Annotated in this window: 798 protein-coding genes, 17 tRNA genes, 3 rRNA genes, 12 pseudogenes, 5 riboswitches and 1 other annotated feature (2 of these 836 running past the window's edge); of the genes and pseudogenes, 452 read left to right on the top strand and 378 right to left on the bottom strand. The window is 63.5% G+C overall.

Going from position 1 to position 922,746, the window contains the following annotated elements; translation table 11 throughout:
• Both CE_RS15660 and CE_RS10460 read right to left on the bottom strand, forming a co-directional pair.
• Window positions 1-981 carry the 5' portion of a PRC-barrel domain-containing protein gene (locus tag CE_RS15660; RefSeq protein ID WP_006768112.1) on the bottom strand. 159 nt of this gene lie to the left of the window's left edge, so 981 of the gene's 1,140 nt are visible here — the first part of the coding sequence; its start codon is at window positions 979-981; the stop codon falls past the left edge of the window.
• 293 nt (window positions 982-1,274) lie between these two features.
• Window positions 1,275-1,820, bottom strand: a complete 546-nt coding sequence (locus CE_RS10460) for a PRC-barrel domain-containing protein (RefSeq protein ID WP_006768111.1) — start codon at window positions 1,818-1,820, stop codon at window positions 1,275-1,277.
• 355 nt (window positions 1,821-2,175) lie between these two features.
• Between CE_RS10460 and CE_RS10455 the strand changes: the two genes are divergently transcribed.
• A complete protein-coding gene (locus tag CE_RS10455; RefSeq protein WP_006768110.1) occupies window positions 2,176-3,078 on the top strand; it encodes an SGNH/GDSL hydrolase family protein in 903 nt (300 codons plus the stop codon).
• Between the two features lie 45 nt (window positions 3,079-3,123).
• On the opposite strand, the gene CE_RS10450 is transcribed toward CE_RS10455, so the two are convergent.
• Window positions 3,124-3,948, bottom strand: coding sequence for a DUF1206 domain-containing protein (locus CE_RS10450; RefSeq protein WP_006768109.1), 825 nt, complete (start codon window positions 3,946-3,948; stop codon window positions 3,124-3,126).
• Window positions 3,949-4,098: 150 nt separating this feature from the next.
• Window positions 4,099-5,532: a type I glutamate--ammonia ligase gene (gene glnA, locus CE_RS10445; protein WP_006768107.1), complete on the bottom strand. Its 1,434-nt coding sequence runs from the start codon at window positions 5,530-5,532 to the stop codon at window positions 4,099-4,101.
• A gap of 301 nt (window positions 5,533-5,833) precedes the next feature.
• Between glnA and CE_RS10440 the strand changes: the two genes are divergently transcribed.
• Entirely contained in the window at window positions 5,834-6,307 is a 474-nt protein-coding gene (locus tag CE_RS10440; protein ID WP_006768106.1) for an RDD family protein, read from the top strand.
• A 52-nt stretch (window positions 6,308-6,359) separates the two neighbouring features.
• On the opposite strand, the gene CE_RS10435 is transcribed toward CE_RS10440, so the two are convergent.
• The 5 genes from CE_RS10435 to sucB all read right to left on the bottom strand — a co-directional run bounded on the left by CE_RS10435 (window position 6,360) and on the right by sucB (window position 12,835).
• Window positions 6,360-7,988 (bottom strand): aspartate:alanine exchanger family transporter, encoded by a 1,629-nt coding sequence (locus CE_RS10435; RefSeq protein WP_006768105.1) that lies wholly within the window; start codon window positions 7,986-7,988, stop codon window positions 6,360-6,362.
• A 121-nt stretch (window positions 7,989-8,109) separates the two neighbouring features.
• Window positions 8,110-8,892, bottom strand: coding sequence for a DUF4191 domain-containing protein (locus CE_RS10430; protein ID WP_006768104.1), 783 nt, complete (start codon window positions 8,890-8,892; stop codon window positions 8,110-8,112).
• Between the two features lie 181 nt (window positions 8,893-9,073).
• Window positions 9,074-10,120: a lipoyl synthase gene (locus tag CE_RS10425; protein ID WP_011075761.1), complete on the bottom strand. Its 1,047-nt coding sequence runs from the start codon at window positions 10,118-10,120 to the stop codon at window positions 9,074-9,076.
• A gap of 141 nt (window positions 10,121-10,261) precedes the next feature.
• Window positions 10,262-11,017, bottom strand: a complete 756-nt coding sequence (gene lipB, locus CE_RS10420; RefSeq protein WP_006768102.1) for a lipoyl(octanoyl) transferase LipB — start codon at window positions 11,015-11,017, stop codon at window positions 10,262-10,264.
• A gap of 114 nt (window positions 11,018-11,131) precedes the next feature.
• Complete coding sequence (gene sucB, locus CE_RS10415; RefSeq protein WP_011075759.1) at window positions 11,132-12,835, bottom strand: 2-oxoglutarate dehydrogenase, E2 component, dihydrolipoamide succinyltransferase; 1,704 nt, start codon at window positions 12,833-12,835, stop codon at window positions 11,132-11,134.
• Between the two features lie 127 nt (window positions 12,836-12,962).
• Between sucB and CE_RS10410 the strand changes: the two genes are divergently transcribed.
• Window positions 12,963-13,358, top strand: a complete 396-nt coding sequence (locus CE_RS10410) for a hypothetical protein (RefSeq protein ID WP_035108854.1) — start codon at window positions 12,963-12,965, stop codon at window positions 13,356-13,358.
• Window positions 13,359-13,364: 6 nt separating this feature from the next.
• On the opposite strand, the gene CE_RS10405 is transcribed toward CE_RS10410, so the two are convergent.
• Window positions 13,365-14,915 carry a leucyl aminopeptidase gene (locus CE_RS10405; protein ID WP_081447215.1) on the bottom strand — a complete coding sequence of 517 codons (1,551 nt, stop codon included), beginning with the start codon at window positions 14,913-14,915 and terminating at the stop codon, window positions 13,365-13,367.
• Between the two features lie 176 nt (window positions 14,916-15,091).
• Between CE_RS10405 and CE_RS10400 the strand changes: the two genes are divergently transcribed.
• The gene (locus tag CE_RS10400) at window positions 15,092-16,195 is read left to right on the top strand and encodes a branched-chain amino acid aminotransferase (RefSeq protein WP_006768097.1); all 1,104 of its coding nucleotides are present in this window, start codon (window positions 15,092-15,094) and stop codon (window positions 16,193-16,195) included.
• Window positions 16,196-16,330: 135 nt separating this feature from the next.
• Window positions 16,331-17,047 (top strand): SDR family NAD(P)-dependent oxidoreductase, encoded by a 717-nt coding sequence (locus CE_RS10395; RefSeq protein ID WP_173362575.1) that lies wholly within the window; start codon window positions 16,331-16,333, stop codon window positions 17,045-17,047.
• A 356-nt stretch (window positions 17,048-17,403) separates the two neighbouring features.
• Here the strand turns inward: CE_RS10395 and CE_RS10390 are convergent, their stop codons facing one another.
• From CE_RS10390 to CE_RS10375, 4 genes are read right to left on the bottom strand one after another with little or no spacing between them, the layout of a single operon-like run.
• Window positions 17,404-18,231: an adenosylcobinamide-GDP ribazoletransferase gene (locus tag CE_RS10390; protein ID WP_006768095.1), complete on the bottom strand. Its 828-nt coding sequence runs from the start codon at window positions 18,229-18,231 to the stop codon at window positions 17,404-17,406.
• On the bottom strand, window positions 18,232-19,335 hold the full coding sequence (cobT, locus tag CE_RS10385; RefSeq protein ID WP_006768094.1) for a nicotinate-nucleotide--dimethylbenzimidazole phosphoribosyltransferase: 1,104 nt from the start codon (window positions 19,333-19,335) through the stop codon (window positions 18,232-18,234).
• Between the two features lie 34 nt (window positions 19,336-19,369).
• On the bottom strand, window positions 19,370-19,900 hold the full coding sequence (locus CE_RS10380) for a bifunctional adenosylcobinamide kinase/adenosylcobinamide-phosphate guanylyltransferase (RefSeq protein ID WP_011075754.1): 531 nt from the start codon (window positions 19,898-19,900) through the stop codon (window positions 19,370-19,372).
• A 4-nt stretch (window positions 19,901-19,904) separates the two neighbouring features.
• Complete coding sequence (locus CE_RS10375; protein WP_006768092.1) at window positions 19,905-20,654, bottom strand: DUF3043 domain-containing protein; 750 nt, start codon at window positions 20,652-20,654, stop codon at window positions 19,905-19,907.
• Window positions 20,655-20,958: 304 nt separating this feature from the next.
• On the opposite strand from CE_RS10375, the gene CE_RS10370 reads away from it, so the two are divergent.
• Entirely contained in the window at window positions 20,959-21,303 is a 345-nt protein-coding gene (locus CE_RS10370; protein ID WP_035108853.1) for a HesB/IscA family protein, read from the top strand.
• Between the two features lie 159 nt (window positions 21,304-21,462).
• Here the strand turns inward: CE_RS10370 and asnB are convergent, their stop codons facing one another.
• A complete protein-coding gene (gene asnB, locus CE_RS10365; RefSeq protein ID WP_006768090.1) occupies window positions 21,463-23,385 on the bottom strand; it encodes an asparagine synthase (glutamine-hydrolyzing) in 1,923 nt (640 codons plus the stop codon).
• A gap of 562 nt (window positions 23,386-23,947) precedes the next feature.
• On the opposite strand from asnB, the gene CE_RS10360 reads away from it, so the two are divergent.
• The 12 genes from CE_RS10360 (at window position 23,948) to CE_RS10305 (ending at window position 38,530) form a co-directional block, all read left to right on the top strand.
• Entirely contained in the window at window positions 23,948-25,027 is a 1,080-nt protein-coding gene (locus CE_RS10360; protein ID WP_035108852.1) for an aa3-type cytochrome oxidase subunit II, read from the top strand.
• 17 nt (window positions 25,028-25,044) lie between these two features.
• Complete coding sequence (locus CE_RS10355; protein WP_006768088.1) at window positions 25,045-25,476, top strand: aa3-type cytochrome oxidase subunit IV; 432 nt, start codon at window positions 25,045-25,047, stop codon at window positions 25,474-25,476.
• A gap of 760 nt (window positions 25,477-26,236) precedes the next feature.
• A complete protein-coding gene (locus tag CE_RS10350; RefSeq protein ID WP_143758457.1) occupies window positions 26,237-26,854 on the top strand; it encodes an aa3-type cytochrome oxidase subunit III in 618 nt (205 codons plus the stop codon).
• 83 nt (window positions 26,855-26,937) lie between these two features.
• Window positions 26,938-27,828, top strand: a complete 891-nt coding sequence (locus tag CE_RS10345) for a cytochrome bc1 complex diheme cytochrome c subunit (protein WP_006768085.1) — start codon at window positions 26,938-26,940, stop codon at window positions 27,826-27,828.
• Window positions 27,825-29,051, top strand: a complete 1,227-nt coding sequence (locus tag CE_RS10340; protein WP_006768084.1) for a cytochrome bc1 complex Rieske iron-sulfur subunit — start codon at window positions 27,825-27,827, stop codon at window positions 29,049-29,051. The genes CE_RS10345 and CE_RS10340 overlap by 4 nt, the downstream gene beginning before the upstream one ends.
• Entirely contained in the window at window positions 29,048-30,673 is a 1,626-nt protein-coding gene (locus CE_RS10335; protein WP_011075748.1) for a cytochrome bc1 complex cytochrome b subunit, read from the top strand. The genes CE_RS10340 and CE_RS10335 overlap by 4 nt, the downstream gene beginning before the upstream one ends.
• A 1,245-nt stretch (window positions 30,674-31,918) precedes the next feature.
• Window positions 31,919-32,094: riboswitch (cyclic di-AMP (ydaO/yuaA leader) on the top strand.
• Window positions 32,095-32,106: 12 nt separating this feature from the next.
• Window positions 32,107-32,739 (top strand): C40 family peptidase, encoded by a 633-nt coding sequence (locus CE_RS10330; RefSeq protein WP_006768082.1) that lies wholly within the window; start codon window positions 32,107-32,109, stop codon window positions 32,737-32,739.
• 187 nt (window positions 32,740-32,926) lie between these two features.
• The gene (locus tag CE_RS10325) at window positions 32,927-33,937 is read left to right on the top strand and encodes an NlpC/P60 family protein (protein WP_006768081.1); all 1,011 of its coding nucleotides are present in this window, start codon (window positions 32,927-32,929) and stop codon (window positions 33,935-33,937) included.
• Window positions 33,938-33,984: 47 nt separating this feature from the next.
• Window positions 33,985-35,124, top strand: a complete 1,140-nt coding sequence (locus CE_RS10320) for a glycosyltransferase family 4 protein (protein WP_006768080.1) — start codon at window positions 33,985-33,987, stop codon at window positions 35,122-35,124.
• 96 nt (window positions 35,125-35,220) lie between these two features.
• A complete protein-coding gene (locus tag CE_RS10315; protein ID WP_006768079.1) occupies window positions 35,221-36,189 on the top strand; it encodes an ROK family protein in 969 nt (322 codons plus the stop codon).
• A gap of 162 nt (window positions 36,190-36,351) precedes the next feature.
• Entirely contained in the window at window positions 36,352-37,083 is a 732-nt protein-coding gene (locus tag CE_RS10310) for a lysophospholipid acyltransferase family protein (protein ID WP_006768078.1), read from the top strand.
• A 208-nt stretch (window positions 37,084-37,291) separates the two neighbouring features.
• Window positions 37,292-38,530, top strand: a complete 1,239-nt coding sequence (locus tag CE_RS10305; protein ID WP_011075744.1) for an acyltransferase family protein — start codon at window positions 37,292-37,294, stop codon at window positions 38,528-38,530.
• Window positions 38,531-38,634: 104 nt separating this feature from the next.
• Here the strand turns inward: CE_RS10305 and CE_RS10300 are convergent, their stop codons facing one another.
• Window positions 38,635-41,148 carry a glycosyltransferase 87 family protein gene (locus tag CE_RS10300; RefSeq protein ID WP_006768076.1) on the bottom strand — a complete coding sequence of 838 codons (2,514 nt, stop codon included), beginning with the start codon at window positions 41,146-41,148 and terminating at the stop codon, window positions 38,635-38,637.
• Between the two features lie 181 nt (window positions 41,149-41,329).
• Between CE_RS10300 and CE_RS10295 the strand changes: the two genes are divergently transcribed.
• Entirely contained in the window at window positions 41,330-41,839 is a 510-nt protein-coding gene (locus CE_RS10295; protein ID WP_006768075.1) for a polyadenylate-specific 3'-exoribonuclease AS, read from the top strand.
• Between the two features lie 90 nt (window positions 41,840-41,929).
• The gene (locus CE_RS10290) at window positions 41,930-43,318 is read left to right on the top strand and encodes a class II 3-deoxy-7-phosphoheptulonate synthase (protein ID WP_035108849.1); all 1,389 of its coding nucleotides are present in this window, start codon (window positions 41,930-41,932) and stop codon (window positions 43,316-43,318) included.
• A 119-nt stretch (window positions 43,319-43,437) separates the two neighbouring features.
• Here the strand turns inward: CE_RS10290 and CE_RS10285 are convergent, their stop codons facing one another.
• The 3 genes from CE_RS10285 to pknB form a co-directional block, all read right to left on the bottom strand.
• On the bottom strand, window positions 43,438-44,802 hold the full coding sequence (locus CE_RS10285) for a glycosyltransferase family 87 protein (RefSeq protein WP_006768073.1): 1,365 nt from the start codon (window positions 44,800-44,802) through the stop codon (window positions 43,438-43,440).
• A 123-nt stretch (window positions 44,803-44,925) separates the two neighbouring features.
• Entirely contained in the window at window positions 44,926-46,200 is a 1,275-nt protein-coding gene (locus tag CE_RS10280; RefSeq protein WP_011075741.1) for a glycosyltransferase 87 family protein, read from the bottom strand.
• The gene (pknB, locus tag CE_RS10275; protein ID WP_006768071.1) at window positions 46,201-48,426 is read right to left on the bottom strand and encodes a Stk1 family PASTA domain-containing Ser/Thr kinase; all 2,226 of its coding nucleotides are present in this window, start codon (window positions 48,424-48,426) and stop codon (window positions 46,201-46,203) included. It abuts the gene before it with no gap.
• Window positions 48,427-48,526: 100 nt separating this feature from the next.
• Between pknB and CE_RS10270 the strand changes: the two genes are divergently transcribed.
• Window positions 48,527-48,898 (top strand): Rv2175c family DNA-binding protein, encoded by a 372-nt coding sequence (locus CE_RS10270; protein ID WP_006768070.1) that lies wholly within the window; start codon window positions 48,527-48,529, stop codon window positions 48,896-48,898.
• Between the two features lie 111 nt (window positions 48,899-49,009).
• On the opposite strand, the gene CE_RS10265 is transcribed toward CE_RS10270, so the two are convergent.
• Both CE_RS10265 and CE_RS10260 read right to left on the bottom strand, forming a co-directional pair.
• Window positions 49,010-50,575, bottom strand: a complete 1,566-nt coding sequence (locus CE_RS10265) for an alpha-(1->6)-mannopyranosyltransferase A (protein WP_006768069.1) — start codon at window positions 50,573-50,575, stop codon at window positions 49,010-49,012.
• Between the two features lie 11 nt (window positions 50,576-50,586).
• Window positions 50,587-51,687 carry a polyprenyl synthetase family protein gene (locus CE_RS10260; RefSeq protein ID WP_006768068.1) on the bottom strand — a complete coding sequence of 367 codons (1,101 nt, stop codon included), beginning with the start codon at window positions 51,685-51,687 and terminating at the stop codon, window positions 50,587-50,589.
• 108 nt (window positions 51,688-51,795) lie between these two features.
• Here CE_RS10260 and metF point away from each other — a divergent pair, with 108 nt between their 5' ends.
• Window positions 51,796-52,776: a methylenetetrahydrofolate reductase [NAD(P)H] gene (gene metF, locus CE_RS10255; protein ID WP_006768067.1), complete on the top strand. Its 981-nt coding sequence runs from the start codon at window positions 51,796-51,798 to the stop codon at window positions 52,774-52,776.
• Window positions 52,777-52,792: 16 nt separating this feature from the next.
• Here the strand turns inward: metF and CE_RS10250 are convergent, their stop codons facing one another.
• Window positions 52,793-53,353 carry a GNAT family N-acetyltransferase gene (locus CE_RS10250; RefSeq protein ID WP_006768066.1) on the bottom strand — a complete coding sequence of 187 codons (561 nt, stop codon included), beginning with the start codon at window positions 53,351-53,353 and terminating at the stop codon, window positions 52,793-52,795.
• A gap of 261 nt (window positions 53,354-53,614) precedes the next feature.
• Between CE_RS10250 and CE_RS10245 the strand changes: the two genes are divergently transcribed.
• The 22 genes from CE_RS10245 to ileS all read left to right on the top strand — a co-directional run bounded on the left by CE_RS10245 (window position 53,615) and on the right by ileS (window position 80,293).
• On the top strand, window positions 53,615-54,040 hold the full coding sequence (locus tag CE_RS10245; protein WP_006768064.1) for an SAV_6107 family HEPN domain-containing protein: 426 nt from the start codon (window positions 53,615-53,617) through the stop codon (window positions 54,038-54,040).
• A 303-nt stretch (window positions 54,041-54,343) separates the two neighbouring features.
• Window positions 54,344-54,736, top strand: coding sequence for a DUF3040 domain-containing protein (locus CE_RS10240; protein WP_035108958.1), 393 nt, complete (start codon window positions 54,344-54,346; stop codon window positions 54,734-54,736).
• A gap of 554 nt (window positions 54,737-55,290) precedes the next feature.
• Window positions 55,291-55,722 carry a division/cell wall cluster transcriptional repressor MraZ gene (gene mraZ / locus CE_RS10235; RefSeq protein ID WP_035108956.1) on the top strand — a complete coding sequence of 144 codons (432 nt, stop codon included), beginning with the start codon at window positions 55,291-55,293 and terminating at the stop codon, window positions 55,720-55,722.
• A gap of 238 nt (window positions 55,723-55,960) precedes the next feature.
• On the top strand, window positions 55,961-56,977 hold the full coding sequence (gene rsmH / locus CE_RS10230; protein WP_006768061.1) for a 16S rRNA (cytosine(1402)-N(4))-methyltransferase RsmH: 1,017 nt from the start codon (window positions 55,961-55,963) through the stop codon (window positions 56,975-56,977).
• A 10-nt stretch (window positions 56,978-56,987) separates the two neighbouring features.
• Window positions 56,988-57,785: a hypothetical protein gene (locus tag CE_RS10225; protein ID WP_011075736.1), complete on the top strand. Its 798-nt coding sequence runs from the start codon at window positions 56,988-56,990 to the stop codon at window positions 57,783-57,785.
• Complete coding sequence (locus CE_RS10220; protein ID WP_011075735.1) at window positions 57,782-59,929, top strand: peptidoglycan D,D-transpeptidase FtsI family protein; 2,148 nt, start codon at window positions 57,782-57,784, stop codon at window positions 59,927-59,929. The genes CE_RS10225 and CE_RS10220 overlap by 4 nt, the downstream gene beginning before the upstream one ends.
• A gap of 125 nt (window positions 59,930-60,054) precedes the next feature.
• On the top strand, window positions 60,055-61,584 hold the full coding sequence (locus CE_RS10215; RefSeq protein WP_006768058.1) for a UDP-N-acetylmuramoyl-L-alanyl-D-glutamate--2,6-diaminopimelate ligase: 1,530 nt from the start codon (window positions 60,055-60,057) through the stop codon (window positions 61,582-61,584).
• 10 nt (window positions 61,585-61,594) lie between these two features.
• Entirely contained in the window at window positions 61,595-63,109 is a 1,515-nt protein-coding gene (gene murF / locus CE_RS10210; protein WP_006768057.1) for a UDP-N-acetylmuramoyl-tripeptide--D-alanyl-D-alanine ligase, read from the top strand.
• 6 nt (window positions 63,110-63,115) lie between these two features.
• Window positions 63,116-64,216 (top strand): phospho-N-acetylmuramoyl-pentapeptide-transferase, encoded by a 1,101-nt coding sequence (mraY, locus tag CE_RS10205; protein ID WP_006768056.1) that lies wholly within the window; start codon window positions 63,116-63,118, stop codon window positions 64,214-64,216.
• A 24-nt stretch (window positions 64,217-64,240) separates the two neighbouring features.
• Entirely contained in the window at window positions 64,241-65,668 is a 1,428-nt protein-coding gene (gene murD, locus CE_RS10200) for a UDP-N-acetylmuramoyl-L-alanine--D-glutamate ligase (protein WP_006768055.1), read from the top strand.
• 9 nt (window positions 65,669-65,677) lie between these two features.
• Window positions 65,678-67,360, top strand: coding sequence for a peptidoglycan glycosyltransferase FtsW (locus CE_RS10195; protein ID WP_011075732.1), 1,683 nt, complete (start codon window positions 65,678-65,680; stop codon window positions 67,358-67,360).
• Window positions 67,361-67,399: 39 nt separating this feature from the next.
• The gene (gene murG, locus CE_RS10190; protein ID WP_006768053.1) at window positions 67,400-68,482 is read left to right on the top strand and encodes an undecaprenyldiphospho-muramoylpentapeptide beta-N-acetylglucosaminyltransferase; all 1,083 of its coding nucleotides are present in this window, start codon (window positions 67,400-67,402) and stop codon (window positions 68,480-68,482) included.
• A gap of 35 nt (window positions 68,483-68,517) precedes the next feature.
• Window positions 68,518-69,987: a UDP-N-acetylmuramate--L-alanine ligase gene (gene murC, locus CE_RS10185; protein WP_006768052.1), complete on the top strand. Its 1,470-nt coding sequence runs from the start codon at window positions 68,518-68,520 to the stop codon at window positions 69,985-69,987.
• Window positions 69,988-69,993: 6 nt separating this feature from the next.
• Window positions 69,994-70,662, top strand: coding sequence for a cell division protein FtsQ/DivIB (locus CE_RS10180; protein ID WP_006768051.1), 669 nt, complete (start codon window positions 69,994-69,996; stop codon window positions 70,660-70,662).
• Between the two features lie 241 nt (window positions 70,663-70,903).
• Complete coding sequence (gene ftsZ / locus CE_RS10175; RefSeq protein WP_006768050.1) at window positions 70,904-72,196, top strand: cell division protein FtsZ; 1,293 nt, start codon at window positions 70,904-70,906, stop codon at window positions 72,194-72,196.
• A 25-nt stretch (window positions 72,197-72,221) separates the two neighbouring features.
• Complete coding sequence (pgeF, locus tag CE_RS10170; RefSeq protein ID WP_006768049.1) at window positions 72,222-72,962, top strand: peptidoglycan editing factor PgeF; 741 nt, start codon at window positions 72,222-72,224, stop codon at window positions 72,960-72,962.
• A complete protein-coding gene (locus tag CE_RS10165; protein WP_006768048.1) occupies window positions 72,963-73,667 on the top strand; it encodes a YggS family pyridoxal phosphate-dependent enzyme in 705 nt (234 codons plus the stop codon).
• Between the two features lie 76 nt (window positions 73,668-73,743).
• Window positions 73,744-74,211: a cell division protein SepF gene (locus CE_RS10160; RefSeq protein WP_011075730.1), complete on the top strand. Its 468-nt coding sequence runs from the start codon at window positions 73,744-73,746 to the stop codon at window positions 74,209-74,211.
• 289 nt (window positions 74,212-74,500) lie between these two features.
• Window positions 74,501-74,791 carry a YggT family protein gene (locus CE_RS10155; RefSeq protein ID WP_035108848.1) on the top strand — a complete coding sequence of 97 codons (291 nt, stop codon included), beginning with the start codon at window positions 74,501-74,503 and terminating at the stop codon, window positions 74,789-74,791.
• 498 nt (window positions 74,792-75,289) lie between these two features.
• A complete protein-coding gene (locus CE_RS10150; protein WP_006768045.1) occupies window positions 75,290-76,351 on the top strand; it encodes a DivIVA domain-containing protein in 1,062 nt (353 codons plus the stop codon).
• Window positions 76,352-76,550: 199 nt separating this feature from the next.
• Window positions 76,551-76,772 carry a hypothetical protein gene (locus tag CE_RS10145; RefSeq protein WP_006768044.1) on the top strand — a complete coding sequence of 74 codons (222 nt, stop codon included), beginning with the start codon at window positions 76,551-76,553 and terminating at the stop codon, window positions 76,770-76,772.
• A gap of 356 nt (window positions 76,773-77,128) precedes the next feature.
• Entirely contained in the window at window positions 77,129-80,293 is a 3,165-nt protein-coding gene (gene ileS / locus CE_RS10140) for an isoleucine--tRNA ligase (RefSeq protein WP_011075728.1), read from the top strand.
• A 101-nt stretch (window positions 80,294-80,394) separates the two neighbouring features.
• Here the strand turns inward: ileS and CE_RS10135 are convergent, their stop codons facing one another.
• Window positions 80,395-81,036 (bottom strand): hypothetical protein, encoded by a 642-nt coding sequence (locus CE_RS10135; RefSeq protein ID WP_006768042.1) that lies wholly within the window; start codon window positions 81,034-81,036, stop codon window positions 80,395-80,397.
• Window positions 81,037-81,329: 293 nt separating this feature from the next.
• Between CE_RS10135 and CE_RS10130 the strand changes: the two genes are divergently transcribed.
• On the top strand, window positions 81,330-82,139 hold the full coding sequence (locus tag CE_RS10130) for an EamA family transporter (RefSeq protein ID WP_173362613.1): 810 nt from the start codon (window positions 81,330-81,332) through the stop codon (window positions 82,137-82,139).
• 60 nt (window positions 82,140-82,199) lie between these two features.
• Complete coding sequence (locus CE_RS10125) at window positions 82,200-83,606, top strand: DNA polymerase IV (RefSeq protein WP_006768040.1); 1,407 nt, start codon at window positions 82,200-82,202, stop codon at window positions 83,604-83,606.
• Here the strand turns inward: CE_RS10125 and CE_RS10120 are convergent.
• The 3 genes from CE_RS10120 to CE_RS10110 all read right to left on the bottom strand — a co-directional run bounded on the left by CE_RS10120 (window position 83,603) and on the right by CE_RS10110 (window position 87,207).
• Window positions 83,603-84,556: an asparaginase gene (locus tag CE_RS10120; RefSeq protein WP_041628380.1), complete on the bottom strand. Its 954-nt coding sequence runs from the start codon at window positions 84,554-84,556 to the stop codon at window positions 83,603-83,605. The genes CE_RS10125 and CE_RS10120 overlap by 4 nt on opposite strands.
• 102 nt (window positions 84,557-84,658) lie before the next feature.
• Window positions 84,659-86,296 carry an ABC transporter permease gene (locus CE_RS10115; RefSeq protein ID WP_006768037.1) on the bottom strand — a complete coding sequence of 546 codons (1,638 nt, stop codon included), beginning with the start codon at window positions 86,294-86,296 and terminating at the stop codon, window positions 84,659-84,661.
• Window positions 86,293-87,207, bottom strand: a complete 915-nt coding sequence (locus CE_RS10110; RefSeq protein WP_006768036.1) for an ABC transporter ATP-binding protein — start codon at window positions 87,205-87,207, stop codon at window positions 86,293-86,295. The genes CE_RS10115 and CE_RS10110 overlap by 4 nt, the downstream gene beginning before the upstream one ends.
• Window positions 87,208-87,851: 644 nt before the next feature.
• On the opposite strand from CE_RS10110, the gene CE_RS10105 reads away from it, so the two are divergent.
• The gene (locus tag CE_RS10105) at window positions 87,852-88,445 is read left to right on the top strand and encodes a hypothetical protein (RefSeq protein WP_006768035.1); all 594 of its coding nucleotides are present in this window, start codon (window positions 87,852-87,854) and stop codon (window positions 88,443-88,445) included.
• 22 nt (window positions 88,446-88,467) lie between these two features.
• On the opposite strand, the gene CE_RS10100 is transcribed toward CE_RS10105, so the two are convergent.
• On the bottom strand, window positions 88,468-90,102 hold the full coding sequence (locus CE_RS10100; RefSeq protein WP_006768034.1) for an ABC-F family ATP-binding cassette domain-containing protein: 1,635 nt from the start codon (window positions 90,100-90,102) through the stop codon (window positions 88,468-88,470).
• A gap of 207 nt (window positions 90,103-90,309) precedes the next feature.
• Window positions 90,310-91,350, bottom strand: a complete 1,041-nt coding sequence (locus tag CE_RS10095; RefSeq protein ID WP_006768033.1) for a hypothetical protein — start codon at window positions 91,348-91,350, stop codon at window positions 90,310-90,312.
• A 227-nt stretch (window positions 91,351-91,577) separates the two neighbouring features.
• Between CE_RS10095 and lspA the strand changes: the two genes are divergently transcribed.
• From lspA to CE_RS10080, 3 genes are read left to right on the top strand one after another with little or no spacing between them, the layout of a single operon-like run.
• Entirely contained in the window at window positions 91,578-92,168 is a 591-nt protein-coding gene (gene lspA / locus CE_RS10090) for a signal peptidase II (protein ID WP_035108952.1), read from the top strand.
• Window positions 92,165-93,094, top strand: a complete 930-nt coding sequence (locus tag CE_RS10085) for an RluA family pseudouridine synthase (RefSeq protein ID WP_006768030.1) — start codon at window positions 92,165-92,167, stop codon at window positions 93,092-93,094. The genes lspA and CE_RS10085 overlap by 4 nt, the downstream gene beginning before the upstream one ends.
• Entirely contained in the window at window positions 93,091-93,708 is a 618-nt protein-coding gene (locus tag CE_RS10080; RefSeq protein WP_006768029.1) for a hypothetical protein, read from the top strand. The genes CE_RS10085 and CE_RS10080 overlap by 4 nt, the downstream gene beginning before the upstream one ends.
• Here CE_RS10080 and rarD read toward each other — a convergent pair.
• Entirely contained in the window at window positions 93,691-94,572 is an 882-nt protein-coding gene (gene rarD / locus CE_RS10075) for an EamA family transporter RarD (protein ID WP_006768028.1), read from the bottom strand. The two genes, CE_RS10080 and rarD, sit on opposite strands and share 18 nt — an antisense overlap.
• Window positions 94,573-94,679: 107 nt before the next feature.
• On the opposite strand from rarD, the gene dnaE reads away from it, so the two are divergent.
• Together dnaE and CE_RS10065 are read left to right on the top strand one after the other, a co-directional pair.
• Window positions 94,680-98,246: a DNA polymerase III subunit alpha gene (gene dnaE / locus CE_RS10070; protein WP_006768027.1), complete on the top strand. Its 3,567-nt coding sequence runs from the start codon at window positions 94,680-94,682 to the stop codon at window positions 98,244-98,246.
• A gap of 123 nt (window positions 98,247-98,369) precedes the next feature.
• Entirely contained in the window at window positions 98,370-99,575 is a 1,206-nt protein-coding gene (locus CE_RS10065; protein ID WP_006768026.1) for a cobalamin-independent methionine synthase II family protein, read from the top strand.
• 101 nt (window positions 99,576-99,676) lie between these two features.
• Here CE_RS10065 and CE_RS10060 read toward each other — a convergent pair whose 3' ends face one another.
• Window positions 99,677-100,150 carry a hypothetical protein gene (locus CE_RS10060; protein ID WP_006768025.1) on the bottom strand — a complete coding sequence of 158 codons (474 nt, stop codon included), beginning with the start codon at window positions 100,148-100,150 and terminating at the stop codon, window positions 99,677-99,679.
• A gap of 272 nt (window positions 100,151-100,422) precedes the next feature.
• On the opposite strand from CE_RS10060, the gene ilvA reads away from it, so the two are divergent.
• Window positions 100,423-101,733: a threonine ammonia-lyase IlvA gene (gene ilvA / locus CE_RS10055; RefSeq protein WP_006768024.1), complete on the top strand. Its 1,311-nt coding sequence runs from the start codon at window positions 100,423-100,425 to the stop codon at window positions 101,731-101,733.
• 42 nt (window positions 101,734-101,775) lie between these two features.
• On the opposite strand, the gene treZ is transcribed toward ilvA, so the two are convergent.
• Window positions 101,776-103,497 carry a malto-oligosyltrehalose trehalohydrolase gene (gene treZ / locus CE_RS10050; protein WP_006768023.1) on the bottom strand — a complete coding sequence of 574 codons (1,722 nt, stop codon included), beginning with the start codon at window positions 103,495-103,497 and terminating at the stop codon, window positions 101,776-101,778.
• Between the two features lie 56 nt (window positions 103,498-103,553).
• Between treZ and CE_RS10045 the strand changes: the two genes are divergently transcribed.
• The 3 genes from CE_RS10045 to CE_RS10035 are packed head-to-tail and all read left to right on the top strand — an operon-like array spanning window position 103,554 to window position 104,931.
• A complete protein-coding gene (locus tag CE_RS10045; RefSeq protein WP_011075719.1) occupies window positions 103,554-104,264 on the top strand; it encodes a YigZ family protein in 711 nt (236 codons plus the stop codon).
• Between the two features lie 30 nt (window positions 104,265-104,294).
• Complete coding sequence (locus CE_RS10040; protein ID WP_006768021.1) at window positions 104,295-104,528, top strand: hypothetical protein; 234 nt, start codon at window positions 104,295-104,297, stop codon at window positions 104,526-104,528.
• Between the two features lie 16 nt (window positions 104,529-104,544).
• Window positions 104,545-104,931, top strand: coding sequence for an RNA-binding S4 domain-containing protein (locus CE_RS10035; protein ID WP_006768020.1), 387 nt, complete (start codon window positions 104,545-104,547; stop codon window positions 104,929-104,931).
• A gap of 2 nt (window positions 104,932-104,933) precedes the next feature.
• Here the strand turns inward: CE_RS10035 and CE_RS10030 are convergent, their stop codons facing one another.
• From CE_RS10030 to CE_RS10010, 6 genes are all read right to left on the bottom strand, one after another.
• Entirely contained in the window at window positions 104,934-105,998 is a 1,065-nt protein-coding gene (locus CE_RS10030) for an LLM class flavin-dependent oxidoreductase (protein WP_006768019.1), read from the bottom strand.
• Window positions 105,999-106,209: 211 nt separating this feature from the next.
• The gene (locus CE_RS15740; protein ID WP_006768018.1) at window positions 106,210-106,341 is read right to left on the bottom strand and encodes a hypothetical protein; all 132 of its coding nucleotides are present in this window, start codon (window positions 106,339-106,341) and stop codon (window positions 106,210-106,212) included.
• Between the two features lie 98 nt (window positions 106,342-106,439).
• A complete protein-coding gene (locus tag CE_RS10025; protein ID WP_006768017.1) occupies window positions 106,440-107,528 on the bottom strand; it encodes a GTP pyrophosphokinase in 1,089 nt (362 codons plus the stop codon).
• 95 nt (window positions 107,529-107,623) lie between these two features.
• A complete protein-coding gene (gene treY / locus CE_RS10020) occupies window positions 107,624-110,065 on the bottom strand; it encodes a malto-oligosyltrehalose synthase (RefSeq protein WP_006768016.1) in 2,442 nt (813 codons plus the stop codon).
• A gap of 116 nt (window positions 110,066-110,181) precedes the next feature.
• The gene (locus CE_RS10015) at window positions 110,182-110,880 is read right to left on the bottom strand and encodes a hypothetical protein (RefSeq protein ID WP_006768015.1); all 699 of its coding nucleotides are present in this window, start codon (window positions 110,878-110,880) and stop codon (window positions 110,182-110,184) included.
• Window positions 110,881-110,984: 104 nt separating this feature from the next.
• Complete coding sequence (locus CE_RS10010) at window positions 110,985-112,436, bottom strand: exonuclease domain-containing protein (protein WP_035108947.1); 1,452 nt, start codon at window positions 112,434-112,436, stop codon at window positions 110,985-110,987.
• A gap of 356 nt (window positions 112,437-112,792) precedes the next feature.
• Here CE_RS10010 and CE_RS10005 point away from each other — a divergent pair, with 356 nt between their 5' ends.
• From CE_RS10005 to CE_RS09990, 4 genes are all read left to right on the top strand, one after another.
• Window positions 112,793-113,347 (top strand): winged helix-turn-helix transcriptional regulator, encoded by a 555-nt coding sequence (locus CE_RS10005; protein ID WP_006768013.1) that lies wholly within the window; start codon window positions 112,793-112,795, stop codon window positions 113,345-113,347.
• A gap of 208 nt (window positions 113,348-113,555) precedes the next feature.
• Window positions 113,556-114,587: an ABC transporter substrate-binding protein gene (locus CE_RS10000; RefSeq protein ID WP_011075711.1), complete on the top strand. Its 1,032-nt coding sequence runs from the start codon at window positions 113,556-113,558 to the stop codon at window positions 114,585-114,587.
• Window positions 114,588-114,704: 117 nt separating this feature from the next.
• Window positions 114,705-115,685, top strand: a complete 981-nt coding sequence (locus CE_RS09995; protein WP_407921257.1) for a FecCD family ABC transporter permease — start codon at window positions 114,705-114,707, stop codon at window positions 115,683-115,685.
• Window positions 115,682-116,497 carry an ABC transporter ATP-binding protein gene (locus CE_RS09990; RefSeq protein WP_006768009.1) on the top strand — a complete coding sequence of 272 codons (816 nt, stop codon included), beginning with the start codon at window positions 115,682-115,684 and terminating at the stop codon, window positions 116,495-116,497. Before CE_RS09995 ends, CE_RS09990 begins: the two co-directional genes overlap by 4 nt.
• A 12-nt stretch (window positions 116,498-116,509) precedes the next feature.
• Here the strand turns inward: CE_RS09990 and glgX are convergent, their stop codons facing one another.
• Both glgX and CE_RS09980 read right to left on the bottom strand, forming a co-directional pair.
• The gene (gene glgX / locus CE_RS09985) at window positions 116,510-119,164 is read right to left on the bottom strand and encodes a glycogen debranching protein GlgX (protein ID WP_006768008.1); all 2,655 of its coding nucleotides are present in this window, start codon (window positions 119,162-119,164) and stop codon (window positions 116,510-116,512) included.
• A gap of 6 nt (window positions 119,165-119,170) precedes the next feature.
• Window positions 119,171-119,731, bottom strand: coding sequence for a TetR family transcriptional regulator (locus CE_RS09980; RefSeq protein ID WP_231295020.1), 561 nt, complete (start codon window positions 119,729-119,731; stop codon window positions 119,171-119,173).
• 124 nt (window positions 119,732-119,855) lie between these two features.
• Between CE_RS09980 and CE_RS09975 the strand changes: the two genes are divergently transcribed.
• From CE_RS09975 to CE_RS09965, 3 genes are all read left to right on the top strand, one after another.
• The gene (locus CE_RS09975; protein ID WP_035108846.1) at window positions 119,856-120,545 is read left to right on the top strand and encodes a hypothetical protein; all 690 of its coding nucleotides are present in this window, start codon (window positions 119,856-119,858) and stop codon (window positions 120,543-120,545) included.
• Between the two features lie 113 nt (window positions 120,546-120,658).
• Window positions 120,659-121,432: a MerR family transcriptional regulator gene (locus tag CE_RS09970; RefSeq protein WP_173362611.1), complete on the top strand. Its 774-nt coding sequence runs from the start codon at window positions 120,659-120,661 to the stop codon at window positions 121,430-121,432.
• Between the two features lie 66 nt (window positions 121,433-121,498).
• Window positions 121,499-122,113: a hypothetical protein gene (locus CE_RS09965; RefSeq protein WP_011075708.1), complete on the top strand. Its 615-nt coding sequence runs from the start codon at window positions 121,499-121,501 to the stop codon at window positions 122,111-122,113.
• Here the strand turns inward: CE_RS09965 and CE_RS09960 are convergent.
• Window positions 122,081-123,526, bottom strand: a complete 1,446-nt coding sequence (locus CE_RS09960; protein ID WP_006768003.1) for a YbjN domain-containing protein — start codon at window positions 123,524-123,526, stop codon at window positions 122,081-122,083. The two genes, CE_RS09965 and CE_RS09960, sit on opposite strands and share 33 nt — an antisense overlap.
• Before the next feature lie 424 nt (window positions 123,527-123,950).
• Between CE_RS09960 and hisD the strand changes: the two genes are divergently transcribed.
• Genes hisD through CE_RS09935 form a run of 5 tightly spaced genes read left to right on the top strand, consistent with a single transcriptional unit; the run spans window position 123,951 to window position 128,762 of the window.
• The gene (gene hisD / locus CE_RS09955; protein WP_006768001.1) at window positions 123,951-125,306 is read left to right on the top strand and encodes a histidinol dehydrogenase; all 1,356 of its coding nucleotides are present in this window, start codon (window positions 123,951-123,953) and stop codon (window positions 125,304-125,306) included.
• Window positions 125,307-125,325: 19 nt separating this feature from the next.
• The gene (locus CE_RS09950; RefSeq protein WP_006768000.1) at window positions 125,326-126,444 is read left to right on the top strand and encodes a histidinol-phosphate transaminase; all 1,119 of its coding nucleotides are present in this window, start codon (window positions 125,326-125,328) and stop codon (window positions 126,442-126,444) included.
• 55 nt (window positions 126,445-126,499) lie between these two features.
• Complete coding sequence (gene hisB / locus CE_RS09945; RefSeq protein WP_006767999.1) at window positions 126,500-127,108, top strand: imidazoleglycerol-phosphate dehydratase HisB; 609 nt, start codon at window positions 126,500-126,502, stop codon at window positions 127,106-127,108.
• A 12-nt stretch (window positions 127,109-127,120) separates the two neighbouring features.
• The gene (locus tag CE_RS09940) at window positions 127,121-127,339 is read left to right on the top strand and encodes a hypothetical protein (protein ID WP_231295019.1); all 219 of its coding nucleotides are present in this window, start codon (window positions 127,121-127,123) and stop codon (window positions 127,337-127,339) included.
• A 49-nt stretch (window positions 127,340-127,388) separates the two neighbouring features.
• Entirely contained in the window at window positions 127,389-128,762 is a 1,374-nt protein-coding gene (locus CE_RS09935; protein WP_006767997.1) for an MFS transporter, read from the top strand.
• Window positions 128,763-128,801: 39 nt separating this feature from the next.
• On the opposite strand, the gene CE_RS09930 is transcribed toward CE_RS09935, so the two are convergent.
• Complete coding sequence (locus CE_RS09930) at window positions 128,802-129,986, bottom strand: MFS transporter (RefSeq protein WP_011075705.1); 1,185 nt, start codon at window positions 129,984-129,986, stop codon at window positions 128,802-128,804.
• A 120-nt stretch (window positions 129,987-130,106) separates the two neighbouring features.
• Here CE_RS09930 and hisH point away from each other — a divergent pair, with 120 nt between their 5' ends.
• The 11 genes and pseudogenes from hisH (at window position 130,107) to CE_RS09875 (ending at window position 141,786) form a co-directional block, all read left to right on the top strand.
• Window positions 130,107-130,742 (top strand): imidazole glycerol phosphate synthase subunit HisH, encoded by a 636-nt coding sequence (gene hisH / locus CE_RS09925; RefSeq protein ID WP_006767995.1) that lies wholly within the window; start codon window positions 130,107-130,109, stop codon window positions 130,740-130,742.
• A gap of 19 nt (window positions 130,743-130,761) precedes the next feature.
• On the top strand, window positions 130,762-131,502 hold the full coding sequence (gene priA / locus CE_RS09920) for a bifunctional 1-(5-phosphoribosyl)-5-((5-phosphoribosylamino)methylideneamino)imidazole-4-carboxamide isomerase/phosphoribosylanthranilate isomerase PriA (RefSeq protein ID WP_006767994.1): 741 nt from the start codon (window positions 130,762-130,764) through the stop codon (window positions 131,500-131,502).
• 4 nt (window positions 131,503-131,506) lie between these two features.
• Window positions 131,507-132,298, top strand: coding sequence for an inositol monophosphatase family protein (locus CE_RS09915; protein ID WP_006767993.1), 792 nt, complete (start codon window positions 131,507-131,509; stop codon window positions 132,296-132,298).
• Between the two features lie 102 nt (window positions 132,299-132,400).
• Window positions 132,401-133,177 carry an imidazole glycerol phosphate synthase subunit HisF gene (gene hisF, locus CE_RS09910; protein WP_006767992.1) on the top strand — a complete coding sequence of 259 codons (777 nt, stop codon included), beginning with the start codon at window positions 132,401-132,403 and terminating at the stop codon, window positions 133,175-133,177.
• Window positions 133,174-133,563 carry a phosphoribosyl-AMP cyclohydrolase gene (gene hisI, locus CE_RS09905; protein WP_006767991.1) on the top strand — a complete coding sequence of 130 codons (390 nt, stop codon included), beginning with the start codon at window positions 133,174-133,176 and terminating at the stop codon, window positions 133,561-133,563. The genes hisF and hisI overlap by 4 nt, the downstream gene beginning before the upstream one ends.
• Window positions 133,564-133,666: 103 nt before the next feature.
• Entirely contained in the window at window positions 133,667-134,332 is a 666-nt protein-coding gene (locus tag CE_RS09900) for a TIGR02234 family membrane protein (RefSeq protein WP_006767990.1), read from the top strand.
• 91 nt (window positions 134,333-134,423) lie between these two features.
• A complete protein-coding gene (locus CE_RS09895; protein ID WP_006767989.1) occupies window positions 134,424-135,209 on the top strand; it encodes an indole-3-glycerol-phosphate synthase in 786 nt (261 codons plus the stop codon).
• A 182-nt stretch (window positions 135,210-135,391) separates the two neighbouring features.
• A pseudogene (lgt, locus tag CE_RS09890) lies at window positions 135,392-136,244 on the top strand (prolipoprotein diacylglyceryl transferase); the annotation flags it as partial.
• 352 nt (window positions 136,245-136,596) lie between these two features.
• The gene (pyk, locus tag CE_RS09885; RefSeq protein ID WP_006767987.1) at window positions 136,597-138,021 is read left to right on the top strand and encodes a pyruvate kinase; all 1,425 of its coding nucleotides are present in this window, start codon (window positions 136,597-136,599) and stop codon (window positions 138,019-138,021) included.
• A 178-nt stretch (window positions 138,022-138,199) separates the two neighbouring features.
• Complete coding sequence (locus CE_RS09880; protein WP_006767986.1) at window positions 138,200-139,102, top strand: VOC family protein; 903 nt, start codon at window positions 138,200-138,202, stop codon at window positions 139,100-139,102.
• Window positions 139,103-139,212: 110 nt separating this feature from the next.
• Window positions 139,213-141,786, top strand: coding sequence for a glycosyltransferase family 1 protein (locus CE_RS09875; protein WP_035108845.1), 2,574 nt, complete (start codon window positions 139,213-139,215; stop codon window positions 141,784-141,786).
• Window positions 141,787-141,881: 95 nt separating this feature from the next.
• On the opposite strand, the gene CE_RS09870 is transcribed toward CE_RS09875, so the two are convergent.
• Both CE_RS09870 and CE_RS09865 read right to left on the bottom strand, forming a co-directional pair.
• Window positions 141,882-143,159: an amidohydrolase gene (locus CE_RS09870; RefSeq protein ID WP_006767984.1), complete on the bottom strand. Its 1,278-nt coding sequence runs from the start codon at window positions 143,157-143,159 to the stop codon at window positions 141,882-141,884.
• A gap of 65 nt (window positions 143,160-143,224) precedes the next feature.
• On the bottom strand, window positions 143,225-144,559 hold the full coding sequence (locus tag CE_RS09865; RefSeq protein ID WP_006767983.1) for a DUF4921 family protein: 1,335 nt from the start codon (window positions 144,557-144,559) through the stop codon (window positions 143,225-143,227).
• A gap of 30 nt (window positions 144,560-144,589) precedes the next feature.
• On the opposite strand from CE_RS09865, the gene CE_RS09860 reads away from it, so the two are divergent.
• Window positions 144,590-144,988, top strand: coding sequence for a hypothetical protein (locus CE_RS09860; protein WP_006767982.1), 399 nt, complete (start codon window positions 144,590-144,592; stop codon window positions 144,986-144,988).
• Here CE_RS09860 and CE_RS09855 read toward each other — a convergent pair.
• The gene (locus tag CE_RS09855) at window positions 144,985-146,097 is read right to left on the bottom strand and encodes a glycerate kinase family protein (protein WP_006767981.1); all 1,113 of its coding nucleotides are present in this window, start codon (window positions 146,095-146,097) and stop codon (window positions 144,985-144,987) included. The two genes, CE_RS09860 and CE_RS09855, sit on opposite strands and share 4 nt — an antisense overlap.
• A 525-nt stretch (window positions 146,098-146,622) precedes the next feature.
• Between CE_RS09855 and gdhA the strand changes: the two genes are divergently transcribed.
• Complete coding sequence (gene gdhA, locus CE_RS09850; protein ID WP_006767980.1) at window positions 146,623-147,966, top strand: NADP-specific glutamate dehydrogenase; 1,344 nt, start codon at window positions 146,623-146,625, stop codon at window positions 147,964-147,966.
• 129 nt (window positions 147,967-148,095) lie between these two features.
• On the opposite strand, the gene CE_RS09845 is transcribed toward gdhA, so the two are convergent.
• Both CE_RS09845 and CE_RS09840 read right to left on the bottom strand, forming a co-directional pair.
• Window positions 148,096-149,622 carry an ABC transporter ATP-binding protein gene (locus CE_RS09845; protein WP_011075699.1) on the bottom strand — a complete coding sequence of 509 codons (1,527 nt, stop codon included), beginning with the start codon at window positions 149,620-149,622 and terminating at the stop codon, window positions 148,096-148,098.
• Complete coding sequence (locus tag CE_RS09840; RefSeq protein WP_006767977.1) at window positions 149,619-151,265, bottom strand: ATP-binding cassette domain-containing protein; 1,647 nt, start codon at window positions 151,263-151,265, stop codon at window positions 149,619-149,621. The genes CE_RS09845 and CE_RS09840 overlap by 4 nt, the downstream gene beginning before the upstream one ends.
• A gap of 179 nt (window positions 151,266-151,444) precedes the next feature.
• Between CE_RS09840 and CE_RS09835 the strand changes: the two genes are divergently transcribed.
• The 16 genes from CE_RS09835 (at window position 151,445) to CE_RS09755 (ending at window position 174,854) form a co-directional block, all read left to right on the top strand.
• Window positions 151,445-152,227: a DivIVA domain-containing protein gene (locus tag CE_RS09835; RefSeq protein ID WP_006767975.1), complete on the top strand. Its 783-nt coding sequence runs from the start codon at window positions 151,445-151,447 to the stop codon at window positions 152,225-152,227.
• 198 nt (window positions 152,228-152,425) lie between these two features.
• Window positions 152,426-152,965, top strand: a complete 540-nt coding sequence (locus CE_RS09830; RefSeq protein ID WP_011075696.1) for a YceD family protein — start codon at window positions 152,426-152,428, stop codon at window positions 152,963-152,965.
• Window positions 152,962-153,705, top strand: coding sequence for a ribonuclease III (rnc, locus tag CE_RS09825; protein WP_006767973.1), 744 nt, complete (start codon window positions 152,962-152,964; stop codon window positions 153,703-153,705). Before CE_RS09830 ends, rnc begins: the two co-directional genes overlap by 4 nt.
• A complete protein-coding gene (gene mutM, locus CE_RS09820; protein WP_006767972.1) occupies window positions 153,698-154,555 on the top strand; it encodes a bifunctional DNA-formamidopyrimidine glycosylase/DNA-(apurinic or apyrimidinic site) lyase in 858 nt (285 codons plus the stop codon). The genes rnc and mutM overlap by 8 nt, the downstream gene beginning before the upstream one ends.
• A gap of 27 nt (window positions 154,556-154,582) precedes the next feature.
• The gene (locus tag CE_RS09815; protein ID WP_006767971.1) at window positions 154,583-156,055 is read left to right on the top strand and encodes an alanine/glycine:cation symporter family protein; all 1,473 of its coding nucleotides are present in this window, start codon (window positions 154,583-154,585) and stop codon (window positions 156,053-156,055) included.
• Window positions 156,036-156,335, top strand: a complete 300-nt coding sequence (locus tag CE_RS09810) for an acylphosphatase (protein WP_006767970.1) — start codon at window positions 156,036-156,038, stop codon at window positions 156,333-156,335. Before CE_RS09815 ends, CE_RS09810 begins: the two co-directional genes overlap by 20 nt.
• A 14-nt stretch (window positions 156,336-156,349) precedes the next feature.
• Window positions 156,350-159,859, top strand: coding sequence for a chromosome segregation protein SMC (gene smc / locus CE_RS09805; RefSeq protein WP_011075694.1), 3,510 nt, complete (start codon window positions 156,350-156,352; stop codon window positions 159,857-159,859).
• Window positions 159,860-160,067: 208 nt separating this feature from the next.
• Window positions 160,068-163,448 (top strand): hypothetical protein, encoded by a 3,381-nt coding sequence (locus tag CE_RS09800; RefSeq protein ID WP_006767967.1) that lies wholly within the window; start codon window positions 160,068-160,070, stop codon window positions 163,446-163,448.
• A gap of 182 nt (window positions 163,449-163,630) precedes the next feature.
• On the top strand, window positions 163,631-165,505 hold the full coding sequence (gene ftsY / locus CE_RS09795; RefSeq protein WP_006767966.1) for a signal recognition particle-docking protein FtsY: 1,875 nt from the start codon (window positions 163,631-163,633) through the stop codon (window positions 165,503-165,505).
• Between the two features lie 406 nt (window positions 165,506-165,911).
• On the top strand, window positions 165,912-167,228 hold the full coding sequence (locus CE_RS09785; protein WP_006767964.1) for an ammonium transporter: 1,317 nt from the start codon (window positions 165,912-165,914) through the stop codon (window positions 167,226-167,228).
• A gap of 83 nt (window positions 167,229-167,311) precedes the next feature.
• Window positions 167,312-167,650: a P-II family nitrogen regulator GlnK gene (gene glnK, locus CE_RS09780; RefSeq protein ID WP_006767963.1), complete on the top strand. Its 339-nt coding sequence runs from the start codon at window positions 167,312-167,314 to the stop codon at window positions 167,648-167,650.
• Window positions 167,651-167,689: 39 nt separating this feature from the next.
• Window positions 167,690-169,768, top strand: a complete 2,079-nt coding sequence (locus CE_RS09775; RefSeq protein ID WP_006767962.1) for a [protein-PII] uridylyltransferase — start codon at window positions 167,690-167,692, stop codon at window positions 169,766-169,768.
• A gap of 98 nt (window positions 169,769-169,866) precedes the next feature.
• Entirely contained in the window at window positions 169,867-171,489 is a 1,623-nt protein-coding gene (ffh, locus tag CE_RS09770) for a signal recognition particle protein (RefSeq protein WP_006767961.1), read from the top strand.
• Between the two features lie 98 nt (window positions 171,490-171,587).
• A complete protein-coding gene (locus CE_RS09765) occupies window positions 171,588-173,018 on the top strand; it encodes an MFS transporter (RefSeq protein ID WP_143758455.1) in 1,431 nt (476 codons plus the stop codon).
• Between the two features lie 61 nt (window positions 173,019-173,079).
• On the top strand, window positions 173,080-173,988 hold the full coding sequence (locus tag CE_RS09760; protein ID WP_006767959.1) for an ABC transporter ATP-binding protein: 909 nt from the start codon (window positions 173,080-173,082) through the stop codon (window positions 173,986-173,988).
• Window positions 173,985-174,854, top strand: a complete 870-nt coding sequence (locus CE_RS09755; protein ID WP_006767958.1) for an ABC transporter permease — start codon at window positions 173,985-173,987, stop codon at window positions 174,852-174,854. The genes CE_RS09760 and CE_RS09755 overlap by 4 nt, the downstream gene beginning before the upstream one ends.
• Window positions 174,855-174,934: 80 nt before the next feature.
• Here the strand turns inward: CE_RS09755 and CE_RS09750 are convergent, their stop codons facing one another.
• Window positions 174,935-175,411 (bottom strand): ankyrin repeat domain-containing protein, encoded by a 477-nt coding sequence (locus CE_RS09750; protein WP_006767957.1) that lies wholly within the window; start codon window positions 175,409-175,411, stop codon window positions 174,935-174,937.
• Window positions 175,412-175,705: 294 nt separating this feature from the next.
• Between CE_RS09750 and rpsP the strand changes: the two genes are divergently transcribed.
• Window positions 175,706-176,212, top strand: a complete 507-nt coding sequence (gene rpsP, locus CE_RS09745; RefSeq protein WP_006767956.1) for a 30S ribosomal protein S16 — start codon at window positions 175,706-175,708, stop codon at window positions 176,210-176,212.
• Window positions 176,213-176,309: 97 nt separating this feature from the next.
• Here the strand turns inward: rpsP and CE_RS09740 are convergent, their stop codons facing one another.
• Both CE_RS09740 and CE_RS14525 read right to left on the bottom strand, forming a co-directional pair.
• Complete coding sequence (locus CE_RS09740) at window positions 176,310-176,645, bottom strand: cupin domain-containing protein (protein WP_006767955.1); 336 nt, start codon at window positions 176,643-176,645, stop codon at window positions 176,310-176,312.
• Entirely contained in the window at window positions 176,646-177,008 is a 363-nt protein-coding gene (locus tag CE_RS14525) for a cupin domain-containing protein (RefSeq protein ID WP_006767954.1), read from the bottom strand.
• A gap of 112 nt (window positions 177,009-177,120) precedes the next feature.
• On the opposite strand from CE_RS14525, the gene rimM reads away from it, so the two are divergent.
• The 6 genes from rimM (at window position 177,121) to CE_RS09705 (ending at window position 180,862) form a co-directional block, all read left to right on the top strand.
• Window positions 177,121-177,630: a ribosome maturation factor RimM gene (gene rimM / locus CE_RS09730; protein ID WP_006767953.1), complete on the top strand. Its 510-nt coding sequence runs from the start codon at window positions 177,121-177,123 to the stop codon at window positions 177,628-177,630.
• Window positions 177,631-177,657: 27 nt separating this feature from the next.
• Entirely contained in the window at window positions 177,658-178,533 is an 876-nt protein-coding gene (gene trmD, locus CE_RS09725; protein ID WP_006767952.1) for a tRNA (guanosine(37)-N1)-methyltransferase TrmD, read from the top strand.
• Between the two features lie 41 nt (window positions 178,534-178,574).
• On the top strand, window positions 178,575-179,315 hold the full coding sequence (locus tag CE_RS09720) for a DedA family protein (protein ID WP_006767951.1): 741 nt from the start codon (window positions 178,575-178,577) through the stop codon (window positions 179,313-179,315).
• 72 nt (window positions 179,316-179,387) lie between these two features.
• The gene (locus CE_RS09715) at window positions 179,388-179,759 is read left to right on the top strand and encodes a hypothetical protein (protein WP_006767950.1); all 372 of its coding nucleotides are present in this window, start codon (window positions 179,388-179,390) and stop codon (window positions 179,757-179,759) included.
• Between the two features lie 200 nt (window positions 179,760-179,959).
• Window positions 179,960-180,313: a hypothetical protein gene (locus CE_RS09710; protein WP_231295018.1), complete on the top strand. Its 354-nt coding sequence runs from the start codon at window positions 179,960-179,962 to the stop codon at window positions 180,311-180,313.
• A gap of 9 nt (window positions 180,314-180,322) precedes the next feature.
• Window positions 180,323-180,862 (top strand): hypothetical protein, encoded by a 540-nt coding sequence (locus tag CE_RS09705; protein ID WP_006767948.1) that lies wholly within the window; start codon window positions 180,323-180,325, stop codon window positions 180,860-180,862.
• Window positions 180,863-180,984: 122 nt separating this feature from the next.
• Here the strand turns inward: CE_RS09705 and CE_RS09700 are convergent.
• Window positions 180,985-182,243: pseudogene (locus CE_RS09700) on the bottom strand (IS256 family transposase).
• Between the two features lie 241 nt (window positions 182,244-182,484).
• Between CE_RS09700 and CE_RS09690 the strand changes: the two are divergent.
• A protein-coding gene (locus CE_RS09690; protein WP_231295017.1) for an IS3 family transposase occupies window positions 182,485-183,734 on the top strand; the annotation gives its coding sequence in 2 pieces (ribosomal slippage) (window positions 182,485-182,821 and window positions 182,821-183,734; 1,251 coding nt in all).
• A 33-nt stretch (window positions 183,735-183,767) separates the two neighbouring features.
• Here CE_RS09690 and CE_RS09685 read toward each other — a convergent pair.
• Window positions 183,768-184,997, bottom strand: coding sequence for an IS110 family transposase (locus CE_RS09685; RefSeq protein ID WP_006770550.1), 1,230 nt, complete (start codon window positions 184,995-184,997; stop codon window positions 183,768-183,770).
• Between the two features lie 211 nt (window positions 184,998-185,208).
• On the opposite strand from CE_RS09685, the gene CE_RS15860 reads away from it, so the two are divergent.
• Window positions 185,209-185,673, top strand: a complete 465-nt coding sequence (locus CE_RS15860; protein WP_011075682.1) for an integrase core domain-containing protein — start codon at window positions 185,209-185,211, stop codon at window positions 185,671-185,673.
• A 50-nt stretch (window positions 185,674-185,723) separates the two neighbouring features.
• On the opposite strand, the gene CE_RS09680 is transcribed toward CE_RS15860, so the two are convergent.
• A complete protein-coding gene (locus tag CE_RS09680; protein ID WP_006767942.1) occupies window positions 185,724-186,815 on the bottom strand; it encodes a hypothetical protein in 1,092 nt (363 codons plus the stop codon).
• Window positions 186,816-187,430: 615 nt separating this feature from the next.
• On the opposite strand from CE_RS09680, the gene CE_RS15515 reads away from it, so the two are divergent.
• The 6 genes from CE_RS15515 to CE_RS09655 all read left to right on the top strand — a co-directional run bounded on the left by CE_RS15515 (window position 187,431) and on the right by CE_RS09655 (window position 194,978).
• A complete protein-coding gene (locus CE_RS15515) occupies window positions 187,431-187,586 on the top strand; it encodes a hypothetical protein (RefSeq protein WP_196794343.1) in 156 nt (51 codons plus the stop codon).
• Window positions 187,587-187,629: 43 nt separating this feature from the next.
• Entirely contained in the window at window positions 187,630-187,827 is a 198-nt protein-coding gene (locus CE_RS15855) for an Hsp20/alpha crystallin family protein (RefSeq protein WP_081447225.1), read from the top strand.
• A gap of 573 nt (window positions 187,828-188,400) precedes the next feature.
• Complete coding sequence (locus CE_RS09670) at window positions 188,401-189,291, top strand: FUSC family protein (RefSeq protein ID WP_006767940.1); 891 nt, start codon at window positions 188,401-188,403, stop codon at window positions 189,289-189,291.
• A gap of 185 nt (window positions 189,292-189,476) precedes the next feature.
• Window positions 189,477-191,381: a heavy metal translocating P-type ATPase gene (locus tag CE_RS09665; protein WP_081447213.1), complete on the top strand. Its 1,905-nt coding sequence runs from the start codon at window positions 189,477-189,479 to the stop codon at window positions 191,379-191,381.
• A 28-nt stretch (window positions 191,382-191,409) separates the two neighbouring features.
• Window positions 191,410-193,737, top strand: coding sequence for a Tex family protein (locus CE_RS09660; protein WP_006767938.1), 2,328 nt, complete (start codon window positions 191,410-191,412; stop codon window positions 193,735-193,737).
• Window positions 193,738-193,775: 38 nt separating this feature from the next.
• Window positions 193,776-194,978 carry a TIGR04053 family radical SAM/SPASM domain-containing protein gene (locus CE_RS09655; protein WP_006767937.1) on the top strand — a complete coding sequence of 401 codons (1,203 nt, stop codon included), beginning with the start codon at window positions 193,776-193,778 and terminating at the stop codon, window positions 194,976-194,978.
• A 52-nt stretch (window positions 194,979-195,030) separates the two neighbouring features.
• Here the strand turns inward: CE_RS09655 and CE_RS09650 are convergent, their stop codons facing one another.
• The 5 genes from CE_RS09650 to CE_RS09630 form a co-directional block, all read right to left on the bottom strand.
• Window positions 195,031-196,152, bottom strand: a complete 1,122-nt coding sequence (locus CE_RS09650) for a ThiF family adenylyltransferase (protein ID WP_006767936.1) — start codon at window positions 196,150-196,152, stop codon at window positions 195,031-195,033.
• Entirely contained in the window at window positions 196,153-196,932 is a 780-nt protein-coding gene (locus CE_RS09645; RefSeq protein ID WP_006767935.1) for a thiazole synthase, read from the bottom strand.
• Between the two features lie 3 nt (window positions 196,933-196,935).
• Window positions 196,936-197,136 (bottom strand): sulfur carrier protein ThiS, encoded by a 201-nt coding sequence (thiS, locus tag CE_RS09640; protein ID WP_006767934.1) that lies wholly within the window; start codon window positions 197,134-197,136, stop codon window positions 196,936-196,938.
• On the bottom strand, window positions 197,133-198,203 hold the full coding sequence (thiO, locus tag CE_RS09635; protein ID WP_006767933.1) for a glycine oxidase ThiO: 1,071 nt from the start codon (window positions 198,201-198,203) through the stop codon (window positions 197,133-197,135). Before thiO ends, thiS begins: the two co-directional genes overlap by 4 nt.
• The gene (locus tag CE_RS09630; protein WP_006767932.1) at window positions 198,200-198,850 is read right to left on the bottom strand and encodes a thiamine phosphate synthase; all 651 of its coding nucleotides are present in this window, start codon (window positions 198,848-198,850) and stop codon (window positions 198,200-198,202) included. Before CE_RS09630 ends, thiO begins: the two co-directional genes overlap by 4 nt.
• Window positions 198,850-198,964, bottom strand: a riboswitch (TPP riboswitch). It overlaps the preceding gene by 1 nt.
• 239 nt (window positions 198,965-199,203) lie before the next feature.
• On the opposite strand from CE_RS09630, the gene rplS reads away from it, so the two are divergent.
• Both rplS and CE_RS09620 read left to right on the top strand, forming a co-directional pair.
• Entirely contained in the window at window positions 199,204-199,545 is a 342-nt protein-coding gene (rplS, locus tag CE_RS09625; RefSeq protein ID WP_006767931.1) for a 50S ribosomal protein L19, read from the top strand.
• A 466-nt stretch (window positions 199,546-200,011) separates the two neighbouring features.
• On the top strand, window positions 200,012-201,415 hold the full coding sequence (locus CE_RS09620) for a S1C family serine protease (RefSeq protein WP_006767930.1): 1,404 nt from the start codon (window positions 200,012-200,014) through the stop codon (window positions 201,413-201,415).
• Window positions 201,416-201,565: 150 nt separating this feature from the next.
• Here CE_RS09620 and CE_RS09615 read toward each other — a convergent pair whose 3' ends face one another.
• Window positions 201,566-202,612: a CNNM domain-containing protein gene (locus CE_RS09615; protein ID WP_006767929.1), complete on the bottom strand. Its 1,047-nt coding sequence runs from the start codon at window positions 202,610-202,612 to the stop codon at window positions 201,566-201,568.
• Between the two features lie 3 nt (window positions 202,613-202,615).
• Window positions 202,616-204,025 (bottom strand): hemolysin family protein, encoded by a 1,410-nt coding sequence (locus CE_RS09610; protein ID WP_006767928.1) that lies wholly within the window; start codon window positions 204,023-204,025, stop codon window positions 202,616-202,618.
• A 224-nt stretch (window positions 204,026-204,249) separates the two neighbouring features.
• Between CE_RS09610 and CE_RS09605 the strand changes: the two genes are divergently transcribed.
• Window positions 204,250-204,846: a hypothetical protein gene (locus CE_RS09605; RefSeq protein WP_143758452.1), complete on the top strand. Its 597-nt coding sequence runs from the start codon at window positions 204,250-204,252 to the stop codon at window positions 204,844-204,846.
• Here CE_RS09605 and CE_RS09600 read toward each other — a convergent pair whose 3' ends face one another.
• Window positions 204,847-206,592 carry an ABC transporter ATP-binding protein gene (locus CE_RS09600; RefSeq protein WP_011075675.1) on the bottom strand — a complete coding sequence of 582 codons (1,746 nt, stop codon included), beginning with the start codon at window positions 206,590-206,592 and terminating at the stop codon, window positions 204,847-204,849.
• Window positions 206,593-206,689: 97 nt separating this feature from the next.
• On the opposite strand from CE_RS09600, the gene lepB reads away from it, so the two are divergent.
• The 3 genes from lepB (at window position 206,690) to CE_RS09585 (ending at window position 208,562) form a co-directional block, all read left to right on the top strand.
• Window positions 206,690-207,505 (top strand): signal peptidase I, encoded by an 816-nt coding sequence (gene lepB / locus CE_RS09595; protein ID WP_006767925.1) that lies wholly within the window; start codon window positions 206,690-206,692, stop codon window positions 207,503-207,505.
• 66 nt (window positions 207,506-207,571) lie between these two features.
• Window positions 207,572-208,267, top strand: coding sequence for a ribonuclease HII (locus CE_RS09590; RefSeq protein ID WP_006767924.1), 696 nt, complete (start codon window positions 207,572-207,574; stop codon window positions 208,265-208,267).
• Window positions 208,257-208,562 (top strand): DUF2469 domain-containing protein, encoded by a 306-nt coding sequence (locus CE_RS09585; RefSeq protein ID WP_006767923.1) that lies wholly within the window; start codon window positions 208,257-208,259, stop codon window positions 208,560-208,562. The genes CE_RS09590 and CE_RS09585 overlap by 11 nt, the downstream gene beginning before the upstream one ends.
• A 214-nt stretch (window positions 208,563-208,776) precedes the next feature.
• Here CE_RS09585 and CE_RS09580 read toward each other — a convergent pair whose 3' ends face one another.
• Entirely contained in the window at window positions 208,777-209,991 is a 1,215-nt protein-coding gene (locus CE_RS09580) for an IS4-like element ISCef4 family transposase (protein ID WP_011074783.1), read from the bottom strand.
• 120 nt (window positions 209,992-210,111) lie between these two features.
• Here CE_RS09580 and CE_RS09575 point away from each other — a divergent pair, with 120 nt between their 5' ends.
• The 5 genes from CE_RS09575 (at window position 210,112) to CE_RS09555 (ending at window position 215,182) form a co-directional block, all read left to right on the top strand.
• Window positions 210,112-210,729: an excalibur calcium-binding domain-containing protein gene (locus CE_RS09575; protein ID WP_041628379.1), complete on the top strand. Its 618-nt coding sequence runs from the start codon at window positions 210,112-210,114 to the stop codon at window positions 210,727-210,729.
• A 162-nt stretch (window positions 210,730-210,891) separates the two neighbouring features.
• On the top strand, window positions 210,892-211,260 hold the full coding sequence (locus tag CE_RS09570) for a YraN family protein (protein WP_006767921.1): 369 nt from the start codon (window positions 210,892-210,894) through the stop codon (window positions 211,258-211,260).
• Window positions 211,247-212,770 carry a YifB family Mg chelatase-like AAA ATPase gene (locus CE_RS09565; protein WP_006767920.1) on the top strand — a complete coding sequence of 508 codons (1,524 nt, stop codon included), beginning with the start codon at window positions 211,247-211,249 and terminating at the stop codon, window positions 212,768-212,770. Before CE_RS09570 ends, CE_RS09565 begins: the two co-directional genes overlap by 14 nt.
• Before the next feature lie 5 nt (window positions 212,771-212,775).
• Window positions 212,776-213,978 (top strand): DNA-processing protein DprA, encoded by a 1,203-nt coding sequence (gene dprA / locus CE_RS09560; protein WP_173362609.1) that lies wholly within the window; start codon window positions 212,776-212,778, stop codon window positions 213,976-213,978.
• 313 nt (window positions 213,979-214,291) lie between these two features.
• Window positions 214,292-215,182 (top strand): tyrosine recombinase XerC, encoded by an 891-nt coding sequence (locus CE_RS09555; RefSeq protein WP_006767918.1) that lies wholly within the window; start codon window positions 214,292-214,294, stop codon window positions 215,180-215,182.
• On the opposite strand, the gene CE_RS09550 is transcribed toward CE_RS09555, so the two are convergent.
• Window positions 215,130-215,627 carry a M23 family metallopeptidase gene (locus CE_RS09550; RefSeq protein WP_231295016.1) on the bottom strand — a complete coding sequence of 166 codons (498 nt, stop codon included), beginning with the start codon at window positions 215,625-215,627 and terminating at the stop codon, window positions 215,130-215,132. The two genes, CE_RS09555 and CE_RS09550, sit on opposite strands and share 53 nt — an antisense overlap.
• 481 nt (window positions 215,628-216,108) lie before the next feature.
• On the opposite strand from CE_RS09550, the gene rpsB reads away from it, so the two are divergent.
• The 5 genes from rpsB (at window position 216,109) to CE_RS09525 (ending at window position 220,682) form a co-directional block, all read left to right on the top strand.
• Window positions 216,109-216,939: a 30S ribosomal protein S2 gene (rpsB, locus tag CE_RS09545; RefSeq protein WP_006767916.1), complete on the top strand. Its 831-nt coding sequence runs from the start codon at window positions 216,109-216,111 to the stop codon at window positions 216,937-216,939.
• Window positions 216,940-217,149: 210 nt separating this feature from the next.
• Window positions 217,150-217,977 (top strand): translation elongation factor Ts, encoded by an 828-nt coding sequence (gene tsf, locus CE_RS09540; protein WP_006767915.1) that lies wholly within the window; start codon window positions 217,150-217,152, stop codon window positions 217,975-217,977.
• Between the two features lie 301 nt (window positions 217,978-218,278).
• A complete protein-coding gene (gene pyrH / locus CE_RS09535; protein WP_011075668.1) occupies window positions 218,279-219,010 on the top strand; it encodes a UMP kinase in 732 nt (243 codons plus the stop codon).
• A 67-nt stretch (window positions 219,011-219,077) separates the two neighbouring features.
• A complete protein-coding gene (frr, locus tag CE_RS09530; RefSeq protein ID WP_006767912.1) occupies window positions 219,078-219,635 on the top strand; it encodes a ribosome recycling factor in 558 nt (185 codons plus the stop codon).
• A 153-nt stretch (window positions 219,636-219,788) separates the two neighbouring features.
• Window positions 219,789-220,682, top strand: a complete 894-nt coding sequence (locus CE_RS09525; RefSeq protein WP_006767911.1) for a phosphatidate cytidylyltransferase — start codon at window positions 219,789-219,791, stop codon at window positions 220,680-220,682.
• Window positions 220,683-220,772: 90 nt separating this feature from the next.
• Here the strand turns inward: CE_RS09525 and CE_RS09520 are convergent, their stop codons facing one another.
• Window positions 220,773-221,204, bottom strand: coding sequence for a LapA family protein (locus CE_RS09520; protein ID WP_006767910.1), 432 nt, complete (start codon window positions 221,202-221,204; stop codon window positions 220,773-220,775).
• 193 nt (window positions 221,205-221,397) lie between these two features.
• Between CE_RS09520 and rlmN the strand changes: the two genes are divergently transcribed.
• On the top strand, window positions 221,398-222,507 hold the full coding sequence (gene rlmN / locus CE_RS09515; protein ID WP_011075666.1) for a 23S rRNA (adenine(2503)-C(2))-methyltransferase RlmN: 1,110 nt from the start codon (window positions 221,398-221,400) through the stop codon (window positions 222,505-222,507).
• 202 nt (window positions 222,508-222,709) lie between these two features.
• Here the strand turns inward: rlmN and CE_RS09510 are convergent, their stop codons facing one another.
• A complete protein-coding gene (locus CE_RS09510; protein ID WP_035108934.1) occupies window positions 222,710-223,141 on the bottom strand; it encodes a DUF2631 domain-containing protein in 432 nt (143 codons plus the stop codon).
• A gap of 385 nt (window positions 223,142-223,526) precedes the next feature.
• Between CE_RS09510 and dxr the strand changes: the two genes are divergently transcribed.
• The 6 genes from dxr (at window position 223,527) to CE_RS09480 (ending at window position 231,771) form a co-directional block, all read left to right on the top strand.
• Entirely contained in the window at window positions 223,527-224,711 is a 1,185-nt protein-coding gene (dxr, locus tag CE_RS09505) for a 1-deoxy-D-xylulose-5-phosphate reductoisomerase (protein WP_006767907.1), read from the top strand.
• 49 nt (window positions 224,712-224,760) lie between these two features.
• A complete protein-coding gene (locus tag CE_RS09500) occupies window positions 224,761-225,975 on the top strand; it encodes a M50 family metallopeptidase (RefSeq protein ID WP_006767906.1) in 1,215 nt (404 codons plus the stop codon).
• Window positions 225,976-226,137: 162 nt separating this feature from the next.
• Window positions 226,138-227,313, top strand: a complete 1,176-nt coding sequence (gene ispG / locus CE_RS09495) for a flavodoxin-dependent (E)-4-hydroxy-3-methylbut-2-enyl-diphosphate synthase (protein ID WP_081447212.1) — start codon at window positions 226,138-226,140, stop codon at window positions 227,311-227,313.
• A 140-nt stretch (window positions 227,314-227,453) separates the two neighbouring features.
• The gene (locus CE_RS09490; RefSeq protein ID WP_006767904.1) at window positions 227,454-229,310 is read left to right on the top strand and encodes a penicillin-binding transpeptidase domain-containing protein; all 1,857 of its coding nucleotides are present in this window, start codon (window positions 227,454-227,456) and stop codon (window positions 229,308-229,310) included.
• 98 nt (window positions 229,311-229,408) lie between these two features.
• On the top strand, window positions 229,409-230,284 hold the full coding sequence (gene map, locus CE_RS09485; protein WP_173362574.1) for a type I methionyl aminopeptidase: 876 nt from the start codon (window positions 229,409-229,411) through the stop codon (window positions 230,282-230,284).
• Between the two features lie 5 nt (window positions 230,285-230,289).
• Window positions 230,290-231,771 (top strand): cobyric acid synthase, encoded by a 1,482-nt coding sequence (locus tag CE_RS09480; RefSeq protein WP_006767902.1) that lies wholly within the window; start codon window positions 230,290-230,292, stop codon window positions 231,769-231,771.
• Here the strand turns inward: CE_RS09480 and CE_RS09475 are convergent.
• The 5 genes from CE_RS09475 to CE_RS09455 form a co-directional block, all read right to left on the bottom strand.
• Window positions 231,711-232,472 (bottom strand): hypothetical protein, encoded by a 762-nt coding sequence (locus CE_RS09475; protein ID WP_011075663.1) that lies wholly within the window; start codon window positions 232,470-232,472, stop codon window positions 231,711-231,713. The two genes, CE_RS09480 and CE_RS09475, sit on opposite strands and share 61 nt — an antisense overlap.
• A gap of 223 nt (window positions 232,473-232,695) precedes the next feature.
• Window positions 232,696-233,106: a hypothetical protein gene (locus CE_RS09470; RefSeq protein WP_006767900.1), complete on the bottom strand. Its 411-nt coding sequence runs from the start codon at window positions 233,104-233,106 to the stop codon at window positions 232,696-232,698.
• 42 nt (window positions 233,107-233,148) lie between these two features.
• Window positions 233,149-233,496 carry a hypothetical protein gene (locus tag CE_RS09465; RefSeq protein WP_006767899.1) on the bottom strand — a complete coding sequence of 116 codons (348 nt, stop codon included), beginning with the start codon at window positions 233,494-233,496 and terminating at the stop codon, window positions 233,149-233,151.
• A gap of 424 nt (window positions 233,497-233,920) precedes the next feature.
• The gene (gene mtr, locus CE_RS09460; protein ID WP_006767898.1) at window positions 233,921-235,306 is read right to left on the bottom strand and encodes a mycothione reductase; all 1,386 of its coding nucleotides are present in this window, start codon (window positions 235,304-235,306) and stop codon (window positions 233,921-233,923) included.
• Window positions 235,307-235,654: 348 nt separating this feature from the next.
• Window positions 235,655-236,692, bottom strand: a complete 1,038-nt coding sequence (locus CE_RS09455) for an alpha/beta hydrolase (protein ID WP_006767896.1) — start codon at window positions 236,690-236,692, stop codon at window positions 235,655-235,657.
• 405 nt (window positions 236,693-237,097) lie between these two features.
• Here CE_RS09455 and mqo point away from each other — a divergent pair, with 405 nt between their 5' ends.
• Window positions 237,098-238,600: a malate dehydrogenase (quinone) gene (gene mqo / locus CE_RS09450; protein ID WP_006767895.1), complete on the top strand. Its 1,503-nt coding sequence runs from the start codon at window positions 237,098-237,100 to the stop codon at window positions 238,598-238,600.
• Window positions 238,601-238,741: 141 nt separating this feature from the next.
• Here mqo and CE_RS09445 read toward each other — a convergent pair whose 3' ends face one another.
• On the bottom strand, window positions 238,742-240,220 hold the full coding sequence (locus CE_RS09445) for a protein adenylyltransferase SelO (protein ID WP_006767894.1): 1,479 nt from the start codon (window positions 240,218-240,220) through the stop codon (window positions 238,742-238,744).
• 41 nt (window positions 240,221-240,261) lie between these two features.
• On the opposite strand from CE_RS09445, the gene cobA reads away from it, so the two are divergent.
• The 3 genes from cobA to CE_RS09430 all read left to right on the top strand — a co-directional run bounded on the left by cobA (window position 240,262) and on the right by CE_RS09430 (window position 243,163).
• Window positions 240,262-241,056: a uroporphyrinogen-III C-methyltransferase gene (gene cobA / locus CE_RS09440; RefSeq protein WP_006767893.1), complete on the top strand. Its 795-nt coding sequence runs from the start codon at window positions 240,262-240,264 to the stop codon at window positions 241,054-241,056.
• A 234-nt stretch (window positions 241,057-241,290) separates the two neighbouring features.
• Window positions 241,291-242,397 carry an ATP-binding protein gene (locus CE_RS09435; RefSeq protein ID WP_006767892.1) on the top strand — a complete coding sequence of 369 codons (1,107 nt, stop codon included), beginning with the start codon at window positions 241,291-241,293 and terminating at the stop codon, window positions 242,395-242,397.
• A gap of 19 nt (window positions 242,398-242,416) precedes the next feature.
• Window positions 242,417-243,163: a vWA domain-containing protein gene (locus CE_RS09430; protein ID WP_006767891.1), complete on the top strand. Its 747-nt coding sequence runs from the start codon at window positions 242,417-242,419 to the stop codon at window positions 243,161-243,163.
• Window positions 243,164-243,184: 21 nt separating this feature from the next.
• Here the strand turns inward: CE_RS09430 and yaaA are convergent, their stop codons facing one another.
• Window positions 243,185-243,922 (bottom strand): peroxide stress protein YaaA, encoded by a 738-nt coding sequence (gene yaaA, locus CE_RS09425; protein ID WP_006767890.1) that lies wholly within the window; start codon window positions 243,920-243,922, stop codon window positions 243,185-243,187.
• A 313-nt stretch (window positions 243,923-244,235) separates the two neighbouring features.
• On the opposite strand from yaaA, the gene CE_RS09420 reads away from it, so the two are divergent.
• On the top strand, window positions 244,236-246,002 hold the full coding sequence (locus tag CE_RS09420) for a proline--tRNA ligase (RefSeq protein ID WP_006767889.1): 1,767 nt from the start codon (window positions 244,236-244,238) through the stop codon (window positions 246,000-246,002).
• Window positions 246,003-246,094: 92 nt separating this feature from the next.
• On the opposite strand, the gene CE_RS09415 is transcribed toward CE_RS09420, so the two are convergent.
• From CE_RS09415 to CE_RS09395, 5 genes are all read right to left on the bottom strand, one after another.
• Window positions 246,095-247,834 carry a dipeptide ABC transporter ATP-binding protein gene (locus CE_RS09415; protein ID WP_006767888.1) on the bottom strand — a complete coding sequence of 580 codons (1,740 nt, stop codon included), beginning with the start codon at window positions 247,832-247,834 and terminating at the stop codon, window positions 246,095-246,097.
• A complete protein-coding gene (locus CE_RS09410; protein ID WP_006767887.1) occupies window positions 247,831-248,868 on the bottom strand; it encodes an ABC transporter permease in 1,038 nt (345 codons plus the stop codon). The genes CE_RS09415 and CE_RS09410 overlap by 4 nt, the downstream gene beginning before the upstream one ends.
• On the bottom strand, window positions 248,861-249,787 hold the full coding sequence (locus CE_RS09405) for an ABC transporter permease (RefSeq protein WP_006767886.1): 927 nt from the start codon (window positions 249,785-249,787) through the stop codon (window positions 248,861-248,863). The genes CE_RS09410 and CE_RS09405 overlap by 8 nt, the downstream gene beginning before the upstream one ends.
• 138 nt (window positions 249,788-249,925) lie before the next feature.
• Entirely contained in the window at window positions 249,926-251,533 is a 1,608-nt protein-coding gene (locus CE_RS09400) for a peptide ABC transporter substrate-binding protein (protein ID WP_006767885.1), read from the bottom strand.
• A 400-nt stretch (window positions 251,534-251,933) separates the two neighbouring features.
• A complete protein-coding gene (locus CE_RS09395; protein ID WP_006767883.1) occupies window positions 251,934-252,770 on the bottom strand; it encodes a DUF4439 domain-containing protein in 837 nt (278 codons plus the stop codon).
• Window positions 252,771-252,853: 83 nt separating this feature from the next.
• Here CE_RS09395 and rimP point away from each other — a divergent pair, with 83 nt between their 5' ends.
• From rimP to CE_RS09350, 9 genes are all read left to right on the top strand, one after another.
• Complete coding sequence (rimP, locus tag CE_RS09390; protein WP_006767882.1) at window positions 252,854-253,402, top strand: ribosome maturation factor RimP; 549 nt, start codon at window positions 252,854-252,856, stop codon at window positions 253,400-253,402.
• Window positions 253,403-253,430: 28 nt separating this feature from the next.
• Complete coding sequence (gene nusA / locus CE_RS09385; protein WP_006767881.1) at window positions 253,431-254,429, top strand: transcription termination factor NusA; 999 nt, start codon at window positions 253,431-253,433, stop codon at window positions 254,427-254,429.
• Between the two features lie 280 nt (window positions 254,430-254,709).
• Complete coding sequence (locus CE_RS09380) at window positions 254,710-255,084, top strand: YlxR family protein (RefSeq protein ID WP_006767880.1); 375 nt, start codon at window positions 254,710-254,712, stop codon at window positions 255,082-255,084.
• Window positions 255,085-255,187: 103 nt separating this feature from the next.
• The gene (gene infB / locus CE_RS09375; protein WP_011075654.1) at window positions 255,188-258,082 is read left to right on the top strand and encodes a translation initiation factor IF-2; all 2,895 of its coding nucleotides are present in this window, start codon (window positions 255,188-255,190) and stop codon (window positions 258,080-258,082) included.
• A gap of 219 nt (window positions 258,083-258,301) precedes the next feature.
• The gene (gene rbfA / locus CE_RS09370; RefSeq protein WP_006767877.1) at window positions 258,302-258,751 is read left to right on the top strand and encodes a 30S ribosome-binding factor RbfA; all 450 of its coding nucleotides are present in this window, start codon (window positions 258,302-258,304) and stop codon (window positions 258,749-258,751) included.
• A gap of 5 nt (window positions 258,752-258,756) precedes the next feature.
• Window positions 258,757-259,755 carry a DHH family phosphoesterase gene (locus CE_RS09365; RefSeq protein WP_011075652.1) on the top strand — a complete coding sequence of 333 codons (999 nt, stop codon included), beginning with the start codon at window positions 258,757-258,759 and terminating at the stop codon, window positions 259,753-259,755.
• Between the two features lie 16 nt (window positions 259,756-259,771).
• Window positions 259,772-261,148 carry an MATE family efflux transporter gene (locus CE_RS09360; RefSeq protein WP_006767875.1) on the top strand — a complete coding sequence of 459 codons (1,377 nt, stop codon included), beginning with the start codon at window positions 259,772-259,774 and terminating at the stop codon, window positions 261,146-261,148.
• A 136-nt stretch (window positions 261,149-261,284) separates the two neighbouring features.
• Window positions 261,285-262,091, top strand: coding sequence for a metallophosphoesterase family protein (locus CE_RS09355; RefSeq protein ID WP_143758450.1), 807 nt, complete (start codon window positions 261,285-261,287; stop codon window positions 262,089-262,091).
• Window positions 262,081-262,737: a 4'-phosphopantetheinyl transferase family protein gene (locus CE_RS09350; RefSeq protein ID WP_006767873.1), complete on the top strand. Its 657-nt coding sequence runs from the start codon at window positions 262,081-262,083 to the stop codon at window positions 262,735-262,737. Before CE_RS09355 ends, CE_RS09350 begins: the two co-directional genes overlap by 11 nt.
• A 10-nt stretch (window positions 262,738-262,747) precedes the next feature.
• On the opposite strand, the gene truB is transcribed toward CE_RS09350, so the two are convergent.
• The gene (truB, locus tag CE_RS09345) at window positions 262,748-263,641 is read right to left on the bottom strand and encodes a tRNA pseudouridine(55) synthase TruB (RefSeq protein WP_006767872.1); all 894 of its coding nucleotides are present in this window, start codon (window positions 263,639-263,641) and stop codon (window positions 262,748-262,750) included.
• A gap of 31 nt (window positions 263,642-263,672) precedes the next feature.
• Between truB and CE_RS09340 the strand changes: the two genes are divergently transcribed.
• From CE_RS09340 to CE_RS09325, 4 genes are all read left to right on the top strand, one after another.
• Window positions 263,673-264,698, top strand: coding sequence for a bifunctional riboflavin kinase/FAD synthetase (locus CE_RS09340; protein ID WP_006767871.1), 1,026 nt, complete (start codon window positions 263,673-263,675; stop codon window positions 264,696-264,698).
• A gap of 73 nt (window positions 264,699-264,771) precedes the next feature.
• Entirely contained in the window at window positions 264,772-265,722 is a 951-nt protein-coding gene (locus CE_RS09335; RefSeq protein WP_006767870.1) for a nucleoside hydrolase, read from the top strand.
• A 153-nt stretch (window positions 265,723-265,875) separates the two neighbouring features.
• Window positions 265,876-266,145: a 30S ribosomal protein S15 gene (gene rpsO, locus CE_RS09330; protein ID WP_006767869.1), complete on the top strand. Its 270-nt coding sequence runs from the start codon at window positions 265,876-265,878 to the stop codon at window positions 266,143-266,145.
• Window positions 266,146-266,404: 259 nt separating this feature from the next.
• Window positions 266,405-268,663, top strand: a complete 2,259-nt coding sequence (locus tag CE_RS09325; protein ID WP_035108841.1) for a polyribonucleotide nucleotidyltransferase — start codon at window positions 266,405-266,407, stop codon at window positions 268,661-268,663.
• Between the two features lie 105 nt (window positions 268,664-268,768).
• On the opposite strand, the gene CE_RS15650 is transcribed toward CE_RS09325, so the two are convergent.
• The gene (locus tag CE_RS15650) at window positions 268,769-269,461 is read right to left on the bottom strand and encodes an AMIN-like domain-containing (lipo)protein (protein ID WP_011075649.1); all 693 of its coding nucleotides are present in this window, start codon (window positions 269,459-269,461) and stop codon (window positions 268,769-268,771) included.
• Between the two features lie 180 nt (window positions 269,462-269,641).
• On the opposite strand from CE_RS15650, the gene dapB reads away from it, so the two are divergent.
• The 7 genes from dapB (at window position 269,642) to CE_RS09285 (ending at window position 279,777) form a co-directional block, all read left to right on the top strand.
• A complete protein-coding gene (dapB, locus tag CE_RS09315; RefSeq protein ID WP_006767864.1) occupies window positions 269,642-270,388 on the top strand; it encodes a 4-hydroxy-tetrahydrodipicolinate reductase in 747 nt (248 codons plus the stop codon).
• A 59-nt stretch (window positions 270,389-270,447) separates the two neighbouring features.
• The gene (gene thyX, locus CE_RS09310; protein ID WP_006767863.1) at window positions 270,448-271,200 is read left to right on the top strand and encodes an FAD-dependent thymidylate synthase; all 753 of its coding nucleotides are present in this window, start codon (window positions 270,448-270,450) and stop codon (window positions 271,198-271,200) included.
• A gap of 164 nt (window positions 271,201-271,364) precedes the next feature.
• A complete protein-coding gene (gene dapA, locus CE_RS09305; protein ID WP_006767862.1) occupies window positions 271,365-272,270 on the top strand; it encodes a 4-hydroxy-tetrahydrodipicolinate synthase in 906 nt (301 codons plus the stop codon).
• Window positions 272,271-272,272: 2 nt separating this feature from the next.
• Window positions 272,273-274,375, top strand: a complete 2,103-nt coding sequence (locus tag CE_RS09300; protein WP_011075647.1) for a ribonuclease J — start codon at window positions 272,273-272,275, stop codon at window positions 274,373-274,375.
• 63 nt (window positions 274,376-274,438) lie between these two features.
• Window positions 274,439-275,074, top strand: coding sequence for a TIGR03085 family metal-binding protein (locus CE_RS09295; RefSeq protein ID WP_006767860.1), 636 nt, complete (start codon window positions 274,439-274,441; stop codon window positions 275,072-275,074).
• Between the two features lie 90 nt (window positions 275,075-275,164).
• Window positions 275,165-278,263 (top strand): FtsK/SpoIIIE family DNA translocase, encoded by a 3,099-nt coding sequence (locus CE_RS09290; protein ID WP_231295015.1) that lies wholly within the window; start codon window positions 275,165-275,167, stop codon window positions 278,261-278,263.
• A 356-nt stretch (window positions 278,264-278,619) separates the two neighbouring features.
• Window positions 278,620-279,777 carry a TerC family protein gene (locus CE_RS09285; RefSeq protein WP_006767858.1) on the top strand — a complete coding sequence of 386 codons (1,158 nt, stop codon included), beginning with the start codon at window positions 278,620-278,622 and terminating at the stop codon, window positions 279,775-279,777.
• Between the two features lie 122 nt (window positions 279,778-279,899).
• On the opposite strand, the gene CE_RS09280 is transcribed toward CE_RS09285, so the two are convergent.
• Complete coding sequence (locus CE_RS09280) at window positions 279,900-280,193, bottom strand: YciI family protein (protein ID WP_006767857.1); 294 nt, start codon at window positions 280,191-280,193, stop codon at window positions 279,900-279,902.
• Window positions 280,194-280,281: 88 nt separating this feature from the next.
• Between CE_RS09280 and pgsA (CE_RS09275) the strand changes: the two genes are divergently transcribed.
• From pgsA (CE_RS09275) to CE_RS09260, 4 genes are all read left to right on the top strand, one after another.
• Window positions 280,282-280,905 (top strand): CDP-diacylglycerol--glycerol-3-phosphate 3-phosphatidyltransferase, encoded by a 624-nt coding sequence (gene pgsA / locus CE_RS09275; protein ID WP_011075645.1) that lies wholly within the window; start codon window positions 280,282-280,284, stop codon window positions 280,903-280,905.
• Window positions 280,906-280,917: 12 nt separating this feature from the next.
• The gene (locus tag CE_RS09270; protein ID WP_006767855.1) at window positions 280,918-281,472 is read left to right on the top strand and encodes a CinA family protein; all 555 of its coding nucleotides are present in this window, start codon (window positions 280,918-280,920) and stop codon (window positions 281,470-281,472) included.
• Between the two features lie 57 nt (window positions 281,473-281,529).
• Window positions 281,530-281,853 carry a helix-turn-helix domain-containing protein gene (locus CE_RS09265; RefSeq protein WP_006767854.1) on the top strand — a complete coding sequence of 108 codons (324 nt, stop codon included), beginning with the start codon at window positions 281,530-281,532 and terminating at the stop codon, window positions 281,851-281,853.
• A 184-nt stretch (window positions 281,854-282,037) separates the two neighbouring features.
• Window positions 282,038-282,874 (top strand): PspA/IM30 family protein, encoded by an 837-nt coding sequence (locus CE_RS09260; protein WP_006767853.1) that lies wholly within the window; start codon window positions 282,038-282,040, stop codon window positions 282,872-282,874.
• Between the two features lie 110 nt (window positions 282,875-282,984).
• Here CE_RS09260 and CE_RS09255 read toward each other — a convergent pair whose 3' ends face one another.
• From CE_RS09255 to CE_RS09245, 3 genes are all read right to left on the bottom strand, one after another.
• Complete coding sequence (locus CE_RS09255; RefSeq protein WP_006767852.1) at window positions 282,985-283,596, bottom strand: energy-coupling factor transporter transmembrane component T family protein; 612 nt, start codon at window positions 283,594-283,596, stop codon at window positions 282,985-282,987.
• Window position 283,597: 1 nt separating this feature from the next.
• Complete coding sequence (locus CE_RS09250; protein WP_006767851.1) at window positions 283,598-284,287, bottom strand: energy-coupling factor ABC transporter ATP-binding protein; 690 nt, start codon at window positions 284,285-284,287, stop codon at window positions 283,598-283,600.
• A 134-nt stretch (window positions 284,288-284,421) separates the two neighbouring features.
• Window positions 284,422-285,039, bottom strand: coding sequence for a biotin transporter BioY (locus CE_RS09245; RefSeq protein ID WP_081447224.1), 618 nt, complete (start codon window positions 285,037-285,039; stop codon window positions 284,422-284,424).
• Window positions 285,040-285,136: 97 nt separating this feature from the next.
• On the opposite strand from CE_RS09245, the gene CE_RS09240 reads away from it, so the two are divergent.
• The 3 genes from CE_RS09240 to recX all read left to right on the top strand — a co-directional run bounded on the left by CE_RS09240 (window position 285,137) and on the right by recX (window position 287,424).
• Window positions 285,137-285,352: a DUF3046 domain-containing protein gene (locus CE_RS09240; protein WP_006767849.1), complete on the top strand. Its 216-nt coding sequence runs from the start codon at window positions 285,137-285,139 to the stop codon at window positions 285,350-285,352.
• Between the two features lie 245 nt (window positions 285,353-285,597).
• On the top strand, window positions 285,598-286,758 hold the full coding sequence (recA, locus tag CE_RS09235) for a recombinase RecA (protein WP_011075641.1): 1,161 nt from the start codon (window positions 285,598-285,600) through the stop codon (window positions 286,756-286,758).
• Between the two features lie 33 nt (window positions 286,759-286,791).
• On the top strand, window positions 286,792-287,424 hold the full coding sequence (gene recX / locus CE_RS09230) for a recombination regulator RecX (RefSeq protein ID WP_006767847.1): 633 nt from the start codon (window positions 286,792-286,794) through the stop codon (window positions 287,422-287,424).
• Window positions 287,425-287,517: 93 nt separating this feature from the next.
• Here the strand turns inward: recX and CE_RS09225 are convergent, their stop codons facing one another.
• The 4 genes from CE_RS09225 to gluA form a co-directional block, all read right to left on the bottom strand.
• Complete coding sequence (locus tag CE_RS09225) at window positions 287,518-288,468, bottom strand: amino acid ABC transporter permease (RefSeq protein ID WP_006767846.1); 951 nt, start codon at window positions 288,466-288,468, stop codon at window positions 287,518-287,520.
• A complete protein-coding gene (gluC, locus tag CE_RS09220; protein WP_035108928.1) occupies window positions 288,468-289,154 on the bottom strand; it encodes a glutamate ABC transporter permease GluC in 687 nt (228 codons plus the stop codon). Before gluC ends, CE_RS09225 begins: the two co-directional genes overlap by 1 nt.
• Window positions 289,155-289,267: 113 nt before the next feature.
• Entirely contained in the window at window positions 289,268-290,152 is an 885-nt protein-coding gene (gluB, locus tag CE_RS09215; RefSeq protein ID WP_011075640.1) for a glutamate ABC transporter substrate-binding protein GluB, read from the bottom strand.
• Window positions 290,153-290,220: 68 nt separating this feature from the next.
• Window positions 290,221-290,949, bottom strand: coding sequence for a glutamate ABC transporter ATP-binding protein GluA (gene gluA, locus CE_RS09210; protein WP_173362608.1), 729 nt, complete (start codon window positions 290,947-290,949; stop codon window positions 290,221-290,223).
• Between the two features lie 332 nt (window positions 290,950-291,281).
• Between gluA and miaB the strand changes: the two genes are divergently transcribed.
• Together miaB and CE_RS09200 are read left to right on the top strand one after the other, a co-directional pair.
• Complete coding sequence (gene miaB / locus CE_RS09205) at window positions 291,282-292,883, top strand: tRNA (N6-isopentenyl adenosine(37)-C2)-methylthiotransferase MiaB (protein WP_006767842.1); 1,602 nt, start codon at window positions 291,282-291,284, stop codon at window positions 292,881-292,883.
• A 96-nt stretch (window positions 292,884-292,979) separates the two neighbouring features.
• Window positions 292,980-293,681, top strand: coding sequence for an Rv2732c family membrane protein (locus CE_RS09200; RefSeq protein WP_006767841.1), 702 nt, complete (start codon window positions 292,980-292,982; stop codon window positions 293,679-293,681).
• Here CE_RS09200 and CE_RS09195 read toward each other — a convergent pair.
• Window positions 293,678-294,769 carry a GNAT family N-acetyltransferase gene (locus CE_RS09195; protein WP_006767840.1) on the bottom strand — a complete coding sequence of 364 codons (1,092 nt, stop codon included), beginning with the start codon at window positions 294,767-294,769 and terminating at the stop codon, window positions 293,678-293,680. The two genes, CE_RS09200 and CE_RS09195, sit on opposite strands and share 4 nt — an antisense overlap.
• Before the next feature lie 11 nt (window positions 294,770-294,780).
• Window positions 294,781-296,145, bottom strand: coding sequence for a DUF349 domain-containing protein (locus CE_RS09190; RefSeq protein WP_011075636.1), 1,365 nt, complete (start codon window positions 296,143-296,145; stop codon window positions 294,781-294,783).
• Between the two features lie 199 nt (window positions 296,146-296,344).
• On the opposite strand from CE_RS09190, the gene CE_RS09185 reads away from it, so the two are divergent.
• Genes CE_RS09185 through dapF form a run of 3 tightly spaced genes read left to right on the top strand, consistent with a single transcriptional unit; the run spans window position 296,345 to window position 298,757 of the window.
• A complete protein-coding gene (locus CE_RS09185) occupies window positions 296,345-296,971 on the top strand; it encodes a hypothetical protein (protein WP_006767838.1) in 627 nt (208 codons plus the stop codon).
• Window positions 296,968-297,873: a tRNA (adenosine(37)-N6)-dimethylallyltransferase MiaA gene (gene miaA / locus CE_RS09180; protein WP_006767837.1), complete on the top strand. Its 906-nt coding sequence runs from the start codon at window positions 296,968-296,970 to the stop codon at window positions 297,871-297,873. The genes CE_RS09185 and miaA overlap by 4 nt, the downstream gene beginning before the upstream one ends.
• A gap of 32 nt (window positions 297,874-297,905) precedes the next feature.
• Window positions 297,906-298,757 (top strand): diaminopimelate epimerase, encoded by an 852-nt coding sequence (gene dapF, locus CE_RS09175; protein WP_006767836.1) that lies wholly within the window; start codon window positions 297,906-297,908, stop codon window positions 298,755-298,757.
• Between the two features lie 41 nt (window positions 298,758-298,798).
• Here the strand turns inward: dapF and CE_RS09170 are convergent, their stop codons facing one another.
• Both CE_RS09170 and CE_RS09165 read right to left on the bottom strand, forming a co-directional pair.
• Window positions 298,799-299,374, bottom strand: coding sequence for a hypothetical protein (locus tag CE_RS09170; protein WP_006767835.1), 576 nt, complete (start codon window positions 299,372-299,374; stop codon window positions 298,799-298,801).
• 144 nt (window positions 299,375-299,518) lie between these two features.
• A complete protein-coding gene (locus CE_RS09165; protein ID WP_006767834.1) occupies window positions 299,519-300,277 on the bottom strand; it encodes a hypothetical protein in 759 nt (252 codons plus the stop codon).
• A 232-nt stretch (window positions 300,278-300,509) separates the two neighbouring features.
• On the opposite strand from CE_RS09165, the gene hflX reads away from it, so the two are divergent.
• The 3 genes from hflX to CE_RS09150 all read left to right on the top strand — a co-directional run bounded on the left by hflX (window position 300,510) and on the right by CE_RS09150 (window position 304,229).
• A complete protein-coding gene (gene hflX / locus CE_RS09160; RefSeq protein ID WP_006767832.1) occupies window positions 300,510-302,117 on the top strand; it encodes a GTPase HflX in 1,608 nt (535 codons plus the stop codon).
• Between the two features lie 97 nt (window positions 302,118-302,214).
• Window positions 302,215-303,510 (top strand): uracil-xanthine permease family protein, encoded by a 1,296-nt coding sequence (locus tag CE_RS09155; RefSeq protein ID WP_011075630.1) that lies wholly within the window; start codon window positions 302,215-302,217, stop codon window positions 303,508-303,510.
• Window positions 303,511-303,704: 194 nt separating this feature from the next.
• Window positions 303,705-304,229, top strand: a complete 525-nt coding sequence (locus CE_RS09150) for a GyrI-like domain-containing protein (RefSeq protein ID WP_035108840.1) — start codon at window positions 303,705-303,707, stop codon at window positions 304,227-304,229.
• 123 nt (window positions 304,230-304,352) lie between these two features.
• Here CE_RS09150 and CE_RS09145 read toward each other — a convergent pair whose 3' ends face one another.
• The 4 genes from CE_RS09145 to CE_RS09130 form a co-directional block, all read right to left on the bottom strand.
• Complete coding sequence (locus CE_RS09145; RefSeq protein WP_006767829.1) at window positions 304,353-304,622, bottom strand: HPr family phosphocarrier protein; 270 nt, start codon at window positions 304,620-304,622, stop codon at window positions 304,353-304,355.
• 153 nt (window positions 304,623-304,775) lie between these two features.
• Window positions 304,776-306,842, bottom strand: a complete 2,067-nt coding sequence (locus CE_RS09140; RefSeq protein WP_006767828.1) for a PTS fructose transporter subunit IIABC — start codon at window positions 306,840-306,842, stop codon at window positions 304,776-304,778.
• 11 nt (window positions 306,843-306,853) lie between these two features.
• On the bottom strand, window positions 306,854-307,828 hold the full coding sequence (locus CE_RS09135; RefSeq protein ID WP_006767827.1) for a 1-phosphofructokinase: 975 nt from the start codon (window positions 307,826-307,828) through the stop codon (window positions 306,854-306,856).
• The gene (locus CE_RS09130; protein ID WP_006767826.1) at window positions 307,825-308,592 is read right to left on the bottom strand and encodes a DeoR/GlpR family DNA-binding transcription regulator; all 768 of its coding nucleotides are present in this window, start codon (window positions 308,590-308,592) and stop codon (window positions 307,825-307,827) included. The genes CE_RS09135 and CE_RS09130 overlap by 4 nt, the downstream gene beginning before the upstream one ends.
• Before the next feature lie 377 nt (window positions 308,593-308,969).
• Between CE_RS09130 and ptsP the strand changes: the two genes are divergently transcribed.
• Window positions 308,970-310,673: a phosphoenolpyruvate--protein phosphotransferase gene (gene ptsP, locus CE_RS09125; RefSeq protein ID WP_407921256.1), complete on the top strand. Its 1,704-nt coding sequence runs from the start codon at window positions 308,970-308,972 to the stop codon at window positions 310,671-310,673.
• A gap of 89 nt (window positions 310,674-310,762) precedes the next feature.
• Here ptsP and CE_RS09120 read toward each other — a convergent pair whose 3' ends face one another.
• From CE_RS09120 to lexA, 3 genes are all read right to left on the bottom strand, one after another.
• Window positions 310,763-311,728 (bottom strand): 1-phosphofructokinase, encoded by a 966-nt coding sequence (locus CE_RS09120; RefSeq protein WP_006767823.1) that lies wholly within the window; start codon window positions 311,726-311,728, stop codon window positions 310,763-310,765.
• The gene (locus CE_RS09115; protein ID WP_006767822.1) at window positions 311,725-312,504 is read right to left on the bottom strand and encodes a DeoR/GlpR family DNA-binding transcription regulator; all 780 of its coding nucleotides are present in this window, start codon (window positions 312,502-312,504) and stop codon (window positions 311,725-311,727) included. The genes CE_RS09120 and CE_RS09115 overlap by 4 nt, the downstream gene beginning before the upstream one ends.
• Window positions 312,505-312,807: 303 nt before the next feature.
• On the bottom strand, window positions 312,808-313,563 hold the full coding sequence (gene lexA, locus CE_RS09110) for a transcriptional repressor LexA (protein WP_143758529.1): 756 nt from the start codon (window positions 313,561-313,563) through the stop codon (window positions 312,808-312,810).
• Between the two features lie 566 nt (window positions 313,564-314,129).
• On the opposite strand from lexA, the gene CE_RS09105 reads away from it, so the two are divergent.
• The 3 genes from CE_RS09105 to nrdR all read left to right on the top strand — a co-directional run bounded on the left by CE_RS09105 (window position 314,130) and on the right by nrdR (window position 315,904).
• Entirely contained in the window at window positions 314,130-314,339 is a 210-nt protein-coding gene (locus tag CE_RS09105; RefSeq protein WP_035108920.1) for a hypothetical protein, read from the top strand.
• 102 nt (window positions 314,340-314,441) lie between these two features.
• Window positions 314,442-315,347, top strand: coding sequence for an IS982-like element ISCef3 family transposase (locus CE_RS09100; protein ID WP_011075625.1), 906 nt, complete (start codon window positions 314,442-314,444; stop codon window positions 315,345-315,347).
• An 86-nt stretch (window positions 315,348-315,433) separates the two neighbouring features.
• Window positions 315,434-315,904, top strand: coding sequence for a transcriptional regulator NrdR (gene nrdR, locus CE_RS09095; RefSeq protein ID WP_011075624.1), 471 nt, complete (start codon window positions 315,434-315,436; stop codon window positions 315,902-315,904).
• Between the two features lies 1 nt (window position 315,905).
• Here the strand turns inward: nrdR and hrpA are convergent, their stop codons facing one another.
• A complete protein-coding gene (hrpA, locus tag CE_RS09090) occupies window positions 315,906-319,814 on the bottom strand; it encodes an ATP-dependent RNA helicase HrpA (RefSeq protein ID WP_006767818.1) in 3,909 nt (1,302 codons plus the stop codon).
• 168 nt (window positions 319,815-319,982) lie between these two features.
• Between hrpA and CE_RS09085 the strand changes: the two genes are divergently transcribed.
• Window positions 319,983-321,182 (top strand): hypothetical protein, encoded by a 1,200-nt coding sequence (locus CE_RS09085; protein WP_006767817.1) that lies wholly within the window; start codon window positions 319,983-319,985, stop codon window positions 321,180-321,182.
• Between the two features lie 189 nt (window positions 321,183-321,371).
• Here CE_RS09085 and CE_RS09080 read toward each other — a convergent pair whose 3' ends face one another.
• The 3 genes from CE_RS09080 to CE_RS09070 all read right to left on the bottom strand — a co-directional run bounded on the left by CE_RS09080 (window position 321,372) and on the right by CE_RS09070 (window position 326,161).
• A complete protein-coding gene (locus CE_RS09080) occupies window positions 321,372-322,364 on the bottom strand; it encodes a hydrogen peroxide-inducible genes activator (protein WP_035108839.1) in 993 nt (330 codons plus the stop codon).
• Between the two features lie 166 nt (window positions 322,365-322,530).
• The gene (locus tag CE_RS09075; protein WP_035108838.1) at window positions 322,531-325,071 is read right to left on the bottom strand and encodes a DEAD/DEAH box helicase; all 2,541 of its coding nucleotides are present in this window, start codon (window positions 325,069-325,071) and stop codon (window positions 322,531-322,533) included.
• A gap of 130 nt (window positions 325,072-325,201) precedes the next feature.
• Window positions 325,202-326,161, bottom strand: coding sequence for a PAC2 family protein (locus tag CE_RS09070; RefSeq protein WP_006767814.1), 960 nt, complete (start codon window positions 326,159-326,161; stop codon window positions 325,202-325,204).
• Window positions 326,162-326,472: 311 nt separating this feature from the next.
• Between CE_RS09070 and CE_RS09065 the strand changes: the two genes are divergently transcribed.
• Window positions 326,473-327,606 (top strand): DUF4192 domain-containing protein, encoded by a 1,134-nt coding sequence (locus CE_RS09065; RefSeq protein WP_006767813.1) that lies wholly within the window; start codon window positions 326,473-326,475, stop codon window positions 327,604-327,606.
• An 11-nt stretch (window positions 327,607-327,617) separates the two neighbouring features.
• Here CE_RS09065 and galE read toward each other — a convergent pair whose 3' ends face one another.
• The 6 genes from galE to CE_RS09035 form a co-directional block, all read right to left on the bottom strand.
• Window positions 327,618-328,604 (bottom strand): UDP-glucose 4-epimerase GalE, encoded by a 987-nt coding sequence (gene galE, locus CE_RS09060; RefSeq protein WP_006767812.1) that lies wholly within the window; start codon window positions 328,602-328,604, stop codon window positions 327,618-327,620.
• Window positions 328,604-329,296 carry an iron dependent repressor, metal binding and dimerization domain protein gene (locus CE_RS09055; RefSeq protein WP_006767811.1) on the bottom strand — a complete coding sequence of 231 codons (693 nt, stop codon included), beginning with the start codon at window positions 329,294-329,296 and terminating at the stop codon, window positions 328,604-328,606. The genes galE and CE_RS09055 overlap by 1 nt, the downstream gene beginning before the upstream one ends.
• Window positions 329,297-329,754: 458 nt before the next feature.
• Window positions 329,755-330,756 (bottom strand): sigma-70 family RNA polymerase sigma factor, encoded by a 1,002-nt coding sequence (locus CE_RS09050; RefSeq protein ID WP_006767810.1) that lies wholly within the window; start codon window positions 330,754-330,756, stop codon window positions 329,755-329,757.
• Window positions 330,757-330,970: 214 nt separating this feature from the next.
• Window positions 330,971-331,405, bottom strand: coding sequence for a D-aminoacyl-tRNA deacylase (gene dtd, locus CE_RS09045; RefSeq protein WP_006767809.1), 435 nt, complete (start codon window positions 331,403-331,405; stop codon window positions 330,971-330,973).
• 13 nt (window positions 331,406-331,418) lie between these two features.
• Complete coding sequence (locus tag CE_RS09040; protein ID WP_006767808.1) at window positions 331,419-332,966, bottom strand: methyltransferase; 1,548 nt, start codon at window positions 332,964-332,966, stop codon at window positions 331,419-331,421.
• The gene (locus CE_RS09035) at window positions 332,956-333,423 is read right to left on the bottom strand and encodes a DUF3099 domain-containing protein (protein ID WP_006767807.1); all 468 of its coding nucleotides are present in this window, start codon (window positions 333,421-333,423) and stop codon (window positions 332,956-332,958) included. The genes CE_RS09040 and CE_RS09035 overlap by 11 nt, the downstream gene beginning before the upstream one ends.
• 120 nt (window positions 333,424-333,543) lie before the next feature.
• Between CE_RS09035 and CE_RS09030 the strand changes: the two genes are divergently transcribed.
• The 4 genes from CE_RS09030 (at window position 333,544) to CE_RS09015 (ending at window position 337,673) form a co-directional block, all read left to right on the top strand.
• Window positions 333,544-333,783 carry a DUF3039 domain-containing protein gene (locus tag CE_RS09030; protein WP_081447223.1) on the top strand — a complete coding sequence of 80 codons (240 nt, stop codon included), beginning with the start codon at window positions 333,544-333,546 and terminating at the stop codon, window positions 333,781-333,783.
• Window positions 333,780-335,495 carry a DEAD/DEAH box helicase gene (locus CE_RS09025; RefSeq protein ID WP_006767805.1) on the top strand — a complete coding sequence of 572 codons (1,716 nt, stop codon included), beginning with the start codon at window positions 333,780-333,782 and terminating at the stop codon, window positions 335,493-335,495. The genes CE_RS09030 and CE_RS09025 overlap by 4 nt, the downstream gene beginning before the upstream one ends.
• A gap of 185 nt (window positions 335,496-335,680) precedes the next feature.
• Window positions 335,681-336,235, top strand: coding sequence for a hypothetical protein (locus tag CE_RS09020; protein WP_006767804.1), 555 nt, complete (start codon window positions 335,681-335,683; stop codon window positions 336,233-336,235).
• A gap of 91 nt (window positions 336,236-336,326) precedes the next feature.
• Window positions 336,327-337,673: a DUF418 domain-containing protein gene (locus CE_RS09015; RefSeq protein ID WP_006767803.1), complete on the top strand. Its 1,347-nt coding sequence runs from the start codon at window positions 336,327-336,329 to the stop codon at window positions 337,671-337,673.
• 65 nt (window positions 337,674-337,738) lie between these two features.
• On the opposite strand, the gene CE_RS09010 is transcribed toward CE_RS09015, so the two are convergent.
• Window positions 337,739-339,247: an RNA polymerase sigma factor gene (locus CE_RS09010; RefSeq protein ID WP_041628427.1), complete on the bottom strand. Its 1,509-nt coding sequence runs from the start codon at window positions 339,245-339,247 to the stop codon at window positions 337,739-337,741.
• A 485-nt stretch (window positions 339,248-339,732) separates the two neighbouring features.
• On the bottom strand, window positions 339,733-340,485 hold the full coding sequence (ppgK, locus tag CE_RS09005; RefSeq protein ID WP_006767800.1) for a polyphosphate--glucose phosphotransferase: 753 nt from the start codon (window positions 340,483-340,485) through the stop codon (window positions 339,733-339,735).
• 119 nt (window positions 340,486-340,604) lie between these two features.
• On the opposite strand from ppgK, the gene CE_RS09000 reads away from it, so the two are divergent.
• The gene (locus tag CE_RS09000; protein ID WP_006767799.1) at window positions 340,605-341,474 is read left to right on the top strand and encodes an inositol monophosphatase family protein; all 870 of its coding nucleotides are present in this window, start codon (window positions 340,605-340,607) and stop codon (window positions 341,472-341,474) included.
• 165 nt (window positions 341,475-341,639) lie between these two features.
• Window positions 341,640-341,930: a DUF4193 domain-containing protein gene (locus CE_RS08995; protein ID WP_006767798.1), complete on the top strand. Its 291-nt coding sequence runs from the start codon at window positions 341,640-341,642 to the stop codon at window positions 341,928-341,930.
• Between the two features lie 179 nt (window positions 341,931-342,109).
• Here CE_RS08995 and CE_RS08990 read toward each other — a convergent pair whose 3' ends face one another.
• Window positions 342,110-342,634, bottom strand: coding sequence for a DUF3093 domain-containing protein (locus CE_RS08990; protein WP_006767797.1), 525 nt, complete (start codon window positions 342,632-342,634; stop codon window positions 342,110-342,112).
• 122 nt (window positions 342,635-342,756) lie between these two features.
• On the opposite strand from CE_RS08990, the gene dut reads away from it, so the two are divergent.
• The 4 genes from dut (at window position 342,757) to dxs (ending at window position 347,788) form a co-directional block, all read left to right on the top strand.
• Window positions 342,757-343,212, top strand: coding sequence for a dUTP diphosphatase (dut, locus tag CE_RS08985; RefSeq protein WP_143758528.1), 456 nt, complete (start codon window positions 342,757-342,759; stop codon window positions 343,210-343,212).
• A 215-nt stretch (window positions 343,213-343,427) separates the two neighbouring features.
• A complete protein-coding gene (locus CE_RS08980; protein WP_006767795.1) occupies window positions 343,428-344,252 on the top strand; it encodes a DUF3710 domain-containing protein in 825 nt (274 codons plus the stop codon).
• A 149-nt stretch (window positions 344,253-344,401) separates the two neighbouring features.
• Window positions 344,402-345,667, top strand: a complete 1,266-nt coding sequence (locus CE_RS08975; protein WP_006767794.1) for a class I SAM-dependent RNA methyltransferase — start codon at window positions 344,402-344,404, stop codon at window positions 345,665-345,667.
• 210 nt (window positions 345,668-345,877) lie between these two features.
• Complete coding sequence (dxs, locus tag CE_RS08970; protein WP_006767793.1) at window positions 345,878-347,788, top strand: 1-deoxy-D-xylulose-5-phosphate synthase; 1,911 nt, start codon at window positions 345,878-345,880, stop codon at window positions 347,786-347,788.
• Here the strand turns inward: dxs and CE_RS08965 are convergent.
• Window positions 347,785-349,008: an HRDC domain-containing protein gene (locus CE_RS08965; RefSeq protein WP_006767792.1), complete on the bottom strand. Its 1,224-nt coding sequence runs from the start codon at window positions 349,006-349,008 to the stop codon at window positions 347,785-347,787. The two genes, dxs and CE_RS08965, sit on opposite strands and share 4 nt — an antisense overlap.
• Before the next feature lie 18 nt (window positions 349,009-349,026).
• Window positions 349,027-349,644 (bottom strand): DUF3000 domain-containing protein, encoded by a 618-nt coding sequence (locus tag CE_RS08960; protein ID WP_006767791.1) that lies wholly within the window; start codon window positions 349,642-349,644, stop codon window positions 349,027-349,029.
• Window positions 349,645-350,058: 414 nt separating this feature from the next.
• On the opposite strand from CE_RS08960, the gene hemQ reads away from it, so the two are divergent.
• Window positions 350,059-350,778, top strand: a complete 720-nt coding sequence (gene hemQ / locus CE_RS08955; RefSeq protein ID WP_006767790.1) for a hydrogen peroxide-dependent heme synthase — start codon at window positions 350,059-350,061, stop codon at window positions 350,776-350,778.
• A 102-nt stretch (window positions 350,779-350,880) separates the two neighbouring features.
• Here hemQ and msrB read toward each other — a convergent pair whose 3' ends face one another.
• The 4 genes from msrB to CE_RS08935 form a co-directional block, all read right to left on the bottom strand.
• Window positions 350,881-351,294 (bottom strand): peptide-methionine (R)-S-oxide reductase MsrB, encoded by a 414-nt coding sequence (gene msrB, locus CE_RS08950; RefSeq protein WP_006767789.1) that lies wholly within the window; start codon window positions 351,292-351,294, stop codon window positions 350,881-350,883.
• Between the two features lie 42 nt (window positions 351,295-351,336).
• On the bottom strand, window positions 351,337-352,710 hold the full coding sequence (locus CE_RS08945; RefSeq protein WP_193763635.1) for a glycosyltransferase family 87 protein: 1,374 nt from the start codon (window positions 352,708-352,710) through the stop codon (window positions 351,337-351,339).
• A gap of 86 nt (window positions 352,711-352,796) precedes the next feature.
• Window positions 352,797-353,504 carry a pyrimidine reductase family protein gene (locus tag CE_RS08940; protein ID WP_006767787.1) on the bottom strand — a complete coding sequence of 236 codons (708 nt, stop codon included), beginning with the start codon at window positions 353,502-353,504 and terminating at the stop codon, window positions 352,797-352,799.
• A gap of 77 nt (window positions 353,505-353,581) precedes the next feature.
• Window positions 353,582-353,653 (bottom strand) — tRNA-Val (locus CE_RS08935).
• 355 nt (window positions 353,654-354,008) lie between these two features.
• Here CE_RS08935 and CE_RS08930 point away from each other — a divergent pair.
• The 16 genes from CE_RS08930 to pdxS all read left to right on the top strand — a co-directional run bounded on the left by CE_RS08930 (window position 354,009) and on the right by pdxS (window position 364,766).
• Window positions 354,009-354,081, top strand: a tRNA-Gly gene (locus tag CE_RS08930).
• Between the two features lie 41 nt (window positions 354,082-354,122).
• Window positions 354,123-354,193 (top strand) — tRNA-Cys (locus tag CE_RS08925).
• 9 nt (window positions 354,194-354,202) lie between these two features.
• A tRNA-Val gene (locus tag CE_RS08920) sits at window positions 354,203-354,277 on the top strand.
• Window positions 354,278-354,309: 32 nt separating this feature from the next.
• Window positions 354,310-354,382, top strand: a tRNA-Gly gene (locus CE_RS08915).
• A gap of 36 nt (window positions 354,383-354,418) precedes the next feature.
• Window positions 354,419-354,493, top strand: a tRNA-Val gene (locus CE_RS08910).
• 32 nt (window positions 354,494-354,525) lie between these two features.
• Window positions 354,526-354,598, top strand: a tRNA-Gly gene (locus CE_RS08905).
• 488 nt (window positions 354,599-355,086) lie between these two features.
• Window positions 355,087-355,713, top strand: a complete 627-nt coding sequence (locus CE_RS08900; RefSeq protein ID WP_006767786.1) for a copper resistance CopC family protein — start codon at window positions 355,087-355,089, stop codon at window positions 355,711-355,713.
• 12 nt (window positions 355,714-355,725) lie between these two features.
• Window positions 355,726-356,343: a copper chaperone PCu(A)C gene (locus CE_RS08895; RefSeq protein ID WP_006767785.1), complete on the top strand. Its 618-nt coding sequence runs from the start codon at window positions 355,726-355,728 to the stop codon at window positions 356,341-356,343.
• 30 nt (window positions 356,344-356,373) lie between these two features.
• Window positions 356,374-357,609, top strand: coding sequence for a Dyp-type peroxidase (locus tag CE_RS08890; RefSeq protein ID WP_006767784.1), 1,236 nt, complete (start codon window positions 356,374-356,376; stop codon window positions 357,607-357,609).
• 167 nt (window positions 357,610-357,776) lie between these two features.
• On the top strand, window positions 357,777-359,861 hold the full coding sequence (gene thrS, locus CE_RS08885; protein WP_081447222.1) for a threonine--tRNA ligase: 2,085 nt from the start codon (window positions 357,777-357,779) through the stop codon (window positions 359,859-359,861).
• Window positions 359,862-359,979: 118 nt separating this feature from the next.
• On the top strand, window positions 359,980-360,540 hold the full coding sequence (locus CE_RS08880; RefSeq protein WP_231295043.1) for an HIT family protein: 561 nt from the start codon (window positions 359,980-359,982) through the stop codon (window positions 360,538-360,540).
• Window positions 360,540-361,226: a phosphatidylinositol phosphate synthase gene (gene pgsA, locus CE_RS08875; protein ID WP_006767780.1), complete on the top strand. Its 687-nt coding sequence runs from the start codon at window positions 360,540-360,542 to the stop codon at window positions 361,224-361,226. The genes CE_RS08880 and pgsA (CE_RS08875) overlap by 1 nt, the downstream gene beginning before the upstream one ends.
• 29 nt (window positions 361,227-361,255) lie before the next feature.
• Window positions 361,256-362,188 (top strand): phosphatidylinositol mannoside acyltransferase, encoded by a 933-nt coding sequence (locus CE_RS08870; RefSeq protein WP_006767779.1) that lies wholly within the window; start codon window positions 361,256-361,258, stop codon window positions 362,186-362,188.
• A gap of 4 nt (window positions 362,189-362,192) precedes the next feature.
• A complete protein-coding gene (locus CE_RS08865) occupies window positions 362,193-363,287 on the top strand; it encodes a glycosyltransferase family 4 protein (RefSeq protein WP_143758449.1) in 1,095 nt (364 codons plus the stop codon).
• Window positions 363,284-363,751 carry a hypothetical protein gene (locus CE_RS08860; protein ID WP_006767777.1) on the top strand — a complete coding sequence of 156 codons (468 nt, stop codon included), beginning with the start codon at window positions 363,284-363,286 and terminating at the stop codon, window positions 363,749-363,751. The genes CE_RS08865 and CE_RS08860 overlap by 4 nt, the downstream gene beginning before the upstream one ends.
• Window positions 363,752-363,872: 121 nt before the next feature.
• Window positions 363,873-364,766 (top strand): pyridoxal 5'-phosphate synthase lyase subunit PdxS, encoded by an 894-nt coding sequence (pdxS, locus tag CE_RS08855; protein WP_006767776.1) that lies wholly within the window; start codon window positions 363,873-363,875, stop codon window positions 364,764-364,766.
• A gap of 76 nt (window positions 364,767-364,842) precedes the next feature.
• On the opposite strand, the gene CE_RS08850 is transcribed toward pdxS, so the two are convergent.
• The gene (locus CE_RS08850; protein WP_035108832.1) at window positions 364,843-365,319 is read right to left on the bottom strand and encodes a DUF3817 domain-containing protein; all 477 of its coding nucleotides are present in this window, start codon (window positions 365,317-365,319) and stop codon (window positions 364,843-364,845) included.
• Window positions 365,320-365,450: 131 nt separating this feature from the next.
• On the opposite strand from CE_RS08850, the gene CE_RS08845 reads away from it, so the two are divergent.
• From CE_RS08845 to CE_RS08795, 11 genes are all read left to right on the top strand, one after another.
• Window positions 365,451-366,317, top strand: coding sequence for an acyl-CoA thioesterase (locus CE_RS08845; RefSeq protein WP_035108831.1), 867 nt, complete (start codon window positions 365,451-365,453; stop codon window positions 366,315-366,317).
• Window positions 366,318-366,574: 257 nt separating this feature from the next.
• On the top strand, window positions 366,575-367,333 hold the full coding sequence (locus CE_RS08840) for a YebC/PmpR family DNA-binding transcriptional regulator (protein WP_011075604.1): 759 nt from the start codon (window positions 366,575-366,577) through the stop codon (window positions 367,331-367,333).
• A gap of 111 nt (window positions 367,334-367,444) precedes the next feature.
• Window positions 367,445-368,116 carry a crossover junction endodeoxyribonuclease RuvC gene (gene ruvC / locus CE_RS08835; RefSeq protein ID WP_006767772.1) on the top strand — a complete coding sequence of 224 codons (672 nt, stop codon included), beginning with the start codon at window positions 367,445-367,447 and terminating at the stop codon, window positions 368,114-368,116.
• A 43-nt stretch (window positions 368,117-368,159) separates the two neighbouring features.
• Window positions 368,160-368,774: a Holliday junction branch migration protein RuvA gene (ruvA, locus tag CE_RS08830; protein ID WP_006767771.1), complete on the top strand. Its 615-nt coding sequence runs from the start codon at window positions 368,160-368,162 to the stop codon at window positions 368,772-368,774.
• A 21-nt stretch (window positions 368,775-368,795) separates the two neighbouring features.
• Complete coding sequence (ruvB, locus tag CE_RS08825) at window positions 368,796-369,887, top strand: Holliday junction branch migration DNA helicase RuvB (protein ID WP_006767770.1); 1,092 nt, start codon at window positions 368,796-368,798, stop codon at window positions 369,885-369,887.
• Window positions 369,888-369,937: 50 nt separating this feature from the next.
• Window positions 369,938-370,351, top strand: coding sequence for a preprotein translocase subunit YajC (gene yajC / locus CE_RS08820; RefSeq protein WP_006767769.1), 414 nt, complete (start codon window positions 369,938-369,940; stop codon window positions 370,349-370,351).
• A gap of 388 nt (window positions 370,352-370,739) precedes the next feature.
• Window positions 370,740-372,614, top strand: a complete 1,875-nt coding sequence (gene secD / locus CE_RS08815) for a protein translocase subunit SecD (protein WP_035108830.1) — start codon at window positions 370,740-370,742, stop codon at window positions 372,612-372,614.
• A gap of 3 nt (window positions 372,615-372,617) precedes the next feature.
• Window positions 372,618-373,754, top strand: a complete 1,137-nt coding sequence (secF, locus tag CE_RS08810) for a protein translocase subunit SecF (RefSeq protein ID WP_006767767.1) — start codon at window positions 372,618-372,620, stop codon at window positions 373,752-373,754.
• A 184-nt stretch (window positions 373,755-373,938) separates the two neighbouring features.
• A complete protein-coding gene (locus CE_RS08805; RefSeq protein ID WP_006767766.1) occupies window positions 373,939-375,486 on the top strand; it encodes an ABC transporter substrate-binding protein in 1,548 nt (515 codons plus the stop codon).
• Between the two features lie 18 nt (window positions 375,487-375,504).
• A complete protein-coding gene (locus CE_RS08800) occupies window positions 375,505-376,083 on the top strand; it encodes an adenine phosphoribosyltransferase (protein ID WP_006767765.1) in 579 nt (192 codons plus the stop codon).
• Window positions 376,084-376,107: 24 nt separating this feature from the next.
• Window positions 376,108-378,393, top strand: a complete 2,286-nt coding sequence (locus CE_RS08795; protein ID WP_006767764.1) for a RelA/SpoT family protein — start codon at window positions 376,108-376,110, stop codon at window positions 378,391-378,393.
• Window positions 378,394-378,556: 163 nt separating this feature from the next.
• Here the strand turns inward: CE_RS08795 and CE_RS08790 are convergent, their stop codons facing one another.
• Both CE_RS08790 and CE_RS08785 read right to left on the bottom strand, forming a co-directional pair.
• Window positions 378,557-378,898 carry a hypothetical protein gene (locus tag CE_RS08790; RefSeq protein ID WP_006767763.1) on the bottom strand — a complete coding sequence of 114 codons (342 nt, stop codon included), beginning with the start codon at window positions 378,896-378,898 and terminating at the stop codon, window positions 378,557-378,559.
• A gap of 439 nt (window positions 378,899-379,337) precedes the next feature.
• Window positions 379,338-380,186 carry a peptidylprolyl isomerase gene (locus tag CE_RS08785; RefSeq protein ID WP_006767762.1) on the bottom strand — a complete coding sequence of 283 codons (849 nt, stop codon included), beginning with the start codon at window positions 380,184-380,186 and terminating at the stop codon, window positions 379,338-379,340.
• 124 nt (window positions 380,187-380,310) lie between these two features.
• Here CE_RS08785 and CE_RS08780 point away from each other — a divergent pair, with 124 nt between their 5' ends.
• The 5 genes and pseudogenes from CE_RS08780 to CE_RS08760 form a co-directional block, all read left to right on the top strand.
• Complete coding sequence (locus tag CE_RS08780; RefSeq protein ID WP_006767761.1) at window positions 380,311-380,955, top strand: MBL fold metallo-hydrolase; 645 nt, start codon at window positions 380,311-380,313, stop codon at window positions 380,953-380,955.
• Between the two features lie 45 nt (window positions 380,956-381,000).
• Window positions 381,001-382,290, top strand: coding sequence for a histidine--tRNA ligase (gene hisS, locus CE_RS08775; protein ID WP_006767760.1), 1,290 nt, complete (start codon window positions 381,001-381,003; stop codon window positions 382,288-382,290).
• Between the two features lie 38 nt (window positions 382,291-382,328).
• Window positions 382,329-382,931, top strand: a pseudogene (locus tag CE_RS08770) (IS4-like element ISCef4 family transposase); the annotation flags it as partial.
• A gap of 121 nt (window positions 382,932-383,052) precedes the next feature.
• Window positions 383,053-384,306 carry an IS256 family transposase gene (locus CE_RS08765; protein WP_011075333.1) on the top strand — a complete coding sequence of 418 codons (1,254 nt, stop codon included), beginning with the start codon at window positions 383,053-383,055 and terminating at the stop codon, window positions 384,304-384,306.
• 94 nt (window positions 384,307-384,400) lie between these two features.
• A pseudogene (locus CE_RS08760) lies at window positions 384,401-385,021 on the top strand (IS4-like element ISCef4 family transposase); the annotation flags it as partial.
• 237 nt (window positions 385,022-385,258) lie between these two features.
• On the opposite strand, the gene CE_RS08755 reads toward CE_RS08760, so the two are convergent.
• The 5 genes from CE_RS08755 to CE_RS08735 all read right to left on the bottom strand — a co-directional run bounded on the left by CE_RS08755 (window position 385,259) and on the right by CE_RS08735 (window position 389,605).
• Window positions 385,259-385,936, bottom strand: coding sequence for an FMN reductase (locus tag CE_RS08755; protein WP_006767759.1), 678 nt, complete (start codon window positions 385,934-385,936; stop codon window positions 385,259-385,261).
• A 22-nt stretch (window positions 385,937-385,958) separates the two neighbouring features.
• Window positions 385,959-387,080 carry an LLM class flavin-dependent oxidoreductase gene (locus tag CE_RS08750; RefSeq protein ID WP_006767758.1) on the bottom strand — a complete coding sequence of 374 codons (1,122 nt, stop codon included), beginning with the start codon at window positions 387,078-387,080 and terminating at the stop codon, window positions 385,959-385,961.
• A gap of 70 nt (window positions 387,081-387,150) precedes the next feature.
• Entirely contained in the window at window positions 387,151-387,879 is a 729-nt protein-coding gene (locus CE_RS08745) for a CBS domain-containing protein (RefSeq protein WP_006767757.1), read from the bottom strand.
• A gap of 91 nt (window positions 387,880-387,970) precedes the next feature.
• The gene (locus CE_RS08740; RefSeq protein WP_006767756.1) at window positions 387,971-389,218 is read right to left on the bottom strand and encodes a tyrosinase family protein; all 1,248 of its coding nucleotides are present in this window, start codon (window positions 389,216-389,218) and stop codon (window positions 387,971-387,973) included.
• A 3-nt stretch (window positions 389,219-389,221) separates the two neighbouring features.
• Window positions 389,222-389,605 (bottom strand): hypothetical protein, encoded by a 384-nt coding sequence (locus CE_RS08735; RefSeq protein ID WP_011075594.1) that lies wholly within the window; start codon window positions 389,603-389,605, stop codon window positions 389,222-389,224.
• Between the two features lie 176 nt (window positions 389,606-389,781).
• On the opposite strand from CE_RS08735, the gene CE_RS08730 reads away from it, so the two are divergent.
• Window positions 389,782-392,442: a DEAD/DEAH box helicase gene (locus CE_RS08730; RefSeq protein WP_006767754.1), complete on the top strand. Its 2,661-nt coding sequence runs from the start codon at window positions 389,782-389,784 to the stop codon at window positions 392,440-392,442.
• On the opposite strand, the gene CE_RS08725 is transcribed toward CE_RS08730, so the two are convergent.
• Window positions 392,439-393,320 carry a KPN_02809 family neutral zinc metallopeptidase gene (locus CE_RS08725; RefSeq protein ID WP_011075593.1) on the bottom strand — a complete coding sequence of 294 codons (882 nt, stop codon included), beginning with the start codon at window positions 393,318-393,320 and terminating at the stop codon, window positions 392,439-392,441. The two genes, CE_RS08730 and CE_RS08725, sit on opposite strands and share 4 nt — an antisense overlap.
• A gap of 218 nt (window positions 393,321-393,538) precedes the next feature.
• On the opposite strand from CE_RS08725, the gene aspS reads away from it, so the two are divergent.
• The 15 genes from aspS to nusB all read left to right on the top strand — a co-directional run bounded on the left by aspS (window position 393,539) and on the right by nusB (window position 410,149).
• Window positions 393,539-395,341: an aspartate--tRNA ligase gene (gene aspS, locus CE_RS08720; RefSeq protein WP_035108829.1), complete on the top strand. Its 1,803-nt coding sequence runs from the start codon at window positions 393,539-393,541 to the stop codon at window positions 395,339-395,341.
• 280 nt (window positions 395,342-395,621) lie between these two features.
• The gene (locus CE_RS08715) at window positions 395,622-396,812 is read left to right on the top strand and encodes a phosphotransferase family protein (protein WP_006767750.1); all 1,191 of its coding nucleotides are present in this window, start codon (window positions 395,622-395,624) and stop codon (window positions 396,810-396,812) included.
• A gap of 19 nt (window positions 396,813-396,831) precedes the next feature.
• Window positions 396,832-398,181 (top strand): replication-associated recombination protein A, encoded by a 1,350-nt coding sequence (locus CE_RS08710; RefSeq protein ID WP_006767749.1) that lies wholly within the window; start codon window positions 396,832-396,834, stop codon window positions 398,179-398,181.
• A gap of 117 nt (window positions 398,182-398,298) precedes the next feature.
• Window positions 398,299-400,971: an alanine--tRNA ligase gene (gene alaS, locus CE_RS08705; RefSeq protein WP_035108828.1), complete on the top strand. Its 2,673-nt coding sequence runs from the start codon at window positions 398,299-398,301 to the stop codon at window positions 400,969-400,971.
• A gap of 197 nt (window positions 400,972-401,168) precedes the next feature.
• A complete protein-coding gene (gene ruvX, locus CE_RS08700) occupies window positions 401,169-401,714 on the top strand; it encodes a Holliday junction resolvase RuvX (RefSeq protein ID WP_035108826.1) in 546 nt (181 codons plus the stop codon).
• Complete coding sequence (mltG, locus tag CE_RS08695; RefSeq protein WP_011075588.1) at window positions 401,711-402,901, top strand: endolytic transglycosylase MltG; 1,191 nt, start codon at window positions 401,711-401,713, stop codon at window positions 402,899-402,901. Before ruvX ends, mltG begins: the two co-directional genes overlap by 4 nt.
• 8 nt (window positions 402,902-402,909) lie before the next feature.
• Window positions 402,910-403,740: a shikimate dehydrogenase gene (locus tag CE_RS08690; protein WP_006767745.1), complete on the top strand. Its 831-nt coding sequence runs from the start codon at window positions 402,910-402,912 to the stop codon at window positions 403,738-403,740.
• A gap of 54 nt (window positions 403,741-403,794) precedes the next feature.
• Window positions 403,795-404,235, top strand: coding sequence for a prepilin peptidase (locus tag CE_RS08685; protein ID WP_006767744.1), 441 nt, complete (start codon window positions 403,795-403,797; stop codon window positions 404,233-404,235).
• A 93-nt stretch (window positions 404,236-404,328) separates the two neighbouring features.
• Window positions 404,329-405,543, top strand: coding sequence for a chorismate synthase (gene aroC / locus CE_RS08680; protein ID WP_173362573.1), 1,215 nt, complete (start codon window positions 404,329-404,331; stop codon window positions 405,541-405,543).
• Window position 405,544: 1 nt separating this feature from the next.
• Entirely contained in the window at window positions 405,545-406,054 is a 510-nt protein-coding gene (locus tag CE_RS08675; RefSeq protein WP_011075585.1) for a shikimate kinase, read from the top strand.
• Window positions 406,055-406,077: 23 nt separating this feature from the next.
• The gene (aroB, locus tag CE_RS08670) at window positions 406,078-407,175 is read left to right on the top strand and encodes a 3-dehydroquinate synthase (protein ID WP_006767741.1); all 1,098 of its coding nucleotides are present in this window, start codon (window positions 406,078-406,080) and stop codon (window positions 407,173-407,175) included.
• Window positions 407,176-407,203: 28 nt separating this feature from the next.
• Window positions 407,204-407,641: a type II 3-dehydroquinate dehydratase gene (gene aroQ / locus CE_RS08665; protein ID WP_006767740.1), complete on the top strand. Its 438-nt coding sequence runs from the start codon at window positions 407,204-407,206 to the stop codon at window positions 407,639-407,641.
• A 126-nt stretch (window positions 407,642-407,767) separates the two neighbouring features.
• Complete coding sequence (locus tag CE_RS08660; protein ID WP_006767739.1) at window positions 407,768-408,859, top strand: aminopeptidase P family protein; 1,092 nt, start codon at window positions 407,768-407,770, stop codon at window positions 408,857-408,859.
• Between the two features lie 97 nt (window positions 408,860-408,956).
• Complete coding sequence (gene efp, locus CE_RS08655; RefSeq protein ID WP_011075583.1) at window positions 408,957-409,520, top strand: elongation factor P; 564 nt, start codon at window positions 408,957-408,959, stop codon at window positions 409,518-409,520.
• A 62-nt stretch (window positions 409,521-409,582) separates the two neighbouring features.
• Window positions 409,583-410,149, top strand: a complete 567-nt coding sequence (gene nusB / locus CE_RS08650; protein ID WP_011075582.1) for a transcription antitermination factor NusB — start codon at window positions 409,583-409,585, stop codon at window positions 410,147-410,149.
• A gap of 66 nt (window positions 410,150-410,215) precedes the next feature.
• On the opposite strand, the gene CE_RS08645 is transcribed toward nusB, so the two are convergent.
• The 3 genes from CE_RS08645 to CE_RS08635 form a co-directional block, all read right to left on the bottom strand.
• Window positions 410,216-410,677 (bottom strand): YbjN domain-containing protein, encoded by a 462-nt coding sequence (locus CE_RS08645; protein WP_006767736.1) that lies wholly within the window; start codon window positions 410,675-410,677, stop codon window positions 410,216-410,218.
• Window positions 410,655-411,128 carry a YbjN domain-containing protein gene (locus CE_RS08640; protein WP_006767735.1) on the bottom strand — a complete coding sequence of 158 codons (474 nt, stop codon included), beginning with the start codon at window positions 411,126-411,128 and terminating at the stop codon, window positions 410,655-410,657. Before CE_RS08640 ends, CE_RS08645 begins: the two co-directional genes overlap by 23 nt.
• A gap of 65 nt (window positions 411,129-411,193) precedes the next feature.
• Complete coding sequence (locus CE_RS08635) at window positions 411,194-412,717, bottom strand: TIGR01777 family oxidoreductase (protein ID WP_011075580.1); 1,524 nt, start codon at window positions 412,715-412,717, stop codon at window positions 411,194-411,196.
• Between the two features lie 219 nt (window positions 412,718-412,936).
• Here CE_RS08635 and pyrR point away from each other — a divergent pair, with 219 nt between their 5' ends.
• The 12 genes from pyrR to CE_RS08575 all read left to right on the top strand — a co-directional run bounded on the left by pyrR (window position 412,937) and on the right by CE_RS08575 (window position 427,662).
• Window positions 412,937-413,515 (top strand): bifunctional pyr operon transcriptional regulator/uracil phosphoribosyltransferase PyrR, encoded by a 579-nt coding sequence (gene pyrR, locus CE_RS08630; RefSeq protein ID WP_006767733.1) that lies wholly within the window; start codon window positions 412,937-412,939, stop codon window positions 413,513-413,515.
• The gene (locus CE_RS08625) at window positions 413,515-414,453 is read left to right on the top strand and encodes an aspartate carbamoyltransferase catalytic subunit (RefSeq protein ID WP_006767732.1); all 939 of its coding nucleotides are present in this window, start codon (window positions 413,515-413,517) and stop codon (window positions 414,451-414,453) included. The genes pyrR and CE_RS08625 overlap by 1 nt, the downstream gene beginning before the upstream one ends.
• 52 nt (window positions 414,454-414,505) lie before the next feature.
• Window positions 414,506-415,858 carry a dihydroorotase gene (locus tag CE_RS08620; protein WP_006767731.1) on the top strand — a complete coding sequence of 451 codons (1,353 nt, stop codon included), beginning with the start codon at window positions 414,506-414,508 and terminating at the stop codon, window positions 415,856-415,858.
• Between the two features lie 77 nt (window positions 415,859-415,935).
• Complete coding sequence (carA, locus tag CE_RS08615) at window positions 415,936-417,138, top strand: glutamine-hydrolyzing carbamoyl-phosphate synthase small subunit (protein WP_006767730.1); 1,203 nt, start codon at window positions 415,936-415,938, stop codon at window positions 417,136-417,138.
• 5 nt (window positions 417,139-417,143) lie between these two features.
• Entirely contained in the window at window positions 417,144-420,485 is a 3,342-nt protein-coding gene (gene carB, locus CE_RS08610) for a carbamoyl-phosphate synthase large subunit (protein ID WP_006767729.1), read from the top strand.
• 5 nt (window positions 420,486-420,490) lie between these two features.
• Window positions 420,491-421,333: an orotidine-5'-phosphate decarboxylase gene (pyrF, locus tag CE_RS08605; protein ID WP_006767728.1), complete on the top strand. Its 843-nt coding sequence runs from the start codon at window positions 420,491-420,493 to the stop codon at window positions 421,331-421,333.
• A gap of 205 nt (window positions 421,334-421,538) precedes the next feature.
• Window positions 421,539-421,859, top strand: coding sequence for an integration host factor, actinobacterial type (gene mihF / locus CE_RS08600; RefSeq protein WP_006767727.1), 321 nt, complete (start codon window positions 421,539-421,541; stop codon window positions 421,857-421,859).
• Window positions 421,860-421,865: 6 nt separating this feature from the next.
• On the top strand, window positions 421,866-422,438 hold the full coding sequence (gene gmk / locus CE_RS08595; protein WP_011075578.1) for a guanylate kinase: 573 nt from the start codon (window positions 421,866-421,868) through the stop codon (window positions 422,436-422,438).
• A 142-nt stretch (window positions 422,439-422,580) separates the two neighbouring features.
• Window positions 422,581-422,814: a DNA-directed RNA polymerase subunit omega gene (gene rpoZ / locus CE_RS08590; RefSeq protein WP_225213683.1), complete on the top strand. Its 234-nt coding sequence runs from the start codon at window positions 422,581-422,583 to the stop codon at window positions 422,812-422,814.
• A gap of 165 nt (window positions 422,815-422,979) precedes the next feature.
• Window positions 422,980-424,254 carry a bifunctional phosphopantothenoylcysteine decarboxylase/phosphopantothenate--cysteine ligase CoaBC gene (coaBC, locus tag CE_RS08585; RefSeq protein WP_006767724.1) on the top strand — a complete coding sequence of 425 codons (1,275 nt, stop codon included), beginning with the start codon at window positions 422,980-422,982 and terminating at the stop codon, window positions 424,252-424,254.
• A gap of 102 nt (window positions 424,255-424,356) precedes the next feature.
• On the top strand, window positions 424,357-425,580 hold the full coding sequence (gene metK, locus CE_RS08580; RefSeq protein WP_011075575.1) for a methionine adenosyltransferase: 1,224 nt from the start codon (window positions 424,357-424,359) through the stop codon (window positions 425,578-425,580).
• 24 nt (window positions 425,581-425,604) lie between these two features.
• Window positions 425,605-427,662, top strand: coding sequence for a primosomal protein N' (locus CE_RS08575; RefSeq protein WP_006767722.1), 2,058 nt, complete (start codon window positions 425,605-425,607; stop codon window positions 427,660-427,662).
• A gap of 21 nt (window positions 427,663-427,683) precedes the next feature.
• Here CE_RS08575 and CE_RS08570 read toward each other — a convergent pair whose 3' ends face one another.
• Window positions 427,684-428,943: an HNH endonuclease signature motif containing protein gene (locus tag CE_RS08570; RefSeq protein WP_006767721.1), complete on the bottom strand. Its 1,260-nt coding sequence runs from the start codon at window positions 428,941-428,943 to the stop codon at window positions 427,684-427,686.
• Between the two features lie 248 nt (window positions 428,944-429,191).
• On the opposite strand from CE_RS08570, the gene def reads away from it, so the two are divergent.
• From def to solA, 21 genes are all read left to right on the top strand, one after another.
• A complete protein-coding gene (def, locus tag CE_RS08565) occupies window positions 429,192-429,701 on the top strand; it encodes a peptide deformylase (protein ID WP_006767720.1) in 510 nt (169 codons plus the stop codon).
• Between the two features lie 12 nt (window positions 429,702-429,713).
• Window positions 429,714-430,661 carry a methionyl-tRNA formyltransferase gene (gene fmt / locus CE_RS08560; RefSeq protein ID WP_006767719.1) on the top strand — a complete coding sequence of 316 codons (948 nt, stop codon included), beginning with the start codon at window positions 429,714-429,716 and terminating at the stop codon, window positions 430,659-430,661.
• Window positions 430,658-432,130 carry an RsmB/NOP family class I SAM-dependent RNA methyltransferase gene (locus CE_RS08555; RefSeq protein ID WP_006767718.1) on the top strand — a complete coding sequence of 491 codons (1,473 nt, stop codon included), beginning with the start codon at window positions 430,658-430,660 and terminating at the stop codon, window positions 432,128-432,130. Before fmt ends, CE_RS08555 begins: the two co-directional genes overlap by 4 nt.
• Before the next feature lie 25 nt (window positions 432,131-432,155).
• The gene (rpe, locus tag CE_RS08550) at window positions 432,156-432,821 is read left to right on the top strand and encodes a ribulose-phosphate 3-epimerase (RefSeq protein WP_006767717.1); all 666 of its coding nucleotides are present in this window, start codon (window positions 432,156-432,158) and stop codon (window positions 432,819-432,821) included.
• 5 nt (window positions 432,822-432,826) lie between these two features.
• On the top strand, window positions 432,827-433,813 hold the full coding sequence (ribD, locus tag CE_RS08545; protein WP_011075574.1) for a bifunctional diaminohydroxyphosphoribosylaminopyrimidine deaminase/5-amino-6-(5-phosphoribosylamino)uracil reductase RibD: 987 nt from the start codon (window positions 432,827-432,829) through the stop codon (window positions 433,811-433,813).
• Entirely contained in the window at window positions 433,814-434,431 is a 618-nt protein-coding gene (locus tag CE_RS08540) for a riboflavin synthase (protein ID WP_006770538.1), read from the top strand.
• A 5-nt stretch (window positions 434,432-434,436) separates the two neighbouring features.
• Window positions 434,437-435,738, top strand: a complete 1,302-nt coding sequence (locus CE_RS08535) for a bifunctional 3,4-dihydroxy-2-butanone-4-phosphate synthase/GTP cyclohydrolase II (RefSeq protein ID WP_049783617.1) — start codon at window positions 434,437-434,439, stop codon at window positions 435,736-435,738.
• A 9-nt stretch (window positions 435,739-435,747) separates the two neighbouring features.
• Window positions 435,748-436,227 carry a 6,7-dimethyl-8-ribityllumazine synthase gene (ribH, locus tag CE_RS08530; protein WP_006767714.1) on the top strand — a complete coding sequence of 160 codons (480 nt, stop codon included), beginning with the start codon at window positions 435,748-435,750 and terminating at the stop codon, window positions 436,225-436,227.
• A 52-nt stretch (window positions 436,228-436,279) separates the two neighbouring features.
• Window positions 436,280-436,870 carry a PH domain-containing protein gene (locus tag CE_RS08525; RefSeq protein WP_006767713.1) on the top strand — a complete coding sequence of 197 codons (591 nt, stop codon included), beginning with the start codon at window positions 436,280-436,282 and terminating at the stop codon, window positions 436,868-436,870.
• Between the two features lie 8 nt (window positions 436,871-436,878).
• Window positions 436,879-438,924, top strand: coding sequence for an excinuclease ABC subunit UvrC (gene uvrC, locus CE_RS08520; protein WP_006767712.1), 2,046 nt, complete (start codon window positions 436,879-436,881; stop codon window positions 438,922-438,924).
• A gap of 36 nt (window positions 438,925-438,960) precedes the next feature.
• Window positions 438,961-439,905, top strand: a complete 945-nt coding sequence (rapZ, locus tag CE_RS08515; protein ID WP_011075572.1) for an RNase adapter RapZ — start codon at window positions 438,961-438,963, stop codon at window positions 439,903-439,905.
• A gap of 17 nt (window positions 439,906-439,922) precedes the next feature.
• Window positions 439,923-440,993, top strand: coding sequence for a gluconeogenesis factor YvcK family protein (gene yvcK / locus CE_RS08510; RefSeq protein ID WP_006767710.1), 1,071 nt, complete (start codon window positions 439,923-439,925; stop codon window positions 440,991-440,993).
• A gap of 99 nt (window positions 440,994-441,092) precedes the next feature.
• A complete protein-coding gene (whiA, locus tag CE_RS08505; protein WP_143758448.1) occupies window positions 441,093-442,076 on the top strand; it encodes a DNA-binding protein WhiA in 984 nt (327 codons plus the stop codon).
• Between the two features lie 477 nt (window positions 442,077-442,553).
• The gene (gap, locus tag CE_RS08500; RefSeq protein WP_011075570.1) at window positions 442,554-443,558 is read left to right on the top strand and encodes a type I glyceraldehyde-3-phosphate dehydrogenase; all 1,005 of its coding nucleotides are present in this window, start codon (window positions 442,554-442,556) and stop codon (window positions 443,556-443,558) included.
• A 228-nt stretch (window positions 443,559-443,786) separates the two neighbouring features.
• The gene (gene pgk, locus CE_RS08495) at window positions 443,787-445,004 is read left to right on the top strand and encodes a phosphoglycerate kinase (RefSeq protein ID WP_006767706.1); all 1,218 of its coding nucleotides are present in this window, start codon (window positions 443,787-443,789) and stop codon (window positions 445,002-445,004) included.
• 51 nt (window positions 445,005-445,055) lie between these two features.
• Window positions 445,056-445,835 carry a triose-phosphate isomerase gene (gene tpiA / locus CE_RS08490; protein WP_006767705.1) on the top strand — a complete coding sequence of 260 codons (780 nt, stop codon included), beginning with the start codon at window positions 445,056-445,058 and terminating at the stop codon, window positions 445,833-445,835.
• Window positions 445,836-445,928: 93 nt separating this feature from the next.
• The gene (gene ppc / locus CE_RS08485) at window positions 445,929-448,688 is read left to right on the top strand and encodes a phosphoenolpyruvate carboxylase (RefSeq protein ID WP_006767704.1); all 2,760 of its coding nucleotides are present in this window, start codon (window positions 445,929-445,931) and stop codon (window positions 448,686-448,688) included.
• A gap of 107 nt (window positions 448,689-448,795) precedes the next feature.
• A complete protein-coding gene (secG, locus tag CE_RS08480) occupies window positions 448,796-449,029 on the top strand; it encodes a preprotein translocase subunit SecG (protein ID WP_006767703.1) in 234 nt (77 codons plus the stop codon).
• Between the two features lie 176 nt (window positions 449,030-449,205).
• The gene (locus CE_RS08475) at window positions 449,206-450,525 is read left to right on the top strand and encodes an ammonium transporter (protein WP_006767702.1); all 1,320 of its coding nucleotides are present in this window, start codon (window positions 449,206-449,208) and stop codon (window positions 450,523-450,525) included.
• Window positions 450,522-451,643, top strand: a complete 1,122-nt coding sequence (locus CE_RS08470; RefSeq protein WP_006767701.1) for a tyramine oxidase subunit B — start codon at window positions 450,522-450,524, stop codon at window positions 451,641-451,643. The genes CE_RS08475 and CE_RS08470 overlap by 4 nt, the downstream gene beginning before the upstream one ends.
• Before the next feature lie 63 nt (window positions 451,644-451,706).
• Window positions 451,707-452,855: an N-methyl-L-tryptophan oxidase gene (gene solA / locus CE_RS08465; RefSeq protein ID WP_035108822.1), complete on the top strand. Its 1,149-nt coding sequence runs from the start codon at window positions 451,707-451,709 to the stop codon at window positions 452,853-452,855.
• Window positions 452,856-452,863: 8 nt separating this feature from the next.
• Here solA and pgl read toward each other — a convergent pair whose 3' ends face one another.
• From pgl to tkt, 5 genes are all read right to left on the bottom strand, one after another.
• Window positions 452,864-453,598 carry a 6-phosphogluconolactonase gene (gene pgl, locus CE_RS08460; RefSeq protein ID WP_006767699.1) on the bottom strand — a complete coding sequence of 245 codons (735 nt, stop codon included), beginning with the start codon at window positions 453,596-453,598 and terminating at the stop codon, window positions 452,864-452,866.
• Between the two features lie 8 nt (window positions 453,599-453,606).
• Window positions 453,607-454,572, bottom strand: a complete 966-nt coding sequence (locus CE_RS08455; protein WP_006767698.1) for a glucose-6-phosphate dehydrogenase assembly protein OpcA — start codon at window positions 454,570-454,572, stop codon at window positions 453,607-453,609.
• A gap of 16 nt (window positions 454,573-454,588) precedes the next feature.
• Window positions 454,589-456,133: a glucose-6-phosphate dehydrogenase gene (gene zwf, locus CE_RS08450; RefSeq protein WP_006767697.1), complete on the bottom strand. Its 1,545-nt coding sequence runs from the start codon at window positions 456,131-456,133 to the stop codon at window positions 454,589-454,591.
• Window positions 456,134-456,244: 111 nt separating this feature from the next.
• Window positions 456,245-457,327, bottom strand: a complete 1,083-nt coding sequence (gene tal / locus CE_RS08445) for a transaldolase (RefSeq protein ID WP_006767696.1) — start codon at window positions 457,325-457,327, stop codon at window positions 456,245-456,247.
• Window positions 457,328-457,452: 125 nt separating this feature from the next.
• A complete protein-coding gene (gene tkt / locus CE_RS08440; RefSeq protein ID WP_173362572.1) occupies window positions 457,453-459,546 on the bottom strand; it encodes a transketolase in 2,094 nt (697 codons plus the stop codon).
• 713 nt (window positions 459,547-460,259) lie between these two features.
• On the opposite strand from tkt, the gene CE_RS08435 reads away from it, so the two are divergent.
• Window positions 460,260-461,219 carry a heme o synthase gene (locus tag CE_RS08435; protein WP_407921255.1) on the top strand — a complete coding sequence of 320 codons (960 nt, stop codon included), beginning with the start codon at window positions 460,260-460,262 and terminating at the stop codon, window positions 461,217-461,219.
• Between the two features lie 76 nt (window positions 461,220-461,295).
• On the opposite strand, the gene CE_RS08430 is transcribed toward CE_RS08435, so the two are convergent.
• From CE_RS08430 to mptB, 5 genes are all read right to left on the bottom strand, one after another.
• The gene (locus CE_RS08430; protein ID WP_006767693.1) at window positions 461,296-462,264 is read right to left on the bottom strand and encodes a quinone oxidoreductase family protein; all 969 of its coding nucleotides are present in this window, start codon (window positions 462,262-462,264) and stop codon (window positions 461,296-461,298) included.
• Window positions 462,265-462,325: 61 nt separating this feature from the next.
• Complete coding sequence (locus CE_RS08425) at window positions 462,326-463,327, bottom strand: COX15/CtaA family protein (protein WP_006767692.1); 1,002 nt, start codon at window positions 463,325-463,327, stop codon at window positions 462,326-462,328.
• 172 nt (window positions 463,328-463,499) lie between these two features.
• The gene (locus tag CE_RS08420; RefSeq protein WP_006767691.1) at window positions 463,500-464,288 is read right to left on the bottom strand and encodes an ABC transporter permease; all 789 of its coding nucleotides are present in this window, start codon (window positions 464,286-464,288) and stop codon (window positions 463,500-463,502) included.
• A gap of 9 nt (window positions 464,289-464,297) precedes the next feature.
• Window positions 464,298-465,311, bottom strand: coding sequence for an ABC transporter ATP-binding protein (locus tag CE_RS08415; protein ID WP_011075564.1), 1,014 nt, complete (start codon window positions 465,309-465,311; stop codon window positions 464,298-464,300).
• Between the two features lie 6 nt (window positions 465,312-465,317).
• Window positions 465,318-467,078: a polyprenol phosphomannose-dependent alpha 1,6 mannosyltransferase MptB gene (mptB, locus tag CE_RS08410; RefSeq protein ID WP_006767689.1), complete on the bottom strand. Its 1,761-nt coding sequence runs from the start codon at window positions 467,076-467,078 to the stop codon at window positions 465,318-465,320.
• Window positions 467,079-467,476: 398 nt separating this feature from the next.
• On the opposite strand from mptB, the gene CE_RS08405 reads away from it, so the two are divergent.
• The 7 genes from CE_RS08405 (at window position 467,477) to CE_RS08375 (ending at window position 473,718) form a co-directional block, all read left to right on the top strand.
• On the top strand, window positions 467,477-468,121 hold the full coding sequence (locus tag CE_RS08405) for a helix-turn-helix transcriptional regulator (RefSeq protein ID WP_006767688.1): 645 nt from the start codon (window positions 467,477-467,479) through the stop codon (window positions 468,119-468,121).
• The gene (gene sufB, locus CE_RS08400) at window positions 468,118-469,563 is read left to right on the top strand and encodes a Fe-S cluster assembly protein SufB (protein ID WP_006767687.1); all 1,446 of its coding nucleotides are present in this window, start codon (window positions 468,118-468,120) and stop codon (window positions 469,561-469,563) included. Before CE_RS08405 ends, sufB begins: the two co-directional genes overlap by 4 nt.
• 5 nt (window positions 469,564-469,568) lie before the next feature.
• On the top strand, window positions 469,569-470,753 hold the full coding sequence (gene sufD, locus CE_RS08395; RefSeq protein WP_006767686.1) for a Fe-S cluster assembly protein SufD: 1,185 nt from the start codon (window positions 469,569-469,571) through the stop codon (window positions 470,751-470,753).
• Between the two features lie 85 nt (window positions 470,754-470,838).
• Window positions 470,839-471,597 carry a Fe-S cluster assembly ATPase SufC gene (sufC, locus tag CE_RS08390; protein ID WP_006767685.1) on the top strand — a complete coding sequence of 253 codons (759 nt, stop codon included), beginning with the start codon at window positions 470,839-470,841 and terminating at the stop codon, window positions 471,595-471,597.
• A gap of 2 nt (window positions 471,598-471,599) precedes the next feature.
• Complete coding sequence (locus tag CE_RS08385) at window positions 471,600-472,868, top strand: cysteine desulfurase (protein WP_006767684.1); 1,269 nt, start codon at window positions 471,600-471,602, stop codon at window positions 472,866-472,868.
• Window positions 472,865-473,311 carry a Fe-S cluster assembly sulfur transfer protein SufU gene (sufU, locus tag CE_RS08380; protein ID WP_006767683.1) on the top strand — a complete coding sequence of 149 codons (447 nt, stop codon included), beginning with the start codon at window positions 472,865-472,867 and terminating at the stop codon, window positions 473,309-473,311. The genes CE_RS08385 and sufU overlap by 4 nt, the downstream gene beginning before the upstream one ends.
• Window positions 473,308-473,718, top strand: coding sequence for a metal-sulfur cluster assembly factor (locus tag CE_RS08375; RefSeq protein ID WP_006767682.1), 411 nt, complete (start codon window positions 473,308-473,310; stop codon window positions 473,716-473,718). Before sufU ends, CE_RS08375 begins: the two co-directional genes overlap by 4 nt.
• 70 nt (window positions 473,719-473,788) lie before the next feature.
• On the opposite strand, the gene CE_RS08370 is transcribed toward CE_RS08375, so the two are convergent.
• Together CE_RS08370 and CE_RS08365 are read right to left on the bottom strand one after the other, a co-directional pair.
• The gene (locus CE_RS08370; protein ID WP_006767681.1) at window positions 473,789-475,078 is read right to left on the bottom strand and encodes a lycopene cyclase family protein; all 1,290 of its coding nucleotides are present in this window, start codon (window positions 475,076-475,078) and stop codon (window positions 473,789-473,791) included.
• Between the two features lie 17 nt (window positions 475,079-475,095).
• Entirely contained in the window at window positions 475,096-475,752 is a 657-nt protein-coding gene (locus tag CE_RS08365; protein ID WP_011075560.1) for a hypothetical protein, read from the bottom strand.
• A 101-nt stretch (window positions 475,753-475,853) separates the two neighbouring features.
• Here CE_RS08365 and CE_RS08360 point away from each other — a divergent pair, with 101 nt between their 5' ends.
• From CE_RS08360 to CE_RS08345, 4 genes are all read left to right on the top strand, one after another.
• Complete coding sequence (locus CE_RS08360; RefSeq protein ID WP_006767679.1) at window positions 475,854-477,485, top strand: ABC-F family ATP-binding cassette domain-containing protein; 1,632 nt, start codon at window positions 475,854-475,856, stop codon at window positions 477,483-477,485.
• 126 nt (window positions 477,486-477,611) lie between these two features.
• Window positions 477,612-478,037, top strand: a complete 426-nt coding sequence (locus tag CE_RS08355; protein ID WP_006767678.1) for a hypothetical protein — start codon at window positions 477,612-477,614, stop codon at window positions 478,035-478,037.
• Window positions 478,034-478,375, top strand: a complete 342-nt coding sequence (locus CE_RS08350; RefSeq protein ID WP_006767677.1) for a transcriptional regulator — start codon at window positions 478,034-478,036, stop codon at window positions 478,373-478,375. The genes CE_RS08355 and CE_RS08350 overlap by 4 nt, the downstream gene beginning before the upstream one ends.
• Window positions 478,372-478,935 carry a GNAT family N-acetyltransferase gene (locus tag CE_RS08345; RefSeq protein ID WP_006767676.1) on the top strand — a complete coding sequence of 188 codons (564 nt, stop codon included), beginning with the start codon at window positions 478,372-478,374 and terminating at the stop codon, window positions 478,933-478,935. The genes CE_RS08350 and CE_RS08345 overlap by 4 nt, the downstream gene beginning before the upstream one ends.
• Before the next feature lie 20 nt (window positions 478,936-478,955).
• Here the strand turns inward: CE_RS08345 and CE_RS15645 are convergent.
• Window positions 478,956-479,520: pseudogene (locus CE_RS15645) on the bottom strand (dihydrofolate reductase family protein).
• Window positions 479,521-479,732: 212 nt separating this feature from the next.
• Here CE_RS15645 and CE_RS14930 point away from each other — a divergent pair.
• Both CE_RS14930 and CE_RS08330 read left to right on the top strand, forming a co-directional pair.
• Window positions 479,733-479,909 (top strand): CsbD family protein, encoded by a 177-nt coding sequence (locus tag CE_RS14930; RefSeq protein WP_006767673.1) that lies wholly within the window; start codon window positions 479,733-479,735, stop codon window positions 479,907-479,909.
• Window positions 479,910-480,009: 100 nt separating this feature from the next.
• Window positions 480,010-480,516, top strand: a complete 507-nt coding sequence (locus CE_RS08330) for a DUF1990 domain-containing protein (RefSeq protein ID WP_231295011.1) — start codon at window positions 480,010-480,012, stop codon at window positions 480,514-480,516.
• Between the two features lie 3 nt (window positions 480,517-480,519).
• Here the strand turns inward: CE_RS08330 and CE_RS08325 are convergent, their stop codons facing one another.
• The 3 genes from CE_RS08325 to CE_RS08315 form a co-directional block, all read right to left on the bottom strand.
• Window positions 480,520-483,216: an HAD-IC family P-type ATPase gene (locus CE_RS08325; RefSeq protein ID WP_049783616.1), complete on the bottom strand. Its 2,697-nt coding sequence runs from the start codon at window positions 483,214-483,216 to the stop codon at window positions 480,520-480,522.
• Window positions 483,217-483,322: 106 nt separating this feature from the next.
• Entirely contained in the window at window positions 483,323-484,642 is a 1,320-nt protein-coding gene (locus CE_RS08320) for a PFL family protein (RefSeq protein ID WP_407921254.1), read from the bottom strand.
• Between the two features lie 184 nt (window positions 484,643-484,826).
• Window positions 484,827-485,096 (bottom strand): ACT domain-containing protein, encoded by a 270-nt coding sequence (locus tag CE_RS08315; RefSeq protein ID WP_006767669.1) that lies wholly within the window; start codon window positions 485,094-485,096, stop codon window positions 484,827-484,829.
• Window positions 485,097-485,151: 55 nt separating this feature from the next.
• Between CE_RS08315 and CE_RS08310 the strand changes: the two genes are divergently transcribed.
• On the top strand, window positions 485,152-485,415 hold the full coding sequence (locus tag CE_RS08310; protein ID WP_231295010.1) for a hypothetical protein: 264 nt from the start codon (window positions 485,152-485,154) through the stop codon (window positions 485,413-485,415).
• A gap of 13 nt (window positions 485,416-485,428) precedes the next feature.
• A complete protein-coding gene (locus CE_RS08305) occupies window positions 485,429-486,094 on the top strand; it encodes an NAD(P)H-binding protein (protein WP_011075557.1) in 666 nt (221 codons plus the stop codon).
• Window positions 486,095-486,115: 21 nt separating this feature from the next.
• On the opposite strand, the gene CE_RS08300 is transcribed toward CE_RS08305, so the two are convergent.
• From CE_RS08300 to can, 4 genes are all read right to left on the bottom strand, one after another.
• Window positions 486,116-487,021, bottom strand: coding sequence for an IS982-like element ISCef3 family transposase (locus CE_RS08300; protein ID WP_011074985.1), 906 nt, complete (start codon window positions 487,019-487,021; stop codon window positions 486,116-486,118).
• 68 nt (window positions 487,022-487,089) lie between these two features.
• A complete protein-coding gene (locus CE_RS08295) occupies window positions 487,090-487,872 on the bottom strand; it encodes a glutamine amidotransferase (protein WP_049783615.1) in 783 nt (260 codons plus the stop codon).
• Window positions 487,873-487,991: 119 nt separating this feature from the next.
• On the bottom strand, window positions 487,992-488,558 hold the full coding sequence (locus CE_RS08290; RefSeq protein ID WP_006767665.1) for a TetR/AcrR family transcriptional regulator: 567 nt from the start codon (window positions 488,556-488,558) through the stop codon (window positions 487,992-487,994).
• Between the two features lie 204 nt (window positions 488,559-488,762).
• Window positions 488,763-491,576, bottom strand: coding sequence for an aconitate hydratase (can, locus tag CE_RS08285; protein WP_173362571.1), 2,814 nt, complete (start codon window positions 491,574-491,576; stop codon window positions 488,763-488,765).
• 402 nt (window positions 491,577-491,978) lie between these two features.
• On the opposite strand from can, the gene CE_RS08280 reads away from it, so the two are divergent.
• The 3 genes from CE_RS08280 to CE_RS08270 all read left to right on the top strand — a co-directional run bounded on the left by CE_RS08280 (window position 491,979) and on the right by CE_RS08270 (window position 496,209).
• Complete coding sequence (locus tag CE_RS08280) at window positions 491,979-492,488, top strand: DUF6676 family protein (RefSeq protein ID WP_006767662.1); 510 nt, start codon at window positions 491,979-491,981, stop codon at window positions 492,486-492,488.
• 552 nt (window positions 492,489-493,040) lie between these two features.
• Window positions 493,041-495,002 carry a DIP1281 family NlpC/P60 protein gene (locus CE_RS08275; RefSeq protein ID WP_407921253.1) on the top strand — a complete coding sequence of 654 codons (1,962 nt, stop codon included), beginning with the start codon at window positions 493,041-493,043 and terminating at the stop codon, window positions 495,000-495,002.
• A gap of 73 nt (window positions 495,003-495,075) precedes the next feature.
• A complete protein-coding gene (locus CE_RS08270) occupies window positions 495,076-496,209 on the top strand; it encodes a ferrochelatase (protein ID WP_006767659.1) in 1,134 nt (377 codons plus the stop codon).
• A 13-nt stretch (window positions 496,210-496,222) separates the two neighbouring features.
• On the opposite strand, the gene CE_RS08265 is transcribed toward CE_RS08270, so the two are convergent.
• Window positions 496,223-496,999: a hypothetical protein gene (locus CE_RS08265; protein WP_006767658.1), complete on the bottom strand. Its 777-nt coding sequence runs from the start codon at window positions 496,997-496,999 to the stop codon at window positions 496,223-496,225.
• Window positions 497,000-497,044: 45 nt separating this feature from the next.
• Here CE_RS08265 and CE_RS08260 point away from each other — a divergent pair, with 45 nt between their 5' ends.
• The 3 genes from CE_RS08260 to CE_RS08250 all read left to right on the top strand — a co-directional run bounded on the left by CE_RS08260 (window position 497,045) and on the right by CE_RS08250 (window position 499,760).
• Window positions 497,045-497,890: a DUF3097 domain-containing protein gene (locus CE_RS08260; protein WP_006767657.1), complete on the top strand. Its 846-nt coding sequence runs from the start codon at window positions 497,045-497,047 to the stop codon at window positions 497,888-497,890.
• A 72-nt stretch (window positions 497,891-497,962) separates the two neighbouring features.
• Window positions 497,963-498,391: an NfeD family protein gene (locus tag CE_RS08255; RefSeq protein ID WP_173362570.1), complete on the top strand. Its 429-nt coding sequence runs from the start codon at window positions 497,963-497,965 to the stop codon at window positions 498,389-498,391.
• A gap of 82 nt (window positions 498,392-498,473) precedes the next feature.
• Window positions 498,474-499,760, top strand: coding sequence for an SPFH domain-containing protein (locus CE_RS08250; RefSeq protein WP_006767655.1), 1,287 nt, complete (start codon window positions 498,474-498,476; stop codon window positions 499,758-499,760).
• A 9-nt stretch (window positions 499,761-499,769) separates the two neighbouring features.
• Here CE_RS08250 and CE_RS08245 read toward each other — a convergent pair whose 3' ends face one another.
• Window positions 499,770-500,366, bottom strand: a complete 597-nt coding sequence (locus CE_RS08245) for a hypothetical protein (RefSeq protein ID WP_006767654.1) — start codon at window positions 500,364-500,366, stop codon at window positions 499,770-499,772.
• Between the two features lie 65 nt (window positions 500,367-500,431).
• Window positions 500,432-501,196, bottom strand: coding sequence for a TVP38/TMEM64 family protein (locus CE_RS08240; RefSeq protein WP_006767653.1), 765 nt, complete (start codon window positions 501,194-501,196; stop codon window positions 500,432-500,434).
• A 250-nt stretch (window positions 501,197-501,446) separates the two neighbouring features.
• Here CE_RS08240 and CE_RS08235 point away from each other — a divergent pair, with 250 nt between their 5' ends.
• The 3 genes from CE_RS08235 to meaB are packed head-to-tail and all read left to right on the top strand — an operon-like array spanning window position 501,447 to window position 506,615.
• Complete coding sequence (locus tag CE_RS08235) at window positions 501,447-503,303, top strand: methylmalonyl-CoA mutase family protein (protein ID WP_041628378.1); 1,857 nt, start codon at window positions 501,447-501,449, stop codon at window positions 503,301-503,303.
• Window positions 503,304-503,311: 8 nt separating this feature from the next.
• On the top strand, window positions 503,312-505,531 hold the full coding sequence (gene scpA / locus CE_RS08230) for a methylmalonyl-CoA mutase (RefSeq protein ID WP_006767650.1): 2,220 nt from the start codon (window positions 503,312-503,314) through the stop codon (window positions 505,529-505,531).
• The gene (gene meaB / locus CE_RS08225; protein WP_143758446.1) at window positions 505,524-506,615 is read left to right on the top strand and encodes a methylmalonyl Co-A mutase-associated GTPase MeaB; all 1,092 of its coding nucleotides are present in this window, start codon (window positions 505,524-505,526) and stop codon (window positions 506,613-506,615) included. Before scpA ends, meaB begins: the two co-directional genes overlap by 8 nt.
• A gap of 73 nt (window positions 506,616-506,688) precedes the next feature.
• Here meaB and CE_RS08220 read toward each other — a convergent pair whose 3' ends face one another.
• From CE_RS08220 to CE_RS08210, 3 genes are all read right to left on the bottom strand, one after another.
• Window positions 506,689-507,321: a GNAT family N-acetyltransferase gene (locus tag CE_RS08220; RefSeq protein WP_173362569.1), complete on the bottom strand. Its 633-nt coding sequence runs from the start codon at window positions 507,319-507,321 to the stop codon at window positions 506,689-506,691.
• A 107-nt stretch (window positions 507,322-507,428) separates the two neighbouring features.
• A tRNA-Leu gene (locus CE_RS08215) sits at window positions 507,429-507,514 on the bottom strand.
• A 102-nt stretch (window positions 507,515-507,616) separates the two neighbouring features.
• Window positions 507,617-507,702 (bottom strand) — tRNA-Leu (locus CE_RS08210).
• A 168-nt stretch (window positions 507,703-507,870) separates the two neighbouring features.
• Between CE_RS08210 and CE_RS15735 the strand changes: the two genes are divergently transcribed.
• The 5 genes and pseudogenes from CE_RS15735 to CE_RS08190 all read left to right on the top strand — a co-directional run bounded on the left by CE_RS15735 (window position 507,871) and on the right by CE_RS08190 (window position 512,384).
• On the top strand, window positions 507,871-509,529 hold the full coding sequence (locus CE_RS15735; RefSeq protein WP_006767647.1) for an ABC transporter transmembrane domain-containing protein: 1,659 nt from the start codon (window positions 507,871-507,873) through the stop codon (window positions 509,527-509,529).
• 80 nt (window positions 509,530-509,609) lie between these two features.
• Window positions 509,610-510,245: pseudogene (locus CE_RS15850) on the top strand (ABC transporter transmembrane domain-containing protein); the annotation flags it as partial.
• A gap of 416 nt (window positions 510,246-510,661) precedes the next feature.
• Window positions 510,662-511,364: pseudogene (locus CE_RS15845) on the top strand (ATP-binding cassette domain-containing protein); the annotation flags it as partial.
• A gap of 44 nt (window positions 511,365-511,408) precedes the next feature.
• Window positions 511,409-511,942, top strand: a complete 534-nt coding sequence (locus tag CE_RS08195) for a YbhB/YbcL family Raf kinase inhibitor-like protein (RefSeq protein ID WP_006767645.1) — start codon at window positions 511,409-511,411, stop codon at window positions 511,940-511,942.
• 16 nt (window positions 511,943-511,958) lie between these two features.
• Window positions 511,959-512,384, top strand: coding sequence for a hypothetical protein (locus tag CE_RS08190; RefSeq protein WP_011075548.1), 426 nt, complete (start codon window positions 511,959-511,961; stop codon window positions 512,382-512,384).
• An 83-nt stretch (window positions 512,385-512,467) separates the two neighbouring features.
• Here the strand turns inward: CE_RS08190 and CE_RS08185 are convergent, their stop codons facing one another.
• The 3 genes from CE_RS08185 to CE_RS08175 are packed head-to-tail and all read right to left on the bottom strand — an operon-like array spanning window position 512,468 to window position 515,646.
• On the bottom strand, window positions 512,468-513,601 hold the full coding sequence (locus tag CE_RS08185) for a quinone-dependent dihydroorotate dehydrogenase (protein WP_006767643.1): 1,134 nt from the start codon (window positions 513,599-513,601) through the stop codon (window positions 512,468-512,470).
• 46 nt (window positions 513,602-513,647) lie between these two features.
• Window positions 513,648-514,664 carry a hypothetical protein gene (locus CE_RS08180; RefSeq protein ID WP_006767642.1) on the bottom strand — a complete coding sequence of 339 codons (1,017 nt, stop codon included), beginning with the start codon at window positions 514,662-514,664 and terminating at the stop codon, window positions 513,648-513,650.
• 43 nt (window positions 514,665-514,707) lie between these two features.
• Complete coding sequence (locus CE_RS08175) at window positions 514,708-515,646, bottom strand: aldo/keto reductase (protein ID WP_035108813.1); 939 nt, start codon at window positions 515,644-515,646, stop codon at window positions 514,708-514,710.
• A 112-nt stretch (window positions 515,647-515,758) separates the two neighbouring features.
• Here CE_RS08175 and CE_RS08170 point away from each other — a divergent pair, with 112 nt between their 5' ends.
• The 8 genes from CE_RS08170 to aspA all read left to right on the top strand — a co-directional run bounded on the left by CE_RS08170 (window position 515,759) and on the right by aspA (window position 525,984).
• Complete coding sequence (locus tag CE_RS08170) at window positions 515,759-516,583, top strand: undecaprenyl-diphosphate phosphatase (protein WP_006767640.1); 825 nt, start codon at window positions 515,759-515,761, stop codon at window positions 516,581-516,583.
• 186 nt (window positions 516,584-516,769) lie between these two features.
• Window positions 516,770-518,062 (top strand): cysteine--1-D-myo-inosityl 2-amino-2-deoxy-alpha-D-glucopyranoside ligase, encoded by a 1,293-nt coding sequence (gene mshC / locus CE_RS08165; RefSeq protein ID WP_006767639.1) that lies wholly within the window; start codon window positions 516,770-516,772, stop codon window positions 518,060-518,062.
• A 23-nt stretch (window positions 518,063-518,085) separates the two neighbouring features.
• Entirely contained in the window at window positions 518,086-518,466 is a 381-nt protein-coding gene (locus CE_RS08160) for a hypothetical protein (RefSeq protein WP_006767638.1), read from the top strand.
• A 168-nt stretch (window positions 518,467-518,634) separates the two neighbouring features.
• Window positions 518,635-522,276 (top strand): methionine synthase, encoded by a 3,642-nt coding sequence (gene metH / locus CE_RS08155; RefSeq protein WP_006767637.1) that lies wholly within the window; start codon window positions 518,635-518,637, stop codon window positions 522,274-522,276.
• A gap of 45 nt (window positions 522,277-522,321) precedes the next feature.
• Entirely contained in the window at window positions 522,322-523,017 is a 696-nt protein-coding gene (locus CE_RS08150; RefSeq protein WP_006767636.1) for an HAD family hydrolase, read from the top strand.
• A 47-nt stretch (window positions 523,018-523,064) separates the two neighbouring features.
• The gene (locus CE_RS08145; RefSeq protein WP_006767635.1) at window positions 523,065-523,340 is read left to right on the top strand and encodes a phosphoribosyl-ATP diphosphatase; all 276 of its coding nucleotides are present in this window, start codon (window positions 523,065-523,067) and stop codon (window positions 523,338-523,340) included.
• A gap of 15 nt (window positions 523,341-523,355) precedes the next feature.
• Window positions 523,356-524,201: an ATP phosphoribosyltransferase gene (gene hisG, locus CE_RS08140; RefSeq protein ID WP_006767634.1), complete on the top strand. Its 846-nt coding sequence runs from the start codon at window positions 523,356-523,358 to the stop codon at window positions 524,199-524,201.
• A 166-nt stretch (window positions 524,202-524,367) separates the two neighbouring features.
• A complete protein-coding gene (gene aspA, locus CE_RS08135) occupies window positions 524,368-525,984 on the top strand; it encodes an aspartate ammonia-lyase (RefSeq protein WP_006767633.1) in 1,617 nt (538 codons plus the stop codon).
• Between the two features lies 1 nt (window position 525,985).
• Here the strand turns inward: aspA and CE_RS08130 are convergent, their stop codons facing one another.
• Window positions 525,986-526,471: a MarR family winged helix-turn-helix transcriptional regulator gene (locus CE_RS08130; protein WP_006767632.1), complete on the bottom strand. Its 486-nt coding sequence runs from the start codon at window positions 526,469-526,471 to the stop codon at window positions 525,986-525,988.
• 89 nt (window positions 526,472-526,560) lie between these two features.
• On the opposite strand from CE_RS08130, the gene CE_RS08125 reads away from it, so the two are divergent.
• Window positions 526,561-527,811, top strand: coding sequence for an MFS transporter (locus CE_RS08125; RefSeq protein ID WP_006767631.1), 1,251 nt, complete (start codon window positions 526,561-526,563; stop codon window positions 527,809-527,811).
• Between the two features lie 54 nt (window positions 527,812-527,865).
• On the opposite strand, the gene CE_RS08120 is transcribed toward CE_RS08125, so the two are convergent.
• Both CE_RS08120 and CE_RS08115 read right to left on the bottom strand, forming a co-directional pair.
• On the bottom strand, window positions 527,866-528,105 hold the full coding sequence (locus CE_RS08120; protein ID WP_006767630.1) for a HigA family addiction module antitoxin: 240 nt from the start codon (window positions 528,103-528,105) through the stop codon (window positions 527,866-527,868).
• Between the two features lie 221 nt (window positions 528,106-528,326).
• Window positions 528,327-529,190, bottom strand: coding sequence for a RecB family exonuclease (locus tag CE_RS08115; RefSeq protein ID WP_006767629.1), 864 nt, complete (start codon window positions 529,188-529,190; stop codon window positions 528,327-528,329).
• A 79-nt stretch (window positions 529,191-529,269) separates the two neighbouring features.
• Here CE_RS08115 and CE_RS08110 point away from each other — a divergent pair, with 79 nt between their 5' ends.
• From CE_RS08110 to CE_RS08060, 11 genes are all read left to right on the top strand, one after another.
• The gene (locus tag CE_RS08110) at window positions 529,270-530,532 is read left to right on the top strand and encodes a M18 family aminopeptidase (RefSeq protein ID WP_006767628.1); all 1,263 of its coding nucleotides are present in this window, start codon (window positions 529,270-529,272) and stop codon (window positions 530,530-530,532) included.
• Window positions 530,533-530,586: 54 nt separating this feature from the next.
• Window positions 530,587-531,423, top strand: coding sequence for a tRNA (adenine-N1)-methyltransferase (locus tag CE_RS08105; RefSeq protein ID WP_006767627.1), 837 nt, complete (start codon window positions 530,587-530,589; stop codon window positions 531,421-531,423).
• Between the two features lie 50 nt (window positions 531,424-531,473).
• The gene (gene arc, locus CE_RS08100; RefSeq protein ID WP_006767626.1) at window positions 531,474-533,045 is read left to right on the top strand and encodes a proteasome ATPase; all 1,572 of its coding nucleotides are present in this window, start codon (window positions 531,474-531,476) and stop codon (window positions 533,043-533,045) included.
• A gap of 275 nt (window positions 533,046-533,320) precedes the next feature.
• Window positions 533,321-534,865: a depupylase/deamidase Dop gene (gene dop / locus CE_RS08095; protein WP_006767625.1), complete on the top strand. Its 1,545-nt coding sequence runs from the start codon at window positions 533,321-533,323 to the stop codon at window positions 534,863-534,865.
• Window positions 534,866-534,970: 105 nt separating this feature from the next.
• A complete protein-coding gene (locus CE_RS08090) occupies window positions 534,971-535,162 on the top strand; it encodes a ubiquitin-like protein Pup (protein ID WP_006767624.1) in 192 nt (63 codons plus the stop codon).
• A 5-nt stretch (window positions 535,163-535,167) separates the two neighbouring features.
• On the top strand, window positions 535,168-536,637 hold the full coding sequence (gene pafA / locus CE_RS08085) for a Pup--protein ligase (RefSeq protein ID WP_006767623.1): 1,470 nt from the start codon (window positions 535,168-535,170) through the stop codon (window positions 536,635-536,637).
• 19 nt (window positions 536,638-536,656) lie between these two features.
• On the top strand, window positions 536,657-537,637 hold the full coding sequence (locus tag CE_RS08080; RefSeq protein ID WP_006767622.1) for a helix-turn-helix transcriptional regulator: 981 nt from the start codon (window positions 536,657-536,659) through the stop codon (window positions 537,635-537,637).
• 4 nt (window positions 537,638-537,641) lie between these two features.
• Window positions 537,642-538,634: a WYL domain-containing protein gene (locus CE_RS08075; protein WP_006767621.1), complete on the top strand. Its 993-nt coding sequence runs from the start codon at window positions 537,642-537,644 to the stop codon at window positions 538,632-538,634.
• Between the two features lie 119 nt (window positions 538,635-538,753).
• A complete protein-coding gene (gene tatA, locus CE_RS08070) occupies window positions 538,754-539,065 on the top strand; it encodes a Sec-independent protein translocase subunit TatA (RefSeq protein WP_006767620.1) in 312 nt (103 codons plus the stop codon).
• 206 nt (window positions 539,066-539,271) lie between these two features.
• Window positions 539,272-540,213, top strand: coding sequence for a twin-arginine translocase subunit TatC (tatC, locus tag CE_RS08065; protein WP_006767619.1), 942 nt, complete (start codon window positions 539,272-539,274; stop codon window positions 540,211-540,213).
• Window positions 540,214-540,237: 24 nt separating this feature from the next.
• On the top strand, window positions 540,238-543,060 hold the full coding sequence (locus CE_RS08060) for a DEAD/DEAH box helicase (RefSeq protein WP_006767618.1): 2,823 nt from the start codon (window positions 540,238-540,240) through the stop codon (window positions 543,058-543,060).
• 60 nt (window positions 543,061-543,120) lie between these two features.
• Here the strand turns inward: CE_RS08060 and CE_RS08055 are convergent, their stop codons facing one another.
• The 3 genes from CE_RS08055 to CE_RS08050 form a co-directional block, all read right to left on the bottom strand.
• Window positions 543,121-543,327, bottom strand: coding sequence for a hypothetical protein (locus tag CE_RS08055; RefSeq protein WP_006767617.1), 207 nt, complete (start codon window positions 543,325-543,327; stop codon window positions 543,121-543,123).
• 146 nt (window positions 543,328-543,473) lie between these two features.
• Window positions 543,474-543,632, bottom strand: a complete 159-nt coding sequence (locus CE_RS15465; protein WP_006767616.1) for a hypothetical protein — start codon at window positions 543,630-543,632, stop codon at window positions 543,474-543,476.
• A gap of 10 nt (window positions 543,633-543,642) precedes the next feature.
• A complete protein-coding gene (locus CE_RS08050; protein WP_006767615.1) occupies window positions 543,643-544,323 on the bottom strand; it encodes a trypsin-like peptidase domain-containing protein in 681 nt (226 codons plus the stop codon).
• Window positions 544,324-544,352: 29 nt separating this feature from the next.
• Between CE_RS08050 and CE_RS08045 the strand changes: the two genes are divergently transcribed.
• From CE_RS08045 to cbiE, 3 genes are read left to right on the top strand one after another with little or no spacing between them, the layout of a single operon-like run.
• Window positions 544,353-545,498 (top strand): M24 family metallopeptidase, encoded by a 1,146-nt coding sequence (locus tag CE_RS08045; protein ID WP_006767614.1) that lies wholly within the window; start codon window positions 544,353-544,355, stop codon window positions 545,496-545,498.
• Window positions 545,495-546,235 carry an SDR family oxidoreductase gene (locus CE_RS08040; protein WP_006767613.1) on the top strand — a complete coding sequence of 247 codons (741 nt, stop codon included), beginning with the start codon at window positions 545,495-545,497 and terminating at the stop codon, window positions 546,233-546,235. Before CE_RS08045 ends, CE_RS08040 begins: the two co-directional genes overlap by 4 nt.
• A gap of 46 nt (window positions 546,236-546,281) precedes the next feature.
• Complete coding sequence (cbiE, locus tag CE_RS08035) at window positions 546,282-547,661, top strand: precorrin-6y C5,15-methyltransferase (decarboxylating) subunit CbiE (protein ID WP_006767612.1); 1,380 nt, start codon at window positions 546,282-546,284, stop codon at window positions 547,659-547,661.
• Window positions 547,662-547,794: 133 nt separating this feature from the next.
• On the opposite strand, the gene CE_RS08030 is transcribed toward cbiE, so the two are convergent.
• A complete protein-coding gene (locus CE_RS08030) occupies window positions 547,795-548,592 on the bottom strand; it encodes a hypothetical protein (RefSeq protein ID WP_231295004.1) in 798 nt (265 codons plus the stop codon).
• Between the two features lie 56 nt (window positions 548,593-548,648).
• On the opposite strand from CE_RS08030, the gene CE_RS08025 reads away from it, so the two are divergent.
• Genes CE_RS08025 through CE_RS08010 form a run of 4 tightly spaced genes read left to right on the top strand, consistent with a single transcriptional unit; the run spans window position 548,649 to window position 553,171 of the window.
• Entirely contained in the window at window positions 548,649-549,992 is a 1,344-nt protein-coding gene (locus CE_RS08025) for a lipase family protein (RefSeq protein WP_006767610.1), read from the top strand.
• 44 nt (window positions 549,993-550,036) lie between these two features.
• Window positions 550,037-550,630 carry an FxsA family protein gene (locus CE_RS08020; protein WP_006767609.1) on the top strand — a complete coding sequence of 198 codons (594 nt, stop codon included), beginning with the start codon at window positions 550,037-550,039 and terminating at the stop codon, window positions 550,628-550,630.
• On the top strand, window positions 550,627-552,297 hold the full coding sequence (gene lnt, locus CE_RS08015; protein WP_006767608.1) for an apolipoprotein N-acyltransferase: 1,671 nt from the start codon (window positions 550,627-550,629) through the stop codon (window positions 552,295-552,297). The genes CE_RS08020 and lnt overlap by 4 nt, the downstream gene beginning before the upstream one ends.
• Window positions 552,298-552,352: 55 nt before the next feature.
• Window positions 552,353-553,171 (top strand): polyprenol monophosphomannose synthase, encoded by an 819-nt coding sequence (locus tag CE_RS08010; protein WP_006767607.1) that lies wholly within the window; start codon window positions 552,353-552,355, stop codon window positions 553,169-553,171.
• Window positions 553,172-553,270: 99 nt separating this feature from the next.
• Here CE_RS08010 and CE_RS08005 read toward each other — a convergent pair whose 3' ends face one another.
• The gene (locus tag CE_RS08005) at window positions 553,271-553,663 is read right to left on the bottom strand and encodes an RNA polymerase-binding protein RbpA (protein ID WP_035108805.1); all 393 of its coding nucleotides are present in this window, start codon (window positions 553,661-553,663) and stop codon (window positions 553,271-553,273) included.
• Between the two features lie 252 nt (window positions 553,664-553,915).
• Here CE_RS08005 and CE_RS14925 point away from each other — a divergent pair, with 252 nt between their 5' ends.
• From CE_RS14925 to CE_RS07990, 3 genes are read left to right on the top strand one after another with little or no spacing between them, the layout of a single operon-like run.
• On the top strand, window positions 553,916-554,266 hold the full coding sequence (locus tag CE_RS14925) for a hypothetical protein (RefSeq protein WP_011075532.1): 351 nt from the start codon (window positions 553,916-553,918) through the stop codon (window positions 554,264-554,266).
• Window positions 554,263-555,063 carry a YceI family protein gene (locus tag CE_RS07995; protein WP_006767604.1) on the top strand — a complete coding sequence of 267 codons (801 nt, stop codon included), beginning with the start codon at window positions 554,263-554,265 and terminating at the stop codon, window positions 555,061-555,063. Before CE_RS14925 ends, CE_RS07995 begins: the two co-directional genes overlap by 4 nt.
• 1 nt (window position 555,064) lies before the next feature.
• Complete coding sequence (locus CE_RS07990; RefSeq protein ID WP_006767603.1) at window positions 555,065-555,250, top strand: hypothetical protein; 186 nt, start codon at window positions 555,065-555,067, stop codon at window positions 555,248-555,250.
• An 866-nt stretch (window positions 555,251-556,116) separates the two neighbouring features.
• On the opposite strand, the gene CE_RS07985 is transcribed toward CE_RS07990, so the two are convergent.
• Window positions 556,117-556,794 carry a DNA alkylation repair protein gene (locus CE_RS07985; RefSeq protein ID WP_035108801.1) on the bottom strand — a complete coding sequence of 226 codons (678 nt, stop codon included), beginning with the start codon at window positions 556,792-556,794 and terminating at the stop codon, window positions 556,117-556,119.
• Between the two features lie 598 nt (window positions 556,795-557,392).
• Here CE_RS07985 and CE_RS07980 point away from each other — a divergent pair.
• A complete protein-coding gene (locus tag CE_RS07980) occupies window positions 557,393-559,123 on the top strand; it encodes a hypothetical protein (RefSeq protein WP_006767601.1) in 1,731 nt (576 codons plus the stop codon).
• A gap of 542 nt (window positions 559,124-559,665) precedes the next feature.
• The gene (locus CE_RS07975; RefSeq protein ID WP_006767599.1) at window positions 559,666-561,012 is read left to right on the top strand and encodes a hypothetical protein; all 1,347 of its coding nucleotides are present in this window, start codon (window positions 559,666-559,668) and stop codon (window positions 561,010-561,012) included.
• Here CE_RS07975 and CE_RS07970 read toward each other — a convergent pair.
• Together CE_RS07970 and CE_RS07965 are read right to left on the bottom strand one after the other, a co-directional pair.
• Complete coding sequence (locus tag CE_RS07970; protein ID WP_006767598.1) at window positions 560,993-561,952, bottom strand: arsenic resistance protein; 960 nt, start codon at window positions 561,950-561,952, stop codon at window positions 560,993-560,995. The genes CE_RS07975 and CE_RS07970 overlap by 20 nt on opposite strands.
• Before the next feature lie 13 nt (window positions 561,953-561,965).
• Window positions 561,966-562,538, bottom strand: coding sequence for a manganese efflux pump MntP (locus CE_RS07965; RefSeq protein WP_035108800.1), 573 nt, complete (start codon window positions 562,536-562,538; stop codon window positions 561,966-561,968).
• A gap of 268 nt (window positions 562,539-562,806) precedes the next feature.
• Between CE_RS07965 and CE_RS07960 the strand changes: the two genes are divergently transcribed.
• Entirely contained in the window at window positions 562,807-563,283 is a 477-nt protein-coding gene (locus tag CE_RS07960; protein ID WP_006767596.1) for a phosphoribosyltransferase, read from the top strand.
• 196 nt (window positions 563,284-563,479) lie between these two features.
• Window positions 563,480-564,886: an MFS transporter gene (locus CE_RS07955; RefSeq protein ID WP_006767595.1), complete on the top strand. Its 1,407-nt coding sequence runs from the start codon at window positions 563,480-563,482 to the stop codon at window positions 564,884-564,886.
• A gap of 11 nt (window positions 564,887-564,897) precedes the next feature.
• On the opposite strand, the gene CE_RS07950 is transcribed toward CE_RS07955, so the two are convergent.
• Complete coding sequence (locus CE_RS07950; protein ID WP_006767594.1) at window positions 564,898-566,214, bottom strand: class I SAM-dependent methyltransferase; 1,317 nt, start codon at window positions 566,212-566,214, stop codon at window positions 564,898-564,900.
• Window positions 566,215-566,589: 375 nt separating this feature from the next.
• Between CE_RS07950 and CE_RS07945 the strand changes: the two genes are divergently transcribed.
• From CE_RS07945 to CE_RS07935, 3 genes are all read left to right on the top strand, one after another.
• Window positions 566,590-568,005 carry an NAD(P)/FAD-dependent oxidoreductase gene (locus CE_RS07945; protein WP_006767593.1) on the top strand — a complete coding sequence of 472 codons (1,416 nt, stop codon included), beginning with the start codon at window positions 566,590-566,592 and terminating at the stop codon, window positions 568,003-568,005.
• Window positions 568,006-568,134: 129 nt separating this feature from the next.
• A riboswitch (TPP riboswitch) is annotated at window positions 568,135-568,235 on the top strand.
• Window positions 568,229-569,041 carry a hydroxyethylthiazole kinase gene (gene thiM, locus CE_RS07940; RefSeq protein WP_011075524.1) on the top strand — a complete coding sequence of 271 codons (813 nt, stop codon included), beginning with the start codon at window positions 568,229-568,231 and terminating at the stop codon, window positions 569,039-569,041. It overlaps the preceding riboswitch by 7 nt.
• On the top strand, window positions 569,038-571,257 hold the full coding sequence (locus CE_RS07935) for a bifunctional hydroxymethylpyrimidine kinase/phosphomethylpyrimidine kinase (protein WP_006767589.1): 2,220 nt from the start codon (window positions 569,038-569,040) through the stop codon (window positions 571,255-571,257). The genes thiM and CE_RS07935 overlap by 4 nt, the downstream gene beginning before the upstream one ends.
• Before the next feature lie 6 nt (window positions 571,258-571,263).
• Here CE_RS07935 and CE_RS07930 read toward each other — a convergent pair whose 3' ends face one another.
• On the bottom strand, window positions 571,264-571,863 hold the full coding sequence (locus CE_RS07930; protein WP_006767588.1) for a class I SAM-dependent methyltransferase: 600 nt from the start codon (window positions 571,861-571,863) through the stop codon (window positions 571,264-571,266).
• Between the two features lie 68 nt (window positions 571,864-571,931).
• Window positions 571,932-572,396 (bottom strand): PaaI family thioesterase, encoded by a 465-nt coding sequence (locus CE_RS07925; RefSeq protein WP_006767587.1) that lies wholly within the window; start codon window positions 572,394-572,396, stop codon window positions 571,932-571,934.
• 104 nt (window positions 572,397-572,500) lie between these two features.
• Here CE_RS07925 and gndA point away from each other — a divergent pair, with 104 nt between their 5' ends.
• The 11 genes and pseudogenes from gndA to CE_RS07870 all read left to right on the top strand — a co-directional run bounded on the left by gndA (window position 572,501) and on the right by CE_RS07870 (window position 587,392).
• Entirely contained in the window at window positions 572,501-573,955 is a 1,455-nt protein-coding gene (gndA, locus tag CE_RS07920) for an NADP-dependent phosphogluconate dehydrogenase (RefSeq protein WP_035108798.1), read from the top strand.
• Window positions 573,956-574,116: 161 nt separating this feature from the next.
• Entirely contained in the window at window positions 574,117-575,598 is a 1,482-nt protein-coding gene (locus tag CE_RS07915) for an NAD-dependent succinate-semialdehyde dehydrogenase (RefSeq protein ID WP_006767585.1), read from the top strand.
• A 74-nt stretch (window positions 575,599-575,672) separates the two neighbouring features.
• Window positions 575,673-577,055, top strand: coding sequence for a DEAD/DEAH box helicase (locus CE_RS07910; RefSeq protein WP_006767584.1), 1,383 nt, complete (start codon window positions 575,673-575,675; stop codon window positions 577,053-577,055).
• 63 nt (window positions 577,056-577,118) lie between these two features.
• On the top strand, window positions 577,119-578,501 hold the full coding sequence (locus tag CE_RS07905) for a hemolysin family protein (protein WP_006767583.1): 1,383 nt from the start codon (window positions 577,119-577,121) through the stop codon (window positions 578,499-578,501).
• A complete protein-coding gene (locus CE_RS07900) occupies window positions 578,498-579,559 on the top strand; it encodes a hemolysin family protein (protein WP_006767582.1) in 1,062 nt (353 codons plus the stop codon). Before CE_RS07905 ends, CE_RS07900 begins: the two co-directional genes overlap by 4 nt.
• A 50-nt stretch (window positions 579,560-579,609) precedes the next feature.
• Entirely contained in the window at window positions 579,610-580,455 is an 846-nt protein-coding gene (locus CE_RS07895) for a 3-methyladenine DNA glycosylase (protein ID WP_173362603.1), read from the top strand.
• Window positions 580,456-580,529: 74 nt separating this feature from the next.
• Complete coding sequence (locus CE_RS07890) at window positions 580,530-581,945, top strand: vWA domain-containing protein (RefSeq protein WP_006767580.1); 1,416 nt, start codon at window positions 580,530-580,532, stop codon at window positions 581,943-581,945.
• A gap of 475 nt (window positions 581,946-582,420) precedes the next feature.
• Complete coding sequence (locus CE_RS07885; protein WP_006770545.1) at window positions 582,421-583,869, top strand: IS1182-like element ISCef1 family transposase; 1,449 nt, start codon at window positions 582,421-582,423, stop codon at window positions 583,867-583,869.
• A gap of 161 nt (window positions 583,870-584,030) precedes the next feature.
• Window positions 584,031-584,773, top strand: a pseudogene (locus CE_RS07880) (glutamate ABC transporter substrate-binding protein); the annotation flags it as partial.
• A 26-nt stretch (window positions 584,774-584,799) separates the two neighbouring features.
• Window positions 584,800-586,188 (top strand): 2-oxoadipate dioxygenase/decarboxylase, encoded by a 1,389-nt coding sequence (locus CE_RS07875; protein WP_081447209.1) that lies wholly within the window; start codon window positions 584,800-584,802, stop codon window positions 586,186-586,188.
• 76 nt (window positions 586,189-586,264) lie between these two features.
• Complete coding sequence (locus CE_RS07870; RefSeq protein ID WP_035108883.1) at window positions 586,265-587,392, top strand: Glu/Leu/Phe/Val family dehydrogenase; 1,128 nt, start codon at window positions 586,265-586,267, stop codon at window positions 587,390-587,392.
• Window positions 587,393-587,482: 90 nt separating this feature from the next.
• Here CE_RS07870 and CE_RS07865 read toward each other — a convergent pair whose 3' ends face one another.
• The 5 genes from CE_RS07865 to secA2 all read right to left on the bottom strand — a co-directional run bounded on the left by CE_RS07865 (window position 587,483) and on the right by secA2 (window position 592,640).
• Complete coding sequence (locus CE_RS07865; RefSeq protein ID WP_006767575.1) at window positions 587,483-588,064, bottom strand: MerR family transcriptional regulator; 582 nt, start codon at window positions 588,062-588,064, stop codon at window positions 587,483-587,485.
• 164 nt (window positions 588,065-588,228) lie between these two features.
• Window positions 588,229-588,837 carry a bifunctional nuclease family protein gene (locus CE_RS07860; protein ID WP_006767574.1) on the bottom strand — a complete coding sequence of 203 codons (609 nt, stop codon included), beginning with the start codon at window positions 588,835-588,837 and terminating at the stop codon, window positions 588,229-588,231.
• A 1-nt stretch (window position 588,838) separates the two neighbouring features.
• Window positions 588,839-589,591 carry a transcriptional regulator FtsR gene (locus CE_RS07855; RefSeq protein ID WP_407921252.1) on the bottom strand — a complete coding sequence of 251 codons (753 nt, stop codon included), beginning with the start codon at window positions 589,589-589,591 and terminating at the stop codon, window positions 588,839-588,841.
• Between the two features lie 191 nt (window positions 589,592-589,782).
• Entirely contained in the window at window positions 589,783-590,211 is a 429-nt protein-coding gene (gene odhI, locus CE_RS07850) for an oxoglutarate dehydrogenase inhibitor Odhl (protein ID WP_006767572.1), read from the bottom strand.
• Window positions 590,212-590,348: 137 nt separating this feature from the next.
• Window positions 590,349-592,640 (bottom strand): accessory Sec system translocase SecA2, encoded by a 2,292-nt coding sequence (gene secA2, locus CE_RS07845; protein ID WP_035108882.1) that lies wholly within the window; start codon window positions 592,638-592,640, stop codon window positions 590,349-590,351.
• 210 nt (window positions 592,641-592,850) lie between these two features.
• Here secA2 and CE_RS07840 point away from each other — a divergent pair, with 210 nt between their 5' ends.
• The 3 genes from CE_RS07840 to CE_RS07830 all read left to right on the top strand — a co-directional run bounded on the left by CE_RS07840 (window position 592,851) and on the right by CE_RS07830 (window position 594,695).
• Entirely contained in the window at window positions 592,851-594,038 is a 1,188-nt protein-coding gene (locus CE_RS07840) for a bifunctional alpha/beta hydrolase/OsmC family protein (RefSeq protein WP_035108796.1), read from the top strand.
• 26 nt (window positions 594,039-594,064) lie between these two features.
• A complete protein-coding gene (locus CE_RS07835) occupies window positions 594,065-594,457 on the top strand; it encodes a YchJ family protein (RefSeq protein ID WP_006767569.1) in 393 nt (130 codons plus the stop codon).
• Between the two features lie 164 nt (window positions 594,458-594,621).
• Window positions 594,622-594,695, top strand: a tRNA-Pro gene (locus tag CE_RS07830).
• Window positions 594,696-594,767: 72 nt separating this feature from the next.
• Here the strand turns inward: CE_RS07830 and CE_RS07825 are convergent.
• The 6 genes from CE_RS07825 to CE_RS07800 all read right to left on the bottom strand — a co-directional run bounded on the left by CE_RS07825 (window position 594,768) and on the right by CE_RS07800 (window position 602,994).
• The gene (locus CE_RS07825) at window positions 594,768-595,772 is read right to left on the bottom strand and encodes a formylglycine-generating enzyme family protein (protein ID WP_011075512.1); all 1,005 of its coding nucleotides are present in this window, start codon (window positions 595,770-595,772) and stop codon (window positions 594,768-594,770) included.
• The gene (locus CE_RS07820) at window positions 595,733-597,520 is read right to left on the bottom strand and encodes an arylsulfatase (RefSeq protein WP_231295000.1); all 1,788 of its coding nucleotides are present in this window, start codon (window positions 597,518-597,520) and stop codon (window positions 595,733-595,735) included. The genes CE_RS07825 and CE_RS07820 overlap by 40 nt, the downstream gene beginning before the upstream one ends.
• 281 nt (window positions 597,521-597,801) lie before the next feature.
• Complete coding sequence (locus CE_RS07815; protein ID WP_011075450.1) at window positions 597,802-598,707, bottom strand: IS982-like element ISCef2 family transposase; 906 nt, start codon at window positions 598,705-598,707, stop codon at window positions 597,802-597,804.
• 75 nt (window positions 598,708-598,782) lie between these two features.
• Window positions 598,783-599,589 (bottom strand): zinc transporter ZupT, encoded by an 807-nt coding sequence (gene zupT / locus CE_RS07810; RefSeq protein ID WP_011075511.1) that lies wholly within the window; start codon window positions 599,587-599,589, stop codon window positions 598,783-598,785.
• Between the two features lie 50 nt (window positions 599,590-599,639).
• Window positions 599,640-601,400, bottom strand: a complete 1,761-nt coding sequence (locus CE_RS07805) for an ABC transporter ATP-binding protein (protein ID WP_011075510.1) — start codon at window positions 601,398-601,400, stop codon at window positions 599,640-599,642.
• Window positions 601,393-602,994 carry an ABC transporter transmembrane domain-containing protein gene (locus CE_RS07800; protein ID WP_006767562.1) on the bottom strand — a complete coding sequence of 534 codons (1,602 nt, stop codon included), beginning with the start codon at window positions 602,992-602,994 and terminating at the stop codon, window positions 601,393-601,395. The genes CE_RS07805 and CE_RS07800 overlap by 8 nt, the downstream gene beginning before the upstream one ends.
• A 95-nt stretch (window positions 602,995-603,089) precedes the next feature.
• Here CE_RS07800 and CE_RS07795 point away from each other — a divergent pair, with 95 nt between their 5' ends.
• The gene (locus tag CE_RS07795; protein WP_006767561.1) at window positions 603,090-603,896 is read left to right on the top strand and encodes a class I SAM-dependent methyltransferase; all 807 of its coding nucleotides are present in this window, start codon (window positions 603,090-603,092) and stop codon (window positions 603,894-603,896) included.
• Window positions 603,897-603,927: 31 nt separating this feature from the next.
• A complete protein-coding gene (locus CE_RS07790; protein WP_006767560.1) occupies window positions 603,928-604,446 on the top strand; it encodes a GyrI-like domain-containing protein in 519 nt (172 codons plus the stop codon).
• A 173-nt stretch (window positions 604,447-604,619) separates the two neighbouring features.
• Here CE_RS07790 and der read toward each other — a convergent pair whose 3' ends face one another.
• From der to CE_RS07765, 5 genes are all read right to left on the bottom strand, one after another.
• A complete protein-coding gene (der, locus tag CE_RS07785) occupies window positions 604,620-606,278 on the bottom strand; it encodes a ribosome biogenesis GTPase Der (protein ID WP_006767559.1) in 1,659 nt (552 codons plus the stop codon).
• A complete protein-coding gene (gene cmk, locus CE_RS07780; protein ID WP_006767558.1) occupies window positions 606,275-606,985 on the bottom strand; it encodes a (d)CMP kinase in 711 nt (236 codons plus the stop codon). Before cmk ends, der begins: the two co-directional genes overlap by 4 nt.
• Window positions 606,982-607,971, bottom strand: a complete 990-nt coding sequence (locus CE_RS07775; protein WP_006767557.1) for a pseudouridine synthase — start codon at window positions 607,969-607,971, stop codon at window positions 606,982-606,984. Before CE_RS07775 ends, cmk begins: the two co-directional genes overlap by 4 nt.
• 99 nt (window positions 607,972-608,070) lie before the next feature.
• A complete protein-coding gene (locus CE_RS07770) occupies window positions 608,071-608,634 on the bottom strand; it encodes an SMC-Scp complex subunit ScpB (protein WP_006767556.1) in 564 nt (187 codons plus the stop codon).
• Between the two features lie 32 nt (window positions 608,635-608,666).
• Window positions 608,667-609,524 carry a sulfurtransferase gene (locus CE_RS07765; RefSeq protein ID WP_006767555.1) on the bottom strand — a complete coding sequence of 286 codons (858 nt, stop codon included), beginning with the start codon at window positions 609,522-609,524 and terminating at the stop codon, window positions 608,667-608,669.
• A gap of 322 nt (window positions 609,525-609,846) precedes the next feature.
• Here CE_RS07765 and CE_RS07760 point away from each other — a divergent pair, with 322 nt between their 5' ends.
• Window positions 609,847-610,410, top strand: coding sequence for a GNAT family N-acetyltransferase (locus CE_RS07760; RefSeq protein ID WP_143758444.1), 564 nt, complete (start codon window positions 609,847-609,849; stop codon window positions 610,408-610,410).
• Window positions 610,411-610,460: 50 nt separating this feature from the next.
• Here the strand turns inward: CE_RS07760 and CE_RS07755 are convergent, their stop codons facing one another.
• The 22 genes from CE_RS07755 to CE_RS07650 form a co-directional block, all read right to left on the bottom strand.
• A complete protein-coding gene (locus CE_RS07755; protein ID WP_006767553.1) occupies window positions 610,461-611,285 on the bottom strand; it encodes a segregation and condensation protein A in 825 nt (274 codons plus the stop codon).
• Window positions 611,263-612,138, bottom strand: a complete 876-nt coding sequence (locus tag CE_RS07750; RefSeq protein WP_035108794.1) for a ParA family protein — start codon at window positions 612,136-612,138, stop codon at window positions 611,263-611,265. Before CE_RS07750 ends, CE_RS07755 begins: the two co-directional genes overlap by 23 nt.
• Window positions 612,139-612,467: 329 nt before the next feature.
• Window positions 612,468-613,382, bottom strand: a complete 915-nt coding sequence (gene xerD / locus CE_RS07745) for a site-specific tyrosine recombinase XerD (protein WP_006767551.1) — start codon at window positions 613,380-613,382, stop codon at window positions 612,468-612,470.
• The gene (locus CE_RS07740; protein WP_006767550.1) at window positions 613,379-614,038 is read right to left on the bottom strand and encodes an NUDIX domain-containing protein; all 660 of its coding nucleotides are present in this window, start codon (window positions 614,036-614,038) and stop codon (window positions 613,379-613,381) included. The genes xerD and CE_RS07740 overlap by 4 nt, the downstream gene beginning before the upstream one ends.
• A 39-nt stretch (window positions 614,039-614,077) precedes the next feature.
• Complete coding sequence (locus CE_RS07735) at window positions 614,078-615,757, bottom strand: CTP synthase (RefSeq protein ID WP_006767549.1); 1,680 nt, start codon at window positions 615,755-615,757, stop codon at window positions 614,078-614,080.
• Between the two features lie 303 nt (window positions 615,758-616,060).
• The gene (locus CE_RS07730; RefSeq protein WP_006767547.1) at window positions 616,061-617,044 is read right to left on the bottom strand and encodes a copper transporter; all 984 of its coding nucleotides are present in this window, start codon (window positions 617,042-617,044) and stop codon (window positions 616,061-616,063) included.
• A gap of 18 nt (window positions 617,045-617,062) precedes the next feature.
• Window positions 617,063-618,256, bottom strand: a complete 1,194-nt coding sequence (gene steA, locus CE_RS07725; protein WP_011075505.1) for a putative cytokinetic ring protein SteA — start codon at window positions 618,254-618,256, stop codon at window positions 617,063-617,065.
• 74 nt (window positions 618,257-618,330) lie between these two features.
• Entirely contained in the window at window positions 618,331-620,112 is a 1,782-nt protein-coding gene (gene recN, locus CE_RS07720; RefSeq protein WP_006767545.1) for a DNA repair protein RecN, read from the bottom strand.
• A gap of 155 nt (window positions 620,113-620,267) precedes the next feature.
• Window positions 620,268-621,224, bottom strand: a complete 957-nt coding sequence (locus tag CE_RS07715; protein WP_006767544.1) for an NAD kinase — start codon at window positions 621,222-621,224, stop codon at window positions 620,268-620,270.
• Window positions 621,221-622,045, bottom strand: coding sequence for a TlyA family RNA methyltransferase (locus CE_RS07710; RefSeq protein WP_011075503.1), 825 nt, complete (start codon window positions 622,043-622,045; stop codon window positions 621,221-621,223). The genes CE_RS07715 and CE_RS07710 overlap by 4 nt, the downstream gene beginning before the upstream one ends.
• 76 nt (window positions 622,046-622,121) lie before the next feature.
• The gene (locus tag CE_RS07705) at window positions 622,122-622,310 is read right to left on the bottom strand and encodes a hypothetical protein (RefSeq protein ID WP_143758443.1); all 189 of its coding nucleotides are present in this window, start codon (window positions 622,308-622,310) and stop codon (window positions 622,122-622,124) included.
• The gene (locus tag CE_RS07700; protein ID WP_006767541.1) at window positions 622,307-623,302 is read right to left on the bottom strand and encodes an HAD-IIA family hydrolase; all 996 of its coding nucleotides are present in this window, start codon (window positions 623,300-623,302) and stop codon (window positions 622,307-622,309) included. Before CE_RS07700 ends, CE_RS07705 begins: the two co-directional genes overlap by 4 nt.
• An 11-nt stretch (window positions 623,303-623,313) precedes the next feature.
• On the bottom strand, window positions 623,314-624,549 hold the full coding sequence (locus tag CE_RS07695) for a hypothetical protein (protein ID WP_011075502.1): 1,236 nt from the start codon (window positions 624,547-624,549) through the stop codon (window positions 623,314-623,316).
• Between the two features lie 130 nt (window positions 624,550-624,679).
• A 5S ribosomal RNA gene (rrf, locus tag CE_RS07690) occupies window positions 624,680-624,796 on the bottom strand.
• Between the two features lie 126 nt (window positions 624,797-624,922).
• Window positions 624,923-628,005, bottom strand: a 23S ribosomal RNA gene (locus tag CE_RS07685).
• A 366-nt stretch (window positions 628,006-628,371) separates the two neighbouring features.
• Window positions 628,372-629,892, bottom strand: a 16S ribosomal RNA gene (locus CE_RS07680).
• Together the 16S, 23S and 5S rRNA genes form the textbook arrangement of a ribosomal RNA operon.
• 671 nt (window positions 629,893-630,563) lie before the next feature.
• Window positions 630,564-631,829, bottom strand: a complete 1,266-nt coding sequence (gene tyrS, locus CE_RS07675; RefSeq protein WP_006770450.1) for a tyrosine--tRNA ligase — start codon at window positions 631,827-631,829, stop codon at window positions 630,564-630,566.
• A 36-nt stretch (window positions 631,830-631,865) separates the two neighbouring features.
• A complete protein-coding gene (locus CE_RS07670) occupies window positions 631,866-632,045 on the bottom strand; it encodes a Trm112 family protein (protein WP_035110088.1) in 180 nt (59 codons plus the stop codon).
• Window positions 632,046-632,055: 10 nt separating this feature from the next.
• Window positions 632,056-632,652 (bottom strand): hypothetical protein, encoded by a 597-nt coding sequence (locus tag CE_RS07665; RefSeq protein ID WP_006770448.1) that lies wholly within the window; start codon window positions 632,650-632,652, stop codon window positions 632,056-632,058.
• Between the two features lie 37 nt (window positions 632,653-632,689).
• The gene (locus tag CE_RS07660) at window positions 632,690-634,282 is read right to left on the bottom strand and encodes a substrate-binding domain-containing protein (protein ID WP_006770447.1); all 1,593 of its coding nucleotides are present in this window, start codon (window positions 634,280-634,282) and stop codon (window positions 632,690-632,692) included.
• Window positions 634,282-635,430, bottom strand: a complete 1,149-nt coding sequence (locus CE_RS07655) for a hypothetical protein (RefSeq protein ID WP_006770446.1) — start codon at window positions 635,428-635,430, stop codon at window positions 634,282-634,284. Before CE_RS07655 ends, CE_RS07660 begins: the two co-directional genes overlap by 1 nt.
• Window positions 635,431-635,581: 151 nt before the next feature.
• Window positions 635,582-636,205, bottom strand: coding sequence for an NAD(P)-dependent oxidoreductase (locus CE_RS07650; protein WP_006770445.1), 624 nt, complete (start codon window positions 636,203-636,205; stop codon window positions 635,582-635,584).
• 123 nt (window positions 636,206-636,328) lie between these two features.
• On the opposite strand from CE_RS07650, the gene CE_RS07645 reads away from it, so the two are divergent.
• Window positions 636,329-636,715, top strand: coding sequence for a winged helix-turn-helix transcriptional regulator (locus CE_RS07645; protein ID WP_006770444.1), 387 nt, complete (start codon window positions 636,329-636,331; stop codon window positions 636,713-636,715).
• Between the two features lie 301 nt (window positions 636,716-637,016).
• On the opposite strand, the gene argH is transcribed toward CE_RS07645, so the two are convergent.
• The 15 genes from argH to CE_RS07570 form a co-directional block, all read right to left on the bottom strand.
• Window positions 637,017-638,450 carry an argininosuccinate lyase gene (gene argH / locus CE_RS07640; protein ID WP_011075494.1) on the bottom strand — a complete coding sequence of 478 codons (1,434 nt, stop codon included), beginning with the start codon at window positions 638,448-638,450 and terminating at the stop codon, window positions 637,017-637,019.
• A gap of 80 nt (window positions 638,451-638,530) precedes the next feature.
• Window positions 638,531-639,736, bottom strand: coding sequence for an argininosuccinate synthase (locus tag CE_RS07635; RefSeq protein WP_006770442.1), 1,206 nt, complete (start codon window positions 639,734-639,736; stop codon window positions 638,531-638,533).
• 131 nt (window positions 639,737-639,867) lie between these two features.
• On the bottom strand, window positions 639,868-640,401 hold the full coding sequence (locus CE_RS07630) for an arginine repressor (protein WP_006770440.1): 534 nt from the start codon (window positions 640,399-640,401) through the stop codon (window positions 639,868-639,870).
• 11 nt (window positions 640,402-640,412) lie between these two features.
• Window positions 640,413-641,369, bottom strand: a complete 957-nt coding sequence (argF, locus tag CE_RS07625; protein WP_006770439.1) for an ornithine carbamoyltransferase — start codon at window positions 641,367-641,369, stop codon at window positions 640,413-640,415.
• Between the two features lie 16 nt (window positions 641,370-641,385).
• Window positions 641,386-642,594: an acetylornithine transaminase gene (locus CE_RS07620; RefSeq protein ID WP_006770437.1), complete on the bottom strand. Its 1,209-nt coding sequence runs from the start codon at window positions 642,592-642,594 to the stop codon at window positions 641,386-641,388.
• Entirely contained in the window at window positions 642,595-643,548 is a 954-nt protein-coding gene (gene argB, locus CE_RS07615; RefSeq protein ID WP_006770436.1) for an acetylglutamate kinase, read from the bottom strand.
• Between the two features lie 69 nt (window positions 643,549-643,617).
• On the bottom strand, window positions 643,618-644,784 hold the full coding sequence (argJ, locus tag CE_RS07610; RefSeq protein WP_006770435.1) for a bifunctional glutamate N-acetyltransferase/amino-acid acetyltransferase ArgJ: 1,167 nt from the start codon (window positions 644,782-644,784) through the stop codon (window positions 643,618-643,620).
• 38 nt (window positions 644,785-644,822) lie between these two features.
• On the bottom strand, window positions 644,823-645,866 hold the full coding sequence (gene argC / locus CE_RS07605) for an N-acetyl-gamma-glutamyl-phosphate reductase (protein WP_006770434.1): 1,044 nt from the start codon (window positions 645,864-645,866) through the stop codon (window positions 644,823-644,825).
• A gap of 144 nt (window positions 645,867-646,010) precedes the next feature.
• Window positions 646,011-646,751, bottom strand: coding sequence for a Crp/Fnr family transcriptional regulator (locus CE_RS07600; protein ID WP_011075491.1), 741 nt, complete (start codon window positions 646,749-646,751; stop codon window positions 646,011-646,013).
• A gap of 90 nt (window positions 646,752-646,841) precedes the next feature.
• The gene (locus CE_RS07595) at window positions 646,842-647,258 is read right to left on the bottom strand and encodes a hypothetical protein (RefSeq protein ID WP_011075490.1); all 417 of its coding nucleotides are present in this window, start codon (window positions 647,256-647,258) and stop codon (window positions 646,842-646,844) included.
• 40 nt (window positions 647,259-647,298) lie between these two features.
• Window positions 647,299-648,735: an acyltransferase family protein gene (locus CE_RS07590; RefSeq protein WP_006770430.1), complete on the bottom strand. Its 1,437-nt coding sequence runs from the start codon at window positions 648,733-648,735 to the stop codon at window positions 647,299-647,301.
• 3 nt (window positions 648,736-648,738) lie between these two features.
• Window positions 648,739-649,713 (bottom strand): SGNH/GDSL hydrolase family protein, encoded by a 975-nt coding sequence (locus CE_RS07585; protein ID WP_035110075.1) that lies wholly within the window; start codon window positions 649,711-649,713, stop codon window positions 648,739-648,741.
• Between the two features lie 234 nt (window positions 649,714-649,947).
• Window positions 649,948-652,455, bottom strand: a complete 2,508-nt coding sequence (gene pheT, locus CE_RS07580) for a phenylalanine--tRNA ligase subunit beta (RefSeq protein WP_006770428.1) — start codon at window positions 652,453-652,455, stop codon at window positions 649,948-649,950.
• A 44-nt stretch (window positions 652,456-652,499) separates the two neighbouring features.
• Window positions 652,500-653,537 carry a phenylalanine--tRNA ligase subunit alpha gene (gene pheS, locus CE_RS07575; RefSeq protein WP_006770427.1) on the bottom strand — a complete coding sequence of 346 codons (1,038 nt, stop codon included), beginning with the start codon at window positions 653,535-653,537 and terminating at the stop codon, window positions 652,500-652,502.
• 111 nt (window positions 653,538-653,648) lie between these two features.
• Complete coding sequence (locus CE_RS07570; RefSeq protein WP_006770426.1) at window positions 653,649-654,467, bottom strand: TrmH family RNA methyltransferase; 819 nt, start codon at window positions 654,465-654,467, stop codon at window positions 653,649-653,651.
• An 88-nt stretch (window positions 654,468-654,555) separates the two neighbouring features.
• On the opposite strand from CE_RS07570, the gene CE_RS07565 reads away from it, so the two are divergent.
• A complete protein-coding gene (locus tag CE_RS07565; RefSeq protein ID WP_006770425.1) occupies window positions 654,556-655,266 on the top strand; it encodes a glycerophosphodiester phosphodiesterase in 711 nt (236 codons plus the stop codon).
• A gap of 2 nt (window positions 655,267-655,268) precedes the next feature.
• Here CE_RS07565 and CE_RS07560 read toward each other — a convergent pair whose 3' ends face one another.
• From CE_RS07560 to CE_RS07545, 4 genes are all read right to left on the bottom strand, one after another.
• Window positions 655,269-656,477: an ABC transporter ATP-binding protein gene (locus CE_RS07560; protein WP_006770424.1), complete on the bottom strand. Its 1,209-nt coding sequence runs from the start codon at window positions 656,475-656,477 to the stop codon at window positions 655,269-655,271.
• 39 nt (window positions 656,478-656,516) lie between these two features.
• The gene (locus CE_RS07555; RefSeq protein WP_006770423.1) at window positions 656,517-657,842 is read right to left on the bottom strand and encodes an ABC transporter substrate-binding protein; all 1,326 of its coding nucleotides are present in this window, start codon (window positions 657,840-657,842) and stop codon (window positions 656,517-656,519) included.
• A 77-nt stretch (window positions 657,843-657,919) separates the two neighbouring features.
• Window positions 657,920-658,756, bottom strand: coding sequence for a carbohydrate ABC transporter permease (locus CE_RS07550; RefSeq protein ID WP_006770422.1), 837 nt, complete (start codon window positions 658,754-658,756; stop codon window positions 657,920-657,922).
• On the bottom strand, window positions 658,756-659,685 hold the full coding sequence (locus CE_RS07545; RefSeq protein ID WP_006770421.1) for a carbohydrate ABC transporter permease: 930 nt from the start codon (window positions 659,683-659,685) through the stop codon (window positions 658,756-658,758). Before CE_RS07545 ends, CE_RS07550 begins: the two co-directional genes overlap by 1 nt.
• 196 nt (window positions 659,686-659,881) lie before the next feature.
• Between CE_RS07545 and CE_RS07540 the strand changes: the two genes are divergently transcribed.
• On the top strand, window positions 659,882-660,289 hold the full coding sequence (locus CE_RS07540) for a four-helix bundle copper-binding protein (RefSeq protein ID WP_006770420.1): 408 nt from the start codon (window positions 659,882-659,884) through the stop codon (window positions 660,287-660,289).
• A 347-nt stretch (window positions 660,290-660,636) separates the two neighbouring features.
• A complete protein-coding gene (locus CE_RS07535) occupies window positions 660,637-661,851 on the top strand; it encodes a hypothetical protein (protein WP_006770419.1) in 1,215 nt (404 codons plus the stop codon).
• 224 nt (window positions 661,852-662,075) lie between these two features.
• On the opposite strand, the gene rplT is transcribed toward CE_RS07535, so the two are convergent.
• Genes rplT through infC form a run of 3 tightly spaced genes read right to left on the bottom strand, consistent with a single transcriptional unit; the run spans window position 662,076 to window position 663,356 of the window.
• Window positions 662,076-662,462 (bottom strand): 50S ribosomal protein L20, encoded by a 387-nt coding sequence (gene rplT, locus CE_RS07530; protein ID WP_006770418.1) that lies wholly within the window; start codon window positions 662,460-662,462, stop codon window positions 662,076-662,078.
• A 59-nt stretch (window positions 662,463-662,521) separates the two neighbouring features.
• Complete coding sequence (gene rpmI / locus CE_RS07525; RefSeq protein ID WP_006770417.1) at window positions 662,522-662,716, bottom strand: 50S ribosomal protein L35; 195 nt, start codon at window positions 662,714-662,716, stop codon at window positions 662,522-662,524.
• A 28-nt stretch (window positions 662,717-662,744) separates the two neighbouring features.
• Window positions 662,745-663,356 (bottom strand): translation initiation factor IF-3, encoded by a 612-nt coding sequence (gene infC / locus CE_RS07520; RefSeq protein WP_006770416.1) that lies wholly within the window; start codon window positions 663,354-663,356, stop codon window positions 662,745-662,747.
• Between the two features lie 304 nt (window positions 663,357-663,660).
• On the opposite strand from infC, the gene CE_RS07515 reads away from it, so the two are divergent.
• Window positions 663,661-665,859: a DUF2339 domain-containing protein gene (locus CE_RS07515; RefSeq protein ID WP_081462115.1), complete on the top strand. Its 2,199-nt coding sequence runs from the start codon at window positions 663,661-663,663 to the stop codon at window positions 665,857-665,859.
• Here CE_RS07515 and uvrA read toward each other — a convergent pair.
• Window positions 665,856-668,720 carry an excinuclease ABC subunit UvrA gene (gene uvrA / locus CE_RS07510; protein ID WP_006770412.1) on the bottom strand — a complete coding sequence of 955 codons (2,865 nt, stop codon included), beginning with the start codon at window positions 668,718-668,720 and terminating at the stop codon, window positions 665,856-665,858. The genes CE_RS07515 and uvrA overlap by 4 nt on opposite strands.
• Before the next feature lie 104 nt (window positions 668,721-668,824).
• Between uvrA and CE_RS07505 the strand changes: the two genes are divergently transcribed.
• The 4 genes from CE_RS07505 to CE_RS07490 all read left to right on the top strand — a co-directional run bounded on the left by CE_RS07505 (window position 668,825) and on the right by CE_RS07490 (window position 673,501).
• A complete protein-coding gene (locus CE_RS07505) occupies window positions 668,825-669,427 on the top strand; it encodes an MBL fold metallo-hydrolase (protein ID WP_006770411.1) in 603 nt (200 codons plus the stop codon).
• A gap of 240 nt (window positions 669,428-669,667) precedes the next feature.
• Window positions 669,668-670,477, top strand: a complete 810-nt coding sequence (locus tag CE_RS07500) for a DoxX family protein (protein ID WP_006770410.1) — start codon at window positions 669,668-669,670, stop codon at window positions 670,475-670,477.
• Window positions 670,478-670,690: 213 nt separating this feature from the next.
• Entirely contained in the window at window positions 670,691-672,994 is a 2,304-nt protein-coding gene (locus CE_RS07495; protein WP_006770408.1) for a HelD family protein, read from the top strand.
• Window positions 672,995-673,084: 90 nt separating this feature from the next.
• Window positions 673,085-673,501 carry a low molecular weight phosphatase family protein gene (locus tag CE_RS07490; RefSeq protein ID WP_006770407.1) on the top strand — a complete coding sequence of 139 codons (417 nt, stop codon included), beginning with the start codon at window positions 673,085-673,087 and terminating at the stop codon, window positions 673,499-673,501.
• A gap of 109 nt (window positions 673,502-673,610) precedes the next feature.
• Here the strand turns inward: CE_RS07490 and CE_RS07485 are convergent, their stop codons facing one another.
• The 3 genes from CE_RS07485 to CE_RS07475 form a co-directional block, all read right to left on the bottom strand.
• Entirely contained in the window at window positions 673,611-674,054 is a 444-nt protein-coding gene (locus CE_RS07485) for a universal stress protein (protein ID WP_006770406.1), read from the bottom strand.
• 266 nt (window positions 674,055-674,320) lie between these two features.
• Window positions 674,321-676,426 carry an excinuclease ABC subunit UvrB gene (uvrB, locus tag CE_RS07480; RefSeq protein WP_006770405.1) on the bottom strand — a complete coding sequence of 702 codons (2,106 nt, stop codon included), beginning with the start codon at window positions 676,424-676,426 and terminating at the stop codon, window positions 674,321-674,323.
• Between the two features lie 173 nt (window positions 676,427-676,599).
• Window positions 676,600-677,829: an IS110 family transposase gene (locus tag CE_RS07475; protein WP_006770404.1), complete on the bottom strand. Its 1,230-nt coding sequence runs from the start codon at window positions 677,827-677,829 to the stop codon at window positions 676,600-676,602.
• A 365-nt stretch (window positions 677,830-678,194) separates the two neighbouring features.
• On the opposite strand from CE_RS07475, the gene CE_RS07470 reads away from it, so the two are divergent.
• Together CE_RS07470 and CE_RS14920 are read left to right on the top strand one after the other, a co-directional pair.
• Window positions 678,195-679,508 carry an IS256 family transposase gene (locus CE_RS07470; RefSeq protein WP_041628377.1) on the top strand — a complete coding sequence of 438 codons (1,314 nt, stop codon included), beginning with the start codon at window positions 678,195-678,197 and terminating at the stop codon, window positions 679,506-679,508.
• A 483-nt stretch (window positions 679,509-679,991) separates the two neighbouring features.
• On the top strand, window positions 679,992-681,089 hold the full coding sequence (locus CE_RS14920) for a BstXI family restriction endonuclease (protein WP_006770403.1): 1,098 nt from the start codon (window positions 679,992-679,994) through the stop codon (window positions 681,087-681,089).
• Here CE_RS14920 and CE_RS07465 read toward each other — a convergent pair.
• Window positions 680,993-682,084, bottom strand: a complete 1,092-nt coding sequence (locus CE_RS07465) for a DNA-methyltransferase (RefSeq protein WP_006770402.1) — start codon at window positions 682,082-682,084, stop codon at window positions 680,993-680,995. The two genes, CE_RS14920 and CE_RS07465, sit on opposite strands and share 97 nt — an antisense overlap.
• Before the next feature lie 307 nt (window positions 682,085-682,391).
• Here CE_RS07465 and CE_RS14915 point away from each other — a divergent pair.
• The 7 genes and pseudogenes from CE_RS14915 to CE_RS07425 all read left to right on the top strand — a co-directional run bounded on the left by CE_RS14915 (window position 682,392) and on the right by CE_RS07425 (window position 691,580).
• Window positions 682,392-683,800: pseudogene (locus CE_RS14915) on the top strand (IS1380 family transposase).
• Between the two features lie 372 nt (window positions 683,801-684,172).
• The gene (locus CE_RS07450; protein ID WP_011075472.1) at window positions 684,173-685,345 is read left to right on the top strand and encodes an alpha/beta hydrolase; all 1,173 of its coding nucleotides are present in this window, start codon (window positions 684,173-684,175) and stop codon (window positions 685,343-685,345) included.
• Window positions 685,346-685,508: 163 nt separating this feature from the next.
• On the top strand, window positions 685,509-686,993 hold the full coding sequence (cycA, locus tag CE_RS07445; protein ID WP_081447270.1) for a D-serine/D-alanine/glycine transporter: 1,485 nt from the start codon (window positions 685,509-685,511) through the stop codon (window positions 686,991-686,993).
• A 176-nt stretch (window positions 686,994-687,169) separates the two neighbouring features.
• Window positions 687,170-688,183, top strand: a complete 1,014-nt coding sequence (locus CE_RS07440) for a LacI family DNA-binding transcriptional regulator (protein WP_006770397.1) — start codon at window positions 687,170-687,172, stop codon at window positions 688,181-688,183.
• Entirely contained in the window at window positions 688,180-689,109 is a 930-nt protein-coding gene (locus tag CE_RS07435; RefSeq protein WP_011075468.1) for a ribokinase, read from the top strand. Before CE_RS07440 ends, CE_RS07435 begins: the two co-directional genes overlap by 4 nt.
• A gap of 23 nt (window positions 689,110-689,132) precedes the next feature.
• Window positions 689,133-690,611 (top strand): MFS transporter, encoded by a 1,479-nt coding sequence (locus tag CE_RS07430; protein ID WP_006770395.1) that lies wholly within the window; start codon window positions 689,133-689,135, stop codon window positions 690,609-690,611.
• Window positions 690,612-690,641: 30 nt separating this feature from the next.
• Window positions 690,642-691,580 carry a nucleoside hydrolase gene (locus CE_RS07425; RefSeq protein ID WP_006770394.1) on the top strand — a complete coding sequence of 313 codons (939 nt, stop codon included), beginning with the start codon at window positions 690,642-690,644 and terminating at the stop codon, window positions 691,578-691,580.
• Between the two features lie 66 nt (window positions 691,581-691,646).
• Here CE_RS07425 and CE_RS07420 read toward each other — a convergent pair whose 3' ends face one another.
• Window positions 691,647-692,084, bottom strand: a complete 438-nt coding sequence (locus CE_RS07420) for a hypothetical protein (protein WP_006770393.1) — start codon at window positions 692,082-692,084, stop codon at window positions 691,647-691,649.
• Between the two features lie 116 nt (window positions 692,085-692,200).
• Between CE_RS07420 and CE_RS07415 the strand changes: the two genes are divergently transcribed.
• The 3 genes from CE_RS07415 to CE_RS07400 all read left to right on the top strand — a co-directional run bounded on the left by CE_RS07415 (window position 692,201) and on the right by CE_RS07400 (window position 694,095).
• Window positions 692,201-692,788: a DUF2202 domain-containing protein gene (locus tag CE_RS07415; protein WP_006770392.1), complete on the top strand. Its 588-nt coding sequence runs from the start codon at window positions 692,201-692,203 to the stop codon at window positions 692,786-692,788.
• A 96-nt stretch (window positions 692,789-692,884) separates the two neighbouring features.
• Window positions 692,885-693,562, top strand: coding sequence for a hypothetical protein (locus CE_RS15240; RefSeq protein ID WP_231295181.1), 678 nt, complete (start codon window positions 692,885-692,887; stop codon window positions 693,560-693,562).
• 80 nt (window positions 693,563-693,642) lie between these two features.
• Window positions 693,643-694,095, top strand: coding sequence for an SRPBCC family protein (locus CE_RS07400; protein WP_006770390.1), 453 nt, complete (start codon window positions 693,643-693,645; stop codon window positions 694,093-694,095).
• A gap of 74 nt (window positions 694,096-694,169) precedes the next feature.
• Here the strand turns inward: CE_RS07400 and CE_RS07395 are convergent, their stop codons facing one another.
• The 6 genes from CE_RS07395 to CE_RS07370 form a co-directional block, all read right to left on the bottom strand.
• Entirely contained in the window at window positions 694,170-695,051 is an 882-nt protein-coding gene (locus CE_RS07395) for a YwiC-like family protein (RefSeq protein ID WP_011075465.1), read from the bottom strand.
• A 113-nt stretch (window positions 695,052-695,164) separates the two neighbouring features.
• Window positions 695,165-695,647 carry an FABP family protein gene (locus CE_RS07390; RefSeq protein WP_006770388.1) on the bottom strand — a complete coding sequence of 161 codons (483 nt, stop codon included), beginning with the start codon at window positions 695,645-695,647 and terminating at the stop codon, window positions 695,165-695,167.
• Between the two features lie 53 nt (window positions 695,648-695,700).
• Window positions 695,701-696,429, bottom strand: a complete 729-nt coding sequence (locus tag CE_RS07385) for a glycosyltransferase family 2 protein (protein ID WP_006770387.1) — start codon at window positions 696,427-696,429, stop codon at window positions 695,701-695,703.
• A gap of 28 nt (window positions 696,430-696,457) precedes the next feature.
• On the bottom strand, window positions 696,458-697,423 hold the full coding sequence (locus CE_RS07380; RefSeq protein WP_006770386.1) for a glycosyltransferase: 966 nt from the start codon (window positions 697,421-697,423) through the stop codon (window positions 696,458-696,460).
• Complete coding sequence (locus tag CE_RS07375; RefSeq protein ID WP_006770385.1) at window positions 697,420-698,478, bottom strand: glycosyltransferase family 4 protein; 1,059 nt, start codon at window positions 698,476-698,478, stop codon at window positions 697,420-697,422. Before CE_RS07375 ends, CE_RS07380 begins: the two co-directional genes overlap by 4 nt.
• On the bottom strand, window positions 698,475-699,377 hold the full coding sequence (locus CE_RS07370; RefSeq protein WP_006770384.1) for a hypothetical protein: 903 nt from the start codon (window positions 699,375-699,377) through the stop codon (window positions 698,475-698,477). Before CE_RS07370 ends, CE_RS07375 begins: the two co-directional genes overlap by 4 nt.
• A 256-nt stretch (window positions 699,378-699,633) precedes the next feature.
• Here CE_RS07370 and CE_RS07365 point away from each other — a divergent pair, with 256 nt between their 5' ends.
• Both CE_RS07365 and CE_RS07360 read left to right on the top strand, forming a co-directional pair.
• Window positions 699,634-700,464, top strand: coding sequence for a WcbI family polysaccharide biosynthesis putative acetyltransferase (locus tag CE_RS07365; RefSeq protein WP_006770382.1), 831 nt, complete (start codon window positions 699,634-699,636; stop codon window positions 700,462-700,464).
• A gap of 214 nt (window positions 700,465-700,678) precedes the next feature.
• A complete protein-coding gene (locus CE_RS07360) occupies window positions 700,679-702,718 on the top strand; it encodes a glycosyltransferase (RefSeq protein WP_006770381.1) in 2,040 nt (679 codons plus the stop codon).
• Between the two features lie 237 nt (window positions 702,719-702,955).
• On the opposite strand, the gene CE_RS15360 is transcribed toward CE_RS07360, so the two are convergent.
• Window positions 702,956-703,120, bottom strand: coding sequence for a hypothetical protein (locus CE_RS15360; protein WP_156060063.1), 165 nt, complete (start codon window positions 703,118-703,120; stop codon window positions 702,956-702,958).
• Between the two features lie 140 nt (window positions 703,121-703,260).
• Here CE_RS15360 and istA point away from each other — a divergent pair, with 140 nt between their 5' ends.
• Complete coding sequence (gene istA, locus CE_RS07350) at window positions 703,261-704,598, top strand: IS21 family transposase (RefSeq protein ID WP_011075351.1); 1,338 nt, start codon at window positions 703,261-703,263, stop codon at window positions 704,596-704,598.
• A gap of 3 nt (window positions 704,599-704,601) precedes the next feature.
• Here istA and CE_RS07345 read toward each other — a convergent pair whose 3' ends face one another.
• The 3 genes from CE_RS07345 to CE_RS07335 form a co-directional block, all read right to left on the bottom strand.
• Complete coding sequence (locus CE_RS07345) at window positions 704,602-705,495, bottom strand: IS3 family transposase (RefSeq protein ID WP_231844070.1); 894 nt, start codon at window positions 705,493-705,495, stop codon at window positions 704,602-704,604.
• Window positions 705,418-705,546 (bottom strand) — a sequence feature (AL1L pseudoknot). Its footprint overlaps the gene before it by 78 nt.
• Entirely contained in the window at window positions 705,507-705,818 is a 312-nt protein-coding gene (locus tag CE_RS07340; RefSeq protein ID WP_006770565.1) for a transposase, read from the bottom strand. (Overlaps the previous feature by 40 nt.)
• A 59-nt stretch (window positions 705,819-705,877) precedes the next feature.
• Window positions 705,878-707,221, bottom strand: coding sequence for an IS256 family transposase (locus CE_RS07335; RefSeq protein ID WP_011074885.1), 1,344 nt, complete (start codon window positions 707,219-707,221; stop codon window positions 705,878-705,880).
• Window positions 707,222-707,325: 104 nt separating this feature from the next.
• Here CE_RS07335 and CE_RS07330 point away from each other — a divergent pair, with 104 nt between their 5' ends.
• Window positions 707,326-707,679, top strand: a complete 354-nt coding sequence (locus tag CE_RS07330) for a hypothetical protein (protein ID WP_011075458.1) — start codon at window positions 707,326-707,328, stop codon at window positions 707,677-707,679.
• Window positions 707,676-708,458 (top strand): ATP-binding protein, encoded by a 783-nt coding sequence (locus tag CE_RS07325; protein WP_011074950.1) that lies wholly within the window; start codon window positions 707,676-707,678, stop codon window positions 708,456-708,458. Before CE_RS07330 ends, CE_RS07325 begins: the two co-directional genes overlap by 4 nt.
• A gap of 71 nt (window positions 708,459-708,529) precedes the next feature.
• Here the strand turns inward: CE_RS07325 and CE_RS07320 are convergent, their stop codons facing one another.
• The 5 genes from CE_RS07320 to rpsA all read right to left on the bottom strand — a co-directional run bounded on the left by CE_RS07320 (window position 708,530) and on the right by rpsA (window position 715,243).
• Complete coding sequence (locus tag CE_RS07320) at window positions 708,530-709,837, bottom strand: SIR2 family NAD-dependent protein deacylase (protein WP_143758442.1); 1,308 nt, start codon at window positions 709,835-709,837, stop codon at window positions 708,530-708,532.
• Window positions 709,838-709,964: 127 nt separating this feature from the next.
• On the bottom strand, window positions 709,965-710,324 hold the full coding sequence (locus CE_RS07315; protein WP_006769421.1) for a DUF4259 domain-containing protein: 360 nt from the start codon (window positions 710,322-710,324) through the stop codon (window positions 709,965-709,967).
• 104 nt (window positions 710,325-710,428) lie between these two features.
• Window positions 710,429-711,031: a dephospho-CoA kinase gene (gene coaE, locus CE_RS07310; RefSeq protein ID WP_006769420.1), complete on the bottom strand. Its 603-nt coding sequence runs from the start codon at window positions 711,029-711,031 to the stop codon at window positions 710,429-710,431.
• Window positions 711,032-711,079: 48 nt separating this feature from the next.
• Window positions 711,080-713,143, bottom strand: a complete 2,064-nt coding sequence (locus CE_RS07305; protein WP_006769419.1) for a glucose PTS transporter subunit IIA — start codon at window positions 713,141-713,143, stop codon at window positions 711,080-711,082.
• A gap of 642 nt (window positions 713,144-713,785) precedes the next feature.
• On the bottom strand, window positions 713,786-715,243 hold the full coding sequence (gene rpsA / locus CE_RS07300; protein ID WP_006769418.1) for a 30S ribosomal protein S1: 1,458 nt from the start codon (window positions 715,241-715,243) through the stop codon (window positions 713,786-713,788).
• Window positions 715,244-715,628: 385 nt separating this feature from the next.
• Between rpsA and CE_RS07295 the strand changes: the two genes are divergently transcribed.
• Window positions 715,629-716,279: a class I SAM-dependent methyltransferase gene (locus CE_RS07295; protein WP_331270734.1), complete on the top strand. Its 651-nt coding sequence runs from the start codon at window positions 715,629-715,631 to the stop codon at window positions 716,277-716,279.
• Here CE_RS07295 and polA read toward each other — a convergent pair.
• Window positions 716,276-718,924 (bottom strand): DNA polymerase I, encoded by a 2,649-nt coding sequence (gene polA, locus CE_RS07290; RefSeq protein WP_035109569.1) that lies wholly within the window; start codon window positions 718,922-718,924, stop codon window positions 716,276-716,278. The two genes, CE_RS07295 and polA, sit on opposite strands and share 4 nt — an antisense overlap.
• Before the next feature lie 152 nt (window positions 718,925-719,076).
• Between polA and CE_RS07285 the strand changes: the two genes are divergently transcribed.
• From CE_RS07285 to CE_RS07265, 5 genes are all read left to right on the top strand, one after another.
• Window positions 719,077-719,153, top strand: a tRNA-Leu gene (locus CE_RS07285).
• A 106-nt stretch (window positions 719,154-719,259) separates the two neighbouring features.
• Window positions 719,260-719,727 (top strand): ArsR/SmtB family transcription factor, encoded by a 468-nt coding sequence (locus tag CE_RS07280; protein WP_006769415.1) that lies wholly within the window; start codon window positions 719,260-719,262, stop codon window positions 719,725-719,727.
• A 6-nt stretch (window positions 719,728-719,733) separates the two neighbouring features.
• Window positions 719,734-720,762, top strand: a complete 1,029-nt coding sequence (locus CE_RS07275) for a serine hydrolase domain-containing protein (RefSeq protein WP_006769414.1) — start codon at window positions 719,734-719,736, stop codon at window positions 720,760-720,762.
• The gene (locus CE_RS07270) at window positions 720,762-721,019 is read left to right on the top strand and encodes a hypothetical protein (protein ID WP_006769413.1); all 258 of its coding nucleotides are present in this window, start codon (window positions 720,762-720,764) and stop codon (window positions 721,017-721,019) included. The genes CE_RS07275 and CE_RS07270 overlap by 1 nt, the downstream gene beginning before the upstream one ends.
• Before the next feature lie 73 nt (window positions 721,020-721,092).
• Window positions 721,093-722,109, top strand: coding sequence for a DUF368 domain-containing protein (locus CE_RS07265; protein ID WP_006769412.1), 1,017 nt, complete (start codon window positions 721,093-721,095; stop codon window positions 722,107-722,109).
• An 11-nt stretch (window positions 722,110-722,120) separates the two neighbouring features.
• On the opposite strand, the gene CE_RS07260 is transcribed toward CE_RS07265, so the two are convergent.
• The 4 genes from CE_RS07260 to CE_RS07245 all read right to left on the bottom strand — a co-directional run bounded on the left by CE_RS07260 (window position 722,121) and on the right by CE_RS07245 (window position 725,802).
• The gene (locus CE_RS07260; RefSeq protein ID WP_035109539.1) at window positions 722,121-723,359 is read right to left on the bottom strand and encodes an ATP-dependent nuclease; all 1,239 of its coding nucleotides are present in this window, start codon (window positions 723,357-723,359) and stop codon (window positions 722,121-722,123) included.
• Between the two features lie 152 nt (window positions 723,360-723,511).
• Window positions 723,512-724,417: an IS982-like element ISCef2 family transposase gene (locus tag CE_RS07255; RefSeq protein WP_011075450.1), complete on the bottom strand. Its 906-nt coding sequence runs from the start codon at window positions 724,415-724,417 to the stop codon at window positions 723,512-723,514.
• Between the two features lie 67 nt (window positions 724,418-724,484).
• Window positions 724,485-724,805, bottom strand: a complete 321-nt coding sequence (locus CE_RS07250; protein WP_011075449.1) for an ATP-binding protein — start codon at window positions 724,803-724,805, stop codon at window positions 724,485-724,487.
• Window positions 724,806-724,977: 172 nt separating this feature from the next.
• Window positions 724,978-725,802, bottom strand: a complete 825-nt coding sequence (locus CE_RS07245; RefSeq protein WP_006769409.1) for a DUF1266 domain-containing protein — start codon at window positions 725,800-725,802, stop codon at window positions 724,978-724,980.
• Between the two features lie 189 nt (window positions 725,803-725,991).
• Between CE_RS07245 and CE_RS07240 the strand changes: the two genes are divergently transcribed.
• From CE_RS07240 to CE_RS07230, 3 genes are read left to right on the top strand one after another with little or no spacing between them, the layout of a single operon-like run.
• Complete coding sequence (locus CE_RS07240; RefSeq protein WP_006769408.1) at window positions 725,992-726,900, top strand: ABC transporter substrate-binding protein; 909 nt, start codon at window positions 725,992-725,994, stop codon at window positions 726,898-726,900.
• Window positions 726,901-726,955: 55 nt separating this feature from the next.
• Window positions 726,956-727,912 (top strand): amino acid ABC transporter permease, encoded by a 957-nt coding sequence (locus tag CE_RS07235; RefSeq protein ID WP_006769407.1) that lies wholly within the window; start codon window positions 726,956-726,958, stop codon window positions 727,910-727,912.
• Window positions 727,913-728,677, top strand: coding sequence for an amino acid ABC transporter ATP-binding protein (locus tag CE_RS07230; RefSeq protein ID WP_006769406.1), 765 nt, complete (start codon window positions 727,913-727,915; stop codon window positions 728,675-728,677). It begins immediately after the preceding gene.
• Window positions 728,678-728,873: 196 nt separating this feature from the next.
• Here the strand turns inward: CE_RS07230 and CE_RS07220 are convergent, their stop codons facing one another.
• Genes CE_RS07220 through CE_RS07185 form a run of 8 tightly spaced genes read right to left on the bottom strand, consistent with a single transcriptional unit; the run spans window position 728,874 to window position 736,526 of the window.
• On the bottom strand, window positions 728,874-729,617 hold the full coding sequence (locus tag CE_RS07220) for a sulfite exporter TauE/SafE family protein (protein WP_006769404.1): 744 nt from the start codon (window positions 729,615-729,617) through the stop codon (window positions 728,874-728,876).
• A 2-nt stretch (window positions 729,618-729,619) separates the two neighbouring features.
• Window positions 729,620-730,099, bottom strand: coding sequence for a pantetheine-phosphate adenylyltransferase (coaD, locus tag CE_RS07215; RefSeq protein WP_006769403.1), 480 nt, complete (start codon window positions 730,097-730,099; stop codon window positions 729,620-729,622).
• A complete protein-coding gene (locus CE_RS07210; RefSeq protein ID WP_006769402.1) occupies window positions 730,096-730,704 on the bottom strand; it encodes an RsmD family RNA methyltransferase in 609 nt (202 codons plus the stop codon). The genes coaD and CE_RS07210 overlap by 4 nt, the downstream gene beginning before the upstream one ends.
• A 2-nt stretch (window positions 730,705-730,706) precedes the next feature.
• Complete coding sequence (locus CE_RS07205; RefSeq protein WP_006769401.1) at window positions 730,707-730,919, bottom strand: acetyl-CoA carboxylase biotin carboxyl carrier protein subunit; 213 nt, start codon at window positions 730,917-730,919, stop codon at window positions 730,707-730,709.
• A 51-nt stretch (window positions 730,920-730,970) separates the two neighbouring features.
• Window positions 730,971-733,094 carry an ATP-dependent DNA helicase RecG gene (locus CE_RS07200; protein ID WP_006769400.1) on the bottom strand — a complete coding sequence of 708 codons (2,124 nt, stop codon included), beginning with the start codon at window positions 733,092-733,094 and terminating at the stop codon, window positions 730,971-730,973.
• Window positions 733,095-733,098: 4 nt separating this feature from the next.
• Window positions 733,099-734,802 (bottom strand): DAK2 domain-containing protein, encoded by a 1,704-nt coding sequence (locus CE_RS07195; protein ID WP_006769399.1) that lies wholly within the window; start codon window positions 734,800-734,802, stop codon window positions 733,099-733,101.
• Between the two features lie 11 nt (window positions 734,803-734,813).
• Window positions 734,814-735,530, bottom strand: a complete 717-nt coding sequence (locus CE_RS07190) for a uracil-DNA glycosylase (protein WP_006769398.1) — start codon at window positions 735,528-735,530, stop codon at window positions 734,814-734,816.
• Between the two features lie 9 nt (window positions 735,531-735,539).
• Window positions 735,540-736,526, bottom strand: coding sequence for a thiamine-phosphate kinase (locus CE_RS07185; RefSeq protein WP_006769397.1), 987 nt, complete (start codon window positions 736,524-736,526; stop codon window positions 735,540-735,542).
• 168 nt (window positions 736,527-736,694) lie between these two features.
• Here CE_RS07185 and CE_RS07180 point away from each other — a divergent pair, with 168 nt between their 5' ends.
• On the top strand, window positions 736,695-737,639 hold the full coding sequence (locus CE_RS07180) for a DUF3515 domain-containing protein (RefSeq protein ID WP_006769396.1): 945 nt from the start codon (window positions 736,695-736,697) through the stop codon (window positions 737,637-737,639).
• 74 nt (window positions 737,640-737,713) lie between these two features.
• A complete protein-coding gene (locus tag CE_RS07175; protein WP_006769395.1) occupies window positions 737,714-738,712 on the top strand; it encodes an LLM class flavin-dependent oxidoreductase in 999 nt (332 codons plus the stop codon).
• Between the two features lie 448 nt (window positions 738,713-739,160).
• On the opposite strand, the gene CE_RS07170 is transcribed toward CE_RS07175, so the two are convergent.
• Both CE_RS07170 and CE_RS07165 read right to left on the bottom strand, forming a co-directional pair.
• A complete protein-coding gene (locus tag CE_RS07170) occupies window positions 739,161-740,246 on the bottom strand; it encodes a D-alanine--D-alanine ligase family protein (RefSeq protein ID WP_011075442.1) in 1,086 nt (361 codons plus the stop codon).
• 24 nt (window positions 740,247-740,270) lie between these two features.
• Complete coding sequence (locus CE_RS07165) at window positions 740,271-741,290, bottom strand: NAD(P)H-dependent glycerol-3-phosphate dehydrogenase (RefSeq protein ID WP_006769393.1); 1,020 nt, start codon at window positions 741,288-741,290, stop codon at window positions 740,271-740,273.
• Window positions 741,291-741,550: 260 nt separating this feature from the next.
• On the opposite strand from CE_RS07165, the gene CE_RS07160 reads away from it, so the two are divergent.
• Window positions 741,551-742,564, top strand: coding sequence for an NUDIX hydrolase (locus tag CE_RS07160; protein WP_035109526.1), 1,014 nt, complete (start codon window positions 741,551-741,553; stop codon window positions 742,562-742,564).
• 73 nt (window positions 742,565-742,637) lie between these two features.
• Here CE_RS07160 and leuD read toward each other — a convergent pair whose 3' ends face one another.
• A complete protein-coding gene (gene leuD / locus CE_RS07155; RefSeq protein ID WP_006769391.1) occupies window positions 742,638-743,228 on the bottom strand; it encodes a 3-isopropylmalate dehydratase small subunit in 591 nt (196 codons plus the stop codon).
• 44 nt (window positions 743,229-743,272) lie between these two features.
• Window positions 743,273-744,718 carry a 3-isopropylmalate dehydratase large subunit gene (gene leuC / locus CE_RS07150; protein ID WP_006769390.1) on the bottom strand — a complete coding sequence of 482 codons (1,446 nt, stop codon included), beginning with the start codon at window positions 744,716-744,718 and terminating at the stop codon, window positions 743,273-743,275.
• A 319-nt stretch (window positions 744,719-745,037) separates the two neighbouring features.
• Between leuC and CE_RS07145 the strand changes: the two genes are divergently transcribed.
• Together CE_RS07145 and CE_RS07140 are read left to right on the top strand one after the other, a co-directional pair.
• Complete coding sequence (locus CE_RS07145) at window positions 745,038-745,745, top strand: IclR family transcriptional regulator (RefSeq protein ID WP_011075441.1); 708 nt, start codon at window positions 745,038-745,040, stop codon at window positions 745,743-745,745.
• A gap of 42 nt (window positions 745,746-745,787) precedes the next feature.
• Window positions 745,788-746,210, top strand: a complete 423-nt coding sequence (locus tag CE_RS07140) for a hypothetical protein (RefSeq protein WP_006769387.1) — start codon at window positions 745,788-745,790, stop codon at window positions 746,208-746,210.
• Between the two features lie 6 nt (window positions 746,211-746,216).
• Here the strand turns inward: CE_RS07140 and CE_RS07135 are convergent, their stop codons facing one another.
• Window positions 746,217-746,780, bottom strand: coding sequence for an HD domain-containing protein (locus CE_RS07135; protein WP_006769386.1), 564 nt, complete (start codon window positions 746,778-746,780; stop codon window positions 746,217-746,219).
• 24 nt (window positions 746,781-746,804) lie between these two features.
• On the bottom strand, window positions 746,805-748,283 hold the full coding sequence (locus CE_RS07130) for a peptide MFS transporter (RefSeq protein ID WP_035109523.1): 1,479 nt from the start codon (window positions 748,281-748,283) through the stop codon (window positions 746,805-746,807).
• 121 nt (window positions 748,284-748,404) lie between these two features.
• Here CE_RS07130 and CE_RS07125 point away from each other — a divergent pair, with 121 nt between their 5' ends.
• Together CE_RS07125 and bioD are read left to right on the top strand one after the other, a co-directional pair.
• On the top strand, window positions 748,405-749,703 hold the full coding sequence (locus tag CE_RS07125; RefSeq protein WP_006769384.1) for an adenosylmethionine--8-amino-7-oxononanoate transaminase: 1,299 nt from the start codon (window positions 748,405-748,407) through the stop codon (window positions 749,701-749,703).
• A complete protein-coding gene (bioD, locus tag CE_RS07120; protein WP_006769383.1) occupies window positions 749,700-750,362 on the top strand; it encodes a dethiobiotin synthase in 663 nt (220 codons plus the stop codon). Before CE_RS07125 ends, bioD begins: the two co-directional genes overlap by 4 nt.
• Here the strand turns inward: bioD and CE_RS07115 are convergent.
• The 3 genes from CE_RS07115 to CE_RS07105 all read right to left on the bottom strand — a co-directional run bounded on the left by CE_RS07115 (window position 750,309) and on the right by CE_RS07105 (window position 754,523).
• Window positions 750,309-752,975, bottom strand: coding sequence for an FAD/NAD(P)-binding protein (locus CE_RS07115; protein WP_006769382.1), 2,667 nt, complete (start codon window positions 752,973-752,975; stop codon window positions 750,309-750,311). The two genes, bioD and CE_RS07115, sit on opposite strands and share 54 nt — an antisense overlap.
• The gene (locus CE_RS07110; RefSeq protein WP_006769381.1) at window positions 752,972-753,949 is read right to left on the bottom strand and encodes a pyridoxal-phosphate dependent enzyme; all 978 of its coding nucleotides are present in this window, start codon (window positions 753,947-753,949) and stop codon (window positions 752,972-752,974) included. The genes CE_RS07115 and CE_RS07110 overlap by 4 nt, the downstream gene beginning before the upstream one ends.
• Before the next feature lie 106 nt (window positions 753,950-754,055).
• Window positions 754,056-754,523 carry a nucleoside deaminase gene (locus CE_RS07105; RefSeq protein WP_006769380.1) on the bottom strand — a complete coding sequence of 156 codons (468 nt, stop codon included), beginning with the start codon at window positions 754,521-754,523 and terminating at the stop codon, window positions 754,056-754,058.
• A 202-nt stretch (window positions 754,524-754,725) separates the two neighbouring features.
• Here CE_RS07105 and CE_RS07100 point away from each other — a divergent pair, with 202 nt between their 5' ends.
• From CE_RS07100 to CE_RS07080, 5 genes are all read left to right on the top strand, one after another.
• Window positions 754,726-756,027: an MFS transporter gene (locus CE_RS07100; protein WP_006769379.1), complete on the top strand. Its 1,302-nt coding sequence runs from the start codon at window positions 754,726-754,728 to the stop codon at window positions 756,025-756,027.
• Window positions 756,028-756,114: 87 nt separating this feature from the next.
• The gene (locus CE_RS07095; protein ID WP_006769378.1) at window positions 756,115-757,581 is read left to right on the top strand and encodes a DUF3375 domain-containing protein; all 1,467 of its coding nucleotides are present in this window, start codon (window positions 756,115-756,117) and stop codon (window positions 757,579-757,581) included.
• On the top strand, window positions 757,582-758,202 hold the full coding sequence (locus tag CE_RS07090) for a DUF4194 domain-containing protein (RefSeq protein WP_006769377.1): 621 nt from the start codon (window positions 757,582-757,584) through the stop codon (window positions 758,200-758,202). It abuts the gene before it with no gap.
• Window positions 758,199-761,561: an ATP-binding protein gene (locus CE_RS07085; RefSeq protein WP_006769376.1), complete on the top strand. Its 3,363-nt coding sequence runs from the start codon at window positions 758,199-758,201 to the stop codon at window positions 761,559-761,561. The genes CE_RS07090 and CE_RS07085 overlap by 4 nt, the downstream gene beginning before the upstream one ends.
• On the top strand, window positions 761,548-762,660 hold the full coding sequence (locus tag CE_RS07080) for a Wadjet anti-phage system protein JetD domain-containing protein (protein ID WP_006769375.1): 1,113 nt from the start codon (window positions 761,548-761,550) through the stop codon (window positions 762,658-762,660). Before CE_RS07085 ends, CE_RS07080 begins: the two co-directional genes overlap by 14 nt.
• Window positions 762,661-762,708: 48 nt before the next feature.
• Here the strand turns inward: CE_RS07080 and CE_RS07075 are convergent.
• The 3 genes from CE_RS07075 to CE_RS15355 form a co-directional block, all read right to left on the bottom strand.
• Window positions 762,709-762,781: transfer RNA gene (locus tag CE_RS07075), tRNA-Glu, on the bottom strand.
• A gap of 39 nt (window positions 762,782-762,820) precedes the next feature.
• Window positions 762,821-762,892: transfer RNA gene (locus tag CE_RS07070), tRNA-Gln, on the bottom strand.
• Between the two features lie 66 nt (window positions 762,893-762,958).
• On the bottom strand, window positions 762,959-763,105 hold the full coding sequence (locus tag CE_RS15355) for a hypothetical protein (protein WP_006769374.1): 147 nt from the start codon (window positions 763,103-763,105) through the stop codon (window positions 762,959-762,961).
• 156 nt (window positions 763,106-763,261) lie between these two features.
• Here CE_RS15355 and CE_RS07065 point away from each other — a divergent pair.
• Together CE_RS07065 and CE_RS07060 are read left to right on the top strand one after the other, a co-directional pair.
• Window positions 763,262-764,524, top strand: a pseudogene (locus tag CE_RS07065) (IS256 family transposase).
• Window positions 764,525-764,865: 341 nt separating this feature from the next.
• Window positions 764,866-766,098, top strand: coding sequence for an IS110 family transposase (locus CE_RS07060; RefSeq protein ID WP_006769372.1), 1,233 nt, complete (start codon window positions 764,866-764,868; stop codon window positions 766,096-766,098).
• Window positions 766,099-766,183: 85 nt separating this feature from the next.
• Here the strand turns inward: CE_RS07060 and CE_RS07055 are convergent, their stop codons facing one another.
• The gene (locus CE_RS07055; RefSeq protein WP_231295133.1) at window positions 766,184-766,543 is read right to left on the bottom strand and encodes a hypothetical protein; all 360 of its coding nucleotides are present in this window, start codon (window positions 766,541-766,543) and stop codon (window positions 766,184-766,186) included.
• A 14-nt stretch (window positions 766,544-766,557) separates the two neighbouring features.
• Window positions 766,558-766,675: riboswitch (SAM riboswitch) on the bottom strand.
• A 134-nt stretch (window positions 766,676-766,809) separates the two neighbouring features.
• Window positions 766,810-766,922, top strand: a riboswitch (TPP riboswitch).
• Here CE_RS07055 and thiC point away from each other — a divergent pair.
• Window positions 766,919-768,661 (top strand): phosphomethylpyrimidine synthase ThiC, encoded by a 1,743-nt coding sequence (thiC, locus tag CE_RS07050; protein WP_006769370.1) that lies wholly within the window; start codon window positions 766,919-766,921, stop codon window positions 768,659-768,661. Its footprint overlaps the riboswitch before it by 4 nt.
• A gap of 201 nt (window positions 768,662-768,862) precedes the next feature.
• Here the strand turns inward: thiC and CE_RS07045 are convergent, their stop codons facing one another.
• On the bottom strand, window positions 768,863-769,705 hold the full coding sequence (locus CE_RS07045; RefSeq protein ID WP_011075427.1) for an IS3 family transposase: 843 nt from the start codon (window positions 769,703-769,705) through the stop codon (window positions 768,863-768,865).
• A 235-nt stretch (window positions 769,706-769,940) separates the two neighbouring features.
• On the opposite strand from CE_RS07045, the gene CE_RS07040 reads away from it, so the two are divergent.
• A complete protein-coding gene (locus CE_RS07040) occupies window positions 769,941-771,155 on the top strand; it encodes an IS4-like element ISCef4 family transposase (protein ID WP_011074783.1) in 1,215 nt (404 codons plus the stop codon).
• A gap of 207 nt (window positions 771,156-771,362) precedes the next feature.
• Here CE_RS07040 and CE_RS07035 read toward each other — a convergent pair.
• The 4 genes and pseudogenes from CE_RS07035 to CE_RS07020 form a co-directional block, all read right to left on the bottom strand.
• Window positions 771,363-771,494 (bottom strand): annotated as a pseudogene (locus CE_RS07035) (transposase); the annotation flags it as partial.
• A 365-nt stretch (window positions 771,495-771,859) separates the two neighbouring features.
• Window positions 771,860-771,932: transfer RNA gene (locus CE_RS07030), tRNA-Glu, on the bottom strand.
• Between the two features lie 798 nt (window positions 771,933-772,730).
• Window positions 772,731-772,803, bottom strand: a tRNA-Glu gene (locus CE_RS07025).
• Window positions 772,804-772,842: 39 nt separating this feature from the next.
• A tRNA-Gln gene (locus CE_RS07020) sits at window positions 772,843-772,914 on the bottom strand.
• Between the two features lie 209 nt (window positions 772,915-773,123).
• Between CE_RS07020 and CE_RS07015 the strand changes: the two genes are divergently transcribed.
• The gene (locus tag CE_RS07015) at window positions 773,124-773,648 is read left to right on the top strand and encodes an SRPBCC domain-containing protein (protein ID WP_173362568.1); all 525 of its coding nucleotides are present in this window, start codon (window positions 773,124-773,126) and stop codon (window positions 773,646-773,648) included.
• Window positions 773,649-773,880: 232 nt separating this feature from the next.
• Here CE_RS07015 and CE_RS07010 read toward each other — a convergent pair whose 3' ends face one another.
• Genes CE_RS07010 through CE_RS06975 form a run of 8 tightly spaced genes read right to left on the bottom strand, consistent with a single transcriptional unit; the run spans window position 773,881 to window position 781,369 of the window.
• Entirely contained in the window at window positions 773,881-774,465 is a 585-nt protein-coding gene (locus tag CE_RS07010) for a Na+/H+ antiporter subunit E (protein WP_006769363.1), read from the bottom strand.
• A complete protein-coding gene (locus tag CE_RS07005) occupies window positions 774,465-776,276 on the bottom strand; it encodes a proton-conducting transporter membrane subunit (protein WP_006769362.1) in 1,812 nt (603 codons plus the stop codon). The genes CE_RS07010 and CE_RS07005 overlap by 1 nt, the downstream gene beginning before the upstream one ends.
• Entirely contained in the window at window positions 776,276-777,826 is a 1,551-nt protein-coding gene (locus CE_RS07000; RefSeq protein ID WP_006769361.1) for a complex I subunit 5 family protein, read from the bottom strand. Before CE_RS07000 ends, CE_RS07005 begins: the two co-directional genes overlap by 1 nt.
• Window positions 777,820-779,439 (bottom strand): complex I subunit 5 family protein, encoded by a 1,620-nt coding sequence (locus CE_RS06995; RefSeq protein ID WP_006769360.1) that lies wholly within the window; start codon window positions 779,437-779,439, stop codon window positions 777,820-777,822. Before CE_RS06995 ends, CE_RS07000 begins: the two co-directional genes overlap by 7 nt.
• A complete protein-coding gene (locus CE_RS06990) occupies window positions 779,439-779,789 on the bottom strand; it encodes an NADH-quinone oxidoreductase subunit K (RefSeq protein WP_006769359.1) in 351 nt (116 codons plus the stop codon). Before CE_RS06990 ends, CE_RS06995 begins: the two co-directional genes overlap by 1 nt.
• Entirely contained in the window at window positions 779,786-780,766 is a 981-nt protein-coding gene (locus CE_RS06985; RefSeq protein WP_006769358.1) for an MnhB domain-containing protein, read from the bottom strand. Before CE_RS06985 ends, CE_RS06990 begins: the two co-directional genes overlap by 4 nt.
• On the bottom strand, window positions 780,763-781,092 hold the full coding sequence (locus tag CE_RS06980; protein WP_035109552.1) for a monovalent cation/H(+) antiporter subunit G: 330 nt from the start codon (window positions 781,090-781,092) through the stop codon (window positions 780,763-780,765). Before CE_RS06980 ends, CE_RS06985 begins: the two co-directional genes overlap by 4 nt.
• The gene (locus tag CE_RS06975) at window positions 781,082-781,369 is read right to left on the bottom strand and encodes a hypothetical protein (RefSeq protein WP_143758440.1); all 288 of its coding nucleotides are present in this window, start codon (window positions 781,367-781,369) and stop codon (window positions 781,082-781,084) included. Before CE_RS06975 ends, CE_RS06980 begins: the two co-directional genes overlap by 11 nt.
• Window positions 781,370-782,000: 631 nt before the next feature.
• Here CE_RS06975 and CE_RS06970 point away from each other — a divergent pair.
• Together CE_RS06970 and CE_RS06965 are read left to right on the top strand one after the other, a co-directional pair.
• Window positions 782,001-782,474, top strand: coding sequence for a DUF2975 domain-containing protein (locus CE_RS06970; protein WP_011075419.1), 474 nt, complete (start codon window positions 782,001-782,003; stop codon window positions 782,472-782,474).
• Entirely contained in the window at window positions 782,474-782,677 is a 204-nt protein-coding gene (locus tag CE_RS06965; RefSeq protein ID WP_006769353.1) for a helix-turn-helix domain-containing protein, read from the top strand. Before CE_RS06970 ends, CE_RS06965 begins: the two co-directional genes overlap by 1 nt.
• A gap of 6 nt (window positions 782,678-782,683) precedes the next feature.
• Here CE_RS06965 and gltX read toward each other — a convergent pair whose 3' ends face one another.
• Entirely contained in the window at window positions 782,684-784,165 is a 1,482-nt protein-coding gene (gene gltX / locus CE_RS06960; RefSeq protein ID WP_035109516.1) for a glutamate--tRNA ligase, read from the bottom strand.
• Window positions 784,166-784,240: 75 nt separating this feature from the next.
• Between gltX and CE_RS06955 the strand changes: the two genes are divergently transcribed.
• Window positions 784,241-785,371 carry an isochorismate synthase gene (locus CE_RS06955; protein WP_006769351.1) on the top strand — a complete coding sequence of 377 codons (1,131 nt, stop codon included), beginning with the start codon at window positions 784,241-784,243 and terminating at the stop codon, window positions 785,369-785,371.
• 7 nt (window positions 785,372-785,378) lie between these two features.
• On the opposite strand, the gene CE_RS06950 is transcribed toward CE_RS06955, so the two are convergent.
• From CE_RS06950 to CE_RS15625, 16 genes and pseudogenes are all read right to left on the bottom strand, one after another.
• Window positions 785,379-786,017: a class I SAM-dependent methyltransferase gene (locus CE_RS06950; protein ID WP_006769350.1), complete on the bottom strand. Its 639-nt coding sequence runs from the start codon at window positions 786,015-786,017 to the stop codon at window positions 785,379-785,381.
• A complete protein-coding gene (locus tag CE_RS06945) occupies window positions 786,018-786,824 on the bottom strand; it encodes a fumarylacetoacetate hydrolase family protein (RefSeq protein WP_035109513.1) in 807 nt (268 codons plus the stop codon).
• An 85-nt stretch (window positions 786,825-786,909) separates the two neighbouring features.
• Window positions 786,910-787,593: an exonuclease domain-containing protein gene (locus CE_RS06940; RefSeq protein ID WP_006769348.1), complete on the bottom strand. Its 684-nt coding sequence runs from the start codon at window positions 787,591-787,593 to the stop codon at window positions 786,910-786,912.
• The gene (locus tag CE_RS06935) at window positions 787,593-789,449 is read right to left on the bottom strand and encodes a DUF294 nucleotidyltransferase-like domain-containing protein (RefSeq protein ID WP_006769347.1); all 1,857 of its coding nucleotides are present in this window, start codon (window positions 789,447-789,449) and stop codon (window positions 787,593-787,595) included. Before CE_RS06935 ends, CE_RS06940 begins: the two co-directional genes overlap by 1 nt.
• 50 nt (window positions 789,450-789,499) lie before the next feature.
• A complete protein-coding gene (locus CE_RS06930) occupies window positions 789,500-790,522 on the bottom strand; it encodes a 3-isopropylmalate dehydrogenase (protein ID WP_035109511.1) in 1,023 nt (340 codons plus the stop codon).
• 34 nt (window positions 790,523-790,556) lie between these two features.
• A complete protein-coding gene (locus CE_RS06925; protein ID WP_006769345.1) occupies window positions 790,557-791,495 on the bottom strand; it encodes a hypothetical protein in 939 nt (312 codons plus the stop codon).
• 89 nt (window positions 791,496-791,584) lie between these two features.
• On the bottom strand, window positions 791,585-792,061 hold the full coding sequence (locus tag CE_RS06920; RefSeq protein ID WP_035109507.1) for a pyridoxamine 5'-phosphate oxidase family protein: 477 nt from the start codon (window positions 792,059-792,061) through the stop codon (window positions 791,585-791,587).
• Between the two features lie 108 nt (window positions 792,062-792,169).
• A complete protein-coding gene (locus CE_RS06915; RefSeq protein WP_231295132.1) occupies window positions 792,170-792,769 on the bottom strand; it encodes a hypothetical protein in 600 nt (199 codons plus the stop codon).
• 227 nt (window positions 792,770-792,996) lie between these two features.
• Window positions 792,997-794,589: a phosphoglycerate dehydrogenase gene (serA, locus tag CE_RS06910; RefSeq protein WP_006769342.1), complete on the bottom strand. Its 1,593-nt coding sequence runs from the start codon at window positions 794,587-794,589 to the stop codon at window positions 792,997-792,999.
• Between the two features lie 393 nt (window positions 794,590-794,982).
• Window positions 794,983-796,716 (bottom strand): MBL fold metallo-hydrolase, encoded by a 1,734-nt coding sequence (locus CE_RS06905; RefSeq protein WP_035109505.1) that lies wholly within the window; start codon window positions 796,714-796,716, stop codon window positions 794,983-794,985.
• 74 nt (window positions 796,717-796,790) lie between these two features.
• Complete coding sequence (locus tag CE_RS06900; protein ID WP_006769339.1) at window positions 796,791-798,602, bottom strand: GmrSD restriction endonuclease domain-containing protein; 1,812 nt, start codon at window positions 798,600-798,602, stop codon at window positions 796,791-796,793.
• A gap of 15 nt (window positions 798,603-798,617) precedes the next feature.
• A complete protein-coding gene (locus tag CE_RS06895; protein WP_049783612.1) occupies window positions 798,618-799,586 on the bottom strand; it encodes a cation diffusion facilitator family transporter in 969 nt (322 codons plus the stop codon).
• 180 nt (window positions 799,587-799,766) lie between these two features.
• Entirely contained in the window at window positions 799,767-800,195 is a 429-nt protein-coding gene (locus CE_RS06890; protein ID WP_162096719.1) for a hypothetical protein, read from the bottom strand.
• Window positions 800,196-800,364: 169 nt separating this feature from the next.
• Window positions 800,365-800,865: a flavin reductase family protein gene (locus CE_RS06885; RefSeq protein ID WP_006769336.1), complete on the bottom strand. Its 501-nt coding sequence runs from the start codon at window positions 800,863-800,865 to the stop codon at window positions 800,365-800,367.
• A 4-nt stretch (window positions 800,866-800,869) separates the two neighbouring features.
• Window positions 800,870-801,898 carry an acyl-CoA dehydrogenase family protein gene (locus CE_RS06880; RefSeq protein WP_006769335.1) on the bottom strand — a complete coding sequence of 343 codons (1,029 nt, stop codon included), beginning with the start codon at window positions 801,896-801,898 and terminating at the stop codon, window positions 800,870-800,872.
• A 20-nt stretch (window positions 801,899-801,918) separates the two neighbouring features.
• Window positions 801,919-802,032, bottom strand: a pseudogene (locus CE_RS15625) (OsmC family peroxiredoxin); the annotation flags it as partial.
• Between the two features lie 393 nt (window positions 802,033-802,425).
• Between CE_RS15625 and CE_RS06875 the strand changes: the two are divergent.
• Genes CE_RS06875 through CE_RS06865 form a run of 3 tightly spaced genes read left to right on the top strand, consistent with a single transcriptional unit; the run spans window position 802,426 to window position 804,882 of the window.
• A complete protein-coding gene (locus tag CE_RS06875; RefSeq protein ID WP_006769334.1) occupies window positions 802,426-803,403 on the top strand; it encodes an ABC transporter substrate-binding protein in 978 nt (325 codons plus the stop codon).
• Complete coding sequence (locus tag CE_RS06870; protein ID WP_006769333.1) at window positions 803,400-804,173, top strand: ABC transporter permease; 774 nt, start codon at window positions 803,400-803,402, stop codon at window positions 804,171-804,173. The genes CE_RS06875 and CE_RS06870 overlap by 4 nt, the downstream gene beginning before the upstream one ends.
• On the top strand, window positions 804,166-804,882 hold the full coding sequence (locus CE_RS06865) for an ABC transporter ATP-binding protein (protein WP_006769332.1): 717 nt from the start codon (window positions 804,166-804,168) through the stop codon (window positions 804,880-804,882). Before CE_RS06870 ends, CE_RS06865 begins: the two co-directional genes overlap by 8 nt.
• Window positions 804,883-805,023: 141 nt before the next feature.
• On the opposite strand, the gene ilvC is transcribed toward CE_RS06865, so the two are convergent.
• The 3 genes from ilvC to CE_RS06850 form a co-directional block, all read right to left on the bottom strand.
• Entirely contained in the window at window positions 805,024-806,037 is a 1,014-nt protein-coding gene (ilvC, locus tag CE_RS06860; protein ID WP_006769331.1) for a ketol-acid reductoisomerase, read from the bottom strand.
• A 134-nt stretch (window positions 806,038-806,171) separates the two neighbouring features.
• On the bottom strand, window positions 806,172-806,690 hold the full coding sequence (ilvN, locus tag CE_RS06855) for an acetolactate synthase small subunit (RefSeq protein ID WP_006769330.1): 519 nt from the start codon (window positions 806,688-806,690) through the stop codon (window positions 806,172-806,174).
• Between the two features lie 12 nt (window positions 806,691-806,702).
• Window positions 806,703-808,556: an acetolactate synthase large subunit gene (locus CE_RS06850; RefSeq protein ID WP_035109499.1), complete on the bottom strand. Its 1,854-nt coding sequence runs from the start codon at window positions 808,554-808,556 to the stop codon at window positions 806,703-806,705.
• 438 nt (window positions 808,557-808,994) lie between these two features.
• On the opposite strand from CE_RS06850, the gene CE_RS06845 reads away from it, so the two are divergent.
• The 3 genes from CE_RS06845 (at window position 808,995) to ilvD (ending at window position 813,546) form a co-directional block, all read left to right on the top strand.
• Complete coding sequence (locus tag CE_RS06845; protein WP_006769328.1) at window positions 808,995-810,770, top strand: mechanosensitive ion channel family protein; 1,776 nt, start codon at window positions 808,995-808,997, stop codon at window positions 810,768-810,770.
• A gap of 53 nt (window positions 810,771-810,823) precedes the next feature.
• A complete protein-coding gene (locus tag CE_RS06840; protein ID WP_006769327.1) occupies window positions 810,824-811,510 on the top strand; it encodes a PH domain-containing protein in 687 nt (228 codons plus the stop codon).
• Window positions 811,511-811,704: 194 nt separating this feature from the next.
• Window positions 811,705-813,546: a dihydroxy-acid dehydratase gene (gene ilvD, locus CE_RS06835; RefSeq protein ID WP_006769326.1), complete on the top strand. Its 1,842-nt coding sequence runs from the start codon at window positions 811,705-811,707 to the stop codon at window positions 813,544-813,546.
• 108 nt (window positions 813,547-813,654) lie between these two features.
• Here the strand turns inward: ilvD and CE_RS06830 are convergent, their stop codons facing one another.
• Window positions 813,655-814,530: a DoxX family protein gene (locus tag CE_RS06830; protein WP_006769325.1), complete on the bottom strand. Its 876-nt coding sequence runs from the start codon at window positions 814,528-814,530 to the stop codon at window positions 813,655-813,657.
• A gap of 167 nt (window positions 814,531-814,697) precedes the next feature.
• On the bottom strand, window positions 814,698-815,426 hold the full coding sequence (locus CE_RS06825; RefSeq protein ID WP_006769324.1) for an HNH endonuclease family protein: 729 nt from the start codon (window positions 815,424-815,426) through the stop codon (window positions 814,698-814,700).
• Between the two features lie 129 nt (window positions 815,427-815,555).
• On the opposite strand from CE_RS06825, the gene CE_RS06820 reads away from it, so the two are divergent.
• On the top strand, window positions 815,556-816,635 hold the full coding sequence (locus tag CE_RS06820) for a glutathione S-transferase family protein (protein WP_143758439.1): 1,080 nt from the start codon (window positions 815,556-815,558) through the stop codon (window positions 816,633-816,635).
• Here CE_RS06820 and CE_RS06815 read toward each other — a convergent pair.
• Window positions 816,632-817,504, bottom strand: coding sequence for a LysR family transcriptional regulator ArgP (locus tag CE_RS06815; protein ID WP_006769322.1), 873 nt, complete (start codon window positions 817,502-817,504; stop codon window positions 816,632-816,634). The genes CE_RS06820 and CE_RS06815 overlap by 4 nt on opposite strands.
• A 70-nt stretch (window positions 817,505-817,574) precedes the next feature.
• On the opposite strand from CE_RS06815, the gene lysE reads away from it, so the two are divergent.
• Window positions 817,575-818,261 carry an L-lysine exporter gene (gene lysE / locus CE_RS06810; RefSeq protein WP_143758438.1) on the top strand — a complete coding sequence of 229 codons (687 nt, stop codon included), beginning with the start codon at window positions 817,575-817,577 and terminating at the stop codon, window positions 818,259-818,261.
• On the opposite strand, the gene CE_RS06805 is transcribed toward lysE, so the two are convergent.
• The 9 genes from CE_RS06805 to CE_RS06765 form a co-directional block, all read right to left on the bottom strand.
• A complete protein-coding gene (locus tag CE_RS06805) occupies window positions 818,258-818,923 on the bottom strand; it encodes a response regulator (protein WP_006769320.1) in 666 nt (221 codons plus the stop codon). The genes lysE and CE_RS06805 overlap by 4 nt on opposite strands.
• Window positions 818,924-818,932: 9 nt before the next feature.
• The gene (locus CE_RS06800; RefSeq protein WP_231295131.1) at window positions 818,933-820,093 is read right to left on the bottom strand and encodes a sensor histidine kinase; all 1,161 of its coding nucleotides are present in this window, start codon (window positions 820,091-820,093) and stop codon (window positions 818,933-818,935) included.
• 19 nt (window positions 820,094-820,112) lie between these two features.
• The gene (locus tag CE_RS06795) at window positions 820,113-820,940 is read right to left on the bottom strand and encodes an ABC transporter permease (protein ID WP_231295130.1); all 828 of its coding nucleotides are present in this window, start codon (window positions 820,938-820,940) and stop codon (window positions 820,113-820,115) included.
• A 2-nt stretch (window positions 820,941-820,942) separates the two neighbouring features.
• Window positions 820,943-821,851, bottom strand: a complete 909-nt coding sequence (locus CE_RS06790) for an ABC transporter ATP-binding protein (protein WP_006769317.1) — start codon at window positions 821,849-821,851, stop codon at window positions 820,943-820,945.
• Window positions 821,852-821,953: 102 nt separating this feature from the next.
• Window positions 821,954-823,048 (bottom strand): L-glyceraldehyde 3-phosphate reductase, encoded by a 1,095-nt coding sequence (gene mgrA, locus CE_RS06785; RefSeq protein ID WP_006769316.1) that lies wholly within the window; start codon window positions 823,046-823,048, stop codon window positions 821,954-821,956.
• A 39-nt stretch (window positions 823,049-823,087) separates the two neighbouring features.
• Window positions 823,088-824,593 (bottom strand): Asp-tRNA(Asn)/Glu-tRNA(Gln) amidotransferase subunit GatB, encoded by a 1,506-nt coding sequence (gene gatB, locus CE_RS06780; RefSeq protein WP_006769315.1) that lies wholly within the window; start codon window positions 824,591-824,593, stop codon window positions 823,088-823,090.
• 149 nt (window positions 824,594-824,742) lie between these two features.
• On the bottom strand, window positions 824,743-825,381 hold the full coding sequence (locus CE_RS06775) for a GNAT family N-acetyltransferase (protein WP_006769314.1): 639 nt from the start codon (window positions 825,379-825,381) through the stop codon (window positions 824,743-824,745).
• A gap of 117 nt (window positions 825,382-825,498) precedes the next feature.
• A complete protein-coding gene (locus CE_RS06770; protein WP_049783637.1) occupies window positions 825,499-826,542 on the bottom strand; it encodes a LacI family DNA-binding transcriptional regulator in 1,044 nt (347 codons plus the stop codon).
• A gap of 196 nt (window positions 826,543-826,738) precedes the next feature.
• The gene (locus tag CE_RS06765; RefSeq protein WP_035109488.1) at window positions 826,739-827,770 is read right to left on the bottom strand and encodes a 6-phosphofructokinase; all 1,032 of its coding nucleotides are present in this window, start codon (window positions 827,768-827,770) and stop codon (window positions 826,739-826,741) included.
• Between the two features lie 195 nt (window positions 827,771-827,965).
• On the opposite strand from CE_RS06765, the gene CE_RS06760 reads away from it, so the two are divergent.
• Window positions 827,966-828,286, top strand: coding sequence for a hypothetical protein (locus tag CE_RS06760; RefSeq protein WP_006769311.1), 321 nt, complete (start codon window positions 827,966-827,968; stop codon window positions 828,284-828,286).
• Here CE_RS06760 and CE_RS06755 read toward each other — a convergent pair whose 3' ends face one another.
• The 3 genes from CE_RS06755 to gatC all read right to left on the bottom strand — a co-directional run bounded on the left by CE_RS06755 (window position 828,287) and on the right by gatC (window position 831,040).
• Window positions 828,287-829,126: a siderophore-interacting protein gene (locus CE_RS06755; RefSeq protein WP_006769310.1), complete on the bottom strand. Its 840-nt coding sequence runs from the start codon at window positions 829,124-829,126 to the stop codon at window positions 828,287-828,289.
• Window positions 829,127-829,241: 115 nt separating this feature from the next.
• Window positions 829,242-830,735: an Asp-tRNA(Asn)/Glu-tRNA(Gln) amidotransferase subunit GatA gene (gene gatA / locus CE_RS06750; RefSeq protein ID WP_006769309.1), complete on the bottom strand. Its 1,494-nt coding sequence runs from the start codon at window positions 830,733-830,735 to the stop codon at window positions 829,242-829,244.
• Window positions 830,736-830,740: 5 nt separating this feature from the next.
• Entirely contained in the window at window positions 830,741-831,040 is a 300-nt protein-coding gene (gene gatC, locus CE_RS06745; RefSeq protein WP_006769308.1) for an Asp-tRNA(Asn)/Glu-tRNA(Gln) amidotransferase subunit GatC, read from the bottom strand.
• A 233-nt stretch (window positions 831,041-831,273) separates the two neighbouring features.
• Between gatC and CE_RS06740 the strand changes: the two genes are divergently transcribed.
• Window positions 831,274-831,936: a hypothetical protein gene (locus tag CE_RS06740; RefSeq protein WP_006769306.1), complete on the top strand. Its 663-nt coding sequence runs from the start codon at window positions 831,274-831,276 to the stop codon at window positions 831,934-831,936.
• Here the strand turns inward: CE_RS06740 and CE_RS06735 are convergent.
• From CE_RS06735 to ligA, 3 genes are all read right to left on the bottom strand, one after another.
• Window positions 831,933-832,379: a S41 family peptidase gene (locus CE_RS06735; RefSeq protein WP_006769305.1), complete on the bottom strand. Its 447-nt coding sequence runs from the start codon at window positions 832,377-832,379 to the stop codon at window positions 831,933-831,935. The two genes, CE_RS06740 and CE_RS06735, sit on opposite strands and share 4 nt — an antisense overlap.
• On the bottom strand, window positions 832,342-832,971 hold the full coding sequence (locus CE_RS06730; RefSeq protein WP_011075397.1) for a hypothetical protein: 630 nt from the start codon (window positions 832,969-832,971) through the stop codon (window positions 832,342-832,344). The genes CE_RS06735 and CE_RS06730 overlap by 38 nt, the downstream gene beginning before the upstream one ends.
• A gap of 119 nt (window positions 832,972-833,090) precedes the next feature.
• The gene (gene ligA, locus CE_RS06725) at window positions 833,091-835,127 is read right to left on the bottom strand and encodes an NAD-dependent DNA ligase LigA (protein ID WP_006769303.1); all 2,037 of its coding nucleotides are present in this window, start codon (window positions 835,125-835,127) and stop codon (window positions 833,091-833,093) included.
• A 78-nt stretch (window positions 835,128-835,205) separates the two neighbouring features.
• On the opposite strand from ligA, the gene CE_RS06720 reads away from it, so the two are divergent.
• Both CE_RS06720 and CE_RS06715 read left to right on the top strand, forming a co-directional pair.
• A complete protein-coding gene (locus CE_RS06720; RefSeq protein WP_035109484.1) occupies window positions 835,206-835,901 on the top strand; it encodes a 3'-5' exonuclease in 696 nt (231 codons plus the stop codon).
• A gap of 83 nt (window positions 835,902-835,984) precedes the next feature.
• Window positions 835,985-837,469 (top strand): DHA2 family efflux MFS transporter permease subunit, encoded by a 1,485-nt coding sequence (locus CE_RS06715; RefSeq protein WP_049783611.1) that lies wholly within the window; start codon window positions 835,985-835,987, stop codon window positions 837,467-837,469.
• Window positions 837,470-837,480: 11 nt separating this feature from the next.
• Here the strand turns inward: CE_RS06715 and CE_RS06710 are convergent, their stop codons facing one another.
• From CE_RS06710 to mnmA, 3 genes are all read right to left on the bottom strand, one after another.
• Entirely contained in the window at window positions 837,481-838,707 is a 1,227-nt protein-coding gene (locus CE_RS06710; RefSeq protein ID WP_231295129.1) for an HNH endonuclease signature motif containing protein, read from the bottom strand.
• 108 nt (window positions 838,708-838,815) lie between these two features.
• Window positions 838,816-839,823, bottom strand: coding sequence for a hypothetical protein (locus CE_RS06705; RefSeq protein ID WP_006769299.1), 1,008 nt, complete (start codon window positions 839,821-839,823; stop codon window positions 838,816-838,818).
• Between the two features lies 1 nt (window position 839,824).
• The gene (gene mnmA / locus CE_RS06700) at window positions 839,825-840,922 is read right to left on the bottom strand and encodes a tRNA 2-thiouridine(34) synthase MnmA (RefSeq protein ID WP_011075396.1); all 1,098 of its coding nucleotides are present in this window, start codon (window positions 840,920-840,922) and stop codon (window positions 839,825-839,827) included.
• Between the two features lie 195 nt (window positions 840,923-841,117).
• Between mnmA and CE_RS06695 the strand changes: the two genes are divergently transcribed.
• On the top strand, window positions 841,118-842,263 hold the full coding sequence (locus CE_RS06695) for an ATP-binding protein (protein ID WP_006769297.1): 1,146 nt from the start codon (window positions 841,118-841,120) through the stop codon (window positions 842,261-842,263).
• Window positions 842,264-842,297: 34 nt separating this feature from the next.
• Window positions 842,298-843,170, top strand: a complete 873-nt coding sequence (locus tag CE_RS06690) for a spermidine synthase (protein ID WP_006769296.1) — start codon at window positions 842,298-842,300, stop codon at window positions 843,168-843,170.
• Window positions 843,171-843,177: 7 nt separating this feature from the next.
• Here the strand turns inward: CE_RS06690 and CE_RS06685 are convergent, their stop codons facing one another.
• The 7 genes from CE_RS06685 to CE_RS06655 form a co-directional block, all read right to left on the bottom strand.
• On the bottom strand, window positions 843,178-844,194 hold the full coding sequence (locus tag CE_RS06685) for a hypothetical protein (RefSeq protein WP_011075395.1): 1,017 nt from the start codon (window positions 844,192-844,194) through the stop codon (window positions 843,178-843,180).
• Window positions 844,195-844,234: 40 nt separating this feature from the next.
• Window positions 844,235-845,356 (bottom strand): cysteine desulfurase family protein, encoded by a 1,122-nt coding sequence (locus tag CE_RS06680; RefSeq protein ID WP_006769294.1) that lies wholly within the window; start codon window positions 845,354-845,356, stop codon window positions 844,235-844,237.
• Between the two features lie 101 nt (window positions 845,357-845,457).
• Window positions 845,458-846,411 (bottom strand): electron transfer flavoprotein subunit alpha/FixB family protein, encoded by a 954-nt coding sequence (locus tag CE_RS06675; RefSeq protein WP_011075394.1) that lies wholly within the window; start codon window positions 846,409-846,411, stop codon window positions 845,458-845,460.
• Between the two features lie 58 nt (window positions 846,412-846,469).
• Complete coding sequence (locus CE_RS06670; protein ID WP_006769291.1) at window positions 846,470-847,252, bottom strand: electron transfer flavoprotein subunit beta/FixA family protein; 783 nt, start codon at window positions 847,250-847,252, stop codon at window positions 846,470-846,472.
• A gap of 171 nt (window positions 847,253-847,423) precedes the next feature.
• Window positions 847,424-848,602, bottom strand: a complete 1,179-nt coding sequence (locus CE_RS06665; RefSeq protein ID WP_011075392.1) for a class I SAM-dependent methyltransferase — start codon at window positions 848,600-848,602, stop codon at window positions 847,424-847,426.
• Between the two features lie 24 nt (window positions 848,603-848,626).
• A complete protein-coding gene (locus CE_RS06660) occupies window positions 848,627-849,436 on the bottom strand; it encodes an NUDIX hydrolase (protein WP_006769288.1) in 810 nt (269 codons plus the stop codon).
• Between the two features lie 65 nt (window positions 849,437-849,501).
• Window positions 849,502-850,365: an ABC transporter ATP-binding protein gene (locus CE_RS06655; protein WP_006769287.1), complete on the bottom strand. Its 864-nt coding sequence runs from the start codon at window positions 850,363-850,365 to the stop codon at window positions 849,502-849,504.
• A gap of 135 nt (window positions 850,366-850,500) precedes the next feature.
• Here CE_RS06655 and CE_RS06650 point away from each other — a divergent pair, with 135 nt between their 5' ends.
• Together CE_RS06650 and glgB are read left to right on the top strand one after the other, a co-directional pair.
• The gene (locus CE_RS06650) at window positions 850,501-852,528 is read left to right on the top strand and encodes an alpha-1,4-glucan--maltose-1-phosphate maltosyltransferase (RefSeq protein WP_006769286.1); all 2,028 of its coding nucleotides are present in this window, start codon (window positions 850,501-850,503) and stop codon (window positions 852,526-852,528) included.
• A gap of 90 nt (window positions 852,529-852,618) precedes the next feature.
• On the top strand, window positions 852,619-854,814 hold the full coding sequence (gene glgB, locus CE_RS06645; protein WP_006769285.1) for a 1,4-alpha-glucan branching protein GlgB: 2,196 nt from the start codon (window positions 852,619-852,621) through the stop codon (window positions 854,812-854,814).
• A gap of 74 nt (window positions 854,815-854,888) precedes the next feature.
• On the opposite strand, the gene CE_RS06640 is transcribed toward glgB, so the two are convergent.
• On the bottom strand, window positions 854,889-855,806 hold the full coding sequence (locus CE_RS06640; protein ID WP_041628374.1) for a tetratricopeptide repeat protein: 918 nt from the start codon (window positions 855,804-855,806) through the stop codon (window positions 854,889-854,891).
• A gap of 48 nt (window positions 855,807-855,854) precedes the next feature.
• Complete coding sequence (locus CE_RS06635; RefSeq protein ID WP_006769282.1) at window positions 855,855-856,163, bottom strand: thiamine-binding protein; 309 nt, start codon at window positions 856,161-856,163, stop codon at window positions 855,855-855,857.
• 76 nt (window positions 856,164-856,239) lie between these two features.
• Between CE_RS06635 and mce the strand changes: the two genes are divergently transcribed.
• A complete protein-coding gene (gene mce / locus CE_RS06630) occupies window positions 856,240-856,698 on the top strand; it encodes a methylmalonyl-CoA epimerase (RefSeq protein WP_006769281.1) in 459 nt (152 codons plus the stop codon).
• A 4-nt stretch (window positions 856,699-856,702) separates the two neighbouring features.
• On the opposite strand, the gene CE_RS06625 is transcribed toward mce, so the two are convergent.
• The 17 genes from CE_RS06625 to rho form a co-directional block, all read right to left on the bottom strand.
• Window positions 856,703-856,987: a hypothetical protein gene (locus tag CE_RS06625; protein ID WP_035109478.1), complete on the bottom strand. Its 285-nt coding sequence runs from the start codon at window positions 856,985-856,987 to the stop codon at window positions 856,703-856,705.
• An 11-nt stretch (window positions 856,988-856,998) separates the two neighbouring features.
• Window positions 856,999-857,691: an endonuclease NucS gene (gene nucS / locus CE_RS06620; protein ID WP_035109476.1), complete on the bottom strand. Its 693-nt coding sequence runs from the start codon at window positions 857,689-857,691 to the stop codon at window positions 856,999-857,001.
• A gap of 22 nt (window positions 857,692-857,713) precedes the next feature.
• Window positions 857,714-858,190 carry a DUF2550 domain-containing protein gene (locus CE_RS06615; protein WP_006769278.1) on the bottom strand — a complete coding sequence of 159 codons (477 nt, stop codon included), beginning with the start codon at window positions 858,188-858,190 and terminating at the stop codon, window positions 857,714-857,716.
• Window positions 858,191-858,425: 235 nt separating this feature from the next.
• Window positions 858,426-858,800 carry a F0F1 ATP synthase subunit epsilon gene (locus CE_RS06610; protein ID WP_006769277.1) on the bottom strand — a complete coding sequence of 125 codons (375 nt, stop codon included), beginning with the start codon at window positions 858,798-858,800 and terminating at the stop codon, window positions 858,426-858,428.
• 11 nt (window positions 858,801-858,811) lie between these two features.
• A complete protein-coding gene (gene atpD / locus CE_RS06605) occupies window positions 858,812-860,257 on the bottom strand; it encodes a F0F1 ATP synthase subunit beta (protein WP_006769276.1) in 1,446 nt (481 codons plus the stop codon).
• Window positions 860,258-860,260: 3 nt separating this feature from the next.
• Complete coding sequence (locus CE_RS06600) at window positions 860,261-861,241, bottom strand: F0F1 ATP synthase subunit gamma (RefSeq protein ID WP_006769275.1); 981 nt, start codon at window positions 861,239-861,241, stop codon at window positions 860,261-860,263.
• A gap of 61 nt (window positions 861,242-861,302) precedes the next feature.
• Window positions 861,303-862,943, bottom strand: a complete 1,641-nt coding sequence (gene atpA, locus CE_RS06595) for a F0F1 ATP synthase subunit alpha (RefSeq protein WP_011075387.1) — start codon at window positions 862,941-862,943, stop codon at window positions 861,303-861,305.
• Window positions 862,944-863,002: 59 nt separating this feature from the next.
• Window positions 863,003-863,818, bottom strand: coding sequence for a F0F1 ATP synthase subunit delta (locus CE_RS06590; RefSeq protein ID WP_006769273.1), 816 nt, complete (start codon window positions 863,816-863,818; stop codon window positions 863,003-863,005).
• A 5-nt stretch (window positions 863,819-863,823) separates the two neighbouring features.
• Window positions 863,824-864,396 carry a F0F1 ATP synthase subunit B gene (locus CE_RS06585; protein ID WP_006769272.1) on the bottom strand — a complete coding sequence of 191 codons (573 nt, stop codon included), beginning with the start codon at window positions 864,394-864,396 and terminating at the stop codon, window positions 863,824-863,826.
• Between the two features lie 29 nt (window positions 864,397-864,425).
• Entirely contained in the window at window positions 864,426-864,671 is a 246-nt protein-coding gene (locus CE_RS06580; protein WP_006769271.1) for an ATP synthase F0 subunit C, read from the bottom strand.
• A 131-nt stretch (window positions 864,672-864,802) separates the two neighbouring features.
• Window positions 864,803-865,615: a F0F1 ATP synthase subunit A gene (atpB, locus tag CE_RS06575; protein WP_006769270.1), complete on the bottom strand. Its 813-nt coding sequence runs from the start codon at window positions 865,613-865,615 to the stop codon at window positions 864,803-864,805.
• Window positions 865,616-866,256: 641 nt separating this feature from the next.
• The gene (locus CE_RS06570; RefSeq protein ID WP_407921246.1) at window positions 866,257-866,724 is read right to left on the bottom strand and encodes a hypothetical protein; all 468 of its coding nucleotides are present in this window, start codon (window positions 866,722-866,724) and stop codon (window positions 866,257-866,259) included.
• A 72-nt stretch (window positions 866,725-866,796) separates the two neighbouring features.
• Complete coding sequence (locus CE_RS06565; protein WP_006769268.1) at window positions 866,797-867,963, bottom strand: glycosyltransferase family 4 protein; 1,167 nt, start codon at window positions 867,961-867,963, stop codon at window positions 866,797-866,799.
• Window positions 867,964-867,965: 2 nt separating this feature from the next.
• A complete protein-coding gene (locus CE_RS06560) occupies window positions 867,966-868,616 on the bottom strand; it encodes an L-threonylcarbamoyladenylate synthase (RefSeq protein WP_006769267.1) in 651 nt (216 codons plus the stop codon).
• Between the two features lie 49 nt (window positions 868,617-868,665).
• On the bottom strand, window positions 868,666-869,508 hold the full coding sequence (gene prmC, locus CE_RS06555; RefSeq protein ID WP_006769266.1) for a peptide chain release factor N(5)-glutamine methyltransferase: 843 nt from the start codon (window positions 869,506-869,508) through the stop codon (window positions 868,666-868,668).
• Between the two features lie 2 nt (window positions 869,509-869,510).
• Window positions 869,511-870,587 carry a peptide chain release factor 1 gene (gene prfA / locus CE_RS06550; RefSeq protein WP_006769265.1) on the bottom strand — a complete coding sequence of 359 codons (1,077 nt, stop codon included), beginning with the start codon at window positions 870,585-870,587 and terminating at the stop codon, window positions 869,511-869,513.
• Window positions 870,587-872,749, bottom strand: coding sequence for a transcription termination factor Rho (rho, locus tag CE_RS06545; RefSeq protein WP_035109471.1), 2,163 nt, complete (start codon window positions 872,747-872,749; stop codon window positions 870,587-870,589). The genes prfA and rho overlap by 1 nt, the downstream gene beginning before the upstream one ends.
• 583 nt (window positions 872,750-873,332) lie before the next feature.
• Between rho and CE_RS06540 the strand changes: the two genes are divergently transcribed.
• The 4 genes from CE_RS06540 to CE_RS06525 all read left to right on the top strand — a co-directional run bounded on the left by CE_RS06540 (window position 873,333) and on the right by CE_RS06525 (window position 878,115).
• Window positions 873,333-875,048: a long-chain fatty-acid--CoA ligase gene (locus CE_RS06540; RefSeq protein WP_006769263.1), complete on the top strand. Its 1,716-nt coding sequence runs from the start codon at window positions 873,333-873,335 to the stop codon at window positions 875,046-875,048.
• A 91-nt stretch (window positions 875,049-875,139) separates the two neighbouring features.
• Window positions 875,140-876,285 (top strand): GTP 3',8-cyclase MoaA, encoded by a 1,146-nt coding sequence (gene moaA, locus CE_RS06535; protein ID WP_006769262.1) that lies wholly within the window; start codon window positions 875,140-875,142, stop codon window positions 876,283-876,285.
• 7 nt (window positions 876,286-876,292) lie between these two features.
• Window positions 876,293-877,522 carry a molybdopterin molybdotransferase MoeA gene (gene glp, locus CE_RS06530; protein WP_035109545.1) on the top strand — a complete coding sequence of 410 codons (1,230 nt, stop codon included), beginning with the start codon at window positions 876,293-876,295 and terminating at the stop codon, window positions 877,520-877,522.
• Window positions 877,519-878,115: a molybdenum cofactor guanylyltransferase gene (locus CE_RS06525; protein ID WP_006769260.1), complete on the top strand. Its 597-nt coding sequence runs from the start codon at window positions 877,519-877,521 to the stop codon at window positions 878,113-878,115. Before glp ends, CE_RS06525 begins: the two co-directional genes overlap by 4 nt.
• On the opposite strand, the gene CE_RS06520 is transcribed toward CE_RS06525, so the two are convergent.
• Entirely contained in the window at window positions 878,109-878,600 is a 492-nt protein-coding gene (locus CE_RS06520; protein ID WP_006769259.1) for a MogA/MoaB family molybdenum cofactor biosynthesis protein, read from the bottom strand. The genes CE_RS06525 and CE_RS06520 overlap by 7 nt on opposite strands.
• 251 nt (window positions 878,601-878,851) lie before the next feature.
• On the opposite strand from CE_RS06520, the gene CE_RS06515 reads away from it, so the two are divergent.
• The 7 genes from CE_RS06515 to CE_RS06485 all read left to right on the top strand — a co-directional run bounded on the left by CE_RS06515 (window position 878,852) and on the right by CE_RS06485 (window position 889,458).
• Window positions 878,852-880,189: a nitrate/nitrite transporter gene (locus tag CE_RS06515; RefSeq protein ID WP_035109468.1), complete on the top strand. Its 1,338-nt coding sequence runs from the start codon at window positions 878,852-878,854 to the stop codon at window positions 880,187-880,189.
• A gap of 18 nt (window positions 880,190-880,207) precedes the next feature.
• Window positions 880,208-883,957 (top strand): nitrate reductase subunit alpha, encoded by a 3,750-nt coding sequence (locus CE_RS06510; RefSeq protein WP_006769257.1) that lies wholly within the window; start codon window positions 880,208-880,210, stop codon window positions 883,955-883,957.
• Window positions 883,957-885,558 carry a nitrate reductase subunit beta gene (gene narH / locus CE_RS06505; RefSeq protein WP_006769256.1) on the top strand — a complete coding sequence of 534 codons (1,602 nt, stop codon included), beginning with the start codon at window positions 883,957-883,959 and terminating at the stop codon, window positions 885,556-885,558. The genes CE_RS06510 and narH overlap by 1 nt, the downstream gene beginning before the upstream one ends.
• Window positions 885,559-885,565: 7 nt before the next feature.
• Window positions 885,566-886,258 (top strand): nitrate reductase molybdenum cofactor assembly chaperone, encoded by a 693-nt coding sequence (gene narJ, locus CE_RS06500; RefSeq protein WP_006769255.1) that lies wholly within the window; start codon window positions 885,566-885,568, stop codon window positions 886,256-886,258.
• Between the two features lie 15 nt (window positions 886,259-886,273).
• Window positions 886,274-887,053: a respiratory nitrate reductase subunit gamma gene (gene narI, locus CE_RS06495; RefSeq protein WP_006769254.1), complete on the top strand. Its 780-nt coding sequence runs from the start codon at window positions 886,274-886,276 to the stop codon at window positions 887,051-887,053.
• A 167-nt stretch (window positions 887,054-887,220) separates the two neighbouring features.
• The gene (locus tag CE_RS06490; RefSeq protein ID WP_407921245.1) at window positions 887,221-887,967 is read left to right on the top strand and encodes a helix-turn-helix transcriptional regulator; all 747 of its coding nucleotides are present in this window, start codon (window positions 887,221-887,223) and stop codon (window positions 887,965-887,967) included.
• A 285-nt stretch (window positions 887,968-888,252) separates the two neighbouring features.
• A complete protein-coding gene (locus CE_RS06485) occupies window positions 888,253-889,458 on the top strand; it encodes an IS110 family transposase (RefSeq protein WP_006770548.1) in 1,206 nt (401 codons plus the stop codon).
• A 186-nt stretch (window positions 889,459-889,644) separates the two neighbouring features.
• Here CE_RS06485 and thrB read toward each other — a convergent pair whose 3' ends face one another.
• Window positions 889,645-890,574 (bottom strand): homoserine kinase, encoded by a 930-nt coding sequence (thrB, locus tag CE_RS06480; protein WP_006769252.1) that lies wholly within the window; start codon window positions 890,572-890,574, stop codon window positions 889,645-889,647.
• A 9-nt stretch (window positions 890,575-890,583) separates the two neighbouring features.
• Entirely contained in the window at window positions 890,584-891,921 is a 1,338-nt protein-coding gene (locus CE_RS06475; RefSeq protein ID WP_011075380.1) for a homoserine dehydrogenase, read from the bottom strand.
• Window positions 891,922-892,200: 279 nt separating this feature from the next.
• Between CE_RS06475 and CE_RS06470 the strand changes: the two genes are divergently transcribed.
• Window positions 892,201-892,989: a hypothetical protein gene (locus CE_RS06470; RefSeq protein ID WP_006769250.1), complete on the top strand. Its 789-nt coding sequence runs from the start codon at window positions 892,201-892,203 to the stop codon at window positions 892,987-892,989.
• A 192-nt stretch (window positions 892,990-893,181) separates the two neighbouring features.
• On the top strand, window positions 893,182-894,009 hold the full coding sequence (locus tag CE_RS06465) for a hypothetical protein (RefSeq protein ID WP_006769249.1): 828 nt from the start codon (window positions 893,182-893,184) through the stop codon (window positions 894,007-894,009).
• Window positions 894,010-894,263: 254 nt separating this feature from the next.
• Here CE_RS06465 and CE_RS06460 read toward each other — a convergent pair whose 3' ends face one another.
• The gene (locus tag CE_RS06460) at window positions 894,264-894,689 is read right to left on the bottom strand and encodes a hypothetical protein (protein ID WP_006769247.1); all 426 of its coding nucleotides are present in this window, start codon (window positions 894,687-894,689) and stop codon (window positions 894,264-894,266) included.
• Window positions 894,690-894,898: 209 nt separating this feature from the next.
• Here CE_RS06460 and CE_RS06455 point away from each other — a divergent pair, with 209 nt between their 5' ends.
• The 3 genes from CE_RS06455 to CE_RS06445 all read left to right on the top strand — a co-directional run bounded on the left by CE_RS06455 (window position 894,899) and on the right by CE_RS06445 (window position 896,972).
• Complete coding sequence (locus tag CE_RS06455; RefSeq protein ID WP_006769246.1) at window positions 894,899-895,219, top strand: hypothetical protein; 321 nt, start codon at window positions 894,899-894,901, stop codon at window positions 895,217-895,219.
• A gap of 116 nt (window positions 895,220-895,335) precedes the next feature.
• The gene (locus tag CE_RS06450; protein WP_006769245.1) at window positions 895,336-895,674 is read left to right on the top strand and encodes a hypothetical protein; all 339 of its coding nucleotides are present in this window, start codon (window positions 895,336-895,338) and stop codon (window positions 895,672-895,674) included.
• 332 nt (window positions 895,675-896,006) lie between these two features.
• Window positions 896,007-896,972: a PQQ-dependent sugar dehydrogenase gene (locus CE_RS06445; protein ID WP_006769243.1), complete on the top strand. Its 966-nt coding sequence runs from the start codon at window positions 896,007-896,009 to the stop codon at window positions 896,970-896,972.
• 5 nt (window positions 896,973-896,977) lie between these two features.
• On the opposite strand, the gene CE_RS06440 is transcribed toward CE_RS06445, so the two are convergent.
• A complete protein-coding gene (locus CE_RS06440; RefSeq protein ID WP_006769242.1) occupies window positions 896,978-899,236 on the bottom strand; it encodes a sensor histidine kinase in 2,259 nt (752 codons plus the stop codon).
• 3 nt (window positions 899,237-899,239) lie between these two features.
• On the bottom strand, window positions 899,240-899,902 hold the full coding sequence (locus CE_RS06435; protein ID WP_006769241.1) for a response regulator transcription factor: 663 nt from the start codon (window positions 899,900-899,902) through the stop codon (window positions 899,240-899,242).
• Window positions 899,903-900,113: 211 nt separating this feature from the next.
• Between CE_RS06435 and CE_RS06430 the strand changes: the two genes are divergently transcribed.
• Together CE_RS06430 and CE_RS06425 are read left to right on the top strand one after the other, a co-directional pair.
• On the top strand, window positions 900,114-900,641 hold the full coding sequence (locus CE_RS06430; RefSeq protein ID WP_006769240.1) for a hypothetical protein: 528 nt from the start codon (window positions 900,114-900,116) through the stop codon (window positions 900,639-900,641).
• 35 nt (window positions 900,642-900,676) lie between these two features.
• On the top strand, window positions 900,677-901,315 hold the full coding sequence (locus CE_RS06425; RefSeq protein WP_006769239.1) for a hypothetical protein: 639 nt from the start codon (window positions 900,677-900,679) through the stop codon (window positions 901,313-901,315).
• A gap of 64 nt (window positions 901,316-901,379) precedes the next feature.
• Here CE_RS06425 and lysA read toward each other — a convergent pair whose 3' ends face one another.
• Window positions 901,380-902,759, bottom strand: a complete 1,380-nt coding sequence (gene lysA, locus CE_RS06420; RefSeq protein ID WP_006769238.1) for a diaminopimelate decarboxylase — start codon at window positions 902,757-902,759, stop codon at window positions 901,380-901,382.
• Entirely contained in the window at window positions 902,760-904,412 is a 1,653-nt protein-coding gene (gene argS, locus CE_RS06415) for an arginine--tRNA ligase (RefSeq protein WP_006769237.1), read from the bottom strand. It lies immediately after the preceding gene.
• 146 nt (window positions 904,413-904,558) lie between these two features.
• On the opposite strand from argS, the gene CE_RS06410 reads away from it, so the two are divergent.
• From CE_RS06410 to CE_RS06400, 3 genes are all read left to right on the top strand, one after another.
• Window positions 904,559-906,160, top strand: a complete 1,602-nt coding sequence (locus CE_RS06410) for an alpha/beta hydrolase (protein ID WP_006769236.1) — start codon at window positions 904,559-904,561, stop codon at window positions 906,158-906,160.
• A gap of 83 nt (window positions 906,161-906,243) precedes the next feature.
• Window positions 906,244-906,316, top strand: a tRNA-Arg gene (locus tag CE_RS06405).
• A 387-nt stretch (window positions 906,317-906,703) separates the two neighbouring features.
• Window positions 906,704-907,144, top strand: coding sequence for a hypothetical protein (locus CE_RS06400; RefSeq protein ID WP_035109464.1), 441 nt, complete (start codon window positions 906,704-906,706; stop codon window positions 907,142-907,144).
• A gap of 86 nt (window positions 907,145-907,230) precedes the next feature.
• Here the strand turns inward: CE_RS06400 and CE_RS06395 are convergent, their stop codons facing one another.
• Window positions 907,231-907,479 carry a PspC domain-containing protein gene (locus tag CE_RS06395; RefSeq protein ID WP_035109462.1) on the bottom strand — a complete coding sequence of 83 codons (249 nt, stop codon included), beginning with the start codon at window positions 907,477-907,479 and terminating at the stop codon, window positions 907,231-907,233.
• A 121-nt stretch (window positions 907,480-907,600) separates the two neighbouring features.
• Window positions 907,601-908,089, bottom strand: coding sequence for a MarR family winged helix-turn-helix transcriptional regulator (locus CE_RS06390; protein WP_006769233.1), 489 nt, complete (start codon window positions 908,087-908,089; stop codon window positions 907,601-907,603).
• Window positions 908,090-908,379: 290 nt separating this feature from the next.
• Here CE_RS06390 and CE_RS06385 point away from each other — a divergent pair, with 290 nt between their 5' ends.
• Entirely contained in the window at window positions 908,380-908,919 is a 540-nt protein-coding gene (locus CE_RS06385; protein ID WP_006769232.1) for a YceI family protein, read from the top strand.
• 87 nt (window positions 908,920-909,006) lie between these two features.
• Here CE_RS06385 and CE_RS06380 read toward each other — a convergent pair whose 3' ends face one another.
• From CE_RS06380 to CE_RS06340, 9 genes are all read right to left on the bottom strand, one after another.
• Complete coding sequence (locus CE_RS06380) at window positions 909,007-909,222, bottom strand: OB-fold domain-containing protein (RefSeq protein ID WP_006769231.1); 216 nt, start codon at window positions 909,220-909,222, stop codon at window positions 909,007-909,009.
• Window positions 909,223-909,226: 4 nt separating this feature from the next.
• Window positions 909,227-910,303, bottom strand: a complete 1,077-nt coding sequence (locus tag CE_RS06375) for a thiolase C-terminal domain-containing protein (protein ID WP_269208245.1) — start codon at window positions 910,301-910,303, stop codon at window positions 909,227-909,229.
• A 5-nt stretch (window positions 910,304-910,308) separates the two neighbouring features.
• Window positions 910,309-910,962, bottom strand: a complete 654-nt coding sequence (locus tag CE_RS06370; protein WP_011075372.1) for a CoA transferase subunit B — start codon at window positions 910,960-910,962, stop codon at window positions 910,309-910,311.
• Window positions 910,963-910,965: 3 nt separating this feature from the next.
• Window positions 910,966-911,682, bottom strand: coding sequence for a CoA transferase subunit A (locus CE_RS06365; protein ID WP_011075371.1), 717 nt, complete (start codon window positions 911,680-911,682; stop codon window positions 910,966-910,968).
• A gap of 129 nt (window positions 911,683-911,811) precedes the next feature.
• Window positions 911,812-913,017 (bottom strand): PucR family transcriptional regulator, encoded by a 1,206-nt coding sequence (locus tag CE_RS06360; protein WP_006769227.1) that lies wholly within the window; start codon window positions 913,015-913,017, stop codon window positions 911,812-911,814.
• The gene (locus CE_RS06355; RefSeq protein WP_006769226.1) at window positions 913,014-915,650 is read right to left on the bottom strand and encodes an AAA family ATPase; all 2,637 of its coding nucleotides are present in this window, start codon (window positions 915,648-915,650) and stop codon (window positions 913,014-913,016) included. The genes CE_RS06360 and CE_RS06355 overlap by 4 nt, the downstream gene beginning before the upstream one ends.
• Window positions 915,651-915,652: 2 nt before the next feature.
• Window positions 915,653-916,807: a metallophosphoesterase family protein gene (locus CE_RS06350; RefSeq protein ID WP_006769225.1), complete on the bottom strand. Its 1,155-nt coding sequence runs from the start codon at window positions 916,805-916,807 to the stop codon at window positions 915,653-915,655.
• A 57-nt stretch (window positions 916,808-916,864) separates the two neighbouring features.
• Complete coding sequence (locus CE_RS06345) at window positions 916,865-917,737, bottom strand: 2-oxo acid dehydrogenase (protein WP_035109457.1); 873 nt, start codon at window positions 917,735-917,737, stop codon at window positions 916,865-916,867.
• Window positions 917,730-920,834 carry a DEAD/DEAH box helicase gene (locus CE_RS06340; protein WP_006769223.1) on the bottom strand — a complete coding sequence of 1,035 codons (3,105 nt, stop codon included), beginning with the start codon at window positions 920,832-920,834 and terminating at the stop codon, window positions 917,730-917,732. The genes CE_RS06345 and CE_RS06340 overlap by 8 nt, the downstream gene beginning before the upstream one ends.
• A gap of 362 nt (window positions 920,835-921,196) precedes the next feature.
• Between CE_RS06340 and putP the strand changes: the two genes are divergently transcribed.
• Window positions 921,197-922,746, top strand: the 5' portion of a protein-coding gene (gene putP, locus CE_RS06335; RefSeq protein ID WP_143758436.1) for a sodium/proline symporter PutP. 28 nt of this gene lie beyond the right edge of the window; only the first 1,550 of its 1,578 coding nucleotides appear in the window; it begins with the start codon at window positions 921,197-921,199; its stop codon lies beyond the right edge, outside the window.

The following is a 922,746-nucleotide window of genomic DNA, read 5'->3' as shown; positions in this document are numbered from 1 at the left end:
TGAGGCGTTGACATCGGTTTCCTCGGTGATGGTGGTATCCGTGTCGGACCGTACCGCGCCACCAGCTGCGCCGGCGCCCATGCCCGTGTTCGCGTAGTTGTCCACATCATCGGTGGTGTCGACGCGGGAGCCACGCAGGCGATCGACGAAGGTCTCATCCCGCGCACCCTCCGCGGTCACGGTGGTGTCAGCTGCGGCGCGCTCATCGTCAGGGGTGCGGTTGCGGGCCACGGTCTCCTCCTCGCGACGGACAAGCTCCTCATCCACCGGGGCGCTGACATCGGAGGGCAGCTTCGAAGCCCGTGGGGTGGTGGCATCATCGCGGGTGTCTGTCCCAGCGCGGTCCCTGAGGTGGTCATCCAGTGGTGCTCCCACATCACCTGGAACTGCGGAGACGCCCGGGGTGGCTGGGTCACCTGTGTTTCGGGCCTCCATGGGATCACGCCGTCCACCGTCCACCCCTGTTGCATCCCGGGTGCCGTCTGCGGGGATGACATAATCATCATGGTCGGTGGTGGTGACATGTCCGCTGTCATCGCTGACGGCCCCGCGGTCGGTGTGGGTATCCACATCCCGATCCGCCCCGGTCAGGTCGCTGCGGTTGCGGTCAGTGGAGGTGTTGGTGGTGTCTGCATGGAAATAGTCCACATCCCGGGCGTCGGTGAGCTGGTAGTGCTCGTAGATCCGGTTCTCCTCCTCCACTGACAGGCCGTTGTCGGCGTCGAGATCAGGGGCATCCTTGATCGCATCCTTGGAGAACCCGAGGTGGAGGGTATCGCCACTGAGTGAGGAGCCGCGGAGGGGGACCAGGCTGGAGGACATGCCGAAGAGCCCATGGCCGACCTCGACGAAGGTGGGCTGGCCTGTCCGGTCATCAACGAAGACCTCCTTGATGGAACCCAGTTTGTCACCGGATTTGTCGATGGCGGTGGCGTCGAAAAGTGCTCGGATCTCGCTCTTGTTTGGTGTTGCCTCAGTCATGTTCTTCCTTCCTCACGGGGATGGTGGAGTGGGTACCACCGTAGAGAATTCTGGGGTGTTATGGGGTTGTTATCGGCTCGTCCTGGGTGGATCCCGCCAGGTGGGGTATTCACGGGGGACTTTTGTGTCCAACAGCCGAGAATGAGTGCCCTGAGCGGTGGGAATGAGGTGGGCGGGGCTGTGTCGCCATGAGGGGGCGGCGGGCTCTGTGGTGCCCCGCGACCCCCGGCCCCGGTGAGCGGTGAATGAAATCCGGCTGTAATCAGCATCCCGTGCCCACCCCGTCGGGGAGGTCAGCGCCCGGAGTGTCTACGCAGTCGGATCCTCTCGGACTCGGCCATGCTGTCGGCAGCATCGCGCTCCCGGGTCTTGGCGTCCCTCGGCTGTTCTGCCTGCTGTCCCTGGAAGGCGAAATGATCACCGGGGAGTGATACACCGGTGGTCTCATCCCGGATGCCCACTTCGGCGCCATCCGGCAATTCGGGCAGCTCCGGGTGGAAGTAGGTGGCATCCGATGCGTCGGTGACGCCATAGTGGGCGAAGATCTCATCCTGCTCGAGGGTGCTCAGGCCACTCTCCGGATCGATATCGGGGGCGTCCTTGATGGCGTCCTTGCTGAAACCGAGGTGCAGCTTGTGGGCTTCCAATTTCGCACCACGGAGCGGGACGAGGCTGGAATGACGGCCGAAGAGCCCGTGGTGGACCTCAACGAAGGTGGGTAGTCCCGTGTCATCATTGAGGAACACGCCCTCCACCGCACCCAGCTTGTGGCCGGAGTTGTCGTAGGCGCTGGCATCCAGAAGGGAAACGATCTCATATTTGTCGGTGTGCTCAGACATGATCTTCCTTTGCTGTCGGTGTCTGGTACTACCACGGTAGGGCTGAATGCAACTGTTATTTTTCTGTTATTTTAGGAATTGGTCCATATCCCACAGGCTGGCTGTGGTCAAATCGTCATCAAGTAATCCCTGTCACACAAAATGGGTGGTGGGAGCCCTGGTCGCGGTTCCGTGGGAGGCGCCGTGCCCCGCAGGATCGTCGGCATCGGCGGATCTGGCCGGTACCCCGCGGTGAATAAAATCATTCTGTAACCTTCATCACGGTTGGTTTTAGGTATCCGCCCCTTTCGTCCTGACCCCGTCCCCGGCGCGCGGGAGCCCGCGGGTTGCGGTAGACAGGGGAGACGTGGACACCATGAGGACAACGGTCATCGCAGCAAGCGCATTACTCCTTCTCGCCGGATGCGCGGATGGGGCCCGGGAGGAGACCGCCGGTGCACCGCCGGGTGAGTCCTCCGGGGGCATCCGGGAGGAGGGGGCGGAGGCGTCGACAAGCATCACCGACGTCTACATCGCCCTCGGGGATTCCTATGCGGCGATGGGCGGGCGGGATCAGCCGTTACGGGGTGAGCCGTTCTGCCTGCGCTCGTCCGGTAATTACCCGGAACTCCTCCACGCAGAGGTCACCGATCTCACCTGCCAGGGGGCGGTGACCGGGGATCTGCTCGAACCCAGGACGCTGGGGGAGCGCACGCTGCCGGCGCAGGTGGATGCGCTGACGGAGGACACCACCCTGGTCACCCTCTCCATCGGGGGCAATGACCTCGGATTCGGGGAGGTGGCGGGATGCATCCGGGAACGGATCGCCGGGGAGAACGCTGATGATTGCGTGGACCTGCTGGGGGAAACCATCGGGGAGCAGCTCGATCAGCTTCCCCCGCAGCTGGACCGCGTGCACGAGGCTATCCGGGACCGCGCCGGGGACGCGCAGGTTGTGGTCACCGGTTACCTGCCGCTCGTGTCTGCCGGGGACTGCCCCGAACTGGGGGATGTCTCCGAGGCGGATCGTCGTTGGGCGGTTGAGCTGACCGGGCAGATCAACGAGACCGTGCGCGAGGCGGCCGAACGACACGATGCCCTCTTTGTCCTGCCCGACGATGCCGATGAGCACACCAGTTGTGCACCCCCACAGCAGCGCTGGGCGGATATCCAGGGCCAACAGACCGATGCCTATCCGCTGCACCCGACCTCCGCCGGCCATGAGGCGATGGCCGCCGCCGTCCGGGACGCGCTGGGCCTGGAACCGGTCCAGCCGTAGCGCCGGGCGCGCGCTTGTCGACGACCAACCCATGCCAGGCTGCAGTCACATCCGCACATAGCGCGCGCGGGCGATGGAGTACGCACCATAGAGGATGAGCCCGATGCCGACGATGATGAGCAGCACACTGCCGAAGGGTTGTTCCCCGAGGGTGCGCAGAGCCGAGTCCAGACCTGCGGCCTGCTCCGGATCATGGGCCCAACCGGCGATGACGATCAACACCCCCAGGATCCCGAAGGCGATACCACGGGCGACATAACCGGCTGTTCCGGTGATGATGATCGCGGTCCCGACCTGCCCTGACCCCGCACCCGCCTCCAGATCCTCCCGGAAATCCCGGGTGGCCCCCTTCCAGAGGTTGTAGACACCCGCCCCCAGTACCACCAGCCCGGCGACCACAACCAGCACCACACCCCAGGGTTGGGATAGGACGGTGGCGGTGACATCGGTGGCGGTCTCCCCATCGGAGGTGCTGCCGCCCCGGGCGAAGGTGGAGGTGGTCACCGCCAGGGAGAAGTAGACCATGGCCATGACCGCCCCCTTGGCCCTTTCCTTGAGGTCCTCGCCCGCCAGCAGCTGGCTCAATTGCCAGAGTCCCAGGGCCGCCAGGGCGATGACGGCAACCCACAGGAGGAACTGCCCACCCGGAGCCTCCGCGATGGTGGCCAGGGCACCTGAATTCGAGGCCTCATCACCCGAACCGCCGGATCCAGTGGCGATGCGCACCGCGATCCACCCGATGAGGATGTGCAGTATGCCCAGGACAATGAAACCACCTCTGGCCAGGGTGGTCAGCGCGGGGTGGTCCTCGGCCTGGTCGGCAGCCCGTTCGATCGTCCGTTTCGCGGATCTGGTGTCGCCCTTATCCATAGCTCCCATTGAACCGCCTTGAGGGGTGGGCGGCCACTGTCAGGGCGGATTGTGATCTGAACTGTGATGTTCCATCAACCCCGGGTGACAACAACACCCCCTGGTGTGGTGGACACCAGGGGGTGTGGCATGGGCTGTGACCTATCGGGTCTAGCAGTCGAAGTACAGCTCGAACTCCTGCGGGGTGGGGCGCAGGCGGACCGGGGTGATCTCGTTGTCGTACTTGTACTGGATGTAGGCCTCGATGAGGTCCTCGGTGAACACGTCGGACTCGGTGAGGAAGTCGGAGTCCTCCTGCAGGGCCTTCAGGGATGCCTCCAGGGAGGTCGGTGCCTGCGGGATGGAGGCGGCCTCCTCCGGTGGGAGCTCGTAGAGGTCCTTGTCCACCGGTGCGTGCGGCTCGATGCGGTTCTTCACACCGTCCAGGCCGGCCATCATCATGGCGGCGAAGCCCAGGTAGGGGTTGCCGGATGGGTCCGGTGCGCGGAACTCGATGCGCTTGGCCTTCGGGTTGGAACCGGTGATCGGGATACGCACGGCCGCGGAGCGGTTGCGCTGGGAGTAGACCAGGTTGATGGGGGCCTCGAAGCCCGGCACCAGGCGATGGTAGGAGTTCAGGGTCGGGTTGGTGAACGCCAGGACCGCACCGGCGTGGTGGAGGATGCCACCGATGTAGTAACGGGCGATGTCGGACAGGCCGGCGTAGCCGGACTCGTCGTGGAAGAGTGGCTTGCCGTCCTTCCACAGGGACTGGTGGGCGTGCATGCCGGAGCCGTTGTCACCGGCCAGCGGCTTGGGCATGAAGGTGGCAGCCTTGCCGTGCAGGGCTGCGGTGTTCTTCACGATGTACTTGAAGGTCTGAATGTCATCGGCTGCGTGCAGGAGGGTGTTGAAGCGGTAGTTGATCTCCTGCTGGCCGCCACCGACCTCGTGGTGGAAACGCTCCAGGTGGAAACCGGCGTCACGCAGGTTGCGGACCATCTCATCGCGGACGTCCACGGTCTGGTCGTAGGGTGCGACGGGGAAGTAACCGCCCTTGAGGCGGTTCTTGGAACCGGTGTTGGGGGTGCCATCGAGGTTGGTCTCACGGCCACGGTTCCACCAACCCTCGTTGGTGTCCACATGGTAGAAACCGGAGTTGATGTCGGTGGAGTAACGGACGGAGTCGAAGAGATAGAACTCGGCCTCGGCGCCGAAGTTGCAGGTGTCGGCGATGCCGGTGGAGGCCAGGAACTGCTCGGCCTTACGTGCCACATTGCGGGGGTCGCGGGAGAACGCCTCACGGGTGAAGGGGTCATGGACGAAGAACTTGATGTTCAGGGTCTTCGCCTTGCGGAACGGATCGATCTTCGCGGTGGCCAGATCCGGCAGCAGGTTCATGTCGGATTCATCAATGGTGGTGAAACCACGGATGGAGGAACCGTCGAAGGCGAGGCCCTCCTCGATGGCGTCCTCATCAAGAGCGGATGCGGGGATGCTGAAGTGCTGCTCGATTCCGGGAAGGTCGGTGAATCGGACATCGACGAACTCAACGTTTTCATCCTTGATGAACTTGGTTACTTCTTCCGGGGTGTTAAACGCCACGGTGACTCCTCATTGGCATGGGGTATAGGGTGTTTTCGCGCCGGGCAAGCTAACGGTCCTGAAACCTAGTGGGACTAGACTCAAGTGCAGATGTACACCTTGCGACACGGGCCAGTATACGGCATTATCTGTCGATCTATCAAAACTTTTCGTGGATTCCCCGCTGAGCAGCGGATACCAGCCCACAATAGTGCCACATCACCCCACCCGGCCAGCATGCCGACGGTGAGGTACGTCGCTATCACAGGAGATCTCCCCACGGCGTTTCCCGTTTGTCTATCCGTTGGCTAAGTTTAAGACCATGGCTAAACCGAGAAGATCCTGGCTCGATGGTCCGGAGATCCCCGCAGACTTTGATGATCCCGATGCCCCCGGCCGCTGGCCCGGTGAGAAACTGGGTCTCCCCGAAAGCGGTCCGGGGTCCCTGGTGTCTGTGGCCAGGCGCATCGGTGGTGTGTGCATCGACTGGATCATCTCCTGGATCATTGCCATCGTACTCACCAACTTCACCGACGCCCTCGGTGACGTGGCCACCTCCACGCTCATCATCTTCGTGCTCATGGGCTGGCTCACCGGGTGGATCTTCGCACGGACACCCGGACACGCCATGCTCGGCATGGGCCTTGCACGCATCGATGCCGAGGAACGGGTCGGCTGGTGGCGTGCACTGGTGCGCTCCCTGCTCACCATCCTCATCCTGCCCGCAGCCATGGTGGACTCCGACGGCCGCGGTCTCCACGACAAGGCGACCGGCACCGCGGTGATCCGCGGCTAGACCACGGAGCTTATCGACGGCTGGATACCCACCCCGGGTGCCAGCCGTTTTCCTATATCAGCAGGAACAACAGCACCTGTGCGGCGATGATCTTCGCCACCATGGCGAGGGGATAGACGGAGGTGTAACCCATCGCCGGCAGTTCATTGCGCGAGGCCTCCGATATGTAGCTCAACACCGCAGGATGGGTCTGGGTGCCGGCGAGGATGCCGGCGGTCTCGCCGAAGGGGATACGCATGACCTTGTGCCCGATGACAAGAACCAGCACGGAGATCACCAGGGTCAGCAGGGCACCCACCCCGATGATCAGCAGGGAGGCCGGATCGCTCAGCGCGGACCGGAACCCGGCACCCGCGGTCGTCCCGATGGCCGCCAGAAACATGGTGATGCCCAGCTGTCGGAGGGCGAGGTTGGCACTGTAGGGGATCTGCCAGACCACCTTGCCGGTGCGGCCCATCGCCCCCAGCAGCAGCGCGATCAACAGGGGCCCACCGGCATTGCCCAGGGACAGGGCGCTTCCACCGGGCAGGGGGAATTCCATCATGCCCACCAGCACCCCGAGGGAGAGACCGACCACCAGGGGAACCAGATTGAAATCAGCGAGGCGTTTGTAGGAGTCACCGAAGATGTGGGTGGCCTCCTTGATCCGCTCGGCGGGGGCAACCACGCGGACCAGATCACCCAGCTGGAGGGTCATATCCGGATGCGCAATCAGGTCGGTGTCACCCCGCCTGATCCGGGTGATCAACATGCCGGGAATACGGTTGCGCAGTTTCGCCAAGGGCACACCGACCATGGATTCATCAGAGACGAAGATCCTGCGGTAATCCAGATCGATATCGCTGTATGGATGGCCGTCGACGAATTCGCCGAGCAGACCCACCGCGCGCTCGAGCTCATCATCGGAGCCCACCACGGTGAGAATGTCACCCAACCGGGTGCGATCACCCTCCTCGGGGATGAACTGGTCATGCTGCCCCCGGCGCTCCACACGGGAGACGATGACCTCCAGGTCCAGCAGTTCCGGGATATTGCTGATGGCGGGCAGATCATCCCGGGTGACCCGGACACGGCGTCCCGTCAGCTCCTGAACGGCCACGCCGGCATTCTTCGCCTCCTTCTCATGGTTGACCTTGAACAGGCCCCCGCAGACCGCGATCGTGAGGATCACCACCAGGACACCGAGCGGGTAGGTGAGGGAATAGGCCACCACAGGCAGCTCCAGGATGCGTGCTGCGTCGGTGGGGTTGTCGTCGATAAGCGCCGGTAGGGCGTCGACCACCGCCGCCATCGCCGGGGTGTTGGTCAGCGCACCGGTCAACATGCCGGCACCCGTCGCGGGTGCCAGGCCCAGCGCCTTGATGACCACCCAGGCGATCGCGGTGGTGGCGATGATGGCACCGAGGGCCAGCCCGTTGTTACGCAGGCCGGTGGACCGCAGCGACCTGAAGAAGTCACGGCCGGCCTCCAGCCCGATGGTGTACACAAACAGGGCCAGGCCCACCACGTAGATCAGGGGAGGCACCGTGATGTCCGGTTCGATGGTGGAGAAGGCCAGACCCACGAACAACACCGCCGCCACCCCGAGCCGGAACCCGAAGAACCTGATCCGGCCGAGCAACAGACCGATACCCATGATGGCCACCAGGGCCAACAACTGATTTTCCACGAAAATGCTCACGCCCTACATCATCGCACCACGGCAGGTATTTTTCCCCGCATCAGGGAATGGAAAAAGGGGTGCACCCCCTTCACGGAGGTGCACCCCTCACATCACGGCGCGGACGCGGAGGCGACGAGCCTTACTGCTCGCCCTTACGTTCAGCCTGACGGCGCGCACGACGGTTCATACCGGACATCTTCGCGCCCTTGGGCAGCGGACCCTTGGGCAGGGCCGCACCCGGGCCGGAGCCGATGTGGTCCATGGCCTCGATGCGGGCGGCGAGGGCGGCCACCTCATTCTTCTTGTAGTTTCGCGGCAGCTTCACCAGCTCACGCTGCAGCTTGCCGATGGGCACCTCACCCTCACCGGTGCCCGTGATGATCTCATAGACCGGGACACCCGGTGCGACGCGGTTGAGTCGCTTGCGCTGCTGGGCCATCAGCGGCTTGAGGCGGTGCGCGGCACCCTCACCGACGAGGACAACACCGGACAACCCGACAACACGGTGCACAGCATCCATCTGGGTGGTCATCGCCACGGCGGTCTTGGTGCGCCAGGTCATGCCCACACCAGACCGGAGGTTCTCCACAGCCCAACCGGCGGCACCGGCCTGGCCCTCAGCACGTTTGAACACATCGCGCTCCACGCGACGGGTGAAGATGAACATCGCCGCCAGGACACCGGCGATGATGCCGATGGGGAGCATCCACCACTGCCCATCCCAGAGCATGCCCAGGAGGAACAGGATCAGGGGGATACCGAGGACAGCCAGCAGCATGAGGGGGATAAGAGCCTTATCCTGCTTGCGCTGCATATTGAAGACCTGCCACATCTGTGAGCGGGTCTCCTTGCGGCGCGCCCTCTTCGCTGCCGCCACTTCCTTCTTGGCGGCCTTCGCCGCCTGCTTCTTCGCGTCTGCCATGCCCTCAACAATAGGTGATCTAGCCGACCATTCGAAAATGACATGCGTATTACCACGAGCTGGCAAGGCGCTGGCAATGGCAGGGCGGGTACCCAGGTGAGTGGGCCCAGCGCACGAAAACTCCCCCGCGGGTGATCAGGTGGATCATCCACGGGGGAGGTGCACGGGGTGCAGGCGGTGACTAACCGCGGGGGATCACGGGCGCATCCTCGGAGGCACCGTAGCGCTCCAGCAGCGAGGAAGCCTCCTGCGTGGTCGGGCCCTCGGTGGTCTCAGCCAGGTGGGAGAGGTTGGCGGGCAGCTCCTCACCGCGGAACTTCAGTGCCTGGGCGTAGAGCTTGCCGGCACGGTAGGACGAGCGCACCAGGGGACCGGACATGACCGCTGCAAAACCGATCTCATAGGCCTCATCGGAGAGCTCGAGGAACTCCTCCGGCTTCACCCAACGCTCAATGGGGTGGAAGAGCGGTCCGGGACGCAGGTACTGGGTGATGGTGATGATGTCGGTGCCGGCGGAGTGCAGATCGCGGAGAGCCTCGGAGATCTCCTCACGGGTCTCACCCATGCCCAGGATCAGGTTGGACTTGGTGACCAGACCGAAGTCCCGGGCCTGACGGATGACATCCAGGGAACGGTCGTAGCGGAACGCCGGGCGGATCCGTTTGAAGATACGGGGGACGGTCTCCAGGTTGTGGGCGAAGACCTCCGGACGGGATTCGAAGACCTCCTGCAGGAGATCCCTCTTGCCGGAGAAATCCGGAACCAGATTCTCCACACCGGTGTTGGGGTTGAGCTCGTGGATCTTGCGGACCACCTCGGAATAGAGCCAGGCACCCTCATCCGGGAGATCATCACGGGTCACACCGGTGATGGTGGAGTAGTTCAGACGCATCTCGCGCACCGACTCCGCGACACGGAGGGGCTCACCACGATCGAGGGGTTCCGGACGAGCCGAGTTGATCATGCAGAAATCACAACGACGTGAGCAGTTGGCCCCACCGATGAGGAAGGTGGCCTCGCGGGATTCCCAGCACTCGTGGATGTTGGGGCAACCGGCCTCCTGACACACGGTGTGGAGGGAGGCACCTGCGACGCGCTCCTTCATGTCCTTGTACTCAGGGCCGTTCTTGACCTGGTTTCTGATCCACCGGGGCTTGGTCTCGATCGGGGTCTGGGAGTTCCGGGCCTCGACGCGGAGCATACGACGCCCCTCAGGTGCGATAGTCACAAAAGTAACCTAACTTCTCTCAAATGTCTGATGGGTGTTATGGGTTCTAAAAGTGATGGGCCCGGGGGACGCGGAACCGCGCTGGGGCCATCAGGGCTTAACCAATTCCAACGTCACCGTGTGGAATGGGCATTCCCGGGGCTACCCCCGTTTGGGAAGCGCCCTGGTGGGATCGGGCGCGCTGGCGAAACTGTGATCAGCCACGGTCAACCGGCCTGCGAATGCGTCATCCAGATCCGAGATGAGCGGATCCACCAGTTCCGTGGTGGGGACATCGCGCCCGAGCTCCCGGGACAGGGTGGTCAGACCGGCATCTTCAATGCCACATGCGATGATGTGGTCGTAGAATTCCAGTGTGTTATTACAGTTCAGGGCAAGACCGTGCATGGTCACCCCACGGGTGACACGGATCCCCAGTGCCGCGACCTTGGAATCCGGATAACCATCATGCGCCGGCACCCACACCCCGGACCGGCCATCCACCCGGCCGGCCTCCGGCACCCCGAAGGTACGCACGGTCTGAATCAGGGCCTCCTCGAGTCGACGGACATAGTCCACGACATCAATGGGCTCAGCCAGCTTGATGATGGGGTACATGACCAGCTGGCCGGGGCCGTGCCACGTGATCCGTCCACCCCTGTCCACCTCGATCACCGGCAGGCCATTGGTGGGCAGATCCTCCGGCTGGGTGCGTTTACCGGCGGTGTAGACCGACGGGTGCTCCAGCACGAGGATCTGATCGGCGATCTCATCCCGGGCACGTTGCTCCGCGAGGGAGGCCTGGAGGTCCCAGGAATCCCGGTAATCAACGGTGCCGAGGTGCTGGACCTCGATGGGGTCATCTGATGCCCGGATGGAGCGATCGGCCGGGAAGAAGGGGGCACGTGGTGCAGTCATGATGGATTCCACCCTACCCGGTGGGGATGGTGTGACATCAAAAAGCCGCCGACCCCAGGTGGGGCCAGCGGCTGTCTGAATCAGCTACTCACGGAACTGATGGGATGAAGCGGTTTAGAGCTCCAGATCGCCTTCGAAGTTGGCGGTCTCCAGGCGGTCCTTGATGGTGGTCATGAAGCGACCGGCATCGGCACCGTCCACGACCTGGTGGTCGTAGGTCAGTGGCAGGTGGACCATCTGACGGATGGCGATCGAATCGATGCCGTCCTCGGTGATGACCACCGGGCGCTTGACGATAGCACCGGTGCCCAGGATTCCGGCCTGCGGCGGAATCAGGATCGGGGTGTCGGACAGTGCACCCTCGGAACCGATGTTGGTGATGGTGAAGGTGCCACCCGACAGATCGTTCGGCTTCAGCTTGTTGTTGCGTGCACGATCAGCCAGATCCACGATCGCCTTGGCGATCTCCGGCAGGGACAGATCCTGCGCATTGTGGATGACCGGGGTGAGCAGACCAGCTGGGGTATCCACCGCGATGGACATGTTCACGGAGGCGTGGTAGGTCATCTCCTTGGTCTCGGCGTTGTAGGACGCGTTGACGTTCGGGTGGGCGACGAGTGCCTCAACCACAGCCTTGACGAAGAACGGCAGGTAGGTGAGGTTGACACCGTGCTTCTCCTGGAAGGCTGGCTTGTTGCTCTTACGCAGTTCAGCGACACGGGTCATGTCGACCTCGTGCAGCTGGGTCAGCTGAGCGGAGATCTGCAGGGCCTCAACGGTCTTGCGTGCGGTGATCTCACGGATGCGGTTGACCTTCTGGGTGGTGCCACGCAGCTTGGCCTTCTCCGGATCCACGGACTTGGTGGATGCGGCGGAGGCGGGGGCTGCAGATGCTGCCTCCTTCTCGGCTGGTGCGGACTCACCGGATGCGGCAGCCAGGACATCCTGCTTACGGATGCGACCACCGATACCGGTGCCCTTCACCGAGTTGAGGTCCACGCCGTGCTTCTCAGCCAGCTTGCGCACCAGCGGGGTGACGTACGGGACGTTGTCGGTGTTGGTCTTCTGCGGGGCGGCCTTCGGCTCAGACTTCTTCTCAGCCTTCTCCGCCTTCGGCTCGTCCTGCTCGACCTTCTTGGCTTCGTCCTTGGTCACGTCGGGAGTTTCCTCCACCGGAGCCTCGTTCTGCGCCGGGGCTTCCTCCTCGGCGGGTGCGTCCTCGGCGGGTGCTGCGTTGGCGTCGCCGATGCGGGCGATGACTGCTCCGACGTCGACGGTGTCGTCTTCCTCGGCGAGGATCTCAACGATGGTGCCGGCGACCGGGGAGGGGATCTCGGTGTCGACCTTGTCGGTGGAGACCTCCAGCAGTGGCTCGTCGACCTCGATGGTGTCGCCGACGGCCTTCAGCCACTGGGTGATGGTGCCTTCGGTGACGGATTCGCCGAGTTCCGGCATTTCCACATCGGTGGCGGCGCCGGAGGAGGCAGGTGCCTGCTTCTTCGGCTCCTCCTTGGGTGCTTCCTCGGCAGGAGCCTCCTCCTGCTCAGCAGGTGCCTCGGTGCTCTCTGCGCCCTCCTCACCCTCCTCGCCGATGATGGCGATGATTCCACCGACATCAACGGTGTCATCCTCTTCTGCCTTAATCTCAAGGATCACGCCGGCCACCGGGGAGGGGATCTCGGTGTCGACCTTGTCGGTGGAGACCTCGAGCAGTGGCTCGTCAACCTCGACAGTGTCGCCCACGGCCTTCAGCCACTGGGTAATCGTGCCTTCGGTTACTGATTCGCCCAGCTCGGGCATCTCTACGGAGAACGCCATTATTTAAGACTCCTCGCAAGTCATGTCGTTAAATCGGAAACTAATACCCAAAGAATACCGACTACTATTGCCGAGTGGGGACTTTGGGTCATTTGAGGCATTTGGGTTGCCCCCTACAATTGATTGTGTGTTCAACTTATTCGGCCGGAAAAAGCCTCGATCCAATCTGCGTCCCGCCCGTGGCCCCGGGGAAACGGTGCGCCCCGAGGACCTTGCATTCCTGAAGGAATGGGTCCGGGACAAGCCATTTGTTGAGGCTTTTATCGAACCGGAGACGCTGGTCAATGAGATGTCTGTGGTGCTTGTCGACGCCAGCGGCAACTTCGTCCGCCGTCGGATCGGGGGGCCGAAGGGCATCGATGTGATCATCAAGAAACTCGGTGTCCCGGTGTACGACGTGGAGGAAACCGGTTACCCCCAGCGGATGCGCGAGCGGATTGAATATGAACGCATCCTGCGCAAGCGTGAAGAGCAGAAAGCCCGCCGCGAGAAGTTCGAACGCGGCGAGCATCCCGGCTTCTGAGGCCGCCTAGCGCTCAGCGATATCCTGCAGAACCTGAATGAAGGTACGCACCGGCTGCCCGGTTGCCCGCTTGGGGGTGTAACCATACGGCGAGGCGGTGTTGTAGGCGGGGCCCGCGATATCCACGTGTGCCCATTCGATGCCCTCACCGACGAACTCCTGCAGGTAACGACCAGCCGCTGCCATTCCTGCGAAGCGGGAGTTGGTGACATTGCGCAGGTCGGCGACGGGGGATTTGATCTCCTCGTCGAGTTCCTCCGGCAGAGGCATCGCCCAGGCCTGCTCACCGACGGAGCGGCCGGTGGTGGCCACGGTGTCGCGGAACTCATCGGTGCCCATCACACCGGAGGTGCGCAGCCCCAGGGAGACCAGCTGCGCTCCGGTGAGGGTGGCGGCGTCGATGAGGTAATCGGGGTTATCCTTCGAGGCCAGTGCCATGGCGTCCGCCAGGATCAGACGACCCTCGGCATCGGTGTTGAGGATCTCCGAGGTCAGGCCACCGTAATGGGTGATCACATCACCCGGGCGGAACGCATCCCCGGAGGGCATGTTCTCCGCCATCGGGATGGTGGCGGTGATATTGACCTTCAGGTTGAGACGGGCCGCGGCGATGATCGTGGCGATCATGGCGGCGGAACCACCCATGTCGGAGATCATGTTGTCCATGTTCGCACCGGGCTTGAGGGAGATACCACCGGTGTCGAAGGTGACACCCTTGCCCACCAGCGCGACATGCTTCGAGGCCTTGCGGTGCTTCCAGGTCAGACGCAGCAGGCGCGGTTTGCGGGATGAACCGTTGCCCACGGCCAGGATGCCGCCGAACCCGTCGGTGGCCAGCTGATTCTCATCGAGGATCTCCGTCTTGAGCCCGTACCGGGAGGCCTCGTTGGCGGCGATGACCGCATAGGACTCGGGGTAGAGGTGCGAGGACGGGGTGTTGACCAGATCACGGGCCAGAACCACGGCATCAACGGTGATCTGGGCCGCGACGAACTCATCCTTGTCACCACCGATGAAGTGGACGGTCAGGGGCTTGTCGACGCCCTCCTCCGCAGCATCATCCCCCGCCCTGCGCAGTCCCTTGAAGGAGTAGGAACCCAGGCCGAAACCGGTCACAGCCGCCGACAGTCCGAGTTCGCCGATGGTGGTCGCGACATTCTCGAAGCCGGACAGTGACCTGGCGACGGTGCCGGTGGCGCGGCGGAGTTTTTCGTCGTCAAGCTCCTCGGCCGAGCCGAGACCCACGGCGACGACCGGCGCGACATCCTCGACGCCCGGCACGCGGGTGATCTCATTGGCCTTACCCTTCGCACCGACAGCCTCAAGCTGCCTGAGGATGGCCGACTGCTGCTTATTGGTGAAGATGGCATTGAGCTGGTTGCCGCCGGCGAGCTGCGGGGAATCCCCCTCGCCGGTGAACAGTGCCACGACCACCGCATCGATGTTCTTGGGGAGTTTCTTGTCCAGCTTGAGCTCAGCGACCCGACCACGGACCGGCAGGGTGGCATCCCTGGACACCTTGGTTGGCGCTGCGGTGCTGACGGCGTTCTTGGCCATAAACGTAACAATTCCTCTCATGGGGAGCGGGAGGGGACACATGGGTGGCGCCCCCGGATTTCTATGCTCCCAGCCTAGCCATAATCCCGTTACCTGAGACGACACCGCCTGTGAACCCGCCTGCATTGAGAGACCATCTGCTGAAGCTAGTCGGCAGCCGGTGTAACTTAAACAGCATGACGTCTATTGAGTTCACTGTGACCCGTACCGAAAACCCGACGTCACCCGATCGCCTGAAGGAAATTCTTACCGCCCCGAAATTCGGTAAGTTCTTCACCGACCACATGGTGACCATCGACTGGACTGAGGACGGCGGCTGGCACAACGCCCAGGTAGTTCCCTACGCCCCCATCCCGATGGATCCCGCAACCACGGTATTCCACTACGGACAGGCCATCTTCGAGGGCATCAAGGCCTACCGCCACGCAGACGGCACCATCAAAACCTTCCGCCCGGAGGAGAACGCCCTGCGTATGCAGCGTTCCGCCGCTCGCATGGCCATGCCGGAACTCCCCGTCGAGACGTTCATCAAATCCCTTGAACTGCTCGTCGACATCGACCAGGACTGGGTCCCGGCCGCCGGTGGGGAAGCATCCCTCTATCTGCGTCCCTTCATGATCTCCACCGAGGTGTCCCTGGGTGTCAGCCCCGCGAACGCCTACAAGTTCATCGTCATCGCCTCCCCGGTGGCCGCGTACTTCTCCGGTGGCATCAAGCCGGTGTCGGTCTGGCTCAGCGAGGATTATGTCCGCGCCGCCCCCGGTGGCACCGGAGCCGCGAAATTCGCCGGCAACTACGCCGCCTCCCTCCTCGCCCAGGCCCAGGCCCAGGAGAAGGGGTGCGACCAGGTGGTCTGGCTCGATGCGATCGAACACCGCTACATCGAGGAGATGGGCGGCATGAACCTCGGTTTCATCTACCGCAACGGTGACAACGTGAAGTTGGTGACCCCGGAACTGTCCGGATCGCTGCTGCCGGGCATCACCCGTGATTCACTCCTGCAGGTCGCCCGCGATCTCGGTTATGAGGTTGAGGAACGACGCATCAGCACCACCGAATGGGAGGAGGACGCCACCTCCGGTGCCATGGCCGAGGCATTCGCCTGCGGCACCGCAGCCGTGATCACCCCGGTGGGCACCGTCAAGTCCAACCACGGCGAATTCGTGGTCAACAACAACGAGGCCGGCGAGATCACCATGAAACTGCGTGAAACCCTCACCGGCATCCAGCAGGGCAAGGTCGACGACACCCACGACTGGTTGTACACGCTGGTGAAATAGGCTCGTTTCAGCTGCTACACCCCGCACGGAACTGGTCGCTGGACCGGATCCGCACGGGGTTTCTTTCATTCTGTGAAGTGGGATGACGGGGCGTTTGAGCATCTCGGGTGCCCTGTGCATGGCATCCTTGTGAACATGACTGACACCACACAGAAAATCGCACTTGTCACCGGAGCCTCCAGTGGAATCGGGGAGGCCTCCGCCCGCGCCCTGGCCGCCGACGGCTGGAAGGTCAACGTGGCCGCCCGCCGCGTTGAGCGTCTGGAGAAACTCGCCGAGGAGATCGGGGGAGTGGCGCACCATCTGGATGTCACCTCCGATGACTCCGTGGCGGCGCTCGCGGAGGCGGTGGGTCCGATCGATCTCCTGGTCAACAATGCCGGCGGGGCGAAGGGACTGGACAGCATCCGGGATGCGAAGCTGGAGGACTGGCAGTGGATGTATGACACCAACGTGCTGGGCACCCTCCGGGTTACCCGCGCCTTCATGGATTTCCTGTCTGAGCGTGACGGCCTGATCATCAACATCGGTTCCGTCGCCGGGCACATCCCCTATGCCGGTGGTGCGGGATACAACGCGGCCAAGCATGGTGTCGCCGCCATGAGCCGGGTGCTGCGCCTGGAAACCCATCAGCAGCCGCTGCGTGTCACCGAGATCGATCCGGGTCGTGTGGATACCGAGGAATTCTCACTGGTCCGTTTCAAGGGTGATGCGGAACGCGCACGGGCGGTCTATGAGGATGTGCTCAACCTCTCGGCGGGGGATATCGCCGAGGCCGTCCGGTGGGTGGCGAGCCTGCCGAGCCACGTCAATATCGACACCATGAGGGTCACCCCGCGCGATCAGGTTTAACTGCATGGCCGCAGTCGCGTTTCAAACGGTTGAACACGCCCGGATGGTCTGGTCTGTGGGGAAGTGCGTTTCAGGGGCGCAGATGCCAAACTGGGGCGATTGATTTCCTCAGGTTGCGCTGAGGTGTTCTCCCCGAATGTCGTGCCGTGCGACTATTCCACCACAGCACCGTACAACGGTGGGCGATGTGGGCGGATATTCACGTTTGGGTACCCGCTGGATGTGACTATCCGCCCTCAGCCCCCCGGCAGGCGCCTCGGTTGTGGGTGAATAATCGAACTACCGGCAGGACCCACCGTATTCGCCCATCATGAGCCTGGCAAAGGCATGGGAATCTGCCCTGGCCTGAGACCTGTTCAGCCGGTCATCCCCGCCACAGCAACCGCGCAGAACACCGCAACCACTGCCGCGCTGAGGTGGATGCCCGCTCCGATGCAGTCGCCGTTGACTCCACCGAAACGCCGCGAGACATGTCGTCCGGCGCTTTCAGACACCACGCAGGCAATGATTCCCGCCGCCGGAACGATCCACACCACTGCTGGACCGGCTGCCCACACGGCCACCCCGCCTGCCGTCACACCGAGCGCCACCAGCCATGCCGCCACCCACCACAGCCTCACCGTGCCCACCACCATCGCCCCGAACCCGGTGGGGGACAGTGGTGTGCGACCGACCCGGGCCATGATCTGCCCACCCAGTCGACTGAGCGCGGGAATGAAACAGACCAGCCATCCAGCCTTCCCCTCGACCAGTGCTGCCACCGCCGTGACCTGCACCAACAGGGAGAACAGCACAGCGCTGAAACCCATGAGTCCGGTGTGGGGGTCTGCCAGGATCTCCCGTGCGCGTTCCGGGGCCGCGTAGGAACCGAGGGCGTCGGCGACATCCGCCAGCCCGTCCAGATGCATCATGCGGTTGAGCAGTTCCCACATGATCACCACCAGCACCGCGGTCAACAGGGGCGTCACTCCGAGAACGCCGAGCAGTCCCAGGAGAACTGCTGTCAAGACCCCGAACACCACACCCACCACCGGCAGTGATGCCATCACCCGTGCACCGGTGATCCGGTCGAAGGTGGTCGCACCGCGGATGGGGAGCACGCTGAGCCAGTTCAGGGCGGTGGTGACCCCCTCGGTGAGTGCGGGGCCGTGGTCACCGTCGGTGACGTGGGCCTTGCCGGACATCTAGACGGTCGGGTCGGACGCGACGGTGCCCGCCGACGCCCCGCTATCAGCACTGTTATCCGCACCGTCCGCCCTGTCAACACCGGCATCATTCATGGTGCTCATGTCAATCATCAGATCCACGGCTGTTTTCACCAGGGGCAGGGCTGCGGCGGCACCGCTGCCCTCACCCAGGCGCATGCCCAGGTCCACCAGGGGGGTCAGACCGAGGGCATCCAGTGCGATGGGGTGGGCCGGTTCGGGGGAGCGGTGGCCGGCGATGAACCACCGGCGGGCACCGGGGGCCAGTTTGTTGGCCAGCAGGGCTGCGGCGGTGACCACGGCGCCGTCGAGGATGACCGGTGTGCGTCTCACCGCGGCCTGCGCGATGAAGGCTGCCATGGCGGTCAGGTCGGGGGAGGAGATCATCCGGGCGACGGTGATGGGGTCCTGGCGCAGCGTGCGGACGCGGAACATGGCATCCCGGACGGCTGTGACCTTGCGTTTCCAGCCCTCATCGTCAATGCCGGTGCCGCGTCCGACCACCACGACCGGTTCGGCGAGGGTGAAGGTGCCGATCAGTGCCGCCGCCGGGGTGGTGTTGCCGATGCCGAGGTCTCCCGGGATGAGGATGTCGGCGCCGGAGTCGATCTCCTGGTCCGCGATCCGGATGCCGATCTGTAGTGCCTGCAGCACCTCCTCCCCGGTCATGGCGTCCTCGATGTCAATGGACCCGCAGGAACGGCGCACCCGTTCCGGGCCTGTCGCCTCGTGGTCGAGGGAGATGTCAGCAACACGGACCGATGCTCCCGCCGCCCGGGCGAGCACGTTGATTGCGGCGCCACCGTCGAGCATGCTCTGCGCCATCTGCAGGCTCACCGACGCCGGATAGGCGGACACCCCCCGGGCTGCCACTCCGTGGTCACCGGCGAAGACAACGATGCGCGGACGATCCAGGCGCCTCGGGGGAACCTGGCCCTGACAGGCGGCGATGAAACAACCGACGTCCTCCAGTCGCGACAGGGAGCCAGCTGGTTTGACCAGGGTGTTCTGATACTCCCGGGCATCCGCCAGCACCTGCTGGTCGGGAAACTCCACACGCGCAAACAGTTCTGCCGGAACCATCACACCATCCTCAAAAATTATTGCCCACAGCCGATCACAACGGTTTCAACTCTAGTGGCAGCCCGGCGACCACGAGCACCACCCTCTCGCAAACCGTGGCCAGCCGCTGATTGAGGGTGCCGATCCGATCGCGGAACAACCGTCCGGAACGGTGCTCGGGGATCACCGCCATACCCACCTCAGGTGTGACGATCACGAGGTTTCCGCCGCTGTAGGTTGCCACCGCGTCGACAAGCGCGTCCATCTCCGCGGTGAGACCGGGGTGGTCGTGCTCCCACGCGGGTGTCCCGCAGGTGTCGGTGACGTGGGTGAGCCAGGTGCCGAGGTCGTCGACAAGCATCGTTGCGGACGTGGGTTCCCGCAGAAGCGTGACGACGTCGCGCCTGTCCTCAGTGGTCCAGCCCGCCGGGCGGCGTGCGACGTGCGCGGCGATCCGTGCCGCGAAATCCTCATCCCCGGGCCACGGACGTGCGGTGGCGACATACACAACGGGGCCAGGTCCGGCGATCTCCTCCGCGAAGACGGATTTGCCGGACCTGGCCCCACCGAGCACCAGTGTGCGCACGGTGCTAGACGTCGGCGCCGAGTTCGACGCGCGGGCGTGGGGTGCGCCACTTGCGCGGCTGCACCGCACGGGAATAGGAGTAGTAACCCAGGCCGAAACCGGTTTCGGTGGTCTCTGGGAAGCGGGCGCGGACCGCCTTGTTGACACGACGGCCGATGCTGATGCCCTCCACCAGGAAGACCAACATCAGCAGCATCGCAAACGTGGAGGCGGTGGCGGCGAACTCCGGGAAGAAATTACCCACCAGCATGATCACCAGCAGTGCGATAGCCACCGGCATCACGAAGTTGGAGACGAAGCGGCGCGCATCCACCCAGTCACGGGCGTAACGACGGACCTCACCCTTGTCGCGGTCCATGAGGAAGGCCTCCTCACCGCGGTCCATGGCGGCCTGCTGTTCGCGCTGACGCTTCAGGCGTTCCTCGCGTTCGCGCTGCTTGTAGGCCTTGTACTCCTCCTTGGACATGGAGGCCTTCATTTCCTTGCGCTTCTGCCGGGCCTGGCTGTAGGTATCCGACGGTGCCAGCGATTGGCCCCCGATGATGCCACGCTCCAACTCGACGTCCCGGCGCTTCGGCGTGGGGCGTCCCTTGGGTGGGGTGTAACCCTTGGGGAGCTTCTGCTCCACGGCCTCGGCGGGGGCGGACTCGCCTCGGTCGGCCGGTGCGGGGGAGGCAGTGTTCCCTGCATCCCCTGCATCCCCTGCGTCCCCTGCCCCGGATGACTGCTTGTTTTTATCCCACGGAAGTTTCACACACCATAGGCTACAAGGAAATGTGGTGAATCCGGGAATAGGGGTGTCCCGGGTGCTGTTGAACCATGGCAAGGACCGTTGTTGATGGCCCTGTCACTATCGCAGCAATAATTTAATACGGAAATGTTCTCATTTACTCCTCCCCGTATGGTGGGTATCCTGGGAGCATTCCAGCTTCCCTGGGGTGGGCTGCATATATCGAATGCGATGTACGGCAGTGTCCCAGGCCAGGGGAGTAGACTGCATGCCAACGAAGATGTTCCGACCCACCCGAGGGGTCGAAGAGTTTAAGGAGACTACAGCGATGACCGCTCCATCCACCAACACCGGCGTAATCCTGACCGACGCGGCCGCCGCCAAGGCCAAGGCGCTCATTGACCAGGAGGGTCGAGATGACCTTGCCCTGCGCATCGCAGTTCAGCCAGGCGGCTGTTCCGGTCTGCGTTACCAGCTCTACTTCGATGACCGCACCCTGGACGGTGATAAAGAGGATGTTGTCGGAGGTGTCCGTCTCGTCGTGGACAAGATGAGCACCCCGTACCTGCTCGGCGCCCAGATCGACTTCTCGGACACCATCGAGGCCCAGGGTTTCACCATCGACAACCCGAATGCCGGCTCCTCCTGTGCCTGCGGTGACTCTTTCAACTAGGGCATTGATGCCCTCCGGCCACCGGCATCTGTCGGTTGCCTGAGGGAGTGGGTACGCCAAAACACCGCCTCCACATCCCGGCGTCGAGCCCGGGTGGGGAGGCGGTGTTTTTCTGACCCCACCTGGTGGGATACGGGGGCTGTTCTGCAGCGTCCGGGATTAGAGCTCGACGGGGTAGTCGCGCTGCTCGATCTGCGGATCGATGCGGTTTTCCACGAAGATGCCGTGCCAGACCATGAACGCCAGGACGGTCCACAGGCGACGAGAATGATCCGAGACACCGGCGCGGTGCTCATTCAGCATCTCCAGAACAGCCTTCTTGTTGAAGATCTCATCCGTCTGGGATTCATTGATGGTGTCCTGTGCCCATCCGAAGAGCTCATCGCCGGCGAGCCAGTGGCGCATGGGCACCGGGAAGCCGAGCTTCTTGCGGTGCAGCACATGGGGCGGGACGATCTGTTCCATGGCCTTGCGCAGGGCGTACTTGGTGGTGCCATTGGCGATCTTGAGGTCATAGGGGATGGTCTCAGCGACTTTGAACACCTCCTTGTCCAGGAAGGGCACACGCAGTTCGAGTGAGTTGGCCATGTTGATCTTGTCCGCCTTGACCAGGATGTCACCACGCATCCAGGTGAACAGGTCCAGGTGCTGCATCCGGGCGACCGGATCCATATCACGGGACTGGGCGTAGATGGGGGCGGTGACCTCCCGGTGATCCCATTCGCGGCGGGCCCAGGGGATGACGCGCTGCATCTGCTCGAAGTTGAAGGAACGGGCATTGCCGTAATAGCGCTCCTCCATGGTCATGGATCCACGCTCGAGCAGGGATTTGCCCTTCATGCCCTCGGGGAGAACACGGCTGAGCCTGCCCAGACCCCGGCGCAGCGGAGTCGGGATCTTCTCGAACGGGGCGAGGGAGAGCGGTTCCCTGTAGATGGTGTAACCGCCGAACAGCTCGTCCGCACCCTCACCTGACAGCACCACCTTGACGTGTTTACGTGCCTCCGCGGCGACGAAGTAGAGGGGCACCAGGGACGGATCGGCGACCGGGTCGTCCAGGTACCACATGATCTTCGGGATGGCGTTGGCGTATTCCTCGGGGGAGACGATCTTGACGATGTGCTCCACACCGATCGCTGCGGCGGATTCCGCGGCAACATCCACCTCGGAGTACCCTTCGCGTTCGAATCCGGTGGTGAAGGTCAGCAGGTTCGGGTTGTGGCGCTTGGCCAGCGTGGCGATGGCGGTGGAGTCGATGCCTCCAGAGAGGAAGGAACCGACGGTGACGTCAGCGCGCATGTGCTTTTCGACGGAATCCTCCAGCACACGGGCGATCCGATCAAAGAGATCCTGCTCCCTGCCCTTGGGGACGGACTTCACCGGGAAGCGCGGGGTGAAATAACGCTTCTCGACGAGCTCCCCACCCGGAATGATGGTGGCGGTGCACCCGGACTCCAGCCTGCGGATCCCCGTGTGGAGTGTCTCCGGCTCCGGGACATACTGCAGGTCCACATAGTGCTCAATGGCGCGACGATCAAGGCTGAGGTCTAGATTCAGCTCCTCCGCCATCTCCAGGATGGCTTTCTTCTCGGAGGAGAACACGGTGCCCACCCCGGTGGTGGCGTAGAACAACGGCTTGATGCCGAACTGATCACGCGCCAGGAACAGCGAACGGTCCACCGTATCCCAGATGGCGATCGCGAACATACCCCGGAGGTGATTGACCACATCGGCACCCCAGTGGTGGAAACCGACCATGATCGGCTCGCCGTCGCCTTCTGTCTCGAATGCGTAACCGAGGGCGGTGAGCTCCTCCCGCAGCTCGATGTAGTTGTAGATCTCGCCATTGAATGTCATGGCATAACGTTCCGGTTCGCCCTCGGGTCCCCAGCGCAATGGCTGGTGGGAATGGGCGATGTCGATGATGGCCAGGCGGTTGAAACCGAACGCCAGATCCCCGTCCTGCCAGGTGCCGGCTTCATCGGGACCGCGGTGATGCAGACAGGGCAGAGCCCGTTGTAAGGCAGGGACGTAGTCAGCTGCATTCCCGTTGGCTGACAAGATGCCTAGAAGGCCGCACATGGGTAATTGTCCTCCTGAAGAAGAGTTTGCACCTTATTAATAGGGCCCGTCTCGGCGTGACGATCCGGACCGGTGCATGGTGATCAACCCACCCAACGATACGGGGGAGTCGACAAGGGTGTGAAACTGGCTCACCGAAAAAGCCTGTGAATTGAATGGCAACCCGGGCAGCAGGTTCCATGCTGAAGCCCACCCGGGGAAGGCCCAGCCGGATGAGGGGGTTCAGGCTTGAGCCTCGGGGAGAAACCGCACCAAAGATGCAGTACGGGAGGGGCACCCGCGAAGGAGGTGGGGGTAACGACAGGCGGATTTCAAGGGCAACCGAAAGATTGATGGTATGTGACGTAGGCTACAAGGTGTGAAGGTTGTTTGTGTGACCAACACGTAAAAACCATGGTGTCCCTGCAGTTGAACGTCATTTGGGGCCTGATAGGCCAGCGTTTCCGCGAATCGCACGCGGGAAACTGAAGATATGGAAACGGCTGGCAAATAGGCTATTCTGCGTAGATAGAAATGACCGTAAGGTCTCTGGTTTTTGTGTGGACAGGAAGGCAGAACACACGTGGAACAGCAAAACAAGCGTGGTTTGAAGCGCAAGGCTCTGCTCGGCGGTGTCTTGGGCTCAGGTGGCCTCGCCATGGCAGGGTGTGAGGTTTCCCCACCCGGTGGCATGATCGGCGATTTTCTTCGTATGGGTTGGCCATCAGGTATCACCCCTGAGGCAGTGTCCATGGGCAACTTCTGGTCATGGGTCTGGGTTGCTGCCTGGATCATCGGCATCATCATGTGGGGGCTCATGCTCACCGCAATCTTCTCCTGGAACGCCAAGAAGGCCGAGAAGCGCGGTGAGGGTGAATTCCCGAAGCAGCTGCAGTACAACGTCCCACTTGAGCTTGTGCTGACCATTGTTCCGATCATCATCGTCATGGTGCTGTTCTTCTTCACTGTTCAGACCCAGGACAGGGTCACCGCACTGGACAAGAACCCCGAGGTCACCGTCAACGTGACCGCCTACCAGTGGAACTGGAAGTTCGGTTATGGCGAGCTCGCACCTGAGTTCGCTCCGGCGGGCGGCGACTACGACGGTGTTGATGAGGCACGTCAGGCGAGCGCCGAGGCATCCAAGATCGACCCCTCCGGCAACAACCCGATCCACGGTAACTCCAAGAAGGATATGTCCTACCTTCACTTCAACCAGATCGAGACCCTCGGCACCACCGATGAGGTTCCGGTCCTGGTGCTCCCCACCAACACCCCGATCGAATTCAACCTGGCATCCGCTGACGTTGCGCACTCCTTCTGGGTCCCGGAATTCCTCTTCAAGCGTGACCTCTACGCCCACCCTGAGGCCAACAAGTCCCAGCGCGTCTTCCAGATCGATGAGATTTTCGAAGAGGGTGCATTCGTCGGCCGCTGTGCTGAGATGTGCGGTACCTACCACGCGATGATGAACTTCGAACTCCGCACCGTTGATCGTGAGACCTTCGCAGAGTACATCGCCTTCCGCGATGCCAACCCTGATGCAACCAACGCACAGGCTCTCGAGCACATCGGCGAAGCACCGTACGCCACCTCCACTGCACCATTCGTCTCCGATCGCACCGGAACCCGCGACGGCGAGAACTTCCAGACTCCCGCATAAGATAGGAAGAGCGAAAAATGAAGTCATCATCCAAGATCATGTATGGCCTGACCGTCTTCCTGGCGGCCATGGCTGTGATCTACATCTTCGGAACTATGTATGTCGATGACCGGGGATCGGTCATGGGTCTCGAATGGGTTGGCGCCACCGCACTGGTTCTCTCCACTGCCCTCACCCTGATGCTCGGTGTCTACATCCACATCACTGAGCGTCGCACCGATGTTCTTCCCGAGGACTGGGAAGAGGCGGAGGTTGCCGACAAGGCCGGCACCCTCGGATTCTTCTCCCCGGGTTCCATCTGGCCAGCCGCCATGTCCGGTGCTGTGGGTCTGCTCGGATTCGGTATCATCTTCATGCACTACTGGCTGATCCTGGTCGGTGCTCTCGCACTCACTTACACCATTGCGAAGCTCAACTTCCAGTACGGTGTGCCGAGGGAGAAGCACTAGCACCAGCCGCCTGAGCGAGGCCTCGCCACTCTGGCTTATGTCCAACAGCTATGGGCCCGGAATGAGTTATTCATTCCGGGCCCACAGCTGTTTCATTTTTAAGTCGGGGTTCCCCATGAAAGCTCACAAGGGGATGAACCAGCTGAGCCTACGTTTGATCACGCTGACGTAAATGGGATGGTGCGGTCATCAGTCGTGGATGGGGTGCAGATCCGGTCCGCTCTGGGGTTGGCGAGATTCGGGTCGATGATTCCCGGGGAATCAATGGAGTGGCGGGCGGCTGCGGAGTATTTCCGTAGTTGGGTACCGTGGCCCGGTGATCGGCATCCGGCAGGCGAAGACGTCGGGCATGCAGGGTGAGGGTGGGGGAGTGGACCTGGGTGTCTCAGGCGTTCACTGGCGATAAGCTGCTGAAACGCCCATAAACGGGGGTCAACCGAAAGTTGCAACCGGCCCGGATAAAGCGCTTTTTCGGCTGTGACTTGTCTCTCACGCATTTTCCTGCGAAACGGGGGATGGGTCGTCTCATGTCACGTAGCGGAGCCAAAAGTGGCCCTCCCGTCACGTTTCGGGGCGCATTGCGAACCAAATGACCTGCAATTATGTATTAGTCGTATCCGGGGGCCGTTTAGTTCCCGGGGGAGGTGAAAATTTTCGGGAACAACCGTGCTGAAAAGGCCAGAAAAACGGGGTTCAAACTTTCAATTGAAACGGGGGGCATGAAGTGACTTTGCCTTTTCGACCGGCCATACTAGAAGGCGTGACGAGCGCAGTTGGAAATACAGGTATGGCAGCACCACAACGTGTTGCGGCACTGAACCGTCCGAATATGGTCAGTGTCGGCACCATTGTGTTCCTGTCTCAGGAATTAATGTTCTTCGCCGGGCTTTTCGCGATGTACTTCGTGTCCCGGGCGAACGGATTGGCAAACGGCTCATGGGCTGAGCAGACGGATTACCTCAATGTGCCTTACGCACTCGCAATTACGGTAATCCTGGTCTCATCCTCCGTTACTTGCCAGTTCGGAGTCTTTGCGGCTGAAAGGGGTGACGTTTACGGTCTCCGCAAGTGGTTCTTGATCACGATCATCCTCGGCTCAATCTTCGTGATTGGTCAGGCTTACGAGTATTTCACTCTGGTTGGTCATGGTCTCTCCATCCAGAGCAGCGTCTATGGATCCGCGTTCTACATCACGACCGGCTTCCACGCCGCTCACGTGATCGCGGGTGTCATCGCATTCGTGGTTGTTCTGATGAGGATCCAGAAAGCGAAGTTCACGCCGGCTCAGGCAACCGCGGCAATGGTGGTGTCCTACTACTGGCACTTCGTTGACGTGGTCTGGATCGGCCTCTTCATCACGATCTATTTCATTCAGTAGGCCCCAGGGTCCCAGGTTAGAAGGATTCTCTGAAGCCTGATGACCCGAAGCCCTTCACTTCCACAGTCGAGATTCAAAGGGAAATGATGGAAACCAATCCGCAGACCTCCGAGGGAGCCGGCAAGGCTCAGTCCTCGGCCAAGAAGGTCAAGAATCGCCGTAAACTACGGCGCACAGTCGCTGGTGCGATGGCTCTGACCATCGGCCTGAGCGGTGCTGGAATCCTCGCGACAGCGATCACTCCAGATGCGCAGATCGCGACTGCCCAGCGAGATGATCAGGCACTGATCGCAGAGGGTAAAGACCTCTACGATGTCGCCTGCATCACCTGCCACGGCATGAACCTGCAGGGTGTTCAGGACCGCGGTCCTTCACTCATCGGTGTCGGCGAGGGCGCAGTGTACTTCCAGGTTCACTCCGGCCGCATGCCGATGCAGCGCAACGAAGCGCAGGCATCCCGTAAGACCCCTCGTTACACGGAGGCTCAGACCCTCGCCATCGCCGCATACGTCGCTGCCAATGGTGGCGGTCCCGGCCTCGTCTACAACGAGGACGGCACCCTCGCCATGGAGGAACTGCGTGGATCCAACTTCGACGGTCAGATCGACCCACTCGACGTTTCCCGCGGTGGCGACCTCTTCCGCCTCAACTGCGCTTCCTGCCATAACTTCACCGGCCGTGGTGGCGCACTGTCTTCCGGTAAGTACGCTCCGGTTCTGGACCCTGCCAACGAGCAGGAGATCTACCAGGCCATGCTGACCGGTCCGCAGAACATGCCTAAGTTCTCTGATCGTCAGCTCTCTGCGGATGAGAAGAAGGACATCATCGCCTTCATCAAGTCGACCAAGGAAACCCCAAGCCCGGGTGGTTACTCGCTCGGCGGCCTCGGCCCGGTTTCTGAAGGTCTGTTCATGTGGGGCATCGGCATCATGGTTCTTATCGCTGCCGCTATGTGGATTGGATCCCGTTCATGAGTAATAACACGAATAAGCAGTACACCACCCAGGAACTGAACTCCATGAGCAATGATGATCTTGCTCGCCTGGGCACTGAATTGGATGACGTCACCATTGCCTACCGCAAGGAGCGTTTCCCGGTAGCCAATGATCCGGCGGAGAAGCGCGCTGCACGTTCCGTGGGTATCTGGGCAGCTCTGGGTATCCTCGGTGGCATCGGCTTCCTGATCACCTACATCTTCTGGCCATGGGAGTACCAGGGCCACGGCGATGATGGCCTGATGTGGTACACCCTGTACACCCCGATGCTGGGTATCACCTCCGGTCTGTGCATCATCTCCCTGGGTATTGCCGGCGTTCTCTACGTCAAGAAGTTCATCCCCGAGGAGATCGCGGTTCAGCGTCGTCACGATGGTCCTTCCGAGGAAGTCGACCGTCGCACCCTCGTCGCTCTGCTCAATGATTCCTGGCAGACCTCCACCCTCGGTCGTCGTAAGGTCCTCCAGGGCCTGCTCGCCGGCGGTGCAGTGATGGCAGGTCTGACCATCGTGGCCCCGCTCGGTGGCATGATCAAGAACCCGTGGCGTCCACAGGATGGCCCGATGGATGTCATGGGTGACGGCACCCTCTGGACCTCCGGTTGGACCCTCCAGGAGCAGGGCGTCAAGCTCTACCTCGGTCGTGACACCGGAGCCATCGCCGAGTCCCACACCGGCGAGTCCGGTCAGCACTGGATCACCACCGGTGTGTCCCGTCTGGTTCGTATGCGTCCGGAGGATCTGGCCGCTGCGTCCATGGAGACCGTCTTCCCACTGCCTGCGGAAGATGTCAACGATGGCGATCTCTACGATCCCCAGCGCGACGTCTACACCAACCACATGCACTCGATCCACGGCCCACGTAACGCAGTCATGCTGATCCGTCTGCGCACCGCTGACGCGGAGAGGGTTATCGAGCGCGAAGGCCAGGAGTCCTTCCACTACGGCGATTACTACGCTTACTCCAAGATCTGCACGCACATCGGTTGCCCGACCTCACTGTATGAGGCCCAGACCAACCGCATTCTGTGCCCGTGCCACCAGTCGCAGTTCGACGCACTGCACTACGGCAAGCCGGTTTTCGGACCTGCTGCACGTGCGCTGCCACAGCTGCCGATCACTGTTGACGAAGAGGGCTATCTCATCGCCGACGGCAACTTCATCGAGCCACTCGGCCCGGCATTCTGGGAGCGTAAGTCATGAGTAACAAACTAGCTACAGTGGGAAACAATCTTGATTCTCGCTACACCATGGCCGGTGGTATCCGCCGCCAGATTAATAAGGTCTTCCCGACCCACTGGTCCTTCCTCCTGGGTGAGATCGCTCTCTACAGCTTCATCATCCTGATCCTGACCGGTGTCTACCTGACGCTGTTCTTCGATCCTTCGATCACCAAGGTCATCTACGACGGTGCCTACCTCCCCCTCAACGGTGTGGAGATGTCCCGTGCCTACATGACCGCTCTCGATATCTCCTTCGAGGTCCGTGGTGGACTGTTCGTACGTCAGATGCACCACTGGGCTGCGCTGATGTTCGTGGTCTCCATGATGGTCCACATGATGCGCATCTTCTTCACCGGTGCGTTCCGTCGCCCGCGTGAAGCCAACTGGGTCATTGGTGTCGTCCTCCTGATCCTGGGCATCGCTGAAGGCTTCATGGGTTACTCCCTGCCTGATGACCTGCTCTCCGGTGTCGGTCTGCGAATCATGTCCGCGATCATCGTGGGTCTGCCGATCATCGGTACCTGGATGCACTGGATGATCTTCGGTGGGGACTTCCCGTCGGACATCATGCTCGACCGTTTCTACATCGCGCACGTCCTGATCATCCCGGGCATCATCCTCGGCCTGATCGCCGCCCATCTAGCTCTGGTCTGGTACCAGAAGCACACCCAGTTCCCGGGTGCTGGCCGCACCGAGAACAACGTGATCGGCATCCGTATTATGCCGGTCTTCGCGGTCAAGTCCGTTGCCTTCGGAGCGATCACCCTCGGCTTCCTCTCCCTGCTTGCTGGTGTCACCACCATCAACGCGATCTGGAACCTGGGCCCGTACAACCCGTCTCAGGTCTCCGCTGGTTCCCAGCCGGATATCTACATGCTGTGGACAGATGGTGCGGCCCGTGTCATGCCGGCATGGGAGCTCTACTTCGGTAACTACACCGTTCCCGCTGTCTTCTGGGTTGCGATCATGCTGGGTATCCTCGTGGTCCTGCTCATCGCCTACCCGTGGATTGAGAAGAAGCTGACCGGTGACGATGCGCACCACAACCTGCTGCAGCGTCCTCGCGATGTGCCGGTCCGCACCTCCCTCGGTGTCATGGCACTGATCTTCTACATCCTCCTGACCATCTCGGGTGGTAACGATATCTGGGCATACCAGTTCGATGTGTCCCTGAATGCCATGACCTGGATCGGCCGTATCGGTCTGATCGTCTTCCCGGCCATCGGTTACTTTGTCACCTACCGTCTGTGCATCGGTCTGCAGCGCTCCGACCGTGAGGTTCTGGAGCATGGCATTGAGACCGGTGTGATCAAGCAGATGCCTAACGGCGCGTTCATTGAGGTCCACCAGCCACTCGGCCCGGTTGACGAGCACGGCCACCCAATCCCACTGCCATACAGTGGTGCGAAGGTGCCGAAGCAGCTCAACGAGCTCGGGTTCGCTGAAGTTGAGTCCCGTGGTGGATTCTTCGGACCAGATCCGGAGTCCGTCGCCACTAAGGCCAACGAAATCGCTCACGCCAATCACCTGGAGGAGGTAGCCACCCTGGCTGCCATCCAGGAGGAGAATCGTAAGCGTGACCAGGCGGAGGGACGGATTTAATTCCTTCCCCTCGTAGTTGAAGCCCCCGCAACAGCGGGGGCTTCTTGCGTTTGTGGGCAATGACAGGTCCACAGTGTGTGGGTGACCAATTCGGTGGGGCAGCGCTCCACACACCTACTCCCAGGCCCTCAGGTCGAGACCAAGACTGCCACAGCGTCATCGTCTGATGAGACCACCCTTGTTAGTCCTGGGCTGTATCTATGGTGGTCTGTTCGACGATGGGGTGGGACGGGGTGCGGCGGGGATGCGGCAGCAGGGTGCGGAAGCGTCCAGACCGCACTGGGGTGCCAGGATCGTGCTTCGGAACCGGTTGTATGCTCTGTCCCGGTGCAGTCGGTTCCGCACGCGTTCCCCAGAGTCGGTTCATCACCTTATATATAGGTCAGCCACCCGGTCGCGTTGAACGGACCTGCCGTCCGTGAGATCCCCCTCGCGCGGACGGGCCTGGGGTGTGAGCGGGGACCGGGTAGGGGGCGGGGTGGGGGATCAGTGCCGTGGGGCAGCTGACGACGCCTGACGCCCCCCACACAGGCAGTATCTGGCCGGGTCCACACCGTGCGTTACTAGATACCGCGGTGGGATGGTTGTGGACCCTGTAGGACGCGCTGAGCACTCTATCCGCCTGTCAGCTGTGGCATCATGGTCGACTGTCGTCGGCAAATTGGCCCTGCGTGCCCTCACCGGCTCCCCCTGTCGCTGTGGCTCAGCCCCGAGGTATCTGCCCCAGCCACTGTGCTGGATGTGCCTCTTCTCTGAGCCATCCCGGCGCCCGGGGTGGCTGGTCCGTGTGAGGTGGGAAGAACCCAGGGTTAGCGTGGGGGAGCTGTCTGGAAGCGGTGTCATTTTCGGAGCGATCCCTCTCTCCAGCCATCTTGTGACGAAGGTCATATCGCCTTCTTTGGCTCGGAACATGTTGAGGATTCTGACAATTCAGGAGCGGCTTATCGGTGAATTTAGGTGAAACCTAACAACCGTGGTCGCCTGAGGTTTTTGCCTATGGCCCAACCGGTCTGAAAAGTCCTACCTGTGTTTTGCCTGTCTGCGGGTTTCGGAACTGATACCCCTCAATAACAGTTCAATAACAAGTCGGCGCAACGGTTACGGCTAGACATTCCCCGATATGGTTTCGTAACCTGATTGAGACCTTGCGGGGTTGAGGAGAACGGAACTTGAAATCCGGCCTCGATCCCGAGCAAAAGAAACAATAGAAAATGTCTAATCGCGAATCCGTGAACTGAACAAGATCCCTCCCGGGGATCGGATGCAGAACACGATGCGAGCCGGGGAACCACAGTGTTCCTGGGGTGAATTCTCCATGAGGGTCCGATCAGTAGTCAACCGCGCTGATCCGGATGGAATGGGGATAGGGGCCTTCCGCTCCGAATCCGACAGCTAACCCGGCAGACCAACAGGAAGATTTGGAGTTTCATCACATGGGCAAGCACCGTCGCAGCAACCCGAGGGTTACCCGTAACGCCGCTGCAGTTTCCGCAGTCGCACTTGGCACCACCGCCGTTATCACCAACCCCGCTCAGGCTGCTGAGGTTGTCATTCCCAACACCGGTTTCTCCGTTGAGATCGCCGGCATCGAGAACACCCCGGGTCTGAACAACGTTCCCGGTATCGACCAGTGGATCCCCTCCCTGTCCAGCCAGGCTGCACCCGCCGCCTACGCTGCTGTCGTGGAGGCGCCCGCTGCCGTGCAGGCTGCTCCTGCACAGAGCACCGGCCAGGCCATCGTGGATGCTGCACGCTCCAAGATCGGTGCTCCCTACGGTTGGGGTGCCACCGGTCCAAACGCCTTCGACTGCTCCGGTCTGACCTCCTGGGCCTACAGCCAGGTGGGTAAGTCCATCCCCCGCACCTCACAGGCACAGGCTGCCCAGGGCACCCCGGTTGCCTACTCCGACCTGCAGGCCGGTGACATCGTCGCTTTCTACTCCGGTGCCACCCACGTGGGTATCTACTCCGGCCACGGCACCGTGATCCATGCTCTGAACAGCTCCACCCCGCTGTCCGAGCATTCCCTGGACTACATGCCGTTCCACTCCGCGGTGCGTTTCTAACTTTCTCGCGCAGGAAACCCACAGAAAACCCGGTCGATTCCGACCGGGTTTTCTGCTTTCCCCCGCAGTCGCGGATGTCAGCAGTGTCACCGGTCCGATTAACAATTCACCAGCATATTGCAGTAAAGTTATAGATCCGTAATGCTTTACCGGTGCGGGGGATATCGCATCATGAGGAGGTCATGACATGGTTGGACGTCGCTGGGTCACGTTGCTGCTGCCAGGGTTGTTTGTCGCGTCTCTCCTCACCACGCCCGGTGTCGTCCACGGGCAGGAGATGGATGATCTCATCGCGGAGATCGAGCAGGTCTCCCAGGAGGTCTCCGCCCGTAATGAAGAGGTCAAGGCCACGGAGCTGGACATCCAGCTGCGTGAGGACTCGATCAACCAGCTGCGGGATCAGCAGGAGGTTTATCGTCGTCAGGCTGAGGAGGCCACCGCCACCGCCGAGGCCCACCGCGGGGACCTCAAGCGCATTGCGCAGACGAGGTACCGGAGAACGGTCATTGATCCGCTCACCGTGGCCATCTCCGGGGAGAACCCGCAGCACGCCATCGACCGGGTCAGCTATCTCAACTCCCTGACCCGCAGTACCGCAGATGTCATCGATGATCTCACCACCGCCACGGACGAGGCCACGGAGAAACTCGGTGAGGTCAACCGGCTGAAGGCCGAGGCGGATTTCCAGCTCGGGGAGCTGCGGATGCAACTCGAGCAGCAGCTCCGGGAGCGGGAGGAACTGGATCGGAAGAAAGAGGAGATCCAACTGCGGGTGGACAACCTTACGGAGGAGTTGCGTCAGCAGTGGGTGGAGAAGAACGATCCTGTTGCCATTGATGTGGCGGATTTCGCAGCGGGCTCCGGTGGTGCGGTGCAGGCCGCCCTGTCCAAACTCGGTGCGCCCTATGGGTGGGGAGCCGTCGGTCCGGATCAGTTCGACTGCTCCGGGTTGATCTACTGGGCGTTCCAGCAGCAGGGGAAAACCCTGCCCCGTACCTCGCAGGCTCAGATGGAGGGTGGCACACCGGTTGCCCGCGACGAGCTCCAGCCCGGGGATGTCGTCGGCTACTATCCCGGTGCGACTCACGTCGGGCTCTATATCGGTGATGGCAAGATTGTGCATGCCTCGGACTACGGGATCCCGGTTCAGGTGGTATCTGTTGATTCGGCACCGTTTTACGGAGCCCGACGTTATTAACAGCTCCTAATAGCTACCCACAACCGACACCGGTCAGGAGGCCTGCCGTGAATGCCGGCAGCAGACGAAGAACCCTTGTTGTCACCAATGACTTTCCTCCCACGGTCGGCGGCATCCAGTCCTATGTCCGGGACTTCCTGGCCACCCAGGACCCGGATCTGATCACCGTGTTCGCCTCCACCCAGGATGCTCCGGCGGCCACCGCCTTCGATGCCTCCCTGGCCTATGAGGTGATCCGCTGGCCGCGCACGGTCATGCTGCCCACACCCACCACCGCGTATGCCATGGGGGAGATCATCCGTGCCCGGGGGATCGACAACGTCTGGTTCGGTGCCGCAGCACCCCTGGCGCTCATGGCACCCCAGGCGCGTGCGGCGGGTGCGACGAGAATCATCGCCTCCACCCACGGTCATGAGGTGGGGTGGTCGATGACCCCGGGGGCCCGCCAGATGCTGCGCCGCATCGGGGAGCAGGCCGACGTGCTCACCTACATCTCCGATTACACGTTGCGACGCTTCCGCCCCGCCTTCGGTTCCCACCCGCAGTTCGTGCACCTGCCCTCCGGTGTGGACACGGACGTCTACCGCCCGGCCACCGCGCAGGACCGGGTCACTACGAGAATCCGGTGGGGTCTCGCACCGGACACCCCCGTGATCACGTGCATCTCCCGCCTGGTGCCCAGGAAGGGCCAGGATAAGCTCATCCAGGCCATGCCCACGGTGCTCGGTGAACACCCGGATGCGGTCTTGATCATCGTCGGTGCGGGCAGGATCGAACAGCGGCTACGCTCCATGGCACACCCCCTCGGTGATGCCGTCCGCTTCGCCGGGCGCCTGGACCACGCGGAGATGGTAGCCGTCCTGGCGGCCTCCGATATCTTCGCCATGCCGGCCCGGACCCGCGGTGGGGGCCTTGATGTGGAGGGCCTCGGGATCGTCTACCTCGAGGCGCAGGCCTGTGGCGTGCCGGTCATCGCCGGGCAGTCCGGTGGAGCACCGGAGACGGTGACGCCGGCAACCGGGCTGGTGGTGGATGGCCGGGACGTCGACAAGCTCGCTGCGGCGGTGGCCGGGCTGCTGTCGGACGCCGAGGCACGCGCGAACATGGGGCAGGCCGGGCGCCGGCATGTGGAGGAGTCCTGGACCTGGGATGTCATGGGGGCGCGCCTGAGGGAAATACTCTCCTGAGAAACCGTCAGGCCTGCACAATGATGGGACCATGTGGGGCCCTGGCTATACTTTGAGGGTTATTTCCAGTTTTCCAGATGGTGAGGCGTAGAGCAGATGTCACAAGACCCTGACCGTTTCGCGGTCGGTTTCGACATTGGCGGAACCAACATGCGTGCTGGTCTGATCTCCCCGTCCGGTGAGATCATCCGCCAGTTGTCCGCGCCCACCCCCACGACCGCCGGGGAACTGGACTCCGGGATCGTGGAGCTGGTGCGTGCCCTGGGGGAGACCCATCCCATTGATGCGGTCGGTATGGCCGTGGCGGGTTTCCTCGACCCGGCCTGTGAGACTGTCCGCTTCGCCCCCCACCTGCCGTGGCGGGATGCGCCCGTGCGTGCCCACCTGCAGGAGCTGCTGGGTGTGCCGGTCCGCCTGGAGCACGATGCCAACTCCGCTGCGTGGGGCGAATACCGCTTCGGTGGTGCCCAGGGGGTGGACAACTGGGTGCTGCTCGCTATCGGCACCGGGATCGGGGCGGCGCTGATCGCCGACGGGGAGATCTACCGTGGTGCCCACGGCACCGCACCGGAGTTCGGTCATCTCCGCGTTGTACCGGATGGGCGGCCCTGCCCCTGCGGTAAGTCCGGGTGTCTGGAACGCTACTGTTCCGGTACTGCACTGGTGGATTCCGCCCTGGAGTTGTCCACCCGCGGCGGGTTCGGTGACAGCGCACTGTTGGAGGTGATCCGCCGTGACCCGACGGGGCTCAAGGGTGACATGATCACCCGGGCGGCCCGTGAGCGCGATCCGCTCGGTATCGCCGTGATGGAGGAGTTCAGCACCTGGTTGGGGGAGTGCCTGTCCATGGTGGCTGATGTGCTGGATCCGGAACTCATCGTCATCGGGGGTGGTGTGTCCCGGGATACCGACATCTATCTCGAGACCGCCGTCGCACATTTCGCCGGCCGCATCGTCGGGGCCGGTTACCGTCCCCTCGCGCGCGTCGGCACTGCCCAGCTGGGGGCGGATGCCGGGATGATCGGGGTCGCAGACCTCGCCCGCCAGGCGGTCGCGGCACCCTGACAAGCCTGCTTGTCGACGCAACCCCCGCTGGCCCACGACTCGCTGAACCATATCCACGGCAGAAACCGCCCCGTGCAGTAGTCTGAGAACTCGTTGGCAGGGGAGTGCGCTGTGTAGGTTCACAGACTCCCGGGAAAATTGCGGAAAGGTACGTCATACGCCGTGAAGAACAAATGGTACTGGATCTTCAAGAACATCCTCGTCGGCCCGTTTCTCCGCGTATACAACCGCCCCGAGATCGAGGGCCTGGAACACATCCCCGATTCGGGTCCCGCCATCCTGGCGTCCAATCACCAGGCGGTGATGGATTCCTTCTACTTCCCCCTGATGTGCCCACGTCAGATGGTGTTCCCCGCCAAGGCCGAGTATTTCACCACCCCCGGTCTGTCGGGTCGGATCCAGAAATGGTTCGTCACCTCGGTGGGGCAGGTGCCCCTGGACCGCACCGCGGGGGATGCACTGGATTCGCTCCGGTCCACCGCCAGGAAGGTTCTCGATGCAGGGGACCTCTTCGCCATCTACCCGGAGGGCACCCGCTCACCCGATGGACGGATCTACCGTGGCAAGGCCGGCATGGCCGTTGTCGCCCTGGAAACCGGTATCCAGATTATTCCGGTTGCCATGATCGGCAGCCGCAATGCCAACCCGATCGGAACCGTCTTCCCCCGCCCACGGAAGGTGCGCATGCGCGTCGGGGAACCCATTGACCCGGTCGCCTACGTCACCGCGCAGGGACTGGCCCCCGATGACCGCGATGCCGCCCGGGTGCTCACCGACCACGTCATGCAGGTGCTGTCGAAACTGACCGGGCAACCCTATGTCGATGTTTACGCCCAGGACGTCAAGAAATCACTGGCCGCGGGCAAGGGGTACCCGGAGGGGGCCCAGCCCTGATACCCGGCTGTGGAACCCGGCCTGGCTGCTGCCCGGGTTTTTCCTGACTTATTCTTTGATGCGCGTGGACGGTGGGGTACTCTGAGACCGTTGTGGAATCAGTGGAAGAAGCATGATTCCCGTGAGATGTGGCCCCAGCCCGCACCACAGTCGAGTTTTTCCAATAAATATTCTCGGTGGGGTTGAGCCTCCGAGGAGCGCACTTTAGTTGAATAATTCAGGGAACAACCAAAGAACCGTCGCCCGCCCGGCGATCACCGCACCCACCGGTAGGACACGGATGGATTGGCCGGATGTGGCCAAGGGGCTGTCGATCCTCGGTGTGGTCCTCCTGCATGTCACCCTGGCGGTTCCCGGCGCGAAGGACTCGTTCCTGGCGGAGCTCAACCACATTCTCGACCCCCTCCGTATGCCCCTGTTCTTCCTGGTGTCGGGGTTCTTCTCCGTGAAGGTTCTGACCATGACCTTCGAGCAGCTGTTCAAACGCCGACTGTGGTTCTTCCTGGTGCCCTACCTGGTGTGGACCCCCATCGAGTTGTACACCAGTCGTCTCCAGGGGATGGTCTTCCACGGTCATCAGCTGCCCGACTGGTTCTACTACGTGGCCAAGGTGGCCGACAGCACCAATATGTACTGGTTCCTCTACTTCCTGGTGTGGTTCAATCTGCTCCTGTGGGCCACACGGAAGCTGCCGGCGTGGATGATTGTCACCCTGGTCGCGGTGGTGCCCTGGTTGTTCATGCCCATGTTCGGTGACAGTGAGCTGCTGCGCAAGACCATCATCTATCTGCCAGCGTTCTTCATCGGTGTGTATTTCCGGCCCCTGATCACACGTTTCGCGGAGGTGGCCACCCGGCCCAAGGCCGTGGTGCTGGCCGTGGCCGCGTATGTGGCCGCCCTGGGTATCGCCGCGGTGGAGGATGTGTTGATCACCCGTGTTCCGGGCCCCACCCAGCTGTGGTTCATCGGGTTCAAGGACGAGATCGCCCTGCTGCTGGGTGGTGAACTCTCCGCCTTCGCACTCGGACACTTCTCCGGTACGCTCATCCGACTGCTGTCCCTGCCCGCGGGTGTGGCGCTGGCGGTCTGGTTGTCGCGGGCAACCCCGGTGGCCCGTGTGCTGATGTTCCTCGGTCGTCACACGCTGGTGATCTACATCGGGCACGCCCTGGGGTTGACCCTGTTGTTCGGGTTCACGGTGCGCGAGAGGTTCATGGTCATCGACAATGACTCCTCCAATCCGCTGTACTGGACCGGTACCTGGATGGCCATTGCCTTCGCACTGGCCATGGCGGGTGGGTACCTCCTCCACCTGCTCACCCGGGCCCCAGTCCTGAAATGGACCCTGGCCCCACCCAGGCTTCCGGAATCCCGTACCGGGCAGCGGGTGGACACCCCCGAATCCTCCCGCATCACGATAGATGAACACACCATTCCCCGGGCGTAGCAGCAGCACAGCAGTCCTGGTTCTCTCCCGCGCTGAGCACACTGCCCCGGACACCGACGGTGTCCGGGGCAGTGTGTTGTCCCAGGGGGAGCCTGCGCGGTGGCCTATGTGGTGGCCTGCGCGGCGGGCTGCCTGCTGCGGGCTGCTGTGATCACCAGCAGCAGACCAATGGCAGCCGGGGCGATGGTCAGGGGCTCCACCAGGAGATAGCTACCGGCGAGACCCACATGGTCAAACATGTCCCGGTGGTTGAGGGGGAAGTGGGTGTCATAGGACACCTGAACCGGCACCCAGTTGACCAGGGCGATAAAAGCCCAGAGGAAGGCCGAGAACACGCGGCCCCGTGTCAGCAGGAGCACCACCAGGGGGATGAACAGGACCCACATGTAGGCATACACCGTCGGCAGGGCGATGGCGGGCCAGGCGATGGCGATGGTGGCAGACAGGGTGACATCACCTGTGGCGTGGGTGTGGTACACGGCCCAGGCGCCCACCGCGAGGGCGATGACCACCCAGATTATCATGATGACGGGGGAGTCGCTGATCCAGCGGGCCAGGAAACCGGCGAGGGAGGCATTGTCCGCCCCATCGTGGACGGTGGTCTGGACGTCGAGAAGCGTGGACCGCCCGGATGGCGCGAGCAGCCAGCCCACCACCCACAGCACCACCGCGGTGAGGGCGGCGGTGACCGCGGCGCGCACCCGACGCTGCAGGAACAGCGCGACGATGATGAGCACCGGCCAACCCGTGATCCCGGCGGTCAGGCCCGTCAACAGACCACGGGGGAGGACGGAGCGGGGGGCGACCAGATCAGTGAGGATGAGGGCGAGGACCACCAGCGTCAGGGAACCCATCTGGAGCGCGGACTGCACCGGTTCGGAGAGCAGCGCGATGGTCAGGGCTACGGCGATGGTGAAGGCGGTGGGAACCCGGTTGGCCAGCCGCTGGACAATCACCACGGCACACCAGATGAGGGACACGATGTTGAGGGCACCGATCACCCACAACGCCACCAGGTTGTCGGTGCGCAGGGGTTCGGTGACCAGATAACCGAAACTGGTCAGGTCGAGGCCGTCGAGGACCGCCCGGGGATACTGGATGAGACGGACATTGCCATTCTCCCCCTTGTACCAGGCGTTGATGGCCAGGTAGGCGGACACCACCAGCAGGGTGACGGTGAGCGCCGGGTTGACACCCCGCGCGTCGGTGGTGGGGGCCTTGTCGACGGACGCCTTGTCGACGGCTGCGTGCCCCGGTACTGGCTGCCCCGGTACTGGCTGCCCCGTCCCCAAGACCCGCGGATTGACCAGACAGACGATGACGGTCGCGATGGCCACCACCACATACGAGCTGCCCGAGGGGTGCAGGAGCAGGGGCCACGCCGGGGCCGCCTCGGAATCAAAGGGCATGTTCCAGAAGGTGGGGATGAGCATCGGGACGGTGGTGACCAGCGCCATCGTCAATGAGGTCGCCGCGGTGCGTGGCGCGGAATCACGCTGGGACCACGCGCCCGCCGCGAAACCGAGGGTGATCGGGATCAGCCACACCCAGTGGTGGGACCAGGACACCGGAGAACACAACAGGGCGATCAGCGAGTTGAGCAGCACCGTGCCGTGCACCGAGCCGGCCCGGAGCACCCGGACCATCGCGATGGTGACACCGATGAGCACCAGGACGACCGAGGCCATCCAGATCAGTTCCACCACGTCCTGGCGCTCGTGCATGAGGCGACTGAACATGCCACGGATCGACTGGTTGGTGATATAGGACAGGTTGCCGATGCGGCTGGGATCGCTGAGCGTCTCGGTCCAGTACTGCACGGAACTGGACGGCAGCAGGGCGAAGGCGAGGAGGGTGAAACCCACACCCGAGGCGATCGAGGTGATGGCACCCTTCCAATCCCGTTTCACCAGGAAATACAGTCCGAAGACCGCCGGGGTGAGTTTGATGGCGGCGGCCAGTCCGATCCAGAAACCCCGTGGCAACCAGGGTTTGCGGGTGAAGGTGTCCATGAGCACCAGGGTCATGAGCAGGATGTTGATCTGACCGAATTGGAGGGTCTGGTTCACCGGCTCGGTGAACAGGGCCGCGGGGAGGATGAACAGCGCGAACAGGCGGGAATCGTAGGTGGAGATCCCCCGGATCACGCGCCGCAGCACGATGGCGATGCACCACCACATCAGCACCGCGGAGAGCAGCGTGAGCAGAACCCCCATGGTGCTGCTGGGAACGAGCAGGAGAGGGGTGAACACTACCGCGGCGATCGGCGGGTAGGTGAACGGAAGCTGGATGCCTCCCACCACATAGTCCTGTTCATAGAGATTGAGGCCGTCGAGAAAGGCCTGTGCACCCGCCCGGTAGACATCAGAATCGATGTGGTAGAAGAAGATGAAGGATTCGATCGCGCGGACATTGAACACGACCGGCCACAGGGCCGCTGCGGTGGCGATGGATGCCGCCCAGATCAATGCCAGACGCAGATGCAGGTTCCTGATCCAGGACGCGCCGGGGGAGGCACCCGGCGCGGTAGTGTCAGCCGGAGCGGAACCGGTGGGAGGGGGAGTGGGGAATCTGGTGATATCGGCTTTGTCGCCGTGGGAAACGTGATCGCCTTGCATTCTGAAGAATTCTAGTAGGTGGGGGACAGGTTGCCCTAAGCGTCGCGGAAGCAACCCACCCGTTTGTGGCCCTCACATCAGATGGGTCCGGTGGGAACGGACCGGGTTCCCACGCGGGGTGGTGTCGGGGTTACGATTGGGAGCAGAAAACACCATCGAGCAGTGAGGGGCCACGGTCACCGTGCGCTATTTTTATGACACCGAGTTCATCGAGGATGGACGCACGATTGAGCTGGTATCCATCGGTATCGTCGCGGAGGACGGTCGGGAATACTATGCGGTATCCACCGGTTTCGACGGATCCAGGGCCAACACCTGGGTGAGGAACAATGTGCTCAACCAGCTTCCCAACCCCTCGTCCGGGGTGTGGCGTTCCCGCGACATCATCCGGGATGAGGTCTTTGATTTCCTCACGGCCGGGGCCGGGAAGACTGAGCTCTGGGCCTGGGTGGGGGCTTATGATCACGTGCTGCTCGCGCAGCTGTGGGGCGATATGACCGCGCTTCCCCGTGAGCTTCCCCGTTACACCAGGGAGCTGAAGCAGTACTGGGAGATGGCGGGGCGACCGAGCCTGCCTGAGATTCCCAACGGCAATCACGACGCGCTTATCGACGCCCGCCACAACCTCGCCAAGTTCCGGGTCTGCATGCAGGCACTACCCCTGGGAGCGGACAACCGGGTGCAGGACTAACCCAACCTGACGCATTTCCCCGGAATAATAAGCCTGGTGCAGCACACTCCTTTTCATGTAAAAGGTCTCAGGCGTGCTATGAATAGGGGTGTGAGTTGGACAGTTGATATCCCCAAGGAAGTTCTCCCGGATCTGCCGCCCCTGCCCGAGGGCATGAACGAGCAGTTCCAGGACACCATCGCCCGTGACGCCAAGCAGCAGCCCACCTGGGACCGTGCCCAGGCCGACAACGTGCGCCGTATCCTCGAATCGGTTCCTCCGATCGTGGTGGCCCCTGAGGTCATCGAGCTGAAGAAGAAGCTCGCAGATGTGGCCAACGGCAAGGCATTCCTGCTCCAGGGTGGTGACTGCGCCGAGACCTTCGAGTCCAATACCGAGCCCCATATCCGGGCCAATATCAAGACTCTCCTCCAGATGGCCGTGGTGCTCACCTATGGTGCCTCCACACCCGTCATCAAGATGGCCCGTATCGCCGGCCAGTACGCCAAGCCACGGTCCGCCGATCTGGATGCCAACGGTCTGCCAAACTACCGCGGTGACATCGTCAACGGTGTGGAAGCCACACCGGAGGCACGCCGGCATGACCCCGCGCGCATGATCCGCGCCTACGCCAACTCCTCCGCCGCCATGAACCTGGTGCGTGCCCTGACCAGCTCCGGGACCGCCAACCTCTACCGCCTCAGTGACTGGAACCGCGAGTTCGTCGCCAACTCCCCCGCCGGTGCGCGCTATGAGGCGCTCGCCCGAGAGATCGACTCCGGTCTGCGCTTCATGGAGGCCTGTGGCGTGTCCGATGAATCCCTGCGCACCGCGGAGATCTACTGCTCCCACGAGGCTCTCCTCGTGGATTATGAGCGCTCCATGCTGCGCCTGGGTGAGGATGAAAACGGTGAGCAGGCCCTCTATGATCTCTCTGCACACCAGCTGTGGATCGGTGAGCGCACCCGTGGCATGGATGATTTCCACGTCAATTTCGCCGCCATGATCGCCAACCCGGTGGGCATCAAGATCGGCCCGGGCATCACACCCGAGGAAGCCGTGGCCTATGCCGATAAACTGGACCCCAACTTCGAACCGGGTCGCCTCACCATGGTTGCCCGCATGGGTCATGACAAGGTCCGTTCCGTGCTCCCCGGTGTCATCCAGGCTGTGGAGGCTTCCGGTCACAAGGTCATCTGGCAGTCCGACCCCATGCACGGCAACACCTTCACCGCCTCCAATGGTTACAAGACCCGTCACTTCGACAAGGTCATCGATGAGGTGCAGGGATTCTTCGAGGTCCACCGCGCACTGGGCACCCACCCGGGTGGTATCCACATTGAATTCACCGGTGAGGATGTCACCGAATGCCTTGGCGGTGCAGAGGACATCACCGACGTGGATCTGCCGGGCCGTTATGAGTCCGCCTGCGACCCCCGTCTGAACACCCAGCAGTCCCTTGAACTGTCCTTCCTCGTGGCGGAGATGCTGCGTAATTAGGCTCACGTCCTTCCCCCAGATCCAACTCTTCCCCCCTCGGTCCGCGCGGCCCGAGGGGTGACAAAAGGGGCGGGGTGGGGATTCCCATCATGGAATCCCCACCCCGCCCCTTTTGTGCGTCACCGCACGGCTGCCGCCGGGTCACGGGGAACAGGATGGACATCCGGGATGACAGCCAGGATGGTGGGCCTGGCCTCACCTGTGGGAACACGCTGGAAGAACCGCAGGCTCAGTGCCGTGGTGATCAACAGTGCCAGGGACACCCAGGTGTAGTCGGAGATGAGCAGCTTCTCGAATCCCCCGAGCGCATGAACGTCCACCCCGTCACGTCCGAACCACCACTTCGGGGGCAGGATCAACAGCAGCACCGTGAGGAACCCACCGCTGTAGAGCAGGACCTTCGGTCGGTGCGGGTGCAACCAGAAACGGAGGAGGAAGACCAGGGCCCACAACGGTAGCCAGATCCAGTGGTGGGACCAGGAGATCGGGGAGATCAACAACATGACCATCGCGTTGACCATGACAGCCTCCACCCGCAGACCACGGATGAACAGGTGGTGCATCAGCACGGCGGCGGCACCGATGGTGATCAGTGAGGTCAGGATCCACAGCACGCCCGGCAGGGCGGAGGCCTCGGCCGCCTCCGGGGACATCCACCAGCGGTAGATCATGGCCTGCAGGGAGCTGTTGGACTGGAACACCGTGCTCACCCCGGACTCCCCGGTGGCGTTGAGGTCGAGGAGGGTGTTGAGGAAGAACTCCCTGGTTTCCCGCCAGGAGATGAGCGCACCGATACCCGTGAACACCAGGGCGGAGCCCACCGCGGTGAGGATCCCCCGGACATCACGTTTGACCAGGAAGTAGAGCAGCATCGCCAGGGGTGTGAGTTTGATGGCAGCCGCCAGGCCGATGAACACACCCCGGGGGATCCTCCTCCGGATTGGGAGGAGGTCGTAGATCACCAGGGTGACAATGAGGATGTTGATCTGACCGAGGTCGGCATTCAACCAGACCGGTTCGGTGAAGAGGACAACCGGCCAGGCCACAGCCGCGATGGTGAAGGCAGCCAACTGATCCCGTCCACCCATGACCTCATTGGACACCATGTAGAGGCAGGCCAGCAGCAGCAGGGAGGATACCGCCACGATGAGGTTGCCGGCGAGTTCCACGGTGAGGAAGTCGAAATACCCGAACGGTGCGAACAGGGCTGCTCCGATGGGCGGGTAGATGAACGGCAGGGAGACATCACCCATGTCGAAGGGGGCGGCATACAACGGCTCACCGTTGACCAGGGCCTCACCGCCGAGGACGTAGACAGCGGTGTCGATACGCCAGTTCAGCTGTTCGATGAGGATCTTATTAGCCACCAGTCCGGCGGCAACCCCCAACACGGACACCAGCGTCAGGGCGTGACGGAGGCCGAACTCGAACGTGGCCTCCCCGGGCGCCGGGGTGGGGTGGTCGGGGTGGTCATCTGTACTCACCGGTGTTTGAGATCCTTCCCGTGGGAGGTGGTGTCCCCTGGGGAGACCACCACTATGAGCATCACCGGGGTCACCCCGGTGATGCATAACTTACTGATCATATTGGCCCTGCGGGGGGAGCATTTAATCGCCCCGGTCCTCCGGAGGTGTCACACCCCGGCACCTGTCCGGTCGCCGAGTCCCCCGCGCCGGGCCAGCAACTGGCGCATCACCCGGGCCGATGGTCGGGCGGATCATCAGATGCACCACCACGAGGAGGGAGAACCACAGATAATGGGTCGCCAGGAGGTGCGCGATCGGTGACCAGGAGAACTCGGTCCCCCCGGAACTGGGGAGGAACATGTGGAAGGCACCGATGGTCTGGGCGAACACCGCCCACCCGGCCAGGAACCGGTGGCCGGTGAACCAGAGACAGATCGCCAGGGGGCCGAGCCACACCCAGTGGTGGTGCCAACTCACCGGGGAGCACAACAGGGAGATCAGCGCGACCAGGGAGACGGCCAGCAGATGGTGGAGGCGGGTATCCCCGGAGTGCAGAACCCGGATCACCGCGACGGACACCATGGTGATCACGATGATGACGGACACTCCCCAGAGCACCGGGGTTATCTCCAGGTCGGGGAAGCGTGCCAGCAGTCCCCGGATGGAGACGTTCTTGGCGTACCAGGGTTCACCGATCCGGTCGGAGGAGAAGAGTGTCTGAGTCCAGTACGTGACCGAGACCCCCGGGTTGATCATCCAGGTGAGGCTGGTGGCACCGAGGAATCCGACCCCCATGCCGATCAACCCGGCTGGTTTCCTCCTCATGATCCACACGATGAGGAAATATAACCCGAACACCAGGGGGGTGAGTTTGATGGCGGCGGCCACACCGGTGAGCAACCCGAGGGGAACCCGGGGGAACAGCCTGCCCACATCGAGGATCACCAGGGCCAACAGGACGGTGTTGATCTGGCCGAGGTCGAGTGTGCTCAGCACGGGCAGGCTGCAGATCAACACCACCAGGATGACGGCCATCCGGGCAGGGCGTCCATCTGTGGGCACAGCCTGCGTGAGGGTGCGGGCGACCAGCCACACCATCGCCACCGAGACCAGGGTGAACACCCGTTCCGTGGCGGTCTGTCCGATCGCCTCGGTGAGCAACCACAACGGGGTGAACACCACCGCACCGAAAGGCGGGTAGGTGAAGGGCAGGCCCTCATTCCGGGTGGGGAAGAAGGTGCCGTAGAGATCGGTTCCCCTCCAGAAATGTTCGGCCCCCTGGATATAGACGTGCATATCCAGCAGGTACCGCCACCGCAGGTCCGTATCCAGGGACACACCAACCGTCACAGCGGCGATGACCATCCAGGACACCAGCACTGCCCACCGACCACCTGAGTTCACATCGACGGGCACTTAGAGAGCTCTCACTTCCACTTCGCTGCCGGCCGGAACCGCGGAGCGTGCACGCGGGGACTGGGTCAGGATCCGGTCATCGTCGTCATTGCCGTCGGCCACCAGGGTCAGCCCGATGTCCTCAAGGTAGTCGCGGGCATCGTCGACGCGGCGACCGAGCAGGCTCGGCACCTCCACTTGCCCGGCGAGCCCCAGTCTGACCTGGGGGTCGGCGGGGTTGATGAGTTCCCCGGCCTCGGGTGAGATGGCGACCACGGTGTCCGCGGTGCGCGCGGCCTCGTCTGGGACGGAGCTTGTCGACGCCACCGTCACCCCGGCCTCAGCCAGGGCCTCCAGTGCCTCATCCTCCCGCAGCCCCAGAACGTCGGGAACCTCGATGGCATTGGACACCCGCAGCACGATCTCGTCTCCCCGGCTGACCTCGGAGGCGATGTCGGGGGAGGTCGCAAACACCCGGCCACGGGGGGTTTCGGGATCGAAGGCCTCCTCCACCCGTTCGACGTTGATGCCGGCGTTCTCCAGTACGCGGGTGGCCTGATCCACCCCCATGCCCGAGACATCAGGGATGACCACGGGAGCGGGGCCACGGCTCAGGTGCACCTGCACATGGGAACCGATATCCAGGTCGGTGCCGGGCGGAGGGGTGGTGGATGCCACCTGCCCCTCCGGGATGTCATCGGAATATTCACCCGGTGCGTCCACCCACACGAAGGTGCGATCCTCCAGGGCGGAACGGACGGTTTCCACGGATCGGTCCTCGCCGAGATCCGGTACAACGGGACGCCCCTGGGAGACGAGGATGGTGACATCCTCGCCGCGAGGAAGGCGCTCACCAAAAGACGGATCGGTCCCGATGATCGATCCGGCGGGCACCTCGTTGTGATAGCGGGTGTCGGTCACGGGGATGAACCCGGCTTCCTCCACCACGGCCACCGCCTGGTATTCCTCCAGGCCGAGGACCTGGGGGATATCACCGTAGCGCCCGGAACCAAACCACCACCCGCCGATTGCCACACCGGCGATGAGAAGGGTGATCAGGGCTATCCACACCGCCAGTTTCGCCTTCGACCGGTTGGTCACCGGTTGGATGTCCAGCTGTTCAGATGCGGGGGCCGAGCCTCCCTCCGGTTGGAGGGCGGTCTCGGGCCGGGGCGCCGGCGGTGGGGGTTCCGGCACCGGTACCGGAATGCCTCCGGGGGGTTCCGGGTGGGCGGGCAGGATGGAGGTCTCATTGCTGTTGGGATCGGCCTGCAGGGGGATCACCGAGGTGTCGTCCGCGTGGTGGACCTGGGGTAGGTGGGTGGTGAACATGTCGGTGGGTTGGGCCTCCGGGACCGCGGCGTCGGCGCGGTTGGCCGCGGAGGACACCGGTGCGGGGACCTTGAAGCCGGGCAGGTTGAGTTCACGTGCGACATCCTCCATGGCGGTCAGGAACTCGGAGGCATCACTGAAACGGTCCTCGGGGTTGAGGGCTGTCGCCGTGGCCACCAGGGCGTCCACGAGTGAGGGGATGCCGTCGATAAGCGAACTCGGCGCGGGGACGACCTCGGTGAGGCGGGCATAGGCGTGGTCCATGTCATCGGCCCCGTCGAAGGGGGTTGTGCCGGTGAGCAGCTCGAAGAGCACGATGCCGGCGGAGTACACATCACTGGCGGGACCGATCTCAGTGCCCTCGACCTGTTCGGGGGAGAGGTAGGCGACGGTGCCCACGATCTTGTCATCCCTGGACTGCCCGGCGGAAGCGGCGCGCACCAGACCGAAATCCGAGAGTTTGACCCGGTGGTCACGGGTAATCAGCACATTGTCGGGTTTGATGTCGCGGTGGACCATACCGGCCCGGTGGGCTGCGGTCAGCCCGGTGAGCACCCCGCGCATCACCCCGATCGCGGCGTGGGGAGGCATGGGGCCACGCTCGGCCAGCAGTTCACGCAGGGTGCCACCCGTGATGAGCTCCATGACGATGAAAGCGTGGTCACCGGAGGAGGAGAAGTCGAACACATTGACCAGATTGGGGTGGGAGAGCTGAGCCATGGAGCGGGCCTCCCGGCGGAAACGCTGGCGGAACACCGGATCGTTGACATAGGCGGCGTCCATGACCTTCACGGCCACGGAACGGCCCAGGCGGAGGTCGATACAGCGGTACACCGTTGACATCCCACCCCGCGCAATGGGGGTTTCAATCCGGTACCTGTCCTCTAAAACGTCCCCGACCCTCAAATTCACCATGGCAACCAGTATGAATCAACGGGCGTGAAAAGTGGTAGTGACAACCCCTGACACCACCGCGCACTTCACTGATGGGGCACAGAGACGCTAGATTGAACCTGTGAGTTCAAAACACGTATCCCGAGATGTCCTGCCTGCCGATGAACCCCTGCTGACCCTGCCGGAGGTGGCTGACCGCCTGGGCATTGTGGTCACCAAGGTGATGGACCTGCTCAATGACCACAAGGTCATCGCCGTGCAGCGCGATGGTGTCCGTTATATTCCGGAGGCCTTCTTCAGCAGGAAGAAGGACAACACCAACCGTTTCATCCCCGGTGTCATCGCCCTGCTGGCCGATGGCGGTTACACCGACGAGGAGATCCTGACCTTCCTGTTCACCCCGGATGACACCCTGCCCGGTCGTCCCATTGACGCCCTGCACGGACACCTGGCCCGCGAGGTCATGCGTCGCGCACAGGCCATGGCTCTGTAACGGGCACTGCCGGCAGTTTCCCGACAGCACCGACGGCGCCCACCTCCTGTCCACGGCATCCCCGTGGAGCGGAGGTGGGCGCCACTGGTTTTGGGTCCCACTACGGGTGCCTTACCTGCTGTCCACAGGATCAGGTGCGGCTGCCCTGAGTGGTTTCTCCTCGAAGATCACCAGCACTGCGAGCCATCCCAGCACCAGACCGGTGATCACCATGGGGATATTGAACAGTTGGTGGTTGCCACTGCCGGTGAACATGATCGCGACGAATACCGACGCGCCGGCCGACAACCTGATCAACCACAGTGGCGGGCGGAACGTCCCCAGCAGGGAGATCAGACTGGCGTAGTACCACGGCAGGGTGACCGAATTGAACACGAATGCCACCGCATAGGCGGCCGTAGTGCCCATGACCGCGCGTCGGGCATTCTGACGGAACAGCCACCAGCACACCACCAGGCCGATGAGCATGATCACCATGGATATGGTGCGTAGAACACCCACGACGGCGTTGTAGTTGAAATCATCGGTGAAGACACCGGCCACCATGGACACCAGGCCCGCGATGAGGGAGGGGAACGCCAGTGGGTTGATCACCTTGGAATTGCCACTGATCTCACTGATCCAGCCCCAGGAAGCCCCGGAGGCCCAGGTGATGGTGCTGACCACCACGCCGGTGATGAACACACCCACCGCACCCGTGGCGAAGAACGCCAGCAGTTGCTGCCCGGGGGTGGGGGAGGAGGCTTCGGAGGAGGCCTCGGTAGCTGCGGGGGAGGTGGGGCCGGTGAGGCTGGTGTGGCGGTGGGCCAGCACCCCCGCCAGTTGGTGCATGCCGATCCAGACCACGAACGGCAGGGCGATGGCCGCCGTGGCCTTGAGTGAGACCGCCACGGCGATGAGCGCCACGCCGAGGACGAAGCGACGTTTGAGAGCCAGGAGCAGACCCACGCTGACCATGCCCACCATCATGGATTCGTTGTGCATCCCGCCGATCATGTGGATGATCATCACGGGGTTGGCCACGCCCAGCCAGAGGGCCACGGCACGGTCGGCACCGAAATGACCGGCGATCGCGGCAACCGCCCAGGCGATGGCCACGAAACCGGCGGTGGAGAGGATCTTGTAGGCGAACACGCCGGCGGTGACATTATCGCCGACGATCGTGGTGACCATCTCGCCGATCCACAGATGCAGCGGACCGTAGGGCGTGGTGGTGTTACGCCAGTCGTGGGAGACCTCCAGCAGCATGGGGCCGGGGTTGACGGCGGCCCCCTCGGTGTAGGGGTCGAACCCGTCGCGAAGCATCGCGCCCTGCATCAGGTAGGAATACACATCCCGCGACATCATCGGCGCGGCCAGCAGGAGCGGCCCCACGGTGACGTACAGCGTGCGTTTGACCAACGCGGTGCGCTTGTCGACGTCGATACGCCCCAGGAACAACACCCGACCGAGCACCACCCAGGACACGATCAGCAGCACGGTGCCCACAAACAGCACGGTGTTGGAGATACCCTGTCCGTGCCCGTAGGAGAAGAACCCCAGTCCCAGTGCCTCCAGGATCCCCCCGCGGTAACGGATGGCTCCGCCACCATAGGACCCGAGGGTGAGGGCGACGGCGGCGATCGCACCCAGAACCACCGGGTTGGTGAGCCTCCGGGTCAGTTTCGATGTTGTCATAGGGGTGGAGGTTACATCCTGCGTTCGGTAGCTCTGATAGCCAGGTGACGCAGCTGCTCGCGTACCTCATCCGGGATGCCTGCGATCTCCAGGTGTGCCAGCCCCGAGGCGGTGAGCCGGGAGATGTGCTCCTCCACCTCATCCTCGGCACCGGTGGCCCGGATGAGTCCGGCGATCCGGGTGATCTCCGCCGGGTCGGTGACCTTCCCGATGGCCGACCGGATGGCGGCTGCAGCCTCCGGATCTTCAGCATCGGCGCGCTGGAGTGCCAGGGCGAGCAGAACGGTGCGTTTGCCCTCACGGATGTCGTCGCCCGCGGGCTTCCCGGTGACCGCCGGGTCCCCGAACACACCGAGCAGATCATCCCGGAGCTGGAAGGCGATACCGATGTCGCGGCCGTAGTTGCGCAATGCGTCGATAAGCTCCGGGGCCCCACCCGCCAGAGATGCGCCCAGATGGAGGGGGCGTTCGATGGTGTATGCCGCGGTCTTGAAACGGTTGACGGAATTGGCCAGCTCGACGGACTCGCTGGCCTGGGCTTCGAGGTAGATATCCAACAGTTGACCGCCGATGACCTCCGTGCGCATCCCGCGCCAGGCATCGCGGGCGCGGGCCAGGGCTGCGGCGGACAATCCGGAATCCTGAAGCATGTCCTCGGCCCACACCAGCGCCATGTCACCAGCGAGAATCGCCACCGACTCACCGAAGTGCGCGGCATCACCCTCCAGGCCGACAGCTCCGTGCATTGACTCCACCGCACGGTGGACGGTGGGTGCTCCACGACGGGTGTCCGAGGAATCGATGATGTCATCGTGGATCAGGGCACAGGCCTGGATGAATTCCAGGCTGGCTGCTGCATCCAACACAGCGTTGATGTCCTCGGAACTCCTCCCCGGGCCCTGCGCCGCCACGAAACCCGCCCAGACATAGAGGGGACGGATCCGCTTGCCACCGTTGAGCACAAAGTCCCGTAGATAACTGAGGGCCTCAGTCACCGGCCCCCCGATCGCAACCACGTTAGCGGCCCGGTCATCCAGGAAACGGGTGAGTCGTTCACGTACAACATCCGGAATCTGATCGAGGTCGACATTGTGGTCATGTGCTGTGCTCAAAGGGAGTCCTTCCCCAAAATAGTGGTGGCAGCGGTGGCAGGTGCAGGGGGCATGAAAACCGGGGCGCGTTCACTCCCTGACCATCTACATAACATAAGATACCCAGGCATGTCCTCAACAAACATCTCAGCCTCGTCCCAATGGTCGATCAGCGAGGTGCTCAAGCGCCCGGTTCCGGGCCGGGTGCCCTTCTCCGTTGAATTCATGCCCCCGCGCGATGATGCCGCGGAGAACAGGCTCTACCGTGCCGCCGAGGTGTTCCATGACCTCGGGGCGTCGTTTGTCTCTGTCACCTACGGAGCCGGGGGTTCCACCCGGGAGCGTACCGCCCGCGTGGCCCGGCGTCTGTCCCGGCAGCCGCTGACCACCCTGGTCCACCTTACCCTGGTGGATCACACCATCGCGGAGCTCCAGGAGATCCTCCGTGGTTATGCGGAGCTCGGGCTGACCAACCTCCTGGCACTGCGGGGGGATCCGCCCGGTGACCCCCTCGGCGAGTGGGCTACCTCCGAGGGAGGCATGTCCTATGCCCTGGAGCTGATTGAGATGATTAAGAACAGTCCGGAATTCTCCCACTTCGATATCGGTATTGCGTCCTTCCCGGAGGGGCACTACAGGGCCGGATCACTGGAGAATGACACCCGGTACACCCTCGCCAAGCTGCGGGCGGGTGCGGAGTACTCCATCACCCAGATGTTCTTCGATGTGGAGGATTTCCTCCGGCTCCGGGACCGGTTGGTGGCAGCGGACCCCATCCATGGGGCCAAACCCATCATCCCGGGTCTGATGCCAATCACCAGTCTGCGCTCCGTCCGTCGCCAGGTTGAGCTCTCCGGCTCCACACTTCCGCGGGCACTGGAGGAGAAGCTCCTCCGGGCGGCCAATGGTGATGAGGAGGCCAACCGCAATGAGATCCGCAAGGTGGGCATTGAAACCACCTCGGAAATGGCGGAACGTCTGATTGCGGAGGGCGTGCCCGACCTGCACTTCATGACCCTGAACTTCACCCGCGCCACCCAGGAGGTTCTGCACAATCTCGGTATGGCACCCGCCTGGGGTGCTGAACACGGGCACGACGCGGTGCGTTAGCCCAACTCCATAGTGTTCAATCATCCAGGGGCAGATCGGCATGTAGAACTGCGAACTCCCTCTGGTCACCGTCGAAGCGGAAATGCCGCAACAGATCACGGAAACCCAGTGAGCGGTAGAGACCGAAGGCGTTGTTCGCCTCCTCATCGACCTCCGGGGTGGATAACACCGCGTGCTGCGCCGGGGTGCCCTCCAGCAGGGCATACATCATCTTCCGGCCAATCCCCCGACCCTGGTGTCCGGGCATGACGTGGACCTCCGCGACCTCAAAGTAATCCTGCAGAATCGCGATCTCCTCCGGGGATGGTCCACCCCGTTCCCGCAGACCACGCCGGAGCTGATGCTGCCACCAGTGGTCCTGATCGCCCCGGAATCCATAGGCGATGCCGATGACCCGTCCGTCCAGCAGCGCACATACGGCGGTGAACCCGAGATTCATCGAATTGCGCCGCCACACATTGATACGGGCATCCCGGATGGCGGGATCGTAGTTCATGGCGGTGATGTAGATGTCGACCAGTACGGGGACATTCACCGAGAATTCCTGGGGGTTTAATCTGCGGATCGTTAGAGACACATCACCATCCAACCATGAGTGCCCCGGGCTTGTGTCAGGTCCCGGAAACGAACACCCGCAGACACCGGCTGGGGCGGGAGGAGACCCAGGGAATGTCTCCGGAACTTCAGTGTGAACGCGATACCGGATGTGCGAACACCATTGACCACTTAGAAAGTGTGTTCTAAAATGGAATCATCATGTCCAGCCCGGCGCCTATGGTGCCAGGTATTCGAAACACAGTGGCAGAAAGTGGTGTCCCAACGGAAGGAAGTGGATTCGATGGGTGAGGTCATCTCCGCGACCACACGGTTTGCCCGCCAGGGTGGCAAGTCGGTGGAGTTCCTGGCCAAGGCGAGGGTTCTTCTCGCGGAGGCGCAGCAATGTCGCCGGGAGGGGGACCTTGTGCTGGCGCTGGAATACGCCTACCAGGCAGCCCTCCGTACGGCGGGTGCGGTGTTCGCCAACAGCGCTGAAGTGTCCAGGAAGCGCCCGCCCCGTGGTGCCTGGGAGCGTTTGCGTCTGGTCGGGGATGAGGCTGCCGCCTGGGCGGATGAGCTCTCCACCTACTCCCGCGTACGTTCCCGGGCCGCGAGTGGGCTGGACGTTGCACTCACCGACGCCATGGTGGATAAGTTCATGACGCGTGTGGGGGAGTTCCTCTCCGAGGCGGAGGAGGGGGCCGGATGGTTCCCTGCAGTTGCCTGATCATCCTCCCCTTGTCTGGGGGTGTTTATCAAGATCACTTCTCACCCGCGTTTCGGGAAATAGTTCACAGTGGGGTGGAAAAGCGACGGAGGTCGCAGGGAAATGGCGGTTTTCCGGGCCTTTACCTCGTCTTTTTGTGGTATCGGCTACCTGGGGGCGACCACCGCCACCGTTGGATGAGTGTGGGCCGTCGACGGGATTACGTACTGGTTCCGATGCATTGGCGCAACAGGGAACATTCCGGATAATCTGGACGTTAACAGGTCAGAAGGAAAAGATCTCTACAACCCCCGGGAGGACATCATGTCGCTTTCAGAGCAGGAGCAGAGGGCGCTGCGCGAAATTGAACAGGCTCTCATGGCGGATGATCCGAAATTCGGAAAGTCCGTGACGGGTGAAAATACACTGGCAGGTGGCGGTCTCACCCTCCGTGGAATTGCACTCTTTGTTGTAGGTCTAGTTTTGCTTGTGGCCGGCGTTGCACTGAGCCAGCAGACCCTGTGGTTCTCTGTGCTCGGTGTCGTGGGCTTCCTTGTCATGTTCGGTTCCGGCGTGTGGATGCTCCGCGGGGGCGGTGGGTCTGACAAGATCTCCCTCTCTCCACGGGGTGGTGGCGTGCCATCCGGTCCGTCCGGTGGATCCTCCCTCGGAGACAAGATGGAAGAGAATTTCCGTCGTCGTTTCGAGGGTAGGTAACATCTGATTCACCTCTCCTGACCCCAGGGGCAAGTTCCAAGCAGATCTGACTTCAGAGGCCCGGTTGACCAGAAATGGTCGGCCGGGTCTTTGCCGTGTGTCAGATTACGCGCCGACCCTCCACAGTTCCCACTTTCCCCCACATTCCCCACCACTTGACGGAGCCTGTTACTTCACTGGGAATTTACTGGCGAATTGAGGGGCATAACACCAGGTTGCTGCCAGTTTTCATAGGTGATGCCACCTCCGCTGGTCGAGTTTCACCGCTGTTATTAATGGGACTAAAGGGATTCAAGTTGCACTTGAGGGTTAGGGGCGGGCGTCGACACGAAGCGGGCCCCACTTTTCTTTTTAGGGGTTGACCAGGGGGTATGGAATCACGGTGGGGGAGGGGTATGGCAACACTTGATACGTGTGGGGGAAAGTGGGGTAATGTGGGGCGCATCGGTGGACTGTGGTCCGGGATGCCGGGCAGCAGAACACCGTAGAGACAAACTGATACGACTGATGTGGCTTCACCTTTGGTCGGAGAGTTCGCGGAGGGGGTGCGGAGGATGTTCCTCGGTACCTACACACCGAAGCTCGATGACAAAGGCAGATTGACCCTCCCGGCCAAGTTCCGCGACGAACTTACCGGGGGACTGGTGGTGACAAAAGGTCAGGATCACAGTCTCGCGGTCTACCCGAAGGAGGAGTTTGCAGCACGTGCCCGCAAGGCAGCTGCAGTCTCCCGGACTAGTCCCGAGGCACGTGCGTTCATCCGCAACCTTGCGGCAAGTGCAGATGAACAACGACCGGATGCCCAGGGCCGCATCACCCTGTCGGTCGGGCACCGTTCCTATGCGGGCCTGACCAGGGAATGTGTGGTCATCGGATCAGTAGATTTTCTCGAAATTTGGGACGCACAGGCTTGGGCCACGTACCAAGAGGAGACGGAAGCTGCATTCGCCGCGGCCGAGGATGATGTTCTCGACGGGTTCCTGTAGTGGAAAACCTCCGACCGCACGGGCATGGAGCGCGTGTAAGGACTCTGCTCGAGGAGTCAGCTCTGGTGTACTTCCCCGACATCAGATCGACACCTCGAGTGGGGCCCTGTACGCACTCCGTGATTGAGAAAGACGGACTGCGTGACTAACGGGTTAGACTGTCGCGCAGTTTTTTTGTCCACGAACGTGGGTACGAGTTGACAGTTCACGAGCCAGCCGGGAAAGGGGGACAGCCACCATGGATGACTACTCCATTGCGGGAAACCACGGGCACGTTCCAGTGATGCGGGACAGGATGGCCGCGCTCATCGCCGACCATGTCCGGGAGATGGGGGACCGGGCCGTCATCGTCGACGCCACCCTCGGCGCCGGGGGTCATGCCGAACATTTCCTCACCGTCTTCCCCGAGGCACATGTCATCGGCCTGGACAGGGACGAAAACGCACTCCGGGATGCCGGGGAGCGTCTGGCACGTTTCGGGGACCGCTTCCTCGGGGTGAAGACACGTTTCGACGGTCTGTCCCAGGTCCTGGCGACCGGGGAGGGGGACATCCTCGACCTGGCGCGGAAGGAGGGTATCTCCGGTGCCCTGTTCGATCTCGGTGTGTCCTCCATGCAGCTGGACCAGGTCGAGCGCGGTTTCGCCTACCGCACCGATGCGCCCCTGGACATGAGGATGGATCCCACCCAGGGCATCACCGCCGCCGACATCCTCAACACCTACTCCCACGGTGACATCGCCCGGGTGCTCAAGACCTACGGTGACGAGCGTTTCGCGGGCAAGATCGCCTCCGCGGTGCTCAAGGAACGCGAGAAGGAACCGTTCACCACCTCCGCGCGTCTGGTGGAACTGTTGTATGACACCATCCCGGCCGCGACCCGCCGTACCGGCGGACACCCGGCGAAACGAACCTTCCAGGCTCTGCGCGTGGAGGTCAACCGGGAATTGGAATCCCTGAGCAATGTCCTCCCCCAGATCACCGATGCCCTCAACGTCGGTGGCCGGGCGGTGTTCATGAGTTACCAGTCGCATGAGGACAAACTGGTCAAGAGATTCTTCACGGAACTGACCACCTCCAAGACACCACCGGGACTGCCGGTGGACCTGCCGGGGACGGCACCGCGTTTCCGCCAGGTCACCCGAGGGGCGGAAACCGCCTCCGAGGCCGAGATTGAAGAAAACCCCCGTGCTGCGCCGGTGAAGGTGCGCGCGATCGAACGGATCGCTGAGCACACCGAGAACACGGAGAACTAGGAGAACAACCATGACCATGACTCGTGGCTCCCGCACCGAACCGGGCAGAAACCGTTACTCCCGACAGTCGGGGAGCCGTGACTATTCCACGGCATCGACGGTGGTGAGGGACGCGTCGACAAGCACCGTCCCCCGCAGAACCCCCCTGCCACCGGAGCGTCGTCACACCACGCGCGGTCTGGTCAACCCCGGGGTGCAGCCGACCCGTCGGCGCCTGCAGCACAAGACCGGTTCCCAGCAGGTGCTGTCCGTCCGTGGCCGGAGGGTCGTCGCCCCGCGCGCCAACCCCCGGATGATTCAGCTGTTCACCGTGGTGGTTCTCCTGCTCTGCGTAGGTGTCGGTGCGTCCATGGGCCTGTCGGGTGTGTCCACCCAGCAGACCTATGACCTGCAGAACCTCAAATCGCAGGAAACCGAGCTGGCCAACCGTATTGAATCCCTGACCCGCGACGTCGAGGATGCGCGTTCCGCGGCGACCATCGCGGCGACCGCCGGGGAGATGGGCATGGTATCCCCGGTTGAACCGGGTGTCCTGGTGGTCCGGGACAACGGTGAGATCGTGGAGGAGCGTCCCGCCAGCCCGGAGACCCGTGCGATTGTTGATATCAACAACGGCACCCAGGTCCGACCCAACCGTGCGTCCAGCAACCCTGATGAGACCAGTGAGGTCACCGAGAGTCTGCAGGTGATCCCGCCCCAGCAGGGCGCGGCCACCCCGCCGTACCAGAACAACTCCCCCGCGGGCGCGGTCCCGTATGAGGCGACCCCCCGTGACACCGGTGGGCAAGCAGGTGGCATCGGGCAGTGAGTTTCCCTGGGGATCCACAGAGCCGGGCACAACGAGCGGGACGTGGCGACACGTCCCGCCGCTCGGCCTATCAGGATGAAAGCCGCCGGGCAGCCCGCGAACGCGAGCTGAAACGGCGCAACGGTAAGGCTGATGCCACCCGTGTCACCCCCGCGGCCGGTTCGACAGCAGCCACCGCGACCGCCACCGGGGCCAGCTTCCGGCCGGGTACACCGGAGGGTGGTGCCCGGAAACGACGGGTCAATGTGGTCACCGTCATCGCCTTGTGCCTGGCCTCGGTGCTGGTGTTCCGTCTGGGCTGGGTGCAACTGGTGTGGGGTCCGGACCTGGCGGTCTACGCCTCCGATCAGCGCACCCGTGTGTACACCGATCCCGCCCGCCGGGGTGAGATCCTCGACCGCGAAGGCAACCAGCTCGCCTACACCATGCAGGCACGGTCACTGACCGTCTCCCCGAATATCCTCCGCCCCGAGATGATGACCCAGACCGATCTGGCCCTGCGTCTGGCTGCCGAGCAGACCGACCCCGCCGAGGTGGAAAGCTACGTCACCATCGCCGAGGGCGAGGAGTACGTCCGGATGGACACCGCCCAGCGCCAGGAATTCCTGGAGAACAAGGTGGAGGAACGCCTGGAGTTCACCTCCGAACGGATCCCGGAGATCATCGACTCCCACGGCAAGGACATCTCCAACATCCGCGCCGAGGAGATCCTGGACAAACTCCACGCCGACAGCCAGTATGAGGTGCTGGTGCGCAACGTCGATCCCGATATCGCCGCGGAGATCACCGATGAACTCTTCGGCATCGCCGCCGACCACCAGGACATCCGGCAGTACCCCAACGGGGCTGTGGCCGAGAACATCATCGGACGCATCAGCATGGATGGTGAGGGCCAGTTCGGTTTCGAGGCATCCAACGACTCCCTGCTCGCCGGCATCAACGGGCGCAGCACCATGGATGTCTCCATTCAGGGACAGTCCATCCCCGGCACCCTGCGCGACCAGGTGCCCGCCGTGGACGGTGCCAGCGTGGAACTGACCATCGACCTCGACCTGCAGACCTATGTCCAGCAGCTGTTGGAGCAGGCCAAGGCCAACTCCGGTGCGGACGGGGCATCCGCGGTCGTGCTCGACGCCAAAACCGCCGAGGTGCTGGCCATGGCCAACTCCGACACCATCAACCCCAATGAGGACACCGCCAAGCAGATCGAGCGGGGAAAAAGCTTCGACAACCCCTCGATCACGCACCCGTTCGAACCTGGTTCCGTGGCCAAGATCATCACCGCCGCCGGGGTCATCCAGGAGGGACTGTCCACACCGGATGAGGTGCTCCAGGTTCCGGGCAGTATCCAGATGGCCGGTGTCACGGTCAAGGATGCCTGGGATCACGGGGTGGTGCCCTACACCACGGCCGGTGTGTTCGGTAAGTCCTCCAACGTGGGTACCCTCATGCTGGCCGAGCGGCTGGGTGAGGAGAAATTCGATGAGTACCTCCACCGCTTCGGTGTGGGACAACCCACCGGCATCGAGCTGCCCACCGAATCCCAGGGCCTGCTTCCCGCGCTGGAACAGTGGTCGGGTGGCACCTTCGCCAACCTCCCCATCGGGCAGGGCATGTCCCTGACCCTGCTGCAGATGGCCGGCATCTATCAGGCACTGGCCAACGACGGGGAACGGATTGAACCCCGCATCATCAAGAAGATCACCGACTCCGACGGCACCGTGCTGGAACAGTCCGAACCCGACCGCGTCCAGGTGGTCAGCCCGGAGGCGGCGCGCACCACCGTGGACATGTTCCGGTCGGTCATCCAGGATGATCCCACCGGCGTGCAGCGCGGTACCGCACCCGATGCCGCCATCGAGGGCTACCAGCTCTCCGGCAAGACCGGTACCGCCCAGAAGGTCGATGAGGAAACCGGTGCGTACTCCAACTCGAGGTACTGGATCACCTTCGCGGGCATCGCCCCGGCGGATGATCCGCGTTTCGTGGTGGCCATCATGCTCGATGAACCGGAACGTGGCGTTCATGGGGGCCCGGGTGGTACCGCCGCACCACTGTTTCGGGATATCTCCGCGTGGCTGCTCAACCGGGATAACATCCCGCTGTCCCCGCCGGCGGAGCCGATCCTCCTGGAGGCAGGGTAGGTCCCCTAGAATCACCTTGATCTGATCAAACCGACGAGCGGCCCCACACCGGGACCCACACCGGTGCACCACCCATGTGCGCCGACACCCCACACCATCCAACACCAGTACACACGGAGGAAGCCATGGCCATCACCCTGGGAGAACTCGCCCGCACGATCGGGGGCGAGCTGTTCAACGCCCCCGACCAGGACCTGGAGATCCACAACATCGGGCTGGATTCCTCCACCCTGGCGAAGAAGGCCCCCATTTTCGCAGCAGTGCCCGGTTCCAGGAAACACGGTGCCGAATTCGCCGACACCGACCGCGCCGCAGGTGCCCTGGCGGTACTGACCGACCGGGACGGCGCCACGATCCTGGACCGGAAGGGTGACACGCGCCCACGTCTCATTGTCGATGACGTGCGGGAGGTGTTGGGGGTGGCGTCGTCAAGCGTCTACGGTGATCCCTCCCGCGACCTGGTGCTCATCGGGGTCACCGGCACCTCCGGCAAGACCACCACGAGCTACCTGCTGGAACGCGGGCTCATGGAGGCCGGGTACAAGGTCGGTCTGATCGGCACTACCGGCACCCGCATCGACGGTGAACCGGTTCCCACCAAGCTGACCACCCCGGAAGCCCCGACGCTGCAGAAACTCTTCTACCGCATGCGTCAGCACGGGGTGACCCACGTGGTCATGGAGGTCTCCAGCCACGCCCTGTCCCTGGGCCGGGTGTCCGGTTCCCATTTCAACGTGGCGGCCTTCACCAACCTCTCCCAGGATCACCTCGACTTCCACGACACGATGGAGGAGTACTTCGACGCCAAGGCACTGTTCTTCCGTGCGGGGTCCCCGCTGGCCGCTGACCACCAGGTGGTGTGCATCGACGATGAGTGGGGCACCCGGATGGCGGAGGTGGCCGGTAATGCCCAGACCGTGGCCACCACAGGGAAACGTGCGGATTTCACCGCCGGCCTGGTCACCGTGAAGGAGACCGGTGAGCAGAGCTTCACCGTCACGGTGCCGGACCACGGGGAGGTGCCGGTGACCCTGGCGCTACCCGGTGCCTTCAACGTCGCCAACGCCACCCTGGCGCTGGCCGCCGCGGTGCGCGCAGGTGTTGACCCGGTTGCCTTCGCCCGTGGAATGGCGCAGGTCGCCGTCCCGGGTCGGATGGAGCGTATCGACGAAGGCCAGGACTTCCTCGCCGTGGTCGACTACGCCCACAAACCCGCCGCGGTGGCCGCCGTCCTGGACACCCTGCGCACCCAGATCGATGGCCGCCTCGGTGTGGTCATCGGCGCCGGCGGTGACCGTGATGCCACGAAACGCGCCCCGATGGGGGAGCTGTCCGCCCGGCGCGCCGACCTGGTGATCGTCACCGATGACAACCCACGTTCCGAGGTCCCCGCCACCATCCGGGCCGCGGTGATGGAGGGTGCCCGCCGGGGTGCCGCGGAGGCGGATCACGAGGTGGAGGTCCGCGAGATCGGCGACCGCGCCGAGGCGATCCGAGCCCTGATCGAGTGGGCCGGCCCCGGAGATGGCATTGTTGTAGCCGGAAAGGGCCATGAGGTGGGTCAGCTCATCGCAGGTGTGACCCATCATTTCGATGACCGTGAGCAGGTTCGTGAGGCACTGCGACACACGCAGTCCGACGGGGAAGGAAAGTAAGTCCACACCCATGATTGAACTGACACTTGGACAAATCGTCGAGATCGTCGGCGGTGAACTCGCCGGCGGCGCGCAGCCGGACACCACGGTGACCGGCACCGTCGAATTCGATTCCCGCCAGGTCACCGCCGGCGGGTTGTTCCTCGCCCTGCCCGGCGCGCGCGTGGACGGCCATGAATATGCGACCACCGCCATCGGCCAGGGTGCCGTCGCGGTGCTCGCCGCCCGGCCCGTCGACGTGCCCTCCATCATCGTGCCCCCGGTGACCCCCACTGACTCCAATGCCGACATCTATGCCCATGACCCCGAGGGGCACGGTGCCGCGGTCATCGAGGCACTGTCGAAACTGGCCCGCCACGTGGTGGACCTCGCTGTGGGTGCCCATGACCTCACCGTGGTCGCGCTGACCGGTTCCGCTGGTAAGACCTCCACCAAGGATTTCATCGCCACGGTGTTGTCCATGGCCGGTGACACCGTCGCACCCCCCGGCTCCTTCAACAACGAGGTGGGCCTGCCCCACACCGCACTGCGCTGCACCACCCACACCCGGTACCTCGTGGCGGAGATGTCCGCGCGCGGCATCGGACATATCGCCCATCTGGCGCGGATCACCCCACCGCGCATCGGTGCGGTGCTCAACGTTGGATCCGCCCACCTTGGTGAATTCGGCTCCCGGGCCAACATCGCCCAGGCCAAGGGGGAGCTCGTCGAGGCGCTGCCCGCTGCCGCCGACGGCGGGGTCGCCGTCCTCAACGCCGATGATCCCTTCGTCGCCGCGATGGCACCGCGCACCACCGCACGCGTCGTGACCTTCTCCACCGCCAACCCGCCGGCCCCCGGAGCACAGTACTGGGCCGGTGACCTGGAGCTCGATGATGTGGCCCGGGCCAGCTTCACCCTGCACACCCCCCGTGGCTCCTGGCCGGTGAGCCTCCAGGTCTTCGGTGAACACCAGGTGGCCAACGCCCTGGCCGCCGCAGCCGTGGCCATTGAGGCCGGGGTCGATGAGACCACCGTGGTGTCAGGACTGTCTTCGCATGCGGCGGCCTCAGCCCACCGCATGGATGTGCGCACCCGCCCGGATGGTGTCACCGTCATCAACGACTCCTACAATGCGAACCCGGACTCCATGCGTGCCGGTGTCGCTGCACTGGCCTACACCGCCAGCGCCCGTCGGGATGCGACCAGCTGGGCTGTCCTAGGCCAGATGGGTGAGCTCGGGGATGAAGCGGTGCAGGAGCACCGTGCACTGGGCGCTGAGCTGGCCAAGTATCATGTTGAAAGGCTCATCGCGGTAGGGGACAACCCCAACTGCCGTGCCCTGCGGGAGCAGGCCGCCGCCCTGGGAGTGAGAACCGATGCCGTCCCCGATGCCGCTTCAGCAGTCGACCTGCTGCGGCACCAGGTGCGCGACGGTGATGTGGTGCTGGTCAAGGCCTCCAATGCCGACCAGCTCTGGCGTGTGGCCGAGGAGTTGCACGCGATGTTTGACGGCGATTCGCGCCGTGATGTGGAAGGACTCTAACAACCCATGCAGCAGATCATCATCAGTGGATCGGTGGCTTTTCTCGTCTCGATCTTCCTGACCCCCATCCTGATCCGTTATTTCACGAACAGGCAGATGGGGCAGGAGATCCGGGAGGAGGGCCTTCAGTCCCACCTGCGCAAACGGGGAACACCCACGATGGGTGGTATCGCCATCATCGCGGGTATCACCATCGGGTACCTGGTCACCAACATCTATTCCTATTTCGCGGGATACGGCTCCTTCACCGCCTCGGGGCTGCTGGTCCTGGGACTCATGCTGGGGTTGGGCGCAACCGGTTTCGCCGATGACTTCATCAAGCTGTACAAGGAACGCAACCTGGGGTTGAACAAGACCGCCAAGCTGATCTCCCAGCTGGCCATCGCCCTCGTCTTCGGTCTGCTGGTCCTCCGGTTCCCGGATGAAAACGGTCTGACGCCGGCATCCACGCACCTGTCCTTCATCCGTGATATCGACACCATCGACATCGCCTTCGGTGGCGGTGTCCTGGGCACCATCGTCTTCCTCATCTTCATCTACGTCGTGGTCAGTGCCTGGTCGAACGCGGTCAACATCACCGACGGCCTCGATGGTCTGGCGGCCGGTGCCACCGCTTTCGTCATGGGTGCCTACACCCTGATCGCCTTCTGGCAGTTCCGTAACTCCTGTGACACCGCGGTGGAGGCCGGTTGCTACACCGTGCGTGATCCCCTCGACATCGCGGTCCTCGCCGCCGGTGGCCTGGGCGCCACCCTGGGTTTCCTGTGGTGGAATGCCGCGCCAGCCAAGATCTTCATGGGTGACACCGGTTCCCTCGCGCTGGGTGGTCTGGTCGCGGGTATCTCCGTGGTCAGCCGCACCGAACTGCTCATGGTGATCATCGGTGCGCTGTTTGTCATCGAGGTGGCGTCGGTGGCCATCCAGATCGCCGTGTTCAAGACCCGCGGCAAGCGTGTCTTCCGCATGGCTCCGATCCATCACCACTTCGAGGCCGTAGGCTGGGCGGAAACCACCGTGGTGGTCAGGTTCTGGCTGATCGCCATCATGGCCGTGATTGCGGGCATGGCGGTGTTCTACGGTGACTGGCTCACCCTGGCTGAAGTGTAGGAAGGCATAGGAGGATCATCGGACGTGGAGAGCACGACTGAAGTTGAACTGTCCAGGCTCCCGGATTCCCTCAGGGGCAGGATCCTGGTCACCGGTGCCGGTGTCTCCGGCACCGGTATCGCCGGGATGCTGCATGATCTGGGCCTGGATGTGGTGGTGGCTGAGGACAATGAGACCTCCCGCCACCGTCTGATCGAACTCCTCGACGTGGACGTGGTGGGTACGGAACACGCCCGTGCCTCGCTCGGGGACTACTCCATCGTGGTCACCTCCCCGGGGTGGCGCCCCGACAGCCCCGTGCTTGTCGACGCCGCCTCCCGCGGCCTCGAGGTCATCGGCGATGTCGAGCTGGCGTGGCGCCTCGACCGGGCCGGCGTGTTCGGTGTCTCGCGCACCTGGCTGGCGGTCACCGGCACCAACGGCAAGACCACCACCACGGCGATGCTCGCCGCGATGATGAAACAGGGCGGCTTCAACGCCGTGGCCGTGGGCAACATCGGCGTACCGGTGTCGGCGGCCCTGACCTCATGCGACCGTGTGGACGTCATGGTCGCGGAACTGTCGAGTTTCCAGCTGCACTGGGCCCCCACCCTGGTCCCCGATGCCGGGCTGGTCCTCAACCTGGCCGAGGACCACATCGACTGGCATGGGTCCTTCCGTGACTACGCGCTGGCCAAGACCAGGGTGCTCACCGCGCCGGTGGCCGTCATCGGTGCGGATGATTCCTACCTCGTCGAGCTCACCACCGAACTGGGTCTGTCCGGCCTTATCGGTTTCACCCTCGGTGAACCGGGTCCCCGGCAGCTGGGTGTGCTCAACGGCCACCTGGTGGACAATGCCTTCGCTGCACAGCTCCCACTCGCCCCGGCGGACGGCATCAACCCCTCCGGTCCCGCCGGTGTACTTGACGCGCTGGCCGCCGCGGCGGTGGCCCGCTCCCAGGGGGTGTCTGCCGAGGACATCGCCGGGGCACTGGCCACCTTCGAGGTCTCCGGCCACCGCGGTCAGGTGGTGGCGGAGGATCACGGGGTGCAGTTCATCGACAATTCCAAGGCCACCAACCCCCACGCCGCGGACACCGCCCTGGCGGGCAGGGAATCGGTGATCTGGATCGTCGGTGGTCAGCTCAAGGGAGCCGACATCTCCGAGCTGGTGGCCACCCATGCCCACCGCATCAAAGCCGCCCTGGTGCTGGGGGCCGACCGCGCCGAGATCGTCACCGCGGTTGAACAACATGCACCCGATGCCATGATCCGCGTCACCGATTCCACCGACCCGGTGGCGGCCATGCGGGAGCTGGTGGATCATGCGTTCCGGTTCGCCGAACCCGGGGACTGCGTCCTGTTGGCGCCGGCGGCGGCATCACTGGACATGTACAAGGGAATGGGACAACGCGGTGACATCTTCGCCGAGGCCGTGTTGTCCACCATCGAAGGACAGAAGGAAAAGTAGGTCGAGGTCATGACCAGCAGCACAGCAGGGAAGCCACGGGCCCCGAAGCGGGCTGCCGGCAGCACGCAACGAACATCCGGTTCCCGCACGGGACTGGGGTTCCGGGAGCGTGTCTCCAACGCCTGGAACGATATCCTCTCCCGTCCACTGACGGACTACATCATGATCCTGTTCACGGTGATCCTGTTGTCCAGTCTCGGCGTGGTGATGGTCTACTCCTCATCCATGACCTGGTCCCTGGCTGAGGGCGGGCGGGTATGGAGCACCGCCCTGCGTCAGGGCATGATGATCTTCGCCGGTTTCGTGGCGCTGTGGTTGGTGTTGAAATTCAAACCCCAGACGATCCGGAACCTGGCACCGGCTCTGCTGATCATCTCGATCCTCCTGCTGCTCGCGGTGCAGATCCCCGGCATCGGCACCGGCCGTGAGGAGGTGGGATCCCAGTCCTGGATCGTCCTGGGGCCCCTCCGGTTCCAGCCCTCCGAGATCGCCAAGGTCACCATCGTGATCTGGGGTGCGCACTACCTGGCGGGCAGGAAACCCGTGCAGCACGTGTTTTTCAACCACTACACCCGGTTCGCCGCCGTGGGTGGAGTCATGGCCGCGCTCATCTTCCTGGAGGGTGATGCTGGCATGGCCATGTCGTTTGCACTGGTGGTCATGTTCATGCTGCTGTTCGCCGGGGTTGCGCTGGGCTGGCTGGTCCTCGCCGCGGTGGTGGTGCTCGTGGCCCTGGTCGGCATGGCACTGGGTGGTGGTTTCCGCTCAAACCGGTTCAGCGTCTATTTCGATGCTCTCTTCGGCAACTTCCAGGACACCCGGGGCACCGCCTTCCAGTCCTATCAGGGTTTCCTGTCACTGGCGGACGGTTCCGCCACCGGTGTGGGCCTGGGCCAGTCACGTGCCAAATGGTTCTACCTGCCCGAGGCCAAGAATGACTTCATCTTCGCCATCATCGGCGAGGAACTCGGCCTGCTCGGTGGCGCACTGGTCATTGGCCTGTTCGCCACCCTGCTCTACTTCGGCCTGCGCACGGCCAAGCGCAGCAGGGATCCATTCCTCAGCCTGATGGCCGCCACGCTCACCGCCTCGGTGGTGTCGCAGGCATTCATCAACATCGGGTATGTTATCGGTCTGCTCCCGGTCACTGGTATCCAGCTGCCGATGATCTCCGCTGGTGGTACCTCGGCGATCATCACGCTGGCGGCCATGGGACTGCTGGCCAACTGTGCCCGACATGAACCCGAGGCTGTGTCCGCCATGGCCTCCTATGGGCGGCCCGTGGTGGACAGGATCCTCATGCTGCCCGAACCATCCAGCCGGATCACCACCCGGAACTCCTCCCGCAAACCCTCCGGGAAGTCAGCGGACGGCCCCCGTGAACAGGCCGCGGGTGGGGCGGGACGACGTGGCAGTGATACCCGCGAACGGTTCGGTGAACCGGTCACCGCGCGCCGTTCAGCACGGGCGGGTTCGAATCCTCCGTCCGGCGCGGCTGGTAGCGTCAGCAAGCGTAAGGGCAGTGGGCGTGCCCCGGGTACCCCAGCGGGTGCCCCGGGTGCTGAGCCACGCCGCGCCGCCGACCCGCGTCGGGGAACCAGTGGCAGGGGATCCGGTGGTCCGGCGTCCGGTGGTCGGGCATCCGGCACCCGGGACCCCCGACGCGGGGACACCGGCCGCTACCGCGGATAACCAGTTTCTACAGATCTACAGCGAGGAGAAAGTGCTCACATGAGCTCACCGAAGGAGCCGTTGTCCGTTGTGGTGGCAGGTGGTGGTACCGCCGGCCACATCGAGCCGGCACTTGCCGTGGCGGAAGCACTCCGGGATGGGTACGGGGCCACCGTCACAGCACTGGGTACCGCCCGCGGACTGGAGACCAGCCTTGTTCCGGACCGGGGTTTCGACCTCCGTCTGATCGAGCCCGTCCCGGTGCCCCGCACCCCGAACCTGGATCTGGTCAAGCTCCCGTTCCGGGTGGCCAAGTCCCTGCGTCAGGCACGCCAGGTGCTCCGCGACACCGGGGCGCACGCGGTGGTGGGTTTCGGTGGTTATGTCTCCGCCCCCGCCTATCTCGCGGCCCGCTCCCTGGGAATCCCCTTCTTTGTCCATGAGGCGAATGCCCGTGCCGGGATGGCGAACAAGCTGGGTGTCAGGCTCGGCGGTGTCGGGCTCAACGCCACGGAGAACTCGGGCATGCCCGGTCAGGTGGTGGGCATCCCCATCCGTCGGGAACTCGCCGGCGGAGAGGATGCCACGGCGGCTGAGCGGGGACGGACACAGTGGGGACTGGAGGCGGACCGCCCGACCGTCCTGGTTACCGGTGGGTCACAGGGGTCGGTGAGCATCAACTCCGCCGTGGCCGGTGCGCTGGATGATCTGCTCGGGGCTGGCATCCAGGTCCTCCACGCGGTGGGCAAACGCAACAGCCTCCCCACAGCCCGCCCGGGATACGTTCCGGTGCCGTTCATCGAGGATATGCAGGCCGCCTATGCGGTCGCCGATCTCATTGTGTGCCGTTCCGGTGCCATGACCGTGGCCGAGGTGACCGCCTCGGGGATCCCCGCCATCTATGTGCCGCTCCCGCATGGCAACGGGGAGCAGGCGCTCAACGCCAGCGCCGTCATCGCCGCCGGTGCCGCGAAGCTTGTCGACGACGCGGATCTCACCCCCCAGCGTCTTGTCAGCGAGGTCCGCGACATCGTCGGCAACCCGGCCACGCTCCACCGGATGTCCGCAGCTGCCCGCACCTCCACCGTCGGCGATGCCGCCGGGGTGATCGCCGGGCTCGTGGCCACCGCCGCCGGATACTAGAATCAAATCTCTACCAGACTGTTCATTGATGAAAGATGAGGACTGACCAGGTGCCCAACACCACTTCCGAACACCCAGCCATCGACCTGTCCAGGGTCCACCTCATCGGTATCGGTGGTGCGGGGATGTCCGGTGTCGCACGTATTCTCCTGGCGCGCGGGAAGACCGTCACCGGATCCGACGCCAAGGATTCACGCACCCTCCTGCCTCTGCGTGCGGTGGGGGCGAAGATTGCCGTCGGGCATGCTGCGGAGAATCTGGAGTTGGCCGGTGAACTCCCCACCGTGGTGGTCACCTCCTTCGCCGCCATCCCCCAGGACAACCCTGAGCTGGTCCGGGCCAGGGAGGAGAACATCCCCGTGATCCGCCGCTCCGATCTGCTCGGTGAACTGCTGGAGGGGCACCGCCAGGTACTCATCGCTGGCACCCACGGCAAGACCTCGACCACCTCCATGGCGGTCGTGGCGTTGCAGGCCGCCGGGATGGACCCGAGTTTCGCCATCGGTGGCCAGCTGAACAAGGCCGGAACCAATGCGCACCAGGGAACCGGTGAGGCCTTCGTGGCCGAGGCCGATGAATCCGATGCCTCGTTGCTGCGCTACACCCCGGAGATCGCCGTGGTCACCAACATCGAGCCTGATCACCTGGACTTCTTCAAAACCCCCGAGGCGTATTTCCAGGTTTTTGAAGATTTCGCCGACCGCCTCACCCCGGGTGGCACCCTCGTGGTGTGCCTTGATGATCCCGGCGCCGCGGCGCTGGGGGAGCGGGCGGTGGCCCGGGGGATCAACGCGGTGGGCTACGGCACCGTCGATGCGGTGGCTGCGCACCCGACGGTGCCGGTGAAGGCGACGATCCTCTCCTCCCGGGTGGTTGCCGAAGGCACCTATGCAGTGCTGGACATCGACGGTCGGGAGGTGGAGATCATTCTCCAGATCCCGGGTAACCACATGGTGCTCAACGGCGCGGCCGCCCTGCTCTCCGGGTACCTCCTGGGGGCGGACCTCGACAAGCTCGCGGCCGGCCTCAGCGACTTCTCGGGCGTGCGCCGCAGGTTCGAATACCACGGCACCGTCCGGGGTGGTCAATTCGACGGCGCAAGCGTCTACGATGACTACGCGCACCATCCCACCGAGGTGGAGGCCGTGTTGAAGGCGGCCCGCGAGCGGGTCGATGCGGCGGGGGAGGGACGCGTGATCGTGGCGTTCCAGCCCCACCTGTACTCCCGGACCCTCGAGTTCGCCCGAGAATTCGCCGGGGCACTCTCGCTTGCCGACGCCGCCGTGCTCCTGGAGATCTTCGGTGCCCGCGAAAAGCCGGTGGAGGGGGTCACCTCCAGGGTGATCACCGACGAGATGACCATCCCGGTGTCCTATGAACCCAACTTCAGTGCGGTACCCGACCGCATCGCGGAGATCGCCGGGCCGGCTGACATCGTGCTCACCATGGGGGCGGGATCCGTGACCATGCTCGCGCCGGAGATCCTCGACCGGCTCCGGGGATAGACCGCGATGTCGAAGAAAGCCATCGCCCTGGTGACCACCGTGGTGATCGCGCTGGTGGCTATCGCCGCTGCGGTGGCGTGGTTCGTTCCGGTGTTCAAGGTGGAATCCATCGAGATCAACGGTGCCGTGCGCACCGACACCGAGGTGGCCCGGGAGGTCTCCGGTATCACCGCCGGGGACAACCTCCTGCGCATCGATGCGACCGGGGCTGCCCACGCGATCGCGGAGATGCCGTGGGTATCCTCGGTCACCCTCAACCGCCGGTTGCCGTCCACCGTGGAGATCACCCTCACCGAACGCGAGGCGGCGGTATTCATCCGACGGCCGGACGGTGAGCACATCATCGACACCGAGGGCCAGCCCATTGTGGTCGGCACGCCACCTGTCGGGACGGTGGAGGTGACCGGCATCCGTGAGGATGATCCCGAGGTGCTCCCGGCGGTCATCGACATCATCCGTGCCATCGATGATTACGACCCTGAGTTGAGGAATATCATCGCCACGATCGAGGCCCCCGACCAGTTTGATGTCCTCCTGCGGCTGACCGACGGCCGGGAGGTGTACTGGGGTTCCTCGGAGAACAACCATGACAAGGCTGTTGCGTTGTCCACCGTCGTACAGCGCGAGGGGCAGCGGTGGAACATCAGCTCACCGTCGATGGTGACAGTCCGCTAAAGTGGCGGGGCGGGGTGTTTGCGCAGTACAACAACCCTAAAGTCAGACTTGAGGGTTCGACACGCCGCCCCGGATGTCCGACATTCCTGAGGGTTTTTCACTCATGATGGAGGATAGTCGGCATTCGCCCGGGGTTATCCCTGACCAGTAGGTCACCGGCCCAGGGGGCGAAGGCCAGTAGAAATCTAGCTATTAATGTGACATACGTGTACCAAATTCTTCGAAAGGCGAGACATAGACCATGACCTCACCGAACAACTACCTCGCCAAGATCAAGGTCGTCGGCGTGGGCGGCGGCGGAGTCAACGCCGTCAACCGCATGATTGAAGAGGGCCTCAAGGGCGTGGAGTTCATCGCGGTGAACACCGATTCGCAGGCCCTGATGTTCTCTGATGCGGACGTGAAGTTGGATATCGGACGTGAGGCCACCCGTGGTCTCGGCGCCGGCGCCAACCCCGAGGTGGGACGAACCTCCGCCGAGGATCATAAGAACGAGATCGAAGAGACCATCAAGGGCGCGGACATGGTCTTCGTCACCGCCGGTGAAGGCGGTGGCACCGGTACCGGTGCCGCCCCCGTTGTAGCGGGCATCGCCAAGAAGATGGGTGCACTGACCATCGGTGTGGTGACCAAGCCGTTCGAGTTCGAGGGTCGTCGCCGTACCCGCCAGGCGGAGGAGGGCATCGCAGCCCTCAAGGAAGTCTGTGACACCCTCATCGTCATCCCGAATGATCGTCTCCTGGAGCTCGGTGACGCAAACCTGTCCATGATGGAGGCCTTCCGTGCCGCTGATGAGGTGCTGCACAACGGTGTGCAGGGTATTACCAACCTCATCACCATCCCGGGTGTGATCAACGTGGACTTCGCCGATGTCCGCTCCGTCATGTCCGAGGCGGGTTCCGCCCTCATGGGTGTCGGGTCCTCCCGTGGTGACAACCGCGTCGTGGCCGCCACCGAGCAGGCCATCAACTCCCCGTTGCTGGAGGCCACCATGGACGGTGCCACCGGTGTGCTGCTGTCCTTCGCCGGTGGTTCCGACCTCGGCCTCATGGAGGTCAACCAGGCTGCCTCCATGGTCCGGGAACGCTCCGACGAGGACGTCAACCTCATCTTCGGTACCATCATCGACGACAACCTGGGCGACGAGGTCCGCGTGACCGTCATCGCCACCGGTTTCGATGCGGCCCGTGCGCATGCCTCCCAGGAACGCCGCACCGCCGATGCGGGAGCACCGGCCAATGAGACCAGCACCCCGGCTCCCGCCCCGGCCAGCGAGCCCGCAACCCCGGCACCGAGCAATGAATCCATCTTCGGTGGCACCCGCGAGGCTGATCCTTATGAGTCCCGTTCCGCAGGTGCCCGCCACCGCATCGATGACAGCCGCTCCGGGGGCCTGTTCACCCGCGGTGATGAGCGTGAGTTCCGTCGTGATGACCGCAGGGACGACCGCCGCGATGACCGCAGGGACGACCGTCGTGATGACCACCGCCGTGACAACGGCGATGATCTGGATGTCCCCAGCTTCCTCCGTTAGGAGAAAGGGGAATAGACTGGTGCCCATGGACAGTCTTGACCCACGCACACGCCCCGTCCGCAAGGTCTTCACGACCCGAGCGGGCGGGGTTTCCCCATCCCCGTATGACTCCTTCAACCTGGGCGACCACGTGGGTGATGATCCGGATCATGTGGCGGCCAACCGTGCGCGGTTGGCGGGCATCATCGGTCTGGACCCAAACCGGGTGGTCTACATGGAACAGATCCACTCCAACACCGTCACGGTGATCGACCAGCCCCCCGCCGACGGGGGTCCCGTCGAGGCCACCGATGCCCTGGTCACCACCCAGCGCGACCTGGCCCTGGCGGTCCTGGTCGCCGACTGTGTACCCGTCCTGTTATCCGACACCGACGCCGGTGTCATCGCCGCCGTCCAGGCCGGACGCATGGGTGCCCGCAACGGCATCATGGAGAAGACGGTGGAGACCATGGTCGGTCTCGGCGCCACCCCGGTGAACATCCACGCGCTCATGGGGGCCGCGGCCTCCGGCAAACACTATGAGGTGCCCGAGCAGATGGCCCGGGATGTCGAGGCGAAACTGCCCGGTTCCCTGACCCGCACCACCAGGGGCACCACGGGACTGGACATCCGGGCAGGTCTGTTGCGACAGCTGCTCGCCCTGGGCGTCCAGATGATCGACTCCGACCCGCGCTGCACCATCGAGGACGAGGATTTCTTCTCCTACCGCAGGCAGGGCACCACCGGGCGCCAGGCCGGTGTCATCTGGCTGCCGGAGATGGTCTAGGTGGAACGCCACAGCGAACTGCAGGCCAACCTCGACAGGGTGAAAAAGCGTATCGACGACGCGACCGTGGCTGCCGGTCGCCCTCCCGGGAGCGTGTCACTGCTGCCGGTGACCAAGTTCCACCCGGTGCGCGACATCCGGATTCTCCACGAACTGGGTATCACCGCGGTGGGGGAGAACCGGGAACAGGAGGCACGGGCCAAACACCAGGAATTCCCGGCCATGGAGTTCCACATGATCGGGCAGATCCAGACCAAGAAGGCGAACGCCGTCGCCCGGTGGGCTGCGGCCGTCCACTCGGTGGACAGCGTGCGCCTCGCGGAGGCGCTCGACCGCGGCGTGGGACTCGCGCTGGAACGGGGGGACCGCAGCGTCGACAAGCTCCCCTGTTTCATCCAGCTGAGCCTGGACGGTGACACCTCACGTGGCGGGGTGGCCGCGGATACCGCCATGGAGGTGGCGCAGGCCCTGGAGGAAGCGCCCCACCTGACGCTGACGGGGCTGATGTGTGTACCCCCACTCGGGTGGGATCCACTCACCGCCTTCTCCCAAGCCAGGGAGGTTTTGACAGGTATGGAACAACACTTTGACAGAGACATGGAATTTTCTGCCGGTATGTCTGGAGATCTTGCCGAAGCCATCCTGCATGGCTCTACAATCGTGCGTGTCGGAACAGAAATTCTGGGAAGCCGACCGATACCGTAAGAACACAAAGTTTCAAGGGTGTCCACGCACCCTGCTGCACATGACCACACGACATTCCAGGTGAAGGGAAACTGCCATGTCAATGATCAAGAAGACCAAGGAGTTCTTCGGGCTCACTCCATACGAGGCCGATGACGCCTACTACCAGGACGAGCCCCGCTACGACGGCAACGCCGCCTATGCCACGGACTACCGCGACCAGGAATACGGGTACTCCAGGCCACAGTCGGCGGTTCCGGTCGCACCGGCTCCGGCACCTGCGTCGGCACCGCGGGCCTACCAGCCCACCATCGTCACCGTCGGCCTGAACTCCTTCGAGGATGCCCAGGAAATCGGCGCGGCATTCCGTGACGGTGACGCGGTGGTGTTCGACATGTCCCGTCTCACCCGCGAGGAGGCACGCCGCATCGTCGATTTCGCCGCGGGCCTGTGCTTCGCCCTGCGTGGCAAGATGCAGAAACTCGACAGCGAGAACTTCGCCATCATCCCGGAAACCGCGGATATCTCCATCTCCGAGCTGGAACGCGCCGCGCGTATCCGCTAGAACCCCGCCTGGTCACATCCCACACCGGGTATCGGCACCAGTGGTTGACGGGTGGTCATGGGTGCGCGCCGGGGTGTGCTATCTGCGGGATCGAATCATGTGCAGCGTGATCGGTTATCTCACCCGGCCCATCCCTTCCTGCTTCCGGTGACCGTGCCCGTCACAGGGCCGTGCTGGGCGGTGCAGCTTGTGCCACCGCCGGGCCGTGGCCCCGGCGTGTGCATCATGCGTGGCGCCGGGGCGACAACCAGGTACCGTCATCGTCCAAGTTCAGTTAGACTGTTTCCCCGTGGGTACATTTGCAACTTTGATCGCCTGGATCATTAGTCTCTACATGTACGTGCTGATCGCACGCATTGTCATTGAGATGATCCAGTCATTTTCCCGGTCCTTCTCACCACCCAAGTGGTTCTATGTGATCGCCGAGCCTATTTTCATGGTGACTGATCCGCCGGTGAGGTTGCTGCGCCGGATCATCCCCCCTCTGCCCCTGGGCAATATCCGCCTGGATATCTCCGTGATCGTGCTCTTCTTCGGTCTGTCGATCCTCAGGGCCCTGGTCACCCTCATCCCCTTCTGATCCCGGAGCGCAGGTCGCGCCGGACAGGTTCGCCCCGTCTGTAGATGACACCACCGGTGGTGTCACCTGCAGGCGGGTTTTATGCGTAAATCACCCCCATTCTGCACACCCGACACACAGGACACCCCCATCCGCCTGCCACCACGGGCCTGAAGTCTCTATCCAGTGTTGATGCCGTCACATCTGCACGGTGGTTCCGTCACCGGGGCGCTAAGACATGAGGAAATAGCCATTCAAACGACCTTTCTGTGACCGGGGGGAGTAGGGTTGTGTGCGTTCGTGATTGTGTCCGTCGTGCGCGACCCCGTGCCCAGCTGTCCACCGGTTGCAGGGACACCAGTGGATTTCACCGGCGAGTGAACTGAGCAAAAGTGGGTTGCTGGCTACAATCACGTGAGAAGGTCAGTAAGATGAATGGAAGTTCCGGCCGTGGGAGATTCCCGCGGCCGAGTCCCGGCCCATGCCTGGGGCCACCGTTAAATCGAAGGGAATCCGCTAATGCCGTTGACTCCAGCTGATGTGCATAACGTCGCTTTCAGTAAGCCGCCTATCGGCAAGCGTGGCTACAACGAGGATGAGGTTGATCAGTTCCTGGATCTGGTGGAGGACACCCTCGCCCAGCTCCAGGAGGAAAATGATGACCTCACCCAGCGGGTTGAGGAGCTTGAGACTCAGCTGAAGGACGGGTCCCCCGCAGGAGCAGGCGGTGCAGGTTCCGGATCCCCACGTGTTGATGAGTCCGCTCTGCGCCGTGAAATCGAGGAGAAGCTCCGGGCTGAGTATAAGACCAAGCTTGATGAGGCGCAGAAGACCGCCACCAAGGCGCAGAATGATGCCAAGGCTGCCCAGGATCAGCTGCAGAAGGCCCAGGCTGATGCCAAGGCCGCACGCGAGGAAGCTGAAAAGGCCAAGGCCAACGCTGGTAGTGGCGGTAGAACCCCGGCAGCCGCAGCTGCGCCTGAGGCCAGCGGCGGTGCCACTGTGGACACCCACATGCAGGCCGCGAAGGTGCTCGGACTGGCGCAGGAGATGGCTGACCGCCTGACCTCCGATGCCCGCGCCGAGGCCAAGTCGATGCTCGATGATGCCCGGGAAGCTGCCGAGAAGCAGATCTCCGAGGCGAACACGAGCTCCAACCGGACCCTCGAGGATGCACGTCAGCGCGCCGAGAAGCAGATCGCCGATGCCGAGGCACGTGCCAAGAACCTCGTCGATGAGGCCGAGGCACGCGCCAAGAACCTAGTTGATGAAGCCGAGAAGAAATCCGCGGCCACCCTCGCGGATTCCACCGCACGCGCCGAGGCGCAGATCCGTCAGGCCGAGGACAAGGCCAACGCCCTGCAGGCTGATGCCGAGCGTAAGCACACCGAGACCATGGCAGCGGTCAAGGAGCAGCAGAACGCACTGGAGACCCGCATCGCTGAACTTCAGGTGTTCGAGCGTGAGTACCGCACCCGCCTGAAGTCCCTCCTCGAGGGCCAGCTGGAGGAACTCAACGCACGCGGTTCCTCCGCGCCGGCAGGCAACACCGGCAACAACCCCGGTGGTCAGAACTCCTGATCTGCACTGACCCCGGATAGGGGACATCCCACCGGATGACCCCGCATCCAGGCAGAAACACCCGGCTCCCGGGTCCGGTATCCACCGGGCCCGGGAGCCACTGGTTTTCCCTGCATGGTCTCCGCGGCCGTCACATCCCGTCGCCGTGCCTCCCGTGACCCCACCCAGTCCTTGCTGAAGCCCGTATCCCCAGGAAGACATGTTCATCGCTGCTCTCGTACTATCCGCCCTCGGTTTCGTCCTGCTGGTGGTGACGATCACGACCCCGTCGGAGATCTGGACCTGGTTGTTGATCATCACGGTGGTGGCAGGTCTGGTGTGTTTCCTCATCGCCGAATCATCGGCACGCAGGCAGCGGGGGCGGGCGCACCCGTCAGAGCTGGGGGACAGCACCCAGGCCCAGCACGGGGATGCGCGGTGACCGCATCCCGGGGGAGCGGGGGCCGCGACCACCACCGGAAAGGCATTGCGGTGATGGTGCGCTATACTGAGCGACAGTCGTTTTCCTGTTCCACACAGGGAGGCGAAGGCGATGATCCGGCCATCACCGGGGAGTCTTTCCGGAAGAACAGTCCATCCCCCCGGCACGTCGCTAAGGGGTGGGCCCAGTAGAACCGGACGGGTGGGACCGTGACAGACCCGTTCAATCAAGTGGGATCGGTGGCCTGTTGGTGGGCCGCAGGTTCAAGCAGGGTGGTACCGCGTCCGGATCAAGGGGCGTCCCCGCAAGTACATGACCATCATTGGCACTTGCGAAGGATTAAGGGACCGACTCACATGACTGAAGCCGTTGGCGGAGTTTACCCACTGGTCGACATGACCGGTGGATCATCACGTTTCCCCGAGATGGAGGAGAACGTACTCGACTTCTGGAAGAGGGACGACACCTTCCAGGCCAGCATCGACCAGCGTAATGACGCCGAGGACTACGTTTTCTACGACGGCCCCCCGTTTGCGAATGGTCTGCCCCACTACGGTCACCTCCTGACCGGGTATGTCAAGGACATCGTGCCCCGTTACCAGACCATGCGTGGTTACCGCGTGCCCCGCGTCTTCGGTTGGGACACCCACGGATTGCCCGCGGAGCTGGAGGCTGAGAAGCAGCTCGGCATCAAGGACAAGGGCGAGATCGAGTCCATGGGCCTGGCCCAGTTCAACGATTACTGCGCCAAGTCCGTCCTCCAGTACACCAAGGAGTGGGAGGAGTACGTCACCCGCCAGGCACGCTGGGTCGACTTCGAAAACGGCTACAAGACCATGGATCTGACCTATATGGAGTCCGTGATCTGGGCGTTCAAGGAACTCTACGACAAGGGCCTGATCTACCAGGGCTTCCGCGTTCTGCCGTACTCCTGGGCAGAGCACACCCCGCTGTCCAACCAGGAGACCCGCCTGGATGATTCCTACAAGATGCGCCAGGACCCGACCCTGACCGTCACCATGCCGATCACCGGCAAGATCGAGGGCACCGGGGCCAATGAGGCACTCATCGGCGCCAATGCGATCGCCTGGACCACCACCCCCTGGACCCTGCCGTCCAACCTGGCGCTCGCCGTGAACCCATCGGTGACCTACGCCCTCGTCGAGGTGGCCGGGGACGGTGAGGAGGGCTTCGTCGGACAGCAGCTGCTGCTGGCCCGTGACCTGGTGGGCGCCTACGCCAAGGAACTGGGCACGGATGCCCGGATCATCTCCGAGCACCCGGGAACCGAGCTCATCGGCCTGACCTACGAGCCGGTCTTCGATTTCTTCCGTGACCACCCCAACGCCTTCCAGATCCTCGGCGCGGACTATGTCACCACGGAGGATGGCACCGGCATCGTCCACCAGGCACCCGCCTTCGGTGAGGACGATATGAACGTCTGTAACGCCGCGGATATCGCCCCGGTCATCCCCGTGGACATGGACGGCAAGTTCACCTCCCTGACCCCGGAGTATGAGGGCCAGCTGGTCTTCGATGCCAACAAGGACATCATCCGTGATCTCAAGGCCAAGGGGCGGGTGTTCCGGCACCAGACCATCGAGCACTCCTACCCACACTCCTGGCGTTCCGGTGAGCCACTGATCTACATGGCGCTGCCGTCCTGGTTTGTCAATGTCACCAAGATCCGCGACCGCATGGTGGAAACCAACCAGGACATCGAGTGGATGCCGGCCCACATCCGGGACGGTCAGTTCGGCAAGTGGCTGGAGGGCGCCCGCGACTGGAACATCTCCCGTTCCCGCTACTGGGGGTCCCCGATCCCGGTGTGGGTCTCCGATGATGAGAACTACCCGCGCGTGGATGTCTATGGCTCCCTCGATGAGCTGGAGGCCGACTTCGGTGTCCGTCCGACCTCCCTGCACCGCCCGTACATCGATGAGCTGACCCGCCCGAACCCTGATGATCCCACCGGAAAGTCCACCATGCGACGGGTGCCGGATGTGTTGGACGTCTGGTTCGATTCCGGTTCCATGCCATTCGCCCAGGTACACTACCCGTTCGAGAACAAGGACTGGTTCGACACCCACGCGCCTGCCGACTTCATCGTGGAGTACATCGGTCAGACCCGCGGCTGGTTCTACCTGCTGCATGTGCTCTCGGTTGGCCTGTTCGACCGCCCCGCCTTCAAGAAGGTCGTCGCGCACGGCATCGTCCTCGGTGATGACGGACTGAAGATGTCCAAGTCCAAGGGCAACTACCCCAATGTCACTGAGGTCTTCGACCGTGACGGTTCCGATGCGATGCGCTGGTTCCTCATGAGTTCACCGATCCTGCGTGGCGGCAACCTCATCGTCACCGAGAAGGGCATCCGGGAGGGTGTACGTCAGGCCCAGCTGCCCATGTGGAATGCGTATTCCTTCCTGCAGCTCTACGCCTCGAAGAAGGCCACCTGGTCGGTGGACTCCACCGATGTGCTGGACCGCTACATCCTGGCCAAGCTGCATGACCTGGTTGCCGATGTCACCGCCGCGCTTGATGCCACCGACATCGCCCGCGCCTGTGACCAGGTGCGGTGGTTCTGTGATGCCCTGACCAACTGGTATGTCCGTCGTTCCCGTGACCGTTTCTGGGCCGGCGACGAGGCGCACCCGGAAGCCTTCAACACCCTCTACACCGTGCTGGAGACCCTCACCCGTGTGGCCGCCCCGCTGCTGCCGATGACCACCGAGGTCATCTGGCGCGGCCTGACCGGTGAGCGCTCCGTCCACCTCACCGACTTCCCCTCGGCGGACAGCTTCCCGGCCGATGCCGATCTGGTCCGCACCATGGATGAGATCCGTGGTGTGTGCTCGGCGGCGTCCTCGATCCGCAAGGCCCACAAGCTCCGCAACCGCCTGCCACTGCCGAACCTGACCGTGGCACTGCCGGATTCCGGACGCCTGGCTGATTTCCTGTCCATCATCCGTGATGAGGTCAATGTCAAGAATGTGGACCTGACCTCCGATGTCGATGCCGTGGGCACCTTTGAGGTGGTTGTCAACGCCAAGGTCGCCGGGCCGCGTCTGGGTAAGGATGTCCAGCGCGTGATCAAGGCGGTCAAGGCTGGCAACTACGAGCGCGTGGGCGAGACCGTGGTCGCTGACGGTATCGAGCTGCAGGACGGTGAGTACACCGAGCGTCTGGTGGCCGCGAACCCCGATTCCACCGCCCAGATCGACGATGTCGACGGCCTGGTCGTCCTGGACATGGAAGTCACCCCCGAGCTGGAGGCGGAGGGCTGGGCTGCGGATGTCATCCGTGGTCTGCAGGATGCTCGCAAGTCCTCCGGTTTCGAGGTCTCCGACCGCATCCAGGTCACCCTGTCCGTGCCTGGGGACAAGCAGGAGTGGGCCACCCGCCATGCCGATCACATCGCCGGTGAGGTGCTGGCCACCTCCTTCGAGGTCACCCAGGATGATCTCGGTGAGGATGCCCATGAGGTGCTCAAGGGCGTGACCGCCAGCGTCGCCAGGGTGTAACGATTGCCCACGACAACCCCGTCGGATCCGCCCTGTAGGAGGGAACCGGCGGGGTTGTTGTCTGCTCCGGGTCAGTGGCCTGGACCGGTGGACAAAAGGAATCAACTGCTCAGCGACGACCCGCCGCCATTTCCTCCACCACCGTTTCCTCCTCCGCCGCCACCGCCGGTGTTCAGCGTCAGTTCACCACCGCGGTAGACGTATTTCGGTGTCCAGTTCATCTCTGATGACGAACGCTTGGTTCCTGTGTTGTCGTAGAAGGTGCCATCACAGTTGTCGTCCATCACCCGCTTGGAGGGACCGACGTAGATGTAGTAGCGGTCACCGAACTGTTCTTCGGTGTTGAGGCGGATCTGGAAAGCCTCGAAGCGGATCTCACCGGTGTTGGCATCGTCCCGGGTGTGGTCTGATGGGAAGACAATCGCTTTGAAGCGCAGATGGTTGTCTTTCGCGAGGCCGCCTGCGGTGGGGTGGACCACCAACCCGGGGTCGATGACCGGGAAGAACCGTGAGGCCTGGGTGGAGGGTTGGGCGACGGGGATGGTTAATAACTCCTCTGTCACCGGGTAACCATTGTGGGAATTCTGATACGGACCGTCATAGATCCCGTCCGGTGCGAAACAGAAATGGGAGAATCCCTGCAGGTCCACCGCGTTGACAGCATGGGCGGTGGGGGTGAGGGGGGCCAGCAACAGGGCGGCGCTGCCGAGCGCTGCTGTGAGGGAACGGAGGAAAAGACGCATATCAACTCCTGGAACCGTGGATCAGAGAGGGGATTGGTATGTGATCCAGGTTACGATGAGCGCATCTGCTAGTCCATCCTCTCCCCCCTCTCTGCCTGTCCGGCGCGCGCCCACCTGCATTAATAGGCAATAAGGGGGTGATGTGGTAGGCATACTCAATCACCCCTGTAATTTACTGTCAGGTCGCTGGCAGATCCCTGTTCATGGCAAGGGAGCCTCCCTCCGGTACGATCCCCCTCGTGGACAACTCTGGTGGTATCAAAGTGGGGGGCCGTGCCCTGGCGCCGTTGTTGATGGTCATCAACGGGTTGTCGCTCTATGCCGGCGCGGCCATCGCCGTCGGCCTGTTCGACAACCTGCCACCGGTGTTGGTGGCCTGGCTGCGGATCTCCACCGCCGCGGCGTTGTTGCTCGTGCTCTTCCGCCCACGGGTGCGTGATTTTCTGGGGCGTGCCGGGTTCAATGCGGCGGTCTACGGCATCTCCACGCTGGCGATGAATATGACCTTCTATGAGGCGATTGCCCGTCTGCCGATGGGTACCGCGGTGGCGATTGAATTCCTCGGGCCCATCGCGGTGGCGGCGCTGGGCAGTCGCACCCTGCGGGACTGGGCGGCCCTGGCGCTGGCGGGGGTCGGGGTGGTGGTGATCTCCGGTGCGCAGTGGTCCTCCAACAGCGTCGGTGTCCTGTTCGCCCTGGGAGCCGCCGCGCTGTGGGCCCTCTACATTGTCGCCGGTAACCGCATCGCCGGGTCGGCATCGGACAGTCGCACCGGGATGACGGTCGGTTTTGTCTGGGCCGCGCTGCTGGCCGCGCCCGTGGCATGGTGGCTGTGGCCGGGGATGGCGTCGATGGCGCTCGAACCGGTGCAGCTGCTGGGCCTGGCCTTCGGCCTGGGGGTTCTCAGCGCGGTGATCCCCTACGGCCTGGATCTCATTGTCCTGCGGATGGCCGGGCGTGCCTATTTCGCCCTGCTGCTGGCGCTGCTGCCCCTGACCGCCGCGGTGATGGGTGCGGTCGCCCTGGGGCAGATGCTCACCCCGGCGGAGATGGCTGGCATCGCGCTGGTGATCGCCGCGGTTGCTTTACGACGACCTGCCTGACCCCCATCCCATTCGTTCACCCGTTCGGTTTGCCCCGGTTTGTGCCCTAGACTGGACCCCATGCAACGCTGGGTTCTGCACATCGATATGGATGCCTTCTTCGCATCCGTGGAGCAGTTGACCCGGCCCACCCTGCGGGGACGCCCCGTCCTGGTCGGGGGTGCATCGGGCAGGGGAGTGGTCGCCGGTGCCTCCTATGAGGCACGCAGGTTCGGGGCACGTTCGGCGATGCCCATGCATGAGGCACGCGCCCGGGTGGGGTTGGCCTCGGTGGTGGTCACCCCGCGGCATGTGGTCTATTCCGCCGCCTCGAAGCGGGTGTTCCAGATCATCGAGCAGCGCGCGGGGATGGTGGAGAGGCTCTCCATCGACGAGGGGTATATGGAGCCGGAGGAGCTGGTCGGGGCGTCACCCGGGGAGGTCCGTGCGTGGGCCGAAGCACTGCGCGCCGAGATCCGTGCCCAGACCGGACTGCCCGCCTCCGTCGGGGCGGGGTCGGGCAAACAGTTCGCCAAGATCGGATCCGGGAAGGCGAAACCGGACGGGGTGTTTGTCATTCCCGTGGAGAAACAGCAGGAACTCGTGGGCCCCATGCCCGTCAGTATGCTGTGGGGGGTCGGTCCGGTCACCCAGGCAAAACTGACCACGATGGGGGTGGCCACCATCGATGACCTCGCGGCCCTCAGCGCCAAGGAGGTCGAGATCAGCCTGGGGCCGACCATCGGACTCAGCCTGTGGAACCTGGCCCGTGGGGTGGATGACCGCCCCGTCGAACCCCGCGCCGAGGCCAAACAGATCTCCCAGGAACACACCTATGAACGCGACCTCACCTCACGTGCACAGGTGGACGCCGCCATCCGGCGTGCCACCAAGGGCGCCCACCGTCGACTGCTGCGGGATGGTCGGGGCGCGCGCACCGTCAGCGTGAAACTGCGGATGGATGATTTCCGGATCGAATCACGATCCCACACCCTGTCCTATGCCACCGATGACCTGGCGACCCTGGAGGCCACCGCCTTCCGTCTGGTGCGCTATCCCGAGGAGACCGGACCCATCCGGCTGGTGGGCGTGGGATTTTCCGGCCTGGAGGAAAACCGACAGGACATCCTCTTCCCCGAACTGGATCAGCAGATCGTGACCCCCGCCCCCGCGGACACGGATTATGAATCAGGGGTGCGGTCCAGCACCACCGCCATACCCACCGACTCCTCCCAGGTCAGCGATGAACCCCGCACCCGGATCTGGCGGGCAACCCAGGATGTCCGCCACCCGGAATTCGGCCACGGGTGGGTACAGGGGGCGGGGCACGGGGTGGTGTCGGTGAGGTTCGAGACCCGCACCACCACCCGGGGACTCACCCGGAACTTCGCCATGGATGATCCCCTATTGCAACCCGCCGACCCCCTCGACAGCCTGGACTGGGGTGACTGGCTGGCAGACAACCGCCGCGACCCGGACGGCGACTAGAACAGAGTGGCCGGGTGCTGCCCCGTGGCGATCGCCGCCGCGAGCAGGACGCGCGCCTGACCGGCACGGAAGTACCGGGACCCGATCGCACCCCGGGCGGCCAGGGTTGCGCCGCCCCCGGCGCCACCGTAGGTGCCGGAGACCTCACCGCGCGGCACACGCGTCGTCATGACCACGGGGATGCCGTCGTCAAGCGCCCGGCCCAGGGCCGCACCCATCGCGGTGCCCACATTGCCCGAACCCATCGCCTCGACGACCAGACCCTGTGCGCCTGCATCAAGGGCGGCCTGCACCGATGCGCCGGACGCACCGGGGTAGGCGGGGATGATCTCCACGGTGACATCCGCCAGGGGAGCGAGCTGCAGGGGATCCGGGCGTTCCGGCTCCTCGGGACCATTGGTGGCAAATGCCAGCTCATCGGTGGTGTGCCACTTGGTGCACCCACGCGCAGGAATCACGGCATGGCCGAAGACCACGAGCACACCGATGCCCCGGGCGGAGGCATCCGAGGCGATCAGGCAGGCCTCGAAGAGATTGCCCGGGCCGTCGGCCTCCGGATGGTCAGCGGGTTTCTGGGCACCGGTGAAGATCACGGGACGGTGGTCGGTGTGGAACGTGTCCACCGCGACGGCGGTTTCCTCCATCGAATCGGTGCCGTGGGTGACCACGACACCGACCACCTCCGGATCCTCCAACACCTGATGGATCCGGGTATTGAGTTCGTCGATGTCGGCGAAGGTCATGGAGGAGGAATCCAGGCGGTTGAGCTCATGGATCTCGAAGGTGAACTGGGAGGCGTCGAAACGCGCCGCGATGGGACGCAGGAGTTCCTCGCCGCTGACCGTGGGCAGGAGGTGGCCGTCGGCATCGGCGGTGCAGGCGATGGTGCCTCCGGTGGTGATCACGGCAATTTTGGACACAGAGGTGCTCTCTGGAGAGGTCTCGGACATGGGGTCAAGACTATCAACAGTGCCCTGACCCGTAGTGTCAGGCTGCACCTATCCGAACCGGTCCCGCAGTTTCACCCCCACGGGAAGACCACATCATGAGGGTCAGGCGGTGAGGTCGCGACGTCGGAAAGCACACGCGCCGAACACGGCCAGCAGGATGGCAGTACCAGCCAGCAGTAGGACACCGGTCCACCCCACATCGGTCGCCGGGTGCTGCCCGACGTGTTCAAAGGGGGAGAGATTCAGCCATGTCTGACTGAGCTGCAGCATCCGGCCGAACATGCTGAGAACACTTCCGGCGATGAACACCAACCACACCAGGCCCAGTAGGCGGGGCACCAGCCCGTAGAGCACCGTGGCCACACCGATCAACAACCACACCGGCGCGAACTGCACACCATGACCGAGGACGGTCGGCCAGAACAACGCCCCATCACCGGTGACCAGCACCGCCCCCGAGGCCTCCGCGACACCGGACAGCACACTCAACCACAGGGCACCGGCTGCGGTGACACCGACCCAGGACAGCACCCAACCCACCCTGCCGACCGCGGTGGCCAGGACAGGTTCTGTCCGGTGTCCGGTCTCCTCGGCGCGGAGAGACTGCACCGACAGGATGCCGTAGACACTGAGCATGACCGCGAAATAGATCCCCATGAACCCCAGATACCCCTCGGTGAGGGCCGTGGACCCACCCATGACGGCGAGGATCTCCGCGGGCATGTCATCGGCGGTATCCGCGATGGTCTGGGTGAAGGCACCGAATACCAGACCCGCGATGACAACCCCGACAGACCAACCGATTACCGTGCCCCGTTGCAACCGCCAGGCCACCGCGGGAGGGGATCCCAGCCAGGAGGGCGCCCGTTCCTTCCCCGTCCGGTCGGAGAGGACACCAGCACCCAGATCGCGCCGGGACCGGAGCTGGAACCCCAGGAAGGCCGTGAGGAGGGCGAGAATCAGGGGCAGCGCCAGCGGCCACCACCGGTTCAGGGTGTACGGGGCGGCCTGCTGAGCCCACCCGATGGGGGACAGCCACGACAGCCAGGCCAGTCCACCGTTCTGCACCCGGGACATGTCGCCTAGTCCGCGGATGATGAAGGACACCGCCAGGACCATGCCGGCGATGGCCGTACACGTTCTGGAGTAGGGGGACAGCTGTGCGGTGGCGGTGGATACCCCGGCAAAGGCGATGCCCACCGCCGCGATACTCGCGGTGAACAGCACCGTCGGCATCACCTCCGGCGTGGGCTCGATCGGGGAGGCCAGGACCACCCCGGTCATGAGGAAAGCCGTGAGGATATTCATCGCGACGGTGAGGATGAGGGCTGCCGTCGGTTGGGCATGATGGCCGACAGGGGCAGCCAGGACCAGCTCCGCGCGGCCATGTTGTTCCTCCGCGCGGGTGTGCCGGGAGATGGTGAGCATGGACATGAGTGCGGTGCCCAGCATGAGGTAGGTACCGTACAGCCCTGCGAGGAACCGTGGCACGGTGATCGCGTCGAAGCCGAATCCCGGGCCACCGACCAGTGCGGTGACGGGGCTCAACGCCAACTGCGCCATCCCCTGCAGACTCTCCTCGTCGAGGACCGTGCCCAGTGCGGTGCAGAAATACGCCATGAGCAGCGACAGCCCCAGCACCCATGCCGGCAGGCGCCAGCGGTCGCGGCGCAACATGAGACGCAGGGTGGCACCCGTGCCGGTGAAGGCCCCCACCTGTGCGGACACCTGCGCGGTCATTGGTCGGTCCCCTCAGGGGCATCGCCGTAGTGGCGCAGGAGCAGACGCTCCAGCGACGGCGGGGTAGCGGTGATGGCACGCACCCCCAGCGCAGCGAGCATGCTCATCACCTCCGGGAGGTGGGCGGCATCGACGTCGAAACGCACCTGCTCACCCTCCCGGTGGGCATTGTAGATACCCTCATGTGTGATCAGCTCCGCGGTGGGGCGGTCCGTCAGGACCGTGACCACCGTGTGGCTGAGGTGACGCATATCCAGAAGGGTGCCCGACTCCACGATCCTGCCCTTACGGATGATGGAGATCCGATCCGCCAGTGCTTCGACCTGCGCGAGGATATGACTGGATAGGAGGACGGTGTGGCCCCGTTCCTTCTCTTCACGGATGAGCTCCTGAAACTGGGCTTCCATGAGTGGGTCGAGACCGCTGGTCGGTTCGTCGAGAAGCAGCAGTTCCACATCCGACGCCAGCGCTGAGATCAGCGCCACCTTCTGACGGTTCCCCTTGGAATAGGTGCGACCCTTCTTGCTGGGATCGAGATCAAAACGCTCGATGAGTTCATCCCGGCGCTTCACATTCAACCGGCCCCGGAGTCGGGCGAACAGGTCAATGGCCTCGCCACCGGTGAGATTGGGCCACAATTCCACATCACCGGGAACATAGGCCAGGCGGTGATGCAGTTCCACGGCATCACGCCAGGGGTCTTTACCGAGCACCTTCACGGAACCGGCATCAGAACGCAGGATGCCGAGCAGGACCCGGATGGCGGTTGATTTCCCGGAACCGTTGGGCCCCAGGAAACCGTGCACCTCCCCGGCCTCCACCCGGAGGTTGAGCTCATCCAGAGCACGGACGGAACCGAAATTCTTCGACAGCCCGATCGTCTCTACAGCAGGTGTGTCCGAGTGCGCCATGGGGGATCCTTCCGCAGCAGGAGATGGCAGGAAATGATGCTGCCTCCCAGTCTATGAGACCGGGATGGTTCCCAGACGGGACTGAAGATCAGATTCACTGTCAAAGGGGCCTGGCACCAGCTACCCGCCGATATCACAGGATGAAGGGTGGGCCATGGTTGCTGTTCGGCCCCGTCCGGGGCAGTGGACGTGACTTCTTTCATGGCATGGCCCAACCCACGGCCAGCTGTGTCTCCGGTGATTGCCTCCGGTGATGAGGAACGGGGGACATCCTTCCGGTGCAGCGAACACACAGCACCGGCCATCGGCCCTGACACCCCGCTGGGGCCTGGGAGAGCTGGGGCCTGGGGAGGAAAACGTGTACCCTACTATTGGGAAAGTTGTCACCTTCTGTGACTTGCCGGGGTGACCGGGTACATGACCGGGCACAGGAGGGAATCACCGGACACAGGGATGCCACCTACCGCTCTGCGGGAACCATCCGGAACCGGGTTGTCCTGACCTTGCTGAATTCACATCATTTCGTGAGGTGTTTTATGGTGGGTAGAGTTCCCTCCGCCTTCGGTGGTGATGATGATAGAAACGGCGCCGGCAGTGCAGATGACCGCCGACCGCCTGACCAAGAAGCAAAGGAATCTTTAAACGTGAAGCTTTTCAAGGCAACCGCAGCAACGCTCTCCATCGTGGGCGCACTCGCACTGGGTGCGTGCTCCAGTGATGAGACGACTGACACCGAGACCACCACTTCGGCAGCTGAGGCCACCACCGCCGATGATGCGACCACCGGGGTCACCGAGTACCCGACCGCCGAGGAGCTGAACCAGATCCTGGCCGTCGCCACCGATCCGAACGCCAGCATCGAGGAGAAGGTCAACACCGTCCAGGGATCCGAGAACGCCCCCGAGCTGTTCGAGACCATGACCCAGGCGAAGGTGGAGTCCGGTGCGGAGTTCCAGGTCGTCGGTTCGGTCCTGCCGGGTTATGATCCACAATCCGAGGTGCTGACCACCGTCATGTTCACCCTCCCGGATCGTCCCGACCAGGAAGCGGAGGGCGTGGAGTTCGTCAACGTCGACGGTAACTGGCAGCTGTCCCAGGACTGGGCCTGCATCCTGATCACCAACACCGTGGCACCTGAGCAGGTTCCGGAGATGTGTGTCGGTGCGGACACCGGTGCCGTTACTCCCGCCGAGGGTGAGGTTGTGGCTCCTGCCGAGGAGCCCGCCCCGGCCCAGTAGCTTTCCGGGTTGGTTCCCCGGGTCAGCCCAGGCTGATCTTCTTCCCCGTCCACCGCTTCCTGATCCACCTGTCATGGCTGGCCAGGAGCACCCGGCCGGGGAATTTCTCTATCGCGGCCTCGAGTTCCTCGCTGAGGGCGAGGGAGAGGTGGTTGGTCGGTTCGTCGAGAAGCAACAGGTCCGGCGGGCTCGCCAGGATGAGCCCGAGGGAGACGCGTCGGCGCTGTCCCAGGGACAGCTGTGCCAACGGCATGCTTTGCGACGCTTCAGTGAGCAGCCCCATTTCCACCAGGTTGGGGGTATTCGCCGCCCCCAGCCGGTTGAAGACCTCCCCGGCGGACAGTGCCAGCTGCTCATCCGTCCAGTCATCGTCCTGTTTGAGCCGGGTGATGCGCAGGTCCTCCGGGATGATCAGCTCACCCTCGGTGGGATCGAGTGCCCCCTCCAGAACGGACAGCAACGTGGACTTCCCCGTCCCGTTGGGTCCCTCCACCAGGATGTGGTCGCCCGGATCGATGCGGAACTTCACCGGCTCCAACCGGCCGGCCACACCCACGGATCGGACCTCCACCGATTCACCGGCCGCATGGCGCAGATAATCCGGGATGCCCTGGAATTCCAGGGGTTTCGGCGGGGCGGGGATCGCGAACTTCTCCAGGATCTCCAGGCGGTTACGGGCTGAACGCACCCGGTTGCCCTGGGTCTTGGCGGCCCGGTCGGCATAGAACTTCTGGGAGATCCGGGATTCCGACTTCGGTGTTGCGCGGTGGAAGATATTCTCCTCCTCGATACCGGAGGTGGCCTCGAGTTTCTGCCTCTCTGACTCCTGCGCAACATAGAGCTGTGACCAGCGGGTTCTCCGGTGCTCACGTTCCTTCAGGTACTCGGTGAATCCACCGCCGAAGGTCGCTGCCTGCCTGACCTCCTCACCGGCACCACCCTCAGGACCGAGGGACGGGTCCAGGTCCACCAGTCCGGTGACCACCGCGTCGAGGAAGAAACGGTCATGGCTGGCAATCAACACCGGGCCCTTGAATGAGGTCAGCTCATTAATGAGGAAATCAACAGCGTTGTCATCCAGGTGGTTGGTGGGCTCATCCAGGATCAGGGCATCGTGGGGTTCGAGCAGCAGCACGGCAAGGGCGAAGCGGCGACGCTGACCGCCGGATAATGCACGGATGGGAACGGAACGGTCGACATCCGCCAGGCCCAGTCCAGCGACGATCTCCTCGATGCGGGCCTCCAGGTTCCACACACCGAGTTCCTCCGCCCGGCTGAGAGCCTCGTCGAATCTCTCCGCGATATCGGGAGGTGGGTTGTCATCACCCATGGCGACGGTGAGTTCCCCGATGGTGGTCTCCACAGCACGGACCGGGGCCACGGCCTCGTCGATCAGTGACTGGACGGGGAGATCAAAGGGCAGATCAGTCTCCTGGGCGAGGAAACCAGTGTGCTCAGGAAGATAAAGACGACCCTGGTCTGGCTCGAGCGTCCCGGCGATGAGTGCCAGAAGTGTGGATTTGCCGGAACCGTTCTCACCAATGAGACCGATGATCTCTCCCCGGTTCACGGTGAGGGAGATGTCACTGAGAACACGGCGGGCGGGGTAGGAGAAACTCAGGCCATCAACAGAGATATAGGAGGCGTGGGAGCGCATGATAATCCTTCGAAGTCGTTATGAAAACACGGCACATGGCATGGGCTGCCAGCGCCTGTGTGTTGTGCTACTGCGGGGGTGACTATCGAAGAAAGAACATGTCTCGATTATGCCTGCGCGACGGAAAAATGGCAACCATATTCGAATACCGCCACCGGGGTCAGCTGCGGCAGGGACGGTGGCAGCTGTCCGCTCAACTGCCCGGTGTCAGCTGCCGAAGGTGACCGATGCGGTGGAATCCTGAACCACCCTCATGTCCTCGGTCCCGCCACCGTAGACCACACGGGTGGTCCAGGATACGGTGCCCGCGGTGGGCAGTGGCTGGGTCAGATCGACAGTGATTGATCCAGCGGAGGCGGTATTGGAATTGAGAACGGTCAACTGCTCCGGGGTGTCCTCGGTGACCCCGGCGGTGCCGGGGGAGATCTCAAGAGCACCCAGGCTCGGACGCTGGGAGACGGAGACATCGAGATCGATCTGATTGCCCCGGATCGCGGTGATGGTGTAGGTCACCGTCTGCAACAGGGTGGATTCACCGGTGACCCTGGTGTCAACCGACCACCTGGCACCCGACCCGATGGCCTCCTCGGGGAAGATGACCGGCAGGGAGGTGTATTTGAGGAGGTACTGCTCCATCATCACCCGGCCGGTGTCGGTGGCATCCACCGGCGCGGCCAGGCTGAGGGTGGACTGACGGCCCTGGTCGTCGGCGCGGATACCCAGGGTGAAGCCCTCCGTGGACAGGATGTCCTCGGCGAGTTCGACATCGGTGAAGGCGGGTAGGCCCACCTGAATGGAGATCTCGCGGGAGGGATCGACCACATCGGTATCGACAGGCTCGGCCGGGGTGACCTCCGCGGTGACGGGCAGCCGCATCGTGGAGACATCACCCCCCTCGGGTGCGGTGGGATCAACATCGGCAGCGGGTACCACGGACTGCGCGAAACCATCCTCCACGGTCAGTGTCGTCGTCTGGCGGGTGGGGGAGTCGCTGGCATCGGGGTCGGGGACATCCGTGTACCTGATCTCCCTGAGCTCACCGGTTCCAGCATCCTCGAGGGTGATCCGGGGGGCATCCACGGCCAGTCCCACGGCCTGCTCCACCTCGGTGGTGGGCTCCTCCGGTGGCTCCTCAGCACATGAGGCCAGGAACACCGCGGTGGAACACGCGATGACCACCGTCAGGGCGCGTAGACCCCGCCGGGTGGTGGGGGATTTGCGGGACAGGCTGGAGGGCAGGTTATTCATACGCACGCATTCAAACCTAGCGGTTGCGGTGGTGTGGTGGAATTTCACAGGGGCACCGGTCCCGCGACAACTGCGCTCACGGCACGGTGGATCACCCGGTCCCAGGAGCGGCGGTATGAGCGGTGGTAGGACAGTCCGGCACCGGTCCAGTCCTGATTCGGGCACCGTTCCACCCAGAGGCGGTGGGGCAGGGGCCGGGTGGAAGTTTCCACCGCCGATGGGGAATGATGGTTCACGTGACCTCATACGATGCAGGGGCGGATACAGCGCCCACACCCCCAGGAGAGAAGAGGACAACCGCGAAACGAGTGACCTCGATGATGATTGTCATCATCGTGGTGATCGCAGCTGTGGACCAGGCCGTCAAACAGTTCATGCTGAACTGGTTGGAGCCCGGTGAGCCGGTTGCGGTGATCGGGGACTGGTTCCGCTTCCACCTCCTGTTCAATCCCGGTGCGGCATTTTCCATGGGGCAGGACAGCACCTGGCTGTTCACCACCATCCAGATCGTCTTCGTGGTGGGCATTCTCATCTACGCACCCCGGGTCCGACACAGGTGGGTCGGCGTGGGGCTCGCGCTGGTGGCCGGTGGTGCGCTCGGCAACCTCATCGACAGGTTGTTCCGGGAACCCTCGTTCTTCCTCGGTCACGTCGTGGATTACATCTCGGTGGGTAGTTTCGCGGTGTTCAACATTGCGGATGCCTCCATCACCACCGGTGTTGTGGTCTTTGTCATCGGGATATTCATGGAGGACCGTGACAGTTCCCACACGGAGCGGGCAGCACAGAAGGAAACAGCAGTGGAGGGGGAGAAATGAGCCGTCAGAGTAGGACCCTGCCGGTCCCGGAGGGGCTGGCAGGCATGCGTGTGGACGCCGCCCTGTCCAAACTCCTGGGTATCTCCCGCACCACCGCGGCGGAACTGGCTGAAGCCGGGGATGTGTCCGTCGACGGTTCGGCCGTGCGCAAGAGCGACCGGCTGGTCGCCGATTCCATGTTGGATGTGCTTCTGCCCGAACCCGCCCAGCCACTGGTGCCCCGGGAGGAGATCGTCCCGGGACTGGACATCCTCTACGCCGATGATGATCTCATCGCCGTGAACAAACCGGTAGGTGTGGCCGCGCACCCGACCGTCGGCTGGGAGGGCCCGACCGTGGTCGGGGGTCTGGCCGCCGCGGGATTCCGCATCTCCACCTCCGGTCCCCCGGAGCGCAAGGGCATTGTCCAGCGGCTCGATGTGGGGACCTCGGGCGTGATGGTGGTGGCTGCCTCGGAACGGGGATACACCGTGCTCAAGCGCGCGTTCCGGGATCGCACCGTGCAGAAGACCTACCACGCTTTGGTGCAGGGGCACCCCGACCCGACCGAGGGCACCATCGAGGCACCCATTGGACGTCACCCCTCCTCGGGCTGGCGGTTCGCTGTCACCACCGACGGCAAACACGCGGTGACCCACTATGAAACCATCGAGGCCTTCCAGGAGGCGACGCTGGTGAAGGTGCACCTGGAAACCGGTCGCACCCACCAGATCCGTGTGCATTTCTCCGCGCTGCACCACCCGTGTTGTGGGGATCCCATGTACGGTTCCGACCCGGCGCTGTCGGAACGCCTGGGGCTGATCCGTCAGTGGCTGCACGCCGTGTCCCTCGGTTTCCACCATCCCGCTGACGGCCGGTGGATGGAGATCACCTCCCCCTACCCGGATGATCTCCAACACGCCCTGGATGTGCTGCGCGATCAATGAGTGACCACCAAATCGACCGCACCCGCAAGATCCTGGCGGTGGTGGCACTGCTCCTACTGATCGGGATTATCGCTGCTCTCAGTTTCAGTGACCGCACCGCCAAACCGATGGCCATCAACGGGGATGTGGTGGGACGGGACTCCGGGGAACCCCTGGATGACTACATCGCACGGGCGGAGGTCTCATTGGAGGAAGCCCCCGGGGGGGAGAACGCCTTCGCCCTGGTGACCTTCACCACCGCATTGGGTTCGGCGGATGCCTCGGCAGTGCTGGAAGATATCGGCCGGGTCAATGCGATGATCCTGTTGTCGGCCGCCCCGATCTCCCTTCCTGAGCCTGTCGTGGGGGAGACCCGCGAGGATGTCTTCGACCGTCACCTCGACCGTCTGCAGCGCAGCGTCGAGGGCATCGGCGAGATCAGCACCCCCAGGGAGATCAACAGTGTCCTGGTCTGGGATGACGGTGATGCCCTGCGGGACCTTTCCACCGATCCGGCTGTGCTGGCCGTGGAGGTCCTGCCCCCGGACGCAGGCTGGGGGCATTTCGGTGTCCGCCCGGTGTTCACACTGGCGGATATGGCCAGCGGTGACATGGAGTCAGCCGCCCTGGGGTGACCGGGGTTTTCCCCGGGCGCTGCGCCGCTGGATGAGAATATCCGAGAGGTAGAGCGAGACCGCGACCCAGATGATGATGAACCCGATCCACCGCTCCGGTTCCATGTCCTCGTTGACCACGACCACCGCCCACAACATCTGCATGGTGGGGGTGACGTACTGGAGCATGCCGACGGTGGACAGGGGGATAGCCTTGGCGGCGTAGCCGAACAGCAGCAGGGGTAGTGCGGTGACCAACCCGGAACTGATCAGAAGTGCGGCGTGACCTGCGCCGTTGTCGGTGAAGGTGCCGACACCGGTCATCTCCAACCAGAGAATGTAGCCCAGGGCTACCGGCAGGAGAACCAGGGTCTCCGCAGTGAGGGAGGTGATGGCGCTGAGGTTCACCTTCTTCTTGATGGCCCCGTAGATCCCGAAGCTGAATGCCAGGGCCAGAGCCAGATACGGTGGCTGGCCGGCGAGGAACGCCAGGAACAGGACGGCGGCCACCGCGATACACACCGCCAGGACCTGCAGGCGTCGGAGCTGTTCCCGAAACAGGATGATGCCGAACACCACGCTGACCAGGGGGTTGATGAAATACCCCAGGGCAGCCTCGGTGACATGCCCGGAATTCACCGTGATCACATAGAGCAACCAGTTCAGGGCGATGAACAGGGCCGCGGCCACCACCCTGGCCCAGGTGACACGGTCCACCCCCCGGAATTCCCGCCACCCCCGGCGCACCGACACCACGATGATCATGATGACCGCGGTCCAGATGATGCGGTGCGCGAGGATCTCCAAGGGGCCTGCGGGGAGCAGCAGGGGGAAGAACGCCGGGAACAGTCCCCACAGCAGGTAGGCGAGAAAGCCGTAAATCATAAAGGATCACCTTATACCTCCGCGGTGCCCGGGGAGGCGCGGGCCGGAATATCCAGCTGGTGAGCAGCAGGTTTCTCCCCCCAAAATCCCCGGCTAGACTGTCTCGCATGGCCAAGCAATCCTCTTTTGTTCATCTTCACAACCACACCGAGTACTCGATGCTGGACGGCATGGCCAAGATCGACATGCTCGCCGATGAGGTCAACCGTCAGCAGATGCCCGCCGTCGGCATCACAGACCACGGCAACATGTACGGTTCCAACGCCTTCTACCGGAAGATGACGGAGGCGGGTGTCAAACCGATCATCGGCATCGAGGCCTACCTGGCACCTGAATCCCGTTTCAACAAGGAACGCGTCCGCTGGGGTGAACCCCACCAGAAATCAGATGATGTCTCCGCCTCGGGTGCCTACCTGCACCAGACGATGCTGGCGGAGAACGCCACCGGCCTGCGCAACCTCTTCTACCTGTCCTCCATGGCCTCCTACGAGGGGCAGCTGGGCAAATGGCCCCGCATGGATGCCGAGATCATCGCGGAACGCGCCGAGGGCATCATCGCCACCACCGGGTGCCCGTCCGGGGACGTGCAGACACGTCTGCGTCTGGGGCAGTTCAATGAGGCCCTGGAGGCCGCCGCGATGTGGCAGGACATCTATGGCAGGGACAACTACTTCCTGGAGCTCATGGATCACGGGCTCGACATCGAAAACCGTGTGCGCAGTGAACTCCTGGAGATCGGCCGCAAGCTCAACCTCCCGCCCCTGGTGACCAATGACTGTCACTATGTTTTGGAATCCCAGGCACAGGCGCATGAGGCCATGTTGTGTGTGCAGACCGGCAAGACGCTTCACGACGAGGACCGCTTCAAATTCGACGGCTCCGGGTATTACATCAAGACGGCTGAGCAGATGCGCAGCCTCTGGGATGACACGGTGCCGGATGGCTGCGACAACACCCTCTGGATCGCCGAGCGTGTCCAGGACTACGGGGAGATCTGGGAGGAGCACCCCCACGACCGCATGCCGGTCGCCGATGTCCCCGAGGGCCACACCCCGACCTCGTGGCTGCACCATGAGGTGATGGCCGGTCTGGAGGATCGTTTCCCCGGGCAGCAGGTCCCGCAGGAATACATCGAGCGCGCCGAGTATGAGATCTCCGTCATCGACATGAAGGGGTATCCCTCCTACTTCCTCATCGTCGCGGAGATCATCAAGCATGCCCGCTCCATCGGCATCTGGGTCGGTCCGGGTCGTGGTTCCGCCGCCGGTGCGCTGGTCGCCTACGCCCTGACCATCACCAACATCGACCCCATCGAACACGGTCTGCTCTTCGAGCGCTTCCTCAACCCGGAACGCCCGTCCGCACCCGATATCGATATCGACTTCGATGACCGCCGTCGTGGCGAGATGATCCGCTACGCAGCGGACCGCTGGGGCGAGGACAAGATCGCCCAGGTGATCACCTTCGGCACGGTGAAGACGAAGCAGGCCATCAAGGACTCCGCCCGCGTGCAGTTCGGCCAGCCCGGTTACCAGATCGCCGACCGGATCACCAAGGTTCTGCCACCACCGATCATGGCCAAGGACATCCCACTCAGCGGCATCACCGATCCGGAGCACGAGCGGTACAACGAGGCAGGCGAGGTCCGCGCACTCATCGAGACGGACCCGGATGTACGCAAGATCTACGACACCGCCCGGGGACTGGAGGGCGTGGTGAGGCAGGCAGGCGTGCATGCCTGTGCCGTGATCATGTCCTCCCAGCCACTGCTGGAGTGCATCCCGATGTGGAAACGTCCCGCCGACGGTGCCTACATCACCGGGTGGGACTATCCGGCCTGTGAGGCCATCGGCCTGCTCAAGATGGACTTCCTGGGTCTGCGTAACCTCACCGTCATCGGTGATGCCATCGAGAACATCAAGGCCAACCGCGACGGCAAGGTCGTCGATCTGGAGAACCTGAGCATCGAGGATGAGGAAACCTACAAGCTGCTGAGCCGCGGCGAGACCCTCGGTATCTTCCAGCTCGATGGTGGTGGCATGCAGGAGCTGCTCAAACGCATGCAACCAACGGGCTTCAATGACATTGTCGCCGCGCTCGCCCTGTACCGACCCGGACCGATGGGCGTGAACGCCCACTGGGATTACGCCGACCGTAAGAACGGGCGCAAACCGATCACCCCGATCCACCCCGAGCTGGAGGAACCCCTCGCGGAGATCCTCGGCGAGACCTATGGCCTGATCGTGTATCAGGAGCAGATCATGAAGATCTCCCAGAAGGTGGCCAACTACACCGCCGGTCAGGCCGATGGTTTCCGTAAGGCCATGGGTAAGAAGAAACCCGAGGTGCTGGCCAAGGAGTTCGCGGCCTTCGAGGCCGGCATGAAGGCCAATGGTTTCTCCGCCGATGCCATCAAGACGCTGTGGGACACCATCCTGCCGTTCGCCGGTTACGCGTTCAACAAGTCCCACGCCGCCGGGTACGGACTGGTGTCGTTCTGGACGGCATACCTCAAGGCGCATTACGCGCCGGAGTACATGGCCGCGCTGTTGACCTCGGTGGGTGACAACAAGGACAAGACCGCCATCTACCTGGCGGACTGCCGTCACCTGGGCATCCGGGTGCTCTCGCCGGACATCAACGAATCGGCCCTGAACTTCATGCCCGTGGGAACGGATATCCGTTATGGCCTCGGTGCCATCCGTAACGTGGGTTCGGAGGTGGTGGACTCCATCATCGAGACCCGCCAGAGCAAGGGCATGTTCCGGGATTTCTCCGACTACCTGGACAAGATCGACACCCTGCCGTGTAATAAGCGCATCACCGAGTCCCTCATCAAGGCCGGTGCCTTCGATTCCCTGGGACACACCCGCAAGGGCCTCATGCTGGTCTATGAGGATGCGGTTGATTCCGTCATTGCCACCAAGAAGGCCGCGGACAAGGGGCAGTTCGATCTCTTCGCCTCCTTCGGCGCGGAGGCGGAGGATGAGGTGGGGGGTTTCTTCCAGATCGCCGTTCCCGACGACAAGTGGGACCGCAAGCATGAGCTCGCACTGGAGCGGGAGATGCTCGGCCTGTACGTCTCGGGTCATCCCCTGGACGGGTATGAAGATGCCCTCGCCGCCCAGATCGACACCCCGCTGACCACCATCATCGCCGGTGAGCTCCGGCACGGTGCGGAGGTCACGGTCGGCGGCATCATCTCCGGTGTGGATCGACGTTTCTCCAAGAAGGACGGATCCCCCTGGGCGATTGTCACGATGGAGGATCACAACGGCGCCTCGGTGGAACTGTTGGTGTTCAACAAGGTCTACTCCATCGTGGGGTCCCTGATCGTGGAGGACAACATCATCCTGGCCAAGGCGCATGTGTCGATCAGGGATGACCGCATGAGCCTGTTCTGTGATGATCTGCGGGTGCCCGAACTGGGGCCGGGGAACGGCTCAGGCCTGCCACTGCGGTTGACCATGCGCACCGACCAGTGCACCATGACCAACATCTCCAAGCTCAAGCAGGTCCTGGTTGGTAACCGGGGCGAATCGGATGTCTACCTCAACCTGGTCGACGGCGACAGCTCGACGGTGATGATCCTCGGTGATCATCTCCGGGTCACCAGGTCCGCGAGCCTCATGGGTGACCTCAAGGCCACCATGGGACCGGGAATTCTCGGTTAGCCCATGAGTGGTTAATAGCCATCATGAATAAATATCCACCCACTACGGGTGGATATTATCGTTTCCGGGCTAGGATCGACCCACCAACCCCTCTTAGGTACTTTCAAAAGGAATGGAGTTTTCATGACCGTCGGCCACATCCGGACCACCCACGTGGGTTCGCTCCCACGCACCCCTGAGCTTCTCGACGCCAACCTCAAACGCGCCAGCGGCGACATCGATGACACCGAGTTCTTCCGCATCCTCGAGGATTCAGTGGATTCGGTGGTCCAGCGCCAGGTGGATATGGGCCTTGACATCATCAACGAGGGCGAATATGGCCATGTCACCTCGGGCGCAGTGGATTACGGTGCCTGGTGGAACTACTCCTTCACCCGCCTGGGTGGGCTGACCATGACCGATGAGGACCGCTGGGCCAATGCGGAGAAGATCCGTTCCACCCCGGGGAATATCCGCCTGACCAGTTTCGCGGACCGCCGTGACCGCCAGCTGTTCCGGGAGGCCTACGAGGATCCGGATTCCGGCATCTTCCAGGGGCGCGCCAGCGTGGGCAACCCGGTGTTCACCGGCCCGATCACCTACATCGGTCAGGATGAGACCACCACCGATGTCACCCTGCTGACCAACGCGATGCAGCGTGCAGGTGCCACCTCCGGTTTCGTGGCAGCCCTGTCCCCGGGGTCCGCGGCACGTCTGAAGAATGAGTACTACGCCACTGATGAGGAAGTGGTGGCTGCCTGTGCCGACGCAATGAGCCAGGAATACAAGATCATCACCGATGCGGGACTGACGGTTCAGCTCGACGCCCCTGACCTCGCGGAGGCGTGGGACCAGATCAACCCGGAGCCCTCGGTGGAGGATTACCGCAAGTGGATCCGTGTGCGTATCGACGCGATCAACTCGGCCGTCAAGGGACTGCCCCGGGAGCAGACCCGCCTGCACATCTGCTGGGGTTCCTGGCATGGACCCCACTCCACCGACATCCCCTTCGGTGACATCATTGAGGAGATCCTGCGCGCCGAGGTCGGTGGTTTCTCCTTCGAGGGTGCCTCGCCACGCCATGCACATGAATGGCGTGTGTGGGAGGACCACAAACTGCCGGAAGGCTCCGTCATCTACCCGGGTGTGGTGTCCCACGCCATGAACATGATCGAGCATCCCCGTCTGGTGGCTGACCGCATTGTGCAGTTCGCCAAGCTGGTGGGCCCGGAGAATGTCATCGCCTCCACAGACTGTGGTCTCGGTGGGCGTCTCCATCATCAGATCGCCTGGGCGAAGCTGGAGTCTCTTGTGGAGGGCGCCCGCATCGCCTCCAGGGAGCTGTTCTAGGCTGTAGGACGAGGGTTGCACACAGCAACGCAACAGGGGCGGTTGTCCCGGATCAGATCCGGGACAACCGCCCCTGCTGTGTCCCCGGAGGGAAGGTGTGTTTAGGCGTCGGGGTTGATACCGACGGAGATCAGCCACTCACGCAGGATCTCTGGTCCGTCCGGGACCACGGAGAGCACCATGTACGCGGCCTGGGCCATGAAACTGGTCACCGCGATGGTGACCTGGAGGATCCCGATGGGGATGGCCAGCCAACCGGGGAGACTGATGGAACCGATGACGGGAATCTCACCGTCCTCATTCACCAGGTTTCCGCCCTTGTCCTCTTCTTTTTCCTCCTCCTTCTGGGAGTCGCTTGATCCGAATGCGGAGGAGCCGAATTCCGGTGCCGGGGGGAGTTCACCGTCGAGAAGCATGGAGCTGCCCTCGACGCTGCCGGGCCAGGTGTCCACGGACTCGTCGGTGGTGGTGACGGCTGCCGGGGCGTCCTCCTGGGCGACGGCGGTGGTGGGGATGATGGAGAGGGCAACCGCCGTGGCGGTGACAAGAGCCAGTGAAGCGCGACGCAGTTTCAAAACAGGTACTCCTAGCGGAAAAACCGGGTGGGGGATCGGGGTGGGTGACGCACCTGGGAAACCTTGGAAGATCACAATGCGGTCACAGCTATCGTGTGAGTCTAATACGCCCACCCGTCTCTTGCCCAGAGTCGCGGTGCGACGGCCCTCCGCCGACGGGGCTGATGGCACCTTCCAGCCGGTGCACAACCGTCCCCCGGGCCGTCCCCCAATCGTGCCCGAGACCATGCTGAAGTCGATCGAGTGGAGCCGGGGGATTAAACTGATCCAACATGAGCGCAACACACGTGTCTGAGAAGAGCCCAGGAGTGATCGACAGCGGGATGGAGCCGATTCGTGCCGCCGACATTCAGATGGCGCAGGCACGAATTTCCTCCGTGATCGCGCCCACCCCCCTGGAGTACTGCCCGCGTCTGTCGGAGGAGACCGGCGTGGAGGTCTACCTCAAACGTGAGGACCTCCAGGATGTTCGTTCCTACAAGATCCGCGGTGCCCTCAACTCCGGTTCCCAGCTGAGCCGGGAGCAGCGTGATGCTGGCATTGTGGCGGCCTCCGCGGGAAACCACGCGCAGGGTGTGGCGTTTGTGTGCAAGTCACTGGGTGTTCAAGGGCGCATCTACGTGCCCGTGCAGACCCCGAAGCAGAAGCGCGACCGCATCCTGGTGCACGGTGGGGAATATGTCACCCTCGTAGTGACCGGCAACAACTTCGATGAGGCCTCCGCTGCCGCCCATGAGGATGCCGAACGCACCGGGGCCACCCTGATCGAACCGTTCGATGCCCGGGACACCATCATCGGCCAGGGCACTGTCGCAGCCGAGATCCTCTCCCAGCTGACCACACTGGGTAAATCCCCGGACCATGTCATGGTTCCCGTCGGCGGGGGCGGACTGCTCGCCGGGGTGGTCAGTTACATGGCAGATATGGCACCGCGCACCGCCATCGTCGGGGTGGAACCCGCGGGGGCAGCCTCCATGCAGGCGGCCCTGAAGGCCGGGGGGCCGGTGACCCTGGAGAACGCGGATCCCTTCGTTGATGGTGCCGCCGTCAAGCGCGTCGGGGACCTCAACTACCAGGTGGTGGAGAAGAACCTGGGCCGCGTCCACATGATGGATGTCAGCGAGGGTGCGGTGTGCACCGAGATGCTTGAGCTGTACCAGAACGAGGGCATCATCACCGAGCCTGCCGGCGCACTGTCGGTGGCGGGTCTGCGGGACATGAAATTCGCCAAGGGGTCCGTCGTAGTGTGCATCATCTCCGGTGGTAACAATGATGTGCTGCGCTATAACGAGATCGTGGAGCGGTCCCTGGTCCACCGTGGCCTCAAGCACTACTTCCTGGTGAACTTCCCGCAGAAACCGGGACAGCTGCGCAGCTTCCTGGAGGACATCCTCGGCCCCGAGGATGACATCACCCTCTTCGAGTACCTCAAGCGCAACAACCGTGAGACCGGCACCGCCCTGGTGGGTCTCCAGCTGGGTGAGGCCAGCGGCCTGGATTCCCTCCTGGCACGCATGGATGCCTCCGCGATCGACTGTCGCCGCCTCGAACCGGGCACCCCCGAGTACGACTTCCTGACCTAGGGTGCCCGACGGGGGTGCTTACCGACGTGCCTATCGACGTGCCTATCGACGCAGAACAGCGAACCCATAGGCATCCAGCACCGTCGAGTCCTCCCGCACCTCCGGTGAGGTGAAGCTGTAGATCAGCTCACCACCGAAGGGCACCTCGACGTCGGAGTCACTGAAGTTGGCCACGAGGATGCCGTCACCATTGGCCATCGAGATCCACCCGGGGCCGTTGGAGATCTCCATGGACAGCAGATCCGGCTGGGACATCCCCAGCTCACGGCGCAGACGCAGCAGGGTGCGGTAACCCTCCAGGATGTTCTCCTGCTCCGGGGTGAATGACCAGTCCAGCTTGGAGTCCGTGAACGTGGATTCCTCGGACGGGGTGGGGATGGTCTCCGGGTCCCACCCCAGACGGGCGAACTCCCGCTTACGGCCCTCCGAGGTCAGGCGGTTGAGTTCGTCGTCGGTATGCGAGCAGAAGAAGGCGAACGGGGTGGTGGCACCGTACTCCTCACCCATGAACAGCATCGGGGTGTACGGGCTGCAGTAGATCACCGCGGCCTTGAGCATCTGCTGGGCGGGGGTGAGGTTCATCGACGGGCGATCGCCCACCGCACGGTTGCCGGTCTGGTCGTGGGTGGTGGTGTAGGTGACGAACCGGGATGCCGGTGTCACATCACGCCGGATCTCGCGGCCGTGGCGGCGCCCGCGGAACGTGGAGACCTGTCCGGTGTGGTGGAAGACCTTCTCCAGGGTGGAGGCCAGGGTCGCGGTGTCCCCGAAGTCTGAGTAGTAGCCGTTGCGTTCACCGGAGACCAGGGTGTGCAGGGCGTGGTGGATGTCATCGACCCACTGGGCGTGCAGTCCGTAGCCGCCCGCCTCCCGTGAGGTGACCAGGCGGGGATCATTGAGGTCGGACTCGGCGATGAGGGAGCGTGGGATACCCGTGGCTGCCGCGATGGCCTCGGAGGCCACCGTCATCTGCTCCAGCAGGGGGAACGCCCCGTTGTCATCGAGGGAGTGGACGGCGTCCAAGCGCAGGCCGTCGATGTGGAACTCCTCAAACCACCGGGTCACAGCATCGAGGATATAGCGGCGCACCTCATCGGACTCGGGGCCGTTGATGTTGACCACCTCGCCCCAGCCGGTGGAGCCACCCGCGGTGTAGGGGGCGAACATACCGTTGTAGTTGCCGTCGGGGCCAAAGTGGTTGTAGACCACATCGAGGTAGACGGCGATGCCGGCGTTGTGGCAGGCGTCGACAAGCTTCTTCAGGCCCACGGGCCCACCGTAACCCGAGTGGACTGCGTGCCAGAGCACCCCGTCATAACCCCAGTTGCGGTTCCCGCCGAAGGGCTGGACCGGCATCAGTTCGACCGCGGTGACGCCGAGGTCCTTCAGGTAGTCCAGGCGCTCGATCACCCCGTCGAAGTCACCGGAGGGGCTGAAGGTGCCCACGTGGAGTTCGTAGATCACCGAACCGGGCAGGATCCGGCCGGTCCAGGCATCATCGGACCATGCGAAATCCGGCGAGATCACCTCACTGAGGCCGTGCACACCGTCGGGCTGGTACTGCGAGCGGGGATCGGGGACGGTTTTGGACCACTCGGTGCCGTCGAAAAGCTCAAAACCGTACCGGTCACCCACCGCAGGTTCGCGGTCGGCGACCCACCAGTCGCCGTCGGTTCTGGTCATCGGGAGGGTCTCACCGTTGAGGTGGAGTCGGACGTCTTCCGGGCGTGGAGCCCACACGCGGTATTTCAATGAGGTCAACATGGACACCAGGCTAACCAAAATGCGGTTTCCCGGTCGGGGTAGACTACACAGTCACCATGTCTGTCTGCCCTGCCGCCCCGAATCCGGGAAACACCCCGCCCTCCGTCCGCGTTCCGCTGGGCGGACTGGCCTATGAACTGCCGGTGGCTGACCGGGTTTTCGAGTCCGAGATGGAGATCAAACGCTCCCGCTTCCTCACCTACATCACTCGTGTGCAGTCGGAGGAGCAGGCCCGTGATTTCATCTCCCTGGTGCGCGAGATGTACCCGGATGCCCGTCACCACTGCAGCGCCTACATCTACCACGTGGATGATTCCAACGATGTGGAACGGTCCTCCGATGACGGGGAGCCGTCCGGAACCGCGGGAAAACCCATGCTCGAGGTGTTGCGCGGATCGGGGATGAAGGACATCGCGGCGGTGGTGGTCCGTTACTTCGGTGGTATCAAACTGGGCACCGGTGGTCTGGTCAACGCCTACACCAATGCCGTCTCCAGCACGCTTGTCGACGTTCCCCGCACCACCAGGTCACTGCGCGATCTGTTCACCGTCCACTTCTCCCACAACGACGCCGGCCGCATCGAGGCGAATCTGCGCGGACTGGGCGTGGTGATCACCGACACCGAGTACGGCTCGGATGTACGGTTCACCCTGGCGCTGCGGCCGGGGGAGAAGACAGCAACCGAATCCCAGCTGAGTTCCCTGGCGGGTGCGGAGGTCGAACTGGAGGAGTCCGGGACAATGTGGGTGGAATCCCCGAGTGACTGAGCACCGGGCGGGGCACTAGACTGGTTGACCATGAGCATGCAACAGTACCCACGCAACCCCATCGAGAAGCGCAAACAGGAAGTGCGCAAAAACTCCCGCAACGCCGCGGTCAGCGTCATCGGCGGTGTCGGTGGCGGTCTCCTCCTGTGGGTTCTCACCAGCTCCGCAACGTTCATGGTGCTGGGACTGATCCTGGCCGTGGTCGGTGGTTTCTACTTCTACAACCAGGTGAAGAAGACCATCAACCACCGGGACAACTTCTGACGGTTTCTCCAAAGATATGAGTGACCAGGACGGAAAACCGGTCCGCATCGATGCCTGGGTGTGGGCAGTGCGTCTGTACAAGACCCGCTCCGATGCGGCCACCGCATGCCGCGCCGGGCATGTGAAGCTCAACGGCCAGGCGGTCAAACCTGCCCAGCAGGTGGTGCCGGGTGACCGGGTGCGTGTGTGGGTCAACCACCGGGAATACGACGTCGAGGTGCTGCGCACCATTGCCAAGCGGGTGGGTGCACCCATCGCGCGGACCTGCTATATCGACCACACCCCACCGCCCCCGCCGATGGAGGTGTTCGCCTCCGTGCCCCGGCGGGACCGCGGTGCCGGGCGCCCCACCAAGAAGGAGCGCCGCGAGATGGACCGTTTCCGCGGGGGTGGCGCAGGGTAAGACTAGCGTTCCGCGAGGATCTCCCGAACCCGCGGGATCACCCGGGTGCCGTAGAGCTCGATGCAGCGCATCAGGTGTTCGTGTGGGGTCGGGCCGCTGACATATTTGAGCGTGAAACGGTCCAGGTCGAGTGTGGTGATAGTGTCCGCGATACGTTGTGCGACAGTCTCGGGGGAGCCGACGTACATGGATCCGTGGCTGACCTCGTGGTCGAACTGGCGGGCACTGGCCGGTGCCCAACCGCGTTCCTGTCCCAGGGTGTTCTGCAGCTGCAGCCAGTTGTCCACGGAGAGGTCATAGGCCTCCTGATCGGTCTCGGCGATGAAACCGGGGGAGTGGACACCGATGGGCAGCTGTGGCAGTCCCATCTGCTCGTTGGCCCGTTTGTACAGCTCCACATAGGGACGGAACCGGGAGGGTGCGCCACCGATGATGGCCAGCATCAGCGGGAAGCGGTACTTGGCAGCCCGGATGACTGATTCCGGGCTGCCACCGACGGCGACCCAGGCCTGGATGCCCTTTTCCGTGGCGGGGTAGAGGTGCTGATCCTGCAGGGCGGAGCGGGTCTTACCGGACCAGGTGACCCCCTTGCCCGCCCGGTCCGCATCCAGGATGGTGCGGAAGAGATCGAGGCGTTCGTTGAACAGCAGTTCATAGTCCTGGAGATCGAAACCGAACAGCGGGAAGGATTCGATGAAGGAGCCGCGACCCAGGGTGATCTCCGCGCGGTTGTTGGAGATCGCATTCATGGTGGACCAACGTTCGAAGATGCGCACCGGATCATCGGAGGACAGCACGGTCACCGCGGAGGTCACCTTCAGCCGTTCGGTCTTGGCCAGGACCGCGGTCATCATGATGTCCGGCGCGGAGATGGAGTAGTCGGCGCGGTGGTGTTCACCGAGACCGATGAAATCAACACCGACCTGCTCCGCGAGTACGGCCTGGTCGATGATGTCACGCAGGGTCTGGGCATGGGGGACCGGATTGCCCTGAAGATCCACGGCAGTGTCACCGAAGGTGTCGATGCCGAAGGTGATCTTCCTGGCGGTGGGGGCTTGTTGCGTCATGTGTCAGGGGGCCTTTCCTGGGCGTGCTCGGGATACTCTTGTGGATATATCAACAATATTAGGGGAAAGATGTTCCCCGGGCCATTTTCACCGCTCAGGGGGTGGGGGGGCAACAGGTCTCCATCATTCCGGGATGCGGGAAGACCGGAACAGAAAACGGGAACACCGGAGGACGGTGTTCCCGCTTTCAGGATGTGGGCATGGGGTGCGCCTAGATGGACCCGAGGCTCCAGTCAGCCGGTGGGAAATCGATGCCCATCGGGCGCAGGAAATTGGCCACACTCAGTCCCCACACGTGCAGGAAATCGGCGAGCATCGGAAAGTCCAGAATGGATGACCCCATTGTCAGTAGCTCCTTGGTTCAAGCGGTTTGTATTTGGTGTCCAGCGTACTCTGAGCAGTATCGCATGCCGCCCATCGACGCACGCGGGGTGGTGGGTTTCATAGCTGCTGTTCCCTCTCCGTATTCCTCTCGGCGGAAAGAGGGGAGGGTTGCTCTGCGATATGGGCCTGCTGCATCATCTCCAGTTTCCGCTTCATCTGGCGTCGACGTTTGGTCTGGGGTGGCTGCGCATCCTTCGGGGCGGTGGCGTCGATATGCGCCTGCCCGAACTTCTTCAGCAGCAGATCATCAATGATGCGGGTCTGGCCGGGGTGGAAACGATAGCGCATGACCTTCAACAACAACTCGATGTCGGTGACATCCAGCAGCTCCCGCAACGCACCCACCGAGGTGACACCGTGGACGGTGAGGATCTCCTCCAGGAACCGGTAGGTCTCGGATCTGGGCCGTGGGAACCGGTTGCCGATGAGCATCGCCAGGACCCCCGGCAGGGTCTCCGCGGTGATCTCCACCGTCTCATCGGTGGTTTGTCTGGTCTCCTTCAGCGCGGCGATCTGGTCGAACTGCTGATCCGCCAGTTCGATCAGCCCCGCAGCCAGGGTGAACATGCGGTCCACCTCCGGGTTGAGCTGGCCGTTGGTGCCATCCGCGGCACCGGTGGCGATCCCGCTGCGCTTGTAGCGGATATCATGCTCGAACTCCGCCCAGGCGTGCTGGAGCACGGTTCTCACCTGAACCTCGAACACCAGGCCCACGTAGTCCTGGAGATCCTCGTTGGTTTCATCCACCTCAAGGATGAGATGGTGGGACCCGTAGCCGAATCCGCCGGAGATACGGGTCTCCTTGGCCTTGTCCACCGACTTGTGCACGATGAAGGAATCCCGCAGTACCTTCAGCGCCACGGGGATCTCGGTGGAGTGGTAGGTGGTGATGCGCACCCCGATCATGTCGTGGATATCACGCCGTGGGTCGGGGTAGAGCAGGGCACCGTCCGGGCCCCTCTTCCGGGCCTTGGCCTTGAGACTCGACCACTCCTTCAGCCGGGTGCTCACCCGGTCGTAGGTGACACCACCATCGGTGAGTAACTCCTCGATGGCGGCGTGGAAATCCTCGGCCACCCCGGGGTGGGAGCGGCGGAACTCGTGGTAATAACTTCCGAACCTGGCCAGTGTCTTGTCGTGCGTCACGCCCACCCAGCGTAGTCGGACACCACCGGTGGGCGTCACTGGTCTGACCTCCCACAGATGGCGCAGGTACAGGAAGCCCCGCAGGGGATTCCCTGCTAGATCTCGGTTTCCGGCTGCAGCACCAGCAGAGCGGTCGGCAGATCCGCGAAAATCTCCTCGGCGGGGACCATGCCGCTGTAGGTACGGTCGGTGAGACGATCGCGCCAGCGTCCGGCCGGCAGGGTGACGGTGGTGTCGAACCAGCCACCGGTCTTCTCGAGGATCAACGGCCTGCGCACCGCCAGGCCGATGATGCTCAGGTGCTGGCGGTCCGTGCCACGGGCGATACCGACGATGTGTGCCTCCCCACGACCCTGGGCGAATACCGCCTGGTGGTCACCGCCGACGAAACAGGCGGGGTATTCCTGGCGTACCGCGTGGGCATGCTTGACCACGGCGATCTTGGCCAGGTTGAAATGCTCCTCCAGGTGGGCATAACCAGGCTGTGACACCTCGGACCAGTTCCAGTCCTCCAACTGGTCGAGGGCCTGGGAACGGGCGGTGTAATCGACGAACCGGCGGTTGTCGGGATCCACGAGGGAATCCTCGAAGAACTCGGCACCCTGATAGGTGTCCGGGATGCCCGCCCCGACCAGTTGCAGCATCTTCCTACCCAGGGATATCTGGACGGCACCGCGGTGCAGACGGGCGACGAACTCGGTGATCATGGAGGTGGCCGGGCCGTCGAACAAGGCATCAATCCAGTCCGCGAGGGCGGATTCGAACCCCTCATTCGGATCCACCCAGGTGGTCTTCACCGAGGCTTCACGCACGGCCTTCTGAGCGTAGTCGTGGAACCGGGTGCGCAACGATTCGGTGATCACCCCGTCCGTCGGCCAGACCCCCAGCAGGTTCTGGAAGAGGAAGAACCCGGTGGAACCATCCGGTGCCGGCAGGATGGCGCTGACCCGGTTGACCAGCTCGGAGAACTCCGAGGGGTCCTCGGTGAGCTCGATGATGCGGGCTCGGACATCCTCACCACGCTTGGTGTCATGGGTGGACAGCGTGGTCATGGCACGGGGCCACAGCATGCTGCGCTCCTCCTGCAGCAGATGGAACTCGGCCGCGGAGACACCGAAACGCCCCGGCGCTCCCCCCACCTCCTGCAGCGCCACCAGACGGGATGCCCGGTAGAAGGTGGTGTCCTCCACACCCTTGGCCATGACGGCACCACAGACCTGGGCGAACCGGATCTTCGCCTCACCGTTGCCCAGTAGGGCCGCGGCGATGAGGTCCAGGGCATCCCGACGGGAGGGGAAGCGCCGGGACATGTCCGCGATGATTGTCGCGGTGGTGCGTGACAGTGAGATGTAGTCCGCACGGTAGACGGGCATCTCGGCGATGAGTTCCTCGATGGTCTCGTGGAGTTTCTCCTCGGTCACATTGGTGCCCGCGGTGGAGAAGTTGTCGCGTCGCATGGCACGGGCCAGGCGGCGGATCTCGGCGTGCAGCTCGGTCTGGGCGATCTCCCTCTTCAGGGCGACCTCGGTGGAGTGCAGGGCCACCTCATCCCAGGTGGATCCGGTCTTCTGCAGGGCGAGCATGGAGAAGTTGTCCTCTGCCTCCCGGGAGATGAACACCCCGTCGAGTTCGCGTAGGGCGTCATATCCGGTGGTGCCGTCCACCGACAGGCGGGGGTCGAGGGGTTCCTCCACACCCAGGATCTTCTCGATGATCAGCCAGCGGTCCGGCCCCACCACCTCCCGCAGGCGGTGGAGATAACCGAAGGGGTCGGACAGGCCGTCAGGGTGGTCCACGCGGACACCGTCGATGAGATCCTCGGCGACCAGCTCACGCAGGACACGGTGGGTGTGCTCAAACACCATCGCATCCTCCTGGCGAACACCTGCGAGGGTGTTCACGGAGAAGAAGCGACGGTAGTTGATCACCCCGTCACGCCAGTAGTTCAGGCGGTAGTGCTGCCGTTCGTAGACCTCCTCGACGGTGCCGTCCCCGGTGCCGGGTGCGATGGGGAAGATGTGCTCGTAGTAACGCAGCACCTTCTCATCATTGACCTCATCCAGTTCCAGCTTGTCGGTGTCGCCCTCCGCACCCAGGATCGGGATGCCGAGCTTGCCCCCGGAACCGTTGTCCTCATGCCAGTCGATGTCGAAATAATATTCGAACTCGGACTCCTGCCCGTGTTTGAGCACATCCCACCACCATTTGTTACGGTAGGGCTCCGCGATACCCAGGTGGTTGGGCACGATGTCGATGATGATGCCCATGCCGTATTCGTGGGTGGCCTCCGCCAGTGCCCGGAACCCCTCCATTCCGCCGAGTTCCCCATTAATGGTGGTCGGGTCGATGACATCATAACCGTGATTGGAATCCGGCATGGAGGTCAGGATCGGGGAGAGGTACAGGTGGCTGACCCCGAGTTTCTTCAGATACGGCAGAATCGCCTTCGCCTCGGCGAAACCGAAGGACCGTCCTGATTCATCTGCCTGTGGTCCGCGGAGTTGAAGTCGGTAGGTGGCGCTGATCGGACGTGCCATGGGGTTCCTCCTGTAAACACACTGCTGGCTGTAAACACACTGCTGGTCGAATATCGTTACCCGATACTAATGACAACCCGGTCCCGGTGTCGGTTTGTCTGCGCCGGGGGACGGAATCAGCTCCCGGGCTCGGGACCGGAACCGCTGCCACCGACCACGGCAGGGAAACCGAGGCGGTAGATCAGGGCAGTTGCGCAGATATAGTGCTCCCCCGGGATCCGGGCCTCCGGTAACCTGCCGGCGATCAGCCTGGCGATCTCCTGCCCGGTGCCGGTGGGATCAGGGGTCACGCAGGCGATGAGCAGGTCGGGCAATGGGGCGAGATAGATGAGATCACGTCCCAGCCGGCTCTGCAGGTGCCGGTGGAGGATGGTGAAGGTCCGGGGATGCGCCAACCAGGAGGTCACCGGCGCGCCGGGCACCTTCACCTGCACAGCGGTCATCCCGGCACCACCGTCGGGGGTGGTCGGTGGGGCGTCGATAAGCCCGGTGTGGACCGCATCACGCAGGTAGAAGCGCGTGCCCTCGGGGCGGCGGGCGGCCCTCACGAGGTTGTCCGCGGCCAGATCCCATGCCTGGCGGATGCCCAGGCCGAGTTCGGCGAGCCCCCGGTAGCTGAGCGTGGTGTCCCCGGCCACCAGCCCCAGGGTCAGGGAACGGGAGAGGCTGATGCTGGCGGGGCTGTCGCAGAACCCGTCATTGCTGAACCTCACCCGTTCCCGCCACGCCCGGTGGTGGAGCCGCGGTTGGATGGTGGCGGCCATGGGCAGTGTGTGGGTCACCGGGTGCACCGGTGTCGTAGCGGTGGCGAGCATCTATCCCCCTGGGTGTCCTCGGGCCTTCAACCCGTGTGTGAACGTCTGTGTCAGGGTTTGACTGCTCTTGGACCCGGTTTGGTTCCCGAGGGGCGGGGTAGGGATTAGAAGGGGGGTTGTTCATCCAGCCCGAGGGCTGCGAAGAGCTGTTTGTCATCCCAGATCTGGATGTCCTGGCCCTTCTCCTTCAACTCCTCGGCGCGTTTCTGCTTACTGGTGATGGTGGCCCACGGGCCAGCGACCAGGATGGTGGTCTTCCTGGTCACATTCTTGCCCACCTGTCCGCCCTGGTCGGCGATGCGCTGCCACAGCGCACCCTTTTCATAGGGCTCAAAATCGCCGGTGAGGGTGACATTCTGACCGAACAGCAGGCCGTTCGGGTCGGCATCCGGATTGGGATCGGGAATGACCTCCGGTGTGGACACCTTGTCCCACGGCGCACGACCCCGCGGTTTCTCCCTGGCTGCCGGTTGCTGGGGGATGCTTTGCGACGCCTGACCGCCTTCCCTCCCGCCGGTGGCAACAGGGCCCGGGCTGGCCGGGCTGGCCGGGCTGGTTGGTGCGCCCGCCACCCGGGTGTCCAGGCCCAGTCGACGTCGCTGGACCGCCACGTTGGCGCCGGACCGGTCACGGAGGACGGGGTAGACGCGCTCGGTGTCCAGGGAACCGAGGGTGAAGCCCTGACTATGGATGAAGTCGATGAACCCGCCCTGGTGATTCTGACGGCGGGCCAGCTCGATGGTGATGCCGGCGCAGGCACGGGCATCCTCGGTGGCATCGTGGTGTTTGCGCAGCTCCACCCCGAGGGCCTGGGCGACGGTGGGCAGACGGTGGTTGTGGAACTTCAACCGGGAGGACCGTGACAACGCCAGCGAGCAGCCGAAATTGAACACGGGAGCCTCGATGCCGGCTGCGGCACAGGCCCGGGAGATCGCGGTGAAATCGAACTGGGCATTGTGGGCGACCAGGGGGAGGTCACCGACGAAGTCCACCATCTTCGGGAGCACCTCGGCGAAGGCGGGTTCGCCCGCCACCTGTTCGGCGGTGATGCCGTGGATGGCGATATTGGCCGGCTCGAAGAAGTTCAGTGGTTCGGGAGGGGTGCAGAACCAGGAGGTCGAATCCACCTCCACCCCGTTTTCATAGCGCACCAGGCCGATCTGGCAGATCGATCCCCAGTCATCGTTGGCGGTCTCCACATCAAAGGCGACGAAATCAAACCCGTCAACAGTGGCTGGTTCCGGGGTTGCTGGCCCACCACCGGCGAGAGCGGTGGGGGTCCCGCCGCGGAGAATGGTGGTGACATCGGTGGCCAGAGCCTGCGCCTGTTGTGTCTGATTGGGGGAGAAGGTGATCACGGTGGGGGTGTCACCGGTGAGTTCCACCGCACCGCAGGACAGGGCATCGGGTGGGGTGACCTCCACCCCGGTGACCGAGGTGAGATCAATGATCCGGGTGTGATCCCCGGACTGCGACAGGGCCGTCAACAGGGGCGAATAGGTGATGGTGAGGGTGGAGCCATCCAGGGCGATGGTTGCGCCGTGTGCCGCGATCACAGTGGTGTCCTTTCGGTGTGAATCAATGGTCACCACCCTACTAGGTGGGGTGGACACGATAGTTGACCACCGCTCGCCCAGGCCCGACAGACCTCCCCGTTGACCTCCTCTCCATGCACTCCCGGGGTGCCTGCCCCACAACCCGGCAGCAAGCACACAGCGAATTCTGCGAACTTTCCTAGCGGGGAGGCCGTAACGGTTCCGACCCATCCCACGACGCAGTAAGTAGAACATTGAGTCAGCCAACAGTCTGGTCACAGTGGCAGCACCCAGTGGTGCCCACGGGATCCCCTCGGGGTATCTCGGTACTCTGTGGTTAATTCGGACTGAACTTGAAGGTAAGGAAGAGTAAAGGGATGAGGAGTAAGACAATGCGGTTGCTCCACGAGGCACCGCAGTCGGCTGCCCCCACGCACGGCTCCGACCAGGTTCCGGCCGCCGCGCCGGTGAAGCTGGTTGTCACACCTGCCACAGATCCGGCCGTCACCAGGAAGTCGGCAGGGGCCGGGGACCTCGAACGGGTTGATGCCAACAACCGGATTCCCTCCTGGAATCCCTTCGACAGGTCCTGTCTCAGCCGGGATCTCTTCGACACCATCGGTGACAAATGGGCGATGCTCATCCTCCTCAGCATCCAGGACGGGCCCCTGCGCAACGGGGAGATCAAGGAGAAGGTGCAGGGCATCTCCCCCAAGGTGCTCACCCAGCGACTCGGTGTCCTCGTGGAGGATGGCCTGGTCACTCGCACCTCCCATCATCAGATCCCGCCCCGGGTGGACTATGAGCTCACAGAACTGGGGGAGTCGGTCATCGAACCGCTGCAGAGCGTTTACGAGTGGACAGTTTCCCACATGGATGAGGTCATGGATTTCCGCAGGAAAACGAGAAAAAGCCAGACCAGGGCCTCCTGAGAGTGCTTCCCGTGGGGTCTGTGGACAATGCCCCCGGATACACCGGGAGTGGCAGGGTTTAGAGTGGAGGTGATCTTCACCCGCCCATCCCAGGCCCCGGAGGTTGAGGTCACCGCCGTGTACACCCCGGTGTGTACGGCGGTGACCCGTTCCCCAGTGCCGGGAGGCGGACCGTCTCCACACGAGTATCCATAGGGAGTTTCAGCTCATGGCACCACACACCATCCCCGGCACCCGAATCCCACGATCCCGCAGACGTCGTTCCCTCCCGGCCCTGGTGGCCTCGGCGCTTCTGGCCGCCACCGCGCTGGTGGGATGTGGCAGTGAGCAGGAGACGGGGGAGTCCGCCGACGGCACCGATGCAACGACCACCACCGCCGAGGGGTTCCCGGTGACGATCACCGCCATCCCGAATGGGCCGGTGGTCATCGGGGACCAACCCGAACGCATCGTCAGCCTGTCACCCACCAGCACGGAGATGCTGTTCGCCATCGGTTCCGGCGACCAGGTCATCGCCGCCGACGAGTACTCCAACTACCCGGAGGAGGCACCCCGCGTGGATGGACTCTCGGGGTACACCCCGAACGTGGAGGCGGTCCTGGAGTATGACCCCGACCTTGTTGTGCTCACCCCCACCGGGGAGGGCATCATCGACGGACTCACCGCCGCGGGTGTTCCCACCCTCATGTTGGACGCCTCCGAGGTACTGGAGGACACCTATGAGCAGATTGAGCTCCTGGGTGAGGCCACCGGCAACCGGGAGAACGCCACCGAGCTTGTCGACGACATGCAGACCACCATCGACGAGGCCATCGCCACCGTCCCACAGGATCTCAAGGACGCGGGTCTGACCTATTATCATGAGCTGTCCAGCAGCTACCATTCCATCTCCGACCGGACCTACCTCGGGCAGATCTACGCCGCCTTCGGCCTCAGCTCGATTGCACCGGATACCGATGACTACCCCCAGCTGACCAGCGAAGCTGTGGTGGCAGCCAACCCGGACATCATCTTCCTGGCCAACACCAAGGCCGAGGGGATGGACCCGGAGACCGTCGCCTCCCGCCCCGGTTGGGAGACCATCGACGCCGTGCGCGAAGACCAGGTGATCAGCCTCGATGATGACCTGGCCTCACGCTGGGGACCCCGGGTGTCCGAGCTCGTGGAGGAGATCGCCCGCCAGCTCAATGAGCGGGTCGTTCCAGCCATGGGGAATGCCGCCGCACCGGCGGCGGCCTAACCCTCTTCAACCATCAGGAACAATCAGGAATAACCGGGTCCAGACACCATAGTGAACAAGATCAGAACAGCCGCCACCAATCCCTTCATCGCCACCGCGGCATCCCTCGTCGTCCTGATGGTGGTGGCCATCTACTCGGGATTCTCCGGCATCATCGACCTCAGCCCGGGTCAGGTCCTCGCGCACCTCACCGGAACCGAGACACTCAGCGACCGTGAGCAGGCGGTGTTCTTCAACATCCGCCTGCCCCGCATCGTCACCGCCATGGTGGTGGGGGCGACGTTGGCGCTCTCCGGTGCGGCCTATCAGGCGGTGTTCCGCAACCCGCTGGCCGATCCCTATCTCCTGGGGGTCTCCGCGGGCGCGGGACTCGGTGTCACACTGGTCATCGTCGGTGGCGTATCCCTGGGGTTGACGGCCGGCGGGTTCGGGATCATCGGGGCTGCTTTCATCGGTGGTATCACCGCCGTGGCCGCCACGGTACTGGTCAGCAGGGGAGTGGGATTCGGGTCCTCTGCCACCGTGGTGATCCTGGCGGGCGTGGCGGTCGCCGCGTTTGCCAGCTCCATCCAGACCTATATCCAACAGCGCAACATCGACACCGTGTCACGGATCTATGTGTGGATGCTCGGCAGCCTGAACGTCAGCCGGTGGGAATCAGTGGTCAGTGTCGCCATCCCCGCCGCGCTGTGTGCCGTGCTGATTCTCTCCTCGGCGCGGTTACTCGATGTGATGACCGTCGGTGATATTGAGGCCCGTACCCTCGGGATTGATCCCACGGTGGTCCGGATGTCCCTGGTGGCGGTGGCCACCCTGGGGACCGCCTCGGTGGTGGCCATTTCCGGTCTCATCGGTTTCGTGGGCATCATCGTCCCCCACGCCATCCGCCTGTTGTGCGGCCCGGGCCACCGCCTGCTGCTGCCCCTGACCCTGGTGTGGGGTGCGATCTTCCTGGTCACCGCGGACACCATCGGCCGTACCATCCTGGCCCCACAGGAACTTCCCGTCGGTGTGGTCACCGCCGCGGTGGGGTCCCCGTTCTTCCTGTTCATCCTGAGACGATCCAGCAGGCCCCGCCGGGAAGGCAGGACGGCATGAACATTGTTGACTGTGAGAATGTATCCGTGCGCTACCCGGGGGCGGGACGCACCGCGGTGGCTGGGATGACCACCCATGTCCAGCGTGGCCAGTGGGTCAACATCGTCGGTCCCAACGGGTGTGGCAAGACCTCCCTGTTGCATGCGCTCGCCCGGGTGCTCCCGGTGGAAGCCGGGAGGATCACGGTGGCCGACATCGACATCACCGCCTCGTCGACACGCAATCTCCTCAGCCCGGCTGCGGCGCGACACCGTCGGCACCTCGCGTGCACCGTTGCGCTGATGCCCCAGACCCCCACCATCCCGGAGGGTATGGACGTCTATGACTATGTTCTCCTCGGGCGCCATCCCCACAGCCGGGTTCCGGGAAAACACGACGCACGGGTGGTGCAGCGGTGCCTTGATGAGCTCAACCTGCATGACTACTCCGGCCGGTTTGTCTCGTCCCTGTCCGGGGGCGAACGCCAGCGCGTCAGTCTGGCCCGGGCACTCGCGCAGGAACCCGAGGTGCTGCTCCTGGATGAACCCACCTCCGCGCTGGATATCGGCCATGCGCAGGAGACACTGGAACTCATTGACTCCGTCCGCGCCCGCCGTGGTCTCACAGTTATTGCAGCCATGCATGATCTCACCCTCACCGCCCAGTACGGTGACCGGGTGCTCATGATGGCGGGTGGACGGAAGGTCGCCGAGGGGGCTGCTGAGGAGGTGCTCACCGTGTCGCGTATCCGTGAGATCTACGGGGCGAGTGTGGCAGTGACAACGCATGAGGGGCGCCCGGTGGTGATACCCAGGCGCCCCTCAGGGAACTGACGTCAGCGGATTCTAGTACTCATCCTCGGCTGAGTCGTAGTCATCCTCCTGTGCAGCAGCCTGACGTTTGCGCATCAGCTCCTCGTCCTCATCCAGAGTCTCCGTCTCCTCGGCAGGCTTGTCCGCGCGGGAGGCGTGGACGACCTTGTCATCGGCCCCGAGGTCCGTCGAGGTGTCAGACTCCGCGTCATCCTCGCTGTCGTCCTCGGCGTCTGCTTCCACAGCAACCTCCGGGGAAACCTTGTCCGCGTCGCCGGACTCTTCAGCGGTGTCTTCCCCGGTGTTCTCCTCCGGAAGTTCCCCAGGGATGGTATCCGCAGCCTCGGATTCCTCTCCCTCGGTACCGACACTGGCCTTGGTGCGCTCGGTGAAGTGCTGGACAGCCTCCTCCTCGGCTTTCAGGGCGGCACCTACGGAGGCACGCAGCGCAGCCTCGGCATCGGTGGATTCACGCTTGCGCGCCTCTTCCACTTCCCGGGCCTCACGTGCGATGCGCTCATCCAGCTTGGTGTAATCCGGTGCCTCGATCTGGCGCAGCAGCATGCTGGAGCGGGCGGGCACCGTGAGGGTTCCGCCAGCCTCGATGGTGAGCTCCTCCAGCGGATAACCGATCGCCTCGGTGGTGTCCACCAGCAGCTTCCATTTCATACCGAAATGCTCCGGGGGGAGGGTGAAGTCGATGGCCTCATGGTGGGCGTTGAACATGAGGATGAAGGAATCATCCTCGATCTTCTGACCCCGGTAATCCGGTTCGACGATGGCATCACCGTTGAGGAAGACCATGAGGGATTTACCGAAGGCGAAGTCCCAGTCGTCCTGGGTCATCAGCTGTCCGTCCGGCACCAACCAGGCGATGTCACGTTTGCGGACGTCGGAGCCCAGCGGGCCACCGGCGAGGAACCGGCGGCGACGGAACACCGGGTGCTCGGCCCGGATCCGCAGCAGACGTCGGGTGAAGCTCAGCAGGTCCTTGTGCTCAATGGCTTGATCCCAGTTGATCCACGCCAATTCGTTGTCCTGGCAGTAGACATTGTTGTTGCCGTTCTGGGTCCTGGCCATCTCATCACCGTGGGAGATCATCGGTGTGCCCTGGGAGAGTAACAGGGTGGTCAGGAAGTTGCGACGCTGCTGGGCGCGCAGCTGCAGGATCTCCGGATCATCGGTGGGGCCCTCGACACCACAGTTCCAGGAACGGTTGTGGGATTCACCGTCACGGTTGTCCTCACCGTTGGCCATGTTGTGCTTCTCGTTGTAGCTGACCAGGTCGTTGAGGGTGAAACCGTCGTGGGCGGTGACGAAGTTGATCGAGGCGGTGGGGCGGCGACCATTGTGGGCGTACAGGTCCGAGGAGCCGGTCAGGCGGGAGGCGAACTCACCGAGGGTGGCCGGCTCACCACGCCAGAAGTCACGGACGGTGTCGCGGTACTTGCCGTTCCACTCGGTCCACAGTGGTGGGAAGTTACCGACCTGGTAGCCGCCTTCGCCGATGTCCCATGGTTCGGCGATGAGTTTGACCTGGGAGACCACCGGGTCCTGTTGGACCAGGTCGAAGAAGGTCGCCAGGCGGTCCACATCGTGCAGCTCGCGGGCCAGGGTGGAGGCGAGATCGAAGCGGAAACCGTCGACATGCATCTCGGTGACCCAGTACCGCAGGGAGTCCATGATCAGCTGCAGGGAGTGCGGGTCGCGCACGTTGAGGGAGTTGCCGGTACCGGTGTAGTCCATGTAGTGACGTTCATCGCCGTCCACGAGGCGGTAGTAGGCCTCGTTGTCAATACCGCGGAAGGAGATGGTCGGGCCCATGTGGTTGCCCTCGGCGGTGTGGTTGTACACCACATCGAGGATGACCTCGATGCCCGCCTCGTGGAAGGATCGCACCATGGCCTTGAACTCGGCGACGGCCGCACCCGGGGTGCTCGCCGAGGAGTAGTCATTCTGGGGGGCGAAGAACCCGAAGGTGTTGTATCCCCAGTAGTTGCGCAGGCCGAGTTCACGCAGGCGGTCGTCCTGCATGAACTGGTGCACGGGCATGAGCTCGATGGCGGTGATGCCCAGATCCACCAGGTACTCGATGATCTTGGGGTGTGCCAGACCGGCATAGGTGCCCCGGAGGTTCTCGGGGATGTCCGGGTGGGTCATGGTCATACCCTTGACATGCGCCTCGTAGATCACGGTCTCGTGGTACGGGGTGCGCGGTGGCTGGTCATTGCCCCAGTCGAAGAACGGGCTGACAACCACGGACTTCATGGAGTGGGGGAGGCTGTCCTCGGTGTTGCGGCCGTGGGGGTTCTCCGGGTCCATGATGTCGTAGCTGAACAATGAGGGGTGGCCGTCATATTCGCCGACGAAGGCGCGGGCGTAGGGATCCACCAGGAACTTGCTGGCATCGCAGCGCTTGCCGTTGTCCGGGTCCCAGGGGCCGTGCACGCGGTAACCGTACCGCTGGCCGGGCAGGATGCCCGGAAGGTAGCAGTGCCAGACGTTGTTGTCTTTTTCCTCCAGCTTGATCCTGGTCTCATTGTCATTCTCATCGACGAGGCAGAGCTCGACGCTTTCGGCAACGTCTGAAAACAGTGCAAAGTTGGTGCCTGCACCGTCGTATTTCGAGCCGAGCGGGTAGGCATCACCCGGCCATACGGAGTAGCTGTGTTCACTGCTTGATGTCATGGAAAGCTATCTTATCCTGCCGAGCGCATCTAGTCCGGTAATGATGATTCTTATGCCGGTCAGGAACCGTTCTTCAAACGCCGGGTCTTCCCCGGCGGGCGTGGGGGTGTCGTCACCGGTCAATTCCCGGAGCTGGCGTTGCGTCTGTTCCGCCAGGACGGCACCGATGACGAAATGCAGCAGGGTGAAAGCACCGACACCCTCCTGGGTGGGCAGGGTGACAGCGATGAGGGCCTCCAGTTCATCGTGCAGGGTGGCGTCGCTGAGCGCCGCGCTGACCACCTCCGCGCCGTCCCGGTGGTTGATCATCAGCTCACGTAACTGCGCGCACGTGGTCACCGCGTCACGCTTTTCGACGTCCTCTTCATCCCGCTGTATCAACAACGGTTCCAGGATTCTCCGGGCGGTCGCGCCGATCAGTTCCTGTTTGTTCTTGAAATGCCAGTACAGGGCACCGGGGGCGACATCCAGCTGTTTGGCCACCCGGCGCATCGTCATGTCGGCCAGCCCGTAGGAGTTGAGGATGGAAAGGGCGGCATCGATGATGGTTCCACGGTTCAATTGCACAATTGCCAGCATAATGACAGCCGTTAAAACAGCGCCGACCCCCTCTGGCTTGATAGGGTGAGCGGAGCCAACTCGTGTCTCACCCGAGGGGCGCGTACGCGTTGATGAATTACAGGAGAAGAACTTGTCCATTCGTATTTCTGCGAAGAAGGCCGCCGTTGCCGCCATCATGGTGGCTCCGCTTGTGCTGGCAGCCTGCGGCAGTGATGATGAGGACACCACCGCATCATCGACCACCAAGCAGACCTCGTCCTCCACCACAACCACCACGAAGGTGACCGAGGAGGACATATCCGGGGAGGACACCCAGGGGGAAACCACCGAGGATGAGGCGACCGAGCAGGCACCGGAGCAGGACGCTCAGGAGCCGGCACCGACCTCCGAGCCGGTTGTGCAGCAACCCGCCCCGCAGCAGAATGTCCCGGTTGAGCCGGTCATCACCTACCAGAGCCTCGCGCCGGTCGAGGGTGGCCGTGCAGCCAGCCCGGAGGATGCGGCAGCCATTGAATCCCTCGTGCGGGGTTCACTGCAGCAGACCACCCTGCGGTCGATGTTGGAGTACGTCCCCCGCAACACCTGTAGCCGTGTGATCGAAGCCAATGGTGGTGCCGCAGCCCTGGACTTCAGCACCATCCCGGACGTGCCACTGAACCAGATCCCCGGTGCTGACCCGGGCACCGTGGACTCCATCACTGACATCCAGGTTGATGGCAACAGCGCCTCCGCCTGGGTGGTGGCCTCCGCCAATGGTCAGACCGATTCCGCAACCCAGCGCTTCCTCCGCGAGGGTGGCCAGTGGAAGTTCTGCGACTAGTTCCCCCATCGGTGATCAAACCCTGAAGTGGACGACAGCCCTTCAGGGTTTTTTCCTGCCTTTTTCGCCCATGGCCTTGACCTTGACGTCGCGTCATGGCGGAGACTGTAACCATGACCGACTACCAGATCGGCGAGGCAGCCGAGATTCTCCGCGTCAGCACGCGCACCCTGCGCTACTGGGACTCCATCGGACTGCTCGTGCCGAGCCACCGGACCCGGTCCGGTCACCGGATGTACACCGGGGAGGACCTTGAGATCGCACTACAGATACTGGTCTACCGCGAGGTCGGCCTCCCCCTGGATGAGATCGCAGGGTTGCTCGACGCCCCGGGGGATGCCTCCCGCGCGCTCAGGCGGCAACGGGAAATTCTGGTTGAACGTATCGGTCAGCTGCACCGGATGGTCCGGGCGGTTGATGACATCCTCAGGGAGGACACCATGAATGACAGGGACATGAGCATCGAGGAGAAGATTGAGCTCTTCGGTGGCACCTGGAAACCCGAATACCAGGACGAAGCTGAACTACGGTGGGGTGAGACCCCCGAATGGGAACAGTCCCGCAGAGCCCAGGAGCAGATGACCCGGGCGGACTGGCACCGGGTCAAGGAGGAGCAGGACACCTTCGTGGCGGACCTGGTGGATGCCGCGGAACGGGAGGTGACACCCGGGTCCGACGAGGCCGCTGAGCTGGTCGAACGCCACCGCGCCTCCATCGGTCAGTGGTATGAGGTCAGCAGATCCAAGCAGGTCCTCCTCGCCCGGATGTATGTCCAGGACGAACGGTTCAACGCCACCTACCAGGGCCGGGCTGAATATCTGCTCTCGCTGGTGGAGACCCAAGCGCAGCAGGAGGGGGTGGATCTGACCGACGTCCAGTGGGAGTGATCGTGGGGGAGGCGTCGACAAGCTCCTTTATGGCCGGGTACCCCGGTGACGGTAACCTGACACTCCATGAGCAACCCGTACCAGGGCTACACCGCCACACCCGAACCCCCGACACCCGCCGCGCGGCGGTCACGCCGGCCCAGTCCCAACACCGGCGTGTATGCGGGGGTCCTGGCGCTGTCCCTGGTGGTCTATGCGCTGTGCGGGATGGTGTGGGGGGTGCTGCGCCCCACCTACACCGCCTACGTCGAGGACGCGGAGACCGCCTCCATCGCGGTGGAGGCGAATGTGGCCTTCACCGGGTACATCTGGTTTGCGATCAGCACCGGGGTCATCGGGGCGGCCCTGGCCCTGGTGGTGTTCCTCCGGTCGGAATCCACCCGGGGCCTGCCCATGCTGATCTGGATCGGTCTGGTCAGCCTGCTAGGGGCGGCCACCTTCCTCGCCTTCGGTGACACCGTGGCCACCTGGCTGCACGGGGATCCGTCCGCGCATGCAGCCGGGGCGGGGGAGACCTTCCAGGTGGTTCCACCCATCGAGCCCGGCAGCGCCCTGTTCATGGCCCCGTTTCTGGCGGTGCTGATGTACTGGTGCGCCATCTTCGTCACACCGCTGGATACCCCGGATGATGAGGCCGCGGGCACCGGCCTAATTCTGGTCGGGCCAGTCGACGATCGATGAACCGGTGGCCTCGATACTGAGGGAATCAACCGCCTGCAGGATGTGATGGATCGACAGCGCGATATTGTGCCGCAGCTGACCGTCGGTCAGTCCCTCCGCGGTAGGCACCGCGAACTCCACCCGCACCTGCAACCCCTGGGTGTCCTTGTGACAGAACGCCTTGGTGGTCAATGAGCGTTCATTCCACTGGTTGCACATCATGAACAGTTTGATGAAGTCCCGGTCGGGATCCATGTCGGGATCCCAGTGCCCCTTGACCAGGAAGGTGGGTCCGTTATCGATGAAGAAGCCGATGAACACCTCATTGATCCAGGCGACCAGGAAGTCATCCTCGCCGCTGGTCTTGACCACCCCGATGTCTGCGAGGTGATCCCGGATCCGGTCGAGGGTGACCTCCCGGGGATATTCCGGGTGGGTGTCCTCCGGGTCATAGAGGTCCCTGTCCGCGATGTCATCCAGGTCGTCGGCATCGTCATCATCACCGTTGACAGGCAGCGTGACCGAGGAGTCCCCGATGGCGGGAATCCCCCCATCGGGGCCGGTGGTCTGCCCGTCGTGATCCCGCATCGAGGCGAGCAGGTCGAGCAGATCTCCGTCCTCATCACCCCGGTGCCGGCCGGTGGTGGGACCGGGGGAGTCAGCCGGACCCTCTGTCCCGTCGGTCAGGTCCGTCCCCGCGAACTCCGAGAAGATCGGCAGGAACGGCTCATCGGGAGTCTCCCGGACCGGCTCGGATCCCGTTTCACCGTCGGGGGAGCCGGGATCGTCCCCATCGGGGTGGTCATCATGGTGATCATCACCGTGGTGGTCGTTGTGGTCATGATGAGAGGAAGGGTGACGGGGCGTATCCATGTTCCTGCTTTCGGAACCGCGCTCGAAACCGTGGCGGTTGACTGACGGTGGGACCCACAGACCGACGATATCCGCGATGAGATCCTCCTCGTCCTGTTCGGCACGCAGTTCCTCACTGCCCGCGCCGGTGATGTCCAGCTCGGAGAACAACTCCAGGACAGTATCCACCGCCATCTCGACGGTGTTGATGGTCAGCTGGATGAACTGGAGGAGCTGATCGGTGGAGACACCCTCGTCGACGCTCAGCGAGGAACGGAACCGGATCTCGATCTCCCCGAGGTCACCCACATGCAGCATGGCGGCCGGGGCGATGCGCTCGGTGTTCCACCTGTTCAACGCATGGGCGACATCGTTGATCATGGACAGATCCAGGGACATCCGCATGCGGGCCACCATGGTCAGATGCACACCGGATTCATGACCGAAGTACATGGAGATGCGATGATTGGGCCACGGCAGGAGCAACCGGTCATCCGCAGCCAGGAACTGGTAACCCAGTGCATCCACAGCATCCTCCACCCGGTCCAGGTCAACCGGCCGGGGGAGGAGTGTGTCTGGCATGTTGAAATTACGATCAGTCAAAGTGTGAAGCCCGGTCCTTGTCTCTTATCTCGGTTGGTGCGGTCACGGTGTCGGTCAGGGCGTTGGTCAGGGTGTCGGTCGGGGGGAGGAACACCGCGCCGGGTATCGTCCTCCCCTCGGGTGCTGATTCTCACATGGCGGTTTGCCTGTTCCCCGCGGGCCGGGAGGGGGTCCCGCGGCCAGTGTCCGGTTACGGGGTCTGACTCATCAGTCTAAAGGAAACACCCGGTTCTGTACCCAAATCCGCTTTCCAACCGGTGGGGAATACAATAGATCACCGTGTGGTGTGAAGCAGCCCGACACAGGATCATCCGGAGGTATCGCAACCGGTGCATCCGGGGTCTTCTTGACACCACCGGCCTTTTGCAGAAGCCCCCACACTCTTTAGGGAGAAATTCTCGCCATGCTGAATGTCACTGACCTCCGTGGTCACACACCATCCAAGAGCGACATCCGACGTGCCCTGCCACGCGGTGGAACCGACGTTGTGTCCGTTCTGCCCATCGTTGAGCCGGTCGTCGATGACGTGCAGAACCGCGGTGCAGAGGCCGCGCTGGACTACGGCGAGAAATTCGACCATATCCGTCCCGCATCCGTGCGGGTTCCGGCTGAGGTGCTCAAGGCCGCCGAGGACACCCTCGACCCCAGGGTCCGCGAGGCCATCGAGGAATCCATCCGTCGTGTCCGGAAGGTCCACGCCGATCAGAAACCACGCGAACACACCACAGAGCTGGCACCGGGTGGCACCGTCACCGAGCGGTTCCTGCCGATTGACCGCGTGGGCCTGTACGTCCCCGGTGGTAACGCTGTCTATCCCTCCAGCGTGATCATGAATGCGGTCCCCGCACAGGAGGCCGGGGTGGGCACCCTCGTGGTGGCATCCCCACCGCAGGCCGACCATGGTGGCTGGCCACACCCGACGATCCTCGCCGCCTGCTCCATCCTCGGGGTGGACGAGGTGTGGGCCGTCGGTGGCGCCCAGGCCGTGGCCCTGCTGGCCTTCGGTGATGACAGCGCAGATCTGGAGCCGGTGGACATCATCACCGGCCCGGGCAACATCTTCGTCACCGCAGCCAAGCGGCTGGTCCGTGGTGTCGTGGGCACCGACTCCGAGGCCGGCCCCACCGAGATCGCCATCCTCGCCGACGACACCGCCAACCCGGTCAACGTCGCCTATGACCTCATCAGCCAGGCTGAACACGATGTCATGGCAGCCTCCGTCCTGATCACCGACTCCGAGCAGCTGGCCCGGGATGTCAACCGTGAAATCGAGGCACGCTATGCCATCACCCGCAACGCCGATCGCGTCGCGGAGGCCCTGCGCGGCAAGCAGAGCGGCATCGTGCTTGTCGACGACATCGAGGTCGGCATCGCCGTGGCCGACCAGTACGCGGCCGAGCACCTGGAGGTGCACACCGCCAACGCCCGTGAAGTCTCCGAACGGATCTCCAACGCCGGCGCGATCTTCGTCGGTGACTTCTCCCCGGTGCCGCTGGGTGACTATTCCGCCGGTTCCAACCACGTGCTGCCGACCTCCGGCACCGCACGGTTCTCCGCCGGGCTGTCCACCCACACCTTCCTGCGCCCGGTCAACCTCATCGAATACGATGAGGCCGCGCTGAAGGACATCTCCGAGGTGGTCATCAACTTCGCTGACGCCGAGGATCTGCCCGCCCACGGGGAGGCGATCCGCGCCCGGTTCGAGACCCTGCCCACCACCACCGCCGATACCACCGACACCCCTGACGCAACCGCGTAGAGCACGAGGCCCACACACCATGACTGACACGACCCTCGCCCCCGAGGTCACCCTGTCCGACCTGCCACTGCGCGAGGAACTGCGCGGTGAAAGCGCCTACGGAGCACCACAGCTCAACGTTTCCGTACGCCTGAACACCAACGAGAACCCCTACCCACCCTCCGAGGCCCTCATCGCGGACCTCGTCGAGACGGTCCGGGCCACCGCCACCGAGCTCAACCGGTACCCGGAGCGGGACTCCGTGGAGCTTCGCGACGCACTGGCCGACTACATCACCCACCAGACCGGGGTGCAGGTCACCCGGGAGAACCTGTGGGCCGCCAACGGCTCCAACGAGGTCCTCCAGCAGCTGCTCCAGGCCTTCGGCGGACCCGGACGCAAGGCCCTGGGGTTCCAGCCGAGCTACTCCATGCACCCGATCCTGTCCAAGGGCACCCAGACGGAGTTCATCGCCATCCCCCGCGGTGCCGATTTCCGCATCGACATGGACGCAGCCCTCGCCGCCATCGAGGAGCACGTCCCCGACATCATCTTCGTGACCACCCCGAACAACCCCACCGGTGATATCACCAGCCTGGCGGACATCGAGAAGATCATCAACGCCGCACCGGGCATCGTCATCGTTGATGAGGCCTATGCGGAGTTCTCACCGTCACCGTCGGCGACCACCCTGATCACCCGGTACCCGGCCAAGCTGGTGGTCTCACGCACCATGTCCAAGGCCTTCGACTTCGCCGGAGGGCGTCTCGGGTACTTCGTGGCAGCTCCGGCCTTCATCGAGGCGGTCATGCTGGTGCGGCTGCCGTACCACCTGTCCGCCCTGAGCCAGGCGGCCGCGACCGTGGCGCTGCGTCACCGAGATGACACGCTGGCCACCGTGGCCAAGCTCTCCTCCGAGCGCATCCGGGTGGCCGCCCGCCTGGAGGAACTGGGTTACACCCAGGTGCCCAGCGAATCCAACTTCATCTTCTTCGGGAAGTTCACCGACCAGCACACCGCATGGGAGGCCTTCCTGGATCGGGGAGTGCTCATCCGCGACGTCGGTGTGTCGGGCCACCTGCGCGTCACCATCGGGCTGCCGGAGGAGAACGACTCCTTCCTGGCCGCCGCCGCCGAGATCTCCGGCCTCAACCTCTAAGCGATCCGTCTCCACGCGATCCGACGACCACCACCCACCGAGGGAGAATCACCACATGACCACCGCACCACGTATCGGTCGTGCCACCCGCACCACCAGCGAATCCGACATCACCGTCGAGATCAACCTCGACGGCACCGGCACGGTCGACATCGACACCGGCCTGCCGTTCTTCGATCACATGCTCACCGCCTTCGGTGTCCACGGCAGCTTCGACCTCACGGTCCACGCCAAGGGTGACATCGAGATCGATGCCCACCACACCGTCGAGGACACCGCCATCGTCCTCGGTCAGGCACTGCTGGATGCCATCGGCGACAAGAAGGGCATCCGCCGTTTCGCCTCCTGCCAGCTGCCCATGGATGAGGCTCTGGTGGAGGCCGTGGTGGATATCTCCGGCCGCCCGTACTTCGTCATCAACGGTGAACCAGACCACATGATCAGCGCCGTCATCGGCGGGCACTACGCCACCGTGATCAATGAGCACTTCTTCGAGACCCTCGCGCTGAATTCACGGATCACCCTGCACGTGATCTGCCACTACGGGCGCGATCCCCACCACATCACCGAGGCCGAGTACAAGGCCGTTGCCCGCGCTCTGCGCGCCGCCGTGGAGATGGACCCGCGTCAGACCGGGATCCCCTCCACCAAGGGTGCGTTGTAGAAGATGAGCCTTATGGATTTTTCTGATACTGTCCTTGCGTCAACGACCACCCAGCCGGATGCCGGCAACCGGTGGATGATCTACGGTCTGTTCATCATCGCGGGTCTGTTCATCGGGGGTGCGTGGTCCGCATATAAGGCTGAGAACAAGATAGGCATGTTCGTCGCCGGGGCGATCGGTATCATCGCCGCGGTGGCCGGCATCCTGTGGACGATTGGAGAGATGACTTAATTTGGAGACCAGGACACTGACACGCGCTGAGATCGAACAGCTACCCAGCATGTGGAAGAGCCCTGGTTTTCTGGCGGTGCTCGTGGCGGTCGCCGCCGCCTTCGGCAGTTTCTCCCTCCTGCTGCCGGTTGTTCCCCTGGCGGTGATCAACGACGGTGGATCCAGTGCACTCGCCGGCGCCACCACGGGTGTGTTCATGGCCGCCACGGTGCTCACCCAGATCTTCACACCGATGGCCCTGCGCAGGATCGGGTACAACCCGGTGATGGTGTTCTCCGCCTTCATGCTGGGTGTTCCCGCCATCGGTTACATCATCGGCATGGAGCCCCTGCCGGTCCTGGTGGTCTCCGCGTTACGCGGCATCGGTTTCGGTGCGCTCACCGTGGCTGAATCCGCGCTCGTGGCGGAGCTGGTACCCGTGCGCTTCCTGGGTAAGGCCTCCGGCATGCTGGGGGTGTTCATCGGCCTGTCCCAGATGATCTTCCTGCCGGTGGGCCTGGCCATCGGGGACCGGTGGGGTTTCGACTATGTCTATATCCTCGGCGCGGTCATCGCCCTGGTGGCGGCCGTGATGTGTCTACGTATCCCGGCGATCAAGGCGGCACCGAAACAACAACCCAGTAAATATGACTACCCCGAGGAGACCAAGGCTCCGCCGGTGCCCGCCTGGAAGCTCGTGCTCATCCCGGCTCTGGCGGTGGCCACCATCTCGATGAGTTTCGGTGCCGTGTCCTCCTTCCTCCCCGCCGCGGTGATCCAGGTAGATCCGGTCCTCGGGGCGGTCTTCAGTGGTCTGATCCTCTCCCTGACCGGTGGTGCCGCGATGGTGTTCCGCTACCTCGCCGGTGTCATCGCCGATCGCCGGGGTGTACCGGGTGCCACCATGATCCCCGCGCAGGCGCTCGCGCTGCTCGGGGTCGGCGTCATCGCCCTGACCATCCACCAGGGGTGGTCGGTGTGGCTGCTGGTGCTGGGCGCGGCGCTGTTCGGTGGTGGTTTCGGCATGGTGCAGAACGAGGCCCTGCTGTCGATGTTCTTCCGGCTGCCCCGGTCCCGTGTCTCCGAGGCCTCCGCCGTGTGGAATATCTCCTATGACGCGGGCACCGGGCTGGGCAGTTTCTTCCTCGGCCTGGTTGCTGCGGCGTTCGCCTACCAGGGTGCCTTCGCCGCGGGGGCCGCGGTGATCGCGGTCGGTATCCTGCTCACCGGCGCCGACCGTCTCGTGGGCAGACACCGTCTCACCGAATACAACAACACCCGCGCCCGACTGCGCCAGATCCCCGTCGCCCGCCGTGCCGTGCAGACCGTCCGCTCGGTCCGGGGCCGGGTGGCCACCCGGCCGGTGCCTGTCGACGACCTGCTGACCCGCCCCACGGAGAAACCCGGTTGGAAGGATCCGGAGCAGGACACCCCCGGGACGTAGTCGGGAGTGGGGCGTTGGGGCGTCGACAAGCTCCCGTTGTCAGGTACGCGGTGATGTACGCAGCGCCGCTGCGCTGATGACCACGAGGAGACCCACCGCGATGAGCAGCCCGAGGGCCCACCGCAGGCCCGTGGCCGAGGAGATCAGCCCGATGACCGGGCTGGTGGCCAGGAACCCCAGCCGCATCAGCCAGCTGACCACCGTCACCCCGGCCCCCTCGCTGAGACCCGGCAGTCGGGCGGCGGCCGCGAAGGCACTGGGCACCAGGGTGGCGCACCCCAGGCCCAACAACGCCAGGCCGGTGTAGAGCGGCAGCGGGGTGGAGGAGGACACCACCACGACACCACCGAGGGCGATGAGCACACCCCCGGCGCGGGCTGTGGCGACCCGCCCGAAACGCTGGATGAACCAGTCGCCGGTGAACCGGCCGAGGGTCTGTGCCGCCAGCACCACCGTGAAGGCCACCCCGGCGGTCCCCACCGCCACCCCCGCCAGTTCCACCGAGGCCAACCCGGCCCAGTTGTTGGCCACATCCTCGACCACCGTGCCGGAGGTGGCCACGATGGCCACCGGCAGGGCCACCACCAGCACCCGCCCCAGCCCCGGGCCACGAGACCCGGCGGGGTTGGTGCCGGAGCCCGGATCAGGCGCGGGATCCGCCCCCCGCCCCACGGGACCGGTCAACCACGTGGCAAGTACCACCAGCAGGGCGACCCCGGTCATGACCGTCGCCAGGTGGACACGTACATCGACCCCGGCGGAGGCGGCGGCGGTGCCCACCACCCCGCCGAATACGGCACCCAGGCTCCAGCAGGCATGGACCGAGGACATGATCGAGATCCCGAGACTGTCCTGCACGCGGACAGCCGCGACGTTCTGGGAGACATCGATGATGGCATCGGTGACACCGATGAGCAGGAGCAGCGCCGCCAGCACAAGACCTGAGGGGGACCACCCCACGGCGGCGACCAACAGACACAGCAGGAGGGTGCCCCACACCACGACCCTACGGGGGCCGAAACGCGTGACCGCCAGGCTGGGTAACACCGTGGACAGCAGTGACCCCGCGGCAAAACACGCGACAATGATCCCGAATGCGGCATCGGAGAGCCCCCACTGCACCTTGAAGGTCGGATACCAGGGCAGGATCGAGGCGAAGGCCGCCCCGTTGGTGGCGAACATCAGTGCAACACCGGTGGGTCTGCGGAGAGGGAAGGCGGGCATGCGGCCAGGCTACCGCCAGCGGGTGGGCCTCGGACCCCCATCCCGGTTGCCTCCACCACCCACAGAAATAAAGTAGGTTGCGGTTATAGTCTGCGAAAGTGCATGTCCTAGACTATTCGCATGACCAAAACCGTCGCTCTACTCGACTATGGATCAGGCAACCTCCGCTCCGCCCAGCGTGCGCTCGAGCACGTCGGTGCGGAGGTCATCGTGACCAGTGACCCCGATATCTGCACCAACGCCGATGGGCTCCTCGTCCCCGGTGTCGGGGCCTTCGATGCCTGCATGAAGGGGCTGCGGGGGGTCTTCGGCCATCGCATCATCGGCACCCGCCTGGCGGGTGGGCGTCCGGTCATGGGTATCTGCGTGGGCATGCAGATCCTCTTCGACGAGGGCATCGAACACGGTATCCAGACACGGGGTTGCGGTGAGTGGTCCGGCCGGGTGGAACGCCTGCAGGCCCGTATCCTCCCGCACATGGGGTGGAACACCGTGGAGAAACAACCCGGTAGTGAGATGTTCGCCGGGTTGAGTGAGGATGAACGGTACTACTTCGTCCACACCTACGGTGTCCGTGACTGGACCCTGGTCACCGATGACCTGACCACCCCGCCGCTGGTCACCTGGGCCGTGCACGAAAATGACCGGTTCGTCGCCGCCGTGGAAAACGGTGCGCTGTGGGCCACCCAGTTCCACCCGGAGAAATCCGGGGACGCGGGCGCGCAGCTGCTGCGCAACTGGATCAACCACATCTAACAGTTAGGATCTACAGACCATGACCTTCACGATTCTTCCCGCTGTTGATGTTGTCAACGGCCAGGCTGTCCGACTTGACCAGGGTGAGGCCGGGACTGAGAAGTCCTACGGCACCCCGCTGGAATCCGCGCTGCGGTGGCAGGAACAGGGGGCGGAGTGGCTGCACTTCGTGGATCTGGATGCCGCCTTCAACCGTGGCTCCAACCACGAGCTCATGGCGGAGATCACGCGCCAGCTGGATATCAAGGTGGAATTAACCGGTGGAATCCGTGATGATGCCTCCCTGGAGCGTGCACTGGCCACCGGTGCCACCCGCGTCAACATCGGCACCGCCGCCCTGGAGAAGCCCGAGTGGATCGCCGATGTGATCAGGCGCCACGGGGAGAAGATCGCCGTGGATATCGCGGTCCGCCTCGAAAATGGTGAATGGCGCACCAAGGGCAACGGCTGGGTCTCCGACGGGGGTGACCTGTGGGAGGTGCTCGAGCGCCTGGACTCCCAGGGTTGTTCACGGTTCGTGGTCACCGATGTGTCCAAGGACGGCACCCTGACGGGCCCGAATGTGGATCTGCTGCGCGATGTCGCCGCGGCCACCGACGCACCGATCGTCGCCTCCGGTGGTATCTCCACGCTGGAGGATGTCCTGGGGCTGGCGAAGTACCAGGATGAGGGCATTGATTCCGTCATCATCGGCAAGGCACTCTACGAGCACCGGTTCACGCTGGCGGAGGCGTTGGAAGCCGTCGAAAAGCTCGGCTGATCCCGTGGACACCCGAGAGCTGCTCGCCATCGCCGAGGCCGTGGTGGATGATGCCGAGAACATCTTCATCGACGGTTTCGGTTCCGCACCCTCGACGATGAAATCCGCCGGGGATTTCGCCACTGAGGTGGACTTCGCCATCGAATCCCATATCCGTTCGATGCTGGGCACCCTCACCGGCATCCCGGTGGTGGGTGAGGAGGAGGGTGGCGTGGAATCCGGCACCAGGTGGGTGATCGACCCCATCGACGGCACCGCCAACTACGCCGCCAGCAACCCGATGTCCGCGATCCTGGTGTCCCTGCTCGATGATGATCAGCCCGTCCTGGGGATCACCTCCCTGCCGATGCTGGGCAAGCGACTGACCGCCTACGCCGGTTCCCCGCTCATGATCAACGGTCAGCCGGTACCGCCCCTGGAGGAGAAATCCCCCCTGGTCGCCCACGTCGGGTTCAGTTCCATGGCCACCCCGAAAAACACCCGGTTCCCCATGGAGATGCGCCGTGATCTGCTCTCGGAACTCGCGGAGTCCTACCTGCGACCCAGGATCACCGGCTCCATCGGGGTGGATCTCGCGTTCACCGCTGAGGGGATCTTCGGCACCTGCGTCTCCTTCAGCCCGCATGTGTGGGACAACGCCGCCGGTGTGATGCTGGTGCGTGCCGCCGGGGGAGTGGTCACCGACACCGAGGGCAATGAGTGGGCACCCGGCAAGGGGGTCATCGCGGGAACAGCGAAGGCCCATGCGGTGTTGATAGATAAGATTGACAAGGTTCGCACCGAACACGGATGGTGAGCCCGGTTCGCGGAGATCATCCCGGATCGACCGGGGGCACCCCTCGGTGGGGAACCCAAGGACAAACCTGGCGAGAAAAACTAATGAGAAAAGAGCAATGACATGGGTGTGGCAATCAGGGTGATCCCCTGCCTGGACGTGGACAACGGCCGGGTGGTCAAGGGCGTCAACTTTGAGAACCTCCGCGATGCCGGTGATCCGGTGGAACTGGCCAAGCGGTACGGCGAGGAGGGCGCGGATGAACTGACCTTCCTGGATGTCTCCGCCTCGAAGGATGGGCGTGGAACCATGCTCGATGTAGTGCGTCGCACCGCCGAGCAGATCTTCATCCCACTCACCGTCGGTGGTGGTGTGCGCAGCGTGGAGGATGTGGACCAGCTGCTGCGCGCCGGTGCGGACAAGGTCAGTGTGAACACCTCCGCGATCGCCCGCCCGGAGCTGCTGTCGGAGCTGTCCCAGCGTTTCGGTGCACAGTGCATCGTCCTGTCCGTCGACGCCCGTCGTGTACCCGCCGGGGAGGCACCGCAGCCCTCCGGCTTCGAGGTCACCACCCACGGTGGCACCCGCTCCGCGGGCCTGGATGCCGTGGAATGGGCGATCACGGGGGAGAAGCTCGGCGTCGGCGAGATCCTCCTGAACTCCATGGATGGTGACGGCACCAAGAACGGATTCGACCTGGAGCTGCTGGAGAAGGTCCGCGCCGCGGTGTCGATCCCGGTGATCGCCTCCGGTGGTGCCGGCACCGCCGAGCATTTCCCACCCGCGGTCCGCGCCGGTGCCAATGCCGTCCTGGCCGCCACCATCTTCCACTTCGGTGAGGTCACCATCACCGAGGTCAAGGACGCCATCGAGAAGGCCGGTTTCGAGGTCCGCCGGTGAGCCACGATCCCACACCGATCAGCGACAACCCGGCGGAGTTCACCCTCGACCCGGTCATCGCCGCCCGTCTGAAGCTCAATGATGCCGGTCTCATCCCGGCGGTGGTCCAGGCGGTGGACACCCGTGAGGTGCTCATGATGGCCTGGATGGACACCCATGCCCTGGCCTACACCCTGGCCACCCGCCGCGGTACCTACTATTCCCGCTCCAGGGATGAATACTGGATCAAGGGACTGACCTCCGGCAATGTCCAGGAGGTCACCGATGTCGCCCTCGACTGCGACGGCGACACCGTCCTGGTCACCGTCCACCAGACCGGTGGAGCCTGCCACACCGGCGCCCGCACCTGCTTTGATGCGGATCCGCTGCTGGGGCCGGGACAGTAGTGCGTCGATAAGCATCCCGGCCGACGACCCCGACGGACGACCCCGGCCAGTGACCCCGGCCGGCGAACCAGCCCCCGATTAGCCACAACCAGAAGGAAACACGATGAAACGCCACGTGCTGTCAGCCCTGTTGATCGGTGCGGGGGCTCTGGTGGTCTGGATCAGCTCACGCATGACCTGGATCACTGTTGAGGCCTTCGACGACAAATCCGGTGCCACCACCCAGTCGCTGGTGGGTGCCACCTGGTCGACGGAGATCATGGCGCTGGCCCTGGCGCTGGCCGCCGCCTGTGTCGCCGGGCTCGTGCTGCGCCGGACGGGGCGCAGGATCGTCGGTGGGCTTGCCGCAGTACTCGCCGTGGGTGCGAGCCTCTCCCCGCTGTCCCTGCTCACGGGGGAGGCCACCGCGGAGGATGCGGAACGGGCACGGTCCCTGCTCACCTCAGGTGTGGCCAGCCAGCGGGCCAGCGAGGGCACCCTGCTGTCGGAATGGGCGGAGATCACCGACCTCTCCACGCACCCGGCGGCGGCGGTTGTGGCGCTCCTCGGCTGCGCGCTAGCCCTGTTCGGGGGTGTGCTGCTGGCCATGCGGCCCGGTGCCGACGGTGTTCAGGCGAGCAGGTTCGAACGGCGCCAGGCACGGGCGGATAAGATCCACACCGACCTTGAGCAGGCACCGGATTCCGGTCGTGTGATGTGGGACGCACTCGATGAGGATATTGACCCAACCGACACCGGCGGGGGTAGGGGCAAAATCACAGGTCAATGATAGTGGTCGGGGGTTGACAAGCTGGTCTGATTTTTCTACTCCACCGTGTGCGGACTAACGTTGTTTCTGCACAGCACGGAGGAGGGCAAGCATGGTAACGGTGGAAAACCGTATTCTCCAGGATGTTGCAGCCGAGGTCGCGACACGGGAAGCACGGGTGACGTTCCAGGACGTCAAGGATCAGTCACGTTCACCCGGTCTGCCGGCGGCGCTTGATGTCCGTTCGGTATTCCTGGGTTCCGGTTGCAACCTGGTGGCCGGATTCGATCGTTTCGCATCAGACTGGTCGGATCACAAGGACCCCGTTGATTTCGCCACCCGCCTGGAGGAGTGTGGGGCCGCCGCGCTCAGCTATATGGTCCGCAGGGGACGGTTCGAGATCGCGGCGCAGGACATCAGGGATATCAAGGCTGCTGTCAATCTCCCGCTGCTTCTCGATGATCTCATCGTCGACCCCTATCAGATCCATGAGGCCCGCGTCCTCGGTGCGGATGCCCTGGCGCTGGCGGTCTGGACCATGGATCCGCACAAACTGGCCGCCCTGCTCGACCGCACGGAATCCCTGGGTATGACCGCGCTGGTGGAGGTGCGCAACCCGGCGGAGGCCGCCCGCGCCGCTGAGGTGGGGGCTTCCGTGGTGGCCATCGATATCACCGGTTACCAGGGGCCGAAAACACTCCCGGAGGCCTTCGCCGGGGTCTGTTCCCAGCTCCCGCAGGAAACCGCCCGCATCGTCCTCGGCGGGTGTTGGACACCGAAGGAACTCATGGCCTTCGCCCGGCAGTCCGCCGATGCTATCTACGTGCCCCACACCCCCCTCGCCTCAACCCGGTCGCTGATCTCGGCAGGCATGCATCCGGCCTGCCCATCGCGGTAGGCGGTATCGACCGGTGCCGGGTGGGGTCGCCGTCCACGCTTGTCGACGCTCGCCGCCGCGTGTCCACGCTTGTCGACGCAACCCGGACCCCGGGGTGGGGTTGTTGCTACATTAAGTGTCATTCCCCGTTGACACTTCTGCGCTTTCCAAGCGGTTAGGTTCTGAATAATCCTGTGGACGTCATGACACTGGCAGCAATCCCATCCCCTCCCCAGGGAGTGTGGTACCTCGGACCCCTCCCGATCCGCGCCTATGCGATGTGCATCATCGCCGGCATCATCGTGGCCATCTGGCTGACCAGGAAACGTTACGCCGCCCGGGGCGGCAACCCGGAGGTGGTCCTGGATGCCGCGATCGTGGCTGTTCCCGCCGGTATCATCGGCGGACGTATCTATCACGTGATCACCGACAACCAGAAGTACTTCTGCGAGACCTGTGACCCGGTGGATGCCTTGAAGATTACCAACGGGGGCCTGGGTATCTGGGGGGCGGTGATCCTCGGTGGCCTGGCGGTGTGGGCCTATTTCCGCTACAAGAAGATTCCCCTTGCTCCGTTTGCGGATGCCGTCGCCCCGGGCGTGATCCTCGCCCAGGCGATCGGACGTCTCGGCAACTGGTTCAACCAGGAGCTCTACGGGGCCGAGACCGATGTGCCCTGGGCGCTGGAGATCTACTACCGCGTGGATGAGAATGGCCGTTTCGCGCCGGTGACCGGTGTCTCCACGGGTGAGGTCATCGCCACCGTCCATCCCACCTTCCTCTATGAGATGCTGTGGAACCTGCTCATCTTCGGGCTGTTGATCTGGGCGGATCGACGTTTCCGTCTCGGCCATGGCAGGGTGTTCGCCCTGTACGTCGCCGGCTATACCCTCGGCAGGTTCTGGATCGAGCAGATGCGTACCGACGAGGCCACCATGGTGTTCGGCATGCGCATCAACACCCTCGTCTCCGCCGTGGTGTTCATCCTGGCGGTCATCGTATTCCTCCGGCTGGGGAAGGGGCGGGAGGCCCCTGCTGAGGTGGACCCGGCCTATCATGCGGCGCAGGCTGAACGCGATGACACGGAGACAGCCGGGCTTGATGCCACCACCGGAACGGTGCCCGGGGACAGCCCTGAAACGACCGGGAAGAAACGGAAATAGGCCAGACCCGCTAGGTGTGATGATTATCGCGCCGAGCGGGTCGTGTTGGATGAAAGGCAATCAGCTAATTCTGCTAATGTCCGTTTCTTCTGAAAATGTGGCCATATCACGCTATGTTCGGGCAGGATCGGTGAATCCTGTCATGGTCCGGGGGTGTTGGAACCGGGTGTGGGACAGGTGAACGGGGTCTTACTTTCCCGCAGCCATTGTCGCCGCCTCACCCTCAAAGGGTTAGGCTGGTCGATGTGGAAAGACGAACTAAGATTGTATGCACCCTCGGTCCGGCGGTCGCCAGCGCGGATGGGATCCTCCGACTGGTTCAGGACGGCATGGATGTGGCCCGCCTGAACTTCTCGCACGGCGATCACCCCGACCATGAACAGAACTACAAGTGGGTCCGTGAAGCCACTGACAAGACCGGTCGCGCGGTCGGCATCCTCGCCGACCTGCAGGGCCCCAAGATCCGTCTCGGACGGTTCAAGGAGGGCTCAACCGTATGGGAGACCGGTGAGACGGTCCGCATCACGGTGGATGATGTCGAAGGCACCCATGACCGTGTCTCCACCACCTACAAGAACCTGGCCAAGGATGCCCGTCCGGGGGACCGTCTGCTGGTCGATGACGGCAAGGTCGGCCTCGTCTGCGTCTCCGTCGAGGGCAACGATGTCATCTGTGAGGTCACCGAAGGTGGCCCCGTCTCCAACAACAAGGGTGTCTCCCTGCCCGGCATGGACATCTCCGTGCCAGCCCTATCCGAGAAAGACATCAAGGATCTTCGTTTCGCCCTGAAGCTCGGCGTTGACTTCATCGCCCTGTCCTTCGTCCGCTCCCCAGCGGACGTCGAACTCGTCCATGCCATCATGGATGAGGAGGGACGTCGCGTCCCGGTGATCGCCAAGCTGGAGAAGCCGGAGGCGGTCGCAGCACTCGAGTCCATCGTGCTGGCGTTCGACGCGATCATGGTCGCCCGTGGAGACCTCGGCGTGGAGGTCCCGCTCGAGGAGGTCCCGCTCGTGCAGAAGCGGGCGATCCAGATCGCCCGGGAGAACGCCAAGCCGGTCATCGTGGCCACCCAGATGCTCGATTCGATGATTGAGAATTCCCGTCCGACCCGTGCGGAGGCCTCCGATGTGGCCAACGCCGTTCTCGATGGTGCCGATGCCGTCATGCTCTCCGGTGAGACCTCCGTGGGTAAGGATCCCCACAATGTGGTCCGCACGATGTCCCGTATCGTCCGCTTCGCCGAGACCGACGGCCGGGTTCCGGATCTCACGCACATTCCGCGCACCAAGCGTGGCGTGATCTCCTATTCCGCCCGCGACATCGCCGAGCGACTCAATGCCCGCGCCCTGGTCGCCTTCACCACCTCGGGGGACACCGCCAAGCGTCTGGCCCGTCTGCACTCCCATCTGCCGCTGCTGGTCTTCACCCCTGATCCGAGCGTCCGCTCCCAGCTGGCGCTCACCTGGGGTGCCCAGACCTTCCTGTGCCCGAAGGTGGATGACACCGATGGCATGATGCGTGAGGTTGACCGTGCGCTGCTGGCCATGGACGAGTATCAGAAGGATGACATGATGGTGGTCGTCGCCGGTTCCCCTCCGGGGGTCACGGGAAACACCAACATGATCCACGTTCACCTGCTGGGTGAGGATACCCGGATTCCCAAGTAGGCGGGAAACCCGGATGGAGGGGCGCTGACGGTCACCGTCGGCGCCCTTTTTGTATCGGTGGGGAGGACGATTGGGGACAATGACAACAAAATGCTTGACACATCAACTAAATATGGCGTATAACTGAACACAACAGCACAACCACCCCGATCGACCCCCATCTGAAGTGAGGAACCCCATGGCCACCCCTGAGAAGACCATCAACACCGCCACCCACATGGACGCCGTCACCCTCCGCGTCGGTGACCTGGAGAACATGACCTCCTACTACGCCACCATCCTGGACATGGACCCCATTGAGGAGAAGTCCCGGGGCAGGGACGTCCACCGCGTGCTGGGGCGCAACGGCCTGCCCCTGATGCGACTGGTGTCCACCCCGGGCCTGCCGGGTGTGGATCCAGGGCAGGCGGGTCTCTACCACACGGCCTTCCTGTTCGAGGCCCCCGCTGCTCTCGCCGCCACCGTCTACCGCGCCGCCCGGGATCCCCGATCCAGTTTCGTCGGGTCCTCCGATCACCTGGTCTCCGAGGCGTTCTACTTCACCGACCCCGAGGGCAACGGCATCGAACTGTACGTGGACCGGCCACGCGAGGCCTGGACCTACACCGGTGGGGATGTGGACATGGACACCGTCTACCTGGATCCCAACGCCTACCTGCAGAAACACCTCAACCAGAAGGTGCTGGAATCCAACAGGTCCCAGCCTGCCACCATCGGACATGTCCACCTCCAGGTAGGTGACCTCAACCAGGCAGCCGCCTTCTACATCGACCGCATCGGTTTCGAACGCACCACCTCCATCCCCGGTGCCCTGTTCACCTCGGCCGGTGGATACCACCACCATGTGGCCATGAACACCTGGCATTCCGGTGGGGCCGGGCCCCGGGCCGCCACCCTCGGACTCGCAGAGGTGTCCATCCTCGTCCCCGAGCGGGAGGATCTGGACATGTTGGTCAGCCGTCTCGGTGATTGGGAGCATTCCGACAATGGAACCTCGGTGACCATGACCGACCCGTGGGGCACCCCGGTCACCGTGTCCCTCCCGGGGGTCACCACCGAGGAACTGCTCGAGCGTCGATAGGCATCACCACACCGGTGGTCGCAGCTTTGCTGACCCCGTGCTGAGCTCGGCACCGAACCCGATTCCCATTCCGGTGGCAGGGTCACCTGGTTCAGGCTAGGTTGGAGAGCGTGAAATCAGTAGGCACAGTCAAATTCAGCAATCAGCTCCCCACCCAGCTCGAACCGCTGGTTCAGCTCGCGCACAATCTGCGCTGGTCGTGGCGTGAGGAAACCAAGCAGCTGTTCCGGGACATCGATCCGGAACTGTGGTCGAAGCTGGGGGAGGACCCCAAGCAGATGTTGCATCAGGCACCCGCTTCCCGCCTGCGTGAGCTCGCCGGTGATGACGGGTACCTCGGCCGCATCAACAATGAATCCCAGAACCTCAGCGAGTACCTGACCGCCCCGCTGTGGTACCAGAAGACCTGCGCCACATCTGATCGCAGCAACAATCTCATCACCGCCTACTTCTCCATGGAGTTCGGCATCCACCCCAGCCTTCCGATCTACTCGGGTGGTCTCGGAGTCCTCGCCGGCGATCACATGAAATCCGCCTCCGATCTCGGTGTCCCCCTGATCGGTGTCGGTCTGCTCTACACTCATGGCTACTTCACCCAGTCACTGACCGCCGACGGTTGGCAGCAGGAGAAGTACGAGTACCACGACCCCGCCAACCTGCCCATTGTCGCCGTCACCGATGACAAGGGTGAGCAGCTCAAGGTCACCGTCGCCTTCCCCGAGGGCCGTCAGATCACCATCGCCCTGTGGGTCGCCAACGTCGGGCGTGTCCCGCTGCTGCTGCTCGACACCAATATCGATGAAAACCCGGAGGACATGCGTTCTGTCACCGACCGTCTCTACGGTGGTGACTCCGAGCACCGCATCAAGCAGGAGATCGTCCTCGGCGTCGGCGGTATCCGCGCCGTCGACGCCTACTGCGAGCAGAAGGGCATCCCACGTCCGGACGTCGCCCACCTCAACGAGGGACATGCCGGCTTCCTCACCCTCGAGCGCATCCGCCAGCGCATGGCGCAGGGCATGGACTACGCCGCCGCCTTCGAGCAGGTCCGCGCCTCCAACATCTTCACCACGCACACCCCGGTCCCGGCGGGCATCGACCGTTTCGACATGTCCATGGTGCGCCGTTACCTCGGTGACGGGCTGCCCGAGGACCAGCAGCTCTGCCCCGGTATCCCCCTGGACAAGGCCATCGAACTCGGTCGGGAGGATGACCCCTCCCTCTTCAACATGGCACACATGGGTCTGCGTGCCTCCCAGCGCGCCAACGGTGTGGCCAAGCTCCACGGTGAGGTCTCCCGTGAGATGTTCGCCGGTCTCTACCCGGGCTATGAGCCCGCAGAGGTTCCGATCGGCCATGTCACCAACGGTGTCCACCTCCCAACCTGGGTCAAGCCCGAGATGCTGGAACTGATCGAGCGTGTCTCCGGTGGGGCGGATCTCGCCGTCGCCGACACCTGGAGCAACCCGGATGCGGTGCCCAATGAGAAGATCTGGGAGGTCCGCAACAAGCTGCGCGCCGATCTCGTCGAGGTCGCCCGCGCGGCCACCTTCGAGTCCTGGGCCACCCGTGGACACGCCGAGGCCCAGCTCGGCTGGACCCGTCGCGTCCTGGACCCGGAGGTGCTGACCATCGGTTTCGCCCGTCGCGTGTCCACCTACAAGCGACTGACGCTGATGCTGCGCAATCCGGAGCGTCTGCGTTCCATCCTCCTCAACGAGGAGCGTCCGGTGCAGTTCGTCATCGCCGGCAAGGCCCACCCGCATGACATGGGTGGCAAGAAGCTCATGCAGGAGATCGTCCAGTTCGCAGACCAGGCCGGTGTGCGTGACCGCTTCCTGTTCCTGCCTGACTATGACATCAACCTGGCCAGCTACCTTGTCGCCGGCACAGATGTCTGGCTGAACAACCCGGTGCGCCCGCAGGAGGCCTCCGGCACCTCCGGTATGAAGGCCGTCATGAACGGTGGGCTCACCCTGTCGATCTCCGACGGCTGGTGGGATGAGATGCCCCAGGAGGAGACCGGTTGGACCATCCCGACCGTGGAGACCCCTGATTTCGAGTACCGTGACCACCTCGAGTCCCAGGCCCTCTACGACCTGCTGGAAAATGATGTCGCCCCACTGTTCTACGACCGTGATGACAACGGCATCCCGCAGGGTTGGCTGGAGATGATCCGCAGGTCCTGGACCACCCTGTCACCGATGGTGACCTCCACCCGCATGGTCCGGGACTACACGACCGACTACTACCGTCCGACCCAGCACCAGGCGATGCTCATCGCCAAGCCGGAGGACGCCAGTTCCTACGCCGCCTGGTTGGAGACCGTCAAGTCCGAATGGTCCACGGTGGCACTGTCCAACCTCCGCGTGGCTGACACCGCCCCCGGCGCAGAGGCCCACGCGGAGACCGAGACGGAGACCCTGATCACCGTGGATGTCGATCCCGGTTCACTGGAGCACGGGGACATCCGTGTCCAGGCCATCATCGGTGACCAGGATGACCACGGGCAGATCGTGGATCCGGTTGTCTACGACATGGACAAGACCGGCAAGTCCACCTACACCGTGGCGATCCACCGCGACCTCCCCGGCACCGTCGGATACACCGCCCGCGTGGTGCCCTGCCACGACATGCTGGTCAACGCCGCTGAAACCGGACTGATCACCTACTACCCGGCCTGATAACGGGCCTGCCACCAGGCGCGCCAGACAAGCACACGGCCTGCATCCCCCTGAACTGCTTCCCGGGGATGCGGGCCGTGTGGCGTACTGGGAGGTTAGGACTTCTGGTGGGAGGGGACACCCAGGTAGGTCAACACCGCAGCGGCGGCCGCGGTAGTTGCCGACGCCACCGTGGGTACAAAATCGGGCAGGAAATCACCCATGTGGTTGGCGGGGATGTCCTGGGCCACCCGGTCGGCGGCCACGGCACGCGCCCAGTCACCGGCGGGGGTGGCACCGATGGTCCAGTACAGATACGGGCTGTTGAGTGCCAGTGGGATATTGGGGAAGTCCTCCGATGCGGTCCACCTGTCGGAGGTCACCGACTGGGGTCCGAAGACCTCATCGAAGACCGGGCGGACCTTCGCGAAGACCTCCACGTCATTGTCGGTGAGTTCACCGTGGGCGAAGTACTCGATGACCGGTTCATGCTCGATTCCGGACGCCATGCACTCACCCTTCACCACCCGTTCAATGGCCCGGTAGACCCGTTTCTTCACCTTGTCGTTGTAGAACCGGCAGTTGAGCACCAGTCGGGCCTCACTGGGGATGGTGTTGTTGGAATTACCGGAGCTCAGGGTACCGACGGAGATCACCGCGAATTCCTCGGGGGAGACCTCGCGGCCGACGATGCCCTGCAGGCGCACCACGATCATCGCCGCCACATAGGTCGGATCGATGGAATTGTGGGGCATCGATCCGTGGGCGCTGCGCCCCCGGATGCGGATGTTGATGGAGTCGCAGGCCGCCAGGGCCGCACCGGGTCGGCTCATCACCGCGCCGGCCGGTCCCGGCACCACATGCTGGGAGAAACAGACATCGGGGCGGGGGATCTTCTGCGCCAGGCCGTCGGACACCATCGCGTTGGCCCCGCGGGCGTTTTCCTCCGAGGGTTGGAACAGGGCGATGAAGGTACCCTGCCAGGCGTCACGTCGTTCGTCGAGAAGCGCACAGGCCCCCAGCAGCGCGGTGGTGTGCATGTCGTGGCCACAGGCGTGCATGACCGGAACATTCGTGCCGTCGAGGGGACGCATCCGCGTCGAGGCCCACGGCACCCCGGTGGTCTCCTTGACGGGCAGGCCGTCGAAATCGGCGCGCATCAGTGCGACCGGGTACTTCTCATGGTCACCATTGCGGAAGATCGCGATGACACCGTACCCCCCGACCGGTGAGATGACCTCGCAGTCGAAGCGTTCCAGCTGGCTGAGGATGGTGCGCGAGGTCTCGGATTCGAAACCGGACAGCTCCGGGTGCTCGTGGAGATCCTGGTAGAGGCCCTCCTGCCAGGACAGGTCGACACCATGGTTGCGCAGCAGATCGGAGATATGGCTCATGGATACGATACTAGGGCAGGTCGCGCGCCAGACGCGGTCGGCCAGTGCTTATCGACGCATCCCTGTCACCGCTGCAGCAACGGGTTGTACCTCAGACTGTTGCGCTGCACGGAACACTCCGTGGCGATCCTCATCTCCTCGTCGATCCACCCCTCGTCCCGCAGACGGTACAGTTCCCGGACCACCCGGTCGCGGACATTCTGGGGTGAGAGGGTGTTGAGGTAGATCTTGGTGCCGCCCTCGAAACCGGCCAGGGTGGACACCCGCCACTTGATCGTGACCCGCCACGGCATCGGCATGTCCACATCCACCGGTTTGTGGTGCCACTCCTCATTGCAGGGCACATCGGGGCCGGTGGCGGCGTGACAGGCGTGGATGAGATCGCTCATGGCACGGACCTCCTCCCCGGACTGTAGCCACGGCTCCGACACCGGGGACCTGGAGTAGATCTCCAGGGTGGGGTAGCGGTGGCCAAAACCGGCGAAGGCCACGGCGTGATCATTCTCCGCGATGATGAGGTTGTGGTACCCGGCGTAATCCACACCCCACTCGTTGTACATGTTGGGGTTGTGCCGCAGCTGCGCCAGTTCCACATCATTCTGGTATCCGCGCTCGTCGATGGCCACGAGCTGTTTGTGCAGATGGTCGAAGGACGCACCGGCGGGTTTGAGCCAGTTCTGGAACGCCACCACATAGGGGGCATACCGGTTGCGGGCATACAGATCACGCATGCCGTCGAGGGTGAACCGGATGAAGGCGGCGTGCTCATCACTGGTCAGGGTGCCGGAGGAGGCCAGCTGGGAGTCGTCGGTGGCGTCGTCGGTGAAATGGCGCCGGGCGATGATGACATCGTGGCCCCCGGAGAAATAACTCGGGGCGCGTTCCAGCAGTTCCGCCTCCGTCAGGCTGGAACCATCCTCACCGGCGGCCTTCATCCTCGTGCGCACGATCGACAGAACATGTCGACGTCCCTCGGGGTCGGCGAGGTAGGTGGCCATGCGCATGGCGGTCTCGGGATCCATCTCGAAACCGAAGTTCTTGTTCCAGTACTCATAGGTGACGATCTCAAACAGGTTGGGCACCCGCCGGAATTCCGCGACCGTCTTGTCCAGGTCCCTGGGCAGCCCACCGGCCAGGACCTCGAAATCCCCCTTTCCGGTACGCACCATCCGGGACTTCTCCGGGGGAGTGGACAGCTGGTTGTCCGGGCAGAAGGCGCAGTAGGAGGTGTGATCCTCCGGGCTCAGAGGCACCGGGTCCGGGGCGGGACGTGACAGCGGCCGGTTCCCCCGTCCGGGCACCGTCCACACCTCCGTGCCGGTGAAGGGATGAACCTGCTTGATGGTGCCATCGGCCATGGTGCGGATGGGGGTGGGTTGGATACGGAAGGGACTGTTCATGCCATTCAGGTTATTGGCTACTGTGTTGTCATGCCGAAGATCCAGTTTGATGTACTTGTCCCGGACTCCGATTCCATCGACCTCGCGGGACGTTTCACCGCCGTATCCGACCTGCTGCGGGACAAGGGGCTGCTCAGCTCCGCCCTCGTGGTCCACGATCCGGAACCGGCCGTGGCCGACGGGGTGGAGGAGCAGCTGCGCCAGACCTACCGTGATGAACACGAGGACAACGACCTGGAGGATGCCTCCGTCAACCGCTACCTCATCGAGGTGGACGGGGTGAAGGGATCCGTCAACCAGATCACCATGATCCTCGCCCGCCTGCTCACCCCACCGGCTGAACTGCCCAAGGATGCCTTCCTGCTCGAGCAGGAACTGGCCTATGAGGTTCCTGCCACCTACCCGTGGAGCGTGGAGATCATCCGCTAGTGGTCCGTGGCGGATCCCGCAGCGAACCTCTCGGCGATCCGCCTGCCGGCGGCACGCAGCTGGGCCGCCACATCGTTACTCTTCTCCAATTCGACGGGGATGATCCCCTCCGGGACCTCCCCGTCGATTTCACCTGCGGCCACCGCGAGGGGGACACCGGCCGCCGAGGTCAGGGCATGGAGGGTGCCCACCACCTTGCCGGTGTGGGACTGGGCATCGAGACGCCCCTCACCGGTGATGACCAGATCCGCCCGGGGGATCAGCTCCTCCACACCGGTGGCTCGGGCGATCAGGGGCGCGCCGGGCAGGATGTGGATGTGGTCGGTGGTGCCGTGCATGAGGGTGGACAACCAGGTCAGCCCGATCCCGATGCCGCCGGCCGCACCCATGCCGGGGATGGTGCCGTCAACGTCGAGGACGTCGCACAGGTGGGACAGTCCAGCGTCGAGAAGCTCCACCTCCTCAGGTGTGGCACCCTTCTGGGGCCCGAAGACATGGGCCGCACCGTCCGGACCGGTGGCCGGTGCGGTGACATCCGTGAGCAGCACCCATTCCGCCACGGCCGCGGGGATGTTGAGCAGCGCGGTGTCGATGTTGTCCAGGTTGACCAGGTCCGCACCACCCTTGCGCAGGGCGTAGCCCTCCTTGTTGCGGGGTACCGCCCCGAGTGCGACGAGGATGCCGGTGCCGCCGTCGGTGGTGGCCGAACCGCCCAGGCCCAGCGTGATGCGGGTGGCTCCCCGGGTCACCGCGTCCGCGATGAGCACACCGGTGCCGTAGGTGTCACCGGTGGTGGGCACCGGGTTGTCCGCCACCGCGGGCAGGCCCGAGGCGGCGGCGACATCGATGTAGGCGGTGGCCGCGGCCTCATCGAAGATGTAGCTGGCCTCGGTGAGTCGCCCCGCCGCGTTGGTGGTGGGCAGGGTGATGACCTCCCCGCCGAAGATCTCCGCGGTGCCCTCACCGCCATCGGCCATGGGGGCCAGGGTGATCTCCGCGTCGGCCAGGATCTCCCGAACGCCCTCGGCCAGCCAGGTTGCCGCCTGGGTGGCGGTGGCGGTGCCCTTGTAGGAATCCGGCGCGATGATGATGGTGGGGGTGGAGGGCATGGGGGACCTTTCGCTTGCATGGGGTGCCGGAGGACACCCCGGGGGAGAAGGGTGGCACCGGGGTGCTCGTGGCGCTGGGCGCGCTGATGGCTCAGCGCAGAGGGGCGTTGTCCTAGAAACTCTATCGTCCGAGGGTGTGCGTTCGGCAACCGGCGGGCCCAGCGACGTTCGCGGGACAGTGGTATTAATACCAGTGGGGGCACCGGTTTTATCTCGATGAGCGGGATCTGTCAGCTCGGGAGTCGTTTCACAAGGAGGAGGGTTCGGGGTGTGAACCCGCTGGCTGGAAGTGTGAAATTTTCCACATTGTGGTCATATCGTCATGGGACTGACATAATCGGACGTGAGCATTGGCCTGCCGCTCTGGCCCTTGTGAGTCAACTCTCATGGTCGAGAGTTGCTCTTTAGGGCCCGCGTGGTTTAAAACTATTAACCGTTAGGTATAACAAGCCGCGCCCCTCGGTGTAGTTGAAATTTCATTGCAAATTCACCTGCCCGCGGTGCCGAGATGGGAACGTTGAATTCATGACTGTAGATGAGCAGGTCTCCAACTACTACGACATGCTGCTGAAGCGCAACGCCGGGGAACCTGAGTTCCACCAGGCTGTCGCGGAGGTTCTCGAATCTCTGAAGATCGTCCTGGAGAAGGACCCGCACTACGCCGACTACGGTCTGATCCAGCGTCTCTGCGAACCGGAACGCCAGCTGATCTTCCGTGTGCCCTGGGTGGATGACAACGGTCAGGTGCACGTCAACCGTGGTTTCCGTGTCCAGTTCAACTCCGCACTCGGCCCGTACAAGGGTGGTCTGCGTTTCCACCCCTCCGTCAACCTCGGCATCGTCAAGTTCCTCGGCTTCGAGCAGATCTTCAAGAACTCCCTCACCGGTCTGCCGATCGGTGGCGGCAAGGGTGGTTCCGACTTCGACCCGAAGGGCAAGTCCGAGCTGGAGATCATGCGCTTCTGCCAGTCCTTCATGACCGAGCTGCACCGCCACATCGGCGAGTACCGGGATGTCCCGGCCGGTGACATCGGAGTCGGTGGCCGCGAGATCGGTTACCTCTTCGGCCACTACCGCCGTCTGGCCAACCAGCACGAGTCCGGTGTGCTCACCGGCAAGGGCCTGACCTGGGGTGGTTCCCTGGTCCGCACCGAGGCCACCGGCTTCGGCACCGTCTACTTCGTCCAGGAGATGATCAAGGCGGAAGGGGAGACCCTCGAGGGCAAGAAGGTCATCGTCTCCGGTTCCGGCAACGTGGCCACCTACGCCATCCAGAAGGTGCAGGAACTGGGTGCGGTTGTGGTCGGCTTCTCCGACTCCAGCGGCTGGGTCTCCACCCCGAACGGTGTTGACGTGGCCAAGCTGCGTGAGATCAAGGAGGTCCGTCGTGCACGCGTGTCCTCCTACGCCGACGAGGTGGAGGGTGCGGAGTACCACACCGACGGCTCCATCTGGGATCTGACCGCCGACATCGCGCTGCCCTGCGCCACCCAGAACGAACTGGACGGCGACAACGCCCGCACCCTCGCGGACAACGGCTGCCGCTTCGTGGCGGAGGGCGCCAACATGCCCTCCACCCCCGAGGCCATCGACGTCTTCCGTGAGCGTGGTGTTCTCTTCGGGCCGGGCAAGGCTGCCAACGCCGGTGGCGTGGCCACCTCCGCCCTGGAGATGCAGCAGAACGCCTCCCGTGATTCCTGGAGCTTCGAGTACACCGATGAGCGTCTCCACCGCATCATGAAGAACATCTTCAAGTCCTGCGCCGATACCGCCAAGGAGTACGGCCACGAGAAGAACTACGTGGTCGGTGCGAACATCGCCGGATTCAAGAAGGTCGCTGACGCCATGCTCGCCCAGGGTGTCATCTAAACCCACGGTAGAAAACCCGCTGTAGCCGCAGCCATCGGCCCGACAACCGCCTGACCCCGGAAGATCACAGGAAGATCATCCCCGGGGGCAGGCGGTTTGCACGTTCCTGCGGGGTTCATACAGGCCGGTTCAGGCCAGTTCAACCACCCGGTCCACCCCGGACAGCGCCGCCCGGCGGTGGGCGATGATGATCACGGTGGTGTCCCGCAGGCCGGACAGGGTGCGGGACAACTCCGCCTGGTTGAGGGCATCCTGGTGGCTGGTCGCCTCATCCAACACCAGCACCCGTGGTCGACGTGCGAGTGCGCGGGCGAGGCAGACACGCTGTTTCTGCCCGCCGGACAGGGCGAGGGCGCTGGTGCCCAGGTCAATGTCGCCGATGGAGGCCGCCCGCATCGCCGCCATGGCCTCCTCCTCGCTGAGATCCGGGTTACCCACCCGGAGGTTGTCCAGGACGGAACCCCGGAAGAGGGTGGAGGTCTGTTCGACGAAGGCGACGGAGTCGCGCAGTTCCCCGAGGGGGATCTCGCGGACATCCACGCCGCCGAGGGTGACCCGGCCGGCCTGCACATCCTGGAGGCGCACCAGTGTGCTGGCCAGGGTGGATTTCCCCTTACCGCTGGGGCCGACCAGACCGATGTGCTCACCGGCATCGACGGTGATGGACACCCCGCTCAGGATCGGGCGCCCCTGGCCGATGGTGACATCCTCCCAGCGGATATCCAGGGGGCCGTCGGGCAGGCGGGCTGGCTCGGTGGTTTCCGGGATGGTCACGGGCGCGTCGATGAGCTGGTAGTAGCGTCGTGCGCTCTCCAGGGCGGTGGGCAGGGTACGGGCGAAGCCCTCGACCGCATCGAGGGCGGGTGCCACACCCAGCACGATGACAGCTGCCACCACGTCAGAGGTGGCCCAGATGATGAGGGCCGCCGCGATCCACGGCCAGGCCAGTGCCAGGCCCTGACGGAATCCGACACGCAGGCCCTGGGCGGTCACCGCGCGGTTCAGCCGGTCCTCGAGACCCGCCAGCTGCCGCAGACGGTTGGCTTCGGCGTGGTGGGACTGGAGCTCCAGGCGCCCTGCGGCATCCTCCGCCAGATGCTGGGAGATCAGGCTGCGGATCCCGGCCTCTCCCGGACCGGCGGTGGCGTGGCCGAACAGCGGGATCAGCCACCCGAGGATGATGCCCGCTACACCTATGATCCCGGCGACCGGGTCGAGGACGAACAGGGCAGCACCCGCGGTGAGACTGAGCAGCACCGCCGTGACGGTGGGGGCGATGGTGTGGGCGAAGAACACCTCGATGGAGTTGATGTCACGTGTGGCCACGGCGAGCACCGCACCGCTGCCGGCCCGGACACGGGGTGTGCCCTGGCGGACGAGGGCGTCGTAAAGCTCCACGCGCATCCGGGCGAGCAGGGTGAACGCGGCGCGGTGGCCACACACCTGCTCACCCCACCGGCTGATCGCCGCGGTCAGCGCGAGCAGCGCCATGACCACCCCGAGCATCCAGGGGGACAGGTCCGGGCCGGTGGTGAACACCCAGGCGGGGACGATGATGAGCCCCGCGGCCGTGAGCTGGCTGAGCAGACGCAGCAGGGTGGAGGCGATGAGTGTGCCCCGCACGGGGGCGGCGGTACGCAGCAGACGGTTGATCACTGTTCCTCCTGAAGAACACGGGTGAAGAATCCGCCGTGGGTGGCGATCTCCCCCGGGGGACCGAAGGCCTGGATACGACCATCGGCGAGGACCAGCACCAGGTCCGCATCCAGGGCCTCAGCGGGCCGGTGTGTGATCTCGATGAGTGTGGCGCCGGTGGCACGTGCCGTCTCACGCAACAGGGTCGCGTTGTCGGTGTCCAGGTTGGCGGTCGCCTCATCCAGCACGATCACCCCGGCACCCTTGACCAGGCCGCGGGCCGCGGAGATGCGGGCGGCCTGACCCCCGGAGACACCACGCCCGGTCTCCCCGATACGCAGATCCAGGGGCAACCTCGCCCGTTCCAGGATGTCCGCGGTGGTGGAGCTGTCCACACCCCGGCCGGCCAGATCGAGATTATCGGCCAGCGTTCCCGAGAACAGCGTCGCCGACTGCGGCACATACGCCACCGACCGCCGCAGATCCGGCGCCGTACAGTCCTCACCGCCGATGCGCACCGAACCGGTGAACCCCTGCAGACCCGCCAGGGCGAGCGCCAGGGTGGACTTGCCGGCACCACTGGGTCCGACGATGGCCAGGTGCGCCCCGTGGGGCAGGCGGAAGGAGACGTCGGTGACCACCGTGCGTGCCCCACGGGCGACCGTGAGCTTGTCGACGTCCACCGCCCCCGCACCCAACCGACCCTCCGGCAGCTCCCCGGGATCCGGGGCATCGCCCCGGCCGCCCAGGGCACGGCGGATGGTGCCCAGCGAGGCCTTGCCGGCGATACCGGTGTAGAAGGTCCGGCCCATGCGGTTGACCGGGTCTATGAGCAGGCGGGCCAGCAGCACCACCGCCACCGCCTCACCCACCCCCAGCTCCCCACGGGTGAAGCCGATCAGCGCCGCGACCGCCGCCACCGTCGTGGTGGCCAGGCCGAAGGCACCATCGGTGACCAGGATCATCAGCTGGTTGCGGTAGAGCAGCCTCATCACCTCGGTGCGCATCTTCTCCGCCATGCCACGGATCCGGGCGCGCCGGGAACCGGTGGCATTGAGGATCATGGTGGTGCCCAGGGTGCGCACCGATTCCAGGAACACCCCGGCCAGCTGTCCGGAGGCACGTCCGTACCCGGCACCGGCGCCCTTGAGGGAACGGGATGCCCAGCCCAGGATCACCGGGATCACCAGCATGCCCACGAGCAGGAGACCCGCGATCGGCCAGGACACCGCCGCACCGAGGATGATGAGCACCACCACCGGTGCGATCATCGCGGCGAGGTAGGGCCCGAGGAAGAGGATGGTGTAGGTTGATGCCTTCTCCGTGGCATCCGTGGCCTCGGTGATCACCTGGGCGTCATCGCGCGGTGTATCCGGCCCGAGCGACAGGCTGGTGCGCGAGAGCTGCTCACGCCACCGGGCCTCCTGACGGGCCCGCAACCGCCCCGGGAGGATATTCTCGACCACCAGCAGGACACCGGCCACCACCGCCGCCAGGATGGTCGCCACCAGGGCTGGTGTGGCAGCACCGGTTGTGCCACCCAGCTGGGTGTTGATCAGGTCCGCCAGGCCCAGGATCAGCACCGCCATCACCGCGGTACGAACGGTGATCAACAGGGTGATCAACCAGCCGACCCGGGGGACATCCTGAAGAAGCGAACGCACGATGTGTACTTCCTTTCACGAAAACACCGCCATCAGCAGTTCACATTAGCCGGTGGGGTGGACACCACCCAGCTGACAGCGGACATCCAGAAAACACCTCTGCATTCCCACTCGTATTCCCAGCCACAGTTTCGTGTGGTTGCCCTATCCCGCCTGTGAATCTGGGTACGCTTAGGGGCATGTACAAAGTCTTCGAGTCACTTGATGCACTGGTTCACAACGTCGAGCGTGCCTATGGCGTTCCCATGACCTCCAACTGTGTGGTTCCCCGTCAGGAGATGCTCGCGCTGCTGGATGACCTGCGTGATGCCCTGCCCGCCGAACTCGATGATGCCCAGGATGTGCTCGATCATCGTGATGACGTGCTTCGGGAGGCGGAGGAGCGGGCGCGGGTGCTCGTCGAGGATGCCGAGATCGAGGCCCGGGACATCCTGGAGCGTGCGACCCGGGAGGCCGACGCCATGATCGAGGATGCCACCAACCACGCCAACACCGTGGTGGCCAACGCCAATGACACCGCCGACCGCACCGTCACCGATGCCCGCCGGGAGGCCGACAGCCTCACCGAGCGCGCCCAGGCTGAGGCGGATCGTCTCATCGCCTCGGGCAATGACTCCTACCGTCGCGCCGTGGCGGAGGGCCAGGCCGAGCAGGAACGTCTGGTCAATGAGGCCGAGGTGGTCCGTCGCGCCAATGAGGAGGCGCACCGCATCGTCGATGCCGCCCATGCTGATTCCAACAAGCTGCGCAATGAGTGTGATGAGTTCGTGGACTCCAAACTCGCGGAGTTCGAGACGATGCTGTCGACCACCCTGCGCAGTGTCTCCTCCGACCGCACCGCGCTGCGTCGTGGTGCCGGTGTCACCGGCCGTGATTCCAGGGAACCGGTGGGCCTCGATTATGACCGGGACTATGACCGGGACATCGAACGCGAGCCACGCGGTTACGACCGCGACTACTGATACCGGCTGGTATCGGCTGGTATCGGCGCCTTCCGGTGTCTCCGGTGCTGATGCCGCGGGCGCCAGCGTCACCCATTCACACAACGAGCGCATCGTGTCTCCCACCGGTTCAGTCGGTGCCCACAGGGCTTATGTCCCCATGTTCACCGCACCGGGATGCAACAGGTGGGGCGGGATGCGGGTAGGATCTGGTAGGTCATGAAATCTCCATTTGTATTTGATGTCGCAGCACTGCTGCGCGGTAGCGGTCTCCCGGAAAATGTCCAGCAGTCAGGGCCCAGCCCGACCCGCATCGGTCCTGAGATGATCGCCATTCCCGAGGGTGGCCACGTCGACATCGACGCCCACCTCATTCCGCTCGGCGGGGGTATTTCCGTCCAGGCAACCATCCAGGCTCAGCTGCAGGGACAGTGTTCACGCTGCCTGCGCGAGCTGTCCTCCCAGACCACCCTGAACGTGTCCGAGGTGTTCGCCGTCGATGATGATTTCATCACCGGTGAGGCCGGGGACGATGAGGATGAACTGCCCCAGGTCCATCAGGACGCGGTGGATCTGTTGCAGTCCGTCATCGACGCAGCCGGCCTGAACCTGCCGTTCAACCCGCTGTGCACGGAACTCGGTTTCGACTCCTGTGATGACAGTGAGGTCCCCGCACCGGACGGCACCGTCGACGATGAGGACGATGACGGTGAAGGTCGCGTCGACCCGCGATGGGCGGGACTGGAGAAGTTCCTGTGAGCAGGAAGAAGACCCGGGTCACCGGGGTGGATGCCCTCGCTGAGGCATTCGATGCCGTGAACCATGCTGATCTCCTGGAACGCCTCGGGGTGGACATCGACCGGGACCTGCTGGTCCTGGCGCTGACCCACCGTTCCTTCGCCAATGAGAACGGGATGCTGCCGAACAATGAGCGACTGGAGTTCCTCGGTGATGCCGTGTTGGGCCTGGCTGTGGCCAACCGCTTGTACGAGCTCTATCCCAGCAGCCCGGAATCCGACATCTCCAAGATGAGGGCATCCATCGTCAGCCGGTACGGTCTGGCCGATATCGCCCGGGAGATCAACCTGGGTGAGTTCATTCTCCTGGGCAAGGGGGAGTTGCTCACCGAGGGCCGCAGCAAGGATTCCATCCTCGCCGACACCACGGAGGCATTGCTGGGCGCGATCTTCCGCCAGCACGGTTATGAGGTGGCACGGGATGTCGTGCTCACCTTGTTCCACCACAAGATCAACCACGCCTCGGCCAAGGGGATCCATCAGGACTGGAAGACCACCCTGCAGGAGGAACTCGCCCAGCGTAAAAAGCCGATGGTCGAGTACCAGACCACCTCCGTGGGGCCGGATCATGACCTGTTGTTCACCGCCGTGGTGTATCTCGGGGATGTGGAGATGGGTAGGGGTGAAGGCCCGAACAAGAAACTCGCCGAACAGGAGGCAGCCCGCCAGGCCTTCCTGAAACTCAGGGAGAAGCGTGCCTGAACTACCGGAAGTTGAGGTGGTCCGCCGCGGTCTGGAGGAGCACATGGTGGGACGCACCATCGTCTCCGCCGCGGTGGTGCATCCGCGTACAGCCCGCAACCAGGCCGGCGGGGGCGCCGAGATCGAGGCCAATCTCACCGGCCTGAGGGTCGGTGCCACCAACCGGCGCGGGAAATTCCTGTGGCTGGAACTCGATGATGTTGCGCAGCAGGCACCCTCCGGTCTGGGGCTGCTCGTCCATCTGGGTATGAGTGGGCAGATGCTGGTCAAGTCCCCCGACGCAACCCTCAACCCGCATCTGCGGGCACGGGCGGAGCTTGACGACGGCAACGAGGTCTGGTTCGTCGACCAGCGCACCTTCGGGTACTGGTGGCTGGGGGAGCTTGTCGACGGGGTCCCCGGACGTGTCTCTCACATCGCCCGTGATCTCCTCGATGACGCCCTTGACATCCCGGCGCTCGCCGCGGTGCTCAAGACGAAGAACACCGAGATCAAACGTCTCCTGCTCAATCAGGAGATCGTCTCCGGCATCGGCAACATCTACGCCGATGAGATGTTGTGGGAGGCGGGTATCCACCCCCGGCAGAAGGCCAGCAGGATCTCCCTCACCCGTCTGGTGGCGCTGCTGGAGGCCGGGCGTGAGGTCATGACCCGCGCCCTGGACCAGGGCGGGACCAGCTTCGATGCGCTCTACGTCAATGTGAATGGCGCGTCCGGGTACTTCTCACTCTCGCTCAATGCCTATGGGCAGGCGGGTAAACCGTGTGCGCGGTGTGGGACCCCGATCGCCCGGGAGACCTTCATGAACCGGGGCAGCCACTTCTGCAATCGTTGTCAGAAAGTGCGCTGACTCACTTTCATGCGGTAGGTTTCCCGTATGGAATCCATACTCAACGCTGTTGCCGCAGTTAACGATAAACTCTGGCTGCTGGTCATTGTCGTCCTGATCGGATCGGGTATCTGGTTCTGCATCACCACATTCCTGGTGCAGATCAGATACATCCCGGACATGTTCAGGGCCATCGTCGAAAAGCCCTCGGATATCTCAGAGGGGCAGAAAGGTATCTCGGCCTTCAAGGCCTTCACCATCTCAGCGGCCTCGAGGGTGGGCACCGGTAACGTCGCCGGCGTGGCCATCGCCGTGGCCGTCGGTGGTCCGGGTGCTGTGTTCTGGATGTGGACGATTGCCATCATCGGCGGTGCCACCAGCTTCGTCGAATCAACTCTCGCGCAGGTGTACAAGGTTCGGGATAAGGATTCCTACCGTGGTGGCCCCGCCTACTATATGACCAAGGCCCTCAACTGGAAGTGGCTGGCTGCCATTTTCGCCGTGTTGATCTCTGTGACCTACGGTTTCGTGTTCAACGCCGTGCAGGCCAACTCCATCTCCGCAGCTGTAACAAACTCCTTCAACGCTGACGGTATGGCGGGCAAGTGGATCGTCGGTGTGATTCTCGCCGTTCTCACTGCGGTGGTCGTCTTCGGTGGTGTGCAGCGCATCGCCAGTGTCACCCAGGTCATTGTCCCGGTCATGGCGGTTTCCTACATCGTCATCGGCCTCATCGTGGTGATCATCAACATTGCCGAGGTGCCGGCGATGGTTACCTCAATTGTGTCCCACGCCTTCGGCCTGCGTGAATTCGCCGGTGCCACCCTCGGTGCGGTGATCATGCAGGGTGTCCGTCGTGGCCTGTTCTCCAATGAAGCGGGTATGGGCTCTGTCCCCAACGCCGCTGCCACGGCTTCTGTGTCCCACCCCGCCAAGCAGGGCCTGATCCAGTCCCTGGGTGTGTATTTCGATACCCTGGTGGTCTGTAGCATCACCGCCTTCATCATCCTGCTGGCAGAACCTGATCTGTATGCCTCCGAGGGGGGTATGGAACTGACCCAGAATGCCCTGGCCAACTCGGTGGGTGAGTGGGGCATCCACTTCCTCACCGTGGTGATCATCTTCCTGGCCTTCTCCTCGGTCATCGGTAACTACTACTACGGCGAGTCCAATATCGAATTCCTCACCAACAACCGCTCCTACCTGCAGGCCTTCCGTGTCCTGGTGACCCTCTGTGTCCTGGGTGGGGCCATCGGTTCGGTACCGCTGGTCTGGGCACTGGCCGATGTGTTCTCCGGTCTCATGGCCATCACCAACCTCATCGCGGTGGTGCCGCTGACGGGTGTGGCCCTGGCAGTGCTGCGCAACTACGGTCGCCAGCGCCGGGCCGGCCTGGATCCCGTGTTCAGCCGCGACGATGAGGAGATCAGGGGCCTGCGTGGCTGGGATGGTATGGAATGCTGGGATGGGTCCGATCCGCTGACCGTCAGGAAGACCACCGATGAGCATGCAGCCAACTGATCACATCCGTCTCACCGCCTTTGTCCACGGCCATGTCCAGGGAGTGGGGTTCCGGTGGTGGACCAGATCCCAGGCCCTGGAACTGGGCCTCGCAGGATCCGCCACCAACCTCGATGACGGCCGGGTGTGTGTTGTCGCGGAGGGGCCGGAGGACCGCTGCCGGGAGCTGCTGACCCGACTCGGGGAACAGCCCAGCCGCCATCGGCGGGTGGGGACAGTGAGCACCGTAATCGAACAGTGGAGCGAGCCGCGGGGGGTGGAGGGCTTCACCGAACGCTAGACTCTGAAGCCGATATGTATCTGAAATCGTTGACGCTCAAGGGGTTCAAGTCCTTCGCCTCCGCGACGACCCTGAAATTCGAACCCGGTATCTGCGCCGTGGTGGGTCCGAACGGTTCCGGCAAGTCCAATGTCGTGGATGCCCTGGCCTGGGTCATGGGGGAGGGGTCGGCCAAGACCCTGCGCGGCGGCAAGATGGAGGATGTCATCTTCGCCGGTGCGGGTGACCGGAAACCGCTGGGTCGCGCAGAGGTCACCCTCACCATCGACAATTCCGATGGTGCCCTGCCCATCGATTACACCGAGGTTTCCGTCACCCGGCGGATGTTCCGGGACGGTGCCAGTGAATATGAGATCAACGGTGCCCGTGCCCGGCTCATGGACATCCAGGAACTGTTGTCGGATTCCGGTATCGGCCGGGAGATGCACATCATGGTCGGGCAGGGGAAACTGGCCGAGATCCTGGAATCCCGCCCGGAGGAACGACGGGCCTATATCGAGGAGGCCGCCGGTGTGCTCAAGCACCGGCGCCGCAAGGAGAAGGCCCAGCGCAAACTCCAGGGCATGCAGGTCAACCTCGACCGTCTCATGGATCTCACGGAGGAGCTGCGCAGACAGCTCAAACCCCTGGCACGTCAGGCTGAGGCCGCGCGCCGGGCAGCCACCGTCCAGGCGGATCTGCGTGATGCGCGGTTCCAGATTGCCGGGTTTGAGATCGTCAGGCTCTCGGAGAAACTCGAGACCTCCACCGACCGCGAGAAGATGATCCGCGACCAGGTGGAGACCGCCCGGGAGGCACTCGAGGAGGCCGCCGGCACCCAGGCGGAGCTGGAGCTGCAGCTCGCCGGGATCACCCCGCGGGCGGAACAGGCCCAGCAGCTGTGGTTCGACCTGTCCTCCCTGGCGGAGCGGGTCTCGGCGACCATGCGTATCGCTGCGGACCGGGCCAATTCCGGGGTGTTGGACACCGCCTACACCGGCCCTGACCCCGATGACCTGCTGCGCCGAGCGGAACAGGCAGACCAGGATCTGGAGGAATTGGAGATGCAGGTGGAGATGGCCGCCGAGCGGCTGGACTCCATCCGCCAGGAGGTTGAGGACCGGGCGGAGGCGGCCCGGGAGGCCGAGCGTGAACACCTCGCCCAGGTCCGTGCGATCGCCGACCGTCGGGAAGGTGTTGTCCGTCTGCTGGCCGCCGAGGAGTCCCTGCGCACCCGGCTGCAGGCCGCCGATGATGAGGTGGAGCGTCTCGGTGAGCAGCTCGCGGAGCTTGCCGGGCGTGTCCTCGAGGTGGAGGGGGAACGCCGACGCGCGGAGCAGCGACACGCGGAAATCCTCGCCGGGCGTGATCCGCTGGACACCGCGCACACCCGGGCCCGCACGGAGGCCGACATGGCCGAGGCCCGTCTCGAGGAACTGCGCGGCCGGCGTGGTGAGCTGGAGCGGGAGGTGTCCCGCCTGGAGTCACGCATCGACACCCTCGATCACAACCGCCCCCGCTCATCAGCGGAGCAGGTGCTTGATTATCCGCTTCTGGCCCAGCTTGTGCGTCCACAGGATGGCGTCGACAAGGCTCTGGCTGCCTCGCTCGGGGCGCACGCCGAGGCGCTCGCCGGTGTGGTGACCGGGGAGGTCGTCGACAAGCTTCTCGACGCACGCGTGTCCCGCACCGTTCTTGTCGCCGCCACCGATGAACAGGGTGCGTGGCGTCTCGACGCGGTCCTGCCGGCCGGGGCCACCTGGCTGCTCGACCATGTGTCCCTGGACGCCACCGTCACCGGCCCGGTCACCCGTCTGCTCGCCGACGTGGTGCTTGTCGACGACCTACCCACCGCCCACACCGTCATCCAGGATGATCCACGCCTGCGTGCGGTGACCCGGGAGGGCGTGATCGCCGGCTCCGGGTGGATCCAGCTCGGCACCGGCACCTCGACGGTGGAGATCACCGCCCAGATCGATGACGCCCGCCGGCAGCTGGCTGAGGTGTCCCGTGCCCTGGGTGATCTCGCCGGCACCGTCGAGGGGGCGCGGGTCGCCGCGGAGGACACCCGCATCGAGGCTGCCGCGCGGGCCGCCGCCCTCCGGGAATCCGACATGGCGCTGGAGACCATCACCCGTGACCTCGACCGCCTGGACCGGCAGCACCGGGCGGCCGGGGACGAGCGTGACCGCCACGCGGGCAGACTCACCGACGCGGAGCACCGCCGGGACCAGCTGCGCGCGGAGTTGGAGGAGATCGTCGACCGGCTGGCCCGCATCGAGGATGACACCGACACGACAGAACCCTCCACCCGGGACCGCGATGCGGCCAGCACAGCACTGGCCCAGGTCAGAGCCATGGAGATGGAGGCACGCCTGGCCCTGCGCACCGCGGAGGAACGTGCCGGGCAGGTCCGGGGCAGAGGGGATGGTCTGCGTCGGCAGGCCCAGCAGGAACGCCAGGCGAAGATGCGACATGAGCAGGCCGTGGCCCAACACCGACGACGCATCGACCTGGCGACCACCGTCCAGCGCGGTGCCCGCGATGTCGCTGAACGTGTCTCCGTGGCCCTGGCCCGGGCCACGGAGGACCGGGATGCCTGCAACCAGGAGAAGGCGGCGGTGACCGCGCAGCTGGCCCGGGCCCGTGATGCAGTAAGCGCCGCGCGGCACCAGCTGGACCGCCTGCATGACAACGCCCATGCCCTGGAACTGGCCCGCTCCCAGGCCCAGGTGCGCATGGAGGAGGCCGTTGCCAAGATCACCGAACAACTGGGTGTGCCGGTGGCGGAGCTGCTGCGGGACTACACCCCCGATGAGCACTTTGATGAAAACGCCCAGCGGGCACGACTGAAACAGGCGGAGAAGGACCTCGCATCCCTGGGCAAGGTCAATCCCCTGGCGCTGGAGGAGTTCAAGGCACTGGAGGAACGTTATGAGTTCCTGGCCACCCAGGTGCGTGACGTGGAACAGGCCCGGGCCGACCTGCGAGGGGTCATCGAGGAGGTGGACGCCAGGATCCTCCAGTTGTTCACCGATGCCTGGCACGATGTCGAACGCGAATTCCCGAAGGTGTTCGCCACCCTCTTCCCGGGTGGTGAGGGCCGACTGCTGCTCACCGACCCCGATGATCTGCTGACCACCGGCATCGAGGTGGAGGCCCGGCCACCGGGGAAGAAGGTCAAACGGCTGTCGCTGCTCTCCGGTGGTGAGAAGTCCCTGACCGCCCTGGCCATGCTCGTGGCCATCTTCCGTGCCCGCCCCAGCCCGTTCTATGTCATGGACGAGGTGGAGGCCGCACTCGATGATGTGAACCTGCGGCGACTGATCGCCCTGTTCGAGGAACTGCGCCATGATTCACAACTCATTGTGATCACCCACCAGAAACCCACCATGGATGTGGCCAATGTCCTCTACGGCGTGACCATGCGTGGCGACGGTGTGACCCGGGTGATCAGTCAGCGCATGGAACGCGCGGAGACCACCCCACCCCACACCACGGAGGTGGCCACCGGCCCGGACCCCGTTGCCGCCGTACCCGGGTAGCACCTGTGGGGCAGGGATGTATCCCCCGACCTGCCCAATCATGATTGTGGGCTTGGTTACTGCACCGGGTGTGTGACCGGCTGGAAAGGCATTCCCGGCGCGGGCGGGACGCCGGAGGTGGGGTAGGGTGAGAGGGCATTTCAATGACGCCTAACAGCTGTCATGCCGGTTTCAATGTGGAACGCGTTCACGCGGGGAGAGTGTATACATGCCTGGTGGCATCGCCGATTTCAATGATTCTTTACTCGGATGGGCATCCCAGACCGAGCTGGAACTTACCCAGCGACTGGCCGGGATGGAGTACTTCGCCCAGGCCCAGCTGCGCAGTGACGAACTGGAGCGCATCGACCGCTTCTACGGCACCTTCCTGTCCCGCCAGCTCGCTGCAGGCGCAGATATCACCGAACTGCTGGACATGACCCCCGGTCTCACCGTCGCGAGCCTGGTCTCCCGTGCCGCGCGCGTGGTGGACCCGCAGGACTTCTTCACCGAGTACTTCGGTGGTCTCGGCCTGGAACCCGACCACGGGGCGGTGCTGGCCAATGAGGTGGAGCGGCTGCTGGTGAAGGTCGGTCTGTCCGTCCCCGCCGGGGAGGCCGACCCAATTGAGATCCTCTCCCCGCACTGTGGTGTCACCGGCAGGGAGGTGGCGGCGGTGCTCACCGCGGTGGAAACCGGTTCGGAGGAGTTCCCCGCCATGTTCGACACCGTCCGCCGGCTCGCCCCACAGTGGGCGGATGCCCTGCTCGGCGGGGTGCGGGACCTGTGCGATTTCGCCCAGACCCATCCGACGTCCTGGCCCGACCGCGAGCGGGAGGTCACCCTGCCCGCCATGGTGGATGAACTCTTCGTGGCGGAACTGCGTGAACGCCCCGTGGGCACCCAGGACCGGGAGAACTCCGTGGGTGTTGCCCTGCGTGAGCTGCGTCCCCGCCTGGTCCTTGATGCCGAGCGGCGGAAGGTCTGCCTGCGTCTACCGGAGCAGCGTGTCAATGACGGTGAGGTCACCTGGCGGGTCAGCCTGGAGGGCACGACCCGTATCTACAGCACCGGCCGTGCCTGGGGGGACACCTCCGGGTACTCTGAGGCCCTGGATGTCACGCTGGAGCGTCAGGTCCGGGAAACCACCGTCACCGACACCACCAACCAGATCACCTGGGTGGTGCCGGTGGTTGACTTCAACGATCCGGTGCTGGTGTTCTCCGCCCGTGGGGAGAACCTCACCGACAAGTTCTCGCTGCACCACCAGGAGATCTATGTGCTCGCACCGACCGAATCCACTCTGGAGGATGTGGTCACCGGGGAAGCGATCCCGGTGCTCGACTCCTTCGAGGTGGAGGGGTGGACTTCCTGGACGTGTTCGCGTGTGGATGCCCGCGGACTGGCCTCACTGAAGGTGAACAAGGAGATCCGCTGTATCGATCCGCGTCGTCGCGTGGCCTTCCACCACCCACACCAGGCGCTGGTTCCGCATGTGCGCTCCACCACCGGGTTGGCTGTGCACGCTGAATCGCTCATCGCGGAATTCCCACCGACGCTGAGCGGGCGGGATGAGACCTGGATGCTGTCCATCTCCGCCTATGCCGGCGTGGGCAGCGCCGGTGATGAGATCGCGGACCCCGAACCGCTGGAGGTCCCGGCTGAGGGTGGCGTGTTCTACATCTTTGACCCGGAGGCCTATGACGCCCCCTGGGTGGGGGAGTACCTGGTCCGCCTGCGTGGGCCACGCAATGAGTCCTTCCGTCACGAGTACGCCATCGTCGAGGGCATGAACACCGAGCTGGAGATGGTTGGTGCGGAGAGTTCCTTCCGCATCCCCACCACCGCGGGTCTGTCCGAGGCCACCCTGCGGGTGCGCTCCGGTGAGAAGCACTTCACAGCGGAGCCCCGGCTGGTGGACGTCGGCGCAACCGACCCGAATGCCGGTTTTGTGGTCACCACCGACGAGGGTGACCAGATGCCGCTGCGGTTCGTCCCACCGCAGATCGCCATCGAGCTGCCGGTGACCACCGAACCACCGATGTGGCGTGTCACCCGCACGGTGTGCCGTCCCCGGGATCTGGACGGTTCCGGTGAGCTGCGCATCCGCACCGGGGTCCAGGTCGGTGATCCCCGCATCAGTGTGCGCAACCACCACGGTTCCCCCCTGCGCACCATCCGGATGACCACCCCGGACAACGGACGCACCCTGGTCGCCCCGATGAAGGAGATCGCGGCCAGCACACTGGTGGTGCCACGTGGTTCCATCGAATTCGAATGGACGGAACTGCGCGCCGACCGTCGACTCAGCGTGACCATCGCCGTCCTGGACAAGGTGGAGCACTGCACCGGGATCACCATCGACGGCACCGACCTGGTCTTCGAGGACCTGGCGGCCGGACGCAAGCTCGGTGCCTGGATCTGGCCGACCACCGCCCCCTGGGTCCGTGCGGTGGAGATCCCGGTGACCGGTGAACGCGTCGCCCTGCCGGAGGGTCTGGTGGGGGCCGGCCCCCTGCTGGTCCAGCTGCACACCGCAGATCCGTTCACCACCCTGCTGACCCCACTGTCCCCCGGTTCCACCGCGGTGACCGTGGATCAGGAGGGCTACTACGCCAGCCAGTCCGAGGACTTCGCACAGCTCTCCGCCTTCTTCGGTGGGGCGGTGGAGGAGCCACCGGTCTCCGAGGCTGTGGTGCCTGCGCTGTGGGATGTCTCGCATATCTGGTCGGAGCAGGGCAACACCGAGCACCTGCCGGTTGTGCACTCCGCGCTGCGTGCCCACCCGGCGGCGGCGCTGAAGGGTCTGTCCGCCTCGCTGGTGCCGGCGCATGCCCTGCCCGGCAAGGTGATCTCCTCCGGTCTGGCGGCCTCCCCGTTCACCACCGACACCCCGGCCACCGAGATCCACCGCACCGCGTGGATCGGCACCCTCCAGCTGCTGGGTGCCCTGCCCGGCGCGTTCCGCGAGGCCGAGGAACTGGGCAACCGCACCCCGCTGCTGCCGATCCTGAGCCAGTTGGAGGAGGTCGCGGGACGCAATATCCTGTCCACCCTGGCCACCGGACGTGATTCCACCCTGGATACCGCCTGCGTGGATCAGTCCACCGTCGCGATCGCCAGCATGAACGCCGCCCAGCAGGCGGCCCTGTTGGAGATGTTCTTCAGCAACGCCGACATCGTCCCCGGCCCGCTCATGGCGGACAACACCCGGCTCATGGCGGTGTTCGAGACCTTCAAGAAGCGCGAGGAGCTCAATGAGGTCCTCCAGTCCGAGGGGCTGATGAAGACGGCGGTGGATCTGCTGCGCGCCATGCGCGGTACCCAGCGTCAGCTGTACTCCTCGGCGCGCATCCGCTTCGACAAGCTCGATGGTGTGGACACCAACAAGGCCGAGAACATGTGGGCGCTGACCCCGGTGGTCTCCCTGGTGTTCGCCCTGTCCTCGCGTCTGCACGCCCATGACCTCATCGGCAAGACCCGTACCCTCGACCGCGCCGCCGGTGGGTGGAGCCGGATCGCCGATCTGGTTCCGGACCTGGTCACAGGTGACCTCATCTCCGCGGAGGCCATGGTGCTGGGCGTGACCAACCCCGGGTTGGTGGACTGACCTCACCTGAACCCCCGCCCCCACAACCTCCCCGGCCATGGCTGATGAAGCCACAGACGGGGAGGTTCTGTGTTCCGGCTGGGGTTCCGCCCGGGTGTTGTTGGTACTGACTGCGGTGAAAAAATACCGAAAAGACCGGCCTGCCGGTGTGCGCGACAAGGAAACCTGTCACTATAGAGGGCATGGATGCGACTTTTTGGATTGTAGGATTAGTACTCCTCGTCATACTGGCGATCATCATCGTGTTGATCGTGGGTAAGAAGCGGGGGGAATCAAAGACCGTTAGTTTTGAAAAACCGGCTGAGGAGGAGAAGAAACAGCTCACCCAGCAGGAGAAATCCGGTAACTACCAGGCGCAGGGCGGGTTCAACTTCGCCCCGGCGAAACCCGCTGAGCAGAAGGAGCCGGTGCTCCGCGATGATCAGAATCTGAACCAGCCCCAGGCCCAGCCAGCACCGAAGCCTGAACCGGAGACCCGGGACAAGCAGCTGTGGGAACCGGAGTCCACCGACCGGGCCCGGGAGAAGGATCCCACCGGTGTCACCCCGATCCTCCCGGAGCCTGTCCCCACGGCGGAGCCTGTCCGGGAAACCGACCCGGTGGACATTCCGGAAGCTCCGCAGGCACCTGAAGAGATCAGGGAAGAGGAGGTTCCCTCCGAGCCGGTGATCCACGGTGAGCCTGTCGCAGAACCCATTACGGAACCCGCCGCGGAGACCACCCCGGTGGCGGTACCTGAGCCGAGCGAACCTGAGCCGACCGAACCTGCAGCACCCGCGGAACCCACCCCGGCTGCCCCCACCGGAAAGTCGGTCAAGTGGGACGGGGGCGACGTCGACAAGCACGAGGTTGAGCCTGCCGCGCCAGCCGAACCGGAGGCGGTCCCCGAGGAGCTCTCCGTGGATGCCGCGGCTGCGCTGGCGGAGGCGCCCGAGGTGCCGGTGGAGGAACCGGTCGTGGAGGAGCCCGCTGCGCCGGAGGAGGAGACCCCGGCGGAGTCGAATCTGGTGCAGGATGAGGCCGTGGAGGCCGCCGAGGCTGCACAGGTCACCGCCGAGTTCGCCGAGGCTGCGCGTGAGCAGACCCCGGTCCCGGAGGTTGCCCCCGAGCCCGCGCCGGAACCACTGGATGAAATCGCACCGGCGGCCGGACGTATCGGCAAGCTGCGTGGCCGTCTGGCCCGCTCCCAGAATGTCTTCGGCAAGTCCGTGCTGGGTATTCTCACCGCCGGTGACCTGGATGAGGACGCGTGGGAGGACATCGAGGCCATGCTGATCAAGGCGGACCTCGGTGCCACTGTGACCATGCGGGTGGTTGAGGAACTGCGCGACAAGATCGCCACGCACGGTGTCTCCAGCGAGGCCGAGGCGCGTGCCATGCTGCGGGCCACGCTTATCGACGCCTGCCGCCCCGACCTCGACCGCTCCATCCGGGCCATGCCGTACGAGGGCAAGCCCGCGGTGGTCCTGGTCGTCGGCGTCAACGGCACCGGCAAGACCACCACCACCGGCAAGCTCGCCCGCGTCCTGGTGTCCATGGGACACAGGGTGCTGCTCGGTGCAGCCGATACCTTCCGTGCGGCCGCCGCCGACCAGCTCGAGACCTGGGGTCGCCGCGTCGGTGCCACCACCGTCCGTGGTGCCGAGGGTGCCGATCCGGCCTCCGTGGCCTTCGATGCCGTGGCCAAGGGTGTGGAACAGCAGGCCGATGTCGTGCTCATCGATACCGCCGGCCGTCTGCACACCTCCACCGGCCTCATGGACCAGCTGGGCAAGGTCAAGCGCGTTGTGGAGAAGAAGGCACCGGTGGATGAGGTGCTGCTGGTCCTCGATGCCACCGTCGGCCAGAACGGCATGCAGCAGGCCCGTATCTTCCGCGATGTCGTTGATATCACCGGCGTGGTGCTGACCAAGCTCGATGGCACCGCCAAGGGTGGCATCGTATTCCAGGTCCAGGAAGAGCTCGGTGTGCCGGTCAAGCTGGTCGGCCTCGGCGAGGGCGCGGATGATCTCGCCCCCTTCGAGGTGGAGGGTTTCGTGGACGCCCTGCTGGGATAACCCCCCGGCCACAGCCACCACACCCGGTGGGATTGTTCTCAGGAGTATGTGTACCCCTGAGAGCGCTTCCACCGGGTTTTCCCATGTCCGGGGGAGGGGTCGGGGAGGGGCTCTGGGAGGGATCGGGGATAACCCCGTATCACCCCGGTGTGCCGGAGATTACATCCCGAACAAATTACCTGTTGAGCTATTGGTTTTCGGGCGGGTGGGCCTGGGTGGTGCCGGCCCAGAATTCTATCGACCTATCGAAAGTGTTTCTGTAGGCTTATAGTTAGTGCGGGAGATGAGCTGCTGGCCAGCACAGGGCCATCCCGGCGGCATCACCGTCGCGATGGACAGGCGCATCCCCACCTGCAGGGTTTCCACCACAACCCACCGGCACCACAACCCAAGGAGGTTGCCCAGCATGACCGCTGATCAGATCGTGGCCACATCAGGCCACGCCGCCTGGATGCTCATATCCGCATCCCTCGTCCTGCTCATGACCCCGGCGCTCGCCCTGTTCTACGGAGGCATGTCCCGACAGAAATCCGTCCTCAACATGATGATGATGTCGTTCGGCACCCTCGGTGTCGTCTCCGTCATCTACGTGCTGTGGGGATGGTCGATGTCCTATGGCACCCAGTCCTGGGGTGGCATCGTGGCCAACCCACTGGAGTTCTTCGGCCTGCGCAACTCTATCACTGACGCCGGGGGAAACTACCTCGAGGGGGCCTCCGGATATGCGAACATCATCGACATCGGGTTCCAGCTCACCTTCGCGGTCATCTCCACCGCACTGATCTCGGGTGCGCTGGCAGAGCGCGTGAAGTTCTCCACCTGGCTCACCTTCACCGCCCTGTGGTCCACCTTCGTCTACTTCCCCCTGGCGCACATGGTCTGGGGTGGGGGACTGCTCGCCCACGGTGAGACAGGATTCGCCGCCTGGCTCTTCGGTGTCACCGACGGGGAGGCCACCATCGCGCCCATCGACTTCGCCGGTGGCACCGTGGTGCACATCTCCGCGGGTACCGCCGCACTGGTGCTGGCACTGATCATCGGTGCCCGCCGTACCTTCCCCATGGTGGCGGCACGTCCCCACAATCTCCCGCTGGTCATGCTCGGTGCCGCACTGCTGTGGTTCGGATGGTTCGGATTCAACGGCGGTTCCGCCTTCGCCGCCGATGGACTGGCCGGTCTGGCCTGGCTGAACACCACCGCCGCCACCGCGGCCGCGATACTCGGCTGGCTGGCCACCGAACGGCTGCGCGACGGACATGCCACCTCCCTCGGTGCCGCCTCCGGTGTGGTGGCAGGACTGGTCACCGTCACCCCGGCCGCAGGGGCCCTCACCCCGCTGACCGCGCTCATCCTCGGCGTGATCGGTGGCATCCTGGCCTGCCTGGGGGTGGGGCTGAAATACCGCTTCGGTTTCGATGACTCCCTCGATGTGGTCGGCGTGCACCTGGTCGCCGGCCTGTGGGGCACCGTCGGTGTGGGCCTGCTGGCCACAGATGCGGGCTGGTTCACCGGCGGGGGCATGGATGGTTTTAGACTCTTTATCATCCAGATCGTCATCGCGGTGGTGGCCATGATCTTCGCCGCCGTGATCACCGCGGTCATCGCCTACCTCCTCAAGGCGACCATGGGTTGGAGGATCGACGAGGACAAGGAGCAGCACGGGATCGACACCGCCGAACACGGTGAATCCGCCTACGACACCGCAGGGCCCGAGATTCGTTAGATTCGATAGCACACACAGCAATAAGCACACCGTCGGTGAACCGTCCCACATGAGCCGGTACACACCCACCTAGGAGCACTGAAATGAAACTCATCACCGCCATTGTCAAGCCTTTCACCCTGACCGATGTCAAGGAAGCCCTCGAGCAGGTGGGCGTGCAGGGCATGACCGTCACCGAGACCCAGGGCTTCGGCCAGCAGAAGGGACACACCGAGGTCTACCGCGGAGCGGAATACGCCGTTGATTTCGTCCCGAAGATCAAGATCGAGGTCGTGGTCTCCGACGCGCAGTTGGATGAGGTGGTCGAGGCGATCGTCACCACCGCCCGCACCGGCAAGATGGGCGACGGCAAGGTCTGGGTCACCCACGTCGAGGAGCTCATCCGCGTGCGCACCGGCGAGCGTGGCGACGAAGCCCTGTAACCCACCAGCCATCACGCCACCGAGGAACCCCACCCACCCATGAATGACCCCGCCCGGCTTCGTCGGGAAGCAGAAGAATCAGCCCTGGCTCTGCTGGGCGCGCTCGACCTCCCGGACGGAACCACCCTGGCCGCCACCGGTTCGCTGGCGCGGGGGGAGATGACACCGTACTCGGATATCGATCTCCTCCTCATCCACCCGCCCGGTGCCGTGCCGGCCGGGGTGGAGGATCTGTGGTACCCGATCTGGGACGCGAAGAAACGCCTGGACTACTCGGTGCGCACCCCGCAGGAATGTGCGGATATGATCTCCGCGGACTCCACGGCGGCACTGGCCATGCTGGACCTGCGGTTCATCAGCGGCGATGAACAACTCTTCGATGACACCCGCCACCGCATCCTGACCAAATGGCGCCGGGAACTCAACCGCAACTTCAATGCGGTGGTGGATACCGCCATCAGCAGGTGGCGCCGTTCCGGGCCGGTGGTGGCCATGACCCGACCGGATCTCAAACACGGCAGGGGAGGGCTGCGTGACTATGAACTGATCAAGGCCCTCGCTCTGGGCAACCTGTGTGATCTGCCCCGGCTGGACGACCACCACCGCCTGCTGTTGGATGTGCGCACCCTGCTGCACGTCCATGCCCGCCGGGCACGTGATGTCCTCGACCCGGAATTCGCCGTGGATGTCTCCCTCGATCTCGGTTTTGTCGACCGTTACCATCTGGGCCGTGAGATCGCCGATGCTGCCCGGGCCATCGATGACGCACTCACCGATGCCCTGGCCACCGCCCGTGGTGTCCTGCCCCGGCGTACCGGCCTGGGATTCCGTACCGCCCAGCGCCGCCCCCTCGATGTGGATGTGGTGGACATCTCCGGCACCATCGGCCTGGCCCGCAACGCCGACCTCACCGACCCGGCACTGCCCCTGCGTGTCGCGGCGGCCGCCGCCAAGACCGGTCTGCCCGTGTCGGCCTCCACCTGGAAACGCCTCACCGACTGCCCCGATCTACCTGATCCGTGGCCGGCGTCGCTGGCGGGGGACTTCTTCCGCGTGCTGTCCAGCCCGGTGCACTCGCGCCGGGTGATCAAGCAGATGGACAGGCATGGTCTCTGGGTGCGGTATGTGCCCGAATGGGACCGGATCCGGGGGCTGATGCCCCGTGAACCCAGTCATGTCTCCACCATTGATGAACACAGCCTCAACACGGTGGCCAACTGCGCGCTGGAAACCGTTACCGTGGCACGGCCCGACCTGCTGCTGCTGGGCGCGCTGTACCACGACATGGGCAAGGGCACCGACCGACCGCACGAGCAGGTCGGCGCGGAGATGGTCGCACGCACCGCCCGCCGCATGGGCCTGAACCTGCGTGACCGTGCCTGCGTACAGACCCTCGTCGCTGAGCACACCACCATCGCCCGTCTCGCCCGCCGCATGGACCCAGATTCCGAGGAGGCCGTGGACACCCTCCTGGACGCTGTGCGCTATGACATGGTAACCCTCAACCTGCTCGAGGTGCTCACCGAGGCCGACGCCAAGGCCACCGGCCCCGGCGTGTGGACCCCGACGCTCCAGCGTGCGCTCAGCGTGGTCTGCTCCCGGGCGCGCGCCCGGCTTGTCGACGTCCGACCCACCGCCCCCATGGTCGCCCGCAACAGGGACATCAGCCTGCAGATCCGCAACGAGATCCCCACCATCTTCTGGCACGGGGAGGACCTGCGTGAGGTCCTGGGGGTCATCGCCGCCAAGGGCTGGATGATCGATGCCGCCCGGATGATCCACAACGGGGTCTGGCACTGTGAATTCGATGTCCGCGCCAATGGGCCCCAGGATTTCGATCCCCAGTCCTTCCTGCAGGCCTATAAATCCGGTCTCTACTCGGAGGTGCCCACCCCGGCCCCCGGCATCACCGCCACCTTCTGGCATGGCGATACCGTCGAGGTACGCACCGAACTGCGTCGCGGGGCGATCTTCGCGCTCCTGCGCGTGCTCCCGGACTGCTCCTGGATCGCCACGGGAACACCCGGTGCCACGCTCGTCATGCAGGCAGCGCTCAAGCCGGGTTTTGACCGGTCGAGGGTGGAACGGGATATCAACCGGGTGCTCGCCGGGAGCTGAGACCGCTAAACCACCAGCTGACGTGACCTGACCGGGGGCGACCGGCTACCATTGGGGGATTAGAAACCCCGCACTCTAGAACCACTGGGAGTTCATTCGTGTTTGAGTCACTGTCCGATCGGTTGAACAATGCCCTCAAGGGCCTGCGTGGCAAAGGCAAGCTCACCGAGGCTGACATCAATGCAACAGCACGTGAGATCCGCCTCGCGCTGCTCGAGGCCGACGTGTCGCTCACCGTCGTGCGCTCCTTCATCAGCCGCATCAAGGAACGTGCCGCCGGTGCCGAGGTCTCCCAGGCACTGAACCCTGCGCAGCAGGTCATCAAGATCGTCAATGAGGAGCTCGTGCAGATCCTCGGTGGTGAGACCCGCCGCCTCCAGCTGGCGAAGACCCCGCCGACGGTGATCATGCTCGCCGGTCTGCAGGGTGCCGGTAAGACCACCCTCGCCGGTAAGCTGTCCAAGCACCTGGCCGCCCAGGGGCACACCCCGATGCTGGTCGCCTGTGACCTCCAGCGCCCGGGCGCGGTCCAGCAGCTGCAGATCGTCGGTGAGCGCGCCGGGGTCACCACCTTCGCCCCGGACCCCGGTACCAGCATCGATTCCTATGAGCATGAGATGGGCACCAGCCACGGTGATCCCGTCGCCGTGGCGCAGGCCGGTATCGAGGAGGCCAAACGCACCCAGCATGACATCGTCATCGTGGATACCGCCGGCCGCCTGGGTATCGATGAAACCCTGATGACCCAGGCCCGCAACATCCGTGACGCCATCAACCCCGATGAGGTCCTCTTCGTCATCGACTCGATGATCGGTCAGGATGCGGTCGATACCGCGGAGGCTTTCCGCGACGGTGTCGATTTCACCGGTGTCGTGCTCACCAAGCTCGATGGTGATGCCCGTGGCGGTGCCGCCCTGTCCATCCGTGAGGTCACCGGCAAGCCGATCATGTTCGCCTCCACCGGTGAGAAGCTCGAGGACTTCGATGTCTTCCACCCGGAGCGCATGGCCAGCCGTATCCTCGGCATGGGTGACGTGCTCTCGCTCATCGAGCAGGCCGAATCCGTCATGGACCAGGACAAGGCGGAGGCCGCGGCGAAGAAGCTGGGCTCCGGGGAGCTGACACTCGAGGACTTCCTCGACCAGATGCTCATGATCCGTCGCATGGGTCCGATCGGCAACATTCTCAAGATGCTGCCCGGTGGCAAGCAGATGTCGGATATGGCGGACATGGTCGATGAGAAGCACCTCGACCGAATTCAGGCCATCATCCGCGGTATGACCCCGGCGGAACGCGACGATCCCAAGATCCTCAACGCCTCCCGACGCAAGCGCATCGCCAACGGTTCCGGTGTGACCGTCTCCGAGGTCAACCAGCTGGTGGAACGCTTCTTCGAGGCGAAGAAGATGATGGGCAAGATGGCCGGCCAGTTCGGTATGGGCCCGGTAGGTCGCAGCGCCACCAAGAAGCAGCCCAAGGGCCGCAAGGGTAAGAACGGCAAGCGCAAACCAGCAAGGCGGGGCCCAACCCAGCCGAAGATGCCCATGGGCGGCATGCCGGGTATGCCCGGCATGGGTGGAGCGGGGATGCCTGATCTGGCGGAACTGCAGAAGCAGCTCGGTGCCGCCGGCGGTGGCATGCCGAAGATCCCGGGTATGCCGAAGCTGCCGAAGGGGATGGAGAACATCGACCTCGACAATCTGGACTTCGGGAAGAAATAGGCGTCGACAAGCTCTGACAAGCACCACCTGCAGGGCCCCGGGGAAGACCGCAACGGTCACCCCCGGGGCCCTGCACCCGTACAGTGAACAGGTCAACGATGAAACTCAAGGAGCTGCGCGTGTCCCGGACTCTCGCCGATCTCGATGCCCGGGGTAGGAGGATCCTGCTCTACACCTGCTGTCTCAGCGTGTTCATCGTCAGCATGGATGGCTATGCGGTCAGTGTCGCCCTACCTGACATCGGGGAATCACTGGGGGCGGATGTCTCCCAGCTGCAGTGGGTGATCAGTGCCTACGCACTGTCCACCGCCGGGTTCCTCATCTTGGCGGGGTCGGTGGCGGACCGGGTGGGACGCAGACGCGTCTTCCAGTTCGGCCTGTCCCTGTTCACCCTGGGCTCCCTGCTCAGCTCCCTGGCACCCACCGTGGAGATCCTCATCACCGCCCGGGTCCTGCAGGGTCTCGGCGGATCGATGCTGAACCCGGTGGCGTTGTCAATCATCTCCAACACCTTCACCGATGCCGGTGCACGTGCCCGGGCGCTCGGTATCTGGAGCAGCGTGATCGGTATTTCCATGGCGCTGGGGCCACCGATCGGGGGTCTGCTCGTGGATCTGGTCTCCTGGCGTGCGGTCTTCTGGCTCAACATCCCCATCGCCGTGGCCGCGATCATCCTCGCCGCCCGGTTCATCCCCGAATCCAGGGCCGCCACCCACCGGCGCCTTGACCCACCCGGTCAGGTCCTGATGATCCTCTTCCTCGCGGGCCTGAACATCGGCCTGATCCAGGGTGGGGCGCTGGGCTGGACGCATCCCTTCGTGCTCGGTGCCTTCCTCGTGGCCGCCACAGCCATCATGTCGTTCATCTGGTGGGAGAACCGGGCCACGGAACCACTGTTGGCACCGGCGTTCTTCCGGTCGAGGACCTTCAGCGTGGCGGTGATCTCCGCGGTGCTCGCGTTCATCTCCACCACGGGCATCCTGTTCAGCATCACCCTGTTCCTGCAGAACACCCGGGGGTTGACCCCCATGCAGGCCGGTCTCATGCTGCTGCCGCTGGCGGTGATGGTGGCGGTGTCCTCACCGGTGTCCGGCCGGCTGGTTGCCGCCTACGGTCCTGCGCCCTCACTGATGATCGCCGGTTCGGTCATGGCCACAGGTGGTCTGCTGCTCACCTTCCTCGGCCAGGACACACCCCTGTGGTATCTGGGTCTGGCCTTCGGTGTGTATGGAATCGGTTTTGGCATTGTCAACACCCCGATCACCAACGCCGCGGTGTCCGGCCTGCCCCGGGATCAGTCCGGTACCGCGGCGGCGGTGACCTCCACCGCACGGCAGGGTGGCAACTCGCTGGGGGCGGCGATCTTCGGGTCCATCCTCGTCTCCCGGATTGGTGAAACCGCTGGTGCCGACAGGTTTGATCCCACCGCCGCCTACACCCCGCTGTGGTGGATTGTCACCGCGATCGGGGTGGTGATCCTCCTCTGTGGATGGTCTGTCCGGAAATTTCGTGTGGACACCAGGGGGTAGTACCTTAAAGGCAGTGGGGAACTCATGTGTGACCTTCCCCGACAATTCTGTGGAAGGTATCATGACCGCGATTCTGAGAGTCAAGGACCTGGTGAAAAAATACGGCGACAATATCGCCGTCAACTCCCTGAGCTTTGACGTGGAAAAAGGCTCGATCTTTGCATTCCTGGGGGAAAATGGTGCGGGGAAAACCACCACCATCTCCTGCCTCACCGGCATCATCGAGCAGACCTCCGGTGAGATCGAGATCCTGGGGGACACCCCGGCATCCCAGTCCATCGGGGTGGTTTTCCAGCAGTCCGTGCTGGACCCGTTGCTGACCGCACAGGAGAATCTGGAGACCCGCGCCCGCCTGTACCCGGGGGTGACCCGCGAGCGTATCGACGAACTGATCACCCGCATCGGTCTCACCGAATTCCAGGACCGCAGATACGGACTGCTGTCGGGGGGTGAGAAACGCCGCACCGACATTGCCCGGGCCCTGCTGCACAACCCTGTCATCCTCTTCCTGGATGAACCCTCCGCCGGCCTGGACCCCCGGTCCCGTTACCAGGTGTGGGAGACCATCAACACCCTGCGTGATGATTCCGGCCTGACGGTGTTTCTCACCACCCACTACATGGAGGAAACTGAACTGGCCGACAATGTCCTCATCATCGAAGGTGGTGAGGAGGTGGCATCGGGCACACCGATGCAGCTGCGCGCCCGGTATTCCCCGACCCAGCTGGTGCTGCGCACCGACCACCCGGAACATCTCATCGCCCAGCTGCCCGGCCGTGATGTCACCATCGACGGTGACCGTGTCCGCGTGCTGGTCGCCGACGGCCTGGAGGCCACCCGGATCGCCATCGGACTGGAGGGTGTGCTGGATGTGGAGATCCGCCACGGCTCCATGGATGATGTCTTCCTCGCGGTGACCAACGCCCCCGGTGCACCCACCACACGACACACCCTGGGGGCCGTCTCATGATCTGGACACTCACCCGCCGCCATCTCCTGTGTTTCTTCCGGGACCGGTGGGCGGTGTTGTTCTCGGTGCTCGGCGCGCTGGTGCTGTTTGTGCTCTATGTGCTGTTCCTGGGCAAGATGCAGATCGATTCGCTCGCGGAGAGCGTCCCGCCGGAGGCCCGTGATGATGTCTCGACCTTCGTGCTCAACTGGGTCTTCTCCGGCATCCTGGTCACCTCCGCGATCACCGTGCCCCAGGCGGGGCTGGGGGTGTTGGTGGAGGACCGCACCCAGGGCAGGGTGAAGGACTTCCTGGTCTCCCCGGTGGGGCGCGGACAGCTCACCGGTTCCTATATCCTCGCCGCGATCATCATCACCCTGGTGATCCTCACCGTGGAGGTGGTGGTGGGAGCCACGGTCCTGGCGCTGCTGGGTCATGGTTCGCTCACCTGGGGTGGTCTGCTGGAGCTCTACGGTGTCCTGCTCCTGCTCACCGCCACCTTCTCCGGTATCGCGGCGTTCATGGTCACCCTGGTCACCTCCCAGGCCGCCATGTCGGGGCTGGCCAGTCTCGTGGGCACACTCGCGGGCTTCCTCGCCGGTGCCTATATCCCACCGGTGGCGCTGCCGGCGTTTGTGGTCAACATGATGAACCTGTTGCCGTTCGCCCCGGCGGCGATGCTGGTGCGTGGTCCGGTGGCGGAACCGGCGCTGATGGATGTCGGCTTCCCACCGGAGATGGTCGAGGAGCTGCAATTCGGCTACGGCACCCGCATTGAACTCTTCGGCACGGAGATCGGCCCGTGGATGATCGTGGGCATCGTCGCCGCCTGGGGTCTGATCTTCGGTGGCATTGCGATCTCCCGGATGCGCAGCGTCATCCGGTGACCTGAGACACCAACGGCCCCGGACACCATCCAGAGCGGATGGGGTCCGGGGCCGCTGCCGTGTGTCGAGGACCTACTCTGTTACATCAGGTCCTCCGGGCTGACACCGTTGCAGTCACGGAGTCGCTGATTCGCCCCGGCGCGCAGGAGCACCTCCACGACGGCGGAATCCGGGAGGTGATGGGCGGCGGCGTACCAGAGCGGGGTGCGGTTATGGCAGTCCACGGGATCCGCGGGGGCGCCGGCGTTGATGAGGATCTCCGCGATACCGTCATCACCTGCGACCGCGGCCAGGTGCAGGGCGGTGGTGCCACGGGGGTCGGTCAGGGTGGGGTCGGCCTGCAGATCGAGCAGGCGGGCGACCACCATGAGGTTGCCCGCCTCGGCGGCACGCATGAGCACCGTCCGGTCCCTGTCATCGCGGGCATTGGGGCCGGAGTTGCCGAGGAACCGGCCGATGCCGGTGAGATCCCCTGCGAGCATGATTTCATCGAAGCGACCACCGTCCACATGGGTGATCAGGTTATGGTCGTCATTACCAGAGGCAATTGGAAGCACACTAGAAGAATCTACTCCCTGAGCGGGAGCAATGCACCTATTCACGGGTCGATGACCAGCGGCCCACATGTCCCGTTGCCGGGGATTTCGGTTTTCTGAGGTGCACCCGCTAAAGTGGTTTAGGTTGTCTGCACCCGCACGGGTGTGGATTGCACACCAGACTTTCCTGCGTAATGCCGCCAACGACCCCGGTCGTCCGGTGCCGTCACACGCAGGTTAAACAAGAAGGGTTGAACCGGCTCACCAACAAGAGGTGGGTGTCTGTACTGCCCAGTGACCACGTGAGGAACACACATGGCTGTCAAGATCAAGCTCCAGCGTCTCGGTAAGATCCGTACCCCGCACTACCGCGTTGTCGTCGCTGACGCACGCACCAAGCGCGACGGTAAGGTCATCGAGAACATCGGCATCTACGAGCCGAAGCAGGACCCGTCCGTCATCAAGATCGACTCCGAGCGCGCCCAGTACTGGCTCTCCGTTGGCGCTCAGCCAACCGAGTCCGTTGCTGCACTGCTCAAGGTGACCGGTGACTGGCAGAAGTTCAAGGGCATCGAGGGCGCCGAGGGCACCCTGCGTGTCGCCGAGGAGAAGCCATCCAAGCTCGACCTGTTCAACCAGGCTCTCTCCGAGGCCAACAACGGTCCGACCGCTGAGGCCATCACCGAAAAGAAGAAGAAGGCCCGCGAGGAGAAGGAAGCCAAGGAGGCAGCTGAGAAGGCTGCTGCCGAGAAGGCTGCCGCTGCTGAGGCCGAGGCTTCCGAGGAAGCCCCAGCTGAAGAGGCTGCTTCCGAAGAGGCATAAAGCCCCCTTCCTTTAAGAGAACCGTTCCCCTCCGGGGGAGCGGTTCTTTTTTTGCTTGTCGACGCCCCCTAGAATCCAAACCCAGTCAGCCTCTTGGTCAGTGGCGTTCGCCGGTGAGCATGGTCAGCAACATGACCGCCTCACCCTCGGCATCAGCCGGGTAATCCACCCGGTGGGTGATGTGTTCACGCAGATGCACGACGGAACCGGGAGACAGGGTTACCGTCTCATCGCCGCAGCTGAACAGGATCTCTCCTTTGAGGGAGCACACCGTGATGGGGTGGGCCGCCCGGTGGTCGGGGAGGCAGTGGCCGGGGGAGAAGGTGAACACGATGAGGTTCGCGCCGTCGCCCTGCAGCAACCTCTTCACGGCCGGGCGTGGTTTATCCGGCTGGGCGGGTGGGGCCGCATCAATGATGTTGAAGAATTCCATCTACTTCACCTCCCGGTGTCCGGTGAGCAGACTGACCAGGATCGTGGCCGGTTCCGTGGCCTCCGGGGTGGCCTGGACGTGGTGGGTGATGCCCGCCTCGAGATGCAGCAGGGTGCCCTGCCGCAGGCGCACCGTGGTGTCCGCCAGGACGAGATCGATCTCCCCGTCAAGACACTGGATGGTGACGGGATGGGCCGTGTGGTGCTCCCCGAGGACCTGGCCGGGGGAGAAGGTGAAACTGATCAGATCCACCCCCTCGGCCTTGAGGATGCGCCTCGTGGCCGGGAGGGTGCGCCCCGGATCCGGGGTGGCCACGGTGTCGGGGAGTTCTACCACGCTCAGGCCCGGGATGTCGGTGTTCATGTCTTCGGTCTCCTCACTACGTTGATCCGGGTTCGTGACCTCCCACCGTAGTCCCAGACATGGAGGGCGCGGTGTACACCGACCCCCGCCCGGTGGCCTAGAATTTCTACCCATGACGACAGAGCTGCAGATCGGCAGAGTGATCAAGTCCCACGGCATCAGGGGGGAGGTCGTGGTCGAGGTGACCACCGATGATCCCGATATCCGTTACGCCCCGGGTGAGGTGCTGCACGGCAGGCAGACGGGCCGGGAACACACCCTCACCATCGACACCGCCCGCGCCCACCAGGGACGCCTGCTCATCAAGTTCGAGGAGATCCCGGACCGCACCGCGGCGGACTCCCTCCGGGGCACCCGCTTCTTCGCCCCACCCCTGGAACGCGAGGATGACGAGGAGGGATTCTACGACCATGAGCTGGAGGGCCTGCGCATCATCCACGACGGCGCGGATATCGGTGTGGTCACCGGCGTGATGCACGGCCCCGCCGGTGAGATCCTCGAGGTGGAACTGACCTCCGGCAAGGAGGTGCTCATCCCGTTCGTCCACGCCATTGTTCCCGAGGTGGACCTGGAAGCAGGGACCGCCACGATCACCCCACCGGACGGCCTGCTGGATCTCTAGTCGGGGGTCACGGCGGGCATTGGTAGATTGAATGCCGTGACTAGTGCCAACAACAACACCGATAATCGCCGTCTGCGTCTGGACGTGGTGTCCATCTTCCCGGAATACCTCGACCCGCTGCGCCACGCCCTGCTGGGCAAGGCCATTGAGGATGGGTATCTCGAGGTCGGTGTCCATGATCTGCGTGACTGGGCCACCGGTGGGCACAAGGCCGTCGATGACACCCCCTATGGTGGTGGGCCCGGCATGGTGATGAAACCGGAGGTGTGGGGACCGGCGCTGGATGACGTTGCCGCGGGCAGGGTCGCCGGCTGGGAACTGGAGTCCGCAACCCCGCACAGAAACGTCGCGCGTCACGACGAGCTGGCGGGCGTCGACAAGCACGCCTATGAGGGTGAGGATGCCGACCTGCCCCTGCTGCTCGTGCCCACCCCGGCCGGCAAGCCGTTCACGCAGGCCGATGCGCAGGCGTGGTCGAATGAGAACCACATCGTGTTCGCGTGTGGCCGCTATGAGGGCATTGACCAGCGCGTCATCGAGGATGCACGCAACCGTTACCGCGTGCGTGAGGTCTCCATCGGTGATTATGTGCTCATCGGAGGTGAGGTGGCGGTCCTGGTCATCGCCGAGGCCGTGGTCCGCCTGATCCCCGGTGTGCTGGGCAACCGCCGGTCCCACGAGGAGGACAGCTTCTCCGACGGGCTGCTCGAGGGCCCGTCGTACACCAAACCACGGACCTGGCGCGGTCTGGACGTGCCCGAGGTGCTGTTCTCCGGCAACCACGCCAGGGTGGACCGGTGGCGGCGTGACCAGGCGTTGTTGCGCACCCAGCGGGTGCGACCCGAGCTTCTCGACGCCGTGGAGCTCACCACCGAGGACCGCAAAGTACTCGGACTGGACTAACATCACTGCGGATACTCCCCTTCACACCCTAAGGATCATGCGTGACCGAGAAGCCCGATGACACCGCAGGACACGTCGATGAGCAACCTGTCGGCACACCTGCCCCGGCGACCAAGCCCGAGCCGGAGCTGCCGAAGTTCCTCTCCAACCCGGAGAAGATGGACATCGTCCTGTTCATCCTCCTCATGGCCATGGCGGTGTACTCCATCTGCATGATCCCCCTGCGTGCCTGGCTGCTCACCCACCCGCTGGCCTACACCCTGCTGGTCGGTGGTTACACCAGCGCCGTGGTCGGTGGTGCCAACGCCTCCGTGGGCAACGGGGTGTTCTGGGTCTACCTGCTGTGCACCGTGGTGGGGGCGGTGAAGTTCATGCCCGTCTACTGGCTCATGGGCAGGCGCTGGGGCATGGAGTTCATTGATATGTCCCTGCAGTACATGCCGCGTGCCCACCGAATGTTCCGCACAGCCGTGGAGAAGGAATCCTCCACCATGTACGCCTGGGTAATCGGCCTGGTGCCCCTGGGTTACCTGCCGGGACCGGTGCCGGGCACCATCCTCAATGCGGTCGCCGGCCTGCTCAAGATCAGGTTCAGCATCATGCTGGCCTGGAATGTGGTGTGCATCCTGGTGGTCAACGGCCTGATGATGTGGTTGGGTTACACCTTCGGTGAGCAGGTGCTCGACGTGGTCAATGTGATCAACCGGTACCTGCTGTGGATCACCCTGGCACTGGTGGGCGTGGCCATCTACCGGGCACGCAAACAGGTGGCCAAGAAGTAGGAGGGTCCCTGTTACGGATATGGACAGACGGGTAGCGTGGGCATCAACCAACGAAGTCTGAAGGAGGCTACCATGCGTACCGTATCCACCGACCTCAACATCCTCATCCGACCCACGGAACTAACCGAGGCCATCGACACCATGCCCGAGGGACTCACGCAGGCCGGATACCAGGTGTCGGAGATCCACGCCCAGGTTGTCGACCTCACCTGCGAACCCGACAACATGCTGGTCACCCAGTTCTCCCAGATGGCGGGATACCCACCGATCACGGAGGTACTCCACCGCGTGGTGGTCAACGGGGAGTCGGACGCAGCACTGAAGGACCTCACGAAGATGGTGGTGAAGAACCTGCCGGAGGGTGCCTACTGGTACGGCACCTCCCTCGAGGGTGCCACCGAGCCCGGAGTCAACGCCGCGTGCGCGTGGCAGCACGGTAACTGACGGCTTGATAATTAGTGGTAGTTGATCTGATACGGTGAAACTATCCGGCTTGAAGTGGTGAATGTTTCCGGGATAACTTGGGGAGATCCACGGTAACCAGCATCAAAGGTGCCCTGCCACAACAATCGGAGAGGTTTTAGGAGCTCTTCATCGCCCGGGGCGGTTTCACCGGCCCCACTATGCGGCCGGGGGAAACAGGTGTGGCCATTGAGGCCGCCGATGCGGTGATCCTAGATTTTCACGGAAGCGTTCTGGAGCGTTTGGGCAACCTCATCTACGCGGGCGCTCACCTGCGTCGGGATGCACTGCAGACCATGATCGGAAGACATGGGGCTTGCGGTGTTCGGCTGGCTCGCTCCGCTGATGGGCGCGATCACCCAGAGGTCATCGACATGGTGGACAACCTTGCCGCGGCCTGGGTGTCGCTTACCATGGATACACTCGTTATTCCCGAGGGGACAGGCTTGTTCGGGGAGATTCCGAGTCCACTCGGTAAGCCCGCCACGCACACAATAATTTTCTCTTCCCCCAAAAGGATCAACCTGGGCTGTTAGGTTTGAGGAATGAAACGTTCCCTCACTCATGCAGCTGGTGTGGCATTGACAGTATTGGCCACCGGAGTGGTGTCCTGCGGCAATCTCATCACCGCTGATGTTCGGGGTGACACTGCCTTTTCCCTGAATGAGCGCGGCGAGCTAATGGTTCACGTTGATACCTGCGATTATGCCGCCGTCGAGATCGACATCGTGGCGGGCAGAGAGAATCTACAGGGCAGTGAAGTTAATCCCACCCTGGGGACGGTGGTCACCGATCAACCGCAGCAGGGCAGATTTGCCGTGAACATGCTTGCCCCGAAATCACCCTGGCGGGTGGAACAACCTCTCGAACCCCGGGAGAGCCCAGATCTGCTCATCATCTCGTCAGTCATCACCGGTGGGTCCGTGGCGGGCAAGGATGAGGCCATTCCGCAGGTTTCGGCGACCATGAGTGAGATAGCAGCGCTCGCGCCGGGTGAGGTGCTGATCAATGAGTGGGTGGGTGGCGAGGAGCTAATTCGCAACGTCGCCATAGCCGAAGCTGATTTTTCCGCCTCCTGTGAGTGAAACCTATCCCTGTATGCACCTGCCACGGGGTCAAGTCCGCGCGAGTGGTGTATCTGCCCTTTCGATAAAACAAGCAGCGCAACGACCTCACGGACCATCACGAGCTAAATGCAGACACTGGTTCATGCCGCATCCCTCCGCGTAACCTCAGATGCAGCAGCCTCCGCATCGATGATGTTCGCCGTCATCATCGCCCTGGTCTGTTTCAAGCTCGTCAACGACATGTACCGCTTCTGCTTCGATCCAATCATCATGCTGTTCCGCGAGCACAGCACCGACCAGGCGCACGACAGCGTCACGGTTCGGGAAGATCCCCACAACATCGGTACGCCGGCGGATTTCACGATTGAGCCGTTCGGTGGGGTTATTCGACCAGACCTTGGTCCACACCGCCTTCGGTGCGTTCGTGAACGCCAGCAGCTCATCCAAGGCTTCCTCCAGGTAATCGGCCACATCCGGGAACTTCTGCTGACAGAACTCCACCACATCCCTGGCCTGAGCCCACACCGATGCCGCATCAGGCTGCTGGAAAATCGTGTGGAACATCGCCGATCATGAGTTGGCCACTGTGTTTTCGGCACCATCCCGTACAAGTTCTTGGAAAAGTGCGTGCGACACCGCTGCCAGGAGGCATTCGGCAGGACCTCCCCGATCGCATGCTGGATCCCCAGGTGAGCGTCACTGGTAACCAAATAGACCTCGTTGACCCCTCGGGCCTTGAGGTCCCGGAAGAACCCAAGTCCACGATGCCACGGACTCGGCTGTGGCGACTTGCATACCGAGTAATTCCCGATAGCCTTCGGCATTGACCCCGGTAGCCAGCAGGACAGAGGTTTTCACCACCCGTCCGCCTTCCCTCACCTTCATGGTCAGGGCGTCACAGGAAACGTAGAGGTAGGGGCCGGTATCAAGGGGTCTGGTTCTAAAATCTTCGACCATGACATCGAGATCCTTGGCCATGTCGGACACCTGGGATTTCGACAGGTTGTTGATGCCTAGGGTGGCGACCAAGTCGTTCATCCGCCGGGTGGACACACCCTTCAAATAACACGTGGCAATCACGGTGGTCAGCGCTCGTTCAGCCCTCGTGCGCCGTTCCAGCAACCAGTCGGGGAAGAACGATCCGGTGCGTAGTTTCGGGACGGCGACGTCAACGGTGCCGACTCGGGTGTCGAAGTCCCTATGGCGGTACCCGTTGCGGGTGTTCACCCGGTCCTGGGAGACGGTGGCGTAATCGCCCGCCACACACCTGGTCGGCCTGGGTCGAGAGAATCTGGTTGATGAAGCCTTGGAGCATCTCGCGCATGAGATCAGGGGATGCTTGGGCGAGCAGTTCGTCAAGGTAGGTGGTGGGGTCGATAGAATAAGGGCCAGCGGCCATCGTTGATGTCCCTTTCGAGGAGATGTGAGAGTTGAGTCGAAAGGTACCTGCGGTGGTCGCCTCATGTGTTCATGGGGTCGCCTACCGGCAGTTACAGATACACCACGCTATCGGACACGACCCGAAGCGACGGCGGTACTGCGATGACCAGTGTCGCGATCGCGCACGGAAGGGCCTGAACCCCGGGTGGTGGACACGCTGAGCCTGGCCCATACTGGGCCGGAGAATGCGAGTGACCACAATGCCTACGAACATGTATTCCGCTGAGTTCAAAGCAGACGCAGTAGCGCTGTACGAGTCGCGCCCGGAGCTGTCCTACTCGAGGACCGCGGCAGATCTGGGAATCTCTCGCGGCGCGCTGAAGACGTGGGTCCACAAGGCCCGCAAGGCGGCCGGAAGGGTGCCGACACATCCGGACGGTGCCAGTGGCGAGCCGGAGACGGCCGAGGAGGAGTTGGCACGCCTGCGCGTCGAGAACGCGGCATTGCGTGAGGAGAGAACTTCGCTGCGCGGAGACGTTGACCGGCTCACGGAAGAGCGGGCGATCCTGCAGAAGGCCACGAAATATTTCGCGGCAGAGACGACCTGGTGATCCGCTTCCAGTTCGTCGAGGACCACCATCACGCCCACAGGGTGAAGCGGATGTGCCAGCTGCTGGGCCTTCAACGATCCTCGTTCTACAAGTGGCGTGCCTCCCGCGCTGCGCGGCAGCGTCGAGAGGGGGCTGACGCGCAGCTGGTCGCCCGGATGCGCGAGGTCCATGTGGAGCGGGATCGCACGTACGGGTACCGGCGGATGACTGCGGAACTCGCGTGTGATCCGCGCGTCGTTGGTCCGGTGAACCACAAGCGAGTCGCTCGCCTGATGCGTGACCACAATCTGGTCGGTGTGCATCTGCGCAAGCCGTTCCGAACGACCGTCGGAGATCCCGCCGCCCAGGTGTTCCCGGACCTGCTCGAGCGGGACTTCACTGCCTCCGAGCCGGGTGCAAGATTCGTCGGCGATATCACGTATCTGCCGTACGGGACGGAGGGGAAGAATCTGTATCTGGCAACGGTCATCGATGTGTGCTCGAAGAGGATCGTGGGCTGGTCAATCGCCGATCACATGCGCACGAGTCTCGTGGAAGACGCGCTTCATCACGCATTCAACAACAGAGGAGATATATCCCGATCGATTATGCATACGGATCACGGTCGCCAGTACACGTCGTCGGCGTTCCAGGCGACGTGCCGCCAGCTGGGGGTGATCCAGTCGATGGGCCGGATCGGATCGAGCGCGGACAACGCGCTGGCCGAGGCTCTCAACGCCACGCTGAAGCGAGAGACGCTGCAAGGCGCGAAGCGGTGGTCGAGCGCGTCCGCATGCCGCCAGGACGTCTTCCGGTGGATCGTGCGCTATAACACCAGTCGGAGACACTCCGCACTCGCGTACCGATCCCCGCTTGACTACGAGACTGCCTGCGCCTCTACGCTGGACCTTGCCGCCTGATTGAACACACCGTCGTGATGCTCCTATGGTGTGTCAAGCAGTTTTAAGGAATTCTTCGTAGGTTAACTTCAACTCCGATAGTCGACGCTTGCCGGTTTCAATATCGCTAATTCTTGCTGGAGCGCATCCAAGTTTCTTGGCGACTTGGGTTTGTGAAAGCCCTTTTTTCGAGCGCAGAGCTCTGAATTCATCGCTACGCAACCCACTGGATTGTCTCACAGGTCGCCCCAGACACAGCACTTGATAGATCTCTCGGACGATGGCGCGTTTTAAGCACCGCATGATTTCTTTCTTCGACAACCCTTCTTTGATTCGACGTTGAACATAGTCCCTGGTGCGTTCATCGTGACGCATCCTGACCAGGACTATGCGGTGCAGTGCTGCGTTGGCTTGGCGATCACCCCCTCTATTTAACCGGTGTCGGTTCGTCCGCCCTGAGCTCGCCGGGATAGGTGCAACGCCCCACAGATGAGCCAACGCAGCCTGTGATCGGATCCGTTGTGGATTCTCACCGAGGCTCACCAGCAATTCTGCGGCAGTAACAGCCCTGCAGCCGAAAATTTGTGTCATCGCGGGATTGATGACCTCGACCAGATCGGTGATCTTGTTATCGAGTTCATCGCATTGCGCCCGCAGCATGTTGTAGGTGGTAGCCAAGCTCTTCAAACTGGTTAAGGTGCCATTGACGGGATCAGTGACATCTGCGGGTGGGCGGCACCGCGACAATGTCATAACCAGGGTGGTGGTCGTCATCGTCGCATAACGCTGCCGAACAGTCACGGGGGCCGTGACCAGCAGAGACTTGATGAGAGTCAATAGTTTTGCCGCCGTGGCGACCAGTTGATGGCGGGTAATCTGGAGCATGCGCAGTGACTCCACTGGCCCGGTGGTGTCTTTCGGGATGCTGAGTGCTTGACCGGTGAGCACCTGCCGGGCGGCGGCGAGTGCATCAACAGGGTCTGATTTGCCATCCCGGCGTCGAAGGGCACGGGTAGGACGCAAAACCTCGAAAACTACATGTCCATGGCCAATAAGATGCCGGGTCAGACCAGCTCCGTAGGAGTTAGTACCTTCTATCCCCGCAGCTACGACGCTGTAAGCTGAGAGGAACTCGGTGACCTGCTGGTATCCGTTGCTGGTGGTGGGAAAGGTATCGGTCGCCAGATGTTTACCAGTCTCGGTCACGATGGCCACGGTGTGGGTATCGGTGTGCGTATCGATGCCGGCTACGGGGCCAGCAAGGTCAATGGTTGGTGTGGGCATGATGTTCACGGGCTTTCTGAAGCGGTGGGACACGGGGGATCCACATATCCGGAGCTTCAGACAGACAAGACGCTGATGGGACTACTACCATGACACCTGCCAGGGTGGTCACGGAAACGGTCACGCTCCTATAAGGTCATGACCGAAACTCCGGATCGCGGTACGGGACCGGAACTACTCCGAAAGACAGATCACGAGCAAGGCACACAGTGTGGCCAGTCCACTTTGGGGTCATTTCGGATGGCTCCGATCCCGTACTCCCATTATCAGCGTCCACTACTCAGGGGTCAGCCCCTGGCGGAACCTCTTACTCATCCTCCACGGCCAGGCGCAGGTGGTCATCGCCCTACACGGATACCACAAGGCTTTGCCGCATGTTGGCAATGGCCAGGCGCCGGTAACCAGTCGCGAGAAGATCGTCGCTTCCCACGGCGGACAGCGCACTTTTAGACACCTCCTGCGTTCGTCAAACGAAGCGGTCCGGGATCATTCCCGGTTTCAGCCCGGACCGCCGCGATCCGTCGACGACGTCGAGTGCTTCACCCTGGCCTGGATCGACAGGTACAACAGCGCCCGCCCGCACACCGGCCTCGGCAACGCCCCACCCGCCGAGTACGAGGCAGCGCACTGCGCTGAGCCCACCAAGTCATCGCGACCGGCAATGACACCTGCATAGACGTGGCATCAACGCGTAGATGTTTCAGTTTCTTCTGTGCTGGGGCTGTGTCAGGTGCTGGACCGGGTGTAGGCAGCGGCGCGCACCACATCTTCGTCCTCCAGTCCAGCTCCTAGTGCTCCGCCCACGGTGGCCAGGCTGGCGGTGAGCCAGCTGATCTTCGCGTAGTCCAAAGCGTTCACTGGGTGACCGGCGACACCGGCCAGTACCTGCTCGTCGATGAGCAGCAGCGCGCCGACCCAGGACAGGATGAATAAGACGAGGTAGAACACCACAACCCCGATGGCCACGGTCGCGGTGGTGGCCAAATTGAACAGGATCACCTGCTCACGTTGGGCTCGCCGCCGTGGGCGCTCCCACAAGTCGGCTCCCAGGATCAGGGTGGCACTCACCGCCCCGATCGCCATCACCGCCAGCAGGACCAGGCGCACCGGCCCGTAGTCCATGGCCAGTACCCATAGGTCCGAGGCCACCAATGTCAGCATGCCGGTGGCCGCTGCCACGACCAGCGCCCGGGAGAGCCGGGCCACGAAGGCCCAAGGCTGGTTGGCGCGGATCATGCCCAGCAGCAACCGCACGTTGCCGCTCAGCACTCGGGCCGTGAACTGCACGACGTTGTCGTCCAGGCGTTCGTCGAGATCGGTGGCCAGCTGGTGGGCTCTTCGAGCAAGATCCCGCTGGGCGTTGAGGTCTTCGGCGTCGTAGCCCAGGAGCTGCCCGACCACGTGCACGGTGGTCTCTTGCACCTTCTGCCGCACGTGCACGGCTCCCAGGGCTGGGACGGAGACCAGTCCTACCCCGTGCACGGGGCTGAGCTGGGTGAGCACCGGACGTCGGCCGGTCTTCAGGGGGATCTCGGTGAGCACCACGGCCAAATCCCAGTTCTCCTCCAGCACGCGGTTTCGGGCCGCCTCCAGCAGGTCCAAGGTCTCGGTGGGTGGATCGACCAGCCGGTCTTCGGCCATCTTCAGTTGCCAGCGCACTCCCGGATACCGCTGCACCAAAATCTTACGCACCGAGGTGGTGACCTCGGGGCCGAGCACCGCTCTCAGGGATGGTGAGACCACCAGGCCGATGAGCAGCTCGGCATCGGAAAGGGGTTCGGCAGGATCGGCGGTGGATCGGCAACGCTTAGCAGTCACCGCTCCATTATGAGGCAACCACGGGCCGGATTGCCACTGGCTCGATGGAGCCCCCAAGGTTTCGTGCAGCACCGCGGGCCGGATTCGGTGGTCGCCTCGATCCCGGAAAGAGCGGTGCTGCTCACTGCGAAATCCTCTCCCCGCCGACGCCGCCAGCGCGAAGACATCACAGCCAGCGGGCCCGGGACCTGCCGGTGTCGAGGACGGCTTCTCGATGATGCTGCAGTGACGAATCGGTTGAAGTGCTTCGGCGGTGTGGGAGCAGTGATCAGCGTGGGGCCGGTCGATTCCGTTCGGACAGGTGATGCATCGACTGCCCAGCGGCAGGTGCGGTACTGATGCGGGGGTACCCGGTGCAGGGGTGTCAAGGCCCAGCTCCGAAGACGGCAAGCCGGGCACGTGAAAGGCGAATTATGGCCCGCCGCAACCCGAGCGGTAAGGCATGTGTGGCACGAGGCGCCGAAGACGGGCCGGGCGTTTACTGCAGAGATAAATATGCTTATCCTGGTAAGGTCCGCGACATCTTGTAAGGCCCTGAGAGCGGGCCCGTCGCTGGTCCACCACGGACCGACGGGCTCGGGGACGGGGCTGAGGACCCGGAGAGGAGCCACGGCCGTGGCCGAGCTGATGCGCAAGGACCTTGATGCGTTCGGGTCTTTCTGTTGTCTGCTGGAGGATGATCTGTACGCCTCCTGGCCGCAGGTAGAGCAGTTTCTGAACGTCACCATCCGGGAAGTCCGGGTGGAGCTGCCGGGCATCGACCCGGAGTAAGACATGGAACTGACCGGGCCAACGACACTCTGCGACTGCGGGCCTGGTCCGCGCGCAAGACCGGGGCAGCCACCGTTCGGAGTTCCGTTACGGGTCCTTCTCCCGCGTCCTTCCCCTGCCGGCCGGATGCAAGGAGGGCATCACCGCCACCTGCACCGACGGGGTGCTGGTGATTTCGGGCTCCGATGCCGGGTCGGAGCCAGTGGCAGAAGTCCACGAAGATCGCAGGAACCGCGGCTGAACGGCCGATACCGAGGGGGAGCAAGGGAGGCCGGGGCTGCTGATGTGCCCGGACTGTTCCGCGATTTCTCTTCCTAACTTTCCGTCCACTCCCGACCCAGGTGCCCGGCAACCCCGGGTGCAGGCCACCGTCCGGGTCGGATCGTCACTACGAACAGGAAACGATGAGCATGTCCCATCCCTCCCCTCTTCCACCCACTGCTTCGGCTCATTACCAGGTCCTGCGTCCATTGCCTAGCTGTGTGCCACGAGACGCCCAGTTTTGGCGCGACTGCCTGGCACGCTTGTTGCATCGAAAGGTTCTCGGCCAAGATACGATCTTCTACCAGGCGGACCACACGGTCCTTGGCTTCCTGGTCAAACTTCTTTGGCATGTACTAGATTTTCCCATCTACTCAGACGGAACAAAACCTGGGGACACTTCAGGGTGGTCAGTTGACCTAATTGCTATCGGGGCAGGTTGATCGACACCTTGGAGGTGACCACCAGTGGCCATTGTGACCCACGGGTTTCCCCTCGCATTGTCGCGTCACACCCTGCTCTACGCGGCATCGGTCGTGGCTGTGGGGCCCTGGTGCTCTTCGGCACCAGCTGGGCCTTCGGTGCTGCTGTCGCCCATTCCTTCTATGTCACCCTCATGCTCTTGCAGTCCCCGGCGCGGGCACTGCGTGGGAATACGCGGGTACTCGCCGCCGGCTGGGCCGTCGTGGTCTCGGTGGCGGGGTTTCTGATCGCCCCGTATGGTCTCTGGCCCATGCTGATCGGCCTATCGGCCGTTGCCCTGATCCAGGGTTTCTTCCGGTTCGGTGAGATAGTCTCGATGACCCGTTCACCGGCGAACTTCGTCGTCTTCGCCGGTCTGTCGGGTACCGGGATGGATGTGGTGGATGTAGTCCTGGGTTCCGTCCTGGGTGCGTTGTTCATCCTCATCGTGGCCCGGTTCCTCTTCAACGGGGAGAAGCCACCACCCCCGTCCTCTTCTGCATGGGATCGCCTGAGATACGGGAGCATGCTGGCGGTGGGCTCGGTTATCATCGTCCTGATCGCGCACTGGTTGGATTTCCCCTTCGCCAACTGGGCCCTGCTGTCATTTTGTCTCCTCCTGGCCGTTGGTGCGGATCATCGTCGACGCCGGGCTGGGGAACGGATGCTCGGCACGGTCATCGGGGTGGTGCTTGCGACGTGGGTGGCCCTGCTGCCTGATCCTCTGCCCCTGATCGTCGTGGGGCTCTCAGCGTTGCTGTGTGTGGCATATCTGCACGTCGGCAACTACACGCTGTTCGTCTCGTTCCTCACCCCGGCGATCCTGCTGACCATGCCGACGCAACTGCCACTCCTGGAGACCGGCATCGAGCACGTCGAAGCTGTGGTGGGTGCGATCATCATTGCACTCATGGTGAGCGTTGCAGCCGGAGTACTGTCCCGTCAGCGGTCATCGTCTCCTGTCACGGAGTCCGGTGACTGACGCGACTGACGCGACAGACCCGGGTGGCGCTGCCTCCGGTACGAAGAGGGCTGATGGACTGGAGGTGAACGCTTCATGTGCGTGGTAGCGCAGGAGATGAAACAATGAAGTAACACTACCCTAAGTTTCATAAGGGAACCCTATCCTGCCTGGTGAGAGCCTGTTTCTCGGGATATGGTGGGGGTATGAATACCGCGACCCATACCCCCATTGTGAAAACTCCCGCCACCATTCCGAAACAACCCAACAGAATGCGGGAATTCTTCAGTTCCCGTGACGGCGTGATCGCCACCGCAGCCCTGGTGGCCATCGCGCTGTATCTGATTCTGCGTTTTGCCGTGGGGATGGAGGGCTTCGCTGCCTCCTGGCCACTCGTCGCCATCGTCATCGGTGGTGGTGTCCCGCTGGGTATTGATGTGGTGAAATCGGCGATTGCCACCCGCGGTGGTGCTGACACCCTGGCTGCGGTCTCCATCCTCGCCTCCGTCCTACTGGGGGAGTGGCTGGTGGCCGCGATCGTGGTGCTCATGCTCTCCGGTGGTGAGGCACTGGAGGATGCCGCCTCCAAGAGGGCCTCGGCCACACTTGACGCACTGGCCAGACGTGCGCCGCAGATCGCCCACCGTAAAAACCCGGATGGCACCACCGAGGACATCGCCATCGATGATGTCCGCATCGGTGATGAGCTGGTGGTGTTACCGCATGAGCTGTGTCCGGTGGATGGTGAGGTGATCTCCGGGCACGGTGCCATGGATGAATCCTTCCTGACCGGTGAGCCCTATGTGGTGAGTAAATCTGAGGGGTCCGGGGTGATCTCGGGTGCGATCAACGCGGATGATGCACTGGTGATCCGGGCCACGGCCCTGGCGGAGGATTCCCGTTATGCCAGCATCGTGGGAGTGCTGCGTGAGGCGGAGACCAACCGCCCCGAGATGCGTCGGCTCGCCGACCGTCTTGGAGCCTGGTACACCGTGCTCGCCCTGGCCATGGGTGCGATCGGTTGGATCATCTCCGGGGATCCGACCCGCTTTCTGGCAGTGGTGGTCATCGCCACCCCGTGTCCGCTGCTGATCGGTGTCCCGGTGGCCATCATCGGTGCGATCAACCTGGCGGCGAAGCGGGGCATTGTCATCAAGAATCCGGGCATCCTGGAGGAGGTGTCCCAGGTGGACACCGTCATGTTCGACAAGACGGGAACCCTGACCTACGGGCGTCCCGTGATCACCCACTTCCAGACCGCCGACGGCCTCGATGAGGATTACGCCCTGGCGCTGGCAGCGGCCGTGGAACGCTATTCCCGCCATCCCCTGGCCACCGCCATCGTGGAGGAGGCGGATGCCCGTGGAGTGGACAAACTTACGGTGGATTCGATCTCCGAGAAACCCGGCCAGGGACTGACCGGTGTCGTCGACGGTCTTGAGGTCAAACTGACCAGCCGCAAGGCGTTGGCGGATTCCTCCTTCCTGCCCCAGGACCAGGCGGGAATGGAATCGGTGATGCTTCTCGACGGTGAATTCGCCGCCTTCATCCAGTTCCGTGATGAACCGCGCAGGTCTGCCGCTGATTTCATCGCCCACCTGGGCAAGAAACACGGCACCACCGAGACCATGATCATCTCCGGTGACCGCGCCTCCGAGGCGGAGTACCTGGCAGAGAAGGTCGGTATCAAGACCGTGCATGCCGGGGTGAGCCCGGAGGGCAAACTCGAACTGGTCCGTGAACACAACAAACGCGGCAAGACACTGTTTCTGGGCGACGGCATCAACGACGCCCCGGCGATGGCCACCGCGACCGTCGGTGTGGCCTTCGGCGCCGGTTCTGATGTGACCATGGAGGCTGCTGATGCGGTCGTCCTGGATTCCTCCCTGGAGCGTCTGGACAACCTCATCCACATCGGTGCCCGCATGCGAAAGATCGCACTGCAGACCGCAATCGGCGGCATGGCCCTGTCCTTCATCGGCATGGTGCTGGCGGTGTTCGGCCTGCTGACCCCGCTGATGGGTGCGATCGCCCAGGAGGTCATCGATGTGGCCGCCATCCTCAACGCCGCCCGCGTGCCGTTCACCAAGAAGAAGCTGAGCGACTTCTAGATCGGGCGTACCCGCTAGAATCGCGAGAATGTCAGTAATCTCGATTTCCAGCACGATCGCCCGCGAACTCGGTGTCCGCGAGGAGCAGGTGGTCGCGGCCATCACGCTTCTCGACGAGGGAAACACCGTCCCCTTCATCTCCCGCTACCGGAAGGAGATCACCGGGGGCCTTGATGACACCCAGCTGCGCCAACTGGAGGACCGCCTGGGTTACCTGCGTGAGTTGGAGGACCGCAAGAAGACCATCCTCGAGACCATCGGGGAGCAGGGCCAACTCACCGATGACCTCCGGGCACTGATCATGGGGTGTGAGACCAAGGCGCGCCTGGAGGATCTCTACCTGCCGTTCAAGAAGCGTCGCCGGACCAAGGCCGACATCGCCCGCGAAGCCGGGCTGGAGGAGCTCGTCGATACGCTTATCGACGCCCCCACCACCGACGCCACCGCTGAGGCGGCACGGTTCATCACCGACGGCTTCGGGGACACCAAGAAGGTCCTCGACGGTGCCCGTGCCATCCTCATCGACCGCTTCGCCCTGGATGCCGACCTGGTGGGCGAGGTCCGTGAACAGATGTACCGGACCGGTTCCCTCACCGCCTCCGTGGTGGCGGGCAAGGAGACCGAGGGCGCGAAATTCAAGGACTACTTCGAGTTCAGTGAATCCTTCGACTCCCTGCCCTCCCACCGCATCCTGGCGCTACTGCGCGGTGAGAACGAGGGGGTGCTCCAGCTGAACCTGGACGCCGGCGATGACACCATCTACGAGGGCATGATCGCCGACCGTTTCTCCCTGGACACCGGGGGTTCGAGCTGGTTGGCTGAGGCAGTGCGGTGGGGATGGCGCACCAAACTCTATGTCTCCTCCAGCCTGGATGTCCGCATGCGGCTGAAGGAGAAGGCCGAGGTCGGCGCCCTCGAGATCTTCGCCACCAACCTCCGGGATGTGCTGCTGGCCGCCCCCGCTGGTCAGCGCGCCACCATCGGTCTGGACCCGGGTTTCCGCAACGGCGTGAAGGTGGCCGTGGTGGATTCCACCGGCAAGGTGCTGGACACCACCATCGTCTACCCGCACCAGCCACAGAACCGGTGGGCGGACGCGGTGCAGGAGCTGGCGGGCCTGTGCGCCACCCACGGGGTGGAGCTGATGGCTGTGGGTAACGGTACCGCCTCCCGGGAGACGGAGAAACTCGCCGGTGAGGTCGCGGACCTCATCAAACAGGCCGGCGGTACCCGCCCGACCCCGGTGATGGTCTCGGAATCCGGGGCGTCGGTGTATTCCGCCTCCGAGATCGCGGCGGAGGAATTCCCGGACATGGATGTCTCCCTGCGTGGTGCGGTCTCCATCGCCAGGCGCCTGCAGGATCCCCTGGCGGAACTGGTCAAGATCGATCCCAAGGCCATCGGCGTGGGGCAGTATCAGCATGATGTGAACCAGGCAGCCCTTGCCAGAACACTGGATGCCGTGGTGGAGGACACCGTGAACGCCGTGGGCGTGAACCTCAATACCGCGTCTGCACCGCTGCTCACCCGGGTGGCAGGTGTCAGTTCCACGCTGGCGAACAACATCGTCGCCTACCGCGATGACAACGGTGGATTCTCATCCCGCAAGGAGCTGAACAAGGTGCCGCGTCTGGGGCCGAAGGCCTTCCAGCAGTGCGCCGGTTTCCTGCGTATCAACGGCGGGAAGGACCCGCTCGATGCCTCCGCGGTACACCCCGAGGCCTACCCGGTGGTCAAACGCATCGTCGAGGCCACCGGCGTGGGCATCGGCGACCTCATCGGCAACACCGCGGTGCTCTCCACCCTGCGCCCGGAGGATTTCGCTGATCAGCAGTTCGGTATTCCCACCGTCACCGACATCATCGCCGAGCTGGACAAACCCGGCCGTGATCCCCGCCCTGAATTCAAGACAGCCACCTTCAAGGAGGGTGTGGAGAAGATTTCCGACCTCAGCCCGGGGATGATCCTGGAGGGCACCGTGACCAATGTGGCGGCCTTCGGTGCCTTCGTGGATGTCGGTGTCCACCAGGATGGTCTGGTCCATGTCTCGGCAATGAGCGAGAAGTTCATCTCCGATCCCCATGAGGTGGTCCGTTCCGGCCAGGTGGTGAAGGTCAAGGTCATGGAGGTGGATGTGGACCGTAAACGCATCGGCCTGTCCCTGCGCCTGAATGATGAACCGGGCCAGCCTGCCAGGAAGCCACAGCGGAACAACCAGCGCACCAACCCACGTGGAGGCCGCAACGACGGCAGAACCCCGGCCCGTGGTGGGCAGGGGCAGCGTCGACAAGCACCGACCGCACCTGCGGGTGGCGCCATGTCCGATGCGCTCAGGCGGGCGGGCCTGGGACACTAGACTTTTCTACGGGACTATCCGGGTTTAATCTTGAGGGTATGACTCGCAGCCAGATGGTCCGACAGGTTCGCCATGACCTCAACGTCAAACCCTTCATCGCCATCTGGGAGGTGACACGCGCCTGCCAGCTGGTCTGCCGACACTGCCGGGCCGATGCCCAGCATGAGCCCGCACCCGGCCAGTTGAGCACTGAGGAGGGATTCGCCCTCCTGGACTCGCTGGCCACCTATGATCATCCACGTCCGCTGGTTGTTCTCACCGGCGGTGATCCCTTCGAACGTGGTGATCTCACGGAGCTGACCCGGTACGGAACCGGTCTCGGACTCAATATCTCGCTGTCCCCCTCGGTGACACCACGCCTGACCCGCGCCAGGCTCGTCGAACTGCGGGAGGCCGGCGGATCGGCGTTATCGCTCTCCCTCGACGGGGCCGTGGCGGAGACCCATGATCACTTCCGGGGTTTCGCCGGCACCTTTAAGCAGACGGTGGAGATGGCCCGGGTGGTCACCGACTTCGGTTACCGGCTGCAGATCAATTCCACGCTGACCGCGGGAAACGTGCATCAGGCACCGGCGCTGCTGGCCCGGGTCATCGACATGGGCGCGCGGCTGTGGAGCGTGTTCTTCCTCGTGCCCACCGGCCGTGGTGCGGGTCTGGGCGCCCTGGATGCCGACGAGCGCGAGGACGTCCTCCACTGGCTCCACGACGTCTCGGACCGTGTGGCCATCAAAACCACCGAGGCGCCCCAGTACCGGCGCGTTGTCCTGCAACGCACACAGGGGCAGAGCTATCAGGGAGGGGAACTGTACCGCTACCTGACGGACGCAACCACCCGGCTGCTCGGTGAAAGGCCCACCACACCCCGTCGGCCCCGGCCACCGATGGCGGTCAACGCGGGCAGCGGTTTCGTGTTCATCGACCACCTGGGTGATGTGTATCCCAACGGGTTCCTCCCTCTGCACTGCGGAAACGTCAGAGACACACCCCTGCCGGAGATCTACTCCGACTCCCCGGTCTTCCGGTCCCTGCGTGACCCCTCAACATGGCGGGGAAAATGTTCGGTCTGCGAGTTCGCCAGTGTGTGCGGTGGCTCCCGGTCCACGGCGTACGCGATCACCGGCGACCCCCTGGCCTCCGACCCGACCTGCTCCCACGTTCCTGCGGCGTGGACACCGGACGAGGGGGATCGGCGGGAGGAGCGTGGACACCGGGCGCTCCGGATATCAGCCCCGGGGTCCTGACCTTCCGTGGTCCCGCGGATTCCCCCGGAGCCTCATCGCCGATCCCGGCCGCTCACCCCAGCGCATTGATGCCGCCGGGGAGGTTGACCAGGTCATAACCCAGGTCGCCGTACTGCTCCACGAAGGTGGCACTGCGCACCCCGGAGGCGCAGTGCACGACCACGCGCCGGGTATCGCGTCGTGCGTCGCGCCGGGCCTCACCGAGGGCATGCCACACGGTATCCACACCGGTGATCTCCGACAGCGGCAGACGCACCGGATCCAGGTCGGCGAGTGAATCATTGAGCAGATACTCATGCGGTTCCCGGATATCCAGCAGCACCGCCGCACCGGCCCGGACCTGGTCGAGCAACTCCTCGGGGGAGGGGCCAACCGCACACACCGCATCGCTGTAGCTCGGCTGGAGCCCGGTGACGCGGTCACGCGCCGGGTCCGCACCCACGGTGAAGCTGCGGGTGGTGGTGGTCAGGGCGTCGTAGCTGAGCATGCGTCCCGGCTGGGTGGGTAGTCCTGCGAGGAACTTGATGGCCTCGGTGGCCATGAGCGCACCGATGGTGGCGGTGGTGGCCCCGAGCACACCGGCGGTGGCACAGTCGGGGATGGAATCACCGGTGGGTTGGACGGGGAAGAGATCACGCAGGCCCACACCATCGGCAAACAGGCAGACATCCCCGCGGAAACGCAGCACCGTGCCCCACACCAGGGGGGTACCGGTGATCTCGGCGGCATCAGCCACGAGGTATTTGGTGGCAAAGGAATCCGATCCGTCGAGAACCAGATCAACCCCACCGACCAGCTCCACCGCGTTGTCGACGGTCAGGCGCTCACGCAGGGCGGTCACCGTGATGTCGGGCTGGAGTTCACGCAGGCGTTCGGCGACCACCTCCACCTTGGGCCGGCCCACATCGGAGGCACCGAAGAGGATCTGCCGGTGGATGTTGGTGATGTCCACGGTGTCATCGTCGATGACGGTGATGTGTCCGATACCGGCGGATGCCAGCGACTGCATGGCCGGACATCCCAGGCCGCCACCACCGATGACCAGCACATGGCTGCGGTGGAGACGTTCCTGCTGTTCCATGCCCCAGCCGGAGAGGGCGAGCTGGCGGGCGGTGCGGCGCAGTTCGGTGTCGGGAAGTGCCATGTCGGGAAGGGACATCTCTGGAAGTGCCATCTACAACACCTGATCCGACCAGGACGCCAGTCCGTCGAAGGTGGAGGAGGCCACGGCGTGTTCGCGTTTCGGGATGCGCCCGGCCCCGCGGGCGAGACGGCCGGCATCCACGGCATAACGCATCGCGCGCGCCATCGCCACGGGGTCCTGACACCGGTTGACCGCAGACGCCAGCAGCACCCCGTCGCAACCGAGTTCCATCGCCAGGGCGGCGTCGGAGGCGGTGCCGACACCGGCGTCGAGAAGCACCGGTACACCTGCCCGCGAGCAGATCAACTCGATGTTGTGCGGGTTGAGGATGCCCAGGCCGGTGCCGATGGGCGAGCCCAGGGGCATGACCGCGGCGCACCCGACGTCCTCCAGGCGTCTGGCCACCACCGGGTCATCGGAGGTGTAGGCCAGCACCACGAAACCCTCGGCGACGAGCAGTTCGCAGGCGTCGATCAGTTCGACGACATCGGGCAGCAGGGTGTGTTCATCGGCGATGACCTCCACCTTCACCCAGTTGGTGCCCAGTGCCTCCCGGGCGAGTTTCGCGGTGATCACGGCATCCCGTGCGGTGCGGCAACCCGCGGTGTTCGGCAGGGGGGTAATGTCCAGGCGGCGCAGCAGGTCGAAGACGGATTCCCCGGTGGTCGTGGCTGCGTGACGACGCATCGCCACCGTGGTCAGTTCCGTCCCGGAGGCCACCAGTGACTCCTCCAGCATCGCCATGGAGGTGGCGCCACCGGTGCCCATGATCAGGTGGGAGTCGAAGGTGCGGTCGGCGATGGTGAGCATGGGTTAACCTCCCTGGACGGCGGTGAGAATGTCGATGTGCTGGCCGTCGGCAAGCGGGCGGTCCCACTGGGAGCGGGGCACCACCTCACCGTCCACGGCCACGGCGACCCCGGCGTCCGGCAGCTGCCCGAGGGTGTTCTCCACCAGGGCACTCAACGTGGTGGCGGTGGTGGTCACGGACTGGTTGTTGAGGGTGATGTTCATGGATGCTCCTTCTGGGTGGTGTGTCGGTGTGGGGCACAGGCGTGAAGATCGATCCCGGGATCGCGGTGTTCGACCATGGCCAGGGTCGCCTCGGCGGCCAGGGCGGTCAGCAGGATCCCGTGGCGGAAATACCCGGTGGAGATGATCAGGCGTTCATCCACCCGCCCGAGGTACGGCAGATCATCCGGGGTACCGGGGCGCGCGCCGGTGGTGGCCTCGAGGAAATCGCACTCCTTGATGCCGGGGGCCAGGCGGGTGGCATCGCGCAGCAGATCATGCACCGCGCCGGCGCGGGGGACAGGCCGCTCATCTTCGCGTGAGGTGGCCCCGATGGCGAGGGTGCCGTCGGTGCGGGGGATGAGGTAGACGGTGCGGTCCTCCACAAACCCGCGCACCACCCGGGTGAGCAGCGGGGCGAGATGATCCGGCACACCCAGGCGCAGGATGTCGCCGTAGACCGGACGCAGCTGCAACCCCGGGTGGAGCTGCCCTGCGCCCAGACCATTGGCCAGCACCACCTGTTCATCATCGGGGATCGCAGTGGCCCGTTCCCGGCGGACCTCCACCCCGAGATTATCCAGGGCGTCGAGCAGGGCCGCGGCGAACATCCTCGGGTTGATCTGGTGATCGCCCGGGATGTGCACGGCCCCGGCCAGCTGCGGGCTCAGGGCAGGTTCCAACCTCCGGGCTGCACGCAGTGTCAGACGTTCGACCTCCATGCCGTTGGCGGACTGGTAGTCCGACAACTGCGCCAGATGGGCAGCATCCGCCCGGTCCGCGGCCACCACCAGGGTGCCCTCGGTGCGGTACCCGGTGGGCAGATCGGTGTGCTTGTCGACGACCCGAAGCAACCCCGGATACAGCGCGGCCGAGCGCAGCATCAACGGGAACAGTGCCTCCTGCCGGTAGACCACCTCCGCGACCGGGGCCAACATCCCACCGGCGTGGTGGGTGGCACCGGAGGCGGGATCGGGATCCACCAGGGTCACCACATGACCTGCATCCGCCAGCCGTACCGCGGTGGCAAGACCGACCAGACCACCACCGACGACGGTGACGCTGCTCATTGGCGACCCTCCCCGAAACCGGTGATCAGACGCCGGGCGTAACCGGTCGGGTCAGCGGATTCCATGAGGCCACGCACCACCGCCAGACCGGCGACACCGGTGTCGGCGAGGGCCGGGGCGTCATCGGCGGTGACATCCCCGATGGCCACCACCGGAAGCCTGGAGAGCTCCACCAGCTCCCGGTAACCCTCCACACCGAGTGGTGGGCGACCGGAATCCTTGGTGGGGGTCGGGCGGAACGGCCCGGCACCGATGTAGTCGAGCACCTCCGCGTGCTCATTGGCGGCCTCCACCAGCTCCCTGGTGCCGGTGGTCAGACCGATGATGGCCTCCTCGCCCAGCAGGGCACGGACATCACGGACAGGAAGATCATCCTGCCCGACATGGACCCCGTGGACGGGCAGGCCGCGGTGGCGCAGAGCGAGGGCGATGTCGACGCGGTCGTCGACAAGCACATGGGCGGTCTCGCCCACGGCGAGCGCGACGGCCTCGGTGAGTGCGTAGAGCTCACGGGCGGTGATGGGTTTGCTGCGCACCTGCACCGTGCGGGCCCCACCTGCCACCGCGCGCCGGGCGACATCGACTATGTGTTCGTGGCTGCCGTGGCCGGTGATGAAATAACAACGCAGATCAGGGGTGGGACGCATGTCCTTGTAGGCCTCTCTTCCTTCGCTGGTGCTAACCAGACAGGTTCATACGGTCCTTGCGCGGCAAGGCAGCGCAATCTCAGCCCGGTGCCCCGGGCGCCCGTGGGGGTTGGGGCCTGAGTGTAGATGATGCGGACCACGCCGTGAAGGGCGGGGGCGGGATTTGGCATCAGCCGCGCAGACATGAAAGAATGCATGGGTTGACTGTGTGTCTCGTGGCACCTTCTGCACAGAAGGGGTTGCGGTGGTCCGCAGTGGCGCAAAATTGAAACGGATACGAACCGGCCGAGCGCCCCACCACAGGGGAAGTGCCGCCAGGGTCCTCTTTCCCTAACTGTCAAAGGACTGTCTACATGAACATTCTGGATAAGGTCGACTCCGCATACCTGCGCGACGACGTTCCTGCCTTCCGCCCCGGTGACACCCTCGACGTTCACGTCAAGGTCATCGAAGGCACCAACACCCGTACCCAGCTCTTCAAGGGTGTTGTCATCCGCCGCCAGGGCAGTGGCATCCGCGAGACCTTCACCGTGCGTAAGGTCTCCTTCGGCATCGGTGTTGAGCGTACCTTCCCGGTTCACTCCCCGAACCTGGAGAAGATCGAGGTCGTCCGTCGTGGTGACGTCCGTCGCGCCAAGCTGTACTACCTGCGCGAACTGCGCGGTAAGGCTGCCCGCATCAAGGAGAAGCGCTAAACCTGACGGTGTCCTGACACCATCCCGGGTTGCAACCCCCGTCGCCACCGGATCTCTCCGGTGGCGACGGGGTTTTTTCATGGGGGAATGAAGAAAGCCGTGGGTGAGATTCCTCCTGTTTTGCGGGGGAAAATAGTAAAATTATGATCAACGTTCAATATCCTTAAGAGTTTTGTGTTCTTGGCTCCTCAACCTCCTGTCAAAATCAGTGCAAAACCTTGGCTTGCTGTGTGCAGTTCTTGATTGGACCCATTAGTCGCCGACGGGTACCTCTGTGCCATGGGCGTTAACATAAGGAGCCCGTCATGGCTTTGAAGCACACAACCAGGCTGAGGAACAGATCACTGGTAGCAGTACTGGGCGTAGCCACACTACTGCTGGGGCATGTTCTTCCTCGGATGATTCTGATTCACCCGCCACCACCGCATCCAAAGGTGGTACCACCCATGCGGGCACCGTCAACGCGGTGACCTTCGATACCCTCGCCGATGCAACCGTCAAGATCGTCGGTCAGGGTACCTTCATTGAACCCGGCACTGTCGACCCATCGGAATCCGCGTGGGAGGGATCCGGATTCATCATCGACCCGTCGGGTATCGCCATCACCAACAACCACGTGGTGGTGGGTGCAGGTCGACTTGACGGAACCTACGGTGAGAACGGGGAAAGCAAGGCGAGTATGCGGGTGCTCGGGGCATCTGAGTGTCTGGATCTTGCCGTGGTACAGCTCAATGCCGATGATCTGCCCCACTACACCTGGTACGACGGTCAGATTACAACCGGCCTCGATGTGTACTCCGCGGGTTTCCCGGCAGGAGCCTCCGATGACTTCACCCTCACCCGTGGCATCGTCTCGAAGACGGATTTCGAGTTCGACACCCAGTGGGCGTCCCTTGAGCATGTGATTGAACACGATGCCCGTATCCGGGGTGGTAACTCCGGCGGTCCCCTGATCACCGGGGACGCCAAGGTTCTGGGCGTCAACTATGCCGGCGATGATTCCCTCGACTACAACTTCGCCATCCATCGTGATGTGGTTCGAAATGTCATCGACGACATGATCGACGGTAAGCGGATCTCATCGATCGGTGTCAACGCACAGGCCTGGGATAGTGGGGATCCGGAATTCTTCGGCGTGTGGGTGTCCTCGGTGGAACCGGGAGGCCCCGCCGACAAGGCAGGTATTGAACCCGGGGACCTCATCCTGAAACTCGGGGGAGTCAGCGTGGGGGATGAGGGTAATCTGGCGAGCTACTGCCAGGTACTGGATACCCACGGCAGTGACGGCACCATGGACGTTGAGGTTCTGCGCCCCCGCGACGACACCCTCCTCACCGGTCAGATCAATGGCCGTGAGCTGGAGGTCGAACAGGAGAACGTCTCCGGCGGGCAGGCCACGGAGCAGGCGGGCGAGTACAGCGGTGAGTCAGTGGAGATCACCGACGACAGCAATTCCCTCGCAGTGAGCGTCCCGGTCGAGTGGGCGGATGTGGATCCCACGCCGTGGAAGGACAATAACGGACGGGACTGGGTGTCCCTCGTGGCGGCTCCTGACCTGGACGCCTTCTGGGCGTCCTACAACGCCCCCGGACTGTGGATGCTCGGAACGGACCCCTCCTACACCCCTGAGCAGGTACTCGAACAATTCGACGCCTCAGGTACCTGTACAGAGACAGAGCGGGACACCTGGGATGACGGGTACTACCGGGGCCCGTATGTTGCCTATGACTGTTCAGGAACCACGGTGCTCCTCTTGGCCACCCAGGATTATGACCAGACCGGCCCCCTGGCTCTGCTCATCCAGCTCCAGACGGATTATGAGGTCAGTACCGTCCTGACGGAGATTGCATCCACCTTCAGGTTCATCTGATCTGTGGATCACCTGTTTCCGGACCTGCTGACCGGGGTCCGGCCGGGTGACCACCCCACACACCGTATCCGGTGTTCGTTGCCCGCCCCAGGTACCACTGAAGGTTGCCCGGGGCGGGTATGGGTGGATGGTCCGGTGTCGGTGTTCCGGTCAGCTGCGGGTGCGGCCGAGTTCCTCCTCGATGCTGGGCCAGAGCTGGTGGAGGATGTATTCCCAGGTGATGACACCGCGCACGGTGTAACCGTTGTTCACGGAGATCACCGCTGCCAGTTGTTCGTTTTCTCCCTGCATCCGTTCCAGCCCCTCCTGGATGGTGGCGGTCTCCGGCAGGGTCAGTACCGGGCGCGACCACTCCAGGGCCGGGGCGGATTTGTCCGCGAGCAGTGTGTCACGGGCGTGCACCACGCGGGGAACATCCCAGGTGGGATCCTCCAGGAGCACCCGCAGCTGACCGGATTCGGCGGCGGTGCGCTGGATATCCCGGACGGTGGCTGTGGAGGGCAGTGACCTCATCTGGTTGACGGGGGAGTCCACCGCCTCCCCCACGGTGGTCAGGTCCAGGGCGATGACCCCGGTGATCTGGGTGGCGGAGACATCATCGAGGGTGCCGGTGACACGCGAATGCTCCACGAGCATCCGCAGGGTATCGGCGTCGTATCCCCGGGCTGCGGCACGTTCCACCGGTTTCTCACCGGTGGCCTCCACCAGCCGGTTGGCCATCTTGTTGATCCAGGACAGCAGCGGGCGGAAGATGTTGATGAATCCGCGGGCCGGCAGGGCGATGAGTTTCACCGCTGATTCCGGGTGGGTGATGGCCCAGGACTTCGGGGCCATCTCACCGACCACCAGGTGGAGGAAGGTGACGATGAACAGCGCCAGGATGAACGCGATGACATCGGCGACCGCCAGGGGGATCCCCAGGGCCTCGAAGAGGGGCATCATCGAGTAGTGCACCCAGGGTTTGGTCACGGCACCCAGGGCGAAGGTACACCCTGTGATGCCCAACTGCGCGCCGGCGAGCATGAGGGTCAGCTCATTGAGGCTGCGCAGCGCAGCACGGGAGGACGCGGACGTCTCTGCGGTTTCCTCCAGACGGTTGCGGCGGACAGCCAGCAGGGCGAATTCGATGATGACGAAGAAACCGGACAACACGATCAGCAGGATCGTTGCCGGCAGGGCGATATACCATTCGGTCATGTTCTAGCGACCCTCCTCGGTGGTGTGATCGGTGGTGGCATCGGTGTGTGCGCCGGCCGGAGGGTCCTCGATGAGGGTCAGGTGCACGGTGGCGGGTACATTGCGTTCGATGGACTCGACCCGGATGCGCAGGATGCGGACCGGGGGTTCACTGCGTTCGACGAAATCCTCAGGTTCGGCGGCCAGCTGGATGTCGTGGACCTCACCGGCGTCGACAAGCCCACCGGCGTGGGAGAGCAGCAGCCCGGAGATGGTCTCGAAATCCCCCTCGGGGAGGTCGTGGCCGATGGCACGTTCCACCTCATCGAGCGGGGTGTCACCGTCGACGAGCCACTGATCCTCACGAGTTTCGGTGATGTCCTCGCTCTCCGGAAGGTCATGTTCGTCGCTGACATCACCGAGGATCTCCTCGGCGAGATCCTCGAGCGTGATGATGCCGATGAAGCCACCGTATTCATCGATGACACAGGCCATCTTCTCCTCCTGTCCGATCAGTTCATCCACGACATCAGGCAGGGTCATCAGTTCGGGTACCACCACGGCGGGGCGTGCCAGGGTGGTGGCCGGAGTGGTATCCGGCAGGTCCGTTGCCAGTACATCGACCAGGTGGAGAACCCCGGTGGGCACGTGGTCCTCGTCGATGACGGGGTAGCGACTGTGGGCGGTGGCCATCAGTGCGCGGGCCTCACCGAGTGTGGTCTCCGGGGACAGGACATCCGTGCGTGAGCGTGGGATCATCGCGTGCCCGACATTGCGGTCGGGGAAATCCAGCAGGCGGTCCAACACGAGGAAGGTGCTGTCATCGAGGTCACCGCTCAGACGTGAGGTGGAGACAATATGTTCCAGGTCCTCGGCGGTGGCGGAGGAGTCGATGTCCTCAACCGGTTCAATCCGCATGAGCTTCAGCAGCGCATTGGAGGAGGCGTCGAAGAACCTGATCAACCAACCGGTGACCTTGAGGTAGATGGAGGTGGACGGTGCCAGCGCGATGGAGGATTTCATCGGGGCGGCGATGGTGTAGTTCTTCGGGAACAGTTCACCGAAGATCATCTGGATCACGGTGGACAGTGCCAGGGCCAGGACGGTGCCCACACCAACGGAGACGGCGGTGGGCACCCCCACGCCGCCGAGGAGGACACCGAGGGATTCACCGACGAGAGGCTCGGCGATGAAGCCGACGAGCAGACCGGTGACGGTGATGCCCAGCTGTGCTCCGGAGAGCATGAAGGAGGTGCGGTTGGTGATGTTCAGGGCCTGGGCGGCCTTTTTGTCCCCGGCATCGGCACGGGCACGCAACTGTGTGCGGTCGACCGACATATAGGCGAATTCCTGCGCCACGAAGTAACCGTTGATCACGATGATCACGGCGATGATCACCAGGCCGAGCAGCAGAGTGAATGCAGCACCTATCATTTGTTCACCCGCCTCAACACGTCGAAGTCAGTGTGGGCGGGCCAGATAGATCGCGCGGGGGGCTCCATTAGGAGTCGATACCTCATTCATTCTCTCGGGGTCGCAGGGACCGGTCGGATGACCGGATCCTGTGGGAAATACCGACAGTGTACAGAAAAGTAGCCGACTGTGCGATGGGACGGAATCCCGGTGTGATGAGGTTCCTGTCCTCTACTGTGGAGTTCATGATCATCGCAGTGGAGGGGCCGAGCGCCGCCGGTAAGACCACCTTCTGTCGGGGGCTGGACCAGACCTTTGTCACGGAGTACCGGCCCACGGGCAGGGAACCCGACAGTGATGATATAGAGGTGCCGGCCCATTACTGGGCGAATGTGAGCACCTCCCGCTGGAATACCGCCCGGATTCTGGAGGGGGACACCGGCCTGGCGGTGTGTGATACCGATCCCATGAAACTGCACCACACCTGGTCCCTCGCCCGGATCGGAGCGGTACCGGCAGAGCGCTTCGAGCTCGAAAGTGAGCTGGTCCGGGAGGCGCTGGTGGAAAAACGCATCGGTTTCGTCGACACGGTGCTGGTGGAATTCCCCGCCCCCGAGGTCCTCCGGGAACGCCGGGACAAGGACACCTCGCGTGAACGCACCGACTTCGAGCTCCACCTCAAGCTCATCGAACCGATGCGGGAATGGTACCGGGCGCTGGATGTGGTGGATCCGGGTCGTGTGCTGGGGTGGGATGTGGATATCAACGCGCTGCGCCCCCGGGACCGCCGCTATGACGCGTCGCTTCTCGACGCCCTCCTCGCCGCCCTTCCACCCCTGTGACTATTTGTCCAGCAGCTGCCGGGAGGCCAGATCCCGGTAGATCGGACTGTTGGTGAGCAACTCTGTATGGGTGCCGGTGGCCACCACGCGTCCGACGTCGATGACGATGATCTGATCCGCGTCGGTGACTGTGGAGAGTCGGTGGGCGACCACCACGAGGGTGCGGTCCTCGGCGATGGCGTCGATGGAATCGAGGATGAGCTGTTCATTCTGGGAGTCCACCGCACTGGTGGGCTCATCGAGCAGGAGCACCGGGGTGTCCATGAGCAGCATGCGTGCAAGCGCCAGACGCTGGCGCTGACCACCGGACAGACTCAACCCCCGGTCACCCAGGACGGTGTCCAATCCATCGGCCTCCTCCATGCGGGCACGCAGATTCACCTGGTCCAGGGCCCACCAGCACCGCTCATCGCTGGCGTCGGCGGAACCGAGCAACAGGTTCTCCCGGACGGTTCCGGACAGCACCGCGGCCTCCTGCTCCACATAACCGATGATGCTGCGCACCGAGGCGCGGGACAACTCCGCGGTGTCCTGACTACCCAGCAGGATGCGACCGGAGTCAATGTCGTAGAACCGCTCGATCAGCGCCAGGATGGTGGATTTACCCGACCCGGAGGGACCCACGAACGCTGTTTTCTTCCCGGCCGGAATGTGGAAACTGACATCCTCCAGCACCGTGGTCTCCCCGTCATAGCTGAAGGTGACATTCTCGAAGGTGAGATCCCGGGCGGGTTGTGCCGGTGCACCGGTGGTGGGTTCCGGTTCCTCATCCATGATCTCCGAGATGCGTTCGATGGCACCCATGGCCTGACGCACGGTGGTGATCGCCCCGAAGATCTGACCCAGGGGCATCGACACCATGAACAGGTACAACACGAAGGAGACCAGGTCCGCCACGGTGATATCCCCGGTGGCCACCCGGGCACCACCGATGCCCAGGACCACCAGGAAACTGCCCTGCATGGCCAGGCCGGTGGCAGGACGCAGGGCGGCACCGATCTTGGCCACCACCACACCCATGTCGAAGGCCTCCTGCGCATCGGCATTGAGGCCCTCCTCCACGCGGGGTTCCGCACCGGTGGCGCGGATGGTGCGGATGGCCCCCAGCGCACGGTCCATGTCCGCACCCAGTTCACCCACGGCCGCCTGGGCCTTCTTGGTGTATTTCTGGATCAGGCGGGACACGCCGATCACCACGATCATGGTGAACACCACCACGGCGAGGACGATGGAGAGCATCAACACGTCGATAAGCGCCATGAGGATCACCGCACCGATCATCATCACGGTGCCACCGATGGCGTCGATAAGCCCCCCGGTGAACGCCGCGCGGATGAGGGTGGTGTCCGACCCCAGGCGGGTGACCAGATCACCGGCACGGTGGCGGTCATAGACGCGTACCGGCAGGCGCAGCATCCGCGCTGCCAGCTGCCTGCGGGTGGTCAGGACCGCTGATTCCGCGGTCCGGGTCATCACGTACAACTGCAGTGCGCTCACCACGGAGGAGATGATGAGCAGACCGACCAGACCCCAGACCAGCGGGGTCACCGACACCTCCCCGATCCGGGAGATGATGTTGTTGATCAAAAGTGGCTGCATCAGTGAGAGCACGGCGCCAGCCACCGACAGCACCAGTGCCAGCGTCAGGGCACCCTTGTGGTGGGCGAGCATGGTGAGCAACACCCGGAACGGCGGACGTGATGCGGTGATCACAGTGGGGGAGGGGGGTTTCTGGCTGACGGTCACAACACATCAGTCTACGGGGCGGTCCCGTGGGGCCAATCCATCCGTGGGCGCGGTGGTTGCAGGGGATCGGGGCCCGGCGCTGCTAGAGTGAACACCCGTGACTGATTCTGCTGGTGACTCGAATATCAACGACCCCTCCCGGACCCCGGGCGGGAAGGGTGCGCGTGGTAGCAGGCGTGCCGGGAAGGACGAGGCGGCCGGGGAATCGGCGAAGAGGCCCACCCCGTGGTACATCGAGATTCCCATCGTGGTGGTGCTCACCCTGGTGCTGATCTTCGTCCTGCAGACATTTGTGGGTCGCCCGTACATGATCCCCAGCGGTTCCATGGAACCCACCCTGCATGGGTGTGAGGGCTGCACCGGCGACCGCATCATGGTGGAGAAAGTCTCCTACTACTTCACCGACCCCGAGCCGGGTGATGTCGTGGTGTTCAAGGGCACTGATTCCTGGAATGTCGGGTTCACCACCCAGCGCTCGGACAACGCGGCTATCCGTGGTCTGCAGAACCTGGGATCCTATGTCGGTCTCGTCGCCCCTGATGAAAACGACCTGGTCAAGCGCATCATCGCCACCGGCGGGCAGACTGTATCCTGTCAGGAGGGTGACCCCGGGATCATGGTCGACGGTGCGAAGGTGGATGACAGCTACACCCTGCAGCCCCTGCAGTACCCGGTGGATCCCAACTCCGGGTCCGAGGCCTGCGGTGGCAACTACTTCGGTCCCATCACCGTGCCGGAGGGCAACTACTTCATGATGGGCGACAACCGCACCAACTCCCTGGATTCCCGCGCCCACATCGGCGATGAGTACCAGGGCACCATCCCGGAGGAGAACATCAAGGGCAAAGTCCAGTTCATCTTCCTGCCGTTCAGCCGCATCGGTGGCGTGGATGACCCGGACATCCAGGGTTAAACCCGCGCTTGTCGACGCCCCCTCCCGCACCACCTGCCACCCGCCCACCCGGGTAGGGGGTGACGCATGGCAACGATTCGTCGCCTGAAACAGCTGCGCACCTACGAGGTCGCACTCTCACGCCACGGGCTCGGCCCTGTCGCCGGTGTGGACGAGGCCGGCAGGGGAGCGTGCTGCGGCCCGATCAGCATCGCCGCCTGCATCCTGCCCGACCGGCCGATCGCGGACCTCGCGGTGCTCACCGACTCCAAACAGCTCTCACCCCCGGTACGGGCAAGGCTCATGCCCCTGGTGAAGAAACATGCGGTGGCCTGGTCGGTGATCCATATCTCCGCAGCCGATATTGACCGTTTCGGCATCCAGCACGCCAACATCTCCGGGATGCGCCGTGCGGTGGCCGCCCTGGAGGTGCGCCCCGGTTATGTGCTCACCGATGCCTTCCGCATCCCTGGCCTGCCGTGTCCCTCCCTGCCCATCCCCGGCGGTGATGCTTCCGCCCGGTGCATCGCCGCCGCCAGCGTGTTGGCCAAACAGACCCGTGATGAAATCATGACCGACATGGCGCAGCAGTTTCCCCAGTACGGACTCGCCGGGCACAAGGGGTACAGCACCAAGGTGCACATGGATGCGGTGCGCCGTCACGGTGCCAGCCCCCAGCACCGATATAGTTATGCCAACGTGGCGAAGGCACACCGGGAATGGGCACTGTCCCACTCGGACACCGAGGTTCAAAACACAGGGAAGGTGGAACATGAGCGCTGAGGAACTCGACAACTACGAGGCAGAGGTTGAGCTGTCGCTGTACCGCGAATACCGCGATGTGGTCAGCCAGTTCTCCTACGTTGTGGAAACTGAGCGACGCTTCTACCTGGCCAATGCCGTGCAGCTGATCCCGCACACCAACGGCAACGATGTCTACCACGAGGTCCGCATGTCGGACGCCTGGGTCTGGGACATGTACCGTTCCGCCCGTTTCGTGCGCTATGTCCGGGTGATCACTTACAAGGACGTCAACATCGAGGAACTGGACAAACCGGAGATGATCATCCCGGAGTAGGTGGGATTAGATCCAATACCGTTAAGTTAGTGGTGGGATGACGGTGACCACTGGGCCGAGTGGCCGACCACAATGATGGGATCGTTTCACCGGCCATTTCGACATCTTTCGTTTAATCACCCGCGGATTCTTCCGCCTTCGTCGCGGTGGGTTGAGGTACCTGGCCAGCCAAGACACTGCCCGATCCCATAAACTTCGGGCGGTGTGCGGGTCGTCAGGGGGGAAAAGAGCCCTGGATCACCGAACGACGGGTAAGCTTCAAGGCCTTAACAAATGACACCCGCACCGGAGGGTGCTCACTGGCAGTGGCCGCATCAGCCATCAGTGTCCTGATCGCGTAGTGGCAGCACAGATGCCCCCAGATCTCCTGACGCACCAACTCCGGGGACTTTGACCGCAACACCCTTTCTCGTCCACGCTGATGGGTTTTCAACTCATCGAAAGTGTTCTCGATCTCCCACCGGGCGTGATACGCCGCGATCAGATCCTCCACCGACACCTCATCAGGATCCAACAAGGTGGTCAACAACCGATGCTGCTGGTCGACAATGCCAGCCTCATCGTCACCGGTATCGATGTGGTAGTCCACCACCCGCACCATCCTTGGGGCAACCTGCCGCCACCCCGGCCCACTGCTCGGGGTAATCGTGGCCAACCATGTTCCATCCTCCAGGGTTCGCACATGGTGTGGTTTCACATTGTTCCGGATCCGCCACACCAGATCCGCACCACGGTCCTGGGCGGTAGCCCACCGGTGGAAACTATAAAACCCCCGATCAGCGACCAGTACTGAGCCTGGATCCAGCCGGTCGATCAGTTCATCAGCCAGGGTCGTTTCCCCGGTGCCCAGCCCGCCGATGACCGCGTCCAGGATCGCATGTGATCCACATTCCGCGATCGCCACGACACGGGCCTGCGGGTACCCGGCCTGACCACGTCCGGTGCCGGGACGCCCGAAATGCTCGACATTGGCTGGCGTATCCGGGACATCCAAGGTGGTGCCATCAACAGCCAACAGGCGTTTGCCCGCCAGCCAGGCCCCCTCCCACCCCGGCCGGGCCAATGGTTGGGCAACACGGGCAAACAACGCTGCCATCGGTTCATGTCCCAGCCTGACCCTGGCCTGGAAAATCGCGGAGCGTGACGGAGCAGGTACTGCCTGTTCCTCCCACCTGCAGGCCCAGGACAGTCCATCGGTGAGATCGGCGTAGATATCCTCATAGGATCCATCGGAGTTCAAAGCCATTGTGATGGTGTAATACACCATTACCCGGGAGGGCAGGATGCGGGATCGTTGCTGGGTACGACCGGCCTGCGCGACGACCTCGTCCACGACATCGGCCGGAAACACCCGGGTGAGCAGGCCCACCGAGATTAAATCCGATAACCGACGATCAGTATCAGGTTGTGTCCGTCCATGTCGAGGCATAGCACAACACTACACCCACTAACTTAACGGCATTGGGATTAGATCGTGTCACGCACCCGTCCGGGGTAGGTTCTGGCAGGGGATTCCAAGGTTCGACACAGCGTGTGTCAATATTTATCCATGCGTAGAATTCTCACTGGCCTCATCGCCGGCACAGTGGCGGTTGCCGCCACCATCTCCCCGGTTCAGGCATCCTCGGAGAGTGGGCTGTCCAGCCCGGGCTCCAGCGAGGGATACCTGTCTGCCGAACTGTCCTCCGGTCTGTCTTCCGGTTTGTCCTCTGATGCGGAAGCTGAAGACTCCGGTGAGGAGTTCGCCACCACTAGCAGCGGGGACGAGCTCACCATCGCGGTCGCTGTCCTGGCCACCGGAGGCATCATCGCTGCAGGTCTGACCTGGGCTGTTCAGCAGCGGCTGATCGCCAACCCACTGCCCGGGATCATCCCCAACCCGCCGGCTCTCCCAGCGCCCGCTCCGGCTCCAGCACCCGCACCTGCGCCCGCTCCGGCTCCCGCGCCAGCTCCAGCCCGGGTGCAGCGTCAGGCCGCACCGGCACCTGCCCCGGCCCCTGCTCCGACGGCACCTGCCCCGGCCCCTGCTCCGACGGCACGTTCCTACAAGAACTGCACCGCTGTGTGGAATGCCATCGGCCGATCCATCAAGAGAGGGGAGCCGGGTTACGCCAGCCACCTCGACCGGGACAACGACGGCGTCGGTTGCGAGCGGGATCCGCGCTAGAGTAACCGACCACTGACAACCCTTCTGTCAAGCCCCGCAGGGCAGAGCCTGTGGATGAATCACCGTCATCCCCGGCCGGCCTGTGGGGCTTTTGTCATGTCCTTGTCCGGGAGGTTCCTCTGAGGTCCAATCAGGGCACATGACCGATTGACAGGGGGACACATGAAAACCGAGAAACAGAAACTGGGTGCGGTGGGGGAGAACCTCGTGGCCACCCACTACGTCCGGCGCGGCTACGGGATCGTGGAACGCAATGTCCGCTATCCGTTCGGGGAGCTGGATCTGATCGTGGAGGACTCGGACGGCACTACCGTGTTCGTGGAGGTGAAAACCAGGCGCGGGACGGGTTTCGGTGCGGCCGAGTCGGTGACGGGACGCAAACTCACCCGGATGCGGCGCGCGGCCACCACCTGGCTGCAGGGCAGGCATTACCGCGAGATCCGCTTCGACGTGGTCACGGTGGTCATCGATCCCACCACCGGAGGGTATGTGCTGGATCATTTCGAGGGGGTTGACGATGGCGCTCGGTAGATCCCTGACCACCGCCCCGTCCGGGGTGAATGCCACCGTGGTGCAGGTGGAGGCCAATGTTGGTGCCGGACTTCCGGGCACTTACGTAGTGGGGCTCCCCGACGCCTCCATCACCGAAAGCCGCGACCGGATCAAGACGGCGGTGATGAACAGTTCTCTGGCCTGGCCCAAAACCAAGGTCATCATCAGCCTCTCGCCAGCCTCGGTGCGCAAGAGTGGTTCCCACATCGACCTGGCCATGGCCGTGGCGGTGTTGGCGGCACAGACCAAGGACCGGGATTTCCGGAGCAGGGCCGCCGCCACGATGTTCCTGGGGGAGGTGGCGCTCGACGGGTCACTGGTACCGGTCACCGGGGTGCTCCCGGCGCTGCTGGCCGCCCGTGACCACGGCGTGGGGGACGTGGTCATCCCCGCCGGAAACCTCGCCGAGGCGGGTCTCATGGAGCAACCCCGGGTCCACCTGGCCACCCACATGCGGGACATTGTCGCCTGGCTGGATGGGCTGATGGAGCTGGATCAGGCACCCCTCGGGCTGGATCTCGATGTGGGGGACCACCCGGACATGCGCGATGTGGTGGGACAACCGGAGGCGCGGTTCGCCGCCGAGGTGGCCGCCGCCGGGGGACACCACATGATGATGCTGGGTCCCCCGGGGTCGGGGAAATCCATGATCGCCCAGCGCCTGCCCGGACTCCTGCCTCCTTTGGATGAGCAACAGCGCATCGAGGCGACCGTCGTTCATTCGGTGGCGGGGCGGACCTTCAACGGGGCGGTGCTGCGCGCCCCGTTCGTGGCACCCCATCACAGCGTGAGCAGGGCCGCATTGCTGGGCGGGGGGTCGGGCAACCCCATGCCCGGCGCGGTCAGCCTGGCGCACCACGGGGTGTTGTTCCTGGATGAGGTCAGCGAAATTCCAGCGTCCACGCTTGATACCCTGCGCACGCCCTTGGAATGTGGCAGTGTCCGCATTGTGCGTTCGCGGCAGGACATCACCTTCCCCGCGCGGTTCCAACTGGTGATGGCGGCCAACCCGTGTCGGTGCGGGGCGGAGCAGCCCACCGAGTGCACCTGTACTGGCGCGGCCCGGGCGTCCTATCTCACCAACCTGTCCGGGCCGCTGCGGGACCGGTTGGACCTCGTGGTCCGGACACACGCGAAGGGGTCGGTGCTCGTCAACACCGGGGAGGAGGCTACCGCGCCGATCGCTGAGAGGGTGCGGGAGGCGCGGCGTCGACAAGCATCACGGTGGTCGCGGGCCGGGCTGCGTGACACGGTCAACGCCACCGTCGACCCGCACCGGATGCGCCGGGAGTTCCCCGCCTCCGAGGAGGCGATGGCCTACCTCGGGGTCTTCCTCGCCGACGGGGTGGTCTCACAGCGTGGGGTGGACCGCGCACTGAAACTGTCCTGGACCCTGTGTGACCTCGACGGTGGAACCAGGCCGGATCTGGACCACGTGGCGCGGGCCCTGGAACTGCGGGGCACCACCGGGGTGGAGGTGGCGGCATGAGCGCGATGATCACCGACCGGCTCCGGGCGTGGGCCTACCTCTCCCGCGTGGTGGAGGGCCCCAGCGTGCACCTGCAGACCCTGTTGAAGCAGGGACGTGATCCCGAGGCCATTGCGCATGCGGTGAAACACCGTGAACCGTGGATCGGGGACCTTCTCAGGGAGACGGCCTCCCGCTACGAGTGGGATGTGGCTCAGCAGGACCTGGAGCAGATCCTCGCGCTGGGTGGCCGACTCATTACACCGGAGGACCGGGAATGGCCAGCGACGGAACTCGACCATGCCTTCGGGTTCGCGGCCTCGGGCATGAGCGATCATGTCCGCACCTACCAGGACGATGCCGTCCCACCCCATGCACTGTGGGTGCGGGGTGGTGACCTGCGGTCCCTGACCGCCCAGGCGGTAGCCCTGGTGGGCACCCGGGCGGTCAGCCAATACGGACGGGAGGTCACCGCCATGATCGTCGACAACCTCGTGCCCCACCAGTGGACGATCATCTCCGGCGGGGCGCTGGGAGTGGACACCGTTGCCCACACCACCGCCCTGCGCGCCGGGGGAACCACCGTCGTGGTCGCGGCATGTGGTCTGGACCGTTCCTACCCGGCCCACAACCGGGGCCTGTTCGAGGAGGTCGTGAACAGGGGCGGGGCCATCGTGACGGAATATCCCCCGGGCACACCACCGCAGCGACACCGGTTTCTCACCCGCAACCGGCTGGTCGCGGCCCTGTCCCAGGGGACGGTGGTCACCGAGGCGGCCTGGCGTTCCGGGGCGCTGAACACCCTGAGCTGGTGTGCGGGCCTGGGGCGGGTGGCCATGGCGGTGCCGGGACCGGTCACCACCGCCGGGTCCCTCGGCTGCCATGAACGCATCCGCAACGGTCACGCCCAGATGGTGTGCAGTGGTGATGAGATCCGCTCGCTGCTGGGTGCGATCGGTGGCATGGATGCCCAGGCGCAGTATGAACTCAACTATGCGGCCAACCCGATCCAGGGACTCAGCCGAAATGAACTGCGGGTCTACGATGCGCTGGGCCGACACCCACGTGAGGCCGCGGAGGTGGCCACCGAGACCGGCCTGACCCTGGCCCTGGTGATCCATCTGCTTGTGGATCTGAACTCCCGCGGTCTGGTTGCCAGGGAAGGGGTGCGGTGGGCCAGGCTCGCTGAACAGGGGGCTGACGCGGGAGGTGACACCGGTGGTGGGTAGAGCAGAAAAGGGTGGGAAAAGGCTTGCGCGGCGGTTCACGCGCGGATAATGTGGGTGAGGCAAGCCTAAGTAAAGTGCTTCAGGGTTCGGGCTGGTTCCCTGAGCTCCCACCTGGAAACCGTGTGGCGGTGTCACTGTGGAAACGCACCACACCCCCACCCGGTTCCGGGAACGCTAGGGTTATGCATTATGGGTGAGTCAGAAGTGAAGGCGACACGTTCTCCGGTGGACGTGTCGCCTTCTTCTGCTTTCCGCAGCTGATGGGCAACTATTGGAGCCGGCAGGGGCCGGTAGGGAAGGGTGGGATGGCACGATGGGCGATGACCCCAGGCAGTCACAGATGCTGGAGGCGATTGAAGATTTCTGCGATTATCTCATCCTGGTGGTGGGGCGCTCCGATGCGACGGTCCGGGGGTACCGGTCGGATCTGCGCCACATGGCCGCCACCATCCCGGACCTGACGGAGTTCACCCTGCCCAACCTACGCGCCTGGCTGGGCCGGGCCGTGGAGGAGGGTAAGAGCCGGGCCACGCTGGCCCGACGCACGGCATCGGTGAAGTCGTTTTCCACCTGGGCCGTCAAGAACGGTCTCATCAGCGGTGATGAGGCCGCCCGCCTGGTATCGCCGAAGGTCACGCGCAACCTGCCGCGGGTGCTGGGAGAGGTCCAGGCGGGGGAGTTCATGGGCAGCGCCGCCGCCGACACCGAGGATGAGTTCCGCCGCGACAGCGCCATCCTGGAACTGCTGTATGCCACGGGGATGCGTGTCTCCGAACTGTGTGGCCTGGACCTCGGCGATGTGGACCATCACCGGCGGATGGTCCGGGTGCTCGGCAAGGGCGACAAGGAACGCATGATCCCCTTCGGCAAGGCTGCCGCAGATGCGCTGGAGCAGTGGCTTGAGGCGCGGGACCGGATGGCGAAGGTCGAGGATGCCATGTTCGTGGGTGTGCGCGGAGGGCGCATCGATGCCCGGCAGATCCGCAGAATCGTCGACCGGACGGCGCAGGTCGCCGGGGCGGACCATCTCTCACCCCACTCCCTGCGCCACACCGCCGCCACCCACCTCCTCGACGGAGGGGCGGACCTGCGTCAGGTCCAGGAGATGCTCGGGCATTCCTCCCTGCAGACCACCCAGATCTACACCCACGTCAGTTCCCAGCGTCTGCTGGAGGCCTTCCGGCAGGCGCATCCGCGGGCCTGAGCGGTTTCAACCGGATGGTGGGGGTGGGCAGCAGTCCGACGGGGTTGATGTAGTCATCCCCGATCCGTGCACCCCACTGCAGGCCGGGGTACGCCGTGGTCGGATGCCCCAGCGTGCCGATGGCCTGCTTGGCGACGACCGGATCCCCTGCGGAGACGTGGGCGTGCACCGGCTGGTAGGTGGTGCGCACCCCGTCGGCATGGTCGATGGAGATCGTCGGCGTCCCGGCGACCATCCCGGCGAAGACCACCACACCGTCACCGGCGCTGAGTACATCCGCGCCGATCGCCAGGGGCAGGTCAACCCCGCGGTGTCCCGACAACCAGTTGTGCTCCGGCTTGTCGAAAGCCCGCAGCACGGTACCTGCCCGGGGCAGTCCCGAGGCCGGATTGACATAGGTCTCTGCGGCCCCTGCGCCCGGCAGGAAGGAAAGCTGTACTGCCAATACAATAAGGACCGCAAACAGCGACTGGAGCAGATGTCGGAGGTGGTGTGTTACGCGCCGCTTGGCAGGGTGGATCAGATGATTCATGATTCTCATACCGCGATGGTCACCCATAACCTCACCACTGTCACCGGTGGCCGCACGCCCCTGTGGATGGTGAAACGGTTGTGACAGGTGGGGAAGGATCCGGGAAGAGGTTATCCACAGTCTCCTCCCACCGTTTGGAGGGGCAGGTCAGCCTGTGTAAACTGTTGCCAGCAGTGTGCCCGGATCTATCCCCGCCAACGCGGAAGGGAGTCCCGGGGTCATTGACTACGCGCGGTGGTATTTCGGGGATCTATTCGAATACCTAGCTCAACCAGGTCCCAGAACAGTCACTGTTGTGGGTGTTGGGCAGGTAACCCATCGCTAGGGTGCAGGATTAAAACCTGCACAACATTTTTCAAAACCGAAATCCAAAACTTAAAGAAAGGGGCTTACCATGGCAGTCGTAACCATGCGAGAGCTTCTCGATGCTGGTGTGCACTTCGGCCACCAGACCCGCCGCTGGAACCCGAAGATGCGTCGTTTCATCTTCACCGAGCGCAATGGCATCTACATCATCGACCTCCAGCAGACCCTGACCTACATCGATCAGGCCTTCGAGTTCGTCAAGGAGACCGTCGCCCACGGTGGCACCATCCTGTTCGTCGGCACCAAGAAGCAGGCACAGGAAGCTGTCCAGGTTGAGGCGGAGCGCGTCGGCATGCCGTACGTGAACCACCGCTGGCTCGGCGGCATGCTGACCAACTTCCAGACCGTGTCCAAGCGTCTGCACCGCATGAAGGAACTCCAGGCGATGGACGCTGCTGAGGACGGCTACGAGGGCCGCACCAAGCGCGAGACCCTCATGCTGACCCGCGAGCGCGTCAAGCTGGAGCGTGTCCTCAGCGGTATCGCTGACATGAGCCGCATCCCGTCCGCTCTGTGGATCATCGACACCAACAAGGAGCACATCGCTGTCGCCGAGGCGCACAAGCTGAACATCCCTGTGGTTGCCATCCTGGACACCAACTGCGACCCTGACGTTGTCGATTACCCGGTTCCGGGCAACGACGACGCCATCCGCGCCACCGCTCTGCTGTCCCGCGTCATCTCCACCGCTGTGGAAGAGGGCAAGAAGGCACGCGAGGAGCGTCAGCTGGCCGCCGCACGTGAAGCTGCCGGCGAGCCCAAGTCCGAGGACGCACCAGCCGAGGCTGCTGCTACCGAAGAGGCCCCCGCAACCGAGGCTCCTGCAGCCGAGGCACAGCAGGAGAACGCAGCTGAATAAGCTGTAAACAACAGCTGCACCCCACAAGCCCCCACGACGATGGAACTTTTCACCTAAAATTTCACGCGACGTGGGGGCTTTTCGGGCAGTCTCCCGCACCGGTCCGGGTGCTCCATGTACGATCACCTAGGACGGGCGGGCTGGGCAGATGTGCCCTAACCTAGGCTTGTAAAGCATTAATTATCCATACATAAGGAGGATCGCCCCCTAATGGCGAACTACACCGCTGCGGATGTTAAGAAGCTCCGCGAACTCACCGGTTCCGGCATGCTCGACTGCAAGAAGGCCCTGGAGGAGTCCGCTGGCGACTTCGACAAGGCTGTTGAGATCCTGCGCATCAAGGGTGCCAAGGACGTCGGCAAGCGCGCTGAGCGCAACGCCACCGAGGGCCTGGTTGCCGTCTCCGGCAACACCATGATCGAGGTCAACTCCGAGACCGACTTCGTGGCCAAGAACGATGAGTTCAAGAACTTCGCTGCCAAGATCGCCGAGGCTGCCGCTGCCGCCAAGGCAAACTCCCCCGAGGAGCTCGCAGCCGTGGACGTCGACGGCCAGTCCGCTCAGGATGCACTGCAGGAGTTCTCCGCCAAGATCGGTGAGAAGCTCGAGCTGCGTCGTGCCGTCACCCTCGAGGGTGACAACGTCGCCGTCTACCTCCACCACCGCTCCGCTGACCTGCCGCCGTCAGTCGGCGTTCTGGTCGCCTACACCGGTGAGGGCGAGGAGGCCGAGGCTGCTGCACGCCAGGCCGCCATGCAGATTGCTGCTCTGCGTGCCTCCTACCTGACCCGCGAGGATGTCCCCGCAGAGGTCATCGAGAAGGAGCGCTCCATCGCTGAGCAGATCACCCGCGAGGAGGGCAAGCCAGAGCAGGCTATCCCGAAGATCGTCGAGGGTCGCCTCAACGGTTTCTACAAGGAGAACGTGCTCCTGGAGCAGGCTTCCGTTGCCGACAGCAAGAAGACCGTCAAGGCTCTGCTGGACGAGGCCGGTGCCACCGTCACCGCCTTCGCCCGCTTCGAGGTTGGCCAGGCTTAAGGCCGTCTCCCGGGGATCATGATCCCCGGCCGTGGTGAACACCCGTTTCCCGGGAGTACACCGCACTCAGCCCCGCACATCGATATTTCTCTGATGTGCGGGGCTGAATCATGCGCGCAATCCCCACCCGCCGGTGGGTACCGCCGTGACATCCTCACCCATGTGCGCACCCTCCCCGCCGGTGCGTCCGTGACACTGTAAGATCAGATGCCAGTAACGGGAATGCCCCAGGGGCAGACCCATAAGACAGACGAAGACCCACAGAGGGGTCTGTCGACAACAACCGAAGGAGAACGCCCCGGTGACCACCTCGAGTATAGAACCCCGCAACAGCTACAAGCGCGTGATGTTGAAGCTCGGAGGTGAAATGTTCGGTGGTGGCAAGGTTGGCATCGACCCCGATGTGGTCGACAATGTCGCCCGCCAGATCGCCGAGGTGGCCAAGAGCGGTGCGGAGATCGCCGTGGTCATCGGCGGTGGCAACTTCTTCCGCGGTGCCGAGTTGCAGCAGCGCGGCATGGACCGCGCCCGCTCGGACTACATGGGCATGCTCGGCACCGTCATGAACTGCCTGGCGCTGCAGGACTTCCTCGGACAGCACGGTGTGGAATGCCGTGTCCAGACCGCCATCAACATGGCACAGGTCGCGGAGCCCTACCTGCCCCTCCGGGCGGAACGTCACCTGGAGAAGGGCCGTGTGGTCATCTTCGGTGCTGGCATGGGTATGCCGTACTTCTCCACCGACACCACCGCCGCTCAGCGTGCGCTGGAGATCGGGTGCGATGTCCTGCTCATGGCCAAGGCCGTCGACGGTGTCTACAGCGCTGATCCGCGAACCAACCCGGATGCCGAGCTGTTCACCGAGATCACCCCGAAGGAGGTCATCGAGAAATCCCTCAAGGTCGCCGATGCCACCGCCTTCAGCCTCTGCATGGACAACAACATGCCGATCCTGGTCTTCAACCTGCTGACCGACGGCAATATTGCCCGCGCCGTCAACGGCGAGCGTATCGGCACGCTCGTCCAATCCTGATAGATTTGTCTAGAGAACACGGCTTCCGCAAGAAGTCCTGAACTGCGAAAGCACAGGAGAAACTTTAATGATTGATGAGATCCTCTTCGATTCCGAAGAACGCATGTCCAACACCGTGGAGCACACCCGCGAGGACCTGATCACCATCCGCACCGGACGGGCCAACCCGGCGATGTTCAATGGTGTCCTGGCTGAGTACTATGGCGTGCCCACCCCGATCACCCAGATGTCCAGTATCTCCGTGCCGGAGCCACGCATGCTGATCATCAAGCCGTACGAGATGAGCTCTATGGGTGTTATTGAAAACGCCATCCGTAACTCTGATCTCGGGGTCAACCCCACCAACGATGGTCAGGTCCTCCGCGTGACCATTCCGCAGCTCACCGAGGAACGCCGCCGCGATATGGTCAAGATCGCCAAGGGCAAGGGCGAGGACGGCAAGATCGCCATCCGCAATGTCCGCCGCAAGGGCATGGAGCAGCTGAAGAAGCTTCAGAAGGACGGCGAGTTCGGTGAGGACGAGGTCGCTGCAGCCGAGAAGGAACTGGACAAGATCACCGCCCACTATGTCGAGCAGGTTGATGAGATTGTTGCCCGGAAGGAAGCCGAGTTGATGGAGGTCTAGAGCCCCCATCATCCAGGAGTCGTCGTTTCGTCGTCACAGTCAGTGCGGGGGAGCGGCGCTTTCTTCTGTTTCCCGTGTGCCCGGTGGTATCACCCCTGGGGATGCGGATGACGCGATCTGCGTTTCATCAGTTTAAACCCCGAGGAGAACCCCATGAGTGAGCCGGAGCACCATCACCGGACCGTGCGGATGCCCAAACCGAAAAATAGTGCGGGTCGTGATCTCAAGGCGGCCGTCGGCGTGGGTGTCGGTCTCGGACTCCTGGTCATCGTCGGCATCCTACTCAGCCCCTGGGGCTGGTACCTCGTTGTCGCCGGCGCTGTTGCCGTGGCGACCTGGGAGGTTTGTGGCCGCCTGAAGGAAGCCGGTTACCACCTGCCCATGCCGATCATGATCATCGGTGGGCAGGCCATGGTGTGGTGTTCCTGGCCGTTTGAGACCTCCGGGATCCTGGCCTCCTATGTGGCCACCGTCTTGGTGTTGATGTTCTTCCGGATCTTCTACAACGGCCCCGAGAAGGAGGCCAGGAACTACCTGCGGGATACCTCAGTGGGTATCTTCGTGCTCACCTGGATCCCACTGTTCGGCAGCTTCGCGGCGATGTTGTCGCTGATGGAGAACAACGACGTCCCGGGGACCTTCTTCATCCTCACCTTCATGTTGTGCGTGGTGGGGTCCGATGTGGGTGGTTATGCAGCTGGCGTGTTCTTCGGCGCCCACCCCATGGCGCCGGCGGTCAGCCCGAAGAAATCCTGGGAGGGTTTTGCCGGTTCCATCCTCCTGGGATCGCTCACCGGTGCCATCACGGTGCATTTCCTGCTGCACCACCACTGGTGGCTCGGTGTCATCCTGGGTATCTGTCTGGTTGTCTGCGCCACCCTCGGTGACCTGGTGGAATCCCAGTTCAAACGGGACCTCGGCATCAAGGACATGTCCAATCTGCTGCCCGGACACGGTGGGCTGATGGACCGTCTCGACGGGATGCTGCCCTCAGCGATGGTCACCTGGTTGATTCTCAGCGTGGTGAGCAGCTCCTACGCGGGGTGACACGCAGGTGTGACCATCAGGAGGGGCCCGTCCCCGGGGTAGTAGTTCAGCCCCGGTGCGGGCCCCTTCTTTGACTCCCTGGGAGGCTGATCAGGACAGGGCCTTCTGGATCTTCTTGATCTTACGACGGTACTCGAACATGCGGACCCCACCGACCATGGCCATGATCAACGCACCGGTGATCGCACTGAGCAGATAGGCGATACCCGCGGGGATCTCGAAGGTCCAGGTGAAGATGTTCATCTCCACCGGTGCCTGGTTCTGCAGGATGAAGATGAGCAGGGCCACCAGCAGCAGCGCCCCGACCACAAGTGCCACCCAGGTCCCACCGGCCAGGGTGCGGGTGGATGCCGGTGCTGCATCCTTGCGTGTGTCATCGGCATGGCCAATCGGGTCGGGATCCTCCCCCCGCAGCGCCGGCACCGGGGCAGTGGTGTCACCGGTGTCACCGGCCGCGGGAATCTCACCGGTGTGGGGGACGGTGTGGGGAACACCGTCGGGATGTGATCGGTCCTTGGTCATAACATCATTGAACTCGCGAACCCGGGTTTCCGCCACCTATCCACGCTATTGATATATAACTGATGGACTGCGTGGGGTGGGCGTCGATAAGCACCCGGCCGGTGGGCTGCCCGCATCACACCCGGGCACCCCGGGTGATCCCGCGCTCCGGAGTTAGACTGATCAGTCCCCGACGTGCAACAATGGGAATATTATGGCTACACCCTTACCCCTGGTATTTTCTGCCCCCAAACGCGGTATGCCACCGGCTCATTTCGCAGACCTCTCCGATGAACAACGGATCGAGGCGCTTTCTGAGCTCGGCCTGCCCAAGTTCCGACTCAATCAGATCGCCCGCCACTACTACGGCCGGCTCGAAGCCGATCCGATGACCATGACCGACCTACCCGAGGCTGCCCGCGCTAAGGTCAAGGACGCCCTCTTCCCGACGCTGATGGAACCCATCCGCGTCGTCGAGGCCGATGATGAGAACACCCAGAAGACCCTCTGGAAGCTCCATGACGGCACCCTCCTGGAGTCTGTGCTCATGCGCTACCCGGATCGCGCCACGCTGTGCATCTCCTCGCAGGCCGGTTGCGGCATGGCCTGCCCGTTCTGTGCGACCGGACAGGGTGGTCTTGACCGTAACCTGTCCGTCGGTGAGATCGTCGACCAGGTCCGCAACGCCGCCGCGACCATGCAGGCCGAGGGTGGGCGCCTGTCCAACATCGTGTTCATGGGTATGGGCGAGCCACTGGCCAACTACAAACGCGTGGTCTCTGCGGTGCGGCAGATCACCCAGCCGTCCCCGGAGGGTTTCGGCATCTCCCAGCGCAGCGTCACCGTGTCCACCGTCGGTCTGGCACCGGCGATCAGGAAGCTTGCCGACGAAGACATGTCCGTCACCCTCGCTGTCTCGCTGCACACCCCTGACGATGAACTCCGGGATGAGCTCGTGCCGGTGAACAACCGCTGGTCCGTCGCCGAGGTGCTCGACGCTGCCCGTTACTACGCCGACAAGTCCGGCCGCCGTGTCTCCATCGAGTACGCTCTCATCCGTGATGTCAATGACCAGGGTTGGCGTGCCGACATGCTGGGGCAGAAGCTGCACAAGGCGCTCGGCTCCCGCGTGCATGTCAACCTCATCCCCCTGAACCCGACCCCGGGTTCGAAGTGGGATGCCTCCCCGCGTGAACGTCAGGACGAGTTCGTCCGTCGTGTCATCGCCCAGGGGGTGCCGTGCACCGTGCGTGACACCAAGGGCCAGGAGATCGCAGCGGCCTGTGGTCAGCTCGCCGCGGAGGAGAACTCCGAGGAGAAGTAGTCTCTGGCATAACCGCACCCGGTTCGTTCCGGGTGAAGCGTCTGTGTGAGGCATCAGGGGGCGGGACCTATCCGACACCGGATAGGTCCCGCCCCTGATGTTGTTCCATGTTCACCGGGGGCGGGAAAGCCCCCGGGGGCAGGAGAGATGAAAAAAGGAGCCCGAAGAAATTCGGACTCCCGGGGGAAGAGTGGGGCAAACCCTACTTCTTCTTTTCCTCCAGACGCAGGTGACGGACACGCTCAGGATCGATGTTGACAGAACGCAGCTGGTTGTCGGTCAGCCCACCCCAGGTGCCGGACAGGGTGGCCTGGTCGTAGTTCCAGTCAGGCTCAACGTGGCCGAGCGGCTTGTTGCGGGCGGTGAGGGTGCGGACCTGGGAGAGCTTGGGCTCGAACAGGTGGATCAGCAGGCCGATGGCGATCAGTGCGGCGAGGACGAGCAGCCAGATCGTCTCGACATGACCCTTGTGGTTGCCGAAGTTGAAACCGAGCAGGAACAGCACGGAGATCCATCCGGAAATCTGGATCGCGTTACGTCCGATGTCATGCCAGCCCCATGCTGCCGACGGCTCATCAAGGGTGGAGACACCGTTGTAGATCTCGGGCTCAATCTTGTGGGAGGAACCAGCCACGTCATACTCCTTCATTCGCACACCGCTGATGGAGATCGGCGCGCACCTACAGAACTTGGTTTACTTCCGTTCATGTTCTCACATTTCCCCTGGCGACGCTAAAAAACCCCTGTGGCGTATGTCGCTCCATGCTGCTCTGAGCTGCAGGAACGGGCTTCGCCTGCCGGGTTTTCCCAGAACCCCATCCTTAGTATTGCCCCAAACGGGTGTACCCGGGCACCCGCCGCGACCAGTTCCACCTCACCGGGGGCCTGGATCGTCGGTAAGCATCGTCGGAATGTCCCGCCCCTCACCGTCCCGATCACCGTGGACGGTACACCGTGGACCGTACACCGTGCATCATGGTCCACCCGGGAATCCGCCAAACCCCGGGGTGGATGTAACAATGGTGTCCGTGACTACAAAGATTCTCATCCTCGGCAGCACCGGTTCGATTGGAACCCAGGCGTTGGAGGTCATCGCTGACAACCCCGATCTGTTCACCCTCGTGGGCATCGCCGCGGGCGGGTCCAATCCCGGCCTGGTCATTGAGCAGGCCCGGGCATTCAACCTCCGGCCGCATCAGGTGGCGGTGGCGGGGAAGCAGGCGGCCGGCGAGGTGGGGGAGGCTCTCGGCGGCACCGTCATCGACGGCCCCGATGCTGCACAGACACTGGTGGAATCGGTCCAGGCCACCGACCCGGCCGATGCGGTCCTCAATGCCCTGGTCGGTTCCATGGGGCTGGGTGCCACACTCGCGACGCTGCGTTCCGGTGCCCACCTGGCGCTGGCCAACAAGGAATCGCTGGTGGCCGGCGGTGAGTTCGTGATGGCCCAGGCACGACCCGGGCAGATCATCCCCGTTGACTCCGAGCACTCCGCCATGGCTCAGTGCCTGCGCAGCGGGACCGAGGGGGAGGTCGCGCGCATCGTGCTGACCGCCTCCGGTGGCCCATTCCGCGGCTGGACTCGGGAGCAGATGTGGGAGGTCACGCCGGAGCAGGCGGCCGCCCACCCGACCTGGTCCATGGGGCAGATGAACACCCTCAATTCCGCCACCCTGATCAACAAGGGCCTGGAACTGATCGAGGCGACCCTGCTCTTTGACACCGATGCCGACCTCATCGATGTCACGGTGCATCCCCAGTCGATCATCCACTCGATGATCACCTTCAGGGATGGCTGCACCATCGCTCAGGCATCCCCGCCGTCGATGAAGCTGCCGATCGCGCTGGCCATGAACTGGCCGCACCGCGTACCGGGTGCGCAGCCAGCCCTTGATTTCACGCAGGCCCACACCTGGACCTTCGAGCCTGTCGACGACGCCGCGTTCCCGGCCGTGCAGTTGGCACGCGACGTCGCAAAGCAGAAGGGCACCTTCCCCGCGGTGTACAACGCCGCCAACGAGGAGGCCGCCGCGGCCTTCCTCGCCGGGCGCATCCGTTTCCCACAGATCGTTGATGTGGTGTCGGAAATACTCCAGGGGGCTTCCCAGTTTGCTGGTGTATCCTCAGATGTCGATGACATTCTGGCCACCGAGTCCGAGGCCCGTGCGCGCGCGAATCAGCTCATTGACCGGCTGGCCCGTTAGCGTCATCCCCCTGAGGTTTTCATCAGCAGTTAGTTAGGAGCTCCACCGCGTGGCAGCCTATCTCGTCGGTGTGGTGCTGTTCTTTCTCGGCATCGCAGTAACAATCGCGCTTCACGAGTGGGGCCATTACATCACCGCCCGGGCCTTCGGGATGAAGGTCCGCCGGTTCTTCATCGGTTTCGGCCCCAGTGTATTCTCCGTCCGTCGCGGTGAGACGGTCTACGGCCTCAAAGCCGTCCCGGTCGGTGGTTTCTGCGACATCGCGGGGATGACCGCGCAGGATGAGCTTGAACCCGATGAGCAACACCGGGCGATGTACCTGAAACCCTGGTGGCAGCGCATCATCGTGCTCTCCGGTGGTGTGGCGATGAACATCATAGTCGGTTTCGTTGTGCTCTACGGGGTGGCGGTGACCTCCGGTATCCCGAACCCGGATGCCGACTTCAGTGCCCGCGTCGGTTCCGTGCAGTGTGTGCCCGATCGCCAGATCGACGCCACCACCCTCTCCGAGTGTCTCGGCACCGGGCCGGCCGGCGAGGCGGGGGTGCGCGTCGGGGACCGGATCCTGGCGGTGGGGGACCGAGAGGTGGAAACCTTCGAGGAGGTGCGCGACACCGTCCAGCAGCTGCCGGGTGAGACCGTCACCCTGCGCATCGAGCGCGACGGGGTGCTTGTCGACGTCCCCGTCATCGTCGAGGAGGCCACCCGCCTGGATGCGAGTGGCCGCGAGGTGACCGTCGGCGCCATCGGCGTGACCAGCCAGCCACCGACCGATGTGTATAAGAAATTCGGCCCGGTCGAGGGTGTGGGAGCAACTGCACGTTTCACCGGGGACATGATTGAGGCCACATTCGAGGGCCTGCTGGCCTTCCCCGGCAAGATCCCGGGCGTGGTGGCCTCCATCTTCGGAGCAGAACGCGAGATCGACGGCCCGATGAGTGTGGTCGGTGCCTCCCGCATCGGTGGGGAACTGGTGGAACGGTCCATGTGGGACATGTTCATGATGATGCTGGCCAGCCTGAACTTCTTCCTCGCCCTGTTCAACCTGGTCCCACTGCCCCCGCTCGACGGCGGACATATCGCCGTGGTGCTGTACGAACGCATCCGGGACTTCTTCCGGAAACTGCGTGGCAAGACCCCGGGCGGCCCGGCAGATTACACCCGGCTCATGCCGATCACCGTCGGTATGGCAGCCCTGCTGCTGTCCGTCGGTGCCACCGTCATCATCGCCGATGTGGTCAACCCGATCAGGTTGTTCGGTTAGGACCCCGGTGGGGACGTGGCCTGATCTATTTGCCGTCTCTGTTGAATCCACCCGCAGTGATAGACTTTCCTGACATAACTGACTTCAACCCGGAACGTTTCACGGCAGCCGGGGAACCCACCGGTTCTGACTCTGCCGCACCAAGGAGCATTTAACGTGTCTATGCCAATCGGTCTCGGTCTACCCCCAACCCCACCTCCAGTTCTGGCTCCGCGACGTAAAACCCGCCAGCTGATGGTCGGATCGGTCGGTGTCGGATCCGATCACCCGATCTCGGTGCAGTCGATGACCACCACCAAGACCCATGACATCAACGCCACCCTGCAGCAGATCGCCCAGCTGACCGCCAGTGGCTGCGACATCGTGCGCGTGGCGTGCCCGAAACCCGTCGATGCCGAGGCGCTGCCCATCATCGCCAAGAAGTCACCGATCCCCGTGATCGCCGACATCCACTTCCAGCCCAAGTACATCTTCTCCGCGATTGACGCAGGCTGTGCCGCTGTCCGTGTGAACCCCGGCAACATCAAGGAATTCGATGGCCGCGTCAAGGAGGTCGCCCAGGCCGCAGGTGATGCCGGCATCCCCATCCGCATCGGTGTCAACGGTGGCTCCCTGGACAAGCGCATCCTGGACAAGTACCACGGCAAGGCCACCCCGGAGGCACTCGTGGAGTCCGCCCTGTGGGAGGCCAGCCTCTTCGAGGAGCACGGCTACGGTGACATCGCCATCTCCGTCAAGCACTCCGACCCGGTCCTCATGGTGGAGGCCTACCGCCAGCTGGCGGAGAAGTGCGACTACCCGCTGCACCTCGGTGTGACCGAGGCCGGCCCGAAGTTCATGGGAACCATCAAGTCATCCGTGGCCTTCGGTGCACTGCTCTCCCAGGGCATCGGTGACACCATCCGCGTGTCCCTGTCCGCTGATCCGGTCGAGGAGATCAAGGTCGGCGATCAGATCCTGCAGTCACTGAACCTGCGGCCCCGCAAACTGGAGATCGTCTCCTGCCCGTCCTGTGGCCGTGCCCAGGTTGATGTGTACAAGCTGGCAGAGGAGGTCACCGAGGGACTCGACGGACTCGAGGTTCCCCTGCGCGTGGCCGTCATGGGCTGTGTGGTCAACGGCCCCGGTGAGGCCCGTGATGCCGATCTGGGTGTCGCCTCCGGAAACGGCAAGGGACAGATCTTCGTCAAGGGCGAGATCATCAAGACCGTGCCCGAGTCCCAGATCGTCCAGACCCTCATCGAGGAGGCGATGCGCATCGCCGAGACCATGGACCCCGAGGTCCTGGCTGCCGCCGAGGCCTCCGGCATGAAAGCCGAGGTCAAGGTCACGAGCTAGACCTTCCCGCCTTCCCGGCCGTCGATCACCTCCCGTGACCGACGGCCGGTTTTTCATGCGGGCGACCTGCGGGGGAAGATGTGAAAACACCCACGGTGTGGGAGGTGGGAGCGTGCGGTGAGCTTTGTTAATCTTCACGCATGAAGAAGGCGTGGCGCAGATCCGTGGTGGCAGTGGTCATGACGACGGTCATGGCATCCGGGGGTCTCATCGCCTGCACCCCACGTCCGGACACCGCCGACCCGGTCGCCGCTGATTTCCTGGAGGCCTGGGACAACCAGGACTACGAGGCCTTCACCGGGATCACGGACCAGGCGGATCTGGCCGCCACCACGATGCAGACCACCTACGAGGGGCTGCAGGCCGAGGATGTGGAACTGACCCTCGGCGATGTCCAGTCCCGGGAGTCCATCGCCACTGCCAACTACACCGTCACCTGGAAACTGCCCCGGGACCGTCAGCTCACCTATGACGCATCGATGACCCTGACCAAGATGGCTGATGAGTGGACTGTGCGCTGGCAGCCGTCCCTTGTCCATCCGCAGCTGGGGGCCAACCAGCACCTGGAACTGCGGGCCGTCAACGCCCAGCGCGCCAGTGTCATCTCCTCCGACGGTGTCCCCGTGCTGCAGCCGGGCACCACCTACCGCATCCTGGTCGACCCCGCGGAGTCCTCCGATGCCGCCGCAGCGGTGAAGAGGGTCGCCACCGCCCTGGAGGAGGCCCACACCCGTGACCCTCGGGTGCCGCGCATCGATGCCGATGAGGTGGTGTCCCAACTGGGTGACACCCCCTATTCCCTGGTCACCGTCGATGAGACCCTGGGGCGGGAGCTGGAGCAGGACCTGGCCGGGGTGCCGGGGATCGTCTTCAACGATGAGGCCGCCATGGTCTCCACCGACCCCTCCTTCGCACCTGACATCGTCTCCCGAGTTGCCCGCATCGTCGATGAGGAACTCGATGGTTCCAATGGGTGGCGGGTGTCCATCGTTACCGCCAACGGCGCCGTGATCGATGATGTGGTCTACCATGCCCCCGAGCTGGCTCCCAGTGTGCGCATCAGCCTCGATCACGATGTGCAGCGCGCGGCGCAGGAGGCGGTGGACATGCGGCAGGAGATGCAGGCCATGCTGGTAGCTGTGCGCCCCTCCAGTGGTGAGATCCTTGCCGTTGCCCAGACCAGGGAGGCGGACAAGGACGGCAACCTCGCACTGATGGGCATGTTCCCACCCGGCTCCACCTTCAAGATCATCACCGCGGCCGCCGGCATCCAGAATCAGGGGTTGACCCCCGGCACACCGGTACCGTGTCCCGGAACCATGAACATCTACGGGCGCATCGTGACCAACTACAACGGGTTCTCCCTCGGCACCACCTCCCTGGACCGCGCATTCGCCTCCTCGTGCAACACCACCTTCGCCGACATGTCCACCCGCCTCGCACCGGGGGAACTGCAGGACGTGGGCAAGCAGTTCGGTCTGGGAATCGATTACCGGATCCCGGGCCTGGACACCATCACCGGCAGTGTCCCCGAGGGGGAGACCGCCCTCGACCGCACCGAGGCCGGTTATGGCCAGGGACTCGACCTGGCCAGCCCGTTCGGCATGGCACTGGTGGCCGCAACCGCAGCCGCGGGACGGACCCCGACCCCGGTGCTCATCTCCGGGCATGAAACCACCGCCAGTGAGCAGCCACCGGCCCCCGACCCGGCCGCGATCTCCCAGCTGCAGACCATGATGGCCTCCGTGGTCAACGGTGGCACGGCCCGTGGCATGCAGCAGACCGGTGGCCAGGTCTACGCCAAGACCGGTGAGGCCGAGATCAACGAGGGTTCGCACTCCTGGTTGACGGGATACCGCGAGGACGACATCGCGTTCGCCACCCTGGTGGTGCTCGGCGGGGGATCGGAAACCGCCACAGCCATCACCGACCGGTTTTTCATCCGACTCGATGAGATGCGGGCCGAGCGACAGCCGACCACCACCGCGCAGGGGTGATGCCCAGGGGAGGGGCCCGCAGGAAGGCCCTACCGGTCCCCGACAGCCCCACCGCCCCGGTTCGGCTCCCCCGGGGCCGGGGTACTAGCATGGTGACCATGTCTACACTGCGCGCACCGCTTGTCCCAGGAGAACCAACCCCCATCCGGAAGGTCCCCGCCCACATTGAACGCCCTGAATATGTGTGGAAGGACGAGGTGCTGGAAGCCATCGGAGAGCCCTATGTGCAGACCCCTGAGGTCATCGAGGCGATGCGCAAGACCTCCCGCATCGCAGCCAACGCCCTCAAGGTTGCCGGCGCCGCTGTGGCCCCGGGCGTGACCACCGATGAGATCGACCGCATCGCCCATGAATACATGTGTGACCACGGCGCCTACCCCTCGGATCTGGGCTACCGGGGTTTCACCAAGTCCGTGTGCGTCTCCCTCAATGAGATTGTGTGCCACGGCATCCCGGATACCACCGTCATCCAGGACGGGGACATCGTCAATATCGATGTCACCGCCTACAAGCACGGTGTCCACGGCGATTGCAACGCCACGTTCCTGTCCGGGAATGTCTCCGAGGAACACCGCCTGCTGGTCGAGCGCACGGAGGAGGCGCTGATGCGCAGCATCCGCGCCGCCAAGCCCGGGCGGGAGATCAACATCATCGGACGCGTCATCGAGTCCTACGCCAAGCGCTTCGGCTACAACGTGGTGCGTGACTTCACCGGCCACGGCATTGGCCCGACCTTCCACAACGGTCTGATCGTGCTGCACTATGACAGCACCCAGTACCGGGATCTCCTCGTCCCGGGCATGACCCTGACCATCGAACCGATGATCAACCTGGGCTCCCTCGACTACGAGATCTGGGATGACGGCTGGACCGTCCAGAACAAGGACCGGAAGTTCACCGCCCAGTTCGAACACACCATCGTCATCACCGAGGACGGCAACGAGATCCTCACCCTCCCGGACGAGAATATCTGACCCCCATGGCCGCAGGTCCCGCGTTCCTGATCGCCGGCACCACCTCCGACGCCGGGAAATCGGTCATCACGGCCGGGCTGTGTCGCGCCTTCGCGCGCGCCGGGTTGCGGGTGGCGCCGTTCAAGGCGCAGAACATGTCCAACAATTCCGCCGTCACTTCAGACGGTGGGGAGATCGGCCGGGCCCAGGCGCTCCAGGCACTGGCCTGTGGTCTGGAACCGTCCGTCGAGTTCAATCCCATCCTGCTGAAACCCGGCCCGGACAACCGGGCACGGTTGGTGATCAGGGGTCGGGAGCAGGGGGATGTGGGCGCCGGGGATTATATCCGGCACCGCCATGATCTCAGGGGCATCGCGGCGGCGCAGCTGGAGAGTCTGCGGGAACGTTTCGACATCGTGGTGTGTGAAGGTGCGGGATCCCCGGCCGAGATCAATCTGCGGGCGACCGATGTGGCCAATTTCGGTCTGGCGCAGGCCGCGCAGCTTGCTGTCTATATTGTCGGTGACATCGACCGGGGTGGGGTGCTCGCCCATCTGTTCGGCACCCATGCGATCATCTCGGATGAGGATCGCGCGCTGATCCGTGGGTTTGTCATCAATAAGTTCCGCGGGCATCAGGAACTGCTGGAGCCGGGTCTGGTCCAGCTGGAGGAGCTGACCGGGGTGGAGACCAAGGCGGTGATCCCCTTCATCGATGACATCTGGATCGATGCGGAGGATTCACTGCAGTCCCCGGTGGGGCGCATGGTGGGCCCGGGCGGGCGACACCCCCTGGGCACCCAGCGTCTGAGCGTCGCCGCGATCCGTCTGCCACGCATGCTGGGTGTCACCGATGTGGAGGCCCTGGCGGTCGAACCCGGGGTCACGGTCACCTGGGTCGATGATGTGGACGCGGTCTGGGATTCGGACCTGGTCATCATCCCCGGTACGACCGCCACCGTGGCTGATCTGGCCTGGTTGCGACACCGGGGCCTGGACCGGGCACTGGGGGAGCGTGCAACCCGCGGGATGCCGATCCTCGGCATCGGTGGTGGGTATCAGATGATGGCCACCACGATCACCGATGAGGGTGACTCACCGTCGTCGGTGGCCGGCCTCGCGCTTTTCGACGTCCACATCGCCCTCACCCCACACAACATCATGGTCAACCACGGCGACGGTTCCTATGAGGTGCACCATGGGCAGGTCCGCCACCACGGTGAGCAGACGTGGATCGAGGGGGAGGGGGCGCGTCGAGAAGCACTCTTCGGCACCCACCGGCATGGGTACCTGCAGGATGACCCCGCCCGACGGCGGTTCCTCACCGAGGTGGCCACCCATGCCGGGAAACCCGGGTTCCTTGTCTCCCCCGACACCTCGTTCCACGGGGTCCGCCTCCAGCAACTCGACCGCATCGCCGATGTCCTGGAGGAACACTGGGACCTGGATCAACTCCTGGACGAGGTCAGCAGACCGGCGAACGCTGCCAACACACCAGAAACCAGGTAGGTCCAGGCCACGACCACCGGTGAGACCCACGGCCACGGGAACCCGGCGGGCAGGGCCGCCTGCCCGATCGTGTAGACCATGAGCAGAATCATCATGATGGCGGGCACAGGGATGATCCACCCGGGAATGGTCGTCGGTGGTTTCCTGACCGCCCGTACCAGCGGGAAGACGCACCCCGCGATGGACATCACCGCAGCCGCCACGATGAGAATCGTGGTGATGGTGGTGTCCTCCCCCAATGACAGCCACGCAACCACCCCTGCACCTCCGGTGGCCAGCAGCGTGGGGCCGGCCCATTTCAGGGGCAGCTGTCCAAGCCCACCGAGATAGCAGGCGAGCGCCGCGGCCGGCATGAGATAGAACGATGCGGTCATCCCCGCCGTGGTGAGGATCGGTGAGGACCCGATCCTCGCGATGCCGACGATCATTCCAATGCCGAGGATCACCAGTCCACCGAGGGCGGAGAGCCACTGGTAGAACCACGGTGCGTGACGGTGCCGCAGCTGCGTGATCACCGTGGTGGCACCAAGGGCAACCCCGGCGGCGGACACCAGCGCGTAGATCGGGCTTCCCGGCACCAGTGCCGCGGCGATGACTGCCAACAGCACCGCCCCCGCGGTGGCCAGACTCGCGGTACCTGCCCGGATATCGCGGTCCCGGGGACGTGGGGTGAGAGCACCGTACAGGGAGGGGGTCGACACGTTGAGTTTCAGTATTCTTCCGGGGGATGGGGACGGTGAGGGGCAGAAAAGCCACCATCCACTCTACCCAGTCGCCACCCCGACCACGACGCTGCCCCGTAAGCACCCTGTCCCAGAAGGCGGTGACCTGTCACGGGGCAGAAACAATGAAAGACACCCACCGGTGAGCGCTGTGCCACTGCTCCCGGGGGTGTCTGGTCAGATGCGGTCAGATGCCGTCTGTTTACTGGATGATGCCGTTGTACTTCAGGAAGTTGATGATCGGGAAGACAACCATGCCGAGGATGCTGCCGACGGTGAGGGTGTCAAAGAGATTCTCCCAGGCACGCAGCCAGCGGGGAACAGGCTCGCCGCTGTCATCACGGGAGGAACCGAAGGCATCGGTACCGACGCCCGGCTCGTCAGCGTTGAGGTCCTGACCCCACTTCCAGGCGGTGGAACCGTTGGAGGAGATCATCTCGATGAGACCCGGGTTCGAGTTGTCCTCGGACTCCGGAGCCTGGGTCTCCTGGTTCTGGGCGATTTCGGTGTTGCCCAGCTCGCTGGTGTCCTCGGCGGCGGCTGCGGTCATGCCACCGAGGGAGATGGCTGCGGCGGAGACAATGGCGATGGCAGAGTTGCGGAACTTACGCATGGGATGCGGACCTTTCAGATCAGGCGGTGGTGGGAGGGTGACTTACTTCAGAACGCCGGTGTAGACCAGGTAGTTGTAAGCGGGGAAGACAATGACACCCAGAACGGATGCGATGGCACCGATCCAGGTCAGGTCGTACATGTTCTGTACCCAGGCGGGGAGCTCGTCACGGCGGTGCTCCTCGCCGAAGGCATCCTCGCCGGTGACAGCCGTGCCAGCATCCCACTCCTCGCCGACGGCAGCGAAGCCACCGGAGGACAGGGCAGGGAAGACGGAGGAAAGGTTAGCGTTGGTGTTGGTGTCCTCCTGGGCGGTGGCGATGGAGGCGGTACCCAGGGACAGGGCGAGTGCAGTGATGCCAGCGACTGCAGCGGTGCGGAAAGAACGCATGAGATAGTCCTTTGTAATTGTTAGCCATTTCCCACCCTTACGGGAGGGACTGAACAGATTAGTCAGCAACCTCAGATGAAGCGCCAAGTGGGCGGATCGCTTAAGACGCAGTGTACCGAGAGTGACCGGGGAAGGTGGGAGATCGCTGGGAATAGTCCAGCAAAACGATCCCCGTCATATAACCCCGGTGTGCTGCCAAGATTGTCCCAACTGGTGGTTAGGCCATCTGACGCACACGAGTCTATAGAAAAATGCTGAGCATTCAAAGGAGAAGACCGATATAAGGCCATGTTTTTCCAAGCTGTCACGAAGGTGGCTGTTTTTGCACATCTGCACCGGACTTGTAAGCAGAAGTGATAATTATCATTTCCCCCCACATAGGGGGAGGGGAAATGCACTCAGGGGGGTGCGCTGTGACCGGAGCCTAGAATTCCAGGCCCAGGAGCGCGTTTTCGATGACCTCGGGCAGGGCCGGATGGATCCAGTACTGACGGGTGGCCACCTCGCGGACATCCAGGTCGAAAGCCATGACGGTGATGAGCTGCTGGATGAGGGTGGATGCCTGGGGGCCGATCAGGTGGGCGCCCAGCAGCCTGCCCGAATCACGGTCGGCGATCAGTTTGACGAATCCCGTGGTGTCCTCCATCGCCCAGCCATAGGCCACATCACCGTAGTTCTGCACCTTGATGGTCAGGTTGTGCCCGGCGGCGCGGGCCTCGGCCTCCGTCATGCCAACCTGGGCGATCTGGGGATTGGTGAACACCGCGGAGGGGACGTGGTCATGGGGCATGGTCTGCAGTGCATCGGGGTGGAGGAGGTTGTGGCGCACGGCGCGCATCTCCGCGTTGGCCACATGCTTCAACTTGAACGGGCTGGAGACATCACCCAGGGCCCACACTCCCGGAGCGGTGGTCCGGCCGTACTCATCCACCTTGATGCGACGGCCGTCCATCTCAATGCCTGCTGTGTCCAGATCCATCTGGTCACCGTTCGGGGTGCGTCCCGTTGCCACCAGCAGCACATCCGCCGTGATCGGGTCCTCGGAGTCCAGGCTGACGGTGACGGAGCCGTCGGCATTGTCGGTGACACCGGTGACGGAGGTGGACATGCGGACATCAACACGTTCCCGGGTGATCTTGGCGATGCGGGCGGAGATATCTGCGTCAGCGTCGCGCAGGAGAACCTCGGAGCGGTTGATCAGGGTGACCTTGGTGCCCAGGGATGAGAAGACATGGGCGAACTCCAGGGCGATGAAACCACCGCCGACGATGACCAGGGATGAGGGGAGCGTTGGCAGGCGCATGATGTCCTCATTGGTGTGGTACCGGGCACCGGACTCCTTGATCACCGGAGGGATGAAGGGACGGGAGCCGGTGGCGATCACGATCTGGTCACCGCTGATGACCTTCTCCTCCCCGGCCTGCCCTGTGGCGATGGTCTTCTCCCCGATGAACCGGGCGTGCATGTCATAGACATCGATATTGGGGGTTTCCGGGCCACGGCGGTACGCCTCCCCGCCCTCGGCGATGAGGTCAATGCGGCGGGTGAAGACGCGGTCGACGATGGAGGGCCAGTCGACACTGTTGTAGGTGGCATCGATGCCGTACTTCGAGGAGTCACTGATCTCGCGGGCGATGTCGGCAGTGTAGACGAACATCTTGGTGGGGATGCATCCGACGTTCAGGCAGGTGCCACCGAAGGTGCCCTTTTCCACGATGGCGATCGACTTGTCCTCGAATTCCGGACCTGGAATTGAGTTGCCGGAACCGGTGCCGATGATGATGAGGTCATAGTGCTTGGTCTCAGTCATGGAAATGGGGACTCCTGGGGTCTACGTGTGGGTGATCTACGTGTCAGCGAAATTGGATGGATGAACAGGTGGGCGAACAACCACGATCGGGTTGCCTTCCCGCTGCAGAGGAGCGGTGCTCATGTCCCTGTCCGGCCTGCCGTGGGAGATTCTGCCAGCGGAGGGCGGGTGGGGAGGCGCACCCGGTGGTGTCCGGCCCACCTTCTCACAACAAGGTGAACGGGGGGTTTTCTTCCCCGGTGTCCCACCGGTGCCCGGTGCACACCCGACCGGGTGGGGGAGATGACAGGGGAGCTGACTGCCCATGGGGGCCGTCGTCATCGGTGGCCCATGGGCGGGGCCGTCGAGTCACCGTGCACGGAGCCACTCCACGGTGACCTCGAGTGCCCGGGTGCGGACAGGTTCCCGGGAGAGGAAGACATCGTGCATCGCCCCCTCCAGCGGTGACACGGTCACCCGCGAGGATGGGCGGGCCAGCTGCGGGGCCCATTTCCTGATCTGGGTGACGTCGAGTACACCGTCGGAGGACATCAGGTCGGGACTGGGGATCTTCTTCAGCCATGATTTACCGGAACACAGGGTGAGCACATCGACCCCGACATCGATCTGGTTCTTCTGCACCGCTTGTTGCCCGAGGGTGACTGCGCGGAGCCAGCCGAAAGGCTTCCGGTGTCCACTCACGGGTTTCATCTCCGTGTCGAATTCCCATTCCCCGTGATAGTCGCGGTGGATGGAGCGTCCGTACAGGCCGAGCCCACCCCCGGGGGCGAACCGGGTGGGCCACCACCGACCCACCGTGCGAAACAGCAGCATGAGCAGGGAACGGAGTGGCTCAGGGTACATCATGTCCAACCAGGGACTGTTCATGACCACCGCCGGGATGGCGGCGTGCAGGTCAGGGGAGGAGGTGCGCAGGTGATCCAGCCACACAGCGACGATGAGTCCACCGGTGGAGTGGGCCAGCGGGATCATCGTGGGATACTGCCTGGTGATGAGCTGCGTGGCTCTGGTGAGGTCGGGGAAATAGTGGGCGAGATCGGTGGTGTAGTGCCAGTTCTGACCCTCGCGGTGGGAGCGGCCACACTTCCGCAGATCCAGGGCGTAAACCGCGAAACCATGGGCGTGGAGAAACTCCGCGACCCCGGTGTGGAAGAAGTAGTCGGACATGCCGTGGACCCACATGACCGCCGGCCGGTTCGCCGGGTCCTCGCCGTCCCCGGTGTCGGGGCGGTAGCGCACCAGGGTGCACACCACATCGGTTTCCCCATCCGGATCCGGACCCAGGGGGATGGTCAGGCTCTGGTACCCGGGACCCAGGATGTCCTGTTGCCAGGAACCATCCGGGGGCGGCGTATCACCTGCAGCATGATCGTTGTTTTTCGGCATGAATCAACGATAGGGCATGTCTTCCTGACAGGTGGTGATTATCACAGTGGTGCGGGCGGTTTCTCCCGGGCGCCCTCCACCGCCGTCACCTACGTGGCACCGTGGCTGCGGACCAGCCAGTTCCCGGGAGGTGACCGCGGTCTTTCTGGGGGTGGTCAACGGGGGAGATTATGGGCATACGGGCCGGGTTATGTCGAGGGTATTTACGTACCCCCGTATCAGCAGGCGTACACTACTGAGCTACGGACAACGTGCACCTGCACCCCCTCAAGGTCTAGACCGGGACAGGTGTTCACCACGTGTCGCAGCGCCATCCACCCCTGTGCAGGACCTCGGGTGGATAGTTGTGTGCAGCACGCAGGGTGTGTTCGGCAGACCACTCGCGGAGATAAAAGGAAGTTGAACATGTCAGATTCCCCGAAGAACGCACAGAAGGTCACTGATGAGGCGGATGTCGTCCTCGTCGGTGCTGGAATCATGAGCGCCACCCTCGGTGCGATGCTGCGCCAGCTGGAGCCCAGCTGGTCCCAGGTGATCTTTGAGCGTTTGGATGGTGCGGCACAGGAGTCGTCCTCCCCGTGGAACAACGCTGGTACCGGCCACTCGGCTCTGTGTGAGCTCAACTACACGCCGGAGAAGAACGGCAAGATCGACATCTCCAAGGCTGTCAACATCAACGAGAAGTTCCAGGTGTCACGCCAGTTCTGGGCGCACCAGGTTGAGGAGGGTATCCTCCCCGATCCGAAGGAATTCATCAACGCCGTCCCCCATGTGTCCTTCGGTCACGGCGCGGATCAGGTTGCCTACATCAAGAACCGCTACAACGCACTGAAGGATCACCCCCTCTTCCCGGGCATGCAGTACGCCGACGATGAGGAGACCTTCACCGAGAAGCTGCCCCTGATGGCCCAGGGCCGCGACTTCTCCGACCCGGTCGCCATCTCCTGGATCCAGGAGGGCACCGACATCAACTACGGTTCCCAGTCCAAGCAGTTCCTCAAGGCCGCCGAGGCCGGTGGCACCGAGATCCGCTACGGCCACGAGGTCAAGGACATCACCAAGGACGGTGCGAAGTGGAAGGTCACCGTCAAGAACGTCCACACCGGTGACACCCAGACCATCCGCGCCAACTTCGTCTTCGTCGGCGCCGGCGGCATGGCCCTGCCCCTGCTGCAGAAGTCCGGCATCGCCGAGATCCGTGGTTTCGGTGGCTTCCCGGTCTCCGGCCAGTGGCTGCGCTGCACCAACGAGGAGCTCATCGAGCAGCACGCCGCCAAGGTCTACGGCAAGGCATCCGTCGGTGCCCCACCGATGTCCGTCCCGCACCTGGACACCCGCGTGATCGACGGTGAGAAGGGCCTGCTGTTCGGCCCCTACGCCGGCTGGACCCCGAAGTTCCTCAAGGAGGGTTCCAACCTGGATCTGTTCTCCTCCCTGCGTCCGACCAACCTCGCATCCCTGCTGGGCGTCGGCGTCCAGGAGATGGGCCTGACCAAGTACCTGATCACCGAGGTGGTCAAGGACATGGAGGCACGCATGGAATCCCTGCGTGAGTACATGCCGAACGCCAAGAAAAGCGACTGGGAGCTGATCACCGCAGGTCAGCGTGTCCAGGTGATCAAGCCTGTCGGTGCACCACGCTTCGGTTCCCTCGAGTTCGGCACCACCCTGATCAGCAACTCCGAGGGCACCATCGCCGGCCTGCTCGGTGCCTCCCCGGGTGCTTCCATCGCACCGGCCGCCATGATCGAGCTGCTGGAGCGTTGCTTCGGCAAGCGCATGATCGAGTGGGGCGACAAGATCCAGGAGATGGTCCCGTCCTACGGCAAGAAGCTTGCCGATGAGCCGGAGATGTTCGCCGAGCTGTGGGAGTACACCCAGAAGACCCTGAAGCTGGAAAAGGCCTAGACACCTTATCCCGCCCGACCCCGGGCGACGCCAGGCATCTCCGGAGTCGTCCGGGGTTGTTGTTTTCACCGTTTGCTTATCGACACCCGCACCGCCCCGTCCACCCGTCGTGGGTGCGGCGGTGCGGCGTCGACAAGCAGTTTAGGTGCCGCAGAAGGTCATGTAGGTGTCCTCGAACCCGTCCGGACCGGGGCGTTCGTAGACTTCCATCCCGGCCTGGCGGGTGAAGGGGTCGGTCACCAGTCCCAGCAGGGTGGTGAAGGCCTCCCACCGGCCCTCGACAGCCTCGGCCAGAGCATCCTCAACCAGGTGGTTGCGGGGCACATAGACAGGATTGGTCTTCTGCATGTTAATCAGATCCGGCTGGGCGGCCAGCCACCGCGGGATCCACTCCTCGAACCCCGCCGGTGGGGTCGATTCCACCGACCATTCACTCAAGGTCCGGTTCAGGGTGGTCACATCGGGGGAGTGGGTGCGCATCAGCTCCAGATAGGACTCGATCAGGCCAGCGGTGTCCGGCGCATCCGCGTCCAACCCCAGCCCGGCGGCCAGTTCCGCGTGCAGGGCATCGTTGTAGCGGTCGGTGAAGGTGTTGATCATTTCCTGGGCCCGGTCCACCCCGGCATCGGGGGTGTCACCGAACAGGGGGATGAGGGTCTCCGCCAGGCGGGCGAGATTCCACCCCAGGATCAGCGGTTGATTGCTGAACTTGTACCGGCCGTGGGTGTCGATCGAACTGAAGACGGCGTCCTCCCGGTAGCGGTCCATGAAGGCACACGGGCCGTAGTCGATGGTCTCACCGGAAACCAGTGTGTTATCCGTGTTGAGCACACCGTGGACGAAACCAAGGCGCATCCACCGGGCCACTGTCTGCGCCTGCGCGTCCATGACCTGCCGGAAGAACCAGGCATAACGCTCCGGACCGGATTCGGGGAACCGTTCCACCAGCCGGGGATAATGCCGGGTGATCGCGTGATCGGCCAGCCGACGCGACAGGTCGATGCCACCGGTGATGTTGGCGTACTGGAAGGAACCGACACGGATGTGGCTGGTGGCCACCCGGACCACCACCGCGCCGGGCAGCACGCGATCACGTTGTATCTTCCGTCCCGTGGTCACCACCGCCAGTGCCCGGGTGGTGGGCACGCCCAGGGCATGCATGGCCTCGGAGACGAGGTATTCACGCAGTGCAGGCCCCAGCGCGGCCCGACCGTCGGCCCCACGGGAGTACCGTGTCCGCCCTGACCCCTTCAGGTGGATGTCGCGCAGTACTCCGTCAGTGCCCCGGATCTCGCCGAGCAGGAGTGCACGCCCATCCCCGAGACTGGGCACGAACTGCCCGAACTGGTGGCCCGCATACCCCTGGGCCACCATCTCCGTGGTCGGTTCCGGGTTGAGCCCGAGGAGGAACTCCACACCTGCAGGTGAACGCAACCAGTCCGGATCGATGCCGAGCAGCCGCGCGAGATCCTCATTCAATACCGCCAGCTCAGGATCCGGTTGGTCCTCACCGCGCCAGGGGGTGGTCATCTCGGGGAACTCCTCCGCGAAACGTGCCTCCAAGGTGAACGGGGCGGAAGGATGGTCGGTGGGCTGTTCCGGGTTCGTTGGGGTACTCATGGTGCCAGCCTAGTGATATCGACCGGCTAGGATGATGACTCATGAATTCCCCTGACTCCGCTTCTGCAACCCCTGCCGGTGAGGTGCCCGGCACCGTTCACAGCGTCACACTCATCGGTGGTGGACCGGGCGCATGGGACCTGATCACCGTGCGCGGGATGAACCGACTGCGGGAAGCTGACGTCATTCTCGCTGATCACCTCGGACCCACCAGTGAACTGGATAAACTATGTGATCTGTCCACCAAGGAGGTGGTGGATGTCTCCAAACTTCCATATGGACGTCAGGTGGCGCAGTCCCGCACCAATGAGCTGCTGGTCGAGTACGCCCTGGCGGGTAGGAGGGTGGTCCGGCTCAAGGGTGGGGATCCGTATGTGTTCGGGCGTGGCTTCGAGGAATTGGAATACCTGGCCCGCCACGGCATCGCCTGCGAGGTGATCCCGGGGGTGACCAGTGCGATCTCGGTGCCGGGGGCTGCCGGTGTACCCATCACCCAGCGTGGCATCGTCCACTGCTTCACAGTGATCTCCGGGCATCTGCCCCCGGGGCACCCGGACTCACTGCTGGACTGGGATGCTCTGGCGAGAACGGGCGGGACGCTGTCCATCATCATGGGTGTGAAGAATGCCGGGCGCATCGCCGATGCACTCATGCAGGGTGGCCTCTCCCCGCACACGCCGGTGGCCATCATCCAGGAGGGCACCACCCAGGCCCAACGGTCGGTGCGCTGCACCCTGGATTCCCTCGGTGAGGTGATGATCAGGGAGGAGATCCAACCCCCTGCTGTCTACGTCGTCGGTGAGGTCGCCGGGTTGGGGCAACCGGAGGTCCCCTGACCCGCGAATGTTCGATCAGCGAACATCACCCCTCACATCCGGGGGTGAACCAGACCTCACCGGGCCTGTTTCCGCCCGAGTGTGGGACGGATATCCAGAGGGTGTGTAGGGTAATTCTGATCCCACGCACGGTGTGGCCCCCACAGACAGTCGTGATGAGGGCCGGGGTGACAAGGGCAGGGCCCTGGGTCGCCGGTCACCGTGCCGGTTACCCGAAAGGCCAGCGATTACCCCATGTCCACCAATCAGGTGCTCCGATACCCGTTCTCCGCAGTGGTGGGGCAGGATGAACTCCGCCTCGCGCTGATTCTCACCGCCATCTCACCCCGCATCGGTGGCGTGGTGGTCCGTGGCGAGAAGGGAACAGCCAAGACCACCACCGTCCGTGCCTTTGCCGGGCTGCTTGGTGATGCGCCACTGATCAACCTCCCACTTGGTGCCACCGAGGACCGCGTTGTCGGTTCCCTCAACATGGAGACCGTCCTGACCACCGGCCGCGCCGAGTACAAGCCGGGTCTGTTGGCCCAGGCGGACGGTGGTGTCCTCTACGTCGATGAGGTCAACCTGCTCGCGGACCACCTCGTCGATGCGCTTCTCGACGCCGCCGCCAGCGGTCGCGTCTCTATCGAGCGCGATGGCATCTCCCATTCCTCACCCGCGAACTTCGTGCTGGTGGGCACCATGAACCCGGAGGAGGGCGAACTGCGCCCCCAGCTGCTTGACCGTTTCGGCCTGGCCGTGGACGTGGTGGCCTCCAACAACCCCGAGATCCGCGTGGAGATCATCCAGCGGCGTCTGGCCTATGAGGCCAATCCCGAGCAGTTCGTGCAGGACTGGGCCGCGCAGGATGAGGAGATCTCCCAGCGCATCCACACCGCCCGTCAGCTGCTGCCCAACGTTGAGCTGCCCAGCAAGATGCTCTCGCAGATCGCCTGGCTGTGCTCCCGCATCGAGGTGGACGGCATGCGCGCCGACCTCGTGATCACCCGCACCGCCCTGGCACATGCCGCCTGGCAGGGCCGCACCCAGATCACCGATGAGGATGTCGAGGTCGCCGCCCGCCTGGCGCTGCCACACCGTCGTCGTCGAAACCCCTTCGATGCCCCGGAGATGGAGGAACGCAAGCTGCAGGAGGTGCTGCAGGAGGCGCGCAACTTCTACAAGGACACCACCAAGCAGGGCCCGGCTGCCGAGGAGACGGACGAGGAGACCGGCGCGACCGCCCTGATCGACACCGAGAACCCCACCGACGAACAGGGATTAGAGGGCACTGCCCAGGCCAAGGCCCAGACGACCGGAAAGGTAGGTACTGCCGGACACGGCGAACCCTTTCGCTCCTAGGGTTTTCCGACTCACCACCATGGGCGATGAGGATTCCACCCCGGGTCGTCGCTCCAAGTCCTACACACGTCAGGGCGCGGATGTCCGGCCGAAGAAGGACGGGCACGGCATCAACCTGGTGGGCACCCTCATGGCTGCCGCCGACCGCGGCGCCGCCGTGGTGGACGGCATGGTGGATTTCCGCCCCGAGGATCTGCGGGGGTCCCTGCGCCGCGGACGCGAGGCCAACCTCATCGTGTTCGTGGTGGACACCTCCGGCTCGATGGCTGCCCGCTCCCGGGTGCGTGCCGTCACCGGCGCGATCATGTCCATGCTCACCGATGCCTACCAGCGTCGGGACAAGGTGGCGGTCATCGCGGTCAACGGCAACAAGCCAACCCTGGTGCTGGCACCGACCAGTTCCGTCGACATGGCGCAGAAATCACTCGATGCCATGCCCATGGGTGGGCGCACCCCGCTCGCCGAAGGCCTGATCATGGCCCGCGATCTCATGGAGAGGGAACACCGCAAGGAGCCTTCACGGCGTCCGCTGCTGGTGGTCATGACCGACGGTGAGGACACTTCCGATGCGGGTGAGACCGGTATCGCCACCGCTGCCCGCGCCGTGGTCAAGTCGGGTCTGTCCGGCAACCTCGTCATCGACTGCGAGGGGCGGATGAAGGTGCGCAAGGAACGCGCCGCCGTGCTTGCCCAGCTCCTGGGTGGGGTGTGTGTGCGCCTGTCGGAGATGAACGGCGACAACATCAAGACGGTCATCAACGCCTAGGGGGACGCATGACGCCGGGGATCAGACCACCAGCGTCAGCGTCTCTTTCCTCCCCTCGTTGATCTCCACGGTCATCCCCGCCCCGCGGGCGATGTCCGCGACTTCCCCCGCGGTGGTGGCCTCCCGCGGGGAGGTGGCCAGCACCCGGGCGAGCTCACCCTTGTAATGCTTGTTGAAGTGACTGACCACCTTCCGGGTCCCGTCCCCCAGTACTGATTCCACCCGCACCGTCACCGCGCCGGGTACCTTCCCGAGCTGCTGGTAGGTGCCGCTGCGCAGGTCGATGATGAGTTCATCGACCCCCGCCAGCGCATCCGTGATTGTCGTCCCCCAGCGGGCTTTCATGGTCGGTGTCGTCCCCTGGGCACCGGGGAGTTTCGTGCCCCCGGACAACCGGTAGTGGGGGATGTGGTCCCCGGCCCGCACCACGCCGAACAGGGCGGACCCGATGGCCAGGCGGTTGAGGGCAGCGGGGGTGAGGGTGTCGGCGGCGAGGGCGTCGTAAAGCACCCCGGAATACCGCAGCACCGCGGGCATGGTGGGGGCACTGCGCAACACGGTGTTGGCGACGGCCTCCGGCCGGAGTTTCTCCGAGATCCCCAGAACCGGCAGCGCGTCGTCGGGGGACAGGGCCCCGAGATCGGTGATGATCGACTCGCGGACGTCGGTGAGCTCTGGGAAGCTCAGGCTGGGCAGGTCGAGCGGAGCACCCGCACCACCGGGTGTCTTGGTTTCAGAAGGGGGCAGGAGGATGAGCATGGCTAACAGCGTACAAAAACACCCCGGTCCCACCCGGTGTGGGTCCTTCGGATCCCGTCCGCACGGTGGTCATAACGGGTAATGACGGCGCACCCGGGTGTGGGGGAGTATGGTGCGTTTATCCGCAGATGGCAACACCGGTTAGTCTGGCTCACGTCCCCTCCGATTCCCCGGCCGACCCGGCCTTCAGGGAATCAGGAACAGGCACTCTCACCAGGTACTTCACGGACACCCCAGTCGGTGTCCGCGGGTAATTTTCCAAAACACCGCCCAGCAGCGGGTCAACCCAGTTGAAGGGGTATATTTTACACTCATGATTACTCGTCTTTCCACGCTCTTCCTGCGCACCCTGCGCGAGGACCCGGCTGACGCCGAGGTGCCCAGCCACAAGCTGCTGGTCCGTGCCGGCTACATCCGTCGTGTCGCCCCCGGCGTCTACTCCTGGCTGCCCCTCGGTCTGCGGGCGTTGCGCAACATCGAACAGGTGGTGCGCGAGGAGATGGACGCCATCGGCGGGCAGGAGCTGCTGTTCCCCGGTCTGCTGCCGCGGGAGCCGTATGAGACCACCCAGCGGTGGACCGAATACGGTGATTCGCTGTTCCGCCTGAAGGACCGCAAGGGCGCTGACTACCTCCTGGGCCCCACCCATGAGGAGATGTTCGCCTCCACGGTGAAGGATCTCTACAGCTCCTACAAGGATTTCCCGGTCACCCTGTACCAGATCCAGACCAAGTACCGCGATGAGGAGCGTCCCCGTGCGGGCATCCTGCGTGGCCGTGAATTCGTGATGAAGGATTCCTACTCCTTCGACATGACCGACGCCGGCCTGGAGGAGTCCTACGCCCGCCACCGTGCCGCCTACCAGCGTATTTTCGATCGCCTCGGCATCGAATACGTCATCTGCAAGGCCACCTCCGGTGCCATGGGTGGTTCCGCCTCCGAGGAGTTCCTCGCGGTGTCCGCCAACGGTGAGGACACCTTCGTGCGTGCCACCGACGGTGACTTCGCCGCCAATGTGGAGGCCGTGGTCACCCAGCCGGGTCAGGAACGCCCCATCGAGGGTCTGCCGGAGGCCGTGGTCCATGAGACCCCGGTGTCCGAGACCATCGAGACGCTGGTGGCGTGGGCCAACTCCATCGGGGTCACCGTCGACGGCCGTGAGGTTCAGGCCTCCGACACCCTCAAGTGCATCGTGGTCAAGACCCGCGAGCCGGGTGCCGAGGAGTGGGAGCTGACCGGCGTCCTGGTTCCGGGCGACCGTGAGGTGGACATGAAGCGCCTCGAGGCCTCCCTGGAACCCGCCGAGGTGGAACTGGCTGTCGAGGCCGACTTCGCCAAGTACCCGTTCCTGGTCAAGGGCTATGTCGGTCCAGTCGGACTGGCCCGCAACGGTGTTCGCGTGCTGGCCGATCCCCGCGTGGTCACCGGCACCTCCTGGATCACCGGTGCCGATGAGAAGGAACGCCACGTCGTCGGCCTGGTGGCCGGCCGTGACTTCACCCCGGATGGTTTCATCGAGGCCGCCGAGATCAGGGAGGGTGACCCGGCGCCGGAGGGACAGGGCACCCTGACCCTGGCCCGCGGCATCGAGATCGGTCACATCTTCCAGCTCGGCCGCAAGTACACCGAGGCCTTCGACGTCCAGATCCTCGACGAGAACGGCAAACGCGCCATCCCGACCATGGGTTCCTACGGCATCGGTGTCTCCCGTCTGCTCGCCGTCCTTGCGGAGCAGCGCCATGATGAGGCCGGCCTCAACTGGTCGCCCGCCGTCGCCCCGTACCAGGTGCACGTGGTGGCAGCGAACAAGGACGCCGCCGCCATCGAGGCAGCCGAGCGGTACGCCACCGAGCTGTCCCAGGCGGGTATCGACGTGCTTTTCGACGACCGCCCCAAGGTCAGCCCCGGCGTCAAGTTCAAGGATGCCGAACTCCTCGGCATGCCCTTCGCCCTGATCCTGGGCCGTGGTTATGCCGACGGCACCGTGGAACTGCGTGTCCGCGGTGGCGAGAAGACCGAACTGCCGGTCGATGAGGCAGTGGAGACCATCGTCCGCCTCGTCAACGAGGCACGGGGCTAGTTTTCCTGCGCAACGATAAAGCACCCGCCCTTCCCCACCTTTACATAGGTGGGGGAGCGCGGGTGTTGTCGTGTGTTGGTGTCGCCTGGCCCCTACTCGGTCACCCCGGTGCCCAGCTCAATACCCAGGCCCGGAACCGAGTTGATGAGGTTGCGGGTGTAATCCTGCTGGGGATCGTTGAAGATGTCATCGGTGGGGCCAGCTTCCACCACCTGCCCCTTCTTCATCACCACCACGTCATCGGCGGTCTGGCGGACCACCGCGAGGTCATGGGTGATGAACAGGTAGGTCAGGGACAGTTCATGCTGCAACTCCGCCAACAGACGCAGGATCTGGTTCTGCACCAGCACATCCAGGGCGGACACCGCCTCATCGAGCACGATGACCTCGGGGTTGAGGGCGAGTGCGCGGGCGATGGCGATGCGCTGGCGCTGCCCGCCGGAGAGCTCATTTGGGTAGCGGCGCATCGCCGAACGCGGCATGGACACCATGTCCAGCAGCTCCGCGACCCGCTTCTCGCGTGCCTTGCGGTCCCCACCGACTTTATGGATGACCAGTGGTTCCTCGATGCAGCGGTAGATGGAGTACATCGGATCCAGCGATCCATAGGGGTTCTGGAACACCACCTGCAGTTTGCGGCGCATGTTGAACAGATCCCTGCGGCTCAACGTGGACAGGTCCGTGCCGTTGTACAGCACCTGCCCACTGGTGGGTTCCAACAGGCTCAGCACCATGTTGGCCACGGTGGACTTACCGGAACCCGATTCACCGACCAGCGCCGTGGTGGTGCCCTTTCGGACATAGAACGACACATCATCCACGGCCCGGAGGGTTTTCTTATCCCCACGTGAACCCCGGATGTTGAACTCCCTGGTGAGGTTCCTGACTTCGATGACACGTTCCTCCGTCGTCAGGTCCACCGTGTCTGCAGTGGCACCGGCGGTGAGCAGCTCAGCGGACTCCATGCCCTTGGCCTGGGCGCTCTGGATGCGGGCGGATGCCAGGGACGGCGCCGCCTGGACCAGGCGCTGGGTGTAGGGATGCCGGGGGTTGCGCAGGATCTGCAGGGACGGGCCGGATTCGACGATGCGCCCACGGTGCATCACCACCAGGTGCTCGGCGCGTTCCGCCGCCAGACCCAGGTCATGGGTGATGAACAGCACCGCGGTGCCCAGGTCCCGGGTCAGTCCCTCCAGGTGGTCGAGGATCTGGCGCTGGACGGTGACATCCAGGGCGGAGGTGGGTTCATCGGCGATGAGCAGTTTCGGGCGGGCTGCCAGACCGATGGCGATCAGGGCACGCTGGCGCATGCCGCCGGAGAACTCATGGGGATACTGTTTGGCACGACGCTCCGCGTCGGGCAGGCCCGCCTCCTCCAGGACTTCAGTGACGCGGGCATCCATCTCCGAACCCGGGACCACGTTGTTGGCCTTGAGGGACTCCTTGACCTGGGATCCGATCTTCCACACCGGGTTCAGGTTGGTCATGGGGTCCTGGGGAACCAGACCGATCTCCGAACCGCGGTATTTCTCCATCTGTTTGTTGGACAGACCGGTGATGTCCTCGCCGTTGAAGATGATCTTGCCGCCGGTGACCTTTCCGGTACCAGGCAGCAGGCCGATGATGGACATGGCGGTGGTGGATTTTCCGGAACCGGATTCACCCACGATGGCCACGGACTGACCGGGATAGATGGTCAGGTTGGCGCCGCGCACGGCGTTGACCACACCGGTAGAGCTGGTGAAGGAGATCTCCAGGTCGCGGAGTTCCAGCAGGGGCTGGTCACCGGGGTGATCAGGGGTGTTCGGGGTGGTGGTGCGTGGATCGGTCATCGCTTCCTCGCCTTCGGATCGAGAGCGTCACGGACGACATCGCCCATCATGATGAAGCTCAAAACGGTCAGTGCCAGTGCCATGGCGGGGTAGAACAGCACCATCGGCTGGGTACGCAGGGAGGTCTGCGCCTTGGCGATGTCCGCACCCCAGGACACGATGCTCGGGGGTAGGCCGATACCCAGGAACGACAGGGTGGCCTCAGCCACGATGAAGGTGCCCAGCGCCACGGTGGCGTACACGATGATCGGTGCCGCGGCATTCGGCATGATGTGGGAGAGCAGCTGTTTGACCTTGGATGCCCCCAGGGCGCGCGCCGAGGTGACATACTCCTCATTCTTCACGGACAGGACAGCACCGCGGGTGATACGCGCGATATTGGTCCAGCCGAACAACCCGAGGACGAGCACCACGGTGACGATGGTGCGGTGTTCCTTGAACATCTGCATGACCACGATGGCGGCCAGCACCAGCGGGATGGCGAAGAACATATCGGTCACGCGGGACAGGATGGTGTCGACCCAACCGCCGAAGAAGCCAGCGAGCGCGCCGAAGACGGTGCCGATCACCACCACCAGCAGCGTGGTGAGGACACCGACGGCGACAGATGCGCGGGCACCGTAGACGGTGCGGGCGAAGATGTCACAACCCTGGCGGTCGAAACCGAAGGGGTGACCCGATCGGGGGCCGTCCAGGGAATTGGCGAGCACACAGTACTGCGGGTCGGTGGAGGTGAACAGCTGCGGGACCAGCGCCAGCGCCAGGGCCAGCAGGATCAACACGGAGGAGACCCAGAACAGGGGACGACAACGCAGGTAGTTCCACGCCTCACCCCACATGGAGGTCGGGGCGGAATCATCGGCGACGGCATCGACAGCACCGAGACCGGTTTCATCATCCTCGGCGATGAAGTGGTTCTGACCCGGGCGGATCAATGCCCCGTGCCGTGAGCTGGACGGGAAGAAGTGGGCATTCTCGGGAGTCTGGTCATCCTGACCGAATGCCTTGTTGGTGTGGAGTTCATTGTTAGGCATAGCGGATCCTCGGGTCGAGCACGGCGTAGATCAGGTCCACGACGAGGTTGGCGATGATGTACACAATCACCAGGACAGTGACGATGGAGACCACCGTGGTGGGTTCACCCCTGAGAATGGCCTGGTAGAGGGTGCCACCGACGCCGTTGATGCCGAAGATGCCTTCGGTGACAATCGCGCCACCCATGAGCGCACCCAGGTCGGCGCCGAGGAAGGTGGCCACCGGGATGAGTGAGTTGCGGAGTACGTGGCGGTTCATCACGGTGAAATTGGACAGGCCCTTGGCCCGGGCGGTGCGCACATAGTCTGCACGCAGGTTCTCACTCACCGACTGACGGGTCAGTCGCAGGACATAGGCGAAGGAGACGGCTCCCAGCACGAATGCCGGCATGAGCAGTGCGGTGAAGGACTCATTGGAACCCACCGTGACGGGAAGCAGTCCCCATTCAACGCCCACCAGGAACTGCAGGACGAAACCGATGACGAAGGTCGGTACCGCGATGACCACCAGCGAGAGCACCAGGACGGTGGAGTCGAAGATGCCACCGCGGCGCATACCGGCATAGACACCGAAGGCGATGCCGAAGATCGCCTCGAACGCCAGGGCCATGAGGGCCAGTTTGATGGTGACCGGGAAGGCATTGGCCATCACATCGAGAACCGGTTGGCCGGAGAAGGTCGTTCCGAAATCGAGGACGAAGATGCCCTGGATGTAGAGCAGATACTGGATCAGGAACGGTCGATCCAGGTTGTACTCCTCGCGGATTCTCTGGGCCGCGGCCTCGGTCAGGCCACGGTCACCACCGAGGGCCTGGACGGGGTCACCAGGCATGAGGAACACAAGGGCGTAGATCAGCAGAGTTGCACCGAAGAAGACCGGAATCATCTGGAGCAATCGCCGCCCGACGTAACGAAGCATGAGCGTGGGTGTCCTTGCTTGTTGTGGGGTGGATGATGGGTGGTGACAACCGAAAGGCCCAGGAATCTCTTCGGGGTCCTGGGCCATTCGGGGGTCTGCTGACCGGGAGCGAACCCGGTCAGCAACGGGTGTCAGATCCTAGCTCTTGGTGATCTGGTAGTACGCCGGCTGGGAGTTCCACATGAACTCGACGTTGTCGACGTTGTTGGAGTAGCCACCGACCGCGTTGGAGTACCAGGTCGGGATCGCAGGAAGGTCCTGCAGGAGGATCTCCTGTGCCTCGTTGTAGGCGGCGACAGCCTGCTCGGCATCCTCAGCACCTGCGGCCTCGGAGAGTTTGGTGTCGAACTCCGGGTTAGAGTAGTCACCGTCGTTGGAACCTGCCCCGGTGCCATAGAGTGGGCCGAGGAAGTTACCCAGCGACGGGTAATCCGCCTGCCAACCGGTACGGAAGGCACCATCGATGGTGCGGTTGGTCACGTCATCGCGCAGGGACTTGAAGTCCGGGTAGGGGTTACCGATGGCGTCGATCCCCAGGGTGTTGCGGATGGAGTTGGCGACAGCATCGACCCATGCCTGGTGGCCACCGTCGGCGTTGTAGGAGATGGTGAACTCACCGGTGAACGGTGCGATGGCATCGGCCTCGGCCCACAGCTCCTGGGCGCGCTCCGGGTTGTATTCGAGGACCTCGGAACCGGTGAGGGAATCGGAGTGACCGTCGATGACCGGGGAGGTGAAATCGGTTGCCGGGGTGCGGGTGCCCTCGAAGATGGTCTCGGTGATCTCATCGCGGTTGATGGCCATGGAGATCGCCTGGCGGCGCAGTGCACCCTCCTCACCGGAGAAGTGCTCGAGGCGCTCCGGGATGGTGAAGGACTGGAACACGGCTGAAGGCTGGTTGATGGACCGGCCCTGGAGTTCATCCTCGAAGGTTGCGAAGGCGAAATCCGGGATGGAGTCCAGGACATCGAGGTTGTCGGACAGCAGGTCGGCGTAGGCGGCATCGAAGGTCGGGTAGAACACGAACTTCACGCCATCGTTCTGGGGTGTACGGCCACCGTCGTAGTCCTCATTCGGGACGATGAGGGCATCCTGGTTGTGGTTCCACTCGGCCAGCTTGTAGGGACCGTTGCCCACCGGGTTCTCGCCGAAGGCCTCCATGTCCTCGAAGGCGGATTCAGGCAGTGGGTAGAACGCGGAGTAACCCAGACGCAGCGGGAAGTCGGACTCGGGCTGGTTCAGCTCGATGGTGAAGGTGGTGTCATCGACGACCTGGAGGCCCTCCATCTCCTCCACGCCCTCCTCATAACCCAGGATGGGTTCGAAGAAATAGGCGGAGAGCTGGTCATTGGCTACCGCGTAGTTCCATGCGTTGACGAAGCTCTCGGAGGTCACTGGGGTGCCGTCGGTGAAGGTGGCACCCTCCTTGAGGGTGACGCGGTAGGTCTTGTCGCCCTCGAGTTCGATGGATTCGGCGAGATCATTCTCCACGGAACCGTCCACGTTGTAGTAGACCAACCCGGCGAAGATGGAGTCGACGATGCGGCCACCACCGACCTCATTGGTATTGGCGGGAACCAGTGGGTTCTGTGGCTCGGTGCCGTTGACGAGCACATAGTTGTCACCACCGGATGCGGAATCACCGGTGCCCCCGGCGGAATCGGACTCGGAATCCGAGGCGCAGGCGGCGAGGCTGAGTGCCAGTGTCGCTGCCGCGGTGACGGCAAGAGACTTCTTTAAAGTCATTTGAGACCTCCGTGTGTTTTAGGTTGATTCCACCGGTGTGATTTCAGTGAAACCCCGTGCCTGAATCCTAAATGTGACTCAGCTCGCAGCCAAACCCGAAAGAGATGTGGATTTCATGTTTTTGTCAGTAAAAATTAATCCAGCACGGAGGAAATTCGCTTCTAGCTGGACATTGTCGGAAAGGTCCGGAATTCCGGGCGGGCAGTCAGTGACTGATTTGTTATCGTTTTCACCCCCGTAGGTGGGGCGGTGATGTGGTCAATCGTGGGATCGATTGCGCATGGGGGTGTCGAAAGGTCACCCGGCCCGTCGCCATACCGTCAACCCGGTGGGGCGTCGGGGACGGGCATGCGTCGGGCGGGCGTCGAAAAGCAGGGGGCGGGACCCGGTGGGGCGGGGGTCAGTCGAAGGTGACCGTGTCGCGGGCGGTGGCACCGGCGATCCGGCTGGCCAGTATGCGCCAACCGGGGTCCGTGGCCACTGAGGCGGCATTGTGCCAGGAGGTGACCGCATTGTCCTGCACCTCACGGATCAGTGTGAGTGCGCTGTCCGGGTCGGTCGGCTCCGTCAATCCGGCCAGGTCATAACCGGGTTCTGAGGGGGCGGTGTCGGCGAAGGGGGTGATGGTGGTGCGCAGTACCGCGGCATATTCCCGGTGGCGGTCGATGGCATCCTGGGTGGCATCCGTGAGGTCGGGGGAGACGTAGGCCAGCGCAACGCCGAGGGCCCATGTGGCAGCGTACTCGCCGGCAAGCAGATCCTGCGCCCGGGTCAGGTCCTCACCCTTGAGTGAGAGGTCTTCCGGGATGGTGATCTCCTCGGGGGGTGGTGCCAGACGGGCCTGTTCAATGTACTGGCCGATGATGAGGGGGACCGACTCGGTGGGGATCTCCCCGAGGTGATCCAGGATCTGCTCCTGGCTGGCCATCATGTGGGAGGCACCATCCGACGCGGGGGCGGCTGCGATATCCGGGGTCTCGAAGGTGCAGGACTCCGGAAGGATGCCGTCATCGGTGAACCCGCACAACCGCTCGATCTCGGCAGTGATCTCCTCTGCATGTTCCGAGCGCAGCGCCGAGGCATCCGGTGTGGACACTGCCAGCGCCTGGGCGTCATGCAGTGCCTCCTGATGCATCCCCACCAGGGCCTCGTCGGGGGTGGGCGACGGGGTGCACGCGGCCAGGGTGGTTGCGAGTGCGGCTGTGGTGGTGAGGATCAGGTGCTTCGTGAAGCGCATGCGGTGAAGTGTAGCGGGTGGGGTGGACACGGTTGGGCACCCGCCGGTGATCCGTGTGTCCGCAGGGCAGTAAGGTGAGGGCCATGGCTTTCCCCACCGCTGAAGAACTCACCGCCCTGATCGCACCCGTCGTCGCCACCCGCCATCTCGACGTGGAGGGGCTGCGCGTGACCAAGGCCGGGCCGAAATCAACCGTGGCCATCAAACTCGACTCCGATTCCCGCCCCGACCTCGACCTCCTCGAGGTGGTCAGCCAGGAGATCGGTGAGCTTTTCGACGCCGCCGAGGCCCGCGGTGAGCTCAGCTTCGGTGCGGGCTACCTGCTCGAGGTATCCACCCCCGGAGTGGACATGCCACTCACGCAGCCACGGCACTGGCGCCGCAACCGTACCCGCCTGGTCAGCCTCGATGTGGACGGCAAGAAGCGTATCGCCCGCATCGGGGCGCTCAATGCCGAGGAAACCGCTGTCATCCTCATCGAACGCAATAAAAAGGCCCTCTCCGTCACCGTCCTGGAATTGGCTAATTCCCCTCGCGCAGTGGTAGAAATTGAATTCGCGAAACCCGCGCAGGATGAACTTGATCTCGCGGGACGCACATTCGACGAAGCCGTGGAAGAAACAGACCACTAGGATCCACGGAACCCTGAGAGGAAGACAAGTGAATATTGATGTCCAGGCTCTGAGAGCCATTGAGAAGGAAAAAGGCATCCGGGTTGAGGACATGATCCGCACCATTGCGAATGCCCTGCTCCATTCCTATCTGGACAACCGGGAGTCAGACGTCCCGGAGAGCTCCAAGGCCCGCGTGGACATTGATGTCTCCACCGGTGCTGTTGCCGTGATCGTCACCGAGTTCGACGATGAGGGCACCATCTCCTCCGAATACGATGACACCCCCTCCAACTTCGGTCGTGTCTCCGCTCGCGCTGTGCGCGATGCCATCGTCCGTCGTCTGCGTGAGGCTGAGGCGGAGCGCGCCTTCGATGCCTACGCCGAATACGAGGGCACCGTCATGTCCGGCCTTGTCCAGGCCGATTCTCGTGCTGCGGAGCGTGGCATCGTCGTGGTCCAGCTCGGTACCGAAACTGACAGCCAGGACGGCATCCTGCTGCCCGCCGAGCAGATCCCCGGTGAGAAACTCAAGCACGGTGACCGCGTCAAGAGCTATGTGGTCGGCGTGGGCAAGGGTCCGGTCGGCATCCAGATCAACCTCTCCCGTACCCACCCGGAACTCGTGCGCCGTCTGTTCGAGCTGGAGATCCCCGAGGTGGCTGATGGGTCCGTCGAGATCGTGGCGATCTCACGCGAGGCCGGTCACCGCTCCAAGGTGGCTGTCCGGGCGACGGTGAAGAACCTCAACGCCAAGGGTGCGTGCATCGGACCGCGCGGTCAGCGTGTGTCGAATATCATGCGCGAGCTCGGTGGAGAGAAGATCGACATCATTGACTACTCTGATGATCCGGCCACCTTTGTCGGCAATGCCCTGGCACCGTCGAAGGTTGTCAGCGTCGAGATCGTCGATGCGGAGCAGCAGGTCGCCAAGGTGGTTGTGCCCGACTACCAGCTGTCTCTCGCGATCGGCAAGGAGGGGCAGAATGCCCGCCTGGCAGCGCGTCTGACCGGATGGAAGATCGACATCCACTCCGATATGGGTTAATCCACGGGCTGAGAGCCTCCCCGGGGGATCCCCTCCCGGTGAAATGTTGGCCGGGAGATTACCCTGGTGTCCCTCCGGTTACCGGTAGATGAAGATTGGAATCGGTGATTATTCAATCACAGGTTCCAATTTCTGCTCTCAATAGCGTAATATTGGAAAAGGCCCACATGCGGCCTGTGGATTCTGTGCCGAACCCCGGATTCTATTTCCGACCGGAACGGATCAGAAGACAGTCACGGTAAACCAACGTGGTGAACCAAGGTAGTGAGAAAGGGATTGAATGCAGCTGGCCCCCGACACCGGTGTGGACGACGTGAACAACGTAAGTGCACCTGTCATTGAGGCGAACGCTGCTGAAAAAACAATCCGGATCCGTACCTGTATCGCCACGAAGCGACGGCTCGATGATATCGACCTCCTTCGTGTAGTCGAACACCCGGGGCGACCAGGTGTGATCCTCCCTGATCCGAAGCGTCGGATGCCGGGCAGGGGAGCATGGCTGACACCCACCATCGCCGCATTGGAGCTTGCTGAGCAGCGTCGTGCCTTTGGCCGTGCGCTGAGGGTGTCCACCACGGTGGATACAGGTCACGTACGCACGTACCTGGTGGAACAGACCACCGGACCCGACATTGTAAGGAAGACCGAACACTGATGAGCACACGATGAAGCATCAGCGATGAACGTCAATAATCACTGCTAGAGTTCGAGGTCCCTCACCGGGCCTTTGACCTCTAGCGAAACTCTAGAGGAGAAAAGTGCCCGGAAAGCTACGTGTACACGAGCTCGCGAAGAAGCTCGGTATTACCAGCAAGGAACTGCTCGCCACGCTCAAGGAGCAGGGTGAGTTCGTCAAAACCGCATCGTCCACCATCGAACCGCCGGTGGTGAAGAAGATGCAGGAGCATTATCAGGCAACCGGTGGGGCCAAGCCCGACACCGATAACAAGCCAACCCCGGCCAAGCCTGCCGCCAAGCCCGGTGCCCCAGCCCCGAAGCCGGGTACCGCACAGAAGCCGACAGCCCCGACCCCGGGTGCCGTCGCGGCCCCGAAGCCGGGTACCGCAGCCGCCAAGCCGACCCCGGCCAAGCCTGCAGCCCCCAAGCCAACCGCAGCGAAGCCGGCCCCGGCGAAGCCTACAGCCCCCAAGCCAGCTACCCCGGCATTCTCGGGTCCCACCCCGGGAGATGCCGCGAAGAAGGCTGCCGAGGACAAGGCAACCCCGAAGCCGGGTGGCGAGGCACCACGTCCGAACGCCATGCCACGTCCGATGGCCAAGCCCGGCCCGAAGCCGGGGGCACGCGCACCCCGCGTGGCCAACAACCCATTTTCCACCGGTGCGGCAGACCGTCCGGGACCACGTCCCGGCGGCGGTGGACCCCGCCCGGGTGGCGGACCCCGTCCCGGTGGTGCACCACGCCCACAGGGCGGACAGCGTTCCGGCGCACCGCGCGACGGTCAGGGTGGCCCACGTGGCCAGCGCCCGGGACCGGGTTCCGGTGGCCCACGTCCGCAGGGAGGTAACGCCGCAGGCGCTGCATCCCAGGAGCGTCAGGGTGGCGGACGTCGTCCATCACCAGCCATGATGCCCCCGACCCCCGGCCAGATGCCGGCCAAGGCACCCGGTAAGGGTGGCCGTGGCGGTGGCCAGGGTGGTCCTGGTGGTGGCTCCGGCGGTTTCAACCGCGGTGGCGGCGGTGGCGCAGGCCGCGGTGGACGTCGCGGTGGTACCGCAGGTGCGTTCGGACGTCCGGGTGGTGCACCACGTCGTGGTCGCAAGTCCAAGCGTCAGAAGCGCAATGAGTACGAGTCGATGCAGGCACCGAACGTCATCGGTGGCGTTCGTCTGCCCGACGGCCGTGGCCAGACCCTGCGTCTCGCCCGCGGTGCCTCCCTGTCCGACTTCGCCGACAAGATCGGCGCGGATGCGGCAGCACTCGTGCAGGCACTGTTCAACCTCGGTGAAATGGTCACCGCGACCGCATCGGTCTCCGATGAGACCCTGATGCTCCTCGGTGACGAGATGAACTTCAAGGTCGAGGTCGTCTCCCCTGAGGATGAAGACCGCGAGCTCCTCGAGAGCTTCGACCTGCAGTTCGGTGAGGACATCGGCGACGAGCAGGACCTGGCCAAGCGTCCCCCGGTGGTCACCGTCATGGGTCACGTCGACCACGGTAAGACCCGACTCCTGGACACCATCCGTAAGGCCAACGTCGGTTCCGGCGAGGCCGGTGGCATCACCCAGGGCATCGGCGCCTACCAGGTCAAGGTCGAGGTCGAAGATGACCTGCGCACCATCACCTTCCTGGATACCCCGGGTCACGAGGCCTTCACCGCCATGCGTGCCCGTGGTGCCAAGTCCACCGATATCGCTGTTCTGGTTGTGGCCGCCGATGACGGCGTCATGCCACAGACCATCGAGGCCATCAACCACGCGAAGGCCGCTGATGTGCCGATCGTGGTTGCGGTGAACAAGATCGATAAGCCGGATGCCTCCCCGGAGAAGATCCGTGGTCAGCTCACCGAGTACGGTCTGGTTCCGGAGGAGTACGGCGGAGACACCATCTTCGTCGACATCTCCGCGAAGCAGGGCACCAACATCGATGAGCTGTTGGCCTCCGTCTGCCTGACCGCGGACGCCGAGTTGGATCTGGTGGCCAACCCGGACATGGACGCACAGGGTGTCGCGATTGAAGCACACCTCGACCGTGGTCGTGGCCCGGTGGCCACGGTCATCGTCCAGCGCGGTACCCTCCGCGTCGGTGACTCCATCGTCGTCGGTGACACCTACGGTCGTGTTCGTCGCATGGTCGACGAATACGGTCGCGATGTCGACGAGGCCGGTCCCTCCCGTCCGGTCCAGGTGCAGGGTCTCAACGGTGTCCCCGGTGCCGGCGACAACCTGCTGGTGGTCGAGGACGACCGCATCGCCCGTCAGATCGCCAACCAACGCAATGCTCGTAAGCGCAATGCCCTGGCAGCACGTTCCCGCAAGCGTGTCTCCCTCGAGGATCTGGATTCAGTTCTCAAGGAGACCTCGGTCCTCAACCTCATCCTCAAGGGTGACAACGCAGGTTCCGTGGAAGCACTTGAGGAAGCCCTGCTCAAGATCGAGATGGATGATGAGGTCGAGCTCAACATCATCGACCGTGGTGTCGGTGCGGTCACCCAGACCAACGTCACCCTTGCGGCGGCCTCCAACGCCGTGATCATCGCCTTCAACGTCCGCGCTGAGGGCAAGGCCACCGAGGAAGCCAACGCCGAGGGCGTGGACATCCGCTACTACACCATCATCTACCGCGCCATCGAAGAGGTGGAGGCAGCCCTCAAGGGTATGCTCAAGCCGATCTACGAGGAGCGCGAGGTGGGCAAGGCCGAGATCCGTGCGATCTTCAAGGCCTCCGCCATCGGTCTCATCGCCGGTTGCATGGTGGAGGAGGGCAAGGTCCGTCGCAACGCAACGGCCCGCATCATCCGCGATGGCAATGTCATCGCCTCCAATGCCAAGATCGAGTCCCTGCGTCGTGAGAAGGACGATGTCACCGAGGTCTCCGCAGGTTATGAGTGCGGTATGGTCCTGTCCTACCCGGACATCGCCGTCGGCGACAAGATCGAGGTCTTCGAGATGGTCGAGGTCCCACGCGATTCCTAGGATCCCCTGTTGATCCGGCCCCACCAACCGGTTGGGCCCGTCGCATAAGCAGCCTGAAGGCCCGGCCCCCTGGAACATCTCTCCCGGGGACCGGGCCTTTTGGTCTCTGGTCCCGGCATACCGGGGGGAATCCCCACCGGTGTGCGGAGAGCATATGCGGACAGGGTAGAATCTGCGGATAATCAGTACAACTGTCAAACCTTCGAAGGAGTGGTCCTCATGGTGGATAACGCCCGTGCGGCCAGAATGGCCAAACGCATTCAGACCATCGTCGCCAGCGCAATCGAACGCGAGATCAAGGACCGTCGCCTCGAGTACATCACCATCACCGATGTCACCATGACCGGCGATCTCCATGATGCCACCGTCTTCTACACCGTTCGCGGTGAGAATGTGGGGGATGAACCGGACCTGGAGGCTGCGGCCGAGGCCCTGCACCGTGCCCGCGGACAGCTCCGGAAGATTGTCGGCGAGCAGCTGGGTGTCCGGTTCACCCCGACCCTGACCTACCGTGTGGATACAGTACCTGAGGCTTCCGCCCACATGGAGGCGTTGCTAGAGCGTGCCCGCCAGCGGGATGCCGAACTGGCGAAACTCAAGGAGAACGCCGTCCCCGCAGGTGATCCCAACCCGTACAAGTCGGATACCCGTGAAGAGGATGAGGCGTAACCTCTGTGACCACCCATTCTGATTTCCGTGCAGCAGCGGAATTGGTATCTGCTGCCCACACGGTCAGTGTGGTGGGGCATCTGCGCCCCGATGCGGATGCCATCGGCAGTGTCACCGCCACGGTCGAGGTGCTGCGGCAGCTGGGTAAGGACGCCCGGGGTTATATCGGCCAGCGGGATCCGATGCCCACCAATCTGAATTCCATCCCAGGTTCGGAGGACATCGTCTTCACCTCCGTCCTGCCGGCCTCCGATCTCATCATCGTGGTGGACTGCGGTTCGCAGGAACGCACCGGTGACTTCGAGGAGACCATCACCGGTGCCCGGGAGCGCACGATCGTGGTGGACCATCATGCAACCAACCCGGGTTTCGGTCGGGTGAACCTCATCAACACGGAGGCGGAATCCACCACGACGATTCTCCTCGACTGGTTCGATGTGCTCGGGGTGCAGATCACCCGCACCATCGCCCACGGCCTGTATGCCGGCCTGGTCACCGACACCGGTTGTTTCCGTTGGGGTCGTCCTGTCATGCACACCATGGCGCGTCGTCTCATGGAGCACGGCCTCAATATCCGTGAGATTTCCGCTGAGCTCATCGATAAGACCTCCCTGGAGGATCTCCAACTGGTGGGTCGCATCATGTCGCGGATTGAGATGCACCGCGCAGGCCCCTACAGTCTTGCGGTGCTGGTGGCCGATCACGCCACGATCAACGGTCACTCCAAGGCTGCGGTGGAGGGACTCATCGAAACCGTCCGCGCGGTTGACGGTGCTGATTTCGGCGCGGTGTTCAAGGAGTACGAACCGGGTGTGTTCACGGTCTCCCTGCGCTCCTCCCAGTTGAGTGTGGGGTCCCTGGCGGTGCATCTCGGTGGGGGTGGGCACGTTCCGGCGGCCGGGTACACCGCCCGCGGTACCGAGCTGGAGGCCCTGGATACCCTCATCGCCGCAGCCGTGGAACTCGGGGAGTCCCTGGATACCTCCCACATGGCCCGCGGTTAGGGGTCTTTGATCATCCATGACCCCTGATCTGCCCAGTGAGAAACCCGGCCCCCGCAGTGGTACCACGCCGGGTGATCCGACCACGGTGGATGAGCTGGGGCAGGTCACCGCACGGCAGATCTTCACCCTGGCCCTGCCGGCGCTGGGTGTCCTGGCCGCGATGCCGCTGTATCTGCTCCTGGATACCGCCGTCGTGGGCCGTCTCGGTGGGTTTGAGCTGGCGGCCCTGGGCGCTGCAGTGACCATCCAGTCCCAGGTGACCACCCAGCTGACCTTTCTGTCCTACGGCACCACGGCGCGGTCGTCCCGTCTCTTCGGAGCAGGGGACAGGCGCGGGGCCATCGCCGAGGGGGTGCAGGCCACGTGGGTGGCCGTGGCGGTCGGCGTGGCCATCGCCACCATCATGATCCTGTTCGCCCCGTGGTTCACCTGGTGGCTCTCCGGGGATCGTGAGGTGGCCGAGGCCGCGGCGCAGTGGCTGCGGGCAGCTGCCTTCGCCGTGCCGCTGGTGTTGATCATCATGGCAGGTAACGGGTGGTTACGTGGCATTCAGAATACGCGTCTGCCCCTCTATTTCACCCTGGCCGGGGTGATACCCGGCGCGGTCCTCATCCCCATCATGGTCAACCGGTACGGCTTGGTGGGGTCGGCCTATGCCAATGTCATCGCCGAGGGGATCACGGCCGCGCTCTTCCTCATCGCGTTGGTCCGACACCATGACGGGCAGTGGCGCCCGCGCTGGGATGTGATCAAACGTCAGCTCTTCCTGGGCCGTGATCTGATCATGAGATCGCTGAGTTTCCAGGTGGCCTTCCTGTCCGCAGCGGCGGTGGCGGCCAGGTTCGGAACGGCGTCGCTGGCCGCCCACCAGGTGATGTTGCAGCTGTGGAACTTCATAACGCTGGTGTTGGATTCCCTGGCGATCGCGGCACAGACACTGGCAGGTGCTGCGCTGGGGGCCGGGTCGGCGGCGGTGGCACGCCGGGTGGGGATCCGGGTCATCGGGTATTCGGTGGCGTTCGCCGGGCTCCTGGGCATCGTCTTCGCCGTCCTGCACGGTGCCATCCCGCGGTTGTTCACCCGGGATGCGGAGGTCCTGGAGGCCATCGGCAACCCGTGGTGGATCATGATCGTGATGATCATCCTGGGTGGTGTGGTCTTCGCCATCGACGGTGTCCTGCTCGGTGCCTCGGATGCGGTGTTCCTGCGTAATGCATCCATCCTGGCGGTGCTGTTGGGTTTCCTGCCCGGGGTGTGGATCTCCTACCTCGTCGGTGGTGGACTCACCGGTGTGTGGGTGGGACTGTTGGCGTTCATCGTCATCCGTCTCATCGCGGTGGTATGGCGTTTCCGGTCGATGCGGTGGGCGCGTGAGGGGGTCGCGCTGTCGTAACAGCTGTCGTAACAGCTGCCGGCCTTCCTGCTGGTTGATGCCAACGGCATCTTCTTCTTCGCGTAAACTATCAAAACCAGACGGGGCCGGATGCGGCCATCGGGATCAGTGACGATCAATGAAGGCAGAGGTGAACGTGACCACAACACTCTGGGCGGTTGCAGACCTCCACGCGGCGGTGAAGGCCAATGCCGATCCGATCGAGAAGATCCAGCCGAAAGACCCCTCTGACTGGTTGATCGTCGCGGGCGATGTGGCTGAACGCACCGAGTTGGTGTTATCCGTGCTCGCCCGCCTCCGTAAACGTTTCGCCAAGGTCATCTGGGTGCCGGGCAATCATGAATTGTTCTCCCGGTCCCAGGACCGGTGCCAGGGGATGGACAAATACACCGAGTTGGTGGAGGGGTGCCGCAGGATTGATGTGCTCACCCCGGAGGATCCGTATCCCGTCTTCGCCGGGGTCACCATCGTTCCGTTGTTCACCCTGTACGACTATTCCTTCCGCCGCCCTGGTTTCACCGTGGAGCAGGCTGTCCAGGCGGCCCGTGACCGTCAGGTGATGATGACCGATGAGTTCTCCATCGCCCCGTTCGTGGATATCCGGGCGTGGTGCTGGGACCGCCTGGCGTACTCCATCAAGCGCCTGTCCAAGATCACGGGGCCGACCATCCTGATCAACCACTGGCCCCTGGTGGTGGAACCGACCCAGCGGATGCGGTGGCAGGAACTCGCGCTGTGGTGCGGGACGAGACATACCCGGGGGTGGGCGGAGCGGTACAACGCACAGGCGGTGGTCTACGGCCACCTGCACATACCCGGGGTCCAGATGATCAACGGAATCAGACATATCGAGGTCTCCCTCGGATATCCGAGGGAGTGGGAGCAGTGGGGTCCAGGCCATGTGTGGCCGTACCCGGTGATGGAGGTGGAGCATGCTGGATGAGTCCCTCTTTCCGGGATCCGCGAAGTTCTCATTCATCAGAACCGATGATGGGGACCTGAACCTGGACAATTTCCACCGTCTCCATCCCCTGGAGAAGGCCCTGGTGGCGCATGCGGTCGATATCCGCAAGGCTGAGTTCGGGGACGCCCGGTGGTGTGCCCACCAGGCGTTACGTGAACTGGGGCGGGACAGCGGGGATCCCATCCTCCGCGGTGAGCGGGGTATGCCCCTGTGGCCGTCGTCGGTGTCGGGTTCCCTGACCCACACCGATGGTTTCCGGGCGGCCGTGGTGGCACCGCGCCTGCTGGTGCGCTCGATGGGCCTGGATGCCGAACCGGCTGAGCCCCTGCCCAAGGATGTCCTGGGATCCATCGCCAGGGTGGGGGAGGTGCCCCAGCTCAAACGTCTGGAGGACAAGGGCATCCACTGCGCCGACCGGCTGCTGTTCTGCGCGAAGGAGGCCACCTACAAGGCGTGGTTCCCGCTGACCCACCGGTGGCTGGGTTTCGAGCAGGCGGAGATCGACCTGCGTGACGACGGCACCTTCGTGTCCTACCTGCTCGTGCGCCCCACCCCGGTGCCGTTCATCTCCGGGCGCTGGGTGCTTCGCGACGGTTATGTCATCGCCGCCACCGCCGTGACCTGAAGGGATACGGTCACAGGGTGTTGGGACGCGCTACGAACACGGTGGCCAGGCGTTTCCCCTTCTCCTCGACCAGGGCGATCGACCGGCCCGACGGGGTGACCGCCGCGTGCACACCCTTCAGTCCACGCGGTTCCAGCCACTTGCCCATCGACAGTGCCTCACCCTCGGCCTCGGTGATCTCCAGGACAGGATAGGAACGGGCCAGTGCCTCATCCAGGCTCAGGGATAACCGGGCGTTGTCCTGGAGGTCAGCCAGGGGGATCGCATCCTCCAGGGTGAAGGGCCCCACCTCGGTGCGACGCAGCGCGGTCAGGTGTCCACCCACCCCCAGGGCGGCCCCCAGGTCACGCGCCAGGGAACGGATATAGGTGCCGGAGGAACAGTGCACCCGCACATCCAGATCCACGAAGCCACCCTCGCGTCGCTGCTCCAGCACGTCGAACACGCTCACGGTTACCGGGCGCGCCGGAATATCCACCACCTCACCGTCGCGGACCCGTTCATGGGCCCGCTTCCCGTCGATCTTGATGGCGGACACACTCGCGGGTTTCTGCATGATCTCCCCGGTCAGCGAGGTGACGGCGGTGGTGATCTGTTCGTCGTCAAGCGTCGAGGCGTCAGCCGAGAATACAACGTCCCCCTCCCGGTCATCGGTGGTGGTGGAGGCGCCGAGCCGGATGGTGGCATCGTAGGCCTTGGTGGTGGCCACCAGGTGCGCGAGGAAACGTGTACCACGCTCGATGCCGACCACCAGCACACCGGTGGCCATGGGATCAAGGGTGCCGGCGTGCCCCACCTTGCGGGTGGAGAAGGCACGGCGCAGTTTTGATACCACATCGTGTGATGTCATTCCGGCGGGTTTGTCCACCACGACGAGACCTGAGTTCTGGACGGGATCATTCATGCCTGAGAAGTCTATGCCGTAACCTGTAGCCGTGGATATTTGGCGCGGTTTAAAGGAAGTTCCGGCGGACCTTGAGGGTTCGGTGGTCACAATCGGCGTGTTCGACGGTGTACACCGTGGACATCAGACACTCATGCGGGAGGCCTCCCGGCAGGCGCGTGAACTGGGGGTGCCGTGCGTGATGGTCACCTTCGACCCGCACCCGATCTCGGTGTTCCTCCCGGGACGCCAGCCCACCCGTCTGGCCCCGTTGGACTACCGCATCACACTCGCGGCGGAGCAGGGGGTGGAGGCGGTGCTGATCATCGATTTCACCCGGGAACTCGCCGGGTTGTCCCCCGAGGAGTACTTCCGTGTGATGATCGTCGACGCCCTGCGCGCCCGGAGTGTGGTGGTGGGGGAGAACTTCACCTTCGGCACCGACGGCGCCGGCACCGAGGCCACCATGCGTGAACTGGGTGCACAGCACGACGTGGACATCACCATCATGCCCCTGCTCCACGACGATGACCTCTGCATCTGCTCCACCCTGGTGCGTGAGTTCCTCGTCGAGGGCGATGTGGCCCGCGCCAACTGGGCACTGGGGCGTCGCTACTCCGTGCGCGGTGAGGTGGTCCGCGGAGCCGGCCGCGGAGGCAAGGAACTCGGGTACCCGACCGCCAATCTCTACCTGCCTGAGTCCGTGGCACTGCCTGCCGACGGTGTGTACGCCGGCTGGTTCACCATCACCGACGACCGAGCGATCGACAGGGAGATCTCTCGCGATATCGACGGCGACATGGTCCCCGGGGTCCGTTATCCCACCGCGGTGTCCGTGGGCACCAACCCCACCTTCGGTGATGAACGGCGCAGTGTGGAGGCCTTCGTCCTGGACCGGGAGGCCGACCTGTACGGTCACCACGTCATGGTGGAGTTCGTCGACCGCCTGCGCCCCATGGTGAAATTCCACGGTGTGGAGGAACTCCTCGAGGCGATGGCCAATGACGTCACGCAGACGAGGGAGATCCTCGCCCGGGACAGGGAGCTTCTCGACGCCCCACCCACCCCCGCTGATTAAGGCCCCGCCCACGGGCCTAGGATGGTCTCCCGAGAAGTGTTTCACCACCACCTGACGGAAAGGCAAGCCCCACATGACCAAGAAGGCCATCCTGGACCTGGACACCGGCATCGATGATGCTCTCGCACTGGCCTACGCCCTGGGCTCCCCGGAGCTGGAGGTCATCGGCGTGACCTGCACCTACGGCAACGTCCTGCTGGACACCGGCGCTGCGAACAACCTCGCGCTGCTGGAACTGTTCGGGGCCCCCGATGTTCCGGTTTACCTCGGTGAGCCCCATGCCCTCATGCGCGACGGGTTCGAGGTCCTGGACATCTCCGCCTTCATCCACGGTGCCAACGGTATCGGCGAGGTCGCCCTGGAGAAGGCCCGCGCCGAGGCCCGCGAAGGTGGTGTGGATTTCCTCATCGATTCCGTGCGTGAACACGGCGACGATCTGGTCATCATCGCCACCGGTCCGCTGACCAACATCGCGGCGGCCGCCGCGAAGGATGCGGCCTTCGCGGACAACGCCCACATCGTCATCATGGGCGGTGCGCTCACCGTCCCGGGCAATGTCAGCCCCTGGGCCGAAGCCAACATCAACCAGGACCCGGATGCCGCCAACAATGTCTTCCGTGCGGCGGCCGATGTGACCATGATCGGCCTGGATGTCACCCTGCAGACCCTGCTGACCTCCAGGCACACCGCGCAGTGGCGTGAGCTGGGCACCCCGGCTGCCATCGCCCTGGCGGACATGACCGACTACTACATCAAGGCCTATGAGACCACCGCCCCGCACCTGGGTGGCTGTGGTCTCCATGACCCGTTGGCCGTGGGTGTGGCCGTCGACCCGTCCCTGGTCACCCTGTTGCCGATCAACCTCAAGGTCGATGTGGAGGGTGAGACCCGGGGCCGCACCATCGGTGATGAGGTCCGCCTCAACGATCCCGTGCGCACCGCTCGTGCGGCCGTGGCAGTCGATGTGGACCGGTTCCTGTCCGAGTTCATGACCCGCGTGGGTCGGGTGGCCGCAAACAACTAGCCATTTGGGTGGTTCAGCCTGCCGGTGTTAAGCTGACGGACGGTTTTGTGACTGTGGTCCGCAACAGTTGCAGAAAGTACATCACCCGCCTGCTTGTCAGGGGTGCGTGGTGAAAACACTTCATGCGGACTGAAATAACTAGGAGATATCCTCATGGCTCTTACTTCCGAGCAGAAGAAGTCCATCCTCGCCGAGTACGGTCTGCACGAGACCGACACCGGTTCCCCAGAGGCACAGATCGCGATGCTGACCAACCGCATCAACACCCTGACCGAGCACCTGAAGTTCCACAAGCACGATCACCACTCCCGTCGTGGTCTGCTGCTGCTCGTCGGTCGTCGTCGCGGCCTGCTGAAGTACCTGGCCGACAACAACGTCGACCGTTACCGTGACCTGATCGCACGCCTCGGCCTGCGTCGCTAATTCCCTCCTGTTCCCGGCCCAAGCGCCAGGATATGGAAGGCGCACCGCCCCGTTTCCCCGCCGTTATGGCAGGGAGGCGGGGCGGTTTCGGCGTTCCTGCAGCCCGTTTCGGTGAATATAACACCATTGTCCACAGTGAAAACCGGTACTGGGGTTATCCTGCATGAGCTGGTAGAATTTCCAACGTTGTATGAAGACAGCATTAACGGTGGCACCGATGATCACCGAAAGAACTAAACATGAGGAGAACAACTCGCATATGAGCGAAGTTAAGTATTTCGAAGACACCGACTATGGCGTTATTGAAGCCATCGCCACCATTGACAACGGTGACTTCGGAACCCGCACCATCCGTTTCGAGACCGGCCAGCTGGCCCGCCAGGCAGATGGTGCTGTGACCACTTACCTCGACGATGAGACGATGCTGCTGGCCACCACCACCGCATCCAACCAGCCCCGCGAAGGCCTCGATTTCTTCCCGCTGACCGTGGACGTGGAAGAACGTATGTACGCCGCCGGCCGTATCCCCGGTTCCTTCTTCCGCCGTGAGGGCCGCCCCTCCACGGAGGCCATCCTGGCCTGTCGTCTGATCGACCGTCCGCTGCGCCCCACCTTCGTCAAGGGGCTGCGCAACGAGGTCCAGGTGATCATCACCGTCATGTCCGTCAGCCCCGAGGACAGCTACGATGTCGTGGCCATCAACGGTGCCTCCGCCGCCACCCGCATCTCCGGTCTGCCGGTCTCCGGTGCCGTCGGCGGTGTCCGCATGGCACTGATCGCCGATGAGAACCACCCCGAGGGGCAGTGGGTGGCATTCCCCACCGCTGAGCAGCAGAAGGCCTCCGTCTTCGAGCTCGTTGTCGCCGGCCGTCTCGTTGAGCGCAAGCGTGGAAACAAGACCTTCTCCGATGTCGCCGTGATGATGGTGGAGGCCGGTGCCTCCGAGAACGTCGTCGAGCGCATCAAGGAGGGAGCACCCGCCCCGACAGAGAAGACCGTCGCCGAGGGCCTGGAGGCCGCGAAGCCGTTCATTGATCTGCTGTGCCGTGCTCAGGAGGGTCTGGCCCAGCGCGTGGCCAAGGAGACCCGTGAGTTCCCGCTGTTCCCCGCCTACTCCGATGAGGTGTACGCAGCGGTGGAGAAGCAGGCCTCCAAGAAGCTGACCCAGCTGATGACCATCAAGGGCAAGAACGAGCGCGAGAACGCCACCAATGACTTCATGGTTGAGGTCGAGGAGAAGCTGATCGGCCGTTTCGAGGATGACCTCGGTGCCGCTGTTGCCTCCAAGGAGATCCGTGCAGCCTACAACTCGCTCATGAAGAAGATCGTGCGCGGCAAGATCCTCTCCGAGGGGTTCCGCATCGACGGTCGCGGAGTCTCCGATATCCGTGATCTCGGCGTGGAGGTCGAACTGATCCCACGTGCACACGGTTCCTCCCTCTTCGAGCGCGGCGAGACCCAGATCCTCGGTGTCACCACCCTGGACATGCTCAAGATGGAGCAGCATATCGATTCCCTGGCGCCGGTGGACACCAAGCGTTACATGCACCACTATAACTTCCCGCCGTACTCCACCGGTGAGACGGGTCGTGTGGGTTCCCCCAAGCGTCGTGAGATCGGCCATGGTGCGCTCGCCGAGCGTGCCGTGCTGCCGGTGATCCCGTCCCGCGAGGATTTCCCGTACGCCATCCGTCAGGTCTCCGAGGCGCTGGGGTCCAACGGTTCCACCTCCATGGGTTCCGTCTGTGCTTCCACGCTGTCGCTGTACAACGCCGGTGTGCCCCTGAAGGCACCGGTGGCCGGTATCGCCATGGGCCTGGTCTCCGATGAGGTCGACGGCAAGACCGAATACGTCGCCCTCACCGATATCCTCGGTGCCGAGGATGCCTTCGGTGATATGGACTTCAAGGTCGCAGGCACCGCCGAGTTCATCACCGCACTGCAGCTGGACACCAAGCTCGACGGCATCCCCTCCAAGGTTCTTGCCGATGCCCTGGAGCAGGCACGCGATGCCCGTCTCGCCATCCTCGAGACCATGGCCGAGGTCATCGACGGACCCGATGAGATGAGCCAGTTCGCCCCGCGCATCACCACCATCCAGATCCCGGTTTCCAAGATCGGTGAGCTGATCGGACCGAAGGGCAAGAACATCAACGCCCTGACCGAGGAGACCGGTGCGAACATCTCCATTGAGGATGACGGCACCGTGTTCATCTCCGCCGCCAGCGGTGAGGCTGCCGAGGCCGCGATCGAGAAGATCAACGCCCTGGCCAACCCACAGCTGCCGAAGGTCGGCGAGCGTTTCCTGGGCACTGTGGTCAAGGCCACCGCCTTCGGCGCGTTCGTGTCCCTGCTGCCGGGCCGTGACGGCCTGGTCCACATCTCCAAGCTGGGCAACGGCAAGCGTGTAGAGAAGGTCGAGGACGTGGTCACCGTCGGTGAGAAGCTCCAGGTGGAGATCGCCGACATCGACAACCGCGGCAAGATCTCGCTCGTTCCGGTGGTCGAGGAGGATTAATCCCCTCCCCGAACGGAACTGACGGCGGCCCCCCGGGATGGGTTTTCCCGGTGGGGCCGTCGTTGTTGTGTTGTCACCCGCTTGTACCAGGGGGCGTCAGCTGCGTCAGTGCATGAGGTCCACCACCACACGGGTCGGTTCCTGCAACAGCGTGACGGAGTAGTTGCGGGGTGGTCCCGACATGCCGATGAAGAACTGGGCACGGGCCTCGAAGATGGTGGTGAGGACAACCTCGTCGACGATGCCGGCACCACCGAAGGAACCGAACTCGACCCCGGGGACCGCGGCCTCCGGTGGGAGGGCGATGCCGTCGAGACTGATCTCGAGGAAGGAGTCCCCGCCTACCTCAACGGGGAGGCCGGAGGCCTGTTGTGTCGGCTGGGCGGTGTAGTTTGTCCACCAACCGGGCATGCCGGTACCGCCGAAGTCGAAGACCACGCGGGTGAAGGTGTCATGTTCTGCCATGCGCACATTGGTGACAGACAGGTCGTAGGCACCCTCTGGGTACCGGATCTTTCGTTCCATGTCCGGATTTCCCAGCGGTTGGGTGGCAGGTGTGGTCGGGTCGGGCTTATCGACGCTCGTCCCCGGCGTCTGTGATGCCGTCACCACGCTGGTGGTCGTCGTCATCGACGGGGTATCGGATGGAGTGGTCGGCGAGGGGGCCGCCACAGTGCTGGTGGGAGCCGTGGTGGTGATCGTCGTGGGCCCGGTTGAGCCACCATCACCGTTGCAGCCGGCCACGCCGGCCAGCAGGGCGGTGGTGAACAGTGCAAGGGTTATGGTTTTTGCATTCATAACCTAACCTTATGCTTTTTATCCGTCGGTAAGAAGGGTTAGGTCTCAACTGTTGGGGAATTGTTAGCTGGACACGGCAGTGGGTTCACCGTCATGGCCGGATGCCGTGGCGCACGCCGGGGTGTTTGGGCCATCCGTCTAGACTGGTGGGGATCAACCACACAACGAGAAGGAGTTTTCATGGCAATCAAGGTTGGCGTCCTGGGTGCGAAGGGGCGCGTGGGTCAGACCATCGTCGCTGCGGTGAATGACACCGATGATCTCGAACTGGTGGCGGAGGTCGATCACGATGATGATCTCTCCCTGCTGGTGGACAGCGGTGCCGAGGTGGTGGTGGATTTCACCACACCGAATGCGGTCATGGGCAACCTTGAATTCTGCATCAACAACGGCATCTCCGCCGTCGTGGGAACCACCGGTTTTGATGAGGACCGCCTGGCGCAGGTCCGTTCCTGGTGTGCATCGAATGAGGGTGTCGGTGTGCTCATCGCCCCCAATTTCGCCATCTCAGCCGTGCTAACCATGGTTTTCGCGCGGCAGGCCGCCCGTTTCTTCGAATCCGCCGAGGTCATCGAGCTTCACCACCCGAACAAGCTGGATGCACCCTCCGGTACCGCCATCCACACCGCCCAGGGCATTGCCGAGGCGCGTCGTGAAGCCGGCATGGCTGCACAGCCGGACGCCACGGAACAGGCCCTGGACGGTTCCCGTGGTGCTGATGTCGACGGCATCCCCGTTCACGCCGTGCGCATGAGTGGCATGGTCGCCCACGAGGCCGTCATCTTCGGCACCCAGGGACAGACCCTGACCATCAAGCAGGACTCCTACGATCGCAACTCCTTCGCACCCGGTGTGCTGGTGGGCATCCGCAACATCGCCCAGCACCCGGGCCTGACCGTCGGTCTGGAACACTACCTGGACCTCTAGACCGGTCCGCCCATCACCGCACACTGGATTTTCCCGAGAATTTAAGGAGCCGAACAAGCGTGACCGAACCGGTCGAACTGTCAGTTGAGCTCATCGCCTGCTCATCGTTCACCCCACCCGCGTCCGTGGCGTGGGACACGGATGCACACGGGGCGGAGGCGCTCGTTGAATTCGCGGGCAGGGCCTGCTATGAGACCTTCGACAAGCCCAACCCCCGGACCGCCACCAATGCGGCCTACCTCCGGCACATCATGGAGGTCGGTCACACCGCACTGCTGGAGCATGCCAGTGCGACGATGTACATCCGGGGGATCTCCCGCTCCGCCACCCACGAGCTCGTGCGGCACCGCCATTTCTCCTTCTCCCAGCTCTCCCAGCGCTTCGTGCACGAGGGGGAGCAGGAGGTCATCATCCCGGAGCTCATCAACGAAGACCCGCAGCTGCGTTCCCTGTTCCTCCGCGCCATGGATGACAACCGGTTCGTCTACAACGAGCTGCTCAACGCCCTTGAGGAGAAACTCGAGGGTGAACCCAATGCGCTGCTGCGCAAGAAACAGGCACGGCAGGCCGCCCGCGCGGTTTTGCCGAATGCCACCGAGTCACGCATCGTGGTCACCGGGAATTTCCGGTCCTGGCGTCATTTCCTGGGTATGCGCGCCAGCGAGCACGCCGACGTGGAGATCCGCGCGGTGGCTGTGGCCTGCCTGGAGAAACTGAAGCAGCAGGCCCCGACCGTGTTCGGGGATTTCCAGGTGGAAACGCTTGCCGACGGTACACAGATGGCCACCAGCCCCTATGTGACCGATTTCTAGATCCCCGTTCCTCCGCGACGGGCGGGTATCATTCCAGGTAACGCAGCCCGGCCGGAGTTGGGGAGTGCCCCCGGTTGTCCGTGGGGGACGGTATTTTGCAAACAGTACAGAAATTACGGGGTTGGTGAACCCCGACCTAAGAGAAGAAGGTAACCTTGGTGTCCATGAGCACAGGTTTAACAGCGAAGACCGGAGTTGAGCATTTCGGTACGGTCGGAGTGGCCATGGTCACCCCGTTCACTGAATCCGGCGACCTTGATGTCGCCGCGGGCCGCGAGATCGCGGCACACCTGGTGGACAACGGGGTGGATGCCCTGATCCTGGCCGGAACCACCGGCGAATCCCCGACCGTCACCACCGCTGAGAAACTTACCCTGCTCAAGGCCGTCCGCGAGGAAGTTGGTGACCGTGCCAAGCTCATCGCGGGTGCCGGCACTAACAACACACGTTCATCTGTTGAGCTCGCTGAGGCCTTCGCCGAGGTTGGCGCAGACGGCCTTCTGGTGGTCACACCCTACTACTCCAAGCCGAGTCAGGAGGGACTGGTCCGCCATTTCACGGAGATCGCACAGGCCACCGACCTGCCGATCTGTCTCTACGATATTCCGGGACGTTCAGGTATTCCCATTGAGTCTGATACCATCAGACGTCTCAGCGAATTACCCACGATCCTCGCGATGAAAGATGCGAAGGGTGATGTCGTTGCAGCTGCACCGCTGATTGAGGAGACCGGTCTCGCCTGGTACTCGGGTGACGACCCGCTCAATCTCGTGTGGCTTGCCCTGGGAGGGTCAGGCTTCATCTCCGTCATCGGACATGCCGCCCCCAATGCTCTGCGTGAGCTGTACACAAGCTTCGAGGAAGGCGACCTCGCCCGTGCGCGGGAAATCAACGCCACACTATCCCCGCTGGTCGCGGCCCAGGGTCGCCTGGGTGGTGTCAGCATGGCAAAAGCCGCCCTGCGTCTGCAGGGCATCAACGTAGGAGATCCCCGCCTTCCGATTGTCGCTCCCAATGAGCAGGAACTTGAGGATCTCCGTGCAGATATGAAAAAAGCTGGAGTTCTATAAATATGAATGAATCCCGAAACCGCCCCCGGAAGGTCACCCGCAAGGCGGGCCCACCGGAGGCTGGCCAGGATGCTGTTGTGGAAACGCCTGTCTTCCAGGCTCCTGAAGCATCAAACAGCCAGACCACCCAGAAGGACAAGACCACCGGGAACGAGAACCGGGAATCCACCGGGTCCGACTCGTCGAACAAGGGTGGTAACAACTCCGGACGTGGCCGTTCCTCCTCCAACAGCCGGGGTGGTCGCAGCCGCCGCGGTGGTAGCCAGAGCCAGGATGGTCAGGGTAACCGCGGCAACCAGGGTGGCCGTGGTCAGCGCAACCAGGGTGGTCGCCGTAACGTGGTCAAGTCCATGCAGGGCGCTGACCTGACGCAGCGACTGCCTGAACCCCCGAAGGCACCCGCCAACGGCCTGCGCATCTATGCGCTGGGCGGCATCTCCGAAATCGGTCGCAACATGACCGTGTTCGAGTACAACAACCGCCTGCTCATCGTTGACTGTGGTGTGCTGTTCCCCTCCTCCGGTGAACCCGGCGTCGACCTGATCCTGCCTGACTTCGGTCCGATTGAAAACCACCTCAACCGCGTCGAGGCGCTCGTGGTCACCCACGGCCATGAAGACCACATCGGTGCCATCCCGTGGCTGCTCAAGCTGCGCCACGACATCCCGATAATCGGTTCCCGCTTCACGCTGGCGCTCATCGCCGCGAAGTGCAAGGAGCACCGTCTGCGCCCGAAGCTCATCGAGGTGAACGAGCAGTCCAACGAGAACCGCGGACCATTCAATATCCGTTTCTGGGCTGTCAACCACTCCATCCCGGACTGCCTGGGCCTGGCCATCAAGACCCCTGCCGGTCTGGTCATCCACACCGGTGACATCAAACTGGATCAGACCCCGACCGATGGTCGTCCCACCGACCTGCCGGCACTGTCCCGCTTCGGTGACGAGGGTGTCGATCTCATGCTCTGCGATTCCACGAACGCCACCACCCCGGGCGTGTCCGGTTCCGAGGCGGAGATCGCCCCGACGCTGAAGCGGCTGGTCAGTGAGGCCAAGCAGCGGGTTATCCTCGCCTCCTTCGCCTCCAACGTCTACCGTGTCCAGGCGGCTGTCGACGCCGCGGTCGCCGCGAACCGCAAGGTCGCCTTCAACGGCCGGTCCATGATCCGCAACATGGAGATCGCGGAGAAGATGGGCTACCTCAAGGCACCCCGCGGAACGATCATCTCCATGGATGACGCCTCCCGCATGGCGCCGCACAAGGTCATGCTCATCACCACCGGTACCCAGGGTGAGCCGATGGCGGCGCTGTCGCGTATGGCACGTCGTGAACACCGTCAGATCACCGTCCGTGACGGAGACCTGATCATCCTGTCCTCCTCGCTCGTCCCGGGTAATGAGGAAGCGGTTTTCGGTGTGATCAACATGCTGGCTCAGATCGGTGCCACCGTGATCACCGGACGTGATGCCAAGGTGCACACCTCCGGCCACGGTTACTCCGGTGAGCTGCTCTTCCTGTACAACGCAGCGCGTCCGAAGAACGCCATGCCGGTCCACGGTGAGTGGCGCCACCTGCGGGCCAACAAGGAACTGGCCATCTCCACCGGTGTCCAGCGCGAGAATGTCGTGTTGGCGCAGAACGGTGTTGTCGTGGATCTGGTCAATGGTCAGGCCCGCGTGGTCGGTCAGATTCCAGTCGGTAACCTTTACGTCGACGGTGTCACCATGGGTGACATCGATGCTGACATCCTCGCCGACCGTACCTCCCTCGGGGAAGGTGGACTGATCTCGATCACATGTGTCATCGATAACCGCACCGGTCGTCTGCTGGAGCGTCCGAAGGTGGAGACCACCGGTTTCTCCGAGGATTCCAAGGCCATGATGCCCGAGGTCGCTGAGCTCGCCGAGACCACCATGAATGACCTGGCTGCCGAGGGGGAGAACGATCCCTACCGCATGGTCCAGCAGATGCGTCGCAGGCTCTCGCGTTTCGTGGAGCAGAAGTGGAAGCGCCAGCCGGTCATCATGCCGACTGTCATCCCGATGACCTCGGATAACGTGGTCGTCGATGACAGTGATGTCCTCGCCTCACGCGAATCCCTCTGATCTACTGTCTAAAATAACGATATGACCTCAGCCTGGTGTCTCAAAAGCACCTAGGCTGGGGTCATGACTTTTTCCAGCAGCGAACGTTCGGCTCTTGCACAGACTCTCCTCGATAAGGGCCCTGATGCGCCTACCCTCTGCGGGGACTGGACGACCAGGGACCTCGCGGTACACCTGTGGATTCGGGAGAATAAGTCCCTCGCGCAGTTGAAATCCATGCTGCCGGGTGACGGTGATGCCGTCGGCGCGGAAACCGAGAAGGCCCTGGAGCGACCCTATGAGGAAATCGTCCGGAAATGGGCCGAGGGGCCCCGCGGGCTGAGTCCATGGAAGATCCTTGACCCGGTGGCCAATGGGGTGGAACACTTTGTCCACCATGAAGATGTAGTGCGTGGTCATCTGGAGCCGGGTGATCCGGTGGACGAGCGCGAACTGGCGCCTGAACACCGCCAGTATCTCTACCGTGCGATCAAACTGACTGCCGGGCGTGCGATCAAATCTGATCGACCTGTGATCATCGATCCTGATGGATTCAGTCGGCTAGTAGTCAATGACAAACCGGGGGTGTCACCCGATGGGGAGGCCGTGGTCCGGATCTCCGGTGGGGTGGGGGAGATCCTCATGTGGATCTTCGGCAGGGACGTGGTCAACCTGGACATCTCCGGTGATGATTCCTCGGTGGAACGTCTCAATCTGTAACCATGGCTGAGACGGGGATTCGCAGATTTTCGCCGACGAGGGTGTGGTGCAGCTGTGATACGTGTGGTTGGTGCGACTACTCTTAGGGCCATGACTGTCAGAAACGGCGCACCCAAGCGGGGCAGCTCACGCTCATCGGGAAAGTCGACGGGGCCGAAGACCACCACGACGACCCGGAGAAGTAAGCCAGCCCAGAGAACGGACAGGGCGGACACCACAGCCCTCACGACCTCGATGACCGCTCGTCGCGCTGCCGAGACCTCTGACGAGAGGACCGGCAGCGCATTTCGTGCTGTGGGCACCGGCATCGGCAGCCTGTTCTCCGCCACGGCGAACGGCCTGGGGAAGATGACCCGGTCCCTCGGTGATCTGGCCCGTGGCCGGGGTGATGATGCCGACGACTTTGATGATTTCGATGATTTTGAGGAGGAGATCTCTACGAAGCCCAAGGCTCGTGCGACCACCAGAAGGAGCACCAGGGCGAGCACTGAGGATGTGTATGAGGAGGACGGGACGGATTCCCCGCCCCGCACCTCATCCTGGGGACGTGCCGGGACATTCATGGATGAACACGCCGACGGCATTGCTCTCACCCTGGTCGGCATCGCGATAGTTCTCGGCGCCGCAGTCTGGCTGGGTGTCGGTGGGCCCGTGGGCACCTTCATCGCCGATATAGTCCACCTGACCATCGGTGCCGGCGCGTGGGTACTCCCGGTCGCGCTCATCGCTGCCGCGGTGGCGCTCATGCTGAACTACACCCCCGATCCGCAGTCCCGCACCCGGGTCGGGATCGGTGGCAGCATCATCCTGCTCTGCATGCTGGGCCTGATCCATCTGTTCGCCGGCAACCCTGCGGAATGGGCAGGGAGGAAAAATGCCGGTGGGGCCATCGGTGCCTGGGTGGGAACTCCACTGGAACTGGGGTTCAGCGTCTATCTGGCCGTACCGATCCTCTTTCTCATTCTGTTCTACGGGGCACTGAAGACCACAGGCATCACCATTCGTGAATTCGGTGGTTTCGTCACCGGATTCTTCGGTTTCGGCGCCGGCGCGGAGGATGATGACGAGGAGGGTGACGATCTCTACGGTCACGTGGACCGGGAGATCGAGACCAGGGCCTCCGGACGGGCGCTGCCAGCAGCTGAGCCCCGCCCCACCCGTGTCACACCCCGGCGGACCACCTCCTCGACACCCCGTCGTGCCGCGGCGTCGTTGGACAGGTACCCGGCGGATGAGCCCGGCACCCCGCCGGGACCCCCGCCCAGCGTCGCGCCCACCGGATCCCGCGAGAGGAAGCAGACGGAGGCGTCGACAAGCATCGAGCCCGCCCTGTTCCCCGAACCGGAACGCCGTAAACCGTCGGTGAGCGAAACCGATGAGTTTCCTGCGGTCAAGGCCCCGGAGACACCGGCGGCCGAAGCTCCGGCCCCGGCGAAGGACTCCGCCAGGGATGCCGTGGCGGCATCGCGGGAGAATCTACGCCAGGCCATGATTCAACGATCCGGCATGGATCCACAGGGCCCACCAAAGGAGGAACCCGAGGACAATCCCGGGGTGGTGGTCAGCGACGGCGACAGCACCTATGTGCTGCCGAGCGCGGATCTCCTGATCCCGGGGGCCCCGGCCAAGACACATTCTGAAACCAATGACCGCATCATCGAGGCGATCACCGATGTCTTCCGGGAGTTCAATGTCGACGCCGCGGTGACGGGCTTTTCCCGTGGCCCCACGGTCACCCGTTATGAGATTGAGCTGGGACCCGGCGTCAAGGTCTCCAAGATCACCAACCTGCAGTCCAACATCGCCTACGCGGTGGCCACCGAGAACGTCCGCCTGCTGACCCCGATCCCCGGTAAATCCGCCGTGGGTATCGAGGTACCCAACGCCGACCGTGAGATGGTCCGCCTCGGTGATGTGCTCAACGCGCCGGCCACCGTGGACAACCTCGATCCGATGCTGGTCGGCCTGGGCAAGGACATCGAGGGCGACTTCGTGTCCTACTCCGTGCAGAAGATGCCCCACCTGCTCGTGGCGGGATCCACCGGTTCGGGTAAATCCGCCTTCGTCAACTCCCTGCTGGTGTCCCTGCTGACCCGTGCGACCCCAGAGGAGGTGCGCCTGATCCTCGTTGACCCGAAGATGGTGGAGCTGACCCCCTACGAGGGCATCCCGCACCTGATCACCCCGATCATCACCCAGCCGAAGAAGGCCGCCGCGGCACTGCAGTGGCTCGTGGAGGAGATGGAACAGCGTTACATGGACATGAAGCAGACCCGTGTGCGCCACATCAAGGACTTCAACCGCAAGATCAAGTCCGGGGAGATCGAGACCCCACTGGGGTCCAAGCGTGAGTACCGTGCCTACCCGTACATCATCTGTGTGGTCGACGAGCTCGCCGATCTCATGATGACCGCGCCGAAGGAGATCGAGGAATCGATCGTGCGCATCACCCAGAAGGCACGTGCCGCCGGAATCCACCTGGTGCTGGCCACCCAGCGTCCATCCGTTGACGTGGTCACCGGACTGATCAAGACCAATGTGCCGTCCAGACTGGCGTTCGCGACCTCCTCACTGACCGACTCCCGCGTCATCCTCGACCAGGGCGGTGCCGAGAAACTCATCGGTATGGGCGATGCACTGTTCATCCCGCAGGGTGCCGGCAAGCCGCAGCGCATCCAGGGTGCCTTCGTCACCGACGAGGAGATCCAGGCGGTTGTCGAGGCGGCGAAGGTCCAGGCCGAACCCGACTACACCGACGGTGTCACCGAGGACAAGGGTGGGGACTCCAAGAAGATCGACGCCGACATCGGTGATGATCTCGATGACCTGCTCGAGGCCGTGGAGCTGGTGGTCACCTCCCAGATCGGTTCCACCTCCATGCTGCAGCGTAAACTCCGCATCGGCTTCGCCAAGGCCGGTCGCCTCATGGACCTGATGGAGACCCGCGGGGTGGTTGGCCCCTCCGAGGGATCCAAGGCCCGTGAGGTGCTGGTCAAGCCTGAGGAACTCGACACCATCCTGTGGATGCTCAAGGGCGCTGACCCCGCCGATGCCCCTAAGGAGGAACAGTGGGGTGATGACGGTTATGCCGAGCCGGTGGGCGAGGGACCCGGGGACGGAAGTGATGACTCCTCCAGTTCGGACGGGACCACCGTTGTCCGCGCCAACCCTGCCGGTGGGGTGTTCTGACCGGGCCGCTCTGACCGGTGTACTGCGCACCGTAACCGGAATGAAATGGGGCTGAAAACCACCGCTATGTGTGGTTTTCAGCCCCTTGAATTTTTGAAACGGGGATAACCAGAAGTATTTTGCTAGGATTTCGCCAGCGTGGAGGCTGGCGGTCAGGAAAGGATTAGGTTATAGTTTCCTTTCGTAATGGAGGGGAGTACCCCGTTCACGGCATTGATCGTCAACACGGCAATCAACATCTGGTTCACCTGTAGTGGCCGGATGGATGATTCCCGGTCATGTCGGCCCACCGGAAACGCGGGTGGGGGAGACCTCCGGTTCTTAAACGACAATCAAGAACCGGAGGTTCTTTTTCTATGGAAGTAAATCTGACAGTGTGGTTGATCACCGGTGCGGTGATCCTGGGCTTCTTCATCTTTGACTTCTACTCCCACGTGCGCACCCCGCATGAACCGAGCATGAAGGAATCAGCGTGGTGGAGTCTGTTCTACGTGGCGCTGGCCTGTGTATTCGGTGTGTTCCTCTGGTTCACCTGGGGGGAGCCAGGCAACCCGCACCAGCACGGTATTGAGTTCTTCACCGGTTATGTCACCGAGAAGGCTCTCAGCGTGGATAACCTGTTCATCTTCGCCCTGATCATGAGCTCCTTCAAGATCCCGAGGAAGTACCAGCAGAAGGTGCTGCTCATCGGTATCGCCATGGCGCTGATCTTCCGCCTGGTGTTCATCCTCCTGGGTGCCGCAGTCATCGAGGCCTGGTCCGATGTCTTCTACATCTTCTCCATCTGGTTGATCTACACCGCGGTTAAGCTGCTGTGGGACGAGATCCGGGAGACCCCGGACACCGACCCGAACGACATGCTCATCATCAAGATGCTGCGCAAGGTCATTCCGGTCACCTCCGGGTACCACGGTGACAAGCTCACCCACCGCGTCGGCGGCAAACTCAGTCTGACCCCGCTGTTCGTGGCGATCGTCTCCATCGGCATGGTTGACCTGATGTTCGCCCTGGACTCGATCCCGGCGATCTACGGTATTACCACCGAGCCATACATCGTCTTCACCACCAACGCCTTCGCGCTGTTGGGCCTGCGACAGATGTACTTCCTACTTGACGGCCTGCTCGATCGCCTGGTCTACCTGCCCTACGGTCTGGGACTCATCCTGGCCTTCATCGGCGTCAAGCTGGGTCTGCACGCTCTCCACGAGAACAACCTGCCGTTCATCAACGGCGGTGAGAACGTTGCCGTGCCTGAGGTGGCGACCACCTTCTCCCTGGTGTTCATCATGGGTGTCCTGGTGATCACCGTCGTCGCCTCCATCATCAAGAACAAGCGCGACGAGAACATGGGTGGTGTGCCACCGAAGTGGAACACCGCCAAGTACCTCGGTGATACCTGGCCGACCGGCGAGAACGGCGATGATTACTCCACCGGCGGTGAGACCTCCACCGGGACCAGGACCGGCACCTCCACCCGTGCTGATCTCTCCGGAGAAAAGAACGACAAGTCCTAGTTCTACAGTCCCGGGATCCTGGCTGAGAAAGTAGCCGTCCAGGATTGGCAAGGGCGTCTGCTCCCCTCATTGGGGAGCAGACGCCCTCTTGTATTTTCCAGCTGGAACGTTGGTCGGGGTTGCTATCTGCCGAATGTGCTGATGACGGGGTTCCACTGGCGGATTGTGCGACCATCCAGGGCACCCCCGGTATGGAACGGATCCCGGTTCATGATCTGTTCGGCATCGGCGATGGTGGAGCCATCCTCCAATTCGATGACGATCAGTGCGCCGCCCTCGCCGTCGGTGAAGGGGCCGGAGCCGACGATCTGGCCCTTGTCCTTCAGGGAACCGATGAATTCACGGTGCACCGGGCGCAGATTGACGATCTCCTCGCTGTCCGGGCTGTAGGTGTAGGTTACTGCGAAGTAGGTCATGGGTACTTATTGTAGGCAACCAGCCACCGGTACGGCTTCGGGTGGTCTGAGATTGTCGAAACTGCGGCGGAGGGTAGGGTAGACAACCGTGAGTGATGTTTCAGCAGGCGCAATGGGCGCACCAGAAGGTCGGCCGGGCGCCGCGGTTTCCGATGGGGTGTCCCCGAAACCATCGAATTGGAATCTGCCCAATTTCCTGACCAGTCTGCGCATCATCGTGATTCCGTTGTTCGCCTGGCTGACACTGGAGGGGCAGGCAGAGAACAACGCCCATGCCTGGTGGGCTCTGGTGGTCTTCGTGTTGTTGATGATCACCGACAAGCTGGACGGTGATATCGCGCGTGCCCGGGGCCTGGTCACCGACTTCGGTAAGATCGCGGACCCAATCGCGGACAAGGCCCTGATGACCACGGCCTTCGTCTGTTTCAACATCATTGGCATCCTCCCGTGGTGGGCCACCGCCCTCATCGTCATCAGGGAATTCGGGATCACCATCTGGCGTTTCTTCCAGCTGCGTCGGGGCACCGTGGTGCCGGCGAGCAAGGGTGGCAAGATGAAGACTGCCCTGCAGACCCTGGCTGTCGCGCTCTACCTCGCGCCTCTACCCGGGTGGATGGATATCCCGAGCCAGGTCGTCATGTACGCCGCGGTGGCGGTCACGGTGTTCACCGGAATCCAGTACATTGTGGATTCCCGGAAGTCCTCAAGCTAGGACGTATCAGTCATGTCAGCCCCGTCAGCCACCCCGGTGCCCCCGGCCAGGTTGTTGCTTGAGTTGCTCACCGGTGCAGGTCAGACCCTGTCCTTCTGTGAATCCCTCACCGCCGGACTGGCCGCCGCAACCTTCGCGGGTGTGCCGGGTGCGTCGACGGTGCTGCGGGGAGGTCTTGTCACCTATGCCACGGAATTGAAGATCGAACTGGCTGGGGTGCCACGGGAGGTCGTCGACAAGCGCGGGGTGGTCTCACCCGAGTGCGCCGCGGCGATGGCAACCGGTGCCCGGGATCGTTGTTCATCGGACTGGGCGCTGTCGCTGACCGGGGTCGCCGGTCCCGACAGTCAGGACGGTCATCCTGTCGGTGAGGTGTGGATCGGTCTGGCCGGCCCCGGGGGGCGTGTTGAATCCATCGCGGCGTTCAGTTCGCGGGAGCAGGTACGCTTGGCTGAACTCGCCCGTCGTTCACCGCTGGAGGGTCGGCAGAGAATCAGGGAAACTGCCGTTCACCGGTGCTTTGAGATTCTGATCGACCGTCTAACCGGCACCTTTGAGTCCCGCTGACTCAGGTCCCGAGGTAAACTGGGAACAAATTCGAGGGAAAGAGAGTTAAACCTAGTGATGGTTACTTACACAGCCCTTCTCGATAAACCACTTACCGAGGCAACCAAGCGGACCGCACCGGAACCGCTACTTCGTGAGGCCCTCGGCGCAGCCCTTCGTTCCTTCCGTGCTGACAAGGGAATCACCCTGCGTGAACTGGCGGAGGCATCCCGTGTTTCCCCCGGATACCTGTCCGAACTTGAGCGTGGCCGCAAGGAGGTCTCCTCGGAGCTTCTCGCCTCTGTCTGTCATGCGCTGGGCGCGAGTGTTGCCGATGTGCTGATCGAAGCCGCTGGTTCCATGGCACTGCAGGCGGCGAGGGAAGACCTGGCACGCGTCTAGGATCTGACTGGCGCCCTGAGAATAACCCCGGGGGCAGAGACACCGTGGCTCCGCGCACGGGACTCCATGCAGCTACTATGGTGGCAAAGTGTACATAGGACAGCTGTCGGGCCCGGTGCCGCATGCTAGAAATGTAGACAGCGATAATATCTGTTAAAGAGATTTAGGAAGGCTCGACTTCATCATGGCTAACCCATTTACAAAGGCATGGAAGTACCTGATGGCTCTGTTCGACTCCAAGATTGAGGAGAACGCAGACCCGAAGGTACAGATCCAGCAGGCCATTGAAGATGCTCAGCGTCAGCACCAGGAGCTGTCCCAGCAGGCGGCCGCGGTGATCGGCAACCAGCGTCAGCTGGAGATGCAGCTAAACCGTCGACTCGCTGAGATCGAGAAGCTGCAGAGCAACACCCGTCAGGCGCTTCAGCTGGCCGATAAGGCCCGCGCCGAGGGGGATGTACAGAAGGCTACCGAGTATGAAAACGCCGCGGAAGCCTTCGCGGCGCAGCTGGTGACCGCCGAACAGAGCGTCGAGGACACCAAGCAGCTCCACGACCAGGCCCTGCAGCAGGCGGATCAGGCCAAGAAGGCTGTTGAGCGTAACTCCATGGCACTGCAGCAGAAGGTGGCAGAGCGTACCAAGCTGCTCAGCCAGCTGGAGCAGGCCAAGATGCAGGAGAAGGTCTCCGAGTCCCTGAAGTCCATGAACTCCCTGACCGCCTCCGGCAGCACCCCGAACCTGGATCAGGTCCGGGAGAAGATCGAGCGTCGTTATGCCAACGCACTCGGCCAGGCGGAACTCGCCCAGAACTCCGTCGAAGGCCGTATGGCCGAGGTGGAACAGGCAGGTATCCAGCTCGCCGGTCATTCCCGCCTCGAGCAGATCCGTGCGGAGATGGCCGGCGGTGGCCAGCTGACCGGTGGACAGCAGCAGGGCTCCATCGAATCCGGAAATACCTCCTCCAATGTCACCGATGATGCGGTGGCGCAGCGCATGCGTGAGCTGCGCGGCGAGGCTTAGAGCACTGAAGCTATGGTCCCGGTGCCCTCCTGGTTGGGAGGGCACCGGGGCCATAGCTGTGTCACGGTGGGCAACGGTGCTTTACGACGGCTGATACGCCCCGCCGGTAGTTAGTCTCCCGCCCCCCGGGCATGCAGGGCATCGCCGATATTGCGTGCCCTGCGGATCGAACGTATCAATACCGGGGTGCCGAAGGCCACCACGGAGAAACCCGCTCCCCGGGCCTTGCGGGCATCCAGCACCTCGGTGACGGTGGCGAGCTGGAGCGGGATGAGACGGATTGTCAGTGAGATCGCAAGCGTGATGGTCTCCACCGGAAGGCCGAAGCGTGCCCAGGGCCGCAGCATCTTCTCCACGGCGTCCATGAGTGCCTCAAGCCTGGTGGTGAGTGTGAGCAGCATCGCGGCCATGACCGCCGAAAAGATCACGGCCACCGTGGTCACCGCCAGATCAAGACCACGCTGCCACCACTGGAAGACACCCAGGACGAGTAACACGGGCAGCACCGGCCACCACTGGTTCCATGCGGTGCGCGCCGGGATCCGCGCGATGATGTACACGACGAGGACGAGGACGACCAACCCCACCGCAACCAGTGGGGTCCGCGCCACCAGGGGGCCACTGATGATGAAGACCAGTAACAGCGGGAATTTCCAGATGGCGGGCAGCCGGTGGACCGGTGAGTCGGTGTCGACATAGACACCCAGCGGAATTGAACGCATCTCAGACCGACTCCATCATCAGACTGACATAGTGGGGGATCACATCGGTGGGGGGACCATCGGCGACCACGCGATGATCATCGATGCAGATCACCCGGTCGAAATCCGAGAGAAAGTCGAGATCGTGACTGACCACAATCAACTGCTGTGGAAGCGATCTGAACACCTCCCTGATCAGGATGCGATTGCGGAGATCCAGCAGGGTGGTGGGCTCATCCGCAATGACCACCTCCGGTTCGATGATGAGAACAGCGGCCAACGCGAGCAGCTGTTTCTGCCCACCGGAGAGGGTGTGCGGTGACTGGTCGGCATGAGCCGTGAGATGGAAGCGGTCCATCATCTCCTCAACCCGGCGATGCTTCTCCGCCCGTGGCATCTTGTGGCGACGCAGGGAAAAGGCGATGTCCTCCCTAACAGTGGGCATCACGATCTGATTCTCGGCGTCGGAGAAGACGAAACCCACCTTCTTCCTGATGAGCCGGCCATTGGCCGCAACATCCAGGCCATCGACGAGGACGCGCCCCGAACTGGGCTCACCCAGTCCGTTGATCATCCTGATGAGCGTGGATTTACCACCACCATTGGCCCCGATGACACCGATGCGCTGTTCGCGCAGGGTGAGGGACAGTGGTTCGAGTACTGGCGTGCCTTCGTAGGACACCGCCGCGGAGTCGAAGATGATCTCGGGCATGGTTATCAATTCTATGGGTCAGAGCCTCCCGGGGACATCTGCCCTGGGCGCGACGTATAAATGGAAAGAAACCAACCCCTCTCGTACTGGAGGGGTGGTTTCGGGATTTGCTGGGTGCTGCTGCGTGATGCGTGTCAGTGCCCGCGACGCCGCAGATCCGGAATGGCTGCATGGACGCCTGCTGCGATGGCCACCATGAGGGCGAATTTGCCCAGGTCCGGGAGGATGAAGGGGACCTGTGCAAGAGTGGCCTCGGCGAAGCTGAGACCGCCGCGCAGCACCATGCCGACAATTCCGGACAGGTACTGCGTGGCAAGACCCGCCAGGGCTGCAAGCCCGAAGACCGCGAACATCCCGATACCCCGCTTGCGCGGTGCGCGGTAGGCGATGAGCCCGGTGATGAACGCCGAGATGAGATATCCGACGATATAACCGACGGTGATTCCGGCGAGGGCTGCGATCGTGGTGCGGCCACCTGCGAGCACCGGCAACCCGATCATGCCCAGAGCCAGGAAGAGTAGGACAGCGAGGAAACCACGTCGGGGGCCGAGGACCAGGCCAGCCAGCACGACCGCGGCGTTCTGCAGAACGATCGGCACACCCGCGGTGCCCACGGGGATCTGAACGAAGGCCAGGACGATGATCAATGCCGCGAAAACCGCGATGAGGGCAAGATCCTGGAGACGGTTCCTGCTGGATCCACGAGAGGACTGCTCGGGCCGGGCCGGCGCCGGCGAGGTGTCAGTGTGCATGGACATAGTATATAACTGAACACCGTTCAACACGCAAGCGGGGGATTTTGAACGGTGTTAAACCGGGGGCGGATGCGGTGCCTGTAAGATCGGCACCATGCGTTTATCGGAGTTCCGGCAGTTGATCGAAGATGAATTCGGAGAGGTGAGGGGGGAGTGGATAGCCCATTCCCACACCCTCTCAAGCTTCGGGATGACCGCTGATGAGGCCGTGGAATCCGGTGTGGACCTCAGGGATGTATGGATCCAGCTCTGCACTGACTTTGATGTCCCCGAGGAGCGTCGTCTGGGGCGCGACGACCCCCGTTCCTGACCGTTTCCGGAAAGGGGTTCGAAAATTCGATTTCGAACAGTTGTGCGTGTAAGGTGTGGAAGATAGATATTCGGATCCGGGGTATGTCTTAGACTTTCTCCACAGACAGACAATCTTGGTGCGGATAGGGATCCTAATCCCGGTTTGCGGGGTCTAACTACACTGGATCCCCTCAACATCCCTCCTCCACAACATCGGCGGTGGGATTCCACCACCTTCAAGACCTCAACGGACAGGACACGATAATGGCTACGAAAAAGACCACCAAGGCGGCCCCCAAGGGTGATGATCGCCAGAAGGCGCTCGACGCGGCCCTCGCTCTCATTGAGAAGGACTTCGGTAAGGGCGCTGTCATGCGTCTGGGTGATGAAAACCGTCCACCGATCCAGGTGATCTCCTCCGGCAACACCGCACTTGATATCGCCCTGGGCATCGGAGGTTTCCCCCGTGGCCGCATCGTCGAGGTCTATGGTCCGGAATCCTCCGGTAAGACCACCGTGGCGCTGCACGCCATCGCGCAGGCGCAGAAAGCCGGCGGTATCGCCGCGTTCATCGATGCTGAGCATGCATTGGATCCGGATTACGCCCGCAAACTCGGTGTGGACACCGATGCGCTGCTGGTATCCCAGCCGGATACCGGTGAGCAGGCTCTTGAGATTGCCGATATGCTTGTGCGCTCCGGTGCCATCGATATCCTCGTCATCGACTCTGTGGCGGCCCTGACCCCGAAGGCCGAGATCGAGGGCGAGATGGGTGACAGCCACGTCGGCCTGCAGGCGCGCCTGATGTCCCAGGCCCTGCGTAAGATGACCGGCGCGTTGTACAACTCCGGTACCACCGCGATCTTCATCAACCAGCTGCGTGAGAAGATCGGCGTGATGTTCGGTTCCCCGGAGACCACCACGGGTGGTAAGGCACTGAAGTTCTACGCCTCCGTCCGCATTGATGTCCGTCGCATTCAGACCCTCAAGGACGGTCAGGATGCCATCGGTAACCGCACCCGCGCCAAGATCGTCAAGAACAAGGTGTCACCACCGTTCAAGATCGCCGAGTTCGACATCATCTACGGGGAGGGCATCTCCCGTGAATCCTCGATCATCGACCTGGCGGTTGATAACGGCATTGTGAAGAAGTCCGGATCGTGGTTTACCTATGAGGGTGACCAGCTGGGTCAGGGTAAGGAGAAGGCACGCCTGTTCCTCAAGGAGACCCCGGAGCTCGCCGACGAAATCGAGGAGAAGATCTTCCGCAAACTCGGTGTCGGGAAGTTCGCCCAGACGGCCGATGAACTGACCGATGACCCGGTTGAGCTCATTCCGAATGTTGATTTCGACGACGAGGATGATGACTTCGACGCCTCCACCGCCCCGGCAGGGACCTTCACCGAGGTCACCACCGAGAACTAGATGATGTGCAGTACCGGAGTTCGCCCATAGCCCATGACTGATCCGATCACACCCCACCCTGGTGAGAACCAGGCCGCGAAACTGGAGAAGCTTCGCACCGCATTGGAGGAGTTCAGCAGACGTCAGGAAGAGGGTGCCGCCAGCAGCCTCTTCGACAGGGAGGCGGAGGAGAAGAAGGCAGAGGTCCGCCGACGCGCCCTGCTGCTTCTTGACCAACGCGCCCGTTCCCGCTCCGAACTGCAGGGGCGGCTGGGTGCCCTCGACTTCGACCACGACATCATCGAGGAGGTCCTTGATGACCTCACCCGGGCCAACCTCATCAATGATGAATCCTTCGCGCAGGAATGGGTCCGTCAACGAGCCCAGCGCCGCGGGAAATCAACCCGGGTGTTGGACCGTGAACTCCGGGACAAGGGCGTCGATGCAGGCATCCGGGCCCGTGCACTTGAACAGATCGATCCAGAAGACGAACGGGACACCGCGCGTGCTGTTGCTGTGAAGAAGGCACGCAGCGAATCACGGATACCCGCGGATCGCAGCGACTACGACAAGGCGTTGCGACGGGTGGTCGGAGCACTTGCCCGTCGTGGATTCCCCGCGGGTATGTCGATGGACCTGGCCCGGGAGGCTCTCGATGAGCGCATCGAGGACCTCAGACAGCATTGATCTGCCACAAAGTCCGGCTGCCCCAGACATCTGGGGCAGCCGGACTTCATTGTTGCACCCGCCTCCTGACCGCAGCGGGGATCCAGGGACCTGTCAGAATGACGGTCCCGGGTGTTTGACTTCCTTGTAATCGGGATCGTGCCAATCCACGTTCACATTGTCCTTGGTATCCAGGCCCTGATCGGGTTCCTCGGGCACCTTTGCCACAATGTTCCTGCGGGCACGTCCGGCACGCAGCTGACGCTGGATACGCTCTGCCAGTGCGGTCAGTGCGAAGTTGATCAGGATCATGATGACCGCGACCACCGCGAGGGCAGCCAGGTAGTTCCGGTTGACGGATGCGGACTGGATACCGGAGCGTACCACCTCGATATAACCGATCTGGTAACCGAGGGCGGAGTCCTTCAGCGCGATGACCATCTGCGCGATCAGGGCGGGCAGCATCGCTGCCACCGCCTGGGGGAGCAGGATCGACCAGGTGGTCTGGCGGGTTGACATGCCCAGGGCGATCGCCGCCTCACGCTGTCCCTTCGGCAGGGAGGCGATACCCGATCTAAGGATCTCGGCGATGACGGAGCCGTTGTACATGGTGAGACCGAAGACCACCGCGGCGAAGGCCAGCTGGCGTGATGGAACGAGCTGGTAACGGGCGAACAACTGATAGGCGAAGATCATGAGGATCAGCACCGGGATGGCACGGAAGGTCTCGATGATGATCCCGCAGAACCAGCGCAGGAGCCGGATTTCGGAGATGCGTCCGAGCCCGAGCAGGGTGCCCATGATCAGCGCGAGAAGGATGGAGGCCACCGCTGCCTTCAGGGTTCCCCACAGGCCGGGCAGAAGATAGGTGGTCCAGGTCTGGGGATCGAGGAACGGGGTCCATTTGTCGCCGTCCAACTGGCCGTTTTCCTGGAGAACACTGCCCACCCAGAACAGGACGGCCACTGCCACCAGGGTGGTGGCGATGGTGATGATGGTGTTGGACCTGCGTCCCCGGGGGCCGGGGGCGTCGTAGAGGACTGTTGCGCGTACGGAGGAGGACATTATTTCTTCACCGCCATTTTCTCAGCGAGTTTTCCAAGCCCCAGGCCCATGGGGAGGGTGAGGATCATGAAGCCGACGGCGAAGATGGCGAACACGACGAAGAGCATGTTGGCATGATTTTCAATCGTGGACTTCATCAGCAGCGAGGCCTCACCGACGCCGATCACGGACGCGATCGTGGTGTTCTTGGTCAGGGCGATGAGGGTGTTGCCCAGCGGGATGATGGCGGCACGCACCGCCTGGGGGAAGATGATGGACCGGAAGATGTCACTGAAACCGAGTCCCAGCGACCGGGCGGCCTCCGCCTGCCCGAAGTGCACGGTGTTGATGCCTGACCGGAGTGATTCCGCAACGAAGGCGGAGGTGTACAGGATGAATCCGAGCACCGCGAGCCGGAAGTTGTTATCGGCCAGAAAGGTGGAACTGTCGCGACCGGCGAGGGTGAGACCGAGATTCTGATACAGGCCGAAGGAACAGAACAGGATCACCAGGGTCAGTGGGGTGTTACGGACCGTGTTGATGTAGGCGGTGGATATGCTGCGCAGGATCTTCACCGGGGACACCCTCATGGCGGTGAGGATGGTACCGAGGATCATGGATCCGATGGCGGAATAGACGGTGAGTTGGATTGTCACCCAGAATGCGGGTAGGAGTGACGGACCCAGATCCGCCCATAATGTACTCATGGGGAATTTCTCCTCGGTAAGGAACGGTAGGGGATCAGTGGTGAAAGTGATGATGCGTGGCACCCCGGGATGCGGGGGCCACGCATGCTCATCGGGCGTTCGGCCCCGTCAGGTCACTCGTCCAGGAAGGAGAGGTCACCCGGGGTGCCCTCCTGGACAACCTGGGAATCCTCGCCGAGGTTCTCGGTGAGGAAACGCTGGAAGGAACCGTCGGCGTACATACGCTCCAACGCTGCGTTGATCGCATCGGTGGCTTCGGTGTCATCCTTGGTGATACCGATGCCGTAGTACTCATTGGTGAACGGCTCGCCGTCCTGTTCCATCTCCACGACGCGGAATTCACCTTCGCGCTGCTGCGCGTAGCCGAAGAGGATGGTGGCGTCGGTGGTCATTGCATCGACGTTGCCCTGGCTCAGTGCCTCCACACAGGAGGAGTAGGTGTCGTATTCCTGCAGCTGGACGCCGGGGAGGACATCCTTGACCTTCTGGGCGGGGGTGGATCCGGTAACGGAACACAGGATCAGGCCGTCATCGAGGTCCTCGAGGGTCTGGATGCGGTCATCGTCCTCGCGGACCAGGAGGGCCTGGTGGGTGAGGAGGTATGGTCCACCGAAGTTCACCGATTCGGAGCGTCCGGGGTTGATGGAGTAGGTTGCGGCGATCATATCCACCTCACCGTTCTGGATGAGGGTCTCGCGCTGGGCGGAGGGGGTCTCGCGCCATTCCACGGTGGGGTGATCCCAACCGTTGTCATCGGCGATGGAGTTGACCACGTACTGCGCGACGTCGACATCCAGTCCGCTCATGGAATTGTCCGGGTTACGCAGTCCCAGACCCGGCTGATCGTACTTGGTGCCGATGGTGACATTGCCATTTTCGATGGCGGCGAGCAGACCGTCACCACCCTCGGAATCACCACAGGCGGTGAGGGTGATGCCGGCGAGAACAGCTGCGCTGGTGGCTGCGGCGAGACGGGTGAACATGCGTTTGTGCGACATTGATGCTCCTGTTGGTCATGGTCGCTGATTTTGGCCAGCGGGGGAGTTGGACACAGAGTGAGGGGAGGTCAGTGGGCGAGGATCTTGCCCAGGAAATCCTTCGCCCGGTCGGTTTGTGGATTGGTGAAGAAGGTCTCCGGGTCGGAGTCCTCGACGATGGCGCCGTCAGACATGAACAGCACACGGTCTGCGGCCCTGCGTGCGAAACCCATCTCGTGGGTGACACACACCATGGTCATGCCTTCCTTGGCCAGACTCGCCATGACGTCCAGAACCTCGTTGACCATCTCGGGGTCGAGGGCGGAGGTTGGTTCGTCGAAAAGCATGATCTTGGGGTTCATCGCCAGTGCGCGGGCGATGGCCACGCGCTGCTGCTGCCCGCCCGAGAGCTGTGCCGGGTATTTCTCGGCCTGGTTGGCGATGCCGACGCGTTCCAACAGCTTCATGGCCACCTCATTGGCCTCGGACTTCTTCATCTTCCGGACCTTCATCGGGCCGAGGGTGACATTGTCCTTGATGGTGAGGTGGGGGAAGAGGTTGAAAGACTGGAACACCATGCCCACGTCGGCACGGATCTTGGCCAGGTCCTTGCCCTCCTCCGGAAGCAGTTTTCCATCGATCTCGATGGTTCCCTCCTCGATGGTTTCGAGGCGGTTGATGGTGCGGCACAGCGTCGACTTTCCGGAACCGGACGGGCCGAGAACAACAACGACCTGTCCCGCGGGGACCTCAAGATTGATATCGGTCAGGGCCTGGAAGTCATCGAAGAACTTCTGCACCCCCGTCATCTTGATCATCGGGTGATTTGTGGTCTGCGTCATGGGGATAGCATAAAGGAATGTTGGGTCATGTGGGGTAAATCCTGTGATTGAGTCCATTTTGAAATGAATTTCCCTGGATTTCTCGCCCTTTCCACAGGTCAGTTGGGGTGATTTGTGGGGGTGATTTCCATTTCCGCCCGGATTTTATCAATAGCTCAATAGGTAAAGAATGTGAAGTCAATCCTACCACTCTGCTAGGTTCCGTTACGGTGTTGCCCAACCTGCATGGCTGCGACACTCCACGGGGTTGCGTTCCTCTGGATCGGACGTTTATGTCAGGGTGCCCGCGGCCGATACAATTACCTCCCGTGACGCAGCAGATTGATACCCACCAGATGAACACCCATCCATCCCACCCGGACCACCCCGCCGACACCCTCCCGGCGCGGGGGAACCGGGAGGGCACCACTGCCCGCACCTATGAGGTGCGTACCTTCGGCTGCCAGATGAACGTCCACGATTCCGAGCGTCTCTCCGGTCTGCTCGAGGAGGCCGGTTACACCGCGGCGGGGGAGGGTGACACCCCTGATCTCATCGTCTTCAACACCTGCGCGGTGCGTGAGAATGCCGATCAGCGTCTCTACGGCACACTGGGTAATCTGCGCGCCGTGAAGGAGAACCACCCCGGCATGCAGATCGCCGTGGGAGGCTGCCTCGCACAGAAGGACAAGGACACTGTGGTGAAGAAGGCCCCATGGGTGGATGTGGTCTTCGGTACCCACAACATCGCCTCGCTGCCGACCCTGCTCAACCGTGCGGAGCACAACCAGAAGGCTGAGGTGGAGATCGTCGATTCACTCGAGCAGTTCCCCTCCGTCCTCCCGGCCAAACGTGAATCCGCCTACGCCGGGTGGGTATCGGTCTCGGTGGGCTGCAACAACACCTGCACCTTCTGTATTGTGCCGAGCCTGCGTGGTAAGGAACAGGACCGCCGGCCTGGTGACATCCTCGCCGAGGTGCAGGCCCTGGTCGATCAGGGTGTCTCCGAGGTGACCCTGCTCGGTCAGAACGTCAATGCCTATGGCGTGAACTTCGTCGACCCCGAACTTGAGCGGGACCGTTCGGCCTTCTCCAAACTCCTGCGCGCCTGTGGTGACATCGAGGGCCTGGAGCGGGTCCGCTTCACCAGCCCACACCCGGCTGAATTCACCTCCGATGTCATTGATGCGATGGCGGAGACCCCGAACATCTGCCCGCAGCTGCATATGCCCCTGCAGTCCGGGTCGGACAGGGTGCTCAAGGAGATGCGCCGTTCCTACCGGTCGGCGAAGTTCCTCGCCATCCTGGATGAGGTCCGGGCGAAGATCCCGCATGCCTCGATCACCACCGACATCATCGTCGGTTTCCCGGGGGAGACGGAGGAGGATTTCCAGGCGACCCTGGATGTCGTCGAAAAGGCGCGCTTCACCTCCGCCTACACCTTCCAGTACAGCCCCAGGCCTGGAACCCCGGCGGCGGACTATGAGAACCAGGTGCCCAAGAAGGTTGTCCAGGAACGCTATGAGCGTCTCATGGCACTCCAGGAACGCATCTGCGAGGAGGAGAATCAGAAGTTCATCGGGCAGACGGTGGAGCTGCTCGTCCAGGCCGGTGGTGGTCGCAAGAACGATGCCACCAAGCGCATGTCTGGTCGCGCCCGCGATGGCCGTCTCGTCCACTTCACACCTGTGGGAACTATCGACGGGGAGATCCGCCCGGGTGATGTGGTCACGGTGGAGGTCACCGAGGCCAAACCGTTCTTCCTCATCGCCGATGCCGGTGTGCTCACCCACCGCCGTACCCGGGCGGGCGATAATTCCGCCGTGGGACAGGTCCCCACCACCGCGCCGATCGGTGTCGGTCTCGGACTGCCCCGGATCGGTGCGCCGGTCCCGGCCCCCGCAACCCCGGACAATGCCTGCGGTTGCTGATCCACACCCCGTGAAGTCCCCGTCCATCCGCCCGCCGGGCACTTGGGGAAACGTCCTCCCGACCGGCTACGATTGGTTACTGAACCCAACAAGGAGATGAACAGTCAAGTGAGTGAACAGAAGCTGAGCGGTCGGGAACTGGCGGCGCTGGAGAAGGATGCGGCGAAAACACTGGAACTGGGCGACAAGAAGGGCTTCCTCATCGCGGCGGTGGTCCTGTATGCCATCGGCCTCGTGTTGCCGCATATCCGCGGGGTGGCAGGCTGGCAGGTGCTGTTCTTCACCGACACCGCCTCCGATGCCGGCATCCGACTCGCCGAGTATGTCTTCTACATCCTGGGTGCCATCGGGGTGTTCCTGTTTACCCTGGGCACACTGACGCTCAGGCGGACCTGGATGGCCTGGGTGGCCTGGATCTTCTCCTGTGTGACCCTGGTGTACTCCGTGTTCGCGGCGTGGATGCGCCAGACCTCCACAGGGACGGATGACACCATCGTGCACATCGGCATGATCGTGAGCACGGTGGCGGCCGGCGCTGCGGTGTGGGGACTGTCCAGTATCATCCTCGCCCGCAGTGACCGCCAGCGTGACATCGCGCAGATGCGTGCTGAGGCCGGGGACCTGGATGCGGTGTCCGCCGCCCAGGGGGAGCTGCTGCGTCAGCAGCAGAGCAACCCCGAGAACAACCCCCTGCTTGTCGACGACCGCCGCGCCCGCGTCAAGCGCCGCCGTGCCGCGGCGTCCGGTGAGCAGGAGACCACCGGAGACACGGACAAGGACACCGGGGATCCGTCCTAGAGCACCTTCTCCCACAGTGTGGTCCGGGAAACCTCCCGGGCACCGAGAGCGCGGTTGATGGCCAGCATTGCCTGGTTGTCAACCGCGTTTGATGTTGCCACCCTTCTCACACGCGGATGGGTTTCGTGCAGCAGGTCCAGGCAGGCCAGTTTCACCGTGTGGCCCAGGCGCTGGCCACGGGCACGGGGATGGACGATGGTCAGACCCTGTTCCGCCGCCTCGGGGTTCGCGCCGGGCGGCAGGGAGATGGTGCTGAAGGCCACAACCCCGTCCGTATCGGTGATGATCACGGTGACCAGCTGCGTGCCCGTCCTGTTGATGCGGTCTGACTGCTGCGCCAATCGCCGTGGTGACCACCGCGCGGGGTCGGTGGTGAGGCTGCCGTGGGGGACATCTGTTGCGGCGATGTCCTGGAGTTCGACGATGCCCGCGATGAGAGACTCGGGGAAGGAGGTGCCGGTGACCCGGTGGATGTTGAACCCGCTCATCTCCAGAGTCTCCCGCCCGGTGGGGAGGTTAACAAGGTCGAGGACCTGCTGGATCTCCTCGTGAGCGCACCGGTACCCGGCGCGCTCCAACACCGCGCAGTGGTCGCATCCGGCGGTGGGTACGGGCGGGTGCATGTGGGCGGTTTGCAAAATACGACGTGACCACGGTGCGGCACCCGCGGTGGTCTCCGCGTGGGTGAGGAGGGCGTCGACAAGCGTGGTGGCCTCAGGGGTCAGATCCTCGCCCGGTAGGGGCTGGTGGCCGGCGTCGAGCACGATCTCGATGGCGGCGGAATCGGGATCGTCGATGAGGGGGAGGTTGATCTTCACCCAGCCCTCCGCCTCCACCCAGGGTTCCTCCTCCCCGTCTGCCGGGACCGTGGCACCCAGCTCCACCGGATCATCATGCGTGGCCACGAACAGTCGGGACACCAGTTCCGGGGATCCGGCGAGATCGGTGATGATCCGTTCGACGGACACGGACATGTCCGGATCCCCGGAGGCCTCCTGGGCGGCCAGGTTGGACATGAACACAAAGGAACGGACCTGGTCACCGGGCTCTTCACCGGCAACCGGGTCCGCGATCTGGATAATCTGCACCCGTGTGGACCTTAGAGCTTGTCCACTGCCTCATGGGCGGTCTTGGCCCACTCGGCCCACTGCTGTGCCTGCGCACGCAGCTTCTCTGCCTTCTTGGTGTTGCCCTTGGCCTCGGCGGCGTCGGCCTGGGCGTTGAACTCCTCGGCCTTGGCGGTGAACTGGTCGGCCCGCGCCTGGGCCTCCGGGTCGGTGCGACGCCACTGGGTTTCCTCGGCCTCGGAGACGCGCTTTTCCAGGGCGGCGATCTTATCCTCGAATTCCCGTACCCGGCCACGTGGCACGAACCCGACCTCCTCCCACTTCTCCTGCAGCTCACGAAGCTTGGCGCGGGCGCCCTCGAGGCTCTTGGCGGGATCGATCTGGGCATCGTATTCGGCCAGCAGGGCGTTCTTGGCCTCGGCGTTGGCCTCGAATTCCTGGTCGCGTTCCTTCGCCACGGCATTGCGCTTGTCGAAGAAGTAGTCCTGCGCCCCCTTGAAGGCGGCCCACAGCTTGTCGTCGACCTCGCGCGGTGCACGGCCGGCGGCCTTCCACTCCTGCATCAGGTCACGGAAGGCACGCGCGGTGTCATTCCACTCGGTGGATTCCTTCAGTGCCTCAGCGCGTTCGACGAGGGCCTCCTTGAGCTTGCGTGCGGTGGCACGGCCACGGTCCAGCTCGGCGAAGTGCGCCCCACGACGGCGATTGAAGGCATCACGGGCGCGGGAGTACCGCTTCCACAGCTCATCATCTGTTTTGCGTTCGATGCCGTGGATGGTCTTCCACTCATCCAGGATCGTGCGGATGCGGTCGCCGGCGACCTTCCAGTCGGTGGAGTTCTCCGCGATGTCCTCGGCCTCGGTGGCCAGTGCCTCCTTGCGGGCGATGGCCTCCTCTCGGCGCTTCGCCTTCTCCTCGCGGGCGCGCTGGTTGGCCTCCTCGGAGGAGTCAACGATGGCGCGCAGGCGGGTTTCCAGGGCATCCAGGTCACCGATGGCGGCCACGGTGGCCAGGGAAGCACGCAGCTCCTCGGCCTTGGCGCGGATGGAGTTGGCATCATCGGGGTGGGAGACCAGACGCTGTTCCAGCAGTTCCACCTCGGTGGCCAGGTCATCGAAGCGGGCCGCGTAATGGGCGAGCCCCTCCTCCGGGGTGCCGGCCTGCCAGGAACCGATGAGGCGCTCCCCGGCGGAGGTGGTCACGTAGGCGGAACCGTCGGCTTCCACACGACCGAACCTGGAGGGGTCACTGACCCGGGGCACCGGTGCGGGTGTGACCACAGCACCAGGGGTGGCACCCTTGGCCGCCTGAGCACCCGGGCGCGGTCCGGGACGGGGACCCGGGCGGGGACCCGGCTTCGGTGCGGTCGGGGAGCTGGGGGTCTGGTTCTCAGTCATGGACGGTCCTTAATCACTTGCATCGTCGTAGCCGCGCGACACGGCTGCCGAAAGTCGAATTACGTTCTACAAACATACCGCGCACACCCAGGGGTGTCAGGTAGATAGGGTGGGCTATCCGCCAAAACACCACCTTAATGCTGATTCCCCCCTGCCCACCCGACAGGCATGTCCGTGGCGCACGGGGCGGCAGGATAGGGTGGAAGCCGTGAAAACCACGCTCATCATCATGCCGGGCAGTCCCGCCCTGGTCGGCGAACTCGCGCCGTTGGACACCGCGGGTGCCCATCTCCTGGGGCGGATGCGCGACCTGTTCGACGATCATCTGGATACCACCGACACCCCGGTGGATCTGGTGGGTTCCCGGGCAGCCGGGTGGCACACCGCCCACACGGGGAGTTTCCGGGCCTGGGGAGCGCCGCAGGTGCAGGTGGGTGGGGGCAACCACCTGCCTGAGCTGGTGCAGCGCTACGCCCTCGGACGGTTCGCGGACCGGGTGCGTGGGGTACGCGACAACCTGGCGTCGATAAGCACCGATGCCCTCACCGTCGTGGCGGTCGACGGGGCGACCGGCCTGACCCAGCGTGCCCCCTCCTCCCTCGTCGACGGCGCTGCGGAGATCGATGGCTGGTGTCGCGCACTGCTGGGTGGGCAGCGCCCCGGGGCCAGGACGGAACAGGAGCTTGTCGACGCCGCCGTGCGCGAACCACAGCTGTGGCTGGAGCTGGCCGACCTCGCCGACCGGGTGGACACCGCCGACCTCATCGCGGCCGACACCTCCCACGGCGTGGGCAGGTATGTGGCGGTCTGGACGGTCACCAGATGATCACACCGATCGCCGTCGTCGGTCCCACCGCCTCGGGGAAATCAGCGCTCGGCATCGAACTGGCGCTGCGCCTGGACGGTGAAGTGGTCAACGTCGACTCCATGCAGCTCTACCGGGGCATGGACATCGGAACCGCGAAACTCACCCCCGAGGAGAGACAGGGCATCCCACACCACCAGCTCGATGTCCTCGACGTCACGGAAACCGCCTCGGTGGCCCGCTACCAGCAGGAGGCCGTCGCAGACGTGGAGGAGATCATGTCCCGCGGCAAGACACCGATCCTGGTCGGCGGATCGATGCTGTACGTCCAGTCACTCGTGGATGACTGGCAGTTCCCCCCGACCGACCCGGCGGTGCGGGCCCGGTGGGAGGCACGCCTGGCGGAGATCGGGGTGACGCGTCTGCATGAGGAGCTGCGCGCCCGGGACCCGGAGGCCGCGGCGATCATTGAAAACAACGACCCACGGCGCACCGTCCGCGCGCTGGAGGTGATCGAACTGACCGGTCAGCCCTTCAAGGCCAGCCAGCCCCCGAAGGATGCACCCCCGCGCTGGGGGACCACCATCCTGGGGTTGAGGACCACCGCCGACTGGCTCAACCCACGCATCGAACTGCGCACCCACCTGATGTTCGAACGTGGTTTCCTTGAGGAGGTGGAGGGCCTGGTCAGGGATCACGGCCTGATTGCCGAGTCCACCGCCGGACGGGCCATCGGCTACGCCCAGGTGCTCGACGCTCTGGCCGGGGAACTGACCCTGGATGAGGCCGTGGAGCGCACCATCACCGGCACCCGTCGCTATGTGCGCCGGCAGCGCGCCTGGTTCAACCGCGATCACCGCATCCGGTGGATCGACGCGGACGGGGACACCACCGCCAGGGCACTGGACATTCTCGGCCGCTGACAAGTGGTGGGCTCAGGTCTAGACTGATCCGGGTGAAAAAAGAGATCGCCTTCGCCAAGGGGCATGCCACCGAGAACGACTTCATCATCATCCACGACCCGGATGGGACAATCGACCTGACCGCGGATGAGGTCACGCGACTGTGCGATCGCCGCGCCGGGCTGGGGGCGGACGGGGTGCTGCGCGTGGTGCGTGCCGGCGAACTCGGTGTGCAGACACCCGGTGTGGATCCCGGGTGGTGGTTCATGGATTACCGCAACGCAGACGGCTCCCTGGCCGAGATGTGCGGCAACGGGGTGCGGGTGTTCGCCCACTGGCTGGCCGCACACCAACTGGTGGACACCACTGACTTCACCATCGGCACCCGCGCCGGGGCCCGGTCGGTGACGGTGCTCTCCGCCGACCGCGATGATGCGGTGGTGCGGGTGGATATGGGGCCAGCTGCGGTGACGGGGATCTCCACCTGCATGATCGCGGATCAGCCCTTCGCCGGGATGGGGGTGGATCTGGGCAACCCGCACCTGGCGTGCGTGGTGCCGGGCCTGACCCCTGCGGCGCTGAAGAACATCGCATTGGAGGCACCTGTGTTCGACACCGCCTTCTTCCCCCGGGGCGTCAACGTTGAACTGGTGACGGAGCTTGCCGACGGGCTCGATGACCCCGCCATCCACATGCGGGTCTGGGAACGGGGGGTGGGGGAGACCCGCTCATGCGGCACCGGCACCGTAGCCGCTGCCCGCGCCGCCCTGGCTGATGCCGGACAGGCCGTGGGCACGGTGACGGTGTATGTACCCGGTGGCGCCGTGGAGGTGGGGATCCGGGAAGAAACGTCCACCCTGACCGGACCGAGCCGGATCATCGCCACGGGGACAGTGAGGATCTGACGAGGATCTGACACGGTGCGGACCTGTCGACCCCCGGGAGATCAGTGGCCGGTGTCGCTGTGGGGGTTGCTGTCGGGGTCGCTGTCGGGGTCGTAGTCCGTCCCGAGCAGGTGGGCGGCACGCCGTGCGGCAAGCCAGGATTCCCGGAGATCCAGGGCACGGGCATCGGTAACCTTGAGGATCCCCTCCAGCTGCGGCACCGTCAACTCACCCTGCAGGCGGGCCTCGAGCCGGCGGATGAATCGCCGGGCACTGTTGAGGACGAAGTGGAACCGTTGGATATCCGGGTCGGCACAGTCGGGATCAGCAAGTGCAGGCCGGAACAGGGTGCGGTCCGCCAGGGCGTTCGCGGAGGGGTCATTGAGGAATGTCTCCCACTCCTCCTGCACATCCCTGATCTCATCAGCGGACAGCTGTATGGAGGTGACCAGGGAGGAGATCTCCGGGGAGTGGGTCCGCATCTGCCGGATGCTGAAGACGGTGGCGATGATGAGGCCCGCCAGAATCAGTCCCGGGAGTTTCAACCAGACGACCAACACCAGACAGCACAACCCGATGACCACGAAAGGCCACCGGGGCGTCTGGGGCCCTTGTTCATAGGGTGCTAGATCCGGCATGAGGGAGGTTCGTCCTGGTTGTTGTGTGATGGGAGGAATGGGGCACCGGGGAAACATATGGTGCTATTTCCCACATCACACTAGTGATGATCGGCCCGGGGTGCAGGAAGCACCCCGACCGGTGGCTGGTTCACCGTGTGGGAGCTAGTGTCCGCCGCAACCACAGGAACCGGAACCGCATCCGCCACCGTCACTGCCGCAGCCACCGCCGGCCTGGGGGATCACGGAGGCGGCCAGCAGCACCTTTCCTGACACGATGGAATCACGTGGGGGAAGCTCAGGGGCGTCCGGCAGGCACAGATCGAAGGCGAAATAACCGTCGACGGTGGCGTGGATGAACCGCTGGCCGGTCAGGGCGTTGGTGCGGTACTCGGAGGAGAGCACACGGGCGGAGAACTCCGCGGAGGCATCCGGGACGGTGGCACCGCTGCCACTTGCCACCTGCAGGGCGCCTTCGGAGGTGAGCATGCCCACCACCTCACCACCGTTGAGCAGATACTCATCGGCATTGGCGTGCACCTGGACATCCACACCCAGGGCGGTCACGGCGAGCATCTGCCACCGCTGGACGGGTTCATCGACCAGCAGGGGGCCCTGAGCGAGGTTGGCGGTGACGGTGGTGACGTTATTACCGAAGGGGTCAATGATGTCGATGAGCGCCAACACATCATTGATCATGCTCACATGGCCGTAGGCCACCGTGGAGGAGGAGAAACCCACAAAGGTGGCAAACGGCTCCACCGCCAGAATATTGATCTGGGCACCGGACTCATCCGAGAACCGGATGAGCTGCCCGCCACGCACCTCACCGGTCACCTCCAGGCGCTCGGAGGCGATGGCCGCCTCCACCGCATCCTGCCAGCGGGCGAAGTCCATGCCGATACTCTTCAGGTCACTAATCATGCGCAACAGTCTATCCCGCGCACCGGGCGTGAGTCACGTTGCGGGTACGTGATCTGTCACCACTGCTTTCTCGGGAATATCGACGACCCGCGGGATGTTCAGGGGCCAGAGCCACAGGCCGCAACCCCACCCCGGCGGTGGGGTGCCGGGCAGATGTGGATGCCCTGTGTTCGCTACCAGCGTTGGGAAAGGTCTGGCCACGCAGGTCAGATACATGGAACAATGGTGAACAATGGATGAAAAGAACAAGATCAATCACGAGGACCTCCTCGCCCAGGCTTTCCACGACCATGTCAAGCGTGAGCCACTCACCGAAACCACCGGTTTCGACCTCTCGGGTCTGATTCCCGCCGACACCACCAGGCGCCCGGCCGAGTCCCGATCCACCCATGACGGTGACACCCCCTCGGTCGGTGAACTCGACCTCGAGGACCGCGAGGCCATCAGACGTCGCGAGACCACCATCCACTCCGATGATGCCGCGGACATCTACGAGGTGGAGTACCGGAAGCTCCGCCTGGAGCGCGTCATCCTCGTCGGGGTGTGGACCGAAGGCACCACCGCCGAGATCGACGCCAGCCTCGCCGAACTCGCCGCACTGGCGGACACCGCCGGGGCCGAGGTGATCGAATCGCTCTACCAGAAGCGTGACAAGCCGGATCCCGGCACCTATATCGGTTCCGGCAAGGTCCGTGAACTCAAGGAGATCATCGAGGCCACCGGTGCGGACACCGTGGTCTGCGACGGTGAACTGAGCCCCTCCCAGCTGGTCGCGCTGGAACGCGAACTCAACATCAAGGTCATTGACCGCACGATGCTGGTGTTGGACATCTTCGCCCAGCACGCCAAATCCCGTGAGGGTAAGGCTCAGGTGGCGCTGGCGCAGATGGAATACCTGATCACCCGTGTCCGTGGCTGGGGCGGCAACCTCTCGCGTCAGGCCGGCGGTCGCGCCGGTTCCAATGGCGGTGTGGGCCTGCGTGGTCCCGGTGAGACGAAGATCGAGGCGGACCGCCGTCGTCTGCGCTCCGACATGGCGCGGCTGCGCCGGGAACTCTCGGGCATGGACACCGCCCGTGGGATCAAACGCTCACAGCGTTCGGAATCACTGGTCCCACAGATCGCCATCGCGGGGTACACCAATGCCGGCAAGTCCTCCCTCATCAACGCCATGACGGGGGCGGGCGTGCTCGTCGAGGACGCACTCTTCGCCACCCTGGACCCCACCACCCGCAAGGCGGAACTCGCCGATGGCCGCCATGTTGTCTTCACCGACACCGTCGGATTCATCCGGCACCTGCCGACCTCCCTGGTGGAGGCGTTCAAATCCACCCTCGAGGAGGTGCTGGAGGCTGATCTCATGCTGCATGTGGTGGACGGCTCCGACCCGTTCCCGCTCAAGCAGATCGAGGCGGTCAACAGTGTCATCAGCGATATCATCCGCACCACCGGGGAGACCCCACCCCCGGAGATCATCGTGGTGAACAAGATCGACCAGGCCGATCCACTCACCCTGGCCGAGCTGCGTCACGCACTCGATGATGTGGTGTTCGTCTCCGCCCTGACGGGTGAGGGCATCAAGGAGCTGGAGGCGCGCATCGAGTTGTTCCTCAACTCCCGGGACACCCGCCTGACGGTGTTGATCCCCTTCACCCGGGGCGATATTGTCTCCCGCATTCACCAGTACGGAACCGTGCTGTCCGAGGAGTACTCAGCTGACGGCACCCTCATGGAAGTCCGCATCCCGGCCCAGCTGGCTGCAGAATTGAAGCAGTACGCGGTGGATGCCGGCACCGGGGACGCCCCACACAATGAGGACGATGAGGCAGCGGCCAGTTAAACCTCCGAACTGACCCATCGGGCGTTCTCGGCAGGTAACGATCCTCCAACGATCGCACCTCCCGATTTCCCCGGAGGCCCCGCGTAGCAGATAATGAGTGCTCGTGACTTCTACTTGGGGATGGACCGTCCATGGAGACGGCAGAAAAATTGAGCCCGGCGCAGTTGTCGCTCCTCGTGAGCGCCTGAGCTGGGGTCGCACCATCGGCATCGGGATGCAGCATGTGGTTGCCATGTTCGGCGCCACTCTGCTGGTTCCGACACTGACCGGGTTCCCGGTCAACACCACCCTGCTCTTCTCCGGTCTGGGAACGATCTTCTTCCTGCTGATCACCAGAAACCGCCTTCCCTCCTACCTCGGCAGCTCCTTCGCCTTCATCGCGCCGTTGACCGCCACCCAGGCCCAGGGCATCAGCGTCCAGATCGGTGGGGTGCTGGTGAGCGGCCTGGTCCTCATGGGCATCGGTTTCCTGGTGAAGGCAGCGGGTCGTCGGGTCATTGACGCTGTCATGCCACCGACCGTCACCGGCGCGATCGTCGCGCTGATCGGCCTGAATCTCGCGCCCACAGCGGCGAGCAACTACCAGGCACAGCCATTCGTGGCCACGGTGACCCTGATGGTGATCCTGCTGGCCACGGTCGCGGGCCGCGGCATGGTCGCGCGCCTGGGCATCCTCATCGGTGTCGTGGTCGGCTGGGTGTTCGCGGCCCTCACCGACAACCTGGCGGAGGGTTCCGTCGAGGCGATCAGCTCCGCCTCCTGGATTGGTCTGCCCCAGTTCCATACCCCGGAGTTCCAGCTTTCGGCGATCCTGGTGACCCTGCCCGTGGTCATCGTCCTGGTGGCCGAGAACATCGGACACGTCAAGGCGGTATCCGAGATGACGGGGGAGAACCTTGACGACCTGGCCGGAAATGCCCTCATCGCCGATGGTCTGGCCACCTCCGTGGCTGGTGGTTTCGGCGGTTCCGGTACCACCACCTACGCGGAGAACATCGGTGTCATGGCCGCCACCCGTGTCTACTCCACCGCGGCCTACTGGGTCGCGGCCTTCACCGCGATCGCCCTGGCATTCATCCCCAAATTCGGTGCCCTGATCTTCACCATCCCCGTCGGTGTGCTGGGAGGAGCAACGCTGGTGCTCTACGGTCTCATCGGCATGCTGGGTATCCGCATCTGGCAGGATAACCGGGTCAACTTCAACAATCCCGTGAATCTGACCATGGCTGCTGTTGCCCTGGTCGCCGGTATCGGCAACCTCACCCTGACCATCTTCGGTGTCACCCTGGAGGGTATCGCCTGGGGCTCGGTCGGCATCATCGTGCTGTACCCGCTGATGAAGAAGCTGTATGTCACCCTGGGGGAGGGCAAGGGCGCAAAGTTCTACAACTGACCCACCCGGCCCTGGGGCTTCTCACACAAACACCCTGTTCATGACCGGGGTATGAGATTTCCGTCCCGGGGTGGTTTTGTCCGGGGCCAAAGGGGTGTACTCTACTTTTCCATCACCCGATCGGATCACCTGATCGGCCCCTGCACACCACCGAGGTGGCGGGGACGGCACGAGTCAACTTAGGAATGCCCACATTGCTCACTGATACCCGGTTTGAGAAGATCCCCGCCCATGATGTGGTGGGTATCCGAGTGATCATCTCCTCCGATGAGATCACCGATCTCTTTGATCGTGGTTTCGCGGAGATCCGCAAAATGCTCACCATTGAAGGCATTGAGCCGGCCGGGCCCGGCCGCGCCTACTACTTCGGTGAGGTCTCCGACACGGTAGACATCCTCGTCGGTTTCCCCGTATCCCCGGTGCAGGCGGACACCCTGCGTCGAGGTGCGCTCAGCCAGTCCGGCGGGGACATCGATGATATCGTCCTCCATCATTTCCGCGATATGAAAACCTTCCACAGTCGCCACACCGGCGCCTACGATGGCCTGCAGGAGACCTGGAACCAGGCGTTCACCGAGATCGAGGAGCTCGGGTGCAGGTTGCCCGCGGTCACCGTCGGCTGGGAGGAGTATGTCACCACGCCGTGCTCCACGCAGAATCCGGAGACCATGATCACCGATGTCTTCGTGCAGGTCTGCCAGGTGCCGGCCCACGTCTGACGGACACCACCGCAGCCCCCCTCATGAAACGATCCCGGGCGGGATCCGGATAGCCCACCATCAACGGTGGGCCGTCCCGGATCCCGCCCGGGATCATTGTTGGTGCAGGAGGCTGGTCCGATACTACTCGGCGTCCAGATCCTGCTCGATCATGGAGGCGATCTTCTCCACGGCCTCGGGGTTGTCGGAGGTGACGGTGACCTGATCACCGTGTTCCGCGCCCAGTGCCATGATCATGAGGGAGGAGGAAGCATCGGTTTCCTCGTCATCGTCGGAACCAACGAGGGTCAGCAGGATCTCATCATCGAATTCTGCGGCGGCCTCGGCGATCAGCGAGGCGGGGCGTGCATGCAGGCCGACGGAGGAACCAACGGTAACGGTTTTGGAAGCCATGGGAAATCCTTTCTCTGCACCTCGGGGAACCGGAGGACATCCGGTGGAAAGGTGCGGTTGGGGGCCCACCCCGGTTGGGGCGTGGGGCCCGGTATGTTGTGTTTCAAGTCTAGTGATGCCCGAACAGGGGCGCCACGACTGCCCGGGTAGGAATCAGGCCGTCGCGGGGGTTGACCCGGGTGCACCGGTCTGCGTTGCAGCAGCCGCCGCGGCAGCTTCAACTGCCTTGTTGGGCCAGAACTGTTTGAGGGCCACCACCGCGATGGTGGACACCGCGGTGCCTGCAATCAGGGCGATGAGCCAACCCCACCACGGTTCAATAGCCCAGATCACGAAGATACCACCGTGTGGCGCGCGGGAGCCGACACCCAGGGCCATGGAGATGGCACCGGTGGTGGCTCCACCGAGCATCATCGACGGGATCACACGCAGGGGATCGGCCGCGGCGAACGGGATTGCACCCTCGGAGATGAAGGCCAGACCCAGTAGCCACGAGGACTTGCCGTTCTCCTGTTCAGCGGGGGTGAACAGGCGGGCGCGCAGGATGGTGGCCAGCGACATCGCGATAGGCGGAACCATACCCGCGGCCATCACAGTGGCCATGATCTGGAGGGAGGCCTCGTCACCGGTGGACAGGCCTGCGGTGGCGAAGAGGTAGGCGGCCTTGTTGACCGGGCCACCGAGATCGAAGCACATCATCAGGCCCAGGATGATACCGAGAACCACTGCGGAGGATCCGGACATGGAACCCAGCCAGTCCTGCAGCGAGGTCATGATCCACGCCAGCGGACGACCGAGAAGCAGGTACATCACCAGACCCACCACCAGTGAGGTCAGCAGTGGGATGATCACCACCGGCATCAGCGACTGCACCACGCGCGGCACCTTCCAGGAACCGATCCATGCGGCGATGAGACCGGCGAGGATACCGGTGACCAGGCCACCGATGAAGCCTGCGCCGATGGCCACGGAGATCGCGCCACCGACAAAACCCGGTGCGATGCCGGGGCGACCGGCCAGGGCATAGGCGGTGTAGCCGGACAGCGCGGCGACGATGAAGCCCATGGCTCCTTGACCGGTGGCGAAGAGTACGGCGCCCAGGTAGAGCAGGAATCCGGAACGGGCGAACTCCATCATCTCCCCGTCGACCTCAACGGTATTACCCGGGAGGTTGGTCAGGGAATGATTCGTGGCGATGGCCGACCAGCCATTGGCCATGTCATAACCACCGAAGAGGAATCCCAGGGCCAGCAGCAGACCACCGGCGGCGACAAACGGCACCATATAGGACACACCGGTCATCACCGCCTGCTGGATGCGCTTGCCCCAGCCGAGCTGGGCACCGGTTTCCTCACCCGGGGTGGTGGCGGTCTTCGCGCCGGAGACGCGCCGGGCGTTCGGGTTGCGTGCGGCGGTGATGGCCTCGTCGATCATCACAGCGGGTTCGTTGATGGCGCGTTTGACACCCGATTCGATGACCGGTTTGCCGGCGAAACGTTCGCGGTCCTTGACCCCGACATCGGTGGCGAAGATGACGGCGTCAGCAGCTTCGATGATGGCGGGATCCAGTGGGGTCACCGCGGATGATCCCTGGGTTTCCACGTGCAAGTCCACATCATCGCGACCGTCGGCGTGCTGCTTCAGTGCATCGGCGGCCATGTAGGTGTGGGCGATACCGGTCGGGCAGGCGGTCACCGCGACGATGCGGGTGATGCTTGTCGACGCCTCCGTGGCCACCGATTCCCGCACCGGTGCGGTCTCCTTCGGGGCGGGGTTGAGGACGGCGTCGACAAGCTCGACGATCTCCTCCTCGGTCCGGGCGGTGTTGAGCGCATCGATGAAATCCTTCTTCACCAGGTTCCTGGCGAGTTTGGACAGGATCTTCAGATGTTCCTTGCCACCACCGGCGGGCGCGGCGATGAGGAAGACGATGTTGGCATCACCATCGGGGCCGCTGAAATCAACCGGTCGGCTCAGGCGGGCAAACGCCAGGGTGGCGGTCTCCACGGACTCGGAACGGCAGTGGGGGATGGCCACACCACCGGGGACACCGGTTCCGGATTTCGCCTCCCGCTCCAGGGCATCCGCCGCCAGGGCCTCCGCGGAACCGGCACGGCCGGCGGAGTGGACGACGGAGGCGAGATTATTGATGACCTCGGTGGCCGTGGCACCGAAATCGACATCCAGCCTCACCAGTGAGGTGTTAATGACGTTATTCATAGGTATTTTTCCTAAACAGCTTTCTTGACCTCGGCACCCTTGGTGGTGATCTGATCGGGACGTGGAATGGTGGTGCCCGGCAGGGCGGTGGCTGCCGAGCCGTAGGCGACCGCATGGAGAACGGAATCGGGGATGGACAGGCCACGGGTCCTGGCGAGGACGAAACCCGCCAGGGCGCAGTCACCCGCACCCACGGTGGAGACCGCGGTGATCTCCGGGGTGGAGGACACCCAGGCACCCTCGGTATTGACCAGCACCGCCCCCGCCTCACCGAGAGTGACCAGTACCTGTTCGATGCCGCGTTCAACCAGCACGGTCGCACAGTCGATGATGGGGGCGTAGTCACCCCCGCGGGCCCTGTCCTCAAGTTCCTGACCATCCACACCGACCAGCTGACCCAGCTCCCGGCCATTCGGTTTGATCAGGTTCGGCGCGGCACCGGGCTCATCCAGGTGCCTGCCCAGTTCCTGCAGCGGTGCATCGGAGGTGTCCACCGCCACGCGGGCACCGGGGCAGGCGCGGTGAACCAGGGCGGTCAGGCGCGAATACCAGTCGAGGGGAGCGCCCGGAGGGAGTGAACCGGCCAGCACGACCCAGGTGACATCCGCGCTGAGGGCGTCGACAAGCGTTCTCTCCAACCGGGTGACATGCGCCTGGCTCAGGGGGGCACCCGGCCCGTTGAGTTTGGTGGTCGTGCCATCCGGTTCCGTGATGGTGGTGTTGGTGCGGACATTGGTGGGGATGAGGACGGTCTCGATGGGGAAACCGATCTCCCGGACCAGGGGGACGAAGGGATCAAGACGTCCCGCGGGGAAGAGCGCCACGGTATCCACGCCGGCCAGGAAGACCGCGTGCGCGACATTGATGCCCTTGCCACCGGCCACCGCGGTGACGGACTCCAGGCGCTGCACCTCACCGCGGGTCAGTTCGCCACCGAGGGCGAGGGTTGAGTCGATGCTGGGATTGGGTGTCAGTGTGACAATCAAGGGGTAACCACCTGAGTATTGCTAGCGGACGGGAATATGAGTGGGGAAGTGGCGGGATCGGCATCCGTGACCACCACATCAGCCTCGGAGAGAGCACCGAAGGCGATACCCCGGGGTTGCCTCAGTGAGGTCGCGGGGAGAACCATCACGGTGAACGAGGAATTGGTGATCATGGCGCGCCGGGTCGCCCCGGCAGCCGGATCAAGGGCGGTGACACTGTGGGCATCCACCAGACCATCGGGACAGATGAAGGAGATCTCGGCGCGGAGGGCCGTGATCATCTCCACCGCTGTCCTGCCGGTGAGGGATTGACTCCCCCGGGACATCCGCCCACCGGTCATGGTGATTCGGGGCATGCCTGCCCGGGCGAGGATCATGCCGGCGGCCGGGGAGGTGGTGACCACCGTCCACCTGCCGTCGCCGTGGATCTCCCCGAGAACGGCGGCGAGGGCCAGGGCCACCGGGCCGGAGTCCAGGAAGATGCCCCGGGTGTCCGGTTGGATGAAATCGACGGCCAACCGGGCCAGTGCGATGACATCCGTGGTGGAGTCGGGCTGGGGGGTTGTGATGTGGACCCCCTTCCCGGGTGGGATGGCACCCCCGTGGACCCGCTGGAGCTGGCCACGGTCCTCCAGCACCCGCAGATCACGCCGGATGGTTTCGGAGGTCACCCCGAAGTGCTCGGCGAGCATGCCGACCCCGACCCGGCCCGTGTGCGCCAGGATCGCGAGGATCCCAGTCTGTCGCCCGCGAACGGAGACCATACCCACCTCCGGGGTTGATGAGTTGTTCGGACCTGTTGTGCCTGTAGAGGCCTGTAGGGGCCTGTTGGCGCCTGGAATGGGGAAACCCGGTTTTCCGCAGGATTCCCGTTGGGGACCATGTCGCCCAACCCACGGCATCAGGTGGTCCTGCGTGACCGGACATGCTCCCGCTCACCGGTGCCCACCAATGCCAAACATAGACGGGTATGCAATGTGTTACAGATCTCAATAATTGAAGAAGTGTGACCCATTAACTGTTAATTTATGTTGATGCATGTTTGTTTGTCAATATGGGCGTGTTGGATTTGTTGCGAAATTGTGGATTTTGTGGTGATCTTGAAGAAAAGATATCTCTATCGTGAGGGCAGGTGGCTAACGTGGCCGATGTGAGTCATGACACTTCATTCAAGGGCACTGGTGTGGTCGGGGGCGTCCGGTATGCCCGTGCCGTGTGGATCACTCCACGACCCGCGCTGCCAACCGCGGGGGCGGAGATCCCGGAGGATGGCCGGGAAAATGAACAGAGCCGTTTTACCGTGGCAGCGGACACTGTCTCGTCCCGTCTGCTCGCGCGGTCCGAATCCGTGACCGGTGCGGCCTCCGAGGTGTTGAAAGCCACGGCGGGCATGGTCGACGACCGCGGTTGGCGCCGGGCCGTGGCCAAGAACATCAAGGGTGGTCACCCGGCTGAATACGCCACGGTGCTGGCCACCGATAAGTTCATCGAGATGTTCGAGAAAGCCGGCGGTATCATCGCGGAGCGCATCACGGACCTCCGTGATATCCGGGACCGCGTCATCGCGGAGCTGCGTGGTGAGCCCGAGCCAGGCCTTCCCGCCGTGGACGGCCAGGTGATCCTATTCGCCGAGGATCTCTCCCCGGCGGACACCGCGGCGCTGGACACTGACCTCTTCATCGGCCTGGTCACCGAACTCGGGGGACCCACCAGCCACACCGCCATCATCGCCCGCCAGCTCAACGTCCCCTGCATCGTGGCCGCCGGTGCCGGCATCAAACGGATCAGCTCCGGAACGAAGGTGCTTATCGACGGTTCCCTGGGCACCGTCCTGGTTAATCCCGATGAGGACATGGCACTGGCACAGGTGGAGGAGTCCCGGGCGCGGGCGGCCAAGATAGCGCAGTGGACAGGGCCCGCCCAGACCCGCGACGGGCACCGTGTCCAGCTGCTGGCCAATGTCCAGGATGGTGCCACCGCACGGACCGCCTCCACCACCGTGGCCGAGGGCATCGGCCTCTTCCGCACCGAACTGTGCTTCCTGTCCTCCACCGAGGAACCCTCGGTGGAGGAACAGGCGGATATCTACGCACGGGTGTTGGAGGCATTCCCGGAGTCCAAGGTGGTTGTCCGCACCCTGGATGCAGGCTCCGACAAACCCGTTCCCTTCACCTCCATGCCCGAGGAGATGAACCCGTCCCTCGGCGTCCGTGGTCTGCGCATCGCCTTTGACAACGAGGGTCTGCTGACCCGACAGCTCGACGCGATCGCCCGGGCTGCCACGGAGCTCGGCCGGGATGACACAGCCCCCACCTGGGTGATGGCACCGATGGTCGCCACCGTCGGGGAGGCGAAGTGGTTTGCCCGCTTATGCCGTGAACGCGGGTTGATCCCCGGCGCGATGATCGAGGTTCCCGCCGCCGCACTGATGGCCGATAAGATCATGCCCCACCTGGACTTCGTCTCCATCGGCACCAATGACCTGACCCAGTATGCGATGGCGGCCGACCGCATGGCCCCCAGCCTGGCCTCCCTGACCGATCCGTGGCAACCCGCGGTCCTTCGTCTGATCAAGATGACCTGTGATGAAGGCCAACGCCAGGATGTGCCCGTGGGTATCTGTGGTGAGGCTGCGGCTGATCCGCTGCTGGCTGTGGTCCTCACCGGACTGGGGGTGAACTCCCTGTCGGCAGCCTCCACCGCTCTCGCGGGGGTGGGAGCTCAGCTGGCTGAGGTGGATCTCGCCACCTGCCGTCAGGCGGCAGTGGCGGCACTTGATGCCGAGGATGCCCTACGGGCACGCGAGGCTGTGCGGGCAGCCATTGCTGCCGGACAGCCGGGGTAGAACCCACCGGCTACAAGGCTGATCCCAGCACCCCATGCAACGAGGTGGTGCTGGGATCATGCGAGTTCTGCACCCTGTTGGATGACGGCTCACCGGTGTCGGACCACGGTCACCTCTCTGGGGCTGACACGGTCCGGGGTGGGGATGAAATTGTCCCATTCGCTACCCGTGGCATTGGCATATGCCACAGCATAGGACAGCTGCTCCTCGGGGGAGCGCTCCTGCTTGGCTGCCGAGAGGAAACCCGCCACGAAGGACTCCCGCCACGACACTCCCTGTTTCCCCGGGGTCCCTGTGAACGAGGCGACATAGACATCATCACCGGTGATGTGGATGGCTTCACCCCGGTTGACCGTGATGAGCAGCTCCGAAATGCCCCTGTCGATGAGCCCGCGCGCAACATCAACCACCGTGGTGATGTCCCCGGCGCTCCACGCCGCCTTGAGCTCGCCTGGTTCTTTGCCACAGCTGATCTCCAGATCCTCACCGGTGAGCACCAGCAGGTGGGGCTGCGAGGCTGCCAGCTGTCGGATCACCGCCCTGAGCGGAGCTCCGGTGGTGGAGATGGCTACCCTGACCTGCGGGTGGTACAGGGTCAGCGATCTGACCACATCGACGAACCATGCAGCGGGTGCGATCGATGGGAGTTCACCCCCCAGGAGAACCCAGTCAGCATCCTCGGCTTTTCTCACCACCAGATCCCGCAGCATGGCCAGCTGTGATACGTCCAGCGGCATGGGCGAGTTCTTGAACTCAGTCTCCGCGCCCTCCTGATCACGCATGGTCAGATGCATCGGGATGGGGCCGGCGACGGGGATGATCTCGTAGGGGAGACCGGACATCTTCACCAGACGCAGATAATGGGAGATCTCCGGTGCGGGGAAGATACTGAGTGTCTCCATACCGCCGAGGAACAGGGTGTTGGCCACCCCGGCTCCGAATCCCCCGGCGACGGTTGCCGCCTGGGACATGGCGTTGACCCCACCGATCTCGATGGGGCCGGAGAGGTCATTGGTGCTCAGCAGATAGGGGCTGGCGGTGACGGTGAGGATCATTCCGCGATCACCACCTCAACATCGCGTTCGCGCAACTGTTGCACGAAGGACTCCGGTGCGCCGGAGTCGGTGACCACCACATCGATATCATCGATGGAGCCGAAACTGACCAGGTAATCCGTGCCCATCTTCGTGGAGTCACAGAGCACCACCACTTTGTGAGCATTGGTGATCATCGCTGATTTCATGGCGGCCTCCTGGGAGTCCGCGGTGGAGAGTCCGTGATCCAGCGTGAGGGCATTGGTACCGATGAACACAACATCCGCCCGCATGAGGGCGAGTGTCCTCAGCGCGGTGTCACCCACCACCGCCTGGGTGATCGCACGCACGCTGCCCCCCAACAGCTGAACCTCATCGAGGCCGGCGTTAGCCAGGCTGAGGGCGATAGGCAGACAGTTGGTGACAATCGACCAGTGTTTGGCGTTAGGGTGTTCAGCAATCAGGTCCGCCAGAGCGGTGACGGTGGTTCCGGCATCGAGGAACATGCCACCATTCGCCGGGGGCAGAAACTGCATTGCAGCCTTCGCGATGGAGTATTTGGCGGATGAGGCGGACCGGAAGCGGGTGTCCAGGCTGAGCTCCGTGGTCTGGAAGGACTGGGTTGCGACAGCGCCTCCGTGTACGCGGTGGACGATGCCCTCCCTATCCAACACCGCGAGATCCCTGCGGATGGTCTCAGCTGTCACGTCGAACCGCCCCGCCAGCTCAGTGACATTCACCCGACCCTCAACCGCCGTCAATGAGGCGATTTGACGACGTCGTTCCTCTGCGTACATGCCACTCCTTAAAGCAAAAAGACATTTTGAGATATATGCCCGTTATTGTTTTCCATTATCGCACTATCCAACGCCCGAATCCTATGAAAAGTTGTCATGTGGGGCGTGATAAGAAGGGGAAATCTCACTAGATCGGGCAGGAAGAATGTGGAAAATGGTCTAAGAGCACGCCAAATCCACACTAAAACCACTATTGGATTCACGGGGTTGACTTCTTCCATCCACCCCCGAATGTGGTCAGAAAAGCAAAAACCCCGTTCGCACCGAGAGGGATCAGGCGAACAGGGTAGTCCACGGGTGGAGCTAGAGTTTGCGCATCACCGAGACAACCTTGCCCATGATCTCCGCGTTCTCCGCCGGGATCGGGGCGAAGGAATCATTATGGGGCAGCAGCCAGATGCCGGAGGCGTCCTTGTGGAACTCCTTGACTGTTGCCTCCCCCTCGATCATGGCGGCGACGAATTCCCCCTGCTCTGCAACCGGCTGGGAACGTACCACAACCCAGTCACCGTCGAGGATGCCCGCGTCCCGCATGGACTCGCCGACTACCTGCAGCATGTAGAGTTCACCGTCTCCGACGATGTCGGCGGGGAGGGGATAGTACTCCTCGATGTTCTGCTCAGCCAGGATGGGGCTGCCCGCGGCGATCTTGCCCACGACGGGGATGAATGAGGTGCTGCTGGCAAGCTCTGGCTGCGGGGAGGCGCCGGCGGTGGGGCGGGCCTTGGCTTTCGGTCCGGCCTTGGTGCGGTTGTCGGTCTCCGGGAGATGCCGGACGTCAACAGCGCGGGGCTTATTCGGGTCCCTGCGGAGAAAGCCCTTCTTCTCCAGTTCTTTCAGCTGGTAGGCCACGGATGAGGTGGACTGCAGACCTGCCGCATCACCAATTTCGCGGATGCTCGGTGGGTAACCCCGGAGCACGACGGCATCCCGGATAACTTCGAGGATCCTGCGCTGACGGTCGGAGAGGCTGGCGGGATCGGGTTTACCGTTGGGCAGCATCGTCACCGTGCGGCTGCCCCGACTGCCTCGGGCCTTGGGGGTCTTCTCGGTGGCCATGGGGTAGAGGTCCTTCCAGTTGATGGTTATCGGTGTCCGGGTGGTTTCGACCATTGGTCCGATCCCGGGATGCGGCCGGGTCGGTGGGTAGCTGGTGCGAAGCGGGGGACTGTTCGAACCGTTCTTATGGGTTCCGTTGTCTCAACCATACATGTTCGCCTGGGGAAATGGTACGAGTGTTCGACTTTTTCGGCCCGGATGTAGACATCATTCTTTCCAGCTGCTATAAATCGAGAGGAGAATTTAGTCGAACATGTGAACGATAACGGTGTTCGATGGTGGTGGGCCGGGTTTGTAGAATATCTCCAGGCGAAAGGGGCAGGATCATGGCTATTTCCATAACAGCTGGTCAGGGTGGTCGAGGCGGTAAAGGGCGAGGTGGTGTGGTCGTGCCACCCGCTGCGGTATGGGGTGGTGGGCGCGCGCAGATTTTCCAGTCAAATCCAGTGCATGTTCGAACGCTTAGAAATTCGAATAGGAAGGATTATTACGGAAATGAGCACCGTCACCCGGCACGCGGGATCCATTCGAACACCCCGCTGCGCTCCGTGGGGGAGGCACCCCGCGTGGATGTGACCCTCCGGACTGACAATCACCTATCGCGTTCGATTAGTGACAACCTCAAACAGTGGGCGGGTGGGGCCTTCTTCGGGCTGGTGATCGTCGCCGGGATCCTCCTGTCCCAAACCGGGCAGGAGGAAGCCCTGCCCACCTACAGCGAAACCCAGATGGTTGGACTGGACATTGACCCCCATTCCCTGGGTGGTCAGCGATGAGTGTGGGGAACGGGTGGCCCGGTGACCTAGATGAGTAAGTCCTATTAGGACTCTCGCGCGCAGGTCTGTTCAACGAGGGCGGAGAGTGCTTGAGTTTTTGGTGTGAACAACAAACTAAACACTCTCCTGACCACACTCTACGTCACCCTGGTCGACCGTGTCCTGCCCGATCTGGACTACGACCGGACTCACCGCCCAGGGCGCCGACCAGCCCTCGATGACGCCGAACTGCTGTGCCTGGCCGTCGCCCAACACCTGCTGCACGGATCCTCCTCAGAATCCCGATGGGTGCGCTACGCCCGGGCACACCTGACCGGAATGTTCCCGGCGATGCCCCAACAATCGGGCTACAACAAGCGCATCCGGGCCGCCGGCCCGTTGATCAGCGCGGTGATCACCGCCCTGGCCAAAGACACCGCCTCCTGGCACGAGATCCTGCGACTACTCGACTCCACCCCGGTACCCTGCGGCACCTCAAGAGAGACAGTCAAACGCTCTGACCTGGTCGGGCATGCCGGCTACGGCTACTGCGCTTCGCATTCGAGGTTCTTCTGGGGTTTTCGCCTGTATCTGGTCTGCACCCCGGACGGGATGCCGGTGATCTGGGGGCTGGCCAACCCGAAGATCGGCGAGCGGGAAACCACCCAGGTCCTGCTTGATCATGACTGTCATCTGGTGCGCGACGGGCAGGTCATCCTGGCGGACAAGGGCTTCGCCGGGAAAGAGTTCGAGGCGTTTGTCACCGACGAGCTTGGCGCCCACCTCGTCCGTCCCGACCGCAAGGATGAAAAGCCCCGGTTCGGGGCCCTCGGTGGTATCCGCCAGTGGGTCGAGTCCGTCTTCGACACGCTTAAAGGCCAACTCGGCCTCGAGCAGCACGGCGGGCGCACCGTCGAAGGCGTCTACGCCCGAGTCGCCGCGAAACTTTTGGCCCTGGCCGCCGGGATCTGGCACAACTGGCTCATCGACGCCCCCAACAAACGCTCCCTGATCGCCTACGACCACTAAAAATCAATAGGACTTAATCATCTAGACTGACTGTGAGCGTCCCCCTCCACCGGGGTGTGGGAGATGCTGAGGGAAGGATCACACGCATGTACTGCCCGTTTTGTCAGCACGGTCATTCCAGGGTCATTGATTCCCGCGTCATCGAGGCGGGAAGTGCGATTCGTCGCCGACGGGAATGTAGTCAGTGCCAGGGACGGTTCACCACCATTGAAAAAGCCGTCCTGCTGGTGCTCAAACGCAATGGAGTGACAGAACCATTCAGCAGGGAGAAGGTGGTCACCGGTGTACGCCGGGCCTGTCAGGGGCGGGATGTCTCCGATGATTCCCTCAAACGCCTCGCCCAGCAGGTCGAGGAAACAGTCCGAAGCAGCGGTAGTTCCCAGGTTCGTGCCAATGACATCGGTCTGGCCATCCTCGACCCCCTCCGTGAGCTGGATGAGGTGGCCTACCTCCGTTTCGCCTCTGTGTATAAGTCGTTCGAGAGTGCCGATGACTTCGAGAAGGAGATCCGGTTGATGCGACGTCAGAGCAGGGAAAAACAGGTCCAACAGGGGTAGATCAGCGCAGTTTGTCGACCATCTTCCTCACGCGCTGAGCCGACACCGGTTTGGGGGTGCCCAGGCGCTGGGCGAACAGACTCACCCGCAGCTCCTGGATCTGCCACCTGATGTCCCTGACCTCACGGGTGTTACGGCGATTGCTCGGCAGCTTGGCCAGGCGGTCCTCCAGATACTTCTCCACCCCCTGGATCTCGTCCTGTCGGTCAGCGTCCCGGTCCGGATCCCGGTTCATCTCCTCCAGGCGTATGGCCATGGCATGGAGATAACGGGGGAGGTGACGCAGGCGCTGGGCCCCGTGGATACTGATGGCATGTGCGGGCAGGAGGAACTCCAGCTGGGCGGTCATGTCATCGATGGCCGGTCCTGTCCATCCCTCCAGCTCCGCAGTGATGTTGGCGAAGCGCACCAGGGCCGGAGCCAGCTCCACAATTGTTCGCCGCACCTCCCCCGCCACGGCAGGCTTGACCGTCGCCAACAGCTTCTCAAATTCCTCCGGGGTACGCACTGCACCGCCATGAGCGAACATGAGGTCACGGATGGCCGCGACGCGTGCATCAGCGACCAGGCCCTCGGAACCGCCGTGCGGATAGTTGTCCACCGCAACTCTCTGTTGCAGGGGAAGTCCCTTGAGCATCTGCTTCGGGTTGACCTCGATCTCCCGCATCAACAGCGTGAGCGTGGAGGTGACCATGGAGGCATCGGCGGCGGCCCGGGTGGGGAACACCTTGACCGACACCCCTGTCGGGGTCACCACCAGGGCGGGGAAGGCGGTGACCTTCTGACCGTCCACCGTGGTGTCGATCTCCTCATCGATCGTGCCCAGGGTCTCCCTGGTCCAGGATGGAACCTCGTCCTGCTCCGAGGTGCGCGCCACCCGGGACACCGACGCACGGATCTGTGATGCGCGTCGTTCCTTCAACGCGGTCAGATCCTTGTCCCGGTCGATGATCTTCCCCCGCTTGTCCACCGCGGCGTAGGTGATCCGTAGATGGTCGGGTAGCTTTCCCGGGGAGAAATCGGACGCATTGATGCCACTGCCACCGAGTGACCGCAGTGCGTCAGCCAGCTGGGAGGTCAGGGGGGAGGCATAGGGGTGCAGTAGGGGCAGCGCCCGGCGGGCGAAATCCGGGGCGGGGACAACCGTGCGTCGTAAAGCCTTGGGCAGGGTGCGGATGAGCTCGGTGACCAGGTCGAGACGGACGCCGGGGACGAGCCAGTCGAACCCCTCGTTGTCCAACCCGCCGAGAACCGGCACCGGAATGAGGACGGTGACACCATCGTCGCGGTGGCCCGGTTCGAAGTGGTAGCTCAGGTCGAAGATCAGGCCGCCCTTTTCCCACCTGTCGGGGAATGCCTCCTCGGGGATGACCCCCGCATCCGCATTGACCAGTTTCTCCGGATCGAAATCCAGCAGGTCCGGCTGGTTTCTGGAGGTCTTCTTCCACCAGGAATCGAAGTGCCGGGAGGTGGTGATGGTCTCCGGGAGACGGGAATCGTAGAAGTCGAAGAGGGTGTCCTCGTCGACGATGATGTCACGGCGCCGGGCCTTGGCCTCCAACTCGGCGATGTCCTCCAGTTTGGCCGCGTTGTCATGGAAGAAGCGGTGATGGGTGGTCCACTCACCCTGGACGAGGGCATGACGGATGAACATGTCGCGGGCTGCCGCCGGATCCACCCGGTGATAGGGCACCACCTTGTCGGCGATGATCGTGACACCGTAGAGCGTGGACTTCTGATGGGCCATCGCCGCGCCGCGCTTGGTGGACCAGTGCGGTTCGGAATACTGGTGTTTCAACAGGGGGCCGGCGATCTTCTCGACCCACTCGGGTTCGATCTTCGCCACATCACGGGCCCACAGGCGCGAGGTCTCCACCAGTTGTCCCGCCATGATGAACTGGGGTGGCTTCTTCGACAACGGTGAGCCGGGGAAGATCATGAACTTCGTGCCCCGCGAACCGGAAAACTCCCTGCTGTCACCGTCGCGGGCGCCGATCTGTGACAACAGACCCGACAGGAGGGACTGGTGGATGATATCGGGGCTGGCGGTGCCGGCGACATTCTCCTTGGCCGACCACCCCAGCTGCAGGCCGACCTGCTCCAGCTGGCGGACCAGATCCCACCACTCGCGGATACGCATGTAGTGGAGGAATTCCTTCTTCATCTGCTTCCGGAAGGCGTTTCCGCTGGTGTTGTCACGTTGGTCGCTGATGTACTCCCACAGCTTGAGGTAGCTGAGGAAATCACTGGTGATCTCCTTGAATCGCGCGTGGGCCTGATCCGCCTGCGCCTGGAACTCCAGGGGGCGTTCCCGGACATCCTGGATGGTCATGGCGGCCACGATGATCATGACCGGATGCAGCGCCCCGAGGCGGTGGGCCTCCACCAACATGCGGGCCATGCGCGGATCCACCGGAATCTGCGCCAGGTCCCGGCCGATCGGGGTGAGCTGTGGCGAACCGTCCTCGGCCACGTCCTCCGCGAGGGCACCGAGCTCATGGAGCAGCAGCAGACCATCGCGGATCGAGCGTTGCTCGGGTGCCTGCACGAAGGGGAAGTCGGTGATATCCCCCAGACGCAGCGAAGCCATCCGGAGGATGACACTGGCCAGGTTGGTGCGCAGGATCTCCGGGTCGGTGAACTCCGGACGGGATTCGAAATCCTCCTCGGAGTACAGGCGGATGGCGATGCCGTCGGCGACACGACCACAACGACCCGACCGCTGATTCGCGCTGGCCTGTGAGATCGGCTCGATCGGCAGTCGCTGCACCTTGGTGCGTACCGAGTACCGCGAGATGCGTGCGGTACCGGTGTCCACGACATAGTGGATACCCGGGACGGTCAGTGACGTCTCCGCGATATTGGTGGACAGGACGATCCGACGACCTGAATGGGGACGGAACACACGGTGCTGTTCCTCGTTGGACAACCGGCCAAACAGCGGTGTGACCTCCACCCCCTTCCATCTGCGTCCCTCAATGATCTCCATGGCATCACGGATATCGCGTTCACCGGGGAAGAAACACAGGATGTCACCGGGCCCCTCCGCCATGAGTTCCTCGATGGCATCACACAGTCCATCGAGCGGGTCGATGTCGATGACCTTGTCACCCTGGACCACCTCGAGTGGGCGGTACCGGATCTCCACGGGAAAGGTGCGTCCGGAGACCTCGATGATCGGCGCCGGTTTGCCCTCAGCGTCGGCGAAGTGGGTGGCGAAACGCTCCGGGTCGATCGTCGCGGAGGTGATGATGACCTTGAGATCGGGGCGTTTCGGCAGCAGTTGGCGTAGGTACCCCAGCAGGAAATCGATATTGAGGGAACGTTCGTGCGCCTCGTCGATGATGATCGTGTCATAGGCATTGAGGAAACGGTCGCGCTGCATCTCCGCCAGCAGAATGCCGTCCGTCATGAGCTTGACCGAGGTGGAGGGGGACACACGGTCATCAAAACGGATGGCATAGCCGACGGTCTCGCCGATACCCTGTCCGAGCTCATCTGCGATGCGCTCGGCGACGGTGCGTGCTGCTAATCGACGCGGCTGCGTGTGGCCGATAAGACCCCTGCGCCCGCGTCCCAGTTCGAGACAGATCTTCGGGATCTGGGTGGTTTTACCCGAACCGGTCTCACCGGCGATGATGACCACCTGGTTCTCGCTGATCGCCTCGGCGATATCCTCCCGGCGCGCACTGACAGGCAATGACTGCGGGTAGGTGATCTCGGGCACGAGGGCAGCACGGGCCTCAACGCGCTGACGGGCCTTGTCGATGTCTGTGCGGATGGCGGTCAGTGCCCTGGGGGACCGGGCCTTCTGGAGTCGACGGCGGAAAGACCGTTCATCGGTGAGCGAAACCCCGTCGAGGAGTTCGTACAGTTCAGCTCGCGTGGGAGTGTTCTCAGGTGTAGTCATGGCTAGCTGGTCATTCTACTTGCTCCCCGCTGCTCATTCGAGTTCGGCTGCGAGTACCCTGAAATCAGAATGCGTCGTGCGCCACGGTTGCCCCGACCCCCGGTGAGTGAACCGGGGTGCCCGGGGTGGTACCTGGCGTCAGTCGAGGAAGAGGAGAGATGGATAACCATGACCCGCGATGAGAACACACCGGGCCAGGGCCCGGAATCAGACCCGGAGTTCGGTGACGGTCGGGGCAACCACCGTGATTCTGATCCGGACAACAGGGGTGAACAGACACCATCTCATGATCCCGATGGCTACCAGCGCGGTGAGGGGCACAACCGTGGTGATGGGGACACCCCCAAGCGTTATCACCGCACCAGCCACCCGGAGGATGCCCCGGGCGGATTCAATCCCGGATACGGCGCCGGTGGTAACGGGGGAGGAGGTTACCCGCAGGGTGGCGGGGACACCGGGGGACCGGCGTACTCCGGTTATGAACCCTATCCGGGCGGTGGCTACCAGGGTTACAGTCCGCGCGATGATGCCTACACCGGTTATGGCCAGGGGACGTTCGGGCAGTACACCGGACAGGATGAGGGCGGCACCCCCCTGGAAAGCACCAATGGTCGGGTGAACGTGATGCGTGCCGTGCGGTTCGGGTTCAAGGCGGTGTTCGCCAATCCGGCGGTGTGGATCCTCGGCACCGTCCTGGTGGGGTTGTTGTTCATCGTCTTGTCCACACTCCTGGGATTCATGATGTTCGCCATCAGCCCGGATGCCGCGATGAACAATGATCCGCTGTCCCCGGCCAATGTCATCCTCAACCTGGTGACCTCGGTGATCGTCTGGGCGATCGCAATCTGCGTGATCCGGGGGGCGCTCATCGAAACCGATGGGCGCCGTGCGCGGGTGCCGGAGTTCTTCCGCCCGATCAACGTGGGGCAGACCGTCACCCTCCTGGTCATCATCACGGTGGTGGGGTTTGTGGTCAGCCTCGTCATCCAGGGTGATACCTCGGAGTTGGTGACCGTCAATGAGATGACCGGTGAGGTTGCGGTGGAGAGCGCGGTGTTCACCCGCCTGTTGGTGTTGCTGGTCATCTCCGGTCTGCTCAGTCCGTTGTACAGTTACTGGATCTATTACACCTCCGACGGACGCGAGAACGCGATGGGGGCCATCACCCGCGGAGTGTCCGATGCGGCCCGCAATTACCCCAAGCTGCTGCTCTACAGCATCCTGTCCACGGTGGTCATCGTGATCGCCGTGCCGTTGACACTGCTGCTCGGTCTGGTCATCTTCATGCCGGTGAGCGTGCTCATCTCGGCGCACCTGTACCGCCAGATGAGTGGTGGGCGCGTGCCGGTGGAACACCGCACCAGCTAAAAGGTCGCCACATCCGGCTCGATCACAGAGCTGACAGAGTTGTCACAAGGGCCGACACAGCTGAAACAGCCGGCAACGCCCCCTCCCGGGGCCCTGACCACCATCAGGGCGACACCACAAGGGAGGGGGCGTTTGGGTCTGCGATTGGTCTGCGGTTGGTCCCCAGTTGGTACCCGGCCCGCGGTCAACCTACACCGGCAGCGGGATGATCGGGTTGTTGTCCTTGAGTTGGATGCCGGTGGCGTGGGCGTTTTTCAGGGCCTCATCGAAGGCACGCTGCAGGATCTGGGCGAACTGCTCGAACTCCTCTGCTCGTGAGGAGGAGGAGCGGTACACCAGCCCGATGCGGCGGTTGGCCACCACATCCGGACCGAAGTTGGCGGTGGCCAGACCGTCGCGGGTGCATTCCCAGGGCACGGCACTGACCGGGACCAGGGTGGAACCCAGACCGGCCACCACCAGCTGCATGACCGTGGTCAGGCTGGAGGCACGGGTGACGGCGGTGGTGGAGCTGATGGGGTTGACATCCACACGCCGGCACAGATCAACGATCTGGTCGTGGAGGCAGTGGCCATCGTCGAGCAGGAGCAGTTCAAGCTCATCGAGGGCGGTCAGCTGGAGGTCCTGTCGTCCGGCCAGTTCATGGTCGTCGGGGACAACGACCACGAAGTCCTCGTCGTAGAGGGGGATTTCCATCATGCCCGGGGTCTCGGAGGGGAGTGCCATGACCGCGACGTCGATCGCGCCGTCCCGCAGCAGGGACAGCAGATGCTTCGTCTGGTCCTCGACGATGTGGGGTTCCAGATCAGGGAACTCGGCATTCACGATGGATAGCAGCGAGGGCAGGATATACGGTGCCACGGTCGGGATGATACCGACGGTGAGTGGACCGGTGAGGGAACCGTTGGCGCCACGGGCGTGGGCCAGGAAGGATTCGGCGGCATCCAGGGTGGATTTGGCGTAGGGGAGGAGCTTCTCACCGGCGGGGGTGACGATGACCTTGCGCGTGGAGCGTTCAATCAGCTGCACCCCGAGACCGGTCTCCAGGGCAACGAGTGCCTGGGACAGCGACGGTTGGGAAATGGACAGTTTTGATGCAGCGGTACCGAAGTGTTTGCACTCCGCGATGGTTGCGAATGTACGCAGCTGCGCTAATGTGGGCCGGTACTCCTTATTGCTCATGCCTATAACCATAACCGGAAATGCCATGGAAGGGTAATGAAAAATAACGATTACGTGGGCGTTATCCTCGGTAAATAGGTAAAACCGCTGAATATCCTGCGGATATGTCAACAACCCCTTCCCCGGCTGGAAACCCTTCCGGGGGTCAACCCACCCCCGGTGGCCTCTAGTTGTGTTGGATATCCAGGGAGGAGAACCGGACCTCGCCGGCCTCGTCGGAGGCATCCAGATCCACCACACCGACGAAGGCGAAGGAGTTATCCCCCTCCGGATCCTTGATGATCTGACGTACCGCCCAGGCACGTCCCGTCTGTTCCACCGAGAAATACTCCGGCCCACGGGCGGCAGGGCCCGTGTCCAGGTCGGCGTATTCATCGAAGTAGGCATCCATCGCCGCGGGGAAGTCGGGTTGTTCATCGAGGTAGGAGGTCATTTCCGTAAGCTGCTCCTCCTTCTCGTAGGCAAACAGTTCCACCAGACGGAACATGGCGTTGCGGATCATGATGGTGAACGCCCTGCGGTTGGCGGTCAGGGCGGTGGGATCCTCCACCCCGAAGGCGAGCTCACGCTCCAGGGTTTCGCGTGAGATCGGAGCATCCGGGTCCGCCATCTGGGCCCATTCGTCCACCAGGGACGAATCAACCTGGCGGACGAGCTCGCCCAGCCATTCGATGACATCCTCCAGTTCCTCGGTGCTGTGCTCCTTCGGCAGGGTCTGCCGTAGCGTGCGCCAGGCATCGGTGAGGTAGCGCAGTGCCACACCCTCGGAGCGGGCGACCCCGTAGGTGGCCACCAGGTCGGAGAAGGTCATACCGTGCTCGATCATGTCGCGCACCACGGACTTCGGGCTGAGTTCAAATTCCTTCGCCCAGGGGTGTCCCTCCCGGAAGGTGTCGAAGGCCTGTTCCAGTTCCTCCTCCAACGGTTTCGGCCAGGTGACATCCTCGATGATGGCCATGCGCTCGCTGTAGTCCACGCCTTCGGCTTTGAGTGCCTCGATCTCCTCACCGCGCCGGGCCTTCTGCTGGGCGATGAGGATCTGGCGTGGATCGTCGAGGATGGACTCGAACACGCTGATCACATCCAGGGTGTAGGTCTCGGATTCCTTGTCCAGCAATGTCAGGGCCGCCAGCGCGAAGGGTGCCAGTGGCTGGTTGAGGGCGAAGTCGCGCTGGAGATCCTCGGTCAGCGCGTAGATCCGCCCGGTCTCATCCGGGCCGTCAACAACCTTGTCGATGATCTTCGCGTTCACCAGTCCGCGGAAGAGTTCCAGGGTGGTGAGGATATCCCTGTTCTGTTTGGCGCGTGTGTCGTGGTTGGTGCGCAGCAGGTGCCTGAGGTGCTCATAGCCGTCCCCCGGGCGGGCAACCACGTTGAGGATCATGGAGTTGGTCACCTTGAACTGGCTCGTCAGCTGCTCGGGTTCGGCGGTGGTGAGTCGCTCATAGGTGCTCTTCGTCCAGGTGACCTCACCCGGCCGGGTCGCCTTGAGCCCCAGTTTCTTCAGCTTCTTCGGATCCGACCCGGCCTTCTGGCGGAGCCGGGCATTTTCAATCTCATGCTCGGGTGCCTGGATGACCACATGGCCCACGGTGTCATATCCGGCGCGACCCGCGCGGCCCGCGATCTGGTGGAACTCACGGGATTTCAGTACGCGTTCCCGGGAACCGTCGAATTTCACCAGCCCGGTCATGAGCACCGTGCGGATGGGAACGTTGATGCCCACTCCGAGGGTGTCGGTTCCGCAGATCACCTTGAGCAGGCCGGTCTGGGAGAGTTTCTCCACCAGTCGGCGGTATTTGGGCAGCATGCCGGCATGGTGCACACCGATGCCCCGGCGCACCAGTTTGGACAGGGTCCTGCCGAAGGTGGTGGTGAACCTGAAATCCCCGATCTCCTCGGCGATCCGGTCCTTCTCCTCCTTGGTCACCACCGTCAGGGACGTCATGGCCTGGGCGCGCTCAATGGCATCACGCTGGGTGAAGTGGACGACATAGACCGGCGCCTTCTTCTCCTTGAGCAGGTTCTCGATCGTCTCATGCACCGGGGTGTAGACATAGGAGAACTCCAGGGGGACCGGGCGTTCGGTGTTGCCGACGAAGGTGGTGGTGCGGCCGGTGCGACTGGTCAGATCCTTCTCCAACCACTCGGTGTCACCCAGGGTGGCGGACATCAGCAGGAACTGGGCACGGGGCAGTTCCAACAGCGGTACCTGCCAGGCCCACCCGCGGTCCGGTTCGGAGTAGTAGTGGAACTCATCCATGACCACCTGGTCGATGGGGGCCCCGGCCCCGTCACGGAGCGCGATGTTGGCGACGATCTCGGCGGTGGCGCAGATGATCGGTGCCCGGCCATTGACGGTGGCATCGCCGGTCATCATGCCGACATTCTCCGGTCCGAAGACCTCACACAGGGCGAAGAATTTCTCACTGACCAGCGCCTTGATTGGTGCGGTGTAGAAGCTGCGCTGTCCGCGGGCCAGGGCGATGAAGTGTGCGGCGATGGCCACCATGGACTTACCCGAGCCGGTCGGGGTCGCGAGAATGACATTGTCCCCGGTGAGGATGCCCAGGGAGGCCTCCTCCTGGGCCGGGTAGAGACTGATGCCACGTTCCCTCGTCCAGGCCAGGAAGGAATCGAAGATCGATTCATCCAGCAGCGAGGCGGGCACGTCGGTGAGATCGGGCAGCATCTGGGAGAGGTTCACAGTTAACCAGCGTAGCCAACGCCGGTCACCGCGGGGTACCCCGCATGCTTGTCGACGAAAAGACCCGCCGCACCCCGTGCACACCATCTGGTGCGCACGGGGTGCGGCGGGGGATCGAGGAGGGTATCAGTTACTGCCCATTGTCCTCCGGACCATCGGGGTCACCGGAATCATCGAGGTTCGCGAGAAACCGTTCAAACTCGGCGCCGATCTCATCACCGGACGGCACAGGGGTTTCGCCGGGCAGTACCGCCTGCGGATTCTTCTCCCGGTAACGCTCCAGTTCCTCGTCGTACTGGCGCTCCAGGGCACCGACCACGTGTTGGATCTCCATGGAGTCGGAGGTCTGCTCCGCGAGTTGACGCTGTACCTTCTCGGCATCCCGCTCAATCGACAGCAGCGGCAGGTTCAGCTCGGCGGTCTCCGCCACCGCCTGCAGCAGCTTGAGGGTGGCTGCCGGGTAGGGCGATGCCGCAACATAGTGGGGAACATGGACCGTGTAGCCTGCGACGTTCTTCCCACGGGTGTGCAGAAGCTTCTCCAACTTCAGCGACGCCGAACCCGGAATGGAGATGCGGGCATCGATGCTGAACCGCGATTTCAGCAGTTCCGCGCAGTTGCCGTGTGCGGAGACCACCGTGGGGCGGGTGTGGGGGACGGTCATGGGGGCGGCGTAGAGGCAGATGGTCTGGTCGACACCGAATTTGTCCACCAGGTCCGACACGGCTTCGGTGAAGGCCCCCCAGCGCAGATCCGGTTCGGGACCGGACAGCACCAGAAATGGCTTGTTGTCCGAGTCGCGGACCACATGCAGTCCCAGCTGGAGCTCATCCATCTCGGTGACCTCGTTGTTGTCGATGACAACGGTGGGTCGGCGTGAGCGGTAGTCGATCAGCTCATCATTGTTGAATGAGGCGATCAGACGGTGATCCAGAGCCGCCATGAGATGGGAGGCACTGGCCTCCACCGCATGCCCGGCATCGGCATAACCCTGAAGAGCAACAATGAGGGTGGGGCCTTCAGAGCCACCGCCGTTCACCTCGGGTGACGGGTATTCAAGTTCGTACATTGATTCCTTGTTATCCGACATTATTCCTCCTCGATACTCCTAGTTGGTTCCAGGGTAGGTTCCCATGGTTAAACCCTGCCAGATTCTGACCACCTCACCGATGTGATGGGTCTCTGTACAGTTCAACCAATTGACATCGATAATTAATCCCCCCATTTACATTGTTGTGATATCCCACCGGGTTGTACCGATTCTAATCGATGATGACCGACCGACGGAACCATCTCCGACGAGGGCCCGGGGGTGTGGATAGTTTTCCCACCCCGGCCGGAAAGTGGGGATAACCCACTGGGGGCCTGGTTCCGGCCGGAGACCGCCCCCATACTGAGCCCATGCCTGAAAACAACACCACACAGTCCACATCCGTCCTGGGGACACCCGGGGATCTCATCGCCAATATTCCGGGAATCCTGGGGTTCTATCCCACGGAATCCGTCGTGTTCACCGTCATGTTCCGGGAGGGGGAGAGTACCCGGCACACCCTGGGGCCGGTGATCCGGGTCAATATCGACGAACTCGACCTCCTGCCCGATGTCGGTCGTGCCATCGAATCAACCGATGCCGATCTGATCTTCTGTTTCATCATCACCGGGAACTGCGCTGACGGGTGGGTGGAGGGGATCGTCGACACGCTCTTCTCCACAGCCGAGTCCGGGACCATACCGATCACCGCCTGCTGGATCACCACCGGGATCTACAGCGGTGAGATCTATCAGCTCGCGTTCGGACCATCACCCGCGGAACTCGGAGGTCCGGGCGGGGGACTGCTCGACTGGGAGGAGGGGCGCATCGCCCCGGTCACCGGTGCGGTGGCCACCCGCAACCTCCTCGAGCATGGGCAGTTGCCGGAAGCCACACGGACAGATGCCTATGCAGCCTTCGACCGCGACAACCGTTTCCTCACCGACGACGGTATCCGGGAGCTGGGTGCCCAGGCACAACGCCGGGGCGAGGACATACTGCGAGCCATCAGGACCGACCCGGATGGTGGTGCCTTCGATGCGGCACTGGAGGAATTCGAAGCCATCATCGACCGAGTCACAGTGTCCGGCAGCCGCTCCACCGTGGCCACTCTGTTACGTAAACCGGGTGTGCTCCGCGATGCCGCGGCCTATCTCACCTCTGTGCTGCTCCGGGACTCGATACTGCACCACAGTGTGGACAACCCCCGGGTCGCTGCGGATCTGTTCATGGCCGTGGCGAAGACATTCGATGGAGGTATCCGCTGTAATGCGCTGTGTCTGTACTCCATCGCGGTGATCCGCCAGAACCTCGGGATGAAGGCCATCCCGGCCCTGGATGCCGCCCTCAGCACCGATCCGGACCACAGCTTCTCGGGTCTGCTGCGACACGGGCTCGCGGACGGGCAGTTCGACACCATGGTGGACGCCTGCATGCGGGGCAATACGATGGTCCGGGCCCAGTACAGCCCCGGGAGCAACGGTGGAATCGCCCCGGCGGCCTGAACAGGGACGTGTTAACCGCGGTGGGCGCTGTGCGCGCGTTCGCCGAGCTGTGAGGTGAATGCCCAGGCATCCTCCACGATGGTGCGCAGATCGGTGCGGGTGGGGTTCCACCCGAGTTCCCGTTGTGCCTTCTCCGAGGACGCGATCAGCACCGCCGGGTCTCCGGCGCGCCGGGGCGCCACCTCGGCGGGGATCGGGTGTCCGGTAACCTCACGGCACATCTCCACCACCTGTCTGACGCTGTAACCATCACCCGATCCGAGATTGAAGATGCGGTGGGTTCCACCGACGTTGGACTCCAGGGCCAGGACATGTGCCTCGGCCAGATCGTGGATGTGGATGTAATCGCGTACCGCGGTGCCATCTGCGGTGGGCCAGTCGTCACCGAACATGAAGATCTTCTCCCGGTGGCCCAGGGCAACCTGCAGCACCAGGGGGATCAGATGGGTTTCCACCTCCCGGTTTTCACCGATGTTCCCATAGGCTCCCGCCACGTTGAAATAGCGCAGGCTGGTGGCCCCCAGCCCATAAGCCCGGGCATAGGAGGTGATGGCATAGTCGATGGCCAGCTTGGATGCCCCATAGGGATTCGTGGGGGCGGTGGGCATGTCCTCGGTGATGGGAACCTGTTCCGGCTCACCGTAGGTGGCCGCCGTGGAGGAAAATACCAGGTTGTCCACCCCGTGGGCGCGCATCGCATCGAGCAGGGTCAGGGAGGTGACCATATTATGCTGCCAGTAGTCGGCCGGGTGATCCACGGATTCACCCACCAGGGAACGCGCGGCGAAGTGCACCACCCCGTCGAACCCCCCGGCAGCCAGTACCTCATCGGCTACGTCACGGACATCGCCCTCCACCAGCGTGGCGGAGGCCGGGACGGCCTCGCGGTTGCCGGTGGTGAAATTATCGATAACGGTGACATCATGTCCACGTTCAACGAGGACGGCAGCGCAGACACTACCGACATAACCCGCCCCGCCGGTGACCAGGAGTTTCATCAGTTGAGTCCGTCGACCTTCTCCACACGCACGGCATGGGCGAGATCATCCATGAGCTCCACCATCATCCCGTTGTGGGTGATCACCACGCGACCCTGCTCATTGATGATGTCCACCTCCGTACCGATCCGGATGCCCGCGGAGCTCAGGATACTGAACTGCTCCTGATCAACCTGAAGGATCTCATTGAGCTGGACGATACGCACCCGGAGGGACTCACCATGGGGCAGGTCGATGGCCCGGATTCCGGAGTCCGGCTCACGGTCCTGGTCGAGACCGATATCAGCCAGGCCCGGGATGGGATTGCCGAAGGGGGAGCGGGTGACATCGTCGAGGACCTCCACGAGACGACGCTCCACCTCGTCACTCATCACATGTTCCCACCGGCAGGCCTCGTCGTGCACCTTGTGGATGTCCAATCCGATGATATCGGTGAGCAGACGCTCCGCCAGGCGGTGCTTACGCATGACGGCGATGGCGAGGGCACGGCCCTCCGGGGTCATCTCGAGGCTGCGATCCGGGCTGACATGGACCAGTCCATCACGTTCCATGCGGGCCACCGTCTGGCTGACGGTGGGACCGGACTGCTCAAGGCGCTCTGCGATGCGGGCACGGAGGGGAACAATGCCCTCCTCCTCCAGCTCATAGATGGTGCGCAGATACATTTCAGTGGTATCGACCAGATCCTTCACAGGAGACTGCCTTCCTTGTAAATCTATTCTCAACTAGAAAATCGCGTCCTGCGGGATGCGATTTGCCCCGGCCTGCCTGATCCCGGGAGGGAGGTGGGCCTCCAGACGATGTGGGCCTCGTCCATGTTCATTAACGCATTCTACCGGTGTTCATTCCCGCCCGGAGGGTCAACACTAATAACTCGACCGAAATAGCGGGATCAAACCTATAACTGCTTCTGGGGCACCTGTGCCACCGGTCCCAACCACACCACCCTGGCGCCGTGAGTGCGTGGGCATGCTGGCGGAACCCATTACAGCTTAGTCACAGTCCACCGATGCCACCTGCAGACATGGGTGGTGGCGGAATCTGTCAGCGATGTCCAGAGACAAAAGGCCGGAAACCCCAGTGAGGGTTTCCAGCCTGCTGCATGTGATACCGGAGTCTGGGGCCCTGGCGGGCATCCCCGGTGGTGGTGTTAAACGGCGTATTCGCGGAGTTTCGCCGCCCGCTCACCGTCGCGGAGTTTGCTCATGACTTCCCGCTCAATCTGGCGTACACGCTCGCGGGAGAGACCGAAACGGCGTCCGATCTGATCAAGGGTGCGTGGAACACCGTCCTCCAGACCGTAGCGCAGACGGATGACATCCTGTTCACGCTGCTCCAGGGTGCTGAGCACCGAGCGGATATCGGAATGGCGCATGGAGGCGACCACGGCGGTCTCAGCGTCGGTTGCCTCGGAATCCTCGATGAAGTCACCCAGGGGTGCCTCCTCATCAGCACCGACCGGCATATCCAGGCTCACTGGATCACGGGACTGGCGCAGCAACATCTCGATCTTCGATTCCTCAATACCGGATTCCTCCGCCAGTTCCTCATTGGTGGCTTCACGGCCGAGGTGCTGATACATCTCGCGCTTGATGCGGGAGAGCTTGTTCACCTGCTCCACGAGATGGACGGGCAGGCGGATGGTGCGGGACTGATCAGCCATGCCGCGGGTGATCGCCTGGCGGATCCACCAGGTGGCGTAGGTGGAGAACTTGAAGCCCTTGGTGTAGTCGAATTTCTCCATGGCCCGGATCAGGCCGAGGTTGCCTTCCTGGATGAGATCCAGAAGTGGCATGCCACGGCCGGTGTAACGCTTGGCCAGGGACACCACCAGGCGTAGGTTGGCCTCCAGCAGGTGGGCGCGTGCCTTTTTGCCCTCCTTGGCCAGCACTTTCAGGTCGCGCTTCATGGCGCGGGTGAGGGGTTCGTCGGAATGCTTGAGCTTGTATTCTGCATACAGGCCGACCTCGATGGTCTGGGCGAGCTCGACCTCATCCTCGGCAGTGAGCAGTGCGGTTTTGCCGATGCCGTTGAGGTAAACGCGAACAAGGTCCTGCGAAGGGTTATCGTTGGTCTGGCCTCGCCTGCTTCCGAGGTCAACCTCGCGATCATCGCCGGTTAGATTGAGATCCTGCGTGGACGGTTGAGTCATACTGGCCTCCTAATTTCGCGGTTCATAACATTTAACGGGACGACCATTTATAAAGTTCCCATTAATCGACATAAACCGCCAGCCACCCTCGAGAATCCCTGGATAAAGATCACATCCTTGACGTGGGGGTAGCTTTTGGGGTGAACATTATGAATAAATTGCGGGTAGCAACTTTCTCACGTTGAGCTCGTTCACCTTCATGCGGGGACGGGGATCAGCACTCCACCAACACTGTGAAAGGGCCCTCGTTGACCGAGGCCACCTTCATCATCGCCCCGAAACGTCCCTCCTCGACGTGGATGCCCCGTTCCCGCAGGCCGGTGGCGATCCTGCGCATGACCGGTTCCGCGATCCCGCCTGCCGCCGCATCGGACCAGGAGGGGCGACGGCCGCGGGCCGTTTTCCCCATCAGTGTGAATTGGCTGACGAGCAGCACCGGCGCGCCCACATCACTGACTGATTTCTCATTATCCAGAATGCGCAGCTCCGCTATCTTACGCACCATCGTCTCCCAGGCGTCTGGTTCATCTGCGGCACCGACCCCGACCAGTGCCAGCAGCCCTCCGGTCTCGGGGCAGTCGATGGAACCGACCACCTCGTCCCCGACGGTCACACTCGCGGAACTCACCCGTGTCAATACGGCTTTCATACTATGACTCCTCTCAGGCGATCAGATCAGCGGGCAGGACCAGCCCATGCCGGATCAGATCAACCACGGCGGTGATGGCCCCGGTGTAGAGGGAATGCTCATCGACGCCGTTGGCCACGGCATACAATCCCAGCGTCTCCTCCAGGTTCAACCCGTGGGGATTCAACCCGGAGAGCACCGCGGCCAGGTGCCGGTCGATGTCATGGGTCCAGCGTGGGCCGTCGGTGCGTGTGAGGCGTTTGGCCACGGGGACAAAACCCATGCCCTCCTCCGCGTCCGCCAGGTGGACATCCTCCAGTGCCACCCCGGGACGGATCCGGTAGCGGGAGCCGAGGAGGGACTCCCTGGTCTGTTCCCGCAGCCAGGCGATACGGGAGAAGTATTCTGTGACCTCGGGACCGAGGGGATCCTCGAAGAACTGGGGCATGTCCTCGGCGAGGATATCCGATTTCACCGCCCCGTCCGCAAGTGGCAGGCGCTCGATCGCGATGAATCCGAAACCCACCCCCGTGACCCCGGCGTTGTCGAAGTGGCGCAGCCAGGCGGTGGTGCGTTCCGCAGCCTCCGGGCCCCGCAGATCGAGGGACTCATCCGCCAGCCAGGTGCCCACATACTGGGCGGGGGTGACCGAGTCCCGCTGGATGATCCACGCCGCGAACCCCTCATCGGGGAGCCAGTCGGCCACCCGCTGCTGCCAGGACATCCCCGTTGAGTGCACCCAGGCGCCGAGGAGGTGAGCGGTCCCACCCGGGGCGAGGTGCCGGCAGGCCTGCTCCACCACCAGGCGGGTGGCGCCGTCGAGATCCATCCCGGAATCGCGGTAGACGTGACCGATCTCGGGTGGGCCGACCACGAACGGGGGGTTGGCGATGATCCGGTCGAAGTCACGACCCGACACCGGATCGAACCAGCTGCCCTCGAGCAGTTCCACCGGGATCCCGGAGTCCACGAGGGTGGCCTCGGCGAAATCCAGGGCCCGGGGGTGGATATCGGTGGCGGTGATCGACGTGGTGCTACCCGCCTGTCCCAGCACCTGGATGCCGGATCCGGTACCCAGATCAAGGACCCGTCCGGTGGGGGAGACCGGGGTGGCCTGCAGCAACGACAGGCTGGCCGCCCCGACCCCGAGGACGTGATCCGGCCCCGGGACATGCTGGGTCATGGAGGCATCCGCATCGGAGAACACCCACTGCTGACGACCCGCGATGAGCTGCGGCCGGATGTCGATCAGCATCTGAACCCCGTCCGCACCGCAGAGCCGGGCGAATCCGGCGTCGATAAGCGTTGCCACGTTGCGCTCCCCGAACAGCGACGCGAGCTTGTCGACGCGCACCTCATCGCGCAGCACCAGCGCCCGCAGCGCGAGGTTGAGGTCGGTCTCGGGCAGGGTGTCCAGGTGGTACCGCACCGCCGCCGGTTGCCCTGTATGCATGGCCTGGGTGTAATCGGGGCCGAGCAGGTCGGCGATCCCCGGGGTGGTGTACCCGATCTCCCGGAACACCTTCTTCACCTCGCGCGCCACATCGGTCAGAGGCGAGCGGTGTTGCGGGCTAACTGTCATTCTTATTGTCCTCTTCCAGATCATCGTTCAGGTCATCGTCAGCATCGATGGTGATGCCCTCGAACCTGCGGATGCGATCCACCTCTTTACCCTCCGTGGTGGAGGACCCGGCCTCGAGTTCACGGGCGCGTTCCGCTTCCAGGCGCAACTGCTCATTCATCTCCCGGATCAGCGCGGGTTTGTACACCGCCCGTTCCCGGGGATCGCGGGGTTCGCCCCGGGCGTTGGCGATGACCACCGCAATCCACGGCAGGGGAATGGAGATGACGAAGATGATGGCAGCCAGCCACCACAGCCCCCACATCATCCAGCACAACCCCGCGAATGCCAGCAGGGGCACGCGGGAGACCTGGATGATGTTGTAGATACGGCGCCGGTGCCGGATGTCCTGGGAGTGTGTGCGCTTCTTGTCCGTGATGAGCAGGACCTCATTACGCCGGAGGATTTTCCTGAACATCCTGTTCGAAGAGGATCCCGACGATCCTTTCGGCCTGTGCTGTCGGGATTTCCGCTGGTTCATACCGCAAAGGGTAGTCCGTTTATGGCGCACGCAGGAATTTGGGGCATGATGGGATGGGTGAGAACGACAACGAAGACTATTGAACGCCCCGATATCAGGGAAGATAACGCCACCAGCGACGACACCCCGAAGTTCTTCCACTACGTGAAGAAGGACCAGATCGTGGATTCCGCCGTCAATGGTCGCATGGTTGTTGCGCTGTGCGGCGAGACCTTCCCCGTGACCAAGCAGGCCAAGCCCGGTTCCCCCGTGTGCCCGGACTGCGAGAGAATCTACAAGGGTCTGCGTAGGAAGTGAGTGGCAATCTAAGGGCCTGGCAGCGCGCAGCCCTGGATAAATTTCTCGCTGAAAAACCCCGTGACTTCCTGGCCGTGGCAACCCCCGGTGCAGGTAAAACCACGTTTGCGTTGCGCGTGGCCACGGAACTGAAGGCATCCCGGACCGTCGACCGCATCATCGTCGTCGTCCCCACCGAGCACCTCAAGGTGCAGTGGTCGCAGGCGGCAGCGCGTGTCGGTCTGGCGCTGGACCCGGAATTCAAGAATTCCGGCAGCGTCAACCCCGCCTATGACGGCATCTGCGTCACCTACGCCCAGGTGTCCATGCACCCGTTCAAGCACTACCAGGTGACCATGGCCCGCCGGTCCCTGGTGATCCTCGATGAGATCCACCACGGTGGTGATGCCAAGAGCTGGGGTGATGGCATCAGTCAGGCCTACCGCGATGCCGAGCACCGTCTCGCACTGACCGGTACGCCCTTCCGCTCCGATGATTCCCCCATCCCGTTTGTCCGTTACACCGAGGACGAGGACGGGCACATGGTCTCCCGGTCGGACCACACCTACGGCTACTCCGAGGCGCTTGCCGACGGGGTGGTCAGGCCCGTGGTCTTCCTCGCCTACTCCGGTGAGGCACGCTGGCGGGACAGCGCCGGGGAGGAATACGCGGCACGGCTGGGTGAGCCCCTCAACCCTGAGCAGACCGCCAAGGCCTGGCGCACAGCACTGGATCCCAAGGGTGACTGGATCCCCTCGGTGTTGTCCGCCGCGCACACCCGCCTGATGCAGCTGCGCCAGAACATCCCCGATGCCGGCGGGCTGGTCATCGCCTCCGACACCAAGTCGGCGCGTGCGTATGCGAAGATCCTCAAGGAGTTGTCATCGACGCCGGTGGCCATCATCCTCTCCGATGAGCCGGGTGCCTCCGAACGCATCGATGAGTTCTCCGCCTCCACCGATGAGTGGATGGTGGCGGTCCGCATGGTCTCGGAGGGTGTGGACGTCCCACGCCTGGCCGTGGGCGTCTATGCCACCTCGGCATCCACCCCGCTGTTCTTCGCGCAGGCCATCGGACGTTTCGTGCGTTCACGCATGCCGGGGGAGACCGCCTCGGTGTTCCTGCCCTCAGTCCCGGTGTTGCTGGATCTCGCCGCCAAACTGGAGGTGTCCCGCGACCACGTCCTCGGACGGCCCGACCGGCCCAAGGAAGGCTGGGATGATGATCTGCTTGAGCAGGCGAACCGCAAGGAGAGCGAACCGGATCTGCTCCCCAGTTATGAATCCCTCGGCGCGGAGGCCGAACTGGATTCGCTGATCTATGACGGTTCCACCTATGGCACCGCCACCTTCGCCGGCTCCGCCGAGGAGGCCGACTACCTCGGTCTGCCGGGTCTGCTGGATGCGGAGCAGATGCGTGAACTGCTGCGCAAACGTCAGGAGGAGCAGCTGGATGCCCGCGAGGCGGAGGAGAAACGCCGCCGGGAGGAGGAACGCCAGCGTCAGCGTGAGGCTGAGATCCATGAGAAACCAGTGGGGGAGGAGGTTGCCAGCGATGAGATCCCGCGCCTGCGCAAGGAGCTCAACACCCTGGTCTCCATCACCTCCGGTCGGACCGGCCGTCCCCACGGGGCCATCCACACCGAGGCCCGGAAAAACTGTGGCGGGCCGCCGACCGCGTTGTGCACCGCCCAGCAGTTGCGCGACCGCATCGCCTATCTCCGCCAGTGGTGACAGCCCCCGGGTAGGGGTGGCTTCAGCACGGGTCCTGCATCAAAATACATACCCCCAGCGCCGTGGCACGGTGCTGGGGGTAATCTTGTCTCCTATGACGGCACGCCCACCGGGTGTTCCCGTGCGCACCATCGTGGTAATGATGGTGACGATCCGTGAAACCGACACCGAGGAAGGCCACTATCATGACCACCCCCAATTACCCGTACGGCGATCCCGGCGACAACAACAACCATCCCCACCAGGGCAACCCCGGTGGCCCACCGGATTACGGTTCCTATGGTTCCGGGGCCCCGGACTGGGGTGCGGAACAGCCCTACCAGGGCGCCTCCACCACCTCCTATGGTGGCGGTTTTGAGAACTCCCCGATGAACGCCAAACCGAACAAGCTGGCCGCCTGGGCCCTTGGCCTCGGTATCGCCAGCATCGTCGCGCTGCTGACCGTGTTCGCCGGCCCCCTGGCTGTCCTCATCCTCGCGGCCCCGTTCCTCGCGGTCGCCGGCGTGATCGTATCCATCGTGGCCCTGGTCCGTGGCAAGAACTTCCACGGTGCCGGAAAACGTACCGGCTGGTCGGTCGGTGGTCTCATCCTCTCTGTCATCAGCCTGCTGATCGTCGTGTTCTTCGCGGTGGTGGTCGTGGCTTTCCTCAACAGTGGGATCATGGACTGTTTCGTCGATAACCCCGATGTCGCCTCCCAGCAGGCATGTGTGGAACAGTTCCTCAACGAAAACGCGTGATCAACCCCACCCATATCTGTCCACGCCCCACATGGTGGGGCCTTTTTCTGTGCCCGCCTGACAACTCCCCCTGACAAGTGAGGATGTCCCCATGACCACACAATCCCCCGAATGCTCCGCCCAACGTAGCCGGATACTCTCGCCCGACATCGCCCGGGGCATCGCCCTGCTGGGCATCGCCCTGGCCAATGTGGCCACCGCATGGATTCCCGCGGACAGCAGCCTGGAGGCCAACCGGTTGGGGGGCATGGTTACAGGGTCGGTGTGGGAGCAGATCGCGGTGGTGCTCAGCGCCATGTTCATCCACGTCCGTGGCCTGCCGATGTTCTCCACCATGTTGGGGTACGGCGTGGGCATGATCGTGGGCAGCCTGTGGCGTCGGAAATACCCCGAGAGCCAGGCCCGTCGCGTCCTGGTCCGGCGTTATGGTTTCCTCGCCCTGTTCGGTCTGGTGCACATGGTCTTCCTGTTCTGGGGTGACATCATGTTCTTCTACGGGGTGGCGGGCATGCTCCTCGCCGTGATGATGACCTTCCGGGACAAGACCCTGTGGTGGTTCGCGGGGGTGTTCTTCGTCCTCAACCTCATCTCCACCCTGGGGGTATCCGTGTTGACGTCCATGGCCACGGATGCCGCCCCGCCGGCGGACATGGGATTCCTGAGCGGCTCCCATGATAGTTACGGCGAGTATCTGCTCTTCGCTCTCATCATGGTGGTCGGTCAGGTCGCGGCGATACCCATGGAGATCCTCATGCTGTTCCCGGTGATGATCGTCGGGTACATTGCCGCCCGCCACCGGGTGCTCAGCCGGGTGGATGAGTTCCGCCGTCAGCTGTGGACCGCGGTGTGGATCGCGGTGGCTGTGGTCATACTCATCGGACTGCCGTGGGGATTGTCGGAGATCGGTGTTCTCCCCTCCTCCTGGGCACAACCCCTCTATGGGGTCAACCAGGCCTTCGGTGTACTGACCGGCCCGGGTATCATCGCCGCCATCGCCCTGCTCGTCCAGCCGCTGCAGCGGAAACTGGACGCGCGGGACACCGGGGGAGAGGCTGCCGACCTGCCCCTGATTCCCCGCATGATCGCTGCACTGGGCGCACGCTCCATGAGCGGATACATCCTCCAGTCACTCCTGCTGCTGATCGCCACCCAGCCGTTCACCCTGGGCCTGGGCATCGGTGGGGGCATCCTGGAGGCCAGCGCGGTGGCACTGGCTGTCTGGGTGCTCACGGCCCTGTTCGCCTACGCCCTGGACCTGGCAGGCCGGAAGGGCCCCTTCGAAGCCGTCCACCGTCGTCTCTCCTACGGGAAGACCGGACTCTACCAGGCATATTCGGGTCAGGGGCATGCGCTGCCACCGGGAGCTTCACCCCTGCCATCCGCGCAGACACCACCTTCGTCCCTGTATGACAATGAGGTGGACGTCGACAAGCGTTAACCAGAAGCAGAAAGAGGCGCCCGTGGAACACACGGGCGCCTCTTGCTGCTGCTGAGCCGGGAAACCTAGTCCAGGTAGTCGCGCAGCACCTGGGAGCGGGACGGGTGGCGCAGCTTAGACATGGTCTTGGATTCGATCTGGCGGATACGTTCACGGGTCACACCATAAACCTGGCCGATCTCATCCAGGGTGCGGGGCATGCCGTCGGTGAGACCGAAGCGCAGCTTGACCACACCAGCCTCACGCTCGGACAGGGTTTCCAGCACATCCTGGAGCTGATCCTGCAGGAGGGTGAAGGACACCGCATCCACCGCGACCACAGCCTCGGAGTCCTCGATGAAGTCACCGAGCTGCGAGTCACCCTCATCACCGATGGTCTGGTCCAGGGAGATCGGCTCGCGGGCGTACTGCTGGATCTCCAGCACCTTCTCCTCGGAGATGTCCATCTCCTTGGACAGCTCCTGCGGGGTGGGTTCGCGACCCAGCTCCTGCAGCAGCTCACGCTGGATACGACCGAGCTTGTTGATGACCTCGACCATGTGGACGGGGATGCGGATGGTGCGGGCCTGGTCAGCCATGGCACGGGTGATGGCCTGACGGATCCACCAGGTGGCGTACGTGGAGAACTTGTACCCCTTGGAGTAGTCGAACTTCTCCACCGCACGGATCAGACCCAGGTTGCCCTCCTGGATGAGATCGAGGAACGCCATACCGCGACCGGTGTAGCGCTTGGCCAGGGAGACCACCAGACGAAGGTTCGCCTCCAGCAGGTGGTTCTTCGCCTTACGGCCGTCACGGGCGATGGCACGGAGATCTCGCTTGACCGCCGGCGTGAGCTTGGCGTCCTTGTCGCCCGCGGCGTAGGCAGCTTCCATCTCCTCCATCTTGTGGGTGGCGTAGAGACCGGCTTCAATGCGCTTGGCCAGGGACACCTCCTGCTCAGCATTGAGCAGGGCGACCTTACCGATCTGCTTGAGGTAGGCACGCACGGAGTCAGCTGAGGCGGTGAGCTCGGCGTCCTTACGCGCCTGACGCAGCGTGGCGGACTCATCCTCATCCCAGACGGAGGAACCGTCGTCTTCTTCCTCCTCCTCTTCCTCTTCCCCGAGTGGGGCGACCTCATCGTCCTGCTCCAGCTCGTCACCGGGGATGAAGGCGGGATCCTCCTCGTCGACAATCAGATCATCGTCCTCGTCCTCGAGCTCCGGATCAATCACCTTCGGGGCGGCCTTGGCGGGAGCGGCCTTCTTCGCAGTGGTCTTCCGCGCGGTGGTCTTCTTCGCAGTGGTCTTCCGCGCGGTCTTCTTCGCAACCGTTTTCTTGGCCGCGGGGGCGGTGCCGGTCGAGGTTTCCGCCTCGCCGGCTGTCGTATCGGTGCTGGCCGGGGTGGCTGCATCAACAGTGGCGTCGATGGCGGCTGGCGCCGGGGTCACAGGAGACGTTGCGGCAGGCGTCGACGACGCAGGTATGTCCTGCGATCCCAGAGGTGCGGCCGCGCGCGGTGCTGCCTTGCGTGCTGTCTTACGGGCGGTCTTCTTGGCGACCGTCTTCTTTGCTACGTTGTTCTCTACCATGCTGCTCTCCACGGCTCCTGGTGCATTTTCATCGACTTCTTCGACTGATCCGAGCGGTGCTGTGAGGATTCAGTGGTTGCCACTAATGCCCTTTCGCTTTGCTTGTCCAAGTGATGCGTCATCTTCAGCTACCTTTATGCAACAACCGGAATGCTTCTTTGTTCCCGGAAACGTCAAATAAAAGCGTCTGTGTCTGAGTCACATCGCTCGAGAGATGGCCAGCCGATCAATTGCTCCATGTCCCTGTTGCCGTATCCCGGAAAGTCTCATCAGCATTCACGCCACGGGTTAATGCTTTGAGTTAAGTGTTTCTTGGGAAGTCACAAGGGTGAATCAATCTCATGGTTACCTTTTGTCCACGATCAACAGACCAGTATAGGTGATTAGCTGTTGACGTGTCACAAGGGGGCCGTTTTGCATAGCCCAACCACAATCCCGAATCAAGACCCCGCCCCCTGCTCATCCGGTGGCGGGAAGGTGACCCTCTAGGGGGCCAGGTGTTTTGCCACCGCCATCGCCGCCCCGACGATACCCGCGCGATTACGCAGCTCCGCCGGAACGACCTCCGTTTTGACATCGAGGAGTGGAACCCACTTCTTATGTTTCCGGGAGATCCCACCGCCCACGATGAACAAACTGGGGTAGAAGAGGCGCTCATACTCGTTGAGTACCCTGCTGACCTCAGCGGCCCACTCCTTCCAGGAGAGGTCCTTGTTGTCCTTGACAGCCCCGGAGGCGCGGTGCTCTGCTTCCATGTCATCGACAATGAGATGTCCCAGCTCTGTGTTGGGGAAAAGCTCACCATCCATGAGAAAAGCTGATCCGATACCGGTTCCGAAGGTCAGGAGGATGACTGATCTCTTGCGTGCATCGGGGTGCCCGAACGTGGCTTCGGCGATGCCCGCTGCATCCGCATCGTTGAGCACGGTGATCTCCCGATCACCCAGGTGCCGGTGGAACAGCTCGTGGACATCCGTGCCAATCCACGCCTTATCGATGTTGGCGGCAGTGAGCGCCACCTGTCCACGCACCACGGCGGGAACCGTGATGCCCACCGGTCCATCCCACTGCGCTTCCGCGAGGATCTCTGTGACCACCTCAGCGACGGCGTCAGGCGTTGCGGGCTTGGGGGTGGAGATCTTTATCCGATCGCCGATGAACTCACCGGTGGACAGGTCGACCCGTGCACCCTTGATGCCGGAACCACCAATATCGATTCCAAATCCCGTTTCAGTCATGCGCCCAAGTGTACAAACCAACAGGGAATCCGGCAGGAAAACAGCTGCAGAGGTCATATGTCAGGGTGATTTCCCGATGCGGGAAGTGGAATCACCGGCACCTGCGGGAAAAACACACCATGATGGACAGTATGGAATCCACGCATGCATACACGTTCTCCTTCAATGAACTCAGGGCCGTTGCCTCCGAGACCGTCACCCTGACAGCCGCCCGCATCAGGGATAAGCGGGCTGATCTGGGTGACATGTGGGCCTACACCAACACCAAGAGCTCCGCGGTGGATCCGGTGACCATCGTGGACACCCTGGCTGAGGATTTCATTGCCAACCGGTTACAGGAACTACGGCCCGAGGACGGTCTGATCGGGGAGGAGGGCACCGGAACCCCCTCGATCAGCGGGGTCACCTGGATTGTCGATCCCATCGACGGCACCGTCAACTTCGTCTACGGTCTGCCCCAGTACGCGGTCTCCATCGCCGCCGCCATCGACGGTGAGGTGGTTGCGGGGGCGGTGATCAATGTGGAAACCGGTGTGCTCTACAGCGCCGCCCGCGGCCAGGGTGCGTACAAGTATCTGCCCGACAACGATGAAATCGTCGCCCTGCGGGTCAATGGCATCGATGACATCACCCAGTGTCTGGTCGCGACCGGTTTCGGATACTCCACCACGCGCCGGGCACAGCAGGCCCAGGTGCTCACCGGGGTACTGCCGGTGGTCCGGGATATCCGGCGCATGGGCAGTGCCGCCCTGGATTTGTGCCATCTGGCGGACGGCGAGGTGGACGTCTACTACGAACATGGACTCAGCTGCTGGGATTACGCAGCGGGGATCCTCATCGCCCAGGAGGCCGGGGCCCGCATCCACGCCCCCGGGCTGTCTGTCCCCGGCCAGTCGGGTGAGATTCTGTATGCCGCGCCACACCCTGTATTCGAGGCTGTAACAGATCTCTTCGACACCATCGGTGCCCTCACACCGCTGCAGCACTGATCAGGCGTGACCGGGGTTGGCTTTCATCCCCGTAATTTTAGGCCTCTGACCAGGGGGTATGACAAGACGGTTTTTCTCATTTACTATGCGCGCTAAACGTTGCATGACATTTGCTGAAGTGCACATTTTCGCAAGATGAACCGAACCCACTCGGGAGGAAACACCATGGCTACCGATTATGATGCTCCGCGTCGCCGCGTCGAGGACGAGTTGGAGACCGACTCCCTCGAAGGCCTGAAGGCCGTTGAGACCGCCAACGACATGGACGATGACGGTGAGATCGTCGAGCCGTTCGAGATCCCCAACATCGATCTCTCCGGTGAGGAACTCAACGTCGATGTGGTGCCACGCCGCGAGAACGAATTCACCTGTGCCAGTTGCTTCCTGGTGCAGCGCAACAACCGCAAATCCCACACCGAGGCCGATGGTTCAGACATCTGCCTCGACTGCGCCTAGCAGGACGCTGACCACTCAGCATCACCCAGGCGGGCAGAACGCCGGTCCGTTACCGGCCCATGCCTGCCTCCATACCGGGTACACGGAGCATCCACAACAGGTGACCAGGTGAGAAGCAAACCCCGTATCCCCACCTCCAGAGAATGGGATACGGGGTTTCCGCGGATCTGTGGTGAAACCTAGGAGAAATCAGCCAGGGCATCGTCCGCCTGATCGGGGACGAAGGCGCGCAGTAGGGCCTCCGGGTCGCGGCTGCCGATCAGCCAGTAGGGGGTGGGGTCCTCCGGATCGTCGAGGACAAGCATGACCATCTCATGCACCCACCCGTGGGATACCACGAACGCAGCCGGGTCGAGCTGACGACCCATGGCATTACGCTTCGCGGTCGCCGGCACCGCCAGGGAACGTGACACCACGTCATGGGGCAGGTTCGCCTGCCCGGCGATCAGCCAGCGCGTTCCATCCTCATCCTCCTCCACCGTGATCACGGTGGAGGACAGACTCAGCAGGATCCACACAGCGAGTACTGATAGCACCAGCGCCGGGATATAAATCCACAGATCATCACGGTTCAGACCGAACTGGGCGGTCAGCAGTGCCACCAGGAAGGCCATCCCCAGCCACCAGTACCACGGGACCCACTGCCGTTCACGGTAGATGATCCGGGTGCCCGGGGAATCGTCACCGGGGCCCTGGGGGTTCACAGAATCAGCACGTTGGGAATCACTCACAATAGGTGATCCTATCGCACCGGTGGCAGTGCACCATCGTCCCGGTTGACTCTGGCAGGCAACGGCGTGCGTACCCTGAGGGGGTGACTGAGAACCTGAACACCATCGACAGCATCCGCCTCCTCCGCCTCGACCCGGGTCTGCCCATGCCCCGCCGCGCACACCGCGGGGATGCCGGTGTTGATCTGCACTCCACCACCGATGTGGTCATCGCGCCGGGGCACCGTGAACTGGTGGGCACCGGTGTCGCCATCGCCCTGCCCCTGGGCACTGTCGGGCTGATCCATCCCCGCTCGGGGCTTGCCGCCCGTGAGGGGCTGAGCATCGTCAACGCACCCGGCACCGTGGATGCCGATTACCGGGGGGAAATAAAGGTGTGTCTGATCAACCTGGATCCCAGCACCCCGATCACCATCACCCGCGGGGACCGCATCGCGCAGCTGATCATCCAGCGGGTGGAGCTGGTGGATTTCGTCGAGGTTGATGAACTCGATGAGACCACCCGGGGTGACCAGGGGCATGGATCCACCGGGAGGGGATCGACAGCGTAGACCGAAACCCCGCACCGGAACGACCCCTGCGGTGCGCCCGGCATCCCAGCCGTGAACACGGGGATCCAGGCGGTATCGGGGGTTTCCGGGGACGGAACCGGGGGAAACCGGTTACCGTGGGGGCGATACCCTCATAATGCGCATGGCCTGCACCCACCCGCCGTCGGGGGCGTGCCTGGGTCGTGTAAGAGACAAGAAGGACCGGAAGGTAGATCATGGCACTGTGGCCGTTTGGCAAGAAGAATGCGTCAACCCCTGAGCAGCACGCCGAGGAACAGGAAGCGCATTACAATGACGTCCCCTCCCAGGCAGAGCCGGACCAGACAGCACCGGGGGAAAGCCCGGAAGCGGGTGATGACCGGCCCGATCCAATCCACGATGCGGTCACCGGCGCCACCGGCCCGTATGATGCGGGCCAGGTGAACATCGGTGATTTCGATTTCTCCGACTTCTCCAAGGGCCTGCTTGATCTGGGGTCCCTGCAGATTCCACTGCCCATGCAGTCGGAGGTACAGGTGGAGATGGGGGAGCAGGGCCCACGGATGCTCCACATCGTCACCCCCCACGGCCGTATCACCCCGGTTGCCTTCGCGGGCCGCACCTCCGCGGGGCAGTGGCGTGAGGCCACCCGGGAGATCGCCGACGGCATGCGACGGGACGGTCTCACCGTCCGGGTGGAACAGGGCCCCTGGGGTCGTGAGGTGGTCGGTGAGGCCAATGACCGTCTCATCCGAATCGCCGGTGTTGACGGTCCGCGTTGGATGCTCCGGATGACCATGATCAGCCCCGCCGACCGTGCCGATGACATGCGGGAACTCGGCCACGAGGTCATCGCCCGGACCTTCGTCAACCGCGGTGATGCCCCCATTCTCGCCGGCAGCCCGCTGCCGGTGGCCCTGCCCAAGCAGTTTGCGGAGCAGATCCAGCAGGCCATGGCGAAGCGGGCCCAGCAGCAGAAACAGAATACCCAGCCCGACAACCAGCCCACCACCCAGCCCGGATCCGCCGGCGATACCGGAAATGCCGGTCAGGCGGGGTAGTGTTGTCTGATCCGCAGCCTGGCAGTGATCAGCAATGATTCCACCAGGGTGCGGATGACCAACTTAACGGGGTGGCTGTCACGGGCGTGGCCACCGGATCACACCGAGCACATGGCCCGTGGAGCAATGCCGAAGAAAGGGCAGGTCACATGTCTGACACCGCCGAACTGACCACCGATCCCACCCCGGACCTCACCAAGGGGGACACCATCACCGTTGAGGTGACCCGCCCCGCACATGGCGGCGAGGGGATCGCACACCACGGTGGACGGGTCATCTTCGTCCGGGGCGGGTTCCCGGGTGATGATGTCGATGTCGAGATCACCCAGGTGAAGAAGCGGTTCGCGCGCGGGTTTGTCGTGCAGGTCAACGTGGCCTCACCGCACCGTGTTGATTCCCGGTGCCCCGCCGCGGCAGCCGGTGCGGGATGTTGCGATTATGCAGAACTCTCCCCGGAGGCCGAGCTGGAGATCAAGTCCCGGGTCCTGACTGATCAGCTGCAGCGCATCGGTGGTCTCGCGGATATCCCGACCCCGGAACTCTTCGAGCTCGAACCCTCCCAGGGATGGCGCACCCGGGTCCGCCTCGGCGTCGATGCCTCCGGGCGCGCCGGTTTCCGCAAGCTGCGTTCGAACGACCTGGTCACCGACGTGGCCTGCTCCCAGGTGGTACCTGAGCTTATCGACGGCCTGGTGGGTCCCGGTGCCCGGACCTTCACCCCGGATTCCGAGGTCATCGCCGCCATCGATGACCGTGGTGTGCGCACCGTCGTCGAGGTCAGGAAGGCCCCCCGTGGTCGTCGCGCTGAGACAATCCTGCATGTGCTGGAAGGCGACGGCAGCGTGGAGCAGACGGTCGGGGACCACACCTGGACCTTCCCGGTCTCCGGTTTCTGGCAGGCACACACGAAGGCCCCCGGAGCCTACTCCGCGTTCATCGGCGAGGTGCTCGACGGAGCCGAGCTTGTCGACGTCGATAAGCGTGGCCCGGTTGCCTGGGACCTGTACGGCGGTGTCGGCCTGTTCGTGCCGGTGATCAACCGCGCGTTGGGTGCGCATGTGCACTCCGTTGAACTGTCCGAGGGATCCGCCGAAGCGGGTGATGATGCCTTGGCCGGCCTGCCGGTCACCTTCCACGCCGGGCGGGTGGAATCCGTCACCTCCCAGCTGCCGAAGCCACACGTGGTGGTGCTCGACCCACCACGTACCGGTGCGGGTTCGGATGTGGTGGCCACCATTGCCGGGGCGAAACCCCAGCTGGTCGTCCACATCGGTTGTGATCCGGCCACCTTCGCCCGGGATGTCGCCGACTGGTCCGCGGGTGGTTACACCCTCGACCGTCTGGCGGTGTTCAATGCCTTTCCGGCAACCCACCACTATGAAACCATCGGGGTGTTCACCCGGAAGTCCGCGTAGCGCGTGCGTCCCGACACCGGAGCCGGTCGATGACAGTGATTTGGCACCCCACAGAGTAAGATGGCTCCAACAGCACAGGCGATCATGTCCAACCCGCTGTACGGCGGGTTCCGTGACACGATCGCCTGCACACATACTCACACGGTGCATCCAGCACCTCCAGATGAATACACGTCCACTTCCGAGAGCAAAGGTGTCTGACTCACGCCCATGGGAATTCTGAACAGTATTTCAACACCTGCGGACCTGAAGGCCCTTGCAGAAGAGGACCTGGAGGTGCTGGCGGGGGAGATTCGCAGCTTTCTCGTCGACAAGGTCGCAGCCACCGGTGGTCATCTCGGCCCCAACCTCGGTGTGGTCGAATTGACCATCGGTCTCCACCGGGTTTTCGATTCCCCCCGTGAGCCGATCATCTTCGACACCTCACACCAGTCATATGTGCACAAGATCCTCACCGGACGTGGGGATGCCTTTGACACGCTGCGCCAGAAGGGTGGTCTGTCCGGTTACACCAGCCGCGCGGAGAGCGAACACGACTGGACCGAGTCCTCCCACGCATCCGCCGCCCTGTCCTATGCAGATGGTATGTCCAAGGCATTCCAGCTCGACGGTGACACCAACCGGAACGTGGTCGCGGTGGTCGGCGATGGTGCCCTCACCGGGGGCATGTGCTGGGAGGCGCTGAACAACATCGCCGCGGGCAAGGACCGCAACGTGGTGGTGGTGGTCAACGACAACGGTCGAAGCTATTCACCGACCATCGGTGGTTTCGCAGAGAACCTCGCACAGCTGCGCATGGAGCCGTTCTATGACCGCGTCATGGAACAGGGCAAGTCCACCCTGAAATCAATGGGGTGGGTCGGTGAACGCACCTTCGAGGCGCTCCACGCCTTCAAGGAGGGTGTGAAGAGCACCGTCATCCCCACCGAGATGTTCCCGGAACTGGGCATGAAATACATCGGCCCCGTCAACGGTCATGACCAGAAGGCCGTGGACAACGCCCTGGCCTACGCCCGTGACTTCAAGGGCCCGATCATCGTCCACGTGGTCACGGAGAAAGGTCGGGGATACGCCCCCGCCGAGCGTGACCTTGATGAGCTCATGCACGCCACCGGTGTGATGGACCCGCGCACCGGCATCCCGGTTGCGGCCTCGAAACCGGGGTGGACCGCGGCCTTCAGTGAGGAGCTGGTCAAACTCGGCGGTCGGCGCGAGGACATCGTCGCCATCACCGCCGCCATGGCTGGTCCGACCGGCCTGGCGAAATTCGCCGCGAATTTCCCCAGCCGTTTCTATGATGTGGGTATTGCGGAACAGCACGCCCTCACCTCAGCCGCGGGTCTGGCACTCGCCGGGAAACACCCGGTGGTGGCAATCTACTCCACCTTCCTCAACCGCGCCTTTGACCAGCTGCTCATGGATGTGGCCCTGCTGAACCTGCCGGTCACCGTCGTGTTGGACCGTTCCGGTGTCACCGGCAGTGACGGAGCAAGCCACAACGGCGTGTGGGATCTGGCGTTGACCTCCATTGTCCCCGGTATCCGCGTGGCGGCCCCACGGGATGAGGACACCCTCCGGGAACTGCTCGGTGAGGCCGTGGACATCAATGATGGTCCCAGTGTCGTCCGTTTCCCCAAGGGTGATCTGCCCGCACCGATCGAGGCCATCGAGACCCTGGAGGACGGGGTCGACATCCTGGCCTACCTGGAGGCTTCCCCGGCGTCTGAGGACGCCCCGGATCTTCTCATCGTGGCGGTCGGGGAGCGCGCGACCCTCGCTCTGGAACTGGGTGAACGACTGGTTGCCGCGGGCGCCAATGTCACCGTTGTGGATCCCCGGTGGGTCATCCCGATCCCGCAGTCGCTGGTCGCGCTCGCCGCTGATCATGACCTGGTGATCACCATCGAGGATGGTGTCATCCACGGTGGCGTCGGATCACTACTCTCCGATGCGCTCAATGCAGCGGAGGTGGACACCCCACGCCGTCAGGTGGCCGTGCCCCAGAAATTCCTCGACCACGCCAGTCGTGGCCAGGTCCTGCTGGACCACGACCTGGACATCGACAGCGTGGAGAAAACCGCGCTGGGTTGGATGGACCGGTTGTTCGGCGGGGGGAACTAACCCCGCCTGTCACCCCGGAGCAGGGCATTGATGAGTATCGGTGACACCTGCTCCACCTGCCATGGGCGGACCCCGTAGTCACGGAGTGCGCCCATGAGACTGTCCTGATCGTGGACCTCACCGGTGTTGGTGGACATCCACACCACCGCGCGCAGAGCAGCCGGTTGGAGAATGTTCTCACCGGGGATGTTCAGCTCAGCTCCGAGATCATCAATGTCCGCGCGGATTCCCTGCAGGATCTCGTACTCCTCCGGATGGAAGGAGCTCCAGTATCGGCGGTCGGGGACACCATCGGGGCGGGGCTGCGGTCGTGGCCAGGTGTGTCTCGGCGAGGCCAGCGCCCGGTTGATCACACGCATCCACCGCTTCACCGTCCCTGTATTCCTACCGGGGAAGCCCTTCACCCGCGCCAGATCCCCGAATGTTCTGGGCAGTGTGCGGGCGGTTTCCACGATGACCTTGTTGGACAGCACCTTTCCGGCTGCGAGATCACGGGCGGCTGCGATGCTGTCGCGGGCCATCCACATCTCGCGGGCCACGACTAGTTGTTCCGGACGTTTCAGGGTGCCCACACCCTTCATATCAGTCCAGCTGAGGGTGGGTGCCTCGGTGACATCGGCGAACTGGGTGCGGATGTGTTCGAATTCCTGTTCCGCCCAGTCCAGTTTGCCCTGGTTATCCAGGATCTCGGCCATGACATCAGCGAGTTCGAGCAGCATCTCCACATCCAGGGCGGCATAGTTCAGCCACTCCTCCGGGAGGGGGCGTTTCGACCAGTCCTCGGCGCCGTGGCCCTTGAGCAGGTGAAGATCGAAGATCTGTTCCACCATGGCTGCGAGGTTGACCAGTTCGAAACCGGCGAGACGGCCCGCCAGTTCAGTGTCGAAGAGGGTACCGGGATGTAGATCCAACCAGGCCAGGCTCGGCAGGTCGGTGGCTGCGGCATGGATGATCCACTCCTGCCCGTTGAGCACGGGGCCGAGGGAACGGGAGAGTTCCGGGCGGTGGGACTCCGGGTCGAAAAGGAGGGTTCCTGCACCCCTGCGACGGATCTGGATGAGAAACGCCCGGTCATCGTAACGGAAGCCGGACGCTCTTTCTGTGTCGATTGCGAAGGGCCCTGACCCACCGGCCAGCACATCTGCCGCCGCCTCGAACTGGGCGGGGGTGGTGAGCAGCGGTGGGGTGCCGTCGCGGGGTTGGAGTAAGTCGGAGGCCATGCCTACTAATTTACCCACCTAGCGGTGGAGCTCGGTCACACCCTCCGGTGGGAGGCCCGCCACGGATGCCAGCACGGTGGCGAAAGCCTCCACATGGGTCGTGAGATCGTTGTCGGTTGCCGTCCAGGAGGCGCGCATCTCCAACTGGTAGGCACTCGGTGGACCACCGATCTCACCGAATCTGACGGACGTGGTGGAGGTTACCGTGCCTCCAAGGTTGGTGTGCTCCGCACCGCTGCGGGCAAGACCCTCGGTGAGCCACTGCCAGGCCACCTCCGGCAGGAGGGGGTCGGAGGCCACCGCATGGTCCATGTCGGCCTGGATGTAGGCCACCAGACGCATGGTGCCCTCCCAGGCTTCCTCTGCACCGGGGTCGTGGAGGAGGATGAGTCGGCCGAAGGAGTCCCCGTCGCTGTCCTGAGCGACGATCTCCTGATCGTCGGCGACGTTGACCTCAAGGCCGATGGCATGTGAGAACGGGGCCAGACGCTGGGGCGGTCTGATGGTACCCAGGGTGATTTCGGGGCGCAGGCGTGCTCGGTGCATGGACTCCACCGCCTCGGAGAACTCGGCGGGGGTGCCCTCAGCCTGGCCGGCTGGTGTCTTGTGCTGAGAGGTCGCTTCGGAATCGATCACAGGTTGAAACTTACTGGGACACAGGTGCAGTAGGGGGAGGCGCGCCGTTTAAACGGCTTTTCACGAGAATATGTGGGATAGCGGAAGAGATCCGTACAACCATCGGGAAAATACCTGTGAAATCCGGTTCCTCGGCCGAATGTGCCCTATTCGGGGGGTGATGCCACATGAGAAGGCGATCAAACTTATGATGGATGTGTTGGTGCGTGTTTTTCATGGGGTCTCAACCAGTGGTGTTGCCGCTGGAAGGACCCCGGTCAACGTCCGCCGAAGGCGCAACCAGCAGTGTCTTCTATGAGGTCTTCCTGGGTTCCTGATGTCTAGGGACACACAGACGGGGCCACTGTCTGAACCGTGGCGGTTAGCACCACGATTCATCCGCTATCGGATCGCGGTTGTCCGCAACCAAGATCCATGAAAGGAAGACAACCTGTGAGTGAGCTCGACTACGACAAGCTCAATGATGTGCAGCGCTACACCCAGTGGGCGGTGTTTCGTGCCATCCCCGGTTCCCTGGATGATGACCGCACCGCGGTGATCGAGCAGGCCCGTGAATTCTTCACCAACCTGGTCAACGAGGGCAGGGTGGTTATCCGGGGTATCTACAATGCCACCGGTCTGCGTGCTGAGGCGGATTACATGATCTGGTGGCACGCGGAGGAATTCGACGAGCTCCAGAAGGCGTTCGCCGATTTCCGTCGCACCACCATCCTGGGCCAGGTCTCTGAGGTGTTCTGGATCGGCAACGGCATCCACCGCCCCTCCGAGTTCAACAAGCAGCACCTCCCGGCCTTCATCATGGGCGAGGAGCCGAGGAAGTGGATGACGGTCTACCCCTTCGTCCGTTCCTACGACTGGTACATCCTGGAGCCGGCCAAGCGTGGTCGCATCCTGGCGGAGCACGGTCAGGCGGCAGTGGATTTCGCTGATGTCCGCGCCAACACCGTCAGTGCCTTCTCGCTGGGTGACTATGAGTGGATGCTCGCCTTCGAGGCTGATGAGATGCACCGCATCGTCGACCTGATGCACAAGATGCGCTACACCGAGGCCCGCATGCATGTGCGTGAGGAACTGCCCTTCGTCTCCGGTTACCGCGTCGAGGACATCGCCGAGCTGATTGAGGTTCTCCCTTAACACTCAGCCGTATCCCCGGTGGGGGAACGGCGACATGATGACCAACACCCGGCCGGCACCACAGATGGTGCCGGCCGGGTGTTGGTCTAACCTGTCCGGGTCCTATTCGGACACGGGCTTTTCCTCCAGGCGCAGGGAGATCGAGTTGATGCAGTAGCGCAGGTCGGTGGGGGTGTTGAATCCCTCACCCTCGAATACGTGGCCCATGTGGGAACCACAGTTGGCGCAGAGCACCTCGATGCGGCGCATACCCAGGGACAGATCCTCCTTCTCGATGATCTTGTCCTTGGCCAGTGGGGAGAAGAAGGACGGCCAGCCGCAGTGGGCATCGAACTTCTCGGTGGAACGGAACAGTTCCTCGCCGCAGGCGCGACAGCTGTAGACACCCTCGGTGGTGGTATTGGTGTACTCGCCGACGTGGGGTGCCTCGGTCCCGGCCTGACGCAGCACACGGTATTCCTCCGGGTTGAGGCGTTCGCGCCATTCTGCGTCCGTGATCAGTTTGAAGTCAGTCATGGTGTCCTCTCGTGGTTGTGGATAATCCCCCTGGGATACCCGCTAGAACGGGGATCGCCCGGGGGCCTGGGTGGGCGGATCGGTCGGAGTATCTGCGGCAACCGGGGATGGTGTCCCCAATGCCGTTGATCCTCCACCGGTGAAGAACCCGGAGCTCGGCGGGGGAGTGGTATTCCCACCGATTCCGGCGGATTCACCGGCGATAGCCGCACCGCCACGTCTGCTCCGGATGTCGGTGATGAACCACACCACCGCTGAAACAAAGGTGACCGCTATCAATAGTGACCAACCGGCGGTGGCACGGAAAAATTCCATCCAGCGGGCGATGTCGGGCCAGTGGGGTGAGGCGAAGGACGCCGGGGTGAGGAAGAGATAAGCCGCGACCCATGCCATCCAGTGGTGGAACACGGATCGGGTGCCCAGCAGGGTGAACATCATTGGGAAGATCATCATGGAGTAGTACATCTGCCCGAGGGAGGACAGGAAGAACACACCGGTCAACAGGATGCCGGAGGTGGTGGCCGCCCAGAAGAACGGCTCGGTGTTGCGGAAGCGCAGCAGCGCCAGCACCGCGATGCCGACCATGGCGCCGAAGATGAGGAACGCGGTTAGCTCCAGCCAACCGGGCATGCCGAAGTAGATGGCGATTCCCGGCAGCGAGCTGTTGGCGAAGTCGCGGGTCTCACCCAGGTACGGAACGGTGCGGGTGATGTAGTCGGAGGCACCGGGGACCAGGGGCCACGCCACCGCATTGAAGATGACCGGGACCAGGATGCCCCCGACCAGCGCACCCCACTGCTTCTGCACCAATGGTAGGAACAGCAGGGGCAGGAACATGGGTTTGACCAGGATCGCCAGGCCGATGATGAGCCCACCCACCCATGACCGGCGGTGGATCACACACCACAGGAACAACACCATCATCAGCAGGAGAATGCCGTTGATGTTGGAAAAGATCAGGGTGTTCCGGACGGCTTCGGTGAGCATTGCCAGAGCGATTGACAGGGGCCACACCATACTGCGCAGGGAGAACCCGGTCATCCGGGTGAGCAGGCCGAGCGCGAGGACGATCGCCAGGAGGTTGATGGCGATGAACGCCAGGCGTGCCAGGGTGAAATCCGTGATGTAGCCCAGGGGTGCCAGCAACAGGGTGGCACCCGGGTTATAGAGGTAGTGCGGATCCACGAAGTGGTAGATCTCGTTGTAGACCGGGGTGCCCTCGATGAAACGTCGCAGCGCACTGTAGACGGTGGTGAAGTCATCGGTGACGGAGCCGTTGACCGCCAGGATGAAGAACCGGTGGGCCATCAGCAGGATGGCCAGCGGCCAACCGACGGCGTTACCCACCCGGTCCCACGCGCTGCGACGTGGCCGGGGTCTGGGGACGTCCGGGAGGGTGGGGGTGGGCGTCGACAAGCTCGTGTCGTCGGGGGACAGGTTGGCTGGGGAACTCACCGCTCCAATCTAACCAATGGGGTGGATTCGGTTGTCGACCAACACCCCTAGCCGAACCGGTAGCGGAGAAACAGCGTGCTGTCGGGGTCGGCGTGCATGTGTTCCAGGGTGAGCGCGACCGGCTGGTTGCGGCCTCCGCGGACGGCGGGTTTCTCCACCGTGCCGGACAGGGCGGGGTCGATGGTGTGGTGCCACACGTCGATGACACCGGCGTCGATCATCTGCGCGTACACCGATGCGCCACCCTCGCAGCTGATCCGGGCAAAGCCCTCCTGCCTGAGCTTGTCGACGACCAACCCCACCCCGAGCGTCCCCACCTGCAGGATGCGGGCACCCGCCGCCTGCAGTCCGGCGAGCCGGGAGGGGTCGGTGTTGTCGGTGACGATGATCGGCGCGGCGGCGGCCTCGGTGAAGAACCTGGAACCGGGATCGAGATCCAGGGAGGAGGAGATCACCGCGATGGGGGGAACCGGCTGCTGACCACGGCGCCGACGGGCCTCCCTCCCAGCCTCACCTATGACCACCCCGCCGTAATCCTCCGCCCTGACCGTCGATGCTCCCACCAACACCACATCCGACCATGCGCGCAGGGCCAACAGGAGAGCGGTGTCCGTGTCATTGCCCAGGTGGCCTGAAGTGCCCCCCGCAGAGGTCGAACCCGCCAGGGTGGTCACCAGAACTGCGCGACACTCCGGTTGCCCCACGGGCAGGACCGGGCCGATGAGATCAGTGACGAGACCCTTCATATCCACCATGTGGCTGATTCTAGTCCGGCGGTGGCTTGGAAAAACGTGAAAAGCCTGTCTCCCCAGGGGGAAACAGGCTTTGATTGTGGTCCTAGCTGGGTTCGAACCAGCGACCTTTCCGGTGTGAACGGAACGCTCTTCCACTGAGCCATAGGACCGTGCGACCGAGGTAAACCTCATCGGTGCAATTCGAAGTTAACACGATGGTGCGGAAAATTCCTAATCCGGGCCCCAGTTTCTTCCGGTACGCTGCGGTGTTCTTTGTCTGCCGTGGCCGATACCTATCTATAAGAAGGGGGAAGGGTGCTCGACGGCCCTGTCCGTGGCCCGGTTTCTGTCAGTGCCCTGGGAAACTACGGCGGTGTAATTCATGTGGTGTTTGCTTTTGCCCTGCACGGGGTGGGGGAACCATGGGTTGAGCTGCGGATTTGTGTTGTTCGCGCTGTTCGGACTAAAGTTGGTTCTCGCACCGCAACGAGGGGTTACAACGTAATCATGATCAGCGCAGTGCATGCGGATGTAGCGCAGTTGGTAGCGCATCACCTTGCCAAGGTGAGGGTCGCGAGTTCGAGTCTCGTCATCCGCTCTGGTATGTTAACTTGTACCTGAGGCGGGATCAACCGCCACGGTGGAATGGCCGAGTGGTGAGGCAACGGTCTGCAAAACCGTGCACACGGGTTCGATTCCCGTTTCCACCTCGCAGCAAAGCGCGTTTAGCTCAGCGGGAGAGCGCTTCCCTGACACGGAAGAGGTCACTGGTTCAATCCCAGTATCGCGCACCAGAGTTTGAATCAACTCTCAAAACCAGATTCATGCGGATGTAGCGCAGTTGGTAGCGCATCACCTTGCCAAGGTGAGGGTCGCGAGTTCGAGTCTCGTCATCCGCTCTCATTTCACCGGGCCAATCGGTATGAAATGAACCCGCGCGTTTAGCTCAGCGGGAGAGCGCTTCCCTGACACGGAAGAGGTCACTGGTTCAATCCCAGTATCGCGCACCAGAGTTTGAATCAACTCTCAAAACCAGATTCATGCGGATGTAGCGCAGTTGGTAGCGCATCACCTTGCCAAGGTGAGGGTCGCGAGTTCGAGTCTCGTCATCCGCTCAGTATGAAGGCCACCGTGTCCAACACGGTGGCCTTTCTTTGTTGCCGGACATACCTGCGGAGAGTCAAGCAGCAAGAGGGGGTTGAGGGAAAAAGTGTGTCTGGCTCCGGCGTGTTGCTGAAGCCAGATCCGGTGTTATCGGCCTACCGAGCCCTGACCGATTCCTAAGCGTGGCTGAATGCCGGCGGGCGTGTCGGCCCCTGTCGGACCTCTGTCTGTCCCACTGTTGGTTTCTGCCCGTGGCCATCCGGGAGGTCGTCCGGGAGTGGCCGACTACGGGCTCAGGAAGTAGCAGTAGTGCACATCACATAGTTTCATTTCATGCCTCTGAACTGGTTAGACTGTGGATCAACGCCGGGTTTCCGGGCTTCGCCCGAGTGTGGCCGGAACTAATCGGGCCCGGTTTTCGACAACTGACCAGACCTGAAAACATCACAGGTCTCCAGCGCACACTCCGCGTGTGGCTCACCATTTTTGAGAGGACCCTATGGCACAGATTGAGGCAGGCATAATTCAGCGCGCAGGTGGCTCGAACGGATTCCGGTTCAAAAGGTCGGCTGCTGTCGCCATGGCCGGGATGCTTGCTGCTGTACCGTTGGCCTTCTCACCCGTTGCCACGGCCCACGACGTGGTCCTTGGTTCCACTCCTGAGAACGGGGCGGTGGTGGAGGAATTCCCCGACACCATCGAATTGGAGTTCTCCGGCATTCCCCAGGACCTCTTCAACACCGTCGCCCTGAGCAACGCCGATACCGGGGAGATCCTGTTCTCCGGTTCCCCGGAACTCAGCGAGCGGAATCTGATCATCGATGTCCCCGCGGATGTCGAGACCGGTCCGGGTAACTATGCGGTGGGGTTCCAGATCACCTCCTCCGATGGGCACGCCACCAAGGGGTCCATCGCCTTCGAGGTGGCTGGTGAGGCGGCGGATGCCACCGATGCATCCGTCGCCGGATCCCCTGAGTCGTCTGCGCCGACGGAGGAACCCCAGGCCACGGAAACCGGGATCGCGGGGATTGAATCCCCGTGGAACTGGTTGCTCGGGGGCGCAGGTGTGCTGGTCATCGCCGGTGCGATCGTCATGATGATCGCCAAAGGCCGTAACTCTAAGTAGGAGTAGAAAATCATGAAGCTCACCATCAAGAACTCTGTTGTCGGAAGCATCGTTGTCGTGGGTGCCCTGGCGCTCGCTGCGTGTTCACCCGCCAACGAGAATGACTCCACGGAGACAGCCACTGAGGCCACCACCACGACGGCGACCTCCACGACCTCCACGACCACTGCAACTGATGCAGCTGCCGACGCCCCTCTGACCCTCACTGATGGTTTCGTGCGGGCGACCGTCGAGGGCACCCCGATGACCGCCATCTTCGGCACCCTCACCAACACCACCGACGAGGAGATCAGTCTCACCGGTTTTGAGGCATCCGTGGATGCGGCAGCCTACGAGATCCATGAGGTGGTCGACGGTGTCATGCGTGAGAAGGAGGGTGGTCTCACCATCGCCGCCGGTGACACCCATGAACTGGCGCCGGGACAGGACCACCTGATGCTCATGGGCCTGGAAGCACCTGTGGAGGCTGGTGACACCGTAGACATCACCCTGATCCTGGGCGATGGAACCGAGATCGAACTGGACCCGGTGCCGGTGCGCACCATCGCCGCCGGTGATGAGAGCTACGGCGAGGACGGCGAGCTCATGGGCAACACCGGCATGGACAGCATGGATCACTCCGCGCAATAACAATCCTGCCTACCTAGGAGATGAATTTTCATGGTTACCCGTAGGGGTTTCCTGACCGGAGCCGGTGTCATCGCCGGCGGTTCGGCCCTGGCCGCCTGCGCACCCGCTGCGCAGACCACCGGGGCCGCGGATGGAACGTCGACAAGCATCGACCAGGTGAACCTGGCCGGTCAGACGGTGCCGTTCGACGGCCGACATCAGGCGGGTATCGCCACCCCGCACCAGTCGGGGCTCAACCTGGTGGCGTTCACGGTCCGGCCCGGTGTGGACCGCGACGGCATCATCCGCCTCATGCGTCTGTGGACGGAGGATGCCCGCCGGCTCTGTGCGGGGCAGACCCCTCTGGGCAGTCTGGAACCGGAGATGGCAGTCAATCCCGCCAACCTGACCATCACGTGTGGTTTCGGCTCCCGCCTGTTCGACATCGCGGGGATTGCGGATCAGCGCCCCGACTGGCTGCACCCGATCCCGGCCTTCGAGCGGGATCAGCTGGATGACAAGTGGGGCGAGGCTGATCTGGTTCTGCAGGTCTGTTCCGATGATCCGGTCACGCTCAGCCACGCCACCCGGCACATGATCCGGGCAGGTGTGGATTATGTGGGCACCCGCTGGTTCCAGAGTGGGTTCCTCAATGCCAATGGCGTGCTGGATAAGAAAGCGACGCCACGGAACCTGTTCGGTCAGAAGGATGGCACCGTCAATCCCCGTACCGAGGAGGAAATCCAGCATGCAGCCTGGATCGAGGAGGGGCCGGACTGGGCCATCGACGGTTCGGTGATGGTGGTGCGGCGCATCGCCATGAACCTGGACACCTGGGAGATCCTCGACCGAACCTCCCGGGAGGTGTCGGTCGGGCGCACACTCGACACCGGCGCGCCACTGACCGGAACCGACGAGTTCGATGACCCGGATTACTCCGCAACCGACTCCTACGGGCTGCCCGTCATCGACCCGGTCAGTCACATGGCCAGGTCGAAACCCGCCGAGGGGCACCCCGAACAGGTCATCCTGCGCCGGGTGTACAACTATGATCTCGAACCGGATCCCACCTCGGAGGAGCTGTCGAATGCCGGTCTGGTGTTCATCTGCTTCCAGAAGAACCCGGACCTGCAGTTCACCCCCATCCAGAAACGCCTGGACGAGGCGGACCGCCTCAACCAGTGGATCACCCATATCGGATCCGCGGTTTTCTTCATGCCCCCGGGAACCGATCCCGATGATCCCGAGAGGGATGAGTTCTGGGGAGCCGGACTGCTTCAGGCATAGACGGACACGGTAGGATGATCCACGACAGTTGACCGGCCAGGTCACCGCCTGCCCGCCGGGGCACCCACACCGGGTACCCCGCGGGCAGGTTGGTCTACCCGGGGTCCCCGGCTCAACTGCGCACCTTGACATTGGTGCTCCGGCGGCCAGGTATGCCGCTGGTGCACATGAGCGCACGAAGGAGCGCAAATTTCGTGAACACCTCCGTAACCACCCACGAACTCGTGGAATTCGAAGTACCCGCCGGCATCGCCATCGGTCAGGCCATGCGGGAGCTCAACCTGCCGAACAAGGGCGATGATGCCATTGTCTGTGCAAAGGACACCGAGGGGCAGCTCAAGGACCTGTCCCATGTGCCGGAGGAGACTGCAACGTTCACAGCAGTTCCCGCCAACAGTGAGGACGGTCGGGCCGTCATCCGCCACTCGTGCGCTCACGTGCTGGCCCAGGCCGTCCAGGCTGAATTCCCCGGTACCAAGCTGGGCATCGGTCCCGCAATCGAGAATGGCTTCTACTATGACTTCGATGTCGCGGAGCCCTTCACCCCGGAGGATCTCAAGACCATTGAGAAGCGGATGAAGAAGATCATCAAGACCGGCCAGAAATTCGAACGCCGTGTCTACGAGTCCACCGAGGCGGCAGCCGCGGAACTCGCCGATGAGCCGTACAAGCTCGAGCTGATCCAGGACAAGGGCAATGTCGACCCCGATTCCGATGAGGCCACCGAGGTCGGCGCGGGTGAACTGACCGCCTATGACAATGTCAACCCGCGTACCAATGAGGTCGAGTGGTCTGATCTGTGCCGTGGTCCCCACATCCCGACCACCCGGTACATCCCGGCCTTCGCCCTGACCCGGTCGTCCGCCGCCTACTGGCGTGGCGATCAGACCAACGCCGGACTGCAGCGCATCTACGGCACCGCCTGGGAATCCAAGGAGAAGCTCGACGAGTACCAGACCATGCTCGCCGAGGCAGAGAAGCGCGATCACCGTCGTCTGGGCACCGAGCTGGACCTGTTCTCCTTCCCCGATGAGATCGGGTCCGGTCTGCCGGTGTTCCACCCCAACGGTGCCATCGTGCGCCTGGAGATGGAGGAGCACTCCCGCCGTCGCCACATCCAGGCCGGGTACTCCTTCGTGAACACTCCGCACGCCACCAAGTCTGATCTGTTTGAGAAGTCCGGCCACCTCGGTTTCTACAAGGAGGGCATGTTCCCGCCGCTGCAGCTCGACGCCGAGTATGACGCCGAGGGCAACCAGACCAAACCGGGCCAGGACTACTACCTCAAGCCCATGAACTGCCCGATGCACAACCTCATCTTCGACTCCCGTGGCCGGTCCTACCGTGAGCTGCCGCTGCGTCTGTTCGAATTCGGCACCGTCTACCGGTATGAGAAGTCCGGTGTGGTCCACGGACTCACCCGTGCCCGTGGTTTCACCCAGGATGATGCCCACATCTACTGCACCGAGGATCAGCTGGAGGAGGAACTGACCTCCGTGCTGGAGTTCATCATCTCCCTGCTCAAGGATTACGGCCTGGATGATTTCTACCTGGAGCTGTCCACCAAGGATCCGAAGAAGTTCGTGGGTGACGATGAGATCTGGGAGCGCTCCACCGAGATCCTGCAGCGCGTGGCCACCAACTCCGGCCTGGACCTGGTTCCGGACCCCGAGGGTGCAGCCTTCTACGGCCCGAAGATCTCCGTGCAGGCCAAGGACGCCATCGGCCGTACCTGGCAGATGTCCACCGTGCAGCTGGACTTCAACCTGCCTGAGCGCTTCGAGCTGGAATACACCTCCCCGGACGGGTCCAAGCAGCGCCCGATCATGATCCACCGCGCGCTGTTCGGTTCCATCGAGCGTTTCTTCGGCGTGCTCCTGGAGCACTACGCAGGCGCCTTCCCGGCGTGGCTGGCCCCCCACCAGGTGGTTGGCATCCCCGTCGCCGAGGATTTCATCCCGCATCTGGAGAAGGTCGTCGACAAGCTGCGTGCCCGTGGTTTCCGTGCCGAGGTGGACACCTCCGACGACCGCATGCAGAAGAAGATCCGCACCCACACCACCGGCAAGATCCCATTCATGCTCCTGGCCGGTGGTCGGGACGTGGAGGCCGATGCGGTGAGTTTCCGTTTCCTGGACGGCACCCAGGTCAACGGTGTGCCGGTCGATGAGGCTGTTGAGCTCATCTCCACCTGGATCCTGGAGCGGAACAATACACAGCCGAGCGAGGAAACCATTGCAGCCCTCAGGTGACCACCACCCGGGCGCGGGGGACACCACTGACGCCACAGACACCGCGGAGCACCGGGTCTACCTGGACCGCGGTGTGGGTACCCCGGATCGCCTCGAGCGTATCTGGGCCCCCTACCGGATGAGCTACATCAAGACCCATCCGCGTAGCAGCGATGCAGCCGCCGGTGAGGCCGATCCGGTGAAGCGGGATCCCTTCCTGGAGGTCCCGAAGATGTCGGATGAGGATGGTCTCATCGTGGCCCGTGGTGAGCTGGTGTACTGCGTGCTCAACCTGTATCCCTATAACGCCGGGCACATGATGGTGGTGCCGTTCCGCAAGGAACGTAACCTGGAGGACCTCACAGCCGGGGAATCCGCCGAGCTGATGCTGTTTGTCCAGACCGCCATCCGGGTGCTCAAGACGGTGTCCAATCCGCATGCCGTCAACGTCGGTCTCAACCTGGGCAAGGCCTCGGGTGGGTCGGTGGGGGATCACCTGCACGTGCACATCGTTCCACGCTGGTCGGGTGATGCGAACTTCATGACGATCATCGACGGCACGAAGGTGCTGCCCCAGACCCTGCGACAGACCCGTGCGCTGCTGGCCGGCGCGTGGGGTGAGCTTGACGACGCCCCCGGCGTCACCGACCCGACCCTCACCTCGGCGGTCACCACCGTACCCGGGCCGGAGGTGGACTGATGTTGGGAGTACACGGACGTAAACCCGCCCAGGTCCTGGTGGAGCCGGTGGCCCGGTTCATGATCCGACTGGGGGTCACCCCCAACCAGTTGACCGTGGTGAGCGCCTCCCTGACGGTGTTGGTTGCGGTGGTGCTCATCCCCACGGGGCATCTGGTGTGGGCGGCGATCCTGACGGGGTTGTTCGCAGCCTTCGACATGATCGATGGTACGGTCGCCAGGATGCAGGGGGGTGGCACGAAATTCGGTGCCACCCTGGATGCCAGCTGTGACCGGATCACCGATGGTGCGCTCTTCGCCGCTATCACCTGGTGGCTCGTGTACTCCCATGATGCGCCGAAGTCACTGGTGGCGGTGTCCCTGGTGTGTCTGGTGTCCTCCCAGATCATCTCCTACGTCAAGGCCCGCGGTGAGGCCTCCGGTTTCACCATGGACGGTGGTCTGATCGAACGCCCCGAACGGTTGATCATCAGCCTCGTCGGTCTCGGTCTCACCGGTTTCGGTGTTCCCCATGCCATTGATGTGGCACTGTGGATCCTTGCTGTGGGAAGCGTGTTCACCATTCTGCAGCGTCTGATCATCGCAGGACGGTCACCCCTGGCGGGTGAACGCATCAAAGCGCCCCGGGGAGCGCGGGCCGAATACAGCGATGTCACCGGTGATCCATCCCCGGAGGGCCAGCACTGACACCCCAACCAGCCAAGGAGAAACGGCGAATGAGCATGCGTGAGGTCCTGCGTGATGTCCTGCGCGGGGAGAATCTCTCCGCCATCGGTTACCTCGCCGGTTGGCGGTTGGTCCGGGTGCTTCCCCTCCCGGTGGCCCGGAGGCTTTTTGATGCGGGGGCGGATCTGGCCAGCCGCCGCGGCCGGGGCATGCCCACGCTGCGGGCCAACCTCGCCCGCGCGGTGGGCGCGGATAATGTCACTGACCAGCTCGTTCGGGACGCCACCCGTAGTTATGCGCGGTACTGGATGGAGGCCTTCCGTCTGCCGTCGATCGCCGGGGACCCGGACCTCCACCGTGTCCTGGTGGCAGGGTTGGTGGGGCGGGAGCATCTGGATGCCTCGATCCACAGTGGGCGCGGCATCATCCTCACCCTCCCGCACACCGGTAACTGGGACATTGCCGGGGTGCTCCTGGTGGCCTACCACGGGCAGTTCACCACGGTGGCTGAACGCGTCCGGCCGGAAGCGCTCTTCAATGCCTTCGTGGAGTTCCGCGAATCGCTCGGTTTCGAGGTCATCCCCCTCACCGGGGGCGATGCCCCGCCGTATGAGAGACTGAAGGCCGTGCTCGAATCCGGTGGCGTGGTGTGTCTGCTGGGGGAGAGGGATCTCCGGCACACCGGGGTACGCACCACCTTCTTCGGGGAGGAGACCTCCATGCCCGCAGGGCCGGCCCGCCTGGCGATGGAGACCGGTGCCTGCCTGCACGTGGTGCACTCCTGGTTCGAGGGCGAACGGTGGGGTTTCAGTATCTCCCCGGAACTCGAGGTGGACAATCTGACCGACACCGTCCAGCGCATCGCCGATCTCTTCGCCACCAACATCCGGGAACACCCGGCCGACTGGCACATGCTGCAACCGCTGTGGTTCTCCGATCTGGATCCCGACCGTGGCCCCAACGGTCCCCGAGCGGGGGAGTAGCCCCGTGCGCATCGGTATCGTATGCCCTTATTCCTTCGACGAACCAGGTGGGGTTCAAGCACACATCCTTGATCTTGCCCGGGAATTCATCGCCCAGGGCCATGAGGTCCGGGTGCTCGGCCCCTGCAGCGCGGACACCGACATCCCGGGTTTCGTGGTGCGCGGGGGACGCAGTGTCCCGGTGCCCTACAACGGATCGGTCGCACGTCTGAGTTTCGGGCCCCGGATGATGCGGATGACCCGACGGTTCATCCGCGAGGGCGACTTCGACATCCTCCACATCCATGAACCCAATTCCCCGAGTTACTCCATGGCTGCCCTGTTCATGGCGGAGGGTCCGATTGTAGCGACCTATCACGCATCGAGTTCCTCCTCCCGCCTCCTGCACCTGGTGTTACCGGTGTTGCGGCCGCAGCTGGAGAAGATCCGGGCGGGGATCGCGGTCTCCGAGATGGCCCGCCGGTGGCAGGTGGAGCAGATGGGAGGCGATCCGGTCCTGATCCCCAACGGTGTGGACACCTCGCTGTTCGCCCGCGCGCGCCGGGCCGGGAGCAGGGCGGATGAACCCCCGGAGATCGTCTTCCTGGGCCGCATCGATGAATCCCGCAAAGGTCTGGACATCCTCCTGCGGGCCCTGGCACGCCTGGACCGGGAGGTCCGCTGCACCGTCATCGGCGGTGGCTCCCCACGGGAGGTGGACGGTGTTGATTTCGTGGGGCGGGTCAGCGATGCGGAGAAGGCCGAGATCCTCGGCCGGGCCGATATCTACGTGGCCCCCAATACCGGTGGGGAGAGCTTCGGCATCGTGCTGGTCGAGGCCATGGCCGCTGGTTGTGCGGTGGTGGCCAGCGACCTGGAGGCCTTCTCCCTGGTGGTTGATTCCGAGTCCGACACCCCCGCCGGTCTGCTGTTCACGACCGGCTCGGACGCGGACCTCGCGGAGAAGCTCCGGGTGCTTATCGACGCCCCGCCCACCCGTGCCGCGCTCGTGGCAGCGGGGCAGCGACGTGCCGTCCACTACGACTGGTCGACGGTGGCCGAACGAATCATGACGGTCTATGAGACGGTGTCCACCGGGGAGAAGGTGCGTCTGCGGTGATCACCGTCGTCTATCTCCTCATCGCCGTGGTGGTCACCGCGGTGGCGCTGTGGGCATACAGCACCGCCCAGCGCCTCAACCGGTTGCACATCCGCACGGATTCCGCCCGGCAGGCTCTCGGTGCGGCCCTCGACCGCCGTGCGGCGCTGGTGGGTGCCCTGATCCCCGAGGCAGCCGACGCGGCGCGCCGGGCCGAGTCAATCCCCCTGATCTACTCCCGTTTCGAGGACCGTTCACGGGCGGAGCGCCGGATCTCCGAGGTGATCCTGGCCCAGCCCACCCCGATCCCCGAGGCATTGGTAGACGCAGCAGCGCGGGTGGAGCTGGCGCACCGTTTCTACAATGATGCCGTCACCGACACCCGGAATCTCCGCACCCGGGTTCTGGTCCGGGGCCTGCGTCTGGGGGGGTTGGCGCCTCTGCCGGAATATTTTGAGCTGGTGGACACCGACATCGTCGAATGATGTGATCTAAGTTTCCTGAAATTAAAACAGGTGGCCTTTAACACCTCGCTTAGACGAACGTTTATCATGAGCTGGTTAGGATAACTATTGCATCACAGATACCAGGAGGCTGTTAGCCATCGTGTCAGCACCAACAACCAACGCCGCCCCCCGCGCCAAGACCGGTTACGCCGACAGGTTCAAGGGTGGCGTCATCATGGACGTGGTCAACCCTGAGCAGGCCCGCATCGCAGAAGCCGCCGGCGCTGTCGCCGTCATGGCACTGGAGCGCGTGCCCGCCGATATTCGCGCACAGGGTGGCGTGTCCCGCATGTCCGACCCGGACATGATCGACGGCATCCTCGAGGCCGTTGACATCCCGGTCATGGCCAAGGCCCGCATCGGCCACTTCGTCGAGGCGCAGGTTCTGCAGTCCCTCGGTGTTCACTTCATCGACGAGTCCGAGGTGCTCACCCCGGCTGACTACGCCAACCACATCGACAAGTTCGCCTTCGAGGTCCCCTTCGTCTGTGGCGCCACCAACCTGGGTGAAGCTCTGCGTCGCGTCAACGAGGGTGCCGCCATGATCCGTTCCAAGGGTGAGGCCGGTACCGGTGATGTCTCCAACGCCGTCACCCACATGCGCACCATCCGCGCTGAGATCAACCGCCTGACCTCCATGGCAGAGGACGAGCTCTATGTCGCAGCCAAGGAACTCCAGGCACCGTACGAGCTCGTCGTCCACGTTGCCCGCGAGGGTAAGCTCCCCGTCCCGCTGCTCACCGCCGGTGGTATCGCCACCCCGGCCGATGCGGCGATGATGATGCAGCTGGGTGCGGACGGCGTGTTCGTCGGCTCCGGCATCTTCAAGTCCGGCAACCCGGAGCAGCGCGCCCGTGCCATCGTGGCCGCCACCCAGAACTACAATGACCCGGACACCATCGCCCGTGTCTCCCGTGGTCTCGGTGAGGCCATGGTCGGCATCAACGTCGATGACCTCCCCGTCTCCCACCGCCTAGCTGAGCGCGGCTGGTAATCGGTGATCATCTCTGGATGATCAATGCCCTGCGAGGATATCCTCGCAGGGCATTTTTGCGGTGGTGTTCCGGAATCTAGTTCACAGACTCGACAATCGCGTCCGGGTCATAGGGCTGACCCATTGTCAACAGCAGCGTGAAGACGATCGCGACGAGCACGAGGATGATCAGGATCGACCGCGCCGGGTGGCGCACCAGCTGGGCGAGAACCTTATCGGGGAGGGTGGTCGGCTGTTCCTCCGGGGAGGTGAAACGCCACCCCTGATCCAGGATGCCCTTACGGTCCGCCCACAGGGTGAAGGGCAGGGCTGCCCACGGGATGACCGAGACGAGCAGGCCCACCGCGCCCTGGGCGAAGGTCCACCGGTTGTTCACCCACACGGTCACCGTGATGACGGCGAAACAGAGGAAACCGAATCCGTGGACCCCACCGGCGATGGGGGTCACGGCATCCGTGACTCCGCTGTACTTGAGGACCATCCCTATGATGAGGAAGGTCCAGGTGAACATCTCCAACCAGGCGGCGGCCCGGTGCAACATTTTCGGTGACATGGCCCTAACCGTAATCCAATGACCGCCCTGATACCGCACCCGTCCCGCGCCACGTACTACTCTGTGTGAGTAACCTCACCGCACCAACCTCACCGTCTTGTCAGAAGATGCGAAAGAAAATGGAGCCGACGTTGAAGCCAATTGAATACATCCTGGGACTGGAGGAGATCGACCGCGATATCTACCGGGGTCCGGTGGTGGAGTCCGCGCTGTCCCGCACCTTTGGTGGCCAGGTGGCTGCCCAGACCCTCGTTGCTGCAACCCGGACGGTCGATCCGGAATTCGCCGTGCATTCGCTCCACGGTTATTTCCTCCGGGCGGGTAAATCCGACCGGCCCACCGTGTTCCTCGTCGACCGCATGCGCGATGGCCGGAGTTTCAGTTCCCGCATGGTGCGGGCGATCCAGGATGGGGAGACCATCTTCAGCATGCAGGCCAGTTTCCACCGCCGTGGTGATGAGGGGATTGAGCACGCCGACACCATGAGGGACATCCCCGGACCCGACGAGATCGAGCGCTACACCGACCACATGGCGACCAGCTCCCGCAGGCTCCTCGAGGAATGGTCGGACTGGGACATCAGAGTGGTGCCACCGACCGCCTATGAGCACAACCCGCACACCGCCACTGAGCAGGTGGTGTGGTTGCGTTCGAAGGCCGAGCTGCCCGATGATCCAACGTTCCATGTGTGCACCCTGGCCTACATGTCGGATATGACCCTGCTGCCCGGCGCCCTCGCCCCACACCCCGGGGCCAAGGTGCAGATGGCCTCGCTGGATCACGCCATGTGGTTCCTACGTCCCTTCCGCGCCGATGAGTGGCTGCTCTATGATCAGCGCTCCCCGTCGGCAGGTAGTGGCCGGGCGCTGACACACGGTCGTCTCTTCAACCAGCAGGGTGACCTCGTGGCGATTGTCAATCAGGAGGGGTTGACCCGGACCCTGCGTGAGGGGGCCAGAGCGCTGCCCATCGAGGACCTCGATCCCAACGAGGGTTAGGTATCGGGGGCCGGGGTCTTTTCGTCGATAAGCACCCGGTGAGAACCGGTACGCTGACAGATATCGGTGGGGTTACGGTCAGCGCGGGTGACCACCGCGTATAATCGGGGAGGTTCCAACTACCACCCCCACGTCCAAGGGGCGTTGACCGGGCCCGCTCCCCGTTGTTTTCCCGGGTTGAGCCGGGCGTGCGATGTCAACGGCCATTCCGGGAACCCCCGGTGGACGATGGCGGGACGAACGACGAAAGGGAGCATATGGCTGGCCACTCCAAATGGGCAACTACCAAGCACAAGAAGGCCGCGAACGATGCCAAGCGTGGCAAGGAGTTCGCCAAGCTGGTCAAGAACATCGAGGTTGCAGCCCGCATGGGCGGTGGAGATCCCTCTGCCAACCCCACCCTTGATGACATGATCAAGAAGGCCAAGAAGGCGTCGGTGCCCAACGACAACATCGAACGCGCCCGCAAGCGCGGTTCGGGCGAAGAAGCCGGTGGCGCCGACTGGGTTCCCATCATGTACGAGGGCTACGGCCCCAACGGTGTCGCCGTGCTCATCGAGTGCCTCACCGACAACCGCAACCGCGCGGCCACCGAGGTGCGCACCGCCATGTCGAAGAACGGCGGCAACCTGGGTGAGACCGGTTCCGTGTCCTACATGTTCACCCGCACCGGCATCGTCCAGGTGAAAAAAGGTGAGCTGACCGAGGACGACGTGCTCATCGCGGTCCTCGAGGCCGGCGCCGAGGAGGTCAATGACCTGGGTGAGGTCTTCGAGATCACCTGCGAGCCGACCGACCTGGAGGCCGTCAAGGCCGCGCTTGTCGACGCCGGCATCGAGATCGAGGACGCCGACTCCGACTTCCGTGCCTCCGTCGAGGTTCCCCTCGACGCCGAGGGGGCCCGCAAGATCTTCCGTCTCGTGGATGCCCTCGAGGATTCCGATGATGTGCAGAATGTCTACACCAACATCACCCTCAGTGATGAGGTCCTCGCGGAACTCGAGAACGACGAGTAACCCGCCGGGAGCAGTCCCCACCCCGCCAACCACCACCGTGGATGGCGGGGTGATCGCAATTATGTGCTAAAAATTAAGGGATAGCTATCCATGGGCGGAACAGGTGCACAGATGAATCATGAGGGTCTACGGGTGATGGGCATTGACCCCGGCCTGACCCGCTGTGGCCTGTCCGTCGTGCAGGCGGGACGCGGACGTACGGTCTACCCGGTGTCCGTCGGCGTGGTCCGGACCCCCTCGGATGCCGAACTCGCGGACCGGCTGCTGCGACTCAGCCAGGCTGTGGGGGAATGGATGGATGATTACACCCCGGATGTGATCGCCATTGAACGTGTCTTCGAGCGCGGTAATGTCTCCACCGTCATGAACACCGCCCATGCCGTGGGCGTGCTCATCCTCGCTGCGGCCGAACGGGGACTGCCGGTCCACATGTACACCCCCAGTGAGGTCAAGAAGGCCATCTCCGGCAACGGTCGGGCGGACAAGAAACAGATGACCGTCATGATCACCCGCATCCTGGGCCTCGCGGAGGCTCCGAAACCCGCCGACGCCGCCGACGCCCTGGCACTGGCGGTGTGCCACTGCTGGCGCGCACCACTGCTCATGCGCACCAGGATGACCGCCGTTGATCTGGAACACCGGCGCCGCCAGTACCAGGGCAAACTGGGGAAGGCGAAGTCGACCCTGAATGCCAGGAACAACGCCCAGGTGACCGGGGATGCACAGGTCCGCGCAGGACACCCCAGCCAGTTCGAACGGCCCGACCGTGCCGATCCCCGGTGAGCCACCATCGTCTATACCCTTTTAACATCTCAGGAGAAACCCCATGATCGCCTCATTGCGCGGAACCGTCATCAGCATTGGGCTGGGGACGGCGGTTATTGAATGCCAGGGGGTCGGCTATGAAGTGACCACCACACCCACCACCCTCGCCCGCCTGCAGCGCGGTGAGGAGGCAACCCTGCTGACCACCATGGTCGTGCGGGAGGATGCCATGAAACTCTACGGGTTCATCGATGACCAGTCCCGGGAGATGTTCGCGCTGCTGCAGACCGTCACCGGCCTCGGGCCACGTCTGGCGCTGGCCTGTGAATCCGTGCTCACCCCCCTCGAGATCGCCCAGGCGATCGCCGGCGGTGACGCCAAAACCCTCCAGCGTGTCCCAGGCGTGGGTAAACGCATGGCAGACCGTCTCATCGTGGAGCTGAAGGACAAGGTCGCGGCCTACACCGTGGGCGTGGTCGATGACGGTGCCCCCACGGCCCCCACCCAGGGGGTGGCCCCTGTCGTGGTCGTGGATCAGGTGACCCAGGCCCTGACCGGATTGGGTTTCACCGAGAAACAGGCAGATGATGCGGTGGCCGCCGTCCTGTCGGCCGATCCGGGTCTGGACACCTCGGCGGCGCTGCGTGCCGCCCTGGCCAAACTCGGCGGGAAATAGGGAAGAGGAGCGAGTGCCGAAATGGGTGACGTGGAACGCACCGAATTTGAGATCCCGGGGGGCATTCCCCCACGGAGACACGGTGGAACCGGACGGGACCCGGATACCAGCGTGGATGCCAACATCCAACCGGATGATGTGGAGGCCGAGGTCACGCTCCGCCCGAGATCCCTTGATGAGTTCATCGGTCAGCCGAAGGTCCGCGACCAGCTGAGCCTGGTGCTCACCGGGGCGAAGAAGCGTGGCGTGGTGCCGGACCATGTGCTGCTCTCCGGCCCTCCCGGACTGGGCAAGACCACCATGGCGATGATCATCGCCCAGGAACTGGGCACCAGCCTGCGCATGACCTCCGGGCCCGCCCTGGAACGCGCGGGCGATCTCGCCGCCATGCTGTCCAACCTCATGGAGGGCGATGTCCTGTTCATCGATGAGATCCACCGCATAGCACGCCCCGCGGAGGAGATGCTCTACATGGCGATGGAGGATTTCCGCATCGATGTCATCGTGGGCAAGGGCCCCGGCGCCACCTCCATCCCCCTGGAGATCCCGCCGTTCACCCTGGTCGGTGCCACCACCCGCTCCGGTATGCTCACCGGGCCGCTGCGTGACCGTTTCGGTTTCACCGCCCAGATGGAATTCTATGACGTCGCCGACCTCACCCGCGTGGTCAAACGCACCGCACGGATCCTGGAGGTGGGCATCGATGCCGATGCAGCGGTCGAGATCGCCTCACGTTCACGTGGCACACCCCGTATTGCCAACCGGCTGTTGCGACGGGTGCGTGACTTCGCGGAGGTGCACGCCGACGGTCATATCACCCTCGGTGCCGCCAACGCGGCCCTGATCGTCTTCGATGTCGACGAACTGGGCCTGGACCGGCTCGACAGGGCCGTTCTCGACGCCCTCGTCCGTGGACACGGAGGTGGCCCGGTCGGAGTGAACACCCTCGCGGTGGCGGTCGGTGAGGAACCCGCAACCGTCGAGGAGGTCTGCGAACCCTACCTGGTGCGCGCCGGCATGATCGCCCGGACCGGTCGGGGCCGTGTGGCAACCGCCGCAGCCTGGCGCCACCTCGGTCTGGAACCGCCCGAGGGGACAATCGGGGACTATTAGGACAAACCCGGGTGGCGATGACGTGATGGATTCTGGCACACTCACTGATTATGGATATTCTTCTACTTCTCTTCCTTCTGGTCATCCTCGCGCTGCCGACCATCCTCATGAGTCGTCGTCAGCGTGCGAAGATGGCTGAGATCCAGAAACTGCAGGATGCTCTCCAGCCGGGTGACAGGGTGGTCACCACCGCTGGACTGCACGCCATTGTGGTTTCGGTATCGGAGGATCTCGTGGACCTGGAGATCGCCCCCGGTGTGGTGACTTCCTGGGAGAAGATGTCCGTGGTGCGTGTGGTTGCCCCGGCAGCAGGTAGCGCCCCGGCCGTCGACCAGGTAGACAACACCTCCACCAATCCTTTCGGTCAGGGAGCCTGGAACCCTGACCTCGGGCAGAACCACCCGGAGAACTTCGGCGACGTCGACGGCGATGACCGTCCCTCCGGTGCCCCGGAGACCCGCTGATCCACCATCCCCGCGCCCCTGTGCTGTCCTCTATGCACAGGGGTATTCGTTTTTCCGGCTGTTGGCAGCATTGACGGATCTCCCCGGGGGCGGGGGAGCGGTCCGGGGGCCGGGGTGCTCAAATTCACCGGGGCACACCCGGGTAAAGTCCACCGGATGGCGTACCATATTCGACGGTAAGCGCTCTATGACGCACTTTGTCCGATCGTGGTTGCGCGTGCGGAAAACCCTTCCACGCCGTGTGGTGGTGGTCCACCCCGTGGGTCCCACTCCCGCTGCAGCATCAACGGCATGACGATTCCCCGATCCGCAGGTCGGAATCCCGGGTAGGACCGGGGGCCTGGTGGACATGGGGATCCGATGGATCAATTTCACTAAGGAGACATACTTGGCTCGGCAGAAGAAGAGTGCCGTTAGTGCCTGGGAGGCATGGCCGAAACGCGCGATTGCGATTTTCGTCCTTATTCTCTTCGGCGTCTACGCGCTCGTATTTTTTACAGGTGATCGTTCGGCCACGCCGAAACTCGGAATTGATCTCCAGGGCGGCACCCGTGTGACCCTGGTCCCGCAGGGACAGGAACCCACCCAGGATCAGCTCAACCAGGCGCGCGTGATTCTGGAGAACCGCGTCAACGGCATGGGTGTCACCGGTGCCAGTGTGGTTGCCGATGGCAACACCCTGGTGATTACCGTCCCGGGCGAGGATGTTGCGCAGGCCCAGGCCCTCGGTCAGACCTCGCAGCTGTTGTTCCGCCCCGTCGGCCAGGCCGGCATGCCGGATATGACCACCCTCATGCCTGTGCTGGAGGACATGGCCAACCGCTGGGTTGAATACGGCGTCATCACCGAGGATGAGGCCAATACCGCGCTCGCGGAGATGCACTCCGCGGTCGTGGAGACGGAGCAGGCCGGGGAGGAGCCTGCCGAGACCGCCGGTGAGGCACCCACGGTGACGGCGGAACCCATGCCGGAACCGGCGAACTCCATCGAGGCCACGGAGCGTCGTCAGGAGATCACCGAGATGCTGCGCACCGATCGTCAGTCCACCGACCCGACGACCCAGATCGCGGCCAGCTCCCTCATGCAGTGCACCCCCGATGAGATGGACCCGATCGCGGGTACTGATGACCCACGTCTGCCACTAGTCGCCTGCGACCGGGCCAGCGGCGGGGTCTACATCCTCGACCCGGCACCCCTGCTGCAGGGGGAGACCGATGAGGAGGACGGTGCCCGTCTGACCGGTAATGAGATCGATACCGATCGTCCCATCACCGGTGGGTTCAATTCCCAGACCGGACAGATGGAGATCAACTTCGCCTTCAAGTCGGGTGCGGGGGAATCGGGTTCCGCCACCTGGGCGGCCCTGACCAACGAGTACCTCCAGCAGCAGATCGCCATCACCCTGGATTCCGAGGTCATCTCCGCACCGGTGATCCAGTCGGCCACCCCGGTGGGCAGCGCCACCTCCATCACCGGTGACTTCACCCAGGAGGAGGCCACGGAACTGGCCAACAACCTGCGTTATGGTGCCCTGCCACTGAGTTTCGCCGGTGAGAACGGTGAGCGCGGTGGCACGACCACCACGGTCCCACCCTCCCTGGGTGCGGCCTCCCTGCAGGCCGGTCTCATCGCCGGTGTCGTGGGTATCGTCCTCGTCGCCATCTTCGTCTTCGCCTACTACCGCGTGTTCGGCTTCGTCTCCCTGTTCACGCTGGTCGCGGCCGGTGCACTGGTGTACGGATCCCTCATCCTGCTGGGCCGGTGGATCGGGTATTCCCTCGATCTCGCGGGCATCGCCGGTCTGATCATCGGTATCGGCACCACCGCCGACTCCTTCGTGGTCTTCTACGAGCGCATCAAGGATGAGGTGCGTGAGGGCAGGTCCTTCAGATCCGCCGCCCCGCGCGCCTGGGAGCGCGCCAAGCGCACCATTGTCACCGGCAACATGGTCACCCTCATCGGTGCCGTGGCCATCTATCTCCTGGCTGTCGGCGAGGTCAAGGGCTTCGCCTTCACCCTGGGGCTGACCACCGTCTTCGACATCCTGGTGACCTTCCTGGTCACCGCACCCCTGGTAATCCTGGCGTCCCGCAAGCCGGTGTTCGCCAAGCCGTCTGTCAACGGCATGTCCCGTGTGTACAGGCTGGTGGACGAGTTGCGTGCCAACGGTGAACTCGATGAGTTGCATCATGTCGGTACGGTTGCCGCTCCTGCGACCGTCAGCTCCGGCACCCCCGGTTCTACTGAGAAGGAGCAGAGGTAAGTCATGAGCACCATCCACACACAGAAGAAGTCCCGGGGCACCTTCAACAGCCTCTACACCGGTGAGGGCGGCATCGACTTCATCGGCCGGTCCAAGCTCTGGTACTGGATCACCGGCATCCTGCTGATCCTGTCCGTCCTGTTCATCGCCGTTCGTGGGTTCTCCCTCAGCATCGATTTCGAGGGCGGAACCAAGATGAACATGCCGGCAGCCGATTACTCCACCGAGGCGGTGGAGGAGACCTTCACCGAGGCCACCGGGGTCACCCCGGAGCTGGTTCAGGTCGTCGGTTCCGGTGACGCCCGCATCCTGGAGATCCACTCCGAACGTCTCGGTGATGATCAGATCGAGTCCGCCCGCCTGGCGCTCTACGAGGAGTTCGAACCGGTCAACTCCGAAGGGGTGGCCACCCCGGATGCGATCGGTAATTCCACGGTGTCCGAATCATGGGGATCCACCATCACCGAGCGCATGATCATCGCCCTGGTGGTGTTCCTCGTCCTGGCGGCGATCTACATCAGTATCCGCCTGGAACGGGAGATGGCCATCGCTGCGATGGCCGCCCTCATTGTCGACGGTGTGGTCATCGCCGGTATCTACGCCGTCATCGGTTTCGAGGTGTCTCCGGCCACGGTCATCGGCCTGTTGACCGTGCTGACCTTCTCCATCTACGACACCGTCGTGGTCTTCGACAAGGTGCGTGAGAACACCGAGGGGTATGAACACTCGCTCCGCCGGACCTATGGTGAGCAGGCCAACCTGGCGGTCAACCAGACGTTCATGCGTTCGGTGTCCACCACGATCATCTCCGCCCTGCCGATCATCGCGCTGATGGTGGTGGCGGTGTGGATGATGGGTGTGGGCACCCTGAAGGACCTGGCCCTCATCCAGCTCATCGGTGTCATCGAGGGCACCTTCTCCTCGGTGTTCCTCGCCACCCCGATCCTGGTCTGGCTGAAGAACCGTTCGGCGGCCACCAAGCGTCACAACGAGGCCGTCGCCGCGGCCCGTGAGGGAAGGCTTGACGACGCCGAGGAGGTCCTCACACCGGCTGTCGGTGGGAAGCGCACCGTCGCAAAGCCGGTTGCCCCGGAGGAACCCGGCCAGCCGGGTGGAACCTGGCGCCCCGGCCGGAGCTGATCCGCATCCAGCACATCCCGTCACCATCACCCTTCCGGGTGAAGGTGGCGGGATTTATGCGTTGTGGGAGATGCTCAATATACTTGGGTGTCTTGACAACAACCGGGGCGAAGAGCGGGGAGAATAAGACGTGGTGAACAGGAAAGCGCCTGTGGCTGTTTCGCTGTCTGCGTGTGCCCTTTTGATGACCGCCTGCGGGGAGACGGTGGAGGAGCCCACCGCCCATGAGCAGCACCACTTCGGGTATGCCCTGAACTCACCGCTGGCCACCACCAATGCCGCCTCGCTCCTCGGGGTGGCCACCGACGCGGGGCTGTTGTCCTCCCGTCTGTACCCGGCGGTCTATGTGCAGGGCCCCTCGGGCCAGATGATCCCCAACACGGATCTGGCCACCACACAGGTGTTGCCCGGAGCCAACCGCCAGGTGATCTACACCATCAACCCGGAGGCCACCTACTCCGATGGTCAGCCGGTGGTGTGTGATGATTTTCTCCTTGCAGCCAAGGCCGGCATGATGCCGAGCGTGTTCGACTCCCACGTGCCGTTGGCCGCCCAGATCGAACGGGTGGACTGCCAGTCCGGTTCGAAATCGGCCACGGTGGTGTTCAAGGAGGATTACGGCAACAGGTGGCGTCACCTTTTTGATCAGGGCACGCTGTTGCCTGCCCATGCTATCGCGGAGAAGGCTGGGATCACCCTCGGGGAACTCAACCGGGCCCTGCAGGAGGAGGATGTGGAGGCGTTGGAGGAACCCGCCAGGATCTGGACGGAGGGGTTCACCCTGGAGAATTTCGACCCCGCCCTCCAGGTGTCCTCGGGCCCGTATGTGATCACCGGTGTCGGTGAGTTCGGGGAGGTGACCCTGGGGCGCAATGAGCACTACAGTGGCGATGCCGCGACACTGGACCAGATCGTGGTGTGGCCGAAGGGTGCGGATCTGGAGACGATCGCGCTGGCTGGCAACCTCCAGATCGCTGACATCGGATCGGGGGACACCGCCACCTGGGTCAACCGGGATGATCCGATGAACCCCTATGACATCTACAAGGAGATCGGCGTGCTCACCGAGCAGCTCACGCTCGCTTCAGCCGGTGTGTTCTACGGTGCCCCGGCCCGGCAGGCGTTTGCCGCCTGCGTTGACCAGCAGGCGGTGGCGGCGGCGTCGTCACGCGTCTCCGGCATCGAGGTCCCCGCGATCGGCGTGCACTCCGTGCGCGCACAGAACCCCGTGGGGCAGCAGCTGGGGGATCTGCCCGCCCGGAAGATGGCGGTGGACATCGGTACAGCCTCGGCGCTCGCCGGGACCACCGTGCGCATCGGTTACGACGGACCCGATGAGCGTAAGGCAGCCATGGTGGAGGCCATCCGGGCCAGTTGTGAGCCCGCGGGCATCACCGTGGTGGATGCCTCAGAGGAGGTGGTCAGCCTCAGGGATCTCAGCCGCACCGTGGTGACCGAATGGGGATATGAGCAGTATTACGAGGGTTCTCTCGATGCGGTGTTGCATGCGGTGGATCCCAGCCGGGAGTTCGCCACGGTGAACTCCACCGGTTCGGACCCGATCTCCACCCGGGAGACCGAGGAGCAGCTGTGGGCCGAGGTGCCCTCTATTCCGCTCTCAGCACAACCCCGCGTGTTCGTCATTGACCGCACTGTCGGTAACGTGGTGGTCAATACGGATCTCTCCGGAATTGGATGGAACATGGACCGCTGGTCCAGAAGTGAGGACTAAGAAGTGACCGAAACCGACATGGATAGCGGTAGGGACAGCGGCAACGACAGCGGCAGTGTCAACATGGCCAGGGCGCGTGTCGCCCTCACCGAGCACACCCGCTATGTGCACGATTTCCCTGCAGAGGGTGTCCTGTTCGAGGATCTCACCCCGGTACTGGCCAATGCCGAGGCCTTCGCCGCTGTGGTGGATGCACAGGCGGAGGCCGCCGAGGAGCTCGGGGCCGAGATCATCGGCGGGTTGGATGCCCGTGGATTCCTTCTGGGTTCGGCCGTGGCCTACAAGCTGGGTCTCGGTGTGATCGCCATCCGTAAGAAGGGCAAGCTGCCCCCGCCGGTGGTCACCCAGGATTATGACCTGGAGTACGGTTCCGCGGCGTTGGAGCTGCCCGCGGAGGGGTTGGATCTTGAGGGTCGGAGGGTTGTGCTCATCGATGATGTGCTCGCCACCGGCGGGACACTCGCGGCAGCACGTAAACTGATTGAAACATGTGGTGGCAATGTCACCGGTTATGTTCTCGCCATTGAGGTCGGTGGCCTCGGTGGTCGGGAACGTCTGGGAGACATCCCGGTCCATGTGATCAGGGATCCGCAGTAGCGGGAGTGAGAAAGGCGACGAACAATGAGTCTGGAGCGTAATCCGCAGAAGTCGACAATAGGTGTGCGCAGCATGTCGGCCAGGCTCGCCAGGAGTCTCACGGGTACGAGGATGCGCACCAATCCGGTGCTGGATCCCCTGTTGAGCATCCACCGGCAGTTCCACCCCAAGGCGGATGGGGCGGTGCTTGAACGGGCCTATTCCACCGCGGAACGTCTCCACGAGGGGGTGGTCCGTAAATCCGGTGACCCCTACATCACGCATCCCCTCGCCGTGGCGACCATCGCCGCGGAGATCGGCATGGACACCACCACGCTGGTGGCCGCCCTGCTTCATGACACGGTCGAGGACACCGACTACTCCCTGGACGATCTCACCCGGGATTTCGGGGAGGAGGTCGCCAGGCTTGTCGACGGGGTGACCAAGCTCGACAAGGTGGCCCTGGGAGCTGCGGCGGAGGCCGAGACGATCCGCAAGATGATCGTGGCCATGAGCCAGGATCCGCGGGTGCTGGTGATCAAGGTCGCCGACCGCCTGCACAACATGCGCACCATGCGTTTTTTGCCCCCGGAGAAGCAGGCCAAGAAGGCGCGTCAGACCCTGGAGGTGATCGCCCCGCTCGCACACCGTCTGGGTATGGCGAGCATCAAGTGGGAGTTGGAGGATCTCTCCTTCGCCATCCTGTACCCAAAGAAGTACGAGGAGATCGTCCGCCTCGTCGCTGACCGTTCCCCCTCCCGGGACAGGTACCTCAAGGAGATCATCGACCAGGTCACCGCCGGGTTGCATGACAACAACATCCCGGCCGAAGTGCTCGGTCGCCCGAAGCACTACTGGTCGATCTACCAGAAGATGATCGTGCGGGGCCGCGACTTCGATGACATCTTCGACCTGGTGGGCATCCGCATCCTGGTGGACAATGTCAATAACTGCTACGCCGCCATCGGCGTGGTCCACTCGTTGTTCAATGCGCTGCCGGGTCGTTTCAAGGATTACATCTCCGCTCCACGTTTCGGGGTGTACAAGTCGCTGCACACCACGGTCATGGGCCCGGGGGGCAAACCCCTGGAGGTGCAGGCACGGACCCATGAGATGCACTATAATGCGGAATTCGGCATCGCAGCCCACTGGCGGTACAAGGAGACCAAGGGCTCACACACCGGTGACCGCGAGGAAGTGGATCAGATGGCGTGGATGCGCCAGTTGCTCGACTGGCAGAAGGAGGCCGCGGATCCGAATGAGTTCCTCGACAGTCTGCGCTATGACCTGACCTCCAAGCAGATCTTCGTGTTCACCCCCAAGGGCGATGTGGTCAACCTCCCGGTGGATTCCACCCCGGTTGACTTCGCCTACGCGGTCCATACCGAGGTCGGCCACCGGTGTATCGGTGCGAAGATCAACGGCAAGCTGGTCGCCCTGGAGACCAAGCTGAAATCCGGTGACCGCGTGGAGGTGTTCACCTCCAAGGATCCCAACGCCGGACCGAGCCGTGACTGGCAGGATTTCGTGGTGTCCCCACGGGCGAAGGCGAAGATCCGCCAGTGGTTCGCCAAGGAACGCCGCGAGGAGTACCTGGAGGCTGGCCGTGATGCACTCGCCGCGGTGATCCAGCGCGGTGGGCTGCCCATGCACAGGTTGTTCACCGCGACCACGATGAAGAGGGTCGCCACCGAGCTGCACTACTCGGATGTGGATGCGCTCTACACCGCGATCGGTTCGGGTTCGGTCTCCGCGCAGCATGTGGTCAACCGCCTGGTGGCGATCTTCGGTGACCAGGAGGATGCCGAGGACGCCCTGGTTGACCGGACACCGTTCAGCGAACTGGTGGAATCCCGTGCGGCCACCGGCAACAATGAGAGCGGGATCCTCGTCGAGGGCAGTCCCGATGTGTTGGCCAAGCTGGCCAAATGCTGTATGCCGGTGCCGGGGGATGAGATCTTCGGTTTTGTCACCCGTGGTGGTGGTGTGTCCGTGCACCGCACCGACTGCACCAACGCGGAGAAACTCCGCGAGGAACCCGAACGCATGGTGCAGGTGGCCTGGGCCTCGGAGGGGCAGGGTTCGGTGTTCTCCGCGACGCTGCAGCTGGAGGCTCTCGACCGTGCCGGTCTGCTCTTCGAACTCACCCGCGTGATCAATGAACAGAAGGTATCGGTCACCGCGATGAACTCCCACTGTTCCGATGACCGTGTGGCCACCGTCCGCTTCACATTCGCGGTCTCGGACACCAAGCAGCTGGGGTCCCTGATGACCCAGTTGCGTAATGCGGAGGGTGTCTTCGATGTCTACCGGGTGACCTCAGGCGGATAGAAGGACTGAAGGCGCTGTCATTCCCGGATGGGATGACAGCGCCTTCCTCCTTTTTCCACCTGTTCGACTGTGAGCTGCAGGGCCGCCAATGACAACATCCCTCCCACAGACCGATTGGTATACGGCGTGGGAGGGATGGAGACCATGATCCCCGGGGTGTGACCTAGCGGTTAATGAAGCGGTCCAGGTTGCTGGCGAAGGTCAGGACGGTGGTCAGGGCACCGATGACTGCGGTGATGATCTTGATCCAGTCGTTGACATTGTCCATGTCGGAGGAGCCGCCACTCTGGGTGGTGCTCGGGGTTGCGGTGACGGTGCGGGTGGCAGTCTCGGTCACGGTAGGTGCAGCGCTGGTGGTGGTGGCTTCGGTGCTGGTGACCACGGTGGTGGTCTCGCCACCGTTGTTGACCTCGTCCTCTGCGAATGCAGGGGCGGTGAAAGCGGAAGCAGCGACGGCAGCAGCGGTACCAAGCGCGACCAGGGAGGTACGGGAGAAAATCTTCATGTCCTGGGTCCTTCGTGATGAGGGGCGGTGTTATCTAGTGCTCACTCTAACTGTGCATCCAGAGTGGTGCAAGCAAACTGTGATGGGGAAGTAGGGGAAATGTTATATAAGCTCTGCATCATGGGATTTTCATCCATAAAAGCGGGTTTAATTGATGAAAATCACAGGTGGGCGACCGCCTGCAGCAGGTCTGCTCACCCCTGGTCGGGGTTGTCCCTTCCAGGTTATTTAACAGGATGGGATCAGCCTTTCTCCAGTTTGACGGTGTTTTCCGGTCGCCCGGGGCATGGGGCCCGGAAACGCCCGCTTCTGTGCAACCGCAAGGGGACAGATCGGATGTCCACCCCTGACGATGTCCGCCCCATAAAGGAAACCGCCTCCCGCCGGCATTGCTGCCGGGAGTCGGGAGACGGTTGCGTCCGGGGGTAAAGCTGGTGACTTAGGCCACCGTCGCGGTCTCGATGACCACTTTCTCTGCAGGTGCGCCGTCGGTGGCACCACCCTCCACGCCGGTTTCGGCGATGGCATCGAGGGTGGCCAGACCCTCCTCGGTGATCTGACCGAAGTAGGTGTAGACCGGTGGCAGCGGGGAGTCCTCGTAGTTGAGGAAGAACTGCGAACCGTTGGTGTCCTGGCCGGCGTTGGCCATGGCGATGGTGCCGCGCTCGTAGATGACCGGGGTGTTCAAATCCTCCTGGGCAGCCTCATCGGTGGGGTACTCGTTGGCGAACTGGAATCCCGGGCCGCCCGCACCGGTGCCACTGGGATCACCGCACTGGAGAACGTAGATGCCGGAGGTGGTCAGGCGGTGGCAGACCACGTCATCGTAGTACCCCTCCGCGGCGAAGTGCTCGATGGCGTTGACGGTGCACGGGGAGACGGACCGGTCGAGTTCCATACCGATCTCACCCTGGTTGGTGGACAGATTGACGGTGACGGTTCCGGTAGCTGGCACGTCCTCGGTCTCCGGGGTGGACACCTCACGGGAGGCCTCGCCGGCCTCCTCGTAGGTGCAGGAGACGGTGTTACCGAGTGGGGTGGTGCGGGTGACCGCCAGCGGCTCGTAGGTGGGATCCTCCGGGGCGGTGGTCGTCTCATCGGCGGTGATGGCCTCCTCACCGGTATCGCGGGTTGCTGCGTACCAGATGCCACCGACGACCAGGAGGATGACCGCCAGGGAGGCGGCCACAACGGTCATCGGCTTGGTCTTCTCCTTGCGGTCCCTGCTTTTGAGTTCCTTCTCAAGCTGGGAGAGTGCCGTCTGGCGCCGTTCCTTGTTATTGCTCACCGCGTTGTATCCCTTTTTTCGTGTTGGAAAGTACGTGCATGAAAAATTCCTCCCTATTCTAACCACCCGGGGAAACCGTGCTGAATGGTGATCACCTGGGGGGTCGGGATTAGACTTCCCTTCCATGGAGATTCTCGGTTTCGCGGCAGGTCCCTACAAGACCAACTGTTATGTCGTTGTCGGTGACGGTGAGGTGGCGATCATCGACCCCGGTATGCACACCCACGATGATCTGGTGGAGTACATCACCACCAACAAACTCACCGTGGACAAGATCGTGCTCACCCACGGTCACATCGACCACACCCGGGACGCGGGGGTGGTCGCCAGGCGTTTCAACGCACCGGTCTACATCCACCCCGATGATGTGTTCTTCCTGGAGGCCTACAAGGGCAGCGGCACCCGCACCGCCATGCTCTTCGACGCCGACAACATGCTCTCCCCGGAGTCCACCATCGATCTCGTCGACGGGGAGACCATCACCCTGGCGGGCGAGGAATTCACCCTCCGCCACGCGCCGGGACACTCACCCGGCTGCACCATGCTGGTGGGGCGGGAGTACTGCTTCTCCGGTGATGTGCTGTTCAAGGGGTCCATCGGCCGCACTGATTTCGAGTTCGCCGATGAGGAGGCCATGACCCGCTCCCTGCGCACTGTTGTCCTCGGGTTGGATGATGCCCTGCAGATCCTGCCCGGGCACGGTCCCACCACCACCATGCGTGCGGAACGGATGGGTAACCCGTTCCTGCGTGCGCTGCGCCCAAACTGATCCTGCTTCCGACCAGACCGAAATGAAAAGGTATCGTTAGCAACCGTGACTGATAAGAACACCAGAACCGAGAAGATCCAGCCGTTCTCCGCGCCGAAGGGTGTCCCGGATTATGCACCGCCACGCTCGGCGGCGTTTGTCGCCGTCCGTGATGCGTTCATCACCCAGGCGCACCTGGCGGGTTTCGAGCATATCGAGCTGCCGATCTTCGAGGAGACCGGGTTGTTCGCCCGTGGTGTGGGTGAGTCCACCGATGTGGTGAGCAAGGAGATGTACACCTTCGCCGACCGCGGTGAACGTTCCGTGACGCTGCGCCCGGAGGGCACCGCCGGTGTCATGCGTGCGGTCATCGAGCACAGTCTTGATCGCGGTCAGCTGCCGGTCAAGCTCAACTATGCCGGTCCCTTCTTCCGCTACGAGCGACCCCAGGCGGGTCGTTACCGTCAGCTCCAGCAGGTCGGTGTGGAGGCCATCGGCGTCGACGACCCGGCCCTGGACGCGGAGATCATCGCGCTGGCCGACCGCAGCTACCGTTCCCTGGGCCTGACCGGTTTCCGCCTCGAGCTGACCAGCCTGGGTGACAGCAACTGCCGTCCCGCCTACCGTCAGAAGCTCCAGGACTTCCTCCTCAACCTGCCCCTGGACGAGGAGACCCGCCGACGCGCCGAGATCAACCCGTTGCGGGTGCTCGACGACAAGCGTGCCGAGGTCCGTGAGATGACCGCGGATGCACCGCTCATGCTCGATCACCTCGATGATGGGTGCCGTACCCACTTCGAGACCGTCACCGGTCTGCTTGATGACATGGGTGTGCCCTATGAGATCAACCCACGTATGGTCCGTGGCCTTGACTACTACACAAAGACCACCTTCGAGTTCATCCATGACGGCCTCGGCGCGCAGTCCGGCATCGGTGGCGGCGGGCGTTACGACGGTCTCATGGCTCAGCTCGGCGGCCAGGACCTCTCCGGCATCGGCTACGGCCTGGGTGTGGACCGCACCATCCTGGCGCTCGAGGCTGAAGGCGTGACCGTCGGCCAGGAACGCCGCGTGGATGTCTACGGTGTGCCCCTCGGCCAGGCCGCGAAGAAGGCCATGGCTGGCATCATCAACGATCTGCGTGCCGCCGGTATCAGCGCGGACATGTCCTATGGTGACCGTGGCCTCAAGGGTGCGATGAAGGGTGCGGACCGCTCAGGCTCGCTCTACACCCTGGTGCTCGGCGAGAACGAGCTGGACAACGGCACCGTCGCGGTCAAGGACATGCGCGCCCACGACCAGCAGGACATCGCCCTGTCCGAGGTGGTCTCCGCCCTGCGGGCGAAGCTGGCCTAACAGCAATGCCGTTAAGTTAGTGGGTGTAGTGTTGTGCTATGCCTCGACATGGACGGACACAACCTGATACTGATCGTCGGTTATCGGATTTAATCTCGGTGGGCCTGCTCACCCGGGTGTTTCCGGCCGATGTCGTGGACGAGGTCGTCGCGCAGGCCGGTCGTACCCAGCAACGATCCCGCATCCTGCCCTCCCGGGTAATGGTGTATTACACCATCACAATGGCTTTGAACTCCGATGGATCCTATGAGGATATCTACGCCGATCTCACCGATGGACTGTCCTGGGCCTGCAGGTGGGAGGAACAGGCAGTACCTGCTCCGTCACGCTCCGCGATTTTCCAGGCCAGGGTCAGGCTGGGACATGAACCGATGGCAGCGTTGTTTGCCCGTGTTGCCCAACCATTGGCCCGGCCGGGGTGGGAGGGGGCCTGGCTGGCGGGCAAACGCCTGTTGGCTGTTGATGGCACCACCTTGGATGTCCCGGATACGCCAGCCAATGTCGAGCATTTCGGGCGTCCCGGCACCGGACGTGGTCAGGCCGGGTACCCGCAGGCCCGTGTCGTGGCGATCGCGGAATGTGGATCACATGCGATCCTGGACGCGGTCATCGGCGGGCTGGGCACCGGGGAAACGACCCTGGGTGGAGTCCATTAGCGTGGTGTATCTGTAACTGCCGGTGACGACCCCATGAACGACGTGGGCGACCACCGCAGGTACCTTTCGGCTCAACTCCTACATATCCTCGAAAGGACAACCCACGATGGCCGCTGGACCCTATTCTATCGACCCCACCACCTACCTCGACGAATTGCTCGCCCAAGCATCCCCCGATCTCATGCGAGAGATGCTCCAGGGCTTCATCAACCAGATCCTGTCCACCCAAGCCGACCAGGTGTGCGGCGCCGACTACGCCACCGTGTCTCAGGACCGGGTGAACACCCGCAACGGATACCGCCACCGCGACTTCGACACCCGCGTGGGCACCATCGACGTCGCGGTCCCGAAACTACGCACCGGATCGTTCTTCCCCGACTGGCTGTTGGAACGCCGCACCCGGGCTGAACGAGCCCTGACCACCGTGATCGCCACCTGCTACCTCAAAGGTGTGTCCACCCGCAGGATGAACGACCTGGTCGCCACCTTAGGGATCAACAATCTCTCAAAGTCCCAGGTGTCAGACATGGCCAAAGACCTTGATCAGATGGTCGAAGAGTTCCGCACCAGACCCCTTGATACCGGCCCCTACCTCTATGTTTCCTGCGACGCCCTGACCATGAAGGTGCGTGAAGGCGGCCGAGTGGTGAAAACCTCTGTCCTGCTGGCTACCGGTGTCAATGCCGAGGGCTATCGGGAATTACTTGGTATGCAAGTCGCCACAGCCGAGTCCGTGGCATCGTGGACCGGGTTCTTCCGGGACCTCAAAGCCCGCGGGCTCAACGAGGTCTATTTGGTCACCAGTGATGCCCACCTGGGAATTCAGCACGCCATCGGTGAGGTCCTGCCGAATGCCTCGTGGCAACGGTGTCGCACGCACTTTTCCAAGAACTTGTACGGGATGGTATCGAAAACACAATGGCCAACGTTATCGGCGATGTTCCACACCATCTTCCAGCAGCCGGATGCACAATCGGTGTGGGGTCAGGCCCGTGAGGTCGTGGCCTTTTGTGAGCAGAAGTTCCCGGATGTGGCCGATTACCTGGAGGAAGCTCTTGATGAGCTGCTGGCATTCACGAACGCGCCCAAGAGTGTGTGGACCAAGGTCTGGTCGAATAACCCCACCGAGAGGCTCAATCGCGAGATCCGCCGGCGCACCGATGTCGTCGGCATCTTCCCCAACCGTGATGCTGTCGTGCGCCTGGTCGGGGCTGTCCTGGCGGAACAGCATGATGATTGGATTCAGCAGAAGCGGTACATGTCGTTGACCAGTTTGGAGCAGACCAGGGCGATGATGACGGCGAACATCATCGATTCGGACGATATTACTTCTGAGATCATCCGGAAGGATGTGGCATGAGCCAGGGTCAGTATTTAGCTCGTGATGGTCCGTGAGGTCGTTACGCTGCTTGTTTTATCGAAAGGGCAGATACACCACTCCCGCGGACTTGACCACGACCCTGGCTGATGAACTGATCGACCGGCTGGATCCAGGCTCAGTACTGGTCGCTGATCGGGGGTTTTATAGTTTCCACCGGTGGGCTACCGCCCAGGACCGTGGTGCGGATCTGGTGTGGCGGATCCGGAACAATGTGAAACCACACCATGTGCGAACCCTGGAGGATGGAACATGGTTGGCCACGATTACCCCGAGCAATGGGCCGGGGTGGCGGCAGGTTGCCCCAAGGATGGTGCGGGTGGTGGACTACCACATCGATACCGGTGACGATGAGGCTGGCATTGTCGACCAGCAGCATCGGTTGTTGACCACCTTGTTGGATCCTGATGAGGTGTCGGTGGAGGATCTGATCGCGGCGTATCACACCCGGTGGGAGATCGAGAACACTTTCGATGAGTTGAAAACCCATCAGCGTGGACGAGAAAGGGTGTTGCGGTCAAAGTCCCCGGAGTTGGTGCGTCAGGAGATCTGGGGGCATCTGTGCTGCCACTACGCGATCAGGACACTGATGGCTGATGCGGCCACTGCCAGTGAGCACCCTCCGGTGCGGGTGTCATTTGTTAAGGCCTTGAAGCTTACCCGTCGTTCGGTGATCCAGGGCTCTTTTCCCCCCTGACGACCCGCACACCGCCCGAAGTTTATGGGATCAGGCAGCGTCTTGGCTGGCCAGGTACCTCAACCCACCGCGACGAAGGCGGAAGAATCCGCGGGTGATTAAACGAAAGATGTCGAAATAGCCGGTGAAACGATCCCATCATTGTGGTCGGCCACTCGGCCCAGTGGTCACCGTCATCCCACCACTAACTTAACGGTATTGGGCCTAACAGCGCGCTTGTCGACGAACCGCCGGGCGCTACTGCCCGCCGTCGTGACCCTTGAGCAGGTCCGCGAATGAGGTGAAACCCTCACCCGGGGTGACCCCGGTGCGGCGGTAGGACAGGTCGGCATCCTGGTTGGCGGTGGCCCCACCCAGGCCCTGCACGCTGCCGTAATCCTGGAGCATGAGGGTGGCGAGTTCCCCGGCCGCCCGGTTGACGCGACGCTCGAACTCCACGCCCGCCTCGGTACCGAAATCGGCGGTCGCGGCGAACACACCGGTGGGCACGACCACGGCACGCAGGTAGTTGAACATCGGGCGGATCGCGTGGTCGAGCACCAGGGAGTGGCGTTCAGTGCCGGCGGAGGCCGCGATGAGGGTGGGCAGACCCACGATGGTCTTCGGATCCAGGGCGTCGAAGAACATCTTGAAGATGCCTGAGTAGCTGGCGGTGAAGACCGGGGTGACGGCGATGAGACCGTCGGAGTGCGCCAGTCGCTCCTTCGCGGCATCAAGGGCGGGGGAGCTCATTCCAGCACTGGTGAAGGCGGTGGCCAGATCGAAGATGAGATCGCGGATCTCGATGACCTCGATGTCCACGGACTCCCCGCGGGCGGTGATGGCCGCCTCCACGGCATTGGTGAGCTGGTCGGCCACGGAGCGGGTTGTCGACGGGTTGGACAGACCCGCGGTGACCACGGTGAGTGTGCGCATGGGGTGAACCTCTATTCTGCGTCTATTCCGCGTCTGCTGGCTGGCCGGGGCTGATGTGGAAGTGTGGGTGCTCCGGGTTCCCCAGCAGGGTGCGGTGGGTCGGTGGGTCGGAGGGAACGTGGTCGGGGCGACGTTCCTCCATGCGGCGGCGGACCTCAGGGACCACATCCCGGCCAAGGCGCTCGATCTGGTCGAGGACGACCTCGAGGGGGAGTCCGGCGTGGTCGATGAGGAAGAGCTGACGCTGGTAGTCGCCCACCCAGTCGGCGAATTCCATGGTGCGCTCGATCACCTGCTCCGCGGTGCCCACGGTCAACGGGGTCATGCGGGTGAAATCCTCCATGGAGGGGCCGTGGCCGTAGACCGGTGCGTTGTCGAAGTAGGGGCGGAAGAAGTCCTTGGCCTGGGACTCCGTATCCCCGATGAACACCTGACCACCCAGGCCGACGGTGGCCTGGTCGGCGCGTCCGTGGCCGTAGTACTCGAAACGCTGGCGGTAGAGGTTGACCATCTGGGCGGTGTGTTCCTTGTTCCAGAAGATGTTGTTGTGGAAGAAACCGTCACCGTAGAAGGCGGCCTGCTCGGCGATCTCGGTGGAGCGGATGGAACCGTGCCAGACAAATGGTGCCACGCCGTCGAGGGGTGCCGGGGTGGAGGTGTAGCCCTGCAGCGGGGTGCGGAACTTGCCCTGCCAGTTCACCACGTCCTCGCGCCACAGGCGACGCAGCAGGTGGTAGTTCTCGATCGCCAGGGGAATGCCCTGGCGGATGTCCTTGCCGAACCACGGGTAGACCGGCCCGGTGTTGCCACGGCCCATCATCAGATCCACGCGACCACCGGAGAGGTGCTGGAGGAAGGCGTAGTCCTCGGCGATCTTCACCGGATCGTTGGTGGTGATCAGGGTGGTGGCGGTGGAGAGCAGCAGGTTGGTGGTCTGTGCGGCGATATAGGCGAGGTGGGTGGTGGGGGAGGAGGGGACGAACGGTGGGTTGTGGTGCTCGCCCGTGGCGAAGACATCAAGGCCGACCTCCTCGGCCTTGAGCGCGATCTGGGTCATGGCCCGGATGCGCTCACCCTCGGTTGGGGTGGTGCCGTTGGTGGGGTCGGTGGTTACATCACCGATGGTGAAGATGCCGAACTGCATGGTTGGTCCTAACTGGTCAATAATTTTGTTGATATATCATCAAAATAGCTTTTGTTGTCACGTCATGCAACTATCGCAGCTCCACCAGCTCGATGAGACTGCGCATATCCCGGCCACTGATCAGGCGTAGTGGCTTCTGGCTCGGCTTCCCATGCTCGGTCACGATCACCGACCAGGGAAGCTCCGGTCCCGTCATCACATCGATGACCTCCTGGGCGGTGGCGGTCCGTGGCATGAACACGGCGGAATCAGACGTTTCGGCGTAATCGAGCACCTCGGCCACGGTGGAGGCATCCAGGATGGAATTGTCGGAGAGATCGGCGGCCACCCACCGGGCGATCGTGTTGGTGGTCAGCAGCGCCACATAGGAACCACCGTCATAGACGGGGAACTGGGAGATCTCGGTGGTCCGGATGATCTTCAGGGCGGCGGCGATCGGATCCCCGACCTGCAGCGAGCGCACCGTCTGATGGGACAGCACCTCCAGCGCCACCGGCGGGTCCAGGAGGAGATCCCTGATGTGCTGGATCATGGCCACCGTGTCGGGCCGGGGGTCGGCGATCGGGCGCAGATTGTTGTAGGGGCCGTGACTGATGGCATTGCGCAGTTCCGCGAACGCATCCAGAGCCTCCGACTGCTGCGCGGAGATCAGGTGTTTCTTCTCAGCGAGGCGGACCATCCACCGGAAACTATCCGACCGTTTCGCATTCAGCTGGGAACGCAGGTGGGCCTCAATGTCATTGAAAGAAGCCAGGAAGGCGACTGCCGGATCGGCGGGGGTGTCATCACGGGCGCTCATATCCACCCACTGTAGCCACGGCCCACGCTTCTCGACGCCGCGAGCACCCCACCCCGACGCGCCCCGTGGCGGGGTCGGGGGCGTCGTCAAGCTATCGAACGCTCAGCTCCCTCGTGGACCCGGTCAGGGAGATCTCGAAGATCTCATCGGTTTCCCTGCACCGGACCTGCGCGGACCCGGCGGGTGCGGGCCCTGGTGTCAGGTCGGCGGTGAACGCGAACCAGATGCGCACCTCATCGTAGGGGCGGTTGTCCACCACCGGTTCGTGGATGATCGTCGGTTCGGTGTGGAAGAGGGAATAGGGTGCCTGTAACCCACGGGTGGGCAGCACCTCGAAGGTGACGGGTTGTGCCGCCCTGGCATGAAAGAGCGCGTAGCGGCGTTCCACATCCCCGGCCATCACATTGGTGAAGTCGAGGGCAGAGGTCATCTGCTGCACCGTGGGCGGATCCGTGTCGTAGATATAGCCCATGGAATGGCGGTAATCCAGGCAGTTCGCGGGGGTGGGTGAGGTCGAGTCCAGATAAGCCATCTCATCGTGGAGATTGTGTCCCGGAGGCCCCTGCCCATCCGGGAGATAACCCCCGGCGTGGGTCTGCTGCCAGCGGGCCCAGATCAGGTCGACGAAAGCGTGGTGCAGGTAGAACACCGGATCATTCGGGGAGGTGCCCGGCCCCATGTCGCCACCAACCCACACGTGGACCCGGTTGTGCATCGCGGGCCCGTTGGGCCATCCCTCCAGCTGATTACGAAAACTGTCCGCACTGCCCGGGTGCCACGGGTCGGTGTCATACACCGGCAGATCGGTGATGCAGGCCGTCACCTCATCCGGGGTCGGAAGCGTGGGCACCGCCAGGCCCAACTGGCGCCTCAACCCGCCGGGGCGCCGGGTGAACCCCATGCCCCATTCCACCAGGACCTCCCACCCGGCGAACGGGCCGGTGTTCACGGTGGAATCGGGGCCGGTACCATTGCCGCCGATGTAGATGCGGCCACGGTCCGGATCAGTGTTCCACAATGGTGCGGCGGCCCCGGCGGCGGAATCAGCGGCCCAGTCCCAGTAGGGCAGGGGCACCGATGGATCCTTCTCCTGCAGGGCCAGTTCGAATTCCCGACAGTAATAACGGTGCCATGGCAGGAACGCCGGACCGCGGTGGGCCGAGTTCCGCAACAGGTGCCCGCCTGATTCCCAGGGGAACACGGTGGCCTCGTGCATGGAGTGGTGGTGCTGTTCGGTGAAATGGTCGTAGGTACCATCCGCCTTGATCCCGTTCACCGCATCCTGAAACCGCTCCAGCTGCTCATCGGTGAGTGCGTAGATGTTCTGCCTGATGTGCACGGTTCACTCTCCCGTCCCCGGACTGCGGTGGTGGGGGTTGGGGTCCCCGTCCTCGGGCGGGTGGAGCTGCCAGTACTCGTCACTGGTCCTGATGAGCTGATCCACGACCTCGTCCAGGGTGTCGAACTCCACGTACATATGGGCTGTGGGGGAGTAGTACTTCCCATTGACGTAGGCGACCTCGACCGGGGTGCCGTCCAGTTCCAGGGAGATCCCGTCCTCATCTTCGGTGATATCCACCTGGATATCACGGGATCGGTATGATTCCCGCCGCGGTGGTCTGGGGGGTGGGGCATCGTCGTGTCCGCCGTGGGTGTCCTTCATGGTGGCCTCCCGATCCTTCTGGTGCTTCAACGGAGGTGGTGCATGAGGATCGAGTGCTGGCATGTGACCCTCACCACCCCAGCCTAGGAAACACCCCCACCTCTTACAATAGATCTGCTACTCCGATCCCATAACGTTTCGACCCCTCCCGGCCCTTTGTCGTGCAACTTTCACACGCTGCCGCATGGCCGTGGCCGGGTGGCTGCCGTGCCCACCCCCGGATGGCACAATGAACAGCCATGGACCGGACGCATCTCCAGACCCAACTCACCGCGGCACAGCAGCACCTCAACCGTGCGCAGCAGGCGCAGGAGGTGCTGCGCTCCCTGGAATTGCCGGCACGGGTCCACATCCACAGAAAGATCGGTTTCGGCGAGCCGGACCAGTCGCGGATCGTTCTGCTCCGGGATGCTGATCTGGACTGGTCCGCCAATTTCTACACCCGGGTCGCACTCGACGGGCTTGGGGCCGAGGAACAACTGCGTCGCTATCTCACCGCCACCGCTGTTCTCCCCGGGCTGATGGAGACTGCGCGCGCCGGGACCGGTGGTTTCCTGCGCCGGTTGTTCAACCCGGAATCCATCCGCCGCGGTGAAGCAGCCCTGGCGGATCTCACCACCCGGGTGGCCGACCTCGACCGGCAGCTGCCCGGAATCACCCCGCTGATCGACACCTCCACCACCGCGACCACCACCCAACGCGGCGGGGTACACCTGTTCCCCGGTGCACACCCTGTGGGGCAGCGGTATATCGATGCCGCCCGCGCCGAGATCGCCCGCCAGCTGGGGGAGGACGCACCGGGTTTCCACCAGTGGGACGGCCACCATCTCGCCTCCGTCCACAGGCTGGTCCACACGTACGCCTCCGATCCGAACTCCCAGGTCAGACTCCGGGCGGAGGCGGAACGTGCCCTGTCGCAGATCAACCGCCAGCGCGTGGAGATCCTTCTGGAACAACTCCCCGTGGATGCGCTGCGCACCGCCACCAACCACCGGCTCCGGTTCGGCTCGCTCGACACCATCGGCATCAGCACCGTGGCCGATGTCCTCCGGGCATCTGAATCCCTCCTCGCCACCGCCCAGGGCATCGGACACCAGACCGCCCGTCACATGAAGGCCGCCGCCCAGACTCTCCAGCAGGAGGCTCTTGGGCGCAACACCGTTCTCATCGGTGACACACCGACACAGGCAGCCGTCGCCCTCATCCGCATCCTCGCCCGGTTCGAGCAGGCGGATGCACTCTCCCCCGCGGAGCGCGAACGGCGCAACCGTGTGATCGACTACATCCAGCAGCTTCCCGCCATCTCTGCAACTGACACGGCCGGGTGGATCGTCGTCGGTGCAGGACCGGACCAGGGAGACGCGGCCTGGAACCGCATTACCGATGACCTGGCCTGGGTGAGTGCCAACCCCAACCTCTTCCATCCCCAGCACATCACCCCACCCCCGGCTGATATCTGGGATGACTATCTGACGCGCCCCGCCCACTACCAGGGTCTGCTCGCCACCCTGCTGGGACGGGAGATCGAGGGTGTGGATGAACACCTGGACACCACCGTCCTGCAACGCATCCGCGAACTGGAGCTGGACACCACACACCTGCGCGATCTCCACCTGCGTGGGTACCAGTCCTTCGGGGCCCGCTTCACCGTGGTGCAGAAGAAGGTCCTGCTCGGCGATGACATGGGCCTGGGTAAAACCATCCAGGCGATTGCCGTGGCCGCGCACCTGACCGCCGCGGAGGACACCTTCCGCACACTGGTGGTGGTCCCGGCCTCCGTGATCGTCAACTGGGTCCGCGAATGCCGACGGTTCACCGACCTGCCCGTCTTTGTCGCACACGGGCAGGACAAGGAGGCGGCGGTCACCGCGTGGGCGGACACCAACGGCATCCTCATCTGCACCTACGCCGGCACCAGGAGCCTGGACATTCCCGCCCCGGGCCTGATCATCGCCGATGAGGCCCACATGATCAAGAACCCACAGAGCAAACGGAGTCAGGCCTGCGCCAGGCTCATCGATGCCGCCGACTACGCCCTGCTCATGACCGGCACCCCGCTGGAGAACAAGGTCTCCGAGTTCGTCGCCCTCATCCGTTATGTCCAACCCGAGCTGATCACCCGCGGCATGTCCGCCATGTCCGCCGGGGATTTCCGCGCCCGGATCGCACCGGCCTATCTGCGCCGGAACCAGACCGATGTCCTGGATGAACTCCCCGAACGCACCGACTCCATCGACTGGATCGAGCTCACCCCCGCGGACCGCGTCGCCTATGACGATCAGGTCCGGGCGGGGAACTGGATGGGCATGCGCCGCTCGGCGATGCTCGCCCCGAAACCATCGGCGACATCAGCGAAGATGAAGCGCATCATCGAGCTGCTCGATGAAGCGGAGGAACACGGCCGGAAAACCCTGATCTTCACCTTCTTCCTCGACATCCTCGACGAACTCGAGCACGTCCTGGGCGCGCGTGTCATCGGCCGGATCGACGGCAGCGTGCCGGCTGCCCGACGCCAGGAGCTTGTCGACGCCCTCGCCGACGCCCCCGCCGGATCCGCCCTCATCTCCCAGATCACGGCCGGTGGGGTGGGGTTGAACATTCAGAGCGCCAGCCAGGTCATCATCTGCGAACCCCAGGTCAAACCCACCATCGAGCAGCAGGCCGTCGCGCGTGTGCACCGCATGGGACAGACCGCCACCGTCAACGTCCACCGCCTCATCGGTGATGACACCGCCGATGAACGCATGCTCGAGATCCTGGCGGGCAAGACCCAGATCTTCGATGTCTACGCACGCCTGTCCGACACCGCCGGGACACCGGATGCCGTGGACATCACAGAGGCCCAGCTGGCCGCCAGCATCATCGATGCCGAACGGGCCAGACTGGGCCTGGAGGACTAGGTGGTGCGGTAGACACCCCGGTCCAGGTAGTCACACGAGCTCATCTGACCGGTGGTGTACCCGTCGAGGAACGCCTGTCGACGCTGCTCCGAGGACCCGTGGGTCCAGCTCTCCGGATTGACCTCACCGCCGGAACGGCGCTGGATATTATCGTCACCCACGGCTGCCGCGGTGGTCAGGGCAGCATCGAGTTCCTCCTCGGTGACCGGTTCCAGCAGTGCATCCTCACCCTTGTCGGCGTAGCTGGCCCAGATACCCGCATAGCAGTCCGCCTGCAGTTCGATCCTCACGGCGTTGGAGTCCGCGCCGGGATCATTGTAGTCGGACAGTCCCAGGGTGCCTTCCAGGTTCTGCACGTGGTGTCCGACCTCGTGGGCCACGATGTACATCTGGGCGAAGGGTGCGCTGTCACCTCCGAACTGTCGCATCTGGTCGAAGAAGGTCAGGTCGAAATAGGCGTACTGATCGGCGGGGCAGTAGAAGGGGCCCGTGGCGGCGGATGCCGCTCCACACCCCGACCGGGTGGTGTTGGTGAACAGCTCGAGACCGGGCTCCGAATACTGCAGCTCAGCCTGCGCGGGTAGTACCTCCTGCCACATCTCGTTCACCGAGAACATGGTGTAGTACAACCGGCAGTCATCGTAGGTGTTGGCATCCTCACCGGTCTGGCAGTGGTCGAAGGATTCACCTGTTTCCAGCTGGGCCTGATCCCCGCCCTGGCCCAACAACTCCGGAACCTGCGCGGGATTGCCTCCCAGCAACACGAAGAGGCCGACCAGTAGCAGGCCTCCGAGACCACCACCGACAGCCATGCCACGGCCGCCGCCACCCTTGCGGGCCTTTCCGCCTGAGCGGGAGATATCACCACGAAAAGTCATGTGAGCATCATCTCATAAATGGGTGGGGTGCGTAATGCCGGGCGGGTTGATGATCCGCGGTGCACGCGTCGGCGGGTACAATGCCAGTGTTACATGTGCCCGTGGTGGTGACATGTGCCTATGTGCCCGGGAACATGGTGTTCCACATCCCGTGATCGGCGCAGGACATGCCCAGAAACCACCGGCAAGACATCTCCGAATGGAAGGACCTCCTACACGTGCTGCGCACTCATCTCTCCGGCGAGCTTCGTAAAGAAAACGCTGGCCAGTCAGTCACCCTGACCGGCTGGGTCGCCCGTCGCCGTGACCATGGTGGCGTGATCTTCATTGATCTCCGTGACCGTTCCGGTATCGCCCAGGTCGTTTTCCGCAATGAGGACGTTGCCGAGCGCGCCCACGCACTGCGCAGCGAGTTCGTCCTGCAGGTCACCGGCGTCGTCGAGAAGCGTCCGGAGGGTTCGGAGAACCCGAACCTGGCCTCCGGTGATGTCGAGGTCAGTGTCACCGACTTCACGGTCCTCAACGAGTCCGCCCCGCTGCCGTTCCAGATCGAGGATGCGTCCTCCGCGGGTGAGGTCGGCGAGGAAACCCGCCTGAAGTACCGCTACCTGGATCTGCGTCGCCCGGTCCAGGCCAACGCCCTGCGTCTGCGGTCCGCGGCCAACAAGGCTGCCCGCACCGTGCTGGACAGCCACGATTTCACGGAGATCGAGACCCCGACCCTGACCCGGTCCACCCCTGAGGGTGCGCGTGACTTCCTGGTCCCGGCCCGCCTGAAGCCCGGCACCTTCTACGCCCTGCCGCAGTCACCCCAGCTGTTCAAGCAGCTGCTGCAGGTCGCCGGCATGGAGCGCTACTACCAGATCGCACGCTGCTACCGCGATGAGGATTTCCGCGCGGACCGTCAGCCTGAGTTCACCCAGCTCGATGTCGAGATGTCGTTTGTGGACCAGGAGGATGTCATCGCCCTGGCCGAGGAGATCCTCACCGAGGTCTGGAAGTTGATCGGGTATGAGATCTCCACCCCGATCCCACGCATCACCTACGCCGACGCCATGCGTCTGTACGGTTCCGACAAGCCGGACCTGCGCTTCGATATCCAGATCACCGAGTGCACCGACTTCTTCGCCGACACCACCTTCCGCGTATTCAAGAACGAGTACGTCGGCGCGGTCGTGATGAAGGGTGGCGCATCCCAGCCCCGCCGCCAGCTCGACGCCTGGCAGGAATGGGCCAAGCAGCGCGGTGCGAAGGGCCTGGCCTACATCCTCGTCGGCGAGGACGGCGAGCTGGGTGGACCGGTGGCCAAGAACATCACCGACGCGGAGCGTGAGGGCATCGCCGCCCACGTCGGTGCGGAACCGGGCGACTGCATCTTCTTCGCAGCCGGTGACACCAGGAGCTCCCGTGCCCTGCTGGGTGCGGCCCGTGATGAGATCGCACGCAAGCTCGACCTGATCAGGGACGGCGAGTGGTCATTCGTCTGGGTCGTCGACGCCCCGATGTTCGAATCCGCCGCCGATGCCACCGCCTCCGGTGACGTTGCCCTGGGCAACTCCAAGTGGACCGCGGTGCACCACGCCTTCACCTCCCCGAAGCCGGAATTCCTCGATACCTTCGATGAGAACCCGGGTGAGGCACTGGCCTACGCCTACGACATCGTCTGCAACGGCAACGAGATCGGCGGCGGATCCATCCGTATCCACCAGCGCGACGTCCAGGAGCGCGTGTTCAAGGTTATGGGTATCTCCGAGGAGGAAGCCCGCGACAAGTTCGGCTTCCTGCTCGATGCCTTCGCCTTCGGTGCACCTCCGCACGGCGGCATCGCCTTCGGCTGGGACCGCATCGTCTCCCTGCTCGGTGGGTTCGACTCCATCCGCGATGTCATCGCCTTCCCGAAGTCCGGTGGCGGAGTTGATCCGCTGACCGATGCGCCTGCGCCGATCACCCCGCTGCAGCGCAAGGAATCCGGTATCGACGCAAAGCCGAAGGCAGCAGAGAACAAGCCGGAAGAAAAGTAGCAGGGGTACACCGACACCACCGGTGATATCCACTCATGAATAGGGTCTGATTTATAGATTGGGCCCTATTTTCTGTTTTATTGCCCGATACCGGGGGTAAGGTTATGTAGATCACCCACGTGATCCATCGTGATCTGTACCATTAACCGAAGTCTGGTTATGTCCATGCCCGAGCTGGTATCACCCATGTCCCGGCCGGTTTTCACATACCTGGCATGCCCGGGTGACCCCGAGGTGTTGGTATCCCTCATATGCCCCGGAAGAAAAGGAGTTGAAGCTAATGCTGAGCCACGAAGAGATCGTTGAGATCGCAGAGGATCTGCTGGCCAAGAGGTACGGCGGAACCCAGAGCCTCAGTGAGGTGGAGCAGCTCAGTGGTTCAGGGACCGCGACGGTGCTGCGTGCGCGTGTCGCCAACTCCCCGTTCCTCCAGCAACGGTCGGTGGTACTCAAGTACATTCCCGCCACCGGGGATCTGTTCGATGATTCCGCGCTCGTGCGCGAGGTGGTGTCCTATCAGTTCACCACCTCGCTGACCGAGGAGGTCCGCCCCGGTCCGGTCATCCTCGCCTATGACATCGACAAGCGCATCATGGTGCTGTCCGATTCCGGCAATGGTGACACGTTCGCCGATCTCCTCGAGCACCGCACAGGGGATCAGCGGATGCAGATCCTGCGCAACCTCGGCCAGTCCCTCGGTGGTCTGCATGCCGCCACCGCGGACCGCGAGGCCGACTTCGAGATCCTCATGTCCCGCATGCTCGCCCGCTATCCCGCCACCGCCGAGATGCAGAAGAAGCGTGACACCCTGCTGCCCACCGCGGTGGAGGTCGGTCTGCAGATCCTCAAATCCACGGGAGTGCCCGTGTCGCCGGTGGTGGAGGAGTTCGCCCGCGATGCCCAGCGTCGTCTCATCTCCGGACGTCACCGCGCCTTCACCCCGTTCGACCTGTCCCCGGACAACATCATCGTGGCCGAACGCACCCACTTCCTCGATTATGAGGTCGCCGGGTTCCGGGACGCCACCTTCGATGTCGCCTGTGTGATCGCCGGGTTCCCCCAGTTCGTGTTCAGCCATCCCCTCAGCGATGATGAGGCCGATGAACTCATCGACGCCTGGGTGCAGGAGGTCCGCAGCATCTGGCCGAACGTGAACAACGAGGACCGGCTCCACGCACGCATCGTCACCGCACTGATCGGTTGGGCGCTGTCGAGTGTCGCGCTCATGCAGATGGGGTCCATCGCGGCGGTGGATGCATACCGTGAGGCCCGCGAGGAACTGGGGGAGCTGGACATCGATGATTTCACCGTGCCCCGCACCCCGGAGGAGGATGAACTGGTCCGCCAGGACATCAACGAGACCTTCTCCGCGCTCCAGCGTTTCGCCGCCCGGGGTGCTGACACCCGTTTCCCCGAGGTCGCCCGTTTCGCAGGTGATGTTGTGCAGTCCCTGATCGGGGTGGAACAGTAACCGACTACTGTTGGGCCGCATGGACCAGGATTCACTCTTCGACACACCGTCAGGTTCACGCGCCGCGCAGGAGGCCACACGGTATTTCCACCCGGGCGGGCATGCCCCACTGGCCGCCCGCATGCGGCCCCGCACCCTCGATGAGGTGGTGGGGCAGCAGCATCTCCTCGGCCCGGGACGCCCGTTACGCCGTCTGATCGAGGGCTCGGGGGAGGCCTCGGTCATCCTCTACGGGCCACCCGGAACGGGTAAGACCACCATCGCCTCACTCATCTCCGCGGCGACCGGGGACCGTTTCGTGGCATTGTCCGCGCTGTCCTCCGGGGTCAAGGAGGTCCGCGAGGTGATCAACCGTGCCCGCACCGATCTCATCCACGGTGCCCGGACCGTGTTGTTCATCGATGAGGTCCACCGTTTCTCCAAGACCCAGCAGGACGCGCTGCTGGCCGCGGTGGAAAACCGCACTGTCCTGCTGGTCGCCGCCACCACGGAGAACCCCTCCTTCTCCGTGGTCGCCCCGCTGCTCTCCCGGTCTCTGCTCCTGCAGCTGGAACCCCTGACCGATGATGATGTGCGCACGGTGCTGGACAGGGCGCTTGTCGACGAGCGCGGCCTCGCCGGTCGTATCACGGCCAGCGCGGCGGCCCTCGACCAGTTGGTTCTGCTCGCCGGCGGCGATGCCCGCCGCGGCCTGACCTACATCGAGGCCGCCGCCGAGGCGGTGGCTGACGGCGGGGAACTGACCCTGGACACCGTCCGCGACAACGTCAACCGTGCCGTGGTTCGCTATGACCGCGACGGGGACCAGCACTACGACGTCGTCAGTGCCTTCATCAAATCCATCCGCGGTTCCGATGTGGATGCCGCGCTGCACTACCTCGCGCGCATGATGGAGGCAGGGGAGGACCCCCGCTTCATCGCCCGACGCCTGGTGATTCACGCCAGTGAGGATATCGGCATGGCTGATCCGGGTGCACTGCAGACCGCCGTGGCCGCAGCCCAGGCCGTCCAGCTCATCGGCATGCCGGAGGCACGCATCACCCTGGCGCAGGCCACCATCCATCTGGCCACCGCACCGAAGTCCAACGCGGTGATCACCGCCATGGACTCAGCGCTCGCCGATGTGAAACGGGGCCACATCGGTACTGTCCCCGCACATCTGCGGGATGGTCATTACGAGGGTGCGAAGAAGATGGGCAACGCCGTGGGGTACGTCTATCCCCACGATGATCCACGGGGAGTGGTCCGTCAGGACTACCTGCCGGAGAACCTGCGCGACCGCGTCTACTACCAACCCACCGATCATGGTGGTGAGAAGCGGATCTCGGAGTACCTGGGGCGCCTGCGCAGAATCATCCGGGGCCGCTGAGAACCCGGGTTGCCCGCACCCCACGGTGGGCGGGTATTGTTAGCTGATGCAACATCGGGGCCCAACATAATGTTGGTTCCGACAACAACCCGAGAAGTACTAAGGCAGGATACCGCTGTGCAGACCCATGAGATCAGGGAACGCTTCACCAATCACTTCGTTAATGCCGGTCACACGGCAGTTCCCAGCGCGTCGCTGATTCTGGATGACCCGAACCTGCTCTTCGTCAACGCGGGCATGGTCCCCTTCAAGCCGTACTTCCTGGGGCAGCAGACCCCACCGTTCGCCAACGGCACCGCCACCTCCATCCAGAAGTGTGTGCGCACCCTCGACATCGAGGAGGTGGGTATCACCACCCGCCACAACACCTTCTTCCAGATGGCCGGCAACTTCTCCTTCGGCCAGTACTTCAAGGAGGGTGCCATCACCCACGCCTGGACCCTGCTGACCAACCCGGTGGAGGAGGGTGGTTATGGTCTGGATCCCGAACGCCTCTGGGTCACCGTCTACCTCGATGATGATGAGGCCGCCGAGATCTGGGAGAAGAAGATCGGGGTGCCGGCTGAACGTATCCAGCGCCTGGGTATGGCCGACAACTACTGGTCGATGGGTGTGCCCGGCCCGTGTGGTCCCTGCTCGGAGATCTACTACGACCGTGGCCCCAAGTACGGCAACGAGGGTGGCCCGGCGGTCGATGACAGCCGTTATCTGGAGATCTGGAACCTGGTGTTCATGGAGTTCGAGCGCGGTGAGGGTACCGGCAAGGACAGTTTCGAGATCATCGGTGAGCTGCCCAAGAAGAACATCGACACCGGCATGGGTGTCGAGCGTGTCGCCTGCATCCTGCAGGGGGTGGAAAACGTCTACGAGACCGATCTGCTGCGCCCGGTCATCGATGTCGCCGAGACCCTCACCGGCGCCACCTACGGCAGGGACAACACCGCGGACATCCGCTTCCGTGTGATCGCCGATCACTCCCGCACCGGTATGATGCTCATCCTCGATGGTGTCACCCCGGGCAATGAGGGCCGTGGTTATATCCTGCGTCGTCTGCTGCGCCGCATCATCCGTTCCGCGCGTCTGCTCGGTGCCACTGGTGAGACCATGGAGAAATTCATGAACACCATCATGGACACCATGACCCCGTCCTACCCGGAGATCGCCGAGAACCGTGAGCGTATCCTGCGGGTGGCCATCACCGAGGAGCGCGCGTTCCTCAAGACCCTGGTCTCCGGCACCCACCTGTTTGAGGAGGCTGCTGCCTCCATCAAGTCCTCCGGCAGCACCACCGTCGCCGGTGCACAGGCCTTCGCGCTGCACGACACCTATGGTTTCCCCATCGACCTCACCCTTGAGATGGCCGCCGAGGCCGGCCTGGAGGTCGATGTCGAGGGCTTCGAGTCGCTCATGGCAGAACAGCGTTCCCGCGCCAAGGCCGACAGCCAGGCCAAGAAGCACGGCCACGCCGACCTGTCCATCTACCGTGAGTGGGTGGACAACCACCCGACCGTGTTCACCGGTTTCGAGGAATTGGAATCACAGTCCCGCGTTCTCGGTCTGCTGTCCGATGGCACCCGCATCAATGAGGCCGCCGAGGGCCAGGAGGTTGAGGTCATCCTCGACCAGTCCCCGCTGTACGCCGAGTCCGGTGGACAGCTCGGTGACCGTGGCCGGATCCTCATGGGCGATACCGTCGTGGATATCCAGGATGTGCAGAAGATCGGCAAGAAGCTGTGGGTCCACAAGGCCGTGGTGGCCAATGGCGGGCTCGCGGTCGGTGATGAGGTGGTGGCCGCCGTCGACAAGCAGTGGCGTCACGCCGCACGCCAGGCACACACCGCAACCCACCTGATCCACGCCGCCCTGCGCCAGGTGCTCGGCCCCACCGCCGTCCAGGCGGGTTCCATGAATAAGCCGGGTTACCTGCGCTTCGACTTCAACTACACCGATCAGCTGACCCCGGAGCAGCTCAACCAGATCCAGGCCATCACCAATGAGGCCGTGGACACCGACTGGGCCGTCAACACCATCGAGACCTCACTGGAGGAGGCCCGCGCGATGGGTGCCATGGCGCTGTTCGGTGAGAACTACGGTGATCTGGTCCGCGTCGTGGAGATCGGCGGTCCCTTCTCCATGGAGCTGTGTGGTGGTACCCATGTCGAGCACTCCTCACAGATCGGGCCCGTCGCCCTCCTGGGGGAGTCCTCCATCGGTTCCGGTGTCCGTCGCATCGAGGCCTACTCCGGGCTCAACTCCTTCAACTACCTGTCGAAGGAACGCGCCCTCGCGGAGTCACTGTCCAGCATACTGAAGACCCCGTCCACGGACCTCCCGGAGCGCATCAGCCAGCTGCTGGACAAGCTCAAGGCCGCGGAGAAGGAGATCGCCACCCTGCATCGCCGGGAACTGGCCGCCAAGTCCGAGGAATTCATCACCGGCGCGGAAGAGATCAACGGCATCCGTGCCGTCATGGTCCGGGTCCAGGATGGTCTGGATGCCGGTGACCTGCGCACCCTGGCCACCACGCTGCGGGACAAGCTCAGCAACGGCGAGGGACTGGTGGTCGTCGCCTCCCGTTCCGAGGATGGCACCAAGGTTCCGTTCGTGGCGGGTGCCACCAAGCAGGCTGTCGCACGTGGGGTCCACTCCGGAAACCTCATCAAGCTGATCGGTTCCTACATCGACGGCCGTGGTGGTGGTAAGCCGGACATGGCACAGGGCTCCGGTAGCGACATCGATGGTCTGGACGCGGCCTTCAACGCGGTTCGCGCGGAACTGGAAAACCTGTAGCACCCCCACCGGGGCCGGAAGGTGACACCACCGGGGTCCTCTTTTTCAAGGGAGGACCCCGGTTTGTCGTGTTCCGGCCCCGACACCCGGTCACCAATGCGTGTTCCGCGGATCTCCGCCACTAGATTATGGTGCAATGGCACACACCTGTGCGGCGCGGATGTCGATGCAGACTCATGAGAAAGGTCACCCACCCGATGAAGGTCACACCAGATACCCCCGGCCGTGATGATCCCGGCCCGGGCCGTCGCATAGGCCTGGATGTCGGCACCGTCCGTATCGGCGTGGCAGCCTCCGACCGGGATGCCCGTCTCGCCATGCCGGTGGAGACCGTCCCCAGGGAGACCGGCATGAAGGGGCCGGACAGAGGTGACATCGACAGACTGATCGACATCATCACCGAATACGACGCTGTTGAGGTTGTCGTGGGTCTGCCCCGGGACCTCCAGGGCAACGGTTCAGCCAGTGTCAAACAGGCCAGGGAGATCGCCTTCCGGATCCGCCGCCGTCTCACCGCCACCGGACGGGAGATCCCCGTCCGCCTGGGCGATGAGCGTCTGACCACCGTTGTGGCCACCCAGGCACTGAGGGCATCAGGCATCAATGAACGTGATGGCCGTAAAGTCATCGATCAGGCGGCCGCGGTGGAGATCCTGCAGACCTGGCTCGACGGGCGTGCAACCGCCCTGAACACGCTTCCCGAAACACCCCACACCGATGAGAAGGGAAACTTCCCACGATGAGCAACAAGACCAGCGGTTCAGCCCGGAACCGACGGATGGAGCCCGTATACGTGAAGCGACGCCAGCGGTTCCTCGCGGTGACCATCGCCGCGCTGATTCTCCTCATCGGAGCTGTCATCTACATCGGTGTCGCCACCTCTGACCGCGGTGGCGGCACCACCGACTTCGAGGGCACCGGCAATGGTGTGGTTCAACTCGTGGAGATCCCCGAGGGGTCCTCCATGTCGGAACTGGGCCCCGAACTCGAGGAGCGGGGCATCGTGGCCACCAACGCGGCCTTCCAGACCGCCGCCGCCGGCAACCCCGACGCCGGCAGTATCCAGCCCGGTTTCTACCGCCTCCAGGAGGAGATGAGTGCCGCCGCCGCGGTGGCGGCACTGCTCGATCCCAACAATCAGGTGGATCTGGTGGACATCCACGGTGGTGCCACCCTCATGGATGTCGCGGTGGTCGGCGGGGACACCCGCCCGGGCATCTATTCCCAGATCGCCCAGGTCACGTGCACCGAGGGGTCCACCAACTGCATCACCGTGGAGGATCTGCAGACCGTGGCTGCCACCGCGGACCCGGCCACCCTCGGCGTGCCGGAGTGGGCTGTGGGTCCGGTGGAGTCCCGGGGCAACGACCCGAAGCGACTGGAGGGACTCATCATGCCCGGCCAGTACGTGGTCAACCCCACCGCCGATGCGCAGGGCATCCTCACCGACCTGATCACCCGTTCGGCTGCGAAGTTCGAGGAGACAGATATCGTCACCCGGGCTCAGGGCATCAACCTCACCCCCTATGAACTGCTGACCGCCGCCTCCCTCATCGAACGTGAGGCCCCGGCCGGGGACTTCGACAAGGTCGCCCGCGTGATCCTCAACCGCCTGGAGGAGCCGATGCGTCTGCAGTTCGACTCCACCGTCAACTATGGCCTGCCGGAGGTCGAGGTGGCCACCACCGACCAGGACCGCGAAACCGTCACCCCGTGGAACACCTATGCCATGGACGGACTGCCCGAGACCCCGATCGCCGCGGTGTCGATGGAGGCTCTCCAGGCGATGGAGAACCCGGCCGAGGGCAACTGGCTGTACTTCGTCACGGTGGACACCGATGGCACCACCGTGTTCAACGACACCTTCGAACAGCACCAGGAGGACACCATGCGCGCCATCAACAGCGGTGTCCTAGACAGTAACCGCTAGGAACTGAGATGACTGACAAACCCACCCACCGCGCGGCTGTACTCGGCCAACCGATCGGCCATTCACGCTCGCCGGTGCTCCACAACGCGGGTTATGCCGCCCTCGGACTGGATGACTGGGCCTATGATCGTTTCGACTGTGACGCGGATGCCCTGCCCGGACTGGTAGGTGGTGCAGATCTGTCCTACCGTGGATTCTCGGTAACCATGCCGGCCAAGTTCGCCGCCCTCGCCTTCGCCGATGAGGCCACCGAACGAGCCCGTCGCATCGGTTCCGCCAACACGCTGGTGCGCACCGCCACCGGGTGGCGTGCCGACAACACCGATGTGGACGGCATCCGGGGCGCGCTGGTCGAATTGCTCGGCGGTGGGGAACTCGTCGACAAGCGTGCCGTTGTGGTCGGTGGTGGCGGGACCGCCCGGCCGGCCATCTGGGCGCTGCTCGAAGCGGGCGTTTCCCACATCACCGTGATCAACCGCAGCGACCGCACCGGGGAGCTGAGCGAGCTTGTCGACGCCTTCCCCGCCACCTTGTCCTACCTCCCGCTGGAGGGGGGTGTGGAGGCCGAGACCACGGCCGCGGCGGTGGTCATCTCCACCGTCCCATCGGCGGCCATCGAGGGGCTGGAGGGGAAACTGGCCCACGCGCCAGTGCTGGATGTGATCTATGATCCCTGGCCGACCCCGTTGGTGACTGTGGCCCGGTCCCGGAACATCCCCGCAGTGGGCGGGCATGTCATGCTGGCGCACCAGGCCTATGGCCAGTTCGAGCAGTTCACCGGGCACCCCGCCCCGCGTGACGCCATGCGCGCGGCCCTGGAGGCCTCACTGGGTATGTGAGGTTTCCCGCGGCCCGGGGGAACCGGGGACCATGCACTGGCAGTCCAACAGTGCATGGTCCTTTTTATTCTGTGTGCGGTGTTTGTGGTCTGGGTCGGGGTGCTGGCGGCGTGGGATCTACGGACCCGACGCCTGCCGGATGCACTGACGCTGCCCGGGGCCCTGATGATCACCGGGTGGGCGGTGGTGGTGGATCCGTGGCTGCTGCTCGGTGGGGCGGGGTGGTTTCTGCTGTACCTGGTCACCGCGGGGGTGGTCGGAGGGATCGGTGGGGGAGATATCAAATTCGCCCTCGGTCTGGGCACCGTCGCGGCAACCGGGTCGGTGGAGGGATGGCTGCTCGCGGTGGTCGGATCCTCGCTGCTCACCCTGCTGCTGGCGGGGGTGACACTGTCGGGGCTGGCTGCAGGGGGTGGGGATCGGACGATGCGGGTGCCCCACGGACCGGGAATGGGGTTGGCGACCTGTCTGGCGGTGTGGATAACCGCGGCGTGATGGGCAGCCGTGGCACACCCACCAGCGTCCCACGAGGTGGGATAGGGCGGGTTGTTTCGGGCTTATCTGTCTCCTCATGCGATAATGCTAGGCATGCTTCGATGGACTACAGCAGGTGAATCCCACGGCCAGGCATTGGTTGCGACAGTTGAGCACATGCCCGCCGGTGTACCCGTGACCAAGGATGAGGTCACCTATCAACTCGCCCGGCGCCGCCTCGGATACGGCCGCGGCGCGCGGATGAAGTTTGAACAGGACAAGCTGACCTTCCTCACCGGTATCCGCCACGGCCTGACCCTGGGCAGCCCGATCTCCATCGTGATCGGCAACTCCGAGTGGCCGAAGTGGACCACGATCATGTCCTCCGACGCACTGGACATGGAAGACCCGGAGAATGTGGCGGCGATGTCCTCCGGCCGCGGTGCGAAGTTGACCCGCCCGCGTCCCGGCCATGCTGATTTCGCCGGCATGCTCAAGTACGGTTTCGATGATGCCCGCAATGTGCTGGAGCGTTCCTCCGCACGTGAGACGGCGGCCCGCGTGGCCGCGGCCACCGTGGCACGCTCCTTCCTGCGTGAGACCCTCGGCGTTGAGGTCCTCTCCCATGTGGTCTCCATCGGCCGGTCCGAGCCCTATGAGGGCCCGACGCCGACCTTCGCCGACATCACCGCGATCGATGAATCCCCGGTCCGGTCCTTCGGTAAGGAGGCGGAGGCCTCCATGATCACGGAGATCGAGGCCGCCAAGAAATCCGGTGACACCCTCGGCGGCATCGTCGAGGTCATCGTCGAGGGGCTGCCCATCGGATTGGGTTCCCATATCTCCGGCGAGGACCGTCTGGATGCCCAGCTGGCCGCCGCCCTCATGGGGATCCAGGCCATCAAGGGCGTGGAGATCGGTGACGGCTTCGAGGAGGCCCGACGTCGTGGCTCCGAGGCCCATGATGAAATGGTCCGCGACGAGGACGGTGTGTACCGCACCACCAACCGCGCCGGCGGCCTGGAGGGTGGCATGACCAACGGGGAGACCCTGAGGGTGCGTGCCGCCATGAAACCGATCTCCACGGTGCCCCGCGCCCTGAAGACGGTGGACATGGCCACCGGTGATGCCGCCACCGGCATCCACCAGCGTTCCGATGTCTGCGCGGTTCCCGCCGCGGGTGTCGTCGCCGAGGCGATGGTTGCTCTGGTGCTGGCCCGCGCGGTGCTGAACAAGTTCGGTGGTGACTCCCTGGAGGAGACCACCTGCAATATCCGCTGCTATCTCGAACGCATCGGTAAACGATTGGAGTTCAACGACGGTGAATAGTGTGGCACGTCCCATCGTCGTCCTGGTCGGTCCACCCGGTGCAGGCAAATCCACCATCGGTCGGCGTCTGGCCCGTGCCCTTAATGCGGACCTGGTGGACAGTGATGAACTGATCGAGAAGGCCACCGGCAAGGCCTGCGGGGAGGTGTTCTCCGAACTCGGTGAGCCCGCCTTCCGCGAGCTGGAGGCACACCACGTCGCCGAGGCACTCAACCATGACGGTGTGGTGAGCCTCGGTGGTGGGGCCATCCTCACCGAATCCACCCGTGAGCTGCTCAGGGAGCACGATGTGGTGTGGATCGATGTCTCCGTCGCCGAGGGGGTGCGCCGCACCGCCGGGGAGCGGACCCGTCCGGTCCTGGCGGCTGACGACCCGGTCGAGCACTACCGCAACCTCCTGGAAACCCGCCGTCCGCTCTATGAGGAGGTGTCCACGTTCCGCGTGCGCACCAACTCCCGCAGTCCACAGCAGGTGGTGGCAGAGATCCTGCACCACCTCGAGGATGATTAGATCCCCTCTCTCTGAAAGGCCCTGTGCACGTGACCACCATCTTCGATACCGTCCCCGTCAATGGCGCATCCCCCTATGAGGTCGTGATCGGTTCCGGGCTCACCCCGCTCATCGCCGAGCGTGCGGCCGGGTCCGGCGCGACCCAGGTGGCCCTGCTCCACCAGCCGGCACTCGCGGAGGTCGCCGCTGACATCGACGGGGCCCTGCAGGCAGCAGGTCTGCAGGTGCTCCACCTCGAGGTCCCCGACGCCGAGTCCGGCAAGACCCTCGCCGTGGCGGGGGAGTGCTGGGACAAGCTCGGTGCCGCCGCCTTCGGGCGTCGTGACATCATCATCGGCCTCGGTGGTGGGGCGGCGACCGACCTGGCGGGGTTCGTTGCGGCAGCATGGATGCGTGGCGTCCGGGTGATCCAGGTGCCCACCACGGTGCTCGGCATGGTCGATGCCGCCGTCGGTGGCAAGACCGGCATCAACACCGCCGCCGGGAAGAACCTGGTGGGGGCCTTCCATGAACCGGATGCCGTCTTCATCGACCTGGACCGGTTGCACACCCTTCCGGATGAGGAGATCATCGCCGGCTCCGCGGAGATCATCAAAACCGGTTTCATCGCCGATGAGGAGATTCTGCGGCTCTATGAGTCCGACGCATCCGCCTGTCTGCAGAGGGAGATTGACGGTTCCCACCTGCCGGAGCTCATCGCACGGTCGGTAAGGGTGAAGGGATCAGTGGTCAGCGCGGATCTGAAGGAATCCAATCTGCGTGAGATCCTCAACTACGGGCACACCTTCGCCCACGCCGTTGAACTGCGGGAGGATTTCCAGTGGCGTCACGGCAACGCGGTGGCAGTGGGCATGATGTTCATCGCCAACCTCTCGTACAACCTCGGCCTCATCGATGCCGACCTGCTGGAGCGCCACCGCGTGATCCTGGATTCCATCGGTCTGCCCACCACCTACCAAGGTGGGGTGTTCGATGAACTCTACGAGGGAATGACCCGGGACAAGAAGAACCGCGACGGCAATATCCGCTTCGTGGCGCTCACCGCCGTCGGTGAGGTCACCCGCATCGAGGGACCCGACCGCGGGGAACTGATCCGGGCTTACGAGGCCATCAGCAGCTAGACAGACCCTTTAAGGATTCGGTACACCCATGCATGTTCTCGTGATCAACGGCCCCAACCTGAACCGGCTGGGGAAACGGCAACCGGAGGTCTACGGATCAACCACCCTCGCCGACGTCGAGGCCATGGTGGCGCGACGTGCCGACGCCCTCGGGGTGGGGGTGAGCTTTATCCAGTCCAACCACGAGGGTGAGCTTATCGACGCCGTCCACAACGCCGCCGACCACGGCTGGCCGGTGATCATCAACCCGGGTGGTTTCACCCACACCTCGGTGGCGCTGCGTGACGCACTGGCGGAGATCGCTGACGGGGCCGGTTTCGTTGAGGTGCACATCTCCAATGTCCATGCCCGTGAACCGTTCCGTGCGCACAGCTACCTCTCACCGATCGCGCTCGGTGTCATCGCAGGTCTCGGGGTCAGGGGTTATGAACTGGCCCTGGAGTTCCTCGCCGATCGGGAGCGCTAGACCCCCACCCTGCGCCGAAATCCCTCCCCGGTGCTCCCGGCCGTACTACATTGGCTATAACCTTTAGTACAAATGTAGAGACACGTTCCCGGGTGGTTGCGCCGCAGGGGAGAAGGAGCGACACACATGGCTTTGGCTGATACACGTTTTGCCACCCGCAGGAGGGCACTGGCCTCCAAACTGGCGGCCAGACGGATCGACTCCATTCTGGTCACCAGTCCGATCCATGTGCGCTACCTCACCGGGTTCACCGGTTCCAACGGTGCACTCCTGTTGCACAAGGACCTCTCGGCCCGCATGTGCACCGATGGGCGTTACACCACCCAGATCGGTGAGGAGGTGCCGGACATCGAGGCCATGATCGAACGTGCCTCCGCCACCGCGCTGCTGGCCACCGTCGAGGGCGACCGCCGGGTGGCCTTCGAGGCTGCCCAGACCACCGTCGCTCAGCTTGACGCACTGCGTGAGGCCGCCGGGGAGGATGTCCAGCTCATCCCCGTCACCGGGGTCGTTGAATCCATCCGTCTGCACAAGGACCCCTTTGAACAGGACCGCCTGCGGGACGTCGCGGCACTGGCCTCACAGGCCTTCGAGGATCTCCTGTCTGCCGGTGAACTGGCTGAGGGACGCTCCGAACGCCAGGTCGCGGCGGATCTGGAATACCGGATGCGGATGCTCGGTGCTGAACGCCCCAGCTTTGACACCATCGTCGCGTCGGGGCCGAACTCCGCCAAGCCCCATCACGGCGCGGGTGACCGCATCATCGAGCGCGGCGACCTGGTCACCATCGACTTCGGCGCCCATGCCCGTGGTTTCAACTCCGATATGACCCGTACCCTCATCATGGGTGAGGCTGGGGATTTCGAAACCGAGATCTATGACATTGTGCTCCGGGCCCAGCTCGCCGGTGTGGAGGCCGCCTATGCCGGCACCAAGCTCGTGGATATTGATCATGCCTGCCGTTCCATCATCGAGGACGCCGGGTACGGGGACTATTTCGTGCATTCCACCGGCCACGGCATCGGCCTGGAGGTGCATGAGGCACCCGCCGCCGCGAAGACCGCCACGGGTGTTCTGGAGGAGGGATCCACCCTGACCATCGAACCGGGAATCTACGTCCCGGGCAGGGGCGGCGTGCGCATCGAGGACACCCTCATCATCACCGCCGGTGCACCGGAAATCATCACCAAGGTGGGGAAGGACCTCCGGGTGGTGTAGTCTGGGTTAGCTATTCAGTCCCCACCCGGTTGACGCGGTTCAGTCTGCGCCCGAGGTGGGGCACCCACTGACGCCAAACACAAGGGAGATCATCACCGTGGCATCCACCGCTGATTTCAAGAACGGCCTTGTCCTCAAGGTCGACGGCAAGCTGCAGCAGATCGTCGAGTTCCAGCACGTCAAGCCGGGCAAGGGCCCAGCCTTCGTGCGCACCAAGCTCAAGGACGTTGTCACCGGCAAGACCGTCGACAAGACCTGGAACGCCGGTGTCAAGGTTGAGACCGCCACCGTCGACCGTCGTGACATGACCTACCTGTACAACGATGGCAGCTCCTACATCCTCATGGATGACAAGACCTTCGAGCAGTTCGAACTTCCCCTCGACGCCTTCGGCGATGCCGGCCGTTTCCTCCTGGAGAACATGCGCGTGCAGGTGTCCTTCCATGACGGTGAGGCACTGTTCGGTGAGCTCCCGGTCTCGGTTGACCTCCGTGTCGAGCACACCGACCCGGGCCTGCAGGGTGACCGCTCCACCGGTGGCACCAAGCCCGCCACCCTCGAGACCGGCGCCGAGATCCAGGTTCCGTTGTTCATCGAGACCGGCAACGTCCTGAAGGTGGATACCCGCGACGGTTCCTACCTCTCCCGCGTCAACAACTAAGCTGCATCCCGGGGAATCCCCCCATCCATCCCTCATCTGAACAGGAACAAAGAGAACTCAACGTGAGCGAGAGTCGACAAGGTTATAAACGCCATGGAGCCCGTTACAAGGCACGTCGTCGTGCCGTGGACATCCTCTTCGAGGCAGAGTCCCGTGACGTGGACCCGGTGGCGATCATCGATGACCGCAAGACACTGTCCAACGCCGTCGATCCCGTCGTGGCACCGGTGGCCGAATACACCGAGGCCATCATCAACGGTGTTGCCGTGGAACTGGACACCATCGATGACCTGCTCTCCGAGCACATCGCAGACACCTGGCTGCTGGAACGCCTCCCCTCCGTCGACCGCGCCGTGCTGCGGGTGGCGTGCTGGGAGATGCTCTACAACCCGGATGTTCCCGTGACCACCGCCGTGGTGGAGGCAGTGGAGATTGCCTCCCAGTACTCCACGGATAAGGCTGGCGCCTACATCAACGCAACCCTCGACAACATGGCCTCCAAGGTCGATGAGCTTCGTGAGCGGGCGGCCAACCCCGGCGCGGTGTCCGGGTCTGACGCTCCGGTTGCCCCCTGGGATGACTCCGAGGAGCTACCCGCAGAGGATGAGGCGGAGGATTCCCGTCCCTGATCCCCGTCAGCGCTGAAAGTGGCCGGTTCCAGACTCCTGGAACCGGCCATTTCCGTCTCCGCGGAGTTAACCGATGGTGTAATCCCCGGCGGCCTTCTCCACCGCATCCTGAATGGCCAGAACATGGTCGATGGCGTTCTTCAGCATGGCAGACAGCTGGATGTCATTGAGCCCCGCGGCGATGGGGATGTCCTTCTCGGCGCGCACCACGGCCTTGTCCGTGCGGTCCATGACCACTGCCTTCGCCGCGAAGTTGAAGCAGTTGACCTGGTTGCAGCCGAGGTGCCAGCGGGGATCCCCGTCGGCGATGGTGGTGTCGGTGGCCTTGTCGGTGCGTACGATGAGCACGGAGTCCAGCAGCGCGAACATGACGGGGTAGCCGTTGAGGTTTGCGGTGGCCACCGAGGCGTTCTTGCCCTGGCTGTCGGCGACGGACAGCTCGATCCCGAATTCCCTCATGATGGCGACCACACGGTCGAGGGTGACAGCGATGGGCCTGGGGGTGTTAGTGCTGGTCATCGTGGTCATCCTTCCAGGTGACAAGGTCGGGAAACTGCTGCTCGAGCCAGTCGAAGGCGCTGGTGGTTGCCTCCAGTGAGCTCATGATGAAGGCACCGACCTGGTTGTGGCTGAGTCCCGCGGTGGTGGTGAGGTGGCGGATGGCGTTGATGGCGATGGTGTCCTGCTGCATCTCGAAGAAGCGCAGGGTGGGGGCGAACTGGGTGAGGTTCCATTCGTTGACGGCAGCCAGCACAACCGAGGCCTGGTCCGTTGCCGGGGCTCCACGCCACATCGCCTCCATGGTGAGACCACCGTCGATGGCGATGAAGCTGATGGCGGAGTTGATGAAACCGGTACGGACCACATCGGTGCCGTCGAGTTGTTCGACGCGGTAGTTGAGGTTCTCGTCATCGAGGATCCTCGTCACCGCATCCAGGCGGAACGCCGTGATGTCGTGGGGTGAGTCAGCTGCAGTCACTGTGGAATCTGTGTCCTAACGGGAGTTGATGTTTTCTTCAGCCCTCCACCCTACCGGCCGGGTGATCAGCCGTTGCGCCGACGTCTGAAGTCGAGGATGGAGGTGCGGATCGTCTCCTCCACCTCGGCGTCATCGGTGTCCTGGGTTGTCTCCTCAACCTTTGCGGCCCGACGTGCCGCCCTGGCTGAGAGGCGTGCCTGTTTCTTTTCATTCGCCTCCAGAGCCACCTGGTCACGGGTGGCTGCGGCATCCGCCAGCTCCTCACCACCGAGTTCGTGTGCGATGGCGGCATCGATGGTGGTGTAGCGGAAGACATGGCCGAGTTCCTGCAGCGCGGTGGGCAGAACCTTCTGGTTCGACAGTGCCAGTTCCTCCGCGCCCTGCCGGCCGAGGATGATCTTGGGGCCGATAGTGGGGATCTGGAAGAACGCGGGGCGGTGGAGCTGGGAGGCCAGTACCCTGGTCATCTCCTCATTGGTCACCGGGTTGGGTGCGGTGGCGTTGATGGGGCCGGAGACATTCCTGTCGATCACAGCGCGGTAGAAGATGTCGGTGAGGTCATCGAGTGCGATCCAGCTGAACCAGTTGCTGCCGTCGCCGAACTGCCCACCCAGGCCGGTGGAGAACAGGGTTTTGAGAACAGGCAGCATGCCACCGCGGCCACTGAGTGCCACGCCGGTGCGGATCATCACCACCCGCTTTCCCGCCTGCGAGGCGGGTTCGGTGGACTTTTCCCATCCCCGGACCACATCGGCGAGGAATCCGCCACCGGTGGGGGACTGCTCGCTCAGTTCCTCATCCCCGCGGTCGGGACCATAGAAACCGATCGCGGAGGCCGACACCATTGTGTGACAGGACTCGGAGGACGCCACCAGTTCAGCCAGCTTCCGGGTCGGTTTCACACGTGAGTTCCGGATGGCATCCTTGTGGGAGTCGTTGAAGCGACCGAAGATGGGTTCACCCGCGAGGTGGATGAGCACGTCGATGCCGTCGAGAAGCTCGGGCGCCGGGTGCTCCGGGTCCCAGGTGCGCTGCCCCGGTTTTGCCTCTCCCCGCACGAGCTGGACCACCGTGTGACCACCGGTCTGTAACTGGCCGGTCAGGGCCCGGCCGATCAGGCCCCTGGATCCTGTCATGGCGATGTTCAGCGGGGTGTCGTCGCCGAGCTCCCGGAAGCGCTGCAGGGCCAGCATGTCCTCCAGCAGCTGGTGTTGCCGGTAGGCGAACATGCTCGTCAGTGCGATGCCAGGGACACGGGTACTCACCGAATCCGTGATCAGGGTGCCCCCGTCCTGATCCACGAAGTTGTGCACATGCCGCCAGTTGGCCAGGGCCTTCACCGGGGCGTTGACGCAGACATCGGTGAAGCGACTGCCGTTGAGATACCCCGACAGATCATGCCGGGCCACCCACTTCAGGCCTGCCGGGAGGCTGAAGATGGTGGTTCCATCTGACAGGCGTTCGGCCTGCTGGATGGGGGTGAAGGGGACGAAAGGAGGGGAGAGTCTGGTCACGGCACCCTTACGCGTGTGCCAATCCCAGACCTCTTCACGTGGAAAAGGAATAAAATGACTGGTGGTCAGACTCACAGGGGCTTCTCCAAGTCGGCGGAATGATTCCCGGGTGGGGCAACCGGGTGTCTACTGGTGTCCTCATGTTACTCTCCGCGTGTTTATGGGGTAACATCTCAGACGTCGGAGAGACACTCTTTAACAGCATAGTCAGCTGAAACAACAAGGGTGTCATGACGGACCAGAAATTGGACATCCTTTAACGGACCGCACAGAGAGGCGGGGAAGGAGGTCACGATGAGCGAACGTAGGAATACTGTGGTCGAACTCCTGGGGGAGAACGACGTCAGCCGTACCGTCGCGCGCATCGCGCACCAGATTATTGAAAAGACCGCTCTTGATTCTGAGGGAGCGGATCGTGTCATGCTGTTGGGAATCCCCTCAGGTGGTGTTCCCCTGGCGGAACGCCTGGCAGCCAAGATTGAAGAATTCTCGGGCGTCCGTGTGGATACCGGCGCCATTGACATCACCCTCTACCGTGATGATCTCAGGAATAAGCCACACCGTGCACTTCAGCCCACATCCATCCCCTCTGGTGGCATAGACAAGACCACCGTTGTCCTGGTTGATGATGTGTTGTTCTCCGGACGCACCGTCCGCGCCGCACTTGATGCGCTGCGTGACCTGGGTCGTCCCAACTACATCCAGCTCGCTGTCCTCGTTGACCGTGGACACCGCCAGCTGCCCATCCGTGCCGATTATGTGGGCAAGAACCTGCCCACCGCACGTGCTGAGGATGTCACCGTGATGCTCCGGGAGATCGACGGCCGTGACGCCGTCACCCTCACCCGTGAAGAGGGCGAAGGGGATAATTGATGAAGCACCTCCTCTCAATTGCGGATCTGTCCCGCGATGAGATCATCAGCCTCCTCGACGAGGCTGACCGCTTCAAGGAGGTGCTCGAGGGACGAGAGGTGAAGAAGCTGCCCACCCTGCGTGGGCGGACGATCTTCACCCTCTTCTACGAGAACTCCACACGCACCCGTTCGTCCTTCGAAACCGCAGGTAAATGGATGAGTGCGGATGTCATCAACATCTCCGCCTCCTCCTCCAGTGTGAAGAAGGGTGAATCACTCAAGGATACGGGCCTGACCCTGTCCGCCATCGGAGCGGATGCCATCATCATGCGTCACCCGTCGTCAGGCGCGGCCCAGCAGCTGGCCGGCTACGTCGCCCCCGGCGGGGTGGGCCCCAGTGTGATCAACGCCGGCGACGGCTCCCACCAGCACCCCACCCAGGCGCTTCTCGACGCCCTGACCCTCCGTCAGAGGCTCGGCGGCATCGAGGGACGCAAGATCGTCATCGTCGGTGACATCCTGCATTCCCGGGTGGTGCGCTCCAATGTGGATCTGCTGTCCACCCTGGGTGCGGAGGTCATCCTGGTGGCACCACCGACCCTCCTGCCGTACGGCGTGGAGAACTGGCCGGTGCGTACCAGCTACGACATGGACGCTGAGATCAGGGATGCGGACGCCGTGATGATGCTGCGTGTCCAGCAGGAACGCATGCAGGGTGGATTCTTCCCCTCGCACCGCGAGTACGCCACCCTCTACGGGATGAGCAAGGCCCGTGAGGCCAGCCTGAAGGACTCCGCGATCATCATGCACCCCGGCCCGATGCTGCGTGGCATGGAGATCAACTTCGGTGTGGCGGATGCCCCACGTACTGCTGTCCTGCAGCAGGTAAGCAATGGTGTTCATGTGCGCATGGCTGTGCTGTTCGCACTCGTCGCAGGTTCAGACGCCACCATCTAACGATTGTCACCACGGCCGGTGACACCGGCCGCTGTTTAAGGAATCTTCCGACATGACTGTTCATGATTATCCCGAGACCGGTGCGCTCGCGCCGGCTGCACCGGGCACCCTGTTGATCACCGATGTCCGCGTCTACGGCGAGGGTGAGCCGACCAATGTCCTCATCCGGGACGGTGTGATTGACTCCCTCGATGCCCCCACCTCCGGGGAGTACGACCACACGATTGACGGTGGCGGGGGAGTGCTGCTGCCGGGTTTCGTCGATATGCACGTCCACTTGCGCGAACCCGGCCGTGAGGATACCGAGACCATCGCCACCGGTTCGGCTGCCGCCGCCAAGGGCGGGTTCACCGCGGTGTTCACCATGGCCAACACCACCCCGGTGATGGATCAGCCACTGATCGCCGAGGGGGTCTGGTTCAAGGGCCAGAACGTCGGCCTGTGTGATGTGCACCCCGTCGGTTCCATCACCAAGGGGTTGGAGGGCAGGGAGCTCACCGAGTTCGGCATGATGGCACGTTCCGAGGCACGTGTGCGCATGTTCTCCGATGACGGCAAGTGCGTCGATGACCCGCAGGTGATGCGCCGTGCCCTGGAGTACGCCAAGGGTATGGATGTGCTCATCGCCCAGCACTGCGAGGACCACCGTATGACCGAGGGTGCCAGCGCCCATGAGGGCGAGAACGCAGCCCGCCTCGGGCTCCGTGGCTGGCCCCGTGTGGCCGAGGAGTCCATCGTGGTGCGTGACGCCATTCTCGCCCGCGACTATGGCAACCGGGTCCACATCTGCCATGCCTCCACCGAGGGCACCATCGAGCTGCTGCGCTGGGCCAAGGGCCAGGGCATCCCGATCACCGCAGAGGTGACCCCGCACCACCTCATCCTCACCGATGAGCGCCTCAAGACCTATGACGGTGTCAACCGCGTCAACCCACCCCTGCGGGAGGAACGCGACACCCTCGCCCTGCGGGAGGCGCTTCTCGACGGCACGATCGATGTCGTGGCCACCGATCACGCCCCCCACGGTTCCGAGGACAAGTGCTGCGAGTTTGAAAACGCCAAGCCCGGCATGCTCGGCCTGGAGACCTCACTGTCCATCATCGCGGACACCTTCGTGGCCTCCGGGCTCGCCGACTGGCGCTTCGTGGCGAAGGTCATGAGTGAGCGTCCCGCGGAGATCACCCGCCTGCCGGGACACGGTCGTCCGATTGCAGTGGGGGAGCCAGCCAACCTCACCATCGTGGATCCGGGTCGGACCTGGACCGCCCGGGGCGAGGAGTTCGCGTCCAAGGCCTCCAACACCCCATATGAGGGCATGGAATTCGGGGCGAAGGTCTCCCATACCATCCTGCGTGGCCACGTCACCTGTGAGAACGGGAACGCCACGATTGCATATAATGCATAAGAGTGAATAAACTACAGTTCGAGTAATCTCACCCCGCCCGCTCAACGGGCGAACCTACGAAAGGCGACGCTGTCACCGTGAGTAATGAAACCAATGCGAACAGCACCGATTCCCGCCAGGGCGTGACCAACATCGGTTCCGTCCCTGCCTACCTGGTGCTGGCAGACGGCCGTACCTTCAAGGGCTTCGGCTTCGGAGCCATCGGCACCACCCTGGGCGAGGCTGTCTTCACCACAGCCATGACCGGTTACCAGGAGACCATGACCGACCCGTCCTACCACCGCCAGATCGTGGTTGCCACCGCACCGCAGATCGGCAACACCGGGTGGAACGAGGAGGACAATGAGTCCCACGACGGATCGATCTGGGTGGCCGGTCTGGTCATCCGCGACCTCGCCGTCCGTGTCTCCAACTGGCGCGCCACCACCACCCTCCAGGAGGAGATGGCCAAGCAGGGTGTGGTGGGCATCGGCGGCATCGACACCCGCGCGCTGGTACGCCACATCCGCAATGAGGGTGCAGTCCCGGCCGGTATCTTCTCCGGCGCGGATGCCGAGCGTCCCATCGAGGAGCTCGTGGAGATCGTGAAGTCCCAGCCGTCGATGGTCGGCGCCAACCTCGCCGTCGAGGTCTCCGTCGATAAGCCCTATGTCATCGAGGCTGAGGGCGAAGCCCGTCACACCGTGGTCGCCTATGACCTGGGCATCAAGCAGAACACCCCACGCCGCTTCGCCGCCCGCGGCGTGCGCACCGTGATCGTGCCCGCGGAGACCCCCTTCGAGGAGATCAAGCAGTACAACCCCTCCGGTGTGTTCATCTCCAACGGCCCCGGTGACCCGGCGGCCGCTGACATCATGGTCAACATCGTCCGTGAGGTCCTCGCCGCCGATATCCCGTTCTTCGGTATCTGCTTCGGCAACCAGATCCTCGGCCGCGCCTTCGGCATGGAGACCTACAAGCTGAAGTTCGGTCACCGTGGCATCAATGTACCGGTCAAGAACCACATCACCGGCAAGATCGACATCACCGCCCAGAACCATGGTTTCGCCCTCAAGGGTGAGGCCGGCCAGGAGTTCGAGACCGATTTCGGCACCGCCGTGGTCACCCACACCTGTCTCAATGACGGAGTCGTCGAGGGTGTCGCCCTGAAGTCGGGTCGCGCCTATTCCGTCCAGTACCACCCGGAGGCCGCCGCAGGCCCCAACGATGCAAGCCCACTGTTCGACCAGTTCGTCGCACTGATGGATGAAGACTCCGAGAACCAGAAGGAAGAGGCGTAAGAACCATGCCCAAGCGCTCAGATATCAACCACGTCCTGGTCATCGGATCCGGCCCCATCGTCATCGGACAGGCCGCTGAATTCGACTACTCCGGCACACAGGCCTGCCGTGTGCTCAAGGAGGAGGGCCTGCGCGTCACCCTCATCAACTCCAACCCGGCCACCATCATGACCGACCCCGAGATGGCGGACCACACCTACGTCGAGCCGATCGAGCCCGAGTACATCGAGAAGATCTTCCAGAAGGAGATCGAACAGGGCCACCCGATCGACACCGTCCTGGCAACCCTCGGCGGACAAACCGCCCTTAACGCTGCCATCCAGCTGGACCGCCTCGGCATCCTGGAGAAGTACAACGTCGAGCTCATCGGTGCCGACATCGACGCCATCGAGCGTGGTGAGGACCGCCAGAAATTCAAGGACATCGTCGCCACCATCGGTGGTGAATCAGCACGCTCCGCCGTCTGCCACAACATGGATGAGGTCTACGCCACCGTCGAGGAGCTCGGTCTCCCGGTCGTCGTGCGCCCCTCCTTCACCATGGGTGGTCTGGGTTCCGGTCTGGCCTACACCATGGAGGACCTCGACCGCATCGCCGGCGGTGGCCTCGCCGCCTCCCCGGAGGCCAATGTCCTGATCGAGGAGTCCATCCTCGGCTGGAAGGAATACGAGCTGGAGCTCATGCGCGACGGCGATGACAATGTGGTGGTCATCTGCTCCATCGAGAACGTCGATGCCCTCGGTGTCCACACCGGTGATTCCGTCACCGTGGCCCCCGCCATGACCCTGACCGACCGTGAGTACCAGATCATGCGTGATCAGGGCATCGCGATCATCCGTGAGGTCGGCGTGGACACCGGTGGCTGTAACATCCAGTTCGCGGTCAACCCTGAGGATGGTCGCATCATCACCATCGAGATGAACCCGCGTGTGTCCCGCTCCTCCGCGCTGGCCTCCAAGGCCACCGGTTTCCCGATCGCGAAGCTGGCCGCGAAGCTGGCCATCGGCTACACCCTGGATGAGGTCACCAACGACATCACCGGTGTCACCCCGGCGGCCTTCGAACCGACCCTCGACTATGTGGTGGTCAAGGCCCCACGCTTTGCCTTCGAGAAGTTCCCCGGCGCCGATGACACCCTGACCACCACCATGAAGTCCGTCGGTGAGGTCATGAGCCTGGGCCGTAACTACATCGCGGCCCTGAACAAGGCCCTGCGCTCCCTGGAGACCAAGCAACTCGGTTTCTGGACCAAGCCGGATGAGTACTTCGCCGGTGAGCGCGCCACCGATCTCCAGGCCGTCCTGGAGGATCTGCGCCGCCCGACCGAGGGCCGTCTCTACGATGTCGAGCTCGCCATGCGGCTCGGCGCCACCATCGAGGAGCTTTACGACGCCTCCTCCATCGACCCGTGGTTCCTGGCGGAGCTGAAGGCACTCGTGGACTTCCGCGAGAAGCTGGAGGACGCACCCGTCCTGGACGAGGCACTCCTGCGTGAGGCCAAGTTCATGGGCCTGTCTGACCTCCAGATCGCCGCTGTGCGTCCGGAACTCGCCGGTGAGGACGGGGTGCGCCGCCTGCGTCACTCCCTGGGTATCCGCCCGGTATTCAAGACCGTGGACACCTGCGCCGCCGAGTTCGAGGCCAAGACCCCGTACCACTACTCGGCCTACGAGCTGGATCCGGCCGCGGAATCCGAGGTCGCCCCGCAGACCGAGCGCGAAAAGGTCCTGATCCTGGGCTCCGGCCCGAACCGCATCGGCCAGGGCATCGAATTCGACTACTCCTGTGTGCACGCGGCCCTGGAACTGTCCCGCGTGGGTTATGAGACCGTCATGGTCAACTGCAACCCGGAGACCGTCTCCACCGACTACGACACCGCCGACCGTCTCTACTTCGAGCCCCTGACCTTCGAGGATGTCATGGAGGTCTACCACGCGGAGTCCGAGTCCGGCACCGTCGCCGGTGTCATCGTCCAGCTCGGTGGCCAGACCCCGCTGGGCCTGGCGGAGCGACTGAAGGCCGCCGGTGTCCCGATCATCGGTACCTCCCCGGAGGCCATCAACATGGCCGAGGACCGTGGTGAGTTCGGTGACCTGCTGGGCCGCGCCCAGCTGCCGGCCCCGGCATTCGGCACCGCGCACTCCTTCGAGCAGGCCCGCGCCGTGGCCAATGAGATCGGTTACCCGGTCCTGGTCCGCCCGTCCTACGTGCTCGGCGGCCGAGGCATGGAGATCGTCTACGACGAGGCCTCTCTCGAGGACTACATCCAGCGCGCCACCGAGCTGTCCACCGAGCATCCGGTGCTGGTTGACCGCTTCCTGGACAACGCCATCGAGATCGATGTCGACGCGCTCTGCGATGGTGAGGAGGTCTACCTCGCCGGTGTCATGGAGCACATCGAGGAGGCGGGCGTGCACTCCGGTGACTCCGCCTGTGCACTGCCTCCGATGACCCTGGGTGCCCAGGACATCGAGAAGGTCCGGCAGTCCACCCGGGCTCTCGCCCTGGGCATCGGCGTGAAGGGCCTGATGAACGTGCAGTACGCCCTGAAGGATGACATCCTCTACGTCATCGAGGCCAACCCGCGTGCCTCCCGCACCGCGCCGTTCGTCTCCAAGGCCACCGGCGTCCACCTGGCCAAGGCAGCATCCCGCATCGCCGTGGGTGCCACCATCGCCGACCTGCGCGCCGAGGGCATGATCCCGACCGGGTACGACGGTGGCTCCCTGCCGCTCGACGCACCGATCGCAGTGAAGGAGGCGGTCCTGCCGTTCAACCGTTTCCGTCGCCCCGATGGCCGTAGCCTGGACACCCTGCTCTCCCCGGAGATGAAGTCCACCGGTGAGGTCATGGGTCTAGCCGACAACTTCGGTGCAGCCTACGCCAAGGCCGAGACAGGGGCTTTTGGCACCCTGCCCACCGAGGGCACCGTGTTCGTCTCCGTGGCCAACCGCGACAAGCGCAGTGTCATCCTGGCCATCCAGCGACTGGATTCCATGGGCTTCAACATCCTGGCCACCGAGGGCACCGCCGGTATGCTCCGTCGCAACGGCATCGACTGTGAGGTCGTGCTCAAGAGCTCGGACGTGCGCGAGGGGGTCGAGGGCCGCTCCATCGTGGACCGCATCCGCGACGGCGAGGTCGACCTCATCCTCAACACCCCGGCCGGTTCCGCGGGTGCCCGCCACGACGGCTACGAGATCCGTGGTTCCGCCGTCACCGTCGGTGTCCCGCTGGTGACCACCGTGCAGGGTGTCACTGCGGCGGTGCAGGGTATTGAGGCCCTGCGACGCGGTGAGCTCACCGTCCGTGCGCTGCAGGAACTCGACCACGCGGTGAAGGCCTGAGTGTCTTGACGCAGACGTTCGGAGAAAATCTCCTCGACGCCGCGTCCACCCGTGGCCGGCTATGTGTGGGTATCGATCCCCATGAGAGCCTCCTGCGGGCCTGGGGGCTCCCGGTCGATGCGACGGGACTGGCGGAGTTCTCCCGCATCTGTGTGGAGGCGTTCGCCGACACCGTCGCACTGGTCAAACCCCAGGTGGCGTTCTATGAGCGCTTCGGTTCACGTGGGTTTGCGGTTCTGGAGGAGACCATCGGTACCCTGCGTGAACGGGGGTGTCTGGTGGTCTCGGACGCCAAGCGCGGGGATATCGGATCCACCATGGCCGGTTATGCCACGGCCTGGCTGGATCCCGGTTCACCGCTGTCCAGTGATGCCGTGACGGTCTCACCGTATCTCGGTTTCGGTTCACTCCAGCCGGTCTTCGACCTGGCGGAGGAACACGGCAGGGGAGTATTCGTCCTCGCCGCCACCTCGAACCCGGAGGCACGTGTGCTCCAGGATCAGACCGATGCCTCTGGGGTGAGTATCTCCCAGCAGATCGTCAATGAGGCTGCCGCGCTCAATGCACCCCACCTGGCGCAGCACCGGGCCGGCAATATCGGTGTGGTGGTCGGGGCAACCCTGACCGATCCACCGGCGCTGTCCGGGTTGAATGGAGCCATCCTCATGCCCGGTGTCGGGACCCAGGGCGGCACGGCGCAAGACGTGGGAACCATCGCCGGGGACATGGCCCACCTGGCGTTCCCGAACGTGTCCCGGGCCGTGTTGGCGCAGGGGCCGGATGTGGGAAATCTGCGGGTCGCGGTGTCGGAAACCGCCGCCGAGTTTCCGGGTTTCCCCAGGTCATAGGCTGGGACAGGGCCCTTGTTTGAGAGTCTGTGACCTGCAGGTTTGTCAAACAAGGGCCTTGCCACCTTTGTGTTTGTTGAAGTAGTGCTAGACTAATCCAAAATCGCAGGGTGACACGTGTGGTATTCACTCGTGTATCTTCGATTCCCGGGTATGAAAAAGTATCCGTCTGTACATAGATCACATACGAAAACGGAGGAACCCCGTGGCCCTTCCACAGTTGACCGACGAGCAGCGCAAGGCGGCACTTGCCAAGGCAGCCGAGGCACGCAAGGCACGCGCCGAGCTCAAGGAGAACCTGAAGCGCGGCAACACCAACCTCAAGGAGGTCCTGGACAAGGCAGAGACCGATGAGATCATCGGTAAGACCAAGGTCTCCGCACTGCTCGAGGCTCTTCCGAAGGTCGGTAAGGTCAAGGCCAAGGAGATCATGGATGAGCTGGGTATCGCCCAGACCCGTCGTCTCCGCGGTCTCGGTGACCGTCAGCGTCGTGCGCTCCTCGAGCGTTTCGGATTCGAGGACTAATTCCTGGTGTCCGGCGATAAACCACACGGAAGGCTCGTGATTCTGGCGGGCCCCTCGGCAGTCGGAAAGTCGACTGTGGTGGATCGCCTCCGTAGTGACGTTCCCAACCTGTACTTCAGTGTGTCCATGACCACCCGTGATCCCCGTCCGGGTGAGGTGGATGGCAGAGATTATTTCTATGTCACCGCACAGGAGTTCCAGGAAAAGATCGACCGTGGGGAGATGCTCGAATGGGCGGATATCCACGGCGGTCTGCAGCGGTCGGGCACTCCCGCCGAGCCTGTTCGACAGGCTCGTGAGGAGGGGCGCCCTGTTCTCGTCGAGGTTGACCTCGTCGGGGCCCGCAATATCGCCCGTCTGATACCCGAGGCTGAAACCATCTTCCTGGCACCACCCTCCTGGGAGGTCCTGGTTGAGAGGTTGACCGGTCGGGGGACTGAAAGTCAGGACGTCATCAATCGCAGGCTGGAAACCGCACGCGAGGAATTGGCAGCACAGAGTGAGTTCAAGCACGTCATCATCAATGATGATGTGGATACGGCCGTCTCGGCCATCAAGGCTGTTCTCCTCGGCACTTAGCCAAAAACAGAGCGGTGGGGTATGCTTTACCGATTGAGCATCCTTCCCGCTCTTACACTACTGTCTACAATCTTTTGAAAAGGTGTCAGTGACCAACGTGAGCAACGAGACCAACGCCACCAAGGCCGTCTTCGATCCGCCAATGGGCATCACCGCCCCTCCGATCGATGAACTGCTGGACAAGGTCACCTCAAAGTACGCCCTCGTGATCTTCGCCGCCAAGCGTGCACGACAGATCAACAGCTACTACCAGCAGGCGGATGAAGGTGTCTTCGAGTTCATCGGACCCCTCGTTACCCCGCAGCCGGGTGAGAAGCCACTGTCCATCGCTCTGCGTGAGATCAATGTCGGCCTCCTCGACCACGAGGAAGGCTAGAGCCCTCACCGGCGCTTTGAGCCCATAACTTCACAACACTTTCAACACCCAGCCCACCATCATGATGAGGTGGTCACTGGGTGTTTTAAGCATGCCCGGATCATGCTTCCGGCTAGAGTGTGGGAAGAAAACCAATCCCCAGCCAGCCGAAGGAAAACAACAGGCATGACGCAGCAGCGTGTGAGTGAACAGGTCCAGTCAATCCCCGAGTCGACACGCCGGGTGGTCGTCGGTGTCGCCGGTGGCATCGCAGCCTACAAGGCCTGTCACATCATCCGCGCCTTCAAGGAGGCGGGGGATGATGTCCGGGTGGTCCCCACCGAGGCCGCCCTGAGTTTCGTCGGTAGGGCGACCTTCGAGGCATTGTCTGGTAATCCCGTCTCCACCACGGTGTTCGACGATGTGGATCAGGTGCAGCACGTCCGTGTCGGCCAGGAGGCCGATCTGATTGTCATCGCCCCCGCCACGGCTGACCTGATGGCCCGTCTCGCGATGGGCCGTGCGGATGATCTGTTGACTGCCACTGTGCTGGTGGCCACCTGCCCGGTGGTTCTCGCCCCGGCCATGCACACGGAGATGTGGTTCAACCCGGCCACCGTGGCCAATGTTGCCACCCTTCGGGAACGGAATATCACCGTCATCGAACCCGCCCATGGCCGTTTGACCGGAAAGGACACCGGTCCGGGACGTCTGCCGGATCCGGAACAGATCGTGGAGATCGCGAATGCAGCCGCCGGTGGGGTCACCTTCAACCAGGATCTGGCGGGTAAACGGGTTCTCATCACCGCCGGTGGCACCCAGGAGCATATCGACCCGGTGCGCTATATCGGCAACAGCTCCTCCGGCAGGCAGGGGTACGCGCTCGGGGAGGTGGCTGCCCAGCGGGGTGCACGGGTGACCATCATCGCCGGCAATACGGTGGAACTGCCGACCCCGGCGGGGGCGGAGATCGTGGACGTCACCTCCACCGGGGATATGTTCACTGAGGTGCAGGAACGGGCAGGGGAGTCCGACATCATCATCATGGCGGCCGCCGTGGCGGATTTCCGCCCGGATACCCAGGCTGATTCCAAACTGAAGAAGGGCGCTGATGAGGGGGCGTTGACCACCGTGCACCTGGTGGAGAACCTGGACATTCTGAAAACCACGGTCCGTCGCAGGGAAGAAGGTGAGCTCGCCTCTGATCCCGTGATCGTCGGGTTCGCCGCCGAGACCGGTGATGCAGAGACCAGTGCGTTGGATTACGCGCGCGCCAAACTTGAGCGCAAGGGCTGTGACCTGCTGATGTGTAATGAGGTCGGGCATGGGAAAGTCTTCGGGCAGACGCGGAACGAGGGGTGGATCCTGACCGCGGACGGTGGTGTGACCGAGGTTCCCCAAGGCACCAAGTTGGAGGTGGCCGCGCGCATCCTGGATGCCGCTGTGGCAGTGGAACGCTGAAACTAACAGACCACTGCAATTGCAAAAATTAGACAGCTTGGTCTACATTAGGGAGAGCATTTCCACGAACCACAGTGTTCATCTCCTGAAAGAAGGGTTTCAGTGTCCCAGCCAACCGCAGTTCGTTTGTTCACCAGTGAGTCAGTGACGGAAGGACACCCGGACAAGATCTGCGATGCGATCTCAGACACCATCCTCGATGCCCTGCTGACCGCGGACCCCCTGTCCCGTGTCGCCGTCGAGACCGTGGTCACCACCGGTATCGTCCATGTGGTGGGCGAGGTCCGGACCAGTGGCTATGTGGAGATCCCACAGCTGGTGCGCCGGAAACTCATCGAGATCGGCTTCACCTCCTCCGATGTCGGTTTCGACGGCCGCACCTGCGGTGTCTCCGTCTCCATCGGTGAGCAGTCCCAGGAGATCGCCGATGGCGTGGACACCTCCCAGGAGGCCCGGGGCGACGGCCACTTCGAGGAGGATGACCGCGCCGGTGCGGGTGACCAGGGCCTGATGTTCGGTTATGCCACCAATGAGACCCCGGAGTTCATGCCCCTGCCGATCGCCGTGGCACACCGTCTGGCACGCCGGTTGACCCAGGTCCGCAAGGAGGGCATCGTCCCGCACCTGCGTCCCGACGGCAAGACCCAGGTCACCTTCGCCTACGATGCCGATGACAACCCCTCCCACCTGGACACCGTGGTCATCTCCACCCAGCACGATCCGGAGGTCGACAGCGCCTGGCTGGAGGTACAGCTGCGTGAACACGTCATCGACTGGGTGATCCGGGACGCCGGTCTCGAGCACCTGGCCACCGGGGAGATCACCGTTCTAATCAACCCGTCGGGGTCCTTCATCCTGGGCGGCCCCATGGGTGATGCCGGTCTGACCGGCCGCAAGATCATCGTGGACACCTATGGCGGCATGGCCCGCCACGGTGGTGGAGCCTTCTCCGGCAAGGACCCCTCAAAGGTGGACCGTTCCGCCGCCTACGCCATGCGCTGGGTGGCCAAGAACATCGTGGCTGCAGGCCTCGCCGACCGGGCGGAGGTCCAGGTCGCCTACGCCATCGGCCGCGCCAAGCCGGTGGGGCTGTACGTGGAGACCTTCGACACCGCCCGGGAGGGTCTGACCGATGAGCAGATCCAGGCAGCGGTCAGCCAGGTGTTCGATCTGCGCCCGGCTGCCATCATCCGTGAACTGGACCTGCTGCGTCCGATCTATGCCCAGACCGCGGCCTATGGTCACTTCGGTCGCACCGACCTGGATCTGCCCTGGGAGGCCACCAACCGCACCGGTCGACTCCGTGAGGCGCTCGGCCTGAAGTAGAGGCCACTATAGTATCTTCGAACCATGGCCAATCCCCGCGTCCCCGCTCCAGAAGTACCGGTGGCGCGGGTTCTGCCTCTTCTGGGCCTGCCACACCTGGACCGGCTGTTCGACTACCGGATCTCCGCCGACCAGCATGAGGACGCCCGACCCGGCGTGCGGGTGCGCATCCGCTTCGGCGGCAGGCTTGTCGACGCCATCCTCATCGACCGCACCGGTCATACCGATCACGCAGGCGAACTGGCCTGGCTCGACCGGGTGATCTCACCGGTGGTGGTCTACCCGGAACAGACCGCCCGCCTCATCGAATCCCTCACCGACAGATACGGTGGGGTCCGGTCCGATCTCATCCGCTCCGCCATCCCCACCCGCCACGCCGGCGCTGAGGACTCAGACATCTCCACCCCCTGGCATGACCTGGGTGCGGTGACGGAACCCGATCTGTCCTCCTGGTCCGCCTATCAGTACGGGCAGTCCTTCGTCGACGCCGTGCTCGCCGGGACCACGGCCCGCGCGGCCTGGCAGATCGCCCCCGGTGATGACTGGGCTCTTGCGGTGGCCTCACTGGCGGTCAAGGTGGTCAAGGACGGTGGCGGTGCCCTGATCGTGGTGCCGGATCAGCGGGACGTCGACAAGCTTGAGGCGGCACTGCGCGCCCTCGTCGCCGCGAAACAGGTGACGGTGCTCAACTCGGGGCTCGGGCCACAGGCCCGGTACCGCCGGTTCCTGTCGGTGCTCAGCGGGCAGGGCCGTCTCGTGGTCGGAACACGTAGCGCCGCGTTCGCCCCGGTCGCGGATCTCAAACTCACGGTGATCCTGGGCGATGGTGATGACAACCTGGTGGATCCGCGCGCCCCGTATGTCCACGCCCGTGAGGTTTTAACCACCCGTTCCGCGCTGGAGGGGAGTTCGCTGATCATCGGTGGGCACACCCGCACCGCGGAAACCCAGCTGCTGGTGGAAGCCGGGTGGGCACATGACCTGGTCGCACCGCGGGAGACCATCCGCACCCGCATGCCCCGGATCCAGGCCGTCGGCGACTCCGATTTCGAACTCGAACGTGATCCGTTGGCCCGTTCCGCCCGTCTCCCGGGCCTGGCGTTCCGGGCCGTCCGGGATACCCTCAGCCGCAATGAACCGGTCCTCATCCAGGTTCCCCGCAAGGGTTATGTGCCCACCCTGGCCTGCGGGAACTGCCGGACCCCCGCGCGGTGCCGCCACTGTAACGGCCCCGTCGGCCTGCCCCAGTCGGATCAGCACCAGGCCGCTGTGCCCACCTGCCGCTGGTGTGGTCGCCCCGACACCCGTTTCCGTTGCCAGGCGTGTGGGTCACCGAAGCTGCGTGCGGTGGTGTTGGGTGCGGAACGTACCGCGGAGGAACTCGGGCGTGCCTTCCCCTCCACCCGTATCATCACCTCGGGTGGAAACCGCGTGGTCGACCACATCGACTACCGGGCCTGCATCGTGGTGTCCACACCCGGTGCGGAACCGGCGGTGCACACGGGTGTGGACTGCTACAGCGGGGACACTTCCCGTGGGGCCTATGGTGCCTGCCTGCTGCTGGACACCTGGGCCCTGATGGGCAGGCAGGATCTCCGCGCGACGGAGGACACCCTGCAGAAGTGGGCGGCGGCGGCCACACTGGTGCATTCCCATATCCACGGCGGTCATGTCGTGGTGGTGGCGGATCCCTCCCTCGCGGTGGTGCAGTCCCTGATCCGGTGGGACATGGTGGGGGCAGCCGCCTCCGAGCTCGCCTCGCGCCGGGAGGTCAGGTTCCCGCCAGCTGTCCACATGGCGGCCATCGACGGTGCCGCCGCGGCGCTCGACAGTTTCGTGGAACTGGTGGAACTGCCCGCCCATGCCGAGGTGCTCGGGCCGGTGGATCTTCCCCCGGGGGTCACGCTACCCGGTGAATATGATGAGGCGCGTTTCGGGCCCCCGCAGCGCATGCTCATCCGGACCCCGCTGGGGCCACGCTCCGAACTGGGCAGGGCACTGCGCTCGGCACAGGTGGCGCGGGCGGCCCGCAAGAATGACCTGCCGCTGCGTGTGCAGATGGACCCGATCCACATCGGGTAATGCTCTTGTCCAGCCTGGGGACTAGAACGGTGGTTCATCATCCTGGCCTCCTGTCGTCTGGGTCGTCTCTTCGGTGGCTTCCGCTTTCGCAGCCGCCGCCCAGCGCTGACGGTGTTTGGTGCGGTACTGTGAGACCGTCTGCGCCCATCTCGCCCCCGTCGGTGTCAATGGCCCCTCCGGGACGGTCACCGCCCAGGTGCCATCAGCAAGGAGCCAGATGACGATCCCGGTGATCGGGTCCATGAAGTAGGTGATCCGGCCGTTGGTCTTGTCGTTGTGGTGGTGTCGGCACAGGCTGCACAGGTTGTGCACGCAGGTACCACCGCCATCCTCGTGGTTGACGCGGTGATCGCAGTCGCAGTTGATCGCCTTGGCGGTGCATCCCGGGAACCGGCAGGTTCCGTCGCGTCCCTTCACCGCAGCCTTGAGGGCATGACACGGATCATGACCGTTGAGGTGTTTATCCCTGGCTTTGTCCATGTCATGGGTCCGGGTGGCCCGGGCGGTCCATTTCTCCCCGGTGCAGGAATCAAGCCAGCCGATCCCACCGGCCCACACCGGGGCATCGGCGAGATCGGAGGCGGTGTAGAGATGCAGATCCACCGTGACGGTGGCCTTGCCGAGGATGAGGTCCACGAGGGCCTCGGCGGCGGTCTTCCCGGTGGCGTTGGCGTGGTTACGGATGGCGTCGTCGATGAGTGTGGCATCAACCGGGTCGAGGGTGGCCTGGAGATCGGTGGTGCCATCGGGGTTGGGCGAGATGTGGACCTCCTTGGTGCCCGGGGTGGTGTTGGTCGCCCGGGGATCATCGAGCATGTCCCGGATGGCCGCGATCTTGTTGGAGATGGCCCGGGCGGAGGGCAGGACCTGATTGGGTGTGGTCGGGGTGAGGTAGTCGGTGAGATGGTCATCGACTGTGGCCAGGTGGTCGGGGTTGAGACCGAACAGGGCGTTGCAGATGGCAATCAGGCGTTGGGTGTCGAGGTGGAACAGGTCATGCTGGAGGGCATGGAGGCCGGGTAGGTCCCGGAGTTGGTAGAGGGCCAGGATGATCTGGGTGACGCGGTTGCGGGTCAGGCCGGTGGAGATGGACAGTGTGGCCACGGTGTGTTCGAAGTCGGCGTCCTCATCGGGGAGGATCTGTTCCCAGGCCAGGTAGTCCGTCTGGCGGATGGTGGTCATGTGGACGGCCATGGGGTCGGTGGGGTTGTTGACGGTGTAGTAGTACGGTGTCGTGTCGGTGGTGACGGTGGTCATGGTGGTACCCCCTGCGGTGACCATGTTAGATCATTTGTTCTATTCCACCCTAGGTCACGGTCGGGACGCCGAGCCCCTTATTCGAACACTATTCGAACATGATTTCGAAAACTCTCACCTTGCCAGGCAGCCGCACCCTCAACTCCCACCGGGCGGGGTGGGGAAGTGTCCGGTCCGGGCGATAGGATGGTGGAACATCTCCCGGTGATCCCTGCGACAGTGGCCCGGGCGAATCCCGCACCCCACCTCTTATAAGGAGAACCATCTCAACCATGACCGTTCGTGACGTCAGAATCTTCGGCGATCCGGTATTGACCAGCAGGGCAGACGAGGTCGTTGACTTTGACGAGTCCCTGGCCACACTCATCGACGACATGTTCGATACCATGGAGGATGCCGGCGGCGTTGGCCTGGCCGCCAACCAGGTCGGCGTGCTGCGCCGCGTCTTCGTCTTCGACTGCAGTCATGTGGATGGTGGCCTGCGCGGTCATGTGGTCAACCCGGTGTGGGAGCCGATCGGGGAGGAGACCCAGACCGGCAAGGAGGGATGTCTGTCCATCCCGGATGTCTCGGCTGAGACCACCCGGTATGAAACCGTCAAGCTGTCCGGGCAGGACAGGGACGGCAATCCCATCGGTCTGGTGGCCTCCGGCCTGCTGTCGCGCTGCATCCAGCATGAGACCGATCACCTCGACGGGGTGCTCTTCCTCAAGCGCCTCGACCCGGCCGAACGCAAGGCCGCGATGGGTGTCATCCGTGCCTCCGACTGGTTCAACAAGTAAAGGACTCCCACCATGCGTCTAGTGTTCGCAGGCACCCCGGAACCGGCGGTTGTCGCGCTCCAGAAACTGATTGATTCCGAGCATGAGGTGGTCGCCGTTCTCACCCAGCCGGATGCCCGCCGCGGCCGCGGTCGCACACTGCACCCCTCGGCGGTCGCCGAGTTGGCACAGGCCCACGGTATTGAGGTGATCAAGCCCACCAGCCTCAAGGCGGATACCGGGGATGGCCGGCTGGTCCGGCAGCGCCTCGCGGAGTTGCAGCCCGACTGCCTCCCGGTGGTCGCCTTCGGCCAGCTCATCACCCGGGATCTCCTCGATGTCGCCCCGCACGGCTGGGTGAATCTCCACTTCTCCCTGCTGCCTGCCTGGCGTGGGGCCGCACCAGTCCAGGCTGCGATCCGTGCAGGTGACCAGCTCACCGGAGCCACCTGTTTCCGCATCGACGAGGGCCTGGACACCGGCGTGATCCTGTCCACGCTCGAGGAGACGATCCAGCCCACCGATACTGCCGATGACCTGCTCACCCGCCTGGCGTACGCCGGCGCTGACCTGCTGGTCGACACCATGACCGGCCTGGAGGCGGGCACGATCAGCCCCCGTGAGCAGACCGGTGAGGCGACCTACGCGCCCAAGATCACCACGGTGGACGCCCGCATCGACTGGACCGTCCCCGCCGAGGTGATCGACCGCCACATCCGCGCCCACACCCCGGGGCCGGGCGCCTGGACGATGCTTGACGACGCCCGCCTCAAGGTCGGCCCCCTCGTCACCGTGACCGACCTCCCGGACGTACCAACGCTTAACCCCGGCGCGCTCCACGCGACCAGGGACGCGGTGTATGTGGGAACCGGGAGCACCCCGGTGGCCCTGGGGCAGATCCAGCCCCCGGGGAAGAAGATGATGAATGCAGCAGACTGGGCCCGTGGTGTCCATCTCGATCAGGAAGCGAGTTTCGAATGAGCCTGGAGAAATCCGGGGGCTTCCGCTCCCGTACGCCCAAAGCCAAGAGCACACCGAAGAGTGTGTCCAGGGGCCAGCAGCAGAAGAAGGCCGGATCCAGATCCGGCCGCAACCCCCGTGCAGAGGTCCGGGAGGTGCGGGCACTGGGCGTCGACAAGCCCCGGGAGATCGCCTACGAGGTGCTCGACCGGGTGCGCACCGGCGATGCCTACGCCAACCTGGTGCTGCCCCGTCTGCTGACCAAGCAGAAGCTGGACACCCGGGACGCCGGGTTCGCCACCGAGATCACCTACGGCACCCTGCGCAATCTGGGGCTGCTGGATGCCGTGATCTCCTCGGCGGCCAACCGGCCGGTGAAGGACATCGACCCGGAGGTGCTCGATGTGCTGCGCATCGGCGCCTATCAGGTGCTGTTCACCCGCGTGGAGGATCACGCAGCCGTGGATACCACCGTGAAGATGGTCGGTGGGCTCAAGAAATTCAACGCCACCGGATTCGCCAATGCGGTCATGCGCACCATCACGCGCACCCCGGCGGAGCAGTGGTTGGACAAGCTCGAACCGGAGGGTGAGATCGCGCGCGTGGCGTTCCGCACCGCCCACCCGGAGTGGATTGCGCAGAGCTTCTCCCGTCTGCTGCCGGCCGAGGAACTGGAGGATGCCCTGGCCGCCGACTCCGAGCGCCCCGTGGTCCACCTGGTGGCACGCCCCGGCGAGATCAGCGCGGAGGAACTCGCCCTGATCACCGGCGGTGAGGAGGGGAGGTACTCCCCGTATGCCGTCTACCTCGAGGGTGGGGATCCGGGAGACATCGACCCCGTGCAGCAGGGTCTGGCGGCCGTGCAGGACGAGGGGTCCCAGCTCATCGCCCGCGCTCTGGTGGAGGCCCCGGTGGAGGGCGAAGATCATGGGCGTTGGCTTGACTTATGTGCCGGACCGGGTGGCAAGGCCGCCCTGGTGGGTGCGCTGGCACGCATGGACGGTGCCCGCGTGGACGCCGTCGAGGTCTCCGACCACCGGGCGAAACTGGTGGAACGCTCCGTGAGTGGTCTGCCCGTGAAGGTGCATGTCGGCGACGGCCGCACCATCAACCTCGACGACGGTTATGACCGCGCGCTGGTGGATGCCCCCTGTTCCGGACTCGGTGCCCTGCGTCGTCGCCCGGAGGCCCGCTGGCGCAAGCAGGAATCCGATATCGCACCCCTGAACACCCTGCAGTACGAACTGCTGGAATCCGCCATCAACCGGGTACGTCCCGGCGGTGTCGTGGTCTACTCCACCTGCTCCCCGGACCTGCGGGAGACCCGAGAGGTGGTGGACCGTGCCCTGGCCGCCCTGCCCATCGAGGAACTGGACGCCGCCGCGTTCATGCCCGGCATGGACAACACCGGTGAGGGGAAATCCGTGCAGATGTGGCCACACCGCCACGGCACGGACGCCATGTTCGTGGCCATCCTGCGGAAGCGGTGAAGCGGTGGGGCTATGATCTGAAGGTATGGCTCAACAGCGCAAACCCATCATCGCCCCATCCATCCTGGCCGCCGATTACGCCCGCCTCGGCGAGGAGATCGCAGCGGTTCCCGACGCCGACTGGATCCACGTCGACATCATGGACGGCCACTTCGTCCCCAACTTAAGTTTCGGTTATGACGTGACCAGGGCCGTTCACCGTGTCACGGACAAACCCCTGGATGTCCACCTCATGATCGAGAACCCCGAGAAGTGGGTCGATCACTACATCGACGCCGGCGCGGCGTGTGTCATTTTCCACGTCGAGGCCACCGACAAGCACGTGGAACTGGCCCAGCACATCCGTTCCAAGGGCGTGCGCGCCGGGTTCTCCCTGCGTCCGGGCACCCCGATCGAGGACTACCTGGATGACCTCGAGCACTTCGACGAGGTCATCGTCATGAGCGTGGAACCCGGCTTCGGTGGCCAGAGCTTCATGCCGGATCAGCTGGACAAGGTCCGCACCCTGCGCCGCGTCATCGACGAGCGCGGACTGGACATCATCATCGAGATCGACGGTGGCATCTCCGCCACGACCATCGAACAGGCCGCCGAGGCGGGTGTGGATGCCTACGTCGCCGGTTCCGCGGTATTCGGCGCCGATGAGCCGAACGCCGCTGTGCAGGAACTCCGCGCACTGGCCTCGAAGTAGACCACATGAGTCCCGAGGAGGCCCTCCAGCTGGCCATCGAGGCATCCGAGGAGGTCGTCGGTACCACCAGCCCGAACCCGCCGGTCGGTGCCGTCATCCTGGATGCCGACGGTGAGCTCGCCGGCATCGGTGCCACGCAACCACCCGGTGGAGCCCACGCCGAGGTCATGGCGCTGGCCGCCGCGGGCCCGCGTGCCCGGGGCGGCACCGCGGTGGTCACCCTCGAACCGTGCAACCACACCGGGCGCACCGGCCCCTGCTCGCAGGCGCTTATCGACGCCGGGATAGCCAGGGTCTTCTACGCCAACCCCGATCCCTTCCCGCAGGCCGCCGGAGGGGCCGACCACCTGAGGCAGGCGGGCGTCGACACGCATCTTCTGGGTCTCCCCGTTCCCACGCTCAGCCCGTGGCTGCGGGCCACGAAGCTCGGCCGACCACACATCACCCTCAAATTCGCCGGCACCCTCGACGGTTTCGCCGCCGCCACCGACGGCACCAGCCAGTGGATCACCGGTGAGACCGCCCGGGCCCATGTGCACGCCGACCGTACCCGGCGCGACGCCATCATCGTCGGCACCGGCACCGCGCTGACCGACAACCCCTCCCTGACCGCCCGGGGACCAGCCGGGTTGTATGACCACCAGCCACGTCGCGTGGTCATCGGACGGCGACCCGTTCCCGCCGGATCCAACCTGGACCGCCTGGGGTTCGAGCAGTACCCCGGAATAGACGAGGCCCTGGCAGCGCTGTGGGAATCAGGATGCCGGGATGTCCTTCTGGAGGGCGGACCCACCCTGGCCGGCGCTATGCTGCGCGCGGGCCTCATCGATGCGATCCGGGCCTATGTGGCCCCCGCGATCCTGGGTGCGGGCCGATCCGTGCTCAGCTGGGATGGCGGGACCACCATCTCCGACATCACACGTTTTACCACCACCGCCGTGCACCGCCTCGGCGATGATGTGCTGATTGACATGACTCGAAAGGACCACTAGATGTTCACTGGCATTGTTGAGGAGCTCGGCTCCGTCTCCGGCGTGGAGAACCTGGGCGACTCCGTCCGGCTCACCATCGCCGCCACCCGGGTGCTGGAGGACGTCAACCTCGGGGACTCCATCTCAGTCAACGGTGTGTGCCTGACTGTCGCCACCTTTGAGGAGGGACACTTCACCGCCGACTGCATGCAGGAAACCCTCGACCGCAGTTCGCTGGGTTCGCTGACCGTGGGCAGCCCGGTCAACCTGGAACGCGCCATGGCCGCCAACGGCCGCCTCGGCGGGCACATCATGCAGGGCCATGTCGACGGCACCACCACGCTGCTGTCCCGGGAGAGTTCCGAGAACTGGGATGTGCTGCGTTTCGCCCTGCCCGCCGACCTGGCGCGCTACGTCGTGGAGAAGGGATCCATCGCCCTCAACGGCACCTCCCTGACCGTGTCCTCCCTGGGGGAGGACTGGTTCGAGGTGTCCCTCATCCCCACCACCCTGCGCGAGACCACCCACGGTCACCTGCAGGTAGGCGATGTGGTCAACATCGAGGTGGATGTGATCGCCAAGTACGTCGAACGCATGATGACAGGCCCTGGCGCATCTGTCACCACAGGGGAGAACTAAGGTTGATGACTGTGACCGAGAACGCCGTGACTGAGAACGCCGCACAGAACATCCAGCTGGACACAGTGGAGGAAGCCATCGCCGAGATCGCCGCCGGCCGGGCGGTGGTTGTTGTCGATGATGAGAACCGGGAGAACGAAGGCGATATCATCTTCGCCGCCGAACTCGCCACCCCGGAGCTGGTGGCCTTCATGGTCCGTTACTCCTCCGGTTATATCTGCACGCCGATGACCTCAGAGGACGCGGACCGCCTGGACCTGCCGCCGATGACCGCGCACAACCAGGATGCCCGCGGCACCGCCTACACCGTGACCGTGGACGCCAACACCGGATCCACCGGTATCTCCGCAACCGACCGTGCGCACACCATCCGGCTGCTCGCCGACCCCAACTCCGACCGCACCGACTTCACCCGGCCCGGACACGTGGTGCCCCTGCGCGCCCGCGAGGGCGGTGTCCTCGTGCGCGCCGGGCACACCGAGGCCGCGGTGGACCTGGCACGGGCCGCCGGTCTGCGCCCCGCCGGTGTGATCTGTGAGGTGGTCAGTGAGGAGGACCCCACCGGCATGGCCCGGCTCCCGGAGCTGCGCCGGTTCTGTGACACCCACGGTCTCAAGCTGATCTCCATTGAGCAGCTCATCGCCTGGCGACGCCAGAACGAGATCCTCGTCGAGCGTGTCGTGGAGACGAAACTCCCCACCGAGATCGGGGAGTTCACCGCGGTGGGTTACCGCTCCAAGGTGGATGGCACCGAACTCATGGCCATCGTCGAGGGTGACCCATCCTCCGATGGTGGGGAGAACGTCCTGGTCCGGGTCCATTCCGAATGCCTCACCGGTGATGTCTTCGGCTCCCGCCGCTGTGACTGCGGGCAGCAGCTCAACGAATCCCTGCGCATGATCCATGAGGCAGGTCGCGGCGTGGTGGTCTACATGCGCGGACATGAGGGCCGCGGCATCGGCCTGCTGGCCAAGCTGCGCGCCTACCAGCTTCAGGATGAGGGTGCCGACACCGTCGATGCCAACCTTTCCCTCGGACTGCCGGCGGATGCCCGGGAATTCGGCACCGGGGCGCAGATCCTCTACGACCTGGGTGTGCGCTCCATCAACCTGATGAGCAACAACCCCACCAAGCGCATGGGACTGGAGGGCCACGGCATCTCCATCGCCGGCCGGACCCCCATCCCTGTTCAGGTGCATGAGGACAATATCCGTTACCTGCGCACCAAACGCGACCGCATGGGGCACATCCTGCCCGCGATCGATGAATGGGACGCGGCCCACGGTAACACCGACAAGACGACCTAGGAGCTCAGTATGGCCAAAGAAGGACTGCCCGAGATCACCCTGCCCGATGCCACGGGACTCCGTGTCGCCGTGGTGACCGCCCGGTGGAACGCGGAGATCTGCGACCGCCTGCATGACCACGCCGTCACCGCGGGACGCGCCGCCGGGGCAGAGGTCAGTGAATACCGTGTGGTCGGTGCCCTGGAACTGCCCGTGGTGGTCCAGGAACTCGCCCGCACCCACGATGCGGTGGTGGCCCTGGGATGCGTCATCCGCGGTGGCACCCCCCACTTCGACTACGTATGCGACTCGGTGACTGAAGGCCTGACCCGTATCGCGCTCGACACCTCCACCCCGATCGGCAATGGTGTGCTGACCACCAACACCGAGGAGCAGGCGATCGAACGTTCCGGTGCGGAGGGCTCTGTGGAGGACAAGGGCGCCGAGGCCATGGTGGCCGCGCTCGATACCGCGCTGGTGCTTTCCCGGATTCGTGCCGACAGGGGGTAGACTGTCTTCCAGAAACCCCACGCAGGAACTGAAATGAAGGATTTGTGAAACAGTGACGACCAACGCTCCTGACGGCGCAACGGAGGATCGAAACAACGTGGATGGGACCACCCCTCAGGCCGGCAGTGGGCAGACGACACGGCTCAGCGATGAGGAGCTGCAGCTCTACACCGCAGCCTACGCGGGAACCACCACCGATAAACCGTGGCGTCTGGTGGTCACCTCGAAGACGATGAAACAGCTGGCCTGGATCATCGTCGTGGTGGTTATGGCGGTCCACATCTTCATGGGTGCCGTGGTGGATGTCGATTTCACCGGTGCCGCCGTCTCCTTCATTGACACCCTGGCCTTCCCCGGTGTCGGTGTACTGCTGTCCGTCCTGGCCTACATCGGTTTCACCCGTGCCCGGGTCCGCGCCAATGAGGACGGTGTTGAGGTCCGCAACTTCATCGGCACCCGTTTCTACCCCTGGGCTGTCATCTACGGCATGTCCTTCCCGAAGGGTGCCCGCGTGGCACGCCTGGAGCTCCCGGATTTCGAGTTCGTCCCCATGTGGGCGTTCCAGGCCCGCGATGGTGAGTCGGTCGTGCGTGCCGTGGCTGAATTCCGTGAACTCGAGAACAAGTACATGCCGGAGGACTAGCGTCACCCATGGCCGACCCGACCACCTACCGCCCGGCGCCCGGGACCATTCCCACGGAGCCGGGCGTTTATAAATTCCGCGATGATGCCCGCCGTGTCATCTACGTGGGCAAGGCGAAAAACCTCCGCGCCCGCCTGTCCAATTATTTCCAGGATGTCACCCAACTGCATCCCCGCACACGGCAGATGGTCTTCGCCGCATCCTCGGTGGAGTGGACCGTGGTCGGCAGCGAGGTGGAGGCACTCCAGCTCGAATACACCTGGATCAAACGTTTCGATCCCCGGTTCAACGTCAAGTACCGCGATGACAAGTCCTATCCCATGCTGGCGGTGTCCACCGGCGAGCGGTTCCCACGGGCCTTCTTCTACCGCGGTCCCCGCCGTAAGGGGGTGCGCTACTACGGGCCGTACTCCCATGCCTGGGCGGTGCGTGAAACCCTCGATCTGCTCATCCGGGTTTTTCCCATGCGCACCTGCTCCAAGGGTGTGTTCAACCGTCACGAGAACCTGGGCAGGCCGTGTCTGCTGGGATATATCGATAAGTGCGCCGCGCCCTGTGTGGGCAGGGTGAGCGAGGAGGAACACCGGGAGATCGTCGAGGGTTTCTGTTCCTTCATGTCGGGGCACACCGACAAGGTGACCCGCGAACTCACCGCCGAGATGATGGCAGCCTCGGAGGAGCTCGACTTCGAACGGGCAGCTCGTCTGCGCGATGATCTCGGCGCCATCAACAAGGTGATGGAGAAGCAGGCCGTGGTCCTCGGTGACGGAACCGATGCCGACATCATCGCCTTCGCCACCGATGAACTGGAGGCCGCCGTGCAGATCTTCCATGTCCGCGGCGGACGCATCCGTGGCCAGCGTGGCTGGGTCGTGGAGAAGACCGGTGACTGGGACCTCCCCGACGACTCCGATGCTGAGGGACCGGATCCCGCACTGCCACACCTCATGCAGCACTTCCTCGTGCAGTTCTATGGTGATGCCGTGGAGCGTGCGGAATCCGAGGCCGCCGAGGATGCCGAACACATTGAGCGCAGGGGAGTGGACCAGTACCGCGAGGCCACCCCGGCCGTGGTCCCGCGCGAGATCCTGGTCCAGGTGGAGCCCCACGAGGCGCAGGAAACCCGCAAAGTACTCGAGGAGCTCCGTGGCGCTGGTGTGGATCTGCGGGTTCCCCAGCGCGGGGACAAGCGTTCCCTCATGGAAACGGTGGAGAAGAACGCCCGGGAACAGCTCAAACAGCACAAGATCAAGCGGGTGGGGGACCTCACCGCCCGCTCGGCGGCACTGCAGGATATCCAGGAGGCCCTGGATATGGAACAGGCCCCCCTGCGTATCGAATGCACCGACATCTCCCATATCCAGGGCACAGATGTGGTGGCCTCCCTTGTGGTCTTCGAGGATGGGTTGCCCCGCAAGTCCGATTACCGCCGCTACCGCATCAAGGAGGCAGCCGGTGATGGACATTCCAATGATGTCGCATCCATCGCCGAGGTGACCCGGCGACGTTTCCTGCGGCATCACCGCGACAAGCTCGCCGTTCCGGAGGAACTCGACGACGCCACCTTCTCCGATGAGAAGGTCGAGGAGATGTCCACGGACAACAGGCGGTTCGCCTACCCGCCACAGTTGTTCATCGTCGATGGTGGTGCACCCCAGGTCGCGGCTGCCCAGGAGGTCTTCGATGAGTTGGGCATCGTCGATGTCACCCTGGTGGGTCTGGCCAAGCGGCTGGAGGAGATCTGGCTGCCCGGTGATCCCGATCCGGTGATCCTGCCACGTAACTCCCCAGCGCTGTTCCTGCTCCAGCAGGTCCGCGACGAGGCACACCGCTTCGCCATCACCTACCACCGCCAGCAGCGATCCAAACGGATGCGGGTCTCAGAACTCGATGACATCAGGGGTCTCGGCCAGGCGCGTCGCACCGAACTGGTGAAGCACTTCGGTTCGGTGGCACGGTTGAGGGAGGCCACCGTTGGGGACATTGCCGGGGTGAGGGGTTTCGGGCCCAAACTGGCACAGAGTGTCTTCGAGGCACTGCACCCGCCGGAATGATGTGTGGCTGACCATGGCCTGACTAGTATGTAGGACATGAACCAAACCCCTGGCTCAACGGTGCCTGAAACTGCGACCCCGGTCACGTCCCCTGCTTCGTCTCCCTCCGCCCCTGAAACCACCTTCACCCCGGTTATCATCACGGGGATGTCCGGCGCGGGTCTCAGCACCGCGGCCCGGGTTCTGGAGGACCTGGGGTGGTTTGTCACCCACAACCTGCCACCTCAGATGATCCTGCCCCTGGTGGAGATGTGTGCCCGCGAGGACTCCCCGGTGGATAAGGTCGCCGTGGTCTGTGATGTGCGTTCCCGGGAGTTCCGGGGTGGTCTGCGTGAAACCATCACCGAGCTGGAGGAGAAGAACCTGGCCCCCACGGTACTGTTCCTGGATGCCCGCGATGATGAGCTCATCCGCCGCTTCGACAATGTGCGACGCACCCATCCCCTCCAGGGCAGTCAGACCCTCCAGGTCGGTATCGAGCGCGAACGGCAGATGCTCTCGGATCTCAAGGAGGAGGCCGATGTGGTCATCGACACCTCAGAGTTGTCCGTCCATGACCTGCGTCGTGCCATTGAATCGTCCTTCCGCACGATCGCCAAGCGTGTCCAGCATGTCACCATTGAGTCCTTCGGCTTCAAACACGGTTCCCCACGTGATGCCGATTTCATCATCGACGCGCGTTTCCTCCCCAACCCGTTCTGGGTTCCCGAGCTGCGGCCCTTCCGGGGTGTGGACAAGCCGGTTTCCGACTATGTGCTCAGCCAGAAGGGGGCGGGGGAATTCCTCGACAACTTCATCGCCATGCTCGACGACATGCTGCCCGGTTACCGCCATGAGGGGAAGAACTTCATCACCGTGGGCATCGGCTGCACCGGTGGCCACCACCGTTCGGTGGCAGTATCCGAGGAACTGGCCCGCCGTCTGGGCGAGCGCCCAGACCTGGATGTGTCCGTGGTGCACCGCGACATCAATCGTAACTAGGCGGTGCAGGCACCCTCATGACCTTTCTGTCCGGCATTCCCAACCCCACCTCTGAAATGGCTTCCCTCTTGACTTCCGACGATCTCGCCCCGACCCCCGCCTGCACTGCGGACCACCCGCATACCATCACTAGTCTCGGGGGTGGTCACGGGCTCTTCCAGACGCTGCGGGCGGTACGCAACTGTGGTCCGGAGAGGATCAATGCGGTGGTGACGGTGGCGGATGACGGTGGGTCCTCGGGACGAATCCGACACGAGCTGGGGCAGATCCCACCGGGGGATCTGAGGATGGCACTGGCTGCACTGACCACTGATGACGAGGACGGGATGCTGTGGGAGGGCCTCCTCCAGCACCGCTTCGGGGGACATGGTGCCCTGGCGGGCCATGCCCTGGGCAACCTGCTCATTGTTGCGCTGACCGATATTTTCGGCACCTCACAACTCGCGCTGGACAAGGTCGCTGAGCTGGCGGGTTCCCGGGGACGGGTTCTCCCGGTCTGTGTGGAACCACTGGATCTCGAGGCTGAGGTCTCGGGTCTGGATCAGGATCCGCGTCTGATCCGACAGGTCCGCGGCCAGGTTGCAGTGGCGGCAACCCCCGGGCAGGTACGCCGGGTCCGTTTGATCCCCGAGCGTCCTGAAGCCAACCCCGAGGCGGTGCAGGCCATCCTGGATGCGGATCTGGTGACTCTCGGACCGGGTTCCTGGTTCTCCTCCGTGATTCCCCATATCCTTGTGCCCGACGTGGTCGAGGCCCTCGACCAGACTGATGCGGTCAAGATTCTAGTCTTGAACCTGACCGCCGAGCCGGGCGAAACCAACGGTTTCTCTGCCGAGCGCCACATCCATGTTCTGCGGCAGCATGCCACCAACCTCAAAGTCGACCATGTCATCGTTGATTCCGGCACGGTCACCCTGACCTCCGAACGCGACCACATCGCCAGGACAGCGAAAACCCTCGGAGCGGAGGTCAGTTTCCAGGATGTCCGCGCCGAGGATGGCCGTGGGCGGTTCACCAGTGTCCACGATCCCTCCAAACTGTGTGATGCACTGATGAAACGGTATGCGGAGATCACGGCGCGCAGGTAGGCCCCGGCCCAGTCCACTAGGCTGAAGGGTCAGGAATTTTTCAACCGTGGGGGAGGGTGGCACGTATCGCCCTCTGTAGCGGTTCAAGGAAGGTTGACTTTGTCACTGACAACTGACATCAAGGATGAATTGGCAAGGGTCTCGGTGACCCGTCAGAGTGCGAAGGCAGCGGAGGTCTCCGCCCTGCTGCGTTTCGCCGGTGAGATGCAGGCGATCGCAGGACGGCTGGTCATAGAGGTCAACCTCGATAGCATGGCGGTTGCCCGACGGCTCCAGGAGTTCATCAGCCAGCTGTATGACACCGATGTGCAGGTGCACACGGTCACTCCCGGTGGCGCACGGAAAAACCCGAAGTATCTGGTCCGCATCGTGCACAACGCCGATGAGGTGGCCCGCAGGGCCGGGTTGGTGACCAGGTCGGGGCATCTCATCCGGGGGTTGTCGCCCCAGGTTATCTCCGGCACGATCAGTGAGGCGGAGGCGGCATGGCGTGGGGCGTTCCTGGCAGGTGGTTCCCTCACAGATCCAGGCAGATCCTCCGCGCTGGAGGTGGTATGCCCGTGCCAGGAGGCGGCGCTCGCGCTGGTGGGATGCGCCCGCAGAATCGGTGTTACCGCCAAGACGAAGGACTCCCGCGGGTCCGAGCGGGTTGTGGTCAGGGATGCGGAGGCCATCGGCGCTCTGCTCACGCGGATCGGTGCGCAGAAGTCCCGCATTGTCTGGGAGGAGAAGCGCCTGTCCCGGGAGGTCCGTACCCCGGCCAACCGTCTGGCCAACTTCGATGATGCCAATCTCCGCAGATCGGCGCGCGCGGCGGTGGCTGCGGCGGCCCGGGTGGAACGGGCGATGAAGATCCTCGGTGATGACGTTCCTGAACACCTCGCGGAAGCCGGGCAGCTCAGGGTCCAGCACCGCCAGGCATCCCTGGAGGAGCTCGGCCGCCTCGCCGATCCCCAGATGACCAAGGATGCGGTCGCCGGTCGTATCCGTAGACTGCTGACGACGGCGGACAAGCGCGCCCGTGATCTCGGCATCCCCGACACCACGGTTGCGGTGACGGAAGAGCTTCTCGACGAGTTGTAGATCCCGTTCCATGCCCCGCTGAAACGACACGCGGTGATCGGGGGAGGGGGATTAGTTTCATGATATAAGGTGATTTGCATCACAATGGTGGAACCCTGTGGCGTGGACTTCCATGGCCTATGGTCTGACCATTGTCAGCCCTGTGTGGGGGTGAAGTCGGCGTGAGTCCGGGTGGATGTTTCACGAACGCTCACCCGGGGCGAGGGAAAGGTGGGATGCCACCCCTGATCGGGCGGGCTGGAATTTCTGATCATGTCCGTTCATGCAGAAAAGCCCTGCGGGAATTGCCGGATGGCGTTAAAATCGTGGTTAGGTTAACGCGCCACAGACTGGGCAACGAAACCAATATCGGTAGATTCAGATGTTAGGTAAGTCTCAAGTTTCCACGAGTGAACCTGATGGCCGGTGCCTGCGACACCGGTGAGTTTGAATCTTTGAACAATGTAACTTCCCCACCATTTCATGAGGAGCAACAATATGACGATTCGTGTTGGTATCAACGGTTTTGGCCGTATCGGACGTAACTTCTACCGCGCGGTTCTCGAGCGCAGCGATGATCTCGAGATTGTTGCTGTCAACGACCTGACTGACAACAAGACCCTGTCGACCCTCCTGAAGTTCGACTCCATCCTCGGACGTCTCTCCGAAGAGGTCGAGTACGATGACGAGTCCATCACCGTCGGAGGCAACCGCATCGCCGTCTACGCTGAGCGCGACCCCAAGAACCTCGACTGGGCTGCCCACAACGTTGATATCGTTATCGAGTCCACCGGTTTCTTCACCGATGCCCAGGCAGCCAAGGCGCACATCGATGCCGGCGCCAAGAAGGTCATCATCTCCGCACCGGCATCCAACGAGGATGCGACCTTCGTCTACGGTGTCAACCACCAGGACTACGACCCGGAGAACCACCACGTCATCTCCGGCGCATCCTGCACCACCAACTGCCTCGCGCCGATCGCCAAGGTGCTCAACGACAAGTTCGGCATCGAGAACGGCCTGATGACCACCATCCACGCCTACACCGGTGACCAGCGCCTCCACGATGCTCCCCACAAGGATCTGCGTCGTGCCCGTGCTGCAGCAGTCAACATCGTCCCGACCTCCACCGGTGCAGCCAAGGCTGTCGCCCTGGTTCTGCCCGAGCTTAAGGGCAAGCTGGACGGTTACGCACTCCGCGTCCCGGTCATCACCGGTTCCGCCACCGACCTGACCTTCACCACCAACTCCGACGTCACTGTCGAGTCCATCAATGCAGCCATCAAGGAAGCCGCCACCGGCGAGCTGGCTGAGACCCTGGCCTACACCGAGGAGCCGATCGTCTCCACCGATATCGTCACCGACTCCCACGGTTCCATCTTCGACGCAGGCCTGACCAAGGTCTCCGGCAACACCGTCAAGGTGGTCTCCTGGTACGACAACGAGTGGGGCTACACCTGCCAGCTGCTTCGTCTGACCGAGCTGGTTGCCTCCAAGATCTAGCCCAAATCCTTGAAGCCACAGTTCGCTCGGACTGAACCCAGTGCCCGGTCCTGCGGCTGACCCTCTGACCCGGGGTGTGCCTCGGCACACCCCGGGTCATTTCCGTGTCGGCTTCACTACAATCTAGATACGACTGCGCGGGCACGAGACGCATTCCACCCCAGTCCACCCCAGTCCACCCCAGTCCACCCCACTGAACTTCACCAAACAAAACCCAAGGAGTACGGCATGGCTGTAAAGACCCTCAAGGATCTGCTCGACGAAGGCGTCGACGGACGTCACGTCATCGTTCGTTCGGACTTCAACGTCCCCCTCAACGATGATCGTGAAATCACCGACAAGGGCCGCATCATCGCCTCCCTGCCCACCCTGAAGGCACTGACCGAAGCCGGCGCCAAGGTCATCGTCATGTCCCACCTCGGCCGCCCCAAGGGTGAGGTCAACGAGAAGTACTCCCTCGCCCCGGTGGCTGAGGCACTGTCCGACGAGCTCGGTCAGTACGTGGCGCTGGCAGCCGATGTCGTCGGCGAAGACGCCCATGAGCGTGCAAACGGCCTGACCGAGGGCGATATCCTCCTGCTGGAGAACGTACGCTTCGATCCACGTGAGACCTCCAAGGATGAGGCTGAGCGCGGTGCGTTCGCCGATGAACTCGCAGCCCTGGCCGCCGACAACGGTGCCTTTGTCTCCGATGGTTTCGGCGTGGTCCACCGTGCACAGACCTCGGTCTACGACATCGCCAAGCGCCTGCCACACTACGCCGGCAGACTGGTGGAGAACGAGATCTCTGTGCTGGAGAAGATCGCCGAGAACCCCGAGGCACCGTACACCGTCGTGCTCGGCGGCTCCAAGGTCTCCGACAAGCTCGGTGTCATCGAGGCGCTGGCCTCCAAGGCCGATTCCATCATCATCGGTGGCGGCATGTGCTACACCTTCCTCAAGGCCCAGGGACACGATGTCCAGAAATCCATGCTCCAGGATGAGATGATCGACACCTGCAAGGATCTCCTCGAGCGCTTCGGCGACAAGATCGTCCTTCCCGTTGATCTCACCTGGGCCTCCGAGTTCGCCAAGGATGCTGAGAAGAAGGTCACCGACCTGGATTCCGCACCGGAGGGGTGGCTCTCCCTCGACATCGGACCGAAGTCCGTCGAGAAGTTCGCCGACGTCCTCGGTGCCTCCAAGACCATCTTCTGGAACGGCCCCATGGGTGTCTTCGAGTTCGAGGCCTTCTCCGACGGCACCCGTGGTGTTGCCCAGGCGATCATCGACGCCACCGCCAATAACGGGGCGTTCTCCGTTGTCGGCGGCGGTGACTCCGCAGCATCTGTCCGTGTGCTCGGCCTGGATGAGGAGGGCTTCTCCCACATCTCCACCGGTGGCGGTGCCTCCCTCGAATTCCTCGAGGGCAAGGAACTGCCGGGCGTGGCGATCCTCAAGGACTAACCCCACCCATCCGCTCAAGTTTTCTCCCCCTAGAAGGAAGGTGTGTCACCCATGGCACGTAAACCACTCATCGCCGGTAACTGGAAGATGAACCTGGATCACCAGCAGGCCATCGGAACGGTCCAGAAGCTCGCATTCGCCCTGCACAAGGACTACTACGAGAAGGTCGACGTGGCGGTGATCGTCCCCTTTACCGATCTGCGCTCCGTCCAGACCCTGGTGGAGGGTGACAAGCTGCAGATCACCTACGGTGCGCAGGATGTCTCCCAGCACGAGTCCGGTGCCTACACCGGTGAGGTGTCCGCCTCCATGCTGGCGAAGCTGAACTGTTCCTGGGTTGTCGTCGGGCATTCCGAGCGACGCGAGTACCACAATGAAACCGATGAGCTCGTGGCGGCGAAGGCCAAGGCTGCGCTCAGCAAGGGCATCAGCCCGATCGTCTGTGTCGGCGAGCCACTTGAGATCCGCGAGGCGGGAACCCATGTGGACTACGTGGTCGAGCAGACCCGCGCATCCCTCGCCGGTCTGAGTGCCGATGAGCTGGCCAACACTGTCATCGCCTACGAGCCCGTCTGGGCCATCGGAACCGGTAAGGTCGCCTCCGCAGCCGACGCGCAGGAGGTCTGCAAGGCCATCCGCGGCCTGGTCACCGAGCTCGCCGGCGAGGAGGTCGCAGAAGGAATGCGCATTCTCTACGGTGGCTCCGTGAAGGCGGAGACCATCGCCGAGATCGTCAGCCAGCCCGATGTGGATGGTGGCCTCGTAGGTGGGGCCTCCCTCGATGGTGAGGCTTTCGCCAAACTCGCCGCGAATGCGGCCAACGCCGTCTAGACACCGGAAACAGCCAACCCTGCCCGCCGAGATCAACCTAAGCCAGGAGAATCCGGCGGGCGGTTTCTACTTCTACAGGAGCTGAACCCCACCGTGAATGAACTTCTCCGTGACGATATCCGTTATCTCGGCCGGATCCTGGGCGAGGTGATCTCCGAGCAGGAGGGCCACCATGTCTTCGAACTGGTTGAACGCGCCCGCCGGACCTCCTTCGACATCGCCAAGGGACGCGCGGAGATGGACAGTCTGGTGGAGGTGTTCGCTGGCATCGACCCGGAGGACGCCACGCCCGTGGCCCGAGCCTTCACCCATTTCGCCCTGTTGGCCAACCTCGCGGAGGATTTGCATGACGCAGCCCAGCGGGAACAGGCCCTGAACTCGGGTGAGCCCGCGCCGGACAGCACCCTCGAGGCCACCTGGGTGAAACTGGATGATGCCGGGGTGGGCAGCGGTGAGGTCGCCGCGGTGATCCGCAATGCGCTCGTCGCCCCGGTGCTCACCGCGCACCCGACGGAAACCCGACGTCGTACCGTGTTCGACGCGCAGAAGCACATCACCGCCCTGATGGAGGAACGCCACCTCCTCCTGGCGCTGCCCACGCATGCCCGGACCCAGTCCAAGCTGGATGACATCGAGCGCAACATCCGGCGACGGATCACGATCCTGTGGCAGACGGCCCTCATCCGTGTGGCCCGTCCCCGCATCGAGGATGAGGTCGAGGTTGGACTGCGCTACTACAAGCTCAGCCTGTTGGCCGAGATCCCCCGCATCAATCATGATGTGACCGTGGAACTGGCCCGGCGTTTCGGCGGGGATATCCCCACCACGGCGATGGTCAGGCCGGGATCCTGGATCGGCGGGGACCATGATGGCAACCCCTTCGTCACCGCGGAGACTGTCACCTACGCCACCCATCGGGCCGCGGAGACCGTGCTCAAGTACTACGTCAAGCAACTGCACGCCCTGGAACACGAACTCAGTCTCTCCGACCGGATGAACGTCATCAGCGATGAGCTGCGTGTGCTTGCCGATGCCGGCCAGAATGACATGCCCAGCCGGGTTGATGAACCCTACCGGCGGGCCATCCACGGCATGCGTGGCCGGATGCTGGCCACCACGGCCGCCCTGATCGGTGAGGAGGCGGTCGAGGGCACCTGGTTCAAGACCTTCACGCCCTATACCGATACCCACGAGTTCAAACGCGACCTCGATATCGTGGATGGTTCCCTGAGAATGTCCCGGGATGACATCATCGCCGATGACCGTCTGGCCATGCTGCGCTCGGCCCTGGACAGCTTCGGGTTCAACCTCTACTCCCTGGATCTGCGCCAGAATTCCGACGGTTTCGAGGATGTCCTCACCGAATTGTTCGCCACCGCCCAGACCGAGAAGAACTACCGCGGGTTGACGGAGGCGGAGAAGCTGGACCTGCTGATCCGCGAACTGAGCACACCCCGCCCGCTCATCCCGCACGGGGACCCGGACTACTCCGAGGCCACCAACCGTGAACTGGGGATTTTTTCGAAGGCCGCGGAGGCCGTGCGTAAATTCGGTCCTCTCATGGTGCCGCACTGCATCATCTCCATGGCCTCTTCCGTCACGGACATCCTCGAACCGATGGTGCTGCTCAAGGAGTTCGGTCTGATCCGGGCCAACGGGAAGAACCCGACGGGCAGCGTCGACGTGATCCCGCTGTTCGAGACGATCGATGACCTCCAGCGTGGCGCGGGCATCCTGGAGGAATTGTGGGACATCGACCTCTACCGCAATTACCTTGAGCAGCGGGACAACGTCCAGGAGGTCATGCTGGGGTATTCCGACTCCAACAAGGACGGCGGGTACTTCGCCGCCAACTGGGCGCTTTACGACGCGGAGTTACGCCTGGTCGAACTATGCCGGGGCCGTAATGTCAAGCTCCGTCTCTTCCACGGTCGTGGTGGCACGGTGGGTCGTGGCGGTGGCCCCTCCTATGATGCGATCCTGGCCCAGCCCAAGGGCGCGGTCCGGGGTGCGGTGCGGGTGACTGAACAGGGCGAGATCATCTCCGCGAAGTACGGTAACCCGGATACGGCACGCCGCAACCTTGAGGCCCTGGTGTCCGCGACGCTGGAGGCATCGCTTCTGGATGATGTGGAACTGCCCAATCGGGAACGCGCGCACCAGATCATGGGGGAGATCTCGGAGTTGAGCTTCCGCAGGTACTCATCACTGGTCCATGAGGATCCCGGATTCATCCAGTACTTCACCCAGTCCACCCCCCTGCAGGAGATCGGATCCCTCAACATCGGTTCCCGACCCTCCTCACGTAAACAGACCAACACGGTGGAGGATCTGCGTGCCATCCCGTGGGTGCTCAGCTGGTCCCAGTCCCGTGTCATGCTGCCGGGCTGGTTCGGTGTGGGTACCGCACTGCGTGAGTGGATCGGTGAGGGGGAGGGGGCTGCGGAGCGCATCGCGGAGCTGCAGGAACTCAACCGGTGCTGGCCGTTCTTCACCTCGGTGCTGGACAACATGGCCCAGGTGATGAGCAAGGCGGAACTGCGCCTGGCCAGGTTGTACGCCGATCTCATCCCGGATCGCGAGGTGGCGGACCGGATCTATGAGACCATCTTCGGGGAGTATTTCCTGACCAAGGAGATGTTCTGCACCATCACCGGTTCCCAGGACCTGCTCGATGACAACCCGGCGCTGGCGCGATCGGTGCGCAGTCGGTTCCCGTACCTGCTGCCGCTCAATGTCATCCAGGTGGAGATGATGCGCCGGTACCGGTCCGGTGATGAGGGCACGGCTGTCCCACGTAATATCCGCCTGACCATGAATGGATTGTCCACGGCCCTGCGCAACTCGGGTTAGGGCGCCAGACGCCCCGGGAACCCGCACCCTGTGTATACTGTCTAAAGTTGCCCGGTGTCATCCGGGCGTGATGGATAGACAACTTAACGGCAAAGGATTCTCCCCACATGGCACTGACGCTTCAAATCGTCCTCGTTCTCGCCAGCGTGCTCATGACGGTCTTCGTCCTGCTGCACAAGGGTAAGGGCGGAGGTCTGTCAAGCCTCTTCGGTGGTGGCGTCCAGTCCAACCTCTCCGGTTCCACGGTGGTGGAGAAGAACCTGGACCGCGTCACCATCCTGACCGCAGTCATCTGGTTGATCTGCATTGTCGCGCTCAACCTCATCCAGGCGTACTCCTAGCACCTGATCTTTCAAGGCCTGCCCTTCGGGGCAGGCCTTTTTTGCATTCTCCAGGTGATGTCCATCACCCACCGGTTTTAAACTATTGACCGATAGAAACACCTGCACTAGGTTATCTGTTATGCAATAGAAAATAGTGCATCCGGTAACCGACCCCCTCCCTGAAAGGCCGACAAATGGACCCCTCAGATCTCGCTTGGATTCTCGCAGCTTTCGCATTGGTCAGCCTCATGTTCCCCGGGTTGGCCCTGCTCTACGGTGGAATGCTCGGCGGACACCAGGTGCTCAACACCCTCATGATGGTCATGGGTGCCCTCGCGGTGACCTGCCTCGTGTACGTCACCTACGGCCACGGCCTGGTGATGGGCAACTCGATCGGTGGCCTCGGCATCATCGGTAATCCCCTCGACCACCTCGGCTTCCACGACATCATGGCTGACGACGGGGCCGGTGGACTGATGTGGGCTGGTTTCTACGTCCTCTTCGCCGCCATCTCACTGGCTCTGGTGGCCTCGGGTGCGGCGGGCCGCATGAAGTTCGGGGCCTGGATGGTCTTCGGTGCCATCTGGCTCACCCTCGTCTACGCCCCGCTCGCACACTGGGTCTTCGGCGGCGGTTGGATGATCACCGCACTCGGCTTCCATGACTTCGCCGGCGGCACCGCCATCCACATGAACGCCGGCGCCTCGGGCCTGGCACTGGCTCTGGTGCTCGGACGTCGCCACAGCATGGCGGTGCGACCCCACAGCCTGCCGATGACACTGCTCGGCGCCGGGATGATCATGGTCGGCTGGTTCGGTTTCAACGGCGGCACCGCCGGGGGAGCGAACTTCCTGGCCAGCTATGTGGTCGTCACCACGCTCCTGGCCACCGGTGGAGGCATGCTCGGCTTCATCCTCATCGAACGCATCCGGGAGGGACGCTCCACCCTGCTGGGCCTGGCCACCGGCATCATCGCCGGGCTGGTCGCCATCACCCCGGCAGCCGACGCGGTCAGCCCGGTGGGTGCCCTGATCACCGGGTTCCTCGGATCCGCCGTGGCCGCCTGGGTCATCTCCTGGAAACGCACCCACCGCATCGACGACACCCTCGATGTCTTCGCCGTCCACGGCATGGCCGGCGTGGCCGGAGCACTGTTCGTCATGCTCCTGGGCTCACCCGATGCTCCGGCGGGACTGGCCGGCGTGCTCCGTGGCGGGGAGCTGTCCCTGCTCTGGCGTGAACCACTGGCCATCATCATCACCCTCGGCTACGCCTTCGGCATGACCTGGCTCATCGCCACCGTGATGAACCGGATCACCCCGATCCGTATCGCGTCCGAGGACGAGTACACCGGCATCGACACAGCCATCCACGCCGAATCTGCCTACAGCCTCACCCCGGTGGGCATGGCCAGCCGCACCAACCCGGAGACCCGCATCCCCGAGGAGACCGCACCCGCTGACCGGGCGGGCGTCGCAAAGCGCAACACAGACCAGAAAGAAGACGCACGATGATCAACTTCCTCTTCCTCAATGAAACCGACATGATCGACGCGGGTGTCGCCGACATCGCCTCCTGCGTGGACGTCATGGAGGAGACCCTCGTGCTCCTCGCGCAGGGTGACTACCGGATGGCCGGCCAGAACGCCAACTCCCACGGCGCCATGATCACCTTCCCAGCCAACCCCGCCTTCGACAGCATGCCCGCCGACGGCCCCGACCGCCGCTTCATGGCCATGCCCGCCTACTTGGGCGGTCGCTTCAACAACACCGGGGTCAAGTGGTACGGCTCCAACGCGGCCAACCGCACCCGCGGCCTGCCCCGGTCCATCCACACCTTCGTGCTCAACGACACCGACACCGGCGCGCCGAAGGCCATCATGTCCGCCAACCTGCTCTCCGCCTACCGCACCGGCGCGGTTCCCGGGGTCGGGGTCAAACACCTCGCCGTCGAGCACGCCAGCACCCTCGCGGTCATCGGCCCCGGCGTCATGGCGCGCACCATCACCGAAGCCTGCATGGCACTGCGCAGCGGGATCACCACCATCACGGTCAAGGGACGCAGCGCCGGGGGAGTGGCGGCCTTCACCGACTGGGTCCACGCCCGCTGGCCACACGTCACAGTGACGGCTGCACCCACCGTGGAGAAGGCGGTGGACGGGGCGGACATCGTCATCGCCGCCACCACCACCGACGCCGCGGGCTCCTCCGCCTTCCCGTATCTCCGCCGGGACTGGCTCGCACCCGGTGCGCTCCTGCTCCTGCCGGCGGCCGCGCGTTTCGACGACAGCTTCCTCACCGGCGACGCCCGCCTCGTCGTCGACTACATGGGGCTTTACGACGCCTGGGCCGAGGAATACGGCGACCGGGCGTACCAGCTGCTCGGCATCCCCGGCACCCACTGGCATGACCTCATACGCGCCGGGAAGCTCGATCAGGGCAGGGTCCGTCAGATGGGTGACATCTGCGAGGGCATCATGCCCGCCCGCCTCAACAATGAGGAGATCATCCTCTATTCGGTCGGTGGCATGCCGGTGGAGGATGTCGCCTGGGCCACCCAGGTCTATGAGAACGCGCTGATCAAAGGCATCGGCACCACCGTCAACCTGTGGGATAAACCCGCACTGGTGTGAGGTGGATGACACGTGGGGTATTTCACATGCAGGGAAACTATGAGAACATGGGAGTCAATATCAATGAATAGAAAAATTGCTGTAGTGGGACTCGGTTCCACAGGTTCCATGGCGTTGTGGCATCTCAGCAGAACGCCGGGTATTGAAGCCATAGGGTTTGAACAATTCGGCATCGGACACGGTTATGGTGCCTACACCGGTGAGTCACGTCTGTTCCGGATGGCATATCACGAAGGCTCCACCTACGTCCCCCTGCTCCGTCGCGCCCGGGAGCTGTGGTTGCAGCTCGGGGCGGCATCCGGGCGGCAGCTGCTCCACAACTTCGGAGTGCTGTCCACCGGCAAGGAGGACACCGCCGCCTTCCAATCGCTGTTGGCGTCCGTCAGCGATCATGATCTCCCGCATGAACGCCTCACCGCGCAGCAACTACGCGAGCGTTACACCGGGATGGACACCCGCGATGACGAGGCCGGGGTGCTGGATCTCCAGGGCGGTGCCCTGCGTCCGGAACTGGCGGTGATCAGCGCCATCGAACAGGCCCGGCGCAATGGAGCCCGGGTGTATGACCACACCGGGATCACCGGCATCGAGGACACGGGGGCGGGCGTCCGGATCACCACCGGTGACAGCGAGATGATGGTGGATCAGGTCATCGTGACCACCGGGGCCTGGAGCGCCGCGGTGGTGCCCGAGATCCGGGACCTCATCGAGGTCAGGAAGCTGGTCCTCACCTGGTTCCTGCCCACCGACACCGCCGCCTTCACGCCGGACCGCATGCCGTGTTTCATCCGCGACCGCGATGGTTTCCACATCTTCGGTGCACCCAGCGTGGATGGCTACAGCGTGAAGATCGCCGGCCTGGATCTCTGGGGAGGACCGAGCTGCCCCCGTGTCGAGGAATCCGACCTCCGCCTGGAACGTGCGGCGGTCTCCGCCTTCGGGCGCAGGGTCCACGATCTGTTCCCCGGTGTCCTGCCCGAACCCAACCGGTATTCCGTGCACTATGACACCTACACCTCCACCAAAGCCCCGATCATCGACCGGGTCGGTGACGTGGTGGTACTCACCGGTGGTTCCGGGCACGGATTCAAACTCGCCCCCGCCTACGGGGAACTGGCCACCCGCCTGGCGGTGGGGATCGACAATCCGCTGCTCAGCCCGGATTTCGCCATCACCGCCCACGACCGGTTTGTCGGGGCGGTGGCGGCCTGACAAACCGGTCAGATTCCGGTGGCCGCGTCGTCGGCGAGGAACATCAGCGTCTCTGCGGCACCGGTGGCGCCGGCGGCCGGCCAGTCCTCGGCGGATGCGCCACCCACGACCGCGGCTGCCGCCTCGGCCTTCTCCGCACCCGATACCAGCAGCCACACGCGCTGGGATGACCGGACGGCCGGCAACGTCAGGGTGGCGCGCTCCGCCGGGGGCTTGGGTGAATCCAGCACCGGGATCACCCGACGGGTCTCCTCGCGCACCGCATCGGTGTGGGGGAACAGGGAGTTGATGTGCCCCTCGTATCCCATGCCCAGCAGGTGCAGATCGAACCCGCGTGGGGCGAACTGGTCGATCACCCGCTCATAGTCGGCGGCGGACTCCGCCAGGGCAGCCGCATCCAGGCCCTCAAGCCCGTAGCCGTGGATGTTGTCCTCCGGGATGGCAACCCTGGACAGCAGTGCCTCGCGGGCCTGTCCCTCATTGGATTCCGGGTGGGTGACCGGGACATTGCGTTCATCACCGAAGAAGATGTGGATCTTCTCCCACGGCAGATCGGCACCGATCCCGGCGACCTTCTCCAACAGTTTGATGCCGGCTGTGCCTCCGGTGAGCACGATCCTGGCCACACCGTCATAGTTGATGCCGCCGCCGGGTGCGGTGGCGGCCCGTGCGACATCGACGAACCGCTCCGCCGCCCGGTTGACCAGGTCCTCTGTATCCGTGACCCTGATGACCTCGACCATTGTGAACCCTACCTTTCCTCGTAGACCCGCTTGACCTGGGACAGGCCCGCGAGTGCGTGCTGGTATCCCATGTCGGGATCCATGTGTCGTAGTTCCTCGGACAGGCAATCCGCCTCACTGCGACGCCCGATGGCCACCAGTGAGGGCGGGACCTCGCTGTCGGTGATCTCCACCCGCAGGGTGCGTGCATCCTGGATGCTGATGATCACGGTGCCGGTGGTGCGTTCGATCTCCACCCGTCGCACCGCCAGCATCGGGGTGCCGTCCTCATCGCAGGGCACGGTCGGCTCGTTGGTGGCCACCCGGGTCACCGGCACCTGCAGACGTCCGGCGAGCCACCCGGCCGCCAGATCCACCGACACGCTTGTCGACGGTCCCTCCACCCGCGCCGAGACCACCTCACCGTGGGGTGGGTGGTCCAGGGAGGAGGCCACCAGACCGCGCCACTGTGTGAGGCGGGCCCAGGTCATGTCGGTGTCCCCGGGGTGGTAGTTCTCCACCCGGTCCTCGAGCGACTCACTGCCACCGTGCATGGCATCGGTGATCCGGCGCTGGGCGATCTTACCGATGGCGTTGGTGGAGGGGTTCGCCGGGGCGTCGGTGGGCCACCACACCACGATCGGGGTGTCCGGCAGCAGCAGTGGGGTGACCACCGACTGCAGGTTGCCCGCAACCGGGCCGGACAGGTGCATGATGATCATCTCGGCGGCACCGGCGTCACCACCGATGCGCACCTCGGCATCCACCTTCGGTTCGGCATCACGGGAACCCACCACGAGCACGATCACACGCGACGGGTGCTCGCGGGAGGCCTCATTGGTGGATTCGGTGATGGCCTGGACATCATTGTCGGAGCGTGCGACAACGATGAGGGTGAGCACACGACCGGTGGTCACCTGGGTGCCTGATTCACGCAGACGCGACAGTGTCTTGGCGATCTTGTGGGTGGAGGTATCTGGAAGTTCAAAGATCATTGGTTAGTGCCCTTTCCTACGGCCTGCGCCACTGGTGGCCGTTGCGTGCCAGCATCTCATCGGCGCTCTTCGGTCCCCATGTGCCGGCGGGATACTCCTCCGGTTGGCCATTCTCCTCCCAGATCTCCAGGATCGGATCCAGGATCTTCCAGCTCAGTTCCACTTCCTCATTGGTGGGGAAGAGGCTGGACTCATCGAGAAGCGCATCCAGGATGAGACGCTCATACGCCTCGGGGGATTCCTCGGTGAAGGACTCGGAATAGGAGAAGTCCATATTCACATCACGGACCTCCATGGCAGATCCGGGCACCTTGGATCCGAAACGGATGAGCACACCCTCGTCGGGCTGCACACGGATCACGATGGCGTTGTTACCGAGTGCCGCGGTCATGCCGGGATCGAAGGGCTGGTGGGGGGCATCCTTGAACACCACGGCGATCTCGGTGACACGACGACCCAGGCGTTTGCCGGTGCGCAGGTAGAACGGCACACCCGCCCACCTGCGGGAGGTGATCTCCAGGGTGCAGGCGGCATAGGTCTCGGTGGTGGATTCCGGATCGAAACCATCCTCCTCCCGCAGACCCTTGACATATTCAGACCCCTGCCAGCCGGCGGAATACTGGCCACGCGCGGAGTTCTCCGCGATCGGCAGGCTCGGCTTGGTGGCACGAAGCACCTTGATCTTCTCTGCCTGCAGCTGGGTGGGGGTGAAGGAGATGGGCTCCTCCATGGCCACCAGGGCCAGCAGCTGGATCAGGTGGTTCTGGATGACATCACGGGCGGCACCGATGCCGTCATAATAACCGGCGCGTCCCCCCAATCCGATGTCCTCCGCCATGGTGATCTGCACATGATCGACATAATTGGAGTTCCACAACGGCTCGAACAGCTGGTTGGCGAAACGCAGGGCCAGAATGTTCTGGACGGTTTCCTTGCCCAGGTAATGGTCGATGCGGAAGACCGATTCCTCGGGGAAGACAGCGTTGACCGTCTCATTGAGTTCATGCGCGGTCTTGAGATCATTGCCGAAGGGCTTCTCGATGATCACCCGTCGCCAGGATTCGTCTGTGGATGCCGCCATACCTGAGCGCTCCAACTGGTGGCAGACCGCCGCGAAGGAATCCGGCGGGATGGATAGGTAGAAGGCCCAGTTGCCGGCGGTGCCCCTGGTCTCGTCGAGACGCTTAAGCGTGTCCGCGAGATTGTCGAAGGCGGAATCGTCGTCGAAGTTGCCCTTGACAAATTCCATGCCCTCGGCGAGGCGTTCCCACACGTTTCCGCGGAATTCGGTACGGGCGCCGGCCTCCACGGCCTCGCGCACGTAGTTCTCGAAGTCCTCCTTGCTCCAGTCACGGCGTCCGTAACCCACCAGGGCGAAACCCGGGGGGAGCAGACCACGGTTGGCCAGATCATAGATCGCGGGGAGGAGCTTCTTGCGGGCGAGGTCACCGGTGACACCGAAGATGACCAGGCCGGACGGTCCCGCGATGCGGGGCAGTCGTTTGTCCTGGGGATCACGCAGGGGATTAATCCAGGTGGTGGGATTCGTGTGGGAGCTCACGGTGAAGCGTCACGATCCTTTCTTGGAGATGGTGAAACGGCCGGAGGCCTGACGTGGAAAACGTACGAGCCCCGGCCGTGACGAGACAGCGTGTCTGCTGGATGAACCGGACTACTTCAGGCGGGCTTCCATGGACTCCAGGAGCTCGCTCCAGGATGCCACGAATTTCTCCACGCCCTCATTTTCCAGTACCTCGAAGACATCGCCGAGATCGACACCGAGCTCACCCAGGCGGGTGAAAAGCTGCTCGGCCTCATCGGCGGTGTCGGTCAGGGTATCGCCGTGCAGGTTGCCCTGCTCGAGCACAGCGTCAATGGTACCTTCCGGCATGGTGTTGACGGTGTCCGGGCCAGCCAGCTCGGAGACATACAGGGTGGCGGGGTAGTCGGGGTTCTTCACACCGGTGGATGCCCACAGCGGGCGCTGGGTGTTGGCCCCCTCGGGCAGATCAGCCTCGGCGAAGAGCTCCCTGTACAGGGCGTAGGCGCGGCGGGCGTTGGCCACACCGGCCTTGCCGCGCAGTTCGAGAGCCTCATCGGTGCCGATCTCCTCCAGACGCCGGTCGATCTCGGTGTCCACACGGGAGACGAAGAAGGAGGCCACGGAGTGGATCTTGGACACATCATGGCCGTTCTCGGCGGCACGCTTGACACCATCGATGTAGGCCTTGATGACCTGGCGGTAACGATCCACAGAGAAGATCAGGGTGACGTTCACACTGATGCCCTCCGCCAGGGCGTCGGAGATGGCGGGGAGGGAACCCGGGGTGGCCGGGATCTTGATCATGACGTTGGGTCGGTCGACCTTGGCCCACAGCTCCTTCGCCTGCTCCAGGGTGGCTGCGGCATCAGCGGAGATGCGGGGGTCCACCTCGATGGAGACACGGCCGTCATAACCACCGGTGGACTCGTAGATGTCGGTGAACAGGTCGCAGGCATCGCGCACATCATCGATGCTCATCGCGTAGACGGCCTCGTCGACGGATGCGCCGGCGGTCTTCAGCTGGTCGATCTGATCGTCGTAGGCGTTGCCCTTGGACATTGCGGCGGCGAAGATGGCCGGGTTGGTGGTGACACCAACGATGGATTTCTCCTCGATGACCTGCTTGAGGTTGCCGGTGGAGATGCGGTCGCGGGAGAGATCATCCAACCAGGTGGAGGTGCCGAGCTGGGAGAGATCATCAATATGGGACATGGGGATCAGTTACCTTTTCCTAGGGTTCGCGGGGGGATGACAGACAGCCCGGGGCAGGAAATTCCGGAGAATTCCAGCCCCGGGCTGTCGCATCATGGTCAGGGTTGTTCAGGGTGGGGGTTGTTCTACGCGTCGAGGGTGGCGCGTGCTGCCTCGAGAACAGCCTCGGTGGTGATACCGAACTTCTCAAACAGGGTCTGGTAGTCGGCGGAGGCGCCGAAATGCTCCAGGGACACGGCCTTACCCCTGGTGCCGAGCCAGCGGTACCACGGCATGGCGATGGCGGCCTCGACGGAGACGCGGGCGGTGACCTCGGAGGGCAGGACGGATTCGATGTACTCGGCGTCCTGCTCCGCGAACCAGTCCATGCAGGGCACGGAGACCACGCGGGCGGCGACACCCTCGGATTCGAGGATGCCGGCTGCCTCCACCGCGATCTGGACCTCGGAACCGGAGCCCATGAGGATGATGTCCGGGGTCTGCTTGGATCCCTCGACCAGGACATAGGCGCCACGGCGCACACCCTCGGCGGCCTTTTCCTTCGTGCCTTCCAGCACGGGCACATTCTGGCGGGTCAGTGCCAGACCCTTCGGTCCCTCCTTGTATTCGAGAGCGGCACGCCATGCGGCGGAGGTCTCGTTGGCGTCGGCCGGACGCAGGATGGACAGGTTCGGGATCGCGCGCAGGGCGGCCAGGGTCTCCACGGGCTGGTGGGTCGGGCCATCCTCGCCGAGACCGATGGAGTCATGGGTCCAGACATAGTAGGCGTCAGTGCCCTGGAGGGCGGCGAGACGGACTGCCGGACGCATGTAGTCGGAGAAGATGAGGAAGGTGCCACCGTACGGGCGGGTGCCGCCGTGGAGGGCGATGCCGTTCATGATCGCGCCCATGGCGTGCTCACGGATACCGAAGTGGAGGTTGCGGCCATACGGCTCGGCAGTCCAGGTCTCGGTGGAGATGGATTCAGGACCGAAGGACGGCTCGCCCTTGATGATGGTGTTGTTGGAGCCTGCCAGGTCGGCGGAACCACCCCAGAGCTCGGGCAGGGTCTTGCCCAGCTCCTGGAGGACAGCCTCGGAGGCCTTACGGGTGGCAATGCCCTTGGCATCCGGTTCCCAGGTGGGGAGGTTGTCCGCGAAGCCCTCGGGCAGTGCGCGGGTGATCAGACGCTCATGCAGTGCCTTGGCCTCCGGGTTGGCGGCGGCCCAGCGGTCGTACTTCTCCTGCCAGGCGACCTTCTTCTCCGCGGCGCGCTCGGCGAGCTTCCGGGTGTGCGCGATGACCTCATCATCGATGTGGAAGTGCTTCTCCGGATCGAAGTCGAGGATCTCCTTGATGGCCGCGACCTCCTCGGCACCGAGGGCGGCACCGTGGGAGGCACCGGTGTTCATCGCGTTCGGTGCGGGATAGGCGATGACGGTGCGCAGACGGATGAAGGTCGGGCGGGTGGTGTCCTTCTTCGCCTCCTCGACGGCGGCTTCGATGGCGACGACATCCTCGCCGCCCTCGATCTCGATGGTCTGCCAGCCGTAGGCCTTGTAACGGGCGACGACATCCTCGGTGAAGGCGATCTCGGTGTTGTCCTCGATGGAGATGCGGTTGTCATCCCAGAAGACGATGAGGTTACCCAGCTGCTGGGTTCCGGCGAGGGAGGAGGCCTCGGCGGTGACACCCTCCTGGAGATCACCGTCGGAGGCGATGACGAAGATGTGGTGGTCGAAGGGGGACTCACCCTCCGGTGCCTCTGGATCGAACAGGCCGCGTTCACGGCGGGCTGCCATAGCCATGCCCACTGCCGAGGCGAGACCCTGGCCGAGGGGGCCGGTGGTGATCTCCACACCGTTGGTGTGGCGGTACTCCGGGTGGCCCGGGGTGAGGGAACCCCAGGTGCGCAGGGCCTTGAGGTCATCCATCTCGAGACCGAAACCACCCAGGTAGAGCTGGATGTACTGGGTGAGGGAGGTGTGGCCACAGGAGAGAACGAAACGGTCGCGTCCGGCCCAGTTGGTGTCGGTCGGGTCGACGTTCATGACGCGCTGGTAGAGGGTGTAGGCGAGGGGGGCGAGACTCATTGCGGTACCGGGGTGACCGGATCCGCAGTTCTCCACCGCATCCACAGCCAGGACGCGGACGGTGTCCACGGCCCTGGTGTCCACATCGGACCAATCGGAGGGGTACTTACGTTCGGTGAGCGCCTGGAGGTCAGGTGACAGCGTCAAGGTGGTCAATCCTTCCTGGTGTGAAACCGGGACGAAGGGGATGGTGTTTTCGTTGGTGGACCCTGGGGGCAGGACCCGTGTTATCCGTTAGGTTGCCCACACAACCGGACTGCACGGGACCACGCGCATGGCGCAGGGGGAGTGTGGGACCGGAATGTGAACATGTAACAACACTAACCATAGTGATGTCGGCACCATTTTATAACCACGTGTGCCGCAAATGACGTAAAAGTATTACCAAAATGGGGTATTTGGCGGTTATCTTGGGCTTTTGCCCTCCGTTCGGGGTGGAAAAGTGACATGACCCATCCGCCGGATCGGCCCTCTCAGGTCGTTTAAGCACATCATTGAGCGGGGTGGTGGTGGGTCGCTGCCGCCCCGGGACGCGCCGTGGGTGCCAACAGGTGCATGTCCGATCGGGAACCGGATGGTGTGATCCACATGGGGGGATTACTCAAAAACAGGTGCGGGGCGATACCATGGCTAGGTCTGGTTAATGCCTGCCTTCCTGTACGAACTTCCTGTGCGAACGGGTGGCGGTCTGTCAGGCGTTGAGCACCGTGCGTGCCGTTGACTGAAGACCCTGTGGGGTCCGGGAAGAAGTCCGGTACCCCCGGGAACTTTCCAGGGACAGCATCCGACTACTGTGCCGTGTGCCTCTGGTCAGTGGCACGCATCAGCAGCACGCAGATCAGTGCAAAAGTGATTTTCTAATAGCAACGTTGTGGAGGAATAAACCCTTGGAGACGATCAAGGCCTATATTGCGCTTACGAAGCCCAGGGTCATCGAACTCCTCCTTGTTGCCACCATCCCCGCCATGCTCCAGGCCGAGCGCGGGGAGCACAATATCATTCTCATCCTGCTCACCGTCATCGGTGGCTGGATGGGAGCGGCGGCGGCCAACACCTTCAACATGGTGGCCGACTCGGATATTGACCAGCGCATGGGGCGCACCCGCGCACGCCCGCTGGTCAAGCACACGGTGAGCAATCGGGATGCCTCAATCTTCGCCTGGGTTCTCACGGTGGCCAGTTTCCTGTGGCTGTGGCTGCTGTGTAACTCGCTGACCGCGGCGGTGTTCGTCATGATCACCATCGCCTTCTACATCTTCGTCTACACGAAGTGGTTGAAGCGCCGCACCCACATGAACATCGTGTGGGGTGGAGCCGCCGGATGTATGCCGGTTGCGGTCGGCTGGGCCGTGATCGTCGATCAGTTCCCCGAGGGACAGCCCCAGCAGTGGTGGCAGGCCATCGTCCTGTTCCTCATCATCTTCTTCTGGACCCCACCGCACACCTGGGCCCTGGCCATGAAGTACCGCGAAGACTACAAGGCAGCCGGTGTGCCCATGCTGCCGGTGGTGCGCACCCCGGTCCAGGTCACTCGTCAGATCGTGTGGTACTCCGTGGCCACTGTCCTGGTCACCTTCCTGCTCATCCCGGCTGCGGGATGGATCTATGCCGCAGCGGCCGTACTCGCCGGTGTGGCCTTCCTCTGGATGGCGATCCGACTCCACCTGGGCATCAAGAACGGTGCCGAGGTCAAGCCGCTGAAGCTGTTCATCCTCTCCAACAATTACCTCGCCGTGCTGTTCCTGGCGCTGTCGGTCGATGCCGTGCTGGGCATCCAGACCATTGGTGAGATGATGGGCTGGAACACCACGTTCTTCTGATCCCACACACCCTGGGAGCACAGCGAAAGGGGGGCTGGAACCATGTGGTTCCAGCCCCCCTTTCGCTGTGCTGTTATCAGTCCTGGGCGACGCGCAGGACGATGGAGCCGGTGGTCGCGCGGTTCTGCAGATCCGAGTGGGCGGTGGCGGCGTCGGCAAGCTCATAGATGCCGGTGACGCGCACCCGCAGGGTGCCGTCGACGATCGCCTGGGTGACGGCCTGCGCACGCATGGCGAATTCACCCTCCTCGGCGATCCAGGCACCCAGGGTCGGGCGGGTGAGGAAGATGGAACCGTGGGTGTTGAGCAGCTGCGGGTCGAAGGGTTCAACGGCACCCGAGGCCGCGCCGAACAGGCAGACCATGCCACGGGGGCGGACCGCCTCCAGTGATTCGCTGAAGGTTGCCTTGCCCACGCCGTCATACACCACGTCCACGCCGATGCCACCGTTGTGGCGGCGCACCTGCTCGGCGAGGTTGTCGGAGTAACGGAACACCTCCGTCGCGCCCGCGTCCAGTGAGAGTTCCGCCTTCTCATCGGTGGAGACGACACTGTAGACGCGGGCTCCCGCGGCCACCGCCATCTGGGTCAGCATCAGGCCCACACCACCGGCGCCCGCGGTGATCAGACAGGAATCACCGGGCCCCAGCTGTGCGACACCGTGGGTGAGATAGTGGGCGGTCATGCCCTGCAGCAGCATGGATGCGGCGACCTCGGGTGCCACCCCCTCCGGGATGGCGACGAGGCGTTCACGGGACACGCAGACCTGCTCGGCGTAGGACCCCAGGCCGTCATACCAGGCCACCTTGGTGCCGGGTGCGATGAGCCCCTGGGGGTCATGCAGCACCTCGCCGGATCCCTCATTGCCGGGGATGAACGGCAGGCGTGTGTGGTACATGCCTTCGCGGTAATAGGTGTCAATATAGTTGACGCCCGCCATGGTCACCTTGACCAGTACCTGATCATCGGTGGGCACGGGGGCGTCAACATCGGTGTATTCGAGGACCTCTGGTCCACCTGTGCGGGAAACTTGGATTGCCTTCATACATCCCACATTAACCACAGGTCGCGGGCGGGGGCGGGAAAAGATGAAGCTTTATAACGCTTTACGACGCCCGACCGTCACCCGGGGTACCGGAGGCAGTGGCGATCACCGCGCGTTTGGCATCACCCTCGGGCGAGCCGGTCACCACGGCCTCACCGTCCTCACGTACCCGGCCCTGGGCCCAGAACAGCGAGGTGAAGGCCACCACCACCGAGGACATGGCGATGTGCACCGGTACGGTCCAGCGGGGAACACCCATGCGGTACTGGAGGATGCCGATACCACCCTGGATGAGGATGAACAGCACGAGCATGATGCTCAGACGCTGGATGTTCCGCGGTGCCTTCATCAGGAACACACCGGCCACCACGATCAGTGTGAAGAAGAGGTAGACGTACATGGAGTAGCCGTGGATGTGCGCCATGAGATCGATATCCACATCGAGCCGGTCGTCCATACTGATGCTGGCGTCACCGGAGTGGGGGCCGGCACCGGTGGTCATGGTGCCGGTGACCAGGACGACGGTCAGGGCGAGGGCCGCAACCACAGCGACATTGCGGATCCAGGATGGGAATTTCATCACAGGCTGCCCGTCATCGGGCTCACCGATCCGGGTGTAGAGGATCGCCGCCAACCAGACCAGGAGCATGGACGGCAGGAAGTGCAGTGCCACCGCGTACCAGTGCAGATCCACCAGCACGGAGATGCCGCCGATGACCGCCTGGATGATGATGCCGATGCCCTGGATGAAGGCGTGGACCTTGATCTCCCGCCGACGCTTGGCAGCGACCACCGCGAGGAAGACAGCCAGGGCGGCGGCGACGAGCACAAAGGTGAGCAGGCGGTTGCCGAACTCCACGGCCTGGTGGATCCACGGGGCCGCACCGGCGACCGGGACGAGGGACCCCTCGTGGCACAGTGGCCAGGTGTCACACCCCAGGCCGGAGCCGGTGACACGCACGATGGAGCCGGTGACGGTGATGCCTCCCTGGAAGATCAGCAGAAGCAGCGCGAGGATTCGCTGCACCCGGATGGTTGGAGCCCACCTGGGCAGGGGCTTCATCTTCTCAACTGGTTGTTGCGTGGGGGCAATCGAAGTAGACACAGAGCCCATGATAACCCGACCGGGTGCCTGAGCCAGAATCGTGAAGTTCCCTGTATACGTGGCATATGACACGCCTGATACAGGGAACTTTTCCGCCTCCGGGAACGACGACTCCAGATGTGGAATATGTCTACCGGCCGGCGGTGAAACTGAACCACCTGTTGGCCGCGAATCCGGCGACGGCCAACCACACGAGCAGAATGCCCAGCTGGAGCCAGGGGAGATCCCCGGCGAAGGCGTTGGAGATACCCTGCGCCAGTGCGACAGACGGGATGACCGACAACGCCCCATCCGCGTTGACCTCGGGGGAGAAGACCGCCCAGGCGGCGATACCGGTGAGCACCACCCAGATGAGATTGGCCAGCGCGAGCACGAGCTCGGAGGACAGGGTGCCACCCATGAGGAGACCCAGGGCGGTGAAGGCCGCGACACCGATCAGGAGGGTGAGGATACCCAGCAGGGCACCAGTGACCGACGTGCGCCATCCGAGGATGAGGGCGGTGGTGCCCAGGATGAGGATCTGGACAACCGTCACGGCGAGCACCGCGATGACCTTGCCGAAGACAATGGTCCACGCCGGCACGCCGCTGGCCCCGGTGCGTTTGAGGGCGCCGTAGCGACGGTCAAAGGCCAGCGAGATGGCCTGGCCGGTAAAACCTGAGCTCATCGAGGCCACGGCCATGATGAAGGGGAACGCGACGGCGAGCGAGCTGTCACTATCACCCGGGACCAGATCGAACCGGGCGAGGGCGATGAGCCCGACCAGCGGGAGGAAGAGGTTGAGCAGCTGTTGTTCGCCGTGCCGGAGAAACAGCAGGGACTCGACCCTGCCCTGCGCGAGCAGCATCCGGGCCGGCGAGGCCCGTCGGGGGGCCGGCGCGAAGGTGCCCGCGGGGAAGCGGGATTCGTTGGTGATCATGGACCTCGGTCAGCTCCTCAACTCTTTGCCGGTGATGTCGAGGAAGACATCCTCGAGCGACCGGTGATTCGTGCTCAGATTCCGGATCAGCACATCCTGCTCGGCCACGGCTTCGGTGATCAACGCGATCACTCCCGGGGTGGGGTCGGTTTTCAGGGTGTAGGCCAATGGCCGGCTCGCCCGCACGGAGACGTTGGCCAGTCCCCGGGCATGGAGCTTGTCGACGAGCACCTCCGCATCCAGTGCGGACGTGGTCTCCAGCGACACGGTTCCCCCCAGCTCGCGACCCTGGTTGGTGAGCTGCTCGGGGGTGCCCTGGGCCACGATCCGACCCTGGTCGATGATGATGACGTGATCGGCCAGCGCCTCGGCCTCATCCATGAGGTGGGTGGTCAACACCACCGTCACACCGTCCCGGCGGAGGTCCCCGATGAGTTCCCAGACCATGTTCCGGGACTGGGCATCCATGCCCGCGGTCGGCTCATCGAGGAAGATGATCTCCGGCCGGCCGATCAGCGCCAGCGCCAGGGACAGGCGCTGCTGCTGACCACCGGAGAGACGCCGGTAGGTGGTCCGGCGGGCCCCGGTGAGCCCGACGACATCGAGCAACCACTCCGGATCATGGGGGTTGTCATTGTAGGAGGCGGCGAGATTGAGCATCTCACCGACCCGGATGCCACTGTAGGACCCCCCGCCCTGCAGCATGATGCCGATCCTGCGGCGGACCTGGTCGGGATGGGTGGTGGGATTGATCCCCAGCACGCTGATCCGCCCCGAGGTGGGGCGGGTGAACCCCTCGCACATCTCGATGGTGGTGGTCTTACCGGCGCCATTGGGTCCCAACAGTGCCAGCACGGTGCCGCGTTCCACGGTGAAGGACAGGCCATCGACGGCGGTATTGTCTCCATAGCGCTTCACCACATCATCAACAACGATGGCGGTCTGGTTGGCACGGTGGACGGGGGATGGGGAATCCGCAGCCGTGTCAGCTAGGGCGCGGTGAACAGGAAACTTAGATGTCACGGTAATTCAGTGTAAACCAAAGGTTGTAGACCACCTACGTCGGCTCAGCACCCACCATCCGAGGACCACGGTGATGATGAATCCGATGAGCGCACCGGAATAGATGGTGAAGATGGTGTTGGCCGGGAGCGCCAGACCCCGGGGCAGAACAAAGAAGCTGAAGGCGGTGGAGTAGGCCACCACACCGATCTGGAAGAACAGGCGGTTGGCCCACGGGGCCAGGGGGACAATGGCCCAGAGCATGTACCAGGGGTGGACGACGGGGAAGAGGAGGACCAGGACGAAGGTGGAGACACCAAGGGCACCGACCGGGTGGATGTGGCCGCGGTAGGTGGCGAACAACATACGCACCATGAAGCCTCCGGCGACGATGATCCCGGCGGCACGGGTGGTGACCAGGATCGCTGTCGTGTGATCACCCAGGCCCAGGTGCATGCCGAGGAAACCGGCGATCACCCCGATATCGGTGGTCATGGACATCCAGCTGCGGATCGATGCCGCCCCTCCCTGGCCGGTGACCCACCCGAGCCCGATGCCCGTGATCACGGTGGCCAGCGCCACGCTCGCAATCAGTAGGGCCACCTGGATCAAGGCGGCGAACCCGACCGAGAGGACATGGTTGTGCCCGCGGGCGTGGATCTCCCGGGCGATCGCCATGCCGATGAACCCCAGGGCGATGAACCCGGTCACCTTCACCATGCCCGAACACGAAATGAGTACCCCACCGGCGATGAGATGGAGGGCGGCCGGGCCGAAGAGTCCGGCGCGGATGCGGTCTGTGCCACGCAGGCCCATCTCCAACCCCACCAGCATGAGACCGAGGAGAATGGACTCGTTGTGGATACCACCGATGAGATGGAGGATGAGCAGTGGGTTGAGGATGCCGAGCCAGAAGGCAACGGACTCCGGGACCCGGCACCTGCGCGCCAGCATGGTCACGGCCCAGCCGGCGGCAAGCACCCCCAGGAGGGAGACAATCCGGTGGCCGAACACCCCGGCCACGATGCTGTCACCGGTGATCACACTGATCGCGGAGGCCACTCCCAACGCCACCGGCCCGTAGGGCGACGGGGACTGCGCCCAGATGAACGGCACCGACCGTGCCAGGTGGTTGTCCGGACCGAGCAGGTCGAGGGGACCGGCGGAGTAGGGATCCATCCCCTGGGCCACGATCGAACCCTGGGCCAGGTAGGAATAGATGTCCTGGGTGAACAGTGGGGCGGTCAGCATGATCGGCGCAACCCACGCGATGAAGGTGCGTCGCAGCATGGAGATGCTCACGCGCGCCGGGAGGGAGTCACGTCGACGGATGGACACCCCGGTGAACGGGGCCATCAGCACCCATGCCAGAACCAGCAGGCCCACGCCGATGAGCACCACCATGGAGGAGGTCTGGAGCATCCGGGCCATGAAGTTGCCCCCCGGGAAACCGGCGTAGGGATTGTTGATCACCGGGAGCGCACCGGCCCCCAGGGCGCCGAAGGCGATCATGAGGGCGCCCATGGTGCCGATGAGCCGCAGCAGTGTGAAGCGGCCCAGTTCCGGACCGGTGAGCGGTGAGGTGGGCTGTTGGGGGGCGGTGGGGGTGTCGACAAGCGCCGTGGGGGCGTCACCGACGTGCAGCGTGGCCGACCTGGAACCGGCGCGTCCCAGTCGGGGCAACTCGCGGAAGACCGCCCGGAAGGGGCGTGGAACCCGGTTCAGCCAGTTGCGCTGCAATCCGGGTTCCGTATCAATGGTGTGTTTCTCGCCCTCTGTCACGCGCATCAGTCTACGCACCGAGGGGGGTCATTCCGCGATCCGGTGAGCGGTGTTTGCGGGTTTGTCGGCACATCGATCCGGGTGTGACGGACATCTCATCTCGGGGGTGATGGGTGGGCGCGTCTCGTGGGGGTTGGGGTAAATGGGGGAAGCGCTGCATAAATAAGGGCACCCTTGGATGTGGGTGTGCGATTTATGTCGCTGCCTATCAACTGGGTTTCCGCTGGTTATTGAATGTGGGATTGGACACGGGGATAGAATTAGGGAACACTTGTGTTGTCTAAAGATGTAAGTGATTTACCGCAAGCAATCACAAGCTTCAACGAGCGGAGGTGAGACCAGTGGGAGATGCATTCATTGATCGTGAGGCATCCGGTGCCGACGGGGATACCCGACGAAACATCATGCTGATTCTTCTGGAGCGAGCCCCTGTGACTGCGTCCGAGATTGCGGACCAACTTCAGCTTTCCACTGCAGGAGTGCGCAGACACTTAGACAACCTGGTCGAGGATGAACTGATCGAGGCCACCAAGCCCAGACAGAATCCCTACGAACCCAAGACACGGGGGAGGCCGGCGAAGTCGTACCGGCTGACCTCCCAGGGTCGGGCGATATTCGGCCATGAATACGACACCCTGGCAGCTTCGGCCCTCGCCACCCTCCGGGAGTTCGGCGGGGATGAGGCTGTCCGTGAGTTTGCCAGAAGGCGGATCGCGACCATCGTCGAGGGGGTCACCCCGGCGGAGGTCAGCGAACAGTCTATCAGGGACACAGCCAAATCCCTGGTCGATGCCTTCAGCAGACACGGTTATGCAGCTACAGTCGACGCCGCCGGCGGGGGACTGCAGATCTGCCAGCATCACTGCCCCATCTCCAACGTGGCAACGGAATTCCCGGAGCTGTGCGAGGCGGAGCACCATGCTGTGTCAGAACTGCTGGGTCTACACACCCAGCCCCTGGCCACCATCGCGGATGGACATGGCATCTGCACGACCAACATTCCATTGACACCCATCACACACACTCCTGATGAAAGGAGCGGATCATGACTTCGGCAACTACGAACCCCGGGGCTACCCAGCCCATGACCGATGACCAGATTATCGAGTCCATCGGCCCGTACAACTACGGTTGGCACGACTCCGACGACGCTGGCGCCTCCGCACGACGCGGCCTCAGCGAGGAGGTCGTCCGTGACATCTCCGCCAAGAAGGGCGAGTCCGAGTGGATGCTCCAGCAGCGTCTGAAGGCCCTGTCCATCTTCGAGAAGAAGCCGATGCCGACCTGGGGTGCTGACCTCTCCGGTATCGACTTCGACCAGATCAAGTACTTCGTGCGCTCCACCGAGAAGCAGGCGCAGTCCTGGGAGGATCTCCCCGAAGACATCAAGAACACCTATGACCGCCTGGGCATCCCGGAGGCCGAGAAGCAGCGTCTCGTCGCCGGTGTCGCAGCCCAGTACGAGTCCGAGGTGGTCTACCACCAGATCCGCGAGGACCTGGAAGAGAAGGGTGTCATCTTCCTCGACACCGATACCGCCCTCAAGGAGCACCCTGAGCTGTTCCAGGAGTACTTCGGCACCGTCATCCCCGCCGGTGACAACAAGTTCTCCGCACTGAACTCCGCCGTGTGGTCCGGTGGCTCCTTCATCTACGTGCCCAAGGGCGTCCACGTGGACATCCCCCTGCAGGCCTACTTCCGCATCAACACCGAGAACATGGGTCAGTTCGAACGCACCCTGATCATCGTTGATGAGGATGCCTACGTGCACTACGTCGAGGGCTGCACCGCCCCGATCTACAAGTCCGACTCCCTGCACTCCGCAGTGGTGGAGATCATCGTGAAGAAGGGTGGTCGCTGCCGCTACACCACCATTCAGAACTGGTCCAACAATGTCTACAACCTGGTGACCAAGCGCACCAAGGTTGAAGAGGGCGGCACCATGGAATGGGTCGATGGCAACATCGGTTCCAAGGTCACCATGAAGTACCCGGCCGTCTGGATGACCGGCCCGCACGCCAAGGGTGAGGTCCTCTCCGTGGCCTTCGCCGGCGAGGGACAGTTCCAGGACACCGGCGCCAAGATGGTCCACATGGCTCCGCACACCTCCTCCAACATCGTGTCCAAGTCCGTGGCACGTGGTGGCGGACGCGCAGCCTACCGTGGTCTGGTCCAGATCAACGCCAACGCGCACCACTCCACCTCCAATGTCGAGTGTGACGCCCTCCTGGTCGACGACATCTCCCGTTCCGACACCTACCCGTACAACGACATCCGCAACGATCACGTGTCCCTCGGCCACGAGGCCACCGTGTCCCAGGTCTCCGAGGAGCAGCTGTTCTACCTCATGAGCCGCGGACTCGCGGAAGAAGAAGCAATGGCCATGATCGTCCGTGGCTTCGTTGAGCCGATCGCGAAGGAACTCCCGATGGAGTACGCCCTCGAGCTCAACCGCCTGATCGAACTGCAGATGGAAGGATCGGTGGGCTAAGCCCAATGACTACTACTGAAGTGGAAACTGTCAACGCCGCCACCCCGCACAACACCAAGGGTGACGTCTTCTCCTCCTACAACGTGGAGGACTTCCCGATCCCACGCGGTCGCGATGAGGTCTGGCGTTTCATCTCCCTGCGTCGTCTGCGTGGTCTGCACAACGGTGAATTCGCACCGGCAACCACCTCCGATGTCGCAGTTGAGATCCCGGCCGGTGCCGAGGGTGTCACCCACGAGGTCGTGGGCCGTGACGACGAGCGTCTCGGACGCGCCGGCGCACCGGTTGACCGCGTCGCCGCACAGGCATGGACCTCCATGGAGCAGGGTGACGTGATCACCTTCGCCCGGGACACCCAGAACAAGACCCCCGTGGTCATCACCGTCACCGGCAAGGGTGAGGGTGTCACCTCCTTCGGGGCCATCTCCATCGAGGTGGAGCCGGGTGCGGAGGCCATCGTGGCGCTGCAGTATGTCGGTTCCGGTACCCACGCGGACAACGTCGAATTCATCGTCGGCGACAATGCCCGCCTGACCGTGATCACCGACACCCACTGGAACAATGACGCTGTTCACCTCAGCAACCAGCTGGCGAAGATCGGCCGTGACGCCACCCTGCGCCACACCGTCGCCACCTTCGGCGGTGAGGTGGTCCGCATCGTCCCACGCGTGCGTTTCACCGCCCCCGGTGGCGATGCGGAGATGCTCGGCGTCTACTTCGCAGATGACGGACAGTACTTCGAGCAGCGACTGCTCGTGGATCACGCTGTCCCGAACTGCCGCTCCAACGTCCTGTACAAGGGCGCACTCCAGGGTGACAAGGACTCCGACAAGCCCGAGGCCCGTACCTGCTGGGTCGGCGATGTCCTCATCCGCTCCAATGCCCACGGCACCGACACCTACGAGGCCAACCGCTCCCTGGTGCTCACCGAGGGCGCACGCGCAGATGCCATCCCGAACCTGGAGATCGAAACCGGTCAGATCGTCGGCGCAGGCCACGCGGCCACTGTTGGTCGGTTCAACGACGAACACGTCTTCTACCTGCAGGCACGCGGCATCCCGGCGGATGAGGCACGTCGTCTCATCGTCCGTGGTTTCTTCAATGAGGTCATCAACAAGGTGCCCGTCGAGTCCATCCGTGAGGAACTCGAAAACCGCGTCTCCTCCGAACTCGCCGTTCTCGGAATGTAGGACCATGGGGCCCGCATCTGGCGGCCCCATCCTGCACTTTTTCTTGTACAGATCCGTTTTCAAACCTGAAAGATTGTCTTAAAAGATGAGCACTCTTGAAATCCGTAACCTGCACGCACAGGTCCTGCCTTCCGACGAATCCGCCGAGCCGATCGAGATCCTGAAGGGCGTCAACCTCACCATCAACTCCGGTGAGATCCACGCCATCATGGGCCCCAACGGTTCCGGTAAGTCCACCCTGGCCTACACCATCGGTGGCCACCCGCGCTACGAGATCACCGAGGGCGAGGTCCTCCTCGACGGTGAGAACATCCTGGAGATGGAAGTCGACGAGCGCGCACGCGCCGGAGTCTTCCTGGCCATGCAGTACCCCACCGAGATCCCGGGTGTCTCCGTCGCCAACTTCCTGCGTTCCGCAGCCACCGCCATCCGTGGCGAGGCCCCGAAGCTGCGCGAGTGGGTCAAGGAGGTCCGTTCCGCACAGGAGGCGCTGTCCATCGATCCGGAATTCTCCAACCGCTCCGTCAATGAGGGTTTCTCCGGTGGCGAGAAGAAGCGCCACGAGGTGCTGCAGCTCGACCTGCTGAAGCCGAAGTTCGCCATCATGGATGAGACCGACTCCGGCCTCGATGTCGATGCACTGCGCATTGTCTCCCAGGGCATCAACTCCTACAAGGAGGAGACCAACGGCGGCATCCTCATGATCACCCACTACAAGCGCATCCTGAACTACGTGGAGCCGGACTTCGTCCACGTCTTCGCCGACGGCAGGATCGTCACCACCGGTGGCCCGGAGCTGGCTGACCAGCTCGAGGCCGGCGGCTACGACCAGTTCATCAAGTAGTCATGTCCGATTTCCTCAAAGACGACGGAACCCTCAACGTCGCGCGGATCAGGGAGGAATTCCCGATCCTCAACCGCACGGTGAGGAACGGCCAGCCACTGACCTACCTGGACTCAGGTGCGACATCCCAGCGCCCCGAGCGGGTGTGGCGTGCGGAGGAGCGGTTTGTTCTGCACACCAACGCCCCGGTTCACCGTGGCGCCTACCAGCTCGCTGAGGAAGCCACGGATGCCTACGAGGGTGCGCGTGAGAAGATCGCGGCCTTCGTCGGCGCAGACCAGGATGAGATCGCCTTCACCAAGAATGCGACCGAGGCCCTGAATCTGGTGGCCTACACCCTGGGTGATGACCGCGCGGGCGCGCACCGGGTCCAGGCCGGTGACACCGTGGTGGTGACGGAGCTGGAACACCATGCCAACCTGGTGCCATGGCAGGAACTCTGCCGCAGGACCGGGGCGACACTGAAGTGGTACAAGATCACCCCCGATGGTCGCATCGACCTCGATTCCCTCGAACTCGATGAGACCGTCAAGGTTGTGACCTTCACCCACCAGTCGAACGTGACCGGTGCGGTGTCGGATGTGCCGGAGATGGTGCGCCGTGCGCGGGCAGTGGGTGCCCTGGTGGTGCTCGATGCCTGCCAGTCGGTTCCCCATATGCCGGTTGATTTCCACGCGCTCGATGTGGACTTCGCCGCGTTCTCCGGCCACAAGATGCTGGGACCGTCCGGCGTGGGTGCCGTGTACGGCAAGCGTGAGCTTCTCGACGCATTACCCCCCTTCCTCACGGGAGGTTCCATGATCGAGGTCGTGAACATGGACGGCTCCACCTACGCACCCGCACCGCAGCGTTTCGAGGCGGGAACCCAGATGACCAGCCAGGTCGTCGGGCTCGGTGCCGCGGTGGAGATGCTCACCGAGATCGGCATGGAGGCCATCGCCGCCCATGAGCATGAGCTCACCGCCTACGCCCTGGAGAAACTGCAGGGGATTCCCGGTGTGCAGATCGTGGGTCCGGCCACCGCGGAGAACCGTGGCGGCGCCCTGAGCTTCGCCGTGGATGGTATCCACCCGCATGACCTGGGTCAGGTTCTCGATGATCAGGGCGTGTCCATCCGCGTGGGCCACCACTGCGCATGGCCACTGCACCGCTGCATGAACGTACAATCGACGGCACGGGCATCGTTCTACCTCTACAACACCATGGAGGAGATCGACCGCCTTGTCGACGCCATCGAGAAGGCGAAGCAGTTCTTTGGAGTAGAAGTATGAGACTTGAGCAGATGTACCAGGAGGTGATCCTGGACCATTACAAGAACCCGCAACACAAGGGTCTCCGGGATCCCTTTGATTCCGAGGTACACCACGTCAACCCGTCCTGTGGTGATGAGTTGACCCTGCGTGTGCGACTGTCCGCCGACGGTGAGACCGTGGAGGATGTGTCCTACGAGGCTGTTGGCTGCTCGATCAGTCAGGCATCAACCTCCGTGATGGCCGAGGAGATCGTCGGCCGCCCGGTGGCTGAGGCCATGGTCAAGCTCCAGGAGTTCGAGAAAATGATCGTCTCCCGTGGCCAGGAGGAAGGCGATGAAGACATCATCGGAGACGGCGTGGCCTTCTCCGGTGTGGCCAAGTATCCGGCACGCGTCAAGTGCGCGCTGCTTGGATGGAAGGCCTTCCAGGCGGCCACCGCCGAGGCATTGGAGGAAAAATGAGCGAACCAAATACCGACAACACAGAAGAGCAGCAGAGCTCCGCGACCTTCCAGTCGCCGGAGACCGAGCGCCCCGAGCAGTCCGAGGAGGATCTGGCCAAGGCCAGTGACGTCGAGGAGTACATGCGTGATGTGATCGACCCGGAGCTGGGCATCAACGTGGTTGATCTCGGCCTGGTGTACGACATCTACATCATCAACGGCAACGAGGCCCACATCGATATGACCCTGACGTCACCGGCCTGCCCGCTGACCGATGTCATCGAGGACCAGGCCCGCCAGGCTGTGGTGGGTAACGGCCTCGTGGAGAAGATGTCCCTGAACTGGGTGTGGATGCCACCATGGGGTCCGCACATGATCACCGAGGAGGGACGCGCCCAGCTGCAGGCTCTCGGCTTCGCAGTCTAGGCTGTTCTCCTGACACGGATGTGTCAATGGAAAAACGCCGCCACTTGCACTCGTGCAGGTGGCGGCGTTTCTATTTGCGGAACAGCGCCCCGGGGGCGAGCCGGAACACCGCCAGGGCGGTCGACGGGGTCTGTCTGAATGCGCGGAGGATGATCCGCACCATCACGCGCGCCGTGTCCCACGGACTGGCGCTGATCAGATAGTCCAGCAGATCCCTCTCGGGGAGACCCAGGACAATCGCGAAGAATTCCTGGTACTGGGCGGGGGAGAAGCCGAGGACGACGTTGAGGCCGAAGCGTCGCAACGCATAATTGACCCGCCATGCCCGGGAGGTGGGTGGGGATCCGGCCAGGACCCGGTCGAGCATCTCATCCGTGCCCGCCAGGACAGCGCCGACGCTGTAACCGGTGGCCGGGTGGATCCACCCACCGGCGGTCCCGATGTGGGCTTCCCCCTTGACGCCCTTTCCACCCCAGGGGCCCGCCAGGAAACTCAGGTCCAACGAGGTTCTCCTGCTGACGGGGATCATCCCCAGGGCCAGACCCAGCGGGGTGCGGGCCCGATCACCGGGGATCCCCCGGGGCCCGAGTGGGAAACTGACCACCTCGGTGCGACGGATATCCTCCGTGGCGATCCCCAGCTGTTCCAGGCGTGCCAGGTTCTTGGCCTCCAGATGCGCCAGAAGCGTCTGGGAATCCCCGTCAGTGGCGAGGATCGTCTCCTCGATCAGCCAGGTGCCATCGCCCAGAGGGACGCGGTAGCTGAAGGTGACCGGGCCGTCCTCGGGGAAACCTGCCACCGGTGAGAAATCCATTAGCACCCCGCGACGGTGCGCCTCCGGTACTGAACCTTCCGGAACGACGAGCCCGTGGGCCAACTGGCGTGCTGACATGGTGGACGGCGTGGTGGTGATCCAGAGATGGTCGACTATGTCGATGAAGGAATCGTCTTCAGACATCACCGAGAGTAACTCATCGGATTTGGGTTGGAACCAGCTGCGCAGGGGCCGTCTCTTCTGGGCGGGCACACCATAAAGCACCGTGATTGCGGGGTCAGCCTTTTTCTCCACCACGTCGAAACCACCGAGTTGCTGTTCCCAGCCCGGTACCAGCATGGCGTACTCGGCGGTGAGCACCTGCCGGCCGGTGCGTGAGATCACCTCGGGTGTGAACCTCGAGGCCACGGCCTCATCCGGAAACCAGTCGGGGAGTTGGGAGGCCCACACGCCGATGGTGGAGGGGGCGTTGATCCCCTTTGGATCGATGCCGAGCACCTTCAGCCCGCGTTGGGTGGCGCGATACGCTGCCACCGTGCCGGAGGGTCCGAGGCCGAGCACGGTGACGTCGTAAAGCTCATTCATGCTCTTGAGTGTAGAGGTTAACCGGCCAGGCAACCGAGGAGGAACGCCGTATTCGCGGGGTGAGCCGGGAAGGTGGAGGGGCGGTCGGTGAACAGGCCCGGATTCTCACCGTGAATGGCCAGCTCAAATTCGGCGCGCTCACCCAGGGAGGACCTGCAGGTGTCCAGCGCCACACCGAAGGAGGAGTCAACACGGAAATTCGCCTCGATGGTACCGAGGTTGAAGGAGTAGCTGGCCATCGAGACGAGCAGCCCGTAGACGACAATGGCCACAAAGATCAATGGTCCCAGCACACCCCGCTTGCGGGTCGTGCGGGGTGAGGTGCCCGACAATTGGGGCGGGGAGGAGGTCGGACGTGCCTGCATGGTCCGGTTGTGAGCCCGGGCGGCCTCCGAGGCTTGCTGGGCCTGGGCGTAACGGGCCCCCTGGTCCTTGACATCCGCGATGCGGGAGGCGGTGATGTCCTTGAGCGCCGCCGGATTCAGACCGTATTTCAGCAGTTCACGGAATAGTTGAGGCTGACTGGGGTCACCCTGGAACCGCATGACCATGCTGCCACGCTGGTACTCGTTGAGGAAATAGGACACCAGGTAGTCACGGCCCTCGGATGTGCTGTCCGTCATCCCGGTGGATTCCGCACCCTGTCGACGTGTCCCTCGCTGTGTGGCGCTCATGCCACCAGCCTAAACAAAGACTGCGGCACCCGCTGTGCCAGCACCGGATGGATCGGGGACGTTTAGGGCCTTGGTGTGCATCATTGATAGACTGAACGGTTGTGATTGTCACCAATGATTTAGAAGTGCGCGTCGGCGCGCGAACCCTCCTGACCGCCCCCGGCCAGCACCTGCGCGTGCAGCCGGGTGACCGCATCGGGTTGGTGGGTCGAAACGGTGCGGGCAAGACCACCACCATGCGGATCCTGTCCGGCGAAACCCAGCCGTACGGTGGTTCCGTGACCGTTTCCGGTGACGTTGGATACCTCCCGCAGGACTCCCGCGAGGGCAATATCGAGCAGACCGCCCGCGATCGTGTGCTCTCCGCCCGTGGTCTGGACCAGCTGCGTTCCTCCATGGAGCGCCAGCAGGAGATCATGGAGACCACCGGTGATGCCGCCAAGCTCGACGCCGCGATCCGCAAATACTCGCGTCTGGAGGAGCAGTTCCAGGCGCTCGGCGGGTACGAGGCCGATGCCGAGGCCGCCCAGATCTGCGACAACCTCGGACTCGAGGCCCGCATCCTGGATCAGCAGCTGAAGACCCTGTCCGGTGGTCAGCGTCGCCGTGTTGAGCTCGCCCAGATCCTCTTCGCCGCCACCAACGGCTCCGGCAAGTCCAAGACCACCCTGCTTCTCGACGAGCCGACCAACCACCTCGACGCCGACTCCATCTCCTGGCTGCGTGACTTCCTGTCCAAGCACGAGGGCGGTCTCATCATGATCTCCCACGACGTGGAGCTTCTCGACGCCGTCTGCAACAAGATCTGGTACCTCGACGCCGTGCGTGGCGAGGCCGATGTCTACAACATGGGTTTTGCCAAGTACAAGGACGCCCGCGCCACCGACGAGGCCCGCCGCCGCCGCGAGCGTGCCAACGCCGAGAAGAAGGCCGGTGCCCTCAAGGACCAGGCCGCCCGACTCGGCGCGAAGGCCACCAAGGCCGCCGCCGCGAAGCAGATGATCGCCCGTGCGGAGAAGATGATGGGCAGCCTGGACGAGATCCGTGTCGCCGACCGCGTTGCCAACATCACCTTCCCCGAGCCCGCCCCCTGCGGCAAGACCCCGCTCAACGCCAAGGGCCTGACCAAGATGTACGGTTCGCTCGAGGTGTTCGCGGGTGTGGACCTGGCCATCGACAAGGGCTCACGCGTGGTCGTGCTCGGCTTCAACGGCGCTGGTAAAACCACCCTGCTGAAACTGCTCGCCGGTGTGGAACGCACCGACGGCGAGGGCGGCATCGTCACCGGCTACGGCCTGAAGATCGGCTACTTCGCCCAGGAACACGACACCATCGACCCGGACAAATCCGTCTGGCAGAACACCATCGAGGCCTGCGCGGACGCCGACCAGCAGAGCCTGCGTGGACTGCTCGGCTCCTTCATGTTCTCCGGCGAACAGCTCGACCAGCCCGCCGGCACCCTCTCCGGCGGTGAGAAGACACGCCTGGCCCTGGCCACCCTCGTCTCCTCCCGCGCCAACGTCCTGCTTCTCGACGAACCGACCAACAACCTCGACCCCGTCTCCCGCGAACAGGTCCTCGATGCCCTGCGCACCTACACCGGCGCTGTCGTCCTGGTCACCCACGACCCCGGCGCCGTCAAGGCACTGGAACCCGACCGCGTCATCGTCCTGCCCGACGGCACCGAGGACCTCTGGAACGATGAATACATGGAGATCGTCGAGTTGGCGTAGCCGTGTCCCAGGTGAGCGCATCTTCTCCCCAGCGGACTGACCAGGCACCAGTGGCACAGAAAGTGAAGCGCTGACGTGATTTTCTTAACCATTGATTAATTACTTTATAGATTGCAAAGTGGTTTCATGGTTGAAAAACACATTCCCCTCGACGAGGCGCGATCCCGCCTGGCTGCCAACGAGCGAATCAACAATGATGCACGACGGGCAACCCGGTGGTTCCCCATCTTTGTCGGACTTCAGGCTGTGCTCGCATTCGCCTTTACCACCGCCATCGACGTTGTCGGTGTGCCCTACTGGTCAGTGGCAGGGATACTGCTTCTGGCATCAAGCTGCCTGTGGATAACGGCATTCCGGCATCAATTATCCGCTCCGCGGCATGGACTTCGAAACATGGGTATCGCTGTTGCCACCTGGTTTGTTCTCTATACCTGGATGCTTGACCCCGCCCTCCAATTGGTGGGTGCATCGTCAGTGTGGTGGTGGGTGGCTGCAGGCCTGGTGTCAATCAGCCCCATGACGGCCTGCCTCTTCCCGGGTTCACGGCAATGAGTCACCCACGTAAGAACCTTGACACCCTCATCCATTCGCCGGTGCGGTTCTCTCTCATGGCCGCCCTCCAGAACCTGGAGGATGTGGACTTCCGCTTTCTTGCGGAGCTACTGGAGGTCAGCGATTCCACGCTGTCCCAATCCCTCACCGCATTGTCAGACGCCGGGTTGATCACGATCCGGAAGGAGCCAGCTGGTCGTCGCGTGCGCACCTGGGTCGGCCTCACGACGGAGGGAAAAGATGCGTTCGCACGTCATCTCGCGACTCTCCGGGCCATTCTCGACGCGGGTCAGGAGACCACTCCCTCAGCAGAACCTCCCGAAAGGACCACCCCATGAGCATCCCTTCGCGCCTGGCGACGGGGGAGGATCTCCCCGCCGCTGCCGACGTATTGGCCGCAGCCTTCCATGATTACCCATGGACCCGCCATGTCATCCCCGAGGAAGGGTACGGGCAGCGGTTATGGGAAATTCAACATCTCTATCTCTCCCATGCCCTTGATCAGGGCTTCGTGGCGGTCGCCGGAGACATCGACGGTGTGATCGCCCTATTGCCTCCCCACCCGGCAGCTCCGGGGGACGACGTCATCGGTCGGATTGTTGAACTCCACGGCGACCGGATTGACAGACTGGGACAGGGATCCCCGGAGCATCCTGATGATGAGAGCTGGACCCTCGAAACCCTCGGGGTGGGGCCTGATTCCCAGGGGCGAGGCATCGGTGGTGCTCTCATCACCTGTGCACTGCGTGAAGCAGCAGCACGGGGAGCGCGGGCAGTGCGCCTGGAGACCTCCGATGAACGCAATGTACGACTCTACGAACGACACGGCTTCGTGGTTACCGGTGTCAGTGAGGTGCTAGATGCGCCACCGGTGTGGAGCATGCAGCATCAACGGTGAACAAGACCTGAGCATCGGGTTCAGCGCCGTGCCTCGTAGCGGGCCAGGGTCACGCCACCTGGAAACAGTCTCGTTTCAATCAGATCGAGATGCGTCCGGCTGTCCAGGGTTGTGAAAAATGGTGTGCCACCACCGACCAGGACGGGGTGGGTGACCAGGACGTACTCATCAATCAATCCTGCCTGCATCGCTGCACCGGCAAGGGTGGCGCCCCCGATACTCATCCGTCCGTCACCCTCGGCCTTGAGGCGGGTGATCTTCCGTGACTGCATCGCCCTCCACCAGGCGGGCATTCCATGCCACCGTCTCCAGCGTGGAGGAGAACACCACCTTCGGGGTGTCCCGCCAGTTACGCGCGAACTCGACCTCCATGGGCAGGGCACCGGGCTGTTGGTCCCCTGTGGGCCAATAGGAACTCATAGTCTCCCAGAGTCTGCGTCCATATAAAGCCAGTTCGAATGCCTTGTCCTCGTCCCACCACCATTGGAATAGTTCCTCGCTCGGTTCGCTCCAGGTGATGTCATCGCAGGGCGCGGTGAAATAACCGTCCAGTGACACATTCATTCCATAGACCAGTTTCCGCATGTCAACGCACCTTTCCTCGGTGGATTTCCAGCGTAGCGGGCCTCATCGGTGCAGGTAAAGATGCGAGGGAGAAAATCCTCGATCAGCTGGCATGAGGTCTGTTTTCTTCGCCCCGCATACCGTTCCACCCCGATGGGTATGTGAACTCCGCCACCCGAAATTCGGTACGATGGTGTAGGCAAGTTCAATCAATCAAGCGAGAGGAACACATCATGGGACTCGGCGACAAGATTAGGAACACCGCTGAAAAGGCCTCCGGCAAGGTCAAGGAAGCCACCGGCAAGGCCACCGACAACGAGAAGCTTGAGGCTGAGGGCAAGACCGACCAGTTCAAGGGCAACGCCAAGAACACCGTCGAGAACGCCAAGGACACACTCCGCGGTAACTAACCGGCAGAGGACATCATCAGCCAGACCCCGTCAGTGTCACACTGCACGGGGTCGTGTTATGTCATAAATGTTCAGGCAAACAGAAGGAAAGAGCACCCGGATGGATTATTCAGAGCTGACCTATCCGCAACAGTTCCACGGGCATGCGGAGCGTCTGCTGGAGGGGGAGACGCCCGCGGATCTCGGGCTGGGCGGATGGACCATCACCGACTCCAGCATGGTGCTCGGCCAGGGCCGGGAATGTTTCGACCAGGCCACCCATCGGTTGTTCACCTGGCAGGCCCACCGGTCCGCCGGGGTGCGCGTCCGGGACCTCGGCTCAGACACGGTGGAACTCACCATCGGTCCCACCCGGTCGAGATGCCTCATTCTCAAGCAGAGAACCGACGCTGACCGTTCACTCCTGATCTACGGAACACTACCGGGCCATGTGGAAAGTGGGGAAGAGGCCTTCCAGGTGTCCCTCTCGCCTGATGGCACCGTCACGGGACGGTGCGTGGCGTTTTCCCGCCATGCCTGGATCTGGGCGAGGGTCGGCGCGCCCGTCGCACGGCTGGTGCAGCTCTACATCACGCGTCGGTACCTTCAGGGCATGAAACCGACCTGAAACCTAGGCCGTCCTCCTCCGCACGAATTTCTCCACCTCCACCACCACGAAGATGGCCACACCGGCGGCGACGGGCACCAGCCAGGAATCCAGTGACACGGGGGCGGTGCCGAAGGCGGCATTCATGAAGGGCAGGTAGACGAAGCCCAGCTGGAGCACGAGCATGATGCCAACACACAACCAGGAGACCTGGTTGCCCGTGAACAGCGCTCTTCTGAAGGCATGCACCCGGGAGAAGCGGGTGACAAACAGGTAGAAGATCTGCCCCACCGCGAGACTATTCACTGCGATCGTCCGGGCCTGTTCGAGGGTGGCACCGTTGTCGAGAGCCAGCGAGAACGCCCCGAACGTCATGGCACCCAGCAGGAGAGACACATAGATGATGCGGATGAAAGCCTCGCGGTCGAGGATATTGGCCTTAGGATCGCGGGGTTGACGCTTCATGATGTCGGGCTCCGCAGGCTCAAACGACAACGCCAGCGATAAGGTGATGGAGGTGATCAGGTTGATCCAGAGCACCTGCAGGGGAGTGATCGGCAGCTGCAGACCGAACAGCATGGACACGAAGATCACCAGCCCCTGCGCACCGTTGGTCGGCAGCATGAACACGATGGCCTTGCGCAGGTTGTCATAGATCGTCCGGCCCATCTCCATGGCACGTGCGATCGTGGCGAAGTTGTCGTCCGCCAACACGATATCCGCCGCGTCCTTGGTGGCCTCCGTGCCCTTGATACCCATGGCCACACCCACATCCGCCTGTTTCAGGGAGGGGGCATCATTGACACCGTCACCGGTCATGGAGACGACCTCGCCGTTGGCCTGCAGTGCCCGGACGATGCGGAGCTTGTGTTCGGGGCTGGTTCGGACAAACACCCCTGTGTCGCGGACCAGCTCGCGCAGTTGTTCATCCGTGGCCTCGGTGATCTCCCGGCCGGTGAGCACCCGCTTACCCTGGATTCCCACCTCCCGGGCGATAGCGCTGGCGGTGGAGGCATGATCCCCGGTGATCATCCGCACCCGGACACCCGCCTTCTGCACCGTGTCGATGGCACCGATCACCTCGGTCCGGGGTGGATCCATGATGCCGTAGACACCGAGGAAGGTGAGCTCACCCTGGTCCACCGTGTCGGGGGAGAAATCGTCGACAAGCACCGGCAGGGCGCGCCGGGCTGCGGCGAGCACTCGCAGACCACGGGAACCCAGCTCCTCGATGCGCGCCTCCCAGAACGCCCGGTCGAGCGGTGCCCCTTCCCCCTGGCGTGTGCTGCGGTCCAACAGACGGTCGGGGGCGCCCTTGACCAGCATGATCTGCTCGCCGTCGCCCTCGTGGAGGGTGGCCATGTACTTGTAGGAGGAATCGAAGGGGACCTCGGCGAGCCTCGGCGCAGGTTCCACACCGGTTTTCATGGCGAAGGCCCGGATACCACCGTCGGTGGGTTCACCCACCAGCTGCCAGGCGCCGTCCACCTCGCGGATCTGCGCATCGCAGACATTGGCTGCCACCTGCGCCAGGGCGTGAATATCAGCTGCATCCCCCGGGTGCACCTCCTCACCGGTGTCGCGGTCTGAGATGGTTCCCACCGGTTCATAACCATCGCCGGTGACCTCATAGGAACCGCGGGCGGTGACCAGGGCGCGCACGGTCATCTCATTGCGGGTCAGGGTTCCGGTCTTGTCGGAGCAGATGGTGGTGACCGAGCCGAGGGTTTCCACCGAGTTCAGCTGACGGGTGATGGCATTACGGCCCGCCATGGACTGCACACCCAGGGCGAGCGTGATGGCGATGACAGCCGGCAGACCCTCCGGGATCGCGGCCACCGCGAAACCGATGGCGGACATGATGAGCTGCTCAAAGGGGGTGCCGTGGACCAGCCAGGACACCACCAGCATGATGACAGCCAGGACCACGCAGACGACGGCCAGCGTCGCGGAGAACCTCGACATGGTCCGCGTCAGTGGGGTATCCACACTGTCCACCTGGTCCAGCATGGTGGTGATGCGGCCGATCTCGGTGTCATTGCCGGTGGCGGTGACCACACCGGTGCCTGTTCCGGTCAGGGCGGTGGTGGAGGAGAAACCCATGGAGGTGCGGTCACCGATACCGGCCTCCTCCTCCACCGGTTCCGGTGATTTGACCACTGGATTCGATTCGCCGGTGAGCGCCGCCTCCTCCACCTGCAGATTGGTGGCGGATATGATCCTCACATCCGCTGGAATACGATCCCCGGCGGAGAACCGGATGATGTCACCGGGAACCAGGGTGGTGGCGTCGATCGTGGTCCAGTGCTCATCGCGTAAGACGGTGGATTCCGGCGAGAGCATCTCCCTGATCGAGGCCAGGGCATCGGCTGCCTTACCCTCCTGGATGAACCCGACCATCATGTTGACCACCACCACCGCGGCGATGACGATGGTGTCCGTCCAATGGCCCAACAGTGCGGTCAGCAGGGCTGCGCCGATGAGGACATAGATCATCGGGTCATTGATCTGCCGGAACAGCCGTTGCAGAACCGTTTCCGGTTCGGCCTGGCGCAGTTCATTCGGGCCGTAATGGTCGAGTAGCTGCGCTGCGTGTTCCGAGCTCAGCCCCCGGGTATCCACCTCCAGATGCTCCAGGACCTCATCCGCGCCGAGTGCATGGGGTGCGGTCAGTGGCGGCCTGTCATCTGTGGGGGTTCGAACCTCGGGCGGCTGTGACATGGTGCATATCTCCTGGAGGTCGGGGATCTGACACCACCAGTCTACGTCCGCATCCACACAGTGCCGGGCGTGATGAGTGGGGTGGTGCGCGTCGACAAGCGTCGTTCTAGTTGCGGAACCCGTGGACCGGCGCCGGGATGAAACCACCCCGGTGGACGAAGGCGTGGTTGGAGACGGTATTGACGGGAATGACCGGGGCGTAACCGAGCAGACCGCCGAAATCGACCTCATCACCGGGGACGGTACCGGGCACGGGGATGACCCGCACGGCGGTGGTCTTGTGGTTCATCACACCGATGGCGGCCTCATCCGCGATCATGCCGGAGATGATCTCCGCGGGGGTATCCCCGGGGATCGCGATCATGTCCAGACCGACGGAACAGATCGCAGTCATGGCCTCAAGCTTGTCAATGGAGATGGTGCCGGCGCGCACCGCATCGATCATGCCCTTGTCCTCGGAGACGGGGATGAAGGAACCGGACAACCCACCCACACGCGAACACGCCATCATGCCGCCCTTCTTCACCGCATCGTTGAGCAGGGCGAGAGCCGCTGTGGTGCCGTGGGTACCCACCTGGGCCAGTCCCATTGTCTCCAGGATGTTGGCCACGGAATCACCCACCTCGGCGGTCGGTGCGAGGGACAGATCAACGATGCCGAAGGGCACCCCGAGCCGTTCCGATGCCAACGAGCCCACCAGCTGCCCGGTGCGGGTGATCTTGAAGGCGGCCTTCTTGATCTCCTCGGCGACCTGATCCAATGAGGCACCCTCGAGGTGTTCCAGCGCCCGGCTGACCACGCCGGGACCAGACACACCGACGCTGACCACGCAGTCCGGCTCCTCAATGCCGTGGAAGGCGCCGGCCATGAACGGATTGTCGCCGACGGAGTTGGCAAACACCACCAGCTTGGCGCAGGCGATGGCGGATTGGTCAGCGGTGAGTGTGGCGGCCTGTTTGACCACCTTGCCCATCTCATTGACCGCATTCATGTTGATGCCGGCACGGGAGGAGGCGACATTCACGGACCCACACACCACGTCCGTCTGGCTGAGCGCCTCCGGAATCGAACGGATGAGGTTGATGTCGGCGGTGGTCCCACCCTTTTCCACCAGGGCGGAATAACCGCCGATGAAGTTCACCCCGACCTCCTTCGCGGCGCGGTCCAGCGCATGGGCCACGTCGGCGGGGTTACCTGAACAACCGGCGGTGATCAGGGCGACCGGGGTGACCGAGATGCGCTTGTTCACAATCGGGATACCGAGTTCGCGTTCGATGCCCTCACAGACCTCCACCAGGCGGGCGGCCTGGGTGGTCACCCGGTCATACACCGCCCGGCAGGTCTCCTCCATGGTGCTGCGGGCACACGACAGCAGGCTGATCCCCATGGTCACGGTGCGGATGTCCAGGCGGTACTTCTCGATCATCTCGATGGTGTCGAGGATGCCCCGGGTGGAGCGGTCACTCAGGCCGCTGTGGTTGAAGGCGGAGGGTGCCTGGGTGAGATGGGAGTGGTCGGGCGGGAACGCGGTGGTGTCCATGGTGTGTGGCTCGGATCGACTTCCTGGGTGTGGATGTGCGGGTGGGTTCTAGGGCGGTGTGCGATGGATGTCAGATGTCGTTGACGGCGGAGAACAAGGCCTCGGACTGGATCCTGATGACCAGGCCCTGTTCCTTCTCCACCGATGTCATGCGCTCCTGGATGTCGGCGATGGTCAGTGCCGCGTCATCGAAACCGACGTGGAGGATCATGGTGAACCATTTGTCCATGATGGTCTGGGAGACGTTGTGGATGTTGACATCCAGTTCCGCGAGCGCGGTCGATACAGCTGCGATGATGCCGGTGTGGTCCTGTCCGGTGACAGTCATGATTGCGAACATCTTTTCATCGTACAACTAGGCCCGGACACCACCGTCCGGCGATATCATGAGGGGCATGAGTGAGATGAGGGTGGGATTGTTGACACGTTCGAAGGACCTTGCACGATCCATCCGGGCTGACTGGTTGGATCTCCCCACCGAGCTCCGTTTCCCCCTCATGGCGCTGCTCGCCGGAGAGTCGGCGGCCCGGATCGCCACCTGGTTTTCCCTGGTGCGGCGGCCCGCGGGCACGGTGCGCGGACCCAGGTGGGTATGGGCATGTGTGAGCCTGGTGGTGGGTGCTGGCCCGCTGGCCTACTGGCTGGCCGGACGAAAATAGCTAGGGTGGGGCCATGACACATTCACATAAGATTCTATTGATCGGTGGCCACGGCAAGGTAGCCCTCCTGGCCACGCCGAAGCTTATCGACGCCAACCTCACCGTCACCTCCCTGTTCCGCAATCCGGACCACACCGCCGAAATCGAGGAACTCGGTGCGACACCGCTGCTGCGCGATGTGACCGACCTGTCCGTCGAGGACTGGGCGGAGCTCATGCGCGATGTGGACACCGTGGTCTGGAGCGCCGGCAACGGTGGGAAGAACGGGCCCGATGCGACCTACGCGATCGACCGCGACGCTGCCATCGCCTCCATCGACGGCGCCGCCTCCCTCGGGGAGGATGCTCCCCGCTACATCATGGTCAGCTACATCGGGGCTACGAAGCACACCGTGGATCCATCTCACTCCTTCTACCCCTACGCGGCATCGAAGAAGGCAGCCGATGAGCACCTGGCCGCCTCCGGCCTGGATTACCTCATCCTGGCACCCGCGGCACTGACCCTCGATGAGGTCAACGGCATCTCCGTCATCGATGATGATCCCGAGGTCGCCGGGGAGCGCAGCACCTCACGTCATCTGGTCGCGGAGGTCATCGCGGAATTCGCTGCGCGTGACGCCTTCCCGGAGAACCGCGTACTGGCCTTTGTCGACGGCGGGGACAAGGTCTCGGAGATCTAGATGATTAAGTCCTATTGATTTTTAGTGGTCGTAGGCGATCAGGGAGCGTTTGTTGGGGGCGTCGATGAGCCAGTTGTGCCAGATCCCGGCGGCCAGGGCCAAAAGTTTCGCGGCGACTCGGGCGTAGACGCCTTCGACGGTGCGCCCGCCGTGCTGCTCGAGGCCGAGTTGGCCTTTAAGCGTGTCGAAGACGGACTCGACCCACTGGCGGATACCACCGAGGGCCCCGAACCGGGGCTTTTCATCCTTGCGGTCGGGACGGACGAGGTGGGCGCCAAGCTCGTCGGTGACAAACGCCTCGAACTCTTTCCCGGCGAAGCCCTTGTCCGCCAGGATGACCTGCCCGTCGTGCACCAGATGACAGTCATGATCAAGCAGGACCTGGGTGGTTTCCCGCTCGCCGATCTTCGGGTTGGCCAGCCCCCAGATCACCGGCATCCCGTCCGGGGTGCAGACCAGATACAGGCGAAAACCCCAGAAGAACCTCGAATGCGAGGCGCAGTAGCCGTAGCCGGCATGCCCGACCAGGTCAGAGCGTTTGACTGTCTCTCTTGAGGTGCCGCAGGGTACCGGGGTGGAGTCGAGTAGTCGCAGGATCTCGTGCCAGGAGGCGGTGTCTTTGGCCAGGGCGGTGATCACCGCGCTGATCAACGGGCCGGCGGCCCGGATGCGCTTGTTGTAGCCCGATTGTTGGGGCATCGCCGGGAACATTCCGGTCAGGTGTGCCCGGGCGTAGCGCACCCATCGGGATTCTGAGGAGGATCCGTGCAGCAGGTGTTGGGCGACGGCCAGGCACAGCAGTTCGGCGTCATCGAGGGCTGGTCGGCGCCCTGGGCGGTGAGTCCGGTCGTAGTCCAGATCGGGCAGGACACGGTCGACCAGGGTGACGTAGAGTGTGGTCAGGAGAGTGTTTAGTTTGTTGTTCACACCAAAAACTCAAGCACTCTCCGCCCTCGTTGAACAGACCTGCGCGCGAGAGTCCTAATAGGACTTACTCATCTAGACCCGGGGGAGCTTAGGCGGTGACCGCCGGACGGTTGGTGTTCGGCACCGTCCGCCGGGCGCGTGCCCTCACAGACCTCAATGAAATTGCGCAACACCCGGTTGGCGTAGACCGCATCCACGCTCGGCAGGCCGGCGATGATCTGGTCATAGTCCTCGGGGGAGAAGTAACCGTAATTGGCATAGAAGTCCATGCGGTTCTTCATGGCCAGGGCATCCATGTCGGCGTGGAACTGCACGGCCCAGGTTGTGGCATTCGCCCGGACCATCTGCACGGGGCAGGTGGGACCGGTGGCCAGTACCCGGTGACCGGGGGCGGCGGTCACCACATTTTCCGTATGGCCTGTGAAGGACATGAACGTGTCCGGTAGATCATGGGTGAGAATGTCACGCTGTCCCTCCTCGGTGAGGTGCACCGAGGTGGGGCCGGACTGCTCTGGATGGGTCCGCCCGACCTCCCCGCCATCCAGGTGGGCGAGGAAGGTATTTCCATAACAGACAAACATGGTGGGCAGGGGCTGCCGGGCGAGTGCTGCGAGTTGGCGGTGGACGTGATGCTGCCACGCGTCGTATTCGAAGTTGGTCACATTCAGCGGACTTCCGCCGACGATGACACCATCGAAACCCTCGAGGCTCCCGACGATCGTATCCACCGAATCCAGCATTCGGGAGGTCAGTTCATCAGGCTTGAGTCCAGTGGACTGCAGGAAATCACGACGTTCGGCTGCGACGACGGCCTCGCCCTGGCGGGGTTGTACAAGAAGAACTGAAACCATACCGCTTAGTCTAGATGGTGGTCTGTCCTTTGGCAGAATCCGCACGGTGGAATGGCATAACCCCGGTGCCCGGAGATGATTCCGGGCACCGGGGTCAGCAGGTGAAGCGGGGGACCGGATCAGTCCGGGCGACGGACCGAGGTCTCCACCAGGTCGAGGACCTCGGAGAGCCCCTCGGTGGAGGCGCCCGTGGCCAGCCTGGAGATGAACCCGTCCATCACCGTCTCCAGATAGAGGTGGAGGACCTCGATGGGGACGTCGGTACGCATACGACCCTTGTCGGCGTTGCGTGCCAGACGTACCCGCACGGCCTCGTCGAGAACACTCTGGTGATCGGTCCACTTGGCGCGGAACTCCGGATCGGTGCGCAGCTGTTTGGAGATCTCCAGTCGGATCGACAGCCAGTCATACCGTTCCGGATCCTCCAACATTCCCCGCATGACCTCGACCAGACCATTCTCCGACACGGTCTCGGCCATGCGGGCGGCATCCTCCCGGGCCAGGGCGAGGAAAAGCTTCTCCTTGTCACCGAAGTGGTGGAAGATGGCCCCGCGGGATTTCCCGGTGGCCTCCTCCAGTCGTCGTACGGTGGCGCCTTCGTAGCCGTGTTCCGCAAAGCACCGACGGGCGCCCTCCAGGATCTCCTGGCGACTGTTTACCGGCTTATCGCCTGTCGCTACGGACACGTGGGACTCCTTAGGGGAAGGTGCATGCCTCCGAAGTGGGACGCATGGTCAGGGGTGTGGGGGTGAAGATACAGGTACAACAATGGGGCCCCACCAGGAGTTGGCTGCTCATCGTTGTGCACGATGACCAGCGCTCAGGCGGTGGGGCCCCATCACCATCCGTGACACCGCTGGATGTCATGGATGGTCGGTGACCGCTTCGGCTTAGGAAGCAGCCATCTGGCGCAGCACGTACTGCAGGATGCCACCGTGGCGGAAGTAGTCAGCCTCACCGGGGGTATCGATGCGGACGACAGCGTCGAATTCGACCTTCTCGCCGTTTTCCTTGGTGGCGGTGACCTTGACGGTCTTCGGGGTGGTGCCCTCGTTGAGAGCGGTCAGACCGGTGATGTCGAAGGTCTCGGTGCCGTCGAGGCCCAGGGACTCGTGGGACTCGCCCTCCGGGAACTGCAGCGGGACAACGCCCATACCGATGAGGTTCGAACGGTGGATGCGCTCGAAGGACTCGGTGATGACTGCGCGCACACCGAGCAGGTTGGTGCCCTTTGCAGCCCAGTCACGGGAGGAACCGGTGCCGTATTCCTTACCGGCGAGGACGACCAGCGGGATGCCGGCTTCCTTGTAGTTGACGCAGGCATCGTAGATGAATGCCTGTGGGCCACCCTCTTGGGTGAAGTCGCGGGTGTAGCCACCTGCGATGTCAACCAGCTGGTTCTGGAGGCGGATGTTGGCGAAGGTGCCGCGCATCATGACCTCGTGGTTACCACGCCTGGAACCCAGGGAGTTGTAGTCCTGACGCTCCACACCGTGGGCATCGAGGTACTGTGCGGCCGGGGTGCCTGGCTTGATGGAGGAAGCAGGGGAGATGTGGTCGGTGGTGACCGAATCGCCGAGCTTGGCCAGAACGCGGGCGTTCTCGATGTCGGTGACCGGCTGTGGCTCAGCGGTCATGCCATCGAAGTACGGAGCCTTGCGGATGTAGGTGGAGTTCTCGTCCCACTCGAAGGTCTTGCCGGAGGGGATGTCGAGTTCCTGCCACTGCTTGTCGCCCTTGAAGACGTCAGCGTAGTCAGCCTCGTAGAGCTCACGGGAGATGGCGGCCTGGATGGTCTCCTCGATCTCCTCGGTGGAAGGCCAGATGTCCTTCAGGAAGACATCATTGCCGTCCTGGTCCTGCCCCAGGGCTTCGTTCTCGAAGTCGAAGTCCATGGTGCCGGCGATGGCGTAGGCGATGACCATGATCGGGGATGCCAGGTAGTTCATCTTCACATCGGGGGAGATACGACCCTCGAAGTTACGGTTACCGGACAGGACTGCGGTGGCAGCCAGGTCATGCTCGTTGATGGCCTCGGAGATCTCCTCCGGCAGCGGGCCGGAGTTACCGATGCAGGTGGTGCAACCGAAACCGGAGAGGTAGAAGCCGAGGGCCTCAAGGTCCTTCCAGAGGTCTGCACGCTGGTAGTAACCGTCAACAACCTGGGAACCCGGAGCACAGATGGTCTTGACCCATGGCTTGGACTTCAGGCCCTTCTCCGCCGCCTTACGGGCGATCAGGCCGGCGCCGATCATGACGGAGGGGTTGGAGGTGTTGGTGCAGGAGGTGATGGAGGCGATGGCCACCATGCCGTGGTCGATGGTGTACTCGCCACCCTGTGGGGAGACAACGGTGACCGGGTTGGACGGACGACCCTCAGCGTTGGCGGCGGCGGACTCGCCCTCGCCTGGCCAGGATGCGTTGTAGTTGTCCAGGTCGGAAGTGGAACCCGGCTGGAATCCACCCTCGTTGGCCATGCGCTTGGCCGGGATGGACTGGTCAACCTGGACCGGGTCGTTGGTGTAGGCCTTCAGGTCCTCACGGAACTGCTCCTTCGCCTCGGACAGCAGGATGCGGTCCTGTGGGCGCTTCGGGCCAGCGATGGAAGGAACAACGGTGGACAGGTCGAGCTCGAGGTACTCGGAGTACTCGGCTTCGGGTGCGTCCTGCTCGAGCCACATGCCCTGGGCCTTGGCGTAGGCCTCGACCAGGGCGATCTGCTCTTCCGGACGGCCGGTAAGACGCAGGTACTTGATGGTCTCCTCGTCGATGGGGAACATCGCACAGGTGGAGCCGAACTCTGGGGACATGTTGCCGATGGTGGCGCGGTTCGCCAGCGGGACGGACTTGACGCCGTTGCCGTAGAACTCGACGAACTTCTGGACAACACCGTGGTCGCGGAGCATCTCGGTGATGGTCAGAACGACATCGGTGGCGGTGACGCCGACCGGGATCTCACCGGTGAGCTTGAAGCCGACGACGCGCGGGATCAGCATGGAGACAGGCTGGCCGAGCATGGCAGCCTCAGCCTCGATGCCGCCGACGCCCCAGCCCAGGATGCCGAGGCCGTTTTCCATGGTGGTGTGGGAGTCGGTGCCGATGCAGGTATCCGGGTATGCCAGGCCATCGTTGTCGAAGACAACGCGGGCCAGGTACTCGATGTTGACCTGGTGGACGATACCGGTTCCTGGAGGAACAACGCGGAAGTTGGAGAATGCCTCGGAGCCCCAACGCAGGAACTGGTAACGCTCCTCGTTGCGCTCGTACTCGATCTCAACATTCTTCTCGAGGGCGTCCGGGCGACCGAAGGCCTCGACGATGACGGAGTGGTCAATGACCATCTCAGCTGGGTTCAGTGGGTTGACCTTATCCGGGTCGCCACCGAGGGTCTTGACGGCCTCACGCATGGTTGCCAGGTCGACAACACAGGGGACGCCGGTGAAGTCCTGCATCAGCACGCGGGCCGGGGTGAACTGGATCTCAATGCTTGGATCAGCAGATGCATCCCAGTTGGCGATGGCCTCGATGTGCTCCTCGGTGATGTTTGCGCCGTCCTCGGTGCGCAGGAGGTTCTCGCCGAGAACCTTCAGGGAGTAGGGCAGCTTCTCCATGCCAGGCACTGCGGAGAGGGCGTAGTAGTCATAGGACTTCTCGCCGACCTGCAGGGTGCTCTTAGCATTGAAGGAGTTCTTGCTTTCAGTCACAGTGAGCTCCAATTCTAACTTTTCCAGTGTGAGATTCTCGTCGGCCTTCGCATCGCTTGAGCCGGCGTGAGGAAAACTTCAGGCCCTATGCCACGGTCGCGGACAGGAACCCTACGTCCCCATTATCGTAACAGTACGATCGTTCTGCTGGGTACGTTGGGGGCTACTGGCCGTCATTTCCCGCCCTGCCTCCCCGCCTGCTAGCGTTGTTTATGCTGATAGGCAGCGGATATGCAGAACGTGCGGAAGGTGGGGCATAGCGCCACCAGACATTTTTCTTGCCCCCATGGTACCCCCGTATGTCGGTAGGGTTGCCATTTGACGCTCCTTATTTACATCTGCAACCACTGCAACTGCACTGCCTACCCACATCCTCGACCCGCAGAAGGCTGACATCATCCCATGATCCCAGACAACATTGACATCAACGCCCTGGCCCGAGACCTTGAGGATGATGCGGTTGCGATGGGTACGGCGATGAGGGAGCAGTATCCTGCGATGGAGGAGGAGCTCAGCAGGATTGCCGAGGATGCGGCGGACGGGGAGTTCGGCACCCTGGGATATGTCGTTTTGGACAACACTCCCGCGGTCACCGCGGATCTACGGGACATTGCCCAGGAATTGGTGAATACCACCTCCTTCGATACCGTTGCCGTGCGGTCACCGGGGTCGGGGGCTGTGGTCAGCGACATCCATACCCGGGCCTCCCTCGAGGCTGCCCAGCAGGAGATGCTCGGAACCCCGGATTATGTCGAGGGGGCTTCGTTACTTGTTCGTGATGTAACGACCTCGCCTCTTGCGTCTATTGACTGGGCGCAGATGGCGCTTGTGGGCGGTGTGGGGCTGGCGATTGTGATTGTCATTGCCCTGATCTTCGCGCGACGTCAGCCGATGGAAACGCACGTTAACTAATCGATCAAGTTTGAAAACTTGACTAGGGGCAGCTCGCCGATCGGGATGTGGCCGACCGGCCCCCGGCGGCGAAAATCGCAATTCGGGAAAACGTGAGTAACATCACAATAGCGAAACGATAAATCGTTTGTGCAGGTGGGGGCGTGCAACTTTTTGCATAATCTTCGCGTCCGTTGCGTTACCGTTGTGAAAGATGTCTCGAATGTTACCAACGTGGCCTAATGTGCAGATATCGGCTCATGGGTTGAACCTGTACCTCTGAGGCAAATGATTCGCAAAGATATTCAAGTACATAGCCTTGAATGGCAGCTTATTGCGCTGTTGATAGATGAAATTTTCGGGCAAACGGGGAAGCTTGCCGGGACGTGGTCATCAGCAGTGCAACTGTATGCGTAGATTCTGCCCGGATGTCCACCGTTTTATCCGTGAGCTCCCTCATTGCTGTCGGATGGCGACCGGATCCCCCCCGCTGGACCTTTGTCCAGTTGGGAAACTGGATTCGGGGGCGATCCGGAACGAACAGGAGATCACGTGGTTAGTAACGCATCACGTCTGCCGCGCCAGCGGGTTGCCCAGGCCTCCCGTAGTCATTCTTTTCGCATCGGTTCCATCAGCCGCGCCCTGCTTGCGGTGACCATCAGCGGAAGCCTGATGGTCGGGTTGACCCCCGCGGTTGCCCAGCCGGTGAATCCGGATGATGCGGCTATCGCCGGTGCCCGGGAGGATGTGGAGTCGGGTAGTGGGGAGGTGTCCCGACTGGCCGGATCCCTGTCGCAGGCGGATGCCGAGATCAACCGCCTCGAGTTGGAGATGGGTGAACTGCGCGAAGCGGTGAACAAGGCGCTGGTCGATCTCCATGATGCTCAGGCGGAGGCGGAACGCGCGCGGCAGAACGCTGCTGCAGCCAAGGCTGAACTGGAGGATTCCCAGGTCCGGATCGAAGCGGCCCAGGAGCGGCTCGATGAGATCTCCCGGGCGGCCTACCGGCAGAACGGTGGTTCCCGCGGTATTGCAGGTGTCTCCGGTAACGGGGTCACCGAGGACGCCCTGGATCGCCAGACCTACCTGCGCACCACCGCGCAGAAGCAACGCGAGGCCGTCGAGGAGCTCGACCGCCTCCGCACCGAAAACGCCAATAAGGAATCGGCCCTGCGTGAGGCGCGCATCATCGCCGAACAGCGTGAGGCCGAGGCCGCGGAGAAGGAACTCCAGACCCGCGCAGCCATCGATGAGACCTCCGAGCAGCTGGCTGTCCTCAACACCAACCGCGTTAACCTGGTGGCACAGCGGGAGGAGGCCGAACGCAATCTGGCCATTGCCCGCGCCAATGTGGACACCCTCCAGGGGCAACGCGCGGAATTCGAGGAGTTCCAGCGTGCGGAGGAGGAGCGTCAGCGCGCCGAGGCGGATGCTGCCGCCAGGGCGGAGGAGAAGCGCCGCGCCGACGAAGCTGCTGCTGCCGCCGCCGAGGCTGCAGCGGTCGCGGAAGCCGCCGAGCAGGCTGCCGCGCAGGCTGTCGCACGGGAGGCCGCCGAGGCGCAGGCTGCGGTGGAGGCTGAACAGGCCCAGGCCGTCGCAGAACCCGCCCCTGAGTCTGCCGACGCGGTCGCACCGGTGGAGCCGCAGGCTGCCCAGCAGTCCCAGGAGCAGGCGGATGCCCAGCGCCAGGCGGAGGATGCCCGTCGTGCAGCGGAGGAGGCTCAGGCAGCGGCGGAGGCCGCGGCCGCCGATGAGGCCCAGGCCCAGCAGCTACGTGATCAGGCCCTCACCGCGGCGTCTGTGGCGGCGGCTGCTCTCATTGCCGCCAGCCAGGCTGAGCATGTCACCACCGACAATCCCTATCCATCCGGTGAGGATGCCGAGGCCGCTACCATCGCCGCAATCCAGGGGCCTGTCGCTCCCGCGGAGGCGCCGGTCGTTGAGGATGACCTGTGGACCGAGGATGACTATGTGGAGCTGGATGGCCAGGGGTCGGGTTCCTCCGAATCCTCCGGGTCCCTTACTGTCCCGGAGACTCCGGTCACCTCTGATGCTGGTTCCGTCGATCTCTCTGATGTCACGGAGTCTGCCTCTGAGCTGGTGACAGGTGACCGCGCTGCGCAGATCGAGACGGTCATCGCCCGCGCCATGGGGCAGGTCGGTACTCCGTATGCCTGGGGTGGTGGCAATGCCAACGGTCCGACCCTGGGCATCCGTGATGGCGGTGTCGCGGATTCCTATGGTGACTACAACAAGGTGGGCTTCGACTGCTCCGGTCTGGTGCTCTACGCGTTCGCCGGTGTGGGTATCGCGTTGCCCCATTACACCGGTTACCAGTACCAGCGTGGGACCAAGGTCAGCCCCTCCGAGATGCAGCGTGGTGATCTGATCTTCTACGGCCCCGGTGCCTCGCAGCATGTTGCGATCTACCTGGGTGATGGACAGATGATCGAGGCTCCGAGTTCCGGCTCCACGGTGCAGGTCTCCCCGGTTCGTTGGTCCGGGATGACTGAGTACGCCGTCCGCCTGATTTAAGCTCAACCTATCAATCTGGCTATATTTATTCCTTTTTGTGCACCATCAACCTTTAGTTGGTATTGTACGTTCTATGAACGCACGCACACCGGACACCAAGTCGGACTCCTATGATGCCCTCCTCGTTCTCTCCTTCGGTGGCCCCGAGGGACCCGAGGAGGTTCGTCCATTTCTGGAGAATGTCACCCGGGGCAGGGGCATTCCCCCCGAGAGACTGGATGAGGTGGGTGCCCACTACTACCACTTCGGTGGAGTGAGTCCCCTCAACAGGCTCAATAAGGAGATCATCGCCAACGTCAAGGCCGAGCTCGCGGCGCGTGGGTACGATATTCCCGTCTATTTCGGTAACCGGAACTGGAAGCCATTCGACAATGAGGCGGCCGAGCAGATGGCTGCCGACGGGATCCGGAATGCCCTCGTCTTCGCCACCTCCGCCTGGGGTGGGTACTCAGGATGCCGACAGTACCACGAGGATATCCAGGGGATGCGCGCCCACCTGGAGGAGATCGGGGCGCCGGAGGTCACCTTCACCAAGCTGCGTCAGTTCTATGATCACCCACGGTTTGTGCGCACCATGGCCCAGTATGTGCGGGAGTCCTTCGACAAGCTCCCGGAGGATCTGCGCGATGAGGCCCGCCTGGTGTTCACCGCCCATTCGATCCCCCTGAACTCGAAGGATGCGGACGGCAACCCCATCGACGGATCCATCTACTCCCGCCAGGTGGAGGAGTCCTCCGCGCTGATCGCCAGGGAGGCCGGCATCGATGACTTCGATGTGGTCTGGCAGTCCCGTTCGGGCAGCCCGCATGTGCCGTGGCTGGAGCCGGATATCGTTGATCATGCCGTCGAACTCAATGAGAACAACGGCCAGAAGGCCCTCGTGGTCTGTCCGGTGGGCTTCATCTCCGACCACATGGAGGTGATCTGGGACCTCGATTCCGAGCTCATGGACGAGGCCACCAGGCGCGGGATGGTCATCGAACGCGTTGCCACCGTCGGTCCCTCCGATGAATTCGCCACGATGGTCGTCGACCTCATCGACGAGATGGAGATGAAGCGGGTCATCGAGCGGCTGGGTACCCTGCCGGTGCGGGGTTCCACCGTCAACGGCGAGCCCTGCGTCCCGGGATGCTGCGCGCCACGCAGGCGCCCGGCGGCCTCACAGACCAATCCGAACGCCGACGCCCCGGTGGCATCCCGTTCCTAAACGCCCACAGTAATCATGCCCTCGCGAAATCCGCGAGGGCATAGTCCACCCCCACCATCCGCGCGGTACGGATGTGATGCCACAGGGGGATCAGCTGAGGGTCCAGGCTGTGATCGCCGATGGTGGACTGCACAGTCTCCACGATTGCAGCCACCCGGTCGGCGCGGGCGAACAGTTTCGCCGAACGTGCGGGAACCGCATGCGGAAGCCCCGGGGTGTCGTAGAAATCCGACAGTGACCCCACGGTCAGCCGTGGGTTTTTCAATGACCGCGGCGCCAGGGAGGAATACGCGGTGCCCTCGATGACCATTGCGGCGCGGGACGTGGCCTCACTGAGCAGCTGATCCGCCTCACCGGGGGAGACGGCCGCACCCGCCGGCAACAGCCCCTCCACGGGCAGCCATGTCCAGTCGGTGGAATCGCCCCGGCGTTCGGGGATCAGGGCGTAGGACGTGAGCTTGTCGACGCCACGCACCACCAACGCGCCTTCCCCCGACCGCGTGACCCGGCGCGCCGCCTCAGAACCAGCCGGGAGCCCCGGTGCATCACCCGGACCGGAGAGCACCAGTGAGATGACAGGGGAGTCGAAGGGCGCGTCGACAAGCGGCTGGACGGTGCCCCGCACCACGCGCAGCAGATCCAGCAGGCCCCCGTCCCCGAAGGTGTGCGGCCCGCCGAGATCGACGAAGGCGTCGATGATGTCCTCGGTGGCCACCAGATCGTAGACCCATGCCCCGAGCCACACGGCCGTGTTCTGCAGGGGTGAGTAGATGTGTGCACGAATATCCATATCGGGTCGAAAGTCTATCCCAGGACTTCGCTAGGGTGTATCACCATGAGCTTCTCCGACCCCTATGCAGCAGACATCTTCGGCGGACACACCCGGAACAGGAAACCCGAGTATCCCACTGTTCCCGCAGAACCGGGACTGGTCGTGGAGGTGCGCGCCGACGGTTATGTCGGCGCCGTCACCGGCTTCGAGCGCACCTATGACGGTGATTTCATCCGCCTGGAGGACCGCCGGGGCCGTGAGGCACTGTACAAACTGCGCACCGGTGCCTTCATGGTGGACGGGCAGATCGTCACCCTGACCCGCCATGTGCCCACCCAGCAGCCCCGGAAATCCAATTCGGGGTCGCGCCGGGTGGAGAATGTCCAGGCGAAGGTCGCCGCCCCGTCGCGGATCTGGGTGGAGGGCATCCATGACGCGGCCATCGTGGAGAAGGTCTGGGGTCATGACCTCCGGGTGGAGGGTGTTGTCGTGGAATACCTCGAGGGCCTGGACAACCTCCCCGAGCGACTGGCGGAGTTCCGACCGGGCCCGGGCCGGCGCATCGGTGTGCTCGCCGACCACCTGGTGGAGGGATCGAAGGAAACGCGGATGACGCGCTCGCTGGGACCTGATGTCGCGGTGACCGGGCACCCGTACATCGATATCTGGGCGGCGGTGAAACCGGAACGCCTCGGCCTGCGTGCCTGGCCGGAGGTGCCCTACGGCGAGGACTGGAAGACCGGTATCTGTCGCCGGGTGGGATGGTCGGATCCGAAGGAGGGGTGGCACCGCGTCTACAATGCCGTCAACTCCTTCCGGGATTTCGACCACACCCTGATCGGGGCGGTGGAACGTCTGGTGGATTTCGTGACCAATCACGACCTGAGCAAGGAGGATGTCCTGGCCTAGCGGCTTCCCAGGGCAGACGGCCGGGTGGGATAACCCTGCGTACCACCCACAGGGTTCTGTACGGTGGGTGGCGTGGGAGCAATAATCTGGTTTATCGGAAGCCTGGTGCTGGCGGGACTTGAGCTGGCGGTGGGTGAATTCACCCTGTTGATGCTCGCTGGCGCGGCCCTGGCCACAGCTGGTGTGTCCCTGGTCGGTGTGCCTGTATGGGCGGAGTTCGCCACCTTCGCGGTGTCGGCCTTCGCCCTGCTGTTCTTTCTCAAACCGGCGCTGCAGCGTCGGTTGAATAAACCCGCGGCACTGGATACCTCGGTACGTTCGCTGGTGGGTAAACAGGCTGTCGTGCTGGAGGATGTCACCGGCGCTGGCGGGCAGATCCGGCTGGACGGTTCGATCTGGTCTGCGCGCAGCATGGATCCGGCCCACACCTTCACCGAGGGACAGCACGTCAGTGTGGTGCGCATTGACGGCGCCACCGCGGTGGTGTGGGCGGAACCCTGAACCGGGTGCTCATGAACGCCGGCTCCCTCACCCCGGACCACCAGCCACCCCGTCCCAATCCGTACAGATATCTGGAGGAAGCATGTTCGGCACAATCCTGGCGATAGTAGTTCTCGCCTTCGTTGCCCTCGTGGTAATCAAGTCATTAGCCTTGATACCCCAGGGTGAAGCCGCAGTCATTGAAAGGCTCGGCCGGTATACCCGCACCGTGGAGGGAGGGCTGACCCTCCTGGTGCCCTTCATCGACCGGGTCCGCGCCCGCGTGGACACCCGTGAACGTGTGGTCTCCTTCCCGCCCCAGGCGGTGATCACCCAGGACAACCTCACCGTGGCCATCGACATTGTGGTCACCTTCCAGATCAATGAACCGGACCGTGCGATCTACGGTGTGGACAACTACATCATCGGCGTGGAGCAGATCTCCGTGGCCACCCTGCGTGATGTGGTCGGCGGCATGACGCTGGAGGAGACCCTGACCTCCCGTGAGGTGATCAACCGACGCCTGCGCGGCGAGCTGGATGCCGCCACCACCAAATGGGGCCTGCGCATCAGCCGTGTGGAGCTGAAGGCCATTGATCCACCACCATCGATCCAGCAGTCGATGGAGAAGCAGATGAAGGCGGACCGCGAGAAGCGCGCCACCATCCTCACCGCCGAGGGTCAGCGCGAGGCCGACATCAAGACCGCCGAGGGTGAGAAGCAGGCGAAGATCCTGGCCGCCGAGGGTGAGAAGCACGCAGCCATCCTCGCGGCGGAGGCGGAACGCCAGTCCATGATTCTGCGCGCCGAGGGTGAACGGGCCGCCCGCTACCTGCAGGCGCAGGGTGAGGCCCGCGCCATCCAGAAGGTCAACGCTGCAATCAAGGCTGCCAAGCTGACTCCCGAGGTGCTCGCATATCAGTACCTGGAGAAGCTGCCCCAGATCGCCGATGGCAAATCCTCCAAGATGTGGGTCATCCCCAGCCAGTTCGGGGATTCCCTGGAAAGCTTCGCCCGGCAGTTCGCCAACAAGGACGAGCAGGGGACATTCCGGTATGAACCGGTGTCCGTCGATGAGGAGACGAAGAACCTGGCCAACGCGGACAACACCGACGAGTGGTTCTCCACGGAATCCGATCCGGAGATCGCCGCGGCTGTCGCTGCCGCCAATGCGGTGGCCAACAAACCGGTTGATCCGGATCCGGCGGAGATTGCCATGGGAAAGGTGTCGGCAGGTTCCGACTCTGGGCTTGACTCCGGCCAGGGTGCACTGACCCGCGCGGCGGCACCCAACGATGATGAGATCCAGGCAGGACAGGCCACCCAGGAGTTCCTCCGCGCCCGCGATGCGGAGCAGCTGCCCATCGATCCGGATCAGGAACGAAACTAGAATCCCGGATCAGGGCTGGGCGGAGTGCTCCAGCAGGTTGACCGCCAACTGCCACCCGGCCTGCTCCGCCTGCCACCCGGCCGCCTGGAGGCGCTGGGACATCGCCTGTTTGGAGATCCCCAGTTCCGCGGCGGCCTCATTCTGATTCATGCCCGACCGCATCAGGGAGGTGGCCTCACGTCCCTCGAAGGATCGTTTGGACAACACCTGGGCCATCAGCGCAAACGATGCGGAGATGTTGAAGGCCCGCGGGTCATCACGGCGCGCACCGACGATGCGGACCTTCACGGCCCCCGCACGGGCGGTGGGCCGCAACGCCTCGCTGGCGGTCTTCTTCGCCAGCTCGATCTGGGCCTCATCCTCATCGGTGGGCTTGTCGATGCCCGGCACCACACCGATGCCGATCGCCCAGTCACCCGCGGCGAGCAGCGCCATCACGACATCGCAGGCGGTGGCGGGGTGGGTGATGTGGGCACGGATATCCTCCACACCCAGCAGCTCGAACTCACCGGCCCCCTCGAGGGTCGACAGCGCCTCGGCAAAACGACGGACCAGCTCGGCCCGTCGGGTGTCGCGACCCCTGTACCTGGCATGCAGTGCCCACATCGACGACCAACCCCTTTCAGACATGAATATCCAACACAAGACCTCCTGAGTCTACCGTGGTCGTTCTATTTCACAGACTTGACTGGCAGACGCCGGTCCAAAATGAGGCCAACCACACCCAGACAGGCCAGGGCGATGGTGAACACCACCGCGGTGGCACTGCCGGAGCCGACGACGGCGTCGCCAAGCACCACCGTCGCGATCGTGCCGGGCGCGGAACCGACCGCGGTGGCCACGGTGAACGCCAGCAGCGGAACGCTGGTCAGGGCGGCGACGTAGTTCAGCAGGGAGAAGGGGACCGCCGCGATCATCCGCAGTGAGGCGATCGCCAACCAGCCACGGTCCCGCAGGCGCGCGTTGATCCGCGCCACCGCCGGATGGGTCAGGCGTGGCCGCATCCACCCGCCCAGCAATCCGCGCACGATGAGCAGGCTGAGCGCCGCGGAGACCGTGGTGGACCCGAGGGCGATGAGCGTGCCCTGCCACGGGCCGAACAGGACACCGGAGGCCAGGGTGAGCACGGTGCGCGGGATGGGGAACTGGGTGATCACCACGTAGAGACCGACGAAGAGCCAGACGAAGGCGGGTCCGGCACTGTCAGCCCAGTCCCGGAGGGTGGTGATCGAGGGGATCTCCACCACCACGGTGACACCCACCACCACGATGAACGCTGTGAGAACGGACACCTTCTTCCACGTCGGCCACCGCCGCAGATCACCCCACGCATCGGTCACAAGAGAGGTGAGAAAGTGGAAGAACGAGCTGAAAGGGGTATTCACCCTGCCGGATACCGTCGCCCCGGTTGTGCCGGGTCTGCTCTCAGAACTCATGGGAGACACCTTACAACCATCCCGGTGTGTCCCTAGACACCTCCGTAAGGGGGGTAAGTGCACCGTTTGTGGATTATCCTGAAAAGTGCACTTGGACACAATCGCGCGCGAATGTCGTGTAGTTGTGTGCCAGCGCTCCGGCTGGGTTCAGATTACTCCCGAACCGGTGGATGCGATGTCCGCCCTGGGGGCCTGAAATCCGGTTGGAGAACCACTGACTCATTACATTTCGATGGGAAGTATTTCCACCTTGACTGATCTCAGGAATGCCTCGTTGCCCGAGGAATTCACCGACAGCCTTGACGCCTGGCGCAAAGCTGTAGTGGGTGTGTTCGCGCGGGTGAGCAAAAAGGACGTAAGCGATGTGCCCTCCGATGTGTGGAGGAGACTCATCGTCACCACCAACGATGGTCTGGACATCTCGCCCCTGTACACCCGCGCCGACGAGAACGGCGCTCCGATCGATGAGCTGCCCGGTGAGTTCCCCTTCACCCGTGGCGCTGCCATCGATGCGGACCGCGCCGGCTGGGGAGTGACCGAAACCTTCGGCTCCTATGATGATGCCGTCTCCGAGGTGAACCGGCAGATTCTCCACGCACTCAATTCCGGTACCACCACCCTGCGCCTCGATCTGACCGGCCAGCTCGGCCCGGAGGATCTCAAGGCCGCGCTGGAGGGCGTGTACCTCAACATGGCGCCGATCATCCTGAGTGCGGGGGCCCGGACCACCGAGGCCGCCGACGCACTCTACGCGCTTGTCGACGCCGCCGGCACCGGCACCGCCGCCGTCACCCTGGGTGCGAGCCCACTGACCTCGGCCGTGGACGGTTCCGGGTCGGTGGACCTGGACGCCACCGTCGAGCTGGCCCGCGCGGCCAGCGCGCGGGAGAACGTCCGCGCCGTGCTTGTCGACGCTGTCTCGTTCTCCAACCAGGATGCCAGTGACGCCCAGGAGATCGCGCTGGCCCTGGCCGCGGGCATCGACTACGTCCGCGCCCTCGTGGATGCCGGGCTGAGCACCGGGCAGGCCCTGGACCAGATCGCCTTCCGCTTCGCCGTCACCGATGACCAGTTCGGTCAGATCGTGAAGCTGCGCACCGCACGACGCCTCTGGGCACGTGTCGCCGAGGTTCTCGGCCACCCGGACCTGGGTGCCGCCCCGCAGCACACCGTCACCGCGCCCGTGATGTTCAGTCAGCGCGACCCGTGGGTCAACATGCTGCGCAGCACCGTCGCCGCGTTCGCCGCCGGCGTGGGTGGAGCAACCGACGTCGAGGTCCTCACCTTTGATGCCGCCATCGACGGCGGCAACCCGGGCACCACCCGTAACTTCGCGCACCGCATCGCCCGCAACACCAACCTGCTGCTGCTGGAGGAGTCCCACCTCGGCCACGTCATCGACCCGGCCGGTGGCTCCTACTACGTGGAGTCCCTGACCAACGATCTCTCCGGGAAGGCCTGGGCGCTGTTCGCCGATATCGAGGCCAAGGGCGGGTACCGTGCGCAGCTGGACAACGGCGCCATCGCCGCGGCCCTGGATGAGATGCACGAGACCACCCGCCAGCAGATCGCGAAGCGACAGAAGCAGCTGACCGGCATCAACGAGTTCCCCAACCTCGCGGAGGCACCACTGCCCGCCGAGAAGCGTCAGGAACCCGCGGGTATCCGCCGCTGGGCCGCTGAATTCGAGGCACTGCGCAACCGCTCGGATGCCTTCCTCGAGGCGAACGGCGCACGCCCGACCATCGGTCTCATCCCGGTCGGCCCGCTGGCCAAGCACAACATCCGCACCGGTTTCACCACAAACCTGCTGGCCTCCGGCGGCATCGCGGTGACCAACCCCGGTGAGCTGACCCCGGGAACCCCGGAGTTCGATGAGGCGGCCACCGGATCCGACATCGTCGTCATCTGTGGAACCGACCAGGAGTACGCCGCCACCGGTGAGCAGGTCGTCGAGAAGCTCCGTGCGGCGGGTGCGAAGCAGATCCTGCTCGCCGGCGCCCCGGCGAGCTTCGAGAACGCCCAGCACGCCCCGGACGGCTACCTCAACATGAAGATCGACGCCGCCTCCACCCTGGCCACCCTTCTCGACGGACTGGGAGCATAAGAAAGACCATGACCACAATCCCCAATTTCTCCGAGGTACCCCTCGACGGTCCCGCAGCTGATGCAGGAACCACCCCCGCCCCGGCCGGTGCCGACCAGGTGTGGAACACCCCGGAGGGCATCGACGTCAAGCGCGTGTTCACCGAGGACGACCGTGCCGCAGCAGCTGCCGCCGGCCACCCCCTGGATTCCCTCCCGGGCCAGAAGCCGTTCATGCGCGGGCCGTACCCGACCATGTACACCAACCAGCCCTGGACCATCCGCCAGTACGCCGGTTTCTCCACCGCGGCCGAGTCCAATGCGTTCTACCGCCGCAACCTGGCCGCCGGTCAGAAGGGCCTGTCCGTGGCCTTCGACCTGGCCACCCACCGCGGCTACGACTCCGACAATGAGCGCGTGGTCGGCGATGTGGGCATGGCCGGTGTGGCCATCGACTCCATCCTGGACATGCGCGAACTCTTCCAGGGCATCGACCTGTCGAGCGTGTCCGTGTCCATGACCATGAACGGCGCCGTGCTGCCGGTCCTCGCCTTCTACATCGTGGCGGCCGAGGAACAGGGCGTTGCCCCCGAGCAGCTCGCCGGAACCATTCAGAATGACATTCTGAAGGAGTTCATGGTCCGCAACACCTACATCTACCCACCGAAGCCGTCGATGAGGATCATCTCGAACATCTTCGAGTACACCTCCCTGAAGATGCCGCGCTTCAACTCGATCTCCATCTCCGGCTACCACATCCAGGAAGCCGGAGCGACCGCCGACCTCGAGCTCGCCTACACGCTTGCCGACGGCATCGAGTACCTCCGCGCCGGCCAGGAGGTGGGTCTGGACGTGGACAAGTTCGCCCCACGCCTGTCCTTCTTCTGGGGTATCTCCATGTACACCTTCATGGAGATCGCGAAGCTGCGCGCCGGTCGTCTCCTGTGGAGCGAGCTGGTGGCCAAGTTCAACCCGAAGAACCCGAAGTCCCAGTCCCTGCGTACCCACTCGCAGACCTCCGGTTGGTCTCTGACCGCCCAGGATGTCTACAACAACGTCGCCCGCACCGCGATCGAGGCGATGGCCGCCACCCAGGGCCACACCCAGTCGCTGCACACCAACGCCCTCGACGAGGCACTCGCGTTGCCAACCGACTTCTCCGCCCGCATCGCGCGTAACACCCAGCTGCTGCTGCAGCAGGAGTCCGGCACCGTCCGCCCGGTCGACCCGTGGGCCGGTTCCTACTACGTGGAATGGCTGACCAACGAGCTGGCCAACCGCGCGCGCAAGCACATCGAGGAGGTCGAGGAGGCCGGCGGCATGGCCCAGGCCACCGACCAGGGCATCCCGAAGCTGCGCATCGAGGAGTCCGCCGCCCGCACCCAGGCCCGCATCGACTCCGGCCGCCAGGCACTTATCGGTGTCAACCGCTATGTCGTCGACGAGGATGAGCAGATTGAAGTCCTCAAGGTTGACAACACCAAGGTGCGCGCCGAGCAGCTGGAGAAGCTGGCCCGTCTGCGCGCCGAGCGCGACGAGGACGAGACCCGCCGTGCACTGGACGCCCTGACCGCCGCGGCCCGCAACGACAACAAGAAGCCGGGCGATCTGGAGCAGAACCTGCTCAAGCTCGCCGTCGACGCCGCGCGCGCCAAGGCCACCATCGGTGAGATCTCCGATGCGCTGGAGGAGGTCTTCGGACGCCACGAGGCCGAGATCAAGACACTGTCCGGTGTGTACAAGGACGAGGTAGGAAAGGAGGGTGAGGTGTCCAACGTCAAGCGCGCCATCGCCCTGGCTGACGCCTTCGAGGAGCAGGAGGGTCGCCGCCCCCGTATCTTCATCGCCAAGATGGGACAGGACGGCCACGACCGTGGCCAGAAGGTCGTCGCCTCCGCCTATGCCGACCTGGGCATGGATGTGGATGTCGGACCGCTGTTCCAGACCCCGGCCGAGGCCGCCCGCGCCGCCGTGGACGCCGATGTCCACGTGGTGGGCATGTCCTCCCTGGCCGCCGGTCACCTCACGCTGCTGCCTGAGCTGAAGAAGGAACTGGCCGCCCTGGGCCGGGAGGACATCCTGGTCACCGTCGGTGGTGTCATCCCACCGGGTGACTTCCAGGAGCTCTACGACAACGGCGCGGTCGCCATCTACCCACCGGGCACCGTCATCGCCGACTCCGCCATCGACCTGATCACCAGGCTGGCAGCGCACCTCGGTTTTGAGCTGGATGTAGATGAGGATGCCTGAGAGGGAATTTCTGGAGGACACCCTCGGCACGCTGAGCACCACCGGCGGCACGGATCTGGGCGCCATCGTCCCACCGGCCCCGGAGATGCTCCGGCGTGCGCGCCAGCGGATCAACGTCGATGAGCTCTACGACGCCGTCCTGGCCAACGACCGCCCCAAGGTCGCCCGTGCCATCACCCTGCTGGAGTCCACCTCCGCCGCCCACCGTGAACTGGCACAGGAACTCCTGGTGCGGTTGCTGCCGCATTCCGGTAACGCCCTGCGCATCGGTATCACCGGTGTTCCGGGTGTGGGCAAGTCCACCTTCATCGAGGCGCTGGGCATGCACCTGATCGGGGAGGGACACCGGGTGGCGGTGGTGGCCATCGACCCCTCATCCACCAAGACCCGGGGTTCCATCCTGGGGGACAAGACCCGCATGTCCAGTCTGTCGCGGGAGGATAAGGCCTTCATCCGGCCCTCCCCGTCGGCAGGCACCCTCGGTGGCGTGGCCAAGGCTACCCGTGAGGCGATGGTGGTGTTCGAGGCCGCCGGCTACGACATCATCATCGTCGAGACCGTCGGTGTGGGCCAGAGTGAGGTGGCGGTGCACCAGATGGTGGACATCTTCACCTTCCTGGCACTCTCCGGGGCCGGTGATCAGCTGCAGGGCATCAAGAAGGGTGTCCTGGAGATGGCGGAACTGGTGGCCATCAACAAGGCCGACGGTGCGAATGAGAAACCCGCCAAGCGGGCCGCCCGCGACCTGGCCGCGGCCATGCGGATGGTCCGCAGCCCGGACGAGATCTGGCATCCACCGACGATCACCATGTCCGCGGTGGAGGGCACCGGTGTGGATGTCTTCTGGGGGCATGTCCAGGAACACCAGAAGGTGATGCGGGAGCACGGCCTCTTTGAGGAGCGCCGCCGTCATCAGCAGGTGGGCTGGATGTGGCAGATGGTCCACGAGACGATCCGCATGCGTCTGGAGAATGACCCCGATGTGAAGACGGTCAGCCGCGACATGGAGAGGGCACTGCGTGACGGTGCCACAACCCCGACGCTGGCCGCCCGGAATATCCTGGCGGCGTTCGACCGCATCTAGTTGGCCTCCGAGGCAGTACCGGGATCCGCCCGCGCAACCCCTGTGACACAGGGGCTGCGCGGGCGGATTTTTCCTAGCGGGGCATGGTCGGGGGACGCCACATGGCGAACTCCGAGGGGAGATCATCATTGTCGGGCAGGTACCCCAGGGGCACGAACCCATGGCGGTGGTACAGCTGCGCCGAGCGGGTCGAGGTGGCCTCCAGATAGATCGCCTCCTCGCCGGCGCGGGCGATGCCGTGGGTGAGCAGGGCGGTGCCCACTCCGGTTCCGCGAGCCTGGGGGACCGAGGCGATGGTGTAGAGGTACCAGTGGGGGAATTTCGGGTGCATGCGTGCGGAACGGAACCCCTGGGCCAGGAACTGCGGGGTGCGTGCCCCGAACAAGGCGACCAGGCGGGGGAGTAGGCGGGCCTCATCCAGGGCACCGTGATCGGAATCCGGGGCGTCCCACAGGGCCACGCCGACGATGTCACCGGACTCATCCAGGGCGACATCCACGGTGTTCGCAGTGGCGTACCGGGTCTGCAGCTGGAGTTCGAACAGACCCCGCAGCAGGCGGTTCCCGGGGTCAGGCTGGGGAATCCAGCGCAGGAAACCGGGATCACCGGCGAAGGTGTGGACGAGGATGTCTGTGATCACCGGGAATTCCAAGGGGTGAGCTGTTCTGACGGTGATGCCGGGGGTGGTGGGGCCTGGTGTGCTCATGTCATCCACCATAGAGCAGGGGGAAACGTGGCCGGAAGGGTACCCGGGAATGCAGCAAGGCCCCGATCCTGTCGATCGGGGCCTTGCTGTTGTTCACTCTCAATGAGTGCCCAGAGGGGGACTTGAACCCCCACGTCCGTTAATAGGACACTAGCACCTCAAGCTAGCGCGTCTGCCATTCCGCCACCTGGGCTGGGTGTAAAACAATGACACCGGGAAGCACCCCGGCATCAGGCAAGAAATAAGACCCCGACCTGTGGATCAGGGCCTTAAAGGATTACTGTTTGAAACAGTGTGCCCGAGGGGGGACTTGAACCCCCACGTCCGTTAATAGGACACTAGCACCTCAAGCTAGCGCGTCTGCCATTCCGCCACCCGGGCTGGGTGTTATGGGCGTAATCGCCCTTGGCACGAGATAAACAATAACCCCAATCCCGACCAGAAGACAAATCCCCAGTTCACACCGAGTATCGGGGGCAGGAAAATTATACCTGTGTGAGTTTGGTCAGGTGTGAAGGACACCCGGGGGATTCGGGTACTTTTAGCATCATGGCAACCACGTTCCGCAGGATGCGTACCTGGTCGTGGTTCGTCCCCGAGTCCCCGACCGATGAAACGCCCCTCCTGCCCCGAGTCACCGGTTCCACCACCCGAGCCGCCACCTGGTCCCTGCTGTGGGCACTGCCCGTGGGCACCTGGGTGATGGTGCTGGGCCTGTTGATCTCCAGTGCTGTCAACGCGGCAGTGTCCCTGATCGTCGGACGTGGTACCGACTGGGCCTTCAATGACGCCGCGGGGCAGCTGTGGCCCGTGGTCGCGGTGGGGGCGGCGATCGTGGGGTGTCTGTGGTTGATCTATATCCTGCAGGCCACCTCCGATGCGCTGACCGACCTCACCTCCGCCCGGGTGGTGCACACCCTGCGGCTGGAACTGTCCCGGATGCTGCTGACCACCCCGCGCAACACCCTGTCGCCCGGCGCGGTCCTCAACACCGTGGACCAGGATTCCGTGCAGGTGGGGGCCCTGAAGAACATCCTCAACTTCCCCGTCGGCATGGTGGGCTTCCTCCTCGGCTCCACGATCGCCATCGCGCCGATCTCCCCGCTGATCGCCGTGCTGCTGGTGTGCGGGGGACTGTCCACGGCATTGGCGTCCTATCTGACCTCGGGGCCGCTGACGAGGATCTCGGCGAGGCGTCGCAAAGCGGAGGCCGCCTCCATCGCGATCGCCACGGACGTCGCGCAGGGATCGCGGGTGGTCAAGGGACTCGGCGCGGTCGAGCACACCGAACGCCGCTTCGGTGCGGCCGCCGACGCGGCCCTGGATGTCATGCTGCGGGAGGCACGCATGCAGGCGGGCCTGAACTTCCTGCGACAGTTCGTGCCCGCCGCCTGGTCCATCGGGCTGCTCGGTTATGCGGCCGTCCTGGCCTTCCGTGGTGAGATCACACCCGGACAGATGATCTCAGTGACCCTGCTCGTCCCGCCGTCACTGACGGTGCTGGGCATCTCCCTCGGTGTGCTCACCGAGCTGTGGGCCCGTGGGCAGGCCTCCACCCGGCGCGTGCAGCACCTGGCGGGTGAGCTTGTCGACGCCTCCCTGGCACCCACCCCGGGAGCACCCCGGTGGGAGATCGACGCCGGTCTCACGGTGTGGAATCCGCGCAGCGCCGGGGACCGCCAGCTGGTGGATGAGGAACTGCAGCGCTGGCAGCACCAGCCCGGGGTGGTGGTAGCACCGCACCGGGTCAGCGTGTTCGAAGGATCCCTGGCAGACAACGTCAACCCGCTGGGCACCGTGCCGGCTGCACACCTGCGGGAGTCGCTCCGGGCAGCCAGCTGCCGGGACATCCTGCGCCGACTCGGGGGTGCGCTCCCGGACGGGGAGGGCACGGACCTCGTCCTGCCGGAGACCCCGATCGGTGAGGCGGGACTCAACCTCTCCGGCGGGCAACGTCAACGCATCGCCCTGGCCAGGTTCCTGGCAGCCGACCCACCCGTGCTCATCCTCGATGAGCCCACCACCGGCCTGGACTCGGTCACCCTCGACCAGGTCGCGCGCCGGGTGGCGGGTTTGAGGTCCCGGCCCGGCTACCGGACGGTGGTGATCACCTCCAACCCCACCTGGCGGGGCGTGGCGGACCGTGTGGTGGAGGAGTTCGGCGGGGACCAACCGACCCGCACCCCGGAGAAGGAGAGCGGACAGTGAGCGACGTGAACAGGACAACCGGCCTGGATGACCGGGTGGCCGATGTGCTCGAACCGGCCACCGTGCGCGAATCCGGCCGCATGCTGGGCACCCTCCCCTCACATCCCACCGCCGGATGGTTCACCGCCTTCCTGCTGGTTGCGGTGATCACCGTGACCGCCATGGTGGGTACCTCGAACCTGCTGGGTTATTCCGTCAACATCATCAACGGTGACACCCTACCGGTCATCGGTGGTGGATCCAGGGCCATGATCTGGCTGCTGGGGATCGTCGGCCTGGCGATCCTCACCGAGACCGCCGGACGGTCGATCACCCAGTACCTCATCAACTCCCGCACCCGCCGGTTGTCGGTGGATCTGCGCAAGGCCGCCCTGTCCTCGGCGCTGCGCGCACCGGTGCCGGATATCATGCAGCTGGGCACCGGCAATGTGATCAGCCGCATCACCCAGGACATCGACAACACGGTGCGCATCATTGCGATGACCGGCGTGCGCGTGGTGGTCACCGCCCTGATCTTCCCCCTGTCCATCCTGTCCCTGGTGCTCATCCACTGGTCCTACCTCCTGATCTTCGCGGGCATCATCCTCATCCTCATCCCGGGGGTCAGGGGAGCGGTCCGCGTGATCCCGCAGGCCACCAATGTGGTCTCCAGCACCGAGGCCCGGCGCAACAACCTTCTGCTGGACACCATCCGAGGTATCGGGACACTCCGGGTGCTGGGGCTTGCCGACTGGGCACTCGGGCGGATGCGTCGGGCGTCCTGGACCTCGGTACAGGCCACCGCCGACCGTGTCCCGATCTTCACCCGGATCCTTCTTCTGGGATCCATCGCCTATGGTCTGCTGCTCGTGGGTTCGTTCAGCCTGGGGGCGTATCTCGTGGCCGAGGATGTCCTCGCCGCGGGTGCCGCCACCGCCGCCGTGTTTGTGGTGGTGCGCATGGAGGTGCATGTGTTCAACGTCCTGATGTTCGCCTCCGAGATCCAGAGCGCGGTCACCTCCCTGGGACGTGCCGTCTCCCTGGCCACCCTGTCCAACCGGGCCCCCTCCGCACCGGAACCCGATGACCTGTCGGGTGCCCCGGAGGTGAGAGTGGAGAATCTCACCTACTCCTACCCGGGTGGGGCTGCGGTGCTGGAAGATCTCAACCTCACGCTCGCGCCGGGCACCACGACAGCTCTGGTGGGTACCTCCGGTGCCGGAAAATCAACCCTGGCCGGTCTCATCGCCGGTCTGCAACGCCCCGATTCCGGCCGGGTCACCGTCGACGGGGTGGACACCGCCACGGTGTCCGACACCTGGACCACCCGCCAGATCACCCTCATCAGCCAGGAGGTGCACCTGTTCTCCGGTACCCTGCGGGAGGATCTCTCCATGGCAGCCGCCGGTGCCGAAGACACGGAACTGGAGCAGGCACTGGCCGCGGTGGGACTGGAACGGGGCAGCCCTGCCTATGTCCGGTGGTTTCCCGAGGGGTTGGACACCATGATCGGTGCCGGCGCGGAGGAACTGTCACCGGAGATCCAACAGCAGATCTCCCTGGCGCGCATCGTGCTGCGGGACCCGCCCGTGCTGATCATGGACGAGGCCACCAGTGAGGCCGGCAGCGACAACGCCCGCATGCTGGAAACCGCCGCCACCCGGATCGCCCGAGGCCGCACCTCACTGGTGGTGGCGCACCGTCTGGACCAGGCGGTGGTCGCCGACAGGATCATCGTCATGGAGGATGGGGAGATCGTCGAGGACGGCACCCACGCGGACCTCGTGGCCCGCGGTGGCCGGTACGCACGACTGTTTGAACGATGGAGTGAGGGTGCTAATTCACAGCAGGGGTGACCAGGTGACTGCGCCCACAGGGGTTTTCGGGTAGTAGTGGGGATATGAGTGATTACAATGATCCCCGTTTCCCCGGCCCCGATCCCTACGCACCCCTGGGTGACGTCCCCAGCTTCCCGTTGACCTCCACGGATCTCACCAACGGCGACAAGCTCAAGGAACCCCAGCTCGGTGGTAATAACGTCTCACCGCAGCTGTCGTGGTCCGACCTGCCGGAGGGTACCAAGTCCCTGGCGGTCACCTGCTTCGACCCCGATGCCCCGACCGCCTCCGGCTACTGGCACTGGGCTGCGTTCAACATTCCGGTCAGTGTCACCGAGCTGCCCACCGGCGCCGGCGATGAGACCCTCGGCGGTATCGACGGTGTGGTCTCCCTCAAGGGCGATTCCGGTCTACGTGGTTACTACGGGGCGCAGCCACCGGAGGGCCACGGACCCCACCGTTACCTCTTCGCCGTGCACGCCGTGGACGTGGAAAAGCTCGATATTGACCCCGATTCCACCCCCACCGTCCTTGGATTCAACCTCTATTTCCACACTCTGGGGCGATCCGTGCTGTGGGGTTGGTACGAGAACTAGTAGGGTAAGTCACATTATGAGCGCAGCATCAGGTAAATCAAGGCTTAAATTGGACATGGACAACCGCATGGCCTGGCGGAAGGTTCCTGCGGGAATCCGCATCGGCGGTGCCTTCGTGGCACTCGGGGCGGTCATGATCGTCTTCGGTGTCATCGAATTGTTCAGCGGCGGTCTGCTCCAGCCCTTCGCCGTGACGCCACGATTCCTGGTGATTCTCCTGGCGGCCGCCATCCTCGGTGGTTTCGCCACGGTGAGCAAATATGAAAACAGCTCCCGCCTGCAGGTCATCGCCCTGGCTGTGGCCGTCATCCTGGTCTTCGCCAGCCGCGCGCTGCCCAATGACCCCATCATGCTGATCGAGCAGTTCTGGCTCAGCCTGTGGGCCGTGACCGCCATCATCTGCGGTCTGATCATCCGCCGTTCCCTGATGCCGAAGGCGTAACCGCCGCGCAACATCCAGCAGGGGCGTCATCCGATGACACCGGTCATCGGATAACGCCCCTGTTTCACTGTGGTGGACAAGGCCTACACGGCACTGTCCTTCCAGGGCAGACCGGATCCGACCGCCTCGGAGATGTTCGACAACCCGTGCGCCTTGACCTGCTCCGCCAGACCGAGGTGGATGTCCCGGATCCAGTCCGGGCCTCCGTAGATGAAACCGGTGTACCCCTGCAGCAGGGTGGCGCCGGCGGCGATCCGCTCCCAGGCCTGCTCCGGGGTGCTGATGCCACCGACACCGATGAGCACCAGCTGGTCACCGACCCGGGCATGGAGACGCCGCAGGACCTCCAGTGCGCGCTCCGCCACCGGGGGACCGGAGATGCCACCGGCACCCATCTCCGCGACCTCATGGGCGGGGGTCACCAGACCCTCACGGGAGATGGTGGTGTTGGTGGCCACGATACCGGCCAGACCCAGCTCCACCGCCAGATCAGCCACGGCGTCGACATCCTCATCCGACAGATCCGGGGCGATTTTCACCAGGACGGGCACCGAGGTGGACTCCTGCACGGCTGCCAGGATCGGACGCAGGGACTCCACCGCCTGCAGATCCCGCAGGCCCGGGGTGTTGGGGGAGGAGACATTCACCACCAGGTAATCGGCCAGATCACCCAGCAGTGAGGCCGAGCGCCGGTAGTCATCCACCGCCTGCTCGGCGGGCACCACCTTCGTCTTGCCGATGTTGATACCGATGACATCCCGGGACTTACGGCGCCGCAGATTGTCAGCGACATCCGCAGCACCCGCGTTGTTGAAACCCATGCGGTTGAGAATGGCCCTATCGGCCGGCAGACGGAACAGACGCGGGGTGGGGTTACCCGCCTGCGGGGAGGCGGTGACCGTGCCCAGCTCCGCATAACCGAACCCCAGGGCGGTCCACGTGTCGGCGGCGGTGGCGTTCTTGTCGAACCCCGCGGCCAGACCCAGCGGACGGGGGAAGGTCACACCGAAGACCTCCTGGGACAACACCGGGTCATTGACCCCGATGACCCGGCCCATGGCACGGTTGACCGGGGTGGCCATCTGGAGCACACCCAGACCATCGGCGATGATGCCGTGGATACGCTCGGGACGCAGGGTGAACATGGCCTTCAGGCTCGCATCGTAGACCTTCTTACGGATCGTACGTGCGGTACCGGCAGGGGAGGACGAACTCATGGGAAACGACTTTCTACTGGGATCGGGGGAATGATCAGGCGGGGGCTCATGCGGGGGACTCGATGACCTGCAGGCCATCACCGGAGGCGGAGGCCACCACGAGGGTGCCGTCCTCGAGCACCACCACATTGCGGGCATCGGCGACGGTGTCCAGACGGCGCTGCTCCTCAGGTACACCCTCGGAGATCCGGTAACCGGTCAACTGATTATCCGACAGGGTGGTGATCCACGCCAGATCATTCGCCGCATCCCACGCCACCCCCCACGGATCATCCCCGACCGGGGCGGTCATGTGCAGACGGATGATGTCATCGGCGTTGTAGATGGCGATCTGACCACCTATATTGTCCGAGACCACCAGCAGCCCGTCCTCACCGCCGGCCATCTGACCCACACCGAGTCCCACGCGCAGGGTCGCGCCGGGCCGGTCGTTGGGGTAGTCGATGTCCTGGATGGTGGTGGCACCGTTCCAGATGCGTACCACGGCGTCGTGGCGGTCCTCGACCGGTACGGCGATCATCTCGGTGCCGGGGTCCTGCACATCGAAGGTCACCGGTTCCTGTCCATCCCGGTAGACGGTGACATCCTCATCCACGTCATTGCCGGTAATGAGGATCCCATCGCTGGTCAGGGCAGCCACGGTGGTCGGAGTCTCGGTTGCCCGCAGGTCATCGAGGTCCGGGTCGGTCGCATCGATGATGAAGGCACCCTGTTCGCAGGCGAGTACGAACCGGTCACCGGTGGCGGTGAGATCACCGCAGCCGGCATCCACCTCCAGGGTCGTCTCGGTCCCGGCCTCGAAATCGGACACGGTACCGATGGCCAGGGTGTCCTCCGTACGCACACCCAGGATGTCCCCGTCGGCGACCTCCAGGTCGGTGATGGCGGCGGTGTACCCGATGACGGTGCCCGCGGGATTATCCGCCGGTGGGGAGGCAACCGGGGTGGCACCGCCCATGTCCGGGGTGTCCGGGATGTTCTGGGAACACCCGGCGAGCAACGCGGTGGTGGCCACCAGCGACGTAACCAGCAGGGGACGGTGGGCACGGGAACGGAGGCGCATATTCACAATGTGTCAGATTACCAGCCTGGCCGGACGGTCCCGGTTACAGGGAGACATCCTCCAGCGCCTTGATGATCGGGGCGGGGAGAACAACCTCCTCCACCCGCAGCAACTGCTGCAGCTGCTCCGGTGTCCTGGCCCCCACGATCACCGAGGTGACCCCGGGGCGGTCCCGCACCCAGGTGGTGGCGGTGACGGCGGGACTCAGCCCCAGGCCCCGGGCGGCGGTGTCGAGGGCATCGACGATGGTGTGCGCCCTGGAGTCGAGGTACCCCTGCATCTCGGCGTCACGCCCGGAGGACGCAGCACGGGAATCCGGTGGGATCTGGGATCGGTATTTGGCGGTGAGCACCCCCTGGCCGAGTGGGGCACCGGCGAAGAAACCCACCCCCAGGTGTTGGGTGGCCGGCAGCAATTCCTCCTCGGGGCGGCGTACCAGCAGGCTGTATTCACTCTGGGCCACCACGATGGGCCGTGCCGCCGCGGCGGCATGGTGGGATGCGGCGTGTGTGACCGCCAGCTGCCAGCCGGAGTACCCGCGCACCCCGGCGTAGCGGACCCGGCCGGTGCGCACGGCGTAGTCGAGGGTGTCGGCGACCTCATGGGGTGGGGTGCGGTCATCCCAGTACCCCACGGACCACAGATCCAGGTATTCCGTGCCGAGCGAGGCCAGGGTCGCATCCAGTTGCGCGATGAGGGAGCGACGGGAACAGTCCACCCGCCGCCCGATGGGCAGGTGGGGGTTGACACCGGCGGAGGAGGAGATCACCAGATCCGGTCGGGGCGTGTGGGTGCGCAGCAATTCCCCCAGCATCTGCTCGGCTGCGCCGGTGGCGTAGGTGGGGGAGACATCGATCAGGGTGCCACCGGCGGTGAGGAAATCGGTGAGCATCGCGCCTGCCTCGGGTAATTCGGTACCCAGCCCCCAGGTTGAGGTGCCCAGCCCCATGCGTGTCACACGCAGACCACTCGTTCCCACCATTCGCTGTTTCACGCCAACAACACTACTTCGGCCCGGCGGTAGTAGGGTTTACCGGGTGAATGAACAGACCTACCTTCTAGCATCCGCGGTGGAACCGGTCGCAGCTGAGAACATGAGTTGGACGCAGACGCTTGTCCTCTCGGTGGTCCAGGGACTCACCGAATTCCTCCCCATCAGCTCCTCGGGCCATCTCCGCATCATCTCCGAACTGTTCTGGGGTGCCGACGCCGGCGCCTCGTTCACGGCGGTGGTCCAGCTCGGCACCGAGGCGGCCGTCCTGGTGTACTTCGCCAGGGAGATCTGGCAGATCCTCACCGGCTGGTTCGCCGGGGTGTTCAATAAGGATCGCCGTGGGCGCGACTACAAGATGGGCTGGATGATCATCGTGGCCACCATCCCCGTGGTGGTGCTCGGTGTCCTGGGCAAGGACCTCATCCGTGACGCCCTGCGCAACATGTGGATCACCGCCACGGTGCTGGTGTTGTTCTCCTTCGTGTTCATCCTCGCGGAGAAGGTCGGCAAGAAGGACCGCGGCTATGATGAGCTCAATATGAGGGATGCCCTGGTGATGGGTTTCGCCCAGTGCCTCGCCTTGATCCCGGGTGTGTCCCGTTCCGGTGGCACCATCTCCGCGGGTCTGTTCATGGGGCTCAACCGTGAGGTCGCCGCGAAGTTCTCCTTCCTGCTGGCCATCCCGGCGGTGCTCGGTTCCGGCCTGTACTCCCTGCCGGACGCCTTCGATCCGTCCACCGGGCAGGCGGCCTCGGGGCTCCAGTTGACCATCGGTACGCTGGTGGCCTTCCTCGTTGGTTATGCCTCCATCGCCTGGCTGATGAAATTCGTGGCCAACCACTCCTTCTCCTGGTTTGCCGCCTACCGCATCCCGGCCGGTCTGCTTGTCATGCTGCTGCTCTGGCTGGGGTACCTCAACCCCTAGAAAGCTGCTTGTCGACGCCCCACCCCGCAGGTCCCTCACCGGGAGCTGCGGGGTTTTTCGTCGACAAGCAGGGTGGGAATAACGACCCGCCCGGGGATGTTATGGGTGGCGGACGCGCGACGGCGCGCATGATGAAAACACGACCTCAACAATCCCTTACCGTGGAAAGTAGCTAGAGTTAGATCCATGCATTCTTGGCCCACCCCCGACATCCCCGCCCTGGACGGCACACCCGTGCCCCTGGCGCTCTACGACACCGCAGATCAACAGGTCAAACCCGTGGAGGTGCCGCCCAGTGGATCCGGAACCCCGGTGGGCATGTACGTCTGCGGGATCACCCCGTATGACTCCACACACCTGGGGCATGCGGCAACCTACCTCGCCTTCGACCTGATCTACCGCGTGCTGCTGGACAATGATCACCAGGTGCATTACGTCCAGAACATCACCGATGTGGATGACCCGCTGTTCGAACGCGCCGAGCGTGACGGCGTGGACTGGCGGGAGCTGGGCACCAGCCAGATCGACCTCTTCCGCAAGGACATGGAGACCCTGGCGGTGATCCCACCGAAGGATTACATCGGCGCGATCGAATCCATCGACGAGGTCATTGAGATGGTGTCCACCCTCTTGGAGGAGGGTGCGGCCTACGTCGTCGACGACCCGGAGTACCCGGATGTCTACGCCTCGATCAACGCCACCGAGAACTTCGGTTATGAATCCAACTACGATGCTGCCACCATGGCGGAGCTGTTCGCCGAACGCGGCGGGGACCCCGACCGCCCCGGCAAGCGCAACCCCATGGATGCACTGCTGTGGCGTGCCGCGCGCGAGGGTGAACCCAGCTGGGAATCCCCCTTCGGCCCCGGCCGCCCCGGCTGGCACATCGAGTGTTCCGCCATCGCCACCAACCGTCTCGGCCACAGCTTCGACATCCAGGGGGGCGGATCGGATCTGATGTTCCCCCACCACGAGTTCTCCGCCGCTCACGCCGAGGCCGCCCACGGGGTGGAGCGCATGGCCAAACACTATGTGCACGCCGGCATGATCTCCCAGGATGGGGTGAAGATGTCGAAGTCGCTGGGCAACCTTGAATTCGTGCACCGTCTCACCGCCGCCGGGCACGAACCGGGGGCCATCCGTCTCGGTGTCTACGCACACCACTACCGCGGTGACCGCGACTGGAGTGATGAGATCCTGGCGGCGGCGGAGGCGCGCCTGGCCCTGTGGCGCAGCGCCATCACCGTGGCCACCGATGTCCAGGCGGCGGTGGATGCCGTGGCCCAGCTGCGCACCCACCTCTCCAATGACCTGGACACCCCTGCCGCCCTCGCCGCCGTGGACGCCTGGGCTGAGGCGGCACTCAAGGACACCGGGAATGTGTCCGACACCGCCGATCAGTTCGACACCCCGGAGTTCACCCCGGCCGGTCGCATCCTCGCCGCCGCCGTGGATGCGCTGCTGGGAGTGCGTCTCTGAGTGTTTTCAGGAACAATGAACGCATGAGCATTCGCGCAACCTTTCAGCCCACCGTCAACGACTTCATCGCCAACCTGGAGGAATTCGCCACCGGTTCCTATCTCAAGGACGATGAGAAGGAATTCTGGGATGCCCCCTTCGATGTGAAGGCGCTGCCGGAACTCCGCGTCATCCTGGAGAACTACCTGGATTCCCTGGATGCCATGGGCAAGGGCCCTGAGCAGGATGTCCTCAACGCCGCTGCTCAGCACACCCTCGATGAGCTGGAGAAGTTCAACACCAAATACCACGGGGCCGTCATTGAGCCGGAGGAGAAGGAGGAACTCTCCGTGATCCTCTTCGACGCCGCGAAGCTGACCGAGGCCGATGACCTCTCGCTGGCCAGCTTCCCCGAGTTCGACTAGGACAAGCCCGTACCCCGGTCGCAGGGAGGTACCCCATCGTGGGGTTCCTCCCTTCCGCTGTTTCCTCCCCCGGTACGACACAGGGGAGTACCGGACGTGAATAAAAATCGGGTGTGATCAGGGGGGAAAATTCGGTAAACCCGGCAGCCGTACTAAGCTGTCTACCTAATGTCTGATACAGCTACCTCCTCCGCATTCCTTGACGCTCTGCGCAGCCACGTACTCATCGGCGATGGCGCCATGGGTACCCAGTTGCAGGCCTTCGACCTCGACGTGGAAGATGACTTCCTCGGCCTTGAAGGCTGTAATGAGATCCTCAACCACACCCGACCCGACGTCCTGCGTCAGATCCACCGCGCCTACTTCGAGGCCGGTGCCGATCTGGTGGAGACGAACACCTTCGGTTGTAACCTGCCGAACCTGGCCGACTATGACATCGCCGACCGCTGCCGCGAGCTGGCCTACAAGGGCACGGCCGTGGCACGTGAGGTCGCCGATGAGATGGGTCCGGGCAGGAACGGCATGCGCCGCTTCGTCGTGGGTTCCCTCGGACCGGGCACCAAGCTGCCCTCCCTCGGACACGCCCCCTACGGTGACCTGCGCGGCCACTACAAGGAAGCCGCCCTCGGCATCATCGAGGGTGGCGGTGATGCCTTCCTCATCGAGACCGCACAGGACCTCCTGCAGGTCAAGGCCGCCGTCCACGGTGTCCAGGACGCCATGACCGAACTCGGTGTCACCCTGCCGATCATCTGCCACGTCACCGTGGAAACCACCGGCACCATGCTCATGGGTTCCGAGATCGGTGCCGCACTGACCGCCCTGGAGCCACTGGGCATCGACATGATCGGCCTGAACTGTGCCACCGGCCCGGCCGAGATGAGCGAGCACCTGCGCTACCTGTCCAAGCACGCCTCCATCCCGGTCTCCGTCATGCCGAACGCCGGCCTGCCGGTGCTGGGCAAGAACGGTGCCGAATACCCCCTGACCGCCGAGGAGCTCGCCGAGGCCCTGCGCGGTTTCGTCACCGACTACGGACTGTCCATGGTCGGTGGCTGCTGTGGCACCACCCCCGAACACATCCGTGCCGTGCGTGATGCGGTGGTCGGTGTGCCGGAGGGGGAGACCTCCGCACTGGAATCCGTGCCGGTCGGACCCGTCGAGCGCGCCGAGCGTGAGATCGAGGTCGAGGACGCCGTGGCCTCGCTCTACACCTCCGTCCCGCTGAGCCAGGGCACCGGCATCACCATGATCGGTGAGCGTACCAACGCCAACGGCTCCCGCGCCTTCCGCGAGGCCATGCTCGCCGGCGACTGGGAGAAGTGCGTCGACATCGCCAAGCAGCAGACCCGCGACGGCGCCCACATGCTCGACCTCTGTGTCGACTACGTGGGCCGCGACGGCCGTGAGGACATGGCCACCCTGGCCTCCCTGCTGGCCACCAGCTCCACCCTGCCGATCATGCTGGACTCCACCGAACCGGAGGTCATCCGAGTTGGCCTGGAGCACCTGGGTGGGCGCAGCATCGTCAACTCCGTCAACTTCGAGGACGGTGACGGTCCGGAATCCCGCTACCGTCGCATCATGGCGATGGTCCAGCAGCACGGCGCCGCCGTGGTCGCCCTCACCATCGACGAGGAGGGGCAGGCACGTACCGCCGAGCACAAGATCCGCATCGCCGAGCGCCTCATCGAGGACATCACCGGCACCTACGGGCTGAAGGAGTCCGACATCATCGTCGACTGCCTCACCTTCCCGATCTCCACCGGCCAGGAGGAGACCCGTCGCGACGGCATCGAGACCATCGAGGCCATCCGGGAGCTGAAGAAGCGCCACCCGGAGGTGCACACCACCCTGGGCCTGTCCAACATCTCCTTCGGACTCAACCCGGCGGCCCGCCAGGTACTCAATTCCGTCTTCCTGCACGAGTGCATCCAGGTCGGCCTGGATTCCGCCATCGCCCACAGCTCCAAGATCCTGCCGATGAACCGCATCGACGAACGCCAGCGCGAGGTCGCACTCGACATGGTCTATGACCGTCGCGCCGAGGGCTATGACCCGCTCCAGGAGTTCATGCAGCTGTTCGAGGGTGTCTCCGCAGCCGATGCCAAGGACGCCCGCGCGGAGGCACTGGCGGCCATGCCGCTGTTCGAGCGGCTCGCCCAGCGCATCATCGACGGCGACAAGAACGGTCTGGAGGAGGATCTCGAGGCCGGCATGAAGGAGAAGAAGCCGATCGAGATCATCAATGAGGACCTGCTCAACGGCATGAAGACCGTCGGTGAGCTCTTCGGCTCCGGTCAGATGCAGCTGCCGTTCGTGCTCCAGTCCGCGGAAACCATGAAAACGGCCGTGGCCTACCTCGAACCATTCATGGAGGACGAGGCCGAGGCCACCGGTGAGGCCCGGGCGGAGAGCAAGGGCCGCATCGTGCTGGCCACCGTCAAGGGCGATGTCCACGACATCGGCAAGAACCTGGTGGACATCATCATGTCCAACAACGGATATGACGTGGTCAACCTCGGCATCAAACAGCCCATCTCGGCGATGTTGGAGGCCGCGGAGAAGCACAACGCGGATGCCATCGGCATGTCCGGTCTGCTGGTGAAGTCCACCGTGGTGATGAAGGACAACCTGGAGGAGATGAACGCCGCCAAGGCGTCTCACTACCCGGTGATGCTCGGTGGTGCCGCCCTGACCCGCACCTATGTGGAAAACGACCTGGCCGAGGTCTACCAGGGCGATGTCTACTACGCCCGCGATGCCTTCGAGGGGCTCAGCCTCATGGATGAGCTCATGGCGGAGCAGAGGGGAGAGGGCGCGGATCCCGATTCCCCGGAGGCCATCGAGGCCGCCCGGAAGAAGGAGGAACGTCGCGCGCGCAATGAGCGCTCGAAGCGGATCGCCGCGGAGCGCAAGGCCAAGGCCGAGCCGGTGGAGGTGCCGGAGCGTTCCGACGTGGCCACCGACACCCCCGTCGCCACGCCTCCGTTCTGGGGCACCCGGATCGTCAAGGGTCTGGCCCTGGCGGAGTACCTGCCCACCCTGGATGAGCGCGCACTGTTCATGGGTCAGTGGGGACTGAAGGCCACCCGTGGTGGCGAGGGCCCCTCCTATGAGGAGCTGGTGGAAACCGAGGGACGCCCGCGGTTCCGGTACTGGATCGACCGCCTCAAGGCGGAGGGCATCCTCGACCACACCGCGATTGTCTACGGTTACTTCCCGGCCGTGTCAGAGGGTGATGACGTGGTCATCCTCGAATCCCCGGAACCGGACGCCCCGGAGCGGATGCGTTTTTCCTTCCCCCGCCAGCAGCGTGGCCGTTTCCTGTGCATCGCGGATTTCATCCGCCCCCGGGAGCAGGCCATCGCCGAGGGACAGGTGGATGTGTTCCCCTTCCAGCTGGTGACCATGGGTGATCCGATCGCGCAGTTCGCCAACAAGCTGTTCGCCGCCAATGAGTACCGCGACTACCTCGAGGTCCACGGCCTGGGTGTTCAGCTCACCGAGGCCATCGCCGAGTACTGGCATGCGCGTATCCGTTCCGAGCTGCAGCTGACCACTGGCGGTACCGCCGCGGATGATGACGCCGAGGACAAGAAGAAATTCTTCGACCTGGACTACCGCGGTGCGCGTTTCTCCTTCGGTTATGGGTCCTGCCCGGACCTGGAGGACCGCATCAAGATGGTGGAGCTGCTGCAGCCGGAGCGCATCGGTGTGGAGCTGTCCGAGGAGCTGCAGCTGCACCCGGAGCAGTCCACGGATGCCTTCGTGCTCTACCACCCGGAGGCGAAGTACTTCAACGTCTAAACCCCTGGTATTGCGGTTTGGTCCATTCCCATTAGGGTTGTTTGCATGATCAAGGCAATCTTCTGGGACATGGACGGCACGATGGTGGACACGGAGCCGCAGTGGGGGGTGGCCACCTATGAGCTCAGTGAGCTCATGGGTCGGCGGATCACCCCGGAGATCCGTGAGTCGACCATCGGCGGCAGCATGCCGCGCACCATCCGCATCTGCGCTGCGCACGCCGGCATCGAGGTCACCGGGGAGGACTACGAGCGGTACCGTCGCTTCATGCTCGGCCGTGTCGCCGAGCTTTTCGACGAGGCACTCGTCCCGAATCCCGGCGTGATCCCCCTGCTTGCGCAGCTCAGGGGGCTGGGCGTGCCCATGCTGGTAACCACCAATACGGAACGTTCCCTGGCGCAGGGCTGCATCGAGGCCGTCGGTGCGGGGTACTTCGTGGATTCCATCACCGGTGATGAGGTGGACAATCCCAAACCGGCCCCCGACATGTACCTCGAGGCCGCCCACAGGGTGGGATTACCCCCATCCGAGTGTCTCGTTTTCGAGGATTCCTACAACGGCATGACCGCCGCGGTGGAGGCCGGGTGCCGGGTCATCGGCCTGCACCCGGAGACCCTCACCCCGCCGGCCGGTGTGGTCGCCCTCCGTGACCTGCACGGACGCAATAACTTCGAGGGGGTCACCGCCGAGCTGGTGGGATCCTGGTACGCCGGTATCGAACCGGTGGGCGTACGAAACTAGGGTGCCCGGAACCCGCCCCAACACAACAACCGCACGATCGGTATGTAATGATGTACTGCGTGAAGACATTTGACTCGCTGTACGAAGAACTTCTTGACCGCGCCCAGAACCGCCCTGAGGGTTCCGGAACCGTAGCCGCCTTGGATAAAGGTGTCCATCATATCGGCAAGAAGGTCATCGAGGAGGCCGGCGAGGTCTGGATCGCGGCGGAATACCAGTCCGATGAGGAACTGGCCGAGGAGATCTCCCAGTTGATGTACTGGACCCAGGTCATGATGGTTGCTCGGGGCATCAAGCCCGAAGATGTCTACAAGAACCTGTAGGAGAAGACACCACCCATGCTGAAAATCGCTGTGCCCAACAAGGGCTCCCTGTCCGAGCGTGCCATGGAGATCCTCAACGAGGCCGGTTACGCCGGGCGTGGGGACTCCAAGTCCCTCAATGTCCTCGACTCCGCCAATGATGTTGAGTTCTTCTACCTGCGTCCCAAGGACATCGCCATCTATGTCGCCGGCGGGCAGCTGGACCTGGGTATCACCGGTAGGGATCTCGCCGCGGATTCCCGCGCCGATGTCCATGAGGTGCTCTCCCTCGGTTTCGGTTCCTCGACCTTCCGTTACGCCGCACCGGCGGGGCAGGGTTGGAGCATCGAGAAGCTGGAGGGCAAGCGCATCGCCACCTCCTACCCGAACCTGGTCCGCGATGACCTGGCCGCCCGCGGTATCACCGCCGAGGTGATCCGTCTCGACGGTGCCGTGGAGATCTCCATCAAGCTCGGTGTCGCCGACGCCATCGCCGATGTTGTCTCCACCGGCCGTACCCTGCGCCAGCAGGGCCTGGAGCCCTTCGGTGAGTCCCTGTGCACCTCCGAGGCCGTCATCGTCGGTCGCCGTGACGAGGAGATCACCCCCGCGCAGCGGGTGCTGCTCAGCCGCATCCAGGGCATCCTGCACGCGCAGAACTACCTCATGCTCGACTACAACGTCGACCGCGACCGGCTCGACGAGGCCAGCGCCGTCACCCCGGGCATCTCCGGCCCCACCGTGTCCCCGCTGGCCCGTGAGAACTGGGTCGCCGTGCGCGCCATGGTTCCGCTGAAGTCCGCGAACGCCACCATGGACAAGCTGGCCAGCATCGGGGCCGAGGCCATCCTCGCCTCCGAGATCCGCATCGCGCGTATCTGATGCGTCTCTGATACATCTCTGACACGTCCTGCTCACAGGGGCCGTCACCTGGGAATTCACCCTCCCTGGTGGCGGCCCCTGAGTTGGTCCGCCCCCCGGGATTAAGGGTACGTATGATTGCCACTAGGCAGTTTCGTGTATCAATTTCACCCGTGAGAGGCGCACTATGTCGAACGAGGATAAGAAGGTGTCCGAGGACACGTCCAGCGAGCAGGCGGAGCAGGTGGACCAGACGGACCAGACCGGAAACCCGGAGGATTCCGCGGTGGACGGGGAGGCCCTGGTGACCACCACGGAGACCACCTCCACCGGTGAGAAGACCGCGGCGGCGAAGGCCGCGGAAAACCGCAGGAAGATCAAGAGGAATTTCCGTGTGGAATCCGACCTGCTGGGGGAGATGGAGATCCCGGCCGATGCCTACTACGGTGTCCACACCCTGCGTGCCGTGGAGAACTTCCAGATCTCACGCACCACCATCAACCACGTCCCGGAGTTCATCCGCGGCATGGTGCAGGTGAAGAAGGCCGCCGCCCTGGCCAACCGCCGCCTGCACACCCTGCCCGCCGACAAGGCCAAGGCGATCATCTGGGCCTGTGATCAGATCCTCGTCGAGGGCCGCTGCATGGACCAGTTCCCGATCGACGTGTTCCAGGGCGGGGCGGGCACCAGCACCAACATGAACACCAATGAGGTGGTGGCCAACCTGGCGCTGGAGTACATGGGGTACGAGAAGGGACGCTACGACATCCTGCACCCCATGGATGACGTGAACATGTCCCAGTCCACCAATGATGCCTATCCCACGGGTTTCCGACTCGGCATCTATGCTGCGATGACCAACCTCATCGCGGAGATCGAACAGCTCCAGGTCGCCTTCCGGGAGAAGGGCAATGAGTTCATCGACATCATCAAGATGGGCCGCACCCAGCTCCAGGATGCGGTGCCGATGAGCCTGGGTGAGGAGTTCCAGGCCTTCGCCGCGAACCTGGCCGAGGAACAGTCCGTGCTGCGCGCCTCCATGGACCGTCTCCTCGAGGTCAACCTCGGTGCCACCGCCATCGGTACCGGCGTGAACACCCCGGCCGGATACCGGCACCAGGTGGTCGCCTCCCTCTCCGAGGTCACCGGCCTGGAGATCAAATCCGCCCGTGATCTCATCGAGGCCACCTCGGACACCGGTGCCTACGTCCTGGCGCATTCCGCGGTCAAGCGTGCAGCCATGAAACTGTCCAAGATCTGCAACGATCTGCGCCTGCTGTCCTCCGGCCCGCGCGCCGGACTCAACGAGATCAACCTCCCGCCGCGTCAGGCCGGATCCTCCATCATGCCGGCGAAGGTCAACCCGGTCATCCCCGAGGTGGTCAACCAGGTCTGCTTCAAGGTCTTCGGCAATGACCTCACCGTGGCCATGGCCGCCGAGGCCGGTCAGCTGCAGCTCAATGTGATGGAACCGGTCATCGGGGAGTCGCTGTTCCAGTCGATCCGTATCCTGGGCAATGCGAGCAAGACCCTGCGGGAGAAGTGCGTGGTGGGCATCACCGCGAATGCGGATGTCTGCCGGTCCTATGTGGAGAACTCCATCGGCATCATCACCTACCTCAACCCGTTTTTGGGCCATGACATCGGTGATGCCATCGGTAAGGAGGCCGCGGAGACGGGCCGGTCCGTCCGGGAGCTGATCCTGGAGAAGAACCTCATGGATGCGGCGACCCTGGATACCGTGTTGTCCAAGGAGAACCTGATGCACCCGATCTTCCGGGGCAAGCTGTACCTGGATCAGTAGGTCAGTGGCTCTCGTCCCGGCCGGTGGGGTAGGGGCGGGGCCACGTGGAGCCCCGGAGGCTTTCCAGGTCCTGGTTGAATCTGATCAGCAGCGTCAGGAAGGTCTCCAGCTCCGCCGGGTCCCAGGATTCGGTGATCTGCCGGGACAGCTGGTCACGGTTGTCGAATTCCTCGCGCAGCCGTGCCAGCCCCTCCGGGGTGGGTCGGTGTTTGCGTGCCTGACCGCCGTCGGGGTCGGGGATCCGTTCGATGAGACCGGCCTTCATGGCCGCGGCCACCTGGCGGTGGATGGTGGAGATGTCCAGGTCCAGGGCGTCGGCAAGCTCGCTCACGCTCATCGGCCCCTCCACGTCGAGGCGGGAGAGCAGGAGGGTGGCGCTGCGGTCGAGACTCCAGTCCCGCCCATGCGGTGCGGCGTTGTACAGGGCGTAGCGCGATGAGAGCATGTGTTCGTAGGAGAGCTTCGAATACGGGCTGAACTCCGCCAAGAATGATCCTTCCGTGGGTGTGCAGGGCTGCTGACCGCCATGCAATTTGTATCATACAATTGCATGATACAATACCCTAATCACCAGGCATGATGCCGCCCGGAACAGCACGAGAACAACAGCACGCGAACAGGAGATCGTCCTTGTCAGCACCCACGACTGAGGTCACGAGCCGGAAAACGGCCACCCAACCCAGGCTCTTCACCCCCACCTTCGCCCTGGGCTGGTTGGTCAACTTCCTGTTCTTCCTGGTCTTCTACTACCTGATCACGGTCATGGCCCTCTATGCCGTCAGGGAGTTCGCGGCCTCGGACCTCGCCGGTGGCTTCGCCTCCAGTTCCTTCGTAGTCGGTGCCACCATCGCGCGACTGTTCGCCGGGTACGTGGTGGACCGTTTCGGACGCCGCCGGATCCTGCTCATCTCCGCGGTCCTGGCCGTCCTCGCCTCCTCGTTGTACCTGGTGGCTGATTCGCTGGTGTTCCTCATCGCGGTGAGGATGCTGCACGGCCTGGCCTTCAGCCTGGCCAGCACCTCGGTCATGGCGCTGGTCCAGTCGGTCATCCCGGCGGTGCGGCGCGCGGAGGGCACCGGGTACCTCGCCCTGACCACCACGCTCGCCGCCGCCGTCGGGCCGGCGCTGGCACTGCTGCTTGTCGACGCCTACAACTACGACGTGCTCTTCTGGGTTGCCCTCGCCACCTCGGTGGTGTCCCTCCTGGTGGCACTCTTCCTCAGGGACCCCGCAGGTGACGGTGGCAACACCTCCATCAGGTGGAGCCTGAAAACCGTGGCGCACCCGGCGGTGTTCCCGATTGCAATGTTCATGCTGATCATCGCCCTGTGTTATGCCGGTGTGCTCACCTATATCAATCCCTATGCCGAGGAGCGGGGACTGATCACCGGTGCGGCCTTCTTCTTCATCGCCTACGCGGCGGCGATGCTGCTCACCCGCCCCTTCCTGGGCAGGATCCAGGACCGGCACGGGCCGACCCCGGTGGTGGTCTTCGGTCTGATCTGGATGGCCGTGGCACTGGTCATCCTCGCCGTGGCTGAGACGGACTGGCTGGTGATCCTGGCGGGTGTGTGCACCGGGCTGGGGTACGGCACCCTCATGCCGGCCGCCCAGGCGATGTCGGTGCGGGCTGTGGCCCCGCATCAGCTGGGTACCGCGCTGTCCACCCTGTTCCTGTTCGTCGACCTCGGATTCGGTCTCGGGCCGATCCTGCTCGGCGTGGTCCTCGGCTGGGTGGGTTATGGCACCCTCTATCTCATCCTGTCCGGCGGTGTGGTGGTGGCGGGCTGCTACTACCTGGCCATCCGGTTGTGGGCGCGCCGGTAACCGGGCAGAAAAAAACCGTGTCCCCAGCGGGGGACACGGTGACGGTGGGGAGCTCTAGGCCGGCTGGCGCTTGGCCTGATCGAAGGCGCGCTGGAGGGCGATCCACTCCTGGGCGCTGAGCGGGAAGGCCCGCGACAGGCGCATCGCCAGACCCATGGTGAGGGTGCTGCGACGGTTGACCAGGTTGGAGATCGTGGCCTCGGTGACGTGCAGACTCTTGGCCAGGTCATAATGGCTGATTCCACGGGGTGTGAGGAACCGTTCCTGGAGAACCTCACCAGGGTGTTGCGGCATCCGGGTTGGGTGTGAGATCGTCAACACTCCTTTCGGGACAAAATGGGCGGTGCCGGGAACACCGGGTAACTGATAGGACAAACTAAGTTAAACAGCTAACTATTATAATATTGTCTAAATAAAGCTGTGCAACCTGGACTGCCCGGCATCCGCCTGCATCGCCCCATGTCACCGCTGCCCGCGCCCGAAGATCATCCTTTGGAATGACCACCCGGCGCGGCCTAGGGCGTATCTGCCGTACTGCCCGGCCACCCCGGGTATTCCGGGGGTGTGCCACCGAATTCCGGGCACAGGGACTGGTGGGGGCACCAGCCACACAGCTTGGAGGTCTTGGTGCGGAACTTCCCCGCCCTGCCGTCCATCTCGATCCTCGCCCACAGATCGCCGAGATCACGTTCGAAATACTCGAGCTGCTCGCGTGAGGGGGTCAGAAACATCGAGTCATTGACCTTGAGGTACATCAGTCGCAGCTGCGCCGGGATCTGATCGAACAGACGCCAGTACACCAAGGCGTAGAACAGCATCTGGAACTGTGCCTGCTGGCTCCACTGCGGTTTGGGTTTCTTGCCGGTCTTGTAATCGACCACCCGGATCTCACCGGTGGGGGCGGTATCCACCCGGTCGATGAAACCACGTACGGGCACACCGTTGGGCAGCACGGTGTCCACATACATCTCCACATCGGAGGCATCGAAACCCTGTGGGTTCTCCATCTCGAAATAGCCACGCAGCAGGGTCCGGCACTCCACCAGGAAGTCATAGAGCTGATCCCCCGGGACCAGTTCATTCAGGTCCGGGTCCTCGGCACACATCTGTGCCCAGTGCGGCTTGAGGCGTTTGACCATCGCCGGGTAGTCGCGCTGGTCGCGGGGGAGTCTGTGCATCTCCTCCAGCACCGCGTGCACGAGGGTGCCCTTGACCTGGGCGACGGTCTTGGGTTCCGGCAGCCGGTCGATGGCCCGCAGGCGGTAGAGCAGCGGGCACTGCTGGTAGTCCCCGGCGCGCGAGGGGGACAGCGCCAGGGGGCGGGGCTTGCGGTCAGGAGCGGGTGCGGTGGTGTCTACAACGTTGTCAGTGCTGGTCATGATGACTGACACCTTAGTGGTTCATGTGGACACCAGCATCATCCTGCGGTGATGCGACCTGATTGGTTAGCCTGGATCCATGCATGTCACTGATGATTTTCTGAGTTTCCTGGCGCTGAGCCCCAGTTCCTACCACGCCGCCGAGACGGTGGCGCGCCGCCTGATCCATGAGGGGTTTGTCCCTCAGGACGAAACCGAGGCCTGGGATGCCACCCCGGGCGGGCATGTCCTGGTGCGCGGTGGTGCGGTGGTGGCCTGGTGGGTTCCGGAGAACGCCTCCCCGGACTCCGGTTTCCGCATCATCGGATCCCACACCGACTCACCCGGCTTCAAGCTCAAGCCGCGCGCTGATCTGCATTCCCACGGCTGGCAGCAGGCCGCGGTCGAGGTCTACGGCGGCCCCATCTACGCCTCCTGGCTCGACCGGGAGCTGTCCCTGGCCGGCCGGGTCGCGCTTTGCGACGGGTCCATCAAACTCCTCAACACCGGCCCCATCATGCGGATCCCGCATGTGGCCATCCACCTCGACCGCACCGTCAACTCCAATCTCACCCTCGACCCGCAGGAGCACCTCCAGCCGGTGCTCGCGGTGGGGGACCCGGAGCTGTCGGTGGCGGATGTGCTCGCCGAGTCCGCCGGGGTGGATCCGAAGGACATCATCGCCCATGATCTGATCACCGTGGACACGCAGGCCCCGGAGATCTTCGGGGCGCATGGGGACTTCATCGCCGCGGGCCGCCTGGACAATCTGTCCTCGGTGCAGCCGTCGATGACCGCACTCATCGCCGCGGCGCAGTCAGAGGACACCGGCGATGACATCCTCATCCTCGCTGCCTTCGACCATGAGGAGGTCGGTTCCAACTCCACCACCGGGGCGGGTGGTCCACTGCTGGAGGATGTCCTGCACCGCACCGCCCACGCCCTGGGCGCCGATGAGGATCAGCGTCGCCGCATGTTCACCCGGTCCACCATGGTGTCTGCGGATGCCGCGCATTCCATCCACCCGAACCACGCCGGCAAACACGACCCTGTCAACCACCCCGTCATCGGCGGCGGACCGGTGCTCAAGGTCAACGCCAACCAGCGCTACACCTCCGACGCCGTGACTTCGGGTATGTGGATACGAGCCTGCCAGGCCGCAGGGGTCCCACACCAGGTGTTCGCCAGCCGCAACAACGTGCCCTGTGGTTCCACCATCGGCCCCATCAGCGCCACCCGCCTGGGCATCCCATCGGTGGATGTCGGCATCCCTCTGCTGTCGATGCACTCGGCCCGGGAGATGGCCGGGGTGAAGGATCTGGGATGGTTTGAACAGGCACTGGAGGCCTATCTGGTACATTAACGCCGATTCACCCCTGTTGTTCCACGCACGTTTTTCAAGAAAGTGAGGGCCCGCATGCCCTACTCCGGTCCGTTCCAAGCAGGCGACCGTGTTCAGCTGACCGACGCCAAGCGTCGTCACTTCACCATCATCCTGGAACCGGGAAGCAGCTACCACACTCACCGCGGGCAGATCCCCCACGACGAGATCATCGGTGCTGACGAGGGCACCGTCGTCCAGTCCACCATGGGCTCGGACTTCCTGTGCTTCCGCCACCTCATGGTCGACCACGTGCTGTCCATGCCGCGCGGTGCCGCGGTGATCTACCCCAAGGACTCTGCCCAGATCCTGGTGGAGGGTGATATCTTCCCCGGCGCCCGCGTTCTGGAGGCCGGAGCAGGTTCCGGTGCTCTGTCCATGGCCCTGCTGCGCGCCATCGGGCATGAGGGCAAGTTGATCTCCTATGAGATCCGCGAGGATCACCTCGAATTCGCCGTCAACAACGTCGAGGAGTACTTCGGGCAGCGCCCCGCCACCTGGGACCCCCGACTGGGTGATCTCAAGGACGCCACCGTCGAGGACCTCGGCGGCCCCGTCGACCGCATCGTCCTGGACATGCTGGAGCCCTGGGAATGCCTCGAGGTGTCCAAGAACCTCCTCATCCCGGGTGGTGTGTTCATGACCTACGTGGCCACCGTGCCCCAGCTGATGAAGGTCATGGAGGGCCTGCGTGAACTGCAGTGCTTCACCGAACCCCGCGCCTGGGAATCCCTCATCCGCGACTGGAAGGTCGAGGGACTGGCCACCCGCCCGGAACACCGTATGAACGCCCACACCGCCTTCCTGGTCATGGCCCGACGCCTGGCCGACGGCGTCACCCCACCGCGCCCCCAGCGACGCGCGCGTCGATAAGCACCGGTAAACGCCGAAGTCCCCGAAACCCGGGGACTACAGTGGGGGACATGGCCTCATCGACAGACCCCGCTGCACACAACTCCTTCTCCGATTTCAACCGGGAGGAGATGACCAGACTCGCCGACAACGTGCGCTCCCTCCAGCGCACCAACCAGGATTTGAGCGCCCGCAACACCAAACTGGCGGAGATGCTCAAATCCTCCCGCGACAAGCTGTCCATGATGTACCAGCAGCTCGAGGACATGGCACAGCCACCCTCGCTGTACGGCACCTTCCTGGAGATGTCCAAGGACGGAACCAACGCCGAGATCTTCGCCGGTGGACGACGCATGCGGGTAGCCATGTCACCCATGCTGTGCGCCGGTGACCTCATGCCCGGGGTCCAGGTACGCCTCGGCGAGGGCAACCAGATCCTCGAGGCCTGCGACTTCGAGCAGACCGGTGATCTGGCCACCCTCATGGAGATGATCGGCCGCGACCGTGCCCTGATCTCGGACCGCTCCGGTGAGGAACGCGTGGTCAAACTCGCAGGCCCCCTGATGGACCGCACCCGCAAACTGCCCCGCCCCGGCGACACCCTCCTGGTGGACCGCCGCGCCGGGTACGCGTTCGAGAACATCCCCAAGACCGAGATCTCCAAACTCGCCCTGGAGGAGGCCCCCGATGTCTCCTACGTCGATATCGGTGGCCTGGACGATCAGATCGAGCTGATCCAGGACGCCGTCGAACTGCCCTTCCTGCACCCGGAGATGTACCGCTCCTATAAGCTGCACCCACCCAAGGGCGTGCTGCTGTACGGACCTCCCGGATGCGGCAAGACGCTCATCGCCAAAGCGGTGGCCAACTCCCTGTCCCAGCGCATCGGTGATGCCGGTACCTCCTACTTCATCAACGTCAAGGGCCCGGAGCTGCTCAACAAGTACGTCGGTGAGACCGAACGCCAGATCCGTGTCATCTTCGAACGCGCCCGCGAGCTCGCCGGTGACGGCCGCCCCGTGATCATCTTCTTCGACGAGATGGAATCCATCTTCCGCACCCGTGGCTCCGGCATCAGCTCGGATATGGAAACCACCGTGGTCCCGCAGCTGCTCGCTGAACTCGACGGCGTGGAGGACCTGTCCAATGTCATCGTCATCGGCGCGACCAACCGTGAGGAACTCATAGACCCGGCCATCCTGCGCCCGGGACGCCTCGACATCAAGATCCGTGTCCAGCGCCCCAACCGCAGTGGTGCCCGCGACATCTTCGCCCGCTACATCACCGACGCCATCCCGCTGGCCGCCCCCGTGGACGAGCTCATCGACACCGCCGTGGACCACCTGTTCACCCCACGGCCCTACGTGCGCCTCACGCTCATCGACGGCACCGTGGAAACCCTCAACTACCACGACTTCGTCTCCGGCGCGATGATCGCCAACATCGTCGACCGGGCCAAGAAGAGCGCCATCAAGGACCACATCGACGGCCGCACCACCGGCCTGAGCGCCGAGCACCTCATCCACGCCATCGACCAGGAGAACCAGCAGAGCGAGGACCTGCCCAACACCTCCAACCCCGATGAATGGACCCGGATCATCGGACGCCAGGGCAAGCGGGTCGCTGAGGTCGAGGTGGTCTAGGGGGCTGGGGCTGCCCCTGGGGCAGGATCCGCTCCCAGGACAACAGCTGTGGGGTTTTGGGGGGTGTTAACCCAGACATCGCTCTTAGTTGTTGGCCTGTACGCGCGGGGGCCTGCATGAGCCTGTGTGGGTGACCTGGTGTGGGCGGGATCTGCTCCCACCACAACAACTGCGCGGTTTTCAGCCCCGTTAACCCAGACATCACTCTCATCTGTTGGCCTGTGAGCGCCAAGCCCTGATCACACGCCCCCGCCCGCCCCGTTAAGCTGTCACCCATGGAACGGTTCATCGGTTCAGAGACCGAATACGGCATCGCAACCCCCGGGCATACCCATGTGAGCCCGATCGTCACCTCGACCCACGCGGTGGTGTCCTACGCCAGCGCGCGCGGATTCGGCGAGCACCGCGTGCGGTGGGACTTCTCGGAGGAATCCCCCCTGCGCGACAGTCGCGGGTTCGATCTGCGCCGCTACCACCAGGCACCCGTGGTGGATCCGCATGCCATCGGGGTGGCCAACGTGTTCATCACCAACGGTGCACGCTTCTATGTCGATCATGCCCACCCGGAGTACTCCTCACCTGAGGTCACCAATGCCTGGGATGCGATGGTCTATGACGCCGCCGGCGACCACATCCTCATGCAGGCCGTCGCGGACACCGCCGCATTTTCCAGCCAGGGTAAGTCGGTGCTCGATGGGCATGATCCCTGCCCGCCGTTGAAGATCTACAAGAACAACGTCGACGGCAAGGGGGCCAGCTACGGCGCACACGAGAACTACCGTTACCGCCGGGACATCGACTTCGATGTCATCGCCCAGGCGCTCATCCCGTTCTTCGTCACCCGCCAGGTCATCATCGGCGCAGGTCGCGTCGGGCTCGGCCAGCAGGGCGAGCGCGCCGGGTTCCAGATCAGCCAGCGCGCCGATTACATCGAGCAGGAGATCTCCCTGGAGACCACCCTCAACCGCGGCATCATCAACACCCGCGATGAGCCGCACACCAACGCCGAGGACTGGGGTCGCCTGCATGTCATCATCGGTGATGCCAACATGTCCCAGACCGCCAATCTGCTGAAATTCGGCATGACCTCCCTGGTGCTCGACGCCATCGAGGCCGGCTGCGACTTCACCGACCTGAAGCTGAAGCAACCCGTGCGCGAGGTCTCGGCGATCTCCCACGACCTCACCCTCACCCACCAACTCGAGCTTGTCGACGCCCGCCGCCTCACCGCCCTCGAGATCCTCGGGGCCTACCGCGACCGGGTGGTCACCGCCCTGGGTGATCGTCTCTCCGAGGTGGACACCCGGGTGTTGGCGCTGTGGGAGGAGGTCATGGACCTGCTCGCCGAGGATCCGCTCAAGACCTCCCACCTGTTGGACTGGACCGCCAAATGGGCACTGATTCAGTCCTTCCTAGGCCGGGGCCTGGCCATCGATGATGCCAAGATCAAGCTCGTGGACCTGCAGTATGCCGACATCGACCCGGCGCGCAGCCTCCACCACGCCCTGGTGCGCAAGGGCCGCATGCACCAGCTGGTCCCCGCCGAGGAGATCGCCCGGGCAGCGGCCACACCACCGGAGGATTCCCGTGCCTTCTTCCGGGGCCGGATGATCGAACGCTTCCCGGAGTCGATCACCGCGGCGAACTGGGAATCGCTGATCATCACCACCGCGGCAGGCAGCGAGGTCCGGGTCCTCACCACCGAGCTGGGTGGGCTCACCGGCGCGGAGGTGGGCACCATCCTCGACACCGCCACCAATGCGGATGAGGTGCTGGAGGCCCTCCGCTCCCGGAACCTGACCGAACTGCGGGAACTGTGACCCGCGAAGTGAGGTACCTAACGTCGCCTCCTCCAGCACAGCAACTAAAGTGAACCTAATAAGCATGTTCCAACCGGGAACAACCCAGATCAGGAGTGTGATTTTGTGAGTGACAGGCAGACGCAGATCCCCGCCGGTGGCGGACGTGAGGACGACCACGACGATCAGGTCCAGTCGGCCGGGCAGGTTCAGGTCAACACCGAGGGTGTGGATGATCTCCTCGATGAGATCGACGGCCTCCTGGAGAACAACGCCGAGGAGTTCGTGCGCTCCTATGTTCAAAAGGGCGGCGAGTAGTTCCCTTGAGCGCTGAGGTCACGCACACCGGTCAGCACCCCGAGACCGGCGCCTTGACGCGCCGGATCATGGGGGTGGAAACCGAATACGGCATCACCTGCATGGATGGGGAGGTGCGCAGGCTGCGCCCCGATGAGATCGCCAAGTATCTCTTCCGCCCCGTGGTGGACAAATACTCCAGCTCGAATATCTTCATCCCCAATGCCTCACGGCTGTATCTCGATGTCGGTTCCCACCCGGAGTACGCCACGGCTGAATGCGACAGCCTCACCCAGCTCATCAACGCCGAGAAGGCCGGGGATGTGATCGTCAACCGCATGGCCGTTGAGGCTGAGGCCGCCCTGGCCAGAGAGGGCATCGGGGGTCAGGTCTACCTGTTCAAGAATAATGTGGACTCCATCGGCAACTCCTACGGCTGCCACGAGAATTACCTGGTGCGCCGTGAGGTGTCCCTCAAGGCACTGGGGCGGCGTCTCATGCCGTTTCTCATCACCCGCCAGCTCATCAGCGGCGCCGGGATGATCCAGCACCCGAACCCGATGTCCAAGGGGGAGGGTTTTCCCCTGGGGTACTGCATCTCCCAGCGCGCGGATCACGTGTGGGAGGGTGTCTCCAGTGCCACCACCCGGTCGCGTCCCATCATCAACACCCGCGATGAACCCCATGCCGATTCCCACCGGTACCGCCGCCTGCATGTCATTGTCGGCGATGCCAATATGGCCGAGCCCACCATCGCCCTCAAGGTCGGTTCCACGCTGCTGGTCCTGGAGATGATCGAGGCCGATTTCGGCCTGCCGGACATGGAACTGTCCAATGACATCGAATCCATCCGGGAGATAGCCCGTGATCAGACCGGCCGGATCCCCCTGAAGCTCAAGGATGGAACCACCCGCTCCGCGCTGGAGATCCAGCAGGTCGTCTTTGACCACGCCCGACGCTGGCTGGATCACCGTGTGGAGTCCCGTGGCACCTCCAATGAGGAGATGGCACGGGTGCTTGACCTGTGGGGACGGATGCTTAGCGCCATTGAGACCCAGGATTTCTCCCAGGTGGATCAGGAGATCGACTGGGTGATCAAGAAGAAGCTGCTGGACCGCTACCAGACCCGCGGCAACCTCGGGCTCGATGATCCCCGCCTGGCCCAGATCGACCTGACCTACCATGACATCCGTCCCGGACGTGGCCTGTTCAGTGTCCTGCAGAACCGGGGGATGATCACCCGCTGGACCACTGATGAGGCCATCAACCACGCCGTGGACCATGCACCGGAGACGACACGCGCGCATCTCCGCGGGCGGATATTAAAAGCTGCCGATAAGCTGGGAGCACCCGTGACGGTCGACTGGATGCGTCACAAGGTCAACCGACCGGATCCGCAGCTGGTGGAGTTATCTGATCCCTTCTCCCCGGTGGATGCGGAGGTTGACGCCCTCATCGCCTATATGGAAGCCCACGCGGAGACCTACCGCACTTAAGATCAGCCCAGGAGGTTGAATGGCCAACAGGAGAGACGACCTTGAACGTCAGATCAACCTCACCTTCGCCTTCCTCAGTGCGGAGTCCTATGACCGGAAATATCTGACCCAGTCGTGGATCCACACCAACCTGGAGGGTTATCGGCACCTGTCCGGGGATGCGTTCCGGAAGGCTTTGCGACGGGACCTGGCAACCCTCCGCAAGATCGGGGTGCCCATCGACGACCACACAATCACCTCCGGGCCCGATGAGGGTAAACAGGCCTACAGCCTTGATCCTGACGGCTACGAACTGCAGGACATCGACTTCACCGCCGAGGAGGCCGCCGTCCTGGGCCTGGCCGGGGAGATGGGGCAGGAGCTCGAACTCGGTGCTTTCGCCCGCTCCGGGTGGACGAAGATCGCCGCCAGCGGCGCCAACCGGGATCTGGGGGCCGCCGGCATGGCAGTGTCCACCGCCGGTGATCTGCGGACATTGTCCGCCGTTGATTTCGATGCCATCCTGCACGCCCGCCGGCTTGGGCGCCGCATCAGTTTCGCCTACACCCGCAACCGCACCGAGGCCCCGGAACTCCGCACCATGGACCCCTGGGGCCTGGTGCCTGAACGCGACCGCATCTACCTGGTCGGCCACGACCTCGATCGCGACCAGGTCCGCTGTTTCCGTGTCACACGCACAAGTCAGGTCAGGGTGCTTGATGATCAGGTCGAGAACCCGGCGCCGCCTGCCGCCAACCTCCAGGAGGTGGTGCGCGCCCAGCTGCGTCGCGGCAGTGAGCTTGTCGACGCCCACCTCATCGTCGAGCAGGGTCGTGCGGTGGCCCTGACCTCGGAGGGCACCCCACTCGGTGACAACCGGTGGCTGCTCAAGGATGTCGACCGTACCTGGCTGGTGCGCACCGCCGCCGCCCACGCCCCGGAGGCCGTCGTCACGCAACCACAGGATGTCATCGACGAGGTCGTCGCCCTGCTGACCACCGCGCACGAGAGGAGCAGCTAGCACCATGGCGCGTCCCGCACGCAGAATCGATGAACTGACCCGGCAGCTGAACCTGCTGCCGTATTTCCAGCACCACCCTGAGCGCACCGTCATGGAGGCCGCCCGTGACCTCGGCCTGCAGCCCGCGGAGATCATGGAGGACCTCAACCGGCTGTGGATGTGTGGCCTGCCGGGTCTCCTGCCCGGTGACCTGGTGGAACTCGAACACAGCTACACCTCGGTGAAGATCCATAACGCCCAGGGGATGGACAAGCCCTTACGCTTGACACCCACGGAGGCCGGTGTCCTGCTGCTCACCCTGGAATCCCTGGAGAACCTCCCGGGGCTCACTGATCAGGCCGCGGTGGTCTCTGCTGCGGAGAAACTGCGTCGGATCATGGGGGACTACACCACCGCGGTCTACGATTCCGTCGCTGATGATGAGGATGGCGGGGACAATGCCACCCTGGCGGTCCTCCGTGATGCCATGCAGCAGAACAGGCAGGTGTGTTTCACCTACCACTCCCACAGCTCCGACACCACGAGGATCCGTCAGGTCAGCCCGGCGCGGATCTTCACCCATGAGGGCGAGGCGTATGTGCGTGCCTGGGAGGAGGACTCCGGGGAGCACCGGACCTTCCGTATCGACCGGATCCGGGACATCATCATCACCGCCGAGACTGCCCAGCCGCATCTGGCCCGCCTGCGTTTTTCCGCCGATGATCCTTTCGATGCCGGTGCGGACACCGACCGGGTCTTCTTCCTCCTGCGGGAGGATGCCACCTGGCTGGCCGACTACATGTCCATGGACTTATCCGATGAATCGGAGTACGTCACCGATGCGGACGGCATCACCTGGGTGCCGGCATCGCGACCGCTCTACTCGCGGGACTGGTTCATCAGGTTTAGTATCAGTCAGGCAGACCGGATGCAGGTAACCGGACCGACAACTCTGGTTGAATCCATCGAAGCGAAGATATCCGTAGGTTTGTCTGCATACGATCATCAACTAAAGTAAGAAACAGCTCGTCTACCTCCGGGTAGATCTATCCACAAGTGTCACCGGCGGCCTCTAGCTCTCACCGGCAATGTGGTGTCAGGATTGCTTGTACAACGTGAATTTGGAGTAACACACCAATGAGTCTCGGACCTTGGGAAATCGCCATCATCGTCCTGCTGATCATCGTTTTGTTCGGTGCGAAGAAGCTTCCGGATGCGGCCCGTTCCATCGGTCGCTCCATGCGCATCTTCAAATCCGAGGTCAAGGAGATGCAGAAGGATGATGAGACCCCGGCACAGCCGGAACAGCAGCCGCAGGGTTACCAGCACCCACAGCAGATCGAGGCTCCCCAGAACCTGCAGCAGCCCAACTTCCAGCAGCACTACCAGAACCAGCCGCAGCAGCCGGATTACCGCCAGAACTACGAGGATCCCAACCGCACCCCGTAACACCATGTTTGTCATGCGCACCGTAACGAACAGTCATACCAAGTTGCGGTGCGTTGTCGGTTGATCACACGGTCCACACCCACGCCGGTGTGGACCACCGTTTCGGATGAGGGTGGCAGAAAGTGTCTGATTCACAGAGGGCCGGGGTTGACAGGCCCCGGAAGAAGCTGCTGCGGCGTGGGAGGAAAACCTCCGCCACGGGAGACATGTCGGTGGTGGAGCACATCCAGGAGTTCCGTCGGCGTCTGCTGATCTCCCTGGCCGGCATTCTCGTCGGCACCATCCTCGCCTTCATCTGGTACCAGACCTCCCTCTGGGGAACCCCCAGCCTGGGTCAGATCCTGCGCGAGCCCTACTGTTCGCTGCCACCGGAGGCACGCGCATCCTTCTCCGCCTCCGAGACCGATGACTGCCGCCTGCTGGCCACCGGCCCCTTTGACCCCTTCATGCTGCGACTGAAGGTCTCCGGCCTGGTCGGTCTCGTACTGGCCTCCCCGGTGTGGCTGTCCCAGATCTGGGGTTTCATCACCCCGGGGCTGATGAAGAACGAGCGGCGGTGGACCTTCATCTTTGTCTCCATCGCGGTCCTGCTGTTCGTCGCGGGTGCGGTCCTGGCCTACTTCGTCGTCGCCTTCGGCCTGGATTTCCTGCTCACCATCGGTGATGAGGCCAGCATGGCGGCCCTGACCGGTGAACGCTACTTCAACTTCCTGCTCTCCCTGCTGCTGATCTTCGGTGTCAGCTTCGAGGTGCCCCTGATCATCATCATGCTCAATGTGGTCGGCATCCTGCAGTATGAGGCCATCAAGGACAAGCGTCGCATGATCATCATGATCCTGTTCGTATTCGCGGCCTTCATGACACCCGGCCAGGACCCCTTCTCCATGCTGGTGCTCGCCCTGTCCCTGACATTGCTGGTGGAGATCGCCATCCAGTTCTGCCGAATCAACGACAAGCGTCGTGACCGGCAGCGCCCCGAATGGCTGGACGCCGATGATCTCTCGGCCTCCCCACTAGATGACGCACCCGGCGGCACGGGGGCACCCCAGCCGGTGGAACCACCGGCCCCGGTTGATGTCGACCGGGGTGACAACCGGACGTCGACACGCTTCACCCACGGCGGATCAGCCTTCGACGACGTGCTCTGAGAGGCGGTTAGGTAGCCTGGGGGCATGAGTTTTACTCCCGAACCGGGTACCCACCTGTCAGAATTCGTCGCCGACCTCGGCTTTGATCTGGATGATTTCCAGATCCAGGGCTGTAGGGCAGTGGAAGGTGACCACGGCGTGCTGGTGTGTGCACCCACCGGTGCCGGCAAGACCATCGTCGGTGAATTCGCCGTCTCCCTCGCCCTGTCGCGGGGGACCAAGTGTTTCTACACCACCCCCATCAAGGCGCTGAGCAACCAGAAATACCACGACCTGGTGGCCAAGCACGGCGCCGATGCCGTGGGACTGCTCACCGGTGATGTCTCCATCAACCATGATGCCGAGATCGTGGTGATGACCACCGAGGTGCTGCGCAACATGATCTACGGGCAGTCCTTCGCCCTGGAGCGACTCAGCCACGTGGTCATGGATGAGATCCACTTCCTGGCTGACGCCTCCCGTGGTGCGGTGTGGGAGGAGGTCATCCTCAACCTCGACGAGTCGGTCAAGATCATCGGCCTGTCCGCCACCGTGTCCAACTCCGAGGAATTCGGCGAGTGGCTGACCACGGTGCGCGGTGACACCCAGGTGATCGTCACCGATCACCGCCCCGTACCCCTGGACCAGTACATGATGGTCCAGCGCAAGGTGCTGCCCCTGTTCGAACCCGGTACCGACGGCCGCCTGAACAAGCAGCTGGAGGCCACCATCGACCGCCTCAACTCACAGGCCAGCGAACCGGGGCGCTCTGAGTACCGCTCCGGCGAGGGCTTCCGCACCCGCGCCAAGGGGGGACGCGATCGCGGTCGTGATGATGGCAGGCAGAACCGGGATACCCGCCGTTCCGGCCAGGTGCGCGAACAGGACCGCCACCGCCCCCTCGGCCGACCCGAGGTGCTGCGGATCCTGCAGGGGATGAACATGCTGCCCGCCATCACCTTCATCTTCTCCCGCGCCGGGTGTGATGGGGCGCTGTATCAGTGTCTACGCTCCAAGCTCATCCTCACCGATCAGGACGAGGCCCAGGAGATCGCCCGCATCATCGACGCCGGTGTGGTGGGCATCCCAGAGGAGGATCTGCAGGTCCTCAACTTCAAACAGTGGCGTTCGGCGCTGATGCGGGGGTTCGCCGCCCACCATGCGGGCATGCTGCCGGCGTTCCGCCACATCGTGGAGGAGTTGTTCGTCAAGGGGCTGGTGCGGGCGGTGTTCGCCACCGAGACCCTGGCCCTGGGCATCAACATGCCGGCGCGCACCGTGGTGCTGGAAAAACTGGTCAAGTTCGACGGGGAGGGCCATGTGGACCTCACCCCGGGCCAGTACACCCAGCTGACGGGACGTGCAGGACGACGGGGTATCGACACCCTCGGTAACGCTGTGGTGCAGTGGTCACCGGCGATGGATCCCCGTTTCGTGGCGGGGCTGGCCTCCACGCGCACCTACCCGCTGATCTCCACCTTCCAGCCCGGGTACAACATGTCGGTGAACCTGTTGAAAACCATCGGGTATGAGCAGTCGCTGCGTCTGCTGGAGAAGTCCTTCGCCCAGTTCCAGGCCGACGGCTCGGTGGTCGGTGATGTCCGGGAGATCGAACGCGCGGAACGCAAGGTCGAGGAGCTGCGTGCTCAGCTTGACCGGGAGATCACCGCCACCAACCCGGCGGTGTCGCCGGATAAGACCGCGGTAGAGTCCTTCCTGGAGTACATGGAGTTACGCCGTGAACTCAATGAGGAGGAGAAGACCCACCGCCGTGACAGTATGGAGCAGCGCCACGCGGAGGTGACCACCGTGTTGTCCAAGCTGCAGGTCGGTGAGGTCATCGCCATGCCGGGCCGTAAACGCCCGGTGCTCGCGGTGGTGATGACCCCGGCCAACCAGGCCCGTGATCCCCGCCCATGGGTGACCACCGAGTCCGGGTGGTCCGGGCGTATCGACGCAGAGTCCTTCAACAACGCCCCCATTGTGGTCGGACACATGCGCCTGCCCCGCGGTGCCGCCCAGTCACCACGCCGGTTCGCCCGCCAGGTGGCTGAGCTGTTCCGGCGCGGCAACTTCAAACGACCCAACAAGATGCGCGATACCGCCCGGGTGCGCCCCAACGCCCGGATCAATGAACTGCGCACCCTCATCCGTGATCATGAGGCCCACCACTGGCCGGATCGTGAACAGCTGGCGCGCACCGCCGAGCGCATGCTGCGCAAACAGCGGGACCTGAACAAACTGACCGGAACGGTGGACCGGGCACGGGAGACCCTGGGCCGTACCTTCGAACGCATCCTCTCCCTGCTCAGTGAGATGGACTATGTCGACTACGCCGATCCGGACAACCCGGTGATCACCGAGGAGGGCGAGCGTCTGGCCAAGATCCACAACGAATCGGATCTACTCGTTGCCCAGTGTCTCAAGCGGGGCATCTGGGAGGGGCTGGACCCGGCGGAGCTGGCCGGTGTGGTGAGCATGTGCACCTTTGAGAACCGCCGCGAGACCGGCGGCTCCCCGGAGGCGGTCACTGAGGCGATGGCCGAGGCCATGAACCACACCGAACGCATCTGGTCCGAGCTTGTCGACGACGAGCGCCGCCACCGCCTGCCCCTCACCCGCCAGCCGGAAGCCGGGTTCGCCATGGCCATCCACCAGTGGGCCGCCGGCGCACCCCTCGGGTACTGCATGGCTGCGGCTGCGGAAAACGGTGCGGAACTCACCCCGGGTGACTTTGTGCGCTGGTGCCGCCAGGTCATTGATCTGCTGGAGCAGGTGGCCAAGACCTCCTACAGTGATGAGATGGCACGCACCGCCCGACAGGGTATTGACGCCATCCGCCGTGGTGTGGTGGCAATTGGTAGCTAGCGCACCATCATGACTGATGAAACCCCTGGTCCGGCATGTTTGCCCTGCTGGGCCAGGGGTTTAAAGACACTTTCTGGGGGTGGGTATCCTCTCTCCGGACTCAGTCATGTCCTCCAGAGCCTCGGCCACCAGGTTCAGCAGTCCCTGTTCTGCCTGTGCACGGTCGGGGTCCAGCCAGGATAGGGAGGGAAACTCAAGCACGGTGGCGATGTATTCGCCGTCGTCCTCTGACCATGAGATTTGATAGGTGTATTTTTCGGGGTTCATGGTGTTCTCCCTTCATGCTTGTTGGTGATTTTCTCGACCCGCCTCGGTCGTTATGAATATCGACACGGGGGCCACCTAGCCAGGGCATTTTATAGGTTGGATGAGATGATCCTGATGATCGTCGCCTGTCGAAAAAGTGGCGATATCTAGTTACCGGTCTTCAGGTCGGGGAATTTCTGTTCGATGACCTCCAGGGTCCGCCTGGCACTGTCCTGACGCAGTTTGGCCATTCGTCGCCGACGTTCGGCCTCCCGGGCCCGGTCAGGCTCGGGGATGGGTTGTCTGTCTTTATCGTGGGTGGTCATTGCTGCCTCCTCATTCCTGCTTGGTATCCCCGAGCTGCTCCATGGCACGCCGGATGGCGGGAAGATGGGGAGCCAGGGCCGCCACGGTGGCCACCCGGGTATTGAAGCCCAGGGGATCGGTGATCATTGACTGCAGCCCGTAGACCAGGCCATCTGAGAGAACGGGCCCGCCGGAATCACCACGGATCGCAGGCTCAGGATGGTTGAACACCATCACGCCATGACGCACCCGGGTGAACGGGTTGCGGGAGAGCGCGAAGGGAACCCTCGCCAGCACCCTGCCGGGGAGCTCCTTCGGTACCAACGCCGTCGAACGCCCACCGAAACCGTAGGTCACCGTGCGCTGACCGAATCCGATCGGTGTGGGTGAGAGCATCGGCAGTTGACGGGTTGGCGCCGGAGCAGCCAGACGCGCCACACCGATGTCGGTGCCGAAAATGGACACATGCTCCCGCGCCGTGCCGGACAGGCGCACCCCACGCACCCGGATCGGGGAAGAACCACCTGACCCCCGCAGGAAATGCGCCGCGGTGAGCACGAACTCCGCACGGTCGGAGACGTGGGACGGCAAGTCGCGCGCGCCGGGGTCGAGGTGGGCGGAGAGGGAGGCGTCGACAAGCGCTTTCGAGACCAGAAACCCGGACGCATAACGTCCCGGCGCACTCAGGCGGACAGTGTGGTTGGATCGCACACCTGCCCAGGCTACTAGGCTTGGATGCCATGAGTGATCCCTCCAGCAATATCTTCCCCACCGAGGTCTACGCCGAACGCCTCGAACGCGCGCAGGCCGGTGCCGCCAGCGCAGGTCTCAACGGCCTGATCATCGGCACCGGCGCCGAACTGGCATATCTGACCGGTTCGTGGCTTACCACCCATGAGCGCCTCACCGCACTGGTGATCCCGGTGCTGGGAACCCCGACCATCATCCTGCCCGCCGTGGACCGCGGCGATCTCGCCCTGTCCGCCATCCCGGACCTCGACATCACGGTCCGCGGTTGGGTGGACGGGGAGAATGCCCATCAGCTCGCCGTGGACGCCCTGGATCCGCTCGGCATGGAGATGATGGGGGTGGGGATCGGTTCCTCGATCACCGCCGATCACCTCCTGCCGTTCCAGGAGCTGCTGCCGGTGGGGATCCGCTATGAACTGGCCGTGCAGGTGCTCAAGGAACTGTTCGTGTCCAAGGATGACGCCGAGATCACCCAGCTGCGTGACGCCGGTGCCGCCATCGACCGGGTGCACGCGAAGGTGCCGTCCCTGCTTGTCGACGGGCGCACCGAACGCGACGTGGCCACCGACCTGGAGGAACTCATCCTCGCCGAACACACCGCCGTGGATTTCATCATCGTCGGCTCCGGGCCCAACGGCGCGAACCCCCACCACAGCTTCTCCGACCGCGTGCTGGCCACCGGCGACGTCGTGGTCGTCGATATCGGCGGCACCTTCGGCGTCGGCTACCACTCCGACTGCACCCGCACCTACGTGGTCGGCGGGCCGGACGCCCAGCGTGACCCCGAGTTCACGAAGCTTTACGACGCCCTCCACGCCGCACAACTCGCCGCCGTCGCCCAGGCACGCCCCGGCGTGACCGCAGCCTCGGTCGACCAGGCCGCCCGCATGGCGATTGAGGCCGTCGGCTACGGGGAGCACTTCATCCACCGCACCGGCCACGGCATCGGCCTGTCCACCCACGAGGAACCCTTCATCATGGCCGGCAATGACCTCATCCTGGAACCCGGCATGGCCTTTTCCATCGAACCGGGCATCTACATCGAGGGTGTGCACGGCGCACGCATCGAGGACATTGTGGTCATCACCGACGATGGCTGTGAGACCCTCAACAACCAGCCGAAGGACCTGCAGTGAGCATCCTCATCCTCGGGGGCACCAGTGACATCGGCGGGGAGATCGCCCGCCGCCTGGCCCCCGGTGAGCAGGTGGTGCTGGCGGCGCGCCGGGTCGAGGCACTGGGGGAGCTCACCGCGGAGCTTGAGACACTGGGCGCTGCCGCTGTGCACCCGGTGCAGTTCGAGGCCACCGATCTGGGCTCCCACCGCGCGGTGGTGCGTCAGGCATGCGACCTGGCCGGCCCGATCACATGCGCGGTGGTGGCTTTCGGGATCCTGGGTGATCAGGCCCGGGCGGAAACCGATGAGGCCCACGCCGTGGAGATCGCCACCCTCGACTACACCGCGCAGGTGTCCATGTTGACGGTGCTTGCCGACGAGCTCCGCACCCAGGATCTCAGGTCGACGATCGTGGCGTTCTCCTCCATCGCCGGGTGGCGTGCGAGGCGGGCCAACTATGTCTACGGCTCCACGAAGGCCGGCCTGGATGCCTTCTGTCAGGGGCTCAGCGATGCACTGCACGGTTCAGCGGTGTCCTTGATCACCGCCCGGCCAGGTTTTGTCATCGGTTCCATGACCACCGGCATGTCACCGGCACCGATGTCGGTGTACCCGGGGGATGTCGCCGATGCGGTGGTGGACCGGATCACTACCGGCCGGGGTAGTGCCACACTGTGGATCCCGGGTCGTCTGCGACTGCTGGCCTGGATCATGCGCACGGTGCCACGCCCCCTCTGGCGCCGGATGCCACGCTAACCCCACCGGCACCAGCAGTAACCAGCTCTCGCTAGAATCAGATGTCATGAGCGAACCGATCACCGTCCACACCTCCGGCGCAGCGGCACGGAAGGAATCCGTGACACCCCACCGGTTCGCCGTGGTCGATGGTGATCCCCAGACGGACGTGGCCACCAGCACCAGCCCGCGGGGCCCCCGGGAGTCCATCACCGTGGTCGGTATCGGTGAGGATGGCTTCGACGAACTGGGGCACAAGGCACAGACCGCCCTGCTGCGCGCCGATGTGGTCATCGGTTCCTGGCGCCAGCTCAACCACCTTCCCGACACCGTCCGGGGGGAGCGCCGCCCCTGGCCGGAACCACGCATTCCTGCGTTGGAGGGATTGTTCAAGAGCCTCGCCGGTCTGCATGTGGTGGTCCTATCCGCCGGTGACCCCATGTTCCACGGCATCGGCTCCACCCTCACCGAGGTACTGGGACCCGACCGCATCACCGTCATCCCGGCACCATCGTCGGTCTCCCTGGCGTGTGCCCGCCTGGGCTGGCCCCTGGAACGCACCCCGGTTGCCTCCCTGACCAACCGGTCCCTGGAAACCCTCATCCCGCTCATTGACTCCGGGGGGAAATTCCTGGTCATGGGCCGCGATGAGTTCAGCGCCACCGACATCGCCGGGCTGCTGTGCGAGATGGGGTATGACCACCATGACCTCACCGTGCTCAGCGACCTCGGCAGCCCGGATGAGGAGATCACCGCCGGCACCGCCGCGCAACCCCCACGGCCGGTCTCCACCCTCAATGTGATCGCGGTATCTCCACCCCTCGGGGGACAGACACACCGCCGTTCCCTGCTCCCGGGCCTGGGGGAGGAGTCCTATGAACACGAGGGACAGCTGCTCGATGCCGATATCAGGGCACTGACGGTCTCCGCCCTGCGCCCGGTTCCGGGTCAGCTGCTGTGGGATATCAGCGGCGGCACGGGTTCCGTGGCCATCGAATGGCTGCGCGCCGTCGGCCTGGCCAGCGGCGGATTCACCCGCACCCGCGCCCACGCCATCTGTTTCTGCCCCGACCCGGACAGCTCCGCGCGCATCAAACGCAACGCCACCCGCCTGGGTGTGCCCTGGCTCGAGGTCATGGGGGCAGCCCCCAGGGCACTCAAGGACGCCCGGTACGCCAGTGGCCCGAACGCCGTGGCACCGGATGCCATCTATGTCGGCGGCGGACTGGGTGATGAGCTGGTGGTCATCACCGCCTGGTCCATGCTGCGCCCCGGGGGACACATGGTGATCAACGCCCCCACCGAGGAGGAGGCCGCAGAGTTGAGCACCTACCAGCAGCGCTACGGTGGCACCCTGCGCCGGGTGGGGATCTCCATCGACGACACCGACACCGAGGCCATCACCCAGTGGCGCGCCACCAAACCCCTGGTGCCCACCGGCGTCTAAACCGACACACCTGCCCTCCGATGGGGAAGATGTGTCGAAAAATTCACACTATCCCGCGCGGATACCTCGATTTTTTCGACACACACCCCGGTATCCGCCGGCCCTGTGTCGAAATAGTCCCAGCCGGATAGTCCTAGTCGGCCAACCAGGGGGAGTTGGCATCGAAGATCAACCCCATGGGGGCCAGGACCTTCACCACCTGATCCGCCACCGCATCCGAGAGCCCATGGATCACCACGGACCGCCACGGGGTGATGCGGATATCAGTCTCAATCGCGGCGAGGAACCGCGCCAGCTGCGCCTCCATCCGCCCCTCCCACAGACCGGCCCCGAGTGTCACCACCTCACCGTCCTGCATCCACCCGATCGGGGCCTGCCGACCATCCACCGTCGGAAGCACCATCTCAGACCTGTCCACACTCAGATCCGCCACCTCCTGACCCGCAACAGCGGCAGTCACCACCTCCACCACGGAATCCGCAGAGACAACCACACCGGTGGGATCCCCACCGACCACCAGATGGAACCGCCCACCATCACCCTGGGCCACCAGACCCACATCCGGGCCCTTGGCCAGGATCGCACCGTCACCGGCATCAATCCCCACCACCGGGCCGCTGACGGGAAGGTGGGGGACGAGGGCGTCGACAAGCGCCATCAGAGAGGGAGACAGGGGAGCACACATGATCGACGGCGCCACCCCCAGGCCCAGCCCGGCAAGCGTTGATGCGACCGCCTCCTCATCCCGCACCCCACGGATCTGCAGGTTACCCCGCGAGGTCAGATGCAACTGCCCATCCCCGAACCGCTCACTCACATCAGCCAACCCCTCCCACTGCTCGGCACGCACCCGCCCACCGGGCACCCGGATACGAGCGGTCAGGCCATCAACGGTCTGGACAAAGGAGGAGAACTCATCATGGGAATGCATGCGCAACATGATAACCGCCTGTGCACCACAACCGGGAAAACAATAGTGTGGGCCCCATGGCAGCACCGGCAGCATACAAGGACCTCACCGCCACACGGGTCATCCGTGCCGGCAACCACGCCGCCACCCGCCGCGTCCTGCTGCCCCTGATCGACGAAAGCGCACGCTCCCTCACCCGCCTGCTCACCGGACGCCAACGCCGCCCCGATCGCGCCGGGTCGCAGATCATCCCCGACCCCACGGCCGTCCCGGACTTCGGTACCGCCACCAGCGCACCCGGCATGGAACCCGGCACGCTGGTCAACGTCGCACCCCTTCGCGTTCTGGGTACCCGCGGCGAACTCAACCCCGCCAGCTCCTACCGCTTCGAATACATCACCGAGGACCCCACCGGCAGGGCGATCACCGCCACCGGGGGAGTGTGCCTCTCCAAAACACCCCATCTGCGTGACACCCCACGGCCCGTCGTCGCCTTCGCCCCCTCCACCCAGGGTGTGGCCGCGCACTGCGACCCCTCCCACACCTGCGCCATCGGCCTGAGCGTCTTCCCCGACCGCCCCGTCGACGCGATCGCCGCCTACGAACTGCCCGTGCTCACCTGGTTCCTCGCCCAGGGCGTCGATGTCATCTTCATCGACTATCCACGCGACCCGGTTGCCGGCATCCAGTACTACTGCGACTCCATCACCGCAGCAGGGGCGCTTGTCGACGCCATCCGCGCCGCCCGCCACCTCGGCATCACACCCGACCAACCCCTCGGCCTCTGGGGTTTCTCCCAGGGTGGAGGCGCGGTGGGCTGGGCCGCCCAACTCAGTCGCACCACCCCGGACATCAACCCCATCGCCGCCGTGGTCGGGGCCCCACCCTCCGACCTGCCGGGTGTCCTGCGCGCCGTCGACGGCGGCATGCTCACCGGGGTCATCGCCTACGCCGTCGCCGGGCTCGCCGCCACCCGGCCTGAGCTTCACGACGAGATCCTCCCCGTCCTCACCTCGCACGGCCTCACGGAGATACTCCGCAACATCGCCACCTGCGCCGGCGGCACCGTCATCACCAGCGCGTATGAGAACACGACCTCCTGGACCACCACGGGACAATCCCTCGGTGACATCCTCGACGACCTCCCCGGTGTCCTCAGGGAATTCGAACGCCAGCAACTCGGACGCATCACCCCGGGCATCCCCGTCCTGCTGTGGGGCTCCACCCACGACGATGTCATCCCCGTCCATCAGGTCCGCGACGTCCGCGACCGGTGGGTGGCACGCGGTGCCGATGTCACCTGGCATGAGTCCGGTCTGCCCCGTGTGCCCGGCCGCACCGGCCTCAACCACTTCGGTCCCTACTTCCGGCACCTCACCGACCACTCCGGATGGCTCCTCGACCGGCTCCACGGGGCATGAGCTCCGCGGTAGGTCGCGTCGGCCTGTGCAGGTAGGGTTGGGGTGTGCCTGCAGCAATAGCAATACCGTACTTTGTCATTGAAATCCTCGCCTTCATGGCGGTGGTCATGTGGCTGGGGATCGGCTGGGCCATCGGCCTGTTGTTCCTCGCCTTCTTCGGTGGCCTCATCCTCGCCGCCGTGGAGATGCAACGCATCAGCCGTGCCGCCGCCATCGCCCAGAAATCCGGGCAGGGTAACCCCGGGGCCATCGCCGGCAACTTCGGTCTCACCGCCGCCGGTGCCATCCTGGTGGTCATGCCGGGATTCGTCACCTCCGTGCTGGGACTGCTCCTGATGTTCCCACCCACCCGCGCGCTCATCCGGCGCACGCTGGCCAGGCGGCTGCGCACCGCGATCGAGGACCTCGGCGTCCGTGGTTTCCAGGCCGCCAACGGTTTCCGCCCCCAGACCTCCTACGGTGGTTTCGGAGCAGCCAGCGCCACCCCCGAGCAGACCGCCCGCCCCATCATCCTCGATGAGGAGGAGATCCAGGAGTGGACTTCAGATCTGCGCCCCGAGGACTTCGGTACCCCGCGTGACGGGAAAACCGATGACGACCCCTCCGGCCTCTCTGATGGCGAGGACCGGGATAAGTGACCGTTCTCATCCGCGGGACCATCGCCGCTCTCGGTGGCCTTCTCGTCTATGCCTCCCATGAACCCGTCGGGTGGTTCCTCGCCGGTATCGTCGGCACCGCCCTGCTGTATATCTCCCTGGCGCCCTGGAGTAGTGGGGGCCGTGGTGGTCGTGGTGATCGGGTGGCGGCCGGACCGACCATCGCCCAGGGCATGCTCTACGGCTTCATCCACGGGTTGATCCAGTATCTGCTGCTGTTGCCGTGGATCGGGGAGTTCGTGGGCAATCTGCCCTATATCGCCCTGGCGGTGACACTGGCGCTGTACTCCATCGCCCTCGGTGCCGGAGGCGTGGCACTGGCCAGGTGGCGCAGGTGGGGCGCATTCCTGTTCCCCCTGTTCTACGTGGCGGTGGAGTACCTGCGCAGTAGCTGGCCCTTCGGCGGGTTCGCCTGGGTGCGCCTGGCCTGGGGACAGATCAACGGCCCCCTGGCCAACCTGGTCTCCCTCGGTGGGCCCGCCCTGGTCACCGCGGCCACCGTGTTCGTGGCGGTGGGGCTCGCGGTGGTACTGATCAACCGTGAGCGCCTCATGGGACTCGGGGTGGCCGCCCTGGTCCTGCTGATGGGCCTGACCACCTCCCTCTACATCGACCGGGACGGCACCAGCTCGGAAGCGGTGTCGGTGGCCGCCGTTCAGGGCAATGTTCCACGCATGGGCCTTGACTTCAACGCCCAGCGCCGTGCCGTGCTGGCCAACCACGTGCGGGAAACCCGAAACATCGACGAGCAGGTGGATCTGGTGATCTGGCCGGAGAATTCCTCCGATGTCAACCCGTTCACCGACCCGGAGGCCGCCGCCCTCATCAACTCGGCGGTGGATGCCGCGCAGGCCCCGATCCTGGTCGGCACCATCACCCGTGATGAGGTCGGTGCCCGCAACACCATGGTGGTCTTCGACCCCGAGACCGGGGCGGGGGAGTACCACCACAAGAAATACCTCCAACCCTTCGGCGAGTACATGCCCTTCCGGGAGTTCTTTCGACTGTTCTCCCCGTGGGTGGATGCCGCGGGCGATTTCAAACCGGGCGACGGCGCCGGCACGGTGAGCATGAACGCCGCCAGCCTGGGTCGTGCCGTGGTGGTGGGCATCCAGACCTGTTATGAGGTGATCTTCGACCAGGCGGGCAGGGACGCGATCGCCAACGGGGCGGAGTTCCTCTCCACGCCGACCAACAACGCCACCTTCGGTTTCACCGACATGACCTACCAGCAGCTGGCCATGAGCCGCATGCGGGCCATTGAATTCGACCGTGCCGTGGTGGTGGCCGCCACCTCGGGTGTCTCCGCCATCGTTCTGCCCGATGGGACCGTGGAGCAGAGCACCCGGATTTTCGAGGCCGCCACCCTCACCGCGGACATCCCACTGAAGCAGACCGTCACACTTGCAGCCCGTGTGGGTTTCTATGTTGAATTGGTGTTGGTTATCATGGGAACATTGGCCGGCATCGCCGCCCTGTGGTTCAACGCACATTCCCGGAACCGGGTTGGTACGTCGGAGCCATCCAAGAAGGTGGCTTCGCGGAAACAACCGGCGAAGAAGACAGCCCCGTCATCCCGAGGGGGGAACTCCTCCGGTGCGGGTAAACAGCGTGCTGCATCGGCCCGCGCGACCACACGTCGCAAATGACCCCATCCATCTTCACAACTAGGTCCGTGTCATGCGGACAAGGAGGCCCACCCCGATGAGCAAAGAGGCACCAGGGGCTACCGCTACCACCTTGGTCATCATCCCCACCTACAACGAGCTGGAGAACCTCCCCCTGATCGTTGACCGGGTGCGCACCGCCACCCCGGAGGTGGACGTGCTCATCGTGGATGACAATAGCCCCGACGGCACCGGTGACCGTGCCGATGAGCTGGCCGCCGCCGACGACCACATCCACGTGCTCCACCGCACCGAGAAGGATGGACTCTTCGCCGCCTATCTCGCCGGTTTCCGCTGGGGTCTGGACCGCGACTACAGCAACCTCTGCGAGATGGATGCCGACGGCTCCCACGCACCCGAGCAGCTCCATCTCCTGCTCGCCGAGATCGACAACGGCGCGGACCTGGTCATCGGTTCCCGCTACATCCCCGGCGGCAAGGTGGTCAACTGGCCGAAGGACCGCTGGGTGCTGTCCAAGGGCGGCAACATCTACATCTCCCTGGCACTGGGCACCGGGCTGTCCGACATGACCGCCGGCTACCGGGTGTTCCGCCGTGAGGTCCTGGAGGCCCTGCCCATGGATGAACTCTCCAAGGCCGGGTACATCTTCCAGGTGGAGATCGCCTACCGTGCTGTGGAGATGGGCTTCGATGTCCGCGAGGTGCCCATCACCTTCACCGAACGCGAGATCGGTGAATCCAAGCTGGATGGCAGCTTCGTCAAGGATTCCCTCCTGGAGGTCACCCGCTGGGGCCTGAAGCACCGCGCCACTCAGGCGAAGGAGCTGTCCAAGGAGATCGCCGGCCTGGTCGCTTACGAGTACAAGCACTGGCGCAAGCGCAACGACTGGTTCTAGCGGGTCTTTTCGTCGACAAGCACCAGTCGAGCACCAAAGGCGGTGCCCCCAACCAGTTTGATGGTTGGGGGCACCGCCTTCTTTAAGGTGGGGGAGGCGCTACTCGGCTGCCTTCTCCGCCTCCTCGGCCTCCTGCTGGGCCTTGAGCAGCTTGGCTGCGTTACGACGACGCTTACGCAGCGCCTCGATCCGCTCCTCGAGGAGAACATCGAGCTCCTCGATGGAACGACGCTCAAGAAGCATGTCCCAGTGGGTACGTGGGGGCTTGACCGGCTTGGACTCCACTCCCTCACCCTCGACGAGGGTGCCGAGCTTACCGTTCTTGCACATCCACTCCTCGGGGATTTCCGCATCATCAGCGAAGGGGACCTCGTAGATTTCTCCATCATCGGTCCGGTATTTCACAAGCTGGCGTGGTGCCAGGTCGTGATCCCTGTCGGTTTCATAACTCACGGCGCCCATGCGGCTGCCACGAAGAACGCGATCTGCCATCTAGGTATCAGTCCTTTGCCCTCGGTAAAGCGGATATCAGCAACACCTGTCACTGATTACAGTCACAAGGTATAACGAATCAACCGCGCTATTTGTTCCCTGGTATTCTACCTCTTTCACTCGGCGGGGGGTTCGGCAGGGTTCGACAGGTGGGCGGATCAAGTCCGCACACCCGTTCGGAGAGTGGTTAGGTAAGACCTATAAATGGGGTGGTGAACTCGCGAATCGTTCTATGGTGCCTGATCGACTAATGTGTTATCCGTGCAGAACAAACTCCCAACCCAACAGGTTCCCACGTGTTCCTGGTGCGGAAAGGACATTGCCCCCTCAGGTCGTGGACGGCCGAGGAAATACTGCAAGCAGGCATGCCGGCAGCGTGCCTACGAGCAGCGCAACAGTGTCTCAGGTACCACCATCCCCGTGAACGCCGTCATCATGACGCCGGAACGGGCAGACGAGCTCCGGGATTCCCTCTTTGAGCTCAGGTGCGCAGCCGAGGATATCGCCACCGCGGTGGACGAGGGAGAGAACGCCCGGGAAGTCACCGCGCTGTGCACCGAATTGGTGGAACTGGCTCGAAGAATTGAGAAGTTGAGGTCATGAGCAACACATCCGCAGATCGTCCCCACGACGATGTCACCCCTTCCGCTGGCACCCCGAATTCCCAGGGACCGGGCTCACGGACAACAGGCGCCGCCACCGGCATCGCCTCACCGCGTTTCCGCACCCCGATCATCGTCGTCGCCGTCATTCTCATCGTCGGTCTGGCCCTGGTCGCCGTGATCCCGCCGATCTACACCCTCATCATGGGACCCGGCCTCAAGACCGACGGCATCCACCCGGAGGGGGCACAGCCCGCCACCACGGACATGAACGGCAGCTGGAGCGTGGTTCCGGGTTCCATCCCCAATACCACCTCCGCGGGTTTCACCTTCGATGAGATCCTGCCCGGTGAGGAGAAGACGACCTCCGGTTCCACCTCGGGTGTCACCGGCGAGATCGAGATCGCCAACAACTCCCTGGTCTCCGGTCTGGTCACGGTGGACATGACCAACATCAGCACCGATCAGGAAAAGCGCGATATCAACGTCCGGATGAAGCTCTTCAACACCGATGAGTTCCCCACGGCCACCTTCGAGGTCACCGAATCCGTCGACCTGTCCTCGATCCCGGATGACGGCACCGTCGGCCAGGTCGTGGTCCCCGGGGAGCTCACCGTGCATGGTCAGACCAATGAGGTGGCCCCCACCTTCGACGTCCTGCGCGACGGTGACCAGGTCATCATCGCCTCCGACATCGAGATCAACCGCCTCGACTACGGTGTGGAAACCCCGGAGTTCGTCGCCGCCAAGATCGCCGAGTTGGGCGAGATCAACGTCCGCCTCGCCCTGGAGAAGTAATATGCTCGCAGCCCGCATGATTCCCGCACTGTGGTTCCGTCTCATTGTGCTGCTCGGTTTCACCCTCTTTATGACGTGGGAATCGGCCTATATCTTTAGCATCATCGCCCTTCTGCTCACCGCACTGACCGCCTGGCAGCTGCGCACCGCCTACCGCCACCGCGAGAGCCCGCGCGCCGACACCTAGAGCTGGCAGGCTTTTCGACGCCTTCACCGCCCCCTGATCCTCGTCACCGACCGGGGTGACACCGAGGACCGAGGGGGCGGTTTTCTCTGTCCTGATGTGGGGGTTGGGTTTTATCGCCGGGGTTTACAGGGGTGATAAATGACGTCAGACCTCCAGTCGGCGCGCGGGGGTAGCGCGGGTTGTAAGAAGCCTGGATAGGAAAGGGGTCAGGGTTGAAAGCGGCAGGTGGGGACGGGGAATGAGTCCTAATGGTCCCGGAGCTGGGGGACGGAGCAGCGCGGTTGCTCCCCTGGGGGCAGGGGTGTTGGGAGAAGTCGCCGTGCAATGCAGGAGCTGCAGAGCATCGGAGCAGAAGCGTTCCGACGAAATTCTGCACTGTGGTTTGGCGGTGCGAATTTCAAGCCCTCATTGTCGGAGGGCCTTGGCGTGAAATGTATAAATCAATGGTTAAAATCTGACGTCAGACCTCCAGCGGGCGCAACGGGGGTGGAGCAACAAAAATATCCGAGATGAACTAAGGTCAGGGCAGCTTTCCCTTTGGTGAGGGGCCGGCTGGGGCAGGAGAGGGTGGGTGCGTTTCAGCGCATTGATCGAGCGGCAGGGGAGTACCCTTCGAATTGCCACATTCCGTGGAGGCTCCAGGTCGGACCCAGTGAACGTGGGGAAGGCTCATAATTTTGTCCGGGAGGGAAGGGACGAGGGCAAAGGGTGCCTGGAAGCTCTGCGGGGAAAGTGAGGCGGTGTGCGCCAGGCCTGAATGACGGTGATGACGAAAAGGTGACGCAACGGGCAGTTCCGGGGGATCCGATTGATTTACGTCATAGTGACGAAATTAGTGGCCTATGAGAATGTGATCGGGAAGTGGTCTACTTCGCCTCTCGGCGGCGGACGATCTCCTCAATCCAGATCGGCGCAAATGGAGAAGTGCAGTTGGGTGGCGTCGGGTAATCCCGGAGCACCCCGAGACGTTCGCCAATGTCGATCGCACGTTGCCTGAGATCCGGATGCTCGATGCCGATATTGGCCAGGGTCTCATTCATGTTCCACTGAAGGCGTGGTGACGCATCAGCCATGTCAGATTCGATACTTTTCAGGAGGGAATCCGGATCAATCTGGGAGGGCGCGGCTGTGATGGCGAAGGTGTTCAGGGACCAGCCGGCGGCACGGACCGCATCGTCTGGATCTGCCAGCCAGTGCCGACGTAGCTCATCCCAGTCGGGATGCTTTTTGACCACGTAGTTGATCAACCAGTCGGTGACCTTGGGCGTGCGTGCCTCACGGATCATCGAATCGAGCTGATCCGTGGAGAATTCCTTCGGCCGGCAGATCAACAGGGACACCAGGCGTCCGGCAGTGTCGCCGGAGTCCCAGAGCCTGAGGGCGAGTTCCTGATTCTTCTTCAGGTCTTTGGCCACGGCACGGAGCTTTGTCAGGTTGACCGCATGATCATCGCCGTGGCGTTCATTGACGGCGAGGATCTTCGGGTCAGCGAGAGCCTCCAGGGTGCGGAGGGTGTCAGCGCCGGTGGCGTCAAGGGAGCTCATGGGAATAAACCTACCAGTGAGTGTCCGCATAGATAGTTCGACCATAATGCCCAACTGTCCGATAATGTACATTATGTCATTTAAGCTGGATGTGGATCTCCCCTGATACTGCCGCCCGGCGCCTGATGTTTCCCTCATGCTCTCGGGCTGGCCCGATCCGACTCCCCTTCAGCCCTTCCTCCTTGAGATCTACTCTCGACCTGTCCACCGATTGCGGACGACAATCCTCTTGCCCTGTGCTTTCGCTCAAACATCCTTCAGTACCCTGTCGCCCTGCCGCTGCGATCCTCCAGCGGCAGGGCGAGCTGCGCGCGAATGTGTGCCCGTGTGGGATTTCTGACGAAACTCCGGCCCCCCTTCGTTGGGTTCGATTTATCCTGTGGGCCAATCAATCGGCCACCGGGTCCACGTGTGTAAAACCGGGCCCACACGATGCCGAAATGGGTAGTAATACTGATTTATATCTCATTATTCCTTTATATGCGCAGATCAGAATTTAATTCACGACTCTTCCCATATGCTTTTGTGAGAGATATCATAAGTTATGTCTATCCCACGCGAACATGGTAAACGACAAGCTATCGTTATCATTCACGGAATGGGCGAACAACGCCCCATGGGTACCCTCCGTGGCTTTCTCAAAGGGACCCATCACAAGGACGACCAGTTCTACAGTCGTCCCTACGAACTCACCACCGCCTCCGGACAACCGAACTACGAGCTGCGGCGGTTCACCACAAGCGAGAGAACAGGAGATCAGGATGACGATGTTCCCTACCGTATGAGAACAGATTTCTTCGAACTCTACTGGGCGCATTATTTCGATACGGGGGATGCTCAATACACCTGGAAATGGATCCGTAAAAATACATTCAAAAAGCCGTTCTGGCGACATATCAAGCAGGTCAGGCTGGGGATTGCCGTATTGCAGCTGCTGGTGTTACTTTTCCCCCTCACCGTGCTGGTCACCGTTCTCACACCCGTGAGGGGTTGGGAAATCTTCGGTTGGGGCACCGAGAAGACTTTGGCCATCCTTATAGGCATCTGTATTGTCGAGGTACTTATAGGGACCTTGCTGTCCTCCTTCCTCCGGGAAGTGCTTTCCGACCCTCCCCGCTATCTCATTCCCGAACCCAAACACGTCAGGGCACGCAATGAAATCCGGGATGAGGGTGTCCGTCTCCTCCGTGAGATACATGAGAGGGACTACTACGAACGGGTCGTGGTGGTCGGCCACAGCCTCGGCTCCATCGTGGGCCTGGACATCCTCCGTCTGGCATGGGAGGAATATCGTCATCCCGACCCCTATCTGCAATCCCAGAATCCTGCTAGGGATGCAGAACTCGCCCTGCGCTTTGATGACATAATCCGCAAACTCCCCAATGAGTTGACCCCGGATCAGATGCGCACATGGCAGGACACCCAGCATCAACTGTGGCAGGAATGTCGCAGACGGGGAATGAAATGGCTGGTCACCGACTTCATCACCCTCAGCTCTCCCCTGGCCCATGCTGACTGGCTGATGTTTGACGGCCCGCAAGACATGAAAAAGAGCTTCAAGGAACGCGAATATCCCACCTGTCCCCCTGACGTGGGACGGGGAATCTTCTATGGGGGGAAGTACAAGGATGCTAAGGCTGGCCGTACCGTCAACCCTGATGCCCTGGTACCGCATCACGCGGCACTCTTTGCTGTCACCCGGTGGTCAAACGCCTACTTCCCCGCCTACCGCTGGTACGGGGATCCGGTGGGTGGAGATGTGGCAGCGACATTCGGCAGAGGCATCCGGGACGTGAAGGTCAGGGTGAAATCCTGTAAACCTGGTTCCCTGAGACAGGTGCTCGGGGTTGCGCACCTGAGCTATTGGAACCGATACCTTGATCCTGACTGGGATTGCCCGGAGAGCGATACCGCCATCATCCAGGCACGGGAGAGAATGGATCGCCGAACCGGAACCCGGGTTGCCCACCTTGTACTCCAGGAGTTCCTGCACCTGGATTTCAAACCTCTGGAGCCCTCGGAAGGCAAAGACACCACTGTTCCAAGTGCGCCTAGTGTGCCTGAGATGGATCTGCCTGAACCGGAGACTCTGTCACCAGCCATCCAGCCAGTCCCCGCTATAGCCGCCGGCAATGTCATCGACCAGGTTGCGGCATCGATGATGGTCCGCCCCCATGCATCCGGTGAAGACAAGCCGTCGGACACTCTGGCAGATGCTGCTGTGGCGGAGATCCCGGTGGAGGATATTCCTCCTCCCATCCCAGAGATAGTCAGCCAGAAGGACATGCCCAAGCAGACACCATCCGATCAACCCCCGGCGCCTGTCTAAGAAGCAGCCCCTACCCTACTTCCCCACCCTCAGCCCACCGGCCCCGCACTCCGAAATCTCGGAAGTGCGGGACCGGTGGGCACGTCCATATGCCTCTCCCCTGCGCTCCGTATCCTGTCGCGTTTTAGTTGACACGTCGAACAACTGACTTGATCTGAAGCCTTTTTAAGGTATTAAACTGGAGAGATTTAATTCTTACCCCTGTGAAAGCCCGAAGGAGGTCTGACGTCATTTATTAAACCCATGATTAAAAAGGGTAGTGCGGAAAACCCAGAAAATTCCCCGAAATCCCGCAGGATGAAACCGAATCAACCGCCGTCGCATCCTCCTGAAATCACCTGATCAACCGCATTTTCAACTACTCATTCCGAATCAACCACCCCTGCGGTCTCCCCCGGGATAGCATGAACCATGGCTACCAAACGCATCACCGAGCAACGCCAGGCGGTTGTGCTGATCCACGGCATGGGTGAGCAGCATCCCCTGGACACCATTCGAGCGTTCCTCCGGGGCACTCATCCCCCGGGTGCCCGGTTCTTCAGTTGGCCACAGCGACTCGGGGGCAATACCGCGAACTGCGGCGGTTTTCCCGTCGACATCCGGAAACCGAGTTCAAGACCGACTATTTCGAGTTCTACTGGGCGCACCACCTGCAGGCCGGCAGCGCGCGGTATGCCCTCCTCTGGGCGTTGAAGAACGCATTCCGGACACCACCGGAGAAGGGGGATCGTGCGCTGCTGCGGTCGTTGAACATTCTCAGGGCACTGTTGATTGTCTTCCTACTCCTGGCGCTCGCGATCGGGGGTTGCCTGTGGCTGATCTACCGCAATCCCGATCCGATTACCGGGTGGCAGCTGGCCGCCTCCATCGTTCTGACCGTCGCGGCGCTGGCTCTCACGGTTCTTCTGGTGTTGGCCTGGAAATTCCTCGCCGGCCAGTTGGCGGATGCTGCCCGTTATCTCACCCCGGATCCGGCGAATATCGAAGCCCGGAATGCGATCAGGAATGAGGGTTTGGAGCTATTGAGGCATATTCATGATAGCGGGGTGTACAACCGCGTCATCGTGGTGGGCCACAGTCTCGGATCCGTCATCGGTTTCGACATCCTCCGGCTCGCCTGGGATGAACTGCGGCATCCTGAGGTGCCCTCCACCGTCCCGGACACGATAGCCAGGGAATTCACCCGGGCAGTCCTCGAACTGCCAGCCAAGCCCACCCCGGAAGAGATCGAGGCATGGCAGCAGACCCAGCACGCGCTGTGGGTGGAGTCCCGCAGACGCACCATGCGGTGGTTGGTCACCGACTTCATCACCCTCGGCTCTCCCCTGGCCCATGCCTCCTTTCTGCTGGATGATGATCCGGGGCGGTTCCGGGACCGTCTCCTGGAGCGTGAATACCCCACCTCTCCACCGGATGTGGACACCACCGCCACCGGAGAGATCAGGGATATTTTCTACACTGAGCATTACGAGGCGGATGGCGGCGCCTTCGAAACGTTGGTCGCCCATCACGCAGCGATGTTCGCCGTCACCAGGTGGACTAATGGGTATTTCCCCGTGAAGGGGCTCACCGGGGACCCGATTGGTGGGCCGGTCGCGGAGGAATTCGGTCGTGGTATCCGAGATGTCGCCATTCGTCTAACGTCAGATAACACAAGGCTCCCTCAGGACCTGATTGTCTGGCCCCATCTGAAATACTGGGCTGCTGACCTCGACCCGGCGCGCCACAGTACGGACCCTGAGGTGCTCGCAGAACGTCGCAGGTGTGATCTGGAGACCGGGACCCGCGTGGCGCATGAGTCGCTGCGGGAGTTTCTCCGCCTGGATGAGATTCCCCCGGTGCTCCCGGATCCTGAGGTGGCGGTGGATGTCACCTCGCCTTTTGCGTGATCAGCCTGGGGATGAGTCGGACCAGGATGACCATGAAGATCAGTTCCACCAGTGTCTGGGTCACCACCACTACCGCTGCCAGTCCGAATGCGGGTGGCAGTGCGAGTGCGAGGGGAAGAACCACCAGCGAGTTGCGTGTCGCACCCGAGAAGACCACGGCGCGCGCCGCAGCCGGCGGCTGTCCCCCGAGCTTTGCGACGCCCATTCCCACCGGCACCATGATCAGCGGGAAGGCGATGTACAGCGGGATGACCTGCAGCAGCTGCCCCATCTGGTGACTGACCGCGTCGACCTGCGAGGTGACGACCACGGTGAGGGTCAGCATCATCACCGGGACCATGAGGCCTTCTGCCAGGGCCATGATCCGCACTGCGTGGAGGGCCTGGGTTGCGGCTGCCAGAAGGAGGGGTAGCACGATAAGTAGCAGGAACGCCTCCCCGAATGCCGCGAGGTCGATTACCCGGAACAATCCTGGTCCGACCATCAGGCCCATGTACACCGGGATGAGGACTATCTGGGCAAGCATTAGAAGTGGCGTGGCTGCCAGGAGCCTGGTGTGGTCTCCCCCGGCGAGGCCGGTAAACACGATGACGTAGTCGATACACGGTGCGAGGAGCACCAGCAGCACGCCGACGAGCAGAACCTGATCGTGGGCGATGACTCTGCTCAGGCCAAAGACCACGATGGGTGCCACGAGGAAGTTGAGTACGAGCACGGTTCCGAGGAAGCGGATGTCCCGGGCTGCCTCCCCCAGGCGTGTCAGGGGGATCCCCAGGAAGGTTGCGTACAGCAACACCATCAGCACGGGGTTGATGGAGGCCTCTGCACCCGGTGCCACCTGTGGCCTCGTCAGACCCACTACGGCACCGGCGAGGATCGCCGTCAGGTACAGGAGGATCTGGTGGCGGTCCCACCACTGGATTATCGCTGACGGATTCATGGTCCCTGGCAGTTTAGCCGAGCATGTGGTCGAACAGGATGTTGCCACCGAGCCCGATGAGGACCAGGCCACCGATCACCGTGGCCCATCCCCCGAAGCGTCCGCCGCCGTGATGGCCCATCCAGGCGCCGACGAGGGAGAGGACGAAGGTGGTCAGACCCATCGCCAGGGCCAGCGTGATGATGGGGGCGTGGACGAAGGCCATGCCCATTCCGACCGCGAGTGCGTCGATGCTGGTGGCCAGGCCGAGTATGAGCGCTGGGCGGAGCTGGACTGCACCGGTGTCGATGACATCGACATCTGCGTCCTGGTGGAATGCGTCCCAGATCATCTTGGCCCCCACTCCGGCGAGCAGCAGGAAGGCCACCCAGTGGTCGATGGCGCGGATGAAGGACAGTTCTGCGAAGAAGTACCCGATCCCCCATCCGATGACCGGCATGAGCGCCTGGAAGACCCCGAAGATGCCGGCCAGAATCAGGGACCGTTTGATGATGTTGACCCGGATGGCGGTCCCCCGCGCGATGGAGCAGGCGAAGGCGTCCGCGGCGACACCGCAGGACAGCAGCATGACGTGGACGAGGGGCATGGTGTTCCTTTGAGTGGGGGCGAGTAAAAGGCACCCCATGTCCACGTAAGTGGAGGGTGCCTTGACGAGACAATCTTAGTGGCCCGGGTATGGAAGTCAACACACACAGACATGTTCGGGCATCTGAACTTTTTTGTTCTATCCGCAGGTCACGGCGGTGGCACCTGGTGGCGGCTGCATGGGGGGTCGTCGATAAGCGTCCCCGACCCGGCGCGCAGCCGCAGGGTGATTCTGAGGTTGGCCGCTGCGGTGGATAGACTCAAGCACCATGACACAGGAACGTGAGATTCTCACCTATGAGCTGTTCGGGACAGCCATGCGTGAGTTGGCCCAGGAAATCATCAATGACTATAAGCCCGACTGCGTGCTCTCCATCGCCCGTGGGGGGTTGCTGATCGGTGGTGCGCTGGGTTATGCCCTGGGCATCAAGAACGTTTCTGTGATGAATGTGGAGTTCTATACCGATGTCGGGGAGCATCTCCAGGAGCCTCTGATGCTGCCGCCGACACCGAAGGCGGTGGATCTGAGCGGTATGCGGATCCTCGTGGCGGATGATGTCGCGGATACGGGTAAGACCATGGAACTGGTTCATGAGTTCCTCGGTGACAATGTGGTGGAGGTGCGCACCGCTGTGATCTACGAGAAGCCCCACAGTGTGTTCAAGCCGGATTATGTCTGGCGTAAGACGGACAAGTGGATCAACTTCCCGTGGTCCACTCTCCCGCCCGTGGAGAAGCAGGTGTAGGACCCCCGTTAAGAGTTTTCTCAGCCCCGGCCGATACATAGGCCGGGGCTGTTGCATTTACCGGCACGCTTCCCATTAAATGGGATAAACTTCCCAAACGTTTCATATCATGGGATTGACAAGTGGGAAATAGCTGTGAAATCCTTATCTCCGCTTATATGGATTTCATCATTTACTGAAGGGGGATCGACCAGCCATGTCATCCACACCCACGGACTCGTCGGCGGTTACCACCGTCGGGGCCGATAACGGACACACCACCACGACCGGGCAGCCATTGGTCGTCGACAAGGCGACGAAGCGTCGGGTCGCCGCCGCCTCGACCATCGGCACCACCATCGAGTTCTACGACTTCTACGCGTATGCCACCGCGGCGGTCGCCGTGTTCCCCATGCTGTTCTTCCCGGCCAACGACAATCCGACGGTGAACCTGTTGGCGTCATTTGCCACCTTCGGTCTGGCCTTCATCGCCCGTCCCCTGGGATCGATCATCTTCGGGCATTTCGGGGATCGTGTGGGGCGCAAGGCCACGCTGATCGGTTCCCTGCTGACCATGGGTGTCGCCACTATTCTCATCGGCATGCTGCCCACCTATGACCAGATCGGCATCATCGCCCCGGCGCTGCTGGCGCTCATGCGTTTCTGCCAGGGCCTCGGTCTGGGTGGTGAATGGTCCGGTGCCGCGCTTCTGGCCGGTGAGAATGCTGAACCCGGCCACCGCGCCCGCGCCGCGATGTGGCCCCAGCTGGGCGCACCGTTCGGTTTCTTCCTGGCCAATGGTTTCTTCCTCATCCTGGTGGCCACGCTCGGCCACCAGACCGGTGACACCGGCGATGCGTTCATGACCTGGGGTTGGCGCATCCCGTTCCTGGCCTCGGCGGTGATGATCATCATCGGCCTGTGGGTGCGTTTCTCCCTGGAGGAGACCCCAGTGTTCCAGCAGGCTGTCAACCAGGGCAAGCGTGTGAAGTCGCCGCTGAAGGAACTGTTCGCCACCTCCTTCGGCCCCCTGGTGCAGGCCACCTTCATCATGCTCTCGACCTACACCCTGTTCTATCTGGTGACCACCTGGATCCTGTCCTATGGCATCGGTGACCGCTCCCGGGGCCTGGGCCTGTCCATCCCGTATTTCGAGTTCCTGCAGCTGCAGCTGGCCACCATCCCGTTCTTCGCCATCATGATCCCGATCTCCGGGTGGCTGGCCGATGTGTGGGGCCGGAAGAAGACCCTCATCCTGGCATCCGTGCTGCTGCTCGCCTTCGGCATGACCTTCACCGCACTGCTGGATCCGGCCACCGCCACCAAGCCGACCGTGTTCATCTTCCTCATGGCGGGTATGGCCATCATGGGTCTGATCTTCGGCCCGATGTCGGCGATCCTGCCAGAGCTGTTCCCCACCAATGTCCGCTACACCGGTTCGGGTATCGCCTACAACGTCTCCTCGATCCTGGGTGCTGCGATCGCCCCGTTCATCGCGACCTGGCTGGTGGCGGAATACGGTGTGGCGCAGGTGGGCATCTACCTGATCATCGTCACCCTGATCACCTTCGGTGCGGTGCTGACCATGAAGGAGAACAAGAACAACGACCTCACCCAGGTCTAGGACCTGTGTGCTTATCGACGCCCGCGTCGGTTCCTGGTGGTCAGCGTGAACTGCGCGGCGTCCAGGTGGCCGAGCCGGAGCAGGGCCTCGATGAGGGCATAGTGGTAGACCCACATGCGGCGGAAGACGGCATCAAAACCGTCAGCCGCCGCTTCTCTCATCTGGCCCTCGAAGATCTCCCGCTGCAACTGCACGCTCTTGAGATAATGCCCCGGGAAGTGCACCTCCGCGATCACCCGCAGTGAGGACTCCCGGTCGGCGAGCTGGTGGATCTCTGACACCGTCGGGAATTTCAGGGCCGGCCAGATATAGGCCCGCAACACCCCGAGTGCCTCCCGGCCGACGGGTCCGAGCTGATCCGTGGCCACCAGTGACTGCATCGCCACATACCCGCCCGTGGCGAGCATCCGGTCCAGCGCCCTGATATACCTCTTCGCGCCGGATGTGCCGACGACCTCGAGTTTCTCCATGGACACGATCGCGTCATAGGATCCGCCCCAGTCCTCCCGCCCCGGGATCGCCCGGGGAATGGTGCGGATATGGACATCCTTGTCCGCCCCGGCCAGGATCAACAGCTCCGACAGGCCCGGCACCTGCGATTCATCGGCGGTGAGCACATCCACGGTGGCGTTCCTCCGGGCAGCCAGTATGGACAGCGCACCACCGGAGGCCGGGTACTCCAGCACATGCGACCCGGACCGCACACGGGCGGCATCCAACAACCGTGCCGCCGCCCGGCGCTGGGCCTCCCCCAGATCCTCCCGTTCCACCGCCACCGGATCCGCAATGCGGGTCACATCAACGAAATGGGATCCGGGTTCGCGGTTCCTGCCCGCCCCGGGGACAAAACTCTTCACCGCGGTGCGCAGCGTGGTGGGCACCCCGGAGGCGAAGACCCCACCGAAGGCACTCATCCCATCCCCGGAACTGAGACGGATCAGCTCCCCGGGCAGGGCACCACCGTTGTCCTGGGCACCATCCGGCAATCCGACCGGGGGCGTGAGCCTGCCCCGCGGGCGGAAACCCACCCGGATCAATTCCGTCAGCACATCAGCGAGTTTATCGCTGCGCCACTCGCCTGCCATGTAGCTTTCCGCCAGACCCAGCCATCCGTTGGCGGCCAGACGCGGAAACAACTCCTCATGGTCGATGGTGAGATCCGGCTCATCCCCGAGCAGGTCCAGGCCGGCGCTCTCGCAGGCCCGGGCGAACCTCGCCTCAGCCTGTCGGGCACGGACGTTCATCAATACCGCATCAGGTACCGTCGCAACCCCCGGCCATTCCTCGGGGTCGATCGACCCCAGATGGCGCAAACGCGTATCTACCATGCGTTTTGGTGCACCTCCAGGTGGCATCACGGCATGAAACCGAAGCGGATATTCCTACAGTCTGAAAGTGTAGACCCAACGGCTGGCACAGCGGCGGAGACACGGCCGGGGCACAGTCGGGGCACCGTACCCCGAGGCCTGATCACCCATGTCAGAAAGGTATCAGTGATTGTCCATTCATTGACGTGACACGCGCCATAATTACCGGCATAATGAACAGATACGGGCGTGAATACCACATATTTCACAAAAACAGACAGGTTTGGACTACCCGATCCTGTGGGTTCTCGTTGGGAGGGCTATTGTTGATAGGTATGTGGCGCCCACCTACTAGCGCCAGTTAATTTTCTTCAACGACCAGGAGACAGTGACACCATGTCCGAGAACCCCACCCGCCCCGAAGGCGGCCGCCACCACGTCGTCGTTATCGGTTCCGGCTTCGGCGGCCTGTTCACCGCCAAGAACCTGGCCAAGGCAGACGTCGATGTCACCCTCATTGACCGCACCAACCACCACCTCTTCCAACCTCTGCTCTACCAGGTGGCCACGGGCATCCTGTCCTCCGGCGAGATCGCACCGTCCACCCGTCAGATCCTCAGCGGCCAGGACAATGTCAATGTGATCAAGGGTGAGGTCACCGACATCGACATCACCAAGCGCACCGTCACCGCCTCCCTGGGTTCCTACACCCGGGTCTACGAGTATGACTCGCTGGTTGTCGGTGCCGGTGCCGGTCAGTCCTACTTCGGCAACGACCACTTCGCCCAGTTCGCCCCCGGTATGAAGACCATCGACGATGCCCTCGAACTGCGCGCCCGCATCATCGGCGCCTTCGAGCGTGCCGAGGTCTGCGAGGACCCGGCCGAGCGTGAGCGCCTCCTGACCTTCGTGGTCGTCGGTGCAGGCCCCACCGGTGTGGAGCTCGCCGGCCAGCTCGCCGAGATGGCCCACCGCACCCTCGCTGGTGTTTACACCAACTTCAACCCCTCCTCCGCCAAGATCATCCTCCTCGACGGTGCCCCGCAGGTCCTGCCCCCATTCGGCAAGCGCCTGGGCCGCAACGCACAACGCACCCTGGAGAAGCTCGGTGTGACCGTCAAGCTCAACGCCCTGGTCACCGATGTCGACGAGGAGGCCGTGACCTACAAGACCAAGGACGGTGAGGAGCACCGCATCCCGTCGTTCTGCAAGATCTGGTCCGCCGGTGTGGCCGCTTCCCCGCTGGGCAAGCTCATCGCCGATCAGGCCGGTGTCGAGGTCGACCGTGCAGGTCGCGTCAAGGTCAACCGTGACCTGTCCGTGGGCGAGTACAAGAACATCTTCGTCGTCGGTGACATGATGGCCCTGGATAACCTCCCGGGTGTCGCGCAGGTGGCCATCCAGGGTGGCGAGTACGTCGCCGAGCAGATCGCCGCGGAGGCCGAGGGCCGCTCCAGCGATGAACGCGAGGACTTCGACTACTTCGACAAGGGCTCCATGGCCACCGTGTCCCGCTTCTCCGCCGTGGTGAAGATGGGCAAGGTCGAGGTCACCGGCTTCATCGGCTGGCTGCTGTGGCTGGGCGTCCACCTGATGTTCCTGGTCGGTTTCCGCAACCGCTTCGTCTCCGCGATCAGCTGGGGTCTCAATGCCCTCTCCCGCAAGCGCTGGAATCTCGCCACCACACGTCAGCAGCTGCACTCCCGCACCGCGCTGGCCAAGCTCGGCCAGGTCATCGATGAAAAAGACGGTGACGTGCCCATCGAGCTGAAGGACACCACCCGTTTCGGTGCCGCCAACAAGCTGAAATAGGCCCACCCCCAGCTCGCCCCCACCCCCTGACCCCGCCGGAACCTCCCGGCAGGTGTCCGGGGGTGTTGTTGTCTGTCCGGGGTCATCCCCACCCACCAGCCATACAGACCAGACCTTTTGCTAGGGTGAGAACCAGGCACGGGGTGCCTGTCCACCGTGGACAGGCTGAGAACACACCCGTTGAACCTGCTCTAGCTCGTACTAGCGAAGGGATGGCCGTTGCATGGCTGACTCATATCTTCATGCGCCCACATTGGTGCGCGCCACCACCCCACTTGTCCAATGCCTGACCAATGCCGTGGTCATGCAGTTCACCGCCAATGCCCTCCTGGCCATCGGGGCCAGTCCCGCGATGGTGGACACGCCGGCTGAATCCTTCGATTTCGCCGGGGTGGCAGACGGGGTCCTCATCAACGCCGGCACACCGTCGGCCGAACAGTATGCCGGGATGGAACGCGCCATTGAGGGAGCCACCGCTGCCGGTACTCCCTGGGTACTTGACCCGGTCGGTGTGGGTGGTCTGGCGGAACGTTCGGCGTTCCTCCGTCGGGCCGTCGACAAGCATCCGGCCGCGATACGCGGCAACGCCTCGGAGATCGTCGCGCTGGCCGGTCTGGGCGCCGGTGGACGCGGGGTCGATGCGACCGACGACGTCGCCGATGCCGTGGAGGCCGCACAGGTGCTCGCCCGGCGCACCGGCGGGGTCGTTGCCGTCACCGGAGCAGAGGACCTCATCGTCTCACGTGGACGTGTGTCGTGGCTTAAGTCCGGGGACCCCATGCTGCAGCTGGTCATCGGCACCGGCTGCGCCCTCGGCGCGGTGACCGCCGCCTACCTCGGTGCCACCCAGGACACCGACATCGACCCCCACGACGCGGTGGTCGCCGCGCACGCCCACCTGGGGGCCGCCGGCCGCATCGCCGCCACCCGTGCCACCGCACCGGGCTCCTACGCCGTAGCGCTTATCGACGCACTCCACCAACTCGACCGCAACCAGCTTGCCAACCTGACCCACCTCCGGGAGGAGAACCGATGACCGATTTCAGCCTCTACCTCGTCACCGACCCACACCTTGGAGGTGGCCCCGAGCGGGTCGCCGGGATTGTCGAGGACGCCATCAACGGTGGTGTCACCGTGGTGCAACTGCGCGACAAGGATGCCGACGAGCAGACCTTCCGGGAACATGCCATGGAGCTCAAACGGGTGTGCGACCGCCTGGGGGTGCCCCTGTTTCTCAATGACAGATTCGCCGTGGCCGCGGAGCTGAGCTGCCACGTGCACATCGGCCAGGGGGATCTGCCCTATGTGCAGGCCCGCCGGCAACTGCCCGGGCATCTCATGATCGGGTTGACCATCGAAACGATGGATCAGCTCGAGACGGTGATCGCCGACTGTACCCGGGCGGGCATCGCCCTGCCGGATGTGGTCGGTCTCGGTCCCGTCCAGGCCACGGACACCAAACCGGATGCCCCGCAGGCGGTGGGTGTGGACGGCGTGGCTGCCATGGCCAAGGTCGCACGTGCCCACGGTATCGCCTCCGTGGCGATCGGCGGGGTCGGTCTTGCCAACGCCGCTGATCTGGCGCGTACCGGGGTGGATGGACTGTGCGTGGTCTCGGCGATCATGGCGGCCCCCTCCCCGGCGGAGGCCGCCCGGGAGCTGCTGGATGTGTGGGAGGCGGGGCGTCGCGTGGCACAGCCACGGGTGCTCACCATCGCCGGCACCGACCCCACCGGTGGTGCCGGTGTCCAGGCTGATCTGAAATCCATCGCCGCGGCCGGTGGCTTCGGAATGTCGGTGATCACCGCCCTGGTCGCACAGAACACCCATGGTGTCACCGGGGTCCACACCCCGCCCGCCGACTTCCTGGATGAGCAGCTGGAATCAGTGTTCTCCGATGTCACCGTGGATGCGGTGAAACTCGGTATGCTCGGCCGGGCTGACACGGTCCGTCAGGTCACCGGGTGGTTGCGTACCCGCCCCCACGGTCCGGTGATCCTGGATCCGGTCATGGTGGCCACCAGCGGCGACAGCCTGCTGGACCCCGATGCCACCGAGGCCCTGCTGGAGCTCGCGACCGTGGTCGATGTGATCACCCCGAATATCCCGGAGCTGGCGGTGCTGTGCGGTGAGCAACCGGCTCCCTCCTTCGATGCGGCGATTGAGCAGGCGCGGCGTTTCGCCACAGACGTGGGCACCACCGTCATTGTTAAGGGTGGACACTTGACTGGTCCCCGTGCTGATAATGCAGTGGTGTATCCGGACGGCTCTGTCCACATGGTGGCCAACCCACGTGTTGACACCACCAACAGCCACGGGACCGGATGCTCACTCTCGGCGGCGCTGGCCACCCGGATGGGTGCAGGTCACCCGGTGGATAAGGCGCTGGACTGGGCGACGCGCTGGCTCAACGAGGCACTGCGCGGTGCCGACGCCCTGCAGGTGGGCTCCGGCAGCGGGCCGGTGGATCATTTCGCGGTGACCCGGCGTCTGCTGCGTGCCGCAGATGCAACGCCGTGGCCACATCTGCGGATGGGTGCCCCTTCGGATGGGATCATCACCCCGTCCGACACACAGAGTCCAGCCCCAGCCCTTGCCCCGGCGGGCCCCTACACCCGGGCGCTGTGGGAGGCCACCGGTGATGTCCTGGGTGAGATCCTCGACTCCGGGTTCATCCGGGGCCTGGGTGATGGCACCCTGTCGCGGGAGGAATTCCTCTTCTACATCGATCAGGACGCCCACTATCTGCGCCAGTACTCCCGCGCCCTGGCCACCCTGAGCTCGCGCGCACCGGATGCCCCCGCACAGGTGGACTGGGCCACCAGCGCCGCCGAGTGCATCACGGTGGAGGCGGAACTGCACCGCACCTACCTGAACAAGGGCCTTGCAGAGACCGGGGTATCCGCCCCCTCACCGGTGACCATGGCCTACACCGATTTCCTCATCGCCCGCTCCCACGCCGATGACTACGTCGTGGGCGCGGCCGCGGTCCTGCCCTGCTACTGGCTGTATGCGGAGATCGGACTCATCCTGGCGAAGCAGAACCACCCCGAACACCCCTACACCGACTGGTTGGACACCTACTCCGGTGAGGGGTTCCTGGCCGGCACGGTCAAGGCCATCGCGCGCGTGGAGGCGGCGATGGCCGGGGCTGGTCCTGACCAGCAGCGGGTTGCCGCGCAGACCTACCTGAGTGCCTGCGTCCACGAACGGGAGTTCTTCGACCAGGCCACCAGACAGGGCTGGAACTAGCGGAATCTAGCTGGCGGGCTGCTGGTTACGTGTGAACACGGCGACGAGGAACTGGGACTCTGCGACAAACGGATGCAGCTCCCAGGACTCGTAGGCGTTTTCCAGCTCAAAACCGGCAGCACGGGCGGTGGCCAGGAAATTCCCGAAATCCCAGCCCCGGCCCGCACCGAAACCGATGACGGCGCGGCCGTGCGGGGCGAGTGCGCGGTGCAGATTCCCCAGGGCGGGCTGGCGGCCCTCCTCGGCGAGGAAACCCATGACATTGCCAGCGGAGACAATCAGATCGAAATTGTCCTCCGGGATGGGATCGGTGGACAAGTCCCCCACCACCCACCGGGCCTTGGGGTAATCCTGCTTGGCGTAGCCGATGAGTACCGGGTCCAGGTCGGTACCCAGGACATCATGGCCACGCTCCGAGAGGTAGCCACCGATGCGTCCGGTGCCACATCCGGCATCGAGGATCCGGGCACCGCGGGGCGCCATGGCGTCGATGAGACGGGCCTCGCCGTAGATGTCCTCCCCCTCGGCGACGAGGTTGCGCCAGCGTCGGGCGTAGTTCTCGGAGTGGGACGGATTGTTGGCGGTGATTTCTTTCCAGGTTGGCATGTACCCGAGTATAGGAAGACCCCGGCGCGCCGGGTTCGGAGGATGGTCAACTGCGGGTCAGTGTTCCGTCAGCCCAGGACCATGGTGCGCAGCGTGGTGCGGGCCACCAGTTCACCGTTGTGGGTGCACAGAATCTGCCAGACCTGGGTGCGGCCGCCCTTCTGGATGGCGGTGGCCTCGGCCCGGATCACGCCGTCACGGACCGAGGCGATGAAATCGGTGTTGTTGTTGACCCCGACCACGGGTTTGCCCCGTCCGAAGATGATGCCCGCCGTGGACCCGGTGGATTCCGCGATGGCGCAGTAGACACCACCGTTGACCAGGCCGGCGGGCTGCAGGTGGTTTGCGGTCACCCGTAATTCGCTGACCACGCGTTCGGGGCCGACCTCCACATACCGCAGACCGAGGGTGCGGTTGAGGCCTGCACTGGCGTTGTTGAGCTGTTCCAGCTCATCCCCGGTGAGGGGACGTTGTTCGGCGATCCGTGCCATGGAGAAGACATCGGTGATGGTATTCGGGGACATCTGAGACATGCCATCAGCATAGTGGGGCCGCGTCAGCGGATGTGATCTAAATGATATTACCTTTTGGGTGATTCCTGCTGACATACCGTGGGGCTGTGCGTATGATCATAACTATGACAAACCCAGATTCCCTCGCCCAGATCGGTGTGGTCGGCCTCGCTGTAATGGGGTCCAACCTCGCCCGCAACTTCGCCCGCAACGGTCACACCGTCGCTGTCTACAACCGCAGCACCGACAAGACCGACAAGCTCATCTCCGATTATGCCACCGACGGCAACTTCATCCCCACCAAGACCGTCGAGGATTTCGTCGCCGCCCTGGAGAAGCCCCGCCGCGCCATCGTCATGGTGCAGGCCGGTGCCGCCACCGACGCCGTGATCAACCAGCTTGCGGATGCGATGGAGGAGGGAGACATCATCATCGATGGTGGTAACGCTCTCTACACCGACACCGTGTGCCGTGAGAAGGAGATGGCAGCCCGTGGCCGTCACTTCGTCGGTGCCGGTATCTCCGGTGGCGAGGAAGGTGCCCTCAACGGCCCGTCCATCATGCCCGGTGGCCCGAAGGAATCCTGGGAGGCTCTCGGCCCGTTGCTGGAGTCCATCGCCGCCAAGGTGGACGGCGTTCCCTGTGTGACCCACATCGGCCCTGATGGAGCGGGCCACTTCGTCAAGATGGTCCACAACGGCATCGAGTACGCCGACATGCAGGTCATCGGCGAGGCCTACCAGCTGCTGCGCTTCGGTGCTGGCATGGAGCCGGCCGAGATCGCCGATGTCTTCGCCGAGTGGAACAAGGGCGATCTGGACTCCTACCTCATCGAGATCACCGCCGAGGTCCTGCGCCAGGTCGACGCCGAGACCGGCAAGCCGCTTGTCGACGTCATCCTCGACGCCGCAGGCCAGAAGGGCACCGGCCGTTGGACGGTCAAGGAGGCCCTCGACCTCGGAGTCCCTGTCACCGGCATCGGCGAGGCCGTCTTCGCCCGCGCACTATCCTCCTCCCTCGATCAGCGCAAGGCCGCACAGGGCAACCTGCCGACCGGTGCCCTGACCACCTTTGAGGAGCTGGGTCTGGACAAGGCGGAATTCGTCGAGGATGTCCGTCGCGCACTGTACGCCTCCAAGCTGGTGGCCTACTCCCAGGGCTTCGATGAGATCAAGGCCGGTTCCGATGAGCACAACTGGGGTGTTGACCCCCGCGACCTGGCCACCATCTGGCGCGGTGGCTGCATCATCCGGGCGAAGTTCCTCAACCGCATCGTCGAGGCCTACGACAACGACCCGGAGCTGCCCTCCCTGCTGCTCGACCCGTACTTCAAGGGTGAGCTCGAGGACCTGATGGACTCCTGGCGCCGGATCGTCATCTACGTCACCCAGCTGGGTCTGCCGGCACCGGTGTTCACCTCCTCCCTGGCCTACTACGACTCCCTGCGTGCCGAGCGTCTGCCGGCCGCCATCATCCAGGGCCAGCGTGACTTCTTCGGTGCACACACCTACCACCGCATCGACAAGCCAGGCTCCTTCCACACCCTGTGGTCCGGTGACCGCAGCGAGCTGGAGGTCTAGGCACCCTGCTCCAGCCCCCCGTGGGAGTATTCCCCGGGGGTTTTTGCATGCCTGCTGGAATTCCGCCAATCTCCCGCTGGCACCCAAGGACTATCAACCCCGGCGCGCCCGTGCCCGTAGCCTGGTGGGGACAATCTCACCTCTCTCGGAAGGACACACCCATGACTGATCCGCTTGATGTCTCTGCACTCCTGACCAAGGTCCCCACCGGTCTGCTCATCGGCGACACCTGGCGGGACTCCTCCGACGGGTCCACCTACACCGTGGACAACCCCGCCACCGGCCAGACCATCGCCACCCTCGCATCGGCCACCAGCGACGATGCCCTCGCCGCACTCGATGCCGCCTGCGAGGTCCAGTCCAGCTGGGCCAGGACCCCCGCCCGGGAACGCTCGGAGATCCTGCGCCGCGCCTTCGACCTGATCAATGAACGTGCCGAGGAATTCGCCACCCTCATGACCCTGGAGATGGGCAAACCGATCGCCGAGGCCCGTGGTGAGGTTACCTACGGCAATGAGTTCATGCGCTGGTTCTCCGAGGAGGCCGTGCGCACCTACGGCCGCCACGGCCAGACACCCGAGGGCACCCACCGCATGCTCACCGTGCGCAAACCGGTCGGCCCCTGCCTACTGATCACCCCGTGGAACTTCCCCCTGGCCATGGCCACCCGCAAGGTCGCCCCCGCGATCGCCGCCGGCTGCACCATGGTGCTCAAGCCCGCACGCCTGACCCCGTTGACCGCCCAGTACTTTGCGCAGACCATGCTCGATGCCGGCCTTCCCGCAGGTGTGCTCAATGTGGTGTCCGGGGCATCGGCCAGCGCGATCTCCAACCCCATCATGGAGGACGATCGCCTGCGCAAGGTCTCCTTCACCGGTTCCACCCCGGTGGGCAAACAACTGCTGAAGAAGGCTGCCGACAAGGTCCTGCGCACCTCCATGGAGCTCGGTGGCAACGCCCCGTTCATCATCTTCGAGGATGCCGACCTGGATCTGGCCGTCGAGGGTGCCATGGGGGCGAAGATGCGCAACATCGGTGAGGCCTGCACCGCCGCCAACCGCTTCCTGGTCCACGACTCCATCGCCCAGGACTTCAGCCGCCGACTGGCTGAGCGTTTCAACCAACTCACACTCGGCAACGGCCTCGACGACGGTGTCACCGTCGGTCCCCTGGTCGAGGCGAAGGCACGCGAGAACGTCGCAAAGCTTGTCGACGACGCCGTCACCGAGGGCGCCACCGTGCTCACCGGGGGCACCGCCGGCGAGGGGGAGGGCTACTTCTACCAGCCCACCGTGCTGGTCGATGTCGCGCCCGGCGCGCGGATCCTCACCGAGGAGATCTTCGGGCCGGTCGCACCGATCATCACGTTCACCACCGAGGAGGAGGCCATCCAGCTGGCCAATGACACCGAATACGGACTGGCCTCCTACCTGTTCACCCGTGATTATGCCCGGATGTTCCGGATCTCCGACCAGTTGGAGTTCGGTCTGCTCGGTTTCAACTCAGGGGTGATCTCCAATGCCGCGGCCCCGTTCGGTGGCGTCAAGCAGTCCGGCATCGGCCGGGAGGGTGGTACCGAGGGCATCGATGAGTACACGCAACTGCAGTACATCGGCATCCGCGACCCCTACACGGATCGCTGAGTCCGCCCTCCAGCAGGCGTGCCCGAGCGCGTCTTTAACCACATTCAACCTGCGAGGACTACTCTGAGAAGACAATGACTACATTCTCAGAACTTAATCTGCCGGATCCTATTGTCAAGGAGCTGCGCAAAGAGGGCATCACGGATGCCTTCCCCATCCAGGCGGCGGCCATCCCGGACGCCCTTGCAGGACTCGATGTCCTCGGCCGTGGCCCCACCGGCTCGGGTAAGACCTTCACCTTCGGCCTGCCCATGCTGGCACGCCTGGCCGCATCCGGTGCTTCCCGCCCCGGCCAGCCCAGGGGCCTGATCCTGGTGCCCACCCGTGAACTCGCGGCCCAGGTGCGTGAGCGTCTGGAGGGCCCGGCCGCCGCCATGGGGTTGCGCACCCTCGAGGTCGTCGGTGGTGTCAACATCAACCGCAACATCACCGCGCTGGCATCGCCGGTCGATGTCCTGGTGGCCACGCCGGGCCGTGCCCAGGACCTGGTGAACCAGAAGAAGCTGTCCCTGGCGCAGGTGGAGATCACCGCCCTCGATGAGGCCGACCACATGGCGGACATGGGTTTCCTGCCCCAGGTGCGTCGTCTCATGGACCTCACCCCGGCGAAGGGGCAACGTCTGTTGTTCTCCGCTACCCTCGATGGGGATGTGACCAAGCTGGTCGACCGCTATATGCACAACCCGGTCACCCACTCCACCGCACCGGTGGCGGCAGCCGTGAACACCATGACGCATTACCGCCTGCTGGTGGGTGGGCGTGATTCCCGTGCGCTGGTGGTCGAACGTATCGCAGCGCGTGAGGGCAAGACCATCATGTTCATGCGCACCAAACACGGCGTGGACCGTCAGGTGAAGAAACTGCGCCGCGTGGGTATCAACGCCGTGGGTATTCACGGTGACAAGGGTCAGAACACCCGCACCAATGCCCTGGCCGGTTTCACCGACGGTTCCATCCCGGTTCTGGTGGCCACCGACATCGCCGCCCGCGGCATCGACGTCGATGACATCTCACTGGTCGTGCACGTGGATCCCCCCGCTGAGCACAAGGCCTACCTCCACCGGGCAGGTCGTACCGCACGTGCCGGAACAACCGGTACAGTAGTCACATTGGTGATGGACGAACAGGTCAAGGAAGTCAGGGATCTCTTCAGGAAGGCGGGCGTTGAGGCCGCTGAGGTTGAGGTCCATGAGAACTCCCCTGAACTGGCGCGCATCACCGGTGCCCGACGCCCGTCCGGCACGCCGCTGGCCCTGCCCGGTCAGCAGCCGGGGCGGGGACAGAAATCCGCCAACAACCGTTCTGACAGCAGGGATGCCACCGGCACTCCCCGCCGGAGGTCACGCAGCGGCGCACGCAGAGGCAAGAGGGATGGCATTGCCACCCCCCGCAACTCCGGCGGCCGCGGCACCAACCCCAGGCGTCAGACCACAAGGAAAGATGGTCAAAAGGGTTAACGGTCCCTTTCTCCTGACAGGACCACCTGTCAGGGATAGGGGGCAGGTTGCCACCGCACGCTAATGGACATACTCATAAGCATCCTCTCACTGCTGGGCTTCGTGCTTCTCACGGCGAGTACCGGTTTGTTCGTGGCCATTGAGTTCGCACTCACCGGCCTGGAACGCTCCACCGTGGACAATCACGTCAAGTCGAAGGGCGACGCGAGCGCCCACGCAGTGAAGAGGGACTACCAGAACCTGTCGTTCGTGCTCTCCGGCGCTCAGCTGGGTATCACGGTCACAACTCTCGCAACGGGTTACCTCGCTGAACCCGTACTCTCCCGATACTTCACCCCGCTGCTGGAACTGGTGGGCCTGCCCGCCTCCGCGGCCTCAGCCGTGGCCCTGGTGCTGGCGCTGATCGTGGCCACGTTCCTGTCCATGGTCTTCGGGGAACTCATCCCGAAGAACTGGGCGATCACCAACCCCCTGGGTGTGGCGCGCTTCGTGGTGCATCCGGTGCATGTGTTCAACGTGGCGTTGAAGTACTTCATCAAGGCCATGAACAACTCCGCCAACTTCATCGTGCGCAAGCTCGGCATCGAGCCCGCCGAGGAGCTGGCGTCCGCCCGGTCCGCCCAGGAGCTCACCGCCCTGGTGCGTAACTCCGCCGAGAGCGGGGAGCTGGACAAGACCACCGCCGCGGTGATCAACCGGTCCCTGCAGTTCGGTGAGTCCACCGCGGACAAGTTCATGACCCCACGGTCCACCATCGAGGCTCTGCGCGCCGATGACACCGTCGATGATCTGATCAGCCTCGCCCTGGAGACGGGTCACTCCCGCTTCCCGGTCACCGAGGGGGATCTCGATGACACCATCGGCATGGTTCATATCAAGGACGCCTTCGCCATCCCCCGTGAACAGCGTTCCACCACCACCCTGCGGTCCCTGGCCCGGCGTATCCCCGTGGTTCCGGCCAGCCTGGACGGTGACGCCGTGCTCAACGCGGTACGTTCCGCAGGCTCCCAGGTGGTGCTCATCGCCGATGAATACGGCGGCACCGCCGGCCTGGTCACCATTGAGGATGTCGTCGAGGAGATCCTCGGCGAGGTCTACGATGAGCACGATGATTCCGAGGCGGAACGCGACTTCCAGCAGTTCGGCGCCAGCTGGGAGGTTTCCGGACTGGTGCGCACCGATCAGCTCCAGCAGCATGTGGGTTATTCCTCCCCCGACGGCCCGTTTGAAACCCTCGGGGGGCTGATCATGTACTCCCTGGGCAAGATCCCCAAGGTCGGTGATGTCGCGCTGCTGCCGCAGACCGAGACACCCGGCATGGATGAGTTCGAATCCAGTTTCACCGGCCGGTGGATCGCCCGGGTGACTGTGATGGAGGACCGTCGCGTGGACAAGGCCGTGCTCACCCCCATCACCCACGAGGAAGCAGAGGAGTACACCAAGTGAACATCTGGGTCACCATCCTGTTCATCATTGTCCTGCTGGCCTTCAACGCTTTCTTCGTGGCCGCCGAGTTCGCACTGATCTCCTCGCGCCGTGACCGCCTGGAGGCCCATATCGCCCAGGGCAAGAAATCCGCGGAGCGTGCCCTGTATGCCACCGAGCACCTGTCGATCATGCTGGCCGGCGCCCAGTTCGGCATCACCCTGTGTTCGCTGCTGCTGGGTAAGATCGCTGAACCGGCCATCGCGCACTTCCTGGAGGTGCCGTTCCAGGCACTCGGTGTGCCGGAGAATCTCCTGCACCCGTTCTCCTTTGTCATCGCCCTCGGTGTCATCACCTGGCTGCACATCCTCTTCGGCGAGATGGTCCCGAAGAACATCGCCATCGCAGGTCCCGAGACGCTGGCCATGTGGCTCTCCCCCACGCTGATCCTGTGGGTGAAGATCACCGGCCCGCTGATCCGGTTCATGAACTGGATTGCGCGCATCACCCTGCGTGCCTTCGGTGTGGAGCAGAAGGACGAACTGGATTCCACCGTGGATCAGGAACAGCTGGCGAGCATGATCTCCGAGTCCCGGCTCGAGGGTCTACTCGACGAGGAGGAACACGCCCGCCTGTCCAAGGCGTTGCGCACCGAACACCGGTCCATCAAGGAACTGGTCATCCGCGACGAGGATGTCCGCTCCCTGGATTTCGGCCGCCAGGGCCCCACCCTGGAGGAGCTGGAGACCGCGGTCCGCGAGACCGGGTTCTCCCGTTTCCCGGTCACCGGTGTCGACGGCTCCTACCTCGGTTATATCCACATCAAGGATGTCCTGCCGCGACTGGCGGATCCGGAGATGAACCCGGGCGAGCACATCCCCCGTTCCGAGCTGCGCCCCCTGACCAATGTGGACGCCGATGGGCTCATGGATGATGTGCTGCACACCATGCACCGCCGCTCCGCGCACATGGCGCAGGTACGTCAGCGTGGTGAGCTGCTCGGGGTGATCACCCTGGAGGACCTCATCGAGGAATATGTGGGCACCGTCAATGACTGGACCCATGAGGATGCCGGTTAGTGGAGGTTGATGACGTGTTTACCCCCACTGTGCTGAGCCATGAGGAGTGGATGGACCGGGCCCGTGCCCACGAGGCGCGGGCTGCCGCGTTCACCGACGACCACCTGCGGCGTCGACAGGCGCACATCAAGCACCCGGTCTTCGACTTCCTCTTCGAGTACTATCCGGTCCGCCCCGCGACCCTGCGCACCTGGCACCCGGGGCTCGGGGTCGGCGTCCCCGCCGACGCACCCCACGCCTCGTGGCGGGACTACACGCTTGTCGACGATTCCCTGGTCACCGTCGACCTGGCATGCTTCATGCCGCGCCGGGGTGCCGCCGTGCGCTATATCCACAATCTGTTGCAGTCGGTATCCGGCAACCCCGCCCACTTCGACTGTTTCGGGCTGCATGAATGGGCGATGGTCTACAAGGCCGGTCCCGACGAGATCCGCCATGATCTGCCGCTGCGTCTGGGCCATGCAGCCACCGATGCCGTGGTGGAGTCCCATCAGCTCAAATGCACGCATTTCGACGCCTTCCGGTTCTTCACCGAACCCGCCATCCCGCTGAATCTCACGGTGCTCACCCGCGAGGCACAACCGGCCAACGACCAGTGCGGGTGTCTGCACGCCACGATGGATCTGTACAAGTGGGCGGCGAAACTCGGGCCCCTGGTCCCCGGCGAGGTGCTTCTCGACGCCTTCGAGCTCGCCCGCGACACCCGGGTGCTGGATATGGAGGCCTCCCCCTATGACTGCCGCGGGTACGGTTTCGGCGTTGTGGCCATCGAGACCCCGGAGGGCAAGGCGGAGTATGTGGCACGCCAGCGGGCACTGGCGGCACGGGCGAAACCCATCCGTGACCGGCTTGTCTCCATCACGGAGCAGGCGCTAACGGCTACACTTTCCCAGTAGTTCACCATCACTTCGAGGGAGCGCCCGTGGCACGACACTACAGCGGACAGAATAATTATCGACTGTCCAAATCCTTGACCATCGCATTGATCACCATCCTGGCGATCCTTGCCCTGATCATCTGGTGGGTCTTTTCCAACCGCTCGGATGACACCATCGATCTGGCGGACGACACCACGGAGACCACCACCGGTGAGTCCGGGTGCATCCAGGGGGAGTTGTCCCTGCCCGTCGGCGGTGACCCCACCCTCGTCGAGGCCATGGTCGAGGAGTACAACGCCACCGACCCGGTGGTGCGGGACTACTGCATCACCGCCGAGGTGGCCGGCCCGGGTGAGGCCGCAGCCACCTATGTGTTCGCAGGGACCCGTGACGATGCCGCCGACGCCCTGACGCAGACCGGTGCCGTGGCCGCATCCTCGCAGGACTCCTGGTCCCAGGCCGACACCGTCCGGGCCGGTGTGGCCGCCACCGAGGGTGCTGACACCGATCTGGAGAACGTGGCCTTCCCCGTCGCCGATGCCCCGACGCTGTCCGCCGCGGTCGCCCTCGCCCTCGCCGCGGATGAGGACGCCGCCGCCACCGCGCTGGCCGATGATCTCGACACCACCACCGATGCTGCGGCCACCACACCGGCCTTCGCCGCCTTGGAGCCCGATGAGCTGCCCGGTGGTTACACCTTCAGTCCCGTCGACGGCGCGGAGCTTCCCGTGTGGGTCATCCCGGTCAACGCGGGCGCAGATGTCTCCGAGGATCAGGCCCGTGCGGGTGCCGAGTTCGCCTCCTTCACCACTGAGACCGGTGCCGCGGGTGAAGCCACAGATACGGCCGCCTACACCGCGGTTGTGGACCGGGCACGGGCGCTCGCCGAGGAGCCTGACACTCCGGTGGGTGAAGCCACCACCGGGCAGCCCTCCGACACCCTGATCGTCCAGGACACCTCCGGCAACATGGACCGGGTGGTTGACGGGACGCAGGAGTCCTACCACACCGTCGTCAGCCGGATCCTGTCTGACCTGGCCCGCGAGACCGGTGGCCTGGGCAATCAGGTGGCATTGAACAACTATTCATCCCCCCTCAACCCCGGGGTCACCCGTGGGTGGCGGCCAAATGTCTCCTTCCCGGACGGGTCCAATGGCACCAATGCCGCCAATGCCATCGCCCGTTTCGGTACCGGTGGGGTCCCCCTGACCCGGGCCGCGGCGGTGGCCGCCGCCGATATCGCCTCCGAGCACGCCGGTACCTCCGGCCGTGAGGTCCGGGTTGTGCTGGTCACCTCCGGATCCGCGAGCGACTATAGCGATGAGGCATTCCTGGCTGATATCCGGGCTGCAGGCGGGGACAACGTCACCTTCCACATCGTCCATGTCGGAACCAACCCCATGGACCAGGTACTGGCTGATTACGCCACCTCCACCGGTGGCACCGTGTCCACTGCAACCACCCCGCAGGACATCGACGCCACTCTGCGGGCCGCGTTCGGGCTCTAACCCAGGAAAGTACCCCAGACATGCCCGGGATTATTCCCGGGCATGTCTTTTTCTTTGTGCCCGTTACCCGGGCATCACCTGCGTAAATAGATGCCGTGGAAGAAACACGACATTTCCACTGCCATGTAACATGTTAAAGAGTAGGCTCTGACTATGACCTGCATCATAGTTCGGGGGCGGGGATCCCAGTCCGGTTCCTCTCCCGCGGGCAGGCGACACCCCATGAAAGAGATCCCCTACCTCGACATTCCCGGGAGCACCCGATGAAGAACACAGCACCTATCCGACTACTGGCCGCCATTGGAGCAGCCGCGCTCGCCACGTCCCTGGCCTCCTGCGCCAGCTCTGAAAACACTGATCTACTCGGACAGATTGAAAGCGGCAATGTCACCCTAGGAGCGTGGGTCTTTAGTCGGTGACCTGAACCCGGGTGTCTCCCCCCGGTCCTGCTGGGTGACGTGGGATAATAACCTCCATGAGTGGTGGATCCGATGATGGCTTGTTCCCCGAAGAGACTCTCCAGCGGGTCCCGGCCCCGGACCCGGTGGAAGCGCCGGTGGATAAACGCTTCGCCCCGTTCAACCCCCACGCGGTGATGCTGCTGCCGCCGTCGCTGGATGAGTGGCTGCCTGATAACCACCTCGCCCGGTTCATCGCCGACCTCGTCGACACGGAACTGGATCTGACCGGGTTCTATGATTCCTACACCCGGTCCAAGGGGCGCCCACCCTATGATCCCCGGATGATGCTGCGGGTCATGCTCTACGGCTACTGCACCGGGGTACGGTCCTCCCGGAAACTGGAAACAGCGTGTATCGACAGCGTGGCGTTTCGCTGGCTCGCCGCTGGCGCAGGCCCGGATTTCCGGGCGTTTAGCCGGTTTCGGGCCCGCCACCTTCAGGCGTTGGCCGGGGTGTTTGTCCAGGCGTTGGCCCTGTGCCGGGAAGCGGGCATGGTGAAACTGGGCACGGTTGCGTTGGACGGGACGAAGGTGCAGGCGAATGCCTCCCGTCGTAAGGCCATGAGTTACCAGCGCCTGGTCCCGGCCGAGGAGAAGCTGGCTGAGCAGGTCGAGCAGATGCTTAACGATGCGGCGACCACGGATGAGGTCGAGGATCAGCGTTACGGGGTCGATGCCCGCGGTGATGAGTTGCCTGAGGAGTTGGTCAGCCGGTCCGCCCGGTTGGCAACGCTGCGTCGGGCGCGCCAGCAGTTGGAACAGGACGCCGCGGACAAAGCACGGCAGGTGGCGGAAACCAAGGCACGGGACCGGGGTGATGATGACGACACGGTCGCGGACAAGGGGCAGGCCGCGGCGGATACGGCAGTGGTGAAACCCTCGGCGCAGCGTAATTTCACGGATCCGGATGCCCGGATCATGAAGCTGAGTTCCGGTGGGTTTGATTACTGCTATAACGCGCAGACGGTGGTGGATGCTGAGCATCAGGTGATCGTGGCCACCGAGTTGAGTAACACCGCCACCGATGTCGGTGCGACGGTGCCGATGGTGCTGGCCACGGCTGAGCAATTGGGGGTCTGGCCGGCCCGGTGGTTGATGGATGCCGGGTACTGCTCGAAGAAGAACCTCACCGAAGTCGCTGGCCTGGAGGACACGCACGACACGGAGTTTTTCATCGCGACCGGGCGGGTCAAACACGGAGAGAAGATCCCGGATGCCCCACGCGGCAGGATCCCTAACGATGCCACCTTACGGGAGCGGATGGGACGTAGGCTGCGCACGAAGCGGGGCAAGGCGGTGTACGGGAAACGTAAGTCAGTGATCGAGCCGGTGTTCGGTCAGATCGCCACGCGGCAGGGCAAGCACGTGGTGCTGCGGGGGTTGGCGGCGGCTCGGGCGGAGTGGGATCTGGTGGCGGGGTGTCATAACCTGTTGAAGCTGTTTTCCTTCCGACAGACGGCCTGAGCCCGCCGGGAAACCGGCAGGCCCGGTGGCCCGAACCACGGCTTTCCTGCCGGGGGCGGATATCGGGGTCCGATCGAGTGATTCTGGGCGGGTCGGGGCCGGTGGTGGCTCTGGGGAACCGAATTTTGGTGTCCCCCGCTACCGACTAACGACCCACGCTCCTAGGAGCCAAATATGATCAACCCGGCCTGGGATTGCGCAGTCCCGACGGGACTATGAGCGGCCTGGAGGTGGACATCTCCACCTATGTGGTCAATGCCATCGCCGACGACAACGGTTGGGAACACCCCGAGATCACCTGGCGTGAAACCCCCGCCGCCCAACGGGAAACCTTCATCCAGAACGGTGAGGTCGCCATGATCGCTGCCACCTACTCCATCAATCAGGCGCGGCTGGATACGGTGAATTTCGGCGGTCCCTTCCTGGTCACCCACCAGGCGCTGATGGTGCCTGACGAGGATGACCGCATCCAGGACATGGACGACCTGAACAATGACCTCATCCTCTGCTCCACCGCCGGATCAGTCCCGTCACAGCGTGCGAAGGAGGCGATCCCCGGCCTGCAGCTCCAGGAATACGACACGCCATCCTCCTGCATTGAGGCCCTCGATCAGGGCAGCGTGGATGCCATCACCACCGATGCCACCATCCTGTACGGTTACGCCCAGTACTACCCAGGTGATTTCCGCATCGTGGAGATGACCCGGGACGGCGAGCAGTTCACCGATGAATACTATGGGATCGGCCTGGCGAAGGGTGACGAAGACGGTACCGAGGCCATCAACACGGCGCTGCAAGAGATGTACGACGACGGCACCTTCGATCGTCTCCTGGAAGCCAACTTCGAGAGAATCCCGAGGTCATCGAATACGGAACCCCCGGTGACTTCACCGGTATCGAGTAAACACCACCCCCACCTAAGGAATGATCATGGGTTTTCACACACCCTCCCAGCTGCGTGCCGAGTTCTCCCGCCGCCTGTCCATCATGTACGGAACAGAGGTTCCCGCCTACACCACGCTCGTCGAGGTCTCCGAGGAGGTGAACCGGGATTTCCTGTCCCGCCGGGGTGATGATGCGGAACGACTGGGGTCAATCGACCGGGTGACCGCCGAACGCCACGGCGCCATCCGCGTCGGCTCCCCCACCGAACTGGCGCAGGTGGCCCGAGTCTTCGCGGCCTTCGGCATGCATCCTGTGGGTTTCTACGATCTGCGTGATGCCTCGGCAGCCTCGGTCCCCGTGGTGTCCACGGCGTTCCGTCCGATCACAGGCCCGGAACTGGCAGAGAATCCCTTCCGGGTGTTCACCTCCATGCTCACCGCGGATGATCCACGCTTTTTCACCCCGGACCAGCAGCAACGACTCCAGGAGTTCCTGGCGTCACGCACGCTGTTCCCCGATGGCCTGCTGGAGCTTGCGGATCAGGCCACCCGGGATGGGGGTCTGGAGGACGGGGATGCCGAGCAGCTCCTCACACTGGCCACCGCCGCGTTTGAGCTTTCCGACGAACCGGTTGATCATTCCTGGTACCGGGAACTCGAGGCGGTGTCAGCCGTGGCAGCTGATATCGGTGGCGTGGCCACCACCCACATCAATCACCTCACCCCCAGGGTCCTGGACATCGATGAGCTGTACCGACGAATGGAAGCCCGTGGGATCACCATGATCGATGAGATCCAAGGGCCACCCGCCTGGGAGGGCCCCGATGTCCTGCTCCGCCAGACGTCATTCCGGGCGCTTTCCGAGGAACGGACCTTCCGTTTCGAGGACGGCACCATCGGGCCGGGTTCCCTGCGGGTCCGTTTCGGTGAGGTGGAACAACGTGGCATCGCCCTGACCCCCGCCGGACGGGAACTCTATGACCAGATGCTCGCCGAGATAGACCGGAGAAAGGCCGAGACCGGGGGCACACGCATGACCATCGCCCGCGCGGTATGGGAGGAGAATCTCCCGAACACCGAAGCGGGGATGCTCGAACGGGGTCTCGGTTACTTCACCTTCGACCTGGCGAAGCACCCCGCGGATATCGGTGACACGGTCCACCTGCGGGATCTGCTGGCCGACGGTATTGTCACGGCCACACCGATTGTCTACGAGGATTTCCTACCACGTTCCGCCGCGGGGATCTTCCAGTCGAATCTCACCGGCGAGGGGTCAAAAGACACCGCGCAGGAAGGTGTCGACTACAAACAGGAGGTTCTCTCCACCATCATCGGCACCCCCATCTTCGATGCCTATGACCTCTACCAGGCCCAGGTCGATGACTCCCTGAGCAGGTTGGAGAATACCCTCAACACCACGATTCTGACTGATTGATCTCCCCTTCACCACCCACGCCACGACCGGTATGGGATCTGATTGTCTACACCGGAGGACACCACCCATGACTGACATGTTTGACCTGATCGACGACTGGGGCCCTGAGAAGATAGTTGTGGTGCATGACCACCGCACCAGAATGCGCGGGGTGCTGGTCATCGACAACACCGCCCGGGGCATGGGCAAGGGCGGAACCCGCATGCAGCCCACGGTATCGGTGGGTGAGATTGCCCGCCTGGCACGGGTCATGACCTGGAAGTGGGCCGGGGTGGATCTGTTCTACGGAGGTGCGAAAGCCGGGATCCAGGCGGATCCCGCCTCCCCCGACAAGGAGGCTGTGCTGCGCTCCTTCGTGCGGAAACTCTCCAATGAGGTGCCCGAGGAGTATATCTTCGGCCTCGACATGGGTCTGACTGAGCATGATGCGGCCATCATCACCGATGAACTCGGACGCGGCACCTGCATGGGCACACCCTACGAACTCGGTGGTGTGCCCTACGACCAACTGGGGGTAACCGGGTATGGCATCGCCGAGGTGGCGGATGAGGTAGCCCAGTCACAGAACCTGGCGGGCGCATCGGTGGCGATCCAGGGGTTCGGGGCCGTCGGTCATGCCGTCGCGGAACGGCTCCACACCCTGGGTTACCGGGTGGTGGCGGTGTCGACGGCGCGGGGAGCGATCGCCGACCCCAATGGGTTGGACATCCCGGAACTGGTGCGCCTGCGCGAGGAGGTCGGGGATGATCTGGTTTCCCACTACCCGGTTCTACGGATTGACCCGGGTGAGGAACTGTTCATGGACGCGGAGATTCTCATCCCCGCCGCACTCCAGGATGTCATCAATGCCCGTGGCGCCGAGCGGGTGACCGCCCGGATCGTGGTCGAGGGTGCCAATCTGCCCACCTCCCCGCAGGCTCAGCAGATTCTGCACCAGCGTGGAATCACCGTGGTGCCTGATTTCATCGCCAATGCCGGTGGCGTCGTCGCGGCCGCCTTCGCCATGGATAACCGCTTCTCCCCCTTCAGGACCGATCCGGAACAGATCTACACCTCGGTGTCCTCGAAGTTACGTCTCAACGCCACCACCGTCCTGGGCCGTGCGGCGGAGCGTTCCCAGACCAGTCATGATGCCGCACGTCAACTATCCCAGGAACGGGTGCGGGCCGCGATGGAGGTTCGTGGCATGTTACCTTCCGGATAACAACACCAAGAACATGTATCCCGTGCCATCCCACGGTTCGGAGAAGACCTGGGATGGCACGGGATACGTGGTGGAGCGGAGGTGTATCAGCTAGGAGGTTCTGCGCTTGCGCCGGGCAGCAAGCTCATCCTGAAAGTTGATGGTCTCGGCATCGAAGTTGTCGTCGATACGCTCAGATGGGAAGGCGGAGATGTCCCCGGTGAGTTCCTTCATGATGCCGGGAACCGCAATGCCGAACACACCCTGCCCACCACCGAGCAGATCAATGACCTCCTCATTGGAGCGGCACTCATAGACGGTGGTGCCATCGGAGACCAGTGTGATCCCGGCGAGGTCATCCACACCACGGTCACGCAGCTTGTCCACCGCCAGGCGGATGTTCTGCAGGGAGATACCGGTATCAAGCAGTCGCTTGACAATCTTCAGGACGAGGATGTCCTTGAAGGAATACAGACGCTGGGATCCAGAACCCCGGGCGCCACGGATCGTGGGGACAACCAGCTTGGTGCGTGCCCAGTAGTCGAGCTGACGGTAGGTGATGCCGGCCACCTGGCAGGCGGTGGGCACGCGGTAGCCGACCTCCTCGTCCGGTCCCACATCAAAGAGGGATTCCTGCACGGGAAGCTGGGGCGACGCAAAGAGGTCACCCTGAAAGCCTTTTTCTTCTTGCACTGATGTCTCCGATGCTTCAGTGTTGGGGCTGTGATCAATCACGCATGTGAATTATAAGCGTGAAACTTATACTCATTCTGGTAGAAAGCCTAGACCAACGTCAAGCTTTAGGCACGCGACACGCCAGACACAACACCGTAAAACAAACACCGAAAGTAAAGTTTCTAGGTTTTACCTTCCGGTTTATCACCCCCGTCATCGTCCGGATCCATGTCGATGAACAGATCATCCTCGGTGACCCCGAGGCTCTGCATGAGCTGTTCGAAATCCGCATCGGCCTGGGCGTCCCCGGACGCTGATTCACCGGCGAACACCTCATCATCGTCGGCTGCCTCGATCATGATCCCGAAATAGGCCTCCATGTCGTCCTGGTTCACAAACACCGCGCACTGCTGCAGGATCTCCTCATCCGCGGCGATGGGAAGTTCAAGGAGTTCGGAGAGCATGAGGATATCACTGGGACGGGCATCGAGCTCCTCCCCTTCCGAGGTGATGACCGAGGCCATGAAAACACCCTCGAAGTGACTGACGATACGGAGGTTGCTCACCCACGGGCCGTTCCTGGTGAAGGCATCAGCCAGTAGCTCATGCACACCGGGGCGACGTGGGCGGTACCCCGAGTGGTACGCCTGGATCCGCAGGGCATCATCCTGGTCCATCCAGATCGGGAGTACCTTGTTGCCATCCTCCCAGCGGAATACCGCGCAGGTGAAACCATCCGGCTCCATGGTGTGGATGCCGTGGAACTGCAACTCGACGAAATTGGTTTCCATATCAGTACCCCAGCTGTTCGCGGGTTGCGTTTTTCACCAGTGAGGCGTGCAGCGAGACCACCAGGGAACACATCTGCTGCGCCAGTTCCTCCGCGCGTTGGCGGGCGACATCGCTTTTACCGCGGGCGACCGGGTCGGCGACCTGGGTGATCAGGTCGGCCTGGCGGGTGGCGGTGTTGCCCAGGGAGCGGAGCTGGTGCAGGTCGAAGCCCATCTCGCGCAGGGCGGCGGCGGTGTTGGCGATGAGGACATCATCATGGGTGAAGAACCCGGCGGCATCCGGTTTGATCAGCTTGGCGGACACCAGCTCGGCGATGGTCTCCACGGTGACACCGGCCTTCTCGGCGACATCACTGTCGGTGAGCCTGGTCAGGGCCGGGGCGCGGAACTTCTCGGGGCTGACCAGGGGCTCGGAGGCGCCGGCACCGAGGATGGCGGTGACCGAGCCGTTGTCCATGGCCTCGAGCTGCTCACGGATGACCTTCAGCGGGAGGTAGTTGTCGCGCTGGGTGACCAGGATATACCGCAGCCGCTCCACATCGGATTCGGTGAACCGACGGTAGCCGGAGGCGGTGCGTTCCGGGGTGATCAGACCCTCCGATTCCAGGAACCGGATCTTGGAGACGGTGACATCGGGGAATTCCGCATGCAGGCGTTCAAGAACCACACCGATGGACATGGTCTTGTTCTTCTTGGCGGCCCTGGGAGACTGGGTTGCCCCAGACGAATCAGACGCGGGTGCCCCGCTGTTCAGGTCGGCTGCTGTTCTACGAAGTGCGCTCACGATGGTGCTGTTACCTGCTGGTACTAGAGGGGTGGACGGGGGACACGGGGATACATGTTACGGGTGGCACCCTGCGTGAATGTGACAGGGTATACGCAAAACGGTTGCAAGATGGGTGATCCTGCAACCGCTGTGAGTTGAACCGTGTGTGCGTTGCTCCCCTACGCTGCGGGGCCAGCGAGGAAGACCAGTCGGAACTTGCCGATCTGGATCTCATCACCGGTCTGGAGAACCTGCGAGTTACGTGGTTCGCGGTTGACGTAGGTGCCATTGAGGGATCCGACGTCCACGACCTCGAACTCACCCTCGTTGATGCGGAACTCCGCGTGACGACGGGAGACCGTGACATCATCCAGGAAGATGTCACTTTCCGGGTGACGACCAGCGGTGGTGGTGGGCTGATCCAGCAGGAATCGAGCGCCGGCGTTGGGGCCACGCTTCACCACGAGAAGCGCGGAACCCGCGGGGAGGTTGTCAGCACCAGTTGCTGCAGGAGCGCTGCCAGCACCCGACATCTCCTTCAGCAGATCGGCGCGGAAAACCGAGGTGGTCTCGACCTGTGGCTCCGGTGTGCCAGTGTTGTCGCTCATTGAAATTCCTCCGTGTCGACATTGTTCTTAACGTAATTCATCATAGCCCGTGCGCGTGGACGACGGGCGCAAGAACCCTCATCAGCGGTTTCCGGTTTTCTGAAAGTTTGGTGTGACCTGCTGAAATGAAAACCGAATCAGCGAAAGATATTTCCGATTCCACTGATAACCGAGTTGCCCGAGCCCGCCAGCGGGTTGTCGGACACCATGTAGGTCCACGTCGCGGAGGGACGCGCCAGGCCCGCATCCTCCAGGTGTGCACCCCGGTCGTCGATGACCACGGTGCGGAAGGTCTCCACCGCATCATCGACCGCCTGCTGCGCCAGTGTCTTGAACTCCCGAACGGCGATGCGGTGGTATTCATCCAGTGGAGTCTCCCGGGCAATCGCGCGCAGGTGGATGGATTCGCGGACATCATCCATCAGGGCCAGATGCTCGGACCAGTTGAGGTCCAGGTGGTAGAGCATGATGTCGCGTGCAGCCTGTTCGAGTACCTCCCGGTCCACCCCCTCAAGCCCGGCCGCCCGGTCCTGGGCGCGTTCGGACAGCTCCCGCCATGCTAGATCGGTATCCAGCAGACGGGCGCGACGCTCGTCGATGATGACACGCTGATCAGCCAGCAGTTTGTTGTACTTCCAGGTCTGGGAGTGGATCTCCAGCAGCTGGCCCTCGGTGACACGTTGGCAGTGCGCCACCCAGTCGCGGACACGGTTGGAATCAATCAAACCCGTGGCATCCGGTTGGGCGGTGACACTCTCCCCCGCCCCGCCCGTGACCACCACGTCGTCCTCCAGGGAGACGAAGAAGAGGCTCAGTCCCGGATCACCCTGGCGCCCGGCGCGTCCGCGCAGCTGGTTGTCCAGGCGGGCGGTGCGGTGGCGGGCGGTGCCGATGACGGCGAGGCCACCGAGTTCGACGACCTGGTCGTAGTGGGACTCATCGGGCCCGCCGAGGCGGACGTCGGTGCCGCGGCCGGCCATCTGGGTGGAGACGGTGACCCGTCCGATGTCACCGGCCTCGGCGATGATCCGGGCCTCCTCGGCATCGTTCTTGGCGTTGAGGACGCTGACCTCGATGTCGAGGTCGCGCAGGGCGTCGGCGAGTTCCTCGGATTCGGCGACGTCGTGGGTGCCTACGAGGACGGGTTGGCCGGTGTGGTGCAGGTGGGCGATCTCCTCGATGATGGCTCGGTTCTTCTCCGCCATGGTGGCGTAGATGCGGTCGGCCTCGTCGAAACGCCTGAGGGGGTTGTTGCGTTCGATGACGGAGACGTGCAGGTTATAGAAGGTGCGCAGCTGGTCGGTGGCTTCGACGGCGGTGCCGGTCATGCCACAGACCATGGGGTATCGGCCCACCAGTGCCTGGAGGGTGATGGTGTCGAGGATGCGGCCGCCCTCGGTGACGGCGAGCCCCTCCTTGGCCTCGACGGCGGCCTGGAGGCCGTCGGGCCAGCGCTGGAGGTCGGCGACGCGTCCGCGGGAGGCGTCGATGAGTTGGACCTTGCCGTCGCGGACGATGTAGTGGATGTCGCGAATGAGCAGGGCCTGGGCGTGGAGGGCGAGGTTGACCTGGACGAGGGTGGTGCCCACGTGCTCGTCGTCGTAGAGGCTGGTGATGCCGAGGGCCTGTTCGAGGGCGGCCGCGCCCTTGTCGGTGAGGAAGACGTTGCGGCGGTCCTCGGAGACGGTGTAGTGGTCGTTTTCCTTCAGGCGGCGCACCACCTCGGTGATCTTGCCGCGGGGGGCGTGGCCGGGTTGGTTGCCGGCGAGGACGAGGGGGACGAGGGCTTCGTCGACAAGCACGGAGTCCGCCTCGTCGATGATGGCGACATCGGCGCGGCGCTGGACGGCGTCGGCCCGGCGCGTGATCAGCTGGTCGCGCAGGACGTCGAAGCCGATCTCACTGACGGAGCCGTAGACCACATCGCAGCGGTAGGCCTCACGGCGCTGCTCCGGGGTCATGGTCTCGGAGATGGCGCCGACGCTCAATCCGAAGAACTCGACCAGGGGGCGCATCCATTCGGCGTCGCGGACCGCGAGGTAGTCGTTGATGGTGATGGAGTGGACGGTTTTGCCCTGCAGGCCCAGGCCGGTGGCGGCCATGGCGCCGACCAGGGTCTTGCCCTCGCCGGTGGCCATGTGCACGACATCGCCTTCGATGAGGCGCAGTACGGCCTGGGACTGCACCGGGAAGGGGCGCATGCCGAGGGTGCGGTGCGCGGCGATGCCGAGGACCGCGAGCAGTTCGGCCGGGTCCTGGGGCGTGCCATCCCCGACCAACGTCCGGGCACGGGCGGCGAGGTGGGCGTCGTCAAGCGCCTCCAGGTCGCGGGTGTGCGCCTCGGCCTGGTCGACGATCGCCAGGCTGCGTTTCTGATTGCGACCCTGTTTGCCGCCGAGTGCCTTCCAGAACCAGTCGAAACCAGCCACGCTCAAACCTCCAGTGAGCTCGATGAGTACATCCATCCGACTTTAACCCACACCACATGGTTTCCGGGTGGCCGACTCCCGTTTTAGTGACCTGGATTGCTTGACGGTGCAATCTTGTCCAATAAGACACGGTTCGGGCCGTGACCTGCGGGAAGGATCCACCTAGGGTGGAGACGTCTGGTCTCAAATAACCATTGGAAGGTGCATGCCGTGCATTCGGTGAGTGTGAAGGTTCCATCATCAGAGGGTCTGATGATGGCAGCCACCCTGGATCTGCCCGCGACCGCCCCGGTTGCGTATGCGATGTTCGCCCATTGTTTCACCGGTTCCAGGTTCACGCCGGGTGCAGCACGGGTGAGCAAGGCGCTGGCGGAATCCGGTATCGCGTGTCTGCGTTTCGATTTCCCCGGCCTCGGCCAGTCGGAGGGTGATTTCTCGGAGACGACCTTCAGCTCCAATGTCCGGGATATCATCGCCGTGGCCACCTGGCTGGAGGAGAATTACTCTGCACCGCAGTTGCTCATCGGGCATTCACTGGGTGGTGCGGCGGCGCTCAAGGCGGCGTCCTCCATCCGGTCCCTGGGTGGTGTGGCCACCATCGGTGCACCCTTCGATCCGGCGCACGCGGTTCTGCACTTCGCCGACCACATCGGTGATGTGGATGAGCAGGGCGCGGTGGCCCTGACCCTGGGCGGGCGTGAGGTGACCATCTCACGGGAGTTCCTGGAGGATCTGGCCGACACCAACCCGGTCGACCACCTGCGTCGACTGCGCGCACCACTGCTGCTGGTGCACTCCCCGATCGACCAGACCGTCGGCGTGGACAACGCCCAGAAGATCTTCCAGGTCACGCGTTACCCGAAGTCGCTGGTGTCCCTGGACAAGGCCGATCACCTGCTCACCCGCGACGGGGCCGCCCAGCGGGCAGCGAAGATCATCCGCAACTGGATCGATCCGTTCCTGGTGCCGGAGAATGAGATCGCCGACCGCGGCCCCCTGCCGGCGGACGTGGCCACCGCCACCTCGATCGGGAGCACCCGCTACGCCGATGAGGTCCGTACCGGGCGTCACAGCTTCATCACCGACCGGGAGAAGCAGGCCGGTGGGCGCGACCTCGGCTACACACCCGTCTCCCTGCTGGTCGCCGCGCTCGCTGCCGCGACGTCCCAGCAGATCCGCCACGCCGCGCGCGAGGCGCGCATCACCAGGCTTGACGACGTCCAGGTCACCATCTCCCGCGTCGTCTCCGATACCGGTGCCCCGACCACCCTGCGCCGCAGCATCGCCCTGATCGGTGACCTGAGCCCGGACCAGCGCCGGGAACTCCTGGCCGCCGCCGGCACCTCCGAGGTTGAGCAGATGCTCAGCCACGGGGTCATCATTGACGACGAAGACTAGTTGACGAGGATTAGGAAAAACACACCATGCCCTATGACTACGACCTGCGCTGCCCCTGCGGCACCGGCCTCACCTACGGACAGTGCTGCCACCGCTACCACGCCGGCAACCACCACGCCCCCACCGCCGAGGCCCTCATGCGCTCCCGGTTCACGGCCTTCGCCGCCGGTGAGACCGACTACCTGCTGGACACCTGGGACCCGGCCACCCGGCCTGCGGAACTGACCCTGGATGACCGGCTCGAGTTCTACCGCCTGGAGATCCTTGAGACCGAGGGCGGTGGCCCCTTCGATGCCACCGGACGCGTGAAATTCCAGGCCTTCCACCGCGGGCTTGCCGACGGCGTACAGGAGGAGGACTCCACCTTCCGCAAGATGGACGGACGCTGGGTCTACTCCCTCGGGGACGTGGCCGAATAAAGCGTCGGGTGGGCCGGTCCTTCCGGCCCCGGGGATCACCCGCGTTCAGCCCTTCCACCTGCCGATTTTCGTTTCATGATCACACTGGTGTAACCTGATCACGTTGCCGCAGAGCAAACAGGATGGTTCCCAGCCTGTATTGTGTCAGTATTATGTGGAAACGGCGGACTGTGGCGCAGCTTGGTAGCGCACTACACTGGGGGTGTAGGGGTCGCAGGTTCAAATCCTGTCAGTCCGACAAATAGCAGGCCAGAAAGTGAAGTTCACTTTCTGGCCTTTTGCTTTGTGCATCCTCGTAGAGCGGGGATGCTCAAGGACTATCGAAAACGCACCGGAAACCGGTATTCCCCGAGGTGGAATCCGGGGTGTTCGAATTGCGGGCGGCCACCCGGTATCTGTTGCAGTAGGAATCATGGCAGAGATACGAGCCTCCGCGCATCACCCGGCGCGCACCGGTATCCGGTCCCCGCGGGTTGATGGAGGAAGCACGGGAGTAGTACTCCGCATCAAACCAGTCCTGGCACCATTCCCATACATTCCCTGCCATCTGCCACAGACCGTATCCATTGGGCGTGTAGGTCTTCACCGGTGCAGTGGTGAGGTAACCATCCGCGGCGGTGTTCTCCATGGGGAAGCCCCCCTGCCAGATATTGCAGTTCCACCTCCCGTCTAGGGCGAGGTTATCCCCCCAGGCATATCGTGCGCCCTGCAGTCCACCCCGGGCGGCGTATTCCCACTCGGCTTCGGTGGGCAGACGACCGCCAGCCCAGGTGCAGTAGGCAACGGCATCATCCCAGGAAACGTGAACGACGGGGTGGTCCTCAAGCCCGTCCAGGGTGGATCCGGGGCCGTTGGGACGCTGCCAGTTCGCACCCTTGACCGCCAGCCACCAGGGCACGCCGGGAACCTGGCGAAGAATGTCAGCGCGTTGCCCTTGGAACGCTGCGTAGAATACAGCCGAGACACCGTAGCGTTCCGCTGTCGTCGTATACCCTGTGGCTTCAATAAATCGTCCGAACTCGGCATTCGTGACCGTGGTGACATTAATGCCGAAGGGGGCGAGGTGAACCTCATGTACTGGCCCCTCCCCGTCCGCCGGGTACCCCTCCCCGTGATGATCGCCCATGTGGAAAGCTCCACCCGGCAGTGTCACAGCATCGCGGGATTGTTCCGGGTTGCATGGAGTGGTGGGATTGACAGGATCTGATAAATCCCGGGTAGTGGTACGCCATTGTGCGCTTGACGGGGAGCAGCAGTTACTCATGGACGTAATCCTCAGTGTGCAGGGCCGGTGGCCCAGTCGATGGCGAACCACCCTTCGGCAGCAGCAGGGGCAACCTCGTTGACCGCGGGGAAATCTACGGGCACCACGCCGTTATCCCGGGCGTAATCATCCCATTTTGCAGCGAGCTCCTCAGCAATCTCTGGATGTTCGGCGATAACATCGGTGGTCTCTCCTGGATCATCGGCAAGGTTGTAAAGGGCCCACTCGCCCGTCCCGCCCATGGGGACCGGGGTGAAAATGAGTTTCCAGTCCCCGGAACGGTAGGCCCGATGACCGAAGTGTTCTGTACCGAACTCATCATCTCCGATGGTCTCCGAGGTGCCCTCCAGCACCGGTCGGACGGAGTCGCCCAGCAGGTTGTCGATCGCGTTGAGGTCACCGCCAGCGTAATCAGCGAAGGTGGGATACAGGTCGGTGATGTGGGCGAAGGTGTCCACGATACGACGTTCCTGGCCCCCGCCCGGGGCCTTGATGATGGCGGGCACACGGGTGCCACCTTCAAAGAGGGTGTTCTTGGCCTGGAAATACGGCCCCGAGGATACCTGCGCATTGGGTAACCCCATGGAGGGGAAGGAACCCTGGTCTCCGTAGGTTGAGACATCCCCGGTCGATGGATAGACCTGGTCGTGCCACCCGTCAATTGATCCGTGGGGTTCATACATCAACTGCGTACTGGCAGAGGCTCCATTGTCACTGACCACGGCGATGAGTGTGTTGTCATATTCGCCGGTGTCCTTCAGATGGTCGATGACACGCCCGATCTGGTCATCGGTTTCCTCAAGGACAGCGGCGTAGACGGCCATGCGGTAAGCCATGTCGGTTTGCTGTTCCACGGTGAGGGAATCCCAGCTGGGGACCTGGTCCGGCCACCGGGTGGCGACGTCAGCATCAATCAGGCCGATCTCAGCCATACGCTCAATACGCTGGGTCCGGAGCTCCTCATAGTTGTATCCGTCGAGGTAGACATCAAGGTACTTGTCGATGAGTTCCTTGTTCTCCACATGAAGCGGATCGTGTGGGGCGGTGTATCCGAGGTAGGTGAAGAACGGCTGGTCCGCTTCCACGCTCTGGTCAACCTGCTGGAGGACCTCGTCGGTGTAACTACGGGTGGCGAAGAAGTCATCGGGCAGCGTGTCGAGGGTTTCGCCATTGCGCTCATAAACAACCGTGTTCACCGGTTCCACCGGACGGTTGAACAGGCGGAGGGCATCCGGGTAATAGGAGGCACCCGCATCATACATGGTGAAATTCTCGTCGAATCCCAGCGCGGAGGGACGCTGTTCCGCTTCCCTCCCGAGGTGCCATTTGCCCACCTGGTAGGTGTCGTAACCAGTGTCGGATAACACTTCTGCAATCCCGGTGAAGTCACCTTCGAGGCTTCCCTTGTACCCCGGGGTGTCCTGATCCACGCCGGGGGGTGCCATCCCCTCCATTGATCCCAACCCAACGCGGTGCGGGTCCTGCCCGGTCATGAGCGCTGCCCGGGTGGGAGCACACAGTGGGGTGGCATGGAAGTTGGTGAACTGCACCCCCTCCTGCGCCAGGGCATCGATATTGGGGGTCTCCGCCTCTCCACCGTAGGCTCCCAGATCTGAATAACCGAGGTCATCGAGAAGGATCATCATGATATTGGGTTGCTCCTGGCTTTCAGCTGCGGGGGTGATCCCAGCCGTGTCGGATGCGGCGGTGCTCCCGCAGGCGGTGAGCGCCACCGCTGTGACGAATCCCAATCCTGCGAGGGCAAATCGGTAGGGGCGTATCGAGGGGTGTTGAGCCATGTCAATGCACTTTCTAGAGAACTGGGTGGCACCCCGGAGGGCAACCATTTTTAGTTTCAGATCACATTAACTTCTAGAAAGAGATGGCTGTCACTATTTTTTTCCCGTTCGCTCTGCGCCCGCTTTCCCGCCCCACAGGGGTTGGTTCACCCATCGAACACCGGGGTCTATCTGCTGATTCAGGCACCCCTGGCGATTGAACTCCCAACCCCCCAGGGGTGTATATCAGGGTGGCCCCACGGGCACCCCGGGGAGAACTAGATGATTAAGTCCTAATAGGTTCAGTGATCATAAGCTGTCAGTGAGCGCTTATCAGGTGCACCGATACGCCAGTTATGCCAGATCACAGATGCTAACGCCAACAACTTGCCCGCCACCTTGGCATAGACACCACCAGGGCTTCTTGCCCGGTGGTGCTCCAATCCCAACTGGTCCTTGAGGGTGTCGAACACGGATTCCACCCACTGCCTGATCCCGCCAAGATCCCCATACCTGTGAGCCTCATTCTTGCGATCCGGGCGAATCAACTCCACACCCAGCTCGTGGGAGATAAACCCCTCAAAGTCACAACCGGCAAACCCCTTATCCGCCACAATCACCTGGCCCGTAGAAAGAAGATGCTGGTCATGGGCTAATAACACCATGGCAGCCTCGCGTTCCCCAATCTTTGGATCAGCCAGTCCCCAGATCACCGGCATTCCATCCGGGGCACACACCAGGTAGAGACGAAACCCCCAGAAATACCGCGAATGCGACGCGCAATACCCATAGTTGGCATACCCGGCCAGATCTGATCGTTTCACCGTTTCTCTTGACATCGCACACGGAATTGGCGTGGAATCGAGCAAACGGCACAGGTCGTACCAGGAGGCGGTATCTCGAGCCAGGGCAGTGATCACCAGCGAAATCAGTGAACTAGCGGCACGGACGCGTTTGTTATACCCGGATTGTTGCGGGATATCGGGAAACATCTCACTGAAGTGTTGGTGGGCGTAGCGCACCCATCGTGTCTCCGATGAGGTGCCGTGCAGGAGGTGTTGGGCGATGACCAGGCAGAGGAGCTCGGCGTCGTCCAGGGCTGGTTTTCTACCTGGTCGGTGGGTGCGATTGATACCTAAAGAAGGCAAGACATCGTCGACTAAGGTGACGTAGAGTGTGGTCAGGAGAGTGTTTAGGTTATTGTTCACACCTTCAACTCAAACACTCTCCCCGTATTTTTGTATAGACCTTTTCGTCGGGGAACTCTATTAGGACTTACTCATCTAGATGAACAGCAGCAGACTCACAGCCATGACAGCCATGCCACCGACGAGGCCGTAGATGGCGGTGTGGTGACGGCCGGAGCTGATCGCGGTGGGCAGCAGCTCATCGAGGCTGATGAACACCATGATGCCAGCGACCGCGGCGAAGGACAGGCCCATGGCCTCCGGGCCGAGGAAGGGCATGAGCAGGATGAAGCCAACGACAGCGCCGGCGGGTTCGGCCAGGCCGGAGAGGGTGGCCCATTTCAGGGCCTTCCCGCGGGAGCCGGTGGCCTCGCGGATGGGGACGGCCACGGCGATGCCCTCCGGGATGTTGTGGATGGCAATCGCGACGGCGACAGGGATGGCGATTCTGGGGTCCGTCAAGCCGGCGACGAAGGTGGCGAAGCCCTCGGGGAAGTTGTGGATGGAGATCGCGATCGCGGTGAGCACCCCGGCCCTCATCATCCGGCTGCGACGCTCGTACCCCTCCACCGCGCCGCCCACGGTGGACGGTTCGTGGGGGTTGATGGCGGTGGGTACCAGGCGGTCGATGACGGCGATGAGGGCGATACCAGCGAAGAAGGCACCGGTAGCCGCCCAGTTTCCACCCCGTTCACCCCAGACGCCGGTGAGCTCCTCGACCGCCTTGGGCAGAATCTCCACGAAGGAGACGAAGAGCATCACACCCACGGAGAAACCGAGGGAGCCGGCGAGGAACCTCTCCCCCGGCGCCTTGCGGGCGACTGCGATGACGCCACCCACACCCGTCGCCAGCCCTGCGAACAGCGTCAGGCTGAACGCGAAGATGATATTAGACCAATCCATGCCTTTGAATCTTAATGTTCAATGGCATGAACATTCAACCCTCTCCCTGTTTACCTACCCACACTCCACGCCGACCACAGCCGGTGGTAGATCCCACCCCGGGCGATCAGTTCCCCGTGGGTGCCCTGCTCCACGATCCGTCCCCCATCCATCACCAGGATCCGATCCGCACGGGACGCCTGATCGAGACGGTGTGCCACCACCAGGGCTGAGCGGTCGCGGGTGACCTCCTCGGCGGCGGCCTCCAGTGCCCCGGCCCCGGCGGATCCCGCCTCGGCGGTGGCCTCATCCATGATCACGATCGCCGGGTCCAGCAGCAGCACCCGCGCCAGTGCCAGCTGTTGGGCCGCCACTGGTTCCAGCTGGATGCCCCGTGCACCAACCACGGTGTCCAGGCCGTCGGGGAGTTTGTCGAACCAGTCCCGGGCCTGCACACGTTCCAGCACAGCGAGGAGTTCTGAGTCGGTGGCCCCGGGCCTGGCCAGGGTGAGGTCCTGGCGCAGGGTCCCGGAGAAGACATGGACCTCCTGGCTGACCATCGCCAGGCGGGCGATGCGCTCGCGGTCGGAGAGTTCGGCGACGGGGAACCCGTCGACAAGCACCTCACCTTCGTCGGGTACGCGCAGGCCAGCCACCAGGGCTGCCACCGTGGTCTTACCGGCGCCCGAGGCGCCCACCACCGCGACCGTCTCCCCGGGGTGGATGTGCAGGCTCACATCGCGCACCGCCCAGTCGTTGCCGTAGCTGAAACTCACATTGCGCAACTCCACGCGCCCCTCCGGCGCGGACGCACCACTGTCGGGGACGGGCACCGGCGGGTCGGCCACCACACCGACGATGCGCGCCAGGGAGGCATACCCGGACTGGACGGTGTCGAGCACGCGCATGAACATGTTCATCGGGCCGCGCAGACGGATGAGCATCAACAGCGCACCGGTGACCGCACCCACGGTCATGTCCCCGGCGGCCACCAGCCAGTAGCCAATGAACAGTCCGAGGGCGAGCATGAGGAACTCCGCACACAGCATCCACGTGGTGAGGATGAGCATGGTGGTCCGCGCCCGGATACCGCGGGTGACCACCGTCCAGGAGGCGTTCTCGATGCGGGTGTGCATCTGCTCCTCCATGGAAAACGCACGCACGGTGGCCCGGCCCCGGATGGCCTCCAGCACGCGCCGGGCCCGCTCGGCCATGGCGGCGCGTTCACGGGCGTAGCGACCCGGCGCGCGGCCCAGGTAGTGGCGTGAGGCGAGGTAGTAGACCGGCCCGACCAGCAGCGGGATGATGAGGAACCGCCAGTCCATGGTGAACAGGGTGATGGTGGTGGCCAGGATGGTGAACATCGAGGAGGTGAGGATCGGGATGGTCTCGGTGACCGCGGAGGAGAGTTCCGCGACGTCATCGGTGGAACGGCTGACCAGATCGCCGGTGCCGGCGTCCTCCACGCGGTGGGTGGGCAGACCGAGGGCGGTGCCGACCATATCCTCGCGCAGGTTGGCGATGACCCGTTCGGCCATGCGCACCACGAGGTAGAAGCCACTGGCGCTCAAGACCCCGCCGGTGATGGCGATGCCCAGCAGCAGTCCACCGGTCTGCCACAGTTGCTCGGCGGGTTGGTTCTGGGCGACCAGGTCGACAATGTGGCCGAGCAGCCTCGGCACGTTGACGGTGGCGAATGACCCCGCGCTGAGCAGCACGATGGCGAGCGCGAACCAGCGGCCGGCGTGTGGGATGCGCGCCAGTTGCCTGCCCACCTCGTGCCTGACCTGCGGCAGGGTGGCCAGGGGGAAGCTTGTCGACGCCCTATCCATCGGCCCGGTCCTCTCCCGCTGGAACCTCTGCCAGGAGTGTGGCCAGTGCGGCCGGTTCCAGCTGCTGGTCGGCCACGGCCCTCCAGGCGGGCGCCTCGCTGAACACCACGGTGACCCGGTCCTTCCGGAAGGCAGCGACCTGCCCGGCGATGTTCTGCTCGGTCACGGAGTCCACCGCGGTGGTGGGGTCCTGGAGGATGAGCACCTCCGCATCGGCGGCGATCGCCCGGGCCAGTGCCACGCGCTGTCGCTGGCCGCCGGAGAGCATCCGTCCGCCCTCCCCGACCATCTTGTCCGCACCTCCCGGGATATCATCACAGGAGGCCACGCGGATGGCCTCATCGGCGATAGCCCGGTCCGGGTGGACATTGTCGGCGACGGTGCCGTCGAAGAGGTCGGCTGCGTGCGGGGCGACAATCACCCGGGTGCGCGGCAGGGATTCCAGTGTGGCGATGATCGGGTCGGGATCCACCTGCGGGTCGGCACCCACCACGGTCACACCGCGGGGCAGACGGGAGATGATCCGCTGCGCGGTGTCGGCCTCCAGCTCGGAGGTGCGTTCGAACTCCGCCCCCAGCACCTCGCGGATGCGTTTCGCCGAGGCCTCCGCCGATGCCCAGCGCGAGGCGACGTTCTTGCCCAGCATGGTCATCGGCATGATGAGGAACTGCGTCAGGCCGACGACGGTGATGAGCTCACCGATGCTCATCTGCCCGTTGAGGGCGAGGAAACCGGCGGCGATGCCGATGCCGGAGACGAAGATCGCACCGCTGGCCTCGGTGACGCCGTTGAGGCGTGCCTCGGCGGCGCTGGCGTGGACCGTCTTGCGGTAGGCGTTGGTGGAGACCTCCTCATAGCGGCGGCGCACCGTCACGATCGCCCCGAGGCCTTTAAGGATCCGCAGGCCCTGCACCACATCGGTGGCGGTAGCCGAGGCCTGGGCGATAGCCTTCTGCCGCTCCACCGACCTGGCCTGCAGGGGCCGGGCCGTGCGCAGCGCGATGATCACCAGCAGCGGTCCACCCAGGAGGACAGCCAACCCCAGCCACGGACTGATGAGGAAGGTGAGGGTGGCGCCGTAGATGATGGAGGCCACCTCCGCGACGGGGAACACCGTCATCATCACCACATCACCGACCCGCTGGGTGTCACTGGAGGCCACCGACAGCAGGCCACCGGCCGTGCGGCCCCGCCCCCTGAACCCGCGCGGATCCTGGATGCGGTCGGTGACCATGGTGCGCAGATCATGACTGACCAGCTGCTGGCTGCGCACCATCATGTAGCGCGCCACCCAGTTCACCAAGATGGAGGTGGCAAACAGCAGCATGAGCATGAGGATCCAGAACACCAGGCGGCGCAGCTCCCCCACGGCGATCGCCTCATCAACCGCACGACCGACCACCACCGGGGTGAGACCATTGCAGACAAAGGTGATGGCCATGCCCACCGAGGCGATATAGCTCCACGGATGTTGAGACAGCGCCACCTTCAGCGTCCACATCCGGGCATCAAGTGGTGGCATCCGGGACGGTTGCGCGCCGGGCCCGGGCAGCGCCGAATAATCGACGATGCTGCCGTTATCGGGCGTTTTCATAGGTACAGACACAAGATCTGATCCTAACCCATGGGTCGGTGTGTCGATATATCGCTAATGGGTGTGCGCCGGTACGGATAAGATAACTCCCCGACATGACTGAACCACGCTCCCCACTGCCTCCACTGCATCCACCGATTCCCCCGGTCTCTCGGCGTGACGCGCCGGTCTTCTCCGGGGCCGCACACCGCGCCAGCGCCGGCCTGGCCTTCACCGAGGGCTCCGACACCTACGAGGATGTCCGTCCCGGTTATCCCACAGAGATCCTGAACCTGGCCGCTGGCTTCAGCCGGGTCCTGGACGTCGGGGTGGGCACCGGCAAACTCACCGGCCAGCTTGACCACGCCGGGCACGATGTCGCCGCCCTGGACCCCAGCATGGACATGCTCCGCGTGTTGCGGCGCAACCATCCCCGGATCCCCTGCTGGCAGGCCACGGCGGAACACACCGCCCTGGTTTCCGGGACGGTGGATCTGATCACCTGCGCCCAGACCTGGCACTGGGTGGATGTCCCGGCGGCCTCAGCGGAATTCGACCGGGTGGTGACAGACGGCGGCGCGGTGCTGCTGGTGTGGAACAACCTGGATACCCGGATCCCCTGGGTGCACCGCCTCAGCCGGATCATGCACGCCGGTGATGTGCTCAAACCGGGCTTCGTGCCCTCGGTGTGTTCACCATGGCGGATCACCCGGGAGGTGCGCACCACCTGGGAACAGCACCTCACCCCTGAGCAGATCATCCAGCTGACCCACACCCGTTCCTACTGGCTGCGGTCCGACGCCAGGACCCGCGCCCGGGTTGACGGCAACCTCACCTGGTACCTGTACGAGCACCTCGGACATGAACCCGGCGCGCAGGTCGCACTTCCCTACCGCTGTGACGGTTTCCTGCTGGGGCGGTGAGTGCACACGCGGGCGCAGTAGAGTGGTTCCCATGACGACTGAGGACACCTTCTACATGAACTGCCCGCCGATCACCGCCGTGGAGACCCTGGAGGTCACCGCGGTGCCCACCGCCGTGGTGTCCTTCGAGGACTTCCCCATGGCCGAGATGACCACCGCCTTCGACACGACCTTCGCGGCATTGTTCCCGGCCCTGGTGCAGGCCGGTGTCAATCCCATCGGTGCCCCCTTCTCCCTGCACCACCGCCTGCCCACCGAGACCGTCACCTTCGAGCTGGGCATCCCTATTGATGCACCCTTGAAGAAGGAGATCACCGCCGACAACGGCCTGGTGGTGGGACCGTCCATCCTGCCGGCGGGCAAGCTGGCGCGGGTGTCCTACATGGGTGAGTACCACGGCCTGGGGCCCGCATGGAATAGCTTCCTGCAGGGGCTCGGTGAATCCGGGGAGCAGCTGGCGTTCCCCTTCTGGGAGGTCTACATCACCGACCCCTCCCAGGCCATTGAACCGGCAGTGATGCGCACCGATCTGTACACCCTGCTGGGCTGATCCGGCACCACTCACCCTGTAGCCCTGACATCGCATCCACGACATCAGTACCGATGTCGTGATTATGGGGTGTGCACCAATGGTACGACCCCGGAGGCCACCATCCCCGGCGCGTTGATCCACGCGCCGGTTCATGGCAGCCCCCGGGGTCTCATTACCACCGGCGGGTCAGCCTACTGCTTCTTGCCGCCCTTGCCCCGGCGTTCCCGCACGCGGACCGCGATGCGGATGGGGGTGCCGTTGAAACCGAAACGCTCACGGAACTTACGCTCCAGGTAGCGGCGGTAACCGGCCTCGAGGAAGCCGGTGGTGAACAGCACGATCACCGGTGGGCGGGTGGATGCCTGGGTGGCGAACAGCACACGTGGCAGGCGGCCACCGCGCATGGGTGGTGGGTTCGCGGCGATGGCCTCACGCAGCCAGTTGTTGAGCTGGCCGGTGGAGACACGTCGGTCCCAGTTCTCCAGAGCCTCGATCATGGCCGGTTCGAGGCGCTGCAGGGCGCGGCCGGTCTTGGCGGAGATGTTGATGCGCTTGGCCCAGGGGATGTGGGCGAGCTGGAGATCCAGTTCGCGGTCGAGTTCCCAGCGGCGGTCCTCGTCCATGAGGTCCCACTTGTTGAACGCGACGACCAGGGCCTTGCCGGCGTCGGTGATCATGGCGAGCACACGCTGGTCCTGTTCGGTGATCGGCTCGGAGGAGTCGATGAGCAGGACACAGACCTCGGCGGAGTCGATGACGCTGCGGGTGCGCAGGGAGGCGTAGAACTCATGCCCGGTGGCGGTCTTGACCTTCTTGCGCAGACCGGCGGTGTCGATGAACTTCCACATCTTCTGATCGAGCTGGATGATGGAGTCAACCGGGTCGACGGTGGTGCCGGCGACGTTGTCCACCACGGAGCGTTCCTCACCGGCGAACTTGTTCAGCAGTGAGGATTTACCCACGTTCGGCTTGCCCACCAGGGCCACGCGGCGGGGTCCCTCGACGATGGACTTGGCGCGGGGTTCCTCGGGGAAGGACTCGAGGATCTTGTCCAGGACATCGGCACCACCGCGGCCGTGCTGTGCGGAGACCGGGAAGGGATCGCCCAGGCCGAGTGCGTAGAACTCGGCCATGTCGGCCCACTGGGAATCGGAGTCGAACTTGTTGGCCACCAGGATGACCGGCACATCGGCGCGCTTGAGTTTGCGGGCCATCACGGCATCGGTCTCGGTGATGCCGACCTTCGTGTCGACCACGAAGACGATGACATCGGCGCTGGCCATGGCCAGTTCCGCCTGGTGTGCGATGGAGGCGTGGATACCCTTGACATTCGGGTCCCAGCCGCCGGTGTCCTGCACCCAGAAGCGCTGGCCACCCCAGTCGGAGAGGTAGGAGATGCGGTCGCGGGTGACGCCGGGGAAATCCTCCACGACGGCCTCGCGACGCCCGATGAACCGGTTGACCAGGGTGGACTTGCCCACATTCGGGCGCCCCACGATGGCGACGGTGCACAGGGACTCCTCGAGGTGTTCCCTGCGCTCGATACCGAGGGAGCGTTCGAGCTCCTCCCATTCCTCCTCGGTGTAGTCCTCACCGAAGTCGGGGGCGGCGAAATCATCCTCGTCGAATTCGTAGTCGTCATCGTCCTCGTCCTCGTCGGAGTCATCGGGGGCGAAGTCGTCGTCATAGCCGAATTCGGATGGGTCGAAGTCCTTGGAGGCCCAGCCACCGTGGGGGGCGAGCTCCTCCTCGTCGGCGAAGGCGCCCTCGACATCCATCTCACCCTTGGGGGTGTGGTAGACGAAGACGGTGTCGTCCTCTTCGCCCGGCATGTTTTTCTTGTCGGTCACTGGTTGCTCCTTTCAGCGGAGGCTTCAGTCAACTGGATCAGATGGGTCAGGACCTCATCCATGGTCATTGCGGAGGTGTCGATGATGTGGGCGTCCTCCGCCGGCTTCAGCGGGGACGCCGCCCGGGTGGAGTCCAGCTCATCGCGCTTGACGACGGCCGCGAGCACCTCATCGAAGTCGGCGGCACGGCCGGCTGCCGTGTCCTGGTCGTAACGGCGCTGCGCGCGCACCTCCGGGGAGGCGGTGAGGTAGGCCTTGACGGGGGCGTCGACAAGCACGACGGTTCCGATGTCACGGCCCTCGACCACGCAGCGGTGGGCGCGGTCGGCCAGGGCGCGCTGCAGGTTCACCAGGTTATCGCGCACCTCGGGGATGGCGGAGACCGCGGAGACATGTGAGGTGACCTCAGGGCCACGGATCTCAGTCTGCACATCCACCCCGGCCAGCAGCACCTCGGTGGAGGAGGGATCATCGGAGATCGCCAGCGGCAGGGCCGCGGTGGCGGTGATCACGGCGTCGGTGTCAGCCGGGTCGATGCCCTGGTTGAGCACATGCAGGGTGGCCACGCGGTACATCGCGCCGGTGTCCAGGTACTTGGCGTTGAGGCGGGTGGCCAGCGCACGCGAGGTGGTGGACTTCCCCGTGCCGGAGGGGCCGTCAATGGCGATGATCAGACCACCATCGGGCATGTTGGAAATCTCTGTCACAGCTCGACCACCTTGTACAGGCTGGCCAGTTCGGAGGCGTTGAGGGCGCGCAGGGAACCCGGCTTCTGCTCACCCAGCTGGACGGTGTGCAGCTTGGTGCGCACCAGACGCTCGACGGGGAAACCGGCCTCATCGAGCATGCGGCGCACGATGTGCTTGCGGCCCTCGTGGATCTCCAGGCGGATCAGGGACTTGCCCTGGAAGGTGTCGATGATCTGGACGTAGTCGGCCTTGGCGGGGCCGTCCTCCAGCTCGATGCCCTTGCGCAGGGTGGTGACCAGGTTGGGTCCCGCCTCGCCGCGCACGGTGGCCAGGTAGGTCTTGCGGACCTCGTACTTCGGGTGCATGAGGCGGTTGGCCAGCTCACCGTCGTTGGTGAGCAGGAGCAGGCCCTCGGTGTCGGCGTCGAGTCGACCGACGTGGAACAGGCGCTGCCCGGAGGCGGTCTTCTCACTGACCAGATCACCCACACACGGGCGACCGAGGTCATCACTCATGGTCGAGTGCATGCCCCGGGGCTTGTTGAGCACGAAGTACTCGAGGTCCTCGTTGATGTTGATGCGCACACCATCGACGCGGATGACGTCGCTGTTGGGGTTGACGCGGGTGCCCTGGGTGGTCACGATCCTGCCGTTGACCTCGACGCGGCCGTTGTCGATGAGGATCTCCGCATGCCGACGCGAGGCCACACCGGCCTGCGCGAGCACCTTCTGCAGACGGATACCCTCACCGGAATTACGGTTGAGGAAACCCTGCGACCAGTCATCGCCTGAGTTCTGGGAGCTTTTCTGTACGTGTTGTTTTCTGGCAGGTTTCGCGTTGGAGAGGAGAATCTCATCCTTTTTCTGCGCCTGCTGGTTCTGACGGGTGGTCGGTTTGTTGGAACCGGGCTTGTAGCCACGGGACTTGGACCTGAAGCCGCCAGAAGAGCGGTTGCTCTGCTGCTTCTTGTCCGGTGTGCCATCACGGCGAGCGGGTGGGGTCACGTTACGTGTCCTTAATCTAGGTAGAGCGTATGAAGTTGAATCCCTGGCATTCTACCGGATCAACCGGGGCGAACGCCACTTGGCCTGGTGCGACGGAGTCTAGAACGCCTCGTCGATGCTGTCGACGTCCGGCAGCAGCGGCGCCAGGTCCGGCAGGCGGTCGAGGGAGTCGATGCCCAGCAGCTCCAGGAACAGGGCCGTGGTGGCGTAACGGTGGGCACCGGTGGCGGGTTCGACATCCACCTCGGCGACCAGGCCCCGCATCTGCAGGGTGCGCATGACACCGTCGACGTTGACACCACGCACCGCCGAGATCTGCGAACGGGTCACCGGCTGGCGGTAGGCGACCACGGCCAGGGTCTCCAGGGCGGCGCGGGAGAGGCGGGACTGGGCGCCGTCGAGAAGCAACGCCTCGACGACCGCGGCGTTGTCGGGGCGGGTGTACAGGCGCCACCCGCCGTCGGCCTCCCGCAGATCAAACCCACTGCCCCGCCGGGTGAACTCCCCGGCGATCTCGGTGAGGATCGCCTCCACGCCGGCGGTGTCCATCCCGACCGCGGCAGCCAGCGTGGATGCGGGGACGGGAGTATCCACCACCAGCAGGATCGATTCGATGCGGGAGCGTGCCTGGGAGATGAGCGGTAACCCGGGGGTATCTGTCATGGTCGGAGAGTGTAACCGGCCGGAGGGTCTGATCAGGCGATCGGCTGCTGGTTCTCCGGGTCACCCCACTGACTCCAGGAGCCGTCATAGACCACCACATCCCCACACCCGGCCACCACCGCGGCGAAGGCATCCACGCACGCGGTGACACCCGACCCGCAGCTGAACACCAGTGAGGTGGCCCCATCGGTCACCTCGCGGAAGAGCTCCTGCAACTCCCCGACGGGACGCAGGAAACCCTGTTCATCGGCTATCTCGGTGTAGGGCAGGCTCACACTGCCCGGGATGTGCCCGCGCTGCAGCCCCTTACGCGGCTCGGGGTCCACACCGGCGAAACGCTTGGCGCTGCGGGCGTCGACGACCACCCGGTTGGAGCGCGCCAGTGCCTTCTCCACGCCCTCGATGCCGACGAGGAGGTCGTGGTTGGGGGCCGCGGTGATGCGCCCGCCACCGGTCGGGGTGGACAGTGGCGCGGTGGGGTGCCCCGCCGCCGTCCAGGCCGGCAGACCGCCGTTGAGTACACCGATGTTGTCCAGGCCCGCGATGCGCAGCAGCCACCACACCCGTGGGGCGACCATCAGTCCGTGGCGGTCATAGACCACCACGGTGGTGTCATCGCTGATGCCATACCCTTCGAGCAGTGCCTGCACATCGGCGGGCACGGTGTGGGGCAGCGGGGAGCTCTGATCGGAGAAGTCCGCATCGAGATCGGCCAGGAAGGCGCCCGGGATGCCCGCGGCGCGGGAGGGCTCCGGGGCCCCCATCGACGCGCACAGCACCACCAGGTTGTCATCATTGAGGTGGGCGGCCAGCCAGTCGACGGAGACGACAGGACCAGCCGGAAAGGCCGGGTAGGCGGTTTCGCTCGAGGATTCCTGAACAGAAGTCATAACCAGTGATCATAGCGGTTGCACCCGGGAAAATGTGGAGCGGGGAGTGTGGTTCCCGGGGGTGGACGGGTGCCCATCGGGCCCCAATCAGGCCACGGTGGGGCCAAGTCGAGGTTTGCAACCTTGGCTATCCGGGGCATCCACCCCGCCGGCGGGGGTGATCATGAGGTTGACCCGCACACCCCGTCCGCGCCCCGTTCAGAGATGGTTCGGGAGAGTCGCCGCCGAGTGACCTGCGATTTCCCCAGAAGTACAGGTCACAACTTCATATATTTCGTGACTTGCTTCACATTGTGGGTGTTTCATGGTCTACCATTCCCCCATGGCTACCATCACACGCACAGACCGACTGATCCTCGTTCCCCTCACCGTGGAACTTGAGGATGAAACCCACCAGATCTATTCGGACAACCGGGTGTGGGGCCACCGTCCCCAGGCCCGCCACACGGATCCCAAGGAGACCCGGGAGCTGATCAAGCGCACCTACAGCAGCTGGCAGCAGAAGGACATCGGGCCGTGGGGTGTCTACCTGCGCGATCGCCCCTCCGAGTTTGTCGGGGTCGGCGGCGTTGAGCTTGTCGACGGGAAGGTGTGGGACCTCAAATACCGCCTGCGCCCTGATCTGTGGGGCAACGGGTACGCCTCGGAGATCTCCACCGCGGCACTGAACGCCATCAAGCGGATCGATCCGACACTCCCCCTCACCGCCCGCGTGACCACCAACCACCCGGCCTCCTTCCGCATCCTGGAGAAGCTCGGACTGAAACCGGTGTGGGAGGGCAGGCGCATCGGCACGGAGCACAACCCCGAGGAACCGGACGTGCGCATCTACGCCGACCGGGACCTGGACGAGGACACCCTCAACTTCCTCATCAACCGCCCCTGACCCACCATCACCAACCCCGCGCGTTGCCCCGACCGGGGCCGCACGCGGGGTTATTCCCAGTTCCGGGCAGCCACCACCGCCGCGTCGACCTCCACACCGGTCCAGGCCACCCGCAGGTCACCGAGCGGTTCGGCCTGCTCGGTCTCCACCGCGCGGGCCTTGTACAGCTCGAGGAGGGCGAGGAACCGGCCGATGATCTCCATGGAGGCGGTGCAGTCACGGGTCAGCCGCTGGAAGGACAGGAACTGGTCCACACCGGCGAGCCTGAGGGTGTCCAGGATCCTGCCTGCCTGCTCCGGGACGGAGACCGCCACCCGGTGGACGTGGTCGGTGGACACCGTCTTCGGTGGCCGGGGGCGGAACACCACGGCGGCCAGTTCCCCGAAACTCTCCGCGGTGTGCCCGAGGGTAACCGGTGGCAGCAGGTTGGCGAACTGCGGTTCCAGTGCCACCGCCCGCGGGTACCGCCTCCGGGCCTCACGTTGCCACCGGGCGAAGAGCTCCGCGACCTGTTTGTAGGCGCGGTACTGCAACAGGCGCGCGAACAGCAGATCGCGGACCTCCAGCAGGGCGAGGTCCTCCTCATCGGTGACCTGGCCCCGGGGCAGCAGCCTCGCGGTCTTGAGATCCAGCAGGGTCGCGGCGACAACCAGGAACTCGGTGACCTCATCCAGGTCCCGGCCCTGGTCGAGTGTGCGGGTATAGGCGATGAACTCATCGGTGACCTCGGACAATGCCACCTCGGTGACATCGAGTTTCTTCCTGGTGATCAGCTGCAGCAGCAGATCGAAGGGGCCCTCGAAGTTGGACAGTCGAACCCGGAAACCGGCAGCCTGGGCACCGCCCCCAGTTCTATCGGTTGGCGGTGCGGGCAATGACTTCCCTGGCCAGGTTCCGGTACTGCTCGGCCCCCTGGGAGGACGGTGCCCAGGTGGTGATCGGCTCACCGGCCACCGAGGTCTCCGGGAAACGGACGGTGCGGGTGATCACGGTGTCGAAGACCTTGTCATCGAAGACCTCCACCACCCGTGACATCACCTCACGGGCGTGGGAGGTGCGCCGGTCGAACATGGTGACCAGGATCCCGAGGATCTCCAGGTCGAAGTTGAGCCGGTCGGCGACCTTCTCCACCGTGTCGGTGAGCAGGGCCAGACCACGCAGGGAGAAGTACTCGCACTCCATGGGGATGAGCACGCCGTGGGCGCAGGCGAGTGCATTGACGGTGAGCAATCCCAGGGAGGGCTGGCAGTCGAGGATGATGAAGTCATACTCCTTCATCACCGGACGGAGGGCCCGGGCGAGCACCTGTTCGCGCCCGACCTCATTGACCAGCTGGATCTCCGCGGCGGAGAGGTCGATGTTGGCGGGGACCACATCCAGACCCGGCACACCGGTGTGGTGGATGGCCTGATGGACGGTGATGTTGTTGTCGATCATCACGTCGTAGATGGTCAGATCCACATCGTCGTAATGCACGCCGATGCCCGCGGTGAGCGCACCCTGGGGGTCGAGGTCGACCAGCAGCACCTTACGACCGGCCTCGGCGAGACAGGCCCCCAGGTTGATGGTGGAGGTGGTCTTGCCCACCCCGCCCTTCTGGTTGGCCATGGCGATGATCGTTGCCGGGCCGTGCCTGTCCAGGGGGGCGGGCTCGGGCAACTCGCGTAGGGGCCGACCGGTCAGGCCCACTGCACCCTCAGAAGCGCCATTCTTCCCCGAATCACTCACAGTCAAACCTTCTTCCTTGACTTCTGTGCCCTACCGCTGGCCCACGCCGCGTCATATCCGGCCTCTCCCAGTGCTGACAGAGTGCCGACCGCCAGTGAATCACCACCCTGTCATTAACCATGGTGACCACCTTACATGCACGATATCGCCCGTTTCGCCATCCACACACCGCACACGCCGAAGGTGTCACACATCCGACATATGTCAAGATCATAAACTTGACCAATAATGTTCCGACTCCCGTCGCACCGGCCCCTCCACCCCGGGGCGGTGTCGGTTTCCGCGTCTGTGATGCCGCGACAGTCAGCATTCAGCACTTGACAGGGGCCTCAGGCCCGGGGATGCGCCGACCTCCACACCTGGCGGAGATTCTCCGCGGTGACATGGGTGTAGATCTGCGTGGTGGTCACCGAGGAATGCCCCAGCAGTTCCTGGACCACCCGCACATCGGCACCACCCTCCAGCAGATGGGTGGCGAAGGAATGCCGCAGGGTGTGCGGTGAGATGTCCTTGGCGATCCCGGCGCGCCCGGCGGCCTTCTTCAGGGCCGCCCAGGCGGACTGCCGCGACAGCGGTCCCCCGCGCTGGTTGAGAAACAGCACGGGGGTTCTGCCCTTGCTCAGGGCGGGCCGGGCCCGCACGAGGTAGTCATCCACCGCGGCGCGTGCCATGGACCCGTAGGGCACCATTCGTTGTTTCGAGCCCTTACCCGTGATCCGCAGGACCTCGGGGGTGTGGGTGACATCATCGACCATGAGGCCGACCGCCTCCGAGATGCGTGCGCCGGTGCCGTAGAGGACCTCAAGCAGGGCGCGGTCACGGATGTCGACGGGGGTGGCGATGTCGGAGGTGGGGATGGCGTCGATAAGCGTTTCCACCTCAGGCACGCTGAGCGTGTCCGGCAGGTGGCGACCGGTCGACGGTGGGGAGACGTCAGCGGCGACGTCGACGCCCACCAGGCCCTCGGCGAGGGCGAATTTGTGCAGTCCGCGCACGACGATGAGGGCGCGTCCGGCGGAGGAGGCCGACAGTGGAGCCCGGCCGTCGACGCCACGGCGCAGATCCATCACATACGCCTCGACGGTGGCGGTGGCGATCTCGGAGATATCCCCGATCCGCGCGGCCTCCAACCAGTCGCAGTACCGCTCGATGTCACGGCGGTAGCTGCTCAGCGTGTTGCTGGACAGACCGCGTTCCACCGCCAGATGCGTCAGCCAGGTGCGCGCGAGGTCCCGGACCCTCACAGCTTCTTCATGTCCGGCACGATCCCGTCTGCTTTGCGACGCTCCGCCAGCGCGGTCGGCCGGTACCGGAACGGCGCATCGGTCCCCCGCGCCTCAACGCGCCCGGCAATGACGGCGTCGGCGGCCAGGATCCCGGCGATGGCGATCGAGTTGGCGATCTCACCGGCGAAGATCATGTCACGGGCCTCGGTCAGCGGGAACCACTCCATGGTCATATCCGCCTCCTCATTGCCCTGCGCCTCGGGCCGTTCGCTCTGCGTCAGGTCACGGGCGAGGTAGACGCGCACCGCCTCATCACAGAACCCGGGTGAGGTGATCAGGTCGGTGAGCACCGACCACTGCCCCGCCTCCAGGCCTGCCTCCTCGAGCAGTTCACGCTGGGCACCGAGGAGTGCATCCTCATCGGCGATGTCGAGCAGGCCCGCGGGCAGCTCCCACAGACGCTCCTGCACGCAGTGGCGGTACTGACGCACCAGGGCGATCTGCTCGCCGTCGAAGGCGACAACCGCCACCGCGCCGAAATGTTCGACGATCTCCCGGGTGGAGGAGGTGCCCCCCGGCATGATGAGCGTGTCCTTGCGGACCGCCAGGATCGGGGACTCGATGAGCAACTCGGAATCGGTGACGGTGAACTCGTGGGTGCCTGCGGTAGTCATAGTTCCCACATTGTAGAGGCAGGGGTGGACACGGGTGGCTCAGGCATCGGTGACCGCGGCGGCGAGGGCGGCGGCCACCAGCCCGGAGAACAACGGGTGCGCCTGGGTGGGCCGGGATTTGTACTCGGGGTGTGCCTGGGTGGCCACCAGGAACGGGTGGACCGCGCGGTCGTATTCGACGAACTCGACCAGGTGTCCATCCGGTGAGGTTCCTGAGAAGATCAACGGGGACCGCTGCCCGATCTGCGTGCGGTAGGCATTGTTGACCTCATAGCGGTGGCGGTGGCGCTCGGAGACCTCCGTGATGCCATACAGCTGCGCGACCAACGACCCCTGCTCCAGTGTCGCCGGGTAGGACCCCAGGCGCATGGTACCACCCAGATCCGCCTGCCCGGACACCGCGGCCTGCTGCTCAGCCATCGTGGAGATGACCGGCTGGGCCGCACCGGGATCGAACTCGGTGGAGGTGGCCTGCTCCAACCCGGCCTGGCGGGCGGCCTCGATGACCACGCACTGCAGCCCCAGGCACAGTCCCAGCAGCGGGATGCGGTGTTCCCGCGCGTAGGTCACCGCCGCGATCTTGCCCTCGATGCCACGGGCGCCGAACCCACCGGGGATGACAAGGGCATCCACCCCGCCCAGTGCGGTGGCCGCGCCTGCCGGGGTGGTGCAGTCATCGGAGGTTATCCACGTGATCCGGGTGCGGGTGCGGTGGGCGTATCCCGCCGCGCGGATGGCCTCGACGACCGAGAGGTAGGCATCCGGCAGGTCCACATACTTGCCGACGATACCGACGGTGATCTCCCGCTCCGGGTGGTGGACGCGGTCCAACAGGTCACGCCACCCCGTCCAGTCCACATCCCGGAACGGCAGGTCCAGCCGGCGAATGAGGAAGGTGTCCAGATGCTCGTGGTAGAGCGTCTCGGGGATGGTGTAGATGGATTCGGAGTCCGGGCAGGACACCACACCGTCGGTGTCCACATCACACATCAGGGCGATCTTGGTCTTGAGGGCCTCCGGCACCTCACGGTCACAGCGCAGCACGAGCGCATCCGGAAGGATACCGATGGAGCGCAGCTCGGCGACCGAGTGCTGGGTGGGTTTGGTCTTCAACTCGCCCGAGGTGGCCAGGTAGGGCACCAGCGAGCAGTGGATGAAGAAACAGTTCTCCCGCCCGATCTCCTGGCGGACCTGGCGGGCGGCCTCGAGAAACGGCTGGGATTCGATATCCCCCACGGTGCCCCCGACCTCGGAGATCACCACATCGGGAACCACCCCGTGTTCATCCGGATCCCCCATCGCGAGGATACGGGCCTTGATCTCATCGGTGATGTGCGGGATGACCTGCACGGTGCGACCCAGGTACCCGCCCCGGCGTTCCCGGGCGATGACCGTGGAATAGACCTTGCCCGTGGTCACGTTGGCGTTGGCGGTGAGGTTGCGGTTGAGGAAGCGTTCGTAGTGTCCCAGATCCAGGTCGGTTTCCGCGCCATCCTCGGTGACGAAGACCTCACCGTGCTCGAAGGGGTTCATGGTGCCGGGGTCGACATTGAGGTAGGGATCCAGCTTCTGCATGGTGACGTTGAGCCCGCGGGCGATGAGCAGCTGTCCGAGGCTGGCGGCGGTCAGCCCCTTGCCCAGGGAGGAGACGACTCCCCCGGTGACGAACACATGTTTGGTGTGTCGCTTGTTGTTTGTGGTGGTGCGCGAGGTGGACATGGTCGGTGGACCTTCCGGTTGGTGAACTTGAACGGGGTGTGGATGTTCAAATCGCCGGCGCGCGGACGGGTACCGTCTGGGGTGTTCCGCAGGGAGGTCACGGAGAGTTCACGGGGAGAGCGGTATCGCTGTTTCCGGCTTTTCAAACCTACGGATCTACAGCATAACACAGGAGGATAAACGCCATATACGCGCAGCTCAGGGCCAATTTTCTCAGGTTTCTGCCTATTGATTGACAGGTTCCAGGTCGGCGCAATGGACACCGCCCGTACCTCTGGCGGGTACGGGCGGTGGAGACGTGCTCTATTCGGCGGGCGCGTCGTCCTCCGCCCGCGCCGGGGTGACCCCGTCGAGCCTCGGGGAGGCCGCCTCCGCCGATGCCGCGGAACCATAGGCACCCGACTGCCCCGCCAGCTCATCACGGACAGAGAGCACCGTGGCCATCTTGCCCCAGGTACGCCCCACCGAATCCACGGTGGAGACATTGGCCACCGCATCGGGATTGGCACGCAGGCGGCCGATCACGCCGGTATCGGCCGCGGTATGGATGCGCCCGGCCACCACCACACCGGACCCCCGGGAATCAAGTGCACGGGCGAACAGGGACTGGCTCTCCGCCGCGTAGGAGGACTCCCCCGTGCCATCGCTGTCGCCGGTGACCAGGACGACCACCTGACCGGGCAGGATCGTGCCGTCCTCGTAGTTGATGTACCCGGTATCGCGCAGGGCACCGAGCAGCAGGGCCCGCTCCGCCGTGGAGGCCTGCGGCTCGCCGGACTCCGGATTGAGCATGAGACCGGCCCCCAACGCCTCCCCCGCGTGGGTACCCGGGTCCAGCTGGGTCTCCGACAGCTGCGCACCGGCGGGCAGTGTGTTGGTCACAATGGATTTGAGCTGATCGGCGCTGTCCTGATTGAAGAACTGCTCCTCCAGCTGGATACGGCCGGCGTTGATCGCCCCGGCACGTTGCAGCAGCCAGGCCACATCATCGATGTCGGACTGCTCCGCATCGGTGGTGTGCATGAGCAGCACGGGTCGGTCCTGCAGCTGCCCGGCCACCAGATCCTCGACGATGTGACCGATGATGCTGTCCGCCTGATCCGCCTGGACCCCATTGACCGCCGCGGTCTCCTCCGCGGCTGCGAGCTCAGCTGAACTGGGGGCGTTGGGATCGGAGTTCTCCGGGAGGTTCGGGGCCAGGACGTAGGTACCGAAGGCGGTACCCGCCGCCACACCGAATGCGATGCCGGCGATGAACACGGCACCCCTGCCACGTGATTGAGCCATGGTGAGCGATCGCCCTTCCTAGTTGAACCAACCCTGGACCGTCAGCGCGAAGCTGTTCCAGGTGTCGATGAGATTATCGGTGAAGGAACCACCACCCGAGGTGCCGGCGATGAGGATGATCACGGCTGCCGCCACCAGGATGGCCAGCAGTGCCCACAGCCAGGCGAGTCCCCCGGTGGTCCGCACGGTGTAGAGGTTGGTGATGACCTCGGCGTCGACAAGCCTCGTGCCCGCCTTCATGCGGGTGAGCAGCGAGGCGGGGTCGGAGTTGTCCGCGCGGGCGAACACGGCGTCAAGGTCCAGCGGGGCACCGACGTTGATGATCATCTCCGCGCGGTGGTAATCCGCCAGGAGCAGGGCGAGATCCGTCGCCGAGGAGATCGCCGCCGGGAAGGTCATGGCCCCGATACCCAGATCCTGGATGCGTTCCAGACCCTCGGCATGCCCATCCGGTTCAGCCGGCAGGATGACCTGTGCACCACTGCGCAGGGCATCAGCACCGATGCCGGTGGGGTTACCCACGATGAGCGCGGGTTTATACCCCAGCTCCACCAGCGTGTCGGCCGCCCCATCGACACCGATGAGCACCGGATCATACTCCCGGATGAAGTTGCGCAGTTCCTTCAGTTTGGTGCGGTGGTTGTTGCTGGGGCTGGCGACGAGCACCTTCCGCCCCTGGAGTTCGGTCCCCGGGTTGGGGATGCCGATGCCGTCGATGAGCAGGGGGGCCTCGGAATGGATGAACTGGATGGTGTTGCCGAAATAGGCCTCCATGTGATCCACCAGGGACTGCTGCGCCTCGGTGAAGGCCTGTTCCGCGTCCGGGGACGCCACCGGCGTGCCGGAACCGATGAGGCGCTCCCCGTAGAACAGCTTGCCATCGTCGGTGAGACGGCCCTTCTTACCCTCCTTGATGGAGGTCAGTAGCTCGGAGTCGAAACCCTCCACGAGGGTGACACCGGCATCGAGCAGCAGCTGGGGGCCGAAGTTCGGCACAGAACCGGTGGTGAACCGGGCCACGTTGAGGACCGCGGCGGGGCGGGCGGTGAGGAGGCGTTGTGCGAAAGCCCGGTCGAGATCCGGCGCATCGATGATGGCCAGATCACCCTGGGACAGTCGCTTCATGCCCTTACCCTGGGGCGTGCAGGCCCGGGTTGCCCCAACCAGACCAGGGAGGTCAGTTTTGCGGTTGAACAGAGTCATGGGACCCATTGTGAAACAAAAGTCTCAACCTTTGGTGGAGACGCGCCTAAAAATCGGTCGGAAGGTTGAGGATCAGGGCCCGTTCAGGCGCTGACCGCGAAACGCTCGCCTGAACGCTCCATCCGGATATCCTCGCATTCACGCTGGGCGCGTTCGAGCAGTTCCGTGGCGTGGGCGCGACCGGTCTCGGTGTCATCCAGTCCGGCGAGCATCCGGGACAGCTCCTCGATGCGACGGTCCTGGCTGAGGTTCTCCACCCCCGAGGTCACCGCCCCCTCCCCAACGTCCTTGGCCACGTGCAGGTGGGTGTCGGCGTAGGCCGCGACCTGCGGCAGGTGGGTGACCACGATGACCTGGTTGTCATTCGCCAGGCGTGCCAGACGACGCCCGATCTCGACGGCGGCGCGGCCACCGACACCGGCATCGACCTCGTCGAAGACCAGGGTGGTGCCGGTGGTGCCGGCCGCGAGGATGACCTCCAGGGCGAGCATGACACGGGAGAGTTCACCACCGGAGGCCGAGGACGCCAGTGGACGCGGCTGCGCAAGCGCATTGGCCGCGAGCTGGAATTCCACGGCGTCAATGCCCATGGGGCCCGGCTCGACGGTGGTGAGTGACACGACGAAGCGGGCCTTCTGCATGGCCAGTCCCTGCAGCTCTTCGGTGACCGTTGCAGAGAGGGTCTTGGCGGCCTCGGCGCGGGCGGTGGACAGCTTCCGTGCCGCACGCATCATGGCGGCCTCAGCCTTGCGCACCTGTTCCTTGAGCTTGTCAATCGCCTCGGAGGAGATGTCGATGCTCTCCAGGCGGATCTGCGCCTTGCGACGCCAGTCCAGCACGCCGTCGATATCGCCGGCGTATTTGCGGGTGAGCAGTTTCAGCTGCTGTTGACGGGTGAGCATCTCATCGAGCGCCTGGGGATCGGCGGGCAGGTCCGCAAGGAAACCACCGAGTTCCGCCGAGACCTCCCCCAGCAGCGAGGTGATCTCGGAGAGCAGACCGGAGACCTCACGCAGTTTGGGGTCCTCACTGCCACTGAGGGCGGATTCCGCCTGGCCCAGCTGGTCCGAGGCTGAATGCTGCTCCTCATCGAATCCCGCCGCGCCTCCCATGGACTCGTTGAGGGCACCGGCACCGTCGATGGCGGCCAGGGCGGTCGCGGCCTGCTCCCGCAGGGTGTCCACATCCTGCAGGCGGCGGATCTGGGCCAGCAGCTCCACATCTTCGCCCGGGGTGGGTTCCACGGCATCGATCTCATTGATGGCGAACTGGAGCCGGTCGACCTCCTGGGCGAGCTCACGCCGCGAGGAGACCCGCTGTTTCAGGTCCCGGGACAGCTCCTTCCAGGTGGTGTATTTCTCCACATAGGCCTTCCGCAACCCGGACAGGGTGGGCAGGAACCGGTCGAGGGCATCGAGCTGCCGTTCCGGGGAGAGCAGTCGCAGCTGGTCGTTCTGACCGTGGATGGTCAGCAGCTCACCGGAGAATTCCGAGAGGGTGGCCGCGGGGACCGACCGGCCCCCCAGATGCGCTTTCGAACGGCCGTTGGCGCTGACAGATCGAACAGCGAGGAACTCCCCGTTCTCATCCGCACACCCACCGGCGTTCGACACAATTCCGGTTGCACGTTCGACGATGTCACATGGGGCGTTCTCGGTGACGAACCGCCCCTCCACGACAGCCTGGCGTGCGCCGGTGCGCACGCGGGAGGCATCGGCGCGACCACCGGACAAGAGACGTAAACCGGTCACGACCATGGTTTTTCCGGCACCCGTCTCACCCGTCAGGACGGTGAGACCGGAACTGAATTCCGCGGAGGCGGCGGGGATGACTCCGAGGTTCTCAATGGTGATGTCTGCGAGCATGACAGTCACTCTACATCAGAAACCCCGTTTTCATGCGAACAATTTTGCTAATTCTCTACTACATTTTCGAATCATTCTGCTGACCAGGCAACTTTGAGTTTCGCACACACATCCGAACCAGCGTGTCTGTTCGAAAACACCTTGAACGGGCGGTGTCAGGGTTGGTCGGGGGTTTCGGCGTCGAGAAGCTCTTTCTGCTTGTCCGGCCCGCGCCACCCCACCACCGGCAGGCGCAGCTTGTGCACGAGCCGGTCGGTGAACGGCAGGGAATCCAGTCGCACCCAGCGCACGGGGCGCTTACCGCGGACGATCTCCACGCGGGAACCCGGTGGCATCGGGATCGGCCGGAAACCATCCATCACGGCCATCGCCGGTGAGGTACCCGACATCGATTCCACGGCCACCGTGGACCTCGGGCTGACCACCAGGGGCTTGGTGAACAACGCGTGCGCATTATTGGGTACCACCAGGATGGCATCGAGTTCAGGCCACAACACCGGCCCCCCGGCGGAGAAGGCATAGGCGGTGGACCCCGTCGGTGTGGAGATCAACACCCCGTCACAACCGAAGGACGCGACAGGGCGGAAATCCACCTCGAGTGTCGCATCGAGCACACCACGGCGGTTGAGGTTTTCCACACTGACCTCGTTGAGGGCCCATCCGCGTCCGATGACCTCGAGGTCACTGTCGCGGACGATGACATCAAGGGTCATGCGGTCCTCGACCCGGTAGTCACAGTCGATGACGCGTTTGACGGCATCCTCGAGGGAATCCGACTCCCACTCCGCGAGGAAGCCGACATGGCCGAGGTTGATGCCCAGCACGGGCAGATCAACGGCGTGGGCCAGGTCGGCAGCCCGCAGGAACGTGCCGTCACCACCGAGCACCAATACCAGCTCCGCCCCCTCAGCCGCGGTCCGGGAATGGATGACGTGCTCAAACCTACCCAGCACGGGATGGGTCTTGATCGGATCGTCTTCTTCATTGACCAGCACCCGCACGGTGATCCCGGCCCGGTCGAGGTGTTCCGCCGCCAGAACGGCTGACTCGATATTGGAGGAACGCCCCGTGTGCGGCACCAGCAGGACGATACGTTCGGTTGTCTCCGTCATTGTTGCGGACCTTCCTCCACTGCCTTGTCGACCATGGCCACCAGCTCATCGTGATCAGGCATTGAGGCACCCTGATCCTTGACCAGCCATAAGAAATATTCTACGTTGCCCGATGGCCCCGGGAGCGGGGATGCGACCACACCCTTCAGACTCAGTCCCAGGGTGTGCGCGAATTCCGCGACCTCCCGGGTCACCTCCGCCCGCAGCTCCGGTGAGCGGACCACACCTCCACTACCCAGACGATCCTTGCCCACCTCGAACTGGGGTTTCACCATCGGCAGCAGATCAGCACCCTCGCTCAGACACGCCACGATGGCGGGCAGGGTCAGTTTCAGGGAGATGAAGGACAGATCACCGACCATGAGATCGCATGGCCCACCGGTGTCCTCCAGGGTCATGTACCGGATGTTGGTGCGGTCCACCACACGCACACGGTCATCATTCTGCAGGCGCCAGATCAACTGGCCATAGCCGACATCGACAGCCACCACCTCGGCTGCACCACGGCGCAGCAGCACATCGGTGAAACCACCCGTCGAGGCACCGGCATCCAGCGCACGACGGCCCGTGACGTCCAACCCCTGGGGTTCAAAGACCTCCAGGGCACCGATGAGTTTGTGTGCACCACGTGATGCCCAGTCCTCCGTGACCGAATCCTCCACCCGGATGGAGACCTCCGGCTCGACAACGGTGGCTGGTTTCAGGGCAAGCATGCCCTGGACAAACACCCTGCGGTCCCGGATCATTTCCACGGCGTGTTCACGTGAACGGGCGATTTTACGACGAACGAGTTCCGCGTCCAGCCTTCTGCGAGCGACCATCGGATGGAGATCTTCTTTCCTGTTGTCCTGGGAGTATAAAACGGGGATGTAAACGGGGTAGAGAGGATAAGCCTACTCAGGCCAGTGCGTCGTGGAGCAGGCGGTGGGCCTCCTCTAGGATGCCCGCCTCCTCAGCCAGGGTTTGCGGGTGGGGGGAGAGGATCTCCTGCAGACGTGCCTCGATGGTCTCGGGGCCAGGAGAGTCAGTCTCCCCCGTCCGGGGATTCCGCGGGTCACGGGGTAGCGGTGCAGAACCAACTGTCACCACCAGGCCTCCAATGCGGTGGTTGCGGCTGGCGATGCTGCCCGGACGCGGGTGACCGGCACCGCGCTCTCCTCCACCGCCCAGGCGGCGGCCAGTACGGTGCGCAGTGCCTGGGTGGGCGTTGAGGAGTCCTCTCCCCCATCCAGCACCACCTCTTCGCCCTCCACCCGGGCGGTAAACCCACCCTGGGGGCCCGGACGGAGCGTATCCGGGTCGGCGCTCAGATCGGCCAGGGTATCGGCAATGAAATCCGGGCGCTGGCCAGGGACGGCGGTGAGCAGCGCGTAGTGTCCGCTGACACCGGTGAGCACCTGGAAGGTATCCATCCCGGCGGCATTGCCTCCGGCGATATCGGTGTCGAGGCGATCCCCCACCACCAGGGGACGGGCGGATGCGACCTGCTGGGCCGCCTTGAAGAACATGGCCGGGCCGGGTTTACCCGCGGCCTCCGGTGTGACACCTGTGGCACTGACCACGGCGGCCACCATCGATCCGTTACCCACGTGCAAGCCACGTTCCATCGGCAGGGTGGTATCCAGGTTGGAGGCGAAGTAGAGGGCACCGTTGTGGATGGAGAGGGCAGCCTCGCTCAGCTGAGCCCATCCGGTGGCCGGGTTGTGACCGTGCAGGACGGCAACGGGGCGGTCGTCAGCGGAGTCGACGACCCGGAAACCCGCGTCACGGGCCAGATCACGGAAGGACTCGGTGCCCAGGATGTAGACCGGGGATCCGGCGGGGATCTTCTCCGAGGCCATGATGACGGCCGCCTGGGCCGAGGTCATCACATCATCGGCGGTGGCCGAGTCCAGTCCGATGCCCCGGAGTTGCTCAGCCACCGCCTCGGGTGCGCGTGACGCATTGTTGGTCACATACACCACGGGAAGGCCGGCACCGGTGATGGCATCCACGGCATCATCAATAGCACGTCCCCCTTCCCAGATGGTTCCGTCCAGGTCGAGAAGGAGGCTGTCATACTCCGTGATCATGCTCATGGAATATGAGTCTAGTTGGTTCCCTCATCAAGCTGGGCGAGGCGCTCCTCAGCGTCGAGGAAGCCGTCCTCATCGATGCTGGCCGCGTGCTGGAACCACTCCCGGGCCTCATCCGCACGACCTGCGAGTACGAGAGCATCCGCATAGGCATAGGACAGACGGGACGCGGTCAGACCGGTGGATTTCTGATCTGGGTTCACACGCTGGAGCTCGATGACAGCGGAATCATGCTGGCCGAGGTCATGACGGGCACCCGCGACAACAATGGCGAGCTCGATCCGGGAATCCTCATCCAGATCGCTGAGATCCTCGGTGCGGGCCAGGTCGATGGCCTTCTCCGGGCGTCCGAGACCGCGTTCGCAGTCGGCCATGACGGCGATGAGGCCCGGGCCCCCGGACATACGACGTGCAGCGCGCAGCTCGGAGAGGGCTTCCTTCCATTCACCGGCATGGTAGGCGGCGATGCCACAGGTTTCGCGGACAACGGAAATACGGCCGGCACGATCCTTCGCGGCCCGGGCGTGGCGCAGCGCGAGCTTCGGATCATCGGCCAGCCAGGTGGCGGCCATGATCATGTGCTTTGCGACGGCATCTGCATTGTCCTTCGACAGCACCCGCAGGTCCTGCAGCACCAGCGGGTCGAGATCCTTGGTGTCCAGATCACCCGGCAGATCCGGCTCATTGAGACGGGTGTTCAACCGTTCCTCACGGAATCCAGCGCGCTGCGGGTGGAGGTTATCGCGCTCCTGGGCCCGACCCGCACCGGCACGGTTGGCGTGGGAACGTGAGGGAGCGCCGGGACGACCGCCCCGGTTGTCGCGGCCGCGGTCATCGCGTTTTGCGTAACGACGTTCCCCGCCTTCACCACCGCGGCCACCGCCGGTCCCGCCGGTTCCGCCGGTTCCGCCGGTTCCGCCACTGCGACGATCCTCGGTGCGGTCGCCACGGTCACTTCGGTATCCACCGCGGTCATTCCGGTCATTGCGATCACGACGATCGAAACTCCGGCCACCGCGATCATCCCTGCCCTGACCCCCACGATTACCGTCACTCTGACGCTGTCCGTAGGACCCTCTGCTGTCACGGCTGCCGTCTCGACTACCCTGCCGCGAGTCGGAGGAGCCACCCCGGTAGCCGCCACGGTCATTGTTACGATCGCCGCGGTATCCGTCACGCCCACCCCTGGGTGCACGGTCACCATTGCTGGCACGGTCGTTGTCACGGTTGCGATCGTAGTTGTCTGCCATGCTGTTCCTTCATCTGAGAACGATTCAAAAAACTCTATTATATAACGAGAAAAAGAGTGTGGTTCAATGGGAGGATTTAATTCTCCTCAACCATTGAACCACACTCTCTCTTTTACTCTTTTAAGTTGTTGGTCGGCGGTCACCTACTCTCCCACACCCTCCCGAGTGCAGTACCATCAGCGTAACCAGGCTTAGCTTCCGGGTTCGGAATGGGACCGGGCGTTTCCCTGCTACTATCACCACCGACACACCTATCACGGTGCACCAACCCAACCATGTTGGGTGTGTTGTGCCAGACACTGCATAGTGGACGCGAACAACTAGGTTCATCATGTGTTACATAAGCGTTAAAACATACCCCAACACCATTAGTGGGGTGTTTGTGTCGGTAAATTAGTACCAGTCACCTCCACATCTTACGATGCTTCCAGATCTGGCCTATCAACCCCATAATCTCTAGGGAACCTCAACAGAAACCTCATCTCGAAACAGGCTTCCCGCTTAGATGCTTTCAGCGGTTATCCCTTCCGTACGTAGCCAACCAGCCCTGCTCCTGGCGGAACAACTGGCACACCAGAGGTACGTCCGTCCCGGTCCTCTCGTACTAGGGACAGCCTTCCTTAAGTTTCAACGCGCGCGGCGGATAGAGACCGAACTGTCTCACGACGTTCTAAACCCAGCTCGCGTACCGCTTTAATGGGCGAACAGCCCAACCCTTGGGACCTACTCCAGCCCCAGGATGCGACGAGCCGACATCGAGGTGCCAAACCATCCCGTCGATATGGACTCTTGGGGAAGATCAGCCTGTTATCCCCGGGGTACCTTTTATCCGTTGAGCGACACCACAACCACAAGTAGGTGCCGGATCACTAGTCCCGACTTTCGTCCCTGCTCGAGCTGTCACTCTCACAGTCAAGCTCCCTTGTGCACTTACACTCACCACCTGATTACCAACCAGGCTGAGGAAACCTTTGGGCGCCTCCGTTACATTTTAGGAGGCAACCGCCCCAGTTAAACTACCCACCAGGCACTGTCCCCAACCCAGATCATGGGCCAAGGTTAAGACATTCAATCCGATCAGAGTGGTATTTCACCAACGACTCCACCACAACTAGCGTCATGGCATCATAGTCTCCCACCTATCCTACACAAACCGAATCAAACACCAATACCAAGCTATAGTGAAGGTCCCGGGGTCTTTTCGTCCTGCCGCGCGTAACGAGCATCTTTACTCGTACTGCAATTTCACCGGGCCTGTGGTTGAGACAGCAGGGAAGTCGTTACGCCATTCGTGCAGGTCGGAACTTACCCGACAAGGAATTTCGCTACCTTAGGATGGTTATAGTTACCACCGCCGTTTACTGGGGCTTAAATTCTCAGCTTCGCCGCTTAACGCAGCTAACCGGTCCTCTTAACCTTCCAGCACCGGGCAGGCGTCAGTCCGTATACATCAACTTCAACGTCTTCGCACGGACCTGTGTTTTTAGTAAACAGTCGCTTCCCTCTATTCTCTGCGACCCACACCAGCTCCAGAAGCAGATTCCTTCACCAGTGCAGGCCCCCCTTCTCCCGAAGTTACGGGGGCATTTTGCCGAGTTCCTTAACCACAGTTCACCCGAACGCCTTAGTATTCTCTACCTGACTACCTGTGTCGGTTTGGGGTACGGGCCGAATATGCACATCGCTAGAGGCTTTTCTCGACAGTACAGGATCACAGAATTCACCCCTTTAAGGGCTACGCATCACGCCTCGAACATAATGAGATACGGATTTACCAATACCTCGTTCCACACGCTTACACCACAATCCACTAAGTGGCTCATGCTACCTCACTGCGTCACCCCATCACTTAGCTACTACCAGATCAGGTCCCACGCACGCCACCACCACCAACCCGAAGGAAGGCACGTGATCTTGTGGGTGGTTAGTATCACTGATTCACCATGGGCGCGCACACTCGGGTACGGGAATATCAACCCGTTATCCATCGACTACGCCTGTCGGCCTCGCCTTAGGCCCCGACTCACCCTGGGAAGATTAACTTGACCCAGGAACCCTTAGTCATCCGGCGGATGAGTTTCTCACTCATCAATCGTTACTCATGCCTGCATTCTCACTCGCACACACTCCACAACACCGTCACCAGGCTGCTTCAACACGTGCACGACGCTCCCCTACCCAACAACACATACATGTCATTGCCGCGGCTTCGGCGGTGTACTTAAGCCCCACTACATTGTCGGCGCGGGATCACTCGACCAGTGAGCTATTACGCACTCTTTCAAGGATGGCTGCTTCTAAGCCAACCTCCTGGCTGTCTTCGCGACCCCACCTCCTTTTCCACTTAGCACACCCTTAGGGGCCTTAGCCGGCGATCTGGGCTGTTTCCCTCTCGACTACGAAGCTTATCCCCCGCAGTCTCACTGCTGTGCTATCACTTCACCGGCATTCGGAGTTTGGCTGATGTCGCTAAGATGTTGGTCCCGCTAAACCATCCAGTAGCTCTACCTCCGGGAAGAAACACACAACGCTGCACCTAAATGCATTTCGGGGAGAACCAGCTATCACGGAGTTTGATTGGCCTTTCACCCCTACCCACAACTCATCCCCTCAGTTTTCAACCTAAGTGGGTTCGCGCCTCCACGACGTCTTACCATCGCTTCACACTGGCCATGGGTAGATCACTCCGCTTCGGGTCCAAGACATGCCACTGATTCACCCTGATTAGGATTCGGTTTCCCTACGGCTACCCCACACGGGTTAACCTCGCGACATGCCGCTGACTCGCAGGCTCATTCTTCAAAAGGCACGCCATCACACCCCACAGGATGCTCTGACGGATTGTAAGCACACGGTTTCAGGTACTATTTCACTCCCCTCCCGGGGTACTTTTCACCATTCCCTCACGGTACTAATCCGCTATCGGTCATATCAAGTATTCAGGCTTACCGAGTGGTCCCGGCAGATTCACAGCAGATTTCACGAGCCCGCTGCTACTCGGGTACAACAACCACCCACCCACACTGACCTTCATGTACAGGACTATCACCTTCTACGGTAGGTGTTTCCACACCACTTCCACTAATCAATGCGCGATGAGCCAGTGTCCGGCAGAACACAACCGTCATTGCCCCACAACCACCTACATGCAACCCCTGCCGGGTATCACACACATAGGCTTTAGCCATCATCCGCGTTCGCTCGCCACTACTAACGGAATCACAATTGTTTTCTTCTCCTACGGGTACTGAGATGTTTCACTTCCCCGTGTCACCCCCCACACCGGCTATATATTCACCGGCGGGTAACCACACATCACTGCGGCTGGGTTTCCCCATTCGGACATCCTCGGATCAACGCTTAGTTGGCAACTCCCCGAGGCTTAACGCAGCCTCTCACGTCCTTCATCGGCTTGATATGCCAAGGCATCCACCGTGTGCCCTTAAAACAAACACTCCCACACCAACCCCGAAAGGTCGGTGTGGCGTTCGGATACTACTTATGCAAAATCACACAATAAAATAAAGATGCTCGCGTCCACTATACAGTTCTCACACAACACAACACCCACACCAGAAAACACCCAACCACAACAGGTTGCGCATCAACGATGATAAGTGCCTGGCTTGGAATAACACTTGTCATCCCAGACACCCAACAGCATGCCACCTACTTATCACCACCATCTCGGTGATGTGTTTGCCGACCCATGGGTCATGATCCACCCGATTACTACGTGTTGGTGGCAACCACATCCGGGTTCCAACACCAACAACCCACCACATGAACACAGTCCATGGTGGGTTTATTAAAGCTCCTTAGAAAGGAGGTGATCCAGCCGCACCTTCCGGTACGGCTACCTTGTTACGACTTCGTCCCAATCGCCGATCCCACCTTCGACAGCTCCCCCCCTTACGGGTTGGGCCACTGGCTTCGGGTGTTACCAACTTTCATGACGTGACGGGCGGTGTGTACAAGGCCCGGGAACGTATTCACCGCAGCGTTGCTGATCTGCGATTACTAGCGACTCCGACTTCATGGGGTCGAGTTGCAGACCCCAATCCGAACTGAGGCCGGCTTTGAGAGATTAGCTCCACCTCACGGTGTGGCAACTCGCTGTACCGACCATTGTAGCATGTGTGAAGCCCTGGACATAAGGGGCATGATGATTTGACGTCATCCCCACCTTCCTCCGAGTTAACCCCGGCAGTCTCTCATGAGTGCCCACCATCACGTGATGGCAACATAAGACAAGGGTTGCGCTCGTTGCGGGACTTAACCCAACATCTCACGACACGAGCTGACGACAACCATGCACCACCTGTACACCAGCCACAAGGGAAGCTACATCTCTGCAGCGATCTAGTGTATGTCAAGCCCAGGTAAGGTTCTTCGCGTTGCATCGAATTAATCCACATGCTCCGCCGCTTGTGCGGGCCCCCGTCAATTCCTTTGAGTTTTAGCCTTGCGGCCGTACTCCCCAGGCGGGGCGCTTAATGCGTTAGCTGCGGCACAGAAGACGTGGAAGTCCCCTACACCTAGCGCCCACCGTTTACGGCATGGACTACCAGGGTATCTAATCCTGTTCGCTACCCATGCTTTCGCTCCTCAGCGTCAGTTACTGCCCAGAGACCTGCCTTCGCCATTGGTGTTCCTCCTGATATCTGCGCATTTCACCGCTACACCAGGAATTCCAGTCTCCCCTACAGCACTCAAGTTATGCCCGTATCGCCTGCACGCCCGAAGTTAAGCCCCGGGATTTCACAGACGACGCGACAAACCACCTACGAGCTCTTTACGCCCAGTAATTCCGGACAACGCTCGCACCCTACGTATTACCGCGGCTGCTGGCACGTAGTTAGCCGGTGCTTCTTCTACAGGTACCGTCACAAAAGCTTCGTCCCTGTCGAAAGGAGTTTACAACCCGAAGGCCGTCATCCCCCACGCGGCGTCGCTGCATCAGGCTTGCGCCCATTGTGCAATATTCCCCACTGCTGCCTCCCGTAGGAGTCTGGGCCGTGTCTCAGTCCCAATGTGGCCGATCACCCTCTCAGGCCGGCTACCCGTCGACGCCTTGGTAGGCCATTACCCCACCAACAAGCTGATAGGCCGCAGGCTCATCCCACACCGATAAAATCTTTCCACCCCCTGACCTACCAGGGGGTCGTATCCGGTATTAGACCCAGTTTCCCAGGCTTATCCCGAAGTGCGGGGCAGATCACCCACGTGTTACTCACCCGTTCGCCACTAATCCACCCTGCAAGCAGGGCTTCATCGTTCGACTTGCATGTGTTAAGCACGCCGCCAGCGTTCGTCCTGAGCCAGGATCAAACTCTCCACAAAAGACGACACACAATGTGTGTGTCAGGGCGTGAAAAGCCCGATAACCCAGCCAAACAAACAACCACCACAACCGACAAGGTTCATGGTGGTCTGGCTTGTTCAACCAAAAATAATGGTTAAATAAATCTAAAACAATTTTCCGGTTCCCGCTTGTCCCGACGGGGAAAAGCACCATGGGAACCGGTGTGTCGTAAAAAAAATATAACCATGCACACAATCAACCAGACACCCCGATGGGGCCTGGTCCATTATTTACAGTGGTAGGAGGTAATGCTCCCCCACCACCCGGCATGACCACCCCAACCAAGTGTTGGGGTACGACAAACATAAAATAAATGGCACACTATTGAGTTCTCAAACAACATTCGCATGCTTGACCGGGGTAATCTTTTGGTTGATTTCCGCTCTCAGCAGCTGAAGATTCACTATATTGCGTTCCGTTTAGGAAGTCAACTTCGATTTCATCTCCGTGTCACCTCGGATCCACCACCGTCTCCCGTTGGGATGTGGTAGCGGCTCGCTGCGACTTGAACTAATCTACACACGACCGCCGGAACCCACAAATTTGCAGGTCACAGCGTTAAAGACCCACCACAACATTGGTGGGCGGGGATCTTTTCGTCGCAAAGCGCACAACAGCCCGGGAACCAATGAGGTTCCCGGGCTGCTATCTACTTGATCTTCACGCCGGCGAAGTTCTTCTTACCCTTGCGCAGCACCAGCCACTGGCCGTGCAGCAGATCGGACTCGGAGGGCTCCCAGTCATCGGCGGTGATTCGCTCATTGTTCACGTACGCGCCACCTTCGGAGATCGTGCGGCGGGCCGCACCCCTCGAATCGACCAGGCCGGAGGCGATGAGCAGGTCCACGATGGTGCGTGGTTCACCGGGCTGGATCTCGGCGACCTCGGTCTCGGATACGGAGGCCTCGAGGGTCTTCTCATCCAGATCACGCAGCTCGGCGCGACCGAACAGTGCCTGCGCAGCCAGCTCCACCGCGGCGGTTGCCTCTTCCCCGTGGACCAGGTTGGTCATCTCGCGTGCCAGGCGACGCTGCGCCTCGCGCTTGAACGGGCGCTCGGCGACCTCGACCTCGAGCTCGTCCAGCTCCTCCTTGGTCAGGAAGGTGAACCAGCGCAGGTAACGGATGACATCGGCATCGGCGGCGTTGATGAAGTACTGGTACCAGCTGTACGGGCTGGTCATCTCCGGATCCAGCCACAGGGAGCCACCACCGGTGGACTTGCCGAACTTCTTGCCCTCGGAGTCGGTGACCAACGGCACGGTGATTCCGTGGACGGACTTGCCCTGCACACGTCGGTTGAGGTCGACGCCGGAGACGATGTTGCCCCACTGATCGCCACCGCCGACCTGGAGGATGCAGTTGAAGCGCCTGTTGAGCTCCACGAAGTCATTGGCCTGCAGCAGCATGTAGGAGAACTCGGTGTAGGAGATGCCGTCTGTCTCCAGGCGACGCTTGACGGTGTCGCGCGCCAGCATGGTGTTCAGCGGGAAGTGCTTCCCCACATCACGCAGGAAGGTGACCACGGACATGTTGTTGGTCCACTCGGCGTTGTTGACCAGTCGGGCGGCATGCTCGCCCTCGAAATCGACGAAGCGGCTGAGCTGGTCGGAGATACGCTCGGCCCATTCGGCGACGGTGTCGGCGGAGTTCATGGTGCGCTCCCCGACGTCACGGGGATCACCGATCATGCCGGTGGCACCGCCGGCGAGCACGATCGGGTTGTGGCCGGCCTGCTGGAAACGACGCAGCATGAGCAGCGGGACGAGGTGTCCGGCGTGCAGGGAGGGGCCGGTCGGGTCGAAACCGCAGTACAGGGTGATCGGTTCCTGGGTGGCTTCACGCAGGGCGTCGAGGTCGGTGGACTGGTTGATCAGTCCGCGCCAGCTGAGCTCGTCAATGATATTGGTGGTCATGATGGTGTGGGATGTGTCTTTCTTGTCTGATTCCGATTAGGAGGAGGGGGTCCACTCGGTGGCCTCATCGATGAGCAGCACCGGGATGCCGTCATCGATGCGATAAGCCAGTCCGAGGCGCTCATTCACCAAAAGCTGTTCGCTCTCCAGATATCGCAGTGGGCCCTTGTCCTTGGGGCAGGCCAGGACTTCAAGAAGCTTCGGATCAAGACTCATGCCGAACATCCTACTTGGCCCCGGGCGCATGCTTGTCGACGCCTCCCCCGTCGCCGCCATCGCCTTCCAACGGCAGTCGGCCGAACTGCATGTGCAGGATCCGGTTGTGATCCTCCAGCCGGTTGAGGCTGTTGCGGATGGTGGCCTCATAGATACTGTCCGCCTCCCCGCGCAGCAGATCAAAGGATCCGGTGACGTCGCGGACAGCCCTGGCATTATCCCGGTCCGGGATGGCCAGGTAGGCCTGCACCAGGGAGGGGATGTAGTCGCGGATCATGGAGCGCACAGTGACCTGGTGTTCGGGAAAATCCACCAGATAATCCCAGTTATCCAGGACCCGCTCCAGGGCGGCCTCCAGCGCGGCCAGGGAGTTGGAGACGAAATCTGGCGCCTGGTTCTTCACCAACACCCTGCGCTGGTCACGGACCCGCTGCCTGAGCCGACCGGGTTGTTCCAATTCCACCCGCGGTGCCCGCTTGATCGCCGGGGCGGGGCGGGACGGGGTGAGCAGGACACCCGCACCGTAACCGGCCACCGTCACCAGGGGCCAGAACACCCCGAGTCCCGCCACCAGATGCACGACGATGACCGAGGTTGCCACCAGCATGCCCACGATGTTCTTCCGTGAGGTGAAAAACCCACTGTTACTGGTAAGGACGGATCTCCTTGAATGCCTCCTCCAGGCCACCGTTCATGGCGTCGAAGGTCTTGCCACCGGTGAGCCCGGCGAGGTTCTCCATCTCGGTGATGTTGGCCTCGCCGTAGAGGATGACGAAGACGGGGATGCGTTTCTTCTCCGTCGGCAGCTCGGAGTACAGGCGCTGGAAATGCCCGAAACTGAGCCCGCTGGTCTGCTCGCCGTCTGTCATCAACACGATGGAGGGGATGGAGGCACCCGGCTCCACCTGCTCATAGGCGCGAAGCAGCGCGTCGTAGATGCCGGTTCCGCCCTCCGCCTGGAGAGCGGTGACCCCGTCGACAAGCTCCTGCCGCTGCGGACCGCCCACCTCATCAACCGTGGCGGTGATCGGCTCCCCGGGGGAGAAGTTGAACGGGATGATGGTGACGTTCTCCCGCTCGCGCAACGAGACATCCCCGGTCAGCGAGGAGGCCTCACCCGAGATCATCTCCAGCATCGTCGAGCGCAGCAGTTCCATCCGGGTACCCGCCATGGATCCGGACACGTCCAGGACGAAGGTGGTATCACCGGGTACCCGCAGGTCATTGTTGTAGGCGGAGATGAGGGCATCGGTCACCGCACGGTCACCGGGGAAGGGTTGCTCGATGACAAACGCCTGGGCCAGTTCCGGTGGCAGGATCGCCATGGGATCCACCGGGCGGCGGAAGGTGTCAGTGAGGTGTTCCGGGTGGTCCAGCATCCAGTCCGCAAGCGCCTCCACCTGCTGGTTCGTCTCCGCATCCGCGGTGGCCAGGGGTGTCAGCGGATAATCCGCGCTCACCACCCCGTCCGCAGGCACCACCACCCGCAGGCCGGCGTTGTCCTCGGCATTGATGGTGTGCAGGACGGATTCATAGTTGATCAACGCGTTCGCGCGATTGGGATCCCGGAGGAAGACATCCTTCAACCACCCGGAGGATCCCGAGGTCATGGTCTGACCGGACAGGAAGGACCGCAGTTCAGGCGCCACCTCATCCACGTCCCCCAGGGTCAGTGCCTGCCCGGTGCCGGCATAGGCCGTGGCCACCGACACCAGGGCGGAGAAACCGGAGTTGGAGGTGGAGGGATCCGTCATACCGAACGTGAGCTGCCCACTGGCGGCAGCCGAGCCGATCTCAGCCCAGGTGGGTTGACGATCGACCCACCCGAGGCGCCTGGCATGGTCACCGGAAACCCCCAGCGCCACAGGCGAGGTCGCGATCTTGGTGGCCTCACCCAGTTTGCCCGATGCCCCGATCAGGTCTACATAGCGGTTGGTGGCGAACCAGGTGGCATCGACATCCTCATCGAAGTCCCCCTGTTTGAGGCGTTCGCTGTTTTCCAGCGTGCCGCCGGGAAACTCCAGCTCGATGGCGAAACCGAGCTCCCCGGCGGCCTGCTCCACGACGGTCTCCAGGTCACGCAGTTCGGTGGCGGCGACGATGCGGAGTGGGTCGTCGTCAAGCACAACCGCGGGTACCCCGGCGGTCTCCGAGGTGAACGTGTCCGTGCCCTGCGCGCAGCCGGCCACAAACACGGTGGACAGCACCATCGCGGCAAGGGGTAGAAGTCTCTTCATCACTGTTCATCCTCCGGAGACGATTCAGGCCCTCCCACTGGGCTGTAACTGGCGGCGACCCCCTCGATGAGGGTCTCCAGGGTGTCGTAATCAGGTGGGTCGATACCCGGCACCTGGTCCGGTATGACGCCATCAACCCCGAGTTCAGGCATGACGCGGGTGAACACCTGCGCATCCTGGGGTCGGAAACCATGGCGTGCAGCCAGCTGCTGCAGCTGCGGATCCTCCGCGAGCAACCGACCAACCTCAGCCCCCTCCCCGGTCAGACCGACGGCAGTGTGCTTGGTGAACACCGTGGGATACGGATACGCCAGGGCCCTCCCGTCACCGGGTTGAATGCGACCATCCTCCGCGGCGAGTTCACGGAGGAACTGGGCCTCATAGATGACAACCATCGGCTTGGACCCCATGCCCTGGGACAGGTAATCCGCAAACGGCCCGGCTGAGGTGGATTCGGTGTACCCCTGCCCCAGGAAGAACGGGCTGAGCTCAGATACCAGGGCGGTGGCTTCTGATCCACCGGCCACCACGGCACCATCATTCGCGGCCCACGACAGCAGCGACAGATACATCGCCGCCGAATTGGAGGTGCGCACATCCGTGGAGGACAACTGCACCCGGCCGGGTGAGGGGAACTCCTCCCCCAGATCACGCCACCGCGTCCCCTCCTGTGCCAACTCACGATAGGCCACCATGTCGATGTACCAGTGGCCGTTGTCCTGCCGTGCCACACCTGCCCGCTCCAGCACGGTGATCACGGGTTCGAAGGTGGCCACCGCTATCGGCGAGTTGAAGGGGGTGTACTCACCGGTGGACGTGACCTTCTCCAGCAGCTTCTGCGCCGCGGGTGCCGAGGATGGGAAGGCGAGATCGACCCCCGTGAGATCGGTGTCCGTGGCGATTCTCCGCGACCCCGCGGCGGTGACCTCCACCCGGTAACCGTGCTCCGCGAGGATATTGCGAACACCGGGGTCCTCGAAGAATGCCTTCTTCTCCGACCCGACCACCGCCTGGATGGTGGTGAGATCGGACTGGCCGGACAGGTTTGCTGCGGCGTTGTCATCCTGGCCGAAACCGGGGATGGCGATCGTCCCCCTCCCCGCCAGGGCCGCCACCACAGCGAGGACCAGCAAGATAATGCCCAACACAACGGAAACACCCCTGCCACGATTTCTTCCGGATCGTGCAGAGGTGACAGTCATGGCCTGATGGTAAGTGCGCCCACCGGGGCCTGCAACCGCTGCGATAAAGCCCCCTGCCTGGTTACACCCGTGCGCCGGGACGCCGCGCCAGCACCTGCTAGGCGTCCGCCACCGTGAAACGGGTGCGACGGTGCGCGGGGGTCTCAATCTCATCGAGGGCGGCCGCCGCGAAAGTCCCGGTGGTCACCCGCTCCCCGGCCGGGACATCATCGGCCAGCACATAGGACTCCGCCTTCCCACCGGGGGCGATCTCCGGCGACGGGGCCAGCATGACCCAGTCCAGGCCCTCGTCTGCGGAGCGGTACAGGTTGAGAACCTCCACGAAACTGCGTGGCTCGTCGGCGTACTCCTCGGGGATGACCCCGGCGTTGATCAGCAGAGTGCCGTTGGGCATCTCCAATCCACCTGCACCACCGACAACAAAGATGCGGGAGGTGGGTGCGGCTGCGATGAGATCGGCGTGTGCCCGGATGACGGGGCCGAAGTCACCTGTTTCCCGGCCACCGGCCACAGAGATGACCAGCACATCTGACTCCGCCGCGAGGGCCATGACGGCATCGGTGTCGGTGAGGTCGAGGGCGCGATAGGTCACGCCCTGCACCGGGTTGCTGGCAGCTCCACTCCGATTGGTGCCGATGACATCATGGCCACGCTCCTGCGCCTCACGGGTGATGGCACCACCAATCATTCCTGTGGCTCCGATGATGCTGATTCTGCTCATGGGGTTCTCCTTCTTTCCTGCGGTGGAATGGTGTGCACCCACCCTACCTGATTACTAACCAGAAGTAAGTGTTTTAATTACTATTGGTTAGCTATGGCGCGGTTAAGGCGATAAGCTGGAACTATGAGCAATGCGTCCCCTTGCTGGAACCCCCACAGCGCCCACTGCGCCAGCCGTGACCTCCTCAGCACCGTCGGTGAGAAGTGGGCGATCCTGATCCTCACCTCCCTGGGCGCGGGAGCAAAGAGATTCGGTGAGGTGGAGCAGGCGGTGGAGGGGATTTCCCAGAAGATGCTCTCTCAACGCCTGCAGCGGCTGGTCGCCGATGGACTGGTGGAACGCACCACGTACAAGGAGATCCCACCCCGGGTCGACTATGAACTGACCCCCCTTGGCCGCTCGGTTCTCCCCCTCCTCCAACTGCTCGTTCAGTGGACCATCGGGAACATGGATCAGGTGGTGGACAACCGCGAGCAGGCCTCCGGGTCAGGAGATGAGCTCAGGGGTTGAACGTTTTCGTTGGTTTGTGGGCTGTGCGTCTGCAAAACCCCAGGGGCTTGCACGCAAACCAACGAAAACGTTCACGCGCCTCACTCCCCCACCAGCGCAACCCGGGGCCCACCCCAGGCCACCCGGTTGGCAAAAACCGTTGGTTTGTGGGCCGCGCGTCTGCAAAACCCCAGGACCCTGCGGACAAAACAACGATTTTTGCCACATCCACCCCCATAGAAAAATCCCCGGTATCTGAACCGAGCATGGTTCAGATACCGGGGATTTACGTCAGTTGACGTTTATGCCAGCAGGAGCGCGTCTAACTCCGCACCGGGGTGGTCGCCCAGGCCAGGTGATCTGCATTGGCCTGGTTGATGCGGTCGCGCTGTTCGCTCACACGATCACCGGCGGTACCACCGCGGGTGGCGCGCGAGGCCACGGCACCTTCGATGGTCAGCACATCGCGGACAGCGGGGGTCAGTCGGGGATCCACGCCGGCCAGTTCCTCATCGGTGAGGTCGACCAGGTCCACTCCCCTGCCCTCGGCGATGCGCACGCAGGCACCGGAGGCTTCATGTGCCTCGCGGAATGGCACACCTTCGCGGACCATCCACTCGGCCAGGTCGGTGGCCAGGGTGTAACCGGCCGGTGCGAGTTCACGCATGCGGTCGGTGTTGAAGGTCAGGGTGGAGACCAGTCCGGTCATCGCCGGGAGCAGCAGGTTGAGCTGAGCGACGGAGTCGACGATCGGCTCCTTGTCCTCCTGCAGGTCACGGTTGTAGGCCAGGGGCTGTGCCTTGAGGGTGGCCAGGAGTCCGGCGAGGTTGCCGATCAGGCGACCGGTCTTGCCACGGGTCAGTTCCGCGACGTCGGGGTTCTTCTTCTGTGGCATGATGGAGGATCCGGTGGACCAGGCGTCGGCAAGCACAATGTAGCCGAATTCCGGGGTGCACCAGGCAATGATCTCCTCGGCCAGGCGGGACATGTCCACGGCGATCTGCGCGAGGACGAAGGCCGCCTCGGAGGCGAAGTCACGGGAGGAGGTCGCGTCGATGGAGTTGTCGGCGGCGGAGTCGAAACCGAGTTCCGCGGCGATGGCCTCCGGGTTGAGCTGCAGGGAGGATCCCGCCAGTGCACCGGAACCGTAGGGCGACACCGCCAGGCGTTTGTCCAGGTCACGGATGCGCTCGAGGTCACGCAACAGCGGCTGGGCATGGGCCTGGAGCTGGTGTGCCAGCAGGACCGGCTGGGCTGCCTGGAAGTGGGTCTTGCCGGGCATGATGGCATCGGGGTGGGCTGCGGCCTGGGTGGTGAGGGCGTCGATAAGCTCGGTGACGCCGACGGCGATGCCACGGATGGCGTCGCGCACCCACATGCGGAAGAGGGTGGCCACCTGGTCATTGCGGGACCGGCCCGCGCGCAGGCGGCCGCCGACCTCGGGGCCGACCCGGTCGATGAGACCGCGCTCCATCGCGCCGTGCACATCCTCATCGGAGGGCAGCGGACCGAAGGAACCGTCGGCGACATCACGGCCGAGCTGGTCCAGACCCTCAAGCATGGTGTCCAGGTCGGCGTCGCTGAGCAGTCCCGCGGAGTGCAGGACCTTCGCGTGGGCCTTGGAGGCCAGTACGTCATAGGGGGCGAGCACCCAGTCGAAATGGGTGGACACACTCAGTGCGAACATGGCCTCGGAGGGGCCGCCGGAGAACCGGCCACCCCACAGGGCACCTTCATTGGTTCCGTGCTTTTCCACGCGTTGATCCTCTACTTTCCGTCGTCTCAGAATTGTTCAGCACCCAGCAACCACCAGCCAGCAGCCAGCAGCCACAAGGCCTAGTTCTCGCCGGCCTCGCGGTCGCGCTTATTGGCGATCTTGGAGGACAGGCCGTGCAGCTGGACGAAGCCCTTGGCTGCGGTCTGGTCGAAGGTGTCGCCGGTGTCGTAGGTGGCCAGGTTGAAGTCGTAGAGGGAGGAACCGGAACGACGGCCGTTGACGGTGACCTTGCCGGCGTGCAGCACCAGGCGGATATCACCGGTGACGTGCTCCTGGGTGGACTCGATGAAGGCATCCAGGGAGCGCTTCAGCGGGCCGAACCAGAGACCGTCGTAGACCTCCTCGGACCAGCGGGCGTCGATACCGCGCTTGTAGCGGGCCAGCTCACGCTCGATGGTGACGTCCTCCATGGCCTCGTGGGCGGTGATGAGGATGATGGCACCCGGTGCCTCGTAGATCTCGCGGGACTTGATGCCCACGAGGCGGTCCTCGACCATGTCGAGACGACCGACACCCTGTGCACCACCACGGCGGTTGAGCTCCTCGATGGCCTCGAGCATGGTGACCGGACGGCCGTCGATGGCGACAGGCTTGCCGGACTTGAAGGTGATGATGACCTCATCGGGGGCGTTGCCCAGGGCGGGATCCTCGGTGTAGGCGTAGAGGTCCTTGGTCGGCGGGTTCCACAGGTCCTCGAGGAAACCGGTTTCGATGGCACGGCCCCAGACGTTCTGGTCGATGGAGAACGGGGAGGCTGCGGACTGCTCGATCGGAACGTTGTTCTCCTCGGCGAACTCGATGGCCTTGTCGCGGGTCCATGCGTAGTCACGTGCCGGGGCGATGATCTCCAGGCTGGGGTCGAGGTCCATGAAACCGACCTCGAAGCGGACCTGGTCATTGCCCTTGCCGGTGCAGCCGTGGGAGACGTGGGTGCCACCGTGCTCCTTGGCGGCCTGCACCAGGTGCTTGACGATCAGCGGACGGGAGATCGCGGACACCAGCGGGTACTGCTTCATGTACATGCCGTTGGCCTTGATGGTGGGCAGGCAGTACTCCTCGGCGAACTCATCCTTGGCGTCGATGACGATGGATTCGACCGCACCGCAGTCGAGCGCACGCTGGCGGACGGACTCCATGTCCTCGCCGCCCTGACCGAGGTCGAGGGAGACGGCGACGACCTCGCCGCCGGTCATCTTGGACAGGTACGGGATGGCGACAGAGGTGTCCAGGCCACCGGAGTACGCGAGTACGACACGATTGGTCATGAGTTTCTAGCTCCTTGTTAAGTGAAAAGTTCTAAAGAATGTGAAATTGTTCCCGGATGTCTACCGGACATCTCCCGGACGTCTCCCGGATGTCTCCCCCGGGCACGCGGTACAGCTCGGATAAACCCGTCTCATACCTTACCTTCCGGCCCGCGGGCCCCGGCACGACCACCCAGTAGTTCGCCGAGGTCGCGCCCGGTCAGGGGTTCGCGGGCGAGGACAAAGACGGTGTCATCACCGGCGATGGTGCCCACGACCTCCTTCAGGCCCACCCGGTCGATGAAACTGGCCAGGTACTGGGCAGCTCCCGGGGGTGTGCGCAGCATGGCGATGTTGCCGGAGTGGTCGGTGGAGACCAGCAGCTCATCGAGCATGCGTCGCAGTTTCTCCTGGGGCCCACGCAGGTCCTCGCCGATGGTGGTGTCCACCGGCCCGATCGCGTAGAACGCACGTCCGCGGTCGGGGCGGACCTTGCGGGCACCGAGCTCATCCAGGTCACGGGAGAGGGTGGCCTGGGTGATGTCGATCCCCTCGTCGAGAAGCAGTTCGGACAGCTGCACCTGGCTGGTCACCCGCTGCCGGTTGAGGATCTGCACGATCAGCGCCTGGCGTGCGGTGCGGGTCACCGGGGTGCTTGTCGACGCCCGCCCGTCATCCATGGTCATGGAATCAGTCCTCAGCCCGGCTGGTTTTCCAGAAGCCACACCAGCAGCGCCTTCTGTGCGTGCAGTCGGTTCTCCGCCTCGTCGAACACGCGGGAGGCGGGTCCGTCGATGACAGAGGCCGACACCTCGCTGCCGCGGTAGGCCGGGAGGCAGTGCAGGAAGATCGCATCCTCGTTGGCCCGGGCCATGACCTCGTCATTGACCTGGTAGGGCACGAACGGGGTGGTTCGGTCGATGCCGTCGTTCTCCATACCCATGGACACCCAGGTGTCGGTGATCACGACATCGGCGCCGGCGACCTCGTCGAGGTTGTCGGTGACGGTCACGGTCGCACCGGTCTCCTGGGCACGTGCCCGGGCCCGGTCGACGAAGACCTGCTTCGGCTGGAACCCTGACGGGGCGATGATGGAGATGTCCATGCCCGCGGTGGCGAAGCCGATCATGTAGGAATTGGCCATGTTGTTGTCCCCGTCGCCGAGGTAGACGGCCTTCTTCCCCTTCAGGCCGGCAGGGCCCTGCTCGGGGCTGAGGTTCTCCACGATGGTCTGCAGGTCCGCCAGGATCTGGCAGGGGTGCAGATCATCGGTCAGTGCGTTGACGATCGGGACGGTGGCGGTCTCGGCCATGTCCGTGAGGTTGGACTGGGCGTAGGTCCGCCAGACGATCGCCTCGACATAACGGGACAGCACGGCACCGGTGTCCTGCAGGGTCTCCCCCTTGCCCATCTGGGAGCTACCGGAATCCACCACGATGGCGTGTCCACCGAGGTGCGCGATGCCCGCATCGAAGGAGAAACGGGTGCGGGTGGAGGTCTTGTCAAAGAGCACCGCCACCGACAGTGGACCCTCCAGTGGGCGCTTGGCCAGCGGGTTCCTCTTCAGCTCGGCGGCCAGGGTCAGGACCTCGGCCTGTTCGGCCGGGGTGAGGTCATCGTCGGCGAGGAAATGCCGAACATTCGGGTTGGTCATGTTTCAAGCCTTTACTTTAAGCGTTCAATTCGGCGAGCACCGCGGCCAGGGCCCGGACGGCGTCTCTGATCTCATCATCGGTGATCACCAGTGGCGGCGTGAGACGGATGATGTTGTCCGCCGGGGCGTTGAGGATGAGACCGTGCTTGAAACCTGCGGTCACCGCCTGCTTGGCCACGGGCTGATCCAGCACCACACCGAGCATGAGGCCACGTCCGCGGACATCCGCGACACCGGCCACCCCGCGCAGCTGTTCCGCGAAGAGCTCCCCCTTGCGGGCGACATCGGCGCAGAACTCCTCATCGATGACCGAGAGCACGGCGCGTGCCGCCGCCGCGGACACCGGGTTGCCGCCGAAGGTCGTGCCGTGTTTGCCGGGGCCGAAGAGTTTGGCCGCCTCGCCGGTGGCCAGGCAGGCACCGATGGGCAGTCCGCCGCCCAGTCCCTTGGCCATGGTCACCACATCGGGTGTGACACCCTCGTGCTGGTGGGCGAAGAAATCACCGGTGCGGCCGATACCGGTCTGCACCTCATCGACGATGAAGAGCAGGCCGTGCTTGTCACACAGTTCGCGCACCCCGGTGAGGAAACCCTCGGGTGCCGGGATGACACCGGTCTCGCCCTGGATGGGTTCCAGGATGATGGCGGCGGTGTCGGTGGGGTCGGATTCCACCAGGGTGGTCAGGTAATCCAGGTCGCCGTAGGGGTAGAACTCCACCCCACTGGGCAGGGGTGCGAACGGGATGCGCTTGTCCGGCTGGCCGGTCAGTGCGAGGGACCCCATGGTGCGGCCGTGGAAGCCGTTGGTGGCGGCGAGGATGCGGTGCCGGCCGGTCAGGCGTGCAAGCTTGAATGCGGCCTCGTTGGCCTCGGCACCGGAGTTGCAGAAGAACACCTGTGTCTGGGAGGCGATGGTGGCGTCGTCAAGCGCGAAACGCTGCACGAGCTCGGCCGCAACCTCGACGACCGGGCGGGTGGCGAACAGGTTGGAGACATGTCCCAACTGGGAGAGCTGGGTGGTCACGGCCTCGATGATCGCGGGGTGCGCGTGGCCGAGGGCGTTGACGGCGATGCCGGCGAGCAGGTCGATGTAGACATTGCCGTCGGCATCGGTGACGGTCGAGCCCTTGCCGGTGACCAGTTCCACCGGCGGTGTGCCGTAGGTGTTGAGCAGTACCTGGGGCCAGCTGGTGAGCGTGTCCTCCACGGTGGCGAGGTTCTTCATCTATGCGTGTCCGTCCTGGTAGTTCTTTCTGAATACGGTGCCCTCCGGGTAGTCCTCCCGGGCGTAGTTGTCGGGCAGCACCATGGTGCCGATGCCTCCCATGGTGAGCAGTTCGAGCAGTACCGAGTGGGCAATGCGGCCGTCGATGACGTGGGCGGCGTTGACTCCCCCGCGCACGGCGTTGAGGCAGGATTCCATCTTCGGGATCATGCCCGCATCAAGCCCGGGCAGGATGGCGTCGAGTTCGGAGGCGACGATCTTCGACACCAGGGAGCTCTTGTTGGGCCAGTCGGTGTACAGGCCCTCGACGTTGGTGAGCACGAGCAGACGCTCGGCACCGATGGCGGAGGCCAGGGCCCCGGCGGCGGTGTCGGCGTTGATGTTGTAGACCTGACCGTCGGCACCGGGGGCGATCGTGGAGACCACCGGGATGCGGCCAGCGTCGATGAGGTCCATGAGCGAGGTCGCGTCAACGTTGACGATATTGCCCACCAGCCCGATGTCGGTGGGGGTGCCGTCGATGTCCACCAGGCGTTTCTCCGCGGTGAACAGGCCGGCATCCTCACCGGAGGTGCCCACCGCGTAGGGGCCGTGGGAGTTGATCAGACCGACCAGGTCACGACCGACCTGGCCGAAGAGCACCATGCGGACGATCTCCATGACCTCCGGGGTGGTCACGCGGAACCCGCCCTTGAACTCGCCCTCCAGGCCGACGCGGCGGAGCATGTCGGAGATCTGCGGGCCGCCGCCGTGGACCACGACGGGCTTGGCACCGACGGTGCGCAGGAACACCATGTCCGCGGCGAAGGCGGCCTTGAGGCTGTCATCCACCATGGCGTTGCCGCCGTATTTGACCACGACGATCTTGTCGCGGAAGTGCTGGAGCCACGGCAGTGCCTCGGCGAGCACATGGGCCCGCTCCTCATCACCGAGATTCTTGATCAGTTCGTTCATATCCGTCTCCCCACGGGTGCTTGTCGACGTTCCACCTCCCGGACGTTGCCTGCCCGGGGTGCGGTGGTGTTAGGTGCTGTACGCGGAGTTGATCTCCACATAGGAGTAGCTGAGGTCGGTGGTGCGCACGGTGGCCTGCCCCTCGCCACCGGCACCCAGATCCACGCGCACGGCGATATCCGCGCCGGAGAGATCGACCTCGCGGGCACCCGGCGCTCCGGTGGAATCAAGGCACACGGCCTGATCATTGAAGTACACGGCGATGTGATCCGGGTCCATGTCCGCATCAGCCATACCGACCGCGGCCAGGACGCGACCCCAGTTGGGGTCGGAGCCGAACATCGCGCACTTGAACAGGTTGTCGCGGGCAATGGTGCGTGCGGCGTTGATGGCCATCTCATCGGTGGTGGTGCCGGTGACGGTGACGCTGACGCGTTTGGTCACGCCCTCCGCATCGGCCTGCATCTGCTCGGCCAGGTCGGAGCAGGCGGCGAAGACCGCATCGTTGAGCTCGTCCTGGGTGGGTTTGACACCGGAGGCACCGGAGGCCAGCAGGAACACCGTGTCATTGGTGGAGGTGGATCCGTCGATGTCGAGGGTTTCGAAGGTGACGGCGGTGGCCTTGGCCAGGGCGATGCGTGCCATGGCCGGGGTGATGGAGGCATCGGTGGTCAGGCAGACCAGCATGGTGGCCAGGGACGGGGCCATCATGCCCACGCCCTTGCCCATCGCGCCGACGGTCCAGCCGTCGGCGAAGACGACGGTCTCCTTGTCCACGGTGTCGGTGGTCATGATGGCCTGTGCGGCGGCCGCACCATTGTCCCCCAGTGCGCCCTCGGCGGTGAGCGCCTCAATACCGGCGGTGACCTTGTCCATGGGCAGCAGCTCACCGATGAGACCGGTGGAGCACACCCCGATGTCCTCCGGCGCGAGGCCCAGCTTCGTCGCGAGGGTGTTGACGGATTCGCGGGCATCGGCATCACCCTGGGTGCCGTTGCAGGCATTGGCGTTGCCGGCGTTGTAGAGCACAGCCTTGAGCTGGCCGTCGGCAACGTTCTCGCGGCTGACCTTGACGGGTGAGGCGATCACCCGGTTGCGGGTGAACACCGCGGCGGCGGTGTACTCGGGTCCCTGGTTGACCACGAGGGCCATGTCGGGCTTGCCCGAGGGTTTGATACCCGCGGTGGTCGCCGAGGCGACGAATCCCTTGGGTGCGGTGATGCCGGTCTGGGCCATCTGGTGCTCCGATTCTTGTTACTGGTGTGGTGGGGTTTTTAGGGTGCGACGCCGGTGCGTGGGAGACCGGCGGTCTCCTCGAAGCCGAGGGCGAGGTTCATGCACTGCACGGCCGCACCACCGGTGCCCTTGGTGAGATTGTCGATGGCCGAGGTGACCAGCACCTTGCGGGCCACGGTGTCCACCTCGATCTGGACGTGGCACATGTTGGACCCGACCACGTTCTGGGTCTGGGGCTGGACACCCTCCGGCAGGACGAGCACGAAGGGCTCATCGACATAGAAGTCCTCATAGACCTTCCGTGCCTGCTCCTGGGTGACACCGTCGATCAGCGGTGCGGTGGCGGTGGTGAGGATGCCGCGGGGCAGCGGTGCCAGCACCGGGGTAAAGCTGATGGTGACATCCTTGTCGGTGACTTCCTTCAGGTTCTGGGTCAGCTCCGGGGTGTGGCGGTGCTTGCCGGAGGTGTTGTAGGCCTTGAGGGAGCCCATGGTCTCCGAGCCGAGCAGCGGCACGGATGCCTTCTTGCCGGCACCGGAGACACCGGTGATGGAGACCACCGAGATATCCGGTTCGATGAGGTCGGCCTGCACCGCCGGCAGGAGCGCGAGGGTGGCGCCGGTGGGGAAACATCCCGGGACGGCCACCCGCGTGGCCCCCTTGAGCTGTTCGCGGTGGCCGGGCATCTCGGGGATGCCGTAGGGCCAGGATCCGGCGTGCTCGGAGCCGTAGAACTTCGACCAGTCATCGGCGTTGGTGAGACGGAAGTCCGCGGCGCAGTCGATGACGGTGACCTCGGGGCCGAGCTGGTTGGCGATCTCCGCGGAGAAACCGTGGGGCAGACCGAGGAAGACCACGTCATGACCGGCGAGCACCTCCTTGGTGGTGTCCTCGATGACCCGGTCCGCCAGCTGCGGCAGGTGGGGCATCAGCTCGGCCACCGTGCTGCCCACCGTGGAGGCGGCGGTCAGGGCGCCGATCTCCAGCTCCCCTGATGCATAGGCCGGGTGGCCCAGGAGGAGGCGGAGAATCTCGCCGCCTGCGTATCCACTGGCTCCTGCTACTGCAACCTTGATCGTCATAGGCACCAACCTTACACGTTATGCAGAACTATGCAAACTATTCATGCATTACGGTGAGGTTTATGCAGGCCCCACCGGATGTATCTCCGTCCCACCGATGGTATCGGGAAAACCCACCCGGTGTCGCGGTTTATCCCGTCCCGACTACTCCCCTGCAGCCAGATCCGATAACGCGTCGCTGTCGAGGATGGACACCCATTCCCGCCCGGAATCGATCACCCCGTCCTTCTTCATCTTCGACATCACCCTGGAGGTGGATTCCACGGTGGTGCCGGCCATACCCGCGATGTCCTGGCGGCGTAGACGCACCTGCAACAGGACAGATCCGTCGCTGAGCCGCTGACCGATCTTCTCCGCGAGGTTCTCCAGCACAGCCGCCACCCGCTGCTGCACCGGATGCACCGTCTGCCCCACCTCCCTCTCCCGGGCCTGACGCAGCCGCTCCTGCTGCATCTGGAGGATCTCCAGGGCGAATTCCGGGTATGTGGACACCACCTCCGCCAGCGCCGTCGCCGGGATGAACAGCGCGCAGGTGGTCTCCATCGCCCAGGCGGAGTCAACCGCGGGTGTGGGCTCCGTGGACACCGGTCCCACGATGTCACCGGGGGCTGCGATGTCCAGGGTCAGCTCCCGGCCGTCGATGGTGTCACGGGTGATCCGGGCCCGGCCGGAGGCGATCATGTAACTGCCATCGGCCTCCTCCCCCGCCAGGAGCAGCGGGTCCCCCTCGCGCCAGGACCAGGCATCGAGCCCACTGGCCAGGGAGACCATTTGTTCCTCGGACAGTCCCCGTGTCAGGCGGGATCTCTTCATCACCGCGATGCGGGTATCAATCCCACACGGGTGGGGATGGGCGCAGTTGGAACGGACAGGATGGATCGACATGCCTCTGAGTCTATCCGGGAACGGGAAGATCCCCCCGGGTTGGAAAAATCATCCAACCCGGGGGGATCATCGGAGATACCAACTCAGGGTTTAGTAACCGGCGTGGCCGCCGCCACCACCGGGCAGCTGCGGTGGTGCCTGCTCTGCGGGAGCAGGAGCCGGAGCAGGAGCTGGCGCGGGTGCCGGTGCGGGTGCGGGTGCCGGAGCTGGCGCGGGGGCTGGGGCTGGCGCCTGCTGCTGAACCGGAGCGGGTGCGGGTGCCTGTTCCTGGACGGGAGCCGGTGCCGGCTCATCCACGATGACCTCTTCCTCGATGATGACCTCAACCTCGGTGGTGGTCTCCTCCTCGGAGGTGGGGGTGGTGGAGGTCGTCGAGGTGGTCGATGTCGTGGAGGTGGTGGAGGTGGTGGTCTCCTCGGCATCATCCTCGGAGTCGCCACAGGCCACGAGGGAGGCGGACAGTGCCAGTGCTGCGGCGGTGGCGGCGAGCTTACGGTAGGTGATCATGGTTGTTCCTTTTCTCAGCAGAAAATTGTCTTGAGTGTGGTCAGAGTGGTCTGGTTGCCGGTTCCTGGGTGACCGCGCCGGCGGCGTCCACGGGCAGTCCGGTGGGTGCTCCACCGACGGGGGCCAGGTCCTCAGGCTCCACGGGCTGTCGGGGTTTGATGCCGAAGAGGATCTTGAGGTCCCGGACCAGGATGTTCTCCTTCGGCCCCTGCCTGGATTTGCGGTACTTCTTCGCCTTCCCGGATCGCCGGGCGGTGGCCTTCATCAGGGGGTCATCGACGAAGGTGAACAGCACCCAGCCGAGGACCACCGAGAGGATGAAGCTGAGGACCGCCACCATCAGCCAGCCGAGGAAACCCCAGGACTGGCCGGCGACGATATAGCGCTGGACGGCCACCATCACCGGGAACTGCACCATGTAGAAGGCGAAGGAGATATTACCCAGCAGCACCGCGCGCGGGGAGGCGATCTCGCCGGACACCCCCTTGATGTCGCGCACCGCGAGGGTGCAGACCACGAACGCCATCGGCAGGGACATGATGACCGACATCTTGAACGCCAGTGGGACGAACCAGGTGGCGATGTAGGCGACCAGCAGACCCACCAGTGGCCACTTGATGTTGGTGTTGCGGAACATGCCCTCGGCCACCAGCTTGGCGCCGAACACACCGAGGTAGAACTCGATGAGGCGGGTCAGCGGGAAGTAGTAGGACAGCCAGTAGGATTCCAGGACCGGGATCTCCCACTGCATGAACCAGACGGGGTCGGCGTGGACATCAGCCACCGGGGAGACATCGGTGTCCCACAGGCGTGGCACGAAGAAGTTCTCGATCCCCTTCGGCCCCTCGGCGAAGAAGTGGATGAGGGTGATCGCGCCCAGGGACAGCAGGAAGGTGATGCCGAAGGCCCACCAGTTGCCCACTCCCCTGACCTTGCGCACCAGGGGGATGAACAGCGGGAAGGTCAGGTAGAACAGCATCTCCGCGGCCAGTGACCAGGAGGGTACGTTCATGCCGGACAGGGACGCCCAGTCGGGGTTCCAGGTGTGGATGAGCAGGGCGTTGGGCAGCCAGAACTTCAGGTCGGCGAAGTCGAGGACCCACTGCACACCGGAGGCGGTGATCTTGGCTGATGCCAGCAGGAACATCCCCAGGGCGATCAGGTGCATGGGGTAGATCTTGGTGATGCGCCGCTGGCAGTAGTACAGCGTGTTGCGCATCCCCCTGAGCTCACTGTTGGACCAATAGATGAGGAAACCCGACAGGATGAAGAAGAAGGTCACACCGGCGGATCCCAGCTGCATGGGGATGAATGAGTGGATCGTGGCGAACAGATCCGATTTCTGGAACGGGTAGACGTTGAGGAATACCAGCGCATGCAGAACAAACACGGCCACCGCGGCCAACCAGCGCGCTCCGGTCAGCGACGGCAGGTTGGGCCGACGGACCTTGGCGCTTTGCGACGTGTGGTTACTCATTGTCTAGGCGTTGACCCGATCCCGGAGGATGCCGGCGGTGACGGCGTCTCCTTTACGCGATGGATGCCAGGGCCCACCGAGCATGTCGGTGCGGGCATCGAGCACCCCGATGACCCAGGGGTCGGCGGAGCAGCTGGAGTGCCCCTCGGTGGCGGAACGCAGATCCACGTGGGAGACATCGAGGATGTCGGCGGCACCGGCGATCGCCATGTCCAGGCGGTTCATGAAGTCCACGAGCGCGGGGGCGTCGTTCTTCACCAGGGGTGTGCCGCCGAGACGGACACAGACCTGGCTGCCGCCGCGCGGGGTGTACTCCTGGTAGCCCACCAGGGTGATCTCCGCGTTGGGGGCATAGTACTTCAGGTAGTCGATGACCGGCTTGACGCGCTCGGCGTAGTGCTCGGGCGTGACGGTGTCCGGGTTCTGCATCCGGCCGGTGGCCACGGCACGGTCGCCACAGCCGACACCCAGATCAAACAGGCAGGTCTGCACGGAGTCGAGCAGGTTCATCCCGTTGCCCCAGTGGTCGTTCTTACCCAGCTGGACGAAGATGTGCTCAGTGCGCTCCCCGATGGCACCGCGTGCCTCGGCGTGACGGACCTCGTCGGAGAAGTGGAAACCGTCGGAGTTGATGGAGGCTCCGGAGCAGGAGACGTCGATGAGTTCCCCACGGGGCAGACCGAGGTTGGCCTGCAGCTGCTCAGGCCAGGAACCGGCCCCCTTGATGCAGTTACGTTCGTCGGTGCGCCATGGCATGTTGGTACCGGAGGTGTGGGAGTCACCGAAGACCACGACCCTCGCCCCACCCTCGGGTGCTCTGCTGTCGGTGTCGCCGAGGCTGGAGGTCAGTGCACGCCCCACCTCGGTACCGCTGCTGCCACTGCTCTGGGCGGTGGCTGCCGGGGCGAAACCGGTGGCGAGCAGGGCGATCGACGCTGCGGCTGCCCCGACTTTCAAGGCCAGTCTGCGCATAGCCATGTTCTCTTCTCCTTCTGCCGCGCACATCGTGAACGCAGGTGATGCGGGAATGCTGATGTGACGCTGGTAATTTGACCATGAAAACAATAACAGGCATTGGCCAATACGTTGTATTTGCCTGGGAACTACATAATCCAAGTCACAACAGTAACACCAGTAACATCATTCCGCGCGGATATATCAAAAATGACCCATGGATGAATCCATGGGTCATTTCTTCCGCTGGTGGGCGGTTTAACCGCGCATCTCCGCGCCGAGGCGTTCCTTCGCCAGCTCCGCAGCCGCGAGGCGGGCCACATTGGCCTCCTCATCGGTCAGGGTGCGGTCAGGTGCGCGGAACAGCAGGGAGAAGGCCAGGGACTTCTTGCCCTCGCCGAGCTGCTCGGAGCGGTAGACGTCGAAAAGCTCGACGGTTTCCACCAGCTCACCTGCACCCTCCTCCACCACGGCGCGGACCTGCTCGGCCGGGACGGTCTCGTCGACGACTAGGGCAATGTCCTGGTGCAGCGCCGGGAAGGCGGAGAGCACCGGTGCAGGGAGGTTCTCCCGCAGCGGCAGCGCATCGATGTTGATCTCCATGGCGCAGGTGCGGGCCGGCAGGCCGGCACGCTCGAGGACCTGCGGGTGCAGCTCACCGGCGTGACCGACCACGTGGCCGTCGACAAGCAGGGCGGCGCAGCGGCCCGGGTGCCACGGCAGTTCATCGGCGTTGGCCAGCTCCAGCTCGATACCGGCGGCGCGGGCCACGATGCGCGCGGATTCGATGGCATCGGCGTAGGTGTACGCGCGACCACTGCCCCACGGACCTTCGAACTCGATGTTGCCGGTGCCCACGGTCGCCGCATGCAGCGGCTGCTCCGGCAGGGTGTCCAGCAACTCGGCAACCACCTCGGCGGACGGGCGCTGCTTGACCGACGGCATCGGGGAGACACCATTGCCGCGCTCGAAGGACACCTGCTGGACGCCGAAGAGGGAGAAATCCCCCGTGCCGCGGGTGACATTGCGGCGCACCGCATCAAGCATGGACGGCAGCAGCGTGGTGGACAGGACATTGCTGTCCGCCTCCAGCGGGTTGAGCACGGTCACGGTGTTGCGTCGCTCATCATCGGCGTCCAGACCCCAGACGTCGAAGGTCTCCGGGTTCATGAAGGGGCTCGGGATGATCTCGGCGTACCCGGCGTATGCCAGGGCATGGCCGATGGCGCGGCGACGCTTCTGCGCATCCGACAGGCCCCTGCCGGCGGGTGCGGTGGGCACGATGGTCGGGATGGCCTCCAGGCCCTCCAGGCGCAGCACCTCCTCCACCAGGTCGGCGGCCATGGTGAGATCGGAACGCCAGGTGGGAGGCACAACAGTCAAGACATCACCATTGACAGAGACGGTGCAGCCGACCTCCTCCAGGCGGGCCACGACAGTCTCGGGTGAGTACTCCACACCGGCCAGCTCGGACGGGCGGGACACCGGCATGGTGATGCTCGGCATCGTGGGGACCTCACCGATGAGGGTGCGGCCGGCATCGATGGTGCCGCCGGCGATCTCCACGAGCAGAGAGCAGGCCATGTCGAGGGCGACCTCGACGATGGCCGGATCCACACCGCGCTCGAAACGACGGGATGCCTCGGAGCTCAGCTTGTGGCGACGTGAGGTGCGCGCCACGGTCTTCGGATCCCAGATGGCGGACTCGAAGTAGACCTCGGTGGTCTCATTGGAGATCTCCGAGGTGACACCACCCATGACACCGGCCATGGACTGGATGCCGGTCTCATCACAGATGACCACATCCTCCCCGGACAGGTCACGGATGACATGGTCGAGGGTCTCGAACTTCTCCCCCGGCTGCGCGTTGCGCACCGTCAGGCCACCGGTGATCTTCGTGGCGTCGAAGGCGTGCATGGGCGCGCCGAGCAGCATCATGACGTAGTTGGTGACATCGGTGGCCGCATTGACCGGACGCTGGCGGCACAGCATGAGTTCGCGCTGCAGCCAGAACGGTGATTCCGCGTTCGGATCAATGCCGGAGACTTTACGCAGCCCGAAACGGACGGTGTTGGTCTCCTCGCGGACATCGATGTCGATGAGCTCACCGGCGGGTTCCGGGGCGGTGAGCTCGATGCCCGCGACCCGGGTGTCCTCCGCGACATCGGTGTAGGTCAGGTTGAAGGCCGAGGCGAGTTCACGGGTCAGGCCACGGGCGGAGAGTGCATAACCACGGTCCGGGGTGACGTTGACCTCGAAGACGGTGTCATCGAGCCCCAGGACGGCACGCGCATCATCACCGGGCTGACCGGACTCGGCCGGCAGGGTGATGATGCCGGAGTTCTGCTTATCGGCCAGACCCAGTTCGGCCGCCGAGCAGATCATGCCGGCGGACATGCGGCCATAGGTCTCGCGTGCCCCGATGGCGAAATCACCGGGCAGGACCGCGCCGGGCAGCGCGACCACCACGGTGTCGCCTTCCGCGAAGTTGCGGGCACCACAGATGATGGACTGGTTCTCACCGGTGCCGTTGGCCTGGCCGACGTTGACGAAGCAGTGGCGGATGGGCTTCTTGAACTCGGTGAGTTCCTCAATGCTTTCCACCACACCCAGGACCAGGGGTCCGGTGGTGGCGGGGATGGCGGCGTAGCCCTCGGTCTCGAAACCGACGCGGACATAACCGGCATCCAGTTCCTCAGAGGTGACCGACCAGCCCGGGTTTGAGTGTCCGAGTAGTCCCGTCACCCAGTTCTGTGCAATGAACATGATGGATTAGCTCCTAAGAGATCGTGATGTGGGTGCTGGGACGGCTATGCCTGGATACCGAACGGCAGGGTGAAGCGGACATCGCCCTCCACCATGTCGCGCATATCCGACAGACCGTTGCGGAACTGCAGGGTGCGTTCAATACCCATGCCGAAGGCGAAACCGGAGTACTCTTCCGGGTCGATGCCCACCGCACGCAGGACATTCGGGTTGACCATGCCGCAGCCACCCCATTCGATCCAGCCGGCGCCACCCTTCTTGTTCGGGAACCAGACATCGACCTCGGCCGAGGGCTCGGTGAAGGGGAAGTAGTTCGAGCGCATGCGGGTCTTGGTCTCCGGTCCGAAGAGTTCACGGGCCAGGTGGTCCAGGGTGCCACGCAGGTGCGCCATGGTCAGGCCCTTGTCCACGGCCAGGCCCTCGATCTGGTGGAAGACCGGGGTGTGGGTGGCATCGAGCTCATCGGTGCGGAACACCCGCCCGGGGCAGGCGATGTAGATCGGGACCTCACGGTCGAGCATGGAACGGATCTGCACCGGCGAGGTGTGGGTACGCAGCACCTGACGGGACCCCTCGGGCCCGATGTGGAAGGTGTCCTGCAGGGTGCGCGCCGGGTGGTCGGGCAGGAAGTTCAGGGCGTCGAAGTTGAAGTACTCGGCCTCGACCTCCGGGCCCTCCGCGACCTCCCAGCCCATGCCGACGAAGATATCGGCGATCTGCTCATTGAGGATGGTGATCGGGTGCAGCGCACCGACCTGGGTGCGGGTGGTGGGCACGGTGACGTCCACACGCTCCTGCTCCAGCACCTCACGGTTGCGCTTCTCCTCCAGCTGGGCCTTGACCTGGGCGAAGTGCTTCTCGACGCGCCCGAGCGCCATGTTGACGAAGCGGCCGGCGTCCTTGCGTTGGTCCTTGGGGATGGTCCCCAGTGAGCGGCGGGCCTGCGGGATGGGTGCGTTGTCACCGAGGTGGTCGCGGCGCAGGGCGGCGAGCTCCTCCAGATTGTCTGCACCGTCGAAAGCCGTGATGGCGGCGGTGGCCGCCTCATTCAAACTGGCTTCGGTCAACTGAATTTCGGACACCGTGTAGTCCAGCCCTTCCCTTGGATTTTCCGTGACATATCGAGTGAATGGTTCCTTCGACAACTAACCCCGACATCATACTCCGTCCCGGCACACACAGCCGGGGCGGGGTCAGGCCTCGTCGGCGAAGAGTGCCTTGGAGGATTCATACAGGCAGATCGAGGCGGCGGTCGCCAGGTTGAGTGATTCCGCGCGTCCGCGTATCGGGATGCGCACCCGGTGGTCTGCCTTGGCCAGCAGTTCCTCCCCCAGCCCGTGCGCCTCGTTGCCGAACAGCCAGGCGGTGGGCCGACTGAGCAGTTCACCGGCATCATCCAGGTCCACCTCACCGTCGGCGGCGGTCGCCAGGATCTGCAGGCCCTGGGAGCGCAGCTGGCCGAGCACGTCATCGATGTTGACGTTGCGCGCCACCGGCACGTGGAACAGTGACCCGGCCGAGGCCCGCACAACCTTCGGGCCCTGCGGGTCGACGGTCTCACCGGCGAACACCACGGCATCCGCACCCACGGCATCCGCGACACGGATCAGGGTGCCGGCGTTGCCCGGTTCCCGGGTCTCCACCGGCACGCTGACCAGCCGGGAGCGGGAGTTAACGGCCTTGCCGACGGTCCACAGCACGTCATTGCACAGGGCGAAGATGCCGGTGGTGGTGACGGTGTCACTGAGGGATTTCGCGGCCCGGTCGGTGATGGGGTGGGTATAGACATTCATGTAGCCGGCGGTGCGGACGATCTCCTCGAATTTCTCCGCGGCCTGCTCGGTGACGAACAGGTCGGTGGCCGCGCCGGTGGCGATCGCCGCCTCCACGGAGTTCTCCCCCTCCGCTAGGAACTGATGGGTCTTCTTCCGCTGTGCTGTTTTCAGGAGTTTTGCTGCGTTGACGATACGGGGGGTACGTTCGGTGAACGCCTCGGTGAAATCCAATGCCATGGCGTCAACGTTATCAGCCGGGGTGGACACGATAGATGCTCACGTGAAGTTGATGCGGCGGTCATCTGGGGCACGTAGATTTTCCCCCATGTATATCGTGGCGCACCGTGGTGCTGAAGACCTGGAACTGGAAAACTCGATGGCCGCTTTCCTGGCTGCCCCGCCCGCCGATGCCGTGGAACTGGATGTGCATGCGAGCCTGGACAATCAACTGGTGGTGATCCACGACCGCACCGCCCGGCGGGTGGCAGCCCCGGACTCCCCACACCGGGATGCGCCGATGGCCTCCCTGACGACGGCACAGATCAAGGAGATCACCTTGACCAACGGCAAGAGTGTTCCCACTCTGGAGGAGGTCCTGGCAGCCACCGACCTGCCCATCCAGGTGGAGATCAAGGCCCCAGGCGCGGTGGCTCCGCTGGCTGACCTGTTCCGTCGGCGACCAGAACAGCTGGAGCGGATCCTGTTCATCTCCTTCCACGATGCCGCCCTGGTGGAGCTGACCGACCGGCTGCCCGGGGCCCAGGTGGGCGTGCTGCGCGCCGAACTGGCACAGGATGTCGATGTCCTCGATGAGATCCCGGCGGCGAACCTGGCGGCGTTCCTCCCCCACTGGGAGATGATCACCCCGGAGCTGGTGGCCAACTACCACGCCCGCGGGGTGCGCGTGGGGTGCTGGACCATCCGTGATGAGCACGCCCTGGCCGTCGTGGAGGCCGCCGGTGTGGACTTTGCGACGGTCAGTGACCCCGGGCGTTTCCGCCCGGGGTCACCGGAATCCCATCCCCTGACCTGGTAGGTTTAGCCAACCAGGGTGCTGGTGCCCTCCCCGACGCGGCGGCCATGGGTGCCGTCGAAGAGGTGGACACTGTCCGGGGCCGCCACCACATGGACGACGTCTCCCGGGCGCAGCCCGTGGTGGCGTTCCACCCGGATCCCCAGTTCAGCGGTGTCCTGCTGACCGGCCGGGGAGACCTGGATGCGCATATCCTCCGGGACGCCCTCGCCCAGGACATCGGTGTTGGGGTTTTTCACCCCGGCGGCCCGGACATAGACCATGGAGTCAGCACCCAGTTCATCAATGTGGCTGACTTCGCAGGCGATCGCCCCCGATTCCTGGGGGCTGGTCAGATACATCGCCTCCGGGCGGGCACCCACGATGACCGACCGGCCCTCATAATCGGCGCGGTTGCCGCGGATGTGGGCGGCGACCTCACCGGGCACCCGGATGGTGATGCCGGTACCCAGCTTGACGGAGTCACCCCGGATCGTGCCCTCGATGAGGTTCATCGACGGCGAGCCGATGAAGCTGGCCACAAACGCATTGACCGGATGGTCGTAGAGGTTCTGCGGGGTGTCCACCTGCTGCAGCACCCCGTGGAGCAGCACCGCGACGCGGTCGCCCATGGTCATGGCCTCGATCTGGTCGTGGGTGACATAGACGGTGGTCACCCCCATGCGGCGCTGGAGGGCGGAGATCTCCGCACGGGTGGACACCCGCAGTTTCGCATCCAGGTTGGACAGCGGTTCATCCATGCAGAACACGGCGGGTTCACGCACGATGGCGCGCCCCATGGCCACACGCTGGCGCTGACCACCCGACAGGGCCGCCGGCTTGCGGTCCAGGTAGGGGTCGAGCTGGAGGATGCGTGAGGCCTCGGTGACGCGCCGGTTGATCTCGTCCTTGGGGTATTTCTGGTTCTTCAGGGCAAAGCCCATGTTCTGCCGGACGGTCATGTTCGGGTACAGGGCGTAGCTCTGGAACACCATGGCCACATCGCGGTCCTGGGGGCGCAACCCGGTGGCGTCGCGGCCGTCGATAAGCAGACGGCCCTCGTCGATGGGCTCGAGCCCGGCGAGCATGCGCAGGGAGGTGGATTTACCACATCCCGACGGTCCGACCAGGACGAGGAATTCCCCGTCGGCGATTTCCAGGGTGAGTTTATCCACCGCGGGGCGGGCGCCCTTGGAGTAGATGCGTGAGACACCGTCGAAGACGATGGAAGCCATGGTGTTGTTTCCTTCTTGACTGACGAAAGCGGACGGTTGTTAGAGCAGTGGTTCGATGTCGCGCTTGTAGATGGTGTCGAGCTGCTGCTCGGTCTCGGCCAGGGTGACATCGATGTCCGCCCCGGTCAGCAGGATCTTCTCCAGTGCGTCGCCGATGGTGCGGTCACCGTTGGGCAGCAGCACGCGGTAGTTGTCCTGCACGCGGGTATCCGGCAGCTGCTCGACGGCGACGTTGTAGGCCGGGTTCTCATCGAGGAATGCGCGGTGCTCCGGATCCTCGGCGGCATCCTTGCGGACCGGGACGTAACCGGTCTCGCGGGACCAGTAACCGGTGTTGGCGGAGTTGGTGAGGAAGTCGATGAACTTGATGGCGTTGTCCTGTCGCTCCTCGGAGATGCCGGACGGGATACCCAGACCTGCGCCACCGGTCGGGCAGGCGCCCTCACCGGTCGGGTTGGGCAGGGGTGCCACAGCCCAGTCGAAGGTGGCGGCCGCCTCGACGGAGGCCAGGCTGCCGGTGGACTGGATGCAGGAACCGACGATGCCGGTGGCGAACTCGTTGGTGAGGTCGGTGGACACGGTGGCCCAGCCCTCGTCGACGGTGGACTTGAGCCACTCGACAGAGCGGATGGTCTCCGGGGTGGTCAGGCGGGACTCCCAACCCACGGAGTAGTTGCCACCGAGGGACCACATCGGACCCTCGAAGGTCCAGGACAGGTAGTTGACTGCGTCGCCCCAGCCGAGGGCCTTCCCGGAGTCCATGGCCTCCTGGATCTTCGGGCCCCATTCGCTGAACTCCTGCCAGGACTCCGGGCCGCGGTCGGGCAGGCCGGCCTCATTCCACAGCTCGCGGTTGTAGTAGAACAGCGTTGTGGAACGCGCGAAGGGCAGTCCGTAGTGTCCGCCGTCGTGCTCGTAGTCGTTGTAGAGGGAGTCGACGTAGGAGGAGGTATCGATGTTGTTGCGCTTGGCCACCTCGTCGATGTTGGCGGTGGCACCGTTGACGGCGAAGTTGAACCACTCGGTGTCGGAGAGCACGACCACATCGGGGAGGTCACCGCCGGACAGGGCGGCGTTGAACTTCTGGGAGACCTCGGCGTAATTGGCGCCGGCGTCGACAAGCTGGACCGTCAGGTCCGGGTTCTCCTCCTCGAAGCGGGAGATGATCTCCAGCTCCACGTCCTTGGAGTTACCGGGGTGGTTGGACCACCAGACGATGGTGTTGGTCGCACCCTCGGCGGTGGTGGCATCGGCGGTGTCGGTGCTGGCACCGGTACCGGCACAGGCGGTCAGGGTGGCTCCGGCGCCGGCGACACCGACGGCGGCGAGGAAGTGGCGGCGGCTCAGCTGTGGATTGAAAGACATGGGTCTTCGGTGACCTTTCAGAAAGGGTGTTAAACGGGGTGGGTTATTCAGTTGTTGCGGGTGGGTGTCCCGGGGGTTTACCCCTTGACCGCACCCGAGATCAGGCCCTTGATCATGTACTGCTGCAGGGCGAGGAACATCACCAGGACCGGGAGCATGGTCATGATGGTGGCCGCCATGACCGGTCCCCAGTTGGAGACGCCCTCGTTGTTCTGCAGCATGGTCAGGCCGATCGGCAGGGTCGCCGAGGCCTCGGTTTCCGCCATCAGGAACGGCCACAGGTACTGGTTCCATTCGTTGACGATGGTGATCATGGAAAATGCCACGATGGTGGGCAGGGAGATGGGCAGCAGCACCTTCCACAGCAGCCTGAAGTGGCCGCAGTGGTCCATGCGTGCTGCCTCGATCAGCTCGTGGGGAATGGACATGAAGTGGTTGCGCATGAGGAAGGTGCCGAAGGCGATACCCGCCAGCGGGATGATGATGCCCTGGTAGGTGTCACGCCACCCGAGCTGGCTGACCAGCGCGTAGTTGGAGATCACCGTCACCTCGGACGGCACCATCAGTGCGGAGATGACCAGGAGGAACACCAGGTTCCTCCCCGGGAAGCGCAGGATCGCCAGTGCGTAGGCGGAGATGATGCCCAGGATGATCTTGATGGTGCACAGGATGATGGTGATCAGGATCGAGTTGCGGAAGTAGTCGAAAAACGGCACCCGGTCGAAGACATTGCGGTAGTTGTCGAAGTTGAACTGCTCCGGCAGCCAGGTCACCGGCTGGGTGTAGATCTCGGACTGCTGTTTGAAGCTGGTGAGCACGATGAACACCAGGGGCAGGCCGATGAACACCACGGCGAGGATCATGCTCGCATATCCCATGATCTTGATGAGTGGACCGCGGTCGGTGGCAATCATTATTTCCTGGCCCCCCTATCCATATAGCGGACCTGGATGGCGGTGATGATCAGGAGGGTGAGGAAGAGGATGGTGGACACCGTCGCGCCGTATCCGGCCCGGTAGTTGGTGAAGGTCTCGGTATAGACCTGGTACACCAGTGTCGTGGTTCCGTTGCCCAGCGGGCCGCCCCTGGTCATCGTGTGGATGATGTCGAAGACCTGCACGGAGCTGAGCAGCACGGTGATGGACAGGAAGAAGGTGGTGGGGCGCAGCTGCGGCAGGGTGACGCGCCAGAATCTGGTCCACGCACTGGCACCGTCGACAGCGGCCGCCTCCGCGAGGTCCCGGTTGAGCCCCTGCAGGGCGGCGAGGTAGATGACGAAGGAGTAGCCCAGGTTCTTCCAGATGAAGGTGAAGGTCACCATGAACATGGCCCAGTTGGGGTCCTGGTAGAAGTTGGGCGTATCCACCCCGAGGCGGCCGAGCAGATCCTGCACGAGGCCGAAATTGGGGTCGAAGACGAATTGGAACGCCACACCGACGGCGGCACCGGAGATCACGAACGGCGCGAACACCATGGACCGGACGAAGTTCCGGCCCCGGAGTTTCTGATCCAGCAGCATTGCCAGAGCCAGGCCGAAGAACATCGAACCGGCGACCGCGAAGAAGGTGAACACCACGGTGTTGAGCACCACCTGCGCGGTGTCCGCGCGGGTGAAGAACTCAATGTAGTTGTCCAGCCCGATGAAGGTGGAGGTCGGTGAGGAGATGTTCCAACTGAAGAAGGACAGACGGAAGTTGTCCAGAAGGGGACGATAGGTGAAAAGGGCCAGGAGCAGCAGGTTGGGCGCCAACAGGACAGCAGCCAACCACCACTCGTTCCTGCGGGAACGTTTGGCTTTCTTTCTGAGATCGTCCACTTCCGGCTCAAGAAGAGTTGTGGACACGAGAGGGAATGTTAGGAGACCCAGGTGTCGGAATGGTGATCTCTATATGAATTGATGAGGTTATAAATATCTAGACCATGAGTTTGCGGTGAACGACAGGTGAAGTCAGCGTAGCCACTGTGCCCCACCGCGGCTTTTCGCTACCCTCGGGCGGTGAAAACCCCGACACCAACGACCGACCCCCTGAGGAGGCACCATGAACAACATCCACGCCATGATCACCGCACACCCCAACCCTACGGATGGTCTCGACGTCGACAAGCTCGCTGAGGTCCTGGAGGCCGCGGGCGCCTGCGCCCAGACCTGCACCGCCTGCGCCGACGCCTGCCTGGCCGAGGACGCGGTGGCCGAGATGCGCAACTGCATCCGCACCGACCTGGATTGCGCCGACATCTGCGCCACCACCGTCGCCGTGCTCAGCCGGCGCACGGGCAGCAACCTGACCGTGGTCCGCGCCCAGCTCAACGCCTGCATCGCCGCGTGCGCCGCCTGCGCCGAGGAATGCGAGCGCCACGCCGACCACGATGAGCACTGCCGGCTGTGCGCGGAGGCCTGCCGCCGCTGCGAGAAGGCCTGCATCGAGCTGCTGGCCACTATCAGCTAATCCTGCATCGAGCTCGCGACAGGTGAAGAATATCAGGTGAGCGCTATGCCAAAGAGTTTTGCTTAACCCGAAACCGACCGAAGTTCCGACTTCAGAATCACCCTAATTCCCACCCTGAATGGCAAATTATCCTTCAGCCCCTTAGAGATTTGTCATTTCCGCACCGTCAGTCTCGGTAAGACTCTTTGTATTCCCGTGAACAGCGCCCGTTCACGGGTGAAGAGAATCGCCTCACTTGCTCGTGTGCTGATTTTACGTCCTTCGAACTTTTCAACTCGATATAAAGAGGAAGACGGGACTGGGACGGAAATGGTACAGGCTTGGATCTCAATGGATAGAGTAGAGCTATGATCGACAATCCATACACGGTCAAAGAACAAGAGCTAGAGGCACTCATCGAGCAGTATAGTGCTGAGGTGGAAGACCTCCGAGCACAACTGCATTGGTACAAGTCTTTTGATATGTCGGCTGTGACTCGAGAAGTCAAAGAGATGTCAGCTACCGAAAGAGACCTTGTTAAGAGTATCAAGTCGCTTGATTCTGAGATCCTGAAGCTCGAAAAGAAGGCATCGGAACAGGCCCACTCTGGTAAGAGAAAATCCATAGGCTGGATTTCCATCATATGGGACAAGAAAGACGACACGTCGGACCCGCTACGAAAGAAACTAGCTAGAAAAAGTGAGCAAGAACAGAAGCTGAGTGAATTGCGCGGAGAGGTGGCTTCCAGAAGTGAACTCCTCCACCGATATTCCTCTCTTGATCTTTCAGAATTAGAAATGGAACTCGCTGATTCTGTCCACAAAATCGGAAGCGAGTATGTCGAGCTCAGTGAGGTGCTCAAGCGGAAAGCTGTATTAGATGCAAAGCTAGAATTACTAGAAAGAGAGCTGACAAAGACTTGGCAGGAAATTGACTATCTACAAGACAGAATTAACAAAGCTGAAAAACTAGTCGCTCGGTTGAACCAGTCCCCCGGTGATGCAGGTCGATTCGAACGGAAGAAGATTCACGAGGAGTCTGAGCGGGTCCTGGATAATGGATCACCTCAAAATTCTCTGAGTAGGGATAAAAGAACGATCGACAGCAGAAAACGCGATGCGAAAAAGTTGGAGCTGAGGATTGAGGAAATCTTACTGCGGGATGCTCAAGAAGTGGCATCATTAATCATCGATGGCAGCAACCTTTGTTATGAAGAGTCTCATTTCATCGGGTTGGTTGCGTTACAGAACCTCTGCGCAGAACTGCAGAAGAAGTACGAACTTACCGTGGTATTTGATGGGTCGATTTTGAAGAAACTGGACTTGCGAGATGACGCTGATCTGAGAAGCCAATTGCCTGACGTAAGAGTTAATGTAATGGCTAATAAAGAGAGTGCAGACGAAGCGATTCTAGATGCAGCCGGTCATGATTCTAAAACGTTCGTGATCAGTGCCGACCGATTTGTTGAATATCCAGATAAGGTGGCCGTTGTTGATAAGCGAATCATTAAACCGCAGTTGATAAACCAATGTGTCGTCATTCAACACTTGGGGATTGATGTTCCTTACCAAGTAGCTGACTGAGTATTACAAGCAGACCTCGGTGGCGGTGCCTTCAGGATCTCCGGAACTACCTGACCGAAAATCAATCTTTGCTCCCTGCTGGCTGAAAGACAGTGGCCGCACAGGAGTTGATCACTTCGTCGCAAGGGTAGACAAAAGAACCTGTCCCCCACCGCGCGCCCGGATAGACCGGGTGACGGGGAGGGACAGGTTCCTAGTGTGCAGGCACTGCTCTAGGCAGTGTCTTATGCAGCAGCCTTCGGTGCGTTGACATCCTCCGGCAGGGCAGCCTTGGCAGCCTCGCAGATGGCGGAGAAGGCAGCGAAGTCGTTGACAGCCAGATCGGCGAGGATCTTGCGGTCGACCTCGATCTCAGCAAGGCGCAGGCCCTGGATGAGACGGTTGTAGGTGATGCCGTTCATGCGGGCAGCGGCGTTGATGCGCTGGATCCACAGCTTGCGGAACTCACCCTTGCGTGCGCGACGATCGCGGTACGCGTAGGTCATGGAGTGCAGCCACTGTTCCTTCGCCTTACGGTAGAGGCGGGAGCGCTGGCCGCGGTAGCCCTTTGCGGACTTCAGAATTTCGCGACGCTTCTTCTTAGCGTTGACGGACCGCTTGACACGTGCCACGGTGGTACTTCCTTAAATCTGATCTTGAAAAGTGGAATGGGTGTAGACGGAAGCGTCTATTACGCCTTGCCGAGCAGGCGCTTCATGCGCTTGGTGTCCGCGGGGGAAACCTCGACGATGCCCTTCAGGCGACGGGTGCGGGTGGAGGGCTTGCCCTCGAGGAGGTGGCGACGGTTAGCCTGCTCGCGGACGAGCTTGCCGGAACCAGTCACCTTGACGCGCTTAGCGGTGCCCTTGTGGGTCTTGTTCTTCATGAAAGTTGTCCTTAAACCCTAATCGTGTTTATTTCTTGCCCTTGCGGAGCGGACCGATGACCATCGTCATGTTGCGGCCATCCTGCTTCGCACGGGTTTCGACGACACCGTATTCGGCTACGTCATTTGCCAGACGCTCGAGGAGCCTGTAGCCAAGTTCTGGTCGGGCCTGCTCACGACCACGGAACATGATCGTGACCTTGACCTTGGATCCCTTCTCCAGGAAGCGGATCACATTGCTCTTCTTCGTCTCATAATCATGATCATCGATCTTGGGACGAAGCTTCTGCTCCTTGACTACGGTCTGCTGCTGATTCTTGCGTGACTCGCGGGCCTTTTGGGCTGCTTCGTACTTGAACTTTCCGTAGTCCATGATCTTGCAGACCGGTGGCTTGGCAGTGGGTGCAACCTCGACCAGATCAAGATCTGCGTCGAACGCGAGCTTGCGAGCATCCTCAATACGGACGATGCCTACCTGCTCACCATTGGGACCGACAAGACGGACCTCGGGAACTCGGATACGCTCATTGATGCGAGCTTCAGCGCTGATGTGGACTCCTCTGTTAGCAGTGCGGGAAAATGATGACGTACCGTACCACTTGAGGAAATTGCCCCGTTGACAGACCAAAAACCCGTTCATCCACTGGAATGAACGGGAGATCTGACTTATCAAGAGTTGTACACGGGCACTAGTCCGTGTCAGCACTACTTGCTTTACCTGTATCCAACCGATTGCTCGGCGGCCTTAGGTGGGAAGATCTCCTCTTGCGGCCTGATCCGTATAAATACGTACCAGGCGGTAGTGGTAAGAACTCTAACAGCATAAACCACAAAAGGCAAAACCGTCTACTCTTCACAGCGACTTTTTCAGCCACGCCCGAGGCTTTTATAACAAACTGGTGACATTCCGGGCTGACCGGTTGTAACCGGCCTACGCTCGGGTCATGAACTTCACTCACCGTGATCGACTGGCCCTGCGTTCGGCCCTGTCGAAGCTGTCTGCCTCGGCGTCCGCGATGGCGGAGGCCAGCCGGGAGATCGATGCGCTGGTGTCGCGCATGGACACCACCGACAGCCCAGCGGGTACCGCCGGCCCGCTTGTCGACGCCGCCCCCACCCCGCCGCGGGAGGTCTCCTCCGGGGTTCCGGGTGGGACGTCGGTCGCCGCTCCCCCGCCTGCGACGCCACCGGCGGCTCCCCCGGCAACCTCCCCGGCCCCTCACCAGGCCGCTCCCCCGCAGCCCGCACCACAGCCCGCGCCGCGGCCGTTGACCCCGGTCGCACCGGTGGCCCAACGGGTCCCCAATCCGTATCCGCGCCCGCAGAAACCGACACGCCCGGTGAAGCCTCCGATGACCACGGAGGAGAAGATCATGCGGGGTGTCGCCATCGGTGGTGCCGCGATCACCATCGCCGGCATCATCCTGCTGGTCTCCGTGGCCATCCAGCGTGGCTGGTTGGGACCGCTGGGACGGGTCCTCGGCGCGTACCTGGTGGGTGCCCTGCTCTTCGGCGCGGCAGCGTGGTTGCGCAAACGCGGCACCCGCGTGGAGGGCATCATCGCCCTGATGGTGACCGCGCAGATCGCGTTCGTGGCCACCACCTCCGCCCTCATCTTCATCCTCGAGTGGTGGCCACCCGGCCTGGGATCCCTGGTGGTGCTGCTGGGCAACGCCGTATTCCTGGTGGTGGCTGCAACCTGGGCAGGTCTGGGCCGGAAGCTGGGGTTGGGGTCCGGTGGTGAGCGTGGGGTCGGTCTCTCCGATGACAGGAAGGGGGACAGCAAGGGTGCCAAGGCCCGCGCCGAGGCCCGGTCTGTCCTGCTGGCCGTCGCCATTGTCACCGCGCTGGTGGCCTGGATGTTCGCAGCCTCCTTCGATGCCTGGTGGCCGATCGCGGGCATCATTGTCGCGCTGCTGGCCAGTTACACCGTGGCGGACAACCGCATCCGTCTGGCGATGGCCATCATGGCCACGATCCTGCAGTTCATGCTCATCTCCTCCTCTGATGCCCTGATGCTCCCGGCCGCCTGCGTGGGCATCATCACGCCGGTGCTGCTGGTAATCCTCACCCTGTGGGATCCAGTGAAGCCGCGTGAGGGTGACAGCTCGGAGATTGCCCTGGCGGAGTACTGGCGCAGTTTCGAAACCGATCCGGTGGCCGCCTGGGTGGGTGTGGTCCTGCCGGTGCCGATCGTGGCCTGCCTGTCGGTCCCCCTCATCCGCCTGGACGCCGTGTGGTTCACCCTCCTGCCGGCGGTTCTCATCGCGGCGATCGGTGTGTTCGCGGTGCTGACAGATAGGCCAACGCAGACCGACGGGCTCTATGCCTCCACCACGCCTGTGGAATACCAGCGCATCGCCCGCCTCATCGCAGTGATGGGCCTGGCCCTGGTGGCCGCGGTGCTGGTGGGCATCCGCTACAACGGCCCGCCCATGGAACCCGGTCAGTTCCTCGATGGTGCACTGCCGGTGGTTGTCTATCTCATCGCCGGTTCCGCGCTGTTTATCTGGTTGCGCCAGCTCCCCCGCGACAGGAATCTCGGTGTGGTGCCGTGGGTGGCCTGGCTGTGGGGTGCCGTGCTGATTACCGGCGTGCTGTTCCGCCATGTGATCGTGCTGGCGCCGGTCTGGCTGACGGATACCTCCGCGCTGATCCAGGCGGTGCTCATCCTCGGGTTCATCGCGGCCACGGTCCTGGCCCGGGAGAGTTTCTACCACCGGCCCCTGTGGCTGCAGCTGCTCGTGGGGGCGACAATGCTGTATCTGTCTGCCACGGCCATCGTCACCATCACCACCTACCTGGGCAACCTCATCGGTGGGAACACCGGCATGCACCTGGGGTTCCTCATCGGCCATGCCACGGTGTCCATCCTATGGATGGCGCTCGCCGCCGTCCTCATGCTCCACCGCTCACTGCTCACCGAACCCGGTGCCCTGTGGACCGGTGTCGGCCTGGCGGTCGCGGGCACCGTCAAGCTGGTCTTCTTCGACCTGGTGGCACTCAGCGGTGTGCCACGCGCCATTGCATTCCTGCTCTCCGGGCTGGCGTTGCTGGCCATCGCCTCCCTGCGCGGTCGGCGCACCGGGGATGCGAAGCGTGACGACGCAACCCCAACCCCCGCAGAGACCACCACCGTCTAAGAGCTAACCGGCTGGAGCATCTCCTTGAGGAACTGACCCGTGTAGGAACCTTCCACCTCGGCGACCTGCTCGGGCGTGCCCTCGGCCACGACTGTGCCACCACCGGAACCGCCCTCGGGCCCCATGTCCACGATCCAGTCGGCGGCCTTGATCACATCGAGGTTGTGCTCGATGACGATCACGGAGTTGCCCTTGTCCACCAGCCCCTGGATCACCATCATCAGTTTGCGGATGTCCTCGAAGTGCAGGCCGGTGGTCGGCTCATCCAGGATGTAGACGGTGCGGCCGTTGGAGCGCTTCTGCAGCTCGGAGGCCAGTTTCACGCGCTGTGCCTCACCACCGGACAGCGTGGTCGCGGCCTGGCCGAGACGGACATATCCCAGTCCCACATCAACCAGGGTGGCAAGGTAGCGGTGGATGGACTTGATCGGTTCGAAGAACTCCGCCGCCTCGGAGATCGGCATGTCGAGGACCTCGGCGATGTTCTTGCCTTTGTAGTGCACCTCGAGGGTTTCACGGTTGTAGCGTTTGCCCTCGCAGACCTCACACGGGACGTACACATCGGGCAGGAAGTTCATCTCGATCTTCAGGGTGCCATCACCCTGGCAGGCCTCGCACCGGCCACCCTTGATGTTGAAGGAGAAGCGTCCCGGCTTGTAGCCACGGACCTTCGCCTCGGTGGTCTCGGCGAAGAGGTTACGCACCTTGTCGAAGACACCGGTGTAGGTCGCCGGGTTGGAGCGCGGGGTCCGGCCGATCGGTGACTGGTCCACCTGCACGAGCTTGTCCAGGTGCTCCACTCCCTCGACCCGTTTGGCGCGTCCCGGTACCTGGCGGGCACGGTTGAGCTGATTGGCCAGCACCTTCGCCAGGATCTGGTTGATCAGGGTGGACTTGCCGGAACCGGAGACACCCGTGATGCACACCAGGACACCGAGGGGGATCTCCACATCGACGTTCTGGAGGTTGTTCTCCCGCGCACCGACGATCTTCAGTTTGCGGTCCGGGTCGATCTCCCGGCGGGTGTCGGGCACACCCAGGGTGCGACGACCGGACAGGTAGGCACCGGTGATGGAGTCCTCACACTCGAGGATGCCCTTCGGCTCACCCTGATAGACCACCTCGCCACCGTATTCACCGGCGCGGGGGCCGATGTCGACGAGGTAGTCGGCGCGCCGGATGGTGTCCTCATCATGCTCGACCACGATGAGGGTGTTTCCGATATCACGGAGGTGTTCCAGGGTCCTGATCAGCTGCTGGTTGTCACGCTGGTGCAGGCCGATGGACGGCTCATCGAGGACATAGAGCACGCCGGCCAGGCCGGAACCGATCTGGGTGGCCAGGCGGATGCGCTGGGCCTCACCACCGGACAGGGTGCCGGCCGCGCGGTTGAGGGTGAGGTAGGACAGGCCCACATCGAGCAGGAACTTCAGGCGCGCGCGGATCTCCTTGAGCACCGCACCCGCGATCATCTCCTCGCGTTTGCCCAGGGTCAGGCTGTTGAGGAATTCGAAGGCCTCGGTGACCGACAGGGCGGTCAGCCCGGCAATGGACAGCTGGCCGTGGGACTCGGAATCCAGCCGCACGGCGAGGATCTCCGGCTTCAGGCGTGCGCCCTGACAGGTCGGGCAGGCCACCTCGCGGGTGTAACCGAGCAGACGGTCCTTCTGGGATTCGGAGTCGGTCTGCTCCAGCTTGCGGTCGAAATACCCCATGACACCCTCGAAGGGGGCAGTCCAGGCGCGGACGCGTCCGTAACGGTTCTTGTAGCGGACGCTGACCTCCTGCTTGGAGCCGTGGATCAGGGCCTTGCGCTGGGCGGCGGTGAGCTTGTTGTAGGGGGTCTGGGGGTCGAAGTCCAGTGCCGCGGCCAGACCCTCGATGAGCTTCTCGAAGTACTTGGAGTTGGGGCTGGAGTTCCACGGCTGGATCGACTTGACCGCGGGGGCCTCCGGGTCGGGCACGATGAGATCGATGTCCACCTCGGTGCGCACACCCAGGCCGTCGCAGGCCGGGCAGGCACCATAGGGGGAGTTGAAGGAGAACGCGCGGGGTTCGAGCTCATCGATGGCCAGGGTGTGGCCGTTGGGGCAGCTCATCTTCTCGGAGAAACGACGCAGACGGTTCGGGTCGTCCTCGTCCAGGTCGACGAACTCGAGGACCACCACGCCGTCGGCAAGCCGCAGGGCGGTCTCGAGGGAGTCGGTGAGGCGCTGCTTCTGGCTGGCCTTGACCTGGAGGCGGTCGACCACCACGTCGATGTCGTGCTTGATCTGTTTCTCCAGCGTCGGGGGCTCGCTGAGCTGGTACACCTGACCGTCGACACGCACACGGGAGTACCCCTGGGACGCGAGGTCGGCGAAGAGGTCGACGAACTCACCCTTGCGGGTGCGCACCACCGGGGCCAGGAGCTGGAATTTCAGCCCCTCCTCCATCTCCAGGATCTGATCCACCATGTCCTGCGGGGTCTGGCGCTGCACGGGCGCGCCACATTCCGGGCAGTAGGCGGTACCCGCGCGGGAGAACAACAGGCGCAGGTAGTCATAGACCTCGGTGATCGTGCCCACCGTGGACCGTGGGTTGCGGTTGGTGGATTTCTGGTCGATGGACACCGCGGGGGAGAGACCATCGATCAGGTCCACATCGGGCTTGTCCATCTGCCCTAGGAACATGCGGGCATAGCTGGACAGGGACTCCACATACCTGCGCTGGCCCTCGGCGAAGATGGTGTCAAAGGCCAGGGAGGACTTTCCGGAACCGGAGAGGCCGGTGAACACCACCATCGAATCCCGTGGCAGGTCAATGTCCACGCCCTTGAGGTTGTGTTCGCGCGCACCGCGCACTACGAGGCGATCAGCCACTTGCTCAACTGCCCTTCAGAAATAGTGTGGGGAGAAATGAAACCAATGAAAGCAATACCTTCGAACATACCAACGAAGAGAGAAATTTCGCTACTCTGGCCTGCATGACCAACGAGCTTAAATTGCACCGCATTTCCGTGTCCAAGATGGACAACAACTGTTACCTTCTAACCTCGGGCGATAAGGGTCTGCTCATCGATGCCGCCGATGATGCCCCGGCGATCCTGAAGATGGCCGAGGATGCCGGCGTGACCATCACCACGGTGCTGACCACCCACCGGCACGCCGATCATGTCCGGGCCCTCAAGGAGGTCCTCCAGGCTACCGGCGCCACCCATTATGCACCCTTCCTCGAGGTGCCGGCCCTGCCCGCCCCGGTGGATGTGGAGCTGGAGCACGGGGACATCATCGAGTTCGAGGGTCACCAGTTCCCCATCGCCATCCTGCGTGGTCACACCCCGGGTGGCGCGGCCCTCGCCGCGGAGATCGACGGCCGCGTCAATCTCTTCGTCGGTGACAGCCTGTTCCCCGGCGGACTGGGTAAGACCAGTAGTGAGGGCGATTTCATCCGCCTGTTCAATGACGTCAAGCAGCGTCTCTTCGATGTCTACCCCGATGATTCCATCGTGTGGCCCGGCCACGGCAGGGAAACCACCCTCGGGAATGAACGCCCCGAGCTCGAGGTGTGGTGGGAACGTCGCTGGTAGAACGTTAAATTCACCCCGCCTCCCCCCACCCGGGACGCCCCCACCGGGGGTTTTCTTACCGTTTCCTGAACGGTCACTGGCAAAGCAGCACATGTTCCGGGAATGATGGCGAGAGCCCGACGAACCGGTCATAACCTAGGTACGATTGGGCGTTAGAGAAAACCTCTGAGTAAAGATCCAGGCCGCCTGATGGTGGCGGATTGTCCTGATAACAACGCGTTTGAATAGGAGCATAGAATCATGATCCGCAAGATCGCCCGGCCCATGCTCGCATCGGTCTACATCGCCGATGGTGCAGATACCCTCTTGAACACCCAGGCCCATGTGGAAGGTACCGAGGTGGTTCTGGACCGTATCCGCTATGTGCTCCCACGCAAATACGCCAAGCGCATCTCCAGCGATCCCGAGCTGGTGGCCCAGATCATCGGTGGCACCAAGGTCGGTGCCGGTTCCCTGCTCGCCCTGGGCAAGGCACCCCGGCTCTCCGCGAGCGCGCTCGCCGTGGTCACCGTCCCCACGATCCTGGCGCGTAACGCCTTCTGGGAGACCCAGGATGAGGAGGAGAAGCGCAACCGTCGTAACGGTTTCATGACCAACATCGCCCTGCTCGGCGGACTGTTCATCACCTCCGTGGACACCCAGGGCAAGCCCGGTCTGAAGTGGCGTGCCACCAAGGCCGCCTCCACCGGCAAGAAGCAGATCCAGCAGGCCCTGCCCACCAAGTCCGAGACCGAGAAGATGACCGACAAGGCATCCGACTGGTTCCATGACGCCTCCGACAAGGTCGCCGAGTACGCCCACGTCGCGCAGGAGTACATCGAGGACAACAAGGACGACTGGCTGAAGATGGCGCAGGAGAACGCCAAGACCGCCCGGAAGGGGGCCGTCAAGGCAGCCAGCAAGGCCCAAGAGCGCGCCAACTTCGCCCTCAAGGTCGCCGAGGAGACCACCGGCAAGGCAGCCAAGAAGGCCGGCAAGAACGCCGACAAGCTGCAGAGCAAGGCGGACAAGGCCCTGAGCACCGCGCAGAAGAAGGTCAAGAAGCTCTAACACCCCACACCTGCCCACAACCTACGCCACGGGACAACCACCGGGGGAAGCTCCACTCCCCCTGCCGTTCCCGTGGCGTTTTCCCATGCCCGGCCAACCCCGTTTGCCACTGCCCGGGCGGGGTCTGGAATGATGGATGACTCTCCGGTGTTGAACAACCGATAGAGTGGATTGCCACTCGCACACCGTCGAAAACCCAGGAGGCCTTCCGGAGTGACCACTCAACGCCACGCCGATCAGACGTCGGAAAGCACCGACCGCCCGGAGCTGGACGCCGCCATCCGGGAGGAGCAGTCCTACGTGGACACCCTGTTCCGGCGCCTCGATGATGAGGTGGCCCGGGCGAATGAGCGTCTGGCGGATGTGATGAGGGACGTGGATCCCACCAACCCGGATCCGGAGGCGCTGGTGCGCCGTGAGACGGAATACCACGGTCTGAACCAGAAACTCGACCGGCTCAACCTGGCGCAGCTGGGTCTGGTGTTCGGTCGCATTGATGTGCAGGCTGAGCCTGAGGAGATCGACAGCCCCGTCCCCGGGCGCCCGGATCTGGACCGTCGTTATATCGGGCGCATGGGTCTGGATGACCGTGAGGACAACTACCGCACACTCCTGCTGGACTGGCGTGCTCCGATGGCGCGGCCGTTCTACCTGGCCACCACCGTGCAGCCGGAGGGTGTGGAGGTGCGTCGCCATATCCGCACCCGGGGTCGCACCGTCACCGGCATCGATGATGAGGTGCTGTCCGGCGATGCCACAGCAGCCGTGACCCAGAGCGGTGTGGGTTCGGAAACAGCCCTCCACCAGGCGTTGCAGGCTGCCCGCACGGGCCATATGACCAATATTGTGGAGACCATCCAGCGTGAGCAGGATGAGATCATCCGCGATTCCACCCGCGGGGTGATGGTGGTCCAGGGCGGGCCCGGCACCGGTAAGACGGCCGTGGCGCTGCACCGGGTGGCCTACCTGCTCTACACCTGGCGGGAGCAGCTGGCCAAGTCCGGTGTGCTCATCATCGGACCCAACCGGACCTTCCTGGAGTACATCTCCCGCGTGCTGCCGGAACTGGGTGAGACGGGTGTGGTGCTGTCCACCATCGGTGAGCTCTACCCGGGTGTCACCCCGACGGGCACGGAGGATCTGCTCACCCGCGAGATCAAGGGTTCCGGGGAGATGGCCGCCATCCTCCACGAGGCGGTCCGGGCGTACCAGACCGTGCCGGACACCCCGGTAGAGGTGACGGTGGATGGCATCGTCATCTCCATCGACGCGACCACGGTGGCGAAATCCCGCACGCGTGCGCGCCGCTCCCGCCAGCCCCACAACCTGGCCCGCCCCATCTTCCGCACGCACCTGACGGAGCAGCTGGCACACCAGATGGCGGAGACCATCGGCGCCGATCCCCTGGGCGGGCGTAACCTGCTGTCGGGTGCTGACATCGATCAGCTGCACGACGACCTGCTTGACGACGCCACCCTGTTGTCCGTGGTCGACGGGTTCTGGCCGGAACTGTCCCCACATCAGGTCCTGGAGGACCTGCTGACCGATCCGGAGCGCATCGGCGTCGCCGCCGCCGGATACGACGACGAAACCCGGTCGGCTCTGCTGCGCGCGCCGGGCTCCCCGTGGGCACCGTCGGATGCGGCGCTTCTCGACGAGCTGGCCACTCTCATCGGTCTCCCCGACCCGGAGGAGGCCCGCGAGGAGGCGGAGAAGAAGTGGCGACAGGAGATCGAGGACGCCCAGGAGGTCCTCGATGTGCTCAGTTCCTCCCAGTCCTCGGATATCGATGACGACGCTGACCTGGATCCGGACGCCGAGGTGCTCTCTGCCTTCGACATCATCGACGCCGAAACCCTCGCCCAGCGCCAGGAGGTCCGTGACATCCGCTCCACCGCCGAGCGTGCCCAGGCCGATCACAAATGGGCCTATGGGCATGTCATCGTCGATGAGGCACAGGAACTCTCCCCCATGGAATGGCGCATGGTGTTCCGCCGCAGCCCTTCACGCTGGATGACCCTGGTGGGTGATATCGCCCAGACCGGCTCCCCTGCCGGTGTGGATGACTGGGCGGAGACCCTGGAACCGTTCATCAACAACCGGTTCCGCCACCATGAGCTGACGGTGAACTACCGCACCCCCTCGGAGATCATGGTCCTGGCCAACCGGATCCTCGCCCAGATCAATCCGGGGATGACGCCGGCCACCGCCATCCGTGACTCCGGGCACGAGGTGAGGTATCTCGGGGCGGGGGCAGACGTCGACAAGCTCAAGGAGGCTTTCGATGATGACCGCCTGACCGCGGTGATCTCCTCGCGCGCCACGTTCACCCCGGGTGAGCACCACTATGTGGTGGATGAGATCAAGGGCCTGGAATTCGACCATGTCATCGTGGTGGATCCGGCCGGGATGCTGGCGGAATCACCGCAGGGCCTGCAGGATCTGTACGTGGCGGTCACCCGCGCCACGCAGAGCCTGACCATCGTGGGTGAGCTGCCGGAGGGGCTGGCCGACTGACCCCTTCGATGGTGTCATGCCAACCTATGCGGTTTGTGCCATGCTGGGGGCAGGATCCATATCCTCGAAGGAAAAGGAAGTCCTGCAATCATGAGTGACATCCCCAAGATTCTCTTCGTCTGTGTCGGCAACGGTGGGAAGTCCCAGATGGCTGAGGCCCTTGCCCAGAAACACTCCCGCGGCCGCCTGGAGATCCACTCCGCCGGCACCAATCCGGGCACCCAGCTCAATGCGGAATCCGTGGCCGCCATCGCCGAGGTGGGGGCGGACATGTCCAGTGGCACACCCAAGGCCATCGACCCCGACCAGCTGCCCCTGATGGACCGCGTCATCATCCTCGGTTCAGACGCCGAGGTGGAGCTGCCCGCCGAGGCCCGTGGCACCCTGGAACGCTGGGAGATCGATGAACCCTCCGTCCGCGGGATCGAGGGCATGGACCGCATGCGCCTGATCCGCGATGACATCAACATCCGTGTGAAGGAGCTGGTCCGGGAACTGCTCGGCTAAAGGCCCCAGAACCGGAAGGCAAAACCACCCCTGACATGCTGTTTTAGCAGCGTATCAGGGGTGGTTTTGTCCGCGCCCCACGGTCAACACAAGGGGTGGGAAGGAGCGCTTAGCTCACGGTGTGAACAATCATCACGTCACAGTCGGACTGGCGGGCGACATCAGCGGGCACGGAACCCAGCAGACGGCCGGTCAGGGAATTGATGCCGCGGTTGCCCACGACGAGCAGATCGGCGTTGCGGTCGGTGACGATACCCATGAGGGCCTCAACCGGGGTGCCGGGGCGGATCTCGGTCTCGATCTTGGTGGCGCCGACATTGCGGGCAGCCTCGGAGGCCTTCTCCAGGTTCTCCTTGGCGGGATCATCACCGAGGATGGTCACGGAATCCTGGCGGAGGGTCTTGGAGGCCTCATCCTTGTTCTCGTAGTATGCGCAGCCGATGATGAGGGTGGCGTCGAAGGCCGCTGCGATCTTCGCAGCGCGCTCGACTGCGAGGAGGGAGGACTTGGATCCATCGGTACCGACGACGATCTTGGAGTAATTCTCGCTCATATGACAATTCCTAGTGCTCAGTGAGTGGGAAGTGATGTTCTCGTTCAGCGGGGCCCGGGTGCTGCCCCGTTTACGTTAGTGCCCCAGTCTAACAAACTTCTCTGCTGCTCCGGGGGTGTTTCTGGCTACGGCATTGACGGTTTTGGTCAGGCGTTACAGTGCGTTCCACATGCTGCAGGGGTAACACATCCACCGCTTCTGCGCCCGGGACCACCCCTTGCGGTGAACCTGGCCCGACCCACCTGTGGGTGCGGGGTGCTCCCCCACTACTGCATACCCACTTCCTTCATGCCTTTAAGTTCCTTCTTCAGCTCGAAGACCTCATCACGCAGTCGGCCGGCCAGCTCGAATTTGAGTTCGCGGGCGGCGGCGGCCATCTGGGCGGAGAGATCGTCGATAAGCTTCTGCAGCTGATCCACCTGCATCCCGGAGGTGTCGGGTTTCTCCACCACGGCGGCATCACCGGTGAGCCCCGGTGCGCCGACACCGGATTCCTGGTTCTCGTAGACCTGGTCGAGGATGTCGGCGATCTTCTTGCGCAGCGGCTGCGGGTCGATGCCGTATTCCTTGTTATAGGCGATCTGCTTCTCGCGCCTGCGGTCGGTCTCCTCGATGGCGTACTGCATGGAGTCGGTGATCTTGTCGGCGTACATGATCACCTCGCCGGAGACGTTTCGGGCGGCGCGTCCGATGGTCTGGATCAGTGAGGTGGTCGAGCGCAGGAAGCCCTCCTTGTCCGCGTCGAGGATGGCCACCAGGGACACCTCGGGCAGATCGAGGCCCTCACGCAGCAGGTTGATGCCCACCAGCACGTCGTACTCACCCAGCCGCAGCTGGCGCAGCAGTTCCACGCGCTGGAGGGTGTCGATATCGGAGTGCAGGTAGCGCACGCGGATGCCGTTCTCCAGGAGGTAGTCGGTGAGGTCCTCGGCCATCTTCTTGGTCAGGGTGGTCACCAGGACACGCTCGTCCTTCTCGGTTCGGCCCCGGATCTCGTGGATGAGGTCATCGATCTGGCCCTTGGTGGGTTTAACCGTGACCTTCGGGTCCACCAGACCGGTGGGACGGATGACCTGCTCCACGAACTCACCACCGGCGGCGGCGATCTCGAACTTGCCGGGTGTGGCGGACATGAACACGGTCTGGCCGCGTCGCGCGTCGAACTCCTCCCAGGTCAGCGGGCGGTTATCCAGGGCGGACGGCAGACGGAACCCGAACTCCACCAGGTTGCGTTTACGCGACATATCGCCCTCGAACATGCCACCGATCTGGGGCACAGTTACGTGCGACTCGTCGATGATGGTGAGGAAATCCTCCGGGAAGTAGTCGATCAGGGTCGCCGGCGCAGTGCCGGGGCCACGGCCGTCGATGTGGCGGGAGTAGTTCTCAATACCGGAGCAGAACCCCACCTGTTCGATCATCTCCAGGTCATATTCGGTACGCATGCGCAGACGCTGGGCCTCCAGCAGCTTGCCGCGGTTCTCCAGGTCGGCGAGACGGTCCTCCAGCTCGGCCTTGATATCCGCGACGGCCTTCTCCATGCGTTCCGGGCCCGCAACGTAGTGGGTGGCGGGGAAGATGTGCACCTCTTTCACGTTGCGGACCACGTCTCCGGTCAGCGGGTGGATGTAGTAGAGACTGTCGATCTCATCACCGAAGAACTCCACCCGCACCGCCAGTTCCTCATACGCCGGGATGATGTCCACCGTGTCCCCCTTGACGCGGAACGCACCACGGGTGAACGCAATGTCATTGCGGTCATACTGGATATCTACCAACAGGCGCAGGAAGCGGTCACGGTCGACCTCATCCCCCACCTTCAACACGATCGAACGGTCCAGGTAGGACTGCGGGGTGCCCAGACCGTAGATACACGAGACGGAACTGACCACCACCACATCCCGGCGACTCAGCAGCGAGGATGTCGCCGAGTGTCGCAGACGCTCCACATCCTCGTTGATCGAGGAGTCCTTCTCGATGTAGGTATCCGTCTGCGCGATGTACGCCTCCGGCTGGTAGTAGTCGTAGTAGGACACGAAATACTCCACCGCGTTGTTCGGCAGCAGCTGGCGCAACTCATTGGCCAGCTGCGCGGCGAGTGTCTTGTTCGGTGCCATCACCAGGGTGGGGCGCTGCTGCTTCTCGATCAACCACGCCGCCGTCGCCGACTTACCCGTACCCGTGGCACCCAGCAGCACCACATCACGCTCACCATTGGTCAGCCTTTTGTCCAACTCCGCGATCGCCGCCGGCTGGTCACCCGCCGGCTGGAATTCGGAGATGACCTCGAACTTATCGTCGGAGCGCTCGACCTCCCCGACGGGTCGGTGCTCGGAGTGGGACAGGACTGGTTGTTCAGCAGCGAAAGCCATATATACAGGGTACGCCAGAAGGGGGACACGTTAAATGGTCGTCTTTAGGGTGCGGTGAGCGGGTGGTCGCCGTGAGCTTGTCGACGCCTTCTCCGGGAGAACAAACTGGAATTGCATTCGGAAAATCTAATTTATTTATTCTGGGAGTGCGAGAGTGATGCTCCTATGTTGTGTCAAGCTGATTTGAGAAGTTCCTCATAAGCCGATCTCAACTCCGGTAGTGGACGCTTGCCGGTTTCAATATCACTGATCCTCGCTGGAGCGCACCCGAGCTGTTCGGCAACCTGGGCTTGCGAGAGCTGCCTTTCGATTCGTCGGGCTTTAAGCTCATCGACCCGTACCTGGCCTGTTGGAATAACGGATTGGCCTAGGCACAACACCCGGTAGACTTCCCTGACAATGGCACGTTTCAGACACCGCAAGATCTCCCTTTTCGATAGTCCTTCCTTCGTGTGCTTGGCTACATAGTCCCTGGTGCGCTGGTCATGATGCATCCGCACCAACGCAATCCGATGTAGCGCAGAATTCGCCCGACGATCTCCTCCACGGTTGAGACGGTGCCGATGAGTCCGTCCAGAACTAGCCGGAATCGGTGAAACCCCACACAGGTGAGCTAATGCTGCCTCGGAGTGAATCCTGCCTGGGTTTTCCCCAACACTGACGATCAGATCAGCAGCCACCACGGCACCACACCCAAATATCGAGGTCACATGCGGATTGATTGCCTCAACCAGGATGCTGATGTGTTCTTCCAGCTGCGTGCCCTGTTTGTGCACATCCCGGTAGGTGGTGGCTAATGTCTTCAACGCGATGAGCACCCCATTTCTGGGATCGGCCAGCTCAGCTGCTGGCCGGCACCGGGACAATGCCTCAACCATGACCAATGTGGACATCGCACTATAGCGGCGTCGAATCTCATCAGGTGCTGTGACCAGCAACGATTTGATCGTCGTTATTAGTTTCGCTGCTGTCATCACGAGCTGACGGCGGGTGATCTGCAACCCACGGAGGGATTCTACTGGCCCGGAGGTGTCTTTCGGGATGCTTAAGGCTTCCCCGGTGAGCACCTGGCGGGCGGCAGCTACCGCATCAACAGGGTCTGATTTTCCGTCCCGGCGTCGAATACTACGGGTAGGGCGTAAGACTTCTACGATTGAGTACTTCTGGGTGAGAAGGTGGCGTGTCAGGCCGGCTCCGTAGGAGCTGGTTCCTTCCACACCGACGGTGATGACACCGTGAGCTGCCATAAACTCTGCGATGTCCACGTAGCCAGGGTTGGTGGCGGGGAAGGTGTCAGTGGCGATGTGTCGGCCGGTGTCCGAAATAACAGCAACGGTGTGGGTATCGGTGTGCGTATCAATTCCGGCGACGGCGCCGGTTGGGCACTCGAAGATGGTAGGCATCGGGGATCATGTCCTGTCTGTGAGCAAACGCGCGGGTGGCCCGTGATCTGGGGTTTCCGGGCAGACAAGACGCTGATGGGACGACTACACTTGACACCTGCCGGGGTGGTCACGGTGGAGACATCACGCTCCTATGAAGTCATGGACGGATTCACCAGATCGCGGTACAGGGTCGGAACTAACCTGGAAGACAGATCACGCTGAAGGCACATGATGAGATCATGGCCAGTCTAATAGTGGGTCATTCCACGTGGTTCCGATCCTGTATTCCCATTATCAGCGTCTAATGGTTTGTGTGTGAGGGACTCCCCTCACATCAAGGAGATAAACCATAATGACCACCGTGGCTAAACAAGACCCAGCAGATTGAAGCCCGGATCAAAGCAATCGAGGAAAAGCTCCTAGCCAACCCAGAAATGGCAAAGCTCATCGATGAGCTCGGCACGTCCACCACCGATGCCAATGACCTCGTCCGGGGCCTGTTACAGGCGTCAATTAACCGTGGTTTGAACGCGGAAATGGATGCCCACCTCGGCTACGGGCATAGTGATCGGGATGGGAAAACAGCCGCTGGCCAGGGAAATCACCGCAACGGGTACTACCCCAAACGCGTGGACTCCAACTACGGTCCCATCGATGTTGCTGTCCCCAGGGACCGCAACGGCTCCTTCCTACCGACCATGGTGCCCAAAGGCTCCCGCCGGCTCACCGACGTCGACGATATGATCATCAGCTTGTATGCGGGCGGGATGACCGTGAGAGACATCCAACACCACATGATCACCTCCATGGGTGTTGATATCTCCCATGAAACAATCTCCGCGATCACCGATGCCGTCTTGGATGAGGTCATGATCTGGCAAAACCGCCAACTTGATGACTTCTACCCGGTGATCTTCCTCGATGCGTTACGCATCAAAGTCCGTGACGGGGGCCGGGTGGTCAACAAGTCCGTCTACCTGGCCATCGGTGTCGATATCGACGGCATCAAACACATCTTAGGGATCTGGTTGGCGAAGGAAGAAGGAGCGTCGTTCTGGGCGAATGTGTGTGCCAACCTCGCCACCCGGGGAGTCCAGGACGTCTTTATTGTCTGCTGTGATGGGCTCAAGGGCCTGCCACAGGCGGTGGAGGCCACCTGGCCTGATTCCATGGTCCAGACCTGTGTCGTGCACCTGATCCGGGCGGCGAACCGGTGGGTGGCCTACGGCGATCGCAAGGCCGTGTCGGCGCAGTTGAGGAAGATTTACACGGCCCCCACCGAGGACACCGCTATCGCGGCGTTGGAGGAATTCGAGGCATCTGAACTGGGAGTGAAGTACCCACAATCGGCGAAGGTGTGGCGTGATGCCTGGGATCGGTTCATCCCATTTTTGCAGTTCCCGCCGATGGCGAGAAAGGTGATTTATACGACGAACTCGATCGAATCGATGAACAATGAGCTGCGGAAAGCCACCCGGAACCGGGTGCAGTTCACCAATGATGAGTCCGCGATTAAAACCTTGTGGTTGATGATCTGCAATATCGAGGACAAGCGGGCGGCGAAACGCGCTAAGCAGGGAAAACGGGTGGCTGCTAGCAGCGGCCGGTTGATCGAGGGCCGCAAGGTCGCCAACTGGAAGCAGGCGATTAATCAGATGGCGGTGGCGTTCCCGGACCGCTTTGAGGCTTACCTTTAATATTTAAATCCAGGAGCCCCACACACAAAAATCTTGACACCCTCGGGTGGCCCGTGCTCTGGGGTTTCCGGGCAGACAAGACGCTGATGGGACGACTACACTTGACACCTGCCGGGGTGGTCACGGTGGAGACATCACGCTCCTATGAAGTCATGGACGGATTCACCAGATCGCGGTACAGGGTCGGAACTAACCTGGAAGACAGATCACGCTGAAGGCACATGATGAGATCATGACCAGTCTAATAGTGGGTCATTCCACGTGGTTCCGATCCTGTATTCCCATTAGACACTCTCCACCAGCTGAAGTTGAATCAGAATTTTGCAAGAGTAACCCGGGCCAAGAAATAATAGAAATCAAGGCAAACGCCTAGGAACAAAACCCGGGGCACTTCACCCTACACACAAAAATCTTGACACGCTCCAATTCCATCGCCAGCCTAGTTTCAGATATACACTTCGCAATGCTGTAAATTTCTTCATCATGGCTACCAAACGACTTCCCGCTCTTCCTGAACTGCTCAAACGAAAGATCTACAAAACCGGACAGACGCGTGGCGCTTCGCAAAATGAGATCTACCAAAATCGGGTATCCCGCAATAGTACGGTCCTCATACCGTATCAATGGTGGGAAAAATGTAAAGAACCCTATCCAGGGGCTGAATACGAGAATGGTTTTATTGTGCTCATTGATCCCGATTGGTACTCAGATCATCCTCATGCTGATAAGACCCTAGCCGCCAAAGGTATTGTCCTAGGAGTCAACGCAGTTCTTCACTTCCAACAGCGCGCCCAATGGGATCGTTATGATTTGCGGCTTGGGGATTTACTACCGAATGGCATGCCTTTCACCGAGCCCACCCAACGTATATCGCCGATTGGGGGCACCGTCCTTGCCCGAATTCATGGAACCACTGCTGAAGGCGACAAACGTTCCCAAATACGCGTGGGTTTTAACGAAACCAACCTTAGAGGCGCGGGGATTCGAGTGTACGAATACGCGTCTACAGAAAACTTGGAGAAAACGCGACTTCAACTAGAGTCCTATTACTGGCTGGCAGAAGAGTCCCTTGAGATGGCAATTGACTGGGGCATGAGTCCGAAAGATGCGCGAAAGCGCCGAGATGAGACCCTTCAACATGCACATGAGGCGGGACTGCTCGAGTACCAACGGCTGCAGGCCGTACGTATTGTTGACGAACACAACGTAACGATTTGTCCCTTCTGTCTTGAGCGAATTAGCGCATCCACATTTTACGAACGCAGTGAACAGGCCGTAGGGCGTGAAACATGGGATCTCACCACAACAGAAATATCACTATTTCATATTGAAGAGCTTCGGGTAGGGGCCCTTCAGCACCGGCCGTATAATCTCGGGTGGGGCCATCATCATTGCAACATAGTCGTTAAAGATGCGGGTATTGATCACACGTTAAGCTGGGTCGAGGTGCTATTAAAGCGAAATATAGCATCCGGTTGGAGGTCTCAAACGTCAAAGAGCGTTCCTGTGGATATTTCCACAGATGACGAGGCGAGCGAACAGCTAGATTCAATACCGTTGAATGAGAACGACGCAAACTGAACGCTGTGTATGGTCCTTTCGACCCACTTGTCTTCGAGCTCCATTGTTATTGCCCGTCTCCCCTCCGTAATGGCTGCCACGGCTGTCGATCCAGAACCGGCGAAACTATCTAGAACAACGTCTCCGGGGTAACTCGACGCGGCAATAATATGACGTAAGAGCGCTACGGGCTTTTCCGCAGGATGCTTGCCTTTGTATTGTTTCACGCTCGGAAAATCCCAAACATCGGTATATTCCACATCACCACTCAGAAACATTGGGCGCACCAAGTCCTCATATTCAACCATTGAATCAACGCGCCCGGTTTCCAGCAAAGCCTTCCGCAGTTTCGCGTACTGCTCACGGCTCGGAATATTGCGTCCTGCTTCCCAGTTGGCAACGGCTCCACCGCGATTGATCTTCCCGTAGGCCCCAGTAGCTTCGGTCAAGGCGACCATAGATAACCCAGCTGCAAGGCGACAATCACGTAGATAGATTCCCATCGGAGAACGTCTACGCGCCTCTAATGCCCCATAAGTACCATGCTCAAAGACAAGAATTCGTTCGGAATGGGGATACCAGGAACGGAGGGCTTCTTTCTTCATTTTCCCTTTCCACCCGTCATAACCCGGCAGATTGGGCTTAGACCAAGTTATGTGGCCGATTGGCCTGAAGAACTGGGCTAAATTGACCTCCAAACGAGCAGACATTTCTGAAGAACAGAAAACGTATAGGGTCCCGTTCGGGCGCAAAACGCGCTTCCACTCCTTAGCGCATTCAACCATCCACGCTATAAAGTCATCATCTTCTCCGAAAGCTGTGTCGCCTAAAATATTCTCCTTCTTCGTCGAATGATACGGAGGATCAGTTAAAATTAGCGAGACAGAATTGTCGGGCAGCCTTTTCATCAGTTGCAGACTATCCCCGTGTGTCACGATAGCCTCCTCATCAGCCCATTTGGCGGCAGACTTCAGGGCTTGTAACGACGATTGAAAAGCCTCAGTTTTTGACAGCATGGCTCGAAAGTGTTCGGTCACTTCTTCCCTTTCGCATTATCTCGCTATGCCCTGAACTAGAAGGGCCGTTCGAGAACTAGAGTAATTTTACTTTAACACTGTCTTTGTGCACCATTCGCGTGGCAAGCAAGCTGAGCAACATTGGGTCCATTCCCTGACCTCAACTAATTTTTCTGCTGTTTTAGCCTGGATTCACCGATGTGATTCCGGTTCCAACGGTGTGGGAATAAAAGAAATGCCCCTCTGACATGGGATAATACGACTTGTCTAAGGTCCGTAATCCCCGTCAAGAAAGAGCATCTCTCAGGTGCAACTATCTCACACTCCCGCAGCCATGTCAGCATCATTCGATGACCCCAACCTCGTGTCGGCTGCAGGCCTGGCCCCGACCATCCGCCTGGCTGATGCCGCAGGCCTGTCGACCCTGGCGCAACACCGGATGACCGTGCCAGGCGACAAAGGCGCGAACGCCGGGGGGAAGATCACCACCCTGATCGCCGGCATGGTCGCCGGTGCCGACTCCATCGACGACATGGACCAGCTGCGCCACGGCGGCATGAACCAACTGTTCAACCGGATCTACGCACCCTCGACCCTGGGGTCCTTCCTGAGGTCGTTTAGCTTCGGGCACGTCCGCCAACTCGACGCCGTCGCCTCCCGATTCCTGATCAACCTGGCTAACCAAGCTCCAGCCCTGGTGCCCGCCCCGGCTGCCAGCGGATACGTCTTCGTGGATGTCGACGACACCATCATCGAAGTCCACGGCCACCAGAAACAAGGCGCGGGCTTTGGCTACTCCGGGGTCCGTGGCCTCAACGTCCTGCTGGCCACGGCCACCACGAAGACTTCCGCCCCGGTGATCGTGGCGCAGCGCCTGCGCCGCGGTTCCTGCGGCTCCCCACGCGGGGCCGGACGTCTGATCGCCGATGCGATCGCCACCACCAGACGCCTACCCGCCATGGCAGGACAGAAGATCCTGATACGCGCGGACTCCGCTTTCTACGCCCCGCCCCAGCATCCACGCAGCACTCACCGCCGGTGCAGACGTCTCGATCACCATGCGGATGGACCCCAACGTGAAACGCGCGATTGCCACCATCGCGGATGAGACGTGGACAACCATCCGCTACACCGACGCACTCTTCGATGAGGACACCGGGCGCTGGATCTCCTCAGCGGAAGTTGCGGAAATCCCCTTCGTTGCGTTTGCATCGAAGAAGGAGGCCGAGCATGTTTCCGGTCGGCTGGTGGTCCGCCGGATACCGGAGTTGAACAAGAAGAATCTCGATCAGCCCGGCCTGTTTGATCTGCACCGTTTCCACGCGGTGTTCACCACCGCTGACCCTGCACTGATGGATACCGTGGCCGCGGACAAGACCCACCGGCAGCATGCGATCACCCCGCAGGTCAACGCGGATCTGAAGAACAGTGCGCTGGCGCATATGCCTTCAGGTGTATTCACCGCGAATGCTTCCGTGGCTGGTGTTGGCGGTCATGGCCTTCAACCTCACCCGCACAGCTGGGGTCATCGCCGGTACTGGACTCGCCCGAGCGATGACAGCGACGATCCGGAGTCGGGTCATCGCGGTTGCGGCTCGAATGGCGCGTCGGTCCCGGCGGCTGGTGCTGCACCTGCCCGAGGGCTGGAAGTGGGAGTCGCAGTGGCGGAGACTGTTCGATCACGGTCACTCGCCACCGGTGGTTGTTTCTTCCTGACCATCTGAGTCGAAGTCCTTCGGCCCGAGCTGACCTACCAATTCGTGGAACAACCAGACAAAGACGTGATCTGGGGATCACCCCTGCCCGAAATCCTTGGTGGTGCCCGCAGCCGATATCAACTGATCACCGAAGGACCATCGGCGGATCCAGGTTTAGAGAATTCAAAAATTCGTGTCAATAGCTGCCATAGGTGGTGCTTCAAGAGGGAGATTTCTATTAGGGACTACTGCAGCCCATCACCCTTTGAGAGAGGAGGAGTGAAGGTGAGACGGAAATACCAGCGCAAACCTCATAGATAATTTTCAAAGGCATCATGCTAAATTATCTTCCGGCATTTATTTAGCATTCTGTTCCGGAGGCTTCACCCTGTTGCGTAAGTCAGTTTCCCGCGCGCTTGTCGCGGGTGTCATCACCCTGTCGCTCACCACTCCTGCCGCTGTTGCGCAGAGTTCAGGATCATTCAGTTCCTCAGGCAGTTCCGCCCAGGACTTCATCGCGTTCTCCTCAGGCAATCCCGATGTCAGCGGCAGTTCCCTTGATGGACTGTTGAGTTCGATGTCGCTGCTGGGTTCCTCCCAGGCTCCGCTGCCCGGCGCGTTGACCAGTAGTGATGATGCCTATCCGTTCCCCACGGATCCGACGATTGGGGAGGCGGAGATCGTCGACAAGCAGCCGATGGACGGTCTGCGCCTGGAGCGCTGGACGGTGGCCTCCCCGTCGATGCAGCGCAACGTGGATGTGCAGATCATGCGCTCGGTGGATGCCGGGGCGCCGGCGCCGATGCTGTACATGCTCGACGGGATCGGTGGCAACAGGAACTCCTCCGGGTGGATCAACCACGGGCAGGGTCCGAAGGTGTTCGGCGATGAGAATGTCACCGTCGTCATGCCGCTGGGTGCGGCTGCGTCAATGTACTCCGACTGGGTGGAGGAGGATCCCGCGCTGGGTCGGATCATGTGGGAGACGTTCATCGTTGAGGAGCTCGCTCCCCTGCTCGAGGCCGAGGAGGAACTGAACTTCAATGGGCACCGCGGTATCGGCGGGCTGTCGATGGGGGCCACCGGTGCGGTTCACCTGGCCAACGCCAACCCTGATTTCTTCGATGCGGTCATCGGCATCTCCGGGTGCTACTCCACCCTCGACCCGATCGGACAGGCCACGGTCTCGCTGATCGTGAAGTCGCGTGGTGGCGATGTGGAGAACATGTGGGGTCCGGTTGGGTCCCGGACCTGGCAGGAGCATGATGTGGTGTCCAACCCCGAGGGCCTGCGCAACATGGCGGTGTACCTCTCGGCGGCCAATGGGGTGGTCGATGAGATCGACCGGGAGGAATACGCCGACGAGCCCTTCTACAACCTGCTGGCCGGTACCGTCCTGGAACGCGGTGCGCTCAGCTGCACCGAGGCCCTCGACGATGCCATGCAGGACGCGGGCATGACCCACCAGGTGGTGGACTACAAGGGCGCCGGTGCACACAACTGGCGCAACTTCAATGAGCAGCTCCAGCCCGGTTGGGACGCGGTGAAGGATGCCCTTTACTGAGTCGAGCAGCCTGCGCCGATAGAACCAGAAACGCATTTCCGACTCCCTATGGGGACGGGGATGCGTTTCTTTGTTCTCCCCTGCCCTACGATAAATCTCCTTCGAACAATTCCATCGACCACGAAAGACAGCCACCGACATGACAGAGAAATTGGCGCGTGGGATGCACCCGGATCCCACGCCGGCCACCACCGGACACCACACGGACGACAGCGGCGCACACGGTGATCACGGTGGGGGTCTCAAACGGGGCCTGAGCAACCGGCATCTGCAGCTGATCGCCATCGGTGGTGCGATCGGCACCGGTTTGTTCATGGGTGCGGGCAAGACCATCTCCCTGGCGGGCCCGTCGGTGATCCTGGTCTACGCGATCATCGGGTTCATGCTCTTCTTCGTCATGCGGGCGATGGGTGAGCTGTTGTTGTCCAACCTTAACTACAAGTCACTGCGCGATGCCGTCTCCGACATCCTGGGCCCCGGTGCCGGGTTTGTCACCGGGTGGACGTACTGGTTCTGCTGGATCGTCACGGGCATGGCTGACCTGGTGGCGATCACCGGGTATGTGCAGTACTGGTGGAGCGGGGTGCCGCTGTGGCTACCGGGTGCCGGTGCCATCCTGCTGCTGTTCGTGCTCAACCTCGCCGCGGTGCGTCTGTTCGGTGAGATGGAGTTCTGGTTCGCCATCATCAAGATTCTCGCCATTGTGGCGCTGATCTTCACCGGTCTGGTCATGGTGGTCAGCCACTTCGAATCCCCGGATGGGTCGGTGGCGCAGTTCTCCAACCTGGTGGACCACGGCGGGTTCTTCCCCAATGGGATCACCGGTTTCCTCGCCGGGTTCCAGATTGCGATCTTCGCCTTCGTCGGCATCGAGCTGGCCGGCACCGCCGCCGCAGAGACCGAGGACCCGGTGCGCACCCTGCCGCGGGCCATCAACTCCATCCCGGTGCGCATCGTGGTGTTCTATGTCCTGTCGCTGGCGGTGATCATGATGGTCATCCCCTGGGACCGTGTGCACACCGACAGCAGCCCGTTTGTTCAGATGTTTGCGCTGGCCGGTCTGCCGGCCGCGGCGGGCATCATCAACTTCGTGGTGCTCACCTCCGCGGCATCATCAGCCAACAGTGGTATCTTCTCCACCTCCCGCATGCTCTTCGGCCTCTCACTGGAGGGGGCTGCACCGAGGCGGTGGGCGAAGCTGTCCGCCAATCAGGTGCCGGCACGGGGACTGCTGTTTTCCATCGTGTGTCTGATCCCCGGTGTGGCCGTGATGTACGCCGGGTCCAGCATCATCGAGGCCTTTACGCTGATCACCACGGTGTCCTCGGTGCTGTTCATGGTGGTCTGGGCCTATATCCTCGTCGCCTACATCGTCTACCGACGCCGTAACCCCCAGCTGCATGCGGCATCGGTGTTCAAGATGCCCGGCGGTGTCGCCATGGCCGTGGTGGTCCTGGTGTTCTTCGTCGGCATGGTGGGTGTGCTCACCCTGGAAAACGACACCCGCTCCGCACTGCTGGCCACCCCGGTGTGGTTCCTGATCCTCGGCGCGGGCTGGTGGTTCAGCGGTGGTGCCCGGGGCGCGGCGAGCCGCTCCCAGTTGACGGGGCCGACCACGCCAGTCACGCCGGCCACCACGGCCTCCTAACCGTCCCCCCTGCCCTCCGACCCCGTCGCTCCCCGCGGCGGGGTCGGAGCTGTTTCCACCCCCGTCAGAGTGCCCCCTTGCTGGAACCGGTGATGAGGAAATAGGGTGGACTCAACAGAATGTAAACGTTTACATCAATCGTTTACACAACCACAGGGCGAAGCGGGGTGACCACCATGGCAGCAGAACACAGCCGTCCCACACTCAAGGACGTGGCCCAGCGCGCCGGTGTCTCCATCGCCACCGCCTCCCGCGCCATGGCGGACAACCCGGCGGTGGCCACCACCACCCGTACGCGCATCCAGGCGCTGGCCGCGGAGATGGGCTATCTCCCCAACGCACAGGCCCGGGCCCTGCAGAGTTCGCGCAGCAACACCATCGGCATCGTGGTGCCCAGCCTGATCAACCCCTACTTCGCCACCATGGTCACCGCCGTGCAGAACGCGGCCGAGGGTGCCGGTCTGGCCACCATCATCACCAACACCGATGAGCACCCGGAGACCATGGCCGCCTCCCTGACCTTCCTGGCCAGCCACGGGGTGGACGGCATCATCTGCGTGCCCGATGAAGCCTGCGCGGAACAACTGAACAACCTGCACGCCCAGGGCATGCCCCTGGTCCTCATCGACCGGGAACTCACCGGATCCCCCATCCCCACCGTCATCTCCGATCCGCAACCCGGCATGGACGCCGCGGTATCGCTGCTGGTGGAGCACCATGCCCTGCCGATCGGTTACCTCTCCGGGCCGCTGAGCACCTCCACGGGACGTGCCCGCCTGGAGGCCTTCCAGCAGGCCTGCCGGAACCACGACCTGGAACCGCAGCTGGTCTTCCGTGGCGGGTTCGAACAGGAGCAGGGCTATCAGGGTGCCACCCACCTGCTCAACCACGGGGCCCGTGCACTGGTCGCCGGGGACACCATGATGACCATCGGGGTGCTCCAGGCCTGCCACCGGGCGGGCCTGAGTATCGGCGAGGACATCAGCGTGATCGGCTTCGACAACCAACCCATCTTCGCCCTGCAACCACGGCCCCTGACGGTCATCGACCAGCAGGTGGACGTCATGGCCCGGCAGGCCTTCACCGTCCTGCATGGGCTGCTGGCGGGGACACAACCAACACACAACCACCTCGTGACACCCACCATCCTGATCCAGGGTGATTCCCTCATGAAAGGCCCACAACCATGACTGACATACCCGGTTCACCCGGTTCCATTGTTGTTGTCGGATCCATCAACGCGGATCTGACCACCACGGTCCACCGCCACCCCCACCCCGGTGAGACCCTCCTCGGCGGCGGTGGTGAGATCAGTGCCGGCGGCAAGGGCGCCAATCAGGCCGTGGCCGCCGCCCAGCTCGGTGCGGAGGTCCACATGGTCGGTGCGGTGGGTTCCGATACCATGGCCGACTCCGCCCTGGTGCACATGCGTGCCTCCGGCGCTGACATGTCCGCAGTCCACACCGTCGACGGCCCCACCGGTCTGGCCGTGATCACGGTGGCCGATGACGGTGAGAACACCATCATCGTCGTGCCCGGCGCGAATGCCAGCGTGGACGCCGACTATGTGGACCGGCATGCCCGGCTCATTGAACAGGCCGGCATCGTCCTGCTGCAGGGTGAGATCCCCGCCGATGGTTTCAACCGCGCGGTGGACCTGGCGCAGGGTCGGGTGGTGATCAACCTCGCGCCTGTGGTCCCGGTCGGTCATGAGCAGCTGCGTCAGGCGGATCCCCTCCTGGTCAATGAGCACGAGGGTGCCCTCGTGTTGGAGATGCTCGGTGCACCCACCACCGAAACCGATCCGTCCACCCTGGTGGCAGTCCTGCTGGGTCAGGGTTTCCCCACCGTGGTCATGACCCTCGGTGCCGATGGTGCCCTGGTCGGTGACGCCGAGGGCCTCACCGCGATCCCGACCCCCACCGTTGAGGCGGTGGACACCACCGGCAGTGGCGATGCGTTCGCGGGTGCGCTCGTCGCAAAGCTCGCCGACGGCCACTCCCTGGTGGAGGCCGCACGCTTCGCCGCCCGCGTCGGTGCGTTCGCCGCCACCCGCCGCGGCGCGCAGGCCTCCTACCCCACGCTTGTCGACGACCTACCCACAGTCACCGCTTAACTCCCCCTGAAACGAGAGTAACCATGTCAACCACCCTCGAGCCGAGGAAAGCCCCGGCCGCTGCGATCATCCCGCTGATGATCGCCCTGCTGGTGGCGGTGTTCGCCTTCCAGCTCAATGCCTCCATGCTCGCGCCGGCCCTGGCCACCATGGAGGTCGAACTGAATGCGACCCCCGCCCAGATCGGTATGACCCAGACCGCGTTCTTCACCGCGGCCGCCCTGTTCTCCCTCTTCCTGCCGCGCTGGGGTGACCTCATCGGTCGCCGCAAGGTGCTGATCGGCATGATGATCGTCACCGGCATCGGCTGTCTCGTCGCGGCACTCGCCCCCAATGTCACCGTGTTGTTCCTGGGACGTCTGATCCAGGGTGTGGCCGGTCCCACCGTGCCCCTGTGTCTGATCATCCTGCGCCAGCATGTGCCCAATGAGAAGCAGTACGCACTGCTGCTGGGTATTGTCACCTCCGTCAACGGTGGTATCGGTGGCGTCGACGCGATCGCCGGTGGCTGGCTGGCGGAGCACTTCGGCTTCCGTTCCATCTTCTGGGTCATGGCCGTGTTCTGCGTGGCGGCCGCCCTGGCCCTGCCCTTCGGTGTGAAGGAATCCACCGCCGAGACCACCCCGAAGATGGACTGGCTCGGAGTGCTGCCGCTGGCCGTGTCCATCGGTGCCCTGCTGACCGCCTTCAACGAGGCCGGCAAGCTTGCCGACGCCAACTGGTTCCTCGTCATCGCCCTGTTCGCCATCGGCATCATCGGTGTCGTCGCCTTCTACAACATTGAAAAGCGTGTGAAGAACCCACTGGTCAGCATCGAATACCTCGGCCAGCGCCGCACCTGGGCGCTGCTGCTGACCACCCTGCTGACCATGACCGGTGTGTTCGCCGTCATGAACGGCCTGCTGCCCAACCTCGCGCAGGACGCCACCCATGGTGCGGGCATGTCCGCCGGTGTGGTCTCCTGGTGGACCCTGACCCCGTATGCCCTGGCCGGTCTGGTCTTCGGTCCCGTCGCCGGTATTCTCGCCGGCAAATTCGGCTACAAGATCGTCCTGCAGATCGGTATCGCCGCCACCATCATCGGTGTCGCCGGTGCCACCTTCCTCGTGGGCAGCACCTCCAACCTGGCGTACCTGGGGATCTCCATCTTCGTGGGTATCACCTACGCCGGTATCGCCAACATCATGCTCAACGGCCTCGGTGTGGTGCTCTCCCCCGCCGACAACCAGGGCTACCTGCCGGGCATGAACGCCGGTGCCTTCAACCTCGGTGCGGGTATCTCCTTTGCCATCCTCTTCGCGGTGGCCACCAGCTTCGGGGACAGCAACGGTGGGTACGCCGCCGGCATGTGGGCCGGTGTGATCATCCTGGCGCTGGCGTTCCTGTGCTCCCTGCTCATCCCACGCCCGGAATCCATCACCGATACCGTGGCGGCCAGGAACCTGGCTGCCAATGCCACCGACAGCACCGACACCACCGATACCGCCCCCGTGGGCAACTAACCCCGCACTTTGAGAATTAGGAGTTTCACCATGACCACCAAGATCATCCTCGACTGCGATCCCGGACACGATGACGCCGTCGCCATGCTGCTCGCCCACGGCAACCCGGACATCGAGCTGCTCGGCATCACCACCGTCGGCGGCAACCAGACCCTGGCCAAGGTCACCCACAACGCCCGTGTCGTGGCCACCATCGCCGGCATGGACACCCCGATCTACCCGGGCGTGACCCGCCCGCTGGTCCGCCCAGTCGAGGTCGCCGAGGACATCCACGGCGACACCGGCATGGAGATCCACAACTATGACCTCCCCGAGCCGACCGTGGGCGTTGAGGACACCCACGCGGTGGACTTCATCATCGACACGGTGATGAACAACGAACCGGGCACCGTCGCCCTGGTTCCCACCGGCCCGCTGACCAACATCGCCCTGGCGGTGCGCAAGGAACCCCGCATCGCCGAGCGCGTCAAGGAGGTCGTCCTCATGGGTGGCGGCTACCACGTGGGCAACTGGACCGCCGTCGCGGAATTCAACATCAAGATCGACCCGGAGGCCGCCCACATCGTCTTCAACGAGTCCTGGCCCCTGACCATGGTTGGTCTGGATCTCACACACCAGGCGCTGGCCACCCCGGAGGTGGAGGAGAAACTCGCCGCACTGGGCACCGAGACGGGCGACTTCGTCGTCGCGCTTTTCGACGCCTTCCGCAAGAACTATCAGGACGCCCAGGGATTCGACAACCCACCCGTCCACGACCCCTGCGCCGTGGCCTACCTCATCGACCCCACCGTGTTCACCACCCGCAAGGCACCACTGGATGTGGAACTGTCCGGCGCGCTGACCACCGGCATGACCGTCGCTGATTTCCGCGCCCCCGCCCCGGAGGACTGCACCACCCAGGTGGCGGTGGATCTGGACTTCGATAAGTTCTGGACCATGGTCGTCGATGCGGTGAAGCGCATCGGTTAGGAGCTCAACACATTAGGGGGGGACGGTGACGTCCCCCCTTTTTTTTCTTCCGCGATGGCCGGCTGGTCAGCTGCCGAGCTCCGGCAGCGGAGGCCCCTCCAACTCCCCCATGAGTGTGCGTGCATCCCGCATATAGTAGAGGCCCTCCAGCGCCACATCCTGTGCAACCGTGGCCTGCGCCACGGTCTGGGCGGAGTTGATCTGCCCCAGTGCGCCCGCATGCCGTTGGGAGGCCAGTCCCACCAATTGCTTGGCCTCTTTCCCCTCCGGGGCAGCCATCATGATCTCACTGCCCAGCCGGTCGATCCACCGTTGTGCCCGGGCTTTGGCATCTAGGAGATCATTGCGCCGATTCCGTTCGAGTTCCCGACGGTTCTGCTCGAGAGTCCAGCGGTTCCACACCTGCAGGACGAATTTGAAAATGAACACCGATGCTACAAGGCCAAAAATCAGGAGGAGGTAGAAGGGCGGGATATGTTTGATATCGGACATATCCGCCATCATGCCACTGTTTCCTCCTGGATAGTACCGTGACCAAATACACCCCGGGGTATGCTGACATCGTGCGGGAGGGGTGGTTGAGTAAAGGGTAGAGCAGTTCCGACCCCGAGGAGCCCGTTATGAACACCATCCGTCGACAAGCCCTGGCGGCAGTCGTCCTCACCACCCTCGCAGTCTCCGGCTGCGCCACCACGGAAGACGTCGCCCAGCCGGCGGACACAGTCACCTCCACGACAACCACCGCCCCGGCAGAAACAGCCACCCCCACCGACACCTATGCCTCCGCCGATCTCCTGGCCCGGTTGATCGAGGAGGAGAAGGTGGCCCACGACCTCTACCTCGCCTTCGAGGAACAATACGGCGCCCGCGTCTTCAGCAACATCAAGAGATCCGAGGTGACCCACCAGGACCACGTCCTCGCCGTCATGGAGGCCACCGGCGTGGAGGATCCCCGTCTCCCGGAGCCCGGACAGTTCCGTGATGCAGAACTGCAGGACCTCTATGATGACCTCCTCGCACAGGGCAGTGTCAACCTGCCCGCCGCCTACCAGGCTGGTGTGGATTTCGAGACACAGGACATCGCCGGACTCGAAGCCGAACTGGAGAAGGCACCGGAATCGGATGCCGCGCTGACCAGCCTGCTGCAGATGCTTCTCGACGGTTCCAGGAACCACCTGACAGCCTTCCAGCGCCAGCTCAGTCGATGATGCCACGCCCAAGCACATGGGTACTGTGCACTCACCCATCCACTATGGTCAGGAGATGATCCTGCTCGGCAGGCCCTGGATGAAATGAGATGAATGATGGCTTCAGCACCCCCTGCCCGTCCGACCCGCTCCGCTGTGCAGATCCTCACCGCGCTCGGGGCGCTTACCCTGATCGCCATCATCATCTGGATTGATATCTCCACCACCCTCTGGCAGGAGATGGTGATCCTCGCCGGTCTGGCTGCCGGCCTCGTCTCCTTTCTGCTCACCACGGTGTTTGTCAACCGTTTCCACCAGCGTCAGCTGGAGGCGCGGTGGGCACCCGTCACCCACATGGCGTTGACCTCGGTGCTCCACCACCTGGCTGATGAACGCCACAGTGACCTCAGCCGTGGTGTCATCCGGCCCCGGACCCTCAGCGTCCCCACCACAGAGGATTCCGCCAGCCTCCAACGGGAACTGGAGAAACTGCGGCAACAGGTACTCAAGGAACAGAATCACCTCACCTCGATCCTGGGCACATGGTCGGAGTTTCTCACCTCCACGGGCGACAACACCGATATTCTGCGGTCCACCGCTGAGCTGGCCCTCCAGCTGGAACAGGTACGGGACGCAGCGCTGGACGCAGAGCACCAGCTGGATGTTGCGGCGTCGACCAGTCAGGCCCGGGCCGCCCTGGCTGAGCTGTCCAACAAGGTAGCCTCCTGCAACGACCTCCATGCCCAAGTTATTGATGCCCTACAAACCAGACTGGAAGCACACGTGGCCCGCTGAACTGCGATGATGTCCATGATGATGGACAATCCCCACGGGATGTCGTTGCATGACCAGTCACCTGTACCTAGGGTGGGCACATGACAGAGACCCAGAAATACACCGTGTCCCGAACCATCAACGCCTCCATCGATCAGGTGTGGGATGTGATCTCCAACCCGGAGCTCCACAAGGAGTTCGACTCCTCCGGACGTGTGCGTTCTGACGAGAAGTCCAACCGCATCCAGGCCACCGGCGAGGTGTTCACCATGAACATGGAGGGCCCCAACGGTGCCTACAAGACCGACAACCACGTCGTCGGTTACAACGAGCACAAGCTGCTGGCCTGGGCCACCGCCCCGGCCGGTCAGGATCCACTGGGCTGGCAGTGGGTGTGGGAGCTCAACTCCACCGATTCCGACACCACCGAGGTGTCCCTGACCTACGACTGGTCGAAGGTCAGCGATGAGATGCAGAAGAAGTTCAATCTCCCGCTGCTGGATGAGAAGGAACTTGAGGACTCCCTAGCCAACCTGGCCGCGGCGGTCGAATAACCATCAGCAGATGACACCGGCCGGTACCCCCTTCATGGAAGGTGGGTACCGGCTGGTGTCCTGCTGCCTGCCCGTCATCCCGCGGTGGTGATCACCGCCGCCAGCACCGCGGCGCATCCCAGCAGCAGCACCGGGATCTCCGCCATCCCCAGGCGACGTGCGCTCCACTCAGTGCCCTGCCGTGCGGCCATGGGGATGTACATGGCACGGAACAGTGCCACCAACAGCGTGGCCACCATGAGCAGGCCGGCCACCCAGCCCACACCCACCACCAGGGTCATCACCCAGATGATGAGCACCGCCACGGCGTGATAGGTGATGGAACCGGCCAGGTAGCGGGGGTTGTCGCGTTCCCGGATCATGGACTTGACAAACGGGATGGTCCCGGAGAAATACACCGCCAGGAACACCATGGATACCCAGGCCGTCACGCCCACCTCCCCGGAGGCGGACCCCACGGAGGTCAGCGCCGGGAAAAGCAGTGCGGAGGCCACGGTGGTGGACACCCCCGACAGCGTGGACCGGCTGCGCCCCCGGATGGTCTCCCCCACCGCGATCACCACCAGTGGTGCGAAGGGGATGGCCCACCAGATCAGGCCCGGTTGCAGGAGCAGCGCCACACTGATGCCCAGCACGCTGACCGCGCCGTAGGCATACACCGGCCGCAGATACCTCGCGCGCCGCCGGGGGTTGCGGGCACGGGCGGCCAGCCCGAATGCGAAGAAGGCGAAATAGCCGAAGAACCAGGCCACCAGCACGGCCAGGAGAACGATGAGGCGGCTGGCGGGTGCCCCGGTGGTGGCAAACATCACCAGCCCGGAGATCAGGCCCAGGACCGCGGGGCTGATGAGCATCGCCCAGGCACCGTGCTGGTTGGGCACCCAGGGGGAAATACCTTTTCTACGCGGCTTACGGGGCCGGTTTGCAGGGGTCGGACGCTTCATGAATGTGGTCATGCCACTAACCCTATGTCAAACTAAAGTATGATTCCAGGCAAATGATATCAGTGGGATTGGTTAAACCTCTCAACCCTCCCACAAGGGAAGTCGGGGGTGCCCGCAGGCCCCGACTATGACTGTTTGGTCAGTTCACTTTCCAGGTGCTGCTGGAGCGGCTGGCCGACCGCCCCCATGGCGAACTGGGCGCTCAATCCGGTGCGGTCCGCGGTGAAGGTGTAGGTACGTGCGGTGGTGCCCACGCGCTTGGCGCTGCCGGAGTTGGCCACGGTGGAACGGGTGAAGTCGAAGACGAGCGTCTCACCCTCCTCACTCACCATCCCCTCGAGAAGCTCTGTCTGACCCATGGGTTGGGCGAGGATGAATTCCGCCCGGCCGTCATCAAGGATGCGGAGGAACCCGAGTTCGGTGTGCAGGGGTCCGTCAAGCCCCATGGTCTTCTGCTCATAGCGGAAGAAGGGCTTGCCCGGGATCGTGGAGAAGTTCAGCGTCTCCTCATAAGAGAAATCCTCGATGGTGGGATAAAAGCCGTGGCCCTTCCCGGTCCAGGTGCCGGTGAGGAAGCCGTAGGGTGCGATGTTGGGATGAAGGTCCATACCCGTCGAGCGTAGTGGAATGGGGGCGGATCGGGCGTCGAAAAGCATCCGTTCTACGCGCGCACCCACACACCATCCCGGTAGACGGCCAGGCCGCGGTCGGCGAACGCCTCCAACCAGCCCTCCATGGGCCAGAAACCCCAGATGGAGTGGAACCGGGTGGCGTTGGTGAGGATGTCCTCGAGATGTTCCACCGGTGGTGAGGACACCGGATGCCACTGGTGGTAGGCATGTGCCCCACCCACCCAGCGCATTCTCCGCCCCCGGGCGCGCAGGCGGTGGGCGAAGTCGGTGTCCTCCCCGCCGTAGCCGACATACCCCTCATCAAAACCCCCACTGTCCGCCCAGGTGGCGGCCGACACCGCAAAGGACAGGGACCAGAACAGATTCCATTCCTCATCACTGCCCGGCCGGGTCTCCCCCGCCGGCGGATCGGGGCGCGCCGGGTGCGGATCGGTCAGGCCGGTCAACTCCTCCAGTTGATACCCGCTCGGACCCGGCGCGTCCAGGTAGGTCACGGGTCCGCACAGCACCTCGTCGGGGAACTGCGTGGCGGCGGTGACATACCGGGCAACCAGGTCAGGGCCGGGGATGCAGTCGGCGTCGAGGAAGATGAGCAGCTCCACCCCGTCCGCGAGCGCGGTCCGGGCGACCTCGTTGCGGGCGCGTGCCAGGTTGCGGTCCGCCCCCAGTTGTCCCCGGTAGTGGGGTGTGCCGGGTGCGAAACGCTCCAACCCGGCTTTTTGCATGGCCACATGCTGCTGGCGGTTGTCATCCGCCATGGTCACGACAGCGTATGTCACCTGTGTCCTATCTCCTGTACCGTGCGGCGACCGATTCAATCACCCGGGCCGCCCGAGCGGCTGCGCCCTCGACCTGCCAGAGGTGCCAGTTGGTGGCGCGTTTCCTGGCCTCCTCGAACAGCAGTGGCCACTGCTCGGGGTTGGGATGGTCACGCAGGACCACGGCCAATCCGGCGCGGTCGAGGTTCTGGGCGGTGGCGTCCTGTTCGCCGAAGGGTCGTTCCTGCGGGAAGATGACCGCGGGGGCGCGTGCCACGGCGAGATCGGCCACGGAGTTCTGTCCAGCGGCCGCGATCACCGCGGAGGCTGAACGCAGATAGGGCATGGGGTTTTCCACACGGGCATCCCCGCCGAGCACCGTGGCAGGGGGCCACTGGTATTTATCAATATCATCGCCCCCGGCTCCGCGGAGGATGATCACGTCCCCGCCTGCATCGCCGGTGCGGTGGGCGGGGTCACCCGTGGTCTCCCCGGCCTCCTCTTCGAAGCGTGAGATGCCCCCGACGGTGTGGATCTTGTCCTCAAAACCGATGAGACAGGCCGGTACCGGCACCCAGTCGGGCCACGCGGCGATGATGGCGTCGGCCTGGAGGTAGGACACCTGGTGGGGTCGGTCGTGGCGGAAACCCGGCATGGCGATGGTGACCACCGGGATGCCCATGAGGCGGACGAAGATCGCGATATCCACCGAGCAGTCCACATAGAACACGGACGGTTTGTGTGTGGCGATCCATTCGGCGATGATCGCCAGGCGTTCGGTGTGCCCGGGCACACCGATCGGTGCCCAGTGGACGGTGTTGTTGGCGGTCTCGTCCCTGACCGGTCCGCAGGTGGGGTCGGTGTCGGCGGGCAGGTTGATGTCGGCGCCCGGTGCTGAAGAGAACACCACGGAGCCATCCTTCAGGTGTTTCTGGATGGCCCGCACCCGGTGGAGGTGACCGCTGCCGGCGTGGTGGGCATACATTCCGATCATGAGTAGATCTCCTGTCTGACGGGGTCGGGGGTGCCCGCGACGTGGCGGTACACCTCCAGATAGCGATCGATGAAACTCCCGATGCCGTAGTTGTCCCGTGCAAAACGTGCCACCTGTGCACGGGAGATACGGGATGAGTTCCGGATGGCCCGGGCAAGAGCTCCGACATCACCGGCCGGCACCGCCGGGCACGGGGAGGCGCGCAGCACATCGGCCATTCCCCCGCGGGCAAACGCCGCCACGGGTGTGCCACACGCCATCGCCTCCACGCTGACCAGTCCGAAGGGTTCATCCCAGACCGGGGTGATCACAGCAACCCGGGCATGCCGGACATGGTCGGCCAGCTGCTGGTGGGTCAGGGGGCCGGCCCACTGGATGTCCCCGCCCAGCCGTGGCGCGACCTCCTTCTCGAAGTAGTCGGGGTTTGCGCGACGGCCGATGAGGGTGAGGGGGATACCGGCGCGTCGACAGGCATCAATGGCCAGGTGGGGTGCCTTCTCCGGGACGAGTCGACCGAACCACACGGCATTGTCCCCACCCGGCCCGACCTGCCAGACATCCACGTCCACTGCATTGGGGATCACGCGGGTGCCGGGCAGATCCCAGCTGCGGGCCGTGTGGTGGCTGACGGCGGTGAACAGGCTGCGTGATGTGGGTGCGGCCTCCACCATGCGGTCCACCGGCGGGCAGTGCAGCGTGGTGATCAGGGGCAGCACCTCGGAGCGCAGCAGCTCCGGGTGCAGGCTGTTGTTGTGTACCACGTCGTAGTCGCTGGTCTCGAGGTGGGTGCGCAGCCGGGCGAAGGCGGCGTCCTCCTTGTCACCGTGGCCCGGCGGGTAGGTGTGATCGGTCTGTTCCAGGGGGTTGCTGGCCCAGTCCACGGTGGGGAACTCAAAGTCGCGCACGTGTCCGTGTGACCCGGCGGCGGCGTAGAGGTCAACCTCGTGGCCCTGTCTGCGCAGCCCCTGGACGAGGATGCCGCAGTAGGCCTCGAGCCCTCCGGGATAGGGTTCGACGATGGGATGGCGGCCCGGTGCGACAACGGCTATCTTCATCGCGCACCTGCTGTCACGCTTACGGTCGCGTCTGCTGCCCTGCCGGTCAGGGCGCGGTAGGTGCGGTGGTGTTGGTCGATCGCGTCGGGTATCGGTGCCGGGGGCACGGGGTGGGCGGCCAGGAGCTGCTCCACCACCCGGGCGGCGTCACGGCCGTCGCCGGTGCGGTAGACCGCCACTCCCCCGTCAAGTGGTATCTGCGTGTCATAGCAGCCACAGTCCGGCACGGCCACGCTCACACCCAGGTCGCGGCACATGCGCATCCACCCGGAGTGCGTGCCGCGGGTATAGGGCAGCACCACCACGCGGTGGGCGGCGATGGTGCGGAACAGGGTGGCATCATCCATGGGTGCGTGACGGTGATCGGCGAGCCGCTCCAGCTGTGCATCCGCGCCGTGATGGATGTAGATCTCGGCACCCAGGTCCCGATAGAACCGGGAGTCGGTGACCACATTGGCCCGCACCGATTTCAGGAACACCGCCGGGCGGGTACCCGGGGTGCCGGCGTAGCGGTGCGGGTCGGTGACGATCGCGGGGTGCGCCGTGAGCTGGGGGCGGCGCCCGTAACGCTTCTCGACGATCTCCTGCGCCCCCGTGGACAACGTGAACACCTCAGCGGCCGCGCCGATGAGGATGCCCAGCTGCGCGTGGTAGTCCCCCTGGTCCACCAGATGCGGGTTGTCCAGATCGTGCACGGTGAACACCAGGGGGATGTCGCGTTCGCGGAGGAAACCCACGAAGTCCGTGGTCTGTGCGGGCGTGAGATGCTCAAAACCGAAGTGGAGGTGGACCAGGTCGATCGCGGCGTTATCCGGGTCCTCCCAGAACCCGGCGGTGAAACCCGGGTGGGGCCACCAGCGTCCCGGCTGATCCGGGTCGATCACGGGATCCGGCAGCACAACGATATCCCCCCACCCGTTATCGGGCTGTACCGCCCGCGGATAGGGATGTCCTGCCGGAATCGAGAGCACCGTGCGTATCACCGCACCACCTTCCTGAATGTGATCTGGGTAACGTCTGTCTGTAACATTACCCCTAATGAATACTTCTGCGCCGTCTCCAGAACCCACTGAACCTGCAACCTCCGTTCCCGATCCCCGGCGTCTTCATTACGGGGAGTTCTATCAACTGCGGGCGCCCACACAGGGGTGCGGGATGCCCACTGTAGCCGTGGTGGGCAATTGTCAGGCGGAGTCGCTGCGTATCCTTCTTGATTCCACCTCCCGTGTGGACTCCTTCCGGATCCCCGCCATCCACGAGTGGACAGCGGAGGATGTTGAGCTGATGGGTGATGTCCTCGCCACCACGGATGTGTTGGTGATGCAACCGGTCCGCGATGACTACCGGGGGCTCCCCTCCGGCACCGGGCAACTGGCGGCCCTGCTGCCCGACACCGGTCGCGTGGTGACCTACCCCGTGCTGCGTTTCGACGGACTCATGCCCTACCAGGCGATCGTGCGTTCCCCCGCCGATCCATCGCTTAATCCCCCTGTGGTCCCCTATCACGATCTGCGCCTCCTGGTCGCCGCATCCCGGGGCCTGAATACCCCGGTGGAGGCAACACCGTCGGATGACACCCTGCGTGAGCTGGCGGCGCTGTCCATCGCTGAGCTGCGTACACGTGAGCAGGCACACGACACCGTGGTGGTCTCCGACCACCTGGAGACCAACCCGGTGTGGCACACCATCAACCACCCCGACAACAGCACACTGATCCACATGGCCCACCGGGTGCTGGAGGCCATCGGCATCGAGGGGGAGGTCCGGGACCCCGGCCGCGAACTGCTGGGCAACCTCGATGCGCCGGTGGATCCGCAGGCCGCACGCGCCCTGGGCGTGGAGGTGGAGGGCCGGGAGGCATGGCGCCCCACCCCGGAGACAGATATCACACAGGCCCAGTTGGCCTTCTACCGCGAGCATCCGGAGGTGGTCACAGCAGGTCTGAAACGGCATGCACGACGGCTGGAGATGCTGGGCCTGGTGTGAGGCGACCACCTCAGGATGACGTATGAGAACTTTTGAATAATTCCCGGGCGGTTGAGCGATTACGGGTCCCTGCATCTCGTTTTATTCGAATAGACATGCGGTCAACGAACCGTCATCGCACCGCCGTATTCACCCCGGGGAACATCCTGGATTTGCTAGACTCGCGAGCTACAAGACCGGGAGAGACCCCGGGTGCGTTAAGAGGGGCGATCACATGAACATGACACACCTGATTGTCGGCCCGGCGGAACACGGCGTCACCGAATACGCCCGCCTGCTGGTCGATCACACCGGAGGCACCCCCGCGACCCTGGAGTCCACCCTCCGCCCCGGTCCCGTGCATGTCACCTTCACCGACCATCTATTCGGGTCGGATCCCGAGCAGGCCGTGGATGCGGTCCTGGCCGCGGTGGAGGGCCATCCCTTCTGCGTGTCCTTCCACGATGTGCCCCAGCCGGAGGAGGGTGCTGAACGGTTCGAGCGGCGCAGCCGTGCCTATCGACGCCTGGCGCGGGCAGCTGATCTGGCGGTGACCAACTCCCGCCACGAGGCATCCTTCTTCAACGCCGAGGGCATGAGGGTGCACGCGATCCCCCTGCCCCTGCCGGAGGCACCACCCCCCTCGGTCGCCCCGGTACCCGGCACCGTCGGCGTCCTCGGTTTTATCTACCCCGGCAAGGGGCACGAAACCATCATCGACGCCGCCCATCAGGTCGGTGGCCTCACGGTCCGGGCACTGGGTGGGTTCTCGGCGGGGCATGAGGACATGGAGCTGCCCGGTGTGGACGTCACCGGTTATCTGCCCGATGAGGATCTCTGGGCGCAGATGGACCGCATTGCCATCCCCGTGTGCGCCCACCGGCATTTCTCCGCCTCCGGATCCCTCATGCGGTGGCTGGCGGCCGGTCGCCGCGTGCTGGTCACCGACAGTGACTACGCCCGCGAGGTCGCGGAGCTGTTCCCCGAGCAGGTGGTCACGGTGACCGACTGGCCGGCGGCCCTCGCCGACGCTGCGGCGGATGAGGGGTTTGCTGCGCGCGTCGACAAGCAGCACCGGTGGGGATGGCCGGAGGTGGCCACCGCCTGGCAGGATCTGTGGATCGAGCATTTCGGGCCATGGCTGCGCGGCAATGTCCCACCGGCGGTCGAGGGTGTGGCGCCCGCGCCGGTGAGCGTGGTGATCCCCTATTACAACGACCTCGACTCCCTGCGCCGGGTGGTCGCCGGTGTGGAGAACAACGGCCACGGTTCGGACGTGGAGATCATCATCGCCGACGACGGGTCCACCACCGCCCCCGAGGTCACCACCTCCCTGCCCGTCACCGTGGTGCGCCAGGACGATCTGGGATTCCGCGCGGCAGCCGCCCGCAACCTCGGTGTCCGCTCCGCACGCCATGAGGTGGTGGTGTTCCTCGACGGTGACACCGTCCCCTGCCCGGGTTATCTCACCGCCATGAGCCGGTGGGTGACCGCCGATCCCCGGTGCGTGGTGGTGGGCACCCGCCTGCAGGACGGGGTGGAACCGCAGTGGCTTAACGACGCCTGGGGGTATACCGACCATCTCCGCCTGGCGGATGAGACCTCGTTCCGTTTCATCATCTCCTCGGTGTTGGCGACCTCGAAGACGATGTTTGACAAGGTCGGCGGTTTCGACGAGACGATGGTCGGCTACGGCGGCGAGGACTGGGAACTGGGGTGGCGGCTGTGGAATGCCGGTGCGATCTTCCTGCACGACCCGGAAGCCATCGCCGACCACCTGGAACCGGACTGGGCCGCACGCGGGAAACCGGAGGAGATGAAACTGGCGGAGAAGAACGCCGAGACCATCGCCCTGGCCTCACGCATCACCCACCCCATCGCCCGCCCCGCCGGTGTGGTCTTCGACCGCCAGGACATCATCGTCCATCTCCCCGCCGACACCCCCGAACCCGTGGTGAAGGCCTGGCTCGATGCCGGTGATGTGCACGTGACGGGACCGACCTCCCGGTTGTTCCGTGCCGATCCCCGCGTGGGACCCGGCACCGGCCGGGTGCGCATCGACCTGGATCAGCCCCTGCTGCCCCCGGCGGATCTGCCCGCACGGGTGGCCCGGGCGGAGAAACTCGGCGGCCTGGCGATCCTGCGCCACAACAATCAGGATGTCGGACGCATCCGCGCCGAACGCGTGGTCAACCGCAGCCCCGGCATCATCCACACGCAGATGCACCCGTGGACCGGGACACAACGGCTGGAGCGATGGCTGGCGGGCTGGTAGCTGATTCCTTCTGGGCCCGAGCTGGTTTTCTACCGACTAACACGCTTGGCCGGTTGATTCTTAGAGGCTGAGGGCCGTGGAGCTTCTTGCGCCCCGGTAACGCGATCAGTGACGAAGCGTCCGGTGACTGCGCTTCGTTGTATGCTGCCCGATACTCGGTAGACTCCGTTGCCCATATTCTGAAAGCTTCTTGCTGACTGCTTCGTCATTGGGTTCTCCTTCTGCTGAACTTTTAGTTTACTGCGCATCATGTAAAAAGACGCCTTTTGCAAGACGGATGCCCCAGGCTTCGGCAAGATCAGCAACCGCGCCTTCCCAGAAGATCCCGAGTTTTTCATAACTACTCACCGGTTTCGGTAAACCTACCGTCAGCACAGCGTTGGTAACGAGAGGAAGTGCCAAATGGGGTTTTGGGGTACCGGGATTCCGGGGATCGTGGTACCCCATTCTGATCCAGTGGTACCGCAGGTAGAAATAAAGGTGGCGGCTACAGCACATCCGCTGATAGCCGTGACACGCCCCCTTACTTCCATGGAGGAACCATGGCTTCTACCCGGGACATCATCACCGCAGTCCTATTCGGTGATTCCTATACCACCATCAGCACCAGGCTGAAATGCTCGCGCAGAGACATCTCCGCAGCGCATAAGCTCATCGACGCCCATCAGATCACGCTGCACTCACTGAGCCAGATCACCGATGAGGAACTCGAGGAGTGGAAAAATCCCCTCCGTGGGCTGCCGCAAGAATCGAAGTACCTGGCACCAGACTTTGCCACCACCTTGCACCGGCTGAAAACCAATCCGCATCACACCCTCCTGCTGGACTGGCGCTACTACCTCGTCGAAGCAGGCAGTGCAGCTAAACAGCCCTATTCCTACTCGCATTACTGCCAGCGTTTCCATGCCTATGTCGACGCCCATGACCTCTACCGCACGCTGCATCACCAGCCAGGACGCACGATGCAGGTTGATTGGGCAGGCGATACCATCAAGATCACCGACCGGATCACCGGCCAGGCACGCAAGGTGCATTTCTTCACCGCGGTTTTGCCGTACTCATCGATGATGTATGTCCACCCCAGTTTCACCATGGATATCAAGGCCTGGCTGAATTGCCATATCGCTGCACTGCGCTACTTCGGCGGGGCCCCGTTTGTCCTGGTCCCTGACAATGACACCGCAGCGATCTACCGGCCGAAGAAAAACGACCCCGCCCGTGCCGTGAGTGCTGAGTATGAAGCATTGGCCAAGTTCTACAACACTGCCGTGATGCCGACTGATGTCCGAGCCCCGAAACAAAAGGCCGGGGTGGAACGATCCGTTCAAATCGCCTACAGCCGCATCCTGGGGGTGCTGGAAATGGAAGGCCCCTTCCACAGCATCGACCAGATTGAGGACATCGTTGCTGATCAGGTCCATGAGATCAACTACGACATCGTCCGGGTAGATGGGACACGCAGGAACGAGCAATTCCAGGCTGAAGAACGCCACCTGCTGATCCCACTGCCGGATCAGGACTACACCTCCTATGAGTGGAAGGAGCTAAAAGTCCAGCGCAACTACCATATTTCCTGCGATAAGCAGTACTACTCGGTGCCCTGGAAACTTGTGGGATCCACCGTCAAAGCCCGGTTATCCAACACCGACATCACGGTCTTTGCCGGAGATCAGGTTGTGGCTACGCACCGTCGACTCCATGGGCGCTTCGGGCAATATTCCACCCACGCCGATCATGTCCCACCAGCACACCTGGATACTGCAGAGTTGTGGAGTGACCAGTGGTTTATCAACCAGGCACGCCTGGTTGGTCCCGCGACCACCACGGTGATCGAGATGATGATGTCAAGCCCCGGGTTTTGTAGAGGGTCATTTACTTAAATATCAGGCCGCTTGAGCCTGACGTTTCGTCCAGTCCTGGTGTACCTCCCGCGGCGGTCGGTAATCCACAGACGAGTGCAGCCGGCGACTGTTGTACCACCCGATCCACCTTGAGGATTCCACGAGCACATCCGTTAAGGACGGCCAGATCTGCCGATCAATAAGCTCAGCTTTGAACACTGAGTTCAACGCCTCTGCCATGGCATTATCGTAGGAATCACCACGTGATCCAACCGAAGCAACGACGTCAGATTCTGCCAGGGTTTCACCGTAGACAATGCTGCGGTATTGCACTCCACGATCCGAGTGATGAATCAACCCGGAAACGTCCTCACCAGCGCGAAGACGGGCAGATAACCCCATATCGAGTGCATCCCTAGCCAAGGATGCCCGCATGTGATTGGTGATCTGCCAACCGACGATCTCTCGTGAAAAGGCGTCCAACACAAAAGCGGCATATACCCAGCCCTGCGAGGTTGAGATATAGGTAATGTCCGCGACCCACAGCTTGTTCGGTGCATCCACCTCGAAGTCCCGGTCGACCAGATCCACTGGACAATCACCGGCATCTGCGCTGCGTGTGGAGGGTTTCTTCTTCCTTCGTCGGATCCCTCTAAGCCCTTCGATCGCCATGAGTCGTTCCACGGTGCAGCGGGCAACATGGCCAAGGTGGCCTTCACGGTTGATCGCCGCCCACATTTTACGAACCCCGTAACAGGAATAGTTATCCTCGAAAATTTGATGCAACGACTGGCTGATCTGTTTATCCCGGATAGATCTGGCTGATGCTGGCCTGGATTTGAAAGCGTAATAGGTGCTCAGGGCAATTTTCGCAGACGTATTGCGTAACGCCCGCACGATTGGCTCGACCCCGAATTGAGCACGGTAGGTGTCAATGAATTTGACGATTATTTGTGTGGGCGGTCGAGCTCCGCCGCGAAAAAAGCTGAGGCTTTCTTGAGGATGTCGTTGGCGCGTTTGGCTTCTGCTAGTTCTGCCCTTAGCCTGCGGTTTTCAGCTTCGAGGTCAACGGATTGTGCTGGGGTGTCCAGGCCGGTGTCTTTGTGCTTGCGGACCCAGACACGCAGTGCTTCTTTCGAGACGCCGAGTTCGTCAGCGACTCTCCTGACGGCCCCGTGGGCGGTGTCGGGATTAGCTTGGGCGTGGATGACGAGTTCGACGGCGCGTTGTTTAAGTTCGTCGGTGTATTTGATGGGCATGCGAGGGTTTCCTTTGAGGGTGTCAAGATTTTTGTGTGTGGGGCTCCTGGATTTAAATATTAAAGGTAAGCCTCAAAGCGGTCCGGGAACGCCACCGCCATCTGATTAATCGCCTGCTTCCAGTTGGCGACCTTGCGGCCCTCGATCAACCGGCCGCTGCTAGCAGCCACCCGTTTTCCCTGCTTAGCGCGTTTCGCCGCCCGCTTGTCCTCGATATTGCAGATCATCAACCACAAGGTTTTAATCGCGGACTCATCATTGGTGAACTGCACCCGGTTCCGGGTGGCTTTCCGCAGCTCATTGTTCATCGATTCGATCGAGTTCGTCGTATAAATCACCTTTCTCGCCATCGGCGGGAACTGCAAAAATGGGATGAACCGATCCCAGGCATCACGCCACACCTTCGCCGATTGTGGGTACTTCACTCCCAGTTCAGATGCCTCGAATTCCTCCAACGCCGCGATAGCGGTGTCCTCGGTGGGGGCCGTGTAAATCTTCCTCAACTGCGCCGACACGGCCTTGCGATCGCCGTAGGCCACCCACCGGTTCGCCGCCCGGATCAGGTGCACGACACAGGTCTGGACCATGGAATCAGGCCAGGTGGCCTCCACCGCCTGTGGCAGGCCCTTGAGCCCATCACAGCAGACAATAAAGACGTCCTGGACTCCCCGGGTGGCGAGGTTGGCACACACATTCGCCCAGAACGACGCTCCTTCTTCCTTCGCCAACCAGATCCCTAAGATGTGCTTGATCCCGTCCATATCCACCCCGATGGCCAGGTAGACGGACTTGTTGACCACCCGGCCCCCGTCACGGACTTTGATGCGTAACGCATCGAGGAAGATCACCGGGTAGAAGTCATCAAGTTGGCGGTTTTGCCAGATCATGACCTCATCCAAGACGGCATCGGTGATCGCGGAGATTGTTTCATGGGAGATATCAACACCCATGGAGGTGATCATGTGGTGTTGGATATCTCGCACGGTCATCCCGCCCGCATACAAGCTGATGATCATATCGTCGACGTCGGTGAGCCGGCGGGAGCCTTTGGGCACCATGGTCGGTAGGAAGGAGCCGTTGCGGTCCCTGGGGACAGCAACATCGATGGGACCGTAGTTGGAGTCCACGCGTTTGGGGTAGTACCCGTTGCGGTGATTTCCCTGGCCAGCGGCTGTTTTCCCATCCCGATCACTATGCCCGTAGCCGAGGTGGGCATCCATTTCCGCGTTCAAACCACGGTTAATTGACGCCTGTAACAGGCCCCGGACGAGGTCATTGGCATCGGTGGTGGACGTGCCGAGCTCATCGATGAGCTTTGCCATTTCTGGGTTGGCTAGGAGCTTTTCCTCGATTGCTTTGATCCGTGCGGAATCTGCTGGGTCTTGTTTAGCCACGGTGGTCATTATGGTTTATCTCCTTGATGTGAGGGGAGTCCCTCACACACAAACCATTAGACACTCTCTTTCCTTTTCCAATTTCCTACCCTCCATTAAACCCGGGGCATAACATGATCAATCGGCACGCCCATCATGCCCATGGCTGGTTGGACTGCCAAAACATCCTGAAAACGCTGGGCGGGAAAAGCCGCAGCGGGTTGGAACAGGCCTGCCAAGAGCTTCTTGATGCTGATCTGTACCCGACGTATTCGGTGATCAAAAAGCTGCAGTCATCGATTATCACCAACCGCGATACCCACAAACGCAGCGTTGCTGGATCTGCGCCGACGCCGGCTCCTGATCTGGTGAAACCACAACCAGTCCAGGATCTGGATACGGGTGTGTTTCTGCGCTCATCCAGCGCCTATGAGGTCGATGATATTCCGTCTTTGTCTTTTGATGATGAGCAGGAGGGCAACCAGTGACACTGTTTAATGATGATGATCACGCGTTGTTTCGCAGTCTGCGGGCCAGTAGCTTGGCTAGGGCCTTTGAAGAGATCGTCACCGCCAACATCGATGACGATAATCCTGATGTGCTAACCCCGGAGGAGGCGTTTCGGTTGGCTGGCCAGCAGGTGGCCAGGGATCGAGAGGCTAAACGTATTTCCGAGGCGATTAGGAAAGCGAGGTTTCCTATTATGGATGCCTCGATCGCGGAAATTCGCTATGAACAGGGTCGAAATCTTAATCCGATGACGATGAAGCGTCTGGGTAATCATGATTGGGGTGCAGATCCGACCAACTTGTTGATCTTGTCGCCGACGGGGTCCGGGAAGACGTATCTGACCTGTGCGGTGGGGATTTCTGCGTGCCATAACGGCTATTCGGTGGCGTATTGGCGCATGGATGATCTGGCTAGGCGTTTGGCGGTCACTCGGATCGACACGTTGGAACACGAGGACATGCTGGCAGGCTTGTTTGGTGTTGATGTGTTGATTCTGGATGATTTTCTCACCGTGGGTGTTGATGAACGCACTGCAAGTGACCTGTTTGCGATTCTAGCGAATCGGGAGAATATTCACGCAACGATCATCGGGTCGCAGTCGACTCCGGGGCATTGGTTGGATGTGTTACCGGATAAGAACTCCGGGGATTCCATTGTCAACCGTTTATCGAGATCGTCTCGCAAGATCACCTTAGGCACGGTGGATATGCGTGAGATCACCAGTCGGGAGCGGATCGCTGCCCACGATGGTCAGTAGCTAAAAGCACGGCCCTGTCCCTGATGCTGGCGGGTTTCCTGTTTTTGAGGGAGCCTGCCGGTACCACGGGATCAGAACGCAGTACCAGTGCTCCGGAATTGCAGTACCATTTCACCCCATTTGGCAGGAAGGAAAGGGTGCGTCACAGAAAGCGGCACCGCTAGTACAGAAAGCCATCTTCGACCCCCACGGGCTTCAAGGTTCTTGAACAACAGCGCGTCAACTCCCAGGGCCTGGCCGGCAATCCATTCGCTGTCATGCCCTGTTTCCACCATCCTCAGCGCCGACTGATCATGATATGTCCGATCTTGCGATGCCCATCTGATGAGGTGTTTTTCACCATCGGATATCCATAAAGACAGATCGATTTTGTCGGTTTGAAAAACCGTTTTCAGTCGTTGCGCATCCCGACTCAGGTTTTTCACGTACTCCCGTTGTCTTTCATGGAAATCTCTCTCATGGACCTCCCATATCGCCCTGCACCTGTTTTGAGGGCTGTGGTAATACTCCTCTTCGACATGGACAAGTTCACGGATGATCTGAGCCGCATCGGCATGATCCTGCAACAGGATGGGTTCTAACCCGATGGCTTTCCATTGACTGCTGAGGGCATCCTGGATTAGCTCGAACCCCGATTTCGAGACACCGAAGGCTTCTCTCGCCAACAGCACAAACGCCGAATGGTGATCGGGTTTCTCCCGCAGCGCTCTATGGAGCCATTGACGGAGATCCGGGTCCCGGTACGAAGTACCTGCAATGATCAACGCGCCCTTCGCTACCGCCGCGGTCAGATAGTCGATTTGCCAAGAATTCGTGCATTCAATGAGATTCGCGAAATCCGTGAGCGTGAGAACAACGCTGTCCACGTCCTGAGGCGTTATAACACCGTGAAGATGATGAACGACATTGCCCGAAACATCTGCTGATGCTCTGGTTACTGATGTCGCTTTCTCGTGGGCTTCCCTTTCGAGTGCGATTTCCAGCAGATTGTCGAAGTTCAGCGTCACAAGGCTGGTGGATTGCTCATTCTCGAGGAAATGGGCCACCACCGCCAAGTGGAGTGGGGAGGGAGATAGGGAGTCAAGCGAATCAAGGCCCTGATACAGAGCCATCTGTAACTGATAGTCCCACGATTTCCCTGCTGCCACCTTTGCTGCTTCTACAACGATCAGCGGATCCTGACGGGCAAGAAGCATTTTAACCATGTCTCCATCAGACACAGCTTTGCTCGTCGACAACAACCGACTGGCGAAAGTATCCCAGTCGGGCAACCCTGAGGTCACTGATGCCCCTGCACCCAGCAAAATAGTGGAATGCTTCATTGCCCCGGACGATTGGAATTTCTCCATTACCGCAGAAGTGATATCGGGTGCGCTCATGCAGTCGATTATGGCACGTGACGCGCACTTCCACTCCTGTGTTGATCAACCAAGGGGCCCCTTGTCCAGCGCCCAGCTGGCACAACTACCGCAGCTCCCAAGGCTTCCTCGACGAGGTAACAAAGGCCTACTTCAACGCCACGTGTGAGCGTGCCTTCCACTCGTGCAGCTGCTCGCCCTGCTCCTGCCAGTGGGAATAGAGACCGGAGACGGTGCCGTCGATGAGCACGGCCTCCAGGCACTGACGCAGACGCTCCCGCATCTCCGGGGTCTGCAGCGCGGTGGCATCGACATCCCCACCCTCCTCCGGCTGGTTGCCGGCGGCCAGGTGTGCCAGTGCGATGATCATCGCGCCCTGATCCTTCTCGATGTAGCGGTTGCCCGAATCCGGCAGCAGCTCATCCAGGTAGAGCTCATCATTGCGCAGGTCCGCCAGGACCTCCTGGGCTTCTTCATTGTCAAAGGGGCCGGTGTTCCAGATATCCATGCGGGATAGACTACCGGGCCGGGTCGGGTGCCTGCAGTATTGGATCCGTCGACAAGCACAAAAGCTAACCCCTGGCCCCGGGGGCCTGCCGTGACGGATGGGGGTTATTTGATGCGGGTGAGGATCTCCGCGATGAGCCGGTCTGCCTGGGCTCGCAGGTTCTCGACGGGGCCGTTGTTGTCGATGACGATGTCGGCGGCCTTGAGGCGGATCTCATCGGGGACCTGGGAGGCGATGCGTCGCCGGACGTCATCCTCCTCCAGACCGCGTTTTGCCACGAGCCGCCGCACCCGCTCGTCCTCCTCCACATCAACGACCACCACGAGATCCATCGTGCGGTCAAGGCCCTTGTCCACCAGCAGGGGCATGTCGTAGACCGCGGCCTTCGTGCCGGCCGCCTCCGCCTCGGCGAACCTGCGGGCGGTCTCCTCCGCGATGCGGGGGTGGGTGATGGAATTGAGCAGAGCGGTCTGCTCGGAACTGACAAACGCCTTGGCCGCGAGGCCCGGGCGGTTGAGGGTGCCGTCGGGGTTGAGGATGTCCTCCCCGAACGCCTCGACCAGCTCGGCGAGAGCCGGCTGGCCGGGTTCGACGATATCGCGGGCGATCGCGTCGGCGTCGATGATGAGGAAGCCTTCAGCTGACAAAAGATCGGCAACGGTTGATTTACCGCTGCCGATCCCTCCGGTTAATCCAATGCGCAACATGCGCCCCAGATTAGTGCCTAAACGACGATCATGTGGATTTCAGGAGGTCTACTCCTTGCCCGTGACCGTGATGATGCTGGTGGAGGCATCCACACTCTGCGCCGGGTGCCCCTCGACGGAGCCGAACTTCTGAGCGTTGGTCACCACCACCGGGGTGATCAGCGGCAGACCCTTGGCCCGGATGAACTCCGGATCGAAGGTGATCAGCTTGTCACCGGCACTCACCTGCTGTTTGCGCTCGACGTGGACCTCGAAGCCCTTGCCCTCGAGCTGGACGGTGTCCAGGCCGACGTGGATGAGCAGTTCCACACCGGAGTCCAGGCGTAGGCCGACGGCGTGACCGGATTTCTGGACGGTGAGCACCGTGGCATCGGCCGGTGCGACCACCACATTGCCGGTCGGTTCGATGGCGACACCGGGGCCCAGTTTCTCAGCGGCGAAGATCGGGTCGGGCACCTCGGACAGGGGCACGGCGGTGCCCTCCAGCGGTGCGGTGAGTTCAGCGGTCTCACCGGCGGCGAGCACCCTGCGGGTGGTGGCAGCGGCTGGTGCGGTGGCGGTCGTAGTCGCGGTTGCGGTAGCTGCGGTTGCGGCACCGGAGGCAGCTGGTGCATCGGTGGCTGCGGCGGCAGCGGCCGGGGAGGTGGGGGTCTCCCCTGCCTCGGCGGCCCGGGTGGCCTCCAGCTGCGCCTTGACCTCTGCACGCTCATCAGCGGAGCGGTAGTCGAAGAAAAGCACCAGGAGCATGGAGGTGAAGAAGGCCGCGGCGATACCGATGGTGTAACCCAGCCATGGATCCATCGCCGGGATGGTCAGCAGGGAGGTGAACACGAAGGCGTAGGCCTTGATGTCGAAGATGCCCATGACCACACCGCCGACGAAACAACCCGGCAGGAGACGGAAGTAGGTCTTCTTGAAGCGCAGCAGCACACCGTAGAGGGATGGTTCGGAGATACCACCGAGCAGACCGGCGAGCATACCGCCCAGGGACACCTGGCGCATGGCCTTGTTGCGTTCCTTGATGGCGAGGATGAAGACACCGGTGACCAGACCGAAGCAGGCGAAGTTCCAGGCACCCATGGGGCCCTGGATGAAGTCATAACCCAGGGTGTTGATGTTCTGGATCATGATGGCGTTGAGTGGCCAGTGCAGACCCAGCGGCACCAGGAACGGGTACAGCAGCGGGATCACGATGGAGAGGATGAACGGGCTGAAGTTGTTGATGCTCTCCAGCATGGTGGAGATGCCGTTACCCACGCCGATACCGAAGGGTCCGAGCAGGAATGCGGTGGCCGGGATCATGATCAGCAGGGAGAAGAACGGCACGAACACCATCTGTACGGCATCGGGGATGATCTTCTTCAGCAGCTTCTCCACCCAGTACAGGCCAATGGCGGCGATCAGGGGTGGGAAGACCTGGCCGGAGTAGTCATTGATGACCATGGGCAGACCGAAGACGGTGACGGTGTCACCGGCGGAGCCCAGTGCCAGGAACTCGGGGGTGAGCAGCGCGGCCGGGATGGCGGCACCGACCCACTCGTTGGCGCCGAGTTTACGGGCGGCGGTCGCACCGACCATGATCGGCAGGAAGTAGAACACCGAACGCCACATGGAGTGCAGGAACACGTAGGTGTCCGGCTGCTCATCCATCGGGGCGCGGAAGTCCTGGAGTCCGAAGGTGTCGGCCAGGACCAGGAGGGTGATGATCAGCGAGGCACCGAGCAGAGCCCACAGGATCGGACGGAAGGTGTCGGAGAGGAACTCGAAACCGTAGTCCACCCAGGAGTACTTGCCCCGCACACCGCCGTATTCCTTGGAGCCGGCGGCGGGTGCGGCCTCACCGTCGCGGAAGCCCTGCATGCCGTCGAGCTTGAGGATCTCCTGGTAGTAGTTGGCCACGGATCCACCCATGACCACCTGCATGCCGGTGGAGCCCTGGGGCACGACACCGAGCACGGCGGGATCGGAATCCAGTGCCGACTGGTCCACTGCCGACTGGTCCTTGACCTGGACACGCAGGCGGGTGGCGCAGTGAGTCATCGAGGTGATGTTCTCCGGCCCACCAAGGTTATCCAGGATGTGTTGCGATGTCGTCGTCACTTTAGACGCCATGTCAAACCTTTCTGAACGCGTGGGTCCCGGTGTGTCGACTGGGTATGTCAACGCGCCCTGGATCCAACTACGAGACGGGGCTGGTCAGGACCGGGGGTCGGTCCGCCAGCGCCTACCGGCTGCCTCGGGTGGAGTGATCATGGATGGATCATCACCTGCGTTGATGACCTGCGATTTCGAGAAATCGATTGCATTTCAGCCCGACCGGTCATACCTTTACCGATCCAGCCGCCGTGCCCCAACGAAACCGGGCAGGTGATCAACCACAGGGCGATATGTGAACCAGCACACTCGTGCCCGACTTAGTGGTAAGTCTCTATTAGTGTAAGTCCGATTCTGGGGGGAAACAAGCCACATGTCCGGAAAAATGTCACAGTTTCAGAAATGGTGATGTCCGGTGGGTTCTGTTTATACATTTAGCTTTTGTATAGAGGCACTTTTATAAATAAAGCACTTGACATAACCGGTGGCTCACCCCACGTAACCACCACCGTTCCCCCCGGGAACGACAACAACGCCCTGCCCTGCAGCGCGGAACCGGGTGGTTCCACGTGCAGGACAGGGCGTTGTGCGGAGCAATCCGTCAGGCGGTCACACCGTCAACGTCAGTGTGATCGCCCACCGAATATGGGGTGCAGGCGATTAGTTGCCTGCGAGCTTCTCGCGCAGTGCGGCGAGCTGCTCATCGGAGGCCAGGGAGCCACCGGTTTCTTCCACTGCTGCGGAAGGAGCTGCGTCCTCAGACTCGGAGGAGTAGTTGCCGGCCGGAGCCTCGGCAGCTGCCTCTTCCGCCTGCTGGCGACGACGCTCGATCTGAGCGGTGTGGGCCTGGAAGCGACGCTCGGACTCGGCGTAACGAGCCTCCCAAGCCTGACGCTGCTCGTCGAAGCCCTCGAGCCATTCGTTGGTCTCGGGATCGAAGCCCTCAGGGAAGATGTAGTTACCCTGCTCGTCGTAGGAATCGGCCATACCGTACTTGGATGGGTCGAACTCCTCGGTGTAGTCCTCGTCAGCCTGCTTGAGGGACAGGGAGATACGACGACGCTCGAGATCGATGTCGATGACCTTGACCATGACCTCTTCGCCGACGGTGACAACCTGGTCCGGAACCTCGACGTGGCGCTGAGCCAGCTCGGAGATGTGGACGAGGCCCTCGATGCCCTCCTCGACGCGGACGAACGCACCGAATGGGACCAGCTTGGTGACCTTGCCCGGAACGATCTGGCCCACAGCGTGGGTGCGGGCGAAGACGCGCCATGGGTCTTCCTGGGTGGCCTTCAGGGACAGGGAGACACGCTCGCGGTCGAGATCGACGTCGAGAACCTCAACGGTGACCTCGTCGCCAACGGTGACAACCTCAGATGGGTGGTCGATGTGCTTCCAGGACAGCTCGGAAACGTGAACCAGTCCGTCGACACCGCCGAGATCGACGAATGCGCCGAAGTTGACGATGGAGGAGACAACGCCCTTGCGGACCTGGCCCTTCTGGAGCTGGTGCAGGAACTCGGAGCGGACCTCGGACTGGGTCTGCTCGAGGAATGCGCGGCGGGACAGAACGACGTTGTTGCGGTTCTTGTCCAGCTCGATGATCTTGGCCTCGAGCTCCTGGCCGATGTACGGATCCAGGTCGCGGACGCGACGCATCTCGACGAGGGATGCAGGCAGGAAGCCACGCAGGCCGATGTCCAGGATGAGGCCACCCTTGACGACCTCGATGACGGTACCGGTGACCGGCTCGTCCTTCTCCTTGAGCTCCTCGATGGCGCCCCATGCACGCTCGTACTGAGCACGCTTCTTGGAGAGGATCAGACGGCCTTCCTTGTCCTCCTTGGTGAGGACAAGCGCGTCGATCTGGTCGCCGACCTGGACAACCTCGTCAGGATCGACATCGTGCTTGATGGAAAGTTCGCGGGAAGGAATGACACCTTCGGTCTTGTAGCCGATGTCGAGAAGAACCTCGTCGTGATCGACCTTGACCACAGTACCTTCGACAATGTCGCCGTCATTGAAGTACTTGATCGTGGCGTCGATTGCTGCGAGGAAGTCCTCAGCGGAGCCAATGTCGTTGATGGCTACCTGAGGTGCGTTGTTGGTGGGCATATGTAAATTGCTCCGAAATGGATAGGAAATTGAGATTGGACAGGAAGCGGTATCTCTCGAAAAATACCCATCAGCTGGGCTTTTGATTTCACGAAACAGCCCGGGGTGTTTTCCTATAAGAACACCCCGTCACCGAACGCAGCGATACGCCCTAATAACCCTACTGCGTTTGCGCAGCTAGAGCAAATAGAATTCAGGTAAACACACTATCTTAGCCACAGGAGTAACAATTGTGACTGATGTTCCCCCGAGTGGGTCTTTTCTCCCCGAGTTTTCCGCCGCCAACCGCCACTGGTGGGACCTGGACGCCGATGACTACCACGCCCGCCATCCCGACTACCTGGGTACCCACTCCCCCTTCGGTGAGTTCTACTGGTGTCCCGAGATGCTGCACGAGGGCACAGAACGCCTGCTCGGTCAGCCCGCTGAGCTGGCGGGCAAGAACATCCTGGAGATCGGCTGCGGTTCCGCCCCGTGCGCCCGGTGGCTCGCCCACGATGTCCCGGATGCCTTTGTCACGGGTTTCGACATCTCCATGGGCATGCTCCGTCACGCCGGCACCGACAACGTCGCCCACCTGGTCCAGGCCGATGCCACCGCCCTGCCCTTCGCCGATGACTCCTTCGACGTGGTCTTCTCCGTCTTCGGTGCCATCCCGTTCGTGGAGGATTCGGCGCACCTGATGCGGGAGATCGCCCGCGTGATCCGCCCCGGCGGCCGGTTCGTCTTCTCCATCACCCACCCCATGCGGTGGATCTTCCTCGACGATCCCGGCCCCGCCGGCCTGACCGCGATCACCAGTTACTTCGACCAGGACGGCTACGTCGAAGAAGATGAGGAGACCGGGCAGGTCACCTACGCCGAGCAGCACCGCACGATGGGCGCGCGCATCGGTGAGCTTGTCGACGCCGGATTCACCCTCACCCGACTCATCGAACCGGAGTGGCCGGAGGACCTGACCCAGACCTGGGGTCAGTGGTCCCCGCTGCGGGGCAGATTGTTCCCGGGCACTGCTCTTTTCGTCGCAAAGCGCTAGTGCGCGGCGGTGTCCCAGTCGCGCCCACTGCCGGCTGAGACCTCCAGCGGCACGCGCAGCGTGATCGCGTTGTCCATCTCGCGTTCCAGGATCCCCTGTACCTGTTCGAGTTCACCGGGGGCGATCTCGACGACGAGTTCGTCATGGACCTGCAGCAGCACGCGGGACTTCACCCCGGTGGCGCGCAGTTCGCGGTCGACGCGGATCATGGCCACCTTGATGATGTCAGCGGCCGTGCCCTGGATCGGGGCGTTGAGCGCGGCGCGTTCGGCGTTTTCACGGGCCACCCGGTTATCGGAGTTGAGCTCCGGCAGGTAGCGGCGGCGCCCGAACAGGGTCTCGGTGTACCCGGATTTGCGGGCCTGCTCCACCACCTCGGCAAGGTAGCGCTGCACCCCGCCGAAACGCTCGAAGTAGCTCTCCATGATGGTTTTCGCCTCACCGGCCGGGATGCCCAGCTGCTGGGACAGGCCGAAGGCTGAGAGCCCGTAGACCAGGCCGTAGGACATGGCCTTGACCCGGCGGCGCAGCTCAGGGGTGACACCGTCGATCGGAACGTCGAAGACCTTCGAACCGACGTAATTGTGGAGGTCCTCGCCCTCCCGGTATGCCTCGATCAGGCCCGGATCCTGGGAGAGGTGCGCCATCACGCGCATCTCGATCTGGGAGTAGTCGGCGGTAAGCAGGGTTTCATAACCCTCGCCCACCACGAAACCGGAGCGGATCTTGCGTCCCGCCTCGGTGCGCACCGGGATGTTCTGCAGGTTCGGGTCGGTGGACGACAGGCGCCCGGTGGAGGCCACGGTCTGGTTGAAGGTGGTGTGGATGCGACCATCCGACCCCACGGAGCGGATGAGCCCCTCCAGGGTGGTCTTCATCTTCTGGTACTGGCGGTGGGCCAGCAGGTGGTCAAGGAAGGGGTGTGGATTCTTCGCGGCCAGTGCCTCGATCTCGGCGGCGGCGGTGGAGTAACCCGTCTTGGTCTTCTTGGTCTTGGGCATGCCGAAGGTCTCAAACAGCACGGTCTGCAGCTGCTTGGGACTGGAGAGGTTGAGGGTGGGATCACCCGCAAGCTCACGGGCGGCTTCCTCCTCGCGGGTGACCTGGTCGATGAAGGTCTCCAGCTGCTCCTCAAGCGTGGCCACATCCACGGCGATGCCGGTGGCCTCCATGCGGGCGAGGATGCTGAGCAGCGGGATCTCCAGGTCACGGTAGAGCTCGAAACCGTTGATCTCCTGGAGCTGGCTGGTGAGCTCCCCAGCCAGCTCGAGGATGGCCACGGCCTCGTCCACCAGCACCTGGGAATCCCCGGCGTCAAGGAGGGTGAGTTGATTACTGCCGTTGTTGCTGGGGTTGAGCTGGCGCTGCAGGTGACGCTGGTAGACGTCGGCAAGCTCATAGGTGCGCTGCCCGGGGCGCAGCAGGTACGCCGCGATCGCGGTGTCGTGTTCGATGCCGCGCAGCTCGAAACCACGACCGGCGAGCATGTGGAAGACCGCCTTCGCGCCGTGGAGCAGCTTCGGGGAGGCCTCATCGGCGAGCCACCCGGCGAGCGCCTTCTCAGCCTCCGGGGTGATGTCCGCCAGGTCGGCGACCACTGCGCGACGGTCGGTGTCCACGATCGCGATCGAGTGGGCATCCCCGGTCGCCGGGGTTCCCACACCGGTCACAGCCACCGCCAGGGGACGCCCGCGGCGGGTGCTCAGCCACTCATCCAACGGGAGCGTGTCCACACCCACCTCATCCCGGTTCTCCACCGCCTCGACCGGGATCTCACCATCGGTCTTCACCGCAGCAAGGACCCGCTCACGCAGGTTGGTGCCGAACTCCAGCGCATCGAACTCGGTGGCCACCTCGGCGACATCAGCGGTGCCCATCTCCAGATCATCCGGACCGACAGGCAGTTCCATGTCCTTGATCATCTCAGTGAGTTTCCGGTTCATCCGCACCTGGTCTAGGCGCTCGCGGAAACTGTTGCCGGCCTTGCCCTTGATCTCATCGGCATGCTCGAGCAGGTTGTCCAGGGAGCCGTATTCCACGATCCACTTGGTGGCGGTCTTCTCCCCCACGCCCGGGATGTTGGGCAGGTTGTCGGAGGGGTCCCCACGCAGCGCCGCGAAATCCGGGTACTGACTGGGCGTGAGTCCGTACTTCTCCTCCACGGCCTCCGGGGTGAACCGGTGCAGCACGGAGACACCGCGCATCGGATAGAGCACGGTGGTGGTGTCATTGACCAGCTGGAAGGAATCACGGTCACCGGTGACAATCAGGGTGTCATAGCCGAGGGGCTTGGCCGCCACCGCGAGCGTGGCGATGATGTCATCGGCCTCATAGTCCTCCTTCTCGATGGTGGTGATCCCCAGCGTCTTCAGCACATCCTTGAGGATCTCCACCTGCCCCTTGAACTCCGGTGGGGTGGCCTCACGCTGGGCCTTGTAGTCCGGGAAGAGGTCGGTGCGGAAGGTTTTGCGTCCCACATCGAACGCCACCGCGATATGGGAGGGCTGCTCCTCCTTGAGCAGGGTGGCCAGCATGGAGAGAAAGCCGTACACCGCGTTGGTGTTCTGGCCGCCTGTGGTGGAGAAATTCTCCGCAGGCAGGGCGAAGAACGCACGGAAGGCCATGGAGTGGCCGTCGATGAGCATCAGGGTCTGGTCAGTCTTCTCAGTCACCTCCCCGAGTCTAGGCCAGAGCAAAACCAGGTGCCCCAAGGGGGCATGCCCGGTTAACCGGGGGTCGGTTTTCCATGTTTTTCCACGGTGGTCTAATATTGCTTTAGCACTGCACGCCTGTGTACGCCCTAGTAGCCCAATTGGCAGAGGCAACGGATTCAAAACCCGTCCAGTGTGGGTTCGAGTCCCACCTGGGGCACCAGATCTTCACCCTTATCCGCCGCCCTTCATCCCTATCGGGATGGAGGGCGGCGGCTTTTTCATGCCCTCCCCTTGCGGCACTTCTAGAATTCTGGAACTGTAGAATTATGGAATCACTGGCCGGCAGGATGAATGAGCTCCTCGATCGCATGCGCGCGCTGGAGGAACGTGTCGATGCCCTGGAGGGCACCACCCCCTCCCCTGGCGGCTCAGAGACCACGGGCTCCGTGGGCTACCGAGGTGAGGTCAACATCGGGGATGCCACCTACGCCTATGAATGGGAGCGACCCACCGCGCATCTCACCGGGGCGTCCTGGGATGAGACGATGACCAACCTGGCTGCCACCGCCCACCCGGTGCGGGGCCGAATCCTGCAGCATCTGCTTCATCACCCGGCTTCCGTGGCCGAGCTGGTGGAAGCGGGCATCGTCACCTCCACCGGCACCGGATACCACCACCTGTCCGCACTTCAGTCTGCAGGCTGGATTCAGAAGGATTCCCGCGGGCATCATTCGATCAGGCCGAAACGGGTGGTGGCCCTGCTGGCGATCATCCTGGCCATGGAGGAGGCATAACCCACCATGCGCAGAACAACCACCATCCTCACCATCGTCACCGCAGCACTGGCCCTGACTGCCGCCATCGCCACGGCAGCGCTCGCCCTTGCCATCGGTCCCAGGCCCATCACCACCGCCACCCGGCACACCGGTGATCCCACCCTGGCGACCATCCTCGCGGAGCACGCACCACCGGGAAGCCGGAACATCTCGGCATTCATCCTCCGGGACGGACAGGCCACGTTTGCCGGCCTGGGATCAGATGAACACACCGAGTTCGAGATCGGGTCCATCACCAAGACCTTCACCGCGGACCTGCTCACCCGGGCCGTCGACCGCGGGGAACTGACCCTGGACACCACGGTTGGCGAGATCATCGAGGCCACCGGTTCAGAGATCAACGATGTCACCCTGGAGGAGCTGGCCGCCCACACCTCCGGTCTGCCACGTCTGGCAAAGATGGGACTGCCGCAGTTCATCGCCTCGGTCACCGGTAGCAATCCCTATGCCGACCACACGCGGGAGGAACTCCTCGACGCCGCCCGGGACGCCTCCCTGACTGACCGCGGGGAGGTCGCCTACTCCAACTTCGGGTTCGCCCTGCTGGGGCAACTGCTGGCCGAAGCCGCCGGCACCTGCTACCCCACCCTGATCCAGGATGAGATCCTGGCTCCACTGGGCATGGAGGACACCTACCTCATGACCCCCGGATCTGTACCCGGGGACGCCCCACGGGGCCTGACCACCCGCGGGCGGGAATCCACCCCGTGGGAGATGGAGGCCGACGCCCCGGCCGGAGCGCTGCGCTCCACTGCCCGGGACATGGCCGTCTGGGCTGATCATGTGCTGAGCTCACCCCTGCCGGATTACACCTGGGCCCACGACACCGGCGACACCGTCTTCCACAACGGTGGGACCGGTGGTTTCATGTCCATGCTGCTGATTGACCCTTCCACTAATACGGCGACGTTTGCCATCACCGACACCAACGCCGGCATGGAGGACCTGGGGCGGGTCCTGTTAGACCACGCCCGAACGAAGGAGGCGGTCTGATGTGGGATTTCAACCTCATCATCGGCTGGGTGCTGATCCTCGCCGCAGCCCTCTCCCTCCTCCAGGCTTTCCGACGCCTGCAGCGGCGCTCCCACCCACCGGTGCGCACGGGCGTGGAGGCGATCCTCACCACGATGTTCTTCGGTGTCGTCATCACCATCTGGAACACGGTGATCCCGGTGTGGGTGTGGTGGATCCTGGTGGCAGCGGCCAGCCTGCTCGCCGGCATGACCGTGCTCACAGTGGCCCGTCGATAAACATTTACCGCCCCGATCCCCGTATAGTTCTAATCGTTTGACCCCCGTTAGCGACGAAAGACCGTATAACCCTATGAGCGCCACCAACCACGACGCCACGCAGACAGAGCTCCCGGACTCACCGGGCACCACGACCCCCCACCACGTCTACCCCGCCAAAACGAAGAAGACGCCACTGGCGGTGCTGTGGAACTTCATCCGCGGCGGATTGATCGGCATGGCTGAGCTGGTGCCGGGCATCTCCGGTGGCACAGTCGCCCTGGTCATCGGCCTGTACGAGCGCGCCCTGCACAACGGTGAGAAACTCATCGACCTGATCAAGGTGTCTATCAAGGACCGTTCCCGGTTGAAGTCGGCCGTGGCCGGTATCGACTGGTGGTTCCTCGGCGCCGTGGGCGTCGGCATGGTCACCGCGGTGTTCACCCTGTCCACCGTGCTGTCCAACTTCGTGGAGAACCACCCCGAGATCTCCCGCGGCCTGTTCCTGGGCATGGTGGCGGTCTCTATCCTCGTGCCGATCGGCATGATGGACGGCCGTCGCGCAAAGAAGCGCCTGTCGCTGCTCATCCCCCTGTTCCTGGTGTGCGCGGTGATCTCCTTCTTCGGCACGAGCATCACTTCCGCGCCACAGGAGAACCCGTCGCTGATCATCATCTTCATCGCCGCGGCCATTGCGGTGTGTGCCCTGGTGCTGCCGGGCGTATCGGGGTCCTTCTTCCTGCTCGCCATGGGTCTCTACGCCCCGATCATGTCCGCGCTGTCCAACCGCGAATGGGACATCATCGGCGTGTTCATTATCGGCGCGGTCACCGGTATCGCGCTGTTCATCAAGATCCTGTCCTACATCCTGGAGCACCACCGCACCATCACCCTGACCGTGATGGCCGGCCTCATGCTCGGTTCGCTGCGTGCCCTGTGGCCGTGGCAGGACTCCGATGCCAATCTGCTCAGCCCCTCCGGTGAGACCTGGCCTGTCATCACCGCGATCATCATCGGTGCCGTCGTGGTGGCCCTGGTGATGTTCATCGAGCGGGTCACCTCCACCCGCGCACTCGACTCCGCGGTCATGGTCGAGAGCAAGCCGGCATAATGGGCTCGATTTCAGAGTCCCGCTAAGGCAGCCTGAACGATCCGCTGGGCATAACAGCATGCCTCTTCCCCTTCTGCGGCCCCAGCTTCGATTGCATTATGGGGCCATAATGGCTTACCTTTTGCGCCGAGTTTTTTAAGCGTTGCTTTGTCGAAGTCTTCCAACTCACCAACCTGGTTAATGCAAACGCCCACCGCGTCCATCTTTCTTAGAAACTCAGCCCCAGCCTCATTAAAGGTTGGAAGAGGCGAACGTATCCCCGAGTTCTTGAAGGTCTTGAGTATACTCTCAGCATTTTGTGCCGAATATTCCGGATTCTTGCGAGCTACATTGACCAAGTTCTCGTAAGATGCGTCAATTTCATCATCCCACTCACCTATTTCTTTCAAGAGAGACTTGAACTGTCCTTTTTGGGTCAAGATATCGAAATCGCAAGCTATTATCACATTCGAATGCATTGATTCTAATATCTTGGCAATTTTTCCTAGCAAATCCTTTCCCCCAGTGCCGATAAATAAGAAATCATCTATGGAGATGTTGACCTCCGGTGATTCTTTTTCGATCACGTGAGAAATAGCCTCGCTCAGAAAATACGCGTCTTGTTCGTTTTCCACCAAAATAGTGGCTGACGAGAAGAGGGAATCTAGGAGAGGCGTATACCTAATGAGACTCTTGGCACGAGCTCCTCTCAAGGCTTCTGAAGGTACCGCCTGGGAGGTAAAACCAGCCTCCGTGCGGGCAAGCCGCTGCACGTGAACATTTCCAGCCCCAGATGCAGTCAGGCCATTAAGCAAATTCCTGTCGTGAGTTGCCACAAAAATCTGCTTTTTCAATTCTTTAGCCACCTCCGCCAATACTGTCCCAAGTCGTGCAGCTTGAGGAGGATGCAGGAATGCTTCGGGTTCATCGCAGAGAATAACTTTCTTGTCCCCAGCGAAAATTCTCAAGAGTAGACCCAGCACACTCCGCATGCCTAAACCTTGGTTCCAGATTTTAGGTTGGCGTTCTTGATATTGGACGGTTGCTTTATTAAGTGCTTCTCCGTAGCGAGAGCCTCCTTCTAAAGGGCTGCCCAGAATGAAACCGAGTTTCCCATACTGGTCATAGAAGGAAATATCCTCTCCAAAGATCATTTTGAAATAGGTTGAGACCTTTTGAAAAGATTCGGCTGAAGCGTGGACGCTTTGGATACAAGAAACGTTCATTCTCGCTTGGGGGTTGACCTGCTCTTTTAGATCAGTTTCGAGCACTCTGTCTATGGCATCATCGTACTGAACAAAAATTCCTGCAAACGCCCCCAAGTGCCGTTGGAAAAAATCAACTTCTGTTAATTGCGCAATATCCAGGAACGATCGCCCTTTATGTTTTATCCCGTCACCTAGATGATTAAGTCCTAATAGGTTCAGTGATCATAAGCTGTCAGTGAGCGCTTATCAGGTGCACCGATACGCCAGTTATGCCAGATCACAGATGCTAACGCCAACAACTTGCCCGCCACCTTGGCATAGACACCACCAGGGCTTCTTGCCCGGTGGTGCTCCAATCCCAACTGGTCCTTGAGGGTGTCGAACACGGATTCCACCCACTGCCTGATCCCGCCAAGATCCCCATACCTGTGAGCCTCATTCTTGCGATCCGGGCGAATCAACTCCACACCCAGCTCGTGGGAGATAAACCCCTCAAAGTCACAACCGGCAAACCCCTTATCCGCCACAATCACCTGGCCCGTAGAAAGAAGATGCTGGTCATGGGCTAATAACACCATGGCAGCCTCGCGTTCCCCAATCTTTGGATCAGCCAGTCCCCAGATCACCGGCATTCCATCCGGGGCACACACCAGGTAGAGACGAAACCCCCAGAAATACCGCGAATGCGACGCGCAATACCCATAGTTGGCATACCCGGCCAGATCTGATCGTTTCACCGTTTCTCTTGACATCGCACACGGAATTGGCGTGGAATCGAGCAAACGGCACAGGTCGTACCAGGAGGCGGTATCTCGAGCCAGGGCAGTGATCACCAGCGAAATCAGTGAACTAGCGGCACGGACGCGTTTGTTATACCCGGATTGTTGCGGGATATCGGGAAACATCTCACTGAAGTGTTGGTGGGCGTAGCGCACCCATCGTGTCTCCGATGAGGTGCCGTGCAGGAGGTGTTGGGCGATGACCAGGCAGAGGAGCTCGGCGTCGTCCAGGGCTGGTTTTCTACCTGGTCGGTGGGTGCGATTGATACCTAAAGAAGGCAAGACATCGTCGACTAAGGTGACGTAGAGTGTGGTCAGGAGAGTGTTTAGGTTATTGTTCACACCTTCAACTCAAACACTCTCCCCGTATTTTTGTATAGACCTTTTCGTCGGGGAACTCTATTAGGACTTACTCATCTAGGCGATAATTTCTTTCATTTCGCTGGAAGTGGTGATCGGCGAGATTCTCTAGATATTCGGGCATCTGGGCTGATGCGGTAGCCCACTGCATTTTTATCCCCTCGATTAGCCCGCCGTCAGCAGACACCTCTTGAATGGTATCGCCGTGTAATTGAGCTCGAAGGGTTTTGAGAAAGTAGGTTTTTCCTGAGTTATTCGCACCTACCAGCGCAAAAACGGCCCCCTCACCCAACTCGATTTCTTCCCCATCGATAAGTTTGATCATTTTTACAATAGGCCCGGTGCTGGAATTCAAGGCTGAATCATCCATTCGATATAGAGAGATTTTGGGATTAGGTTGAACAGCCTAATCGAGATCACCTACTTACAGTCTCTTCATGGGTTAATCAGAAGGCTCTACCAACAAGCTGAGATGGGACCTACCAACTGAGCACCCCCCAGTCTCCATGTATCAGGAAAACCGCCTCATAAACCCATTCGCTCTACCGGGGTGTGGTCACCGCCGTGATCCACGGCTGGCGGAACCAGGGGCTGTCCGTATCGGTGCGTAGCCACTCCACGGCCTGGGTGTAATGCTTGGCCCCGCCCTTGAACCGGGTGGCCTGTCCTGCCAGGAAAGCATCGGCGAAATCATCCCAGCTGCGGAACACCGCCACCGCAGCGATGCCCAGGGCGTCCAGATGCTCCGTGCACTGATCGGGGTCCACGTAGCGGACATACCCCGACCAGCGGGCGAGGTTGGCCACCCGTGCGATGTCGAAGGCCAGGCCGTCTGCATCGATGATGACCTGGGGATCGGGGGCAGCATCGGTGTGGGCCAGGAAGTCGTCGACAAGCTCCCCGGGCGCACCTGCGCGCACCAGCTTCGCGCGGAACTCCCCTGCGTCCTCCGGCAGGCCCCGCTGCGCGAGCACCGCAGCGGCGTGCTCGGTGATGACCTGCTGCGCCTGGCTGAGACGTGTGCGCGCCTGATCGGCGTTCCGAACACCCCAGTCTGCGCGCAGTGCATTGATCACGGTGAAGGGGGACAGTACCGAGGCGAAACCGAAATACACCTGGTCCGCCGAGTGCAGCCGCCTGTTCTCCCGCACCCGCACCCACTCCGGGCGGGCATGGGGAGCCGCCAGTGCACCGGTGAACCTGCGCCACGGCTGAGTGGGGGCCGGTTCCTCCGGGTTGCCCGGCCCCCTGTTGATCTCCTCCATGCGGCGTCGGCGCAGCACGGTGGAAATCGCCCAGATCACCAGTCCGAACAGCAGCACCAGGACAAGCAGAATGAGGACGACTCTGATTTCCACACTGGTCATAACTCCACGCTACCTGCGCCATAGGTACCCGGCTATCCATCCCAAGGTGGGATGTTCCCCCACCATAAAGGCGGATCACCCAGCTCCGGGCAGTTCCCCGCCCACCGGCGCTTCGGGCAATGGGCACACCTACCTGTAATATCTGCCCTTATGATTGAGAGTTTGACCCGATTGCGTGGCAGCCACCGTATGCTGCGCGGCGTCACGGCCGTGGTCGGTGCCGTGGCAGCCTCACTCGCCCTGACATCCTGTGTGACCAACGAGGAACAGGGCGCCCCGGAGGGGTGGGAGCAGATCGTTCCCGAACCGGTTCCGGAGATCGAGGCGATGGTGCCTGCCGCCCTGGCCGAGCGTGGTGTGCTCACCGCGGGTGCCAATCCCCCGTTCCCACCGTTTGAGTTCAAGGACTCCGACGGTGAGATCATCGGCGTGGAGATGGACCTGGCGCGCGCCATGGCCGGTGTGATGGGCCTGGATTACCAGCCCCAGGAACAGGATTTCTCCCTGATCCTGCCGTCGGTCCAGGCGGGCACCGTGGATATGGGTGCCTCCGGGTTCACCGACAATGAGGAACGCCGGATGAACTTCGACTTCATCGACTTCCTCTACGCCGGTGTCCAGTGGGCACAGAGCAGTGACCGTGAGGAGGACATCGACCCGGACAATGCCTGCGGCTTGACTATCGCGGTGCAGCGCACCACCGTCGCGGAAACCGATGATGTGCGCCCCAAGTCCGAGCAGTGCGTGGCGGAAGGCAAGGAACCCATCACGGTGCTGGCCTATGACACCGCCGATACCGCCGCCACCGCCCTGATCCTGGGCCGCGCGGACGCCCTGGCCGCGGACTCCCCCATCACCGCCTGGGCGGTGGCCCGCTCCGATGACCGCATCGAACTGGTCGGTGACATCTTCATGGCCGCCCCCTTCGGGTTTGCCCTGCCCAAGGAGTCCGAACTGACCCCGGTGGCGGCACGTGCCTTCCAGCACCTCATCGACACCGGTGATTACGAACGCATCCTCGCCCAGTGGGGCATCGAGGAGGGCCTGCTGGAGGAGGCACTGATCAATGAGGTGCCCCTCGACCAGCTCGCCGGTTAACACCACCTATCCCTGATTTTCTTCTCCACACACTTTCACCAGAAGGACACGTGACATGTCACAACCTGTTTCCCCCGGTGGGGCCACCACCCGGGCCACACCGAAACCCATCGAGGCCAGACCACTGCGCCACCCCGGCAGGTGGGTCGCCGCCGCGATCATCCTGGCCCTGCTGGCCTGGTTCATTATCGGCGCGCTCAACAATGAGGCCTACGGCTGGGACACCTACCTGACCTACCTCTTTGACACCCGCATCGCCACCGCCGCCCTGCACACCATTGCGCTCACGGTGTTGTCCATGATCATCGGTGTGGTGTTCGGTGCCACCCTGGCGGTGATGCGCATGTCCGGCAACCCGGTGCTGCAGGGTGTGGCCTGGCTGTACCTGTGGATCTTCCGTGGCACCCCGATCTACGTCCAGCTGGTGTTCTGGGGTCTGCTCGGTTCGCTCTACCAGACCGTGAACCTCGGATTCGCGGAGATTGATCTACAGAACTTCCTGTCCAACATGTTCATCCTCGCTGTCCTGGGTCTGGGTCTGAACGAGGCCGCCTACATGGCCGAGATCGTCCGTTCCGGTATCCAGGCCGTGCCGGAGGGCCAGATGGAGGCGTCCAAGGCCCTGGGCATGGGCTGGTCGCTGACCATGCGCCGCACGGTGCTGCCCCAGGCGATGCGCATCATCATCCCGCCAACCGGCAATGAGCTGATCTCCATGCTGAAGACCACCTCCCTGGTGGTGGCGGTGCCGTATTCCCTGGAGCTCTACGGCCGCAGCATGGACATCGCCTACTCCCTGTTCGAGCCGGTCCCGATGCTGCTGGTGGCCGCCACCTGGTACCTGGTGATCACCTCGGTGCTCATGGTGGGTCAGTACTACCTGGAGAAGCACTTTGAAAAGGGCAGCACCCGCAACCTCACCGCCCGCCAGCTCGCCGCGCTGGCCGATGCCGAAGGTGCCATCCCCGGCAACGTCAATGTCGTGCCTGATACGCCGAAGGAGAACAGATAGATGACCCCCCTCATGATCGACGCCCAGCAGGTGTGCAAGAACTTCGGCCGCCTCGAGGTGCTCAAGGGCATTGACCTGCAGGTACCCAAGGGATCAGTGACCTGCCTGATCGGCCCCTCCGGTTCCGGCAAATCCACCATGCTGCGGTGTGTCAACCACCTGGAGAAGGTCAACGCCGGTCGCCTCTACGTCGATGGGGATCTCATCGGCTACCGCGAGCGCGACGGGGTGCTCTATGAGATCTCCGAGAAGGACGCCGCCCGCCAGCGCGCCGATATCGGCATGGTGTTCCAGCAGTTCAACCTGTTCCCCCACCGCACCGTCATCGACAACATCATCGAAGCCCCCATCCACGTCAAACGCCAGCCGGAGAAGGCCGCCCGCGCCCGCGCAATGGAACTCCTCGAGCAGGTCGGGCTCGCCCACAAGGCCGACGCCTACCCCGTGCAGCTTTCCGGTGGGCAGCAGCAGCGCGTGGCGATCGCGCGCGCCGTCGCGATGGACCCCAAGCTGATGCTTTTCGACGAACCGACCTCTGCCCTCGATCCCGAACTCGTCGGCGAGGTGCTGCGCGTGATGCGTCAGCTTGCCGACGACGGCATGACCATGCTGGTGGTCACCCACGAGATGGGTTTCGCCCGTGAGGTCGCCGACCAGGTCGTGTTCATGGCCGACGGTGTCGTCGTGGAGGCCGGCACCCCGGCGCAGGTGCTGGACAACCCCCAGCAGACACGCACGCAGGAATTCCTGTCTTCCCTGCTGTAACGGGATCAGGAAAGCGGGAGGGCCCGCCGGGAGAAATCCCGGCAGGCCCTTTTATCGTTCTGCTTCTTCTTGTCCGTGAACTGTCGTGCACGGTTTTTCAGTATCAGATGTTCCTGGAGTTGTTCCGGGGTCATCTTCCACATCCGTCGGTCTCTGGCCACGCCCTCACCTCCTTTGCTCAAGAACACCCCACAACCTACCCGATCGCTCCGCTGATACCGCGGACCAGCACCACCACGGCACCCGCGGTGGCAATCATCAGGGCGATCCTGCGCGCGGTGGTGGTCGGAATGCGGGTGCTCAGCAGGGAACCCAGGAGGATGCCGCAGATCATGCCCCCGATACCGGCGGGCCACACCCAGACATCGGTGTTGTCCAGATCCGCTGCCCCACCGAGCACCTTCACCGCCACGGCGATGATCCCCGCCATGAGGAAGATCGGCTGGAGGGTGGCGGAGAAACTGCGCTGCTCCCAGCGGGTGGCCTGCGCATAGACGGTCAGGGCGGGGGCGGCGATGGCGGCCAGGGTGTTCATGAAACCGGCGGCCACACCGGCAATGAGTGGCGCTGCCCTGGTTCTCACGGGTGGGATGCGGGACTGTCCGAACGTCGACAAGCCCAGGGCGCACAGCATGAGGACGCCGACGCTGGCGAGCAGCACCGGGGTGTCGGCGACGGTGAGCAGCCAGGCGGCCGGTACGGCGCCGACCACCAGCACCGGGGAGATCAGCACGAACTGGCGCCAGTCCACATCGCGGCGGCGCACCACCGTGGTCATGGAGGCGTTGATGACAGCCAGGACATTACTGACCAGGATGCCCTCCACCGGTCCGAGGAGCACCGCGAGTATCGGGGCGGCGACCAGGCCCAGGCCCATACCGGAGACGCGCTGGACGCAGGCACCGAGCAGGACGATGCCGAAGATCGCCGCCGCGTCCACCGCTACTGCTGGGTGTACTTCTGCTTCACGGCGTCGACGACCACCTCGGGCAGCAGGCCGGAAACGTCCCCGCCGTAGCGGGCGACCTCCTTGCACAGCGTGGAGGAGACATAGCCGTACTTCTCGTCGGTGAGCAGGAAGAAGGTGTCCACACCCGACAGGCGCCTGTTCATCTGCGCCATGGGCAGCTCATACTCGTAGTCCAGGGAGCTGCGCAGGCCCTTGACCAGCGCACCGATGCCGTGGGCGGTGGTGTAGTCCACCAGCAGGGTGGCCCAGGTGTCCACCTTGACATTGCTCAGGTGCGCGGTGGACCGACGGATGAGATCCATACGCTCCTCGACGGTGAACAGGCCGGAGTTCTTGTTCGGGTTGGCGGTGACCAGGACGGTGACCTCCTCGAACTGGGCGGCGGCGCGGGTGATGATATCCAGGTGGCCGAGCGTGATGGGGTCGAAGGATCCGGGGCAGACGGCTTTCATGGGTTCTCCTGTTCGGTGTCGTCGCTGTTCAGCAGTTCCGCGTCGAAGACAGCCATGTCCATCCGGGCGGTGCCGTAGGTGCGCTTCTTGAGTTTCTGGGTGGTGGGCACGAACCAGGCCGGCCAGGCGGTCTCCGGGGAACCGACGTGGCGCTCGACGACGACGACCGCGCCGTCGAGAAGCTTCGGGGTCAGCGCGTGGAGCATCTCGACGACCGATTCATCGGCCAGCTCATACGGTGGATCAGCCAGCACCATGGTGAAATGCGCATCCGGTGCGGTGGCCAGATAGGTCGAGGCCTTCATCTCCACGACGTGGACATCGGGGTGGTTGACCACACCTGCATTGGCGCGGATGATCTGCGCGGCCTTGGAGTGGCTCTCCACCAGCACGACCTCATCGGCGCCACGGGAGGCGGCCTCCAGGCCGAGCGCACCGGAACCGGCGAAGAGATCGAGGACCACCTGCCCCTCGAAACCGAACCGGACCTGCAGGGAGGAGAACAGGCCCTCGCGTGCACGGTCGGAGGTGGGGCGGGTCCCGGACGGCGGGATCTGGATCTTACGGCCCCGGGCCTCACCGGAGATGATGCGGGTCTGTCCCATGATTATTTGGCCTCCAGGGTGAGTAGTTCATCGCCGCCGGTGACATCGGAGAAGTCATCGAACGCCACGGAGGCGACCACGCCGGGGCCGGGTGCCAGGATGGGTGCCTCGAGTTTGACCGCCTCCACCGTGCCGAGTTGTTCACCGGTGGCAACGGCATCGCCTTCAGCGACGAAATAGTGGACGATTCCGGCAAAGGGTGCGCAGATCTTCATGTGTTACAGACTAACGCAGAGTGACCTGAACCCGGTGCAGGGGTAAATGATTCAGGTCTTCTCCAGATAATCCTGATTGTCGCGGGCGATGTCACTGACCAGCGCCATGGCAGTCTGGGGGTCGCGGGCCACCAGCTCGGCGGCGTCCGCGGTGGCGCGTTCGATGATCTTCTGATCCGTGAGCAGCGACAGATACTGCAGTTTGGTGTCGCTGCCGGACTGCGAGGTACCCAGGATATCGCCCTCCTGCCGGACCTTGAGGTCCAGTTCGGACAGGGCGAACCCATCGGAGGTGTTGGCGATCGCCTGCAGGCGCCCCATCTGCGGGGAGTCGAGGGCGAAACCGGTGTGGAGCAGACACAGGGAGGCGAACCCACCTCGGCCGACGCGACCGCGCAGCTGATGGATCTGGGAGACACCGAAACGGTCGGCCTCCAGGATGAGCATGACGGTGGCGTTGGCCACGTCGATGCCGACCTCGATGACCGTGGTGGACACCAGCACATCGATCCCACCGGTGGCGAAGTCCCGCATGACCTGGTCCTTGGTCTCCGGGTCCATGCGTCCGTGCAGCATGCCGACGGTGAGATCACGGAAGGTCCGGTGCTGCAGGGTGTCGTGAATTTTCACCACACCGCCGTCGCCCTCGATGCGGGGACAGACCACATAGGCCTGGTGGCCCGCGCTGACCTCCTCCCCGATGCGTTCCCACGCCCGTTTCATCCACGCCGGTTTCTCCGCCGGGACCACCGATGTCTGGATCGGCCGCCTCCCGCCGGGCAGTTCCCGCAGGGTGGACACCGCCAGATCACCGAAGACGGTCATGGCGATGGTGCGCGGGATCGGGGTGGCGGTCATGACCAGCAGGTGCGGGGTCAGCCCCTCCCGGCCCTTGGTGCGCAGGCGGTCACGCTGTTCCACACCGAAACGGTGCTGCTCATCAACCACCACCAGGCCGAGATCGAAGAACTCGACGGTGTCCTGGATGATGGCGTGGGTGCCCACCACGATGTCCGCCTGCCCGGAGATCACATTGAGCAGCGCCTCCCGGCGCACCTTGGTGCTCATCGACCCGGTGAGCAGGACGACGCTGGCCTGGACACCCGCATCACCCAGGATGGTGGTGAGGCTGCGGGCATGCTGGGTGGCCAGTACCTCGGTCGGGGCGAGCATCGCGCACTGGCGGCCCGAGTCGATGGCCTGGAGCATGGCCAGCAGGGACACGATGGTCTTGCCCGAACCGACCTCACCCTGGAGCAGACGCGACATGGGTGTGCGTTGTTCCATGTCGGCGCTGATCTCGCGGGTGACGGTTTTCTGCCCCTCGGTCAGGGGGAACGGCAGCGACTCGATGAGGGCGCGCTGCTGCCCGCCGAGAGCCCGGGGGCACGGCGGGGCCTTGCGGGAGGCGGTGTCGGCGCGTCGCAACGCCATCACGGTGGCCAGGGACAGGGCCTCGTTGTACTTGAGGCGGTCCACATACGCGCCGGGTCCCTCCGCCCCGGGATCGTGGATGCCGCGCAGGGCCTGCTCGAAGCTGGGCATGCCGGGTGGGGTGTCACCCAGTGGTTCCGGCACGGGTGGCATGGTCTCCAGGACACGCTGGATGGCGGCCATGATCCGCCAGGTGGTCATCGACGCGGTGCCGGAATAGATGGGCAGGTACTCCCGCTCGACCAGGCTGCGGGCGACCTCCTCCACATCACCGTAGGCGGCCAGGGCCTTCATGCCGCCGGTGCCGGTCACCTTGCCGCCGGAGCCGGCATCGGGGATGACGATGAACTCCGGGTGGGTCAGCTGCGGCTGTCGACGGAAGAACTTCACCTTGCCCGTGAACATCGCCCGCACCCCCTGGGGCAGCAGTTTCGGGACATAGGGCGCACCGAAGAAGGAGATGGTCACCTGTTCGGATTCACCGGCGACGATGATCTTGTAGAGCAGCTTGCCGGTACGGGTATAGGACTTGGCGGCGTGGACCACCTCACCGACGACGGTGACCAGATCCCCCTCCTCTGCCGCACCCAGATCAACGCCGGAACCGTGGTGGGAGTATTTGCGCACATTGTGGCGCAGCAGTTCCCCGGCGGTGGTGTAACCGAGTGCCTTCTCAATGGCGCGGGCCTCCTTGACGGGGAGGATGTCCTTGAGCAGGCGGGTGTCATGCCAGCCGAGCATCTGCCTACTCCACCCCGATCTCCACGAGATTCTCCATTCCGGATGCCGGGTAGACGGTCAGATCCACACGGGAATGGGTGCCCAGGCCACGGCGGAAGGTGTCCTCGTCGAAGTCCTTCTCGCGGTCGCGGGCGATGAGCAGGGTCACCTGTTCCCCACCGCCGTCCAGCAGCCGCAGGCAGGTGCGGGACAGTGCATCGTTGAGTTCCTCCGCGATGAGCAGGATCTCCTGGCCGGAGAACGCCAACAGGTCCCCCTTGGAACAGGCGCCCGCCTGGGTGAGGGCGGCGCTGCCGGCCACGCGCAGCTCGGCGGTGCGCATCGCGCTGGCCGCCTCCGCCATGGCGTAGGAATCAACGCCTAAGGGTTGACTGGGGTCGTGGAGGGACAGGGCCGCGATCCCGGCGACCAGCGTGGAGGTGGGCAGGATGGTCACAGCCTGCTCGAAGGCGTGGCTGGAGCGCTCAATGGAGACCAGCTCCCGTTTGGTCAACAGACCGTTGGGCAGCAGGATCACCTCATCGGCCCGGGTGGCCCGGGCCGCGGCGACGATCTCCGAGACGATCTCATTGGACGGTTCCGCCTCGGTCAGTTCCGCGGTATCACGGGTGACCACGGTGGCCCCGGCGCTCCGGTAGAGATCCGCGAGTGAACCATGCGGGGTGACCGCGATGAGCACACGGCGTGGCACCTCAGTGGAGTGTGCCTCCGGGAGGATCTCCAGGCGCAGGTGGGTGACCTCACCGGCCCGGAAGGCCGCCTCGATGACCTCACCGGCCCGGCGCGAATGGATGTGCACGGTGCCGCGGGTGTCGGATTCACGGGCGATGAGCAGGCTGTCGCCGAGACCGGCGATCTCCTGCTGGAGCGCATCGAAGTCCTCGGCCTGCGCACAGGTGAGGTAGAACATCACCTCCAGGTCGCCGACCCTGCCGTGGGAGTCATGGTCGATGGTGATGGGCCGGGAGGCACCCTCCGGGGAGCGGGTGCCGGTCTGGGTGCCGGCGTCCAGACCACCGTCGGGGCCGGGGGCACCGGTGATCTGCTGCTGGAGGCTCTCCAGGAGGATGACCAGTCCCTGTCCCCCGGCATCGACCACCCCGGCCTCGCGCAGGACCTCGAGCTGGGAGGGGGTGCGGGCCAGGGCGGTGCGGGCGGCCCAGACGGCGTGGTTGACCACCTCGGTCAGCGATCCGTATCCCTCCTCCACGGCCTGTTCCGCGGCGATGGCGGCGGCCCGCAGGACGGTGACCACGGTGCCCTCGACGGGATCGGTGATGGCGCGGTCCACCAGGGACCGGGCGATGGACAGGGATTTCTGGATGGTGCGGCCGTCGACCACCCCGTCGGCGGCGGCCTGGGCGATGGCGCGCAGCACCTGGCTGAGCACCACCCCGGAGTTGCCGCGTGCGCCCCGCACGGAGCCGACGGCCAGGGCCTCGGTGATACGGGCGACGGTGGCGTCGGGGTCGAGTTTGCGGGCCTCGTTGAGGGCGGCCTCCATGGTGTGGGTCATGTTGGAGCCGGTGTCGGCGTCCGGGACCGGGAAGACATTGAGGGCGTTGATCTCCGCGCGACGGGCGGAGAGTTCCGCCACGGCCCTGCTCGCCCACCCGAGCACACCGGCGGCGGAGAGGGTTTCAGCGGGCACCTGCACCGGTGCGGGGGTGTTAGCCGGTGCCGGGGTCGTGCTGCTGAGGTCTGACATAGTGACTTACTTTACAGTCGCCAGTCGACGGGGGTGGCACCCAGGTCATCCAGCATCCGGTTGGTGGTGCTGAAGGGGCGGGAACCGAAGAAACCGCGGGACGCCGATAGCGGTGAGGGATGCGCCGAGGTGATGCACGGGGTGTCCCCGAGGAATTTCTGCACCGCCTGCGCCTGCCTGCCCCACAGGATGGCCACCAGTGGCTGGTCGCGCTGCCCGAGTGCCGTGATCGCCGCCTCGGTCACCGCCTCCCAACCCCGGCCCTTGTGGCTGTTGGAGTTGCCGGGTTGCACGGTGAGCACCCGGTTGAGCAGCATGACACCCTGGCGTGACCAGGGGCGTAGGTCCCCGTCGGTGGCGTTGATGCTCACCCCCAGGTCGGTGGCCATCTCCTTGAAGATATTGACCAGGCTGCGTGGCAGGGGCCGCACCCCGGGCTGGGTGGAGAAACACAGGCCCATGGAATGCCCCGGCGTGGGATAGGGATCCTGGCCCAGGATGAGCACCTTCACCTCCTCGAAGGGATAACTGAAGGCCCGGAAGATGTCCGGTTCGGGTGGGAGGAATCCGCGCCCGGCCTGGGTTTCCGCGGTGAGGAACTGCCCCAGGTCACGGATCTGATCCATGACCGGTTCCAGGACCTTCCGCCAGGAGGGGTGGATGGGCAGATCCTCGATGGTCCGCCACTGGACTGCTTCGGGGGTGGTGGGTTGTTCGTCGACAGGCATGGCGCCAGCCTAGAAGCTTTGCCAGCCCGATGCGTACGCCGGGGTTTTCTTGTCCACGGTGACCGGGTCATCGGGGCGGGGCTTTGTGACCTGGCCGATGGCACGGAAACCACTGGGGGGGTCGCCGAAGGTGGTGGACAGCAGCGTGTGGTCCTCCCCGCCGGCCAGGATCCACTCCCAGGGGTCACGGTCGAGTGCCTCGCCGGCGGCGCTGAGCAGGTCATCCGGGGCGATGGTGCCGGACTCGATGTTGATGCGCACGCCAGATTTCCGGGCCAGCTGGGACAGATCCACGATGAGGCCGTCGGAGTTGTCAGTCATGGCGGTGGCCCCGGCGGCACGCGCGATCATCCCGCGACCGGGGTTGAGCCTCGGTGCACAGTGGGCCTCCACCAGGGGGGTCAGTTCCTCCGGCACCCCGGCGCGCCCGAAACGCTGCAGCAGGGCCAGGCCGGCGGCGGAGTAGCCGATGCGACCGTGGGCGACCACGACCTGGCCGGGCCTGGCGCGGTTGAGGGTGAGTTCCGGCAGGGAGCCCCCCAGGGATCCCAGGGCCGTCACCGACAGCACCAGGGAGGTGCCGGAGGTGATGTCACCGCCGACGAGTTCCGCGGAGTACTCCTCCACCCGCTGACCGATGCCGCGTGCCAGGCCGCGGACGAACTCCACCGGGGTGTGGGTGGGGGCGGATAATGCCAGCAGGGCCGCGATGGGGCGGGCACCCATGGCCTCGATGTCGGCGAAGTTCTGCACGATCGCCTTCTGCCCGATCTCCTCCGGGGTGGACCAGTCCAGTTGGAAATGCCTGCCCTCGACCAGCATGTCGGTGGTGGCCACCGCGCGGGAATTGGGGGATGCGTGGCGTAGCACGGCGGCATCATCACCGTTGAGGGCGGAACTGGCCTGCTCCGTGATGACCCGGATCACCTCGAATTCTCCGATCTCGCCGACGGTGGGCCCGCCCTGCAGGTGTTCCGGGAATTTCACATTCGGCACGTCGGGGTCAGCTCCTCAGGCTTTTGGGGGAAATATCTACTGGTGATCAGTGTTTTCCAGTCTAACCACCCACGGGTAGGCTGATGGATCATGAGTGCCGAAAACAATAACGGGTCTGCACCCTCTCGTCCTGCTGGAACCACCACCGCGGGTGGGGCCGCCCGGGGGATGAACAAAACCCCCATCGTCATCGCCCTGGTCCTCTCCCTGCTGCTCACCACAGGGGTGCTGGTGGGTGCCCGTGTGCTGCTCGGCCCGGCGGGCCAGCAGCAGGTGGCGATGAGTACCCTGCCCGCCCCGGAGGCCGAGTCCGCAGAATGCGCCGCGCTCATCGAGTCCCTGCCGGATTCCGCCTTCGGGCACACCCGCGCCCAGATCATCGAGCCGGTGCCCGCCGGTGTGGCCGCATGGGCCAGTTCCGAGCTGGAGCGGGTGACCTTGCGCTGTGGTGTGGACATGCCGTTCCAGTACACCGAACTCGCCGAGACCGTCGAGGTGGACGGGGTGACCTGGCTGCCGGTGGCGGATGTCACCGCGGGGTCCTCCCTGCAGACGTGGTACTCCGTCGACCGCTTCCCCGTGGTCGCCATCACCGCCGATGACATGAGCACCGGCAACGCCGACAACCCGGTGGCCCCCTTCACCGATGCGGTGGGTGCGCTGGACCAGCGCGAGGGTGAGCCGTTCCCGGCGCCGCTGTCCCAGCTGGCCGCAAGCGGGTCCGGGGACTGCAGTGCGCTTATCGACGCCCTGCCTGCCACACTCGAGGTGGGTTCCGGTGAGGATGCGATCACCTACCAGCTGATCGATGATCCCGCCATGGCCGCCGCCGGTTACGGCGATGACGCCGTCGCCTGGCAATCCCCCGGCCTGGAACCGATCGTGATCCGTTGCGGCGTTGAGCCCTCGGAGAACTACGAGGCCGGTGCCGTCCTCCAGCAGATCAATGACATCCCGTGGTTCGAGGACACCATCCTGGCCACCGGCACCACCTCCGCCACCTGGTACGCCCTGGGCCGCGAGACGGATATCGCGGTGTCACTGCCGCAGTACGCCGGTGGCGCGCTGGTGCAGATCAGCGAGGCGATCGAGGAGCACGTCCCGGCTGCCTAGCTGGTCGCCCTGGCGAACGCAGGTAGGCTCCGGTGACAGCACACCCCGTCCCCGTTCGCACAAGGAAAGAACCAATGTCAGTACCGTTGAACATCCTCGACCTCGTGTCCATCTCCGAGGGCTCCACCGCCCGCGATGCCATCGCAGCCTCCATGGACGCCGCCCGGCTCGCCGATGAACTGGGGTATCACCGGCTGTGGTTCGCCGAGCACCACAACACCGTGAACCTGGCCTCCAGTGCCACCGCACTGCTGGTCGGGCAGGCGGCCTCCGTCACCGACCGGATCCGGGTGGGCTCCGGTGGGGTCATGCTCCCCAACCACGCCCCACTGATGGTCGCCGAACAGTACGGCACCCTGGCCAACATGTTCGGCGACCGGATCGATCTGGGTCTGGGCCGCGCACCGGGAACCGATGGGATGACCGCCCAGGCACTCAGCCGCTCCTCCGCCGAACCGCAGGCCTTCGCCGAGAGCATCTATGACCTGCAGGGATGGTTCAGCGAGGCCGGATCCTCCCACAGCATGCCGATTGTCTCCGCCGCCTCCGCCGGTACCGACGTGCCGATCTGGGTACTGGGGTCCACCATCAACGGCGCCGCCATCGCCGGACAGCTGGGCCTGCCGTTCTCCCTCGCCTCGCATTTTGCACCCGACCAGATCGATCAGGCCATCCGGGTCTACCGGGACACCTTCTCCACCGAGATGCCCACCGCGCAGATAGACAAGCCCTACATCATGGCCGGCATCAATGTCCTGGTCGCCGACACCGATGCCGAGGCCGAGCGCGAATTCACCGTGATCCAGCAGATGTTCGCCGACATCCAGACCGGGCAGCGCCGGAAGCTCCAACCCCCGGTGGATCCGGCGACCCTCCCCGGTGGCGGTGGGGCCCAGTCCATGCTGCAGATCCAGGCGGTGGGTTCACCGAAGACGGCCACCGCCCAGCTGGAGGAGTTCGTGGAGCGCACCGGCGCCGATGAGCTGATCACCGTCACCTACGCCTTCGACCCGAAGGTGCGGGAGCGTTCCCTGCAGCTGCTGGCCGAGGCATGGTTCCAGGGCGGGCGGTGACACCGATTGGCGGGGTGTCTCTGTAACTGCCGGTGAGGGACCCCATGAACACATGAGGCGACCACAGTCTCAAAGGAGGATCACCCCACGCAATCAGGTTTGACAAGCTGGGAGAGGGTGTTCCACGGGCGCAGGCGGCAAATTGGAGGGCTTGTTTTCACCGGGTGGTGCTGCGTTATTTTCCCCGATACCCCCGGTGCTGTGATTATTCCACCACACCCGGGGCCCACGATGGGCGGTGAGGGCGGATAGTGCCCTTCAAGTCCCCGCTGGAGGTGACTATCCGCCCTCAGCCCGCAGATGGGCGCCGGTTGTGGATGAATAATCGAATCAGGAGCTGACGGGAGTCGCCCGGCCACCTCTTCACCCGGTGATAGATCGTGGGGTGATCAGCAGCGCCCCACCCCGACAAAGCGAGGGAGAACCTCATCTATCTGGGAGGACTTTGCTAGTTGCTGGAGCGGTGCAGTGCCTGCTGGACGAGGACGTCGAGAAGCTCCTCGTAGCCCACCCCGGACGCAGCGAACATCTGCGGGTACATGGAGATCGGGGTGAAACCCGGCATGGTGTTGATCTCATTGAGAACGGGGCCGTTGGCGGTGACGAAGAAATCCACGCGCGCCAGACCCTCGCAGGCCAGGGCCTGGAAGGTTTCCACGGCCAGGGACTGCACCAGTTCAATGATCTCCTCATCAAGGGGTGCCGGGATCTCCGCGGTAACCACATTGTCGAGGTACTTGGTGTCGAAGTCGTAGAAACCACCCTCGCCGTCCTCGGTGCCGCGCAGCATCGCCGGGAGCGAGGCCACGATGCGGCCATCCGGGTACTGCAGCACACCGCACTCGACCTCGGGGCCGACGATCTCGGATTCGACGATGACCTTCTCATCATGCTGGCGTGCCAGGTCGACGGCAGCAGGAAGATCCTCCCACCGGCTCACCTTGGAGATACCGATGGAGGAACCACCCCGGGCGGGTTTGACGAAGACGGGCAGGCCCAGCAGCTTCTTCTCCGCGTCGGTCAGCTCGGCGCGATCACGCAGGATGACCTCACGGCCGATCGGCAGGCCCTCCGCGGCCATGAGCTTTTTGGTGAACTCCTTATCCATACCCGCAGCCGAGGACAGCACACCCGGCCCCACCACGGGGATGTCCGACAGGGCGAACATGCCCTGGATGGTGCCGTCCTCACCGAAACGACCGTGCAGCACCGGGAAGATGACATCCGCGGTGGCATAGAGGGACCCGTCGGCGAAGTGGAACTCACCGCGGTGGGCGGGATCCAGGCTGGGGCGGATCTCCTCCCGGCGCTGCACCTCGGGCATGGTGCGGTCGACCAGGCGCAGACGCTCCGGATCGGATTCGCCGACCACCCAGGCGCCATCCGTGGTGATACCGACGGGGATGACCTCATACTTCTCGGGATCAAGGTGCGCGATGATGGCACCGGCGGACACACACGACACCGAGTGCTCGGCGCTGCGGCCACCATAGAGAACGGCGACGCGGACTTTGGCGGAATTTGAGTTACTCACACCGGCAAAGCTTACAACGTTCTCTCACTCCGCCTTCTTCGACCTGCCCATCAGCGCGTCGACCATCTCCCGCACCGCCATCCCCTGATGGCACACCGCGTAGACGGCCTGGGTGATGGGCATCTCGACGCCCAACCCGACCGCCAGGTCATGGATGGACTGGGAGGAGATCACACCCTCGGCCACCTGACCATGGGTGGCCTCGCGGGCCTGCTCCAATGATTCACCCCGGCCGAGACGGTCACCGAAGGTGCGGTTACGTGACAGCGGCGAGGAACAGGTGGCCACCAGGTCCCCCATACCGGCGAGCCCGGCGAAGGTGCGGGGATCCGCCCCCATGGCCTCGCCCAGACGCGCGATCTCCGCGAGCCCCCGGGTGATCAGGGAGGCATTGGAGTTCTCCCCCAGGCCGAACCCGTGGGCGATACCGCAGGCCAGGGCGATGACGTTCTTACATGCACCACCCAGTTCCGTGCCGATGACATCGGTGTTGGTGTAGGGGCGGAAATACGGTGCTGCGACCGCAGCCTGCACCAGCTTGGCCCGGTTCTCGTCCTCACAGGCGATCACCGTGGCCGCCGGCTGGCCCTCCGCGATCTCACGGGCCAGGTTCGGGCCGGACAACACCGCGATCCGCGAAGGATCAGCACCGGTGACCTCCGCGATCACCTGGCTCATCCGCAGGTGGGTGTCCTTCTCGATACCCTTGGCCAGCGAGACGAGTGTGGCATCGGGGGAAATGAGATCCCTCCACTCCACCAGGGTGGTGCGCAGCGCCTGCGAGGGGATACCGAGCACCACGATGGAACACCCGTCGAGTGCGGCCTGAGCATCGGAGGTGACGATGACCGAGTCCGGCAGGGTGATCCCCGGCAGGTAGTCGGGATTCTCCCGGCTGGTGCGGATCGTCTCGGCGAGACTCTCGCGCCGGGCCCACAGTTGGACGGTGTTGCCGGCATCGGCAAAGACCTTGGCCAGGGTGGTTCCCCAGGAACCCGCACCCATCACCGCTACGGAAACCAACTGCCACACCCTTTCGATCACTACTCATTGACCGTCTCAGGGTATCCCATCGACTCTGCTCGGCGCAGGCCACTCTCCCTCGGATCTGACCATCGGGAATCACTGAAGACAGCAGATGTGAGCAAACACGCCGCGGCACAACATGCGATAGCCACCGTTGTGGTGAACAATGGATAAAATACCAGCAGGAAATGCGCGTGATTGCCCCGCAGGCCATGGAAACCAGCCGCCGGGAGGTTCTCACAACTACCCCGCACACTGTCGCGAAAGGTGAACCGAGAATGCCCAAGAAATCCCAGATGCCCCATGAGACGGACAAGGACCAGGACTCAGCCATGCTGATCAACGGTCGCCTGCAGAAGATCGGTTCCAAACCCACCCAGGAGTTCACCCGTCCCACCCTGGCCGCCGGTGCCGTCCTGTGGCGCGGTGACATGTTCGACCCGGACTCCATCGAGGTCGCCGTCATCCACCGTCCGCATTACGACGACTGGTCGCTGGCCAAGGGCAAGGTCGACCCGGGTGAGTCCATCCCCACCACCTGTGCCCGCGAGATCGCCGAGGAAACAGGATATGATATCCGCCTGGGCAAACTCATCGGCAAGGTCACCTACCCGGTACTCGACCGCACCAAGGTGGTCTACTACTGGACCGCCAAGGTCCTCGGTGGTCAGTTCGTGCCCAATGATGAAGTGGATGAGATCCGCTGGCTGCCCATCGATGAGGCCTGCGACCTGCTGAGCTACCAGGTGGACACCGAGGTGCTGGCCAAGGCGAAGAAACGTTTCCAGAACCCCACCACCACCCGGGTGCTCTATATCCGTCACGCCCGCGCCCATGCGCGGCGTACCTGGGCCGGCGATGACAACAAACGCCCCCTGGACAAGAAGGGGCGCCGGCAGGCGGAGATGCTCGTGCCCATGCTGCTGCCGTTCAAGCCCACCGCGATCTACTCCGCGGTCCCGGACCGCTGCCAGACCACTGCCCTGCCCCTGGCCGATGAGCTCGGTCTGGACATCGGGGTGAACAGGCTCTTCGGTGATGAGGCCTGGAATGAGAACCCCGAGGCGGCGAAGAAGCGTTTCATGGAGGTCGTCGGTGAGGGCGGTGTCCCGGTCATCGTCGGCCAGGGTGAGGTGATCCCCGGAATGCTGTCCTGGCTTGCAGAAAACGGTACCCTCCCCATCCCTGAGGAGGAACTGAAAACCAGGAAGGGTTCCGTGTGGGTGCTGAGCTTCCACAACGAGGTGCTCACCGGGGCTGACTACCTTGCCAGCGCGCTGCCGGTGAAATAACTCCGGTCTGAACAAACGGTAAGGGCCCCAGGATGGTTTCCACCCCGGGGCCCTCTTCCTATTGACTGCAGATCTACAGCGCGCTCGGCTTGAAGGCCGGGCGCTTTGCCTCGTAGGCCTCGATCTCGTCGACCTTGCGCAGGGTGAGGCCGACATCGTCGAGCCCCTCCATGAGACGCCAGCGGATGTAGGGGTCCACCTCGAAGCTGATCACGGTGTCACCGGCGACGACGGTCTGGTTCTCCAGGTCGACGGTCATCTCCAGGCCGGGTGTCTGTTCCATGAGCTTCCACAGCAGTTCAATGTCGGACTGCTCCATGATGCCGGTGAGCAGACCGGCCTTGCCCGAGTTGCCGCGGAAGATGTCGGCGAAACGGGAGGAGAACACGGCGCGGAAACCGTAGTCCATCAGGGCCCAGACGGCGTGCTCACGGGAGGAACCGGTGCCGAAGTCCGGTCCGGCGATGAGCACGGAGCCGTTCTTGTAGGTGTCCTGGTTGAGCACGAAGTCAGGGTCGTTCTTGCGCCAGTTGGAAAACAGGCCGTCCTCGAAACCGGTGCGGGTGACGCGCTTGAGGTAGACGGCGGGGATGATCTGGTCGGTGTCCACGTTGGAACGCTGCAGTGGGACGCCGACGCCGGTGTGCTTGATGAACTTCTCCACGGGAAAACTCCTTTAAGGTCCGTTTGATGGGGGTCGGGGTCCGGTTACAGATCCGCCGGTGAGGACAGTTTGCCGCGGACGGCGGTGGCGGCGGCCACGGCCGGGGACACCAGGTGGGTGCGTCCACCCGGGCCCTGACGGCCCTCGAAGTTGCGGTTGGAGGTGGAGGCGGAACGCTCACCGGGCTTGAGCTGGTCTGGGTTCATACCCAGGCACATGGAGCAGCCCGCGGTGCGCCACTCGGCGCCGGCCTCGATGAAGATCTTGTCCAGTCCGAGCTTTTCCGCCTCCTGCTTGACCCAGGTGGAGGAGGGAACCACCATCATGCGGATATCATCGGCGATCTTGCGGCCCTTGAGGATCTCCGCGGCGATCTCCAGGTCCTCGATGCGTGCGTTGGTGCAGGACCCCAGGAACACGGTGTCGATCTTGATCTCGCGCAGCGGGGTGCCCGGGGTCAGGTCCATGTACTGCAGGGCCTTCTCCGCGGCGGCCTTGTCATTATCGTTGGTGAAGTCCTCGGGATCCGGGACGGACTCGGACAGGGGCAGGCCCTGGCCGGGGTTGGTGCCCCAGGTGACGAACGGGGTCAGGGAGGAACCGTCGATCTCCACGACCTTGTCGAACTCCGCACCCTCATCGGTGGGCAGGGTCTTCCAGTAGGCCACGGCCTCATCCCAGTCCGCGCCGGTCGGGGCCATCTCACGGCCCTTGACGTATTCGAAGGTGGTCTCATCCGGGGCGATCATGCCCGCGCGGGCACCGGCCTCGATGGACATGTTGCAGATGGTCATGCGGGCATCCATGGAGAGCTTGCGGATGGCCTCGCCGCGGTACTCCAGGACGTATCCCTGGCCGCCGCCGGTGCCGATCTTAGCGATGATCGCCAGGATCAGGTCCTTGGAGGACACGCCCGGCTGCAGTTCACCGGTGACCTCGATGGCCATGGTCTTGAACGGCTTGAGCGGCAGGGTCTGGGTGGCCATGACGTGCTCGACCTCGGAGGTGCCGATGCCGAAGGCCATGGCGCCGAAGGCACCGTGGGTGGAGGTGTGGGAGTCACCGCACACGATGGTCATGCCCGGCTGGGTGGCACCCAGCTGCGGGCCGACGGTGTGGACGATGCCCTGACGCACATCACCCATGGGGTGCAGGCGGACACCGAACTCCTTGCAGTTGTCCCGCAGCGTGGACACCTGGAGGCGGGAGATCTGGTCGTTGATCTCCAGCAGGGAGCCGGTCTTGATGCCCTCGGTGGGCACGTTGTGGTCCTCGGTGGCCAGGTGCAGGTCCGGACGGCGCAGCTTGCGGCCGGCCATGCGCAGACCGTCGAAGGCCTGCGGGGAGGTGACCTCATGCAGCAGCTGCAGGTCGATGTAGAGGAGATCGGGTTCGCCGTTTTCTCCCTTGGACACGACATGGTCGCGCCACACCTTCTCTGCCAGGGTCAGCTTCTCCTTCGAGGAGCTGGCATCCACGGGGCTGGTCATGGAAATTCACCGTCCTAAACTGTGTGAAGTGGTTGAATCCGCGGGGTGACATATCCGTCCGGGGTGGGATGATCAGGGGTTTGAGGTGGCTAATTCCGCGCCGTGGAACCATGCCCGCCCAACCAGCCAAAATCCCACTCTTTGGGACAGCCGTTTCGCTTCATGGGATAGTATAGCGCACTCCCACCCCCATTTGTCACGCTGCGCGCATGATCACCGTTACGCCCGCGAATCACGGGGCCTATACATAAGGCGTCGACAAGCCCAGACAGGCCCACCACTGACGGTGTCCCACACAGTGGACTGATAGATTCGAGGCATGGGACAGCAAGAAGAACATGAGATCACCACGGAAAGTGGCATCAAGGTACTCGACCGGGCGGTGACCATCCTCAATGTCATCGCCGAACAGCCCCGCTCACTCGCCGAGCTCGCGGCGGCCACCTCCCTGCCGCGCGCGACAGCCCACCGCCTGGCCTCCGCGCTGGAGGTCCACGGCATGCTGGCCCGCTCCCGGGACAGCCGCTGGACCATCGGTGCGCGCCTGGCCTCCCTCGGGGCCCGCGGCACCGACACCCTCATCGACATCGCCGTGCCCATCATGACCGACCTGATGGAACGCACCGGCGAATCCGTCCAGCTCTACCGCCTCACCGGGAATTCCCGCACCTGCGTGGCCAGCCAGGAACCCTCCTCGGGGCTGAAAAACGTCGTCCCGGTGGGTACCCGCATGCCGCTCCACGCCGGTTCCGCGGCCCGGGTGTTCGCCGCCCACAACCCGGGCGTTGCCCCCGGCGCCTTCACGCCCGCCGATCTGGATCAGGTGCGCGCCACCGGCCTCGCGGAATCCGTCAGCGAACGCGAGGTGGGCCTGGCCAGCCTCTCCTGTCCCGTCTTCGACTCCAACGGTTCCATGATCGCCGTGCTGTCCATCTCGGGCGCGGCCGAGCGCCTGCGCCCCCACCCCGCAGCCCTGTGGGGAACCGAGCTTATCGACGCCGCCGACCGCCTCGGTGCTCTGCTGTAGATTGTGCGCGTAGCGGTCGCACATCTGCTCTACACTGTGTCCATGAAACGCACTCCTGCTGCCCTGACCGCAGCGTTCACCCTCACCGCCGGCACCGCCAACCTGGTTCCCGCCTCTGCGCAGGACACGGGCAGCTCCGCAGGTCTCAGCTCCTATCTGATGCCTCAGCACGGTGACTGTTCCCCACACCTGTTCAACGAGGCCCTCCCGGAGTGGCGGGGGTCCGACCGCACCTCCGTTGTCTACTGCGACAACCAGTTCGCGTGGGTGGGCCAGTACCAGACCGACTGGTTGGAGGCTTTTGAATTCCAGGATGGCCGGTGGTGGCCCGTGGAACACGCCGGCACCACCCAGACCGGACTGCTCCGGGGTTGCTACAGCAACACCGACCTGCGCAGCAGGGGTGCCTCAGAGCATTTCATCTCGCTCGTGCCCATCTGCACCCCGGAGGAGCTGGGGCGTTAACCGGCATCAGAGAAGCTGCAGCCGCCGCACCAGCTCGCCGAGCTCATCGGTGAGCTGGTTGCGCCCCACCCGTGCCACCGCCACGCGGTGGATCTGCGCATACCACCACTGGTTCTCCTCCCTGGTGGAGTTGAACCTCTCCCACAACCGCTCGCCGATGACCTCATGATCATCAAAGATGGACATGAGGTTGTGGGTCTTGTCCGCCAGGCTGATGAGTACGGCATCGCGGTCGGCGTGGTGTTCGAGATGGTTGAGGTAGGCCTCCGAGCGGTCCCGCCACCGGGGCAGGGAATCGTCCTTGGTCAGATCGCGCACCAGCCGCAGCACCCGGGCCCCGAAGTCCGCCTCCAGATGCCCGGCGGAATAATGCTCGGGGACATCCTCCAGGGTGTCATGCAGGAGGCCCGCGATGAGCACATCCTCATCATCGGTCACCGACCTCAGCAGGTGCATGACGGAGAACAGATGCGTGATGTAGGGGATCCCACTGCCCTTGCGGACATGATCACGGTGTGCCACGGCGGCCACGGTGATCGCCCGGCGCAGCCTGGGGGTGAGTATGCTCATGTGGGCCAGACTAATGCAGCGTTCCTAGGCCCGGGAACGCAGCCACCGGGACCACCCCAGGGTGACCACGCCAATGAGCATCGCCGCCGCCCCCATGAGGAGGAGGTAACGGGCTTCCGCGGTCGCGGAGGTGGGGTCATAGAGGGTCGACAGGGATCCCGCGGCCGAGGTGCCGATCGCGATGGTGAGGAAATACAGGGCGGAGAATCTGGTCGCGAATGCCCGTGGTGCGTGGGTGGAGGTCGAGGCCATACCCACCGGCCCGATGAACAACTCGCCCAGGGTCATCACGGCAATGGTGAGGGCCAGCGCCATGAACGGGGTGGAGCCGGGGCCACCGCCCACAAACGGCAGCAGGATGAGCATGGCCGAACCCGCCAGTATCACGCCACCACCCATCTTGGTCGACGCGTGGGGATCACGGTCTCCCCGGCGGGAGAGGAGGTAGGCCAGGGGAAAGGTGAAGAGCAGGATGAACAGGGGGTTCAGTGACTGTGTCCAGGCAGCGGGGATCTCCCAGCCGAGGACCTCGCGGTTGAGGCGGAGATCGGAATACACAGCGAGCACACCATAGATCTGGGCCTGTAGTGCCCAGAAGGCCACGGAGGCCAGCGCGAGCGGAAGGAAGGCCACGACCCGGCGTCGTTCAGCTGCGGTGACCTGCGGGGATCGGAGGATCTGCAGGACGAGCACGAGCGCAACGGTCACCGTGCCCATGAGCAGGACATGGGACAGCATGCCCGGTGGCAGGATTCCGGTGCCCAGGACCCCGGCCACCAGGGCCGTGGCGATCACGGTGACCGTCAGGGTGGTCACCCTCCCCGCAGGACTGAGGGGCTGGGCGGGGGCGCGTATGGAGCCCCGGACCTCCTCCGGCAGGGATTCCAGCATGCCCGGGCGCATCCGCAGATAGGAGAGCAGACCGATGAGCATGAGGACTGCCGCGGCGCCGAAACCCACATGGTAGCCATGGTGGACCGCCAGCCATCCGGTGAGGAGTGGACCCAGGAAGGCGCCGATGTTGATGCCGAGGTAGAAGTACTGGAACCCCACGCTCCGCTTCCCCGAGGTGGCCGGGTAGGAACCTCCCAGGATGGTGATCGCCGCGGTCTTGAGGAATCCGGAGCCCAGGGCGATGAGGATCAAGCCCACCGCGAGGCCGGGATACCCCGGGATGACAGACAGACCCAGGTGGCCGATGACCAGGGCGACCGCCCCACCCAGGAGGGTTTTCTCCGCGCCGAGCAGACGGTCGCTGATCCAGCCCCCGGCGAAGGTACACAGGTAGAGGAAGGCCCCGTAGGCACCCACCACGGCGGTGGCATGGTGGGTTTCCATCCCCAGTCCGCCGTCGCCCACCCGGGCGTAGAGATAGTACGCGAGGATGGCCTGCATGCCGTAGAAGCTGAAACGCTCCCACATCTCGATGGTGACCATCGCGGGCATGGAGCGGGGATGCCTCACCGGCACAACCCGAGTTGAACGGTGTTCAATTATGTTCATGGTGAGACATTATGCACCCTCACGCCCCGCAGCTCCCATTTTCACCCCCGTTGATTGAACACTGTTCAATACAGGGGTTATAGTGCACAAACACCTCCACCACAGCGCACGCAGGAGAAAGATGCACACAGACACCCTGACCCCTGAGGACATCCTCGAGCTGGATAAAAACCACATCTGGCACCCCTATTCCGCCCCCGGGGCGCCGGCTCTCCCGGTCTCAGCCACGGAGGGGATCCACCTCCATCTCAGCGATGGCACCCAGCTGATCGACGGCATGAGCTCATGGTGGTCCGCGGTGCATGGACACGGACACCCACGTCTGGTGGCCGCCGCCACCGCCCAGGCCCACCGCATGAGCCACGTGATGTTCGGTGGCCTGACACACGAGCCCGCAGCCCGGCTGACCCGGGCGCTGCTGGAGCTTGTCGACGCCCCCCTGGACACCGTCTTCTACTCCGATTCCGGGTCCGTCGCCGTGGAGGTCGCCGTGAAGATGGCCCTCCAGTACTCCCGTGGCATCGGGCACCCGGAACGCACCCGCCTGCTGACGTGGCGCTCCGGATACCACGGCGACACCTTCGCAGCGATGAGCGTCTGCGATCCCGACGGGGGGATGCATTCCCTGTGGAGCGGTGTCCTGGCGCAGCAGCTCTTCGCACCCGCCCCACCCGTCCGGGGTTCCGACCCGCAGGAACTGGAGCGCTACCTGGACGAGCTTGAGTCCCTGGTGGATGACACCGTGGCCGCGATCATCATCGAACCGGTGGTCCAGGGTGCCGGTGGGATGCGTTTCCATGATCATCGCCTGGTGGCCGGTGTCCGGGAGATCTGCAACCGCCGGGGCATCCTCATGATCGCCGATGAGATAGCCACCGGATTCGGTCGCACCGGCAGTCTGTTCGCCACCTCGGCCGCCGGGGTGACCCCGGACATCCTGTGTGTGGGCAAGGCGCTGACCGGTGGGTTCATGACGCTGGCCGCCACCTTGTGCACCACCGCGGTCGCCGATGCGATCACCTCGCCCCGTGGCGGGGGCGCGCTGATGCACGGCCCCACCTTCATGGCCAATCCCCTGGCCTGCGCGGTGGCTGCGGAATCCCTGGCGATCATCGCCGAGGGTGGGTGGCGCTCTGCGGTGCTCGGGATTGATACGGAACTCAGGGCGGGGCTGGACCCGTTGCGCCGGGAACCCGGGGTGGCCGATGTCCGTGTCCTCGGCGCGATCGGCGTGGTGGAGATGACCACCCCGGTGGATATGATCAACGCCACCCGGGCGGCGATCGCGGAGGGGGTGTGGTTACGTCCCTTCGGACGCCTCATCTACGTCATGCCTCCCTATGTCTGCACCACGGAGGACATCGCCACGATCTGCCGCGGTGTGGCCGCCGCTGTCCGGGCTGCGGGGAGCAGGCCATGAGCATCCTCTTCATCAGCGGCACCGGCACGGATGTGGGCAAGACCATCGCCACCGCGGCACTCGCATCAGCCTTCCACCACCGGGGTGACCGGGTGATCCCCGTCAAACCGGTCCAGACCGGTGAACCGGACGGCCGGGGTGATATCCACACCGTCGAAAAGCTCAGCGGTATCCGCGGGGTGGAGTTCACCCGCTACCCGGACCCGCTGGCACCCAACCTCGCGGCACGGCGCGCGGGTCTGCCCCAGGTGACCCTGCCCGACCTTGCCCGGGAGATCCGCGACCTCGATGCACCCGACCGGATTGTTCTGGTGGAGGGTGCCGGTGGCGTGCTGGTCCGCCTGGCGGATGATCTGACCCTGCTGGACGTCGCCGCCGAGCTCGACGCACCGCTGGTGCTGGTGACCTCCCTGGGACTGGGCAGCCTGAACGCCGCGGAGCTCAGCGTGCAGGCAGCCCGTACCGCCGGTGTTGAGGTGCTGGGGTTGATCGGCGGTTCCGCATCCCCCGATCCCGGACTGGCGGAACAGCTCAACCATGGGGAACTCACCCGGATCTGCCGGGTTCCCCTGCTCGGGGTGCTGCCGGCCGGCGCCGGGGACCTGCTACCGGACGACTTCCAGGCGATGGCGCAGAGCTGCCTCACCCTCCCCCTCTGACCCATCCAGGCGGTCGATGTCATCGAGCTCGCCGGCCGGCCACACCACGTTCTTGGCCAGGGGGATCTGGTGGGACGCACTTTCCAGGATGTGCATGAAATAACCGGCGGTATTCGGGATGCCGATGATATCGCCGGCCTTCACCCCACGCGGGAAGCGGATACGCCGGCGCAGGATGAGTTCATCCTCGATGCAGTAGGCCCCGACCAGGAAGGCCTCCCGCTCCTCACCGTCCGCCTCATCGGTGATGTGCAGCGGATCGACGAGGTAGTCATCGGAGGTGGTCCGGCACTGGGTGCGGTTCATGGCCAGACCCACCAGGGGCACACCATCACTGCGGGTTTTCACGAACGCCACCTCGGCGAGGATGAGCCCGCAACCGTCCAGCAGACTCCTGCCCGGCTCCAGGTGCAGGCGCAGACCACGCTCGATGAGCATCTCCGCCACACCGTCGCCGAGGACCTGCTTCAACCAGGGCCCACGCACCGGGGTCTGGTGGTAGGGGTAGGTGGTGTTGAGCGGATCGGATTTCCAGGTGAACGGATCAGCATAACCATCCACGGCGGCGCTGCGCGCGGACTGGTACTTCAACCACTGCTCGGTGGAGTCAAGGTAGCTCATGGGCACCCCGCCGCCGAGATCGATGAAGCGGGGGGTGTGGCCGGCGGTGGTGAGGGCGTCGACAAGCTCACAGCACTCCCGCAGTGCGGCCGCGCGGTCGACGGCCGAGTAACCGTGGAGGTGGACGTGCAGGCCGACGATGTCCACGCCCGGCACCGGCGCGGCCAGGTGACGCGCCCAGTCACCGACGCGCTCACCGAAACGGGTCGGTGGCATCGTGGCGGGATCCGGTGCCACGCGGGGTGCCACACGGGCGAGGCTGTCCCCGGCCAGCGCCGCGATCCGGTCGAACTCATCACGGGAATCCGCGGAGATGACCACACCGTTGGCGATCGCGAGCTCCAGCAGGCTGTCCGGTTTGATGGCGGCGGAGAGGATGATCCGCTCCCCCGGCACGCCCCGGCCAAGCACCTGGGACAGCTCGCGTTCACTGGCCACATCCACGCCGTGACCGGCATCGCGCACCGCGTCGACGAAGGTGAGCCCCTTGTTGGCCTTGCGGGCGAAGAAGATGCGGGTGTCCACACCCATCTGTGCACCGGCCTCGACCAGCTCGTTGATGTTGCGGGGCATGGACCCGGAGTGCAGGACATTGACGGGGCTGCCGAACTCATTGATCAGACCGCGGCAGGCCGCCGGATCATTGGCCAGGTCAGCCGCCCATGGTTCCAGGCGCGCGGTCAACGGGGGGATGCCGTGGACCTGCTCGGGGCCTGTCACCACCCGGCGCGCCCAGCGTGGGATCACATCGTGCAGGGTGCGTGACAGGGTGTCATTGCCCAGGACCACATCCTCGGTCATGCGGCCGACCGCGGACAGGTGGGTCTGTCCCATCACGGTGCCATCGGGTTCCACATCCAGGCCACGGGTGCCGGGGCGGATGCGTGCGTGACCGGCCTCGACGAGGTCGGCGACCAGGGTTCCCGGCACCACCCCGGGTGGGGGGATAATGGCGTCGATGACCACGGTGGCACCCAGTTCCTCAGCCAGATCACGCAGTGGTTCCCGGCCCCGGCCCAGGTGGGTGATGTCGACCCTGCCGGTGTCGATGAGGTGCTGGAGATGTTCGGCGCTCTCCGGCGGGGGGCCGAAGGCGACGCGTTCCATCTCACGGGCGAGGTCCCCGAAGCCCTCGAGGCTGTCGCGTCCCTCATAGGAGGCGCGTTCCACGATGGCGGTGTACATGTCGCGCCAGGCGATCCCCATGCCCCAGGCATCATCGTCGCGTCCGGCCAGCTCCTGCAGGCGGGCGGAGACATCCTCCAGCACCGCGACCAGTTCGGGGAGATCGGTAACACCCAGGATGCGCTTCCTGCCCTCCTCCAGCAGGTCCGTCGCATCCAGGTCACCGAGGTCCGGTTTCACCGTCATCAGCTGGCCGGTGCGGGTGACCGGGATGAACACGGCCGGATCGCAGGCACGGATGATGTCGATGAAGGTCAGGGCCGCCCCGCGCACCAGGACCCGGTCCTGAGACCCGATGCCGTCCAGGTTGTGCGGTGGGTACGGGGAGCGGATCAGGCGCACCCCCTCGGGAAGATCCTCGGCGCTCAATGCCCCGGGCCAGTCGTGGGCATGGCCGGTGGCCAGCAGGACCTCATCGAAGGCGGTGCCGTTGACCAGCCACTGCCGTCCTTCCGGAGCGAGCGAATCCACATGCATCTCATGCCGGGTCAGGGTGCAGCCCATCGGCACATGCTCCCCCAGCGCTGCCCAGGAGGCGGCGAGGAAATGGCCGACCCGGTGGCGCGACGGGAATGGATCATCATGTATGCCCCGCCAGTCGTCGAAGGTGCCCAGCTGGGTGCGGATCAGCGAGGAACGCACATTGACCAGCCACTCGTCGGGCAGGTCATCGGTATAGGCCACACCGGCACCGTCGTCGAACACGTGCAGATCCACATCCACCCCGCGTTCCCGTGCCAGTCCGAATAATTCCTCAGAAGCCCACAGTCCGCGGGGTCCGCCCCCGATGATCGCTACCTTGATCACAGAGTCTCCTCCACCCAATCATCGTTGTAAATCGTGTCCATATATCTGGTTCCGCTGTCGTGCAGGATCACCACGACATCGCTGCCGGATTCGAAAACGTCCTTGAGCTTGTCGACGGCTGCGATCACCGCCCCACCCGAGGCGCCCGGCAGGATGGTCTCCTTCCGGACCAGGGTGCGGGCGCCCTCCACGGATTCGCGGTCAGCCACCCGCAGCACCCGGTGTGGGGTGATCTGCCGGGACAGCTCAGGAACCATGCCGGCACCGAAGCCCGGGAGGTGACGGGGGCCGGGGTTGCCGTCGAAAAGCACCGACCCCATGGCGTCGACCGCGGTGACCTGCGTGGGCAGGTGGTGGGCCTCGATATGGCGGAGGCACCCACCGATGGTGCCGGTGGTGCTCACCGCGACCAGCAGGTGGTCGGGCGCGTGGCCCAGCTGCTGCACGATCTCGGCCATCGTGCCCTCCTGGTGCGCGCGGAAGGCCTCGGTGTTTGAGTACTGATCAAGACAGATAGCCTCCGGGATCTCCTGAAGCAGCTGCGCAACCCGTTTGCGGCGGGCGACCAGCCAGTCGCCGGTTTCCTCATCCGGTTCGGTGATCTGGTGAACCACCGCACCCAGTGCCTGCATGTGTTTCACGGTGCTGCGGTTGGCGCGGGGATCCACCACACAGTGGAACGTCCAGTCGCCGAGCACCGCCTCCCGGGCCAGCGCGATACCGAGGTTGCCGGAGCTGGACTCCACCACCATATCCCCGGGTTTGAGGGTGCCGGCGGTGACCATGGCTTGCGCCGTGCGATCCTTGGCGCTGCCACCCGGGTTGAAATACTCCAGCTTCGCCCACAATGTGAAATCCCGGTCCCGGGTGAGCCGATCCAGCCGCACGAGCGGGGTGTTGCCGATCGTGTCGGCGATCGTCAGACCGGGTGCTTTTAGACCAGTTGTGCCATTCATGCACGCGAGCTTACGCATGATCGAGGTCACATGCGGGGGTACCGGGTGTACTACCGTGGGTGCTTCCGCCACTGCTCTGCACAGCGGCGCTTTACGACACTCCCCCGCCAGCCCGGATGTGCATTTAATACTCGACGCGGCCCTCCATGCGCAGCCAGTCGTCGAATACCTCCCGGGCACGCCGGTCCGGGACGTGCTCGAAGGGGATACCGCGGTCCTGCGGATTCCTGTTCAACTCAGTATCGATCCTCACATCATCAAACCCGATCCGTGCGGACTCTGCTGCGGTATTGGCGAAATACACCCTCTCGAGTCGCGCCCAGTACACAGCCCCGGCACACATCGGACACGGTTGGGCATTGACGTAGAGCTCGCACCCGGTGAGATCAACGGTACCCAGGACCCTGGCCGCGGACCGGATGGCGACTATCTCCGCATGGTTGGTGGGATCCTTCGTGGCGAGCACAGTGTTATAGGCCTCCGCGATGATGCGGTCACCCCGGGCGATGACCGCCCCGAAGGGACCACCCTGACCGGCCTCCATTCCCCTGCGGGACAGCTCGACGGCGCGATGGAGAAAGTTCGGGTTCATGGTCACCGATTATGCCCGCGATGGCGGGATGGGCGTGCGCACGGGGTGATCCTCGATTACCGTTTCTAGCAGGACGAAGAACTGATACCTCCCGATACTTTCCGGAACAACATTTAAAAGTTTAAGTTTAAGCTGATTTAGGTAACACCTATTTAAATGGGTTAAGATAAACGAAAAATAACACCATCGCCCGAGGAGTGTCATGACCAACGCCCGCGATCACCACACCCCCCTGACCACCGATCCACCTGTCGCCACCAGCCCGACACGTGAGACACCCGGTGCCTACCGGGTGCTGACCATGGCCACCCTGGGCTTCACGCTGATGTTCGCCGCCTGGATGATGTTCGGAGTTCTGGGCATCCCCATCCAGGAAGAATTCGGACTGACGGATGTCCAGCTGTCCCTCATCAGCTCGGTGGCCATCCTCAACGGTTCACTGTGGCGCCTGCCCGCCGGAATCATCGCCGACCGCCTCGGTGGTCGCATCGTGATGACGGTGCTGCTGGTCGCCTCCGCTGTTTTCAGCTACATGGTCTCACTGGCCGATTCCTACTCCATGCTCCTGGGGCTCGCGTTTGCCGTGGGCCTTGCCGGCAACTCATTCTCCGTCGGCAACACCTGGGTGGCAGCCTGGTTCAGCAAACGCCGAAATGGTCTAGCGATGGGGGTGTTCGGTGCCGGCAACGTCGGTGCATCCGTCACCAAATTCATCGGCCCCGTCATCATCGCGGCCACAGCCGGTTCCCTGTACTTCGGGGGATTGGTGGAGGGTGGCTGGCGGCTGGTACCCGTGATCTACGCCGTGGCCCTGCTGGCCACCGCGGTGATGTTGTGGTTCATCACGCCGGCACAGGATAAGAAACCGGGGCAGGGTCGGAAACTCTCTGAGATGCTCGCGCCCCTGAAACAGGGCCGCGTCTGGCGTTTCAGTCTCTACTATGTGGCGGTCTTCGGTGCCTATGTCGCCCTGTCCTCCTGGATGCCCAAGTACTACATCGACATGTACGGTGTCTCCACCTCCACCGCCGCGCTGCTGACGGCGCTGTTCATCTTCCCGGCCTCCCTGATGCGTCCGGTGGGGGGATCCCTGTCCGACCGTTTCGGGGCCCGACAGACGACCATCTTCGCCCTGTTGATCATGCTCACCGCCAGCGGCATCCTCGCGCTCCCCCTCACCATCAACATCGTGCTGTTCACCCTCCTCCTGTTCACGCTGGGTGTGGGCATGGGTATCGGCAAGGCCTCGGTGTTCAAGTACATCCCGGATTACTTCCCGGGCAATGTCGGGTCCGTCGGTGGCCTGGTGGGTATGTTCGGTGGCCTGGGTGGCGCCTTCCTCCCCCCGCTCTTCGCCGGTGTGAAAACCGCAACGGGACTGGAGCAGGCCACCTTCCTGGTGATCTTCGTGCTCGTGGCCTTCTGCCTGGCCTGGTTACTGCGCGCCATCTCCCTGATGAAGCGCACCTCCCCCGACCCGCTGTGGCGACGCTTCGGCATCTAGAACTGGCCTGGTGAACGCAGGATTCCCGCCCAGCTGCTCGTGCCTGTCGACGGGGTCCTGTCCCACCCCTGTGGCACACTGATTTTTATGAGCTCAATCGCCCAGGCGTTGTCTTTTCAACGGATCTTGACGGATTCTCCCGCCGTCCGTCTCCTCGCCGCCAAGAATGCACCCTTCGTCATGGCCACGGTGTCTGTTCATTTCGGAGGTGCTCCGGCTCCACGTCCGGCTTCCGAGGTGTATGAGTTGATGGCGGCAGATCTGACCGTGCTGCGCCAGCGCGGGATGGATCTGCCGAAGACCCCGGCGGAGTACTGCACTGACTGGGTTCGGAGTGGATGGCTGGTACGCAGGGCTGGAAGCCAGCGGACCGGCGAATTGCTGGAGCCCGCCGAGGATGCGTTGAGCGCCCTCCAGGCGGTACAGCGCTGGGAGAAACCACGTTCGGCAGTTACCGCATCCCGGTTGGAATCAATCTCGGAAGCGTTGCGTGGCCTGGCACGTGATACTGACCCGGACATCTCCTCGCGTCTGCAACGCCTCCAGATCGAACGTGACCGTCTGGATCGGGAGATCGAACGGGTCTCGCAGGGTGATTTCGAATTGCCATCCGTGGAGCGGGTGTCCGAACGGCTGGAGGATATCCTGACCTCGGCGTCATCAGTGCCCGCAGACTTCGCCCGGGTCCGGCATGAGTTTGAGGTACTCAACCGCACCCTGCGTCGGCAGTTACTGGATCCCGATGCCACGCGCGGTGACGTACTGGATGATATTTTCACGGGGGTGGATGTCATCAGCGATTCCGAAGCCGGTCGCAGTTTCAATGGTTTCTATTCCATCATCACCGACCCCGAACGCAGCGCCTATATCGACGCCTGGATAGATCAGATTCTGGCCAGCGAACCCGCCCGCCATCTTGACCAGGACAGCCGGATGTCTCTGCGCAGTCTCATCCGGGACATGGAGGAGGCCGGGGCGGAGGTGAACTCGGTGATGACGGGTCTGGCCCGCTCACTGCGACACTATGTGGCCAGTGAACAGTTCGCGGAGGATCGGAAGATGATCGAATTGATCCGTGAGACCCGCGCCCTGGCCGCGGATGCGGTCGAAGAGTCGGAACTGAATGCCATTCACGCGATGGAGACTCCACTGCAGCGTATCGGCATGAGCATCCAGTCCGTCAGTTCCATCGAACTGGCCAACCCCGGCGAGGAGGTAGTCGAAGGTGAGACCATCGTCAATGCGGCGCAGCCGCTCGACGTCGGGGAGTTACTGGCCACGGTCCGCCAATCGGAAATCGACCTCGAGGAGCTGATCGACTCGGTCCGCGACACCGTGACGGCGGAAGCGGGGCGGGCGACAATCAGCCAGGTGCTGGCCAGACACCCGGCGACCCAGGGGCTGGGCAGCATCGTCGGCTTACTCCACCTGGGGCTCCAACACGGTCTACCCGGCGGCCACACCGGGCACGTCACCTGGGACGAGGACGGAATCACCCGCCACGCCATCATCGACCAGTATGCCTTCGATACCACCAGCCTGGAGGAGATGTAGATGTCCACCATTGATCCCCTATGGACCGGGGACACCGGCACCCTGAGCCTCGACTCGCGTCGCGCTCTGGTTCAGCTTCTCAAGGGCCCGTTGATGCGCAAGACCAGGCATCCGGAGCTGTGGTCAGCGGTGATCACTGACACCCAGGCCCTGCGCAGTCGCCTCGCGGATGTGTTCCTCGACCTCATCATTGACGAGGACGCCGGCATCGCCTTCACCCGGATGGCCTCCCCGGACAACGACCTGAAAATCCCCGCGGTGCTGCGCGTCGACCGGCTGAAACACGTCGACACGCTGATCCTCCTGCACCTGCGCAATGAACTGGGCCTGAGCGCCCCGGGCGAGCGGGTGATCGTGGATGTCGAGGAGCTGCGCGACCAGGTTCGTTCCTACCAGCGTGCGGATGACCTGGATGATGCCGCCTATGCCAGGCGTTTCAACGCCGCGATCACCCGGATCCGCAACACCTACAACCTGCTCGACGAGACAGAAACCACCGGCCGGTATGAAGTCTCCCCCGTGCTGCGTCACATCTTCGACGTTGACACCGTGACCGCCCTCCGGGATGAATATGCGCGCTACGCTGCCGGTACAGCCGCCGGTACAAAGGAGCAGAAATGAGTCCCATCTACCCCGGCCAATTCCGGCTCTCCCGTATCCAACTGATCAACTGGGGTACCTTCTCGGGTTACGTCGACATGCCCATTGCGAGGCGGGGACACCTCATCACCGGTGGTTCGGGGTCGGGTAAATCCACGCTTCTCGACGCCATGGCCGCCATCCTCGTCCCGCCCGTCAAGGTGCGCTTCAACGAGGCGGCACAACAGGGGCTCAGCCGCGAACAGGGACGAACCCTGGCGTCATATATCAGGGGTGCGTGGCGACGCCGTGAAGACGCCGAGACCGGTGGCATCGCATCCACCTTCCTGCGTGGCAAAGCCACCTACACCGTCGTCGGACTCACCTACGACGATGCCGCGGGCACGGTCTATACGCTGGTCGGACTGTTCTATCTCCGCGCCGGCGACACCGCCAACGCCCAGGTACAGAAGTTCTACGGCACCGTGCCCACGGACATGGACGTGCGGGAATTCGAGCCTTACCTGAAGGTCGGCGTCGACAAGCGCAAGATCAAGAGCGCCTTCCCCGAGGCCCGTTTCAGCGACCAGTACCGCGTTTTTGCCGACTATTTCCGGCCACGCCTGGGCATGCACACCGAAGAGGCCCAGCTGCTGCTGCACCGAACGCAGTCGGCGAAGTCCCTGTCCAGCCTCGATCAGCTCTTCCGCGACTACATGCTTGAACCACCGACGACCTTCGACATGGCCGACGAGGCGGTCCAACAGTTCGACGACCTGCGCCAGGCCTATCGACGCGTCATCGACGTCCGTGCCCAGATCGACATCCTGGAACCCCTCGTGGGGCTTCGTGATCACCGGGACGCTGCCCAGACCCGCAGGGAACACGCCGCAAAGATGAAGCAGGCCTTCCCCACCGTGCGCGACACCCTGCACCTGGAAAACAACCGTGATCGTCTGGCGGAACTGGCCACCAGACGCACCGCTGTGGACGCCCGCGTGGCGCAACTGAGGGAGGCACTCGACCAGGCGCAGCAGAGAGTGACATCGGACACGGCGGCACTCCAGTCGCGGGGTGATGGACGCCTGAATGTCATTGAGGAACAGGAGGCGAGAATCAGGGAACGACGGGAACGTCGGTCAGCGGATCGAGCCAGGGTCCAGAAGGCTGTCCAGGCCGTCGGTGGCACCATGCCCACCGACGCGGAGAAATACGCCCAGCTTCTCGTCCACGCCCAGGAGATCACCTCGAATTCCCCTGACCGGATCAGGAGGTGGGAAGCCGAGAAGCTCAGCGATGAAGTGGACCGCCGCGACCTGAAAAACAAGCGCGAGGAGCTTGCCGCCGAGCTGAGTTCCCTGGGGCAACGCAGCAGCAACATCGACCGTCGCTACATCCTCGTGCGTGAGGCTCTCGCCGAGGCATTACAGGTCACCGAACAGGAACTGCCCTTCGCCGGTGAGCTCATCGACGTCCACCAGGATCACCTCCGTTGGGAACCCGTCATCCAGCAGCTCCTGGGGTCCTTTGCCACCACCCTTCTGGTCCCGGAGCGGCTAGCCCACACCATTAATTCCTACGTGAACCGGACCAGTCTCGGAATCTGCCTGATCTACCGCGTCATCCCCGCCCATGTTGTTGTCTCCCGGGGGTCGTCGAGTCCCAGGGCCCTGAGCAACAAACTCCAATTCCCTGATGCGCCGATGTCGACCTGGGTGCGCAATGAAGTACTGCGCGATCATGACTACGAGTGCGTAGACACTGAACGTGAACTGGAGGAACTCGGCACCCATCAGCAGGGTGTGACCCTCAACGGACTGGTGCGACAACGCACCTACAGGGATGGCTCGGTCGGTTATATCAAGGACGACCGCCGTCGGCTGGGTGATCGTTCCTCCTACCGCCTCGGTTCCTCCAATGACGAGAAGATCGAGCTGCTACGCGACGCCCTCGCCACGCTGGATGCACAGATCACCGCCGCCGGGAACCGGATCACGGAGAAACGGCGTTTAATCACCAGTGAACGGACACTGATCGATCACGCCAGAGACATCGCCCAGTTCACCTTTGACCAGATCGATGTCAGCGTGGATGATGCCCACCTCAGCTCCCTGGCCCAGCAGCGTGCCGAGATCCTGTCCTCGCCGGAACTCGCGCAACTCCAGCAGCACGTCACCGAATCTCAGCAGCGCTACGCCGAGGTTGATTCCGCCTTCCGGATCGCTGACCGGGAGGCCGGGCAGCTGGCCACGGAGATCGACACCACGACCCGGGACATTGCGCGCCTGGAATCTGAGTTGGCTGGCCGCGCACACGTCGACGAGTCCCTCTCCCGGGAGCTGAGCGCACGCATTGATGTGGAGACGCGCCGCGTTACCCAGGGCAATATCGACAGGATCACCGACACGATCGTCGGTGAACTCGATGCCACGATCGCCTCCTGCGAAACGGCCATCACTCAGGCGAACTCCGGAATCACCCGGATCCTGGCGCGGTATATTGCCGAATGGCCCGCCGAGAAGGCCGAGCTCCAGGCTGATCCCGGTTTCGCAGGTGAGGCCATCAACCGCCTGATGTTCCTGCGCCGTGATCGGCTGGGGGATTTCGAGGGCCGTTTCCTCGACCTGATGAACGAGAGCTCGGTGAAGAACCTCGGCGCATTATCGACCTCTCTGCGCCGCGCCCGCGGGGACATTGAAACCCGCCTGCACCCGGTCAACGAGTCGTTGGGGCGTTCCGAGTTCAACCCTGGCCGGTGGTTGCGCGTCGAGGTCAGGGACAACCGGAACACCGATGCCCAGAAATTCATGGACGACCTCAGGATGGCGACCGATGGTGCGATGGCTGCCACCCGCGACCGGGACATCGCCGAGGCGGAGAAACGCTATCAGGTGCTGTCGGTCATCCTCGACCGTCTCGGCAGTGAGAACGCGGATGATCAACGTTGGTGTCGACTGGTGCTGGACACCCGGTTGCATGTCCGCTTCATCGCCTCCGAGGTCGACGCTGACGGTGCCGTGGTCAACACCTACGTGGATTCGGCATCACTGTCCGGTGGACAGGCCCAGAAGCTGGTGTTCTTCTGTCTCGCGGCGGCGCTGCGCTTCCGTCTAGCAGAGGCCGATGAGGACCACCCGCGCTACGCCACCGTGGTTCTGGATGAGGCCTTCGACCGGGCGGACCCGGCCTTCACCCGAACCGCCATGAACATCTTCACCGAATTCGGTTTCCACATGGTGCTGGCCACACCGTTGAAACTCATCCAGACGCTCTCCCCCTATGTCGACGGCACCGTTGTCATCAGCTACTCCGAGGGCATCGATGACAACGGCAACGACGTGGCCAGATCCGGATGGGCTCACATCGACTCTTCCGAGGAGGTGACGGATGCGGTTTCCTGATGACGTCTCGCAGCGCGCCGGGGTCCATTTTCGTTCCCGTCTGCCGAAGTTGCTCACCGACGATGCCTACGCCTGGTCTCTGCCCCTGCAGCCACCAACCGCCGCCACCGCCTCCCGTGACTTCGACACCGTTCAGGAGTTCATCCGTACCTGGCAGGCCTGGCGCGGCCCGGGAAGCATCACCGTGGAGGAGAAGCACTGGCACCGTGTGGGCCTGGGTGTCCAGCCCGTGCCGACACGCATCAGCACCTCAACATCCGCGGAGCTTGCCGAGCTCGCAGGGACAACCGGAGTCTTCTCGGAACTGCAGCACAAGCTCGCGCTGCTCGGCGTTGAGCACACCGAGCGCGCCGTGGAGGTGGTGCCCTTGTGGAGGGACCTTCCGGTGGAGGAATGCACCTGGGTGCCCCGAGTCGTGGACTGGTTCCGGCAGCACCCCGGGTCCGGCCTCCGACCCCGCGCCGTGGCCGTCGCCGGGGTGCATGGCAAATGGTTGGAACGTAATGCGCGTCTGGTGCGTCACCTGCTCGGTGTGGAGGACCTGGGCCTGGTCACCGGTGATCATCTCGTCCGCCTGAGGATCCTCGACCCCTCGCTGGGAACCGGGGTGACCGATATCAGCACCCCGGTCGCCGAGGCCGCCACGATGTGGCCCACGGCTGGACCACGGATCGCGCTGATCGTGGAGAACAAGGAGACCTTCCTGAGCCTGAGCACCGCCTGGCCGGGGACCGTGGCTGTGTGGGGTGCCGGTTACGCGGTGGGTTCCCTGGACCGGCTCCCCTGGCTGCACCGGTGCGACAGACTCGTGTACTGGGGTGACCTCGACGCCGAGGGATTCGCCATCCTCCACCGGCTGCGCAGCAGCTTCGCGACGGTGGAATCGGTGATGATGTCACCAGCCGACGTCAACCGCTGGGCCCACCTCGGTGTCCCCGACCCGGGTGATCCCACCACCGTTCTGCCGCTTCTCACCCCATCGGAGTCCGATGCCCGGCGGGCCCTGCTCACAGAGGGGAAGATCCGGATCGAACAGGAACGCATCCCCTGGGATACCGCGCACAGGACCCTCGACGAGGTGCTCGGCCTGACTGACTGAAAAGAAAAAAGAGGCGGCCCGCGTGATGCGGACTGCCTCGATTTATTGTACCCCGTACGGGATTCGAACCCGTGTTACCGGCGTGAGAGGCCGGCGTCCTAGGCCTCTAGACGAACGGGGCATAAAGGACACGATCACTATAAAATCCAGCTGATCGCAGCTGGCCTACCAGGACTCGAACCTAGAATGAGGGTACCAGAAACCCTTGTGTTGCCAATTACACCATAGGCCAATGTCAGTCAGCGTTTAAGCTCTGCGAGCTGCGCTGTTAACGGCTCCTACTATAACCACAACGGTGTCACTCGACCAAATCCGGCTCCCCGCCACACTCGGATAACGGGCTGGGTGTGGCCGCTCGCTTCTTCACCACACCATAAATCCCGTACACGTGATCGTCGGGCAGCATGATGGTGATCTCCCCCGGGCTGATGCCGGAGGCGAGCATCAGGCGTTCAACATCCTGCTCGGACCGTTCCCGTGGTTACGTCTTCTAAAGTGGTGTACAGCTACCGCACGGTGAGCACCCTGATCAGCAACACAGGCAGGCCACCGCGGTACCTTTCGACTCAGTTACCACACATCCTCGAAAGGACAACCCACGATGGCCTCTGCGCCTCATTCTATCGACCCGACCGGGCTACATTGACGACCTACTGGCCCAAGCCTCCCCGGACCTGATGCGGCAGATGCTTCAGGACACCATCAACCTGCTGCTTTCCGCCCAGGCCGACCAGGTCTGCGCAGCCGAGTACGGCGTCAATGACCCGGACAGAACCAACCGGCGCAACGGCTACCGCCACCGCGACCTCGACACCCGCGTCGGCACCGTCGACATCGCCGTCCCGAAGCTACGCCAGGGTTCCTACTACCCCGACTGGCTGCTGGAACACCGCACTCGCGTCGAATCCGCACTCACCTCAGCGGTGGCCACCGCCTACCTGAAAGGCGTGTCGACCCGCCGGATGGATGACCTCGTGAAATCCCTCGGGATCACCGGCATGTCGAAATCTCAGGTATCAACTATGGCCACAGACCTCGATCAGATGGTCGAAGACTTTAGGACTCGCCCGCTGGATGCTGGCCCGTATTTATACGTCTTTGCCGATGCGCTGACCATCACGGTCCGCGAAGGCGCACGCGTCGTCACATGCTCGGTGTTGCTGGCCACCGGGATCAATGCGGAAGGGTTTAGGCAGATCCTCGGCATGCAGATCGCTACCGCCGAGTCGACCTCGTCCTGGACCGGGTTTTTCCGGGATCTCAAGGCCCGCGGACTGACTGCGGTCGGGTTGATCACCAGTGACGCCCATTGCGGGATTTCGCACGCCATCGGGGATGTGTTTCCCGACGCATCCTGGCAGCGGTGTCGGACCCATTATGCAAAGAACCTATCCGACATCCGTGCCCCGGTCGGAGTGGAAGTGGGTGCGCACGATGTTTCACTCCATTGTTGACCAGGACGCCCCAGATAAGACATGGGCCCAGGCCCGATGGGTCGTAGACATGCTGGAGCCGACGCTGCCGAAGGCTGCCGTCCACCTGGAAGAGGCGTTGGACGAGATCCTGAGCTTCACGTCGTTTCCGAAGGCTGCGTGGACCAAGGTGTGGTCGAATAACCCGACTGAGCGGTTGAACAAGGAAATCCGCCGGCGCACGAACGTGGTCGGGATCTTTCCTGACCGGGACTCAGTGGTTCGCCTGGTCGGGGCGGTGTTGGCAGTAGCCACATGAGGACTGGATCCAGCAGCGGCGTTATATGCAACTCGGCGTCCTGAAAGACACGGCCGCAATGCTGACCACGGTGACTGCCGATGCGGTTGACGCTGATCTCTCCGCGAGCTTTAGGGAGGCGATCGTGGCATAGAAACCGGTGGCCATCAGTTAGCTAATCCCCACTGAGTCGGGCTGACGGATCCACCACTCAAATGGACGCTGATAATGGGAGTACGGGACCGGAACCACCGGAATGACCCACCTATGGACTGGCCACAGTCTGACTGTGTGCCTTTGTCAAGATTTGTCTTCCAAGCCGGTTCCGGCCCCGCACCGCGGATCTGGTGATGCGGTCATGACCTCATAGGAGCGTGACTTCTCACCGTGACCACCCCGGCAGGTGCCATAGTAGTAGTCCCATCAGCGTCTTGTCTGCCCGACATCTCGGATCCACGGCCGTACGTAGTGCCCCTCCTGTCGAAAGAGACGTCCATGACAATCACAGGTATCCCCCTCCCGTCCATCCCTGTCGCCGGTGTCGACACACATACTGACACCCACACCGTCGCTGCCGTCGCCGCTACGGGCCAGCATCTGGCCACCGCAACTTTTCCGGCTACCACCTCGGGCTATGCACAGCTGGCGCTGTTTCTGCACACCCATGGTGTCGATACCGTGGGAGTGGAAGGAACCAACTCCTACGGGGCAGGATTAACGCGACATCTCGTCGACGCCGGCTATGCGGTCGTCGAGGTGCTGCGCCCCAGTCGCGCGGTTCGTCGGCGCAACGGCAAATCAGACCCAGTCGATGCCCTGGCTGCCGCTCGGCAAGTCCTCACCGGGGAAGCGTTGAGTATCCCGAAAGATTCGACAGGGCCAGTGGAATCATTAAGGACGCTCTACATCACCCGGAAACAGCTCGTGGCAACGACCGTGAGAATCATGAATACGATCAAGTCGTTGCTGATCACCGCCCCCGATGACATCAGGGCCCGCTACAGCAGCATGACCAATCACGCCATGGTCCTTGCCCTGTCTCGTTGCCGGCCGCAAGCTGACGATCACGCCCCGGCGCATGCCGTTGCCTCCAGCCTGAAGATTCTGGCCGCCACCTATCTTCAGGTGCGTGAGCGATGCGATGACCTGGAAGCCCGGATCAGTGCTCTTGTCTCAAGCATCAACCCGTATATCAGCAACATGGTTGGCAGCGGCCCGCTGATCGCCGCTGAACTGATCGTCAGCATCGGTGAGAATCCGGAGCGTATCCCGTCCGAAGCGGCCCTGGCACAGCTATGTGGGGTAGCGCCACTGCCGGCGAGTTCCGGGCGAACCACCCGCCACAGGCTCAACCGTGGCGGGGATCGGCGGGCAAATTCAGCTCTGTACCGAATCGCGGTAGTTCGCATGGGATGTGACCAACGAACCAAAGACTACGTGGCTAAACGCACTGCGGAAGGACTGTCGAAGAAGGAGATCATTCGCTGTCTCAAGCGGGCCATTGTGCGCGAGGTGTACCGCGTGCTGTGCGCACAGTCCAGCCGGCCTGAGCCCAGGGATCTGCGTCGCCCAGACTTAAAGCAACGTCGTCAGGCCCAGCACCTGACTCAGGCAGAGGTTGCGGGCCGTCTTGGGTGCGCTCCTGCCAGGATCAGCGATATTGAAACGGGAAAACGCCCTTTGACGGAATTAGCCGCTGCCTACGAAAATCTTCTCCAAAGCGCTTGACACACTATAGGAGCATCTTGACCCCCTTGGAGGAAGGCCAACTCTTGATTAAATCTCCAAGATGACCTTCCCCCAAGACCTACTTCTACCTAGTGCAGCCCTCTACGGTCCGCTTGAAGCCAAGGTTGAAGATATGGAAACCACCTTCAGTTGGTAGCCGCAGGAGACCACCGAAACTACTGCTATCTTCCCACTGAGCTGTTGGATCGACAGCGATGACCTGTGCAATTAGTTCGCTGTTGTGATTCCAACCGCGATAATGCTTGTCACCGGCATCAAATTCGACCCACTCCCCGTCCATTCGCAGATTGGAAACCGGCAACCACTCCGATCTTTCCAGGGTTACCTTTGCCCGAAGGTAAAACACATCATGCCCGGATTGAGTGTGCCCGCACTTGTTGTGCAATCTGATTACTAGCGGGGTGTTTTCATAGGTATTCCGCATGGGAATCTCCTTCATAATCGCTCTTCTCTGCAGTCTTTTGAGTACAGAGCGGATCTTCCTTCGGGGGCACCGTGTGCGTTGCGCGGTTGCCAGTCAGCCTGCCGAAGGGCTTAGAGGCTGAACTTCTTGATCGCGAAGATGAGGTTAGCAGACCGCTTGGTCTAGATGCAAGCCCACCGCCACAGGCACTCGTCGAAAAGCCCCCTCCCTCAACCCCCGCATGGGGGTAACTTTCACGCCCACGCGGGCAACGCGCTAGTTTTGACGGCAGTCCCCACGGGCGCCCGAGCACGGGCTGAGATCGCGCTGATTGCTGCGCGAGCACCGTTCGAACCTGTCCGGTTAGTACCGGCGAAGGAAGAGAGGAATGGTGCAATGACGCCTACCCAAAATGAGATCCACCCGAAGCACAGCTACTCCCCCATCCGCAAGCACGGCCTTGAAGTTCCCGAGACTGAAATCGCCCTCGATGACTCGCCAAGTGGCCCCAACGAGCCTTTTCGCATCTACCGCACGCGTGGCCCAGAAACTGACCCTACGCTGGGACTTCCGCGCCTGCGCACACCTTGGATCACCGCCCGCGGCGACGTCACCGAGTACACCGGGCGCGAGCGTTTGCTTATCGACGACGGCCGCTCGGCAATGCGTCGAGGTCAAGCTTCAGCTGAGTGGAAAGGCCAAAAACCAGCGCCTTTGAAGGCGTTGCCTGGCAAGCGCGTTACCCAAATGGCCTATGCGCGAGCCGGCGAGATCACTCGGGAAATGGAGTTTGTGGCGCTGCGCGAACACGTTGATCCGGAATTTGTGCGCTCTGAAGTTGCCCGCGGACGTGCGATTATTCCCAATAATGTCAACCACCCGGAATCGGAGCCGATGATTATTGGTCGCAAATTTCTAACCAAAATCAACGCCAATATCGGCAATTCCGCCGTCACCTCTTCCATCGAGGAGGAGGTATCCAAGCTGCAATGGGCCACACGTTGGGGTGCCGATACCGTGATGGATCTGTCTACCGGCGATGACATTCACACCACTCGCGAATGGATTATCCGCAACTCCCCGGTTCCCATCGGCACCGTCCCGATCTACCAAGCGCTGGAAAAAGTAAATGGCGTAGCCGCCGACCTCAGCTGGGAAGTATTCCGCGATACCGTCATTGAGCAATGCGAACAAGGTGTGGACTATATGACCATCCACGCCGGCGTACTGCTGGCCTATATCCCGCTAACCACGCGCCGGGTAACCGGCATTGTCTCCCGTGGCGGTTCCATCATGGCCGGGTGGTGCCTAGCGCACCACCGCGAGTCATTCCTCTTTGAGCATTTCGACGAGCTGTGCGAGATCTTTGCACAATATGATGTGGCCTTCTCACTCGGCGATGGCCTGCGCCCCGGATCACTCGCCGACGCCAATGACGCCGCTCAATTTGCTGAACTAAAGACCATCGGTGAGTTAACCCAGCGCGCTTGGGAATATGACGTGCAGGTGATGGTTGAAGGCCCCGGCCACGTTCCACTGAACATGATTCAAGAAAACAACGAGCTGGAACAAAAGTGGGCTGCTGACGCTCCTTTTTACACTCTTGGACCCTTAGTTACCGACATTGCACCAGGCTATGACCACATCACCTCCGCCATCGGTGCAGCTCACATCGCCATGGGTGGAACCGCCATGCTCTGTTATGTCACCCCGAAGGAACACCTGGGCCTACCCAACCGTAACGACGTAAAAACCGGCGTCATCACCTACAAGCTCGCAGCCCACGCTGCTGACGTTGCCAAAGGCCACCCTGGCGCGCGAGCTTGGGACGATGCTATGAGCAAGGCACGTTTTGAATTCCGCTGGAATGATCAATTTGCGCTTTCCCTCGACCCCGACACCGCCATCGCTTATCACGATGAAACCCTGCCGGCAGAACCCGCGAAGACAGCGCACTTCTGTTCCATGTGTGGCCCAAAGTTCTGCTCCATGCGCATTAGCCAGGACATTCGCGATATGTTTGGCGAGCAAATCGCTGAATTGGGGATGCCTGGGGTTGGGGCTTCTGATTCCACGGAAGGCATGAAAGAAAAGTCCCGGGAATTTGTTGCCGGTGGTGGCGAGGTTTATCGGGAGTGACGGGTAATTGCTAGTGATTGTCGGGCCGATCCCAGATTTCTTGAAAGTGCTCTGCCACCAGAGGCCAGATGATTTCTCGGACATCTTCAGGTGAATTGATGCCCTCTGACATCTGACCACGCAACACAAAATCATGCGGGATTATTCTTCCTGCATGATCAAGTGGGGGGTGTCCCCCTTTGAGGGGACACGCAGGATTGATCAAGCAGCAGGCGCCACGGTAACAGCCGAGGCCGCATCTTCGAAAGCTCTCGGCGATAAGTAACTGATCCCGGAGTGCCGACGACGTGTGTTGTACCTCGTGATCCACCGGAACACCTCCCGTCGACACTGAACCGGCGACGCCCAGCTACCAGAACCTTGCAGCGTCTCCCGCTTCAGCGAGGCGTTGAACGACTCAGCCATCGCGTTATCCGCACTCGATCCGATCCGGCCCATCGACTGGCGGATCCCCAGCCTCCGGCACGTGGTCTGCAACGCTGAGGAGGTATAGACGCTGCCGTGGTCCGAGTGAAATATTGCCCCGTCCAGGGAGCCTCTCGTGCGTGCCGCGTCCTCAATCGCGTCCTGGACGAGACTGGTACGCATGTAGTCCGCAAGCGAGTAGCCGACCAGACGCCTGGAACAGACGTCGATGACCGTGGCCAGGTACATGAATTCTCCTTTCCCGCAGGGCAAGTAGGTGATGTCGCCGATATAGAGCTGGTTGCAGTCCTCGGCGGTGAAGTCTCGGCCGACGAGGTCGTCGAAGACCCTCGCGTCCTGGTCCGGGATGGTGGTGCGTTTCTTCTTGCGCAGGTTCACCCCGGCGATCTGGTGCTGGCGCATGAGACGTTCGATGCGTTTGTGGTTGACCCGCGTGGGCGCGGTGTCGTTGATTTCGGCGGTCATGCGGCGCACTCCGATCGTGGCGTCGAACTCCTCGTGGTAGTCCCGCATCTGGGCCACCAGCACCTCATCGGCGTGCTGGCGCTGCCTGCGGGCAGGCTTGCCGTCCCGCCACTTGTAAAAGCTTGACCGAGTAGGTGGTGGCGTAGTCGTCAACGAACTGGAAGCGGATCACCAGGTCGTCTCTCCCGCGAAATACTTCGCGGCCTTGCGCAGGATATCGCGCTCGGTGGAAAGCTTCTGGGTCTCCGAGCGCAGGTGCTGGACTTCTTTGCGCAGGCGCAGCAGCTCGTCGGTGGGGTCCTCGGCGGTGCGGCTGGGCTGGACGCCGCGGGCCCTTGCGGGTGGCGTAGACCCAATGCCGTTAAGTTAGTGGGTGTAGTGTTGTGCTATGCCTCGACATGGACGGACACAACCTGATACTGATCGTCGGTTATCGGATTTAATCTCGGTGGGCCTGCTCACCCGGGTGTTTCCGGCCGATGTCGTGGACGAGGTCGTCGCGCAGGCCGGTCGTACCCAGCAACGATCCCGCATCCTGCCCTCCCGGGTAATGGTGTATTACACCATCACAATGGCTTTGAACTCCGATGGATCCTATGAGGATATCTACGCCGATCTCACCGATGGACTGTCCTGGGCCTGCAGGTGGGAGGAACAGGCAGTACCTGCTCCGTCACGCTCCGCGATTTTCCAGGCCAGGGTCAGGCTGGGACATGAACCGATGGCAGCGTTGTTTGCCCGTGTTGCCCAACCATTGGCCCGGCCGGGGTGGGAGGGGGCCTGGCTGGCGGGCAAACGCCTGTTGGCTGTTGATGGCACCACCTTGGATGTCCCGGATACGCCAGCCAATGTCGAGCATTTCGGGCGTCCCGGCACCGGACGTGGTCAGGCCGGGTACCCGCAGGCCCGTGTCGTGGCGATCGCGGAATGTGGATCACATGCGATCCTGGACGCGGTCATCGGCGGGCTGGGCACCGGGGAAACGACCCTGGCTGATGAACTGATCGACCGGCTGGATCCAGGCTCAGTACTGGTCGCTGATCGGGGGTTTTATAGTTTCCACCGGTGGGCTACCGCCCAGGACCGTGGTGCGGATCTGGTGTGGCGGATCCGGAACAATGTGAAACCACACCATGTGCGAACCCTGGAGGATGGAACATGGTTGGCCACGATTACCCCGAGCAGTGGGCCGGGGTGGCGGCAGGTTGCCCCAAGGATGGTGCGGGTGGTGGACTACCACATCGATACCGGTGACGATGAGGCTGGCATTGTCGACCAGCAGCATCGGTTGTTGACCACCTTGTTGGATCCTGATGAGGTGTCGGTGGAGGATCTGATCGCGGCGTATCACGCCCGGTGGGAGATCGAGAACACTTTCGATGAGTTGAAAACCCATCAGCGTGGACGAGAAAGGGTGTTGCGGTCAAAGTCCCCGGAGTTGGTGCGTCAGGAGATCTGGGGGCATCTGTGCTGCCACTACGCGATCAGGACACTGATGGCTGATGCGGCCACTGCCAGTGAGCACCCTCCGGTGCGGGTGTCATTTGTTAAGGCCTTGAAGCTTACCCGTCGTTCGGTGATCCAGGGCTCTTTTCCCCCCTGACGACCCGCACACCGCCCGAAGTTTATGGGATCGGGCAGTGTCTTGGCTGGCCAGGTACCTCAACCCACCGCGACGAAGGCGGAAGAATCCGCGGGTGATTAAACGAAAGATGTCGAAATGGCCGGTGAAACGATCCCATCATTGTGGTCGGCCACTCGGCCCAGTGGTCACCGTCATCCCACCACTAACTTAACGGTATTGGGCGTAGACCCAGTTCTTCAACGTCGCCCGGCTGATGCCCAGATCGGTGGCGATCATCGAGAACGAGGCACCCTCGGTGGTCTCGTAGAGCCGGACCGCGTCGGCTTTGAACTCATCGGTGTAGGTGTTCTTCGGCATGGTGTTTCTCGCATTCTCCGGCCCATTCTGGGCCAGGGTCAGCGTGTCCACCAAACAGGGGTCAACACGCACGTCAGCTTGCAGCTGAAGTACTGGCAACCGAGATCGGGAACATCCACGGACACGATGACGGTCGACCAGCTACCTACGACACCGCGATCGACTCCACGTATTCACACTCTATGGGTACCAGACAGGGATCGGTAGGCCGATAACACCGGATCCGGCCTCGGCGACACGCCGGAGCCGGACACACTTTTTGTCCCTTAACCCACTTTTTGTCCCTTAACCCGCATCTTCCAAACCACCGCTTGAACAAAGAAAAAGCCACTCAGTGAAATTCACTGAGTGGCTTCTTTAATCTGTACCCCGTACGGGATTCGAACCCGTGTTACCGGCGTGAGAGGCCGGCGTCCTAGGCCTCTAGACGAACGGGGCGCGGTACGCAGAAAACTATATGTCAGCACGGTTTAATCACACAAATCAGGTGGTCAGTACCTGTTTTCTCGGCACATGGTCGCACACATGGAAGGACACCCGCTCCGGGTGTTCTCGGAGGGGTGTCAGTGTGCAGGGACCAATTTTTAGTTCTTGATCCGACTCTCTCACGTCCACCTGTGGCTCCAACCTGCTGCCACCGCTTTCCGGCTTCGGTTCGGAAGTTTCGTTAACCCGAGTTGATTGTCCTCGGTGTTACGTCCGCTGTGCCCATCGGGGGCTTAATGTGCCGGGTGTGGGTTGTTGAAGGGGGTGAAGGTGGGTGTCGAATGACTCCAACGAGGTGTCATCTCGTAGCGAGCTCCTGATTCACGCATCTCTAGCGCTCGGAATCCATGGTTACGGCATTGCCAGCTGCTTCGAGGACGGCTTCGTTGCGTCCGAACTTCGTCTTCTCTTCACTTACTGCCATACACTCTCCTTTACTGGATCGGTTTCCACTGATTCCAGAGCGCCCGTTCCGAAACTCTGGGGATCCATTTACGCTGGTCAGCAGCTGGTTCCTTCGAGATATCGGGATTGAACTTCTCTGTTGAATTCGACTCTAACGTCAGGTCAACAGTGGGTAAAGCCCATGCGGATAAAGGCATCCTTTTGCATTGATAGGGCCACCCCCACTAAATGAAAATCCGCAGCTCATCTGACCAGTATGCTCGTCCTGGGCAGGGGTGACATCAGACGTATGCGAAATCACGAAAAGCACCGATTCTCTATCTGAGAATCGGTGCCAGTGCGTTGTACCCCGTACGGGATTCGAACCCGTGTTACCGGCGTGAGAGGCCGGCGTCCTAGGCCTCTAGACGAACGGGGCATAAAGGACACGATCACTATAAAATCCAGCTGATCGCAGCTGGCCTACCAGGACTCGAACCTAGAATGAGGGTACCAGAAACCCTTGTGTTGCCAATTACACCATAGGCCAATCATTGACATCATCAGACAACTTCACCGCCTGGCGGGTTATCCAACTCCGTGCAACAGGTGAATACTATAGCCACATTCAACTGAAAGTCACAAATCCGCAGGTAAGAGCATCGATAAACCAGTGAGATCCCCTCCCCCAAAATCCCTGATCCCCACTAGTATTGAAGATCCGCCCCCATGGACAACTTCAGAGAGGATCCTCTCCGCATGCCCTTCCCAGCACTGCTCATCCCACTGATCTTCTGGGCCGGCGTGGCCGCATTCTCCTCCTGGGCTGTCAGCCGCGCATTGCCGCTGTCTGCCACCCGTACCGTCCGGATCAATGCGTCCGTGGATGAGGTCTGGGACCTGGTGACCGACCTCGGCCGTGCCTCAGAGTGGAATGATCACATCGTCCATTCCAGCGCACCGGAGGGCCTGGAGGAGGGCAGGAAACTGCGCATGCACACCCACCACCCGGAGACCTCTCGCCTACGGGCTTCTTTCCGCCCGACCCTCACCGTGTTAGAACCCCAGACCGAAATGACCTGGGAGGCGAAGATCATCGCACGGTGGGTCTTGTCCGTCACCGACACCATCCGCCTCAGCCGCGTGGAGGATAACCTCACCGAGGTCACCCAGACCATGACCTTCAGTGGCATGCTCTCCCCCGGCGTGCCTTTCCTGACCAGTATCGAACACCTGCAGGACACCTCGAACGCGAAGCTCAAGGCGCTCCTCGAGCAGCACTAGAACGCTTCACGACGCCCGAACCCCCACCCCGCACACCGGCTCAACCGTTTGACCTCTGCGGGGCCTACCAGAAGCGGTTTACAGATCACCCGCACATTGGGGGCTGGTGTGCCAATCCTCCGTGACCCCGTCGACCCGCGCATCCATGCCGGGGACAGGACGGAGCCCATGCACCTGATCACCCGCGAGCTGGCCTACACCGACACACTGAGCGGTGAGACGAGGGTGTTCACTACTCCGCGCGCGCGGACGGTTCACTGAAGTCGGTGTTTCCACCCACCTCCACGCCGTAGGTCGCGGCAACCCGCCGTTCCAGCTCCGCCCACTGCCGGGCCGGCGCCAGGTCCTCCGACAGGGTGTGCAGCTCCACACCGGTGGCGACGGCACCGGGGCAGTCGGCATCCGTGAGTCGACCATCCTTGTCGACGGCCACCGCCTGCTGCACCATCGTGCCCGGCATAAGGTTCATCAGCAGCATCGCCGTCTCCCGTCCGGGACCCGGCGGGAGGGTGAAGGGCACCACCACCACAGCCGTGTCGATGTCAGGGGTTCGGCGGACCGCACGCAGCGCGACATCCACCCCACCCACTATCGCCTGCCGGAGGAACCAGCCGACCAACCGGAGGAGGGCCCACCCCCGCCGTGGCCAGGCCCGGATATCTGCCCGGCCCGGGGGGATGAGCACGACGCTGAGGGCGGTGGCTGCGATGATGCTCACGATGCCGTAGGTCGCGTAGCCGGGGTCCCAACCCGCCAACGCCACCCATACCAGCGCGAACAACACGACCCGCACGACGATGCCTGCAACTGTCCTCATCAGAACCACTCCCCCGTCAGCAGACCCAGTGCCACCAGTGCCGCCACCCCACCCAGCAGCAGGAGGATGGCCAAACCTGCGCCACGCCACTCACGCACCAATGCCTCGCTGGCGACGGCGGCGCGCTGGATCCGGTCACCAGCACCCAGCACGGCGGTGGTTCCGACCCCCGCAGCCCGGCGCGCTCCGGTGTGCACAGCAGTCAGGGCCCGTGCGCCGGCCGACCATGCCCGCAGGACACCCCGCTCCTCGACGACTACGAGATCCCCCGGTGGTGCCAGAGAACCGTCGGCGGCGGGGAACCACCCGGGTAACCGTTGCCGGGCAGCCAGCCACCAGACCACCAGGCCCGGCAGCAGTCCCAGCGCGATGGGCCAGATCATGTCCCAGAGCGTGCCGGGGCCCCAGATGGGCGGGTCCAGTGGCAGCCAGTCCGAGCCCACCCACCGGGGCACCGTCAGTCCGGCCAGACAGAGCGCCACCCACGCGCCGAACTCCCCGTCGGGCACCGGGCGGGAGGTGCGTTCCTCACGCCACATCACCCAGGCGAAACGCATCAGCAGGAGGGTTGACCCAGTGGCCACCAGGGGCAGGAGAACGTCGAGTCCGATGCCGAACACCGTGATGTCAGCCACCGCCTCCTTGGAGACGTACTTCGCGAAAGCCCCGGAGGTCCCGGGAGCACCGGCCACGGACAGGCCTGCCCAGAGCAACCCGGCGAGCACTGCCACGCCGATCGCGCCCCGGCCGAAATGCCGGAGCACGGGCACACCGAGAAACAGCGAAGCCTTCGCAAAGCCGTGATGGACCGCGTAGAGCACCGCCGCGGCGGTGGCGGCGGTGGCCGCTCCCGGCAGCAGCATGCCAGCGGCGACCACCGCGCCGATGAAGCCCATCTGGGAGATCGTCGAATATGCCAGGATGACCTTCGGGTTGTTCTGCAGCACCCCGAGAGGCACGGCGAGGAAGGCTCCCAGCAGGCTGAGCATCAGCATAACCCGGGCGAGCGTGATCACCGCATCCTCACCGAGGGGGTCGGCTGCTGTCGGGAAGAACCGCAGCCAGCCGACGAGGCCTGCCTTGACCATCGCCCCGGAGAGCACAGCCGAGGCCGCAGGTGGAGCGGCCGGATGTGCCAGCGGGAGCCACACGTGAAGTGGCAGGGTGCCCGCCTTGATGCTGAACCCGATGAACAGCAGGGTGAGTGTCAGGCCCGTGTGGGGCGAGTCAAGCACTGCCTGCGGGGCGTCGACAAGCTGTCCCCCGCCGGCGTGGACGACCAGCATCATCCCCGCCAGCAGGGAGGTCTCGCTGATGACCGACATGATCAGGTAGATGACGGTGGCCCGGCGGGCCTGCCGGGTCCGGTAGTGGATGACCAGGCCGGCGGCCGAGAAGCTCATCGCCGCGAAGGCCAGATAGAAGGCCACCGTGTCCGAGGCAAGGTATACGCCGATGTTGCCCGTGTAGCAGGCCAGGAGAAAAGCCGACAAGGTGGCAACCCGAGGTTCCCGGTCCCCGGGACGGACCCAGGCGATCGCCACCAGTGCGGAGCCGTAGAGCAGCGCCGTGACCAGCAGCAGAGGCCTGGCCACCTCATCGATGGCGAAGTTCGAGCCGAAGAGCAACCACGGGACCTCCCACGGTTCGGGGGAGCCCCCGACCGCGGCAGTGGCAGCGGGCAGCACTGCCACCGGTGCCAGCACCGATCCGACCCGGCGGATCCGGTGCCTGTCCGGGGCCGGGACGATACCGGCCATCGCGATGAGGGCGATAAACGCCACGGGCAGTAGGAGTGCGGCCGCCAGCATCAGTTGAACACCCCCTCGGCGATCTGTCCCGCGATCTGCAGCGGGGCGAAGGGAACCGAAGCGACAACACCGAAGGCAACGGTGGCTGCGGCGGTGAGGAGAGCGGGCACGAGCAACGCCTTCGGTTCCCGGACACGGACCTGGGTTGCGCCCCCGGTGGCGGAGGAAGCACTGTCATCCGCGCTGTCGCCGTCCCGGTCCGGCTTCCGGAACCACAGGCGGTAGACGATGGGGAGGAAATACATGGAGTTGAGCAGTGAGGAGGCCACGAGGACGGCGACCACCCAGGAATGATCCGCCTCGAGGGCTCCCACGCCCAGCTGCCACTTGGAGATGAAACCGGCGGTCGGGGGCAGGCCGATCATGCCGAAGGCACCGATCGTGAAGGCCAGGGATGTTCCCGGCATCCGGTGCCCGAGACCGGTCAGTTGGTCCACCCGTTTGGCGCCGAGGGTCTCGGCGTAGAGCCCGGCACAGAAGAACAGGGTGATCTTCATGATGCCCTGATGGACAAGGTGGGCCACACCGCCCGTCACACCGGCGACTGTTGCCAGGGAGATGCCCACCGCCACGTAGCTGACCTGCGAGACTGTGGAGAAGGCCAGACGCTTCTTCAGGTCGATCTGACGCAGTGCCTGGTAAGAGCCGTAGATGATGGTCACGCAGGCGACCACGAGCAGCGGGGTCAGTACCCCCAGCTCCGAAGCCACCCCGATGCCGTAGACGTCGTCGATGACCCGGACGATACCGAACACACCCGCCTTGACCACGGCGACCGCGTGCAGCAGGGCGGAAACCGGGGCGGGTGCCACCATCGCGTTCGGCAGCCACCCGTGCAGCGGGACCAGAGCCGCCTTGACACCCAGACCGCCGACCAGGAGCGCGAAGATGACGATGGCGATCCCAGGCGAATGTGTGGCCACCTCGGTCACCCCGACAGCACCGCCGGGTGCGAAGTCCACCGGACCTGCGTAGATCGTCAACCACACCACACCGATGAGCAGTGCCAGGCCTCCACTGAGCGTATAGCGCAGATACACCCGCGCCGCCTTTAGGGAGGCGCGGTCCCCCCAGTGGGCGACCAGCGGGTACGTCACCAGGGTCAGCATCTCGTAGAAGACCAGGAAGGTGATGAGGTTGCCGGAGAAGGAGATGCCGACCGTCGCGGTGACACAGAGGCTGAAGAAACCGAAGAAGCGGCTGCGGTTCTGCCCCTCCCCCAGGTATCCGATGGCGTAGACCGTGGTCAGCAGCCACAGCACCGCGGACAGGGTGGCGAAGAACAGGGCCAGTGGATCCACCCGCAGCACCAGGTCACTGCCGGGCAGGAAGGGCATGCTGAACTCGGGCCGCAGATCGGCATCCAGCACCACCGGGAACAGCAGCATCACCAGCAGTACCTTCAGGCCGGCGGCGCTGAGGTTGATCGTCGACCTCAGCCGGACCCGTTCCTCAGGCAGGGGGAAGATCAGCAGCGCCGCGAGCAGGGACAGTAACAGCATCACCAACGGAATCCAGGACAGTACCTCCGGGGAGAACAACGTCACCATGGCGCACCCACCTCCAGCATGTCGGAGACCCAGAAGCCCATGAAACCCGTCAGGATCGTCAGGGTGCCCAAGGTGAACGGCACCACCTGGGCGGCAAAGGAGACCTTCTCCCTTGGCAGTCCACCAGGCTGGATCATGTCCCCCTCCTCTGTCTCCGCAACCAGTAACGGGGCCAGTGCCTTGAAAAGGTAAGCGGCCGACAACAGGGTGGCGACCACTACCGTCAGCACGATCCAGAAATGTTCCGCCGCCACGGCGGCGGTGGCCAGCTCCCACTTGCCGCTGAACGCCAGCGAGAACGGCAGTCCGGCCAGCCCGACCACTGCCAGCCCCATCGCCATGATCAGCATCGGATCCCGCTGCCCTGCCCCACGCAGCCGGGCCAGCTCATCGGTGCCGTAGTTGATTTTGAGGTGCCCGGCCACGAGGAAGAGGGAAGCCTTCGCCACACCATGCCCCAGCAGCAACCCAATGGTGCCGGTGGTAGCCCCGCCGATCACGGCCCCGTCGGCGAGTGTGGTCACGGTCTGTTCGGAGCCGGGATCCAGGAGAATCGGGAAGAACAGGAACCAGTACCCGGCTTGAGCGACAGTGGAGTAGGCCACCAACGGCTTGAGCCGTGGCTGCCGGAGCGCGAGGATGGAGCCGAGGACGATCGCCACCAGGCCGAGGCCTCCCAGTAGCCACCCCAGCCCGGAGAGCACGGTCAGCCACGTCTCATCCGCCAGTTGCGGGCCGTCGACCAGGGCTGGGATCATGCCGGGGCCTGCAACCCACAGCCAGCAGCGCAGGAGGACGAAGAATGATGCCTTGATGACCAGGGCCGACAGCAACGGGGACACGGCCCCCGGAGCGCCTGAATGGGCGGGGATGAGCCACCCGTGCATGGGCACCAGCGCGACCTTCATCACCAGACCCACGGTGATCAACACCAGCGCGAGCACCACCGGGGGATGGGTGCCGGGTTCCTGCTCGATCACCCGGGCGGCCTGCTGGATGTCGAGGGTGCCCGTCGCCGCGACGAGCAGCCCGACACCCACCAGGAACAGCATCGCCCCCAGCACCGCGATGAACAGGTAACGCAGGGCCGCCCGCCAGGCGTCGGAACCGCCGAGTGCCACCAGCCCCACGGCCGTCAGGGCGACAAGCTCAAGGCCGACATAGGTGTTGAACAGGTCTCCGGAGACGAACACCGTATTGAGACCGGCCCAACACCCCAACCACAGTGGCCAGTAGCCGGGATGTCCGGAACGCCACTCAAGCGTCTCCCCCGCACTGTCCACGGCCACCAGACGTTGCCCCGTCGAGGCGGGGACAAGGGCGGCGTAGACACTGACCAGACCCCCGACGACGGTGGTGAGCAGGAGGAACAGCACCGACAGCCCATCTGCACGCAACGTGATGCCCAGCGGGGCGTCGTAACCGCCGAGGGACAGTTCGAGAAGGTCACCCCCGGCCACCGTGGCCACGACCGGCAACGTGAGCAGAACGACGCCGACGGCGGTGACAATGCCCGCGATACGCCGCTTCCCTACCGGGAGCAAGACTGTCAACGCCGCCATAAGCAGCGGGAACAGTACAAGCGCGCCGAGGCTGAACTGGGGAAGGGTCATCACTGCGCCTCCTCTCCCCGCCGGGTCTCTGTCTGCCCGGTGTGCTCTGTGCCTTCGGTGGTTCTGAGTCCCTCGATGCGGCGGATGAGCACCGCCCCGACCCCCGTGAACGCCACCGTGATGACCAGACCGGTGATCACGAGGGCCGACAGGACGGGATCGGCGGGGTCGGAACGGGCCCCCAGTGCCACCAACACGAGTAGGGATCCGGACCCGACGACATTCATCGCAACCAGCCGGGCCACCCGGTCCTCCACCAGCAGCATCCGGACCAGACCGGTGACGAGAAGCATCACCGCCAGACCCAGATACCACTGGACAATGCTGATCGCGGAGATCACCTCGGTCACGCGTCCTCCACCTCCCGGATCCTCCGGCCCGGGTTCTCCAGACCGAGGTAGAGGAGGTAGAGACCAGCTGTGATCCCGGCGGTGAGGAACACCTCGACCATGAGAATCGTCGCGAACGCCCAGTCCCCCACCCAGCTCAGCCACGGATAACCCACGACGGGACCGAGAAGGCCGGCCAGGATGAAGACGATGACGCCCACTACCAGCAGCAGCGGTAGCCACCACCGGGTCAGGACCGACAGGTCGACCTGGGCGGTGCGCAGCAGGATCAGCAGGCCCGCAAGGACCGCGCCCGACTGGAAGGCCCCGCCCGGGCCGGAGCTGCCGGCGAACAGCAGCCACAGTCCGAGCAGCAGAAGCACGGGTGCGGCGATGCGGGCGTAGAACCGGAGGATGGACGGCAGGGCGGGTTGTGGCATGAGCACGTGGGGCAGCCCGTTGTCCCGTCCCACAGCCAGGACTATGACACCGGCGAACAGGAGTACCGCGGATTCCAGGAGCGTGTCGTAGCCACGGAAGGCCAGGAGCACTCCTGTGATCGCGTGCTCGACGCCGGTGGCGGGTAACTCGGTGGCCAGAGGGGCCGACCAGTCGGGCAGGCGTTGCTCTGCCCGCAGCAGCACCGCCCCGGCCACCACGGTGAGGAGGGCCCCCACGAGTACCCCGACGCTGGCAGTGAGCCAGGCGGGGGCGGTTCGGCGCCTCTCCCCCTCCGGGGCCGGGTGGACTCCCAGCCAGACCAGCACTGCGCTCAATAGACCGGTGCCGAGTGCCGCCTCCGCGAAGGCGATGTCGAGGGAGCCCAGCCGGAGCCACACCAGACTGAGGATCACCCCCAGGGACAGAAATGCTCCCGTCTGGCCCCGTCGGGACCGTCTGCCGAGCGCCATGCCACCAGCCAGCAGCACCCCCACTGCAAGAACGATGTCCAGGATGCCGACACCGGGGGTGGATGAATACTGCAGGGTCTCTGTCACCGATCCCCCTCCGCGCCTGCCGACGTCCCACCCATCGGCGGGGCTTCGGTCACTTTGCGGGCCTCCACCCCGGCGAGCGCCTGTGCAGAGACCGAGGCGGCTCCGAGCGCCAGCACCCAGACCAGCAGGAGCAGAATCGCGGTGGAAACCTCCCCCGCCTGGATCGCGACCCCCAACAGCACCAACCCCAGTCCCAGGTTGTCCGCCTTTGTCAGCGCATGCAGCTGACTCCGCACATCAGGGAACCTGAGCAATCCGACGGTTCCCGCGGTGAAGAACACGAGACCGAGGATCATGAGGCCGGCGCCGATGAGGTCAGACACCATGGGCATCCCCACTCCTCCGGACAGCGACCGAATCCGCACGGCGTCGACCCGCCACCACCGCGACCGCGGCACTCACTGCGGCGAGAGCAGTGAAGATGAGGGCGACATCAGCGATCCGGGAGGCATCCTCCGCCACGAGCAACCCGAAAACGGCGGTCAGGGCGGCCCCGGTGGTGCTCGACAGCAGGAGGACCAGCAACCAGCCACCGGAACGGTCACGTCGGAGCACGACGATCAGAGCGACAAGGAAATTCACCAGCAGCACCAGGAAAACCATGCTGAGTAGAAAATCCAATGCGTTCCTCCCCTCCGGCCACAGCACGGTGCCACCGGAAGGCCACCGCACTTTCTCTGCAGTTTCGGCCCGCCAGTTTAACTAAATCTCCGTTCGTATGCCGGGGCCGGAGGCTGCTTGAACCAGCATCGTTTCTCAGCTCGCGATGATCCTTTTCAGGTCATTACGTTGTTTGACATGAGGAGATCCCCTCGCGCACACACCGTTGAGCGCTCTCAATCGGTCATGACGACCGTAGGCTGAATCATCCGTGACAAACCCCGACCAGGGGGTGAGAAACGGCTGCGGGTGGCCCTGCAACAGCACGGCACCGTCCCGGTGGTGGTTTGACCAGCCCAACACCCCAGCCATCACTATGACCTGAGAAGGGCTGCATGTCTCCATTCAGGCAGGTTGACCACCGACCGCAGGGACACCTCTCACGCATCGCCGATTCCGCACGGACCGTGTCACCCGCACGAGCAGCTGGTCACCAGAAACGGGTATCCACCCCACAATCCTCTGGCGAGTACACCGCCTGCACCTTGACACAACACAGGGCCATCCCCCTTGCGCAGACCTATCGTTATTCGATATGTTTCTATCAAAATTCGATAAACGGAAGGGTCGGGTCATGAACCCACGCATTCTCTCAGCGCTCCGGATAATCTTCGGCATCGGCTTTCTCGGTGCCCTGGCGGTCCAAGGGCTCATGATCACACAGCTGGTGATCGACACCCTGGAGCACGGCACGCTCTCACGCACCCCACTGGTGATCCTGGTGCTCCTCTTCGTCACCGGCTTCGGCCTGGTCCAGTTCATCATCGTCTGCCTGTTCCGCCTGCTGGCCATGGTGGAACACGATGAGATCTTCAACCGGCGCGCCATCACCTGGGTGGACAGGATCACCGTGGCCATCGCCGCGGCGGCGGTGCTCCTCCTACCCTTCGGCTACATCCTCGCCGAGCTTGACGACGCCCCCGGCCTCGTCATCGTGGCCATGGTGGTCTCACTGCTCGTCCTCGGTGTGGCACTGCTCGTCTACGTCACCCGCACGCTGCTGGCCCGCGCCATCGGGTTCTCCACCGAGCTGGACGGGGTGATCTGATGCCGATCATCGTGGATCTCGATGTCATGCTGGCCAGGCGGAAAATGGGCGTGGGCGAACTCGCCGAGCGGATCGGGATCACCCCGACGAACCTGTCGGTGCTCAAGAACGGTCGCGCCAAGGCGGTGAGATTCACCACCCTGGAGGCGATCTGCCGGGAACTGGACTGCCAGCCCGGCGATATCATCCGCTTCGAGAGATAAAAGGACCTACTCCGCCGCCTGGTACGGGGTGGCCGCCCGTGCCGCGCGCAGACGGGTCAGCGTGGACTCGCGTCCCAGCAGCTCCATGGACTCGAACAGCGGTGGGGACACAGCCGCACCGGAGATGGCCACGCGCAGGGCACCGTAGGCCACGCGGGGCTTCAGGCCCAGTTCCTCGATGAGCGCCCTGGTCAGCGCCGCCTCGATATTGGGTGTGGTCCACTCGGCCACAGCTTCCAGAGCATTGATGCCGGCATCCAGTGGCTCGATGGCGGCCTCCTTGAGGTTCTTCTTCGCGGCCTTCTCGTCGAGCACCAGATCCTCATCTGCGGTGACGAGGAACTTCAGCAGGTCATACCCTTCAGCGAGGGTCTTGATGCGGGTCTGGACCAGCTCCGCGGCGAAGGAGAATTTCTCGGCCGGGTAGTCCTCCGGGAAGTCGGTGAACTCGCTCAGGTGCGCACGCAGACGCTCCTCGAACTCCCCGGCGGGAAGCAGACGGATGTGGTCGGCGTTGATGGCCTCAAGCTTCTTCTGGTCGAAGCGGGCCGGGTTGCCGAGCACATCGGCGATATCGAAGTTCGCCACGAACTCCTCAACGGTGAAGATGTCCTGATCGGCGGACAGGGACCAGCCCAGCAGACCGAGGTAGTTGAGCATGCCCTCCGGGATGATGCCGTTGGTGCGGTGCTGGAACAGGTCCGACTGGGGATCGCGCTTGGACAGCTTCTTGTTGCCCTCCCCCATCACGAACGGCAGATGACCGAAGACCGGGGTCTGCTTGGCCACGCCGATGCGCTTGAGGGCCTCGTAGAGGGCGATCTGACGCGGGGTGGACGGCAGGAGGTCCTCACCGCGCAGGACGTGGGTGATCTCCATCAGGGCATCATCCACCGGGTTGACCAGGGTGTACAGCGGCTGACCATTGGACCGTGCCACCACGAAGTCCGGCTGGGTGAAGGACTTGAACTCCACCTCGCCGCGGACCAGGTCGTTCCACTTCCAGTCCTGCTCCGGCATACGCAGACGCCAGACCGGCTTGCGGCCCTCGGCCTCGAAGGCGGTGATCTCATCCTCGGTGAGGGTGCGGTCGTAGTTGTCGTAGCCCAGCTTCGGGTCACGGCCGGCGGCGCGATGTCGCTCCTCGACCTCCTCCGCGGTGGAGTACGCGGGGTAGACCTCGCCGGCGTCGATGAGTTTCTTCAGCACATCCTGGTAGATGTCGGAACGCTGGGACTGGCGGTACGGCTCATGCGGGCCACCGACCTCCACACCCTCGTCCCAGTTGAGGCCGAGCCAGTTCATTGCGTCGAGAAGCGCGGCGTAGGACTCCTCGGAGTCACGTGCGGCATCGGTGTCCTCGATGCGGAAGATCAACTTGCCGCCGGTGTGGCGGGCGTAGGCCCAGTTGAACAGGGCGGTGCGCACCAGGCCCACATGTGGGGTGCCGGTGGGTGAGGGACAGAAACGTACACGAACATCAGTCATGCTGGCTATGGTAATCGCCTGCACCCCGGGAGTGCGCGTCCACCCCGGAAACCGGTGGGATTAGAATGAATACCCATGGCTACACCCCTTGACCCCCAGGCCCCGCCCACCGCGCCGGATTTCCTCCTCTCGCGGGCGCACGGCTCGGTGCGCACCCAGGGCTCACAGGAGACCTTCACGGACCCCTGGGACGCCGTGGAGGCGCTTCGAGGGGGGCGGGTGGAGATGGTCGTGGGTGCCCTGCCGTTCGAACGGGACAAACCGGCCGCGCTGACCGTGCCGGAGCGCATCATCCGTGAGGACGGCCCCCTCGAGCCACACGCCTACTACCGCCGCGGTCCCGGGTCGGTGCTCGCCGCCCGCGTGGTCGGGATGGATCCCTCCCCCGAGGAGCATTTACGACGCGTGGATGCCGCCATCCGCACCATCCGCAATTCCGCCCTGGGCAAGGTGGTGCTGGCGCGTGCCGTCGACATCGCCTTCGATCCCGCGGTGGACCCCCGCCTGGTGGCGGCCCGCCTGATCGACAACTCCTACAACCGGGACGGTTTCATCACCGACCTCACCGCCGCCGGCCCCGGGTTCACCGGCCACATGCTGGTCGGTTCCTCCCCCGAGGTACTCATCAAACGGCAGGGTTCCACCGTCACCGCCTATCCCCTGGCCGGGTCCGCCCCACGTTCCGAGGACGCGGCCGAGGACGCCCGCCGCGCCGACAGCCTCCATTCCAGTGCCAAGAACCTGGAGGAGCACGCCTATGTGGTGGACCACATCCGGGCGGCGCTGGCACCACTGTGCTCACGGGTGGACATCCCCGCCCGCCCGGAACTGACCCGCACCCATGAGATGTGGCATCTGGCCACCCCGATCGCGGGCACCCTGAAGGATCCTTCCACCACGGCGCTGGAACTGGCGATCCGGGTCCACCCCACACCGGCGATCTGCGGCACCCCCACCGATGCCGCCGAGGGCCTGATCATCGAGGCGGAATCCCCCCGCAACTTCTACGCCGGTGCCGTGGGCTGGTGTGATGACACCGGTGACGGGGAATACATGGTGGCCATCCGCTGCGCGGAGGTCTCCGGGGATGGAAAAACCGCCCGCGCGTGGGCGGGCGGTGGGATTGTGGCTGATTCCGATGCTCAGGAGGAGTTCGACGAGACCACGGCCAAGCTGCGCACCATCATGCGCTCACTGGGCCTGTAGGAGATCTCTAGGACGCCTGCTTCTTCTCCGCACGCAGCACCACATCATCCTTGTGGTGGGCACCGGCACCGCTGCGCACATCGCGTTCGAAGTTCTCCAGCACGGTGACGGTGAACTCGTCACTTAAGTGATCGGCGATCCACCGGGGCAGGGCCACGGACTCGGATTCGAGGTCATGGTGGGTGATGAACAGGATACCGCCCGGTGCGACGAGGTTCTCCAACTGTGCCATGGAGGTCTCATTCGCCGGGATCTGCCCGTAGGAGCAGGTCACCAGATCGAACTGGCGGCCTGATTCGATGGCGAACTCGGTGAAGGACACCTCGAACACCTCGGGGCGGTCGGGGGCGGTGAGTGAGGCGTCGACAAGCTCCCGGGCGCGTCGGACCGCGGTGGGCGCGAAGTCGATGCCGGTTGCCCGCCAGCCCTGCTCGGCCAACCAGATGAGGTCAGCGCCCTCACCGCACCCGATGTCGAGCGCGGTGCCACGGGCAGGTTCCCCACCCAGGTAGCTGACCAGCGCCTGGTTCGGGTTCCCGCTCCACACCCGCTCGGCGGAGGTGTACCGGGCATCCGCCTCCTCCGGGGTGGCCAGATGGCCCGGGCCCCGGTGGCCGTGCTCGTGGTGCTCGTGGTGGTCGGCCATTCAGGCGTCCTCGACCGGGTTGCCCAGCTTGCCCAGACCCGGAATCTCGATCTCGATGAAGTCGCCGTCGACCATGGCCTCGGTGCCCGCCGGGGAACCGGTGCAGATGACATCGCCCGGCAGCAGGGTCATGGAGGCGGTGATGAACTCGATGATCTCGCCCATCTTCATGATCATCTGGATGGAGTTGGAATCCTGCTTGAGCTCGGTGACGCCGTCGTGGGTGAGACGTGCCTTGATGGGCAGGTTGTCCAAGTCGAAGTTGTCGATGTCGGATTCGATCCAGGGGCCGAGCGGGCAGAAGGTGTCGATGCCCTTCGCGCGTGCCCACTGGCCGTCGGCGAACTGGAGGTCACGGGAGGAGACATCGTTGACGATGGTGAAGCCGAGCACAACAGACTTCCAGTCTGCAGCCTTGACATTCTTGCACGGCTTGCCGATGACCACGGCGAGTTCACCCTCGAACTCAACCTTGGTGGCAAAGCTCGGGATGCGGATCGGCGCACCCGGGCCAGTGACGGATGTCGGGGGCTTGAGGAACAGGGTCGGCGGCAGGTGCTCGGCGGACTCCTTGAACACCTCGGCGACGTGGTCGGCGTAGTTACGGCCGATCGCGACGACCTTGCTCGGCAGCATCGGCGCGAGCAGACGGACATCCTTCAGTGGCCATTCGCGGCCGGTGTGCTTGATCTCGGTGAAGGGGGTTCCCTCAATCTCCTTGGCGGTCAGGTTGGCGATATCATCTCCGTCGCCCTCGATGGTGCAGAAACACATTCCCTCTGGGGCGGCAATTCGTCCAAAACGCATAACGGCCATACTACTAGGCTTCCCCCGCCGATCCTCACCCACCTGGGGAAAAGTCCCCGATAGTGGTCGAGGCCACATCCGGAACCTATTCGGCGATCTCCTTCAAGGCACTGGCGTTGACCTCCCGGATCTGAGCCAGGTACAACTCGGCGCAGGCCAGTGCGTCGGTGAGCGCCTGATGGTTGGAGTACTGCGGCAGGCCGTACCGGGTCCGCACCCGCGCCAGACGGAGATCCTCCCCCCGGGGATAGGTGGACATCTTCTCCATATGGCGACGTTCAATGGCGAAGGTGTCCACCACCGGCAGCTGCAGAGGTGCATCAAAGTACTTCAGGCACGCCGCCGAGAGGAAATTCTGCTCCATGGGGGCGAAGTGCGCGAGCAGAACCCGCCCCTTGAGCGCAGCGAGCAGTTCGACGAGTGCGTCCTCCAGGTCCACGCCGGCGGCCAGTTCATCATCGGTGAGCCGGTGGATCACCGCCGAGGACCCCACGGTGAACCCCTCGGTACCCCGGATCACCCGGTACCCCGCGCCCCCGAGCTCGATGACGCGCCCGGTGACGGGCACCCACCCGATCGAGACGATCTGGTGCTCGTCCGGTTTGAGTCCGGTAGTCTCCACGTCAACCGCCAGCAGGGGCAACTCATCCAGGCTTGTCGACGGTTGTGGCGCGGGCACCTCATAGAATTCCTTCAGGGCACCCGTGGCACGCCGGGACCGCGCCGTGCGCCCGGATCGACCCCGGCCCCCAAAGAGTGCGCTGAACATCAGATGTTCCTCACGGGGTACTTGGTGGCCAGTGCGGTCTGCATGTCCTTGATGATGGTGAAGGCATCACGCAGATGGTCGCGGTCCAGACGCCCGAGGTTCTTCGGGTCGATGTGGTAGTTGGGCTTCTCCCCCACCTTGATCAGATGTGCCTGGTGCCGGAAGGCGATGCTGCCCAGGAATTCAAAGGCATCAAGCAGGTCCTGTGCGCCCTTCGTGGACACCTGACCATGGCCCGCGGCGGCCTCGAGACGCTCCCGGGTGCCGATGGCATCACTGCCCGTGGCCAGCGCATACAGTCGTGCCATCTGCACGATCCCGGCGGTCCCGCCCTTCTTCACATCCAGGGTCGCGCCGTACTCCCCCGACCGTTCCACCACGAAGCCACGGAAGAAACCCACCGGGGGGAAGCGCCGCGCAGCCAGGGCGGCCAGGTGCGCGTGGAACCGACGGGCACCGCGGGCCATGTTCACCGCGGACCGGTGCACCTGCTGGGCCATCTCGATCTCACCGTGGATGGCCCGGAAATCGAAGAAGATCTGCGCGTTGAGCAGTGCATCGGGTTCCGGGGCCTGGATCCAGTTGTGGAAGGTGTCCACCCACTCCGAGGCGGTTTTACGCCATTCCGGGTTGGAGGCCATCATGTCACCCGGGCACAGCACCTGCCCCGCGCGGTCCAGCCCGCGGCAGACGAAATCGGTCAGCGCGGCGAAATAATCACCGTGTTCACGTTCATCGTAGGAATCATCTAGCAACAGGCAGTTGTCCTGATCGGAGGCCAGACCCATCTCCTTGCGTCCCTGGGAGCCGACCACGACGAAGGCATACGGTACCGGGGGCTTCCCGAACTTCTCCTCCCCGAGCACAAGCAGGCGGCGTGCCAGGGAATCCGCCGCCACCGTGAGCAGGCTGCTGACCTCCTCCGCGGAGGCACCACGGTCGATGAAACGCGCCGCCACCTCGGAGGCCGACTGGTAGGTGTTGGACAGCTCCTCCACCGTGTTCTTCCGCGACAGATCCGCGGTGAGGTAGATGGGATCATGACGCAGTAGACGCATGATGTCCGCGGCGGTGACGATGCCGGAGATCCGTCCCTCATCCACGATCGGCAGATGGTGGATGCGCAGTTCAGCCATGAGCAGCATGGCCTCGAAGGCAAGATCCTGCGAGGTGGCGGTGCGGGGGTTGGAGGTCATGATGGTGGAGACCGGCTGCGTGATATCCAGCGCAGCCGCCACCACGCGCCCGCGCATATCGCGGTCGGTGGCGATACCGATGAGCTCCCCGTCGGTCTGGATGAGCAGCGAGGACACGGCATACCGCTCCATGGTCTGGGCGGCCTCCCGGATACTGGTCCCCGGGCCCACCGAGATGGGGTTGTTGATCTTGAACTCCCCCAGGCGGGTGCGCAACACCTTGGAGCTGGATTCATTGCGCAACTGCTCGGCGGCGACCCTGATGCGTTTGGACCAGCTGGAGTAGTACCGGGCCATCTCCGGGTTTCGTTCCGCCAGGGCGAGGACATAATCGCGGGGGATGCTCAACACCAGGCTGTCCTCCACCGCCACCATGGTGTAGCGGGAGACGGGGTCCTTGGCCATCGTGGAATAGCCGAAGGACCTACCCGCCTCCCGCCGGTCCAACAGGGTGCCGTCCTCATCCAGCACATCCACCGCCCCCGACCGGATCACCCGCAGGTAATTGTTGGACTGACCATGCTGGATGATCACATCCCCCCGTCGGAAATACTCCATGATCATCTTGGAGGGCAGGGCATCCAGTTCCTTCTTGGGGAGGCGGATAAAGGGTTCGAAACCGGCGATGAAATCGCGGATCTCCTCTAGTTCAACCGACATGGTTTTCACCTTAGAGAAACAACCGACCCTGGGTGGTGGTTTTCCGCTGTTTAAGCCACCACAGCAGCTGCGATGCGGTCTCCGACCTCGGTTGTGGAGATCGGGGCCTCGGGGTCGCGGCCGGCCACATCGCGGGCGACGGCCTCCTCGATGCGCACGGCGTTAGCCTCGTCACCGAGGTGGCGCAGCATCATGGCCGCAGACAGGATCGCCGCGGTCGGATCGGCGATGCCCTTGCCCATGATGTCCGGGGCGGAACCGTGGACCGGCTCGAACATCGACGGGTTGGTGCCCGTGGCGTCGATATTGCCGGAGGCGGCCAGTCCGATACCACCGGAGATGGCACCGGCCTCATCGGTGAGGATGTCACCGAAGAGGTTGTCGGTGACGATGACATCGAAGCGGGAGGGGTCGGTGACCAGGTAGATGGTGGCGGCGTCGATGTGGTTGTAGTCGACGGTCACCTCCGGGTACTCGCGGGCAACCTCGTCGACGGTGCGCTGCCAGAGGCCACCGCCGTGGACCAGGACGTTGGTCTTGTGCACCAGGGTCAGGTGCCTGCGACGTGACTGTGCCAGTTCAAAGGCGTAGCGGATGACCCGCTCGGCTCCGTAACGGGTGTTCACCGAGGTCTCGTTGGCGGTCTCATGGGGTGTGCCCACGCGGATGGCACCACCGTTGCCGGTGTAGGCACCCTCGGTGCCCTCACGGACCACGACGAAATCAATCTCGCCCGGGTTCTTCAGCGGGGATTCCACGCCCTCGTAGAGCTTGGAGGGACGCAGGTTGACGTGGTGGTCCAGGGCGAAACGCAGCTTCAGCAGCAGACCGCGCTCCAGGACTCCCGGGGGAACGGAACCGGGTGCACCGATGGCTCCGAGCAGGATCGCGTCGTGTTCGCGCAGCAGAGCCAGATCCTCGTCGGTGAGCAGCTCACCGTTGCGCAGGTAACGGCGTGCGCCCAGATCCAGGTCGGTGGTCTCGATGTCGGCGCGGAGGGCGCGCAGGACCTTGAGGGCCTCGTCGGTGACCTCAGGGCCGATACCATCGCCACCAATAACAGCAAGTTTCATTTTGCGGGATTCCTTTCTCACCATGTGAACTTTTTTAGTTTAGCTGATGGAGTACCGCACGCATCTGTGCAGTGGCGCCCACCACACCGCCGTTGAGGGCCTGATCCAGTTGGGAATCATTGAGACCTACACGAACGGGGACTGCGACATGGGAGAGGATGCCCAGAAGATCATGCTGTTTGATCATGGCGATCGTGGACAGCCAGGAATCCAGGTTCGCCCGGTTGCACAGGTGGAGGAATGCCGTGGCATCGATGTCCTCCTGCGCATCGGGGTTACCGGGCAGCAGCATGCTGGCCTGGACCTGGAGCACCTCGGAATCCTCGAAATCGATGTCCACGGGCATCTCATCCATGGACAGGCTGATGCACCGGGTGTCGGGGTCATACGCCACCCCGTCGACGCCCTGCCCGGAAAACCACTGCTCCACGCGCTGCGGGGTGACCCGGTCGGTGGGTGAGGCATCCCCCACCCCGATGTGGAAGCTCTCCCCGGGCTGTCGTGGTGACCGCTCCGGGTACAGGGCATGCAACTCGCGGGTGAGGCGGATACCGGTGTTGAGCACCTCGGCGAGGAAGGACTTCAGCTGGGTGACGCTGACCCCGTCGCCGACCGGGTAGACCAGGGAGGCGGAAACCTCCAGGGGCCCCTCATCGGCCTTGAGCACGGATACCAGGCTCGCTGGATGCTCAGGTGGGGTGTCGATGCTGAACTTCGGCATGGGACCGGCATTGTTGGCCGCGTTGAGGGCCACCAGGCACCGGATATAGTCATCCGTGGTCAGCGCACCCACCCAGGTGGCCTTCGCGATCAGCCAGTCACCGGTGCGGATGACAATGTCGAAATGGGTGGCGGGAATATAGACCCCGACGCCGGAACCGGTGTCACACAGTTCAGCCTCCACCCGCTCGCCGCGGAGCAGCTCAACAATGCGCTCGGCCGTCACCTCGGCCCGGGGAATGATCTGCACCATCAGCGTGTCCTTTCGCAGGCGAATCCTTGTCGGGATTCACGCTACCGGGCAGCAGGGACAGACCAACACACCGGGGGTGACCCCGGTGACTAGAGCTCCAGGGTCGTGGTCTGCCCGCCGGTGTCCTCGCCGGCCACACGTGACTTCACGATCTGTGCCAGTGCGGACATCCTGCCTCCGGGCAGACCCCAGAACTGGGCGGACTCGGAGGTCACCTTGAGCAGCCCGAGCGCCGGGTCATCCTTGCCGTCGAACCAGCCCTCGACGTCCTTGTTCCAAAGTTCCTCGACCTTCGCCGGATCGTGGACGAACTCGGTGTCAGCTGCCACCGATAACCAGGAACCAGCCTCCGCCACCGATAGGTTCACCTGGGAGCTGGCGCGGAGGGCATCAGCGTGGCCGCCTGTGAGTGAGATGAAGAACCAGATATCCGCATCCTCGGTGACCTCCTGCGGAACCATGGGATGGGACACCAGCTTGCCGTCGGCGGTTGCGGTGGTCATCATGACCCAGCTTGCATCCCGGAGCTTGGCTACGACGTCTTCCTTCGTGATGTCCTTTGACATGTTGTCTTCCTTCCAGTCGGGGTGACACGGTGCCAGCGTCGATGTGTCGCCCAGCATAGACATCACCGATTGCCCGGACCACGTTCATGAACACCCCGAGAAGGTGACTCAGCTACTTCCGAAGGAGGAACCCGATAGCAGGCCTTCACCGGGATTTCCCCGGCTCCCGAAATCCAGGGTGTACTCCCCTGGCATTGCATCGACACACGCCTGGTAGAGATGCTGCTCCTGCGCACGGACCTCCATGAGCGCGTTGTACGTCTGAGGATATGTGGTCCGTAACAACCCACCCGCCTGGGTATCGGGAAAATTGCGGATGGATACCAGGGCCTGTGATGCCGCATCCTGAGAGAACACCGGCTGGATATGGGTTTCAAACGCCGCGTTCATCGGAAGCGAAACAACCTCACCGAATAGCGGGATATGCCCTTTCTTAGCCACAAGGGAGTAATTCGCCGCGATGATTTCCGGGACGTTCAGCTCAGCCGGTGTGTCCACCCGGAGCAGGGAGAAATACCTGTCGAGCTGCTGTCGGAGTTCCGGATGAGCCGCCTTCAGTTCCTTTTCAGTGACATCGGCGAGCTTACGTTTCAGCTGTGCGTGCTCATTGCCCGTCAGGGTCACCGAACAGGTGGTGCCCTGGAGCCCGAGCTCCGCGGCGAATGCCGCAGGTGCCGTGATCGAGATCAACCCGACAATCGCAGTCACGGTGGCCACGCTCTTTAGGGGATGGAGTTTCATCGTTACTCAGCCTTTCGCTGCCGAAGGAAAATGGAGTGATTAGACGAACAACCGGACTCGTCCCCTGATGCTAAACCGGTGGTTCGCCGTCTGACAGACCCTGCTTTCGGGGGCAGGCACCTCACCCCGGAAACGGGAAAAATCCCGCCCGAAGGCGGGATTATCCGTGATACAGCTACTGATGAAGGAAGCTGTTAGCCCAGGTTGACCTGGAAGGAATCGGCGTTGAGCTCGGCGGTGATCTCCTCGACCAGCTCCTCCGGAACCTCACGCTCGACGCGCAGGATCAGCACGGCACCATCGCCCTTAGCTGCCTGGGTGAGAGCTGCGGCCTCGATGTTGATGCCGGCGGCACCCAGCTTGGTGCCCACGGTGCCCAGGGCACCCGGTGCGTCGGTGTACTCGAGGAACAGGTTGCGTCCCTCTGCGCGCATGTCCAGGCCACGGCCGTTGATGCGGGTGATCTTCTCAACGCGCTCCAGGCCGGTCAGTGCGCCCACGACGGAGGCGGTGTTGCCCTCGCCGGTGACAACCTTGACCTCGATGACGGAGCGGTGGGTGACGGACTCGGAGTTGGTCTTGACGTCAACGCTCACGCCACGCTCCTCGGCGATGCGCGGTGCGTTGACGAAGGTGACAGGCTCCTCGATGATGCCGGAGAACAGGCCACGGACGGCGGACAGACCCAGGGCGCTGACATCCTCGCTGGAGAGCTCACCGCGGGCGGTGACCTCGAGGGAGACGGGGGCACCGTCGACAAGCTTGCCGGCGAGCAGACCGAGCTTGCGGGCGAGCTCCATCCACAGGGCGACCTCCTCGCCGACCTTGCCACCGGAGACGTTCACGGCGTCGGCGACGAACTCGCCGGCCAGTGCCTTGAGCACGGAATCGGCAACGTCGGTGCCGGCGCGGTCCTGTGCCTCCTCGGTGGATGCACCCAGGTGCGGGGTGACAACAACCTGGGGCAGCTTGAACAGCGGGGAGTCGGTGCAGGGCTCGGTCTCGTAGACATCGAAACCGGCGCCACGGATGTGGCCGGACTCGATCGCATCCGCCAGTGCCTGCTCATCGACGAGGCCACCGCGGGCCGCGTTGATGATGATCTGGCCCTTCTTGGCCTTGGCCAGGAGCTCGGCGTCGAACATGCCGGCGGTCTCCTTGGTCTTGGGCAGGTGGATGGTGACGAAGTCGGAGCGACCCATCAGTTCTTCCAGCTCCACGAGCTCCACGCCGAGCTGTGCGGCACGTGCCGGGTTGGCGTAGGGATCGTAGGCGATGATGGTGGTCTCGAACGCGGCGAGGCGCTGAGCGAACAGCTGCCCGATGTGGCCGAAGCCGACGATTCCGACGGTCTTGCCGAAGATCTCCACACCGTTGAAGGAGGAGCGCTTCCACTCGCCGTCACGCAGGGTGGCGTCAGCGGCCGGGATCTGGCGTGCGGTGGACAGGAGCAGGGAGACGGCGTGCTCACAGGCGGAGTGGATGTTGGAGGTCGGGGCATTGGCGACCATGACGCCGGCCTCGGTGGCGGCGGGGATGTCGACGTTGTCCAGACCAACGCCAGCACGGCCGACGATCTTCAGGTTGGGCGCTGCTGCGATGACTTCCGCATCCACCTTGGTGGCGGAACGCACGAGGAGGGCGTCTGCCTCCTTGACTGCTTCGAGCAGTTCGGGGCGGTTGGGTCCGTCAACCCAACGGACCTCAACTGCGTCACCCAGCGCGTCAACGGTGGACTGCGCTAGCTTGTCGGCGATAAGTACAACCGGACGGCCATTCTGGCTCACAAGATACTCCTGGAAGAACTAGGAATGTCCGCCTGCAGCAGGCACGACCGCGTCGGCTGCAGACGTGTCCACGCCGGGTTTTGGCGTGCGACTACGGATATTCTAAACCCACTCGTTCAACTGGGGACACCTCGGGTTGTTTTCATGACACGGGACACACCCGCTGGGTTGTCCCACCCGTGGTGCTCCCGCCCGGCACCACCCCGGCGGACACCCCCGGCATCACCGGGTGCACATTTCCCTCAATCACCAGGTCAGGCCCGCAACCCCGCCCCGGGGAGATGATCTCCAGAGTCCCGGTGGTCCTCCCCCATCCCGCACCGGAATGCGACAAGGGGCCCTGAATATTATTCAGGGCCCCTTGTCGGGCTCTCCCACGCCCGGGTGAGGGTCCTACTGGTAGGACACGAACCACGGACGGGGGTCGACCTCCTCGAAGGTCTGCTGAGGGGTGAAGGTCGGGAAATCCTCGTCGTAGAAGTTCTTCCAGGCCATGAAGAAGCCCGGATCGAGATCCTGTCGCAGAACATTCCAGGTGTCGTACTTCTGCCCCGGTGTGCCGTGTCCATCGGCGTGCAGGACGAAGGCGAGCTCAATGTGATCGGTGTTGATCTGCTCGCGGTCACGCAGCATCTGGAGCTGGAACTGGTGCAGGACGAAGGCCTTCTGCGGCAGTTCCTCCTCGCGGACCAGGTTGGCCAGCCAGTCGGCGACCTCATTGACCTCGGCGGCCTCCACAGAGCCCACACGCGCCATAGGAAGCTCATCCGCCCCGATACGCCACTCGGGGTCCAGTGCCAGGCCCACATTGGGGCGCTTCAGCAGATCCTCGTAGATCTTGGCCAGCTCCAGGAAGGTGGAGCGTCCGGGCTGGATGTCGAGCACGACATACCCGCCGGCCTCCGTGATGGCGTCGATGTAGGGCACGAGGTCAGCGGGGTCGGACTCGTTGACGTAGTTGCCGTCGGGGCCGGGGAACTCAGAGGCCACCGTGGCGATGATCTCGAAGGCCGGGATGACCGGCTGATCCTCGAAGGCCTGGTATTCCGCAGCTTTGTCCAGCGCACGCTGGGCGGCCTCGGCCGGGGGCTGCTCACCCATCGCACCCAGTGCCGGGCCGGAGGGGTGGCCGTAGAAGGCGATCATGCGCCTGCCCGGGAACACCAGTCCGCCGCCGCCGGGGAGTTCCTCGGTGACGGTCTCACCGCGTTCGATCTTGGCGGCCAGCTGCTCACCGGTGCCGAACTGGTCACCCAGTGCCAGCAGCGGCTTGTCGGACAGACCGGCGACCATCTCCATGTGTTCGGTGTTCAGGCGGGGATCCGGGTAGTCCATGAAGCGCACGGGGGCACCGTAGGCACGGGCGGTGGCCACGGACGAGATCCCGGATTCAGGGCTGGCCAGCACGATGGGGGCCATCTCGCCGTCGCGGGCGCTCTGAGCGGGGAACGCCGGCAGGTCGTCGCCCCCGGTGGTCTCGGGCATGGTCTCCCACGCCGGCACCAGGAGGGTGTGTTCCGCCGGGTCCAGGTCCGCGGTGGCGCGGGAGACACCGGAGATGTCATCGACGGTCCGGGGCTCGAACTGCAGGGCGGTCAGCTGTGCCAGGGACTCATCGGTACCCCGGTCACGGATCACGGTGAGATCCCCGGAATCCTCCAGGTCGGGCAGGGCATCGCCGACGATGAGGACGGTGGTCGCCCCGAGGCGGTCGATCTCGTCGAGGATGTCCCCGTCATTGTGGCCCGGCGCGTGCAGCACGGGGGCGTGCGAGACCACACCGATCGATGCGGCCCGTAGTTCCTGGGCGATGCCGGCGCCGGAGACGACGGCGGTGTCAGACTGGTCGAAGAACATCCGGCTGGCGCCGATACCGGAGTAGTCCGGGTCGCTGACCACGGTCGGTTCGGCCGGGAACTCCTCGGAGACCGCGCGGCTGACGTTGGTGGCGCGTGCCTCGCGGTACGGCCGGTTGTCGTCCTTCCGGGCAACGACCACGCTTGTCGACGCCTCCCCCGCCGCGTCATTGTTCCCGTCACTGTCCTCGGTGTTGGCGCACGAGGCCAGCCCCAACGCCAGTACCGTCGCGGCGGTACCTGCTGTCAGTGCTCTCGTTCGAGTCCTCATTCGGCGCAGTCTACTGCCCATGTACATGGCCTTCCGTGGTGCTTCGCTCTTATATGTCAGGTGGTGAACCCAAGTTACCGAGTGGCTACACTACCCACAAAAGCATCAGGTCCGTCGAGTCCCCCCGTGAGGTCTGCGTCATCGACATCACGCACCACGGGTTTTCCGATGGCCTCCTCCACCATGGCCATGAACTTCTCCCTCCGGTCGGCGAAGAATGCCTCGGCATTGGAGGAGTGCAGATACTCCGCGCGCAGCAGGTGGGTGGCCAGCATGGTGTCGAAGTCCGCATCGTTCATGAGCGATTTCGACTGCACGCGTGGCAGATAACGCGACGGTGGGGTGTCCCCGATGACCACCTGGGTGCGACCCCCCATCGGGGTACGGTTGAGGACACTGTGTGCCAGGACCGGGTCGATGCCACGGTCGCGGCACCAACGGTCCGGGAAGATCTGGTGGAAGTCGCAGCCCAGCTCGTCGAAGGTCCACTGGTCGAATTGTTCGCCGGTGCGCCAGTCCCGGGCCCCCCTGCCCATGAGCAGCGCGAAGATGCCCTTCCACACCCCGGTGTCAGGGCCGGCACTGAGCAGCCGGGATTCGTGGAAGACCGTGTCCCGGATGGTTTTGGGTTCTGCGCTATCGGTACCCCGGATCCAGGCGGTGACCTGGTCGGTGTCGCGTCCCGAGCGGGCGATCACCGCGGGGGAGCCGTAGAGCTCACCGAGGATCCCACTCCAGAACCAGCGGTTGAGGCGGTCCCAGGAGGTTGAGTTGGCCAACTCGTTTTCCGTGAGCAGGGTGAGTATGACGGCCAACGGCACAAGCTGCGCGGTGTACGGCACCTGATCACCGCTGAGGATGCACCGTTGACGGAGGAAGTCCGCGGCATCCTCGAAACCGGTGCGGATCTCCTCGGCCGCCGGGATGTAGTCTTCCCGGGTGAGGTTGAGGATGTTCTCACGGTGTCCCACCGCCTTGCCTTTGCGCGCGGTGACCAGGAGGGACACGGCGGTGAGGAACTCGGTGCGTCCGACGCCGTCGAGAGCCGGGTGCTGACGCAGTCGACGTTCGGTGCGGGCCCAGTCATCACGGAGTGAGAACTCGGTGGCGGTGTTCTCATCGGTGGCGAACACGGCGGTGAGGAGGTCGAAGACATCCATCTGCAGGCCGGCGGAGTTCGCCTGGGCGAAGATGGACCCCACTCCCCCCTTCGCGGTTTCCCGGTCCAGCCTGATCATGGGGATGTCATAGGTGACGATCTGCCGGCCCACCTGAGCGTGGAATCTCTTGGCGTTCTCCCGTGCCCCGTTGCCGGCGAGATCAGCCAGGTCGAAGAGGAGGGCGGCGCCGTCGTCGCCAAGCAGCATCGAGATGGGCACGCATCCGGCCGACAGCGCCGTCTCCAGGTCCTGAATACCGCCGGGGATCTTCGGCCCGAAGTGGGATTTGACCTCACCGTGCTCGTCGACGGCGAACACGGCCTCATCCGGCATGACCGGGGATTCAATCGCCTTGGCCACATCGACGTAGAACTTGCGGCGCACCCGCTTGTTGCGGAAATCGACGGTGTCGACGTAACCGTCGCCCCGGAGGCAGTGGTAGAGCGAGGTGAGGCGCTGTTGTCCGTCGAGAAGCAGCAGGCCGGGGTCCCGCCCGGTATCGGGCGCGCCGGCAAGCGGCCGGGGACGGAAGCGCATCTGCTCCCCGCGGGTGTCCAGCGCCATGAGCACACCGACGGGGAAACCACGCAGAACGGTGACGATCAGCGTGCGGATCCGGTCGACGTCCCAGGAGTAGTTCCGCTGGAAGTCCGGTAGTTGGAGGTCCCCCCTGTCAACCCGGGCGAAGAGGTCTGTGAGCGCGTAACTCGGCGTGGAAAAACCCATGGCTCACACTCTATATCAGCACACGGTCTCATGATCGCTGTGCTCGACGCTCTCCAGCTGGATGGTGGAATGGGTGATACCCAGTTTGGTTAGTTCCGCTTCTGCCCGATCCAACACCCCGCAGGAGAAGATGTGCTCGGAATCGGCATCAACCACAAGATGACAGGTGGCCAGGACCTCCCGGCCGTCGATGCTCCAGATGTGCAGATCATGGATGTCCTCCACCCCGGGGATGGTCCGCAGCACCCGGTCGACTTCGTCGGTGTCCGCCCCGTCCGGCACCCGTTCGAGGAGGATATTGAGGGCATCCCGCAGGAGGCCGAGCGCCCGGGGCAGGATGATCGCGGCGATCGCGATGGAGGCGATGGTATCGGCCGGTGTCCAGCCGGTGTAGCGGATGATCAGACCGGCGATGATCACCGCGACCGACCCCAGCATGTCACTGAGCACATGGAGGAGTGCGCCACGCATGTTGATGTTGCCGTCCTGGTGGCGCATGAGCACCAGGGCGGAGACACCGTTGGTGAGGAAACCGATGACCGCGACGATGAGCATGAGGCCGGTCTGGATCTCGGTGTCGGATCCCAGGCGCATGATCGCCTCCACCACGATCCACACCGCCACCGCGGACACCACGAGCGCGTTGGTCATCGCGGCGAGCACCTCGACGCGTTTGAAGCCGTAGGTGGCACGGTCGGTGGGCACCCTGCGGCCGATGAGCATGGCCACCAGCGCGATGATCAGTCCCGTGGAGTCGGAGAGCATGTGCATGGCGTCGGCCAGCAGCGCCAGCGACCCGGAGACCAGTCCGGCGATGAGTTCCGCGAAGAAGACGGTAGCGGTGAGGATGAGGACCGCAGCGAGCGCCTTCAGTGAATTGGGTGTGTGGGAGTGCCCGCTGAGGCCACCATGATCGTGGTGGTGATGCTCGTCGTGGTCGTGGTCCACTTCAGGGTGATGTCCGGGGTGCCCATGCGCTGTCATACCTCTAACCCTGTCACACTCCGGACCTTATTGAAAGTCTGTTGAAAATTAAGTGACCGTTCCCATACTCTCCCCTATATGCCCCTCACCTGCGCAAATGGAAACCATTACCAGTTAGACCATCCCCAGCACCCCGGATCCCGACACGAAGCTGAGTGGTAGAACCGGCAGGCGGTCGGGTCACTCCGGAACGTAGTACTCGGCGAGATAAACGAACCCACCCACGGCGGTCGCGGCAACCCCGACCCGATAGGACCCCATATCCTCCGACGGACTGGCGAGGAGGTGGGCGATCCAGGCCTCCACATCAGCCTCCCGGATCCGGAAAACCTCCATCACCCGGCCGCTACCGAAATCAGAAACCCAGGTTCCATACTCATCGAAGGACAGCTCGCCCCGGGCAGCCCGCTGCGCATAGTCCTGCGCAACAACCTCGGCAGCCGGCGAGAGCGGAATGCCACCGTTGATATGGTTTCTTTCGGATGCATCCTTGAGGCGGTCCGCAAGACTTGCCTCGGAAGATCCGAAGTTGAGGAAGGACGAGAAATCGCTTGATTGCGCATGTCCCACCGGGGAACCCGTGAATGCAAGCGCCGCGGCAAGTCCCACAGCTGTGAATCTAGTTTTGTTTCCCATATCACCATCGTGCCAAGATGAGACATAACAGTCAATAGCATCTTCGCTAGGTGGGGAGTTCGACCATCCATCGCCTAAATGACCACTGGAGACGACAAATCCCCGCCATGGACATGGCGGGGATTTGGCCGAACAGGTATAGCTAGGAACCCTGGGAACCCCAGTCGTGGAAGCGCCCACGCTGATAGAGCAGCGGCTGTACGCCCCTGCCCGTGCCACACTCCCTCACCGCGACGGTAAAGATGGCGTGGTCACCGCCCTGGAAGACATCGACGATCTCACCGGCGAACCACGCGGCCGATCCGTCGATGACGGGCACCTCACGTCCACGCCGGATGATGTCGACCCCCGAGAAGCGGTCGACGCCGCGGGTAGCGAACTGGCGGGCGAGCGGACCCTGGCCGTCCGCCAAGACGGAGATACCCACGGGTGCACCTGCCGTCAGGTACGGAATCGATGAGGACGTGGAGGCGACACTGAACATCACCATCGCCGGCTCCAGTGACAACGAGGTGAAGGCACTGACGGTCAACCCGACGTCCCTTCCCCCGTCATGAGTGGTCACGATGGTGACCCCGGAGGGGAAGGTTCCCACGGCCTCCTTCAGCTGTTCACCTGTCACTGTGAGATCGGCGCACGTCATGGTTCTAGTTCTCCTTCTGAGCCCTGGCGCGACCGAGTTCCCACTTGAGCTGGGTCTCGGATGGCGACTGGACGGGAATGAATGCAGCTTCCCGGAAACGACGGGATGCCGGGGAGCTCTGTGCGTAACCGGCACCACCGGCGACACGGACCTCCAGGGCGGTGGCAGCGGTGGCGACCTCGGCGGCCGCCAGACGCAGTTCCAGCATGTTCACGCGGGGCACGGTTCCCCCCTCATCGATGGTAGTGGAGTAACGCTCCTGGGTGGCGATCAGGTCGGTGACCCGCCCGCGGACTGCGGCCACATCATCAGTGAGTACCTCGTTGATGCCGGTCAGACGGGTGGAGGCAACATCAATCGCCGCATCTGCCACACCCAGGCATTCCGAGATCTGGAGGGTCATGAAGGTCGGGCGCACTGCGTTGATGAACTCCATGAAGTCACGGGAGAGCACCTGGGGCTCGGGGATGAAGACATCGTCCAGGGTGACCCAGGAGGATGAGGTGGCGTTCAAGCCGAGCAGCCCGAAAGGCCTACCCAGCCCGACGCCGTCCGCACCACCATCGAAGGCGATGAGCAGGCGCTCCCCCTCCGGGGTGCGACCGGCGGTGACAATGAGGGCATCCCCATCCAGGTTGGAGGCCCAGGCCAGCTTGCCGTTCAGTCGGAAGCCACCGTCAACCGGTGTGAGCTCCAGGTCGATGGCACCCGCGCCCGCTGCCTCTTTGAAGGCGGGTGCCATGCCGGTGACGCCCGGTCGCCCACCCAATTCCAGCTCCGGCAGGACGGCGCGGGCGTAGTCGGTGTCGGCGGTCTTCAGGTATTTGATGACCATGGTGTGGGCCCAGATGCTGAAGGCCACGGACAGGTCCCGGGCTGCGATGTCGCGCAGCTGGCGGGCAGTCTCGGTCAGGGTGTCGTGCAGGAACAGGTTCTGCTCGCCGAGCAGTTCCAGGCCATAACGGGCTGGAATCTCGTTCTTGCCGACAGCCTTCGCGTTCTCCGCGATGGTGTCCAGGATAGTGGTGCTCATGATTACGGTAGTCAAGGCGGTTAAACCAGCTCGGAGGTGAGGTTGGCCGGGCGGGTGCAGGTGTTGACGACCGGGGACCACTTGATGGCGTCATCGTGGATCTTCTGCAGGGTCTCGCGGTCGGCATCTCCTTCGGACGAATGATCATAAGTTGACTCCCGGTGACACTAATCCACCTGGTCCAGAAATGCCATACCGTGCTGTCTATTTCTGCCCCTTTTGACCCACGTCCGGAGCCCACGCTGCAGGAACCCCCAGCGAAGACGTGAATAAAATGTCCGACCACCGGCCAAAAAGGGGTCCGTTAAGCCTATTTTCAGGTTCTGCTCTACAGAAAGAAATACCCCCTGCAACCTGCCCCGATGCTCCCCTATCCCAGCTTTCGAGACCTAAATGCACCGGTCGCTGAATCCTGCATTAAATCCACCGGTAGGTTAGACAGAGTTTCATACCGAGCTGTACAGTTACTGCGATCCAATAAAGACCACTCGGTCTAAAATCTAACTACCGAAGTTTCAATCGTGGCGATGATGAATCGGCGCACCTTCCTCGGTGCGACGGCCCTGGGTGCGATGGGCACCCTGGGACTCCTCGGCGGCAGGGCTGCAGGCAGCTCCCCAACCGCTCCTACCCCCGGGGATTCCGTCACCATCGGATATGTTCCGATCGCGTGCTCCTCGCCACTGCTGGTCGCCGATGCTCTCGGACTGTTCCAGAGCCACGGTGTCACGGTGAAACTGCGCAAGTTCGCCGGTTGGGCCGATCTATGGTCCGCGTACCTCACCCGTGAACTGGATGTCACCCATATGCTCTCCCCCATGGCCGTGGCACCGACCTTCCGCCCCACCACACTCGCCTACACCCTCAACACCAACGGCCAGGCGATCACCATCGCCTCCGACCTGCATTCCCAGGTGCGTGGACTCGAGGATCTCAAGGGCCGGGTCATCGGTATCCCCTTCGAGTATTCAATCCATGCGCTACTGCTCCGTGACCAGCTGGCCGCCCACGGGGTGGATCCGGTCTCCGACCTGGAACTGCGCCTCCTGCGCCCGGCCGACATGGTCGCCCAGCTGGAGGTCGGCGGGATCGACGGGTTCATCGGACCGGAACCGTTCAACCAGCGGGTTCTGGCCACCGGTTCCGGCCGGGTGCTGCACATGACCAAGGAATTCTGGGATCGCCACCCCTGCTGTGCTGTCTCCATGGGAGATGACTGGTTGGCGGCCCACCCCACGCAGGCCCAGGCCATCACCGCCGCACTGGCAGAGGCCTCGACCTTCCTCAACAGCGACGGCAACCATGTGGCGGCCGCCGATCTGCTGTCCCGTGAGATGTACCTCAACCAGCCAGCGAAACTGATCGCCCCGGTGCTGGAGGGCTCCTACAGGAACTGGGCCGGCAAGGATGTCATCGACCCGGATCGAATCCACTTCGGTGATCCCACCGACCCCGTCGCCACCGCCTGGATGCGCGAACAGCTCTACCGTTGGGAGCTCGTATGACCGACCGCATCAAAGCCGTCATCACCGGTGTCATCCTCCTGGTGCTGTTCGTCCTCGGATGGCAGGCGGCGGTGTCCACCAACCTCCTCTCCCAGCTCGCCCCCTCCCCCGGTGGCGTCTGGACACGTGGTGTGGAGATCCTCTCGGATCCCTTCTACCGGGACGGCCCGGGCAGTGTCGGCATCTTCTGGCACCTGCTGACAAGTCTCCGGCGCGTGCTGTTCGGATTCCTCATCGCCGCTGTCATCGCCATCCCGCTCGGTTTCCTCCTCGGCAGGGTGAAAGTGTTGCGGTGGGCCCTGGATCCCCTGATCCAGATTCTGCGCCCGGTATCCCCGCTCGCGTGGCTGCCGATCGGACTGGCCCTGCTTCTCGACGCAGAACGCACCGCTGTCTTCGTCATCGTCCTCTCCGCACTCTGGCCGATCCTCATCAACACCATCGATGCGGTGCTGCACATCCATCCCACCTATCTGAAACTGACCTACACCCTGGGCACACCGTTGTGGCTCGCCATCTCCCGTGTGTGGCTGCCCGCGACGCTGCCCGGCATTATCACCGCTCTGCGGCTCTCCCTGTCCACCTCCTGGCTGGTGATCATCGTCGCGGAGATGCTCGTCGGAGGCCAGGGCATCGGCTTCTTCGTGTGGAACATGTGGAACCGTCTCGACATCGATGCCATCGTGGTGGCCATCGTCCTCATCGGCCTGACCGGCCTCATCCTCGACCACCTCATCGGCGCACTACAGAAGACGGTCCGTTATGACTAATGCGATCACCATCGACCAGATCACCCGTTCCTATGGAACCACGCGCATCATCGGCCCCACCACGGTCGATATCGTGCCCGGGCAGTTCGTCTCCCTGCTCGGTCCCTCGGGCTGTGGTAAATCCACCATCCTGTCCATGATCGCCGGGTTGGATCAACCGTCGACAGGCGCGGTCACCGTCGACGGGCGCAGCTCCGTGGTCTTTCAGGACCACGCGCTGCTGCCTTGGTTCACCGCACGGGGAAATATCGAATTCGGGTTGAAGTCCGTCCGCCCGGAGCTGTCGGCGCCGCAGCGCCGTGAGATCGCCGACCGTCACCTGGAGATGGTCGGCCTGTCCCATGCGGCCGATCGTCGTCCCGCACGCCTGTCCGGCGGTATGCAGCAGCGTGTCGGCATCGCCCGTGCCTTCGCGGTGGAACCGGAGATCCTACTCCTGGATGAACCCTTCGGTGCACTCGATGCGCTCACACGTCGGGAACTCCAGCTCCAGCTGCTGGAACTGTGGGAGGCCGACCGCCGGACCGTGGTCATGGTCACCCACGATGTGGATGAGGCCATCTTGCTCTCCGATCGCATCCTGGTGATGTCCCCCTCGCCGGATGCCACGGTGATCGCTGATATCGCCGTCGATCTGCTCCGTCCCCGCAGTAATGTCGATCCGGACCCCGCCCTGCGCCACGAACTGATCGATCTGCTGCATCCCTGATCCCGAAACGCGACATCCCCCTCCCCAGCCACGATGTGGTTGAGGAAGGGGGATTATTCATTCCGGTGCGCAAAAACAGCTGATCGCGACCACCCCCGGAGGGATGGCCGCGATCAGGTGGTGTTATATCGGAAAGACTGCTTACGCGGTCTCGGTCAGTGGGTTCTTGACCCAGCTCATGAGGTCACGCAGCTTGGCACCGGTCTCCTCGATGGGGTGCTCGGCGTACTTCGCACGCAGGCCCTCGAGCTCGGTGTTGCCGTTCTCGACGTTGGCGATGAGACGCTTGGTGAAGGTGCCGTCCTGGATGTCGGTGAGGATGTCCTTCATGCGCTCCTTGGTGTCAGCGTTGATGACACGTGGGCCGGAGAGGTAGCCACCGAACTCAGCGGTGTCGGAGACGGAGTAGTTCATGTTGGTGATGCCGCCCTCGAACATGAGGTCAACGATGAGCTTGAGCTCGTGCAGAACCTCGAAGTAGGCCATCTCCGGCTCGTAGCCGGCCTCGGTGAGGACCTCGAAGCCGGTTTTGACGAGCTCCTCGGTGCCACCGCAGAGCACAGCCTGCTCACCGAAGAGGTCGGTGACGGTCTCAGCCTCGAAGGTGGTCGGGATGATGCCTGCGCGGCCACCACCGATGGCGGAGGCGTAGGACAGTGCGAGTGCCTGTGCGTCGCCGGTGGGGTCCTGGTCGATGGCGATGAGGCAGGGAACGCCCTTGCCGTCGACGAACTGACGACGGACCAGGTGGCCCGGGCCCTTCGGTGCAACCATGCCGACGATGATGTTGTCAGCGGGCTTGATCAGGTCGAAATGGATGTTCAGGCCGTGGCCGAAGAACAGTGCGTCACCCTCGTTGAGGTTCGGCTCAACGTCGTTGGTGAAGATGGATGCCTGGGAGGTGTCGGGAGCCAGGATCATGATGAGGTTGGCCCATGCTGCTGCCTCAGCGGTGGTCTTGACCTCGAAGCCGGCTTCCTTGGCCTTCTCTGCGGACTTGGAGCCCTCGCGCAGACCGATAACGACCTCAACGCCGGAGTCACGCAGGTTCTGTGCGTGGGCGTGGCCCTGGGAGCCGTAACCGATGATGGCGACCTTGCGGCCCTGGATGATGGAAAGATCGGCGTCTGCGTCGTAGAACAGTTCAATGGCCATGGGAGAAAATCTCACCTTTCGTGATAAACGATGATAAAAGTGTCCGCCACATGAGACAGACAACTACATTATTGTTTCTACCACACTCACTGTGGGGGGCTGTGCTTCAACCCGCCCTGGAGTACGGAAGGGTTTTAGAGCTTTGCCGGGGCCATGGTCTTGGGACCACGGTTGAGGGCGATCTGACCGGACTCGATCAGCTCGCGGATCCCGAAGGGTTCCATGACATCCAGCAGTGCACGGAGCTTGCCGGGCGTACCGGTGGCTTCGATGACGACGGAGTCCTGGGCGACGTCGACGACCCGGGCGCGGAAGATGTTCGCGGCGTCGACGATCTGCGGACGGTTGGTGCTGTCCGCGGAGACCTTGACCAGCATGATGGCGCGGGCGATGGTGGTCTCCTCGTCGAGACGCACGACCTTGAGCACCGGGATCAGCTTGTTGAGCTGCTTGGTGATCTGCTCGATGTTGAGCTCGTCAGCGTCGACGACGACTGTGATGCGGTTGATGCCCGCTGTCTCGGTCTTGGCGGACACCAGCGAGACGAGGCTGAATGCGCGTCGGGTGAACATGCCCGAGACACGTGAAATGATACCGTCGACGTCCTGGACCAGAACGGACAGGGTGTGGCGGGTGATATCTGAGGGGGCCATCGTGATCTCTCCTTATGCTCTGGTGGTGACTGCGTCGATGTCTGCGGGGTTCTCGCCTGCGGACTCCTCGGTGTCGAACAGCGGGCGCAGGCCGAGTGCGTACTGGATGTCCGAGTTCGACGCACCGGCGGACACCATAGGCCAGACCTGGGCATCCTCACCGACGATGAAATCGATGACCACCGGGCGGTCGTTGATCTCCCGTGCCTTCTGGATGGCCGGGATGACCTCCTCCTCCTTGGTGACGCGGATGGCCACGCATCCAAGGCCCTCGGACAGCTGAACGAAGTCCGGCACATAGGAACCCTGCTCGCGCAGCTTGGTGTTGGAGTAGCGACCTTCGTAGAACAGGGTCTGCCACTGGCGCACCATGCCGAGATTGCCGTTGTTGATCAGGGCGATCTTGATCGGGAAGCCCTCCACCGCGGCGGTGGTCAGTTCCTGGTTGGTCATCTGGAAACAACCGTCACCGTCAATAGCCCAGACCTCCTTCTCGGGAGCCCCCGCCTTGGCACCGAGGGCAGCCGGCACGGCGTAGCCCATGGTGCCCAGGCCACCGGAGTTGAGCCAGGTGCGGGGCTTCTCGAAGTCGATGAACTGTGCGGCCCACATCTGGTGCTGGCCGACGCCGGCGCAGTAGATGGCGTCGGGACCGACCTCACGGGAGAGCGTCTCAATGACAAACTGCGGGGACAGGGAGCCGTCGGTCTGCTCGTCGTAGCCACGGGGGAAACGCTCGCGCAGGTCGCGCAGGTAGTCCACCCAGGCGCTGACGTCGCCGGTGGCGTTCGTCTTGTTGCGCACGGAGGCCAGCAGCTGGGTGAGCACCTCGCGGGCATCGCCGACGATCGGTACATCAGCCTGACGGATCTTGCCGATCTCGGCCGGGTCGATATCGGCGTGGATGATCTTGGCGTCCGGGGCGAAGCTGCTGACCTCGCCGGTGACGCGGTCGTCGAAACGCGCGCCGATGGTGATGAGCAGGTCGGAGCGCTGCAGGGCACCCACGGCGGCCACGGTGCCGTGCATACCCGGCATACCCATGTTCAGTTCGTGGGACTCCGGGAAGGCGCCCAGCGCCATGAGGGTGGTGACAACTGGGATGCCGGTGTACTCGGCGAAGGCGAGCAGTTCCTCGTGGGCGTCCGCCTTGATGACACCGCCACCGATGTAGAGGACGGGCTTCTGGGCCTCACCGATGAGCTTGACGGCCTGCTCGATCTGGCGGGAGTGCGGAACGGTGACCGGGCGGTAACCCGGCAGGTCGATCTTGGGGGGCCAGACGAAGTCCAGTTCGGCGTTCTGGATGTCCTTGGGGATATCGACCAGAATCGGTCCCGGGCGGCCGGTGATGGCGAGGTGGAATGCCTCGGCCAGGGCCTTGGGGATGTCGTTGGGGTCGGTGACCATGAAGTTGTGCTTGGTCACCGGCATGGTGATGCCACGGATATCTGCTTCCTGGAAGGCGTCGGTACCCAGGAGGCTGCGGCCGACCTGACCGGTGATGGCGACCAGTGGAACAGAATCCAGGTGCGCATCGGCGATCGGGGTGACCAGGTTGGTGGCACCGGGGCCGGAGGTGGCGATGCAGACACCGACGCGACCGGTGACCTGTGCATAACCGGTTGCGGCATGTCCCGCGCCCTGCTCGTGGCGCACGAGCACGTGGCGAACCTTCGTGGAGGAATACAGTGGGTCGTATACGGGGAGAACCGCACCGCCCGGAATACCGAACACAATGTCGGCATTCAATTCCTCTAGCGATCGAACAATTGCCTGTGCGCCTGTCATCCGCTCCGGGGCACCGGAGCGTCCACGGCTGGCAACCGTGGCTGGAGTGGGCTGTTGAGAAGCTGCCACGTTCACGACTTTCTGGCTCCTTTTCGTAGAAGGATTTCTGATGACTCCCCGGGGAGAGTCACTGTTTAATTGTTCCGACGCAGGTGCGTGTTCACGCGGTGCGACAGATGTCCGTGCGATGTTGGATGCAGGGGTGTCCACCCACAACAAAGCCCTCGAAACAGCACTGTGGTGGGTACTGTCGAGGGCGCTTGACGAGACGACTTGTAGAAAACCGTTACGGCAAACGCCGCGCAGCTACGATTACTACAGGTCGAATTGAGGTCATGGTCAATGATAGTACCCTGCCGGACCATCAATGGCCACCCCGCCACGCGCGGGGGTTACCCCCGCGGAGAGCGCAACCGGGCAGCGGGGTGGGGCGTCGATAAGCACACCACACCGCAATGTGTGCGCTAGCGTTCATCCAGACAACGCACAGAAAACGGGGTTACCCTGGTTGACATGCTGGCTTTGAGCTATTTCCTCTCGTCCCTGTGGTCCTGGTTCCTCGGAACCGGGATCGATCTCATTATCATCGTCCTCATCGGTGCCCTCATCCCCCGCATCGGCCGTCTGGTCATGCGGATCGTGCGGAAACGGATTGAGTCCACCAACGATGAGGAGGCGGGAAAGAACAAACTCGCCTTCGCCGGCGTGGGTCTCTACATCATCCAGATCGTCGCGTATTTCATCCTCATCGTGACGTTCCTGCAACAGCTCGGATTCTCACTGGCCGGCGCCGCCATCCCCGCCACCGTTGCCTCCGCGGCGGTTGGTTTCGGTGCGCAGTCCATCGTCGCCGACTTCCTCGCCGGCTTCTTCATCCTCACCGAGAAACAATTCGGTGTGGGTGACTGGGTCCGTTTTGAAGGCGGTGGTGTTGAGGCGGAGGGCACCGTTGTCGAGGTGACCATGCGTGCCACCACCATCCGCACCATCTCCCAGCAGACCATCATCGTCCCGAACTCCGCGGCGAAGGTGTGCATCAACAGTTCCAACGAATGGTCCCGCGCCGTGGTGGTCATGCCCGTACCCATGCTGGGTTCCGAGGACATCGGCGAGGTGATTGCCCGCTCGGAGGGTGCTGCACGCCGCGCGCTGGCGGAGGAACAGGTATCCGCGGTGGTGCTCGGCGAACTGGATGTCCATCCGGCCGTGGATATCCAGCCCCCCACAGTGGTGGGTATGCCCTGGATGGTGACGATGCGGTTCATGATCCAGGTCACCGCCGGCAACCAGTGGCTGGTCGAACGCGCGGTGCGCACCCAGATCATCGATGAGTTCTGGGATGAGTACGGCTCCGCGACCACCGTCACCGGCGCCCTGGTGGACAAACTCACCCTGGATGACCACCCGGGTGAGACCCCCACCGGACTGATTCCGACCCCGACCCCGGACAAGGCCTATTCCCGCAAACCGGTGATCGATGTCCCGGTGGATGCCCTCGACGAGGACAGCGCCATGGCCGCCGCTGTGGTCAGCGCCGGGGCCGGAGGGGCCGTGGCCGGCAGGCATCTCGACACCACCGCCTCCGCCGAAACCGCTGAGGTCACCGCCGACGGCGAAGTCAAACCCACCGCCCAGGGCACCCACCCGAACCGTCCGGATATCTCCATGTCCGTGCCGCCGAAGAACATGGAGGATGCCGATGAGACAAGGGTCTTCCCCGTCACCGACGATCCGGCGGATACAGACAACTCGGAGGACGATGATCAGAACGCAGGCAGCCGGACAAGCCTCTTCCGTTCCGAAAGCTACGACAAGTGGTGGCAGAGGCTGCTGTCCGGCGGTGGCCGCATCCGTATGAGTACCGGTGCCATGACGATCGCTCTTGTGCTCCTGCTGCTGTTCAAGGTGTTCACCATTGAACCCGAGGAGGGATGGGAGGGCTGGAACACCTCCAATGAGGAGGAGATCACCACACCGGTCGAATCGGTCCCCGAGCCGGTGATCTCCGAGGAACCGGCACTGTCCACCGAGCCACCCGCCCCGACAACCGAATCCACCGCCGATCCGACCGGCACCGCCACCCCCATCGCCCCGGGCGCCACGAACACACCGACCACCGCACCGGAGAACGAACCAGCCCCCACCGTGACACCGACCACTGTGACCCCGACCCCGGGTCTCGCGCCCCGGCTCCAGCAGACCCCCACCCCGGCGCAACCGACGGATCAGGCACCGGCCCAGTCACCTGCCCAGCCCACCGCCGAGCCCCAGCCTGCGCCCGTGGGATGATGATTACGGTCACGATTACGGACATGTCCACCCCCTTTACTACTATGTGAAACATGAGTTCAGCCACTGAAAATACCCAGGACACCGCACCGGGGACCGCTTCCCGGGCAGAACCCACCGAAACCTTCCATCCTGAGCGCACCCATATCCTCAGTGCGGTTGTTCTGGCGCTGATCTCACTGCTCACCATCGGGGCTGCCCCCCAGTACCTCTGGTGGATCCTCATCTTCCCCGCCCTGATCATCTGGTGGGTGCTCAAGTCCGCCACGGTGGTGGACGGCACGGGCATCGAGGCCCGCTATGCCTTCCGTGGTAACAAGGCCATTGCGTGGGATGATTTCGCAGGCATCGGCTTCAAGGGTGCACGAACCTTCGCCCGCACCACCGACGGTACGGAGATCTCCCTGCCCGGTGTCACGTTCAACTCACTCCCCCGGCTGCAGCAGGCATCCTATGGTCGTATCCCCGATGCTCTGACCGAGGGGCGTGCCGCCATGGATGGCAAGATCGTCGTGGTGCAGGAGGATGGTTATTCCGTGGTCCTGACCAGGGACGAGTATATCGCCCGCCAGAAGGAGCTGGGCCGGGAGATCCAGATCGAGCTCGATGAGGACAACACCCCCCACGATGTCTCGCATACTGCCTCCGGGAACAATTCCGGGCCCGGCGGTGTTGAATCCCCCGGTAGCGCAATTCCCACTACTGAGCCCACTGATGACAGGCCGACGCCACAAGCGTAAGTGCCACCATCCAGTGTGACGGTGTGATTCGAACCAGAGAACCGATCGCCGTCGGACATCCTATTCTGCTTTGGATTCCGCCGCTCCCAGCCCACCTCACCCGGTCCGGGCATGGTGAGGCGGCATCCGAGATTTTTCCCCTTTCCGCCACTCTTTCCGGATCTATCCGAAAGAGTTGATCTGAAAAGCGCATCATGATTCCTCTTCGTTCAAAAGTCACCACCGTCGGCCGCAACGCAGCCGGAGCCCGCGCGCTCTGGCGTGCAACAGGCACGAAGGAAAACGAGTTCGGCAAGCCGATTGTGGCCATCGTCAACTCCTACACCCAGTTCGTGCCGGGCCATGTCCACCTGAAGAACGTCGGGGACATCGTCGCGGATGCCGTCCGCGCCGCGGGTGGTGTGCCCAAGGAGTTCAACACCATCGCCGTCGATGACGGCATCGCCATGGGTCACGGCGGTATGCTGTACTCCCTGCCGTCACGTGAGATCATCGCCGATTCGGTGGAGTACATGGTCAATGCCCACACCGCCGATGCCATGGTGTGTATCTCCAACTGTGACAAGATCACCCCCGGCATGCTCAATGCCGCGATGCGCCTGAACATCCCGGTCGTGTTCGTCTCCGGTGGCCCGATGGAAGCCGGTAAGGCTGTGGTGGTCGATGGTGTCGCCCACGCCCCCACCGACCTGATCACCGCGATCTCCGCCTCCGCCAATGACGGTGTCGATGATGCAGGGCTGCTCGCCGTGGAGCAGTCCGCGTGCCCCACCTGTGGTTCCTGCTCTGGTATGTTCACAGCCAACTCCATGAACTGCCTCACCGAGGCCCTGGGTCTGTCCCTGCCGGGCAACGGATCCACCCTGGCCACCCACTCCGCACGCCGCGCCCTGTTCGAGAAGGCCGGCGAGACCGTGGTCAAGCTGTGTGAGCGTTACTACGGCCAGGAGGACGAGTCCGCCCTGCCACGCTCCATCGCCACCAAGAAGGCCTTCGAGAATGCCATGGCGCTCGACATGGCCATGGGTGGTTCCACCAACACCATCCTCCACATTCTGGCCGCCGCACAGGAGGGCGAGGTCGACTTCGACCTGGCCGATATCGATGCGCTGTCCAAGCGCGTGCCCTGCCTGTCCAAGGTCGCACCGAACTCCGATTACCACATGGAGGATGTCCACCGCGCCGGTGGCATCCCCGCCATCCTCGGTGAGCTCAACCGCGGTGGTCTGCTGAACAAGGATGTCCATTCGGTCTTCTCCGATGATCTGGAGTCCTGGCTGGACGAATGGGATATCCGTTCCGGTAAGGCATCCGAGGAGGCGATCGATCTCTTCCATGCCGCTCCCGGTGGCATCCGCACCACCGAGGCGTTCTCCACGGACAACCGCTGGGATTCGCTGGACACCGATGCCGAGAACGGCTGCATCCACAGCATCGAGCACGCCCACACCGCCGACGGTGGCCTTGTGGTCCTGCGCGGCAACATCGCTCCCGACGGAGCCGTGATCAAGTCTGCCGGTATCGACGAGGAGCTGTGGACCTTCACCGGCCCCGCCCGCGTGGTGGAGAGCCAGGAGGAGGCGGTCTCCGTCATCCTCAACAAGACCATCCAGGCCGGTGAGGTCCTCGTCGTCCGCTATGAGGGCCCCTCCGGTGGCCCGGGCATGCAGGAGATGCTGCACCCGACCGCCTTCCTCAAGGGCTCCGGTCTGGGCAAGAAGTGTGCCCTGCTCACCGATGGCCGTTTCTCCGGCGGTTCCTCCGGACTGTCCATCGGACACGTCTCCCCGGAGGCCGCCCACGGTGGTGTCATCGGCCTGATCGAGGACGGTGACATCATCACCATCGACATCCACAACCGCGTCCTGGATCTGGGTGTCTCCGATGAGGAACTCGAGCGTCGCCGGGCAGCGGAGGAAGCCTCCGACAAGCCGTGGCAGCCGAAGAACCGCCAGCGTGTGGTCTCCAAGGCACTGCGTGCCTACGCGAAGATGGCCACCTCCGCCGACAAGGGTGCGGTCCGTCAGATCGACTAACAGGGGCCGTGTGACCACAAAAACTCCCGGTGGGGTTCACTGTTGATCAGTGCACCTCCACCGGGAGTTTTCTCATGCCTGGTGCCAGGCCCTGTGTCAGGCCCTGTGTCAGCCCAGGGCACCGAAAGGGTTGACGCCGGCCCCGAACCACCACAGCACCACGGCCAGGGCGATGCCGATGATCACGAAGATCCATGAGGAGACCAGTGGGCGGCGCGCCCAGCTGCGTCCGGCATCCAGGGAGATGCGGCCGGGTCCGGTGAACTGCAGGCCGATGACCACCAGGGTGAGGACAACAGCCAGCACGATCGGCTCGTCCAGCTCCCCCCAGCCACCGTCATGGACGTTGATCTGGTGCAGGGCGGTGAAGGATGTGGCCACGGTGGCGACCGCCGCAGCGACCGGGGTCATGAGCCCCAGCAGCAGGAATACACCGGCAGCCAGTTCCAGGGACGGCAGCAGGATGGCCAGAACCTCCGGCCACTGGTAACCGGCGTAGTCCGCCTCGAGGCCGGCGAGACCATCCGAACCGCCGATAGCGAAGAAGGCGGACACCCCCCGCAGGATCAGGTACAGACCAACCGTGGCACGGATGATGAGCAGGCCGAAGTCCAGGGTGCCGCGTCGGGCGTCGACAGGCACAGCCTGTTCGGCGATGACCGGCTCCTCGGGCGGCTGCGCCGGGGGGATCACGGTGGGTGTCGCGGGTTGTGCGAAATCCGTATCGGTGTAGGAGCTGCCCGGGGCGGGTTCGCGATCGAGCTGCCGGGTCGGTTGCGCGGGTGGCGGTGGCGTCACCGTGGTCGGCGCGTCGGATGCCAGATGGTCGCTTGTCGACGCCCGATACCCCTCCCCCGGACGGGCAAAGGCCGTGGTCTGGGGGGCCTGGGGTGTCTCCGCACGTGGACCGTTGTAGGTCGGGATGTCATCCTCATCGGGGTCACCGAGCTCCGAGGACTCCACGGGCTGGGGTTTCTTCCCCATCAACCGGCTCAGGGGGTGCGAACCCCGCCCTGGGGTGGGCGGTGTCTCGGGGGCCTTGTCGGTCGGGTCGGAACTGGGGTCGGTGTTACGCGGTTTCTCAGCCATGCTGCCAGGTTAATCGAACTCACCGGCCCTGGCCTGCAGGAAGCCCCGGTGTGCCCGGAATGTTATGAGGCGCAGGTGTCCAGCTGGGTGGACAGCGCCTCCGATTCCGCCCGGGTGAGCCAGACGTCATAACGGTCCTTGACCGTGATGATCATCTTGGCGTAGTCACAGCGGAATGCGCGGTTCGGTGGTAACCAGGTCGCGGCATCACTCGCACCCTTCTGACTGTTGAGACTGCCTTTGACCGCGAGGAGGTTGACCGGGTCGTTCGCGAAGTTCCTGCGGGTCTGGTCATCCCACTGCTGTGCACCCTTCTGCCAGGCATCAGCTAAGGGCACGAGGTGGTCGATCTGCACCAGTGATGAGGTGGACTGGCCGCGGGTGAACCGGATGGTCTCGCCGGAGAAGGGGTCGTCCAGGGTGCCCTTCTCCACCACGCAGTCGCTGGTCCCCGGGCGGGTGTCCACGCCCGTGAGGTCGCGGTTCAGGATGTCATTGCGGGTGTCGCAACCGTTGTGGCCCAGGTCAACGTCAACGGTATCGGTCCATGCGGGACCGAAAAGCTCGCGGTCGTAGCCGGTCATGGGGGCGCGTCCCTTGATATCCAGGCCGGTGAGCATGGTGCGGTAATCGGCTACCGGGTCGGTGTGTGGCCGGTCATCCCCGGGGGCATCGTTGATGACATACGCGACCGCGATGATGACCGTGACAAGTGCGGTGAGCACCCCGGAGGCGGCAGCCCTGGCCCTGACGGCGCGGGATCTCTGCGTGGTTCCTATACGTGTTGCCATGGCGTTTTACAGTATCAACCTGCACTGATGTCACATCCATGAGGGTTCGAATATATGTTCAGCTGGCATCGGAGCCCGATTTCAGCTATAATTGTTGACATATCACATAAATCGTTGAAGGAGTTTCCCATGAGCAACACCACTGATGACTGGGCCGGTGCGCCACAGAATGCCTCCCCGGACGGCGAATTCGTCCGGGACACCAACTACATCACCGACCGCATCGTGGCAGATGTCCCGGCGGGCTCCGAACCTGTGGCACAGGAGGATGGGGCCTTCCACTGGCCGGTTGAGGCCGGTCGCTACCGCCTGGTTGCCGCCCGCGCCTGTCCCTGGGCCCACCGCACCGTGATCACCCGCCGCCTGTTGGGTCTGGAGGACGTGATCTCGCTGGGCCTGACCGGCCCGACCCATGATGTGCGCTCCTGGACCTTTGACCTGGATCCGAATGGTGTCGACCCGGTCCTCCAGATCCCCCGCCTTCAGGAGGCCTATTTCAACCGCTTCCCCGACTACCCACGGGGCATCACCGTGCCTGCAATTGTGGAGGAATCCAGCCGCAAGGTGGTCACCAACGACTACCCCTCCATCACCATCGACTTCAACCTGGAGTGGAAGCAGTACCACCGTGAAGGTGCCCCGGAGCTCTACCCGGAACACCTTCGCGAAGAGATGGAGCCGGTGATGAAACGCATCTTCACCGAGGTGAACAACGGTGTCTACCGCACCGGTTTCGCCGGCTCCCAGGAGGCTCACAATGAAGCCTATGAGCGACTGTGGACGGCCCTGGACTGGCTGGAGGAACGCCTGGCCACCCGCCGCTACCTCATGGGCGATCACATCACCGAGGCGGATATCCGCCTCTACCCGACTCTCGTGCGTTTCGATGCCGTCTACTACTCCCACTTCAAGTGCTCCCGGAACAAGATCACCGAGATGCCCAATCTGTGGGGTTACCTGCGTGATCTGTTCCAGACCCCGGGGTTCGGTGACACCACCGACTTCACCGAGATCAAACAGCACTACTTCATCACCCACGCGGAGATCAACCCCACCCAGATCGTCCCGGTCGGCCCCGACCTGTCCGGCCTGATGTCCGAGCACGGCCGCGAGGCACTGGGGGGTTCCCCCTTCGCCGAGGGTGTCACCCTGCCGGGCCCGATACCCTCCGGTGAAGAGGTCAAGAACCCGGAACCGTTCCAGGTTTAGGTTCTCAGACCCGCCCGGGCCGCATCCACCACGGCGTCTGTGAGTCTGGCGAGCAGCCTGGACTCCAGGCGCCATCGTTGCCAATACAGCGGGGTGTCCACCACCTTCTCATCCAGCTGCACCACATCCCCGGCAGCCAGCATCGGCGCCGCCTGGGCCTCGGGCAGCAGGCCCCACCCCAGGCCGAGTCGCACCGCCTCCCCGAAACCCTCCGCAGACGGCACCACCGAGACACGGCGCCTGGCGACGGCTCCGTCGACCCTGCCCTCGAGATCGCGGTCCTGCAGCACATCATTCGGGCCGAAACGCAGTACCGGCATGCGCACCCAGTCGGGTTGGCCATCCACGGTGTACCGTGCCCTCAGTTCCGGGGTGGCCACCGGCAGGTGTCTCATGACCCCGAGGCGTAGGACCTCACACCCGGCAACGGGGTCCGCCTCGCGGGTCACGGCCCCGAGCACGGAACCGCGGCGCAACAGGGACAGGGTGTGGGCCTCGTCCTCCACACGCAGCGTCAGGGTGACCGCACCCCAATGTGCAACCTCGGCGAACACGGGCGGGAACCAGGTGGACAGGGAATCGGCGTTGATAGCCACGGTCAGGGGGATCTCGTCAAGCCGTTCCGCCAGTTGCTCACGGGTCTCCGCCTGCAGCAGCGCCATCTTGCGGGCCGCCTGGACCAGCACCTCCCCGGCTTCGGTGGCAACCGCCGGCTGGGTGCGCGACACCAGTACCCGACCGACGGATTTCTCCAGTGCCTTGATGCGCTGGCTGACCGCCGAGGGGGAGATCGACAGTGCGAGGGAGGCGTTCTCGAAGCTGCCCTCGTCGATGATGGTCAGGAGGGTGTCCAGGTGGATCGGGTTCATGAAGCAATTCTAAACCATGTTCAGTCTCTATCATTTTACTTAATGTGGTTTGTGCGCGAACATGCGGGACATGGAAATCTTTGTCACCGGTTTGTTGTTGGGAGCCAGTCTGCTGTTGGCCATCGGCCCACAGAATGTCCTGGTGATCAAACAGGGCATCAAACGCGAGGGCATCACGGCCGTCATCATCGTCTGTCTGCTGTCCGACGTGGTCCTGTTCACCCTCGGCACCCTCGGGGTCGGCCTGATCTCCGACACCGCCCCGATCATTCTCGACATCCTGCGCTGGTGCGGCATCGCCTACCTGCTGTGGTTCGCGGTGATGGCGGCGCGCGACGCCCTGCGCGCCCGCACCGAGGTAACCTTTGTCGAGCATTCCGAACCCGTTGCGGCAGCGTCCGCCTCCGGCGGGGGCGTGACGACGAAACAACGACCCCGGCTCCGCATCACATCAGGCACCCGGCAGGTCTGGGTCAGGCCCATGCTCATGGCCATTGTGCTGACCTGGCTCAATCCCAATGCCTACCTGGATGCCTTCGTCTTCATCGGTGGTGTCGGAGCCCAGTACGGGGAGACCGGTCGGTGGATCTTCGCTGCGGGTGCCTTCGCCGCCAGCCTGGTCTGGTTCCCACTGGTCGGTTACGGCGCGGCCGCACTGTCGCGTCCCCTGTCCAGCCCGCGGGTCTGGCGCTGGATCAACATAGGTGTGGCCGTGGTGCTCACCGGATTGGCCGTGAAGCTGATCCTGATGGGTTAACCCACCAATCCCAGCTCATAGGCTCTGATGACGGCCTGGACCCGGCTGGTCAATCCCAATTTCATCAGCACCCTGCCGAAGTGGGTTTTCACCGTCGATTCGCTCAGGTGTAACGCCTGCGCGATCTCGGGGTTGGTGTATCCCCTCCCCACCAGGACAAAAACCTCCCGCTCGCGTTCCGTCAGGCGATCCAGCTCTGGATCCTGTTCGGTGGGGGGAACACCCTGGTTCAGCTGTGGCAGGGCCACCTCGATCAGTTTCGCGGTGATCCGTGGGGAGACTACGGCATCGCCGGCATGGACCGTTCGGATGGCGGCGGTCAGTTCCACAGGGCGGGTGTTTTTCAACAGGAATCCGGCTGCCCCGGCGCGCAGGGCACCGAAAGCGAATTCATCCCGGTCATAGGTGGTGAGCACCAGTATCCGGGTGGTGGGCAGGTCAGTGAGAATCTGCCGGGTAGTTTCAATCCCGTCGATTCCGGGCATCCGCACATCCATGAGGATCACATCCGGGCGCAGTGTGGAGGCGAGCTGTCGGGCAGTGGTCCCATCCCCTGCTTCTCCCACCACCTCGAGATCCGGTTCGGTTTCCAGTACCAGGCGGAATCCATAGCGGATGAGCTCCTGGTCATCGACCAACAGGATACGGATTGTCTCAGCCATGGCTTCCCCCTAGTGGATATTCTGAGTATGCAACCGTGCATGGACGCGCCAGCCGCCCTCTGGCCGGGGTCCGGTGGTCACGTGCCCATCGTAGAGCGCCACCCGCTCCCGGATCCCGAGCAATCCCCTGCCCGGATGCCCCTGCGTGGCAACGGGTGCGGAGTCGTCCTCCACCGTGATCTCCACCATCTCCTCCGTCCAGGTGATGTCCACGGTCGCCCCATGGGGGTCATGGGCATGACGTAGAACGTTGGTCAGCGATTCCTGCACGATCCGGTAGATCGTGAGCCCGAGTACCCCATCCTGTGGAGGGTCCCCTACGACCGTGAGATGTACCGGCAGACCCGCCTGGGCGAATTCTTCGCTCAGGGCCTGCAACCGGGAGGCATCCGGTGGGGGTTCCCCCTGTACCGAACCAAGGAGCCGGCGTACCTCATCCAGGGTCCGACGCCCGACATCAGCTACCCGCCCCATCGCCTGTTTCGCGACCTCCGGGCGGTGCACAGCGGTGGCATGAGCACCATCTGCCATGGCGATCATGACGGCCAGACTGTGCGCGATCACATCATGCATCTCACGGGCGATGCGTTCACGTTCCTCGGCGCTGGTGATCAGCGCCTGCTGGTCGCGTTCGCGCTCCGCCTGTTGTGCCCACTGCACCAGCGCGGCCACATGACGACGGCGGTGTCCGATGTTGATACCCATCAGTGTCACCACCAGGGCTGTGACACTGATGATGACATAGTTGTTTCCCCAGTCGAGGAGGAGATCCCGATCGGTGGTGGAGACAACGGTTCCCCAGAGAGAGGGCCCGGTTGCCAGACGCCTGGCGAGGATGAACGCCCCGAGCACCCCGACCACCACCACTGTGGCAAACGCTAACCATGCGGCTCGCGCACTTCTTCGGGCCCCTGCCAGATACAGCATGGACAACACGATGAATGCCTCGGCGAGCGTACCTATGGCACAGGACACCAACGTGATCACCAGGGCGGCGGCGAAGGAATACCGGGGATACCGCCGGCATCCCATCAGCGTGGGGACCCCTGCGCAGGCCAGCACCGGGATCACCCAGATCGGTATGACATGTGGAGGTGCCTCCACCGACAACCACCCCAGCCCCGCCACCAGCAGCACATACGCCACCAGCAACAGAGCATGGGATCGCACCGGGGTGACCATCGCCGCCTCAGACATCCCGGCGTCGCAGGATCACGCCGGCGATCACCAGGGTGATACCTGCCCAGGCAATCGCGGTGATCCAGCCACCGAGTGGACTGAGATACATGTCGGTGACATCAGCGAAGGGCCCGCCGACCTCTCCGATCCCGGCCATGGAGTTTCCCGCGTGGCCCAGGGTGTAGAGGCGCATGTATCGCACCGGATCAGTCGGGGGCAGGACGGAAAGGAATACCGGCAGCAACATGGTGGCACCGATGACGGCCATGGATCCCCCTGCCGCGGAGCGCAGCAGTGTACCGATACCCAGTCCGAAGATTGCGCAGCATCCGATATAGATACCCGCCCCCACCAGCGCCATGATGAAGCCCCGGGTGGCGGGGGTGGCCTGCAAGCCGAACTCGGCGAAGAAGGGATAGCTGGTGAGCCAGGCACCGAAGACGGTGACCAGGGCCGTGGTGGTGACGAGAAGGAACACCACCACTGACTTAGCCATCAGCACACGCAGCCGTCCGGGTGCTGCGATGAAGGTGGGGTGGATGGTTCCTGATGAGTACTCGGTGGTGATGGCCAGCACGCCAAGAATACCGGCGATGATCTGTCCGAACACAACCGCGCCGATGGTCACCCCGTCCAGTACCAGCCCCACTGAGAATGTTTCCGGCAGACCGGCATCCTCAAGGGTGAGGGCATAGAGTGTGCTTGCTCCCAGGCCCACGAGCAGGAGCGTCACCAGCGCCAGGAAGGTCACCCGCAGGCTGGTCAATTTGATGTACTCAGAGTGGAGGAGGTAGGAGAAACGAAGGTGCTGGGGTCTGTTGATGGTGGGGGTATGCATGATCATCGGTCTCCGGAACGGTACTCGACATCCCCTGCGGTGAGGCTGAGGTAGGCCTCCTCCAGGGTGCCGGTGTGGGTCGTGAGTGCGGTGAGCACAAGGTCCTCAGCGGCGACTGCGGACGCGATCTGGTCCGCAGCCATTCCAGATATTTCCAGTGTTTGATCAGACAACAATGACAGCTCCACTCCGGGGCCGGTGAGCACCGTTTTCAACCTGTCCACGTCGTTCGTGCGCACCCGGACTGTGGAACCGGTGACCCCGGCGATGACCTCATCGGTCGGACCATCTGCCAGGATCCTTCCGCGGCCGATGACGATGAGATGGTCGGCGGTCTGGTTCATCTCACTCATCAGGTGGGAGGACAGGAGCACCGTACGCCCCTCAGCAGCAAGGTCTCGCATGAGGGTGCGGATCCAGCGGATGCCCTCGGGGTCCAGGCCGTTGACGGGTTCGTCGAGAATGATGGTGGTGGGATCCCCGATCAGTGCGCTGGCAATTCCGAGTCGTTGTCCCATGCCGAGGGAGAAACCACCCGCGCGTTGTCCCGCTACCGATTCCAGGCCGGTCAGTTCGATGACCTCCCGCACCCGGCTGGATCCGATGCCGTGGGTGGCGGCCAGTGTGAGCAGATGTTTGTAGGCGGTGCGTCCCGGGTGGGTGGCGCGTCCGTCGAGAAGCGCGCCGACCTCTCGAAGCGGTGCGGTGTGTTGCGTATACGGTTTTCCATTGACCTCAACAGTTCCCGACGTAGGGCGGTCCAGTCCGAGGATCATCCTCATGGTCGTGGACTTCCCGGCTCCGTTCGGCCCGAGAAACCCGGTCACCCTGCCCGCTTCAACTGTGAAGTCGATGTTGTCCACCGCGGTTTTACTTCCATACCGCTTGGTAAGTTGGTGTGCCTTTATCATGTGTATCTCCTTGTCATGGTGTTGACATTAGGAGGCTGCGCGGAGATACACATCGGCCACACGTACCCACTTCGCCGGGTCAGGGTGGCACCGGGGTACTACTTAATTCTCCCTCGGGGTGGCCGTCTTGGATTCGGTGGCCTTGGCCCAGATGTTCACCCCGGCGTCATGGGCGATCTCATCGATGGCCTCGAGTTCCGCCTCGGTGAATTCCAGGTTGGCCAGGGCGTCGAGGTTGGCATCGAGCTGCTCCACGCTGGAGGCACCGATGAGCGCCGAGGTGACCGTCTCCTCACCGAAGGAGCCCTGTTTCCGCAGGACCCAGGCGATGGCCATCTGCGCCAGCGACTGACCGCGCTCCTGAGCGATGTCGTTGAGACGGCGCACCATGCCGATGTTCTCCTCGGACAGCATGCCCTCGGACAGCGACTTGCCCTGGGTGGCACGGGAGCCCTCGGGGACACCGTCGAGGTAGCGGTCGGTGAGCAGGCCCTGCGCCAACGGGGAGAAGGCGATGACCCCCAGTCCGTTGTTCGCAGCGGCCTGAAGCAGCGACTCCCCCTCATCACCCGGTTCCTCCACCCACCGGTTGACCAGGGAGTAGCTCGGCTGGTGGATGAGCAGCGGGCAGCCCTCCTCCGCCATGAATTCCGCGGCCTCGGCGGTGAGATCCGCACCGTAGGAGGAGATGCCCACGTAGAGTGCCTTGCCGGAGGCGACGATGTCACGCAGGGCGTAAAGCGTCTCCTCAAGCGGGGTGTCGGGATCCGGGCGGTGGTGGTAGAAGATGTCCACGTAATCCACCCCCAGGCGCCTGAGTGACTGGTCGAGGGAACTGACCAGGTATTTGCGGGAACCACCGAAACCGTAGGGTCCGTCCCACATGTTCCACCCGGCCTTGGATGAGATGATCATCTCATCGCGGTGATCGGCGAAATCCTTCTTCAGGATGCGACCGAAGTTCACCTCGGAGGACCCGGCCGGTGGACCGTAGTTGTTGGCCAGGTCGAAGTGGGTGACACCCCTGTCGAACGCCCGGTGGATGATCCCACGCTGGGTCTCCAGAGGTTTGTCATTGCCGAAGTTGTGCCACAGCCCGAGTGAAATGGCAGGCAGCTTCAGTCCGGAGTGGCCGACGGTGCGGTACTCCATGTCGTCATAGCGCGTTGGTGCTGGTACATAGGTCATGGCCACCATTGTGCTCGCATTGGGCCACGGTTGCCACGAGGACGGGAATCAGGCGAGTTTCTCCGCGATGAGCTTGTTCACCTGGGCCGGGTCAGCCTTGCCGCGGGTGGCCTTCATGACCGCGCCCACGATGGCACCGGTGACCTTGGTGTTACCGGCGCGGTACTTCTCCACGATGTCGGGGTTGGCCGCCAGGGCCTCGTCGACGGCGGCCTCGATCGCGCCGTCGTCACGCACGACCTCCAGGCCGCGGGAGGCGACGACCGCGTCGACATCACCCTCGCCGGCGAGCACACCGTCGATGGCCTGACGGCCGAGCTTGTTGGTGAGCTTGCCCTCCTTGATCAGGGCGACCACACGGGCAACATGCGCCGGGGTGACCGGCAGTGCCTCGAGTTCCACACCGGTCTCGTTGGCCTTCTGGGAGAGGTAGGACACCCACCAGGCACGGGCCTCGTCCGGGGTGGTGCCCGCCTCAACGGTCTCGATGATCAGATCGAGGGCATTGGCGTTGACCAGATCCCGCATCTCGGCGTCGGAGAGTTTCCACTCCTCCTGGATGCGGGCACGGCGGACCCAGGGCAGCTCCGGCAGGGTCGCGCGGATCTCCTCAACCCACTCGGCCGGCGCGATGACCGGCGGCAGATCGGGATCGTTGAAGTAGCGGTAGTCCTCGGCGGTTTCCTTCGGGCGTCCCTTGGAGGTCGTGCCGTCGGTCTCCTGGTAGTGGCGGGTCTCCTGGTCGATGGTGCCGCCGTTGTCCAGGACGTGGGCCTGACGCTGCATCTCGAAGGTGATGGCCTGCTCGACGGACTTCAGGGAGTTGATGTTCTTGGTCTCGGTGCGGGTACCGAATTCCTCCTGGCCGATGGGACGCAGGGAGAGGTTGGCATCCACGCGCATGGACCCCTGATCCAGTCGACCGTCGGAGACCCCGAGGGCCTTGACCAGATCGCGCAGCGCGGAGACATACGCCTTGGCGATCTCCGGTGCACGTGCACCGGCACCCTCGATCGGCTTGGTCACGATCTCGATGAGGGGAACACCCGCACGGTTGCAGTCCACCAGGGAGGCGGTGGCGCCATGGATGCGACCCGAGGTACCGCCGAGGTGGGTCAGCTTACCGGTGTCCTCCTCCATGTGGGCACGCTCGATCTCGATGCGCCACTCGGTGCCGTCCTCCAGCATGACATCCAGATAACCGTCATAGGCGATCGGCTCATCATACTGGGAGATCTGGTAGTTCTTCGGCTGATCCGGGTAGAAGTAGTTCTTGCGGGCGAACCGGGAGGATTCGGCGATGCTGCAGTTCAGTGCCAGACCGATCTTGATCGCCCACTCCACACCCTTGGCGTTGACCACAGGCAGCGCACCGGGCAGGCCGAGGGAGACGGGATCGACGTTGCTGTTCGGGGCCGCACCGAAATGGGCGGAGGAGGCGGAGAACATCTTGGTCTCGGTGGCCAGCTCGACGTGGACCTCGAGGCCCATCACGGGGTCATACTTCTCCAGGACCTCGTCAAAGTCCATCAGATCATAAAAGGCTGCAGTCATGAGTCACTATTCTAGCCCTCCACGGCCACCCGGGTGTTCATCGGGTGGAGGGCGACAATGGGGGCGGGAAAGACGAAACCGAACCACCACGAGAGCCGGGGCGGTCGTGATGATCCGGGAGGTGGATGAGGGACAGATGGGGTGTGGTGTCAACCCGCGTCGACGAGCGAAACCTCGCTGGGCAGGGTGGGCACCTGGAGACGACGGTGGAGTCGCTCCAACAGCGTCAGTTTGACCGCAGGCCACTCGTCATTGGTGATCGAGTAGACGACCGTGTCACGGACGGTGCCGTCAGGATGGATACGGTGCTTGCGCAACACGCCATCCTGTTTGGCCCCGAGTCGTTCAATCGCCGTGCGGGACCGGTGGTTGTGCCAGTTGGTGCGGAATTCCACAGCATTGACCCCCAGATCCTCGAAGGCACGGTGCAACTGGAGGTACTTTGCGGAAGGGTTGATCCCGGTGCCGTGGACGTGCGCGGCCATCCACGTCCGTCCGATCTCAAGGCGCTTGTTGAGCTGGTCGAAAGTATGGAATGAGGTCATCCCCACCGCCCGCCCGGTCGCGGCGGAGACGATGGCCCAGGGGGCGCATAATCCGTCACGGTGTTCGGCGAGACGACGGTCGATTTCCTCGGCCATGCCCTCTGGTGTGGGTAGAGCGACGAACCAATGACGCCACAGATCCTGTGAGGCGACAGCTTCCTGGAGATCCCCCGTCCACTGATGTGACAGTGGTTCGAGAATCACCGCGTCGTTCGCCAGACGCGGGTTTTCAGCGAAATGCATGAGATGAATATAGACCCACCGGGGTCAATTGTCCTATTTTCACTGTCGACGCAGTTCAGATGCCATAAATTCACCCCTGCCAGATGGCTGTCGCACGCCGAAATGACACGGATATATCTAGCTTTCCGACGCCCGGCCCCGCCTCTGTGCGGAACGGGCCGTGGACCCGTGGATGTGGAGGGTGGTGGGGATACGCACCGACTCCACGCCCCCTTTCCCGGCGATCAGTTGCTGGAGGAGGTCGAAGGCGTGCTCACCCATCTTCTCCACCTGCTGGTCAATGACGGTCAGGCGGGGGTTCTGCAGGCGGAACACCGGATTATCATCGAAACCGATGAGCTGGAGGTCCTCCCCGATCACCAGGTCCATCTCGTGGATGGCCATGAGTGCGCCGATGGTCATCATGGAGTCGCCGGCGATGATGGCGTTGGCACCCTGCTCCAGGAGCACCCGCACACCCTCATAACCGGATTCCTGCCGGTAGCCACCGTAGTAGACCGACACCCCGGTGATGCCACGGTCCACGCAGAGCTGCTCGAACAATCCCAGACGCTCCCGGCCGGTTGAGGTGTCCTGTGGCCCCGAGAGATACCCCAGGGACACATCGGTGGCGGTCAACAGATCCACCGCCGCGGTCATGCCCGGCTCCGGATCGGAGGTGACCGACGGGATGCCGGTGTCCTTGAGCGTGCGGTCGGCCAGGACGATGGGCACTCCCCTGGCATGGAGTTCGGCAACCTTGTCCGCGCTCTGGAAATGCGGCACCACGATGATGCCGTCGAGGCGCTGATCATCCATGACATCCAGTGCCTGGTTGACCAGATCGGGATTTTCCTCGGTGTTGGTCAGGATGGTCGACACCCCGGCCCTGCGGGCCCGGCGCTGGACGGCGGCAGCCAGGCTGGCGAAGTACGGATTCTCAATATTGGGCACCAGCAGCCCGATGGTGTCGGTGCGTGATTTCCGCAGCGCCCGCGCCTGGGCATTCGGCCGGTAGTTGAGCTGCTCTGCTGCCTCGATGACCCGTTGCCGGGTGGATTCAGGGATGCTGGCATTGTTGGACAGTGCCCGGGAGATGGTGCTGACCGAGAGCTGCGTTGCCCGCGCAATGTCCTTGAGGGTGGTGGCGCGCTTCTTTCCCGGGGGGTTCTCGGAGGACATGAGGGGCGGACCGCCTTTCTCGAAGCTCACCAGGATATACCGGCGCAAAGGGCAATCGTTTGCACCTTCCTTAAGGTCGAACCTAAGCGATCCCCCACTTCCCCGTCAAGTAATGCATATCACGATTTCATACCGATGTGTTCCGGGGCATGAAAAAACCCGGCCCCGCGGGCGCGGAACCGGGAATGCGGCCTGACTAACCGAACATAGCCTGGGCGGTCACCCAGCGTTCCATCGGCACCTTCTTCAGGGTGCCCACGGCCTCATCGAAGGAGATCATCCGGATGCGCTCCCCCTTGAGCGCGACCACGGTGTTGAACTGACCCTCGTGGCAGGCACGCGCGGCGCGGACACCGTACCGGGTGGCCAGGACACGGTCGAAGGCGGTGGGGGTGCCACCACGCTGGATATGGCCCAGGACCGTGGTGCGGACATCATGACCCAGACGCCTGTGCACCTCGTCGGCGATCTGCTGGCCGATGCCGGTGAAGGTCTTGTGACCGAACTGATCCACCTCCCCCTCACGCAGCTCCATGGTTCCCTCCTTGGGCAGGGCACCCTCCGCGACGACGATGATGCCGTACTTCTCCCCCATCTGGAAGCGACGTTCCATACGCTTGCAGATCTCCGAGATGTCGAAGGGCACCTCGGGGATGACGGTGTAGTGGGCTCCACCGGCCATGCCGGCATGCAGTGCGATCCAACCGACGTGGCGGCCCATGACCTCGACGATCATCACACGGTTGTGGGATTCCGCCGTGGTGTGCAGCCGGTCGATGGCGTCGGTGGCCACAGAGACCGCGGAATCGAAACCGAAGGTGAAATCCGTGCCGTTGACATCATTGTCGATGGTTTTCGGGACACCGACCACGGGGATGCCGTTGTCGGCGAGCCACTTCGCTCCCTTGAGGGTGCCCTCGCCACCGATCGGGATGAGTGCGTCAATTCCCGCATCGGCGAGATTCGCCTTGACCTGGTCGATTCCGGCTCTGAACTTGTCGGGGTGGAGACGACCGGTGCCCAGGATTGTTCCACCGCGGAGCAGGATGCGGTCGATGTCCTCATCGTCATAGAGCTGAACACGTCGGTCCGCCAGCAGGCCCTCCCAGCCGTCCTGATAACCCACGACGGTGGAACCGAATTCATTACTTGCGGTACGGACGATTCCCCTGATGACAGCATTGAGTCCGGGGCAGTCGCCGCCTGACGTGAGAGTGGCAATTCGCATGGCTCCCATATTAAACCCCCCACACGGTTAATGCTGTGCCATTGATCCCGAAGACACGCCCGAACCGGTGGGTTTATCCCACATCGGACACATCTGCCTGCGATTTTCCCCCGTCGGGGCAACGCCCGAACGGACATGGTGTCCGCCACCCCAGCATGTTCGGACGCGTCGGAGAGAGTGGTTAGACTGTCTGACATGGATATGAAACTCAAAGACGCTGACCAGGTCAGCACCGCCACCGTTGTCGCTGCAGGTCTCATCGGCGGGTGGCTGACCGCCCGTGAATCCGGCATCCGTCCGCTGGGCACGATCCCACTGGTGGCTGCCGGCGCGCTGGCCGCCCGCAGCTGGAACAGGAAGAAGGGGCCGGGTGTCGCCGCGGCACTGCTGGGCACCTATGTGGGTGCCTTCGGCATGTCCCATCCGCTGGCCAAGAAGATCGGCGCGTGGCCCGCAGTGCTCACCGCAACCGGTGCGGTGGCCGCCGTGGCCTACATGGTGTCGGATTCGGATTAATCAGGACAAGGCTGCCGAGGCAGCCTCGTCCGCCTCCATGGCCTCGGCGAATTCACGCTTGGAGGCCTGCCACTGGTCCTCGGTCATGCCCAGGCGCCAGTAGCCGGAGATGGAGACATCCGCCCGGTCCACATCGCCGTCGACGAAGAGGAACCTGCGGGTCTCCTTGACCATCTCGGCCACACCGTGGATGAACCAGGAGGTCTTCCTCCCCGGGTAGCCACCGGCACGCACCGCCTCGATGAGGCGGGAGCCGTGGACGGCGCCCTCCCGTGGGACCCAGACGAGCTCCGCCGACGCCGGGGTTGGAACGTCGAAACGCGCCCCGTCGGTGGAGATCTCGATGTAGGCCGTTGCGGTGGTGCCTGCGGGGAGCTGCTGGAGTGCCTCGACGATCGCGGGGGCTGCGGCCTCATCACCCGCGAGGACGAAGTGTTCGTAATCGGGGGTTGGTGACCATTTGCCACCGGGGCCGGCGAATGCGATCTGATCACCGGGGCTGGCCGTCATGGCCCAGGGACCGGCGAGCCCCTCATCCCCGTGGATAACGAAGTCGATGTCGAAGGTACCGGCCACGGTATCGATGTTGCACAACGTGTAGGTGCGGGTGACCGGGTGCATCTCACGCGGTCTGGTGTCACGGATCTCGGCGAGATCGTATGGCCAGGAGTAGTCGGCTCCTTCCGGCACGAAGAGCAGTTTGACGTAGTGGTCTGTGTACGGCAGGTCCGCTCCGATGATTCCGGGGCAGGTGAAGCTGAGCCGGATGAGGTCGGGTGAGATGCGCGTGGTGGCGGTGACGGTGGCGCCACGGGCGGCACGCCTGGTGGGTGCAGTCATGTGAACTCCCATGTTTCGATATATCGTTAGTCAACATAGGTAAGCCTACACTCTCACCACCTGGTCACGAAAGGGCGATGCCCGGGACCCCACGGTCCCGGGCATGGAGCAGGTCCTACTTACGGCCAGCCTCAAAGGCCGCACCGACGCGGTACAGGCGGTCATCCTGGAACGCCGGCGCCATGATCTGCAGGCCGGTGGGCAGCCCGGTGTCGGATGCCAGACCGGACGGAAGCGACATACCGGACAGTCCCGCCAGGTTCAGTGGCAGGGTGCACAGGTCGAAGTTGTACATCTCCAGCGGATCGGTGATCTTGTCTCCGAGCTTGAACGCGGTGGACGGGGTGGTTGGGGACACCAGCACGTCGACCTGCTCGAAGGCACGGGTGAAGTCCTGTGCGATGAGGGTACGCACACGCTGCGCCTGGAGGTAGTAGGCATCGTAATAACCCACGGACAGCGCATAGGTGCCCAGGATGATACGACGCTTGACCTCCGGGCCGAAGCCCTCGGCGCGGGTCAGGGCCATGACCTCGTCGGCGGACCGGGTGCCGTCATCACCGGAGCGCAGGCCGTAACGCATGCCGTCGAAACGCGCGAGGTTGGAGGACACCTCACACGGCAGAATGAGGTAGTAGGCGCCGAGTGCATCATCGAAGTGCGGGCAGTCGACCTCGACGATCTCCGCACCCTGGGAACGCATCTGCTCCACCGAGGCATGGAAGGCCTCGAGGACACCATCCTGGTAGCCCTCGCGGTCGAACTGATTGACCACACCGACCCGGACACCCTTGAGGTCACCGTTGGCACCCTCGCGGGCGGCGGCGACCACCGGCGCGACGGGCTTGTCGACGCTGGTGGCATCGAACATGTCATGACCTGCGATGACCTCGTGGAGCAACGCGGTGTCGAGAACGGTACGCGCGGTCGGGCCGACCTGATCCAGGGAGGATGCACACGCGATGAGTCCGTAACGGGACACGGTGCCGTAGGTCGGCTTCACACCGACGGTGTTGGTCAGTGCGGCCGGCTGGCGGATGGAGCCACCGGTGTCGGTGCCGATCGCCAGGGGCGCCTCACCGGAGGCCAGCGCGGCGGAGGATCCACCGCCGGAACCGCCCGGGGTGCGCTCCAGGTCCCACGGGTTGCGCGTGGCACCGTAGGCGGAGTTCTCCGTGGAGGAACCCATGGCGAACTCATCCATGTTGGTCTTGCCCAGGATCGGGATGCCGGCCTCACGCAGTTTCCGGGTGACGGTTGCGTCATAGGGGCTCATGTACCCCTCGAGGATCTTCGATGCCGCGGTGGTCGGGGCATCGGTGGTGACCAGGGCATCCTTGAGCGCCAGCGGAACACCGGCCAGTGCGGAGGCGGGGGCCTCACCGGCGTCGAGCGCCTTATCGACGGCATCTGCCGCAGCCAGGGCAGCCTCCTCGCCGACATGCAGGAAGGCGTGGATCTCACCGTCGACCTCATTGATGCGGTCGAGATGTGCCTGTGTGACCTCGCGGGAGGTGACCTCGCGGGAATGGATCAGACCGGCCAGTTCGGCGGCGGTCTTGGTGGTCAGCTCACTCGTGGAGCCCTCAACCAGATATTTGTTGCTCATAATGATTAGTCGCCCTCACCCAGAATCTGCGGAACCATGAAACGCCCATCCTCGACGGCCGGGGCCTGATCGAGTGCCTGCTCAGGCGTCAGGGTCTTGACCACGACATCATCACGCATGGTGGTCATGATGCTGTGCGGGTGGCTCATCGGCTCGACCCCCTCGGCATCGACGTTCTGCACAGCAGAGACATGTCCGACGATGTCATCGATCTGTCCGGCGAACTGCTGCAGCTCCTCTTCGCTGAGCGCCAGCCGGGCCAGTTTGGCAAGGTGAGCGACCTGGTCGCGCGAAATCTCAGGCACTTGGTTTCTGATCCTCTTCGCTAGTCACAATGGGTTGATAAAAATGGCACACGCCCGCTGATATGTCATGGAAAAATCAGAACAGGCGCAACTGTTGGATCATCTTACTGCACCGGGCGGACACGGAACCGCCCAGGGTGAGGCTCGGGTGGGAATCGCGGTGGTATTGTCGAGGGGAAGATTGTTCCCCGTCCATCCCCCGAGTTATCCGAAAGTAAGGAAGCGATCCCCTGATGTCTTTCCTGATCCGCGTCCTGTTGTCTGACACCCCCGGCAGCCTCGCCCTCCTGGCCGAAGCACTCGGCCTGGTGGAAGCTAATATCCAGTCCGTGGACGTGGTGGAGCGCTTCCCCAACGGCACCGTGATGGATGACTTCGTGATCTCCATCCCCAAGCACGTGATGGCCGATACCCTCATCACCGCCGCCGAGCAGGTCGAAGGCGTGGAGGTCGATTCCATCCGCCCCTTCTCCGGGACGGTGGATCGCCGCGGGCAGATCGAGATGCTCGCCGCCGTGGCAGCCGGCAAGCGGGATGTGCCGAAGGCCATGCAGGCCATGGTCAATGTCATCCCCCGCACCATGACCTCCGGGTGGGCCATGGTCATCGACACCACTCCCCCGGTCCGACGTGTTGCAGCCTCCCAGGCTGCACCCGAGGATGATGGCACAGTGCCGCAGAATGTAGTGCTGGAAACCGCGCGCCTGCTCATCCCCGAGCAGGAGGACTGGATCCCGGAGAGCTGGTCACTGCTGGATTCCTCCCTCGCGATCGCCCCGCTGGGCAAGACCCCCCTGGCGCTGATCATCGGTCGCCCCGGTGGCCCCGATTTCCTGGCCAGCGAGGTTCAGCACCTCGGTGACCTGGGGGCGATCGTGGGCGCGATCATCTCCTAATCCGGTTCCCCGCATCCCTGCTGGCGGATCCAGTCCCGGGCAGCCCGTTCCGCGGAGACGGTGACCATATCCGGTTCGATCGGATTCTCACCGAACACCTCCCCGGTGCGGGCCTTGTTGTGCGCGGTGGTCAAGAGGATACGGGCCCCGTCGGGCATCTCGACGGTGATGTTGGCGCTGGCATATCCGGCTGTGGGGCCGCCGAAGGACCTGGAGTTCTCCAGCCCCCGGAAGGCGAGCATGGTGGCCTCGCCGGAGGATCCGGTCATGGCATCGGTGAGAACCGCGACCGGCACCCGGAACTTCTCCTCTGCCTGGGCACTCATGGGTGTCCCACCTCCCTGGACACTGTTGCCGGTGATGGTGACCGGGGTGTCATGGAAAGAGGTGCTGAACCAGAGGACGTCACCATCCGGCAACAGCGGTGACACAGCGGCGAGCATGGGCCCCATATCCCCACCGGTGTTGCCCCCTCAGATCAAGCATGACTGCGCACCCGTCACCACGGAGTTCCTCCACCAGGGCGGGTGCCACCGCATCCACATAGGCCTGACCGTCCCAACCGGCATCGGTGGCAGGTAGGGTCACCGTGACCACCTGACCGTCCGACTCGACGGTGGGAACCAGATCAGCCCCACGCTCCCGCGGCACCACCCCGGGCAGTATCAGCGTGGAGTGCTTCCCGCCCGCGGCAGCCAGGACGGCATCGATGTGCGGGTAGGTGTCCGCGATGGAATCCGCGTGTGCGACAGCCTCCTCGGCCCTGGCGCGCGCGACGGCGAACAACTCGGAACCGGCGTAGATCCCCTGGCGTTCGGCGATATCGAAAACGGTGGTGGCATAGCGTTCGGGTGTCGGGGGAACGAGGAAGACCGGCTTGCCCCACAGGGCGGTGCCGAGGGTCGGTCCGAGAGCCCAGATCGTGGCCAGAACCACCGCCAGCCCCGCAGCAGCGAGTGCCCAGACCCAGCCGAGGAGCCTACGCCTGCGCCGGCCCTCGGCAGCGGGAAGGGGCGCTCCGGTTTTTGGTGACACCGCGGTAACACTCCTTTGTCGGGGAAAGGTTTCTCCGTGTCACCTTAGAGTTACCCGAGACATAAATCCCGATGATGGGAATTATTCAGGGTTTCCCCTCCCCCCGACCCCGAGCGCCCCTAAACCGCGCCGGTATCGAGAAGCCGGACGAAGGCCTCCTCATCGAGAATGGTCAACCCGAGTTCCTCCGCCTTGGTGGCCTTGGAACCGGCGTTCTCCCCCACCACCACATAATCCGTCTTCTTTGATACCGACCCTGATGCCTTGCCACCACGGGAGATGATGGCCTCCTTCACCGAGTCGCGGGTGAAACCCTCCAGGCCACCGGTGACCACGATGGTGAGCCCCTCCAGGGTCTGCTCGAGCTGTTCGGTCTCTGCATCCTCCATGGTCACCCCGGCTGCCGCCCAGGTGTCCACGATGGCGCGGTGCCAGTCCACCTCGAACCAGTCCTTGAAGGACTGGGCGATGATCATGCCCACCCCGTCGGTTTCGGCGAGTTCGTCCACGGGGGCGTCGACAAGCTTCTGCATGGACCGGTAGCGACCGGCGAGGGCGCGGGCGGCCGTCGGGCCGACATGTCTGATCGAGAGTGCGACAAGAACGCGCCACAGGTCGGTGTTCTTGCGTTGTTCCAGGTTGGCGAGCAGTTTGCGCCCCGATGCGTTCACAGCGCCCGCCTTGGTGGTGTAGACATCGGATTCGAGCAGATCCTCCTCGGTGAGGTCGAAGAGCCCCGCCTCATCGACGAGGATGCCGTTGCGGATGAGATCCTGCGCACCCTTCTCACCGAGCGCCTCGATATCGAAGGCACCGCGGCCCGCGATATAGGTCAGCCGCTGGGACAGCTGGCCGGGACAACTGCGGGTGTTGGGGCAACGCCAGTCAGCATCCTCAGCCCTCGTCGGGGCCAGCGTGGATCCGCATTCCGGGCAGTGCTCCGGGAAGACGAATTCCCGTTCCGTGCCGTCACGCAGCTCCACCACGGGGCCGAGCACCTCGGGGATCACCTCACCGGCCTTGCGGACCACGACCGTGTCACCGATGAGCACGCCCTTGCGCTTGACCTCGCTCTGATTGTGCAGGGTGGCCATGGACACGGTGGATCCGGCCACAAAGACGGGTTCCATCATGGCGAATGGAGTCACCCGGCCGGTACGCCCGACGCTGACCTTGATGTCGATCAGCTTGGTGGTGACCTCCTCGGGCGGGTACTTGTAGGCGATCGCCCAACGTGGCGCACGGCTGGTGGAGCCCAGCGCACGCTGGGAGGCGATGTCATCGACCTTGATCACCAGCCCGTCCATCTCGTGCAGGGCGTCATGCCGGTGGTCGGCCCAGTACAAAACCTTGTCGACGACGGCGTCGGCGGTCTCGACGGCCTCCGTGTAGGAGGACGTGGGCAGGCCCCAGGCGGCGAGTGCCAGGTACGCATCATGCTGGGAGGCCGGCTGGAAACCCTCGCTGTAACCGATGCCGTGGGTGATCATGCGCAGTCGGCGCTTCTTCACGTCCTCGGGGTTCTTCTGACGCAGTGAACCGGCGGCGGCATTGCGGGGATTGGCAAACGGTTTGCCGCCGTCCTCGATGCGCTGGGCGTTGACATCGGCGAAGTCCTCGATGGGGATGAACACCTCACCGCGGACCTCGAGCACGGCGGGGATGGGGTACTCCTCAGTGGCGGTCAGCTCATGTGGAATGTCCCCGATCACGCGGGCATTGGCGGTGATGTCCTCGCCCACCCGGCCGTCGCCACGCGTGGCGGCGCGCTCCAGCATGCCGTTGCGGTAGACCAGGTCAATGGAGAGCCCGTCGATCTTCAACTCGGTGAGATAACGTTTCGCCGGGGTGCGGGCGAGCCAGTCCCGCAGTTCCTCCTCATCGAAGACATTGTCCAGGCTGAGCATGCGCTCCAGGTGCTCGACATTGTCGAAGCTGGACTGTTCGGTGACCGGTGCGCCCACCTCCTTGGTGGGACTGTCCGGGACGGCGAGCTCCGGGTGCTGTTCCTCCAGATCCTGGAGTTGCCGGAACAGGGCATCGAAGTCGGCATCGGGGATCTCCGGTTGCTGGTTGTAGTAGAGATCCCGGTGGTACCGGACCTTTTCCGCCAGCTCATTCCAGGTTCTGCGCAGTTGGGCATTATCGTCAGTCACGGTTCCCGATTCTAGATGGTCACGGATTGCGTCGGGCGGGGGCACCCGGTGTCCGGGGCGTTGGTTAGGGTTGAAGCCATGAATTCCACGGTGAAACTCCCCGCCCACTTCGACCCCGCAAACATGCTCTCCTTCGACCTGGAAACCACCGCCGCCAACCCCTTTGAAGCCCGCATCGTCACCTCCGCGATGGTGACTATCACCAATGCCGGAGCCACCCCACTCGAACTGCTCGCCGACCCCGGGGTGGAGATCCCCGAGGGTGCCACCGCGGTGCATGGCATCACCACGGAATACGCCCGGGAGCATGGCCAGCCCCATGAGGAGGTGCTGGCTGAGACCATCCGGAGAATCCAGGAGGGCTGGGGAAATAATCAAGCCCTCATCGTGTATAACGCTCCCTATGATCTGACCGTGCTGCGGCGTCTCTCCGGTGACTTCACCATCGATGGACTGGTCTATGATCCCTACACCGTCGACAGGATCAAGGATCCCTACCGGAAGGGCAAGCGCACCCTGGCTGATCTGTGCGCCCATTATGAGGTGCAGTTGGGCAACGCCCACGAAGCCACCTCCGACGCTCTGGCCGCTGCCCGCATCGCCTGGAAGCAGGCCCGCATCTGGCCCGAACTGGCCACCATGAGCGGGGAGGAACTCATGGAGATGCAGGCGGTGGGATATTACGAGAAGCAGATCAGTTTCCGGAACTATCTTCAGGGCCAGGGCAGGGACGGCTCCACAGTGAACACCTCCTGGCCGGTGCAGTCCAGCTAGGGACAACCACCCGGAAAAGTCGTGCCCCCATGAACTCGAGGACTGCGGGGGCGCGACTTTTCTGCATCCAGGTGGAAGAATGGATGATCGTGTCCACTGGTAGAAAACTCAACAACGCTTCCGCCGCTAGGGAAAACCAGGTCTATCCCTTGATGCCCCTGCCCGAGAAGGAGGCATGGCCGGCGCTGATCGCCCTATGCATCGGTTTCTTCATGATTCTGCTGGATCAGACCATCGTCGCGGTATCCACCCCTGCCCTCCAGGAGGATATGGGTGCCACCTACAACGAAGTCATCTGGGTGACATCGATCTACCTGCTCACCTTCGCCGTTCCACTGCTGATCACCGGGCGGTTGGGGGACAAGTTCGGCCCCAAGAATGTCTATGCCGCTGGCATGATCATCTTCACGGTGAGTTCACTCGCCTGTGGTCTGGCCCCGGACATGATGAGCCTGATCATCGCCCGCGGTGTACAGGGTTTCGGCGCGGCGCTGTTGACTCCCCAGACCATGGCGACGATCAACCGGATCTTCTCCATTGAACGGCGCGGAGCCGCCCTGGGAATCTGGGGCACCACCGCAGGTCTGGCCACCCTGGCCGGCCCCATCGTGGGTGGTGTGATCACGGAGAACTGGGGTTGGCAGTGGGTGTTCTACATCAATGTCCCCATCGGTGTCATCTCCGTCCTCGCAGTCCTGAAATACGTGCCCGCGTTCCCTCCCCACACCCGGCCATTGGATCCGCTGTCCATGCTGTTGTCGGCCACCGCGATGTTCCTGCTGGTGTTCGCCCTGCAACAGGGTGAGGTTGTCGGCTGGGTGGCCTGGATCTGGGTGATGATCATCGTCGCCCTGGTACTCGGGTATGGGTTTGTCCGACAGCAGGCCAGACTGGCGCAGGCTGGAAGTGATCCACTCATCCCGCTGGATATCTTCCGGATCCGCAATTTCTCCCTGGGCAACATCAGCATCGTCGCCATGGGTTTCACCGTTGCGGGTATCCCCCTGCCGATCATGCTGTACTTCCAGCAGATCCACGGTATGGGGCCGATGCAGGCGGGGTTCATGATGATCCCCCAGGCTCTCGTCGCCGTCCTGTTGTCGCCCTCCATCGGCAGGCTGGTGGACAAACGCAATCCCAACACCATGGCAGCGCTCGGATTCGGTGTCAGTTCGTTATCCATCCTCGGTCTCTCCCTCATGATGATCCTTGACGCTCCGATCTGGGTGGCCCTGGTGTCGATGTTCTTCCTGGGCGTGGGTAACAGCCTCATCTGGGCACCGAACTCCACCTCCACCATGCGTGACCTGCCGGGTCGGTTCATGGGGGCGGGTTCCGGCGTGTATAACACCACGCGGCAACTGGGGTCAGTCATGGGTGCTGCTGCCATCGGTGCGGTCCTCCAGGTGCGTCTGGTCGCCGGTGATGGAGGGGCTGCCTTCGGTCAGGCACTCCTACTACCCACCGTGGTCCTGCTGGTCGGTGTGGTGGCCTCCCTGCTCGCGGAAAATGCCACACCGGAGGCAACCCGGGCGCGCCTGGCGGCCAAGGCTGATAGGTCGGTTTAGAGTCTCTGTGGTTAGAACGGTGGGGCATCCTCCTGGGCCTCGGTGGCCTTCGCCTCTGCCTCAGCCTTCGCAGCCGCCGCCCAGCGCTCGCGGTGTCTGGTGCGGTACTGGGACACCGTCTGTGCCCACCGGGCGCCCTGTGGTGTCAGCGGCCCCTCCGGAACATTGACCGCCCAGGTGCCGTCCTCCCAGACCCACACCACGATCCCGGTGACCGGGTCGGCCAGGTACACGCAACGTCCGTCGGTCTTGCCGTTGTGGTGATGACGGCACGCAGAAGACAGGTTCCCGATGCAGGTGCAGCCTCCGTCCTCGTGGTTGATGCGGTGGTCGAGGTCGCAGCGATCGGCCGGCACTGTGCAGTACGGTGCAACACAACCGCCATCGCGTCCCTCCACGGCAGCCCGGATATCGGGGGTCGGATCATGGCCGGCGGCGTGCTTCTTCATCGCCTGATCCATATCCCTGACTGTGGTGGCACGCGCACTCCAGTGGTTTCCAGTTTTCTCATCGAGCCAGCCGATACCCGTGCCCCACACCGGAGCGTTGGCGAGGTCCTTCGCGCTGTAGAGATTGAGGGCGACCTTGACTTTGACCTTGCTCAGGATGAGATCGACGAAGGCCTCCCCCTTGTTCATTCCGGTGGCCTCAGCGTGTTTGGCCACCGCATCGTTGATGAGTTTGCCTTCCACCGGGTCCACCGAGGCGAACAGGTGAGCTGTGGTGTCATTGTCACCGGGCGAGATATCGAACTCCTTCCGGTTGGTGGGGTCCTTATCGGGGTCCGCCTTAGCATCATCGAGCATGCTGCGGATGGCGGCGATCTTCGCCCGGATGGACCGGTGGGAGGGAAGCGCCTGGTTGGGTGCGATGGGAGTGAGATAGTCGGTGAGCAGCTCATCCACCACCTCCAGATGCTCGGGATTGAGACCGAACAGGGCGTTGGAGATGGTGATCAGGCGCTGGTGGTCGAGGTGGAAGAGGTCCTGCTGGAGCTGATCCAGCAGGGGCAGGTCCCTGAGCTGGTAGAAGGCGAGGATGAGTTGCCTGACGCGGTGACGGGAATATCCGGTGGAGACGGCGAGTGTGGATACCGCCAGTTCGAAGTCCGTGTCCTCGTCCGGCATGACCTGCGCGATGAGCTGGTGCTCCGCCTTCCTGATGGCACCCAGCGCCATTGCGGTGGGATCGGCGGGATTGTTGACGGTGTAGTAGTTGGGTGGATGAGTGGTGATCATGGCATAACCCCCTATGGCAACCATGGTTCGTTCACTTGTTCTAATCCACCCTAGAACACGCCCCGGACACCGGGTGCCCCCGCCCGGCGTGACCAGGGCATATGCCGCCTACAGGTCCCCGGAATCCCTCTCCAGCATTCCCGCCACCACACGGGCCATGCGGTACGCCCCCACCACCGGGTCCAGTGTGCCAGCAGCACCCAGGCCGGCCTTCGGATGCACATCCACCCGGTCGACCAGATGAGCACGGTCCACCCCGAGATGATCGAAGAACCTGGCCACCTCAACAGCGCGCACTCGGGGTACTTCCAGGAGTTCATCCACCCGGTCCCCCGGACCCGTGATGCCCAGGCCGATGCGCACCCCTCCGGTGATGGTCTCCCCGAAACCGTCTAGCTGCTCATTGCCCGTCACGCGGTCCAGAGTCACCTGGACCGTTTCCGCACCCGCTCCCCTGGCCACCTCCCACAGGGGTGTCTGCCCGGTGAGGTTGAGGTAGGTGTGCTCGATCCCCTCACTGCGCACCGCATCGAACACGCCATTCAGGCGTTCGGTGAGATCAGCGGAGTTGACCGGCCGGATCGTGTCGAAGGTGGAGGTACCCTCCAGCCCTCCGGAAGCAATGACCGCCAGGTCCGGCTCATCGATCTGGACGGACACCTGGGCCCGGAACCTCCGGGCCACCTCCGCCGCATGCTCCCGGATACCGAGGATGAGCGCCCCGGTGAGGTCACGCATCGCACCGTGGTCGGTGAGCACGCGGTGCCCGTTGGGCAGTTCGATACGTGCACTGAGGGTCCAGGGGCCGACGACCTGGATCTTGATGTGGTCCCGGGAGGTGCCCCAGACCTCTTCACAGGTGTCCAGATCCATGCTGAGGTAGTCGCGCGTCCTGTGTGTCAGCCGGCTCGGGCGGGCGCTGAGCACCCAGGAGCGGGCCCCACGTGCGACGGTGAGGGCGTCGATAAGCCCCACGCTCCGGCCGATCGCGTCGGCACCCAGGCCGCGGGAGGGCAGCTGCGGCAGGTGCAGCAGGTCGCCGGTTTCGCCCTGGATGATGTCGGCGGCCTCGGCAATCGAGGTGCCGGGGAGCTCCCCCAGACCGTAGGCGGCCATGCTATGCCTCCGTGCCGCAGATCGTGCCGGACCCCAGGACGATATCGCCCTCCGGGTCGGGCAGGTAGAGCACGGCCGCCTGACCACGGGCCACGCCGGAGAGGGACTCGGCCAGGTCGAGGCGCATGGTGTCGGCGGTGCGGTCGATGCGCGCGTGACACTTGACGACGCCTCCGTGGGCACGCACCTGGACCTCGCAGTCGAGCTCGCCGTCCATGGCGGGGTGGAGGAACTTCAGGCGGTCGGCATGGATGACCCCGACCTCCAGATCCTCCCTCGAACCGACGGTGACGGTGCCGGTGGCAGCGTCGATATCGGTGACGTAGCGGGGTCGGCCATCAGCAGCGGGCTCCTTGATGTCAAGTCCCTTGCGCTGACCGATGGTGAATTCATGCACGCCGGCATGCTCACGCAGGGTGGTGCCCTCCCGGTCGACGATCATGCCCGGACGGAGACCGATGTGCTTGCCCAGAAACGCCTGGGTGTTGCCGTCGGGGATGAAACAGATGTCATACGAATCAGGTTTCTTGGCCACGGAGAACCCGGAGGCGGCGGCCTCCTCGCGGATCTCCGGCTTGACGGTGTCACCGACCGGGAACATACAGTGGGCGATCTCATGGGCACCGAGGACACCCAGAACATAGGACTGGTCCTTGTTCATGTCGACACCACGGCGCAGGTAGCCGTCCCCGCCGTCGGCGGGCTGGGTCAGGCGGGCGTAGTGGCCGGTGACCACAGCATCGAAACCCAATGCGATACCGCGCTCAAGCAAGGCTGCGAACTTGATCTTCTCGTTGCAGCGCAGGCAGGGGTTGGGGGTTTCACCGATGGCGTAGGAGTCGATGAAATCATCGATGACATCCTCCTTGAACCTGTCGGAGAAGTCCCACACATAGAACGGGATGCCAAGCTTGTCGCACACACGGCGGGCATCGGCGGAATCCTCCAGGGAGCAGCAACCACGGGAGGATTCACGCACGCTCTGCGGATCCCGGGACAGGGCGAGGTGCACCCCGACCACCTCATGGCCTGCTGCCACCGCGCGCGATGCCGCCACCGCGGAATCAACGCCTCCACTCATTGCTGCGAGAACCCGCATGATCTCCCCTCGTATTGTCGTCCCGGCCCCCAGAGGCCATGTCACCGTTGTTCAACCTCGTAGCGTATCTTTGTGTTCCCCGAAAGCCACAATCACCGCTCAGTTCTACCAGATCTAAAGCAGAGTCCCACTTCTTAAAGATCTAAAAGACCACTACACTTCTTATAGATCTAAAACCAACCCTCGAGGACCATCATGCATCCCACCCGAGCCAACCCCTTCCGCCCCACCTTCGGCGTCTCACCGACGATCCTGGCGGGCCGCGATTCCCTGCTCGAATCCTTCACCCTGGGCCTGGCCGAGGGACCAGGCAGCCCCTTCCGGGCCCTGCTCATCTCCGGCGCGCGTGGCATGGGGAAAACCGTCATGCTCAATGAATTCGAGGATGCCGCCGCCGCACAGGGCTGGGTGAAGCTGCGTGTCTATCCTGATTCCTCCATGCTGGACACGCTGACCAACACCACCCTGCCCGAAGCCATCCGGGATCAGACAGGGCCCGGTGACAAGCGGATGCTCACCGGTGTGTCCATCTCAGGGATCGGACAGATCACCACCGCCGCCGATCCCGATCACTCCCATCCCACCCCGACTCTGATCTCCAGGCTCCGGGAACTGGCCACCCTCCTCCGTCAGCGCGCATCCGGCATCCTCATCACCCTCGATGAACTCCAGAGCACGGACATCAACCACCTCCACGAACTGGCCACCGCAGTGCAGGATCTGTTGCGCGATGACTTCGATATCGCCCTGGTGGCTGCCGGCCTTCCCGAGGGTGTTGAAAGGCTGCTGCAACACGAGGGCACCACCTTCCTCCGGCGCGCTGAGCGCATCCACCTGGGCGAGGTTGATCACGCCGATTCGGTGGCGATGTTCCTCGAGACCACCACCGCCGGTGGTCGCCGCATCGACCGGGACGCCGCCGAACTGGCCGCCCACATCAGCGTCGGTTATCCCTATTCCATGCAGCTGACCGGTTCCCTGGCCTGGGCACGCGCAACCCTGGACAAGACGGACCACATCACCACCAGGCAGGTGGAGTCCGTGCGCGACGAGGTCATCCGCCGCATGGGCATGCAGGTGCATGAACCATCACTGCATTCTGTTCCCGACGGTGAGTTGACTATCCTCTATGCCATTGCCGAATTATCCGACAACGGTGAGATGGTGGCCACCGGCGACATCGCCGCACTGATGAAAGTCAAGCCCAACGCCCTGTCCGTGCAGCGTCGACAGCTGCTGCGCCGTGGTCTGCTGACCGTCCCGAAGTACGGATATCTCAACTTCGTGCTGCCCTATATGCGCGAGCATCTGCTGGCCAACCCCCAGCACCGCCCGCTCTAGCACCCACCCGGACAGAAAGAACACACCCCGCACCGTGGCCCGTAAACGTAACACCTCCCCCGACATCACCAATGCCAATCCCGTCGCCGGCACCTATGAGGGTGACTACTCCCTCATCGAGCTCCAGCCGGATTTCTACACCACCGACGGCTGGCTCATCAGCGTCAACGGTGTCCCCAGTTCCCACATCGTGCTCGGCGAACCCCGGGCCCTGGTGTTCGAATACATGCGCTGGATCGCCACCGGCACCCGCGCATTCACCGATGAATTCCTGGACACCGACAAACTCCGCATCACCCACCTCGGCGGCGGGGCGTGCACCATGGCACGCTACTTCGCGGACATCTACCCGCAGTCACGCAACACCGTCGTCGAACTCGACGGTGAACTCGCCCGCCTGGCCCGGGAATGGTTCGACATCCCCCGTGCACCCCGGGTGAAGATCCGTGTCGATGACGCCCGCGTAGTCGCCGAAGCCTTCACCCCGGCCAGCCGCGACATCATCATCCGCGATGCCTTCGCCGGCGCCGTCACACCGGAGAACCTGACCACCGTGGAATTCTTCGAACACTGCCACCGCGGCCTCGCACCGGGCGGGCTGTATGTCTCCAACTGCGGCGACCACTCCGATCTGCGCGGCGCCAAGAGCGAGCTCGCCGGGATGATGGAGGTCTTTGACCACGTCGCGGTCATCGCCGATCCCCCGATGCTCAAGGGACGCCGCTACGGCAACATCATCCTCTTCGGTTCCGACCGGGAGCTTTTCGACGCCCACTCGCCCCAGACAGCAGCCATCACCCGGGAGTTACTCAGCGGCGGTGTGCCGGCCCACTACAAAGACGAGGAATGGGTCCGCCGCTTCGCCAGTGGTGCCCATCCCCGGCGCGACGAGATGGTGACGGAGTAACCGTGACTCAGGCGCCGACTTGGTGCCATTCGGTTCTGTACTCCGGGGTTCTTCTCGCCTCCCAGCGGGTGATGGTACTACCCAGCTCAGCCTTATTGTTCAACCAGTAGGTCTCCCCCGGCGCCCATCCTGCCACTACAGACACTGCCCCCTTTCCGATCTCGATGGCGCGTCCTGCGGTACCTAGGTAGCCCGCCACAGTGAGATGGACAACATCGAAATCCCGGAGCACCTCGCTCCAATCAGGCATGACCCAGGGCCTACAGAGTCCGGTGACTGCCTGCCAGTCGTACTGTTTCAACGCGGTGACATCCAGGGGATAGTCATGGCAGAGCCTGGCCCAACTTGATTCCCCGTAGATGGTAAACACACGGGCATCGGGGGCCACGCTCACCTTGATCACCTCGGCGAATTCGTATCCGAAGGTATCTTCCTCCCACCAGAGGCCGGTTGCACCCCGGTGGGCCCTGCTGGTGGGAACAGATCCTTCTGTGGGAACGGACCACCACCGACCGCTGAAGTGCTCGGGCGATAGTTCTTTTTCTTCTGCGCATTTCCGCCACTGTTCAAGACGTGTCGGGTCTGCCCCCAGTTGATTCGGATGTTCAGGAAGAGCGTCCCAGGTCCTTCCCCGACCGACCCAGACCTGATCATCAGGGGTGAATTCCTGCGCCCACCACGTAGTTGCAGGACTAATAGCCACCACCTGCGCGATAGGCAGCAGGGCGGTACGTACCTCCGGATACTGAAAGACTCTTTCCTCTTCATCTGGCGATTCCCAGTACACCGCGCTTTCAACTGATGTCTTCACGCAATCAGTGAGGATGCCATCACTGAACTTTTCCGGTAGAGACACCTGCTGTATCTCAGCAACCAGTCGTACCAGTGCAGCTGGGGTGGCATCACGGTTCATAACATCCACAACTGCGCGAGCCAATCGTCTTTGATCCCCGCAGTTCTGCAGGAGGTTGAAGAGTAGCTGCCTGCCACGAGGTCCCGCTAACAATTGATCTACGATACTCACGGCTCACAGGATAGTGGTGTTGCCCTGGGGTGTCAGTTGTTCAAGCCAACCCGGCCGTGCGTGCCCGTGCCACCACATCGGTGATCACCGTGAGTACAGCCTCCACATCGGCCTCGGTGGTGGTCCGACCCAGGGTGAAACGGATGGCACCGCGGGCATCGGACTCGGAGATGCCCATGGCCAGCAGGACATGGCTGGCGCGGTTGACGCCGTTGGAACAGGCGGATCCTGTGGAGGCCTCGATGCGCATGGAGTCAAAGAGCATGATCAGGCTGTCCCCCTCCGCGCCGGGGAAGGACAGGTGCAGGTGTCCCGGCAACGCGGGCTCAGTGGTGTGGACCAGGACGTTGTCGATCAGGGACAGGATGCCGTCGTAAAGCCTGTCGCGGAGGGCGCTGAGGCGGGCGAGCTCGGTGTCGATCTCGGCCACCGCCTCCCGCAGCGCTGCGGCCGTGGCGGCCGCACCGGCGACGTCGAGGGTACCGGGGCGGATGCCGCGTTCCTGTCCACCGCCATGCAACACCGCAGACGGTGCCGGGGAGCGACGCGCCAGGAGCAGACCCACACCCCGGGGGCCACCGAACTTGTGCGCGGATGCCGCCAGCGTGGTCGCGCCCAGGGCATGGAAGTCCACCGGCAGATGGCCCACCACCTGCACGGCGTCGATGTGCGTGGGTGTCTCCCCCGCCGCGGCGATGAACTGCTCCACCGGCTGGATCGCTCCGGTTTCATTATTCGCCCACATCATCGTCGCCACCGCGGCGGGCTGGGCCAACGCCTCAAAGGATGAGACACGGCCATCACCACCCATCGGCAGCAGGTCCACCTGTGCCCCCTCCGTCCCGAGGGCCTTGACGGTTTCCAGGACGCCGGGATGCTCGATCGGGGTGGACACGATCCGGTTCATCGGCGATGCACGGTACAGGCCCTGGATGGCGAGGTTGTCAGCCTCGGTGCCGGAGGCGGTGAAGATGACCTCGATGGGTTCACAGCCCAGTAGCTCGGCGATCTCCTCGCGGGCTGTATCCACCACGCTGCGCGCCCTGCGTCCCGAGCCGTACTGACCACCCGGGTTGAGTGCCTGGGCATGCTCCATCCAGGTGTCGGCGGCGACGGCCCGCATCGGGGTGGTGGCGGCATGGTCGAGGTAGAAAGTATCCACGGTCCTTCTTCGGTTCTTGCTTCAGTTAGTTATGGGAGATGGAACAACAAGGGCCCGACAGTGACAACACCGTCGGGCCCATGTTTATTCGGTACGTGATCCTACTTGCGCTTGTTGATCTCCTCAAGCAGCGCAGGAGCCACATCAAAGAGGTCTCCCACAACACCGAGATCAGCGATGTCGAAGATGGGGGCATCCTCGTCATTGTTGACCACAATGACCTTCTTGGCGGTCTGCATACCGGAGGTGTGCTGGATCGCGCCGGAGATGCCGAAGCCGATGTAGACATCCGGGGAGACGGTCACACCGGTCTGGCCGATCTGGTACTCACCCGGGTAGTAGCCGAGATCGACGGCGTCGCGGGTGGCACCCACGGCGGCACCGAGGACGTCGGCAAGCGGCTCCAGAACGGTCTTGAAGTTCTCGGCGGACCCCACACCGCGACCACCGGCGATGACCACCTTGGCCTGGGGCAGCTCGGGGCGGTCGCCACGCTCGGCCGGGGTGGCGGACACGACGGTGACGTCCTTGGCGGTGGCGGCGGGCAGCTCCAGAGTCTGGAGGGTGCCGGCAGCAGCGACCGGCTCACCGGCGACGGCACCGGCGCGCAGGGTGTAGATCGGGGACGCACCACCCACGGCGGCGGACACCTGGATGGTGTCACCGAAGATGGACTGGTCGGCGGTGCGGTCGGCGTTGATGCCGACAACATCGCACAGCACGCCGGAGGCCAGGCGGGCCGCGAGGCGACCTGCGATCTCGTTGCCACCGAGGTTGGCGGACAGCACGATCGGGCCCGGGTTGTGGGCTGCCAGGATGTGGAGGGCATCCACCTCGGGCAGCACCAGGCGTCCGGTCACGGACGGGGACTCGGCGGCCACGACCACGGAGGCACCCAGGGCACCGAGCTCGGCAGCCAGGCCCTGGCCGGTGCCGGGTTCGCCGACCACCACGGCGGTGACCTCACCGAGCACGCGGGCTGCGGTGATCAGTTCAGCGGTGACGTGATCCAGCTGGCCGTTGTTCTGCTCTACCAGGACATAAGCAGTAGACATGAAACGTTTCTCCTACAGGATTTGAGGGGTGTTGATCGGGTTGGAACTAGATCACAAACTAGATCACGTTGTCGGCGGCCAGGTGCTCGGCGATCCGTGCCGCGGCATCGCCGGAGCTGATGACCTCACCGCGGGTACGTGCCGGACGCTCGGATGCGGCGGTCACGGCGGTTGCCGCGTGTGCCAGGCCGACCTGCTCCGGGGTGACACCGATCTGCGCCAGGTTGAGGCGCGCGATGGTCGCCTTCTTCGCGGCCATGATGCCCTTGAAATTCGGGAAACGGGGCTTGTCGGCCTTATCGGTGATGGAGACCACCGCAGGCAGAGCGGCCTTGAGCTCGAAGCTGCCGCGGTGATCCACACGGGTGCCGGTCACGTCAGCACCCTCAATGGCGACCCTGGACAGTCCGGTCAGTGCAGGCACCTGGCGGTACTCGGCCAGCACACCCGGCAGCGCACCCATGGAACCATCGGACGAAGCCGCTCCGGCCACGATGAGGGAGACATCCGGGATGGTGTTGATGGCGTTGTTCAACGCCCAGGCGGTGCCCAGCAGATCGGAACCCGCCAGTGCCCCATCGGTGAGCAGGATGGCCTCATCCGCACCCATGGAAAGGGCCTTGCGCAGTGCCTCATCAGCGGATTCAGGGCCGGCGGACAGTGCCACCACCTTGTGACCCGGGTTGGCTTCCCGGAGTCGCAGGGCCTGTTCGAGTGCGAACTCGTTGATCTCATCCAGGACCTCGTCAACGCCCTCACGATCGAGGGTGAAGTCGGCCTCCAGGGTCCGCTTTGACCACGTGTCTGGAACGTTTTTCACCAGCACCACGATTGTGGACATCCACACTCACCTTTCAACAGTTGCTCTCAGGAAGAATTCAAACTCTCCGACCATGGTACGCGGACGGCTCCGGTCACCCCGCGGGACAACCCGTCACCCCAGCCCACCCTAGACAGAACAGTCTATTCAAGCCAGACTATCTAAAGTCCTGCACGTTGCACAATGTGAGATTCACCCGTTCCATTCGCGGGCCCCACACACCAGTGCCACCCCGGCAGAACCGATGCGGGTGATCACCACGGACATCGCCCGGTCCCCCTTCAAACCCAGCTTCTTCCGCAGCTGGTCCGGGTCCACATCCACACCCCGCACGAGGATCTCCACGGATCCCGCCCCGTGTGCAGTCAGAGCACCCTTCAGTTTCTTCAGGGGTACCTGCTCGATGAACCGGAACCCACTGGTGCCGGCCGGGATCCGGTCACCAGTCAGATACGCGATGCGTTCATCCAGCATCCACAGACCCTCACGCACCGCATAGTGGCGCACCAACCCGGCGCGCACCACGGCACCGTCAGGGTCGATGATGAACTCCCCCGGTTCGCGTGCCAGCTGTTCGCCGGGCGCATCGTCGAGGGCATCGGTGATCCTGTCCATCCGATCGCCCCGCAGGATCACCGCCTCACGGGTCTCCCCGTCGGCCAGATCAGGGGTGTACAGGCAGGCCTCCTTCACCCCACCGTCCACGCTGACCAGGCTGACCAGACCGGTCCATCCGGAGAAATCCAGACCGGGCGCGCATTTCACCGCCATCGCATGGCCCTCCCACGCGGTGAGCAGGTCCGGCAGCGGGGGCAGCAGCTGGGCTGGGTCGGTGATGCGTCGCCCGCCCGCCCGGCGTGCGGGGTCGGCGATGATCACATCGGCGCCGGTCACCGCGGGTGCCAGGGCGTCGGCACGCAGCAGGTGCGGCGGGTGCTTGTCGACGCCCCCACCCAGGTTGTATCTCGCCATCAACAGACGAGCCTGGTCGAGGTCGGAGCCGATATACCCCATACCGACCTGCCCGACGGCATGTCCCTCCGTACCGATGGAGCAGGTGACATCCACGGCGGTGGTCCCCTCCCCCAGTGCTGTCACCAGACGCCGGGCCCGGACCCCGGAAACCTGCATCGGGGTGGCCTGCTGCGCGGAATCATGGCACATCAGCCAGTCGACGGGTAGTTTGCCCGCCACCGAACGACGTGCCCCGGCCAGTTCCGCCACCGCCCTGCCGTGTTCGCCGAATCGGGCACGCAGTGCGGCCACATCCGAGATCATGGTCTTCTTCGTCAGCGCCAGATCGCCCGTGGCGGCATCGATGTCCGGGAGGTTGTCGATGAGGAAGCGCACCTCATCAGCGTTGAAACTCATTGCCCCAGTGTATGGGGTGGCAGATCAGAAGCGTTCGATCCGGTGCAGTTCGTAGAACTCCCGGTAGCGGGGATTGCGCACGGCATCATCGATCACCGGGGTCATGTCGAAGTCCTCTGCCGCGTCCATGAGCTCGGCGGTGCTGGTGAACTGGGAGAGTTCATACAGCGATGCCCAGGTCGGGATGACCAGTCGCAGCAGCCCGGCGCGCCACCCCTCCAGGACGAGATCGGGTGGGAAATACCCGGTGGAGGATGCCTCCCGGGTGTTACCGTCCGCGTGCTGGCCGTCCGGTTCAACGGCGATGAAGGAAAAGGTGTCAAACCGGGCCTTGTCCCCCTCGGGGCTGGCCCAGCGGGCAAACGGAACGATGAGGTCAGTGCGGATGACCAGTTTCTCCTGGGTGAGCATCTCGGTCAGAGAGATCTCGTGGCGTTCCAGCCTGGCGCGGTAGGAGTGGTAGCGGCTGGCATCCTGGACCAGCTCCCCGGCATCGCGGTGCTCCGCCAGCAGGGTACCCGCCTCCTCGAAGAGTTCACGCACCGCGGCGAAGACAAGGGCATAGGCGACCTCCGGGGTGGTGCCCAGGCGCTGCGCCCACTCCAGGGCATCAGGGCCCTTCCAGATATCGGGGCTGTGCCCGGCGGAGAAATCCGGGAAGTCACGTGGATCGACGCCACCACCGGGAAAGACCGTGGCGCGGGGAAAGTGCGGCATGGTGGACACCCGTTCCTGGATGTAGACCTCGAGTGTCGGCTTCCCCTCAAAGTTACCGTCCCGGACCAGCAGGACGGTGGCAGCCAGTCTACGACCGCCCAATCCCTCCATCACCATGCCTGCACCACACTTTCTCGATCAACCATGAACAAGTCTAGGGAAGCCACCCCGCCGGTTTATATTCAGCTCTTGGCGCGACGGGTCCGTGCACGGCGGACACGCCGTGCGAAGTACCGATCCCCGATGCGGTCCACCTGGATCGGCTGGTGGAAGGTTGTGGACAGGTTCTCGTCGGTAAGCACCTGATCGATGAGTCCCTGGGCGACGATCTCTCCCTCATCCAACAGCAGGGCGTGGGTGAAACCGGTGGGGATCTCCTCCACATGGTGGGTGATCATCACGATCGCCGGGGCATCCGGATCCAGTGCGAGTTCACCGAGGTAGTTCACCAGATCCTCACGCCCGCCCAGATCCATGCCGGCGGCTGGTTCATCGAGGATGAGCAGCTCCGGGTTGATCATCAGTGCACGCGCAACCAGCACGCGCTTGCGTTCACCCTCGGACAGGGTTCCCCAGGTGCGGTCACCGAGGTGGAGGGCACCGACCCGTTCGAGGATCTCCGTGGCCTGGTTGAAGTCCATCTCGGTGTACTCCTCACGCCAGCGACCGAGGATGGCGTAACCGGCGGAGACCACCAGGTCACTGACCTTCTCATCCCCGGGGATCCGGTTGCCCAGGGCGGAGGAGCTCACGCCGATCATGCCACGCAGATCGCGCATGTCGGTCTTTCCCACGAGCTCCCCCATGATGCGGGCACGACCGGCGGAGGGGAATTCCTCGGCGGAGGCCATGCGGATCAGGGTGGTCTTGCCCGCACCGTTGGGCCCGATGATCACCCAGCGTTCGTCCAGTTCGACCTGCCAGTCGACGGGGCCGACGAGGTTCCGGTTATCGCGGGTGAAGGTCACACCCTGGAAGTCGATGAGGAGATCCTCGTTGTAATCCTCTTGAAGTTCAGTCGCTGCGTCATTCACATCCTCCATCATGTCCGATTTCCCCGGTCCCGTGTGGAACTGACACAGCTCGTCTAAGATTTTGGCAGGGTTCGACCGGGGTGATCGCCACCCCCGTCGCCTGCTACAAGTCCGTGTTGAATCTGCACCGCTAATGAGGAGAAAACTGTGACTGGTCGTCTCGGTATCGATGATGTTCGCCCCCAGCTTCTGGATAAGAACCCGGCGAAGGCGGTGGTCGGCGAGATCGTGCCTGTCTCTGCGATCGCCTGGCGCGAGGGCCATGACGCCATCTCCGCGACGTTGAATGTCCAGGGCCCGGCGGAATCCTCCGTGGCCGCCGACCCGATCCAGATCCCCATGCGGCAGACCCCCGGCAACCAGGACCAGGTCAACGCCTTCTTCGTCCCCGATGTTCCCGGCACCTGGACCTTCCGGGTCGATGCCTGGTCCGATCCGATGGCCACCTGGCGCCACGCCGTGACCACCAAGATCGAGGCCGGTCAGTCAGCCAGCGAGCTCTACAACGATCTCGAGCACGGTGCGCGCCTGTTCGAGCGCGCCGCGGAGAACCTGCCCGAGGGTGAGCGCGAGACGCTTCTCGACGTCGCGGTCTCGCTGCGTGGTGACGGCAACCTCCGCGCCCGCATCGCCCCGGGGATCTCCGCCGAGACCACGCAGCTGCTGGAGCGTTACCCACTGCGCGAACTGCTCACCCGGGGTGAGAACCTGCAGGTCAAGGTGGAGCGTCGCGACGCTCTGGTCAACTCCTGGTACGAGCTGTTCCCCCGCTCCACCGGCGGCTGGGACGCCAACGGCAACCCCGTCCACGGCACCTTCGCCACCACCGCCAAGGCCCTCGACCGCGTGGCCGCGATGGGTTTTGACACCGTCTACTTCCCCCCGATCCACCCGATCGGTGAGGTCAACCGCAAGGGCCGCAACAACAGCCTCACCCCCGAACCCCATGATGTCGGTTCCCCCTGGGCGATCGGCTCCAAGGACGGTGGCCACGACGCCATCCACCCCGAGCTGGGCACCGAGGAGGATTTCAAGAAGCTGCTGGCCCGCGCCGGGGAACTCGGCCTCGAGGTCGCCCTCGACCTCGCCCTGCAGGCGGCGCCCGACCACCCGTGGGCGAAGGAGCACCCGGAGTTCTTCACCGTACTGCCGGACGGCACCATCGCCTATGCGGAGAACCCCCCGAAGAAGTACCAGGATATCTACCCCCTCAACTTCGATAACGCCCCGGAGAAGATCTACAAGGAGGTCTACCGTGTGGTGAAGTACTGGGTGGACCTGGGTGTCACCACCTTCCGCGTGGACAACCCCCACACCAAGCCCGCCAACTTCTGGCAGTGGCTGATCTCCGAGATCCACGAGACCGACCCCGATGTCATCTTCCTCGCCGAGGCCTTCACCCGCCCGGCGCGCCTGTACGGCCTGGCCAAGATCGGTTTCTCCCAGTCCTACACCTACTTCACCTGGAAGGTCTCCAAGGAGGAGCTCACCGAGTTCGCCACCGAGATCGCCGAGATGGCCGACATCTCCCGCCCGAACCTGTTCGTCAACACACCGGACATCCTCCACGCCTCCCTGCAGCACGGGGGCCGCGCGATGTTCGCCATCCGTGCCGCGCTGGCCGCCACCATGTCCCCGTTGTGGGGCGTGTACTCCGGTTATGAACTCTTCGAGCACCAGGCCGTCAAGCCCGGTTCGGAGGAGTACCTGGATTCGGAGAAGTACGAACTGCGCCCGCGTGATTTCGAGGCCGCGCTGGAAACCAGTGACTCCCTGGAGCCCTACATCACCGCCCTCAACGAGATCCGTCGTGCCAACCCCGCCCTGCAGCAGTTGCGCAACATCCACTTCCATGAGGCGGATAATGATCAGATCATTGTCTACTCCAAGGTCGACGCTCTCACCGGCAACACCGTCCTGGTGGTGGTGAACCTGGATCCACGGTCCGCCCGTGAGGCCACGGTCAATCTGGATCTGACCGCCCTGGGCCGGGAACCCGGCGCCACCTTCGAGGTCCGTGACGCGATCACCGGGGTCACCTACACCTGGGGTGCCACCAATTTCGTCCGCCTGGAACCACTCAAGGATGTGGCCCACATCTTCGTCCTCCCGGAGCTGCCGGCAGCACGTCGTGAGCGTCTGGCCTGGCGTCAGATCGACAAGTACCGCGCATAGATCCCGTACGCGGGCGCCCGAACTGCGGTAGCGTCGAAACAGTCAAACCCACTGAATACCCCTTGATTTTTCCCGATAAGGACGAATGTCATGACCCCTGCTTCCGCGAATGACCTGTTGATCCCTGAAGAGGATCTCAACCGGTTACGCCACTGCCACCACCACAACCCCCACGGTTTCTATGGTTGGCATGCCACCGACGACGGCTCGGTGATCCGCACCCGCCAGATCGGCGCAGAGAAGGTCGAGCTGGTCCTGGGTGATACCCAGATCGTCATGAATCCCATCGGCGATGACATCTTCGCCATCAAGCTCGGCAACCGGGAGGCCTTCGATTACCGGCTACGGGTCACCTGGCCGGGACAGGATCCCGTGGTCACCGCCGATCCCTACATCTTCCTGCCCACCCTGGGGGAGATGGACACCTACCTCATCTCCGAGGGACGCCACGAGCGTCTGTGGGATGTACTCGGTGCGAATGTGAAAACCTATGAGACCACCCTGGGCCAGGTCCGTGGCACCGCCTTCGCGGTGTGGGCGCCCAATGCCATCGGTGTGGCCGTGATCGGTGGTTTCAATGGGTGGAATGCCTCCCAGCACGCCATGCGCTCCCTCGGTGGTTCCGGTATCTGGGAGCTGTTCATCCCCAACATCGGTCCCGGCGAGGTCTATAAGTTCGCCATCCAGACCCGGGAAGGCCACCGCCGGGACAAGGCCGACCCCATGGCGCGTCTGGCGGAGCTGCCACCGGCAACCGGATCCATCGTGGTGGAATCCGACTACCAGTGGCAGGACTCCGAGTGGATGGACAAGCGCGCGGAGATCGACACCGCCACGACCCCGATGAGTGTCTACGAGGTGCATCTGGGTTCCTGGCGCTGGGGCCGTTCCTACGCCGAGCTGGCCACCGAGCTGGTGGACTATGTCGCCGACCTCGGTTACACCCATGTGGAGTTCATGCCGGTCGCGGAGCACCCCTTCGGCGGGTCCTGGGGTTACCAGGTCTCCGGTTACTACGCCCCCACCTCCCGGTGGGGTTCACCGGATGAGCTGCGCAAGCTTATCGACGCCTTCCACGCCCGTGGCATCGGCGTGATCATCGACTGGGTCCCCGCCCACTTCCCCAAGGATGACTGGGCACTCGCCCGGTTCGACGGTCAGGCACTCTACGAACACCCGGACTGGCGCCGCGGTGAACAGAAGGACTGGGGCACCTACGTCTTCAACTTCGGTCGCAGTGAGGTCCGCAACTTCCTCGTCGCCAACGCCCTGTACTGGTTGGAGGAGTTCCACGTCGACGGGCTCCGCGTGGATGCCGTGGCATCCATGCTCTACCTCGACTACTCCCGTGAACACGGCGAGTGGGAACCCAATGTCTACGGTGGCCGGGAGAACCTGGAGGCCGTCCAGTTCCTCCAGGAGATGAACGCCACCGTGCAGCGAGTTCACCCGGGGGCACTGACCATCGCCGAGGAGTCCACCTCCTGGCCCGGTGTCACCGCACCCACCTGGGACGGTGGCCTGGGCTTCTCCCTGAAATGGAACATGGGCTGGATGAACGACACCCTGGAGTACTTCTCCAAGGATCCGATCCACCGCTCCTTCCACCACAATGAACTCACCTTCTCCCTGGTGTATGCGTTCTCGGAGCGTTTCGTCCTGCCGATCTCCCATGACGAGGTTGTCCACGGCAAGGGATCACTGTGGAATCGCATGCCCGGCGACACCTGGAACAAGGCCGCCGGCATGCGCACCCTGCTCGCCTACATGTGGGCACACCCGGGTAAGAAGCTGCTGTTCATGGGACAGGAAATCGGCCAGCGTGACGAGTGGTCCGAGGCCCATGAACTGCCCTGGGGTGTCGTTGAGGGCTGGCAGGGTGAATACCACGAGGGTATCTCCGACCTTGTCCGTGAACTCAACTCCACCTACAAGGAGGTCACCGCCCTCCATCAGCGGGACTTCTCCGGTGAGGGCTTCACCTGGAACAAGGCCGATGACGCCAGCAACAACATCCTGGTGTTCACCCGCCACGGTGACGACGGCTCCCAGGCGCTGTGTGTCTTCAACCTCTCCGGCACCTCCCAGCCGGAGTACCAGATCGGTGTCTCGGGTGGAGGTTCCTGGCGACTGGTGCTCAACACCGACGATGAGCAGTATCACGGAGCCAACAACCCGCTGCCGGAGACCATCGAGGCGGAGAAGATCGACCGGGATGGTTTCCCCTACACCACCACCCTGCACTCCCCCGCGATGAGTGCACAGTTCTACGTCTGGGAGGGCTAACCCCCTCGGACAGTGACAACTGCCCCATGACCGACTGGAAAGTGGCCATGAGGCAGTTTCTTGTCTGTGTGGGGCTAGTAGAGGGCGCTGGCCATCCGCCCGCGTGCGCTGAGCACCCGGGGATCGGTTGCGTCAAATAGTCCGAAGAGCTCGATGAGACGATTCTTCACCGCATCCTTCTCCTTGCCCGCGGTCCGGGTCAGGAGGGCGATGAGCCGGTTGAAGGCCGCCTCGGGGTTACCCGCGACGATCTCCGCATCAGCCGCGGCGAAGACCTTGTCCGGGTCGCCGGGATCCGCGTCGGCCTCGGCAATGACATCGGTGTCCCCGGGGGTGGACCCCAGACGACTCATCAGCATGGCGATGTCCCGGGCCTGCTTGATCTCGGTGTTCTTCGGTTCCTCGGCGAGGATCTCCTCATAGATCCTGATCGCCTCCTCGAAGTTGCCGGTGTTGAGGGCGTCGGTGGCAGCGTCGAGACGCGGGTCCTCCGGCGCGACAGACTCTGCGGCTGGGGCACCCTCAGGCAGTCCCTCCAGCTGCGGGCCGACGGCCTGGATGACGGAATTGACCCACTGCTCGATGGCTTCCGCGGGCTGGCCGCCCTGGAAATCCGCCAGTGGCCGTCCGGCGGCCACCGCGATGGTGGTCGGCAGGCCCTGTACCCCGAATACCTGGGCCACGTCAGGGGTGGTGTCGGCGTCGACATACGCGAAGATGAAAGACAGCCCCGACTTGTCGGCCAGGGTGGTGAAATCAGTTCTGAGCTGTTCCGACACCGGGCTGCGCGAGGTTCCGATCAAAACAATGACGGGCACCTGGATGGATCGGCGCAACACCTCATTTTCTAGATTGTCCATGGTGACGGTGATGGACGTGGCGATCCCATGGGAGGCGGGTCCCGCCTCGTGGTTCTTCTGGCGGGCCTCGGCACGGGCCTTCACCTCGCCCAGATCAATGGCGCCACTGGCAAAACGGCCGGGTGTGGTCACGGTTGCTTCACTCTTTCTCGGGTTCTCGGCGGATGGTCTCATCCAACTCTACTGATCACCGGACAGACGCTCCTCGACGGCTTCCACCTTGCGGGTGAGGGTATTGGTATAACCCGGGCGGATATCAGCCTTGATGACCAGGGAGGTACGCGGAGATACCCGGGAGACAGCCTCCGTGGCGCGTTTGACCACATCGAACACTTCGTCCCACTCCCCCTCGATGAGTGTGAACATGGCATTGGTCTCATTGGGCAGACCTGATTCCCTGACCACACGGATGGCCTCGGTGACAGCATCGGCCATCTCCGCGTTGGGGTTGTCGGTTACGGTTGGGGCAACTGAAAAGGCGATGAGCATGAGGCCAGATTACCCGTGATCACCGACACCAGCCTTATTACTGCAGGTGCGTGGTCACAGGAATAGAATATTGACCATGACTGAAAACCCCCAAGCCATTGATATCCCCCACGAGTACGTCGTCTGCCTTGATCACGTCGGCATCGCCGTCCCTGATCTCGATGCCGCCGTCGAGTTCTACCGCAGTGCATTCGGGTGGGTCAACCACCATCAGGAGACCAACGAGGAGCAGGGCGTGACCGAAGCCATGGTCGGCCCGAAGAACATGACCGACACCGACGGCATGCTCCAGCTGCTCGCACCGCTGAATGAGGAATCCACCATCGCCAAGTTCATCGAGAAGAAGGGGCCGGGCCTGCAGCAGATGTGCCTGCGCACCCACCACCTCGATGAACTGTCCGACTACCTGCGCAAGCAGAATATCCGCCTGCTCTATGACACCCCGAAGATCGGCACGGGCGGAGCCCGCATCAACTTCGTCCACCCCAAGGATGCCGGTGGCGTGCTGCTGGAACTGACCGAGCCCGCGAAGTAGGGTTCTAGCGCCTGTCCCAGCAGGCCTTGTGCCAGTGTCGGCGGTCATCGGCCCGGCCCCCGGTATCCCGGGGCCAGGCCACCACATGGGCCACACCCGGGGGGATGTTCTGATTACATCCCGGGCACACGTAGAACTTCGTGGCCGCTGAGCTGCCCATCTGACGGACCATGTACGGCTCACCGAAAGCCCACCGGGGCCCGTCCTGCACCTGGGTCCCCCAGTAGGCCGCACCGTCGCGGGGCAGTTCGCGCGGTGCGATTCTCATTCTCCTGTTCCTGCGTGCCACCTGATATCCCCCTAGAACAGTGTGAGCTCGTTGGATTCGATGCCGCGCAGGGTCTGGTAGTCCAGGGTGACGCACCGGATACCACGGTCCTCTGCGAGGGTGCGGGCCTGGGGCTTGATCTCCTGCGCCGCGAACACCCCCTGGACGGGTTTGAGCAGTTCATCCCTGTTGAGCAGTTCCAGGTACCGGCTCAGCTGCTCCACACCGTCGATATTTCCGCGGCGTTTGATCTCCACGGCGACGGTCTGCCCATCAGCATCACGGCAGAGAATATCCACGGGCCCGATTGCGGTCGGGTACTCCCGGCGCACCAGGGTGTATCCCTCACCGAGGGTGGTGATGTGTTCCGCGAGCAGCTCCTGCAGATGATCCTCCACGCCGTCCTTGACCAGGCCGGGGTCCACGCCCAGATCATGGGACAGCTCGGAGTGGATCTTCTCGACGGTGATGCGCAGCTGCTCCCCCTTCTTGTTCTCCACCACCCAGAGGTGGACACCCACCTCCTCACCATCCTCATCGGTGATGGGGGTCTCGGTGAGGGTGCAGGGAGGTGTCATCCAGTTGAGGGGCTTGTAGGCCCGGTCATCGGCGTGGATGGAGACTGAACCATCCGCCTTGACCATCAGGAGGCGATCCGCCATGGGGAGATGGGCTTCAAGACGGCCTATATAATCAACTGAACAACGGGCAATGACAAGACGCATGCCCCTACAATAACCAACCCGGTCAGGAACGTCCCTTCCGGGTGTCATTGCGGTTCTGATTCTTGAGGAAATCAGCAGCGGTGAGGGTGTTTTCCGTCCGGGCGTCACGGGCGGCCTCCAGCCATGCGGTGAAGGCCATCTCACCATAACCATCCATCGCCATCTCCATCTCCGCATCCTTCGACCGAACATGCAGGATGCGGGTGTCGGAGGACATGAAAACCGCCTCATCGGTGGTCGGCTCCCGACGGTTCAGGAGTTCCACCGATCGGCGGTTGAAGATGATATCGGCCATGGGCGACAGGGAGCGCAGCTTGAAGTACTCCAGGTCATTGCCGTTGTAGCGCAGGGAACCATGACGCCAGCCATGGACCCCGGTCTGAGGGAGGCGACGCAGGATGACCGTGGTGCCCCGGGAGCGCAGGGTGAAAAAACGCCACGCCGCGAGCACGACAGCAAGAAGCGCGATGATCACCAGGGCCGTAATAATGAATTCCACGGTGAAGTGTGTCCTCCCTGCATCAAGAGAAATGTTTTAGTAGATCCTACCCACAATCATGGGTAATCAAAAAAGCCCGCCTGGGCTGATGATGCAGTCAAGGACCAGTGGTTGTCGCGTCACGCACGTCCGGCAGGATCGTCACGTCGCGGCGTCGACAAGCAAAAGGCGAACGCCCGCCGGCAGCTGGAGGGTATCCAGCGCCGGCGGGCGTTCGACAGCTAAACGGAGGGTACTAGAGACCTTCGCTGCTGCGGCGGACCGCGCGCAGCCCGGCCTCGGCACGTGCCTTGGCCAGCTCGTCGTCCGAATTCAGATCAGCCTCGGCGGATGCGGAATCAACCTCATGCGCCCAGACGGCGAAGTCCGCGAGGATCGTCACCTTTTCCTTGGATACGGAGAGGAATCCACCCTGCACGCCGGCAACAAGCCTGTCGCCGTCCGTGGGCTGGATGGTCACGACACCGTTCTCGACCAGCTGGCCGAGCATCGGCTCGTGATCGGGCAGCACGCCGATCTCACCCTCGGTGGTCTGAGCGGTCACGATGCTGGCCTGACCCGACCAGAGCATGCGCTCGACAGACACCAGTTCAACGGTGATTTCAGCCATGTGTCTCTACCCTACTTTCCGGTCAGCTTCTTGTACGCAGCCTCGACGTCGTCCAGGCCACCCAGACCGTTGAATGCCTGCTCCGGGTAGTGGTCGAAGTCGCCGTTGCAGATGCGCTCGAAGGCATCGATGGTGTCAGCCAGCGGCACGTAGGAACCAGGCAGACCGGTGAACTTCTCCGCAACGAAGAAGTTCTGGCCGAGGAAGCGCTCGAGACGACGGGCGCGGGCCACGGTGATCTTGTCCTCTTCAGACAGCTCGTCCATACCGAGGATGGCGATGATGTCCTGGAGTTCCTTGTTCTTCTGCAGGATACCGATCACGCGCTGGGACACCTCGTAGTGACGCTCACCGACGATCGACGGCTCGAGGATACGAGAAGTCGAGGTCAGCGGGTTCACCGCGGGGTAGATACCCTTCGATGCGATCGAGCGGTCAAGCTCGGTGGTGGCATCCAGGTGGGCGAAGGTGGTCGCCGGAGCCGGGTCGGTGTAGTCATCGGCAGGGACGTAAACGGCCTGCAGAGAGGTGATCGAACGGCCCTTGGTGGAGGTGATGCGCTCCTGGAGAACACCCATCTCGTCAGCCAGGGTCGGCTGGTAACCCACGGCGGAAGGCATACGACCCAGAAGGGTGGACACCTCGGAACCTGCCTGGGTGAAACGGAAGATGTTGTCGATGAACAGCAGAACGTCCTGGTTCTGGACATCGCGGAAGTACTCCGCCATGGTCAGACCGGACAGAGCCACGCGCATACGGACTCCCGGCGGCTCATCCATCTGACCGAACACCAGAGCGGTGTCCTGGAGCACGCCCATCTCCTCCATCTCGAGGAAGAGGTCGGTACCCTCACGGGTACGCTCACCCACACCAGCGAACACCGAGGTACCGGAGAACTCGCGGGCGATACGGGTGATCATCTCCTGGATCAGAACGGTCTTGCCGACACCGGCACCACCGAACAGACCGATCTTGCCGCCCTTGACGTACGGGGTCAGCAGGTCGATGACCTTGATGCCGGTCTCCAGGATCTCGGTCTTACCCTCGAGCTGGTCGAATGACGGCGGCTCGCGGTGGATGCCCCACTGCTCGCCGTCACGGCCGAGGCCGGGAACGTCCAAGCAGTCACCGAGGGCGTTGAAGACGTGGCCCTTGACGACGTCACCGACAGGCACGGAAATCGGCTTACCGGTATCGGTCACGGTTGCACCACGGACCATGCCGTCGGTGGGTGCCATGGCGATGGTACGGATGAGGTTGTCGCCGAGGTGCTGAGCAACCTCGAGGACAACGGTCTTGGCGACTGATTCGAGGGTAACCTCGGCAGTCAGTGCGTTGTACAGTGCCGGCAGCTCGCCGCGGGGGAACTCCACGTCGACGACCGCGCCAATGACACGCACGACACGGCCGGCAGTAGCTGCCTGCTGTGCGTTCTGCTCTGTAAGAGCTGTAGTCATAATCTAGTCACTTTCTCCGCTGCCGGACAGCGCACCAGCGCCACCGACAATCTCTGTGATTTCCTGGGTAATCTGTGCCTGACGAGCCGCGTTGGCCACTCGGGAAAGGTCCTTGACCAGTTCCGTTGCGTTGTCAGTTGCAGACTTCATCGCGTTTCGACGTGAAGCGGACTCTGCAGCGGCTGCCTCCAGGAAGATGGAGAACAGCCTACGGGAGATGTACTGCGGAAGCAGAGCCTCCAGCAGAGTGTCCGCGTCCGGTTCGAATTCGTAATCCGGCTCGATTTCGTTCTTGCCATCGGAAAGAGCGCTCTCGCCACGTTCGAAGATATCGTCTTCAATAACCGGCTCGACCGGCAGCAGCTGGTGCACCACCGGCTTCTGAGTCAGCATGGAAACGAATTCGGTGTAGACCACGTGAACCTGGTCGAAGCCCTGGATCTCCTGGCCTTCAGCCACGTTCAGTCCATCGCGCCACTTCGCCGTGCCATCCGAGGTGGCGGTGAAGCCATCAATCAGGTGGCGACGGACATCGTGGGTGGCATTCCAGTCCGGATCCTGTGAGAATCCGGTCCAGGCACCTGCGACGTAGTCCTCGCGGAACTTGTAGTAGCCCACGCCCTTACTACCGGTGACATAACGAACCACTTCGTATCCCTGCTCGGCGAGGAGCTTCTCCAGCTCCGCAGCCTTCTTGAACACGTTGTGGTTGTAGCCACCAGCCATGCCGCGGTCCGAGGAGACCACGAGCACGGCGGCTCGCTTGCCGCCTTCACGCTCACGCAGCATCGGGTGGTCGAGGGAGCTTGCCGACGCGAGACGCTCCAGAACCTTCTGGATCTCCTCGGCGTACGGCGCAGCTGCCGCGACGCGACCCTGTGCCTTGGTGATGCGTGAGGTGGCGATCAGCTCCTGAGCCTTGGTGATCTTCTTGGTTGAGTTGACCGAACGGATCCGGTCACGCAGTTCGCGAAGATTAGCCATGGTTCAAACGCCTCCCTTCAGTTGCTTGGTCAGTCATGTTGTCTGAGGCTTTCTGCCTGTACTACTTGCCGACCTTGCGGGAGACGGTGAGCTGGTCCTTGCGGACCTGACCAGCGTCGAGGGCATCAACCTCAGGCTCATTGATGATACGGGTACCATCAGTGGTCTGGAAGGTGCCCTTGAACTGCTCGGTGGCCTGGAGCAGGGTCTCCTTGGACTCGTCGGACAGGACAGCGCCGCCGGCGATCTGCTCGTACACCTGTGGGGCGTTGGAGCCGAGGTACTCATGCAGTTCGGTCTCGAAGCGACGGACGTCATCGACGGGAACGTTGTCGAAGGCGCCCTCGCCTGCGAGCCACAGGGAGATGATCTGGTACTCAACAGCCTGAGGTGCATTCTCAGACTGGATGAGCAGCTGAACCAGACGCTGACCACGCTCGAGCTGAGCCTTGGACGCAGCGTCCAGGTCAGAGGCGAAGGTGGCGAATGCCTCGAGGTCACGGTAGGCAGCCAGGTCCAGACGGAGTGAACCGGCAACCTTCTTCATGCCCTTGGTCTGAGCTGCACCACCCACACGGGAGACCGAGATACCGACGTTGATCGCCGGACGGACACCACGGTTGAACAGGTCGGACTCAAGGAATACCTGACCATCGGTGATCGAGATCACGTTGGTAGGAATGAAGGCGGAGACGTCGTTGGCCTTGGTCTCAATGATCGGCAGTGCGGTGATGGAACCGGCACCGAGATCATCGGACAGCTTCGCAGCGCGCTCCAGCAGACGGGAGTGCAGGTAGAAGACGTCACCCGGGTATGCCTCGCGGCCCGGTGGGCGGCGCAGCAGCAGGGAGATGGCACGGTAGGCCTCAGCCTGCTTGGTCAGATCATCGTAGATGACCAGGACGTGGTTGCCCTGGTACATCCAGTGCTGGGCGAGAGCAGCGCCGGCAAATGGTGCGAGCCACTTGAAGCCGGCGGCGTCGGAGGCGGGAGCAGCCACGATGGTGGTGTACTCCAGAGCGCCCTGCTCCTCGAGGGTCTTGCGCAGGGCTGCAATGGTGGAGCCCTTCTGACCGATGGCGACGTAGATGCAGCGAACCTGCTTCGTCTTGTCGCCGGTCTCCCAGTTGGCCTTCTGGTTGAGGATGGTATCGACACAGACCGCGGTCTTACCGGTCTTACGGTCGCCAATGATCAGCTGTCGCTGTCCACGGCCGATCGGGGTCATTGCATCGATAGCCTTGATGCCGGTAGCCATGGGCTCTTCGACCGGCTGGCGCTCAAGCACGGAGGGTGCCTGCAGCTCGAGGACACGGTCCTCTTCAGCCACGATTTCGCCCAGGCCATCAATTGGCTGGCCAAGTGGGTTGATGACGCGACCCAGGAATTTCTCGCCGACGGGGATAGACAGAACGTCTCCCGTACGACGAACCTGGTCGCCTTCCTTCAGTAGCTCGTAGTTACCCAGGACCACGACGCCGACGGAATCGGTGTCGAGGTTCTGTGCGACGCCGATGACGCCGCCCGGGAATTCCAGGAGCTCGTTCGCCATAACAGACGGGAGGCCCGAAACCTGGGCAATACCGTCAGCGGCCGAAATAACCACGCCGACCTCCTCACGGGAGGCCTCCGCGGAGTAGCTCGAGGTGTAGTTCGCAATCGCGCTACGGATCTCATCGGAGGAGATCGTCAGCTCCGCCATGTTCTTCCTGCTCTCGGTTGTTTCTTCCAGCATTACTTATTTTGTCTATTCGTCGTGTCTTAAGCGAAGGTTGCGCGGAGGCGCTCGAGCTTGCCCGAGGTGCTTCCGTCAATAACTTCGTCTCCGACGCGGATGACCATGCCACCGAGGAGGCTGGTATCAACCTCGGAGTGGATGCTCATCGCACGACCGTAAATTCGTCCCAGCTTGTCAGCCAGCGCCTGCTGCTGTCCATCGTTGAGATCAACCGCGGAGACAACGTGTGCCACGGAACGGCCCTGCAGCTTGGCTGCAGCGGCTGCCAGTGCGGCAACATCGTCGATCGGATTGTGCTCGGGGCGACCGATGACCTGGAGTGCGAGGGCTTCGGTAACAGAGGTCACCTTGCCGTACAGCACCTTGGCCAGCAGGTCGCGGCGGGCAGCCGAGTCCTGGGTGCGATCGGAGAGCAGCTGTGTCAGCTGGCTTTCACGATCAAGGATCCGGCTGAGACGGAACAGTTCGTCCTCCACCCGGCCGAGCTGACCCTGCATCTCCGCTGAGCGGAGCAGGGCGCGACGGCCGAGACCAACGAGTCCGGTGCGGAACTCGCGTGGGGTTGACCAGGTCTGCTCTGCGGCATCCTTGAGGATCTCGAGAGTGACCTGGGAAACCTTTCCACCGAACACGGCCCCAATGAGGCCGACGCGCTGCTGCGCGTCCTTCGAGGAATCAGCCACTGCGACACGCAGACCGCGGTCGCCGTCGAGAACCTCGACGACGTCGAACAGCTCGGTTCCGGCCTGGGCGGCAACTGCGACGGTGTTGTCTGCCTTGAGGGCAGTGTCCAGATCGGACGATACCTTTGCTAGTGCCTCACGGCTCGCTGCGTGCATGTCGCTCACTTTCCGTTCGGTGCCACGGTGTCGAGGTCGGCGAGGAAGCGATCAATGGTGCCGGAGCGCTTGACATCGTCGGAGAGCTGGTCTCCGAGAAGGTGCTCGGCGAGGTTGATCGAGTTCTGGCCCATTTCGCGGCGCAGTTCGTTGACGACCTGCTCGCGCTGTGCCATGAGCTGCTTCGTTCCAGCCTCGATGATGCGGTTGCTCTCTTCTTCGGCCTTCGCCTTCATTTCTACCTCGATCTGCTTGCCGCGCTCACGCGCCTGCTCACGGATCTCAGCAGCTTCGGTGCGGGCCTCAGCGAGCTGTGCGTTGTACTTTTCAAGGGCAGCCTTCGCCTCGGCCTGTGCGGCCTCGGCACGCTGAATGCCTCCCTTGATCCGGTCCTCACGCTCAGTCAGGACCTCCTGGAACTTCGGAAGAACAAACTTCCAGAAGACGAACAGGATGATCAGAAACGGGATGAGGGACCAGACGATGTCATAGGCCTTGGGCAGCAGAATGGAGTTACCGCTCTCAAGAGGAAGGTACTCCGCATTTGCGTGCGCAAGGATATAGATAGGATTCGCCATGGTTTACCAGCTTTCGGTTAGGTAGCTGATTAAACGAAGAGGAAGCCAGCAACGAGGCCGATCAGTGCCAGGGCCTCAACGAAGGCGATGCCCAGGAACATGGTGGTACGGAGCTGTCCGGCCATCTCAGGCTGACGTGCCATGCCCTCGAGTGCCTTGCCGACCAGGATGCCGATGCCGATGCCGGGGCCGATGGTAGCGATACCGTAGCCAACTGCACGGTAGTCAGCGACTGCAGCAACAGTGTCAGCCTGAGCCAGGATGATTTCGTTCATGAGAATGTCGTTCCCTTTCTGGTGCCCAGATCTTCTGGGTTAAGAGGTGTTAAGTGGGGTTATTCAGTTGACCGTGTGGTCCGCCCGCCACTGTTCCCAATGAGGGTCCGGTGACGACCTTTTGGGTTCATCTAGTGAGAATCCGCATGCAACGAGAGTTCAATGTACACCGCAACCAGCAGGGCGAAGATGTACGCCTGCAGGAAGATGATGATGACCTCGTAGATGGTGAAGAGGATACCTGCGGCAATGGTGACACCGGACATCGCGGTCCAGCCGTTCATCTGCCAGAAGAAGAAGTTCGTGGCGGAGTACAGCAGAACCAGGATGAGGTGACCGGCCAGGAAATTGGCCATCAGACGCAGGGCCAGGGTGACTGGCCTCAGGATGAACGTCGAGAAGAACTCGATGGGAACCACCAGGATGTGAAGCAATGGTGGAATATTCGGGACGACCACGGAGGACTTCACATACTTGAAGAATCCGTAGCGCTTGGAACCCGCGTAGATAAACGCGATATATCCAGCCAGAGCCATCACGAGCGGCATGCCGATTCGTGCGTTCGGCGAGATATTGAGTCCCGGAATGATCGTCGCAGCGTTCATCATGAGGGTCGCGAAGAAGATGGTGGCGATGATCGGCAGGAACCGACGGCCTTCCTTCTTTCCGAGAATGTCCTCAGCGATGTGGATGCGGACGAAATCGAGTGCATACTCTGCAAAATTCTGGACACCATGCGGAATCAGCTTTGGCTTGCGCATGGCCCAAAGGAAGAAGATCACCACGATGGCTGCCATCAGAAGACGGATCAGCATCAGGCGATCAAGTGCGAACCAACCATTGGCGAAGTCTGTGAACAGCATGTCCACCACTTCGCCACTTTCGGTTACGTGCCCCGGGAAAAATTCGTCGTCCAAGTTCGGGGCGTGGAATTCGCCCTTCATGGACAGTGTTGTAACGCTCAGCGTTCTCTCCCGTGTTCGGGCCGTGCACGCGTGGGTTTGTGCACGGTGCGATGGACGTCTGAAAAACTCACTGCAACCGTTACGGACTCCGTCGCACATCAGCGCAACGGTTACAGGGGACGTGCTCCTCGGTACCGTCTCTGGCTATATAGTCTGCTGCCGTTGAAGGTCCCTCGGTTCAACCCGCGTAATAGACTAACAGGAGATTTGAGCTTTTATCCAAGTGGGGCGGGGGCAGACACCACCCACACGGGTTCATGGTGGAGAAATACCGTGTGAGCGGGAGCTTTCACCAGATGTTAGGTGTGTCACAAATGTCCGTTTCGTGTCGAACGGGGGTAATTCACCACCCGCCCGCTGAGAATTTTGTGGCATTTCTCTGCAAGATCCGTGCTGGTCAGCCCCCAAAGTTATCAAGTTCCCTCAAAGCCACCCTTTTCCCCCACCCGCGACACTGTCGGGGCATCAACAATCGCCCGGCCCGGCTGATTCCAGCCACCCTCCCCCTCCCCCGAACGGACATTCCATACGTACGGTTCACCACACTCCCCGGAAAACCAGAGGCCCCACCCCTCCACCGCAGTGGAGGGACGGGGCCGTGGCATCTACCGGGGTGATGTCTACCCGACGTAGGTGACCCTGGCGGTGATGACCCCCCAGACCTCAACGGCGAGCACCACGATCAGGGCGAGGACAACGGTGACAAAGAATGCCATGGTGTCATAGAACTCCATGTTCCGGATGACTGCCATGACACCGATCAGCACCACGATCTTGAGCAGCCAGCTCCCCAGCACGATCGCGCCGGTGGTGGCGGCATCCGTATTGGAGGTGATCAGCACACTCAGCGCGGTGAGGAGCACGAAGCCACCACCGAGTGCCGCACCGATGAGCACTCCCCAGATGCCCGGGAGATCGCGCAGGCCTCCCCACACCGCCAGGGAGATCAGGGTGATCACGATCAGGGCGATGGAGCCGAACTTCACCGCCCGCAGCAGGGGCCGGCGGTGGTCATCGAATTCGGACACCCCGGGCTTGTCGGGCGGGGTCTGCGGTGTTGCTGAGTTCTGGGGCTGTTGATTGCTCACGTCGGGGAATCCTACCGGGTTGGGCGGGAGAACAGGAAAGACTCCCACTCCCCCGCAGGAAAAAGCGACTGATCAAGTTTTCATACTAGACTGTGGCAGCTTTCCCGCCTTCCTGTCCCGGAGGAGGGGAACGACGGTCAGCAAGGCCGCCAGCACCAGACCGACCACGGTGAACCCGAGCGCGAATGCGGGTGGAACCACGGAGAAACTCACCGCACCGAAGGCCACCACGGTCACCCACATGTACAGCACCAGCACCACCCGCCGGTGGGAATGCCCCAGTTCCAGGAGGCGGTGATGCAGGTGCATCTTGTCGGGCGAGAAGGGCGATGCTCCCCTGCCCACACGGCGGATCACGGCCATCACCAGGTCCAGCAGTGGCACCGCCACCGCCGCGACCACCACGATGATCGGGGACATCAGGGCGATCATGTCCACGGTGCCGTACAGGCTCATGTTGATCTTGCCGGAGGCGGAGGTGGAGGCGGCCGCAAGCAGCAGGCCGATGAGCATGGAGCCGCTGTCCCCCATGAAGATCCTGGAGGGTTCGAAGTTGTGGGGCAGGAAACCGGCACAGATCCCCACGAGGGCGGCGGCGATGATCGCCGGTGGATACGCGGAGACCGCGCCGTTCTGGTCAAACAGGATGGTCAGGGAGAACACGAGGATCGCAGCACCGGCGATCATGCCCACCCCGGCGGATAGTCCGTCCAGGCCATCGACAAAGTTCAGGGCGTTGATCAGGGTCACCGTGAACAGGGTGGTCAGGATCGTCGACTGGAACTGATCGATGAGCAGGGTGGTGCCCCCGCCGAAGGGGATGAACAGGATCGTCCAGGTCAGACCCAGCAGGCTCATGGTCATCGCACCGACGATCTGACCCACCAGTTTGGTGATCGCATCCAGGTCGAAGAGGTCATCCAGGGCTCCGACCACGACGATGACAAAGCCTGCCCAGATGACGGCGTTCATCTCCGGTGTGATCGGCATGAACCCGCGTGTCAAGGCTGGGAGCTGGTCAGCGAGGAATACCGCACCGAGGAAACCACTGAACATGGCCACCCCACCCAGGCGTGGTTTGGGCATGGTGTGCACATCGCGCTCGCGGATCTCGTCGAGACGCCCATAACGCACCATGAGGGTGCGGATGATGCCCGTGGTGAGGTAGGTGATCGCGGCCGCAACCAGGATCACCAGTCCGAGTTCACGCAGCGGGATCCCCGCGAAGCCGGCACCCATATCTACCGCAGGCTTTCCGCCGTCACTCCCAGAACCTCACCGATGCGTTCTGCACTGATGGCACCCTCACGCAGGAGTTTCGGGTGGGGGCCGGAGATGTCGATGATGGACGATGGCTTGCCGATCGCGCATTCACCGCCATCGAGGTAGACGGAGACATTCTGGTTGAGCTGCTGACGCGCCTCGGTGACGGTGCTCGGCGGGGTGTGACCGGAGATGTTCGCCGAGGAGACCGCCATGGGGCCGGTTTCCCGGAGCAGTTCGATCGCCACCGGATGCAGCGGCATGCGCAGCATGACGGTGCCACGGGTGTCACCGAGATTCCACGGCAGGCTGGGTGCCTGGGGCACGATGATGGACAACCCACCGGGCCAGAAGGCCTGCACGAGTGTGCGGGCCTGCTCTGAGTAGTGCTGGACCAGACCCTGGATGGTGTCCCAGCTGCCGACCAGCACGGGCACCGGCATGTCGGGGCCGCGGTGTTTGGTGGCCAGCAGGTTGGCCACGGCCTGGTTGTTGAAGGCATCGCAGCCGAGGCCGTAGAGGGTATCCGTGGGTAGGACAACGAGCTGCCCGGCCTTCACGGCGTCGACGGCGGCTTTCAGGCCGGCAACACGGGATTCCGGGTCGGCGCAGTCATATACTCTGCTCACTCTGGTGCTCCTATAAAGATGTGTACGGATGGTGGTGAGTTGATCAAACTCAAGGTGCCAGCTTACTCGCTGTGATAAAGCGGTCCCGACCGGTCAGGTCCTTGAGCACCGCGACATCGACAAAACCGCCGTGACCTGTCACAACGTCCCGCACGGCCGCCGAGGTGGTGTCATCATGTTCAATCCCGACCACTCCCCCGGGCGCCAGTAGCGCATGGATGAGGTGGATCATCTCCGTGATCACATCCATCCCGGTGGGCCCGCTGAACACCGCCATGTGCGGATCACGGTAGACCTCGGGATCCAGGTCGCCGGTCTCCGGGACATACGGCGGGTTGGACACCACGATGTCCACCCGGCCGTGCAGATCAGGCAGCAGGGTCGGGTCGGTGACATCACCGATGACCAGATCCACACCGGGTGTGAACTCGTCGAAGTTGCGTTGCGCCCACGTCGCGGCACCCGGATCGAGTTCCACGGCGGTGACGGAGGCGTCGACAAGCTCATGGGCGATGTACGCGGCGAGCGCGCCGCTGCCGGTGCACAGATCCACCACAACGGGCTTGTCGACGCCGCGTCCCCGACGCACCGCCCAGTCGGCGAGCACCTCGGTCTCCGGGCGGGGAACGAACACCCCGGGCCCGACATGCAGATCGAGTGGCCCCATGGGGGCGCGCCCCAGGATATGTTGCAGTGGCTCACGGGCGGCCCGGCGCGCCACAGCCTCATCGAAGCCGTCGGGCACCGGATCACGCATATACAACGCCACGTTCAGCGGCCCGCAGCCGAGCAGGTGCGCGGCGATGAGGCGGGCGTCATTAAGTGGCGACGCCACCGCAGCCTGTTCCAGGATGACGGTGGCGTCGCGCAATGCCTCCCCGAGGGTACGCATGTTTAGTTATCGGCTTCGAGACGCTCTGCACGCTCAGCGGCACGCAGTGCGGTGAACAGATCATCCAGTTCACCATTGAGCACGGCATCGAGGTTATTGGCCTTGAAGCCGATGCGGTGGTCGCTGATGCGGTTCTCCGGCCAGTTGTAGGTGCGGATGCGCTCGGAGCGGTCCATGGTGCGGATCTGGGAGGCGCGGCCCTCAGCTGCCTCGGCGTCCGCCTCCTCCTTCTGCAGAGCCTGCAGACGGGCTGCCAGCACCTGCATGGCGCGTGCCCGGTTCTGGATCTGGGAGCGTTCCTTCTGACAGGTCACCACGATGCCGGTGGGCAGGTGGGTGATACGCACGGCGGAGTCGGTGGTGTTGACACCCTGACCACCCTTACCCGAGGAACGGTAGACATCGACGCGGATCTCCTTCTCGTCGATCTCCACGTCCTCCACCTCATCCGGCTCGGGGTAGACCAGCACGCCGGCGGCGGAGGTCTGGATGCGTCCCTGGGACTCGGTCACGGGCACACGCTGGACACGGTGCACACCGCCCTCGAACTTGAACTGGCTCCAGGCACCGTCGCGGGAGGGCTGGCGGGAACGGATGGACAGGGTGATGTCCTTGACACCACCGAGGTCGGATTCCGCGGAGTCCAGCACCTCGATGATGAAACCGTGCTTGTCGGCGTACTTCTGGTACATGCGCAGCAGGTCGCCGGCGAACAGCGCAGCCTCCTCGCCACCGGCACCGGCCTTGATCTCCATGACGATATCGTCACCGTCGTGTTCATCGCGGGGGGCGAGCAGGTCGGCGAGCTTCTCCTCCAACTCCACCAACTCCACCTCGAGGCGCTCGGCCTCGGCGGCGAACTCATGGTCCTCGTGGGCCATCTCGCGGGCGGCCTCGAGATCATCCCGGACCTGGACGAGCTGGCGGTGCACGTTGATGATCGGCTGCAGCTCGGAGTAGCGCTTGCCCACCCGGCGGGCGGCGGCGGGATCGTTGTGCAGGGCGGGGTCCGCCATCTGCTCCTCGAGTCCGTGGTACTCGGCGAGAATATCGTCAACCGCTGATACGTGTCCTGCCATCAGGAGTACTCCTCATCATTCTCGGATCCTGCCATCGGGGCGCTGGAGGCGACCTGCATGAGGAATTCCGCGTTGGATTTCGTCTTCTTCAGCTGCTTGATGAGCAGATCGATGGCCTGCTGGTTGTCCAGGGCGGACAGGATGCGACGCAGCTTGTGCATGATGCGTGCCTCATCCGGGTTGAGCAGCAACTCATCCTTGCGGGTGCCGGACGGGTTGACATCCACAGCCGGGAACACCCGACGCTCGGAGATCTTACGGTCCAGCTTGAGCTCCGCGTTGCCGGTGCCCTTGAACTCCTCGAAGATCACGGTGTCACCGGCGGAACCGGTCTCCACCATCGCGGTGGCGATGATGGTCAGGGAACCACCGTTCTCGATGTTGCGGGCGGCACCCAGGAAACGCTTCGGTGGGTACAGCGCGTTGGAGTCGACACCACCGGACAGAATGCGTCCCGATGCCGGGGAGCTGTTGTTGTACGCACGGCCCAGGCGGGTGATGGAATCCAGCAGGACCACCACGTCCTGGCCCTGCTCCACCAGTCGCTTGGCGCGCTCGATGGCCAGCTCTGCAACAGCGGTGTGCTCTGATGGCGGGCGGTCGAAGGTGGAGGCGATGACCTCACCCTTGACCGAACGCTGCATGTCGGTGACCTCCTCGGGGCGCTCATCGACCAGCACGACCATGAGGTAGCACTCCGGGTTGTTGGTGGCGATCGCATTCGCGATGTTCTGCAGGATGGTGGTCTTACCGGCCTTCGGCGGGGACACGATCAGGGCACGCTGCCCCTTACCGATCGGCATGATCAGATCGATGACACGGGTGGTCAGGATCTTCGGCTCGGTCTCCAGACGCAGACGCTGGTTCGGGTACAGCGGGGTGAGCTTGTTGAACTCGGGGCGGTTACGTGCCTCCTCAACGGGCAGACCGTTGATGGTCTCCACGCGGACGAGGTTGTTGTACTTCTGGCGGTTGCGTCCACCGTGGCCACCTTGACGACCACCCTGGTTGCCGCCCTGGTTCATGCGCACCTGGCCGACGATCGCGTCACCGGAGCGCAGACCCATGCGGCGGATCAGCTGGTTGTTGACAAAGACATCGGACGGCGCCGGGTGGTACCCGGTGGTGCGCACGAAGGCGACATTGGTGTCCACGATGTCGAGGATGCCGGCGACGTTCTGCAGCTGGTCGTCGTTCTGGTTATCGCCCTGGTCCTGCTGGTTTTCATTCCGGTTGTCGCGGTTGTCGCGGTTGTCGCTGCGGTCGCGTCCCCTGCGGTTGCGACGTCCCCTGCGGCCACGGCGGTCATCACCGTGGTCATCGGAGTCGCGGTTGCCCTGACGGTTGTTCTGGCTGTTGTCCCGGGAGTCCGACTGGTTGTCACCCTGGTCCTGCTGGTTGTCGCTGCGGTTACCGCGGCGGTCACGACGCTGGTTGCCGCGGTGGCGGTCCTGGGAATCCGACTGGTTGTCATCGGACTGGGTCTGGTCTGAACGCTCTGAACGCTCTGCCGGGGCATCCGTGGTCTCATCCTGGGACTGCTCCCCGTGGGCGGAATCCTGGGTGTCCCGCTGGCTCTGGCGCTGACGGTTGCGGCGTGCGCGACGGGCAGCGGAGCGGGACTCCATGCGGTTGTCCTGGTCATCCCCATCGGAGGCGGACTGACCATCCTGCTGGGCGGGTGCCTCCTGTGCTGGGGTGTCCTGGGTGGGGGTGTCCTGGGTGGGGGTGTCCTGGGTGGGGGTGTCCTGGGTGGTGCCCGTCTCCTCCTGGGTGCTCGACTGGGTGCTCGACGGCGATGCGGTCACCCGACGACGACCCCGACGGGCGGGAGCCTCCTGGGTCTCCTGTGCTTCCTGCACCGGGGCGTCAGGTGCTGGGGCTTCGGCGGCTTCCGCACCCTTCTCAGGCGCGGAGGTCCTGGTGGCCCGGCGGGTGCGGGTCGCGGGAGCGGCCGGGGCATCCTTGGCTGGCCCAGCCTGCTGGGTCGGTTGGGCAGGTGATCCACCCGAACGGGCGGTGGCGATGGCGTTGATCAAATCACCCTTACGCAGCGCGGAAACTCCCCTGAGTCCGAGTTCACCGGCGATCTTGCGCAGTTCCGGCAGTCGAAGGGCGGTCAGATCGCCCTGGTTCGCTGCGGTGTTGTCTGTGTCGGTCACAGATATCCTTTCGTTGCATTCCAACCAAATGGCGGTGTTGTGTCCCATGGGCCTACATGGCATTCGCGAAGGCTGAAAAGCTTCTTCTGTGTAATTGAGGTTGACCACCCACAACCCCACGGCAGAACGTCGATCAGCATGACACCCAGCGGGCAGAAACCCGGAATGTCGACACACGCCTGAATGGGGTTACGTGGTAGTTCACAGGGAAAGGGGAAACATGTTCTCCACATGATGCGGATGCAATGCTGCGCCCTGATCCAGACCGGTTGTGGCCGAGTTGGGCCCACACCTGAAGGTGCGCCGTATATTCATCCCACCATCCCCGCACGGTGACACCGCTGGGCGACGCCCACAGGGATGAAGAAGGATTGTAAAGCGCACCGGTATAGCCTACCCGGTCTTATCAGGACATATTAGCGTACTACACAGGTGGTGTCTTAATCGGTGCCCCACCTTCCGTCCCTGGAGGACTCCGGCAGGGCGGAGAAGGTCCGCTCCTCAGGCCACCCCGGATACCGGTTTCCCACCCGGACCCCCATTACCGGTTTCCGTGTCCACCCCTGCCGCTAGAGTGTTAAGCATGCTCAGCACCATGCAGGACGTCCCCCTCTCCCTCTCCAGGATCCTCAAATATGGTTCCACCGTCCACGGTGACACGATCGTCACCACGTACGACGGCGGCGAACAGGAACAGCTCACATTCGCCGACATCGGCGCCCGCGCTGCTGCCCTGGCCCACGCGCTCCATGACTCATTCGGGATCACAGGTGACCAGCGGGTGGGGTCGCTGTTGTATAACTGCGGCGAACACCTGGAAACAATGTTCGCAGTGTCCTGCATGGGGGCGGTATTCAACCCGATCAACAAACAGCTTATGAACCACCAGATCTCCTACATCATCAACCATGCGGAGGATGAGGTCATCGTCGCGGATCCCCGGCTGGCGGGTCAACTGGGCGAGGTGCTCAAGAGCTGTCCCGGCGTCCGGGCCGTGATCTTCATCGGTGATTCCGATATCCGGGAACCCGCCTCCCACCTGCCTGAGAGTGTGGAGGCCTATTCCTATGAATCACTCCTGGATGGTCGGTCCACCCACTATGACTGGCCGGTCCAGGATGAGCGCACCGCGGCGGCGATCGGGTACTCCACCGGCACCACCGGCGCACCCAAGGGGGTTGTGTACTCACACAGGTCGTTGTACCTGCAGTCACTGAGTCTGCGCACCACCGATTCCCTGTCGGTGACCCACGGCGAGACCTTCCTGTGCTGTGTGCCGATCTACCATGTCCTGAGCTGGGGTGTTCCTATCGCGGCCTTCATGTCGGGCACCCCGCTGGTGATGCCCGGCTCGGATCTCTCCGCCCCCACCCTGGCGAAGATCATCTCCACCACGCTGCCCCGCGTGGCCCACGGTGTGCCCACCCTGTGGATCCAGCTGATGGTCCACTACCTGAAGAACCCACCGGAGCGGATGTCACTGCGGGAGCTGTACGTCGGCGGTTCTGCGGTTCCCCCTGTGCTGATCACCCTGTGGGAGGAGCGGTATGGCGTGGATGTGGTGCATGTCTGGGGCATGACGGAGACATCTACCGTGGGCACGGTGTCCCGCCCGCCCTCCGGTGCCTCCGGTAGCGCCCGCTGGGCATACCGGGTCTCCCAGGGCCGTTTCCCCGCCTCGTTGGAATACCGGGTGGTCAATGACGGCCAGGTGATGGCCTCCACCGACCGCAATGAAGGTGAGATCCAGGTTCGCGGCCCCTGGGTGACCGGATCCTACTTCCAGCCCCCCACCCAGACCGAGGGGGGATTGGCGCACACCTTCGATGGCGAGCAGGTCGATGATGGTCGGGAATCATTCACCGCCGACGGATGGCTCCGTACCGGGGACGTGGGTTCCGTCACCAGTGACGGTTTCCTCACCATCCAGGACCGGGCCCGTGATGTGATCCGCTCCGGTGGTGAGTGGATCTACTCAGCCCAGCTGGAGAATCTCATCATGGCCACCCCCGAGGTCGTGGAGTGCGCGGTCATCGGCTTCCCTGATGACAAGTGGGTGGAACGCCCCCTGGCGGTGACGCTGTTGTATCCGAATGTTGAACCCACCCGCGAGACCGCGGAGAAATTGCGCGACCAACTGCGGGACCGGTTACCGAACTGGATGCTCCCGGAATACTGGACCTTCGTCAGTGAGATCGACAAGACCTCGGTGGGTAAATTCGACAAGAAGGATCTGCGCATGCATCTGGCCAATGGTGAATTCGAAGTGATCAAACTCAAAGGCCCAGGTGAGAAGTAGTCACCGGCAGCATTGTCCCGAACCCATGGTTTTCCGATTATTTCCGGTTATAGTTGGTTTTAATCTGCACCGTTCCTAGGATGGAGTTCATATGACCACCCGCCTCTTCCTCCAGCCCGGGCCCCCTCCCCAGGCAACGTCGCAGAGCCCACTGCTGACTCCTCCGGTTGGGCCTGGGGATCTCCCGGCCGACCTGCCTGTCGCCGGACCGGATGGCACCCGTACGCTCGTGGACCGATTCGGCCGGGTCGCCCGGGACCTGCGGGTTTCACTGACCGACCGCTGCAACCTGAGGTGCACCTACTGCATGCCGGCTGAGGGGCTGGAATGGATGCCCACGGAACAGACACTCAGCGATGCGGAAACCATCCGCCTCATCCGCATCGCCGTGGAGAAGCTCGGCATCCGCCAGATCCGTTTCACCGGTGGCGAACCCCTCCTGCGGAAAAACCTCGAGGACATCATCAGCGCCACCACCGCACTACGCACCGACGAGGGCGAAACGGTGCGCACCGCCCTGACCACCAACGGTCTGGGCCTGGACAAACGGATCGTGGGGTTGCGGGAGGCCGGCCTGCACCGGGTCAATATCTCCCTGGACACCATCGATGCGCAGCGGTATCTGTCGCTGACCCGCCGGGACCGCCTGTCCGGGGTCCTGTCCTCCATCGAGGCGGCCGTGGCATCAGGTATGCAACCCGTCAAGGTCAACGCGGTGGTCATGCCCGGTGTCAATGAGGTGGATATCGTCCCCCTGGCCTCCTACTGCCTGGAGCTCGGTGCGCAGCTGCGCTTCATTGAACAGATGCCCCTGGGGCCGCGCGAACAGTGGCGGCGCGGGGACATGGTCACCGCAGCCCAGATCTTTGAGCGGCTGGAACAGGCATTCATCCTCTCCCCCGCGAGGGAACCACGCGGTTCCGCCCCGGCTGCACTGTGGAACGCCACCGACCGGAACAACACGTCCGTCACCGGCACCCTCGGCATCATCGCCTCGGTGACGCACCCGTTCTGTGGGGACTGCGACCGCTCCCGCCTGACCAGCGACGGTACCATCCGCAACTGCCTGTTCGCCCGCACCGAGACACCCCTGCGCGACATCATGCGTGCCGGGGCCACCGATGAGGAGCTGGCTGCCGTGTGGGCAGGGGCGATGTGGGTGAAAAAACCCGGTCACGGTATCGATGATGAGGGTTTCCTGCAGCCCGACCGCCCCATGTCCGCCATCGGTGGGTGATCAGATCATGTCCACGGCCAGCATCACCGACCACCTCACCCGCGTACTCTCCCTGTGTACCCCGGCCCCGCCGGTGACCCTGCCCGTGACGGAGGCGGTTGGCTGCGTGCTGGCCACCGATGCCCACGCTGTCCTTCCGGTCCCGCCGTTTTCCAACTCGGCGATGGACGGTTTCCTCGTCCGCGCCTCCGATCTGGCTGACGGGTCCGACCTCACCCTGCCTGTTACCGGGGATGTGCCTGCCGGTGGTGAGGCGATCACCCCGGCCCCGGGAACAGCCGTGCGCATCATGACGGGCGCGCCCATCACGGATCCGCATGGCCTCGTGGTCATCCCGGTCGAGGACACCTCCGCCGAACCCGGCCCGCAGGATCTGCCGGAGACGGTGACCATCCACTCCTACCGGGGCCGTTCCCACATCCGCCCACGCGGGGACAATGTGGACACCGGTGATGTGCTCGCCCGGGACGGTGACACCGTCGATGCCGGCCTGCTCGCCGGACTCATCTCCGCCGGCGTACGGGAGGTATCCGTGTTCCCCACGCCCGCGGTCACGGTGCTCAGCAGCGGGGATGAGCTTGTCGACGCCCGGTCCGCCCCCACCACCGAGCAGATCCCCGACTCCAACCGCCCCATGGTGGCGCAGCTGCTCCGGGAATTGGGCATCACCTGCGTCACAGAGTTACACACCGGTGATGATCCGGCGGAATTCACCGCAGCCCTCCGCAGGGCCGGGGAGCACAGTGACCTCATCATCACCACAGGCGGGGTGGCGGCCGGGGCCTTTGATGTGGTGAAAGCCGTGATGAACACCGGTGAGATGTGGTTCGGACATGTGGATATGCAACCCGGCAAGACCCAGGGGGCCGGGACCTGGGGCGGGGTGCCAGTGCTCTGCCTGCCCGGCAACCCGGTGGCGGCCTATGTCTCCTTCCTCATGTTCGTCATCCCCGCGGTCTCGAAGCTGCGGGGCCGGGATGCCCCGGCGACGCTGGACAGCCGCCCCCGTGTCACGGCCACCGCCCGCTCCCCCTTCCCCACCGCCAAGGCGAAGAACCTCATCGTGCCGGTGCGGTTGACCTGGGATGCAGACGGGGCGGGTGCGGCACCCTTCACCCGGGCGGGTCGGGGCAGTCATTTCGTGGCGTCCCTCAACGGAGTCGGGGGCTTCGCGCTCATCCCGCCGGGTGCGACCGGGTTGCAGCCGGGTGGGCAGGTCACGGTGTATCTGACATGAACGTGATCATCCTCGCCGGTGGGCAGGGCACCCGCATGGGTGGGGTGGACAAGGCATCGGTCCAGCTCAATGGGCGGCGCCTGGTGGACCACCTCCTGGGCCAGCTTGAGGGGCATGACGTCATTGTGGTCTCACCCCACCCCCTGACCGGCATTGCCACCACCAGTGAGCAGCCCCCCTTCGGTGGTCCCGTCGCCGGGATCGCCGCCGGGATCGCCGCGTTGGAGCAACACGGTGACCTCACTGCCATCCTGGCCGTGGATGCCCCACACTCCGCAAGGATGCTCCCGGTACTGCGGGCAGCCATCGGCCCTGCGGATGTCGCGGTCACCGTGGCCGTCGACGGGTGGATCCAGCCCCTGTGCGCGGTGTGGCGTACCCCCTCGCTGATCCGGGCACTGGCCAGGATGGGTGAGGTCCGGGACCGCCCGGTCAGGGCGCTGCTCAGACAGGCGGACACGGTGGTGGAGGTCCCCGGTGACGGCACGGAGACGGATTATGACACCATCGGGGAACTGACCGCGCTCGGCGAGGTGGAACTGCCGGGTGGTGCCACCGGCCAGGGTGGGACGTCGACAGGCACAGGTCAGTAGAGACGCTCGAAGATCGGGGCCAGGAGCGGACACACCACCCCGAGGGCATCGCGGACACCACCCGGGGAACCCGGGGCGTTGACGATGAGACTCGAACCGCTGTCACGAGTGGTCAGTCCCACGAGACCGCGGGAGAGACCAGCCTGGTTGGTGGTTGACAGTCCGGTGATGAGAATCTGGGTCATCACGGCGGACAGCTGTGTCTCCAGGAGTGGTTCTGTGGCCTCCGGAGTCCGGTTGCGCGGGCCCACACCGGTCCCGCCGGTGGTGACAATGACCCGTATCCCACGGTTGACCGCCGACTCCAGTTCCCCGGCCACCATGTCCCGCCCCTCCGGGACCGTCACCGAGGACACCACCTCCACCCCCGCCTGAGACAGAAGTTCACGGGCGACAGCACCTACCCTATCCTCCCGCTCGCCGGACATCACCCGGTCCGATACGGTGATGACTGCCCCGGTCAGCTCCATTCCCTGCACCGTCATGGACGACTACCTCTCTCGCGCGCTCCCACCCCCGAAAAAGGGGGAAAATTAAAACCACATTTAAACGGACATCCAGTTAAAACACCCAACAAGCTGGACGTGAATTAGAGCACATTTCTGTTGCGTAATTTTCACCGGGTTAAATCGTATTAAAGATGACCTTAGCAGGTCACGCCGTGTTAGATTGGTTTCAATGCAGTCACGGAAGGGTTTCCGGAACGCCCTTCGACCCCAATCAGAAGAGGCATAAAGTGACAGAACTCAACACAAAGGGAAAAACTCTCCACGGGTGGGATCCCGAGGTCCCCGAGCAGTGGGATTCCAGGATCGCCTGGCGCACCCTGGCCATTACCACATTTTCCCTCATCATCGGCTTCAGCGTCTGGTACCTGGTCTCGGCCATCGCCCCGCTGCTCAACCGTATCGGTTTCGACCTCAGCGCGGCCCAGCTCTACTGGCTGACCGCGGTACCGGGACTGGCCGGAGGTATTCTCCGTCTGGTCTTCATGTTCCTGCCCGCCCGCATCGGCACCCGCAACCTGGTGGGGTTCTCCTCAGCCCTGTTTCTCATCCCCATGTTCGGCTGGTTCCTCGCGGTCCAGAACGCCAACACCCCCTACTGGTGGCTGCTGGTCCTGGCGGCCATGACCGGAATCGGTGGCGGTTGCTTCTCCGGGTACATGCCCTCCACCGGCTGGTTCTTCCCCAAGGCCAAGTCCGGCACCGCCCTGGGTATCCAGGCGGGTGTGGGCAACCTCGGGGTCTCCGTGATCCAGTTCCTCGGTCCGTGGGTGATGGGTTTCGGTCTGCTGGGCATCGGATTCATCACCCCGCAGCGCACGGTGGAGGGCAGTGAGGTCTTCGTTCACAACGCCGCCATCGTGCTGGTGCCGTGGGCGATGCTGGCCTCGGTCCTGGCCTTCCTGTTCCTCAAGGACATCCCGATGAAGGTGAACTTCAGGGACCAGTTGAACTTCTTCCGCAACAAGAACACCTGGATCCTCAGCATCGTCTACATGATGACCTTCGGGGCCTTCGCCGGTTTCGCCGCCCAGTTCGGTCTGATCATCAACAACCACTTCGGTATCGCCTCCCCGATGGCAGAGCAGTTCCCCGCGGAGGCGCTGCACGCCGGTGCCACCTACGCCTTCCTCGGCCCCCTCATCAGTGCCCTGGTCCGTGCAGGATGGGGCCCACTGTGTGACAAGTTCGGTGGTGCGGTGTGGACCTTCGTCAGTGGCGTGGGCATGATCGCCTCCACCGTGGCCGCCGCCATCTTCCTGTCACGGGCGGAGACCCCGGATGATTTCTACCCGTTCCTGTGGTCCATGCTCGCCCTGTTCTTCTTCACCGGTATCGGCAACGCCGGCACCTTCAAGCAGATGCCGATGATCCTGCCCAGGAAACAGGCCGGAGGTGTTATCGGATGGACAGGAGCCATCGGCGCATTCGGCCCCTTCGTGGTCGGTGTGCTGCTCTCCATGACCCCCACCGTGACCTTCTACTGGGGCTGTGTGGTCTTCTTCACCATCGCCACCGCCCTGACCTGGATCTACTATGCACGCCCGAACGCCCCGTTCCCGGGATAACTGAAAGGCTCTCGACACATGACTACCACCGACAGCAAAACCGACTCCGTCAACCCCCTGTTCAAACTGGGTAGCTACCTGCGCAAGGGCAAGGTTGGCTCCGAGGGACAGCAGATCTTCCTCAAGGGCGGACGCAGAGCCGATGTGTTCTACCGCAACCGCTGGGCCTTCGACAAGATGGTCCGCTCCACCCATGGTGTCAACTGCACCGGGTCCTGCTCCTGGAAGGTCTACGTCAAGGACGGCGTGATCACCTGGGAGTCCCAGGCCGTGGACTACCCCACCACCGGCCCGGACATGCCCGATTATGAGCCCCGTGGCTGTCCCCGCGGAGCGTCATTCTCCTGGTACACCTACTCCCCGACGCGCATCCGGTATCCGTATGTCCGCGGTGTGCTGGTGGATATGTACCGGGAGGCGAAGAAACGCCACGGTGACCCCGTGCTGGCGTGGCGGGAGATCGTCGAAACGCCTGAGAAACGTCAGGCATATATCTCCCAGCGCGGCAAGGGCGGATTGATCCGTGTGCAGTACAGCGAGGCCATCGAGATCGCCGCGGCCGCACACATCTACACCATCCGCAATTACGGGCCCGACCGCATCCACGGCTTCACCGTCATCCCCGCGATGTCCCAGGTCTCCTACGGCGCCGGCACCCGCTTCCTGCAGATGATCGGTGGTGTGGCCCTGTCCTTCTATGACTGGTACGCCGACCTCCCGCCATCCTCCCCGCAGACCTTCGGCGACCAGACCGACGTTCCCGAGTCCGGGGACTGGTACAACTCCAGCTACCTGATGATGTGGGGGTCGAACATCCCGGTGACCCGCACCCCGGATTCCCACTTCATGGTGGAGGCCCGTTACCGTGGCACGAAGGTGGTCGTGGTCTCCCCCGATTTCGCGGATTCCACCAAGTTCGCCGATGAGTGGGCGAGGATCAACCCCGGTACCGACGGCGCCCTGGCGTTCGCCATGGGCCATGTGATCCTCAAGGAGTTCCACGTCGACCGGAAGACCCCGTACTTCCTCGACTACATGCGCAAATACACCGACGCCCCCTTCCTGGTGGAACTGGATGACCGCGGTGACGGCACCTACACCCCGGGCAAGTTCCTCACCGCCGCCGGCGCGGCCTCCTTCGACCCGGAGCTGGCCGACACCGCCAACGCCACCCACCGCCTGCTGACCATCCAGGCCGACGGCCGGATTGTCGACCCTGGCGGCACCGTCGCCGACCGCTGGGGTGAGGAGGGTATGGGCAAGTGGAACCTCCGTCAGGATGGTGTCGCCCCGGTCATATCCATCGCCGATGTCGAGGGAGCCACCGACACCACAGGCACCGCAGAGGTACTCTTCCCCCGCTTTGATCTCGCCCCCACCGGCACCGGGGAGACCGGCCCGGTTGGCGCGGGCGTCATCTCCCGTGGCGTGCCCACCATCGAGGTCGGCGGCAGGAAGTTCACCACCGTCTTCGATGTCATGCTCGCCCACTACGGTGTCAACCGTGAGGAGCTCAACCTGCCCGGTGAGTGGCCGGTGGACTACCACGATCCGGTCATGGGTACACCAGCCTGGCAGGAGGAACTCACCGGTGTGCCGGCCAACCAGGCCATCCGCATCGGCCGGGAGTTCGCCCAGAACGCCGATGATTCGAAGGGCCGGTCCCAGATCATCATGGGTGCCGGTGTCAACCACTACTTCCACGCCGATTCCATCTACCGCACCTTCCTGGCCCTGACCTCCATGTGTGGCACCCAGGGTGTCAACGGTGGTGGCTGGGCCCACTACGTCGGTCAGGAGAAACTCCGCCCCTCCACCGGCTGGGGACTCTACGCCTTCGCCACAGACTGGCAGCGTCCGCCGCGTCAGATGATCACCACCGGCTTCTACTACCTGACCACCGACCAGTGGCGCTATGACAACACCCGCGCCGACCGTCTGTCCTCTCCTCTGGCCAACCGTGGTTCCGTCGGTGACAAGCTGACCTCGGACACGCTGATCGAGTCGATGAAACGTGGGTGGATGCCGGCCTATCCGCAGTTCAACCGCAACCCGCTCGTACTCTCCCAGGAAGCGGAGGACAAGGGTATCACCGTCCAGGAGCACATCGCCGGGCAGCTCAACTCCGGGGAACTCGAATTCGCCTGCGAGGACCCGGATGCACCGGAGAACTGGCCCCGCATCCTGCTCAACTGGCGCACCAACCTCATGGGTTCCTCCGCCAAGGGCACCGAGTTCTTCCTCCGCCACATGCTCGGTGTTGATTCCGATGCCACCGCACAGGAACTCGGCCCCGATGAGCGCCCGGCCTCCATCAGATGGCACGACAAGGCCCCGGAGGGCAAGCTCGATCTGATGTTGACCACGGATTTCCGCAACACCTCCACCACCCTGGTCTCCGACATCGTGTTGCCCGCGGCCACCTGGTACGAGAAGCATGACCTGTCCACCACGGATATGCATCCGTTCATCCACTCCTTCAACGCGGCCATCAACCCACCATGGGAGACCCGCTCCGACTGGGAGGTCTTCCACGACCTGGCGAAGGAGTTCAGCAAGCACGCCGGGAAGTGGCTGGGCACCCAGACCGATGTCATCGCCGCACCGATCGCCCATGACACCGCTGATGAACTCAGCATGCCCGGCGGCATCGTCCCGGACCTGGAGCGGGCGGGGTATGTCCCCGGTCGGACCATGGCCAAGCTCATCCCGGTGGAACGTGACTACACCCAGGTCTATGAGAAGTGGACCCACATGGGGCCCCTGGTGGAGAAGCTGGGCACCGGCACCCACGGAACGCCTTTCAACGTATCCAGGCAGGTGCAGGAGATGAAGCTGATCAACGGTACCGGCATGACGCAGTCCGCAGGTGAACGACCCCTGCTGAACTCGGCGGTCAAGGCCATCGAGATGATCCTGCACCTGTCGGGTGTGAGCAACGGTGAGGTGGCAGCGGAGGGCTTCCGCAACCAGGGGGCACGCGTGGGCACCGACATGATGGATCTCATCGCCGGTCAGGAGGGCACCCGCATCAACTGGGACCAGGTCAAGGAACGCCCCATGGAGGTCATCACCTCCCCGGAGTGGTCCGCGGATAAGCGCAATGGTCGCCGCTACACCGCGTTCTCGATCAACCTCGAGTACGACAAGCCCTGGCACACCCTCTCCGGGCGCATGCACTACTACCTCGACCATGACTGGTTCATCGACTACGGCGAGCAGCTGCCCATCTTCCGGCCGCCGCTGGACAAGATACACATCAACGGTGAGATGGGACCGGGTGAGACATCAACCGGCCGCGATGGCGAACCTGAGGTGTCCGTCCGTTATCTCACCCCGCACAACAAGTGGTCGATCCACTCGCAGTACTACGACAACCTGCACCTGCTGACCATCTCCCGTGGTGGCCAGGTCATCTGGATGTCGGATAGGGATGCTGCGAAGATCGGTGTGAAGGACAACGACTGGATAGAGGCCTACAACCGCAATGGTGTGGTCTCAGCTCGTGCGATCGTCTCCCATCGCATCCCAGAGGGCACCGTCTTCATGAACCACGCCCAGGAACGGACCACGGGAACCCCGATCAACGAGAGAACCGGCAAACGCGGTGGCACCCACAACTCGCTGACCCGCATCATGATCAAACCGATCCACGTGGCCGGTGGCTACGGTCAGCTCACCTACGGCTTCAACTACATCGGACCAACCGGAAACAACCGCGACGAGGTCACCCGGATCCGTCGCCGCTCCCAGGAGGTGCAGTACTAATGAAGGTCATGGCGCAGATCGCAATGATCATGAACCTGGACAAGTGCATCGGATGCCACACCTGCTCCGTCACCTGTAAGCAGGCATGGACCAACCGCGAAGGCACGGAATACATCTGGTTCAACAACGTCGAGACCCGCCCCGGTGTGGGTTACCCCCGTGGCTGGGAGGACCAGGACAAATGGGAGGGTGGCTGGGTCCGGACCAATTCCGGCAAGCTGAAGCCGAAGGCCGGTGGGCGCCTGAAGAAGCTGGCCACCATCTTCCACAACCCGAAGCTGCCCACCATCGATGACTACTACGTGCCGTGGTCCTATGACTACGACAAGCTGCTCTCCGCCCCGGCAGGTCAGGCTACCCAGCCCACCGCCCGGCCCATCAGTCAGCTCGATGGTCGTCCCATCGACAAGATCGAGTGGTCGTCGAACTGGGATGACAACCTCGGTGGTTCGCATGCGACCATGGATGAGGATCCGGTGCTGGAGAAGATGAACCTGCAGGTGGCCAAGGAGATCGAGGACTCCTTCATGTTCTACCTCCCGCGCATCTGTGAGCACTGCCTCAACCCCACCTGTGTGTCCTCCTGCCCGTCGGGTGCGATGTACAAGCGTGCGGAGGACGGCATCGTCCTGGTCGACCAGGACCATTGCCGTGGCTGGCGCATGTGTGTCTCGGGCTGCCCGTACAAGAAGGTCTACTTCAACCACAAGTCCGGCAAGGCCGAGAAATGTACCCTGTGTTACCCGCGTCTGGAGGTCGGCCAGCCGACCGTGTGCTCAGAGACGTGCGTCGGCCGCCTGCGGTACCTGGGCGTGTTGCTTTACGACGCCGATCGTGTCGCCGAGGTCGCAGCCACCCCGAACGAACAGGACCTCTTCGAAGCGCAGAAGACCCTGTTCCTCGACCCGCACGACCCGGAGATCATCGCCGCCGCCGAACGGGAGGGAATCCCCCACACCTGGATCGAGGCTGCCCAGCAGTCCCCCATCTATGATCTGATCTTCACCTACGAGCTGGCGCTGCCCCTGCACCCGGAGTACCGCACCCTGCCGATGGTCTGGTACATCCCGCCGCTGTCGCCCATCGTCGATGAGGTCACCGCCTCCGGCAACGACGGCGAGGACCACAGGATCCTGCTCACCGCCCTGTCCACCATGCGTATCCCGCTGGAGTACCTGGCTGGCCTGTTCACCGCGGGTGATACCCGCCCCGTGGAGAAATCGCTGCGCAGACTCGCCGCGATGCGCTCCTACATGCGGGATATCAACCTGGGCAATGAACCCCAGGAGGAGATCGCGCAGGCTGTGGGTATGGACGGGAAGAAGATGCAGCAGATGTACCGTCTGCTGGCCATCGCCAAGTACGACGACCGCTATGTCATCCCCACCGCCTCCCCGGAGACCCCGCGTGGCATCCAGGGGCTTGATCCCTTCGGCAACGTGGATCCGATCGGTGCCGCGGAATCACTCAACGTCGGGCTCGGTGAAGGCGCCCCGGAGGCCTGCGAGTCCGGAGTCCCGGCCGCCGCCGGCCGCGTGAGCCTGGCCTCGTGGAATCCCGGTGAGCGCCCCGATTCCATGTTCCCGAATCGACAGGGCTGAGACGCGCATGGCTATCCACCGCACCCACACCGGCATCGTCCCACAGGAGCTGGTCAAACGGATCCCGATGAGTGACCACCAGAGGCGTCTGGTGTTCATGACCGGTTCCCTGCTCCTGGACTATCCGGAGGAGGATTTCGTCGACAAGCTCACCGCCGTCGAGGAGCAGCTCGACCAGCTGCCCCTGCCGGTGGCGACCCAGGTGGTCGAGTTCGTCGATCACGCCCGGGTCCGGGGTCTGCGCTGGCTGCAGGAACACTACGTGGAGACCTTCGATCAGCGTCGCAGGTGTTCCCTGTTCCTCACCTACTACGCCGTCGGGGACACCCGCCAGCGTGGTACCGCGATCCTGGCATTCCGGGACACACTCCGGGCGCTGGGGTTCGACATCGAACGTGATGAACTGCCCGATCATCTCTGTGTGGTCCTGGAGGCCGCTGCCCTGGCGGAGCCGGAGCTTTTCGACGACGCCACCGAGGTCCTCGCCGCCCACCGCGACGGCATCGAGGTGCTGCGTTCCGCCCTGGACAACCTCGACTCCCCCTACCGTCACCTGGTCATCGCACTGTGTCAGGCACTACCCCAGATCGATCAGGAGACCGCCGACAGTTATCTCGAACTGATCCGCACGGGTCCCCCCGCGGAGATGGTCGGACTCGGCACGCCACTTCCCTTCCCGACATCACAACCGGACAACTAAAGGAACCGTGAGAACATGTCCAACTTTGAGACCTTCCTCTGGGTGGCCTTCCCCTGGCTGTGCATCGCCGCCTTCATCATCGGTATCTCCTGGCGCTGGCGCACCGACCAGTTCGGATGGACCACGCACTCCTCCCAGATCTACGAATCCAAACTGCTGCGCCTCAGTTCCCCCCTATTCCACTGGGGCATGGTCTTCGTGGTCATCGGCCACCTCATGGGCCTGGCCATCCCGAAGAGCTGGACCGCGGCGGTGGGGATCTCCGATGCCGCGTACCACCTCATCGCCACCATCCCGGGCACCATCGCCGGTGTCGCCGTCATCCTCGGACTCATCGGCCTGCTCTACCGCAGGATCGCCAACCGCACCGTCTTCCTGTCCACCTCCAAATCGGACAAGGTGATGTACCTCCTGCTCGGAGCGGCGATCCTGTCGGGTTTCATCGCCACCGTGTCCACGCAGGTCTTCGGTGGCCCACACGGTTATGACTACCGCGAGACCATCTCCCCCTGGTTGCGCCAGCTGTTGATCTTCAACGCCCAGCCGGAACTCATGGCGGATGTCCCCTGGGAGTTCAAGGTCCACGTGGTGGCCGGATTCACCCTCATCGCCGTGTGGCCGTTCACCCGCCTGGTGCACGCCTTCTCCGCACCGGTCGGTTACACCACCCGCCCATACGTGGTCTACCGTTCCCGCGACATCACAGCACGCCCGGTACGACACGATTCCGGGTGGGACCCGGTGCGCTCCGTCAAGGCACAACACGATGACGAGGCACGCTGGCACGGCGCCTGAGTAGAATCTCACTCCCCGGACCACAGCATTAGTCAGGGTGTTTCAGTAGTAAATATGTTAAGGTTCTTGGCATAATTACTGCGGACGCTTCCCTATCTGTCGGTCAACGGATAACCCGTTGCCCGGCAGCCCGCACCACCCCTCCTGCACCTTGAGAGATGATTGCTGTGAATGAGAATCCTGCACCGCAGGCCGCCACCGAGCTTTTCACCGAGTCCTACCGGCTCAGCCCGAAGCAGCGGGAGGTACTCACGGTGCTGCAGGGCTTCCCGGAAGGTGCCCGGGCGATCGAGGTTGCCAAGGCCCTGGACATGCACGTCAACACCGCCCGGGGCCACCTCGAGGAACTGGTCGCCCAGGATGCCGTGCGGGTGGTCACCGCCCCCGCCAAGGGCCGGGGTCGACCCTCGCTCATCTTCCAGACCCGGGTGCCTGACAATCGTGCTGTGGCGCAGGAGTACATCACCCTCATCGAGCTGATGGCCTCCCTCCTGGGGGCCTCCGACGAGGATGTTTTCCAGGACCCCGCCCTGCACGCCAAGGCCAAGGCGGTGGGTGCCCAGTGGGCTGCCATCATGGGATCCAACGCATCCGGATGGGAGACACTGGAGACGGCCATGGCCCCGATGCTCGCCCGCCTGCGCGCCATGGGTTTTGATCCCACCACCGAAAACGCCCAGCCAACCGAGGACCCCGAACCAGCCGTGCCACCGGCAGATACCTCCGGGGATGTCTCCATCCACCTCAACAGCTGCCCCTTCATCGTCGACGGCAAACGTCCCTCATCATTTGTCTGCGCCGTGCACGAGGGCTTCATCGAGGAGAGTCTGCGCACCCCGGACAAGATCTTCCTGGAGCTCAAGCCCTTCAATGCACCCGGTACCTGTGAGGTCCGCGTCACCCAGGAGCGTTGATCCTCCCCTCTTCCCCGAACACAACAAGGCTGCCCGTTACTTTGATGGTATCCCCGATAATGGGGATAGTCGCTGGGCCCGGTATGGCTTAATTGCCCTGTAGTTCACATGATCCGGGGGGTGTTGCCGCCGGGCTACCAGGACATCCGTTGACTGCTGATAGGGACACGGACGACCTCTCAAGGTTCAGTTCTCTTTGTAACGTGGGTGCCAGCATCGGATGTCAAGACACCAGCGACGCAGTTTGACCGTCACTGTTGCTACGACACCACGAGGAGGCCGGCTATGACCACCGGCACCATCGACGTCACCATCGGACTCGACGTCGGTAAAACCGCCCACCACGCCTGCGCCATGACCCCTGCAGGCGAGATCATCTACGACAAACCCCTGCCCCAAGACGAAAACCAACTCCGGAAAGTCTTCACCGAACTCCAGACCCATGGCACCGTCCTGGTGGTTGTCGATCAACCCAACACCATCGGTGCCCTGCCCATCGCAGTGGCTAGAGATGCCGGCTGTCTGGTGGGTTACCTGCCCGGATTAGCGATGCGCAAGGCCGCTGATCTTTATCCAGGGCGGTCTAAAACCGACCGTCGGGACGCCTTCATCATCGCCGATACCGCACGGACCATGCCACACACTCTGCGGGCAGTAGACCGGGATAACGAAATCCTGTCGGCGTTGAAGATGCTATCCGGATTCGATGATGACATCGCCAAGGATTGCACTCGCACGATTAACCGACTGCGCAGCGTGCTCACCCAGATCTACCCCAGCTTCGAACGAGCCCTGGCTGGCGACATCATCACCAGGCCCTTGGTCCTGGACATGCTCATCCACTACGGCGGACCGACGAAGATGAAGAAGGCCGGTTACCACCGGGTTTTAGCCTGGATGAGTAAACGCGCCAAGAAGGATCCCACCACACTCGTGGATGCGATCTTTGATGGTCTGAAAGCCCAGACCGTAACAGTGCCTGGCACGACAGCTGCGGAAATCGTCATCCCGCAGTTGGCTACCAACATCAAAGCCTTGCTGGAACAACGCAAGACCATCGCGGAACAAGTCGAGGAGCTACTCGAAGAATTCCCTCTTCACCAGGTCTTGATGTCCATGCCGGGAGTTGGCATCAAGACCGCAGCCAACATCCTCCTGGCCGTCGGTGACTGTTCTGACTTCCGGTCCGCCGGCCACCTGGCTGCCTATGCGGGGATCGCCCCGGTGACCCGAAGGTCCGGCACATCCATTCGAGGTGAATTCCCGGCTAGATCAGGTAACAAAAGACTCAAGAATGCGTTGTTCTACTCGGCATTCGCATCAATCCGGTTCCACGAGCCGTCGAAGACCTACTATGAACGAAAACGGGCTGAGGGCAAGCGCCACAATGCTGCGATCATGTGCCTGGCCAGGCGGCGGTGCAATGTCATCTACGCGATGTTGACCCGAGCTGAATTCTTCCGGGAGGTTCCTGCCAGGGCGGCTGCCTAATTCCGAGTCAGTACGATCAGCTGATCAACAATGAACACACTGACCAGCCGATCAACCATGCCCACACTCAGGAATGAGCACTTACCCCCGAAGCTGTTTCTTGAGTACAGGGCCTGACTCTTGACAAAAACATAGGGACACCCCCCTTCATAGGGGGCAGCCTTGTTGTATCAGGTCGACGCTTGTCTATTCGTGGACGACCTCAATGCGCACGGGGTCGGCGACCTCGAGTTCGATCACCCTCAGACCGGCTTCACGGGCATCGTCGAGGATCTTGTCCGACACCGGTTCGGTGGAAAGCACCATCACGGTCGGTCCGGCACCGGAGAGGTAGGCCGCATAACCACGGTTGCGCAGACGGTTGACCCACTCCGCGGTCACCGGGAGCACATCGGCACGATACGGCTGGTGCAGACGGTCACGGGTACCCTCCCACAGCAGATCAGGGCGCTGCTGCAGGGCGACGATCATCACGGCGACGCGGGAGACGTTGAAGCGGGCATCGATGTGGGTGACATCCGATGGCAGGACGCGGCGCACGGCCTCGGTGGACGCGTGGAAATCCGGTACCAGTGCCGTGGCGCGGATGCCCTCATGCACATCGAGTCCCACCGCGCTGTACTCCGGCTGACTCTTGCCGTCGACGGGCAGATTGGTCCAGGAGACCACCGCCCCACCGAGAACGGAGGCCGCTGCATTGTCGGGGTGCCCCTCGAATGCGGAGGCCAGCTGGACCACCTGCTCCTGGGTCAGGGGGAAACCCGCCAGACCGTTGGCTGCCGCGACACCCGCGACGGCCGCCGCCGCGGAGGAACCGAGCCCGCGGGACTGCGGGATGTTGTTGTGACAGACCACGCGCAGCCCGGGCACCTCGGCGTCAGCGGTCTTGAGTCCGGACCTGATGGCCTTGACCACCAGATGCGATCCGTCGAGGGGGACCTCACCCTGTCCCTCACCAAACACCTCGACCTCGAGGCCGGACTGGATGATCTCCACCTCGACGGTGTCATACACCGACAGTGCCAGACCGAGAGTGTCGAAGCCGGGGCCGAGGTTCGCGGAGGATCCGGGAACCGTGACTGTGACCTTGCGGCCCACATTCAGTTCGATCGCCATGGTTTGCTGCTAGCCCCTTTCGAGACGGATAACGCTGTTGATGGACTTCACCGCCGGGTGGTCCTTGAGTGCTTCAACGGTAGCAGCCAGGGAGTTCTCACGGGCCTGGTGGGTCACCACGATCAGACGGGCACCCTCACCGCTCTCCTCCTGGCGGATGGTGCGCAGGGAGATACCACGGTCGGCGAAGAGCTGTGCCAGATCGGCGAGCACGCCGACGCGGTCCTCGACCTCCATGTCCACGTGGTAGCGGGTGGGGGTCTCACCGTAATCGGCTATCGGCAGGTTGGCGTAGGTGGACTCGCCCGGCGCACGCCCACCGTGGACCTTGTTGCGGGCGGCACCGACGACGTCGCCAAGCACAGCCGACGCGGTGGGTGCGCCACCGGCACCGTTGCCGTAGAACATCAGGCGCCCGGCGGCCTCCGCCTCGACGAAGATGGCGTTGAAGGACTTGTTGACCGCGGCGAGCGGATGGCTGCGTGGGATCAGGGTGGGATGCACTCCGACGGAGATGGCGGTCTCGCCGTTGCTGTCGGTGATCTTCTCGCAGATGGCCAGCAGCTTGATGGTGTGATCGGCCTGCTTGGCGGCGCGGATGTCCTCCGCGCTGATGTTGGTGATGCCCTCGCAGTAGACATCATCGGAGGTGACCCGGGTGTGGAAGGCCAGGGAGGCGAGGATGGCGGCCTTGGAGGCGGCATCATGACCCTCGACGTCGGCGGTGGGATCCGCCTCCGCGTATCCGAGGCGGGTGGCCTCGGCGAGGGATTCGTCATAACCGGCACCGCTGGAGTCCATGGCGTCGAGGATGAAGTTGGTGGTGCCGTTGACGATGCCCATGACGGACTGGATCTGGTCACCGGCCAGCGAACGGCGCAGCGGGCCGACCACGGGGATGGCGGCTGCGACGGCGGCCTCGAAGTAGAGATCGACGTTGGCCTCATCGGCGGCGTCGGCAAGCTCGGCGGCGTGGGCCGCGACGAGGGCCTTGTTCGCGGTGACCACGGACTTGCCGGCCTTCAGCGCCGCGAGCACCACCTTGCGTGGGTAGTCGATGCCACCGATAACCTCGACGACGATATCCACATCATCGCGCTTGACCAGCGAGAAGGCATCATCGGTGAGCAGCTCGTCCGGCACACCCGGGCGCGGCTTGCTCTTATCTGACACCGCGACACCACGGATCTGAAGGGGACCACCGATACGGTGCTCGAGCTCATCGGCGTATTCGGTCATCAGACGCATAACCTCCGAGCCGACGGTGCCGTAACCAAGAAGGGCGATACCGACTGGTGAGCCGATTCCCTTACCGGGGTTGAAGCTGGGGGCAGGTGCTGAGGTCATGATTCTCCCAAATAATCGTGGCGGTGCCTGGTGTTCGTTCTCTCCCTGGTCAGCCTACATGGCCGCCCGAGGGTGGAAGTCTACCAGGCCACTATAGACCAAGCTGTTCATTTTCTCCGGGTATGTGGACTGTTTCATTCGGAACCCACGCTGATACGACATCCCCTACCCCCAGAGGGTTTAAACCACGCACCGAAGTAACCTCCTGTATACTTTCATTGCTTAGTAGCAGAAGCGGTACCACTATCTCCCCTCTTCCCTGACATACAGGAGTCCATCTTGAAGATTTCCACCCTGGGCCTGAGCATCGCCGCCACCGCGGCGATCACACTCGGCAGCATCACCACCCCCGCCTCCGCACTCGTGGCAACCACCACAACTGGGGATTGGGGATGGCCCACCTGCACCCTCGAACTGAACAACGCTGAGGTGAACTTCTACCAGAGCTCTCTCCAGACGGCGCAGGACACCCTCACAGCTGACTTCAAGAAGCTCGTTCCCACCGCATCTGCTGATATTGACCTTCTCGTCGATTTCGTCGAGGAGAAGGGTAACGGAATCAATGCCCTGCCAGACGAGGAACTGGATCGCTACAATCAGACCATAGAGCGCGTCTTGGCAGCCGGTGAGGCCGCCGGGCTGAAAAACCAGATTCCAGACTCGGGCGAATCCGTGAATGAGGCGGAAAACCTCCTCCACCTTCTCCTGTTCATCACGAGTTTCAAATCGTTCGGTGGCTATTTCATCCACGCTGAACAGACCCCCGGAGGGGTCACAGCGGTTCTGCCTGTGCCCCACTTCCACAACGGAACTTGGCTCATCTCCAGTCTCGCCAGCGTCGATGAGAGCCCAACAGTATCTCCCGCAACAGCCGCCATCGGCAAGGCATTCAGGACCCTGCTGCCCCTCAACGCAGCCATGACACCCGCCCTGCAGAGCTGTGTCGACGGTGTCGGAGGGACCTTCACCCCGGATCTGCCCGGTGTCACTCCCCGCCCGGACACGGATGAGACCACCACTCCCCCAGCAACAACACCCACGGGTGGAAGCTCGTTCGGAAGCAGCTAGCTCAATACCAGGCGGAGCCTGAGCGCTCGTGTTCAGGCTCCGCATACACCATCTGCCCAGATATACCCTTCCCTCCGCCCACACAGAGAGTAGGATGACTACTACTCCCGTTGGATCGGGGTTGCCCTACCACTGCTTAAAACCCCGGACAGCCGAAGGCCTCTACATTCACCCCCTTCTAAGGATGTCCCCATGAATATTCGTCCGTTCGCATCGGTTGTCGCAGCAGCCGCCCTACTGAGCACATCGGTCCTTGTGACACCCGCTGCCACCGCGGCCACGGTCACGCGCTCCGGTGTCACCTGCACCATCACCTTCACCCAGCAGGATTTTGACGATTTCCGCACCCACTTCGCCAGTTATGACGACTCGGTGGCCAGTCGCCTCAGCGCAGCGGTCCCCGGGCAGGAGGACGAGATCGCACTGATCACCGGTGAAATCATCAACGTCATGAGGGAGGGCGGTTCCTACAGCACGGAAGCCAATGCTGCCTGGAGCCGCTATTTCGCCGCTGGACGGGCGCAGGGCTTCACCAACAATGATCTGACGGCCATGATGCTCATGACCGCTACCCCCGCGGCCATGAGCTATCTGTTGCCCACCTTCGAGCAAAGCCTCCTCGGGGTTCATACCCTGACCCCCACCCAGGCCGCGTATATCCGCGATGGCCTCACCTACAGCTTCCCTGTAGTGGAGGAGATCCTCGGGTCGGGCACCTACAATGACATCCCGCTATCCCAGCGCGCCAAGGAGATCGTTGAGCCTGCCCGGGGTGTCCTGCGGGATTTCGAGGAAGGTCTGAAAGAGCCCTATCAGGCTTGTGTCGATGGCAAGACCGGAACATTCCGGATCGGTGCGGATGATATCGACCCGCCCGGTGGTGGAAACGGCAACGGCGGTAACGGGAACGGCAATGGTAATGGCAACGGCGATGGCGGTAACGGCAGCGGTGGGAACGGGAATGGTAACGGCCCCAACCCACCTGCCACCAGTGGTGGTTCCAGTTTCGGAAGTAGCTAGAAAACAGACCCCTCCCGGTGCGGTCCCCCACCTTCCGCAACAGATGGCTCGGGGTTCCGCATCGAGGATTCGGGAAGCAGACCATCCTCCACCGCCCGATGATAGAAATCGATGCGAGTGAGTATCGGCCTTCCGGCAAGGGCGTATTTCACCCGGATGCGGTCGATATAATCACGCACGGTATTGAGTGACAAGCCGGTGATGGTGGCCAGTCTCTTTGCTGGCTCCCCTGATGCGTACAGGAGAAAAATCTGCTACTGCCGTGGGGATAACCGCACACCGGTGGCAGATGCCCCCTCCGATGTCTGGGCGCCGCCCCGGACTGCCGCCGCCACGAGAACCTCCTCCAGATCGCGGGCGCTGCTGGTGGGCTCGATGATCCCCGCCACCCTTTTCATGATGGGGTTGAGGTCAATGTAGGGATCAGACGTGATCCGGAAAAGTACTATTCTCAGCCCCAGGTCCAACAGGCCACAGAGAGCGCCCCGGTGGTTGAGCCCAGTCTGGAGACCTAACAACACCACATCGGCGGCACCCGGGGCATCCCGGATGTGGGTCAGCGCCTCCACCGGAGTCGTGCATGTACCGACACCGATGCACGAGGTGGTTTGCAGAAGCATCTGCCCCATCCCGAGACGCCCCACCTCACGCTCATCCACTGTCAGCACATTTACTTTCATGATTGAAACTCTACGAGATTTCACATGATAAATCCCAGCACTGACAGAAGTTTTCCCAGAGACCACCACGACCTCACCGCGGCCTCACCACGACCTCATTCGCGCGTCTCTCAGCATGCCCCTTATCACATTGCAGGCATCTCCGGTAGACGTCATTACTGCTGGCACCACTTGTAGCACCTTGTCGCACCGCGTTTTTCTGGGGACCCTTGAAGGAGTGGATCATCGCTACGATCCCCCACCAGCCATTGAAGGCCATTGAATCACCCTTAGGAGACATCATGCGTATCCGAAGACTATCTCTCGGAATTCTGGCTACCGCCGGAATTGCTGCCAGCACCCTTCTTGCGCCTCACGCCAATGCCACGGAGCTCACCATCACAGGCGATACCTGTACCGTCACTCTCTCCGCGACGGATAAAGAGCGCATCTTGGCTGCTTATAGCCAATGGAGTGATAATCTCATCGCCGAATTGAAGCGGGAGGTGCCCGCCGCGACATCCGACATCGACAACATCTGGCTAATGTAGACTACTCCGCTCCGCGATCAGCTGAGGCGGAGGCAGCTTTCGCACGTGTCGTCGCTGCGTCCGTCGCGCAGGGATTCTTCAACATCGACGGCAACCCCGAAGCAGAGGAAATCCTCATGGCCGCGCTGATTTACAAGTCAGTGCCTGATATCTTCGGAAACGATTTCACCATCACCCGCAGCGATGTCCCTGTGGACCCGGTGGATCCCACTGACCCTGATCCCGGGGTGGACGCGTCTGAACCCTACAAGCGTGTTCTGCAAAACTCCGTTCCCGATCGCCTGGCAGCCGTGGGTGAGTGGTATGGCGAAGTCTATGCCGCCTGCCGGGATGGTGAACCGGGTACCTACAATATCCGTCTCACCCCCACCGGCGGCGGTGGCGTCGGTGGTGGTAATGGCGGCGGGGGTGGTGGCGGCTTCGGTTCCGGTGGTTCCTCCTTCGGATCCAGCTAAACCCACCCCTGCGGTAATCAGTGATCCCGTGTCCGGCTACCACACCTGGTATCCGGATGCGGGATTTTCCACGTCGGCTGCTCCTGTAACCCCACAACACACCAGTTCCTTTCCGGGGCAGACCGGACAGGGTGGCTATATGCTGACCTGCATCAGCAGATCCAAGCCGCACCGCTTACCGGAGGTTTCCCCACATGCTCCGCTCCACCCCGATCGCCACGTTCTGTATCAGCGCCCTGACCCTGCTCAATGCCTGTGGGTTGGGTTCCACGGGCAGCACGGTGGGGTCATCCGACCCCGGTTCCAGCCCGGGATCATCCGCGCCCATCCCGGTGGAGACGGTGGATGTGGCCACTGATCTCCAGGCACCGTGGTCGGTGACATTCCACGGCTCAACAGCCCTGATCAGTGAGCGGGACACCACCCGCATCCTGGAGGTCACCGCCGAGGGCGGCACCCGGACCGTGACGGAGATCCGGGATGCCCAGCCCGGTGGTGAGGGGGGCCTGCTGGGGTTGGCGGTCCATGAGACCTTCCTCTACACCTACTACACCACCGCGGAAGACAACCGGATCGTCCGCTTCCCGCTCACCGGTGAGCCCGGCGCGCTCAGCGCCGGGGATCCCGAGGTGATCCTCGATTCCATCCCCCGCGCCAACACCCATAACGGCGGACGCATCGCCTTCGACCCCGACGGGATGCTCTACGCCACCACCGGGGATGTCAACCAGCCCGATAATGCCCAGGATGAGACCTCGCTGGCCGGGAAGATCCTGCGCCTTACCCCGGAGGGGTCCATCCCCGCGGACAATCCCATCCCGGGCAGTCCGGTCTACAGCATGGGGCATCGTAATCCGCAGGGTATCGCCTGGGCCGCGGACGGCATAATGTATTCCTCGGAGTTCGGGCAGAGCACCTGGGATGAACTCAACATCATCACCCCCGGCGGTAACTACGGGTGGCCGGTGGTCGAGGGGATCGCCAACCGTGAGGGGTTCATCGATCCGGTCCAGCAGTGGCGTCCCGCGGAGGCCAGCCCCAGCGGCATGACGATCGCCGGGGAGTCCATCTTTGTCGCCAATCTGCGTGGCCAGTCCCTACGGCAGATCCCCCTGGCTGCCCCGGACACCTCCCGGGTGCTCCTCCATGGTGAGTTCGGACGCCTGCGGGATGTGGTCACCGCCCCGGATGACACCCTGCTGGTGCTGACCAACAACACCGACGGCCGTGGCTCCCCCACCCAGGGTGATGACCGGCTGCTGCGCATTGATACCGCTAATCTCCCGGGGATGAGATAGCAGTCTCAGATCCGGATCGTCTCGGAGTCCCCAGTGTCCTGCCGCCGGTGCAGGATGGTGGCGGAGACATCACGCCCGGCGGGCAGCAGGCGGGCCACCACGGTGTCCCCTGCGGTGGCGTGACGGAGCACCCTGGTGAGGGTGTCGTCCACTTCCGTGATGCGCGGGTGGGGCTCGGACCCACGGTGGTGGGTGGTGTGAGTGGTGGAATAGTCGTCGAGAAGCTTCACCCGCACACCACGGAGGCGGGCATCCCAGGTCGCTGCGGAGATCGTCGTCCGGTCGAGGGCGGGTGACCGGATCGAATCGCGGAGTCGTTGTTCCATCAGGTGGGCGGCTACCCGGGTCTCATCGGGGGTGAGGGTGTCGGTGAACAGCATGGTGATGCGGGTGGACAACCAGTCGCGGGCGTCCGCGAGGAATCGTCGGCGGGTCAGTTCGACCGCGGCGGTGGCGGCGTTGGTGCGTCGTTCGGTGATCAGCAGCGGCAGACCGTCCGAGATCCGTTTGACCATCCACGGCAGGATTGATGCGGGGATGAGCACGAGGGAATGAATCCAGGACTCCGCGGGGTTGATGTAGTCCGACTGGAATCCCGCCCAGACGAAGAGTTGTCCGATGATCATGCATCCGATCCATGCGGTCCATCCCGCCAGCGGCCGGTTGCGCATGGCCAGGTAGGCGCTGAGCAGCAGTGCCACCCACGGTGCCCAGAAGAACGGCCAGGTGTCCTCGTCGGTGGTGTTCTCCCCGATCGCCAGCGCGTAGAACGCCCAGATGGAGACACAGGCAGCGATGGTGTAGCGGTCCGGCAGTCGTTCCAGGGGGTGTTGGATCAGACACCACGCCGCCACAGCCGCGGCGATAAGGGACAGCAGCCACAGCACCGGACGGGGATGGTCGTTGGCGGTGGACATCGCGACAAACAGCAGCCACACCACCACCGCGGGGCCGGGGCGGAAGATATCGGAGAAACCCATGGATTCATACACCGACGGCAGGGCATCCATATCGGCGTGCCCATGCGGTTGTGAGCTGTGACGGTCCCACACCGCGTGGATGGTGCCTCCCCCACCCGGTGTGCTGTGTACCTTTGCCGAGGTGCCTGGGGTACGCTCCAGGCGCCCGAGGATGCTGACCCGGATGCCGGCGCGGTCCTCTGAGAGGCTGGTCGGGTCGAATCCGGGGCCGTCGTCGGCAAGCGTCACGCTGAACCGGTCGGGGTGCAGGTCGAAGCTCAACCGGGCTGAGCTGCCGGGGGCGTGCTTTGCGACGTTCGCACCACCCTGCCGCAGGGCGTCCACCAGCGCGGCGACGGTGGTTGCCGGGAGACGTGCATCGGGTATGTCATCCCGATCGAGGATGACGACGGTGTCCGGGTATTCCGCCAGCACGGCCGCGCTGATCTGGTGGACCGCATCGGTGAAGCGCATGTCACCGAGGCTGTCCAGGGTATCGGCCCCGGTGTGGTTGATCCCCCCGATGATGTGCTGCGGATCGGGGCTGAGGGTGCCACGCCAGATGGCGGAGAGCTGGGTCAGCACATGGTCGTGGATGAAGGCGAGGAAACGGGTCTCCAGCTCACCGAGTGTCTCCTGCCGGGCGAGTACCAGCGCATCCCGGTAGGTGTGGGAGGCGGCCAGGTCAATGGTGCGGGTGGTGTTCAGGCCGCGGGACACCACGATCACAAAGGGCACCACGGGAGCCAGGGCGTGGAGCACCTCAACCAGCAGGGCGAAACCGGGTGGGGTGCCCAGGTTCACGGCCGCGGCGACGGACACCGCTGTCAGGGCGGTCAGCACCGCGGGCATCCCGGGCCGCGAGGCCACGAACAACGCCGCGGGCAGGGCCGAGTAATCCCCCAGGCGCAGCGGGGTCAGGGGTGACTCCCCCATGATCACCAGGCAGACTGCATGCACGGCCAACAGGGCGAAGTATGTCAGCGCGGCAACCGCCATGAGTGGTTGATAAGACCGATCCCATTTCATCACACCCGCCAGCAGCAGCAGTGCCGACAGCGCGATCAGGAGGTTCCGGAAGAAGACCACCACCGGATCGGGCGGACTGCCCAATGAGTAGAGGAGCAGCAGCACCCAGGACAGTCCCCCACCGATAGCAATGACGCGCAGCAGGGAAACCGTGGCGGTGCGTAGTTCATGGAACCGTTGCTGTACCTTCCCCGAGAGGTCCCCCTCCGGGGTGGTGGGCCCCGCTGCGAAGAATTCCCCCGGCAGGGAGTCGCTGCTCAACACCTGGGGTGCCATGGCTTATGCGATGGGTCCGAGCGGCCCGGGCAGGAAGCCATCCTCCTGTGCCCGCTGGAACATCTCCACCTTGGTGTTCGCCGGACGACCGGTCTGGGCGTATTTGTACCGGATGCGGTTGATGTAGTCCTGCACCGTTTCCGCCGACAACCCCAGGATGGTGGCCACGCGTTTGGCGGACTCCCCCGAGGCATAGAGCTCGAGGACCTCCCGCTGGCGTGGCGACAGGTCAACACACACCAGACCGGGATCCGAATCGATCACACTCGCCCACTCCGCATTGGCCAGGGTGTCACCCCGGCAGATGGTCACGATCGCCTCATGGAGTTCGACGGCGCTGGCGGATTTCTCCAGCACCCCCGAAGACCCGGCGTGCAGGGCACGACGCGCCAGGTAGGGGTCCTCCAGGGAGGAGAAGATCAGCACGGGGATACCCAACCCACAGAAGCTCTGCACGTTGACGAAGGGGTCCGAGTTGTCCGCCAGACGCAGGTCAAGGAGGGCGATGTCAATGCGGACATCATCCCGGGAGCGGATGAAACGACAGGCCTCATCCGCCGTGGAAAACGTACCCACCAGGGTGCAGTCGTCGCTGGAGCGCAGAATGGCATCAATGCCGGCGAGGGCCACCTCGTGATCATCAACAGCCAGAACATTCCATGTCATAAGAAAAATGTAGCGGGTGTGCCATCACTGGGGTGCGTGAATGGTCCAGCATCACAGCTACGCTCCCCCCTCCAGGGTGTTCCCCGCCCCCTGAAATGGGGTCTGGTTCAAACCTGACCGGCTCCCTAGCGTGGAAATAACGGGCTGCCCCGCCCGATCACCACCTTTTTCCACCGCTTTATTACCGCTTTATTAGAGAACGGAACTAACCATGAAGCTGACCAGTAGCATTCTGACGGCCACCATTGCCACCACCATCGCAGCATCGGCGCTGCTAGCACCCACAGCAACCGCGCTCCAGGTGGATACCTCCGGACTCACGTGTGTGTTGAAGTGGACTGCCGCGGAGCAGCAACTCATCAAGGATTTCGACCTGGACAGGGCCGAAGCGGATCTACTGGCGCGGCACCCGGAACGCGCAGACGACCTCACCGCCTTCTTCGCCTACGCCCGGACCACCTCCGAGCCCCTCGCTCAGGTCACCGGTGCTGCAACCACCACCGCCGCCGGCGATGTTGACCTTGAGGCATCACTACACACCTACGCGGCGAACACCAAGGTGGTTCCCGCTGCAACGGATGTCTACGTCACCCGGGGTCAGGCCCGGTCCGTGCTCGTGGCACTCCAGGCCGGAGTTGTTTCGTTCCCGGAGGAGATCAACATCGAGGACGCCCTGGAGCGCTGTGCCAACAGCGCCGTCTCGATCCAGCCCACGGGTTCATCCTTCGGAAGTTCTTAACCATGATACCGACCACACCGAAAGAACCAACCACCATGAAGCTCTCCAAGACCACCATCAGTATCGTCGCAGCAGCCACCATGATCGTTGCCACCGTCGCGGCGCCGGTTGCCTCCGCGGTCCAGGTCCGGGTCAACGGTGATACCTGTAACATCACCTCCACCGAACGCGAGGGCAAGACCATCAGGACCGCCGTCGCGAATGCTGCGGAAAAGGATCTCCTGGCTCAGACACCATCCGCCTCACGCCAGATCAAGGACTACTTCGCGAGCTACCGCGCGGCCGTCAACGACCCTTCCAACACCAATCTGGCCAGGGCGCAACTCTATTCCCTCAGACTTATGGGCGCCGGTCTCACACAGGAACAACTGGGTATTGCCATGTACCTGGGTGTGGACTCCATCACTTCCGGTGATGTCACCGACCAGATCGGCCGTGTGGAGGCGGCGACCTTGCGTGAGCTCGGCGTGGCCGTGTTCTGGCTGGCGACCGTGGATCCCGAGGTCTACCCGGAAACCACACGGGTCGCCGGCAGCATCAACGAAACACTGGACGACGCTTTCCAGGCGTGTGCGGACGGCGAGAACGCAGATTTCGCCCTGCAGGTTCAGGCGGATCTCGATGCCGGAACCGGTTCCTCCGGGTCATCCATGCTCTCGCTCGGCAGCTCCTAGATAAAGAACACACCGCCGCCACCCCTGTCAGGGGTGGCGGCGGTGTGCGTCGACAAGCGTTGTTCTAGACCTCGAGAGACAGGATGTCGTCGAGGGTCTCGCGGCGCAGCATCAGCTTCGCGGCACCAGCGCGCACGGACACCACCGCGGGGCGGGCGAAGGCGTTGTAGCGCGAGCTCATGGCGTAGCAGTACGCGCCGGTGGCGGCCAGGGCCAGGAGGTCCCCGGTGTGGATATCGGAGGGGTAGGTCGCCTCGTTGATGAGGATGTCACCGGACTCGCAGTGCGAACCCACCACACGGGTGTTGGTGGTCTCCCCCTCCGTGAACCGGGAGACCACGCGGGCATCGTATTCCGCGCCGTAGAGCGCCGGGCGGATGTTGTCGGACATGCCACCATCGACGGAGATATAGCGACGGGTGGTCTCATCGTCGACATCGACGTCCTTGATGGTGCCCACCTCATAGACGGTGACGGTGGACGGGCCGGCGATGGCACGGCCGGGCTCGACCAGCACGGTCGGTGCCTCGATGCCGAGCTCCGCGGCGGTCTTACCCACGGCGGTGAGCAGATCGTGCGCCACCTCGACGACGTTGAGGGGCTCCTCAGCCGCGGTGTAGGCGATGCCGTACCCACCACCCAGATCCAGCTCCGCGAGGGTGACACCCAGCTCATCGTGGATGCGCGAGTACAGCTCCAGGACACGCTCGGCGGCCAGGGAGAAACCCTGGGCGTCAAACACCTGGGAACCGACATGGCAGTGCAGGCCCACCAGCTCGAGGTTCTCGGCGTTCACGGCGGCACGTGCGGCGTCGAAGGCTGCACCGGAGGCGAGGGAGAAGCCGAATTTCTGATCCTCGTGGCTGGTGGCGATGAACTCATGGGTGTGGGCCTCGATACCCGGCTTCACCCGGATCAGCACCGGCTGGACCTTGCCCTCGCCGGCGGCGATGTAATCCAGCAGCTCGAGTTCCTGCGCGGAGTCCAGCACCACGTGGCCCAGGTTGTTGCGTACGCAGGCCCGCAGGAAGGAGGCGTCCTTGTTGTTGCCATGCGCGGTGATGCGTTCACCGGGGAAATCGGCGGCCAGGGCGATGCCGAGTTCATTTTCGGAGGCGATGTCCAGGGACAGCCCCTCCTCGTCCACCCAGCGGGCAACCGTTTTGCTGAGGAAGGCCTTGGAGGCGTAGTGGACACGGTCGGGACCACCGAAGGCGGAGGCCATGTCGCGGCAGCGGGCACGGAAATCATCCTCGTCCACCACGAACAGCGGGGTGCCGTATTCCTCGGCCAGGTCCGGCAGGGGGACACCGGCGACGGTGACCACGCCGTCCTCCTGGCGCACCGCGTTGCGTGGCCAGACGTGGGCGGGCAGCTCATTGAACTGGTCGGCGGCTTGTGTGCCTGGGACGCCTGGGATGCCTGTTTCTGTCTCAGCGGTCATTTACATCTTCTCCGGTGCGGATACTCCGACCAGCGCGAGGGCGTTGGCCAGTGTCTGGCGGGTGGCGGCGGCGAGAGCCAGACGGGCCGCGTGGATCGGCGCCTTCTCCTCATCGGCCTTGGGCAGGATCTGACAGGAATCGTAGAACCGGTGGAAGGTTCCTGCCAGCTCCTCAGCGTAGCGGGCGATACGGTGTGGTTCGCGCAGATCCGCGGCGGCACGGATGACGGCGGGGAATTCACCCAGGGTGCGGATGAGGTCGCCCTCGCGGTCATGGGTGAGCAGGGACAGGTCCGCATCCTCGTAGGTGACGCCGAGGTCGGCGGCCTTGCGGGCGATCGAGCACAGACGGGCATGGCCGTACTGCACGTAGTACACCGGGTTGTCGGAGGACTGCGATTCCCACAGGCCGAGATCGATGTCCAGGGAGGAGTCCACCGACGAGCGGATCAGGGAGTAGCGGGCGGCGTCGATGCCGATGGCCTCGACCAGGTCGTCGAGGGTGACCACGGTGCCGGCGCGCTTGGACATGCGCACAGCGGTGCCGTCGCGCAGCAGGTTGACCATCTGGCCGATGAGCACCTCCACGCCCTCCGGGGCGTATCCCAGGGCGGCCGCCGCTGCCTTGAGGCGGGCGATGTAACCGTGGTGGTCGGCGCCCAGCATGTAGATGTTGAGGTTGTGGCCGCGCTCGAACTTGTCCTGCACGTAGGCGATGTCACCGGCGATGTAGGCGGCATCACCATCCGATTTGATGACCACACGGTCCTTGTCATCACCGAAGTCGGTGGACCGCAGCCACCAGGCACCATCGGACTCGTAGAGGTTGCCGTTGTCCTTGAGTTTCTGCACCGCACGGTCCACGGCACCGGATTCGAACAGGGAGTTCTCGTGGAAGTACACGTCGAAATCGGTGCCGAATTCATGCAGGGATTCACGGATGTGGGAGAACATCATCTCCACACCCTCGGAGCGGAACAGCTCCTGGGTCTCCTCCGGGGTGCGGTCCAGGGCGTCCGGGTGCTTTGCGACGATGGCCTCTGCAATCTCCCGGATGTATTCCCCCCCGTAACCGTCCTCGGGGGTGGGCTCCCCCTTCGCCGCCGCCAGCAGCGACAGGGCGAAACGGTCGATCTGACGACCGTGGTCATTGAAGTAGTACTCGCGGGTGACCTTCGCGCCGGCGGCCTCGAGCACACGGCCCAGGGAATCACCCACGGCGGCCCAGCGGGTACCACCCAGGTGGATCGGGCCAGTCGGGTTCGCGGAGACGAACTCCAGGTTCACGTCCAGGTGGGACAGGTGGTCGGAGGTGCCGAACTTCTCGCCCTGCTCCAGGATCTTCGCCACGATCTCACCCTGCGCGGCAGCCGCCAGTCGGATGTTGATGAATCCGGGGCCGGCGATCTCCGCGGAATCGATGCTGTCATCGGCGGCGAGCGCCTCGGCGAGCCAGGTACCCAGATCGCGGGGGGTCACGCCGACCTTCTTGGCCACCTGCAGGGCGACGTTGGTGGCGTAATCACCGTGCTCGGGGTTACGGGGACGCTCCACCACGATCTGCTCCGGGAGCATGGAGGCGTCCAGATCACGGGAGGTGAGGACCTCAACCGCGGTCTGCTTGATCAGTGTTGCAAGATCAGCTGGTGTCATGGGGAGAAATTCTAGCCGAGCCCCACCATATGCACAGAATACAGGGTCTTCTTAAGGACAACCCAGCTCCACTGACGGTGTGGGGTATCACAAACCCTGCCAGCGCTATAGACTCTCACACAAAATCCCAAGCATTGGAGTTATGGATGGTTACTGTCACAAACCGCGTGAGAAACAGCGTGCTCTCCCTCCTGTCCGCGACCGTGATCGCAGCGGGAGTCGTGGCCCCGGCGGCCAGCGCCCAGCAGGCCCCGGGTGGTGCCGGGGATTCGATCACCTGGGAGGAATGTCCGGCCCAGGTGGATATCCCCACCGCACAGTGTGGTCGCATCGAGGTGCCCATGCACTACTCGGATCCCGCCGCCGGTGAGATCTCGGTGGGGTTCGTGCAGATCCCGGCCCGCGATCAGAGTGCCCGGCGGGGCGCACTTTTCGGTAATGCCGGCGGCCCCGGCGGGGATGCCTATTCCTTCTTCGGCAACACCGGCATGGACTGGCCTGCGGAGCTCTACAACGAATGGGATCTGGTGGCCGTCCAGCCGCGTGGCCTGATCGGTTCCACCCCGGTCGACTGTTCCACCCCGGCACCCGGTTATGACGAACTGCGCATGATCACCCAGGCCGGCGCCTTCGTCCGCGATTCCTGTGAGCTGGGCACCCCGGGGTACACCTCCAGCCTGACCACCGACAACACCGCCAATGACTGGGAGATGGTCCGCCGTGCACTCGGTGAGGAGAAGATCTCCATCCTCGGGTTGTCCTACGGCACCTACCTGGGGTCGGTCTATGCCACCCGCTACCCCGGCCACACCGACCGGGTGGTGTTGGATTCCGCCATGGCACCGGGGCTGAGTTGGAACGGCGTGATGGCCGCGCAGGAACAGGGTTATATCGATGCGCTGCACGACTTCTTCACCTGGGCGGCGGACCACCATGAGGTCTACGGGCTCGGTGAAACCCCACTGGCGGTATACCAGTCCTGGTCCAACCGCATCGTTGCCGAGTCCGGCACGAACCCCACCGTGGCTCCCCCACCCGCCCGCGTCGGTGACATCCCGCCGGCCTTCGCCTCATCCGGACAGCTGGGCGCCGATGTGGTCAATGCGGTCGCGCCGACGGGTGTGGCACTGCAGGGTCTGGCAACACAGCTGCTCAACCCGGGTGCCAACCAGGCGATGAGTCCGCTGCTTCTCATCACCCAGTCCACCATCCCCCAGCCGTCGACGTGGCCCAACCTCGCCCGGGCGATCTCCGGGCAGGATCCCGTACCCGACCTGACCCAGCTGTCCGCGGATGAGCAGACCCAACTGGTGATGAGCAATGCCGTCAACATGCAGCGACTGGTCATGTGCAATGAGAACTCCGTGGCCCCCAACCCGCTGGAGATCCCCCGTGCGGCCTGGACGGGACTGGTCACCGGGGATATCTTCTCCGCCAACTCCACTTTCTTCTCCTCCGGTATGGCCTGTTCCGGGCTCACACCCACCAGTGGCGTGCAGCCCCTCGACGGCTCCCAGCTCGAGGTGCAGCCACTGCTCATCCAGGGCACGCGTGATCCACAGACCCCCTACCGCCTCCACGGTGAGCTGGCCCGGGCCATGGGGGCCCATGTCCTCACCGTCGATGGCCCCGGCCACGGTCAGGCCATCGGCACTCAGAACCCGGCTGTCTCCGCCGCGATGATCGAGTATCTGCGCACCGGGAACCCCGGTGTGACCTCACTTCCGGGGTACATACCGACCCCCTGATTGACCTTCCGGCAACCGATGGTGATAGCATTACACCGTTGTCGTCAGACAGTGGTGATCCACCTTGTCTGCGATGGCGGTTCGCCTCCGTAGCTCAGTGGATAGAGCACCGGTTTCCGGTACCGAAGGTCGTAGGTTCGACTCCTATCGGGGGCACAGAGAAATATATGTACAGTGGCACCGTCGTGGACTACGAAACGTAGGCACGGCGGTGTTGCTGCTTTCACGGGTGAGCAAGGACACCGTGTTGCGCATGACCGGAATGTGGATTTGTCTGCTAGTTTGTGGGAAACGAAATCGTTTCGTTATATTGGCATAATGTATGTCATTTGATAGGTATATGGCATTTGTCACCATACGGGGCGGATGGGTGCCTATCCATGGCAATTACGTTAGAGTTTGATGGCATTAGGGTGTGGTACATTTCACTCCCTGTGATGTGGATTTAGTTTCTGAGGTTCTGCTTGAGAAACGGTTGAGGGATACTGGGCCTCCAAGCAGCAGGTTCCCGACATCAGCCACTTGGATTTTGGAAGGTTTATCGTGAGATTTCGCAGTACAGCAGAGAAGCGCACCACCGAGCTCCGCCTTTTGACCGCCACTGTCTACCTGAAGGCACTCAACCAGCAGTGGATCCGCGAAGACCTCATCTCCGGAGACTGCCTGGGCCCCCAGACCCCCATGGTCCCTGCCACCTCCGCAGCACTCCTCGCCGATGTGCGCACCGACGCCCTGGAACACTTCGAGAACGGTGCCTCCACGGTGATGGTGCCCTTCATCAACACATCCCCCTTCACCCTGTCCGTGCTGACGCTCAATGACAGCGATCTCGATGAGCTGGACGGTTCCCAGACCATCAGCTCCCTGTTCGAGATGCTCTCCCCGAAGAAGACCTGGGCGCTGCAGGACCTGTACTCCGATGATCAGGAATCCGTGGAACGCCTCAGCCGCAGTGTGAGCCGCCTCATCCTGCCGGCGGATTAATCTCCGGCCAAAGACGTGCAAAACCCGCGCCCCCATTGACCAGATGGTCAGTCAGGACGCGGGCTTAATGCACTCCAACCCCGGGTTTAGCGCTTGGGGATGATCAGCCACGCGAGCAGGTACATCAGGATCTGTGACCCCGGAAGCGGGATGAGCAGGGTGGCCACGAATACCAGCCTGACCAGCATGGGGTTCCATCCGTAGGTTTCCGCGAGGCCACCGGCAACGCCACCGATCCACTTGTTGGTGGGGCTGCGCCGGATCCGGCGGGCATGGGACGAGGCGGTGCTGAGTGCCTTGTCAAAAGAACTGTTCTGGTTGTTCGGGGTTGTCATGTCCCGCTCCTTCATACTGATGGGTGTTTTCCTCTACCCACCAGTGTCCCCGCGCAGCGGCGTGTGCGCATCGGGGATGGCCCCCCTTTTATCCCCTAGGGAACATGGGTCCGCGCACCCCCTAGCCGTCGAGGGCATCGGCATCGCCCGTGGTGTCACACGCACCGGAGTTGAGGGCCGCGGTGAGATAATCGCGCAGCACATCCGCCTGCTCAGGCTCCATGGGGTCGAAGACGAGACGGCGCACGGTTTCCACGTGCGCCGGCACCGCCTGCTTGAGTCTGCGCTCACCCTCAGGGGTGAGTTCCACGATCACGCCACGGGCGTCACCCTCACACTTCACCTTGGCCACCAGGCCCTTCCTGTCCATGCGGGTGATCTGGTGGGAGGTACGGCTGCGGTCCCACTCCAGTGCGATACACAGGTCCCTCAGTCGCATCTCCTGATCCCCCGCCTCGGACAGGGATACCAATACGGAGTACTCGGAGGAGGTCAGTTCATGGTCAGCCTGGAGGGTCTCATCGAGGGTGCGATCCATCTTGCGCGTTGCGGCGAGGATCAGCCGCCAGAGCTTCTGCTCCTCATCATTGAGCCATCTAGGTGTTGTCATGTCATCTACCTTAGCCCTGTTCGGAGCGTTCTTTCAAAGGACTGCCCCACCCCCACCCACAGGGACGACAGGACGAAAACCCCCCGCTCATCTCATTTTATTCATATTCCCACCAGCGCTTTTATGTTGAAGCATCAACTAATTTGCCATTCTTGTTGACGCATCATCAAAGCTGGCCGATAATAGAAGACGAACCGATCGCAAACGGCACCCACCGCAGAGGATCGGCAACCTGGAACACAGCCGGGGCGAGAGCCCCGGTGACACAAAAACAACGAGAAGGATATGAAATGACCAACCTGAACGGTACCTGGATTCTGGACCCCGCCCACACCGAGATCAAGTTCGTGGCCCGCCACGCCATGGTGACCAAGGTGACCGGCAAGTTCACCGAATTCGACTCAAATATCGTTGTTGATACCGACAACCCGGAGAACTCCTCCGCCAAGGTCGTTATCAAGGCCGACTCCCTCACCACCGGCAACGCGGACCGCGATGGCCATGTCAAGGGTGATGATTTCTTCGCGGTGGAGAAGTTCCCGGAGATCACCTTCGTGGCCACCTCCTTCAACATCAAGAACGAGAACGAGGGCACCGTCACCGGTGATCTCACCATCAAGGAGACCACCAAGTCCGTCACCCTCGACGTTGAGGTCGGTGGCGTTGCGGAGGACCCATTCGGCAACGTCCGCATGGGCTTCGAGGCCACCACCAAGATCAACCGCAAGGACTTCGGCGTCGACTGGCAGGCCCCGCTGAACACCGGCGGCGTCCTGGTCTCCGAGGAGATCAAGATCCAGATCGACGGCTCCGGCATCAAGCAGGCCTAAAGCCTCCCCCGTCAAGGCCACGTCCCAGTCATGGGACGTGGCCTTTGTGCTTGTCGACGCCTCCCCCGCCAGCACCTGCGACGTGGTCTAGAGGCTGTAGGTCGCCCCGTGGGCATCCGGTGTCGCCAGTGGCGTGACGGGATCACCGACGGCAATTCCCGCGCCGTCGACATAACCTGCGATCCGGGCGGTCTCCAGACCGGCACCAGCGTCGACGATGGCGATGCAGTAGGGCGCACCCGTGAAGCCCTCGGGAGGGGTGCGGATGATGGTGTAGGTGTGGATGGTGGCTGTGGCTGCCATTGCCTTACTCTCCCTCGAAGATGTTGATGACACAGGTGGCGGCGGTGCCCCCCAGATTATGGGTCAGGCCGATGTCCGCCTTGGTCACCTGCCGGTCGCCCGCGGCACCGCGCAGCTGGGTGATGATTTCGATGGCCTGACTGATCCCGGTCGCACCGACCGCATGTCCCTTCGCCTTCAGCCCACCTGAGGTATTGATGGGCATGTCCCCGTGGAGGGCGGTGCGCCCCTCGGCAACGGCATCAGCACCCCGCCCGGCCTGGGCATAGGCGGTGGAGGCGGCCTGGAGAGTGGCGCTGAAACTGGTCTGCGATTTCTTCCCCTGCAGGGTCAGGGCGTCACCGCCGTGACCGGATCCGGTGATGCGGATTCGGCGGTGTCGCCGCCCCCCGCCGTAGATATCGGAGACATCATCGGCGGTCAGTACCAGGAAGGCCGCCCCATCGGTGACCAGGGAACAGTCGAAGAGACCGAGGGGATCCGCGATCCTGGGCGCCCCGAGGACCTTGTCCACATCAATCTTCCTGTGGAGCTGGGCGTGAGGGTTGAGCAGCGCATTATCGTGTGCATTCACCGCCACCTGAGCCATTTCCCGCTGGATATTGCGGTGCTCATGGAAATAGCGGTGGGCGATCATTGCGAATTCCCCCGGGAAGGTCTGTCCCGTCTGCGCCTCCAGTTCCACATCCATCGCCGAGGTGAGCGCCCCGGTCACCACACCCGTTGACTGGTGGGTCATCTTCTCCACCCCACCCACGAGGACAACGTCGTGAATGCCGTAATGGATGGCGTTGACCGCCTGCAGCAATGCCAACCCACCGGAGGCGCAGGCACCTTCCACACGCATGGCCGGCACGGTGGTCAATCCCAGGGTCTCGGTCACCATGGGGCCCAGATGCCCCTGCCCGGTGAGGGTCTGGCCGGCGAAATTCCCGACGAACACCGCGTCGATCTCGTGGGGATCGATCCCCGAATCCTCAATCGCCTGGTTGCCCGCCTCCCGGATCATCTCCCGCAGACCGCGGTCAGGGTATCGCCCCATGGGGGTCTCCCCGATTCCCGCAACACTGACTCCACGCATCCCCATCATGAGCCGACCTCCTCCTCGAGATCCACGACAAACGGGGCGGCTGTCCCGGCCCGGACCTCATCCTCCGTGACACCCGGCGCGATCCGACGCAGGACCAATCCCCCGTCGGTCACATCGAAGACCGCCAGGTTGGTGATGATCCTGTCCACCACCCCGACACCGGTCAGCGGGAGGGTGCACTTCTCGACGATCTTCGGATCCCCGTTCTTGTTGACGTGGTCGGTGAGCACCACCACCCGTCGTGCACCGGCCACCAGATCCATGGCACCTCCCATGCCCTTGACGAGCTTCCCCGGGATCTGCCAGTTCGCCAGGTCCCCGTTGGCGGATACCTCCATCGCACCTAGAAACGCCGCCTTCATCTTGCCGGAACGGATCATCCCGAAGGAGGTGGCGGAATCGAAGATCACCGCACCCGGTACCAGCGTGATGGTCTGCTTACCCGCGTTGATGAGGTCCGGATCCTCCTCACCCGGATAGGGGTTGGGGCCCATACCGAGGATGCCATTCTCGCTCTGCACCACCACATTGACCCCGTCGGGGAGATTGTTGGCGATCAGGGTCGGGATACCGATACCCAGGTTGACGTAGTCGCCGTCCTCCAGTTCCGATGCGGCGATCACAGCCATGTCATCTCGTGTCCAGGTCATGTTCTAAACCTCCTGTGTTGTATCCGGCCGGGGTCGGTTGACCACCTGCTCGATCTGCGAGGGGATGAGGGATCGGGTCAGGTGATGGATGTACACGCACGGGGTGTGGATGTCATCCGGATCAAGCTCTCCACGATCGACGATGTGCTCGGCCTCGGCGAAGGTGACCGCACCGCACTGGGCGGCCACCGGGTTGAAGTTCCGTGCGGCGAGACGGTACCGCAGATTGCCCTCGACATCGGCCACGTGCGATTTCACAAGAGCGATGTCGGCATGAATCGCCTTTTCCAGGAGATAGGTCTCTCCGTCGAACTCGGCGGTGGGTTTCCCCTCGGCGATCTCGGTCCCGACCCCGGTGCGGGTGTAGAAGGCGGCGATGCCCGAACCACCCGCACGCGTCTTCTCGGCCAGGGTGCCCTGGGGAACGAATTCGACCTCGATGTGCCCCTCCAGGTACTGCTTCATGAACAGTTTGTTCTCACCGATATAACTGGCCAGGACGCGGGAGAGCTGTCCGTCCTCTAGCAATCTCCCCAGTCCGACACCGTCAATGGCGAGGTTGTTGGACACGATGGTGAGATCGCGGACTTTGGATTCCCGGACAATCTCGATCAGGGTACTGGGGATGCCACAGAGGCCGAATCCCCCCACCGCGAGGGTCATCCCGTCGCGTAGCTGTGCGATGAGTTTCCCCCGCACATCATCTGAAACCTTGGACACGGTTCCTCTCCTCCTTCAATCCTGAGCATGTGGATGTGACTCAGATTACGGAGGAAAAGGGACCCGGTCTACGAGGAAAGATACAAAAGATCAACCTTTGATTTTGGAGAAATCTACAACGAGGTGGGGTCAACCAGCGGCAGTCCACCCCTCTGTCCCGCCGGCGGGTTCCGGAATCTCGAACACCCACGCCAACCCGATCAGGTCATCGATATTGTCCCGGTCGAAGCCCGTGAGCTCCTCGAAACGGGAGATCCGGTAGCGCACCGTGTTCACGTGGATATGCTGACTTTCAGCCGTCCGGGCGACGCTGCCCCCACAGTGCACATAGGCCCGAACCGTACCGAGCAGGTCCTCAGCGAAATCCCCCAGGTCCTCGATGGGTTCGAGGAACCGTCTGCGGAAGAGTCGGTCCACACCCCCGGCCTGCGCTGCGGCCAGACGCCAGTTCAGTTCGACGATTCCCTGCACCCCGGTCCGGCCCATCTTCACCGCCAGATCCAAGGACTGGGTGGCCACCCGGTCGGAGACGGGCATCTCGTAGATGTCCACAAACGGCCCGATCCCCAGGACGGTGCCCTCCGGTGCGTGCGGTCGTCGGGCGACGATCCCCAGGCAGTCATTATCGTCGCCGATCACAATGACGGCCGGGGCGGTACGGGTACTACCTGATTCCTCCAGCTGTCGGCGGACCTGTTCGGCATTGAGATTCCCGGGCACACTCACCCTGATCGCCGCATAGGGCTCCAGCGGATTGATCTGGAGCGCCAGCCCTTCCGCACCCGGTGTGAAATCACCTGCAAGCACATTGCGCAGGGCGGTGGACCGTCGGGCGGCATCCGCCACCGCACTTTCGACGACAAGCTGGTGGAAGGTCTGTACAGCCCTGACGGTGAAGGCGTCACTGACATCGGTGAGGATCTGGGATCCCCGGATCAGCTCCGGCGCCGCGAGTCGTTCGAAGGAGAAGTCGATGAACCTGGAGTGGATCAGACTGAACGACATCCGGAAGGCGATGATGACCTGGTCAATCGACACGCCACTGTGGAAACGCTCGGTGGTGGTTGTGGCGGCGGGATCCAGTTCGGCAGGGGTCGGTGCCTGACCTGCCCGCAGTGAGGTCACGGCCATGTTCATATTCCGCCGGATGGACTGCTGAAGGGCCTCAGCGGAGACATCCTCATAGGAATCCAGTGCGGCGAAGATATCCCTGCAGGTGATCTCAATGAGCTCCTCCAGCGAATTCTCGAGCCGGGTGATGACTTTGTGCATCTCTTCGGACAGGTCATGCATCGTGACGGCACAGTCACTTCGGGCATCGGGAGGCAGCGTCATGGCATCGACGGTACTGTTTTCAGACTGTCGATGTCATGCATGACCTTCGGTGAGACGTAGTTGTACCGTTCCGGCACGCAGGTCAGGACAAACACCTGACTGTCCCGGCCGGCCTCACCGAAGAGGGTGGAGATGCGGGTCAGTCGCTCGGGGTCGGTGCTGCCGAGCGCATCATCGATGAACACCGGCACCACCCCGTGGGTGGAGGAATCCGCCACCAGATCGGCGATGGCGAACCGGGTGAGGATGGCCAGCTGTTCCTGGGCCCCTCCGGAGAGATGATCCAGGTTGACGGTGCGCGGGCCGATGGACCTGGTCGAGATACACAGTTGTTCATCGAGATCGAAACCGGTTTCCTCCCCGAAGACACGGGCGGCCAGGCGCGCGAGTTTGTCGGCGAAGGGGGCGGCGTAGCGCTTGCGGGAGCTCTCCCGGTGCCGGATCATCACCTCCCGCAGGCGTTCCGCCGCCCGGGCGCGACGCTGTTGGGAGGCCAGCCGGTGCTCAGCTGCCTCCAGGGCGGCGTAGGCCTGGGCGTGACGTTCCGAGGCACCCGCGGCCTGTTCGATGTGGCTTTCCAGGCGGGCCAGTTCCACCGCGGTGGTGGACAGGACATCGCGGTAGGACTGCACATTGGCCTCCGCTGCCTGCAGCATCACCTCGGCGGTGGCGGGATCGGACTTCCTGAGCAGGTCATCAATGTCCGCCTTCTCCGCCCTGAGACGGGTGAGCTCCTCCAGCTTCTCCCCCACGACCCGGGTGAGTTCGTCATCGCTGATCTCCGCCACGGCCCGGTCGAGGTCATCACGGGTGGCGGTGGCGGTGGACTCCAGGCCCTCGAGCTGAGTGCGCAGGATGGTCAGTTCCCGGTCGGCGGGGCGTTGACGCAGGGCATCGAGTGCGGCGTCGGCAAGCTCGGTTTCCTCGGCTGCCCGGTCGCGGTGTTCCTCCGCCGCGGTGAGCGCGGTTCTGGCCTCGTCGAGGGTGAGGTCGGTGATGACCCCGTCCCCCTGTTCCACCAGGGCCGCGAATTCAGCACGGAGGCTATCGATGTCACGGTCGCCGACAATGCGGGTGCATTCCCTGGCCAGGGCGTCGATGTCATTGGCGAGTTTCTGCTGCTCCGCCAGCCGCTGACGCAGCTGCTCCACGTCATCCACCTGCAGGGTGTCGAGCAGGGCCGCGAGATCAGCCTCGGCGGAGATCAGCTCGCGGTGGCTCTGGGCGATCTCCCGGCCGGGATCGACGACCACGGTCACCTCACCGATGGTAATGTGCAGCTCACGGTCCAGATCGAGAACCTGCTCATCGGTGTCAACCATGATGGTGCGACCGTCGATGGAAACATCGCTGCTGGTGGTCGCGCTGAGGCGGACACTGCCGCCACGTGCCTGGCTGAGCGCACGGGTGACCTTCACCTGTTCGGTAGCCGTCTGGAGGGCCTCGATGTCCGCCGCGGTCACCGGGGTGTCCGCCGCCTGCCGGGTCCGTAGGGTCATGAGCTGCTCATTCAACTCATCGACGGCACCCAGCAGGGACTCCAGCTCCTCCCGGCGCGCCCGGGCGGTGAGTCCGTTCACCAAGTCCCGTGCTGCCCTCACGGCGCTGACCGCCTCCGCCTGGATGCCACGGGCGTCCTCAAGCACCTGCGTGCGACGGGCGATCTCGTCCGCCTCCTTCTCCGCGGCGGCCACGGCGACGGCGAGTCTCTCCTGTTGTGTCTCCACGGCGGCCCGGGCCGTATCGGCGCGTGCCCGCAATTCCGCGCGTTCGGTCTGTTGTTTCACCGCCCGGCGGTGGTCATCCTCCGCGCGCAGCAGACGGGCGACGACATCATCGGCCTGTTCCTTGATTTTCTGTGCGGCCTCATATTCGGAGAGCCGCAGTGCCAGTTCCTCCTCCGCGGCGGGGAGTTTCTGCTGGGCGGTGTCGTGCTCGCGTTCCAGGCGGGCCACCCGGTCGACCTGGGCCGAGAGTGTGGAGAGCTCTGCGCGGGCGTCATCGAGGTCTTTCTCCAGGTCCTCCACCGCGGTGAAGTACTCCTCATAGGCCTTCACCTTCTTCCCCGTGGCGGTGAAATACCGGGCGTACTCGGCCTCGACGGCGGCCATGAGGGCGGTGTCCTCCGTGCCGTCATCGGTGGCGTCGCCGTCGTGGTTGTTCAAAGCTCTGGTCAGCGAGGGGATGCCCACCGCATTGATCCCCGCCCCCACCTCCCCCTGACGCATGAACAGGGTATCCAGCAGGAAGCGGTCGAGGTGACTCTCCAGGATCTCATCGAGGGCGGCATCAGCCTCCCTGCCGGTGTAGTTGGCTGGCCGGGGTTCCAGTACCTGCAGCTCTGAGGAGGGGGATTTGAGGAATTGTTTGGTGATGATCATCCGGTACGGCCCCACCGAAACTTCGAGGCGGATACGCACGGGCACATCCCGGTCGACGGGTTTGACCGGTTTGGTCACCTTGTTCCTCGCGGTGTGTTTCTCGGTGAGCACGATCTGGATGGCCTCCAGGATCGACGACTTGCCCTTTTCGTTGTCACCGTGGATGACGATGACACCGGACTCCGGGATGTCTTTCAGTTCCAGGTGCTCGATGGCACGGAAGTTGTCGATGGTGATGGCGTGGATGCGCATGGTTAGTTCTCCCTGCTCAGTCGGAACATCAGGTTGAGGGCATCACGGTCGACCTCTGAGGCGGGGCCCTCTGTGACGGCGTCGACAAGCTCACGCAGGGCCTCCGCCGCGTACCCCGTGACATCAAGGTTGGCCAGTTCCTCATCGCCGGGTTCCAGGACGAGGTCGGTGGTGCGCTCCCGGGGTTTGAGGGAGGCGAAGATGTCCTCCAGGCTGGCGAGCCCCTCCTCCAGGCGACGGTTCTGCTCCAGGGTGATGGTGCCCTGCAGACCGTATTTGATGACGGTGCGTGACTTGTCGGGGTAGGCCCGCAGGGTGGTCAGGAACTCCTCGATGTCCTCATCGGAGGTCAGTTCCCGGTTGAGTGCCTCGAAGACCCATTTGCCCACCGGGACCTGTTCCACCTCCGCATGGCCCTTGGAGGCGGTGACCACCAGGACGTTGCCGGAGTTGACCTCGCCGCCGACACGGGTGGGGTCCAGGTCGTGGAAATCGGTGGTTTCCGGGGCACCGGAGAACCACACCCGGCCGGTGGCACCCACCGGTTCAGCCGAGTGGGTATCACCCAGCGCGAGGTAGTCGATGGTGCCGTCCGCCAGCCGGGATTCCACGTAGGACAAATCGATGAGGTCAGCGCGGGCATCGGTGGTGTGGGCTTCTGCCTGACCATGGCCCACCGCGATGCGGATGTTATCGGTGGGTTCCAGGGGTTCCAGGGCCGCACGGACCAGATCCGTGGTGGCGGTCTTGCTCAACAGCGGTGCCCCGACCAGTTCGACCCCGGGGAGGATCTCACGCACGTCCGTGTCCTTGAGCACCGTGACCGTGTCGATGTCCTCCATCCGGTAGAAGATGGAATCCGCGGTGAGGGGATCATGGTTGCCGGGTAGCAGATACACCGGCACCGGCAGGGCCCGGAGGGCATCAAGGGCACGCCCGGTGGTCTGCTGGTGCAGGGAATTATGTTCGAAAACATCCCCGGCCACGACGATGAACCGGCAGCCATGGGCCACCGCCACCTCCCCCATCCGTTCGATGGACCGGATGCGGTCATCATCGAAACGGGCCTGGGCCTCGGCGGAGAGGAACCACCGGGTCATGCCGATCTGGAGGTCCGAGGAGTGCAGGAATGTCACGCTGTCAGTCATGTCATCCATCTCAGCACACGGGGTGGACACGGGGGCACCCGCTGCTTGCTACCACGGGTGACAGGGTCATTCCTCATCGGCGTCGTCATCATCGATGCGCTGGCTCGGGTGGGTGGAGGTGAGGATCTCATACATGTCCTCGATGTCACTGACCGCGCGCAACTGTTCCAGGGAGGTGTAGGACACCAGTCTCAGGGCCCGGTGCAGGTAGTTGATGTCGGAATCATCGATGGCGGCCGCCACCTTCGGGTTCGGCAGATCCGGCAGGGTGTGGCCCTCCCAGAAGGACTCGTTGGTCTCCGGTTCCTCCTCGCCACGGGTGTGGAAGGTGTTGATCAGCGCCTCCAGACCGGCCATCCCCTGCCCGCGCATGTCCAGCACCATCGACGGGTTGGCGGTCATCTTCTCCGCCACCACATAGGCGGTGGCCACGGCATGTTTACATACCAGCGTACGGTCGGGGCAGGTGCAGTCGAAGTAGATCGACTCATCCGGATCGCCGATCAGATGATCGAGCATCGCGGAGGTCAGCCGGCCCTCTCGCACCAGTTTCATGCCGTTGGGGGTCTCGGCGATGGTGGCATACGCCGCACGGAGTTTCTCAGAGCCGCGGTAGGGGAAGGTCATCAGGACGTCGAAAGGCTCATTCTGGGACCCGGCCACCTTGCACGAGATCCGACCCTCGAGCACCTGCACCCCGGTGACATTGTCGTTGCGGTAGTAGTCCTCCCCGCGCCGGATACGACCCGAGTCGGCGTTTTTCAGGGTCAGCTGGACCACGCGGTTGCCGGTGGGGCTGAAGCGTTTCTGCCGGATCCGGCCGGTCTGCTCACCCTTCTCCGGTTCGGTGCTGGTCACCTGGGTCTTCGCACCGAAATTGGCGTAGATGACATTGTCCATCCGGGGGCGACGGGACGCCCCCTGTGCCTCATCAGACATCAGCACCCTCCCTCTCACGGTAACTCATCAGGGCGGCCAGCTCCTCCGGGTTGAGCTCGGTGATCCAACCCTCACCCTCGCCGACGATGGCGCTGGCCAGATGCATCTTGCCGTCGAGGATGTCCTGGATGGACTCCTCCATGGTGCCGGCGGTGATCATCTTGTACACATCCACATTGTTCTTCTGACCGATGCGGAAGGCACGGTCGGTGGCCTGGTTCTCCACCGCCGGGTTCCACCAGCGGTCCATGTGCACCACGATCGACGCGGCGGTGAGATTCAGCCCCGTGCCGCCGGCCTTGAGCGACAGGATCATCGCCGGTGGACCGTCCCCGGCCTGGAAACGGGCGACCATCCGGTCACGCCCCAGTTTGCTCACCCCACCGTGGAGGAACGGGATATCCACCCCCAGGCGGTCAGAGAGGTACGGGGCCAGGAGCTGGCCGAAGGCGGTGTACTGCGTGAAGATCAGCATGCGACGCTCCTGCGCCACCGCATCATCGAGCAGATCCATCAGGGCCTCCACCTTGCCGGAACGGTGACGCCCCCGCAGGGTCAGCGGGGAGCCGTCATTGAGGAAGTGCGCGGGGTGGTTGCAGATCTGTTTGATGCGGGTGATGGTGGCCAACACCAGCCCCTTGCGTGACATGCCCTGCCGCTGGCTGAGCTGCTGCTGCACATCATCAACCAGTGCCTTGTACAGGGAGGCCTGCTCCGCGGTCATGTCCACCCGGATGATCTGCTCGGATTTCTCCGGCAGGTCATCGATGATGGCGGTGTCGGTCTTGAGGCGGCGCAGGATGAACGGTGCGGTGAGCTGACGCAGACGCTCGGTCATCTCATCGTCCTGGTCACGTTCGATCGCCTTGGCGAAGTGGTTGCGGAAGAAGGACGCGCTGCCCAGGACCCCCGGGTTGCAGAAGTCGAGGATGGACCGCATCTCCGCCAGGCGGTTCTCCACCGGGGTACCGGTCAGGGCCACCCGGTGACGTGACGGCAGGGAGCGTACCGCCTTGGAGATCCTCGTGGAGGAGTTCTTGATGGCCTGCGCCTCATCGAGGACGACGCGATCGAAGGTGACGTCGCCAAGCAGCTTGAAGTCCCGGGTGACCACCCCGTAGGACGTCACCACCAGATCAGCCCGGCGCGCCTTCTCCAGGAAGGCCTCCCCGTTCTCGCGCTGGGGCCCGTGGTGGACGACCACCTTGAGGTCGGGGACGAACTTGGCGGCCTCCACCGCCCAGTTGCCCACCACCGAGGTCGGGCAGACCACCAGGGTGGGTTTGGGTTCCCGGTCGGGGTGCTCGGCGCGTTCGACGGCGAGCAGACTGAGCAGCTGGAGGGTCTTGCCCAGGCCCATGTCGTCGGCAAGCACCGCCCCGAGGTTGTTCTCCGACATCCAGTACAACCAGTCCACGCCGCGGCGCTGGTATTCGCGCAGGTCGGCGGTGACCGTCTCCGGGATGTCGACGCGGCGTGGTGCCGGGGTCTCGGTGCCACCCAGCAGCGAGGTGTACCACTGGGAACCGGTGAACTCCACGGGTTCGTTCTCCGCGGCCTTGAGGGCGATCTCGCGCAGCTCCTGGAGGGTGACCTCACCAGTGCCGTCACCGCTGAACTGTTCGTTGAAGCGCTGGCGTAGTTCCTCCGCCCGTGCCGCGAGCAGCTGCCATCCCTCCGCGCCGCTGGCCTCGGCCAGCTGGGCCTGCATGGCGGCCTCCTCCATCTCGGCCTTGGCACGTTTGCGGGAGGATTTGGACAACTCGTCCATGTACCCGGTGATCCGGCGCAGGGCGTCCTGGTCGGCCATGACCCAGTCACCGCGCAGACGGATCAGGCCGGTCTTGGATTCCACCAGCTCACGCATCTCGTCATCGGTGAGTTCCACCTCGCCGACACTGATCTTCCAGTCATATTCCACCAACTGGTCCAGACCGATGATGGACTGGGTCGAGGAGTCCGCCGGGTCCCCCGGCGTCCGCGCCTCGACCTTTGCGCGCGTCTCGTACGCGCTCCACGCCTTGGGCAGCATGACGGTGATCCCGGCCTTCTTGAGCTTTGCGACGTCATGGCCGATGAAGTCGATGATCTCCGCGGTGTTGAGGAAGACATCCCAGTCGCCCGTGGGCACGGTGTTGTGTTCGTGGGCCGGGATGGCGTCATCGCGGGCGGGATCGAGCAGCCAGGAGATTGTCTTGGCGGTCTCGAATTGCTGACGCAGCGACTCAAGACCACCTGTGTCAAGCGAGTGTTTCTGGATCGGCTGCGGGGCGTCCACGCCGGAGCGCACCATCAACCGCACCGGCCAGATCGAATCCATCGGATCCTCATAGTCCGACTCCGCCGGTGGCTCCTCAACGATGATCACCAGTTGCAGGGCGGCGGAGCTGATGGTGTTCTTCCACTGGTTGAGCGCGTGCGTGAGGGTGGTCGATCCCTTGCGCAACGGACGGTTGTACAGCAGGGCATCGAGGAATTCATGCCGCGCATAGGGCAGGACCTCATCCCGGTAATCGGACAGGATGCGGTTGGCGATCCAGTGCGGCAGTTCGTTGGCCATGGTGCCAGCCAGATCCCTGCCCCCGTTCTTCAACAGGATGCCCGGGGCTGCGTTGTTCATCTCCGCGAGCCACCCACGCTCGGACAGGCTCGCCGCCAGCTGCCACTGGGGCCACCAGGCATTGTCCATCATCACGGTGCGCAGGGTCACCCGACCGGCCTGCACAAACCGGGTGAGCCCCTGGTGCATGGTGATGATCCACCTCAGATCCGCCGCAATGGTCTCCCGCTGCGCACGCGTGGCTGCCGGTAGCTCCGCCTGGAGGAAACTGAGCTGGGCAAGCACAGTCACCGCCTCCTCCGGGGTGAATGCGGCCGTGGGCGTGGGCAGTGCCACCTGACGTCCCTTGGGGGTGCGCAACTGCACATTCATCCGGGCACGGAAGGTCCTGCCCTCCAGGATGCGGTCCACCACCGGTGGGAATGTGCCAGCGGGGACGGCCTCAGGAAGAACGATCCTGTGGCCCTCCACCTGCTCGATCCACAGTTGAAGCCCCCGGTCTTTGATCCACAGACCATGCAGCAGATGAGAAGTCATGTGCTCTTTCTACGCAGTACCGACACCATTACTCGTATCCATGTGCGAACACGGAGGATAACTCTTCTACCCTATCCTGTTCTCCCCGGCTGTGGGGATCGTCGGTGTGTAGGCCTTGCGTACCGGGCATGGTGATCTGCCCGTTGCAACGACCAGGGGAATCCAAGCGGCCCGTCCCTCCCACATTGGGGTGTTTTGTTTTCTGTGTGTTTCATCCCGTGGGACTGTGGGTTAGTGTTGGGCTTCACACGTTTTTCATTCCGTTTGTCAAGGAGGTGTGGTCCCGCCCGCACCCGGGCGACCCCCGGTGGTGATAAGGCCACGCTTCACCCATGTACAACAACCCCCTGAAGGAGAACCTCGTGAGTGATAACACCTGGTTCATCATCGCCATCATTATCTACATGCTGGTCATGGTGCTCATCGGTTTCTGGAGCTACCGCAAAACCGCGAAATACGACGAATACATGCTGGGGGGACGCGGTCTCAACCCATTTGTGGCCGCCATGTCCGCCGGCGCCTCCGACATGTCCGGCTGGCTGCTCATGGGCTTGCCCGGCGCCCTCTACGTCACCGGTATGTCGGAGCTGTGGATCGCCATCGGCCTGACCGTCGGCGCGTGGGCCAACTGGATGTGGGTGGCCCCGCGTCTGCGGTCCTACACCGAGGTCTCCCGCAACTCGATCACCCTGCCCTCGTTCTTCGAGAACCGTCTGCGCGATAATTCCCGTTTCCTGCGTATCGTCGCTGCCCTGATCATCATCGTCTTCTTCACCTTCTACATCTCCTCCGGCATGGTCGCCGGTGGCGTGTACTGGGAATCCACCTTCGGCGGCGACTACCTCACCGGCATGATCATTGTTGCCTCGGTGACGGTGCTCTACACCTTCATCGGTGGCTTCCTGGCGGTGTCCTACACCGATGCGGTGCAGGGCACGATCATGTTCTTCTCGCTGATCATCGTGCCGGTATTTGCCATCCTGGCCCTCAACAACCCGGGCGACATCTTCAGCTTCGCCGCCTCCAATGACTACGGCCCGTACACCGACGGTGTGGGCAACCCGACCTACTTCTCCATGATCACCGGGGTGTCCGTCGCCGCGATCATCGGCAACATCGCCTGGGGCCTGGGTTATTTCGGTCAGCCGCACATCGTCGTACGTTTCATGGCACTGCGCTCCCCCGCCGAGGCCAAACAGGGTCGCCGCATCGGCATCTCCTGGATGATCCTGTGTCTGACCGGCGCCACCTTCACCGCCCTGGCCGCCACCGTCTTCTTCGCCCAGAACCCGGACTACTCCGTCACCGACACCCGCGCCTACGAATCAGTCTTCCTGGACCTGGCCCGGGTGCTGTTCCACCCGCTGATCGCCGGTCTGGTGCTCACCGCCGTGCTGGCGGCCATCATGTCCACCATGTCCTCCCAGCTGCTGGTGACCGCATCCTCGCTGATCGAGGATCTGCTGCAGGTGGTCAAGAAGGACGGACTGAGCCAGAAGACCCTCCTCGCCCTGTCACGTGCCACGGTGATCATCCTCGCCATCATCGCCGGTGCCATGGCGGTCAATCCCTCCGACTCCATCCTCGGCCTGGTCGGCTTCGCCTGGGCAGGTTTCGGTTCCGCCTTCGGACCGATCATCCTGGCCATGCTGTACTGGAAGCGCCTCAACGCACCGGGCGCCATCGCCGGCATGATCACCGGTGCCGTGGTCTCCATCGTGTGGGGCAGCACCGCCCTCGGCGACATCATCTACGAGATCGTCCCGGGCTTCGCCCTGGCCACGATCGTCATGGTCATCGTCTCCCTGGCCACCAAGGCACCGTCCAGGGAGATCACCGACGAGTTCGACACCGCAGTCCGTCTCTCCCATGCCACCAGCATGACCGATGAGGACGTGGACTTCTCCGAGGT

Origin of the sequence: Corynebacterium efficiens YS-314 (assembly GCF_000011305.1) — a bacterium.
Lineage (GTDB): Bacteria > Actinomycetota > Actinomycetes > Mycobacteriales > Mycobacteriaceae > Corynebacterium > Corynebacterium efficiens.
Note: the sequence above shows the minus strand (reverse complement) of the source record. Positions and strands in the feature narration are given on the sequence as shown.

Excerpts from the sequence above, each read along its gene's own strand:
- CE_RS07385 (WP_006770387.1), bottom strand. The coding sequence starts at position 696,429 with ATGGCGGATGACAACCGCCAGCAGCATGTGGCCATGCAAAAAGCCGGG.
- CE_RS08370 (WP_006767681.1), bottom strand. The coding sequence starts at position 475,078 with ATGAATGAGCTTTACGACGTCACCGTGCTCGGCCTCGGACCCTCCGGC.
- CE_RS07080 (WP_006769375.1), top strand. The coding sequence starts at position 761,548 with ATGCGGTTTCCTGATGACGTCTCGCAGCGCGCCGGGGTCCATTTTCGT.
- CE_RS06660 (WP_006769288.1), bottom strand. The coding sequence starts at position 849,436 with ATGGTGATGGAGGGATTGGGCGGTCGTAGACTGGCTGCCACCGTCCTG.
- CE_RS07430 (WP_006770395.1), top strand. The coding sequence starts at position 689,133 with ATGTCAACCACCCTCGAGCCGAGGAAAGCCCCGGCCGCTGCGATCATC.
- CE_RS09145 (WP_006767829.1), bottom strand. The coding sequence starts at position 304,622 with ATGGCTTCCAAAACCGTTACCGTTGGTTCCTCCGTCGGCCTGCATGCA.
- CE_RS10450 (WP_006768109.1), bottom strand. The coding sequence starts at position 3,948 with ATGGATAAGGGCGACACCAGATCCGCGAAACGGACGATCGAACGGGCT.
- CE_RS07715 (WP_006767544.1), bottom strand. The coding sequence starts at position 621,224 with ATGACGGAGACAACCGAACGTATCGTCCTGCTGGTGCCGCACACGGGG.
- CE_RS09940 (WP_231295019.1), top strand. The coding sequence starts at position 127,121 with ATGGATTTTTCTGATACTGTCCTTGCGTCAACGACCACCCAGCCGGAT.
- zupT (WP_011075511.1), bottom strand. The coding sequence starts at position 599,589 with ATGGATTGGTCTAATATCATCTTCGCGTTCAGCCTGACGCTGTTCGCA.
- CE_RS07710 (WP_011075503.1), bottom strand. The coding sequence starts at position 622,045 with ATGGTCGCTCGCAGAAGGCTGGACGCGGAACTCGTTCGTCGTAAAATC.
- argJ (WP_006770435.1), bottom strand. The coding sequence starts at position 644,784 with ATGGCCCAGACCGGCATCACCGCACCCAAGGGATTCGTCGCCTCGGCG.
- CE_RS06410 (WP_006769236.1), top strand. The coding sequence starts at position 904,559 with ATGGTTACTGTCACAAACCGCGTGAGAAACAGCGTGCTCTCCCTCCTG.
- CE_RS08075 (WP_006767621.1), top strand. The coding sequence starts at position 537,642 with ATGGCGCGTCCCGCACGCAGAATCGATGAACTGACCCGGCAGCTGAAC.
- CE_RS07440 (WP_006770397.1), top strand. The coding sequence starts at position 687,170 with ATGGCAGCAGAACACAGCCGTCCCACACTCAAGGACGTGGCCCAGCGC.
- CE_RS08145 (WP_006767635.1), top strand. The coding sequence starts at position 523,065 with ATGATGTACTGCGTGAAGACATTTGACTCGCTGTACGAAGAACTTCTT.
- CE_RS07820 (WP_231295000.1), bottom strand. The coding sequence starts at position 597,520 with ATGGCTCAACACCCCTCGATACGCCCCTACCGATTTGCCCTCGCAGGA.
- mltG (WP_011075588.1), top strand. The coding sequence starts at position 401,711 with ATGAGCAACAAGACCAGCGGTTCAGCCCGGAACCGACGGATGGAGCCC.
- CE_RS10440 (WP_006768106.1), top strand. The coding sequence starts at position 5,834 with ATGGCTAAACCGAGAAGATCCTGGCTCGATGGTCCGGAGATCCCCGCA.
- CE_RS06390 (WP_006769233.1), bottom strand. The coding sequence starts at position 908,089 with ATGACAACACCTAGATGGCTCAATGATGAGGAGCAGAAGCTCTGGCGG.
- CE_RS09285 (WP_006767858.1), top strand. The coding sequence starts at position 278,620 with ATGGAAGTAAATCTGACAGTGTGGTTGATCACCGGTGCGGTGATCCTG.
- CE_RS06655 (WP_006769287.1), bottom strand. The coding sequence starts at position 850,365 with ATGATGGAGGATGTGAATGACGCAGCGACTGAACTTCAAGAGGATTAC.
- sufU (WP_006767683.1), top strand. The coding sequence starts at position 472,865 with ATGAGACTTGAGCAGATGTACCAGGAGGTGATCCTGGACCATTACAAG.
- atpA (WP_011075387.1), bottom strand. The coding sequence starts at position 862,943 with ATGGCGGAGCTGACGATCTCCTCCGATGAGATCCGTAGCGCGATTGCG.
- scpA (WP_006767650.1), top strand. The coding sequence starts at position 503,312 with ATGACCACAATCCCCAATTTCTCCGAGGTACCCCTCGACGGTCCCGCA.
- CE_RS08375 (WP_006767682.1), top strand. The coding sequence starts at position 473,308 with ATGAGCGAACCAAATACCGACAACACAGAAGAGCAGCAGAGCTCCGCG.
- CE_RS06340 (WP_006769223.1), bottom strand. The coding sequence starts at position 920,834 with ATGACTTCTCATCTGCTGCATGGTCTGTGGATCAAAGACCGGGGGCTT.
- CE_RS06565 (WP_006769268.1), bottom strand. The coding sequence starts at position 867,963 with ATGGGTGCCGGCTTCGCGGGGATCCCGCTGCGTGAACTCGGACTGGTG.
- CE_RS07505 (WP_006770411.1), top strand. The coding sequence starts at position 668,825 with ATGACCAACGAGCTTAAATTGCACCGCATTTCCGTGTCCAAGATGGAC.
- CE_RS06360 (WP_006769227.1), bottom strand. The coding sequence starts at position 913,017 with ATGACGCTGCCTCCCGATGCCCGAAGTGACTGTGCCGTCACGATGCAT.
- hisH (WP_006767995.1), top strand. The coding sequence starts at position 130,107 with ATGACCAAAACCGTCGCTCTACTCGACTATGGATCAGGCAACCTCCGC.
- gluB (WP_011075640.1), bottom strand. The coding sequence starts at position 290,152 with ATGTCGCACAAACGCATGTTCACCCGTCTCGCCGCAGCCACCAGCGCA.
- rlmN (WP_011075666.1), top strand. The coding sequence starts at position 221,398 with ATGGCTACACCCTTACCCCTGGTATTTTCTGCCCCCAAACGCGGTATG.
- CE_RS07135 (WP_006769386.1), bottom strand. The coding sequence starts at position 746,780 with ATGAGCATACTCACCCCCAGGCTGCGCCGGGCGATCACCGTGGCCGCC.
- CE_RS07175 (WP_006769395.1), top strand. The coding sequence starts at position 737,714 with ATGTCAGTACCGTTGAACATCCTCGACCTCGTGTCCATCTCCGAGGGC.
- sufC (WP_006767685.1), top strand. The coding sequence starts at position 470,839 with ATGAGCACTCTTGAAATCCGTAACCTGCACGCACAGGTCCTGCCTTCC.
- CE_RS08005 (WP_035108805.1), bottom strand. The coding sequence starts at position 553,663 with ATGGCAGATCGCGTTCTTCGTGGCAGCCGCATGGGCGCCGTGAGTTAT.
- CE_RS07560 (WP_006770424.1), bottom strand. The coding sequence starts at position 656,477 with ATGGCTTCCATCGTCTTCGACGGTGTCTCACGCATCTACTCCAAGGGC.
- CE_RS15355 (WP_006769374.1), bottom strand. The coding sequence starts at position 763,105 with ATGCTCGCCTCCGGCATCAGCCCGGGGGAGATCACCATCATGCTGCCC.
- CE_RS07055 (WP_231295133.1), bottom strand. The coding sequence starts at position 766,543 with ATGCGGAATACCTATGAAAACACCCCGCTAGTAATCAGATTGCACAAC.
- CE_RS07965 (WP_035108800.1), bottom strand. The coding sequence starts at position 562,538 with ATGCCCCTCGTCCACGTCATGCTGCTGTCCTGCGGTGTCGCCGCGGAC.
- CE_RS08535 (WP_049783617.1), top strand. The coding sequence starts at position 434,437 with ATGACTGTGACCGAGAACGCCGTGACTGAGAACGCCGCACAGAACATC.
- bioD (WP_006769383.1), top strand. The coding sequence starts at position 749,700 with ATGAGCATCCTCTTCATCAGCGGCACCGGCACGGATGTGGGCAAGACC.
- CE_RS08625 (WP_006767732.1), top strand. The coding sequence starts at position 413,515 with ATGAAGCACCTCCTCTCAATTGCGGATCTGTCCCGCGATGAGATCATC.
- CE_RS07500 (WP_006770410.1), top strand. The coding sequence starts at position 669,668 with ATGATCCGCAAGATCGCCCGGCCCATGCTCGCATCGGTCTACATCGCC.
- CE_RS07380 (WP_006770386.1), bottom strand. The coding sequence starts at position 697,423 with ATGATCGGAATGTATGCCCACCACGCCGGCAGCGGTCACCTCCACCGG.
- CE_RS06665 (WP_011075392.1), bottom strand. The coding sequence starts at position 848,602 with ATGAGTTTCAACGCTGATGAGGTGCGCTTCCTCATCGACAACCTCCCG.
- CE_RS08975 (WP_006767794.1), top strand. The coding sequence starts at position 344,402 with ATGTCTGACACCGCCGAACTGACCACCGATCCCACCCCGGACCTCACC.
- CE_RS14930 (WP_006767673.1), top strand. The coding sequence starts at position 479,733 with ATGGGACTCGGCGACAAGATTAGGAACACCGCTGAAAAGGCCTCCGGC.
- CE_RS06600 (WP_006769275.1), bottom strand. The coding sequence starts at position 861,241 with ATGGCTAATCTTCGCGAACTGCGTGACCGGATCCGTTCGGTCAACTCA.
- cbiE (WP_006767612.1), top strand. The coding sequence starts at position 546,282 with ATGAGCGAACCGATCACCGTCCACACCTCCGGCGCAGCGGCACGGAAG.
- gltX (WP_035109516.1), bottom strand. The coding sequence starts at position 784,165 with ATGACTGATGTTCGTGTACGTTTCTGTCCCTCACCCACCGGCACCCCA.
- mtr (WP_006767898.1), bottom strand. The coding sequence starts at position 235,306 with ATGACTGAGACCAAGCACTATGACCTCATCATCATCGGCACCGGTTCC.
- CE_RS09455 (WP_006767896.1), bottom strand. The coding sequence starts at position 236,692 with ATGCCGAAAAACAACGATCATGCTGCAGGTGATACGCCGCCCCCGGAT.
- CE_RS07320 (WP_143758442.1), bottom strand. The coding sequence starts at position 709,837 with ATGAGCGCACCCGATATCACTTCTGCGGTAATGGAGAAATTCCAATCG.
- CE_RS08690 (WP_006767745.1), top strand. The coding sequence starts at position 402,910 with ATGACTGACAAACCCACCCACCGCGCGGCTGTACTCGGCCAACCGATC.
- CE_RS09420 (WP_006767889.1), top strand. The coding sequence starts at position 244,236 with ATGATTACTCGTCTTTCCACGCTCTTCCTGCGCACCCTGCGCGAGGAC.
- CE_RS07945 (WP_006767593.1), top strand. The coding sequence starts at position 566,590 with ATGTCCGAGAACCCCACCCGCCCCGAAGGCGGCCGCCACCACGTCGTC.
- CE_RS09935 (WP_006767997.1), top strand. The coding sequence starts at position 127,389 with ATGTGGAAGAGCCCTGGTTTTCTGGCGGTGCTCGTGGCGGTCGCCGCC.
- CE_RS06430 (WP_006769240.1), top strand. The coding sequence starts at position 900,114 with ATGAAGCTGACCAGTAGCATTCTGACGGCCACCATTGCCACCACCATC.
- glgX (WP_006768008.1), bottom strand. The coding sequence starts at position 119,164 with ATGACATCAAGCAGTGAACACAGCTACTCCGTATGGCCGGGTGATGCC.
- CE_RS07515 (WP_081462115.1), top strand. The coding sequence starts at position 663,661 with ATGAACTTCACTCACCGTGATCGACTGGCCCTGCGTTCGGCCCTGTCG.
- CE_RS07295 (WP_331270734.1), top strand. The coding sequence starts at position 715,629 with ATGCTGCACGAGGGCACAGAACGCCTGCTCGGTCAGCCCGCTGAGCTG.
- solA (WP_035108822.1), top strand. The coding sequence starts at position 451,707 with ATGAATAGAAAAATTGCTGTAGTGGGACTCGGTTCCACAGGTTCCATG.
- CE_RS09065 (WP_006767813.1), top strand. The coding sequence starts at position 326,473 with ATGCCTGAAAACAACACCACACAGTCCACATCCGTCCTGGGGACACCC.
- tpiA (WP_006767705.1), top strand. The coding sequence starts at position 445,056 with ATGGCACGTAAACCACTCATCGCCGGTAACTGGAAGATGAACCTGGAT.
- CE_RS06395 (WP_035109462.1), bottom strand. The coding sequence starts at position 907,479 with ATGACAACCCCGAACAACCAGAACAGTTCTTTTGACAAGGCACTCAGC.
- mce (WP_006769281.1), top strand. The coding sequence starts at position 856,240 with ATGACTGAAAACCCCCAAGCCATTGATATCCCCCACGAGTACGTCGTC.
- CE_RS07700 (WP_006767541.1), bottom strand. The coding sequence starts at position 623,302 with ATGAGCATGATCACGGAGTATGACAGCCTCCTTCTCGACCTGGACGGA.
- CE_RS09350 (WP_006767873.1), top strand. The coding sequence starts at position 262,081 with ATGCTGGATGAGTCCCTCTTTCCGGGATCCGCGAAGTTCTCATTCATC.
- CE_RS07600 (WP_011075491.1), bottom strand. The coding sequence starts at position 646,751 with ATGTCGATCCATCCTGTCCGTTCCAACTGCGCCCATCCCCACCCGTGT.
- msrB (WP_006767789.1), bottom strand. The coding sequence starts at position 351,294 with ATGACTGACTTCAAACTGATCACGGACGCAGAATGGCGCGAACGCCTC.
- CE_RS09435 (WP_006767892.1), top strand. The coding sequence starts at position 241,291 with ATGTCCACCAATCAGGTGCTCCGATACCCGTTCTCCGCAGTGGTGGGG.
- CE_RS10340 (WP_006768084.1), top strand. The coding sequence starts at position 27,825 with ATGAGTAATAACACGAATAAGCAGTACACCACCCAGGAACTGAACTCC.
- CE_RS07125 (WP_006769384.1), top strand. The coding sequence starts at position 748,405 with ATGCACACAGACACCCTGACCCCTGAGGACATCCTCGAGCTGGATAAA.
- CE_RS09590 (WP_006767924.1), top strand. The coding sequence starts at position 207,572 with ATGGCAACGATTCGTCGCCTGAAACAGCTGCGCACCTACGAGGTCGCA.
- lipB (WP_006768102.1), bottom strand. The coding sequence starts at position 11,017 with ATGACTGCACCACGTGCCCCCTTCTTCCCGGCCGATCGCTCCATCCGG.
- yaaA (WP_006767890.1), bottom strand. The coding sequence starts at position 243,922 with ATGCTCATCCTCCTGCCCCCTTCTGAAACCAAGACACCCGGTGGTGCG.
- hisG (WP_006767634.1), top strand. The coding sequence starts at position 523,356 with ATGCTGAAAATCGCTGTGCCCAACAAGGGCTCCCTGTCCGAGCGTGCC.
- CE_RS09300 (WP_011075647.1), top strand. The coding sequence starts at position 272,273 with ATGAATGAATCCCGAAACCGCCCCCGGAAGGTCACCCGCAAGGCGGGC.
- hrpA (WP_006767818.1), bottom strand. The coding sequence starts at position 319,814 with ATGACTACACCTGAGAACACTCCCACGCGAGCTGAACTGTACGAACTC.
- CE_RS09630 (WP_006767932.1), bottom strand. The coding sequence starts at position 198,850 with ATGCGTCCCACCCCTGATCTGCGTTGTTATTTCATCACCGGCCACGGC.
- CE_RS08570 (WP_006767721.1), bottom strand. The coding sequence starts at position 428,943 with ATGGTCACCGCAGGGGGTACCACCATGACCACCGTCACCACCGACACG.
- rsmH (WP_006768061.1), top strand. The coding sequence starts at position 55,961 with ATGGATGACTACTCCATTGCGGGAAACCACGGGCACGTTCCAGTGATG.
- CE_RS10330 (WP_006768082.1), top strand. The coding sequence starts at position 32,107 with ATGGGCAAGCACCGTCGCAGCAACCCGAGGGTTACCCGTAACGCCGCT.
- CE_RS10115 (WP_006768037.1), bottom strand. The coding sequence starts at position 86,296 with ATGACCGCGCAGGTGTCCGCACAGGTGGGGGCCTTCACCGGCACGGGT.
- murF (WP_006768057.1), top strand. The coding sequence starts at position 61,595 with ATGATTGAACTGACACTTGGACAAATCGTCGAGATCGTCGGCGGTGAA.
- CE_RS07800 (WP_006767562.1), bottom strand. The coding sequence starts at position 602,994 with ATGAAAACGCCCGATAACGGCAGCATCGTCGATTATTCGGCGCTGCCC.
- recN (WP_006767545.1), bottom strand. The coding sequence starts at position 620,112 with ATGCTCGCAGACATCACCATTGAGAACCTCGGAGTCATCCCCGCCGCC.
- dprA (WP_173362609.1), top strand. The coding sequence starts at position 212,776 with ATGATCACCGACCGGCTCCGGGCGTGGGCCTACCTCTCCCGCGTGGTG.
- CE_RS09245 (WP_081447224.1), bottom strand. The coding sequence starts at position 285,039 with ATGCACACTGACACCTCGCCGGCGCCGGCCCGGCCCGAGCAGTCCTCT.
- pgsA (WP_006767780.1), top strand. The coding sequence starts at position 360,540 with ATGTTGGGAGTACACGGACGTAAACCCGCCCAGGTCCTGGTGGAGCCG.
- CE_RS07620 (WP_006770437.1), bottom strand. The coding sequence starts at position 642,594 with ATGAAGAACCTCGCCACCGTGGAGGACACGCTCACCAGCTGGCCCCAG.
- CE_RS07565 (WP_006770425.1), top strand. The coding sequence starts at position 654,556 with ATGTATATCGTGGCGCACCGTGGTGCTGAAGACCTGGAACTGGAAAAC.
- CE_RS09865 (WP_006767983.1), bottom strand. The coding sequence starts at position 144,559 with ATGAACAGTCCCTTCCGTATCCAACCCACCCCCATCCGCACCATGGCC.
- CE_RS07665 (WP_006770448.1), bottom strand. The coding sequence starts at position 632,652 with ATGCTGGTGGCAACCTCGGTCATCGTCGTGCATCTGGTGGCGGGACTC.
- CE_RS06880 (WP_006769335.1), bottom strand. The coding sequence starts at position 801,898 with ATGAGCACCACTATCCTGGACACCATCGCGGAGAACGCGAAGGCTGTC.
- CE_RS08315 (WP_006767669.1), bottom strand. The coding sequence starts at position 485,096 with ATGTTCGCAATCATGACTGTCACCGGACAGGACCACACCGGCATCATC.
- CE_RS09470 (WP_006767900.1), bottom strand. The coding sequence starts at position 233,106 with ATGCGTAAGTTCCGCAACTCTGCCATCGCCATTGTCTCCGCCGCAGCC.
- CE_RS10195 (WP_011075732.1), top strand. The coding sequence starts at position 65,678 with ATGACCAGCAGCACAGCAGGGAAGCCACGGGCCCCGAAGCGGGCTGCC.
- CE_RS06715 (WP_049783611.1), top strand. The coding sequence starts at position 835,985 with ATGATCGTGTCCACTGGTAGAAAACTCAACAACGCTTCCGCCGCTAGG.
- CE_RS07475 (WP_006770404.1), bottom strand. The coding sequence starts at position 677,829 with ATGCCTACCATCTTCGAGTGCCCAACCGGCGCCGTCGCCGGAATTGAT.
- CE_RS08455 (WP_006767698.1), bottom strand. The coding sequence starts at position 454,572 with ATGATCTTTGAACTTCCAGATACCTCCACCCACAAGATCGCCAAGACA.
- CE_RS09525 (WP_006767911.1), top strand. The coding sequence starts at position 219,789 with ATGAGTGAGCCGGAGCACCATCACCGGACCGTGCGGATGCCCAAACCG.
- CE_RS06760 (WP_006769311.1), top strand. The coding sequence starts at position 827,966 with ATGGATATGAAACTCAAAGACGCTGACCAGGTCAGCACCGCCACCGTT.
- CE_RS09800 (WP_006767967.1), top strand. The coding sequence starts at position 160,068 with ATGCCTGGTGGCATCGCCGATTTCAATGATTCTTTACTCGGATGGGCA.
- rpsO (WP_006767869.1), top strand. The coding sequence starts at position 265,876 with ATGGCTCTTACTTCCGAGCAGAAGAAGTCCATCCTCGCCGAGTACGGT.
- CE_RS07100 (WP_006769379.1), top strand. The coding sequence starts at position 754,726 with ATGACCAACGCCCGCGATCACCACACCCCCCTGACCACCGATCCACCT.
- CE_RS08365 (WP_011075560.1), bottom strand. The coding sequence starts at position 475,752 with ATGAGCGCCACACAGCGAGGGACACGTCGACAGGGTGCGGAATCCACC.
- CE_RS09035 (WP_006767807.1), bottom strand. The coding sequence starts at position 333,423 with ATGTTCAGGAAAATCCTCCGGCGTAATGAGGTCCTGCTCATCACGGAC.
- CE_RS08755 (WP_006767759.1), bottom strand. The coding sequence starts at position 385,936 with ATGCGCACACTCACCGTGGTCACCGCGGGTCTGTCCAACCCGTCGACA.
- CE_RS08555 (WP_006767718.1), top strand. The coding sequence starts at position 430,658 with ATGAGCCTGGAGAAATCCGGGGGCTTCCGCTCCCGTACGCCCAAAGCC.
- arc (WP_006767626.1), top strand. The coding sequence starts at position 531,474 with ATGGCCTCATCGACAGACCCCGCTGCACACAACTCCTTCTCCGATTTC.
- CE_RS07130 (WP_035109523.1), bottom strand. The coding sequence starts at position 748,283 with ATGAACATAATTGAACACCGTTCAACTCGGGTTGTGCCGGTGAGGCAT.
- CE_RS07740 (WP_006767550.1), bottom strand. The coding sequence starts at position 614,038 with ATGACTACCGCAGGCACCCACGAGTTCACCGTCACCGATTCCGAGTTG.
- CE_RS10370 (WP_035108853.1), top strand. The coding sequence starts at position 20,959 with ATGACCGCTCCATCCACCAACACCGGCGTAATCCTGACCGACGCGGCC.
- CE_RS07390 (WP_006770388.1), bottom strand. The coding sequence starts at position 695,647 with ATGGACCTTCATCCCAACATCGCACCCTACGGCTTCCTCACCGGCACC.
- argF (WP_006770439.1), bottom strand. The coding sequence starts at position 641,369 with ATGACCAACCCGAATGTTCGGCATTTCCTCGCCGACGATGACCTCACC.
- rpsP (WP_006767956.1), top strand. The coding sequence starts at position 175,706 with ATGGCTGTCAAGATCAAGCTCCAGCGTCTCGGTAAGATCCGTACCCCG.
- CE_RS08355 (WP_006767678.1), top strand. The coding sequence starts at position 477,612 with ATGGTTGAAAAACACATTCCCCTCGACGAGGCGCGATCCCGCCTGGCT.
- argB (WP_006770436.1), bottom strand. The coding sequence starts at position 643,548 with ATGAACGAACTGATCAAGAATCTCGGTGATGAGGAGCGGGCCCATGTG.
- CE_RS09200 (WP_006767841.1), top strand. The coding sequence starts at position 292,980 with ATGAACAGTCAAGTGAGTGAACAGAAGCTGAGCGGTCGGGAACTGGCG.
- hflX (WP_006767832.1), top strand. The coding sequence starts at position 300,510 with ATGGATGAAAAGAACAAGATCAATCACGAGGACCTCCTCGCCCAGGCT.
- CE_RS10145 (WP_006768044.1), top strand. The coding sequence starts at position 76,551 with ATGTTCATCGCTGCTCTCGTACTATCCGCCCTCGGTTTCGTCCTGCTG.
- CE_RS09265 (WP_006767854.1), top strand. The coding sequence starts at position 281,530 with ATGGTTACTTACACAGCCCTTCTCGATAAACCACTTACCGAGGCAACC.
- CE_RS07730 (WP_006767547.1), bottom strand. The coding sequence starts at position 617,044 with ATGGCTCAATCACGTGGCAGGGGTGCCGTGTTCATCGCCGGCATCGCA.
- CE_RS06820 (WP_143758439.1), top strand. The coding sequence starts at position 815,556 with ATGAGCAACACCACTGATGACTGGGCCGGTGCGCCACAGAATGCCTCC.
- coaBC (WP_006767724.1), top strand. The coding sequence starts at position 422,980 with ATGACGCAGCAGCGTGTGAGTGAACAGGTCCAGTCAATCCCCGAGTCG.
- CE_RS09755 (WP_006767958.1), top strand. The coding sequence starts at position 173,985 with ATGATCTGGACACTCACCCGCCGCCATCTCCTGTGTTTCTTCCGGGAC.
- CE_RS08425 (WP_006767692.1), bottom strand. The coding sequence starts at position 463,327 with ATGAAGCCCCTGCCCAGGTGGGCTCCAACCATCCGGGTGCAGCGAATC.
- CE_RS06885 (WP_006769336.1), bottom strand. The coding sequence starts at position 800,865 with ATGACGTGCGCCGATCTCACAGTGACAGGTGAACAGCTGAAGGAGGCC.
- CE_RS07000 (WP_006769361.1), bottom strand. The coding sequence starts at position 777,826 with ATGGTGACGTTGTTCTCCCCGGAGGTACTGTCCTGGATTCCGTTGGTG.
- CE_RS09240 (WP_006767849.1), top strand. The coding sequence starts at position 285,137 with ATGCGTTTATCGGAGTTCCGGCAGTTGATCGAAGATGAATTCGGAGAG.
- dapA (WP_006767862.1), top strand. The coding sequence starts at position 271,365 with ATGAGCACAGGTTTAACAGCGAAGACCGGAGTTGAGCATTTCGGTACG.
- dop (WP_006767625.1), top strand. The coding sequence starts at position 533,321 with ATGGAACGGTTCATCGGTTCAGAGACCGAATACGGCATCGCAACCCCC.
- CE_RS06425 (WP_006769239.1), top strand. The coding sequence starts at position 900,677 with ATGAAGCTCTCCAAGACCACCATCAGTATCGTCGCAGCAGCCACCATG.
- CE_RS10130 (WP_173362613.1), top strand. The coding sequence starts at position 81,330 with ATGGTCATCAACGGGTTGTCGCTCTATGCCGGCGCGGCCATCGCCGTC.
- CE_RS06740 (WP_006769306.1), top strand. The coding sequence starts at position 831,274 with ATGTCTTTCCTGATCCGCGTCCTGTTGTCTGACACCCCCGGCAGCCTC.
- CE_RS08780 (WP_006767761.1), top strand. The coding sequence starts at position 380,311 with ATGGAGATTCTCGGTTTCGCGGCAGGTCCCTACAAGACCAACTGTTAT.
- CE_RS06930 (WP_035109511.1), bottom strand. The coding sequence starts at position 790,522 with ATGAAACTTGCTGTTATTGGTGGCGATGGTATCGGCCCTGAGGTCACC.
- CE_RS15465 (WP_006767616.1), bottom strand. The coding sequence starts at position 543,632 with ATGACCACCCACGATAAAGACAGACAACCCATCCCCGAGCCTGACCGG.
- yvcK (WP_006767710.1), top strand. The coding sequence starts at position 439,923 with ATGACCTTTCTGTCCGGCATTCCCAACCCCACCTCTGAAATGGCTTCC.
- CE_RS09490 (WP_006767904.1), top strand. The coding sequence starts at position 227,454 with ATGAAGAAGGCGTGGCGCAGATCCGTGGTGGCAGTGGTCATGACGACG.
- CE_RS08110 (WP_006767628.1), top strand. The coding sequence starts at position 529,270 with ATGCATGTCACTGATGATTTTCTGAGTTTCCTGGCGCTGAGCCCCAGT.
- CE_RS08220 (WP_173362569.1), bottom strand. The coding sequence starts at position 507,321 with ATGAGCACACCAGGCCCCACCACCCCCGGCATCACCGTCAGAACAGCT.
- CE_RS09295 (WP_006767860.1), top strand. The coding sequence starts at position 274,439 with ATGACTTTTTCCAGCAGCGAACGTTCGGCTCTTGCACAGACTCTCCTC.
- CE_RS07420 (WP_006770393.1), bottom strand. The coding sequence starts at position 692,084 with ATGATGGCGGATATGTCCGATATCAAACATATCCCGCCCTTCTACCTC.
- CE_RS08685 (WP_006767744.1), top strand. The coding sequence starts at position 403,795 with ATGGTCCTTTTTATTCTGTGTGCGGTGTTTGTGGTCTGGGTCGGGGTG.
- CE_RS08060 (WP_006767618.1), top strand. The coding sequence starts at position 540,238 with ATGAGTTTTACTCCCGAACCGGGTACCCACCTGTCAGAATTCGTCGCC.
- CE_RS10355 (WP_006768088.1), top strand. The coding sequence starts at position 25,045 with ATGAAGTCATCATCCAAGATCATGTATGGCCTGACCGTCTTCCTGGCG.
- CE_RS08025 (WP_006767610.1), top strand. The coding sequence starts at position 548,649 with ATGGCAGCACCGGCAGCATACAAGGACCTCACCGCCACACGGGTCATC.
- thiO (WP_006767933.1), bottom strand. The coding sequence starts at position 198,203 with ATGAGCAGCGTCACCGTCGTCGGTGGTGGTCTGGTCGGTCTTGCCACC.
- CE_RS07630 (WP_006770440.1), bottom strand. The coding sequence starts at position 640,401 with ATGACCATGGATGACGGGCGGGCGTCGACAAGCACCCCGGTGACCCGC.
- CE_RS15650 (WP_011075649.1), bottom strand. The coding sequence starts at position 269,461 with ATGAATGCAAAAACCATAACCCTTGCACTGTTCACCACCGCCCTGCTG.
- CE_RS10015 (WP_006768015.1), bottom strand. The coding sequence starts at position 110,880 with ATGCTCGCCACCGCTACGACACCGGTGCACCCGGTGACCCACACACTG.
- CE_RS08195 (WP_006767645.1), top strand. The coding sequence starts at position 511,409 with ATGAGTGATTACAATGATCCCCGTTTCCCCGGCCCCGATCCCTACGCA.
- CE_RS07805 (WP_011075510.1), bottom strand. The coding sequence starts at position 601,400 with ATGGATAGGGCGTCGACAAGCTTCCCCCTGGCCACCCTGCCGCAGGTC.
- CE_RS07275 (WP_006769414.1), top strand. The coding sequence starts at position 719,734 with ATGCGCAGAACAACCACCATCCTCACCATCGTCACCGCAGCACTGGCC.
- CE_RS08540 (WP_006770538.1), top strand. The coding sequence starts at position 433,814 with ATGTTCACTGGCATTGTTGAGGAGCTCGGCTCCGTCTCCGGCGTGGAG.
- CE_RS09665 (WP_081447213.1), top strand. The coding sequence starts at position 189,477 with ATGAATACCGCGACCCATACCCCCATTGTGAAAACTCCCGCCACCATT.
- recA (WP_011075641.1), top strand. The coding sequence starts at position 285,598 with ATGGCTACGAAAAAGACCACCAAGGCGGCCCCCAAGGGTGATGATCGC.
- CE_RS07485 (WP_006770406.1), bottom strand. The coding sequence starts at position 674,054 with ATGAGCGAGAATTACTCCAAGATCGTCGTCGGTACCGATGGATCCAAG.
- CE_RS08965 (WP_006767792.1), bottom strand. The coding sequence starts at position 349,008 with ATGGCCTCCGACTTACTCCAACCCCGCGACGGCACCCCACCGCTGCTC.
- CE_RS07305 (WP_006769419.1), bottom strand. The coding sequence starts at position 713,143 with ATGGCGTCTAAAGTGACGACGACATCGCAACACATCCTGGATAACCTT.
- CE_RS10135 (WP_006768042.1), bottom strand. The coding sequence starts at position 81,036 with ATGCGTCTTTTCCTCCGTTCCCTCACAGCAGCGCTCGGCAGCGCCGCC.
- CE_RS06870 (WP_006769333.1), top strand. The coding sequence starts at position 803,400 with ATGACCGACCGCATCAAAGCCGTCATCACCGGTGTCATCCTCCTGGTG.
- CE_RS08795 (WP_006767764.1), top strand. The coding sequence starts at position 376,108 with ATGAGTCTGGAGCGTAATCCGCAGAAGTCGACAATAGGTGTGCGCAGC.
- CE_RS09070 (WP_006767814.1), bottom strand. The coding sequence starts at position 326,161 with ATGTCGGATAACAAGGAATCAATGTACGAACTTGAATACCCGTCACCC.
- CE_RS07885 (WP_006770545.1), top strand. The coding sequence starts at position 582,421 with ATGAGTGGTGGATCCGATGATGGCTTGTTCCCCGAAGAGACTCTCCAG.
- mshC (WP_006767639.1), top strand. The coding sequence starts at position 516,770 with ATGCATTCTTGGCCCACCCCCGACATCCCCGCCCTGGACGGCACACCC.
- CE_RS06905 (WP_035109505.1), bottom strand. The coding sequence starts at position 796,716 with ATGAGGACTCGAACGAGAGCACTGACAGCAGGTACCGCCGCGACGGTA.
- ispG (WP_081447212.1), top strand. The coding sequence starts at position 226,138 with ATGCCAATCGGTCTCGGTCTACCCCCAACCCCACCTCCAGTTCTGGCT.
- CE_RS08890 (WP_006767784.1), top strand. The coding sequence starts at position 356,374 with ATGGTTACCCGTAGGGGTTTCCTGACCGGAGCCGGTGTCATCGCCGGC.
- CE_RS07490 (WP_006770407.1), top strand. The coding sequence starts at position 673,085 with ATGAGTGACATCCCCAAGATTCTCTTCGTCTGTGTCGGCAACGGTGGG.
- CE_RS07200 (WP_006769400.1), bottom strand. The coding sequence starts at position 733,094 with ATGCTCGGCTGGCATGACACCCGCCTGCTCAAGGACATCCTCCCCGTC.
- tatA (WP_006767620.1), top strand. The coding sequence starts at position 538,754 with ATGAGTCTCGGACCTTGGGAAATCGCCATCATCGTCCTGCTGATCATC.
- CE_RS09115 (WP_006767822.1), bottom strand. The coding sequence starts at position 312,504 with ATGTACGCAGAGGAACGACGTCGTCAAATCGCCTCATTGACGGCGGTT.
- CE_RS08790 (WP_006767763.1), bottom strand. The coding sequence starts at position 378,898 with ATGAAGATTTTCTCCCGTACCTCCCTGGTCGCGCTTGGTACCGCTGCT.
- CE_RS07090 (WP_006769377.1), top strand. The coding sequence starts at position 757,582 with ATGTCCACCATTGATCCCCTATGGACCGGGGACACCGGCACCCTGAGC.
- CE_RS07955 (WP_006767595.1), top strand. The coding sequence starts at position 563,480 with ATGTCATCCACACCCACGGACTCGTCGGCGGTTACCACCGTCGGGGCC.
- CE_RS10125 (WP_006768040.1), top strand. The coding sequence starts at position 82,200 with ATGCAACGCTGGGTTCTGCACATCGATATGGATGCCTTCTTCGCATCC.
- CE_RS09250 (WP_006767851.1), bottom strand. The coding sequence starts at position 284,287 with ATGCCCGAGATCATCTTCGACTCCGCGGCGGTGTCCTACGAAGGCACG.
- frr (WP_006767912.1), top strand. The coding sequence starts at position 219,078 with ATGATTGATGAGATCCTCTTCGATTCCGAAGAACGCATGTCCAACACC.
- gluC (WP_035108928.1), bottom strand. The coding sequence starts at position 289,154 with ATGAGTACATTATGGGCGGATCTGGGTCCGTCACTCCTACCCGCATTC.
- rpsA (WP_006769418.1), bottom strand. The coding sequence starts at position 715,243 with ATGCCCACCAACAACGCACCTCAGGTAGCCATCAACGACATTGGCTCC.
- rpe (WP_006767717.1), top strand. The coding sequence starts at position 432,156 with ATGGCTCAACAGCGCAAACCCATCATCGCCCCATCCATCCTGGCCGCC.
- CE_RS07085 (WP_006769376.1), top strand. The coding sequence starts at position 758,199 with ATGAGTCCCATCTACCCCGGCCAATTCCGGCTCTCCCGTATCCAACTG.
- CE_RS08900 (WP_006767786.1), top strand. The coding sequence starts at position 355,087 with ATGGCACAGATTGAGGCAGGCATAATTCAGCGCGCAGGTGGCTCGAAC.
- CE_RS07205 (WP_006769401.1), bottom strand. The coding sequence starts at position 730,919 with ATGAAGATCTGCGCACCCTTTGCCGGAATCGTCCACTATTTCGTCGCT.
- infC (WP_006770416.1), bottom strand. The coding sequence starts at position 663,356 with ATGAACGGGTTTTTGGTCTGTCAACGGGGCAATTTCCTCAAGTGGTAC.
- ileS (WP_011075728.1), top strand. The coding sequence starts at position 77,129 with ATGACTGAAGCCGTTGGCGGAGTTTACCCACTGGTCGACATGACCGGT.
- CE_RS07240 (WP_006769408.1), top strand. The coding sequence starts at position 725,992 with ATGCTGCGCGGCGTCACGGCCGTGGTCGGTGCCGTGGCAGCCTCACTC.
- CE_RS07635 (WP_006770442.1), bottom strand. The coding sequence starts at position 639,736 with ATGACCAATCGTGTCGTACTCGCGTACTCCGGTGGCCTGGACACCTCT.
- CE_RS06435 (WP_006769241.1), bottom strand. The coding sequence starts at position 899,902 with ATGACATGGAATGTTCTGGCTGTTGATGATCACGAGGTGGCCCTCGCC.
- CE_RS06355 (WP_006769226.1), bottom strand. The coding sequence starts at position 915,650 with ATGCGCATCCACGCCATCACCATCGACAACTTCCGTGCCATCGAGCAC.
- CE_RS08405 (WP_006767688.1), top strand. The coding sequence starts at position 467,477 with ATGCTGATTCTTCTGGAGCGAGCCCCTGTGACTGCGTCCGAGATTGCG.
- CE_RS07915 (WP_006767585.1), top strand. The coding sequence starts at position 574,117 with ATGACTGATCCGCTTGATGTCTCTGCACTCCTGACCAAGGTCCCCACC.
- CE_RS09830 (WP_011075696.1), top strand. The coding sequence starts at position 152,426 with ATGAAATCTCCATTTGTATTTGATGTCGCAGCACTGCTGCGCGGTAGC.
- ribD (WP_011075574.1), top strand. The coding sequence starts at position 432,827 with ATGAGTCCCGAGGAGGCCCTCCAGCTGGCCATCGAGGCATCCGAGGAG.
- CE_RS06350 (WP_006769225.1), bottom strand. The coding sequence starts at position 916,807 with ATGGATGACATGACTGACAGCGTGACATTCCTGCACTCCTCGGACCTC.
- CE_RS09585 (WP_006767923.1), top strand. The coding sequence starts at position 208,257 with ATGAGCGCTGAGGAACTCGACAACTACGAGGCAGAGGTTGAGCTGTCG.
- CE_RS08715 (WP_006767750.1), top strand. The coding sequence starts at position 395,622 with ATGCTGAGCCACGAAGAGATCGTTGAGATCGCAGAGGATCTGCTGGCC.
- CE_RS08660 (WP_006767739.1), top strand. The coding sequence starts at position 407,768 with ATGGCTTTGGCTGATACACGTTTTGCCACCCGCAGGAGGGCACTGGCC.
- CE_RS14920 (WP_006770403.1), top strand. The coding sequence starts at position 679,992 with ATGGCTACCAAACGACTTCCCGCTCTTCCTGAACTGCTCAAACGAAAG.
- prfA (WP_006769265.1), bottom strand. The coding sequence starts at position 870,587 with ATGGCAGGACACGTATCAGCGGTTGACGATATTCTCGCCGAGTACCAC.
- CE_RS07280 (WP_006769415.1), top strand. The coding sequence starts at position 719,260 with ATGGAATCACTGGCCGGCAGGATGAATGAGCTCCTCGATCGCATGCGC.
- CE_RS07250 (WP_011075449.1), bottom strand. The coding sequence starts at position 724,805 with ATGGATGATTCAGCCTTGAATTCCAGCACCGGGCCTATTGTAAAAATG.
- CE_RS07875 (WP_081447209.1), top strand. The coding sequence starts at position 584,800 with ATGGGTTTTCACACACCCTCCCAGCTGCGTGCCGAGTTCTCCCGCCGC.
- rbfA (WP_006767877.1), top strand. The coding sequence starts at position 258,302 with ATGGTGGATAACGCCCGTGCGGCCAGAATGGCCAAACGCATTCAGACC.
- CE_RS07040 (WP_011074783.1), top strand. The coding sequence starts at position 769,941 with ATGCCTCGACATGGACGGACACAACCTGATACTGATCGTCGGTTATCG.
- thrB (WP_006769252.1), bottom strand. The coding sequence starts at position 890,574 with ATGGCGATCGAACTGAATGTGGGCCGCAAGGTCACAGTCACGGTTCCC.
- CE_RS08800 (WP_006767765.1), top strand. The coding sequence starts at position 375,505 with ATGGATAGCGGTAGGGACAGCGGCAACGACAGCGGCAGTGTCAACATG.
- CE_RS06610 (WP_006769277.1), bottom strand. The coding sequence starts at position 858,800 with ATGGCTGAAATCACCGTTGAACTGGTGTCTGTCGAGCGCATGCTCTGG.
- nucS (WP_035109476.1), bottom strand. The coding sequence starts at position 857,691 with ATGCGTCTTGTCATTGCCCGTTGTTCAGTTGATTATATAGGCCGTCTT.
- CE_RS09405 (WP_006767886.1), bottom strand. The coding sequence starts at position 249,787 with ATGCTTCGTTACGTCGGGCGGCGATTGCTCCAGATGATTCCGGTCTTC.
- narH (WP_006769256.1), top strand. The coding sequence starts at position 883,957 with ATGAAGGTCATGGCGCAGATCGCAATGATCATGAACCTGGACAAGTGC.
- CE_RS08710 (WP_006767749.1), top strand. The coding sequence starts at position 396,832 with ATGGACCAGGATTCACTCTTCGACACACCGTCAGGTTCACGCGCCGCG.
- secG (WP_006767703.1), top strand. The coding sequence starts at position 448,796 with ATGGCACTGACGCTTCAAATCGTCCTCGTTCTCGCCAGCGTGCTCATG.
- CE_RS07650 (WP_006770445.1), bottom strand. The coding sequence starts at position 636,205 with ATGAGCAGAATCAGCATCATCGGAGCCACAGGAATGATTGGTGGTGCC.
- CE_RS07835 (WP_006767569.1), top strand. The coding sequence starts at position 594,065 with ATGCCCTATGACTACGACCTGCGCTGCCCCTGCGGCACCGGCCTCACC.
- CE_RS06385 (WP_006769232.1), top strand. The coding sequence starts at position 908,380 with ATGACCAACCTGAACGGTACCTGGATTCTGGACCCCGCCCACACCGAG.
- CE_RS06920 (WP_035109507.1), bottom strand. The coding sequence starts at position 792,061 with ATGTCAAAGGACATCACGAAGGAAGACGTCGTAGCCAAGCTCCGGGAT.
- CE_RS06795 (WP_231295130.1), bottom strand. The coding sequence starts at position 820,940 with ATGCATACCCCCACCATCAACAGACCCCAGCACCTTCGTTTCTCCTAC.
- CE_RS09785 (WP_006767964.1), top strand. The coding sequence starts at position 165,912 with ATGACCGCTGATCAGATCGTGGCCACATCAGGCCACGCCGCCTGGATG.
- CE_RS09870 (WP_006767984.1), bottom strand. The coding sequence starts at position 143,159 with ATGAGCCATATCTCCGATCTGCTGCGCAACCATGGTGTCGACCTGTCC.
- CE_RS06790 (WP_006769317.1), bottom strand. The coding sequence starts at position 821,851 with ATGATAAAGGCACACCAACTTACCAAGCGGTATGGAAGTAAAACCGCG.
- CE_RS10265 (WP_006768069.1), bottom strand. The coding sequence starts at position 50,575 with ATGACAACATCGAAACTGACCCGGAGGCTCACCAACCCGGTGGTTCTG.
- CE_RS09190 (WP_011075636.1), bottom strand. The coding sequence starts at position 296,145 with ATGACTGAGAACCAGACCCCCAGCTCCCCGACCGCACCGAAGCCGGGT.
- CE_RS08175 (WP_035108813.1), bottom strand. The coding sequence starts at position 515,646 with ATGGTGGGAACGAGTGGTCTGCGTGTGACACGCATGGGGCTGGGCACC.
- dtd (WP_006767809.1), bottom strand. The coding sequence starts at position 331,405 with ATGAAAGCCGTATTGACACGGGTGAGTTCCGCGAGTGTGACCGTCGGG.
- CE_RS08310 (WP_231295010.1), top strand. The coding sequence starts at position 485,152 with ATGAGTGAGATGAGGGTGGGATTGTTGACACGTTCGAAGGACCTTGCA.
- rpoZ (WP_225213683.1), top strand. The coding sequence starts at position 422,581 with ATGGGCATCACCGCCCCTCCGATCGATGAACTGCTGGACAAGGTCACC.
- CE_RS10065 (WP_006768026.1), top strand. The coding sequence starts at position 98,370 with ATGACCGTCGGCCACATCCGGACCACCCACGTGGGTTCGCTCCCACGC.
- CE_RS09740 (WP_006767955.1), bottom strand. The coding sequence starts at position 176,645 with ATGGAATTCTTCAACATCATTGATGCGGCCCCACCCGCCCAGCCGGAT.
- CE_RS06670 (WP_006769291.1), bottom strand. The coding sequence starts at position 847,252 with ATGTCCACAATCGTGGTGCTGGTGAAAAACGTTCCAGACACGTGGTCA.
- CE_RS07315 (WP_006769421.1), bottom strand. The coding sequence starts at position 710,324 with ATGGATATCTGGAACACCGGCCCCTTTGACAATGAAGAAGCCCAGGAG.
- CE_RS08840 (WP_011075604.1), top strand. The coding sequence starts at position 366,575 with ATGGCTGGCCACTCCAAATGGGCAACTACCAAGCACAAGAAGGCCGCG.
- CE_RS08345 (WP_006767676.1), top strand. The coding sequence starts at position 478,372 with ATGAGCATCCCTTCGCGCCTGGCGACGGGGGAGGATCTCCCCGCCGCT.
- CE_RS06510 (WP_006769257.1), top strand. The coding sequence starts at position 880,208 with ATGACTACCACCGACAGCAAAACCGACTCCGTCAACCCCCTGTTCAAA.
- CE_RS07365 (WP_006770382.1), top strand. The coding sequence starts at position 699,634 with ATGCCCACTGTAGCCGTGGTGGGCAATTGTCAGGCGGAGTCGCTGCGT.
- CE_RS07190 (WP_006769398.1), bottom strand. The coding sequence starts at position 735,530 with ATGCCTGTCGACGAACAACCCACCACCCCCGAAGCAGTCCAGTGGCGG.
- CE_RS09565 (WP_006767920.1), top strand. The coding sequence starts at position 211,247 with ATGGCGCTCGGTAGATCCCTGACCACCGCCCCGTCCGGGGTGAATGCC.
- CE_RS07570 (WP_006770426.1), bottom strand. The coding sequence starts at position 654,467 with ATGGCATTGGATTTCACCGAGGCGTTCACCGAACGTACCCCCCGTATC.
- CE_RS08940 (WP_006767787.1), bottom strand. The coding sequence starts at position 353,504 with ATGGTGGATATGAAGGGTCTCGTCACTGATCTCATCGGCCCGGTCCTG.
- CE_RS09000 (WP_006767799.1), top strand. The coding sequence starts at position 340,605 with ATGATGGACAGTATGGAATCCACGCATGCATACACGTTCTCCTTCAAT.
- mptB (WP_006767689.1), bottom strand. The coding sequence starts at position 467,078 with ATGCGCGTGACAGAGGGCGAGAAACACACCATTGATACGGAACCCGGA.
- hisD (WP_006768001.1), top strand. The coding sequence starts at position 123,951 with ATGCTGAATGTCACTGACCTCCGTGGTCACACACCATCCAAGAGCGAC.
- rimP (WP_006767882.1), top strand. The coding sequence starts at position 252,854 with ATGGCTTTCCCCACCGCTGAAGAACTCACCGCCCTGATCGCACCCGTC.
- ftsY (WP_006767966.1), top strand. The coding sequence starts at position 163,631 with ATGGATGCGACTTTTTGGATTGTAGGATTAGTACTCCTCGTCATACTG.
- pgeF (WP_006768049.1), top strand. The coding sequence starts at position 72,222 with ATGGACAGTCTTGACCCACGCACACGCCCCGTCCGCAAGGTCTTCACG.
- CE_RS07905 (WP_006767583.1), top strand. The coding sequence starts at position 577,119 with ATGGACATACTCATAAGCATCCTCTCACTGCTGGGCTTCGTGCTTCTC.
- CE_RS09335 (WP_006767870.1), top strand. The coding sequence starts at position 264,772 with ATGACCAAGAAGGCCATCCTGGACCTGGACACCGGCATCGATGATGCT.
- CE_RS07860 (WP_006767574.1), bottom strand. The coding sequence starts at position 588,837 with ATGGAAACCAATTTCGTCGAGTTGCAGTTCCACGGCATCCACACCATG.
- argS (WP_006769237.1), bottom strand. The coding sequence starts at position 904,412 with ATGACACCAGCTGATCTTGCAACACTGATCAAGCAGACCGCGGTTGAG.
- CE_RS10035 (WP_006768020.1), top strand. The coding sequence starts at position 104,545 with ATGAGTGACCAGGACGGAAAACCGGTCCGCATCGATGCCTGGGTGTGG.
- CE_RS07230 (WP_006769406.1), top strand. The coding sequence starts at position 727,913 with ATGACCCCCCTCATGATCGACGCCCAGCAGGTGTGCAAGAACTTCGGC.
- dapB (WP_006767864.1), top strand. The coding sequence starts at position 269,642 with ATGGCAATCAAGGTTGGCGTCCTGGGTGCGAAGGGGCGCGTGGGTCAG.
- ruvA (WP_006767771.1), top strand. The coding sequence starts at position 368,160 with ATGATCGCCTCATTGCGCGGAACCGTCATCAGCATTGGGCTGGGGACG.
- mqo (WP_006767895.1), top strand. The coding sequence starts at position 237,098 with ATGTCAGATTCCCCGAAGAACGCACAGAAGGTCACTGATGAGGCGGAT.
- ruvX (WP_035108826.1), top strand. The coding sequence starts at position 401,169 with ATGAAGGTCACACCAGATACCCCCGGCCGTGATGATCCCGGCCCGGGC.
- fmt (WP_006767719.1), top strand. The coding sequence starts at position 429,714 with ATGCGTCTAGTGTTCGCAGGCACCCCGGAACCGGCGGTTGTCGCGCTC.
- CE_RS09685 (WP_006770550.1), bottom strand. The coding sequence starts at position 184,997 with ATGCCCACACCAACCATTGACCTTGCTGGCCCCGTAGCCGGCATCGAT.
- CE_RS08620 (WP_006767731.1), top strand. The coding sequence starts at position 414,506 with ATGACTGTTCATGATTATCCCGAGACCGGTGCGCTCGCGCCGGCTGCA.
- CE_RS07790 (WP_006767560.1), top strand. The coding sequence starts at position 603,928 with ATGACGACTGAGGACACCTTCTACATGAACTGCCCGCCGATCACCGCC.
- secF (WP_006767767.1), top strand. The coding sequence starts at position 372,618 with ATGAGCACCATCCACACACAGAAGAAGTCCCGGGGCACCTTCAACAGC.
- CE_RS07960 (WP_006767596.1), top strand. The coding sequence starts at position 562,807 with ATGACACAGGAACGTGAGATTCTCACCTATGAGCTGTTCGGGACAGCC.
- CE_RS07095 (WP_006769378.1), top strand. The coding sequence starts at position 756,115 with ATGAGCTCAATCGCCCAGGCGTTGTCTTTTCAACGGATCTTGACGGAT.
- CE_RS08850 (WP_035108832.1), bottom strand. The coding sequence starts at position 365,319 with ATGTCACCGAAAATGTTGCACCGGGCCGCCGCCTGGTTGGAGATGTTC.
- CE_RS07415 (WP_006770392.1), top strand. The coding sequence starts at position 692,201 with ATGAACACCATCCGTCGACAAGCCCTGGCGGCAGTCGTCCTCACCACC.
- CE_RS07330 (WP_011075458.1), top strand. The coding sequence starts at position 707,326 with ATGATCAATCGGCACGCCCATCATGCCCATGGCTGGTTGGACTGCCAA.
- thiS (WP_006767934.1), bottom strand. The coding sequence starts at position 197,136 with ATGAACATCACCCTCAACAACCAGTCCGTGACCACCACCGCCACCACG.
- CE_RS08260 (WP_006767657.1), top strand. The coding sequence starts at position 497,045 with ATGAGCTTCTCCGACCCCTATGCAGCAGACATCTTCGGCGGACACACC.
- CE_RS09570 (WP_006767921.1), top strand. The coding sequence starts at position 210,892 with ATGAAAACCGAGAAACAGAAACTGGGTGCGGTGGGGGAGAACCTCGTG.
- CE_RS08475 (WP_006767702.1), top strand. The coding sequence starts at position 449,206 with ATGGACCCCTCAGATCTCGCTTGGATTCTCGCAGCTTTCGCATTGGTC.
- CE_RS08470 (WP_006767701.1), top strand. The coding sequence starts at position 450,522 with ATGATCAACTTCCTCTTCCTCAATGAAACCGACATGATCGACGCGGGT.
- CE_RS10110 (WP_006768036.1), bottom strand. The coding sequence starts at position 87,207 with ATGGCGCACTCGGACACACCTGCTGTAGAGACGATCGGGCTGTCGAAG.
- CE_RS07180 (WP_006769396.1), top strand. The coding sequence starts at position 736,695 with ATGAACAAAACCCCCATCGTCATCGCCCTGGTCCTCTCCCTGCTGCTC.
- lysE (WP_143758438.1), top strand. The coding sequence starts at position 817,575 with ATGGAAATCTTTGTCACCGGTTTGTTGTTGGGAGCCAGTCTGCTGTTG.
- dnaE (WP_006768027.1), top strand. The coding sequence starts at position 94,680 with ATGGCCAAGCAATCCTCTTTTGTTCATCTTCACAACCACACCGAGTAC.
- narJ (WP_006769255.1), top strand. The coding sequence starts at position 885,566 with ATGGCTATCCACCGCACCCACACCGGCATCGTCCCACAGGAGCTGGTC.
- CE_RS09165 (WP_006767834.1), bottom strand. The coding sequence starts at position 300,277 with ATGATTAGTGACCTGAAGAGTATCGGCATGGACTTCGCCCGCTGGCAG.
- CE_RS09040 (WP_006767808.1), bottom strand. The coding sequence starts at position 332,966 with ATGACAGTTAGCCCGCAACACCGCTCGCCTCTGACCGATGTGGCGCGC.
- CE_RS08170 (WP_006767640.1), top strand. The coding sequence starts at position 515,759 with ATGAGTTGGACGCAGACGCTTGTCCTCTCGGTGGTCCAGGGACTCACC.
- CE_RS10080 (WP_006768029.1), top strand. The coding sequence starts at position 93,091 with ATGAGTGACCACCAAATCGACCGCACCCGCAAGATCCTGGCGGTGGTG.
- CE_RS07400 (WP_006770390.1), top strand. The coding sequence starts at position 693,643 with ATGACAGAGACCCAGAAATACACCGTGTCCCGAACCATCAACGCCTCC.
- CE_RS06970 (WP_011075419.1), top strand. The coding sequence starts at position 782,001 with ATGAACCCACGCATTCTCTCAGCGCTCCGGATAATCTTCGGCATCGGC.
- CE_RS09645 (WP_006767935.1), bottom strand. The coding sequence starts at position 196,932 with ATGCTCACCATCGCCGACCGCACCTTCGACTCCCACCTGATCATGGGC.
- CE_RS06695 (WP_006769297.1), top strand. The coding sequence starts at position 841,118 with ATGCATCCCACCCGAGCCAACCCCTTCCGCCCCACCTTCGGCGTCTCA.
- yajC (WP_006767769.1), top strand. The coding sequence starts at position 369,938 with ATGGATATTCTTCTACTTCTCTTCCTTCTGGTCATCCTCGCGCTGCCG.
- CE_RS07110 (WP_006769381.1), bottom strand. The coding sequence starts at position 753,949 with ATGCGTAAGCTCGCGTGCATGAATGGCACAACTGGTCTAAAAGCACCC.
- CE_RS08320 (WP_407921254.1), bottom strand. The coding sequence starts at position 484,642 with ATGATCGAGAAGTACCGCCTGGACATCCGCACCGTGACCATGGGGATC.
- CE_RS10300 (WP_006768076.1), bottom strand. The coding sequence starts at position 41,148 with ATGCAAGGCGATCACGTTTCCCACGGCGACAAAGCCGATATCACCAGA.
- CE_RS09855 (WP_006767981.1), bottom strand. The coding sequence starts at position 146,097 with ATGCCCTCCACCCCCACCATCATCATCGCGCCGGATTCCTACAAGGGC.
- CE_RS07980 (WP_006767601.1), top strand. The coding sequence starts at position 557,393 with ATGGGCGAACAACGCCCCATGGGTACCCTCCGTGGCTTTCTCAAAGGG.
- CE_RS09970 (WP_173362611.1), top strand. The coding sequence starts at position 120,659 with ATGACCGACTACCAGATCGGCGAGGCAGCCGAGATTCTCCGCGTCAGC.
- def (WP_006767720.1), top strand. The coding sequence starts at position 429,192 with ATGACCGTTCGTGACGTCAGAATCTTCGGCGATCCGGTATTGACCAGC.
- CE_RS06845 (WP_006769328.1), top strand. The coding sequence starts at position 808,995 with ATGCTGGCTTTGAGCTATTTCCTCTCGTCCCTGTGGTCCTGGTTCCTC.
- CE_RS09860 (WP_006767982.1), top strand. The coding sequence starts at position 144,590 with ATGCCGAAGATCCAGTTTGATGTACTTGTCCCGGACTCCGATTCCATC.
- CE_RS08240 (WP_006767653.1), bottom strand. The coding sequence starts at position 501,196 with ATGAGTTCTGAGAGCAGACCCGGCACAACCGGGGCGACGGTATCCGGC.
- CE_RS06925 (WP_006769345.1), bottom strand. The coding sequence starts at position 791,495 with ATGGTGCAGATCATTCCCCGGGCCGAGGTGACGGCCGAGCGCATTGTT.
- CE_RS10315 (WP_006768079.1), top strand. The coding sequence starts at position 35,221 with ATGTCACAAGACCCTGACCGTTTCGCGGTCGGTTTCGACATTGGCGGA.
- CE_RS09325 (WP_035108841.1), top strand. The coding sequence starts at position 266,405 with ATGAGCGAAGTTAAGTATTTCGAAGACACCGACTATGGCGTTATTGAA.
- cycA (WP_081447270.1), top strand. The coding sequence starts at position 685,509 with ATGCACCCGGATCCCACGCCGGCCACCACCGGACACCACACGGACGAC.
- gdhA (WP_006767980.1), top strand. The coding sequence starts at position 146,623 with ATGACTGTAGATGAGCAGGTCTCCAACTACTACGACATGCTGCTGAAG.
- CE_RS08385 (WP_006767684.1), top strand. The coding sequence starts at position 471,600 with ATGTCCGATTTCCTCAAAGACGACGGAACCCTCAACGTCGCGCGGATC.
- CE_RS10095 (WP_006768033.1), bottom strand. The coding sequence starts at position 91,350 with ATGAATAACCTGCCCTCCAGCCTGTCCCGCAAATCCCCCACCACCCGG.
- CE_RS15740 (WP_006768018.1), bottom strand. The coding sequence starts at position 106,341 with ATGGGGTCATCCATTCTGGACTTTCCGATGCTCGCCGATTTCCTGCAC.
- CE_RS09410 (WP_006767887.1), bottom strand. The coding sequence starts at position 248,868 with ATGCCTAACAATGAACTCCACACCAACAAGGCATTCGGTCAGGATGAC.
- galE (WP_006767812.1), bottom strand. The coding sequence starts at position 328,604 with ATGAAACTCCTGGTCACCGGCGGGGCGGGTTATGTCGGTAGTGTCTGC.
- CE_RS08745 (WP_006767757.1), bottom strand. The coding sequence starts at position 387,879 with ATGAGCGCCCGTGATGACACCCCCGCCGATCCGGCAGTCGCCTTCCTG.
- CE_RS07375 (WP_006770385.1), bottom strand. The coding sequence starts at position 698,478 with ATGAAGATAGCCGTTGTCGCACCGGGCCGCCATCCCATCGTCGAACCC.
- CE_RS07985 (WP_035108801.1), bottom strand. The coding sequence starts at position 556,794 with ATGAGCTCCCTTGACGCCACCGGCGCTGACACCCTCCGCACCCTGGAG.
- rplS (WP_006767931.1), top strand. The coding sequence starts at position 199,204 with ATGAACATTCTGGATAAGGTCGACTCCGCATACCTGCGCGACGACGTT.
- CE_RS09120 (WP_006767823.1), bottom strand. The coding sequence starts at position 311,728 with ATGATCCTCACCGTCACCGCCAGCCCCTATCTGCTGAGCACCAATGAC.
- CE_RS08980 (WP_006767795.1), top strand. The coding sequence starts at position 343,428 with ATGGCACTGTGGCCGTTTGGCAAGAAGAATGCGTCAACCCCTGAGCAG.
- tatC (WP_006767619.1), top strand. The coding sequence starts at position 539,272 with ATGTCGGTGGTGGAGCACATCCAGGAGTTCCGTCGGCGTCTGCTGATC.
- CE_RS08250 (WP_006767655.1), top strand. The coding sequence starts at position 498,474 with ATGTTCGGCACAATCCTGGCGATAGTAGTTCTCGCCTTCGTTGCCCTC.
- CE_RS08120 (WP_006767630.1), bottom strand. The coding sequence starts at position 528,105 with ATGCCGCAACACCCTGGTGAGGTTCTCCAGGAACGGTTCCTCACACCC.
- CE_RS07395 (WP_011075465.1), bottom strand. The coding sequence starts at position 695,051 with ATGACCACATTCATGAAGCGTCCGACCCCTGCAAACCGGCCCCGTAAG.
- CE_RS07585 (WP_035110075.1), bottom strand. The coding sequence starts at position 649,713 with ATGGCTATGCGCAGACTGGCCTTGAAAGTCGGGGCAGCCGCAGCGTCG.
- CE_RS09575 (WP_041628379.1), top strand. The coding sequence starts at position 210,112 with ATGCGTAGAATTCTCACTGGCCTCATCGCCGGCACAGTGGCGGTTGCC.
- CE_RS10395 (WP_173362575.1), top strand. The coding sequence starts at position 16,331 with ATGACTGACACCACACAGAAAATCGCACTTGTCACCGGAGCCTCCAGT.
- uvrB (WP_006770405.1), bottom strand. The coding sequence starts at position 676,426 with ATGGCTTTCGCTGCTGAACAACCAGTCCTGTCCCACTCCGAGCACCGA.
- CE_RS06675 (WP_011075394.1), bottom strand. The coding sequence starts at position 846,411 with ATGTCTACTGCTTATGTCCTGGTAGAGCAGAACAACGGCCAGCTGGAT.
- CE_RS06580 (WP_006769271.1), bottom strand. The coding sequence starts at position 864,671 with ATGAACGAAATCATCCTGGCTCAGGCTGACACTGTTGCTGCAGTCGCT.
- CE_RS07770 (WP_006767556.1), bottom strand. The coding sequence starts at position 608,634 with ATGACAGATACCCCCGGGTTACCGCTCATCTCCCAGGCACGCTCCCGC.
- CE_RS06370 (WP_011075372.1), bottom strand. The coding sequence starts at position 910,962 with ATGACCTGGACACGAGATGACATGGCTGTGATCGCCGCATCGGAACTG.
- tyrS (WP_006770450.1), bottom strand. The coding sequence starts at position 631,829 with ATGACCACCAATATCATTGACGAGCTCAGCTGGCGCGGACTGATCAAC.
- CE_RS09660 (WP_006767938.1), top strand. The coding sequence starts at position 191,410 with ATGTCAGTAATCTCGATTTCCAGCACGATCGCCCGCGAACTCGGTGTC.
- CE_RS10405 (WP_081447215.1), bottom strand. The coding sequence starts at position 14,915 with ATGGCCAAGAACGCCGTCAGCACCGCAGCGCCAACCAAGGTGTCCAGG.
- CE_RS08805 (WP_006767766.1), top strand. The coding sequence starts at position 373,939 with ATGACCGCCTGCGGGGAGACGGTGGAGGAGCCCACCGCCCATGAGCAG.
- CE_RS08350 (WP_006767677.1), top strand. The coding sequence starts at position 478,034 with ATGAGTCACCCACGTAAGAACCTTGACACCCTCATCCATTCGCCGGTG.
- tal (WP_006767696.1), bottom strand. The coding sequence starts at position 457,327 with ATGTCCCATATTGATGATCTCTCCCAGCTCGGCACCTCCACCTGGTTG.
- CE_RS06805 (WP_006769320.1), bottom strand. The coding sequence starts at position 818,923 with ATGGCTGAGACAATCCGTATCCTGTTGGTCGATGACCAGGAGCTCATC.
- gluA (WP_173362608.1), bottom strand. The coding sequence starts at position 290,949 with ATGATCAAGATGACGGGGGTGCAGAAGTTCTTCGATGACTTCCAGGCC.
- glp (WP_035109545.1), top strand. The coding sequence starts at position 876,293 with ATGTCCACGGCCAGCATCACCGACCACCTCACCCGCGTACTCTCCCTG.
- CE_RS07670 (WP_035110088.1), bottom strand. The coding sequence starts at position 632,045 with ATGAGTCTTGATCCGAAGCTTCTTGAAGTCCTGGCCTGCCCCAAGGAC.
- rpsB (WP_006767916.1), top strand. The coding sequence starts at position 216,109 with ATGGCAGTCGTAACCATGCGAGAGCTTCTCGATGCTGGTGTGCACTTC.
- CE_RS07765 (WP_006767555.1), bottom strand. The coding sequence starts at position 609,524 with ATGACTTCTGTTCAGGAATCCTCGAGCGAAACCGCCTACCCGGCCTTT.
- CE_RS08160 (WP_006767638.1), top strand. The coding sequence starts at position 518,086 with ATGAGCATTCGCGCAACCTTTCAGCCCACCGTCAACGACTTCATCGCC.
- CE_RS10120 (WP_041628380.1), bottom strand. The coding sequence starts at position 84,556 with ATGTCCGAGACCTCTCCAGAGAGCACCTCTGTGTCCAAAATTGCCGTG.
- CE_RS09445 (WP_006767894.1), bottom strand. The coding sequence starts at position 240,220 with ATGAGTACCCCAACGAACCCGGAACAGCCCACCGACCATCCTTCCGCC.
- CE_RS07930 (WP_006767588.1), bottom strand. The coding sequence starts at position 571,863 with ATGCCAACCTGGAAAGAAATCACCGCCAACAATCCGTCCCACTCCGAG.
- aroQ (WP_006767740.1), top strand. The coding sequence starts at position 407,204 with ATGCATGTTCTCGTGATCAACGGCCCCAACCTGAACCGGCTGGGGAAA.
- CE_RS06950 (WP_006769350.1), bottom strand. The coding sequence starts at position 786,017 with ATGGCCGACCACCACGAGCACCACGAGCACGGCCACCGGGGCCCGGGC.
- CE_RS06825 (WP_006769324.1), bottom strand. The coding sequence starts at position 815,426 with ATGGCAACACGTATAGGAACCACGCAGAGATCCCGCGCCGTCAGGGCC.
- CE_RS08270 (WP_006767659.1), top strand. The coding sequence starts at position 495,076 with ATGAACGCACGCACACCGGACACCAAGTCGGACTCCTATGATGCCCTC.
- CE_RS10430 (WP_006768104.1), bottom strand. The coding sequence starts at position 8,892 with ATGGCAGACGCGAAGAAGCAGGCGGCGAAGGCCGCCAAGAAGGAAGTG.
- narI (WP_006769254.1), top strand. The coding sequence starts at position 886,274 with ATGTCCAACTTTGAGACCTTCCTCTGGGTGGCCTTCCCCTGGCTGTGC.
- CE_RS07005 (WP_006769362.1), bottom strand. The coding sequence starts at position 776,276 with ATGCTGGCGGCCGCACTCCTACTGCCCGTGGCGTTTATCGCCCTCATC.
- CE_RS06440 (WP_006769242.1), bottom strand. The coding sequence starts at position 899,236 with ATGGCACCCCAGGTGTTGAGCAGCGACTCCCTGCCGGGGGAATTCTTC.
- CE_RS06460 (WP_006769247.1), bottom strand. The coding sequence starts at position 894,689 with ATGAAAGTAAATGTGCTGACAGTGGATGAGCGTGAGGTGGGGCGTCTC.
- CE_RS07970 (WP_006767598.1), bottom strand. The coding sequence starts at position 561,952 with ATGAATCCGTCAGCGATAATCCAGTGGTGGGACCGCCACCAGATCCTC.
- CE_RS08735 (WP_011075594.1), bottom strand. The coding sequence starts at position 389,605 with ATGCCAGCACTCGATCCTCATGCACCACCTCCGTTGAAGCACCAGAAG.
- CE_RS08295 (WP_049783615.1), bottom strand. The coding sequence starts at position 487,872 with ATGGTTTCAGTTCTTCTTGTACAACCCCGCCAGGGCGAGGCCGTCGTC.
- leuC (WP_006769390.1), bottom strand. The coding sequence starts at position 744,718 with ATGACCAGCCCCGTGGATGCCAGCTCCTCGAAGGAGAAGCTGACCCTG.
- CE_RS09555 (WP_006767918.1), top strand. The coding sequence starts at position 214,292 with ATGGGCGATGACCCCAGGCAGTCACAGATGCTGGAGGCGATTGAAGAT.
- CE_RS06995 (WP_006769360.1), bottom strand. The coding sequence starts at position 779,439 with ATGACCCTTCCCCAGTTCAGCCTCGGCGCGCTTGTACTGTTCCCGCTG.
- CE_RS07015 (WP_173362568.1), top strand. The coding sequence starts at position 773,124 with ATGCCCTTCCCAGCACTGCTCATCCCACTGATCTTCTGGGCCGGCGTG.
- CE_RS07795 (WP_006767561.1), top strand. The coding sequence starts at position 603,090 with ATGACTGAACCACGCTCCCCACTGCCTCCACTGCATCCACCGATTCCC.
- steA (WP_011075505.1), bottom strand. The coding sequence starts at position 618,256 with ATGGGTCCCATGACTCTGTTCAACCGCAAAACTGACCTCCCTGGTCTG.
- CE_RS10400 (WP_006768097.1), top strand. The coding sequence starts at position 15,092 with ATGACGTCTATTGAGTTCACTGTGACCCGTACCGAAAACCCGACGTCA.
- CE_RS09480 (WP_006767902.1), top strand. The coding sequence starts at position 230,290 with ATGGCCGCAGGTCCCGCGTTCCTGATCGCCGGCACCACCTCCGACGCC.
- CE_RS10335 (WP_011075748.1), top strand. The coding sequence starts at position 29,048 with ATGAGTAACAAACTAGCTACAGTGGGAAACAATCTTGATTCTCGCTAC.
- CE_RS10100 (WP_006768034.1), bottom strand. The coding sequence starts at position 90,102 with ATGCGCTCCCACGCCTCCTATATCTCTGTTGATGGCCTGAGTTTCTCC.
- CE_RS07140 (WP_006769387.1), top strand. The coding sequence starts at position 745,788 with ATGAAACGCACTCCTGCTGCCCTGACCGCAGCGTTCACCCTCACCGCC.
- CE_RS09465 (WP_006767899.1), bottom strand. The coding sequence starts at position 233,496 with ATGCGTTCTTTCCGCACCGCTGCAGTCGCTGGCATCACTGCACTCGCC.
- CE_RS09270 (WP_006767855.1), top strand. The coding sequence starts at position 280,918 with ATGTCAGCCCCGTCAGCCACCCCGGTGCCCCCGGCCAGGTTGTTGCTT.
- pyrR (WP_006767733.1), top strand. The coding sequence starts at position 412,937 with ATGAGCGAACGTAGGAATACTGTGGTCGAACTCCTGGGGGAGAACGAC.
- CE_RS10325 (WP_006768081.1), top strand. The coding sequence starts at position 32,927 with ATGGTTGGACGTCGCTGGGTCACGTTGCTGCTGCCAGGGTTGTTTGTC.
- CE_RS06840 (WP_006769327.1), top strand. The coding sequence starts at position 810,824 with ATGAGTTCAGCCACTGAAAATACCCAGGACACCGCACCGGGGACCGCT.
- CE_RS09880 (WP_006767986.1), top strand. The coding sequence starts at position 138,200 with ATGGCCACCCCTGAGAAGACCATCAACACCGCCACCCACATGGACGCC.
- truB (WP_006767872.1), bottom strand. The coding sequence starts at position 263,641 with ATGAATGATCCCGTCCAGAACTCAGGTCTCGTCGTGGTGGACAAACCC.
- CE_RS09225 (WP_006767846.1), bottom strand. The coding sequence starts at position 288,468 with ATGTCCTCCTCCGTACGCGCAACAGTCCTCTACGACGCCCCCGGCCCC.
- CE_RS09080 (WP_035108839.1), bottom strand. The coding sequence starts at position 322,364 with ATGAGCAATAAGGAGTACCGGCCCACATTAGCGCAGCTGCGTACATTC.
- CE_RS09960 (WP_006768003.1), bottom strand. The coding sequence starts at position 123,526 with ATGCCAGACACACTCCTCCCCCGGCCGGTTGACCTGGACCGGGTGGAG.
- CE_RS06940 (WP_006769348.1), bottom strand. The coding sequence starts at position 787,593 with ATGTTCAGCGCACTCTTTGGGGGCCGGGGTCGATCCGGGCGCACGGCG.
- CE_RS09430 (WP_006767891.1), top strand. The coding sequence starts at position 242,417 with ATGGGCGATGAGGATTCCACCCCGGGTCGTCGCTCCAAGTCCTACACA.
- CE_RS09615 (WP_006767929.1), bottom strand. The coding sequence starts at position 202,612 with ATGACCGAATGGTATATCGCCCTGCCGGCAACGATCCTGCTGATCGTG.
- CE_RS06735 (WP_006769305.1), bottom strand. The coding sequence starts at position 832,379 with ATGCTCGCCGCTGTGTCACCGCTGTTGCCGGATGGTGACGTCCTCTGG.
- CE_RS09255 (WP_006767852.1), bottom strand. The coding sequence starts at position 283,596 with ATGCGTTCAATTCCGCTGGGTGTCTATGTCGACACCGACTCACCGGTC.
- thiC (WP_006769370.1), top strand. The coding sequence starts at position 766,919 with ATGACGCCTACCCAAAATGAGATCCACCCGAAGCACAGCTACTCCCCC.
- ilvN (WP_006769330.1), bottom strand. The coding sequence starts at position 806,690 with ATGGCCCCCTCAGATATCACCCGCCACACCCTGTCCGTTCTGGTCCAG.
- rpmI (WP_006770417.1), bottom strand. The coding sequence starts at position 662,716 with ATGAAGAACAAGACCCACAAGGGCACCGCTAAGCGCGTCAAGGTGACT.
- rimM (WP_006767953.1), top strand. The coding sequence starts at position 177,121 with ATGACGACAGAGCTGCAGATCGGCAGAGTGATCAAGTCCCACGGCATC.
- CE_RS08055 (WP_006767617.1), bottom strand. The coding sequence starts at position 543,327 with ATGAACCCCGAAAAATACACCTATCAAATCTCATGGTCAGAGGACGAC.
- glnK (WP_006767963.1), top strand. The coding sequence starts at position 167,312 with ATGAAACTCATCACCGCCATTGTCAAGCCTTTCACCCTGACCGATGTC.
- pgl (WP_006767699.1), bottom strand. The coding sequence starts at position 453,598 with ATGGTCGAGGTCATCAGGGTCACGGATACAGAGGACCTGGTCAACCGG.
- CE_RS08150 (WP_006767636.1), top strand. The coding sequence starts at position 522,322 with ATGATCAAGGCAATCTTCTGGGACATGGACGGCACGATGGTGGACACG.
- CE_RS07435 (WP_011075468.1), top strand. The coding sequence starts at position 688,180 with ATGACTGACATACCCGGTTCACCCGGTTCCATTGTTGTTGTCGGATCC.
- CE_RS07145 (WP_011075441.1), top strand. The coding sequence starts at position 745,038 with ATGGGACAGCAAGAAGAACATGAGATCACCACGGAAAGTGGCATCAAG.
- hemQ (WP_006767790.1), top strand. The coding sequence starts at position 350,059 with ATGAAAGGAAGACAACCTGTGAGTGAGCTCGACTACGACAAGCTCAAT.
- CE_RS09130 (WP_006767826.1), bottom strand. The coding sequence starts at position 308,592 with ATGGTCTCCGTTCGCGGGCGACAGACTGGGATCCTCGCGATCCTGGCG.
- CE_RS07060 (WP_006769372.1), top strand. The coding sequence starts at position 764,866 with ATGACAATCACAGGTATCCCCCTCCCGTCCATCCCTGTCGCCGGTGTC.
- CE_RS08190 (WP_011075548.1), top strand. The coding sequence starts at position 511,959 with ATGAGCGCAGCATCAGGTAAATCAAGGCTTAAATTGGACATGGACAAC.
- ilvD (WP_006769326.1), top strand. The coding sequence starts at position 811,705 with ATGATTCCTCTTCGTTCAAAAGTCACCACCGTCGGCCGCAACGCAGCC.
- CE_RS15240 (WP_231295181.1), top strand. The coding sequence starts at position 692,885 with ATGGCTTCAGCACCCCCTGCCCGTCCGACCCGCTCCGCTGTGCAGATC.
- polA (WP_035109569.1), bottom strand. The coding sequence starts at position 718,924 with ATGCTCATCGACGGCCACTCCATGGCCTTCCGTGCGTTCTTCGCCCTG.
- ftsZ (WP_006768050.1), top strand. The coding sequence starts at position 70,904 with ATGACCTCACCGAACAACTACCTCGCCAAGATCAAGGTCGTCGGCGTG.
- pgk (WP_006767706.1), top strand. The coding sequence starts at position 443,787 with ATGGCTGTAAAGACCCTCAAGGATCTGCTCGACGAAGGCGTCGACGGA.
- CE_RS07590 (WP_006770430.1), bottom strand. The coding sequence starts at position 648,735 with ATGAGTAACCACACGTCGCAAAGCGCCAAGGTCCGTCGGCCCAACCTG.
- CE_RS09415 (WP_006767888.1), bottom strand. The coding sequence starts at position 247,834 with ATGACCGATCCACGCACCACCACCCCGAACACCCCTGATCACCCCGGT.
- argC (WP_006770434.1), bottom strand. The coding sequence starts at position 645,866 with ATGACGATCAAGGTTGCAGTAGCAGGAGCCAGTGGATACGCAGGCGGC.
- CE_RS09895 (WP_006767989.1), top strand. The coding sequence starts at position 134,424 with ATGGTAACGGTGGAAAACCGTATTCTCCAGGATGTTGCAGCCGAGGTC.
- CE_RS06375 (WP_269208245.1), bottom strand. The coding sequence starts at position 910,303 with ATGCGTGGAGTCAGTGTTGCGGGAATCGGGGAGACCCCCATGGGGCGA.
- CE_RS07555 (WP_006770423.1), bottom strand. The coding sequence starts at position 657,842 with ATGTCTTTCAATCCACAGCTGAGCCGCCGCCACTTCCTCGCCGCCGTC.
- mraY (WP_006768056.1), top strand. The coding sequence starts at position 63,116 with ATGCAGCAGATCATCATCAGTGGATCGGTGGCTTTTCTCGTCTCGATC.
- CE_RS10045 (WP_011075719.1), top strand. The coding sequence starts at position 103,554 with ATGTCTGTCTGCCCTGCCGCCCCGAATCCGGGAAACACCCCGCCCTCC.
- CE_RS07195 (WP_006769399.1), bottom strand. The coding sequence starts at position 734,802 with ATGTCAGACCTCAGCAGCACGACCCCGGCACCGGCTAACACCCCCGCA.
- uvrC (WP_006767712.1), top strand. The coding sequence starts at position 436,879 with ATGGCCGACCCGACCACCTACCGCCCGGCGCCCGGGACCATTCCCACG.
- gatA (WP_006769309.1), bottom strand. The coding sequence starts at position 830,735 with ATGAGCAACAAATATCTGGTTGAGGGCTCCACGAGTGAGCTGACCACC.
- miaA (WP_006767837.1), top strand. The coding sequence starts at position 296,968 with ATGATCACACCGATCGCCGTCGTCGGTCCCACCGCCTCGGGGAAATCA.
- CE_RS07010 (WP_006769363.1), bottom strand. The coding sequence starts at position 774,465 with ATGAGGACAGTTGCAGGCATCGTCGTGCGGGTCGTGTTGTTCGCGCTG.
- CE_RS10460 (WP_006768111.1), bottom strand. The coding sequence starts at position 1,820 with ATGTCTGAGCACACCGACAAATATGAGATCGTTTCCCTTCTGGATGCC.
- CE_RS09605 (WP_143758452.1), top strand. The coding sequence starts at position 204,250 with ATGATCATCGCAGTGGAGGGGCCGAGCGCCGCCGGTAAGACCACCTTC.
- thiM (WP_011075524.1), top strand. The coding sequence starts at position 568,229 with ATGGCTGACTCATATCTTCATGCGCCCACATTGGTGCGCGCCACCACC.
- ribH (WP_006767714.1), top strand. The coding sequence starts at position 435,748 with ATGGCCAAAGAAGGACTGCCCGAGATCACCCTGCCCGATGCCACGGGA.
- CE_RS07950 (WP_006767594.1), bottom strand. The coding sequence starts at position 566,214 with ATGGTAGATACGCGTTTGCGCCATCTGGGGTCGATCGACCCCGAGGAA.
- CE_RS10150 (WP_006768045.1), top strand. The coding sequence starts at position 75,290 with ATGCCGTTGACTCCAGCTGATGTGCATAACGTCGCTTTCAGTAAGCCG.
- CE_RS06710 (WP_231295129.1), bottom strand. The coding sequence starts at position 838,707 with ATGATCACCACTCATCCACCCAACTACTACACCGTCAACAATCCCGCC.
- CE_RS06755 (WP_006769310.1), bottom strand. The coding sequence starts at position 829,126 with ATGACTGCACCCACCAGGCGTGCCGCCCGTGGCGCCACCGTCACCGCC.
- CE_RS09765 (WP_143758455.1), top strand. The coding sequence starts at position 171,588 with ATGAAACTCAAGGAGCTGCGCGTGTCCCGGACTCTCGCCGATCTCGAT.
- CE_RS06865 (WP_006769332.1), top strand. The coding sequence starts at position 804,166 with ATGACTAATGCGATCACCATCGACCAGATCACCCGTTCCTATGGAACC.
- metH (WP_006767637.1), top strand. The coding sequence starts at position 518,635 with ATGTCTGATACAGCTACCTCCTCCGCATTCCTTGACGCTCTGCGCAGC.
- CE_RS06775 (WP_006769314.1), bottom strand. The coding sequence starts at position 825,381 with ATGCATTTCGCTGAAAACCCGCGTCTGGCGAACGACGCGGTGATTCTC.
- moaA (WP_006769262.1), top strand. The coding sequence starts at position 875,140 with ATGACCACCCGCCTCTTCCTCCAGCCCGGGCCCCCTCCCCAGGCAACG.
- asnB (WP_006768090.1), bottom strand. The coding sequence starts at position 23,385 with ATGTGCGGCCTTCTAGGCATCTTGTCAGCCAACGGGAATGCAGCTGAC.
- CE_RS15735 (WP_006767647.1), top strand. The coding sequence starts at position 507,871 with ATGGCAACCACGTTCCGCAGGATGCGTACCTGGTCGTGGTTCGTCCCC.
- CE_RS07910 (WP_006767584.1), top strand. The coding sequence starts at position 575,673 with ATGACTACATTCTCAGAACTTAATCTGCCGGATCCTATTGTCAAGGAG.
- CE_RS06965 (WP_006769353.1), top strand. The coding sequence starts at position 782,474 with ATGCCGATCATCGTGGATCTCGATGTCATGCTGGCCAGGCGGAAAATG.
- CE_RS07550 (WP_006770422.1), bottom strand. The coding sequence starts at position 658,756 with ATGATTGCCACCGACCGCGGTCCACTCATCAAGATCATGGGATATGCG.
- nrdR (WP_011075624.1), top strand. The coding sequence starts at position 315,434 with ATGTACTGCCCGTTTTGTCAGCACGGTCATTCCAGGGTCATTGATTCC.
- CE_RS10085 (WP_006768030.1), top strand. The coding sequence starts at position 92,165 with ATGAGCCGTCAGAGTAGGACCCTGCCGGTCCCGGAGGGGCTGGCAGGC.
- lexA (WP_143758529.1), bottom strand. The coding sequence starts at position 313,563 with ATGGCCACCGAGAAGACCCCCAAGGCCCGAGGCAGTCGGGGCAGCCGC.
- CE_RS09520 (WP_006767910.1), bottom strand. The coding sequence starts at position 221,204 with ATGACCAAGGACCGATCACATCCCGACGGTGTTCCCCACACCGTCCCC.
- odhI (WP_006767572.1), bottom strand. The coding sequence starts at position 590,211 with ATGAGCGACAACACTGGCACACCGGAGCCACAGGTCGAGACCACCTCG.
- CE_RS08010 (WP_006767607.1), top strand. The coding sequence starts at position 552,353 with ATGAGCAAAGAGGCACCAGGGGCTACCGCTACCACCTTGGTCATCATC.
- CE_RS08420 (WP_006767691.1), bottom strand. The coding sequence starts at position 464,288 with ATGATCACCAACGAATCCCGCTTCCCCGCGGGCACCTTCGCGCCGGCC.
- CE_RS06590 (WP_006769273.1), bottom strand. The coding sequence starts at position 863,818 with ATGCACGCAGCGAGCCGTGAGGCACTAGCAAAGGTATCGTCCGATCTG.
- murG (WP_006768053.1), top strand. The coding sequence starts at position 67,400 with ATGAGCTCACCGAAGGAGCCGTTGTCCGTTGTGGTGGCAGGTGGTGGT.
- CE_RS08645 (WP_006767736.1), bottom strand. The coding sequence starts at position 410,677 with ATGACCACGATGACCAGCACTAACACCCCCAGGCCCATCGCTGTCACC.
- mnmA (WP_011075396.1), bottom strand. The coding sequence starts at position 840,922 with ATGCGGGTTCTCGCAGCAATGAGTGGAGGCGTTGATTCCGCGGTGGCG.
- CE_RS09290 (WP_231295015.1), top strand. The coding sequence starts at position 275,165 with ATGACTGTCAGAAACGGCGCACCCAAGCGGGGCAGCTCACGCTCATCG.
- CE_RS09400 (WP_006767885.1), bottom strand. The coding sequence starts at position 251,533 with ATGACTTTAAAGAAGTCTCTTGCCGTCACCGCGGCAGCGACACTGGCA.
- CE_RS06720 (WP_035109484.1), top strand. The coding sequence starts at position 835,206 with ATGAATTCCACGGTGAAACTCCCCGCCCACTTCGACCCCGCAAACATG.
- CE_RS07990 (WP_006767603.1), top strand. The coding sequence starts at position 555,065 with ATGCTCGCAGCCCGCATGATTCCCGCACTGTGGTTCCGTCTCATTGTG.
- CE_RS07340 (WP_006770565.1), bottom strand. The coding sequence starts at position 705,818 with ATGCCCATCAAATACACCGACGAACTTAAACAACGCGCCGTCGAACTC.
- CE_RS08330 (WP_231295011.1), top strand. The coding sequence starts at position 480,010 with ATGGATTATTCAGAGCTGACCTATCCGCAACAGTTCCACGGGCATGCG.
- coaE (WP_006769420.1), bottom strand. The coding sequence starts at position 711,031 with ATGTTGCGCATTGGATTAACCGGAGGGATCGGCAGCGGTAAATCAACC.
- gap (WP_011075570.1), top strand. The coding sequence starts at position 442,554 with ATGACGATTCGTGTTGGTATCAACGGTTTTGGCCGTATCGGACGTAAC.
- CE_RS07660 (WP_006770447.1), bottom strand. The coding sequence starts at position 634,282 with ATGAAGAGACTTCTACCCCTTGCCGCGATGGTGCTGTCCACCGTGTTT.
- CE_RS10245 (WP_006768064.1), top strand. The coding sequence starts at position 53,615 with ATGGGTGAGGTCATCTCCGCGACCACACGGTTTGCCCGCCAGGGTGGC.
- CE_RS07695 (WP_011075502.1), bottom strand. The coding sequence starts at position 624,549 with ATGGCAGACAACTACGATCGCAACCGTGACAACGACCGTGCCAGCAAT.
- CE_RS06770 (WP_049783637.1), bottom strand. The coding sequence starts at position 826,542 with ATGTCCTCCGAGAACCCCCCGGGAAAGAAGCGCGCCACCACCCTCAAG.
- CE_RS06895 (WP_049783612.1), bottom strand. The coding sequence starts at position 799,586 with ATGACAGCGCATGGGCACCCCGGACATCACCCTGAAGTGGACCACGAC.
- CE_RS06475 (WP_011075380.1), bottom strand. The coding sequence starts at position 891,921 with ATGACCTCAGCACCTGCCCCCAGCTTCAACCCCGGTAAGGGAATCGGC.
- atpB (WP_006769270.1), bottom strand. The coding sequence starts at position 865,615 with ATGAAGGGCGAATTCCACGCCCCGAACTTGGACGACGAATTTTTCCCG.
- CE_RS06945 (WP_035109513.1), bottom strand. The coding sequence starts at position 786,824 with ATGCGTTTTGGACGAATTGCCGCCCCAGAGGGAATGTGTTTCTGCACC.
- CE_RS06765 (WP_035109488.1), bottom strand. The coding sequence starts at position 827,770 with ATGCGAATTGCCACTCTCACGTCAGGCGGCGACTGCCCCGGACTCAAT.
- CE_RS07935 (WP_006767589.1), top strand. The coding sequence starts at position 569,038 with ATGACCGATTTCAGCCTCTACCTCGTCACCGACCCACACCTTGGAGGT.
- tsf (WP_006767915.1), top strand. The coding sequence starts at position 217,150 with ATGGCGAACTACACCGCTGCGGATGTTAAGAAGCTCCGCGAACTCACC.
- CE_RS08895 (WP_006767785.1), top strand. The coding sequence starts at position 355,726 with ATGAAGCTCACCATCAAGAACTCTGTTGTCGGAAGCATCGTTGTCGTG.
- CE_RS09580 (WP_011074783.1), bottom strand. The coding sequence starts at position 209,991 with ATGCCTCGACATGGACGGACACAACCTGATACTGATCGTCGGTTATCG.
- CE_RS14525 (WP_006767954.1), bottom strand. The coding sequence starts at position 177,008 with ATGAACACCGACATCCCGGGCCTGAGCGTGGTAGAACTCCCCGACACC.
- hisF (WP_006767992.1), top strand. The coding sequence starts at position 132,401 with ATGGGTGTGGCAATCAGGGTGATCCCCTGCCTGGACGTGGACAACGGC.
- CE_RS10390 (WP_006768095.1), bottom strand. The coding sequence starts at position 18,231 with ATGTCCGGCAAGGCCCACGTCACCGACGGTGACCACGGCCCCGCACTC.
- CE_RS10215 (WP_006768058.1), top strand. The coding sequence starts at position 60,055 with ATGGCCATCACCCTGGGAGAACTCGCCCGCACGATCGGGGGCGAGCTG.
- CE_RS09930 (WP_011075705.1), bottom strand. The coding sequence starts at position 129,986 with ATGCCCGCCTTCCCTCTCCGCAGACCCACCGGTGTTGCACTGATGTTC.
- cobT (WP_006768094.1), bottom strand. The coding sequence starts at position 19,335 with ATGGTTCCGGCAGAACTGTTTGCGCGTGTGGAGTTTCCCGACCAGCAG.
- CE_RS08105 (WP_006767627.1), top strand. The coding sequence starts at position 530,587 with ATGCCCTACTCCGGTCCGTTCCAAGCAGGCGACCGTGTTCAGCTGACC.
- CE_RS07270 (WP_006769413.1), top strand. The coding sequence starts at position 720,762 with ATGTGGGATTTCAACCTCATCATCGGCTGGGTGCTGATCCTCGCCGCA.
- lspA (WP_035108952.1), top strand. The coding sequence starts at position 91,578 with ATGGTTCACGTGACCTCATACGATGCAGGGGCGGATACAGCGCCCACA.
- CE_RS09990 (WP_006768009.1), top strand. The coding sequence starts at position 115,682 with ATGAACATTGTTGACTGTGAGAATGTATCCGTGCGCTACCCGGGGGCG.
- CE_RS10180 (WP_006768051.1), top strand. The coding sequence starts at position 69,994 with ATGTCGAAGAAAGCCATCGCCCTGGTGACCACCGTGGTGATCGCGCTG.
- CE_RS09715 (WP_006767950.1), top strand. The coding sequence starts at position 179,388 with ATGCGTACCGTATCCACCGACCTCAACATCCTCATCCGACCCACGGAA.
- CE_RS10030 (WP_006768019.1), bottom strand. The coding sequence starts at position 105,998 with ATGACGCAACAAGCCCCCACCGCCAGGAAGATCACCTTCGGCATCGAC.
- aspA (WP_006767633.1), top strand. The coding sequence starts at position 524,368 with ATGTCGAACGAGGATAAGAAGGTGTCCGAGGACACGTCCAGCGAGCAG.
- CE_RS08575 (WP_006767722.1), top strand. The coding sequence starts at position 425,605 with ATGGCCAATCCCCGCGTCCCCGCTCCAGAAGTACCGGTGGCGCGGGTT.
- aroC (WP_173362573.1), top strand. The coding sequence starts at position 404,329 with ATGCTTCGATGGACTACAGCAGGTGAATCCCACGGCCAGGCATTGGTT.
- CE_RS06875 (WP_006769334.1), top strand. The coding sequence starts at position 802,426 with ATGATGAATCGGCGCACCTTCCTCGGTGCGACGGCCCTGGGTGCGATG.
- CE_RS06465 (WP_006769249.1), top strand. The coding sequence starts at position 893,182 with ATGAATATTCGTCCGTTCGCATCGGTTGTCGCAGCAGCCGCCCTACTG.
- CE_RS09810 (WP_006767970.1), top strand. The coding sequence starts at position 156,036 with ATGAGCATGCAGCCAACTGATCACATCCGTCTCACCGCCTTTGTCCAC.
- CE_RS08325 (WP_049783616.1), bottom strand. The coding sequence starts at position 483,216 with ATGTCACAGCCGCCCGAGGTTCGAACCCCCACAGATGACAGGCCGCCA.
- CE_RS09775 (WP_006767962.1), top strand. The coding sequence starts at position 167,690 with ATGAATGACCCCGCCCGGCTTCGTCGGGAAGCAGAAGAATCAGCCCTG.
- sufD (WP_006767686.1), top strand. The coding sequence starts at position 469,569 with ATGACTACTACTGAAGTGGAAACTGTCAACGCCGCCACCCCGCACAAC.
- CE_RS09950 (WP_006768000.1), top strand. The coding sequence starts at position 125,326 with ATGACTGACACGACCCTCGCCCCCGAGGTCACCCTGTCCGACCTGCCA.
- CE_RS06975 (WP_143758440.1), bottom strand. The coding sequence starts at position 781,369 with ATGGTTTTCCTGGTGCTGCTGGTGAATTTCCTTGTCGCTCTGATCGTC.
- metF (WP_006768067.1), top strand. The coding sequence starts at position 51,796 with ATGTCCTCAACAAACATCTCAGCCTCGTCCCAATGGTCGATCAGCGAG.
- CE_RS08730 (WP_006767754.1), top strand. The coding sequence starts at position 389,782 with ATGGACCGGACGCATCTCCAGACCCAACTCACCGCGGCACAGCAGCAC.
- CE_RS07160 (WP_035109526.1), top strand. The coding sequence starts at position 741,551 with ATGCCCAAGAAATCCCAGATGCCCCATGAGACGGACAAGGACCAGGAC.
- priA (WP_006767994.1), top strand. The coding sequence starts at position 130,762 with ATGACCTTCACGATTCTTCCCGCTGTTGATGTTGTCAACGGCCAGGCT.
- ruvC (WP_006767772.1), top strand. The coding sequence starts at position 367,445 with ATGAATCATGAGGGTCTACGGGTGATGGGCATTGACCCCGGCCTGACC.
- CE_RS08185 (WP_006767643.1), bottom strand. The coding sequence starts at position 513,601 with ATGAGTTCGTCCTCCCCTGCCGGTACCGCACGTACGATCCGTAAGAAG.
- CE_RS06830 (WP_006769325.1), bottom strand. The coding sequence starts at position 814,530 with ATGGGGAAGAAACCCCAGCCCGTGGAGTCCTCGGAGCTCGGTGACCCC.
- CE_RS10000 (WP_011075711.1), top strand. The coding sequence starts at position 113,556 with ATGGCACCACACACCATCCCCGGCACCCGAATCCCACGATCCCGCAGA.
- CE_RS06585 (WP_006769272.1), bottom strand. The coding sequence starts at position 864,396 with ATGGCGAATCCTATCTATATCCTTGCGCACGCAAATGCGGAGTACCTT.
- recX (WP_006767847.1), top strand. The coding sequence starts at position 286,792 with ATGACTGATCCGATCACACCCCACCCTGGTGAGAACCAGGCCGCGAAA.
- CE_RS09815 (WP_006767971.1), top strand. The coding sequence starts at position 154,583 with ATGGAATCCATACTCAACGCTGTTGCCGCAGTTAACGATAAACTCTGG.
- CE_RS08245 (WP_006767654.1), bottom strand. The coding sequence starts at position 500,366 with ATGTGGGCACTGCATGCCAGGTACAGGGGTCGCGACACCCGACGGGCC.
- CE_RS09835 (WP_006767975.1), top strand. The coding sequence starts at position 151,445 with ATGTACAAAGTCTTCGAGTCACTTGATGCACTGGTTCACAACGTCGAG.
- CE_RS09050 (WP_006767810.1), bottom strand. The coding sequence starts at position 330,756 with ATGACTCAACCGTCCACGCAGGATCTCAATCTAACCGGCGATGATCGC.
- CE_RS09010 (WP_041628427.1), bottom strand. The coding sequence starts at position 339,247 with ATGGTAGAGAACAACGTAGCAAAGAAGACGGTCGCCAAGAAGACCGCC.
- map (WP_173362574.1), top strand. The coding sequence starts at position 229,409 with ATGTCTACACTGCGCGCACCGCTTGTCCCAGGAGAACCAACCCCCATC.
- dxs (WP_006767793.1), top strand. The coding sequence starts at position 345,878 with ATGGGAATTCTGAACAGTATTTCAACACCTGCGGACCTGAAGGCCCTT.
- CE_RS08765 (WP_011075333.1), top strand. The coding sequence starts at position 383,053 with ATGGCCGCTGGACCCTATTCTATCGACCCCACCACCTACCTCGACGAA.
- glgB (WP_006769285.1), top strand. The coding sequence starts at position 852,619 with ATGACCCCTGCTTCCGCGAATGACCTGTTGATCCCTGAAGAGGATCTC.
- pknB (WP_006768071.1), bottom strand. The coding sequence starts at position 48,426 with ATGGTGAATTTGAGGGTCGGGGACGTTTTAGAGGACAGGTACCGGATT.
- CE_RS06525 (WP_006769260.1), top strand. The coding sequence starts at position 877,519 with ATGAACGTGATCATCCTCGCCGGTGGGCAGGGCACCCGCATGGGTGGG.
- CE_RS09900 (WP_006767990.1), top strand. The coding sequence starts at position 133,667 with ATGAAACGCCACGTGCTGTCAGCCCTGTTGATCGGTGCGGGGGCTCTG.
- CE_RS08030 (WP_231295004.1), bottom strand. The coding sequence starts at position 548,592 with ATGCATTCCCATGATGAGTTCTCCTCCTTTGTCCAGACCGTTGATGGC.
- CE_RS09655 (WP_006767937.1), top strand. The coding sequence starts at position 193,776 with ATGACTCGCAGCCAGATGGTCCGACAGGTTCGCCATGACCTCAACGTC.
- gatB (WP_006769315.1), bottom strand. The coding sequence starts at position 824,593 with ATGACTGCAGCCTTTTATGATCTGATGGACTTTGACGAGGTCCTGGAG.
- CE_RS06485 (WP_006770548.1), top strand. The coding sequence starts at position 888,253 with ATGACCACCGGCACCATCGACGTCACCATCGGACTCGACGTCGGTAAA.
- CE_RS07465 (WP_006770402.1), bottom strand. The coding sequence starts at position 682,084 with ATGCTGTCAAAAACTGAGGCTTTTCAATCGTCGTTACAAGCCCTGAAG.
- CE_RS09995 (WP_407921257.1), top strand. The coding sequence starts at position 114,705 with ATGGTGGTGGCCATCTACTCGGGATTCTCCGGCATCATCGACCTCAGC.
- CE_RS07870 (WP_035108883.1), top strand. The coding sequence starts at position 586,265 with ATGTTTGACCTGATCGACGACTGGGGCCCTGAGAAGATAGTTGTGGTG.
- CE_RS06815 (WP_006769322.1), bottom strand. The coding sequence starts at position 817,504 with ATGAACCCGATCCACCTGGACACCCTCCTGACCATCATCGACGAGGGC.
- treY (WP_006768016.1), bottom strand. The coding sequence starts at position 110,065 with ATGGCACGTCCGATCAGCGCCACCTACCGACTTCAACTCCGCGGACCA.
- CE_RS07925 (WP_006767587.1), bottom strand. The coding sequence starts at position 572,396 with ATGTCTCAGATGTCCCCGAATACCATCACCGATGTCTTCTCCATGGCA.
- CE_RS06980 (WP_035109552.1), bottom strand. The coding sequence starts at position 781,092 with ATGGTGTCTGACCTCATCGGCGCCGGCCTCATGATCCTCGGTCTCGTG.
- CE_RS07895 (WP_173362603.1), top strand. The coding sequence starts at position 579,610 with ATGGACCGGGCCCGTGCCCACGAGGCGCGGGCTGCCGCGTTCACCGAC.
- CE_RS06955 (WP_006769351.1), top strand. The coding sequence starts at position 784,241 with ATGGCTACACCCCTTGACCCCCAGGCCCCGCCCACCGCGCCGGATTTC.
- CE_RS08880 (WP_231295043.1), top strand. The coding sequence starts at position 359,980 with ATGAGCTACATCAAGACCCATCCGCGTAGCAGCGATGCAGCCGCCGGT.
- CE_RS10345 (WP_006768085.1), top strand. The coding sequence starts at position 26,938 with ATGATGGAAACCAATCCGCAGACCTCCGAGGGAGCCGGCAAGGCTCAG.
- CE_RS08125 (WP_006767631.1), top strand. The coding sequence starts at position 526,561 with ATGATGCCGCCCGGAACAGCACGAGAACAACAGCACGCGAACAGGAGA.
- CE_RS07335 (WP_011074885.1), bottom strand. The coding sequence starts at position 707,221 with ATGACCACCGTGGCTAAACAAGACCCAGCAGATTCCGCACGGATCAAA.
- CE_RS06635 (WP_006769282.1), bottom strand. The coding sequence starts at position 856,163 with ATGCTCATCGCCTTTTCAGTTGCCCCAACCGTAACCGACAACCCCAAC.
- CE_RS08080 (WP_006767622.1), top strand. The coding sequence starts at position 536,657 with ATGGCCAACAGGAGAGACGACCTTGAACGTCAGATCAACCTCACCTTC.
- CE_RS06935 (WP_006769347.1), bottom strand. The coding sequence starts at position 789,449 with ATGTCGGTTGAACTAGAGGAGATCCGCGATTTCATCGCCGGTTTCGAA.
- CE_RS06380 (WP_006769231.1), bottom strand. The coding sequence starts at position 909,222 with ATGGCAGCCACAGCCACCATCCACACCTACACCATCATCCGCACCCCT.
- CE_RS07995 (WP_006767604.1), top strand. The coding sequence starts at position 554,263 with ATGAGCAACACATCCGCAGATCGTCCCCACGACGATGTCACCCCTTCC.
- lysA (WP_006769238.1), bottom strand. The coding sequence starts at position 902,759 with ATGACCGCTGAGACAGAAACAGGCATCCCAGGCGTCCCAGGCACACAA.
- CE_RS08995 (WP_006767798.1), top strand. The coding sequence starts at position 341,640 with ATGGCTACCGATTATGATGCTCCGCGTCGCCGCGTCGAGGACGAGTTG.
- CE_RS10005 (WP_006768013.1), top strand. The coding sequence starts at position 112,793 with ATGAGGAGTAAGACAATGCGGTTGCTCCACGAGGCACCGCAGTCGGCT.
- CE_RS07360 (WP_006770381.1), top strand. The coding sequence starts at position 700,679 with ATGAACATGACACACCTGATTGTCGGCCCGGCGGAACACGGCGTCACC.
- CE_RS08750 (WP_006767758.1), bottom strand. The coding sequence starts at position 387,080 with ATGCAGTTCGGCATCTTCACCATCGGTGATGTAACCACCGACCCCACC.
- CE_RS09965 (WP_011075708.1), top strand. The coding sequence starts at position 121,499 with ATGAGCAACCCGTACCAGGGCTACACCGCCACACCCGAACCCCCGACA.
- CE_RS06450 (WP_006769245.1), top strand. The coding sequence starts at position 895,336 with ATGGCCGCGCTGATTTACAAGTCAGTGCCTGATATCTTCGGAAACGAT.
- treZ (WP_006768023.1), bottom strand. The coding sequence starts at position 103,497 with ATGTTGACCTCATTGAAATACCGCGTGTGGGCTCCACGCCCGGAAGAC.
- prmC (WP_006769266.1), bottom strand. The coding sequence starts at position 869,508 with ATGCGTACCCTCGGGGAGGCATTGCGCGACGCCACCGTCATCCTGGAA.
- CE_RS06705 (WP_006769299.1), bottom strand. The coding sequence starts at position 839,823 with ATGGCCGCCTACGGTCTGGGGGAGCTCCCCGGCACCTCGATTGCCGAG.
- CE_RS08725 (WP_011075593.1), bottom strand. The coding sequence starts at position 393,320 with ATGACTTTTCGTGGTGATATCTCCCGCTCAGGCGGAAAGGCCCGCAAG.
- CE_RS09085 (WP_006767817.1), top strand. The coding sequence starts at position 319,983 with ATGACCCGCGATGAGAACACACCGGGCCAGGGCCCGGAATCAGACCCG.
- CE_RS06345 (WP_035109457.1), bottom strand. The coding sequence starts at position 917,737 with ATGTCTGATGAGGCACAGGGGGCGTCCCGTCGCCCCCGGATGGACAAT.
- CE_RS10225 (WP_011075736.1), top strand. The coding sequence starts at position 56,988 with ATGACCATGACTCGTGGCTCCCGCACCGAACCGGGCAGAAACCGTTAC.
- CE_RS10040 (WP_006768021.1), top strand. The coding sequence starts at position 104,295 with ATGAGCATGCAACAGTACCCACGCAACCCCATCGAGAAGCGCAAACAG.
- CE_RS07235 (WP_006769407.1), top strand. The coding sequence starts at position 726,956 with ATGTCACAACCTGTTTCCCCCGGTGGGGCCACCACCCGGGCCACACCG.
- ruvB (WP_006767770.1), top strand. The coding sequence starts at position 368,796 with ATGGGTGACGTGGAACGCACCGAATTTGAGATCCCGGGGGGCATTCCC.
- CE_RS07540 (WP_006770420.1), top strand. The coding sequence starts at position 659,882 with ATGAACAACATCCACGCCATGATCACCGCACACCCCAACCCTACGGAT.
- CE_RS06900 (WP_006769339.1), bottom strand. The coding sequence starts at position 798,602 with ATGGGTTTTTCCACGCCGAGTTACGCGCTCACAGACCTCTTCGCCCGG.
- gndA (WP_035108798.1), top strand. The coding sequence starts at position 572,501 with ATGACAAACCCAGATTCCCTCGCCCAGATCGGTGTGGTCGGCCTCGCT.
- CE_RS09610 (WP_006767928.1), bottom strand. The coding sequence starts at position 204,025 with ATGATAGGTGCTGCATTCACTCTGCTGCTCGGCCTGGTGATCATCGCC.
- murC (WP_006768052.1), top strand. The coding sequence starts at position 68,518 with ATGAGGACTGACCAGGTGCCCAACACCACTTCCGAACACCCAGCCATC.
- rarD (WP_006768028.1), bottom strand. The coding sequence starts at position 94,572 with ATGATTTACGGCTTTCTCGCCTACCTGCTGTGGGGACTGTTCCCGGCG.
- mgrA (WP_006769316.1), bottom strand. The coding sequence starts at position 823,048 with ATGGTGGCCATGACCTATGTACCAGCACCAACGCGCTATGACGACATG.
- thrS (WP_081447222.1), top strand. The coding sequence starts at position 357,777 with ATGAGCGCACGAAGGAGCGCAAATTTCGTGAACACCTCCGTAACCACC.
- mraZ (WP_035108956.1), top strand. The coding sequence starts at position 55,291 with ATGTTCCTCGGTACCTACACACCGAAGCTCGATGACAAAGGCAGATTG.
- CE_RS07735 (WP_006767549.1), bottom strand. The coding sequence starts at position 615,757 with ATGTCCACCTCGCGCACCACCACAAACAACAAGCGACACACCAAACAT.
- rapZ (WP_011075572.1), top strand. The coding sequence starts at position 438,961 with ATGAACCAAACCCCTGGCTCAACGGTGCCTGAAACTGCGACCCCGGTC.
- CE_RS09650 (WP_006767936.1), bottom strand. The coding sequence starts at position 196,152 with ATGGCACTTCCAGAGATGTCCCTTCCCGACATGGCACTTCCCGACACC.
- CE_RS10240 (WP_035108958.1), top strand. The coding sequence starts at position 54,344 with ATGTCGCTTTCAGAGCAGGAGCAGAGGGCGCTGCGCGAAATTGAACAG.
- CE_RS08265 (WP_006767658.1), bottom strand. The coding sequence starts at position 496,999 with ATGGATATTCGTGCACACATCTACTCACCCCTGCAGAACACGGCCGTG.
- sucB (WP_011075759.1), bottom strand. The coding sequence starts at position 12,835 with ATGGCGTTCTCCGTAGAGATGCCCGAGCTGGGCGAATCAGTAACCGAA.
- CE_RS08430 (WP_006767693.1), bottom strand. The coding sequence starts at position 462,264 with ATGAAGGCAATCCAAGTTTCCCGCACAGGTGGACCAGAGGTCCTCGAA.
- cobA (WP_006767893.1), top strand. The coding sequence starts at position 240,262 with ATGAATTCCCCTGACTCCGCTTCTGCAACCCCTGCCGGTGAGGTGCCC.
- CE_RS09705 (WP_006767948.1), top strand. The coding sequence starts at position 180,323 with ATGAAACGTTCCCTCACTCATGCAGCTGGTGTGGCATTGACAGTATTG.
- CE_RS09260 (WP_006767853.1), top strand. The coding sequence starts at position 282,038 with ATGGCTAACCCATTTACAAAGGCATGGAAGTACCTGATGGCTCTGTTC.
- CE_RS08305 (WP_011075557.1), top strand. The coding sequence starts at position 485,429 with ATGACACATTCACATAAGATTCTATTGATCGGTGGCCACGGCAAGGTA.
- CE_RS06540 (WP_006769263.1), top strand. The coding sequence starts at position 873,333 with ATGCTCAGCACCATGCAGGACGTCCCCCTCTCCCTCTCCAGGATCCTC.
- coaD (WP_006769403.1), bottom strand. The coding sequence starts at position 730,099 with ATGAAAGCCGTCTGCCCCGGATCCTTCGACCCCATCACGCTCGGCCAC.
- pheT (WP_006770428.1), bottom strand. The coding sequence starts at position 652,455 with ATGTTCATTGCACAGAACTGGGTGACGGGACTACTCGGACACTCAAAC.
- smc (WP_011075694.1), top strand. The coding sequence starts at position 156,350 with ATGTATCTGAAATCGTTGACGCTCAAGGGGTTCAAGTCCTTCGCCTCC.
- CE_RS06520 (WP_006769259.1), bottom strand. The coding sequence starts at position 878,600 with ATGACGGTGCAGGGAATGGAGCTGACCGGGGCAGTCATCACCGTATCG.
- CE_RS07535 (WP_006770419.1), top strand. The coding sequence starts at position 660,637 with ATGATCGACAATCCATACACGGTCAAAGAACAAGAGCTAGAGGCACTC.
- CE_RS09360 (WP_006767875.1), top strand. The coding sequence starts at position 259,772 with ATGACCCCTGATCTGCCCAGTGAGAAACCCGGCCCCCGCAGTGGTACC.
- CE_RS09280 (WP_006767857.1), bottom strand. The coding sequence starts at position 280,193 with ATGACCTACTTCGCAGTAACCTACACCTACAGCCCGGACAGCGAGGAG.
- CE_RS09015 (WP_006767803.1), top strand. The coding sequence starts at position 336,327 with ATGACCACACAATCCCCCGAATGCTCCGCCCAACGTAGCCGGATACTC.
- CE_RS08045 (WP_006767614.1), top strand. The coding sequence starts at position 544,353 with ATGAGTGATCCCTCCAGCAATATCTTCCCCACCGAGGTCTACGCCGAA.
- CE_RS09395 (WP_006767883.1), bottom strand. The coding sequence starts at position 252,770 with ATGCGCTTCACGAAGCACCTGATCCTCACCACCACAGCCGCACTCGCA.
- CE_RS09380 (WP_006767880.1), top strand. The coding sequence starts at position 254,710 with ATGCAGCTGGCCCCCGACACCGGTGTGGACGACGTGAACAACGTAAGT.
- CE_RS10455 (WP_006768110.1), top strand. The coding sequence starts at position 2,176 with ATGAGGACAACGGTCATCGCAGCAAGCGCATTACTCCTTCTCGCCGGA.
- CE_RS08180 (WP_006767642.1), bottom strand. The coding sequence starts at position 514,664 with ATGCGCCTCCGTTCCCGTGCCCACCGTCCCCTGCTGGTTACGTCGCTG.
- CE_RS10160 (WP_011075730.1), top strand. The coding sequence starts at position 73,744 with ATGTCAATGATCAAGAAGACCAAGGAGTTCTTCGGGCTCACTCCATAC.
- CE_RS07210 (WP_006769402.1), bottom strand. The coding sequence starts at position 730,704 with ATGGGACAGACCCGCATCATCTCCGGTGAGGCCCGGGGCCGTAAGATC.
- sufB (WP_006767687.1), top strand. The coding sequence starts at position 468,118 with ATGACTTCGGCAACTACGAACCCCGGGGCTACCCAGCCCATGACCGAT.
- ilvC (WP_006769331.1), bottom strand. The coding sequence starts at position 806,037 with ATGGCCATTGAACTGTTCTACGACGCAGACGCCGATCTTTCCATCATC.
- CE_RS09020 (WP_006767804.1), top strand. The coding sequence starts at position 335,681 with ATGACCACCCCCAATTACCCGTACGGCGATCCCGGCGACAACAACAAC.
- CE_RS07645 (WP_006770444.1), top strand. The coding sequence starts at position 636,329 with ATGAGCAATGCGTCCCCTTGCTGGAACCCCCACAGCGCCCACTGCGCC.
- CE_RS07760 (WP_143758444.1), top strand. The coding sequence starts at position 609,847 with ATGGCTACCATCACACGCACAGACCGACTGATCCTCGTTCCCCTCACC.
- dxr (WP_006767907.1), top strand. The coding sequence starts at position 223,527 with ATGGTGTCCGTGACTACAAAGATTCTCATCCTCGGCAGCACCGGTTCG.
- CE_RS07105 (WP_006769380.1), bottom strand. The coding sequence starts at position 754,523 with ATGAACCCGAACTTTCTCCATCGCGCCGTCGAGCTGTCCCGCAGGGGA.
- atpD (WP_006769276.1), bottom strand. The coding sequence starts at position 860,257 with ATGACTACAGCTCTTACAGAGCAGAACGCACAGCAGGCAGCTACTGCC.
- istA (WP_011075351.1), top strand. The coding sequence starts at position 703,261 with ATGGCTTCTACCCGGGACATCATCACCGCAGTCCTATTCGGTGATTCC.
- CE_RS07245 (WP_006769409.1), bottom strand. The coding sequence starts at position 725,802 with ATGACCAGTGTGGAAATCAGAGTCGTCCTCATTCTGCTTGTCCTGGTG.
- CE_RS07595 (WP_011075490.1), bottom strand. The coding sequence starts at position 647,258 with ATGATCACCTACCGTAAGCTCGCCGCCACCGCCGCAGCACTGGCACTG.
- CE_RS09760 (WP_006767959.1), top strand. The coding sequence starts at position 173,080 with ATGACCGCGATTCTGAGAGTCAAGGACCTGGTGAAAAAATACGGCGAC.
- ppgK (WP_006767800.1), bottom strand. The coding sequence starts at position 340,485 with ATGACTGAAACGGGATTTGGAATCGATATTGGTGGTTCCGGCATCAAG.
- CE_RS08870 (WP_006767779.1), top strand. The coding sequence starts at position 361,256 with ATGAGCATGCGTGAGGTCCTGCGTGATGTCCTGCGCGGGGAGAATCTC.
- ilvA (WP_006768024.1), top strand. The coding sequence starts at position 100,423 with ATGAGCGCAACACACGTGTCTGAGAAGAGCCCAGGAGTGATCGACAGC.
- meaB (WP_143758446.1), top strand. The coding sequence starts at position 505,524 with ATGCCTGAGAGGGAATTTCTGGAGGACACCCTCGGCACGCTGAGCACC.
- hisB (WP_006767999.1), top strand. The coding sequence starts at position 126,500 with ATGACCACCGCACCACGTATCGGTCGTGCCACCCGCACCACCAGCGAA.
- CE_RS07265 (WP_006769412.1), top strand. The coding sequence starts at position 721,093 with ATGAGCGCCACCAACCACGACGCCACGCAGACAGAGCTCCCGGACTCA.
- CE_RS07425 (WP_006770394.1), top strand. The coding sequence starts at position 690,642 with ATGACCACCAAGATCATCCTCGACTGCGATCCCGGACACGATGACGCC.
- CE_RS08280 (WP_006767662.1), top strand. The coding sequence starts at position 491,979 with ATGATCCCAGACAACATTGACATCAACGCCCTGGCCCGAGACCTTGAG.
- CE_RS08115 (WP_006767629.1), bottom strand. The coding sequence starts at position 529,190 with ATGACCAGCACTGACAACGTTGTAGACACCACCGCACCCGCTCCTGAC.
- CE_RS09170 (WP_006767835.1), bottom strand. The coding sequence starts at position 299,374 with ATGCCGGATCTAGCACCCTATGAACAAGGGCCCCAGACGCCCCGGTGG.
- carB (WP_006767729.1), top strand. The coding sequence starts at position 417,144 with ATGCCCAAGCGCTCAGATATCAACCACGTCCTGGTCATCGGATCCGGC.
- CE_RS09140 (WP_006767828.1), bottom strand. The coding sequence starts at position 306,842 with ATGAATAACGTCATTAACACCTCACTGGTGAGGCTGGATGTCGATTTC.